This window comes from Rhizobium sp. AG855, assembly GCF_003610655.1.
Lineage (GTDB): Bacteria > Pseudomonadota > Alphaproteobacteria > Rhizobiales > Rhizobiaceae > Allorhizobium > Allorhizobium wuzhouense.
Window position 1 is genome coordinate 508,172 of the sequence record NZ_RAQG01000003.1, and the last position, 904,481, is coordinate 1,412,652.

Consider the following 904,481-nt stretch of genomic DNA (forward strand, 5'->3'; position numbering starts at 1 on the left):
GAGCATCGACATCTGGCCATTGACCATGGCGTTCGGCAGTTGCTCGGCCTCGATGCGGATCTCGTTCAGCTGGAAGAGGATCGAGCGCGGGTTGAGCGGGTCGAGCGCCAGAAGGTCGGTCACGGTCAGGCGCGCCGTCGAGACGTTGTAGCGGCGGCGATGGGTCATGACGTTGTCGCCGATCTCCAAGAGCATGTCGAGCGCGCCATCGGGAGCGTCCGGCCCGGTCATCCGGCCAAGCAGGCGGGTCATGTGCAGACCACGTTCCAGGAGGCGGCCGATCGTCAGGAAGCGCCAGCCGGTGAAGCGGTACATGTTTTCATGCACGAGACCGGCGAAACCCGCCAGCTTGCGCAGAAGGATGGTCATCGCATGGGCGGCATCGTCGCCGGGTTTGACCCGTTCGTGGAAGCGTTTCGCCGTCTTCGACAGGTCGTTCAGGGCAAGCCAGCCATCGGGCGAGAAACGGTCGCGGATGTTGCTTGCGGAATAGACGGCGCTGTCGATGTTGCGCAGCAGGCTTTCGGGCACGCCGGTCTTGGTGTCGACGTCGATGTCGGCGAGGTAGTCGCTGACGAAGGCCAGCAGCGGCTGATCCGGATTGGCGCTTTCGGCATAACGCGCGTGCCAGGCGCGCAGGATGCGCAGGACACCTTCGGCCCGCTCGATGTACCGGCCGAGCCAGAAGAGGTTGTCGGCCGCGCGGCTCGGCAGGCTGCCGGGCATGTTGCGGGTGAAGCTTTCTTCGGCCGGCAACAGCGAGGTGCGATCGACCGGCTTGTCGGAAACGATCCAGACATCGGCTGCACTGCCGCCGGACTGCATGGCGATAGCCGAGACATCGGAGCCGCTGCCGATGCGGGCAAAGCCGCCAGGCATGATCTGCCAACCGTTCCTGGTTCTGGCGGCAAAGACGCGCAGCGACATCGGCCGGGGCGTGAGCTTGCCATCGACCATGGCGGGCGTGGTTGAAAGCGTCACCACTTCCTGGCCGACGAGATTGCCGGTTTCGGCTTCCAGCCATTCCGAGATGCTGCGGCTCTGCGGATCCTTGTAACGCGACCCCAGCACCGAGCGACCATTGTCGTCGAAGAAGGGCAGGCGGGAGAAGGCGGAGCCGACGACCATGCGGTCGAGATTGCGGGCGACGTGTTCGCGCTCGGCCTTCTGGCCGCACCACCAGGTGGCGATGGAGGGCAGCTTCAGCTCTTCGCCGAGCAGATGGCGCGAGAGCGTGGGCATGAAGGCGAGCAGCGCGCGTGTTTCCAGAATGCCGGAGCCGAGCGCGTTGACGAAGGTGACGGAGCCATTGCGCAGCGCATCGACCATGCCGGGCGTACCGATATAGGAATTCTGGTCGAGTTCCAGCGGGTCGGCGAAGGCCGCGTCGAGGCGGCGCCAGAGCACGCTGACGGGTTTGAGACCGGCCACCGTGCGGACCATGACCTTGCCGTTGACAACCGTCAGATCCTCGCCCTCAAGCAGCATGATGCCGAGATAACGGGCGATATAGGCGTGCTCGAAATAGGTCTCGTTTGCCGGGCCTGGAGAGAGAACGGCGATGCGATCGTCGGCGCTCTGCTGGCGCCCCTGCAGCGCCTTGCGGAAGGCGCCGAAGAAGGAGGCGAGGCGGTGCACATGGGTTTCGGCGTAGAGATCGGAGAAAGCGCGGGCGGTGGCGACACGGTTTTCCAGCGCAAAGCCGGCACCGGAGGGGGCTTGCGTCCGGTCGGCCAGAACCCACCAGTTGCCATCAGGTCCTCGGCCGATCTCGAAGGAACAGAAATGCAGATAGTGGCCACCGGCCGGCTTGATGCCGACAAGGGGGCGGAGGAATTCGGGATTGGAGGCGATCAGCTGCGGCGGCAAAAAGCCTTCCTGCACCAGCCGGTTTTCCGAATAGATGTCGGAAACGACCGCTTCCAGCAGGTTCGCACGCTGGACGAGGCCATCCGCCAGCACCTGCCATTCGGCGTCCGAGATCAGCACCGGGATGTGCGAGAAGGGCCAGGCCCGCTCGCTCGATCCCCCCGCGCCATAGGCGCGGTAGAAGACACCGGCATCACGGAGATAGCGGTCGGCGCGGGCGAAGCGTTCGTCGAGTTCCTGCTCGGCCATGGTCTCGATGGCCGAGACGAAAGGCTGCCAGACCGGGCGAACATTGCCCTTGTTGTCGAGCATTTCATCGGCAGCACCCGCCAGCGCGCGATAGCCGGCCAGAAGGGCCGTGCCATTCGCTGCCTCCGGCGGAGAGAGCTCCGCTGCCGTCTTTGGTGCCATCGGATCAGATACCCTGCGGTCGTCTCAGGTCCAGTGTGTGCGGGAATTCCGGCGACACGGTCTCGGGCCATAATGGATAGGAACCGGCTGTATGGCCCCAAGGCTCGAAACGCGCAAGCCGACGGGCTTCCGCTTCATTCCCGTTCACAGGGAAAGTATCGTATGTCCGGCCCCCGGGATGGGCGACGTGGTAGACGCAGCCCCCGATGGACCGGGCAGACCACGTATCATAGATGTCGAATGTTAGCGGTGTGTTGACGGGCAGAACCGGATGCAGGCCCGATGCCGGTTGCCAGGCCTTGTAGCGCACGCCGGCGACGGCCACGCCATTGACCACCGATTTGCGCAGCGGTACCTGGCGGCCGTTGCAGGCGACGACATAGCGTTCCGGATTGGCGGTCTCCAACTGCACCTGCAGCCGCTCGACGGAAGAGTCGACATAGCGCACGGTGCCGCCGATCGCGCCTTCTTCGCCCATCACATGCCAGGGCTCCAGCGCCTGGCGCAGTTCGAGCTTAGACCCCTCGTATTCGACCTCGCCGACAAAGGGGAAGCGGAATTCGAGCTGGGCTGCGAACCATTCCGGCTTGAAGTCGAAGCCGTTTTCGCGGAGATCGGCCAGAACTTCGAGGAAATCCAGCCAGAGATAATGCGGCAGCATGAAACGGTCATGCAGGCTGGTGCCCCAGCGCACGAAGCCACCGCCGATCGGGTTCTTCCAGAAGCGGGCGATGAGCGCGCGGACAAGGAGCTGCTGGGCAAGCGACATGCGCGGGTTTGGCGGCATTTCGAAGCCACGGAATTCGACGAGGCCGAGACGCCCCGTCGGACCGTCAGGCGAAAACAGCTTGTCGATGCAGATTTCCGAGCGGTGGGTGTTACCGGTGACATCGGTCAGAAGATTGCGGAACAGCCGGTCGACGAGCCAGGGCAGGGGCGCTGCCGCACCGCTGGCCGGCAGCGGCACCTGGGCGAGCGCGATCTCCAGTTCGTAGAGGCTGTCGTGCCGCGCTTCGTCAAAACGCGGTGCCTGGCTGGTCGGGCCGATGAACATGCCGGAAAACATGTAGGAGAGCGCCGGGTGGCGCTGCCAGTGCAGAACGAGGCTCTTCAACAGGTCGGGGCGGCGCAGGAAGGGGCTGTCGGCCGGGTTGGCGCCGCCGACCACCACATGGTTTCCACCGCCGGTGCCGGTGTGGCGACCGTCGATCATAAACTTGTCGGCGCCGAGCCGCGTCTGGCGGGCCTCTTCATAGATGATGTTGGTGGTTGCAACGCAGTCTTCCCAGCTGTCGGCCGGGTGGATGTTGACCTCGATGACACCCGGATCGGGGGCGACGCGGATGACGTTGATGCGCTCGTCCTGCGGCGGGGCGTAACCTTCGATATGGACGGGAAGGCCGAGATTGCGGGCGGCCGTCTCGGCGGCTGCCACCAGCTCCAGATAGTCCTCGATCGCTTCCACGGGGGGCATGAAGACGCAGAGCCGTCCGTCGCGCGGCTCGACGCTCATGGCGGTGCGCACGGCGCCCCTGATATCGCCGGCCGAGCCCGTGATGTTCTGCTCGTTGCGGTCCTGCTGACCTTCGCCGCTCTTGCGGGAGGCTTCCGGCATCGCACGGCCTTCACTCATCTTCGGACCGAAATCGGGCAAAGGCGAGCGCGGGATCGAGGGGTCCGTGGTGTGGATATAGGGGTATTGCGACGGCGGCACATAGGGCAGGGTGCCGAGCGGCATGCGGAAGCCGATCGGGCTGTCGCCGGGGATGAGGAAAATCTTGCCGCGACGGGTGCGCCACTTTTCGCTCACCCAACGGCGACCGCCGGCCTTGGCGTTCCAGGCCTGGACCGGCAGGATATAGCCGGTCGGGGTGGTGAGGCCGCGCTCGAAGACCTTGGCGATGCGGGCGCGCTCTTCAGCACTTTCGAGCTTGGAATTGGACGGATCGACATTTTCCGGCAGGCTGCCTTCCTTGATGATCCATTCGGCCGGATCCTCATAGGCCGGGATGATCATTTCGGGCTCGATCTCGAGTTCTCCGGCGATGCCCGCCATCAGGGCCTCGGCCTGCTCGTGGGTGATGCCGGTGTCGGCTTTTTCTGCGGCGATCAGCGCGGGGTCGTGCCAGATCGGCTTGCCGTCCTTGCGCCAGTAGAGCGAGAAGGTCCAGCGCGGCAGGCTTTCGCCCGGATACCATTTTCCCTGGCCGTAATGCAGGAAGCCGCCGGGGGCGAATTTTTCGCGCAGGCGGCGGATGAGCTGGTCGGCGAGGTCGCGTTTGGTCGGGCCGACGGCATCGGTGTTCCATTCGGCCGACTGGAAATCGTCGATCGACACGAAGGTAGGCTCGCCGCCCATGGTCAGCCGCACGTCATGCGCTTTCAGGTCGGCATCGACTTTCAGGCCGAGCGCGTTCAGCGCGTCCCAGCTGTCGTCTGAAAAGGGCTTGGTGATGCGCGGGTGTTCCGCGACGCGAGTGACGCGCATGTCGAAAGCGAATTCGGTATTGGCCTGGCCGATATAACCGCCGGAGATCGGGGCCGCATTCTTGTAATGCGGGGTGGCGGCAAGCGGGATGTGGCTCTCTCCCGTCAGCAGGCCCGAGGTCGGGTCGAGCCCGATCCAGCCGGCGCCGGGGATATAGACCTCGGCCCAGGCATGCAGGTCGGTGAAATCGACCTCTGTGCCGGAGGGGCCGTCCAGCGCCTTCAGATCGGGCGTGAGCTGGATCAGATAACCGGAGACGAAGCGGGCGGCGAGGCCGAGATGGCGCAGGATCTGGACGAGCAGCCAGCTCGTGTCACGGCAGGAGCCGCGCGCCGAGGTCAGTGTTTCCTCCGGCGTCTGGACACCGGGCTCCATGCGGATGACATAGCCGATTTGCTGCTGCAGGCGGGCGTTCAGGCCGACAACCATGTCCACCGTGCCTTGGCCGGGCGTCTTGTCTACCGTCGCCATGAAGGCTTCCAGCGCCGGGCCTGCCGGTTCCGGGGTCCGGTAGATCGCCAGATCGTCGCGGATGTCGGCGGCGTAGTCGAAGGGCCATTTGACCGCCTCTTCCTCGGTGAAGAAGTCGAAGGGATTGTAGACCGCCATATCGGCAACGAGATCGACCTCTATCTTCAGTTCGGTCACCGGATCGGGAAACACGAAGCGGGCGAGGTAATTGCCGTAGGGATCCTGCTGCAGATTGACGAAGTGGTTTCCCGGCGTGACCTTGAGCGAGTGGCTGATCACCTTCGTGCGTGAATGCGCCGCCGGCTTCAGCCGGATCACCTGGGGCCCGAGAAGGACCGGATTGTCATACTTGTAGTGGGTGAGGTGGTAGATGCTTGCCTTGATCGACATTCGTTACCGTTTCGCTGTTCGCCCGTGCCGCTTTTTCCGGCTTGCATCGATCTTGTGTAATGCAGCGCCATAAAGCAAGCGGCCCGGAGAGCCGAAGCTTCCGGGCCGCACAACTTACGCAGATTGATAGTCGTCAGCTGCGACCGAATTCGTCGACGAGGCGAATGATGTCATCTTCGCCGAGATAGGAGCCGGTCTGGACCTCGATGACCTCAAGCTGGATCTTGCCGGGATTGGCCAGACGGTGGACCGAGCCTTGCGGGATATAGATCGACTGGTTTTCGTGCAGAACGGTGACCTTGTCATCGATCGTCACCTCGGCCGTGCCGCGCACGCAGACCCAGTGTTCGGCACGGTGGTAGTGCTTCTGCAGCGACAGCTTCTTCTCCGGATTGACGAAGAGCCGCTTCACCTGGAAGCGGTCGCCGTTGAGAACGGAGGTGTAGCCGCCCCATGGCCGCAGTGCCGTCGGGTGGTTTTCCGTGAGGCCTGCGGTCTCCTTATCGGCTGCGAGAAGCTTGACCAGATTGCCGACATCCTGGCTGCGGTCGAGGCGGCCGACATAGACGGCATCTTCCGAGGCGATGACAGCGACGCCATCCATGCCCTGCACGGCAAGATGGGCTTCGCGCGACATGACCAGCGAATTCTTCGTGTCGGAGACGGTGGCATGGCCACTCACCACATTGCCGTTCTCGTCACCGCCGGCGAGTTTCCAGATCGCGTCCCAGCTTCCAAGGTCCGACCACGTGATGGCGGCCGGCACGACGGCGGCGTTGGCGGTCTTTTCCATGACGGCATAGTCGATGGAGATGCTCGGGGCTTCGGCGAAGGTCTCGGCATCAAGGCGGGTGAAGTCGAGGTCGCCCTTAGCGTTTTCGACGGATTTTTCGACGGCGGCCAGCACCTCGGGGGCGAGCGCCTTCAATTCCTCGATCATGCGGCCGGCCGAGAAGACGAACATGCCGGAGTTCCAGGCATAGCTGCCGCTGTCGAGCATCTGCTGGGCGACATCCGCACTGGGCTTTTCGACGAAGCGCGAGACCTCGTGAACACCGTTGCCGATCTCGGCACCGATTTCGATATAGCCGTAACCGGTGGCGGGTTCGGTGGGGGTGATGCCGAAAGTGACGATCTTGCCGGTGCGGGCGGCGGCGGCGGCATTGGCGACGCAGGCGCGATAGGTGTCGTCGACGGTGATTTCGTGGTCGGAGGGCAGGATCTGGATCAGCGCGTCGCGGCCATGGCGCTGGCTGACGATGACGGCGGCGGCCGCGACGGCGGCTGCCGTGTTGCGCGCTTCCGGCTCCAGCACGATGCCGTCAAGCTTCACATTCAGCTCGCGGGCCTGCTCGGCGACGAGGAAGCGGAAGTCCTCGTTGGTGACTACCAGCGGCGCATCGTAGAGGGTCTCGTCGGAAACGCGCAGCAAGGTCTTCTGCAACAGCGTCTCGTCGCCGAGGAAACGGATGAACTGCTTGGCGGCAGCAGCGCGCGACAGCGGCCAGAGGCGGGTTCCCTTGCCGCCGGCCATGACGACCGGCACGATCTTGGTGCTCATGTTTTCTTGCCTTTCGATGTCTGGCCGGGGCAATTGTCCCGACCGAATTCGCTGTGCCTGCCTCTGTGCAGCGCCTCTGTCAGACGTCGTCCGGCAGGCGACCGACGCAACCCAAACGCGGAGGCGCCGATTTTGTTACATGTTTGGCCGATGGTTCCAAGTGCGGTCCACGATCGTCCTTAATTTAGCAAGGTGCCGCATTGCCGCCTGTGGGGCGATGTGATCAAGTCGGGCAAACCTTCGTCGCCGAGCGCGCAGGAGGATGTTCATTCGTCGCCCAGGAAAGTCATCGATTTGATCCCTACCGCTCCGCTTTTTGCCGTCCCCCAGTCGCCGCTTCTGCCCGTCGAGGGGCTGGCGCAAGGCTTTCCCATACATCGGATCTTCTGTGTCGGCCGCAATTATGCCGCCCATGCCGCAGAGATGGGCAACACGATCGATCGCGCCGCGCCCTTCTATTTCACCAAGCCACCGACAGGGCTGGTCTTGAGCGGCGGCACCATGACCTATCCGCCAGGGACCGAGGATTGCCACCACGAGATCGAACTGGTGATCGCCATCGGTGCGCCGGCATTCCGGGTCTCGGTGGAGGAGGCAGCCCGTGTCATCTTCGGTTACGCCGTCGGCCTCGACATGACCCGGCGCGACCTGCAGCAGGCGGCCAAGGACAAGCAGCGCCCCTGGGACATGGGCAAGTCTTTTGAAGATTCGGCTGGGATCGGACCGATCACGCAAGCCGCCGAGTTCTCGCCTGGCCGCCAGCGTATCGAACTGACCGTCAATGACACGATCCGCCAGGAGGGCGAACTCTCCGACATGGTCTGGTCGGTGCCGGAGATCGTCAGCCACCTGTCGCGCTACTATCACCTGACGCCCGGCGATCTCATCTACACCGGCACGCCCTCCGGCGTCGGCCCGGTGCAGCCCGGCGACCGGCTGGTCGGGACGGTCGAGGGGCTGGCACCGCTGACGGTGACCATCGGCCCGGCGGCCTGACGTCATGGCTTTCCACGGCGAGGCGGCTCCTGTCCTTGTCGAAGGCAGGCGCTGCGGCACCTGCGCGCTCTGCTGCATCCTGCCTGACATCGACGAACTCAACAAACCGGCCAACGAGCCTTGCCGCCACTGTCTGAGCGGTGGGGGCTGCGCAGCCTACGAGACGCGGCCTGCCACCTGTCGCGACTTCTATTGCCTGTGGCGCACGGATGCCTCGCTTGGGGCGGAATGGGAGCCTGCCTTAAGCGGCATGATGCTTTACGCGCAGGGGCCGCAGCTCACGGTCCTGGTCGATCCTGCACATCCCGAGGGGTGGCGGCGGGCGCCGTATCTTGCGGCGTTGGAGGCAAAGGCGCGGACGCTGAAGGCGGATGGCGGGTACGTGGTGGTTTATGTGGGGGATGTGGTGACGGTGGTGACGGTGGTGGGGGCTTAAAGGCCCGCAGCCTTCTTTAGGATCTCGTCTATCCTGCCCTGCCAGCCGGGACCGGTTGCGCGAAAATGCTCGACGACTTCCGCAGAAAGGCGAAGCGAGATCGGGATTTTCGTCGGGGCCTTCTGAATGCCTCGCGTTTTCGGAAAGAAGGCGCGCAGTTCCTCGGGCAGTTCCGAGGCCGGACGGGCGCGGGCGAAATCTGCCGCGGTCCATTCCGGGTTTTCCGGATCATCGTCTGGCTTCGACATAACGCTCAAACTCCTTCCTATGGGCACGTCGCAAACTGATCGCCCGCACGCGCCCATCGCGATAGGTGAAAGCGAGGCAGTGCGGCTTCTCGTCGATCAGGCCCCATGCACGGTAGCGGATTTCCCCATAGGCGTTTCGATCATCTTCAAGAATGGCGAGGATATCGAGATCGCGCGCCCGTTCGAGCGAGATCCCGTGTTTTTGCCTGTTGGCCGCGTCCTTCGCCCGATCATAATCGATCATCATCAAATTGTATATACGATTTGAATTGGAAACAGAGTTCCATCATCGGTCGCAAAGATGGATCGCGCAACCGGAAATGAACAGTGCTGCCGCCTTGGCTCTCCTGTGATTCGATGGGTGGCAGAGCGCCGAAAGGCTTGGTTTCGTCCGAAACCAAAAAGGGCTCGCCGTTTCCGGCAAGCCCTTGAAAGAATTCGAATGGTGGGCGTGACAGGGATTGAACCTGTGACCCCTACGATGTCAACGTAGTGCTCTCCCGCTGAGCTACACGCCCATCCGATGAGCGGCTTAAGACCACAAAACCGCTTCACCCGTCAATAGGCATTTTGCAGTTTTGTGAAGAGATTTTTTCAATCTCTCGGCAAGGCCTTATGCCGCAAGGAGTTTGTTCACTTCGTCGACGAGGTCACGAAGGTGGAAAGGCTTCGACAGGACCTTGGCATCCTTCGGCGCCTTCGAATCGGCGTTCAAGGCCACGGCGGCAAAGCCGGTGATGAACATGACTTTCAGGTCCGGGTCGAGTTCCGTGGCGCGGCGCGCCAGCTCGATGCCATCCATTTCCGGCATGACGATGTCGGTCAGGAGAAGGGAGAAGGGCTCTTCGCGCAGGCGGTCATAGGCGCTCGCCCCGTTGTCGAAGGAGGAAACTTTGTAACCCGCCTTTTCCAACGCTTTCACCAGGAACCGGCGCATGTCGTTGTCATCTTCGGCGAGAAGGATTTTCTGTGTCATTTAGGGACCGCTGTATTCGATTGCATGGGACGCTCGCAGCCGCTCACTCTAGGTCCTGCCCAGTAAAGAACCGGTGAACAACGAAAAAGTGAGCCCGCTCCGCCATTTCCGGCAGTATGGACTTTGCACCTGCCGACTGGCAACATGGAGAACACAACAAGTTTGTGACTTGGTAAAGAAGAGGCATTGGGGAGCGGATGACCAACGAATTCGAGCCTTTCGAGATTCGCGAACCCGCCGTCCAGACCATTCCCTTCGTGTATAACTCGCCCCATAGCGGCCGCTGCTATCCGAGTGCTTTCCTCGATGAAACGCGGCTCGATGATCTCTCCATACGCCGGTCCGAGGATCACTACGTCGACGAGCTGTTTTCTGCGGCGCCCAGTTTCGGTGCGCCCATGCTGGTCGCGAATTTTCCGCGCGCCTATGTCGACGTCAACCGCGAGCCCTATGAGCTCGACCCGCGCATGTTCTCCGATCCGCTGCCGCCCTACGCCAACAGCAATTCCGCGCGGGTGGCCGGCGGGCTCGGCACCATTCCCAGGATCGTTGCCGAAAACATGGAAATCTATGCGGGGCGCATGCCGCTCGCCTCGGCGATGGAGCGGATCGAGACCTGCTACAAGCCGTATCACGCCTGCCTGCGCAAGCTGATCGCCCGCACCCATGCCCGCTTCGGGCTCGGCGTTCTGATCGACTGCCATTCGATGCCCGGCAATATCCGGGTTGCCGGCAGCGGCGTGAAGCCCGACTTCATCGTCGGCGACCGGTACGGCACGAGCGCTTCGGCAGAGCTGTCGCGGGCAGCCCTGCAATTCCTCGAGGAACTCGGTTTTGCCGCCGTGCGCAACAAACCCTATGCCGGCGGTTTCATCACCGAACATTACGGCCGGCCGGCACGGGATCTGCACGCGCTGCAGATCGAGGTCAACCGCTCGATCTATATCGACGAGTCGACGCTGGAAAAGCAGCCGGATTTCGATGTGCTGGCAGGCTCTCTCGCGATCTTCATGGGCCAGATGGCCGATTTCGTCGCCGATTATTTTGGCGACCAGGCCCTGGCGGCCGAATAGGCGACTTGCTCCCCGCTCTCCGAACCCGGCAAACCGCTCGTTGAACCCTGCGGGCGCGCGCCCCTGCCTGCTTGGTTCGAAGACAAAAAAAACCGCGCACTGGGCGCGGCTTCAAGTCTAGGGAGGAAACACCCAAGGAGGGTATTTACAGTCAAAGACTGTGGTTCAGACGTTATGTGCTGCAGTGCACCATTGTCAAGTTGAATTTTGGTGCTTTTTTGGGCGTGGCGAAAAAATGCGCAGTTCTGCGTTTGGGCCCTGAAACGCAGGGGGATGACGGGAGGCGGTTTTCTTTCGCTCCGACAGGCTTTAAGACTGGCGCCCTCACTCCTCAGACGGAACCTCTCATGCGCCCCACCCGTGATTTCTTTTTTCGCCTCGCCGATGCCGCCAAGGCCGAGACCCTGCCGCGTTTCCGCTCCGGCCTGTCCGTCGTGAACAAGGAGGCGCAGGGCTTTGATCCGGTCACCGAGGGCGACCAGGCGGCCGAGACGGCCATCCGCCGGCTGATCGAGGCTGAGTTTCCGACCCATGGCATTCTCGGCGAGGAGCACGCCAATATCCGCATGGACAGCGAAGAGGTCTGGGTCATCGACCCGATCGACGGGACGCGGGCGTTCATCTCAGGCGTTCCCGTCTGGGGCACGCTGATCGGCTTTCAGGAGCGGGGGCGCTCCGTGATGGGGCTGATGGAGCAGCCGTTCACCGGTGAACGCTATTTCGCCGATGGCGAGAAATCCTGGTATTTCGGGCCCGATGGGGAACGGCAGAACCAGGTGCGTGACTGCGGCTCCCTCGAAAACGCGATCCTGTTCACCACCTCGCCGCATCTCTTCCGGGATTGGGAGGTCGAGCGTTACCAGGCGGTGCAGGACCGGGCGAAACTCTTCCGCTACGGCGTCGACTGCTACGCCTATTGCCTGCTTGCGGCCGGGCATATCGACCTCGTGATCGAGACGGTCCTGAAACCCTATGACGTCGGCGCGCTGATCCCGATCATCGAGCAGGCCGGCGGCGTGATCACCACCTGGGATGGCGGGCGGCCGGAAGCGGGCGGCTCGATCATCGCGGCCGGCTCCAAGGCCGTGCATGCCGAGGTCATGGAGATGTTGAAGCGTCGCTAAGCGTGTGGTCTTAGGCGTCGAGGCGGCTGTCGGTCAGTTCGCCGACAGGATCGGCTTCCTCGGGCTCGCCGCCGGGGATGAAGGCGAAGAGGGCGGCCAGCGCCTGGGTGCGATAGCGGTCCTGCTCCTGCAGGATCTCGTGACGGGCGCCTGATATCGGCACCAGCTGTCCGGCGCGGAAATATTGCGCCAGCGATTCCTGGTAGTGATAGGGCACGATCGGATCATTGCCCGGCGCGACGATGACGGTCGGCACCGTAATCGAGGCGAGGTGGCGCGGGTCGCGCACTTGGGCAATCGCCTTTTGGCTTTCATAGAGCCAGCGTGCGGTCGGTGGGCCTAGAAACAGTTCCGGATGCTCCGCCACGAGCCGCTGGTTGCGGGCGAAGCGCTGCGGGTCTGTCGTCAGCGGATTGCCGTCGAAATCCTTGCGCGGTTCGTCCTTGTTGAGGCAGATCCCGCCGAGGCCGGTGAAGGTGGCGAGCGTCGCCAGGCGGCGGATGTTGTCCGGCGAGGTTTTCTGGCCGCCCAGCCCGACAAAGGGGGCCGTCAGCACCATGCGCTCGATGCGGTTGGCAAGCCGCGGGGCTGCCTTCAGCGCAATCAGCCCGCCGGTCGAATGGGCAACCAGGAAGAAGGGCAGGCGGGTGTCGGGCAGGACGATCTGCTCAAGGAAAATCTCGAGATCTCGGACGTAATGGTCGAAGCGGCCGACATGGCCCTTGCGCGGGTCCTTGATCAGGCGATCCGAGCTGCCCTGGCCGCGAAAATCGTATGTCGCCACCCAGAAGCCGCGTTCATTCATCTCGCGGATCGTCTCGAAATATTTCTCGATGGTCTCGTTGCGGCCGTGCAGCAGCACGATGGTGCCACGGGTGGTTTCGGCGCTGGACTTGAAGACCGCATAGCGCAGGTTTGCGCCGCGATACCCCTTGAAGGTGCCGACGAGCGGGGTTCCGGGAATGGGGTTTCCGGGCGTGGCGTGAAGTCTTGCTTCCATCCTCACAACTGCCTGTCCGTTGAGCGCGGTTTCCTTGTTCCGGGATAGGATGGCCCCCGCAAAAGGTCAAAGAAAAAAGCCGGAACCCCATATGGAGATATGCGGTTCCGGCGAAATCGACCGGAGTGGAAGGGGCGATATCCCCGGCCTATCGGGTTCGAGACAACCGATGGAGATGGTTTAAAGCGAGGGGGCTGAACCCGTCTTGAACCTCTCGTTCACGCGGGATTCATCGGCCGCATTTCGCTGTTCAGACGGATGATCTTGAATTCCGAAAACCGATTTCCCACATCGGTGATGCGGACGCCGAAAGGGTCCGTAACCTTCGCCGACATCGCCCGTTGCGGGATGTGCGCGAAACCCAAAACGCCAACGTCGCTTCAAGGAGGACACAATGCGTCACGTCGATTTTTCCCCGCTCTACCGCTCCACCGTCGGTTTCGACCGCTTGTTCACGATGCTCGACAGCCTCGGACAGCCGGAGCAGGCCCAGAGCTATCCGCCCTACAACATCGAACGCACCGGTGATAACCTCTACCGGATCACCATGGCTGTTGCCGGTTTCGACGAAAGCGAGCTTTCGATCGAGGCGCATGCGCATGTGCTGACCGTCAAGGGTGAGAAGGCCGAAGACGAGAAGGCCGAGCAGAGCGAATTCCTCTATCGCGGCATTGCCAAGCGCGCCTTCGAGCGCCGCTTCCAGCTTGCCGACCATGTCGAGGTCACCGCCGCTTCGCTGAAGAACGGGCTGCTGCACATCGATCTCCTGCGCAACATTCCGGAAGCCATGAAGCCGCGCCGGATTTCGATTGCTGCGGAAGCAGCCGGTGCGGCGCCAAAGGCCATCGAGGCACATGTGAACTAAGCCACACGCATTTGCGAATGTGGAAGGCGGTGGGCGAAGGCCCGCCGCCTTTTTGCGTTTCAGGTCACTGCATTCGTCTGGTCCAGAGCGTGCAGAGCAGCTTGTCGAGGGAAAGGACGCCTGCGCCCTTCACGGCGAGATATAGCAGCGGAAAGATCCAGAGCAGACGCTGGTCGAGGATGACGCTGTCGGGGAAACGATCGAAGAGCGCGCCGATGGTCGCGGCATCGACCTTGTGGACGAGAATATCGGTCAGGCTCTGGACGAGGATGAAGCCGATCATGCCGGCGGCGGCGACGCGGGTGAAGAGACCGAGGACGACGAGCACCGGGAGGATCGCTTCGCCATAGGTGCCGAAGATCACCATCAGGCCCCAGGGAAAGAAGGCAACGGCCGAGACATCGCCGCCAGCGGCATCCACTGCCGGCAGCGCAATCTGGTAATAGGCGCTGTCGCTGATCGCAAAGAGGCCATCGAATTTGGTCAGTGCCGAGTTCCAGTAATAGGGAAGCAACACTGCGGCGAAGACGGCGCGTGCGGCAAGGCCGAGGAACCACCTGTCGAGCCGCCGTTCGACGGCAATGACAGCACGGTCGTAGACGCTTTTGAGGGACTGGAGCTGGCGGATCATGACGGTTTCCTTGTCTCCGGCGGCATCAGGTCGCTGAAGGCGCCACTGGCCAGTGTGAGGGTGAGGAGGCCGGCAATGTCGGGTTCGGGTGTTGCGCTTTCGGCCGCATCGCAGGCTTCGGCGAAGGTGCCTCCCGCCACTAGGGTGCCGATGAAGGCGCAGGCTTCAGCCGTCAGAACGGTCACCGAGACATCAAAGGCGGGGCGTGTGATCAGCACGGCCTCAGGCATGAACGGGTCCAGGCCGTCGAGCGGCTGGCCGGCCCGGTCACGGCCGACAATGCTTCCGGCCGCGTGGGGCAGCGTCAGCAGCCGACTTGCCGGATGCGGCTCAAAACGGATGGTTGCGAGGGCGTCCGGGTCGATGGAGCCGAGCGCCTGGGGGGCGAGCGGTGCGCGGTCCTCGGCGTGGAAGGCGTCTAGCCAGGCACGCTCGACGCGTGCCACATCGGGGAGAAACGGCAGGGCGCCGGCCGGCGCGAAGGTCTCGACGAAGGCCGGAAAATTGGCACCATAGGTGAACATCAGCGGCGATGTTGGCAGGTTGTGCAACACATAGGCATGGGCCATGGCGCGGAAGAACTCTTCGCCCACGAGGTTCTGCAGGGTTGGGTAGATCGCGGCGAGCGCATCGACCAGCGAGACCGCGACATTGTTGCGGTAGACGGCGAAACGACGGGTCGCGGGTTTGCCGCCCGGACGACTGAGGCCGTCCGGTGGCGGGAGGTCGCGGTTTTGCAGGGCGGCGGCGAAGGCACCGCTGGTGACAGGATCAGGACGCATGGCGCAGACCCAGGCGCTGCTCGCCGAACAGATGCAGGAGGGCGTCGGCCCGCTCGGCCTCGCGCTTGAGGATCGGCCAGTCGGGCACGTCGTTGTCCCATTCGATCAGGGTTGGGAGCGGCCCGGTGCGGCCCAAGACCTCGCGGTAGAGCGACCAGACCACATCGTCCACCGGCCGGTCATGGCTGTCGATCAGGAGCGGCTGGCCGATGTCGTCTTCATCCGTCGCGTGGCCGGCGAGGTGGATTTCCTCGACTGAGAGCAGCGGGAAGTCGGCCAGATACTCCAGTGCGCCGTAGCCGTGATTGGTGGCGGAGACATGCACATTGTTGATGTCGAGCAGCAGGCCGCAGCCGGTACGCCGCGCAATCGCCCGGATGAAGTCCGTCTCACGCATGGTGGCGGCTTCGAAGGCCACGTAGGTCGAGGGGTTTTCGAGCAGGATCCGGCGCCCCAATGCCTCCTGGACCTGATCGATATGGTCGCAGACGCGGCTCAGCGTCTGTTCGTCATAGGGCACGGGCAGGAGGTCGTTGAGAAAGTGGTCGTCATGGGTCGACCAGGCCAGATGTTCTGAGACCATGGCCGGCTGATAGCGGTCGACGACGGATTTGAGCCGGGCGAGATGCGCCGGGTCCAATCCTCGCGGGCTGCCGATCGACAGGCCGACGCCGTGGACGGAGAGAGGAAAATCCTCCCGCATGCGGGTGAGAATGCGGTGCGGGTGACCACCAGCGCCCATGTAGTTTTCCGCGTGCACTTCGAGAAAGCCGATGCGGAAGGAATCGGCAAGGATCGCATCGGCATGCTGTGGCTTGAAGCCGGCACCGCTGCGGGGCGGCAATCCCGCCGTGACGTGCGGGTTCGCCATCAAGGTCGGTGACTGTGACATGGGGCGCTCCTCTGGTGCGACTTAGGGATCCGGCCGCATCCCGGCCGCTGCGGCAGTACCGCAGGGGCCGGGACGGGGAAGGCTCAGGCCTTGGGGAGGTCGCGGTCGAGGGCTTCGAGCGAACCCATGCGGCCGTCGGGGAGCGCCATGGTCAGGCAGGTGCCCTTGGCGACGTAGGACCAGGAATTGCCCTGGTAGTCGACCTTGGAAGTTCCGGCGCAGGTGGTGCCGGCGCCGGCGGCGCAATCATTCTTGCCGGCCATGGCGACGCCGAAGCACTTTTCCTTTTCCTGCGCGGCGGCCGGACCCGACAGGAGGGCGGCCGCGCCGACGGCCATGGTGACGGCGGCGGCGAGTGCTGCGGCGTTGGTGGTGTACTTGCTCATGATGCTTCTCCTCGGATCGTGAAGCTGTTTCCCAAACCAGCCCGATCAGGGGCTGGTGAAGGGATCATGGCGAGGAGAGGAGGCCTTGGGAAATCAATGATTATTGTATTCTTGTTGTTCGATATGCTTGTAAGAAGCGCGCCTCTCAGACGACTTCTATGAATTGATCGACTTCTTCTTTGGTCGTCGCGAAGCTTGTTACCAGGCGCAAAAGGGTTTCATTGGCGCCGAGCAGATGCGGCATGTCGCGCGGCGGGAGCCAGTCATAGACCATGGCGCCCTTGGCACGGGCGCGGGCAACGGCATCCTTGTCGGCGACGGCAAAGACCTCGTTGGCGGTCGTTTCCCAGGCGAGGCGGGTGGTGTTCTTGGCCGTGAGGCCGGCGCGCAGGCGGTCGGCCATGGCATTGGAATGGCTGGCGAGCTCCAGCCACAGATCGTTTTCCAGATAGGCTTCAAGCTGGGCAGAGATGAAGCGGGTCTTGGAGAAGAGCTGGGCGGAGCGCTTGCGGATATAGGGCATCTCCTCTGCCATTTCGGGTTTGAAGAAGATGATGGCTTCGGCGCACCAGCAGCCGTTCTTGGTGCCGCCGAAGGAAAGGATGTCGACGCCGCGCTTCCAGGTCATTTCGGCCGGGCTGGCCTTCAGCGCGACCAGCGCATTGGCGAAGCGGGCACCATCCATGTGGAGCGGCAGGTTCTTTGTCTTCGCGATTGCGGCAATCGCATCCAGTTCGTCGAGAGAATAGACGGTGCCGGCTTCGGTGGCCTGGGTCACGGTGATCGCCATGGGGCGGCCGTGATGCACGGACGGCACATCGAAGCGGGAGACGGCAATGTCGAGCGCTTCCGGATCGATCTTGCCGTTGTCGCCTTCGACCGGGAAGAGCCGGGTCGCGCCGGTGAGGAATTCCGGGGCGCCGCCTTCGTCGGAATTCACATGGGCATCATAATGGCAGAAGGTCACGCCGCCGGCCTTGGCGACGCTTGCAAGGGCCAAGGAGTTGGCGGCCGTGCCCGTGGCGACGAAGAAGACCGCGACTTCGCGTTCGAACATGTCGTTGAACTTCGCCTCGATCAGCTTGTCGTGGTCGCTGGTGCCGTAGGCTGCGGCATAACCGGAGGCGAAGCGGGTCAGGCTTTCGGCAATCTTGGGATGGGCGCCGGACCAGTTGTCGGATGCGAAGAACATGGGATCATTTCCTGAGCCAGGGGAGGGTTTCCGGAGATTAGGCATTTCCGCGACGTGATCAATCCGGTCCGCGGCGGACCATGTCGCGTAGATCGATTCCGCAACAAGGCGAATAGCAGGGATGCTGACGTGAAATAAAATTGCGCAGGAGGGTGCTGCATGGCAATTTAGCATCCGGTGGCCGGTTAATTTTCCGTGCGTCCCCTTGCAAGGCCGCTTACATTCTGTCATAGAAATTTTCAAAATTAGGTCAGATTGATTGACCTAATTCGAGTTTCGGGATCTCGAACTCTGGTGTCATGCGGTGGTGATGTAACCCGGTCAGGGTGGGTCTCCGTCGTCTGGCGCCCGAAACTGTGAAGGGTCCCAGATCAACCCGCCCGGTTCTGCCGGGCCCCATAGGAGGGAAGGCCATGACGCGCATTACGTCATCCGAAGAGAACATGCGGTCCGCGAGCGCGGAATCGACTGGCGGCAAGCCGGTTGCGCGCGGTCTTCCTGCCAAGCAGGGTCTGTACGACCCGAAAAACGAACACGATGCCTGCGGCGTCGGTTTCATTGCCCATATGAAGGGCGTGAAGTCGCACCAGATCGTCAAGGATGGCCTGTTCATCCTGGAGAACCTGACCCATCGCGGCGCCGTTGGTGCCGATCCTTTGATGGGCGACGGTGCCGGCATTCTCGTGCAGATCCCCGACCGATTCTTCCGCGAGGAAATGGCCGCCCAAGGCATCACCCTGCCGAAGGCCGGCGAATATGCCGTCGGTCACTTCTTCTTCCCGCAGGATGAAGAGCAGATCGTTCATTTCAAGAAGGTGATCGCCGAAGTCTGTCAGGCCGAGGGCCAGACCCTCATCGGCTATCGTGATGTGCCGGTCGACAATTCCTCGCTGTCCAAGGCGCCCGAGATTGCCGCAACCGAGCCGCGCCAGATCCAAGTCTTTATCGGTGCCGGCCGTGACGCCGCGACCCAGGAACAGTTCGAGCGTCGCCTGTTCCTGCTGCGCAAGGTGATCTCGAACCGCATCTATGACCAGTATGGTGGCCAGGAAACCGGCTTCTATCCGGTGTCGCTGTCCTCCTCGACGATCGTCTACAAGGGCATGTTCCTCGCCTATCAGGTTGGCGCCTATTACAAGGATCTCGCCGATCCGCGTTTCGAGTCGGCCGTTGCCCTCGTGCATCAGCGCTTCTCGACCAACACCTTCCCGTCCTGGAAGCTGGCGCACCCGTACCGCATGGTCGCCCATAACGGCGAAATCAACACGCTGCGCGGCAACGTCAACTGGATGGCGGCGCGCCAGGCGTCTGTCTCCTCACCGCTCTTCGGCGACGACATCTCCAAGCTCTGGCCGATCTCCTACGAAGGTCAGTCGGATACGGCCTGCTTCGACAACGCGCTCGAATTCCTGCAGCGCGGCGGCTATTCGCTGGCGCATGCCGTGATGATGCTGATCCCGGAAGCCTGGGCCGGCAACCAGCTGATGTCGCCTGAGCGAAAGGCCTTCTACGAATACCATGCCGCGATGATGGAGCCGTGGGATGGCCCGGCCGCCGTCTGCTTCACCGATGGTCGCCAGATCGGTGCGACGCTCGACCGCAACGGTCTGCGTCCGGCCCGTTATCTCGTGACCGATGACGACCGCGTCATCCTCGCCTCCGAAGCCGGCACGCTGCCGGTGCCGGAAGAGCGGATCGTCAAGAAGTGGCGCCTGCAGCCGGGCAAGATGCTGCTCATCGACATGGCGGAAGGCCGCATCATTTCCGACGAGGAAGTGAAGTCGTCGCTTGCCGGCAGCCATCCGTATCGCGAATGGCTCGATCGCACGCAGCTCATCCTCGAAGACCTGAAGCCGGTCGAACCGCGTGCGCTGCGTCGCGACGTGTCGCTGCTCGATCGCCAGCAGGCTTTCGGCTACACCACGGAAGACACCAAGATCCTGATGTCGCCGATGGCGACCACGGGCCAGGAAGCGATCGGCTCGATGGGCACCGACACGCCGATCTCGGCGATGTCGACCAAGTCGAAGCTGCTCTACACCTATTTCAAGCAGAACTTCGCCCAGGTCACCAACCCGCCGATCGACCCGATCCGCGAAGAGCTCGTCATGAGCCTCGTCTCCTTCATCGGTCCGCGTCCGAACATCCTCGACCATGAAGGCATGGCGAACGCCAAGCGCATGGAAGTGCGCCAGCCGATCCTGACCAATGGCGATCTGGAAAAGATCCGCTCCATCGGTCACATGGAAGACCGCTTCGACACCAAGACGCTCGACTTCACCTATGACGTGGAGCGCGGTGCCGAAGGCATGCCGGAAATGCTGGATCGTCTGTGCGAGCGGGCGGAAGCGGCCGTGCGCGGCGGCTACAACATCATCGTGCTCTCCGACCGCCAGATCGGCCCCGACCGCATCGCCATCCCGGCGCTTCTGGCGACCGCTGCCGTGCACCATCACCTGATCCGCAAGGGGCTTCGCACCTCGGTCGGTCTCGTTGTCGAATCGGGCGAGCCGCGTGAAGTGCATCACTTCTGCTGTCTCGCCGGTTACGGTGCGGAAGCGATCAACCCCTATCTCGCCTTCGATACGCTGACCGACATGCACAAGCATGGCGAATTCCCGAAGGAAGTGTCGGAAGACGAAGTCGTCTATCGCTACATCAAGGCTGTGGGGAAGGGCATCCTCAAGGTCATGTCCAAGATGGGCATCTCGACCTACCAGTCCTATTGCGGCGCGCAGATCTTTGACGCAATTGGCCTCTCCTCCGAGCTGGTCGACAAGTATTTCTTCGGCACGGCGACGATGATCGAAGGCATCGGCCTGACCGAGATCGCCGAGGAAACCGTTGCCCGTCATTCGTCGGCCTTCGGCAAGGATCCGGTTCTCGCCAATACGCTCGATATCGGCGGCGAGTATGCCTATCGCATGCGTGGCGAAAACCATGCCTGGAGCCCGGACTCGATTGCGTCGCTGCAGCATGCCGTGCGTGGCAACAGCCAGGACCGCTACCGCGAATTCGCCGAGATGGTGAACGACAGCAATCTGAGGATGAACACCATCCGCGGGTTGTTCAAGATCAAGTCGGCGGAGGCGCTCGGCCGCAAGCCTGTGTCGATCGATGCGGTGGAACCGGCGGTCGAGATCGTCAAGCGCTTCTCCACCGGGGCCATGTCCTTCGGCTCGATCAGCCGCGAGGCGCATACGACGCTTGCCATCGCCATGAACCGGATCGGCGGCAAGTCGAACACCGGCGAGGGCGGCGAAGAGAGCGATCGTTACCTGCCGCTGGCGGACGGGTCTTCGAACCCCGAGCGTTCGGCGATCAAGCAGATCGCGTCGGGCCGCTTCGGTGTGACCACCGAATATCTGGTCAATGCCGACATGCTGCAGATCAAGGTCGCGCAGGGTGCCAAGCCCGGCGAGGGTGGTCAGCTGCCCGGCCACAAGGTCGATGCGACGGTTGCCAAGACGCGTCACTCGACGCCGGGTGTGGGTCTCATCTCGCCGCCGCCGCATCACGACATCTATTCGATCGAAGATCTGGCGCAGCTGATCTACGACCTGAAGAACGTCAACCCTGAGGCCGATGTCTCGGTCAAGCTCGTCTCGGAAGTCGGTGTCGGCACGGTTGCCGCCGGCGTTGCCAAGGCGCGCGCCGACCACATCACCGTCTCCGGCTTTGATGGCGGCACGGGCGCTTCGCCGCTCACCTCGCTGAAGCACGCCGGTTCCCCCTGGGAAATCGGTCTTGCCGAGACTCAGCAGACGCTGGTGCTGAACGGTCTGCGTTCGCGCATCGCGCTGCAGGTCGACGGTGGTCTGAAGACCGGCCGTGACGTCATCATCGGTGCGCTGCTCGGTGCCGATGAATTCGGCTTTGCCACCGCTCCGCTGATCGCCGCCGGCTGCATCATGATGCGCAAGTGCCACCTCAACACGTGTCCGGTCGGCGTTGCGACCCAGGATCCGGTCTTGCGCAAGCGCTTCAAGGGCACGCCGGAGCACGTCATCAACTACTTCTTCTTCGTGGCTGAAGAAGTGCGCGAAATCCTCGCTTCGCTTGGCGTTACCAAGCTGGACGAGATCATCGGCGCTTCCGAGCTTCTGGAAAAGGACGAAATGCTCGCGCATTGGAAGGCCAAGGGGCTCGATTTCTCGAAGATCTTCCACAAGGTCGATGCGCCGAAGTCCGCCACCTACTGGACCGAGCGCCAAAACCACCCGATCATCGACATTCTCGACCGCAAGCTGATCGAGAAGGCGATGCCGTCGCTCGAAAACAAGCAGCCTGTCGTCTTCGATGTCGACATCAAGAATGTTGACCGGTCTGCGGGTGCCATGCTCTCGGGCGAAGTCGCCAAGCGTCACGGTCACAAGGGTCTGAAGGACGATACGATTCACGTCACGCTGACCGGCACGGCCGGCCAGTCCTTCGGTGCCTTCCTGGCGCGCGGCATCACGTTTGATCTCGTCGGTGACGGCAACGACTATGTCGGCAAGGGTCTTTCGGGTGGCCGCATCATCGTGCGTCCGCCGGAAAATGCCCGCATCGTCGCGGAAAACTCGATCATCGTCGGCAATACCGTGCTGTACGGCGCGATCTCCGGCGAATGCTATTTCCGCGGTGTGGCGGGCGAGCGGTTTGCCGTGCGCAACTCCGGTGCAATCGCCGTCGTCGAGGGCGTCGGTGACCATGGCTGCGAATACATGACGGGCGGCGTGGTCGTCGTGCTCGGTCAGACGGGCCGCAACTTCGCGGCGGGCATGTCGGGCGGTGTGGCTTACGTGCTCGACGAGAGCGGCGATTTCGCCAAGCGCTGCAACATGGCCATGGTCGAACTCGAGCCGGTTCCGGAAGAGGACGACATGCTGGAGAAGCTGCACCATCACGGCGGCGACCTCATGCACAAGGGCCTTGTCGACGTGTCCGGCGACATGACCCGCCACGACGAGGAGCGCCTCTACCAGCTGATCTCGAACCATCTGCACTACACGGGTTCGAACCGCGCCAAGCAGATCCTCGACAGCTGGGCCGAGTATCGTCCGAAGTTCCGCAAGGTCATGCCGGTCGAATATCGTCGTGCGCTTGAGGAAATGGAACGCATGCGCATGGGCGTGGCTGCGGAGTGATTTAACTATCGGCGCCTTCTGTTATGAGTATTCAACTCAGGATGGAGGCGCCGATGGGTCCAGTATCGAAAGAACACGAAGGCCAAATCATCAGAGAGGACAACCGCCGTCTCGTCGCTATTCCCGATGAATTCTTCCTTGAAGGGGACAAGATCATCATCCGCCAGGAAAGGGATGGCACGATTACAGTCCATCCCGCCGAACGCGAAGCGCGGGATGCGATGGCAGCCAGGTTCAATCCATTCACTGAATGGGAAAATGGAATCTGGCCGAAGACGGTGCCGCCTTTCGATTAACGAGCTGCGATAGCGGCGGAGATTGAGGAAAGTAGACATGGGCAAGGTTACAGGTTTCATGGAAATCGACCGGCAGGTGGCGAAGTATCAGCCGGCCTCCGACCGCATCCGCCATTTCCGCGAATTCACCATCCCCATGTCGGATGCTGAGGTCACCAAGCAGGCGGCGCGCTGCATGGATTGCGGCATTCCCTATTGCCATGGTCCGACCGGCTGTCCTGTTCACAACCAGATCCCGGATTGGAACGACCTCGTCTATAACAACAAGTGGGAGGAGGCGATCCGCAACCTCCACTCGACGAACAATTTTCCGGAATTCACCGGCCGCGTCTGCCCCGCACCCTGCGAGGAAGCCTGCACGCTGAACCTCGAAGACACGCCGGTTGCGATCAAAACCGTCGAACAGGCGATTGCCGACAAGGCCTATGAACTCGGGTTCATCGTGCCGCAGCCAGCGACCATCCATACCGGCAAGAAGGTCGCCGTCATCGGGTCGGGTCCGTCGGGCCTTGCAGCTGCCCAGCAGCTCGGTCGCGCCGGCCACGAGGTGCATGTCTATGAGCGCGAAACCAAGCCCGGCGGGTTGCTGCGTTATGGCATCCCGGATTTCAAGATGGAGAAGAACTTTATCGATCGCCGCGTCGAGCAGATGAAGGGCGAAAACGTTACCTTCCATTGCGGCGTCAATGTCGGCGTCGACATCACCGTCGAGAAGCTCCGCGCGGACTATGACGCCGTGCTCTATTGCGGCGGCTCGGAAACCCCGCGCGAAGCCGGCATTCCCGGCGTCGAGTTCCACGGCGTGCATGATGCCATGCCCTACCTTGTCCAGCAAAACCGCCGCGTCGGTCGCGAAAACATCGACAGCAATGGCTGGCCGGCCGATCCGATCCTCGCCGGCGGCAAGCATGTTGTCGTCGTCGGTGGTGGTGATACGGCCTCCGACTGTGTCGGCACGGCCTTCCGCCAGGGTGCCGTCAAGGTCACCCAGCTCGACATCCGCCCGCGTCCGCCACAGACGGAAGACAAGCTCGCCGTCTGGCCCTTCTGGGCCACCAAGATGCGCACCTCGTCCAGCCAGGCCGAAGGCGCCAATCGCGAATTCCAGGTGGCGACGCTGGAATTTGTCGGCGAAGACGGCGTGCTGACCGGCGTGAAGTGCTGCCAGGTGGATGAGCGCCGCAAGCCGATCCCGGGCACGGAATTCATCATCAAGGCCGATCTCGCCTTCATCGCCATCGGCTTCTCCGGCCCGTTCACCGACAGCGTGTTGAAGGAACTGGACGGCAAGCTGGAACTCAATACCGACCGTCGCGGCTCGACCAATGTGGTTGCCAACGACAAGGACTATCGCTCGTCGGTCGACAAGGTCTGGGTGGCCGGCGACGCCCGTCGCGGCCAGTCGCTCGTGGTCTGGGCGATCCGTGAGGGACGCCAAGCCGCGCGCGCGATCGACGAGGCGCTGATGGGCGAGAGCGTGTTGCCGCGGTGAGCGGGAGCCTCTGAATGAGCGTTACAAAGGGTCGCCTGCAGGCGGCCTTTTTTGCTATCGGCGATCAGGGGGTGGCGGTCGTCGCGACCGGACGCTGCACATAATCGACGCGCCCGGCCGGCGGGTCGGGGAGCTTGCCGTTTCGGACGAGCATGTCGCGCGGCGTCTTGGTGCTGGTCGCGGGCAGCGGTGCGCCGCCTAGAAGTTCGGTCGCGCCGTCGAGTTCAGGGTCGAAGAGGTCGATCGGCGGCGTGCTGACGATGCCCTTGGCTTCGACCGGCGGCAGGTCGATCAGGCTCGGCAGGTTGGTCGCGTCGAGCCGCACCAGATCCGGGCTGCTCATGTCGCCCAGCAGCCGGCGCACGGATTTCTCCACATAGAAGGCAAGCTTGCGTTTGCCGGGGGCGGTGAAGCCGATGCCGTCGTTGCCGCGCAGGCGCACGGGCTGGCCGTTGATGTCGGAGCCGGTCACGATGAAGCGGCCGTCCTGGTCGACGAAGCCGTCCCAGACATCGACGAATTCGCCGTTCAATTTCTCGACGCTGGTGCGATAGAGCGTGTTGAGGCGCAGGGCATCGGCCGTCATGTTCTGTGGGCGGAAGGCCGGCAGGCCGACCCAGATCAGCGGCACCTTTGCCTTGGTCGCGACTTCGGCCAGGGCCGTGACACGGGTAGCATAGGCTGAGAACCATTCGTCGGTGCGGAAATCGTATTTTGCGGTAGGGGTCACCAGTTGCTGGCGGTCGTTGGCGCCGATCTGGACGACGACGACGCTCGGGCGAAGTTCGGAGATGAGGCCCGGAAGGGTGCCGGTCCAGTCGTAGAAATCATCACGGACAAGGCCGGATGAACCATTGGCGCGGGTCTCGATCAGCACGCCCGGTGCGTCTTCGAAGGCGCTCTTCAGGCCCTCGCCGAGACCGCCGGCCACGAAGTCGCCGATCACCAGAACCTTCTTGGCATTGTCCAGCTTGGCCGGTGGCGGCGGGGCGGGCGGCACCGCGCGGCTGGTCGGCGTGCGGGTGTCGATCGTCGTGATGCTGCCGCCGGTCTTCTTGCGCGGCCGCTGCTCGCGGATCGGGCGCCTGACATCGCGCGGCGGCAGATATTCGGGTTGGCGCTGGCCGAACAGCACGTCGAACAGGGTACGGCGCCGCTCCAGCTGCTGCGCCTGCGTGTCTGCGGCCATGAAGGCCGGCGCAGCCACAAGGACGGCGAGCGCTAGGCTGGCGGTCCGGGTCAGGCGAGTGAAAGAAACGCGCCGAATTGTCATTGCGATCTCCTCCCGCTGCGGCCATGGGTCGGCTGATACGATGCGGCCGACGCGATGCCCGTTGTGGAGCGCGTCGGCCGTCAAGTCAATCGGCGGTTCGTCGTGATCAGGACCGGATCAGTTGCGCAGGGCTTCCAGCAGCACGCGCGATGGCTGGCCGTCTGCGGCCATGCCGAGGCGTTGCTGGATGGCGGTGATGGCGGCCTTCGAGCCGGAGCCGAAATTGCCGTCGATCTTGCCGTCGTAATAGCCGAGCGCCTGCATGCGGGTCTGAAGCTCGAACTTCTCCTTCATGTCGAGCGTGCCGTTCGGGCGCGGCCAGCGCTGCTGCATGCCGCCATAACCGGCGATCTCGTCGGCGAGCAGGCCGACACCCAGTGCATAGCTGTCGGCGGCGTTGTAGCGCTTGATGACGAAGAAGTTCTTGGTCATCAGGAAGCCCGGGCCGTTCGAACCGCCGAGCAGCTTCAGTTCGGCACGCTCGGCACCGTTCTTGAAGCCCTTGCCGGAGGGACGCGCGAAGCCGAGCGCCTGCCACTGGGCGAGCGTCTTGGTCTGGCCGGCAAATTTGCTGCCGCCCTGCGGTACGACGGCTTCGTAGCCCCAGGTGCGGCCGGTCTGCCAGCCGTTCTTGGCAAGCAGGTTTGCAGCCGTGGCGAGCGCATCCGGAATCGAGTGCCAGATGTCCTTGGTGCCATTGCCATCGGCATCAATGCCGTAAAGCAGATAACTCGACGGGATGAACTGGGTGTGGCCCATGGCGCCTGCCCAGGAGCCCATCAGGTTCTTATTTGAGACGTCGCCGTTCTGCAGCATCTTCAGCGCCGCGATCAGCTGGGTGCGGGCGTATTTCGCGCGCTTCTTGTCGGCATAGGCGAGCGTTGCCAGCGAGCGTGGCACGTTGTGCAGGCGGTCAGGGCGTTCGAGCGCAGCACCGTAATTCGATTCCATCGACCAGATGGCGAGGATGACGTGTTTGTCGACGCCGAAGTGATTCTCCAGCGCCTTCAGCAACCCACCATGCTTGGCGAGCATCTCCTGGCCGATCCGCACGGTGTAGGGGTTCACCCGGCTGTCCAGATAGTCCCAGATCTCCGACTTGAATTCCGGCTGATAGGCCGCTTTTTCCAGCACGAACTGGTCTGGTTCCTTCACGCCGTCAAACGCCTTGCGATAGGTGCGCTCGGAAATGCCGCTCTTTGCGGCGACGGGATAGAAGTCGCGAATCCATTTCTGGAAGCCGGCATCGGCGAAGGCCTGCACCGGCATCAAGGCCGTCGACAGGGTCAAGGCGATTGCGCCGAGAAGGCTGGGATGGTGTCGTTTCATGGGCATCTCCCCGTTCGTTCTTCGGTATGCAGCCGGAACAAAGGCTGTTCACGCAAGGTTAATGCTGTTCGGTCAACAAACCTTTACCATGTGGTCCGGCCAGGCCCTCGTCTTTCATTCGCCTTTGCGATTTCTAAGCACTTCTATGTTACTGGCCGTGACTGCGGTATGATGGCGTAAATCGATTAGATCCTCGAGGAGGAATGAGTGGTTCAGACTAAGAAGCTCCGCAAAGCCGTTTTTCCCGTTGCCGGCCTCGGCACACGCTTTCTGCCCGCGACCAAGGCGGTGCCGAAGGAAATGCTGACCGTCGTCGACAAGCCTGTCATCCAGTATGTGGTTGACGAGGCGATCGAGGCGGGCATCGAGCATTTCGTCTTCGTGACGGGACGCGGCAAGGCGGTCATCGAGGACTATTTCGACATCCAGTTCGAACTCGAGCAGACGCTGAAGGCCCGTAACAAGAACGCCGAACTGTCACTCCTGAGCGATCTGCAGCCCACGGCCGGGCAGACCAGCTTTACGCGTCAGCAGGAACCGCTCGGCCTTGGCCATGCCGTCTGGTGCGCCCGCGACATCGTCGGTCATGAACCCTTCGCGCTGCTCCTGCCTGACATGATTATGCGCGGTGAAAAGGCTTGCCTCAAGGGCATGGTCGAACTTTATGAAAAAACCGGCGGCAATATTGTGGCCGTTGAGGAATGCGCGCCCGACCAGGCGCACAAATACGGCATCGTCGGCGTGGGCGCGGCGCTCGAAGGCGGGTTCCAGATCACGGAGATGGTGGAAAAGCCGGCCAAGGGGACCGCACCTTCGAACTTCTTCATCAATGGCCGCTACATCCTGCAGCCCGAGATCTTCGAGATCCTGTCGACCCAGGAACGCGGCGCCGGCAACGAAATCCAGCTGACCGATGGCATGCTGAAGCTTGCCAAGAGCCAGGATTTTGCGGGTTATCACTTCAAGGGCCAGACGTTCGACTGCGGCGCCAAGGATGGTTTCATCCTCGCCAATGTCGCCTTCGCGATCGAGCGTCCCGACATCCGTCCGGTCATCGAGCAGGAACTGAAGGCGATCCTCGCCGCTCTGAAATAAGCCAATCGAATTGGCTGACCGCCGGGCCTCAGCGCTTGGCGGTCAGGCCGACCAGCGCCGTCACCGTATCGGTGTCACCGGCCGACTTGTAATCGTTTCGCTCATAGGTCAGGTCGGCCGTCGCATCGAGATACCGATTGATCTTCCAGGTCAAACCAGCCCCTGCATTGTAAACCGTCTTGTCTGCCGATGCGCCCGCGTCGTCGTAGCGGCTCACCGACGTGCCGCCGGTCAGCCGTGCGACGAGATTGCTGCGCAGCTCGTGGGCAAGGCTGACGTCGAGGCTGTGCACGCTTGCACCGCTGACGCCGGCCGCAGTCGAGGGATCGAGGGTCGTGGCGAGCGTCACGTCCACCGTTGTGCCCTCGCGCGGCGACCAGAAGAGGTTGCCATCCACCGTGACTGCGGAAAGATCGGCGAGACGGCTGTCGTCGAAGCGCTGCTGCTCGTAGCCGACCGCAATTTCGCCGCGCAGCTTTTCGCCGAGATCGACTGCCACGCCGGTCTTTGCGCCGTAAATGTCGGCCGAGCGGCGATAACCGCTGGAATCGACGCTGTCGTCATAGATCAGCTTGCCGGTGGTCGCCTCGACGAAGGGTGTGAGTGCGGTCGATAGCTCCACGCCGAGGCGCGCGCTGATCGTCGCACGGGTGCGGTCACGGTCGCTGCGGTCGACGGTGGTGCCGTTCGAGAGTTCGGCGTCGGAGTACAGATAACGACTGGCCTTGGTGGCGATCGAGCCGCGCAGCAGTCCAAGATCGCGCTCGACCGAGACGCCGCCGTCGAACTGGTGCACGCCCGACTGGACGCTGGCACCCGAGATGGCATTCGGGTCGTTGGTGTCCTCGCGGCTGAAGCTGTAGGCGCCGGTGATGTTGGCAATGGTGTCGTCGGCGAGATCGAGCCGCAGGTTGGCGTCGATCCGGGCGCGGGGCTTGTCGGCGCCGTCACCCGACAGCGTTTCCTGCCAGGCGCCTTCGCCGCCGATGGTCAGTTCATGGCGGGACCAGTCGGAGGTCAGCGTACCCTTGAGGCCGGTTTCCGAGAAAACCCGCCGCTCACTGCCGGTTGCCGTCTTTTCCCGTTCAATGCCGATCTGCTGGTTGAGTGCGGGGCGCAGCACCAGCGTGCCGAGCCGGATGCCCATGTCTCGCTCGTCATCGCGGCGAATACGGGCGGCAGCCGGGTTGTCGAGACGGGTTTCCCGGAGGTTCTGGCGGCCGAAGTCGTCGTCCAGCGGCGCGATATCGGCGTTTTCAACCGCCGGCTCCAGGAGCGGCGCAGGTGCTGCGGTCGCTGTTGTCGTCGGGTCGGTCACGACATTGGCGGCGGTCGGGTCCGTCGGCCCGGTCAGGGGCTCGGTGTCCGCAGAGGTGAGCAGAGTGCCATTGGCAGCCGTCAGCCGGTTTGGCGCAGCCACCGGGTTCGCCGTCACCGCCTGTTGGGCGGCAAGCGGCAAGGGCAGGGCAAAGACATGGGCGGCCAGCAAAGCGGCCATGCCGCGCAGCCCGAGGCGCTTGGCGCCCCGCAATCCCATCTTGCCATTCACTATCATCTGTCCGCCCGGCGCTCCGTCATGCTTACCGAAAGGTAAAGCCTGGTGGTTAATGATTGGTTTCGGTGCTGTGCGTCGATCGGGCCTGATTTACAGGGCAGGCCAAACGCAGTATGGGACGGCCATGATCAAGCGCGCCGTCAATCTCGTCGAAGCCAGTGCCACCCAGTCCGCGATCCGCGTGGTCGCGACCGAGCGGGAGGGGCTGCAGGTCCTGGAAGATGCGCTGGCGGGACCGCTGGCGGCTCCCTTCGGCAATGCCGTCAAGGCAATCGGCGACATCACCGGCCGTGTCATCGTCACGGGTGTCGGCAAGAGTGGCCATATCGGCTCGAAGATTGCCGCAACCTTCGCCTCGACCGGCACGCCGGCCTTCTTCGTGCATCCGGCCGAAGCCAATCACGGCGATCTCGGCATGATCGCCCAGGATGATGCGATCCTCGCGATCTCCTGGGGCGGCGAGACGGTCGAGCTGCAGGGCATCCTCAACTATTCGCGGCGCTTTTCCATTCCCCTCATCGCCATCACCTCGGGCGAGACCTCGACGCTGGCCCGCAATGCCGATGTCGTGCTTCTGATGCCGAAGGTGCAGGAGGCCTGCCCGCATGGCCTCGCGCCGACGTCTTCCGCCGTGCTGCAGCTTGCCATCGGGGATGCCATTGCGATTGCGCTTCTGGAGGCGCGCGGCTTCAGCCCCAGCGATTTCCGCACCTTCCATCCCGGCGGCAAACTCGGGGCGGCGCTCACCCATGTGCGCGACATCATGCATACCGGCGATCGGCTGCCGCTGGTGCCGCTTGGCACGTCGATGCCGGAGGCGGTCAAGACCTTGTCGCACAAACGCTTCGGCTGTGTCGGTGTGGTCGATGGCCAGGGCAAGCTCTGCGGCATCGTGACCGAAGGCGACATGGCCCGCAATCTGGCGCGGGATCTCTCGGTGCTCAACGTCGAAGACGTGATGACCCGCAATCCGAAGGTGATCCAGGGGGATGCGCTCGCCACCACGGCAGCGGCCACGATCAACAAGCTCGGTATCGGCGCGCTGATGGTGGTCGATGATCAGGATCAGCCGATCGGCCTCATACACTTCCACGATTTGCTGCGCATCGGCGTTGCCTGAAACGTTCAGGCATCCTTGGGCCAATCTTGTGCGCCGTGGACGACCGCTAGAATCTCCACGCGATCCGAGATCCGATACACCACGAAATACGGTGTGCCGACAATGACGAGTTCCCGCGTACCAAGAGCGCGACCCTTTCGCCCAATGTTGGGATTCTCGCTCAAAAGATCATGTGTTCTCGACCAGATCTTGACTGTGATCTGGTGCGCGGCCCTGGGGCTGTCTGTGGCGATATAGTCCCCGATCTCCTCGAGATCTCCCAGAGCCCCGAGGGTCCAGGTGACCTCCATCAGGCTGGCCGGTATTTGTTGAGAACCCGCTCGATCTCTCGCGTATCCGCGAAGGCTCGGCGATCAGCCTCCTCGACTGCCGCCGCGATCTTCTCCAGGAAACGTTCCTGCCAATCAAGGGAACGACCGTTCTCCAGAGCATCTCTGACGATATCCGATGCCGAGAGGTTCGAGCGCGCGGCAAGCGCGTCGATGCGGGCGGCCAGATCGGCTGTGATGGCGAGTTTCACGGTCATGAGCGAACTATGCCATGGATTCCAGCATGCGCAAGATCACGCAGGATTCAGGCCTCATCCACCGTCAAATCACGGCCATTGCTCGCGACGACGCGAACCTGCGTACCGGCCGCGAGATCCGGGCCGGAGACGATCCAGAACGTATCGTCCAGGCGGATGCGGCCGCGGCCTTCGCGGATCGGTTCGGCGAGCGTCGCGGTGCGGCCGATGAGGCTTGCACCACGCTGGTTGAGAAGCGGTTCGTCGCTGCCGACATCCGTGCGACCGTAATAGCGGCGTCCGGCGAGCGTGAAGAGCACGGCTGCCACGGCGAAGAACAGGGCCTGCACCTGCCAGGCCCAGACGGCAAAGTCCCAGAGCAGCAGTGACAACGCGCCTGTCGCCAGGGCCGCAAGGCCGATCCAGACGAGAAAGACGCCCGGCATCAGCAATTCGGCGGCCAGCAACAGCATGCCGAGTATCCACCAGCTCCAGGGACCGAGTTCGGCAATGATGCGGGCGATCATGCTCACGTCTCGCTGGAGGGGGCGAAGGGATTGACGGCCGGTGTGGGCCGTGGCGGTGCTGCGACACGCGGCGCGGCCGGGGGTGGTGTCGGCCTTGCCGGCTGGTCGCCGAAGACCTCACGGGCGATCGCGCCGATGCCGCCCAAGGTGCCGACCAGTGCCGAGGCTTCCATCGGCATCAGCACGATCTTGGAATTGTTCGCCGTGCCGATGGCGGTCATGGCTTCCGTGTATTTTTGTGCGACGAAGTAGTTGATGGCGTTCAGGTCACCGGCGGCGATCGCTTCCGAGACCATGCGGGTCGCCTTGGCTTCGGCTTCCGCCAGACGCTCACGGGCTTCGGCCTCACGGTAGGCGGCCTCGCGCTGGCCCTCGGCTTCGAGGATCGCCGACTGCTTGGCGCCCTCGGCGCGCAGGATCTGCGCGTTGCGGAAACCTTCCGCTTCCAGAACCTGGGCGCGCTTCTCACGCTCGGCCTTCATCTGCCGGCCCATGGCATCAACGAGGTCGACCGGCGGCTGGATGTCTTTGATCTCGACGCGCGTGACCTTGATGCCCCAGGGACGCACGGCCTCGTCGACAACCTTCAGCAGGCGGTCGTTGATCACCTCGCGGTTGGACAGCAGTTCATCGAGGTCCATGGAGCCCATCACCGAGCGGATATTGGTCATGGTGAGGTTCAGGATGGCGTTTTCGAGATTGGCCACCTGATAGGCCGCTTCGGCGGCATTCAGCACCTGATAGAAGGCCACCGCATCGGCAGAGACGGAGGCGTTGTCCTTGGTGATGACCTCCTGGGTCGGCACATCGAGCACCTGTTCCATGACATTCATCTTCGAACCGATGCGCTCGATGAAGGGCACGATCAGATTGAGGCCGGGTTCCAGCGTGCGGGTGTAGCGACCAAATCGCTCGATTGTGTAGCGATAACCCTGTGGCACGGTCTTGATGCCGGCAAACAGAACGAGGACGACCAGGGCCACCAGTGCGATGACGACAATATCCGGACCTGCGAGCATGACGTGATTTTCTCCCCATTCGGCCGAGAACGGCCACCCATCATGGCGCTAACATCGGGATATGACGGGGGGATTGCAAGTGCCATTGCACGGTCCGGCGTGAATGCGGGTCCTGCCAAGCCCGAGAAAGACAAAAGGCGGAGGGTGTCCTCCGCCTTTGATCCATTGGCCAACTTCTGCAGCCGTCGTGACGGCTGGGCTTGTCAGAACTCTTCCCAGTTGTCCTGCGCGACTGCGGCATTGCCGTGGGCGCGCGGGGCAGGGGCTGCGGCTCTCGCAGGCTGTGCCGGTGCACGCGGAGCAGCAGGGCGTGCGGCGGCGGCCGGCTGGCTGGGCCGAGCCATGGCGCGCGCGGTGTCGCGGAGTGCACCGGCCTGCGCTGTCTGGACACCGTCGATCTGGAAGTGCGAGATCAGGTCGCGGAGCTTGGCTGCTTCGGCAGCGAGTGCGCCGGAGGCGGCATTCGATTCCTCGACCATGGCGGCGTTCTGCTGGGTCGTCTGGTCCATCGCGTTGACGGCGTGGTTGACTTCGGAGAGGCCGGTCGCCTGCTCCTTCGCCGAGATCGCGATCGCATCCATGTGCGTGTTCATCTCGCTGATGAAGCCGCCGATGGTGCGCAGCGCCTCGCCCGTCTTGCGGACGAGATCGACGCCGCCGGCGACTTCCGCCGACGAGTTCTGGATGAGCGCCTTGATTTCCTTCGCAGCATTGGCCGAGCGCTGGGCGAGTTCGCGGACTTCCTGAGCGACGACGGCAAAACCCTTGCCGGCTTCGCCTGCGCGGGCCGCTTCAACGCCAGCGTTGAGGGCAAGCAGGTTGGTCTGGAAGGCGATTTCGTCGATCACGCCGATGATGTTCGAGATCTGCTGCGAGGACCCTTCGATCCGGCGCATGGCCTCTTCGGCGCGGGCAACGACTTCCGACGACTGGTTGGCGGAGGTGTTGGCATGGGCGGCGACCGAGCGCGCTTCTTCGGTGCGCTTGGTCGAGTTCACCACGTTCGCAGTGATCTCTTCGACGGCTGCGGCCGTTTCTTCCAGCGCCGCCGCCTGCTGCTCGGTGCGCTTGGACAGGTGGTCGGTGCCCGAGGCGATTTCGCGGGTGCCGGTTTCCATGGTCGCCACGCTGTTGGTGATGCCGGCGAGCGTTTCGTTCAACTGGCGAACCGAGAGGTTGAAGTCGTGACGCAGCTGTTCGAAATCAGGTGCGAAGGCTTCGTTGATCTGGAAGGCAAGGTCACCCGAGGCGAGACGCTGCAGACCGGCAGCCAGGCCGGAGGTTGCGATGCGCAGGCGCTCGGCCGCATCGGCTTCCGCACGCTGCTGGTCGGCGATTCGGTTTGCTTCCGCCTTCTGGCGATTGGTCTCGGCTTCGGCTTCAAGGCGCTTGTTGGCGATGGCGGCCTCGCGGAAGATCTGCATGGACCCGGCCATGCGGCCGATTTCGTCCTTGCCACCCTGTTCAATCACGACATCCAGATCACCATTGGCCAGGCGAGACGTGACGTCTGCCAGTTTGCCAAGCGGGCGGGAAACGAGCTGGAAGTTCAGGAAGCCCATGAGAACAGCGGCGGCGCCGACAACGAGCGATGCGATCAGGCTGACGCTCTGGACCATGTCCAGGGCCGCATGCTGGGTCGCCGTCGCGGCCGCAGCGCGGCTTGCCATGGAGGACTGCACTGCAGCGAGGCTGGTTTCGACCGCTTTGACGTAACGTGCGCCTTCACCCGTCACTTCGATGGCACGGGCGAGTTCAACGGTCTGCGGATCGCGCATCAGGAGGATCTGGCGTTCGACGACCTTGGTGGTCCAGTCCGCCACGGAGGCAAAGGCTTCCTTCAGTTTCGGAAGCTCAGCCGGAGACGACTCGGCGAATGTCTTTTCAAGCCTGCTCATGTCGGCCTTCATCTCGGCCAGACCGCTGTCTACGGCCGCCGAATATTCGCGGTTGCCGGTGAGCAGGAAGGTCTTCAGATGCATGTCCGTGACAGACAGATCTGCGGAAAACTCAGTGATGGTGTCTACGAGCTGGTTGACGAGCTCGGTTTCCGCGACCTGGTGATTGGCTTCCAGTGCCCGGTTGTAGATGAAGGTTGACGATGCAATGGCGATGGCCGCCAAAATGCCGAAGGCGATGAAGCCCTTGGCGCTGACAGAAAGGTTCTTCAGCATATTTCGATCCAGTCTCGGTCTGAGAGAATGTGCAACATCATTTCTTGGCACGGTCGCCCTCATGGCGCCGTGGCGGTCGCTCAGGAACCGGCCTGCATGCGTCTTTCGAGTTCCGTCAGGTTCAGTTCAACCGTGACGGCGCCGATCTTCTTCTTGTCGGCAGAAAGGATTGTGAAGCTCACCTGGTCGCGCCAGATCTTGGCTTCGTCGTCCCATTCCGCTTCATCGACGAACAGGGCATCGTCGGCCACCGCAAATGTCTTCTGGTACTTGTCTTCGTCTCCCTGCCAGAAATCGCTGGTGACGGAGCTCTGACCGACATTCAGGCCGGTCTTGTCCATCACGAAGATCTCGGCATAGAGGCCAAGAGACTTGCCCTGGATGCGGGCGAGGTAGACGGAAAGCGGGCTCGACAGGGTGGCTGCGATCAGCGGCTTGTCGGCGGCTTCACGCTCGGCCTTCCACTGGTTGTCCAGCGTGTCGATCTTGTCCTGGGTGAGGTTGTCGAAACGGGCATTCTGGGCTTCAACCGATACCTGGACGATTTCAGTATCGATGAATTTGCGCATGTCCTCGATGACGGCGGGCGTCACGAGCTTCGCCACGTCCGGCTTGGGCGGCTCGGCCAAAACCGAGCCGGCGGACATGATCAGGGCGGCCATTGCTACAGATGTTTTCAGAACACTCATCATTGGGTCTCCTCATATTGAGAAGAATTCTAGCATCCATTGTTAAATGGTCTCTTAATATAAGAAGATGTGAATCAAAAATTGTAATAAAATTCAAACAGTTGCAATTGATTTCAATCGAGGAAGATGAACCTCACCCTCTCAAGTTGTTGTTTGCTGGCGATTGGTGTTGAATACCGGACAGGCCAAATGCATTGAATTTGTGCAGGTTAGGCCAAGGCTGCGATGCGCTGGTGGTGCGGTGACGGGCGTGAGCCATAAAGGTTGCATCGCATAACGGTTGTAGGCGCTGCTCTCTCTGTGTTCGGCCTCTGAACGTTCCCATTCCCGTTCAAATACGCATGCTGGTGCCGGAAACACGAAGGCCGCCCGAAGGCGGCCTCAAAGGGATTGGATGTCGCTCAGGCCCAACCCTGGAGTTCACGGCGCACCACGTTCTCGATCACGCGCATGCCGTTTTCGCTGTCGTTCAGGCAGGGAATGTGGGTGAACTTCTCGCCGCCATTGTGGAGGAAATCCTCGCCTGCTTCGCCGGCAATCTCCTCCAGCGTTTCCAGGCAGTCGGAGACAAAGCCCGGATTGAGGATGGCGATGCGCTTCACACCGTCCTTGGCCAGTTTCTCCACCGTCTTGTCGGTATAGGGCTGCAGCCATTCCTCCGGCCCGAAGCGGGACTGGAAGGTGACCATCAGCTTCTCCTTCTCCCAGCCGAGATGGTCGCGCAGCAGCCGCGTCGTCTTGTAGCACTGGCAATGATAGGGATCGCCCTTCATGAAGTAGGACTTCGGAATGCCGTGATACGAGGTGATGACCAGTTCCGGCTCCCAGTCGAGCGTGGCGAGATGCTCGTTGATCGAGTTGGCCAGTGCTTCGATATAAACCGGGTCGTCGGCATATTGCGGCACGGTGCGCAGCGCCGGCTGCCAGCGCATCTTCAGAAGCGCCTTGAAGGCCTCGTCATTGACCGTCGCCGTGGTGGCCGCCGCATATTGCGGATAGAGCGGATATATCAGGATCCGCTCGCAACCGGCCTTCTGCATCTCGTTCATCTTGGCCTGGATCGCCGGCTGGCCGTAGCGCATCGCCCAGTCGACATGCACGTTCGGCAGGTCCTTCAGCGCGGTCACCAGCTTTTCTGCCTGGCTGCGGGTGTAGGTGCGCAGATAGCTTTCATCGAGGTCCTTGTTCCAGATCTCCTCATAGGCCTTGCCGACCTTCTGCGGGCGCTTGTTCAATACGATGCCGTAAAGGATCGGATACCAGAACCAGCGGGACCACTCGATGACGCGCTTGTCCGTCAGGAATTCCTCGAGATAGCGGCGCATGGACTTGTAGTCGGTGCCGTCGGGGGTGCCGAGGTTGACGAGGAGCACGCCGACCTTGCCGAACTTGACGGGCGGATGGTCGGAGGGCCAGTGGGCGGGCATTGCGGTCATTGGGGGTATCCTGATGATTTGCTGCAGGGAAGCAATACGTCGAAAGATGGCACTGGGATCATCTGATAAAAGCAAAAGCCGGCCCGGGGAAGCCCGGACCGGCTGGTGATCCTGCGGCGAACCGTCTTACTTCGGGGGAAGCTGCAGTTCCTTGCCGATGGTGATCAGGTTGGGATTGCGCAGGGCGTTGGCCTCGGCAATCTTCGTCCACAGCAGGCCGTCGCCATAGGTGGCCTTGGCGATCTTCCACAGGCTGTCACCGGCGACCACCTTGTAGGCCGTTTCGGCAACGGCCTTGGCGGTTTCGGTCGCCGTCTTCGCCGGAGCCGTTGCTGCGGGTGCCGCAGCGGCCGGTGCTTGCGCAGCCGGGGCGGCCGGAGCCTCCGTGGCCGGCGCTGCAGGCGCTTCTGCGGCAGGAGCGGTGGTGGTGCTGGCGGCGGCCGTTTCGACAGCCGTGATGCGGCCGTCGGTATAGGGCTTGTAGGGGCTGTTCTTGGCGATGTAGTCGGCGACCACGGTCTCAAGGCCGGGGCCGAAATCATAGGCGTTCTGGCCACCGGTCGCGAAGACCTTGTAGCCGTCGCCGCCGCCGCGCATGTAGTTGTTGGTGGCAACGCCGTAGATCTTGTTGGCGTCGATTGCGACCCAGTTGTCGCCTTCCTTGACCATAACATCCGAGATGCGGCTGCCAGCCGGCTTGGACTTGTCGAACGCGTATTTCAGACCCGAGACCTGCGGGAAGCGGCCAGCGCCTTCCTCGATCTGGCTCACACCATTTTCGAGGGCGGCGACGACGTCCGATCCCTTGAGCTGGAAGGAGGCGAGCGTGTTCTGGAAAGGCAGCACGGTCAGGACTTCGCCCATGGTGACGGTGCCAGCATCGATCGAGGCGCGCAGGCCGCCACCGTTCTGGATGGCGATGGTCACACCCTGATCCTGCAGGCGGTCGACCATGGCATCGGCGACCAGGTTGCCCATGGTGCATTCCACCGCACGGCAGGTTTCGCGAGAGCCATCGATGGCATCGGACGTGGCGCCGATTTCCTTCAGCTTGATCTCCTCGATCGGACCGGCGAGTTCGGTGACCTTGGCGGTGAAGGCGGCATCCGGGGTCACCGAGGCGTCGAGCAGTTTCGGCGCACCGGCGGCGGATTTGACGACACCTGCATCGTCGAAGGTAACGGTCAGGTCACCGAGATATTTCGAATAGGCATAGGCCGTGACGATCGGCACGTCCTTGCCTGAGGGGTTCTTGACCAGGGTCGGATAGGGGCCGGCCGCCTTTTCGTCGGTGGAGGAGAGCAGGGTATGGCTGTGGCCGCCGACAATGACGTCGATGCCGTCAACCGCGGCTGCGATCTCCTGGTCCTTGACGTAGCCGACATGGGACAGGAGGACGATCTTGTTGACACCCTGGCCTTCGATCTCCTTCACGGCATCCTTCAGGTAGCCGATCTCGTCTGCGAAGAGGATGGCATCGCCGGGCGACGAGGTCTCGTCGGTGTCGGTCGCGAGAACGGAGACCACGGCCACCTTCTCGCCGCCGAAGTCCTTGACGATGTAAGGCTTGAACTTGTCAGCGACCGGCGAATTGAGGCCCGCCAGCGTGTTGCCGGAGATCATCGGGAATTTCAGCGCGTCGATGAACTTGGCCAATTCTTCCGGACCGTCATCAAATTCGTGATTGCCGATCGCCATGGCGTCGAAGCCGATGCCGTTCATGAATTCGGCGATCGGGGCACTTTTGTAGGTCGTGTAGAAGAGCGAGCCCTGGAACTGGTCGCCAGCATCGAGGGTCAGAACATTCTTGCCTGACAGTTCGCCACGACGGGCGTCGATGGCTGCCTTCACACGGGCGATACCGCCAAAGCACTCGTTCTTGGAGGCTTCCTCGGCCGAGCAAGTCGAGTCGGACTTGTTGATCGCTTCGATGCGGGAATGCAGATCGTTGATGTGGAGGATGTTGAGTTCGAAATCGGCGAGTGCTGCGCCTGTGGAAAGGGCGAGCACGGATGCGCTCAAGAGGCCTATTCGCAAGTGTCTGAACATCGTCTTTCTCCTGGTTCAATATCCGTCTGTCACTGTCTGGCATGCGACTGTGACAGATGCATGCCGGCTCGGGATGGCGGATGTTTTCATCTAGGCCGGGACAGGGCAAGGAAAAAAGCAGGTGGCGGTTCAGGTTAGAGGACACAAAACGAAAGAAGCGGCCATGGCGGCCGCTTCGATTTCGGAGACTTTGCGTGCTGCTTCAGGCGCGGCGAGCGAGTGAGAACTGCGCTCCGCTGTCGGATGTGCAGTTGAGCTGCGTCGGCGTGACGAGGGCGCAATTGACCTTCTGCTGGGTGTTGCGGACCAGCGACGTCATGTTGATCTCGACCAGGCGGTCGCCCTGCAGCGTGTAGGTGCCGGAGGCCAGGACCTGGTTCGTATCGGTGGTGCGGGTGGTGAAGGTGCCGCCGCGGAAGCTGGACGCGATGCCGTTCGGATCGACCCATTCGCCTTCGATTGACGGACCCTGCTGGACGGTCGGGAGCTGACGCGGTGGACCGGACGAATAGCAGGACGTGAGGGCAAGGCCTGCAGCTGCCAGCGTCACCACGGTTTTGGTCTTCATCTCAATCTCCCACCAACTCGACAGGTCGGCCATGCCGCCCGCCCTTGTGCATTGTTGCAAACCATGCCGCGAAGCCTTGCCCAAAGCAAGGCTCAGCACTTCGGCACCCTCAGTTATCCCGGCTCAGTTGCGCTGCGATAGACCGCCCGGAGCCGCATGGCAAAAGGCCCGCCGCAAGCGACGGGCCTCGATCGGTCTCTGAATGGCTCAGCGAACCAAAATGTTCCGGAACTGCCAAGGATCCTTTTCGTCGAGGTCTTCCGGGAAGAGGCCCGGGCGGCCGTCGAGCGGGGTCCAGTCGGTGTAGTGGCCTTCGACCGGGCCGAGATAGGGCGACTGCACTTCGAGGCAGCGCTTGTAGTCCATCTCGTCGGCTTCGACGATGCCGGCCTTCGGATTTTCCAGCGCCCAGACCATGCCGGCGAGAACGGCCGAGGTTACCTGAAGGCCGGTTGCGTTCTGGTAAGGAGCGATTTCGCGGGTTTCTTCGAGCGACAGGCGCGAACCATACCAGTAGGCATTCTTCTCGTGGCCATAGAGCAGCACGCCGAGTTCGTCGACGCCATCGACCAGCTCGTCTTCATCGAGAACATGCAGGACCGGCTGCTGGTTGCCGCCGTTGCCGAACATCTCGTGCAGCGAGAGCACGGCGTCATTGGCCGGGTGGTAGGCGTAATGGCAGGTCGGACGGTAGGTGACTTCGCCATCCTTCTCGACGGTGAAGTAGTCGGCGATCGAGATCGACTCGTTGTGGGTGACGAGGAAGCCGTATTGCGGACCCGGCGTCGGGCACCAGGTGCGCACGCGGGTGTTGGCGCCGGGCTGTTCCAGATAGATGGCAGCCTTGCAGCCCTTCTTGTGCTTCTTGGCGTTCTTCGGCATCCAGTTTTCATGGGTGCCCCAGCCGAGTTCGGCCGGCTGCAGGCCTTCCGAGATGAAGCCTTCGACCGACCAGGTGTTCCAGAAGACATTGAGCGGCTTCGGGTTCTTGGTGCGCTGGGTGTCGCGTTCGGCGATGTGCACGCCCTTGACGCCGACCTTCTTCATCAGCTTGGCCCAGCCTTCGCGGTCATCCTGCGAAGGTTCCTCGAACTTGATGCCGATCTCGTTGGCGAGGTTGACGAGGCCCTGCTTGACGAACCAGGAGACCATGCCCGGATTTGCGCCGCAGGTGGAGACGGCCGTGGTGCCACCCGGGTTCTTCGCCTTTTCCTGGCGCACGGTTTCGCGCAGCGCATAGTTGGTGCGCTCGGAGTTCTTCATGTTCTTGTCGAAGTAGAAGCCGAGCCAGGGTTCGACGACGGTGTCGATGTAGAGAACGTCGAGCTTGCGGCAGAACTTCATCAGGTCGAGCGAACCGGTGTCGACGGAGAGGTTGACGCAGAAGCCCTGGCCTTCGCCTTCGGTCAGAAGCGGCTTCAGGACCTTCTTGTAGTTGTCCTTGGTGACGTGGGCCTGGATGTGCTTGATGCCGTGCTTGGCCAGCAGTTCCGCCTCGTCGTTGCGGGGATCGATGACGACCATCCGGCTCTTGTCGAACTTGAAGTGGCGTTCGATCAGCGGCAGGGTGCCGCGGCCGATCGAGCCGAAGCCGATCATCACGATCGGGCCGGTGATCTCGCCATAAACCGGGTAGGTCTTCTCACTCATCTGGATCTCCTTGGAGGCGCGACCAGGCTGGTCCCGCAGGTGCGTTTCGGCCCGTGAGTGCGGGCCAAACCGATAATGGCGGTTCTAGATCACAAAACACTGACACAATAAAGACCATGCCCAGCCGCGCGTCGGCCCTCAGGGGGAAATTTTCGCAGCATCCTGTCGCAGCTTCGCGACGAGGTGCGCCTTCTGCCGATCGAGGCCCTTGTAAGCGAGCTGGGCATCCTCCATCGTCTCCAGCTGGTCTGCCAGCGCTGCAGCCAGCCTGCGGCCTTCCGGATGCGTCTGGAAGAGGCAGACAGGGTCAAGATAGATGCGGATGGTGAAGACGATCGCGCCCGTGTCCGGCAGCTTGGTCAGTGTCTGACGCTCGACCCGGATCACCGCCTCCTCGGGTGCCGCCGCGTCGTTTCGTCCGGTTTCGGGGTGAAAGAGTTTTTCGCGCCAGTTGATCGACCAGTTGAAGCGCTCCGCCGGTTGGCCGGGCAACAGGTTGTTGAAGATGCGGTTGATCATGACCGCATTGCGCGTGCCGGCCTGGAAGCCCGGTACATGTTCGTGGACGGCCTCCATCGGCCGGTCGAATTTTTCGGAGAGCAGCCAGGACGAGGGGAAGGAGAGGTGGGCGGCTGCGATGGACCAGCCAGCCTCGCGCTTCATCATGATGACGAGATCGTCCTGGACGAGCATGCCGGCACGCAGGAGCGGGGGTGTGCTCTCATCGGCAAGGTTAATCGCATGACCGGCAACGTGAAGGATTTGGCCTTCCCGGCGGGAATGGCCCGGGTGATCCCGCTCGATATGGGCAACCAACGCCTCCAGGCATTCGTGCTGGGCGGGCAGGCTGTCCTCGGTTGCGCGAAACACATCGTCGAGACGCGTCTCGATCAGATTGCGTTTTTCGTCGAGATAGCGCTGCAGGTCGCCATCCGGCTCGATCCAGCGTGTGGGATCAAGCGCGCAGAGGCCAATCGTGAAAGGGCGGGTCGGACCGGCATAGGGGGCGTGAGAGAAGGCATTGGACATAGGGTGTCAGGCTCGCTTTGAAGCCAACCTGCCGCGTTGCCCGCCCGATGGCAAGATCGACTGTGCGCTGAAAGGGCGCGACAACGTCGCAGCAAAGTGAGGCGGGCCTTGACGAAGGCGGCTTCAGGCCGATTTCCTGTCCGCTCGTCCCCTTGTTTGAAAGACCTGACCTTGTTCATCCTTCCCCGCCTCGGCCTGATCCTGCTCGGTATCGTCGTCGTTCTTGCTCTTCTCTTGCTGGCACTGGCCATCGCGACCCAGATCCGCGCCCGTGCCATCGAGGAGCAGTATCCCAATATCGGCACGCTGACCGATGTCGGCGGCTTCCGCCTGAATGCGCTGCACGTGGCTGCCGGTCCCGACGCAGACCTGCCGCCGATCGTTTTCATCCATGGGGCCTCCGGCAATCTGCGCGACCAGGCGGGTGCCTTTCTGGAACCGCTGCGGGGGCGAGCGGAGATGCTCTTCGTCGACCGGCCGGGCCATGGTTACTCCGAACGGGGCGGGCCGGAGAACGATACGCCGGCCGGACAGGCCAATGCGATTGCGACGCTGATGGAGAAAATGGGCATCAAACGGGCGATTATCGTCGGACATTCCTTCGGCGGTGCGATTGCGGCGAGCTTCGGGGTCTTGCATCCGGACAAGGTCGAGGGACTGGTCTTCCTCGCCGCCGCCACCCATCCCTGGCCGGGTGGCGTCGACTGGTACTATCACGTCGCCGCAGCGCCGATCATCGGTCCGCTCTTTTGCAACACGCTGGCGCTGCAGGCGGGCATGTCCCGGATCACACCGGGCACCGCGCATGTCTTTGCGCCGAACCCGGTGCCGGCCTCCTATGTCGCGGAGACGGGCGCCGCACTCGTGCTGCGTCCGGCGACGTTTCGCGCCAATGCCACCGATGTCGCCGGGCTGCATGCCTATGTGACGGAATTTTCGAAGCGCTACAGCGAAATCGACAAGCCCACCGTGATCATCACCGGGGACAGCGACGAGATCGTGCTGGAGGAGATCCATTCCAAGGGGCTTGCGCGCGATATCAAAGGATCCGAACTCGTCTGGATCAAGGGGCTTGGCCACAAGCCGGATTACATCGTGACCGACATCGTCATTGCGGCGCTGGAGAAGATCACGGGTGAGCCGCGTGACCTGCAGGCCATGGCCCGTGCTGCAGAGCCGCGTCTCGCTGCAACGCGTGTCGAGCCTGAAGGTCAGGCGCCGTCCTTGCAGGCCGGGCAGTAGTTGCCACGAAAAAAGCCGCCCGAAGGCGGCTTTTTCCATGCGTTGGGCTCAATCAGATGCCGGTCTGGCCGTCCGAGCCGATATAGGCAATGCGCAGCATGTTGGTCGAACCGGGCGTGCCGAGCGGCACACCGGCCGACATGATGATGCGGTCGCCCGGTTTGCCGAAACCTTCTTCGACGACGATTCGGCATGCGCGGTTGACCATGTCGTCGAGATCGGTCGGCTCGGAGGAGACGACGCAATGCAGGCCCCAGACGACCGACAGACGGCGTGCGGTCTGGATGACCGGAGAGAGCGCGATGATCGGCACTTCCGGACGTTCGCGCGAGGCGCGCAGGCCGGTATTGCCGGACGAGGTGTAACAGACGATCGCCTGCAGGCGGAGTGTTTCGGCGATCTGGCGGGCCGCCAGCGAGATGGCGTCGGCGCCGGTTGCTTCCGGCTGGGCGCGCTGGGCGTAGATGATGCCGGGGTAATGCGGCTCGCGCTCGACGGTCTCGGCGATCGAGGCCATGGTGGCAACGGCTTCGACCGGATACTGGCCGGAAGCCGACTCGGCCGAGAGCATGATGGCGTCGGCGCCTTCGAAGACGGCGGTCGCGACGTCGGAGACTTCGGCGCGGGTCGGCACCGGTGCCGTGATCATCGATTCCAGCATCTGGGTCGCGACGACAACCGGCTTACCTTCGCGGCGGCAGGCGCGGATCAGCTGCTTCTGGATGCCGGGCACGCGCTCCAGCGGCATTTCGACGCCGAGGTCGCCACGGGCCACCATCAGCGCGTCGGAGAGTTCGATGATCTCGTCGATGCGCTCGATCGCCTGCGGCTTTTCGATCTTCGACATCAGGCCGACGCGGCCCTTGGCGATCTTGCGGACTTCGGCCAGATCTTCCGGGCGCTGGATGAAGGAGAGTGCGACCCAGTCGACATCGTTGACGGCGAGCACGGCGTCGAGATCGGCGCGGTCCTTGTCGGTCAGAACGCCGGTTGCGAGAATGGTGTCGGGCAGGCTGACGCCCTTGCGGTCGGAGATCTTCGTGCCCGAGACGACTGTGGTCACGATGCTCTTGCCATCGCATTTCTCGGCGCGCAGATGCAGCTTGCCGTCATCGATCAGCAGGCGGTCGCCGGGCTTTACCGATTCCAGGATTTCCGGATGCGGGAGATAGACGCGGTTCGCGTCGCCGGGCACATCCTTGTTGTCGAGCGTGAACGTCTGGCCGGCCTTCAGCTCGACGGTGGTGTCGGCGAACTTGCCGACGCGGAGCTTCGGACCCTGGAGGTCGGCGAGGATGCCGATCGGACGGCCACAGGCGGCCTCGACACTGCGAATGCGCTGAACCAGCGTGCGCATCAGATCATGGCTGGCATGGCTCATGTTGATGCGGAAAAGATCGGCGCCGGCTTCGTGCAGCTTGCGGATCATGGCCTCTTCGGAAGAGGCGGGACCGAGCGTGGCGAGGATCTTTACTTTGCGGTTGCGCTTCATCAGTTCTGGCTTTCCTGGGTGCCTGACGTGTCGGAGAGCTGGACCATCCAGCTGCCTTGTCGTCCGGTGTCGTATTCCTTGAATCCCATCTGCTGATAGCCGCGCGCGAAGCAATCCTTCACGCCGACGATCTTGAACTCGTTTTCGGCGACACACATGTTGATGTCGCCGGACCAGCGACCGCCACGGGCGGCGTCCTCAGCATAGAGATAATAGTAGCGCGATTGGAGTTCGCCTTCGATCAGTGTGGCGCAGGTGCCGGCCGGAACCTGCCACCAGCCCTCGGTGATCCAGCCCTCTTCGGCGCGATAGCCGACGGCAACGCCGACGAGGTTCTGTGTACCATTGCAGGCCCTGAATTCGGCATGCGCCGCGTTCGCCGCGAGCATGGGCGCAAACAGCGCGCCCGCGATCATCAGGGGCCTCAGAAAACGCGCGGCAACGCGATTGCAAAACTGTGTGTATTGCTTGTGCACGATTGCCGCCGGAACTCCAAAAATGCGCATGGGATGCCTTCTTGCGATGCTGACCTGAGAATGTCAACGCAACTCTAATCGATTATATTTCCACTCTTCGCCCAGTGCCGGGACCATGTTGTCCGATCTTGGCACAAACGTGACAGCCATGAAAGCTTGCGCTCCCTATTCCCCCATGCGATCAAGCCTGCCTTAGCAGACGATGGCTTCGAACTGATGAATGACCACTCCGTTTTCGAAATCCTAGATGGCCGTCATGACAGTGGCTTGGTGCTTCTGGCAGACCACGCCACAAATATCGTGCCGGGGCAATATGGTCGTCTTGGCCTGCCGGAAAGTGCGTTCGGCCGCCACATCGCCTATGATATCGGCATCGAGGCGCTGACGCGGCGGCTCTCCGCTCAACTGGGCGTGCCGGCGGTGATGTCGCGGTTTTCGCGCCTGCTCATCGATCCGAATCGCGGCGAGGATGATCCGACGATCATCATGCGCATCTCCGACGGCGCGATCATTCCGCGCAATCATCCGATCAGCGCCGAGGAATGGCAATACCGGATCGAGACCTATCACCGGCCGTATCACCAGGCCGTCGCCGACGTCATTGCGCAGGTGGCGGAAACCTCCGGCAAGGCGCCGCTGGTGCTGTCGCTGCATTCCTATACGCCGGCCTGGAAGGGCGTGCCGCGGCCGTGGCATGCGGCGGTTCTGTGGGACACGGATGACCGGGCCGTGCGTCCGTTGATCGCGGCGCTGGAAGGCGAGGGGGATCTCCTCATCGGCGACAACGAACCTTACGACGGCGCGCTGAAGGGCGACACCCTGTATCGCCACTGCATGACGGCGGGCATTGCGCATGCGCTGCTCGAAGTGCGGCAGGACCTGATCGGCCATGACGAGGGCGTCGAGGCCTGGGCCAATCGCCTGGCGCCGATCTTTGCCCGCCTCAATGCCGACCCGATGCTGCATGAATATCGGATACACCCCTCGCGGACTGGTCCTTACCCGGCCCATCCGATCACGCCCTGAAGGATTAAGCCCATGACCCTGCCGACCAAGGAGCAGCAGACCGAGCTGGAAGCCGCCGCCTTCCGCCGGCTTCTCTCGCATCTCAGCAACCGGGCGGACGTGCAGAACATCGACCTGATGAACCTCGCCGGTTTCTGTCGCAACTGCCTGTCCAACTGGTATCTCGATGCGGCAAACGAGAAGGGTCTGGATCTCACGAAGGATGAGAGCCGCGAGATCGTCTATGGCATGCCCTATGACGAATGGAAGGCGAAGAACCAGCGCGAGGCGAGCGCTGCGCAGCAGCAGGCCTTCGAGAGGAACCGGCCGCAGGAATGAGCTGCCGTTGACGCTTTGGGGACTTGACGCGGGCTTCGGTTCGCGGCACGTGAACCCCACGAAATTCCATCCCGAACTGCCATCCCCGACATGAAGGAGATTGCCCATGTCTGATGCCGCCCACGGCGTCGCCCGCGACCAGCTCCGCGCTTTCGTCGAGCGCATCGAGCGCCTCGAAGAAGAAAAGAAGACGATCGCCGACGACATCAAGGACGTCTACGGCGAAGCCAAGTCCATGGGCTTCGACACGAAGATCCTGAAAAAGGTCATTGCGCTGCGCAAGAAGGACGACCAGGAACGCATGGAAGAGGATCTGATCCTCGACACCTACCTGGCAGCACTGGGCATGATCGAAAGCCCGCCGGAAGGCTGATCTTCATTCCGAACAGACACAAAAAAACCCGCCGATCCGGCGGGTTTTTTAATGCCTTTGTTTTGTCCTCGACGGATCAGGGCTGACCGAAGCGGCTCGGATCGACCGTTGTCGCATCCAGACGGAAGCCGACGGGAACGGTCGTGGTCGGGGCGAGCAGCGAACGCGAGACGACGCGCGGTGCCTTGCCCGGCTTGATCACGGTTTCGAACTTGCCCTGATTGAGGGCCCATTGCTCGATCATGCCCTTGGTCAGCTTCGTTCCGCCATACATCGCCATATGGGCGCGTTCAGCTTCTTCCTGGCCGGGGCGACCGCCCTTGACCGGCAGCGCCGCATCGGCGCCGGGTGCAGATGTCTTCGGCGTATCGAACATATCGCCGAATTCCGATGTCGCTTCGCCCGCCGGCTTTTGCGGCAGCGAGGCGACTTCGACCGACTTTGCGGCTGGTGCCGGCTTGGTTGCTGCCGGTGCAGCCGGTGCTGCACTTGCGGTTGCCCGTTCGGCCGGGATCGGTGCGGCCATTTCGGCCTGGTTGCTGTTTTCAAGTGCGTCGGCGGCTTCCGGCGACAGAATGGCCTGTTCGACCTCGTCGACTTCGGCTTCCTCTTCCGGCTGCGCACTGGCCAGAAGGGCCTCTGCCACGGCTGGACGAGCGGTCGGAACCGGTACGGTTGCACCATTGGCGAGAACCATGGCGTCGCTGTTCGGATCGATCGATGCCGTCATGACGGCCGGATCGTTTGTGGCCTGGTCGGGACGCGGGCCGAGCAGGGTCGGAACCGGGACCTTCATGCTGGCGAGGTCCGCGAATTCGCTCGATGGTGCTGCGGCCGGTACGGGCACACCGTTTGCAACCTGCTGCAGCGCATCTTCTGCGGCGTTGCGCGGCGGTTGGTAAAGCGCCACGGCAAGGCTTGCATCAGCCGGTCGAAGCGACGGACGGGCCTGGGGAACAGGGGCGGAGTCCACGCCCGGCAGGGCATTGGCGACCATGACCGGCTCGGTGGCCGTGACCACGGGCGGCGGAGGCGGTGCTGCGGGCTCCGGCTGCGCGGCGAGTGCCGGACGTTCGGCCGGTGCCGGAACATCCTCTTCTTCATCCTCATCGCCGCCGCCGAACAGCATGGCGAGGAAGTTACGCGGACGGCTCGGGCGTTTCTCGTCGGCCACCATGATCGCGCCACCGGCTTCCAGGCGGCGCTTGTATTCGGCGAGTGCCTGCTGGTAGCCCGGCAAAGGCTTGCCATCGGATGGGATATGCACGGTTTTGCCGTCGGGGAAGAGGCGCACCAGGTCCTGGCGGTTCATGCGCGGCCAAGCGCGCACGCCGGCCACATCCATGTGAACGAAGGGAGAGCCGGAATTGGGATAATAGCCAACGCCGCCCGCCTGCAGTTTCACGCCCAGTTCGCGCAGGGTCTTGAGCGCCACGCCCGGGATGTAGAAGTCCATCGCGGTGCCGCGCATATGCTGGCTTTCCTTCGCGACACCCTTGGAGCGCGAACGCAGCATGGCATTGGTCTGCGGCGAACGGTAACCGGATACGGCCTTGATATAGCCCTTGGCGCCGGCGCGGCGGTAGACTTCCCAGACGAGGTCGAAGAGGCGCGGATCCATCTTCGTCGGCTCGTTGCGGCGCCAGTCGCGCAGGATGTAGTTGAGCTGTTTCAGACCCTTGGGGTCGTAGCGGCCATTGCGCTTGAAGGTAATCGAGGCGCGCTCGCCGGTGTGGACGAATTCAATGTTGAGGGTACGCGTTTCAGCACGCGCTGCACCGGCCGTCCCGAATGCGGTTACGGCACCGACGAAGAGAAAGGCCAGAAACGAACAGACCAGTCTCGCTGCGATCTTTGCGCATGCGGCCTGGGGCTTGCGCCCGTTCTGCCATCGGCGCGCGCTGATGTCTTGCGATGTCTGCAATGCTATCCCCGTCAGAATCCGTCCCACGCCAACTCAAGGTGAACGTCAAATGCGGTCACACCATGGCAAATTTGCCACATCCGCACAAGCAGTCACGTTATGGTGAACGTCTGCCTAACACATGTCAGGCTCTTGGTAGGCGATTAAGCTTACCCCAGAGTTAACAAGGGAAGATTGAGACAAATCAAGCGGCATCCTTTTGGGGGTCGTCCGGGTCGATGCCGTAGTCCTTGAGCTTGCGGTAGAGCGTCGAGCGCCCGATGCCGAGTTTGCGGGCCACCTGGCTCATCTGGCCGCGATAGAACTTCAGGGCGAAGCGGATCAATTCCTCCTCGATCTCAGCCAGTTTGCGCACGTTCCCGGCCTCGTCCGTGCTGACGATGACATTGCCCGTCGACACATTTCCGAAACCTGTGGACGAGGGAGCGGCCGTGTGGCTTACGAAGGTGGCGGCCCGTTCGGCGAGCGCTGCCTGCACCTTGGCAACCGGACTTGATTCGTCCCGGATCTCGCTCGCATCGCGGCTTACGGCACCGGAGCGGTGGCCGCTGACCTGGGCCGAAATCTGGGGAAAGTCGCTCTCGCCCAGGCTGACACCCTCGGCCAGAACCACCGCCCGGAAGATCGCATTTTCCAGCTGCCGGGTGTTGCCGGGCCAATCGAAGGCCGTCAGGAGGGCAATGGCCGACGCTTCGACCTGCAGCGTGCGGGGCAGACGCTGTTCCAGCGAAAAGCGCTCGACGAAGGTGCGCACCAGATGCGGAATGTCCTCCTTGCGGCGGCGCAGCGCCGGGATCGTGATCGGAAAGACGTTGAGGCGGTAATAGAGGTCCTCGCGGAACCGGCCGGACTTCACCTCCTCGATGAGGTCCTTGTTGGTTGCCAGCACCAGCCGGACATTGACCTTGGAGGGCTGTTGCTGGCCGGCGCGTGCCACCTCGCCAGACTGCACCGCGTCCAGGAGACGCGCCTGCGCGATCGCCGGCAACTCGCTGATTTCTTCGATGAACAGGGTGCCGCCCTCGGCTTCGCCGAATTTGCCCACCGCCGATGCCGGGTCGGGATCGCCAAGGCGGCTTCCACCGAACAGGACCTCGTCGATCTGTGCCGGTGAGATTGACTGGCAGTTGACGGTGACGAAGGGGCGTGACGAACGGTCGCTGGCGGCGTGGATGGCGCGGGCGACGAGTTCCTTGCCGACGCCAGCCTCGCCCTCAAGCATGACGGGGATGGTGGATTGCGCCGCGCGACGTCCGAGTTCGACGACGCGAGACATCGAGGCGCTGGCGGCGACGATATCGGCGAAACTCACTGCGCCGCTGCGGGCCCTCCGCGGAGTGCGCCCCTGCAGGCTGCTGCGATGAATCTTCAGCGCGGCCTCGACGGCGCCCGACAGGCGCTCCGGGGCAAACGGCTTGACGAGGAAATCGAAGGCGCCGGAGCGGACTGCGTCGAGCGCCGTTTCGGTTGCCCCTTCGGCGGTGGCGACGATCACCGGGACGGCCGGATTGATCTCTGCCAGCACGGCGAGGAGTCCGGATTGCAGGCCTTCGGGGGCGGAGGCGTCGATCACCACGACGCCGATCTGCTCGCGCTGGCGCCGGAAGGTGTCGATGGCGGCATGCGCCGTTTCTGCGACATGAACGGAATGGCCGTGCGCTTCGATCGCAGCCTTCATGCTGCGGCGCTCGGCGGCATCTTCATCGATGAGTAGGATCTGTGCAGTCAAAGTTTGCTCCCCCGGGGTGAGTGCCGGCGCCTTCGCGCTCCTGGGTAATCGAGGGGGGAGCGTGCCAGAAAGGACTGAACATGTTGTTGGGAGAAAGCCTCGGATTTTAACGATTCTTAACCTGTATTGGCACAGGCGGCGGAAAGGTCTGCGGAGAGGTGCATCGGCCCGTCGGCGGCGGATGTCACATCCATGGCGCAGGAGCAGCCTCTCTGTCGCGATCTGTCCGCGGCTTGCCGAGTGTGCCGGGACTGACTACATCTCCCGGCATCAGACAGGAAAGGACATCGTCATGAAGATCGACCGAAGCCACGTGTTTGCCAGTGCGACGGACGCTGCGGCGAAACAATCCGCAGCACTTGGCGATCTGCCCGTCTGGACGCTTGACCATCTCTATCCCGGCCAGAAATCCCCTGAATTCCTCGGCGCCGTCGAAAAGGCCGGGACCGATGCGCTGGCGTTCGAAACCAAGTGGAAGGGCAAGCTGGAAGCGGCGCTGGAAACCGTCGGTGAGAATTCACTGGCCGACGCCCTGCGCGAAATGGACGCGCTCGAAGATCTGCTCGGCCGCATCGCCTCCTATGCAGGCCTTACCTATTATTCCGACATGACCAATCCGGCGAACGGCAAGTTTTTCGGTGACATTCAGGCGAAGCTGACGGACATGTCGTCGCGTCTCCTGTTCTTCCCGTTGGAACTCAACCGCCTGGCTGACGATGCCGTCGATGCTGCCATGGATCGCGATCCGGCGCTCGCGCATTTCCGCCCCTGGATCGTCGACCTTCGCAAGGACAAACCCTTCCAGCTTGACGACCGGATCGAGCAGCTGTTCCTGGAAAAGTCGCAGACCGGCGCCGCGGCCTTCAACCGGTTGTTCGACGAGACGCTGGCAGCACTTCGTTTCAAGGTTGGCGATGAAGAGATGCCGCTCGAGCCGACCCTGACGCTTCTGCAGGATGCCGATCCGGCAAAACGCAAGCTGGCGGCGGAAGCGCTGTCGAAGACGTTCAAGGAGAATATCCGCATCTTCACCCTGGTGACGAACACGCTCGCCAAGGACAAGGACATTTCCGACCGCTGGCGCGGGTTCGAAGATATCGCCGACAGTCGCCATCTGGCCAACCGGGTCGAGCGCGAAGTGGTTGACGCGCTGGCCGAAGCCGTGCGCGAGGCCTATCCGCGCCTTTCGCACCGCTATTACAAGATGAAGGCGAAGTGGCTCGGCATGGACCAGATGAACTTCTGGGATCGCAACGCCCCGCTCACGGAGACGCCCGACCGCCTGATCCCCTGGGACGAGGCCAAGGACATGGTGCTCTCGGCCTATGGCGGCTTTGCGCCTGAGATGGCAGAAATTGCCGGCCGTTTCTTCGACGGCGGCTGGATCGACGCGCCGGCGCGTCCCGGCAAGGCGCCGGGTGCCTTTGCCCATCCGACGGTTCCGTCCGCGCATCCTTATGTGCTGGTCAATTATCTGGGCAAGCCGCGCGACGTGATGACGCTGGCCCATGAACTCGGCCATGGCGTGCATCAGGTTCTGGCCGGCGGCCAGGGTGCCCTCATGTGCCAGACGCCGCTGACGCTTGCCGAGACAGCCTCCGTCTTCGGCGAGATGCTGACCTTCCGGGCGCTTCTTAACAAGACCACCGACAGCAAAGAGCGCAAGGCGATGCTCGCCCAGAAGGTCGAGGACATGATCAATACGGTCGTGCGCCAGATCGCGTTTTACCAGTTCGAGCGCAAGATCCATGCGGCGCGCAAGGAGGGCGAACTGACGGCGGAGCAGATCGGCGAATTGTGGCTCTCGGTTCAGGAAGAAAGCCTCGGACCGGCGATCAAGATCTCAGAAGGCTATGAGACCTGGTGGGCCTATATCCCCCACTTCATCCATTCGCCGTTCTACGTCTATGCCTATGCCTTCGGTGACTGCCTGGTGAATTCGCTCTACGCGGTTTACCAGAATGCCGAGGACGGCTTCCAGCAGAAGTATTTCGAGCTTCTGAAGGCTGGCGGAACGAAGCATCACTCCGAACTTCTCGCCCCCTTCGGTCTCGATGCCACCGATCCGGCTTTCTGGAGCAAGGGCCTGTCGATGATCGAGGGATTGATCGACGAGCTGGAAGCGCTCGACAAGGCAGGCTGATCAGGCTTGCGTGACGATCTAGGTGGCGAGCAAAGCCGCCGCCTGGGTCCGGGTTGCAACGCCGAGCTTCCGCAGGATCTGCGCGACGTGATAGTCGACCGCACGTTTCGTGCGGTCCATGATCAGCGCGATATCCGCATTGGATTTGCCTTCGGCGACCCAGCGAAGGATTTCGCGCTGCTCGTCCGACAGGAGTGCGATGCGCGGATCGTCAACCGTGCGGGCCGCACAGGCTGCCAGCAGAAGCGTCCGCTTCAGAAGGACCATTGCGGACAGTGAAAAGGCCTGCCGGATCTGCTCTGGCGAAAACACGCGAGGCGAGCGCGAGGCCACCACCATCCCCCAGACCTCATTGCCCCGCTCCTGCAGGGGCATGTTCAGACCGGCCTGCAGCTTCAGATCCCTGACGAAATCAAGGAAGCGGCTTCCCGGCGCTTCGCGTTCGAGGCTGTCGCGATCCCATGGCACCACCGTCGCACTTGTCAGGGTGCGTTCCATCACCGGATCGCGCGTCGTGATTTTCCGGCGAAGCGAGGGGAGCGCCAGGACATCGAAGGTCTTGATCCAGTCGCATGGCATGGCTCGGCGTGTCACGCGGTCGAAACCGCCGACAACGAATTCGGTCAAGCCAAGCTTTCCGAAACTGTCGACGCAGATCTCGAACAAATTTTCCAGCGTGTCCGTCTCAATGATCGATCGAACGGACGAGGTGAAGTTGACGTCGGAAATTGGACCTCTCCATCTTCGCAAGTGCCCCACCTGTCGACGACATGCACTTGCCGGGCATCGGCCACGATGGCAGGGAGAGCAGGCGAACGGGCAAGAAAACTTGACCGGGGGTGCGAGAGAGCTGTGCGATATTTGAACGACAGTTTGGCTCACAACCCGCCAATCAACATACGCCCAGTAGACACCTAGCACTACACGGTTGACAACTGCTTAACCGAACAGGCGATCTTTGCGCAATTGCAATATCTACTGACAGCCTACCAATGCGCGAAGGAATTTTCATGAAAAATATTTCGATCGGAGCGAAGTTCACGCTCATCGCAAGTCTGTTTCTGTTGCTGGCCGTCGGTATGGCCGTTTATGTCAATACACAGGTCAAGGTCCTGACGGAGGCCTATTCGGGCTTGCTGAAGGACGAGACCAAGGCCGCTTCCCAGCTCACCCGCGCCAATCGGGCACTTTTCACGGCCCGCGCGTCGCTCGCAGATATGATCATGATGTCCGATCCCAAGGCGATCGCTGCCGCGAAAGACGACTTGATCGAGGCGCGCAAATCCATGTTGGAGATGATTGACAGCGCATCGCAAGCACTGCCGAGAGAGGAGGCCCATGCTGGCGTCCACGAAACTCTGGCGTCGGTCAAGGATAGCGCTACCAGCATTTTCGACGTCAGCTGCGCCCGCGTCATTCAGGTCGGGGAAAAGAGCACCACTCCGGACGAGATCATCTCTGCCGTCAGCCTCTACACGCAGGAATGCCAGCCCAAATTTTCCGCCGTCTCGGCCGAGCTGTCCAAGGTCAGATCCGAGGTTAGCAACGCTGCCGACCATGAGGGGGAAGAACTGGCGGGCGTTGCCAACAACACCCGCATGATCACCGTCGTGGTTATGATCTCCGGCGGCCTGCTGGTGTTTGCCATCGGCTTTGCCCTGTTCCGCGTCAGCGTCGTCGCTCCGATCGGTCATCTGACGACGCGGATGTCGGTCATCGCTCAGGGCGATTTCGCCGTGGATGTTCCCGAAACCAATCGTCGCGACGAGATCGGCAAAATGGCCCAGGCCCTTCAGGTCTTCAAGGATAACGGCCTGCATACGCTGCAGCTGCAGAGCGAGGCCGAAGCGGCCCGCACGGCGACCGAGGCCGATCGCCTGGCCGCTGCGGAACGGGACCGCCAGATCGCCGCCGAAATGGCTCAGGCGACCAAGTCGCTGGCACACGGCCTGCGTCGCATGGCGGACGGCGATCTGAGCGCCGGGATCGACGAAGCCTTCGCCCCGTCGTTCGAGAGCCTGCGTCAGGACTTCAACCGGACGGTTGTCCAGCTTCGCGACACGCTGCAGGCGGTCACCCAGTCGACACGCTCCATCGATGCCGGCTCGCGCGAACTGGATCTTTCGGCGGATGCCCTGTCGAAGCGCACGGAACAGCAGGCCTCTGCCCTTGAGGAAACGGCTGCTGCCCTCGACGAGATTACCGTCAACGTGGCCAATTCCTCGAAGCTTGCCCAGCAGGCCCGGGCTGCGGCGGCAGAGGCCAATCGCGCCGCGTCCGAATCGAGGGCGGTGGTGACAACGGCCATGGATGCGATGAGCACGATCGAGGCCTCGTCGGGCCAGATTTCGAGCATTATCGGTGTCATCGACGAGATCGCCTTCCAGACCAACCTGCTCGCGCTGAACGCCGGTGTGGAGGCTGCTCGCGCCGGAGACGCCGGCAAGGGGTTTGCGGTCGTCGCCCAGGAAGTCCGTGAGCTCGCCCAGCGTTCAGCCCAGGCGGCCCGCGAGATCAAGGATCTGATCCGCAGTTCCACCCAGCAGGTCGGGACCGGTGTCGATCTCGTCGCCCGCACCGGCAAGGCGTTGGAAATGATCGAGGAATGCGTGGCGGTGGTGAACGGTCACATCGACGCGATCGCGGTTTCGGCCCAGGAACAGTCCACCGGGCTTGTGCAGGTCAACAGCGCCGTCAACCAGATCGATCAGCAGACCCAGCAGAATGCCGCCATGGCCGAAGAGGCAACCGCTGCCTCGAACGCCTTGGCCGCCGAGGCGGTGACCCTGCGCGACCTCATTGGCCATTTCAACCTGATGGCCGGTTCCGCAGATCAGGTCCGCAGGACCTCCGGCGCGCAAGCCGACAGGCGCGCCGCCTGACGGCAGGACTTTGGCAGGCGGCCGGGGAGGATTTCGGTCCGGCCGCCTGTTCGCGACGCGCCATGACGGGTGTCTGGTTGTCGCGCTTCGCCCGATATGCGAAGACACCGGCATGGACGACAGCCTGCTTTCCCCGATCGATGCGCCGTCGGCGCTCCATGCCCTTTTTCGTGACGACAAGACAGGCCGGAGCCTGCTGTTCGCAGATCCGCAGGACCTCGTCGTCGTGCGCAGGGCGGACGAGATCAAGCCGACAATCGAAAGATTGGAGCGCGCCCGGCGGGCCGGGAAATGGCTGGCGGGATATCTTTCCTACGAAGCCGGTTTCGCCTTCGAGGAGAAGCTTGCGCCGCTCATCGTCGAGGGGCGGGATACACCGCTCATCGCGATCGGCATATTCGACGGTCCGGCCCCGGCCGATCACCCTCTGGCGCAGCCGCCATCCAACATTCCGAATGCGCCCTTTCTCAGCGAGCCGCGCGCCGGTTGGGACTTTGATGCCTATCGCACCCGTTTCGAGCGCCTGCATGAGCACCTGCGCAAGGGGGACTGTTACCAAGCCAACCTGACCATGCCCGTGGAAGCCCGCTGGTCGGGCGATCCGCGTGCCGCCTTCTGGTCGCTGGTCGGGCGCCAGCCGGTGCATTATGGCGCCCTCATCGATTTCGGTGATCCCGTCATTCTCTCCCGCTCGCCGGAACTGTTCTTTTCCGTCGATGAAGACGGCTTCATCGAGACCCGGCCGATGAAGGGCACGGCGGCGCGCGGCGCAACGCCCGAGGAGGACGCGGCGATCATCGCGGCCATGCTGGACGATGAGAAGACCCAGGCCGAAAACCGGATGATCGTTGATCTCCTGCGCAACGACGTCTCGGTGATCTCCGAAGTCGGCACCTTGTCGGTTCCGAAGCTTTTTGTGATCGAGACCTATCCGACCGTGCACCAGATGGTGAGCCATGTCCGTGCAAAGCTGTTGCCCGACGTCGGGCTGCCCGAGATCATCGCCGCCCTCTTCCCCTGCGGCTCGGTGACGGGTGCGCCGAAGATGTGGGCGATGCGCATTCTGCATGAACTGGAGGCCGGTCCCCGCGACGTCTATTGCGGCGCGATCGGATGGTGCGATCCGCAAGGACCGATGCGTTTTTCCGTGGCCATTCGCACCCTCTCCCTTTTCAAGGGCGGTCGGGCAGTCTTCAATGTCGGCGGCGGCATCGTCTTCGATTCGAAGGCAGAGGCCGAGTATCAGGAATGCCTCTTGAAGGCCCGTTTTGCCCTGGGGGATCAATGGATTTCTCGCTGATCGAGACGATGCGGTGGCAGCCGGATGCGGGCTTCCTCAGGCTCGACCAGCATCTGCGCCGGCTTGCACGGTCTGCCGACGCGCTCGGTTTTCGCCAGCCGCAGGATGCGCGTGGCAAACTGGAGAAGGAAGTCTCCGGCGACACGCCGCTGCGCGTGCGCCTGGTGATGAGCTTTCGCGGGAAGATCGAGATCACCACGAGCCCTTACATTGCCGAAGCCGAAGAGGCGGTCTGGCGGGTGAAGGTTGCGAAGACGCGGCTGCAATCGGAGGACAGCCTCTTTCGTCACAAGACGACCCGCCGTGAGCCTTATGAGGCGGCCCGCGCGGAGTTCACCAAGGACGAGGCGGATGAGGTGATCCTGCTCAACGAGCGCGACGAAGTCTGCGAGGGCACGATCACCAACATCTTCGCCGAGGCTGCCGATGGCACGCTGCTGACCCCGCCGCTGACCAGCGGTCTGCTGCCCGGCGTACTTCGGGCCGAACTGATCCGCGAGCGCAGGGCCCGTGGCGAGGTGTTGAAGCTATCCGACCTCAGCCATCGCAAGCTCTTTGTCGGCAACTCCCTGCGCGGACTGATCCGCGCTGAACTCATCGAATAGGACCATCCATGTTCATCCTCTCCCTGACCTATGTGAAGCCGATCGAGGAGGCGGACCGTTTCATGGCGGCGCATATGGACTGGGTCAATGCCGGCTATGAGCGCGGCATGTTCCTGGCGTCAGGCCGGAAGAACCCGCGGACCGGCGGCGTTGTGCTCGCCAAGGGCGACCGTGCGGAAATCGACGCCTATGTCGCGGCCGATCCTTTCACGGTCGAGGGTGTCGCAGTGTATGACGTCACGGAGATCACGGTGACGCGGACGGCAGAGGGCTTGGCCCTGATGAAGGACTGACGGCAGGCGCCAGGCCGCGCTGGCGTTCCCGCCTTGCCGTGCAATACGCGTGAATCAGGTGCGCTGGCCGGCGAGTTCTTCCGACAGCTTCGAGACAATCTCCTGGGCTTCATGGTCGGCCGGATAGACCTCGAGATACCGTTCCCAGGCGTGCAGGGCGCCTTCCTTGCTTCCGCGTTCGGTCAGGATCCCGGCGAGGCCGGCGATCGCGCCAAAATGGCGGGGCTCGAGTTCCAGCACCTTCTCGATGTCTGAGACCGACTTCTTGTAATTGCCCATGGTGAAATGCAGCGTGGCGCGCTGGTTCCAGGCGCCGACGAAATCGGGCTTGAGGGTAATCGCCTGGTCGACGAAATCGAGTGCTGCGGCATTGCGCTTCTCGGCGGCGGCCTTGGCGGACCATTGCATCAGAAGATCGACGGTCGGGCTTTTCGATTCGCTCCAGGCTGCCATGGCGGCGTTGGCAATGACGCGGGCGGCGTCCGGATTGCGCTCGCGCTTCAGCCGGGCCAGCATCTCGTCGATGCTTTCGGGCTGCGGTGCGGCGAGCGGGACCTGTTCGATGGCAGACTGTGCCGGCGGCGGGACGGTCGCGGCAGGGGGCGTCGGCTGCTCCAGCGCCGGCGGGCCCGGCATCGGCTGCTGCGGCATTGGCTGCTGCGGAATGGGCTGGTCTGGCGCCTGTGCCGCCGCATGGCCCGAGACGACCACAGCAGACAGGAACAGGAGGCTCTGGGCGAGTCGCAAAGAAAAACGGCGCATACAGGGAAGGTAATCCCTCAGCGCCGTCTTTCAAATTCAAATCTGCGATATCAACACGCCATTTGATGGCGGGTAACCTGCATGGCAACCGGACCCTTGCGGATCCGGGAGACCTCAGCCCTGGCGGGCCTTGAAGCGCGGGTTTGCCTTGTTGATGATGTAGACGCGACCCTTGCGGCGAACCAGACGGTTGTCGCGATGACGGGCCTTAAGCGCTTTCAGCGAGTTCTTGATCTTCATTTTTCTGGTCCACAACGATTGTCGGGGAATGTGTCATTCACCCACTGTCTGAAACAATCAAAAGCGCGCCGCCGGGCGCGCCCTTGAAGAGTTGGCGGCAATTAGCCCGAGGGAGGCCTGCCTGTCAACCGGTCCGGCGGCATTTGCCCCGCCGAAAAGGCTAAAAAACCCGGCTTATCAGTCGCGGAAAGGCAGGATTTCCGTCACATGGCCCATCTTTCTGCCAGGACGGGCTTCCGTCTTTCCATAGAGATGGACGAGCACGTTCGGCCTGGCGAGCCAGCCGGGGACAGAATCGATGTCGTCGCCGATCAGATTCGTCATCACGCAATCGGAATGCCGGACGGGGTCGCCAAGCGTGAGGCCGGCGACGGCGCGGATGTGCTGTTCGAACTGCGAGACGATGCAGGCAGCCTCCGTCCAGTGGCCGGAATTGTGGACGCGCGGCGCGATCTCGTTGGCGATCAGCTGTCCGTCTTCGAGCACGAAGAACTCCATGCCGACGACGCCGACGTAAGCCAGGCCATCCAGCAGCTTGGTCGCTGCTTCCCGGGCGGCTGTCGCCGTTTCCGGCGTGATCGCGGCGGGCTGGGTCGAGGTGTGCAGGATGCCGTTCCGATGGACGTTTTCCGTCGGGTCGTAACAACGCACCTGGCCGTCGAGACTGCGGGCGGCGATGATCGAGATTTCGCGCACGAAAGGCACGAAGCTTTCGAGGATCAGCGGCACCGAGCCGAGGGCCGCATAGGCGCCGTCGGCTGCGTCACCCTTGCGGAAGACCTTCTGGCCCTTGCCGTCGTAACCGAGCCGGCAGGTCTTCAACACGCCTTCGCCGCCGAAATCGGCAAGGGCTGCCTCCAGTTCTGCCTGGCTATTGACGGCATGGAAGCGCGCGGTCTCGATGCCTGAGGCATTGAGGAAGCGTTTTTCCGTCAGGCGGTCCTGAGCGACTTCCAGCGCCTTGGGCGGCGGATAGACCGGGACGCTTCGTGCCAGATGTTCGGCGGCCGAGACGGGGACGTTTTCGAATTCATAGGTGACGACGTCGCAGAGGGAAGCCAGTTCACCAAGCGCTGCCGGATCGTCATAAGCTGCGGTGACCTGCCGGTTGGCGACCTGCGCTGCCGGGCTGTCCGCCTGCGGCTCGAGGATCACCGTGCGGAAGTTGAGGCGGGCGGCCGCCATGGCCAGCATGCGGCCGAGCTGGCCGCCGCCGATGATGCCGATCGTGCGAACAGTCATGGGGTCTCGTCCATGGGGTATTCGGCAACCGCTGCCGCCTGTCGGGCGATCCAGTCATCGAGGCGGTCGGTGAGTTCTTCGTCATGCAGGGCGAGAACGCGCGCCGCAAGCAGGGCGGCATTGACCGCGCCGGCACGGCCGATGGCGAGTGTGCCGACCGGAATGCCGGCCGGCATCTGGACGATGGAATAGAGGCTGTCGAGGCCGGACATGGATTTCGACTGGACCGGCACGCCGAAGACCGGCAGGGGCGACAGCGAGGCCACCATCCCAGGAAGATGGGCCGCACCGCCGGCGCCGGCGATGATCACCTGGAAGCCTTCATCGCGTGCGCCCTTGGCAAAGGCATACATCCGGTCGGGCGTGCGATGTGCCGAAACGATGCGCGCCTCGTAGGAAACACCGAGCGCATCGAGCGTGTCTGCGGCGTTTTTCATGGTTTCCCAGTCGGACTGGCTTCCCATGATGATGGCGACGGGCGGGCAGTCAGCTGTCATGCTCACGTCCTTCTGGCTCAGGCAATGATGTCGGGAATGATCTGGTCCTCGAGCGCGGTGATCCGGTCCTTGAGTGCCAGTTTCTTCTTCTTCATCCGCTGGATTCTGAGGGCTTCACAGCCGGTCGCGATCATCGCATTGATTGCCGCGTCGTAGTCCTCGTGCTCCTGGCGAAGCCGCGCCAGCGAGAGCCGGATGTCAGCCTGTTCCTGATCGGCCATCTTGTTCCCCATCTTCGCCCTGTGGCTCACCGTTTAAGGATGGCCGTTGGATTCGCGCAAGCTCCTATCATCAAATACCGGTAACGGGAAGTTATCCTTGTCCCTCATTTTCAGGGGTCGAAATCACGAAATCGCCTTCGACAAACCGCATTTCTCGTGTCACATTACTTTCGTAAAGCCTGAAACTCCAGCGGATGAGGGCTGGAGGTAGGCGACAAGGAAGGACGTATCAAATGACCATACAGGCTCATCTTGACTCGCTGCAGAAGAAGCATGGTGCACTGGAAGACCAGCTCCATGACGCGCTGGCATCCCCCTCCGTCGACGACCGGCAGATCGCCGAACTGAAGCGTCTGAAACTGCGCCTCAAAGATGAAATGGAGCGCCTGAGGGCGTCCACCCGCCACTAACCTTCCATGCCGGCTGCGCCGGGATCCAATTGCCCCTGCGGCCTCCCAGAGATCCCGATGTATTCATGAAGCAGCCCTACCATTCCCCCGCCCCGGAGTTCCCAAGGACTTCGGGGCTTTTCTTTGCCTGGAATTCAGGGAAAAGGAGGCGTGGTCAGGACCAGAACTGGTCGAGCCAGATGTTCATGCGGTCGAAGCCCGGCTTTCTCACGCTGTAGAAGCGGCGGGTTCCCTCGGCGGTCACCTCGACAAGCCCGGCATCGAGCAGGGCCTTCAGGTGCTGGGAGACGGCGGGACGGCTGATCGGTAGGCGGCTTGCCAGATCGTTCACGGTTTTCGCGCCCCGGCGCAGATCCTCGAGGATATGCCGCCGGTTCGGGTCTGCGATCGCCGTGAAAGGATCCGCGTTCGTCATGGGCGAACGTTATGTCAAAGGCCGGCATCCGGCAAGCGCCGATGTGCGGTGCAGCAAGGGAAGGAGACTACAGGCCCATGAGGCCTGTGCTGCCGTCGTAGAAGAGTTTCGCGCCGGCGATCAGGACCATGCCATACATCAGGGGATAGAAGATCTTCGGCTTCATGTAGTGCACCACCTTGGCGCCGATCAGCGTGGAGACGAGCGCCACTGGGAGCAGCATGGCCGACAAGGTCAGATTGGTGCTGTCGAGTTCGCCGAGAGCGAAATAGGGGATGACCTTGATGGCGTTGAGGATGGCGAAGAAGCGGGTCGACATGCCGGTATAGGTCTTCGGATCGAGCTTCAGCGGCAGGGTGTAGACCTGGAAGGGCGGGCCGCCGGCATGGGCGACGAAGCTGGAATAACCGGCGAGCGCGCCCCAGAAGGAGCCCGCAACGGGACGTTCCGGTGCCGCCGGCTTTTCGACGCCATCCCGGCTGGCATAACTTTCGATGAAATAGCGGAGCGCGAAGATCAGCGAGATGCCGCCCAGAACGAGGCGCATGGCATTCGGCGAGACCAGCGTCGACGTCGCCCAGCCGAGAATGATGCCGATGATGGCGCCCGGCAGCATGACGAAGAGCGTTGCCCGGTTGTTGTGGCGGCGCCAGGCCCAGAGCGCGACCGCGTCCATCACCAGGAGGATCGGCAAGAAGATCGCCGCGGCTTGCATGGGCGGCACGGCGATCGCCAGCAGGGGAACCCCGATCAGGGCGAAAGCACCTCCAAGCCCTCCTTTGGACAGGCCAACCAGGGCGACAGCGGGAATGGCGACGGCATAGAAGTTCGGGTCTGTCAGCATTGATCGGTTGATCCTTTCGGAAGAGCGGTCTATCGGATTTATCGAGATAAAACGAGGACGAATTCCGCTGTCGTGGAAATGTCCCGCAAACGGATATAGCCGCATGACCGAAGACCGCTGCCGCCTCGTCCTCATCGTCCCTGACATTGCCGATCCGGCTATGCGCTGCGAAACGGTGGCCAATGCGCTGCGCGGCGGAGACGTGGCCTCCGTCATCATCCCGCAATACGGGCTGGATGACGGCGAGTTCCAGAAACATGCCGAATTGCTCGTGCCTGTGATCCAGGAGGCGGGGGCTGCGGCGCTCATCGTCGACAACAGCCGTGTCGCCGGTCGGGTCAAGGCCGATGGCCTGCATATCACCGGCAATGCCGAAGCCTTGGCCGAGGCCGTGGAGAAACACCAGCCGAAGCTCATCGTCGGCGGTGGCAATGCCATGGATCGGCATCATGCGCTCGAGGTCGGCGAGACGCAGCCGGACTATATCTTCTTTGGCAAGCTTGATGGCGACATCAAGCCGGAAGCGCATTCGAAGAATGTCGCGCTCGGCGAATGGTGGTCGGCGATGATCGAGATCCCGGCGATCGTCATGGGCGGCGCTGACCCGTCGTCTGCCGTCGCCGTTGCCGAAGCCGGCGTGGAATTCGTCGCCCTCGGCAAGGCTGTCTTCGAAGACCCGGCCAATGCTGCGGCGATCGTTGCGCGGGTGAATGCCGAGCTTGACGAAAAAGCGCCACGGTTTGCGGATTGAACCGCGGGATGCGCCAATCTTTCACGTCCCGCAGCCTGATTCTTGCCATACTGACCGGGGCCTGCCTTGCGGCGGGCACGCCGGTGATGGCGCAGGAGAGCGAGGACGGTGTGGCGATCGGCAATGCGCCGGCCATTCTGCCTGCCAATCCTTCCGATGCGGGCGATATCGATCGCGGCAAGCGCGACGACAGCGCCACTGGCGATGCAACGACGCTCGACCGTGCTGGCAAAAACGCGGCCCCGCCACCGGTCAAAGGTGGCAAGGTGACCGCCGGCGCCAAGGGTGACGACGCGCTTCAAGGCATCAACATCTATCTGCGCATGGGCGCTCCGCTGCCGGATCTGCCGCCGGAAAAGCCTTTCACCGGTGAAGCGGACGAGGCTTACGGCGCATTCCAGCGCGGGCTGTTCCTGACCGCCGTCGACAAGGCCTTGCCGCGTGCGCAACTCGGCGATCCGGCCGCCCAGACGCTGCTTGCCGAGATCATGTCGCGCGGGCTCGGCGTGAAGCGTGACCCGAAGGGCGCCGCCTTCTGGTATGCCCAGGCAGCCCAGGGCGGCGATACGTCCGCCATGTTCAAATATGCCCTGCTCCTGATGGAAGGCCGCGAGGTCGAGCGCGACAAGGCCAAGGCCGACGACTACATGAAGAAGGCCGCCGATGGCGGCAACGGGTCGGCGCAGTTCAACTGGGCACAGATCCTGGTGTCGCAAAATCCGGGTGTGCGCGGGTTGACGCTTGCCATGCCCTATTACGAAAAGGCGGCGGAGCAGGGGATTGCCGATGCGCAATATGCCCTGGCCCAGATCTATTCCGTGCTGAAGGACGTGCCGCCGGACAAGAAGAAGCGTACCCGCGAATGGATGGAGCGCGCCGCCAAGGCGGGGTTCGATACCGCGCAGCTCGACATGGGCCTGTGGCTGGTCAATGGCGTCAACGGCCCGCGCGACTACGAGGCGGGCTATCGTTGGCTGTCGATTGCCGCCAAGCGCGGCAATGTGGTGGCACAGAACCGGCTGGCGCATGTCTATATCAATGCGCTTGGGACACCGCCCAATCCGGTCGAGGCGGCCAAGTGGTATGTTCTGTCACGCCGTGCGGGTCTGAAGGATCCGACACTCGAAGACTTCTATCTCGGCCTGAACGAAGAGCAGCAAAAGCAGGCGATCGATCGCGCCAACCGGTTCCGTCGGAGCTGAGGCGCGTGCCGCACGCCTGTGCCTTGAGGGGAGGGCACCGTGCATGGATCTCGTCGACCTGTTTCAGCGGATCGGGCTTGCAATCGCCATCGGCGCGGCTGTTGGTGTGGAGAGACACTGGCGTGATCGCGCCGAACCGGAAGGCGCGCGCACAGCGGGTATCCGTACCTTTACGCTGATCGGCATGACCGGCGGACTGGCCGGGCTTCTGGAGACTGCGATCGGCGGCACACCCGCACCTGGACTGATCGTTGCCGCCTTCCTTCTTTCCTTGACCGTGGTGATGTTGCGCTTCGCGCTGATCCAGGCGCGCGCCGAACACAGCGTCAGCGCGACGACCGTGATTGCCGCCATCACGACTTTCGCACTCGGTGCACTCGCCGTGCTGGGGGATACGGTCATCGCGTCCGCAGGCGGTGCGGCGATTGTCACCGTGCTTGCCAGCCGTGAATTCCTGCATGGGGCCATCCGGCGTTTGACCTGGGTGGAATTGCGCTCAGCGGTGGTTCTCCTGGCAATGAGCTTCGTCTTGCTGCCGCTGATCCCGGCGACACCCTATGGTCCTTTCGGAGGCGTGTCGCCGCGCAGTCTTTTGATCCTGGTGATCCTGCTCGCCTCGGTCTCCTTCATTGGTTACGTCGCTGTCCGCCTGCTCGGCAGCGGTCAGGGTTATCTTGTGGCTGGCGCCGTCGGCGGTCTCGTGTCATCGACCGCAACGACGGTCACGTTCGCGCGGCAGAGCGTTTCCGGCATGCCGGCCCAGGCAGCGGCCGGTGGTGCAGTTGCCGCCGGGGCCGTGTCGCTGGTACGCACAGGGCTTCTGGTCGCGGCACTGGCCCCCTCGCTCGTTTCCGCCTTGCTGCCGCCGCTTCTGGTTTCCGGCGGTGTGATGATGGCCTGTGCGGTTCTCTTCATCCGTCGTGACGTCTCGCATGCAGGGGCAGAGCCGCCTGCCAATCCGTTCGAGCTGATCCAGGTGGTGAAGATGGCGCTCCTGATCACCGTGGTCGCCTTTGTCGCCCGCGCATCGAGCCAGATCTTCGGTGACGGGGGGCTTTACGTGGTTTCCGCACTGTCGGCGCTCGCCGATGTCGATGCAGCGACTGTGACCGTCGCTGGCATGGCGGCGCAACTCACGACAGCCGTTGCCATCAATGCGATCGGTATCGCGGTCGCAGCCAATCTCGTGGCAAAGGTCGCCTATGGTGCGGCGACCGGCAGCCGGTCTTTCCTGCTGATGCTCGCCCTGGCGACCACCCTTGCCATCGCGGCCGGGCTCATCGCGGCGTTCGTGGCGCAGCTGCCTTGACCCCGTTGCAGGGCGATCGGCGGCTTTGCCCCTTGAATTCCGGCGTTATTTGTGGTCTTGAACCCGCCAATCGCCGCGCTCTCGCGTGCTGCATCCTCGCCGCTCTCCGGCGACCATCCAATCTTAAGGAATACGCTCTATGGCCCGCTCCGCCCTTCTCAACGTCATGGTCCAGGCCGCGCTCAAGGCCGGCAAGTCGCTGGCGCGCGATTTCGGCGAAGTGCAGAACCTGCAGGTTTCGGTGAAGGGCCCGGGCGACTTCGTTTCGCAGGCCGATTTCCGCGCCGAGAAGATCGTGCGCGAGGAGCTGCTGAAGGCCCGTCCGACCTATGGCTTCCTTGGCGAGGAGAGCGAAGAGATCAAGGGCACCGACGGCGCGCATCGCTGGATCGTCGACCCGCTCGACGGCACGACCAACTTCCTGCACGGCATTCCGCAGTTCGCCGTCTCGATTGCGCTCGAGCGCAATGGCGAGATCGTTGCGGGCGTGATCTTCAATCCGGCGGCCGATGAACTCTACACCTCGGAAAAGGGCGGTGGCGCGTTCCTCAATGATCGCCGCATCCGCGTTGGCGCCCGCAAGGTGCTGTCCGATTGCGTCATCGGCTGCGGCGTTCCGCATCTCGGCCGTGGTCAGCATGGCAAGTTCCTCGTCGAACTGCGCCACGTGATGAATGAAGTTTCCGGCGTGCGTCGCATGGGGGCGGCAGCCCTCGACCTCGCCTATGTCGCGGCCGGCCGCCTGGACGGCTTCTGGGAAGCCCAGCTGAACGCCTGGGACATCGCAGCCGGCGTGCTGCTGATCAAGGAGGCCGGCGGCTTCGTCTCGGACATGAAGGGCGCCCAGGAGATGTTCGAGAACGGCACCGTGCTGGCCGGCAACGAATATATCCGCAAGGCGCTGGAAGAGGTCGTGAACCGTCCGGTGCCGCAGACCTGATCCGAGACCGGCATCGGTCGGCACGCGTCAGGGTGGTGAAATTCCCCTGACGCTTCGGCTTCAATTCGTCTCAATTTTCCACTAGCCTTCGCTTCAAGATTCTTCGGAGGACGTGCTTATTATGGCGAAAGTGAAGGTGGAGGACCTGGAAGTCGGGGTGACCCGTCCGGGAGACTACGGTCAGAAACTCTCCAGCCCGATGCCCTTCTTCACGACAATGGTCATTTTCCTGATCATCGTCTGTTTCATTGCAGCAATCCTCTATCGGCAGGCTCACGCGGCCTTCGTCACCAATCCCGGTCTGAACGGCCTGATCCTCGGTGTTCTCGCCGTCGGCATCATCCTGGTGTTCAACCATGTCTGGGCGTTGCGCCCGGAAGTTCGTTGGTTCAACAATTTCCGCGCCGCCGGCGACAATGCGGAGCGGGTCGGGCGCGATCCCAGGCTGCTCGCACCGATGCGCGCCTTGATCGGCGGGCGCCGGTCCATGGCGATCTCGACGACGGCGCTTCGCTCGATCCTCGATTCCATCGGCACGCGTCTCGACGAATCCCGCGATACCACGCGTTATCTCATCGGCCTTCTCGTCTTTCTCGGCCTGCTCGGCACCTTCTGGGGTCTGCTCGGCACGATCGGCTCGATCAACGACGTCATCCAGTCGCTCGATCCGGCATCCGGCGACAGCAACGACGTGCTGCAGGCGCTGAAATCGGGGCTTACCGCGCCGCTCCAGGGCATGGGCACGGCGTTCTCCTCCTCGCTGCTCGGCCTGTCCGGATCGCTGATCCTCGGCTTCCTCGACCTCCAGGCGGGACGTGCGCAGAACCGCTTTTACGTCGAATTGGAAAACTGGCTGTCGTCGGTGACGGATCTCGATTCCGAACGGCCGGTTGCTGTCGATGCCGACGGCGCGGTTGCGGCGGAAGACATCCGTTCGCTCGTTGCGGAGATCCAGAAGCTTGCCAATCGCGAGGGCGCTGCCGGCGGCGACCGTTCGGTGGCCGCCATTGCCGGCCTTGCCGAAGGCATTCAGGGTCTCGTCAAGAACATGCGCAACGAGCAGCAGATGCTGCGCGACTGGATCGAAGCGCAGCAGGAAGACGCCCGCGCCATGCGCAAGACGCTCGACCGGCTGAACGACAAGATCGGCGGGGCCAAGTAAATGGCGCTCGGGCGCAACCGGCGCAGGGAGCGCACCGTCGACTACTGGCCGGGCTTCGTCGATGCCCTGTCCACACTGCTGCTCGCCATCATGTTCCTTCTCACGGTCTTCGTGCTGGCGCAGTTCATCCTCAGCCGCGAGATCTCCGGCAAGGACGAGGTGCTCAACCGGCTGAACAGCCAGATTGCCGAACTGACCAATCTTCTGGCTCTGGAGAAGAGCGGCAAGCAGGATCTCGAAGATACGCTTGCGGCCCTGCAATCGTCACTCTCGATTTCGGAAAGCGAGCGTTCCCGGCTGCAGCAACTGCTCGACAGCGGAACGGGGTCTGCGGATGCAGCAAATGCGAAGGTCGGCCGGCTGAACGAGGAGCTGGTGGCGGAGAAGCAGGTCAGCGCCCGCGCCGCAAGCCAGATCGAGTTGTTGAACCAGCAGATCGCGGCCCTTCGTGCCCAGATCGCGGCTGTCGAAGAGGCGCTGCAGGCATCAGAAGCCAAAGACCAGTCGTCCCAGGCGAAGATTGCCGATCTCGGCCGGCGGTTGAACGTGGCGCTTGCCCAGCGAGTGCAGGAGCTGAACCGCTATCGCTCGGACTTCTTCGGACGGTTGCGTGAGATCCTGTCGGATCGCGAAAACATCCGCATCGTCGGCGACCGTTTCGTCTTCCAGTCGGAAGTGCTTTTTCCCGTCGGCGGTGCGGAACTCGACGCTGCCGGGCAGGCGGAAATGGACAAGCTGGCTGCTGCCCTTCTCGAACTGGCGCAGGAAATCCCGGCCGAGATAAGTTGGGTCTTGCGAGTGGACGGCCACACCGACGCTTCGCCGCTCACCGGCACCGGTCGTTACCGCGACAACTGGGAGCTTTCCTCGGCGCGCGCGACCTCCGTGGTCAAGTATCTGATCTCGAAAGGTGTTCCCGCCAACCGGCTGGTTGCCGCCGGTTTTGGCGAGTTTCAGCCGATTGCCGAGGGGGATACGCCCGACGTGTTGTCCCAGAACAGACGTATCGAGCTGAAGCTCACCGAACGCTGAACAGCCTCAATCCGATCGGTCTTTGCCGTTCGGGTAACTTGCGCGGTGAGTTACGTGCGCGTAAAGGTAAGACATGGCGCTTCGGGAGGGTGACATGCAGCAGTTCGACATCGTCGTGATCGGCGGCGGTTTGGCTGGCCTTGTGGCCGCGACCGAGGCTGTGGACCGAGGGCTCAAGGTCTGCGTGATCGATCAGGAGGGGCAACAGAATCTCGGCGGCCAGGCATTCTGGTCGCTCGGTGGGCTGTTCCTGATCAATAGCCCCGAACAGCGCCGCATGGGGATCCGCGACAGTCTGGACCTTGCCCGGCAGGACTGGTTCGGGTCGGCCGGTTTTGACCGGACGGAGGATTTCTGGCCGCGCCAATGGGCCGAAGCCTATCTGCAATTTGCCGCCGGAGAAAAGCGCTCCTGGCTGAAGTCGCAGGGCATCAGCTGGTTTCCCGTCGTCGGCTGGGCGGAGCGGGGCGGCGCGCTTGCCGACGGTCACGGCAATTCCGTGCCGCGTTTCCATGTCACCTGGGGCACGGGGCCGGGGGTGATCGCCCCCTTCGTCAGGCGGGCGACAGTGGCGGCGGATGCCGGCAAACTGACCTTCCTCTTTCGTCATCAGGTGGACCGGCTTTCGGTGCGCAACGGGGTCGTGACCGGTTGCGCCGGCGTGGTGCTGGCAGGGGATGCCACCGTTCGCGGCGGCTCCAGTTCACGCAATGTCATCGGTGATTTCGAAGTTGCGGCTGATGCTGTCATCGTCGCCTCGGGTGGCATCGGCGGCAATCATGATCTCGTGCGCAAGAGCTGGCCGGTCGAACGGCTCGGTCCGGCACCCAAGGCCATGGTCGCCGGCGTGCCCGCCCATGTGGATGGCCGGATGCTGGCGATCACGCAGGCAGCCGGCGGCGAGATCATCAATGGCGACCGCATGTGGCACTATACCGAGGGCCTGAAGAACTGGGACCCGATCTGGCCGAACCACGGCATCCGCATTCTGCCCGGTCCGTCCTCCTTCTGGTGCGATGCCGAAGGCAACCGGTTTCAGCCACCCGCCATGCCGGGCTTCGATACGCTTGCGACGCTGAAGGCGATCCGGGCGCGGGGGCATGAGTATTCCTGGTTCATCCTGAACAAGGCGATCATCAAAAAGGAGTTTGCGCTTTCCGGCTCTGAACAGAATCCGGATCTGACGGGCAGGGACATTCCGTTGCTGCTCCAGCGGCTGGGCAAGAACCCGCCAGGTCCCGTTCAGGCCTTCATGGACAAGGGTGAGGATTTCGTCGTGCGCGATACGCTCGAAGATCTGGTCGTCGGCATGAACGAGCTGTCCGGTGAACATCGGCTGAGCGTGCATCATCTGCGGACCCAGATCGAAGCGCGGGACCGGGAGATCGGCAACCGCTTCTCCAAGGATGCCCAGGTGACGGCGATCCGGGGTGCGCGCAACTATCTCGGCGACAAGCTGATGCGCACGGCGAAGCCGCACCGGCTGCTCGATCCCGCTGCCGGCCCGCTGATCGGGGTCAGGCTGCATATTCTCACCCGCAAGACGCTGGGGGGCTTGCATACCGATCTGGAGGGGCGCGTGCTCAACCGCGAAAACATGCCGGTGCCGGGGCTTTATGCGGCCGGCGAAGTCTCAGGCTTCGGCGGCGGCGGCATGCATGGCTATAATGCGCTCGAGGGCACGTTCCTCGGCGGCTGCCTGTTCTCCGGCCGGGTGGCGGGGCGAAACGCGGGGCGGTGAGGCCCCGCGATGTTGGCCGGATGTCGTGGGTTTATTGGGCCGCTGCGGTAAAGTCGCGGCCGCCCGTCTCGAACTGTAGACGCGCGAGTTTGGCGTAGAGGCCGCCCTGCTGGATCAGGCTCTGGTGGGTGCCTTGCTCGACGATGCGGCCGTCATCCAGGACGAGGATGCGATCGGCCTTCAAGACCGTTGCCAGGCGGTGGGCAATGACGATCGTGGTGCGGTCGCGCATCAGGCCGTCGAGCGCTTTCTGGACCAGGGTTTCGCTTTCGGCGTCGAGTGCCGAGGTTGCCTCGTCGAGCAGCAGCAGCGGGGCGTTGCGCAGCAGCGCGCGAGCGATCGCGATGCGCTGGCGCTGGCCGCCCGACAGCGTGATGCCGCGTTCGCCGACCAGCGTGTCGAAGCCGTTCTCCTGCCGGCCGATGAATTCGCTTGCCTGGGCGGCGTCGGCCGCCGCCTCGACCATGGCGCGGGTGGCGCCCGGCGTGCCGAAGGCGATGTTGTCATGGATCGAAGAGGCGAAGATCGTCGTATCCTGCGGGACAATCGCGATGCGGGCGCGCACGGCCTGCGGGTCTGCCTCGCGAATATCGACGCCATCGAGGCGGATGGTGCCGGAGGCCGGGTCATAGAAGCGCAGGATCAGCGAGAAGATCGTGCTCTTGCCGGCGCCCGAGGGGCCGACGATCGCCACCGTTTCGCCATGCGCGACGGAGAAGGAGAGGCCGTTCAGGGCGGACTTGGTCTTGGCCGAGGGATAGGAGAACTGCACCGATTCGAAATCGATGCTGCCGCGCGCCGGGTTCGGCAGGGCGACCGGATTGGCCGGGGCCGCGATGTCAGGATGTTCGGCCAAGAGTTCATGCAGGCGTTCTGCTGCGCCGGCTGCCTGGGACATCTCGCCCCAGACTTCCGAGAGCGTGCCGAGCGAACCGGCGGCAATCAGCGAATAGAGCAGGAACTGGCCGAGCGTGCCGGCGGTCATGGTGCCGGCCAGAACGCTCTGGGCGCCATACCAGAGCACGCCGACGACGCTGCCGAAGACCAGCGAGATGGCGACGCCGGTCAGCAGCGCGCGCGACTTGATGGCGGAACGGGCGGCCTCATAGGCGCTTTCGACAGCGGTCACATAGCGGCCGCGCGCGGCATCCTCGGCGTTGAAGGCCTGCAGCGTGCGGGCGGCCCCGATAACCTCGCCGGCATAGGAGGAGGCGTCGGCCAGCGTATCCTGGGCGGCACGCGAGCGCTTGCGCACCGAGCGCCCGAAGGCGACGAGCGGAAAGACGATGACGGGAATCGCTGCCAGCACCATGATCGACAGTTTCGGGCTGGTGGCGATCATCATCACCATGGCGCCGAGGCAGAGAATGGAATTCCTGAGCGCGAGCGATGCCGTGGCGCCAACGGCGGATTTCAGCTGGGTGGTGTCGGCGGTCAGGCGCGAGACGATCTCGCCGGATTGGTTGATGTCGAAGAAGGACGGCGACAGGCGTGTCACATGGGTGAAGACATCGCTGCGCAGATCGGCCACGACACGTTCGCCGATGGTGATGACATAGTAATAGCGCAGGGCGCTTGCGACGGCGAGGACCAGCGCCATGACGATCATCATGGCGAAGTATTTGTTGATGAATTCGCTGTCGGAGGCGTTGAAGCCATGATCCAGCATGCGGCGGATGGCAATCGGCAGGGCAAGCGTTGTCACGGCCGCCAGACAGAGGAAGGCAAGCGCGCCGGCAACCAGACCCTTGTAGCGGGCGAGATAGGGAAAGAGGTCGGCAAGCGGTTTCAGGGAGCGGCGTTTCTTCTCGGTGTTTTCGGCTTCCACGGTCACTCTGTCATGCTCCTGCTTACACTTCACAAGGGCTGTCAGGCTTTGATGCCATGGCACTTGTTATCCCTGCGCCCTTCATGTATAGGCACGGCATCGAATTGGGAAGCCGTAGCCCATAGGACTGCGGCTTTGTCTATTGAATAGGTCCCGCTGACGCAATTGCGGCAAATGGACCCCACGGCACAGCAGGAACAAAGCGATGAAGGCTTCCATCCATCCCGACTACCACGTCATCAAGGTCGTCATGACCGATGGCACCGAATATGAGACTCGTTCGACCTGGGGTTCTGAAGGCGCGGTGATGAACCTCGAAATCGATCCGAAGTCGCACCCGGCCTGGACCGGCGGCAACCAGCAGATGCTGGACCGCGGCGGCCGCGTTTCGAAGTTCAACAAGCGTTTCGGCGGCCTCGGCCTCTAATCGTCTTGCACGATCTGCATACGGAAAGCCCGGCCTTCGCGCCGGGCTTTTTCGTTCTGGAGCGATGAAAGCGACTCAGATGGCGGAGAGGCGGTCGGCGATTTCCTCAAGTGCCAGATCGTGTTTTTCGGCCAGCGTAAGGCCGAAGCGCTCAAGCTTCGCGATGTTGTCGGGTGTGGCATCGTCCAGCGCATCGTTGACGCCCACCAGAGGCGCGTCCAGCCTGAAGTAATCCAGCGACTTTCGATTGTCCGTGGTGACCACGGTGGCACCGTCGGCGAACCGTGGCGGTTCGCTGTTGAGCAGCTTGTTGAGCTGGTAAGAGGTGGTGCTCGACTGTCCTTGCATCAGCACCGAGATCAGCGGCGTGTCGTTGGCCGGATTGATCCAGCCGCCGGCGCCCCAGCTCTTGGCCTGCTGGTAGGGGATCTTGCGGTTCGCCGATCCCGTACCGAGCGAGAGGATGACGATCTTGTCGCCATTGTCGCGCCAGCCGAGCTTGCTGCCCTCGACATAGGCGGCCATGGCCGGGTCGTTGGCAAAGACACCGCCGTCGATCAAGGGGATTGCCGGGATCTGCCCATGGCTTTCCCTTGCCAGATCCTCGACCAGCGCCGGTTCGAAATAGGTGGGGGCGGCCGACGAGCCGCGCACGGCCTGCCAGGCCAGAAAGCGCGCATTGTCCTGATCGGCATTGGTCATGAAAACCGCCCGGCGGGCATGGATGTCATAGGCGGTGATGAGGATCTTGGTCAGCGCGTCCCTGATTTCAGTTTTCTCGCCCAGCATCTGTCGCAGGATGGTTTCGAGCGCCTGCGCGTCGTACCGTTCCTCGAAGAGGCCGCCAAAATTGGCCAGTTTTCGGAACAGGCCGATGTCGAAGATCTGCGCGCCCTTCGTCTTGTAAAGGGCGAGCAGGGTTTCCGGATCGGCGGCTGCTTCCTTCGCTTTGCCCGGCTTGGGGCACGCCAAGCCCGCCGCGATGATGGCGCCGGTCGACGTGCCGGCGATCATGTGAAAGTAGCGATGCAAAGGCAGCCGCTTGTCGCGTTTTTCGAGTTTCTGCTTGAGTACAGTCAAAACAGCAGCGGGGATCGTCCCCCGGATACCGCCGCCGTCGATCGAAAGAATGAACTTGGTCATGCGCTCCTCCTCCTTTTTCGGAAGTGTCGCACAAACTCTAAAGTTGTAAATACGCCTAGTGCAATCAATTCCGTTCGAGATGGCAGAAAAAAGCCGGCGCTGCAGAAGCAGGCCGGCTGGAAGGTGGTGCTGTCGCGGGCTGGTTCAGCCGGCGTTGAATGCGGTGCGCAGGAGGTTGAGCTGAGCCTGGACGCTGTTTTCGTTGTCCGGCAGGAACTCTTCTTCGGCAGGGCGGTAGATTTCGCGGTCGAGCAGGGCGATGCGGTTCTGCAGGCGCAGCGAGCGCTCGACGAGATCACGGAAGGCTTCCGGCAGGTCGTTCCAGCCGGGTGCGTTGCGGTCGACGTTGAAGCCGTCCAGGCGAACCTTGCTCTTTTCCGAGAGAACCTGATCGCGGCTCATCTCGCCGTTGTTGACGGCGCGCTGCAGCAGCAGCCACGAGGCCATCTGCATCAGGCGGGTGGTCAGGCGCATGGATTCGGCGGCGTACAGAACCGAGGCCTGGCGTGGCAGGACCTTGGCGGCGGCGCGCCCCGGGCCATCGAGGAAGGCGGCCGTTTCTTCGACCAGCCCCATGCCCTCGGCATAGGTCGCCTTGAACTGGCTGGATGCTGCCGCACGACCGGCAAAGCTGACCGTATTCATACCGAGCTCAGACATGGATGTTTCCCTGTAAACGCATCACTATGGCATGTAACGAGAGCGATACGATCTTGTTCCTGCCCCATTTGGTGAGGCCACGATGCAATCATTACCCCAAATGCGCAAGGCGAAACTTAAGGAAGGGTTAATTCCCACAATTTTGCCACCGGCCTGAGCCTTAGGCAAAAAAAGAGCCGCAAATGCGGCTCTTAAGGTAAAACAGGGAGAAAATCAGACCATCGCCATGAGGTGAAACTGCCTGAGTCCAGAAGGTCTGGATGAACATAGTTTCCCTCAAAAGGCTTAACGCCAAGTAAACGAAACTGCGAAAAGTGGTTCTTTCCGGTGCGCAACTCGCCAAGGCGCAAGTGAAGACTGTCTATACTTTCGGGCCAAACAGGCTGTCGGCGGCTTTTCGGCTCGCATCCTTGCGGATGATCTCGGCTCTGATTCGGCCGATTTCGTCTTCCAGCTGCGCGATTCGGTGGTGCAGTTCATCGGCGGATATCGCCGACAGATCGCAGCCGATCTGGTGGACCGTTGCCGGTTTGCGCGGTTCTTCTTCTGCGATCATGCGGTTGCTCCTTCCCGCTCTTCGGGCTCGTCATCATGTTCGGGCAGCGGCGCTGCACGCGGGTCGAGGCTGAGGCTTTCCGGCGTGCTGAGCGGTGAGGCGCTGATCGGCAGGTTCGGCATGTTTTCGCGGTCAACGGCCGGGATCGCAGCGCGCAGACGGCTGCGGTAGATCGCGTAGGCCGAGATCGAGAGATGGGCAAGGGCCGTGACGGTGAACAGCGAGTAGGGCCCGGCTGCGGTCATGACCGGACCGCCGAGCGTCGGGCCTATGATCGTGCCGACGCCGAACAGCAGCAGCAAGCCGCCGGAGACCTTCACGAACTCGTCCGGCTTGGCGAAGTCGTTCGCATGGGCAACCGCGATCGGGTAGAGGGCGTTTGCGGCGGCTCCATAGATGCCGACGAGAATGAAGATCCAGGTCGCGCTGGTCGGCTCGATGAAGACGAGGGCGACGGCGGCAAAAGCGGCGAGCGCCGAGAGGGCGGCCAGCACGTAGCGCCGATCGATGCGGTCTGAAAGCTTGCCGGCCGGGAATTGCATGATGGCGCCGAGAAAGATGGTGACCGAAAGCAGCGTGGCGATGGTCGCCGCGTCCAGTCCGACCCGGGTGCCGAAGACGGCACCCAGCGTGCCATAGGCGCCATTGGCGATGCCGATCAGCAGAATGCCGACACAGGAGACCGGCGAGTTGCGATAGATCAGCGGCAGATCGAGCTTCAGTGACTTCAGCGGCTGCGGCGAGGCTGCCGTGGACATGGTGGTCGGCATGACGGCGACGCCATAGACGATACCGCAGATCATGAAGAGGATGGTGGTCGTGGGATCGAAGACGCCGACCAGCATCTGGCCGCCGACGACGCCGATCAGGGTAATCGAGATGTAGAAGGAGAAGATTGCGCCGCGGCTTTCGTTCGTGGCGCGCTCGTTCAGCCAGCTCTCGATGATCATCGAGGTGCCGGCCGTGCAGAAGCCGGTGATCGCGCGCAGCACGATCCACCATTCCGCATCGATGATGATCCCGCTCAACAGTGCGATGACCGAAATCAGCGAGACGAAGGTGGAGAAGGCGCGCACATGGCCGACCCGCATGACGAGTTTTGGCGCGACGAAGCAGCCCAGCACGAAGCCTGTCGCCCAGGAGGTGCCGAGAAGACCGAGCACTTCGTTGGAATAACCTTCAGCCGCACCGCGCACCGGCAGCAGCAGACCATAAAGGCCATTGCCGAGAAACAGGAAGAGCGTGCCCAGAAGAAGGGCCATTACGGGCAGGAGATTGCGTCTCATGGTCTTTTTCATCGATCGGGGTTCGGGCGAGCCTGCAGTCTTCGGCACGGAACCATTATATTAGTCCCATCTTCCTACCGTTGTCTGAACACCCCGCCGGGCTTGCGGGAACAGTCTGTGGCGGGCAAAAGTGACAGCGTTGTGGCTGGTTGCGTGACAGGCCGACATTTAATGCCGGACAGCAAGGCTGTCCGGCCGCTTCGGTCGATGCCGACAAGGAATGACGATGAACAAGGCCATATCCGCCTTTCTGCTGCTCGCCATGCTGATCCAGATCATCAAGCCGCTCGGCCTGCCCGGGCTCAGGCGCCGCGCGGATTTCTGGAAGCTGGCGGTGGTCGCCTTCGTCGCCTGGTCGGTGACGCTGCTGGTTCGCCCCTGAGGCCGTGTTATCCGCTGACCGTGCCGGCCTTCTCCGTCTGCCATTCCGGCAGGGGGAAAAGGCGATCATAGGTCCAGTTGAAAACGAAGGCATAGACCATGTAGAAAATCGCAAAAGCGATATCCATGACGAATGCCTCCCGCAGGCCGATGCCGAGATACCAGGCGACAAAGGGCAGCAAGATCACGAGCAGCCCCAGCTCGAAGGCGACGGCATGGACTACGCGCATCGGCCAGGTCTTCAGCGTCGTGCCGGTCGACCGCACGAGCATGTGGTCGAAGCCGAGATTGTAAACATAGTTCCAGCCGGTCGCGAGCGTGGCACTCACCACGCCGACGACGCCGATGTCAGACGCCGGCATTGAAAACACCCAGCTGCCGATCGGCACGAGCAAGGCAAGGCCGATGAGTTCGAAACTGACAGCGTGGCGGATGCGGTCTGTCGCGGTGCGCATGTTCTTCCCTCCGGGAAAACCGGCGGGTCGTCCCGCAGTACAATCAGGCCCATGATGGGGAGGTCGTCCTCGGCGAGATATATAGGCGGGGCGCTTCGCGGCGACAAGTATTGATTGGCGCGAATTTCAGCAACAGCCCAAGGATTGGGCGCTTTTGCCGGGGTGGTTGCCCTGGGGTTACAGGTAAAGCGCCCCGCGCATGATCAGGACCGACGCTCCACTGATCTCGACCCGTTCGAAACGCCCGTTTCTCGTCGTCACGTCGAGGTGGATCAGGCTTCGGCGGCCCATTTCGACCCCCTGTTCGACGAGAAGATGCCGTTCGGCTTGGTTGCCTCCCAGCGTGGTGAGGAAGGCGCCGAGAGCGGCCGAGGCGCTGCCGGTTGCGGGGTCTTCCGCGACATTGTCGAAGGGGGCGAACATGCGGGCGCGGACATGGTCGGTGCCAACCCAGGTGTAGAGGAAGGTGGCGCAGTCGCAGTCTTCTGCCGCATGGGCCGTGCGCAGGGCGGTCAGCGGTTCCAGGCGCGCGGCGGCCATGGCGAGTGCCTCCAGATCCTTGACCTCAACCAGAATGAATTTGAGGCCGACGGAGGCGAAGATCGGCGCGTGGCGAGCCGTCTCGATCTGGTCGGGGCGAAGGCCAAGGCAGGCGGCGATTGTCTCCGGCATCACCGTTGCGCCGGTTGTGAGCGGGCCGGGGGCGCGGATCGTGGTGCCTGCCACCGAGCCGTCCGCGTTTCGGCGTACGGAAATTTTCACGAGGCCGGCTTTTTCCTCGAAGCGGATGTGCTCGCCGACCGGTTTGCCGAAGATGCTGGCCGCCGTGGAAAGCACATGGGCCGTGCCGACATTGGGGTGGCCGGCAAAGGGCACCTCTGTCACGGGTGTGAAAATGCGGACTTCCGCCGTGTTGGCTTCGTCCTTTGGCGGTCGCACGAAGGTCGTCTCCGAATAACCGAACTCGGTGGCGATCTGCTGCATGTCAGCATCACTCAAGCCCCGCCCATCGGTGATGACGGCGAGCGGATTGCCGGCGAAACGGTTGTCCGTGAAGACGTCGACGGTGACGAAGGGAATGGTGCGAGAGGCGGTCGGCATGGCGGCTCCAGGAACATGTGCCACCCTAGATAAAACAAAAGCCCGGCGCTCGGCCGGGCTTTCGTGTCCTGATGACAAGTTTGGCGCGCTGCGTTTCCGAGCCTTCACTCGGCAGCGATAGCGCCGACCTTGTTCACGCTTGCCGCATAGATCTGCTCGATGGTCTTGGCGATGCTGGTGTTGAACTCCGCATCGCTCATGGATACGCGCAGCTGTTCGGCGAGCGCGCGCGAGAAGCTGGCGATCATGCCGTGGTTGCGGCTGAGCTTGTCGCAGGCATCGATCGTGCTGTAGCCGCCGGAGAGAGCGACGACGCGGACGACCGCGTTGTGGGCGACCAGCGGTGCGTAGAAATCATCGACCGTCGGGATGGTCAGCTTCAGCATGACCTTTTCGCCCGACGGCAGCTTGTCGAGCTCGGCTGCGATCTCGTCGCGCAGGATCGCTTCGGCTTCCGCCTTGGTCGGGCTCTTGATCGAGACTTCCGGCTCGACGATCGGCACGAGACCCTGGCCGATGATCTGGCGCGCGACTTCGAACTGCTGCTTGACCACGGCGGCGATGCCGGCCTTGTCGGCATGGGCGATCACCGAGCGCATCTTGGTGCCGAAGATACCCTTTTCGCGGCCACGGATCAGCAGCGCATCGAGATCGGGCATCGGCTTCATCAGCTGCACGCCGTTCTGTTCGTCCAGCAGGCCCTTGTCGATCTTGAGGAAGGGCACCACGCCGCGCTTTTCCCAGAGGAAGGTGGGGACGGCCTGGCCGTCGACATCGCCGTCCATGGTGCGCTCGAAGAGGATGGCGCCGATCACCTTGTCGCCGGAGAAGGCGGGTGCCTTCATGATGCGAACGCGCATGGCGTGGATCAGGCGGTACATCTCGTCGTCGCCGTTATAGTCGGTCTCGGAGACGCCGTAGAGACGCAATGCGCCGGGTGTCGAACCCCCACTCTGATCCAGCGCCGCGATGAAGCCGGGCGCCGAGGTGATCTTGTTCAACATTTTCGCGTCCACCATATTTCACTCCTATCCCTGAACATGGCGCCGTCGCGCCGGACTTTTGCTCTTGTGACAGACCGATACGGTCGTCCTGGTCATTCTCTGGCGTTGCGGCCGTTGAAGGCCGTGCTGCCTTCGGCGATAACAGAACTTCCGGGGCGGGAAAATGGTCGGCTAAGCTATTGAAACGATTGAAATCATTTCAATCGTTTGAAAATTCAAAAATGTTTAAAGTCATTTCAAGCGGCATGGAAATTGCTGTGTCCACGGTGTCCGGTCGACTGATTTCACCCGACGGAAGAACCCGTCCGAGGTCACGAGGTTCCGTCCCGGACATGCTAACATCGACGGGCCGGCCGCCCCAAGACATTGAGCATGAAAAAACCGCGTGGCCTGGGACACGCGGTTCATCTTGTTTGCCGTTGATCGGTCGCCGCGATCAGCCCTTGGTGAGGACCGCAACGCCGGGCAGTTCCTTGCCTTCCATCCATTCGAGGAAGGCGCCGCCTGCCGTCGAGACATAGGAGAAGTCGTCAGCGACTTCGGCGTGGTTCAGGGCCGAGACCGTGTCACCGCCGCCGGCGACGGAAACCAGCTTGCCGGCCCTGGTCTGTGCGGCGGCATGTTCGGCGGCCGATACCGTCGCCTTGTCGAAGGGCGCGATTTCGAAGGCGCCGAGCGGGCCGTTCCAGACCAGCGTTGCGGCCTTCTCGATCCAGCCATTGATCAGTTCGACCGACTTTGGGCCGACGTCGAGCATCATGGCATCGGCGGGAATGGCGTTGATGTCGACCGTTTCATTGGCGGCATTTGCCTTGAACTCGCGGGCAACGACGCCGTCGACCGGCAGCACGATCGCGCAGCCGGCGGTCTTGGCGGTTTCCATGATCGCGCGGGCGGTGTCGGCGAGGTCATGCTCGCAGAGCGACTTGCCGACATCGATGCCCTGGGCGGCGATGAAGGTGTTGGCCATGCCGCCGCCGATCACCAGCGCGTCGACCTTGGTCACGAGATTGGACAAGAGGTCGATCTTGGTCGAGACCTTGGCGCCGCCAACGATGGCCACGACCGGGCGCTGCGGCTGACCGAGCCCCTTTTCAAGGGCTTCCAGTTCGGCCTGCATGGTGCGGCCGGCATAGGCGGGCAGGTGGTGTGCGAGGCCCTCGGTCGAGGCATGCGCACGATGCGCGGCCGAGAAGGCGTCGTTGACATAGATGTCGCCGTTCTTCGCGAGTTCGGCGGTGAAGCCGGCATCGTTCTTCTCTTCACCCTTGTGGAAGCGGGTGTTCTCCAGAAGCAGGATGTCGCCGTTGTCCATCTTGGCGATGGCGTCGGCGGCGGGCGCTCCGATGCAGTCCGATGCAAAGGTGACGCGCTGGTCGAGAACCTCTTCCACGGCCGGGGCGATCAGCGACAGCGACTGATCGGCGACCGGTTCTCCCTTGGGGCGGCCGAAATGCGCCAGCAGGATGACCTTGGCACCCTTGTCCGACAATTCCTTGATCGTCGGTGCGACGCGCTCGATGCGGGTCGTGTCGGACACCTTGCCGTCCGTGACGGGCACGTTGAGGTCGACGCGGACAAGCACGCGCTTGCCTGCGATGTCGGTGAGGTCGTCGAGGGTCTTGAAAGCCGGCATGGATCTACCCGTCTTGAATGCTGTTGAATGGGGCTGACGGGCCGGACCTTACACCGCCTATGTGACGGCGCAAGGCGAGGGCCGTCATTTTTCGCTCTGCGAACCGGTCTGCGCAGCCGCGCGTTTCTGGCGCAGGTAATCGCGGAGCGCATGGGCCAGTTCGCGGATATTGAGGAAGATCGGCCAGGTGGTGGCCGGTTCCACCGGCTCCATCGAAACGCCGATCGAGGCGATGTGGCCGTGTTCGTCGATGTCGCGGACGATGAGCACGATGGTGCCGAGGCGCACGCGGTCGGCATAGTCCGCCCGGCCGCCGACACGCTGGGTCATCAGTTCGGCCACGGTCTTGCCGCGTTCGCTTTCGGAGATCGACAGCGGGCCATAGGCCTCGTCCAGGTTCTTGACATGCGTGTTGGGCGCAATCGCGAAGGTGCCGAAAAATTCGCTGTCATCGTCCGCCACTGCGGCCTCCGTCGCGAAGAGCCGGTCGAGGAGCTTCGAATAGCTCGGGGCGATGAACAGATAGACGTGGTCGTTTTCGCGCAGCCGGCCGGCATATTGGTAACGCATGGACTTGCCGTCACGGATGACGAGCGAGGGCATGGCCCAGCGCGGGATGCGCTCGCCGCGCAGCACCGGGCTTCCCTTGACCACGCGGTAGGCGAGAAGCTCGTGGTTGGCCGTGCCGGGCAGGTCCAGCTCCACCTTGTCGATGGCGCCGATGCGCGGTGGAATGATCAGGCCGAGACGCTTGGCCACCGGCTTGATCGTCCAGCCCTGGATGACCAGCGAGACCATCACGACGATGAAGGCGGTGTTGAAGAAGATATGGCCGTCTTCGAGATTGCCGACGATCGGCAGGATGCCGAGCAGGATGGAAACCGCGCCGCGCAGGCCGACCCAGGCGATGAAGCCGGTCTCGCGCTGGGTGAAGTCGAACGGCAGGAGGCAGAGCCAGATCGCCAGCGGCCGGGCGATGAAGATCAGGAACAGTGCCAGCACGACGGCCGGCAACAGAATGCCGAGGAATTGCGACGGGGTCGCGAGCAGGCCCAAGAGCAGGAACATGATGATCTGGGCAAGCCAGGTCATGCCGTCCTGGAAACGGCCGATGGTGATGCTGGAGGGCAGCTTGCGCGAGCCGGCATAGATGCCGGCGACATAGACGGCGAGGAAGCCGCTGCCGCCGATCATGCCGGTGAAGGCAAAGATCATCAGGGCAAGCGCCAGCATGAAGATCGGCGCAAGGCCCCGCTCCACCTGCATGCGCCGCAGGATGAACACGATGACGAAGCCTCCGAGCAGGCCAAGGGCAAGGCCGATGCCCATCTGCTCCAGGAAGAGGAGGAGAATGTCGAGACCGAAGCCGTTCGTGTCGCCACCCTTGGCGATCAGCTCGACAAGGGCGACGGTGAGGAAGATCGCCATCGGGTCGTTGGTGCCGGACTCGACTTCGAGCGAGGAGCGTACGCGGTCGCGGATGTTGATGCCGCCGATGCGCAGCAGAAAGAAGACGGCGGCTGCATCGGTCGAGCCGACGATGGCGCCGAGCAGGAAGGCCTGGAGGAGGCTCAAGCCAAGCAGGAAATGGGCGGCAATGCCGAAGATGGCGGTGGTCAGCAGAACGCCGAGGGTCGCCATCGTGAGCGCGGGGGCGGCGGAGAGACGGAAGGATTGCAGCGAGGTGCCGTAGCCGGAATCGAAGAGGATGACGGCGAGCGCCAGGGAGCCGATGACATAAGCGAGGGGGAAGTTCGAAAATTCGATGCCGAGACCATCGACACCAGCGGCAAGCCCAATGCCGAGGAAAAGCAGCAAGAGCGGGGCGCCGAAGCGGAAAGCGATCAGGCTGGAAAATGCAGCAAGAAGAACGAGCGCGGTCGCGACCAATGTGACGGCATAGAATTCACTCACTCACTGTCCCCTTCCCGATTGCCGCTGGCGCGGCCGTCGCTCACTGCTGCCCTGCGCGGCCTGCGGTTCGCAAACCGTCGAGCGAGCATTGCTCCCGTCGCAAGACGGGTCGGCTATGTATGATGATGCAGGCGTGCCGAACGGCTCTGCACCCTTGGAACAAGATCGTGATGAGAGTGGGGCGAAATTTAAAGTTTTTAATTTCGCCCCACATTTTTTAGGTCAGCGTGGTTCCGCCAACAATCCCTTAATCAGTGCATAGGTCGCCCCAAGCAGGACGATCGCGAAGGGAAGGCCGGTCGATACGGCCATGGCCTGAAGGGCAACCAGGCCGCCGCCGAGCAGAAGTGCGACGGCGACAAGCCCCTCGAAGCTTGCCCAGAAGACACGCTGCGGCATCGGCGCATTGACCTTGCCGCCGGCGGAGATCGTGTCGATGACGAGTGAGCCGGAGTCGGAGGAGGTCACGAAGAAGACGATGACCAGGACGATGCCGACAAAGGAGGTAATCGCTGTCAGTGGCAGATGCGCCAGCATCTCGAACAGCTGCAGTTCAAGGCCTGCATCCTTGACGCTGGTCAGGCCGTCATTGACCACCTGGCTGATGGCGGTGCCGCCCAGTGCCGTCATCCACAGGACGGAGACGAGTGACGGAATCAGGAGGACGGCGGTCAAGAGTTCGCGCACGCTGCGGCCGCGGCTGACGCGGGCGATGAACATGCCGACGAAAGGCGACCAGCTGATCCACCAGGCCCAGTAGAAGGCCGTCCAGCCCTGGACGAAGTTGGTATCGTCCCGGCCGAAGGGGTTCGCGAGGGCGGGCAGGTAGGTGGCATAGGCTTCGAGGTTGAGGAAAAAGCCCTTGAGGATCTGCCAGGTCGGGCCAACCGCGATGACGAAGAGCAGGAGGAGCGCTGCGAGCCCGAGATTGACCTCGGACAGGAGCTTGACGCCCTTGTCCATGCCGGCAACGACCGAGGTGATGGCGATGCCGGTGATGACAAGCACCAGCAGGATCATCATGTTCTCGGTGGCCGGAATGCCGAAGAGGAATTCAAGACCGGCACTTGCCTGCTGGGCGCCGATGCCGAGCGAGGTGGAGAGACCGAAAATCGTCGCGAAGACGGCGAGGATGTCGATGATGTGGCCCGGCCAGCCCCAGACGCGTTCGCCGAAGATCGGATAGAAGATCGAACGCAGGGTGAGTGGCAGGCCCTTGTTGAAGGAGAAGAGGGCAAGCGCCAGGGCAACGATGGCGTAGATCGCCCAGGGATGCAGGCCCCAGTGGAAGATCGTGGCGGCCATGGCGAGGCGGCGTGCCGCTTCGGGGTCGCCGACAGCACCTCCGAGCGGCGCCCAGTCTGTCCGCACGCCGTTTTCAAACACCGGACCGTCGAGTGCTGCAGTCAAGTGGCCGAGCGGTTCGGACACACCGTAGAACATCAGGCCGATGCCCATGCCGGCGGCAAACAGCATGGCGAACCAGGAGAGATTGGAATAATCGGGCGTGGCATCGGGACCGCCGAGGCGAATGCGGCCGAGGGGCGAGACGATCAGCCCGAGGCAGACAAGCACCAGGATGTTGCCGGTGAGCAGGAAGAACCAGTCGAGATTGGCGGTCAGGAAATCCCGGAGGCCGGTGAAGGCCGGTTCAAGGGTCGTCTGGAAGGCCAGTGTCAGGAAGGTGAAGGCGACGATGGAGAGCGCGGACACGCTGAAAACGACATTGTGGATGTCGAGTTCGAAAACCAGCCGTTTCCTGTAGCTGATGTTGTCCTGGCCGATCTCGTAAGGGGTGTCGATGATCTCGGTGTCCCCTTCCGGTGCGGGGATCGCATCCTCTTGAGCAACGACAGTTGGCGTGGTCGCATAAGTCAATGTCTCGGATTCCTTTCGAATTGTCCGGGGTCCCAGATGGGATGGTCCAGAGCGCGGCTCGGATGCCGCCAGGGGTGGCCGCGACGGTCGGGCGTCGCTTTTGTGCCACAATTCGGAAGGCCAACCGCCATGCGGCTGAATTGTTCCATCGCCATGCCGAATTAAATCCTTAGGGCGTTGGATCTGTCTTCGACAAAACGAAAAAGGGCGGGCTCTCGCGAGCCCGCCCCTGAAACGCAGAGATGCGTCGATCTCAGAAGGTCTTCGACAGGGCGACAGCCGTGTCCGACATGCGGTTGGAGAAGCCCCACTCGTTGTCGTACCAGGTCAGGATGCGCACGAAGTTGCCTTCGAGAACCTTGGTCTGGTCGAGCGCGAAGATCGAGGAATGGCTGTCGTGGTTGAAGTCGCGGGAGACCAGCGGCTCGTCGGTGTAGCCGAGGATGCCCTTCAGCGCGCCGTTGGAAGCGGCGATGATGGCGTCGTTGACTTCCTGGACCGTCGTGGCCTTCTTGGCGACGAACTTGAAGTCGACAACCGAGACATTCGGGGTCGGCACGCGGATCGAGGTGCCGTCCAGCTTGCCCTTCAGTTCCGGCAGAACCAGGCCGACGGCCTTGGCGGCGCCTGTCGAGGTCGGGATCATCGAGAGCGCTGCCGCGCGGGCGCGGTAGAGATCCTTGTGCATGGTGTCGAGCGTCGGCTGGTCACCGGTATAGGAGTGGATCGTGGTCATGAAGCCATGATCGATGCCGATCGAGTCGTTCAGGACCTTGACGACCGGAACCAGGCAGTTCGTCGTGCAGGAGGCGTTGGAGATGACCAGGTGGTCCTTGGTCAGCTTGTCGTGGTTGACGCCGAAGACGACGGTAAGATCAGCGCCGTCAGCCGGGGCCGAGACGATCACGCGCTTGGCGCCAGCGGTCAGGTGGGCCGAGGCCTTGTCCTTCGAGGTGAAGATGCCGGTGCATTCCATGGCGATGTCGACGCCAAGTTCCTTGTGCGGAAGGGTCGCCGGATCCTTGATCGCGGTGACCTTGATCGGCTTGCCGCCGCCGACGATGATCGTGTCGCCGTCGACCTTCACATCGGCTGGGAACTTGCCGTGGATCGAATCGTAACGGAGCAGGTGGGCATTGGTCTCGACCGGGCCGAGGTCGTTGATGGCGACGACTTCGATGTCGGTACGGCCGGATTCGACGATGGCGCGCAGAACGTTACGTCCGATACGGCCGAAACCATTGATGGCAACTTTCACAGTCATTGGTGGACTCCCGATTGTATAGTGAGCTCTTGGGCAATGTCAGGGCGTCCGGGGACGCCCTGGCGGGATGGTCGTTAAGCCAGCTTGGCTTCGGCAGCCGCGACGACTGCTTCGGCGGTGATGCCGAAATGCTTGTAGAGGTCCTTGGCCGGGCCGGAGGCGCCGAAGGACTTCATGCCGATGAAGGCACCGGTCGAGCCGATGATCGCGTCCCAGCCCTGGCGGATGCCGGCTTCGACGCCAATCTTCACCGGCGCGTTGCCGATGATGGCTTCCTGGTAGTCGGCATCCTGCTCGAAGAAGAGTTCGAAGCAGGGGACCGAGACGACGCGGGTCGGAACGCCCTTGGCGGCCAGCTGCTGCTGCGCCTTGATGGCGATTTCGACTTCCGAGCCGGACGCGAAGATCGAAACCTTGGCGTCGCTGGCCGAGATCAGCTCATAGGCGCCGTAGGCCGACAGGTTCTTCTCTTCGTATTCGGTCCGGGCCGGGATCAGGTTCTGGCGGGTCAGCGCCAGGCCCGACGGACGGTGCTTTTCCTTGAGCGCAATCTGCCAGCATTCCGCCGTTTCGGTCTCGTCGGCCGGACGGAAGAGGAGCAGGTTCGGGATTGCGCGGAGCGCTGCGAAATGCTCGACCGGCTGGTGGGTCGGGCCGTCTTCGCCAACGCCGATGGAATCATGCGTCCAGACATGCACGACGCGGATGCCCATGAGGGCGGCGAGGCGCACCGACGGACGGCAGTAATCCGAGAAGATCAGGAAGCCGCCGGAGTAAGGAATCAGACCGCCATGCAGCGCAATGCCGTTCATGGCTGCGGCCGTCGCATGTTCGCGAATGCCCCAGTGCATGTAGCGGCCGGAGAAGTCGGTCGGGGTGATCGACTTCATCTGGCTGGTCTTGGTGTTGTTCGACGGCGTCAGGTCGGCCGAGCCGCCGAGGGTTTCCGGCAGGAGGCCGTTGATCACTTCGAGTGCATCTTCCGAAGCCTTGCGGGTGGCAACGGTCGGGTTGTTGGCGGCGATCTTCTGCTTGAAGGCGTCGATCGTCGTGTCGAAGCTGCCCGGCAGGTCACCGGCGAAGCGACGGTTGAACTCGGCGCGCTTCTCGGCGTCAGTCTGGTTCAGGCGTTCTTCCCATTCCTTGCGAACCTTGGTGGCGCGCAGGCCAACCAGGCGCCAGGCGTCCAGCACGTCAGCCGGGACGACGAAGGCTTCGGCTTCCCAGTTGAGCGACTTGCGGGCAGCGGCAATTTCTTCGGCGCCGAGCGGCGAGCCGTGGACCTTGTGCGTGCCCTGCTTGTTCGGGGCGCCGAAACCGATGATGGTCTTGGCGGCGATGAAGGTCGGCTTGTCGGACTTGTGGGCGGCCTCGATGGCGGCTGCGATTTCGTCCGGGTTGTGACCGTCGATCTCGATGGTGTTCCAGTTCGCCGACTTCAGGCGGGCGATCTGGTCGGTCGAGTCCGACAAGGAGACGGCGCCGTCGATCGTGATCTTGTTGTCGTCCCAGAAGACGATGAGCTTGTTGAGCTTCAGATGGCCGGCCAGCGCAATGGCTTCCTGGCTGATGCCTTCCATCAGGCAGCCGTCGCCGACCAGCGCATAGGTGTAATGGCTCTGCAGCTCAGAGCCGAATTCTTCAGACAGCTTGCGTTCGGCAATCGCCATGCCGACGGCATTGGCAATGCCCTGGCCGAGCGGGCCGGTGGTCGTTTCGATGCCGGAGGCATGGCCGTATTCCGGGTGGCCGGCGGTCTTGGCGCCGAGCTGACGGAAGGACTTGATGTCCTCGATCGTCATGTCTTCGTAGCCGGTCAGATAGAGCAGCGCATAGAGAAGCATCGAGCCATGGCCGGCCGAGAGCACGAAGCGGTCGCGATCGGGCCAGAGCGGGTTCTTCGGATCGAACTTCAGATAGCGGCCGAACAGGACCGTGGCGACGTCAGCCGCGCCCAGGGGAAGACCGGGATGGCCGGAATTGGCCTTCTCGACGGCATCCATGGCGAGGAAACGGATCGCGTTCGCCATCCGGTTATGTTTTTCTGGAGAGATCATGGCTAGTCCGCTGGTTCGCAGTGTCAATCACGGCCCTTTCACAGGACCAAATGAGAAGCGAGCGATCCATATCAGGTGCATCGCGCAAGTCAACAAAATGGCCGGGCAGAAGCCTTTTATCGTGCATGATCCCATGGATTTGCCTCTTTCCTGTGCGTTCATCAAAATTGGCTCCGGCAGGGGCATCGCAGTTGGGATAGTCCACAGAATTGGACCCTGCCGAGGGGCCGCGCTTTATTGACGCGCGCCAAGCACGGGGCTTAGTGTCGCCGCTCAAATTACCCGGATTGTCAGGACGATTCGCAAGAAGCGAAGGTGTGGCAACGAGGCAGGGGTCAGGGATGCCGGTGGAAAATTCGGTCGAAGCCGCGCTTGCGGCGCTTCGTCAGGCCGTGGTTGGCCTCGAAAATGCCGTCGACATGCGTTTTGAGGCGGAACGGGAAAGCAGTGAGATCGACGGCGAGGTTCGCCGCGTTCATGCCGATCGTGCCCGCCTTGCCCAGGAACTGGACGAGTCGCAATTTCGGGCGAACAGCCTTGAAGAGGTCAATCGCGAGGTCTCCCGGCGTCTCGTGACGGCGATGGAAACGATCCGGGCCGTGCTCGACCGGTAGGCGGCCGGGTTTCGGCGCCTGCAGACTTGAGATTTGGTGTTGGGCGTCGCCCGCCCGCGTAACGAAGAGTTGGATGGCCGATGGCCCAGGTGACAGTCACGATCGACGGCAAGGCCTATCGCATGGCGTGCGAGGAGGGGCAGGAGCCCCATCTGACAACGCTGGCCGGCCAGTTCGACCGCTATGTCGGCCACCTGAAAAGCCAGTTCGGTGAAATCGGCGATCTCCGGATCACGGTCATGGCCGGTATCATGGTGATGGACGAAATGGCGGATCTGAACCGCCGACTGGCTGCTGCCGAGCGGGAACTGGCCGATCTGCGGGCCGGACGCGAAAGCGTGCTGACCGGTGCGCACCAGCGGGACGAGGCCGTGGCACAGACCTTGGCCGAAGTTGCCGAGCGGCTGAACGGGATCACCCGCAAGCTCACCCAACGGCCGGCGCCGGCCGGACAGGGCAGCTGATCTTCAACATTGTTTGTGATCGCCCCACTGGCGGACCACACGTTTAGCGCCTATATCTGAATTGCGGTCTGCGCCTCACGACAGGAACCACAATCCCTGGGGCCATACTCGATCCAAAGGGAGCTGTCCCTGGCCGGGCCCGTGGGCTCGGACATATGGCGCCCACCTACGTTTGTAGGCACCCAGGATCGTAAACATCCACCGGTTGCCGTGGATCGTACCTCATCTGACACTTCATGCAAAAAGCCGCCGCGATCGCTCGCGACGGCTTTCTTCGTTGGATCTGATCCTTCGATCAGAACTCTTCCCAATTGTCCTGCGAAGCCGCCGTTGCGGTTGACGCACCGCCAAAGGCCTTGGTCAGCTTGCCGACCATGGAGCGGGCCGGCGAGGGCGCCGGGCGGGACTGGCTTTCGGCTGCACGCGGTGCGGCCGGGCGCGGGGCAGGGGCTGCCGGCTGGTAGGACGGGACAGGTGCCTTGACGGCGCGGTGGCCATCCGCCGTCTGGAACTGGCCGATCAAGCCGGCCAGCACGCGAGCGCTGTCAGCGAGGCGGTGCGTGACCGCGGTTGCCTCTTCCACCATGGCCGCGTTCTTCTGGGTGAACTGGTCCATGTGATTGACCGAGCCGTTGATCTCGTTCAGCGCCGTCGACTGCTCGCGGGCGGCTGAGGCAATGGCCGAGATGTGGTCGTTGATCGAGGCGACCTGGCCGGAGATCTCGCCAAGCGCATTGCCGGTCTGCTGGACCAGCGAGACGCCGCCGGCAACCGCTTCCCCCGACTTGTGGATCAGCGCCTTGATGTCCTTGGCGGCATTGGCGGAACGCTGGGCGAGTTCGCGGACTTCCTGGGCAACGACGGCAAATCCCTTGCCGGCTTCACCGGCACGGGCGGCTTCGACGCCGGCGTTCAGCGCCAAGAGGTTTGTCTGGAAGGCGATCTCGTCGATGACGTTGATGATCTTGGAGATCTCGCTCGACGCCTGTTCGATCCGGCTCATCGCGTCGATCGCATCGGAAACGACCTTGCTCGAGCTTTCCGTGCTCTTGCGGGCGACGGCGGCGATCTGGGCTGCCTGGTCGGCCTTGGCGGAGGATCCACGAACGGTTGCGGTGATTTCCTCGAGCGCTGCGGAGGTTTCTTCCAGCGATGCGGCCTGCTGTTCGGTGCGCTTCGACAGATCATCGGTCGCCTGGCGCATTTCGGCGGAGCTCGCCTCGATGCCCGACGTCTCGACTCTAATGTCACCGAGCGTGCTGCTCAACTTCTCGACAGACGCGTTGAAGTCGAGGCGCAGCTTGTCGAGATTGCCGGTGAAGGCCTGGCCGATACGCACCGTGAGATCGCCGTCGCTGAGCTTGTGCAGACACTGGGCCAGCACGTCGACGGCCTGTTCGACGGCCTTGGCGTCCTCGGCCTTGGCGGCTTCGCGTTCCTGACGTTCGCGCTCGCCCTGGGCAACGGCATCGGCTGCCTTGCGCTCGATCTCGATCTTCTGGATGGCGCTTTCGCGGAAGACGTTGATGGAACGGGCAAGAGCACCGATCTCGTTCTTCAGGTCCTGGTCGGGGACCTCGGTTTCCAGCCGGCCGCTGGCGAGCTGATCTGCCACGCCGGTCAGTCGCGGCAGGGCGCCGACGATCTGGCGGACGAAGAGCGCGATCAGGGCTGCCGCGATGACGAGCACGATCAGCGCGGTCGCGCCGATGGCATAGGCCATTTCGGTGGCGATGCTGTTGATGTCGGCCGAGCGGACGCCGGCATAGAGAATGCCGATGACATCGCCTGTCGGCGAGAAGATCGGCTGGTAGATGGTGTAGTAGGGCACGTCGAGGATGACCGCCTCGCCGCGATAGACCTGGCCCTTGGTGGCGAAGGGATAGACGGCGCCCGCCTGGCCGAGGGCCGTGCCGACGGCGCGCTTGCCATCCGGCTTGATGATGTTGGTGGTGCGGCGCCAGAAATCCTTGCTGTCGGGTTCCCAGCCGAAGATCGTCGCGGTCTGGCCGGTCATGCGGCCGATCGTGTCGATCATCGTGTGATCGGTGAATTCCTTCGGAATGGACTCCATCACGATCCGGTCGACATTGCCGTTGGACGCCCAAGTGATCTTGGTGCCGGGCAGGTCACGCTCGATGATCGTGGCCGCCGTGCGCAGGCTGGCATCCTGGCCGCTGATCGCCTGCTCCTGAATGCGCGTGGCGATGCTGCCGGAGATGACCCAGGAGACCGCGCCAAGCGACGCGACCAGGATCATGACTGTCGTGGCGGTGATTGTTTTCGTAATGCCGAAGCGCGAAAAGACCTTCATGCAAATGTATCCTATAAACGTTTGCTTGGGCTAAATTATAACGGCATCAAGTTAATCCTTGGTTTTTCAGGGGATTTGCGAAGTGTCTTGACGAATGACAAAATTGGGGAAAATGCCCTGTTGCCCTCCCCAGATATGGCGGGGCAGCGGCTTTGGAGGTCAAAATGACGGAAAAACGCGCCTTGAAGGCTGCCCTGCGCAAAGAGCGGTTGGCGCTGCGCGATCAGATCACTGAGGCCACCCGTCTGGAGTTCAGCCTTGCCATGGCGGACTTCGCCGGGGAGGCCATTCCGATCGATCCCGGCATGACGGTGTCAGGCTTTTTTCCGATCCGCTCCGAGGCCGATATCCGACCGCTGATGGCGCGGCTGAAGGCACGCGGTGCGCGGCTCTGCCTGCCTGTCGTCATGGACAGGGAAACGATCGTCTTTCGTGAACTGGTGACCGGTGCCGAACTGGTCGATACGGGGTTTGGCACACGCGGTCCGGGGCCGGAGGCGGCCGTGCTCGATCCCGATCTTCTGCTCGTGCCGCTCTCCGCCTTTGATGCGAAAGGCAACCGGATCGGCTACGGCGCCGGTCACTATGACCGTGCAATTGCGCGTTTGCGGGAAAAAGGGCGCAATCCGCGGCTGATCGGCATTGCATTCGACTGTCAGGAGGTGGCAGAAGTGCCCGATGAAGCGCATGACGTCCGGCTTGAGGCTGTTCTGACGGAAAGTGGCCTCAGAACATTCATGGAGTGATTGGACGAATGCGACTTCTGTTTCTCGGCGATATGGTGGGCAAGACCGGACGGACGGCTGTTTGGGAGCGCCTGCCGGGCCTGATCTCCGATCTGAAACTGGATTTCGTCATCGTCAACGGCGAAAATGCCGCCGGCGGTTTCGGCATCACCGAGGACATCTATCTCGAGACGATCAATGCCGGTGCCGATGTGGTGACGACGGGCAATCACGTCTGGGACCAGAAGGAGGCCGTCTCCTTCTGTACGCGGCACGACCAGTTCCTGCGCCCGGCCAACTATCCGGCCGGCACGCCCGGCAAGGGCTCGGGGCTTTTCTATGCCCGCAATGGCGCGCGTGTTCTCGTTGCCAACATCATGGGCCGCGTCTTCATGCATCCGGAACTCGACGATCCCTTCAAGTCGGCGGAGACGATCCTGGCGGCCTGCCCGCTGAAGGAACAGGCTGATGTCATCGTCTTCGATTTCCACGCGGAAGCGACGAGCGAGAAGCAGTGTTTCGGCCATTTCGTCGACGGGCGCGCCAGCTTCGTCGTCGGGACCCATACCCATGTGCCGACCGCCGACCATCAGATCCTGAACGGCGGTACGGCCTATATGTCGGATGCCGGCATGTGCGGCGACTACGACTCCTCGCTCGGCATGGAGAAGGAAGAGCCGCTCAACCGCTTCATCTCGAAGATGCCGAAGGGTCGCTTCGAGGCGGCGAGTGGCCCGGCGACCATCTGCGGTGTCGGGGTCGAGATTTCGGATGCGACAGGGCTTGCCGAAAAGATCGCGCCGCTCAGGATCGGGCTGCGGCTGGCGGAGACGATTCCGGAGTTCTGGGCGTGACGGTTTGGGATGGTTCTCGGGCGCGGTTCGGGCACTGGCCTTGTCGGTAAAGAAGTGGGGGCGATGAGGTGAGGTTTGGCTGCTATGCTGTCTTTATCTTGATCCCTCTATGGGGTGTTCCGGACATTCCATTCTCGGTTAGGTTTATCACGACGTTCATCGGGCTCGTCGTCACTTTGCTCATCCTTAGTGTGGGTCGGCTAAGCTCGAAAGCTCCAGAAGGTGGGCCGAGTGAACCCTCGTTGATCTTTTCTTCAAATGTTAAGGTGCTCTTCTTCGGGTTGTGGCTCGTGGCAATTTGCTTAGCGACAGCTGCCACACATGGCCGAGCGGATCTTCCGCTCCTTGGTCCCGCCATTTCCGGTCTGTCACAGGTTGGCGAAACTCTTTTTCCGGTGATTGCGAAATACAGGACGCATCTAAGACTGAGTGAGGCGATGCTGTTCCGGATACAAGGTGTAGCATCCTCGGTCTGGCTGGCTGCGCTCGCTACAATGGTGATCTATTATCTGCGCATCATTTTGTTCACTCCAGAGCAACGGGCCTTGGTGATCAAGGAAATGAGCAACAATCTGAAAAGAAGCCATCACGCGCGCAGGCTTCAGCCCGGCGTTTTCCTGTTATCTTCATTGTTTCTCTCGCTCCTCAGTTTGGCGTCTTATCTGGGATGGTTCTCGTTTGGAGAATGGGATGGAAGCAGCCCTAAGGAATGTTACGTAGCCGCCGCTTGCTATGCAGAACTGCACGGCTTGGAGGTGCTCTTTGTGGTGCTGATGGAAAGTATATTGGTCGTTTGGCTGCCGCTGTCGATGCCACTGTCCATCTGGTATTTCCTAAAGCGCGATGTGGCCTAAGGTCCGTGATTGTGTTGGTCCAGATGACGTGATTGTGAGTGGAGCGCGTGCGGTAACGGGTGGATGCCTGCACTGCCCTGCTGCATGATCCTCAGGACTCGACGGCGTGGGAGCGGCATGATGCTGCAAAGACTAGCCTTTGGTGTTTGGGGTTCGATGGTCCTGGCAGGCTTCGTGTTTGCGCAGGAGACCCAAATGCCCGGCAGTCCCCGGCCGCCCGTCAGTCAATGTCAACTGGTTGCCGAGGCGCTTCCATCAGTCACATTCGCCAGTTTTAGCGCGCCCCAATTGCCTGCAAGGCCTGCCGCGTTTGCCGAACACGTGACGATCACATTTCTGGGCCATTCCACCTTTCAGATCACCACGCCCGAAGGCGTCGAGATTGCCACCGACTATAATGGGTGGCTCCGCTCCGCGCGCCTGCCCGACGTGGTGACGATGAACAAGGCGCATTCCAGCCATTACACTCTGTCGCCTGATCCTGGGATCGCCAATGTGCTGCATGGCTGGAGCGATGTGCCGGGCGAAAAGGCGTTGCACAATGTGATTGTTGGCGATGCCTATGTGCGCAATGTCGCTACCGACATTCGCAGCTGGGGCGGGGAGTTCGAGCCGAACGGCAATTCGATCTTCATTTTCGAGGTGGCGGGGCTGTGCATCGGGCATCTCGGCCACCTGCATCACGAACTGACGGATGCGCATTATGCCGAGATCGGTCGGTTGGATATCGTGATGGTGCCGGTGGATGGCGGATTGACGATGGGCGCTGACAGCATGAGCCGGACGATCAAGCGGTTGCGCTCTGCCGTGGTGCTGCCGATGCATCGGCGCGGGCCGATCGTCGACAGCTTCCTTGCCATGTTCGACGACAGCGTCGACATCGAACGATCGCAAAACAGCGGCTTCACGGTGTCCATGCGGACGCTGCCGAAGAAGCCGCTGATCCTAGTGCTTGCGGGCGTGTGAGCCTCAGATCATGCGAAGCGAACCTGGCGGTGAACGCCGACGTCGGGCATTTTTTCCGGATCGAGATTGGCCTTGGCGATCTCCCAGCCGAACTTGATGGTGCTGCCGGTCGAGGCCCAGATCTCTCCGTCGTCCAGTGACAGCGACAGGAGGATCAGGCTCGGGTCGGACTTGCCACCCTCATACCAGGCTGCGACCACCGAGTTCCAGTACTCGTCGATCTTGGCGCTGTCCTTGACGGCGGTCAGCGCGCCCGCGAGGCTGGCATGGTAGTCGTGGTTCTTACCGATGACACAGAAGTGGCCGCGGCTGCCGGGACGCAGCGCCTTGACCAGGTCGGTATCGGTCTTGGTGAAGAACCAGATGGTGTTGGTGCGGTGATCGGCGAAGGGGGCCATCGGCCGCATATGCATTTCGGAACCGGCGAGGCCAAGCATGCCGGCATGGATATCCTCGATCTCTTCCCAGAGCTGTTCAACCGGGTTTTCGCGGGCTTCGCTGAAGCTTGCCATCTGTCGTATCTCCTTGTGGGTTAGCGAGGAGAGCAACGAGCGGCGTGCGGACTTGTTCCGGCATGAGGGGCCGATGCGCGAGGCTGCCGATGTCTGTCGCTGCCCTTGAACCGGACCCCAATCGCCCGTATAAGGCGGCCATTCCAAACATTCAGACCTGATCAGGGGTGCCATGGCTGGCCATTCACAGTTCAAAAACATCATGCACCGCAAGGGGAAACAGGACGGTATCCGTTCGAAGATGTTCTCCAAGCTCGCACGCGAAATCACCGTTGCTGCAAAGACAGGTCTGCCCGACCCGACGATGAATGCAGCACTTCGCCTGGCCGTTCAGAACGCCAAGGCACAGTCGATGCCGAAGGACAACATCGAACGCGCGATCAAGAAGGCGTCCGGCGCCGATGCCGAGACCTATGACGCGATCCGCTACGAAGGCTACGGTCCGGGTGGCGTTGCTGTTATCGTCGAGACGCTGACGGACAACCGCAACCGCACGGCGTCTTCCGTCCGTTCGACCTTCTCCAAGGCCGGCGGCGCGCTGGGCGAAACCGGCTCGGTGTCCTTCTCCTTCGACCATGTCGGCGAAATCACCTACAAGGCTTCCGTCGGCGACGCCGACAAGGTCATGGAAGCCGCGATCGAAGCCGGCGCCGAAGATGTCGTCTCCGACGAAGACGGCCACACCATCTACTGCGCCTTCGAGGACATGAACGAAGTGTCCAAGGCGCTGGAAGCGGTGCTGGGTGGTGCCGAATCCGTCAAGGCGATCTGGAAGCCGCAGAACACGATCGAAGTCGACGAGGAAAAGGCGACTTCGCTGATGAAGCTGATCGACACGCTGGAAGACGATGACGACGTGCAGAACGTCTATTCGAACTTCGAAGTGTCTGACGAAGTCATGGCCAAGCTGTCGGCCTGATTTTCGATCCTATCCGTTGAAACAAGAAGCCCGGCTGCGTGAGCGGCCGGGCTTCATGCATTTCGCCTTGGATGCGGCGGTGGATTTCGTGTCTCAGGATTTGTGGGCGTCAGGCAGCCGCGCTGCGCACGCTGGCGATCACGTCGACCAGGCCGTTCACGATGCGCTCGACCTGTTCCTTGTCGTCGCCTTCGGCCATGACGCGGATCAGCGGCTCGGTGCCGGAGGGGCGGATGACGAGGCGGCCGGACTTGGCGAGTTCGGCCTCTGCGTCGGCAATCGCCTGCTTGACGACAGCATCTTCCAGCGGCTTGCCGCCGGAGAAGCGCACGTTGCGCAGCAGCTGCGGCACGGGATCGAAGCGGTGGCAGATCTCGCTCACCGTCTTGCCGGTGCGCTTGACGGCCGCGAGGATCTGCAGCGCGGCCACCAGGCCATCGCCGGTGGTGCCGTGGTCGGAGAGCACGATATGGCCGGACTGTTCGCCGCCGACATTGAAATCGTGGCTCCGCATGTGTTCGACGACGTAGCGGTCACCGACCTTGGTGCGGGCGAGCGTCAGCCCCTTGCCGCCAAGGAAGCGTTCGAGGCCGAGATTGGACATGACGGTGGCGACAATGCCATTGCCGCGCAGCAGGCCATCCTGTTTCCAGGTTTCCGCCACGACGGCCATCAGCTGGTCGCCATCGATCACCGTGCCGTTCTCGTCGACAATGATGACGCGGTCGGCGTCGCCATCGAGCGCGATGCCGATATCGGCACGCACTTCATGGACCTTCTTCTGCAAGGCTTCCGGATGGGTGGAGCCGCAATCGAGATTGATGTTCGTGCCATTCGGCTCATTGCCGATCGTCACCACATCGGCGCCGAGTTCCCAAAGGGCTGCCGGTGCCACCTTGTAGGCAGCGCCGTTGGCGCAGTCGATGGCGACCCTGAGGCCGTGGAGCGTCACATCGCGGGGCAGGGTGCGCTTGGCAAATTCGACGTAACGGTCATGGACGCCGTCGATGCGCTTGGCACGACCGATGTCGGTCGGCGCGGCGAGCTGGCCGTAGATGTCCTTTTCCAGCAGTTCCTCGATCTGCATTTCCAGCTCGTCGGAGAGCTTGTAGCCATCCGGGCCGAAGAGCTTGATGCCGTTGTCGGCAAAGGGATTGTGCGAGGCCGAGATCATCACGCCGAGGTCGCAGCGCAGAGAGCGGGTGAGCATGGCGACGGCCGGTGTCGGGATCGGGCCGAGAACGAAGGCGTCGAGACCGGCTGCGGTGAAGCCCGCGACCATGGCATTTTCCAGCATGTAGCCCGACAGGCGCGTGTCCTTGCCGATCACCACGCGGTGGCGATGGCCGCCGCGGCGGAAAAGGGTGCCGGCGGCGATGCCGACGCGCATGGCGAGATCCGGCGTCATCGGGAAGCGGTTCGACAGCCCGCGAATGCCATCGGTGCCAAAATAACGACGTGTCATCTGTTTTCCTTCGTGTCCCATAGCGAGGGTGGCTTGCAGCTCTGATCGTGTCACAGAGCGCTTGCGCGAATGTGTTGGCTGCTCATGCCACAAATTGTGGAGAACAACACATAAATTACAGCAAAAGCGGATTACATCCCGTTACCAATACTGCCATGCCATCTCCCGACCGTTCGGCATCCACGAAAAAGGCCACCCGGTGGGGGTGGCCTTGCTTCGTATTTCGACTGCGGATTTTCTCAGTGCGGCTGTGGTTCCAGGCCGCCTTCGGTCTCGCCGCCCTTGCTCACGTCCTTGCGGCCGGTCGAGGGCACGGCGGAGCCGCGGGTGTTCGGACCTTCATCGCCGCTGTCACGGGACGGCTTTTCGCCGCGGATCAGTGCCTTGATCTCTTCGCCCGAGAGCGTCTCGTATTCGAGCAGACCTTCGGCGATTGCCACGAAGGCATCGTGATGGTCGGTCAGGATACGGCGCGCTTCGGTATAGGCTTCGTCGATCAGGCGGCGGACTTCCGTGTCGATCTTCTGGGCGGTCGATTCCGAGACGTTCTTCGACTGCGACACGGAATGACCGAGGAAGACCTCCTGCTGGTTCTCACCATAGGCGACTTGGCCGAGCACGTCGGAGAAGCCCCACTGGGTGACCATGGCACGGGCAAGCTTGGTGGCCTGCTCGATGTCGGAGGAGGCGCCCGATGTGATGTTCTCCTTGCCGAAGGTCAGCTCTTCCGCGACGCGGCCACCCATCATGATGACGAGGCGCGAGACCATCCACTTGTAGCTCATCGAGTAGCGGTCGCCCTCGGGAAGCTGCATGACCATGCCAAGCGCACGGCCGCGCGGAATGATGGTTGCCTTGTGCAGCGGGTCGGCGACGGGCACCTGCAAAGCGGTGATCGCGTGGCCGGCTTCGTGATAGGCGGTCAGCTTCTTTTCGGCTTCGGTCATGGCGGAGGAGCGGCGTTCCGCCCCCATCATGATCTTGTCCTTGGCGTCTTCGAACTCAGCCATGGTGACGACGCGCTTGTTGCGGCGGGCGGCCATGAGGGCGGCTTCGTTGACGAGGTTGGCGAGGTCAGCACCGGAGAAGCCGGGCGTGCCACGGGCGAGAACCTTGAGGTCAACATTCGGGGCGAGCGGCACGTTGCGCGCATGCACCTTCAGAATGCGCTCGCGACCGGTGATGTCAGGGTTCGGGACAACAACCTGGCGGTCAAAACGGCCCGGACGCAGAAGTGCGGGGTCGAGAACGTCGGGACGGTTGGTCGCAGCGATCAGGATGATGCCTTCATTGGCCTCGAAGCCGTCCATCTCGACAAGCAGCTGGTTCAGCGTCTGTTCGCGTTCATCGTTACCGCCGCCAAGGCCGGCGCCACGATGGCGACCGACCGCGTCGATTTCGTCGATGAAGATAATGCAGGGCGCGTTCTTCTTCGCCTGCTCGAACATGTCGCGGACGCGGCTTGCACCGACGCCGACGAACATTTCAACGAAGTCCGAACCGGAGATGGTGAAGAAGGGAACATTGGCTTCGCCGGCAACCGAGCGGGCGAGCAACGTCTTACCCGTGCCCGGAGGGCCGACGAGCAGTACGCCGCGCGGGATCTTGCCGCCCAGCCGCTGGAACTTCTGCGGATCGCGCAGGAATTCGACGATTTCTTCCAGGTCCTGCTTGGCTTCATCGACGCCAGCGACATCATCAAACGTGATGCGGCCATGCGCTTCGGTCAGAAGCTTGGCCTTGGACTTGCCGAAGCCCATGGCGCCGCGCGAGCCACCCTGCATCTGGCGCATGAAGAACAGCCAGACGCCGAGGATCAGCAGCATGGGAAGAAGCGTGCCGATATAGCTCAGGAAGCCGGACGAGCCGTCGGTTTCCGGACGGGCGACGATCATGACGTTCTTGGCTTCGAGCTTGCTCAGAAGGTTGTCGTCAACGACGGGCGCATAGGTCTGGAAGGCGGTGCCGTTTTCGGAATAGGTCCCGAGAACGCGGTTGCCGGTCACGGTCACGTCGCGGACGCGGCCCGAATCAACCTCACGCAGGAATTGCGAATACGGAATCTCGCGCGAGCTCGATTGCGACGGTGACGTCTGGAACATGCTGAACAGGGCGATCAGCAGAAGAGCGATGATCGCCCAGAGCGCGAAATTGCGAAAATTTGGGTTCATTGAATTCCCCGAACAGGTGTCGCGGGACGGACCCCGCTGTCTTACTGGCTAACATAGGAGCGCACTGCGCCATTGCCAAGGCAAACCGGCCTTATCCCATCGTTTTCCGTCAATAAGTCTTAAACGGGACAGGCAATGGCCGGTTCCCGGTCGAGAAGTCTTGCGATTCCGTCGGCGAGTGCGAGTTCGAAATCCGGCAGGAAAGGATCAAAGAGCGAGAGGCGCGGCGTGATGGCGAAATCGTCACCTGAGATGTCGTTCTTGCCCTCGGATGTCCGGATATGCGGGCTGTTTGCCAGCATGGCCGTGCGCATGCGGTGGGGAAGGTCGGCCGCGATGGCCATTGACGGACCGGGCGTGACGATCAGGTCCGTCCCGGCATGATTGGCGATTTCGTAGCGTCCGTCCCAGATGCGACGTTCTCCCGCCGGCAGGGGGAGCGGCAAAAGACCGCGCCTTTCGCGGGTGAGAAAGAGGTTCGCCTTTCGCCTGACGATGAGGCAGCCGGAGAGCGTGAGGGCGAAATCCCCGGTCTTCGCCAGGTGGGTCGTCAGGCGGTCGAGCGCCGTCTTTGCCGGACGGTGTGGGCGGCCTCCGAGAATGGCCGCGAGGGTCGAGAGCGCGTGCCGGACAGCCTCTGTTGGCGCGGGCGTATCGGCGAGGCTGATTTGGATCGCCTGCATCCCAACCGGCCGGGCATGGCGGGCGATCCACCCGGCAGCCTGGGCTGAGAGTTCGCGGCGCGCCTGACCGGCCCCGGTGATGGCGGCGAGATCCGGTTCAAGCCTCAGGTTTCTGATCCTGACCCGCTCGGAGCGGGTGTCGTCATTGCTGGGATCGTCGATCCAGGTCTCGCCGGCATCTGTGAGAAACGTTCTGATGGCCTCACGTGTGGTCTGCAGGAAGGGGCGCAGGACCCAGAGGCGCCGCTCGTACAAGGTCGCGCAAGCCATGCCGGAAAGGCCGAGTGCTGCTTCGGTCGAGCGTTCGGCCCGCATGGCGATCGTCTCGACCTGGTCGTCCAGCGTGTGACCTGTAACGACGGCGTCGGCGGCTAACGTGTCGGCCGCCTGGGCAAGCAGGCCGTAGCGGGCATTTCGGGCGGCTGCAGACAGGCCGCTCCGGGGCTTTTCGCCGGTCCACTCGAGAATGCGATGGGGAATGGACAGCCGCTCGCACAGAGCCTTGACGGCGCGCGCCTCTTTCGTGGAGTCGGCGCGCAGGCGGTGATCGACGGTGACGGCGCAGAGGGAGTGGGGCAGGGGATGGTTAGCCGTCTCAAGCGCCTGTTTGAGCGCGAGCAGCAGACCGGTCGAATCACTGCCGCCGGAAATGGCGACGAGCAGGCGTGTCGGTTTCTTCAGGGCGGATAGGAAGGCGTGTGCCGCAGCGTCGGGCAGGCGTGGTTCAGGCAGGACCGATGGCCTCGCCTTCTCGCTCGTCAGCAACGCAGGCGCTTCTGCTCGCTCGCAACCTTCGAGACGACGGCGCGGGAGGCTTTCGGGTAACGCTTGGAGACTTCGCGCAGCGTCGCGCAGGCGGTCTCTGTGTTGTCGAGGGCTGCCAGCGACATGCCGAGCTTGAGCAGCATCTCAGGCGCCTTCGGCGAGGTGTTGTAGGTCTGATGGGCGTTGAGGAAGGTCTTGGCAGCCTCGTTGTAATTGCCCTGCGAATAAAGGGCCTCACCAAGCCAGAAATTGGCGTCAGCGATCTTCGCGCTGCTCGGATAGGCTTCGATGAAGTCGCGGAATTCGCTTTCGGCGAGGCTGTAGTCACCCGACAGCACGTGGCCATAGGCGACCTGATAGACGTCGGCTTCGGAGTTCAGCGAGGCCGTCTGCTTGGGGGCAGCGGGCGGGGTGACCGATGGCGCGACGGTTGGTGCGTCGACGCCCGGCAGCGCGGAGCCATTGGCGACGGCGCTGTCATTGATCGTGGTGTCGACCGGCACGCCACTGTTGTCGAGCGCGATCTGGCCAAGCGTCTGTTCGCCGGGTGCGGAACCGGAAACGTCGGCGCTGGCGCCGACGTCCGGAGTGTCCGTAATGATTTCAGCGACGGAATCGGATCCGCCGCCTCCATCCACCGGCTTCGACAGGGAGCCGGTCTTCTTCTTCTCAAGATCCTGGAAGCGGAACTCGTTGTCTTCCTGCTGCTTGCGGATGGTTTCCTGCATCTGCAGAAGCTGGAAGCTCATTTCTTCGATACGGCCGTTCAGCGCGCGAAGCTCTTCCTCGAGTTGCTGGACGCGTAGCGTCGGGTCTGTGGCCTGAGCCAACTGGACCTGGGCCCGCAGCTGTTGCTCCGGCGCCTTCTTGTGTCCGAGCGAGACGTTCGGAAACAGCTGGAACGCCTCTGCGCTGCCATGCAGTCCCGTGAGCGAGGCCGTCGCCAACAGAGCGGCCATCACAAGTTTCTTCATGTCCCTTTTCCTGTTTTCGCGATGAAGTGCACCGAACCGGCGCTCACAGGAGATTTTTCCAATTGCCTGCAAAAAGCAACCAAGTTCGGCCAAACTAAGGAGAAATGTAAAAGGCGGCCCGGGGGCCGCCTTCTCTGTTCAGGCGATCCTTTTCGGATCACATGCCGGCGCCACCGAGGACGGTGACGGCGCGGCGGTTCTGCGACCAGCAGGAAATGTCGTCGCAGACGGCGACCGGACGTTCCTTGCCGTAGGAGATGGTCTTGAGGCGCTGAGCCGGAATGCCGCGCTGGGCGAGGTAATCGCGGGTCGCAGCGGCACGGCGTGCGCCGAGCGCGAGGTTGTATTCGCGGGTGCCGCGTTCGTCGGCATGGCCTTCGATGGTGATGGCGTAGTTCGGATAACGCTGCAGCCACTGGGCCTGACGGTCGAGCGTCTGGGCAGCGTCGGCGCGGATCGAGGTCGAGTCGGTGTCGAAGAAGATGCGGTCGCCGACATTGACCGTGAAATCCTGGGCGGAGCCCGGGGTCGCTGCACCGGCACCATTGGCGCCAAGGCCGAGATCACCGGCGCTGTTGGGCAGGTTCTTCTTGTTGGCGCAGCCGGCCAGTGCCAGGGCCATCGTGAGGGCGATGAGGGCCGGGTTGGTTGCGAGGGTCTGCAGACGGCTCTTGGCCGGAGTATGAATGCGGCTCATGCCGGTCTCCTTGAATTTCCTGTTAGGGTTGCTGGACCATAACCAATCGCGGTTAACCGGCTTCCAACAATCATGGTTAACAAATCGGTAAAACGGGTGGGAATGGCCCCGATTTGCTGGTGTTTACGGCAAAAAAGAGGCGCTTTCGCGCCTCTTTTTCGTCAGTCCTATTCCATCAGTGGCGACCAGGCCGGGTCGGATGCGAAGGAGGGGGTCTTGACCAGCTGCTCGTTGTAACCGGAGAGGTCGATCGAGAAGAGCTGCGGGCCGCCTGCGCCGGCGTTCTGACGGAAGAACATCAGGACACGGCCATTCGGCGCCCAGGTCGGGCCTTCATTGTGGAAGCCGGTGGTCAGGATGCGTTCGCCCGAACCGTCGGTCTTCATCACGCCGATCGAAAACTTGCCGCCGGACTGCTTGGTGAAGGCGATCAGGTCGCCGCGCGGGGACCAGACCGGGGTGGAGTAGGAGCCGTCGCCGAAGGAAATGCGGCGCTGGCCGGAGCCGTCGGCACCCATGACATAGAGCTGCTGGCGGCCGCCACGGTCGCTTTCGAAGACGATCTGGCTGCCATCAGGCGAATAGGAGGGCGAGGTGTCGATGGCCGCCGTCGAGGTCAGGCGGGTGGTCGTGCGCGAGCGCAGGTCCATCGTATAGATATTGGCATTGCCGTCCTGCTGCAGGCTCATGATGACGCGCTGGCCATCGGGCGAGAAGCGCGGGGCAAAGGTCATGCCGGGGAAATTGCCGACCACTTCACGGCCACCGGTCTCCAGCTGGAGCAGGTAAACGCGCGGCTGGTCGCCTTCGAAGGACATGTAGGTGATTTCCTGGCGGCTCGGCGAGAAGCGCGGCGTCAGAACGATGTCCTTGCTGTTGGTCAGCATGCGGACGTTCTCGCCGTCCTGGTCCATGATCGCCAGCTGGCGCTTGCGGTCGGTCTTCGGGCCGCTTTCGGAGACGAAGACGACGCGGGTGTCGAAATAGCCCTTTTCGCCGGTGATACGCTCATAGATCGCATCGGCGATGATATGGGCGACGCGGCGCCAGTTCTTCGGATCGGTGAAGAACTGCTGGCCGGTCATCTGCTGGCCACCGAAGGTGTCCCACAGACGGAATTCGGCACGGAGCCGACCATCGGCCTCGCGCGTGATGCGACCGACGACGAGCGCATCGGCCTTGATGGCCTTCCAGTCCTCGAAGCGCGGCGGCTGGTCGGGATTGGAGATTTTCTCGATGAAGGCTTGGCGATTGATCGGGGCAAAGAGGCCCGATCGCTTCAGGTCGGCCTCGACCACGGCCGAAATCTGCGCACCGATGCCGTCGGTCGAGACGAAGTCGGTGATGGCGATGGGCAACGGCTGGACGTTGCCCCGGTTGATATTGATTTCCACGGCTGCGTTCGCGGGGGAAACGAAGGCGCCGGCCAGGCCGGCACAGACCAGCAGAAGTCGGAGGAATGCGTTTTTCATGCTCTCGAAGCCTTTCAGCTCTTACATCAGTTCGCTGGGGTCGAAATTGACGACAACTTCAGACCAAGCGTCGTATTTGTCCCGCGGCAGATTGGTGAACGGGGCGGATTTGCGAACGGCACGCACGGCGCCGCTCATGAGGACTTGTTGGGCACTGGGCGAGCCACCGGTCGCGGTCGCTTCCGGTTCGCCGACCAGTTCGCCGTTTTCGTTCAGGCGGAAGGTGACACGGATGCGCACGTCAGCGGCATCGGCCATGCCCGGGGTGATCAGCCAGTTCTGCTGAATGGCGCCGCGCAGGGCATCCATTTCGCTCTGGCTGAGCTTGGAGCCACCGGTATTGGTTTTGCCGCCCATCGCTGCCGGTTCGGTCGAACCCTTTTTGCCGCCGGTCGCGCTTTCGGTCTTGTTGAGCAGGGCGGCCACTTCATCAGCGTTGAAGTCGCTTTCCATCTGCTGCTTGGACTTGGCCGTCTCCTGCGTCTTGGTGTCCTGCTTGGCGTCCTTTTTCGGCGTCGACTTCGGCTCCGGCTTTTTCTCAGCGGGCTTGGCGACCTCAGGCTGCGGACGGGCGGCCGGGATCGGCGCCTGTTCGGGAAGGGGAATTTCCTCGGCAGCCGCCTGTTCGGCTGGTGCCGGCTCCGGTGGCTTGGTGGGTTCAGGCGGAGTCGGCTCGGCGGGCTTCGGCTCCGGTGGCGGAGCCGTCTCTTCCTTGATGATTTCCTTGACGTCGTTGACCTCAGGATCCGGCTCGGGGACCGGGGTCTCGACTTTCTCGGGCGCTGCCGCCACTTCCTGCTCAACCGGGCGTTTCGACGGTGTCGGCGGCGATTTCAGGTCGACCTCGTTGTCACCAAAGTTTTCGGCGGGTTCAGGCGTCGGCGGCTTCTTGGTCGGAACGGGGGCGGATTTCTCCGCCAGCGGGGCTTTCTTGTCGCCCTGCTGGATCTGGGTGAACTCCTCGATCGGCACGATGTCGACCGGAAGCGATTCCATGTTGGCCACTTCCAGCTTTTCAGGCGAGCCAAGGCTCACCAGCGTCGCTACGAGCGCCAGTCCGTGCAGAAACGAAGATGTGAAGAGGCTGCCCTTCATGTCGTCCGATCAGTTCTGCTGTTCCTGTAGGGTCACGAGACCGATATTGGTGAAACCGGCGGCCGAGATCCGCGCCATGACCTGCATGACAATGCCGTAGGTGGCGGCGGTATCGGCGCGCACGTAGATGCGTTCGTTGTAGCCGGTGGTGGCAATCGCCTGCAGTTTCGGCACGACCTCGTCGATCGGGATTGCCGTTTCCTGCAGGTAGATCTCGCCCTTCGGATTGACCGAGACGGTGATCGGCTGAGTTTCGCTGTTCATCGCCTTGGCCTGCGTCTGCGGCAGGTCGATGGGAACGCCGACCGTCATCATCGGGGCTGCGACCATGAAGATGATCAGGAGCACCAGCATGACGTCGACCATAGGGGTGACGTTGATTTCGCTGACGAGGGCGCGTTTGCCGCTGCGACGTCCGCGACGGCCACCACCACCTCCACCTGAACCGACTGACATACCCATGGTCTAATCTCCTGCCGTCGAGGCCTTATTGCGCCGCCTGGCGGGGCTGCAGCTTCTCGTCGATCTGGCGCGAGAGGATGGCCGAGAATTCGTCGGCGAAGCCTTCCATGCGGGCCGTCAGCTTGCCGGCTTCGCCGGAGAACTTGTTGTAGGCGATGACGGCGGGGATAGCGGCAACCAGGCCGATGGCGGTCGCGAGCAGCGCTTCGGCGATACCGGGGGCGACGACGGCAAGGCTGGTGTTCTTCGAACCGGCGATGGCCTGGAACGAGGTCATGATGCCGATAACGGTACCGAAGAGGCCGATGAAGGGCGCTGCAGAACCAATTGTGGCGAGCGAGGAGAGGCGGCCTTCGAGCGTTTCCGACTCACGGGCCATGGTCACGTCCATGGCGCGGTCGATACGCATCTGCAGGCCGATCGGCGAGCGGGCGCCGCGCTCAAAACTCTTCTTCCATTCGCGCATGGCGGCCACGAACATGGCGGCAAGGCCGGTGTTGTTGCGCTCGGCGAGCGTGCGGTACAGTTCTTCCAGCGATTGGCCGGACCAGAAGACCTGTTCGAACTGGTCGAACTGGCGACGGGCGCGGGCATAACTCAGATATTTGTCGATGACGATCGCCCAGGTCCAGACCGAGGCGGCCAGGAGGCCGAGCATGACAAACTTGACGATCAGGCCCGCCTGCATGAACAGTCCCCACAGGCTCACGTCGTGGGTTGCTGCTGCCATTCCAACTTGTTCCATGCCAAATATTCCCCGAAATCCAAACGCCCGGCGAAAGGACCGGGCGGCGACATGAGCTGTGCTGCTGGAAGAATGCGGTCGCTGCCGCCGACATCCCTATCCCGCCTAAGCTCCCAGAATGCCTTCTGGGCTGAAAATTTGGTCAAAGGAAGGCGTGCGCTGCACAAACTCCCAGCCCGGAGTAAGACCCTATTATGGTTAAGAAGGCGTTACTTTTCGGGCCGATCACGGGCTTGTCAGGCTTGGCCGAGGAACTGTGATGCAAGCGTCTCGGGCAGGCGGCGGGGACGGCCGCTGCGATTGACCACGGCTATCACCACCCTGGCTGCGATCAGGAGCCGGTCGTCGCGCAGAATTTCCTGCTCGAGAATCATCTTGGCACCGCCCGCCTTTTCGGTGCGCGTGCGCACCGTCACGATGTCGTCCATACGGGCCGGAGCCTTGAAGTCGATCTCCATGCGATGGACCATGAAAGCGAGGCCCTCGTCGGATGTCTCGAACAGGGCGGACTGCTCGACGCCGAGGCAGCGGAGATAATCGGTGCGGGCGCGTTCCATGAAATGCAGATAACGGGCGTGATAGACCGCGCCGGAGAAATCGGTGTCTTCATAGTAGACGCGCTGGGTGAGGGAATGCACGCCGTCGGTGATCTCGCCGGAGAGGGGAACGGATACTGATATCATGGTAGATCTCCGGAGGGCAAGTTTCGAGATGGGCCTGACCTGAGACGGTTGCCGAGGGGGCTTCGCGTTCTGCGCTCGCTAGCGCATGACAGGCTCAACTGTCCAGTTGCATCACCTCGGCTTCGGTCAAACCCAGCCTTTGCATGGCATCGGCGCGGCTTGCGGCATCATCCGCGACGATGAATTCGTCGATCTGCGGCGGCTTGATGCTGGTGCCTGACAACATGGCATGGACCTGGCCGCGATGATGGGTCTGGTGCTGGAAGAGGTGGGAGAGGACGTCGTCTGTCCGCTCCACCTGAATACGACCTGCACGGTGGATATGGACGGGGCGGGCGGTACCCTCACCGCGCAGCGACTGACAGAATGCCAGCAGCCGTCGGTCGGATGTCCGTTGAGCGGTGCGCAGTTCCTTGGGGTTCGGAAACGGAATTTCGTCCTCCCAGGCTTTCGGGCCAAGCGTGCCGTCTTCCAGCGCGTCGATATAGAACCAGTCGACGATCAGGATGTGATTGAGCGTTGCGACCAGCGAGGGAAAGAAGCTGGTGCGGGGTGCCTCGAACTCTCCGGGTTCAAGGAGCCTGATCGCCTCATGCAGGCGGTCATTCGCCAGCATGTTGGCGTAAGCGAGCTTGCGGATGAACCTGATGGCGTCGGTCATGGCGTGTCCAGGTCCCCATCATGCCAGACCACGTGTTGGGGCGAGGCTGGCAGGTTTTCGATCTCATCAGCGATGAAATAGGGCGGGATGTCGAGCGACTTCAGGGCATCTCGGGTGGCGGGCACCCATTTGAACTCCAGGCTGTTCTTGCCGTCCTCGTTGCGGTGGACGATGTCGGTTGTGTGGAAGGGAAAGTGCTCCGGGATTTCCATTTGGTAGTAGAAGCCGAGTTCATGCCAGGCCTTGCCCTCGTAGTCGAAGAAGTTTTCGACGACCCACAGAAGCGGGCCGATCTTTGCTTCAACACCCAGTTCCTCCTGCATTTCGCGCAGGAGAGTCTCTGTCGAGGTCTCGCCGATCTCTGCGCGCCCGCCCGGAAAGGTCCAGAAGGTCTCGTGGGTGGCGCGGTGGACAAGCACGTGTCCATCACGGAAGGCGAGGCCGGCGATGCGGTGGTTGAAACGCCGCTTGCCGTCCTTGATGGTGATGAGGGTGCGTTTGGACATCAGGCGGAACCCAGTTCGAGCAGGAGGATTTCAGGGCGGACGCCGACTCTGACTGGCAAAAACGAACAGCCGAGACCGCGCGAGACAATGAGGTCCCGGTCGTTCTCGTGGAAATGGCCACCCGGATAACGCCATGAACCGCGGGATGCCGCGACGGGATGCCAGCCGAAGAGATTGATCTGTCCACCATGCGTGTGACCGCTCAGCGTGAGGCTGATGCGTTCGGTCACCTCCGGAAAGATATCGGGTTCGTGCGCCATCAGGATGACTGGCGCGTCGTCGGTGACATGACCCATGGTCGTTACCAGGTCATGGATCCCGGTCATGGTTTTACGGTTGAACTTCTTGCCGGGGCGCAGAGCCATCTGATCGCCGAGGCCAGCGATCCAGAATGCCTGGCCATCCTTTTCCATCCGCACAGCCTCGTTGACATAGGTCGCAATGCCCGCTTGCCGGAGCGCCTTCGTCGCGATGTTCCCAGTCGAAGGGTCGCGCTGGAAGGCGATGTCCTCCCAGTAGTCGTGATTGCCGAGAATGGCATGGATGCCGAGCGGCGCTTTCAGGGTCGAAAGGGCGGTCGCCCAGTCTGCCGCGTCGACATAGTTGCTGACGACGTTGGTCCCAGCGGCGTAATCGCCGAGCAGCAGGCATATATCCGGCTCCAACTCGTTGGCCATCGCGCAGATTGCCTCGATTCTCGCCACGTCCATCCAGGGTTCGCAGGCGTGGAAATCGGCCAAGACTGCCACGCGTATCCTCAGCCCCGACGGCCAGTTCTTGGGCGTCAATGCGTATCGGCGAATCTCTGGGCGCCGGAAGACCTCGGTGAACGGATAGGCAGCGGTCGCCAGCAGACTGAGGAAGCCCGCTCCAAAGAGCTTCATCAGCCCCCGCCGTGTGATCATTCAGTCGTCCTCGAGCGTCAGCCGGAATTGCGCGGCCTCCAGGTCCTTCGGCGGCTGCATTCCCAGATGCTTCCACGCGTTTGCGGTCAAAACACGGCCGCGCGGCGTGCGCTGGATAAAACCCTGCTGGATCATGTAGGGCTCGATGATGTCCTCGATGGCGTCACGCGGTTCCGACAGGCCGGCCGCGATGGTTTCGATGCCGACCGGGCCGCCGCCGAAGTTGACGGCGATCATCGAGAGATAGCGCATGTCGAGCTGGTCGAGCCCCATGTTGTCGACATTGAGCCGCGTCAGGGCTTCATCCGCGATCTCACGGGTCACGGCTTCGGCGCGGGCGACTTCGGCAAAGTCGCGCACACGGCGCAGCAGGCGACCGGCGATACGCGGCGTGCCACGCGCCCGGCGGGCGACTTCGCGGGCGCCGTCTTCCGTCATCGGCAGGTTCAAGAGGCGGGCGCCACGGCGGACGATCGATTCCAGTTCTTCGACTGTATAGAAATTGAGCCGCACCGGAATGCCGAAGCGGTCGCGCAGCGGGGTTGTCAGCAGGCCGAGGCGGGTGGTGGCGGCAACCAGGGTGAATTTCGACAGGTCGATCTTGACCGAGCGAGCGGCAGGCCCTTCGCCGATGATCAGATCGAGCTGGAAATCCTCCATCGCCGGATAGAGGATTTCCTCGACGGCGGGGCTCAAGCGATGGATCTCGTCGATGAAGAGCACGTCGCGCTCTTCGAGATTGGTGAGGAGTGCCGCGAGATCGCCGGCCTTGGCGATGACGGGGCCGGAGGTCGAGCGGAAGTTGACGCCGAGTTCCTTGGCCATGATCTGGGCAAGCGTGGTCTTGCCGAGGCCGGGCGGGCCGACGAAGAGGACGTGATCCAGCGCCTCGCCCCGGTTCTTCGCGGCCTCGATGAAGATCTTGAGATTGGCGCGGGCTTCCGCCTGACCGGTAAAGTCGTCGAGCGTCTGCGGGCGCAGCGCCGCATCGAGGTCTTCGCCGCGTTTTTCAGGCGTCAGGATCGGGTTGTTGGTCATCATGCGAGAAGTTCCATGCCGGGCACGCGGGAGGCGGCGCGTTTGTCGAAGGTCTTTACGGAGGCGCAGCCTTCTTGAAGAGATCGGGCCGCAATCAAGGCGTCGGCGAAGTCTGCATTCTTCTGGTCGACCTGCCGCAGCGCCTTTACGACGAGATCGTGGCTTTCGACGGTCAGGCCCCGAACCTGGAGGAGTTTGCCTATGGCCGCTGATGCGTCTCGTCTGGTGTAGCCGAGCTGCGAGCGCAGCGCCCAGTCCAGTTCCAGTACACAGATGAGGGGAAGAAAGGCCAGATAGTTCTTGCCGAGCCCCTCTGCAAAACGCAGGGCTGCATGTCTTTGGTCAGGATCGTCATTGGTCAGAAGCCGGATGACGATGTTGGTGTCGAGGCCGACCAGGGTCATGCCGCGATGTCCGACGGATCGTTGCCGTTCGCAGACAGGGCGTTTGCGCCTGCCGTCCGCACGACGGTTTCGTCAATCTCTTCGAGTGTCGAGCGTCCGTTGGGCGGGGTGCCCAGGAAACCCGCCAGATCTTTAAGGTCGATATTCTTGGGGGTGATGACGATCTCTCCGTCGACCACGCTGAAAACCATCTGATCGCCAGGGCTTAGCGTCAACTGCTCGCGCAGCTCTTTGGGAATGGTGATTTGGCCCTTGGCCGATATGGTGACGTCCCAAACTCTCATGCGGCACTCCGACGTCTTTCGCTTTTTCCGACAATAGCAGAAATGTCGGAATGAGACAAATTCGGAGGACAGTTCACCGCGACAGCTCCTTCAGCCCCAGCCGGATCAGCTCGGCGCTGTCTGCCCCTTCGCCGCCGTTCTTCAAGGCTGCAGCCACGGCATTGGCGGCCTGGTCGCGGGAATAGCCGAGATTGGTGAGTGCCGAGACGGCGTCGGCAACCGGGGCGGAGGCCACGCCTTCGCCGAGTTCCTGCTTGAGGCCGATATTGGCCGAGGCTTCGCCGGCAAAGGCCGGGGCCTTGTTCTTCAGTTCGGTGACGAGACGCAGCGCCACCTTCGGGCCGACGCCGGGGGCGCGGGAGATCGCGGCCTTGTCCTGGAGCGCAATCGCATTGGCGAGTTCCGACGGCGTAAGGGTGGAGAGCACGGCCAGCGCCACTTTGGCGCCGACACCCTGGACGCTTTGCAGGAGGTTGAACCATTCCCGCTCCAGCGCGCTCATGAAGCCGAAGAGTTTCAGCTGGTCCTCGCGCACATAGGTCTCGATGAAGAGCACGACCGCCTCGCCCGCCGAGCCGATCCGACCGAGGGTGCGCGAGGAGCAGTGGGCGACGTAGCAGACGCCGTGGACGTCGACGAGGACATAGTCGTCGCCGATCTCATCGATGGTGCCTTTGAGTTTGCCGATCATGGATAGGTCCGTCGCGTTACAGGGGGTGGGTTTCAGGGGATATGATGTCGAGGTCGGGGAAGTAGCTTCGGTAGCGCGCCGCATCCCGCGTCAGTAGGCGGTGGGACCGGACGGCCGCGTGGGCGCCGATGAAGAAATCCGGAAGGGTGCGTTCGCGCTGCCCTCCGCTTCGTCGGTAAAGCAGATGCGCCTTTCCAGCCCGGAAGGCCACTTCATAGGACAAGGGTTCTTTCTTCAAGTCGAGCCAATCTAGCGCCTGGCTGAGCTGTTGCTCGCTCAACGGCGAGGCAGCCAACTCAGACCAGATGACCGGGTTGATCACCAACGGCCCCTCCTCGAAGCAGCGGCGCATTGCGTCCACTGACCACGCCCGCGTCGCGCTATTCGGCCCGAGCACATCGATCAGTGCATTGGTATCAATGACGGTCGAGGTCATCACGCGGTCCTCGCAGCCAATCGACATATTCGTCTGAGGTCATGCCATTGGTGTCGAAAGTGCCCTCGACACTTCTCGCCCAGGCGTCGAAGTTCTTGAATGCATCGCTTGTATCGCCGTTCTTGACCAGCATGACGCCTTCCTCGGCGACAACGAAATCGACTTCCGAGCCCGGCTTGATGCCGAGCCGATCGCGGATGTCCTTGGGGATGGTGACCTGGCCTTTTTCGGTGACGCGCATGGTAATACCTCTTGGGTATTACTTATCGACGATCGCGGAACAAGTCAAGAACAAATCAGGCGGAGGCGAGGACCTTGCGCATGCGATCACCGCCGCGATTATGGGCGTGGCAGATGGCGATGGCGAGGGCGTCGGCGGCGTCGTTGCCCTTGAATTCGGCCTTGGGCATCAGGATTTTCAGCATCATGTGGATCTGCGCCTTTTCGCCGTGGCCCACCCCGATCACGGCTTTTTTCACGGCATTCGGCGCGTATTCCGCAACAGGAAGTCCGGCGCGGGCGGGTACCAGCATGGCGATGCCACGGGCCTGGCCGAGCTTCAGGGTCGCCACCGCATCCTTGTTGACGAAGGTCTGCTCAACCGCCGCTTCGTCGGGCGTGTAGGTGTGCACGACTTCGGCCAATCCGTCATGCAACTGGCACAGGCGCGAGGCAAGGTCCATGTCACCGTCCGAGGTGACGGTGCCGGAGGCGACAAAACGCAGCGAGTTGCCCAGCGTCTCGATGACGCCCCAGCCGCAGCGACGGAGCCCTGGGTCTATGCCGATGATGCGAATCGTGGAAGTCATGGGAAACCTTATGTCGGAATGCCTGTTCACTGCCAGCAAAATGTGAACAAAGCGAAAACATGCGAAGTGATTATAATTTATTATCGTCACCTCTTGGGCCTCGGTGGCCGGTTGACTACATGACAGAGACGAGCGCAGCACAGGATTGATGCCATGATCGATTTCTCCATTCTCGACCTTTCGCCGATCGCCGAGGGCCATACGGTCCGCGAGGCGCTGGATGCCTCGCGCCGGATGGCGCAGGTCGCGGAAGCCAATGGCTACAAACGCTTCTGGCTGGCGGAACATCATGGAATGCCGGGCATTGCCAGCGCCGCAACCGCCATCGTGATCGCCCATGTCGGGGCAGGGACCTCGACGATCCGTATCGGCTCCGGCGGCGTGATGCTGCCCAACCATTCGCCGCTGGTGATCGCCGAGCAGTTCGGTACGCTCGAAGCGCTGTTTCCCGGGCGTGTCGATCTCGGCCTGGGACGGGCTCCCGGCACCGACATGCGAACGGCACGGGCGCTCAGGCGCAACATGGATGCGGGGGCAGAAAGTTTCCCGCACGATGTCATCGAATTGCAGCGCCTGCTCGGCGAGCCGAACGAAGACCATGGCCTGCTCGCGGTGCCCGGCATGCGCAGCAATGTGCCGATCTGGTTGCTCGGCTCCAGCCTTTACAGCGCGCATCTGGCGGCGGCGCTCGGTCTTCCCTATGCCTTCGCCTCGCATTTCGCGCCCGATCAGCTGGGCGAAGCGGTGGAAATCTATCGCCAGCGCTTCGAGCCGTCGGATAGCCTGCAGTCGCCCCATGTGATGGTGGGCGTGATGGCGGCTGTCGCCGACACAGATCATGAAGCCTCCCGCCTCTTCACCTCCGCGCAGCAGCAGTTCGTCAATCTCCGGCGCAATGTGCGTCGGCCATTCCCGCGGCCGGTCGACAGCATGGATGGCTTCTGGTCGGAGATCGAGCGGATCGGTGTCGAGCACACGCTGCGTTATGCCATCGTCGGCTCACCGGATACGGCCGCAGGCAAGCTCGATGCGCTGCTTGCCGAGGTGGCGCCGGACGAGGTCATCGTTTCCACCCCGATCCACGATCTCGACGCGCGGCTACGGTCGGTCGAGTTGTTTGCAGGGCTGGGTGATCGGATCGATCTGGGCGTCGCCGCCGAATAGGCGGCGGTGCGTCCCGGAACGCGTATCAAAACGAGCCACCGGCTTGCCGCAGCGCGCGCCGAGGCAGCGTCCCTGACTTCACTTCAATTGTTCCAATGTTTCAGTCACTCGGGCTTCAGATTGAAGTATCGTTTCCGGCCGATATTGAACGACTATAGTTAACGTCCGTAGTTAATCCGAACTTAACTTTTCCACTCCATTGTCTGTGTCAGTTCACATTGTCAGGCAGCAGACGGCCTGATGAGACAACGCTGGGATTTTGGAGTCTCCTGCCATGACGAAAACCATTTTTGCAGTCGCTGCAGCTGCCTTGCTGGCAAGCTCGGTCGCGCATGCGGCCGACCTTTACCAGCCAGAACCTCAGCCGGCTTATGTCGATGCACCGGAAGTGACCGTTGCCGAAGCCTCCGGCTGGTATCTGCGCGGCGATCTGGGCTACAACTTCAACAAGCTGCGGGGCGCCGAGTTTTTTCAGGGCTCGAACGACACTGTGGGTGAGTTCAACACGGCCTCGATCAAGGACAGCTTCACCGTCGGCGCCGGTGTCGGTTATCAGGTCAACAGCTACCTGCGCACCGACCTGACCTTCGACTACATGTTCAAGTCGGATTTCAATGGTTCGACGACCGGCGGAGGGGCTGGGTTTGGCGCCTGCGCCGTCACGTGTACGTCGAGCGACCTTGCCTCGATGAAGGCCTATACCCTGATGGCCAATGCCTATGTCGACCTCGGCTCCTACGCCTATTTCACGCCCTATGTCGGCGCCGGTATCGGCGGCTCCTACGTCAAGTGGGACAAGCTGCGCAACACCTCTTGCGCCGACGATGGCAGCGGTTGCGACACCACGGTCGAACATGGCGGCAAGGGCAGCTGGCGCTTCGCCTACCAGCTGATGGCCGGTGCGTCGATCGACGTGACCTGCAACGTCAAGGCCGATATCGGTTACCAGTTCCGCCACACGCTGGGCGGCGACATGTTCGGCTACGCCTCCAATGGTGGTCCGGGTTACGACAAGGGCTACTACAGCCACGGCATCCATGCCGGCGCGCGCTACGTCTTCGGTGGCTGCGAACAGCCGGTCGCTTACGAACCGCCGGTCGAGCCGATCGTCTACAAATAATCGGAAGAAGGGCAGGGCCGCCGTGAGGCGGTCACCCCGATCCAACTTTCCAAGGCCCCGGAAACGGGGCCTTTTTGCATTCTGCCGTCAGAGGATGCCCGTGCGGCGCAGAACCCACCAGGACAACATCACGGAGATCAAGATGAAGGCGAAGGCATAACCGGTTCCGTGCAGGCCTTCGGCGAAGGGAAGGTTGGTGGTGTTCATGCCGAAAAAGCCGGTCACGAGCGACGGCGGCAGGAGCAGGGCGGTCATCAGCGACAGGATGTACAGATGCCGGTTGGTCTCGGCACTCTGTTTGGAATCGAGTTCCTCATGCAGCAGCCTTGCGCGGTCCGCCAGCGCTTGCACGTCCTGATCGACGGCTTCGAGGCGGCCGGACAGGCGGATCAGGCTTTCCTCGACCCCCTCCGGCATTTCGTCATCATCGGTGGCCGCCGCACGGCGCATGATCAGCAGCATGGTGCGCAAATGGCGGTGCAGCCGCACGATCAGGCGGCGCACGGGAGTGAGGCGGCGGCGCTCGTCACGCAACTCGCTGCCATAGACCAGATCCTCGATCTGGTTGAGCTCCTCGGTCAGTTCGAGCACCACGGCGATGAGCCCACGCTGGAATTCGGCGACCAGAACCTCGAACAGCTGCAGGGGGGAGGCATAGCGGCTGGCATTTTTCTCCACGGCCGCCCGCACCTTGTCGACCGACCGGATCGGCTGCAGGCGGGTCGTGATGATGAATTTTTCCGAGAGCGCGAAGTGCAGCCAGCCAATGTCGCGGGTGGTCGAATCGAATTCCCGCTGGAAGTCGACCAGCGTCCCGTAGAGCAGCCCCTCGTCGATCCCGAGTGCAGCATGGGTGTCATGGGTGGTCAGTGCCGACAGCACCGGTGGAGTAAGGCCGGGAAACTGCTCGAGAAAGCTCGGCAGGCGGGTGTCGGCGAGGTTGAGATGCAGCCAGACGAAGCCATCGCCGGGAAGGGCGTCGAGGGCTGTACAATCGGCAGGAAGGCGCTCCGAGCCCGTGCCCGAGCTTACGCGATAGGCCCAGACGAGGCCGGGAATGGTGCTGGTCAGCGGAAGCATCTGGATCATGTCCATGGTGGCAGGCAGTTCATCGCTCTTGCGCCTGGTGCATGACGGATTGATGACAGCCGCCGTGCGGGTGATCGTCAGGCGCTCGGGCTGCGACCCGAGGCCTGGCGCGAAGGGAACAAAAATTTTGCTCATCGCGACGCGGACCCGCTTGACTGACATCGGCGACAAGAGTAGTTCCGACGGCGGGACACCTCTCCCCAACGAGAGGCTAATTACCTGGAAGGGTATCTATATGGCTGATGTGATCGCCCCCGCCGCGCGTCCGGCAAACACTCATTTTTCGTCTGGCCCCTGCTCGAAGCGTCCCGGTTGGTCGCTCGAAGCGCTGTCTGATGCCCCGCTCGGTCGTTCGCACCGCGCCAAGGTCGGCAAGGAAAAGCTGAAGCTGGCCATCGACCTTACCCGCGAAATTCTCAAGGTTCCCGCTGACTACCGCATCGGCATCGTTCCGGCCTCCGACACGGGTGCCGTTGAAATGGCCATGTGGTCGCTGCTCGGCGAACGCGGCGTGGACATGCTCTCCTGGGAAAGCTTTGGCGCCGGCTGGGTCACCGATGTGGTGAAGCAGCTGAAGCTCGCCGATGTGCGCAAGTTCAATGCCGATTACGGCCTGCTGCCGGATCTCGCTGCCGTCGATTTCGACCGAGACGTCGTCTTCACCTGGAACGGCACGACCTCGGGCGTTCGCGTGGCGAATGCCGACTTCATTCCGGCTGACCGCAAGGGCCTGACCATCTGCGACGCCACCTCGGCAGCCTTTGCGCAGGACCTGGACTTCTCCAAGCTCGATGTCACCACCTTCTCCTGGCAGAAGGTTCTGGGCGGCGAGGGCGGTCACGGCGTGATCATCCTGTCCCCGCGCGCCGTCGAGCGTCTGACGACCTATGTGCCGGCCTGGCCGCTGCCGAAGATCTTCCGCATGACCTCGGGCGGCAAGCTGATCGAAGGCATCTTCGTCGGCGAAACCATCAACACGCCGTCCATGCTCTGCGTCGAGGACTATGTAGATGCGCTGAAATGGGCAAAGTCGATCGGTGGCCTCGAAGCCCTGATTGCTCGCGCCGACGCCAATGCCAAGGTGATCTTCGACTTCATCGAGAAGAATGACTGGATCGCCAATCTCGCCGTCGATCCGGCGACGCGCTCCAACACTTCGGTCTGCGTCAAGATCGTCGACCCTGAGGTGACGGCTCTCGATGCCGATGCCCAGGCGGCCTTTGCCAAGGGCATTGCCAGCACGCTCGAAAAGCAGGGTGTCGCCTTCGACATCGGCGCTTACCGCGATGCGCCGGCTGGCCTTCGCATCTGGGCCGGTGCGACGATCGAGACATCAGACATGGCGGCCCTGATGCCGTGGCTCTCCTTTGCCTATGAGACGCAGAAGGCGTCTTTGGCCAAGGCTGCCGCCTGATCCTTGATCAATTCGGCTCCGCCACAGCGGCGGAGCCCCGAAATTTCCTCATCTCATTCAAACGAACTCTCTGAAGGAGGCCTCGTCATGGCACCTCGCGTTCTCGTATCCGACGAACTCTCGGAAACCGCCGTCCAGATCTTCCGTGATCGCGGCGTTGAAGTGGATTTCCAGCCGAAGCTTGGCAAGGACAAGGAAAAGCTTGCCGAAATCATCGGCAATTACGATGGTCTGGCCATCCGCTCCGCCACCAAGGCGACGGAAAAGCTGATTGCGGCTGCGACCAACCTCAAGGTCATCGGCCGCGCCGGCATCGGCGTCGACAATGTCGACATTCCGGCAGCCTCCAAGCGCGGTATCATCGTGATGAACACGCCGTTCGGCAATTCGATCACGACGGCCGAACACGCCATCGCCCTGATGTTTGCCGTTGCCCGCCAGCTGCCGCAGGCCGATGCCTCGACCCAGGCCGGCAAGTGGGAGAAGTCGAAGTTCATGGGTGTCGAAATCACCGGCAAGACGCTCGGCGTCATCGGTGCCGGCAATATCGGCGGCATCGTCTGCAAGAAGGCGATCGGCCTTGGCATGCATGTCATCGCCTATGACCCCTTCCTGTCGGCCGAACGCGCCCAGGAAATGGGCGTCGAGAAGGTCGAACTCGACGAGCTTTTGCCGCGCGCCGACTTCATCACGCTTCACGTGCCGATGACCGACAAGACCCGCGGCATCCTCGGCAAGGACAACATCGCCAAGACGAAGCCCGGCGTGCGCATCATCAACTGCGCCCGTGGTGGTCTCGTCGATGAGGCGGCGCTCGCCGACGCCATCAAGTCCGGCCATGTCGCCGGTGCCGGCTTCGACGTCTTCGAAGTCGAACCCGCGACCGAAAGCCCGCTCTTCGGCCTGCCGAACGTCGTCTGCACGCCGCATCTCGGCGCCTCGACCACGGAAGCCCAGGAAAACGTCGCGCTGCAGGTCGCCGAGCAGATGTCGGACTACCTCATGAAGGGTGCCGTCTCGAACGCCATCAACATGCCGTCGATCACGGCTGAGGAAGCGCCGATCCTGAAGCCCTTTATCCGTCTCGCCGACGTGCTCGGCTCGTTCGCCGGCCAGATGACCGAGAACCCGATCAAGGAAATCGAGATCCTCTATGACGGCGTGACCTCGACCATGAACACCAAGGCGCTGACCTCGGCATTGCTCGCCGGTCTCATCCGTCCGCAGGTGGCCGACGTCAACATGGTTTCGGCCCCGATCATGATCAAGGAAAAGGGCGTCATCGTTTCGGAAGTGAAGCGCGACAAGACCGGCGTCTATGACGGTTACATCAAGCTCACTGTGACGACCGAGAAGCAGACGCGCTCGATTGCCGGCACGGTCTTCTCGGATGGCAAGCCGCGCTTCATCCAGATCAAGGGCATCAACATGGATGCCGATGTCGGTCAGAACATGATCTACATCTCCAACACCGACGTTCCCGGCATGATCGGCTTCATGGGCACCACGCTCGGCAATGCCAAGGTCAATATCGCGAACTTCCAGCTCGGTCGCGACAAGGAAGGCGGCGACGCCATTGCGCTTCTTTATGTTGACGGTCCGGTCGATCAGGCCGTCCTCGACCAGCTGACCGCAAACCCGGCCGTCAAGCAGGCCAAGCCACTGGTGTTCAACGTCGACTGAGGCCTGAGCGCGGAAGCGCTTCACGCATGATAGATTGCACGGCGCGGGATCAAACCCGCGCCGTCTTTGTTTCTGGAACAATCGGAGAATTGCAGGGCGCATATAAGGAACATTTGATGCGTTGAACTGCCGCATGGCGGCTTGTCGCATTGATCCTGGGGTGCAAGGCTATACTTGACGTCTGTCACCTTGAGCGCTGTCTGGCGCGCAAGGTCGAAAACGAAGGACGCAGTCATCATGTTCGAACACTTCGACGCACAGATCCTCGCGCGCATCCAGTTCGCGTTCACGGTCTCCTTCCACATCATCTTTCCCGCCTTCTCGATCGGTCTCGCGAGCTATCTTGCCGTGCTCGAAGGCCTCTATTTGTGGAAGAAGGACAAGGTCTATCTGGAACTCTTCGACTTCTGGAAGACCATCTTCGCGGTCGCCTTCGGCATGGGGGTCGTCTCCGGCATCGTCATGTCCTATCAATTCGGCACCAACTGGTCGGTGTTCTCCGACAAGGCGGGTCCGGTCATCGGGCCGCTGATGGGCTACGAGGTGCTGACCGCCTTCTTCCTTGAAGCCGGTTTCCTCGGCGTGATGCTGTTCGGCCGCAATCGTGTCGGCCCGGGGCTCCACTTCCTCTCCACACTTATGGTCGCCTTCGGAACGCTGATTTCCGCCACCTGGATCCTCTCGGTGAACTCCTGGATGCAGACGCCGGATGGTTTTGCGATCAACGAGGTCGGGCAGTTCGTGCCGGTCGACTGGTGGAAGATCGTCTTCAATCCGTCTTTCCCCTATCGCCTGACCCATATGGTCATCGCCGCCTATCTCACCACCGCCTTCGTCGTCGGGGCCGTCGGCGCCTGGCACCTGCTGAAGGGGACGGCGCCGCGCCGCGCCGGCGTGATGTTTTCGATGGCGATGTGGATGGCCGCGATCGTCGCGCCGATCCAGATTGCCGCCGGTGATGCGCATGGTCTCAACACGCTGGAACACCAGCCGGTCAAGGTCATGGCGATGGAAGGCCATTTCGACAGCCATCCGGATGGTGCGCCGCTGATCCTGTTCGGCATCCCGAACACGGAAGAGAAGCGGATCGACTACGCGATCCAGATCCCGAAACTGTCGAGCCTGATCCTCAAGCATGACCTCAACGCACCGCTCGCCGGCCTCGATACGGTGCCCGACGACAAGGAACCGCCCGTTGCGATCGTCTTCTGGTCGTTCCGCGTCATGGTGGCGATCGGTTTTGCGATGCTCGGCGTCGGGCTGTTTTCGCTCTGGTGTCGCTGGAAGGGCACGCTCTACGAGAACCACTGGATGCACCGGCTGGCGCTTGTCATGGGTCCATCCGGTTTCGTCGCGGTGCTCGCCGGCTGGATCACCACGGAAGTTGGGCGCCAGCCCTATACGGTCTACGGCCATCTGCTGACCGCCGACTCGGTCTCGCCGATCGCAGCCCCTGCGGTCGCTGCCTCGCTGATCGCCTTCATCGTGGTCTACTTCATCGTCTTCGGAGCCGGCACCTTCTACATCCTGCGCCTGATGGCACGGCTGCCGCGCGATCCTATGCCGGATCTCGACGACGGCCCGATCCGTTCCTCCGGCATCACGCCGGCTGCCCAGCCCGGTCACCATGGAGGCAAGCATGCCCATTGATCTTCCCTTCATCTGGGCCGGCATCATTGCCTTTGCCGTGCTCGCCTATGTCATCCTCGACGGCTTCGATCTCGGTGTCGGTATCCTCTTTCCCTTCTTCCCGGAGAAGCATGAGAAGGACCTGATGATGAACTCGGTTGCCCCCGTCTGGGACGGCAACGAGACCTGGCTGGTGCTGGGCGGCGGCGGGCTGCTTGCCGTGTTCCCGCTCGCCTATGCGACCATCCTGCCCGCCCTCTATGCACCGCTGATCATCATGCTTCTCGGCCTGATCTTCCGCGGCGTCGCCTTTGAATATCGCTGGCGCACGAAACGGGCAGAACATCTCTGGAACTGGGCCTTTACCGGCGGCTCCGTGGTGGCGACCTTCTTCCAGGGCGTCGCGCTCGGTGCGCTCGTGCAGGGCATTCCGGTCGAAAACCGTGCCTATGCCGGTGGTTGGTGGGATTGGCTCACGCCGTTTTCGCTGGCAACCGGCGTGGCGCTCCTGATCGGCTACGGGCTGCTCGGCGCCACATGGCTTGTCATGCGAACGGAGGGCGAGATCGCCGAGCGGGCGAAGGTCTTTGCCTTTCGGCTTGCCCTTCTCACCGTCGCGGCCATGGGCGTGTTCAGCCTGTGGACGCCCTGGCTGGAACCGGCCTATCTCGACCGCTGGTTCGGCTACCCGACGATCGTCTTCTCGTTCGTCGTGCCGGCGCTCGTGCTGGGCTGCCTCTGGTTGATCGTGTCAGGGCTCAAAACCGGTCGCGACGTGCAGCCGTTTCTGGCAGCGCTGGGGCTTTTCGTGCTCGGTTATGCCGGCATCGGAATCTCCTTCTATCCCTATATCGTACCCACCTCGCTCACCATCTGGGAGGCGGCTGCGCCCGATGCCAGCCTGTCCTTCCTGCTCTATGGCGCGGTCGTGCTGGTGCCGATGATCCTTTGTTACACGGCCTATGCCTATTGGGTTTTCCGCGGAAAGCTCAATCCGGACGAGGGCTATCACTGATGGACAAGCGGGAACTCGCATCCCGACTGCTGTGGTTCGTCGGCCTCTGGGCGGCCGGGGTTCTGTCGATCACGGTCGTCGGCCTGATCATCAAGTTCTGGCTGAGAGCCTGACGCGATCACTTGAACTTCACTGGATAATTGACCGCCCGACCTACAAAAGAGGCCGGGCGGTCTCCATATGGGCTGCAAGGCCCACCGGGCCACGACCGTTCGAGGAGGAGGGGAGTTCCCCATGCAGAATTACGGAAAAATCTTTGCGACGCTGGCACTCGGCATGATGGTCACACTCGTGGCCGTCGATTTCGCCGAGGCCCGGCGCGCGTCTGGCGGCTTCGGCAGCCGTGGCACGCGCACGTTCAACCAGCCGGCGGTCACCCGCACGGCGCCGGCTCCGGCCGCACCAATCGAGCGCACCATGACGCCGCGCACGAATGCAAACCAGCCGGGCGCAAACCAGACGGCGACGCCGGGGCTTAACCGTCCGGGCGGCTTGTTCGGCGGTCTGGCCGGTGGCCTGATGGGCGGCCTGTTGCTCGGCGGACTGTTCGGCATGCTGATGGGCACCGGCTTCGGCGGCGGCTTCGGCTTCCTGGGCCTGCTGCTCCAGGGCCTGCTGATCTTCTTCCTGGTGCGTTTCGCCATGCGCGCCTTTGCCAACCGCCAGCCGGCCTCCGCCGGAGCTGGCAGCAATTCCGGCATCGGTGGCTTCCCTGGCCTGGGCGGGCTTTCCCGCGATAACCAGAGCGATGCCGGTCGCTCCAGCTTCCAGATCCCGAAGATCGGTGGCGGCGGTGCCGCAGCGGCGGCCTCTGCGGCCCGTCCCGGCCAGCCGGACGAACTCGGCATCACCCAGGGCGACCTCGAGCGCTTCGAGCAGCTGCTGAAGGACATGCAGGCGGCCTTTGCGGCCGAAGACTATGGCACGCTGCGCCGGATCACCACGCCGGAAGCGATGTCCTATCTCGCCGAGGAACTGAGCGAAAACGCCACCAAGGGCGTGAAGAACGTCGTGCGCGACGTGCAGCTCGTGCAGGGTGACGTGGCGGAAAGCTGGGCTGAAGAGAAGGCCGAATATGCCACCGTCGCGATGCGTTACGAGGCTGTCGACTATATGGTCGACCGCCAGACCAATGCGGTCGTTGAGGGTGACCCGAATGTTGCGTCCGAGTCCGTCGAGATCTGGACCTTCGTCCGCCGTCCCGGCACGCTCTGGCAGATCTCGGCGATCCAGAGCGCCAACTGATCTGAGTGGTATCGCTTGATTGAAACCTCCCCGTCGGGACCCGGCGGGGAGGTTTTTTTGTGTGTGATAGGGACTTGTTGTTTGGAGTCGAGCGAGGTCGCCCCCTTCTGTCCTGCCGGACATCTCCCCCACGAGGGGGGAGAGCGGGGCGCGGATACGCCTCGGCTCAATCGAGCGAACTTGTGAATCGGATAGCCGATTATTCCGTGAGGAGACCGAAAGCGCCGGCAGCCACTCTCCCCCCATGTGGGGGAGATGTCACGAAGTGACAGAGGGGGGTACCCCTCGCACCACGCTCAACTCCTCACAAACTGCGACTTCACCCCGGGCACTGCTGCAATTGCCGTGCATAGGTATACGTGATCTCGGTAAACCTCTTTGCACCCTTCAAGGCTTCCGGGCGGTTCTTGTAGGCGCCGCGCAGATAGCCTGTCAGCCCCGAATGATAGGCGAGATAGAGATTGTAGGGGTCGTTGAGCGGGATCTTGACCTTGTCCGCCGTCTCGCGGTGATACCAGCCGATGAAGCGGATGGCGTCGGCGAAATCGGTGCGGCGGGCGCCCCAGCGGCCGGTTTCGCGCTGATAGCGGTCCCAGGTGCCGTCGAGCGCCTGCGAATAGCCATAGGCCGAGGAGGCGCGCTTGCCGGGGATGAAGCCGAGATACCATTTGCGCGGCGGCTTGGCGTTGTGGCGGAAACTCGATTCCGTGTAGATCGTCGCCATCAGGATCGGGACCGGAACGCCGTATTCACGCTCGGCTGCGACGGCGGCACGACGCCAGTTGTTGAACAGGCCATCGCGCTGTTCGAAGATCGCGCAGGCATTGCGCGTCTGGGATGGCGGCTTGGCACAGGCCGACAGCATCAGCATGACGCCGAGGGCGGAAATAAGAGCGGTACGCATGACAAAACCTCGCTACAGGCCGCCCATTCTATTCACTAAAATTTAACGAAAGGTTTTCCGATCGCCCCCTCGATCTGGCATCCCCAGATCTGGCCGTTAATCCGGGAAGGGTGGCGGCCGCGATCGTCCGCACGGTTGCGCCTTCTCCGGGAAAAGTGCTCGAATGCGCGTTGACGTCGGTCGCGTTTGCGACCAGTCTGCGGCTCTTCCGCCGGGACGGTGAGGAGGGGTGACGGCGTCACCTTCGTCCCAGGGCGTGAGACCAAGACCAGGGAGCGAGGACGCGGCCATCATGCAGCAAGTCGGCATCGGCATCATCGGATGCGGTAATATATCAAGTGCTTATCTGAAAACCCTGCCGCAGTTTCCGATCCTGAAGGTTTGCGGCGTGGCCGATCTGAATGCGGATCTGGCAGCGAGCCGGGCGGCCGAATTCAAGGTTCCGGCGCGCTCGATCGACGAACTCTACGGCGATCCCGAGATCCGCATCATCCTGAACCTGACGGTGCCAAAGGCGCATGTGGCGGTGGGGCTGAAGGCGCTCGAAGCCGGCAAACATGTCTATTCGGAAAAGCCGCTCGGCGTCACCTTTGCCGAGGGCAAGCGGCTTTCGGACGTGGCGCGGGCCATGGGGCTGCGCATCGGCTCGGCGCCGGACACCTTTCTCGGTGGCGCCCACCAGACGGCGCGGGCGCTCATCGATGACGGAGCGATCGGCCAGCCGATCGGCGGCACGGCCTTCTTCATGTGCCCCGGCCATGAGCGATGGCATCCCAATCCGGACTTCTATTATGAGGTCGGTGGCGGGCCGATGCTCGACATGGGCCCCTATTACATCACCGATCTGGTCAACCTGCTCGGCCCGGTCGCAAAGGTGGCGGGTTTTGCCACCAAAGCGCGCGACACGCGAAAGATCGGCAGTGAGCCGCGCCGGGGCGAGGTGATCCCGGTGCATGTGCCGACCCATGTCACGGGGTTGATGTCCTTCGTCAATGGCGCCGTGGTGCAGATCTCGATGAGCTTCGACGTTGCCGGCCATCGCCATACGCCGCTTGAAATCTACGGCACGGAGGCGACGCTGATCGTGCCCGATCCCAATCATTTCGGCGGCGACCTCTTCCTGCTGCCTGTTGTCGGCGAGGCGCAGGGCAAACCCGTCAGCCTGCCTTATGCCGAGGGCAACTGGCGCTCTCTGGGGCTGGCCGACATGGCCCATGCTGTTATCGAGGATCGCCCGCACCGGGCGAACGGGGATCTGGCTCTGCATGTGCTCGAAGTCATGGAAGCCTTCCAGACGGCCTCCGACCGGGGCGAAACCGTTTCCATCACCACCCGTGTCGAGCGGCCGGCGCCGCTCTCGGATTCGCTCATTGATGGCCTTCTCGGCCGCTGACCTCTCGTCATTTCAAAAAGGATTTCATCATGCGTCAGGCTCTGATTTGCTGGGGTGGCTGGGACGGGCATCAGCCCGAACAATGTGCGGCCCTCATCTCCGACATGCTGCAGGCGGAGGGCTTTTCCGTCCGTGTCGAGCCGGGCACGGCGGCCTTTGCCGACCCCGCGATCCGCGACTACAGCCTCATCGTGCCGATGCTGACGATGACCAAGATCGAAAAGCCCGAGATCGAGAACCTGGAGCTTGCCATTCGCGGCGGCGTCGGCCTCGGCGGCTTCCACGGCCAGGCCGGCGACAGCTTTCGCGATTGCGTGCAGTATCAATACATGATCGGCGGCCAGTGGGTCGCCCATCCCGGCAATATCTATGATTACACGGTCAACATCACGAAGCCCGAAGACCCGCTCGTCTCCGGTATCGGCGATTTTCCCTATCGCTCCGAGCAATATTACATGCATGTCGACCCCAACAACGAGGTGCTGGCGACGACGCGTTTTACCGGCGAGCACGATGGCTGGATCGACGGGCATGTGATCCCGGTCGTGTGGAAACGCCGGCACGGGCAGGGCAGGGTGTTCTATTCCTCGCTCGGCCATCAGGCGGCGGAGTTCGAGGTGCCGCAGATGCGGGAGATTGTGCGGCGGGGGCTGGTCTGGGCGGCAAGGTAGAGGGGAGGCGCTAGCCGATCAGCCAGCCGCGAATTGCGGCCCAGTTGTTGAGGATGACGATCACGGCCGTCGCGATCGACAACATGGCGGCGGCCTTGCCCATGGTTGGAAGGCTGTTCACACGGCCCTTCAACTCACCAAATTCGATCGCGGACGGTGCTGCCCGCAGCATGCCCTTGATCTCGGCGGTATCCTGCAGGACCCGCTTCATATCGTCTTCGAGGGCTTTGACGCGCTGTTCCATGGCTTGGACGCTTCTAGTCAAAGACATCTTGTTTCAGAAGTTCATCCAGTGCCCCATTTTGAAAGGCGAATGCGGATACGACTTTTTTGAACAGATCTCTAACTACTGGCAACCCTGTTGGTGCGGTAGCAATGTGGGTGTATTCAAGTGAATTGTGGATCTTCTGGTATACTTCGAATGAATAGTACGGTCCTTGCCAGTAGAAGTCGGATGGACCTGAGTCGTAAAATTCCTGCCTGCTTACCTCTTTAACAACGTAGCGGTTCGAACCTACCACGGACTCGAACGCTTTTTTGACGCTTTCGCTGTCCTCGTTGGCATAATCTTCCGTCGAGTTCCAAGTTACCTTTCCCCGTGAAGTCCATTCGGTGAGTTTGGCGATCGCCTGAATCCAGTCGCTGTTAGAGTACACCATCTTACCTAGCTCTCTCTTCCTCTATCGCCGTCATAATCTGTGAATTCATTGTGTTCAAATTGGCATATAGCGGCCACAAATCATCGCAAAGTGTGACTTTCAGAGGGGTGCTCCGGTTTGACTGCACCCAAGTCAGCACTTTTGATGTGTGCGTCAGGCTCTGGTCAATCAACTTTGAGCGCCGATATCCGTCGATTTTTTTCAGTGATTCCAATGTTACAGTAATCTCTGAGAATATTCTGTCGGAGACTGCTTTGTCCGTAGTCGATTCAGCCAAGATGCTCAGTCGAGAGGCAAGGGATTCCACCTGCTTCCTAATCTCAGGCAGGCGCATTTTTGCGAAGTATCGGTTTGATATCTCCCTGACACCCAATGCGGCGTAGGCTGAAAATACCACTCCATAATATCCGAAAACAGTCCCAGTAATCGATAACCAATCAATGGCCCGGTAGTCTTCGATCTCGGCAAAAAACCGTGTGGCCAAGAACAAGGCGACTATAAGCGGCGCTATTAAAATGGCTGCCAGCCAAACTTTCATCGCTACCTCTGTCTGGTTCATTTAAGGTAGCGTGCAGGAATTTCTGCCTTCAATCAAGCCGTGTCTTGAGGCGGGCGTGGTTTCACACATGCCCAACCGGAACCCTTATGTCGCTCGGGTAACAGATGTCTGCGATACAAGCTTCAAATAGGACCGAAGATGTGGCACCTACAACCCGTTCGGCACGAGGTTGTCACCCATGTTTTAGGTACGACATGTTACCTATGTGTCAGGAATGGACAACACTTGAATTTTGGTAGCGGGGGGCGGACTTGAACCGCCGACCTTGGGGTTATGAATCCCACGCTCTAACCACCTGAGCTACCCCGCCACACATCGGACATCTGGGCCTTGAGGCCATCGCCGTCCGAAGCGATGGGCGGCTTATAAGGCGAGGGTCCGATCAAAGTCAAGCGCGTTGAAAGCAAAAACGATTGCGCTTTCCACCGTCGCTGAATCCCGCCGTTTATGCCGCCACCGGGCTTGCCAGAAGCGCCTTCAACGAGGCTTCCGCCGTGCCCGAACGTTCCGAGCGTTCGATGAAACCGCCGCCATAGACGCGGGCGTCGGCGCCCGGTGCCGAATAGAGCACGCAGGCCTGGCCGGGGGCCACACCGGCTTCGCCGATTTCGAGATCGACATAGACGCCGCGTTCGTCGGCATGGAGGACGGCCGGTGTCGGCGGGCGGGTGGAGCGCACCTTGGCGAAGCAGGGCATGCCGTCTGCCGCGTCTTCCGCCAGCGTTCGGTCGCCCAGCCAGTTGATGTCGCGCAGATAGACGCGGTGGGTTTCCAGCGCTTCCTTCGGGCCGACGATGACGCGGCGCGATCGGGCGTCGAGATAGATGACATAGAGCGGCTCGCCGGTGGCGACGCCCAATCCCTTCCGCTGGCCGATCGTGTAATGCAGGATGCCGTCGTGGCTGCCGAGTATGCGGCCGTCGAGATGCACGATGTCACCGGCAAGCGCTGCATTCGGCTTCAGCTTGTTGATCACGTCGGCATATTTGCCCTGGGGCACGAAACAGATGTCCTGGCTGTCGGCCTTCTGGGCAACGACGAGGCCCATGTCTTCGGCAAGCTTGCGGGTCTCGGCCTTCGACATGGCGCCGAGCGGGAAGCGCAGATAGTCGATCTGCTCCTGCGTGGTGGCAAACAGGAAGTAGCTCTGGTCGCGTTCGCTATCGATCGGGCGGAAGAGGGCGCGGTGGCCGGGGTCGTTGGCCAGCGGCACGGACTTCGAGCGGATGTAATGGCCGGTCGCCAGCGCATCGGCACCGAGTTCCCTAGCGGTCGCGAGCAGGTCGGCGAACTTGACCGTCTGGTTGCAGGCCACGCAGGGGATCGGCGTTTCGCCGGCGACATAGCTTTCCATGAACGGGTTGATCACGGTGTCGCGAAAACGCTGTTCGTAGTCCAGCACGTAATGGGGAATGCCGAGCGTTTCGCAGACGCGGCGGGCATCGTCGATGTCCTGGCCGGCGCAGCAGGAGCCGGCGCGGTGGACGGCGGCGCCATGGTCATAGAGCTGCAGCGTGATGCCGAGGACGTCATAACCCTCGCGCTTCAGGATGCCGGCGACGACGGACGAATCCACGCCGCCCGACATGGCGACGACGACGCGCGTATCTTCCGGTCTCTTGTCAAAATCCAGCGTGTTCACGGGCTTCGTCTCTGTGCTTCATGCGACCGTTCAGCCCGCAATGCGTGGGGATCTGGGTGAGGCTTTGCAGGGTTTTTTGACCCGCTGCCGGTACCGGTCCGATAGTTGACGGATATAGAAAGGATTGCCTGTTCATGCAAGGGGAGCGATTCGCTGGCCTTCCAGCCCCGTTCGCCCAGCCACCGGAGGTTTCGTCCATGCCGATCCAGATGACCGTGACGCCGGAGAGTTTTCCGATCGCTGGCACCTTTACCATCTCGCGTGGCTCGAAGACCGAGGCCAAGGTGGTGACGGTGCGGCTGACGGATGGGGTGCATGTGGGGCAGGGCGAATGTGTGCCCTATGCGCGCTACGGCGAGACGGTGGAGAGCGTTATCGCGGTGCTGACCGCGCTGGTGCCCGAGCTGGCCCAGGGGTTGGACCGGGTGGGCTTGCAGAGCCGGTTGAAGCCGGGGGCGGCGCGCAATGCGCTTGATTGCGCCTTCTGGGATCTGGAGGCGAAGCGGGCGGGCAAGCCTGTCTGGCAACTTCTGAAGTTACAAGAGCCGAACCCCCTGTCCGTCACCTATACGCTGTCGCTTGGAAGCCCCGAGAGCATGCGCGCGGCGGCGGAGAAAGAGGCGACCCGACCGCTGCTGAAGGTCAAGCTGGGCGGCGAGGGGGATGTGGAGCGCATCCGGGCTGTCAGGGCGGGCGCGCCGAGGTCGACGATCATCGTCGATGCCAATGAGGGCTGGAGCCTGGAACAATACAAGGCGCTGGCGCCTGTGTTTGTCGATCTCGGGGTGACGCTGGTCGAGCAGCCGTTTCCGGCCGGTGCCGATGAGGCGCTTCTCGGCCTCGATCGTGTCCTGCCCGTTTGCGCCGATGAGAGCTGCCACGACACGGCGTCGCTCGCCTCGCTCAAGGGCAAATATGACGCCGTCAACATCAAGCTCGACAAGACGGGCGGGCTGACCGAAGCGCTTCTGATGCGCGATGCGGCGGTCAGGGCCGGTTTCGAAATCATGGTCGGCTGCATGGTCGGTTCGTCGCTCGCCATGGCGCCAGCCTTCCTGATCGGCCAGGGGGCGGCCTTTGTCGATCTCGATGGTCCGCTGCTTCTGGCGCGGGATCGGGAGCCAGCGATCGGCTATGATGGGGCGATCATGGGGGTGCCGCCGGCTGGGCTTTGGGGGTGAGATTTTAGCGCTGTCGAGTGCCGTGAAAGCCCCCCTCTGCCCTGCCGGGCATCTCCCCCACAAGGGGGGAGACTGGATGAGCCGCTAGCCTTGCGCCTCCGTTTGGCGACGTAGTGGTCGCGGCAGACGCGACGCCCCGCTCTCCCCCCTTGTGGGGGAGATGTCACGCAGTGACAGAGGGGGGTGTTGGTGCAGCCGAAGCGGTGCGTCTTGGTTAAGCCCTCCCCCTTGTGGGGAGGGTTTGGGAGGGGGCAAATGAAAAGCCCGAACCTCACGCCTTCGCCATCCAGATCACATGTTTCTTGCCGCGTCCGGTTTTCCCGGCCCGGACCGGAATCTCTTCCACGCCATAGCCGCAATCCTTCAAGCGGCGCGTGAAGCGCGGGTCCGGACCCTGTGACCAGACGCCGAGCACGCCGCTGCGGGTGAGAGCCGCCTTGGATTTGCGAATCCCGTCATGGGAATAGAGGCCGTCGTTCTCTTCGCGGGTGAGGCCGTCGGGGCCGTTGTCGACATCGAGCAGGATGGCGTCGAAGACACCTTTGGATTTGGCGATGAGCGCGCCGACATCGCCGACATGCATGCTCACGCGCGGATCATCGAGGCAGCCTTCATAGATCTCGGCCATCGGTCCGCGCGCCCAGTCGACGACGGCGGGCACGAGTTCGGCGACGGTGACTTTCGCATCCTGAGGCAGGACGGCGAGGGCGGCGCGCAGCGTAAAACCCATGCCGAGGCCGCCGATCAGGATGTGCGGGCGCTTGTGCTCCTTGATCCGCTCGAAAGCGAGGGTGGCGAGCGCCTCCTCGGAACCGCTCAGCCGGCTGTTCATCAACTCGTTGGTGCCGAGCATGATGGAAAATTCCGTGCCGCGTTGTTTCAGGCGCAATTCGCCGCCGCCGGGTATCTTGGCCGTGTCGAGCTGGATCCAGGGGAGCATGGGGCAATTCCTGCGCTTGGGGTTTGCGCTGCCCCTATCACGGCGGACCCCAGAGGTTCAATGTCGCGGGCGTACCGAAGACGGAGAACGAGACTTGCGATCCACTTCGCTTCCGGGGATAGCTTGTGGTCTCCGGCCAAGCCGCCGGATCGCAATTGCCCCAGGAGAAGATGCATGCCCGCCCCCGTCAACCTCTTCAAAAAAGCGCTGCGCGAAGACACCGGTCTCCTGACCGGGCTCTGGGTGGCGCTCGCCAATCCGCATTCGGCGGAAATCTGCGCCGGGGCCGGCTTCGACTGGATCCTCATCGATGCCGAACATGGACCGAACGACATTCCGCTGATCGCGGCCCAGCTTGCCGCCGTGACCCGTCACGCGGCCCATCCGGTGGTGCGGCTGCCGGTCGGCGAGCCCTGGCTGATCAAGCAGGCGCTCGATATCGGGGCGCAGACGCTGATGATCCCGATGGTCGAAACGGCGGAGCAGGCCACGCTTCTGGCCAAGGCGCTGCGTTATCCGCCCTTCGGTATCAGAGGCATGGGCGCGAGCCTGGGGCGCGCCTCGAATTTCGGCCGGATTGCCGACTATGCCGAGACGGCGGATGATCAGGTCTGCCTGATTGGGCAAATCGAAAGCCGGCTCGGTGTCGAGAATGTCGACGCCATTGTCGCCACGGAAGGTGTCGATGCGATCCTGATCGGTCCTGCCGATCTTTCTGCCGACATGGGGTATGGCGGCAAGGCGATCGTGCCGGAGGTGATGGAAACGGTCGAGATGCTGATCGGCAAGATCAAGGCTGCCGGCAAGCCGGCGGGCATCATGACCGGCGACCCCGAAATGATCGCGCTTGCCCGCCGCGCTGGCGTGCGTTTCATGGCGAATGGCACGGATACGTGGCTTCTGGCCAATGCGGCTGCGGCCATGGCGGCACAGATGCGCAATCCGGATGTGGCGTCAAAGGACGGCGCTTCCTCGGGTTCGACCGGTTACTGATAGTCTGCCCGGTTGATGCCGTGGCGCTGGAGCTTGTCGTAGAAGGTCTTGCGCGGAATGCCGAGGGCCTCGAGCGTCGAACGCACGTCGCCGCTGTTTTCTCTCAAGGCCGCGCGGATAAGTTCGGCCTCATGCCGCTCCATCTGCTCGGGCAGGCTGAGACCCGCGGTCGGCGAACCCGATGACGGCTTCGGTGGCGGCGTGATGCCGAGCACAACGCGTTCGGCGTAGTGGGAGAGCTCGCGCACATTGCCCGGCCAGTCGTGGGTCTCCAGGTGGCGGTGCACGTCATTGGTGATGGCCGGAATGTCGCGGCGGAAGCGTTCGGCGGCTCGGGCGGCAAAATGGGCAAAGAGCACGGGAATATCGGCCCGGCGCTCGCGCAGCGGAGGGATCGAGACCGTCACCACGTTCAGCCGATAATAGAGATCCTCGCGAAACTCGCCGCGCTCGGCCGGGTTTCCGAGATCGAGTTTGGCGGCGGCGACGACACGCAGATCGACAGGGCGTATGTCGTTGGTGCCGAGCGGGCTCACCTCGCGCATTTCGAGAACCCGGAGCATCTTCACCTGGGTTGGCAAAGGCATGCTCTCGATCTCGTCGAGAAACAAGGTGCCGCCGCTCGCATGCTCGATGCGGCCGACGCGTTTCTTCTGGGCGCCGGTGAAAGCGCCCGGTTCGTGGCCGAAGAGTTCGCTCTCGATCACGGTTTCCGGCAGGGCGCCGCAATTGAGCGCGACGAAGTTGCCCTTGGATCGTCTGCTCCAGCGATGGAGGAGCGTCGCCACCACCTCCTTGCCGCTGCCGGTTTCGCCGGCGATCAGCACGTCGACGTCGGTGTCGGCGATCTGTCGCAATGTCTGGCGCAGATGCTCCATGGCGGGCGTCTGGCCGATGAGAGGCAGGTCGTCCGGCGTCGTGCTTGCGGCCTCGCGCAGGCGCCGGTTTTCCATCACCAGCCGGCGCTTTTCCGCCGCGCGCGCCACGCTCTGGACGAGGCGGTCGGCGGGGAAGGGTTTCGCAATGAAATCGTAGGCGCCGTCGTGCAGCGCCTTGACGGCCATGTCGACATCGCCGTGGCCGGTGATCAACAGGACGGGCAGATCCGGATCGAGGGCACGGATGCGGGCGAAAAGTTCGAGCCCGTCCATGCCGGCCATGCGGATATCGGTGACGACGACGGCCTCGCTTTCCCGCGACAGCTGCGTAAGCGCCTGCGGAGCGGCGGCGAAATCGCTGACGACATAACCTGCAAGTTCGAGGGTCTGGCGCGTGGCCCGGCGCAGCGCCTGATCGTCGTCGACAAGGATGATCTCGATGCTCATGTCGAAGCCCTCTTCAGGGTAATCGTGAAGGTCGTTCCCATCGGCCCGGTGTCGACCGCAAGCCGGCCGCCATATTCCGTGACGATGTCGCGGGCGATCACGAGGCCGAGCCCGAGGCCACCTTCCTTGGACGTGGTGAAGGGAATGAAGAGGTTGTCGCGCACGCGGTCCGGCAGGCCGGGGCCGGTGTCGCTCACCGTCAGGTCCACTTCGTCGGGGGAAAGGCGTGCCAGGCCGATGCTGATGGTGGCCTTCTCCTGCCCCTCGATTGCTTCCAAAGCGTTCTGCAGGAGATTGATCAGCACCTGCTCGAGACGGATGCGTTGGCCGAAAACGGTGACATCCTGGGGGATGTCGCCGATCGTCAGGCGATCGAAGCTGCCGGCAAAGCGGCTCTTCAGCAGAAAGAGTGCGCCGTCGATTGCGGCTTTCACCCCGACCGGTTCGGGCGTTTGCCGCCCTTTGCGAGCAAGGCCCTTCAATTCGCCGGTGATGGCACCGATCCGGTCGGTGAGATCGGAGATCAAGCCGAGATTGTCCTTCGCGGTTTCTGCATTGCCCCGATCGAGAAAGGATTTCGCATTGTCGGCATAGGCGCGGATCGTTGCTACCGGCTGGTTGATCTCGTGCGCCACTCCGGCCGCCACCTGGCCGAGGATCGCCAGCCGGTTGGCCTGGACCAGGTCCTGCTGCACGCCCTGCAATCGGATGTCTGTCGCCCTGTGCTCGGCAATTTCCGCCTGGAGCCGGTCGCGGGCTTCGGTCAGTTCCAGTGTCCTGCGGCCCACCTGGCGTTCGAGTTCGGCAAGGGCGGCCTGCTCTGCGGCGCGGCGGCGGGCGGCGCGCCCGCTGAGATAAAGGAGCCCGGCGGCGGCGGCGATGAGGGGCAGGCCGATGCTGATCACGACCAGTCGGCCTTCCCAGGCGCCGGAGTCCAGCGCTTCCGTCGCGGGTGCCAGTACATGCAAGGCCCAGCTGGTTCCGGGCACCGCCAGGGTGGTGGCAAAATGAGTCTGATGGGGTGCGCCTGCTTCGGCACCCGTGTCCGTCGCCACCATCATGTCGCCGTCAAACGCCTGCAGCTTCCAGATGGGGATCGGCGTCAGTGGCGCTTCGCCGAACTGGAGGCTGTCGCGGATCTGGCTCAGCTCTCGGGGCGGAATGTCGAAGAGTGTCAGGAAGCGCCAGGCGGGTACGCCGGTGATCAGCACGATGCCGTGGCTGTCGGTGACGAAGGTTCGCTTGCCGGACCGACGCCAGCTTTCCTCGAGTTCTTCGAACTCGACCTTGATGACAACGACGCCAAGTGGAGCGCCTGAGTTTGACGCGATCCGGCGTGACAGATAAAGGCCGGGCCGCCGGCTGACGCTGCCGAGTGCATATTGCTCGGCGCTGCCGGTGGCGAAGGCCTTGCTGAAATAATCACGGAACCCATAATTGCTGCCGACGAAGCTGTCCGGGCGGTTCCAGTTACTGGCGGCAATGGCCATGCCGTCGCCGCGAATGACATAGATCGCAGAGGCATGCGTGTTTTCGGCCAGACGCTGCAGCTTTCCGTTCAACCGCGCGATGTCGGTCGGGTTTTCGCCTGTCAGCGTGCGGGCAAGATCCGGATCCTCCGACAGCACCAGCGGCAGACTGCGCGAGCGGTCGAGCACGGCGAGAAGCAGCGCGCGCTTCAGTTCCGCATCCGTCTTCGTTTCCTCCGCCAAGCGGGTGACGGCGGATTGGCGGAATGTCTCTTCCCCGAAATAGACGCCTGCGAGCAGCATGGCGCCGGATATGAGAATAAAGATGATCCAGTGACGTGGCTGCATGACAGGAATTCGCTGCCCCTGTTTCTTGAGGGGTTAAGAGTGCGATACTTCGCACAATTTTCCAAGGGTTTTGTGTGGAATTTCGCTCATTCCACTGAATGCATTTTGTCGAGATATCGCAAAAATTATTTTAAAACATAGTGTTATTCGACTTCGTTCGAAGTGGCACGCGCCTTGCTGAAGGATTTGTAGGCGGCATTGGCTGCCGTTCAATTCAGCAACCGCCCGGGAGGCCGGAACTTGTTCCGTCAGGGCGACCATGGAGGACATCATGCAGATCGATACCGCAGGGCATACACCCGTGGGCCGTCAGCCCTTCTACAAACATCTCTATGTCCAGGTTCTCGCGGCGATCGCCGCCGGCATCCTGCTCGGCCATTTCTATCCTGAGATCGGCGCGCAGTTGAAGCCGCTGGGCGATGCCTTCATCAAGCTCGTCAAGATGATCATCGCGCCGGTCATCTTCCTGACGGTCGCCACCGGCATTGCCGGCATGAGCGACATGAAGAAGGTTGGTCGTGTCGCCGGCAAGGCGATGATCTACTTCCTGACATTTTCGACACTCGCCCTCATCATCGGCCTGATCGTGGCGAACGTCGTGCAGCCGGGTGCCGGCATGCATATCGATCCTGCCACCCTCGATGCGAAGGCCGTCGCGACCTATACCGAAAAGGCGCATGACTCGACCATCATCGGCTTCCTGATGAACATCATCCCGACGACCATCGTCGGTGCGTTTGCGGATGGCGACATCCTGCAGGTTCTGTTCTTCTCGGTGCTCTTCGGCATTTCGCTGGCGCTGGTCGGTGAACGCGGCAAGCCGGTCACGGACTTCCTGCAGGCCGTCATCGCGCCTGTCTTCAAGCTGGTCGCCATCCTGATGAAGGCCGCCCCGATCGGTGCCTTCGGCGCCATGGCGTTTACCATCGGCAAATACGGCATCGGCTCGGTCACCAGCCTCGCCATGCTGATCGGCACCTTCTACCTCACATCCTTCCTGTTCATCGCCGTGGTCCTCGGTGCCGTCGCACGCTACAACGGCTTCTCGATCCTGGCGCTGATCCGCTACATCAAGGAAGAGCTGCTGCTCGTCCTCGGCACGTCCTCGTCGGAAGCAGCGCTTCCGGGTCTGATGAGCAAGATGGAAAAGGCCGGCTGCAAGCGCTCGGTCGTCGGCCTCGTTATCCCGACCGGCTATTCCTTCAACCTCGACGGCACCAATATCTACATGACGCTTGCGGCGCTGTTCATCGCCCAGGCCACTGGCATTCAGCTGTCGCTCGGCGAGCAGATCCTGCTTCTGGCGGTTGCCATGCTGAGCTCGAAGGGGGCGGCCGGCATCACCGGGGCCGGCTTCATCACGCTCGCCGCAACCCTTTCGGTCGTTCCCTCCGTGCCGGTCGCCGGCATGGCGCTGATCCTCGGCATCGACCGCTTCATGTCGGAATGCCGCGCGATCACCAACTTCATCGGCAATGCGGTCGCGACCGTCGTCGTCGCCCGGTGGGAAGGCGAACTCGACGAGACGCTGTTCCATGCCGCGCTCGGCGGCAAGGTGCTGGAGGAGGCCGACATGCCGCAGGCGCAGCCCGTGCTGCAGGCGGCCGAATAATCGTCCAGCCAGGACGGTAATCGGAACTGAAGGGCGGCCCTGCATCAGTCGGGCCGCCCTTTTTTTATCGGCTTACTCGGCGGCGATGATGTGGAACTGCTGCGGTTCGCCCGGATGCTCAGCCTTGCTCATCAGATAGATCAGACAGCTGGTGCGCAAAAGCGACGCGAAGTTCGAGACAGAGCCGTTGATCTCCAGTGCCTCATCGTAGAGCGTCGAGAGAAAGCGGGATGTCGAGAAATTCTGGCTCGCGGCGATTTCGTCGATCAGCACCCAGAAGGCCGCTTCCAGCTGGATGCTGGTCGAGTGGCCTCCGATGCGGACGGAGCGGTTGACCGCGCGGTAGCGGGCCGGGTCCTGTCCTGCAAAGACTTCACACATGGCATGCTCCTCCCTGATTTATCGTTCTTCGGTCTTTTTTCGCATTATGTTGCCAGCCGCTGCCGTGGTCAATTTCGCTCTTCGCTAAACTGCCTCGCTTGGATGCGAAGAATGGCGCCGGGCGGACCGGGAAAAAATCGGCTGCGGTAATGGGCTGCTACCATCCAGATGCCAAATCGGGACATTCTTCCTGCATGAAATTTGTCAGCATGCGAGGAGCAGCCCATTGGCGAAAATGATCCATTCAATGATCCGCGTTCTGGAAGAAGAGCGGTCGCTCGCCTTCTACACGAAAGCCTTCGGGCTGGAGATCGCGGACCGTCTCGATTTCGAAACCTTTACCCTGATCTATCTCAGCAATTCGGAGAGCGAATTCGAGCTGGAGCTGACGGTCAACAAGGGTCGCGAGGAGGCCTATGATCTCGGCAACGGCTATGGCCATCTCGCCTTGAGCGTCTCGGATCTCGATGCCGAGCATCAGCGGCTGACCGATCTCGGCTTGAACCCGAACAAGATTGTCGAGTTCAACCGGGACGGCGCTCTGCTCGCGCGCTTTTTCTTCATCACCGATCCGGACGGATACAAGATCGAGGTCCTGCAGCGGCACGGACGCTACAAATGATCGTGCGACCGGGGGAAGAGGAGCTCCCGGTCCCACAATCCTGCAGCCGGCGGGCGCGGTTTCGCGCCAGCCTTCGGCGACGGCGGCTGGCCGTCGCGCATCATTTCATGGGAGGAGAATGACGTGGTTACGATACTCGACAAGACAGGCGGCATGTCGCGCCGCCAGCTTCTGAAGACGGGTGCGGCCGGCGCCGTGCTGATGGTCACCGGCACGGCGGTGATCTGTCCCGAGCAGGCCTGGGGCCTGGAAGCCACCGCGCTGAAGCCGGATACGCTCGCGACGCTCATCAAGATGGCGCGTGACATCTATCCGCACGACCAGCTCGCCGACCGCTTCTATGCGGCGGCCGTCAAGGGCCAGGACACGATGGCGGCCAAGGAGGAGAAGCACAAGGTGCTGATCGAAGAGGGCATCGCCGATCTCGACAAGCGTGCGGGTGCAGGCGGCTATCGCGGCCTGGGCTGGGAGGATGATCGCGTGGCGATCCTGCGGGATATCGAGACGACGCCCTTCTTCCAGGCGGTGCGGGGCGACCTCGTGGTCAGCCTCTATAACCAGAAGGAGATCTGGCCGATCTTCGGCTACGAGGGCGAGTCCTATTCCAAGGGCGGCTACATCCAGCGCGGGTTCGACGACATCACCTGGCTCTGAGTTCACCCCAAGACACGCATTCATCGTCGCCGGAAGGAGGCCCATCGCGGATGGGACCGGCGGCGTTTACCCCTATGACCGATTTCCCGGGAGGAAAACATGGCAGCGCCCTATGATCTCAACGACGACAGCGTGGTCGTCATCATCGGTTCCGGTGCAGGCGGCGGCACGCTTGCCAACGAACTTGCCCAGAAGGGCATCGACGTGGTCGTGCTCGAAGCCGGTGCGCGCATCGAGCACGAAGACTTCATCAATGACGAATGGGACAGTTTTGCCCAGCTCGCCTGGCTCGACCATCGCACCACCGGCGGCGGCTGGCGCGTCTCCAAGGACTTTCCCAACCTGCCGGCCTGGATCGTGAAGGCTGTCGGCGGCACCACCACCCACTGGGCGGGCGCCTCGCTGCGCTTCCAGGAGCACGAATTCAAGACGCTGACCCATTACGGCAAGGTCGAAGGCGCCAACCTGCTCGACTGGCCGATCACGCTTGCCGATCTCGAGCCCTACTACGCCAAGGCCGAGGACAAGATGGGCGTGACCCGCACCAACGGGATCGAAGGTCTGCCCGGCAACAACAACTTCAAGGTCTTGAAGGCCGGGGCTGACAAGCTGGGTTACAAGGAATGTCACACCGGCAATATGGCGATCAATTCCGCCGACCGCGACGACCGCATGAGCTGTCAGCAGACCGGCTTCTGCTTCCAGGGCTGCAAGTGGGGCGCCAAGTGGTCGACGCTCTATACGGAAATCCCGAAGGGCGAGGCGACCGGCAAACTGGAGGTGCGGCCGAATTCGCATGTGGTCAAGATCGAGCATGACGCGTCGGGCAAGGTGACCGCCGTCGTTTATGCCGACAAGGACGGCAAGCTGCAAAGCCAGAAGGCCCGCATCATCTGCGTCGCCGGCAACTCGATCGAAAGCCCGCGGCTGCTGCTCAATTCCGCCTCGTCGAAATTCCCGGACGGGCTTGCCAATTCGTCCGGTCAGGTCGGCAAGAACTACATGCGCCACACGACCGGCTCGGTCTATGCCGTGTTCGACAAGCCGGTTCACATGTATCGCGGCACCACCATGGCCGGGATTATCAGAGACGAAGCGCGGCACGATCCGTCACGTGGTTTCGTCGGCGGCTACGAGTTCGAAACGCTGTCGCTGGGCCTGCCCTTCATGGCGGCCTTCCTCGATCCGGGCGGCTGGGGTCGGTCGTTCACGTCTGCGCTCGACAATTATGCCAACATGGCGGGCCTCTGGATCGTCGGCGAAGACATGCCGCAGGAGCAGAATGCGGTGAAGCTGCATGGTGAACTGAAGGACAAGTATGGCATGCCGATCCCCGACGTCTGGTTTACCGACCATCCCAACGACGAGGCGATGCGCAATCATGCCTACAAACAGGGTGTCGCGCTTTACGAGGCGGTCGGCGCACATCGTGCCTTCCCGACGCCACCCTATCCGTCGACGCACAATCTCGGGACCAACCGCATGAGCGAGAAGGCGCAGGACGGCGTGGTCAACAAACACGGCCAGACCCACGACATCGCCAATCTCTTCGTCTCCGATGGCAGCCAGTTCACCACCGGGGCAGCCGAGAATCCGACCCTGACGATCGTTTCTCTTGCGATCCGACAGGCGGATTACATCGCCGAGCAGATGAGCCAAGGCACCATCTGACCGGCAAGACAACCTCCCTCTTGCGGGCAGCGATCGTGATGCGGTCCTGCCCGCTTTTTTGATGACGGAGGTTCAGAGGCTGCGGGCGGCAACCAGCGCACGGGCCTTTTCGCGGGCCTTGTCGCGCGTGCGAGCGACCGCCTGGCGGATGCGGGTCGTGCGCCCATTGTCGTTATCGGCAACGGTCATCGCATTGCCGCGCCATTCGAACCCGCTGCCGAACCAGGCTGACACGAAGAGGGCCGGCAACAGGAGATCACGGGCGAACATGGCGGGAAGCATGCGCCAGCCTGTCGGCCAGTCATAGGCCCGTGCCAGCGCGACCTCGGCACCGTACCAGGCCATGAGATAGGCGAGCGGCGTCCAGGCCGGAAGATTGCCGTTGAGTGCAAGCGCCACCATGGCAGCCATGGGCAGCGTGGCGCCGGTGAAGACCTCGGGCAGGAAATAGAGCGGGAAGGAGGCGCGGCGCAGGCGGGCCCAGCGCAACTGGCGCTTCCATACGGCGGCGATGTCACGATTGCCGAGTGGCTGCGGGAAAGGCTCGCGCACCAGCCGGACCTTCAAGCCGGCATTGCGGATCAGGATCGTGGCTGCGGCATCCTCCGCGACCTCTTCACCGAGGCGTTCGAAGCCGCCGAGTTCGGTGATGAGGTGTCGATTGAACAGCATCGACTTGCCCTGGGCGAAGCCGAAGCCGGCCGCATCGGCAAAGAGCTGCCAGCGGGCCTGGAAGCTGTCGAGCCAGGTGCTTTCAAGCATGGCGCCGAAATTCGTCGGCTCCGTTCCCGCCGGCGGCGAGCAGACGAGACCGGTCTTGTCGTCCCAGCGCGCCATCATGCGGGCAATGGTGTCCGGTGGCATCAGCACATTGCTGTCGGTCATGACGACCCAGTCATGCCGGGCATTCCGCCAGCCCTTGACGACGTTGTTCATTTTCGGATTGACGCTGAACAGGTCCTCGCCGACCAGCAGGCGCGCGGGAATATGCGGGTTCTCCGCCATCAGCCGCTGGGCCAGCGCCGCTGCCGGGTCGTCCGCCCGCGCAACACAGAAGAGAAGCTCGTAAGACGGCCAGTCAAGCCGGAAGGACGAGGCAAGGCAGCGCTCCAGATTGTTCTCGAGCCCGCAGATCGGCCGGACGAGCGTGACCGGCGGCTTAGAGATCGGCCGATGCGCGCCTCTCCGGTGGAGCATCCTGGTCGCAATGACAAACGCGATGCTTGCGAGCTGGACGAGTAGGGCGATCGCGGCAAACCAGATCAGAAATGTCATGGCGAGTCTCCGGATATTCTCCCCCGGATAACATCGCTGTGTGACAGTTCGGCGAAGGCCCGTTTTCGGGCCCGTCCAGGCATTCAATCCTTGCTGCGCATGGCTTGCTGGAGCTTGAAGCCGAGGAATGCGGCAATAGCGCCGGCGCCCAGAAAGCCGCTGATATTGCCACTGATCTCGGCCATCTGCGTGACGCTTTCGCTGAAGGTTGCGCCAAGCCCTGTATAGAGGCCAACCCAGACCGTCTCTCCAAGCAGGCCCGCCAGCGTGAAGCGCGGCCAGGAAAAGCCGGAGGCCCCGGCCATCAGGTTGAGATAGGGACCAAGGGGTGAAAGCAGCCAGCGCGTGAGAAAGACCGCGACATTGCCGCGTTCTTCCATTTCCCGTTCCGCCCGCTCGATCGCCTTGCGGCGCGACGGATTGCGCGCGACCAGCGGCACCAGCCGTCGGCCGGCGGTGCGCCCGATGATATAGCCAAGCTGGTCACCCGCTACGGCAGAGGCCAGCGCCACGACAATGACGATCCAAAGCGTGAAGTCGCCGGCGGCTGCAAGGGCGCCCATCAGCATCATGACGACCGAGGCGGGCAGCGGCGCGCCGAGGCAGCTCACGCATACGATGATGCCGAGCAGCGAGAGCCCATAGGATGGAAGGGCCGCAAGCAGCGTCTCGGTCAGGGTCATTTCGTCAGGCCCTGACGGCGCAGGTCTGCGAGTGAGGCCTCGATCTCGGCCTTGAACGCTTCGAAGCTCTGGCCGCGTTGCTTGGCCAGTCGCTCCAGCGATGGTCGCGGGCCATCCTTTGGCGGGGGCGGCAGGTCGAGGCCGCGGGCGAGGTTTTCGACCGGCACATGCCAGGAATGGGCGACGTAGCCGATCGTCATCCAGGGGGCCGGCGGCAGGTCCTGGCGAACCGGGTCGCTCCAATAGGCAACGAAGAAGATCGTTCGTCCGGCAAAAAAGAGCGCCAGCGCCATCGCCGCCACAAAGGCTGACGTCAGGATGCGGTGGCGTTGCCATAGTCTGAAAAAGGGCGTCACGGTTCTCTTGTGTGCTCCGTTCGGCTTGAGGTTGACAGACCCGGTCACGGGTCCTCTATCGTCTGGATCATGTAAGCGAGAAGAGGGAGCGGCAGCAATGGCGGAGGCGCAAGTCAGGCTCGAGGACAGCTGGAAGTCCGTGCTGGGGGCGGAGTTCACACGGCCCTATATGCGCGATCTCAAGGCGTTTCTGCAGCGTGAGAAGGCGGCCGGCAAACATATCTTCCCGAAAGGGCCCGAGTATTTCCGCGCGCTCGACCTGACGCCGCTCGATGAGGTCCGCGTGGTGATCCTCGGCCAGGATCCCTATCATGGGGCAGGACAGGCGCATGGGCTCTGCTTCAGTGTGCAGCCCGGCGTGCGCATTCCGCCGTCGCTGGTGAACATCTACAAGGAGCTGCAGAGCGATCTCGGAATTGCGCCTGCGCGGCACGGCTTCCTCGAGCACTGGGCGCGCCAGGGCGTGTTGCTGCTCAACAGCGTGCTGACGGTGGAAGAGGCGCGGGCGGCCTCCCATCAGGGGCAGGGCTGGGAGCAGTTCACCGATGCGGTGATCCGCGCGGTCAACGAGGATTGTGAGCATGTCGTCTTCATGCTCTGGGGTTCCTATGCGCAGAAGAAAGCGGCTTTCGTCGACCGGTCGCGGCATCTGGTGCTGAAGGCGCCGCATCCCTCGCCATTGTCGGCGCATAATGGTTTCTTCGGTTGCCGGCATTTTTCACAGGCGAATGATTACCTCGTTCAACAGGGCAGAAGCGCCATCGAGTGGCAGTTGCCTGAAAATCCGACATCGGAAAGCGCTTAATTAGTATTGCTGAAATATACGATTGCAAAACATATCCATTTTACTGTCAGATATATTTACAGCCTGACGTTGGTGGATTTTGACACAGCATTCGTCAAGATCAGACGATACGTTTGATCTCATTTCAGGTTTTTCTACATGCTCTCCCCTTTGCCGGGTTCGCCAGTTTGGCGCCGGCCTGCTGATGTGGTGTCGCAAGCATTGATCGACGGGCAGGTGGATCTGCTCGTGATCGGCGCCGGCTATCAGGGGTTGTCAGCGGCCTATCACGCGGCACGACAGGGCTTGAAAGTCCAGGTGATCGAAGCGCGGGGGCTGGGCGAGGGCGCATCCGGCTTGAATGGCGGACAGGTCATTCCCGGTCTCAAACATAATCCCGAGACGCTGTGTCAGATCCTTGGAGACGAGGCTGGTCAGCGGCTGGCCGACTTCTCTGCCGGTACGGCCGATGCCGTTTTCGACCTGATCCGTTCGGAGGGGCTGCCGGTCGAGTATCAGCGCGATGGCTGGATCCAGGCGGCGCATACGCGCACCGCCATGCAGGCCGCCGTGCAGCGGCACCGCGAGTGGCGCCAGCGCGGCGCCGATGTGATGCTGCTCAATGAGGCAGAGATTTCACTGCTGACCGGGGCGAGTGGCTATTGCGGCGGCTGGCTGGATCGCCGCGCCGGCATGGTCAATCCGCTGGCGCTGGTGGTCGAGCTGGCACGGCTGGCGACCCGTTGCGGGGCCGGATTGCTGCTTGACGAGGCGGTGACACGGCTGCAGTCGAGAGACGCGCTGTGGGCGGCCTCCACCGATCGGGGGCGAACGCTGCTTGCCAAAAAAGTGCTCGTCGCGACCAATGCCTATTCCGATGGGCTCATTCCCGGCTTGGCCCGGAGCCTCGTCTGGCTGCACTCCTTTCAGATTGCCACCGCGCCGCTGCCGGCAGAACTCCTCGATCAGGTGTTGCCGGGCGGGCAGCCGGTCTCTGACAGCCGGCGCATTCTCGTCTACTACCGCCGAAGTCCCGATGGGCGGCTGGTGATGGGCGGGCGAGGGCCGATGCGCGAACCGCAGTCCGCCGCCGATTGGCTCCATCTGGAGCACGCCATGTTGCGGCTGTTTCCCAAGCTGCAGGGAACGCCGATCACACATCGCTGGTTTGGACGGGTCGCCATGACGCCTGATTATCTGCCGCATCTGCACGAGCCGGAGCCGGGCCTGCTCATGGTCGCTGGCTGCCAGGGCAGGGGTATCGGGCTGATGACGGCGCTCGGTCCGTGCCTGGCCGCCTATGCGGCAACGGGTGACGCCGCCGTCCTGCCTTTCCCGCTCACGCCGATCTCCCCGATCCCGTTTCATCGTTTCCGGCGGATCGGAGTGGCCGCGCATGTCGCCTGGTATCGCATGCTGGACCGGTTCGAGCGCTGACCCCTCGCGGTGGTTGGGGATTGGTGGCGTTCCGGTGTTCTGTCGCTTGAAGTCCCGTCCAGTGTGGCCAATAGTGATCCGTCAATTTTCGCAGGCCTTGGAGGCATGATGTCCAACTCCCTGAAATTCTTTATCGACGGCGCATGGGTCGATCCAATGGTGCCGGCCGTGCTGGATATCATCGATCCCTCGACGGAGGAGGCCTATACGCAGATCTCGGTCGGCAGCAAAGGCGACGTCGACCGGGCGGTTGCGGCTGCAAAAGCTGCCTTTTCGACCTTTTCGGTGACCGAGCCTGCGGAGCGGCTGGCGCTGCTCAAGCGCATCCTTGATGTCTATAACGAGCGCTACGAGGATATTGCCCAGGCGGTCAGCCGTGAAATGGGCGCGCCGATCGCCTTTGCCCGCGATGCCCAGGCATGGGCCGGCCGGGCGCATCTGGAAGCGACCATCGCCGCCTTCGAGCGCTTCGAATTTTCCGAACTGCGCGGCACCACCATGATCGTGCGCGAACCGATCGGTGTGTGCGCGCTGATCACGCCGTGGAACTGGCCGCTCAACCAGATCGTCTGCAAGGTGGCGCCTGCCATTGCTGCCGGCTGCACGGTCGTGCTGAAGCCGTCCGAAATCGCGCCGATCTCCGGCGTCATCGTCGCCGAAGTGATGGAAGCGGCCGGCACGCCGAAGGGCGTGTTCAACCTCGTCCAGGGGCGTGGTCCGGATGTCGGCCAGGTGATGGCGGGGCATCCGGATGTCGACATGGTGTCGTTCACCGGCTCGACCCGGGCCGGCATCATCGTTGCCAAGACGGCGGCGGATACGGTCAAGCGCGTGGCGCAGGAACTCGGTGGCAAGTCGGCCAATATCATCCTGCCCGATGCCGATCTGGAAACGGCGGTGCGCAAGGGCGTCGAAGGTTGCTTCGGCAATTCCGGCCAATCCTGCGATGCGCCGACCCGCATGCTGGTGCCGGCCGAATGGCATGACGAGGCGCTTCTGATTGCGCGTGAAGCGGCCGAAACCTTCAAGGTCGGCGATCCCCAGGCCGAGGACACCGTTCTTGGCCCTGTCGTCAGCGATGTGCAGTTCAACAAGATCCAGCGGCTGATCGAGGTCGGGATCGAAGAGGGCGCCCTGCTGGTCACCGGCGGGCCTGGCCGACCGGAAAATCTCAACCGCGGCTACTATGTCCGCCCGACCATCTTCGGCCATGTCACGCCGGACATGACGATCGCGCGCGAGGAGATCTTCGGGCCGGTTCTGTCGATCCTGCCTTACGAGACCGAGGAGCAGGCGATCGAGATCGCCAACGATACCGTCTATGGTCTGGCGGCTTATGTGCAGTCGACCGATATCGCGCATGCGCGGCGGGTTGCGGCGCGGATGCGGGCGGGCTCCGTCTATCTCAATTACCCGGACTGGGACACGATGGCGCCCTTCGGCGGTTACAAGCAATCGGGCAACGGTCGCGAATATGCCGACTGGGGCATCCACGATTTCCTCGAGATCAAGGGCATCGTCGGCTACGGAAGCTGACGGTGACCGCTCGGCAATGAGCACTCCGCCATGAGCCTCGACGATCCGCGTCAATACCGCTTCGGCCTTGTCTACGGCGCCATTTCGGCGCTTGCCTGGTCGTCGTCCGGATTGTTCATCCGGCATATCGGGGCCGACCTGATGACCATGCTGTTCTGGCGCGGTCTGTTCTCGGGAACGTGCGTCTTCCTGTTTTTCGTCTATCTCGAACGGAGCCGCGTGCCCGGCATCCTGCGCCGCATGGGGTGGCCGAGCGTCTGGACCATGGTCTTCTCGGCCGCCAGCATGGTGACCGGCATCGGCTCGATGTATTACACGGCGATTGCCGATGCGATGGTGATTTATGCCACCGTGCCCTTTGTGACGGCGGCGGTTGCCTTCGTCTTCATCGGCGAACGGCCCAGCCGCTCGACCCTCATCGCCAGTGCTGTCGCGTTGGTCGGCGTCGTTGTCATGCTGACCGATGCACAGGGGCCAAGCGGTGGGCTTTTCGGCAAGTTTCTAGCCGCCGTGATGACGCTCTGCGTCGCTGCCATGGCGACGCTGATGCGCAAGCATCGCGAGGTGCCGATGCTGCCGGCGATGGCGGGTTCTGCCTGGCTCTGTTCGCTCGTCACCTTCTGGTTTGCCGCGCCGCTGACGGTGTCCATGGTCGATCTGCGGCTCATCATCCTCTTTGCCATTGTGCAGAACGCCATGGGGCTGATCTTCTACACCGCCTCGACCCGGCGGTTGCCGGCGGCGGATGCGAGCCTTCTGACGGCGCTCGAAGTGCCGCTCACGCCGCTCTGGGTCTGGCTGGTGCTGAGCGAGGTTCCGTCAGCCGGCACTTTGGTCGGCGGACCGATCGTGCTTTTCGCCCTGTTCGGACATATCCTCTATGAACTGCAACGCAACCGTACGGCGCCCGTTGCGCCGTTGTCCTGAGAAAGGCCGAGCGCCATGAAACGCAGCTTCAATCCGGCGTCTGTCCGCAAGCCCTTCGGTCACTACAATCACGGTCTGCTGGTGCCCCCCGGGGCGAGCCTGCTGGTCACCTCGGGCCAACTCGGCATCCGTCCGGATGACAGCATTCCACCTGACGTGACCGGACAGGCCGAACTCTGCTTCGGGGCCATCCAGGCGATCCTGGAGGAGGCCGAGATGAGTTTTGCCGACGTCATCCGCATATCCGGCTTTGTAACAAGACGCGAAGATTTTCCCGCCTATATGGCCGTGCGCGACCGATATACTCTTGAGCCCAAGCCCGTTTCCACCCTGATTGTCGTCGGTGGCTTTACTCGGCCAGAATTCCTTGTCGAGGTGGAGGTAACGGCCGCGAAAGTCTTTTGATCGCCGTCGGTCGTTCTAGCCATAGTTTCGCTTTATATTTGCCGTCTTCGCCTTTTTTCTTTTTTACGCCGAGAATAGAGGGATGGTCAGGGTCGCGGAACAATTTGCCTTTCCGAGTGTTTTTGTCGTCGATGGCAGTCACTAACGGAAAGGATGCAGCCATGAAGACGAAGATTCTTGCTCTCGGAGCTCTGGTCATTGGTTCGATGGCGTCGCCCGTCCTCGCCCAGGAAGGTACCGTAACGGGTGCTGCTGGTGGGGCCGTGACAGGTGCTATCGTCGGTGGTCCGGTTGGCGCCGCCGTCGGTGGTGTTGTCGGTGCAATTGCAGGCACCGCCGTTGCCCCGCCGCCGGCACCCGTGGTCACCTATGTGCAGCAGCAGCCGGCACCGGCTCAGCCGGTGATCATCGAACAGCAGGTGGCCGTCGGCCAGCCGCTGCCGAAGCAGATCGTGCTGACCCCGATCCCCGAGCAGCCGACCTATGCCTATGCGGTGGTCAACAACCAGCGCGTCATCGTCGACCCTGACACCTACGTGGTCGTCGGCGTGGTGCAGTAATCGAACGCCCGATCAATTCCACCCATTCGGCCGGCAAAGCATGAAGATGCATGCCGCCACCAGCAAGGAGTTTACACCATGGACCAACGTCCTGATCCCCGCCTCGATACGCGGCCGAACGTCACCCAGAACGCCGGGATGAGCGGCGCCAGCTGGGGCATCGCCATTCTGCTGATCGTCGTGATCGCCGCTGCCGCCTTCTTCGTGTTCGGCAACCGCGACATGGCAACGACCACGGCTCCGGCCACCTCGACCACCGAGCCGGCCACGCCGCCCGCAGCAACGACCCCGCCGGCTGAACCGGCACCGGCAGCCCCGCCTGCGGATACCGCTCCGGCCACGCCGCCGGCTGCCGATCCGGTGACCCCGCCGCCGGCATCCACCCCGGCCACGCCGCCGACCACGACCCCGTAATCCGGGTCTCCTGAGACAATGAAGGCCAGCCCTGACCGGGCTGGCCTTTTGCGTGTCTGGCACTTGTTTGTCCGGCCTTGCGGCGACCGATGCTCAGAACATCTCCATCTCGCGCCGGACCTTTTCCATGAAGGCGGCGCGGGTTTCTTCCGTGCAATTGTTCATGTCGTAATGGGCGAGATATCTGACCGGGGCACCGATCTTGATCTGGGCGCGGATGACCCGCTTGACGATCTTCTTCGGCGGATTGCCGGCGAGGAAGGCCCGCATCGGGGTTGCGCCATAGGTCATGACGGCGGCGAGCTTTTTGATGTGGCGGAGCGTCGGCGTGAGCTTGCCGTCCACCAGATCAAAGGAGACGCCGGGCAGCCAGACGCGGTCGAAATAGCCCTTCAGCATGGCCGGGAAGCCGAAATTCCAGACGGGGGTGACGATGACAAGCGCTTCGGCCTTCTTGAGGCGGTCGACATAGGGTTTCACCAGGGAGAGGTTGTCGGGGATGTCGTGATAGACGCGACGGTCATGGGCCGAGAGGACAGGGTCGAAACCCTCCTCGTAAAGATTACAGCCATCGACCTCGTGGCCAGCCTTTTCGAGGCTTTCGCAGGTGAGCTTGTAGAGGGCCCGGCCGAAGCTTTCTTCGAGGGGGTGGGAGTGGAGAACGAGTACACGCATGCCAAAAGCTCCAAGTCGTTGCCCGCTGCGTCAACAGTCGGGGTCCAGTTGAAAACTTCCGCGCCGTTTGTCCCAGCATCCCGATCCTTCGCCGCCAGATGCCGAGGGATGGAGGATGCCATGTCAGGTGTTGCATGAGCCGAGTGGTTCGGCTGGGAGTACCTTCGGAATGGGGGGGTGGCGGTTGGATCTGGTTCCTTGTTTGTCTTCTGTTGAGTTTGGGGTACCCCCCTCTGTCCTGCCGGACATCTCCCCCTCAAGGGGGGAGATTGGATGCGGGCGTCTGCTTCCTTCCTACAGGCATTGAAGATGTCGAAATCTCCGATGCAGGCTTTGGTCGGTTTGAGGGTCTCGCTATGCCTGTCCATCTCCAGTGTATGAGGTCGAGCAGGGCGCCTGCCGCATCCCGATCTCCCCCCTTGAGGGGGAGATGCCCGGCAGGGCAGAGGGGGGTGATAGGCGCGCCAACCTAATCTCTACTCTCCAGCCTCCGCAAACACCTCCAGCCCCGGAAAGAGATAATTCTTCCCCGCCGAAAAATCGAAATCCGGGTTCTCCCAGGCGATCATCTTGCCGGGGTTCAAGAGACCCTTCGGATCGGTTTCCTTCTTGAAGGCAAGCTGGACCTGATCGGTCTGCTTCATGCCGCCTTCTTCGAGCGTGTAACGGTGCGGGTTGAAGATCGGGCAGCCGTTTTCCTCGTGGATGCGGATGATCTCTTCCAGCCTTTCCTTCGTGGTGTAGCGCACCAGCGGCAGGCCGGCGCACTGGATCTGGCCGTCGAACTTGATGAATTCGAGATGGCCGATGACCTCGTCGGGGAAGAGCTCGGTCATGATCTTGACCTTCTCGACGTGATCGGGACCGGGATACTGGACCTGGAGATAGGTGATGTTGCTGTCGAGCTTCAGCGCTCTCAGCGTCGTGTGGTTCCAGGCCAGTTCATAGGCATGCGGGATGCCCTTCATGCTCTCGACCGTGTCGGAGCGGAAACGCACGTCACCCTTCATCTTCTCGGCAAACGCCAGGAAGGGTTCGATCGAGTGCGGGGCAACCATCAGGACCACCACGGACTGGCCATCCTTCAGCCAAGGCTTGTGGCGGGTGAAGTAGTCGTAAGGGATCGGGGCTGCGATCGGCGCGACTTCCTTCAAGAGGATGCCGTTCTTGTGGGCGAGGGCATCGGCGAATTTCACCGCGTCCATGAATTCATCATAACCGACGATGACGTCGACCCAGTCGTAAGCGGGGGCGAGCGGCATTTCGACTTCGGTGATGATGCCATTGGTGCCATAGGCGTGCGAAACCTTCTGCAGGTCCCAGGCGGAAAGTTCGAGCACGCGCGGTTCGGCTTCCATGGTCACGACGCGCAGGCGCAGGATGTTGCCGAGATCGCGCAGGCCGCCCCAGGTGATCGATCCGACCCCGCCGGAGCCGCCGGCGATGAAGCCTGCGACCGAGGCGGTCTGGGCGGTCGAGGGGTGGAAGCGCAGTTCCTGGCCGGAATGGGCCTTGGTCTGCTTGTCGAGTTCGGAGATGATGATGCCGGGCTCGCAGATGACGCGGCCGGGCAGGATCTCTTTCACCTTGTTCATGTTGATGAGGTTCAAGACGATGCCGCCCGAGAGCGGCATGGCCTGACCGTAATTGCCGGTGCCGCCGCCACGCGGGGTGACGGGCACGCCATGGGCATAGGCCACCTTCAGGGTGCGGATCACCTCTTCTTCCGTCGTCGGCGAGACGATCAGGTCACCCACCACATTGTCCAGCTCGGCCTTCAGGATCGGCGAATACCAGTAAAAGTCGCGGCTCTTCTGTTTGACGAGTGCCGGATTGTCCTCGACGGCGATGCCCGCCAGCTCCTCGATGATTTTGGCGTAATCAGCCATGTCTATACTCCAAGCAACGGGTCAAGTTCGCGGTAATCCGGCAGGCTGCGGTCGATGCCCATGCCATTCCGCATCACGATGCGGTCGGCCTGCGGACGGGAGAGGAATTCGCTCCAGCGGCGGGCGCTGAAGAGGACGAGATCCGCCTTGCCGCCGACGGCGATGCGGCCATGGTCGGGACGCTTCAGGATGTCGGCCGGCGTGCGGGTAACGACCCTCGCTGCGGTGTCCAGCGGATGGTCGAGATGGATGATGCGCACCGCTTCGCGAAAAACCTCGACGGGATCGAGATCGCCATAGGCGTAGAAGGGGTCGCGCGTGTTGTCGGAGGAGACGGCGGTCGCGACGCGGGCCGCCGTCAGTTCGTGGAACAGGGTGACGCCGCGCTGGCGGGGCGTGCGGCCGGCATGGCGATCCTGCAGATACATGTTGCACATCGGCAGCGAGACGACCGAGAGGCCAGCCTCGGCCACCAGATCAATCGTGCGTTTTGCCATATCCTCGTCCTGGCGGGCGAGCGAGCAGCAATGGCCGACGGTGACCGATCCCTCGAAGCGGTTGCGAAGCTTGGCTTCCGCAATGGACTTCAGCGTCAGGGTTTCCTTGTCCTGCGTCTCGTCGACATGCAGGTCGATGTCGAGGCCGTTTTCGGAGGCGGTGCGGAAGAGGATGTCGAGCTTTTCGTCGAGGTCCGGCATCAGATAGGTGACACCGCCGAGCAGGCCCTTGTTGGCAACGATGACCTCGACCAGATCCTTGAAGAAGGCCTCGTCGGTGATCTGGTCGAAGGGGAAGAGGGCGGCCGCCTGCAGGTCGATCTTGCCGGCCCAGGTCTCGCGGACTTCGGCAAAGACCTCGAAGGAAATGCGGTGCTGGGGTGCCAGGCTGTCGAGATGGGTTCGGATCAGGCTGGTGCCATGGGCGTAAGCCGTTTTCAGCGAGAATTCCATGCGGGCTTTGACGTCCGCAGCCGACCAGCGGGCCTCGCGATCGGTCTTCACGGCTTCGAGTGCGCCGATGAAATCGCCAGAGGGGTTCGGCCGGCGGTCCCAGATATGGCCCTTGTCGAGATGGGTGTGCATGTCGACGAAGGTCGGCCAGACCATGCCGTTGCGGAGATCCGTGGAGGGGAGGCCTGATGGGGCGGTCCCAGGCTTCAGGATCGCCTCGACCTTGCCATCGACCACGATGATGTCGGCGCTGATCAAGCCCTCGCAGGCGGGGGCTTCGATGCCGTCCACACAGATCTGCGGCAGCGTCGCGTTGGCAAGGACGAAACGCTTGGCGGCGGGGAGGGCGGTGACCGGGCTCGACATCAGTTTTCTCGTTTCAGGCTGCTCTCATGCCAGCGATGCAGCGCCAGCCAGGAAATGAAGGAGGTGATGGCAAAGATCACCACGCCCAGGCAGGAGAGCAGGAACAGGGCGGCAAAGAGACGGGGAATGTTCAGACGGAACTGGGCTTCGAGCAGGCGGAAGGCAAGGCCCGAACCGGCACCGGCGGAACCGGCGGCAAATTCGGCAACGACGGCGGCGATCAGCGCGAGGCCACCGCCGATGCGCAAGCCGGTCATGAAATAGGGGAGCGAAGCGGGGAGCTTCAGGTAAAGCAGGGTCTGCCAACGCGAGGCGCCGTAGAGGTCGAAGAGATTGAGCAGGTTGTGATCGACGCTTTTCAGGCCCTGCACCATGTTGGAGAGGATCGGGAAGAAGGCGACGAGGAAGGCGCAGATGAGGAGCGCCACTTGTGTCGACGGCGCGTAGATCAGGATCAGGGGGGCAATCGCCACGATCGGGGTCACCTGCAGGATGACGGTGATCGGGTAGAAGGCGATCTCGATCCATTTCGACTGTACGAGGAAGACGGCGATGCCGACGCCGCCGGCGAGCGCCAGTGCCAGAGACATCAGCGTGATCTTGGTGGTGACCCAGAGGGCGGGCGACAGCGTGCCCCAGTCCTTGACGAGGGCGCCGGCGACGGCGATCGGGCCGGGCAGGATGTATTGCGGCACGCCGGAGACCCAGACGCCGACCTGCCAGATGACGATCAGCAGGCAGACGACGAGGATGGGCACGAGGATCTTGAGGAGCGTTTCGCCATAGAGCGCGGTGAAACGGGGGTGTGCGGGGGAGGCATGCGCCGCGTTGCTCATCAGTGGAACTCCGTTCCTGCGGCAAGGGGGAAACCGATCGCCTCCATCAAGGAGCCGGAGACCTTTTCACATGTCGCGCGGTACTCTTCCGAGGTGCGATAGAAGGCGTCGCGGTCGAGGCTGGTCTGCAACGGGAAATCGGCATGAACCCGCCCCGGCCGCGCCTTCATCACCACGATACGGCTTGAGAGATAGGCGCTTTCGAAGACGGAATGGGTGACGAAAATCACGGTGATGCCGGTCTCCTTCCAGAGCTTCAGCACGTCGTCGTTCAGCTTCTGCCGGGTGATTTCGTCGAGGGCCGCGAAGGGCTCGTCCATCAAAAGAAGTTTCGGCTTGGTGACCAGCGCACGGGCGATCGAGACGCGCATCTTCATGCCGCCCGAGAGTTCGCGCGGATAGGCGTCGGCGAAGTCTTTCAGCCCGACCCGATCGAGGGCGGCGATGATGTCGTCATGGGCCGCATGCTTTGAAATGCCACGCAGTTTCAGGGGCAGGTGGACATTGCCGAAGACGGTCGCCCAGGGCATCAGCGTCGGTTCCTGGAAGACGAAGGAGATATCGCCGTCGGGCAGGCCCTTCGAATTGATGCGGGAGCTCGGCCAGTCGATCTTGCCGGTCGTGGTGTCGCCCAAGCCTGCAATGATCCGGAGTGCCGTCGACTTGCCGCAGCCGGAAGGTCCCAGAAGTGAGACGAATTCGCCGCCATTGACGGTGAGCGACATGCCGGTGAGCGCCACCGTGCCGCTGGAAAAGACCTTGGACACGTCCTTCATCACCACAAGCGCCCGGCGCTGTTCGGGAGGGGGCGGGGTGATGGGGTCTTCGGAAAGTGACATTGATTGCCTTGGTATCTGGACGAACAGGAGCGCCTGGAAATTGCCCCTCACCCTACCCTCTCCCCGCAGGCGGGGAGAGGGGATGTCAGCACCGACGGTGGCCTGGAAACTCCTTCTCCCCGCAAGCGGGGAGAAGGTGGCGGCAGCCGGATGAGGGGCAAGCCCTTACTTCTTCAGCGCCAGCCCCACGCCTTTGCAGACGAACTGGGTGGTGTAGGCCTTCTTGTAGTCGAGATCAGCAGGCTGGACGCCGATCTGGACCATGGCGTCGAAGAAGGCCTTGTACTTCTCGTCAGTCATGCAGCCGATGCCCTTGTCCAGCGCTTCGCCGGATTCAACGATGCCGTATTCCTTCATCTTCTTGATCGAGTATTCGATCTGACCATCCGTCATTTCCGGATTGTCCTTCTTGATGAGGTCGTTGGCGGCCTTGTTGTCGCCGTAGAGGTAGTTGTACCAGCCCTCGGCCGAGGCATCGACGAAGCGCTGCACGACATCAGGCTTGGTCTCAACCATGGTCGCCGTGGTGGTGATCATCGTGGAATAGGGGTTGTAGCCGTTGTCGGCGAGAAGGAAGACCTTCGGTGCCCAGCCGGCCTGCTTCTCGATCTCGTAGGGTTCCGAGGTCAGGTAACCCTGCTGGGCGGACTTGGGATCGGCGATGAAGGGGGCCGGGTTGAAGGTGTAGGGCTTGTACTTCTCGTCGGTGAAGCCCTCGAAGTTCTTCTTCATCCACTCGTAATAGGTGACGTAGCCGTCCTTGCCCATGAAGATCGAATCGAGCTTGGCGAGGTCGCCGAATTTCTCGATGCCTTGATCCGGGTGGGCGAGCAGGACCTGCGGGTCCTTCTGGAAGATGGCGGCGACGTCGATCAGCGGGATGCCTTCCTTCACGGCGTCCATTTCGCCGAGCGGGCTGCCCATGTAGAAATCGACCTTGCCGGCGATCAGCAGCGCGCGGTTGGCGGCCTGCGGTCCCCCCTGGACGACCGTGACCTTGAGGCCGTATTTCTCATAGGTGCCATCGGCGACGGCCTGGTAGAAGCCGCCATGTTCGGCCTGGGCGAGCCAGTTGGTGCCGTAGGTGACCTCGTCGAGGGCGAAGGCAGCCGAGGTGGAGGCCAGCGATGTCGCGAGGCCGAAAAGGGCGATGAGACTTGTCTTGGTGAGCGTGTCGCGCATTGATCGTTCCCCTTGTCCGTTGCGGGGCCTGTTTTCAGGCTCCCTTTTCCGGCATTTGAGCGGCTGGCATGCGTCTTGAAAAGCACCAAAATTCGTCCGCATCGATGCCTTTTTTGCACTGGTCGCGAGAATGCTGCATAGTGATGCGGCATGACTAATTTTTGCGCAGCGGAGGTCTCGTGCTTCACTCCCGAAAGCTCGTCTATATCAATGAAATCGTTCGATGCGGCTCGATCCGCAAGGCGGCGGCGCGGTTGAACGTCGCCTCGTCTGCGGTCAATCGGCAGATTCTGGCGCTGGAAGAAGAACTGGGCGCGCCGATCTTCGAGCGGCTGCCCAAGGGCTTGCGGCTGACGGCGGCCGGCGAACTCTGCGTCGAGCATATTCGCGACGTTTTGAAGAATTACGAGCGGCTGGAAGGGCGCCTTCGTGGTCTGAAGACGCCGCAGATCGGCAAGGTCTCGCTGGTGACGACGGTTGGCCTCGCCTCCGGGCCGCTGCCGGCGATCCTCGCAGGCTTCATCGCCAAACATTCGCGGGTGCAGATCAAGCTGCGCAGCGATGGCGGGGTGACGACGATCAATCCGGTGCTGACGGGCGAGGTGGATGTCGGCCTCGGCTTCAACATTCCGGCAACACCGGGCATCCGCACACTGGCCAATTTCGATGTGCCTGTCGGCGTCGTGCTGCCGCCCGGTCATCGGCTGGCGCTGGAGGAGGGGCCGGTCGATCTGGTCGAGGTGGTGCAGGAGCCGTTGATCCTGGCGCAAGCGGGCACCAGCCTGCGCAACATCATCGACCTAGCGCTGGCGCCCCTGCCGCTGCCGGTCGATCCGGTGGTCGAGACGAATTCCTCCGAGCTGATGAAGCAGCTGGTCAAGGCCGGCACCGGGCTGACGCTGCTCAATCCGCTTGATGCGCTGGCCGAATGCCGGCGCGGGGAGCTGGTTTTCCGGCCACTCACCGAGGCGCATGTGCGCCACCAGCCGATGAAGCTGTTCGCCCGCGCACGCGCCACGCTCGATTCGGCCACCAGCCTGTTCATCGAATATCTGATGCAGGAATTGATCGTGCTGGTTCAGGATCTCAAGGACCGGGGCCATATCCCTGAAAGCATTCGCGGAAGCGCGTGATGCTGAGGGTGTGTCAGCCCGGCGTGTAGAGGTTGGAGAGGGGATAGGCGGCGACGTCGCGCAGGAGTTCGATGAAGCCCGCCACCTGATGCTTGCAGATCGCCGCGCCCTTGTCGGCCGTGCCCTTGGAGGCATCGCCGACCACACCATGCGGGTTGAGGTCATGGGCGATCCAGGCCAGCGAATGCGGCGGCAGAGGCGTGAGGAATTTGGAGTTGGCCCTGATCTCCTCGGCCTTCGAGACGAAATTCTGAGCCTTGTCCATGCGCACCAGTTCGGGCCGGAAATGCAGCATCAGCGACGTCTCGACCTCGCCGCCATGAATGCCGTAGCGGCTCTCATGCTCGGAGATCATTCCATCAGGATTGCCGAAGCGGCCCCATTGGGTGGAGACAACCACCATCTGGTGGCGAACGCGCAGTTCGCGGGCGACGATGCTCATGACGTCGACATTGCCGCCATGCGAATTGACGATGACGAGTTTGCGGATGCCGGCTTCGGCGACCTTGGCGCCGATCGCCGTCCAGGCGGGGATGAGGATTTCCGGTCCGAAGGACAGGCTGCCGGGACCATAGACATGTTCGTTGGCCTTGCCGATTTCCTGGGTCGGCAGCACGAGAAAGTCGAGGTCGTCAGGGCGCTGGACCTTCAGTTCCGCCAGCATGCCATTGGCAATCGCGACATCGGTCGCGATCGGCAGATGTGGCCCGTGTTGTTCGGTCGAGGCGATCGGCAGGATGGCGATCGTGGTGTCGGCAGACAGCGTGGCGAAATCCGTCGTCACCAGTTCATTCCAGTAGAAGGGTTTCGCCATGGCCGGTCCTCGCTGTCTCTTGTTTTTGACCGATAAGGCAAAACAGCGGGCTTCGAAAAGCATCATATTCAGTGCAGGCCGCTGCCTTTTTGGATGCGCATTCGAGTGTGCGACGGCTGGAAAGAACATTGCAGTCGGGTGCCGCGCCGATGCATGATGGAGCGGACAGACGCCTATCTCATACAAAGGAATATCGGAATGCCGACGGAACAGCTTGATACATGCGAGCGGCGGCCGCGGCTGGAGATCGAGCCGGGGACCTATTCCACCATCTATGCCGTGGGCGACGTGCATGGCTGCCTCGAACCGCTGCTGGCGCTGGAAGAGACGATTCGGGACGATGCGAGCCTGCGTGAAGGGCGCAAACTGATCGTCATGCTCGGCGACTATGTCGACCGCGGGCCACAATCGGCGGCGGTGCTCTATCACCTCAACGCCACACCGCCTGCCGGCTTCGATCGCATCTGCCTGCGCGGCAATCACGATGATGCCTTCCTCGACTATCTGGAGGGTGATCCGGCCGGCGACTGGTTTCTGGACCACGGAGCGGAGAACACGCTGCGATCCTACGGCGTCGATCTGGAGGCTCACGGGGCGTTTACCGCGTCCAACTTCGCGCTGCGCCAGTCGGTCCGCGCGGCGGTCCCACCTGCGCATGTCGAGTTCCTGCAGTCCATGCCGGTGCTGGTGACCGTTGGCCCCGAGGTCTTCGTGCATGCCGGCATCCGGCCGGGACGGCCGCTTGATGAGCAGGTGGACGACGACCTTTTGTGGATCCGCCGCTCGTTTATCGATCTCGGGCCGGGTTTACCGGTGCGCGTCTTTCACGGCCATACGCCGATGCGCGAGGCCTTTGTCGGCCCCGGCCGCGTCAGCCTCGATACGCATTGCTACAAGTCCGGCCGGCTGACGGCGGCACGGCTGGCGAAGGGCGAGGTGGAGATCCTCTCGGTCGGCTAGGCGGTCGCGCTGGCCGGTTCGCGGGGCTTGCCCCATTCGGCAATCGCGATCCCGCCGAGCACGAGGGCGAGCGCCACGACGTGGAAGACTTCCAGCGTTTCGCCGAGCAGGGTGATCGACAGAAGCGTGCCGAAAACAGGCACGAGATTGATGAAGAGGCCGGCCCGGTTGGCGCCGATTCCTTCCACGCCCTTGATGTAGAGGATCTGCGAGATCAGGGATGGGAAGAGGCCGCAATAGAGAATGATCAGCCAGCCGCGCGTGTCGGGCAGAATCATCTGGCCTTCGCCCGCCTCCCACCAGAGAAGCGGCAGGCTGGTCAGCGCTGCGGCCAGCGCCGGCATGGCCATCAGACTTTTCCAGTGCACGGCCGGTTTCCAGCGCAGCGAGATCGTGTAGGCGGCATAAGCCAGGCCGGCGCAGCCCATCAGCAGATCGCCGTAATTGAGGGTCAGGGTGAGGAGCGTCTGCAGATTGCCATGCGACGCGGTGACGGCCGCGCCGGCAAAACTGATGACGAAGCCGAGGATCTGGATGCCGGATACCCGAATGCGGAAGAGGAGGAAGTTGATGACGAAGATCAGGACCGGGATCGCTCCCTGTTCGATCGCCCCGTTGACCGCGCTTGTATACTTCAGCGCCGTATAGAGAAAGCCGTTGAAGGCGGCGTAACCAACGGTGCCGTAGAAGATCAGCAGTTTCCAGTTGGCCTTCAGCACATCCCAGTCCTTGCGGATCTGCGGGATGGAGATCGAGGCAATCACCAGGGTTGCCACCGCCCAGCGGCCAAAGCTCAACGCCATCGGACTGACATGGCCGAGCGCCATCTTGCCGGCGATTGTATTGCCGCCCCAGAGAAGCGTGGTGATGACCAGATAGACATAGGCGCGGATCGGCAAAGGCATTCTTCCCTGCATGTCTGCGCCCAATCCGGGAAACATCAGAGGGGATCCCTCACGGCGCGAATTGGCTCGGAAATAGGCGAGGGGTCGACCTTTGTCACGCAAAAAGCCAAATCGCCCTGCAAAACGGGTCGATTTCCCAAAAACAACACAGTATAGATGCGCGGGTTTGGGTAGGGCGCAGACGCTGCGCATTAAACAGGATTCTGAAATGACGAATGTCGTGGTGATTGGTTCGCAATGGGGTGACGAGGGCAAGGGCAAGATTGTCGACTGGCTCTCCGAACGGGCGGATATCGTGGTCCGCTTCCAGGGTGGACATAATGCCGGCCATACGCTCGTTATCGACGGCGTCTCCTACAAGCTCTCGCTTTTGCCCTCGGGCGTCGTGCGTCCGGGCAAGAAGGCTGTCATCGGCAATGGCGTCGTCGTGGACCCGCATGCCCTGATCGCCGAAATCGGCCGCCTGAAGGATCAGGGCGTCGAAGTCACGCCGGACAATCTGCGCATCGCCGAGAACGCCACGCTTATCCTGTCGCTGCACCGCGAACTCGACGGCATGCGCGAAGACGCGGCCTCGAACAGCGGCACCAAGATCGGCACCACCCGTCGCGGCATCGGCCCTGCCTATGAAGACAAGGTCGGTCGTCGGGCGATCCGCGTGATGGATCTTGCCGATCTCGACGCGCTGGAAGGCAAGGTCGAGCGCATCCTCACGCATCACAATGCGCTGCGTCGCGGTTTCGGCGTTGCCGAAATCGAGCACAAGACGATCATGGAGGAGCTGACCTCGATCGCCGATCGTGTGCTGCCCTTCATGGATTCGGTCTGGGTTCTGCTCGACAAGGAACGTCGCAAGGGTTCGCGCATCCTGTTCGAAGGTGCGCAGGGCTCGCTGCTCGACATCGACCACGGCACCTATCCTTTCGTCACCTCGTCGAACACGGTTGCCGGCCAGGCCGCTGCCGGTTCGGGCATGGGGCCGGGTTCGCTTGGATACATCCTCGGCATCACCAAGGCTTATACGACGCGCGTCGGTGAAGGGCCGTTCCCGACCGAACTCACCGACGAAATCGGCCAGTTCCTCGGTGAGAAGGGCCATGAGTTCGGCACGGTGACCGGCCGCAAACGCCGTTGCGGCTGGTTCGATGCGGCTCTGGTCCGCCAGTCGGTTGCCACCAATGGAATCACCGGCATTGCACTGACCAAACTCGACGTTCTCGATGGCCTCGACGAGCTGAAGATCTGCGTCGGTTACAAGCTGGATGGCCAGGAAATCGATTACCTGCCGGCCGCCCAGGCTGCCCAGGCACGTGTCGAGCCCATCTACATCACGCTCGAAGGCTGGAAGGAATCCACCGTCGGTGCCCGCAAATGGGCCGATCTGCCGGCTCAGGCGATCAAATATGTCCGTCAGGTTGAGGAGCTGATCGGTGCGCCGGTTGCACTTCTGTCGACAAGTCCCGAACGCGACGACACGATACTTGTGACGGACCCCTTCGAGGACTAATCTGAAGGTTAACGATTTTTGCCGGCACGGCGGGCCGGCTTTCAAGAGAAAGTGCTGATGGCTGACTTTATCGCAGTGATTCGACGGGCCGTGGACGGCCTGTCGAACAATACTCCGGAGATGCGTGCACGGGTCTATGAAAAGGCCCGTTCCGCCGTTGTCCGGCAGCTCGAGAACATGTCGCCGCGTCCGCCGGAGCATATGCTGCAGCGGCAGCTGGAAAAGCTCGATGCCGCGATCCGGGAAGTCGAGTCCGAGCATGCCGAGGCCTTGCCGGCCGTCGATGATGTCGCCGCACCTGCCTTTGAGCCGGAGGGTCAATGGCAGCCGGAAGATCAGGCAGAGCCCGAGCCGCAAACGCAGCCGGAACCGCAGCCCGTGTGGATGCAGACGGCATCCGAGCCGGTCTCCGAGCCAGAATACCCGGCACAGACCCGCATGGCCGAGCCGGAACCCGATCCTGCGATGCCGGCGGAAGACGTCGATCATGGCTATGGCGATCGCGATGACGCGCGGCAGGAGACCCCGGCACCAAGCGTGACGGGTGACGACTGGGCCGATGCGCATATGAGCGAGCCTGCGCCAGAGCCAGAGCCGCAAGTTCCTGTCGAGGAGCCCGTCGAGGTCGCCGATCGGATCGAGCCGGAGGAGCCTGTCGCTGCTGCCGAAACGGCGCCTGCCGTTTGGTCCGATCCTGATTACGGGATCACGGGTGACGAGACCGATTATGCCGGCATGTATGATGCCAAGGTATTTGGTGATGCCGAGGTGCGCGACGTCGCTTCGGTGCCGGAGGAACGCCCGGAGCCTGTTTTTGAACACGCGCCGGAGCCGCAGGTCGAGACGGCCTCTCAGCCGGCAGAGCCTGCCTTTACCGGCTGGGCCGATGCGCCGCAGCATGATGTCGCCGCCGAACACCATCCCGAACCTGTCTGGGGCGAGGTTGCAGATCATGCAGCGCCGGCCGAAGCCGTCGAATCGCCGGTCGAACCCGAAGCTTATGCCGCCCCGGCGGTCGAGCCGAAGTCGGCGGTTCTGGATGCCGTCGACGACTGGCTGCAGAGCCGTGCCGCCGACCCGACACCCGTCATTCCGCCGGCCAGCTGGGATCTGCCGCCCGCCGTCGAATCCGCTGCCAACCGCGTTCCGGAGCTTCCGGAGATCGATACGGCACCCGTTTCCGTCTCCTACACGCCGACGGACGAGTTCCCGGCTTATGACGAGCCGGTGCGGGTCGAGGTGGAGCAGGACTTCCCCGTGCCCGCCGGCCTGCGGCTTGAGGATAGCCAGCCGGACGCCTTCGGCACGGTTGCCTCTGCGCCAGCCGTCGCGGCCACGGCGGCCAGCGTCGAGCCCGACGATTTCAGCCAGTGGTTCCGTGACAATGTCGATGCCCAGCCGGCACCGGCAAGCAGCGCCGCATCGGCCACGGACATGCCGGCGACGCCGGAATGGGATGCGCATCTGTCGACTTTCTCGCCGGATGGCAAGGGTCCCGTCATCGACCAGGACAACGATGTCGGCCGGATGATGGGCGGCTACGACCAGCCGGCCTATCGGCTGGAGCCGAAGAAGCGCCGCAGTCTCGCGCCGATCATTCTCGGTGCGGTCGGCGTGCTGCTGATCGCGGGCATTGGTTACGCGGGCTGGACATGGCGTGACGACATCGGCGGCATGGTGGCAAGCCTGACCGGCGAGCCGGAAACGGCGACCGACGGCGCGACGACGACCCCGGTGAGCACCACGACGCCGCCTGCAGAACAGGCGCCTGCGACGAGCGCGCCCGCCACATCCACGCCGGCTACGGCCACGGCAACGCCTGCGGATGAAGGTGCTGCTGCGGGACAGAAGTTTACCCAGAGGCTGCGCGCCGACGGCACCGAGATCGATGAAGGGGCAGGCGCAGCACCGGCCGGATCCAGCGAAGAAGGCCGCTCCGTCTCGGCCCAGACCGTTGCCTCGACCATCGAGCCGACGGACGTTCCGGTGGCACAGAATACGCCAACCGCCGGGCCGGCGCCGACCAACGGCGCTTCCACGGCATCTCCGATCGCGGGCGGCGAGAAGCTGTTCCTCTATGAAGAGCGTATCGGCCAGGCGACCCCGGTCGCCGTTCCCGGCTCCATCACCTGGACCGCCGTGCGCGAAACCGGGGCCGACGGCAAGCCGGATCCGCAGATCCAGGGCAAGATCAACGTGCCGGATCGCGGCATCTCGGCGCTCGTCACGATCAAGCGCAACACCGACAATTCGCTGCCGGCGAGCCACATCATCGAAGTGGTGTTCTCCGTGCCTGCCGATTTCGAGGGGGGCGCGATCGACAACCTGCAGCGCATCGCGATGAAACGCACCGAACAGGATCGCGGAGACCCGCTCGTCGCCGTCACGGCCAAGGTCACGGACGATACCTATCTGGTGGCGCTCAACGACTTCGCCGATGTGGTCAAGCGCAATATGGAACTGCTCTCCACCCGCGGCTGGATCGACATCCCCGTCACCTACCGCAATGGCCGCCGCGCGCTCCTAACCTTCGACAAGGGCACGCAAGGGGCCAATGTCTTCCAGCAGGTGATGCGCGAGTGGGATGCGCTCGCACCGGCCACACCGGCGAACTGAGCGATACCATTCCGATGAAAACACATCCGCCGAGAGAGATTTCGGCGGATTTTTTCATTTTGACGCCAGGTCGAAACCTTGGCTGACGATGGGCTTCATACAATTGACGTGCTCGGTTTCGATCCTCGGGCCGGCAACGAAAAAACAGGAAAGTGCCAATGGCAGCGATTGTGGACGACATGCGCCGAGGGGCGGTACACCTGTCGACGGAGCCGGCTATTTCGTTCATCTCGGTCGACAAGAGGTTCGGCCGCGGCAGGTCCTCGGTACTGGCGCTGGATGGGCTCAGCCTGTCTGTGCCGAAAGGATCCGTCTATGGCCTGCTCGGTCCGAACGGCGCCGGCAAGAGCACGCTGCTCAGGATCCTGGCAGGGTTGCTGACGGCGGATCGTGGCGATGTGCTGATCTTCGGCGCGCCGGCGGCGCCTGCCAATCGCCGCCGACTTGGCATGTTGATTGAAGCGCCGAGCTTCTATCCTTTCCTGACGGCCCGCGAGCACCTGCAGATGCTGGCCCGTTTCACCGGTACCGGGGCGCTGGTCGAACCCGTCTTGCGACGGATCGGGCTGGAAAAGGCGGCGGACAAGGCCGTGTCCGGTTTCTCGCTCGGCATGAAGCAGCGGCTCGGGATCGGCTGTGCGCTGATCGGCCAGCCCGAGGCGATCATCCTGGACGAGCCGACCAACGGGCTCGATCCCGACGGCATCCTCGAAATGCGTGCCCTGATCGACGAACTTGCCCATCGCGACGGCCTGACGGTGCTATTGTCCAGCCATCTTCTCGACGAAGTTCAGAGGGTCTGCGACCGGGTGGCCATTCTTCAGCATGGGCGACTGGTCGCGGAAGGTGCCGTTGCCGACCTGCTTGACCGCGAGGGTCGCTTCTTTCTGTTGGTCGATACGCCGGACACCCTTCTCGAAAAGCTGGGCTCAAGGGCCGAAGCGGGCGACGGCGGTGTCTATGTGAAGATCGACAGAGAGCAGGTTCCCGATCTCATCGCGTCCCTGGCTGGCGCCGGGATGCGCATCCACGAAGCGAAATGGGTCAAGCCAGATCTCGAAACCGTCTTTCTCTCGCAGACACGGGAGGCTGGCCGATGAGACCGCTGCTCTCTGCGGAAATGCTGAAGCTGTCGCGCCAGCCCGCGATCCTGTTCTGGGGTTTCCTGTCCGTGCCACTCGTCGCGCTTCTGTTCAAGCTGGTCGTCGAGGGGCTGCTCTTCGTGCGCCTGGGGCGTCAGGGTGGCGACGATGTCGATATCTTCCTCTCGGCCGCGAAGAGCCTCAACCTGTCCGGCAATTCAATCGGACAGCTCATCTATGCCATCGGCATCGCCTCGGTCTTCTTTCTCGAATACCGCCATGCAACCTGGCGGGTTCTGGTCCCGCGACAGCCGCGTGTCCAGCTGTTCGCAGCAAAGGGCTTGCTCTGCCTGATGTGGCTGGCGCTGGGGCTGCTGGTCGCCGCAATCGGCGACGCGGCGATCAACCTTGGTCTATCCGTCCTGAAAGGGCAGGGCGGCGGGCCTGTCTTCTCCGGAGCCTCCTTCGTCATCTTCGTGGCTGCTTTCGGGGTCGCCCTGCTCGAACTCACTGTGCTCACGGCTTTCGTCGCCACGCTTGTGGTCTTCTTCCGCTCGATGATCGCGGCCGTCATCCCGGCATTTCTGCTCGCCATCGGCTCCACCGTGCTGCAGCTCTATCTCGGGGCGGATGCGGACCGGCTGCCGCTTCCAAGTTATGCCGCGCAGTGGATGCGCGACTGGGTGATCATGGGGGGATCGCCGCTCGCAGGCCTGACCGGCCTCGGGGTGCTTGCCGGCTGGGCAATCATCCTGTTTGCGCTCGGGGTCTATCTGTTTTCGCGCCAGCAGTTGGCAACGGAATAGGGGGCAGCCACAAAAAAAGCCGCCCGATCTTTCGGGCGGCTTGCAGGCTTTCGTTCAGAGATATCGGAAGGCTTAGGCCTCGACCACCCGCAGCGCCTTGGCCCGTTCCAGGGCGTCCTTCTGGACAGCTTCCTGGACCTTTTCGAAGGCGCGCACCTCGATCTGGCGGACGCGTTCGCGGCTGATGTCGAACTCGGAGGAGAGTTCTTCCAGCGTGACCGGGTCTTCGGCGAGACGGCGGGCCTCGAAGATGCGGCGCTCGCGCTCGTTGAGGACGCTCATCGCCCGCTGCAGCATGCGGCGGCGGGTGTCCAGCTCGTCCTGTTCGATGAGCACGGCTTCCTGGCTCTCGTGATCGTCGACCAGCCAATCCTGCCACTGGCCGCTTTCGCCTTCGGCCGCGCGCAAGGGCGCATTCAGCGAGGCATCGCCGGAGAGGCGGCGGTTCATCGAGATGACCTCCTCCTCCGAGACGTTCAGCTTGGTGGCGATTTCGGCCACCTGATCGGGCTTCAGGTCACCTTCTTCGATGGCCTGGATCTTGCCCTTGAGGCGACGCAGATTGAAGAACAGGCGCTTCTGATTGGCGGTCGTGCCCATCTTGACCAGCGACCACGAGCGCAGGATGTATTCCTGGATCGAGGCCTTGATCCACCACATGGCATAGGTCGCCAGGCGGAAGCCGCGCTCGGGATCGAATTTCTTGACCGCCTGCATCAGGCCGACATTGCCTTCCGAAACGACTTCGCCGATCGGCAGGCCATAGCCACGGTAACCCATGGCGATCTTCGCCACGAGGCGCAGATGGCTCGTGACCATCCGGTGCGCCGCGTCGCGGTCGCCATGTTCGGCATAACGCTTGGCAAGCATGTATTCTTCCTGGGGTTCCAGCATGGGGAACTTGCGGATTTCGTCCAGGTAGCGATTGAGGCCGGCTTCACCGGCGGTGATGGAAGGCAAACTGTTGCGGGCCATATAGCACCCCTCTTTCTTCGTGGACTCCCAATATTCCGGCGAGTCCCATCTCCGTGGATCTCTCTATCCCACAGAAATCCGTATGACAGATAAGTATGGCAAAACGGCGATACAAGATTTGCGTTCCCTCACGAGAGCGTGACGGAGTGTTCGAAATTCGGGATAATCGAAGGCGTCGGACAACGTCGTCTGATGACGCCATGGTGGCAGTTGTGGTCTGCTATAAACATCGCATTGTTTATGGATTTCAGAGGTTCCCATGCCCATGTCGACCTATTCGCGTGGCTTGATCGCCGTCACGGCCGCGACGTTTGCGCTGTCCACGGCGGGGTTGATGACGCGGCTTGTCTCCATCGACGGGCCGACGCTGCTTTTTCTGCGGGGCTTGATCGCCGGTCTCTTTCTGCTCCTTTGCCTGGTCGTGACGGCGCGGGGGCGTGTGGTGGCCGACTTCGTCCGGCTCGGCTGGTCGGGGCTTCTGATCTGCGCCACGTCGGCCGCCTGTGCCGTCCTGTTCATCGGCGCGCTCTACACGACCTCGGTTGCCCATGTGGCGATCATCTTTGCGACCTGCCCGTTTATCGCGGCTGGCCTCGGCTTCCTGCTGCTTGGCGAGCGGCCCGGCCGCGTCGCCCTTGTCGCCAGCGGTGTGGCCATGGCCGGCGTGGCGGTGATGATCGGCAGCGGCGAGGAGGGGGCGCTTCTCGGCGATCTGCTTGCCTTCGCCATGACCGGGATGGTCGCGCTTTGGACCGTGCTGATCCGCCGCCATCCGGACAAGCCGGCGCTGCCGTGTTCCGTCGTCTCCTGTTTCCTGAGCGCGGCCGTTGCGCTGCCGTTTGCCGCGCCGTTTGCCACCTCAAGCCATGACCTTTCGGTCGTGCTCGGCTTTGGCGTCCTGGCCTTCTCGCTGGGCTTTCTGCTGCTGACCCTCGGCGCGCGGGATGTGCCGCCGGTGGAATCGGCGCTGATCGGCGCTCTGGATGCGCCGCTCGCGCCCTTCTGGGTCTGGCTCGTCATCGGTGACCAGCCATCGCCGACGACCATCATTGGTGGCGTGGTGGTTCTTGCCGCCGTCGTCGGGCATGTGCTGGTCTCGCGCCATGCGCCGCCACCGCTTGCCGTGCTGCCGCTCGATCCGTAACGACGATTGCCCGCGTCACATCGCCTTCAGGGCGTCGATCACCTTCTGCAGATCGGCCGGGATCGGGGCTTCGAAGTGCATGGTCTTGCCTGATGTCGGATGCTCGAAGGCAAGCAGATAGGCGTGCAGCGCCTGGCGGTGGAACTTGTTGACGGCGCGCTTGGCGTCATCAGGCAAAAGGTTCGCCTTGGTCTTGAAGGCTGCGCCATATTCCTGGTCGCCGACCAGCGGATTGCCGATATGGGCCATGTGCACGCGGATCTGGTGGGTGCGGCCGGTTTCCAGCCGGCATTCGACCAGCGAGGCGAGGCAGGTCGCATCCGGCTTTTCGCCGTAGCGCTCCAGCACCGTGTAATGGGTGATGGCCTCGCGGGCGTCGTCGGTGTCCTCGCGCTTGACGGTCCGCTTCGTGCGGTCGGCACCGGAGCGGCCAAGGGCCGCATCGATCGTGCCGGCGAGCGAGCGTGGACGGCCCCAGACGACGGCACGATAGGCGCGCTCCAGCGGCCCGGTGCGGCCATGGTCGGCAAACTGGTCGGCGAGGTGGCGGTGGGCGATGTCGTTCTTGGCTACGACCATGACGCCCGACGTGTCCTTGTCGAGGCGGTGCACGATGCCGGGGCGCTTGACGCCGCCGATGCCGGAGAGGCTGTCGCCGCAATGATAGATCAGCGCATTGACAAGCGTGCCGTGCCAGTTGCCCGCACCCGGATGGACAACGAGGCCCGGCGGCTTGGCAATGACGATCAGGTCCTTGTCCTCGTAGAGGACTTCGAGCGGGATGTTCTCACCCTTCGGCTGCGGGTCCTCAGGCGCCGGCAGATCGATGACGACGCTGTCGCCGGTCTTGATCTTGCGGTTGGGCGAATCCAGCAAAACGCCGTTGACCTGCACCGCCCCTTGTTCGATCAGCGCCTTGACGCGGTTGCGCGAGAACTCGGCCCCGAGCGCTGCCGTCAGCCAGGCGTCGATGCGGCCTGCGGCATCCGCGTCGGCAATCAGCTCTTTTCTTGCGGCGGTGCTTTCGGTAAAGGGGGCGGTCATCGTGTCATTCCGTCTTTCTTCGACCGACGGTGCGGCCCGGTTTTCCTGCCATGTGGCACAGACCGGCGCCTTCGACAATCGATAGCCGGATGATTTTGCGCCCGGAGCCCCTTTGGGGACACCGTGGCTACGACCGTGAAGCTTTTTTAAGGACAGACCGCGACCATGACCCATCTCGACGACGAACAGGACGAAAAGCCGCTGGATCCGGCGATGGAAAACGTGCGCCGCAAGATGATCAAGCTGCAGATGGTCTCAGGCGGCATCATGGCGGTGATGTTTCTCGCGGTGCTTGTCGCCATCGGCTACAAGCTGACGCGCGACGACGGGCGCTCTGCGCCGGCTGCGACCGTCGCCCAGCCGTTTGCCGTCCCGTCCGGTCAGCCGCTGTCGCTGACCGCCGATCTGCCGGCCGGGTTCCGGGTTCTCTCCACCTCGCTCTCAGGAAGCCAGATGTTGATCCTTGGCGAGGCTGAAGGCGTCAAGAAGACGCTGGTCTTCGACCTCTCGCTCGGCCGCATCATTGCCGATGTCACGCTCTCGGAAAAGTAAGCATCAATGACTGGCGGGAGCCCGATCGAGATCACCGATCCCGCCGATCCGCGGATTGCCGAGTTCACTGACATCCGCGAACGCGATCTGACCGGCCGCCAAGGCCAGTTTATCGCCGAGGGCACAGTGGTGCTCTCGATGCTTGCCAAGGCGCATGCGGCGGGCGGGGATGTCGTTGCTGAAAAGCTGCTGATCCTCAAGAACCGGCTCGCCGGGCTCTCCGAGCTTCTGGCACTTTTTCCGGACGATATCCCTGTTTATGTCGCCGAAGCCCCGGTGCTCGACGCCATCGCCGGCTTTCACCTGCATCGCGGCGTGCTGGCGCTCGGGCGACGGCTGCCGCCACCCGACCTTGTGGAGCGGATCGCGGCGCTCTCCGAGGATGCGCTGGTGCTGGTGGGCTGCGGCATTTCCAACCATGACAACATCGGATCGCTGTTCAGAAACGCTGCCGGTTTCACCGCCGACGCCGTGCTGCTCGACGAGACCTGCTGCGATCCGCTGTATCGCAAGGCGCTGCGCGTCTCCGTCGGCTCCGTGCTGACCATGCCCTACAGCCGGCAAGGATCGGCAGACGGCGTGCTTGGCGCCCTTGCGGCTTCCGGGTTCGAGATCTGGGCCCTGTCTCCTTCCGGAGAGGTCGAGATCGGTGCGATTGCACCTAGCCGCCGTGTGGCGCTCGTCATGGGAACGGAAGGCGAGGGGTTGCCCAAGGCGATCCTGGAGAGCTTCCGTTCGGCCCGCATTGCCCAGGCCCCAGGGCTGGATAGTCTGAATGTCGGGACGGCGAGCGGGATTGCGCTTTATGCGATTGCCCGCGCCATGGGGCGGCTGGGCTGAGCAGCCTATTCTGCGGGAGACGGCACGCTTGCCGGCCGGCCGACCGAGGGGTCGAGCGCGAGGACACGATCGACCAGGCTGCGCGGCGCGTTGGCGCCACGGGCTGAAGGCTGGGCCATGAACTCGCCGATCGGCGACGGGCCTTCGCCCGAGGTTTCCCGCATCGAGGTCAGCAGGATCATCTTGGCGGCGATGTCGCCCAGTTCTTCACGCAACTGGTCATCCTCTGCGGCGGATGTCGCCTTCAGCAGGCGCTCCGTCAGCGCGGTCTGGCTATGGCGGATATCGCCTTCCAGCAGGTCTGGGCTAAGGCGCGGGGCGGGCGTCTGTTCGTCGAGCATGGTGTCCTCCGTCGTCTCGGGCAGAGGCAGGCCCGCCTGCTTGAGACTGCGCTGGGCGCTTCTCAGCTGCGCATTCGCCGATTTCAGCTTGGCTTTCAGCTCGGTGAGTTCCCGCTGCCGGCGTTCTAGCGCAGAGCCTGCATCCGCCCGTTCGGCCGCATCCCGCGCAAGACTGTCTTCCAGGCGCAAGACCTTGTGTTCTTCCTGGGTCAGGCGGAGTTCGGCATCCTTGGCGCGCTTGCCCAGCAGCTTGTTTTCGCGGCGCAGATCTTCGCGTTCGTCGCGCATGAACTGGATGCGCGTCTTCAGCGTATCGATCTCGGTGTCCCGGCTCATGGCCTCGATGCGCATGTGATCGATTTCGCTCACCAGGCGGCCGATGCGATGGGCGCGCTCCTCCAGTTCGACATCCTTGGCGGCCGCAGCCACTTCGACACGCTTCAGTGTTTCGCGGACGGTCGACAGATCGATATCGGCACGGCGAAGCCCGGAGCGCATGTCGGCGGCCTCGGTGCTCATCTCGTTGATCTGCGTCTTCAGGTCCTGATTTTCGGCAACCAGCCGCCCGGCTTCACCGGACAGGGTTTCATTCTGCAGCTTGAGGGCAATCGCCTTTTCGCGCTCACGGATCAGCTCGTGCTGGGTCTTGGCGTTTTCTGCGGCGTAGAGCGCGCGCACCATGTCCTTCTGGGCGCGGATCTCCTGCGGGCTCAGCGGCATGGTCGCCTTCAGGCGATTCTCGGTGTAGAGCACCACACGCCGATGGATCGCAGGCGCCAGCAGCATTGCCAGGAGGGCTGCGGCCATAAATCCCATTCCGAAAATCAGTGTATATTCAATCACGGTCGGGCCACAGCGTTCACATGAGCATTAAGGCATATTTAATCATGGTGCCCCCGTCGCGGCAAGGATTGCCGCGGGGAGCGCACCGGAATCTCTCAGTATGCCTAACGACAGAGCAGGACCAAGCTTGCGTCAGCCTGAGTTCCCTCCGGGCAGGATGTCAGAAGGGGTTCCAGGTGGGCGTGCGTGTGAGCTTCAGATAGCCGACATTGACGCCGAGGCGGGCACCGACGCCGGTGCGGATGGGAACCAGGATGACATCGCGGCTCTTCAGCACGGTCATGCCGACGCCGGCGACGATATAGGCCGAGCCGCTGACGCCGCCGTAACGGGCATAGAGCGTGTCGACATCCGGCAGGTCATAAACCAGCATCATGGTGCGGGTGCCGTTGCCACCATAGTCGATCCCGAGAGAAGGACCCTGCCAGAAGACATCGTGCTGGCCGACATTCTTCGTATAGAGCGTGCCTTCGCCATAGGTGAGGCCGGCGATCAGAGCGCCCGAACCTTCCTGACCGAGGATATAGCCGTTCGGCAGGCCGTATTGCTCGAAGGCCTGTTCGATGACCTTCGCCAAAGCGCCACTGGTCTCACCGAAGAAACCGTGCCCGGCATCGACCACTTCCTGGATCGAGTATTCACCGGCGGCCTGAACCTGGCGCGGGGCCACTGCCAGTCCGGACACGACGAAAGCTGCCAGAAGGAAGAGCCGCGCGGCAGGGAAGGAGCGGGTTATCAGGTGACGCATGGAGCCTCCTTGATGTGAAGTCGATGGATTCGGCTTCTTCGATGGGGGTAATTAAACCTAGCGATCATCATCTTAATAATCGGTTTACCAAATATGGTGTCATTATGGCCGACAAGGAATCCGGTGACACCGCAGCCCCATGTTCGTGCACGACCGCTGTGGTACCGATGACACTTCTCTGGAGACGACCATGGCGAAAAACCCCAATCTCACGCTCGCGGGTCCCGATCTCGCGGCCCTTTTGTGCAGCCGCGTCTGCCATGACGTGATCTCGCCGGTCGGTGCGATCAACAACGGGCTGGAACTGCTCGACGAAGGCGGTGCAGACGCCGATGCGATGGATCTCATCCGCACCAGCGCGCTCAACGCCTCCGTCCGCCTGAAATTCGCACGACTTGCCTTCGGCGCGTCCGGCTCGGTCGGCGCATCGATCGACACCGGCGAAGCGGAAAAGGCGGCCAAGGATTTCGCGGCGGCCGAGAAGAAGACGGAAGTTACCTGGAACGGCCCGCGCGCCATCATTGCGAAGAACCGGGTGAAGCTGCTGCTCAACCTGTTCCTCGTCGCCTATGGCGCGATCCCGCGCGGCGGTTCGCTCGACGTCACCCTTGAAGATCCCGAGACGGACGCCAAGTTCAAGATTGTCGCCAAGGGTCGCATGCTGCGCGTGCCGCCGAAGTACCAGGAAATCCTGTCGGGTCATCTGGAAGAGGCGGTCGATGCCCATACCATCCAGCCCTACTATACCGTTCTCCTCGCCGACGAGGCCGGCATGGAGTTGAAATGCGTGCCGAGCGAAGGCGAAATCGCGTTCACGGCCGAGGTCGTCTGAGCCGCTGGACCGTTTCGGGACAGTGCCTGTCCCGAGGCGGTAACGGTTCCTTAGGCGCTGTGGCATAAGGTGCGGGCAGAATTGTTATGTGCCCGGAAGCGGGAGGGGATATGGCCATGAAGCGCCTCATGATTGCAGACGGCTCGGACGTGGTTCGCAAGGTGGGTCGCAAGATCCTGTCGGAACTCGGCTTCCAGGTGGCGGATGCATCGACAGGTCGCGAGGCCCTGGTGCTTTGTGAGCGCGAGCTGCCCGATTTCCTGATCGTCGATGCTGCGATGGACGATGCTCTCGATCTCATCTCCAATGTGCGCGCCCTTCCGAACGGCAAGGACGTGAGGATCTACTACTGCGTCATCGAGGCGGAGCTGAAGGTGATGATGGCCGGCAAGCGCGCCGGCGCCAATGATTTCCTGCTGAAGCCCTTCGATCGCCAGATCCTGACGGCAACCTTCGGCGACAAGGCGATGGCGGCGTAAGAACGACCCTCGAACACGCATTCCCAAACGAATTCAGGCGGCACCTTGGGTGTCGCCTTTTTCATTTGCCTTCAGTCGGCGCTGGACCGGCCGAGATGGCAGGGTGGGGTTCCGCATCCCGATAACGCAAAAGGCCCGCATCGGATGATGCGGGCCTTTTGAGGCAACGTGTGCGGAGAACGGATCAGGCCGTTTCCATGTATTCCGCGCCATCCGGCTCGCGCAGCACGTAGCCGCGACCCCAGACGGTTTCGATGTAGTTGGCGCCACCGGCCGCATTTGCGAGCTTCTTGCGCAGCTTGCAGATGAAGACGTCGATGATCTTCAGTTCCGGTTCGTCCATGCCGCCATAGAGGTGGTTGAGGAACATTTCCTTGGTCAGCGTCGTGCCCTTGCGCAGCGAGAGCAGCTCGAGCATCTGGTATTCCTTGCCCGTGAGGTGAACGCGGGTGCCGCCGACTTCGACGGTCTTGGCGTCCAGGTTCACGATCAGCTCACCGGTGATGATGATGGACTGGGCATGACCCTTCGAGCGACGGACGATCGCGTGAATGCGGGCAACGAGCTCATCCTTGTGGAAGGGCTTCGTCATGTAGTCGTCGGCGCCGAAACCGAGACCGCGAACCTTGTCCTCGATGCCGGCCATGCCGGACAGGATGAGGATCGGGGTCTTCACCTTCGACAGGCGGAGCGTGCGAAGCACCTCGTAGCCGGACATGTCGGGGAGGTTGAGGTCGAGCAGAATGATATCGTAGTCGTAGAGCTTACCGAGATCGACACCTTCTTCGCCGAGATCGGTTGTATAGACGTTGAAGCTTTCCGATTTGAGCATCAGTTCGATGCTCTGAGCGGTCGCGCTGTCGTCTTCGATGAGTAGAACCCGCATATTTATCCCCTTTACCGCCGCCGAAAGGTCGAGATGTCCCCCTACGCGATACGGATCCAGTCGTTGCCTGATTTGCAGGCTGCCACCAAATGGTTAACAAATTCTGATTCCCTCTGGCAAGGTGTATCGGATTTATTAAGCAAAGATTTCAGCCTCATGATTTTGCATGTGTTTCGGTCATCGCCACACTTGAATCTGCGCCTCAGGTTTTACCCGTAACCGATTCATTTGACTCATCATTGTCATGTGCCGTTTTCCGGCGCTGGCATTTACTGACCCTTAAGTGATCCGCCTTATCATTAACGATGCCCGTAAACGAAAGGTTACCAAGGGTAGCTTTTTGTTAACGCCGCAGACTTTTTTTGGACGGTTCGCGGTCGGCGTGTTGAGTAGCAAGTGTGGCGGGGGGTCTCGCATCACGGGAGTATTGCGTATGAAGTCGCGTGAGAGCCTGGTTCGCCTGAAAGGTTTTCAGGTCACCGAAAAGCGTCGGCAGTTGCAGCAGTTGCAGTCGATGATGGCGGAGTTCGAACGGATGGCGAAGGAGCTCGAAGCTCAAATCGGCATCGAAGAGAAAAAATCCGGCATCACGGATCCCAATCATTTCGCCTATCCCACCTTCGCCAAGGCTGCTCGCCAGCGCGCGGACAATCTTCAGGTCTCGATCCGGGAACTGAAGGTCCAGCAGGAAGCCGCAGAACTGGCGTTGGAAGAGGCAGAAGCGGAATACCAGAAGGCCTCAGCGCTCGAAGAGCGTGACGGCCAGATGCGTGTTCGGGCCTGAATTAACGATTCAAGCCCATTGAGACCATAAAAAAGGCGGTCGCAGCTTTGCCTGCGCCCGCCTTCGTGCGTTTATGTGCCGGTATGCGACGCTCAGCTCTTGCGCACGTCGTTCCATTCCGGATGACGATCCATCTGCGCCTTCATGAAAGGGCAGAGGGGAATGATCTTCCAGCCGCCCTCGCGGGCGGCCTCGACTGCATGCTGAGCCAGCGCCTGGCCGACGCCCTTGCCGCGCAGTGAATCGGGTACTTGCGTGTGGTCGATGATAATCAGTGTCGGCGAAGCGCGGGAAAACGTCATTTCCGCCGGCTCCGAAATGCCTTCGACTTGGCCTAAATACCGTCCGCCCGAGGCGTGTTCTTCAGCTGCAATCTGCATGTCAGGTCCTCGTGTTGCCGCGATCTCCGGCTTCTGATTAACATCTGTGGTCGTTCGGCGGCAATGCAACGGCGCGTGACACAGCGTTCAGGATGGAGGGGCTTGTTGTCGATCTGGTCGAGAGCTGTGCTGCTCGTTTTCGCGCCCGCATGTCTGGCGCTCGGGGTGACGCTGCCGCTGATGCGGTTCGAAAGCTTCTACGTTCTGAAGCGCGAAGCTTCCCTGATCGAGATTGTTGCCGCGCTCTGGAATGGAGGCGACGCCGCACTGTCAGTGCTGGTGGCGCTGTTCTCGATCGTCTTTCCCCTCGCCAAGCTCGTGCTGGTTGCCGGGGAGAACCTCGCACCCAAGCGTTGCCTCGCGTCTGACCGGATCGGGCGTCTTGTGCCGCATCTGGCGCGCTGGTCAATGATGGACGTGTTTTTGGTCGCAATCGTCATCTTCGCAGCCAAGACCAGCGGCCTGACGGAGGCCTTTACCCAACCCGGGCTCTGGCTCTATGCGGGGTCGAGCCTGATGGTCGCCTTGCTGCACCACGCGCCGAACGCGGCCGGCGACAACGAGTAAAACCGGCAGGCGGGGCCATGCCGGTTTCGTGATGGGTCTTTTTCTGAAAAATCTTGGCGTACCGGGCCAGCCAGTACAAAACAGATTAATGGCGATACTGCTGGATGCGGGTGGTGCGCAGGCCGGGGAGGCCATGGTCGTTGATCGAGGACTGCCAGGAGAGGAATTCCTCGACTGTCAGCGTATAACGATCGCAGGCTTCTTCGAGGCTCAACAGGCCACCACGCACAGCCGCGACAACCTCTGCCTTGCGGCGGATCACCCAGCGGCGTGTGTTGGCCGGCGGAAGATCGGCAATTGTCAGAGGGCTGCCATCGGGGCCGATGACATATTTAACTCGTGGGCGGATCATTTCGGTCATTGGACTCTCTATACAAACTCAAGACCACACATCCGCATACTAGGAGCTATGCTTTAAAATTTGCCTAAGCAGGTTGTAAGCATTTGATAATAATTTCTCATTGCGTTCGTCGGCGAGATTCGTCGGAATCCGGCCTTACGCTGCGTAAAGTTGCGGCAAATGCATGGGAGTTATGCACGCTTCCCCGGTAGTCGCAGAGCGCAATTCGTGCGAAGTGGGCGCGAGAATGCCTTGGACGTCGTTCATCTGAACCGTCTGCATTCATTTTCTCCCCTTGCTGACGGTATCTACCCCGCAAGATCGGCGACAGGCCCGACTGATAGCTGTTCCGTATTGGAACGATTCTTTGTCCATGCACATGCCAATTCCGGCCGGACGTTCATCCGGTCGAAAGGAGTTCGATGTTTAGGCCGACTGAAGTGGCACGGCGCCACGATTTGGGTGCTCATGCCGAGATGACGGGGAACGACGCTGGATCGTCCGATTCCTTCGCGCGCGAGCTCGTCGCGCTGGGGCGCGCCTATGACTTCGACCACTGTCTTCTGGCACGCTTTCCGAAGGCCGATAGCCCGGAATTCTCGGCCAACCTGCTCGCGGCATCCTGGGCCGACGAATTGCGCCTTGCCTATGAACATGCGGAGATCTTTGCCGGCAGCCTTCTGGTGCAGCAATTGAAGCAGACGGCGCTGCCGATCTTTTCGATGGACAATCTGTTTCTGAGCAGTGCGGCGTCAGAAGCCCGCAATCCGGTTGCGGCCCTGTTCGAGCAGCATACGCCATCAGGCCATCTCGCCTTCAGCCTGCACGACCGGCACCAGACGCAGTATATCCTCGTCTATTCCGGGCGGGCCACCAAACCACGCCGGGAAGATATCGCCATGATGCAGCTCAGCGCGATGGAACTCATCGATCGCGGCGTGGAAAGTCTCGTGCCGCGGCCCGGCCCGAGGGAAAAGCTGTCGGCGCGGGAAATCGAGTGCCTGCGTTGGTCGGCGGCGGGGAAAAGCAGCGACGAGATCGCCATCATCCTCGACATTTCGAGCCACACGGTGGTCAGCTATCTGAAGAGCGCCATGCGCAAGCTGGAGGCGGTGAATCGCATGCAGGCGGTTGCTCGTGCCTGCCGCTACCGCCTTCTTTGACGCCGGTTTCCAATCATCATCCTGACAAGGGCGTCGCCACAAGCGGCGCCCTTGTTCTTTGTCGCGCCGATCACAACAGGAAGACGCAAAGCTCCGTGCGTCCGTATCCGAACTGATACTGCGCCGCATTCGCGTGACGCAGCGCCAGCGTATCGCCCGCGTCGAGCCAGACGAGCATCGTTACCCCTGACGTGCCGGCCGATCCGCTGTGACTGGCAATGTCACTCGCACCATTGCGGCTGACATGCAGCTGATGGGCGGCATCGTCGCACGACACCGTGAGTGCCAGGAGATAGTAGCCGGAGGCGGGTACGACCAGCGGCTTGCCATGGCCAGAGGCAAGGGGGCTGCCGAGCGCCATGTCTCCGCCGGAGAGATGCAATGTGTCGAAGCCCGTAAAGCTTCCTGCGGCAGGCGTGAAGGTGGCCGGTGCCAAGGCCGCGCGGGCCAGTGGTCGCTGGTCATGGTGGACATAACCCTCCGGCGAGATCCCGATCGCCTGGCGCCAGCCGGTCACGTCTCCATACATCTTGAAGGAGAAGCGGTCTTCGCCGGCCAGACCCATTTCGGTGCGGGCCTGCCAGTTGGACTGGAGGATGATGCTCGCGGTGTCGCCGGTCGACGCCTTGTTGATGGACAGGCGGTGGCTGTCGCCGGCATGGTTGAAGAGGCTGCCGGGCGACTGAACCAGCAGCCGGTTGTAGGCGTCTGCGGTGCCGGATATGCCGAGCCGGTCGAGGCTGAGCGCCTCGGGCAGGGCAGGGGTCTGCCAGTCGCTGCCGTCGAAGATCTTCACTGTTGCGCTGTCGCGGAAGACGGCCTGCCAGCCCGCCTGTGGAACAATGAAGGTCCAGGCGCCATCCTGGCGCACGGCAAGCGTGCCGTCATGGCCGGCAAAGGCTGCCGTACCCGGCCCAGGGATCCACAGGGTTTCGCCCTCGGCCGTGCTTGCCGGAGGATCGACGCTCTCGCCATCGATGACGAGCTGGACCACGGCGTCGAGCCGCAGCAGGGCTTCATTGTGGGTCACGTGTTTTTGCGCCTGTGCGGGCAGGATGAACGGCAGTTCAAGGCGGGTGGTGGTGTCTGGCATCGGCTTCTCCCCATTGTTTCCGGCTGCGGGATGCAGCAGCGGTGGTCGAGGGAGAAGTATGAGGCCGCGGCGAAGGTGGGGGATGAAATTGCACGACCTTCATTGATTTCATTCTGGAAATTCCAAAATTCATCCCCGCTTTTGCGCGTCCGCCCAGGCGATGAAGTTTGGGTTGGCGAAGGGCGCGTCTTCCTGGCTGTGCTTGCCATAGAGAAGCGGTGTGCCATTTGTGGTCAGCGTCAGGCCACCGGCGGCGCGCAGAACAGCGTCGCCTGCGGCCGTATCCCATTCCATCGTGCGGCCGAAGCGGGGATAGATATCGGCTTTTCCTTCAGCCAGCAGGCAGAATTTGAGCGAGGAACCGACGGCCCGGCGATCGGGAATGCCGGCCTCGTCGATGAAGGCCATGGTCGCTTCGCTGTTGTGCGAGCGGCTGACCAGGGCGCATGGGGCGGGCGGGCGCAGGCGGGTGCGGATGGGGCGCCGGTCCGTGACGTCGTAGCCGGGGCCGATCGTCAGCCGTTCCGCCGCACCGTCCGCGCCGAGATAGGCGCTGCCGAGGGCCGGTGCGTAGACGACGCCTGCAATCGGCACCCCGCCCCGGACGAGCGCAATGTTGACGGTGAAGTCGTCATGGCCGCCGATGAATTCGCGCGTGCCGTCGAGCGGGTCGACGAGGATGAAGGTGCCGCCGGAGATGTCGGGCAGGCGACCGGCGGCGGCTTCCTCCTCGGCGACGACAGGGATGTCCGGCAGGTCCTTGGAAAGCGCGGTGAGAATTATGCGCTCGGCCGCTTCATCGGCCTCCGTCACCGGCGTCTTGTCGCCCTTGAGGCGAATGTCCGGGCCAGCGCTGTAGATCTCGAGAATGATCGGCCCAACGGACAGGGCTGCCTTTTCGAACAGCGTCAAGATCTCCGTCATCGCAGGCATTTCATTCTCCTCGGGGCATTTTCTCTTCCGCACATCCTTCGATGTAGAGCGAGAGGCGCCACTTGGGAAGCCGCGTGATTGCCTGCCGCAAGTGGCTGCGACTTTCGTGCTGCACTGCGGCCAAACCTGTGTCGCATGTCTCAAACAGCATAGATTTTGTCCTGATCGCGCTTGCTCTTTGTGACGCCTATGCGAATGTGCAGCGACATTTGCAGAGGTTGTTCGATGCGTTATTCCGCCCTTTCGATCTTCCGCCAGGCGCTTTCCGGCAACCGGAACTGGGCGCCGATGTGGCGCGAGCCGCAGCCGAAACCGCATTACGACGTCATCATCGTCGGCGGCGGCGGGCATGGGTTGGCGACCGCCTATTACCTTGCCAAGGAATTCGGCATCACCAATGTCGCCGTCATCGAGAAGGGCTATCTCGGCGGCGGCAATGTCGGGCGCAATACCACGATCATCCGCTCGAACTACATGCTCGAGGGCAACGAGCCCTTTTACGAGATGTCGATGAAGCTGTGGGAAGGCCTGGAACAGGACTTCAACTACAATGCCATGGTTTCGCAGCGCGGCATCGTCAATCTCTTCCATTCCGACGGTCAGCGCGATGCCTATGCGCGGCGCGGCAATGCGATGATGATGCATGGGGTGAAGGCCGAACTGCTCGACCGCGAGCAGGTGCGCCAGATGATGCCTTATCTGAACTTCGACCATGCGCGCTTCCCGATCATGGGCGGGTTGTTGCAGCGACGCGGTGGCACGGCCCGCCATGATGCGGTGGCCTGGGGCTATGGGCGCGGCGCCGACGAGCGCGGCGTCGATCTCATCCAGCAGTGCGAAGTGACCGGCATCCGCCGCGACGACCTCGGCCAGGTGACCGGCGTCGAGACGACGAAGGGTTTCATCGGCTGCAACAAGCTGGCGCTCGCGACCGCCGGCCATACCTCCGTCACCGGCAAGATGGCAGGGCTCGATCTGCCGATCGAGACGCATGTGCTGCAGGCCTTCGTGTCCGAGGGCATCAAGCCCGTGATCGACAATGTCATCACCTATGGCGCGGGACATTTCTATATCTCGCAGTCCGACAAGGGCGGTTTGGTCTTCGGGGCCGACATCGACTATTATTCCTCCTATGCCCAGCGCGGCAATCTCGCGACCGTCGAGCATACGATAGAGGAAGGGGTTTCTCTTATCCCGGGTCTCTCCCGCGTGCGCGTGCTGCGCGCCTGGGGCGGGGTCATGGATATGTCGATGGACGGCTCGCCGATCATCGACCGCACGCCGATCGACAATCTCTACCTGAATTGCGGCTGGTGTTACGGCGGCTTCAAGGCGACGCCGGCGTCCGGCTTCTGTTTTGCCCATCTGATCGCCAAGAACGAACCCCATCCCGTGGCCCGCCTTTTGCGCCTCGACCGATTCGAGCGCGGCTTTGCCGTCGACGAAGGCGGCAAGGGTCCCCAACCGAACCTGCATTGAGACATCGCCATGGCCAGCCTGATTACCTGTCCGCATTGCGGCGTCCGTCCCAAGGAAGAGTTCAGCATTCGCGGCGACGCGAGCCCGGTCCGTCCGGCGCCCGGTGCACCCGACGAAGCGTGGGTGCGATACGTCTTTCTTCGCGACAATCCGAAGGGCCGGATTGTCGAGCACTGGCACCACACGGCCGGCTGCCGGCGCTGGCTGGTGGTCGAGCGCGACAATGCTGGGAGCCACGAGGTCTATAACGTGACCGATGCGAGCACTTATGCGAAGGAGGGCGCACGATGAGTGGTTTCAGGCTTTCCTCCGGCGGGCTCGTCAATCGCGCCCGCACCCTTTCCTTCTCGTTCGATGGTCAGACCTATACCGGTTTCGAAGGCGATACGCTGGCCTCTGCCCTGATCGCCAATGACCAGCTTCTGGTCGGACGTTCGTTCAAATATCACCGCCCGCGCGGCATCGTGACGGCGGGTGCGGCCGAGCCGAATGCGCTGGTGACGATCGGCAAGGACGGTCGCACCGAGCCGAATACGCGGGCAACTGTCGCCGAGCTCTATCAGGGGCTCGAAGCCAACAGCCAGAACCGCTGGCCGTCGCTGAAATACGATATCGGCGCGGTCAACAGCCTGTTGTCGCCGTTCCTCTCGGCCGGCTTCTACTACAAGACCTTCATGTGGCCGAAGGCCTTCTGGGAGAAGGTTTATGAGCCCGTTATCCGCAGGGCTGCCGGTCTGGGCAAGACGCCGTTCCTGCCAGATCCCGATCGCTACGAAAAGGCCTGGGCGCATTGCGACCTCCTGGTGATCGGCGCCGGTCCGGCCGGATTGATGGCGGCGCGGGCCGCCGCGCGCGCGGGGCTGCGGGTGATCCTGGCGGATGAGGGGTTCCGGCTTGGCGGATCGCTGCTTTCCGAGCGCGTCACTGTCGGCGGCGTGCCGGCGGCCGAGTATGCGGCCTCCGTCGTCGAGGAGCTGAAGAGCCTTTCCAACGTCACGCTGATGCCGCGCACCACCGTGTTCGGCTGGTATGACGACAATGTCTTCGGTGCCGTCGAAAAGGTGCAGAAGCATGTCGCACAGCCGACCAGCGAGCTGCCGGTCGAGCGCGTATGGCGTATCGTCGCCAAGCGGGCGATCCTGGCTTCGGGGGCGGAGGAGCGCCCGCTGGTCTTTGGCGGCAATGACAGACCGGGCGTGATGACGTCTGGCGCCGTGCGCAGCTATCTCAATCGCTACGGCGTCGCCGCCGGTCAGAACGTCGCCATATTTACCAATGGCGGTGCTGGCTATCGTACGGCGGCCGATCTCGTCGCTGCCGGTGTCGGCGTTGCTGCTATCATCGACGGTCGTGCGCAGTCTTCGGATGTTGCTCCATCCGGTGTGCGGGTGATCCGTGGCGGTTCCGTCGTCGACACCAAGGGGTATTACCGGATCAAGGGTCTGATCGCCGAACGCGTCGGCCATCAGGAAGAAATCGCCTGCGATGCGCTGGCCATGAGCGGCGGCTATAGCCCGATCGTGCATCTCGCTTGCCAGCGCGGGGCCAAGCCCACCTGGTCGGAAGAGCATCAGGCCTTCCTGGCGCCCGATGTGGGGCAGGGGCTGCGGATCGCCGGCTCGGCTGCCGGTCATGCCTCTCTTTCCGCCGTTTTGCGCGATGGCGCAGACAAGGCGCATGAGGCGATCGGCGATCTCGGCCGGCTTGTCGGCAATGTCGATGTGCCCGAGGTCGAGGGCGAATTCGACGCGAGCTTTGCGCCGCTCTGGTATGTGCCGGGCGCCAAGTCCAAGGCCTTTGTCGACTTCCAGAACGATGTGCATGTGAAGGACCTGAGCCTTGCCCAGCGCGAGGCCATGGGGCATGTCGAGCACAGCAAGCGCTACACGACCGGCGGCATGGCGACCGATCAGGGCAAGCTCGGCAATGTCGCAACGATTGGCATCATGGCCGGCATGCGCGGTGTCTCGCCGGCCGAAATCGGCACCACGACCTTCCGGCCCTTCTACACGCCCGTTTCCTTTGGTGCGATGGCGGGCACCTCGCGCGGTGAACATTCGCGGCCCGTGCGCACCTCGCCGCTGCATGGCTGGGCGAAGAAAAATGGCGCGGTCTTCGTCGAATCCGGCCTCTGGTATCGCTCCTCCTGGTTCCCGCGCGATGGCGAGAAGACCTGGCGCGAGGCCGTTGACCGCGAAGTGCTGAATATCAGGGCCAATGCCGGCATCTGCGATGTCTCCACCCTCGGCAAGATCGAGATCTTCGGCAAGGATGCGGCGGAATTCCTCAACCGCGTCTACTCCAACGCCTTCCTCAAGCTTCCCGTCGGCAAGGCCCGCTACGGGCTGATGCTGCGCGAAGACGGGATGATCTACGACGACGGCACGACGAGCCGCATCTCGGACGAGCATTTCTTCATGACCACGACCACGGCCTATGCCGGCGAGGTGATGACGCATCTGGAATTCTGTTCACAGGTTCTCTGGCCGGATCTCGACGTTCGCTTCGTCTCCTCCAGCGATCAGTGGGCGCAGATGTCGGTCGCGGGTCCGAAGGCGCGGATCATCCTCGAACAGATCATCGAAGACGATATCTCCGACGAGGCCTTCCCCTTCCTCTCGGCGCGTGAGGTGCTGCTCAAGGGGGGCTTGAAGGCGCGGCTGTTCCGCATTTCCTTCTCCGGCGAACTCGCCTTTGAAGTGGCGGTGCCGGCCAACTATGGCGAAGCGGTCGCCGATGCGATCATGGCGGCCGGCAAGCCGCATGGCATCTGCGCTTACGGTGTCGAGGCGCTCAACGTTCTGCGTATCGAAAAGGGCTTCATCACCCACAGCGAAATCGATGGGCGCACGACGCCAGACGATGTCGGCCTCGGCAAGATGTTCTCGACGCAGAAGGCCGATTTTATCGGCAAGCGTTTGTCGAGCCGTTTTGGCCTCACCGCTGCTGATCGTCCGCAACTCGTGGGCCTGAAGCCTGTCGATCGCGACAAGAGTTTTGCTGCCGGCGCGCATCTGCTGAAGGAAAACGTCAAACCTTCGACGCTGAACGATCAGGGCTGGGTGTCCTCCGTCTGCCATTCGCCGACGCTCGGGCACACGATTGGCCTCGCCTTCCTGAAATCCGGCCGCGAGCGGTTGGGCGAGAAGATCGTCGTCTGGGACGGCCTGCGCGGTTCGGAAGTGCTGGCCGAGGTCGTCAGCCCCGTCTTCTACGACCCCGACAACAAGAAACTGAACCTGTGAGGATCCGACCATGCCGGTGACCTATGCCGCCCGTCACGTGCTCGAGGACCACATTTCCGGTTTCGAAGCGACTCCGAACCCTCATCATCTGGCGATCCTGCGGTCGCCGGTGATCTTCTCGGTGCTGGTCCATGCCGGGCATGAGCGCGATATCGAGGACGCACTCAACAATCTTGAGGACGTGCATGTGCGCGTCTGCGGACCGGGGGAGTGGCTGCTGGTTGGCGAGAGCGTGACGGCCGACACGCTTGCCCGGCAGTTGGCGGATATTGGCGCGTCACGCGTGTCGTTTCTCGACCAGAGCGACGGGCGCGTGGTGCTCAGCCTCGGCGGCCCGCATGTGCGTGGCATCCTCGCCAAATGCACGGCCCTCGATCTTCATTTCGACGCCTTCGGAATCGGGCAGTCGACGAACTGCCAGATCTGCCATGTCGCCGCCAACCTCGCCCGGACGGGGCAGGACACCTTCGAAATCGTCGTGATGCGTAGCTTTGCCGGCTTCCTGTTCGACGAGGTTTGCGAGATGGGCAAGGAGTTTGCGCTGACGGCGGGGTTTTCGTAAGTCGGGTCAGTTTGCCTGTGACGCCTGACCTTGAGGGCGACTGTCGACGATACTACTCCTGAGGGGACCCAGTGTGCCGTGGCGAGGAGGGCGTGGTCTTGCAGCAGGTTTCGAAATACATGGTGCTCGCGACCGACGTCGCCCATATCGTGCTTTTTCATCCTGACGACCTGGGACATGCCGAGCATTGGCCGATCGCCTGGTATGCCGAGACCTTCATCTATCCCGTTGAAAGTGCTGCCGGGCGGCTGATCGCCTGGTGCACCGGATCAGACGGTGTCTTCAAATTGCGGCTGACGACGGGCGATCTCAGCGAAAGGGAAAGGGCATTTTCCGGGCCGAGCTTTGTGTTTCCCTATCGTGTCCGTCATGGCAGGGTTTTTGTCGACAATTCGGATGGTCTGCCGGGTGTCGAGAAGATGACCGATCCTTCGGCAAGCCCGGAGCTCTGGTTCGACCTTGCCGACGGCGACTATGCCGTAACCGTCACGGCCGTCGAGTGGGAGGCAGAGCCTGGCGCCCGTGACGAGGGGCACGAGACCTTGCCCAATTATGTCGTCGCTTTTGCGCCTCTCGACGGACGCTCGATCAAGCCTGCGCGGAGGCCGCCGGACCTGATCGGATCGCGCGATGCGCTTGCCCGCGATGAACCATTCGTTTCCCGACCCTATCCGCCTGATCCTGTTGACTTCACCCGGCTCTATCCGGCCTTCGCCGCAGCCGATGTCGCGCCCGTCGGTCGTGCCTTCGAGAGCCGAGGTGAGGCGCCGGTCGAGGCTACGGTGCCGCCAGGGGGCGATGATTTCGCGGTCTTCGATATACGCTTCGTCATCGCTGCGGATCTTGTGCCCGGCGCACCGGCTGTCCTTGCCTCCTGCCATGGGGTGCGAGGACGCCCGCAGGATGAAAAAGTCTTCAGTTTCAAGTCTGAACACGTCGTCGAAATCGTCGCTGTCGAGGGCTTTTGCCGCAACGGCGACTTCTCGAAACCCGAAAGGCACTGGATCTTTGGTCGGCGCCGTGAACCGCTGCCGACGGATGCCTTGGCGACGGTAAAGATTGCGCCGCGTGCTTTTGCCGAGGATGGTCCGGCGCGTGTCGATCTCGTTGCCTTGAAAGCACACATCCTCGCAGATCTCGAAGGCGGGGGCGTTCTGGGGACGCGCCTCGCCGGCGTTGCGGGCTATGAGGCACTGTGGCTCGCGGCTACAGAAGAGGCCGACCTCTTCGCCGACTGGCTGCTCGATCATCTGCCGCTTTCGGGCCGGGACCGATTGGCCATCAGCCTCCTGCCGATCAATGATCGTTTTGCTGCCCTGGAACAGACCTATCGCGCCTTTCGCGACGATGTTTGAAGGCTTCGCAGCAGCGTGCCCGCGTTCTGGAAACGGTGAACATGCTGCTTGCACTTGTCGTTGCCGTCATTCGCCCCATATGCGCTGAACCGTTCTCACCCCATGGTCAGCGACCGGCGGCGCCTGCTGTTCTGGTCCATCGCTGCAGTTCCCGGTTCTCCTGATGTTTCATCTGATGTTCTCCCTGCCATGGCTGATCGTGGCCTCCCGCTTCATCGCGCCCTTGCCGTGGCCGTGGTGGGTCAAGCTTTTGCTTGCCGTCTTCCTGCTGTTTGCCTCGCAGTATCACCTGTTCAGCCGCTTCACCTCCGGCTCTGTCTTCGCGCCCGAATTTCCGCGGCCACTGGTGATTGCCTTCAACCTGTTCTTCGGGGCGATCGTGCTGCTGGCGGCGATGCAGGTGGTGCTCGATCTGGTGAGCCTGGTGATCTTTGCCGTGAGATGGACGTTTCCAGCGGTGCCGCCTGAGGTTCGATATACCATGGGCATCGCCGCATTGGCGCTCGCTGGTTTCGGGATCAGCCAGGCGATCCGTGTGCCGGCGGTGAAACGTATCGAGGTGACCATCCCGGGACTTGCCGCTGAGCTTGATGGCTACCGGATGGTGCAACTGACAGACATGCATATCAGCCGTCTCTTTACCGGCCAATGGGCGCATGCGGTGGTCGAGAAGACCAATGCGCTCGATGCCGACCTGATCGTCATCACCGGTGATCTCATCGACGGCAGTCTCGACATCCGCCGCGAGGATATCGCGCCGCTTGCCGGACTGAGGGCGCGTGACGGCGTGCTGACGGTGCCGGGCAATCACGAATATTTCTTCGATGTCGATCGCTGGCTCGGCCATTTCCCCTCGCTCAACATGCGGATCCTTGCCAATGAGCATCACGTCATCGAGCGGGGGGAGGGCAGGCTCGTGATCGCCGGTGTGACGGACCTTTCCGCGCGGTTTACCGGCGCGGTGGAGCCTGATCTCGGCAAAGCGCTGCATGGTGCGCCTGCGGATGCCCCCGTCATCCTTCTCGATCACCAGCCGCGAATGGCAGAGCGGGCGGCTAAGAGGGGTGTTGCCTTGCAGCTTTCGGGCCATACCCATGGCGGCATGGTGCGCGGCCTCGACCGGATCGTCGCGCGTGCCAACAATGGCTATGTCTCCGGCTTCTATCAGGTCGGTGGCATGCAGCTCTATGTGAACAACGGCACGGGGCTTTGGCCGGGCTTTGCGCTCAGGATCGGCGTGCCGGCGGAACTGACGGAGTTTACGCTGCGCTCGGCGCCCTGAAAGGGTTGCTCTGACGAGCCGGCCTGGCTTTCGCCGGGCCGGCTTTCACTTCCTTACGAGGCGGCGCGATAGCGGGTCGTACCAAGCTTCGCGGCGCGCTCTGCCTCAGTCCAGACCGTCTTTTCGCCTTCGCGGAGCTCGCCGCGCCGGTTAAGCTTGAAGCGATTGACCAGTTCTGCGAGGACCGTGGCGCCGTCTGACACCGCACGGCTGATGTCCGTCGACTGGGCGACCATGGCGGCGTTCGCCTTCGTCATTGCGTCGACCTCGGTCACTGCGCCGTTGATCGCTTCCAAAGCGGCCGCCTCTTGCGATGCAGAGGTGGCGATGCGGTCGACGTTCTGGTCGATCGCCGAGACGAATTTTTCGATTTCCTGCAGCGCGCGGCCGGTCTCGCCGACGAGCCTGACGCCTTCCTGCACTTCGCTTGCCGACGTGTTCACCAGCGTCTTGATTTCCTTGGCGGCATTGGCCGAACGCTGGGCAAGCGCGCGGACTTCCTGTGCCACGACGGCGAAGCCCTTGCCGGCGTCGCCCGCGCGGGCGGCCTCGACGCCTGCGTTCAGCGCCAGCAGATTGGTCTGGAAGGCGATTTCATCAATGACGCCGATAATCTTGCCGATCTCGTTGGAGGCGCCTTCAATCCGCTCCATGGCGCTGACCGTGTCTTTGACAACCGAAACCGAAGACGTTGCTGCGGCCTGGGCCTCGGTGGCGATCCTGCGGGTTTCGAGGGTGCGTTCGGTCGCCGCACGAAGCTTCATCGTGGCTTCGGACAGCGCCGACGCGGTCTGCTCGAGGGCCGCGACCTGCTGGTTGGTGCGTTCCGAAAGCTCTTCCGCCGAATTCTTCATCGTATTGCCGTTGCGGGCAAGGTCGTGCGTCTGGTCGAGGACGCCCGACAAGGTTTGCTGAAATGCGCCAATCGAGGCATTGAAGTCGCGCCGCAGCGGCTCGAATTCGGCGCTGAACGGATGATCCAGCGTCATACGGATATTGCTGTCGGCGAGGCGGCCGAGCCCGGCGCCGAGTTCCTCGATCACCCGGAACCGTTCGGTAACGTCGGTCGCAAACTTCACCACCTTCAGGACCTTGCCGTCAGCATCCATGATCGGATTGTAGGAGGCCTGGATGTGGATCCGTTTTCCACCTTTGCCATAGCGGGTGAACTGGTCGGCAACGAAACGGCCTTCGCCGAGGCCGCGCCAGAAATCGCGATAGGCCTGCGACGACGCGTAGTCGGCATCACAGAAGATCTGATGGTGGCGCCCGACGATCTCGGACAGGCTGTAACCCATCGTGCCCAGGAAGTTCTCGTTGGCATGAAGGATCTCGCCGGTCGGCGTGAATTCGATGATGGCCTGGGCCCGGTTGAGGGCTGCGAGCTTTCCTTCCGCATCCAGCGACTTCAGCTTCATCGTGGTGATGTCCGTTGCAAACTTGACGACCTTGTGGGGACGTCCTGCCTTGAGGACAGGGTTGTAAGTTGCCTCGATCCAGATCTCGCGGCCGCCCTTGGCAACGCGCTTGTATTGCCGCTGATCGAAGTTGCCGGCGGCGAGGTTGCGCCAGAACTGCTTGTACTCCGCGGAGCCGGCTTCGAGCGGAGTCACGAACATGCGATGATGCTTGCCGACGATCTCGTCGAGCCGGTAGCCCATGGCCTTCAGGAAGTTTTCGTTTGCGTGGAGAATATGGCCTTCCAGATCGAATTCGATGATGGCCTGCGATTTTTCGAGAGCGTTCAAAATGGAGCGGGCATCGCTGCCGAAGGCGAAGAGGGACATGTAGATCTCTGTAGAGCGGGGCGGCGGAGTGGGGGAAAAGTGATATGATACGATTATAGATGATAACTTGAGAATCCATTAAAATATGGGGGTGTGTCTGATCGGGTTGACACAGGATCTCGTTCACGGACGCCGCCCTGAGAACACTTGGTGTTACCGATGCGACATGTTTCGTCGCAGCATGGTCTTCTGGCTTTCATGTGTGCGATCTAGCTTTGTCGCATCAATCTTTGCTGCCAAGGGAGCGTCTTTCCATGAAGAGCCATGCGCGTGTCGTCGTCATCGGCGGGGGTGTCGTCGGGTGTTCGGTGCTTTATCACCTGACCAAGTTCGGCTGGACCGACGTGGTGCTCCTGGAACGCTCGGAGCTGACCTCCGGCTCCACCTGGCACGCTGCGGGCGGCATGCACACGATCAACGGCGATCCGAACGTCGCCAAGCTGCAGAAATACACGGTCGAGCTCTACAAGGAGATCGAGGAATATTCGGGCCAGGACATCGGTCTGCACATGACCTCGGGCCTGATGCTGGCGGCCACCAAGGAGCGCTTCGACTGGATGAAGTCGCTCTTGGCCAAGGGCAAATATGCCGGCGGTGAGGCGACGCTGATTTCGGCGCAGGAAGCCCATGAGATGATGCCGCTGCTCGATCCCAAGCAGTTTGTCGGCGCGGTCTTCGATCCGCATGAGGGCCATCTCGATCCCTATGGCACGACGCACGCCTATGCGAAGTCGGCGAAGAAGAACGGTGCTGAGATCTATCTGCACACCAAGGTCGAGGATCTGGTGCAGCTGGAAGACGGCACCTGGCGGGTGATCACCGACAAGGGTGAGATCCGGGCCGAGCATGTCGTCAATGCCGCCGGTCTCTGGGCGCGTGAAGTCGGCCGCATGGTCGGGCTGGAACTGCCCGTGCTGGCCATGGAGCACATGTATCTGATCACCGAGGACATGCCCGAGGTCATCGAGTTCAACAAGACCACCGGCAAGGAACTGATGCACTGCGTCGACTTCGACGGCGAGATCTATATCCGCCAGGAGCGCAACGGCATGCTGATGGGCACCTATGAAAAGGATTGCCGTCCCTGGTCGCCGATCGAGACGCCCTGGACCTTCGGCCATGAGCTTCTGGCCGAAGACCTGGAGCGCATCACCAACGAGCTCGAAATCGGCTTCCGCCATTTCCCGGCCTTCAACAATGCCGGCATCAAAAAGATCATCAACGGCCCCTTCACCTTCTCGCCTGATGGCAATCCCCTCGTCGGCCCCGTGCGCGGCATGACGAATTTCTGGTCGGCCTGCGCGGTCATGGCCGGCTTCTCCCAGGGCGGTGGTGTGGGTCTCGCGCTTGCCAACTGGATCATCGAGGGCGATCCGGGCTTCGATGTCTTTGCCATGGATGTCTGCCGCTACGGCGATTATGCGACGCTTGCCTATACCAATGCCAAGGTGCGCGAAAACTATTCCCGTCGCTTCTCGATCCGCTATCCGAACGAAGAACTGCCGGGCGCGCGTCCGCTGCTGACGACGCCTGTCTATGACAAGCTGAAGGCGGCCGGTGCCGTGTTCGGTGCGTCCTATGGTCTGGAAACGCCGCTGTGGTTTGCACCTGAGGGTGTCGAGGACAAGTTCTCCTGGCGGCGCTCGACCGACTTCGAGGCGGTGGGTCGCGAGGCGAAGGCCGTGCGCGAGAGCGTCGGCCTGATGGAGACCTCGGGCTTTGCCAAATACATGGTGAGCGGGGAGGGGGCCAAGGACTGGCTCGACCATATGCTCGCCGGCAAGATCCCGGCCGTCGGCAGCATGGCGCTCGCGCCAATGCTCAACGAGGCGGGCAAGCTGATCGGTGATTTCACCGTCGCCAACATGGACGACGAGGATTTCCTTGTCATCGGATCGGGTATCGCGGAAGACTATCACATGCGCTGGTTCGAGCAGCATCTGCCCGATGACGGGTCCGTTGATGTCGAGCCGCTCAATCTCGGCCTGCTCGGGTTGTCGATTGCCGGGCCGAAGGCGCGCGATGTGCTGGCCAAGCTCACGCATCTGGATGTCTCCGACGCGGCCTTCCCGTTCATGGCGATCCGCGAGATGGATCTCGGCATGGCGCCGGCGATTGTCGGGCGCGTCAGCTATACCGGTGACCTCGGCTATGAGATCTGGATGCGGCCGGAATATCAGCGCTACCTCTTCGAGGCCCTGATGGAGGCTGGCGCCGAGTTCGGCATCTCGCTGTTCGGGCTTCGGGCACTGAATGCGCTGCGTCTGGAAAAGGCCTTCGGCAGCTGGTCGCGTGAATACCGGCCGCTCTATGGTCCCTATGAGGCCGGGCTCGGTCGTTTCGTCGCCTTGAAGAAACCGGCCGATTTCATCGGCAAGAAGGCGGCGATGGAAGAAAAGCTGTCGGGCGGAACGCTCAGGCTGAAGACCTTCATTGTCGAGGCGAAGGATGCCGATGTCATCGGTGACGAGCCGATTTCCTACAAGGGCGAGGTCTGCGGCTGGGTCACCTCCGGCGGCTTTGCGCATGCCAGCGGTGTGTCCGTCGCACTCGGCTACGTTCCCAAGGACATCGCCGACGAGGTGGACGGCTGGAGCGTGGAAATTCTTGGGGACATCCTTCCCGCCCGGCTGCAGCCGCAGCCGCTTTTTGACGCAAATGGGTCGCGAATGAGAAACTGAACCGTTTTCGGCAAAAATGGGCTTGCATTAGCTTACCTTCACATTCAGCAGGCCGCCTCCGGTGACCTGCTGATTTCATAGACTTTTTCTGCCGCTTTTTTGTGTTCGGTGAACCCGACAGTGCCAAACTGTTGGTAAACGGTAACATTTTGGCCGTCATTTGCCTTTTTGGCTTCACATTTTCCGACAAAACGATATGGAATCCCTCATACCCATGCCCGCATGGGACAACAAAATGAGACGCAACATTCAGGCGCGTCCGGGGGATAATATATGGAGTACTTCATCCAGCAGCTCATCAACGGGCTGACTCTTGGATCCATCTATGGCCTCGTGGCTATCGGCTATACGATGGTTTACGGCATCATCGGCATGATCAACTTCGCCCATGGCGACATCTTCATGCTCGGCGGCTTTGCCGCTCTGATCGTCTTCCTCATTCTCACCACCTTCTTTGCCGGCATTCCGGTGGCGCTCGCGCTGCTGATCATGCTGGTGGTCTCCATGCTGATGACCGGGTTGTGGAACTGGACGATCGAGCGCGTCGCCTATCGGCCGCTGCGTGGTTCGTTCCGACTGGCACCGCTGATCACCGCGATCGGCATGTCGATCGTGCTGTCGAACTTCATCCAGATCTCGCAGGGTCCGCGCAACAAGCCGATCCCGGCTCTGGTCAGCGACGTCGTGCATATCGGCAACGTCACCATCGCGCTCAAGCAGGTGATCATCGTCGTCATCACGGCGGTTCTGCTCGCGGCCTTCTGGTACATCGTCAACAAGACGCCGCTTGGCCGTGCCCAGCGCGCCACCGAGCAGGACCGCAAGATGGCCGCCCTTCTCGGCGTCGACGTCGACCGCACGATTTCCGTCACTTTCGTGATGGGGGCAGCACTCGCGGCCGTCGCCGGCACGATGTATCTGATGTATTATGGCGTGGCTTCGTTCAACGACGGCTTCATTCCCGGCGTCAAGGCCTTCACGGCCGCGGTTCTGGGCGGTATCGGCTCGCTGCCGGGTGCCGTTCTGGGCGGGTTGCTGATCGGCCTGATCGAGTCGCTGTGGTCCGCTTACTTCAGCATCGCCTACAAGGATGTCGCCACCTTCGGCATCCTGGCGTTCGTGCTGATCTTCAAGCCGACCGGCATTCTCGGTCGACCGGAAGTCGAGAAGGTTTGATCCGATGACAACATCCGCACAAGCAAACGGTGCCGCTTCGTCCGGCACGATGGCGCGCGCGCTGAAGGAAGGCCTGTTCGCAGGCGTTCTCTCGCTCGGTCTGTTCATCCTCTATATCGGGATCAAGACCGACCAGAACATGGCCAACGAACTGGTCTGGTACACGCGTCCCGGCCTGCTCGCTGTCTTCGTCGGCATTGCCGCCGTCGGTCGCTTCGCGCTCGTCGCCTTCGTCTATCCCTGGCTTTCCGAGCGCAAGGAGAAGAAGTCGGCCGCGATGCCGGTTCACGACATCGATGCCAAGCCGAGCTTTTTCAAGACACACTTCCTGAAGATCGCACTCGTTGCGCTCATCCTCTATCCGCCTGTGATCGTCGCGCTGTCCGGCACGCAGGGGGCACTGAAATATGTCGACAACTTCGGCATCCAGATCCTGATCTACGTCATGCTGGCCTGGGGCCTCAACATCGTCGTCGGTCTCGCCGGTCTGCTCGACCTGGGTTATGTCGCCTTCTATGCGGTCGGCGCCTATTCCTATGCGCTGCTCGCCCAGAACTTCGGCCTGTCTTTCTGGATCCTTCTGCCGCTTGCCGGCATCCTGGCCGCCTTCTGGGGCATCATCCTCGGCTTCCCGGTCCTGCGTCTGAAGGGTGACTATCTTGCCATCGTGACGCTCGCCTTCGGGGAAATCATCCGACTGGTGCTGATCAACTGGCAGGACGTGACCAAGGGCACCTTCGGCATCTCCAGCATTCCGAAGGCGACGCTGTTCGGCATTCCCTTCGATGCGTCTGCCGGTGGCTTCGCCAAGACCTTCGGCCTGCCGATGTCGTCCGCCTATTACAAGATCTACCTGTTCTACGTGATCCTGGCGCTCTGCTGCCTGACCGCCTATGTGACGATCAGGCTGCGCCGCATGCCGATCGGCCGGGCCTGGGAAGCGCTGCGTGAGGACGAGATCGCCTGCCGCTCGCTCGGCATCAACACCGTCACGACAAAGCTCACCGCCTTTGCGATCGGTGCGATGTTCGGTGGTTTCGCCGGGTCCTTCTTTGCCGCCCGCCAGGGCTTCGTGTCGCCGGAAAGCTTCGTCTTCCTCGAATCCGCCGTCATCCTCGCCATCGTCGTTCTCGGCGGCATGGGCTCGCTGACGGGCATCGCGGTTGCGGCAATCGTCATGATCGGCGGAACGGAAGCGCTGCGTGAAATGGAGTTCCTGAAGCACATCTTCGGCGAAGACTTCACGCCGGAACTGTACCGCATGCTGCTCTTCGGGCTGGCCATGGTCGTGGTCATGCTGTTCAAGCCACGCGGCTTCGTCGGCAGCAGAGAGCCGACGGCCTTCCTCAAGGAACGCAAGGCCGTCTCGGGCAGCTTTACCAAGGAAGGTCACGGCTGATGACTTCCGGGAACACCACCATGAGCAATGACACCATCCTGAAGGTCGAGCATCTGTCGATGCGCTTTGGCGGCCTGATGGCCATCAACGACTTCTCCTTCGAAGCCAAGCGCGGTGAAATCACCGCGCTGATCGGACCCAACGGTGCCGGCAAGACCACCGTCTTCAACTGCATCACCGGCTTTTATCGGCCGACGATGGGGATGATCACGCTGACGCAGAAGTCCGGCGACCAGTATCTGCTGGAACGTCTGCCGGATTTCGAAATCCCGAAAAAGGCCAAGGTCGCGCGTACCTTCCAGAACATCCGCCTGTTCTCAGGCCTGACCGTTCTCGAAAACCTGCTGGTTGCCCAGCACAATGCGCTGATGAAGGCGTCCGGTTACACCGTTCTCGGCCTTCTCGGCCTGCCCGCCTACAAGAAGGCGGCAGACGAGGCGATCGAGAAGGCGCGTTACTGGCTGGAAAAGGCCGATCTCATCGATCGTGCTGACGATCCGGCGGGCGACCTGCCTTACGGCGCACAGCGGCGGCTGGAAATCTGCCGCGCCATGTGCACCGGTCCTGAACTGCTGTGCCTGGACGAGCCGGCCGCCGGTCTGAACCCGAAGGAGTCGCTTGCGCTCAACACGCTGTTGCGCAGCATTCGCGACGAGGGCACCTCGCTGCTTCTGATCGAGCACGACATGTCCGTCGTGATGCAGATTTCCGACCATGTCGTGGTGCTGGAATACGGCCAGAAGATCTCCGACGGCACGCCTGATCATGTGAAGAACGACCCGAAGGTCATCGCGGCCTATCTGGGCGTCGAGGATGAAGAATTGGACGAAGTGATCCACGAAGTCGAAGCGATTGCCGGAGGGAACAACTGATGTCCTCTGAACCGCTTCTGAAAGTCTCCGGCGTCGAGACCTATTACGGCAATATCCGTGCGCTCGGCGGCGTCGACGTCGAAGTCCACAAGGGCGAGATCGTCTCGCTGATCGGTGCCAACGGTGCCGGCAAGTCGACCCTGATGATGACGATCTGCGGCAGCCCGCAGGCGCGCACCGGTAATATCATCTTCGACGGCGAGGATATCACCAGGCTGCCGACCCATCTGATCGCCCGTCGCCGCATCGCCCAGTCGCCGGAAGGCCGTCGCATCTTCCCGCGCATGACGGTGATGGAAAACCTGCAGATGGGTGCCGGTCTCGACAACATGAAGTTCTTTGCCGAGGACGTGGAGAAGGTCTTCACCATGTTCCCGCGTCTCAAGGAACGCCAGGCGCAGCGCGGCGGCACCCTGTCGGGCGGCGAACAGCAGATGCTCTCCATCGGCCGCGCGCTGATGTCGCGTCCGAAGCTGCTCCTGCTCGACGAGCCGTCGCTCGGTCTCGCACCGCTGATCGTCAAGGGGATCTTCGAGCAGATCAAGCGCCTCAACAAGGAAGAGGGGCTGACCGTCTTCCTCGTCGAGCAGAATGCCTTTGCGGCGCTGAAGCTCTCCGACCGGGCCTATGTGATGGTGAACGGCAATGTCACCATGAGCGGCACGGGCAAGGAACTGCTCGCCGATCCGTCGGTCCGGGCGGCCTATCTCGAAGGCGGCCATCATTGAGCGCGCGGAGGATTTGACATGCAAGGTTTGTTTTTCGAAAGCGATACCACCGTTCGCCTGGTGCTGAGGTTCCTCGTTCTGCTGCTCGGTTTCTGGACCGCCTGGCGTTCGGGGCGGGCCGTGGCCGAGAACTGGCAGGGCTATGGCACCGTCGTCGTCTATGCCTTCGGCCTCGGCATCGCGATGCGCTTCCTGCACTATTCGCTGTTCGGCGGGCCGTTCATCAGCCCGTTCTTCTACCTGGTCGACGTGGTGCTTCTGCTGGCCTTCGCAATGGCCGGATTCCAGGCGCGCCGGGCCACCCAGATGGTCGACAACTATTACTGGCTTTATGAGAGAACATCCTATCTCTCGTGGAAGAAGAAAGATTGACAAGGTGTTGTTTTCTGTCACAGATTGGCGACAGAGAGCCTCGGCTTGAAATAACGAGTGGAACAGTTTTCCGGCGCAGTGAGAGCGGGTATTGCGCACGGTATCTAAACCCAAACCCGCATAAAAAACTGGGAGTAACAGTATGAAGAAGTCTCTCCTCTCGGCGGTTGCGCTGTCGGCCATGGTTGCCTTCAGCGGCAACGCCTGGGCTGACATCCTCGTCGGCGTTGCCGGTCCGCTGACCGGTCCGAACGCCGCCTTCGGTGCACAGCTCCAGAAGGGCGCCGAACAGGCTGCCGCCGACATCAATGCCGCTGGCGGCATCAATGGCGAACAGATCAAGATCGTGCTCGGCGACGACGTGTCGGACGCCAAGCAGGGCGTCTCGGTCGCCAACAAGTTCGTTGCTGACGGCGTGAAGTTCGTCGTCGGCCACTTCAACTCGGGGGTTTCGATCCCGGCTTCTGAAGTCTATGCCGAAAACGGCATCCTGCAGATCACGCCGGCTTCGACCAACCCGCAGTTCACCGAGCGCGGTCTGTGGAACACCTTCCGCACCTGCGGCCGTGATGACCAGCAAGGCGCAGTTGCCGGCAAGTACATCGCCGACAACTTCAAGGACGCCAAGGTTGCCGTCGTTCACGACAAGACTCCTTATGGCCAGGGCCTCGCTGACGAGACCAAGAAGGCCATGAATGAGCTCGGCGTGACCGAAGCCATCTACGAAGGCATCACCCCCGGTGAAAAGGATTACTCGGCCCTGATCGCCAAGATGAAGGAAGCCGGCGTTTCCGTCGTCTACTTCGGCGGTCTGCACACCGAAGCCGGCCTGATCCTGCGCCAGATGGCATCGCAGGGCCTGAAGGCCACCATGATGTCCGGCGACGGCATCACCTCGAACGAACTTGCTTCGATCGCCGGTGACGCAGTCGAAGGCACGCTGATGACCTTCCCGCCGGATCCGCGCCAGAACCCGAACGCAGCCGACGCCGTCAAGAAGTTCCGTGACGCCGGCTTCGAACCGGAAGCCTACACGCTGTACTCCTACGCTGCCCTGCAGGTTATCGCAGAAGCCGCCAAGGCTGCCGCAACCAACGACTCGGAAGCTGTTGCGACCGCGCTGAAGGAAAAGGGCCCGTACACGACCGTCATCGGCGAACTCGGCTTCGACGCCAAGGGCGACATCACCCGCCCGGACTACGTCATGTACACCTGGAAGAAGGGCGAGGACGGCAAGTACTCGTACTTCCAGAACAAGTAATCGATCCAGTTTTGGAACGACGGAAAACCCGGCCTTGTGCCGGGTTTTCTGCGTCTGGGGGCAGGGGGACTGGTTAGGATTTAGCCAATAGCCAATGGGCCTCTGGCCCGTCGTTTGGGGCGTATGGTGGGCCTACACTTTGGAGCTTGCAGCGCTGCGTTGGCTATCGGATTTTTACTGCCTACTGCCTACTGCCTACTGCCTACTGCCTACTGCCTTTCACGTCTCGCGCAGCACATGGGCGGCCTTCACTGCGGCCGAGGCGCGGTTTTCGACGCCGAGTTTCGAATAGATCTGCTCGAGGTGCTTGTTCACTGTACGCGAGGAGAGGCCGAGAATTTCGCCGATGTCGCGATTGGCCTTGCCCTTGGCGATCCAGAGCAGGACCTCGCTTTCGCGGTGGGTGAGGCCGAAGCGTTCGCGCAGCATTTCGTCCTCGCTCTGGCGATGGGCCGAGGTCAGGCGGAAGAGATATTCGTCCGTGCCGATGGTGCCGAGCAGGGAGAGGGTCAGCGGCAGGCCCGATGTGCCGGGGAAGGGGAAGCTGGCGTCGCCCGTCTGGGCAGCGCCACTGCGTCTGGCCGAGAGCCAGGCAGCTGCGGCCCTTGCGACGGCGTTGATGCCGTCGGCATGGCCGGTGGCGGTTTCGATCAGGCGATTGGCCTGGGGGGTGGTCCAGTGAACCTGTCCATCGCCCCGGATCGCCAGCAGGTGGCGGCCGGCGGCGTCGAGGGCGACGCGGGCGCTCTGGGCCGAGCGGGCGTTGGACAGATGGACGCGGATGCGGGCGCGCAATTCGTCGATGTTGATCGGCTTGGTCAGATAATCGACGCCGCCGGATTCCAGTGCCTTCACCACATGTTCGGTTTCGGTCAGCCCCGTCATGAAGATGACCGGGACCTGGGCGACGACCGGATCGGCCTTCAGTGCACGGCAGGTCTCGAAGCCGTCCATGCCGGGCATCACGGCATCGAGCAGGATGAGGTCCGGGCTGATGCGGGCGACGATCGAGAGCGCCGCGTGACCGGATGTCGCGATCAGCACGGAATAGCCGGAGGCTTCCAGGGCTTCGGTCAGGAAACCGAGCGCATCGGGGCTGTCGTCGACGAGGAGAACGATATCGCGCCTGGTGGCCTCAGCCATGCATGGCCTCCCTGTCGGTTTCGAAGGCGGTGAGAAAGCTGCGCAGGCCGGCAAGGTCGAAGGCCTGCACATGGGCGCGGGCGGTGTCGACAAAGGCTGCGTGGCTCCCCAGTCCCGCCAGTTCGGCAAGCTTGGCCTCGATGCCGCGGATATAGCCGATGTCGCAAAGGCTGATCAATTCCTCCAGATGGGCGCTTCCGGGCGATACAGGTTTTTGTGGCTGAAGCGCCGGCTGCAGCAGGCGCGGGTCGTCGGCATAGATCCAGTCGAGGCCGAGGAAGCGGGCAAGCTTGTCGCGCAGGCGCGAGATGTCGACCGGCTTGGTGATCGCGTCATCATGGCCTTCGCCACCGGGGGCGGGAGCATCGCCGACATTGGCCGAGAGCATCAGGATCGGCGCCTTCTGGCCGGCATCGCGCAGCTTTTCCACCAGCTGCCAGCCGTTCATGCCGGGCATGGCGATGTCGACGAGGAAGAGGTCGGGTTTCACGCCCTGAATGAGCGTCAGGCATTCCGGTCCGCCAGCTGCGGTCAGCACGACGAAGTCGAGCGGGGCCAGCACCTCGCGCATCAGGTCGCGGTGATCCTCGTTGTCGTCGACGACGACGATGGTGCGGCGTGGGCCGGTATAGGAGACGATCTTACGTTCCGGGGCAGGGGCGGTGTTCGGCCGGTCGATGGCCGAGAGCATCAGGCGGATCTTGAAGGTCGAGCCCTTGTCGCGCTCGCTGGTCACCGAGATTTCGCCTCCCAGCGTCTGGGTGAGCAGCTTGGTGATGGTGAGGCCTAGGCCGAGCCCCGGTTGCGGGCGGATATTGTCGGCCTCGCCGCGCTGGAAGGGTTCGTAGATGCGGGTGAGGTCCTTTTCCGCGATGCCACGGCCGGTGTCACTGACCGTGAAGGTGGCGACCTGGCTGCGATAGTCGACCGTGAAGCGGATCGTGCCCTCGTCGGTGAACTTGATGGCATTGGACAGGAGATTGACGAGGATTTGGCGGATGCGGCGCTCGTCGGTGCGCACATAGAGCGGCAGGTTGCGGGAGCGCTGGTGTTCGAAGAGGATGCCCTTGGCAGCCGCTTGGGGGGCGAACATGTCGATGAGCTGGTCGAGGAAATCCTGGATATTGACCTCATTGGAGAAGACCTGCAGGCGGCCGGCCTCGATCTTGGAGATGTCCAGCAGGCCGTCGATCAGGCCCGACAGGTGATCGGCGGAGCGGCGGATGACCTTGATCGCCGACTGGCGCGGCACGGGAATCGTCTCGTCGCGCTCGAGGATCTGGGCGTAACCCAGCACGGCATTGAGCGGCGTGCGCAATTCGTGGCTGAGTCCGACCACATAGCGGCTCTTGGCGCGGTTGGCGGCCTCCGCGGTTTCCTTGGCATTCTGCAGAGCCGCGTCGGTCTTGCGGTGGGCGGCGATTTCCTTGAGCAGAAGCGTGTTCTGGCGCGAGGATTCCTCCTCGGCGACCAGCCGGCTGTCATGGGCGAGCACATAGAACCACGAGACGATGCCGGCGATGATGGCGAAGATGAAGAAGACGACCAGCACCGTGCGGTCGACAACCTCGGTCATTTCAGGGGTCGCGACATTCACCTGGTGGGCGATCAGCGCGAGGATCGCGCCGATCAACGAGATCGAGGCCATGGCGGTCAGCGCGTAGCGGCCAAGCCGGGTGGAGAATTTTTGGAGCAGCACGTCCGGCAGGACGGTGCGGGCGACCGCTCCCGCTTGGGCGTTGATCTTCGCATGCGGCTTGCACATGTCGTGGCAGCGGCTGTCGAGCGTGCAGCACAGCGAACAGATCGGGGCGGCATAGGCCGGGCACCAGGCCATGTCTTCCGGCTCGAAAGGGTGCTCGCAGACCGAGCAGGTGATGCCGGTCAGGTTCTTCCAGCTGTGGCGGGGCTTGCGGGCGAGATAGAACTTGCCCTTCGTTCCCCAGGCGATCAGAGGCGAAATCAGAAAGGCCACAAGGGTGACATAGGTCGACAGCGAGGCCATCAGGGCGCCGAAGGTGCCGAAATGGGCGGCCAGCGCCAGGCTCGCCGAGAGCAGCATCGTGCCGCAGCCGACCGGGTTGATGTCGTAGAGATGGGCGCGCTTGAACTCGATGCCGGGGGGCGACAGGCCGAGGTTCTTGTTGACGAAGAGATCGGCTGAGATCGCGCAGAGCCAGCTCATGGCGATGATCGAGAAGATGCCGAGCGTCTCCTCCAGCAGGCCGTAGATGCCGAGTTCCATCAGGAGGAGGGCGATGGCGACGTTGAAAACGAGCCAGACGACGCGGCCCGGATGGCTGTGGGTCAGGCGCGAGAAGAAGTTCGACCAAGCGAGCGAGCCGGCATAGGCGTTCATCACGTTGATCTTCAGCTGCGAGATGACCACGAAGGCAGCCATCATCATCAGGGCTGCCGTCTGGTTGGGGATCATGTAGCCGAAAGCGGCAACATACATATGCGCCGGATCGGCGGCTTCCCCGAAGGGGACACCCGTCGAGAGGGTCAAGACGGCGAGGAAGGAGCCGGCCAGCAGTTTTGGCACGCCAAGCACCACCCAGCCCGCTCCCGCCAGGAAAATCGCGACGCGATGGTGCAGCTTGCGGGCTCCCTCCGGCGGGAGGAAGCGCAGGAAATCGACCTGTTCGCCGATTTGCGGCATCAGCGCCAGGATGACTGCGGAGGCGGCGCCGAATTCCAGCAGGTCGAACGGTGCGGCGCCGCCCAGATGGGCGTTCGAATGGCCGATGCCGGCAAAGGCGCGCCAGAGGTCGATCTTCTCCCAGTCGAGAAAGGCGATGAAGACGAAGGGCAGGATGTTGAGCACGATCCAGACCGGCTGGGTGAGCAGCTGGAATTTCGAGATCATGCGGATGCCGTAGGTGACGAGCGGGAGAACGACAACGGCGGAGACGATATAGCCGAGCCAAAGCGGTATGCCGAAGGCAAGCTCCAGCGCCTTGGTCATGATCGACGCCTCGATGGCGAAGAGCATGAAGGTGAAGCTTGCATAGATCAGCGACGTGATGGTTGAGCCGATATAGCCGAAACCGGCGCCTCGCGTCAGGAGGTCAATGTCGACGCCGTGGCGGATCGCGTAGCGGCTGATCGGCACTCCGACCAGAAGCATGAGGATCGCAGCCACCACGATGGCGAAGAAGGCATTGGTGGTGCCGTAAGCCAGCGTGATCGTGCCGCCGATCGCTTCCAGTGCCAGGAAGGAGATCGCGCCGATCGCCGTCTGGGAAATACGGCTCGATGAGAATTTTCGGGCGCTCTTGGCGGTGAAGCGGAGCGCATAGTCTTCCAGCGTCTGGTTGGCGACCCAACGATTGTATTCACGGCGGACAGGAATGATGCGTTGGCGTGCCGGCATGCCTAATTTCTAGCGCTTGTTTGGAGGTGATGCAGCTTTAGGCATTTTCACGGGATTGCGCAGAATAGCAAGGGCACTGAAGGAATGGCGAGCGCCAGGGCTCTATGGCTTTATCAGCCCGCCATGGTAATCCAGCTGGTAGGCGAGGCGCCCGTCGACAAGGATGCGCTCGACGCCCTGAAAACCTGCGAGGCTGCCGACGGATTCGTCGACATACTCGCCCAGCGGATGCTGAAAGCTGAACCCGCCGAGAAAGCGGTTCTCAAGGTAGAGAGCGCTGAGCGCTCTCTGGATGACGGTGCCGGCCCGCTCCCCGTCGATCCGTTCCGGATCCAGAATGCGTCCATAATAGTTCATGGCCCAGATCGGTTCGCCGTTCTTCCAGACCACCTCCTGGCCGATAAAGTCCGTGCCGCCGTAATAGGCGTCGAGATAGCGGAAGGGGCCGCGCGCATAAGTCAGTTCATGCGCCGCCATGCGGGAAGAGATTGGTTCCTTCGCCTTGCCGCCCATGTAGCTTGCCGCCTTTGCTTCGACGATGAATTGTTCGAGTGCACGCATTCTCGTCTCCCTTATGGAACATAAAGAGAACGTACGATGCGTGAAAACGCCGTGCAACCCTGTTTTTAAAGGGGGTGCAGCAGAAACCACTGTCGGTCAGGGGGCAATCACCTGCCTTGGAGGCGGTCGGACAAGGCCTTCAACAGGGCCACGGAATCATAGGGTTTTCTGACCACCGGCACGTCGGCAAAGCCTTCCGGAACGATCGAGCGGTCGTCATATCCCGTGGCGAAGACGAAGGGGATGCCAAGGCGCGCCAATTCCTCGGCAACGGGTACGGAGGTGTCGCGGCCGAGATTGATGTCGAGAATGGCAATGGCCGGACGGAAGGATTTGAGCCTGTTCAAAGCGTCTGTGCTGGAGCTTGCCGTCACGACGTTTTCGATCCCGGCGTCTGCCAGCATCATTTCGGCGTCCATGGCGATCAGCACCTGGTCTTCGACCAGAAGCACGGGAAGGCCTGCCTGAAGCGGCTGGCTCTGCCCTGTCGGCTGGGCGTCTTGCACGGGCGGCAGCTCCTCGGCGATCGCAGGGGTCTCCCAACTGAGGAAACGGCCGGGAATGCAGAATTCCGCGGCCAGACCCTCCGGTTTATAGTCGAGATGGCTAGTGCCGCCTAGATCGTAGGGGATGCTGCGCTCAATGAGCGCGGTGCCGAAGCCTTTGCGTCCAATCGGGCCGATCGCTGGACCGCCGCTCTCGTTCCACCGGATCAGACAGTCGTCGTCCGCTGTCCGCTGCCATTCCACGGTCAGTGCGCCGCCAGGACGCGACAGCGCGCCATACTTGGCGGCATTGGTGCAGAGCTCGTGGATGACGAGGGCTGCCACCGCATGGGCGCGGGCGTCGAGCGTGACGGTGCCGCCGGTCAGTGTCAGCGTGTTGAGCCCCGCGCGATAGGGCAGAAGCTCTGCCTGCAGCAGGTCCGACAGAGAGCCGCCGCCGCCGCCGCGCGTCAGTTGATCATGGGCGTGGGAGAGGGCGTGAATGCGGCCGCGCAGAGAGCCGATATAATGTTCGATCGGCACTTCTTCCTGGCCGGGGGCTGCCACAAGCGACTTGATCACCGCAAGGATGTTCTTGACGCGGTGGTTCAGTTCCTCGTTCAGCATGCGCTGGCGGATGTCGGCCTTGCTGCGCTCTTCCTGCATCAGCTCGTTGTGGCGCAATACGATCTCGACCGTCGCCGAGCGGATCGCTTCGGCGATTTCGAAATCGGCCTCGCGCCATCCCTCGGCCTGATGGCGCACGGTTTCCTTCCAGATGGCGAAGCTCTTGCGCGGCGTCAGCCGATCACCGAGCGGCCCCACCTCGTAGGTCTTTTCCGGATTGCCGGCCCAGTTGAGGGTCTGCAGGCGCTCCTTGCGGAAGAAGAAGAGGTAGTCGCGGGGGATCTGTGACAGGGGAACGGAGAGCACGCCTGAGACGACCTCCGGGTAATCGGCCTCGGGGAAATCGGTGGAGAGGGATTTTGTCCCCCAGATCCGCCCTTCCGAGTTCCTGCTGACGAAAGCGGCCAAGGCCTCTTCCTCGCCTTGCGGCGGCACGGTGCCGATGGCTGTCCAGCGGTCCTTCATCCAAAGACCGACACCATCGCAGGCGAGCAGCTTCTGAAACTCCGGCAGGGCGCTTGCCAGGATCTGGTCGACATCCGTCTGATGCGATGCCGACTGGAGGAAGCGGTCGAGCGCCCGACGGGCTTCGGTGGTAATGTCGAGCTTGCGCTTCTGGCGAAGCGACAGGAGATGCAGCGAAAAGAATTCGCCGAACATTTCCGCAGCGATCCGCTCCGACATGGTCAGTGTCTTCGGCGCGTAGTGATGGCAGGCGATCAGGCCCCAAAGCTTGTCGTCGACGATGATCGAGATCGACATGGAGGCCGCCACGCCCATGTTGCGCAAATATTCGCAATGGATCGGTGAGACGCTGCGCAAATGGGCAAAGGAGAGATCCAGCGGCTGCCTTGCCTCGTCGTCTTGCGGCAGCAGGGGAACGCGGGTGCCGCTGGCGTCGGAGATGACCCGGATCGGATTCTGCATATAGAGAATGCGGGCCTGGCGGGGAATGTCGCTCGCGGGAAAATACTGGCCGAGAAAGCTTTCAAGATCGGCCCGCTTGGCCTCGCTCGCGACCTTGCCGGACCCATCGTCCTCGAAGCGGTAGATCATCACCCGGTCATAACCCAGCACCGTGCGAACCAGTTTGGCGGAGGACGAAATCAGAAGGTCGATGTCGGCGATGTCCTTCACCCGGCCGATCATTTCGCGCGCGAGCTGGAGCGGCTGGGTGCGACGCAGAGAAGGCTCGAATTCGAGGATCGCGCCGTCCTGCTGGCGGTGAACGGCGATGTCGAAGTGATCGCCGTTGGGAAGGCGCAGATGCGCGATGACGGCGGGGCGGCTCGCATCCGGTGCCTGGGCGATGGCGTTGCGCAGATCGTGGGTCGCGTCTTCGCCCAGCAGATCGGCGACCTGGCGTCCCTTCAGCTCACCTTCGGTGCGCAGCATGCTCGTGGCGTTGGCGGAATAACGGCGGATGACGGTAACGCCTGGGTCACAGGCGAGAAGACATCCATGAGGCTGGATGCTGCCGGGTATGTGGATCGGTTCACGGTCGCAATTGGACAAGTCGACGGTGGAGGCGGTGAGCATTCATGGCACTTTCGAAGGCGTTGCGGGCATAGTCGAAGGCGGTGTCGGCCCAAGTGGAAGCGGCCCGTTCGTCGTACACACACACGTTCTCCATACGCGCCGAGAACGCGCGCCAGCTTGAAAAGTTCCGTGCCTGCGCAAAAAGATGACGGGCTCCCCTTTGCTCGGTAAAGCCGATGGCTTCCGCCCGCTTGGCAAGAAGGCGGGCGCCGAGCGCCGAGCCTTCCAGCACATAGAGAAGTCCGATCAGACCGTCGCCATCCGGCAGCTCCAGCGGCGGCAGGTCCGTGGGCAAGGGGATGTCGAGATCCTGCAGGTCGGCGAGAAGGTCTTCGCCATAGAGGCCCGGTTGCCAATCCCCGAAGCCGGGCGGCAAGGGCTGCGTTGCAAGCCACGCCTCCACCGGCAGCCGGAAGCGCGCCATGCCGTCGAGATAGCGGGCATAGGAGGCCGGCGTGTCGAAACTGCCGATCATCGTATCGAGCGCGTGATGTGCCTCGGCGGTGCTTGTTTTCAAACCCAACCGCCTGGGGGAGAGATCCATGGTTCGTCTTTCGCTGTTCAATTCTATCCTAATGGTATGCCATGACGAATGACAAGCTGTGCGCCGATGGGCCTCCACATATCTAAACGGAGGAGCGATCCACCCGAAGGCCTCTTCCCCCTTTACCCCCCTGACCTACGTCAAACGACGTATACGGTTTTGCGGCGCAGCATCCGATAGTCCCCTCCAGCAACGGTTAAATTTCATTAACCGACCGGTTGCGACCAAGAAGAGGGGATCACAACAATGTCCATGAAGATGAAACTGACAGGCGCGCTTCTCGGCGCCATGCTGTCGACGACCGCCTTTAACGGCGCGTTCGCCGCAGACGACACCATCAAGATCGGCGTTCTCCATTCGCTGTCGGGCACGATGGCGATCTCGGAAACGACGCTGAAAGACGCCATGCTGATGCTCATCGACGAGCAGAACAAGAAGGGTGGCGTTCTCGGCAAGCAGCTCGAAGCCGTCGTGGTCGATCCGGCCTCCGACTGGCCGCTCTTCGCCGAAAAGGCCCGCGAACTGATTTCCAAGGACAAGGTCGCTGCCGTCTTCGGTTGCTGGACCTCGTCGTCGCGCAAGTCCGTTCTGCCTGTATTCGAAGAGCTGAACTCCATTCTCTTCTATCCGGTTCAGTACGAGGGGGAAGAGTCCTCGCGCAACATCTTCTACACGGGTGCCGCTCCGAACCAGCAGGCGATCCCGGCCGTCGATTACCTGGCTGAAAACGAAGGCGTTGAGCGCTGGGTTCTCGCCGGTACCGACTATGTCTATCCGCAGACGACCAACAAGATCCTCAAAGCCTATCTGATGTCCAAGGGCGTTGCCGAAGAAGACATCATGATCAACTACACGCCGTTCGGTCATTCCGACTGGCAGACCATCGTTTCCGACATCAAGAAGTTCGGTTCGGCCGGCAAGAAGACCGCCGTCGTTTCGACCATCAATGGTGACGCGAACGTTCCGTTCTACAAGGAACTGGGCAACCAGGGCATCAAGGCCGAAGACATCCCGGTCGTCGCCTTCTCCGTCGGTGAAGAAGAACTCGCCGGCCTCGACACGACCCCGCTGGTCGGTCACCTCGCTGCCTGGAACTACTTCCAGTCCGTCGATGCGCCCGTCAATGCCGAGTTCATCAAGACCTGGCATGCCTTCACCAAGAACGACAAGCGCGTGACCAACGACCCGATGGAAGCTGCCTATATCGGTTTCAACGCCTGGGTGAAGGCCGTCGAGGCTGCCGGCACCACCGACACCGACGCCGTTCTCGACTCGATCATCGGCGTTGCCGTGCCGAACCTCTCGGGTGGCTATTCGACCGTCATGCCGAACCACCACATCACCAAGCCGGTCCTGATCGGTGAAATCCAGGCCGACGGCCAGTTCGAAATCGTCCAGCAGACCCCGTCCGTCGTCGGTGACGAATGGTCGGATTACCTGCCAGATAGCAAGGACCTCATCTCCGATTGGCGCAAGCCGATGGAATGCGGCAACTTCAACGTTGCCACCGGCAAGTGCGGCGGCAAGGGCAGCTGATCGGCTTTCCTCCACCTCCCCCTTGAGGGGGAGGTCATCGCGTAAGCGATGGGTGGGGGTGATCTCGTGCACAGCGTCACCCCACCCCGAACCTTCGGTTCGACCCTCCCCCTCAAGGGGAGGGTGTTCGCGGAACGCCCACAGCGGAACACTTCTTCTCCCCGTTCACGGGGAGAAGGTGCCGGCAGGCGGATGAGGGGCTTGTCTAGCTCCGCCGCCCCGCCAACCGGGGGACAACAGAATGCTGATCCGTTTTTTCACACTCGCCTTCCTATTCCTTTCTCTCGCCGCGCCATCCTTCGCGCAGAGCGATCCGCGCGATCTCCTGAACGCGCTCGGAAAGGCTAATTTCAAACAGGCCGAAGAACTGCTCGGGCAGATCGCGGCGACTGCGGACGCCCGCGTCGTACCGGCGCTCGAAGCCTTTGCCGAGGGTGACCTTTATGTCCGCAAGTCGGACAATCAGGTCTTCATCACCAAACCTGCCGGCAGCAATCTCGTCGCGATCGATCCGCTTACGGGCGAGGCGGTTGGGGAGGAGCCGAAGGGCGCCTTCACCAAGATCAAGGTCAACAATACGCTGCGCCGGGCGATCCGCTCGGCGCTTGGCGGGTTGACGTTGCTCAGCTCCGATCGCAGCGTGCGGCTGGCCGCCGCCCAGGCGGTTCTGCAGTCGCCGAGTGCGGAAAACCTGGCCTTGATCGAAACCGCCCTGGCTTCCGAGGCGGACTCAGAGGTCAAGGCGCGCATGGAAGAGGCGCGGGCCGTGTCGGTGCTTGCCTCCGACCGTTCGGCCGACGACAAGCGCGCCGCGATCGCAACCGTCGCCTCGCTCGGTGGACGCGAGGCGGTCGGTATCCTGATGTCGGTCTCCGGCACCATCGACGAAAGCCTGAAACCCGATCTCGACAAGGCGATCGCCAAGATCGAGAGCGGCCTCATGTTCTGGGATATGGGGCAGAACGTCTGGTACGGAATTTCCCTCGGCTCGGTGCTGCTGCTCGCGGCCATCGGCCTTGCCATCACCTTCGGGGTCATGGGCATCATCAACATGGCGCATGGCGAGATGGTGATGATCGGGGCCTATTCCACCTTCGTGGTGCAGCAGGTGATCCGCACCCATTATCCTCATCTCTTCGACTGGTCGCTGACCATCGCGCTGCCGGTTGCTTTCCTGGTCACCGCCGCTGTCGGCCTCGTCATCGAGCGCGGCGTGATCCGTTTCCTCTATGGCCGGCCGCTCGAAACGCTGCTCGCCACCTGGGGCATTTCGCTGATCCTGCAGCAGACGATCCGGACGATCTTCGGCCCGACCAACCAGGAGGTCGGCAATCCCTCCTGGATGTCCGGCTCGTTTGCGCTGGGTGGTCTCACCATCACCTGGAACCGCATGTGGATCGTGCTCTTCTCGCTCACCATCTTCTTTGCGCTGCTGACACTGATGAAGCGTTCCGCCTTCGGGTTGCAGATGCGCGCCGTGACGCAGAACCGCCGCATGGCCTCGTCCATGGGCATTCGAACACCCTGGGTCGATGCCTTCACATTCGCGCTCGGCTCGGGCATTGCCGGGATCGCCGGTGTGGCGCTCAGCCAGATCGACAACGTCTCGCCGAACCTTGGCCAGTCCTACATCATCGACAGTTTCATGGTCGTGGTCTTTGGCGGCGTCGGCAATCTCTGGGGTACCTTTGTCGGCGCCTTGTCGCTCGGCATCCTCAACAAGTTCCTCGAACCCTCGGTCGGGGCGGTGCTCGGCAAGATCCTCGTGCTCGTCCTCATCATTCTCTTCATTCAGAAACGACCGCGCGGGCTCTTCGCGCTCAAGGGAAGGGCGGTGGAAGCATGATCAGCGGCTTCATCCTGCGCGCACTCGACGGAAAAATCGTCATCGCCATCGGTGTCCTCCTCGGCTTTGCCCTCTTGGTGCCGGCACTCAACCTGCTGACGCCGCCCGACAGCGCACTGCATGTTCCAACCTATGTGGTGTCGCTGCTCGGCAAATATCTCTGCTACGCGCTCCTGGCGCTCGCACTCGATCTCGTCTGGGGCTATTGCGGCATCCTCTCGCTCGGCCATGGCGCCTTCTTTGCGCTCGGCGGTTATGCCATGGGCATGTATCTGATGCGCCAGATCGGCAGCCGAGGCGTCTATGGTGATCCCATTCTGCCAGACTTCATGGTCTTCCTGAACTGGAAGGAACTGCCGTGGTTCTGGCATGGGATGAATTATTTCCCCGTTGCCATGGCCATGGTGCTGCTCGTGCCCGGCCTGCTTGCCTTCGTCTTCGGCTGGTTTGCCTTCCGCTCCCGCGTCAACGGCGTCTATCTCTCGATCATCACCCAGGCGATGACCTATGCGCTGCTCTTGGCCTTCTTCCGCAACGACATGGGTTTCGGCGGCAATAACGGGCTGACCGACTACAAGGAAATCCTCGGCTTCAACGTGCAGGCGGATGGTACCCGTGCCGTACTCTTTGCATTGTCGGCGGTTTTCCTGGCTCTCTGCCTTCTGATTGCATCGGCGATCACGCGCTCGAAATTCGGCAAGGTACTGGTCGGGGTACGCGACGCGGAAAGCCGCGTGCGCTTCCTCGGATACCGTGTCGAGAACATCAAGCTCTTCACCTTCGTCGTCTCGGCGATGATGGCGGGCATTGCCGGTGCGCTCTTCGTGCCGCAGGTCGGCATCATCAATCCCGGCGAATTCGCACCGGCCAACTCCATCGAAGTCGTCGTCTGGACGGCGGTCGGCGGGCGCGGCACGTTGATCGGGCCGATCATCGGGGCGATCCTCGTCAATGTCGGCAAAAGCTACTTTACCGGCGCCTTCCCCGATCTCTGGCTGTTTGCTCTCGGCGGTCTCTTCATCTTCGTCACGCTCTTCCTGCCCAAGGGCATTGTCGGCACCGTCCAGGCCACTCTCGCCAAGCGCAAGGACTATGCCCGCGAGGCAGACAAGGATGCGGCGAACAGCGACCTGAAACCCGAACCGGCCACGGTGGCTGCGGAGTGATGTGATGAGCGACAAGACCACGTCCAGCCTGCTCTATCTCAACGGCGTGTCCGTTTCCTTCGACGGCTTCAAGGCGCTGAATTCGCTGTCCTTCATCGTCGAGCCCGGTGAGCTTCGTGCGATCATCGGCCCGAACGGCGCCGGCAAGACGACGATGATGGACATCATCACGGGCAAGACCCGGCCTGACAGCGGGGATGTGTTCTTCGACGGTGGCAAGATCGACCTGACGAAGAAGGACGAGGCGGAGATCGCCCAGCTCGGGATCGGCAGAAAATTCCAGAAGCCGACGGTGTTTGAAAGCCATACCGTCTGGGACAATCTGGAACTGGCGCTGAACCGCAAGCGCGGGGTGTTTGCCACGCTGTTCTACAGCCTGTCGTCCGAGGACAAGGCGCGCATCGAGGAGATCCTCGAGACGGTTCGCCTGACCCACCGCAAGGACGAGCTGGCCGCCAATCTCTCCCATGGCCAGAAGCAGTGGCTGGAGATCGGCATGCTGCTGGCGCAGGAGCCGAAGCTTCTGCTGGTCGACGAGCCGGTGGCCGGCATGACCGATGCCGAGACTGCGGAGACGGCCATTCTGCTGAAAGAAATCGCCAAGACCCGCTCGGTGGTCGTTGTCGAGCATGACATGGGTTTCATCCGTGACCTCGGGGTGAAGGTGACGTGTCTGGCGGAAGGTTCTGTTCTGGCCGAGGGATCGATCGATTTCGTCTCGAATGACCAGAAGGTCATCGAGAATTATCTGGGGCGGTGAGGATGAGCGCAGTTTTCGTGATACCCCCCTCTGCCCTGCCGGGCATCTCCCCCACAAGGGGGGAGAGCGGCACGCCGCTGACCGCTCGCCTCCCTGCAAGCGTTCAGATTATCGCGGGGTCGGCCGGCTGGCTCCACTCTCCCCCCTTGTGGGGGAGATGTCACGCAGTGACAGAGGGGGGTAACCCCTCGCACCAACCGAGCGAGGAACCCGCATCATGCTGACAGTCGAAAACGTCAATCTCCATTACGGCGCCGCTCAAGCTCTCCGAGGCGTTTCCATCAATGCCGAGATGGGCAAGATTACCTGCGTGCTTGGCCGCAACGGCGTCGGCAAGTCGTCGCTGTTGCGCGCCATCACCGGCCAGCATGCGGTGTCGGCTGGCACGATCACTTTCAACGGTACCAAGCTCAACGGCATGGCGCCGTTCAACCGGGCGCGGACGGGCGTCGGTTATGTGCCGCAGGGGCGCGAGATCTTTCCGCTGCTGACGGTCAAGGAAAACCTCGAAACCGGCTATGCGCCGCTGGAGCGCAAGGACCGGTTCATTCCGGATGATATCTTCAGCCTCTTTCCGGTGCTGGACACAATGTTGTCGCGGCGCGGGGGTGACTTGTCGGGTGGGCAGCAGCAGCAGCTCGCGATCGGCCGGGCCATGGTGACGCGGCCGAAAATCCTGGTGCTGGACGAACCAACCGAGGGCATCCAGCCGTCGATCATCAAGGATATCGGCCGGGCGATCCGTTACCTGCGCGACACGACCGGCATGGCGATCCTGCTGGTCGAGCAATATCTCGATTTCTGCCGCGAGCTGGCCGATCACGTTTACATCATGGATCGTGGCGAGATCGTGCATCAGGGGGCGGCGGAGACGCTGGATACGCCGGAGGCGCGGCGCCACCTGACCGTATGATTTTGCAAGACAGGGTTGATGATTTATTAGCGAAGTCGGGTTGATGCTGGGGACACGCGTGGTATTGAACGCGCATCTGCAAACAGAAGGCACATCCATGACATCCAGCACGGTTCTTCACCGCGCTCGGGCGAGCATAGTGGCTCGTGCGGTCGCGGGGCTCTTTCTCTTCGGCTTCTCGGCGGTTGGTGCCGAAGCCGCCAGCTGCGGCACGGCGGTCCAGCCCGGACAGCACAGCCTGACCTTCCAGTCCGGTGGCGTGACGCGCGAGGCGGTCTATGTCATTCCCTCTTCCTATACGGGGAAGAAGAAGGTTCCGCTGGTCCTCGACTTCCACGGCTCGAACAGCAATCCCTCTGTGCAGATGAAGCGCAGCCACTGGGATGAAGTGGCGGAACGCGAGGGTTTCGTCGTGATGGCGCTGGCCGGCAGCCTGAAGGGTGAGTTGCCGAATACCCATGCGTGGAACGTGCCGGGTGTGACTCAGGGCGAGGGCGCGGATGAATCCGTCGCCATCCGCGATGCGGTGAAGCTTGCCAAGGATACGCTCTGCATCGACTCCACGAAGGTCTATGCCTCCGGCTATTCCGGTGGCGGGCGCATGCTGTCGCAATATATCTGCAACGGCTACGGTGATTTTGCCGCTGCCGGTTTCGTTATGGGGCTTCGCGCGGGAACGCCGGTCGAGGAAAACGGCGTGTGGCGACCGCGGCGCGCGAGCTGCCAGCCCAGCCGACCGGTCTCGATTATTGCCTTCTCGGGCATGAAGGATCACGTCAATCCGTTCGACGGCGGCGGCAAGGCCTATTGGCGCTATGGCGGCGAAGTGGCGCTCAATCGCTGGGCGGAGCTCAACGGCTGCGCGACGCGGCCGCAGACGGAGACCGGGACGTCGGCCGACGTCTCGCGTTATCTCGGCTGCCGGGCCGGCACCAGCGTCATCTCCTATGTGATCGCCAATGCCGATCACGCCTGGCCGGCGCGCACAGTTCTGTTCCAGTTGGCATCGGCCGGCGACAAGGCGATCCGCGAGGTTGATGCGACCGACAGAATGTGGGACTTCTTCCGCACATCTGGCGGAGAGATGATGGCCGGAAATGCTGTCGGGGCCTCCTGCGCCGATGGCCAGACAACCGCCTCGATCGAGAATGGCGGGCAGGGGAAAACGTGCAAACAATCAAGCACACACGACAACAGCGTGCCCGTGGTATCGGGCGACTTGTAACCAAGTCGCTCGGCGGTCGCACACGCATCGCCGAGCTTTACCAGGAGGGGGCGGCGAAGATCCGACTGCCCGAGAGTTTTACCGATGAGTTGGAGGCGGTGACGATCAACACCGCCGGCGGCATTACCGGCGGTGATGAATTCGACTGGCATTTTCGCGCCGGCCCCGGCTGTTTCGTCACCGCGACGACTCAGGCCTGCGAAAAGATCTACAAGGCTTCTGTCGGAACCGGCCAGATCACCAGCCGGATCGATGTCGGGGCAGGGGCCAAGTTTCACTGGCTGCCGCAGGAAAGCATCCTTTTCGACAATGCCTCGCTCACCCGACGGCTGGAGGTCAATCTCGCTGATGACGCCGAATTCCTCGCCGTCGAGGCGATCCTGCTCGGCCGCAAGGCCATGGGCGAGGCGATGACTGCAGGTCTCGTGCGCGACCGCTGGCGGATCCGCCGCGAGGGGACGCTGCTGCATGCCGAAGACCTGAAGCTCGAGGGCGATGTCGCGGGTCTGACCGCCCATCCGGGCGTGTTGGCCGGCCGGGTCGCCTTTGCCACGCTCATCCATGTCAGTCCGCGCGCGGAAGGGCTGGTCAGCCCAATTCGTGGGCTGATTGGTGAAGAAATGGGCGGGGTAAGTTATTGGCAAGGCAAGCTTGTTGCCCGCGTTTCGGCGCCTGATGGTTTTGCCTTGCGAAAAATCCTCATCCCGATCATTTCGGCCTTGCGCGGGGGCGCGTCTGTGCCAAAAGTCTGGACTCTCTGACGACACCTGATTGGAGCACGCATGAACCTGACGCCGCGGGAAAAGGACAAACTGCTGATCGCCATGGCCGCCATCGTCGCGCGGCGCCGGCTGGAGCGGGGCGTCAAGCTCAACTATCCGGAAGCGATCGCGCTGATTTCCGATTTCGTCGTTGAAGGCGCGCGCGATGGCCGCAGCGTTGCCGACCTGATGGAGGCAGGCGCCCATGTCATCACCCGCGACCAGGTGATGGAAGGCATCGCCGAGATGATCCACGACGTGCAGGTCGAGGCGACGTTCCCGGACGGGACGAAGCTTGTGACCGTTCACGAACCGATCCGCTGAGGAACACGCTCATGGCGCTGGAGCTTCGACCGAACTGCGAATGCTGCGACAAGGACCTGCCGCCGGAGAGCCTGGCTATGATCTGCAGCTTCGAATGCACCTATTGCGCCGAGTGCACGGAGACCACGCTGGCCGGCACCTGCCCGAATTGCGGCGGTGAGCTGGTGCGCCGGCCAATCCGCCCGGCCGCCAAGCTCGCCAACAATCCGGCGTCGACCAAACGCATTCTCAAAGCCGAGGGCTGCCAGCCTTCGCGCGCCGCTTGAACCCGCTGAAGGAGCGATTCATGATCCCCGGTGAAATCATTGCAGCCGCAGGCGAAATCGAACTGAATGCCGGCCATCCCACGGTGACGCTTGAGGTGTCGAACAGCGGCGATCGGCCGGTGCAGGTCGGCAGCCATTATCATTTCTACGAGACCAATGCCGGGCTGATCTTCGAGCGCGACCAGGCGCGCGGCATGCGGCTCGATATTCCCGCAGGCACCGCCGTGCGCTTTGAGCCCGGGCAGACCCGTCAGGTGACGCTGATCCCGCTGTCGGGCAAGCGCGAGGTCTATGGTTTCCGCCAGCAGGTCATGGGCGGCCTCTGACGTGACGGATCGGGGGGAATGGTCATGGTGCGTGCGATGAACTGGGGCGTGATCCTGATGCTGTGTGGCTGCGTATTGTTGCAAGACGCGCCGGCCTCGGGTGAGGACGTGCGGGACGTCGATTGCAACAATGCCCAGACCCAGGCCGACATGAACCAGTGTGCGGCCGAGGACTATCGAAAAGCCGATGCCGCAATGAATGCCCAATGGGCCGAGACACGCGCCGCCATGCTGGCATGGGACAAGGCGACGCCGCCTTCGGACGACAATGGCGCAGCCAAGCGGCTTCTGGCTTCGCAGCGCGCCTGGCTCGCCTATCGCGATGCCGCCTGCGATGTCGAAGGTTACTCGGTTGAAGGTGGTTCCATGCAGCCGTTGATGATCTCTTCGTGCCTTGCGGAACTGACGAAACGCCGCACGGAAGAGCTGAAGTCATTGGTCGGGCTCTATTGAGGGTGTGAGACCATGGCTCGGGCACGACAGATCATGATCGTCGGCAATGGACCGGTGGATGATGGAGTGGATGTCCTGATCGACTCCGGCGATCTCGTCATCCGTTTCAACGGCAGCCGCAATTTCGGCGCCGCGGGCCGCAAGACCGATGTGATCGCGGTGTGCAATACGGGCCGCCCGGGGGCTGCCATGGTGGCCGATCCGGCCTGGCGCAACAGCGAGGCCGTGAGCGGCACTGCAGAGATCTGGTCGGTGCGTGATCCCGGCAAGTTTGCCGAACTCAAGCCTCAGCTCGCGATCACCCATCCCGAACTCGACGATTTCTGCGACGACTATACCGATGGTTTCGCGACCTTCGCGGCAGCCAACGGCAAACAGCATCGGATCATCACGCGCGCCGCACATGACGCGCTCGATGCCGAACTGATGGCGCTCGACGCGGAACCTTACGTCGTACCGTCGAGCGGCATGGTGGTGGTGCATGCGATCCTCTCCGATCCCGGCTATGCCGACGACACGGTCATCCTAGCCGGTTTCGGCCATGCCGGCTGGGGCGGGCATCCTTTCGCCGCCGAACGCCGGTTGACAGACAAGCATATCGCCAGCGGCCGCGTGATGCGGCTGCAACCCCTCTTCACACACGCCCTCTCCCAAGGAGCCTGAGACCCATGTCCTTCAAGATGTCCCGCGCCGCCTATGCCTCGATGTTCGGTCCGACCACGGGCGACAAGGTGCGTCTTGCTGATACGGAATTGTTCATCGAGGTGGAGAAGGATTTCACCACCTATGGCGAAGAGGTGAAGTTCGGCGGCGGCAAGGTCATCCGCGACGGCATGGGCCAGAGCCAGGTGACGCGGGCGAATGGTGCGGTCGATACCGTCATCACCAATGCGGTCATCGTCGACCACTGGGGCATCGTGAAGGCCGATATCGGCCTGAAGGACGGACGCATCGTTGCGATCGGCAAAGCCGGCAATCCGGATACCCAGCCGGATGTCAACATCATCGTCGGCCCCGGCACGGAGGCGATTGCCGGCGAAGGCAAGATCGTGACGGCCGGCGGCATGGATGCGCATATCCACTTCATCTGCCCGCAGCAGATCGAGGAGGCGCTGATGTCGGGCCTCACCTGCATGCTGGGCGGCGGTACGGGCCCTGCGCATGGCACGCTTGCCACCACCTGCACGCCCGGTCCCTGGCACCTGGCGCGGATGATCGAGGCGGCAGACGCTTTCCCGATGAACCTTGCCTTTGCCGGCAAGGGCAATGCCTCGCTGCCGGGCGCGCTTGAGGAAATGGTGCTGGCGGGGGCGACATCGCTGAAGCTGCATGAGGACTGGGGCACGACGCCCGGCGCCATCGACTGCTGCCTGTCGGTTGCCGACCAGTATGACGTGCAGGTGATGATCCACACCGATACGCTGAACGAATCTGGCTTCGTCGAAGACACGATCGGCGCGATCAAGGGCCGCACCATTCATGCCTTCCATACGGAAGGGGCAGGCGGCGGGCATGCGCCTGACATCATCAAGATCTGCGGCCAGTTGAACGTCATTCCGTCCTCGACCAATCCGACGCGGCCTTACACGGTCAATACGATCGCCGAGCATCTGGATATGCTGATGGTCTGCCATCACCTGTCCTCGTCGATCCCCGAGGATATCGCCTTTGCCGAAAGCCGTATCCGCAAGGAAACGATCGCGGCCGAAGACATCCTGCACGATATCGGCGCCTTCTCGATCATCTCGTCCGACAGCCAGGCCATGGGCCGCGTCGGCGAAGTCGCGATCCGCACCTGGCAGACGGCCGACAAGATGAAGCGCCAGCGCGGGCGTCTGGCCCAGGAAACCGGCGAGAACGACAATTTCCGCGTCAAGCGCTACATCGCCAAGTATACGATCAACCCGGCGATTGCCCATGGTCTGTCCCACGAGATCGGCTCGGTCGAAATCGGCAAACGCGCCGACCTCGTGATCTGGAACCCGGCCTTCTTCGGCGTGAAGCCCGACATGGTGCTGCTCGGCGGCATGATTGCGGCAGCCCCGATGGGCGACCCGAACGCCTCGATCCCGACGCCGCAGCCGGTGCATTACCGGCCGATGTTCGGCTCCTTCGGCAAGGCGCGAACCAACACGTCCGTCACTTTCGTCAGCCAGGCAGCGCTCGACGGTGGGCTTGCCAACCGGCTCGGCACCGCCAAGCAGATGGTTGCGGTCAAGAACACGCGTGGCGGCATCTCGAAGAAGTCGATGATCCACAATGATCTGACGCCGCATATCGAGGTTGATCCGGAAACCTATGAAGTGCGCGCAGACGGGGAACTCCTGACCTGTGAACCGGCGACCAAGCTGCCGATGGCGCAGCGGTATTTCCTGTTCTGATCGGGCTCAGGCGACTGGATTGCCGGTTTTGCGGTTTGGTGTACACTGACGGCGCGGACCGATGGGTGGGCACCATGGCTGAAGACGTGAATAATCTGGTGCTGGAGCATTTGCGGGCCATCCGCACGGAAATTCGCGACCTGCGTGACACACTGATGGACCACGGGCATCGGTTTATCCGGATTGAGATCGGCCTTGCCGGACTTCGGCGCGACCAGAGTACGGATGCGACCGGTGTCGCCGAGATGGGGCTGAGGATCGATCGTTTGACGGAAAAGGTCCAGCGTATCGAACACCGCCTCGATCTTGCCGATTGAGTGATCCAGTCAATTTTCGTTTTTCTTTTGGTTGAAGCCGGATTTGCCGACCATATCCCAGGGCATCACTGACTTGGCTTGTGTGAAAGACCGTCTGTTAAAAATGTTGTCGAAAGCCACGAAGCCTGAGGTGCGTTGATGCGAAGGGTTTTGCGCGTGCTCTCTGCGGGTTTGCTGCTCGTCCTTTTCGCGCTTGGCCTTGGGACCTTCGTCCCACGTCCGCTTGTGGCACCGTCGCTTGCCGCATCGACAGAGACCCGCGAAATCCTGTTGCTTTCCAATCCGATCCACACCGATATTGCGCTTCCGCTTGACGAAGAGGTGCGAGCGGCTTTCGCCGATCTCATGCCCTCCGGGCTGCCGATCGGCATGCCGGGTGCGGACTACCTTGTGTTCGGCTGGGGTGGGCGGTCCTTCTATATCGAGACGCCAACCTGGGGCGATCTGAAGCCGCTGCCGGTGCTGCGGGCGCTGACGGTCGACCGGTCGGTACTGCATGTGCAGGTCGCGGGGCCGATTGACCTTCATCACCCGGCGGTCCGTCCACTCACCATTTCGGCCGATGGGCGCCGCCGGATGATCGCTTCGATCCGCGATAGCTTTCAGCGGCAAGGCGGCGCGCCGATCGTGATCGAGGGTGCGGCCTATGGCCTGGACGACGTCTTCTTCGAGGCGAATGGCCACTTCAACGCTTTGATTGGCTGCAATACCTGGACTGCGGCAATGCTGCGTCAAGGCGGGCTCACGACGGGCTGGTGGACGCCGCTGCCGCAACTGCTCGACTGGTCGCTCGCGCGAATCGAATCGCCGGCAAAGTTGCAGTCCTGAAACACCTGACCAAACCGAATCATGGCGCCAACGCGGATGTGCGTGGATAGGCCTGATCTGCTCCCCTAGAAATTCACGGCGAAACTTGTCCAAGCGCAGATATGGACGGGGTGTCTCGCTATTTTTCGCATTCCATGGTTGTATTGGTGGTCGTTTTGGGTTGTTGTTCTTTCATTTTACAGGTCGTTCAATTTTGAAAGACTTAATTAGAGATTGGGGAAGGATTGATCCCTAATCCATACAAATCTCATGAAGGAGCATCTGGTGGATATCATCAGGACGTGGCTGTGGCGGCAGATCGATCTGGGTACGTTCGACAACCAGAAGGCGATTCTGGGTTTTGCGCTGTCGGTCAGCTGTCGCGCCGTCATTCTTGCCAGCGCTATCAGCCTCGCCACCTTGCCTGTGCTCTATGGCTTCGGGTTCCTGACCATGCCGATCGACGAGGCGGTGAAGATCACCGTCGCCTTTTCCTGGCTTTTCGGCGGCGCGTTCTCCGGAGCTTTCGCCTTCGTCGCCGGCCTCGTCATTCGTGACCTGACGCAGTCGCGGGCGGAATTCGAACGGCTCAGTCGGACCGATACGCTGTCCGGGCTCGCCAATCGACGCGCCTTCAACGATGCCTTTGCCCGGGTGGATGGCGAGGCCTCTCTCGCCATCATCGACATCGACCGTTTCAAGTCGATCAACGACCGATTCGGCCACAATGCCGGCGACCTCGTCATCCAGGAGATCTCGGCCATCTTCCGGCAGGTGTTCGGCGAGCGCCATCTGGTCGCGCGGCTGGGGGGCGAGGAATTTGGCGTGATCCTGAATGGGAGCGAGCCTGCGCAACGGCTGGCGCTGGTCGAGCGGGCGCGCAGCCTCGTTGCGGGGAGGGGGTTCGTCTGCGACGGCATCGAGCTTTCCGTCACCATGTCCGCCGGCGTTGCGGAATTTCTGCCGGACCGCCGACCGGAATGGGTCTATGCGCAGGCCGACAAGGCGCTCTACCTGGCCAAGTCCCATGGACGCAACCGGGTCATGCACGAGCAGGCCCTCAGCATGGCAGAGGAAAGCGCGGCCGACTATGCCGCTGATCCAGCGGTGAATTTCAACGGCGTCGGAGCCAAGGGCTGAAGTTCAATCTTGCTCGCTGCCTTCCGTTTGTGCATGGTTCAAAAAACAGACATTCGGAGATTTCATGCAGCGCGCGACAAGCTACAAACCCGCCGGAACCGTGGCCGAGGCCCCCGACGGCATCGTCGTTCTGTCGCATGATGCGCGCCACCTTCGCCGCAAGCTGCTGCATCTCGATGATGGCGCCATGGTCATGCTCGACCTCAAGGAGCCGGTGCTGTTTGCCCATGGGGACAGGCTCGTTCTTGATGACGGCACCACGATCGAAATCCGTGCCGCCGAAGAGCGGCTGTTCCAGATCACGGCGCGCGATGGTCTGCATCTGATCGAACTTGCCTGGCATCTCGGCAACCGACATCTGGCAGCCCAGATCGAGACGGACCGGATCCTCATCCTGCGCGACCATGTCATCAGAGACATGCTGACCGGGCTTGGTGCCGAGGTGAGCGAAGTCGTCGAACCCTTTCAGCCGGTGCGGGGTGCCTATCATGCGCATGGCAACCATGGACATGGCGCCGGTGGCCATGGCTGATGCCGTCGCTTCAGGCCGTCTTGGCGACCAGCGCGCGCTTCTGCGGCTGATGGCGTGGCTGTCGCCGGCCTTTCCTGTCGGCGGGTTTGCCTATTCCGGCGGGCTGGAAAGTGCCATCGTCGACAGGCATGTGCGCGATGCCAGCAGCCTTGGATCCTGGATCGGCCTGCTGCTCGATCACGGCGGCCTGCGCAATGATGCCATCCTCTTTGTCGACGCCCATCGGCGGCAGAGGGAAGAGGGCGATCTTGGCGAACTCGTGGAACTGGCCGTGGCGCTGGCGGGCTCGGCAGAGCGCCATGCGGACATCACTCGGCAGGGCGAAGCCTTCGTGACGGCGGCGGCCGGCTGGCCGCATTCCGTGCTGGACATGTTATCCGGGCCGGTTGCCTACAGCGTTGCCGTTGGCGCCGTCGCTGCGGCGCACGGCGTGGCGCCGGGCGATGCGCTTGCGGCCTTCCTGCATGCACAGGTGTCGATGCTCGTCTCCGTTGCCATCCGTCTCGGCGTGATCGGTCAGAGCCATGGCGTCGGCCTGATCGCTGCGTTCGAGGAGCGGATCCTCCTGGCGGTGCCGAGCCTGGAGCGGCTGGGGCTGGACGATCTTGGCTCGGCAGCCATTGCGGCCGAAACCCTCAGCATGCGCCACGAGACGCAGTATTCCCGGCTTTTCCAATCCTAGTTTTCGCAAGGTCGCAGCATGAACATGATCAAGTCAAAGAATGGTCCGCTCCGTGTCGGTATCGGCGGGCCAGTCGGGTCCGGCAAGACGGCACTGACCGAGAAGCTCTGCAAGGCGATGCGTGATCAGTATTCCGTCGCCGTCGTCACCAACGACATCTACACGCGCGAGGATGCCGATGCGCTGATCCGCATGCAGGCGCTCAGTTCCGACCGCGTGGTGGGCGTCGAGACGGGCGGGTGTCCCCATACGGCAATCCGGGAGGATGCCTCGATCAATCTGAGGGCCATCGCCGATCTCAACGCCCGCATCCCCGACCTCGACCTCGTCTTCATCGAATCGGGGGGAGACAATCTGGCAGCGACCTTCTCGCCCGATCTCGCTGACATCACGCTCTATGTGATTTCGGTCTGCCAGGGCGAGGAAATCCCGCGCAAGGGCGGGCCGGGGATCACACGCTCGGATCTGCTTGTCATCAACAAGACGGATCTCGCGCCGCATGTCGGCGTCGATCTCGAGGTGATGGAACGGGATGCCGGGCGGATGCGGGCCGGGGGCCCCTTCGTCTTTACCGATCTGAAGCGGGGGGCTGGCGTCGAACGCATCGTCGCCTTCCTGCAGGAGAGCGGCGGGCTGTAAGCCACGCCGTATCTCCTATGTCTTTCAGCGCTCAGATCTGCTTGAGGGCCGTCACGTCGTTGATCTGGATGGTGCGGCCACGCACGGTGACACCGGCGCGACGCAGCGTCGAGAAGGCGCGCGACAGGGCTTCGGGTGCCAGACCCAGCTTGCCGGCCAGCAGGCTCTTCTGAAAGGGCAGGCGGATCGACGCCGGGCCGCCATCGGTGTTGCAGGCTGTCAGCAGGTAGTGGGCCACGCGCTGTGGCGCTGTCTGCAGGCGGTCATTGGCAATGCAGTCCATCGTGGCGCGCAGGTGGTCGGACAGGCAGCGCATGATGGTTTTCGCCACGTCCTTCTCCTGTTCGGCAAGGGCGCGTACCTTTTGCAGGTCGAAGCGTGCGAGCGTCACGGTCTCTGCGGCTTGTGCGTTGTAGAGATAGTTGTCGCCCATCGCCAGCAGGCATTCGGCAAAGGTGTCGCCGGGGCCGCAGATGCGGATATCGGCTTCCCGGCCGTCCTTGTTCAGCCGGTAGAGGCGGACATAACCGCCAAGCACGCAGTAGAAGAACTCTGCGTGGTCGCCTTCGCGGAAGAGCACGTCGCGCGATTCGTAATTGGCGACGGTCGCAATCTCCAGCATGGCCGCCATCGCGGATGGCCCGAGCTGTGAGAGGAAGGATGTCCGCAAAAGCGTGTTCTTGTCTCGCGTGTTCAGTCTCAAGATCTTGTTCACGGTTTCCCCGGCTCCCCGTTCATCGCCATGCCATGGACCGACAAATCACCTGCGCGAGCCATCTTCGCGCTTCCGGTGCCCGCATCCGCAAACCTGCGCCGCCACCCCCGGTGGTGCTGCAAACCCGCAGGATATCGGGCGCGTCGCCCCTTTCCAGCCCTTGCAGCATAGTGCCGGTTGCACCTGTCATGTTTGATTTCGATCAACCCGCCAGCCGGTTGCATGAGAATATCCGCAGGAACCTGAGGGCGCAGACAAGAAGAGGCGCGCCGTTGCCGGAGCGCCCCCGAAGTCTGCCACTTTCTGCGATTGCGTCAGAACTTGACGCCGACGCCCAGCTTGATGCTGTGCTGGCTGAGATCCGATTTCACCGCCGTACCGCTAAAATCGAGATCCTTGCTGCCGAAGTCGTTGTAGCGATAGTCGAGGCGGCCAAAGATCCGGTCGGTGATGGCGTAATCCACGCCGGCGCCAACGGTATAGCCGTGAAAGGTCTCCGATGCGCTTCCGAGGATTGCGTTGTCGGCCTCAGCCCGCGTTGCCACGTAACCTGCTGCCACATAGATCAAAGCACGATCGGCGGCATAGCCGACGCGGCCGCGAACGGAGCCCTGCCATTCGGCTTTGCCGTCGACATCGCCGAACACCGACAACATCGTCGTATCATTCCAATTGTAGTCCACATTGGCATCGAGGCCGAGCACGAGATTGTTGGTGAACTGCTTGTTGTAGCCGGCAAAGAACCCGAGGATGCCTCCATCGAGGTCACCTTGCAGTGGCGCGGCACCCCCCCGCCGCCGCTCCGGCATCGAAGGTGCCGTCAAGCCAAGCATAGCCCGTCTGGATGCCGGCATAGCCGCCGGTCCAATCGAAACCGCTCGGGCTGACTTCTGCGGCGACTGGGGCTTGCGGGACGGAGGAGACCGCATCGGCTGCAGATGCGGTGGTGGCCATCAGCACGACGGCAGCGGTAGCAATGAGTTTCTTCATTAGAAGATCCTGAATTGGTTGAATCGGTTATGTATAGCAACTTATGCGATAACCATTGCCGATTCAGATCCAAACAGGCAAGCGGGATTTCCTTTCTCTCGATAAAGGTCCGAATTTGGCCGATCAGGCCCGCCCGGTCTCCTCGCCGCTACTCGGCGGCGAGGGGAGGCAGGTTGATGACATTGCCGTTGCCGTCACCCTTGCGGATATCGGTCTTGCTGCGTTCGACTGCGGCGAGGCGCTTTTCCACCGCCTGCAGGCTGTCGAAGTTGCGGCGCGTCAGATGCGACAGGTCTTCGGCGGAAAGAACCTTCTCTTCGACTTCCTTCTTGCCGACGAAGCGTCCGAAGAGCCAGGCGAGCAGACGCGAGAGATCGTCGAGGATCAGGAAGAAGGCCGGAACCACGACGAGACTGAGTGCCGTGGAGACGATGATGCCGCCGATCACGGCGATCGCCATCGGCGAGCGGAACGAGCCGCCTTCACCCACACCGAGCGCCGAGGGCAGCATGCCGGCCGACATGGCGATCGAGGTCATGATGATCGGCCGGGCGCGCTTGCGTCCCGCTTCCACCATGGCTTCCAGGCGGTGCATGCCCTGATTGCGCATTTCGATCGCGAAGTCGACCAGCAGGATGGCGTTTTTCGTCACGATGCCCATCAGCATCAGGATGCCGATCAGGACCGGCATGGACAGCGCATTGTTGGTGACGATCAGGCCGACCGCCACGCCGCCGATGGCGAGCGGCAGCGAGAACAGGATGGTGAAGGGCTGGATCACGTTCTTGAAAAGCAGGATCAGCACCGTCAGCACCAGCAAAAGGCCGAGGATCATCGCATTGACGAAGCTCTGCTGCATCTCGGCCTGGATCTTGGCGTCGCCGCTTTCGGCAAGCCGGACGCTCGCGGGAATGTCCGCGCTCTTCACCGTGTCGCGGAAGGCCTTGGTGGCGGTGTCGAGGGCAATGCCCTGGGGCAGGCCCGCACCGATGGTGACCACACGGTTGCGGTCGTTGCGCTTGATCGAGGACACGCCTTCCGAATAGTCGATGTCGGCAACGCTCGATAGCGGCACGGTCGCGCCCGATGCCGTGCGAACCTTGAGCGCGCGCAAGGCGGCCAGGTTGGTTCTCAGATCAAGCGAAGCCTGAACGCGGATCGGGATCTGGCGATCATCGAGCGAGATCTTCGGCAGGGCGGCGTCCACGTCACCAATGGTGGCAACGCGGATGGTCTGCGAGATCTGCTGAGCGGTGATGCCGAGGCGGGCCGCCTCATCCGCGCGGGGGCGGATCTGCAGTTCCGGGCGCGGGAGCGCACCTTCCGAGCTGACATTCGACAGTTCCGGGACCGTCCGCAGCTTCGCTTCGAGAATGGCGATGGCCGCGTTCAGCTCGTCCTCGTTCTTCGAGAGGAAGTTGAAGGAGATATCGCGCTCGCCGCGGTCGTTCAGCTTCAGTACGCGAATGTCGGCGATGGAGGCGAGCTTTTCGAAAACCTCTTCCTCGATGTCCCATTGCGGACGCGTGCGGCCGTGTTCCTCGATCTTGGGCAGATACGGGCCGATCACCGGAAGTCCGCCGAGACCCTTGTTCACGAGGGTCTTGAGCAGCGAGTGGTCGATGCGGTCGAGATTCATGGTGACGCTGGCGCGGCGCAGCTCAAGATCGCCCCTCGGCGAGGCGCCGCCGAGGATGAAGATGCTGGAGACGTCCGACACATCCTTGACCGCCGCATAGATTTCTTCGGTCTTGCGCTCGGTCTCGTCGAGCGTCGCGTTCGGCGGCAGTTCGACGGACAGGGTGATGCGGCCTGCGTCTTCCGGCGGCAGGAAGCTGCCGGGAACCTGCGCGAGCAGCATCAGCGAGCCGATGAGGAAGACGATGGCCGCAACGAGGGTGCCCAGGCGCGAATACCAGCGGCGCGTGGTGAAGCGCACGAGACGGGTATAGAGCTTCAGCGGCACGCTGTCGTTGTCGTGATGATCGTCCATCGCGTCTTCGGCGCGCATCAGATAGGCCGCCATCATCGGCGTGATGAGGCGGGCAACCAGCAGCGAGAAGAAGACGGAGAAGGCAACCGTCAGGCCGAACTGGATGAAGTACTGGCCGGGAATGCCCGGCATGAAGGAAACAGGCACGAAGACGGCGATAATGGTGAAGGTGGTCGCGATGACGGCGAGACCGATTTCATCGGCCGCCTCGATCGCCGCGCGATAGGGCGTCTTGCCCATCTTGATGTGGCGGGCGATGTTTTCCACCTCGACGATCGCATCATCGACGAGAATACCGGTCGCCAGCGTGAGCGCCAGGAAGCTGACCAGATTGAGCGAGAAGCCCATCATGTCCATGACCCAGAAGGTCGGGATGGCCGACAGCGGCAGTGCGATGGCTGAAATCAGTGTGGCACGCCAGTTGCGCAGGAAGAGCAGCACGACGATGACGGCGAGAATGGCGCCTTCGATCAGCGTGTGCATGGCCGCTTCGTAGTTGCCGTAGGTGAAGTAGACGGAATCGTCGATCATTTCGATCTGGACATCAGGGTTCTCGGCGCGCACCTGGGCGAGACTTTCAGCGACGGTTTCTGCGACCGTCACTTCGCTGGCGCCCTTGGCGCGGAACACCGCGAAGGACACGACGGGTTTGCCATCGTGTCGTGCAAAGGATTTCGGCTCCTGATAGGTGTCCTTGACGGTTCCGAGGTCCGAGAGCTTGACGAAGCGATCGCCCGGAAGCGCAATCGTCGTGCCGGCGAGGCTCGTCACGTCCCTGTTGTCGCCGAGCGTGCGGATCGACTGCTCGGCGCCGGCAACCTGGCCACGACCGGAGCCGAGGTCGACATTGGTTCCCCTTAACTGGCTGGATACGTCAGCGGCGGTGATGCCGAGGGCATCCAGGCGGTTGGGATCGAGTTCGACGCGGACTTCACGGTCTGAGCCGCCGTAACGGTCGACCCGGCCGATGCCGGGCTGGCCCTGCAAAGCACGCTTGATCGTGTCATCGACAAACCACGAGAGTTCAGCGAGATTCATGTCCGGCGAGGAAACGGCAAAGCTCTGGATCGCCTGACCTTCGACGTCGATCTTGGTGACGATCGGCTCGTCGACCGAAGCCGGCAGGTCGCCGCGAATGCGGTCGATGGCGTCCTTGACGTCCTGCACGGCCTGTTCGGTCGGAACTTCCATGCGGAACATGATGATGGTCTGCGACTGGCCATCGGTCACGTTCGAATTGATTTCATCGACGCCGGTGATCGAGGCGACCGCGTCCTCGACCTCCTTGGTCACCTGGCTTTCAAGCTCGGCCGGGGAGGCGCCGCTCTGGCCGACGGTGACCGCGACCAAGGGCACGTCGATGTTCGGGAACCGGGTGATCGGCAGCGCGTTGAAGGACTGAATCCCGACCACGACCAACAGGAAAAACGCCAGGATCGGCGCGATCGGGTTTCGGATGGACCATGCAGAGAAGTTCATGGCGACGTCGTTCCTCAGTTGGATACGCTGCTGGTGTCTTCTACGGGATTGATCCGGTCACCTTCACGGACGAAGACGCCCGCCTTGGCGACGACCAGGTCACCCTCCTTCAGTCCTTCGGTCACTTCGATGTAGGGACCGTCCTGGATGCCTGTCTTGACCGTCTGCATCTTGACCACACCGTCCGTGACGAGGCGTACCGTGGTCACGTTACGCTCGCTGGTGATGGCCGAGAGGGGCAGCGCGATATCATCAGCCTTGCCAATGGTGATCGCGGCATTTCCATACATGCCGGCGCGTGCGGCCATGTCGTCGTCGATGGCAATATGCACCGAACCCATGCGGGTCAGGGCGTCAACCACCGGCGAGACCAGCCGGATCGAGCCGGTGATCGGGGTCTTGGTGCCTGCAACCGTAATGACGGCTTCCTGGTCCGTCTTCAACCGCAGTATATCACTTTCCGTCACGTCCGCCACCAGTTCGATCTGGCCATCGCGAATGACGGTGAACAGCGGCGAGGCGCTGCCAGAGGCGATGGCGCCGATGCGGGCGTTGCGAACCGAAATGATGCCGGCGACAGGCGACTTGATCTCCGTGCGGGCGAGGCGCAGGTCGATATCCGAGATCTGCGTCTCGATCACCTTGATGTCCGCTTGGGCCACCGCAATTGCCTGCTTGGCGCTCTCGACGCGGGTCTGGGCGCTGGCGAGCGAGGTTTCGGCCTGTTCGCGCTGCGAAGCTGAGGCCGAACCGCTGGTGACGAGACGCGAGGCCCGGTCGAACTGGCGCTGGGCTTCCTTGAGATTGGCTTCGGCTTCGACCACCTGAGCGCGCGACTGGGCCAGAGAGGCCTCAGCCTTGGCAAGGTTTGCCGCCTGCTGGCTGCGTTCCAGCTTCAGCGTGTCATCGTTGAGGCGGGCGACAACCTGACCGGCGGCCACCGTGTCGCCGACATCGGCTTCCAGGGACTTGATCTGAAGACCTTCGACCTGCGGCTGGATGTAGACGTCCTCGACCGCCTTGATCGTGCCGGTGGCGACGATCCGGTCGACCAGATCGCGGCTCTTGGCCTGGGTGACGACGATCGAGGGCAGAGCAGGGGCCGTTGCCGCGTCTGCTGGCTTTTCCTCAGCGAAGGCGACCGAGGCCATCAGCGTCAGCATGGAGGCCAGCATGATGGCCCTGGGGCTCGTGTTTATAAGCATGGGTCCCTTCCCCAAAAATAGATCGCAAGTCCGTTCATATTACGCATGGGCGCCGTATCCGGCTCACATCCAAGGCGCAATAACAACCCCCACCGTAGCGCCGCGTGGGCGGCACCGGTACCCCAACATCCTGCCAGAGGTGGGCGATCGGCCAAATGCTTGCAAGAGGCGCTGGCCGTGATTTCAGGTTCGGCGAAAAGAATGTTCAATATTGGACTGTGGTGTTGCCGAAATGCAATTCAGCGATGCCAATTTGATCAGCGTTGCCTACAAAATATTCGAGCACGGGGATCACTCCCCGTGCCCGTTACTTGCTGTGGTCCGCCAAGACTATTTCAGGGCCGCGTCGGTGATCTCGGTCGTGTAAGCCCCCGTCGGCTCCTTGGAGATCACCGGATCCGAGCCGCCGCCGAGCAGCGTCTTCACGGTACGATCGTAATCGGCCTTGTCGAGCGCGCCGTTCGAGCCGGCCGTCAGCTTGGCGACTTCGCTCATCATGCGCTTCTGATGCTGCTCGGTCTGGGCACCCGACGCGTCGTTTTCGAGAACGATCTCGGCTGCTTCGTCGGAGTTCTCCTCGGCATATTTCCAGCCCTTCATCGACGCGCGAACGAACTTGACCATCTTTTCCTTGAAGGCCGGGTCCTTCAGCTTGTCCTCAAGCACATAGAGACCGTCTTCGAGCGTGGCGACGCCTTCGTCTTCATACTTGAAGGTGACCAGGTCTTCCGCCTTGATGCCGGCATCGATGACCTGCCAGTATTCGTTGTAGGTCATGGTCGAGATGCAGGCGGCCTGCTTCTGCAGCAGCGGGTCGACGTTGAAGCCTTGCTTCAGAACCGTCACGCCGCCTTCCGAACCGTCGGTCTTGATGCCGAGCGTGCTCATCCAGGACAGGAACGGATATTCGTTGCCGAAGAACCAGACGCCGAGCGTCTTGCCCTTGAAATCTTCCGGCTTGGTGATGCCGGTTTCCTTCAGACAGGTCAGCATCATGCCCGAGGACTTGAAGGGCTGGGCGATGTTGACGAGCGGAACGCCCTTTTCGCGGGTGGCAAGTGCCGACGGCATCCAGTCGACGATCACGTCAGCGCCGCCACCAGCCAGAACCTGCGGCGGAGCAATATCCGGACCGCCCGGCTTGATTTCGACGTCGAGGCCTTCTTCTTCGTAGAAGCCCTTGTCTTTCGCGACGTAATAGCCGGCGAACTGGGCCTGGGTTACCCATTTCAGCTGGAGGGTCACCTTGTCGGCGGCGGCGGCCTGCAGGGCGGTCAGCGAGACCGCAGCTGACAGCAGCAGGGATGCGAGTTTGACAGTCATTTCAGTTCCCTCTTTTCTTGTTAGTCCCACTTACGTCCGGCCACCACGGACGGACGGATGCCAGAAGGTGACCCGGCGTTCGGCCAGTGCCACCAATCCGTAGAAGACCGAGCCGGCGAGTGCGGCAACCGCAATCTCGGCCCAGACCATGTCGACATTCGAGCGTCCGACCTCGGTCGAGATCCGGAAGCCCATGCCGACAATCGGGGTGCCGAAGAATTCTGCCACGATCGCACCGATCAGCGCGAGGGTGGAATTGATCTTCAGCGCATTGAAGATGAAAGGCCAGGCGGCGGGAAGCCGCAGGCGCACCAGCGTCTGCCACCAGGAGGCGGCATAGGTGTGCATCAGGTCGCGTTCCATATGGCTGGCAGACGCCAAACCCTGGACCGTGTTCACCAGCATCGGGAAGAAGGTCATGATGACGACGACGGCGACTTTCGACTGCCAGTCGAAGCCGAACCACATGACCATGATCGGGGCGATGCCGACGACCGGGAGCGCCGAGACGAAGTTGCCGATCGGCAGCAGACCCTTCTGGAGGAAGGGTGAGCGGTCGATCAGGATCGCGGCGATGAAGCCGAGGCTGCAGCCGGCGACGTAGCCGGTGATGACCGATTTCAGGAAGGTCTGCTGGAAATCCGCCCAGAGGATATGGGTGGAGGTGAGGATTCGCGCCCAGATCATCGAGGGGGCGGGGAGCAGGATCGAGGGGATCTCGAAGCCGCGCACGAGGCATTCCCAGATGACGAGCAGCGTCACGCCAAAGATCAGCGGGACGGCAATGCCGATCGCGCGGCGGGCGGCCGGATCCTTGGTGCGCAGACGCACCAGCCATTCGTTGAGGCCCCAGGTGCAGAGCCAGAAGACAAAGGCGAAGACGAGATACCCGTTCATGGCTTGACCCCCATGCGTGCGAGCACCCTTGTGTGCGCCATGCCGACGATCGAGACGAGCAGGGCAGCCAAGCCCGCTGCCATGAAGAGGGCGGCCCAGATCTGGATGGTCTGGCCGTAATACGAGCCGGAGAGCAGGCGGGCGCCGAGGCCCGCGACAGCACCGGTCGGCAGTTCACCGACGATCGCACCGACGAGCGAGATCGCGATGGCCACCTTCAGCGAGGTGAAGAGATAGGGCATGGAGGCCGGCCAACGCAGCTTCCAGAAGGTCTGGGTCTGGCTGGCGTTATAGGTGTGCATCAGGTCAAGCAGCAGGATATCGGGGCTGCGCAGGCCCTTCACCATGCCGACGACAATCGGGAAGAAGGAAAGATAGGTCGAAATCAGGGCCTTGGGCATCAATCCGGAGATGCCGATGGAATTCAACACCACAATGATCATTGGCGCGATGGCGAGGATCGGGATCGTCTGGGAGGCGATGACCCAGGGCATCAGCGATCGGTCCATCGCCCGGTTGTGAACGATGGCGATGGCCAGCACGATGCCGAGCACGGTTCCCATGGCAAAGCCGGCCAGTGTCGCCGAGAGCGTGATCCAGGCATGGTAGACCAGGCTGCGCTTGGAGGTGACGGCCTTGTTGATGGTGGTGTCCCAGAGTTCGGCGACGATCTGGTGCGGGGCCGGCAGCACCGGGCGCTCCTGCGCAAAGGTCCGCTCGACGACCTCAGCGAAGGTGATCTCCTCGCCGGCACGGGCCGCTTGGTCGCGCACGAAGGGCGCGTTCAGGTAGACGACGAAGAGATGCCAGACGACGAGGATCGCCAGGATCACCGTCAGGATCGGCAGGATGCGGTCGCGGAAGTTGGACGGCTCGGCCATGGTCACACGCCTCCCTTTGCCGGAAAGAGCATCAGCGCCATGGAGACGACACCAAGCGCCACGCCGGCCGTCTGGATGTTGCTGAGCCTTTCGCCGAAGAGGAAGAAGGCGATGACGTTGATGAGGACCAGCTGGGCGATGGCCGAAGCGGAGATGGCCAAGCCCAGCCCACCCTCACGCATCAGCTTCACCATCATCAGATTGCCGAGGCAGTAGAGGGCGAGCGAGGCCAAGAGCACCCAGAGCCTGCCGTTGTCGACATAGGCGCGGGAGACGGTGGCGGCGCCGAGGAAGGTCGCCATGGCGGCACCGAGCCACAGGAGGAAGGTGGGGTTCATGGGGTGATCCCTCGCGTCGAGAGAGCATTACCCCCCTCTGTCACTCCGTGACATCTCCCCCACAAGGGGGGAGAGTGGCGGCTGGTGCTTTGCCATGGGAGTGCGACGGCGACCGCATCCCGCTCTCCCCCCTTGTGGGGGAGATGCCCGGCAGGGCAGAGGGGGGCGACCAGAGCCGCAGCATTAAAAGAGATGCCCCTCATCCCCGGCGCAAAATTTGCGCCTGACCTGCCGGCACCTTCTCCCCGTTGCAACGGGGAGAAGGGATGTGCGGCACAGCGCTTGCCATACCCTCTCCCCGCCTGCGGGGAGAGGGGCAGGGTGAGGGGCATATTTGCCGAAAGCAACACACTATTCCTCATAGCTATGCCCTGCCTTCAGACCCTCGCGCACGCGGTGCGCGATCTCGAGAAACTCCGGCGTCTCGCGGATGTCGAGCGGGCGTTCCTTGGGTAGCGTCGACTCGATGATGTCGGTTACCCGGCCGGGCCTAGGGCTCATGACGACGATCTTGGTGGAGAGGTAGACGGCCTCGGGGATCGAATGGGTGACGAAGCAGATCGTCTTGTTGGTGCGGTCCCAGAGCTTCAGAAGCTCCGAATTCAGGTGGTCGCGGACGATTTCGTCGAGCGCGCCGAAGGGTTCGTCCATCAGGAGGAGGTCCGCGTCGAAGGCGAGCGCGCGGGCGATCGAGGCGCGCTGCTGCATGCCGCCGGACAGCTGCCAGGGATATTTCTTGGCAAAGCCCGAGAGGTTGACAAGATCGAGCGTGCGCTCGATGCGCTTCTTCTTTTCGTCGGCGCTGTAGCCCATGATTTCGAGCGGCAGCGCGATGTTGTTCTCGATCGTGCGCCAGGGATAAAGGGCTGCCGCCTGAAAGACGTAGCCGTAGGAGCGCGCCTTGCGCGCCTCTTCCGGCGTCATGCCGTTGACGGTGATCTCACCGGCGGTGTGCTTTTCGAGATCGGCGATGACGCGGAGGAACGTGGTCTTGCCGCAGCCGGAGGGTCCGATGAAGGAGACGAAATCGCCCTTCTTCACTTCGAGATCGACATTCGACAGGGCGTGGACGGGGCCGTCATTGGTCTCGAAGGTGAGGCTCAGGTTCCTGGCCGAGACGACGGAGATGGGTGCATTCATGCGCTGGGACCAATCGGGTTTCTTGCAAAGGCCTTTCGCCTCTTGCATTCTTTGACGAGGCGGCCGCGCATCTCTCGCGGGCCGGGACTGGCGGCGTTTCCGCCAAAGGGATGAGGATCAGACCATGGATGCATCATCGAAGCCCACCTGCCGGATCGTGAAGCCCGGCCATACCTATGAGGGCAAGCAGGGACTGAGTTACTTTGAAGGGATCGCCGCCGAAACCGTGGGTGCCAAGGGCATTTGTATGCATGTGCTGACCATGCCGCCCGGCGCGCGCGCCAAGGCGCATCTGCACGAGAGCCACGAGACGGCGATCTACATGCTCTCCGGCCAGGCGCATACCTGGTACGGCGATCGGCTGGAAAACCATGTCGTGGTTCACGCGGGCGAGCTGTTCTACATTCCGGCCGGCGTGCCGCATCTGCCGGCGAACCTGTCGAACGCGCCCTGTACGGCGATCATAGCGCGCACCGATCCGAACGAGCAGGAGAGCGTCGTGCTGCTGCCGGAGCTGGATGGGTTGGTTGAGGTGTGAGGTCGGGCTCATGTCGCCAGCCTCTCTGTTCGTGGCAGGGCGATCCACCAATAGATGATCGCGCAGATCATGCCTGTCGGGACCAGGGACAGGGCCATTGACGCCGAGTTCTGATTGAAGAAACGGCCCCAGGTTGCCAGTTGCAAAAGAGCGATGCCGGAGAGGGGGCAGGCGGCACCCGCGATGGCAAAATGCCACCAGCGGTTCCACTGCATTCGCAGAAGTACCCAGGTGGCCAGCAGGGTGAAGGGTGCGGCCAGCAACAAGGCGACCGGCATGATTTCCGCCGTCAACCGAAGTGCTTGAAGAATGGAGCCGGGAAAAATCAAGACGAAGAGCGGCAGTCGACCGTAGGTGACGGCATCTGTGACCTCAAGCGTCGCCCAGATGCCCATGACGCCGACAAACACGGCCGCTGCGTAGCCCGCGCCGAAGCGCGCACTTCTCCGCAGCCATGTCTTCTTCGCTGGCATCACGCTCACACCCCCGTCGCCGGAATGCCCGAGCGTTCCACCTTGCGCGGAGCAACCAGTTCCTTCCAGGTCGACAGCGCCTTGTTGACCGCCGTGAACGGCTCGCGCTTCACAAACTTGCCATGGCCCTCGCGGGTCTTGACCGCGCTCTCCTCGATCGCGACATAGCCGCGGGTCAGCGTGTAGCGTGGCAGGCCGTTGACTTCCTTGCCTTCGAAGACGTTGTAGTCGATCGAGGACTGCTGGGTCTTGGCGGAGATGGTCTTGGAGCGCTTGGGATCCCAGACCACGAGGTCGGCATCGGCGCCGACGAGCACGGCGCCCTTCTTCGGGTAGATGTTGAGGATCTTGGCGATGTTGGTCGAGGTGACCGCGACGAATTCGTTCATCGTCAGGCGACCGGTCGCGACCCCATAGGTCCAGAGCATGGGCATGCGGTCTTCGAGCCCGCCGGTGCCGTTCGGGATCTTGGCGAAGCTATCGAGGCCGAAGCGTTTCTGCTCGGTGGTGAAGGCGCAGTGGTCGGTGGCCACGACCGAGAGCGAGCCCGACTGCAGGCCGGCCCAGAGGGAATCCTGGTGCTGCTTGTTGCGGAAGGGGGGCGACATGACGCGGCGGGCGGCGTGATCCCAGTCCTTGTTGAAATATTCGTTTTCGTCGAGTGTCAGGTGCTGGATCAGCGGCTCGCCATAGACGCGCATGCCCTTCTGGCGGGCGCGGCGGATGGCTTCGTGCGCCTGTTCGCAGGAGGTGTGCACGACGTAGAGCGGAACGCCCGCCATATCGGCCAGCATAATCGCGCGGTTGGTGGCTTCGCCCTCGACCTCCGGCGGACGGGAATAGGCGTGCGCCTCCGGTCCGTTATTGCCTTCGGCCAAGAGCTTCGCCGTCATCGAGGCGACGACGTCGCCGTTTTCGGCATGCACAAGGGGGAGCGCGCCGAGTTCGGCGCAGCGCTGGAAGGAGGCGAACATTTCGTCGTCATTCACCATCAGCGCGCCCTTGTAGGCCATGAAATGCTTGAAGGTGTTGATGCCGCGATCCTGGACGACCGTCTTCATCTCGTCGAAGACGCGTTCGTTCCAGCCTGTAATCGCCATGTGGAAGGAATAGTCAGCCGTGGCGCGCGAGGTCTTGTTGTCCCACATTGTGAGCGCATCGAGCAGCGACTGGTCGGGGCCGGGCAGACAGAAATCGACGACCATGGTCGTGCCGCCGGCAAGGCCGGCCCGCGTGCCACTTTCGAAGTCGTCGGCGGAATAGGTGCCCATGAAGGGCATTTCGAGATGCACATGCGGGTCGATGCCGCCAGGCATGACGTAGCAGCCGGTCGCATCCAGCACGGTGTCGCCGGAGAGATTGGGCCCGATCTCGACGATTACGCCGCCCTCGATCTTGACATCGGCCTTGTAGGTCAGATCGGCGGTGACGATCGTGCCGTTCTTGATGACTGTGGTGGTCATGTGGTCTCTCCCCGTATTTTCAGTTCAGTGTGTGCTCATCCGGCGAAGCCCAGGGCCAAAGCCATGGACCGCTCCACGCGTCGCATTGTCACGTCGTCGAAGGTGCCGATTACGTCCCCGATCCTCTGTCTGCTGGCCGGACTGATCTTGTCGACCATGACTTCCGACTGCAGTTTCAGCCCGTTCGTGGAGGTGGGTTCCACCGGCACCCGAAAAATGCTCGGCCCTGAACTGAAGCTGGTGATCGGGCAGACGAGCAAGGTTCTCAACTGCGACTCCGTCATCGAGTCTGTCTGAACAACAACGGCCGGGCGAGGCTTGCCCAGATCGCTGGAGAGTATGACAGTGACGACGTCGCCACGCTTCATTGACCACCTTCACCGGGTTCGTGATCCCACATGTCCTTTTGAAGGCTATCGATCCACTCCATGACATCGTCTTCCTCATCGGCAAACGCCATCCTGTTTGCCTCAGCCAATGCCTGTTCTCGCACCGTTGGATCTCTCAAGTCGGGCAGCCATAGTTCAAATCGCTGAAATCCCTTGGCGCGAAACTCAGCCTTCTCTTCAGCAGACAGTTCTCTTGGCAAAGCCATCGGCATACCTCCACTACGGTCAGGTCATGATCCTACGCCACAATCTCCGCCGTCTCCAGAACCGCCCGGAGCAGCACGTCGCAGCCGGCGGAGGCCCATTCCTTCGAGATCTCCTCCGCCTCGTTGTGGCTCAGGCCATCGACGCAGGGGCACATGATCATCGTCGAAGGTGCCACCTTGGCGGCCCAGCAGGCGTCGTGGCCGGCGCCGGAGATGATGTTCATGTGGCTGTAGCCCAGATCTTCCGCCGCCTTGCGGACGGAGGCGACGAGCTTCGGATCGAAGGTAACAGGGTCGAAATGGCCGACGGCTTCCACGGCACAGCCGACGCCGAGGGCTGAACAGATCTCGGTTGCTTCCTTCTCGATCCTTGCGCGCATGCCATCGAGCTTGGCCTGCTCGGGCGAGCGGATGTCGACGGTGAAAATGACCGTGCCGGGCAGCACATTGCGGGAATTGGGGGAGAATTTTACCTGCCCGACGCCGCCGACGCAGCCCGGCTGGTTGTCCATGGCAACGGTCTGCACCATTTCCATGATCCGGGCCATGGCCAGGCCGGCATTGACGCGGTGGTTCATCGGGGTGGAGCCGGTATGGGCTTCCTTGCCGGTCAGGGTGAATTCCAGCCACCACAGGCCCTGACAGTGGGTCACGACGCCGATCTGCTTTTCCTCGGCTTCGAGGATCGGGCCCTGCTCGATGTGATATTCGAAATAGGCGTGCATCTGCCTAGCGCCCACCGTCTCATCACCCACCCAGCCGATGCGCTTCAGCTCGTCACCGAAAGTCTTGCCGTCCATATCTTTTCGGCCATAGGCATAATCCTGGGTCAGCACGCCGGCAAAGACGCCGGAGGCCAGCATGGCGGGTGCAAAACGGGCGCCTTCCTCGTTGGTCCAGTTGGTGACGACGATGGGATGCTTCGTCTTGATGTTGAGGTCGTTCATCGAGCGCACGACTTCCAGACCGGCGAGCACGCCGAGCACGCCGTCATATTTGCCGCCGGTCGGCTGGGTATCGAGGTGGCTGCCGACATAGACGGGAAGCGCATCCGGATCGGTTCCGGCGCGGGTCATGAACATGTTGCCCATGGTGTCGACGCCCATGGTCAGCCCCGCATCCTCGCACCAGCGCTGGAACAGGCGGCGAGATTCCGCATCCTCGTCCGTCAGGGTCTGGCGATTGTTGCCGCCGGCCACGCCGGGGCCGATCTTCGCCATCTCCATGAGCATGTCCCACAGCCGATCGCCGTTCACGCGAAGGTTCGTGCCGGGTTGCGCCGTCATTGCAGATCCTCACCTGTTTTTCGGAATCGGATCTTGCGCCCGACTCCCATGTTCCCGGGGTCAGCAACAGCGGCTTGTCTTTGTCTTTTCCGCTGTCGTATCGGCAGTTGCCTTTATTTGACATCTGTCCAATAATTTGACCGACTGGTAAAACATTACAGCTTCCAGCCCGGCACTCAAGACGGAATCGGCAAAAATCTGCGACAAAATACAAAGCAGATGCCCAGATTTTGGGCTTTGATATTCCTGATAGAGTTCAGTGGCTTAGGTGGGAATAACTCGACGATGGCGATACCGAGAGCGGCGCAGACCCTAAGGCGGACGCGGATCCAGGAGGAGAAGGAGGAACTGATCCTCGAGGCGGCGCTGGAGGTTTTCTCGCAGCGGGGATTCCATGGTTCGACGATTGACCAGATCGCCGAGGTCGCCGGCATGTCGAAGCCCAACCTGCTCTATTATTTCCGCACCAAGGAGGCGATGCACCGCGCCCTGATCGACCGCGTGCTGGAAAACTGGCTGGAGCCGCTCGCGGCCTTCGATGCCGATGGTGATCCGGAGGAAGAGATCCGTTCCTATATCCGTCGCAAGCTGGAAATGGCGCGCGATTTTCCACGCGAAAGCCGGCTGTTCGCCAATGAAGTTCTGCAGGGCGCGCCGCATATCATGGGTGTGCTTGAAGGACCGCTGAAGGCGCTGGTGGACGAGAAGGCGGAGGTCATCCGGGCCTGGATTTCGGCCGGCAAGGTGCGCGATTGTGATCCGCACCACATGATCTTCTCGATCTGGTCAACCACACAGCACTACGCCGATTTCGACGTGCAGGTGCAGGCCGTGCTCGGCAAAGGAAGGGACGGTCCCGACCGCTTCGAGGCGGCGGCGCTTTTTCTCGAGGCGCTCTTTGTCAGCGGCCTGATCATGAAGCCTGCCGTCAGTCCCGGAGCAGGCCCATGACCAGCAGGCCGGCGGCTGTGACCAAGGCGCCGAGGAAGACGGCCGGGCTTGCCCAGCCATGGCCGAGAAGGCCTTCCAGCAAAATGATGAAGGTCGGTGTCAGGTAGCCGTAACCGAGCACCTTGGGGGCGGGCAGGCGCATCGACGCATATTGCAGCAGCATGAAGGTGATCGCGGTCGTGACGATCGACAGATAGGCAATCGTTGCCCAGACGGTGCCGGGGAGTGCGGCGAAATCCGTCTCGGCGAGCGGGACTGCTCCCGTCGGCAGCAGCCAGGGAATGGTGAAGACCACGACCCAGAAGCCGAAGGCGACCGGGTTTTCGCCCTGGCCGAACTTGCGGATCAGCGGCACATAGGCACCGTGGCAGATGACGCCGACGAAATAGATCAACTCGCCACGGCCGACATCAAAGGACAGGATGGCGCCGATATCGGCCCGGAAGATGACCCAGATCGCGCCGAGGGCCGCAATGACAAGGGCGATCAGCACGTCCGGCCGCGTCCTCTGACCGATGAAGACGAGCGCGAAGCCGGCGCTGATCAGCGGCATCAGGGTGAAGACGGCACCTGTTTGCACGGGGCTGGTGAATTCGAGCGCCGCAAACATGGTCAGCATGTAGATGGCGATCAAGCCGCCGAGCAGGGCATAGCGCCAGACGCGGCGCGGCGTCGTGAAGGGCACGCGCAGGATGCCGAAGGTCAAGATGCCCATGACGACCATGGTCATCAGATAGCGCCACAGCGTGAGCGGGCCGGCTTCCAGATGCTGGGCCGCCATGCCGCCGAACGAGAACGAACCAGCGATCAGGGCGGCAAACAGCAGCATCGCGGCATGGGCCAGAAGCTTTTCGCGGCCCTTGGCATGCACGGTATGGCGATTGGCGGGAGCAGCGGGGAGATCGACGTTTTCGGTCATGCTTCATCTCGCGGCCATGGGGATGCGTCATCCTGCGGGGTGACTTGACCGGGCCGGCATTCTCATTCATCTGCGGCAGGAGGTGCAGCCGCATTGCCGCACCCATGACAGATCCATTCCCGCAGTTAATCGAAAGCGGCCCTGATGACAACGACGATCGGCTTCCAGGATACGGACAGAAGCACCAGTGCGGTCCTTGAGGAGGTGATTGCCTCGATGGATGGCGAACACGTCACCCTGCGGCAAATCCTGCAGACCATGGGTGAGAGCGGGCTGCTTCTGCTGTGTGGCCTGTTGTCTCTGCCATTTCTCGTGCCGGTGTCCATTCCGGGTGTCTCCACCGTCTTCGGTGCCGGCATCGTTCTGATCGGGGTCGCGATCACCTTCAACCGGTTCCCCTGGCTTCCGGCCAAGGTGGCGGATCGCAAGCTCGATACCGGAAAGCTGGTGCCGGTGCTGCAACGCGGGCTCACCATCCTGCGCAAGGTCGACCGCTATGTGCGCCCGCGCCTGCTCGCATTGACGACCGGCGCCGTCATCAACCGGATCAACGGTCTGGTGCTGACGGCAGCAGGCGTGCTGTTGATGATGCCGCTGTCATTCATTCCCTTTTCCAACACGCTGCCGGGCGTGGCGATCCTTCTGCTCTCCACCGGCATTTCGCAGCGGGACGGAGCGGTCGTGGCCGCAGGCCATCTTATGGTGGTGCTGACGCTCATCTATTTCGGCGCACTTGCCTATGCCGCCATGGCCGCCGGCCAGAGCCTGAACCTGTTCGGCGGCTGAGCGCGTTTTCCAGGCGTCGCGCGCGATCAGGCGGTGCGGGGCAGGGCAACGTCGTTTTCTGCCGCGTGACGCAGAGCGAATTCCACGAAAGCGTCCGGGCTCATCGGACGGGCGAGGGCATAGCCTTGCAGCGTCTGGCAGCCAAGGTCGCGCAGGATGGCGGCGTGTTCCATGGTTTCCACTCCTTCCGCGACGATGCCGACGCCGAAGGAACGCCCGATATCGACGATCGAACTGATCAGCCGGCGCTGGGTGGCGTTCGTCACGATGGGAGCAACGAGCTGGCGGTCGATCTTCAAGCGGCTGGGCGAGAGCTTGATCAGGGAGAGGATCGAGGCATAACCGGTGCCGAAATCGTCGATCTCGATCGCAATGCCGTGCGCCCGGATCCGCTCCAGGCTTTCGGCGACCGCATCGGCCTTGTCGTCGAAGGAGATCGATTCCAGCAATTCGAAGGAGAGGCTGCCCGGCTTCAGCGCCAGGGTCTCCAGGCGATCGATCAGCTTGTCTTCGAACAGGCGCTGGGCGGAAATGTTGACCGAGACATGCTCGATGCCGAGGCCGAGCGCTCTCCAGCGTGACAGCTGGGCAAGTGCCTGTTCCAGAATGCTGGCGTCGATCTGGGACACGACATTCAGGTTTTCGGCGATTTCGAGGAACTTGTCGGGCGTCAGGATGCCCTTCTTGGGATGGTTCCAGCGGGCCAGCGCCTCGGCGCCGTTGATCTGAAGCGTGTTCGCGTCGAATTGCGGCTGGTAATAGGCAATGAAGTCCTCGTTGCCGAGCGAGCGCAGGATGGCGTCGGCCGTCTGCTTCACGTTGATGGTCCGGGCGCGCAGACTGTCGTTGAAGTGCTCGACGCGGTTGCGGCCTCGGCGCTTGGCCTCATAGAGGGCAATGTCGGCGTTGACCAGCAGCTGCTCGGCAGCAACGGAGGCCTGCTGGCGGATCGCGATGCCGATGGAGGCGCCTACCCGGCATTCGTGGTCGTTGTAAACGATCGGCCGGTTGATCGCTGCAATCAGTCGTTCGCCGATGCGGGTGGCCTCGTCCGGTTCCAGCGGCTTTGTGCACACGACGACGAATTCGTCGCCACCGATCCGTGCGACGAAATCTCCGAGCGTGACGGCTTTCTCCAACTCGGTTGCCACGTGACGCAGGATGGCGTCGCCGGCGCCGTGGCCGAGCGTGTCGTTGATCTCCTTGAACCGGTCGAGGTCGAGATGCAGGATCGTCAGCTGCCCAAACCCTGCGGAATCGTCGAGGGGAGCTGCGAGCTTCTGGTCGAGGAAACGGCGGTTCGGCAGACCCGTCAGGGCATCGTGCAGCGAATTGTGCTCCATGCGCAGTCGAGCGGCATCAAGCGCTGCATTCTGTTGCTCGGTCTGGCGCTGAGCCTCGCGCAGTTCTTCCTGCAGGCGCACATCGGCGCTGACATCCCAGTTGACGCCGAGCACGCTCATCCGGCCTTGCGGGTTGCGGAAGGCTGTGCCGACAGCGCGGATGTGGCGGATTTCGCCGTCTCGCGTGATGCGGAATTGGGTCTCGTAGGTTTTGCCCTGCGCGATCGCCTCAGCGAGGCATTTGTCGGCCTGCACGAGGTCATCAGGATCCACGCAGGATCTCCAGACGTCATAGCAGGTCTGGACATCGCGATCGACGCCGTAGAGCTGGTACATCCGATCGTCCCACTTGATGTCCCCGGAGGCGAGGTCGAGTTCCCAGATGCCGATGCTGGAGGTTTCGAGCGCAAGGCCGAGGCGGCTGGACAGGGCGGTCAGCTGTTCCTCGCGCTCGCGCAACGCGGCGTAGTTCTTCTGCCTTTCGGCCATCAGCAACGCCACCCAGATCACGGTCGCGGCAATCATCGAGGCGACAAGGAATATGCCGAGACGGACGACGGCCGACAGGGCCGTGCCGGTGCCCCAACCGTTTTGCGGTATCGCGGCGATCGTCCACTGGTCGTTTCCAAGATCGATCACCATGCGGATCGGATCCTGATCCAGAACATTGCGATCGCCGAAAATGACGGAGGTGCCGGAACCGTCGGCTGTCTTCTTGGCGAGCACGAGCCGCAATGGCAGGTCATTGGCCAGGAGACCACTGTCATCATAGACACGGGGCAGATCAATGACGCCGATCAGCCCGCCCCAGAAGGCGGGATCTCCCTTGTCGTTCACAATGCGAACCGGAAGCGCCACGATCAGGCCCTGGGTGCCGTTGTTGAGCATATTGGGACCGAGGATGACGGTCTGGCCCTCTTTCAGGGCGTGCAGCAGTCGGGCGTTTTCGGGTGCGGCGAACAGATGTTTGCCGATGAAGCCCCGGTTTCGCTCGTAAGGATAGACGAAGGCGGTGATCAGATCGGGGGCTGCCGCAATATTTCGGATCTGCGAGGGATTGGCGAGAAGGTTTTCGGCGAGTGCCGCGAACCTTTGCTGTGAGACATAGGGTTCCGAACTGACGACGGCGACGAGGCCCTGAAGCAGGCGGACGTTCGCATTGATATTGCCTTCAAGCTTGGTTCTGATGGTGCCCAGTTGTTCCTGGACCGCATCGCGGCTGTATTCCCGGTCAATCTGCCTCTGCTGGCTATCGGCATAGAATGCCGACACGGCGATCATGGAGAGGACCAGGAGACTGGGCACGATGATCTGCAGGCGCGCGCGCCAGCGCGGCCTACGGTCCAGTTTTTCCGTGAGTGCTATCATATTCACGATGCCCGTAAAGGAAATCCCCGGAGAAATGAGGGGTCAGTCCGCCTTTACAGGTATTGTCGCTGCCAATCGCTAAAGATTCCCTGAATCCGGGGTCAAAATGCCGTTATCGAGGCGATCTGCCCGGCCATCACGGCCGGGCAGGCCATCGCTTTCATTCCGCTGCCTGAACCGACATCGGGTTGTTGGGGTGGGTCGTCCAGTTGGCATAGGCGGGATCCACCGGCTTGCCGGTTCGCTGATCCATCACGCCCGGTTCCAGCCCGACCATGGTGATGCAGTTCTCGACCGGACAGACGTTGACGCAGAGATTGCAGCCGACGCATTCGTCTTCCATCACCTCGAAATGCCTGACGCCATCGACCATGCTGGTGATCGCCTGGTGCGAGGTGTCCTCGCAGGCGATGTGACAGCGGCCGCATTTGATGCAGGCATCCTGGTCGATATGGGCCTTGGCGATGTAGTTGAGGTTGAGATACTGCCAGTCGGTGACGTTGGGCACCGCGCGGCCGCAGATGTCGTCGAGGCTCTTGTGACCCTTGGCATCCATCCAGTCACTGAGGCCCGAGATCATTTCCTGGACGATCTTGAAGCCGTAGGTCATCGCCGCCGTGCAGACCTGGACATTGCCGGCTCCGAGCACGAGGAATTCGGCCGCATCGCGCCAGGTGGTGACGCCGCCGATGCCGGAGATCGGCAGGCCGTCGGTTTCCGGATCGCGGGCGATCTCGGCGACCATGTTGAGGGCGATCGGCTTGACCGCCGGGCCGCAATAGCCGCCATGCGTGCCCTTGCCGCCGACGGTGGGCGAGGGGGCGAAGCTGTCGAGATCAACCGAGACGATCGAGTTGATCGTGTTGATCAGCGAGACGGCATCGGTGCCGCCGGCTTTTGCCGCACGCGCCGGCTTGCGGATATCGGCGATGTTGGGCGTCAGCTTGGTGATGACGGGCATGCGGGTGTATTGCTTGCACCAGCGCACGACCATCTCGATATATTCCGGCACCTGGCCGACGGCGGCACCCATGCCGCGTTCGGACATGCCATGCGGACAGCCGAAGTTGAGCTCGATGCCGTCTGCGCCGGTCTCTTCGACGAGCGGCAGGATCGCTTTCCACTCTTCCTCGACGCAGGGGACCATGATTGAGGCGACGAGCGCCCGGTCCGGCCAGTTCATCTTGACCTGTTTCATCTCCTGCAGATTGATCTGCAGCGGACGGTCGGTGATCAGCTCGATGTTGTTGAGGCCAAGGAGGCGGCGGTCAGCGCCCCAGATCGCGCCGTAGCGCGGGCCGTTCACGTTGACGACCGGTGGCCCTTCCGAGCCCAGCGTCTTCCAGACGACGCCGCCCCAGCCCGCCTTGAAGGCGCGCTCGACATTGTAGGCCTTGTCTGTTGGCGGTGCGGAGGCCAGCCAGAAGGGATTGGGCGACTTGATGCCTACGAAGTTGTTCCTGATATCAGCCATTGTTCAAATCCTCTCTTAAGCGACTGCTGTCACGCCCGCCGTCATGACGGCGAGAGAGCGGTTGATGCTTTCGGCCGCATCGCGGCCCATGGCGACGGCAGACACCGTCAGGTCCTGGCCACCGAAGGCGCAGTCGCCGCCGGCCCAGACACCCGGGATCGAGGTGCGGCCCTCGGCGTCGATGGCGATCTTGCCGCCTTCGATCTTCAAGCCGTCCAGACCCTGGGCGTCGAGCTTCTGGCCGATCGCAACGAGGATCTGGTCAGCCTTGATCTCGGTCGTGTGGCCGGTGCCTTTCATCAGGCCGTTTTCGAGATGGGTGTATTCGAAGGTGATCGCCGAACAGTGGCCGCTGTGATGGGCCACTTCCTTCGGCTGCAGCCAGTGGCGGATGTGGACGCCCTTCGAGGTCGCCAGATCCTGCTCGAATTCCGAGGCGTTCATGTGCTCTTTACCGCGGCGGTAGCAGATCGTCACGTTTTCGGCGCCGAGCAGCTTCGCCTGGACAGCAGCGTCGATCGCGGTCATGCCGCCACCGATGACGACGACATCGCGGCCAATGGGGACATCGGCCTTGTCGTTTGCTTGGCGAAGGTTCGCGATGAATTCGACGGCATCGAGCACGCCGTTGATCTGGGCTCCGGGAATGTTGAGGCCGTTGACGTTGCCGAGGCCCGCACCGACAAAGACGGCATCGTGCTTGGCCTTGATATCGGCCAGCTTGAAATCGATGCCCATTTCCTGGCCGTCGAGCACGTCGATATTGCCGAGCGAGAGGATGTAGTCGACCTCCTTCTGGGCAAAGTCGTTGGGGGTCTTGTAGGCGGCGATGCCGTATTCGTTGAGGCCGCCGGCCTTTTCCTTCGCTTCGTAGATGGTGACCTGGTGGCCGTGCATGGCCAGCCGATGGGCGGCGGCGAGGCCTGCGGGGCCGGCGCCGACGATGCCGACCGTTTTGCCGGTCGAGGCGGCGGGGCGGTAGAACTGGCGGCCCTCGTCGATGGCGATGTCAGTGGCGTAGCGCTGCAGGCGGCCGATCTCGACCGGACGCTCCTCGGCCGTGTTGCGCACACAGGCCTCTTCACAGAGCGTTTCGGTGGGACAGACGCGGGCGCACATGCCGCCGAGGATGTTCTGGTCGAAGATGGTCTTGGCGGCGCCGAGCGGATTGCCAGTCGATATCTGCCGGATGAACATCGGGATATCGATGGCGGTGGGACAGGCCGTCATGCAGGGCGCGTCATGACAGAAGTAGCACCTGTCCGAGGCGACGAGCGCCTCGTGATTGTCGAGGCGGGGGTGGAGGTCGGTGAAATTCTTTGCGTAATCGGCAGCGTCAAGCCGCCCGGCCTTGAGGCCCGGTTCCAGTCTTCGCATCGCAGTTCCCTCTTTTATATTCGAAGCGATGCAGGGAAAGGTAATCCAGGTTCAAACTTTTATCAAACGGTAAAAATTTGGGTGAGCCACGGTCAGAAACCCTGCTGTGCAGCGCTTTCGTCGCTTCTGGCAGTGAAGCCGATCAACACTCTTCGACCGGGCCTGCGGTTGCGCATCTCGTGTCGCCAGTGCGCTTTCGGGTGTGACATCCACACCCTGGCTTCTGGAGACGGTTGTATCCGGGCGAACTCGGGTGTATGTGTTAAGCAATTGTTAACCATGTGTTTTAGGTATTGCTTAATGCTTGAGCCGCGGCGGCGCCATTACCTGGCGCAATTTTACGGTGCAAATGACAACCCGCATGACCGCTACCGCAAGACCAACCTGGTCGCGCGGGCGATCTATCCACGTGCCGGGGTGAAATCCTATTGCAGCCTGCAGGTGCGCATCGTCGGGCTGAATGAGCAGGGAGCCATCCTCCAGTCGAGCGCCATCGAATTCCTCCCGGATCATTTCTATCTGTGTCTCGGTGAGGAGGAGATCTTCCTGACCTGCGCAAAGAAATCCGTGCTGAAAGCGGACATGTTCGTCACCTTCGCCAGACCGGAAAGCACCGAATTGGTCGAATCACTCACGCGCATGCCGTTCCCGCTCGGAACCTTGCGTCGGCTCAGCGGTCGCTGCGAGCCGGTGATCGAGGCGCGGATTGCCCGCGGCAAGCGGATGAATTGACCCGTTCGCGGTCAAGCACTGTGGATTTTCACCTTTCGTCAACCTTAACAAGGGATTGGCGATCAAGCCTTTTCCGAATCCCTCTACCTCTGGGTGTCGCGGCCTGTATCCGCATATACTAAAAGAGGCAAATATCATGAGTGACGGCTTCGATCAGCCGATGTCCGCCGGGGACATGTCCACCCCCTCATCGCCGGCCGGCAAGGGTGCTTCGCCTGCTGTGGCGCCCGTTGCGGGTGACTGGCCCGCAATCTCCATCGATGCCGCCGAGAACCGCAGCGTGCGCCTTCGCGGTGGTGATGTTCAGGTGGGCGAGATACCGGTCGAGATTTCCGCAATTCTCGGTCGGACCAAATTGCCGGTCGCCAAGCTGATGGCGGCAAGTGAAGGCGAACAGCTGAGGCTTGATACGCAATTCGGCCAACCTGTGGAACTTCAGGTCAACGGCGTGGTCATCGGTTATGGCGAGATCGTCGCCGATGTGCTCGACAACTTCGTCGGGATCCGTCTTCTGTCCCTCAATACCGTGACCGAATGAATGCGGAGCTGCGGCGATGTCCGCGTCGCTGCGTGGTTCGCCCAGCCGGGTGTCCTCCACAGCCCGGACTAAAATATGATAGAATTTATCATGTTTAATCTTGCCTCGATTTCTCAAGTTAAATATGGTCCCCCGCAATGGTGACAGGAAGCCCTCGACAGAGGGTTTCGGCTGAGGAGGTATCATGGCCAAGAAGGGCAAGAATACACGGCAACAAAAGGCGGCGGATCCGGCCGTCGGGAAGGTTGCTGTGCCGGCTGCCAAGCGCGAGGCAATCCGCAGTTTTCTCTATGTCGGGGGACGGGATTGCCAGGTCGCGCATTTGCGCCAGATCGCAACCAGCCACGGTGCGGAACTAATTCACCATGATGGGGGGTTACGGGAAGCGGTTTCGCGGATCGACACGGTGTTGCCCTCCGTCGACTGCGTCTTCTGCCCGATCGACTGTATCAGTCACGACGCGTGTCTGCGTGTGAAGAGCGGTTGCAAGAAGTTCGGCAAGACTTTCATACCGCTGCGAAACGGCTCGAAATCCAGCCTCGAGCGCGCATTGCAGACGCTGAATGAAAGGAATTCGGACGGATGAGCAGGGACGTTTTCGAAAAGGGTGGCATCGGCTCATTCCACGAGCTTGCACGTCAACGCGGCGAAGGGCTTCTGCCCGAACTCGCCGAGGCAATGTTGCAACGCTCGCAGGAAAGTGAAGTGATGAATTGTGAAATCATCACTTTGCCGGGCTTGCACGAACGTAAATCCGCTACCATGTACGAAGTTGTGAACCGGGCCCCCGCCCTCGTCATCGAATTTCCCGCGCCAAGATGGCAGCGAAACGCCCACGCAAGATCGTAGTCGTTCGCCTGTCAGCTCATGCGGGATCAAAAGGAACATTCCGCATGAACGCTCACCAGCCCGTTGCCCAGACGGTCCTCAACGCGGTACCAATCCTTCCTTCCCTGAATTTCTCGGAAACGCGCAATTTCTATGTCGGTTCACTCGGCTTCGAGGATGTCGGCCTTGATGGGCTCGATTACCTCGTCGTCCGAAGGGGTGGCATGGAGCTGCACTTCTGGCTGAGCGACGATCCTGTCCAGTGCCAGAACAGTTCGGTGTTCTTCCGCGCCCATGCGCCGATCGAGATCTACCGGGATTTCTGCGATCGGGGGATCGAGGCGATCCGGCCGTCCGAGACATGTGGCGGCGAAATGCGCTTCCACATCCGCGATCCGCACGGAAACCTTCTGATGTTCGGCGGCTACCCCTTGAGCACCGTCGCTCACTGAATCATTTCGCCGTGTTATCGCCGCGCGTTGCGCCTCTGGTGGAGGTTCAACGGCGGCGCAGTGCTGCTGCCACAGCCAGAACAAGCCAGGATGCGATCAGCGTCAGACCGCCGCTGGGCGCCGCCATCGGGAACAATCCACTGCCGAGGAAATGACGGGCGACGAGATCGCCGGCAAAGAGCAGCGTGCCGAGCGTCATGCCGAGAGCGACGAGGCCTGCAAGCCGGATACGATCGCCGGCCAGGCTGAGCGCAACGAGTGCCGGGGCATGCGCCAGGCAGATCGTCGAGGCCGGCCGCAACAATTGTTCACCTCCGGCATGGCTCGCTGCCGCCGCCAGTGCCACACCGGAGGCGCCGATCAGCCCGGCCGCGACGCTTGCCCAGCGGCTCTCTTCCAGGATCGTCATTCGACTTATTCCTTGTTCTGCATATGGAAGGCCAGCTTTTCGACCGGTGGCCAGATGATGTCGCGCAGCTTCGGGTTGGCGATTGTCTCGTCCATGGCCCGGCGAAAGCAGAGCAGCCACTCGTCGCGTTCGACGGGGCCGATTTCGGCGACGAAATGGCGTCGCCGCAGCATCGGATGTCCGCGCTTTTCCATGTAGATCGGCGGGCCGCCGAGATATCCGGTCAGATAATCGTAGAATTTTTCGGCGCTGCCGGTCAGATCCGGCGGGTGCACGGCCCGGCAATGGGCCGCTTCCGGCAAGGTGTCCATCAGCTCGTAAAAGCGGTTCGTCAGCGCCCTCACGGTCGCATCGCCGCCGATGGCCTCGTAGAGGGTGATGGTTTCGGGGTGGGATTGGTCGGTATCGTCGCTCATGGAGCGTTCATAACGGAAAGGACGGCGGAGGAAAACGGCTCACTCCGCGGCAAAGTGCGCGGGTGCCGGATAGGTGCCACCCGGCGCGCAGATGGCTGGCGCCGGGTGGTAGCGGTTCTCAGTCGAGGCATCTCGCCTGGCGGACGTGCTCTTTTAAAGCGAGCGTGTCGTCGGTGAAGAGTGGGCCATTCATTTGTGTTGGCTGGGTCTTCACGCGATGTGAGTTGACACTCACCACCCTGTTTTTGTGCGCGCCGCCGCCGGCCTGAAACGCCGTGAACCATGCTCCTCCGCTGCTTCCCTTTGTGAGCGGATTGTCACTCATGGTGACAATGCCGCCAGTCACATTCGTCCACGAACCGTCGACCTTGTACATGGACCGGCCACTATCCGGATCTCGCGGATAGCCAATCGCGGTCAGCGTGTCCGATGCCGGCGTGCCGGTCGTCATCTCCAGCGCCGGGCGTTTGTCGTCGGCGCTTGCGAGGATGAAGGCGTAGTCATAGGCGTAGTTGACGCCAGCCTTGTGGTAGGCGTCGTAAATTGAAACACAGCGCCAACCGACTATCTGCGGTGATTTATTGTCGGCAAGTGCTCGTTGGAAGCTGAAGCCGGTATACCAGAGGCCGGTTTTGTGGCTCATGACGCAGTGGGCAGCCGTCAGAATCACATTCAGACTATCGATATACTGAGCCGAGCATCTCTTGGTCTTGCCTTCGCCATCTCGAAAGACTAGGCGGCCTGCACTCCAGTACGGGGGCTCCAGGCGTGGCTCGCCAATCTTTTCCAACTCGCCGGGCACCGTCAGGTGGTTTGGGTTGGCTGTCAATGCTTTCAGATCGGGAATGTTACGGTTCTGTTCGCTGAAGAGACGTTGCATATTCTTCAACTCGTCCTCAGTGATTTCAGGCAGAGGCATGGGCTCGGCTTCGCTCATCTGGTCTTCCGTAAGAATGTTCGTGTCTGAATTCTTCAGGTTCTCGATGGTGAGCGTCGCCGCCTGGGACATTGCCGTGGAGTATGCAAGGCCGATCAAGAGCATGCACATGTAACTTGCTTTGATACGCACGATATTCTCCTTGTATGATAGGCGAGCCGGATCAATCCTTGGCTGCTGCCGGGGCGAGCTGTCTTGCTGTTGTTTGACGGGAACGGGATGCGCCAGCTGCCTGCCGCATCCCCGGCGTGTCACACGAGCAGCGGCGTGCGCAGTTCGATGAGGCCCATCTTCACCAGGTCGTGGGACTTCTGGTCCGGCACGAAGACGCCCCGGGTCGGGTCGTATTTCAGCGTGATGTCGCTGACGGCGCCGCCGAACTTGGCGATCGCGGTGTTGCCGGTGATCTTGGTGATGATCGTCTCGCTGGCGAACTGGCTCTGCAGCCAGACATAGATATTCGTGAAGGGCGTCATCTGGATGCGGTTCTGCGACGGGACCAGCTGCGCCGAGATCGGCTTGCGCTCCGCCGGTTTCTTGTTGACCATGGCCGATTGTGACAGGCCGAAGGTCAGGGCCGGATACTGGTTGTAGGGCATGTTGTTGACGGCGGCGAAGGTGCCGGAATTGACCCCGGTGTCGTTCTGGAAGACCCCGAATGTGGCGGCCGGCGTGAACGGGTAGTAACCCGCATCGAGGGCCGGACCGGGTGTCACCTCGGAGAGCTTGTTGATCGCCGCGCCCTGCGCCACTTCGGTGGTCGAGGCATAGATCCAGTAATCCTCCTTCCACTCGACCGAGGTGGACTGGAAGGGATCGATCGAGAGCCAGACGACATTGGGGTCGCCGGAGCCAACGGGCTTGGCAAGGGTGATCCGCTGGCCGGCGGCCTTGATCACGTTCAGATCGGCCGGTTCGATGTTCAAAGTGAGCGAATAGCTGGGCATGCTGAAGTCCTCCTGTTTGCGGGTTGATCCTGAAGGCCGGACGCCCTCCGGCGTCTCGAAACCGTTCCCATTTGCGCAACCCGGTTTCTTTCGAATGCCAGCCTTGAATTGGTTGCCGGTTGTGTCGGCCCCTCAAGGCGGCAGACGGCGAAGTCCCTCTGCCGCAGGGCTTTAGTCCGGTCAGCGCATCCACACCTTATGGGTGTAATTTGTGTTGACCGAACCTTATTGCTGTGCTTAAAAAGGAACCATTGTGATACCGTCCAGCGTGGGTTTCGGCGCTTGGAGGTTTCTGCAAGCATCTGTTTCCAAAGAGAATCAGGAGAGGGTATGCGGATCGGCTACGCGCGCGTGTCGACGCTGGATCAGAATGTGGACATGCAACTCAAGGCTTTGGATGCGTCCGGCTGTGAGCGGGTCTTCACCGATCTCGGACATTCGGGCGCGCTGCGGCAGCGTCCGGGGCTTGCCGAAGCCATGGCGGTGCTGCGGTCCGGTGACACGCTGGTCATCTGGCGGCTCGACCGCCTGGGCCGGTCTCTTTCGCATCTGATCGAGCTGGTCAACGATCTCGGCCGCAGGGGGATCGCGCTTTATTCCGTGACGGAGGCGATCGACACGGGATCGGCCGGTGGTCTGCTGATCTTTCATATCATGGGGGCGTTGGCGGAGTTCGAGCGTGGTCTGATTTCGGAGCGGACGCGCGCCGGGATGGCGGCGGCGCGGTTGCGCGGGCAGGCCATCGGCCGGCCGGCCAAGCTCGGACCCGAGGGCCTGAACGCCGCGCTCGACCTGCTGGTGCATGGAGGCGTGTCGCTTGCCGATGCCGCGCGGCGCCAAGGGATCAGTCGGGCGACCCTCTGTCGGGCGCTTCGGCGACGGCGGGCGCTGATCTCTGTCGATGCCGTTTCACCGATCTCGGCGCCCGCGTGGTCCTCCGGTCCTTAGCACCTTCGTGCCGCAGCGCAAAAAATCGGGGACAGATGGATGCCAGCATGCCATAAGGGCGCCGATTTCCAGCAGGCGCCCTTGTCCATGATCCGTATCGAAAACATCTCGAAGCAGCTCAGCCACCGCATCCTCTTCATCGAGGCGTCGGCCGCCCTCAATCGCGGCGAAAAGATCGGCCTCGTCGGCCCGAACGGCGCGGGCAAGACCTCGCTCTTCCGGATGATCATCGGCCATGAGCAGCCGGACGAGGGGCAGGTCTCGGTCGATAAGGGGGTTACCATCGGCTATTTCAGCCAGGATGTCGGCGACATGGCCGGCCGTCCGGCCGTGGCCGAAGTGATGGATGGGGCCGGGCCTGTCAGTGAAGTCGCCGCCGAGCTGCGCGACCTCGAAGCCGCCATGGTCGATCCGGACCGAATGGACGAGATGGACGCGATCATCGAACGCTATGGCGAGGTCCAGGCGCGTTACGAGGAGCTCGACGGCTACGGGCTGGAGGGCAGGGCGCGTGAAGTGCTGGCCGGTCTCTCCTTCTCGGAAGCCATGATGGACGGCGATGTCGGCGCGCTCTCGGGCGGCTGGAAGATGCGCGTGGCGCTTGCCCGCATTCTTCTGATGCGCCCCGACGTGATGCTGCTCGACGAACCGTCGAACCATCTCGATCTCGAAAGCCTGATCTGGCTCGAGCAGTTCCTGAAGACCTATGACGGTGCGCTGCTGATGACCTCGCATGACCGCGAGTTCATGAACCGCATCGTCACCAAGATCATCGAGATCGACGCCGGCCTGCTCAACAGCTATTCTGGCGACTACGAATTCTACGAGGGCCAGCGGGCGCAGAACGAGAAGCAGCAGCAGGCGCAGTTCGAGCGGCAGCAGGCGATGCTCGCCAAGGAAATCAAGTTCATCGAACGTTTCAAGGCGCGTGCCAGCCACGCCTCCCAGGTGCAGAGCCGGGTGAAGAAGCTGGAAAAGATCGACCGGGTCGAGCCGCCGAAGCGCCGCCAGGTCGTCGCCTTCGAATTCCAGCCGGCGCCGCGCTCCGGCGAAGATGTGGTCGCGGTCAAGAATGTCTCCAAGCGTTATGGCGACAAGGTGATCTATGACGGTTTCGACTTCATGGTTCGCCGCCGCGAACGCTGGTGCATCATGGGCATCAACGGCGCCGGCAAGTCGACGCTGCTGAAGCTGGTGGCCGGCGATTCGAAGCCGGACGAAGGCACCGTTTCGATCGGCGCCAGCGTCAAGATGGGGTACTTCGCCCAGCATGCGATGGATGTGCTCGACGGCGAGATGACCATCTTCGAGATGCTGGAAACGACCTTTCCGCGCGCAGGCCAGGCGCCGCTTCGGGCACTTGCCGGCTGCTTCGGCTTTTCCGGCGACGATATCGACAAGCGCATCCGGGTGCTCTCGGGCGGCGAGAAAGCGCGCCTCGTCATGGCGATCATGCTGTTCGACCCGCCGAACCTGCTCGTGCTCGACGAGCCGACCAACCACCTCGACCTCGACACCAAGGAAATGCTGATCAAGGCGCTGTCGCAATACGAGGGCACCATGCTCTTCGTCAGCCACGACCGCCATTTTCTCGCGGCGCTGTCGAACCGGGTGCTGGAGATCACGCCGGAAGGCGTGTTCCAGTATGGCGGTGGTTATACGGAGTATGTCGAGCGGACAGGGCAGGAGGCGCCGGGCTTGAGGGGGTGAAACTCAAGGACGAGGACGGACGCCGCAATGCGGCGTTCGCCGAAGCCTTTATGTGACTGCGGGCAAACGCACTCTCTGTCGCCTGGGTTTCAATTTTTCAGATGATGGTACGCCTTGAGTTGCATAGAGGCGAACTCAGGAGATTTGGCGGTCGCCTACCTCAAGTTATCTCGCAGAACGCAGGACTGCACCTCGTTCATTGTGGACGATCTGGCAACGCAAGTTTTGAACTCGTCATATCCCTCGGCCATTTTTACAGCCTTCTTGACGTAGTCCTTGTGGTCTGAAGAGCACATGAACCCATTGTAGTCGCAAGTGTAGGCGTTGAAGCACTGGGCATCTTGAGGAACGACTTTGTCGAAGATTCCCAAGCACGCTGGCCTGTCGCCGCCTCGACAGCTGAAGGATTGAGCCGCTGAGATTGCTGGAATTAGCATAACCGCTGCGCCGGCCAGTGCCACTATTCTCATGGAGTCTCCCGGATTGAGGTTATGCAGAAGGCATAGCGTAGTTAACTGGAAGAGATGTGGAGCGCTGGTCGAAGACGCCTCCGCATTTTGGGCAAACCGATTTTCCTGGGACGAGCGCGATTTCCACCATTATTTGGCTACCGTCCGACCTTTCACAGACGGGACAAAAGGCGCGATACAGTGGCTTACCCTCTGCATCTAGGCCGAACGAATAACCGTTAATTTCTACAGTCGGCTTAATCTTTGAGGCTACCTGCCGTAAGCGCGTGATTTCTGCGTCCCGTTCTTGCAGGGCCGACTGTGCATCCGCAAGAGCCATTTTGACGTCTGCCATTTTCCCGTAAAGGTCTGCCAGCTGAAGTTTCGCTTCCGCCCCCTTTAGGTCGCTATCCAGGTCCCGCAGGCGCTTCACGATGTCTAATGCATGCCCTGCAGCCGCTAGGCCAGAAATGAGATCCATTTTCCGCTCCACATGATATGCGGTTACAGTTGTTTCACATCCAATTCGGTAATCATAGCGCGAAATCACTCGACAGTAGCTTGTCGCATCGTCTTGATTTTCATTCTGCGAGAGCTGCTTCCGAGTCATCTGCCGCTTTACGGATTGGTGCTCGTCCGAGGGCGCCACGCGCACGATCGTTCCGTCAATTCCAACCTGCGCGAATACGTAATGCTCAGTCAGTTATGAGCGAGGTGTTCGACCTAATTCTCTGAAAAAATGGCGCACCCGACAGGATTCGAACCTGTGACCTTTGGAATCGGAATCCAACACTCTATCCAGCTGAGCTACGGGTGCTTCCGACGGGCGAATTTGACTCGACCGTTCCGAAAGCGGTCATAGCGCAGTCGGCGATTGCCTTCAATCGCAAAAAGCGGCTGCCGGCGCCTTTCTCCATGCGGGGCGTGGCGGCGGGTGGAAATGGCCGTTCATCGCTCAGTTGTGATACTTTCAACCCCTGATTATTAAGGGGTTCGGCATCCAAAATGCGCAATTTCTGCGCAAGAACTGCGATTTCGCGCGTGACGGGTGGTCTTCCCGTCTTGTGGTGTCACTTTTTACCGCTAAGATCACGGGGGATAGGGGTGGCCGCCGGGGAGCGGGGGCACCAGGGGCAACGAACAATGGCGAAAAAATGCCGGAATTAATGAATGGCGAGTTCACGGGGACGCACAGCAAATTGGACTTCTCCGTCATGGAGGATGCTGTCGGCTACCGGTTGAGGCGGGCGCAACTGGCGGTCTTCCAGCATTTCAACGAAGCCTTTTCTTCCAAGGGATTGCGGCCGACGGATTTTGCGGTGCTGTTGCTGCTGACCCGCAATGAGGGGGCAAAGCAGAGCGAAGTGGCCGAGGCGCTGGGCATCCAGCGGGCGAATTTCGTGGCGATCGTCGACGGTCTGGAGAACAAGGGCTTCATCGAACGGCGCAAGTCGGAAACCGATCGCCGCGTGCAGTCTCTGTATATGACGCCGGCCGGGGCCGACTATCTGCAGGAGCTGATGCCGATCTGGAACGATCACGAGCAATGGGTGCTCGACCAGCTCGGCGGCGTCGGCGAACGCAACCATGTCAACCAGCTGCTCAGGCGCCTGTACGACTGAGCCATCGGGACGTCCGTTCGATCACAGCCGGCAGCGCAACAGGGCCTCGTCAACCAGGAGATTGGCGATCTTCATGCGTGTGGTCGCCTGATCGCGGAAATCCGGGTGAATGCGGTCGGGGTGATTGAGCCGTGCAAAGGCACGGCGCCTTTCCTGCAGCGTGTCACGGTCGTCACTGGGCGTGATCTTTAGGTCTGCGGCGATGTCCTCGATCGACAGGCGGTCCAGCCAATCCGGTTTTTCCGGTTTCAGTGGCGCCTGCGGTGCAGGCTCGTCGTCCCCCATCAGGAAGAGATAGGCCTCGCGCCGACGGTCATCATCCTCAGGTGTCGCCGACACGCGTTCGGGCGCATAACTTGCGCCGAGGCCGTCGATGCGAAATCGCGGCTCGACGGTTTCCACGTCTTCTTGCGTCTCTTCCTCGGCAAGCCGGTCGACGACGGACTGGAACAGGGATTTGCCAAACAGCATCGGTGGCCTTTGTCACGCAGCCGGCAGTGTCGGGCGCGGCGTTGGGGTTCAGCCTGATACTTTACCATGCCGGGATGGCGCCGGGCTTGCGCGCCGGCACGCATGACACATTTGCGCCAACCGTGCAGGGTGCGTGCGGTCGATGCGGCTGTCCTTCGGCTCAGCTCTGCGACTGGCTCTGGCTTTGCGCGCTGTCTTCGACCACGACCTTGACGGCGAGATCTTCGGCGGCGACCCCCATGCGAAGCCCGGAGACGGGGGCGGCATCGGTGTAGCTGAGGCCCGTTGCGATGCGGACATAACGGGTGTCCGGGCAATGATTGTTGGCAGCGTCGAAGCCGACCCAGCCGAGACCCGGAAGATGGACTTCCGCCCAGGCATGGGTTGCCGTCTGCTCGATCCGGTCGTCCATCATCAGATAACCGGAGACATAACGGGCCGGAAGGTTCATCAGCCGGGCGGCGGCGATGAAGATATGGGCGTGGTCCTGGCAGACGCCGCGGCCTGCCTCGAGTGCCTGTTCGGCTGTCGTCTCGGTGCCGGTGGTGCCGGTCTCATAGACGACGGCGGCATGCAGCTTGCCCATCAGGTCGTGCATCTTGGCCAGTTCGTTGTCGCCCGACAGGCTGCGCATCAGTTCGCGGGTCAGCTTGCCGGGCTTGGTCAGCGGCGTGTCGCGCAGGTAGAGCCAGAGCGGAACGTAACCCAGATGCGGCCCAAAGACCCCGGCGCGGTCTTGCGTGTCGACCTCGCCGCTGGCGACGATATGCACGCTGCGGCTCGGCCCTTCGGTGGAGACGAGATGGGTGTGGTTGCCGAACTGGTCGTTGAAGCCCGCCTCCACCTTGGCGCCGTCGACGGCGATGTTCCAGGCGGTCACGGTCTGGCCCGGGCTGCTGCAGGGCGTCAGCCGCAGGCGCTGCAGCGAATACTGCACCGGGTCGTCATAACGATACTCGGTGGTGTGGGTGATGCGCAAACGCATGGGATCCATTCCTGCTCAGCTGTAGAACCGGTAACCCTCGGTGATCTCATTGCCCAGCTTGTTGTTGCTGGCGATGAAACCGTCGAGGAATTCGTGCAGTCCCTGGTCCATGATCGTGCCGATGGTGGTCGACTTCAGTGTCTTGACGACAGCGTCGGCCGTCTCATGGGCCGGCAGCCTGTGGTCGTAGTCCTTGGCGAGATAACCGAGGTTGGAGGTGATCTTCTCGTAACAATAGGCAAGCGAGCGCGGCATCTGCCCATTGAGGATCAGGAAGTCGGCGATGTTCGCGGCCTTGTATTCGCCGTCATAGACCCAGCGATAGGAGCGATGGGCCGAAACCGAGCGCAGGATCGATTCCCACTGCATGTTGTCGAGCGAGGAGCCGACATGGGTGATCGCCGGCAGAAGCACGTAATATTTCACGTCGAGGATGCGGCTGGTGTTGTCGGCACGCTCGATGAAGGTGCCGATGCGGGCGAAGTTGTAGATCTCGTTTCTGAGCATCGAGCCGTGGAAGGCGCCGCGGATCAGGCCGGCGCGACGCTTCACCGTGTCGATGACTTCCGGAAGGTCTGCCGATTTCAGCTTGCGAGCGAGCATCTGCTTGAGCTCGATCCAGCATTCGTTGGTCGCTTCCCAGGTCTCGCGGGTGAGCGCCGTGCGCACCATGCGGGCATTGTTGCGGCCGGCGTCGATGCAGGACATGACACTCGACGGATTGGCCGGATCGCGCAGCAGGAAATCGATGGCGTCGGACGCCGTCACCTTGCCGTGGCGTTCGGCAAAGAGCGGGCGCACATCGGCGCTGTTCAGCACCGCATCCCAATCGTCGTCCGAGGCGCCTGAGCGGGTGAGCGACATCCTGAGGCCCGCATCGACGAGGCGGGCGATGTTCTCGGCCCTTTCGATGTAGCGGAACATCCAAAAGAGGCCGTTGGCAGTTCTTCCGAGCATGACCATGTCAGTCCTCCAATACCCAGGTGTCCTTGGTGCCGCCGCCCTGGCTGGAATTGACCACGAGCGAACCCTGTTTCAGGGCCACGCGGGTCAGACCGCCGGGGATGATCTGCACCTTGTCGGAGACGAGGACATAAGGACGGAGGTCGACGTGGCGCGGCGCGATCCCCTTGTTGACGAGGATCGGCACCGTCGACAGCGACAGGGTCGGCTGGGCGATGTAGTTCGAGGGCCGCGCCTTCAGCTTTTCGGCGAAATCCGCGCGTTCCTTCTTCGAGGCAGTCGGGCCAACCAGCATGCCATAGCCGCCGGAGCCGTGGACTTCCTTGACCACCAGCTCTTCCAGGTGTTCGAGTACGTATTTCAGGCTGTCGGCTTCCGAACAGCGCCAGGTCGGCACGTTCTCCAGAAGCGCCTTGCGGCCTGTGTAGAATTCGACGATCTCCGGCATGTAGGAGTAGATCGCCTTGTCGTCCGAGATGCCGGTGCCCGGCGCATTGGCGATGGTGATGTTGCCGGCGCGGTAGACATCCATGATGCCGGGCACGCCGAGACAGCTGTCCGGACGGAAGGTCAAGGGATCGAGGAAGTCGTCGTCGACGCGACGATAGAGCACGTCGATCGCCTCGTAGCCACGCGTGGTCCGCATCTTCACCTTGCCGTCGATGACGCGCAGGTCCGAACCTTCGACGAGTTCGACGCCCATCATGTCGGCGAGGAAGGAGTGCTCGTAATAGGCGGAATTGTAGATGCCGGGGGTCAAGACCGCGACGCGCGGCTTGCCCTTGCAGCCGGGAGGGGCAAGCGAAGCGAGCGACTGGCGCAGCAGATAGGGATAATCCTCGACGCGCTGCACCTTGTTGAGCTGGAAGAGCTCGGGGAACATCTGCATCATGGTTTCCCGGTTCTCCAGCATGTAGGAGACGCCGGAGGGTGTGCGGGCATTGTCTTCGAGAACGTAGAACTGGTCCTCGCCGGTGCGCACGATGTCGGTACCGACGATGTGGGTATAGACGCCGCCGGGCGGGCGGAAGCCGATCATCTCAGGCAGGAAAGCGACGTTCTTCTCGATCAGTTCGCGCGGGATGCGGCCGGCCTTGATGATTTCCTGCTTGTGATAGATGTCGTCGAGAAAGGCATTGAGGGCGAGCACGCGCTGTTCGATGCCGAGAGCGAGTTTTCGCCATTCGCGACCGGAGATGATGCGCGGGATGATGTCGAAGGGGATGAGCTTTTCCGAGGAGTCCTCATGGCCATACACAGCAAAGGTGATGCCGGTCTTGCGGAAGATGTTCTCCGCGTCCCTGGACTTTGCCAGGAGCCTTGCGGGGTCCTGACTGGAGTACCAGTCGTGGTAGTTCTGGTAGGGTGCACGCGGCGTGTTGTCCGCAGTAATCATTTCATCAAATGCCAATGGCGCCGTCCCCTTTTTTTGTCATTTGAATACAACCATTTTGGCAATGCAAGCGGCCTCAGTGGCAGCAGGCGATTATTCTGAGAGGCGCATTTCCGCCTCGAATTTCGGCAAAAGCGCAATTTTTGCGCGATTTAGCGCTTGCGCATGCCGAAGATGCATGGCGTTTGCCGTTGAATTCGGCGAAGTGGCCGATCCCAGGGCCATGATGTCCGTTTCGCTTGCTTAAAATTTAACCATCGATCTCCTGCGAAAATTTTTCGGCTCCACTGCCTCAGTGAAATTGATTGCGGTTTGCAGCAGAACTGTTTTGACCTTGGCACCATGCCGCATTAACGAGCGAGCAAAGCAAACGGTCCGTTTGCCACTCCTAATCTTGCGGTGACTGCGATGACCCTTGCCCGTCTTGCCCCGATTCTGTTCGTCCTTCTCTGGTCGACGGGCTGGATCTCCGCGAAATACGGCGCGCATTTCGCCGATCCGCTGACCTTTCTCGTCGTGCGCTACGGGGTGGCAGTCGTGCTGTTCTTCATCCTCTGTCGGGTGAGCGGGGTTTCCTGGCCGAAACATCGCAGCGGCTGGCTGCATGCGATCGTGTCGGGCATCTTCCTGCACGGGCTCTATCTCGGCATGGTGTGGTGGGCGATCGGGCAGGGGGTTCCGGCGGCTCTGTCGGGCATCATTGCCGGTCTGCAGCCGCTGATGACCGGTGTTGCCGCCGCCGCTTTGATCGGCGAGGATTTGAGCGTCACCCAGCGTATCGGCCTGTTCGTCGGTTTTGTCGGGATTGCCATTGCCGTGCTGCCGAATGTCGTCGTCATCGATGCGGAGACGATCCCCGTCTATGCGGTGGCGATCAACGTGCTTGCCATGGCCTGCGTGACGGCAGGCACGATCTATCAGAAGCGCTATCTGAAGGAGGGGGATCTGCGGGCTGTCGCGACACTGCAATATGTCGGCGCGCTGCTGATCACGGTGCCCGCTGCCTTCCTGCTGGAGGATATGCATGTCGACTGGAGTTTCGGCTTCTTTGCAACGCTTGCCTGGTCGGTGCTCGGCATCTCGATGGGGGCGATCGCGCTGCTGCTCTATCTGATCCGCAAGGGAGACGTGTCCAAGGCAGCTTCGCTGATTTACCTCGTCCCGCCGCTGGCCGCCGTCGAGGCCGCGATTGCCTTTGGCGAACATCTGACAATCCCGATGATCGTCGGCACCTGCGTCGTCGTGCTCGGGGTATATTTGACCAACCGCAAGCCGGCCGTGCCGCCGGTCTGAGCGTCCCGCCAGAGACATGTCCCATCCCTGATCCTGAAACGAAAATGGCGCGACCGAAGCCGCGCCATTCTTTCAATGCTTTACGCTAAAAAGCCTCAGGCTTCGCGACGGCGTCCGCCGGCAGTCCCGGAGCGGGCCGGGCGTGCCTGGCCATTGCCGCTGCGGTTCTGGCCGTTGCCATTGGCCGAGCGGTTCGCGCCATTGCCGTTGCCGCCGCCATTGCCACCCTTGCGGTGACCGGACTTCGCCGGACGGCCATCAGCCTTGGCGCCGCCTTCGGACTTGCCACGGCCCTGGCCCTGGTGATTGCGGTTGTTGCCGCCAGCACCTGCACCACCGCCGCCGCCGCGACGCTGCGGACGTGCCGGGCGTGCGAGGTTTGCCGGCGGTTCGCCAGAGGCGACCGGGATCTCGATGCTCATCAGCTTTTCGATGTCGCGCAGCAGGCGACCTTCGTCGGGACCGCAGAAGGCGATCGCGATGCCGTCACGGCCAGCGCGGGCCGTACGGCCGATGCGGTGGACGTATGCATCAGGCACTTCCGGCAGGTCGTAGTTGAAGACGTGGGAGACGGCTGGGATGTCGATGCCGCGGGCGGCAACGTCGGTGGCGATCAGCGTCTTGATCTCGCCGTCACGGAAACCCTTGAGTGCCCGCTCGCGCTGGCCCTGGCTCTTGTTGCCGTGGATGGAGGCGACCGAGTAGCCGGTGGCGTCGAGGTGCTTCATCAGCTTTTCCGCGCCATGCTTGGTGCGCAGGAAGACGATGGAGCGGCCATCCGGATTGTCGTTGAGGATCTTCTTGAGCATTTCCGTCTTGGCGTTCTGGCCGGCGACGAAATGCACGTGCTGTTCGACCTTGTCGGCGGCCTTGCCCGGAGGCGTGACCGCGACCTTGATCGGGTCGGTCAGGAAGCTCGAAGCGAGATCGGCGATCGACGACGGCATGGTGGCCGAGAAGAGCAGGGTCTGGCGCTTCGGCGGGACCATCTTCGAGATCTTGCGCAGGTCGTGAATGAAGCCGAGGTCCAGCATCTGGTCAGCTTCGTCGAGAACGAGGTAACGCACGGCGCGCAGCGAGATCGCGTTGCGGGCAATCAGGTCGAGCAAGCGGCCAGGGGTCGCGACGAGGATGTCGGTACCCTTTTCGAGCTGCAGCTGCTGCTTGCCGATGGAGGCGCCACCGACGACCTGGTTGATCTTCAGCGGCAGGCGGCGCAGGTAGCTGCGCAGGTTGTCGCCGATCTGGTTCACCAGTTCGCGGGTCGGGGCGAGGATGAGAGCACGGGTGGTGCGGTTGTCAGGGCGCTTCTCGTCCTTGAGAAGCATCTCGATCATCGGCAGGCCGAAAGCGGCCGTTTTGCCGGTGCCGGTCTGGGCAAGACCGATCAGGTCGCGGCCGCCGAGAACGACGGGGATGCCCTTTTCCTGGATGGGAGTGGGGGTCGCGAAACCAAGAGCAGTCAGGGTTGCGACGATATTCTCGGAGAGGCCAAGCTCAGCGAAAGTTGTCAAAGTCATACCTTTCGGGGCGCCAAATGCACAAACCCCGGAACGCGTTCTTCGCGAGCCGGTTGGCATTGGCGTCAAGAACCCCGCGTGATTTGGGAACTTGTAAGTTGGAAAAAAGCTTTCCAAGCGCATCGGCGGAATGTCCGCCTTGATGTCATGCGCTTTATCCTTCGTCGCGTCTCAGATGTCGCTGGGCACGCTCACGCGGCGGCCGGAAGGTAAAAGCTGACCTGCAAATGGGCCTGTTCGCGACAGAAGTCAAGATTTCTTTTGCACTGCGAAAGGAAGGAGGTGCCAGACACCTCCCGTCCGGGGGCCGGATTTGCTTCCCATTTCAGCCGTTTGACCGGGCCTGCGGGGGGGCGAAGCGCAATGTGACGCGCAGGCCCGAGATGTCGCCATTCTCGATTTTGACGTCGATGCCATAGACCTCGGCAATGTCGCTGACGATGGAAAGCCCAATGCCGGTGCCGGCGATGCGGGTATCCAGGCGCACGCCACGCTCGGTCATGCGCTTTAAGTCCGCCTCGCCGACGCCAGGGCCGTCATCGGCGACAATCAGCGTCACGCCGGCGGGGGAGGCGCTGGCTTGGATATCGATCCGGCTCCTTGCCCATTTGACGGCGTTTTCGGTGATATTGCCAATCAGTTCCTGCAGGTCGCTCGGATCGACGCTGAGGTTCAGCGCATCCGGAACGTCGATGGTCCAGGCCAGACGTTCACCGTCAGGCGTGCGTTTCAGCGTGCGCACGATCATCGCGACGCATGTTCCGAGATCGGCATCGGCGCTGCGCAGGCTGGCGGTGGCGGCAATCCGGCTGCGGGCGAGTTCGCGGTCGACATGGTTGCGCATGACGCCGGCCAGATGCGCGAGTTCGGCGCCGATCTCGGTCTCGCCGCGCTCCTTGAGCGTTTCCGCGTCATTGGCGAGCACGGTAAGCGGGGTCTTCAGGCCATGGGCAAGGTCGGCCGAGCGGGCACGGGCGCGGGCAATCAGCGCGTCCTGGTCGTCGAGCAGGCGGTTCATCGCGTCGACCATCGGCTTCAACTCGCCGGGCAGGGGGCCGGTGAGACGGGTCGCCTTGCGGGCGCGGATGCGCTCCAGACCGTCTCCAATGGCGGAGAGCGGTTTCAGGCCAAAGGTGAGCTGCGCCAGGGAGGCGGCGACGAGAAAGGCGGCGAGGGCCAGAAGATAAGGGATGATGTCGGCGACAAAGGCCTGCCGCGCTTCGGTCACCGTGGCCGTGTCGATTGCAACGGCGAGGCGCAGCGGTCTTTCCCCATCCGGCGCCTTGGCGATGACCTTGCGCTCCTGCACGAGCAGGGTTTCGCCATCGGGGCCGGGCAGGTCGTAGCGGTGGACCGTGCCGGTCTCCTGCGGATCATCAGGCAGGGAGAGCGTGTAGTCCCAGAGCGATGGCGAGCGCAGCTGGGTGCCACGCTTGTCGTCGGTCATCTGCCAGTAAAGGCCGCCATAGGGGGTGGAAAAACGGATGTCGGTCGGGCGATCGGGCAGGCGGACCGTAGCGTCAGGGGCGAATTCGATCTGGCCGGCGATGTTGTTGAGATGGTCGGTCAGTTCCTGGTCGAGACGGTGCTCGATGCTGCGGGTGAAGAGTTCGACGAAGACGAAGGCCGCGAGCGACAGAGCCGCGGTGACGCTGAACAGTGAGACCAGGACGAAGCGGGTGCGGATCGACTGGATCACGTGTCGGGGCCGCCCATCCTGTAGCCGAAGCCCCGCCGGGTGGTGATCGCATCGCGCCCGAGCTTGCGGCGCAGGCGCCCGATCAGGACTTCGACCGAGTTGCTGTCGCGTTCAAAGTCCTGGGCATAGAGCTGTTCCGTCAGTTCCGCCTGGGAGACATGGCGGTCGGCATTCATCGCCAGATGGCTCAGGCAGCGATATTCGAGCGGGGTCATGTCGACCGGCAGGCCGGCAAGGCTGACCGACTTGTTGCGGGTGTCGATGGCGATGTCGCCGAATTCCAGCACCGGGCTTGCCTGGCCGGCGGTCCGGCGGATGATGGCCCGCAGCCGGGCGAGCAGTTCCGCCATCTGGAAGGGTTTGGGCAGATAGTCGTCGGCGCCGGCATCGATACCTTCGACCCGCTCCTGCCAGTTTCCGCGCGCGGTGAGCACGAGGACCGGCATGCGCCGGCCGGCATTGCGCCAGCGCTTGAGCACGGCAAGGCCATCCATGCCGGGCAGGCCGAGATCGAGCACGACGGCGGCGAAATCCTCTTCGTCGCCTGTAAACCAGCCGGCCTCGCCATCGGTCTCATGCACGACGACATAGCCGTCCCGCTCCAGATGGGTGGTCACGTCGCGCGCGATGCGCGGGTCGTCTTCGATCAAAAGAATGCGCATCAGTCGTTCTCGATCTCGCGGATCTCGCCAGAGCCGGCATCGACCTCCACCTCGACGAGCCGACCATCGGCCCGCAGCACGCGAAACTCGTAGAGGTCCAGGCCATGCTCCTGTTCGACGCGAGCCGAGACGATGTCGCCCGGAACTCTGGAGAGAACGGTGCGGCGCAGTTCCGCCAGCGATTTGATCCGGCCGCTCGCCACGCCGTCCCGGACTTCGTCATGGGCGCTTTCGTGCGCATCTTCATCCGCCTTGGCCGGCATGCCGGCCGGGACCGCGGCGACAAGGCCGATCAGGGCACAGGTGGCGAGGCGGACCGCAAGACGGGAAAAGGATGGGCGCGGGATCGGGATCATCCCTCTTTCTTATCATCAGAAAGCTGAAATTTCGCTGACAATCGACGTCAGGTAACGCTCAGCCCGTGTCTCATAAGTTCTGTTCAACGACGCAAGGCAATCCCGCCCCGTCGTCTTTACGAGGACACCTCCTATGAAAAAGCTCATTGCTCTCTCGCTCATCACCTTCGCCTCCTTTGCCGGCTTTGCCCAGGCCGAAGACGAAAGCACCAAGTGCGACGCGCCGAAGGACACGTGGATGACTGAAGAGGCCATGAAGGCGAAGGCCACCGACATGGGCTACGACGTGCGCCAGGTGAAGGTCGAAGACGGCTGCTACGAAGTCTACGGCATCAAGGACGGCAAGAAGGTCGAAGCGATCTTCAACCCTGCCACCGGCGAACAGGTTGGAGCCGAGTGATGGCAAACGCCGAGCACAGCGTGCCCGGCAACCTGCAGTCCGGCCGCCGCGCGCGGCCGGCCCTGGTTGCGGTCTGGGACCCCTTCGTGCGCCTGTTTCACTGGGCGCTGGTCGGCTTCTTCGCCTTTTCCTTCCTGACTGGTGACGAATGGAAGGATGCGCATATCATCTCCGGCTATGTGATCGGGGCGCTCATCACCTTCCGGGTTCTCTGGGGCCTGATCGGGACCGAGCATGCCCGCTTTTCCAGCTTCGTCTACAGCCCGCTCACCGTGTTGCGGTTTCTGGCGGATACAGCCGCGATGCGGGCCAAGCGCTATATCGGCCACAATCCGGCCGGCGGGGCCATGGTGATCGCCCTGCTTGTGATGATCGCCGGTATCGTGACCACGGGCTATATGATGACCACCGATGCCTATTGGGGCATCGAATGGGTCGAGGATACGCATAAGGTTCTGGTCTATGCGACGCTCGGCCTGATCGGCATGCATATCGCCGGCGTGGTTCTCGCGAGCCTCGAGCACAAGGAGAACCTGGTGCGGGCGATGATCACCGGCAAGAAGCGCGCGGAGTGATGTCCTGGCAGCGGTGCATCATAGATCGAGATGGAGGGTGACCTTGATCAGGTCACCCTCCCCAATGTTTTCGCTGTGGCGCAGGCTGGCTTTCAGCGGCAGGAGATAACTGTCGCGGCGCTTGTCGGGAAACAGCGAGGTCTTGACATCGCTGGCGCCGATCCGTGCCCTGACGGCGATTGCGCCGAGGGCAGTGGCGCGGCCGAAGAAGCGGACTTCCGATGCGGCATCCACCGGCAGGAAGACGCCATGCCAGCCGCCGGGACCATTGAAGCGGATCACCTCGGCCTCGAACCGGATCTCATGGCCGGGCTCGCTCATGCCGTTTCTTTCCCCCCGAGATCGAGGTGAAAATCTTGCCTTGCGACGGAGGCGCCGTTCAACAGGATCTCCAGCCCGTGCCGGCCAGTGTGATAGACACGGGTGGTGATCGGGCGAAGCGGGTGGCGCCTCTCCATGGTGACCCTTTCGCCGGCCGCCAATACAAGGCTCTTGCCCTTGAAGACTTTGGGCGTGAGCGAGCCATCCTTCTTCTGATGGTGGATCGCGTAGTCGATCAGCACGGTCCGGGTCGATGCTCCGGTATTGGCCAGGTGGATGCGGAAGCCGAGTTCGCCCGGAAAGGGGATGCGGTCGCTCGCCAGATCCAGCGCGACGGACACGTCCGACACCGGTTCATAGCCGAAATTGGCAAGCGCCTTGACGTGCCCCTTCTTCACCAGGGTGCGCGAGGCATGTTTTAGAAGCCAGAGCCGGTTTTTCGAGGCGCCGGCCCGATGGCGCTCGACGAAATCGGCGACGAGATCCGCGTGATCCTTGGCGATGTCGTTGAGGCTGTTGGCGACCGAACGGCGGACGTAATCTTCCTCGTCATCGATCAAGGCTTCGAGGATAGGCAGGATGGGGGCGGGATCCTGCACCAGTCTCGGCAGGCGCATGGCCCAGGGCAGGCGGGGGCGGGTGCCTTCGCTGGCAAGGCGCCGGACATGATGGTTCGGGTCGGTCACCCAGCCTGAAATGATCGCGAGAGCCTTTTCCTGTTGGTCGGAGATGAAGGTGCGAATGCCGAATTCGGCGGTGAAATGCGGCGTGAGCGTCTTCAAGAGCGCAAGGGCGGTCTCGACGTGGCCCCGACCATGGGCCGCGATATACTGGTTGAACGAGAGCAACGCCCATCCGCTCAGCCCCGTTCTATCCGGTGCCGGCAGGCAGTCCTGCAGGATCGCCGCCGCCGCCTCGAAATCGTCCGGCAGATGGCGGTGCAGCGCGTCGGCGATGCACTGGCCGCGTTGCATGAGCTCGAGTGCGTCCAGTGCCGGCAGGATGTCGGCGAGGAAAGCGCTGCTGTCGAAGGCCCCCCAGGCCCGCGCCACGGCATCGGCCGTATCGCGGGCCGTGTGTGGGCCGATCAAATGTTTCAGGGCTTCGGCCATCGATGCTCAGATCGTCCCTTGCGTCTCGAAGTGCTGCATCAGGGTAACACCCGTGATTGCCGCCATGTAGGGGGCAAAGGCGGGATCGGTCTGGACCTTCATCGCTGCCGCATCGGCGCTGGCCTTGTCGGTCCATTCAACGAGATCGGCGATCATGTCGCCCTGTTCCAGAGCGTTGAGGGCGCGCCAGCGGACGAAACCTGGATAATGGCGCACGGCCTGCATCGCCGCGCGGCGGGCCTCGACTGCGGCCGGCTTGTTGGCGACGGTGCAAATGGCGAGTTCGAGAATGGTGTTTTCGGTCATTCGGCTCCTCCGTGGGGTGATGATGCTTGACCTAACACGGCCCAACTGACAACCTTCTGGCCATAACCTTCATTGAGTCCTTTCCATGCGCCCTGCGGACCGCCTTTTCCGGATCATCCAGCTGATGCGCTCCACCGGTCGCGCCATGACGGCGGCCGAAATTGCCGAGAAAATGGAGGTGGCGCCGCGCACCATTTATCGCGACATGGACCATCTGATCGCTTCGGGTGCACCGATCGAGGGCGAGCGCGGCGTCGGCTACATGCTGCGCGAGGCCTTCGATGCGCCGCCGCTGACCTTTACCTTCGAACAGCTGGAGGCGCTGGCGTTTGGGCTGCGGGCCGTCGAAATGCTGGGTGACCCGAGGCTTGGCCAGGCGGCGCGGGAGGCCAGGGAGAAGATGCTCGGCATGTTGCCGATGGAACACGCCGAACGGCTGATTTCGGCGCCGATCCATGCCTTCCGTTCATCCGTGCAGCCTGAGGTGCCGGCCTGTCTGGGCGATGTGCGTTCGGCGCTTTCGTCAAAACGCAAGGTCTGGATCGCCTATCACTCGCTGCCCGGCGAGCGCAGCCAGCGCATCGTCTGGCCGCTCGGTCTTTCCGTCTTCGGCGCGATCTGGGTGATGACCGCCTGGTGCGAGATGCGAGACGGCTTTCGCGATTTCCGCCTCGACCGGGTGGAGGACTGGAAGGTGATGGGCGACCGGTTCGAGCCTGAACCGCACCAGACCTATCAGTCCTACTTGAAGCAGTTGGCCTGACGCCTCAGAAATCCGTCGCAACCCCGCCTTCGGCCTTACGTTTCGCGACGAAGGCGTCGAGCTCTTCCTCGACGGCCGGATCGATCGGCGGGCGCTCGTACGAGGCCAGCTTTTCCTTGAAGACCCGGTTGGCGTGGTCGTAGGTGGTCGGGCGGCCCGCTTCCGTCCAGGTCTCGAAATTGCGCCAGTCCGAGAGGATCGGCGAGTAGAAGGCGGTCTCGTAGCGGGCGAGCGTGTGTGCCGTGCCGAAGAAATGGCCACCGGGGCCGACTTCGCGCACCGCGTCGAGCGCCAGCGCATCCTGGCTGACATCGAGCGGTGTCAGGAATTCGGCGACCATCTGCAGCATGTCGACGTCGAGGATGAATTTTTCGAAGGAGGCGGTCAGGCCGCCTTCCGTCCAGCCGGCGGAATGCATGATGAAATTGCCACCGCCCTGGGTCAGCGCCCAGAGCGAGAAGGCGGATTCGTAGGCTGCCTGGGCGTCCAGCGTATTGGCGGCATTGGTGTTGGACGTGCGGTAGGGGAAACCGTAGCGGCGGGCGAGTTGGCCGCCGACGATGACGGCCTTCATGTATTCCGGCGTGCCGAAGGCGGGCGCTCCCGTCTTCATGTCGACATTCGAGGTGAAGCCGCCATAGACAACAGGCGCGCCGCGTTTGACCATCTGGGTGAATGCGATGCCGCAGAGCGCTTCGGCATTTTGCTGGACGACGGCGCCGGCGATGGTGACGGGGGCCATGGCGCCGGCGAGCGTGAAAGGTGTCATCACGACGACTTGGCCGCGCGACGACATTTCGATGATGCCTTGAAGCATCGGGCCATCGAGGCGCAGCGGCGAAGACGAATTGATGATGGTGAAGAGCGAGGGCTCGCTCTCCATCTGCTCCATCGAGATACCCCGACCGATGCGGGCGATCTCGATGGCGTCGAGATTGCGCTGCTTGCCGAGCGAATAGCAATGGAAGACCTTGTCGGTCAGCTTCACCATGTCGGACAGGCAGTCGAGGTGGCGGACCGAGGCGTGGATGTCGATCGGCTCGACCGGATAGCCGCCGGTCGTATGGATCACGTCGTAACACTGGGCGAGCTTCACGAGCTTGCGGAAGTCTTCCTGATTGCCGGCGCGGCGGCCACCCTCGCGGTCAGCGACGAAGGGGGCAGAGGCGATCTGGGCGAAGACGAGGTTGTTGCCGCCCATCTTGACGTTGCGCTCGGGATTGCGGGCAAACATCTGGAATTCACGCGGCACCGAGGCGACCATATCCATGATCAGATTGCGATCGAAACGAACACGGTCCGAACCTTCGGTGACGTCAGCGCCATGCGCCTTCATGATCGCGCGCGCCTCCGGCAGCATGATGTCCATGCCGATCTCTTCGAGAACGGTCAGAGAGGCCTCATGGATATCGTCGAGGGCGGAGGGGTCGAGCAGCTCGGTCTTGGTCAGGCGGTTGACGAGATTGCGATACTTGCCGGCAGCACCCGTGCGGGAGCGATCGCCGCCGCGTCCACCAGTGCGCCTGCGGCGCTCGCCGCCTGGGGATTGGGGTTCAGTCTCGGACAAGGCGGATGTCGTAATGTCGCTCATGGTCGATCCATTGTGTCAATCTCGACATCAAGTCTCGCAGGTTCGGGCCGCAAAAGGCATTGCCGTTTGCGACGAAAAACCGGCTCATCTGGAACATCACCCGTCTTGATCACGACATTGGCCCGGAGATTCAATATTTGTTTTGTCTTTTAAAGCGATGGATGATCCGGGGTTACCCGCTGTTTACCATTCCACGTCATTTATTTGGGGGATAAATTATAGTGGTTCGGGGAAGCGCCTTGCTCAACTTGGTCTGCGAGAAAATCGCCGCGCTGGAGCTGCCTTCCTATGTCAAGGACAGCCAGCTACGCTATGTGGCTGTCAATGCCGCTTTTGCGCGCCTCGTCGGTTTGCCGGAAACCAGCTTTCCGGGGCGCAGCGACCAGGACATTCTCGGCGGTGGCGCCGACGCCTTCCGGGACGACAGAGAACGCCGCGTTCTTGTGTTCGGTGAAGAAGAATGTGTGCCGTTCAGCCTCGGTTCCGGCCCCCACCGCCTGCTGAGGATCGAACGTTTCTTCGATGATGACGAACGGCTCTATCTCTTCGGTCTGGTCGAGGCCGAGGCGCAGCCAGTCTCGCCAGCCCGAATGCCGCCCATGGCCAACGACACCGCGGCTGCGCTTTCCCCGACCGGGGCGCCGCAGCTCGACATCTTCCGGGCCGTGCTGGAGCAGTATCCGCTCGCCAGCTATGTGCGCGACAGCCAGCATCGGCTCATCTTCGCCAATCCCGCCTATGTGGCCATGGCGGGGCGACCTCTTGCGGAACTGCTCGGCAGGGACGAGCTCGCGAATTTTCCGGAGATGGGCGAGAGCTACCGTCAGGGCAATCTTCGCGTCCTGGCAACCGGTGTGACGGAGGAGGTGCACGACATCTTCGTCACGGCCTATGGCCGTGAGATCCCGATCCTGTCGCGAACGGGTGTCGTCGTCGGGCCGGACGGCGCGCGTTATATCGTCGGCTCCATCACCGATCTTTCGCAGTTGAGCAGGGGAGAGGAAAGACTCATCGCAGCGACTCGCGAGGCGCAGGAACTCAAGAACAAGTTCGAGTCCCTGATGACCTCGCTGCCGGTTGGCATCATCGTTCTCGATCGCGACCTCATCGTCGAATATGTCAACGCTGCCATGACCGATATGTTCGAGTTCGGCGCCGACGTGCGCCTGGAGGGCCAGTTTTATGGCGACCTGCTGCGCCTGGTCTACAAAAACACCGGGAATGGTCCGAGCGAAGAGGAGATCCAGGAACGGATCGCCTTCCGCCTCGACCAATTGCGCTGCCTCGACAATGGTCCGCTGATCGATGTGAAGACCCGTTCAGGGCGGGCACTGGCGGGCGGCAGCCGCAGGCTCGCGGGCGACCGTGTGCTGATTACCTTTTCCGATATCAGCGATCTGCTTCAGCGCGAGGAAGAGACACTGCTTTATCGCACGGCGCTGGAGCAGTTGCCGATGCCGGTGTTCATTCGCGACATGGATCGGCGGCTCATCTACATCAATGCGGCCTATGAAGGCCTGCACGAATGCAAGCGCGAAGACGTCTATGGCATGACCGTGGAGGAAATGTTCCCGTGGCACGACACGCGGCTCGATGAACATATCCGCGTGCTGGAAAAGGGCGAGGTCTTCGAAAACGCCAACGACGTCATCCGCCTTCCGGGACGGGAGATCCCCATCATGACCCGGCTCAGCCGGATCACGACGTCGACCAACACGCATCACCTCGTTGGCTCCGTGACCGATGTCTCGGTGATCCGCGAAGGGCAGGCGGCGCTGATGGCGGCCCAGGAACAGTCGGAGGCGTTGTATCAGGACATCCTGGCGATGCTTCACATCATGCCGGTCGGCGTGGTGATCCTTGGGGCCGACTACATGGTCGAATTCGCCAACCGCAAATGCCGCGACATCTGGGACTGGCCCGAGGATGTGCCGCTCGAAGGCCGCAGCTTCCGTTTCTACTGCGAAATCAACCACCGGAAAGGGCGCGCCTGGCCTGGGCTGGATTTCGAGGAAGGCTATCGCCGCCGCATCGAACAATTCGATGCGCTCGAAGGGTCCCACACGATGGAACTCGCCTATGCGGATGGCAAACATGTCATGGCGACCGTCACCCGCCTTCGCGACCGCAAGATCCTGCTGACCTATTCGGATCTCACGGAGATCCGCCAGCGTGAACGGGAAATCACGGAGGCGCAGCAGCAACTCGAGCGGCTGGGCGGCTTCGTTCAGGAATCCATGCGGATGATGTCGCAGGGATTGCTGATGATCGAGCAGGGGCGTATCGCGGAGGTCAACCCGTCCTTCAGCAGGATCCTCGATCTGCCGGATGGACTGTTGCGCGAAGGCGAAAGCTGGCGGCCGGTCTTCCAATATTGCGCCGAGCGGGGCGACTTCGGCGACGATGCCTTCGCCATTCTCGCGCAATGGCAGTCCGCGCTTCAGCAATCGACCGCCATTTCGACGAGCTTCTTCGTCGGAGGCAAAACATGGGTCAAGCTGGAAGCGACATTCGGCAGCGACCGCAGCTGCGTGGTCGTGTTGACCGATTTCACAGAGCTGAAAGCCCGTGAAGCGGAACTCGAAGTGCTGCTGGCCCGCGCCGAGGCGGCCGACAAGGCGAAATCAGACTTCCTCGCGAATATGAGCCATGAAATCCGGACCCCGATGAATGGGGTGCTCGGCATGGCGGAGCTTCTATCGAAATCGGAGCTCGACAGCCGGCAGAAGACATTCGTCGACATCGTGGTGAAATCCGGCAATGCACTGCTGACGATCATCAACGACATTCTCGACTTCTCGAAGATCGATGCGGGCCAGATGAAGCTGCGCAAGTCGCCCTTCGATCCGGTCGAAGCGGTCGAGGATGTGGCGACCCTGCTCTCGGCGGCGGCGGCGGAAAAGGACATCGAGCTCGTCGTGTCCGGCGACCAGACGGTGCGCCACACCTTCATGGGCGATCCCGGGCGTTTCCGCCAGATCGTCACCAATCTGCTCGGCAATGCCATCAAGTTCACTGAACGCGGCCATGTGCATGTCGAGGTTTCAAGCGAGCCTCTGGCGGAGGGAATGGCAACGCTGCGTCTCCAGATCGAGGATACCGGCATCGGCATTCCCTCGGAGATGCAGGCGAAGATCTTCGAGAAGTTTTCCCAGGCCGACACCTCATCGACGCGGCGTCATGAGGGAACCGGTCTCGGCCTTGCGATCACCGGCGGGTTGGTCAAACTGTTTGGCGGGCAGATGCGGGTGGAATCGGAGGTCGGACAAGGTTCGACCTTCATCGTCGATCTGCCCTTGCCCGTTGTGGCCGAGCGCAGCCGGCAGAAGGAATTGCCGCCCAATGTCAAGGACGCGCGCGTGCTCGTCATCGACGACAATGCCATCAACCGCCGGATCATCAGCGAGCAACTGGCCATGTGGGGGTTCGATGGTCTTGCGGTCCCCGATGGGCCTTCGGGGCTTGCCATACTGGACGAGGCCCATCGCGAAGGCCTGTCGATCGATCTCGTCGTGATCGACTACCAGATGCCGGAGATGAACGGTCTGGATGTGGCCCGTGCGATCCGCAATGATCCCCGTTTCGACGAGACGGCACTGATCTTCCTGACGTCGATGGACATGGTCGGCGACGACCGGCTGTTCGAGAGCCTGCGCATCGAGGCGCATCTGATGAAGCCGGCCCGTGCCAACGTGCTGCGCGGCGCCATTATCGACGTGATCCGCAGCGCGCGCGTGAATGGCGTCATGGCTGCCAGATCCAGAGCCGCTGCCGAGCCTGCTGTCACGACGGGTCGGCCGGCCGTGGCGAATGTCGCCGAAGCAGAGCTTCGCCAAGGCAGCGGGCTCAAGGTGTTGATCGCCGAAGACAATCCGGTCAACCAGATCGTCTTCCGCCAGATCCTCGCCGGTACCGATATCGCCTATCGTATCGTGGAGAACGGTGAGGTGGCGCTTGCGGCCTGGCAGAGCGAACGGCCCGACCTGATCCTGATGGATGTCTCGATGCCTGTCATGAACGGCCATCGCGCGACCGAGATCATCCGCGAGCAGGAAAAGGCCGCAGGGCAGGGCGAACACGTGCCGATCATCGGGGTTACCGCGCATGCCATGGCAAGCGACAGTGAAGCCTGCCTTGCCTGCGGCATGGATGATTACCTGTCGAAGCCGATTTCGCCGGAACTGCTGCTGCGCAAGATCGAAGAATGGTCACAGGTGGCACCGGCGGCGCTGCGCGCCGACGGCTCCTAGAGCAGTTCCAGCAAAAGTGCGAAGCGGTTTTGCGTCCGGAATTGCGTGAAAACAAAGATATAGAGCATTGAAGGCGACCCATCGTTTTCGCCGGAAGCTCTAGTCGATAGACCTGATACCGCAGAGCATTTCGCGTTTGCCGGCAAAGCCCGGCCGGCGCTCCAGCGCATAGCCTGCCGCGATCAGATTGCGGCGCACGAAGCCGGCGGCCGCATAGGTGGCGAAGCTTCCGCCGGGCCGCGTGCGGTCAAACACCAGTTGCATGAGTTCGGCCGACCACATGGCGCTGTTGCGCGACGGAGCAAAGCCGTCCAGGAACCAGGCGTCGAAGGTGAGATCACTGGCGCCGAGGCTGGCATGGGCGTCGCCGCAGACGACGGTGAGATGGGTCTGGGCATCGAGGTCGATATCGACGTGGCCTTCCGGCGTTTCCGGCCAGCGAGCGACCAGGGCCTTGCGTTCGGCACCGATCTCCGGCCAGCGCGACAGGGCGCGGTCGATGTCTTCAGCCTGCATCGGGTGCAGCTCGAATGAAACGAAATGGAGGCCGCCGTTTGGCCCGCGATGCGCCTTCCACTGGCGCCAGGTTTCGGCTGCGTTCAAGCCGGTGCCGAAGCCGAGCTCGCCGATGCGGAATTCGGCCGCGTTCTGCCAGCGCGCCGGGAGGCCGTTGCCCGCGAGGAAGACGTGGCCGCATTCGAGACGACCATCCGTCTGGCAATAAAAGTGATCGCCAAAGGCGGTCGAATAGGGCATATCGCCGTCGTGCCAGGTCAGGGGCGCTTCGGTCGTATCCGGTGCCGCATTGGCCAGCGTCTCGTTTGCCGGCAGCTCATTTGATTGGGTCATGACATGTCCGATAAATCGCCCGTGGTCGCGGGTCAATCATCTGCGGATGTGTTGATCGCCGGTGGCGGCATCATGGGGCTTTGGGCAGCGCTCGAAGCGGACCGGGCAGGGCTTGCCACGCTGCTCGTCGATGCCGGACCGCTTGCGGGCGGTGCAAGCGGTGGACTGCTCGGCGCGCTGATGCCGCATATGCCTGACAAATGGAACGACAAGAAACAGCTGCAATTCGACGCGCTGCTTTCGCTGGAGCATGCGATAACAGCTTTGGAGGGCGAGACCGGACTTTCCGCCGGCTATCGCCGGTCCGGCCGTCTGATCCCGCTGCCGAAACCGCATCTGCGCAAGATTGCCGAACGGCATCAGGCGGAAGCCGAAACCAACTGGAGCCAGCAGGGCGTGCGTTTCAGCTGGGACGTCATCGACCGGTCGCCGCATGGTGACGGCTGGCCGGCGTCCGATGTGATGGCGGCGGGTCTGGTCTCGGACACGTTTGCGGCGCGCGTTTCGCCGCGCGGACTGACCGCCATGCTCATTGCCCGCTTGCGGCAATCGCCGCGCGTGACGTTTCGGGAAGGCGTCGCGGTTGAGGCCATTGATACGACGGGTGCGCGTGCCACCCTGTCCGACGGCAGCAGCATCGGATTCGGCCATCTGATCGTGGCTGCTGGACATGCCTCGTTTCCGCTTTTGTCTGCCCTTGGTCCGGCGCTCCCGCGTCCACTCGGCCAGGCGGTGAAAGGGCAGGCGGCGCTTCTTTCGGCACCTTCGGTGGCGCCCGATCTGCCGCTGCTCTATCTCGATGGCCTCTATATCGTGCCGCATGAGGGCGGGCAGGTCGCGATCGGCAGCACCAGCGAGGATCGGTTCGACGAGCCGTTTTCGACGGATCGGCAGCTGGATGATCTTGTGGCGCGGGCGGTGCAGCTTGCGCCCGCGCTCGGCGATGCCGATGTGATCGAGCGCTGGGCGGGCCTGAGGCCCAAGGCAATCGACCGCGATCCGATGGTCGGGCCGCATCCCGAGGCCGAGCGGGTGATCGCGCTTACCGGCGGTTTCAAGGTCAGCTTCGGGCTGGCGCATGTGCTGGCGCGCGCGGCGCTCGCGCCAATCCAGGGGCTGGACGCCGGATTGCCGGCCAGTTTTTCGACCACCCATCACCTCGCCGTCGCGGCCACGCTCGGCTGATCGGCCGAGGTCAGCACCAAGACGCTGGCACGACACGCGGTCGTGAGCGGCTTAGGCTTCATCTGTCAGATTTCACGCCTCCCGTTTCGTCATACTGTCATGCAAATCACCTAACCACTGGGTTGCAACGGCACTTGCTAAAGTGCCCGAACCGAGCCAGCACGGGGTGCTCGACATGCGTTATGCCATCTGCTTCACGCCGCCGCCCGGCGATCCGCTGACGCTTGCCGCTGCCGGCTGGCTCGGACGCAATGTCTATTCCGGCCATGCGGTGGATCATCCAGGCCTCAAGGGAATCGGCGTGCACGAAATCGCCTTCCACACGGCGCTTCCCCGGCGTTTCGGTTTCCACGCCACCTTCAAGGCGCCGTTCCGGCTGAACGAGGGGGCGAATGAGGCGATGCTGCTGCGCGAACTGATGCATTTTGCCGGTAGTCTGGAGCCGGTGACGCTGTCGGGCCTCAGCGTCGGGCGGGTCGGAGAAGTCTACGGGCTCATTCTCGACCGGCCGTGCAGCGCCATCGACCACCTGGCGGCGGCCGTCGTGCAGGCCTTCGATGGCTATCGGGCACCGCTCAGCGAGGCCGAGATCGAGCGGCGCAATCCCGAGCGCCTGTCGGCGCCGCAATTCTCCAACCTCAACCGCTGGGGCCATCCTTACGTGATGGACGAGTTCCGTTTCCACATGACGCTGACCGGCCCGCTTCTGGCACGGGATTTCCCGCGCATCGAACAGGGTCTGAAGGCCCATTTCGATCCGGTGCTCGCCGAGCCCGTGGTTGTGGCCAATCTCGCGCTGTTTGTCGAAACTGAGCGGGGCGCGCCGTTTACCGTGCATTCGCTGCATCCGCTGGGGCGGGTTTCCAGCCGCAAGATTGCCTGACCGGTTTGCGCTGCAGCAAATTCCGCTTTTTCCATCTCGACAGCTGCCATCGTCGCCAATAGCCTCGCGTCAAAACACGAGAGGTGAACCGATGACGACTGCTCCCTATCCCCGCGACCTGATCGGCTATGGCCGCGACATTCCCGATCCGAAGTGGCCGGGGGATGCGCGGATCGCGGTGCAGTTCGTGGTAAACTACGAGGAGGGCGGCGAAAGCTGCATTCTCGATGGCGACCCGGCATCGGAATGCCTCTTGTCAGAGATCGTCGGCGCCCAGCCCTGGGCCGGCCAGCGCAATCTCAACATGGAATCGATCTACGAATACGGCTCGCGCGCCGGCTTCTGGCGGCTCTGGCGAATGTTCACCGAGCGCAAGGTGCCGGTCACCGTCTATGGCGTCACACTCGCCATGGCGCGCAACCCGGAAGCCGTGGCCGCGATGAAGGAAGCCGACTGGGAGATCGCCAGCCACGGCTATCGCTGGCTCGAATACAAGGATTTTCCTGAGGACGTCGAGCGCCAGCATATCCGCGAGGCGGTGCGCCTGCATCAAGAGCTGACCGGCTCGCATCCGCTCGGCATGTATCAGGGCAAGCCCTCCATGAACACGCTGCGCCTCGTGATGGAGGAGGGCGGTTTTCTATACTCCTCAGACAATTATTCCGACGACCTGCCGTTCTGGGTGCCGGATCTCGAGGGTAAACCCTTCCTGATCATCCCCTATACGCTTGAGACCAACGACATGCGTTTCGCCACGCCGCAGGGTTTCAACACCGGCGACCAGTTTTTCACCTATCTCAAGGACGCCTTCGACGTGCTCTATGAGGAGGGCAAAAACGGCAGCCCGAAGATGATGTCCGTTGGCCTCCATTGCCGTCTGGTCGGTCGACCGGGGAGGGCTGCGGCGCTGGCGCGGTTCATCGATTATGTGACGAGCCATGAGAAGGTCTGGGTGCCCAAGCGGATCGAGATTGCAGAGCATTGGCACAAGTTTCACAAGCCGGCGTGGTGATCCTGCAGCGGGCATGCCGCCCCTCTCCCGAAGGGGAGGGACGGCGGTTGTTCTCGGATGCTCAGACGCCGACGGCGGCGCCATCCTGGCGGCGGATCGCGACGACCGACGGGCGGGGCAGCTTGCCGGTGAAGTCCGGCCACAGCGTCGTTGCCTTGTCGAGCGTTTCGGCGTCTTCGGCCGGATGCTGGACGGACACGAAGAGCGTCTTGCCGTCCGGCGTGAAGCAGGGGCCGGTCGCCTCGGCACCGGCCGGGCAGGTGAAGAGCAGCTTCGGCAGGCCGCGGGCCGACCCCTCCGTGTCGATGCCATAGATGCCGTCCGGCAGGCCAAAATCATTGGCACCATCGGTTGCGACCCAGAGACGACCCTGAGGGTCGAAGCTGATGTTGTCGGGGCAGACGAACCAGCCGTTTTCCGAGGTTTCCGGATGGAAGCTCGCCTTGGTCGCCTCATCCTTGGGATTGCCGGCCAGCACGAAGAGGTCCCACTGGTAGACCTCTGCCGTATGATCGGCATCCTTGCCACGACCGCCGGGCGGGATCAGTTCGACGATATGGCCCCAGAGGTTTTCAGGCCGGGTATTGGCGGGGTTGAGCTTGTCCTGCTCGCGCTTCTTGTTTTTCGTCATCACCGCGTAGACGCGACCGGTCACCGGATTGGTTTCGAAATCTTCCGGCCGGTCCATCGGGGTTGCGCCGACGGCATCGGCCGCAAGCCGTGTCTTCAGCAGCACGTCGGCCTGTGACGCGAAGCCGTTTTCGGCGGTCAGCGGACCTTGGCCATGAACCAGCGGCAGCCAGTGCAGCGTGCCATCGGTATCGAAACGGGCAACGGAGAGGACGCCCTTGTCGAGAATGTCCTTGGCCGTCTCCGGCTGCGCCGGGTCGAAGGCGGCTTCCGTGACGAAGCGGTAGGTGTATTCGAAATAGTCGTCGTCACCCATGTAAACGACGATCCGGCCGTCCTTGTTGTGCACGACGGTCGAGGCCTCGTGGCTCATGCGGCCAAGGGCCGTGCGCTTGATCGGTGTCGATTGCGGATCGTAGGGATCGATCTCCACCACCCAGTCGAAGCGGTTCGGTTCGTTGGGTTCCTTGTCCATGTCGAAACGGTCATGGAAGCGGGCACGGCCATACAAGTCCGAACCGTCGAAGCCATAGCGGTCGAGAACCGCGGCGATCGGAGAGCCGGCTGTGCTGCCACCGAAGGTGTCGGAGGCCCCTTCTTCGCAGGTCAGCACGGTTCCCCAGGGGGTGACGCCGCCACCGCAATTGTAGTTGGTGCCCTTGACCGTCAGTCCCTGTGGGTCTTCCTTGGTCTTGACGAGGTCGTGGCCGGCGACGGGGCCGGACAGCTGCATCTTCGTCTCGACTGTCAGGCGACGGTTGAACGGGCTGTCCTTGACCATGGCCCAGCGTCCATTCTCGATCTTCACTTCGACAATCGAGTGGCCCATGGCGGCCATGCCGAAATCCACCTGTTCCTGCGTCATCATCTTGCCGGCATCGTCTTCGGTCATGCCGTCGAAAATCACGTTCGGCGAGATGTATTCGTTGTTGACGCAGAGCAGGCCGTGGTCGGCCGTGGCCGATCCCTTGGGCAGCGGCATGAAGGCGATGTAGTCGCAATTGTAGCCGAAGCGAACCAGCTGTTCGGCTGCCGAGGGCACTTCGCCGGAGAAATCGGCGACATCGGCCGCAATCGGGTCGCCCCAACGCGCGACCACTTCCGCCGTGTAGCCGGGTGCCACGGCCATGTCCTTGTCGTAGATGCGCTTCAATTCGCTGAAGCCGAGCGAGGAGGTTGCTGAGGCGGCAAAACTCTCTTCGGCGAAGAACGAGCCGACGAAGCCGGAACCGGCTGCGAGCGCGCCAAGGCTGGCGGCGCCGGAAAGAAAGGCCCGGCGCGAGGCGCGGGCCGCAATGACGTCACGAATGATGGGAGAAGAATTGCTGGGACAGTCCGCCATGACTTTGCTCCTTGCAAATGTGGGGATCTTGGCGGCCCATTCTCTAGCAACTGTGTGTGACAGAACGTGTGGCCTGCTTGTTCCAGGCGATCATCGCGGTGCACGACCTCGTGGTGGCAGAAGTCGTGTTGTCAGCAGCGCGCGCTTCGGGCAACTTGCCGGGCGATTCCTCATTCCCGCGCCAATCGGAGCCTCCCATGTCCCCCTTCAACGCCACCATCCCCGTTCCCGCCGACGCGGCTGCCCGCCGGGCGGTAAAGCCGGTCGTGTGTTATCCGGTCGAGTCCCTGAAGGCGCCCGACATGAGCATCCTGGAGCGGGCGCGGGCGACCATGGAAAAGGTCGGCGAAGTGATCGTTGCGCCGCGCGAAGGCAATACGTTCGAGGTGCCGAAGGGGCATTTCTTTCGCATCGTCAGCATCGAGGGGCCGCAGGTCGGCGACCTCAATCTGTGGAACGCCAACGACCTCTCCGAGCGCTTCTTTTCCGGCAAGACGCGGGCGCTGCATGCCACCCATGTCACGACCGGCAACCGTCTCTGGAGCAACCTGCCGTCGCTTCGCCCCATGGCGACGATCAGCCATGACACGCTCGGCTGGTACGGTTTCGACGAATTCGGCGGCGGGGTGCATGACGTGATCGGCACGCGCTGCGACCCCTATACCAACCGGCTGCTTTCGGGCGGCGACTATCACCATTGCTGCCATTCCAATCTCTGCCGGGCGCTTTCCCATCACACGGGCGCCGATATCAAGGCGGTCGAGCCGCATGTGCATGACGTGTTGAACGTCTTCATGTGCACCGGTTTCACCCGCGACACGCAGCAGTATTTCATGAAGGCGAGCCCAGTACGCCCCGGCGATTTCCTCGAAATGTTCGCCGAAATCGATCTGCTCGGCGCGCTCTCGGCCTGCCCGGGCGGTGACTGCAGCACCAGCCATTCGAGCGATGAGGCGAAGTGCTATCCGCTGCAGGTAGAGATCTACCGGCCGGACATGGCGCTGCTGGCCGACTGGCCGTTTCCCGAGCGGAACGGCTATCAATTGAAGGTGTGAGGCTCAACGCCTGAGGCGATCGGCGATGAGAGCGAGGATGGGAAGGGCCGTGGTCGTCACGAAGGTGGTGGTGAAGGCGTCCGCGACCAGCGCCGGATCTGCCATGCCCAGTTCGACCACGCCGAGGTTATAGGCAAAGAGGCCCGACATCGCCGATGCGCCGGTGACAAAGCCGAGATTGCGCGAAAGGCCGAGAAGGCCAGAAAGCACGCCCCTTTGATCTTCCGCCACCGTTTGCATGGTGACGGTATTGTTGGCGGCCAGGAAGATCTGGAAACCCGGCGTGAGCAGAACCAGAGCCAGGCCATACCCCAAGAGACCGAGGAGGCGTGGCAGGATCGCGAGAGCAACGAGGCCGACGATGATCTGCAGGAGGCCAAACGGCAACATGCGTGCCGCGCCATAGCGGTCGGTCAGGCGCCCGGACGGAACCCCTGAAAGCGCAGAGGTCAGCGGGCCGATGGCCATCACAAGTCCGATCGAGGAGTCACCAAGCCCGAGGCCGAGCGACAGCATATAGGGCCCGACCACCAGGGTCGACATCATGACGGTGGTGACAAGGAGGTTCATGGCCAGGGAGAGACCGATCCGCCGGTCGCCGACGAGGGCGATGGGCACGAGCGGACTTGCCGCCGCCTTCTGGCGCCAGACAAACAAAGCGATCAGAACCACCGTGATCGCGAGGAGCCCCCTGGCATCCAAAGCGCCATTCCCCGCCGTCATCGACAGCGCGTAGGTCGAGAGCGCCAGCGTCAGCAGCAGGCTGCCCAGCCAATCGATCGATCCGGACGCGCTCCTCGCGCTGCGGGTCGGTCTGGCAAAGGTGGCGATGGCAAGTATCAAGAGCAGCAGGCCAAGAAGCCCGACCGCCAGAAAACCAGCATTCCAGCCGTATCGCTCGATCGTCAGGCCTCCAAGCGATGGGCCCAGTGCCGTGCCCACGGCCGACATCGTGCCGAGCAGGCCCATGGCCGAGCCTGTCTTCTCCTTTGCGACGACCGTGCGGATCATCGAGACCGGCAAGGCCATCAGCACCGCGCCGCCAATGCCCTGGAAAATGCGGGCGGCGATCAGGCCGGAGAGGGACGGGGCGAGGGCGCAGGCAAGCGATGCCAGCGCAAAGACCGTAAGACCGAGGATCAGGACGCGGGTCTGACCGAAGATGTCGGCCAGTCTGCCGAGCACGACGATGCTGGCAGTGACGGCAACGAGGTAGGCGATGATGACCCACTGTACCGACTGGATGGGGGCGGCGAAGGCTTTCGCCAGGGCAGGCAGGGCAACTGTTGCCAGGCTGATGCCGAGCGAACCGACAAGCATGCTGCCGGCAAGAACGACAAGTGCAGGATTTTTGGCCGCGGCAGAAGGGAATTTCATGATGTTTCTCGTTGTCTCGTGGAAGGGAGACAGATAGCCTGCCACTTCAAGTCAACTTGAGGTCAAGGATGAAATTGCTCGATATCGGCGAACTGGCGCGCAGGGCCGGCGTCTCCGCTGCGACCTTGCGCTACTACGAGGAGGTGGGGCTTATCCGGTCGGTCGCCCGACACGGGCTTCGCCGCCAGTTCGAGCCGCGCGCCCTCATGCAGCTGTCGCTGATCGCGCTCGGCAAGACGGCGGGTTTTTCACTGGAGGAGATGCGGGGCATGTTCGGTCCCGACGGTCTGCCGGAGCTGTCGCGGTTGACCCTGCATGGCAAGGCCGACCAGCTGGACGCGCAGATCCGCAAGCTGACGACCCTTCGAAACGCCCTGCGGCATGTGGCCGATTGCAAGGCGGAATCGCATATGGACTGCCCGAAATTCCAGCGCCTGCTGCGGGTATCCTCGACCACCCGCCAGAAGACGCCCAAAGCCGTCGCTGTGCCGGAAGGCGCCGGCACCGCGATTTATTGCCAACCCGTCACGCCACAACCTGGGCGCCGGAGCTGAAGACGCTCACTCCTGGGCGAGGCTCGCCATGTCGATGACAAAGCGATAGCGGACATCGCCTGGCTATCGCGTGACCTATCCTTTCGAAATCTCGGGAGATTGTGCTCCTGAGATCCGCCGATCAAGGCTTGCTGCTAGCCGTCGAGTTCGGTCCGGCGGTCGATATCAACTCCCTCAGACTGAAACTCGACAAGCGTCAGGGGCTCGGCTACTCCTTGTGCTGACTGCTTCGCGGCAGCCCTTACCTGCCGTGGCGTCTTTGCTCCGGCGTTACATGATACTGGATTGATGGCATGGACAGAGCAGACTTCGTTCAGCGTTTCGGCGGCGTGTTCGAGCATTCTCCCTTCATCGCCGAGCGGGCCTTCGATGCCGGCATGATTGCCGAACCGCTCACCGCGCTTGATGTGCATGATGCGCTGGCGATGATCTTCCGCACCGCGAGCGCGGACGAGCGGCTTGGCGTCTTGAGGGCGCATCCGGATCTTGCCGGCAAGCTTGCCATTGCCGGGGGATTGACCGAGGACAGCGCGCGCGAACAGGCCGGTGCCGGGCTCGATCGGCTGTCGGCGGACGAGCATGCCCGCTTCACTGAACTGAATACGGCCTATGTCGAAAAGTTCGGCTTTCCCTTCATCATCGCGGTCAGGGGGCTCACCAAGGACGACATTCTCGCGGCCTTCGAGACGCGCATCAACAATTCCAGAGATCAGGAACTCGACACCGCCTGCCAGCAGGTGGAGAAAATCGCCCAGCTTCGCCTCGAAAGCCTTCTTCCGGAGACCCACTGACATGCTCGATATCTCGACCGTCGCACTGCCCGATTTTGCGGCCGGTGCCGTCAATCTCGCCTCGGCCCGGCTCGGTGCGCGGGGGCTCTCGACCTCCGACGAGTTCTTCGCGCCGGTGTCGCGCATGCTGAACGACGATCCCGCGACCTTCGATCCCGACCTTTACGACGACAACGGCAAATACATGGATGGCTGGGAAAGCCGGCGCAAGCGCGTGCCGGGCCATGACTGGGCGATCGTCAGGCTCGCTATGCCGGGCCGGATCTTCGGTTTCGATGTCGACACACGCTATTTTACCGGAAACTATCCGCCGCATGGCTCGATCGAGGCGGCCTTTGTCGAGGACGGCGATCCGACCGATCAGACGGTCTGGACGGAACTCGTGGCGAAATCGCCACTCGGCGCCTCTGCCCAGCACTTCTTTGCCAATGCCGACACGTCCAAGGTCTGGACGCATCTGCGTCTCAACATCTACCCGGATGGCGGTGTGGCGCGGTTGCGCGTCTATGGCGCTGCCCATTTCGACTGGTCGAAGGTGGGGGCGACGGAGGAGATCGACCTCGCCTATATCTTCCATGGCGCGAAATCGCTTGCCTGGTCGGATGCGCATTACGGTCATCCCGACAAGATCCTGTCGCCGGGGCGCGGCATCAACATGGGCGATGGCTGGGAAACCAAGCGTCGCCGCGGCCCAGGGCATGACTGGGCGATCATCCGGCTCGGCCATGCCGGCGTGATCAACCGCGTGCTGATCGACACACATTTCTTCAAGGGGAATTATCCCGATACCTGCGAGCTGCTCGGCGCCTATCTGCCTGAGGCCGGCGATACGTTCAGCGCGGCGGAAATCGCGGCGTCCGAACAGTGGAAGCCCGTTCTGTCGCGGCAGAAGATGCAGATGGATGCCGAGCATCTCTACGAGGGCGATCAGGTGCAGAAGATCGGTCCGGTCACCCATGTGCGCATTGCCATGCATCCGGATGGCGGTGTGATGCGGTTGCGCCTCTTCGGCACCAAGGCTTAAGTCGTCCGTTTTGACGCCATTCCGGACGCAAAACCGGATCCCGCTTTTGCTGGAATTGCTCTGAAAACGAAAAGAGCGGGCAAGGGCCCGCTCGTCGCATGCTTCAAGCCGTCCGCAATGCGGGCGGCTTTCTTGTATGCCTTGACGGCCTTACTGCTTCGGCGCCCGTTCGGCCTCGCGGATCGCTTCCTCGTGATACCAGCTAGCCGAACCGCTCTCGTAGATCACGGGTTTCGGCGTCTGGCGCTCACGCATGGCGTTGAGCCGGGCCAGGTCACGCACCGGGAATTCGTAGATCTTCGCCGATTCCCGAACCATGTTCGTTGTCATGCTACTACCTCTCGTTTCACCGAGTGTTGTCTCGATGCTCCATCCCTAACACGTCTAAAAATCAAATGCACACCAAAAGTGCAAAATGCCTAAAATATGGGCACATATGGCGCAGAAAAAGTGATGAATTTAAAATCATCACAGTGCATTTCTGGTCTTTTCCCTCTCGGAAACCCCTGATGGCGCCCGAAGGTTCCGTCATTATGTCGCAGGGTATTTAAGAAAACCCTTTTGCTGTCCGGTTTTTCGGGGCCGATCCTGCGAAAATTGCCATCCGCAGCAGTGGTCGCTGCAAACTGGCACGCTTCCTGCATTTTATCTCGCGACTCCCGGGCAAGCCGGAGAATCACCCCTCTGTTGCGCTCATGAATGGCGCGAGACTGAAGAGAGAGCACCATGACCAAGTTTAAGCTCGAGTACATCTGGCTCGATGGCTACAAGCCGGTAGCGAACCTGCGTGGCAAGACGCAGATCAAGGAATTCGACAGCTTCCCGACCCTGGAACAGCTGCCGCTCTGGGGCTTTGACGGCTCCTCGACGATGCAGGCCGAAGGCCACTCGTCGGATTGCGTGCTGAAGCCCGTCGCCATCTATCCTGATCCGGCTCGCACCAACGGCGCTCTCGTCATGTGCGAAGTCATGATGCCCGACGGCGTCACCCCGCATCCGTCCAACAGCCGCGCCACGATCCTCGACGACGAAGGCGCCTGGTTCGGTTTCGAGCAGGAATACTTCTTCTACGAAAACGGCCGTCCGCTCGGCTTCCCCGAGCAGGGCTACCCGGCGCCGCAGGGCCCGTACTACACCGGCGTCGGCTACAAGAATGTCGGCTCGGTCGCTCGCGAAATCGTCGAAGAGCATCTCGACCTTTGCCTCGAAGCCGGCATCAACCACGAAGGCATCAATGCCGAAGTGGCCAAGGGCCAGTGGGAATTCCAGGTATTCGGCAAGGGTTCCAAGAAGGCCGCCGACCAGATCTGGATCGCCCGCTACCTGCTGCTCCGCCTTTGCGAAAAGTACGGCATCGACGTCGAATTCCATTGCAAGCCGCTCGGCGATACCGACTGGAACGGCTCGGGCATGCATTGCAACTTCTCCACCCAGTTCATGCGCGAAGTGGGCGGCAAGGAGTATTTCGAAGCCCTCATGGCTGCCTTCGGCAAGAACTGGGAAGAGCATATCGCTGTCTACGGTCCGGACAACCATCTGCGCCTGACCGGCAAGCATGAAACGGCGCCGTGGAACAAGTTCTCCTACGGCGTTGCCGACCGTGGCGCCTCGATCCGCGTTCCGCATTCCTTCGTCAACAACGGCTACAAGGGTTACCTGGAAGACCGTCGCCCGAACTCCCAGGGCTGCCCCTACCAGATCGCTTCCGTCGTCCTGAAGACGATCGCCGAAGTGCCGACGGCCGACTACGCCAAGTCTGCCGCCTGATTTCAGGCTGAGGCTTAAAGATTGCAGCGCCGGTGGAAACGCCGGCGCTGTTTTCATTTGGGGCATGGTCGCGCCGCTTTCTCCCGCTTCGCGTTTGTTCTATGATTGCGGTCCAGGAGATGGAGCATGCGACCGTCCGAAGTGCTGGAGAAGAACAGGCAAGCCATCCGCGATGTGACGGCACGTCACAAGGCGACGAACCCGCGCGTCTTCGGTTCCGTCGCACGGGGTGAGGACGGCCCGAACAGCGATCTCGACATTCTTGTCGATGGGCTGCCGGGGATGACGCTGTTTGATCTGGGTGGGTTGCAGGCGGAGATGGAAGATCTGTTGCCCTGTCGGGTGGACATCGTCACCTCTGGAGGCTTGAAAGCGCGTATGCGCGATCGGATTCTCGCCGAAGCGAGAGCCATATGACGCCCGAAGAGCGGCTGCTCGATAATCTCATCGACATGGAGGAGGCGGCGACCGAAGCCATCGGCTTTCTCGATGGGGTGAGTTTTGAGGCGTTTCAGTCCGATGTTTTGCGCCAACATGCGGTGGCGATGACCTTTGTTTTGGTCGCAGCGGCCGCTGCGCGCATCCAGGCGCGGTTTCCCGATATAACGTCCGAGCAGCCGGAGATCGCTTGGGCCAAGATGCGGGGCTTACGCAATCTTGTGGTCCACGAATATGACCGACTGGATTGGCAGATTATCTGGGATACGGTGCAGTCTGATCTTCCGAAGCTGGTCCGCCAGATCGACCAGCTCCGCCATCCGCATATTCAGGGAGAATAACCCCTTTTGCCCATAAACCTCCCCATCCGTCCCCTGACGGCCCAAGCCTTTGCGCCCTTCGGCGAGGTCATCGAAGCCGATCCGCCGACCATGCGGCTGATCAATGGCGGCACCACGGAGCGCTTTCATGCGCTGTTCTCGCCCGAGATTGCGGGCGAGGGCGCGCGGGTGATCGTCAATATCTTTCGCGGGCAGCCGCGCGTCTTCCCGTACGCGATCGGCATGATGGAGCGGCATCCCTTCGGCAGCCAGAGTTTTTCACCACTCTCCGGACGGCCGTTTCTGGTGGCGGTCTCGCTTGACGAAGACGGCAAGCCGGGGGTGCCGCAGGTGTTTCTGGCCGCCCCGCATCAGGGCGTGAACTACCGGCGCAACACCTGGCACCATCCGCTGATGGCGATCGGCGCGGTCAGCGATTTCCTGGTTGTCGATCGCGATGGACCCGGCAACAATCTGGAAGAGTTCTTCTTCGAGACCCCCTTCATGATTCGGGAGCCCCAGCTATGACCGGCCTTACCACCCATGTGCTCGATACGGCGCTCGGCAAACCCGCCCAGGGCTTGCGCATCCAGCTGATGCGGATGAATGGCGAGGAGGCGGAACTGATCAAGACCGTCTTCACCAATGACGACGGGCGCGTCGATGGCGGGCCGATGCTCATTGGCGAGGAGTTTCAGGTCGGGCAGTATCAGCTGCTCTTTCATGCCGGGGACTATCTGAAGGACACGGGAGCCAGGCTCACCGATCCGCCCTTTCTCGACGTGATCCCGATCCGCTTCGGCATTTCCGACCCCACGGCGCATTACCATGTGCCGCTGCTTCTATCGCCCTATGGCTATTCCACCTATCGGGGGAGCTGATGCGGTTCGCAGCCATCGCCGACATTCATGGCAACGCGCTCGCGCTCGAGGCCGTGCTTGCCGATATCGCCGCACAGGGGATTGCGACTGCCGACATCGTCAACCTCGGCGACTGCCTGTCCGGGCCGCTCGAAGCCGGGCGCACCGCCGACATTCTCGTGCCGCTGGACCTTCTCACCGTCTGCGGCAATCATGATCGCTACCTGGTCGAACATGCCGCCGGCGATATGCATGAATGGGAAGCGGACGCCTTCCGGCAACTCAAGCCCGAGCATCTCGACTGGCTGCGGTCATTGCCGTTCGATGCCGTCTTCCGGGACGTCGCCTATCTCTGTCATGCCCGTCCGCAGGACGACGGCACCTATTGGCTGGAGCAGGTGTCGCGCGAAGGCCATGTGCATCTGCGCGACCGGGCGACGATCGAGGCCTGGGCTGATGGCATCACCCAACCGCTGATCCTCTGCGGTCATACCCACATCCCGCGTGCGGTGCAGCTTTCCGATGGGCGGCTGATCGTCAATCCCGGCAGTGTCGGCGGGCCGGGTTATACGGACGATGCGCCTTACCCGCACAAGGTGGAGGCGGGGCTGCCGCATGCGAGCTATGCCATCCTCGATGATGCGTCGGGCGCCTGGGGCGTCACGTTCCGGCTGGTGCCCTATGACCACATGGCGATGAGCCGCTTGGCGGGCGAACGCCACCGGCCGGAATGGGCGAGCACGCTGGCAACGGGTTTCGTCGCGGAGTAGCTTCGGCCGGGCAGGTTTAATGGCGAGGCGCCGAGGGCGCCTCGCATCACATCTTCAGTCAGAACGGGCATTCCGCAATGATGCCGCGGTCGACATCGGCCAATTGCCGCTTGCCGCAGAGCGCCATCGTCACATCCATCTCCTTGGCGATGATCTCCAGCGCCGTCTTCACGCCCTTCTGGCCCATGGCGCCGAGGCCATAGAGGAAGGGGCGGCCGATATAGGTGCCCTTGGCACCCAGCGCCACCGCCTTCAGCACGTCCTGGCCGGAGCGGATGCCGCCATCCAGATGCACTTCGATCCTGTCGCCGACGGCATCGACGATTTTCGGCAGCATTGATATGGAGGAATGGGCGCCGTCCAGCTGGCGGCCGCCATGGTTGGAGACGATGATCGCGTCAGCCCCGGTTTCGGCGGCCATACGAGCGTCCTCGACGTCGAGAATGCCCTTGATGATCAGCTTGCCGCCCCACTGCTTCTTGATCCATTCGACATCGGCCCAGGAGAGCTTCGGGTCGAACTGTTCGGCCGTCCAGGCGTGCAGCGAGGAGAGGTCGGTGACGTTCTTCGCATGGCCATGGATGTTGCGGAAGGTGCGGCGGTTGGTCTGCAGCATGTTCCAGCACCAGCGCGGGCGGATCGCCATCTGGTAGAGATGCTTCGGGGTGAGTTTCGGCGGGGCGGCGAGGCTGTTTCGGATGTCCTTGTGGCGCTGGCCGAGCAGCTGCAGGTCGGCGGTCAGCACCAGCGCCGAGCAACCGGCGGCGCGGGCGCGTTCGATCAGGTTCACGACGAAATCGCGGTCGCGCATCACGTAGAGCTGGAACCAGAAGGGTCGCTTGGTGACGGACGCCACGTCCTCGATCGAGCAGATGCTCATGGTCGAGAGCGTGAAGGGCACGCCGAATTCTTCCGCAGCCTTTGCCGCCAGCATCTCGCCATCGGCATGCTGCATGCCGGTCAGGCCCGTCGGCGAAAGCGCCACCGGCATCTTCACCTTTTCGCCGATCATCGTCGTTTCCAGCGTGCGGCCGCTCATGTCGACGAGAACGCGCTGGCGCAGCTTGATCCTGGAAAAATCGCTCTCGTTCGCCCGGTAGGTGCTCTCGGTGTAGGAGCCGCTGTCGGCATAATCAAAGAAGAGTTTCGGCACGCGCTTGCGGGCGAGGTTCTTCAGATCTGATATTTCGAGGATCGGTGCCATGGTCTGGTTCTCCGGAAAGGTCTTGAGAACCGCCATATCACGGCAGCAGGCCGGCTGTGAACTGGCAGCGACGCAAAGAGGTAAAAAAAATTTACCTCTTTGCGGTTTCAGAAGTGTTCGCCCGATTTGAACGGCCCGACGCGCATGCCGGCAGCGATCAGATAGGCGGTCGACCAGCCGATCAGCAGGAAGCCGTTGACGCCTTCGAGCGCTGCCAGCATGCGCCATTCGGGATGCGGCACGACATCGCCGTAACCGACGGTGGAGAAGGTGATGGTGGAGAAATAGAGGGCGGTCTCGAAGTCATCGACGACGCCGATCAGGGTGAAGCTTGCGGCCCAGAGCCAGACCTCCGTCGTCAGCACGGCGAAGACGCCGATGACGACCGTGTTCATCGCCAGCATGCGGCTGCGGTGGCCGTGCAGGCGGACGCGGTCCGTGACCCAGCTCATCACATGGGTGATGGCGATGAGGCCGAGCGTGTGGATGACCACCGTCAGCGAGATCATCAGGGTGCCGAGAGCGAGGTTGGTGGCCAGCACGGTGCATCCTCCTCGGGATGGCTGTGGGTTCAGCGAAGGTCCTTGCGGATCATGAATTTGAGGCCGGACCAGATGTCGGTGACCGCGCAGACCTTCACGTCGACGAGGCCCGTCGGCAGGAAAATGCTGCGCAGCACGTCTTCGGTGATCGTCGTCGGGACTTTCGAGGCTTTCTTCGGCCAGGAAATCCAAAGCATGCCTGAGGGTTTCAGCATGGCTTTGAGACACAACGCATGATCCTCAAGGCGGGCGCGTTCCGTTTCGAAAACGTGGAGGTAGTCGAGACCGGAGCCGTGCGCCTCTTCGAGGCCGCCGACCTTCGATGCGGCCGGCAGATCGGTGGTCAGATAATCGAGGTCCGGCGGCAATCCGACGAACAAAGCGGTAAGGTCCGGCTTCAATCCGAGCTTCTTCGGAAGAGGGGTGCCGGAATAGCCGCTTTCGCTCATCTTACCCTTACGCCTCCGCCCTCGGTTTCGACGCCTTGCCGGCGACATAGGTCTCGACCACCGAACGATCATCGCCCAGCGTCTGCAGGAGGAAAAGTTCTTCGGTGAGCGAGGTCACCGTCTCCATCCGGAGCCGCATGGCGGGCGTGGCGGCGGCATTCAGCACGACGATATCGGCATCGGTGCCTTCGTCCAGCGTGCCGATCCGGTCGGCGAGATCGAGCGCCACGGCATTGCCGAGCGTCATGTGGTAGAAGCTTTCGAGCGGGTTCAGCCGCTCGCCCAGCAATTGCTGGATCTTGTAGGCCTCGTCCATGGTCTTGAACATCGAATAGCTGGAGCCGCCGCCGATATCGGTGGCGACCGCGACCGTCACAGGTTTTTCGCGCCGCTGGATGGCCTTCAGCGGAAAGAGGCCGGAGCCGAGGAAGAGGTTCGAGGTCGGGCAGTGGACCGCGACAGCACCGCTCTCCGCCATGGCATCGGCTTCTCTATCCGAGAGGTGGATCGCATGGCCGAAGAGCGCCTTTTTCCGCAGCAATCCGTAGCGGGCATAGATGTCGGTATAATCAGTGGCGTCGGGATAGAGTTCGCAGGTATAGCGGATCTCGTCGTGGTTCTCCGACAGATGTGTCTGGATATGCAGGTCGGGGAATTCTTCCGCCAGTTTCTGCGTCATCGCCATCTGTTCGGGCGTCGAGGTGATGGCAAAGCGCGGGGTGATGGCGACGTGGTTGCGGCCCTTGCCATGCCATTGTTCGATCACAGCGCGCGTCTCGTCATAACCGAGCTGTGGCGTATCGAGCAGACCCTGCGGGGCGTTGCGATCCATCATCACCTTGCCGCCGATCATCAGCGTGCCGCGCTTCAGGCTCTCGGCGAAGAAGGCGTCGGCCGAGGCCTTGTGCACCGAGCAATAGGCGACGGCCGTCGTCGTGCCCTGGCGCAGGAATTCGTCGAAGAACTGCGTCGCAATGCGCTCGGCATGGGCCGTCTCGACGAAGCGGCATTCCTCGGGGAAGGTGTAGGTATCAAGCCATTCCAGGAGATTGGCGGCATAGGAGGCGATCACCTGCATCTGCGGGAAATGCACATGGCAATCGATCAGGCCGGGCAGGATCAGATGCGGGCGGTGGTCGACTTCGGTGACTTCCGCGCCGGCCTTGGGCTTCACGTCGGCATAGGCTCCGATGGCTGCGATCTTGCCGTCCCGCACCAGCAGCGCGCCGTCTTCCTCATAGAGATAGCTTTCCCGGTCGTTGGCATGCTCAGGGGCACGACGGAAGGAAAGGAGGCGGCCGCGGATGAGTGTTTCAGTCATTCTTATCTGCCTTCGACCGTCGTCTCGTACCAGGCGACGAGCAGCTTGCGCTCTTCGGGGGAGATTTCGGTGATGTTTCCGGGCGGCATGGCATGGCTGCGGCCGGCCTGGATGTAGATTTCATGGGCATGGGCGGCGATCTCGCCGTCCGTCTCGAATTTTACGTTCTTCGGTGCCCTCGCAATGCCTTCCCAGACGGGTTCGGCTGCGTGGCACATCGAACAGCGCCCCTGTACGACATCGCGTACGGCTTCGAAATGGTCGTTGTCGACAAATGTCTGTTGCCGCGGCGATAGGCTCGCCTGTTCTTCGCCGGTCAGCACCTTCGGCACGGTCGACAGCCACATGATGACGATGAAGATCAACACTGTCACCAGCCAGGTCCAGGTCGGCTGTCCCTTCCGCGCATGGGTGGTGTTGAACCAGTGGCGGATGGTGACGCCCATCAGGAAGACAAGTGCTGCGATCACCCAGTTGAACTGGGTCGCAAAGGCCAGCGGATAGTGGTTCGAGAGCATGAAGAAGATGACGGGTAGCGTGAGATAATTGTTGTGCAGCGAGCGCTGCTTGGCGATGACGCCGTATTTCGGGTCAGGCGTGCGGCCCGCGATCAGGTCGGCAACGACGATCTTCTGGTTGGGGATGATGATGAAGAAGACATTGGCCGACATGATGGTCGCGGTGAAGGCGCCCAGATGCAGGAAGGCGGCGCGGCCGGTAAAGATCTGCGTATAGCCCCAGGCCATGGCGATCAGCACGATATAGAGCAGCGCCATCAGGCCCCAGGTGTTGCGGCCGAGTGGTGACTTGCACAGGAGGTCGTAGAGGATCCAGCCGACTGCGAGTGAGGCCAGCGACAGACAGATCGCCTGCCAGGGGGCAAGCTCCAGCACCGAACGGTCGATGAGGAAGAGATCGGCGCCGCCATAGTAGACGACCGCCAGCATGGCAAAGCCGGAGAGCCAGGTGGCGTAGCTTTCCCATTTGAACCAGGTCAGATGCTCCGGCATCGAGGCGGGGGCCACCAGATATTTCTGGATGTGATAGAAGCCGCCGCCATGCACCTGCCATTCCTCGCCATAGGCGCCGACGGGCAGGCCCGGCCGCTTCACCAGCCCCAGATCGAGCGCGATGAAATAGAAGGACGAGCCGATCCAGGCGATGGCGGTGATCACATGCAGCCAGCGCACGGCGAAGGACAGCCATTCCCAGGCGATCGCGTATTCATACATATGCCAAGTCTTTCATGTTCCCCGATTGCACCGACATTGCGAAAAAATCCGCAGGAAGGGAAGGGGAAAGGAAGCGCTGCAGCAAAAGCTGCACGGGAAGTTTTCTCCGTTGCCAAATGAGCGGAAGCCCGCCTATGTCTCAAGGTTCACGGGGAGGCTCGGCTCAGGCGCCTGCGCCTGGCGGAACGGACTCGAAGCTTTGCAAGGCGCTACGCATGAACTCCCTGAAGGCACGGATCTTGCCGGCATTGCGACGCGCTTCGGGATAGACCAGCCAGTAATGCGATCCGTCCTCGCAGGTGAGCTCGAAGGGCTGGATCAGCCGCCCGGACGCGATCTCCTCGGGATAGAATTCGGGCCGCAGAATGGCGATGCCGTGGCCGGCAACGGCGGCTGCGGCCTCGAAGGACTGGGCACCGAGCCGGGTGCGCTGGTGGCTGTCGAGGGCGACGTCCGGATAACCGGCTGCCGTGAACCAGATCCGCCACCAGGGATCCGACGGATCGATGATGCGCAGCTTCAAAAGGTCGAGCGGTTCGCGTACACCGCCGATGCTGTCGGCAAGCTTTGGGGAAAGCATCGGCGTGAAGTGATTGCGCATGACGAAATGGGCACGCAAACCCGGCCAGATGCCCCTGCCGGTGCGGATGGCGAGATCAGCTTGGGTGCGGCTGAAATCGATCACCTCCTGCGATGTATCCAGCCGCACCGCGATCCCCGGATTGCGCAGCTGGAAGTGACCGAGATGGCGGGCGAGCCATTGCGAAGCGAAGGTCGCCGTGGCGTGGATGATCAGCGTGCCATCGGCCGTGTTGCGCAGATCGGCAAGGGCCTCGCGCAGCAATTCAAACCCTTCCGTGACCTTCGGTAACAGCCGCTCGCCGGCTTCGCTCAGCGAAATGCGCCGCGGCCTGCGCAGGAAAAGTGCCTCGCCGACATGGGCTTCCAACAGCTTGATCTGATAGCTCACCGCCGTCTGGCTCATGCCCAGTTCTTCGCCTGCGCGCGTAAAACTCTCAAGCCGGGCAACGGCTTCGAAGACGCGGAGCGCATTGAGCGGTAGCTGTTTCGACAGTTTCATGGATAAGCTCTCTTTATGCAAAGCCAGCGTATTTGAATTGGATTGCCGCCGCAAGCGCGGGCAAGGTCAGGCCATCAGAAACCGATAGATTGAACCCGCGTGGAGGCAGACATGGTGTCCGCGATCAGTAGAATATTGCCGTTTGACAGGCTGGTGTCGTTCCTGTGGTCCGGGCTTTTCCGGTCGCGTCGACGTCGGCACTTGATCCATATCGATGACATCTCCGACGATCTGTTGAGAGATATCGGCATGGCGAACCGGTTGTCCGGGGCCGATGCGCGTGGCGATCTCCGGCGCCACCGAGGCGGTCTGGACGATTATCTCCTTCCGGGGCCGCTTTGAGGAAGCCTTTCGAATTCAGTGGTTTGGTGCCATGCGTTGGCAATGTGATTCCAGCGCTTGAGAGATTGATTCAAGCTTGGGCGCCGAGCAGCACGCCGAGCAATTCCGCCGTGACCATGGCGGCGATCACCGCCGGGCGCTTGTCCTTCACCGTGCTGCCGCCGATCGGCAGCGTCAGGCGTTCGAGCCCCGACCGATCCGCACCCTCGCGTTCGAGAAACGAGCCGAAGGTTGCGCGCTTTGTCTTCGAGCCGATCATGCCGACATAGGCGAGGTCCGCGCGGGCGAGCGCTTGTCTGGCGATGAGGAAATCCAATGCATGGTCATGCGTCAGGATGACGATGGCGCCACCGGATTTCAGCTTCGACACCTCGGCCTCCGGCATGGCCACGCGCCGGAAGGCGATGCCGTCGGGTACGTCGCCATCGATTTGCGACCGTGTGTCGATCAGGCTGACGTTGAGCGGGAGGGGAGCCAGCGCCCGGGCGAGCGCGAGGCCGACATGACCGGCGCCGAAGACCATGACCTCGGGGAACACCGCGCGTTCGTCTGCGAGGCGGTGCGCGAGTTCTGCCGCGAGGGCCTGATCGACGGTTCGAAAAGACAGAAGCGTGCGGCCGCCGCAGCATTGGCCGATTTCCGGACCGAGCGGTACGTCGAGCGTATCCGGCACCGTTTCGCCGGCCAGGCATTTGCGGGCGTGTTCGATTGCCATGAATTCGAGATGACCACCGCCGACCGTGCCCCAGATCGCTTCAGCAGCCACCAGCATCAACGTGCCGGCTTCGCGCGGCGTCGAGCCTTTCGTCTCGGTGACTTCGACGAGAACGGTGTTTGGATGGGCGGCGAGGAAGGCGGGGAGGGTGGTCATGGGCACCAGCCCTCTTGATGGTTGGCGCACGTGGGCCCCCCTCTGTCCTGCCGGACATCTCCCCCACAAGGGGGGAGACCGGCGTTCGGCGCCCTCTTGCCCCCTTCTTGCTCCGTGGCTGTGGAAACGTGTTGGAGGGGGAGCATGTGGCAGGCACCGGTGCGTTTATCCGCTCTCCCCCCTTGTGGGGGAGATGTCCGGCAGGACAGAGGGGGGTATTCCCGACCCATCGAACCTACCAAATGCACCATCACACCCGCTTCAACCTCTCCACCGCCATCAGCACCCGCTCCGGTGTTGCCGGGGCATCAAGCCGTGGGCAAACCCGGTAATCCGCCACCGAAGCCACCGCCATCGACAGCGCCTCCAGAACCGAGATCGCCAGCATGAAGGGCGGCTCGCCGACGGCCTTGGAGCGGCCGATGGTGGGCTCGGTGTTTTCAGACCAAGGTACCAGCTTCGTGTTGAAGATCTTCGGCCGGTCGGAGGCCAGCGGGATCTTGTAGGTGGAGGGCGCATGGGTCCTGAGGCGGCCCTTGCCGTCCCACCAGAGTTCTTCCGTCGTCAGCCAGCCCATGCCCTGGACGAAGCCGCCTTCGATCTGGCCGATGTCGATGGCCGGGTTCAGCGACTTGCCGACATCGTGCAGGATGTCGGTGCGGTCCATCAGATATTCGCCGGTCAGCGTGTCGATGGAGACTTCCGAGCAGGCGGCGCCATAGGCGTAGTAATAGAAGGGCGTGCCGCGACCGGCGGCGCGGTCCCAATGGATTTTCGGGGTTTTATAGAAACCCGCGGCAGACAGCTGGACGCGGCCGAGATAGGCGAGTTTGGCAAACTCGCCGAAGGCGAAGATCTCACCGCCGACGCGGACCCGGTTGGGCAGGAACTCGACTTCGGCGGAGGGCACGCCGTATTTCTCGCAGGCAAAGGCGATCAGACGCTCCTTGATCTGGCGGGCAGCGTCGAAGGCGGCCATGCCGTTCAGGTCCGAGCCGGAGGAGGCGGCCGTGGCCGACGTGTTCGGAACCTTGCCCGTCGTCGTCGCCGTGATCTTCACCGTGTCGACATCGACCTGGAAACAATCGGCGACGACTTGGGCGACCTTGGTGTAGAGGCCCTGGCCCATCTCCGTGCCGCCATGGTTCAGGTGGATCGAACCGTCCTGATAGATATGAACGAGCGCGCCCGCCTGGTTGAAGGCGGTCATGGTGAAGGAGATGCCGAATTTGACCGGCGTCAGCGCGATGCCCTTCTTGATGACCGGGCTCGTTTTGTTGAAGTCGATGATCGCCTGACGACGGGCCTGGTAGTCACAGGAGGTCTCGAGTTCCTCGACGACCTTCAGGATGATGTTGTCTTCCACCTGCTGGTGGTACGGGGTCACGTCCCGGCCAGAGCCCTTCTCGCCATAGAAATTGGCCTTGCGGATATCAAGCGGATCCTTGCCCAGCGCATAGGCGATCTCCTCGATCACCCGTTCGCCTCCAAGCATGCCCTGAGGCCCGCCGAAGCCGCGATAGGCGGTGTTGGAGACGGTGTGGGTCTTCAAGGGCTGCGAGGTCAGCTTCACATGCGGATAGAAATAGCTCGAATCGGCATGGAAGAGGGCGCGGTCGGTGACCGGGCCGGAGAGGTCGGAAGAATAGCCGCAGCGGGCGGCGAAATTGGCCTCGATCGCGTGGATCTTGCCCCCGTCATCAAAGGCGACATCGAAATCCATCTTGAAGTCGTGGCGCTTGCCGGTGACGCCCATGTCCTCGTCGCGGTCGGGGCGGAATTTGACGGCGCGATGGAGCTTCTTGGCGGCGAGTGCGGCGAGCGCTGCAAACTGGTTCCCTTGCGTTTCCTTGCCGCCGAAGCCGCCGCCCATGCGCCGCGTGTTGACGGTCACGGCATTGGAGGGAATGTCGAGCACATGGCCGACGATGTGCTGGATTTCCGAGGGGTGCTGGGTCGAGGACCAGACGGTGACATCATCATCCTCGCCGGGGATGGCGAGCGCGATATGGCTTTCGAGATAAAAATGCTCCTGGCCACCGATACGCATCGAGCTCTGGATGCGGTGGGCGGCCTTGTCGAGTTCGGTTTCCGGCGTGCCGCGCTTCAGTGTCATGCCGGGCGTCACGAGCGGGCTGCCATTCTCCAGCGCGCCGTCGATATCGGTCCAGAAGGGCAGGTCTCGGTATTCGACCTTGGCCAGCCGCGCCGCTTTCCGGGCGGCATCGCGGGTTTCGGCGATGACGGCGAAGATGGTCTGGCCGTGGAATTCTATTCTGTCGGTCACAATCAGCGGCTCGTCGTGGCGGCCGCCGGAGGAGACGTCATTGACGCCGGTGATGTCGGCTGCGGTCAGCACATCGATCACGCCGGGATAGGATTTCACGTCGGAGAGATCGATGGACAGGATCTGCGCATGGGCGCGGTCTGCCATGCCGAGCGCGCCGTGCAGGAGGCCGGCAGGTTCGGGAATATCGTCGATATATTCGGCACTTCCCGACACATGCTTGTGCGCTGAATCATGCCTGAGCGACTGGTGCATCGGCCCCTTGATGTATTTGGTCGTCTCGTAGGTCGCCTTATCCATGAAGGCCTCCGTCTTTAAAAGTCGTGCCTGAAGCACCCCCCTCTGCCCTGCCGGGCATCTCCCCCACACGGGGGGAGAGTGGCGCGGGGATGCCGCTCGGCCATACCCTCCCCTTGAGGGGGAGGGTCGGAGCGCAGCTCCGGGGTGGGGTGATATGCCCCAGATTTCTATCAATCGGCGCGGTAGAACTCGCGACCTTGGTCACCCCCACCCGCCGCTTCGCGGCGACCTCCCCCCTCAAGGGGGAGGTGGGGAGGCGGCCAGAGGCCACTCTCCCCCCTTGTGGGGGAGATGTCGGCGGAGCCGACAGAGGGGGGTAATCCCAAGGCGAAATGCTCCCCATCACGCCTCCTCCGCCGCAAAGCGCTGCAGCTCCTGCGGCGTGCCCGAGACCTCCAGGAAAAACCGGGTCAGCAGGTTCTTCGCCGTCAGCTGGCGATAATCCGCCGTGGCACGCCAGTCGGTGAGCGGCTTGTAATCGAGGTCGAAGGCGTCGCGCGCCGCATCCACTGCTGCTTGCGTAAACGGCTTGCCGTAGAGCGCTGCCTCCACCGACCGCGCCCGCTTTGGTGTTCCCGCCATGCCGCCGAAGGCGATGCGGATATGCGTGACCACGCCCTCCGCATCCGTTTCCAGATGGAAGGCGCCGCAGAGTGCGGAGATATCCTCGTCGCGGCGTTTGGTGATCTTGTAGACGGCCACGTGGCTATCCGCCTTCGTGCGGGGCACGAACAGGCTTTCGACGAATTCGCCGGGCTGGCGGTCCTGCTTGCCGTAGTCGATGAAATAGTCCTCGAGCGGCATGGTACGGGTGCCCTTGGCGGAGCGCAGGGTGACGGTGGCGGAGAGCGCGATCAGGGCCGGGGGTGAGTCGCCGATCGGTGAGCCGTTCGCGATATTGCCGCCGATCGTGCCCATGTTGCGCACCTGCTGGCCGCCGATGCGGGTGATCAGGCGGCCGAAGGCGGGGATCTCTTTTCGCAGCACCTCTAAGGCGCTGGTGTAGCTGACGCCGGCGCCGAGCGTGATGCCCTCTGGGGTCACGGTGATCGTCTGCAGCTCTTCCAGATGGTTGATGAAGACAACCGGATCGAGCACGCGCATCTGCTTGGTGACCCACAGCCCGACATCGGTGGCGCCGGCAACGACCGTTGCCTTGGGATGGGCGGCGAGCGTTTCGGCGAGGTCTTCGATGCTGCCGGGCACAACGAGGCGGCGGCCGTCTGGGCCCGTGATGGCGATGGTTTCGCGGGTCGCCAGTTCTTCGAGGCGGGCTACAATTTCGGCGCGCTCGCGCTCCAGCGGGTCGAACAAGGCAGAAGGGCGGATCTGGCCGACCTGTTCGGCGGCCTTGACGATCGGCTCATAACCCGTGCACCGACAGAGATTGCCCTGCAGGGCGCGCTCGATCTCGGCTCTATCAGGGTTCTCCGATGTCAGCCACAATCCGTAGAGCGACATGACGAAGCCGGGCGTGCAGAAGCCGCATTGCGAGCCATGACAGTCGACCATGGCCTGCTGCACCGGATGCAGCGTGCCGTCCTTGGCCGCCAGATGTTCAACCGTCACCACATGGGTGGCGTTGAGCGAACCGACGAAGCGGATGCAGGCATTGACCGATTCATAGACCAGGCGTCCGGAGACGAGGCGTCCGACCAGCACCGTGCAGGCGCCGCAGTCGCCCTCGGCGCAGCCTTCCTTGGAGCCGGTCAGCCGGCGCTTCAGGCGCAGAAAATCGAGCAGCGTCTCGGTCGGATCGAGGCTGGCAAGGGCGACATCTTCGCCGTTCAGGATGAAACGAATGCTGTCTGCCATGAATAGACCGTGTCCCCCCTCGGTGTCCGACTGCCGGACGCGGCTGCGTCGCCCATCTCGCGATGGTGGGCGGCGCAGCGCAATCTTTCAAGTCTATTGTGCTGTCCAGCCGCCATCAATGGAGATCGACGTGCCGGTGACCTGGGCGGCCGCATCCGAGGCAAGATAGATGGCCAGTGCCGCGACCTGGTCGACCTCGACGAATTCCTTGGTCGCCTGCAGATGCAGCATCACGTCGTTCTTCACCTGGTCTTCCGAAATGCCGCGGGCCTTGGCGGTGTCGGGGATCTGTTTTTCGACCAGCGGGGTCAGCACGTAACCGGGGCAGATCGCGTTGACCGTGATCCCGTCGCGGGCAGTTTCCAGCGCCACCGTCTTGGTCAGGCCGAGAATGCCGTGTTTCGCGGTCACATAGGCCGACTTGAAGGGCGAGGCGACGAGGCCGTGGGCGGAGGCGATGTTGATGATGCGGCCCTTCTTCTTCGCCTTCATGCCGGGAACGGCGGCGCGAATCGTGTGGAAGGCGCTCGACATGTTGATCGCGATGATCATGTCCCATTTCTCGACCGGGAACTCCTCGACCGGGGCGACATGCTGGATGCCGGCATTGTTGACGAGCACGTCGATGCCGCCGAATTCCCGCTCTGCGGTGGCGATCAGGTCGGCAATTTCAGCCGGCTTGGTCATGTCGGCGGCGTGATAAAGCGCCTTGCCGCCCTTGTCTTCGAGCGACTTGCGGATGGCTTCGATCTCGGCCTTGTCGCCGAAACCATTGATCACGACATTTGCGCCTTCCGCCGCGAAAGCGCGTGCGATACCCAGCCCGATGCCGCTGGTGGAGCCGGTGACGACAACTGTTCTTTTCATCTGAATTTTCCTTCTCGACGGATGCCGATGGATGACGGGTGATTTATTGCACCCGCGAAATCAAAGGTTAGTCTCAAAAGAAGTTCCGGTGCAACGGCGTTTTGCCGCAGCGGTGCATCCGCGCGGCGCGGGATCTGCCGGCAGGCGTGACACACTGTTCGATGCCGGGCTCTTTTGTCTGCAGCTGCAACTCTCTATGTCTGGGGCAACACACGTGATCAGGAGTCTTGCCATGGAACTCGGCCTTTACACCTTTGCCGATGTCGACCCGAATGCCGCCAACAAGGGGGCCGAAGCCAAGCGCCGCGTCGATGAACTTCTTGCCGAAATCAGGCTCGCCGACGACGTGGGCCTCGATGTCTTCGGGCTCGGCGAACACCACCGTCCGGACTACATGGCGTCGTCGCCGGCAACGATCCTTGCCGCTGCCGCCGTTCAGACGAAGACCATCCGGCTGACGAGTGCCGTCTCGGTGCTCTCCTCCGACGATCCGGTGCGCGTCTTCCAGCAATATGCCACGGCCGACCTGCTCTCCAATGGTCGCGTCGAGCTGATGGTCGGGCGCGGCTCCTTCATCGAGAGCTTTCCGCTGTTCGGTTATGACCTCGAAGACTACGATCTGCTGTTTGCCGAAAAACTGCAGCTCTTGATGGAGATCCGCGAAAACGAAGTGGTCACCTGGGAAGGTCAAACCCGCAAGCCGATCCAGGGCAGGGGCGTCTATCCGCGTCCGCTGCAGGAACTGCTGCCGCTGTGGATCGCGATCGGCGGGACGCCGCAATCGGCGGCGCGCGCCGGTTATCTCGGCCTGCCGCTGGCGCTTGCCATCATCGGCGGCGAGCCGCATCGCTTTGCCCCCTTCTTCGACCTTTATCGACAGAGTGCGGCCAAGGCGGGCGTCGATCCGTCGACGCTGAAGACCTCGATCAACGTGCATGGCTTCGTCCATGACACGACGCTGTCGGCGGCCGACATCTTCTACGCGCCGCAGGCGGTGGTGATGGACCGGATCGGCCGCGAGCGCGGCTGGGGCCCGACCAACCGGGCGCAGTTCGATGCCTCGCGCGGACCGCGCGGTGCGCTCTTCGTCGGTGATCCCGAGGCGGTCGCCGAAAAGATCGTCGCCATGCACGACATTTTCAAGAATGACCGCTTCCTGTTGCAGATGGCGATCGGGCCGATGCCACATAAGGAGCTGATGCGCGGGATCGAGCTCTTCGGGACAAAAGTCGCGCCGCTGGTGCGCAAGGCGTTGACGGAGAAGGCGTCTGCCGCCTAAGGCAGCAGATACCCGCTCAGAACAACCGCCGAAGGACTGCCCATGATCGTCGAAACCGAAGAGGACCTCGTCCGTCTCAAGGATATCGGGCGGATCTGCGCGACCGCCGTCAAGGTGATGGCCGCGGCGCTCGAGCCGGGGATCACGACACGCGAACTCGACCAGATCGGCCGCAAGCTTCTGGAAGACAATGGCGCGCAGTCGGCGCCGGAACTCTGCTACCAGTTTCCCGGTGCCACCTGCATCTCGGTCAACGAGGAGATCGCCCACGGCATTCCGGGCGACCGGGTGATCAAGGCGGGCGATCTCGTCAACATCGATGTGTCTGCCGAAAAGCTCGGCTATTTCGGCGATACCGGCTCGTCCTTCATCGTACCGCCGGGCACGGCCAAGCAGGAACGGTTGCTGCGCGACGGCAAGCGGGCACTTTGGGTTGGATTGAACCAAGTGAAGACGGGCCGGCCGATGGCCGATATCGGCAATTCGATCGGGGCATTCGCCAAGAAGAACCGCTATACGCTGATCACCAATCTTGCGAGCCACGGCGTCGGCCGCTCGCTGCACGAAGAGCCGAAGGAATTGTCGACCTGGCCGGATCCGGATGAAACCCGGATCATGGAGGAGGGGCTGGTGTTCACCGTCGAACCGTTCCTCTCGCTCGGCGGCCACTGGGCCGAGGATGGGGATAAGGATGCGTGGACGCTCTTCAGCGATCCGCCGGCGCCGACCGTTCAGTTCGAACACACGATCGTCGTGACCAAGAATGGACCATTGATCCTGACGCTCGCCGACTAAAGCGAGCGTTATCGCATCCTGTCCGCAGGCTTACTCGGACTTCGAGAAGGCGACGGCAACGCCCTTCTTCTTGAAATAGGACTGCATGATCTTGCGGCCCTGACGGTTCGACTGCGCCAGTTTCGACGGCTCGAACACCGCTTCCTTGACACCTTCGCGCGCCATCGCAGCCTTCAGGGCGGCGATGTGCAGATCGATCTCTTCATTGTCGTTGTTGATCGAGGTGTAGATGTTGTCGATGGCCTGCTGCAGGCTGAGGTCGCTCATTTGGCACTCCTGAAAAAGCTGTGCGACTTCCCTAGCGATTTTTGGGGCGGAGGCAAGGATAAGCGAACCAGCTGCTTGCCGCTTGTCTATATTGGACACATCATACGACGACCGTTCTTCATCTTGGGGAGGGCTGATCCATGACGAAAGCTCGTATTCAGATTCGTCGTGACGCGGATGCGCTGGCCCAGGTCGAGGCTATGGCTGAACGCTTCGTGGATGTGTGGACGACGGGTAAAGCAAAGCCTCACTCCACAGTCCTGACCTTTTCCTCGTCGGCTCAACTGTTCTCGATCCTGTCTCCCAAACGCTGGGAGCTCATCGAGCGCCTGCAAACGCTCGGACCGTCGACCATCAGAGGCCTTGCCCGGGCGCTGGAGCGCGATGTGAAGCGCGTGCATGAGGATGTGGGTGTTCTGGTCGAATGGGGTCTGGTCGAGAAAGACGAGGCTTCCAAGGTGTTCGTGCCTTTCGACGAGATCGAGGCGGATTTCGTCTTGCGGGGTGCTGCAGCCTGACGCGTTCACTCTCGAACGGTCAACCGGCCTATTCTTGCAAACCTGTAATTATTGCGGGGGTAATTCCGCCACAATTTGCCGGTGCTGTTGCCGCATCGGAGCCTGTGCCATAGGTTCCGTCTCGATTTGCAGGACTTCTCCCACACGAAGGTTTTCCGCGTGTTTCATTCCTTCTTCCCCCGACCGAAATTGTTCTTCACCTCTGCTGCAATCTGGACACTGGTCTGTATCATCGTGTGGTACACCGTCGGTCCCCAGCTCGGAGCCGCTATCGGCCTTCCTCCGCTTGCCGAGGGGCAACAGGCGCCTGTCGGGCTTGCCTTCTTCTTCACACCCGACAATCTTTGGTTCTATCTCTACTTCACCATCTTCGTCGGCCTGTTCGGTATTGTTTGGCAGGTGATTGCGAAGGACCACCCCTGGATCAACTGGTCGGTGTGGGGATCCGCCTTCATCATCTTCATCGCCTATTTCAGCGTTCAGATCTCTGTGGCCGTCAACAACTGGCGCGGTCCCTTCTTCGACCTCTTCCAGAAAGCGCTGAATGGTGATGGCACAGTGACGGCAGGGCAGCTCTATGAGCTGCAACTGCGCTTCCTGGAAATCGGTCTGGTCGGCGTGACCCTTTCAGTCGTCACCGCCTTCTTCACCAACCACTACGTCTTCCGCTGGCGCCAGGCGATGAACGACTTCTACCTGTCGAAATGGGACAAGTTGCGCCACATCGAAGGTGCTTCTCAGCGTGTGCAAGAAGACACGATGCGCTTTGCCAACATCCTCGAAGGCCTTGGCGTTGCGCTGATCAATTCGGTGATGACGCTTGTCGTGTTCCTGCCGATCCTGTTCAGGATGTCTGAGCATGTCAGCGAGTTGCCCATCATCGGTGCCGTGCCGCATGCTCTGTTCTGGCTGGCTCTCATCTGGTCGGCATTCGGAACGATCCTGCTGATGGTTGCCGGGATCAAGCTGCCGGGCTTGCAGTTCCGCAACCAGCGCGTCGAAGCCGCCTTCCGTAAGGAACTCGTCTACGGCGAAGATCATGCCGATCGCGCTCAGCCGGTTACCGTTCGAGAACTGTTTTCCAACGTTCGGCGCAATTATTTCCGCATGTACTGGCACTACACCTATTTCAACGTGGCCCGGTACACGTTCGGGCAGGTGGATGCCATCTTCCTGACATTCATCCTGATCCCGACGATCGTGGCCGGCAAACTGACAATGGGGCTGTGGCAGCAGATCTCCACGGCCTTTGGCCAGGTCACCGACAGCTTCCAGTATCTGGTGAGCTATTGGTCAACGATCATTGAGCTGCTCTCGATCCACAAGCGTCTGAAGGCTTTCGAAGCGGCCATCGACGACCAGCCGCTGCCGGCCATCGACCAGCGCTACCTGGAGCGCGAGGCTGCCGAAGGCGAGATTGCGGCAGACAGGCCTTACTGAGCATCTGGCAAAACGAAAAAAGGCCGCGTCGGGCAACCGGCGCGGCCTTTTGCTGTCCCGTTGATCGACCGATCACATAGCGCCCGTGCCTGACGCCGGGCCATCCTTGCCCAGCATCTCCAGCGCCTCCGAATAGGTGACGCAAGCCACATCCGGCCTCGGACAGACTTCCGCCACCAGCCGCTCCATCGCCGCCCAATAGGCGCCGCCGTTCATGGTGACGAAGTGCAGGCCGATCTGCAGCGGCTGGCGGTCGCCGTTGTACTGGGTTTCGAAGGCGGTCTTGAAGGCGTCATAGCTGCGCTCGGCGAATTCGTCGCCCTTCGACGGGTGGTCGATGCCGCCGGAATGGCGGATGAAGAGGTTGTAGTCCATGGCGATGATGCGGCGGTTTTCGGGACCTTCCGGGATTAGCGGCAGGCCGAAGCGGATCAGCCCGCCCTCCTTGCGCGGCGGGGCGGGGTCGTGGGTCACCAGGCTGGCATCGTAGCGATAGCCATGCGCGCGTTCGGCCTCGTAAAGGCTGTCGGGAGCCGAGAGATAGGGCGCGCGAAAACCGGTGATGCCTTTCTTGACGAAGTCCGCCCAGCCCTTGGGCTCGCGGTCGGACAGACCGTTGTCCTTCCAGGCGCCGGCGAGCACGCGGTCAAAGCTTTGAAATTCCGTCAGCCACTGGTCTTTCGTCCAGTCCTTGCCGTCGAAATGGCCGCAGGTGTGGCTGGCGATCTCGTGGCCTTCCTGACGCGCGCTCCAGATGTTGTCGAGCCGCGCCCCGACCTCGTCCACCGTCTGGGCAAAGCCGATATTGGAGCGCCCGGCCTTGATGCCCGGCGCCTTGTAATCACCAGCGCGGTCCCTCGGGATCAGCGTGGCGCAGGAGAGGAAATAGGTGAAATGGGCATTCGCCCGCCTCGCGATATCGCGGCTGCGTTTCCAGAGCTTGTTGTCGTGCGCGCCATCGAAGGAGATCATCAGGATCTGTTTCGGCTTCGCCGCGCCTGCACCTTTTGCCGCAGGGGCCGGGTCTCCCGCAAGGGCGGTCGTCGCCATCAGGGCAAGGGAAACGGCGGTCAGGGAACGAAACATCGGCAAACACCCGGAAATCAAATGGGGTGCCTGCGTCCCATCCAAATGCGGCGAAGCTTTGAACGCGCTGGATATTCGTGGCCGAGACCAGTAAGGCTTTCAGCAATTCGACTTGAAAGGTCCAGCCCCATGACGCTCCTCATCCTCGGCATCATCCTGTTTCTCGCAACCCATCTCATCCGCGTCGTCGCACCGGGCTTTCGCCTGTCGATGATCGAGCGCTTTGGGCTCACGGGCTGGCGGGTGATCAATTCGGTGCTCAGTCTCGTGTCGCTGGTCGTGCTGATCTGGGGTTATGCCACGGCGCCGGTCGTCAATGTCTGGTTCCCGCCCATGGGCATGAACCACCTCACCATCACGCTGATGCTGATCGCCACCATCTGTCTGGTCGCCGGCTTCCTGCCGGCCGGGCATATCGCGACGAAGACGAAACATCCGATCGTGCTCGCCATCAAGATCTGGGCGGCCGCCCACCTGATCGCCAATGGCGATCTTGCCTCGATCCTGCTGTTCGGCGCGCTGCTTGCCTGGGGTGTCGTGCTTCGCATCAGCTACAAGCGCCGCCTGCGGGCCGGCGACCTCGTGCTGCGTCCGTTCGTTTCGGCCCGCTTCGACGCCATCGCCGTCGTCCTCGGCCTCGTCGTCTGGGCCCTCATCACCTTCAAGCTGCACGAAGTCTTGATCGGGGTTGCTCCGCTGCCGATGTGAACGCCCAGGGCATTTGGCGGTTTTCCCCTTACAAGCGCGCAAAAATCGGCTAGAAGGCCGCTCACGCATGAGATTGCATGGAAAGGCCGGCACTGCCGGGGGTATGAATGGTTGACCAGAACGACAGCTTTATCCGCGAAGTCAACGAAGAGCTTCGCTCCGATCAGGTGCGCAATGCCTGGAAGCGCTACAGCCGCATCATCATCGGCGTCGCAGCCCTGATCGTCGTCGGCACGGCTGGCCATCGGCTATGGGATCACTGGGACACGACCCAGGCGTCGGGCGCCGGCGACCAGTTCCTCGCTGCCTTGAAGCTCGCCGACGAAGGCAAGCGCGACGAGGCGGAAGCCGCGTTGCAGGCGCTGGAGAAGGATGGCTATGGCGCCTATGGCGTTCTGGCGCGGTTCCGGGGTGCCTCGGTCTTCGCCGAAAAGGGTGATCCGGCAGCGGCGATTGCCGCGTTCAAGGCGATCGGCGACGACCAGAGCGTGCCGGAAGCCGTGCGCAATGCCGCCCGCGTTCGTGCCGCCTGGCTGATGGTCGACAACGGCATCTATGAGCAGGTCTCGGCAGAAGTCGAAGCCATGGCGACGCCGGCCAATGCCATGCGCCACGCCGCCCGCGAAGCGCTCGGTCTTGCCGCCTACAAGGCCGGCGACATGGTGCGCGCCCGCGAATGGTTCGAGCAGATCACAGAAGACGCGGAAACCCCGCGCAACACGTCGGCCCGCGCCCAGATGCTGCTCGACAACATCAAGGCCTCCGGCAAGGCGCCGTAACAACAAGGCCTCCAAGGGCCGGAAAGCTAGTGTTCCATGAGTTTCACCGTTGCCATCGTCGGTCGTCCGAATGTCGGCAAGTCCACGCTTTTCAACCGTCTGGTTGGCAAGAAGCTGGCGCTCGTCGATGACACACCGGGTGTGACCCGCGACCGTCGCCCCGGTGACGCCAAGCTCGTGGACCTGCGCTTCACCATCATCGACACGGCCGGTCTCGAAGAGGCCGGCCCCGAGACGCTCGAAGGCCGCATGCGCGCCCAGACGGAGGCCGCAATCGAAGAAGCGGATCTGTCGCTCTTCGTCGTCGATGCGAAATACGGCCTGACGCCGGTCGACCAGTCGCTGGCGGAGATGCTGCGCCGGCGCGGCAAGCCGGTCGTGCTTGTTGCCAACAAGTCGGAAGCGCGTGGTTCCGATTCCGGCTTCTACGATGCCTATACGCTCGGTCTCGGCGAACCCGTTCCGATCTCTGCCGAACATGGCCAGGGCATGATCGACCTGCGCGATGCCATCGTCGAGGCGATCGGCGAGGATCGCGCGTTTCCGGAACCGGACGACGAAGCCGAAACCGACATTCTCTTGCCGCAGGATGACGACCTCGACGACGACGAGGCCGAACCCGAATATGACGACAGCAAGCCGCTGCGCGTCGCGATCGTCGGACGACCCAATGCCGGCAAGTCGACGCTCATCAACCGCTTCCTCGGCGAAGACCGTCTTCTGACCGGACCCGAGGCCGGGATCACCCGCGATTCGATCTCGGTCGAATGGGACTGGCGCGGCCGCACCATCAAGATGTTCGACACTGCCGGCATGCGGCGCAAGGCTCGCGTGCAGGAGAAGCTCGAGAAGCTCTCGGTGGCCGATACCCTGCGCGCGGTGCGGTTTGCCGAAACGGTGGTCATCGTGTTCGATGCGACCATTCCGTTCGAGAAGCAGGATCTGCAGATCGTCGATTTCGTGCTTCGCGAGGGGCGGGCCGCCGTGCTCGCCTTCAACAAGTGGGATCTCGTCGAGGACCAGCAGGCGGTTCTGGCGGATCTGCGCGAAAAGACCGAACGTCTGTTGCCGCAGGCCCGCGGCATCCGTGCCGTGCCGATCTCCGGCCAGACCGGTTACGGCCTCGACAAGCTGATGCAGAACATCATCGACACCGACATGGTGTGGAACAAGCGCATCTCGACGGCGAAGCTCAACCGTTGGCTCGACGCGGTTACGACCCAGCACCCGCCACCGGCGGTTTCGGGTCGCCGCCTGAAGCTGAAATACATGACGCAGGTGAAGGCGCGCCCGCCGGCCTTCATGATCTCCTGCACGCGGCCTGACGCCCTGCCGGAAAGCTATGTGCGTTACCTGACCAATGGTCTGCGCGCCGATTTCCAGATGCCCGGCGTGCCGATCCGCATCCATTTCAAGGCGGGTGAAAATCCGTTCGAGGGCCGCAAGCGCAGGCGCTGACCGCCCGGCATCAACCGGTGAGGTCGGCCGGCCGCGTGCCGAAACGGCCGCGCAGGCCTCGCTTTCGGCGCTGCTCCTTGGCTTCCACGACATTGTCGAAAAACTGTTCGGTCGCGGCTTGCCAGGAATAGGTCTCGGCGAGCCTGCGGGCGCTGTCTGGTGAGGCCTGGAGTGCCGCGATGCACGCCACCTGCAGATCCTGGTCGAGCGCACCGGCATTGGAGCCTGCGGGGATGATGTCGATCGGTCCGGTGACCGGATAGGCGGCAACCGGCACGCCGGAGGCAAGCGCCTCCAGGATGGTATTGCCGAAGGTATCGGTCTTTGAGGGGAAGACGAAGACGTCGGCCTGCGTATAGGCTTCGGCCAGCGCTTCTCCATGCAGCATGCCGGTGAAATGCACGTCGGGATAGCGGGCCTGAAGCTCGGCGCGGGCAGGGCCGTCGCCCACCACCACCTTCGAGCCGGGCAGGTCGAGATCGAGAAAGGCCGGCAGGTTCTTCTCCACCGCGACACGACCGACGGTCATGAAGATCGGGCGGGCAAGGCCAAAGGGCTTTTCCGCCTTGTCGCGCGGGCGAAACAGGATGGTGTCGATGCCGCGGCTCCAGAGACTGAGGTTCTTGATGCCGTGCGCGGTCAGTTCCCGTCGCAGGCTTTCGGTCGCCACCATGCAGGCGCCGCCGCGATTGTGAAACCAGCGGACATAGGCATAGAGCCACGACAGCGGCAAGGGCAGGCGGGCTGCAACATATTCCGGGAAGCGGGTGTGATAGGTCGTCGAGAAGGCGCGCTTGTTGCGCAGGCACCAGCGCCTGGCCATCAGGCCGAGCGGTCCTTCGGTGGCAATGTGCACATAATCCGGCTGCTGTGCTTCGATCATCCGGCCGATGCGGGCCGGGGTTACCAGCGACAGGCGGATTTCCGGATAGGTCGGCATGGGCGCGCTGCGGAACGGCTCGGGCGTGATCATGGAGACCTCGACGCCCATCTTCTTCAATTCGCGATTGGTGGTCTCGATCGAGCGGACGACGCCGTTGACCTGCGGGTGCCAGGCATCGGTGACGATGGTCAGCCGTGTCGGGGAAGGGCCGGGCAGCGAGGGGCTGGGCAACAGGGGGCTGGGCAACGGGGGGCTGGGCATGCGGCGGTTGCTCGATTCCGGAATCACCCCATGAATCTGGCGTTCATCCTGTGCGTGTCATCACCAGGTCTTATGCGACGGGAACATTACAGCCAGATGTCAGTCTAGCAGGGGGCGCGTTTGACATTCGGCCCGCAAGCGGGTTGCCTGAACCCTATCCCTGATTCCAGCCAGAGGACGTGCCCATGACCAAAGCCGCCGCCAAACCCGACCAGACGACGTCTTCGAACTGGTGGCGGGGTGCCGTGATCTACCAGGTCTATCCACGCTCCTTCCAGGACACCAACGGCGATGGTATCGGGGACATCAAGGGCATCATCGAGCGGCTGCCCTATATCGCCGCGCTCGGCGTCGATGCCATCTGGCTGTCGCCGTTCTTCACCTCGCCGCAGGCCGACATGGGTTACGACGTGTCCGATTACTGCGACGTCGATCCGATGTTCGGCACACTTGCCGATTTCGATGCGATGATGAAGGAGGCGAAACGCCTCGGCCTCAAGGTCATCATCGACCAGGTGATCTCGCATACCTCCGACCAGCATCCCTGGTTCAAGGAAAGCCGCACGAGCCGTGACAATACAAAAGCCGACTGGTTCGTCTGGGCGGCCGCCAAGCCCGACGGGACGGCGCCGAACAACTGGCTCTCGGTCTTCGGCGGTCCTGCCTGGGAATGGGACGGGGTGCGCAAGCAGTACTACATGCACAACTTTCTGACCTCCCAGCCGGATCTCAACTTCCACAATCGCGAGCTTCAGGATGCCGTGCTCGACGCGGTGAAGTTCTGGCTCGACCGTGGCGTCGACGGGTTCCGGCTCGATACCGTGAACTACTATTTCCACGACAAGGAGCTCCGGGACAATCCGCCGCATGCCCCCGACAGCGACGATGCGGGCCTCGATGCCCCCGACGTCAATCCCTATGGCATGCAGAGCCATCTGCACGACAAGACGCAGCCGGAGAATATCGAGTTCCTCAAGCGGTTCCGGGCGCTGCTCGATCAATATCCTGATCGCACGACGGTGGGTGAGGTCGGCGATGGGGCGCGTTCGCTGAAGACCGTGGCGGCCTATACGTCCGGCGGCGACAAGCTGCATATGTGTTACACCTTCGACCTACTCGGTCCGGATTTTACCCCGAGCCATATCCGCCACTGTGTCGAGAGCTTCCAGAAACAGGTGAAGGACGGCTGGGTCTGCTGGGCCTTTTCCAACCATGACGTGACGCGTCATGTCAGCCGCTTCATGCACAAGCCGGAAGAACGGGAGGCGGTGGCAAAGCTGGCGGCAAGCGTGCTTGCCACGCTGCGCGGCTCGATCTGCCTCTATCAGGGCGAAGAGCTCGGCATGCCCGAGGCGGAGCTTGCCTTCGAGGATCTCCGCGACCCCTATGGCATCCGCTTCTGGCCGGCCTTCAAGGGCCGTGACGGATGCCGCACGCCGATGGTCTGGGAGAAGGGCAAGAAGCAGGCGGGCTTCTCTGCGGGAAAACCCTGGCTGCCGGTGCCGGCGGAGCATGCCGCCCTTGCCGTCGACGCCCAGGAAAAGGACGAGGCCTCTGTGCTCGCCCATTACCGCGCCACGCTTGCCTTTCGCAAGATGCACCCGGCGCTGCTCGATGGCGAGATGCATTTCCTCGCGACCAATGAGGATGTGCTCGCCTTCACCCGCAAGAAGGGCGACGAGCAGATGCTCTTCGTCTTCAACCTGCGCCGTGGGCCGCAGGAGATCGCCGTGCCGCATGGCATGACCATCCGCGAGGCGGTCGCCATGCCGGGGCTTGGTGGACATGTCGCCGATGGCGAGATCCACCTCGGATCGCTCGACGGGTTCTGTGCGCGGGTGTGAGATGACGGGCACGGTGCGGATCGCCTCGGCACAGGATATGGAAGGCTGGGCGGGGCTGCGTCACAGGCTGTGGCCGGACCTCTCCCTCGACGGGCACCGCGCCGAGATCGCTGCCGCCTTGGCCAAGCCCGACAGGCTGGTCGCCTTTCTCTGTATCGGGCCGGGCGGTGAGGCCCTCGGGCTTGCCGAGGCCAGCCTGCGCTCGGATTATGTGAATGGCTGCGAGACCACACCGGTCGCCTTTCTCGAGGGCATCATCGTTGATCCCTCGGCACGCCGCTCGGGCATTGCCGCATCCCTCGTCATGGCTGTGTGCGACTGGGCTCGTGGGCTCGGTATCAGGGAAATCGCGTCGGATGCCGAACTCGACAATGCGGCGTCCCACGCCATGCATGTGGCCCTCGGCTTTGCGGAAACCGAGCGGGTCGTTTATTTCCGCAAGCGTCTCTGACCGGCTGGACCGTCTCGTCACATGCCGTCGTCAGGAATGTTCAGGGTGTGCCCGCAGGCCTTGCAGTGCACCGCGTCGGCGTCGTGCCGCTGCAAGCCGCATTCGGGGCAGGGGAAGGTGACCTTGTAAGGCCGGACGATCGCCTGGGCCAGCCGCACGAAAAGCGAGATACCGATGATCATGGTGACGATCGAGGTCAGCTTGCCGAAGGTGCCGGGAAGCGTGATGTCGCCGAAGCCGGTTGTCGTTACCGTCGCGACCGTGAAATAGAGGGCGTCAATGAAGCCGGTGCCGGCATCTTCGCGGTAGAAGAAGAAGCTGTAGACGAAGCCTGTCACCAGGAAGAGGAAGACGAAGAGGTTGATGAAGGCGGTGACGACGTCGCCCTGCTCCTTCAGCCCCAACCGGTTCAGCATCAACCTGAAGACCGGCCGCTGAGCGACGGCCCAGATGCGGGCGACGCGCAGAAAGGCGAAGTTGAACAGCCATTGCGGAAAGAGCAGCGTGCCAAGCACGAAGAGGTCGACCCAGGTCATCGGCCGCGTGAGAAAGCCGCGCGTGGTGCGCGATGCGCCCCATTGTGCCAGCATTTCGACGGCGATCCAGGCGGCAATGGCATAATCGAGGATCAGATAGCTTGGCCGGTCGCGCAGGTAGGGGCCGGCGAGGAAGAAACCGATGATCGCAAGGTCGATCACCATCAGCGCGAACTGGAAGCGGATGGCGGCGGTGTCGCGGCCGTAATAGAGGCGCGCGAGGCGCTGGCGGAGGGGAGTGGACGATCTGCCGTCGGTCTCGGATGCCATGGGGCCTCTTTAGTAGTGATATCGGCATTGCAGGATGACGAGTGTCTGATCCTCACCCGTGCCGACAACGGCGTAGACAATCCGATGTTCCCCGGTGATCCGCCGGGACCACATACCCTTGAGTGTACCCTTTAGAGGTTCTGGTTTGCCAATGCCCCCGAAGGGGTGGCGAACCGTGTCGCGGATCAGTTCGTTGATCCGTGCCAGTATCTTTCGATCGGCCTCTTGCCAGTGAATGTAGTCAGCCCATCCATCCGGCGCGAAGGCGATCCGCATGGTTCAGCGGTCCAGATCCACCAACAGCGATCGTTCCATGAAGCGCGCTGCTGCAAGGTCGTCCTTTGCCTTGAGCAGGCGTGCCGCATTGGCTGGCGAGGAGAGCAGATGGACCGTTTCGACGAGGCTGTCGTATTCATCCTTGCCCATCAGTACAGCCGGGGACTTGTCCCGCCTGACGATCTCGATCGCCCCCTCAATGAGCGTGTCGAGACGGTCTTCCGCTGTGTCCTGTTCTATCTGCCGATCCCAGCGCTCGGCACGCAAGTCTTCAACAGACGCCGCGAAGGTGTCGAATTCCTCCGGCGTCAGTTCGCGAACCATTTCTACAAGGCGTTCAAGACGGGTCATGGCTTCATCCTCAAGCCAAATATACGTCTTCTGTCGCCCGGTGCCAATCCTCACCCAATCAGCCGGAACTGATCGACATCCACCATGCCCTTGTCGGAAATCTTCAGATGCGGGATGACCGGCAGCGGCAGGAAGGCAACCTGGAGGAAGGGTTCTTCAAGAGTCGTTCCAAGGGCATAGGCCGCTTTTCTCAAGTGATGCAACGTGTCGCGCACGCTCTCGTAAGGTTCCAGGCTCATCAGGCCGGCGACGGGCAGCGGGATCTCGCCGGTGACCCTGCCGTCTTCGACCACGACGAAACCACCCTTGATTTCGCCCAGACGATTGGCGGCGAGCGCCATGTCTTCCTCGGAGACCCCGACCACGCAGATGTTGTGGCTGTCATGGCCGACGGTCGAGGCAATCGCGCCCTTCTTCAGGCCGAACCCCTGGACGAAGCCATTGGCATGGTTGCCGTTCTTGCCGTGTCGTTCGATGACGGCGACCTTGATCACGTCGTTTGCGAGATCGACGGAGGTCTGGTTGCCCGAGGTCGGCAGCTTGTAACGGCGGTGCTCGGTGATGATCTTGCCGGGCATGACGCCGATCACGGGAGTCTCGCCTTCCGCCACCGGTACGCCGAAATCGGCGGCCTTCACCACCCTGGCCTTGACGCTGTCGAGGCCGACAGGGGCGACCGGCTTGCGGGTGGCGAAGAGCGCGTCCGTCACGCGCCGGCCGGCTGAAAACACCATCTCGGCCTTGCAGTTTTCCAGGCTGTCGACGACCACCAGATCCGCCCGCCAGCCGGGGGCAACAAGGCCACGATCGCGCAACCCGAAGGCGCGGGCCGCCGAGATCGAGGCGGCGCGGTAGACGGCCAGCGGCTCGACGCCGTGTCTGATCGCCTCACGAATGAGATAGTCGAGATGGCCCTGTTCGGCGATGTCGAGCGGATTGCGGTCGTCGGTGCAGAGCGCCAGGAACGGCGAAAGCCGTTCGGTCAGGATCGGCATCAGCGCGTGCAGGTCCTTCGACACGGAGCCCTCGCGCACGAGGATATGCATGCCCTTGCGGATCTTTTCCATGGCTTCCGCAGCGCTCGTGCATTCGTGATCGGTGCGGATGCGGGCGGAGAGATAACCATTCAGGTCCCGGCCTGACAGCAGCGGCGAATGGCCGTCGATATGGCCGTCCTGGAAGGCCTCGAGTTTCGCCATGCAGATCGGATCCTTGTGGATCACGCCGGGGAAATTCATGAATTCGGCAAGCCCGATCACCTTCGGGTGATTGCGGAAGGATATCAGGCGTTCGATCGGCAGATCGGCGCCGGAGGTTTCGAGATGCGTCGCCGGCACGCAGGAGGAGAGCTGGACGCGGATGTCCATGATCGTCTGTTCGGCCGAATCGAGAAAGAACTGGATGCCTTCGGTGCCCAGCACATTGGCGATCTCGTGCGGATCGCAGATCACGGTCGTCACGCCATAGGGCAAAACGCAGCGGTCGAATTCATGCGGAGTGACCAGCGAGCTTTCGATATGCAGGTGTGTGTCGATGAAGCCGGGCACGACGATCTTGCCGGTGATGTCGATCACCTCGCGGCCTTCGTACCCCTCGACCGTGCCAATGATCGTCTCGCCGCAGATGGCGATGTCGGATGAGACGAGTTCGCCGGTCACCAGATCGAAGAAGCGCCCGCCCTTCAACACGATATCGGCCGGTTCGCGACCGGTCCCCTGGTCGATGCGGCGTGCGAGGTCGGTCATTGTCTGTCACTCCGATTCATTTTGGCCAGATTACTGGCATGGCATGGGAGTGAGAAGAGCAATCGCGTCGATGCAATCGAAGCGACGCGGAGACAAGCGTTTCCCGGTTGCGGTTGCGGGACCGGCAGGTGAGGTCGCCTGCCGGCCTTGGGGATCAGGCGGCGCTCGCCTTCTTGCCTGCCGCGTCCAGCCCGGACGGGATGCCGGCGAGGGCGGTAAAGAGTTCGGCATCTTCGCCAATGCCGGCATTCGGCGTGGTCAGCAGCGTATCTCCATAGAAGACGGAATTGGCGCCGGCGACCAGACACAGGATCTGCGCTTCGCGCGTCAGGCCGGAGCGACCGGCCGACAGCCGCACCGTCGAGGTGGGCATGACGACGCGGGTGGTGGCAACCATGCGCACCAATTCCAAGGGGTCGATGGGCGGTTGATTCGCCAGGGGCGTACCGGCAACCGGCACCAGCGCATTGATGGGCACGCTTTCCGGATGCGGGTCCATTGTCGCGAGCACCCTGAGCATGCCTGCACGATCCCGCATCGTCTCACCCATGCCGATGATGCCGCCACAACACAGATCGATGCCGTAGGCGCGAACGGTGGCCAGCGTTTCCAGCCTGTCCTCATAGGTGCGGGTGGTGATGATCTGGTCGTAGAATTCCGGGCTGGTGTCGAGATTGTGGTTATAGGCCGTCAGGCCCGCCTCGGCCAGCCGTTCGGCCTGGTGCGGTTTCAGCATGCCGAGCGTGACGCAGGCCTCCATGCCGAGTTCCCGCACGCCGCGCACCATGTCCAGGACGGCGTCGAATTCCGGACCGTCCTTTACCTGCCGCCAGGCCGCGCCCATGCAGAAACGCTCGGCGCCTGCCTGTCTGGCGCGGGCGGCCATGGCGACTACGACTTTCGGGTTCATCAGCCGGTCACGGGTGAGGTCGACCTCGCGGTGATGCGCCGATTGTGCGCAATAGGCGCAGTTTTCCGGACAGCCACCCGTCTTGATCGACAGAAGGCTCGCCTTCTGAACCCGGTTGGGATCGTGGTGTGTGCGGTGCACCGCATTGGCCTTGCCGATGAGATCGAGCAGCGGCAGGTCATGGACGGCGAGGATATCCTCGACCGTCCAGTCATGCCGGATCACGGGCGTTTCCGGGCTCATTGATCAAGAGCCCTGAGGTTGAAGCGGGTGCGCGACAGCAGCGCTGTTGCGGCTGCCACCACGGCGATCTTGACGATATCGCCAAGGAGGAAGGGGAGGAGGCCGGCGGCCAGCAGCTTTGCGGCCGGCACATAAATCGCGAGCCAGGCCAGGCCGCAGGCATAGACGACGACCAGACCCGCCAGCATGGCGCCGATCTGCCCGATCAGGCCGCGCCCTGAGGAGAGAGCGCCGACCAGCCAGGAGACGATGAGGAAGCCGGCCAGATAGCCACCGGTCGGTCCCATCATATAGGCAAGCCCAATGCCGCGTTCAGGGCTACCGGAAAAGACCGGAAGGCCGGCGGCGCCCGCGGCCAGATAGGCGAGGCAGATACCGGTGGCGAGGCGCGGCCCCAGAAGGACGGCAAAGCCCATTACGGCCACCACCTGCAGCGTCATCGGCACCGGCCAGAATGGCACTTGCGTCTTGGCGGCCAGTGTCATCAAGGCTGCGCCGACGATCACAATCGCGATCCTGCGGGCCAGCTTTGCTGCGTTTAAGCGTTGTGCACTCATCATTTCGATCATGATGCCTCTCTCAAATTATAGATAATTTTTGAACTCTATCGATAAATGAATCCATATTTTGGAGAGAGTGACAAGAAAAAACTATAATAATTTACGCCATCGTCAATTTTTAGGGCGCGGGACGCAATTTTATCTATAAAATGATGGTGGGTTCGCATTCCTGCGTGTCCTTCCGGCGGCCCCTATGACGTTAGGGGTGCGTGACGGTGAACCGACCGGTGTTCAGCCGTCCGCGAGCGCGAATAAAGCTCATGCCGAAGGTCGGTGCCTGGGGTCGGCTTCTGCGCTCACCCCCGGATTTCAACACTGAAGCCGAAGGCCATTTTATCGTCTCCCGCGAGCGCCACTGTATAGGGCCGCTCGACCAGTTCCGCGGTGCCGCCGGCATGGGCTGCCATGCCGTGCCAGGGCTCGATGCAGAGGAAGGGGGCGCCGGGCTTTTGCCACAGCGCGATATTGGGCAGGTTTTCGAAGCTGAAATGCAGCGATGGTCCGCCTTCTGCTGCAAATGTCAGGCCGGTACCGGCCCCTTCCGGGAAGATCAGCGCGTCGTTTGCGAAGAGGTCGTGGTTGAGCGCCAGCCGCCCCGCCTTGAATGGCGAGGTGGGCAGCGTCTTGCCGATCAGTCCGCCTTCCAGCTGGACGACCCAGGGTTCGGCGCCGTTGTCGAGGATTACCGCATGGGCCTTGTCCTCGGCCCCCGGCAGTGGCCAGAGGAAAGCCGGGTGGAAGCCGAGGCCGAAGGGCAGCGGGACAGAGCCAGTGTTTTCGATGGTGGCGGTGACCGTCAATGTCCGGCCGTTCAGGCGATGCTCGAGCGTCAGGCGAAAATCGAAGGGATAGACGTCGAGGGTCTCGGCGGTCGAGACGAGTTCGTGCCGGCAGGCGGTCGCCGTCTGCTCGACAAGGCCGAATTCGCGGCGCCGGGCGATGCCGTGCTGGGCCATGGGATAGGTTTTGCCGCCGATCGCCAGCCTGTCGCCGGGCGCCTTGCCGACGATCGGAAAGAGGAGGGGAGAACGCCCCGTCCACCACGCCGCATCGCCGTTCCATAGCCAGTTGCGGCCATCCGCGGTTGTGAGCGACTGCATCTCGGCGCCGAGCGAGGAGATTTCGACGGCAAGCTCGGTGTTTTCGATGCGAATCGTCTGGGGCATGGCGGATCCTCGTCTGTTTGTCGCCAGACTAGAGCAATTCCAGCAAAAGTGCGAAGCGGTTTTGCGTCCGGAATTGCGTGAAAACAAAGACATAGAGCATTGAAGGCGAACCCGTTTTCGCCGGAAATGCTGTAGAGCAACTCCGGCGAAAGTGCGACGCCCGATCTCTCGGCGGAGAGGCGCGGGCGCATCTACGGCCTCGTCAGACGATCAGTTCGCGGTCGCCGAAGGGCGTATCCTCGTCGAAATTCTGCGTGCCGATGCGCTCGCTTTCGCCGGACAGGCGCGGCTCCTCGGCGCTGTCTTCGGGGGGGACTTCCGTCTCCGGCGGCTCGATCCACTGGCGCGACGGCCGTTTTTCGGAAGTTTCCGGCCCGTCATCGGGCGTGTCGTGGCGGGCGTGTTCCTCCTCGGCCTCCCGGTGCCGCTCCAAGAGGTCATCGTTGATTTTCGACTGGCGGGCGGCAACCCAGGCATTCTGGGCGTCGGAGCCGAGATTGAGCGTGTGCCCCGTCTCGGTTCGGGTGGAGGCTTCACTGCCGGAGATACGGCTGACCTTGTCGACCATGGATGTCTCCTGACGAGACCTGCCGGAATTCCGTTCCCCAGCGACCTGATGTCGGCGGAGAACCGGTTCGTGGCTGTTGCGCTTCATCGACCGGCCCGGATGCTGTCATGCGCACCGGCCGCAGTCGTGCGGCTCCTTACATCTCAGATGGGGCGTGTGCCCCGGTCCTTCAAGCCGTGCACCGGTTGCGGAGGCTCCCGATGATCCGCAAGGCTCATCCCTTGCCCTTCAGCTCCACCGCCTCGACCGGCAGACCGGCATCGCGCCAGGCGGAAAAGCCGCCTTCGAGGTGGCAGACATTCTCCAGCCCCATTTCCAGCGCCGTCTTCGTCGCAAGCGCCGAGCGCCAGCCGCTCGCACAGTAGAAGAGGAAGAGCTTGTCCTCGGCAAAAACCGGCTTGTGATACGGGCTTTCCGGGTCGATCCAGAATTCCAGCATGCCGCGCGGGCAGGAGAAGGCATCGGGGATCGCGCCGTCGCGCTCGCGTTCGCGCGGGTCGCGCAGATCGATGAAGACGACGTTGTCGCTCACCTGCAGCCGCGCCGCCTCAGCGGTGTCGACCGCCTCAACCAGCGCTTCGGCCTCCGCCAGCAAGTCCCTGAAGCCCTTCCGCATGTCGTCCTCCCGGTCGCTCACCCGCAAGGCCAGCATAACGCATCAAACGCGTCTGTCACGGGCTGCTGTGGTGGAGGCACCTTCCGGCCCAGTGAAGGCACCGGTGGCAAAAGGCCTGCCAGGCTCCGACCCTCCCCCGCAGGGGGAAGGGTAAGGCTCACGCTGCGCGGCGCAGGCTGAAACTCTTCCCCTCGACACTCGACACCAGCCCCATGCGGAAGAAGGCGGCGAGCACCGCTTCGACAGCGGGCAGACATTTGCGGCCCTGCTTGAAGCTTTGCGCAATCGAAAGCGCATCGAGCGGCCCCTCGGCCGAGAGCAGCGCGGCGTGGATCGCCACCGTCTGGTCGCGTTCGTCGGCGGGGAAGCCCGGCTTCGGGCCGGAAACGGCTTCCAGAATGACCTCGCCGAGATCGGCCTCCAGCTGTTCGGCCTTTTCCTTGTCGGAGCCGAAACGCGGGATCTGGTAGTCGGGCCGCAGCCAGCGCACCAGCCCACGCTTTTCCTCCTTCGCCCGCTCCTTGTTCAGGGCAACGAGCCGGGCGAGCACCTCTTCTTCCGCCAGATCCGCCGGCCAGCCATAGGCGTCCGCCACGGCCAGATCGAGCTTCTCGTGCAACTCCTTGAGGATCAGCACCAGACCGTCGTCGAAGATGCGGCGCTCCTTGGTGTCGAGATCGTCCAGTTTGGCACCCGCCTTCAGCCGTTCCAGCACATTGTAGAGACCGGTCAGCGTCAGATGCGGATGGTCTGACAGCACGCGCTTGCGATGGGCGTCGAGTTCTTCGGCAATCGCCCCGATCGCGGCTTTCTGGGCCTCGGAAACATCGGGGAAGGGGAAGGGGTCGAAGCAGCGCGATTTGACATAGACGGAGTCATTGCCGACGCCGAGCCAGCCGCCGGTGCGCATAGCCCATGGGACATGAAAGCGAGAGGAGAGGACACCGAGTGGGAAACCGTCGCTCAAACCGATGGCGACCAACTTGTTGTCCGGCAGGATGGACGCATCGAGGAACTGGAAGACACGGTGTTTGGATGTTTCAACGGTGGCGATATAGCGCGGGAGATTCGCGAGGAAGCCGCGTGTCTCCGTATTCCGTCGACCGAAGAGCCACCAATTCAAACGTCGATATGGCTCGTTGTTCGTGTCACGTTCCGGCTTCACCTTTACCAAGAGGTGCTGGTAAATCTCCGGGAATTTCTGCCTGACTTCTTCCTCGGTGAAACCATCCAAATCGATGACCATGACGCCGCGCGCACGGGCGGCCAGATCTTTACCGTTGCGATAATGCTTGATCACTTTTTCAGCGCCGTCACGCCGCCCAAGGCCAAGAAACTCTGCATGTTGAGGTGTCACGATAAAGCCGCCGCCGTGAAGAGCCATCCCTCGAGAAGATAGTCCCTCATTGGCTCTCATCGGTATCACCGACGCCAGATCCACTCCCACCGTCAAATCCGCATTGATCCGCCCAATCTTCTCCTCGAACAGAATGACCGGACTGTCGGTCTCGACCCCTTCCTCCGCCGTCACCTCCATCAGCCGTCCATCCAGCTTTCCGGCCTGCGCCACCGTCATGGCGATGCGCACGGCCGCACTGTCGCGCGTGACCTTGGTCCAGGGATGATCGGCAATCGCCATGGTGAGCGAGAGCGGCTTTTTGGCGTTGAGATAGGGCTCCATCACCCGACGCTGAAACACCTGGCTGATCGAATTGGTGGTGACATAGCCGAAGCGTTTCAGCCGGGTCTTGGGTTTGAGCAGGATATCGGCAGAGCGGTCCCACCAGTACATGACGAAATCGGCGCTGTCGTTCATGTGTTTGTGCGCCTTCCACAGCGCCTCGGCATAAGCGCCGCCCATGCGGGCACGGATATCCTTGCCGCCGACGAAGGGCGGGTTGCCCACGATGTAATCAGCCTCCGGCCATTTCGGCCGGCGCGGATTGGGATAACACTCGACGCCGTCCTTCACCTGGGGAAGCGGATAGCCGTCCCAGAGCAGCACCGCGTCGCGGTTCTCGATGTTGTGGAAGGCTTTGAGGATCGGCTCTGATGGCGCCACGCCCCGGTTCTTGAAATGCCATTGCAGATGGCCGATCCACAAGACCAGCTCGGCAATGGCGGCGGCGCGGGGATTGACCTCGAGGCCCAAGAACTGGTGCGGGTCGACGGTGTGGCTTTCGAGCGCCAGGCCCTCCTGTCCGCCGAGATTGACCAGCGCCTCCAACACCTCGCCTTCGAGCTTCTTCATGAGCTCCAGCGAGACATAGAGGAAATTGCCGGTGCCGCAGGCGGGGTCGAGCACGCGGGTATCACAAAGCCGGTCGTGAAAGGCCTGCACCGTCTTGACCGCCGCATCCGCCTTGCCCTCGGCCTTCTGCCGGTCGGCGGTGGAACGGGCAGCGTCCCATTCCGCGCGCAAGGGGTCGATGACGGTGGCAATCACAAGCCGTTCGACATAGGCGCGCGGCGTGTAATGGGCGCCGAGCTTGCGGCGATCATTGGGGTCGAGCGCCTGTTCGAGGAAGGTGCCAAAGATGGCCGGCTCGACATCCTTCCAGTCGTACCGGGCAGCAGCCGCAAGCTCGCCGATCTCCTCTTTCGCCAACGGCAGCGCCCGGCGGTTCTTGAAAAACTCGCCGTTGAACTTCTTCACCTTCTCGCGGATCGTCGCGGTAAAGCCGCCTTCGTCCATCGCCTTCCACAGATCGCCCATCATGCCGGGGAAGATTTCCGGCTTTTGCGCGCAGTCTTCCAGCAACCCCTTGAAGCTGTCTTTGGGCAGAAGCTCGACATCCTCGGCGAACATGGTGAAGAGCGTGCGCATCAGGAACATCGCAACCTCTTCGGTCTGGTGCCCCTGCTCCTCCAGAGCCTTGGACACCTTGGCAATGCGGGTCGCGATCTCGCGCGTCACCTTGGCGGCGTGGCGGGTCGGGTCGAGCGACAGGGGATCGGTCCAGATCGCTTTCAGCCGGGCGCGTACGTTTTCATCGCGCAGCTCCTCCAGATAGATGCGGAAGGAGCGGCGGTCGGGGAACTGGTCATAGGCCTTTCCGTCGCGGCGGAAATTGGCATAGACCTCGATCGCGTGGCCGACATCGACAACCAGCACGAAGGGCGGCGGCTCGTGAGAGGTCGGCAGCAGGCGCACATAGTTTTCGGCCTGCGCACGGGCATTCATCATCAGCACGTCCCAGGCGCGGTTGGCGCTCTGGCGGCGGCCGCGCGGGGTGCTTTCCAGGCCAGGCAGCTGGGGTGTCTCCGGCAGCTTCTTGTCGCCCGACAGTCGGCTCTGCTTGGCCTCCAGAACGAAGCAGTCTCGCTTGTAGAGGTCGATCCGCTTCTGCGAATTCGCGCCGTCGCGGCCGGTCTCCTTCACCGCCCGCTCGAAGACGTAGTCGTTGTCCTCATGGGCGGCAGAGGCCGGTTCGGGGTGGGGCAGCTCCAGGAGATCGCAGAGTTCGGTGAGGAAAAGCGCGTAATTCGCCCGTTCCTGGCCGCCCTCCTGCCCCTGCCAGCGCGTGATGAACGCCTCGACCCCTGCTTGCACGGTCACGATTCCCTCGTCTTTTTGTCGCTCGCCGGATCATAGCCGTCGCGGGTCAAGACGCAACGGGTTCAGCCGAACAGATCGGCCAGGAGATAGAAGGTGGCGGAGATCAGGGCTGCGGCGGGGAGGGTGACGATCCAGGCGATGACGATGTTGCCGGCGAGGCCCCAGCGCACGGCGGTTGCGCGCCTTGCTGCGCCCACGCCGACGATGGCGCCGGTGATCGTATGGGTGGTCGAAACCGGGATGCCGAGCCAGGTGGCGGCAAACAGGGTGATCGCGCCGCCGGTTTCCGCGCAGAAACCCTGCATCGGATTGAGCCTGGTGATCTTCGAGCCCATGGTGTGGACGATGCGCCAGCCGCCGAACAGCGTGCCAAGCGCCATGGCCGACTGGCAGGAGATCACCACCCAGAAGGGCACGTGGAATTCCGGGCCGAGATAACCCTGGCTGAAGAGCAGGACGGCGATGATGCCCATGGTCTTCTGTGCGTCATTGCCGCCATGGCCGAGCGAATAGAGCGAGGCGGAGATGAACTGCAGCACGCGGAAGGTGTTGTCGACGGCAAAGGGCGTCTGGCGGACGAAGACCCAGGAGACGATCAGCACGAGGACGAGCGCGAGCAGAAAGCCGATCATCGGCGAGAGGAAAATCGCCAGCACCGTTTTCGACAACCCGGCAAAGACGATGGCGCTGAAGCCGACCTTGGCGAGGCCTGCACCCACCAGGCCGCCGACCAGGGCATGCGAGGAGGAGGAGGGGATGCCGAAGATCCAGGTGACGATGTTCCAGATGATCGCACCCATCAGGGCGGCGAAGATCACTGCCGGCGAGACGATGGCCGGATCGATGATGCCCTTGCCGAGCGTTTCGGCGACATGCAGGCCGAAGAAGAGGAAGGCGATGAAATTGAAGAAGGCCGCCCAGGCGACGGCGAATTGCGGTTTGAGCACCCGCGTCGACACGATCGTCGCGATCGAATTGGCGGCATCGTGCAGGCCGTTCAGGAAGTCGAAGAAGAGCGCGATGCCGATCAGGGCGACGAGCAGCGGGAACGCAAGCGTCGCTTCCATCAGACGTTCTCGATCACGATGCCGCTGATCTCGTTGGCGACGTCCTCGAAGCGGTCGAGGACCTTTTCGAGTTCGCCGTAGATTTCCGTGCCGATGAGATAGGCCATGGCATTGCCGCTGTCGCGATGGGTGCGGTAGAGCGCCTTCAGGCCTTCGTCATGCAGTTCGTCCGAGCGACCCTCGACACGGGTCACGTCTTCGGCGATCTGCGTCAGGCGCTGGTGGTTCTGGCCGATCTTGTCGAGCAGCGGAACCGCCTCGGCAATCAGGTGGGCCGCTTCGACGATGGCTCGACCCATTTCCTGCATGCGCGGATCGAAGCTCGTCTGTTCGTAGAGGCGGACGGTCTTCACCGTCTTGTGCATCATGTCGATGGCATCGTCCATCGACTGGATCAGGTCCTTGATGTCACCCCGGTCGAAGGGGGTGATGAAGCTGCGGCGCACGGCCTGCAACACCTCGCGGGTGATGTCGTCGGCCTCATTCTCAAGGGCGACGATCCTTTTGCAATTGCCCTCGATGTCCTGGCCCTGCAACAGGGCGCCGAGCGCTTCGGCCGCGCCGACCACGGTCTTGGCATGGGCGGCGAACATGTCGAAGAAACGATCTTCACGGGGAAGCATTTTACGAAACAGGCTGAGCATCGGGTTCCGGACCTTTTCACGGAAATGTCATGCGGCTGTCATAAAAGGGCGACGGGACAAAGGAAACCGCCGGGCGGGCCGGAATTGCCGGATTTTTCGCATTGCCTGGGGATGAGTTATAAAAAAAAGGCGACCGTTGCCGGCCGCCTTCTTCATTCTCGATGTTGACGTCTTATTCCGCGGCGACGGTCTTGCCGCCTTCCCACTTGTAGACGGCGAAGCTCTGCGAGGTCAGGTCGCCGGTCTCGCCATAGGTCAGCTTGCCGATGGCGGTCGGGATTTCCGAGCCGTCCTTCAGGGCCGTTGCCACGGCTTCGGCATCGTCGGCGCTGCCGGCCTTGGTGATGCCGGCGGCGATCACTTCGACAGCGGCATAGGCGTTGAGCGTGAAGGCTTCGGCCGGCACGTTCTTCGCCTGGAGCGCGGCGACGGCGGCCTTGCTGTCTTCGTTCTTCAGCGCGTCGGCGGCGTTGGTGAAGATCGTGCCTTCGGCAGCGTCGCCGCCGATCGTCACATATTCGTTGTTCGACAGGCCATCACCGGCGATCAGCTGGGCCTTCAGGCCAGCATCCTGCATCTGGCGCACCAGAAGGCCGGCTTCCGGGTGGTAGCCGCCGAAATAGATGACTTCGACGCCTTCCGACTTCAGACGGGTGACGAGCGCGCCGAAATCCTTTTCGCCTGCGGTCAGGGAGTCGCGGAAGACTTCCGTGACGCCGCCGGCATTGAGCGCGGTCTTGAAGGCATCGGCAAGGCCCTTGCCGTACTGGCCCTTGTCGTCGAGGATGGCGATCTTCTTGTCCTTGTAGGAGGCGAGAACCAGCTGTGCGGCGACATCGGCCTGCTGGTCGTCACGGCCGCAGGTGCGGAAGACGGTGGTCAGGCCGCGGGCGGTGAGGTCGGGCGCGGTGGCGGTCGGGGTGACCATCAGCACGCCGTTTTCGGCCAGAACGCTGGAGGCGGGAACGGCAACACCTGACGTGACCGGGCCAACGACGAAATGCACGCCTTCTCCGACGAGCTGGTTGGCGGCGGAAACGCCCTGCTTCGGTTCGGCGGCATCGTCGGCAATCTTCAGGCTCAGCTGTTCGCCGTTGACGCCGCCCTTCTTGTTGATTTCCTCAACGGCGGTTTCGGCGCCGTTCTTGATCTGCGCGCCAACGGCGGCGAGCGGGCCGGTCAGCGGCGCCATCAGGCCGAGCACGATTTCGGCGCGGGCGGCTGGTGCGGTGGCGATCAGCGCGGCAAGGGCCGCACTGGCGAGAAGTTGAAATTTCATGTCCGTCTCCTTGGGTCTGCGCGACCGATCTCTGCCGGTTTTGACGCCATCAGGGTTCTTTTGTTGCTCCCCATGATTGCTTTAGACAAAAACGGAGTGCGGCAAAAGCCCTGACGGCATGGTGCGCGAAGACGCCACAGCTTTCTCGGAGCGGATTGGAAACCGGCGATGGCGGCCGTGTCTCAGACGGTCAGGATGCGGCCGCCGACGCCGTCTTCTGCCTCGAAGCCGGCCTTGGCGGCTGCGGCATCCTGCTCTCGGCGGAGCGCCAGTTCCGCCATGGCGATCTGCTGCAGTTCGAAGAGATCATTGCTGATCTGGGCACGGCGGGCGGCGAGGCGTGCTTCATCGGCCCGGGCCGCAGAAGCGGCGGCCGGTTCTGGCTGAGCAGGGGTGAAATTGGCGGATGCGTCTTTACCGAACATGCGCTTGAAGAGGTCGACCACGGAAATCCTCCCGGGACCTGACCCGGACAAGTCGCTCCAGACCTGATGTCGGAAGCGGAAAGGGCCGGGTGTGCTACCGTCGTCGGTCTTACCCTCGCGGTCATCTGCGCCGGGATCGAACGTGCGATTCCCTTGAGAATACGGGATGGCCGGAGGCGGAACAAGCGCAGGCGGGTCGGCGTGGTCAGCTTCGCGCAAGCTTCGGCAAACGAAAGGCGGCCACAGGGGCCGCCTTTTGTCTTCACTGGGAGAAAATCTCAGATGTTGTTCATCAGCACCTTGCGCAGCTTGTCGAAGAGCTCGTCAATCTGCTCGGTCGTGATGATCAGCGGCGGCGAAAGGGCGATGATGTCGCCGGTCGTGCGGATCAGCAGGCCGTCATTGTAGGCGTTGAGGAAGGCGTTGAAGGCGCGCTTCGTCGGCTCGCCGTCAATCGGTTTCAGTTCGATCGCGCCGATCAGGCCGAGATTTCGGATGTCGATGACATTCGGGCAATCCCGGAGTGAATGCAGCTTCTCTTCCCAATAGGGGGCGATCTCGGCGGCGCGGGTCAGCAGGCCCTCTTCCTTGTAGGTGTCGAGAGTGCCGAGGGCCGCGGCAGAGGCGATCGGGTTGCCGGAATAGGTATAGCCGTGGAAGAACTCGATCATGTGTTCCGGGCCGGTCATGAAGGCGTCGTGGATCTCCGCGGTGACGAAGACCGCACCCATCGGGATGACGCCGTTGGTCAGGCCCTTGGCCGTCGTGATGATATCAGGCTTCACGTCGAAATACTGGGCCGCAAAAGGGGCGCCCAGGCGACCGAAACCGGTGATGACTTCGTCGAAGATCAGCAGGATGCCGTGTTTGGTGCAGAGTTCGCGCAGGCGCTGCAGATAACCCTTCGGCGGGATGAGCACGCCGGTCGAGCCGGCGACGGGTTCGACGATGACGGCGGCGATGGTCGAGGCGTCATGCAGGGTGACGATGCGCTCCAGCTCGTCGGCGAGGTCTCCGCCATGCTCCGGCATGCCCTTGGAGAAGGCGTTCTTGCCCGGCAGATGGGTGTGCGGCATGTGGTCGACGCCAGTCAGAAGCGTGCCGAACATCTTGCGGTTGGAGACGATGCCGCCGACCGAGATGCCGCCGAAATTGACGCCGTGATAACCGCGCTCGCGGCCGATCAGGCGGGTGCGGGATCCTTGTCCCTTCACGCGCTGATAGGCCAGCGCCACCTTCAGCGCCGTCTCGACCGATTCCGAGCCGGAATTCGTGTAAAGCACATGCGCCATGTTGTCGGGCGCCAGATCGATCAGGCGGTTCGCCAGTTCAAACGCCTTGGGATGGCCGAGCTGGAAGGCCGGCGCATAGTCGAGTTCGCCGGCCTGCTCGCGGATCGCTTCGGTGATCTTCGGGCGGCAGTGGCCGGCGTTCACACACCAGAGACCGGCGGTGCCGTCGAGCACCTGGCGGCCGTCATGGGTGGTGTAGTGCATGTCCTTGGCGCCGACGAAGAGACGCGGCTCCTTCTTGTACTGGCGGTTCGCGGTGAACGGCATCCAGAAGGCGCGCAGGTCGTTCGGCGTGGAATTCAGGCGGTTAGACATCGTGTTCTCCATGGCCCTTTTGGTCGCGGGCGGCCATTCTCCCGGCCATCGGCGCGTCTGCCGCGGCTGTCGTTGCGTCGTCACGTTAGCAGGGCATGAAGCGCGGTCAAGCCACTGCCGGGGTGGCATCAACAAAGGTCATGGATCTGGCAATTTGCGTGATGATGCGGGTAGGGAAGCGGATGCACCTGAAGCGTCCCGACTGGCGTTCGCGGCGTGATCCGTCGTCGCCCGGTCCACGCATGCGGTCGCGCGTTCCGCTAATCCAGATGTCAGCTTAACATGGCAAATTGCGCGGTGCTTGCGGCGAAGGAGCGCGGTGTTGCTCTCTGCTCTCTGTCGCTCCTGACAAAAAGCCCCGGAGCGGTTTGCTTCCGGGGCTTCTGTTCACGGTCGGTGTGTCTGTCGTTGCGCTGCGCTTCCGTCATGCCCCGGCTGACAAAACCAGCGGGTTCACTCGTCCCGAGGCCAATGGCATCGGGTCTTGGCAGCGCTGTCATCAGGCGGCAGTTTTGCTCGCGGCAACGGGTGGGCAGTAGATGCTTTCGAGCGTCGAGAGGATCTTGATGACCGATTCCGAGGTCGAGGAGTAGTAGATCGTCTGGGCGTCGCGGCGGGTCTTGACCAGCTTCTGCGCGCGCAGCTTGGACAGGTGCTGCGACAGGGCGGACTGGCTCAGGCCGACCTGGGCTGCCAGAACGCCAACCGGAACTTCACCCTCGACAAGGCTGCAAAGGATCATGAGGCGCTTCGGGTTTGCCATGGCGGACAGTAAGCCTGCGGCGACGGTGGATTGTTCGGACAATGCTCTTGTTTTCATCGGTTCAACTTTCCTTGGGCGAGCGCCTTGGGGGAGGGGCAATCGTAAAATCGGTGCCTTAGATATGTCATTAAGTCTATCAACGAGAATAAAATTGTATATGCCTAAATTTAAGGTACCGTGTATTCTGTTTTAGGTAATACTAATTCTAAATCCTGCTTTTTTGTGACGGGCGTCACAAATTCATGGCGAATGAGCATGTCCTTGAAAATTAAGTCTATTCCCTGAGAATCTATGCCGCAGACGGTCCATTTACCATCCGGCGCATGGTAAATTTCGGTGGCGATCCGAGAGGCGATGGCCGGTTTAGACCCCCCTAAATCTCGTATAAGGCTTTCCTGATCCTCCCAGAAATTATCGATAGGAATCGGTATGAGAAAGTCGTCCCTGCCCAAATGATAGGCGCGGCCGAAACCGCCATTGAGGCTCGCCTTTTCGGGCACCAGACGGAAGAAACGGAAGTCGGGAAAGTCGATATAAAGCTGCGATTTCGGGTGGCGGGCGAGGAAGCGGCCGCGCAGCCGCGCATGCAGCGCGCTGTCGCGTTCGACGCTTTCAGCCCGGCATTGCACGGTGAGCCGCGGATGGGCGAGGGGGTCCCCCTTGCCTGGTTCGCCGGTCAGCAGCGAGGCGCGCGGATCGGCGAGCAGCGCGCCGGTATGAGCCGACAGGTTCGAGACGAGGATAACGGCGGCACCATCGATATCGGTGCCGAGCAGCACGCGACTGACAAAGGGAAAACCCGTTTCCGGATCGATGACGCCGATGGCCGCAAATCGCGCACCGCGCAGCAAGATGCGCGCCTGGCGGCGCGCATCGTCGTCGGTGTCGCGAATCACCTTTGGCTTGTCCGTCATATCCCTCGTCTCCGGTATCCGCCTGTTTGTCTTGCGGATGCCGGGCTGGGCGTCAGGCCTTGCGTCGGTGCCTGGTCAGGCCGCTCACGACATCCTGAGCATCGATCGTGCCGATGACGACGCCGTTGTCAACGACCCCGATGGTGCCGGGTTGCCGCGCGAGTGCATCGAGCACGTCGACGAGCGGCGTGCGCGGCGCCGTCGTGCCGGTCACCTGGCCCTGTTCGCCGGTGACCCCGTTGCGCATCACGTCGGCCGCCGTCAGCATGTTGATCGGGTTCATGTTCTGCACGAAATCCGCGACATACTGGTTGGTCGGGTTCCGCACGATTTCCTGCGGCGTGCCGCACTGGATGATGCGGCCGCCTTCCATGATGGCGATGCGGTTGCCGATGCGGAAGGCCTCGTCGAGGTCGTGACTGACGAACAGGATGGTCTTCTTCAGCCGCGCCTGGAATTCGAGGAGTTCGTCCTGCAGACGGGTGCGGATCAGGGGGTCGAGTGCCGAGAAGGGCTCGTCCATCAGGAGGATCGGCGCGCCGGTCGCAAAGGCGCGGGCGAGGCCGACGCGCTGCTGCATGCCGCCGGAGAGTTCCTGCACCTTGCGGTCGGCCCATTTCGACAGGTTGACCAGTTCCAGCTGGGTCGCCACCGTCTCTTCGCGCTCGGCATCCGGCACGCCTGCCAGCTCCAGGCCGAAGCCGACATTTTCGGCAACCGTGCGCCAGGGCAGCAGGCCGAACTGCTGGAAAACCATGGAGACGGTGTGCATGCGCAGATCGCGCAGAATGCCGGCCGAGGCTTTGTAGGGATCGACAAAGCCGGCGTCCGTCTTGACGGCGACATTGCCGCGGACCACCGGGGCAAGGCCGTTCACGGCGCGCAGAAGGGTCGATTTGCCCGAGCCGGACAGGCCCATCAGCACCAGGATTTCGCCTTCCTGGACGGCAAGAGAGGCGCCGGCGACGCCGAGCACCAGGCCTGTTTCGGCACCGATCTCGTCGCGGGTCCTGCCCTGGTCGACCATTTCGAGGGCGCGTTGCGGATTGTCGCCGAAGACGATGTCGACATTGCCGAAGATTACTGCGTCGCTCATGCGTCGTCTCCCATGCCGGGGATGCGGAAGATCCGGTCGAGAATGATGGCGAGGATGACGATGCAGAGGCCTGCCTCGAAACCACGGGCGATGTTGACGGTGTTGAGCGCGCGCACCACGGGCACGCCGAGGCCGCTTGCGCCGACCAGTGCCGCGATGACGACCATCGACAGCGACAACATGATCGTCTGGGTGAGGCCCGCCATGATCTGCGGCGTGGCGAAGGGCAGTTCGACCTTGCGCAGCACCTGAGAGGGGGTGGCGCCGAAGGCGACCGCCGCTTCCACCAGCGAGGGCGGGGTCGAGATGATGCCGAGGCGGGTGAGGCGGATCGGGGCGGGAATGGCGAAGATGACGGTGGCGATGAGACCCGGGACCATGCCGAGGCCGAAGAGGATGAGCGCCGGGATCAGGTAGACGAAGGTCGGGATCGTCTGCATGAGGTCGAGCACCGGGCGCACGGCGGTGTAGAGCCAGGGGCGGCGGGCGCAGGCAATGCCGATCGGCACGCCGATGACCATCGAGACGCCGGCAGCCGCCAGCACGAGCGCCAGCGTTTCCATCGTCTCCTTCCAGTAACCCTGGTTGTAGATCAGGAGAAGGCCGAGAAAGGTGAAAACGACCACGCCTATCGAGCGGCGCATGACCCAGGCAAAGAGCGAGAAGAGGGCAATCATCAGCAGCGGATAAAAGGGCTCGAACGCCGTCCCCTTCAGGAAGGGGCCCTGCAGCACGAAGAGCATCGCATTGATGGATGCGCTGAGGATCGTGGCGATCAGATTGAACAGTACGTCCAGATTGGTCGTCAGCCAGTCGACGAAACCCTTCGAAAGCGCCCCGATGGGCAATTTGTAGTCAGTCAGAAAATTCATTGATGTCCCCGAACCGCCTCATGTGGATTGCCTGGAGGCCGCGCGGACGGTGCTGCGTCCGTCCGCGCGGTTTCCCAGTCGATGGACAGTCTTCAGAGACCGAGAGCCGTCTTGACTGCCGGCAGACCTTCGCTGCCGTCCTTGGTCTTCACGCCGGCGAGCCAGGGCTCGATCACGGCCGGGTTGGCCTTCAGCCAGTCGGTGGCCGCTGCCTCGGCGTCGGCGCCGTCGTTGAGGATCTTGCCCATGATCTCGTTCTCCATCTGGAGCGAGAACTTCAGGTTGGTGACGAACTTGCCGACATTCGGGCATTCGGTGGTGTAGCCGGCGCGGGTGTTGGTGAAGATCGTCGCGCCGCCGAAATTCGGGCCGAAGACATCGTCGCCGCCCGACAGATAGGTCAGCTTGAAGTTGGCGTTCATCGGATGCGGCTCCCAGCCGAGGAAGACGACGGGTTCGCCGTCCTTTTCGGCGCGGGCGACCTGGGCCAGCATGCCCTGTTCGGAAGATTCGACGACTTCGAACTTGCCGAGGCCGAACTTGTCACCTTCGATCATGTCGAGGATCAGGCGGTTGCCGTCATTGCCCGGCTCGATGCCGTAGATCTTGCCGCCGAGTGCGTCGGAATTCTTGGCGATGTCGGCGAAATCCTTGATGCCGAGTTCAGCGCCCTTTGCATTGGTGGCGAGCGTGTATTTCGCGCCTTCGAGGTTGGGGCCGAAGATCTCGACGGACTTGTCGTCGCGATAGGGAGCGAGGTCACCTTCCATGGTCGGCATCCAGTTGCCGAGGAAGACGTCGATGTCCTTGTTCTTCAGCGAGGAGTAGGTGACCGGCACGGAGAGAACCGTGGTGGTCGGCTCGTAACCGAGCGCCTTGAGGATGACCGAGGCGGTCGCGGTGGTGGCGGTGATGTCGGTCCAGCCGACGTCGGAGAAGCGGACGGTCGAGCAGCTCTCGGCTTCTGCCGCCGCAAGCGGCATGGCGGAGATCGCCAGCAGCGAGACGGTGGCGACGAGGGTGCGGCGACAAGCGAGGATGGTATTCATTTCAGGCTCCCGTTTTTTTATTGAAGTTCCCAAGTCAACATTCAATACCGGAGAATTGCAAGGATGCCCGCGCGTTTGCGCCGCGGCATGACCCCTGTTTGCGACCTCGATCGCCTTTAACTGTCGCATTCCGGCGCCGATGTCGCGAATGCCAAAAATCAGTGGAAGTTGATGCGCGTCAATGCGCGCTCTTGCCGTGTCATGCCATCAGGTGTCTGGATATCGCAGCGCTTGCCGGCGCTGTCGAATGGATCAAAAGGAGTTTCGATGAAAACGTCTTCCATGCTGGTGCTGTTGTCCACGCTCGCCCTGCCGCTTCCGGCGCTCGCCGATGGCGATCCGGTCGCCGGGGCCAAGGCCTTCAAGGTCTGTTCGGCCTGTCACATCGCAACCGAGGCCAAGAACAAGGTCGGCCCGACGCTGCAAGGTGTGGTCGGGCGCCCGGTGGCGTCGATCGCCGACTATAAATACTCCCCCGCCATGACCGAGTTCGGTCAGGGCAAGGTCTGGGACGACGCGCTGCTGACGGACTATCTCAAGGCACCCAAAGCCTTGGTGAAGGGCACCAAGATGGCCTTTGCCGGTCTGAAGAAGGACGAGGACATCGCCAATGTCATCGCCTATCTGAAGGATCCCGCCGCCGGCGGACAGTAATTCGGCACAACTTGGCGCTGCGGCAGCCGTTGACCGGCTGTCGCATTTCTCTGCTACGCCCTCTTGTGTGGCGGCCGCGATCATCCACATTGGGTGAGCGCCATCGGCGCTGTGCGTTCCGACGCTTTCCTGCACCGGGAAACGCGTTATGGTGGCACGAGACGAGGCCGGCCCGCCGCCGGCAGGAGTGACAGGGAGAGAACATGGCGACTTTGCAATCCTTCGACAGCGAGATCGAGAAGACGCGCAAGGTCGTCTCGGACATGCGCGGCAAGATCGAACAGTCCGGAATGGTGCTGGATACGCTCGCCAAGAGCGACAGCAAGCTGACCGGCCAGGACTTCGATATCGAGAATGCCCGTATCGAGGACGTGTTGAAGCAGCAGAAGGTGATGGAATCCAACATCGCCGACCTGATCATCGGGCTGGAAGACGCGACCAATGTCTTCGGCGCCGAGTTCGAGAGCATGAAGAGCTTTTCCGGCATGGAAAAGTTCATCGGCATCTTCTCCAAGCAGAAGGCGCAGCGCATGCGCACCGAACGCGTGCGCAACATGTCGCTTGCCGGCAATCTGCAGGAACTGCTCGCCAAGTCGGACAGCATCGTCGGCATCCTCAAGGAACAGAAGTCCGTCCTCGAAGAACGCTACAAGACTTCGGAAACAAGCCTCGTGCAGGTGATCGAACGGCGCAAGCAGACGATCGCCAATCTCGAGGAAACCCAGAAGCGCATCGAGACGCTCAATCCGGCGCTGCTCGACATCGAAAACAAGATCGCCGCCTCCACCGACACGTCCGAACGGACCGCTCTGGAAGCCGAGCGCTCCAAGCTTGCGACCGACTACAACCAGGCCCAGGCGCGCGAGCAGGAACTGCTGGCGGAGAGCCAGACGCTGGAACGCTACACCTCGATGTTCCAGACCTTTGTCGATTCGCTCAACAACCAGATTGCCGCCCAGAACACGCTGATCAACAAGCTGACCATCGATACCGAGCAGCGCATCGTGCTCTACAAGGCGCTGGAGGATTCGTTGAAGACGGCCGCCCAGCAGGAGGTCGCACACCGGATCAACACGCTGGGCTCCCAGGTGGATACGGCCGCCGAAGAAACCATGGCCGGCATCGGCGCTGCAGCGCAGCGCCATATCGGCGATCTCTTGGAACTGCACGAGAAGAACATGCTCTCGACGCAGGACATCCAGCGCCGCAAGAAACTCGCCGACGAGGCCTTCGCCCGGCGTTTCCAGACCGTGCTCGACAAGCACAACGCCGCCAACTACGTGAAGCCCTGATCATGCCGGATGCGTGGACGCGATCTTCGGATCGCGTGCCGCTCTCGCGGTGCGCAGTCCTGTTGATAGGGGGAGGGGCATGAACGTCGTCGATCGCACCAGTGCCGTGTCGCACTATTTCACCACGATGGCCTCGGCGCTGTCGGGGCTCGAGCAGTTCTTCGGCCAGCCGGACCGCCGCTTCGGCGAAAAGGGTCCGCCGACGCTGCATCTTCTGCCCTACCTCGATCGCCTGCGAAACTCCTTTACCTCCTGGCAGAACCGCATCGGTTTTTCCGGCCAGTTCAAGATCGCGCAGGCCGAGAGCGGCTTTCCGATCTTCAAGAACGTGCTGGAGCTTGAAAACGACCGGGCAGGGGCTGCATCCCGGCTCTCGACGATCCCGGATGTCGGCAAGCTGCGCGCGGAAATGGTCGATTTCATCCTGCGGCAGAAGGAGTTTCCGGCAGCCCTGCAGCAGCAGATCGCCGAGCGGCTTTATCTCGAGCAGGTCGGCGCCGGTGAGATCTTCTCGCCCTTCGTTTTGCCGACCACCGTTGCCGTCAGCGTCAATCCGCAATCGCGCCGGCCGTCCTATCTCGTCAGCTGGGCTGCCTTCGACGGGGTCAGCACGCTGCCGATGATCTATCTCGCGACGGTCGAGGATTCCTCCGAGAACGTGGCGAAGATCCTGGTGACCGAGACTGGCACGCTCAACGAAGAGGTCGAGATTCCGCTTCCCGTCGGCGGGCTGCTCAATCCGGAGCTGGCGCGCAGCTTCGATGATTTCTGCGCCAAGAATTCCGCTTACTCGCTGACGCCGGCGACGATCGCGACGAATATGGATCGCGACTTTCCCAACCTGCATCCGAAATCGGTGCGGCGCGTCGTGCTGGGGCCGCTCTATTCGACCGGGCTGACCGAAAACTCCGGTCGCGTCACCGAAATCCTCGACCGGGTGCGCAGACCGGAGAATGCCTGGGTGATGACCTGGACGGTGCAGGAGGTGTTTTCCAAACGCGAGCAGCCTGCGGTGAAGGGCTTCTTTTCATCAACGCCGGCCACCCAGGAATTCCATATCGAGACGCATGACCTGGAAGCGGCGCGCATGGGCGTTTCGACCTATGAAAAACATGCACTTGTGCCGCATGACGCCTATCAGGCGCTTTATGCGGCGAACGAGGTCAGCGCGATCTTCGGCAATTTCAAGGTGCATGTGATTTCCGGCAACCAGATCGTGAGCGAGGTCTGAAGATGAGTGAACTGACGGCCGGGCTGACGACGCTCAGGGAAGAGGACATCGCCAAGCATCTCGCGGTCGCGCAAGGGCTGGTGACGCGGGTGATCGTGCTCGATCAGGGCGAGGGTTCGTCCGGCGCCCCGATTGCCGGTACGGGCCGGCGGTTTGTCTCGACGGTCTCCACCGGCTCGGTGCGCAGAACCCGCGAGATCGAACTCACCAAAACCATTCAGTCGGCCAGCACAGCCGATCCGCTGATGACGCCGGCCCAGCATGCCGTGCTCTATCGCGTGCGGCGCGGTGCGCAGGTGGCGCTTGCGATATCGGATGTCTTTGCCCGGCAGAGCGAGCTCGAGCCTTTGCAGGCGCGCAACATCAGTGCACCGCTGCAGGGCGAGGAGGCCGCGCGCTTCAAGGCGCTGATCGCCTCCCAGGCCTATGTGGCAGCGTTTGCCTTTGCCGCCTATCTGAAGTCCACCGTCTCCGGTGAGGGCGAACAGCTCGACGGTATCCGCGAACCCGACTTCCTGTTCGATACGGCCCAGGATGCGCTCAAAAGCATGGTCGCTGCCATCGATACGGCCGCCAAGGGTGCTGGTGACGATCAGACGCTGATCGGCCGGGTGCGCGGTCTCGCCGATCTCGCGCTCGACGGGCTTCTCACCCGCAAGGCGCGCTTCGAACATCTCGGTGTGTTCGAAAACGCCCATATCCGCGTCGATCAGGACGATTTCACCCTCGATGGTTTCGACGCCGTGCCGGGCGTCAAGTCGAAGCCGCTGTCGATGAGCTTCAAGAAGCCGGAAGAGATCATCGGCAACCACATCGCCAAATATCAGGCGCTGAAGCTCGCCAAGATGCTGATGGCCTATGATTTCGACCGGCAGATGAACCCATTCGTCGAGCTGGGCGGTTTTCTCTTCACCTTCATCGGCGACGGCATGCCGGGCACCGGCAAGACGATCCTGATCCAGATGCTGGCGGGTCTCCTGAACGACTACTGCCAGATGGCGGGTTATGCCTTTCACTACGAGAATTTCGGCGTCGACCAGATCTCGTCCTATCAGGGCAAGTCGGGCCAGAACTGCAAAGGCTTCGTCAACAACGTGCTCAACCCCCGCGTCATCGGCTTCGGCACGATCGACGACGTCGATCAGGTCACCGCCAAACGCTCCGACGACCGGGCGTCGGCGGGGCAGCACGAGGTGACGGCGGTGCTGATGGAGAGCTTTGCCGGCGCCTCGACTGTGGTGCGCGGCAATGCGACCTTCGGCATGTTCTCCAACTATCCCGAAAATGTCGATGATGCGCTTCGCCAGCGCGCCGGGGCCCGCTGGCTGGTCGACGGGCCGCAGACGCGCGAGGACTATATCGACATCTTCTCGCTGCTGGTCGGCAAGAACCACCAGATCCCGCTCGGAGACCACAAGCTCTTTGCCGGCCAGGAAATACAGAAGGCCGTCAGCCGCTCCTATGGCGAGCATGACCGCCCGAAGGAGGACGGGCTCGTGGCGGTCTGGGAACGCTACGAGAAGGCCGAGGGCAAGATAGAAACGCTTGAGGATGTCGGCGCCTATCTGCATGCGATCAAGCTCGCCGAACCGCGCTTCACCGGCCGCGCTATCAAGAACATCACCGATGCGATCAAGATGCGGGCAATGGATGTCGAATTGCCCGATGCCTGGTTCGAAAAGCCTGATGCCTTCGTCCACAAGAGCTATGACGAGAAGAAGGCGATGATCGCGGAGCTGCGCGGCCCCGTGACGATGGACATGATCCTTCAGGAGATCAACCGCTACGCCGACTCGGAATTCCGCTATGCCGACAAGTCTGATGATGCGGCGGTGAGCGAGATCATTCGCCGCGAACGCCAGCGCGAGCGGGCGATCGGGGAGATCGAGAAGATGAAGGGGGAGGGGACGTGGTGAGTGAGTGCTGCGCTTGCCCCTCATCCGCCCTTCGGGCACCTTCTCCCCGCAGGCGGGGAGAAGGCCAGGTGGCCGGCGTCGTGCTCCTCCCTCTCCCCCCTTTCGGGGAGAGGGTAGGGTGAGGGGCATTTGCAGATCGCGATGTGGTCAAGGGTGCACAGATGCGGGGTGCGAACCAGAAAAGGACAGCAAGGGCGAGAAGTCTGCGAAAGGTCGAGAACGACGCTGAGGCTGCTTTATGGAGCGAATTGCGGGCGCGGCGTCTCGGCGGATACAAGTTCGTCCGGCAACTGCCGATCGGCCCCTTCTTCGCCGACTTTGCCTGCCGCGAGGCTCTCTTGGTCGTTGAAGTCGATGGCAGTCAGCATGCTGATAGTGAACATGATGCAAAACGGAATGCTTTTATGAATGCCAATGGGTGGTCAGTCGTTAGGTTCTGGAACGCAGATGTACTGCGTGAACGCGAAGCCGTGCTCGATACGCTGATCGCCATCCTTGATGGTCGGATCAACCAAGTCGTACTCAGCTGTGACCCGACCTACCTCCCAGCGGAGCGGCCCGCATGAACCGTCTCCTCCAAGCCGAGCTCATCTACGGCCGCCTGCTGGCGATCCGCGAGCCGCATCTCGTTGCCCGCTACAACAAGGCGCTTGTCGCCTTTGGCCTGCCCGAGACGAAACTCACCGAATTCGACATCGACATCACCGGCTTTTCGCCACAGGTGGCCGACGAACTCGGCGATCCCGATTATCTCGATCCGCTGAAGGTCAACCGCCGCTTCGTGATCCTCACCCCGGAGCAGGACAGCCTGCCGGTGGTGCATACGAGTTTTTCCAATACCGCCGGCCTGATGCACGAGTTTTTCGCCGCAAACGCCCGCGCGATCCATGCGATCACGCTCAAGGACACGCTCTATGGCGAAATCGAGGACAGCGTATCGGAGGTGAAGACGCTCGATGATCTGCTGTCGATCAACGAGGTGAAGTTCAAGGTGCTGTCGGCCGAGGACCTGCTCGGCAAGGCCGGGGAGCTGCGCCAGCTCTGCGATGCACTGGTCACCGGCCCCGATGCCTGGCGCGACGACGACATGCTCACCCGCATGGTGGCGCTCGCCAAGGAAACCGGCGACATCAGGCAGAACACGCTGGTGCCCGATCAACTCGTCTTCCGCCACGATGCCTTCTGGGCCGATCATTTCGGCGGCGTCTTCGTGTTCGTCGACGACAAGATCACCACTGTCATCTGCGATCCGGGCGCGCCCGGCTTCCGGCGCTCGCGGCCCTGGCAGGTCAGCTATATCTCGATCGACGATACCGCACAGGTCGCCGATTTCCTGGCACGCACGGGCCGTCTCGATCTGCCACGGGCGAGCTGGGTCGAAAGCTCCGGGCTTTTTGCCCACAGGCTGGAAATGGCGCTGCTGTCCGTGGCGGCCACCCTCGATCCCGTGCCGGATCTGACGCGGATCGACCCCGTCTGGATGCAGACCTTCCTGCATCGCAATGCCCGTGCCATCAACGAAGGCGGCGTCTATCCCCTCCTGCAGGAGGCGCTCAGGACGCTGTCACGCACGGGCAATCTGCGCATGGCGGATATCGATCCGAAGTTTCGGCTCTGGCTGGTGCGCGCCGAACCCGGCCATCCCGACCAGTGGCTCACCAACCGGCTGATCGCGCATCTGACGCCGGACGATTTCGTTTCGCGCTTCGTCTTCGACAAGCAGGGCTTCTACCGCGCCTATGAGCGCTATCCGGAAGCTTATCGCGATTATGTTGTATCCCGCCTGTCCGAGACATATCTGAAGGACAAGGCCCAATTTCGCAAACGCCTCTATGGACTAGGAGATGACCATGCTTGACCCGATCATCGCGTTTTTCCAGCGCGTCTTCGCCGCGATCGGCCGGGGCGTCGGCCTGGTCGTCGCGTGGCTGCTTTGGCCGTTTCTCGCCGCGCATGGCTGGTATCGCGACCGCAGCTGGATCATCAAGGGGCCGATCCTTGGCATTCTGCTGCTCCTGATCCTCGCTTACGGCCAGTTCTTCTACCGCACGCAGATCTGGAACGGCTTCGACCCGGCCTTCGTCCAGACCTACAAGCTCGATGCGCGCAAGGTTCCCGCAGGCGCGCCCTTGCCGGACCAGGCCAATCGCTGCCAGGATTCCGCCGTCGTCACGCTCGCCGCCGCGCTGACCGATCAGAACGTCAACCAGAACACCTGGATCTCGTCGACGCTCCTCTACAAGGTCGGCTTCTTCGGCATCGACTGGGACAATACCCCCTTCTTCGACAACAAGGCCTCGTTCCAGCGCGGCGTGAACCAGGTGGTGCGCCGCACCGCCATCCAGCTCGCCGACAATCTCGGCCGCGTGCGGGGAACCTCGGGGATCAACAACGACCTGCAGGATGCCCGCGGCAATATCCAGTTCGATGAAGGAACCTGGTATTTCGGCGTCGATCCCTTCGGCTTCAAGACGCCGACGCCCAGCTATTATCGCGCTGCCGTCGACAGCTGGAACCGCTTCAACACGTCGCTTGCCAATTGCGAAGCGGTCTTCGATTCGCGTGCCGACAACCTCCTGCAGCTGCTGGAAGGCATGGCGAGCGATCTCGGCAACACATCCGACATTCTTCGCCGCCGCTCCGAGGAGTTCAATGCCGGCTGGTTCGATACACGGGCCGATGATCGCTACTGGTTCGCGTTCGGCCAGCTCTATGCGCAATACGCTCTCCTGAAGGCCGCCCATGCCGATTTCGCCGATGTCATTCGCGAGCGCAATCTGACCGCCATCTGGGCCGAGATGGAGCGCCAGCTGCAGGGTGCCCTGAAAATCCAGCCGGCAATCATCTCCAATGGACGCGAGGACGGCTGGATCATGCCGACGCATCTGGCGACCATGGGTTTCTATACGCTTCGGGTTCGGTCCAACATGGTCGAGATTCGCGCGATCCTCGATCGCTGAGGCCGCCGCGCCCGCCATGACGCAAAAGGCCCGGTCGCAAGACCGGGCCTTTCGATTTCAGGATCTTGCTGCGATCAGCTGATGATCTTCATCCGGATCGCTTTGGCGACGAGCTGGGTGCGATTGACGCAATCGAGCTTGCGGATCGCATTGGTCATGTACGCATTGACGGTATGGTCGGAGAGCGACAGGATCTGGCCGATCTCCAGCGAGGTCTTGCCCTGCGCCGTCCAGCGCACCACTTCCAGTTCGCGTGCGGACAGGACATTGGTGTTGCTCGCCGTCCGGCGAAGACGGTCGAACATGTCGAAGGCCTGCGTCGTCAGCATGGACAGTTCATTGATGTCGTGCTGCTGCAGGGGCGGGCGCTTACCGTCATAGCGCACCACGTAGCGTGTGCCGTCAATTGCCGTCAGCGAAAACAGGATGCCGGAAAGCAGCTGGTATTTCCGCATCAGGTCTGCCAGGGGCTGCGGGCATTCGAAATCCGGACTGTGGCCGTCGGCACCCAGCCACCATGCCGCATGCATGATCGTGCGACTGATATGCGGGACGGTCGGACAATAGCGGAGGAAACCCTGGCGGTCGAATTCGCGGCAATAGTCTGCCGGGAGCGTGGTCTCGCGCACAAGCGGGCCGATGATCTTGTCTTGGCTGGTGGGAGCGACCGCCAGCGTCACGTGGTCGAGGCCGTATTCCCGGGCGGCCTGCTTCCAGCATTCCAACAGTTCCGCACGGCTTTGGCAGCTCCCGATTTCTTGGCTCAAGAGCGTCTGTCGTTGTGGCAGCATTTTTCTTGTTTCGAAAGTTGAGAACTAACTGTAGGTTTGAACAAATATATGAGTCCGAGTGAAATGCTAGGGGTTTTCGGCCCTGGGCTGCATTAATATGACTAATTTCTGACCTATGCCGTTCAAAATGGCAACTCGTCATTTCCTCCAAATTCATACGGGCAGTGCCGAACCCGCCTTCACCTCTTCCATCACCGCATAGGTGTGGGTCTCGCGCACCCCGGGCAGCGGCAGAATCACTTCCGACAGGAATTGCCGATAGGCTTCCATGCCGGCGACCCGTGCCTTGACCAGATAATCGAAACCTCCGGCGACCATGTGACACTCCATGACGTCATCCGATCTTTTTACGGCTGCGGCAAAGGTGTCGAAGACATCCGCTGTCGTGCGGTCCAGTTTCACTTCGATGAAAACGAGCAGGTTGCGGCCGAGCTTCTGCGGCGACAGGATGGCGGCGTAGCCGGTGATGTAGCCTTCCCGCGTCAGTCGGCGCACCCGTTCGGCCGTCGCCGTCGGCGACAGGTTCACGCGTTCGGCAAGCTCGATATTGGTCAGTCGCCCTTCTGACTGGAGCGCGCGAAGGATCTTGCGGTCGAGGCGGTCGATTTCTTTGCTCACTCTCTATCGATCTCCATTTCTGCAGTGAATATGCCAGAAAAATGGTTCAAGAATAGTGTGAAACACGGCAAATCCGACGATATGTTGCGGATACCACGGAGGTGACAATGATCAAGCCAGCCATGACCGATTTTCCGCGTTTCGAAGCCCCTTATGCTGGCGATGATGACGAGCTCATCCGCCATTTTGCCTCGCGGCTGTCGCTGTCGGACAGTCAGAACGGGGCGATCGACCGCCGCGCCACCTCCTATATCGACGCGATCCGCAACAATTCCGGCTCGATCGGCGGCGTCGAGGACTTTCTCCGCGAATACGGGTTGTCTACCCGCGAAGGCTTGGCCCTGATGGTGCTGGCCGAAGCGCTGTTGCGCGTGCCTGATGCGCTGACCCAGGATCGGCTCATCGAGGACAAGCTGAAAGAGGGCGGCTGGAGCGAACACGAGGCGCATGGCGACAGCTGGTTCGTCTCGGCCTCTGCCTGGGCGCTGGGTCTGTCCGCCCGCGTCATCCGTCCGGGCGAGACGCCGGAGGGTGTCATGCGCGGCCTCGTCAAGCGGCTCGGCCTGCCGACCGTCCGATCCGCCACCAAGCAGGCGATGCGCTTCCTCGGCCATCATTTCGTGCTGGGCGAAACCATCAAGGACGCGTTGTCGCGTGCAGCCAAGAGCGAAGAGCGCGGCTACCGCCATTCCTTCGACATGCTGGGCGAGGGGGCGCGCACGGCCGAAGATGCCAAGCGTTATTTCCAGTCCTATGCCAGCGCCATCGAGGCGATCGGCGCGCATATGGCCAAACACGGCAAGAGCCAGCAACTGCCGAACCGCATGGGCATTTCGGTCAAGCTCTCGGCGCTCCACCCGCGTTATCTCGCCACCCATCGCGACCGGGTCATGCGTGAACTGGTGCCGGATCTGCTGAAGCTCGCGCAGATGGCAAAGGCGCATCAGCTGAACTTCACCGTCGATGCCGAAGAGGCAGACCGTCTCGAACTGTCGCTCGACGTGATCGCCGCCGTCTTCGCCGATCCGTCGCTTGCCGGCTGGGACGGTTTCGGTCTGGCCATCCAGGCCTATCAGAAGCGTGCGCCGCAGGTGATCGACTATATCGACAGCCTCTGCCAGCAGTATGGCCGCCGGATGATGGTCCGCCTGGTCAAGGGTGCCTATTGGGATACGGAAGTGAAGCGCGCCCAGGAGCGTGGTCTCGACGATTACCCGGTCTGGACCCGCAAGCCCGCGACCGATCTGTCCTATCTGCATTGCGCGGCGAAGCTCATGGAAAAGCGCGCCCGCATCTTCCCGCAATTCGCCACGCACAATGCACTGACCGTCTCGACGATCATCGAGCTTGCCGGCACTGACCGCACGGGCTTCGAATTCCAGCGCCTGCATGGCATGGGCGAGGCCCTCTACGACACGTTGCTGTCGGGCAATGACCGCATCGCCTGCCGCATCTATGCGCCTGTCGGCGGCTATCGCGATCTGCTTGCCTATCTGGTTCGCCGCCTGCTCGAAAACGGTGCGAATTCTTCCTTCGTGGCCGTTGCCGGCGACAAGAACATCCCGGTCACGGCACTTCTGGAGCGGCCGACGGAGAAGCTCGGTCTTGGCAATGGCCAGAGCGCCCGCCACAGCCAGATCCCGATGCCGCTGTCCCTCTATGGCGACCGCAAGAACAGCGCCGGCTTCGAATTCGGCCATCGTGACAATCTGGAGCGGCTGATGGCCCGCGTTTCCCAGCCGCTGGCCGAGATCGCCGCCCATCCGCTGGTGCCTGGTGCGACCGGCGCCACGGCCGAGGAGGCCGTGCTCTCGCCCTCCGACCGCTCTCGCAAGGTTGGCTCCGTGCACAATGCGACGCCTGCCGATGTCGACCGGGCCTTTGCCGCCGGGCGCCAGGGTTTTGCCCGCTGGTCACGGGTTACCGTCGAGGAGCGGGCCGCAACCCTCGACAAACTGGCCGACCTGCTCGAGGCCGATCGCGACCGGTTGCTGTCGCTTCTGGCGCTCGAAGCCGGCAAGACGCTGGATGACGGTGTTGCCGAAATCCGCGAGGCGGTCGATTTCTGCCGCTATTATGCGACCCAGGCCCGCAAGCAGTTCGGTGAGGCCGAAGTCATGCCCGGCCCGACGGGTGAACTCAACCGTCTCTCCTGGCGCGGTCGCGGCGTCTTTGCCTGCATCTCGCCGTGGAATTTCCCGCTCGCCATCTTCCTCGGCCAGGTCTCGGCGGCACTCGTCGCCGGCAATGCCGTCCTTGCCAAGCCTGCGCCCCAGACGCCGCTGATCGCCTTTGAGGCGGTCAAGCTGTTCCACAAGGCGGGCGTGCCCGAAGACGTGCTGATGCTCTTGCCCGGTGCCGGCGATGTCGGTGCCGCGATTGCCGCCCATCCGAAGCTCGCTGGCATCGCCTTCACCGGCTCGACGGGCACTGCTCAGGCGATCAACCGGACGCTGGCCGCCAAGGACGGCCCGATCGTGCCGCTGATTGCCGAAACCGGTGGCCTCAACGCCATGATCGTCGATGCGACGGCGCTTGCCGAACAGGTGGCCGATGATGTCGTGCTTTCGGCCTTCCGGTCTGCCGGCCAGCGTTGCTCGGCGCTGCGCATTCTTTATCTCCAGGAAGACATCGCCGATGGCATGCTCGAGATGATCGAGGGTGCAGCCCGCGAGCTGAACCTCGGCAACCCGCTTGAGATCACCACCGATATCGGCCCTGTCATCGACGAGAAGCAGAAGGCGATGCTGGAGGCGCATATCGCCGACATGAAGCGGACCCAGAAGGTCCGTTATGCCGGCCAAGTGCCCGCGACCGGCAATTTCTTCGCCCCGCATATCGTCGAGCTCGACCGGCCGGAAGCGCTGACCAGGGAGATCTTCGGTCCCGTGCTCCATGTCGTGCGCTGGAAGGCCAAGGCGCTTGACCAGGTCATCGCGTCGATCGATGCCACCGGCTACGGGTTGACGCTCGGCGTGCACAGCCGCATCGAGGCGACGATCCGTACCGTCACGGAAGCGCTCGACACGGGCAATATCTATGTCAACCGCAACATGATCGGCGCCGTCGTCGGCACCCAACCCTTCGGTGGCTCCGGCATGTCCGGCACCGGCTTCAAGGCGGGTGGTCCGGCCTATCTCAGCCGCTTTGCGGTCGAACAGGTGATCTCGGTGAACACGGCCGCTGCCGGCGGCAATGCCAGCCTGATCGCGATCGGCGAGGGGTGAGGGGACGTCCACCTCCCCCTTGAGGGGGAGGTCGCCGCGAAGCGGCGGGTGGGGGTGAACAACACCACGAGTTCGATGCGAGAGCCTGCGGGCTAGCTCCCAGCCGTCACCCCACCCCGGAGCTGCGCTCCGACCCTCCCCCTCAAGGGGAGGGTAGAGGCCCTCAGATCTTGTCCGCGTCCCCGCCCTTCTTCTTGCCGTTCATCATCACCTCGAGATAGCCCAGCATCACCGCCGAGATGACGAAGGCGAGGTGGATGATGGTGAACCACATCAGCTTGCTGTCGGTGTACTGACTGGCGTTGAGGAAGACCTGCAGCAAGTGGATCGAGGAGATCGCCACGATCGAGGAGGCGACCTTGATCTTCAGGCTGCCGGCATCGAGCTTGCCGAGGAAGGAGACCTGGTCATCGGCCTCGTCGAAACGGCTGACGAAGTTCTCGTAGCCGGAGATCATCACCATGACGATCAGGCTGGCGACGAGGGCCGCATCGATCAGCGCCAGCATGGCAAGGATCATCTCGAAATCCTCGTAGACGAAGACATTTTTGGCGATCTTGATGAACTTGTAGCCGAAGGAGACGGCGTAAACGGCAAGTGCTGCCACCAGGCCGAGATAGAAGACGACCAGCAGCCAGCGGCTCGACAGGATGATTTTCTCGATCAACAGTTCCAGCGATTTCATCGGGGTCCTTTCGTCCGGCAATATGCCCGGACATAGTACAGGCACAGTGTGGTCGACAAGGGTCCTGCAGCCCCCAGATGCCTGCCGGCCCGTGATCTTGCCGGCTGCGGCCTAGGCCGGATCGTATCGGAAGCGGGCGCGCACTATGCCGTGGTCGTTCGAACCGTCGGCGCGGTGGTTCTCGCTGTTCAAATGATCGTTCGCAATGTCCATGCCGTCGAAGGCCCAGATGCGCTTGCGGCTGTTGTCGTAGAATTCCTGGCTGACCAGGATTTGGTCGAGGGATTCGCGAATATTCTGATGGATGTGAGTGTAATACACGTCTCGCGTCGAGCGATACTGCTGCAGTGTCTGGGCCGTGTAGAGATCGGCATCACCGCCGCCGAGCGAAAGCCCCATCAGATAGCGCGGCTGTCCGGTCAGGATGTTGACCGTATTGCTCAGATCCCCGTCATTGACGTCGCCGACAATGATTGCGGGAATGTCGGTTTCCTTGATCTTGTCGGTCACGATCATCTTGAGCGCCGTGGCTTCGGCTGTTCGGCGGATCGTGGACAGGGCCGAGCCGATACTTTCAGCATGCTTCGCGTGGCTGTCTTTTTCGTACCAAGGCTCGCGATATATCTTGGTTGGCCCTTTGGACTTGAAGTGACAGACATAGACGTGGATTTCAGGTCCATTCGACAAGGGTTTGATCGTCAGATGCAGGACCGGACGCGAGAACCGGTCAACGGAGACTGCGATCTGGGGTGTTTGGCTGTCTTCGCCACGGCTCGACAGCTTGAATGTTTCGGGAAAGCTTTCGATCCAGACAGGGGTGCCGACGACCAGTCCTTTTCTGGCAGCAGCGGCACAGACGATCCGTTTGCCTGTGTGGTCGTCCGGCACGATGAGATCATAGTCGTCATTCATGCCGGCAGCGGCAAAGGCGTTCTGCAGGCTCTGACCATGCCAGAGTTCCTGAAACGCGAAAAGATCCGCTGCCATTTCCCGCAAAAGTCGTGCGGTGAACGTCTGCTTGAGCGCGTATTCCTCAACTGTCCAGGGTGTGGTCTTTTCGTAAAGCGGCAATTCCGGCTCGTTGAGATTGTACAGATTAAAGGTTGTCAAGCTGAAGGTCTGCTTGGTCATGGCACCGGCTCCCCTTTTGGTATGTCGCCATGCTAATACATCTCCAGATTGAAGTTAATACGACAGCGAAATCTCGAGGGTGGGGTGGTGCTGTGACACTGGTATAGGTATCGCCAAAAAAATACGGCGAGCGCCTTGCCAGCCCGGCTCGGTCGTCAGATCTTCTCAATCAACGAAAAGGCGCAGGGGGAAACATGACCGTACCATCGGATATCGACATCGCACGCGCGGCGTCCAAGCGGCCGATCCAGGAGATCGGCTGCAAGCTCGGCATTCCCTCGGAAAGCCTCATTCCCTACGGTCACGACAAGGCGAAGATCTCGGCGGCCTTCATCCGGGGACTGTCCGACCGCCCGGACGGCAAGCTGATCCTCGTCACCGCGATCAACCCGACACCGGCGGGCGAGGGCAAGACGACGACCACGGTTGGGCTCGGCGACGGGCTGAACCGGATCGGGAAGAGGGCTGTCATCTGCATCCGCGAGCCGTCGCTCGGCCCCTGTTTCGGGGTGAAGGGCGGTGCGGCGGGCGGCGGTTATGCGCAGGTGGTGCCGATGGAGGACATCAACCTTCATTTCACCGGCGATTTCCACGCCATCACCTCGGCGCATAACCTGCTCTCGGCGCTGATCGACAATCATATCTATTGGGGCAATGAACTCGGCATCGACACGCGCCGCATCACCTGGCGGCGGGTGATGGACATGAACGACCGGGCGCTGCGCGAGATCGTCACCTCGCTCGGCGGTGCCTCCAATGGTTTCCCCCGTGAGGCCGGTTTCGACATCACGGTTGCCTCCGAGGTCATGGCGATCCTGTGCCTTGCCACCGATCTCGAAGACCTCGAGCGGCGGCTGGGGGCGATCATCATCGGCTATCGCCGCGACAAGAGCCCCGTCTTTGCCCGCGACTTGAAGGCCGATGGCGCCATGGCCGTGCTGCTCAAGGAGGCGATGCAGCCGAACCTCGTGCAGACGCTGGAAAACAATCCGGCGCTGGTGCATGGCGGTCCCTTTGCCAATATCGCCCATGGCTGCAATTCGGTGATCGCAACGCAGACGGCATTGAAACTCGGCGATTACGTGGTGACGGAAGCCGGTTTCGGGGCCGATCTCGGGGCGGAAAAATTCTTCGACATCAAGTGCCGCAAAGCGGGGCTCAAACCCTCCGCCGTCGTCATCGTGGCGACGGTGCGGGCGCTCAAGATGAATGGCGGTGTGGCGAAGGACGCGCTTTCTGTCGAGAATGTCGAGGCTGTCCGGCGTGGATCGGTCAATCTCGCCCGGCATCTGGAAAACCTCGCCAAGTTCGGCGTGCCGGCGGTGGTGGCGATCAACCATTTTTCCAGCGATACGGCCGAGGAGATCGAGGCTGTCCGCAGCGTGGCCATCGGGCTTGGCGCCGAAGCCGTGCTTTGCCGCCACTGGGCCGAGGGCTCGGCGGGCATCACCGCGCTTGCCGAGGCGGTCGTGCGGATCTCCGAGACGCCCTCGCAGTTCCGGCCGCTTTATCCCGACGCATTGCCGCTCTTTGCCAAGATCGAGCGCGTCGCGACCGAGATCTACCGGGCGGGCGAGGTCACCGCCGACAAGTCGGTCCGCGACCAGCTGGCTGAGTGGGAACGCCAGGGGTATGGCCACCTGCCGGTCTGCATGGCCAAGACACAGTATTCTTTCTCCACCGATCCGACACTGCGCGGCGCGCCGGAGGGGCATGTGGTGCATGTGCGGGAGGTGCGGCTCTCCGCCGGGGCCGGCTTTGTCGTTGCCATCACCGGCGAGATCATGACCATGCCGGGCCTGCCGCGCGTGCCGTCCTCGGAAAAGATCCGGCTGAACGGCGAGGGGGCCATCGAAGGGCTCTTCTAGTCGCCGCTTTCAGCCGGCCCCGAATTCCATCGTGAACTTGTGATATTTCGATCACGGTGACGTGGATCACAATTCATGATTAGAATAATCATGTTTTATATGTTGACTCTGATAATCATGTTTTATACGGCGTGATTACGGCGAAATTTTCTCCGCCGCCCCGGTTTTGACGCAATCACAGCTGGCCAGCCTGCCCCTCCTGCGGGGGCGGGACCGTATTTTGCTGGCCTTGGAAAGGACATTCGCATGAGCTCCCGGTCCGCCAGACCTCTCCTGCTCGCCTGCACCGCCCTCGTTGCGGTCTCGGCCATTCTCCCCGCCCACGCACAGGACGCCGCCCCGGCGACCGGAAGTGCCAATGGGGGGGAGACCCAGCTCCAGACGATCGTCGTCAAGGGCAAACGGGTCCAAGCCGGCTCGGTGGCCGAAACGCCGCTGGCAACGGAGACGACGGCGGATCAGCTGCGCCAGAAGGAGGTGAAGGACCTCAGCGATCTCGGCAACACCACGGAGCCGGGTGTCGATTTCATCCAGGCGAAACCCGGCCGCGCGGGTGGCCTGTTCATCCGTGGCCTGACGGGGCCGCGCGTCGCCGTGCTCGTGGACGAGATCCCGATGCCCTTCCTGCAGAGCGGCGCCCGCACCAGCGCCGGTTCCCCGACCACGGGCATCAACGGCCAGCCGAGCAGCTTCGATCTCAACTCGCTTGCAGGCCTCGATGTGCTGAGAGGCGCCGATTCCAGCAAGGTCGGTTCCGGCGCGCTCGCCGGTGCGCTTTCGGCCCGCACGCTGGAGCCCGAAGACCTGATCGGCGAGGGCAAGGATTGGGGCGGTCTCGCCAAGACCGGCTACGACAGCGAGGACGACAGTTTTGGCGGTTCAGCCGCCATTGCCAAGCGGGTGGGCAGCACCTCGGTCCTCTTCCAGGGCTCCTATACCAAGGGTCATGAGACCGACAGCAAGGGCAAGAACGAGATTTTCGGCAATAGCCGGACGGCGCCGAACCCGATGGATTTCGTGCGCAACAACCTGCTCTTCAAGTTCCGGCATGAACTGGAAGGCGGTCACAGCATCGGCCTGACGGCCGAGCGCTACGACTATACCAGCGACACGAACCTCCAGTCGCTGCAGACGCGGACTTTCACCAATGCGAATGCCGCGACCACCTTCCGCGCCAACGGCTATACCGGCTGGGACGACACGCGCCGCCAAAGGGTCTCCCTCGACTACAAATTTGATGCTCCCTCGAGCGACACGCTGATCCAGGCGGCCAATCTGCGCTTCTACTGGCAGCAACTCGAAAAGGAGGCAGGCTCCGACGGCTTCCGCAATAGCGGCACGCGGTATGTGCGCGCCAACGAGGCCGAGGAACGGGACTTCGGGATCATCGGGTCTGCCGTGTCCGAATTCGAGGCGGGCGGGCTTGCCCATCAATTGCGTCTGCGCGGCAATGTCGTTTCCTTCGACACGCGCCAGTACATCTCCGTGTTCCCGGCAACGGCAACCACGGTCTCGCAATCGGATATTCCGGATGTCGACGGCACGGTCGTCGGCCTGTCGCTCGAAGATCAGCTCGGCTTCGGCGATAGCGGTTTCTCTCTGACGCCCGGCATCCGCTTCGACTGGCATGATTACAATCCGCAGAACTCCGCCGCCTTCAGCAAAAATACCGGCTACAAGGCCTTCGGCCTGCCGGATGGCTCGAGCGACAGCCGGTTCTCGCCCAAGCTTCTGGCGGAATACCAGCTGACGGAGAGTGTCGGCCTCTTTGCCCAGTGGTCGATGGCCTATCGCGCGCCGACCGTCGACGAACTCTACGGCAACTTCACCAATGTGGCCGGGGGCTATGCCAGCATCGGCAATCCTGCCCTCAAGGCGGAAACCGGACAGGGATTCGAAGTCGGCGCGAAGTGGGATACGGGGGATTTCACCGGTGGCGTGACCCTGTTCCACAACTCCTATGACAACTTCATCGACTCGGTCACGAGAACCGGCGTCGCGCCGCAGCCGGCGATGCTTTTCACCTATGAGAACCGCAGTGATGTCAGGATTTCGGGCGCCGAAGTGAAGGCCCGCAAGAGCTTCACCAACGGCTTCTTCGCCGAGGCATCCCTGGCCGTCGCCTATGGCGAATATGGCGACACCGATGCCCGTCTGCGCAGTGTCGCACCGCTGAAGTCGATCGTCGGCATCGGCTACGACCAGGAGACCTGGGGCACGGAACTGACCGGCATCTTCTCGGCCGCCATGCCGGATGACCATACGGCATCGACCTTCGACGCACCGGGTTATGGTGTCTTCAACCTGACCGGCTGGTGGGAGCCCGAACAGTTCAAGGGCTTGAGGATCCAGGCCGGTGTCTACAACATCTTCGACAAGACCTACTGGAATGCGGTCGGTGTCGCCTCGGTCAATCCGAACAGCGTCAGCTCCGGCAACCAGCCCGTCGACTTCTACTCGGAAGCGGGACGCAGCTTCAAAATCTCGCTCACCCAGAAATTCTGAGCGGAGCTTTCACACACAAGGAGACGGGCGGCGCCTTCGGGGCCGCCCGTCTTTCGTTTACCGGCAATAGTGCAATCCGCTCTTCCGCTCGATCACGTCGAGATGCATGTGGTCCTGATGTGTCGGGTCGCTGCCGGGCGACAGCACGGTCGTGAAATAAAGGCAGGCAATGGCGTTGAAGGCGCGCTGGAAGACGGCCTGTGCACTGCCGTCATCCTGCTTGGCGATCATCACGGGTTCTTCCTCGTCGCCAAAGCGCAAAGCCGCGATGTCGATCGCATTGCCATAGGCATGCTCGGAAATCTTGCCGGTTTCGGCGCTGTTCCTGTTGCGGCAGACATAGCCGGAGGCCTGGCGGATGCCGGAAAGGGCCGGCTTGCCGGGGAAGGCGGCTTCGGCTGCCGGTTTCAGCATGTCGCGGGTCATGCGCGCGAGCTGCAGTGCCGTCTCGCAGCGGATCGTTGCTTCCGGCTCCAGCGTCACGTCGGGGAGGGGCTTCTTCAGAACGATCGGGCTCGCCATGCCGCAGCCACCCGCATCGTCGACCCGCGGCTTCGTTTCGAAGCTTGCACCGATCGCCTTCAGATCCGCGAGGCACGCCGCGAGCATCTTCGGATCTTCCGGCGGCGGTGGCGGATCGACGGGTTCGGCTTTCTCCTCCGGTTCCTTCGCGCCCTTGTTCTCGTCCGCAGGCTCTTGCTTGGCAGGGCCCTTGTCGCTGGCTGCGTCCGGCGCCGGCGCCGGCGCCGGTGCCGCAGCGGGTGGCGTGGGCGTGGCTCCCTCGGTATTTTCCCTATTCTCCTTGCCGTCTTCGTCCCCGGTTTTGTCGTCCGTAGGTGGTTCGGGCTTGGGATCGGGCGTCGGAACCTCTGCCGTGTCGGCGGGTTTGCCGCTTTCCGCTGGCGCTTCCGGCTTCGCGTCCGGTGCAGGGGTCGTCGCCGCCGGTCGCTGTGTCGGCTGCGGCCCGCGAGACGGCAGTGTCAGTCCCGTGAGGATCGGCCAAGCCAGCATGAGGCCTATTGCGAGCTTCGATATCGTCTTCGTCATCTCGTCTCCGTCTCCCCCAGCCACCGGGTCGATAAGGCGCGAGCCGCCGAAAAGTTCATCATCCAAGCATGGCAAAACGCCCTTGCTAAGGCGCGGTCCGCACGCTATGCAATTCGCCATGAAGATCGTATCGAAGACCTTTGCTTGGTGGTGGGCACGCTGACGCGGCCTTGACCAGTCATGTCTTGTTGACGATTGACCCCAAAGCCGCCCGGAAACACTCCTGAGGCGGCTTTTTTGTATTCAAGGCCTGCAGGAGAGGGGCCCTGAAGAATGGAGAAGGACAGATATGTCGACGATATTTCAGGAAGACGGCTCGGAAGCCTATCAGACGCGGGGTGGCGTGACCGTCACGCGCAAGCGCCGGCCGACGTCCTATGGCGATGCCATTTCGACCTATGTCGACAAGCTCGACGAGCGGCGCGGTGCAGTTTTCTCCTCCAATTACGAATATCCGGGCCGCTACACCCGCTGGGACACCGCGATCGTCGATCCGCCGCTCGGCATCTCCTCCTTCGGCCGCAGGGTCTGGATCGAGGCCTATAACGGCCGCGGTGAAGCGCTGCTCTCCATGATCGCCGAGGCGCTCGCCTCCGTCGAGGATCTGGCGCTGGGGACACGCACCGCGACCCGGCTCGATCTCGACGTGAAGCTTCCCTCGCGCGTCTTCACGGAAGAAGAACGCTCGAAGATGCCGACGGTCTTCACCGTGCTGCGCGCCATCACCGCATTGTTTCACTCGGAGGAAGATTCGGCCATCGGCCTGTTCGGCGCCTTCGGTTACGATCTCGCCTTCCAGTTCGACGCGATCGACCTGAAGCTCACGCGCCCTGACGACCAGCGCGATATGGTGCTTTTCCTCCCCGACGAGATCCTCGTCGTCGACCATTATTCGGCTAAGGCCTGGATCGACCGCTACGACTTTACCAAGGGCGCGGTCACCACTGTGGGCCAGTCGGAAGAGATTGCGCCCGAACCCTTTGAGCATACCGACACGATCCCGCCGCGCGGTGATCATCGTCCGGGCGAATATGCCGAACTCGTCGTGAAGGCCAAGGAAAGCTTCCGCAAGGGTGACCTGTTCGAGGTCGTGCCGGGCCAGAAGTTCATGGAACGCTGTGACTCGAAGCCGTCGCAGATCTCCAAGCGGCTGAAGGAAATCAATCCCTCGCCCTATTCCTTCTTCATCAATCTCGGAAACCAGGAATATCTCGTCGGCGCCTCGCCGGAGATGTTCGTGCGGGTGAACGGCCGCCGCATCGAGACCTGCCCGATCTCCGGCACGATCAAGCGTGGTGCCGATCCGATCGAGGATTCGGCGCAGATCCTGAAGCTGCTCAATTCCAAGAAGGACGAGAGCGAGCTCACCATGTGCTCCGACGTCGACCGCAACGACAAGTCCCGCGTCTGCGAGCCGGGCTCGGTCAAGGTCATCGGCCGTCGCCAGATCGAGATGTATTCGCGCCTGATCCACACGGTCGACCACATCGAAGGGCGGCTGCGCGACGGCATGGACGCCTTTGACGGCTTCCTCAGCCACGCTTGGGCCGTTACCGTCACCGGTGCGCCAAAGCTGTGGGCCATGCGCTTCATCGAGAAGCACGAGAAGAGCCCGCGCGCCTGGTATGGCGGCGCGATCGGCATGGTCGGCTTCAATGGCGACATGAACACGGGGCTGACGCTCAGAACCGTGCGCATCAAGGACGGCATCGCAGAAGTGCGTGCCGGTGCCACGCTTTTGAACGACAGCGACCCGCAGGAAGAAGAAGCCGAAACCGAACTGAAGGCCTCCGCCATGATTGCAGCGATCCGTGATGCCAAGAGCGGCAACGACGCGTCTTCCAAGCGCGGCGTGGCGCGGGTGGGCGAAGGCGTGAACATCCTGCTCGTCGACCACGAGGACAGTTTCGTCCACACACTCGCCAACTACTTCCGCCAGACGGGCGCGACCGTGAACACGGTGCGCACGCCGGTGCCGGAAGAGATCTTCGACAGCCTGAACCCCGATCTGGTCGTTCTCTCGCCCGGCCCGGGTTCACCGGCCGATTTCGACTGCAAGGCGACGATCAAGAAGGCGCGTGCCCGGCAATTGCCGATCTTCGGCGTCTGCCTCGGTCTGCAGGCGCTGGCGGAAGCCTATGGCGGCGAGCTGCGCCAGCTGGCCGTTCCCATGCATGGCAAGCCGTCGCGCATCCGCGTGCTCGAACCCGGCCTCGTTTTCTCCGGCCTCGGCAAGGAAGTGACCGTCGGCCGCTACCACTCGATCTTCGCTGATCCCTCGTCCCTGCACCGCGATTTCATGATCACGGCGGAGAGCGAGGACGGCACGATCATGGGCATCGAACACACCAAGGAGCCGGTCGCCGCCGTCCAGTTCCACCCGGAATCGATCATGACGCTCGGCGGCGACGCCGGCATGCGGATGATCGAAAACGTCGTGGCGCATCTGGCGAAACGGGCGAAGGTGAAGGCGGCGTAAGGGCCGATCGCGACCTGATGTTTTTTTCCATGGCCCGGTGGTTCCCCTCCACCGGGCCATTCTTGTTCTTGCCAAGGGCGGCTCTGCCAACTTGTATTGTGTCACACGCCGTGGTGGCGCTGTCACAAAGCTGCCGGTTTTCGTGACCAGAAACTTCGCGTTGTTCTTACGAGGGGATTTCTGATGTTCAAAGCGATTGTCCTGTGTGGAATGCTTGTCGTGGCTGGTTCGGCCCTTGCCGAGGAACGCATCGTCACAATCGATGGTGGTCAGATTAGTGTTCCCGTCGGTTTGACCGTGCAGGTGAAATCCGTGACCCTGGGCGACGATGCCACAAGAATTCGACTTCTGGCGAGTTTCGATAGCCATGTGACGAATTTCGTCGAGTTGAACGGTGGTGAAAATGCCTATCTGCGCTGGGGCGATGCGCTTGAGCAGCGCTTGCACATGCGCCAGGTCGGCGACAACAAATGGATGCGCGTCGTCAACGGCGAGACGATGGAAGGGGACCTCGTCTTTCCCGGAAAAATCCCAGGAGATGCCGGCCGATTGACGCTGGTCTTTAACGAGGGGAAGCCAGCCGACGATGCCGACGCTCCCGGCGTGACCATTCCGCTGGAGATCCGTCCGTGACAAGAGGCTTGCTTCTTGCCCTCACCGTACTGCTTCCTGTGCCGGCGCTTGCCTATACCGTCAGCCACGAGGGCGGTCCGGTTGGCGATATGCCGTCTCGCTTCGAGAGTATCGATTTTCCGCAATCACGTTTCGCGCCCAGACCAACGCCGAGCGACGGGAATGCCGCGGCTGGCAGTTCGTCTTTTTCCCTGAAGAACCTTGAATCAGAAGCGCGCGCGAGGACGGAGGCGTTGCTGAGCGAACTCGGCGCGCACCAGGAGGGCAGAGCTATTCACGTCAGCCTGCCGGGCGACGTCTTGTTCGATTTTGACAAATCGGACATCCGTGCGGATGCTGAGGAAATTCTTGTGCAGATGGTGACGATCCTTACCGCCTTGAAGGCGTCCCCTGTGCAGATCGAGGGCCACACGGATTCCAAGGGCGATGACGACTACAATATCGCCTTGTCCGCGCGACGTGCGACAGCTGTCAGGGACTGGCTGTCCGACCATGGCATTGACCTGATCCGCCTGAGCACGACGGGCAAGGGAGAAGCCGAACCGGTTGCACCGAACGAGACTTCGGACGGGCGCGACGATCCGGTTGGGCGGCAGAAGAACCGCCGGGTCGAGTTCATCATTGATACGGGAGAATGAAGATGGGTCTGATCGCGTGTCCTGAATGCAATCATTCTATTTCCGATAAGGCGGTCTCGTGCCCACAATGCGGCTATCCCATGCGGGTTGCCAATGGGCGTGGTACTTGGCCATCCGTGCTCTCGGGGGTGGCGACCACTTATCTCTCAACGAATGCGGTTGTTTTGATCGTCCTCGGTGCCATCCTTTTTATCGCCTTTGCGGCAATTATGGTGGCGGTCGTCCTTTCTTCTTGATCGGCATTTGCCGGGAAGAGAGGCGCAGCACAGGCACTATCCCGGAAGTTCTCGCTTAGCCATGCCCTGTGCACACCGGCTCATTCCGCCTTGACCTTTCCTCAACCCTTCGCCATTACACTGCCGATATCAACCGAACCGCCCGCTCTTGCCGGGCGGTTTTGTCGTTTTTGGAATTGCGTCTGCAATTCACTCGCATCTGCAGGGAATGAAGCCATGGCGGCGAACGAAGACAATCTGGTGCGCAAGCTCGCCTTCTGGGGCATTCCGCTCTCTTTCGGGGTCATGGGCCTGAAGCTGCTCGCCTGGTGGGTCACCGGCTCGGTGGCGCTGCTGTCCGATGGCCTGGAATCCACCGTCAATGTGATCGCTGCCTTCCTCGCCTATTTCGTCATCCGTTATGCGCAGAAACCGGCCGACGACGATCACCCTTACGGGCACCACAAGGCGGAATATCTGTCGGCCGTTCTGGAAGGCGTGCTGATCGTGGTCGCGGCGCTTCTCATCATCCGTGAAGCCGTGCCGGCGCTCTATGCGCCGTCCCTGCCGGAAGCGCCCTATCTCGGCCTGGCGATCAACGCTTTGGCCGCCGTCATCAATGCCGCCTGGGCGAGCCTGCTCATCCGCGTGGGCAAGAGCCATCGCTCGCCGGCGCTGTCGGCGGATGGGCAACACATCATGTCCGACGTCGTCACCTCCGGCGGTGTTCTGATCGGCCTGGTGCTGGTGCTCTTCACCGGCTACGCCATTCTCGATCCGGCGCTCGCGATCCTGGTTGCGCTCAACATCATCTGGCAGGGCTGGAAAGTCATTTCCCATTCCGTCGCGGGCCTGATGGATGTCGCGGTGTCCTCGGATGAAGCCGAGGCGATCCGGGAGGCGATCAAGGAGAATTCGGAAGGATCGCTCGGCGTGCATTACCTGCGCTCGCGCCGCGCCGGGGCTGTCACCTTCGTCGCCTTCGACCTCGTCGTGCCCTCGAAGATGACCGTGCGCGACGCCCATGTCATCTGCGACCGGCTGGAAATGGCCGTGCACAAGGCGGTGCCCGGCACCCGCGTCACCATTCATGTCGAACCCGAAAACGAGATGGCGCATGGCGCCGGCGTCGAACTCGGGCGTTAAAATCAAAGGATCCCATCACATGAGCAAGACCGATGTGTCCGGCCTGACCCAGCTCGGCCAGAGCGTGGATGCGCCCACCAGCCCCGAAACGGCCGTGCTGGAGCGCGTGCCGAACGGCAATGCCGGCACCGATTATGTCGTGCGCTTCACGGCCCCCGAATTCACCTCGCTCTGCCCGATGACCGGGCAGCCGGATTTCGCCCATATCGTCATCGACTACATTCCCGGTGACTGGCTGGTGGAATCGAAATCGCTGAAGCTCTTTCTCTTCGCCTTCCGCAACCACGGCGCCTTCCACGAGGATTGCTCGGTCTATATCGGCAAGCGCATCGTCGAGCTGCTCGATCCCAAGTGGCTCCGCATCGGTGCCTACTGGTATCCGCGCGGCGGCATTCCGATCGATGTCTTCTGGCAGACGGGTGCTCCGCCGGAAGGTGTGTGGCTGCCCGAGCAGGGGGTGGCGACCTATCGCGGGCGCGGCTGATCCTGGTGGTGCCGGGTGACTTCGGCCGCCCGAAGCGCTAGCCTCCGGTCTTCTCTCAGACCGGAGGCCCCGCATGCCGAAATATCTCGCCGTCTATACGATGAAGCATGAGGACTTCGCCCGTTTCCGGGCGCTGTCCAAGGCGGAGCAGGATGCGATCGACGCCGAGGGTGTTCCGAAATGGATGGAATGGGAAGACAGAAATGCCGCCGCCATCCTCAATCGCGGTGGCATGGTGGGCAAGACGACGCGCATCACCCGAGACGGCATAACGCCTGCGACAAACGCGATCTGCGGCTATCTGATCGTCGAGGCTGAAACGGCCGCGGCGGCGGCCAAGCTTTTCGAAGACCATCCGCATATCACCGTCTTTCCCGGCGATGGCGTCGACATCATGCCCTTCGTCACCGATCCGCCGGTGTGAGACGGGCAGGGGAAACGCAGCCGCCGAGCATCCGCGATATACCGTCTAACCATTTATTGACAATATGCCGATATTCGTTTGTTCGACAAATGGTCACGGATGACAACATCATCCGGACAGTCCTTGTTCTCCGCGGTTGACCGCCGAGGGGCATTTCAAGCCGTGACGGGTATTCCCTGACGGCAGTGCGCATCCGGTTGCCGCAAGTCTCGTTCTTCGGCCCAATGAATGGGCTTCCCAACTTTTTTCGATTGTGAGCCAGGCGCGTCAACAGCGCAGCCTTGCCTGCGAAAGGTGTCGACCGGTGCCGCCGTCATACGCGGCGGCGGCGCGATGTCCTGCGCCCTGGCTCGCGTTTTCTTCCTGCCCGAAAGGAACACTGCATGTTGGAAAAGCTCACGATCAGAAGCAAGGTGCTTTGCGCTTTGCTCGCCCTGGCGATCATGTCCACGGCGACGTCCGCCTGGCTGACCGTTGCCCTCAACTCGACCAACCAGAGCTATCAGAGCTTGCTCACCCGCGAAGCCGATCTGACGATCCTCGGCGCGCGCGCCTCGGCCGCCATCTGGACGTCGGTTTCCATGTCGCTGCGCATGGCGGACATGGACCCGAAGTCCGAAGCCTACACGGCGCTTGCCGAGCGCTATGAGAAGAACTTCAAGACGGCTTACGAACGTTACAGCCGGGTCAGCAGCGAGCTTCCCAGCCGTGCCGATGCCATGAAGGAACTGACGGACTTCATCGGCCAGCTGAAGGGGAATCTCGACGAGATGCTGGCCGCCGCCGTCGCCGGGGACCAGCAGAAGGTCGCTGCGCTGCAGTCTCGCCACGAAGATCTGTTCGCCCAATTTTCGACGCTCAGCGGCAACCACAATCAGGCCATGCAGACGCTCCTGAACGACGGAACAGCTGCTCTCGGCGCTTCCGTGCAGTCGACCACCTGGTCGAGTGTCACCGGCGTTGCTCTCGGTCTCGTCATCGCCTTTGCCTTTGCGCTCTACATCTCCCAGGTCGGGATCACGCAGCCCATGCTTCGCCTGCGTGCCCGTCTGGCCGCGCTCGCCACAGGCCAGGTCGAGGAAGCCATTCCCGGCCTCAATCGCTCGGATGAAATCGGCCAGATCGCCCAGGCCGCCGAAATCTTCCGGACCAATGCCAAGGATCGCATTCGTCTGGAGCAGGAGGCCGAGGCCAATCGCAGCATCAGCGAACAGGAACGTCAGGCGCGCCAGGAGCAGGCGCTGAGGGAAGCTCAGGACGTGAAGTTTGCGGTCGACCACCTCGCCCAGGCTTTGTCAAAGCTCGCCGAGGGCGATCTTTCCTTCCGCATCCAGCAGCCCTTCGTCGCGTCGCTGGACGGGGTTCGCACGGACTTCAACAACTCCGCCGCCAAGCTCGAGGATACCCTGTCGCAGATCGCGGCCAATGCGCGGGGCATCGATGCCGGCTCGAACGAAATCAAGTCCGCAGCCGACGATCTTTCCAAGCGCACCGAACAGCAGGCGGCTGCCGTCGAACAGACCGCGGCAGCCCTTGAGGAGATCACCACCACCGTCAAGGATTCGACGAAGCGCGCGCAGGACGCCGGACATCTCGTCTCGCGTGCCAAGTCGGGCGCGGAGGAATCCGGCGACATCGTCCGCCGCGCCGTGATTGCGATGGAAAAGATCGAGCAGTCCTCGCAGTCGATCTCCAACATCATCGGCGTCATCGACGAAATCGCCTTCCAGACCAATCTTCTGGCGCTCAATGCCGGCGTCGAAGCCGCCCGCGCCGGTGATGCCGGCAAGGGTTTTGCGGTTGTCGCCCAGGAGGTGCGTGAACTCGCCCAGCGGTCCGCCACGGCCGCGAAGGAGATCAAGGCACTGATCACGACCTCCAACGAACAGGTCCAGGAAGGTGTGCAACTGGTGGGTCATACCGGCAAGGCGCTGGAGACGATCGTCGCCGAGGTCCAGGAAATCAACCGCCACGTTCTCGCCATCGTCGAATCCGCCCAGGAGCAGTCGTCCGGCCTCCAGCAGATCAACACGGCTGTGAATCAGATGGATCAGGACACGCAGAAAAATGCAGCCATGGTCGAGGAAACCACGGCTGCGAGCTATGGCCTGGCGCAGGAGGTCGTTGCCCTGAACAGCCTGCTGGCGCAATTCCGACTGGTCCAGCAGGGCAGTGCGGCGCCCTCCCGGCCGCGTGCCGCCGCCGCCCACGAGGTCCAGAGACCATCCCCGGCCAAGGCGCTGACCCGCAAGCTCGCGACCGCCTTCCAGGGCAATGCCGCCGTCAACAGCGACTGGGAAGAGTTCTGATCGCTTCAAGTCTCGGGACATGTGAGATCAGGGGCGGCGCGGGCAATCGCGCCGCCTTTCTCATCGGCGGTTCATCCTGAGTGTCAGCGCTCGCTCACAGCGTCTGTGCGGCGCTGATCGAGGAGACGAAGCGCCGGGTTCGCTCGCGCTGAGGGTCGCGGAAGATCTGCTCGGCGCTGCCGGTTTCCACCACCTGGCCGGCTTCCAGGAACACCACCTGGTTGGCGATCTTGGAGGCGAGCCTCAGATCGTGGGTGGCCATCACCATGGTCGTTCCTTCGGAGGCGAGTTTGCCCAGAACCTCCACCACTTCGCCTGCCAGTTCCGGATCGAGCGCGGAGGTCGGCTCGTCGCAGAGCAGGACCTTGGGCGAGGGGGCAAGCGCTCTTGCGATCGCCACGCGCTGCTGCTGCCCGCCGGAGAGTTCGGCGGGCCAGGCTTCGATCTTGTGACCCATGCCGACCTTGTCCAGAAGTTCGACCGCGCGTGCGCGCGCCTTGTCGCGTGACCACTTCTGCACCGTGATCAGGCCTTCCATCACGTTCTCGATCGCCGTCCTGTGCGGGAAGAGCTGAAAGTTCTGGAAGACCATGCCGGTCTCGCAGCGAATCTTCTGGATCTCGGCGAAGGGCGGCTTCCGGCCGGGTGAGAATTCCACCCTGTTGTCGCCGATCTGGACTGCACCCGAGGTTGGAAGTTCGAGCAGGTTGATCGAGCGCAGCAGCGTGCTTTTGCCCCCGCCGGAGGGACCGACAAGCGCCGTCACGCTGCCTTCGGGGAAGGACAGCGAGATGTCGTTCAGGATCGTGGCTTCGCCGAAACGTTTGACAATGTTGGACAGCGTGATCATCGGTTGGCCTCCAGCATGCCGCCATAACGGCCGAAACGCGTTTCCAGTCGGGATTGCAGATTGGAGAGCACCGAACTCAGCGCGAGATAGATCAGCGCCGCCTCGATATAGAGGATCAGCGGCTCATAGGTCGTCGCAACGATGCGCTGGGCCGACTGGAAGAGTTCCGGCACGGTGATCGCGGCTGCCAGGGACGTGTCCTTGACGAGCGAAATGAAGGTGTTCGACAGGGGCGGCACGGCCACGCGCGCGGCCTGCGGCAGGATGGTCCTGCGCATGGCCTGGTTCCAGTTCATGCCGGTCGAATAGGCGGCTTCCCACTGGCCCTTCGGCACCGAGGAGATGGCCGCGCGGATGATCTCCGACGAGTAGGCGCCGATGTTCAGCGTGAAGCCGATCAGCGCCGCTGGAAAGGCGTCGAGCAGGATGCCGATGCTCGGCAGACCATAGAAGATGACGAAGAGCTGCACGAGAAGCGGCGTGCCTCTGATCACCCAGACATAGAAGCGGGCGATCATCACCAGCGGCTTGGCTGCGAACAGGCGGGTGACGGCCGTGATGAGGCCCAAGGTCAGGCCGAACGCGAAGGAGAGGAGCGTCAGCGGAATGGTGAATTTCACCCCGGCCCAGAGCAGGGTCGGCAGCGAATCGAGCATCAGTTGGAGCCAGTGCGGCATGGGGGTGTCCTTGGACAGTGGACTGAAACGGAACGCAGCAGAGACGCCGAGCGCCGCTGCTGCGATGGAATTTTAGCATTTATAGCGGACCGACCGCGCGGCAAGGCCGCGGCGGTCGAGGGTGAAGGTTGTGGCTGGTCTCCCACCTCCCCCTTGAGGGGAGGCGCCGCGAAGCGGCAGGTGGGGGTGAACCGTGCGGATGCGGCGAGATTACCCCACCCCGGAGCTTCGCTCCGACCCTCCCCCTCAAGGGGAGGGTGGTTGTTACTTCGAGACGTCCTGGCCGAAATACTTGTCGGCGATCGTCTGGTAGGTGCCGTCGGCCTTGATGTCGGCGAGCGCCTTGTTGATCGCGGCCACGAGCTCGGCATCGCCCTTGCGGACAATGATGCCCGAGGCGTCGGCTTCGGCCTTTTCAGCGGCGATCTTCACCGGCGCGTCCGGCTTCTGCTTCTTGAAGTCGAGGAAGGAGAGGCTGTCGTTGATGGTCGCGTCGGCGCGGCCGGTCAGCACCAGCTGGATCGACTGGTCGAAACCGTCGGTGCCGACGAGTTCGGCGCCGGCTGCTTCGGCGATCTTGCCGAAATTGCTCGACAGCGACTGCGCCGACTTCTTGCCCTTCAGGTCCTCGAAGCTCTTGATGTCTTCATTGCCTTCCTTGACCACGAGAACGGCCTTGGAAACGATGTACGGATCGGAGAAGTCGTACTTCTCCTTGCGTGCCTCGGTGATGCCGACCTGGTTGATCACGGCGTCGTAGCGGTTGGCATCGAGGCCGGCGATCAGGCCGTCCCATTTGCCTTCGACGAACTCGGCCTTCACGCCGAGCTTGGCGGCGACGGCTTCGCCGATCTCGACGTCGAAGCCGACGAGCTTGTTGGACGTATCGTGGAAGGTGAAGGGTGCGTAGGTGCCTTCGGTGCCGATCTTGATGACCCCGGCGGACTTGATCTGGTCGAGGTTCTCGCCGGCCATCGCCGGGTTAAGAACGAGCGTCTGGAGAACGGCGGCGGCAGCCAATGTCTTGAGCCAGCTCATGGGTATTCCTTTCATGCGGTCGGGCCGTTTCCGGCCCGTGTCTCGGGAGGGCATCGTCATCGCAGATCAGGGCCTGCTTGGGATGAGAGAAAAGAGCGAATAAATTGGGCAATTGAGAAAAAATTACTCAACGCACCACGACCGTGCCTGGGATCCAGGTGCGGTCAGCCCTCCGGAACGAGAAAACCGCCCCAAAGGTTCCGGACGGAGCCGGGCTTCGGGGCGGTTTGGATTGCGCGGTCGAACGGATCGTCGCTGCGGCCTATCAGCCGAAGGCGATCGCGGCACCGCCAACGACGGTGGCAAGACCGAGGATGCGGGCAACGGCCGGGCCGAGGCGGGAGACGCCGAGGCCGAGTGCCACGCCGGCACCATGCAGGGCCGCAGTCGCGACCAGGAAGCCGAGGCCGAACTGCAGCGCACCTGCGGCACCGAGTTCACCACCATGGGCATGGCCGTGGAACAGCGCGAAGAGGCCGACAACGGCAGCCGAGGCAGCGACCGGCAGGCGAACCGCAGCGGCCACCAGCAGACCGAGGCCGATGACGGAAGCGAGGATCGCCGGCTCGACGAAGGGAAGCTCAACGCCCGCGACAGCCAGGCCGAAGCCGACGGCCATCATTGATACGAAAGCGGCAGGTACTGCCCAAAGGGCGCGGCCGCCGATCTGGCTTGCCCAGACACCCACGGCGACCATGGCCAGGATGTGGTCGGCGCCGAACAGCGGATGCGAGATCCCCGCCATCAGCGAGCCGTGCTCTGCCGGGTCGAGATGGGCGAATGCGGGGGCGGCTGCTGCGGCAAACATTGCGGCGGTGAGTGAAAGGCGTTTCAGCATGATTTGGTCCCTCTATTTGGTCGACTCATGGCGGCCGGATTTCGGTCCCGCCGATCGTCTCCTTATGTCAAAGCGGAGACTAGCGTAACCCTTTCGGAGCTGTCCACGGGAAAGACGTGGGAGAGCCTACGTCGAATGCCGGGGGGAGGGCGCGATTCGCGCGCCATCGGGTTGCGGCTGCGCGACATGGTGCCCGAAACCACCCTCGCCAGGTTTTTGGCGCCTGACCTTCACCTAAAGTCGAATGGATTGGCTGCGGTTCTGCTGGGGATTGATACCAAAGTCGTTCTGACCGGCAAATATGCATTGTGTTAAGAATTTGACCGATGCTCGACGTCCCGGCTCGTGAAGGCGATGCCATTTGCGACAGGGAACAAGGGCTCGGCGGGGAACGAGGCGCGCCAGCGCGCCAGTGCCGACCGGTAGAGGACCGGATTTTAGAGGAGGCAGGCGACGCGGAGGCGGGGCCTGTTGGTCAATCAGACCAGAAAAGTGTCGGGCGCAAGACCGGCAAACTTGGAGGAGTTATAATGGCAACTACGGAAATGAACGTCGGGGATCGTTCGCGCCCCATGACGGCGGAGGAGAAGAAGGTCATTCTCGCCTCGTCCGCCGGTACCGTCTTCGAATGGTACGATTTTTATCTCTACGGCTCGCTGGCGGCGATCATCGGCGCCCAGTTCTTCACGGCCTTCCCGGAAGCCACCCGTAACGTCTTTGCGCTTCTGGCCTTTGCCGCCGGCTTCATCGTGCGCCCGTTCGGCGCGCTGGTCTTCGGTGCGCTCGGCGACATCATCGGACGCAAATATACCTTCCTCATGACCATCCTGATCATGGGTGGCTCGACCTTCCTCGTCGGCATGCTGCCAGGCTACAGCTCGTGGGGGGCTGCGGCACCGATCATCCTGATCATTCTGCGCATGGCACAGGGCCTGGCGCTCGGTGGTGAGTATGGCGGGGCGGCTGTTTACGTGGCCGAACATGCGCCTTCGAACCAGCGTGGTTACTTCACCGCCTTCATCCAGACCACGGCAACGCTCGGGCTTCTGCTCTCGCTCGTCGTGATCCTGTCGGTGCAGAGCTATGTCAACGGCAACTGGGATCCGATGCCGGTTCTCGACGCGGCCGGTGCCGCCGTCATGAACCCCGACGGCACGCCGAAGATGATCAAGGCCTTCGACCTCTGGGGCTGGCGCATTCCGTTCCTCGGCTCGGTCGTTCTGCTCGCGATCTCGCTCTATATCCGCCTGCAGATGAATGAATCGCCCGCCTTCAAGAAGATGAAGGAAGAGGGTGCTGCCTCCAAGGCGCCGCTGCGCGAAGCCTTCGGCACCTGGAAGAACGGCAAGATCGCACTGATCGCGCTCTTCGGTCTCGTCGCCGGCCAGGCCGTCGTCTGGTATTCGGGCCAGTTCTACGCCCTGTTCTTCCTGCAGAACGTCATCAAGGTCGACAGCTTCACCGCCAACGTTCTCGTGGCTTGGTCGCTGATCCTCGGCACCGGTGGCTTCCTGTTCTTCGGCTCGCTCTCCGACCGTATCGGCCGCAAGCCGATCATCCTGGCGGGCTGCCTGATTGCGGCACTCACCTACAACTTCGTCTTCCCGCTTCTGACCAAGACCGCCAACCCGGCGCTCTATGCCGCCCACCAGACCCCGGTCACGGTGACGGCTGCGCCTGACGACTGCTCGTTCCAGTTCAACCCGACGGGCACCGCCAAGTTCACCTCGTCTTGCGACATTGCGAAGGCAACGCTTGCCAAGACCTCGGTCAATTACGAGACGATCGAAGACCCGGCAGCAACCGCCGCCCAGGTCAAGATCGGCGACACCGTGGTCGCATCCTATGATGCGTCTGCACTGACCGGCGACGACGTCAAGGCTGTTCCGGCTGCCTTCACCAAGTCGATCAACGACGCGCTGACGGCTGCCGGCTATCCGCTGGTCGCCGACAACAACCCGACGGTCGCCAAGGCGTCGAACTTCTTCGACATCTTCACCGCCCAGAAGATCGGCGTCGTGCTGATCCTGACCTATCTCATCCTTCTGGTGACGATGGTCTACGGTCCGATCGCCGCCATGCTGGTCGAACTCTACCCGACCCGCATCCGCTATTCCGGCCTGTCCTTGCCCTACCACATCGGCAACGGCTGGTTCGGCGGCCTGCTGCCTGCGACCGCATTCGCGATCTCGGCGCAGACCGGCAACGTCTATGGCGGTCTCTGGTATGCCATCATCATCGCCGCTGCGACCGTCGTGATCGGTGCGCTTCTGGTGCCGGGCAATACCCACAAGAAGGACATCTTCAAGGACTGATCGCGATCGATCCTTGACGGTTCAAAGAACAGGCCGGCATCTCGCCGGCCTGTTTTTGTTTGGGTTTGCCGAAGGCTTAGCGGCGGGTCTTTTCCCAGATCGTCCAGCCGGCGAGGAAAATGGCGAGGATCACGGCATTGGTGACGACGCCGAGGCCGATTGCGGTGAGGCGTGGAACCTGCGAGGCGGCGGCCGTCGTCAACGGGATCAGGATGGCGATGAAGACCACGCCCATCGCCAGCGGCGTCCACAGGCCCATATTGGCCCTGGTGCGGATGGCGGTGAGCAGCAGAAAGAAGATCAGCCCGATGCGGAAGGGATCCAGAAGCTGTGTTGTGACGATCTCGACCATGATGTGCCCCTCCGACGGCATGTCCCAATGTGTCCTTGTGGGGCCACTCCACCGCCCCGATAGGCGTCCACGTTATGCGGCGCAATGCGAGGCGTCCAGCGTAAAGCGATGAAATTTATGAGATAATGCCAATCGGAGAGCCGGAGCCGTCAACCTGCCTTGTGGCCCGTCCCCCTACTTCTTGACCCCCAGGACCTCCGCGCAGCGCGACAGGCTGAAGCCGTCGCCGTCGGTGTCGTTGCTCGCCCGGATCGCGGTGATCACGCCTGCCTTGTTGGCGTTGATCTGCAATTCGCAGAAGAGCTGCTGATAGCGCGGCGGGCTGATCATTTCCGGCTGCCAGAACGGGTCGCTTCTGATCACACGGGTCTGGGTCACCGTCTGGCCCGAACCATCGGAGCGGGTTTCCGTGCGCACGATGGTGGTGGCCGGCTCGGGGCTCGAATAGGTCGGGGGAATGTAGCGGGTCTTGTCGCCGCCGCGCCAGGTGTAGATCTTGCCCGACGAGAGAGGGTATTCGTCGATCGGCGGACCATAGGCTGCAAAGAAGGCCTCGACCGGCTGGCCGAGCCAACGCGAGCGGGCGGCATTGTTGGCGTCCTCGGTTGTCGTGCAGGCGGAGACCAATAGGCCGAAGCTCAGCACCAGGCCGGCCCTAAGGGCGCTTTGAATTCGCATGGATTTCCCCCCGAGTTGATGATCTTCATCCTAGACTGCGGTGGCGTCGGGTCGCAAGCATGCAGGCCCACAGTTCCCAGGGACTGTGCGTCCAATTCTGGATCCAGACCGATTGATTGCCGGGCTCTCGACCCGCCTCCCGTTGCAGATTTGCGTTCTGTCACCCTTGCATCACGGCGCGCATGGGCTGATAAGCGGCCAACCGACACAGCCGATAGACGACATGCAGAACTTCTACCGCCGGTCCAAGCTTGTCCGCCGATCCCGGGTCCTCTGGGGTTCCTTCCGCCTCTGGAGGCCGCGTCTCGTCTTCTGGACGGGCGCGCTGGCGATCGGTGTCATCTCCGTGGTTTTCGCCCGCATGGCCGACCAGGCGCAGGTCGCCTTCCTGTCGATGACCGAGGTCGGCGGTTACGGCTTTCTGCTTCCGCTTCTCGTCACGCCGATCGGTTTTGCCCTGTGCGCGTGGCTCTCGATCACGCTCTTTCCCAATTCGCAGGGGAGCGGCATTCCCCAGGCGATCGCGGCTCGCCATCTCAATCATGACGAGGATCGCTTCCGCCTTCTGTCGCTGCGGCTGGCGTTTGGAAAAATCCTGCTCACCGTGGTCGGATTGCTGTCGGGCGCCTCGATCGGTCGCGAGGGGCCGACCGTGCAGGTCGGTGCATCCTTCATGCTGGCTGCCGCCCGCATCGGCGGCATGGCGCAGGCCCGCGGCCTGATCCTTGCCGGCTCTGCCGCCGGGATCGCGGCTGCCTTCAACACGCCGCTCGCCGGCATCGTCTTTGCCATCGAGGAGATGGGGCGCGCCTACGAGTCCCGTGCCAATGGCATCGTGTTGACCGCCGTCATCCTCTCCGGCCTTGCCTCACTGGCGCTTGCCGGAAGCTACCAGTATTTCGGCTCCACCTCGGCGGCGCCGCTTGTCTGGCGCGACTGGGCGCTTGTTCCTGTCTGCGGTGTGGTCGGGGGCGCGCTTGGCGCCGGCTTCAGCGGGCTTGCGCTGCATCTCGGCCTCAGGCTTCGGCGCTGGGCGCAACCGGCTCCGCTCCAGCGCATGGTGGCTTTCGCGGCCCTGTGTGGACTGGGCGTTGCCATGATCGGCGTCATCTCCGGCGGCACCACCTTCGGCACCAGCTACGAGCAGGCGCGTGGTGCTTTGGAAGGGGATGCGACACCCCTCCTGTTCTTTGCGGAAAAGCTGGTCGCCAGTTTCCTGTCCATGCTTTCGGGCATTCCGGGCGGGATTTTTGCCCCATCGCTGTCGATCGGTGCTGGCCTTGGCAGTTCGATAGGCCAGATGATGGGTACCAGCATTGCACTTGCTGCCGTGCTCGGCATGGCCGGCTATTTCGCCGGCGTGGTGCAGGCCCCGATGACCGCCTTCGTCATCATCCTGGAAATGACCGGCAACCACGGGGCGGTGATCCCGATCATGGCGGTGTCGATGATCGGCTATGTGACGTCCCGCATCCTGTCGCGCGAGCCGCTTTATCACGGCCTGTCGCGCAATTTCATTGCCGCAGCCATTCGCGCGCGGCGGGCCAAGGGCACGGATGCAGAGCCGGGTGCCTGATCCCGCATCTGCGCCCGGTTGATCTGCCATGCGCGCGGCGGCAGGCGGCGAGGGCGGCCTTGCATCTCGCCGGTGTCACCTTCCTTGCCTCGCCGCCATGATACACCATATGCAAGGCCTGACAGATTTCATACGTCCGGCCGCCGGGCGCCGAGGAGCTTGATCGTGTTTGCCTTCGACAACAGCTATGCCCGCCTGCCGCAGGTCTTTCATCGGCCGGCCAAACCCGCCGCCGCCCGCGCGCCGCAGCTGATCCGTTTCAACCACAGGCTCGCCGAAACCCTCGGGCTCGATCTGGCTGGTGCCGACGAGACGCGGCTTGCCCAGGTGTTTTCCGGCCAGGTGATCCCTGTTGGCGCCGAGCCGCTGGCCCAGGCCTATGCCGGGCACCAGTTCGGCCATTTCAATCCGCAGCTCGGCGATGGCCGGGCGCTTTTGCTCGGCGAAGTCGTCTCAACCCAGGGCCAACGCTTCGATATCCAGCTGAAGGGGTCCGGTCCCACCGCCTTCTCCCGGCGGGGTGACGGTATGGCGGCACTCGGGCCGGTCCTGCGCGAATATATCGTTTCGGAAGCCTTTGCCGCGCTTGGCGTGCCCGCCACCCGCGCGCTTGCGGCCGTCGCAACCGGCGAGCAGGTGGTGCGCGAGACCATGCTGCCGGGTGCCGTCTTCACCCGCGTGGCGGCAAGCCATATCCGCGTCGGCACCTTCCAGTTCTTCGCCGCCGAGGGCGATGTCGATGCCGTGCGCGCCCTTGCCGACTACGTGATCGACCGGCACTACCCTGAAGCCCGCGCGGGCGAAAACCCGTATCTCGGCATGCTGGCCATGGTCGCAGAACGGCAGGCCACACTGATCGCCCGCTGGCTGTCGATCGGCTTCATCCATGGCGTGATGAACACCGACAACATGGCGATCTCGGGCGAGACCATCGATTTCGGGCCTTGCGCCTTTCTCGACGACTACGATCCGCGCAAGGTGTTTTCCTCGATCGACCAGCGCGGCCGCTATGCCTATGCCAACCAGCCGGGCATCGGCCAGTGGAATATCGCGCGGCTGGCCGAATGCCTGCTGCCGCTCCTCGATGCGGACGAAGAGAAGGCGACGGATGCGGCAAACGGCGTGCTCAAGGATTTCGGCGATGTCTTCCAGGTCGCCTGGCTGCAGGCCTTTCGCGAAAAGCTCGGCATTGTCGGCGCGACCGAGGGTGATCGGGCGCTGATCTCCGACCTTCTGGACCTGATGCACAAGGGCGAGGCGGATTTCGCGCTGGCCTTCCGTGTACTGTCCAAGGTCGCTGGCGGCGCGGACGAGGCAGTTTTCGCAGCGCTGTTTGCCGCCCGGGACGGCCTCGACGACTGGCTTTGCCGCTGGCGCGCCCGGCTTGCTGATGGCGGCCGTCAGCCTGCGGATATCCAGGCGGCGATGGAGGCCGTCAATCCGGCGCTGATTGCGCGCAACCACCGGATCGAGGAGGCGATCGCCGCTGCCGTCTACGGCGACTTCTCCTTCTTCCACCGTCTCGTCGATGCTCTGACGACGCCTTATGTTGACGATCCCGAGACGGCTTATCTGCGCGTGCCACCGACGCCGGACGAGCGGGTGACACGCACATTTTGCGGGACCTGAGCGGGCGTCAGTCCTGATCCAGCGCCGCCAGGTCTTGCAGCAGGCTCGGTCCTACCGGCTCCCAGCCCAGAGCGGCCCGCGTATGGGCCGATGACGCCGGCATGTCGAGGGTGGCGAAGCCGATCATCGCGCCAAAGTGGGCCTGTGCCTGCTCCGTGGTGAGTGAGGCGACCGGGATGTGCAAAGCCTCTCCGATGGCCTGAGTTATATCGCGCAGGCTGATCGCCTCCTCGGCGACGGCGTGATATCGCGCCCCCGGCTCCGCCTTGTCCAGCGCTAGGCGGAAGAGCCGGGCCGTGTCGCTCAGAGGGCAGGCCGACCAGCGCGTCTGGCCATCGCCAATATAGGCTGCACGGCCTTGCGCGCGGGCGATGTCGATCAGATAGGTGACCAACCCCTGCCGCCTGGTGTCGTGGATCTGCGACAGCCGCATCGTGGACAGGTTGACGCCGGCCTCCAGCAGAGCCTGGCCGGCCAGTTCGGAGGCTATGCGGGGGCTTGGATGGTCGAGATCCAGCACATCCTCCCTTGCCAGATCGCCGCGAGCGGCGATGCCCATGCCGACGCCCGAGGTGATCAGCAAAGGGCGATCCGATCCGATCAGCGCCTTGCCGAGGGCGGCGATCGCGACCGCATCCTTCTGGCAATTGGCCTGGAAATTCGAGAAATCGTGGTCAAAGGCAAGGTGGATGACGGCATCGGCCTTGTCGGCGCCGCGTGTCAGGCTGGCCGGGTCCTCCAATGTGCCGAGATGTGGCTCGATGCCGGCCGCGTGCAGCTTCTCGGCCCCGTCTTCGGAGCGGGTCAGGCCGACCACCTGATGGCCTGCGGCGAGCAATTCGGGGATGACGGCCGAGCCGATAAAACCGGTGGCGCCGGTGACGAAGATACGCATGTCTGTCTTCCTGCGTTGTTGATGCAGACAAGAGATGACAGATCGTTTATCCTGTTAAAGTAGTGACTTTATCATGGTATAATTCCTCTCAGGATCGGTGCCCGTCATGGCCGCGACGACTTTGGCTTCATTTCTCCGAGATCGTCGTGTCCGGCTCGATCCGGCCACCTTCGGCCTGTCCGGCCGCCGCCGCACGCCCGGTCTCAGACGGGAAGAGGTGGCCCAGCGGGCCAATATCAGCCCCACCTGGTACACATGGCTGGAGCAGGGACGGGGTGGCGCACCGTCGGCCGATGTTCTCAACCGGATCGCGCGCGCCATGCTGATGACGGAAGCCGAGCGCGAGCACATGTTCATGCTGGGTCTCGGGCGTCCACCCGAGGCGAAATACACCACGATCGACGGCGTCAGCCCGCGCCTGCAGCGTTTCATCGACCGGCTCGACACCTGTCCGGCGATCGTCAAGACCGCGACCTGGGAGGTGGTGGCCTGGAACCGGGCGGCTACGGTCGTGCTGTCCGACTACGGCAGACTGCCGCCGGGGCAGCGCAACATGCTGCGCTTCCTTTTCACAAGCCCGGACGTGCGGGCCAAGCAGCATGACTGGGAAACGATCGCCCGATTTTCCGTCGCCGCGTTTCGTGCCGATGCTGCAAGGGCCGGGGCTGTGTCGCAGGTCCAGGATCTGGTCGAGGAACTTTCAGAGGTCAGCGCAGAGTTTCGCCGGATCTGGAGCGAAAACCAGATCAGCGTGCCGGGGGAGGGCGCAAAGCGGCTCCTCCATCCGGTGCTGGGGGCCATCGACCTCGAATATTCGGCCTTTGCCGTCGACGGCAGAGTTGATCTCAACCTGATGGTCTATACGCCAGTGGATCCCGAAGTGGCCGAGCAGATCCGCAAATTGGCTGGCGATGAGTGACGCGCCAAGGCGAGCGCTCGGAGCGTGATGTCGGCGGCGCGAAAGATAGGCTCCGCTCCAATTGGACCTGCGTCGCGAAATTGTCCCATTGCCAGCGTCGAATGACAGGTCTCCAATCCTGCCTGTTCATCTCCTGATTCTCTTCGCCTCCTCCGCTTGGGGGATGCCCTTTTTCCAGAGATATTTTCATGTTGCGCTTTTTCGAGACGATCATCGTTCCCACCGCGCGTGAGACACCCGGCAATCCACCGGAGGGGCTTCTCAACTTCTACTGGTTCTTCGTGCGTCAGGCGAAAGGCCTGTTCATCGCGCTGATCTTTGCCAGCCTGTTCGTCGCGCTGGCGGACGCCGCGATCCCCGTCTTCATGGGCAAACTCGTCAAGGTGCTGACATCATCGGCGCCGGAGCAGGTGTTCTCCGATGGCGCCTCGCTGATCTTCGGGCTGATCCTGCTGGTGCTGGTCATCCGGCCGCTGGTGACGGCGCTGCAGGGCCTCGTGCTCAACCAGGCAATCGCTCCCGGGGTCACCAACATGGTGCGCTGGCAGAGCCACTGGCATGTCATCCGGCAAAACCTCTCCTTCTTCCAGAATGATTTTGCCGGGCGCATCGGTTCGCGGGTGCTGGAAATCGGCCACACGCTCAGAAGCTCCGTCGTCTCGGTCATCTCCGTCGTCTGGTATCTGGTGGCGCTTGGCCTCATCACTTCGGGCATTCTGGCGGCCGCCAGCTGGTGGCTGGTGCTGCCCGTGGCGCTCTGGACGCTTGCCTATGTCGGCTTCCTCATCGCCATCGTGCCGCAGATCCGGCGTGGCTCGAAAGCGATTGCCTATGCGCGTTCCGATTTCGTCGGCCGCATCGTCGACAGCTATACCAATATCATGACGGTGAAACTCTTCGCCCGACCTGAGGAGGAAGACCAGTTCGTCCGGGAAGCCGTCGATCAGCATACGGCCCGCATGATCACCCAGCATCGCTGGCTGTCGCTGTTTTCGCTCGGCCTGACGCTGCTCTCGGGCCTCCTCATCGCCAGCACCACCTGGGTCGCGATCAAGCTCTGGGCGAACGGCGCCATCGGCATCGACATCGTCGCTATGGTCCTGCCGATGACGCTGCAGATTTCCGGCACCTCGGCCCGCGTCGCCCAGGAAATCACCCAGATCTCTGACCAGGTCGGCACCGTGCATGAGGCGATGGACACGATCGCCAAGCCGATCGGGCTCACCGACCCGGCCTCGGCCAAGCCGCTTGAGGTAACGAAGGGCGCCATCCGCTTCGACAAGGTCTCCTTCCATTACGGCCGCAAGGGCGGCATCATCGAAGACTTCTCGCTCGACATCAAACCCGGCGAGCGCATCGGTCTGGTCGGCCGCTCCGGCGCCGGCAAGTCGACGCTGGTCAATCTTCTGCTGCGTTTCTACGACGTCGAGACCGGCCGCATCAGCATCGACGGCCAGGACGTGGCCGAGGCGACCCAGGCGAGCATCCGCCAGCATATTTCCGTCGTGACGCAAGACACCTCGCTGCTACACCGCTCGATCCACGAGAACATCGCCTATGGCCGCCGCTCGGCCACGCGTGCCGAGGTGATCGAGGCGGCCCGCCAGGCGCATGCGGTCGAATTCATCGAGCAGCTCTCCGACTGGCACGGCCGCACCGGCTTCGACGCCCATGTCGGCGAACGTGGCGTCAAACTCTCCGGCGGCCAGCGTCAGCGCATCGCAATTGCCCGCGTGATCCTCAAAAACGCGCCGATCCTGATCCTCGACGAAGCGACATCGGCGCTCGATTCCGAAGTCGAGCAAGCCATCCAGGCAAGCCTCGAAGACCTGATGCAGGACCGCACCGTGATCGCCATCGCCCACCGCCTCTCCACCATTGCCGCCATGGACCGCCTCGTCATCCTCGACCGGGGCCGGATCGTCGAGCAGGGCACGCATGGGGAGCTGCTTGATCTCGGCGGCCATTATGCCGGGCTGTGGGCGCGGCAATCGGGTGGGTTTCTGGAGGCGGAGGGGTGAGTTTTCGGCACCCCCCTCTGTCCTGCCGGACATCTCCCCCACAAGGGGGGAGACTGGCAAGGCCGCTGGCCTTTCGCACCCCTCTCATGCTGCGAAGGGGCCGGCACAGGCAGCGCTCCGCTCTCCCCCCTTGTGGGGGAGATGTCACGCAGTGACAGAGGGGGGTGTCCTCTTGCCCTTGTGAGCTAGGTTTTGTCATCGTCATAAAAAAGGCGCCCCTCGCGAGGCGCCTTTTCTCTATCTGAACGAATGTTGCCGATCAGATCGACGGCTGCAGCGTCATCGAGGTGCCGGTGGCGGCGATGTTCAGGCCGAGCTGGCCCGTGACGCTGATCGGCTGCAGGTGGATCGATCCGGAGGTGCCGCCGAACAGCACGTTGGCGCCCACGCCGGCGCCGACGGTTGCTTCCGCCGTCGCGCCGCCATAGAGGCCGCCGAGCGAACCCTTGTGATAGCCGGCGGTCGGGGCAAAGACCGCCCAGATGATACGGCCCTTGGCGGTGTAGCCGAGGTCGACGCCGAACTTCTTGATCGAGCCGGAATAGGTATCGAGCGGCTCGCCGTCGACGACGGAGGTAAAGGCGCAGTCGGCAGTCTTGGCCGAGCCCAGCACATAGCCGAAGCCGGAGCCGATCTGGCAGTCGAGATAACCGATGCGCACGCCACCGACCGGACCGTTGTCCTGAACTGCAGGGGCGGGTTCGGCATAGGTCATGTCGGCCGCGTGAGTGGTGCCGGCAGAGGCCAGCATGGGCAGGGCGGCAAGGCTGGCCGCGATCAGGGTCTTCATGGCAAATCTCCTTCCATGTTCTGCTGCCCGTGGGGAGGTGGCCGTTATCGGCTTCTCGGGCAGCGTGGAACAACGTTTAAGCGGCAAGATTGATCCAACTGAGGCGGCACATGGGCAGCAAAGTGGCGATCCGCGTGGAATCCGCCGATTCCCGAGAAATCGGCATGTCCCGCACCCCCGGTCGGTCCGCCGGCGCTTTCTCCGGCAAAGTCTGACGGCAAAGTCTGGCCTTTCGGGAACCAAGTCTCGATTGCCAGCCTTTCATCGGCACACCCAGCCGGAGGATGCCCGATGACCATGACCTTGCCCGAACTCGCCAAGAAAATGCGGAAGATCGATTTCTGCATGATGCTCACCCGATCCGCCCAGGGCACGATCGCCGCCCGCCCGATGAGCAACAATGGCGAAGTCGATTACGACGGCGACAGCTATTTCTTTTCCTATACCGATACCGCCAAGATCCGCGAGCTGACCGCCGACCCGACCGTTTCGCTTTCCTTCACCGCGCCGCCGAGCCTGCTCGGCAAGCCGGGCATCTTCGTTGCCGTGGCCGGCCGGGCCAGCCTGATCGCCGACAGGTCCGTCTTTGCCGCCCATTGGAATTCCGATCTCGATCGCTGGTTTCCCGAGGGCATCGACACGCCCGGTGTCGTGCTGATCAAGGTGCATGCCGATGCCGTCAGCTATTGGGACGGCGAGGACAATGGCACAATAACCGTCTGAGCCGGTCCGTCAGAGGCCCATGATGTCGTTGATCCGTGATAGGGGGCGCCGGCTTTCGTCGGCGCCCTTTGCCGTTTCCTGCGCGACATCATCGGCCGCGCCATCGCCGCGAACGGGCCAATGGCGCTCGGCCAGAGGAGCGTGGACAGGGGTCGTGGGGATCTTGCAGAATGTCGCAGACAGGCTGCAAATGTCTTTGCCCGCCTCTTAAGATCGGCGCAGCATCACTCACTCCCAGACATCAGGGTTCACAAGGCTATGGCAGAGTTTCCGACCAAGGCGAAAGTCGTCATCATCGGTCTAGGCGGCATCGTCGGCGCATCGATCGCGCATCATCTCATCGAGCGCGGCTGGGACGACATCGTCGGCATCGACAAGTCGGGCATCCCGACCGATATCGGCTCCACGGCGCATGCCTCGGATTTCTGCTACACCACGTCCCATGACTATCTCTCGGTCTGGACCACGCAGTATTCCATCGATTTCTACGAGAAGATGGGCCACTACGCCCGCATCGGCGGTCTGGAAGTCGCCCGCACCGGCGACGATACCTGGATGGAAGAGATCAAGCGTAAACTCTCGTCCGCCCGCGCCTTCGGCACCCGCGCGCATTACGTCTCGCCCGCCGAAATCAAGGAAAAGTTCCCGCTGATCGAGGAAGATCAGGTCATGGGCGGCCTGTTCGATCCGGATGCCGGCCTCGTCATCCCGCGCTCGCAGACCGTTGCCGGCAAGCTCGTCGATGCCGCGGAAAAGTCCGGTAAGCTCCAGATGTTCGGCAATACGCCGGCCCAGTCGCTCATCGTCGAAGGTGGCCGCATCAAGGGTGTGGTCACCCATCGCGGTACGATCATGGCCGATCACGTCATCGTCTGCGCCGGTCTCTGGGGCCGCCTGATTGCCGAAATGGTCGGCGAAGACCTGCCCGTCATGCCGGTCGACCACCCGCTCACCTTCTTCGGCCCCTACAACGAATTTGAAGGCACCGGCAAGGAAATCGGCTATCCGCTTTTGCGCGACCAGGGCAATTCCGCCTATATGCGCGACACCGGCGACCCGAAAACGACCGAGGGCGGCCAGATCGAGTGGGGTTACTACGAAACGACGAACCCGCGCATGTGCCACCCGCGCGAGCTCCTCGAAAAACACGAGGCGCGGCTTTCGCCCTCGCAGCGCGATCTCGACATGGAGCAGATCCTCGAGCCGCTCGAGCGCGCCATGGAGCTCACCCCGATCCTCGGCGAACTCGGCTATAACGAAGGCCATAGCTTCAACGGGTTGCTGCAGGTTTCCGCTGCCGGCGGCCCGTCCTGCGGCGAAAGCCAGAAGGTGCGCGGCCTCTGGTATTGCGTCGCCATCTGGGTCAAGGACGGCCCCGGCTACGGCAAGCTGATCGCCGACTGGATGACCGATGGCCGTACCGAGATCGACCACAACTCGATCGATTACGCCCGCTTCTATCCGCATCAGCTGACCGAAGATTTCATTGCCGGCCGCTGCTACGAGGCCGCCCAGAAGATCTACTTCCCGGCCGTGCACACCCGCGAACCCTATGCCACCGGTCGCGGCGCCAAGCGTTCGCCGATGTATGAGCGCGAAGTCGAGCTCGGCGGCTATTTCATGGAACTCGGCGGCTGGGAGCGCGCGCATGGCTACAAGGCCAACGAGCATCTCCTGGAGAAATACGGCGACCGCGTCCCGGTTCGCGCCAACGAATGGGACAACCGCCACTTCTGGCGCGTCTCCAATGCCGAACATCTGGCGATGAGCGAGGATTGCGGCATCGTCAACCTGTCCCACTTCCACATGGTCGACATCGAAGGTCCTGATCATGTTGAACTGCTCGAATGGCTCTGCGCCGCCAAGATCGGCGGCGACGCCAATATCGGCAAGGGCATCTACACCCACTTCCTCGACGACGAGGGCATGGTGCGCGCCGACTTCACCGTCTTCCGGCTGGCCGACCGCTGCCGCCTCGTCAACGGTGCCGATGCCGGCCCGCGCGACTTCCACTACATGAAGCGCGTCGCCCAGGATCGTGGCCTCGATGTCACCATCACCGACACTTCGGAGAAATACATCACCATCGGCATCTGGGGCCCGAACGCCCGTGCGACGCTGAAAAAGGCCGTGGCCGACCCTGATGGACTCGACGCGGAAAACTTCCCCTTCGCCGCGATCAAGCAGATCGAAATATCAGGCAAATCCGTCACCGCCTTCCGCATCTCCTATGTCGGCGAACAGGGCTGGGAACTGCATATGAAATACGAAGACGGCCTCGCCGTCTGGGATGCGCTCCGCGCCACCGGCGTCATGGCCTTCGGCGTCGAGACCTATGCCAACTCGCGCCGCATGGAAAAGAGCCTGCGCCTGCAGAACGGCGATCTCTTGACCCAGTACAACCTGATCGAAGCCGATCTGGCGCGTCCGAAGGTCAAGGACGCCGACTTCCGCGGCAAGGCCAAGCATCTCGAATACAAGGCGCGCGCCCAGCAGCCGGCCATGCTCTGCACGCTCGTGATGACCGACAATGTCGACAGCAAGGGCGTCGCCCGCTACCCCGTCGGCTCCATGCCGGTCGTCGACCCCGCGTCAGGCGAAGTGTTGATCGACAGCCTCGGACGGCGGTCCTACACCACCTCCGTCGCCTTCGGCCCGACCATCGGCAAGAACATCGCGCTCGCCTATCTGCCGGCGGAGTATTGCGAAGTGGGGCGGAAGCTGAACGTGGAGTATTTTGCGGAGACGTTCCCGGTGGAAGTTGCGGCGGTGGGATATAAGCCGCTGTATGATCCGGAGAATTTGAAGCCGCGCAGCTGAGGGTGGGGCGGTTTCGCTCAGAGGGGAATGGACCCGTCGGCCGAGAGGTCGGCGGGTTTTTTGTAACTACCGCAACCGTTCGTCTGGCTCGAATGGAAGCTCTTTTGCAATCTCATCAGTTTTTTGTATGAAGGCCTTCATGGCGGGGTGTTGCTGATCCATCTCACCATGTCCCTCTTTGCGATGGGCTTCCATCTGTGGAAAAATATCCCACAAATGGGGCAGCATTTCTTTGGCTAATGTGGAGACATCCATTCCATTGGCTATTGTAGGTATGGATGCAGAGTATTGATCCATCTTTGTTCCAGTAAATGAAACATGATTACCGCCTCCTGACCTAAGGTCTCTCCAGGCGACAATGCTACAATTTCCAACTGAGTTATCGCCTCTTTCGGTCAGTGCTAAATGGACCGACTGGCAGATGGCGTTCAATTCTTCTGCAACCACATTGCCGGAAATCTTTTCGTTGTTGAATGCCCGAACGAGGCCACAGACTTTATGATGCCAATGGAGATTTCTAGACAGGAGTTCTGAACCGCTACCTACCGCGCTCGCTCTCGGAGTAAAACTGGTTCCTCTATTCGTCTTAACCAGCCTGCGGAGTCCGATGGATATCTCCTTGCCCTTCTGTTGGTACTCGATGGAGTAAAGGTGAGTGGATTTGGTGAAAGCCGGAACAAGCATCACGTGTTGAAACTGTTCAGAAACTCCGATGAGATGCGCTGGAAGCGCTTTGCGAGCGGCGTTTGCTAGAACCTCAAGCGCCTGTTCGATAGTGATGCGTAGGCCGCGTAGTGAATTTGAGATCCACTCGGATGGTTCCATGCCGCGCGCAGTTGCGCCTAGACCGGCGTACCCAATGATCGCTTTTCCATCCAGTGTATCGAGGCAACAGATCTTCGTCGCATCATCGCGCAATACTTTGTTTGCGACAGTCAGGCGTCTGTCTGCCATTAGCCAAAGCGACCGATTGGTTTGAATGGAGATAACTAACGTCACCGTGGGTCTCATCCCCTTTGTAAAGAGTTCACCATCTTGAATGAAGTTGTCGATGTGCGCAAACTCAATCTTAGGTTAAGCCTCTGAGGAAACGAGATGCAGTCGTTTAATGACGTTCCCCGCTTTGATGCCGCCGATTATCTCGGCACGCCCGAAGCCCGCGCCGATTACATGGCCGCAGCCCTGGAAGAGGGAGATCCCGTCGAAATCCGCCGTACACTCAATACCGTTGCGCGTTCTCTCGGCATGACCGCTATCGCCGAAGAGACGGGGCTTGGACGTGAGAGCCTGTACAAGGCGCTTGGCGAAAACGGCAATCCGGAATTCGCCACCGTCCTCAAACTGATGAAGGCCATGGGGTTGAAGCTTTCGGCCTTGCCGATCGAGGAAAAGGAATAGGGACGGCTCTACCTCCCCCCAAGCGGGGGAGGACGGAAAATCGAAGGCTTGAGGTCCGCGCAAGCCGCCTAAACTTCAGATTTTCCTGGAGAGGGGCACGGTTCCGTTGGCACCGACATCACCGAGCCCCCCTCTTGCGAAATCTGAGGTTTGGCCCTGATCGGGCCAATTCCTCTTCCAGCCTTCGCGCGGCGTCGCGCTCAGGCCTCCGTTCGCTGAAATCGATTCACTGGATCGATGTCTGGCCTTCGGCCACCACTCCGAAGTCTCCCCCGCAAGGGGGGCATGGAGCCCGAGATTGGCTTGTGTCTGGATCCTCGGGTCAAGCCCGAGGATGACGACCTTCTTGGAGACGAAGAGGGTATTCTCTTCGGGCGTTTTACGGTGGATGCGGTAGAGGAGGATACCCGTCGCTCCCCCACACTCCGTCATCCTCGGGCTTGACCCGAGGATCCAAACACAAGCCTTCCGAGGCCAGACGGTCACGCCAGACAGCGCCATTTCCCAAAAAAGGGGGATGAATTCCAAACATTTTCCAACAAAATCAAACCCCGACACATTTTTTCATCCCCCACCCTTTTTCCTCCCTTAGACTCGGAGCTGTCCCGCCCTCGGATACACCTGACGATGCGATGTCAGGCGAGGCGGGGCCGGCGCCGGGGTTAAGCACTGTCGCAGGTGCAAGATCCCGGCCCGCTGCAACGGTCTCCCTCCGGACGAAGGGCTTGACGAGGGTGATGGGGTCGGATGCCCCAAAGCCTGGATACCCTGATCGGAAGGACGTGCCTCAGAGGCACACAGACAAGGCGCCCGCGCTGTCGCGAACACCCAGACAGCGGGGCGAAACAAACGGCGGGGATGGACGCCAGGCCGCCAATGGCCAGACGATCATCCCCCGGGCGAGGGTCCCGGTCGGATTGGTGCACCATCCGGCGGGAACCTCCCGGGCCACCGGCCAGGCTCTGGCAGAACACTCCGCAAGGACGAGGCTGCCGCAGCCGGACCCGCGCCCGGTCATCCTCGGTCCTCGGGTCATCCTCGGGTTAAACCCGAGGACGAGGATGACGAGGACCGTCGCCGCCTTGCCAGAGAGACGCATGCAGCGGGACAAAACGCCGAACGAGGCGCCGGAAGGAGCCATATAAAATACTTAGACAGGTTGCTTCTGGCGCCTCGTCCGAGACAAGCATGCCCACACCCGGAGGGAGTTGATCCCGACCGGCGGCGAAGCTTGGGGTTTTTGACAGTGATACATCACCCCTCACCCTGAGGTGCCCGACACAGTCGGGCCTCGAAGGGCGAGGCCACCCCGATCCCCTCATGCTGAGGTGCCGGGCAACGCCCGGCCTCGAAGCACGAGGCCACCAGCACAGGCTGCTTCGAGACCCTCGCCATGCGAGGGCACCTCAGCATGAGGCGCCTGCGGGTGCCGATCTGCCCCTCCAAGGCGGCGGTCCTCCGGCGCCAAACCTCACAGCGCCCCTGCGCGCCTCACCTGCAGGCGCTGCGGCATCGCCGCCGCGGCGGGATGCTTCTCGCGCAGCATCAGCTCGAAATCGTCGCGTGCAACAGGGCGGCCGAAGAGCCAGCCCTGGAAGAGGTGGCAACCGATCTCGCGCAGAATGGCGTGTTGCGCCGGCGTTTCCACGCCCTCGGCGACGACCTGCAGGTCGAGATCGCGGGCAATCGAGACGATGGAGCGGACCAGCGCTGTAGCCCGGTCGCTGTCGGCGAGGCCGGCGACGAAGCTGCGGTCGATCTTCAGCTCGTTCACCGGCAGGCGGCGCAGATAGGCAAGGGATGAATACCCCGTGCCGAAATCGTCGAGCGAGACGGCGACGCCGTCGCGTTTGAGGATCTCCATCTTTTCGGCCACCGGTTCGAGGCCGGAGAGCAGCACGCTTTCGGTCAGTTCGAGGCGCAGCCGCGCGGGGGCGATGGCATGGCTTGCGAGCAACTGGCGGATCGTTGCGGTGAAGTCGCTTTCGTTGAACTGGCTGGCGCTGACATTGACCGAGAGGGTGAGCCGGGCAAGTGCCGGATCGGCCTGCCAGCGGGCAAGCGTGCGACCGGCCTCATCGAGCACCCAGGCGCCAAGCACCGGCATGATGCCCATTTCCTCGGCCAGGGGCACGAATTCTGCGGGCGATACGGCGCCGCGCGTCGGGTGTTGCCAGCGCAGCAGCGCTTCGGCGCCGGTCACCCGACCGTCCCGGTCGACCTGCGGCTGATAGGCCAGAGACAGCTCGCCCCGACGCATGGCGCCCAGCAGTTCGCGGGCGAGGCCGCGCGGCGCGGAGAGGCGGCGCTGCAGGGCGTAGATGGCGGCCGTGAACAGGATGGCGGCAAGCGCCGGATTGACCCAGACCCCGACGGCCCGCAGCTGCTGCGGAATGGGATCGGCAAAGGGCGAGACGCTGTTGGAGGCGTGCAGGAAGACGAAGGTCGCCAAGCTCGCGGCGATCACGGACGCCTGGGCAAAGGTCGGCCGGCGCAGGTGGTTGATATAGCCCATCATCGCCAGCACGGGCAAAAACAGATGCGAGACGCGCGGATAATGCGGGTCGGGCACATCGAAGAGCAGGCAAAAGCCGAGGATGAACACCAGGAAGGAGATCTGGGCGATCAGCAGGAAAAGGTCGAGTTTGCCGGCTGTGACGAGGGCAAAGCAGAGGATGGCGACGACGGCCGGAAACAACTCGGCGAGGGCCATCAGCTTGTGGCCATGCAGCGCGAAGATCACCGACCACAACGTGGCGAAAAAGGCGACAGCCAGCGTCATCGCCTGATAGGCGACGATCACGCGTCTTTGTCGCCTGTCGGTGCTGCCGTCCGTCTCCATCTGTCTTCCATTCACCTTGCAAGCGCTTTGAATCGCAAATTCCATCCTCGATTGTCCGGCTTTCGTGACCTTCCCTGTATCACGATGAGCTTAAGGAATGGCTGTGCCCGATGATTAACAGCGGGTTTCGGCGTGCGGACGTTTCGGCATGGAGGCGTCCGGGGCGCGGGGTGTGCGGGGTGCGGGGGGCAGAACGAATGCGGGCGGCCGCGGCTCTTGCCGTCGACCGCCCGATCCGGACCGTCAGGTCCTTCCTCCCCCCGGAGAACTCTCGGCTCGAAAGTCTCAGCCCGCCTTGGCGACTTTCATGACTTCAGGGTCGTAAACCCGGCCGAAGCGATTGGCAAGAAAGGAAGGAAGATCGATCTCTTCCTGGCGAACGAAACCGGCCTGCGGCAGGGTGCCATCGGCGAGCAGATCGAGGACCGTGCAGATGCCGGCGGCCGTCGTGATCTGGATGGCGCTCATCTTCTTGCCCGCGACCACGCCGGCATAGACCTTGTTGGCATAGGTTTCCTGCAGGTATCGGCCGTCCTTCCAGCCGCAGACGGTGACGAAGACGACGACCACGTCCTGCATGGTGGCGGGCAGGGCGTTTTCGAAGAGGTCTTTCAGCACATCGCGGCGATTCTTCAGGTTGAAGTCGTTGAGCAGCGCCTTGATGATCGCCTGGTGGCCGGGATAGCGGATGGTGCGGTAGTTCATCGTGCGCACCCGGCCTTCGAGCGTCTTCGCCAGTGTGCCGAGACCGCCCGAGGTGTTGAAGGCTTCGTAGGTGACGCCGTCGAGGGAGAATTCCTCGCGCTCTTCCATGGCCGGCACGACAGACAGCTTACCTTCGACGATGGCCTCGCAGGGCTCGATATATTCGTTGATCAGGCCGTCGGTCGACCAAGTGAGGTTGTAGTTCAGCGCATTCGACGGATATTGCGGCAGCGCGCCGACGCGCATGCGGACCGTATCCAGCGTGTCGAAATGCTTGGTCAGATCATGGGCGACGATCGAGATGAAACCGGGGGCAAGGCCGCACTGGGGAATGAAGGCGGAGCGCGCGCCGCGGGCCAGTTCCTCGACCTTGCGGGTGGTTGCGACGTCCTCGGTCAGGTCGAGATAGTGGGTGCCGGTGCGGGCGGCACTTTCGGCGATCGCGCCGGTCAGGTGGAAGGGGGCGGCCGAGAGCACGGCAAACTGGCCGGACAAGGCGGCGTCGAGGGCCGCGGCATCGGAAATGTCGAGTTCCCTTGCGGAAACCGCCGGATGGCTGTCGAGCTTGGCCAGCTGTTCAGCGCTGCGGTCGGCGACGGTGACGGTGTAGTCGCCGGTTTCGGCCAGCATGCGGGCAATCGCGCCGCCGATCTTGCCGGCTCCGATGATGGTGACGTTCTTCATGGCTTTGCCCCTCGTTGGTCTCTGCACGCCGGTGGCGCGCTTGCATTTGGTCAATCCAGTCTGCGGATCGGTTGCGCCGATTCCAAGTGACGGATTGATCGAAACGTCGTATCATTCTCGTCGAAGTGACGAGTTGGATCGGCGATATGCAGGTTTCGGACAAGGACAGGGCGCTTCTGGCGCTGCTTTCGGAAAATGCCCGCATGCCGGTGGCCGAACTGGCGCGGCGGCTGGATCTGTCGCGGTCGACGGTCCAGGCGCGGCTGGAGCGGCTGGAGGCGCAAGGGGTGATCGCCGGTTATGCGCTCAGGCTTTCCGACGCCTATCAGAGCGGGCTGATCCGGGCGCATGTGATGATCACGATCGCGCCCAAGGCGCTGAGCCAGGTGACATCGGAACTCAACGCCATCCGGGAGGTGACGGCGCTCTATTCGGTCAATGGTCCCTATGACCTGATCGCCATCGTCGCGGCTCCGTCCATTTCGGAGCTCGATCGCCTGATCGACCGGATCGGGGAATTGTCAGGGGTGGAGCGAACCCTGTCGTCGATCATCCTGTCGACGCGGATTGCACGTTGAAATTGCCTTAAGACGGCCGCCACGCCCTTCCTATTTAGAGAACCTTAAGCAACCATATGTTGATGTAGCATATCTGCATGGTCCGGGAGGTTGACGTGAGGGTGGCTGCATTTCTGCTTGCGACGTGTCTCTGGCCGACTGTTCCTCATGCTGCGCCAGCGGGCGAGACCAAGCCAGTCTTGCCGGCCTTTTCCGGAACCACGACCTGGGTCAACAGGCATGGTTCGATCATGGTGCTGGACCTCGGACAGGATGGCGAATTGCGCGGCTATTTCGTCAACAATGCACCGGGTAAGGGCTGTCGCGGGATCCCTTACGATCTGAGCGGGCATATGTTCGGGGAGGCGGTGGACTTCCATGTCAGGTGGCGCAACGGGGTTGCGGATTGCCTGACCGAGACCGAGTGGCACGGCCATATGCAGCCGTCGCGCAATGGCGGTCTGGAAATAGTCGCGAAATGGCAACGGCGCTCGACGCTCGCCCCGATCGGTGCGCGCAAGCCGATGCCGCAGACCGGTAGCGACCTCTTCACTCTGCAGGTCACAACCGGCCTTCAGTCGCAGATAGAGATCGATTAGGTGAGGCGGGAATTACCTAAATAGCGTCTCAACGGTCAGTTGGCATTTAGGTCCTCTCTTGCCACCGGTTGGGCGGGTTATGCGCAGGTTTCAAATGGCAATACGATCCAGATCGTGACCCAATGGAACCTTGCCTATTTGGGCAGCAACGGTGCCGGCCGGATCCAGAGCGGGAAGAACCTCTTTACCTACCCGCCGCAGACCGTGCAGCAATCGCTTCTCGAGAAGTGAGAGCCGCACGATTGAGATAGGGGCGGCGTTCACGCCGCCTTCAATTCTGCCTTTGCCAGGGCCCGCTCAAGCGCTGTGATGCACGCTTCGTCGTGGTGACGGCCTGCGCCTTCCCAGAGGATCGCGAGCGCTTTTTCGACCGGCATCGCGGCACGGTAAGGACGCTCGGCGGTCAGGGCATCGAAAACATCGGCCGTGGCGACGATGCGGGTCTCGAAGGAGATCTGCTCGCCTTTCAGCCCACGCGGATAGCCGGAGCCATCGAGCTTTTCGTGGTGCGCGCCGCCGATCAGAGCGAGATCGGAGAAGGCTGCGATGCGTGACAGGATCGTCTCCGAATATTCGGCATGGCGCTTCATCTGCTCCCATTCCAAGCCTTCAAGACGGCCCGGCTTGTCGAGCACGCTGTTGGAGACGCCGAGCTTGCCGATATCGTGCAGCAGGGCCGCCCGCTTCAGCCGGCGGCGTTCGGCGGAGGCAATGCCGAGTTCCTCGGCGATGAGATCGGTGAAGAGGGCGACGCGGTCGCTGTGGCCCGAGGTGTAGGGGCTTTTGGCATCAATGACGCGGGCAAAGCCTGCAGCGATGTCGTCGAGGTATTCCTCGTCGGCCATGATCGCGTGGCGACCCGGCTCCAGGGCAAGCACATAGCGCTCCAGACCGTCGGCGCCGAGTTGGGCAAAGAAGACCGGTGTCGCGAGCTTTTCGAAGACGTCGACCAGCTGCGGATCGAACCAGCTGCCGGCCCGTTTCCTCACTTCCGTGAGCGCTGCCTCGCCGCCCTCATGGACGAAGAAGACGTCGATGACCTGGGCCATCAGGGCGATGCGGGCAAAGAGATGGATCTGCTCGCCCTTCAACCCTTGGGGCTTGCCGCCGCCATCGACATGTTCGTCGAGATCGAGGATGCCTTTCGCGACGTCCTCCGAAAACCGCATCTGGCGGGCGATGTCCGCGCCGCGCTGGCAGCGGGTCTGGATGAGGCTGGTCGAGATCTCGCCGCCGTTCTTGAAGATGTTGAGGATACCGCGAAAGCGTTCGGCAAGGCCCGCCTCCATGCCGGTGTGCGACAGCACGAATTTCAGGATCTGCGGGAAGGAGCCGTCGATCCGTTTGAAGTCGCGTTTGAACTTCAGGTCGTCGGCCAGATAGAGCTCGCAGATACGGGCGGCATTCGACGAGCAGCCAAGATCCTTGAGGAGCAGCGTGTAATAGAGATCGCGCAGGGCCTCCTCGGACAGACCGAGCGCCTTGCCGATGCGCGTGCCGATGAAGCAGCAGCGGACGCAATGGCCGGCAGGCTGGCCTTCGGTCATGTCGAGCGCATGGCTGAGGGCCTCGATCAGTTCGGCGAGTCGGATGGTTTCAGTCATGGCATCTCCTGCTGCGGGAGAGGCTAATGCGCTAATATTAAGAACGCGTGTTGAATGCGTGTCCGCCAGCCCGGTCGTCAACCTCCTGTTCATCGCTTCCATGCTTGTCTTTTTCCCGCATTGTCTTAAGCCATGAGACGCACTATGTGCGGATGAGCCAAACCAACGAGGACTGTCCCCTGTGATGAACGAAGACGAAGACGACAAGAGCAAGGAACTGCCGATCGGCAAGGAAACGGAAGCGAACCTCTTCAAGTCGCGTTCGATCTTCATCTATGGCGGGATCACCATGGAGCTGGCGCAGAAGGTCTGCACGCAGCTCGTCGCGCTTGCCGCCGCATCGGATGAAGACATCCGCGTGTTCGTCTGCTCGCCGGGCGGCCATGTGGAAGCCGGTGACGCGATCCACGACATGATCAAGTTCATCAAGCCGAAGGTCTGGATCATCGCGACGGGCTGGGCCGCTTCTGCCGGCTCGCTGATTTTCGTCGCCGTTCCGAAGGAACGCCGTCTGGCGCTGCCGAATACCCGCTTCCTGATGCACCAGCCGTCCGGCGGCACGCGCGGCATGGCATCCGACATCGAGATCCAGGCCCGCGAGATCATCAAGATGAACGAGCGCCTGATCAAGATCTATGCGAAGGCCACCGGCCAGAGCCAGGAAAAGATCGCCAAGGACATCGACCGCGACTACTGGCTGTCGGCCGAAGATGCCGTCACCTATGGCCTGGTCGGCCGCATCATCGAAAGCCATGCCGACATCGGCTGATTGGCTTTCCTTGGCACAGAGTTTGAGACCCGTCGGAGCGATCCGGCGGGTTTTTTGTATCCGAGGCGGGAGATTGATACCGATCTGCGCCGGTGCTAACCTGAAGGCGTCGAAAAGAGGCTTAGCCCGTCCGGTCGCCGGGCACCGCTGATGCGGGCCATGTTTTGATGAACCCACGGCACTTGAACCCGAAACCATCGGGCAGGTGTCGCGCATGTGCGCTCTCTGCCCGCAGCCACGGAGAGCCTACCATGTCTTCTTCCTTCAAATTCGGCGTCTTGACGGCCCTGATCATGTCGTTTGCAATGTCGTTGTTCTTTTCCGGCCTGTTCACCTTCCTTGCCCTGGGAGGCGCGCCGGACTTTCTGTCTGCCTGGGCAGGGAGCTTTGCACTCGGCTGGCCGCTCGGTTTTATTCTTGCCATGCTGATCGGCAAACCGGTGCGGGCCATCGCGCAGAGATTGGCGGGGCTTCCCGCACGGGTGTGACCCAAGTCATAAAAAAAGCGATCCGCGGGCAACCGGGGATCGCGTTTTTGAAGGGCGCGACCCTGATCGGGTCGCTCTGGATCACATGCCAGGATAACAGGCCGTGGGATCAGATAAGCGGGCAGCCACGACGATTGGCGAAGCGGATGCGCTCGGGGCCACGACGGGTGAAGCCTTCAACGGTCACGCTGCGATCGGTGATGCGGACCACCTGCGGACGGCGCAGGCCTTCGTCCAAAGCGGCTTCGCGGGCCTCACGCGCACTGCAGCCGCGATCACGCTCGCGCTCGCGGATCACCGGGCGGATGCCGTTCGGTCCGATGCGCAGCTCGACATCCTGAGCCGAGGCGGGCGCGACGAAAGCGGCGCTGGTGACGAGCATCGTCAGGGCGAGGGCGGATTTCATGATGGACATGGGTGGTCTCCTCAGTTCTGTCGCACAGAAATGCGGTGGAGACGCAAAGGTTCCGACGCGGCGCGACCCTGAAAGCCGGCTTCAGAAACCGCATGAGGCGCTTGGGAGAGCACTCAAGCGCGACACAGTGCCCGCTCTAGCACCGTGAAGACCCGCGGATCGGCGCATTGGGCCGCATTGAAGCGCATCATTGATGGGGCGTTCTGGGAGACAGAGAAGACATTGCCGGGGGCGAGTACGACGCCGTCGGCAAGTGCTAGGCGCGCGACGTCCGTGGCGTCATGGCCGTCCGGCAAGGTGCACCAGAGAAACAGGCCTCCGCGCGGCTCGATAAAGGGGGCGATGCCGAGGCGGGCGAGGCGCCTGCGGGTTTCGCCCATGGCAGCGGCGAGCCTGCTGCGCATGGCCTGGAGATGGCGGCGGTAGCTTCCATCCTTCAGCACCGAGAGGACCAGTTCGGCCGCCAGTGCGGGGCCGGCGAAGGAGGAGGCGATCTTCAGATCCGTCAGGCCGTCGATCCAGTCCGGTCGCGCGGCGATATAGCCGATGCGCGTGGCGGCGGAGAGCGTCTTGGAAAAACTGCCGACATGGATGACGCGTTGCAGACCGTCGAGGGCGGCGAGGCGGGGTGCGGGCTGCTGCTCGAAATCGCAGAAGATGTCGTCCTCGACGATGGTGAGATCGGCCGCCTCGGCAATCTTCATCAGCCGGTGGGCGGTTGCGGCCGAAAGTGTGGCGCCCGTCGGGTTGTGAAACGCGGAATTGGTCACATAGAGGCGTGGGCGATGGGTGGCGACGGCTTCGGCAAAGGCGTCGAGATCCGGACCCGATGGCGTGAAGGGGATGCCGACGATCTTTGCCCTGTGGGCGCGCAACAGAGCGAGGAAATTGAAGTAGCAGGGATCGTCGACCAGGACGCAATCGCCGGGCTCCAGCAGGAAGCGGCAAACGAGATCGATCGCCTGGGTGCCGCTTTCGACGAGAAGGACCTGGGACGGGCTGGCCTCGATGCCGGTTTCGGCCATGCGGCGGGTCAGATGCTGGCGAAGCGGCAGCAGGCCGAGTGGCGTGCCGTAGTCGGTGAGGCTGGTGGCTCCGGTGCGCGCCAGGCTGCGCAGCGCCCGGCGCAGATCCTGTTCCGGCATCCAGTCGGGAGGCATCCAGCCGCAACCGGGCTTCAGGCTCTCGGCCGGTGCCTCCAGGGACTGGCGGGTGACCCAGAAGGGATCCACGGCGCGGTCGAGACGAGGGCCGAGATCGGCCAGCACCAGCGGCGCCGGAGACGAGAGCACGTAGAAGCCGGAACCGGGCCGGGCCTCAATGACGCCGTCTGCCGCGAGACGCTCATAGGCCTCGACCATGGTGGAGGGCGAGACGTCGAAGAGGTCGGCCCCCTTGCGGATCGAGGGGAGTTTGGCGCCGGGCCCGAGGCTGCGCGTGGCGATGCGGGCGCGGATCGCGGCGATCACATGAGCGGTGCGGCCGGCATTGGTTGCCTCTGCTGCGGCAGGGGCTTCAACGGGGAGGGCGTTCATCTGTATGGCTCTCGTTATCAATACAGTTTGGTGAAAGTGTATCGATCCGTGTCTGCCAAGTCGAGTGGCCCGTCGCTAGGGTCCGACCGGCGCCCGCCGGCAAGCGGCAGGCGCGACAGTTGAGGACAAGGAAGATACGGGCATGGACAAGGTGATGGCGGGCAAGGGCACGCTCGACAGGACGACGCTTAATACGACGACGCGGGGATTTTTGAACGGGGCGCTGGGCATGCTGATCTTCTCGGCCTCGCTGCCGGCGACGCGGATCGCCGTGCAGGGTTTCGACCCCGTCTTCCTGACCGCAGCGCGGGCGGCGATCGCCGGGCTTCTGGCACTCGCCGTGCTGTTGGCGCTGAAGACCCGGCGGCCGGGGCGGGGGGACGTGTTGTCTCTTGTCGTCATCGCGCTCGGGGTCGTGGTCGGTTTTCCGCTCTTGACGGCGCTGGCGCTGCAGCACATCACGTCTGCGCAGTCGCTGGTGTTCATCGGGCTTTTGCCGTTGTCGACCGCCGTCTTCGGCGTGTTGCGCGGGTCGGAACGACCGAAGCCGGTGTTCTGGATGTTTTCGCTTTTCGGCAGTCTTGTTGTCGTCGGTTTCGCGGTGACGAATGGCGGGCCGGCTTCGCTGACCGGGGACCTGCTGATGATTGCGGCCATCCTGGTCTGCGGGCTGGGTTATGCCGAGGGCGGGCGGCTGACGCGGCAGATGGGCGGTTTTGCCGTGATCGCCTGGGCGCTGGTGCTGGCGCTGCCGGTGATGCTGGTGCTGACATGGGTGCTGCGGCCGGACACGGTGGCGGATGTGACGACAGGGCAGTGGCTGGGGCTTGCCTATGTCTCGCTGTTTTCCATGCTGATCGGCTTCGTCTTCTGGTATCGCGGCCTGGCGCTGGGCGGGATTGCAGCCGTCGGGCAGTTGCAGCTGTTGCAGCCGTTTTTCGGCCTGGCGCTGGCGGCCCTTCTGCTCGGCGAGCAGGTGAGCTGGGGCATGGGGTTGGCGACGCTGGCGGTGGTCGCCTGTGTGGCGGGAGCGCGGCGTTACGGGCGGTGAGGCTGCCGCAAGGTGGGTTTCGCGGGATGCCCTGACCGGGACGAGGCGGCTGCGGATTAAGGTTAATCAAGCGTTTAACTTGACCCGCTGATGCCGGGCATGCGCAAGCTCGGCTTCATATTCGCCACGCGAGACATGCGCCATGCAGACCAAGAGGCTCGACGGGCTGGACATCGCCAAAGGCATCGCCATTCTCTTGGTGGTCTATGGCCATGTGATGCGTGGCTTGCAGGTGGCCGGGCTCGTCTCCTTCGACGGCGTCTGGGGGTATGTCGACTACCTCGTCTATACCGTGCATATGCCGGTCTTCTTCGTGGTTTCCGGCTTTCTCTACGAGGCCGGGCGGCAAAGGGCGCAGGCGGCGCGCGACGTCGGTCTCCGGGAGACGGCGTCCGATGGTGCAGGGCGGTCATTCTGGAAGCCGAAGCTCGTGACCCTGGCCTGGCCCTATGTTCTCTGGTCGACGGTGCATCTTGCCGCCCAGGCGATCATGAGCGGGTCGGGCATGGTCAATCACGAGGCGAGCCTTGGCCGCCTCGCCTCGATCGGCTGGAATCCGGTCTCGCCCTTCTGGTTTCTCTACGCGCTGTTCATGGCCTTTGCCGCGAGCTACCTGTTGCAGAGGTTTTCGGCGCGGGTGGTGGCGCTTCTTGCCTTCCTGCTGATGCTGGTCGTGCATCCGCTGCCATTGCCGGCGGTGATCGGCGATCTGGCCTTTGGGCTGGTCTATTTCTCGCTCGGCCGATTGGTCTTTGCCGAGCGGCTGGCCGGGCCGCTGCGCTCGGCCGTGACGCTGGGGCTGGCGACCGCCGGCTTCGTGCTCTCGGCCAGCATTGCCTATCGCTATGCGCTCGATGTGCGGCTTGCGACGGTGGGCACGCTGTGCGGGCTCGTCGCCTTCTTCATGCTGTCGACGCTTCTTGCCCATTCGCCGCTGCGCCGCCCGCTCGTCATTCTCGGGCGTTGCACCATGGGCATTTACGTCATGCATATCCTGGTCATCGCGACCTTCCGGGCGGTCGGGCTGAAGCTGCTGCATCTTGACCTGACGGCGGTCATCCTCGGCTGCATCGCATTCGCCGTCGTGGTGCCGCTCACTGCGCAGGTGATCGCAAACCGGATCGGCATTGCCCGTTTCCTCGGGTTGCAGACGAAGCTCGATGATGTGTTGTGGCGCAGGCGGCCGGGCGCGGTCGCGGGGGAATGAACCGAAATTCAGGTCGGCTTCAGCGCCATTCGTGCAGCTTGGTGCCCATGAGCGGCCGGGTGGTGACGAGCGGCAGGCTGCCTCCGGCGCTTTCGGCATAGGCTAGCGCATAGGCCAGCGCATCGGCGTCGTCATTGAAGCCGATGAAGATCATCGAGAGTGCCTTTGCCTTCGGCGCACCCTTCTTGCGATAGGAAAATTTGACCGCGCAATGGGGGTAGGCTTCATCGAGCACTGCGCCTTCGGGCAGGGCATCCGACAGCGCCAGATGGGCCTTCAAACCGAGGAACCGGTCGATGGCGGCAAAGGCGGTGGCCTGCGGCAACTGCTTGTTCTCCGTTGCCTTGGGCGCGCGACCCCAGAAGAGGCTGTCGACCAGTCCCTTGGCCCGCTTGGATTTCAACACCACCCGCCCGCCGGCTGCGACGAGTTCCAGATGGGCATCCCAGGTCTGGAAGAGGTCAGGGGTTTCCAGAAGCTCGGCGAGGAGCGGTCGGAGGGCGGCGGTGAGGTCGGTGTAAAGCGCAGGGGGCATGGGGTCTCGGGCTCATGTGGAGGCGTGCGGGCCTCCTAGCATGGTAGGGGCGGGGTGGATAGCGCCAAGGGGGCGCCGGGAACGGGTAGGCTCCCATGTTTCAGGGCGCCATCAGGCCCGCTTGGCTGCGGGGGTGGCGGGCTCCAGCCTTTCGCGCAACCGGGCAAGCGACATGGGTTTGCCGATCAGATAACCCTGCAGCAGTTCGCAGCCGGCTTCGCGGGCGAAACGGGCCTGGGCGTCCGTCTCGATGCCTTCGGCGGTGACGGGAATGTCGAGGGCGGCGGCGAGCTGGATGGTGGCTTTCAGGATCGCATCATTGCCGCCCGAGATCAGGGATCGGTCGATCTTGACCTTGTCGAAGCCGAACTGGCGCAGCGTGCCGATGCTGGCATGGCCGGTGCCGAAATCATCCATGGCGAAGCGCGCGCCGATGGCATGCAGCGCGGTGATCGAACGCCGCGCCCGGTCGGGCTTGGAGATAAACACGCCTTCCGTCACCTCGAGAATGAGGCGGCGGGGATCGAAGGCCAGCCGCGACAGGAGATCCTTCATCTCGTCGGCGAAATTCGGATTGCACAGTTGCAGGGGTGATACGTTGAGCGACAGGTCGAGATGCGGCCAGTCGGCGACCGCGCGCATGGCTGTTTCGAAGACCTTTTGCGACAGCTGGTCGATGAGGCCGGATCGTTCGGCGAGCGGAATGAAGATATCGGGACTGACCGGGCCGGTCGGCGGCATCCATCGGGCCAGCGCCTCGACGCCCAGTATCGCGCCGGAGACGGCCGATGTCAGCGGCTGGAAGACCACTTCGATCTCGTCATTGGCGATGGCTGCCTTCAGGCGCTGTTCGGCCAAGGCGAGGTTCTCCCGCTCGAGGTCGAGTTCGGCGCTGTAGGCTGCCGTCTGCCCGCGACCGCTTTCCTTGGCGTGATAGAGCGCGACATCGGCGCGGCGGACGACTTCGAGCGGGGCCGTCTCGGCCGGTAGGCTGGTGAAACCGACACTGGCGCCGACCTCGACGGTGCGACCGTCGATGGCGAAAGGCTGCTTCAGCAGATGCACGATGCGGGCGCCGACCTTGTTCGCATCGACATCGTCGGGATGGATCAGGGCGAATTCGTCGCCGCCCATGCGGGCGATCGCAGAGACCCTGTCATCCACCGTTTCGAGCGTTTCGCCGACCATGCGGATGAGCTTGTCGCCCACGGCATGGCCCCAGGCGTCGTTGACGGCCTTGAAACCGTCGAGGTCGATGAGGTGGACGATGCTGCCTGCGGGCGCGCCTGAAATGGCATGAATGAAGCCGGCACGGTTGAGCAGGCCTGTCAGATGGTCGTGGGTGGCGTCGCGCGTGGCTTCGGCCGCACGCGCGCTTTCGCGGCGCAGTTCCGAGCGCGAATGATCGATCACCAGGAACACGAAAATGGCAAACAGAACGGCCAGGGTGATCAGTTGCGGGAAAACCCGCTCATAGATCGCCGTGCCGGGATCGAGTTTCGGCCAGGTGAGATAGGCGAGCGGCTGGCCGTTCGTGTCGATGATCGGATAATCGAGCTGGCCGGGTATCCGGTCCTTGTGGATCGAAAGTCCCTTCACCTGAAAATCGTCGGCGATGCCGGCGATATAATCCGGGGTGAGCCCCTTGAAGTAGGTGAGGGTGTAGAATGGGGTCTGAGCCTTGCCATAATAGGGCTGGATGGCGAGCGTGCTGACCATGGTGACCTGGCCGGATAGTAAAAAGAAACCGACACGGGCATTGGTCGAGGGCGATTTGGCGGCATCGAGCGACTGGCGGACAAGATTCGGCCCGAAGGCCGTCAGCGCATCGAAGGTCATGCCCTTCACATAGGCCGACACCTTCCGCCCGTCAGGGTCGAGCACCACGACGCCGTCGTAAAGCGGGTAGTCTTCGCTGGTCGTGCCCCAGTTTTCGTGGATCCAGGTCTGGGTGTCGGGCGAGCCCATCGCCGTATAGGCATCGTCCCAGATGGCATTGTCGCGGGTGGTGACCGCCATGCGTTTCTTGATCGACGAGACGGCGGAGGCCACGGCATCCAGCGAGCGTTTTTCATCGATGCCGTTGGCGGCATCCCGCATGGTGACGACGACATGGGCCGACAGAGCCGCGATCGCGGCCAGGATCGCCAGCACACTGATGGCCGCCAACACGACCTGCCGCGCCTGACGGGGCGACCGAATTTCCACTGCCATCGGGACAACCAGAGTTTTGGGTGACCATTGCATATCCGCAAGGACGGCAGGTGACATCATGTCCGCAAAGAGCGCTGCAGGGATTGGTTTATCAGGAAATGCTTTCGGAATGGTGTTGATGGGGGCTGCGGGGTTTTGGGTTGGTGGTGCGTCGGCTGAGCGGTTCCCTGGAGCCAGGACGCCGTGGCTGATCGCGATGTACCTGCAGCTTTTGGACGTGCTTCGGGTAGGTTGCGACTGTAACTTCTCGATATGCCTGCGCCTTCCGCTGTCAATCGAAGAAATTGTGCAAGATTATGAAATCAAAAGCATTTTTTGCGGCTCTTGCTGGAGCAACAGTCTTGCAAGCAGACCCGCTTTGGGCCGTGGATATCACGACGCCAACGACCATTTATACGGGAACTGAATATGGCAGCAATTATATCTTCTTGAACAGCTCGCTCAGGTTCGGAACTGTCGACACGGAAGCCACGCTTACCGGCACGCTTGTCTTTGACCGCGGCGGCGTCGGTAGGCTTTCGGCCACGACCTCGTCAATCTTGAACGTTCCATCTGTAAGCCTGGGTCTGGGATACGATCTTACCTTAGGATCTGCTGTCGACCAGGGGACGCTGGTCTTTGAAAATGCAACGTTCAACGGCGGGTCTCCGCCTTTTCCGCCGCGCTCAAGCATGACGGTTGCCGGTGGAACAGTCATTTTCAAGGATTCCTTGCGTGTTGTTTCGCCGTTCGGTGCAGTCCAGATCGATTCAGGAGCAAGTGTAGTCCTTGGGCCATCCGGTGTACTTTTTCATTCCCTCAGCAACTTGACTGGCGCTGGTATTCTCGATGGCAGCGGGAGGTCCATGACCCTCAATGGCGCATCGTTCGATGGAGAAATTCGTAATGTCGACGTTTTAACTATCAACAACTATGGCTCTACTACGGCTGCGTCGCTCGGCGGGGTATTAACCAATGTGAACCGGTTGCAGGTCACGGACGGTTCGTTTTTTAACCTGGAGCAAACGCAGATTGTCGACACAATCGCTGACTCAATTGCGAACCTTTCTTCGATTTCCGTGGGGGCCGGAGCTGAGCTGCAGTTTGGTGTGACTGACCTGACGCTGCGAAATCTTACAGGGTCAGGTACTATCCGAGGCGTTGGAGACATTACAATCGATGGCGGCACGTTTGACGGGGCCTTTGAAACCGCAAACGATCTGATTTTTACAGGAACATCTACCTGGGGCGGAAGCTTGGTTTCTGCCGCAGGCGTGATTGTGGCGGATGGGGCCAGGCTTACTGTTAACAGCAGCTCGGTATTCAACGGCGGCGTGCCTGTCGAGATTGACGGGTTCTTCGGCGCAAATAGCGACGTGCGCTTCGGCGAGCTGAGTGGCGATGGCGCGATTGTGACACGCGCGGATCTGACAGTTGGGGCCGGCGGGGCAAGCAGTCAATTCGATGGCTCTGTCTATTCGTCCTTTGGCGGGGAACTCATCAAGGCAGGTGGAGGGACGCTCACTTTCGGACAAACATCATCCATTTGGGGCAATGCAAGGATTGATGACGGTTCCCTCGTTATCCAGACATCTAATGCCAACGGCGACATTCAGAACAACGCCTCAGTCGTTTTCGACCTCGGTTCGCGGGACGACACGTATTCCGGAACGCTCTCGGGGAGCGGCGTATTTACCAAACTTGGCAATGGTTTGCTTACGTTGTCAGGGACCAACGCGTTTTCCGGAACTTTCGAAGTGTTCGGGGGAGGGTTGCTGACCGATGCGCTTGGACTTCAGGGCGATGTGGTCAACACTGCCTTGGTTACATTCAATGAACTCTCCTCCGGTACCTATGCCTCCGACATGTCCGGAAGCGGTGGTCTGGTGAAAACTGGTGCCGGACGCCTCAACTGGACTGGTGTCGGGACCTTTACCGGCGGGACAGAGGTGCAGGAGGGGCTGCTTTCGGTGAACGGCAGCCTCGACGGTCCGGTCACGATCCATGATGGGGCAAGGCTCGGAGGCGCCGGCATTGTCGGGTCTTTTGATGCGCTCGACGGTGCGACAATCGCGCCGGGAAATTCCATTGGAACTCTCAATATCGTCGGCAATGCCACTTTTGCTGCAGGCTCAGTTTATGATGTGGAGGTGGATGGCCTCGGTCATGCCGACTTGATGGATGTCGGCGGCGTGCTCACGGTCTCAAGCGGTGCCAACGTGCTGGTCGGTCCGGAGAATGGGGTGGATACAGGTATTGATTATGCCTCACCCATCACCTTTCGAATTGCCACGGCATCCGGCGGCGTCAATGGCACCTTTGGTTCGGTCAGCGATAGCTTCGCCTTCCTAGACTCCGCTCTTTCCTATGACGCGAACAATATCTACCTGACGCTGACGCGACTGTCATTCAGCGATTCAGCCGGTACGCCGAACGAGCAGGAGGTGGGCTCAGCGTTGGACAGCCTTCCGAACGGGCAGGTCACGGACGCGTTGCTGGGGGTGACGGATGCGGAGCGCAGTCGTGCCTTGCGCGCGCTTTCGGGCGAGATCCACGCGTCGATTGGCCAGGGGCTGATAGACAGCGGTGCAGCACAGCGCGACAGCGTGTTGCAAACACTCGCCGATCCTGGGCGCGGGCGCTTCTGGACCGTGGCCCATGGTACGTCAAATCGCTGGCGGACCGACGAGGTGGCCAGCGGCGGGAGCATTCAGGGCGGGGGCGTTACCTTCGGCGGGGATCTTTATCAGAGCGGCAGTATGACACTCGGCATTCTCGCGGGATATGATCATCTGTCGATGGACCTTTCGGAGGCGCCCGCTGAGGCGGATGTCGAAAGCGTATATCTCGGCGCCTATGGCGCCTTGCAGGCCAACAACATAGCTCTGCGGTTCGGTGGCGTCTACGCGAGACACGAGATCGACACGAACCGCAGTGTCGCCTTCTCGTCGCTCGCCGAGCGCCTGGTCGCCAACTATAGTGGCGACACTCTCCAGGCCTTCGGGGAACTGTCCACCGAAATTGCGCTCAACGATATCGCGGTGCAGCCTTTCGTGGGCGCTGCGGTGATCTACGGGCGCCAAAACGCTTTTTCGGAAACCGGCGGGTTTGCAGCCTTAAGCGGGCAGGCGGATGAGGATCTTCTAGCCCAAACCTCGCTCGGCATCCGCTTCGATCACAACCTGACTGTCGGCGAGCGGGCAATCCGCCTTTACGGTGCGTTGGGCTGGAACCAGATGCTCGGCGACGACCGCGCCAGCGCTACCCTGGCCTTTGATGGCGGCAGTGATTTCACGGTGCAGGGCAGTCAAAGCGCGCGTCATTCCGGCATGATTAAATTGGGACTTGCAACACAGATTGCCGAGGGTGCGACATTCGATATCAATTATAGTGCTCAGCTTGCGAGCGGTGACACTCGGCAGTCGGTGAAGGCCGGGCTGCAAGTGGCCTTCTGAGCGGCGACGGCCTTAATCCCTTGCTGGTGAGCATGGTCTCGGATGTCACGTTTCGGCGCCTGATCGCTCTGCTTTGTCCTGCCCAGCTTTGTGCCAAGCATCTGCTGCGGCGTCACCGCCTTCGATCTCGCCGGCTGCCGCTGGCGGCAGTAGATCCTCGGGACTTCGCCCGAGGATGACGACGGTTGGCTTCTGGGCCAACGGAAAACCCCGCCAGTTCTCTCCGGCGGGGTCCGCATTTCCCTCAATCCTCAAGCGCTCAACCGCGCTCTCAGAACTCCACAGCCCGATCGCCGTCCTCGTCCTGAATGCGGGTCGGCAGGCCGATCTTGTTCAGGAGGTTGATGAAGGGCTTCGGCGGCAGTTCTTCGACGTTGGCCATCTTCTTGACGTCCCATTCGCCTGACGCGACCAGCATGGCGGCTGCGACCGGGGGGACGCCGGCGGTGTAGGAGATGCCCTGGCTGCCCACTTCGTTATAGGCTTCCTTGTGGTCGGCGACGTTGTAAATGAAGACGGTCTTTTCCTTGCCGTCCTTCAAACCCTTGACGTAGTCACCGATGCAGGTCTTGCCTTCGTAGTTCGGGGCAAGCGAGGCAGGATCCGGCAGGCAGGCCTTGACGACCTTGAGGGGGACCACTTCGGAGCCGTCGGCGAGCTTGACCGGCTGTTCGGAGAGCAGGCCGATCGACTTCAGGACGGTGAAGACGTTGATGTAGTGATCGCCAAAACCCATCCAGAAGCGCACGTCGGCGCCGTCCATGTTCTTGGCCAATGAGTGCACTTCGTCATGGCCGCAGAGATAGGCGCGACGCGTGCCGACGACCGGCAGGTCGTAGTCCTTGCCGATCTCGAACATCTTGTTGACCTTCCATTCGCCGCCCTGCCAGGAATAGACGACGCCGGTGAATTCGCGGAAGTTGATTTCCGGGTCGAAGTTGGTGGCGAAGTATTTGCCATGGCTGCCGGCATTGATGTCGACGATGTCGACGTCGGTCACCTTGTCGAGATATTCGTCCTTGGCGAGCTTGGCATAAGCATTGACCACGCCCGGATCGAAGCCGGCGCCGAGAATGGCGGTGATGCCCTTTTCAGCGCATTCTTCCGCACGCTTCCACTCGTAGTTTCCATACCACGGCGGGGTTTCGCAGATCTTGTTCGGCTCTTCATGGATCGCGGTGTCGATGTAGGCGACGCCGGTGTCCATGCAGGCGCGCAGCACCGACATGTTGAGGAAGGCGGTGCCGACATTGATGACGATTTGCGCGCCGAGCTTCTTGATCAGGGCCTTGGTGGCTTCGATGTCGAGGGCGTCGAGCGCGTGGGCTTCAAGGACGCCTTCCTGCTTCATCGCCTTCTTTTCATGAACCGAAGCGATGATGGCGTCGCACTTCGCCTTGGTGCGCGAGGCGATATGGATGTCGCCGAGCACGTCGTTGTTCTGCGCGCACTTGTGGGCGACCACCTGGGCGACGCCGCCGGCGCCGATGATGAGCACGTTCTTTTTCATTATGGGACCAACTCCTATGTCCAATCGTCAGAACCTGTTCCTGAGGGAGTTCAGGACAGGCTTGTTTCGTAGTCCGTGTAGTCGAATTCACGGACCGTCCTGAGGCTGCCATCCAGTTCGCGGATGGCGATTGCCGGCATTTGCACGCCGTTAAACCAGTTTTTCTTGACCATCGTGTAGCCGGCGGTGTCCTGCAGCGAGATGCGGTCGCCGATGTTCAATTCGTTTTCGAAATTGAACTCGCCGAAGATATCGCCCGCGAGGCAGGACTTGCCGCAGACCTGGTACCGGTGCGGTCCCTGGTTGGGGTGGACCTTCGCGCTTTCCCGGTAGATCAGGAGATCGAGGAGATGCGCTTCGATGGACGAATCCACCACGACAAGATCCTTGCCGTTGTAAAGTCTGTCGAGCACGGTGACTTCGAGCGTGGTCGACTTGGTGATCGAGGCTTCGCCGGGCTCCAGATAGACCTGGACGCCGAACTCGCCGGAGAAGCGCTTCAGGCGCTCGGCGAATTTTTCGAGCGGATAGTTCTCGCCGGTGAAATGGATGCCGCCGCCTAGGCTGACCCAGTCGGCCTTCTTCAGGAGGGGGGCGAACTTCTGTTCGATGTCGCCGAGCATTTTGTCGAAAAGATCGAAATCGCCGTTTTCGCAGTTGTTGTGGATCATGAAGCCGGAGATCAGCTCCATGACCGGCTCGACCTTTTTCAGATCCCACTCACCCAGCCGCGAGAAGGGGCGGGCGGGGTCGGCAAGGTCGAAGCTCGAGGAGGAGACGCCGGGATTGAGGCGCAGGCCGCGGATGATGCCGGAGGATTGCTTCTCGAAGCGGGTCAGCTGGCCGATCGAGTTGAAGATGATCTTGTCGGCGTGGGAGACGACCTCGTCGATCTCGTAGTCGGCATAGGCCACCGAATAGGCATGGGTTTCCTTGCCGAAGCGCTCATGGCCGAGGCGGACTTCATTGAGCGACGACGACGTCGTGCCGTCCATGTAGTCGCGCATGAAATCGAAGACCGACCAGGTGGCGAAACATTTCAGCGCCAGGAGCGCCTTGGCGCCGGAGAGTTCGCGCAATTTGGCGATCTTCTCCATGTTCTGGAGCAGTTTGGATTTGTCGATCAGATAATAAGGGGTCTGGATCAAGGCTCTATCCTTCGTGAACCCAGCCGTTGCCGGCGGAAGTGAACGGGACGCCCCGAATGCGTCGGAGGGGGTCCATAGGCAAAAGGGGGGTAAAAGGCAAGCACAAGCTCGGGGTTTCAGCAGATTGCGCCTGTTTGGCCCGAGAAGATGAAACCAAGATGACGGTCGGTGCCTGCCAAATCCGGGATGCACTGCGTCCAGCGGAGTCCAGCCATGCATAAAAAAGGCGTCTTATTTAGCAATATGCAAGCTTCCGCTGGTAATCGTTGCCTAACGCTACTCTCCTGGACATCTCATGCATCTCGACCTCGCGACGATTCTGACACTGCATCCGCTGTCACTGGCTGTCGGCGCGCTGTGTTTCCTGCTGGTGCGCTCGCGGTCCCTGCATATTCGCGGGCTCGGCAAGATGTCTCTGGGTTTCCTCGTGCTGGGCGGCGGCTCGCTTCTGGCCGGCGCCGGGCTTGAAGATGTCATCGACTACCGCACCTGGACGTTCTGGAGCTTCGTCAGCGGACCGGTATCCTATTCCCTGATCTATGTGGGGCTGATCAACCTGATCGAGGAGCGTCCTGCCGGTCGCAACTGGTTCGCGTTCGTGGTTCCGATTGTGCTGACGACCTGGGCGTTCGTGTCGGATTTCTACCTCGACAATGTCGAACGTTCGGCGGTTTTCCTCTCTGTCATGGCGATGTTTGCGCTGGCAGCCGTCTGGATGGTGCTCCGTGACAAGAGGGGCGAGCGGTTGCAGACCCGATGGGGGCTTGCCGGAGCCTTCGTCTGCAAGGCGATCATCGCCTTGACCACCATTGTGGTGATCGCCAGACCTGATCTGATGCCTGTGACGCCGGCGGCCACTTTCCTGCTTCTGATCCTCTGCCAGTTCGCCATTGCGATGTTTGTGCTGATCCTGGTGCAGGAACGGTCCGAGCGTCGATTGATAGCGCTGACAGAGACCGACAGCCTGACCGGGATCCACAACCGGCACTGGATGATGGACCGGCTGCCGCAGCAGGTGCAGCCGGGAAGTGCCTATGTCATCATCGATATCGACCACTTCAAGCAGGTCAACGACCGCTATGGGCACGTGGCCGGGGACCAGGTTTTGACGGGAGTGGCGCAGGCCATGATGCGCTCGCTCGGGGAGACGGCGATTTTCGCGCGTATGGGCGGCGAGGAGTTCGGCCTGTTTCTGCCGGATGTCGGTGTCGCACGCGCAATCGAAACGGTCGAGCAGTTGCGCGCGACCGTTGCTTCGCTCGCGATTTCCCATGACGGCGAGGTGATCCCGGTGACACTGAGTGCCGGCGTTGCGGTGGCGCCGGTGGCAAAGACCATGACAAAACTGATGGGCCGGGCCGATGCTGCGCTTTATGCGGCCAAGAGAGGCGGGCGCAATCGGGTGGTGCTGGCTGGGGCCAACACACAGCTGACGACGCCTGGCGAGACGGAGCGCTTCGACCAGCCGGCGAGTTCCCTTTAAAGCTGCACGAGAGGACGCTTTCGCGGCCTCTGGACCTTGTCAGCGTCTTCGGAATTTGATTGGCCTTCACCATCAAACTCCGTTTCGCGAGCCCGTTATGCTGAAAGATTTGTCTCCCCAGGCCGCCTTCATGGGCGTGCTCGTCGCCTTTGTCGGTTTTGCCAGTTCCTTTGCCGTCGTCTTGCAGGGGCTGAAGGGTGTTGGGGCAACCGATTACGAGGCGGCGTCCGGGCTGATGGCGCTGTCCGTTGCAATGGGGATCTGCGGGATCGTGCTCAGTGCCTGGACGAAACTGCCGGTCTCGGTCGCGTGGTCGACACCGGGGGCGGCGCTGATGGCGACGGCGGGTGTTCCAGTGGGCGGCTTTCCGGCAGCGGTCGGGGCGTTTCTGGTCTGCGCGGCGCTGATCGTGCTTGCCGGGCTGATCCGCCCGTTTGGCCGCGCTGTGGCGGCAATCCCTGCGCCCATCGCCAATGCCATGCTGGCCGGCGTTATTCTCAGCCTGTGTTTTGCGCCGTTCAAGGCGGTGGCCTTCGATGCGACCTTGGGACTGCCGATTCTCGTCGTCTGGGCGGTGGTGTCGGCCTTCAAGCGGCTTTACGCGGTGCCTGCGGCCCTTCTGGCCTTTGTCGTGGTCATCGTCCTTGGTGTCGAACTTCCGGAGGGGGCCATGGCCAGTTGGGCAGCCTCGCTCGCACCGCCGGTGGAACTGGTGCGGCCGGCGTTCACGCTGCCCGCGCTGGTGTCGATTGCGCTGCCGCTGTTCATCGTCACCATGGCCTCGCAGAACATTCCCGGGATCGCGATCCTCAAGGTCAACAAATATGAGCCGAATCCGGGGCCGATGTTTGCCGTGACCGGCGTGTTTTCGGCATTGTTGGCGCCGTTCGGCGGGCATGCGGTCAATCTTGCGGCGATCACGGCGGCGATGTGTGCGGGCGAGGATGCGCATCCCGATCCGAAGCGGCGCTATTGGGCGGCGATCATTGCCGGCATCGGCTATGTGCTTCTGGGGCTTGCCGCCGGTGCGGTCACCGGTTTCGTGTCGCTGGCGCCGCCTGTTCTCATCCAGTCGGTGGCGGGTCTGGCGCTGATCGGGGCGTTTTCGGGGTCCTCGGTTGCAGCGTTCCAGGTGCCGGAGACGCGGGAGGCGGCGGCGGTGACGTTCCTTGTGACGGCGTCGGGGATTTCCATTCTCGGGATCTCAGGGGCATTCTGGGGGCTGATTGCGGGGGTGGCGATGCTGGGGCTGGTGAAGATTGCGAGAAGCCGCGCTTGAGGCGGCCCCGCATCAAAGCAATCGTTTTTGGGCTGGCGGCCAGCCTGTTCGGTTATGTGTTCTACATGCGCTACTGGATCTGGCGGGACTGTATCGCGGCAGCGCAGTCGAGCTGTGTCACGTCCGACGGCAGCAATGTCACCGAGGGCGGGATGGTCTGGGGCGTGGTGGCAATCGGTCTCCTCGCCGCATCCATCATTGCGCAGTTCGGACGACGCTGAGAGACGTGTGTCTTGCCTGGTGCAATCGCATGGGTTGCGCTAGGTTGAGGGCATGGAGTTCGAATTCGATCCGGCCAAAAGTGAGGCGAACAAGGCGAAGCACGGAATCGATTTCGTGGCGGCGCAGGAGTTGTGGTATGATCTCTTTGGCGTCGATGCGGATGCGGGACATCCGGCGGAAGCGCGGCGAATCCGCGTAGGCAGGATCGCTGGCGTTTTATGGACAGGTGTTTATGTTCTGCGGGACGAACGCGTGCGGATTATTTCTGTGCGCCGAGCGAGAATTCAAGAGAGGCGTCGCTATGAAGATAATCAGCGCTGAAGAATTCGACCGGAAGTTCGACGACGGTGAGGATATCAGCGAATATATCGATTGGAGCACCGCCACCCGTCCCAACCTCGAGCCGGCTGAACTGACTGTGACCGTGACGCGAGGAACGAAGCTCCTGCTGGAGCGTCAGGCAAAGGAACTTGGTGTATCCGTTGATTCCCTGCTTGAAGAGTGGTTGCGCGAAAAGCTGGATGCGGCACGTTCATCCGCTGCCGAATAACACCCTTGCGCGATTCATTTCGTCGCGCTATTCCTGATCCCATGAAGACCAACGGCACCTCCATTGCTGCGACTGAGATGACGGCCCGCGCTGCGGCCGGCTTCGTCGCGTCGGTGCCAAACTCGCTTCTTCTTCTCGGCCTTATCCGCGGTTGCCGGGTCCATTGAGGAGCGCCCGGCGGCCGGGTCAGCCGTTTGGCGATTGCTCCTCGAAAACTCCCACATCGATATCAGCAATTCCCTGACAAGGGATCGTTCGGACGTGTCAAACGCAAGCTGATTTGCTATCAGCCGGTCACGCCGACGAGGACGAGAAGAGACGAAGACGATGATTTTGAAGACCCATACCGTGAAGCAGGGCATGCCGGACGCTTCTGAGAAGTACCGCCCTTATCCGCAGATCGCCATTGCCGACCGCACCTGGCCGTCCAAGGTGATCGACAAGGCGCCGATCTGGTGTTCCGTCGATCTGCGCGATGGCAATCAGTCACTGGTCAACCCGATGGGCCATGACCGCAAGGCGCGGATGTTCCAGCTCTTGCTGGACATGGGTTTCAAGGAAATCGAGATCGGCTTCCCCTCGGCCTCGCAGACCGATTTCGACTTTGCCCGCTGGTGCGTGGAAGAGGGCGGTGTTCCCAATGATGTCTCGCTGCAGGTCTTGGTGCAGTGCCGGCCGGAGCTGATCACGCGGACCTTCGAGGCGCTGCAGGGCGCACACAAGCCGATCATTCATTTCTACAACTCGACCTCCGAGCTGCAGCGCCGCGTGGTGTTCGGCAAGGATGTCGCCGGCATCAAGCAGATTGCGGTCGACGCGGCGAAGATGATCATGGACATGGCGGCGAAAGCTGGCGGCGGCTATCGCTTCGAATATTCGCCGGAGAGTTTTACCGGCACCGAGCTCGAGGTGGCGCTGGAGATCTGCAATGCCGTCATCGCCGAAGTGAAGCCGACGGCGGACAATAAGCTGATCCTGAATTTGCCCTCGACCGTCGAAATGGCGACGCCGAACATCTATGCCGACCAGATCGAATGGATGTGCCGCAATATCGACCAACGCGAAAATGTCATCATCTCGCTGCATCCGCATAATGACCGGGGCACCGGCATTGCCGCGACGGAACTCGGCCTGATGGCCGGCGCCGACCGCGTTGAAGGCACGCTGTTCGGCAATGGCGAGCGCACCGGCAATGTCGATGTCGTGACGCTGGCGCTCAACATGTATACGCAGGGTGTCGACCCGCAGCTGGACTGCTCCGACATCGAGCGGATCAAGGCGGTCTATGAATATTCCAACGAGATGGTCATTCCCGAGCGTCATCCGTATGTCGGCGAGCTGGTCTATACGGCCTTCTCCGGCTCACACCAGGATGCAATCAACAAGGGCATGAAGGCGATCAAGACCGCCAATCATCCGCTCTGGGAAGTGCCCTATCTGCCGATCGATCCGCAGGACGTCGGCCGTACCTATGAGGCGATCATCCGGATCAATTCGCAGTCGGGCAAGGGCGGCATCGCCTATATCCTGCAGGAAGATTACGGCATCAACCTGCCGCGCGCCCTGCAGGTGGAGTTCCGCGAGGACATCCAGCGGATCACCGACGAGGATGGCAAGGAACTGCCGTCGAAGAAGATCTACGAGCGCTTCATCGAACGTTATGTCGAGCAGCCGCGGGCGCGGATCAAGTTTGTCGATCACCACACCTATCCGGCTGGCACTGATCAGAAGGGCATCCGGGTCGTTGCCGCCGAGATCACCGACAAGGGTGAGACGAAGCGGATCGAGGGCAAGGGGACTGGGCCGATCGACGGCTTTGTCAATGCGCTGTCGACCTATCTCGGGATCGATCTCTCGGTGCAGGACTATTCCGAGCATTCGTTGCAGCATGGCTCGAATGCGGCAGCCATTGCCTATGTCGAGATGGCGCATGCCGGCGGCAAGCTGTTCGGCGCAGGCATCAACACCAATATCGTGACGGCCTCTCTGGAGGCGATCGTCTCGGCCGCAAACCGCGTGCTTGAGACGCAGGCCAAGGCCTAAACAACATGACGCTCTTCGCCGAGGTTCGACATGTGGCCTCGGCGAAGGCACCGCTCGTGCTGCTGCATGGCTTCGGTGGGATCGGGGCGCTGTGGGCGCCGGTCGTCTCTCGGCTCGGCCCCGATATCCCGCTGGTCGTGTATGATCTGCCGGGTCACGGGCAGTCGCTCGGTGCCGAGGGTATCGGGCATGCCGGTGTGATGGCCAAGGTTGTTCTCGCGGATCTCGATCGGCGCGGGGTTTCCAGCTTTCATCTCTGCGGGCATTCGATGGGTGGTGCGATTGCGAGCCTGATTGCGCTGCGTGCCGCCGACCGGGTGCGCTCGCTGACGCTGCTGGCGCCGGGCGGTTTCGGGCCCGAAATCCATCATGAGGCGCTGCGGCGCTATGGTTTGGCGGTTGAGACCAGCGACCTGGCACTGGCTCTGGCTGCGCTGTTGGCTCCGGGCAGCATGTCTGGTGTGACGAGCCTCGATCGGCTTGCCGATGCTCGGCGTCTTCCCGGAGCCACGGACCGGCTTATGGAGATCCTGAATTCCTTCCTTGTGGAGACCGACGGGCTGACAGGGCAGGGGACGCTGCCGCTTTCGGCTTTCGAGGCGCTTGGCGTTCCGACGCGGCTGTTGTGGGGAACGAAGGATCCGATCCTGCCGGTCACGCAAGCCAAGGCCATCTGGCCGGGTGCCGACGTGATGCTGATCGAAGGCGTAGGGCATATGCTGATGGACGGGGCACCGGATGCGGTGGCTTCCGCTCTTTCATCCGCGATGGCGGCAGATTGAGCCTCAGAGGCCCATCAGCCGCTCGCTGTGGTCAAGCTTCAGCGGCGCATCTTCGCTTTCGATCTTGAAGCGCTGCCAGTCGAGTTGCCAGTTGCCTGCCTCGCCCTCGATGGAGAAAAGGTTGTAGCCAGCGGCAGGTTTCTTGGCGCCGGGGCCCTGGCTTGCCGAGGCGATGCCGACGACGGGGATGTGTTTTTCGCGGTCTGCCAGCCAGTAGAGCGTGTTGAGATGCGTGTGGCCGTGCAGCACGAGTTCGGCGCCACCGGTGCGAATGGCGGCGGCAAAGCGACGGATGCCGATCATGCGCTTATGCTGGGCGGCGGCCCCCCGGATCGGCGGGTGATGGATCATCACCACGCGAAACAGGCCTTCCTCGCCGGCGGCCTTCAACAGGCCTGCCGTCTCGCGGGCTTGTCTGCCGCTGAAATAGCCTTGCGCGGAGAAGGGCGGGGTGGCGATCGAGGTGGAACAGCCGATGATGGCGACTGGCCCCCGGCGGCGGATATAGGGAAAGAGCTTGTGGCTGTCCTGGAAGATCAGCGGATCGTCGTCGCCGCGCATGTAGTCATACCAGGCCTGGACCACGCGGTCATGGGCGCCCGGCACATAGGCGTCGTGATTGCCCGGAACGACCGAGGTATCGAGGGGCGTGCCGGCGAGCTTCAGCCATTCGGCGACGAGACGGATTTCGAGCTTCGAGGCAAGGTTGACGAGGTCGCCGGTGATGGCGAGGTGATCTGGGTTGGCTTCGCGAATGCTGGCGAGGACCATTTCCAGTGCATTGGGGAAAAGATGCTTGCGACGGTTGCGATGCCAGTTCACATAGCCCGTGATGCGCTTGGAGGCGAGTTCCCGGATCGTCAGGTTCGGCAATGGGCCGAGGTGGACATCGGATATATGCGCGAGCTTGAACATGGCGCTTCTCATAACGGCGCGGACAGGGAGGGGCAAGGGAAATGACACCAGCCGGGAACGGGGCGGACACGCCCAGTGATGAAAGGCTGGGATGGCCGAAGAGGTTCCTTGTCCGGCTGCTGCATGTCTATTTCGCCTTCAGCCGGGGCATGACGCTTGGCGTCAGGGCCGCCTGTTTCGATGCCGAGGGCCGGGTTTTTCTCGTGCGCCACACCTATGTGCCGGGCTGGCATTTGCCGGGTGGTGGCGTGGAGCGCGGCGAGACGGGGTTTGCAGCACTCGCCAAGGAATTGCGCGAAGAGGGCAATCTGGAGATGACCGGTGCCCCCAGACTCTTCCAGGTCTATTTCAACGGCCGGATCAGCGGGCGCGATCATGTCCTGCTCTACCGGGTCGATGTGGTGCAGACGGCGCCGCGTGGCGCCGATCGGGAGATTGCAGACTGCGGGTTCTTCGATCCGGCGTCGCTGCCCGATGGCACGACCGAGGCGACGCGTCGCCGCCTCGCCGAACTCAGCGGCGCAGCGGCGATGTCGCATCACTGGTAAGGGTCAGGCCCCGAGCCCTTCGCGGCCGTGCGGGACCATCAGGTCGAGTTCCGGTCCCACCGGCACGACGCCGGTCGGATTGATCATGGTGTGGCTTCGGTAATAGTGATGCTTGATGTGGCGCATCACGACGGTCTCGGCGACGCCTTCCGTCTGATAGAGGTCGCGCAGATAGGCTGATAGCGCCGGATAATCGGCGATGCTGCGGATGTTGCATTTGAAGTGGCCGACATAGACGGGGTCGAAGCGGACAAGCGTGGTGAAGAGGCGCCAGTCGGCTTCGGTGACCCGGTTGCCGAAGAGATAGCGCTGGTTGGTCAGGCGTTCTTCCAGCCAGTCGAGCGTCTCGAACAGCGGATAGACGGCGCTTTCATAAGCTTCCTGGGTGGTGGCAAAGCCGGCCTTGTAGACGCCGTTGTTAACCGTGTCGTAGATGCGGGTGTTGATCGTGTCGATCTCGGCATGGAGATCTTGCGGATGCATGTCGAGCGTCGAGCCGGTCAGGTGATCGAAGGCCGCGTTGAACATGCGGATGATCTCGGACGATTCGTTCGAGACGATCGTGCCCTGCTGTTTGTCCCAGAGGACCGGCACGGTGACGCGGCCGGAGAAGGTCGGGTCGGCTTTCACGTAGACCTGCCAGAGGAAATCCGAGCCGAAGAGATGATCGCCTGTGGCGCCGTCGCGCTCGTGGAATTCCCAGCCATTCGACAGCATCAGGGGATCGACGACCGAGACGGAGATCAGGTCTTCGAGGCCTTTCAGGGCGCGGAAGATCAAGGTGCGGTGGGCCCAGGGACAGGCATAGGAGACATAGAGATGGTAGCGGCCGGCCTCGGCCTTGAAGCCGCCCTTGCCGGAGGGACCCGGCGTGCCGTCTACTGTGACCCAGTTGCGGAAGCTCGAATCCGCCCGCTTGAAATGGCCCGAGGTCGATTTCGTATCGTACCAGACGTCCTGCCAGACGCCGTCTACCAGCCTGCCCATGGCATGCTCCCTTTTTCCGTTTCTCACTTGCCGGGGAAGATACGTCACCCCGTCGCGATTGCGAGGGGCGATGCGATGAACAGTGCGTTTTCCGTTGGACGCGCGGAAATTTTGCTGCTATCGGGAAAAAACTGACAAAGAAAGCCTCAGATGACCCTTTCACGGAACCCACGACGACGCTGATGCTCATGAACGCCGCAAGGCGCGTGAACCCATATTGCTGTCTGTCTGCTGGTTTCGGTCATCCATGAAAAACTTTGGGCTTATCTACCTCACCGAGGATGCGTCGCACGACGCTGTCATCGACCTCATCAACGAAGAAGCGTTTGGTCCCGGCCGGCATACGCGTGCGGCTGCCCGCATTCGCGAGCAGGGGCCGCATGACCGGTCGCTCTCCTTCATCTGTGCCGACAATGGCGAGACGATTGCCTCTGTGCGCATGACGCCTGTGATGGCCGGGGCTGTGAAGGGGCATCTGCTGGGGCCGCTCGCCGTCAGGCCCTCGCACAAGAACCGGGGCATTGGCCGGGAACTGGTGCGGATCGCCATCGAGGCGGCCCGGCGCAAGGGCTCGGAAGGCGTGATCCTGATCGGCGACCCGCCGTATTACATGCCGCTCGGCTTCGATAAGGTGGCGTATAAGGCGCTCGACTTCCCCGGTCCCGTCGATCCGAACCGTGTGCTGGTGGTGCCGCTGGCTGACGACCTGCATGACCGGCTAAAGGGCGTCATTGCCTGGCGGGATTGCAAGGCGGTTGAGGTGGATGTCCCGGCGATAGACGATATCGCGCCCAACAAGGCCTATGCTTCGGCCTAACAGTTTAACTAAGGGCCTTGCCCGAAGTGCTTGATCAATCAGAACATATCGGGACCCTTTTTGATGTCCTCAATGCGGCTGAATAAGCTGTATTCTGCCCGTTCATCGGAGCGGCGGGCGGCCGGGTTGATCGTGCCGATATAGGCTCTGAGGCAATCGCGAGCTTCACATCCTGACCGCACAGGCGCTCGGGGACGAGGGGGCCACATAAAACCAGTCGCGACCGGTATAGCCGAGGATGCCACCATCCATGCTGCCTCCATCCGCTGGGATCGGGATGCGGATCTGTTTCCGGTCGGTCAGACGCAGCTGGGGGGGCGTTGTGGGCCGTCATGCCGCCGCGGATGGCATCATGGGCGGTTTCGGGCAGGGTGTTGGTGAGCCTGAGGGGGGCATCACGCAGATCTGGCGTGCCGCAGCCACGATGTCGTGGGGCAGGTTCCCGATGTTCGCTGCAAAATGGTTTCACGGTTGTAGTGGCGTGTATTCGACGCCGCAGTCTTTCCGCGCCGAGGTCGGCTGCAGCACTCCTTATCCGTTCTGTCGTCCGGGCAGGATCGCATCGGCGATGATGTCGAACAGGTGCCCGGACCGTGGCACCAGGGGAGGCTGTTCCGCGAGCCAGGCGAGAGCGCTGATCAGGGCGAAGAGGTCGTCGCCGTCCATGTCCGTGCGCGCCATGCCCTTGGACTGGGCGTGGACGAGAAGGCGCGTGCCGCCCGCGCGCAAGGCGACGCATGAGGTGTGCAGCGCCGAGTTCTCGTCGGAGATGGCGTTCACCATCGGGGCAATGACGCCGCTGTAGTCGCGGGTTGCAGCCACCGTCTCCTTGACCCAGGCGAGCAGGGCGCCTGCGGCATCCTCTTCCTTCTCCAGCTCTGCCGCCCGCTCGCTCAGCGCATCAAAGGTCTGCCGGAGCAGGGCATCCAACAGGGCGTCACGCGTTGGAAAATGGCGGTGAAGCGTGCCGTCGCCGACGCCTGCCTTGCGCGCGATGTCGCGCAGCGAGGTCTCGGCGCCGCCACCGGTCAGAAGGCTGCGGGCGACGGACAGGATATGCTCATAGTTCTTTTTTGCGTCGGATCGCATGGCACGCCTTGACAAATGGAGCGGCGCTCCGTTTATTCGGGGCAGCGCTCCACTTAATGCGGGGCGGTGCTCCAAATCGGATAGCATGGCTGTCCGCAACAAGAAAGAGACTGTCATGAAGACCATGAAAGCCGTCCGCATTCACGCCTTCGGAGGCCCCGAGGTGCTGGTATATGAGGACGCCCCCATGCCCGTGATCAAGGCCGGCGAGGTGCTCGTTCGCGTCCATGCCATCGGCATCAATCCGCCCGACTGGTATCTCCGCGATGGCTACAAGTCCTTGCCGCCAGAATGGCAGCCGAAAGTCGACTTCCCGCTGATCCTCGGGACCGATATCTCCGGCACGATCGAGGCTCTGGGGGAGGGCGTCGACCGGTTTGCGGTCGGAGACGAGGTCTATGCCATGGTGCGCTTCTTCAGTGTCGGGGAAAGCCAGGCCTATGCGGAATATGTCTCCGTTCCGGCGTCAGAGCTTGCCCTGAAGCCGAAGGGGATCGACCATCCGGAGGCGGCGGCCGCGCCGATGTCGTTGCTGACGGCCTGGCAGTTCCTGGTGGATGTCGGCCATGAGGCACCGAACCCGCTGCAGTCAGATCGCCATCGGCCCGTCCCGCTGGAGGCCAGGTCCGTGTTGGTCAACGGGGCGGCCGGTGGCGTCGGTCATCTCGCGGTCCAGATTGCAAAACTGAAGGGTGCCCATGTGACGGCCGTGGCCTCGGGCCGGCACGAACAGTTGCTGCGTGACCTCGGCGCAGACGCCTTCATCGACTATACCCAGATGGCTCCTGAGACGGTCGCCCGGGATCTCGATCTGGTCCTGGACACGGTGGGTGGACCGACGACGGGTCGATTTCTGCCCTGTCTGAAACCTGGCGCTGCCCTGTTTCCGGTCTATCCGCTCGGCTTTTCCGGTGCCGATGAGGCAGCGAGGCTCGGCATCACGGTCTCCACCTTACAGGTGCGCTCCAGCGGTGCGCAGCTGGCTGAGATCGCGCCTCTGTTGAATGACGGATCGATCCGGGTGGTGATCGATAGCCAGTATCCGCTTGCTGCGGTTCGGGAAGCCCATGAGCGCGCCGCACGGGGGCATATCCAGGGCAAGATCGTCCTCACCGTTGAATGAGATATCCGCCGGCCATGGGGCTGCTCATAGCCCCGTGGCATTCTTCAGCAGAAACGAGAGCAAACATGATCATCATTCAAGGTGAGATCCAGATCGACCCGTCCGATGTGACGGCATTCGAACGTGACATCCGCACAATCAACCCGCTGATCCTTCCGGACAGTGGTTGTCTCTTCTATGTGGTCACGGCTGTGGATGCAGTAGGGGGACGCCTCGCGGTCTCGGAGCGGTGGAGAGACCAGGCGTCCCTGACGGCACATCTCCAGCGGACTGAGGTTATGTCTTTCATGACGGTTTGGGGTGGCAGAATGCGCGGCAACCTTTCGGTGTTCGATGCCCAGAACGAAAGGGCGCTGGGGGGCTGACTACCGCCGCTGGCGCCACCGGGGGATGTCGGCGGCAGCAGGATGCGAAGACCTGCAGAACCTGGAAGCAGCTGCCCCGTCAGCACTGAACGACTTCCAAATAGCCGTCGGATGCGAGCTGGATGAGTGTCCGGTCCCGTGTAACCAGCGGCATCTTTTTTACACGGCTTGTCGCGATCAGATAACAATCGCCTGGGTCTTTGTGGCCAGTGTCGACAACGACTGTCGCCGCTTCGCATGCAATCTTCTGATAGATCGGTGCTACGCGTGCACCGGTCGCAGTCGTTGCCAAAGAGAACCAGCGAGAGGGGGACTTGTTACCAAAGATGACGGGGTCTCTGTGGGCTGGCTTCATAGATGCGAGCGACAATTCCCAAGCGCTGATGGGAGATACAAAAAGTCGCTGTGATACTTGGCTTTCAGCAATCACGATCAGCGCTTCCTGCGACATCGAACTTGCTGCTGTGATCAACCAGTAGAGCGCATGTGTATCGAGAAGCGCTCCGGCCATCAAAGTTCTCTAGCGCGTTTTGTTTTTTGCCTGACCGCTACTGAGCGCCTGGGCTGCTATCGGTTTGGTCAGATCGAGCCCCTTCTGCAAGGGCAGATCCGATGGCTTCATTGAGTTCGCGCCGCGCAACTCAATGTAATGACCGGTGCGCGGATCGCGCAGCATCCATTTCCCCGTCGGTTCTTGCTTGAGATCGGCTTTGGTCATGGTGCCACCATAGCGTGAAATTCGGCACAATGCTAGACCGATCTCTCTCTACTACCGCCCCTCACGCCACCACATCGCAGACACTGCCAGCAGCAGAATCCCCAACCCCGCGAAACCCGCAAACAGCGGCAGCGTATTCACGCCCTTCAATACCGTTTCGTCAGTCAGCCGGATCAGCATGCGGCGGTCGTCGGCGACGCGGACTTCGCCGCGCACCGGCAGGATGTCGGGGATGCGGATCGATTGGTCGCCGTCGTCGAGGCGGGTGGTGAGGCCTTTCGATTCCGCGCTGATCGGGGCGAGCGTCTCGGTTGTCGAGACCATGGCGCGGAATTCGGGGGCGTCGACGGCGCCGACATGGACGAGGGTGGAGAAATCGCCATTGGCGACGGTGAAGAGGCCGGTTTCGGTCATGCGGCGTTCGCCGCGATAGAGGCCGGGCTGGATCCCCGAGAGATCAAGCGTGATGGTTTCGCCCGAGGGCGTGGTGATCGTCGCGGGGCCGGGGGCGTCGCCGATGGTCTGGCGGGTGACTTCGAGCGTGCGGCCTTGCGCGCGGGCGCGGAGAGCCTCTTCCTCGAGTTCCGGTTCCTTCATCAGCCAGTGGGCGATGCGGCGATAGAGCGAGACATGCGGGCCGCCGCCTTCGAAGCCGCGGGCCCAGAGCCAGCCCTGGTCGGAGAGCAGCATGGCGACGCGGCCCTGTTCGGCGCGGTTGAGGACCAGAAGTGGGCGGCCTTCGTCGGCCGTCATCACGGTTTCGCCAGCGGCGTCGCCGACATCGACGCTGCGGAACCAGCGGCCCCATTGCGGCGGTTCGACATTGGAGCCATCGAGGCCCCGGGTGACCGGGTGGCGTTTGCCCTGTTCGGAGAGGCGCGGATAGAAGCCCGCCTGGTGCACCTCACCGGTCGGGGCGGCCGGCAGGACGGATTCGAGCGGGGTCAGTGCGATCGAATCCTGGCTCGCATGTTCGGGGCCGGCGGCGATCAGGAGGGCGCCGCCGTTCTTCACATATTCGGCGATGTAGTCGTAATAGAGGATCGGCAGCACGCCGCGATGCTGGTAGCGGTCGAAGATGATCAGGTCGAAATCGTTGATCTTTTCGACGAAGAGTTCGCGGGTCGGGAAGGCGATCAGCGACAGTTCGTTGATCGGCGTGCCGTCCTGCTTTTCCGGCGGGCGCAGGATGGTGAAGTGGACGAGGTCGACGGAGGCGTCTGATTTCAGCAGGTTGCGCCAGGCGCGTTCGCCGGCATGGGGTTCGCCCGAGACGAGCAGCACGCGCAGGTTCTGGCGGATGCCTTCGATCAGGTGGATGGCGCGGTTGTTGACGTCGGTGACTTCGCCCGGCGTTCCGGCAACGGAAAATTCCAGCACGTTGTTGCCGCCGCGCGGGACCTTGAAGGCGTAGGAAGTTTCGGCTCCGGGCAGGGCCGAGACGGTGCCCAAATCCTCGCCATTCATCTTGACCGAGACATCGGCCGGCTGGTTTGACGGTTCGCCGTCGTCGAAGACGCGGAAGGTGAGCTCCTGTTCTTCATCGACGATGCCGAAGCGCGGCGCGCGCAGGATCTCGATGCGGCGGTCGAATTCGCCAGCCTTGCCGGTGATCAGCGCGTGGATGGGGGCCGAGAAGGGCAGCGGCTGGGTGTCCGGCGGCAGGTCGTGGACCTGGCCGTCGGTCACGAAGATGGCGCCGCCGACACGGGCCGGCGGGACATCGGCGGTTGCGGTCTGCAGGGCTTCGAAGAGTTTGGTCGAGGGCGCGTCGCTGTCGCCGGGATCGGTGACTTCGACGATGCGGGGTTCGAGATTGGGGAAACGGGCGAGGCGTTCACGCAGGCCCGCAAGGGCCTCATCCGTCTGGGCGGCGCGGCCGGCGATCTGCTGGCTCTGGCTGCGGTCAACGATGACGGGCACGACTGTCGTCAAGGGATCGCGCTCTTCCTGGAGGAGCAGCGGGTTGGCGAGGGCTGCGAGCACGGCAAGCGAGGCGGTGAAGCGGATGGCGGTGCCGCGCAGGCCGCGCAGGAAGCCGAGGGTTGCGAGAAGCGTGGCGAGCACGGCGAGAATGGCGATGGCGAGCCAGGGGATGAAGGGGGCGAATTCGAGCGTCATGTCACTGGCCCAACCGTTCGAGGAGAGCGGGGACATGCACCTGGTCGGCCTTGTAGTTGCCGGTCAGCATATACATCATGATGTTGACGCCGGAGCGGAAGGACATTTCGCGTTGCATCTCGTCGGCGGGGACGACGGGCAGCACGCTTGCGCCATTCGCATCGACCGCCCAGGCGCCGAGCAGATCGTTGCCGGTGATCATGATCGGGGTGACGCCGTCGCCGGATGAGGCGACGCCGCTGTTGCTCGATTGCGCTTCCTGGCGGGCCTCGACCCAGAGCGGGCTTCCCTCATAACGGCCGGGGAAACCCTGCAGCAGATAGAAGGAGCGGGTCAGCACATGGTCGGAGGGCACGGGTTCCAGCGGCGGGATGTCGATATTGGCGAGGATCGCCTGCAGGCGTTCACCATTGGCGGACGGACCGCTGTCATTGCCGAGCGTCGAAATCTGGTCGCGGGTGTCGAAGAGCACGGTGCCGCCGGCGCGCATATAGGCGTCGATGCGGCTGATGGCGGCGGCTGATGGCATGGGGGCCGTGGCCGAGATCGGCCAGAAGATGATCGGGTAGAAGGACAGGTCGTCCTTGGTGATGTCGACGCCGACGGGCGGGGCGGGTTCCAGCGTCGTGCGATAGGTGAGGAAGTCGGTGAGGCCCTGCAGGCCTTGCTCGGACAGTCTGTCGACGTCCTGTTCGCCGGTCACGACATAGGCGAGATGGGTGTTGTCGAGGCGCTCCAGGATCTGCTCGTCGCCGGGTTTGGCATCCGAGGCGAAGGTCTGGCCTGACGGCATGCCGGCGGCGAGGCCGAAGGCGAGCGCCATGACGGCGGCCGTTGCCGCGCGCTTCGGCAGGCGGGCGAAGGCGCCGCCCATGAAGAGCACGATCAGGCTGTCGAGCACGAGCAGCAGGAAGGCGGTCGAGAGCAAGCCGGGCTTCAGCGGGACGGCGGCGGTGCCGGCCATCGGCTCGCGGGCGATCACGAGGCCTGCGGGGCTGGCGAGGGGCCGGAGTTCTGCGCCTGATGGCAGGAGGTTCAGGGCGGCAAAGCCGTCTTCGGTGCCGTAAAGGCCGGGCGGGTTGTCGAAGGTGGCGGCTTGCGGCCGGTCGGGACCGAGCGAGAGCGGGCGGGCGGTGCGGGCCTCGGCGGTGAGTGCGCCGCGTTCGGTGAGCAGGCGGAAGGGCGGAAGCGCGGGCGCTGTCGACTGGGCGGTGTCTGTCTGGGCGGCACCGACGCGGGTCAGTTGTACGATGCGGCGGAGCATTTCGACGAAGGTGCCCGAGATTGGCAGATCCGACCAGGTGGCCTCGGCGCTGACATGGAAGAGTACGACGCGGCCGGCGCGTTTTTCCTGGACGGTGACGAGCGGCGTGCCGTCGGCCAAGCTCGCCCAGGTGCGGGCGGCAAGATCCGGGCTTGGTTCGGCGAGCACCTGGCGCTTGACGAGGATGCCTTGCGGCTTCGGCATGCCGGCAAAGGGGCCGAAGGTCGGGAAATCGGCGAGCGGCTGGGGTTCTGCCCAGGAGAGGGCGCCGCCAAGCGCGCGTTCGCCCTGACGCAGCATGACCGGCACCAGCGGATCATCGGCGGCGGCGGCGGCGAGACGCGGGCCGGCAAAGCGGATCAAGGTGCCACCGCGCTCGATCCAGGCCTGCAGGGGCGCATAGACATCGGCCGGCAGGCGGCCGACATCGGCGAGCACCAGGGCAGACGGGTTCTGCTTGAGGATTTCGGGGATGGCGACGGCGAGGTCGGTCTGGCCGGGCTTGACGACATCGGCATAGGGACCCAGCGCGCGCTCGATGTAGTAGAGCGGCGAGAGCAGCGGCTGGAAACCATCGCCGCTGTCACCGGAGACGAGGGCCACTTTGCGGCGGCGGAAGCCGTCATCGAGCAGGTATGTGGCGCCGGCGGAGGCGACGCCCGTGATCGACAGGCGGGCGAAATCATTGCGCAGCTCGAAGGGGGCGGCGATCTGGCCGGTGGCTTCCGTGGCTCCTGCGGCGAAATCGGCGGTGCCGGAGGCGATGACGCGGCCCTGGCGGTCCTGGGCCTCGACGATGACCTGGCGGGCTTTGGTGGCGTTGAGGCGGGAAAGGGTGACGCTCAACGCATCCGAGCCGTTGTTGGCGCCGGTGATGGCGATGGCGGTCGGGCCGTTGTTTTCGATCAGGCGGAATTCGGCGGGCGAGAGGGTGGCGAGATTGGCGAGGAAGGCGTCGTCGGGATCGCGGGCGATGCCATCGGCGATATAGGCGAGCGTGCCGGGGCGTTCGCTGGCGAAACTGGTGCGCAGCGCCTCGAGGGTGCGGGTGCGGTCGGGGCGCAGCGGGTGCGGGGATGCGGCGGCGAGCTTTTCGAGGGCGACGGCGGGTGTGCCGGGCGTGGCATCCTGCGCCTGATCGGCGGTGAAGAGGATGGCGACGGGCAGGCTGCGGTCGGCGGCGTCACCGATCAGTGTGGTTGCGGTTTCGACGCGGCGATCCCAGTCGCCGACGGTGGCCCAGCTGTTGTCGACGACCAGCAGCAGAGGGCCATCGCCCGAGAGTGTGGCATTGCGCGGGTTGAGCACGGGATCGGCGAGCGCGAAGATGACGATGGCGGCCATCAGCATGCGCAGCAGCGTCAGCCACCAGGGGCTTTTCGACGGAGTTTCCTCGCGCTTCAAGACGCCGGCAAGGATGCGCAGCGGCGGGAAGACCTCGTATTTCGGGCGCGGCGGGGTGAGCTTCAGCAGCCACCAGATCAGCGGCAATGCGAGCAATGCGCCGAGGATGGCGGGGGCGCCGAAGGCGAGTGGAAGTCCCATCATAGCCCTGCACTCCGGCTGACGGCCGGTGTCATGCCCGAGAGGTGCATATGGACGGCGACGAGGGCTTCGGAGGCGAGGCGGTCGGTGCGGTGATGGGTAAAACTCCAGCCCATGCGGCGGAGCTGGTCGGACAGGCTGTCGCGGCGGGCGAGATAGGCACGGCGGTAGTCGTCGCGCAGCGTCTCGGCGCGGCCGGAGGTGAGTTTTTCGCCGGTTTCGGGATCGGTGAATTCGGTCCGCCCGGTATAGGGGAAGGTTTCCTCGGCGGGATCGGCAATCTCGACGACATGGCCGCGCAGCCCGCGTCTGGCGAGCGGCGTGATGCGGTCCATGACGCGGTCGGCATCGTCGAGGAAGTCGCCGATCAAGACGATATCGCTGGCACCCCGGATCATGCGGGTGTCGGGAAGGCCTGAGGTCAGCGGCGCATGCATGATGGCGGCGGCGAGGCGTTCGGCGGCGTTTCGGGCGGAGACGGGTTCCATGATGCCGGGGCAGCCGATGCGTTCGCCCGAGCGGGCAAGGATTTCGGCAAGCGCCAGCATCAGGACGAGCGCACGGCTTTCCTTGGAAACGCTTGCCAGCGTCGACTTGTACATCATGGAAGGTGACATGTCGGCCCAGAGCCAGACCGTGTGGGCAGCCTCCCATTCGCGGTCGCGGATATACATGTGGTCGTCGCGGGCCGAGCGGCGCCAGTCGATGCGGGCGAAACTCTCGCCATCGGCATAGGGGCGAAACTGCCAGAAGTTTTCGCCGATGCCGCGTTTGCGGCGACCATGCCAGCCGGCAATCACGGTGTTGGCGATGCGCTTGGCTTCAACCATGCAGTCGGGCACGAGCACGGCGCGCTGGCGGGCGCGCTGCAGCACTTCGCTTCCGGGGGTCTGTTCGACGATCTGGCCGATCGATGCCACGCGGTGGGAGCCTTCCTCAGCTGCGCAGGTTGGAAACGAGGCCTGCAATGACGTCGCGCACGGTCATGCCTTCGGCGCGGGCGGCGAATGTGAGTGCCATGCGGTGTTCGAGCACGGGTTCTGCGAGCGCATGCACGTCGTCGATCGACGGTGCGAGGCGACCTTCATAAAGGGCACGGGCGCGGGCGCAGAGCATCAAGGCCTGGCCGGCGCGGGGACCTGGGCCCCAGGCGACGTTCTTGTCGGTGGCGGCATTGCCATGGCCGGGGCGGGCGGAGCGGACGAGCGAGAGGATGGCGTCGACCACCGTGTCTGAGACCGGCATCTGGCGGATCAGTTTCTGGATCTCGACGAGGCGCTCGCTTGTGATCACGGCATTGGCGCGGTTATCGCGCACACCTGTCGTCTCCAGCAGGATCTGCCGTTCGGCGGCGAGCTCCGGATAGAGCACGTCGACCTGCAGCAGGAAGCGGTCGAGCTGGGCTTCGGGCAGCGGATAGGTGCCCTCCTGCTCAAGCGGGTTCTGGGTCGCGAGCACGTGGAAGGGGGCAGGCAGCTGATAGGGCTGGCCGGCGATCGTGACGTGATATTCCTGCATCGACTGCAGAAGCGCCGACTGGGTGCGGGGGCTGGCGCGGTTGATTTCGTCGGCCATCAGGAGCTGGGCAAAGACGGGTCCCTTGACGAAGCGGAAGGAGCGGCGGCCGGTTTCGTCCTGGTCCATGACTTCGGTGCCGAGGATGTCCGACGGCATCAGGTCTGGGGTGAACTGGATGCGGTTGGCATCGAGGCCGAGTACCGTGCCGAGCGTGGTGACCAGCTTGGTCTTGGCGAGGCCGGGCACACCGACGAGCAGTGCATGGCCGCCGGAGAGGATGGCGAGCAGGGTGTTTTCGACGACCTTTTCCTGGCCGAAGATCACTTTCGCCACTTCGGCGCGGATGGCGGCGATATCGGCGAGCGCCTTTTCGGCTTGCTCAACGATTGCCTTCTCATCCAATGCGACATCCGGATTCGGCATCATGCCCATGGTCTGCTCCAAATTGATGTGGCCGGGTTCGGCGAATCGAACAGGCGCGCGAGGTGCATCCTATCAAACTAACTTATTGGCGACATGCCGGCTGACAAGCGCGCCTCGAATGACTATCTCGTGACTGTGATGGCAGAGAGACAAAACCGGGACGCAAACATGGCAGACGACACCCTGAAGGCGACCACGGATGCGGCGGACCTTGCCGCCCTGATTTCCCGTGCGGCAGCGCAGACAGAGGGCGGAAAGCCCGGACTTCCGCCCGTCGAGCGCTGGGAACCGCCATTCTGTGGCGATCTCGACATGGAAATCCGTGCTGACGGCACCTGGTTCTACATGGGCACGCCGATCGGCCGGGCGCCTCTGGTGCGGCTGTTTTCGACGGTCTTGCGCAAGGACGAGGACGGCAAAACCTATCTCGTAACACCTGTGGAAAAGGTCGGGATCCGGGTCGAGGACGCGCCTTTCGTCGCCGTGGAGATGAGTGTCAGCGAGCGCGACGGGCAAACGGTGCTGACGTTTCGGACCAATGTCGGCGATGTGGTGGAGGCTGGGCCGGAGCATGGCTTGCGCTTTTCCATCGTCGGCGAGAACCATGAGCTGAAGCCCTACCTGCATGTGCGGGGGCGGCTGGAGGCGCTGGTGTCGCGGGCGGTGATGTATGATCTGGTCGAACGCGGTGACGTGCGCGAGGTGGAGGGTGAGGCGATGTTCTGCATTGTCTCCGGTGGTGCCGTCTTTCCCGTGATGCCCGCCGACGAACTGGAACGCCTGTCCCGATGAGCGAGGCCGTGTTTACCGCTGAGGATTTTCGCCGGAGGGCGCTGGAGCAGGTGGCGCCGCTCGACCAGGCCTGGCGCGAGCATGGCGATCATGTGCTCAATCGCGACAGCATTCTCGAGATCGAGCAGTTGAACTTGCGGGATGCAGCGGTGTTGGTTGCAGTGATCGACGATGCCGACGAGGCGCGGGTGATCCTGACGAAGCGCACCGACAAGCTGCGCAAACATGCCGGCCAGATCGCCTTTCCGGGCGGCGGGATCGACGAGGCGGATCTGTCGCCGGAAGAAGCCGCGCTGCGCGAGGCGGAGGAAGAGATCGGACTTGACCGGCGTTTCGTCGAGACGGTCGGGCGGTTGCCGCAATATCTGGCAGGAACCGGGTTTCGCATCCAGCCGGTGCTGGCGGTGGTGCAGCCGGGTTTTGTCATCACGCCCAATCCGGACGAGGTGGAAAGCGTGTTCGAGGTGCCTCTTTCCTTTCTGATGAACCCCGACAACCATCGCCAGGACAGCCGCGTCTGGCAAGGCGCGGTGCGACATTTCTACGTCATGCCCTATCGCGAACGGCACATCTGGGGCATTACAGCCGGGATCATCCGGACACTTTACGAAAGGCTCTATGCATGACCAATCTGTCCGATCAGGCCTGGTTCCAGGCGCCCGGCCTCACGCGTCTGATGACGCTGTTGAACGGCGGCGGAGCGGAAACGCGGGTGGTCGGCGGTGCGGTGCGCAACAGCCTCCTGGGGCTTGCCGTCGGCGATATCGATCTCGCCACAACGCTGTTGCCGGCAGAGGTGATCGGGCGGGCGGCGGCCAAGCAGATCAAGGCGGTGCCCACCGGCATCGAGCATGGCACGGTGACGCTTGTCGTCGATGGCCAGGGCTATGAGGTCACGACGCTTCGTCGGGACGTGGCGACCGATGGGCGTCATGCCGAAGTCGCCTTCGGTGCCGGCTGGCAGGAAGATGCCGAGCGGCGGGATCTGACCATCAATGCGCTTTATGTCGGTCTCGACGGCGAGGTGGTCGATCTGGTCGGTGGACTTGGCGATATCGAAACGCGCACGGTCCGTTTCATTGGCGATGCCGAGCAGCGGATTGCCGAAGATTATCTACGGGTTCTGCGCTTCTTCCGCTTCTTTGCCCATTATGGTCGGGGGCGTCCGGATGTGGCCGGCCTGAAGGCCTGCGCGCGGGCGCGGACACAGCTGCACACCCTGTCGGCCGAACGAGTGTGGAGCGAGATGAAGAAACTGCTCGCAGCACCCGATCCGGGCCGGGCGCTTTTGTGGATGCGGCAGTCCGGCGTTCTCACCGAAGTGCTGCCGGAAACGGAAAAATGGGGCATCGATGCGATCCCCGGTCTGATCGCGACCGAACAGGCGCTGGGCTGGGCACCCGATGCGCTGCTCAGGCTCTCGGCGATCACGCCGAAGGATCCGGCGCGTCTGGTCGGGCTTGCCGAGCGGCTGAAGCTCTCCAATGCAGAGGCGATCGCGCTTGACCGTTTCGCGCGGGCGCCGAAGCCGCAGGAAACGGTGACCGACGTTGCCTTCGACCGCGACCTTTATCGCTACGGCAAGGAGGGGATCGTCGGTGTGCTGAAACTGGAGCTTGCCTCTGTGCGCGGCCAGGCGGAGGGCGGCGATGCCAAGGCCATGGCGCGCAGCGCGCGGCTGTCTTCACTGCTGAAGCGCGCCGAGTGTTTCGAGCGGCCCGTGCTGCCGGTCAAAGGAAGCGATGTTCTGGCCGCAGGCATTCCCGCCGGGCCGAAGATCGGGCAGATCCTCGGCACGCTGGAAGAAGGCTGGATCGCGTCGAACTTCACGCTCGACCGGGAGCGGCTTCTGGCGCGGATCGCCGATCTCGCCGCGAAATAGAGCGGCGTTTTAGACAGTGTCCCCCGTCTGGGGCTGCTGTCGTCCGGTTTGGACCGACTGGCGGTCGCGGATGCGGCTCTTGATGTTCTCGACCATGGCGGGCCGAATGATCTCCTCGCCATGGGTTGTGCGCAGGTGTTCGACCGCGCGCCGCACCACTTCCGCCTCCTCCTCGGCACGGGTATGCCAGTCGCAGCCGGGCACCAGAGTTCCACATTCGAACGTTTTCATGATGGGTTCCTCCTTCGTTGCACGATGAAGGCCGAACGTCGGGGCAGAGAAATTGTTCGGTCAGGGGTCTCACAACACGATGTCTGCATAAGGACGCTGGATAGTGGTGGCGCCGTGCTCTCCTTGACTTTTACGGTATTTGGGACCATCTTTTGTCTGTCGTCACAGATCGGCTTCGCTGGGCTTTGCCCCGGAAATGGTGGCGATACCCTCGATTGAATGATCGAGCACTTGCTTAGGGCTGTGGGGCTTCGGCCTTGGTTGCGCCGGGTTTTACGAGAGCTGGAATGGCGTCGCTATTCCAGCTTTTCGCGTCTTAGGCCCAAGATCTCTTCAATGGCCTTTCCAAAGGGCGGTCGCCATTGGCCGGCTACAAGTTTGTCGCGGGGGTAGGCGCTTTCGACGGAAAGACGCACCTGATGGACGCCGCCCAGGCCGACGCGGTTGCTTCGTTCCAGCTTGAAGAAAACAAAGTATTTCTCGCCGCGCTTCAGACCCTCGAGCCCAACCTGGAATATCTTGAAGTTGTGTCGGCCGGACACCCTTTGAACCTGAAGGTTCGGACGCGCGACAAGTGTTTCGATTATGTCAGGAAGATGGACGGACAGGGCGTGTCGCTCGACGTTGAATACGCGAAATACGTTGCGCTCTCGTGTGCTCCAGACACCGGATGCGGGAGCGGTTTCTGACAGTGTCGTGTAGCAATGATTTGCATACCGGATCTCGACTTCCGCTTCCAACAAAGAGCCGTTTTCACCAGTCCATGCTCCCAGTCGCAGCAGGCGGGCTGAAAGGTGAGAAATGTCATAGTCGACTGCGCAGTGGGTTATCTTCAAGACGGCACCTCACCGGATCGGATCTGCTCCTTTGCCGACGATCAGCCTAGCTCGAAATCTCTCTATCACCTATGGTTGCGTCTTTATTCCGCGCGCTCTTATGCGGCCTTGCTCGCCTATCGACGCCAAAAAAAGCGCCCGCAGGGGGCTGCGGGCGAGGGTGGATGCGCGGTGGATCTGGAATGGTTCAGTCGGGTCTGGCCCAGGCGTTGAAAACGGACTGGGTGGCCGCCAGCTTGCCGCGATGGGCACCGGTCTCGATGGCGTTGGCGGCGGCATGGTCGGTGAGATCTGCCCCTGCCAGGCCCAGTCTCACCTGTTCGACGAAATAGGAATGCGGCAGGTCGACATCACTCGACGCACGCAGCTTTTCCGCCAGTCGATCGATCAGTTCGGGCGCCTCGATCGCGCGGTCTGCTGGTTCACTCACACGGGGACTGGTCACTACGACGGACGGGTTCATGGCAACTCTCCTCCTCCACATTGCGTGAGGCTGCAGCATGGGCAAGCGTTTCGGCGAACGCAATGAAAACCGTCAAGGATTTCCGCGGTTTTCGATAACCGTCGGGAATCCTAGACCATTCTTTTTCGTGAGTTCACGTGAGCGTGCAGATGTCAGCGGTAACGCCCGGCGTCAGGGGTAGCGGACCACCGGAGGGAGCGAAGACAGGATTGATTCGACGTTGCCGCCGGTCTTCAGACCGAAGATCGTGCCGCGGTCGTAGAGCAGGTTGAACTCGACGTAACGGCCTCTTCGGACCAGCTGTTCGTCGCGATCCTGCTCCGTCCAGGGATTGTTGAAATTGCTCCGGACGATCTTCGGATAGACGAGGTTGAAGGCGCGGCCGACATCCTGGACGAAGGCGAAATTGGCATCCCATCCACCCTTGTCCGGCTGTGGATACAGCCAGTCGAAGAAGATGCCGCCGATGCCGCGCGGCTCGTTGCGATGGGGCAGGAAGAAGTATTCGTCGCACCACTGCTTGTAGGCTGCATAATCGGCGACATCAGGATGCCGCTGGCAGGTGATCTCCATGGAGCGGTGGAAGAGGCGGGTATCGGCATCATCCTGGGTGCGACGGCGGTCGAGCACGGGGGTGAGGTCGGCGCCGCCGCCAAACCACTGGCTGGTGGTGACCACCATGCGGGTGTTCATGTGAACGGTCGGGACATTGGGATTGACCGGGTGGGCGATCAGCGAAATGCCGGAGGCCCAGAAGCGCGGATCCTCGTCTGCGCCGGGCATCTGCTTGCGGAATTCGGGGGAGAATTCGCCGTGCACAGTGGAGGTGTGGACGCCGACCTTCTCGAAGACGCGGCCTTCCATCATCGACATGCGGCCACCGCCGCCCTTGCCGTCTTCGCGGAGCCAATCCTTGGCGGTGAAGCGGCCCGGCTCGCGGTCCGACAGGGGCCCTTCCAACTCGTCTTCCAAGGTCTCGAAGGAGGCGCAGATCGTGTCCCGCAGGCTTTCGAACCAGCTGCGGGCGGTCAGCTTCTTGCCCTCAATGTCGTCGGGCAGTTCCTTTGGCAGATCCGGTCGCTGCATGCGCTCCCCCTTTTCAGTCTTTCCGTCCGAGATATCAGGTCGACGCCGTCCCTGCCATATGCGGCATCGGGTGTTCCCGGAAAATCGACTCGCCTTGTGATTTTGTCTGGATTAATCTTGGACCATGCGAGGGATTTCATGATGAAGAGACCCAGCCCGCCTGATTTCAACGGCCTCAAGAAGCGGATTGCGGACCACCGGGCGATCACCTCGGGGCGGGCCAGCAGCCAATTCGTGCGCGAAACCTACTGCCTGACCCGAGAAGAAGCCCGGGCCAAGGCGCGCGAATGGTTCGATGCCTTTCCCAAGGCGGCCTACTGGACCGAGGTCGAAAGCTGGCGGCAGCTCGAGGGTGACCAGATCGAGTTCACCATGCGGCGGCTGCCGAGTGCCGACTGACGCTGTTTTCGCGGCGGAACCGGGCGGACGCGGAATATCCGTCGCTCTTTATCTGCATTCTCTAAACTTCGAACAATCCGGGTAAGCGAAAGACAAAATCTTGATGGCATCGTGCGCATCAGACGGCCGGAATGATCCCGGCCCTGGTTCGACATGAAATGCGACACAAGGTTTTCCCATGACAGCAGTCGGGTCCAATCTGACTTCGGCCCTCTCGGTTTCGATGCTCGATGCTTCGCGCGCGGCGCTGGAGCGCACGCGGCAATCTTCAGCCGCGCCCGAGGCACGCTCGCCGGCGCGGGAGAATACCGCCTATTGGTCGATCCCGACGACGCTCAGTGCTTCGAGCCTTTCGCTCGGCAGTGTCCAGGAGGCCAATGGCGTGGCGGCCGCCGTCACCGACACTGCGGCGGCAGGCCTCGAGGAGGCCACGGACATCGTCTCGCGGATCCAGCAAAAACTGATTCAGGCCAAGGCGCTCGGTGCGAACCGGCCGGCAATCGATGCCGAGATCGGTACGATGAAGGGAAAGCTGGCCGAACTCGTGGATGACAGCAGCTTCAACGGCCAGAACTGGCTCAAGCTCGAGGCCGGCCAGCGGCCGAAGGTTGCCTCGCTGATCGCCTCTTTGACCAGCGGTGAGCGTGGCGAGCTGTCGATCAACATGATCGACGTGGACACCGCCCAGGCCACGCTCGTATCGAAGGAAAATGCCGACGACGGTATCCTGACACGGTCCTATGCAGGCATCAGCATGGGCGGTGTGCCCTACGACTATTATCTCATGGATGTGCAGTCCGCCGTCCCGAACGGTGCCCGTTCGCGCGAGATCCGGGTCGATGCGTCAACAAACTCGGACGAACTCGATGGCATGATCTCGGCGCTCAACCGGGCGCTGATCGACATGGTGGGTGCCAGTGCCGAGGTGGGTGCCGCGCGCAGCCAGATCTCGGGGGAGGGCGATTTTCTCGAAGGGCTGGCCGGGGCGAGCGATCTCAGCAGCGAGAGCCGGGTGCGTGCCGATCTCGACGAGGCGGATGCGCGCCGAGCCGCAGAACAGGCGCGGACAGAGCTTCAGGGATCGGCCCTCAACATCGCCAATGCCTCGATGGGAGGCTGGTTGAAGATCTACCTGTAACTGCGAGTCGGCGCCGGCTTTTTCTCCCCGGCGCCGTTCCCGCTCAGCGTCGTGCGCGAGGTTTCCGCAGACCGGTCTTCGCAGACATTTTTCGTGCCGCACCCGCTGCCGGGTGGTCCGGTTTGGTGGCGTCTGGTTCCGGCTCGGATGGTTCCGGGGCGGTCGTGGCCACTGCGGCGGTTTCCGGCTCCAGCTTGGCCATCGCCAGCGCGGAAGGCGGATCGACCGGATCAAGGACGGGGGCCGGATCCGGTTCTGCGGCGACTTCGACGGCCGGTTCGGCCGGCTCCGCCACGGCAGGGGGTGCTTCCACAATGGCAGCGGCCGGTTCCTTAACGGGTGTGGCAGGTGTCTCCACCATCTCGGCTGCCATGGGTTCGATTGCCCCTGCCGGTTCCGCGATGACCGGCGGCATGGCGTCCACGATGTCTGCGGCGACCGTCTCTATAGGCTCAGGCTCAGGTGCGGGCGCTTGCGCTGCGGGGCCTGCCAGCACTTCGGTCAGTATTTTCGTGACCTTGATGGCGCCGGGCAGATCCGTGTTGGTCGAATGGCCGCAGAAGGGCACGCGGATATCCGTCGCGATTTTCGGGCGCGAGTTCAGCTCGCCGAACCAGTCGAGTTCCCCGACCACGTCGGTGATTTCGGCGAAGGCGTCGGGCATCTTGATGCGGCCGCCGAAGGTGACGATGCGGGCGGTGTTGGCGAGGATCTCCAGCCGGGCCGGGTCACTGCCCTTGAGGGCGTGCAGCGCATCGGCGATCACCCGGTTCCCACGGGAATGGCCTGCGATCAGGCTGAAGGAAAAGGTCGGATCGGCAAGCAGGCTCGCCACCGTATCGGCATCGAGGCCTCGGCTCGTCTTGCCGTCGGCTTCCGCTTCGCGCTTGCCATAGGCGCCAAGCTTGGGACGGCCGACCATGTCATCAATGGATTCGAGATTGCTTCTGATATGGCCGAGCCAACCGAAGAGGAAGGCGCCGCCGATGGCTTCGTTGACGATGTCGCCGAGGCCGTAGCCGGAGACGACGGCAGCCACCGGCTCGCCGATCGCATTGGCGACATTGCGGGCAAAGGCGGCGGCGCCGATGGCGGAACCGCCCATTCCGGCGACGGCCAATGCATGGACCTTTTCGCCGCCCCGCAGACGGTATTCCTCGACGCTGTCGCAAAGGGTCAGCATGGGGCCGCCCGAGGGCGGAACGATCATGATCAGGCCTTCGGAGGCAAGGCTGTCGCTGATGTAGAAGGTTTCGTCCGCCATCAGCGCCTTGACGTCATAATAGAGGGCATCGACGCCGGTGTTGCGCAGGCGCCAGGGCTCCAGCGCGGCATTGCGGGCGGTGCGGTGGCGGACTCGCTCCGGCAGGCTGAGGGATCTTGCAAACTGGGTCAGTCCGAGGGCGAATGCTGTTTCAAACATGTCCAACTCCCGTGTTTTGCTGCGCTGCAACATATCGCGGATCGGATGATTTAGCAAATACCGGTATAATCCACGGATGTCGGGCGTCGCGTGACAGCGAGGATAGACGGTCCGGAGACGACGCGCCTTGACGGATGCCTGTTTCCGATCCGCTTTCAGAAGGTGGCGTTGGTCTGGCGCAGGGCCTCACCCGCAATCATGGCGGCGGACATGGCGACATTGATCGAGCGCTGACCTTCGACCATGGGGATGATGACGCGGGCGTCGGCCATGTCGTGCACATGGTCGGGTACGCCGGCGCTTTCGCGGCCGAAGAGCAGGATGTCATCAGGTTTGTATTCGAAACGTGCATAGGGGACGGCGGCGCGGGTGGAGGCAAGCACCAGGCGGCGGCCTTCCTGGCGACGCCAGGCGTCGAAGCGGTCCCAGTTGACGTGGCGAACCATGACGGCGCTGGCGAGATAATCCATGCCTGCCCGCTTCAGGTTCTTGTCCGACAGCACGAAGCCGGCCGGCTCGATGATATCCACCGTCAGCGACAGGCAGGCGGCGAGCCGGAGGATGGTGCCGGTATTGCCGGGAATGTCGGGCTGATAGAGGGCGATACGCAGGTGGGTCATGCCGGGTTTCTTACGGCAGCCGTTGCCCGCACTCAAGCGGCTCGTCCCCGGTGGCGATGCCGGGATCTGAGCTGCGCGCTGTGGTGCCGGTGCAACAGTTGCGACAGAATGTCTCGGCACGCATCGGCATGGCTGGAAATTGCGACAGGGCAGGGATAGAAGGGTGGCCTGTTCAACACGCAAGCGGGAGGGCCTTCGATGGATCAATTCGGTATCATGCCTCTGCCCCGCCAGATTTTTATGGCTGCGTGACGGCGAACCAGTCGCCTCTTTTCCCAAACAGATTCATCCTGCGGCCGTAAACGGCCTCAATCATTGACATTTCGCGCATCACGACGCCTGCATGGTCGTCTGCCCGCGCATCATTTGCTGGAGTACATCCATGTTCTCGTGGTTTGAAAACCGCCTGAATGCCTATCCGGAGGGCGAGCCGACGCTGCCGCCGAAGGGGCTCTTCGCGTTTTGCTGGCATTACACCAAGCCGGCCTGGCCATGGCTTTTGCTGCTCGGTCTCTGCTCGGGACTGATCGCGGTTGCCGAAGTGTTTCTCTACCAGTTCCTCGGCAATATCGTCGACTGGCTGTCGAATGCCGATCGGGCGACCTTCCTGCAGACGGAAGGGCATACGCTGATTGCCATGGCGGCATTGCTCCTGATCGGCCTGCCGCTGATCGGCGTGGTCCATACCGTCACCATGCACCAGGTGCTGGCCGGCAATTTCCCGATGATCGCTCGTTGGCAGATGCACCGCTTCCTGCTGCGTCACTCGATGACCTTCTTCGCCAACGAGTTTGCCGGCCGCGTCTCGACCAAGGTAATGCAGACGGCGCTGTCGATCCGGGAAAGCGTGATGAAGATCATCGACGTCTTCATCTATGCGACGACCTTCTTCGTATCGATGCTGGCGCTGGTCGCCTCCGTCGACTGGCGTCTCGGCGTGCCGTTGGTGGTCTGGCTCATCATCTATGCGCTGATCCTGCGCAACTTCATTCCGAAGCTGCGCAAGCTCTCGAGCGAGCAGGCGGATGCCCGCTCGATGATGACGGGGCGGATCGTCGACAGCTATACCAATATCGGCACTGTGAAGCTGTTCTCGCATGCCGGTCGCGAGGAGACCTATGCCAAGGAGGGCATGGATGCTTTCCTCGGCACGGTGCATCGGCAGATGCGGCAGATCTCGCTCCTCAACATCTGCGTCGACATCAACAATGCGATCGTGCAGTTCGCGGTGGCCGCCCTCGGCATCTGGTTCTGGCTGAATGGCAATGTCACTGTGGGTGCGATTGCGGTGGCGATCGGGCTTTCGATGCGCATCAACGGCATGTCGCAATGGATCATGTGGGAAGTGGCCGCACTCTTCGAAAACATCGGCACGGTCTATGACGGCATGGGCATGATGACCAAGCCGCATGACATCGTCGACGAGCCAGAGGCCAAGGCGCTGGCCGCACCGAAGGGAGAGATCGTCTATGACGGCGTGCGTTTCCACTACGGCAAGCAGAAGGGCGTGATCGAGGGCTTCTCGCTGACGATCAAGGCTGGCGAAAAGGTTGGTCTCGTCGGGCGCTCCGGTGCCGGCAAGACGACGCTGATGAACCTGCTCCTGCGCTTCTACGACATCGAAAAGGGCAAGATCCTGGTCGATGGGCAGGATATCTCGCAGGTCAGCCAGGATAGCCTTCGCGCGCTTGTCGGTGTCGTCACGCAGGACACGTCGCTGCTGCACCGCTCGATCCGCGACAACATCGCCTATGGCCGGCCGGATGCCACCGATGCCGAGGTGATCGAGGCGGCGAAGCGGGCCAATGCCTGGGAATTCATCCAGGCGCTGGCCGACCAGCAGGGCCGGACGGGTCTTGATGCGCATGTCGGCGAACGGGGCGTGAAACTGTCAGGCGGCCAGCGCCAGCGGATCGCGATCGCCCGCGTCTTCTTGAAGGACGCGCCGATCCTGATCCTCGACGAGGCGACGTCTGCGCTCGATTCCGAAGTCGAGGCGGCGATCCAGGAGAGCCTGTTCAAGCTGATCGAGGACAAGACGGTCATCGCCATTGCGCATCGGCTGTCGACGCTGACGCAGATGGACCGGTTGATCGTGCTCGACAAGGGCCGGATCGTGGAGGAAGGCACGCACCAGCAGCTGGTTCAGACCGGTGGCATCTATGCCGATCTGTGGAATCGCCAGTCCGGTGGCTTCCTGCCGGACCAGGTCGATCCGGAAGAAGAGCAGGCAAAGAAGCTGCATGCCGAAGAGGCGGCCAAAGCGCTGGACGATGCCTCGGAGGAAGCGGCGGAGTGATCTCCGGCCGACCGATATCACAAAGAGCAGATGGGGGCAGGAATGCCCCATTTTTGTTAGTTTTTTGTTTTCCATGGCAGCTCGGCTGCAAGGGGCGAGGCAAGAAATGCCCTGTGACGGGTAAGGTTTTATTGAGGGGCTGGCTGCCACGGAGGACACAAGGGGCTTTTTGCCTCCGGACCCTTTTTCAAGCGCGGATTTCAGTCGTGAAAAAACTCAAGATCAGAATTCTCCTGCCGCTCCTTTTCGGCCTGATGGTGGTCGTCTCCCTCGTTCAGGGTGGCATCGCGATCCACTCGGTGGACAGCGTGAGCGAACAGATGGACGAGGTGGGGGCCCGTCTGGAACGCTCGCTGCAGATTGCCGAGATCGAGACCCAGCTTGGCGAGGTTCGCCGGCTGAACCTGATGACGCTCAATGCGAGCAATGCCGGCGAGAAGCGCAAGCTGGTGGACGCCCTGAATGTGGCCACCGAGGCGCTCGACGCCTCGATCGCGCGCTTCGAACCGATGATCACCATACCTGCGGTCCGCCAGCATTTCGACGTGTTCAAGAAAAAGGTCCAGCAGTATCAGGAGCTCGGCCGGAATTTTGTCCAGCAGGCGCTGACGTCGAAACTCTACCAGGCCAAAGACACGATCGCGCAGATGGTGCCGATCGGCGGCGATGCCGGTACCGCCCTGCAGGAGATCATCGAGATCAACCGCGATGTGGCCGACAGCGTGCGCAGTGAGGGCAGGGCCGCAGCGGAAACCGCCTTTGCGCTGTCGATCACGGCCGTCATCTGCGCGGCCCTTCTGGCGCTGGTTGCCGCGGTGATCAGCATTGTGCGCATCGTTCGCCCGATTTCCGCGATCACGGCATCGATGCACGGGCTCGCAAATGGCGATACCGCGACCGAAATTCCCTTCGGCGCGCGGCATGACGAACTCGGCGAGATGGCGGCGGCAGTCGCCGTGTTCCGCACCAATGCGATAGAACGGGCACAGCTGGAGCATCAGGCCGAGGAGAACCGGTCGCTCAGCGAAAGCGAACGGCTGGCGCGCGAGGCTCAGAAGGCCGAGGAACAGGCTCAGGTGCAGTTTGCCGTCGACCAGCTCGCCGGCGGTCTGCAGCGGTTGTCGGACGGTGATCTTGCTGTGACCATCGATCAGCGCTTCACCGACCATCTCGATGCCCTCAGGGTCAATTTCAACCAGTCCGTGGCACGCCTGCGCGAGGCCATGCAGGCGGTGAGCGACAATGCGCGTGCAATCGATGCCGGTGCCAATGAGATGCTGGCGGCGGCCGACGATCTCTCCAAACGCACCGAACAGCAGGCGGCCTCTGTCGAGGAGACGGCCGCAGCGCTTGAACAGGTGACGACGGCTGTGAAGGATTCGACCATCCGGGCCGAGCAGGCGGGCCAGCTTGTCAGCCATACGCGGGATGGGGCGGAGCGTTCCGGAGAGGTGGTGCGCCGCGCGGTTGCGGCCATGCAGCAGATCGAGAAGTCGTCGTCCGAGATTTCCAACATCATCGGCGTCATCGACGAGATCGCGTTCCAGACCAACCTGCTTGCGCTCAATGCCGGCGTGGAAGCGGCGAGAGCCGGCGACGCGGGCAAGGGCTTTGCGGTTGTGGCGCAGGAGGTGCGCGAGCTTGCCCAGCGCTCAGCCAGTGCCGCAAAGGAGATCAAGGGCCTGATCAACACCTCCGGCGAGCAGGTGCGAAACGGCGTCGCCCTGGTCGGCGAGACCGGCAAGGCGCTGGAGACCATCGTCAGCGAAGTGCAGGCGATCAACCAGAACGTGGCGGCAATCGTGACCTCGGCCCGCGAGCAGTCGACCGGTCTGCAGGAGATCAATATGGCGGTCAACCAGATGGATCAGGGCACGCAGAAGAATGCCGCCATGGTCGAACAGTCGACGGCGGCATGCCATGGGCTTGCGCAGCAGGCTGCGGCCTTGACGCAGCTGATGGCGCAATTCCGGACGGACGAGGGCGGGGCGCGGCGCGAGCCGTCAAGCCGTGTCGCGGCGGATGCCCCCGTGCCCCCGGCATCGGTATCGGCATCCCCGGCACGGGCACTCGGTCGCAAGGTCGCCAATGCTTTCCGGGGCAATGCCGCGCCGGTCGCTGAATGGTCCGATTTCTAAGCCTCAGGCGCGGGCCGGAGGCGGCATTTTCCAGGCGTTGGGAAAGGGGGCAGGGATGCCCCCTTTTTTCGTTTGCCGTCGCGCCAATTCACGGCGCTGATCGTTTCATTCATTGAATTGGCTTGTGCCATTGCCCTACGGGCCGCTATGCGGGGTGACATTCGATCACGCGATCACGGGGCGGCATCAGGCCGCGACTTCTCATGCTGAAATATATAGACTGGTTCTGGGCCATCCTGGCAGGTGCCCTGCTTGCCACCATGGTGACGATCAATAGCGGGCTTGCAGCCCATACGACACCGTTCACGGCCTCCTGGGTGGTGCATGGCGTGGGTGCCGTGGCCGCCTTCGTCTTGTTGATGGCCAATCTCGCCTTGGGTCGCAAGGCGGGACATATCAGGATCGACGGGCGCACGCCGCTCTGGACCTATTTCGGCGGTGCGCCGGGCGCCTTTGCCGTGGCGCTGAGCTCGATCGCCGTCAATTCCGAGCTGGCTCTGGCCGGCGGACTTTCCCTTCTTCTCGTCGGGCAAATCCTCTTCGGGTTGCTGTCGGATCAGTTCGGACTGTTCGGCACGCCGAAGCGCGGGCTGAACCGCTTCGATTTCCTGTCGGCCCTTTGCGTGATCGGCGGAAGTGCGCTTCTCATCTTCTCGAAGGGGGCCTGAATGTTCGGCGCTGTCGCAATCGCCCTTCTGGGAGGGGCCGTGGTGGGGATGAGCCGCTCGATCAACGGCCGGCTGACGATGACCAAGGGGCCCTTCGTCGCCTCGGTCTGGAACCACGCCATCGGCTTCCTGCTCCTGACGGTCTATATCGTTTTCGTCCACCGGGTAGGGTTGCCGCTTCTCGGGCAGACGCCGGCCTTCTTCTTCTTCGGCGGGGTCATCGGCGCCTTCTTCGTCGCGATCAGCTCCCATGTCTTTCCGCGCCTCGGTGCGGCGCGTTCCGGGTTGCTGATCATCGGTGCGCAGATGATCACCGGGCTTTTGATCGACTACCTGCGCGGCACGGCCGAATTCCACATCGGCCAGCCGGCAGGCGTCGCGCTGATCATCGTCGGGATTTATCTGACGCGGTTTTCCCGCTGAGGCCCAAGGGCTCGGCGAGATGGAGAATATGTAATTCTCCAGAGCCGCCAATTGCTTTGCCATGGCGGCGAAACCGCCTATATCGCTTGGCATGTTCCAAGCAATCGCACGTCTCTTTGAAAACTGGCTGGATCCCTTCGCGCGCTCGGACGATCTGAAGCCGCCGGAGAGGACCTGGGCCTTTGTCTGGTTCTATGTGCGGCAGGCGAAGTTCGCCTTCCTGCTGATGGCCCTGTTCGGCGGCGCCGTCGCCATGCTGGAGGCGGGGCTGTTCTGGTTTGTCGGGCGGCTGGTCGACCTTCTGGACACGGTGCCGAAGGATGCCGGCTGGGACGGGCTGATCGGCGCGCATGGGCTCGAGCTGCTCGCCATGGCTCTGATCGTGCTGGTCGGCCGCTTTCTCGTCGTGACGATCGGGGCACTGGTCGAAGAGCAGGTGATCGTGCTCAACTTCTTCAATCTGGTGCGCTGGCAGGCGCATGTGCATGTCAGCCGGCAGTCGCTCTCCTTCTTCCAGAATGATTTTGCCGGCCGTATCGTGACCAAGGTCTGGTCTGCCGGGCAATCGACGGGCGACCTTCTGACCTCGCTCCTGCAGGTCGTCTGGTTCATGGTGATCTATACGGTCTCGACCATGGCGCTGGTCGCCCAGCTCGATTGGCGGCTCGCGGCGATCATCGGCGCCTGGGTCATCATCTTCCTGGTGCTCGCCCGTTACTTCGTGCCGAAGATCCGCAAACACGCGAAGGACACGGCGGAAGCGGCCTCGATGCTGAACGGGCGGCTGGTCGACAGCTATTCGAACATCCAGACGCTCAAACTCTTCGGTCGGGAGCGGCAGAACGATCATTATATCCGGGCGGGCTTCGACCGTTTCCAGGACACTCTCAGGCCGTTTGCCCGGCTTTTGACCGGCGTGCGTTCCTCGCTTGCCATTCTCTCCGGCGTGATGATCCTGATGGTGGCGCTGCTGTCGGTCGATCTCTGGTTCGCCGGCGCGGTGACGGCCGGCGGCGTCGCCTTCACGCTGGGGCTGGTGCTCCGGCTCAACATGCTGCTCGGACGGATGATGACGCAGCTCAACAGCATCATGCGCAATATCGGCACGATCCAGAATTCGGCCGAACTGGTGGCCAAGCCGATCGGGCTCACCGATGCGCCCCAGGCGAGCCGGTTGGAGGTTCGTTCGCCGGAAATCCGTTTCGAGGATGTCACCTTCCATTACGGCCGAAAGACAGGCGCGATCGACCACCTGACCCTCACCATCCGTCCGGGCGAAAAGGTCGGGATCGTCGGGCGGTCAGGCGCGGGCAAGTCGACCCTCGTCAATCTTCTGCTGCGCTTCTACGACCTGGAAGGCGGTCGTATCCTGATCGACGGGCAGGATATCGCCAAAGTCACCCAGGAGAGCCTGCGTTCGCAGATCGGCATGGTGACCCAGGATACCGCGCTGTTGCACCGGTCGATCCGCGACAATGTACTCTTCGGTCGCGAAGATGCGGGCGAGGACAGGCTGATCAAGGCGGCGGAGCGGGCGGAAGCGCTCGATTTCATCCAGCGGCTGGAAGACCAGCGTGGCCGCAAGGGGTTTGACGCGCATGTCGGCGAGCGGGGCGTCAAGCTTTCCGGCGGACAGCGGCAGCGCATCGCCATTGCACGCGTCATGCTGAAGGATGCGCCGATCCTCGTGCTGGATGAGGCGACATCGGCGCTGGACAGCGAGGTGGAAGCCGCGATCCAGTCCAATCTCGACCGGCTGATGCAAGGCAAGACGGTGCTTGCCATCGCACACCGGCTGTCGACGATCGCAGCGCTCGACCGTCTGGTCGTGATGGACAAGGGGCGGATCATCGAAGAGGGGACGCATTCCGAACTGGTGGCGCTTGGCGGTCTTTATTCGGAACTCTGGGCTCGTCAGTCGGGTGGCTTCCTCGATACGCGCGCAACCGAAACGGTCGGCTGAGGCAGGGCCTTGCTCCCGCCCGTCTCGTTGCTTGACAGATGTCAGGTGAGGGCGGGCCCGCCGGCGCGTTGCCGCCGGCTCCTGTCGCGATGACGCGTGGCTATAAGCCGCATGGGGACAAAGCCAATTTATTCCGCGACATAGTGGCTCCCCAAAGGGGGAAGACTGGACAGATTGGAATATCAAGCTTAGAACGCGCCAATCTGGCGGGGAATCTATGGTCATGACATGGCCGAATTGTGATTCCCGCTGCGGGGGCAAATGCGGTTTGTCGCAGGATTGCGAAGAGGAAAAAGTGACCGTGAGCGAACACGAGACGACGACTGAACATGCGGGCGAGCCTACGCGCCGCGATTTTCTCTACATGGTGACCGGCATGGCCGGAGCGGTTGGTGCGGTTTCGGTCGCCTGGCCCTTCATCGACCAGATGCGCCCGGATGCCTCGACGCTCGCGCTCGCTTCGATCGAAGTGGACGTATCGGCGCTCGAGCCCGGCATGTCGCTGACGGTCAAGTGGCGCGGCAAGCCCGTGTTCATCCGCAACCGCACCGACAAGGAAGTCGAAGAAGGCAAGGCTGTGGCGCTCGCTGATCTCAAGGATCCGATCGCCCGCAATGCCAATATCGACCCGACGGCGGAAGCAACCGATGTCGCGCGTTCTGCCGGCGAGGGCAAGGAAAACTGGATCGTCATGATCGGTTCCTGCACCCATCTCGGCTGCGTGCCGCTCGGTCAGTCGGGCGATTTCGGTGGCTGGTTCTGTCCCTGCCACGGTTCGCACTACGATACGGCCGGCCGTATCCGCAAGGGTCCGGCGCCTGCGAACCTCGCTGTGCCGACCTATGGCTTCGTTTCCGATACTGTGATCAAGATCGGCTGAGGGGATAAGACAAGATGAGTGGCCATTCCAGTTACCAGCCGTCCACCGGCGTTGAAAAATGGATCGACGCGCGCCTGCCGCTGCCGCGCCTGGTCTATGACAGCTTCGTTGCCTATCCGGTTCCCCGCAACCTGAACTATGCTTACACCTTCGGCGCCATGCTCTCCGTGATGCTCGTGGTGCAGATCCTGACCGGCGTCGTGCTGGCCATGCACTATGCCGCCGAAACGACGGTTGCCTTCAACTCCGTCGAAAAGATCATGCGCGACGTCAACCATGGTTGGCTCCTGCGCTACATGCATGCCAACGGCGCATCCTTCTTCTTCATCGCCGTCTATCTGCACATCGCCCGTGGTCTTTACTACGGCTCGTACAAGGCGCCCCGCGAAATCCTCTGGATCCTCGGCGTGGTGATCTTCCTCCTGATGATGGCGACAGCCTTCATGGGTTACGTTCTGCCCTGGGGCCAGATGTCCTTCTGGGGCGCGACCGTCATCACCGGTTTCTTCACCGCCTTCCCCTGGGTTGGCGAGTGGATCCAGCAGTTCCTGCTCGGTGGCTTTGCCGTCGACAACCCGACGCTGAACCGCTTCTTCGCGCTGCATTACCTGCTGCCGTTCATGATCGCCGGCGTCGTCATCCTGCACGTCTGGGCCCTGCACGTGACCGGCCAGACCAACCCGACCGGCGTTGAAGTCAAGTCCAAGACGGACACCGTTCCGTTCACGCCTTATGCTACGCTCAAGGATGCCTTCGGCGTGTCGGTCTTCCTGCTGGTCTTTGCCTGGTTCGTCTTCTACATGCCGAACTATCTCGGCCATCCGGACAACTACATCCCGGCTGACGCCCTGAAGACCCCGGCGCATATCGTTCCGGAATGGTACTTCCTGCCCTTCTACGCCATGCTGCGCGCCATCACCTTCAATGTCGGCCCGATCGACTCGAAGCTCGGCGGCGTTCTCGTGATGTTCGGTGCGATCATCGTGCTGTTCTTCCTGCCCTGGCTCGACACCTCGAAGGTTCGCTCGGCCGTGTACCGTCCCTGGTACAAGCTGTTCTTCTGGCTCTTCGTGGTCAACTCGATCATCCTCGGCTGGCTCGGCGCCATGCCGGCGGAAGGCACGGGCCTGTTCGGCCTGCTGTTCCGCGGCGAATTCGTCGGCAACTATGTCGGCTACTCGCAGCTCGGAACGGCCTACTACTTCGGGTTCTTCCTCGTGATCATGCCGCTTCTTGGTCTGTTCGAGACGCCGAAGCGCATCCCGAACTCGATCACCGAAGCTGTTCTCGAAAAGAGCGGCAAGTCTGCTGCTGTCCAAGCCTGATTGCGCGAGAGAGGGAAACAAGAACAATGAAGAAGCTTCTCACGAGCATCGCGCTCATTGCTTCGATGGCCGGCTTTGCCGGCCTGGCCTCGGCCGCAGAAGAGGGCTCTGCCCTCGAACATGCGGTCGAACATGCGGCCAAGAGCGGTCACTATCCGATCCTGAAGCCGAAGGAAATCGACTGGAGCTTCGGCGGCCCGTTCGGCACCTATGACAAGGGTCAGCTGCAGCGCGGTTTGAAGATCTACAAGGAAGTCTGTTCTGCCTGCCACTCGATGAAGCTGGTGTCCTTCCGCACGCTGGAAGAGCTGGGTTACTCGGAAGAGCAGGTGAAGGCATTCGCCGGCGAATACGAAGTGCAGGACGGCCCGAACGCCGACGGTGAAATGTACACCCGCAAGGCCGTGCCTTCCGATTACTTCCCGTCGCCGTTCCCGAACAAGGAAGCGGCTGCGGCTGCCAACAACGGCGCTGCTCCGCCGGACTTCTCGCTGATCGCAAAGGCGCGCGGCGTGACCCGCGGCTTCCCGCAGTTCGTCTTCGACATCTTCACCCAGTATCAGCAGGGCGGCCCGGATTACATCCATGCGCTGCTCACCGGATACCAGGAGCCGCCGGAAGGCGTGACGGTTGCCGAAGGTACGCATTTCAACCCGTACTTCATGAGTGCTGCTGCTCTTGCGATGGCGCCGCCGCTTTCGGATGGTCAGGTGACCTATGACGACGGCACGCCCGAGACGCTGGACCAGTACTCGCAGGACGTCGCCGCGTTCCTGATGTGGACGGCCGAGCCGCATCTCGAAGAGCGCAAGCGCATGGGCTTCATGGTCATGGTATTCCTCGCCATCTTCACGGCGCTGATCTACCTGACCAAGAAGTCGGTCTATGCGAACAAGGAACACTGATCGGACACGATCGGTCGCGTTTGAAAAAGGCGGTCTTCGGACCGCCTTTTTTGTTGGGAGGGCCTTGCCGATCTTGGTATGGTCCGAGCAACTCCTTCTTCTCCGACATTCGGATACTCTATGACAAAGATTTCTTCTGAACTGGCCGACTCCATCCGCTCCATTCCCGATTATCCCAAGCCCGGGATCATTTTTCGCGACATCACGACGTTGCTCGGCGATGCGCGGGCGTTTCGCCGGGCGATCGATGAGCTGGTGCAGCCCTATGCGGGCCTGAAGATCGACAAGATCGCCGGCATGGAAGCGCGGGGATTCATTCTCGGCGGGGCCGTCGCCCACCAGTTGTCTGCCGGCTTCGTGCCGATCCGCAAGAAGGGCAAGCTGCCGCATGAGACGGTGCGGATCGCCTACAGCCTGGAATATGGCGTGGACGAGATGGAAATTCACATGGATGCGGTGAAGCCGGGGGAGAAGGTGATCCTCGTGGATGACCTGATTGCGACCGGTGGCACGGCCGTGGGTGCGGTGCAGCTGCTGCGGCAGATCGGGGCGGATGTCGTCTCGGCCTGCTTCGTCATCGATCTGCCGGAGCTCGGCGGTCGCAAGAAGCTCGAGGCGCTCGGCGTCGAGGTTCGCACGCTGGTGGAATTCGAGGGGCACTGAGCCCCCCGAGTTGATCAGCCAAGGGCTTTGGCGATGTCGTCGGCAAGCTCCGACGGTGCCGTGCGGGGCGAAAAGCGGGCGATCGGCTGACCGTCGCGACTGACGAGGAATTTTGCAAAATTCCAGCCGATCTCGGTGCCCTGTTCTGCGCCCGGTGTTTCCGCCTTCAGGTAAGCGTAGAGCGGATGGGTCCCGTCACCGTTCACCTCGATCTTGGAAAAGAGCGGGAAGGTCACGGCGAACTGAGTTTCGCAGAAGAGGGCGATTTCCTTTTCCGTGCCGGGCTCCTGGGCGCCGAACTGGTTGCAGGGGAAGCCCAGGACCACGAGATCGTCATTGGCCTTGTAGAGGGCTTCCAGGCCTTCGTATTGCGGGGTGAGGCCACAGGCGCTCGCGGTGTTGACGATCAGCAGCACCTTTCCGGCATAGTCCTTCAGGCTGCGCTCCGTGCCGTCGATGGTGGTCATGGTGAAATCGTGGACGCTCATGGCTGTTGCTCCTCGTCGGGGAAAAATTCAATCAGGTTGCTCTTGAAGCGCAGCACCGTCTCGCCGTTCTGGTTGACGCCTTCGGACAGTGCTGCGTTGAGGATATAGCGATGCCGGCCCTGGACGGTGCGGCTGTCGATCGGCGTCATGAAGAAGGTGATCGTGTCGCCGACAAAGACGGGTTTCAGCCATTGCAGCTCGGCAAAGCCGGGCGAGGGGCCGAGCTTTGGAGGGGCGATGCCTTCGGCGGCCAGGCGCTTCATCTCGCGGGTGATGAAGCCGATAAAGCTCTTCATCCAGTTGGCGCAGGTGTGCCAGCCCGAGGCGCAGAGCGCGCCGAAGACATAAGTCTTCGCGGCTTCCGCATCGACATGGAAGGGTTGCGGATCGAATTTTTCGGCAAAGCGGATGATATCCTCGGCGGTGAAGGTGACCGAGCCGAGTTCCAGGCGGGTGCCGGCGGGATAGAGGTCGAGCAGTCTCATGCGCTCACCTCCGTCGTCTCGCGGCGGCGGACCATGACAGCGTTGCGGGCCTTCAGCACGGTTTCGCCGCGCTGGTTGTGCAGTTCATGGCCGAAGGTGACGATGCCGAGATGCGGGCGCGAGCGCATCAGGCGGGTTTCCTCGACAACAGACTGACCCGAGAGCGTGTCGCCTGCGAGCACGGGCCTGCGCCATTGCATGAATTCGATGCCGGGGGCACCTTCGGAAGCGGCTTTCAGCACATAGGCGTCAATCATCAGGCGCATGAAGAGGCTGGAGGTGTGCCAGCCGGACGCCGACAGGCCGCCGAGGATGCTGGCTTTACCGGCGTCTTCGGAGAGATGCATGGGCTGCGGGTCGAATTCGGTGGCGAATTCGATGATCTCCTCGGCGGTCACCAGACGCGGCCCGAGCGCGAAGCTTCGGCCCTGCGTAAAGTCCTCGTAGTGAAGCTTTTCTGTCTCCATGCAGCATGTTCTCCAATGCCTTGCCAGTCGCTATGGTCATAAGCGGGAATCGTGAGGTGGTCCATGGCAGGTTGGGCAGATCAGGCCGGCTTTCTGGCTGGCATCGACGATGCGGCGCGGCGCGAGCTTGAGGCATTGAAGCCGATGCATGTGCCCCAGCGCACGACGCTGTTTCGGCCGGGGGATGCCGCGCAGGCCTTTGTCATCCTGCTGTCGGGCAGAATCGGCGTCTATCTCACCGGCCGCAACGGGCGGGAGCTGCTGCTCTATTCGGTGACGCCCGGCGAGACCTGCGTGCAGACGACGCTTGGGGTTCTCGGCGGCGCGCTCTATACGGGCGAGGCGGTGGCCGAGAGCGACCTTGTCGCGGTGATGGTGCCGCCCGCCCTTGTGGAGCGGCTCATTGCGAATTCCGTCGGCTTCCGGCACTTCGTCTTCAAAGCCTTTGCCGACCGCTTGGGCGACCTGATGTTCGTGCTGGAGCAGGTGGCCTTCGTGAAGGTGGAGCAGCGGCTGGCGCATGCGCTTCTCGAGCGTGCGGACGGGGACGGGCGGGTGGCCCTGACGCATCAGGAACTGGCCGTGGTGATCGGCACGGCGCGCGAGGTGGTGTCGAGGCGGCTGGAGGCGCTTGCGTCCAAAGGCGTGGTTGAAAACGAGCGCGGGGAGATCCGGATCATCGATCGCGGCGAAGTGTCCCGCATGGCGAAGGCCGGTGACGGCTAGCACCTTGCAAACCGCGTGACTTAGTCACCGACGCCAGTTGCGGCGGGCCTTATGCTCGGCTCATCGCTGCGCAAATCGGAGGGAAAACCATGTTTGCCAAGAATGTCGGATCGGTGGATCGCATGCTGCGGATCATCGTCGGCCTCATCCTCTTGTCCCTGTTCTTCATCTATCCGGGTGCCTGGTGGCGCTATTACACGCTGATCGGCGTCGTGCCGCTCCTGACCGGCCTGATGTCGACCTGCCCGCTCTATTCGATCCTTGGCCTCTCGACCTGCCCGGCAAAGCGGGTCTGACACGGCCTTCCGCGTCTCCTGAAAAGCGAAAGGCCGCGAGGGTGTCGCGGCCTTTCGTGTTTCTGCGTGTCGACCTTACGTGTTGAAACGGAAGTGGATGACGTCGCCGTCATGCACGACATATTCCTTGCCTTCGTCGCGGCCCTTGCCGGCTTCCTTGGCGCCGACTTCGCCCTTGTGGGCGATGTAGTCGTCATAGGAGATGGTGAAGGCGCGGATGAAGCCGCGTTCGAAATCGGTGTGGATGACGCCGGCAGCAGCCGGGGCCTTGGTGCCACGGACGATGGTCCAGGCGCGGCATTCCTTCGGGCCGACGGTGAAATAGGTGATCAGGTCGAGCAGGTGGTAACCGGCCCGGATCAGGCGGTCGAGGCCGGCTTCGTCGAGGCCGAGTGCCGAGAGGAATTCGGTCGCTTCCTCTTCCGGCAGCTGGGCAACTTCGGCTTCGATGGCAGCCGAGATGATGACGCATTCCGCACCCTGTTCGGCGGCCATCTTGGCGACGGCTTCGGTGTGCTTGTTGCCGGTCGCGGCGTCACCCTCGGCGACGTTGCAGACATAGAGGACAGGATGCGAGGTCAGCAGGTTCAGGCCCTTCAGGATCTCGATTTCTTCCGGTGCCAGCGTCTTCAAGAGAAGGCGGGCAGGCTTGCCGTCCTGCAGAAGCTTGACGACCTGTTCCATGATCGGCAGCTGGGCGACCGAATCCTTGTCCTTGGAGGCGGCGCGCTTGCGGGTCTGCTCGACGCGGCGTTCCAGGCTTTCGAGGTCGGCGAGCATCAGCTCGGTTTCGATCGTGTCGGCATCACCCACCGGGTCGATCTTGCCTTCAACATGGGTGATGTCATCATCTTCGAAGCAGCGCAGTACATGGACCACGGCGTCGACTTCGCGGATGTTGGCGAGGAACTTGTTGCCGAGGCCTTCGCCCTTCGAGGCGCCGCGCACGAGGCCGGCGATGTCGACGAAGGAGATGCGGGTCGGGATGATTTCCTTGGAGCCGGCGATGTCGGCCAGCTTCTTCATGCGCGGATCGGGAACGGCCACTTCACCAGTGTTCGGCTCGATCGTGCAGAAGGGATAGTTGGCTGCCTGGGCTGCCGCCGTCTTGGTCAGCGCGTTGAAGAGGGTGGACTTTCCGACATTCGGAAGCCCGACGATACCGCATTTGAAGCCCATGGCTCTGAATACCTGCTCGGGATGGATTTTCGTTGTCCACGCCTATGGGGTATAGGAGGGACATGGTCAAGTGTTGCGGCCCCGAGAGGGCCTGAAGTTGCCGGAGGATCTATGGCGAAGGATACGGTGCTGGCGCCCAAGACCGACACGAAGCCGAAGGTGGAGAAGCCACGGCTCTACAAGGTCATCCTGCACAATGACGACTATACGCCGCGCGAATTCGTCACCATCGTCCTGAAAGTGGTGTTCCGGATGAGCGAGGAGACGGGGAACCGCGTCATGCTCACGGCCCACCGCTTCGGTTCCGCCGTGGTCGTGGTGTGCACCCGCGAAATTGCCGAGACGAAGATCACGGAGGCGATGGATCTCGCCAAGGAGGCGGGCATGCCGCTGTTGTTTACGGCCGAACCGGAGGAGTGAGCGGCGTGTCCGACCTGACCCGACAAACAGATTGGAACTCCGTCCGCCGCATGATGAATGCAGCGATCGACTTTTGCGAACAGGTGGAAGCACTCGGTTATGGCGAGCGTGATCGCGATGCCGCGACGGACGTGAATGGTCAGACGGTCAGTGCGCAGGACGTGCTCACCAGCGCATGGACCTATCCAGAAACCATGCGCTACGCCATTATCCGCCAAAGACACGACGCGGCGGATGACCTTGCATATGTGCCGGAGACCGCGCGCGTGCTTCAGGCGATGGCGGCTGCATGTGCTGAATTATGTGGTGCGAGACCCGGAACGTCAGAGGCGGTCAGGGTCCCGGAGTTGCTACAATGGTTCGAAACGCATGCGCCACAGACGCTCAAGACGGCGTTGGTATCCCGTCGCGGCGAATGAAGCAGCCCGTGATGTTGCAGGATCAGGCCGGGATGCGCGCGATCACCTTGATTTCAAAATCAAAGCCGGCGAGCCAGTTGACGCCGATTGCCGTCCAGTTGGGATAGGGTGGGGCGGGGAAGATCTCCGACTTGACCTTCATGATCGTCCCGAACTGATTTTCCGGGTCGGTGTGAAAACTGGTGACGTCGACGAGATCGGCAAGGGTGCAGCCGGCGGCGGCAAGGGTGGCTTCGAGATTGGAGAAGGCGAGGCGCGCCTGGGTTTCGAAGTCGGGCTCTGGCGAGCCGTCGGGGCGGCTGCCGACCTGGCCGGAGACGAAGAGGAGGTCGCCGGTGCGGATTGCTGCGGAATAGCCGTGCTCTTCGTAAAGGGCGTGGCGGTTTGCAGGGAAGACGGGCTGCGGTCTGGTCATGGGTGTCCTTTCGGCATGCGATCTCGTTCCGCCCGGATGTCGGGTCGGTGACGTGCCGCTTGGCGGATCTGCAAAGATTTCATATACGATGCGTATGTAGAAATATTCGCATACGAGTCGTATGTCAATCTCACATACGCTACGTATGTGGATTGTGGAGGATGCCTTGAAACGTAGTCGCTCGGAAAGCATGGAGGAAAATCGTGGCAAGCTGATCGCTGCTGCGCGAAAAGCCTTTGCCGAAAACGGCTATGCGGCTGCTTCCATGGATGCGCTGACAGCGGAAGCCGGCCTCACGCGCGGGGCGCTCTACCACAATTTCGGCGACAAACGTGGGCTGTTTGCCGCCGTTGTCAATCAGATCGATACGGCAATGGCCGAGCGTGCCAAGGCGCGGGCCGCTGCGGCTGGCGAGGGGTGGGAAGCGCTGCTGGCCGAGGGGGCCGCCTATATCGAGATGGCGCTCGATCCGGAGGTGCAGCGGATCGTGCTGCTGGACGGTCCGGCGGTGCTCGGCGATCCCTCACAATGGCCGAGCCAGAACAGCTGCCTGAAGGTGACGCGGCAGGCAATCGAGCAGCTTCAGGCGGATGGAATCCTGAAGCCGGTGGATGCGGAAGCGGCTGCGCGCCTGATCAGTGGGGCAGCGCTCAATGCGGCGATGTGGATTGCGGCAAGCGACGAGCCGGAGACGGTGCTGCCGAAGGCGCAGGACGCGTTTCGCCTGCTGGTGGACGGTTTGCTGGCGCGCCCCTGAGGCTGAGGGTCAGCGCCGGGCAAGCGCCGCCTTCAATCCCCCTTCGGCCCGAACAGCTTCTTCAGCATATCCGCCATCGGTCCGGTTTCCGGCAGTTTCTTCGGCTGCTGCATGTTGCCGCGGGCCTGGCGGATGTGGGATTGGCCTGCGGGTTTGGTGGGCTTGGGCGCCTTGGCTGGCTTGTCGTCATCGGGCTTTGAGCCGGTGGCGAGCGCCAGCTTGTTGAGGAGTTGCGAATCCTCGCCCTTCACCAGCATGTCGGCATTGTCGGCCAAGGCTTCCAGCAGTGGCTCAAGCCATTCGGCGTCGAGCTTGCCGAAGTCGCCGAGCACATGGCCCTGGACGCGCGACTTGTCGCCGGGATGGCCGATGCCGAGGCGCAGGCGCCGATAATTCTGGCCGCAATGGGCGTCGAGCGACTTGATGCCGTTGTGGCCGCCATGGCCGCCGCCGGTCTTGATGCGGGCCTTGCCGGGGAGCAGATCGAGCTCGTCATAGATCGCCGTGATCGCTTCCGGGCCGAGCTTGTAGAAGCGCATGGCCTCGCCGACGCTTTCGCCCGAGAGGTTCATGAAGGTCTGCGGCTTGATCAGAAGCACCTTTTCACCGGCGATCGTGCCTTCGGAAATCTCCGCCTTGAACTTTTTCGCCCAGGGCGAAAAGCCGTGGCGGGCCTTGATGGCGTCCACGGCCATGAAGCCGATATTGTGGCGGTTGCGCTCGTATTTCGACCCGGGATTGCCGAGCCCTGCCAGGATGATCATCGTTTGTCCCGTTTCTCAGACCTGGGCCTTCCCCACCGCGAAACGAGGCCGATGTCAAGGCTTGGTGGCCTGTTCCGGCAGTTTTGCCTTGTCGAGGCCGTAGCTCGCGAGGATCTTTGCCTGGGTGCCGTCAGCGATCAGGGCATCGAGGGCGGCCTGCATTCTCAGCCGCAGGTCCTCGGGAAAATCGGGATGGCAGGCGAGCGAAAACTTCTGCTCGGTGAAGATGAACTTGAACTCGATCGGTTCCCCGGCCTTCTCCAGGACGACGTAATGCTGTTCGTCCAGCGGCATCAGGTCGATGCGGCCGCTCTGGAGCTTCTTCAAGTTGAGTTTGATGTCGCTCGCCAGGTCGATCTTGGCAAAACCGAGTTCTTCGAGAAGGGTCTCGGTGTAATCGTCGCGCTGGGTGCCGACGGTGTAGGCCTTGGCTTCCTCGACATTCTTCACATCGACGCCGCCGCCCTTGCGGCCGATCATCAGGTTGCGGCCGATGGCGAGAGGTTCGATCCAGACGAAACGGCCGTCCCGTTCGGGGATGTGGGCGGTGGTGAAGACGCAATGAAGGGGAGTGGTCTCGGCCAGTGCGATCGCGCGCGCCCAAGGCATCATGTCGATGGAATAGGGAACGCCGATCTGCTTCATCATCAGGAGGATCTGGTCATAACCAGCGCCCTTGATCTGGTCACCCTCGCGGAAATTGTAGGGCGGGTAGTCTTCCGTGGTGAAATGGACGGCTTCTGCGGCGGCGACCGGCGCGGCCACAAGGGACAGCAGGACAGCGAGCATTTTCATGGCGGTTCCCTCCTTGGCGGCGTTCAGCGTACCGATACCTTCAAACTGCGGGTTTGCGGCATTCTGGTTTCATCGATCAGTGTGGCAACGGCCTGGGGGCGGGCAAAGAAATAACCCTGGCCGTAATCGACGCCGAAATCTGCCAGGATCCGGCGCTGTTCTTCCGTTTCGATGCCTTCGGCGACGACGGTGCATTCCATCTTGTGCGAGATGGCGGTGATGCCTTCGACGAGCATGCGGCTCTTGTGGCGCAGTTCGGGGTTCTCGTCGGCGAGCGCGCGGATGAAGGACTGGTCGATCTTCACGATGTCGACGGGAAAACGGTTCAGGTAGCTGAGCGAGGAATAACCCGTGCCGAAATCATCAAGCGCGAGGCGATAGCCGTAGCGATTGAATTCGTCGAGGATGGTGCGGATCTGCGGGTTGTCATGCAGCAGCGTCGCCTCGGTGATCTCGATCACGATCCGCTTTGGCGCGATGCCGTATTCGGTCGTGAGGGCTGCGAGGCGCACGGGCAGCGAGGGGTCGAACTGCAGCGGCGAGAAGTTGACGGCGAGATAGGCGTCATGGTTGCCGGACGCGTCGCTGAGGCGGGCGAGATTGGCGAGTGCCTTTTCGAGGATCTGGCCACCAAGCCGGGTGATCGCGCCGGTTTCCTCGGCAACGGCGATCAGCGGGGCAGGGGGCATGATGCCATGTTCCGGATGGACGAGGCGCATCAGGGCCTCGTATCCGACGACACGGCCGGTCTCGACCTGCACGATGGGCTGGAAGAAGGCATCGAACCAGCCCTGGGCGAGGCCCTCTTCGATATCGTGCTCGATCTCGGCGCGCTGGCGGGTGTGGTCCTGGAGCTGCGGATCGTAGAACTGGGCACCGTTCTTGCCGTCGCGCTTCTTGCTGTACATCGCCATATCGGACTTTTGCAGCAACTCGGCCGCATTGCAGGCGTGGCGCGGGTAGAGCGCGATGCCGATGCTGGCGCTGAGCCGGACGCTGGCGCCCTCGATGACCATCGGATCGCCGAAGACGTCGCAGAGCCTGCCGCTTAGATCCTGGGCGAGGGACTCGACGCGTCTGGCGCGCACGAGGATGGCAAATTCGTCACCGCCGAGACGGGCGGCGGTCGCGCCTTGCGGAAGGAGGGCGTTCATGTGCTCGACAAAGGCGCAGAGCACCTGGTCGCCGGCCTGGTGGCCGAGATTGTCGTTGATCCACTTGAAGCGGTCGAGGTCGACGAAGATGCAGGCCAGTTCCTCGCCCGCCAAATCTGTCGCGCGGATTTCGCGGTCAAGCGCGATTTCAAAGCCCTGCCGGTTGCTGAGACCCGTCAGGTGGTCGGTGATGGCCTGGCGGTGGTTGCGCTCTTCCGATTGCTTCAGCGCTGTCACGTCGGTCATGACGCTGAGCGACAAAGCCTCGGTCTCGCCTTCGGACTCGCGGCTGGATTCGGCAATGAGGACGTCCATGATGCGCCCGTCTTCGCAAACGAACTGGGTCGTTGCTTCCTGCACGCCGGCAATCGAGCGGGTCTTCTTGCGATCGGTATAGGCGTCCTGGGCGGCGGGAGGCACCAGTTCGATGAAGCGGCGGCCGACGATCTCGTGACGTTTGTAGCCGGTCGCCAGAAGCCAGTAATCGCTGACGCCGGTGATGCGGTCTTCCTCGTCGAGCGAGAACAGCATGGCCGGGGTGGTGTTGTAGATGTCGGTCGAACGGCGATGGGCAAGCTTGAGTTCGCTCTCTTCCCGCTCCAGCTTGATCTGCATGGCATTGAAGCTGCGGGCGAGGCGGCCGATTTCGTCGTTCGACTGCCAGTCGACGTGATGGCGGGAGCCGAGCTGACGGGTGGCCTCAATAGCGGCGGTCAGCTTCAGGAGCGGCTTCATCACCATGATCCGGTTGCCGATGACGGCCGCGCCCACCACGCCGATGACGGCCAGCATGAAGATGCCGATCAGCAGAACCTCCGCCTGACGCAGAGAGGAGAACATGCCGATGCGGCTGTAGTAGAGCGTAATCGTGCCGACGAGCTTCGGCCCCTCCATCGCGCGGTAGTAGATTTCGCGGCTGATGCTCTCCAGCCCGTTCTTCGGCCACTTCGGTAGCGCCGGCATGGAAACGGCGATGTCGCCGGACAGGTCCTTGACGGTGACCCGGCTGATCATGCCGTTGGAGACGATGGTGGCGGTGATTTGCTCGACGCTTTCGCGGTCGAAGTCCCAGAGCGGCTTGGCCAGGGCCTGGGCATTGGCGGCAATCACCACGTCGAGATTCTGTTGCAGTTCGCGCGATGCGCGATCAGTCGCCAGCGACAGAAACAGACCGAAGAGCGGAACGACCAGAATGAAGATCGTGGTCGCGACGATCGCCAGGAAGCGGCTTTCGACCGAACGGGTCATCGCGATCCAGACTCAACCGCGAAACGACGTTGCGACATGCTCATGACGGGCTCCCACGCGCAGAGATTGAATGCGCACGGTTGCATGAAACCGTTTAAATCTGACTAAGGAAAGTTGTGACATTTTCCTTGGTTTCAAAAGAAACCAATAAAAAACCCACCCCCTTGCAGGGATGGGTTCGCGATTGTCACCGATGCCTGATATCAGGCTTCGGCAGCTTCTTCTTCCATGCCGCCGGCCGGAGCGACGATCGTGGCGATGGTGAAATCGCGATCGGCGATGACCGGGGTCACGCCCTTCGGCAGCTTCACGGCCGAGATATGCACGCTGTCGCCGACCTTGAGGCCAGCGAGGTCAACGGTGATCGCTTCCGGAATGTCGGAAGCCGGGCAGTGCAGTTCAACTTCGTGGCGAACGATGTTGAGAACGGCGCCAGTCTTGATGGCCGACTTCTCTTCGTTGATGAAGTGAACCGGAACCTGAACCGAAACCTGGCTGTTTGCCGAGACGCGCAGGAAGTCGACATGCATCGTGAAGTCACGAACGACGTCGAGCTGGTAGTCCTTCGGCAGGACGCGGATCTTCTCGCCGTTGACGTCGATGACGGCAACGGTGGTCAGGAAACCGCCTGCATGGATGCGCTTGGTGATCTCGTTGGTGTTGATCGAGATCGAAATCGGGGCCTGCTTGTCACCATAGATGACAGCCGGAATCAAACCGTTGCGGCGAAGTTCGCGGGAGGACCCCTTACCTACCCGTTCGCGTGCTACGGCCTTGAGCTCGTAAGTAGCGTGGCTCATGGCTTTACCTTTCAAGTTACTGGAGAGCCCTGGCGGTGCATTCAGCCGATGCCAGGACCGGAGACCGTTGCCGGTCCCATCCGCATTGCCTCCAAGGGTGTCTGCGCGGATCGGGCGCCTATAGACCAGATGATGCGGAATGGCAAGGTTTGCCGACGAAAAGGCATGCTCGCCGGATCGTGATCGCGATCTAGCGCTCGGAAGGGCGGGTGGCAAGTTGGTAACCATCCGGGGCAAGCATTTGGAAATTGACGAATGTTAGGAAATGCAAAGCTGCTCCCTCCATCCGGTCATGTCCCATGTTCCAAGTCCTCACCTGCATCGCGGTCGATCATTCGCCAATTTCCCTGGTGGCAGCCGTCAGCGTCTGTGTCTTCGGTTCGCTGCTCACGATGCGGCTTTTCGGTCGCGTCCGCAACACGCGGGGGATCACGCGGGCGAGCTGGATCACCCTGACCAGCGTGATTGCCGGTTGTTCGATCTGGACGACGCATTTCGTCGCGATGATGGGCTACCGGACCGGCGTGGTCGCCGGTTATGCCCCGACGGCCACTCTGCTCTCGCTGGTTCTGGCGATCACCGTTACCGGGATTGGTCTGACGATCGCAGCCATGACGCAACGAAGCCTGCTGATCGAAGCGGGCGGTTTCCTCGTCGGTCTCGGGATCGCCGCCATGCATTATGTCGGTATGTCCGGCTATCAGGTGCAGGGACACCTGGACGTGGATCAAACGTATGTCGCCACATCGCTCGCCTTCGGCGCCTTCTTCGGGGCCCTGGCCACCAGCAGGGTCGCACGGCCGGTAACGCGGTTCTGTCGCTATGGCGGTGGCATGGCGCTCATCTTCGCCATCGCCACGACGCATTTCATCGGCATGACCGGCGTGACGCTGGTTCAGGATCCCATGGCGGCCATGCCGGCCAACATCCTGCCTGAAAGCCTGATGACGCTCGTGCTGATGCTGGTCACCGTGATGATCCTCGCCATTGGCTCGATGACCTACGTGATCGACCGGCAGACGTCGAAATCGGCGCTTGAGCGGTATCGGCACCTGTCCCTGCACGACGCCCTGACCGGCCTTCCCAACCGTTCTGCCTTCCTTGAGCGTGTGGCGCACCTGATGGAGCGGCCCGACGCCCGGAATGCGCGGATTTATGTGCTGTCCTTCGATCTCGACCGGTTCAAGGAGATCAACGACGTTCATGGCCATGCTGCCGGAGACCAGGTATTGCGCGTGGCCGCTGAGCGGATGAATGCACAGATGGGCGAGGGGGACTTCGTCGCGCGCATCGGTGGTGACGAATTCGTGGCGGTCTCATCGCGGCTCTTTACCCATGCCGAGGCGGAAAAGCTGGCACAGCGCATCATCACCGATCTGAGTGCACCGATCGTGTGGGAGGGGTTGACGCTGTCGATCGGCAGCAGCATCGGCATTGCCGTCTTTCCCGATGGCGCGGAGAATGTCGACGACCTGCTCGCCCAGGCGGATGTCGCAATGTACCGCGCCAAGGCGACGGGATCGAACAATGTCTGCTTCTACGACATCTCGATGGACCAGGCGGCGCGGGCGCGCAGTGCCCTTGCCATGGATATGCGCCACGGCCTCATGCATGGCGAATTCGAACTCTATTTCCAGCGACAGAACGATACCCAGTCCGGCAAGGTTGTCGGGTTCGAGGTCCTGTTGCGCTGGACGCATCCGATGCGCGGCATGGTCTCGCCCGTCGACTTCATTCCGATTGCCGAGCGGACGGGATTCATCATGGAACTCGGCGACTGGGTGTTGCGGCAGGCCTGCCTGGAGGCCGTGCAATGGCGCAACCCGCTCTGCATCGCCGTCAATGTCGCGCCCAAGCAGCTCGCCAATCCGGCCTTTCCGCAGCGCGTGCGGGACATCCTCACCGAAACCGGTCTTCCCGCCGAGCGGCTGGAACTGGAAATCACCGAATCCGGCATCATTGCCGACCAGCAGCATGCGCTGAACATCATTCGCCAGCTCAAGTCCTTCGGGGTGAAGATCGCCATGGACGACTACGGAACCGGTTATTCGTCGCTGTCGACGCTGCAGCTCTTCCCCTTCGACAAGATCAAGATCGACCGCGCCTTCATCGACAACGTGGCAGAAAACCGCCAGTCGGCAGCGATCGTGCGCTCGACGCTGATCCTCGCCCAGAGCCTCGATATTCCGGTGCTGGCAGAAGGGGTCGAAAATGCCGACCACCTGAAATTCCTGCAGGACGAGGGCTGTGCCCAGGTTCAAGGCTATCTCTATGGTCGGCCGGCGCCGTTGTCGCAGCTTCAGGATGTCGTCAACGGTCAACCCGCTGACACAACGCCTGGCCCGGAAGCTCCTGCATCGGCCACACGGACACTCGCGGCCTGATCCTTCCACGGTCCTGACAAGTGTCGCAAAACTGCGCCACCTGAAAGACGTGAATTTTCGGACACCAGTTGCCGCAGATCGCAGCGGATTGCATGCGCGTGCGGAAAGCGCATACTGAGTGATGCGCTTTGGGAGGAGCCGATGTCACAGGAACTGAGCCATTCCGATCTCGTCTACTCGACCGCACGACAAGCCTCTGCGGCCGTGACATCGCCCGTTGCCGCCTCATGGCGCCGCTGCCTCACCCTGCATCACCTGCAGCCGGAGGCCGCAGCACTGCCGATGCAGGTCGAGGACAAGCGGTTTCGCGAGGCGCGCGAGAAGATGGAGCGGCTGATCGGCAATGCGACCGATGAAGTCGACCGGCTCTACCAAATGATCGGCCGCTCGGGTTGCTGCATCGTGCTGGCCGACGCCGAGGGGATCGTGGTGGATCGGCGCGGCGCACCCGGCGACGACGCCGATTTCCGCAGGCTTGGGCTCTGGCAGCAGAATGTCTGGAGCGAGGCGAGCGCCGGAACCAATGGGATCGGTACGGCGCTGGCCGATGAACGGTCCGTCATCATTCATCGCGACCAGCATTTCATGAGCGCGAATATCGGGCTCTCCTGCGCCACGGCCCCGATCCGAGACCATCTCGGCCGGGTGACGGCAGCGCTTGACGTTTCCACCTGCCGCAGCGATGTCAACGACATGACGCTTGCGGTTCTCTCCCAGGCAGTCCGGGATGCAGCGGCGCGGGTCGAGTGCAATCTCTTCCGCAGCGCCTATGCCGGGGCCCGCATCATCGTGGTGCCGCAGGCCAATACGGTGGCGGCCCTGATCGCCGTCGACGGCGACGACATCATCCTTGGGGCGACGAAATCCGCCCGGATGGCGCTGAAGCTCGATGACCGGATGATCGCTCAGGGGCTCCCGGCGGCCGACGCGCTGCGGGAAGCGCGCGGTGAAGCCAGCGGCGATCTCGACGACGCGGAGCGGGCGGCGATCCGGCGCGTGCTGTCGCGGGCACAAGGCAATGTCTCGCTTGCCGCCCAGATGCTCGGCATCAGCCGCGCGACACTGCACCGGAAGCTGAAGCGTTTCCAGATCCAATAGCAGGGCCGGCACTGTCGCATTCCTGAAACACAGTGCAGTGCGGTACAGGTTCGGGTGCCTTCTCATATCAGCATAAGCGGATGATCATCTTCCCATCGGAACCCGAGGAGGGGTTCCTTTCCTAAAGGGAGGATAATGCCATGAACATCCAGGTCCAGGCACTTGCCGCATCGCCGTTCAAGCTGAAATACGGCAACTTCATTGGCGGCGCGTGGCGCGAGCCGGTGAACGGCCGCTACTTCGAAAACACGACGCCGGTGACCGGCGGCAAACTCTGCGATGTCGCCCGTTCCGACGAACACGACGTCAATCTCGCCCTCGACGCGGCCCATGCCGCCAAGGACAAGTGGGGCCGTACGTCCACCACCGAGCGCTCGAACATCCTGATGAAGGTGGCGCAGCGGATGGAGGACAATCTCGAGCTGCTGGCCCGTGCCGAAACCTGGGACAACGGCAAGCCGCTGCGCGAAACCATGGCCGCCGACATTCCGCTCGCCATCGATCACTTCCGTTATTTCGCCGCCTGCATTCGTGCCCAGGAAGGCACGATCGGGGAGGTCGACCACGACACGATCGCCTATCACTTCCACGAGCCGCTCGGCGTTGTCGGCCAGATCATTCCCTGGAACTTCCCCATCCTGATGGCCGCCTGGAAGGTGGCGCCGGCACTGGCTGCGGGTAATTGCGTGGTACTCAAGCCCGCCGAACAGACGCCGGCCTCGATCCTGGTGCTCGCCGAACTGATCGCCGACCTGCTGCCGCCGGGCGTGTTCAACATCGTCAACGGCTTCGGTCTCGAAGCCGGCAAGCCGCTCGCCACCAGCCCGCGCATCGCCAAGATCGCCTTTACCGGCGAAACTTCGACCGGTCGCCTAATCATGCAGTATGCGAGCCAGAACCTCATTCCGGTGACGCTGGAGCTGGGCGGCAAGTCGCCGAACATCTTCTTCGAAGACGTGATGCGCGAGGACGACGACTATCTCGACAAGGCGCTGGAAGGTTTTGCGATGTTCGCGCTCAACCAGGGCGAGGTCTGCACCTGCCCGAGCCGTGCGCTGGTGCATGAGAAGATCTATGACCGGTTCATGGAAAAGGCGATCAAGCGGGTCGCTGCCATCAAGCAGGGCAACCCGCTCGACATGTCGACGATGATCGGCGCGCAGGCCTCCTCCGAGCAGCTGGAAAAGATCCTGTCCTACATGGATATCGGTCGCCAGGAAGGCGCCGAAGTGCTGATCGGCGGCGAGCGCAACACTCTCGCAGGCGATCTCGCCGGCGGCTATTATGTGAAGCCCACGGTGTTCAAGGGCCACAACAAGATGCGTGTGTTCCAGGAGGAGATCTTCGGGCCGGTCGTTTCCGTCACCACCTTCAAGGATGAGGCGGAAGCACTCGAGATCGCCAACGACACGCTCTATGGACTTGGCGCCGGTGTGTGGAGCCGCGAGGCGAACACCTGCTACAACTTCGGTCGCAACATCCAGGCGGGTCGCGTTTGGACCAATTGCTACCATGCCTATCCGGCCCATGCGGCCTTCGGTGGCTACAAGCAGTCGGGCATCGGTCGCGAGACCCACAAGATGATGCTCGATCACTACCAGCAGACCAAGAACATGCTGGTCAGCTACAGCCCGAAGGCACTCGGGTTCTTCTGAGCTCCTCCCCAGCCTCCCCTTGAGGGGGAGGTCGCAGCAAGGCCGCGGGTGGCGTGAATGTCCGTATCGAATCGGCGTCACGCCATCCCGGCACTGTGAGCCGACCCTCTCCCTCAAGGAGAGGGTGTTGGCGTTGATGTTTTGGAGAAAGCCATGTCGACTGAAACTGCCCCCCGTGTCGTCGCAACCGAGGCTGCCCTCGACTTCCTGGCTGAAATCCAGCGGGATCATCCGGACATCCTCTTCCACCAGTCCGGCGGCTGCTGTGACGGGTCGTCTCCCATGTGTTATCCGGCCCATGAATACCGGGTCGGGGAAACCGATGTGAAGCTCGGAGAGATCGGTGGAGTGCCGTTTTACATCAGCGGGAGCCAGTATGCCGTCTGGGCGCATACGCAGCTGATCATCGATGTGGTGCCGGGCAGGGGCGGCATGTTTTCGCTCGACAACGGTCGGGAGCGGCGCTTCCTGACCCGTTCAAGGCTTTTCGCCGGTGGCGAGGCGTGTCCGCTGCCGGGTGCCTGATATGCGGCTGAACGGCCTAGCGAAGGCCGATTTCGGCGCAGGCCTCTTCGATGATCGCAAGCTTGGCGGCCTGGGAGGCTGCGTATTCCTCGCGGAACTGCCGGGACACCCACATCACCGACCGACCCCTCGCACCTTCCCAGCCGATGCTGCCGAGCGCTTCCGCCTCGCGCAGCTTGCGGTTCAGGTGGGTGCGCGAGAGACGGAAGATTTCCGCCATCTGCGGCACGGAGCGGACCTGGGTGCGCACCCGTTCAGCGGACGGATCGGCCAATTCGATGCCGGCCAGCAGCCAGTCCATGACGATGCCACCATTGTTCAGCCAGGTGAAGAGTGACCAGGTCTGCGGTGGCGTCCGGATGGCCGGGGCCACCATGAAGCGACGGGTGATGGCGGGATGCAGACGGGGCAGCAGTGTCTCGTCGGCCTCGAAGGTCGCCAGACGATTGCCGCCGTCGATCGCGTCCAGACTGCGCAGGTGGATCCAGGTCCAGCGATGGACGCCGGCGATCGTCAGCGGAGAGGGGGCAACCGGGCGGTTGCGGCGGTCGCCGGCATGGACCTGCACAGCGATGCCATAGACCAGCATTTCCTTGACGAAGGCGTCTGCCGTGTTGACGCTCGAAATCTCGAATTGACGGACCTGTTCGAAATACCGCGCGAGGAAGATCGCCGGTTCACTCGCCCCGGATGTGACTTCGTTGAAGTAGTGGGCCATTGCGAGGTGGCCGAGCAGCCAGCGTTGCTGGGTGCCAAAAACGGCAGCGAGCCTCGGGCTTTCGTCGTGGACGGCGAGCAGGGCTGCAGACTGATCCCGGATCGCCTCGTGGAGTTTCGGGCTTTCCAGCAAGGTTTCGACTGTCAGGGACATGTAAGATGCTGCGTCTTCCTGGAGATATTCAGGGGCGGCAAAGTCCCCTAGGCGGCGGACCATATAAGAACTCTCAGCCGACAGCAAACGGCATCGACTTCGATGATTAACGGCCATCGGCCGGTGCCGATGACCTCCAGTCAAGCGTGTTGCGCGTTCAGTCGAAGAGGCTCGAGACCGATTCTTCCTGGCTTGTGCGGTTGATCGCCTCGCCGAGCAGGGTCGATGTCGAGAGCACGCGGATGTTGTGTGCCGAAAGCACCGGCGTGGTCGGCTGGATCGAGTCCGTGATCACCAGTTCGCGCAGCTTGGAGGAGGCGACACGGGTGACGGCACCGCCGGAGAGGACGCCGTGGGTGATATAGGCCGTGACGCTGGTGGCGCCGTTCTTCAGGAGCGCTTCGGCCGCGTTGCAGAGCGTGCCGCCGGAATCGACGATGTCGTCGATCAGGATGCAATCCTTGCCGGAGACGTCACCGATGACGTTCATGACTTCCGACTCGCCCGGACGGTCGCGGCGCTTGTCGACGATGGCCAGCAGACAGTCGAGGCGCTTGGCGAGCGAGCGGGCACGCACCACGCCACCGACGTCGGGCGACACGACCATCACGTTGTTCTGGTCGTAGTGTTCCTTGATGTCGCGGGCGAGAAGCGGCACGGCATAGAGATTGTCGGTCGGAATGTCGAAGAAGCCCTGGATCTGGCCGGCATGAAGATCAAGCGTCAGCACGCGGTCGGCGCCGGCCTCGGTGATCAGGTTGGCGACCAGCTTGGCCGAGATCGGTGTGCGCGGGCCCGGCTTTCGGTCCTGGCGGGCATAACCGAAATAGGGAAGGACAGCCGTGATGCGGCGTGCCGACGATCGACGGAAAGCGTCGATCATGATCAACAGTTCCATCAGGTGGTCGTTCGTCGGAAAGGACGTCGACTGAACGACGAACACATCTTCACCACGCACATTTTCCTGGATCTCTACGAAGATTTCCTGGTCTGCGAAACGGCGGACGCTGGCCTTGCCGAGTGGTACGTTGAGATAGGAGCAGATCGCTTCGGCCAATTGCCGGTTCGAATTACCTGCGAAAACCTTCATCTTGGCCCGCCTGTTACCATGCTGAGATGGGCGCTTTTTAGCGTCCTTACCCTTGAATGCAAGAGGCTTGGACGGGAACACCCCTATTTTCGGTTAATCATCGGAAATTGAATCGTTTAGCAAGACGTCGAGCCGGTCATCCGGCATGGTTCAGCCAGGCCGTCCGTTTCTCCAGGCGACGTATTCGGCCATGCTCTTGGTGGCGATCTGCTGCATGACCGAGGCGGGGACGGCGGCCCACGGGTCCTTGGCGGCCGAGGGCACGACCTCCTGGCCCTGAATCCGATGGAGACGGCCGCCATTGGCGTCGAGCACGTCCCAGACATAGGTGACGGTGACATTGCCGCTGTCGGTGAAGGCCGAGAAATAGCCTTTGAGGATGTGTTCGCTCGACGCGTCATTGGCGCTCTTGATCGTCAGCCCACGGGCGCGGGCCTCGGCGCCGAGTTGCCGCGACAAGGGGGTCACCGCCTGGACGGGGGCGCCGATGATCGGCAGGAAGCGGACCGTGCCGGTGGTGGCCTGGCCCGTGGAGGCCGATTGCGCGGCGGCTGGCTGTGTCTGCTGTGCGGCGGTGGTTTGGGCCGTGCGCGCCGAGGAACCGGCCTGCGGTGCTGCCGGGAACTCCTGCGATGCCGCGCCATCGAGCGGCGGGGAGGCGACCGGGTTTACGCCGCCCTGAGCCAGGGCCTGTGCCTGCGCCTCCAGCGTGTTCTGCGGGCCGCGTGGTGCGGTGGGATAGCTGCCGGCCTGGTCGAGGGGAGCACTCTGAACCGACTGCACGCCGGCCGCGGCCGTGGGCTGTGTCTCTCCATAACCTGCGGGCTGGGTGCCGTTGCCGACATCGGCGCGGGGTGTCAGCACTTCCGTGCTGTTGCATGCGGCGAGCAGCCACAGGGGGAGGAGCATCGCGGCACGGCTCGTGGTCAATGTCGCTGAACGTCTCAAGGGCAGTTCCTTCCCCTTCGGCTCCCGTCACAATTTATGCGTCTAGCACGTTTCGTCTGTCAATTCCCTGAACAGATTGGAAAAACCTGGCGTTCAGACAGCGATCAGTTCCAGCGGATGGCGGGAGAGGGCGCGAGGTGCCGTTTCGGTCGTGAGATAGGTCTGGCCGAGCGTCATGGCGGCTTCCCTGTCGCTGTCCATGATGATCATGTGCACGAAGAGCGTCATATTGGGCTCGATCTCCTGGGGATTGCCGGCATGGAACATCTGATGCTCCATCCAGGAGGGCGAGAAGCGGGCGCCGACGGAATAGCCGCAGGCATTGAAGCGGTGCCGCGTCAGACCACGCTCGTCCATGGTGCGGGCGTGGGCGTCGAAGAGATCGCCGAATGTATAGCCGGGGCGCAGGACCTGCTCGATCGCCTTCATGCCTTCGGCGGCGGCGGCGTAGAGTTCGCGATGGCGGGCCGAGACCTCGCCGATCAGGATCGTGCGCAGCATCGGGGCATGGTAATGGGCGGAGACGCCGGCCCATTCCAAGGTGATCTGGTCCGTGGCCGACAGTTTGCGGCGGCCGGACTTGTAGCGGCACAACAGAGCGTCGGGGCCGGAGCCGATGACAAATTCATTGGCGGAATAATCGCCGCCACCGGCCAGCACGGCGTGCTGGAGCGCCGCCAGAATGGCGGATTCGTCGGCCTCGGGGCCGATCAGCGGCAGAGCTGCGTCGAAGGCGTCGTCGGCCAGGCGAGCAGCTTCCACCACGCGTTCGATCTCGGCCGGGCTTTTGACCAGGCGAAGGTCACTCACGAGATAGGATGCATCGCTGATCTGGGCGAAGTTCGTCAGCTGATTGTCGAGGAGGCGGGCGACACGGCCGGTCATGCCGTGGGTATCGTATTCGATCCCGATGCGGGCGCCGAGCAGATCGAGGTCGCTGAGCAGATTGCGCAGATCCGTCGTCGGGTCGGCATTCATGCGGTCGACCCAGACCACGATGTTCTCGATCGTCGAGGTGTGTTTGGCCTGGCGCAGGTCTGGCGAACGGGTGAGCAGGGTCATGCTGCCATCTGCCTTCACCACCAGTGTCTGGAAGAAGCAGTAGCCGAAGGTGTCGAAACCGGTCAGCCAGTACATGCTCTCCTGGGCGAAGAGCAGCATGGCGTCGAGCTTTTCGGCGGCCATTTTTTCGAGCAGGCGTTCGCGGCGCGCGGAAAATTCGCTCTCGTTGAAATGTCGTGCCATGTCAGTCCTCCGTGATCGCGATCGCTGAAATCTGCCGCCCGTAATCCGGTTCCCCGGCATGGGTGGTTCGGCGATAGGAATAGAACGTCTCAGGTGCTGCATAGGTGCAAAGCCCGAGGCTGTCGGCTGTGATACCGGCACGCGCCAGTCGCATGAGCGTCAGGCCGGGCAAGTCGAACATGGAATGTCCGGGTTTGGTGGACGGGGTGAAGAAGGCGGCGAAGGCCGGGTCCTCTGCCAGGAAACGCTCGACGAATTCCGGGCCGACTTCGTAATTTGCGGCGCTGATCGACGGTCCTAGCGTGGCACGGATGCTCTCCCGCTTCGCGCCGAGGGCGATCATCGCGTCGATGGTGTTTTCCAGGACGCCGCCGAGAGCGCCCTTCCAGCCGGCATGGGCCGCACCGATCACCCGGTTCTCCGCATCGGCGAAGAGGATGGGACCGCAATCGGCGGTCAATACGCCGAGCACCACACCGGGAGCCGCCGTCACCTGGGCATCCGCTTGCGGTCGGCTGCCGTCATAGTCGGCAGTCACCACGACGACATCGGGCGAGTGGATCTGATGGGCAGTTGCCAGACGCTCCGGTTCGAGGCCGAACCAGTCGGCAACGCGGCGGCGGTTTTCGTGAACGCGCGCGGGTTCGTCATTCGAGCCGAGGCCGACATTCAGGCCGCGATAGATGCCGTCCGAGACGCCTCCCTCACGAGTGAAAAAGCCATGACGAATTCCGGCCTTCTTCGCATGGTCGAGGTTTCCAGCGGTGATCGGGCGCGGCTGGTCGGTGGTTGTCATGATCCGGGTCTCCGGCGCTCGGCAAATCGGAGAGGCGTGAGCCATTCTCGCGAAATGCCTGATTTCGTTCGGCTTTCAGTCTATCGAGCCGTCGGGTCGGGGGCGATGGTGGCGTTCGAGGCGGCCCGTGTCAATGCTTGGCCTTGAACGGAGCAAGGTGCAGGGCAGGCATGGAGACCGCCATGACCTTGAACAATTCACCCATGTAGCCATTGCCGGCACCGGCCAGACGGTGGACCGCATCGACGATGGTCTTCTGGGTTGTTTCGTCCTTGCCACGACCAAGAACGGCGGCCCGCTCCTCGATGCCGAGGCCCACCAGAAAATCGCCCTGATGCATGCAGCCATTGAGATGGACGCCGGCGGCGAGGGCGGTGCGGGCGAGGTTTTCGAAGTCGACATGGCTGGTCAGATCCGCGAGGCCCGGATGGGCGAGCGGCGGATCATATTCATGGGCCCGGACCGCCTGGAGCGTGTCGCCGAAATTGCTGACCATGTGGCCGTAGTCGATGACGAGAGCCGTGCCGTGGCTCTGGCGCAGACGCTCGCAGATGGTGAGCATGACCGACTGGCGGGCAGGGGCCACTTCGAAGATTTCGCCATCCGACACCGGCGACGTCGTCTGGGGCAGCAGGGCGGGATCGAGCGTTGCGACGCCGAGCGTGAAGCACAATTCGCCTGTTTCGTCGAGGCCGACCATGCGTTCGCGGAAGCCGGACGGGGTCTTGACGAACTGGCGGATCGGAATGGCATCGAAGAGTTCGTTGGCGGCGAGCAGGGTGAACCCTTCGGGGACGCCGTCGAAGCTGTCATGCCAGGAGACCTTGTCACCATGGCTGGAGAGCGTTTCCATCTGGGTCAGCTTCAGGAGCGCGCTGGTCTCGACGAGATGAACGGTTGCCGTCTCATAGAGGCGGGGTGCCGCGCGGGAGATGACCCGCAGCATGTCGGCCATCATCGTGCCGCGGCCGGGGCCGATCTCGACCAGGCGCACGTCGAGCGGTTCGCCGTGCCGCTGCCAGGCGTTGATCATGAAGATGCCGAGCATTTCGCCGAAGAGCTGGCTGACCTCAGGGGCGGTGACGAAATCACCGGCGCGGCCGAAGGGATGGCGCGTGCGGTAATAGCCATGCTCAGGGTCGGCGAGGCAGAGCGCAAAATAGTCGGTGACGCTGATCGGGCCGTTGGTCGAGATCAGCGATTTGATTTTTTCGGCAAGCGGTGTCGGCATGCGTCCGGCCTCCTCAAGCGCTCGTCCGGGCCATGCGCCCGGAGCGTGCCAAGATCCACAGGCCGACAAGAGCCATGGGCAGAGACAGCACCATGCCCATGGTCAGCCAGCCGCCGAAGAGATAGCCGATCTGCGGATCCGGTTCGCGGAAGAATTCGACGAAGATCCGGGCTGCCGCATAACAGGTGACGAAGACGCCGGTGATACGGCCGGGATGGCGCAAGGCCTTGAAGGCGCGGGCAAGGAGCTGCAGCAGCAGGAAGAGCAGCAGGCCCTCAAGGGCTGCTTCGTAGAGCTGGCTCGGATGGCGGGGGAAAGGGCCGCCGGTCGGGAAGGCCATGGCCCAGGCAACGTCCGAAGGCCGCCCCCAGAGTTCGCCATTGATGAAATTTGCGATACGGCCGAAGAAAATGCCGAGCGGGGCGACGCTGGCGACGATGTCGAACAGGCTCCAGAGCGGTACCAGATGTTTGCGGGCGAAGAAGACCATGGCAAGCGTTGCGCCGAGGAAGCCTCCGTGGAAGGACATGCCACCGTTCCAGACCTGGATGGCGCGGATCGGATTGGCGGCGACTGCGGCGAAGTCGTAGAACAGGATATAGCCGATGCGTCCACCGGCGACGATGCCGATGGCCACCCACAGAATGAAGTCGTCGATCTGCTCGACCGTTGCCGGCGGGGTGCCGTTCGGCCAGAGGTTGGGGCGGCGCAGGAGATCACGCGCGACCAGCCAGCCGATCAGGATGCCTGCAACATAGGCCAGCCCATACCAATGGACCGCCAGGGGACCGATCGAGAAGACGATCGGATCGATCGTGGGGAAGGATACGACGGCGAACAGGTCCAGGACTGACAACAATGGATTGCTTTCGTTGATGCAGGGCGAAAATGGCGTTGCGACTTGGGGCGGTCAAGATGGAATCTGGACGTCATGCCACACCGTCAACCACCTTTATGTCCAGACTACGTCTTGCACCCAGGAGCTTCTGGTCCTACCTCATCTGCAAGGGGACAATGGAGGTCCCGCATCCTGCTCAAAAGGAGAGTTTCATGTCGACCGGACCCAACCGCCTTTTCGATGATTTCGCCAAGCTGATGACGGATGCAGCGGGCGCTGCCCAGGGCGTGCGCAAGGAAGTCGAAACCGCATTTCATGCCCAGGCCGAGCGGTGGCTCAACAGTATGGACCTCGTCAAGCGCGAGGAATTCGACGTGGTGCGGGAGATGGCATTGAAGGCGCGCGAGGAAAACGAGTTGCTGCAGAAGCGGATCGAGATCCTGGAAGCCCAGCTCTCGGCGCAGGCGAAGTAAGAATTCGCTTCGGTGAGCCGCCTTTGCGGCGATCCAAGAGTACTAGACGACATTTTCGAACGGATTGATGGACCCATAGCTGTGGCTATGGGTCTTTTTGCGTTTTCAGAGCCTTGACGGAAACAATGGCGCCTTTTTCCGCGAAAAAATTACAGGTTGTGGACAGGTGCGAAAAAGCCAATCGCCAGAGTCGCTTATGACCTGATGCAAAGGCGATTCCCGAAGCGCCATCCACAGGGTCGTCGTTCAAATCGCCTGTTGGGGGCTGGTACTGGCTTCTGGCGATTATACACTGATTTTAAATGATGATTCGAAACGGGCCTTCACAAGTTTCGGACAGGGTGCGTGTTTTATCCTGGGGTCCTTCGGAATCGTTTTCAGTTAGTTCCGGTTTTAGTGTTCGAGTGCTCCGGCGTTTTGTCGGTAGCCCGTTTTCACTCCGGTCAAGAAGGTGAAGCATGAGCCTCATGGAAATCGAAGTCGAACGCCAGTCAAACCCGGTCGACATGATCGAGTTTGTCGCTGCGACCAATGACTGGTCGTTCGAACGATCCGGCGAAGACGAGATCGCAATGACCGTCGAAGGGCGCTGGGCCGATTACCACGTTTCCTTCTCCTGGATGGAGGAGTTCGAGGCGCTGCATCTGGCCTCCGCCTTCGACCTGAAGATCCCCGAGAACCGCCTCAACGAAGTCATCAAGCTGCTGTCCTACGTGAATGGTCAGGTCCTGATGGGGCACTTCGACCTGTGGCGCAACGAGGACGTGGTGATCTTCCGCCAGTCGCTGCTGCTCGCCGGTGGTGCGGAGCCGACCAATCGCCAGGTCGAGGTTCTGCTCTCGTCCGCCGTCGACGCCTGCGAAGCCTATTACCAGGCCTTCCAGTTCGTCGTCTGGTCCGGCATGGACGCCAAGAGCGCCATGGATGCCGTGCTGTTCGAGACCGTCGGAGAAGCCTGAGCATGAGCCAGTCCGTCTTCGGGCACATCGTCCTCGTGGGCGCCGGCAATATGGGCGGCGCCATGCTGTCCGGCTGGCTGAAGAACGGCATTCCGGGCTCGGCGGTGACCGTGCTCGATCCGGGCCCGTCCGATGCGATGAAGACGCTGATCGCCGAGGCCGGTGCTCAGCATGCGGTGACGCCACCTGCGGGGCTCGTCGCCGATATCCTGTTCCTCGCCGTGAAACCACAGGTGATGGATGCCGTTCTGCCGGGCCTCAAAGGTCTCGTCGGGCCGCAGACGACAGTGGTCTCGGTTGCTGCGGGCAAGACGATCGCCTCGATGGAGGCGCATCTCGGCCCGGCCGGCATGGTGCGGGCGATGCCGAACACGCCGGCAATGATCGGACGCGGCATTACCGGCGCCTTTGCCAACGGCGCGGTGACGGAAACCAAGCGTGACATCGTTCACCGCTTGCTGAAGGTGTCCGGCCCTGTCGAATGGGTTGACAGCGAGGCGGCGATCAATGCCGTGACAGCGCTTTCGGGCAGCGGCCCGGCCTATGTGTTTTATCTCGTCGAGTGCATGGCAGAGGCAGGTCGCAAAGCTGGCCTGCCGGCGGACCTCTCCATGCGGCTTGCTCGAGAAACGGTCGCGGGGGCTGGTGAATTGATGCACCAGTCCCCCGACCCTGCGTCCAAGCTGCGGCAGAACGTGACCTCACCAGGCGGCACGACGGCGGCAGCACTTTCCGTGCTAATGGCCGAAGATGCGATGCAGCCGCTGTTTGACGCGGCCATCGAGGCGGCTCGCAAGCGGGCCGAGGAACTGGCGCAATGAGCAGCGAAACGAAGGCGCCCGAGATCACCTTCGGCGATTTCGAGAAGGTCGACATCCGTGTCGGGACCATCATCGAGGTCGAAGCGTTCCCGGAGGCTCGAAAGCCCGCCTTCAAACTCAAGATCGATTTCGGCCCTGACATCGGGGTGAAGAAGTCGTCGGCCCAGATCACCGTGCATTACACGCCGGAGACATTGATGGGGCGTCAGGTGCTCGGCGTCGTCAATTTTCCGCCTCGGCAGATCGGTCCTTTCCGATCGGAAGTGCTGACATTGGGCTTCGAGGACGCGGACGGCGCAATCGTGCTTGCTGCTGTCGAACAAGGCGTGCCGAACGGGCGCAAGCTGATGTGATCTGCGGCGGCCCCGCGACGGCGCCGCTTTCTTTTCCACCATGACGCTTCTCAGACGGGAACGCGCAAGACGGCGCGCAGGCCACCCAAGGGGCTGTCCTCCAACGTGACGTTGCCGCCATGGCTGCGGGCGATGTCACGGGCGATCGCCAGGCCAAGGCCGGTGCCGGAGGCGTCAAGATTGCGGGCTTCGTCGAGCCGGAAGAAGGGCTTGAAGACGTCGTCGCGTGCCTCGCGCGGGATGCCGGGACCGTCGTCGTCAAAGATGATGACCAGCCATTTGGCCGTGTGGCGGGCATCAATCTTCAGCCGGTTGGCATAACGCCTGGCATTGGAGGCGAGGTTGGTGACAAGGCGGGCAAAGGCGTTTGGGCGGACGGAGACGGATGTTTCTCCCTCGAGCGTCCATTCGAATGTCCTGCCGTGCAGATTGAAGTCTGCCTCGAGCTTCTCGAAGAGTTCGGCCAGATCGAGCCGTCCGACATTCTCTTCCACTTCGCCCTTGGCGAAATCCAGATAGCCTTCGAGCATGCTCTGCATGTCGTCGACATCCTTGTTCAGGTTGTCGAGCTCAGGGCCATCGCCGGCCAGCGCCAACTGCAGGCGGAAGCGGGTGAGGATGGTGCGCAGGTCGTGGCTGACCCCGGCCAGCATGGCCGTGCGCTGCTCCATCTGCCGCTCGATGCGTTCGCGCATCAGGATAAAGGCGAGACCGGCGCGGCGCACCTCGTCGGCGCCGCGTGGCGAAAAGCTCTCCGGCGGTTTCTGCCCCTTGCCGAAGCTCTCGGCCGCATTGGCAAGCGCCAGGATCGGCCGGATCTGGCCGCGCAGGAACAGGATCGAGATGACGATCAGGACGAGGGCGGTCGAGACCATCCAGACGATGAAGATATGGGTGTTCGAGGCATAGGCTTCGTTGCGGCGGGCGAAGATGCGCAAGGTGCCCTGGTCGACGACGATGCGGATCTCGACCAGATTGCTGTCGCCGACGGTGTCGATCCAGAAGGGGCGCCGGATGCGGTCCTCGATCGCATCCGACAGGATCTGGTCGAGGATCGAGAAGAAGGGGCGGGGGCGCGGCGGCGGAAGCTCGGTTCCCGGTTCCAGGGAGACCATCAGGTTGAGCTTGTCGGCGGCGATGTCGACGATCTTGTCGAAATCCTCCTGACCCGGATAGCGATCGAGCAGTTCGATGACGGCGGAAATGTCACGCGTGACGGCGGCCGACAGGCGCTCTGTCACGAGCTGCCAGTGGCGCTCCATGAAGACGAAGGCGACCACGGTCTGCAGGATCAGCATCGGCAGGATGATGATCAGCAGCGAGCGGGCATAGAGACCGGTGGGCAGACGGTGGCGCAGCCAGCGGAGCATGCCCTTGATGCCCGTGGCCGGGCTGCGGTCCTGGTCCCGCCGGATCTGCTCGAATGGCGTCATTGCGTTTTGCTTCCTCGGCGCCCTCAGGCGTCGTTCGTGGCCTGCTCAGTCCATGCTCAGCCGGTAGCCGATACCGCGCACGGTTTGCAGCCAGACGGGGTTGGCCGGATCGTCCTCGATCTTGCGGCGCAGCCGGTTGATCTGGACGTCGATCGTGCGTTCACCGACATCGGCATCGTTGCCCACCAATTCATGGCGGGGAATGGTGTCGCCTGCGCGGCCGGCAAACAGCATCATGATTTCCTGCTCGCGGTCGGTGAGGCGGATCACTTCGGCGCCCTTGCGCAGTTCCTTGCGCAGAAGGGAGAAGGTGTAGGGGCCGAACATGATCTGTTCGATCTTCGGCGCGTCCGGATTGGTGTTGCGCTTGAGGATATTGTTGATGCGCAGCACGAGTTCGCGGGGATCGAAGGGTTTGGCGAGATAGTCGTCGGCACCGGCTTCAAGGCCGGCGATGCGGCTGTCGGCTTCGGAGCGGGCGGTGAGCAGGATGATCGGCACCTTCTTTTCGTCCGACAGGCTCTGGGTGAGCGACAGGCCGGATTCACCCGGCATCATGACGTCGAGCACCAGAAGGTCGAAGCTCAGGCCGCCAAGCTTGCGGCGCGCTTCGGCTGCATCTGCGGCGACCGAGACGCGAAAGCCCTTTTCCGTCAGGAACCGGTGGAGCAGATCGCGGATACGGGTGTCGTCATCGACGACGAGGAGGTGCGGGGCATCATCTGTCAGAACGATCTTTTTCAACACGTCAGTCGGCCCCCTCTTCATCCAAAGGCATGTCCACCGTCTGCTTCTGCATGCCTTGGAGAAAGCGGCGAACGGTGTCGCGCTCCCCGATGCTCATGCCCTGCATGGCCTGGGCGATGCGGCGGGACTGCGGTTCCGACAGTGCCAGCGACAATTCGCGGCCGGCAAGCGTCGGGTAAAGTCTGCGCTGGCGGCGGTCGGCGGGGCCGGCCATCTGGCGGATATAGCCGCTGTCGATCAGTTCCTTCAGCACGCGCGCCAGGCTCTGCTTGGTGATCTGCAGAATGCCGAGCAGGTCTGCCACGGTCATGCCCGGTCGGCGGCTGACGAAATGGACGACGCGGTGATGGGCGCGGCCGTAACCCAGCTTGGCGAGGATGGCATCCGGATCCGAAACAAAGTCGCGATAGGCGAAGAACAGGCTTTCGATCGTCTCAAAATCGATCGCCTTGTCGTCCACCACGGGCAGATCCGGCAAAACCTTTTTGGCAGTCTTCGTCGCAGACTGTCGAACCACGCTGTCATTCCTTTCCGTGCCGACGAGCGTCCCCTGTCGGGGCCGAGGCTTGTCGGCTGTCTTTCGTTTCACGGCGAGGGATGGATCCATCCGCAACGCCCCGCATCGGGTTGCAGGTCCTGCGCCCGCTCGGCGGCAAAACTATGCGCAAGTGTAACAAATTTCCAACAGATTTACGATCTTCGCACAGTTTCACAATCGCATGGAAACCTTCGAGCGCACCTGTCGTTAAGCCCGCAGAAAACCCGTCAGCCACGGGCAAGCGAAGTCGGAGACACTCTCCGGCGGAGAGAGGGACACCGATCATGATCACCCACACCCATGCCGAAACCGAAACATCCGCATCCAGCCTGCGGCCGCTCGCCATCCTCGTGTTCACGACGAAGATCGTCGTTGCCGGATTTCTCGTAAGCCAGGCTGCCTTGGTGCCAGCAAGTCCGGTCGCGCAGGTCTACGGACTGAGCCGCTAAGGACGGTGACCATTCCTCTGGGGAGCCGGGCGTGGTAAGTCGCTCGCCGTCCATAGCAGAAGGAAGGCCATTTCATGGGTCAGGTCCAAGCCGGCATCATCCCGGTCACCCCGTTTCAGCAAAATTGCACTGTTCTGTTCGATGACGAGACGCGCGAAGGCGTGATCGTCGATCCGGGCGGTGATGTCGATGTGATTCTGCAGGTCATCGCGGAAAACCGGATCACGCTTTCGGCGATTTGGCTCACCCACGGGCATCTCGACCATGCCGGTGGGGCTGCCGAGATGAAAGAGCGCACCGGGCTGGCCATCATCGGGCCTCACAAAGACGATCTTCCGCTTCTGCAGCGCATCGAGACCCAGGCGGAAAAATACGGCATCACCGGGCTTCGCAATGTGACGCCGGACCAATGGCTCGAAGACGGCGCCAAGGTCTCGTTTGGTCGTCATGAATTCGAGGTTTATCACTGCCCGGGGCATGCGCCTGGCCATGTGATCTACTTCAACCGCGACCAGAAATTCGCGCATCTCGGCGATGTGCTGTTCAATGGTTCGGTGGGGCGCACCGACCTGCCCGGCGGGGATCATCAGACGCTGATGAACTCGATCCGTGACAAGGTGCTGCCGCTCGGGGACGATGTCGGCTTCATCTGTGGCCATGGTCCTGGAAGCCGGATCGGCGACGAACGCCGCAGCAACCCATTCATCCAGGGGCTCTGATCCACTTGCCAATAACGCAGAAAAGCCCCGCAAGGGGCTTTTCGCTATCGATATATTGGTATCAGCCTGCGGTGCAGAAGTGCGACTGGCCGTCGTAGCCGATATAGGTCCCGGTGCGGGAATTGAAGCTGCGGTAACGCTGCGAGCAGTACTGATACCAGGCGCCGGTCCAGGGTTCGACGCTGTAGGACTGATAGACGGGCCGCTGCTGCTGGTAGACCGGGCGCGGACGATAGACCTGGCGACGCGGCGGCGGCGGTGGGTAATCGTCGACGTAATAATCCTGGTCATCATAAACGGACACCGGTCCACGGTCGACATAGACGCGGCGCTGGGGCGGGGGGCTTGCCAGGGCAGAACCGACGATCACACCGGTTGCAAGGCCGATCACGCCAAGGGCGATGGCGTCGCCGTTGTCATGGCGGTGATGACGATAATAGCGGTCATCGGCCTGAGCCTGCGAAGCAGCGGCCATCGGGACCAGGGTGACTGCAGCCGCAAGAAGGGCATTGCGCGCGAATTTGATCATGGCTTCGTTCCTCAACAACTGCGTGGTGCCTGAAGCAACACGCTATGGGAGGACATTAGGACTCGTTGGCTGAACGCAGTCTGAATGAAAAAACCCGGCATGGATGCCGGGCCGCAATTTTGAAGACAATACCGGCTGACGGAAATCAGCCGGAGATCTGCAGGTTTACGGCCTTGGGGCCTTTGCCGCGGCGATCCGGTTCCGTGTCGAAGCTGACCTTCTGGTTCTCGGTGAGACCCGAAAGGCCCGAAGCCTGGACAGCGGAAATGTGGACGAAGATGTCCGCGCCGCCATTGTCGGGCTTGATGAAGCCAAAGCCCTTGTCGGTGTTGAAGAATTTTACAGTGCCAGTCTCGGCCATGCGTCAGGTCCTTTTCTCTCTGCCCGTATTCGGCGGGGCAGCATTACAATTTTACCCGCTTGCGGGTGCGCGACAGGCATTTGTCGAAATGTGAGGAAAGGGGCCTTGTTACCGCAGACAATACCGAGATGTTGCTTCGCATCCCGCCATCAACTGCCCGGGGTTGTTATAGCGTCCCCGGCGCGCATCTGTTTATAGGTCTTCCCATGCTCGCAAATTTGCCCGAACGGCGGAAGAGTGCTTGGTTTGTGGTTAATTGGCAAGCAAAAGTTTCAGCGGGCGCGGTGTGCAAAGTCCCGCATTCTCAGTGTACTTGGCGTGAATTCCACATGCCGGATAAGCAGATTTTGCCTTCGCGTGAAAATTTGCATCGCCTGCGATGCAGATTGCGAAAAATATGCACTCCATCACGGATTTTTTCGGTCGAAAATTTTGCGTGCGGACACGAGGCGCACCGTCGTCTTTCTGCCTCATGCCTTAAGGTTTCCAGCCGGTTCCGCCCGAAAATGGATGATCATGGGCGGAGATTTCCGCCTTCGGCGACCAGCCGCGCGCAAGCGGTGACATGAAAATCGCATCTCAGGTGGGCCGAGAGACCGGCCGCGCGCGGCCGGCAGGCGGCGTTGCGCGCTCTGCCTGGCCGAGTTCGCCGGCGTGCTCAGGCCTTTCGTCACGTATCAAAGGTGACTGATTTCAGCTTGTCGATGCCGAGCGCCTGGAGCGCCAGCTTTTCGTAGAAGGGCTCCGATTTGCCGAGCTTGACCTTGTAGAGGAAGTATTTCTCGAAGCCGATCTTTGCCGCATGCACCCACTTGCCCTGCGAGGACCAGTTGACATTGCGCGGCGGCAGCTGTGGCTGGGCGACGAAGGCTATGCCTCCATCGCCGAAATCCGCGAGGCAGACGGCGTTCCAGGTGCCCTGGGCATCCGGCTTCTCGCCATTGATCAGGGCAGCTATATTGTGGGCGGTGGCCGTCACCATGGATTCGATCATGAAGCCGGTCTTCGGTACGCCGACCGGTACGGCGGTCTTGCCGAGCGGCGGGATGGCAACGCAGACGCCGACCGAAAAGATGTTGGGGAAGGTCGGGTTCTGCTGATGCCTGTCGGCAAGGATGAAGCCGCGCGGATTGGTCAGGCCTTCGATGTCGCGGATGGCGGCGACGCCGCGAAAAGCGGGCAGCATCATGGTGTAGGCACTCGCGATTTCGTGCGTCGTCTTGACCTTGCCGTCGTCGTTCATCTCCTCGGCGGTCACCTTGTCCGCATCGAACTTCTTCACGCGGGCATTGGTGACCCATTTGATATGCTTGGAGCGGAGGGCGCTTTCCAAGAGCCCCTTGGTGTCGCCAACCCCGTCCAGCCCGAGATGGCCGATATAGGGTTCCGACGTGACGAAGGTCATCGGCACGCGGTCGCGCACCTTGGCATCGCGCAAGGCCTTGTCGAGGATGAACGCGAATTCATAGGCAGGGCCGAAACAGGAGGCGCCCTGGACGGCGCCGATGACGACGGGGCCGGGATTGGCGACGAGCCTGTCGAAGGCCTGTTTTGCCGCAAGCGCGTGTTCGATGTGGCAGACCGATTGGGTGTGACCTTCGGGGCCGAAGCCGTCGATCTCGTCGAAGGCCAGCTCCGGGCCCGTCGCAATGACGAGATAATCGTAATCGAGCGAGGTGCCGTCCGCCATGTCGATCCGGTTCTCGCTTGGCTGAAGACGCAGGGCGCCCTGCGGATGCAGGGTGATGCTGCGCTTGGCACAGGCCGGCCGCAGATCGACCTCAATCTCTTCGCGTCCGCGCCAGCCAACCGCCACCCAGGGATTGGAGGGGACGAAGGAATAGGTCGATCCCTTGTTGATCAGGTGGATCTCGACCTCCTTGCCGAGACGATCGCGCAATTCGTATGCCATGATGGTGCCACCCAGGCCGGCACCCAATACCGCAATCTTCTGCATAGCGTTCTCCTCCCGGCAATGCTCAGGAGAACAATATATACGAAACTACATAGGTATCAATTATTCTAAATGCTGATACGCCCGAGCCATAGGATCATCCTTGGTGCCCGTCTCGCCGGCTGCCTTCCGAGCGGATCAGGTCATCGACGCTGCGGCGCCAGAGACGGAAGCCACCGAAAGCCATCACACCGAAGCAGAGGGCCAGAAGGCTGATCAGCGTGATCCGCTCATCGCGGGGGAGGGTGCTCGACTGGATCGGATGCGGGGTCGTCTTCGGCGCGGCGAGGGTGCCGATGCTTGAGGTAATCTCCCGGCTTGGGGGCAGGGCCGGCTGGTCGCCGCGCGACATTTCTCCCTGAGAGGCAGTGATGGCGGGTTCCGCTCGCGCGGCGAAACTCGGCGCCTGGAGGCTGGCCAGTGTCACGGCGACGACAATGGCGACCGCTGGGATGCCCGACGTCCAGCGGTGGCGGGGCCTCCTCTCCTGGTCGAGGTCTGAAACGGACATGGCGGATCCTCGCTTCTGCTTCCGGATACCTGACGAAACCGCTATTTGTGGTCAGCAGAAGGACGGAAATGTGGCCGTGTCGGAGCCTCATTGTGACTTCGGCGCAAAGCATTGCCTCGGTGACGCATTTCTCTGACCTTGTCGGTGCTTTCTGCTTGAAAGGCCGGGCCTCTTTCGCCATAGAGCTTGGACCTGAGGCCCTGGGAACCGGGGTCGATGTTCAATCAGCTCAGGACACATCCTCATGGCTTTCCTTGCCGACGCTCTTTCCCGCATCAAGCCTTCCGCGACCATCGCCGTCACGCAGATGGCCCGGGAGCTCAAAGCGCAGGGGAAAGACGTCATTTCGCTTTCCGTCGGCGAGCCCGACTTCGATACGCCGCAGAATATCAAGGATGCGGCTGTCGCCGCGATTGCTCGTGGCGAAACGAAGTACACGCCGGTTGCCGGCATTCCGGAGCTGCGCAAGGCAATCGCTGACAAGTTCAAGCGCGAGAACGGGCTCGACTACAAGCCCGAGCAGGTGATCGTCGGCACCGGCGGAAAGCAGATTCTTTTCAACGCCTTCATGGCGACGATCAATCCGGGAGATGAAGTCGTCATCCCGGCGCCGTTCTGGGTCTCCTATCCGGAAATGATTGCGTTGTGCGGCGGCACGCCTGTTTTCGTCGAAACGACCATCGAGAACAATTTCAAGCTGACGGCCGAGCAACTGGACAAGGCGATCACGCCGAAGACCAAGTGGTTCATGTTCAACTCGCCGTCGAACCCGTCGGGTGCCGCCTACAGCAAGGACGAGCTGAAGGCGCTGACCGACGTGCTGATGAAGCATCCGCATGTGTGGGTTCTGACCGACGACATGTATGAACATCTCGTGTTCGGTGACTTCGTCTACTACACGCCGGCGCAGGTCGAGCCTGCGCTCTATGACCGTACGCTGACCATGAACGGCGTGTCCAAGGCCTATGCGATGACCGGCTGGCGTATCGGCTATGCCGCCGGCCCGCTGCCGCTGATCAAGGCCATGGACATGATCCAGGGCCAGCAGACCTCCGGCGCCTGCTCGGTGGCCCAGTGGGCGGCCGTCGAGGCGCTGAATGGTCCGCAGGACTTCATCACGGAATCGAAGAAGGCTTTCGAAGAGCGCCGCGACCTCGTCGTCTCGATGCTCAACCAGGCTTCTGGCCTCGTGTGCCCGAAGCCGGAAGGCGCCTTCTACGTCTATCCGTCCTGCGCAGCGCTCATCGGCAAGACCGCGCCGTCGGGCAAGGCCATCGAGACGGACGAGGACTTCGTCATGGAACTGCTGGCGACCGAAGGGGTTGCCACCGTGCATGGCTCGTCCTTCGGCCTTGGCCCGAACTTCCGCGTTTCCTATGCGACATCGAATGCCAAGCTGGAAGAGGCCTGCAGCCGGATTCAGCGCTTTTGCGCTTCGCTGAAGTAAGCGCCGAGGTTCCTCGGTTTTCGGAAGGGCTTGCCGAAAGGCGGGCCCTTTCGCATTTTCGGCTTTATTGAGGGGGCCGGATGCTTGTGGTATTCTCGGTTGCATGAAAACCGTCAGTCTGCAGGAAGCCATTCGCGATCTCGACACGCTTGCCCACGCGGTCGAGCAGGGCGAAGTCGTGACTGTGACGCGGGACGGCAAGCCGGTGCTGGATCTGGTGCCGCATGCGGGGGCAGGTGAGGGGGAGACGAAGCCAAAGAAGGGCGGGCTGGATCTTGCGGCTGGGGAGGCCTACCTGCGCTCCAAAGGAATTAGCAGGGTTTTCGGCTATGTGGCCGAGGATGTTGATGATCCTTTGCCCGAAGACTTTCTGCTTAGGCCGCTCCCTTAACCATGCGCTGCCTGCTGGACACCCACATCATCGTTTCGATGTTGCAACATGAGCTGGCGCTACGGTTTCCCGGGCCTGCCCGCGTAGTGCAGGCCGCCAACTTCTTCGGTTATGTCAGTGTCGCGAGTGCCTGGGAGATCGCGTTAAAATCCCGGCTGGGAAAGCTGTTTCCCCTTACTGACCTGGATACTATTCCGCAGACCCTTCAGGCAATTGGTCTGTCGATATTGCCCGTGACCCTTCCGCACGTGCTCCACACCCTCGACCCTGAGCCTCCAACCCGCGATCCCTTCGACCGGCTGCTGCTCGCCCAATGTCATGTGGAAGGACTGAAGCTGATCACGGTGGATCGCGCTCTCGTCGACCATCCCTTGGCCTTCCGCCCCTGATTTGGCGACCAGAGGCGGCTAGGCCCAATTCAAGCCTTGGTCAGCTTCACGATCGTCGAATTGCCGCCGCCGCGCTGTTCGGTGACGGCGTAGACGGCGCCGTCAGGGCCGACTTTCACGTCTCGGATGCGGGCGTCGAGGGGGACGCGTTCCTCGTGTTTCACCCGGTCGTTTTCCATATGCAGGACGACGACGCCCTGGCTGACGAGGCCGCCGACGAGGAAGGCGCCCTTCCATTCGGGGATGGCATCGGCATCGTAATAGGCCATGCCCGAGGGGGCGATGACGGGGTCCCAGTAGTAGACGGGCTGTTCGGTGTCGGCCATCTGGGTAACGCCGTCGCCGACCGCCTTGCCGCTGTATTCGACACCATAGGTCACTTCCGGCCAGCCATAGTTCTTGCCGGCTTCGGGTCGGTTCAACTCATCACCGCCCTTTGGGCCATGCTCGACGGTCCACAGGCGGCCTTGGCCGTCTATCGTCGCGGATTGCAGGTTGCGGTGTCCGAGCGACCAGATTTCCGGCTGAGCGTTGTCCTGCCCAGCAAAGGGATTGCCGTCGAAGGCTTCGCCGGTCTGTTTGATGCGGAAGATCTTGCCAAGGCCACTCGTCAGGTCCTGCGCCTGGACGCGCGGCTCGGCATCGGAGCGTTCGCCGACCGTAACATAGAGTTCGCCTTGAGGACCGAAGGCGAGACGGGAGCCGAAATGCTTGTTGCCGTCGTAGCTCGGCATCTGGCGGAAGATGACGGCGACCTCTTCGAGTGTGCCGCCGCCTTGATCGTCGGGGACGAGGCGGGCCGAGGCGACCGAGGTACCGTTGCCGTCGTCGCGCGGTTCGGAGAAGGAGAAGAAGATCTTGCCCGAGGTCTCGTAGTCCGGAGCAAGCGCCACATCAAGCAGGCCACCCTGGCCATTCGCCATTACTTCCGGCACACCGGCGATTTCGGGACCGGCCTTGCCGTCGGTGCCGATGATGTGCATGGCGCCCGCTTTTGCGGTCACCAGCATGCGGCCGTCGGGCAGAAATTCCATCGCCCAGAGATGCGGCAGGCCTTCGGCGACGACCTCGGTCTTGATCTTGGCCACCTCTGGCGGCTGCGGCGCGCGGGTCTGGCCGTCAAACGCCGGCTGCTGCTGCGGCGCATTGGGCGCCTGGGTCTCGGCCGGTGCGCCGGCTTGCTGGGCAAGTGCGGGTAGGGAGAGAACGCTGGCGGAGAGGATGGTTCCGGCAAGGATGAGGGGCAGGCGGGGCATGTCTATCTCCTGGTCTTCGTGAACGGTCCGGGTGTGAACGCTGATGTGGGGCCCATGCTCCTGATCGGAAGATGGAGGCTCATCAAGTTTGGTTCATCACCGAGTGATCAGCGCTGGCCTGTATGGACAGAAAAAAAGGCGGGGCCTTCCGGTCCCGCCCTTTGTCTCTCAAGCCATCAAGCCGCTGTCTTTACCCAAGGGCCGAGGATTGGCGAATTGGCAAAGAGCCGCTCGCGATCCCTCCACAGCGCGGGCAGGGCAAGCACGCCGAGTGCGGCAAGGGTGATCGCGGTCTTGGTCAGCTGCGACAGTTCCGGCGTGCGGCCGTCGATGTAGTAGACCATGTAGACGATCAGCACGTGCCAGACATAGATCTGCAGCGAGTGGCGACCGAGCAGCTGGAGAAAGTTCAGCGTGAACAGGCTGGTGAGGCCGGATGCGAGCTTCTGGATGATCGGGCTGCGATGGCGCGGGCCGGCGATCAGGACCCAGGCGATGCCATAGGCAACGGCTGCGAAGTTGATCAGATAGACCGGGCCAAAATCGGCTCGCACTTCCATCAGGCCGAATTTCTCCAAAACGAAGCCCGGCATCAAGCCGTGGGCGGTGGTGATGCGTAGCGGCAGGAAGAAGATGGTGATGGCGAGGGCCGTCCAGGCAAGCGTGGTGCGCTTGGGGTCGAAGACCTTCTGCCACTCGATCTTGCCCATCGAGGTGAGGGTGCCCGCAATGATGCCGGCGAAGAAGACGATCTGCCAGCCCATCAGGTTGAAGCTCACGCGCAGCCCTTCCTTGTCGGGCGCGCCGGCAAGCCAGCCGTTCAGCGGATAGGTGATCATGCGGTGGAGGCCGAGTTGGGCGGCGAGCCACACGAGCAGCGAGGCGATGGCGACGCCCAGCCACTGGCCACGCAGGCAGAACCAGATGACGATGGGCGCAAAGACCATATAGGCGATGTATTGCGGCAGGATGTCCATGAAGGTCGGTTGCACCAGGAATGTCGCAACTGGTGCCAGCGAGGCCGGATCCTTCAGGCTGACGGTGCCGAGCCAGTTCTGCCAGGCCTGGGTCGCGCCGGGTAGCACGAGCTGAAGGACGAGGATGACGAGAACGACGCCCATCGCATAGCGATAGAGTTCCAGGGCTCGCGACCAGATGCGGTCTCGGCCGACATGATAGCCGTCCTTCATCATCTTGCGCGCGTAGACCATGCCGGTCAGCAGGCCTGACAGGAAGACAAATCCCTGGGCATCTTCAACGAAGGCAAGGTTTCGATGGTTGATCTCGACGAGCCAGAGGCCGCCAGCGAACACCATGTGATTGATGAGCATGAAGACGAGGAAATAGCCTCGCATGCCATCGATGACGTCCAATCTTTTCACGTTCGACTCCCGCGTTAGCCCCCGGAACCCGACCGGGGGCGATCTTCAACCGCATCGTGTTGACAATGCGGCGGAAGGGCCGAAGGGGCCGATCCGTACGGGATGAACGGGAACTTTCCACAAAAGTTCCCGCTTCAAGGTCACCTGGACGTGAAGGAAGTGTGCAGTGCACGCGGCGAATCAGAGGCCCAGGAAGGCGAGCATGATGAAGGTGGCGAAGAGGACGAAATGGGTCATGCCCTCGATGGCATTGGTCTCGCCGTCGTTCAGATTGATGGCGGCCGCGATGAGCGTGATGGCAACCATGGTGGTCTGGACGGGCGTCATGGCCATGACGAAGGGCTGGCCCGTGTAAAGGGCGATCCCCTCCATGACGGGTACCGTCAGGATGACCGTGGAGAGCGATGCCCCCATGGCGATGTTGATCGTCGCCTGCATGCGGTTGCGCAGGGCCGCGCGCAGTGCTGTCAGGATTTCCGGGGCTGCCGAGATGGCGGCAACCAGGATGGCCGTGAGGGCGACCGGGGCGCCGGTACCCTCAAGCCCGGCATCCATCAGCACTGCCATCACCTCGGCCAGAATGCCGATCAGCACGACGCCGAACAGGATGACACCGATCGACCAGACCGCCGACGTGGGCGGGGCTTCCGTCTTGTCTTTCGCCGAAGCCGGAGCGACGCCGCCGCGTTTGCTCTTTCCGCCGGAAGCCGGCCTTGGCTTTGGGGCTGCCGGCGGGGCCGCAGCGCGACTCGGGTAGCTGTAGGAGAAGAAATAGCTGTGGGTGCCGACCTGCATGCGCAGGAAGAGTCCGTAGAGCGCCAGCATCGCGAAGATGGTGAACACGGAATAATACTGCCAGCGGTCGGTGGGGATGAATTCCGGCACGACCATGGAAATGCCCATGGCGGTCAGGATCATCACGCCATAGGTCTTGCCGCTGTCGTCATTATACGGCTGTTCGCCGTGCTTCAGGCCGCCGATGAGGGCAGCGAGGCCGAGGATGCCGTTGATGTCCAGCATGACGGCGGAATAGATGGTGTCGCGCACCAGCGTCGGGGAGGCCCCCTTGTTCATCATGATCGCGAGGATGATGACTTCCACCGCGACTGCGGACAGGGTGAGGATCATCGTTCCATAGGGATCGCCGACCTTGTGGGCGAGGATCTCTGCATGGTGGGCAACACGCATGGAGCCGATGACGATCGCGGCGATCAGGATGACGGCACCGACCAGCGAGGCGACCTGGCCATGTTCGAGCAACGCATGCTCGCCAAACCATGCGGCGATCCCCAGCAGGATGGGGATGAGCAGGAGCCTTTCCTGCTTCAGTGCGGACATCATTCTGGGCTGCTCCTTCGGTTGGCTCCCGTTAACGGGTGGAACATAGCTGTGTTCCCTCGACAAGACCCGGTTGCCTTCCAGATTTGCGCCCCGGCGTTTTTGATGGAATAATCCCTTTAGCCCGAGAGGAGAAGGCTATGGTGAAGATCATCTACGAGATCGTCCCTCACGACGGCGGCTGGGCCTATCGGCTTGGCCAAGTCTATTCGGAAGCGTTCGAGACGCATGACCAGGCGCTGGAGGCGGTGCGCATTGTCGTTGCCGAGCAGCAGGTCGGGGACGAGCCGGTGACGATCAGCTATCAGGACGAAAACGGCCGCTGGCGGGAAGAATACAGCGACGGCGGAGATCGGCCGGAGATCGAGGTCGTCGACGCCTTTGTCGAGACCTCCGCACCTCCGGGTTGACCCTTCATCCGAGAATGCCGTTTACGGTCGGGTCGAAGGCCTGGAGGCGGGCGTTGGGCCCGCAAAGGCAATGAGCCCCGCCACCAGGGCGTCGAAGGTCGTGCGAAAGCGCGGCGTGGTCTTTAGGCTCTCATGCATGACCACATAGGTTTCAAGCCCGATATCGAGCAGGCCCGGGAGCACTTCCACGAGATCAGGATCGTTCCGACCCAGAGCGACCTGACACACCCCGATGCCGACGCCGGCGCGGATGGCCGCCATCTGGGCGAGATTGCTGTCGGCGCGAAACTTGAAGTGCAGATTGGCCACCATCGGATTGTTTTTGAGGATCTCACGGATATAGGCGAGCTGCCTGTCGAAGCCGATCATGCGGTGGTGTGAAAGCTCCGCGAGCGTGGTCGGTATGCCGTGACGTTCCAGGTAGCGCCTATGGGCATAAAAACCCATGGGAAGCACGCCGATGCGCCGGCTGAGAAGGGCCGCTTGACGCGGCGTTGTCATGCGCACGGCAATGTCGGCTTCCTGGTTCAGGAGATCCTCGACGGTGTCGGAAGCGGAAAGTTCGATCTCGAGTGCAGGATGGCGTTCCTGCAGTTCGGCCAGAATCGTCGGCAGAGCTTCGATGGCGATCACCTCGCTGGCGCTGATGCGGATCGTTCCGCACACTTCTTCCATGTCGCCGGAGGCAATGCGGGCGAGGGATGCCGACATCGCAGCCATGGATCGGGCGTGCCCATGCATGGCGCGCGCCTTTTCCGTCGGCAACAGTCCCTGCGGCCCGCGCAGGAAGAGAGGGCCGCCGAAAGCCTGTTCCAGCGCCTCGATGTGGCGCCCGGCCGTCGGTTGCGTGAGGCCGAGGCTGCGCGCTGCGGCCGACAGGGAGCCGCTGTCGAGCACGGCGAGGAAGGTGCGGTAGTGGTCCCAGCTGATTTGATCGGTGTCCATGCATTTATGTATAGCAGATCGACAATATTCGGCAATTTTGAATATCGTGGCGGCGTGTCATCCTTTCAGCAGATCCGAACTGAAGGAGATCGACATGACTGAGATGAATGCCATTGCACCACGTCCTCTGGCGCTTGTGCTCGGTGCCACAGGTGGTGTCGGCGGCGCTCTCGCCGAAGCCTTGCTCGCGCGTGGTTATCGGGTGCGCGCGATGCATCGCAACCCGGGAGCGCAGATGGCGGCACGGCCGGCCTATGAATGGGTGAAAGGCGATGCCATGAATGCGGCAGACGTTCTGCGCGCAGCGGAGGGCGTCCGGTTGATCGTGCATGGGGTCAATCCGCCCGGCTATCGCAACTGGGGGCAGCTGGTGTTGCCGATGATCGACAACACGATTGCGGCCGCGCGGGCTGTCGGTGCGAGCATCCTGATGCCCGGCACGATCTACAATTACGGGCCGGATGCCTTTCCGCTGCTGTCCGAAGACAGTCCGCAGACACCCACCAGCATCAAGGGGGGAATCCGCGTGGAGCTGGAGCGGCGGCTCAAGCGGGCCTCCGAAGACGGCGTGCCGGTGATCCTGGTGCGGGCGGGCGATTTCTTCGGCCCTGAGGCCGGCAATAACTGGTTTGCGCAGGGGCTTGTTATGCCGGGCAAGCCGGTGCGCTTCGTCATCAATCCGGGGCGCAAGGGCGCCGGCCATGCCTGGGCTTATCTTCCCGATGTGGCAGAGACCTTCATGCAGTTGCTCGACCGCGCCGATCAGCTGCCGACCTTCGCCCGCTTTCACATGGATGGATTTTTCGACGCCGATGGGAGCCAGATGGCCAAGGCGATCGGCCGGGCGGTCGGCAAACCGTCGATCCGAATCTGGTCCTTTCCCTGGCTGCTCGCCGGGCTTGCGAGGCCTTTCGTGCCGCTGATGCGTGAGCTGCACGAGATGCGCTATCTCTGGAAAACGACTGTTCGCCTCGACAATCGCCTGTTGGTGGAGCGTCTGGGGGCTGAGCCGCGCACGCCGCTCGACGAGGCCGTGAAGGCGACGCTTTCGAGCCTGGGATGCCTCGATCCCGCGACGGGTCCATCGGCCCCGGCTGCACGCGCCGTCGTGACAGGCGGTGCCGCATGACGGCGGCATCTATAAAAGGGTCCGGGCAGGCCCTGGCATCCGGCCTGTTCTCCGGCTTCGCAGTCCTGACGCTGGTCGGCATTGCCGGTCAGTTCGTGCTGGCGGGGATGTCGATCTTCGGCGCTGCCGATGCCTGGGGGCTGCACGGGCTTTTCGGTGGTCTGGTTTCCCTGCCGGTGCTTGCAATGCTCTGCCTGACCTTCTGGGCCCCCGCGCTGCGGGTGCTGCGGCGGGAGGCCGGTATCCTGACAGCGGTCTATCTGGTGCAGTTGGTTCTGGCGGGTCTGAGGTCCGACTTCCCGATGATTGCCGCGCTGCATCCGCTCAATGCACTGATCATGGCCGATGTTGCGATGGGCATTGCCAAGACCCGGTTCTCGGTCGCGCAGTCCTGACCTAGGGCATTTCCGGCGAAAACCGAGTCGCCTTCAATGCTCTATGTCTTTGTTTTCACACAATTCCGGAAGCAAGACCGCTTCGCACTTTTGCTGGGAATTGCTCTAGACAAAGCCCCCGCATCCGCGATGCGGGGGCTTTGTTTCGGAGCTTTCTTCTCGATCAGGCAAGCGTCGGATAGGTCGTGTATCCTTGAGCGCCGCCGCCATAGAGCGTTGCGGCTTCCACTTCGTTCCAGGCCGTGTCTTCCTTCAAGCGGCGGACAAGGTCCGGATTGGCGATGAAGGGACGACCGAAGGCGACGACATCGGCGTAACCGCCTTCCACCGCTTCGAGGGCGGCTGCCCGGTCATAGCCATTGTTGACCATCCAGGTGCCTTTGCCGCCCTTGGCGCGGTAGGCAGCCTTCAATGCCTTCCAGTCGAAGGGCAGGACGTCGCGCGGGCCGCCGGTGGCGCCTTCGATGACGTGGATGAAGGCGAGATCGAAGCCAGCAAGCTTTTCGACCAGTGCCGTGTAGACGGCGGCCGGATCGGGGTCCGAAACGTCGTTGGCCGGCGTCGTCGGGGAGATGCGGATCCCGGTGCGATCGGCGCCGATTTCCTTGACGATGGCATCAACGACTTCGATCGTCAGGCGAATGCGGTTTTCGATCGAGCCGCCATAGGCGTCGGTGCGCTGGTTGCTGTTCGAGCGCATGAACTGCTCCAGCAGATAACCATTTGCGGCATGGATTTCGACGCCGTCGAAGCCGGCCTCGATGGCCGCGCGTGCGGCGTGGCGATAATCCTCGATCAGGCCCGGGATCTCCGAGAGATCCAGCGCGCGCGGCTCGGAGGTTTCGGCGAAGGCCCCGGAACCGTCAGCGTTCAAGATGTAGGTCTTGGACTTGGCAGCGATGGCCGAAGGCGCCACCGGCTTGCCGCCGTCAGGCTGCAGCGAGGTGTGCGAGATGCGGCCGACGTGCCAGAGCTGGGTGACGATCTTGCCGCCGGCCGCATGCACGGCAGCGGTGACTTTCTTCCAGCCTTCGATGGCTTCCGGCAGGTAGAGGCCGGGCACGTCGGCATAACCCTGGGCCTGGTGGCTGATGGCGGTGCCTTCGCTGACGATCAGGCCGGCAGTGGCGCGCTGGCGGTAATATTCGACATTCAGGTCATTCGGTATGGCGCCCGGCGACCGATTGCGGGTCAGGGGCGCCATGGCAACGCGGTTCGACAGGGAAATGTTTCCGACGGTCGTCGGTTCAAAGAGCTTGGACATGTAACCTCTTGAGCGTTTCCGGCGGTGGGAGGGTGGTCGCCGGGAACCGGGATGTGGGAGGTCAGAGCATGCCGTTCAAGGTCTTGATGAATTCAGCAATGGTATCTTCGTCACGGCGATAGAGCACGCGCTGGCCCACACGCTTGGAGCTGATGAGGCCCGCGCGCTGCAAGGTTGCCAGATGTGCGGATACGGCGGATTGCGACAGGCCGGAGCGCTCGAACTGGCCGGCGCTGATGCCTTCGCCGGCTTCTTCCTTCGGAACGCCGAAATATTCGTCGGGCTCCTTCAGCCAGATCAGCATCTCCATGCGCGCAGGATGCGCCAGCGCCTTCATCACATCCTCTAGGTACATAAACCCTCCAAGTGTATTCGGTCTTGATCAACGGAGCGAAACTCCGCGCATTCCTTTTTATGGGGTTGCGGCGATAGTTCCGCGTTACGCTTCAAATTCCGGAGAGCAGGATTTGTTCCAGGCGAAAGCCAAAAAAAGAGGGCCACTGGAAAACCAGGGCCCTTTAAATTGTGAAGGTTAAAACCTCCAGAGGGGAACAGCTGCTGCGGTGGAACTGGGAGGAAAAAGCCACCATGTGCATCAGCTGTGTGCGATATGGTGGTTTTTTGTGCAGTGAACAATGCTTTTTTATGCATGTCAGGCATGCGGTGAGCGCAGGTCAGTGCGCGAGGCATACAATTTTGCCCTGCGAAGGCGCTCAGAAGTTCCAGTTTCTGGCCTTTGCGACGATGAAATCGCGGAAGGCCTTCAGCTTCGCCGCGTTCTTGATTTCGTCGGGATAACAGAAATAGGTATCGAAGGAGGGCACATCCGCACTCGTCACCAGCTGCAGCAGGCCCGGATCGCGACCGACGATATAGTCCGGCAGCATGGCAATGCCGATGCCGAGCAGGCAGGCACGCTTGATCGAGGTCAGGCTGTTGATCTGCAGATGCGGCGTGCGCGGATTGTCGGAGGTGCGTCCGGCGACCTCCAGCCAGTTCACGTCCAGCAGGTAGTTGGGTGCCGGCTCGCCGAAGGTGATGATCCTGTGGTTGTCGAGATCCTCGATCGACTGTGGCTCGCCATAGCGGTTGATGTAGGACGGTGCCGCATACACGTGCATATGCACGGTGAAGAGCTTGCGCTGGATGAGATCCGATTGCTGCGGTTGGCGCAGGCGGATGGCGCAGTCGGCGTGGCGCATGTTCACATCCAGCTCCTCGTTGTCGAGGATGAGCTGGATCGACATGTCGGGGTGGAGCTGCAGGAATTCCTGGACCTTGTCGGTCAGCCAGCCCTGGCCCAGGCCCACGGTGGTCGTTACACGCAGTTTGCCGGATGGTTTCTCCGTCGTCTCGGTCAGCTGCATCTTCACGGTCTGCAGCTTCAGCAGCACATCATGCGCCGTGCGATAGAGCAGTTCGCCCTGTTCGGTAAGAATCAGGCCGCGCGCATGGCGGTGGAAGAGCTTGACGCCGATATCCTGCTCCAGCGAGGAGACCTGACGGCTGATGGCCGACTGCGAGAGATGCAGCTTGTCGGCGGCATGCGTGAAGGAGCCGGCTTCGGCGGCCGCATGAAAAATGCGCAGTTTGTCCCAGTCCAGCGGCATGCCGCCCCCTCTCATGGCGGCTATTCCGCCGCTTGCTGGGTGGGGACCGACAGGGCGGTCAGGTAGCGCTCGGCTTCGAGCGCCGCCATGCAGCCCATGCCGGCAGCGGTAATCGCCTGGCGATAGACGTCGTCGGTGACGTCACCGGCGGCGAAGATGCCGGGCACATCGGTCGCGGTCGAATCGGGAGCGGTCCAGAGATACCCGTTGGACTTCAGCTTCAGCTTGCCCTTGAACAATTCGACGGCCGGGGCATGACCGATCGCGACGAAGACGCCGTCGATCGGCATGTCGGTGACAGCCCCGGTCAGCTGGTCCTTGAGCCTGACGCCCGAGACGGACGGCGGCATCGGCGGCTTGGCGGGCGTGCCGGTGATTTCCTCGACCGTGGTGTTCCAGAGGACACGGATGTTGTCCTTGGCAAAGAGGCGTTCCTGCAGGATCTTTTCCGAGCGGAACGAGTCACGGCGATGCACGACAGTGACCGACTTGCAGATATGCGAGAGGTAAAGCGCTTCCTCGACTGCAGAATTGCCGCCGCCGACGACGATGACGTCCTTGTTGCGATAGAAGAAGCCGTCGCAGGTGGCGCAGGCAGAGACGCCGAAGCCCTGGAAATGCTGCTCGCTCTCGATGCCCAGCCACTTTGCCTTCGCGCCCGTGCAGATGATCAGCGTATCTGATGTCCAGACCTGGCCACTATCGGTTTTCACGGTGAAGGGGCGGTGGCTCGTGTCGACTTCTGTCACGAGGTCGCTGACGATCTCGGTGCCGACATGGATCGCCTGGTTCAGCATCTGCTCCATCAACCAGGGACCCTGGATCGGATCGGCGAAGCCGGGATAGTTTTCCACGTCTGTCGTGATCATCAGCTGGCCACCCTGTTCCATGCCGGCGATGAGGACCGGCTTCAGCATGGCGCGGGCGGCATAAATGGCAGCGGTATAACCGGCGGGGCCGGAGCCGATGATCAGCACCTTGGTGTGGCGGGCGGTCATCTCAGTTCCTTTCAAATCGCGGCGGCGGAGGGCGAAGTCCCCTCTCAAATGGGTGGGAGCAAGGTTCCCCGCAATGGTCGGCCCATTTAGGATTGAAGCGTCACGCAATTCAAGGCCGGGAATGCATTAGCAACAAGGTGATTGACCGGCATGCGCAATTATTGTGCGCAAACTCGACACTTTCTTGCCTGCTGCATTTTTTCGGATAGATAACTGAGGACGATCAGCGGGAGCGAGCATGCTCAGACTTGAACTCGACGCCATCGACCTGCGCATTCTCAAGGAATTGCAGCAGGACGGGCGCATGACCAATGTGGAACTGTCCGAGCGTGTCGGCATTTCCGCCCCGCCCTGTCTGCGCCGTGTGCGCAAGCTCGAGGAGGCGGGCGTGATCGAAAGCTATCACGCCGTGTTGAATGCCAACAAACTCGGCTACGACCTCGTCGCCTTCTGCATGGTCGGCCTCAAGCACCAGTCGGAAGCCAATCTCAAGGCCTTTGCCGCAGCAACCGACAGCTGGCCGATCGTCCGTCAGGCGTGGATGGTCAACGGCGACAGCGATTTCCTTTTGCATTGCGTGGCCGCGAACCTGACAAAGTTCCAGGACTTCGTCATCGAAGTGCTGACGGCCAACGAACATGTGGACACTGTCCGGACGATGCTGACGATCCGGCAGGTGAAGAAGGTCGGATTGCTGGAGGTTTGAGCTTCATCCGCAAGGCCGGTTGGTCGACTACACAAATCCGAAGACTTGAATAGGATGAATCCGGTGGCGCGAAAGAAAACGGCGTTCGAACAATTCTTCTCCCTGAACTGGCACCGCAAGCGCCTGGGTGGCGCAAAGCATGTGAAATCCTCCGGCGATTTCGCGGCCATGAAGGTGACGCTGGTGGATGGCGATGCTCCGAAGCAGACCCGTGGCTCTGCGAAGTCACTCGATGAACATCTCGAGAACCTCAGGAAGGAATTTGCGGGGCAGCCCGAGCTGCTCTGGCACCATGCCAAGCTCATCGTGCTCCTGCGCCGCGGGGTGGATACCGAAACGGTCTTTGCTCAGTTCTCTGAACTCTGGGACGCGGAGGGCCTCTATCTCTGCGAGGCTCTCAATCTGCGCTGGCTCGTTTCCGCGACCGACACCTTCGCTGACCATGCATCCGACAGCGAGACGCGGGTTCTGGCGACCCTGGTTTCGCTTCTGGTCAACACGGTAAAGATCTACGAGACCGAACGCATATTGGCCGATGGCGAACCCTTGCCGCTCTCGCCGGCAAAAGTGGCGCGGGTCCAGAATGAACTCATCCCTTTGTTTTCTGGGCTTTCCTGCTTCACCATCGGTACGGATGACACCTTGCGGAACACGCGCTGGCGGCTCGATCCCCTGATGGAGAAGGGCGCGGTGGGCCTCATTCTGAAAACCGTCTTTGATCGCCTTCAGGTCGAGGACACCGCTTTTGCCCGGCTCAGGGCAGTACATCACCGTGAACGGACGGGGTGGTGGTCGAGCTGATCGGGGTCAACTGGCCAAGATAGCCGAAATCCTGACGCTCCACGGAGAGCCGGGTGCGTTCTGCCCGACCGAAAACTTGTAGCTGGCGCAAACCCATCCTCAGTTGAGCCCGGATTCGGCGCAGGCGGTGGCGCCAGTTCCCCTTCGTGCGTGCGCCGTTCACTGGGGAGATCGAGGATATGGTCTCGAGCGGCGCGTCGACCTGTTCGGCCGTGGCGCGGTCGCTCTGAAAAGCGAGGGGCGGAACGGCCTGATAGGCGTCAAGGCTGTAGCAGGCGCAGATGACAGCATCGGCCAAGCCACAGGTCGTTTCGGTCGCGGCCAGCAATTTGCGTGCACCGTTCGGCCAAAGGACATAGGCGGCTGCTCCGGACCGGTCCTGATAGAGGCGTCGGAGCTTCGGATATCGGGCCGCACGACGCGAGAGCAGCTTCTTGCGGCCTCGGGTCTCCAATGTGACAAAATCCATGTCCGTTGCTGTGGCGAGGCTGTCGAGCAAGGCCGGCAGCTGATCGGAGAGAATCGCATCATCCTCCAGGATCAGTATGGGATCGCCCTGGCTTGCGACCACCTGCCAGGCCTGCTGATGGCTGAGAAGGCATGCCCGTTCGGCGCGCGTCAGAGGTCGCTCCCAGGTCTCCCAATAGGGGGTGTCCGCCGTTTCGTCGGCGTTTTTGTCGAATGCCGGCATGCGCTCATGGGCAATTCCGAGGATAGACAGTTGTCGCTCCTGGAATATCCGCCTTTCCAAGGCGGCTTCGAGATTGATCACCAATGCTCTCATGGTTCTCCCATTGCCGATGTGGCCGCTGGCCGGGTTCGATGCAATTTATATAGCAACTCTGCGATAGAGGTCGCCAAGAGATGTTGCTTCGCCTTCGAGCGCAAATCTCTGCGTGACATGACGCCGACCATTCCTGCCCTGTTGGTCGATGACGTCGGGATCCTCCAGCAGAGCGGATGCAGCGGCAATCATGCCGGGCAAGTCGCCTGCGGGAATGACGGTGCCCGTCTCTCCCTGTATTACCAGCTCCGAAAACGCCCCCACATCCGTGGCGACCACAGGCACACCGGTTGCCATGGCTTCCAGGGGGGTGAGGCCGAAACCTTCCCAGCGTTGGGGCGCGATAAAGAGGTCGAGCGTCCGATACCAGTTGGCGATATCCGTGTGTTCGCCGACGAAGAGGATGCGGTCGGCGAGGCCTGCCGCCGCCACCTTCGCCTTGAGCTCATCCTCAAAGGCCTGGTGCTGGGGCGTGGCGCGGCCAGCGACGATGGCTGCCCAGCCGGGGTGTCGGGGGAGGGCCGCGATCATGGCGTCGACGAAGAGGTCCGTGCCCTTCTGGTGGCGGACGCGGCCGAAACAGCCGATGTAACGAAGGTTTGGCGCAAGGCCGCAGACACGCTTGGCCTCGGCCTTGTCTTCCGCCGGCCGAAACGTCTCGCAGTCGATGCCGTGCATGACCACGGTGTTCGGCACCTCGAGATAGGCCGAGGTCTTGGCGCTGGTGGCGATCACGGCGTCCATCTGGCGGATCAGGAACTTCGTCCAGCCGGAATGCTTGCGCTGCGATGCGGATGTGAAAACGAGTTTCAGAGGCATGCGCAGGAGGTCGCGCAGGATGATGCCAGGCAACATCTCGATGTTGCGGCGGGCATGCCAGACGCGGTGCGTGTGACCCTCCGGTGGACGCCAGAGTTTCCACAGGTCGCGGAAACGCAGATGCGGCAGGTCAGAGGGAAGGCCCGGTCCGAGAACCGCGACCTTCTGGCCGAGACGGTTCTGGACGGGAACCAGTTGGATGATCGTCGAGGTGACGCCGGAAAGACGCTGCTTGAAGTTCGGCGCGATCACGTGGATCCCGTCGAGATCCACGTTGTTCTTCGTCTTCGGCATCAGCAGAACCAGTCCATCAGCCCCAGTTGACCGCGAGGATCTCGTAGGCCTTGGAGCCTCCGGGCGCGACCACTTCGATACTGTCGCCGGCTTCCTTGCCGATCAGCGCACGCGCGATCGGGGACGAAATCGAGATGCGGCCAGCCTTCACGTCGGCTTCCTGGTCGCCGACGATCTGATAGGTCTTTTCTTCGTCCGTGTCCTCGTCGATCAGCTTGACGGTGGCGCCGAACTTGATCTTCGAGCCGGACATCTTGGAGAGGTCGATCACTTCGGCGCGGGCAATCAGGTCTTCAAGCTCGCCAACGCGGCCTTCATTGTGGCTCTGGGCTTCCTTGGCTGCGTGATATTCGGCATTTTCCGACAGGTCGCCATGGGCGCGGGCTTCGGCGATTGCCTCGATGATGCGCGGACGCTCCTCCTGCTGGCGCCAGCGCAGCTCTTCGCTGAGCTTGGCAAAGCCGTTCTGCGTCATCGGTACCTTTTCTACCATTTCTTCTTCCTTCGTCTCTTTGGCCGCAGGCGCGGGCACAAAAGAAAACAGGTTCCGAAGCAAAGCTGCGGAACCGTGTCACAAATCAGGTTGCAATCACTATAGCAGAATGCTTCGCGCAATTTCCAGAGGTTTCGGACAAACCGTCCGTTGTCCTTGTTATCATTGCAACAATCTGTCGGATTGGCCCTAAAATGCGGCGATCTCTCTCTGATTTGTCGGCACGGCGGACGGTTTGTCGCAGCCGTCATTCTTGACGGAGATTGATAGAACATATAGTGAACATTCTTATGAAGAAATCGCTGAAAGACAGGCTGGCCATTCTCTCGGATGCGGCCAAGTATGACGCGTCCTGTGCCTCCAGCGGTACGACGCGACGGGATTCCAAGGCTTCGAGCGGGCTCGGATCAACCGAAGGATCCGGCATTTGCCATGCCTATGCGCCCGATGGCCGGTGCATCTCGCTTTTGAAGATCCTGCTTACCAATTTCTGCATCTATGACTGCGCCTATTGCATCAACCGGTCGTCCAGCAATGTCGAGCGCGCACGCTTCACCCCGGACGAGGTGGTCTGGCTGACCATCGAATTCTATCGGCGCAATTATATCGAGGGGCTGTTCCTCTCGTCAGGCATCATTCGGTCCTCTGATGACACGATGGGGGAGATGGTGAAGATCGCTAGGGATTTGCGCATCAAACACGGCTTTCGCGGCTATATCCATCTGAAGACGATCCCCGAGGCTTCCGCGCATCTCGTCGAAGAGGCGGGGCTCTATGCAGACCGGCTGTCGATCAATATCGAACTGCCGACCGATAACGGGCTGGAGCGCTATGCACCGGAGAAGCGACCGGTCAACATTCGTCGGTCCATGGCCGATCTGCGGCTGAAGATCGAAGAGGCGCGCGAGCCGACGCTTTCCGGCAAACGCAAGACATTCGTGCCGGGTGGGCAGAGCACGCAGATGATCGTCGGGGCCGATGGGGCTGATGATGCGACAATCCTTGGGTCGAGCGCCCGGCTCTACAGTTCCTATGGGCTGAAACGGGTCTATTACTCCGCCTTCAGCCCGATCCCCGACAGCTCGAAAAACCTGCCCCTGATCAAGCCACCTTTGATGCGGGAGCACCGGCTCTACCAGGCCGACTGGCTCTACCGCTTCTACGGCTTCTCCATCGACGAGATTGCCTCGATCGGCGAAGGCGGCATGCTGGATCTCGAACTCGACCCCAAGCTCGCCTGGGCACTTGCCAATCGCGACCGGTTTCCGGTCGATGTCAACAAGGCCGACAAGGAGACGCTGCTTCGGGTGCCCGGATTCGGCACGAAGACGGTCAATGCGCTGGTTTCAGCACGCAGGCATCGCACCGTTCGGTTGGAGGATCTGGCGCGGCTCGGTGTCTCCTTGAAAAAAGTACGCTCCTTCATCACGGCCGAGGGCTGGTCGCCGCATCAACGCCTTGACCGATCCGACCTGAGGGCTGCATTCGCCCCTCCGCCGGAACAGCTGTCTCTGCTCTGATGCGCGAGGTCACGCTGGCGGGACGCGGGGATTTTACCGAGTGGCGAGAGGCGGCGCGAGCACTGCTTACCGACGGCGTAGCGCCACAGGATGTGTTTTGGCAGACGGGCCAAAGCCCAGGGGACCTCTTTGGGCAGGCTGCAGTCTCAACACCGCGAGCGGCAGCCGGACCAGCGCCATTGTCGGTGCCGAAAGGCTTTCTGGCGGCGGCGGAAGCGGCCGTCTGCCACAGCGATCCCCTGCGATTCGATCTCCTCTACAGGCTGCTCTGGCGGATCGGTGCGGAGCGTACCTTGCTGGAGGTGACATCGGATCCTGACGTCGTGATGCTGCGTGGCATGATCAAGAACATCAGGCGCGACAGCCACAAGATGACGGCCTTTGTCCGTTTCCGCGAGGTTGAGGCGGTTCAGCCAGGGCGTCGGCGTTTCGTGGCTTGGTTCGAGCCGGAGCATTTCATCGTGGCGCGCACGGCCGGCTTCTTCCAGCGCCGTTTCACCGACATGGACTGGCTGATCGCGACGCCGAAAGGTTCGGCGGCGTGGAACGGGCAGGAGCTGAAAACGTCGGGCGAACCGGCCGCGCGGCCGGAAGCCGAGGACGAGACGGATGAGCTCTGGCGCACCTATTTCGCCAATATCTTCAACCCGGCGCGGGTGAAGATCCGGGCGATGCAGTCGGAGATGCCGAAGAAATACTGGAAGAACATGCCCGAGGCCTCGCTCATTCCGGATCTGATCGCCGGTGCCGAGAAGCGGGTGGCGGAGATGGCGGCACGGGAGGCGAGCCAGCCGCCGGCCTTTCACGAGCGCTTGCAGGCGCAATGGCAGGGGCGGGAGAAGGGCGACGGTGCCGATCTGCCGCCACTGGAACGCCTGCGGCGGGAGGCATCCACCTGCACGCGCTGCCCGTTGCACTGCCATGCGACGCAGACGGTGTTCGGGGAGGGGCCTCAAAATGCCTCCGTGATGTTCGTGGGTGAACAGCCGGGAGATACCGAGGACCTCGCCGGAAAGCCGTTCATCGGTCCGGCCGGGAAGGTGTTCGACGAGGCCGTCGCCGCTGCTGGGATCGACCGCCACCAAGCTTACGTCACCAATGCGGTGAAGCACTTCAAATACGAGCGGCGCGGCAAGCGACGTATCCATATGCGCCCGGAGGCAGGCGAAGTCGCCCATTGCCGCTGGTGGCTGGCCAAGGAGATCGAGATCATCCGGCCGCGGATTGTGGTGGCCCTGGGGGCAACGGCCTATCTGTCACTGACTGGTGAAAGCCGACCGATCGCCGAGGTCAGGGGCATGCCGATCCCGATGCAGGACAACCGCATGCTGCTGGTGACCACCCATCCGGCGGCGATCCTCAGGATGCCGGATGAAGACTTGAGGGCGCGCAGTCTCACGGCGTTTCGATCGGATCTTGTCGGTGTGAAACGGCTTTCCGAGACCCTGTCGACGTCGGGGCACTAAAAGCCGGGCGCAGGCTCGTTTCCGGCGCGACCTCACGCCTTCGCCCGCCGTCCTGCAGGACGGTGGGGATCAGAGCTGCGACCGGGTAAGGAGTTCAATGGTCGTGGCTGGAAGCCGCCGCGTCGAGATCGATTTCCGTTTTCGCGTAAACCCGCGCCGCGATGGCGGCGAGCAGCAGCAGCGTAACCGTGGCCAGCGCGCAGCAAAGCGCGAAGCCGCCGGCATAGCTGGTGCGGGCCAGTTGCAGCCATGGGGCGGCTTGGTTGCCGGTGGCGCGTGCGACTTCGAGCGCGGTGCCGAGCGCCGAGGTGACGGAGTCGCGGTCTGAAGGTGACAGCGCGGCCAGATCTGCATTCTGCATGCCAAAGCGGTAGAACAGCGTGCCGAGGCTGCCGAGGACCGCGACACCGAGTGCACCGCCGAATTCCGCACTGGTTTCCGAAATGGCGGAGGCGGAGCCGGCCCGCTCCGGCGGGGCCGTGCCAACGATCAGGCCTGTCGTCGTGAGGATAACCGGCACGAAGCCGAGGCCCATGACGATGCTCGCCCCGAGTACGCCAACGAGACTGGAGTTCCATGCGGCGATCGCCATGAGACCGGTGCCGAGCGCATTGACGACAAGGCCCAGCAGGACCGTGCGGACGGGTCCCAGCCGGTTGGTCACCCGCCAGGCCTGGAACGACATCACGGTGAAGACCAGCGATGAGGGGATGGACCAGAGGGCGGCCTTGAGCGGTGTGAGGCCGATGACAAGCTGCAGGAAGAGGTTCTGGAAGAGGAAGAGGCCGAAGATGAAGAAGACGCCGGCAAGATTGACCATCAGCGACGCGGTGAAGGCTGGGATCTTGAACAAGGCGAGGTCGATCATCGGGTGTTCGAGCACCTTCTGGCGCCTGACGAAGACGATGCCGACGACGAAACCGAACAGGATCGGCCCGAGCTGGATCGGCTCGAAACCTTCGGCTGCCATTTTCTTGAAACCGTAGACGATCGGGAGGACGGTCAGGAGTGAGAGCGCGACGCTCAGGAGATCGAGACGTCCGGCCTTTTCATCCCTGTATTCCGGCAGTAGGAAGGGCGCACTGGCAAGCAGCGCGGCCATGATCGGCACGTTGATGAGAAAGACCGAGCCCCAGTGAAAATACTGGAGCAGCACGCCGCCAATGAGCGGGCCGATCAGGCCGCCGAGCGCAAACGCGGTGCCCCAGATGCTGATCGCGCGATTGCGTTCGCTTTCGTCGCGGAAGAGGTTGACGACGAGCGACAGGGTGGAGGGGGCGATCGTGGCCCCGGCGATGCCGAGCAGGGCGCGGGCGACGATCAGCGTCGAGGCGGTATGGGCGAAAGCGGCGAAGACGGAGGCTACAGCGAAGAAGAAGGCGCCGAACAGGAGCACCTTGCGGCGGCCGATCCGGTCGCCCAGCGTGCCCATGGTGACGAGGAAGCCGGCGACCATGAAGCCGTAGATGTCATTGATCCACAAAAGCTGGGTGGCCGACGGATCGAGGTCGGCGACGATCGCGGGCATGGCGAGAAAGAGAACCGAGAGGTCCATCGAATAGATCAGGCAGGCAATGGAGAGTATCAGGAGACCAATCCATTCCCGGCGGGTTGCCTTTTCGGCGCCACCCTCGATCGCAGCAGACATCCAGACCTCCCCCATTATCCGGCGGCACAGTGCCGTGATGCGCCGGTTTAGGCAAATATGAAATTTTGATGGAACCTGTTTTCAGGCGTGATGGGATCTTGCCCCGTCGCCCCCTGCCGTCGTTGCAGTTTCACGCCATCCGACCGGTGATGTAACCGTCCAGGCGCGCCAGCGTCTGGTGACCGCCTTCGACGGCGCCGAACTTCAGGGTTGCGTTCCGCGCTTCTGGTGTCGGGAAGATCAGCGTGATCGTCACACGGGTCTTGCCGCCGTCCGGCTGAAGCGTGATCACGCCGTCGAAATGGGCCGGTTCGCCCGTCTCGCCGCCGTGTTCATAGGCAATGCGGGTCGGCGGGGTGATATCCTGGTAGCGGATCCAGTTCGGCCAGTCCTTGCCGTCGGGGCCGTGCATCGTATAGCGCCAGAGGCCGCCGACGGAGAAGTCCATTTCGTGGGTTTCGTTGCGGAAGCCGTTCGGTCCCCACCACTGGTCGATGTGGTGCGGATCGGTGAACATCTGGAAGACGAGATCGATCGGGGCGGAGATCAGTCGGTCCACTTCGATGATGCGGGCGGGGTCGATTGCCATGGTCATTTCGCGGATGCTCCCTCGTCTTTGGCCAAAACGGCTTCAAGGCGGTCGAAATTCTGCTCGTTGGCGGCGCGGATGAATTTTTCGAGCTCGCGGTTCTCGTCCGTCGGCTCAAACAGCATGCGCCAATGGAGCCGCGTGCCGCTGTCTTCGGCCACGTAGGTCATTTCCATGGTGAAGACATGCATGGGTTCGTGATGAAGAAAGACGATGCGGCTATTCGGAACGATTTCTTGAAAGGTCGAGTGGTTGTCGAAATCCGTGCCGTTGGAGGCGGTCATGGTGATGCGCCAACTGCCGCCTTCGCGGAAGTCGAATTCGTCGATGCGGTTGGTAAAGTCGTGCGGTCCCCACCAGTCCTTCAGCGTGTCCGGATCGGCGAAAGTGCCGAAAAGGGTCGGGGCGTCGACAGGAAACAGGCGGTCGTTGAGGATTTCCAGTTTGTCGGTCATGGCGTGTCTCCCGTGTCGTCAGGGGTCGATTGCAGTGTGGCCAGATAGTCTTCCAGCCGGTCCAGACGGTGTTCCCAGAGTTTGCGATAGTCGCCAACCCAGCTGTCGACTGCTTTCAAGGGTTCCGGCTCAAGCCGGCAGGGGCGCCATTGGGCCGTGCGGCTGCGCGAGATCAGCTTGGCGCGCTCCAGCACCTTCAGATGTTTGGAGACGGCCGGGAGACTCATGGCGAAGGGTTCGGCCAGTTCGTTGACGGTGGCCTCGCCGGTGGACAGGCGGGCGAGGATCGCACGTCGCGTCGGATCGGCGAGGGCGAAGAGGGTTTCCGACAAGGGATCTGCTGGCATAGAATTAGCCGATCGGTTAATTAACTGATCGGGTAAATACAAAATATGATGTTGGCCGTCAAGTGACCGGGCAAATGGACTTTGAAGCAAAGGAAAGTCCGGCGACAGCGCCGACATCAGGCGTCTGGCAAGGCTTCAGGCGGCATCCTCAAGTGCTGCGGCTGGCAGGTTTGCGGATGCGTTCAGAACCTCAAGGCCGACGATCCGGCCATCACGATCGTAGTCAAGCATGATGCCCTTCGACACTTCCTCTGTCTCCAGAACCGGCTCGGTCGAGAAGCGGATATAGGCCGCATCGGCGGCGGCATCATATTCAAGCTTCGGCTTCATCGGGGCATCCGTGCCTTGCGATCGAGGAATGCCGTGATGATACGGATTTCGGTCGCGGTTTCCAAGCAGATTACCCGCAAAATCCGCTCTTCGCGTTCCGGGACGCGCCGGTAACGCCGCTCAGTCGGCGGGCCGGAGGGATCTACCTCCGCCCACTCCGGGTCGCGGACCGTAAGCTCGATCCATGCTCGATCGAGTTGCCGCTCCGAAATCACCGTTTCCGCATGGAGGGTGAAATGGAGCGGCTTCATTTGTTGGCCTCAGAAATAGCTCTGCAGCGGACGAACCTCGAGCTGGCCGCCTTTGAGCGCCCGGATGGCTTCGGCGGCGGCGAGGGCGCCGGCCATGGTGGTGTAGTAGGGCACCTTCTGCATCAGGGCCGCACGGCGGAGAGACTTCGAATCCGAGATCGCCTTGTTGCCGTCGGTCGTGTTGATGACCAGCTGGACCTGACGGTTGCGGATCGCATCCTCGATATGCGGACGTCCTTCCAGAACCTTGTTGATCTTGATCGCCGGAATGTCGTTTTCGGCGAGGAAGCGCTGGGTGCCACCGGTTGCCATGACCTTGAAGCCGATCTGGGTCAGGATCAGGATCGCGGGCAGGACGCGGACCTTGTCCTCATCGCGAACCGAGACGAAGACCGTCCCGTCACGCGGCAGTTCGACGGAGGCGCCGAGCTGGCTCTTGGCGAAGGCGAGCGCAAAATCGGTGTCGAGGCCCATGACTTCGCCGGTCGAGCGCATTTCGGGGCCAAGCAGCGTGTCGACGCCGGGGAAGCGGGCAAAGGGGAAGACCGCTTCCTTGACGGCGATGTGCTTGAGGTTGCGCGGATCGGGTTTCTTGCCATAGGCGGCGATCGCGTCGTCGAGCTTCTCGCCGGTCATGATGCGGGCGGCGATCTTGGCGATCGGCGCGCCGATGGTCTTTGCCACGAAGGGCACCGTGCGCGAGGCGCGCGGGTTGACTTCGAGCACGTAGATGACGTCGTCCTTGATGGCGTACTGGACGTTCATCAGGCCGCCGACATTGAGCGCCTTGGCCATGGCGGCCGTCTGGCGTTCCAGTTCGTCGAGCGTTGCCTTGGAGAGCGAACGGGAGGGCAGCGAGCAGGCACTGTCACCCGAATGGATGCCGGCTTCCTCAATGTGCTCCATGATGCCGGAGACGAAGACGGTCTCACCGTCGCAGAGCGCATCGACGTCGACTTCGATCGCATTGGTTAGGTAGCTGTCGAACAGGAGCGGGTTCTTGCCGAGCAGCGTGTTGATCTGGCCGGTCTTGTCGTTCGGATAGCGCTGCTTGATGTCCTCGGGCACGAGACCCGGCACCGTGTCGAGCAGGTAGGACTGCAGCATCGATTCCGAATGGATGATCTGCATGGCGCGGCCGCCGAGCACGTAAGACGGGCGCACGACCAGCGGGAAGCCGATTTCGGTCGCGACCAGGCGGGCCTGTTCGACCGAATAGGCGATGCCGTTGTTCGGCTGGTTCAAATCGAGCTTCATCAGAAGCTTCTGGAAACGATCGCGGTCTTCGGCGAGGTCGATCATGTCGGGCGCGGTGCCGAGGATCGGGATGCCGTTCTTTTCGAGCGCTTCGGCGAGCTTCAGCGGGGTCTGGCCGCCGAACTGAACGATGACGCCGACAACTTCACCCTTTTCCTGCTCGGCGCGCAGGATCTCGATCACGTCTTCGGCCGTCAGCGGCTCGAAATAGAGACGGTCGGAGGTGTCGTAGTCGGTCGAGACGGTTTCCGGGTTGCAGTTGACCATGATCGCTTCAAAGCCGGCATCCTTGAGCGCGAAGGCGGCATGGCAGCAGCAATAGTCGAACTCGATGCCCTGGCCGATGCGGTTCGGGCCGCCGCCGAGGATGACGACCTTCTTGCGGTCGGACACCTGGGCTTCCGAGCGCAGTTGGCCGACGAAGGGGGTCTCGTAGGACGAGTACATATAGGCGGTGGGCGAGGCGAATTCGGCAGCACAGGTGTCGATGCGCTTGAAGACCGGGCGAACGCCGAGGCCGTTGCGCAGTTCCGCGACTTCCTTCGGGCGCTTGCCGGAGAGCGAGGCGAGCCGGGCGTCGGAGAAGCCCATGGCTTTCAGCGAGCGCAGATTTTCAGCGTCATCCGGCAGGCCGTGTTCGCGGACGCGGGCTTCCATGTCCACGATCGCCTTGAACTGGGCGATGAACCAGGGATCGATCTTGCAGCCCTCATGGACCTCTTCCGGCGACATGCCGAGGCGCAGCGCCTGGGCCACCATGCGCAGGCGGTCGGGCGTCGGGGTGCCGATGGCGGCGCGGATGGCGTTCTTGTCGTCACCCTGGCCGAGGCCCGGGATCTCGATTTCGTCGAGGCCGGTGAGGCCGGTTTCGAGACCGCGCAGGGCTTTCTGCAGCGATTCGGCAAAGGTGCGGCCGATGGCCATGACTTCGCCGACCGATTTCATCGCCGTCGTCAGTGTCGGCTCGGCGCCCGGGAATTTTTCGAACGCGAAGCGCGGGATCTTGGTGACGACGTAGTCGATCGACGGTTCGAAGGAGGCAGGCGTCGCGCCGCCGGTGATGTCGTTGTCGAGTTCGTCCAGCGTATAGCCGACGGCGAGCTTGGCGGCGACCTTGGCGATCGGGAAGCCGGTGGCCTTGGAGGCCAGTGCCGAGGAGCGCGAAACGCGCGGGTTCATTTCGATGACGACGAGGCGGCCATCGGCCGGGTTGACGGCGAACTGCACGTTCGAGCCGCCGGTCTCAACGCCGATCTCGCGCAGAACCGCGATCGAGGCGTTGCGCATGATCTGGTATTCCTTGTCGGTCAGCGTCAGCGCCGGCGCGACGGTGATACTATCGCCCGTGTGGACGCCCATCGGGTCGATGTTCTCGATCGAGCAGATGATGATGCAGTTGTCCGCCTTGTCGCGGACAACTTCCATTTCATATTCCTTCCAGCCGAGGACGGATTCCTCGATCAGGACTTCCGTGGTCGGCGAGGCGTCGAGACCGGAATTGATGATCTCGTAGAATTCCGAGCGGTTGTAGGCAATGCCGCCGCCGGTGCCGCCCATGGTGAAGGAGGGGCGGATGATGGCGGGCAGGCCGACATGATCAAGCGCCTGGGCGGCGATCGCCATGGCATGGGCCATGTAGCGCTGTTTGCGGTCGGTTTCGCCGAGGTTCCACTGGTTTTCCAGTTCATCAAGCGCCTTGTCCAGCTCGGCGCCGGAGAGCTTGGCGCGCAATTCGGCGCGGGCGGCTTCATGGGTCTTGCGGTCGGCGTCCTTGATTTCGGTCGCGTTGGCGAGCATCGACTTCGGGGTCTCGAGGCCGATGCGCGCCATGGCTTCGCGGAAGAGGGCGCGATCTTCGGCCATGTCGATGGCGGCGGGCTTGGCGCCGATCATCTCGACATTGTAGCGGTCGAGAACACCCATGCGCTTCAGCGAGAGCGCAGTGTTCAGCGCCGTCTGGCCACCCATGGTCGGCAGCAACGCGTCGGGACGCTCCTTGGCGATGATCTTGGCGACCACTTCAGGGGTGATCGGCTCGACATATGTGGCGTCGGCGAGACCCGGATCGGTCATGATGGTGGCGGGGTTGGAGTTGACCAGGATGACCCGGTAGCCCTCTTCCTTCAGCGCCTTCACGGCCTGGGTGCCGGAATAGTCGAATTCACATGCCTGGCCAATGACGATCGGGCCTGCGCCAATGATGAGGATGGACTTGATATCTTGGCGCTTTGGCATGGCTCTATCCGTTCTTTGACCTGCGCGAAAAACCGGCCTGGGTGAGGGAGGTCACCGGCCGGGCGCAGAGAGATGGTCTTTTCAGGCTAGAAGCGGCTTATAGGGAAATGTCCGGACGGAAGAAACCCCGTTTTTACAGAAACTACCGGAAAAACTTCCGCAATGTGTCGGCAACTCCCGCCCAATGCGGTTGACACCTGTTTGGGGGTGCATCGCGCCTGGCCAAAATCTTTGTCATCCTGTGTTGCCAGACGTTGCGTGTATACGTCTCCAACGGAATTTTAAGGGAATGATACGATCGTTCCTTCACCTAAGCAGAGCGCTCGGAGTGGAGCCGAATGTCACGCGATTTGGCAAACCTACGGTGCGCACTTCCGATCTACACAGTATGCAACGTCATTGCGATTGTCGCAATCACACTGCTCTCTAAGCTAAGGCTGGACGTTGCTTCGTTTGGGGCAGTGTTCTTCACGGTACCCCTGCTGGTCGTTGGTGCGCTCTTTACCCGGCGCAGAGGTATGGGGACGGCCTCTCTGATACTGGAGGTGCTGTGTAGCGGCATCGTGCTGTCCGTCGTGGTGTTGCTTGCCTCCTACCTCGCCATTTCGCTTGACCGCCCTCTTGTCGATGCCGCGCTTGCAGATGCCGACCGGTGGCTCGGTTTCAACGCATTTGATATCGTCACGATGGTCAACAACATGCCCGTGCTGAGCTCGATGCTCATGTACGCGTACTCGTCCTTCTCTCTACAGCTTCTTGTGTTGCCGATCTTGCTAATCGTTTTGGGCTCGCCGGCTTCGGCTTACACGCTTGTCCTTAGCTATGGGCTTGCGGGGGTGGTTGCGAGCCTCATCTCCATCTGGTTTCCGGCTGTCGGTGCTCACATCTCCTACGATCTGGCTTCTCAGCGTCTGCCATCGGTGAATCTGTATTATGGATACGCGTTTCTGTCCGAGTTCAATGCGGTACGCGCAAATTCAGAGTTCACCCTGTCGCTTGCGACGGCCCAAGGGATCCTCACTTTTCCGTCGGTGCATACGGCTGTGGCTATCATATGTACCGTTGCGTCGTTTGGGCAACGCGTGCTGAGGTATCCGGTCCTGACCCTCAACGTGCTCATGCTGATCTCGACCGTCACGCATGGTGGCCACTATCTGGTTGATGTCATAGCCGGCATTGTCGTGGCGACTTTGGCACTTGTAACCACCCTTGTGATCGCGCGTAGCCGCATACCCGGTATCGTTGCTCTAACTTAAGCGTTCCGTTTTCGCGATTTCTCGTCATAGTCCTTTTGCACGTTGCTGATAGCGCAAAGACCTCCGTCACTGCGAGGTCTAAAATGAACGCTCCAAAGCCGTCGAATCTTCACGATGCTACTGTCGACCCTATTGATGATGCCCTTCTGGCACATCTGGGCACACGCTACTCATCGGCTGGAATTTTCCTGCCCGAGCCGGGCAATACGATCGTTTGTCACCTGCAGGCGGGGTCTGAGACGGAGGCCGTGCTGCAGGAGGTCCGGGAGCGTTATCGTGCCATGCCCGGCAGCGAGCGCCTCGCCTTCACAGCCGCATCCAGCCTGCACATGACGCTGTTCCAGGGCATTATCGAATATCGGCGCCGATTGCCCTATTGGCCGGCGGATGTGCCGCTGGAAACGCCGATCGATGACATGACCGCGATCTTCCTCGATCGCCTTGCCGGATTTGAACCGGGACCAGCATTCCAGATGCAGGTGGTGGCGGCGACGCCGAACGGGTTGACGCTGGAGGGCATCTCGGAGGCGGATCGGGATGCCCTTCGCTCGTGGCGGGATCGACTGCCCGATCTGCTCGGCTATCGCCATCCCGATCACGAGACTTACAGCTTCCACATCACCTTTGCCTACATGATCGAGCGCTTTGACGACGAGACGATGCTTGCGTGGCAGCCGTTCCTGGCGGAGGTCGTCGAGGACATCCGGCAGCGGGCGCCGATCCTCTCGCTCAGGCCGCCGGCCTTTTGCAGCTTCGAGGACATGAACCACTTCGAGGAACTGCTGGTTCTGGAGCCACAGCCCTAGGTCACAAGCGGATCGGCCATTTTTGTTGGCTTGAATGGAGAGGTTTGCTCTAGCTCTCCGTTGCAGGCCACGCTTTCAGGACCTGTAAAGCGACAGGTCCTGCTTCCGGCCAAAGCTGCAGAAGATATTGATCTTCTCCGTCGAGCCCGTCTTCGCTCAATGTGTCAAGGCCCGACCAGCTGACGCGCACCCCAAGCGGCCCTGGGGTCACGGTCAGGCGAGGTGATGTTGCTTCATCGTCAGTCATGCCCGCGACTATGAGCTGACCCGTGGCGCAATCGAACCCGGCATCTACCACATGGTGAAGGCTATCGAGATCGGGTTTGGGGCGCTGGTCGTGCCATTCAATACACACAGTCACGTCCATGTTGCGCACGGTATGAACTATGACCCCAGTCGGTCCGACCATGAGACGTCGGGCCATGCTGTCTTCGGTATAGTCATTCGGCAATTCGCAGTGCGCCTCGTCGCGCAGATAGAGCTGGAAGTAGTCGGCGAAGATCTCGCCTTGGCATAAAGTTCTCACCGCGATCCTCCCAACACTGATGGTCGCACGATATCTCGATTGAGGCGTTGATCTGCCGAAAGAGTGTCGTGCCACTGCAAACTGGGCACTCTGTGCAACTGACTTTGCAGGATGCGTGATGAAGAGAATATCGGCAAGGTAAACCGCTCGCAGCGTCAGCACTGCGAGCGGCTTGATATCGGGATCTGCGCTAGATCCACATTTCGCCTAGGGCTCTGGGAAAGCGCCCCATCTTCGTTGCGAATGTCCTATGGTCCCGATCAGAATTCTTCCCATTCGGCACCGCTCGTTGCGGGCTTTGCACCCATTGCCGTTGCCAGTTTGCCGACGAGTGCGCGTGCGGGAGATGCTGCGGCGCGGGCTGGACCCGCAACCGGGGTTGGGCGGCTCGCGGCAGGAGCCGCCGAGGGGCGGGCCTGTGTCTGAACGTTTCGGCTTGCCGCTAGGCCTGCGCTGCGGGCCGGGGCCGTGGAATGTCCGAGATTGAATTGCGCCAGACGCGAGGAGAGCGATTGCACTTCGGACACGAGCGTGTGCGAGGCTGCATTGGTCTCTTCAACCATGGCGGCGTTCTTTTGCGTTCCCTGGTCCATGATGTTGACGGCGGCGTTGATCTCATGAAGGCCGGTCGACTGTTCGCGTGCGGCCTCCACGATCGCGTGCACATTGGTGTTGATCTGCTGGACCTCGGCAACGATGGCCGACAGAGCCTCGCCGGTCTGATCGACCAGGGAGACGCCATGCTTGACCTGATCGCCGGAGGCGGTGATCAGGCTCTTGATTTCCTTTGCGGCATTGGCCGAACGCTGGGCCAGTTCACGCACTTCCTGCGCCACGACCGCAAATCCCTTGCCGGCTTCCCCGGCGCGGGCGGCTTCGACACCTGCATTGAGGGCAAGCAGATTGGTCTGGAAGGCGATCTCGTCGATCACGCCAATGATGTTAGAGATCGATTGCGACGACTGTTCGATGGCACTCATGGCGTCGATCGCCGTGCGCACCACTTCGCCCGACCGTTCGGCACTTTCCTTGGTGCGGCTGACCTGCTGGCCGGCTTCCTCGGCGCGCTGGGTGGATTCCTTGACGGAGCGGGTGATCTGGGAAAGCGCCGCGGAGGTCTGTTCGACCGATGCCGCCTGCTGTTCGGTCCGGCGGGCAAGATCGTCGGCCGCCGCGCGGATCTCGTTGGAGCCGTTCTCGATCGTCGTTGCGTTTTCGCTGAAGGAGAGGAGGGCCGCGCGCAGTTTCTCGATGGAATCGTTGAAATTGACGCGGATCTCGTCAAGCGCCGGAGAGAAGGACTTTTCCAGTCGAACGGTCATGTCGCCGTCGGAGAGACGGGCGAGACCGGTGCGGAGTTCGTCGACGACAAAACGGATTTCTTCTTCGCGGGCCTTGTGACCCCTGGAGCGCTCAACCCGTTCGATTTCCTCCTGCTCAAAGCGTGCCTGGGCTTCGTTTTCGAGCTCGATCTTCTTGCGATTGCTTTCGAGAAGAATGCCGAGCGAGCGGGACAGGTCGCCGATCTCGTCGCCCCTTTCCTTGTCGGTCAGTTCGACCGCGAGGTCGCCGGAAGCAATGCGGTTTGTCTGGTCGATGACGCGGTTGATGCGGCCGATGAAGCCGCGGGCGAGCAGCCAGCCGACCAGCACCAGAAAGACGGCGGCGCCGGCGATGATCAGGGCCGAGGTCCAGACGGTCTGGGAGAGGGCGCCGAGCACGGTCGCACTCGGTACGGCAACGACGACTTTCCAGACCACGCCTTCGAAGGGTTCGATCGGGACAGCAACCGCAAACCGTTCGATGCCATCCTTGTCCGTGATGGTGCCGACGGTGCCGGGCGTCTTCAGCACCGTTTCCCAGCCGGCGACATCGACGCCGCTGTCTTTCAACGGCTTGCCCATCACGTCTTTTTCGGGGTGGCTGACAAAGCTGTTCGCCGACGACAGAAGCGCGACGTAACCATCGCCGAGCGGGCGGTTGGCCGCGAGATCGGTGGCCGTCTTGTTGAGGTCGATATCGGCGCCGACATAACCGACAGCCTTGCCGCCGTCGAAGACCGGCAGCGAAATGGTCGTCATCAGGACGTCCTTGCCGTCCACCGGGTAGACATAGGGCTCCAGCAGGGCGGGTTTGCCGGTCTTGACCGGCAGCTGATAATAGTCGCCGACGCCCGGCTTGTCATAATCGATCAAGACGTCCGTCTTGATGGCGCCGCCGGAGCGGTAGATGTAGGGTACGAAGCGCCCGGTCTGGTCATGCACCGGCTTGCCGACGAAATCCGTGTCCTTGCCGTCAAAGGCATTCGGCTCCCAGCCGGTCGATACGCCGATCGAGTCGGGATAGGCTTCCAGCGCCTTTTGCATGACGGCCATGACGATCGCCCGGTCGCCTTGACCGCTGGCGCGCAGGGCCATGATTGCGGTTTCCATACCCTCGACCATCTGATGGCCGACACGCAGGCTCTGTTCGATCTCCGCGCCGGCTTCCGATGCCGCCATCTTCATCTCGTTGATGCCGGCGCTGCGGATATGGCCGTAGGTCAGGCCGAGCAGTGTTGCCGCGACGCCGATCGTCGTGACAACGCCGAGCCCGACGGTGGAAAAGATGTTCCGGCTCGTGGCGGATTTGAAAAGCATGGGCCGTTCCCTCATTAGCCTTCTTGCACGCATGTCGACGACAGGCATCGTCGTCCCGGCGCAGCGCCGGGTCCCCAGTGGAATCTAGTCCGGGTTGGTTAAGTAGTCCTTTATATTCGACTGGGCGGCTATAATGGCTTGTCCCTTGTCAGCACGCGATTTTCTCCCGATGGTGCCTGACGCTGAAGGGTGGCAGAGGGGAATACATGTTCCAGAATTACGCTGATTTCGACGGCCTCGGGCTGGCAGGACTGATCCGTCGCGGCGAGGTTTCGGCGAGCGAGGTGCTCGAGGCCGCAATCAGCAGGATCGAAGCGGTCAATCCGGCGCTGAACGCTGTCGTGCGGCCGCTCTTCGAGCGTGCCCGCAGCCGTGTCTCGTCCGGCGTCGGTGACGGACCTCTTGCCGGCATCCCCTTCCTGGTCAAGGATTTGCTCGCCCAGATTGACGGTGTTGCGACCGGCAACGGCAATCGGCTCTGGTCCCATCAGGCGGCGCGCGGCGACAGCGAATTGGTGCGGCGCTGGGAGGCGGCGGGGCTCGTGATTGCGGGCAAGACCAATACGCCGGAATTCGGGCTGACGCCTTATACCGAATCGAGCGCAAGCGGGCCTGCTTACAATCCGTGGGATCTGACCCGCACGCCTGGCGGCTCTTCGGGCGGGTCGGCTGCTGCTGTCGCAAGCGGCATGGTGCCGATCGCATCGGGCGGCGATGGGGGTGGATCGATCCGCATTCCGGCTTCGGCCTGCGGTGTCTTCGGGATGAAACCGACGCGGGGGCGCACCCCTGCGGGTCCCTTTATCGGCGATGCCTGGTCGGGATTTGCCATCGAACATGTGTTGACCCGGACGGTTCGCGACAGCGCGGCGGTCCTTGATGCCACACATGGTCCCGACATCGGATCGCCGCACCCGCTGCCGGTCTTTGCCGGTTCGTTCCTTGACGCGGTCTCCCGTAGTCCGGCGCGGCTGACGATCGCGGTGTCGAAAACGCCGATGCTCGGCAAGGCGGTGTCGGCGGATGTCGTTGCGGCCTTCGACGAGGCGACGCGGCTTCTTGCCGATCTCGGCCACGAGATCGTCGAGGCCGCACCGCCTGTCGATCGCGAGGCATTTTCCATGGCCTTCCTCACGGCCCTTGCCGGTGAGCTGCGTGCCGATATCGAATTCACCGCCAAGACCTTCGGCGTGCGCATCCGTCCGGGAGACTACGACGCCTCGTCCTTCGGCATGGGATTGCTGGGGGATGGGTTTTCGGCTGCGGAGCTCATCGCGGCACATCGCTATCTGAAGCTGTCCAGCCGTTCCGTGCTCGGCTTCTTCCAGGATTACGATGTGCTGATGACGCCGGTCCTGTCGTCGCTGCCGGTCAAGATCGGCGCGCTGCAGCCGTCCGCAGCAGAGAAGGCGCTTCTGAACGTGCTGGGTCATGTCGGTGGCGGCTGGCTCTTGAAGAAACTCGGGATTGCCGAGCAACTGGCGGCGCAGACCTTCGAATTCATTCCCTGGACCCCGGTCTTCAATGTCACCGGGCAGCCGGCGATGTCGGTGCCGATTGGCTGGTCTGGGGAGGGGCTGCCGATCGGCATGCAGTTCGTCGGTCGCTTTGCCGACGAGGAGACGCTGTTTTCGCTTGCGGGCCAGGTGGAGCAGGCGCGTCCCTGGAAGGACAGGCGGCCCCCGCTCTGAGGGCCGGCTGCCGCATCGCGTTACAGACCTGGAACCACGAGCACCTTCACCTCGCCACGGCCCGGAGGATTGGAGACGACCGAGGGCGCCTCTTCCAGCGAGACCTTGCGCGATATCAAGCGCTCCACCTCGATCGTGCCCGATGCGATCAGGTCGGCGGCGCGGCGATGGGTAAAGGGATTGAGGAAGGACGTGACCAGCTTCACTTCACGGAAGAGGAGATCGAAAGGCTCTATCTCGACCTTCTCGCCCTGGGCCATGACCCCGAGGATGACGACAGTGCCGCCTGGGCGCACGAGTTTCGTCGCCTGTTGAACCGTTTCGGCGACACCGGCGCATTCGAGCACCACGTCGACACCCCCGAGCACGAGACCATTCGGGCCGGTAATGCTCTCGATGATATCAGAGGACGATGGGTCGACGCTGGCGGTTGCGCCCAGTTCTTCCGCCAGTTCGCGGCGCGAGGCCTGGCGTGTCGAGAGGATGACGGTGCTGGCGCCGGCAAGCCGGGCGAGCTGTACGGTCAGCAGGCCAATCACGCCGCCGCCGAGCACGACGACGGAGGAACCCGCCTTGATCTCGGCAAGGTCGGTGCCATGCAGGCAGCAGGCGAGCGGTTCGCAGAAGGCGCCAAACATCGGATCGAGGCTGGCGGGGAGCAAGAAGGCCTGCTTTTGCGGGACGATCACGTAGTCGGCGAAGCCGCCGTCGCGCGCAATGCCGATCGCCTGGAGATTGCGGCAGAGATTAACCCGGCCGTTGACGCAGTGGCTGCAGCGGCCACAGGCGATGTTGGGGTCGCCGGTGATCCGGTCGCCGATGGCAAACCCGGTGACCTCAGTGCCCATCGCCTCGATGATGCCTGCGAATTCATGGCCGAGCGTCACGGGTGGTTTCGAGGGGAATTCGCCGTGAAAGAGGTGACGGTCGGTGCCGCAGACGCCACAGGCCTCGACCCGCACCAGAAGTTCGTCCGGGCCTGGCACCGGCTTGTCCACCTCCCGCGTGAACAGTTGTCCGATACCCTCAAGCCGCATGGCTTTCATTGCAGTCTCCTCCAAATTGACTTTCCCCCGAGCGATAGTGGCATGTGGAACCGTGGGTTGCCAATTGGCAAATCCTTGGCGGGACCTGCAAATCAGGCCAGGCCACGGTCGACGGATCACGGGAACGGCCCTAGATACACAGCTCTGGCCAATGGGACGCTCCTTCATGATCACAGTGCATTATCTCGACAATTCACGCGCGCACCGCATCCTGTGGCTGCTGGAGGAACTGGGGCTCGATTATCAGGTCGAGGTCTATCACCGGACCAAGGAGTATCTTGCGCCGAAAGCTCTGAAGGCCGTGCATCCGCTCGGCAAATCGCCTGTCATCGAGGACAAGGGCCGGGTGGTGGCGGAAAGCGGTGCGATCATGGAATACCTGATCGAGACCTATGGGGGCGAGCGCCTGCAACCTGCCGCCGGAACGGACGAGCGCTTACGCTACCGCTACTGGATGCACTATGCGGAAGGATCCGCCATGCCGCTTCTGGTGATGAAATTGATCTTCTCGCGGATTCCGGGCCAGGTGCCGTTCTTCATTCGGCCTGTGGCCAGGATGATCAGCGATGGTGTCTCGCGCAAACTTCTGGACCCACAGCTCTCCGATCATCTCGACCTCTGGATTGCGGAAGTGTCCAGGGACGGTTGGTTCGCGGGGCGGGAGTTCTCCGCGGCCGATATCGCCATGAGTTTTCCAGTCGAGGCCGGGCTGACCCGGATTGCCGGCGGCAAGGATACCTCTGTGCTGAGAGCGTGGATCGAGCGCATCCGGGCGCGTCCGGCCTATCAGCGGGCTCTTTCGCGCGGCGGCGAATACGGCTACGCCAAGGGCTGACGCTCTCCTATATCTCGGATGTCGCCGAAACGGCGGCGAGCACTGTCGGCATAGCTGCGACTGACCGGCACGACCGTCCCGGATTTCAGCCTGACTGCGAACCGGCCTCCCACCTTTTCCAGCCCTTCGACATGGGCTGCGGCCACCCAATGGGAGCGATGGGTCTGCAGGCCATCGATTTCGCCCAGTTCACGCAGCGCGTCGGAAAAGCGCAGCAGCACCAGCTGGCGACCGCGCGTGGTGGTTACCACGGTGTAGTGGTCCTCGACGGTCAGATGCAGGATCGGCCCGCGGATGTCCGGCTTCAAACGCGCCAGGAGAGGTGGGGGCTCTTGCGGGATTGCCGCTGCGCTTACCGTCAGCTGCGATGCCGTGGATGCTGCCGGCTTTGCCGACATGGTCATATGGGTCAGCAGACTGAAGAGGATCGACAGCGGCAAGCAGACGGCGAACTGGCTGCCGTAGGAGAGGGTGGTTGGTGGCAGGCTCAGCCATGACCACCGTACGAGTTCCACGGCCGCTGCCACGAAGGGGGTCGCGAGCACGGCGTTGATCGTCAGCAGGACGAGCGTGCTCGAAATATGTTCCCTCAGCCAGATTTCGGCGAGCGTGATGATCGAGATTGCCACCGCCCAGGCTGCGGCATGGAGAAGCGTCCAGAAAGCGGCCCGCTCGGCGAGACCCATGTCCTCCATCGTGCCGGAGGGACCCATGGCGACAAAGATGGCAACGACGATGGCGAAGGTCGCCCAGAGGCGCGGCGAGCGGATCAGCGTTTCCCATTCACGAAGCGCAGACTGCAAGGCGGTGCTGTTCACGAATTCCTCTCGTCATCGACGGCAAAGCGTTTGCCGCACAGGCCAGCTGGAGCGATCAGCGCGACATCATCCATTGAAACCGTGATCCCGTTCAAGGCAAGCCCCATGTCGCTCTCTCTTCTCCTGCAGGCCTCTCCCGCCATCCAGATCCATGTCGCCGCTGCCGTCTCTGCTCTCCTGCTCGGCACCTATCTGCTCGTCGCCACGAAGGGAACGACGACGCACAAGAGCCTAGGCCGGATCTGGATCGGCATCATGGTCGTCACGTCGTTTTCGAGCTTCTTCATTCATTCGCTCCGCCTCGTTTACGGTTTCAGCCCCATCCATCTCCTCTCTGTCCTCACACTGGTCGGCAGCTGGCAGGCCGTGGCTGCGGCGCGGGCCGGTCGGATTGCCGAGCACCGCCGACATGTCGGCAATCTCTATTCGCTGGCGTTGCTGACGGCTGGAGCCTTCACGCTCCTGCCAGGGCGCCTGATGCACAAACTGCTGTTCGGCGAAGGACAGGGGCAGGTCCACCTGCTGGTCATCGGCATGGTGCTCGTTCTCGTCGTTTTCTTTCAATGGTGGCTGAGGCGGGACAGTCGACGCCGGTCCGGCTAATCAGCAAGACAGCTTCCGGTGTCTGGTGTTAGGGAACAGTTCCGCTATCTTCTCATTGATAAGGGCGCCAGCGGAGAGAGGAAGCACCATGGAATGGAAGGGCCGTCGTCAGTCGGACAATATCGAGGACCGCCGCGGGCAATCCTCCGGTGGTGGACTTGGAGGCAATCCCTTCGGCCGCTCCGGGATCCAGATCCCCATGGGCGGTCGGCGCGGTGGTGGTCTCAGCATCGGCACCATCATCTTCCTCGTCGTCATCTATTTCGTGCTGAAGATGATGGGCATCGACATGCTGGAAGTGCTGGGTGAGGGCAATGTGTCCGGCGGCTCCGGCTACGAGCAGCAGGTTGGCAGTCGCCCCGCCGCACCCGCCGATGACGAGATGACGGCTTTTGTCCGCACCGTCCTTGCGGAGACGGAGACCACCTGGTCGACCATCTTCAAACAGTCGGGTGAAACCTATCCGGAGCCAACATTGGTTCTGTTCGATGGCACGACCCGGTCCGCCTGTGGCCAGGCTTCGTCGGCCACCGGTCCGTTCTATTGTCCGAGTGACCGTAAGGTTTATCTGGACACCGCCTTCTTCCGCCAACTGGCCCAGCAGTTTGATGCTGCAGGCGATTTTGCCCAGGCATATGTGATCGCGCATGAAGTCGGCCATCACGTGCAGAACCTCACCGGCGTGCTGCCGGAGTTCAACCGCCAGCGTCAGGCAATGGGCGAGCGCGAGGCCAACAAGATGTCGGTGCGGGTTGAACTGCAGGCGGATTGTTATGCCGGTCTCTGGGCAAAATCAGCCGACAAGGAAGGTATTCTTTCCGATGGAGACCTGGAAGAAGCCTTGAATGCGGCCCAACAGATTGGCGACGACACGCTGCAGAAGCGTAGCCAGGGTTATGTCGTTCCCGATGCCTTCAACCACGGCACGTCGGCCCAGCGCATGAAGTGGTTCAAGCGTGGTTATGAAAGCGGCAATGTCAGCGCTTGTGACACCTTTTCGGGCGACATCTGATCGTATGCCGATGGTTCGGCACCTCTTGGTGCCGCGCCGTCGCGATGCCTGATCAGCGGATCAACAGAGCGGTCAGCCAGAGGCCGAGGCCGAAGACGGTGTGGGCGACCAGGTTCATGGCGCGCACCTTGTTGGGGTTCGGCGTCTTTGAGGCTGCCCAGCCGATGCCGAGACCCGGCTGCAGCAGGAACCAGCCGGCAGCGACCGTGACGATGGCCCAGATCCAGGCGGGCAGGAATGTCGGTTGGGCCAGCCAGTCCGGACCCATGATCAGGACGAGCAGCACGCCGTAGAGAATGCCGACAGCGTAGTGACTGAACCAGCCGAGAGCGAGTTCGTGGCGATAGGCAGTCGCCTCGGCAATGCTGTCATGGAAGACCTTGCCGTTCTTCAAATGATAGAACCAGCGGCCGATGGGTGCCCAATTGGCCTTTGGCTGGGCGAAGACCGTGCTGAGCATGATGGCCCATAGGTCCATTGCGAGCGTCGCGCCCGTGCCGATGATCATGCCGCGCCAAATCAATTCAATCATGCCTGGACTAACTCGTGTCAGAGGGAGGGGTGGGGGACCATAAGCTTGTTTTCGATGCCTGGCCAAGAGCCGCCAGGATTGATTGCGGCACCCATCCCCGAATTCGCCCCTGAAATTCGGCGGACTGCCCGAATTTTCATCAATCTTGCTGATGCATCGCGCAAAAAAATTGCAGATTGCCGAATTTGTCTTGCTGGCGTGCCCGTTGGGGCCTATCCCCATCGCGACATGCCGCTCGCCAGACTGCTCTGGAAGCGGCTTTTTTCGTCGAGAGCCAAGCCATGCATACGAACAGCATTCCGATCGATACCCTGACCCCGGCGCCCGCTATTGCCGGAAGCTGGATGTCGCATATCCGTGCGACGCTGTCGCTCGGCATTCCGCTGATCGGTGCACAGCTGGCGCAGCTCGGCATTCACACGACCGATGTGCTGATCGTCGGACAGCTCGGCGCGGTGCCGCTCGCGGCCATGGTGCTTGCCGGACAGTTCTTCTTCACGATTTTCATCTTCGGCTCAGGCTTCTCGATGGCCGTCATTCCGATGGTCGCGCAGGCTTACGGGCGCGGCGACGTCGTTTCGGTACGCCGGTCCATCCGCATGGGCATGTGGGTGGCGATCCTCTATACGGTGCTGACGGCGCCGCTGTTTTTCAATGCGGAGACAATCCTGCTGGCGCTGGGGCAAAAGCCTGAGGTGGCCGCCCTTGCCGCCGGTTATGTCCGGATCATCCAGTTCGGTCTTTTGCCGGCGCTGCTCTTTGCCGTCCTGCGAGCGCTGGTGAGTGCGACAGGTCGTGCGCGCATCGTGCTCTGGGTGACGCTCGGCATTCTCGTCCTGAATGCCATCCTCGCCTACTGCCTGGTACTCGGCCATTTCGGCTTTCCGGCACTTGGCATGACCGGGGCGGCGATCGTCGCTGTCATCGTCCAGTGGGTCAGTTTTCTCGCCATGGTCGTCTATCTGCAGACACGGGACGAGACGAAGCGCTACGAGCTGTTCATCCGTTTCTGGCGGCCGGACTGGCAGGCATTTCGCGAGGTCCTGCATCTTGGCCTGCCGATCAGCGTCACGGTGCTGGCCGAAGTCAGCCTGTTCACCGGCGCCTCGCTGCTGATGGGGCGGATCGGGACGATTGAACTTGCGGCCCATGGCATTGCGCTGCAGTTGACCTCGATCGCCTTCATGATCCCGCTCGGGCTGGCGCAGGCGGCAACGGTGCGGATCGGCCTGGCGCATGGGCGCGGCAATTATGGGGAACTGGTGCGCGCAGCGATCACGGTGACGACGATTGCCTCGGTGCTGTCGCTTCTCGGTGGTGTGCTGTTCTTGACGATCCCGCATCCGCTTGCCAGCGCCTTCCTCAACGAACACACGCCGGATGCGAAGGCGGTGCTCGCCTATGCCGCGCCACTGGTGGGAATTGCAGGGATCTTTCAGCTGGTCGACGGGCTGCAGACGATTGCAAGCGGTCTGCTGCGCGGGCTGAAGGACGCCCGTGTGCCGATGATCCTTGCGCTCGTCTCCTATTGGCCGATCGGCTTTCTCCTCGCCTGGTTCCTGGCCTTCCCCATGGGCATCGGCGGTATCGGAATCTGGATCGGCTTCGTGGTCGGATTGATCAGCGCTGCCGTCATGCTGTGCCTGCGCTTTTACATGAAGGTCCGGCATGAAATGCAGACGGCCCGGGGATGAGCCCGGGCCGCAAAGATTGAATTCCAATAATCGGAATGCTTGCCGCACTTACCGCTCGGCGAGTGCCGGTTCGCCCTTGTTTTCGCGCACCATGTTGATGAAGCGGCGGAACAGGTAGTGGCTGTCCTGCGGGCCGGGGGATGCTTCCGGATGATGCTGGACGGAGAAGACCGGCTTGCCCTTGAGGCGCAGGCCGCAATTGGTGCCGTCGAAGAGCGAAACGTGAGTCTCTTCAACATTTTCGGGCAGTGACTTCGAGTCGACCGCGAAGCCGTGGTTCATCGAGACGATCTCAACCTTACCAGTGGTGAAATCCTTGACCGGGTGATTGGCGCCATGATGGCCCTGGTGCATCTTCTCGGTCTTGCCGCCGAGCGCCAAGCCCAGCATCTGGTGGCCGAGGCAGATGCCGAAGAGCGGCTTTTCCGATTTGATCAGGTTCTGGATCGCGGGAACGGCATATTCGCCGGTCGCGGCCGGGTCGCCCGGGCCGTTGGACAGGAAGACGCCATCGGGTTCGAGCGCCAGGATATCCTCGGCTGGGGTGTTGGCGGGGACGACGGTGACCTTGCAGTCGAGGCCGGCGAAGAGGCGCAGGATATTGCGCTTGACGCCGAAGTCGACGCAAACGATGTGATACTTGGCATCAGCGGCGCCGAGGGTGGTGTGACCTTCGGTCCAGCTCCAGTCCTTTTCGGTCCAGACGGAGGACTGGCCCGACGTCGCCACCTTGGCGAGATCGAGGCCTTCGAGGCCGCTCCAGGCCTTGGCTTCCGCCTTCAATGCTTCGACGTCGAAAACGCCGTTCGGGTCATGGGCGATGACAGCATTCGGTGCACCGTTTTCGCGGATCCAGGCGGTCAGTGCGCGTGTGTCGACGCCCGACAGGCCGATGACGCCGCGGCTCTTCAGCCAGGCGTCGAGATGGGAGGCGGCGCGGTAGTTCGAGGGCGCGGTGATGTCGGCCTTGAAGATCGTGCCGACGGCACCGTGACGGGCGGCGGGTGTCAGGTCTTCGATGTCTTCGTCATTGGTGCCGACATTGCCGATATGCGGGAAGGTGAAGGTGACGATCTGGCCGAGATAGGAGGGGTCGGTGAGGATTTCCTCGTAGCCGGTGAGGGCCGTGTTGAAGCAGACCTCCGCCTGGACCTTGCCGGTCGCGCCGATGCCGTGACCTTCGATCACCGTGCCGTCGGCAAGCACGAGGAGGGCGGTCGGCTTGCGGGTTGTCCAGGGAGCTGTCGCGGTCATGGTCGTTCCTTTTTCTCCCGCGCCCCGTCCCTCTTGTCGAGGCAGGGTCGCAGGGCCATCTATGTTGCAGATCGAGGGCGCGCGAGGACGCGCGGTATTCAGCCCTGATGACAATTTGCGTGCAGGTGCCGAGCAATAGACGGATCAATCGACGAGGTCAATTCGTCTATCTCTTCGGCTCACGGATTTCTCCCAAGCCATTTCAATGGTTTGTGCAATTCGTTTGCACTGCAGAAACTGTCTGGATATGAGAAGGCAACCACGAACAAGGAAAAGCCACATTTGAGCCCGTCCGCCCTGGCTTTTCCGCGGAGAAGACAATGTTACGCGATATACTCGCCAATACGATGAAAGAGTCCCTCAAGGCCAAGGATGTGCGCCGGACCTCGACCGTTCGTCTGATCCAGACGGCGATCAAGGACCGTGATATCGCCCATCGCGGCGCCGGCAAGGATCCGGTGACCGATGATGAAATCATGCAGATCCTGATGAAGATGATCAAGCAGCGCGACGAGTCTGCCCGCATCTATTCGGAGAATGCCCGGCCGGAGCTGGCCGCGCAGGAGCTCGAGGAAATCGAAATCATCAGATCCTTTATGCCGGAACAGATTCCGGACGAGAAGGTGCGGGAGCTGTGCCAGGCGGTGATCACGGAGACCGGGGCGCAAGGCCTGCGGGACATGGGCAAGTGCATCAGCGCGCTCAAGGAGCGTTATGCTGGCCAGATGGATTTCGGCAAGGCTTCCGGCGTGGTCAAGGACCTGTTGAAGTAGTTCGCGACCATCCCTGCTACGATCTGTGGCGCCGCCTTCGGGCGGCGTCTTGCGTTCAGGAATTCGAGCGCTTCTGCTCGTCGACGAAGTGACGCAGGACTGCGTTGATGCGGGTTTGGTATCCCTTGCCCGTCGCCTGGAAGAAATCGACGATATCGGGATCGAGTCGGATCGAGATTGCCTTCTTCTTGTCCGGGATGACCATCTTCGCCTTGGACCAATCGATGTCCATGAAGTCCTGCCAGTCGGGATCGTCGCGCATGGCGCGCTCGATATCCTCGTCAGTCATGGCATCGATGCGCGCCCAGTCGGTTTGAGATTTCTCCCCCCGAGCACGTCTTTCCAAAAGTTCAGCGAGCGTAGTGCGCGTGATATTCTCTTCGCTCATTCTTCCTAGCAACGCGTGCCGAAATGATCCGACAGGCGTTTCCTCTCATTGTATAAACCACGGATATCAGACGACCGCTTTCCGGACATGTGGCAATGATCCTCAGTTCACCATGCTTGAGAGTTGATGTCTCAAGCCTCGGCTCGGTCAGCGCCAAAATTACGTCATCAAAGTCGATGCCATGCTTTTCGAGATTGGTTCGACGCTTGGTCTCCTCCCACTCGAACGCCCATTCATCCTGCGGGATATCGTCGAGACTGCGCATCGGCCGGGGTCCGTGAAGCTGGCGGAATGCAGTGTATATACAATCGTCATTCAAATCAACGGCTGTGAATAGCGGGTAAGCCGCGCGAAAGCCTTGGCGTCGCCGGGCATCCCCGCCTATATGAAGATCACAGGTTCAGGTGACACATGCGATTTTCCAACGACTTCCTCGACGAGATCCGTGACCGCGTGCCGATTTCGGCCGTGGTGGGCCGTCGTGTGACCTGGGATCGCAAGAAGACCAATGTATCGCGGCAGGATTACTGGGCCTGCTGCCCGTTCCACGGCGAGAAGAGCCCGAGCTTCCACTGCGAGGACCGCAAGGGCCGCTACCACTGCTTCGGCTGTGGCGTGTCCGGTGATCACTTCCGGTTTCTCACCGATCTCGAGGGGCTGAGTTTCGTCGAGGCCGTGCAGCAGGTCGCCGACATGGCCGGCATATCCATGCCACAGCCGGACCCGCAGGCCGAGCGGCGCGAGAAGGAACGCACCACGCTGCAGGACGTCATGGAGCTGGCGACGCAGTTCTTCCAGGACCAGTTGCAGACGGCAAGCGGGGCGCGGGCGCGGGCCTATCTGCGCGAGCGTGGCCTGACGGGCCGGACGATCGAGACATTTCGGCTGGGGTATGCGCCGGAGAGCCGCAATGCCTTGAAGGAACATCTGGCGGCCAAGGGGGTGCCGAAGGACCAGATCGAGGCCTGCGGCCTTGTGGTGCATGGCCCTGACATCCCCGTGTCCTACGACCGCTTTCGAGACCGTATCATGTTCCCGATCCTGTCATCGCGTGACAAGGTGATCGCGTTCGGTGGTCGCGCCATGTCGCCGGATGCCATGGCGAAATATCTCAATTCCAATGAGACCGAGCTCTTCCACAAGGGCAATGTGCTCTACAATTTCTCCCGCGCGCGTCGGGCGCTGCAGGGCGCGGATGGTGCCGACACGCTGATTGCCGTCGAAGGCTATATGGACGTGATCGCGCTGCATCAGGCGGGTATCGAAAATGCGGTTGCGCCTCTTGGGACAGCGCTGACCGAGAACCAGTTGCAGCTGATGTGGAAGACGACGCCGGTGCCTGTGCTCTGTTTCGATGGCGATGGGGCCGGACAGCGGGCGGCGTTTCGTGCGGTCGATATAGCCCTTCCGCACTTGAAGCCGGGGCAATCGGTGCGGTTCGCCATGCTGCCCGACGGCAAGGATCCCGACGATCTCGTCAAACATGACGGGCGTGCGCCCTTCGATCGCGTTATGGCGGAAGCGCAGCCGCTCGCTGCCATGGTCTGGACTCGGGAAGTGTCGAGCGGTGTCTTCGACACGCCGGAAAAGCGCGCCGAACTCGAAGCCAAGCTCAAGCAGGTGGTCACCGTCATCGCCGATGAAAATGTGCGGCGGCATTACCAGCAGGATATCCGCGACAGGCTCTATGCCTTCTTCCAAGGGAACCAGCCGCAGCGCGGGGAGCGAGGTGGCTACCAGGGCAATGGCCGTGGTCAGGGGCAGGGCGGACAGAGCCGCTTTGGCGGACGCCAACCGGGGCCTGTGGCGGCCGGGCGCGGTGCGATCTCCGACCGGCTGGCCAGATCGGGCCTCGTGCGCGGGCACCAGGAGCAGCCGACTTTGCGCGAAAGCGTGCTGGCGCTCACGATCGTCAACCATCCCAACCTGCTCGAAGACGAGTATGACGAGATTGCCGCGATCGAGTTCGAGAACGCAGCGCTTCAGAAGCTCTGGTCGTCCCTTCTGACGGCCGTGGCGGAGGCCGATCATGGGCTTAGCCGCGAGGTGCTGATCGGAAAGCTCGAGGTTCATGGTCATGGGGCGCTTCTGCGGGCACTCGACCAACAGATCCGTAACGCGCGGCTGTGGACGGCGACGGAAATCGCTGCAGCGGAGGATGCGCGCGAGGGCTATCGTCAGGCATTGTCACTTTACAAGCGGGCACGGGCGCTGAAACGCCAACGCAAGGAGTTGGAGCGCGAGGTGGCCGAAGCCACGGAGGTAGACGATGCCGAACGTATCGATCAATTGATCAGTGCACTGCACGAGGTGCAGTCGGAGGTGGCGCGGATGGAAAATCAGGAGGCGATCATCGATGGCTTCGGCGTCATGTCCGGCCGGGTCAAGGGAGCTGCGACCGGCCATCATTGAAGTTTAACCGGATGCGCCTGACTTTGGCGGCGGGAGTATTCGGACCGATAGGCGTCGAGCAGGGGGAAGCGTGTCGCCGGACGATATGAAGTTCATCATCGCCCAAGAAGGGCTGAAGCGTCGATCGACATGGCGGCTTCCCAATGCCGTGTGGTGGGTGGCGCGGATCGGAACGGCGGGTTATCCGCCGCGTATCCGGCGGCGCCTCGCCGTCACCAACATCATCTCCGCGATGGTCAGCCTGATGACCATTCCCTACATCCTTCTTTACGCGATGTATGACTGGGTCGGGCTGATGCCGGCCATCCTGGCTTTCTCGCCACAGATCGTGCTCTATGCGTTGACGCCGCTCTTTCATCGCTTCGGCTCGATCGTCGGAGCGAGTTATCTGTGCGTGCTCTGGCTCGTCTTCGGCCTTGGCTACTGCTGGTTCTTCGGCCGCGATTCGGGACTTCAATTCTATTTCCTGCCGGGGGCTGCGGCCTCCATGCTGGTGTTCGGTTCCGAGCGACTGATATTGTCGGCATGCGTGACACTGACGGCCCTTGCCGCCTTCATGGCGACCGAACTCTTCTTCACCGCCCCCGTCGGCTTCATAGCCGTGGATCAGGCTTTCCTGCAGTTGTTGTATCATCTTACAGTGCCGCTGGCCTTCCTGCTGATCTTCACGACCTCGTTCTTCGCGTTCAAGGAGGCGTCGCAGGCCGAGATCGCGCTTGAGGCGGAACATGCCTTTTCGGCGCGGCTGTTGCAGAACATCCTCCCGCCAAGCGTGGCGCTCAGGCTGCGTGACCATGCGACCTTGGTGGTTGCCGATCAGATCGGCTCTGCGACGATCCTGTTTGCCGATCTCGTGGATTTCACGCCGCGTGCCGCCCGCTGGGATCCGCATCAGGTCGTCGCGTTCCTCAGTCGCGTCTTCGGGCGGTTCGATTCGCTCGCGGGCACTCATGGGCTGGAGAAGATCAAGACGATCGGCGACGCCTATATGGTGGCGGGCGGCCTGCCTGAGCCCATGGCCGATCATGAGGCTGCGGTCGCGCTGATGGCACTCGACATGCTGGAATGTTGCCGGCAGATCTCGGAGGAGGTCGGTGAGCGCGTCGACGTGCGAATCGGTCTCGACACCGGGCCGGTGGTGGCGGGCGTTATCGGGCCGAACAAGCTGCTCTACGACGTTTGGGGCGACACCGTGAACACCGCCGCTCATATGGAATCGCATGGGGTGGCAGGCTGCATTCAGGTGGCCGATTGCCTCAAGTCCAGGCTGGAGGACCGGTTCGACTTCGAACTGCGCGGCGAGATCGACGTGAAGGGAAAGGGGGCCATGCGGGTCTGGTTTCTGACGGGAGTCCGCAAGAAAGTGCAGGCATGATGATGCAGGCAGCAGAATCTCCGGTCGAGCAGGGCCATCCCTCTTGTTTCCGGGGGCTCACGTCCTACATCTGCGAAGATCGGTGATAAAGACGCCGTTGAACGGCTTGTTTTGTTGATTTTCCGCGTATCTGCTGCAGAAGAGCTTGACGCCAGGAAAAATTGTGGGAATCACCAATCCAAGCACACAAGGGTGACGTGGGTTCTGGCGGATCTCTGGTATGATGACCGGTCATGCAGAAAATCGAAGGTTCGGCGCTGCGACCGCAATGCCCATAGTTAATCAGGAATTAAGCAACACTCCGTTAGGTCAGTGACAAGCGATACGCCCGGGTGAGTGGCCGGCTCTCCATCCGTCCGGCGGTTCGCAATATGATCAGACGTCAGGGAAAGCGACGAGATAGATGGCATCGAAAGTCAAAGAAAACGAAGAAGCCGACGGCGAACGCGACGGCGCGACGGACGGTCCGCTTCTCGATCTTTCCGATGACGCGGTCAAAAAAATGATCAAGGCCGCGAAGAAGCGCGGCTATGTCACTATGGATGAGCTGAACTCGGTCCTGCCGTCGGAGGAAGTCACCTCCGAGCAGATCGAAGACACCATGGCGATGCTTTCCGACATGGGCATCAACGTCATCGAGGACGAAGACGCCGATGAGCCGGCGGCCGCCGAGGACGGGGACGACGAAGAGAGCGAAAGCGAAGGCGGAGAGCTTGCGCCTTCTGCCGGCACCGCCGTTGCGACCGCCAAGAAGAAAGAGCCGACCGACCGTACCGATGACCCGGTGCGCATGTATCTGCGCGAAATGGGCTCGGTCGAGCTTCTGTCGCGCGAGGGCGAAATCGCGATCGCCAAGCGTATCGAGGCTGGCCGCGAAACGATGATCTCGGGCCTCTGTGAGAGCCCGCTGACCTTCCAGGCGCTGATCATATGGCGCGACGAACTGAACGAAGGCACCACGCTTCTGCGCGAGATCATCGATCTCGAAACCACCTATTCCGGTCCGGAAGCCAAGGCTGCACCGCAGTTCCAGTCTCCTGAAAAGATCGAGGCTGACCGCAAGGCGGCCGAGGAGAAGGAAAAGGAACGCGCCAAGCGCCGTCCGCAGGCCGCCTCCGGCGACGACGACGACATCACTGCCATCGGCGGCGAGGGCATGCCGCAGGAAGAAGAGGAAGAGGACGAGGACGAATCGAACCTGTCGCTGGCTGCGATGGAATCGGAACTGCGTCCGCAGGTCATGGAGACCCTCGACCTCATCGCCGACACCTACAAGAAGCTCCGCAAACTGCAGGACCAGCAGGTGGAGGCGCGTCTCGCCTGCGCCGGCACGCTGTCATCAGGTCAGGAACGCCGCTACAAGGAGCTGAAGGATCAACTGGTCACGGCCGTCAAGTCGCTGTCGCTCAACCAGAACCGCATCGACAGCCTCGTCGAGCAACTCTACGACATCTCCAAGCGCCTGATGCAGAACGAGGGTCGCCTGCTGCGCCTCGCCGAAAGCTATGGCGTCAAGCGCGAAGCCTTCCTTGAGCAGTATCAGGGTGCCGAACTCGATCCGAACTGGATGAAGTCGGTTGCCAATCTTTCCGGCCGTGGCTGGAAGGAGTTCGCCAAGGAAGAGTATCAGACGATCCGCGACATCCGCAGCGAGATCCAGAATCTGGCGACGGAAACGGGCATCTCGATCGCCGAATTCCGCCGCATCGTGTCGATGGTGCAGAAGGGCGAGCGCGAAGCACGCATCGCCAAGAAGGAAATGGTCGAGGCGAACCTGCGTCTCGTCATCTCGATCGCCAAGAAATACACGAACCGCGGTCTGCAGTTCCTCGACCTCATTCAGGAAGGCAATATCGGCCTGATGAAGGCGGTCGACAAGTTCGAGTATCGCCGCGGCTACAAGTTCTCGACCTATGCGACCTGGTGGATCCGTCAGGCGATCACCCGCTCGATCGCCGACCAGGCGCGTACGATCCGTATTCCGGTGCACATGATCGAGACGATCAACAAGATCGTCCGGACCTCGCGCCAGATGCTGCACGAGATCGGCCGCGAGCCGACGCCGGAAGAACTGGCCGAAAAGCTCGCCATGCCGCTCGAAAAGGTCCGCAAGGTCCTGAAGATCGCCAAGGAGCCGATCTCGCTCGAAACCCCCGTGGGCGACGAAGAGGATTCGCATCTGGGCGATTTCATCGAGGACAAGAACGCGCTTCTGCCGATCGACGCCGCCATTCAGGCGAACCTGCGCGAGACGACCACCCGCGTTCTCGCCTCGCTCACGCCGCGTGAGGAACGTGTTCTTCGCATGCGCTTCGGCATCGGCATGAACACCGACCATACGCTCGAAGAAGTCGGCCAGCAGTTCTCGGTTACCCGCGAACGTATCCGTCAGATTGAGGCGAAGGCGCTGCGCAAGCTGAAGCACCCGAGCCGGAGCCGCAAGCTGCGGTCGTTCCTCGACAGCTGAGGGTTTGGCAAAGCATTGATTTTTGAGGGCCGGAGCGGAGACGCTCCGGCCTTTTTCGTGTCACGCGGGCTGGACCAGCATGCGCACGAGGCGACGCGTGATCGGCAGGGCCATCAGCAGCGTCGGGAAGGCGATGACCCAGGACATGGCCCAGGCGGGCAGCCAGTTGCCGACGAAGTCCGGGCCAAAACCGAGGTTCTTCACCGTGGCCACGGCGGAGACCACCATTGTCATGATGATCGAGAGGATGAAAGGCATCAGGATGCCCGAATAGCGGGCGGGAATGCGCGGAAGCGGCATTGGGAGTTTCCTTTGAAGAAAGGAAATCGTCGCGGGCGAGGAAAATGCATCACATCTCTTACCTTCGAGAACACGCCCGGTGCGGACGATTTCAGGTCTGGATGCGTTGCCTCACGTAAACGCTTACGGTCGAGCGATGCCGACGGTTGTTGATAGAACATCGCGGGAGGCCGTGCAAGGGCGCCTTTGGCGAAGAGGTGGTGGGTCAAGTGACCTTTCGAAAGGACGTTTTGAGGCATCTCGGTTTGAAACCCGGCGACCAAGTGGAAGTCGATCTTCTTCCAGATGGTCGAGCAACTCTGGCAGCAGCACGTCCGAAAGGCACTTTCGAAGACGTGGCGGATCTGCTCAAAGGGCGTACCAATGGGCGCGTTCTTTCTATGGATGAGCTGGATGTAGCAATATCCGAAGCAGGCATGCGAGCAGGTCTGGGGGATGGTCTGTGAAGATCACATCGGACACGAATGTTCTGCTAAGGGCGGCCGTTGGCGATGATCCTGGTCAACAAAAGGCGGCCTTGGCTGTGCTGAGGGACGCTGAAGTCGTTGCGGTAACTCTACAAGCGTTATGTGAATTTGTCTGGGTGCTTTCCCGTCACTACGGAGTTGCGCGGGCAGAGATTGCCGCTGTCATTCGTCGTGTTCTCGATACGGAAAACGTCGAGACGGATCGGGCGGCGGTCCATGCCGGCCTCGAGCTCCTGAATTCAGGCGGTGAATTTGCGGATGGCGTCATCGCCTTCACAGGGCGCATGATCGGGGCGAGCATTTCGTCTCCTTCGACCGCAAGGCTGTGAGGCTCCTGGCAGAAGGTGGCCATTCCGCCGTGCTCCTGCCTTGATTTAGGTTCCTGCCGGTAAAAGACGGTGTGGCACCTCCCTTTTTGCCGCAATCGTCGGTATGGATCACCCGATGGTCAACAAGAGTTCGAAACGCTGGTGGCTCCCGAATAGCGGGCTTGCCGTCTCGCTGCTGCTGCATGCAGTTGCGGCCGGCGTTTTTCTGTTGATGGTCCTTTTCCAGGCTGAGCCGCAAAGCGAAGAGCCGGTGGTCGAGGTGACGCTGGTGGCGCCACCCGAACCGCCGCCGCCGGTCGAGCCGCCGCCGACCGAAGAGGCGAAGGCTGAGGAGCCGCCGACGCCAGAGCCGCCACCGGCGCTTGAGCCGCCGAAGCCCGAAGAGACGGAGCCACCACCGGAGCCGCCACCGGCGGTACCTGAGGCCGAGGAGCAGCCGAAGCTGCCGGATGCCGGTCAGGCACCGATCCCGGTTCTCAGACCTGTGGTGCGATTTGCCGAAAAGGATGCCGGGCCGGAGATATCGAAGGGTACCGAAGCAGAAGCGGGCCTCACGCCTGAAACGGCTGCGCAGCTTGACGAGGCCGAGCAGGAGGTGGCTGCCGCCGCCCCACAGCCCAAGATCGAGCTGCCCAAGGCGACGCTTGCCGAGGACGCGCCGATGCCCGATGCGGCTGACAAGGCCGTGGAAGGTGATGGCACCGAGCCCGGGCCGCCGGGTGCGCCTCAGCCGGCTGAGCAGACGCCGAAACCCGCTGATGCCAAGGATGCATCGGATGCCAATGAAAAGCCGATCAAGGCGGCAGCTCTCGTACCGCGTGAGGTGAAACGTCTGTTCTCCACGGCGATTTCCGGCGATGAGGCGGCGGCAACGGCGATGGCGGGGCTTTCGCGACAGGAACGCGGCGACCAGCTCTGCGGAACGGAACTCAGCCAGCAATTGCGCAATGGCCGGCCTTCCTTTGTGCCTTATCTCCTGCCGATCCTTCGGCTCAAGCAGGGCAATGTCGTCGACATCAAGCTTGCTGCGTTTCGCGACGTGAACGGTGACTGGATCAACATTGCCGTGCGCTGCGAGGTGGATGACAATGCCACCGAAGTGGTGAAATTCTCGCTGTCGGTGGGCAAGCCCGTGCCGAAGGCCGAGTGGCGGTCACGCGGGTTCCCCGAAAGCTGATTCCGGGAATGCTGGCCGGCCTCAGAGCAGCAGGTTGATGCCGATCGTGGCCATCACCACCGCGATCAGGCCATCAAGGATGCGCCACGCAACCGGCTTTGCAAACAGCGGCGCGAGCAACCGAGCGCCATACCCCAGGCTGAAGAAGAACAGGACGGAGGACGCCATGGCGCCCAGTGCAAAGGCCGCCTCCCGTCCGGGATACCGTGTGGAGATCGAGCCCAGGAGCACAACCGTGTCGAGATAGACATGGGGGTTCAGCCAGGTGAGCGCGAGGCATGTCAGAAGGGCAGCCCGCAGGCTGGTCCGGGTGTCAGTTCCCGCTTTCAGGACATGGCCGCCGGCGAGCGCGCTTCTGAGGCTTCTCAAGGCATAGACCAGCAGAAAGGCGGCGCCCGCATAGCGCATCAACGGATCGAGCCATGTGATTTGGCCAAGGATCGTGGCAAAGCCGCCGACGCCGAGCGCGATCAGTACGGCATCCGACAAGGCACACACCGTTACGAGCGACAGGACATGTTCGCGGCGCAGCCCCTGGCGCAGGATGAAGGCATTCTGTGCGCCGATCGCGACGATCAGGCTGAGGCCAAGCAGGAAGCCCGCAGTCAGGGCAGGGACCATATCTCTCATTCTCCCATATTGTCGCCTTTGACTAGCGGGCAGCCAAGCATTAGGAAAGTTCATTGATCTAATCAGCCATTAGAGATCTCGATGTTTGATCCATCGCATCTGGCGGCCCTCTCCGCTATTCTTCGCAGCGGAAGCTTCGAGCGGGCGGCCAAAGAGCTCGGCTTGACGCAGTCGGCCGTGTCGCAGCGGATCCGGCTGCTCGAAGAGCAGATCGGAACGCCGCTCGTCATTCGGACGCAGCCCTGTCGGGCGACCGAGGCGGGCAGGCGGGTCTTTCGCCATGCCGAAGAATTGCGGCTGCTCGAACAGGAGTTGCGAACCGATCTTGGCGTGGGGCTTGGTGCCGACAGCGACGATGAAGGCGAGACACGCTCTGATTCCCGAGGCTGGCCAACGGTTCGGCTGGCGGTCAATGCCGACAGCCTGGCGACGTGGTTTCTGCCGGCGCTGGCGAAGGCGGGCGATCTGCTGTTCGATCTCGTCGTCGACGACCAGGACCACAGCGCCGACTGGCTGAAACGCGGCGAGGTGCGGGCGGCCATCAGCAGCGCGCATCGGCCGGTCCAGGGATGCGATTGCCGGCCGCTCGGTGCTCTGCGGTATCTGGCCACCGCCAGTCCCGCCTTCTGCCGCCACTGGTTCGGCGCCGAGGGTCTGACGGCTTTCTCTCTGACGCGAGCGCCCATGCTGACCTTCAATGCCAAGGACCGCCTGCAAGGGCGCTGGACGGAGCAGATCTTCGGCACGGCATCGACGGGGCCATCACACTGGCTCCCCTCCAGCCAGGCTTTTGTCGATGCTGCTGCGGCGGGGCTTGGCTGGGGCATGAACCCGGAGATGCTGGCGGCACCCGCGCTCGCCGATGGCAGGCTCGTCCTGCTCAAGCCGGACAGTCCGCTCGATGTGCCGCTTTACTGGCATGTCAGTCGTTCGGTGCAACGGCTGATGCAGCCGGTAACACAGGCGGTCGTGGAGGCGGCGCGGCAGGCCTTGAGGCCGATCGCCTGACTGGGCAGGCCCTTGTCTTCGAACGATTGCGGCCTATCTTCACCATGAGAAGAGGAGAGCCCGATGTCCGTGAAAGATCAGACGCTTGCCGTCATCGATGTGTTGAACCGTCATGATTTTGCCGGGCTGATAAGTCGCTTCGACGAGGAGGCCATCCTCGATCTGCCTGACGGCATCCGGGTCATCGGACAGGCGTCATTTCGCGATACGCTTTCGGCCTATGTGCTGCGGCATGACCTGACACTCACGGATTGCGTTGTGATGACCGATGACGCGGGTTTCCGTGTTGCCGTCGAATGCACCCTGAACGGCCAGAACCGGCGCACCGTCGATACGGATGCCGATGGCGAGGCCGGGCCCTACGCACTCCCGGCCGTGCTCGTGCTGGAACGGGAGGGCGAATTGTTCAGCCGCTTCAGCCTGTTCTGTGCCGTGCAGCCGTAGAATTCACCCAGGCGATGCGCCTCAGGGCTTGCCCAGCATGTCTTCGAGGACTGCGATGATCATGTCGTGGTCTTCCTGCGACTTTAGACCAGAGACGGTGATGGCCGCGACCACGCCTGTGCCGGCTACGCGAACCGGAAAACTGCCGCCGTGATCGGCATAGTCCAGTGGGTCGAGCCCGAGATCGGGCGTGACACCCCGCTCACGCAGGCGGTTCGTTTCGCCGACCCGGAGAGATGCCTTGTGGAAGCGCAGGGTGACATTGCTCTTGCGGCGGGCCCAGTGATCATTGTCCGGTGAAGCGCCGGGCAGGGCGGCATGGAAAAGCGTGCGGTCAGGGGTGCGGATATCGATCACCACCGGTGCCGATTGCGACCGGGCAAGGGCCACCAGACGCTGGCCCAGGTCGAGGGCGGCAAGCTCATCGAAGGCCTGGAAAACGAGGCGGGCTTCCTGCTTTTCGATGGTTTCGATCAGGCTCATTGCGGCATCCTTGCTGGCATGGTGGAGGGAAGCGATTTGCAGCTGTTGAGTGGGCAGATTACAGATTGCCTCCGTTGGCGCCTAGAGGGCGCTTGCGTGGACGGTTCTAATTCCCAAGGCCATTCGACGGCCTGAAGGTGAGGATGACGATGGCACTCCGACGACTGACGATCGAGACAGGTGGACCCGGGCTTTACGAGTTTACGGAGAAAGCCGCCGACTTCGTTGCGCATGCCGGCATCGAGGAGGGTGTGCTTACGGTCTTCGTCCGCCATACCTCCTGTTCGCTGCTGATCCAGGAAAATGCCGATCCCTCCGTGCAGGTCGATTTGCAGTCTTTCTTCCGTCGCTTGGTGCCGCCGGCAAGCGATCCTTCGATGAACTACATCATCCACCGGGATGAGGGGCCGGACGATATGCCGGCCCATATCAAGGCGGCGCTGCTGCCGGTGTCTCTGGGCATTCCCTGCTCGAATGGTCGCATGCTGCTCGGGACCTGGCAGGGGCTCTATCTCGTCGAGCATCGCGACCGGCCGCACCGGCGCGAAGTGGTGCTTTGCCTTTAGGCAGGGCAAAGGTCTCACCTGGTGAGGCACCTGAACCCCGGCTGAATGGCCGCTTCGGACTGCGTTCAGCCGCAGCGATCTAGTCTCTTCTCAATCGCTCATGAGAGCGGGCGGAACACAGAACACGGGCAAGACGCCCGAGGTCTTGAGAGGAGACACACCCAATGACTGGCATGCTTCGCAAACTCGGAATGGCAGCCCTGGTCTCGATCGTCGCGACGACTGGCTTTGTCTCGACTGCATCCGCCGATGGTTTCGGCTGGGGCATCTATATTGACGGCCCGCGGGATGCCCGGGGCTGGGATCGTCCGCGCCATGACGACCGCCATCGCCCCGGCTGGGACCGCCGTGGCCAGTGCCACCCCTATCAGGCCGTCGAGAAGGCCCGTTGGAACGGTCTGCGCCGCGCCTTCGTCGCCGACGTCTCGCCACGCCGCGTGGTGATTGCCGGCGTACGCCACGGTTATCGCGACCGGGTGGTCTTCGCCAATGTGCGCGGCTGCCCGCTGATCCGCGGCTAATGACAGGTGGTGCGGCTGGTCGGATCGTCCGCCGTACGACCGCCGTGCCCCCCGGGCCATGCAGATGAGGTCCTAACAGGATCCGCCTGCATGGCCCGAACCATTTGTGCATTTTCCATCCGGATTGGATGCGCTGTGCCTTGAAGGCGCCAGAATTCTCGCGCATCTTGCATGCAACCCGTTGGTCCGGGCCCCTCTGGTAAGAGCCGCCGGCGCTCTTGCGATGTCGGACCGTTTCGACATCCTTGCCGGTCCAAGGACCAGACATTTGCCCCGCCACGATTCCCGTTTGATCGGCCCCGGTCGCTTCGCATCGCCCGGCGACGTGTTCGCCCATGCCGGCCAGCCAACGCCCCGCATTCCTTCTCCGCGCGCTTGCCGCGAGGCCAGGTCTGACCGGAGGGTGCAGCGATGATCGGCGATTTCTTCTCCTTCCTGTTTGCAGCCTTCGTCATCGATCCGATCCAGTCCGAGGTCGCGCTCCGGCTGGAACAGGCGCGCGCACCCGTCGCCGTCGTTTCGCAGGTGAATAAGTGTCTGAGCACAACGGCGCCGGCACTGCTCGACAGGGCCACTCAGGACTTCAGGTGGGCGGGTTCGACCATCGTGTCCCTGACCACGGGCTTCACAACCCCCGCCGAACTGCTGGATGCATCCAATCCGGCCTGCGGCGCGATCGCGACGTATCTGACGCAGTTGGCCGAGAGCTGATCTCAACAACGAGGAGGAACCAGACATGACCCTTTCCAGCGTCGCTGCATTGAGCGGCACCTTGAAGAACCAACACGGCCATCACGACGACGAATCGCTCGGCAGCATCCGGGCGCGCCGCAATCTGCTGGCCGGCTACTGGGCGGGTTCGCTGATCGGTCTGAAAGGCGAGTATCTCGGACGCTATGCGGCGGACCTGCATGAAGCCGACCATGCAGTGCGCGGCGACAGCGATGTGATCGAGCGGCTTTCCGCCGATCTGGCGCAGGCCGGTCATGCAATGAGCAAAACCGATATCGCGGCGGCCCTGCGCCGTTTCCACGCGCAGGCGCTGAAGGATACCGGCTGCACCGAGTGATCCAGTCTCCGCGTCGCTTTCCCTCTGTTCAGAATCCGAGGGGAAGTGCCGCCAAGGGGCCGATCAACATGACCGTGGCCATGGCAAGGGCGATCCTGTCGCGTGCCTCGAAGAGGGGACCGCGAAAGGCGGAGGCCGGATATCGGCGGCGGCTGTCGATTCGCTTTGCTGCGTCGGGTAGCGGCGCGTCGGCTGCGGCAGGCCGTATCACCTCTGAGGGCGCCAGCGTGGTGTCTTCGGTCGTGGTCTGCATCGGATGTCTCCATTGGATGTCGATGAAGCCAAACCTGCGGACGGCGAGCCGGTTCCATCGGCATTGCCGGGGGCTTTGCGGATCGGGAGATTGGCGCGCAGTTTGTCGTGTCGGTGGCATTCGGCACATTCATCCGTTGTTTCCCCAGCCAGACGCGCTACACTTCACCCTGTCAGCATGAAAACGCTCGGGGAGGAGCAATTCGATGAGACGTATGTGGCCTGAGGAGTTCAGCTTCATTCTTGACGGTGCCGAGCAGGTGACGCTCGAAAGCGCGGCGCGCCAGCGGGAGGACGGCTCGCACAGCGAGGCAATCCACCGGCAGGCCTTGAAGGTTCGCCTGAGCCAGGCCGATTACGAGCGCATCTGGCCGCTCGCGGAAGCACGTTATCGCCTCCAGGGTCATTTCGCCGGCAAGGCGATCACGCTGATCGTCAACAATCCGCATTACAGCCAATGGCATCCGGCCGACGGCGGCACGGTGGACAGCGTTTCCGACAGCGGCAGACCGTATTCGACGCGTTATGTCGTCGTGCATTTCCTGCTGGACGATGTGCGGGAGACGGTGGAGGCCTGACTAAGGCTTGGGCATTCGCCGAGAGAAATGGTGGGCCCGGAGGGACTCGAACCCCCAACCAAGCGGTTATGAGCCGCCGGCTCTAACCATTGAGCTACAGGCCCAGCCCGGCATATTGCCGTCGGGCGGGCAATGGTTCCCCCGCACCGGTCACGGGCTCTAACGCAATTTCCCTTTTGCGACAAGTCTCTGCCGTAATGGCTTCACAATCTCCCGTCATCACGGATGCCGGAAGGGCAATTGCCGGGCGAGATCGAATGGTCCGCCGGCACCGAGGGACAGAGGACATAATTTATGATGAAATTTACGCGCGGGCTGGTGATTGCCACGGCTCTTTCAGGATCCATTCTTTCTGCCGGTTTTGTTGCCCCGTCATTTGCTGCCGAGACCGAGCGTCGTGAGGCGACGATCATGGTGTCGGGCGAGGGCGAGGCTACTGTCGCACCCGATATGGCGGTGATTTCGTTGTCGGTCGTGCGCGATGCCGAAACGGCAGCCGAAGCACTGTCGGCCAATAGCGCTGCAATGACCGAGGTGCTTGCCGACCTCAAGGGCCAGGGCATTGCCGAGAAGGATCTGCAGACGACGGATTTTTCCATCCAGCCGAAATACAAGCAGGAGACCCGCACCGATGGCACCTATGAGGCGCCCGTCATCGTCGGTTATACCGTGAGCAATGGGTTGACCGTGCGTGTGCGGGATCTCTCGAAGCTCGGCGCGATCATTGATCGCTCGGTGAAGCTCGGCGTCAACCAGGGCGGCGGCATCTCGTTTACCAATGACAATCCGGAAGCGACCGTGGAAGAAGCACGCAAGCAGGCGGTCGCCAAGGCAGCCGCCAAGGCGAAGACGCTGACAGAGGTTGCCGGCGTCAAATTGGGGCGCATTGTCGAGATTTCCGAGAATTTCGCCCGCCCGATGCCGCAGGTCTATGCGGCCGCACCGATGGCGAAGATGGCGGACGAGTCCGTCCCCATCGCTTCGGGCGAAAACCTCTATACGGTGACCGTCAACATCACCTATGCGATCGAGCAGTAAGCTTCGATTGCATCAACGAACAGAAAAGGGCCGGTTTTCCGGCCCTTTTGCATGTCTTGATCTGGCTGTGCTTCAGACGTCGAGCGGATGCTGCGCGATCATCCTGGTCAGGCTGCCCTCTGCCGGAAAGAGCGGAATGAGGCAGGCCTGGAGGGCGTGGTAGATATCGCCCTTGCCGGGGAAGAGGCTGTTGGAAGGCTTGCCCTCCTCGGTCAGTTCCTCAAACCAGCCGCCGAAATCGCGGTCGAGATTGTTGTTCGCGACAAAATTCCAGATCTTCCGGTAGCTCTCTTCGTGGAAGTCACTTTCCTGGTGCTGGTTCAAGAAGTGGGCGGCGGCTGCCCCCTCGCAAAGCGGCCACCAGAGTTTTGCGCGCTTCTCGGGCGTGTTTGCCCAATCCAGCGTGTAGAAGAAGCCGCCCTTGTCCTTGTCCCAGCCGAGCGCCATGGATTGGAAGAACAGGCCGCGTGCGGCCTCCGGCATCCACTCGTGTTTCTTGCCGCCGAGCACCCAGAGCTGCAGGATCAGTCGGGCCCATTCGAGTGCGTGGCCGGGCGTGGTGCCGGCCGGGCGGAACATTTCGTTCGGATGGTAATAATTCCGGTCGACCACCCAGTTTTCATCGAAATGCTCGGCAACACGGAAGGCTTCTTCTCGGGCGCGGCGGTTGATGATCAGGTCAGCGATCCGCTCGGCCTTGGTGAGGTAATGTTGCTCACCGGTTGCCTCAAAAGCGGCCATCAGGCTTTCGGTCAGATGCATGTTGGAATTCTGGCCGCGATAGCCGGGCACCGGCTGCCAGTCACGTGAGAATTCCTCTGCAATGGCACCGTGTTCCTCGTCCCAGAATTTCTCCTCGATTACCTCGGTGATATCGGCGAGCATGGCGTCTGCCAGCGGGTGGCCGATGCATTTGGCCGAGGAGGCGGCGAGCAGGACGAAGGCGTGGCCATAACCCTGCTTCGAATCGTCCGCCGCACCGGTGTCGTTTGCCTGCCAGAAATAACCGCCGTTTGTCTCATCGCGGTGGCGCTCCCAGAGATAGCGCATGCCGTGGTCGATGATCTCGGCCGAGCCGGGGCGGCCGAGCAGGTGGCCGATGGCATAACAATGCACCATGCGGGCGCTGGCATGGATGCCGCGGGCAGGATTGTCTGTTGATAGCGGCTTGCCGTCGCGCGACAGGTCGTAAAAGCCGCCTTTCGGATTGATCGCCGAACCCTGGAAGAAATCGAACAGGCCGTCTGCCTGGGCGAGCAGCCATTTGCGGTGGTAGGGACGAGTGCTCCACAGGCTGGACAGCGCGTATTGCGATTGATTTTCCGACATTTCTTTCTCCCGGGCGGCATCGTTGAAGTTTCTATAACTGATCACTTGCATCGCTGCCACCGTCTCTGTGGGGTGGCGCACAAGAGGATCGAATGTTGACATAAAGATATCTTTATGTGAATTGACTGGTGTCGCATACGCAATAGGAGAGTTCGCAGATGCTCGATCAACTGTTCGGCCGCGAGGGCGCAAATCGGGACGGGGCGGAAATCCTGAAGGCGCTCAGCCAAGCGGCGCGCGAGCGTATCCTGATCCTGGACGGTGCGATGGGCACGGAAATCCAGGGGCTCGGGCTGACGGAAGATGATTTTCGCGGCGAGCGTTTCCTCGGCTGCGCCTGTCATCAGCAGGGCAATAACGACCTGCTGATCCTCACCCAGCCGAATGCGATTGAAGACATCCATTTCCGCTATGCGATGGCGGGTGCCGACATTCTCGAAACCAATACGTTCTCCTCCACCCGCATTGCCCAGGCCGATTACGAGATGGAGGGGGCGGTCTATGACCTCAACCGCCATGGCGCGGAACTCGTGCGCCGGGCGGCCTGGCGGGCCGAGCGTGAGGACGGCAAACGGCGTTTCGTCGCCGGTGCCATCGGGCCGACCAACCGCACGGCGTCGATCTCTCCCGACGTCAACAATCCCGGTTACCGCGCCGTCTCCTTCGACGATCTGCGTCTTGCTTACGGCGAGCAGATCGACGGGCTGATCGATGGCGGGGCCGATCTCATCCTGATCGAGACGATCTTCGATACGCTGAATGCCAAGGCGGCGATCTTTGCCTGCGAGGAGCGTTTTCTTGCCAAGGGCATCCGCCTGCCGGTGATGATCTCGGGCACGATCACCGATCTCTCCGGCCGCACGCTGTCCGGCCAGACGCCGACGGCCTTCTGGAACTCCGTGCGCCATGCCCGACCTTTCGCTGTTGGCCTCAACTGCGCACTCGGGGCCGATGCCATGCGGCCGCATCTGCAGGAATTGTCCGGCGTCGCCGACACCTTCATTTCGGCCTATCCGAATGCCGGCCTGCCCAACGAATTCGGCCGCTACGACCAGAGCCCGGAAGAGATGGCCGAGCTTGTCGCCGGCTTTGCCGACGAACAGATCGTCAATGTGGTCGGCGGATGTTGTGGCTCGACGCCCGCGCATATCGCTGCCATCGCGGATGCCGTGAAGGGCAGGGCGCCGCGTGCACCCGCCAAGCATCGACCGTTCATGTCCCTCTCGGGGCTTGAACCGTTCGAGCTAACCAAGGACATCCCTTTCGTCAATGTCGGCGAGCGCACCAATGTCACCGGTTCGGCCAAGTTCCGCAAGCTGATCACGGCGGGTGACTATACGGCAGCCCTGGTGGTCGCGCGCGATCAGGTCGAGAACGGCGCACAGATCATCGACATCAACATGGACGAAGGCTTGATCGACTCGCAGCAGGCCATGGTCGAGTTCCTCAATCTGATCGCCGCCGAGCCGGATATCGCCCGCGTGCCTGTGATGATCGACTCATCCAAGTTCCCGATCATCGAAGCCGGCCTCAAATGCGTGCAGGGCAAGGCGGTGGTGAACTCGATCTCGCTCAAGGAGGGCGAGGAGAATTTCGTCGAGCAGGCGAAGCTCATCCGCAATTACGGGGCCGCCGTCGTGGTCATGGCTTTTGACGAACAGGGCCAGGCCGACACCTATCAGCGCAAGGTCGAGATTTGCCGGCGGGCCTATAAGATCCTGACGGAAGAGGCGGGCGTTGCGCCTGAGGACATCATCTTCGACCCCAACGTATTTGCGGTCGCGACCGGCATCGAGGAACACGACAATTACGGCGTCGATTTCATCGAAGCGACGCGGACGATCCGGCAGGAAATGCCGTTGGTGCATATCTCGGGCGGCGTGTCGAACCTCTCCTTCTCCTTCCGCGGCAACGAGCCGGTGCGGGAAGCCATGCATGCGGTCTTCCTCTACCATGCCATCCAGGCGGGCATGGATATGGGCATCGTCAATGCAGGCCAGCTCGCCGTCTATGAGAGCATCGATCCGGATCTGCGCGAGGCCTGCGAAGACGTGGTGCTGAACCGCCGCAAGGATGGGACCGAGCGGCTGCTGGAGATCGCCGAGCGCTATCGCGGCACCGGCGAGGCGAAGACCCGCACGCAGGACATGAGCTGGCGCGAGTGGCCAGTCGAGAAGCGGCTGGAGCATGCGCTGGTCAACGGCATCACCGAATTCATCGAGATCGACACGGAAGAGGCACGCCAAAAGGCCGAGCGTCCGCTACACGTCATCGAGGGGCCGCTGATGGCTGGCATGAATGTCGTCGGCGACCTCTTCGGCGCGGGCAAGATGTTTTTGCCGCAGGTGGTGAAATCGGCGCGTGTGATGAAGCAGGCGGTGGCCGTGCTGCTCCCTTACATGGAAGAGGAGAAGCGACTGAATGGCGGGGCCGGTGAGCGTCAGGCCGCCGGCAAGGTGCTGATGGCGACCGTCAAGGGCGACGTGCATGACATCGGCAAGAACATCGTCGGCGTCGTTCTCGCCTGCAACAATTACGAGATCATCGATCTCGGCGTCATGGTGCCGGCAACCAAGATCCTCGAAGTGGCGAAAGCGGAGAATGTCGATGTCATCGGGTTGTCCGGGCTGATCACGCCGTCGCTCGACGAGATGGTGCATGTGGCCTCCGAAATGCAGCGTCAGGGGTTTACCGTGCCGCTGCTGATCGGCGGGGCGACGACGAGCCGGGTGCACACCGCCGTCAAGATCCATCCGCAGTACAAGGCAGGGCAGGCGGTCTATGTGACCGATGCCAGCCGCGCGGTGGGCGTGGTCTCGGCGCTGCTCTCAGAAGATGGCAACGAGACCTATGTCGAGGGTATCAAGGGCGAATATGCCAAGGTGGCCGAGGCCCATGCGCGGGCGGAAGCCGAAAAGCAGCGCCAGCCGCTGGCATCGGCGCGCGAAAATGCCATCAAGCTCGACTGGAGCAGCTACAAGCCGACGAAGCCGAGCTTTACCGGCACCAAGGTTTTCGAGACCTATGACCTCGCCGACCTTGCCCGCTATATCGATTGGACACCCTTCTTCCAGACCTGGGAGCTGAAGGGGCGTTATCCAGCCATTCTCGAAGACGAAAAGCAGGGCGAGGCGGCGCGGCAGTTGTTTGCCGATGCGCAGGCGATGCTGGCAAAGATCATTGCGGAAAACTGGTTCCGGCCGCGCGCCGTGATCGGCTTCTGGCCGGCCAATACCGTGGGCGACGATATCCGGCTCTTCAAGGACGATGCACGACAGGAGGAACTCGCGACCTTCTTCACGCTGCGCCAACAGATCGCCAAGCGAGAGGGCAGGGCGAATGTGGCACTCAGCGATTTCGTCGCACCGCTGGACACAGGCGTTGCGGATTATGTCGGCGGTTTCGTGGTGACGGCCGGCATCGAGGAAGTGGCGATCGCCGAGCGCTTCGAGCGAGCGAATGACGATTATTCCTCGATCCTCGTCAAGGCGCTGGCCGATCGTTTCGCCGAGGCCTTTGCCGAGCGCATGCATGAGCGGGTGCGCCGCGAATTCTGGGGTTATGCGCCGGACGAGGCCTTTACGCCCGAGGAGCTGATCTCGGAAAGCTATGGCGGGATCCGGCCGGCCCCCGGCTATCCCGCTCAGCCCGACCATACGGAAAAGGTGACACTGTTCTCGCTCTTGGATGCAACCAAGGCGACCGGCGTGACGCTGACGGAGAGTTATGCCATGTGGCCGGGCTCCTCCGTCTCGGGCCTCTATATCGGCCACCCCGACAGCTATTATTTCGGCGTCGCCAAGGTCGAGCGCGATCAGGTCGAGGACTATGCGGCGCGCAAGGGCATGGAGGTGCGTGAGGTCGAGCGCTGGCTGGGGCCGGTGCTGAATTATGTGCCGAAAGCGGCGGAGTAAGTATTGCGCGTTCGTGTCGGCGATTGCCCCTCACCCTGACCCTCTCCCCGCAAGCGGGGAGAGGGGACTTCTGCCGTTTGCGGTTTCCTCCTTCTCCCCGCTTGCGGGGAGAAGGTGCCGGCAGGCGGATGAGGGGCTGCGACCGAACAATCGATCAGGGGTCAAACTAAGCGTTCATCCTCTGCATTAGAACGCTCACAAACCGATTCCAAATTCGGCGATAAGGTATTGAGGCAGATTCTGAATTGCCTTCACGTCTCCAGCCGGAGAAGGATCGCCGTCGCATCGTCGCTCTGCTTGTAGCGCGGGAATTTGAGGCCGTCCGGATCGAGCTCCCGCTCATAGTGGCGGAGTTCGGTGACCAGCGTCTTCAAGCCTGCGGTTGCCGCCCGCCGGATCAGCGTGGCGGGGTCGTAGAGCTTGTAGAGCGCGACCAAATCAGCAATGCCGTCGGAGCAGAGGATGGCTGTGGCGCCGCCTTGGATGGGCACATCGGCTGTCACGAGGTGATCTGCGGCTTCGGGCACGATGCCGAAGGTCCAGGTGGTGCCGTCGGGCGTGTTCTGTCGGGCGCGGCCCCGGCGCAGGTCTTCCAGCGTTGTTGGATCGTCATTGGCGACGCCAGCCTTGCCGATGCCGCCGACGCGGGCGATGTGTTTGGCGGCCTGATGCTGCTCCCATTCATAGGCGCCAGGGATGGGGATCACGAAGTCGGACTGGCCGTCGTCATGCAGAAGATACAGGCAGCTGTCGCCGAGGCCGAACCAGCGGAAGCCGGTCGGCGTCGCCTGCAATCCCGTCAGGCTGCAGAGTGGCCAGGCGTAGCGCGGCTGGTCGCCGGCTACAGCTACGAAAATATCGCGGGCTTCCTCGGAGATCTGCCGCAGGACTGTTGCCGGATTGGCCAAGGCGTCCAGGCGCTCGGCGAGGCGCGTGGTGCCGAATTCGGCGATCCAGCCGGCGTCCGAGCCATAGCCGTCCATGAACTGCCGGTCGCCCAAACCGGTCGCGCCATCCAGCACGAAGGCGGAATAGTTGTTGTAGCCAAACCTGTCCTCGTTGGCGCGGCCTTGCTTGCCGGGATCGGAGATCGTGTCGATGATGGAAATCTGAGGCATGGAGCATCCGTCGGTTGGGCATAGTCGCCGTTCGCACGGCTCTGCCTTTCTGGCTATCACGGCGGGAGGGATGCGTCAGCCGCCCGCGCTGCGGAAACGGTTCATGATTTCGGCGCGAATGGGATCCGTCATCACCCGCGCAATGCCGAATTCGAGCGGCGTGAGGCGAGCTTCGTCCGGATGGACGATCACGTTGCCGAGCATTTCCTCGGGCAAGTAGGCTTCGACCCTGCTGTCGACGATGGTCGCTCCATTGCACAAATGTTCCTGTGCTGCCGTTCTCGGGTCCATCAGGTGGTTGATGAGTGCGTAGGCCCCTCGAGGATTCTTCGCCTTGCTCGTAATGGCAAAGAAATCGGTCCAGATCTCACCGCCGTCGGAGCCGAGATTGTAGACGATCTCGTCGCTGTCCCGGCTCATCTGATAGGCATCATTGCTCCAGCACATGGTCAGCCAAGCCTCTCCGGCCCGCATGGCAGGTTGATAGTCGCTGTCGATCGAATGAAGATGCGGCTTCACCTCCATCAGCAGGGTCTCGGCGGCTTCCAGTTCTGCGGGCTGGCAGGAATTGAAGCCGTGTCCGAGGGCCACCAGGGCGTTGCCGATGGTGGTCAACTGATAGTCATGCACAATCGTGTGCCCCGAGGCTTCGTTCCGGGCCGTGTCGAAGAAGCCGCGCCAGCTGGAGATGGGGTAGAGCTGTTTCCTGTTATAGGCCATGCCGGTGGTGCCTGCGTTCTTCGGCACGGCATAGCGGACGCCACCGATCACGCCTGGATTGAGGTGTCGGTCGAGATGGGTCGACGCGTCGAAATTCGGCAGGAGCGAGATGTCCAGCGGCAGCAACATGCCGCGCTCGACATAGGGCGCAATCGCATATTGGCTCGGGACGATGATGTCCCAGTTGCGGCCCATGTCCAGCGACCGCATCGTGCCCTCGTTTGAGCCGATGATGGAGACATCGACCTCGACGCCGAAATTGCGGGTGAAATCCTCGAAGGTCTTGGGATCATGATAGTTGGGCCAAGTGGCCAGCGTGACCTTCCGCCCAAGACCCGAATTCTGCGCGGCGCTCAGCGGCTTCGCCACACCGTCTGCAAGCGCCATGGCGGCGGCGAGACCCGTGATCGAGAGAAAGTGTCGCCGTGTCACCGAACCGCGCTTCAACCGCATGAATTCCTTCATGAAGGTCTGTGGATCGATCTCGGGCGGCCTTTTCACCATGCTGAGGAAATCCCGTGTTCTGGGCGACGGGTGGCATCTCACCACAAAGGCGTTAACGAGATCTCTAGGCCTGTCGACAAGCCGTCGACAGCCGCCATGCCTCAGGCCATCCGGTCGATGATGCTGATGCCGCTTTCGGCAAAACGGTCCATCTCGGTGAGGGCAATGGCGGCCTGCGTCAGCGTGAGGCGTCGTCCGATCAGGCTGGCGGGATCAAGGCGACCCGAGAGGATCATCTGCATCATGGCATCGTAGCGCCAGGACTGCATGCCGTGGCTGCCATAGATTTCCAGTTCCTGCGAGATGACACGGGCCATCGGAATGGCGGGGGTCGAATGCTCGCCGAGCATCAGGCCGACCTGCACATGGCGGCCGCGCCGGCGCAGGTTGGTGATGGAATTGCAGCAGGTCTGCGGGTGGCCGAGCGCATCGACGGAAACATGGGCGCCGCCGCCGGTGACATCCCGCACCGCCTCGACCGTGTCATCCACTTCACGGCTGTTGATGACGGTGCTCGCACCCAAGGCTTTTGCGAGGGCGAGTTTGTCTTCGGCGATGTCGATTGCGACGACATTGGCCCCGAGCGCCTTGCCGATCATGATCGCGGAGAGGCCGACGCCGCCGCAGCCGTGGACCGCGAGCCATTCGCCGCCTTTCAGGCGACCCTGGTCGACAACGGCGCGGAAGGAGGTGGCAAAGCGGCAGCCGAGGCCGGCCGCCGTCTCATAGGCGATCTCCTCTGGCAGGTGGACGAGGTTCTGATCGGCATAGTCGATCGCCACGTATTCGGCGAAGGAGCCCCAATGGGTGAAGCCCGGCTGGAACTGCTCTTCGCAGACCTGCTGGTTGCCGGAGCGGCATTCCTGGCAGTGGCCGCAGCCGGAGACAAAGGGCACGGTGACGCGCTCGCCGACCTTGAAGCGCTTCACCTCACGACCGACGGCGGCAATGGTGCCGGCGAATTCATGGCCGGGGACGTGCGGCAGGTGAATGTCCGGGTCATGGCCCATCCAGCCATGCCAGTCGCTGCGGCAGAGGCCTGTTGCCTTGACCGCAATCACGACGCCGCCGGGTGTCGGCGTCGGATCGGGCAGGGTGCGGATTTCGGGCATGGCGCCGAAGGCTTCGTAATACATGGCGCGCATGGATCGTCTCCCGGATCGTCGCTGAGTTCCCGTTTTCTGGCCGGCTCTGCCTTACTCGGCAAGCAGGATCAATGCCGAGGGATCGATCTTCACGCCGACGGTCGCGCCGACGACCGGCGGGGCGCTGCCCGGATCGTTGAAGGTGTCGAAGGACACCGTCTTGCCGCCGACATCGACGCGGGTGCGGATGACCGAGCCCAGGAACTGGCTTGAGGTGACCGTGCCGGCGATGGTCGCATCGGAAGGATCGGCAAGCGAACCTGCTTCGGGGCGCATCGCGAGCTGCAGGGTGGAGCCGTTGGCTGCCGGGATCTGCTCGTTGATCTTCAGCGTCTTCTCACCAATCTTGACGATGCCCGCTGCCTGATCTGCGACCACGGCGTCGAGCACGTTGAGGGTGCCGACAAAGGAGGCGACGAAGCGGGTGGTCGGGCGGTTGTAGATTTCGAAGGGCGTGCCGATCTGGTCGGCCTTGCCGGCATTCATCACCACGATGCGGTCCGAGATCGACAGGGCCTCTTCCTGGTCATGGGTGACGAAGACGGTGGTGATGCCGAGTTTCTGCTGGATCTGGCGGATTTCTTCGCGCAGCGAGACGCGGATCTTGGCATCAAGTGCCGAAAGCGGTTCGTCCAGCAGCAGGACCTGGGGCTTGGGGGCGAGCGCACGGGCGAGCGCCACGCGCTGCTGCTGGCCGCCGGAGAGCTGGTAGGGATAACGTTCCGCCAGATGCTCCAGATGGATCAGGGCGAGCATTTCCTTGACGCGCTTGTCGATGTCGGCGCGCGGCATGCCCGCGATCTTCAGGCCGAAGGCGACATTGTCGGCGACATTCATGTTGGGGAACAAGGCGTAGGCCTGGAAGACCATGCCGATATTGCGCTGGTTCGGCCTCAGGCTGGTCTGGTCCTTGCCTGCGATCTCGATCATGCCGGCCGAGGGGGTCTCGAAGCCGGCAATCATGCGCAGGACCGTCGTCTTGCCGCAGCCTGATGGACCCAGGAAAGAAATGAATTCGCCCTTGTCGATCGCCATGTTGAAGTCGTGCACCACCTGGGTCGCGCCGAAGGACTTCTTGAGATTTGTCAGTTTCAGAAACGTCATGAAGAATTCCTCAAGCCTGGCGGGGGGCTGTTTTCTGGAGGCGGGAAACGAGCTGGATCAGACCGAGGCAGCCCCAGGTAATGCCGAAGGCGATGACGGCGAGCGCGGCCGGTTCATAGGCGCGGTTGGCCCCGAGCAGCTGCATGTAGGGACCGAAGGCCGGCTTGTTGAGCAGAGCGGCCATGGTGAACTCGCCGATGACGATGGCAAACGTCAGGAAGGCGCCCGAGAGTACGGCAACCAGCACGTTGGGCAGAATGATCTTCGAGATGATCGTGAACCAGCCGGCGCCGAGGCTCTGGGCGGCTTCCGTCAGCGTGGCGATGTCGATGGTGCGAAGACCGGTATCGATGGCGCGGTACATGTAGGGCAGGGCGAGCGTCGCATAGCCGAACATCAGCAGGATATCCGTGCCGAAGGCGGAGCCGGTCAGCGGCAGCCAGCTTGAGGTGTTGTAGAGCCGGATGTAGCCGAAGACGATGACGATCGCCGGAATGACCAGCGGCAGCAGTGTGATGAATTCGATATAGGGGCGCAAGCGCGGCAGCTTGAGGCGGACCCAATAGGCGGTCGGCACCACCAGGAAGACACCGAAGACGATGGTCATCAGCGCCATGGTGACCGAATAGGTGAAGGTTTCCTGGAAACGGGAATCGGCGAACACCTTGCTGTAGGCATCGAGCGAATATTCGCCGCGACGCATCTTCAGCGAGAAGTTGGTCATGCCGATGAGCGGCAGGAAGAAGTAGAGGAGGCCGAAGATCAGGGCCCCCCAGGCCCAGAGCCGTTTCATTTCAGCCACCTTTCACTGCGCGCGCGCAGCCAGATATAAAGAGCATTGGCCACACCCGTGACGAGGATCATGCCGAAGGCGAGCGCATACCCCAGATGCGGATTGCCGAGCACGTCGCCGCGGATCTGCGCGAAGAGCAGGATCGGCACAATATTCAAGGATGAGCCGGTCAAGGCAATCGCGGTTGCGACAGCGCCGAAGGCGTTTGCGAACAGAAGGGCAATCGTGCCGAGGATCGAAGGCAGCAGGATCGGGAATGCGACCAAGCGCCAATACTGAAAATTCGTGGCGCCGAGGATCGAGGCTGCCTCACGCCATTCGCGTTTCAGCCCATCGATCGCGGGCGTGATGATCAGGATCATCAGCGGGATCTGGAAAAAGAGATAGGTGACCGTCAAGCCCCAGAAGGACAGGATGTTGAAGCCGAGCGAACGCAGATCAATGCCGACCTGGGTCTTCAGAAAGACCGTGACGAGGCCGACGGGGCCGAGGGTTGCGAGGAAGGCGAAAGCCAGCGGAACGCCGGCAAAGTTGGATGCGACCCCGGAAAAAGTCAGAAGCGGGCCGCGGATCCATTGCGGCAATCCGCCGAGCACGACAGCAGCCGCGACGGCAAATCCGATCATCGATCCGAGGATAGCCGAGGCCAGGCTGATCTTGATCGAGATCCAGTAGGCCGACATGATCGATGTCGTGAAAAGACCGGCAAGGTTTTCCAGGGTGAAGGTGCCGTCGGGCGTCTGGAATGCGCCGAGCACAATCTTCATGGTCGGCAGGATCAAGAAGAGGACGGTAAAGGCGACGAAGGGCAGGACCCCGAGCCAATGCAATGGAAGCCGAATGCGCTGACCCGCAGCGGCGTCCGGCGTCACCTCGTTTGAAGACATGTCTGTTGCCCCTCGTCCGCTTGCCCGCGGATCCTATAGAATGCAAACGCCGCCCCGGCCGCAAGACCGGGACGGCATTTCAGTTCAGATATTACTGGACGTTGGCGCCAACGACGCTATCCCAGCCAGCGGTAACCGCTGCCTTGTTGGCATCGACTTCCTCGAGAGTCGGGAAGTAGGCCTTCTCGTAGGAAGCAGCCGGCGGCAGCTTGTCGAGCAGATCCTGCGGGATCTTGCCGGCCTTGGACATGGCATTGAAGCGGGCCGGGTGGCAGTAGCCGGCGAGCCATGCGGTCTGGCCTTCGTCGGAATAGAGATATTCCATCCAGAGCTTGGCAGCGTTCGGGTGCGGGGCGTAGGCCGAGATGCCCTGAACGTAGACACCGGCGAGAACGCCCGAAGCCGGAACGACGACTTCAACCGGCGGGTTCCCGGCCAGCGTGTCCTTCCAGGACAGGGCGTTGTAGTCCCAGGCGACGACGATCGGGGTCGTGCCCTGGGCGAGCGGAGCCGACTTGCCGATGACCGGAACGAAATTGCCGGCCTTGTTGAGTTCGGCGAAGTACTTCAGACCGGCTTCGCCGGCTTCCTTGCCAGCCTTGGCGCCGGAAGCGAGACCAGCGGCGAGAACGCCGAGGATAGCCTGGTTGGACGCGCGCGGGTCACCAGCGAGCGCGACCTGGCCGGCATATTCCGGCTTCAGCAGGTCGGCCCAGTCGGCCGGCGTGTTCTTGACCAGATCCTTGTTCACGATCATCGACATGACGCCGTAGTAGTCGCCATACCAGTAGCCTTCGGCGTCCTTGATGTTCTCGGGGATCTCATCCCAGGTCGAGACCTTGTAAGGCTGCAGCAGGCCTTCGGCCTTCATCTGCGGACCGAAGGCGAGGCCGACGTCGACGACGTCAGGAGCCTGCGGGCCCTTGTTGTCCTTGTTCGCCTTGACGGCTTCAACTTCGTCGGCCGAACCGGCATCCGGGTTCAGCTCGTTGACGGTGATTTCCGGATACTTCTTCTTGAAGCCATCAATGACGGCGCCGTAACCACACCAGTCGTGCGGCAGGGCGATCGTGGTCAGCATGCCTTCCTTCTTGGCGGCTTCGATCAGCTCGGCGCTCGGCTCGGCATAGGCGACGGCGGAGCTCGTCATGACCAGGGCGGTCGTGAGCGACAGGAATTTGCGAAGATTGGTTGTCACTGTGTTTCTCCTCTGAGGTTGGCAGCGATGCGGTTCACTTATGTGGCCATTGTTATGGTTGTGTGACGGATATCAGCCCTTTGCGATATGGTGGTGTCGGCCTCTATCCAGAATGATCCTCCATGTCGGTGTGTCACCTCAGCGGGGCTTGCGGAACAGGCGTGCCTGTTCGAACAGCCCTTCGAGGGTATTCATGCGTTCGCGCGTCTCGTTCCACGACGAGCTCTGCACGGCTTCGATCAAGGCTTCCACGACGAACAGGGTCACGACGGAGCTGTCCCAGGCGGATGGCGCCTCGATATGAAGCTTGAAACAGTTGGCGGCATGCTGTGCCACCGGCGACATCCACTGGTCCGTGAAGACGATGATCTCCACGCCATTGGCACGAGCGACTTCGGCGAGCGTCGTCAGGTCGGCCTCGTAGCGGCGGATGTCGAAGATGACGAGAACGTCACCCTTCTGCATGTTCAGCACATGCTGCGGCCAGGAACTCGCATTCGACGACATCAGCGTCGTCTTCGGGCGGATGACCTGCATGTGGGTGAAAAAATACTCGGCGAGCGCGCCGGTGATGCGTCCGCCGACAAAATAGAGGCTTCGGTCACGGTCGCCGATCAGGCGCGCGGCTTCGTCGAACGTTGAGGTCTTCAGTTCTCCCAGTGAATCCCTCAGGTTGGACATCACCGCTTCCGCGAAACGGTTGAGAATGTGTCGGTTTGGCGCATTGGCGGCCCAGCGGTCATGCTTGGCGATCGGGTTGGAGATCGTCGCTTCAAGTTCCTGGTGCAGATGCGCCTGGAATTCGGGATACCCCTTGTAGCCGAGCTTCTGCACCATGCGGGCGACCGTCGGCGTCGACACGCCGGCATTCTCGGCCACCGTCGTGATGCTGCCGAGCCCGGACACGGGATAGTTTTCCAGCAGGCTTTCGGCCAGCTGTCGCTCAGCACGTGTCAGCCCATTGAAATGGGCATGGATCACGTCCGATACGGTGTTGGACGCATTCAGCAAGGACCGAAGTCTCCCCTCAAGCTGATCTTTTGCCAGCTTTATTAGGATTAAGCCTCGCTGTCACAATTGAGTCAACCGGCCTTTGAAGAGAATTTTTCAGAACGGATTGACAGCGGCGCAACTGTGAAGAATTCTCTTCTTCAACAAAAGCAGCCGTAAGGCGCGGGGGACAACAGCATGCTCGTGAGGTCAGGAATCCTGACATCGGCGGACGGGGAGACCGTGGCCGTAGAAAACGCGAATGCCAGCGGTGCGGTCGTGCTGGTCTGCGAACATGCGTCGTCCGTACTGCCGCTCGCTGCCGGCACCCTCGGGCTGACAGCGGAGGCGCTCGCAAGCCATATCGCATGGGATCCGGGCGCCCTTGCTGTTGCGCGTCTCCTTTCGGAAAAGCTCGATGCCGTGCTTATCCATCAGCGCTTTTCGCGGCTGGTCTATGACTGCAATCGTCCGCCGGAATCGCCTGCCGCCATGCCGGAAAAGAGCGAGATCTATGAGATACCCGGTAACAAGGATCTGTCCGTGGCGGAGCGTTATGCTCGCACGGCCGCGATTTATGTGCCGTTTCATGATCGGGTGAGTGCGGAGCTGGCGCGTCGCAGCGGCGAGGGGCGCCCGGCGGTCCTCGTTACCGTCCATAGCTTCACGCCCGTGTATTTCGGCAAGCCGCGTGCGGTCGAAATCGGCATCCTTCACGATGCCGACAGCCGATTGGCCGATGCAATGCTGGACGGTGCCGCGAAGACCGGACGCTACCGCGTGGAGCGCAATTCACCCTATGGGCCGGAGGATGGGGTAACCCATACCCTGCGCCTACATGCCTTGCCCGCCGGTCATGCCAACGTCATGATCGAGGTGCGCAACGATCTGATTGCCAATTCCGTCGACCAGGAGGTCATGGCCGACTATCTCGCCGGGCTGATCGCAGATGCGGTCAGCTCGGTCGGGAGACAATAAAAAAACAAGACCTCAACGGGAGCAGCCGCGCTGCAACTGACCGCCACCAAAAAACCGGCGGGCCAAAACGCGATCACCGCAATCCCGCGGGCGATCTTTACTTTGGGGGATGCCATGTCAGATTACTCTGATACAGACAAGAAACAGGATCTTCATATCCTGCACTCCATGGGCTATGCGCAGGAACTGGAACGGCGCATGAGCTCGTTCTCCAACTTCGCGATTTCATTTTCGATCATCTGCATCCTGTCCGGCGGGATCAATTCGCTCGGTCAGGCCACCTCCGGTGTTGGCGGTGCCGCTATCGGCATCGGCTGGCTCGTCGGATGTGCCATTTCCGGCGTTTTCGCGCTGGGCCTTGCCCAGATCGCTTCGTCCTATCCGACGGCTGGCGGCCTCTATCACTGGGCATCGATCCTCGGTAACCGCTTCACCGGCTGGCTCGCTGCCTGGCTCAACCTGCTCGGTCTCGTGACCGTTCTGGGCGCCATCAATGTCGGTACCTACTACTTCTTCTTCGGTGCCTTCGGGGCCTATTTCGGTCTCGAAGACACGCTGGTCGTGCGTGTCGGTTTCGTTGCCGTCATCACCGCCCTCCAGGCGCTGATCAACCATTTCGGCATCGGGCTCACCGCCAAGCTCACCGATTTCTCTGGTTACCTCATCTTTGCAACCGCGCTGCTGCTCACGGTCGCCTGCCTGATTGCCGCACCGAGCTTCGAGATCAGCCGCCTCTTCACCTTCGCCAACTACACCGGAACGGAAGGTGCGAGCGGCGTGTGGCCGAACCCTGTCTCGACGCTGATGGCTTTCGGTCTCGGTCTGCTGCTGCCGATCTACACGATCACCGGTTATGACGCGTCTGCCCATACGTCGGAAGAAACCATCAAGGCCTCGACCTCGGTGCCGCGCGGCATGATCTCGGCGGTTCTGTGGTCGTCGCTGTTCGGCTACGTGATGCTTTGCTCCTTCGTGCTCATGATCCCGAACATGGACGATGCTGCCAAGCAGGGCTGGAACGTGTTCTTCTGGGCGATGGACAGCCAGATGAACCCGGTTGTCGAGGAAATCCTCTACTTCCTCATCTTCGTGTCGCAGTTCCTCTGCGGTCTCGCGACTGTCACCTCCCTGTCGCGCATGATGTTCGCCTTCTCGCGTGACAAGGGCCTTCCGGGCTCGTCCGCTCTCGCCAAGGTGAGCCCGAAACACCGCACCCCGGTTGCCGCCATCTGGGTGGGGTCGATCCTGTCGGTCCTGTTCGTCTGGTTCACGTCTGCCATCACGATCGCCGGGACACCGGCCTATTCGATCGTCGTGTCCTGCACGGTCATCTTCCTGTTCCTTTCCTTTGCCTTGCCGATCGCGCTCGGCATCGCGGCGATCGGCACGTCGAAGTGGCCCAAGATGGGCGAATGGAATATGGGTGTCGGTACCTACAAGCTCGTTGCCGTGCTCAGCATCCTCGCCATGGCGCTGATCTTCTTCATCGGTATCCAGGCGCCGAACGACTGGGCACTGCCGATCACCGTCGGCTTCCTCGTGCTCACGGGCATTGTCTGGGTTGTTTTCGAGAACAAGCGTTTCAAGGGACCGCCGATCGGTGACGAGGTGGCCAAGCGTGCCGCCGAGATCGCCGCTGCCGAAAGGGCCGTCGGCCAGGTCTAAGTGAATCACACGGGCCGGACTGGTTCCGGCCCGTGTGTATCCTCCTCCGATACCGGCGATGCCGGCATCTTTCTCATCTCATCCTTGTGCGGACGACAGTCATGACCACCACTTACACTTTCGAAGACCTGAAGAAGGACGTTGCCGAAGGGCGCATCGACACGGTTCTGGCGTGTCAGGTGGACATGCAGGGTCGTTTGATGGGCAAACGTTTCCAGGCGGAATATTTCGTCGAGAGCGCCTACAAGGAAACGCATAGCTGCAACTATCTTCTCGCCACCGACATGGAGATGGAAACCGTCTCCGGCTACAAGGCGACGAGCTGGGAAAAGGGGTACGGCGACTACACGATGAAGCCGGATCTTTCGACGCTGCGTCGGATCCCCTGGCTTGAGGGCACGGCCCTTGTGCTCTGCGACATGTATGACCATGCGACCCATGCCGAAGTTGCGCACTCGCCGCGCGCGATCCTGAAGAAGCAGGTTGCCCGGCTCGAGGCGATGGGCATGAAGGCCTTCATGGCGACCGAACTCGAATTCTTCCTCTTTGACCAGACCTATGATGCGGCGCGGCTTTCGGGCTATCGCGACCTGAAACTGGTCTCCGGCTACAACGAGGACTACCATATCTTCCAGACCACCAAGGAAGAGGACGTGATGCGGGCGATCCGCAAGGGCCTGCAGGGCGCCGGCATCCCGGTCGAGAATTCCAAGGGCGAGGCGTCCGCCGGCCAGGAAGAGATCAATGTGCGTTATGCCGACGCACTCACCATGGCCGACCGGCATGTGATCATCAAGAATGGCTGCAAGGAGATCGCCTGGTCGAAGGGCAAGGCGATCACCTTCCTTGCCAAATGGCATTACAACGCGGCCGGCTCCTCGTCGCATATCCACCAGTCGCTTTGGTCGGCCGATGGCAAGACGCCGCTGTTCTTCGACGAGAAGGGCCAGTACGGCATGTCGGAGACGATGAAGCACTATATGGCCGGCCTGCTGAACCACGCTTCGGAGATCACCTATTTCCTGGCGCCCTACATCAATTCCTACAAGCGTTTCATGGCAGGTACGTTCGCGCCGACCAAGGCGATCTGGTCCAAGGATAACCGCACGGCCGGCTACCGGCTCTGCGGCGATGCGACCAAGGGCATCCGCGTCGAATGCCGCGTCGGCGGCTCCGATCTCAATCCCTATCTGGCGATGGCAGCACTTCTGGCCGCCGGGATTGATGGGATCGAGAAGAAGATGGAGCTCGAACCCGCTTTCACCGGTGATGCCTATGGTGCGAAGGATGTGCGCGAGATCCCGCGCACACTGCGAGCTGCGGCAGAAACGCTCAAGGGGTCGGCAATGCTTCGCTCTGCCTTCGGTGATGACGTGGTCGATCACTATGTCCGGGCGGCCGAATGGGAGCAGGAAGAATATGATCGTCGGATTACCGACTGGGAGGTTGCGCGCGGTTTCGAGCGGGCGTGACGAAAGGTGGCCTTGAGGCCGCCACGATGCCTCGCATATGGGTGTAAACATCGACAGCGGCCTCGGCCGCTGTCATCTCGTTCTAGAACAACAGGAAGACGATCATGACCATGATCCAATGCATATCGCCGATCGACGGATCGGTTTACGCCGAGCGTCCAGCGATGTCGCTCGAGGCGGCAGCCGAGGCCGTGGCTCGTGCCCGCAAGGCCCAGAAAGCCTGGGCACGTCGCCCGCTGGAAGATCGCGTGCAGCTCGTGCTGAAGGGCGTGGCCCGTCTCAACGAAATGTCCGACGAAGTGGTGCCGGAACTGGCCCATATGATGGGCCGTCCGGTGCGTTATGGTGGCGAGTACAAGGGCTTCAACGAGCGCTCCAACTATGTCGCGGCGATTGCCGCCGACTCGTTGGCGCCGCTGGTCGTGGAAGCCAGCGACAAGTTCGAGCGTCGCATCGAGCGCGAGCCGCATGGCGTCGTCTTCGTCATCGCGCCGTGGAATTACCCCTACATGACCGCGATCAACACGATCGCGCCGGCGCTGATGGCCGGCAACACCGTCGTCATCAAACATGCGACGCAGACGCTGCTGGTTGGCGAGCGCATGGTGCGCGCCTTTGTGGAGGCTGGCGTTCCCGACGACGTCTTCATCAACCTCTTCCTCGATCATCAGACGACGTCTGCGCTGATCGCGGCTGGCAACTTCAACTTCATCAACTTCACCGGTTCGGTCGAAGGTGGTCGTTCGATCGAGCGGGCCGCTGCCGGCACCTTTGCCGGTCTCGGGCTCGAGCTCGGTGGCAAGGACCCGGGTTACGTCATGGAAGACGCTGATCTGGATGCTGCCGTCGATACGCTGATGGATGGCGCGACCTACAATTCCGGGCAGTGCTGCTGCGGTATCGAGCGCGTCTACGTGCATGAAAGCCTCTACGATGCCTTCGTCGAGAAGTCGGTCGCCTGGGTGTCGAACTACAAGCTCGGCAATCCGCTCGATCCGGAAACGACGCTCGGACCGATGGCCAACAAGCGCTTCGCCAAGGTGGTGCGCGAGCAAATCGCCGATGCCGTGTCGAAGGGTGCCAAGGCGCTGGTCGATCCGAAACTCTTCCCGGCCGATGATGGCGGCGCCTATATCATGCCGCAGATCCTCGTGAACGTCGATCACTCCATGGCCTTCATGAAGGACGAGACCTTTGGTCCGGCCGTCGGCATCATGAAGGTGAAGAGCGACGAGCAGGCGCTCGGTCTGATGAACGACAGCCCCTATGGCCTGACCGCCTCGCTCTGGACGCAGGATCCCGAACGCGCTGCCCGCATCGGCCGCGAGATCGAGACCGGCACCGTGTTCATGAACCGCGCCGACTATCTCGACCCGGCGCTCTGCTGGACCGGCGTCAAGGAGACCGGCAAGGGCGGCTCGCTCTCGGTTCTCGGCTTCCAGAACCTCACCCGTCCGAAATCCTACCATCTGAAGAAAGTCACGAAATGAACATCGTCGCCAACTGGAGCTATCCCACCGCCGTCAAGATGGGACGTGGCCGCATCAAGGAACTGGCGGACGCCTGCAAGTCGCTCGGCATGAAGAAGCCGCTGTTGATCACCGACCGGGGCCTCGCGCCGATGGGGATCACGCAGACGGCGCTCGATGTCCTGGAAGAGGCGGGTCTCGGCCGGGCGATCTTCGCCGATGTCGATCCGAACCCGAACGAAAAGAACCTCGAAGCCGGCATCAAGGCCTACAAGGATGGTGGCCATGACGGCGTTGTCGCCTTCGGCGGCGGCTCCGGCCTCGATCTTGGCAAGTGCGTCGCCTTCATGGCCGGGCAGACGCGGCCGGTCTGGGATTTCGAGGATATCGGGGACTGGTGGACGCGGGCCAATTCCGAGGGCATCGCTCCGATCGTGGCCGTGCCGACCACAGCCGGCACCGGCTCGGAAGTCGGTCGCGCTTCGGTCATCACCAACTCCGTCACCCATGTGAAGAAGATCATCTTCCATCCGAAATTCCTGCCCGGCGTCGTCATCTGCGATCCGGAGCTGACGGTTGGCATGCCGAAGATGATCACGGCGGGTACGGGCATGGACGCGTTCGCCCATTGCCTGGAAGCCTATTCCTCGCCCTTCTATCATCCGATGAGCCAGGGTATCGCGCTTGAAGGTATGCGGCTGGTCAAGGACTTCCTGCCGCGCGCCTATCATGACGGTACCGATATCGAGGCCCGCACCAACATGATGTCGGCGGCCGCCATGGGTGCCACGGCGTTCCAGAAGGGGCTTGGCGCCATCCATGCGCTGTCGCACCCGATCGGCGCCGTCTACAACACCCATCACGGCATGACCAATGCTGTTGTCATGCCGCCGGTGCTGAAGTTCAACCGTCACACGATCGAAGACAAGATCGAGCGGGCCGCCGCCTATCTCGGGATATCAGGTGGTTTCGACGGGTTCTACGACTATGTGCTGGCGCTACGCGCCGAACTGCATGTGCCCGAGAACCTCACGGCCATGGGTATTGCCAATGACCGGATCGATGAACTCTCGGCCATGGCGATCGAGGATCCGAGCGCTGGCGGCAATCCGGTCAAGATGACGCTTGAAAACACCAAGCAGCTCTTCGCCGACTGCTTCTAAGCGCGGATCTCACTGATTTGCAGAACGATGAAAACCCTGCCATCTTGAGGCGGGGTTTTCTTTTTTACTTTCAGCCTGTTTCAGGCGATGTCCGTTGATCTTTGGGGGTGTTTCTTATGTCATTTCCGACAAAATCGGTTTACCGTCTGCTGATCGGCGTTTTTGCAGCGAGCCTTGCATTCCAGGCCGGTTCTGCTTTTGCAGAAAGCTATCAGGGGCTTCTGAAGAAGGGCTATACGGTTGGCAAAATGAGCCAGGGCAAGTCTGGTTCGCTGGGCTGGGTGCTGACAGGCAAAGACGGCAAGCAGTTCTGCAAATCCAAGGTCAGCCTCGCAGTGGTGGACAAGAAGACCCTTGTCAGCATTCTCGCCAGTGGCCGGATGGTCAAGGTGGATCGCGCAACATTCGAAGCCGGCATCGGAGGCCCCGATCCTTCGCTTCCTCTTCTATCTGACCTCAAGGCTGGCCGCGTCGGGCCGCAGCACGTGGGTGCCTGCACCCCGCTGCGTGGCTGAACGGTCCAAACGCTTCCGTTTCAACATTCGAATATACTAGAGATTTCCAGCGCTTCTCCCCAATTCAGGGGAGGGGTAGAGCCTTCGTGTTTGCGGTTTATTAACCATGATTGGCAATGATGTGTTTACGAGGCGCCAATGACGAGGGTTGCCCCAGAGCGATGAAGCGCTCGGAACAGAGCCCTTGAGGAACACGCATGCCAGTCATTTCATTCGCCAATGCCAAGGGCGGTGCCGGCAAGACCACTGCAGCACTCCTGCTCGCCACGGAGCTTGCGCATCAAGGCTATCGCGTCGCGATTCTCGATGCCGACCCGCAGCGCTGGATCACCCAATGGTTCGAGCTGTCCGGTCCGCAGCACAATATCGAGGTGGTCTCGGAGGTTTCGGTTGCGTCCGTTCAGGGCCATATCCGCGAGTTGTCGCGGACCAATGACTATATCATCATGGATCTCGCCGGTGCCCGCGATGCCATGGTGACGACGGCCGTCGGCCTGTCCGACCATGTCATGATCCCCGTGCAGGGCTGTGCGATGGACGCCAAGGGCGGTGCGCAGATCCTCGACCTGATCAAGATGATGGAAGACGCCGGCAATCTTGTCATTCCGCATTCGGTTGTGCTGACCCGCGTTACCTCCATGGTGACGACGCGGGCGCTGCTGACCATCAAGGGCTTGCTTGCCGCTCGCGGCGTCAATGTCGTCAACACGCCGATTGCCGAACGCAGCGCTTTCCGCGAAATCTTCGACTGTGGTGGCACGCTGTATTCGATGGATGCAGCGAAGATCAGCAATCTCGACAAGGCCCAGGAGAATGCCAAGGCCTTCGCCAACGAGGTCATGCGCCTCCTGCCGGTCAAGATCATCCGCTCCGCCCAGCCGCGCCGTTTGTTCCGCCTGGTGCGCAGCGCCGCCTGAACTTTCCTCCCGAAAGCACCAACTCTCAACCGCCGGCGATGCTGGCGGTTTTTTTATACGCGTCGCACCAACGGAAAAGCCGCGAGTGAGATGCTCGCGGCTTTTGTTCAGGGTTCGCTGAGGTCTGTGTGTCAGTCGACAAATTCGACCGTCACGCCAGGTTTCACCATCTTGGCGAGTTCCGTTGCGTCCCAATTGGTCAGGCGGATACAGCCATGGCTCTGGGTGCGGCCGATCTTGGAGGGTTCGGGCGTGCCGTGGATGCCATAGGTCGGCTTCGACAGCGCCAGCCAGACCGTGCCGACCGGGCCGTTGGGACCCGGCGGGATCTGCAGGATCTTGTCGTTGGCGCCCTGCTGGAAGTTGACCTTCGGGTTGTAGGTGTAGCCCGGATTAAGCGCGATGCGCTCGATCGTCACCGTGCCCGACGGAGAGGGCGTGTCGGTCGAGCCGATGCTGGCCGGGTAGGCGGCAACCAGATTGCCGTCAGCGCCATAGGCGAAGACCTGCTTCAGCGCCTTGTCGGCGACGATTCGGGTCACGCTGCCGGTCTTCGGCGGGCCGGGCTCGATCACCTTGATGATGGTGCCGGGAATGCTGAAGTCGACACCCGGGTTGAGTTCGCGCAGATAGCCTTCGTCCATGTGGAATTTTTCAGCCAGCATCTCGGCCGTCGAGGTATAGGCCATGGCCGGCAGTTGCGCCTTGTGGGCGTAGTCTTCCGGGATCGAGGCGACATAGGGGCCTGCGGCATCGCCAGCCGTGATCGTGTAGCTGTTGATCGCCAGGCCACCGGAGAGGCGCAGGCGCTCGAGAATATCCTCGGCATTGTTCGGATCGAGCGTCTCGCCGGTCATCGTCTGCCAGGCGACGATGGCCTTGTTGACGTTCTGCCCCATCTTGCCGTCGATCACGCCGGGGGAGACGCCCTCGCGGTCGAGGAAGACCTGCAGGGCGGTGATCTCCAGGCGCGACAGATTGCTCTTGACCGGGATTTCGGGGGTTACGGTTCGTGCGGGTGCATTGTCCGTCGGTGGAGCCATGTCCGGGCCGCCATAGGGCATATCGGAGGGAGAGCCGTCTAATGGCTGGCCGTCGCTGGGCAGGGCGTCCGGAATGGATGCGGTCGTGACATCGTCATCCCAGCCGCGTGGTTGCGGTGGCGGGTCGTTGCGATAGGGGTCGTAGACCCCGGGCAGGTCGCGATGGCGTCCAGCATTTTGCGGCGGATAATAGCTCTCCGCCGGAATTTCCGTCGCAACCAGATTGCCGAAGCGGTCGATCAGCACCGTGCGGCCCATGCGGTCGCGGCTGATCACCACATCACCCGTCTCCGGAATGTAGTCGAGGATGTCGCCTTCCGGCGACACGAGAAGGGTCTGGGACTTGCGGTAGTCGTAGACGGATTGCGCCCATGAGGCGCCTGTAGTCGCCAGCGACGTGGCGGCAAGAGCCACCATGAGCAAGCCTGATTTCCTGATGTCGTGCACGGTGCGGTTTCCTCGTCTCTGCGGGCGACAAACGCGACAAATTTGACACTAATGTGGAAAAGGTGAATTCATAATGAATATTAGATTAACTTGCTGTGGGGGCAGGGGGAGAACCGTTCAATCGGCACCGGGTTCCGGGGTCAATGCGGTATCCGAGGGGGAACGATGCAGGACCGACTGAGACTGGATTCCTTTCTACCTTACCGACTTATCCGGGTTGCGGAGCGATTCGATACGGCGTTCACGCAGTATTGTGGACCGGACGACGAATTGTCCTGGTCCGAATGGCAGGTCCTGTGGTCGCTGGGCGAGCAGTCGCCCATCACCGCGAAGTCGATTTCGCTGCAGTCGGGTCTATCGAAAACCAAGATCAGCCGTGCGGTGAAAGTGCTGGAAGATCGGGGATATGTGCTGCGCAAGCGCGATCGAGCCGATCGCCGCTTCGAGCTGTTGTCGCTCTCGGATGAGGGGCTCCAGCGCTTCGATCGGCTGGAGCGCTCGGCACAAGCCTTCCAAGGCTGGCTTGAGCAGTCGGTCAACATCGCCTATCTCTCGTCGCTCGACAGCGGCCTGGTCGGTCTCGAACATATGGCGGCTGCCGGACTTTTTCAGATCGCGGCACCGTCCGTCGAGGAAACCATTACATGATCTCTTTTCGTGGTCCGCGCGGACCATACCTTGCTCTCGATCCAAGCTCCGTCTTCGATATCGGGTCCTGCATCGTCGACGGCGTGGATGTGGCGCCGGGGCGTGCCATCCCGGATGACGGCGATCCCCGCATCGACCATTCGCTCGAAGGTTTCCTCTTCACCTGCGGACCGGACCATATCCGCCATCCGCAACCGATGGCGGATAGCAAGCGGCACTATCCCCTGCATGGTTCATTTTCCGCCCACCCGGCCGAGGCGCTTGCCTTTTCGTCCGAGGGTGTCGATCTGCTAGCCTCTGCCATTGTCCCCGTGAATCTGGCGGATGGCGGGACGGCGGAGCTGCATCGGCAGTGGCGGATCAAAGGTGAGAGCGGTGAGGTCCATTTGGCCGATCGGGTGGTCAACACCAGCGATACGTCCATCCCGGTTTTCCTGATGTACCACATCAATCTGGGCGCCAGGCATTTCGACGAAGGCACTGCGCTTGAAGGCGCGATGCTGGAGGGCAGCTCCATGCCCTGGGCCTTCGGCGAGGGGGACGGCAGCATCTTCTGCGTTCCCGCCGGCCATGGCGGCTGGGCCGAGCTGCGGCTTGGGCCGATGACGGCGATCGGCGGCAAGCGCTTGAAGGTGCGGTTCCGCACGGATACGCTGCCTTACCTGCAAGTGTGGCGAAACCAGAAGGCGCCAGCGCATGTGCTCGGCATCGAGCCGGTGTCGCATCGCTGGGTGAGCCGCGCGGAACTGGAGGCCGCTGGCGAGTTCAACATCTTGCAGCCCGGAAAGAGCCGCGACTACGGGCTTGCCTTTTCCTTCATCTGAACGTGGAACGCAGGGACCTGCGAGATTGACGCTTGGGGATGCCCGTCGTAGATGTTTGACCCCAAGAAATTGACGAGGTGCCCCGATGAACATCCGGCAGATCAACGAGGAATATTCGGTCAGCGGCCAGATCACGGTCGACGAGGTCGATCAGATCAAGGCGCTCGGCTTCAAGTCGATCGTCTGCCACCGCCCTGACGGCGAGGAATTCGGCCAGCCAGAATTCGCAGCCGTTGCCAAGCGCGCGGAAGAACTGGGCCTCAAGATCAAGCATGTGCCCGTTGGCCCGATGGGCGTAACGCCGGATGCGGTGGCCGCCATGGTCGATGCGCTCGAAGACTTCGACAAGCCGATGCTCGGCTATTGCCGCTCGGGTGCTCGTTCCACCGCGACCTATGAGCACGCACTGCGCCAGCGCGGCTGAGATCCCTTTTCCACCACCGTGGCCGGACCGTCGCGTCCGGCCCGTTTGTTTTTCAAACCAGCCTCAAGCAGGAGTTTTCCCATGAGCATCAAGCGTATCGAGCCCGGCAAGCGCATGAGCGGCGCCGTCGTCCACGGCAACACCGTCTATCTGGCCGGTCAGGTCGGCGAAGGCACGTCCGTGACCGAACAGTCGAAGTCGGCGCTGGCCGAAGTCGACCGCCTGCTGGCCGCTGCCGGTTCTGACAAGTCGAAGATCCTGCAGACGATCATCTACCTCTCCGACATGTCGACCTTCGGCGAAATGAACGCCGTCTGGGAAGGCTGGATTGATCCTGCCAACCCGCCGGCTCGCGCCACGTCGGAAGCTGCTCTCGCGACCCCGGACTACAAGGTCGAGTTCATCGTCACGGCGGCGATCTGATTTCTGAGAGACGTCCCAGAACAGGAAAAGGCCGGGAGTGATCCCGGCCTTTTCTCGTTTCTGGTCAATGGCCTGTCAGGCCTTGTTGCGAATTTGAGTCAAGGTGCGCGTCGGCGTGATCGCTTCCGGATCGAGCTTGATCTCGATGATCGCGGGCTTTCCAGATGCGCGGGCGCGCAGGAAGGCCGGAGCGAAGTCTTCGGTCTTTTCGACGGTTTCGCCGTGGCCGCCATAGGCCTTGGCCAAAGCTGCGAAATCGGGATTGGTGAGATCCGTGGCGCTGACGCGGCCTGGATATTCGCGCTCCTGGTGCATGCGGATCGTGCCATACATGCCATTGTTGATGACGAGCGTGATGATCGGCAGGTTGTAACGGATGGCGGTCGCGAATTCCTGGCCATGCATCATGAAGCAGCCGTCACCAGCAAAGCAGATGACTTCACGCTCAGGGAACAGCTGCTTGGCAGCGACGGCTGCCGGCAGGCCGTAGCCCATGGAGCCGGAGGTCGGGGCAGCCTGGGTGTTGAAGGCCTGGAAGCGATGGAAGCGATGCAGCCAGGTGGCGTAGTTGCCGGCGCCATTGGTGAAGATTGCGTCCTTCGGCGTATTGGCTTCGATCCACTCCATGACCGGGCCCATTTGCACGGCGCCCGGACCTGCCTTGGGCGGCGTCGACCAGGCGAGATAGGCGGCGTGCATGGTCTCAGTGCGCTCGGCCCAGGCGGGGGCATCCTGCGCCTCAAGCGTGGCGAGGGCGGAGACGAATTCTTCGGGCGCTGCACAGATGGCGAGATCGGCGCGGTAGACGCGGCCGAGTTCGGACGGGTCAGGATGTATGTGAACCAGCTTTTGCGCCGGGTAGGGGATGTCCATCAGGGTGTAGGACGAGGACGGCATTTCGGAGAAGCGACCGCCGAGCAGGATCAGCAGGTCGGTTTCCTTCACTTCCCTAGCCAGCGCCGGATTGATCCCGATGCCGACATCGCCAGCGTAGGATGGATGCAGGTGATCGAAGAGCATCTGGCGGCGGAAGGAGCAGCCGACCGGCAGCTTGAACTTTTCGGCAAAGGCCTGGATGCCGGCGACCGAAGTCTCGCTCCAGCGGGTGCCGCCGAGAACGACCATCGGGCGCTTGGCAATCTTCAACATCTCGCCGAGGGCGGCAATCTGGCTCGGACCGGGATGGGCCTCGACGGGTGTGTAGGGCTTCGCTTCCGGGGCGTCGACCTCGTCCAGCAGCATGTCTTCCGGCAGCGTCAGCACAACCGGGCCTGGGCGGCCTGATGTGGCAACCGCAAAGGCGCGGGTGACGAATTCCGGGATGCGGCGGGCGTCATCGATCTCGCCGACCCATTTGGCAAATTCCGTGAAGGCGCGGCGGTATTCGACTTCCTGGAACGCTTCGCGCTCCTTCATGTCGCGGCCGATCTGGCCGATGAAGAGGATCATCGGGATCGAATCCTGTCTGGCGACATGCAGACCGGCGGAGGCGTTCGTGGCGCCCGGACCACGGGTCACCATGCAGATGCCGGGCTTGCCCGTCAGGCGACCCCAGGTGTCGGCCATCATCGCGGCCCCTCCTTCCTGGCGGCAGACCAGGGTCTCGATGCCGCTGTCCTTCAGCGCATCGAGCACGGCGAGATAGCTTTCGCCGGGGACGCACGAGACACGTTCGACGCCGTTTGCCTTCAGGGCCTCAACGATCAGTTCGCCGCCGGTTCTCTTCATTTCGTCTTCCTTTCCAGCTCGGCCAGTTCGGCCAGAATGTCTTCGCCATGCTCGCCGATGCGCGGGCTCGGGCGCTCGTAGCGCAGGGGTGTCTCGGAGAGCACGATCGGCGTGCGAACTCCTGGGATCACGGTGCCCTTGTCGTCGGTCAGCTCGATCTTCAGGCCGCGTGCCTGGACCTGCGGGTCGGCGAACATTTCCTCGATCGAGTTGATCGGTCCCGCCGGCACGGCATTGGCTTCACAGGCCGAGAGCAGATCGCGCTTCTGCCACTTCTCTGTTTCTGCGGTGACGATGCGGCGGACCTCGACCTTGTTGGCGACACGGGCCTTGTTGGTGGCAAAACGCTCGTCCTCGGCGATAGTGGGGATGCCGAGGATGGTGCAGAGGCGCTTGAACTGACCGTCATTGCCGACGGCAAGGATCAGGTGGCCATCTGCTGTCGGCACCACTTCATAGGGGCTGATGTTCGGATGGGCGTTGCCAAGCCGGGTCGGCGGTTTGCCGGAGATCAGGTAGTTCATGTTCTGGTTGGCAAGAACCGCCGACATGACGTCGAGCAGGGCCATGTCGACGAACTGGCCTTGGCCTGTTTTCATGACGTGGATCAGGGCTGCCTGGATGGCGGTGACGGCATAAATGCCGGTAAAGATGTCGGCGATGGCAACACCCGCCTTCATCGGCTCGCCGTCCTTTTCGCCTGTAATCGACATGAAGCCGGACATGCCCTGGACGATATAGTCGTAGCCGGCAAAATCGGCATAGGGGCCGTTCTGGCCGAAGCCGGTGATCGAGCAGTAGACGAGCTTGGGGTTGATCGCCTTCAGGCTCTCATAGTCGAGACCGTATTTTTCGAGACCGCCGCGCTTGAAGTTCTCGATGACGACGTCAGCTGAGGCGCAGAGGCGGCGAACGGTTTCCTGGCCTTCCGGCGTCTTCAGATCAATGGCGATGGAGCGCTTGTTGCGGTTGGTCGAATGGTAATAGGCAGCCGACAGGTTTTCGCCATCGGCGCCCTCGACGAAGGGAGGTCCCCAGGCGCGGGTGTCGTCGCCACCTTCGGGGTTCTCCACCTTGATCACATCAGCGCCGAGATCGGCAAGCATCTGGCCTGCCCAGGGACCGGCCAGCACGCGGGCAAGTTCGATCACGCGGATGCCTGATAGCGGTGGCGGGGCGGACGGGCTGTCAGTCATGCTGCTTCCTCTGCGCAGGGCGACACCTCGACCCAATTTGCCGGCTGTCATGAGTTTTCCTGCGATACAGACCGTCTTAGCGCCGGATCATGGCCTTCGCACTTGATTTTCTCTCATGGGATCATTCCGTTTTGACAAGCCTGGATGGCGTCATGCGGTGAAACGGTCGAGCCAGGCGAGGAAATCCGCGACGGCCCGCTCACGGCCGATTTCATTCAGGGTCTCATGGCGCATCTCGTCATAGATGGTCGTGGTCACCTGGGTCATGCCAGCATCCATCATACGCCGGCCGAGCCAGCGGATCTCACGGCCCTTGTTGGTGGCCGGATCCTGCCCACCGCCGACGAGATAAACGGGCAGGCCCTTGGGCAAGAGAGCGAGGCGTTCCTTAGAGGCGCCAGCGAATGTCATGCGAAAGATATCCTGCCACATCGAGACGCTGGCGTCGAAGCCGCAGAGAGGGTCGGCAATGTAGGCGTCCACCTCCGCCGGATCGCGCGACAGCCAGTCGAACAGTGTGCGATGACCGGGGATGGATTTGCCCCAGGCGCCGAATGTGGCCTGGGGAAGGATGGCGGAGGGCACGTCGGAGCCTTTCAGCATTTTTTCGACAGCAAGCACGGCCTGGGCAACGCGGCCGGCAGGGCCGGGATTGAAATTGGAGTTCCAGACGGAGAGTGCCTGAAAGGCCTGCGGGTGTGTCGAGGCTGTATTCAGCGCGATCAGTCCGCCCATGGAATGACCAAACAGGGTGACCGGGAGGCCGGGATGTCTGCCGACGGCGTGATCGCGCATGGCACGCACATCCGCGATCACCTTGGTGACGCCGTCGCGGGCAGCATAGCGGCCGAGGCTCGCATCCGGCGCGGTGGTCTCGCCATGGCCGCGATGGTCGTGTGCGTAGACGTGGTAGCCGCGTTTGGACAGTGCTTCCGCAAAGGCGGCATACCGGCGCGCGTGTTCGGCAAGTCCGTGGCAGACCACCACGATCCCACGCGGCGTCCCCGCTGCGGCCAGATGGTGATAGGCGAGGCGCGCGCCGGTCGGCGATTGATGAAAATTCAGATTTGAAAACATTCGGTTCTCCCAGTCGGGCGATAGGAGCGTATTTCCCACTGATGCGCAATATCCTGGAGTTCTCGCTTGTGGAGGGGGGCGTGCGCGATGATAAGGCGGCTGCTCCAAGGCTGCGGTCTCAGAGATCACCGTTATTTCTCGGCACTTTTTTGTGGGCCGCATTGCCCCGACCGGGCAATTCGCCTAGATAGCGTGCAAACCCCCATCAGCCGCCGGAGCAATTTCCCCATGGCACGCCAGTTCATCTATCACATGTCGGGACTGAACAAGTCCTACGGCGCCAAGAAGATCCTTGAGAACGTCAACCTGTCTTTCTACCCGGATGCCAAGATCGGTATTCTCGGTCCGAACGGTGCGGGTAAGTCCACCGTGCTGCGCATCATCGCCGGCAAGGACAAGGAGTATACCGGAGAAGCTTGGCTGGCGGACGGTGCGACGGTTGGTTACCTGGAACAGGAGCCGCATCTCGATCCGTCGAAGAATGCCTTCGAGAACGTCATGGAGGGCGTGGCCGACAAGCAGGCCGTGCTCGACCGTTACAACGAACTGATGATGAACTATTCCGACGAGACGGCGGAAGAGGGCGCGAAGCTTCAGGATATCATCGACAGCCAGAACCTCTGGGACCTGGAACAGCAGGTCGAGATGGCGATGGAAGCGCTGCGTTGCCCGCCGAAGGATTCCGACGTCACTGTGCTGTCGGGTGGTGAACGCCGCCGAATCGCGCTCTGCCGCCTGCTGCTGTCGCAGCCGGACCTGCTGCTGCTCGACGAACCGACCAACCATCTCGATGCCGAGACGATCGCCTGGCTGGAAAAGCACCTGCGTGACTATCCGGGCGCCGTGATGATGATCACCCACGATCGCTACTTCCTCGACAACGTCACCGGCTGGATTCTCGAGCTCGACCGCGGCCGTGGCATTCCCTACGAAGGCAACTATTCCGCTTACCTGCAGGCCAAGGCCAAGCGCATGCAGCAGGAAGCCCGTGACGAAGCCGGCCGCCAGAAGGCTCTGTCGCGTGAACAGGAGTGGATCGCATCCAGCCCCAAGGCCCGCCAGGCCAAGTCGAAGGCGCGTATCAAGGCCTATGAACAGCTCGTGGATGCCGCAGAAAACATCCGCCCCGGCGATGCGCAGATCATCATTCCGGTCTCCGAGCGGCTCGGCCAGGTGGTCATCGAGCTCGAAGGCATCACCAAGGGCTTCGAAGGGCGTACCCTGATCAACGATCTGTCGATCAAGCTGCCGCCGGGTGGCATCGTCGGCATCATCGGCCCCAACGGCGCGGGTAAGTCGACGCTGTTCAAGATGATCACCGGTCAGGAAACGCCTGACGCCGGTTCGATCCGCATCGGCGATACCGTTCATCTCGGTTATGTCGACCAGAGCCGTGATGCGCTGGATGGCAACAAGACCGTCTGGGAGGAAATCTCCGGTGGTGCCGAAATCATCAAGCTCGGCAAGTTCGACATGAATTCCCGCGCTTACTGCGGCGCCTTCAATTTCAAGGGCGGTGACCAGCAGCAGAAGGTCGGCAACCTCTCCGGTGGTCAGCGCAACCGCGTGCACCTCGCCAAGATGCTGAAGGCCGGCGGCAACGTGCTGCTGCTCGACGAACCGACGAACGACCTCGATACGGAAACGCTGGGGGCGCTTGAAAGCGCGCTCGAAGCCTTTGCCGGCTGCGCGATCATCATCAGCCACGATCGCATGTTCCTCGACCGTCTGGCGACGCATATCCTCGCCTTCGAAGGCAACGGACATGTCGAGTGGTTCGAGGGTAACTTCGAGGACTACGAACAGGACAAGATCCGCCGTCTGGGTCCGGATGCGCTCAATCCGGGCAGCCAGTCGTACAAGCGCCTGACACGCTGAGCGCCAAAGAAAGCGTTTCGCCTTGAATTCGAACGGGGATCGGCGCTAGCGCCGGTCCCTTTTTTTTGGGCGGACGCTCCAGCAATTTGGTGACGAGCGGCAGCAATATTTGCGCTTGCCTCAATTTCGATAATCACATAAACATATCTTTATGTCATTTTCGTCATTGGGGCTTCGCATGCAATTTGGTGTCGACACTCTGGTGGATCTGCTGAAGGCGGCGGGAGAACCGACCCGCCTCCGTCTTCTGGCGCTGTTGGCGGCGGGAGATCTTACCGTCACCGATCTTACCGAAATTCTTGGCCAGTCACAGCCCCGCATCTCGCGTCATCTGAAGCTGCTTGCCGAGGCCGAACTGATAGACCGCTATCAGGAGGGCGCCTGGGCCTATTTCCGCCTGAAGCAGGAAGGATCCGCTTCGACGCTGATCCGCACGCTGCTCGATGTCACCGACGAGGCAGACCCCGTGCTCGTGCGCGACCGGGACCGGCTTGCGTCGGTCAAGCGTGCCCGCGCGGAGAAGGCGCAGGAATATTTCAGCCGCAATGCGTCTGAATGGGATGAGTTGCGCCGTCTGCACGTGAACGATGCCGATGTCGAGGCGGCTTTGCTCGGTGTCATCGGCGAAGAACCGGTGGAGGCACTGCTCGACCTCGGCACCGGCACCGGGCGCATTCTGCAATTGCTGTCCGATCGGTATCGGCGTGCGGTCGGGGTGGATGCGAGCCGCGACATGCTGTCTGTCGCCCGCTCGAACCTGGACAAAGCGGGCGTGCTGTCGGCGACCGTGCGCCACGGCGATATTCTCAATCTGCCGCTCGATGCGAGCGACTACGATCTCGTCACGGTGCATCAGGTGTTGCATTTCCTTGAAGAGCCGGAACTGGCGCTTGCTGAGGCCGCGCGCATGCTGCGACCCGGTGGGCGTCTGGCGATCATCGACCTCGCGCCACACGAACTCGACTATCTGCGCAACGAGCACGCCCATCTTCGTCTCGGCTTCTCCCATGCCGTCATGGCGGAGTGGCTGGCGCGACAGGGCTTGTCGGTCGAGAATGTCGTCGACCTGCCGCCGCAGAGTGCGGCCGGGCGCGGGCTTACCGTGACAATCTGGCTGGCCAGACGCGAAAATGCGACTGCGGCACAGCCTCATTCCGAACCTCTTGTCCTGACGGGGAGCCGATAAGATGGCCCAGAACGAACGCGCCACCAGCCAGCCTTCCAAGTTGAAGGTATCTTTCGAGTTCTTTCCGCCGAAGTCGCCTGATATGGCCGACCAGCTCTGGCAGACCGTCGAGGCGCTTCAGCCTTTCCAGCCGGACTTCGTTTCGGTGACCTATGGCGCCGGCGGTACGACACGGGAACCGACGCTCTCGACGGTCGGCCGTCTGATCGCCCAGACGCCGCTTGCGACGGCCGCGCATCTCACCTGCGTCGCGGCAACCCGCGAGGAGGTTCGCCTGGTGGTGGACGAGTTCAAGGCGCTCGGCGTGCGCCATTTCGTGGCTCTGCGCGGTGATCCGCAGGGAGGCGTCGGTACGCGGTATGAGCCGCATCCGGGGGGCTTCGAAAATGCGGCCGACCTCGTGCGCGGTCTGCGCGAGATGGGCGATTTCGAGGTTTCCGTGTCAGCCTATCCGGAAAAACATCCTGAAAGTCAGGACGAGGCGGCCGATATCGAGATGCTGAAGCGCAAGGTCGATGCCGGGGCAACGCGGGCGCTGACCCAGTTCTTCTTCGACAACGACACGTTCGAACGCTATCTGAACCGCGTGCGCGCGGCCGGCATCACCATTCCGATCGTACCCGGCATCATGCCGATCCAGAACCTGAGCCAACTCAAGCGTTTTGCCTCGATGTGCGGCGCAAGCGTGCCGGAGCGTCTGGATCGACGTTTCGAAGGCACGGAGGGCGACGCGCAGGCACGGGCCGAGGTTGCGGCCGATATCGCGGCCGAGCAGATCGCCGACCTTGCCAAGCGCGGCATTGCGGAATTCCATCTCTACACCATGAACCGCGCCCCGCTCACCGTCGCAACGCTGACTCGCCTGGGTTTGGGCGCACAGTCGAGCAGTCTGTCGGGCGCTGCTGCCTGAAGAGAGTGTGCTTGAGGCCAAAGAGAAAGGCGCGTGACGGTTCCTGTCACGCGCCTTTTTTGAATGGTTGAAGCATTTCTGCTGGAGAGGCCTCAGCCGGCCGTCTCATGGCGGGTGGTTCGCCTGATCTGTGATCAGATGAACAGCATCGTGGCTATGAAAACAAACGCCGCACCGACGATAAGGACATTAAGCGAATTGGTCAGTCCCATTGTGTGCCTCCTTGCGTTGACCGTTAGATATTATGTCCGATTTGTGTCAGCGAAAAGCGGAATCTGTGCTGCGCTGCCGCATAGATCGGTGGATAAGGTCATGGCTGTTTGTAAAACACTCCAGATATCAGGGAGTTCCGGACCTCTCCCCAAATATTAATGGAGGTTAATTACGGTGAGGGTTGGCGTCGTTTCATGGCGCGAACTGGCGATCTGGGTGTCGCAATTCCGGCGGTTCTTCTTCTGAAGGTTCCGCCGACGGAACCATTCGCACTGCAAAAAAAAAGGCCGGAGCAACAGCCCCGGCCGGCATAACATAGGAGCGCTCGGCGCTGATGCGTTCAGAGGGCGTTCAAGAGTGCTGACGTGGCCCATCCATCGGCCGGCAGGCCGAGGCGCTGTTGCTCCTTCTGGATGGCGACGCGCGTGCCCGAGCCGAGAATGCCGTCGATCTTTCCGACGTCATAGCCAAGACCCTGAAGTTTGGTCTGGAGAACCTTCATCTCGTCGACGCTGAGGCCTGGCTCCGGATTGCCCTTCTGGTAGGGCGGGGCGCCGGAGAGACGGGTGGCGAAATAGGCCGCCGAGGTCGTGTAGATGAAGGACTGGTTCCATTCGAGGTAGATGTTGAAATTGGGGTAGGTGATGAAGGCCGGGCCCTTGCGGCCTTGCGGCAGGACGAGCGAAGCGGGCAGGGCGGCAAACGCGGTGTCTCCGTCCCGCGGCACGACGCCCAGCTTGAACCAGTCCGCTGCCGTCATGGTTCCGCCGAGGCCTGATTTGTCGAAGGGCAGGTTGTCCGGAATGGTGACTTCCTGGATCCAGGGTTCGCCGCGCTTGAAGCCGAGATGCTGGATGAACTTCGCGGCCGTCAGGATGGCGTCCGGGCTGCTCGTCTTGACGTTGATATGCCCGTCGCCATCGCCATCGACTCCGAACTCGATGATGTCCTTGGGCAGCATCTGCACCTGGCCGATTTCACCGGCCCAGGCGCCGGTATTGGTCGCGGGGTCAAGGTCGGCATGCTGGACCATCTTGATCAGTGCCAGAAGCTGGGGACGGAAGAGTTCCGGGCGACGGCAGTCATGCGAGAGAGTGACCAGCGCATCACGCGTGTTGAAGTCGCCCTGAACGGCGCCGAAATCGGTTTCCATCGCCCAGAAGGCGGTGATGACGCCAGAGGGGACGCCGTATTCCTGTTCGGCGCGGGCGAAGGTGTCGGCAAACTGCTTCAGCTTCTGTCGGCCGATATCGAGGCGGGCCTGAGAGACCGTGCGCTGGGAGAATTCAAGGAAGGTCTGACGGAAAACACCCTGCGAGCGGTCGCGTGACAGCACCTTTTCGTTGATCTGCGCACCGGCGAGCGCTTTCTCCACGACGTCTGCCGGGGTGCCGGCTGCGATGGATTCCTGGCGAACGCCGTCAAGGAAAGCGCCGAGGTCGCCGCCGCATTGCTGGGCGAAAGAGAGGCTGGTCGAGGCGAGCAACATGACGAGGGGGAGGCTGAGACGGGGGGCGAGCTTCATCAATCGGTCCTTTGAATATGCCTTGGGGAGGTCGCGGCAACACTGGACGGACATGACGACGGTTCTGTGGCGTTTCCGCAGCAAACGTAGCTCTCTGACTGCCTTTGCGTCATGTATCGGCAGGCAGGTTTATCATTTCGAGACCGCGGCGACCCAATTGTGCCAGTTCTTCTGCGTGCCGGCAAAGACGTTGATGTCGGTATCGCCCTTGATGCCGGGGATCACGCCTGTGGACGTGTATTGCCAGAAGGCCCAGCGGCGCTCGGAATAGATCTCGCTCGGATGCTGGGCGACGGCGCGGACCCAGAAGTGATAGTCGTCGAAAGCGCCAGTCAGATTGTCGCGATGGAAATCGACCGACGTATAGATGATCGGCCGCTTGCCATAATAGGCCTCAAGCCTGTCCATGAAGCGCTTCATCTCGCTGCGGACGGTCGCTGAATCCGGCCGCGTGCGGCAGGTCTTGGAGGAGGGGTTCCATTCGGCATCAAGCACCGGCGGCAGCTGGATCGCCTCACGCGGGACGTTGGCGATGAACCAGTCGGCCTGTTGGTCTGCGGTCGAGCAGAAATAGTAGAAATGGTAGGGCGCGTAAGCGAGGCCGGCCGCGCGGGCGCCCTGCCAGTATTCGTTGAAGCGCGGGTCGAGACGGTCGCCTCCTTCCGTCGCCTTGATGAAGACGAAGGAGACGCCGGAGCGCTTGACCTGCCGCCAGTCGACGTCGCCGTTCCACTTGGAGACGTCGATGCCGTGCACCTGATGGCGGTGCGGTGTCTTTCCGCCAAAATCCTGCGGATCGGTGTCGTGGAAACGCGGCGAGACGGAGGCCGTCTCCATCAGGTCATAACTGCCCGAGGTGCAGCCGGCAAAGAACAGGCAGAGGGGCAGAAATGCCGTCGAAAGCCACCGCATCTGATATCCATGGGTCAGATTGAATCCTGTGCCCGGACAGACGGTGCGTGCGGTCCGATGCGTCGAGACTCCTTGTCCACCCATCATGGTTAAAACGGGGTTACATGCAATCCATCTGAAGCAGCGATTTCGGTGACGGGGCTAGTCTTAGCGCGAGAGCACGGCGTGCCAGGCATAGCCGCGCCACAGAGGCTCGAAGGTCAGCCGGGTTCCGGTTTCGGAGGCCCTGTCCTCCAGCACGTCCCGCAGGTCGGCCCGCGGGGTGACGTGGAAGCGGGCGAGCCAGGCTTGAAGGCCCAGTTGTGCCAGGCGGGGAAGGCGTTCCTGCTGGCCGAAATCGACGATGTGCAGAGAGCCTGATGGAGCGAGTGCTGTGATTGCGCGGTCGATTGCGGCCTGCCAGTCGGGGATCATCGACAGGGCGTAGGAGATCATCACCCGGTCGAAGCCGCTCGTGCCGAAGTCTTCGGGAGAGAAGCGGGTGGCGTCTGCGACGCGGAGCAGCGGTTGATCGCTCTCCTTGCGGAAATTGTGCCTGGCAGAGACCAGCATTTCCGCCGAGATGTCGAGGCCGTGCAGAAGCGCCGTGGGATAGTGGCGGCGGGCCAGGAGCAGGTTGCGACCCGTGCCGCAGCCGATTTCAAGCAGAGTGCCCCCTTTGGGCATATCGAGACCCGCGATCATCCGGTCTCGTCCGAGCAGGTAATATTTGCGGGTGAGGTCGTAGATGTGCCGCTGATAACGGTACATCGCGTCCATACGTTCGGCATGGCCGGGCTGATCGAGGGCCGTGCTCTGGTCGGCGCTCATGCAGGGCGCTTCTCGTAGATGTGGAAGCCGCCATAGATGGCCGAGCGGTCGCGCTTGTCGAGGGCCGCAGACTGATCCGCCAGATAGGACCACTGTTCCAGCAGGCTGTCGGAGAGCTTTCCGTTGAGCACGCTGACTTCGGCTGCCGTGCGGAAAATGACCCGCGCGCCGGGGGCAGCGGTGCGGGTGATCTCGGTCCAGAGTTCGTTCAGCTGGCGCGGCGTCATCCAGTCCTGGGCGTCGAGCAGGACGAAACGGTCGACAGTCCCAGCCGGCTTCGCCATCAGAAGCTCGGTAAAGCCGGCATGGTGGACCGTCACCCTATAGCTACAGTCGCGGATGCGTTCGTGATGCTGCGGCTGCAGATAGGTGGGCATCCGGCCCTCTTCGGGCCGCGGATAGCGGCGGGCGAATGCCTGCCAGGCGAAGGGATTGTCCTTCAGCGGGAAATAGCAGGCGAGTTTCTCCAGCCGGTGGCGCAGGATCGGTGCGATCGTGCCTTCCTCGGACAGGCCAGCAAGCTCGTCATATTGCTGTGGTGGGATGCCTAGGCCAAAGAGCGAGCTCTTGCGTGCGGTCAGCCAGCGGACGAAGGGGCGGTCGAAGAGCGGTGCGATGCGTGTATCGAAGACGTGGCGCTGTTCACGCAGCGACTTCGTCTCGACCATTTCTTCGAGCCTCACACCATGGGCGCGGGCGAGGAGGTGACCGATGGTGATGAAACGGCCGAGCAGGCCTGTGCGGTAGATATTGCGGGTGAAAACGCTGACGCGCCGGCGGCCAGTGAGACCGCGCTGCTGCCAGTAGCGGTGCGAGGTTTCATCAAGATGCGGCGCGATGTGGCGGTCGAAGAGCGCGAGATTGCCGCGGTCGCCTGCGGTACCGAGGAAGCTGAGGACAGCGGCGTGATCCGGCAGGTGGCGGAAGGCGGTCAGCTTGAGGCGGTTGAGGGCGACGTGGTTGGGGTTGAGGTCGACCACATCGATGGAGGCAGGGCGGCGGCTCAGATAAGCCAGCATGTTGCATCCCCCGGACCCGATGGTGACGATGCGATGGTTCTCGGAGAGTGCCATAGCCTCCATGTCGACTTCCGGATCTTCCCAGATCTGCGCGTAGACGAGGCCCGAGAAAAGCAGCCCGAACAGCCGCTCCGAGAGGCCTGCGGCCGAGAGAGGGGCGTGCTGAAGCAGCGCATCCTTCAGCTTCTTGTTCTGGTGAAACCCGGCATCCGGTGCAATCTCTGTCATGTCGATCCGCCTTCACTTGAGGGTTGTTGGCGTGTAGCGGCCCGGTGCTACAGTTTGATGACGTGGGGCAGGAACGCGCCGGGGCGGCGCATCATTGTCTTGAAAGGGGCGCCCAGACGGCCGCCCAAGGCCCGATAGTCAGTCAGAGGCCTCCTGGCCGGCCCAGGCGCCGTTACGCTGATTCGTGCGCCGAAGGCCGGGGCCTTCGGATATTGCACTCGCCGTTCCTTCCGCGTGCACAGATGTGGGCATCGTTGTTCACGCTCTTTCTCCCGTCATGATTTCCTGATTGCATGGCCGCCAACTGCGGAGGAAAACATGCGTCTCCTGTCGAAACTCGTTGCCGCCCTCGGCGTGCTGTTTGCCGTCTTGCTGATCGGCGTGTGCGCCTGGCTGTGGCTGGCGCCACCAGACCTGCTGCGCGTGGGGACGGGATACGCCGCGAAGATCGTCTGCTCCAATGTCTTCCTGGCCGGACGCGATGCGGACGATGTGCTGGCAGACGATGTCCAGGCGCCGGGGCATCCCCTGCTGAAACTGGTCGGTATCGACGTCGACATGGACAGGCGATTGGTCGAGGCGCGGCTGGCCGGCGTGATTGCGCCATCCGTTGCCGTCTATCGCGAAGGCCTGGGTTGTGCATCGGTGCCGGACGGCGATATCGTGGCCGCACAGGCGATTTTCGGGCCGGTCTCGGAAGCCGAGCCAGCCGTCGACACCATGTCTTGGCCACAGGGGGAGCGGGTGGAGGCTGCAGACACGCGTCTGGCCGCCATCCTGCAGGATCAGGCGCTCCTTGGCCCCTCTTACCGGGCCGTCGTCGTCGTGAAGGACGGACGGATTGTCGGCGAGAGCTACGGCGCCGGTTTCAACGCGCAGACCCCGCTTCTTGGCTGGTCCATGACCAAAAGCGTCAATGGCGTGCTGGCCGCCAAGGTGGCTGCTGAGCAAAACATCGACCTTGATGCCGACCACCTGTTTTCCGATTGGGCCGGCGACGATCGTGCGCATATCCGATTGTCGGACCTCTTGGCCATGCAGAGCGGGCTCGATTTCAATGAAGACTACGGCGACGTTGCCGACGTCACGCGCATGCTCTACCTGCAGCCGGATATGGCGGCTTATATGCGTTCTCTGCCAGCGACCGCGGAACATGGCACGCGTTTCAACTACTCCTCGGGCGAGAGCGTCTTGATCGCGCGGTGGTGGATGTCGCAGTTTTCCGACCAGAAGGCTGCACTCGCCTATCCCCGGAAGGCCCTGTTCGACCCGATCGGAATGCGGAGTGCCGTTCTGGAGGCGGATGCCCGGGGAACACTGGTCGGAAGTTCGTATCTTTATGCGACGGCGCGGGACTGGGCCCGCTTCGGGCTTCTGCTAGCCCAGGGTGGCTTATGGGAGGGGCAAGTCGTGGTGCCCGCAGACTTCATCGCCCGCATGATGACGCGGACGTCCGCCTCAGACGGCGCGTATGGTCGCGCACAGGCATGGCGACAGGGGCCCGGCGACGATGCGGATACACGTTTTGGCCTCGATACGGAGGTGCTGTGGATGCTCGGCCATGACGGGCAATCCGTCGCCATCATCCCTTCCGAAAATCTCGTGGTGGTCCGCATGGGGCTGACGCCGAGCCGTGGCGGCTATCGGCCGCAGCGACTGTTGGCTGCGGTTCGCGAGGCCTTGCGATAAACGTGTCGAGGTTACTGCGTCAGGTGCAGTAGACCGCGGCGCTTGGCGTCGTAATAATAGCCACGGGCGTAAAGGCGAACGGCATTGTCGTGATCGGTGTCTGCCACGAGCCAGGCGCCCTTCAGGTATTTGACGGCATATTTGATATTGGTTTCCGCATCGAACAGGCCTTCCGCCGGGCCATCGTAACCCATGGCCTTGGCCGTGTTGTAGCGGATCTGCATCAGGCCGTAATTGCCCTTGCTGTAGGCGGACGGATTGTAGCGGCTTTCGCGACGCACGACCCGATGCACGAGCTCCTCAGGGATCTCGTAAATTTTCGAATATTTCTTGATCAGCGCGTTGAGACGTGTCGGACCGACCGTTTCAGGTGTCGGCTTCAGATCTTCAGGCTCACCGGGGGGCGAAATGTCGAAGGGGTCGCCGAAACTGGTCAGGGCCGTTCTGCGCAAAGGTGCCGCATAGGCGAGCACGACGGGGGCAGGGGAGGCAGTGCTTGCCGTCGCGCCGGGTTGCGCCACGGCGGGGGTGCTTCCGGGCGGAGCGACAGTTGCCTGGATTGGTGCCGCTGCAGCTGTCAGCGTCTCCGGGGCGGGAATGCCTGGCGGCGTGGTTACCATGGCCAGAGCCTGGGTTGCCGCAGTTTGCGGCGCCGTGGCCGACAGTGCGGATGCCTTCAGGGCCGGGATGGGGGCCGCCGTCTCTGTACCGGGGATGATCGGCGCGGGGCCGGGGTTGGCGGCTGCCAGTTCTGCCTGGGTCATCGGGGCCTGGCCCGCAACCTGTGGCTGACCACTTGTTGCCGCTTCAGCAGCCTTTGCGGCAAGCATTTCCGGGGAGTTCGGATTCGCCACCGGCGCCGTCTTCACATCCGCCTTCACGCTTTCATCGATCGCGGTGCATCCGCCGAGTCCGGACAGTACGGAAACTGCCAAGCACAATGCGATTCCGCGGTCTTTTCTGACGATCATGCCAATATCCGTCTACAAGAAGCAGGCGATCAGCTGGCCAAATCACCGCCGATCAGATTTCCGTTTCTTAATCTAAGCCCAGCATTGCGGCAAGCTTACGGTCGAGATGACCTCCGCAGAGGCTCATGCCGCGATCTTCCGGTAGCCCGCAGTGACCGTGCCGGCGGAGATCAACAGGGTACCGCTGGCGCGCGTAATGCCCCGGCGCTTGGGGTGTTTCCTCAGGATTTCCCGTATCTTGGCGGCTGCAAGCGCATAGGCCAGCGAGGTCGCGACCGAGAGTGCTGTGAAGGTCGCGGCAAATTCCCAAGCTTGCGACCACATGACCTGGCCGGCTGTCATGAATTGCGGCAGCAATGCGACAAGAAACAGCGTGTTGCGGGTGTTGCGCACCGTTTCGCTGCAGCAATGGGCGATGACTCGCAGTGGCTTTTCTTCCGGCAGATTGTCGTTGTCTGCAATCAGGCCGCCGGCCACCGGCGCGCGCCAGGTCCGGATGGCGACATAGACGATATAGGCGCTGCCGAACCATGCGGCATACTCATAGGTGACGGGCGGCATCTGAAGAAGCAACCAGAGCGCCGAGAGCGCCACTGCGATTGACATCATGTTGCCCAGGGTGACGCCGGTCACCGTGGCGAAAGCCGTCTTCTTGCCGTGTCCCAGCGCATAGGCCATGACCAGCAGCGCCGACCGGCCGGGCACGGCCAACAGCGCCGCAGAGGCGACGGCGAAAACAATCCAGCTTGCATCGGACATGGCATTCACTCCTCATTCTAGAGGAAGCCAGTTTTCTGAGCCCAGGTCAATTGATCGGACGATACTTCTGGCCGAGATAGTCCATCACTTCCTTGAACCACGGTGTCGAGAGGTCGAAGGGTTTGCCGCCGCGAATGCGCGGGAACTCGATCGTGCGCAGACGACCACCCTGGTCTTCGTCGTGGCCGGTGACGCCGGATACCTTGTTCAGGCCGCTTTCGACAGCGAGGTCGACCATGCTCTGGATCAGACGAAGATCGTCGTAATTGGCCGGTGCCGAGCGCGCGTAATAGCCTGATTTCTGGACCATTGAGCGATCGGCATCGAGCAGCTTGGCGAAGTGCTTCTGGAACCAGTTGCCGACATTGATGGTGTCCAGCTTCACATGGCCGAAGGCATCGCGCTTGATCTCTTCGCCGGCGGCTTCACGCTCTGCGACGATCTCGTCCATGCAGGCGCCTTCCGAGACAAAGAGCGTGACGAAGCCAGTGCGGTCCATGATGTCCTTCAGCCGCGCGGCTTCACCCTCCATGTCGAAATGCGTTTCGGGCAGATAGAGGCCGTCGATGTTCTTCAGTTCCTGATTCATCATGAAGCCGTCGACATATTCGTTGTGCTTCGTGCGCTGCATATAGGCACGGGCGGTCGCGGCGGTCAGCCAGCCGCAATGGCGTCCCATGACCTCGTGGATCACAAGCGTGCGCGGCGAGGCGCTCTGCTCGTTGGAGACGTGGTCGAAGAAACGGGCACCGACTTCTGCCGCCGTCCAGGCGCCGAGCGTCTGCTTGATCGGGTAGACGTCGTTGTCGACGGTCTTGGGCATGCCGACGACCGTCAGGTTGTAGCCGTTGGCGCCGAGATAAGCGGCGAGGTCGGCCGCGGTGGTGTTGGTGTCGTCGCCGCCGATCGTATGGAGAATGGTGATGCCGTCTGCGGCCAGCCGCTCGGCTGCCACCCGCAAGGGGTTCTCGCCTTCCTTCACCAGGCCACGCTTCACGCAGTCCGCCGTGTTGGTGAGCTTGACGCGGCTGTTGCCGATCGGGGAGCCGCCATAGCGGTGGAGGACATGGGCCTTCTCGCGCATGTCCTTGGTGATCTCGATCTTGTAATCCATCAGCAGGCCGCGGAAGCCGGACTTGTAGGCGACCAGTTCGACCTCAGGGGCGATGTCGGTGTAGCGCTCGATCAATCCGCCGACGGCGGAGGAGAGACAGGGTGCAAGCCCCCCGGCGGTCAACATCGCGACTTTCTGCTTGGCCATCGATCCTCCTTGGGCAGACGTCCCGGACGTCGCCATCAACACTGTCGGGTGGCAAATGGATGCGACAGCCGTGTCAAGGTGTAAAGCAGAAAATGCAAGGATTTCCGCGCTTTCGCCGTTTCTTGATAGGCATCCATGCGGAATTTCGGTTTCAATCGTTTCAATCCCGAACTTGCGGATTTCTGCAGCTGTGGAAAAGCGGGCGGGCGTGCGTGGGCAACCATGCGACTTATCGCTTTCAGCAAAACCAATTCAACATGAAGAAACTTTAATCCCGTTGAATGGGCCGATCTCCTTGCTTTTTACCCCCATATTTGGTCAATCTCAGTCATGATTTTCGATTTCGCCTGCGAACAGATATCGTCGTTTTGGGACCGTTTGCTGGGCGCGATCGGTGAGACGGCCAGCAATGTGATCGGGAGCATCGTGGAAGCGGTGCGCACCGCCTTCGAAGGCGATCCCGAAACCCGCCGTCGTGTGTCCTTCTCTGTGGCCATCATCGCGTTGTCGGCGAAGATGGCGAAGGCAGACGGCGTCGTCTCGAATGCCGAGGTCGAAGCCTTTCGCAAGATCTTCGAGTTCCCGCCTGAGGAAGCCCGCAACGTGGCGCGTCTCTACAATCTTGCCCGCCAGGACGTGGCCGGTTTCGAGACCTATGCGAAAAACCTCGCGAATATGTGCCGGACCTGCGACCAGTTCTGCCCGGTCTTGGAAGACATCATCGATGCGCTGTTCCACATCGCCAAGGCCGACGGTCTGGTGCACGAGAAGGAACTCGCCTTCCTTGCCCGCATCGCCGAGATCTTCTCGATTTCCGAAGAGCGTTTCGCGATGATCACCGAACGGCACATCCATGTCGACGGGGATCCCTACGGCGTGCTCGGCGTGAAGCCATCGGACGATTTTGCGACCATCCGCAAGAAGTATCGTGCGCTTGCCGCCGAACATCACCCTGACCGGTTGCATGCGCGCGGGATCCCGACCGAGTTTCACAGCGTCGCCAATCATCGCATGGCGAAGTTCAATGCCGCCTATTCGGCGATCGAAAAGGCGCGCCGGGCGGCATGACGTCGTTTATCGCGGATTTTGCCGGTGCCGAGGTTTGCCCATCGCCCAATCACGGCGAGCGGGTCGGTGTCGAGCGGCCCGACATTCTCCTTCTGCATTACACCGGAATGCCATCTGCCGAGGGTGCGCAGGCGTGGCTCTGCAATGTCGAGAGCCAGGTCTCCAGCCATTATCTCGTGCATGAGGACGGCCGCGTGGTGCAGATGGTGCCGGAGGCGCGGCGCGCCTGGCATGCCGGCAAGAGTGTGTGGGGCGGCGAGACCGACATCAATTCCCGCTCGATCGGAATTGAGATCGCCAATCCGGGGCATCCCGGCGGACTGCCGGATTTTCCGGATCGGCAGGTCGAAGCACTGATCGAATTGTGTCGCGATTGCGTCGAACGCCACCAGATCCCCGCAGAACGCGTGCTTGCACACTCCGATGTGGCGCCCATTCGCAAGGTTGATCCGGGTGAAAATTTCCCTTGGGGAAAACTTGCTGCGGCGGGCATCGGGCACTGGGTTCCAGCGTCGCCGATCGGTGGCGGACGCTTCTTCCAGCGTGGCGATGCCGGTCAACCGGTCGAAGCGCTGCAATCGATGCTGTCGCTTTATGGTTATGGCATTGAGATCTCGGGCGAATACTGCACGCAGACCGAGGGCGTGGTCGCTGCCTTCCAGCGTCATTTCCGACCCGCCAAGGTTGACGGCGTGGCCGACAGTTCGACCATCGAGACCCTTCATCGGTTGCTGACGGCCTTGCCGCGATACGCCTGATTACCGGGTGCCGTTTGCGCCCGCAGGAGGGGCTTGTCGGAACGCGCTGGGGCGGGAAATGTTGCAACGCCACACGAATTCCTTATTGCCGGGGTCTAAAGGCCGGGCTGAACGCGATGGCGGCTCCACACGGCGCCCGTCGCAAACATCAACACTGAAGGTCTGAAACGGGGAGCCCACGAGGGGCTCGCGACGCATGCATTGCGTCCGCTTTGACGCGCGCCGGTTCGACCTTTCCACGGAGACTGACCTTTCCCATGACAAGACGACTGGTTGCTGCTGCGGCATGCCTCGCTATCCTTTTGACTCACGTGCAGACCGCAACGGCGGGCGAGAAGGACGGCCGCTCCGTCTGGTCGCTGAAGACGATTACCCGCGACGCCGGATTTCCGGTGGCGCCATCCTTCTCCAAAAGCCCTTACGGCAAGATCATCTCGAAATACGCCAAGACCTATGGCGTGCCCGTCGATCTTGCCCATGCCGTGGTCCGCATCGAAAGCAACTTCAATCCGAAGGCCAGGGGCAGCGCCGGCGAAGTCGGTCTCATGCAGATCAAGCCGGCGACCGCGCGCGCCATGGGCTATCGCGGCTCGACCAAGGGGCTGTATGATCCCGAGACCAATATCCGGTACGGCATGAAATATCTGTCCATGGCGCATGAACTGGGCGGCGGGGAGACCTGTGGCACCATCCTTCGCTACAATGCAGGACATGCTGCCAAGCGGATGAATCCCGTCTCCAAACGGTACTGCGGCAAAGTCATCGCACTGATCGGCAACTGACAAAGCTGTGATCGAGTCGCTCGCCTTGGTGGACACTTATGCGCTCCATGTTATCACCGGCTATCGATTTCAGGTGGTGATGTAATGGTTGAGCATTTCAGTACGATTGTCGTCGGTCGTGGCATGATGGGTGCGGCTTCTGCCCGGTATCTCGCTCTTGCCGGTGAGAATGTAGCGGTCATTGGTCCGGATGAGCCGAAGGACTGGGGCCGGCACGAAGGTGTCTTTGCCAGCCATTACGATGAGGCGCGTATCACCCGCACCATCGATTCGGACCCGGTCTGGGCGCGCATGGCCAATCGCTCGATCGCCCGCTATGGAGCGATTGCCGAGGAGAGCGGTATCGCCTTTTACCACGAAGTCGGTTGCCTGATTGTCGGACCGAAGCGGGGAGGGAACGATCCCCTGGTGGGCCGGGTGTGCTCAGCTGCTGAGGCGCTTGGTGTGGAGACGGATCTTCTGTCTGCGGCCGACTTGAGACAGCGTTTCGACTATTTCGATTTCGGCGATGGCTGCGAAGGCGTTCATGAGCAACGCAATGCCGGCTACGTCAATCCGCGCCGGCTGGTGCAGGCACAGAGCGCGCTCGCCGAGAAGGCGGGGGCACAGATCATCCGCCAGGCGGTGGTGTCGGTCCGCGAGGAGCCGGGAGCCTGCGTGGTGACCACCGATGACGGCGCTGTCTATACGGCAGAGCGTGTGCTGGTCGCGGCTGGCGGCTTTACCATCAACGAGAACCTGCTGCCTCGCGCTCTTGATCTCAAGGTCTATGGTCGCACAGTCGCCTTTTTCGAAATCCCGGATGCGGACCTCCCGTCTTATGCCGGCATGCCGTCGCTCATTCACCACCCCGAAGATCCGACCGACCACATCTACCTTCTGCCTCCGGTGCGCTATCCCGACGGCAAGACCTATCTGAAGATCGGTGGTGACCCGGACGACCTGCCGCTGGAAACCGAGGCGGAGATCCGGGCCTGGTTCCGGCGAGGTGGACGTATCACCACCCGCAACCACCTGCAGCGGATCGTCGGGCAGATCGTGCCAAGCCTGGCACAGGCGCCGATCTCCATGGCCGCCTGCGTGACCTCGTTTACGCCCGAGAATTATCCGGCGATTGGCTATGCCAGCGAGCGTATCGCCGTGTTGACGGGCGGCTGCGGCGCCGCCGCCAAGAGTTCGGATGAAATCGGCCGCCTTGGTGCCGAACTGATCCTGCACGGCAGGATCGTCGATGATGCCTATGGCGACGTTTTCCAGCCTGTCTTCACAGACTGATTCACCAAAAGCGTCCAAGTCACCTTTCTGTCGTCATTTTCGTTGGCTTTCAGGCGGCGCGTCGTTTAAGGACCGCTTGCCAGTTGGCCGGGCAGCCGCGCTTTACCAATGCCGAAAGGCGGTAGGGTGAGGAAAGTCCGGGCTCCACGGAAATACGGTGCCGGATAACGTCCGGCGAGGGTGACCTCAGGGAAAGTGCCACAGAAAGCAAACCGCCTCGCATGCGAGGTAAGGGTGAAAGGGTGGGGTAAGAGCCCACCGCGTCGCTGGTGACAGGGACGGCACGGTAAACCCCACCGGGAGCAAGACCGAATAGGGATGACGCGGGTGGCGCGCAAGCGCCATTACAGCCTGTTTCCGGGCCAGTCATCCGGGTGGGTTGCGCGAGGCAGCGTGCAAACGCTGTCCCAGATGAATGGCTGCCACGTCCCGGGAAACCGGGGCCATACAGAACCCGGCTTACAGGCCAACTGGCAAAATTCTCCCCCGTCTCCAGACGTCGTCTCGGCGCTCGGCCAAAGTTTCGGTCAAGCGCCTGAAACTGCGGCCAGAAAACTGCATGGGGCATCTCATGCAGGATCTGCCGCAGCGCCGCTCCGCATCGGTCTAAATCTCCTCTCAAAACAGGCGTTTCTAACCATTCGTTAAGCTTAACCGCCTATCAATATTTGAAGCCCGCAAAGGGTGCAGCCCGACCCGTTCCCATTGACGCCCATATTGTCCCATGGTATCCCATCTACATGCTGTTGCGGGGGACGTGTTCGCCCCCAAGGTTCGGAAATCGCATGGTCTCTCCCGTGTTTCGGGCGGGTCTTTTCCGGGTGATGCGACGGCGGGTGTTGTCATGTGTGTGCGGGGGTCGATCACCGGCTTCCCGATTTCGAGGAGGTCGGTCGTCAGTTATGAACCGCTTCCTGTCCAATGCGACAAACAGGATCGATGCGAAGGGGCGGGTTTCCGTCCCTGCGGCCTTTCGTGCCGTTTTGCTGCAGCGCGACATTCAGGAGCTTTATTGTCTCCAGGATTTCGTCTATCCGGCGATCAACATCGGCGGTCCCGATTTGCTCGAGCGATACGAGCGGAGGATGGCGACCGAGGATCCCTTCGCATTGGAGGCGAACGAGATGTCGCTGCTTCTTCATGGCGGCGGCGTCTTTATGCGACTCGATGCCGAGGGGCGGTTGGCGGTGACGGATTTTATTCGGGATTTCACGGGGATTTCCTCGGAGGTCTGTTTCGTCGGTCGGTCGGATCATTTTCAGGTGTGGCAGCCGCAGGCGTTTTCGGACGCTCAGGCGAGAGCCAGAGAGGTTGTCAGGCTGCGGGGCCTGAGGACCTGACAAAACGGGGAAACGGAATGGCGGCGAATCTTGGCGAAGGGCTTTCCGATGCCAATGGCGGATCGGTTCGCCACATTCCGGTTCTTCTCGATTGCGTGCTGAAGGCGCTGGAGCCGCAGGCGGGTAAAGTCATTCTCGATGGGACTTTTGGTGCGGGCGGTTACACGCGCGCCATCCTCGATGCGGGTGCGGACGTCATCGCGCTTGATCGCGACCCGAATGCGATTGCCGGCGGTCAGTCGATGGTTGACGAGTTCAATGGCCGGCTGACGCTCAATCACACGGAATTCTCGGCTCTGGCCGATTTTGCCCCAGGGGGCGGCCTCGACGGTGTCGTGCTCGATATCGGCGTTTCCTCCATGCAGATCGATGAAGCCGAGCGCGGCTTCTCCTTCCAGCGCAACGGGCCTCTCGACATGCGCATGTCATCGTCGGGCGTCTCGGCGGCCGATGTCGTCAATCGGGCCAAGGTGTCAGACCTGATCCGCATCTTCGGTTTTCTCGGAGAAGAAAAGCATTCGGGCCGAATCGCGCGCGCGATCGAAAAGCGCCGCCTGAGCGAGCCCTTCCAGACGACCCGCGATCTCGCGAACCTGATTGAGACTGTCAATCCGCGCAAGGCCAAGGACAAGATCCATCCGGCAACGCGCGTCTTCCAGGCGCTGCGCATCTTCGTCAACGACGAATTGGGTGAACTGGCGCGGGCGCTGTTTGCGGCGGAGCAGGCGTTGAAGCCGGGTGGGCGCCTCGTCGTCGTCACCTTCCATTCGCTTGAAGACCGTATCGTCAAGAAGTTCTTTTCGGAGCGCGCCGGCAAGGCGTCAGGCTCGCGCCACCTTCCCATGGTCGAAGCACGCAAGGCGACGTTTGAGCCGGTGGGCAAGGGCATGGTTGCGGCGAGCGAGGAAGAGGCTGAACTCAACCCGCGTGCTCGCTCAGCCAAGCTGCGCGCCGGCATTCGAACGATGGCGCCGCCGGAGAAGCCGGATATGGCGATCTTCGATCTGCCCGACCTTGCAACGCTTGAGAAGATTGGAGGCTGATTGTGCTGCGAACCTTCGATTTTCTCCTGATCGGTTCCATGGCGGCGGCTGCGGCCGTGACCTACCAGATCAAGCATGACACCGATAACAAGGCCGCTGAGGTCCGCCGTCTGGAGGCCGAGATCAAGCTGGAGAAGGACACGATTGATCTGCTCCGGGCTGACCGTGCCCTTCTCACCCAGCCGAACCGCCTTGATCGCCTGGTGAAGACCTATGCGACGGAGCTGCAGTTGCAGCCGACGGCGCCGACGCAGCTTGCCCGCCCGGTCGAGTTGCCGATGCCTAGGGATCAGGTGCCGCAAAAGGAAGTCGCCGAGGGCAAGAAAGCCGCGTCCGATCCGGTCAAGGACCTGATTACGACGGGTTCGGTCAATCCAGCAGAAGCGGTGAATGACTGATGAGCTTTCTGTCGCGTATCATGCTCCTGAAGAGCCAGGCTCATTTTTCCACCGATGTGCAGCGTGGCGGTGCCGTGGTCTCCGGCCCGCGCATCCAGGGAACGGCAAAGCGCAAATCGGCGATGGCGAAGAATCGCGTCGGCCTGATGATCGCCGGATTCTGTGTGGTTTATGCCATCATCGGCGGACGTCTGGTGCAATACGGCCAGGCCGAGCCCGAGACGGTGTCGAGCATCCTGCCGGCAGACCGGTTGATGGCGTCTCGTCCGGATATTCTCGATCGCAATGGCGAGGTTCTCGCGACCGACATTCGGACGGTGTCGCTGTTTGCCGAGCCGCACAAGATCGTCGACCCAGATGAAGCCGTTGAACGTCTGGCGACGGTGCTGACCGATCTCGACATCAAGGGGACATACAAGAAGCTTTCGTCCAAGTCCCGTTTCCAGTGGCTGCGCCGGCAGTTGACGCCGAAGCAGCAGAGCCAGATCCTCGCACTCGGCATTCCCGGCATCGGTTTTCGTCCCGAGAAGCGGCGCTTCTATCCCGGTGGCTCCACCGCCTCGCACATCGTCGGTTACGTCAACATCGACAACCGCGGCATGACGGGGATGGAGAAATACATCGACAACCAGGGGCTGGCGGATCTTCGGGCGCTCGGCATGACCAGCGACACGCCGCTCGAACCTGTGAAGCTGTCGATCGACATCCGCGTGCAGAACATCGTGCGCGACGTGCTGGTCGAAGCCATGGCCAAGTTCAAGTCGATCGGCGCCGGCGGCGTCGTCCTTGATGCGCATACGGGCGAAGTGCTGGCGATGGCTTCGCTTCCGGATTTCGATCCGAACAGCCCGGCCGGTTCGGAAGAGGGCTGGCTCAGCCGCATGGCGAACGGCACGTTCGAAATGGGCTCGACCTTCAAGTCGTTTACGATCGCCATGGGTCTCGATTCGGGCAAGGTGTCGCTGAAGGACAGCTTTGACGCCCGTTATCCGATCCGCATCGGCGGCTTCACCATCAAGGACTTTCACGGCAAGAACCGTATTCTGACGGTGCCGGAAATCTTCCAGTATTCGTCCAACATCGGCACCGCCAAGGTGGCCGACCTTGTCGGTACGGATGCGCATAAGGAGTTCCTCACCCGTCTTGGCCTGCTGACCAAGATGCAGACGGAGCTGCCGGAAGTTGCGATGCCGTCGCAGCCGCGCGAATGGAAGAAGATCAATTCGATCACGATCTCCTTCGGCCATGGCGTCTCGACCACGCCGCTGCAGACGGCGGTTGCCGGTGTGGCGCTTGTCAACGGCGGCAAGCTGATCGAGCCGACCTTTCTTCCGAGGACACGCGAACAGGCGGATCTCGTTGCCAAGCAGGTGATCAAACCCTCGACCAGCGACGACATGCGCTTCCTGTTCGAATGGAACGGGGTGAAGGGTTCCGGCAAAAATGCGCGCGTCGAGGGCTTCGATGTGGGTGGCAAGACCGGTACCGCCGACAAGGTCGTGAACGGTCGCTATGTCGGCGACAAGAACTTCAACGCCTTCCTCGCTGCCTTCCCGATCGACAATCCGCGTTACGTCGTCCTGACCTTCATCGATGAACCGAAGACCGACAAGGGCAATGGCGCAGCACTCGCCGGCAACAGTGCAGCCCCGATGGTGGCGGACATCATTCGCAGAAGCGCCGCAATTCTTGGTGTAGAACCCAAATTCGGGGAAGACGGGTCCGCGTTGCTCGTCTCTTATTGACCAGACGTAAGACAAACGGGGCGATTCGACTGATTTTGCCCCGGAAGGATGGACTGCACATGCTTTTGGGCACATTGGCCGGCGAGGATTACAAGAACCAGGTATCGGCGGCTGGTGCCGCTGGCGTTGAGGTGGCAGGACTGTCTGCGGACAGCCGCAAGGTTGAGCCGGGTACGGTGTTCTTCGCGCTTTCAGGCTCGAAGGCCGATGGCGGCACCTATGTGGCAGACGCTGTCGCCAAGGGCGCTGTCGCCGTTGTCGCCTCCCATCCGGTCGAGGCTTCCGTTCCTGTGGTCGTGGTCGACAATCCACGCCGCTTCCTGGCGCTTGCCGCTGCCCGCCTTGTCGGGCGCCAGCCGAAGACGATGGTTGCCGTCACGGGCACGGCAGGCAAAACCTCGGTCGCATCCTTCACTCGCCAGATCTGGGCCTTTGCCGGCCATGCGGCCGCCCAGATCGGCACCACAGGCGTGATCTCGCCCAGCCGCAACGATTATGGCTCGCTGACGACGCCAGACCCGCTGGCGCTGCATACGTTGCTCGGTGAACTGGCCGATGAAGGCGTGACGCATGCCGCGATGGAAGCCTCAAGCCACGGCCTCGACCAGAACCGCCTCGACGGCGTGGTGTTGTCGGCCGCCGGCTTCACCAATCTTGGCCGCGACCACATGGATTATCATCCGACGGTCGAGGACTACATGGCCGCCAAGATGCGGCTTTTCGATACCCTTCTGCCGAAGGGCTCGCCGGCTGTCATCTATGCCGATGATCCGTGGTCCGACGAGGCGATCCGGGTGGCAACGGCTTCCGGCCATGATGTGCGCACGGTCGGTCGCAAGGGAACCTTCCTCAGCCTGAAGCGGGTGGAACACTTCCGCCACAAGCAGGTGGCCGAAGTGCATCACGGCGATCAGATCTTCGAAGTGCATATTCCGCTCGCCGGTGATTTCCAGATCGCCAATGCGCTCGTTTCGGCAGGACTTGCCATCTCGACGGGCGTGCCGGTGGCCGTCGCGCTGAAGGCGCTGGAAACACTCGTTGGCGCCTCGGGTCGGCTTGAGTTGATCGGCCAGACGAAGGCGGGCGCGCTTGCTTATGTCGATTATGCGCACAAGCCGGATGCGCTGGAGAATGTGCTGACTTCGGTCCGTCCCTTCACCACGGGACGTGTCATTGTCGTGTTCGGTTGCGGTGGCGACCGCGACAAGGGCAAGCGGCCGATCATGGGTGAGATTGCCTCGCGGCTCGCCGATATCACCATCGTCACCGACGACAATCCACGTTCCGAAGTGCCGGCGACCATCCGTTCGGAAATCATGGCGGCCACTCCGAAAGGAATCGAGATCGGTGACCGGGCCCAGGCGATCCGGGCTGCGGTTGCGATGCTTTCGGCCGGCGATACGCTGATCGTAGCCGGCAAGGGACATGAAGAAGGGCAGACGGTTGGAGGAACCACGCTGCCCTTCTCGGATCATGCCGAAGTTCGACACGCCTTGGAGGAGTTCGACCGTTGACCCTGCTCTGGACCTCGCGCGACATGGTGGTCGCCATGGGTGGCCGGCCTTTCGGCCAGTTACCCGACGGTGTGACCGGGATATCCATCGACAGCCGGAGCATCACGCCCGGTGAAGCCTTCTTTGCGATCAAGGGGGACCGGGTCGACGGCCACGACTATGCCAGTCTCGCCATCGCCAACGGCGCCTCGCTGCTGATCGTCAGCGAGGCCAAGCTTCCTGCACTCGGGCGCCTGACCGTTCCGATGATTGTGGTCGAGGACGTGCTCGTTGGTCTGCAGAAACTCGGGGTCGCCGCACGGGACAGGACGGCTGCGACGGTCATCGCTGTTACGGGCTCTGTCGGCAAGACGACGACGAAGGAAATGCTGCGTCTGGCGCTTGAGCCTTCCGGCAATGTCCATGCCGCCGTCGCCTCCTTCAACAATCACTGGGGCGTGCCGCTGACGCTCGCCCGCATGCCAATGGATACGCGCTACGGCGTGTTCGAGATCGGCATGAACCACCCCGGCGAAATCGGTCCGCTGTCGCGGATGGTGCGGCCTGATGTTGCGATCATCACCACGATTGCGCCGGCCCATCTCGGCAATTTCACAAGCGTTGACGAAATCGCCGATGCAAAGGCTGAGATATTCGAGGGCGTGGTCAATGGCGGTGACGTGATCCTCAACCGCGACAATCCCTATTTCGAGCGACTGGAACAGGCGGCTCAGACCGCCGGGATCGAAAACGTGCATAGCTTTGGCCAGCACGCCAAGGCCGAATACCGGCTGGCGGAATTCGATGGTGCGGCGGAACTCTCGACGCTTTGGGTTTCGTTCCACGGCGAGACCCGGGAAGTGACGATCGGTGCACCGGGTCGGCATCTGGCCGAGAATGCCATGGCGGTCTTGGCGGCCGTGTCGCTCGTCGGCGCCGATGTGGATGCTGCGATCGAGGCGTTCGCACATCTGTCGGCGGTGAAGGGCCGTGGTGCACGGCACAGACTGTCGATCGGCGGCGCTTCGCTGACGCTGATCGACGAAAGCTACAACGCCAATCCGGCATCGATGCGAGCAGCGATCTCGGTGCTCGCCTCCTCGCAGCCGCAGTATGACGGCCGGCGGATCGCCGTGCTTGGCGACATGCTGGAGATGGGCGAGTTTTCGCCCTCCGTGCATGCCGAGCTTGCCGGTCCGTTGCTCGCAGCCGGCGTCGAGCATGTCTGGCTTGCCGGCCCGGAAATGGTTGCCCTGCGCGATGCCCTGCCGGAATCGGTCTCGGTCGTCTATCTCGAAACGACGGCGGAACTGGCGAATTTCGTCACCGCAGAAGTCCGCCCTGGCGACGTGGTCATGGTCAAATCCTCACTCGGCATCGGCTTCGGCAAGATTGTTGCGGCTCTGCTTGACAAGTATCCGGCATTCCCCGACACGGAGCGCCACTCTTAATTCGGGCTTTTGGAAAGGGCTCCCATGCTGATTTGGCTTGTGGAACTGGCGAACCACTTTCAGTTTTTCAACCTGTTCCGGTACATCACATTTCGGACGGGGGCAGCTCTCTTCACCTCGGCGGCGGTGGTGTTCCTGTTCGGGCCGATGATGATCTCCTCGCTCCGGGTGCGCCAGGGCAAGGGACAGCCGATCCGCGCCGACGGGCCGCAGACGCATTTCAAGAAGGCCGGCACGCCAACCATGGGCGGATTGATGATCCTCGCCGGCATCGTTGTGTCGTCGCTGCTCTGGGCTGACCTTTCCAATATCTATGTCGTGGCCACGTTGTTGGTCACGCTCGGCTTCGGCGCCATCGGCTTCTATGACGACTATCTCAAGGTGACGAAGCAGACCGACAAGGGCTTTTCCGGCAAGGCCCGCCTCGGGATCGAGTTCCTGATCGCCGGCATCGCCGTCTATTTCATGATGAGTTCCGCTCTGCATTCGGCACCGCAGGGTTCGACTTTCGGCTCCTCGGTCGCCTTTCCCTTCGTCAAGGACTATCTGCTCGATCTCGGCCTGTTCTTCGTGCTGTTCGGCGGCTTCGTGATTGTCGCTGCGGGCAATGCTGTGAACCTCACCGACGGTCTCGATGGGCTTGCCATCGTGCCTGTGATGATTGCTGCCGCCTCTTTCGGCGTGATCGCCTATCTGGCGGGTAACGCGGTTTTTGCCAATTACCTGCAGATCCATTTCGTGCCGGGTACCGGCGAACTTGCCGTGCTGCTCGGCGCCGTCATCGGCGCCGGCCTCGGCTTCCTGTGGTTCAACGCGCCGCCGGCGGCCATCTTCATGGGTGACACCGGGTCGCTCGCGCTCGGCGGTCTGATCGGCTCGGTAGCGGTTGCGACCAAACATGAGATCGTCATGGCGATCATCGGCGGTCTCTTCGTGATGGAGACGCTGTCGGTCATCATCCAGGTCGGTTATTTCAAGCTCACGGGCAAGCGCGTCTTCCTGATGGCACCGATTCACCACCATTTCGAAAAGCTCGGCTGGACCGAAAGCCAGGTGGTCATCCGCTTCTGGATCATCGCGGTTGGCCTAGGCATGCTCGGCCTCTCGACCCTCAAGCTGCGGTGAGGGCGTCATGATCGCGGCGAGCAGTTTCAAGGGCAAACGGGTCGCGCTCTTCGGGCTCGGAGGCTCCGGGCTCGCAACGGCGAAATCGCTGCAGGCCGGGGGTGCAGAGGTTTTTGCCTGGGACGACAATCCAGACAGTGTCGCGCGTGCCGCCGCCGAGGGGATCGCCACGATCAATCTGCATGGGATCGACTGGTCGTCCATCGCCTCCTTTGTCCTGTCGCCCGGTGTGCCGCTCACTCATCCGAAGCCCCACTGGACTGTGGCGCTCGCCAAGTCGGCTGGTGTCGAGATCATCGGCGATGTCGAGATTTTCGTGCGCGAGCGGCGTCGGCATGCGCCCGACTGCGCGTTCATCGCGATCACTGGCACCAATGGCAAATCGACGACGACGGCGCTGATCGCCCACATTCTTCAGGCGAGCGGCCGTGATACGCAGCTCGGCGGCAATATCGGCCGGGCGGTGCTGACGCTCGATCCGCCCAAGTCCGAGCGATATTTCGTCGTCGAGTGCTCGTCCTATCAGATCGATCTCGCACCGACCCTCAATCCGACGGCCGGCATCCTGCTCAACCTGACGCCCGATCACCTCGATCGGCACGGGACGATGCAGCATTATGCCGATGTCAAGGAACGGCTGGTGGCAGGGGCGGGGACCGCGATCGTCGGCGTCGACGACAGTTTTTGCGAGCTGATCGGCGACCGGATCGAACGCTCCGGGCAGAAGGTTATCCGCATCTCGAAACGGCAGCCGCTGGCGGACGGGCTCTATGCCGAGGGCTCTCGGATTTTTCGGGCGGAGCAGGGCGCCGTTTCGCTGCTGGTTGATCTCGATGGCATCCAGACGCTGCGCGGCAGTCACAATGCCCAGAACGCGGCAGCGGCGATCGCCGCCTGCCTTGCGGTGGGCGTGGCCGTCGACGAGATCCAGGCGGGCTTGAAGAGTTTCCCCGGTCTCAAACATCGCATGCAGCCGGTTGGCCGCCGCCATCAGGTCGTCTTCGTCAACGACAGCAAGGCGACCAATGCCGAGGCCGCGGCGCCCGCTTTGTCCAGCTATGACCGGATCTACTGGATCGCCGGCGGACTGCCGAAAGAGGGCGGGATCGCAAGCCTCGCTCCACTCTTCCCACGTATCGTCAAGGCTTATCTGATCGGCGAAGCCGCCTCGGCCTTTGCCGCAACGCTGGGAGAACAGGTGGCCTTCGAGATATCCGACACGCTCGATCGTGCGGTTGCCCATGCGGCGGCCGATGCGGCGCGCGATAGCGATCCCTCTGCCGTCATGCTCTCGCCTGCCTGCGCAAGCTTCGACCAGTTCAAGAATTTCGAGGTACGCGGCGACAGCTTCGTCCGTCTGGTCGCCGGGCTGGACGGGATCTCCATGCTGATCGACGTGCCACAAGGAGGCAAATGACATGGTGAGCCGCGTAGAGAGAGGTCCGCTGGCGGACTGGTTCTGGACGATCGATCGCCTGTTCCTGATCACCTTTGTCCTATTGATGGGCATTGGCCTAATGTTGTCCTTCGCCGCCTCTCCGGCCGTCGCAGAGCGCCTCGGTCTCGACAGTTTCCACTTCGTCAAACGCCACGCATTTTTCATGCTGCCGGCTCTTACCGTGATGATCGGGCTTTCCTTCCTGTCGCCGCGCCAGGTCCGCCGGACCGCCATGGTGCTGCTTGCGACGGCGCTGATCATGATGGTGCTGGTGCTGTTCGTCGGCGTCGAGGTCAAGGGCGGACGTCGCTGGCTGTCATTGCTCGGCATGTCGATCCAGCCGTCCGAATTCATGAAGCCGGCTTTCGTGGTGATCTGCGCCTGGCTGTTTGCCGAACATGCGCGGCAGCCGGAAATTCCGGGCAATCTCTTCGCCATTCTGCTTTTCGGCATGACGGCCGCCCTTCTGATTGCCCAGCCGGACCTCGGCCAGACGATCCTGATCGGCAGCGTCTGGAGCGCCATGTTCTTCATGGCGGGAATGCCATGGCTCTGGATCGTGGTGCTCGGCGCGCTCGGTGCCACCGGCTTCTTTGGTGCCTATGTCACCCTTCCGCACGTTGCGGGGCGCGTGGACCGGTTCCTGACAGGGGAGGGCGACACCTTCCAGGTGGACACGGCGCGTGAGGCGATCATCCGTGGTGACTGGTTTGGCCAGGGACCGGGCGAGGGCATCGTCAAGCGGATCATCCCGGACAGCCACACCGACTTCATTTTCTCGGTCGCAGCCGAAGAGTTCGGTATCGTCTTCTGCATGGTGCTGGTCGCCATTTTCGGCTTTCTGGTGCTGCGCGGCTTGAGCCATGCCTATCGCGAGCGCAACGACTTCAATCGCCTGGCGGTCGCAGGTCTCGTTCTGTTGCTCGGCATCCAGTCGATGATCAATATTGGTGTCAATCTCGAATTGCTGCCGGCCAAGGGCATGACGCTGCCGCTGATTTCCTATGGTGGCTCTTCGATGACGGCGATCTGCGTGACCGCCGGCTTCATTCTCGCGTTGACGCGACGACGGCCGGAAAAACGGGCCCAGGAGCGGAGCCTGTTCCGCTCAGTGGCCGGCGTTCCGGCGGAGTAAAACATGTCCAAGGGTATCGTTCTTCTGGCCGCCGGTGGGACCGGTGGCCATCTCTTTCCGGCAGAGGCGCTGGGTCACGAGTTGAAGCGGCGCGGCTACAGTGTGCATCTCGTCACCGACAAGCGTGCCGAGCGTTTCGCTGGTGCCTTCCCGGCCGACGAGATCCACACCGTGTCTTCGGCGACCATCGGGTCGCGCAATCCGGTTGCCATGGCCAAGGCTTTGCTGACGTTGTGGCGTGGTTACCGCGAGGCGAAGGCTTTGATCACCCGGTTAAAGCCGAAGGCGGTGATCGGCTTCGGCGGTTATCCGACCGTGCCACCGGTTTTTGCGGCCACCAGTCTCGGCGTGCCGACAGCCGTGCATGAGCAGAATGCCGTGATGGGGCGCGCCAACCGGCTGCTCGCCTCCCGTGTCGACGCGATCGCCGGTGGCTTTCTGGCGCCGGTTGGCACCTATCGCTCCAAGATGCGGTTGACCGGCAATCCGGTGCGTCCTGCCGTGATTGCCGCGTCAAGCGTTCCCTATGTGCCCTCGGGCGAAGGGCAGTCTTTCCGGCTGGTGGTCTTTGGCGGAAGCCAGGGCGCCCAATTTTTCTCGGAGGCCATTGCTCCGGCCGTGGCGACACTGCCTGCCGACTTGCGGGCTCGGATGGTCGTGACGCAGCAGGCGCGGCCTGAATACGCTGCGCAGGTGAAAGATGCCTATGCGAGCCTCGGCGTGCCGGCTGACGTCGCTCCCTTTTTCACCGACATGGCGGAACGGCTGGCGGCTGCGCATCTGGTGATCTGCCGCTCTGGCGCCTCGACGGTTTCGGAACTCGCGGTGATCGGACGTCCGAGCATTCTTGTGCCTTATCCGCATGCGCTCGACCACGACCAGTCGGCCAATGCGGCGGCACTGGCGGCCAAGGGCGGTGCCCAGGTCATCGCTCAGGCGGAGCTTTCGCGCGAGCGGATTGCGGCCTTGTTGAGCCAAGCGATGGAGAACCCCGAATCGCTCGCCTTGACGGCTGCTGCCGCGAAAAGCACGGGCAAGCCTGATGCGGCCGGCTTGCTCGCGGACCTCGTAGAGGCTATTGCCGCCGGCAAGGGCATTGCCCAGCGGAACGGAGCCATACAATGAAAATGCCGAAAACCATCGGTCTGGTCCACTTCATCGGGATCGGCGGGATCGGGATGAGCGGGATCGCGGAGGTCCTGCACAATCTCGGACACAAGGTTCAGGGATCTGACCAGTCGGAGAGCGCCAATGTCCAGCGGTTGCGCGCCAAGGGCATTGAGGTTTTTGTCGGCCATACGGCGGAAAACCTCGGCGAGGCCGAAGTGGTCGTCGTTTCGACAGCAATCAAGAAGAGCAATCCGGAACTGATCGCTGCGCGCGAAAAGCTTCTGCCGATCGTGCGGCGTGCCGAGATGCTGGCCGAACTGATGCGCTTCCGCAATGCGATCGCCGTCGGCGGGACGCATGGCAAGACGACGACGACTTCGATGGTTGCTGCCCTACTGGATGCCGGCGCGCTCGATCCGACCGTCATCAATGGCGGGATCATCAATGCCTATGGCACTAATGCCCGGATGGGCGAGGGCGAGTGGATGGTGGTCGAGGCCGACGAATCGGACGGCACCTTCCTCAAGCTCCCTGCGGATGTTGCCATCGTCACGAACATCGATCCGGAACATCTCGATCATTACGGCACCTTCGACAATGCGAGGGCAGCCTTCCGTCAGTTTGTCGAGAACGTACCGTTCTACGGCTTCGGCGTGATGTGCCTGGATCATCCGGAAGTGCAGGCGCTGGTTGGCCGGATCGAGGATCGCAAGGTCATCACCTATGGCGAAAACCCGCAGGCCGATGTGCGCTTCTCGAATGTCCGTCTCGATGGCACGCGCTCGATCTTCGACGTCGAGATCCGCCGTCGTCGCACTGGCCGCGTGTTCAGCTTCAAGGACCTCGTCCTGCCGATGCCCGGCCGGCACAATATCTCCAATGCGTGCGCGGCGATTGCCGTCGCCAATCGGTTGGACATTTCGGAAGAGGCGATCCGCAAGGGGCTCGCTGGCTTCGGCGGCGTCAAGCGTCGCTTCACGCTGACCGGAACGGCAAACGGTGTCCAGGTCTTCGACGACTACGGACACCATCCCGTCGAGATCAAGGCAGTGCTGAAGGCTGCGCGGGAATCCTGCAAGGGCCGGATCATCGCCGTACACCAGCCGCACCGCTATTCGCGCCTCGCCAGCCTGTTTGACGACTTCGCCAATTGCTTCAATGATGCCGACACCATCTTCCTGTCGCCGGTCTATGCCGCAGGTGAGGATCCGATTGAGGGCGTCGATTCGGAAGCGCTCGTGTCGCGGATCAAATCCAGCGGCCATCGCGACGCGCGCTACTTGGCCGCGCCGGAGCAACTCGCTTCTCTCGTCGCGGGCATTGCGCAACCGGGTGATTTCGTGGTCCTCTTAGGCGCTGGCAACATTACGCAATGGGCGGCTGCCCTGCCGGCGGAACTTGATGCAATTTCGGGAAAGTCTTGAATGAAACAGGTGGATGGGGAAAAGCTGCTGGCCTCGCTCGGCCCAGGCGTCAATGAACTCAAGGGACGGCTGACGCCGGATGCGCCGATGGACCGCGTCACGTGGTTCCAGGCGGGCGGTCTTGCCGAGCTGATGTTCCAGCCGCATGACAGCCAGGACCTCATCACCTTCCTGAAGCTGCTGCCAGAGCATGTGCCTTTGACCGTGATCGGCGTCGGCTCGAACCTGCTGGTTCGCGACGGTGGCATTCCGGGTGTTGTGGTGCGCCTGTCTGCCAAGGGCTTTGGTCAGGTCGAGCTTGCCGGTGAAAACCGCATCCGCGCTGGTGCCATCTGCCCGGACAAGCATATCGCCGCCATGGCCATGGACAACAGCATCGGTGGCTTCCATTTCTACTACGGCATTCCAGGCTCGATCGGCGGTGCGGTGCGCATGAATGCGGGTGCCAATGGCGGCGACACGGCCGGACGGCTGATCGAAGTCGAAGCCGTGGATCGCAAGGGCAACGTGCATGTCCTGTCAAATGCCGACATGGGCTACAGCTATCGACATTCTGAAGCCTCCGGCGATCTGATCTTCACGCATGCAACTTTTGAAGGTTATCCGGAGGACCGGGCCAAGATTCGTGCGGACATGGATGCGGTGCGCCATCACCGCGAGACCGTGCAGCCGGTGAAGGAGAAGACCGGCGGATCGACCTTCAAGAACCCCGAGGGGCATTCTGCCTGGGAACTCATTGACGAGGCCGGTTGCCGTGGTCTGATGATCGGCGGCGCCCAAATGTCGTCGCTGCATTGCAACTTCATGATCAATGCCGGCCATGCGACTGGCTACGATCTCGAATATCTCGGCGAGACCGTGCGTCAGCGCGTGCTTGAGCATTCCGGGGTGAAGCTGGAATGGGAAATCAAGCGTCTGGGCATTTTCATGCCGGGCCGCGAGGTCAAGCCGTTCATGGGCGCCGTGACGGCGTGAACCTGAGCGCCTTGCAACCGGCGTCTGCGTGAAATCTTAACTCGGAGCCATTACGCTCTTTCGCGAAATGGGGGCTGTGATGGCTGCGAGTGTACATGCGTGGATTATACGGCAGCTGACGCTGGGTGAGTTTTCGTCACGCCGGGCGGTCCTCGCCAAGGCCGTGGTGATGGCCGCAAAGATTGCTGTCTTCGCCTATATCCTCAACATCCTCTCGCATTTCGTTCTCGTTGCCTTGAATCTCCTGCCCTATGATCTCTGGCCGGCGCTTGTTATCGCGACCGTTCTCACGCCGCCCGTATCCTTCGTCGTTGCCGTAATCGCCTATAGCGTTGTCGGCCTGGCCATCTACGATCTGGGACTTTCCAACCAGCGTTTCGAAATGCTCAGCCGCACAGACATGCTGTCCGGACTGATGAATCGCCGTGCCTTCCTGGAGGAGTTCGAGCGCGTGCGAGGCCGGACGTGTCTGGTTCTCTTCGATATCGATCGGTTCAAGGCCATCAATGACGGGTTGGGCCACAAAGCCGGTGACGATGTCATCGCCAAGGTGGCGCAGGTGTTGACGACCGTTGCGCCGCCCATCGCCCAGGTTTCCCGCCTCGGAGGCGAGGAGTTCGCCGTGCTGCTGCCTGGAACGACAGGCGCTGAAGCGCTCGCGGTGGCAGAATCGATGCGTGAGGCCGTCGAGGCGACAGTGTTTACGGGCCCCGCAAATCCGTTCTCGGTCACCGTTTCCGGTGGCATCGCCGAAGGGCTTGCGGAGCTCGGGTTCAGCGAGATCTTCTCGCATGTCGACCGTGCGCTTTATCTGGCAAAGGCTGCTGGCCGGAACCGAATCGTGCATACCAACGCCCTTCAGGATGCAGCGCTTGGCGCGACCACCGCCGAATTGCTGCCGGTCATTGCGAACGAGACGCGCCGCTTGGCCTGACTTCTTAACGTTCCAATTTTTCTTTATTTCAACGGGTTATGCCTGTTTTATCAACCGCTGTCTGCGCGGGTGGCCATCTCCCGCGTCCACCAAAGTTAACGAAAGTAAACGCTTCATTAACCTTAATGTTGTTCAACTGACATGGAAGAGATCGGAGCAGCCAGAGGGGCTGTGGGTCGGTCGAGTGATTATTTTGCGAGGCGTTTTATGAGTGGCAAGCATGTCGCGGTTTTGATGGGTGGAATTTCATCGGAGCGCCCGGTCAGCTTGTCGTCCGGGACCGCCTGCGCGGCTGCACTCGAAGGTCAGGGCTACACGGTGACGCGAGTGGATGTTGGTCGTGACATCAGCCGCGTGCTGGAGGCACTGAAGCCCGACGTCGCCTTCAATGCCTTGCATGGTCCGTTTGGCGAGGATGGCACCATTCAGGGTGTGCTTGAATATCTTGAGATCCCTTACACGCATTCCGGCGTGCTTGCTTCGGCGCTGGCCATGGACAAGCGGCAGGCAAAGATTGTCGCTGCCCAGGCTGGCATACCTGTTGCCGAAGCCGTCGTCATGAACCGTTTCGACATCGGCAACACGCATCCGATGGCGCCGCCCTATGTCGTCAAGCCGGTCCGCGAAGGCTCCAGCTTCGGTGTCGTCATCGTGCGCGAAGACATGGCTCATCCGCCGCAGATCCTGACCTCCAGCGAGTGGCGCTATGGCGATCTCGTGATGGTCGAGCGTTATGTCGCCGGCCGTGAGCTGACATGCGGTGTGATGGATGGCAGGCCGCTCGGCGTGATCGAGGTGGTGCCGCTTGGTCACGGCTTTTACGACTATGACTCGAAGTATGTCGCGGGTGGCTCGCAGCACATACTTCCTGCGCAAATTTCACCGAAAATTTACCAAAAAATACAATCATTGGCGGCTGAGGCGCATCGGGTGATCGGGTGTCGTGGAGTGAGTCGGTCAGACTTTCGCTACGACGACCGTTTCTCGGAGGATGGTGATCTGATCTGGTTGGAGCTTAACAACCAGCCCGGCATGACCCCGACCTCGCTTGTGCCGGAAATGGCTGCCCATGAGGGTATCGCCTTTGGTGAGTTTGTAAGTTGGATGGTGGAGGACGCATCGTGTTCTCGATGAGTGGCAACAGGGTGGCTGAGGGTGCGGGCGGATATTCCGCCATGCCGACCGGCGCGGGTGAGGGGGTGGTTCTGCCGCGTCCGCTTCGCCGTATGGTGCGTTCCGTCGCCAGTCTCTGTTCTGGCCGTATCCCTTTGCCGCGCCATCTCGGCAAGATTTCTCTCGCCGGTTTCTACTCGGTTGTGGCGCTTCACGGCGTCATCGTTGGCGGCCATGGGCCTGAGGTGATGCAGTCCCTCACGTCGACTGCGGGCTTCTCCATCGAGGATGTTCGTGTTTCCGGCAACCAGCACACGTCCGAAATTGATATTCTTCAGCTTCTCGGGCTCGATGGCGCTTCCAGCTTGCTTGAGCTTGATATCGCAGGTGCCCGCAAGGCGCTTTCCGATCTCCCGTGGGTCGAATCGGTCGAGGTTCGCAAGATCTATCCGGGCACGGTCGAGGTGATGCTGAAGGAGCGTCAGGCCTACGCGATCTGGCAGCATGGTTCGGACCTGTCCATCATTGAGCGCTCGGGTAGCGTGATCGCACCGCTGCGCGACAACAAGTTTGCCTCGCTTCCGCTTTTCGTCGGCCGCGATGCCGAAACGGCGGCGGCGGCCGTCGAAGAGGAATTTTCCAAGTGGCCCGCGATCGCCTCTCGGGTGAAGGCTTTTGTCCGGGTTGCCGGACGTCGCTGGGATGTTCATCTGGACAACGGCATCATCGTCAAGCTGCCGGAAGATCACATCGCCGAGGCGCTCGCCCTTCTGACCCGGTTCGACCAGGAGCAGCAGGTCCTGTCGCGCGATATCGCCGCCATCGACATGCGTCTTCCCGATCGTGTCGCTGTTCGTCTGACACCGGAAGCGCAGGAGCGTCGCCAGGTCGTCGTCGATGCTCGTACCAAGGAACTCAAGAAGCTGGAGCAGAAGATATGAGTATCTTTGGTGGCTCCTCCTTCGGTCTGCCGCGCACCAAGCCGCTGTCTTCCAAGCGTGCCCATGTTGTCTCGGTTCTCGATGTCGGTACGACCAAGGTCGTCTGCATGATCGCACGGCTGACTCCGCGTCGTGAAACCTCGGTTCTGCCTGGCCGGACCCACAACGTCGAGGTGATCGGGCTCGGCCATCAGCGCTCTTACGGCATCAAGTCAGGCGTCATTGCCGATCTCGACGCGGTTGAGAATGTCGTGCGTCTTGCCGTCGATGCGGCGGAGCGCATGGCGGGTCTCACCGTCGAGAGCCTGATCGTCAATGTTTCGGCCGGTCGCATCGGCTCGGACGTCTACACCGCGACGATTGATCTCGGTGGTCAGGAAGTCGAGTCTGGCGATCTGCGCAAGGTATTGATCGCTGCCGGGCAGAAGTCGCAGGGCAATGACCGCGCCGTGCTGCATTCGCTGCCGACTGGCTTTTCGCTTGACGGCGAACGGGGAATCCGTGATCCACTGGGAATGTATGGCGACGTCCTCGGCGTCGACATGCATGTGGTCACAGCCGAACGTGCAGCGCTCCGCAACCTGGAACTCTGCATTAACAGGGCTCACCTGACCGTCGAGGGCGTGGTTGCTACGCCTTATGCCAGCGGCCTTGCTGCCCTGGTCGATGATGAAGTTGAGCTCGGTTGCGCGGCGATCGACATGGGTGGTGGCATGACCACCATCTCGGTCTTCGCAGAAGGCAAGTTGATCCATACGGACGCCATCGGGATCGGCGGTCACCATGTGACGACCGATCTGGCGCGCGGGCTTTCGACCCGTATCGAGGATGCAGAACGCCTGAAAGTCGTTCACGGTTCGGCTGTCGCCAACGGCGCCGATGATCGTGAAGTCGTGTCCGTCCCGCCGATCGGCGAGGATGATCGCGATCAGCCGACGCAGGTGCCGCGGGCTCTGCTGACCCGGATCATCAGCGCGCGTATCGAGGAAACCCTCGAACTGCTGCGCGACCGGATCCAGAAATCGGGCTTCTCGCCGGTTGTCGGCAAGCGGGTCGTTCTGACGGGTGGTGCGTGCCAGCTGACCGGTATGCCGGAAGCAGCGCGCCGCATTCTCGCCAGGAACGTGCGTATCGGTCGTCCGATGGGCGTGTCGGGTCTTCCCGCCGCTGCCAAGGGCCCAGCCTTCTCGACCGCAGTCGGGTTGACGATCTATCCGCAGATGGCGGACCAGGAAACTCATGCCGGGCAGGGTGGGTTGTTCTCGCCCTTCGGCAATGGAAGCAGCCGGATCGCCCGTATGGGCCAATGGCTGAAAGAGAGTTTTTGAGCTTGCCCACCGACCGCAAGGTTCGGCCAAGGGAAATCTGTTGAAATGACATGGCCGGCTTGGCGATGCGGCCGGAAAAAGAAGGAACGGGTACCATGACCATCAAGTTGCAGAAGCCAGACATCACTGAGCTGAAGCCACGCATCACCGTGTTCGGTGTCGGTGGCGGTGGCGGCAATGCCGTCAACAACATGATCACCGCTGGCTTGCAGGGCGTCGATTTCGTCGTCGCCAACACGGATGCCCAGGCGCTGACCATGACCAAGGCCGAGCGCATCATCCAGCTCGGCGTGAACGTCACCGAGGGCCTCGGCGCCGGTTCGCAGCCGGAAGTCGGCCGCGCTGCTGCCGAAGAATGCATCGATGAAATCATCGATCACCTGAACGGGACCCACATGTGCTTCGTCACCGCCGGCATGGGTGGTGGTACCGGCACTGGTGCCGCCCCGGTCGTCGCCCAGGCCGCCCGCAACAAGGGCATCCTGACCGTCGGCGTCGTCACCAAGCCGTTCCACTTCGAAGGCCAGCGTCGCATGCGGCTTGCCGAATCCGGCATCGAGGAACTGCAGAAGTCCGTCGATACCCTGATCGTCATCCCGAACCAGAACCTGTTCCGCATCGCCAACGATCGCACCACCTTTGCCGACGCCTTCGCCATGGCAGACCAGGTGCTCTATTCGGGCGTTGCCTGCATCACCGACCTGATGGTCAAGGAAGGCCTCATCAACCTCGATTTCGCTGACGTCCGTTCCGTCATGCGCGAAATGGGTCGTGCGATGATGGGCACCGGCGAAGCATCGGGTGAAGGCCGCGCCATGCAGGCCGCCGAAGCCGCGATTGCCAATCCGCTGCTCGACGAAACCTCGATGAAGGGCGCCCAGGGCCTGCTGATCTCGATCACCGGTGGCCGTGACCTGACCCTGTTCGAAGTTGACGAAGCCGCGACCCGTATCCGCGAGGAAGTCGATCCGGACGCCAACATCATCCTCGGTGCAACCTTCGACGAAGCGCTCGAAGGCATCATCCGCGTGTCGGTCGTTGCGACCGGCATCGACCGCGCGGCTCTGGCTTCCAAGGGCTTCGAGGCCGCACCGCTGACAAAGCCTGCTATGCGTCCCTCCGCGGCCGTTGCTCCGGCACCGGCCGCATATCAGCCTGCAATGGCGCAGGCCCCCAAGCCGACCATGGATCCGGTCGCAGACACCATTCGTTCCGCTGAAGCCGAGATGGAACGTGAACTCGAAATCGCAGTTGCCCGCCAGTCGGCCATGAACCAGCAGCCGCAGCCCGCTGCCCAGCCGGAATTCCGCCCGGCCAGCAAGCTGTTCGCCGCCCCGGCACAGGAAGCCGCTCCGGCCCCGCAGATGATGCAGCCGGTTGCTCCGGCTCCCGTCATGAGCCAGCCGGCTCCGATGATGCAGCAGCCGGCACCCGTCATGCAGGCGCCTGTCGCGCCGGCACCTGTTGTTGCGGAGCCCCGCATGGCCGAACCGGTCCGCATGCCCAAGGTGGAAGACTTCCCGCCGGTGCTGCGTGCTGAAATCGATCACCGCGCCCATGCTGCCGCACCTGCTGCCCAGGATGATCGTGGTCCGATGGGCCTGCTGAAGCGAATCACCAATTCGCTCGGCCGCCAGCACGAGGAAGAGCCTTCGATGGGCGACATGACGGGTTCTGCTCCGGCTGCATCGTCGCAGCAGCGCCGCCCGCTCTCCGCCGAGGCCAGCCTCTACGCACCGCGTCGCGGCCAGTTGGACGACCTCGGTCGCGCAACGCCGGCTCGCGCCACGAGCGAAGACGACCAGCTGGAAATCCCGGCCTTCCTGCGCCGCCAGACCAACTGAGGCTCGCCTCAATTGCATGCTTCCGGACCCGGGCTCGCAGCCCGGGTTCTGTCGTTTTCGGGCGGCTTTTCCTGAGCGAAATTCTTGACGAATTTCAGTTGGTTGACTTCGTTACACAGCGAAAGAAACAGTGATTTGGTAATGACGCCGGACACTCGTATGTATGAAATCGAAACAGGGCCATGTTTTAGGTTCTCCTCAGGTAAACTTCGGCGCATGTGAGGGCTTCGGCTCCGGCGCCTCGCAGATCAGGACAACAGGAATGGCAATTGCCTTGCTCGGATTTCAGACCACGATCGCAGCGCCGCTTTCGCTGACAGGGATCGGGGTTCATTCGGGCCGCGACGTGACGATCACGTTCCTCCCGGCAGAAGCCGGCAGCGGCATCACCTTCGTCCGGCAGCATGATGACGGTAGCACCAGCGAATATCGCGCGGTGTCGGCCCATGTCGGTAATACCGACCTTTGCACCGTTCTCGGCACCAATCCCGCCCGTTCCATCGCCACCATCGAACACGTCATGGCCGCCATCTACGCGCTCGGTCTCGACAATCTCGTGATCGAGGTGGACGGTGCGGAGATGCCGATCATGGACGGCAGCTCGGAAGTGTTCATCGACGCCATCGAGCAGGTTGGGATCACCAATCTCGGCGTCAAGCGCCGCTATATCCGCGTGACCAAGCCTGTTCGCATCGAGGCCGGATCGTCCTGGGCTGAATTCCGTCCGTATGATGGGACCCGATTCGAGGTCGAGATCGATTTCGACAGCAAGCTGATCGGCCGCCAGAGCTGGGCGGGTGAACTCAATGCCGAGACCTTCAAGACGCAGCTGTCGCGTGCCCGCACCTTCGGTTTCATGCGCGATGTCGAACGTCTCTGGGCCGCCGGCTTCGCACTTGGCTCGTCGCTGGAGAATTCCGTCGTCATCTCGGACGACGACACCGTTATCAATGTCGAAGGCCTGCGTTACGAGAAGGACGAATTCGTCCGTCACAAGACGCTGGACGCCGTCGGTGATCTTGCGCTGGCCGGTGCCCAGTTCATCGGTTGCTATCGCTCCTATCGCGGCGGCCACAAGCTGAATGCCAATGCGCTGAAGGCTTTGCTGAGCGATCCGACGGCTTACGAAGTGGTCGAGGCTCCGAGCCGCAACCTCAAGGTCCGGGCGCGTGAATTCGTGCCGGTCCAGGTTCCGGAATTTGCTCCCTGGACTGCGTGATCGACACGTCCATGCAATTGCGACCTTGTCTGCGCCGGCTTTCTCTGGGAGCCGGCGTTGTCGTTTCTGCGGTGCAACGGTCGTCCAAGTCTGGCGCGATCGCGACTTTCTCCAGCGCGCGTCACAAAAATGCGCTAAATCATCATCACTGCGTTGCCCTAATGCTGCTTTTGCGGCTAGAAACGCCATCTGAAAGCGACGGCTCATGGGCGGCGCTGCAATCGGGATCTTTCGAATGAGTCATGTAGGGTCGGTCGTTGTGAAGAAAGCCGTGCGTGTTGCAGGCCTCTGCGTCTTGATGTCGGTTGCAGGCGTTCTCGCCAGCTGCCAGTCGGACCCGGATATCGACATCACCAAGCTTGCGGCAGAAACCGATCCGCCGGAGGTGCTCTACAATCAGGGCCTCGCCAATATCAAGGCGGGCAACATGAGCGAAGCTGCGCGCAAGTTCGATGCGGTCGACGCCCAGCATCCGTTCTCGGAATGGTCGCGCAAGTCTCTGGTGATGAGCACCTTCACCAAGTATCGCCTCGGCCGCTATGCCGATGCGATTGCGACCGGTAACCGCTACATGAACCTCTATCCGAAGTCGGAAGATGCCGCTTACGCGCAGTATCTCGTCGGCCTGTCCTACTGGAAGCAGATTTCCAGCGTGACGCAGGATCAGAAGAATTCGGTCAAGACGATCGAGGCGATGCAGCGCGTTGTCGACGAGTTCCCGAACTCCGAATATGTCGACGATGCTCAGGCCAAGATCCGATTCGCCCGCGACCAGCTCGCCGGCAAGGAGATGCAGGTCGGCCGCTACTATCTGGAGCGCAAGGAATATCTCGCGTCGATCCAGCGCTTCCGCGTGGTCGTCGAGCGTTATCCGAATACCAACCAGATCGAAGAGGCGCTGGCACGTCTGGTCGAGGCCTATTATGCCATGGGCGTAGTGCAGGAAGCGCAGACGGCCGCTGCCGTACTGGGTCACAACTACCCCGACAGCCAGTGGTATGCCGATTCCTACCAGCTGCTGCAGAAGGGTGGCCTCGAGCCGCGTGAAAACGCCGGTTCCTGGATCGCACGCGCCGGCAAGCAGCTGCTGACCGGCTCCTGAGGCCCCTTCGTTCGCAAGTGAGATCCTGAGCCCATGCTGGTCCAGCTGTCGATCCGTGATATCGTCCTGATCGAACGGCTGGATCTTGCTTTCGAAACCGGCCTCTCCGTGCTGACCGGCGAAACGGGCGCCGGCAAATCCATTCTGCTCGACAGCTTGTCCCTGGCCCTTGGTGGCCGGGGTGATGGTTCGCTCGTCCGTCATGGCGAGGACAAGGGACAGGTCACGGCGGTCTTCGACGTTTCAGGAAGTCACGCGGCTCGCGCACTGCTCAAGGGCAATGGTGTCGATGACGATGGCGACTTGATCTTCCGGCGCGTCCAGTCGGCCGATGGCCGCACACGCGCCTATATCAACGACCAGCCGGTCAGCGTGCAATTGATGCGGCAGGTCGGCCAGTTGCTGGTTGAAATCCACGGCCAGCACGACGACCGGGCACTGACCGATATCGACGCCCACCGCATGCTGCTCGACGCCTTTGCAGGTCTCACTGACGAGGTGGTGACGCTGGGTGAAAGTTATCGCCGGTGGCGCGATGCCGAGCGCAGCTTCAAGACCCACAAAGCCAAGGTGGAGGCTGCAGCGCGCGAGGCCGATTATCTGCGCGCTTCCGTCGAGGAACTGGAGGCGCTCTCGCCGCAGGACGGCGAAGAGGATGAACTCGCCGAGCGTCGTTCGCGCATGCAGAAATCCGAGCGAATCGCCGGCGACATTTCGGAAGCCTCCGACTTCTTGAACGGCAATGCCTCGCCAGTGCCCCATATCGCCTCGCTGATGCGCAGGCTGGAGCGCAAGAGCCATGAGGCGCCCGGTCTGCTGGAAGAGACCGTGCATCTCCTAGGCTCCGCGCTGGACACGCTGTCTTCGGCGCAGATGGAGGTGGAGGCCGCGCTGAGGCGGACCGAGTTCGATCCCCGCGAACTGGAGCGGGTCGAAGAACGGTTGTTTGCCCTTCGTGCTGCGGGCCGCAAATATGCCGTGGCTGTTGCCGACCTGCCGGCACTTGCCGAAAAGATGGTGACCGATCTGGCCGATCTCGACGCTGGCGAGGAGCGCCTCGGACAGCTCGAAGCCGCCGTCCGCGAGACGCGGGCGCATTACGATCATCTCGCTCTGCAGCTTTCCGACAAGCGCCGCCATGCGGCATCGGCGCTTGCCGATGCGGTGATGCAGGAGCTGCCGGCGCTGAAGCTGGAGCGCGCGCGTTTCATGGTCGAAGTGTCTACGGATGCCGAGGCTGCCTCTGCCGAGGGCATCGACACTGTCGAATTCCACGTCCAGACCAATCCGGGCACGCGACCGGGACCGATCATGAAGGTGGCGTCGGGCGGTGAACTGTCGCGTTTCCTTCTGGCGCTCAAGGTGGCGCTTGCCGATCGCGGCTCTGCGCCAACCCTGGTTTTCGATGAGATCGACACAGGCGTGGGTGGTGCGGTGGCGGATGCCATCGGCCAGCGGCTGAAGCGGCTGGCGGATCGGGTGCAGGTGCTTTCTGTCACCCACGCACCGCAGGTGGCGGCGCGGGCCTCGACCCATTTCCTCATCTCCAAGGGGCCAGCGGGCGATCAGGGCGACAAGATCGCCACCCGGGTTGCCGTGATGGAGCCGGAACATCGGCGCGAGGAGATCGCGCGCATGCTGGCTGGCGCTTCGGTCACCGAGGAAGCCCGCGCCGCAGCTGCCAAACTTCTCGCAGGCGAGGCGTGATCGAACCGATCGCACCGCGTTTCGTTGCATTGTTTCCTGGAAACTGTTTCGCTGGACCATCATGTTTGCCGTGATCGAGACCTACTGGGCCGAGACTCTCGCCGTGCTGTCCGTCGTGTTCGGCACGGCCGCAGCCATCCATGCGGCCATGACCAAGCGCGAGGTCCGGTCCGCTCTCGGCTGGGTCGGCGTGATCATTCTTTCACCGCTGGTCGGGGCACTGATCTATGCCGTGGTCGGCATCAACCGTATCCGGCGCAAGTCGCTCATCTCGAGACGTGCGCTGGCGCTCGACGAGATCTGGCGGAGCCTTTCGCAATTCGCCATCAGCCGGGAACAGGTGATTGCCGAGTTCGGGCCGCGATTCGGACAGATGAAGCTTCTCGGCGACCGCGTGACGCGGCATCCTTTGTCTTCCGGCAACAGCATCACGCTTCTGGCCACCGGTGAGGAGACGTTCGACGCCATGTGCGCGGCGATTGACGGTGCTGTCTGCAGCGTCATCCTCGAGACCTATATCTTCGACCGCGATGCGGTGGGTCTGCGCGTGGCGGACTGCCTGATTGCCGCCCATCGCCGTGGGGTGAGCGTGCGCGTGCTCGTCGATGCCGTCGGCGCCCGTTACAGTGTGCCGAGCATCATCGGCTATCTGGAAGACGGCGGCGTTCCGGTTGCGAGCTTCAACGGTCAGGTCATCATGGGCCTGCGCCTGCCTTATGCAAACCTGCGCACCCATCGCAAGATCCTCGTCGTGGACGGTGCCGTTGCCTTTGTCGGCGGCATGAACATTCGAGCGGGCTTTACCGGTCCGGAGGCGGCGCGGGACACGCATTTTCGAGTTACCGGGCCTGTCGTCGCCGATATTTTGGCGGTGGCGGCCGAGGACTGGCATTTCGAGACCAATGAAGTGCTTCTGTCACCGGACTGGAGCATTCGGCTGGAAGGCGCAACGCCGGGCGAGGGAACGGCCGTGCGTGCGGTCGTCTCCGGTCCCGATGCGCATCTTGAGACCAATCACCGGCTGCTGATGGGCGCCTTTTCCGTCGCCGAGCGGACAATCCGGATTGTCTCGCCGTATTTCCTGCCGGACAACACCTTTCTCGCTGCGCTCAATACGGCCGCTCGACGCGGCGTGCAGGTGGAGATCGTCATACCCGCCAAGAACAATCTCGCGATTGTGGCGCGTGCCATGATCGCGCAGTTTGATCAGGTTCTGCGGGAGGGCTGCCGGATCTATATGGCGGACGGGCCGTTCGACCATTCGAAGCTGTTGGTCGTCGACGAGCAGTGGTGTTTCATCGGCTCGTCCAATCTCGATTCGCGCTCGCTCAGGCTCAATTTCGAGATCGATCTCGAGGTCTATGATTCTGATCTCGCGGACCGGATCGGCCAGCGGATCGATCTCACTCTGCAGACGGCCACGGAATTGACGACTGATGTGCTGAAGGCGCGTCCTTTCTGGCTGCGATTCACTGACCGTTTATTCTGGCTCGGATCGCCCTATCTCTGACAGATGTCGCCGGCCGGCGGCATCTGACATTTCAGCCTTTGCGTCTGTCGACGCACAACCGAAGGGGTCCCATGAAGACGAGCAGACCGAGCCTGGCGCGCACGATGATGACCTCCTTCCGCAACCGCCGTCAGCGACCGGACGGTGCGAGTGCGGTCGAGGGTGGCAATGGTGTGATGACGGTTGCCTCCTACAATGTGCACAAATGCGTGGGGACCGACGGACGCTTCGATCCCGGTCGGATCATCGATGTCATCAGGGAGATCGGCCCCGACGTCATTGCGCTGCAGGAGGCCGACCAGCGTTTTGGCGAGCGGTCCGGCCTTCTCGATCTCAACCGGCTTCGGCTGGAGACGGGGCTTCTGCCGGTGCCTGTGATGGGCGGCACGAAATCGCATGGCTGGTGTGGCAATGTCCTGTTGTTTCGCGAGGGGATTGTCGAGGACGTGCATCAGGTGTCGCTGCCGGGTCTTGAGCCGCGCGGGGCGCTGGTGGCGGAGATCGAATTGCAGGGACGGGAAGGGCGCTCCAGTCTGCGCGTCATTGCCGCCCATCTCGGCCTGATGCGATGGGCAAGGCGACAGCAGGCCGATGTGATCCTCGACATGCTGCAGTCTCGCCAGGAGCGACCGACGCTTCTGATGGGCGACTTCAACGAATGGCGGCTGGGGCCGGGTTCGGCCCTGACCAAGCTCGAGCCGGTCTTCGGGCCGCTGCCACCGCCGATCCCAAGCTTTCCGGCCCGGCTGCCGGTTCTGTCGCTGGATCGGATCATGGCGAACAGGACAGGGTTGATCACCGATGTCACTGTGCATGACACGCCGCTTGCGCGGGTGGCATCGGATCATCTGCCGCTGACGGCGCGGGTGGATCCGAACAGGCTGGGGGATTGACGGCCGGCGTGCGTCACGCCGCTTTTCATTCCGCAAAATTCGATTAAGACCGACGAAACACGCATTCGGAGGACGGCATGAGCACGGATTTGGGCATTGGCGCAATCGCAGTCGAAGACCTGACGGAAGACCAGGCCAAGGCCGAGTTGCAACGGCTTTCGGCCGAGATCGCCCATCACGACGCGCTGTATCACGGCAAGGACCAGCCGGAGATCACCGATGCCGACTATGACGCCCTGAAGCGGCGCAACGACGCGATCGAGGCGCAGTTCCCGCAGTTGGTGCGCACCGACAGTCCGTCGCAGCGTGTGGGGGCGGCCCCCGCCGGCATCTTCGCCCAGGTCGTGCATGCCCGGCCAATGCTGTCGCTCGACAATGCCTTTTCCGACGAGGACGTGCAGGATTTCGTCGGCTCGGTCTATCGGTTCCTCGGTCAGATGCCTGACGGTTCCATCGCCTTTACCGCCGAGCCGAAGATCGACGGACTCTCGATGTCGCTGCGTTACGAGAACCGCAGACTGGTGACGGCCGCGACCCGCGGCGACGGCACGACGGGTGAAAACGTCACGGCCAACATCCTGACGATCAAGGAAATCCCGGTCGAACTGCCGGCTGACGCGCCCGACGTGGTCGAGGTGCGCGGTGAAGTCTATATGGCGAAGTCCGACTTCCTGGCGCTCAACGCGCAGATGGAGGCGGAGGGCAAGCAGACCTATGTGAACCCACGCAACACGGCGTCGGGGTCACTGCGCCAGCTCGACCCGAAGGTAACGGCCAACCGGAAGCTTCGCTTCTTCGCCTATGCCTGGGGTGAGATGAGCGTCATGCCGGCCGAGACCCAGTCGGGCATGACCGACGTCTTTCGCCGTTGGGGTTTCCCGGTCAATCCGCTGACGCGGCGTCTGGGTTCGGTCGAGGAGATCCTTACACATTACCATGACATCGGCCTCCAGCGGGCCGATCTCGACTACGACATCGATGGTGTCGTCTACAAGGTGGATCGGCTCGACCTGCAGGCCCGGCTCGGTTTCCGTTCGCGCTCGCCGCGCTGGGCGACCGCACACAAGTTTCCAGCCGAACAGGCCTTTACGACCGTCGAAGCCATCGACATCCAGGTCGGACGCACGGGGGCGCTGACGCCGGTCGCACGCCTGACACCGGTGACCGTCGGTGGGGTGGTCGTGACCAACGCGACGCTTCACAATGCCGATTACATCGAGGGCATCGGCAATGCCGGCCAGCGGATCCGCGAGGACGGCCACGACATCCGCATCGGCGACACGGTGATCGTGCAGCGCGCCGGCGACGTCATTCCGCAGGTGCTGGATGTAGTGATGGAGAAGCGGCCCGAGGGGGCGGCGAAGTATGTGTTTCCGACACAGTGCCCGGTCTGTGGCAGTCATGCCGTCAGGGAGAAGAACGAGAAAACCGGCAAGCTCGATTCCGTCACGCGTTGTACTGGCGGCTTCGTCTGCCGGGCGCAGGCGGTCGAACACATCAAACATTTCGTCTCGCGCAATGCCTTCGATATCGAGGGGCTCGGGACAAAGCAGGTCGACTTCTTCTTTGAAAGCGAAGATCCGGCTCTGATGATCCGAACAGCACCTGACATTTTCACGCTTAAGGAGCGCCAGGAGCGATCGCTGACCAAGCTGGAGAATATTGAAGGCTTCGGTCGGGTCAGCGTGCGCAAGCTGTTCGACGCCATCGACGCGCGGCGTGAGATTGCGCTCAACCGCTTCATTTTCGCGCTTGGTATCCGCCATGTCGGCGAGACGACGGCCAAGCTTTTGGCGCGCTCCTATGGCTCGTACCCGGCCTTTGCCGAGGCGATGCAACGCGCAGCGCCGAAGTTCGGCGATGCCTGGAACGAGTTGAATGCGATCGAGGGGATCGGTGAAGTGGTGGCCGCCTCGATCGTCGAATTCTTCAAGGAGCCGCGCAATCTGGAGGTTGTGCAGCGCCTGTTGGTTGAAGTGCGCCCGCAAGATGCCGAAGCGCCTGTTGCCAGCGACAGCCCCGTTGCGGGAAAGACCGTTGTGTTCTCCGGTTCGCTTGAGCGCTTCACGCGTGACGAAGCCAAGGCCCGTGCAGAGGCGCTTGGGGCCAAGGTTGCCGGATCTGTTTCCAAGAAGACGGATTATCTCGTGGCCGGTCCCGGAGCGGGTTCCAAACTGGACAAGGCACGCGAAGTCGGAGTTACCGTCATGACTGAAGACGAATGGCTGGCGCTGATCGGCGGCTAGGTCACGCCGCAGTAAAGGCGGCGTCGCCACGGTCGGCGAGGGTGCCGTAGATCGACTGTTCCTGCTGGGGGCTGCGCCCGAGATCCCGCTCGTGATGAAGGCGGTTTCGGCCGGAGGTCTTGGCGAGGTAAAGGGCGCGGTCGGCGGCGGCGTAGACGGCCGAGAAGTCGCGGGTGGGGGTAAAGTCGGCAATGCCGCCGGAAACCGTCACGGAGATCGTCTGCTGCATGCTGTCGATCAGCCGACCCGCCACCATGCGGCGCAGCTTCTCGGCAATCTGCATCATTTCGCCGTGGTCGAGACCGCAGAAGAGCACGGCAAATTCCTCGCCGCCGACGCGGGCCGCCAGATGCGGTGCCTTGATGGTTTCCCGCAATGTCTGCGCCACCGCGATGATGACATCGTCGCCCGCCAGATGGCCGTAGCGATCGTTGATCTGCTTGAAACGATCAATGTCGAGGATGAGCAGGTGACCGTGTTCGACGCGCGAAATATCCTCGATGAAGGCGCGGCGATTGAGCAGGCCCGACAGCATATCCGTGCGGCTCATCTGCTGGAATTCCCGCCGCGTCCGGGCAAGGTGAATGACGGCATAACCCATATACATCGAGGAAAGCATGGTCAGGCTGTAGGCGACGATGACCGTGATTGCGCAACCAATGGTAATGTCATGCAACAATGGATTGCGCAGGACATTGAGAGACCACAAGCAGACCAGCATGGCCGCCACCATGATGCAGGCAATGATCGATACGCGAATGGAGAGCCGATTGCCAAATCGAATTACGGGTGCCCAATGGTCGAATTCCGTCAAACCGATGTCGCGGATCACCCAGGTTTCAATATGTTGCTTCAACATCGGTTTCCGACCAGGTTTCTGAAATAATTCATGCCAGAAAAAGACTGTCGGCCATGGTGGCTGCAGTCCTTCGTCTAGCGTTATAGGCAAGCGGATGTGTAATTCTACCGTAAAGTCGCGTCGGGTCGATTGAGTGCCCTTTCCGCGTGTGTTGAATTTATCCTTCTAAAAATTAAGCTTTGGTGAAAACGTAACCTAAGATTGCGTTATTGCCAAATCCGGCCGGTTGCATTTATGGCTCTGTGAAACCGACAGCGCGTATGCTGAGCGTGAGCGTCGAAGGATCATTTTCGAAGATGACGGCGCCGCGCGAGAGCGATCCCGCAGCGACATAATCGAACGTCACCTCCGCCTCTTCCACGAGCCGGGATTTGTCGAGGAGTTGCGCCCGAACCTCGACGCCGGCTGCGGCAAGCGTCGCCGTGTTTCGCAGTTCGAAGACGACCTGCCAACCTGAGGTGACCTTCTCGGTCGAAACGACATGGGCGACGAGTTCCGGCTGGCGATCCTCGGCGGTCCAGATATCGACGACGAGCCAGCCGATGACGGCACAGATTGCGGCGAGCGAGACGAGTCCTGTCACCCACTCGACCCAGTGTGGACGGGATTTTTCGGCATTGCTGCTCAAACGCGACGGGGACATTTCGAGCTCCTTACAGAATGAGGCGGGCAGCGGCCGCCCCGATGGCGGCGGGGAAGGCCAGCACGATGACGACCAGCAGGGCTTCAACGCTCGCCATGCCGTCCAGCCTCTCAAACGTCCAAAGCGCGTAGAGGCTCACGGTGAGCGCCACCATGTAGCCCGGCAAAGTGAAGCGGATGAAGGCGTGCCAGCGGGGCTGGTCTTTCTCCAGGGTGTGGCCGCCGCGAAACGCAAGCGCATAGACGAAGCCGTGCATCAGGAGGATGGAGACGAGCGCGAGCGCGAGGGCATGCCAGGGCGTCATCTTGTAGGCGAGTACGATCATCTCTTCCGTCGGAGCGAGGTTCAGCGACAGGAAGAGGGCGCCGACCGCCATCATGAACAGCTCCATCGCATATCCGGTGCCTGACTTTTCGTCCTGGTCGTCTTCGCCCTCGTCGTCTTCATCGTCGTCGTCGGACATGCTCAGCTGGCTGCGGCCGAGCATGGCACCGATGCTTGCGGGGACGGCCTGGATCGCCACCATGCCGATCCACTGGTCGACGGGCATGTCGATCGTGATGACGCCGAGCAGGACCAGGAAGGCGGCACTGGCAATGATGCCCATGCCATAGGCGACGATGGCGTCACGCGCCGACTGCGCCCAGGTGGCCGTGTGTTCGAAGCCGATCCGGTGCGACAACACGAGCAGGAGGGGGATGTTGAGGACCAGCAGGAGGAGGAGGCGTTCCCGCGACATGTAGAAGCCGAGGAACCACATTTCCATGGTCATCAGCATGGGAATGGAAAAGAGCAGGGCGCCGGCAAATCCGCGGGCAATGCCTCTCACGAACGCGTCGACGTCCGTGCTCGTCGTCTGCCGAATTGCTGTCGATGCCATTGTTCCACCTTCCCATGCCCGCCGACAATGCGGGAGGGAAATGTGTTGTTCCATGGCTGCAGGGCCAAAGTTTGGTTCTGGCACCGTTTGGTGGATTAAACCGGGTCAGGCGGCGGGGAAGGCAGGGGCGGGCAGGCCCCTCATGGGGCCTGCAAGGATCCGATCAGACTTTCGGCTTGAATGTCTTCTTTTTCGGTCCGCCAGCGGCGCCCCGGTCGTCGAACTTGCCCTTCGGCTTGCCGGCATAGGCAGGCTTGTCACCCTTGGGCTTGCCACCCCAGTCGGGCTTGGCCGACTTGTCCCAGGCATTGGACGCGTTCTTCGGCTTCTTGAATGCGGGTTTGGCCGGTGCATCGCCCCAGACTTCGGCGTCGGTTGCCGCCATGGCATCGCGCGGTGCGCGTGCCGGGGCCTCATCCTTGCGGGCATAGGGCTTCTTGTCGCCATAGGCAGGCTTGTCGCCGTAGGGCTTCTTGTCGCCAAAGGGTTTCTTCTCCCCGTAAGGCTTCTTGTCACCGTAGGCCTTCTTCTCGCCGTAAGGCTTCTTGTCGGCGTAAGGCTGGCGTTCGCCCTCTTCGCGCGGCGGGCGCGCGGCGCGTTCCTTCGGGGCGGCGTTGAAGTTCGGCATGCCGGGCAGGCGCTGCACGGTGATGCCGCGCTCCAGGGCCGAATTCGGGCCAAGCGCTGCAACGAAGGTGTCTAGGCCGCTTTCGGAGATCTCGATGAAGGTCTCTTCCGGCTGCATCTTGATCGCGCCGATTTCGTTCTTGGTGATGTTGCCGTTGCGGCAGAGCATCGGGATGAGCCAGCGCGGCTCGGCATTCTGGCGACGGCCGACGGAGACCGAGAACCAGACGCTGGGGCCGAATTCGCTGCGCGGCTTGGTCGCTGCACTCGACGGGTTGGCGTAATCCGGTTCGCGCTGCTTGCGCACGGCTTCGGGATTGACCGGGATCAGGTCTTCCGGTGCCGAGCGATTGCCGCGCTGCAGGCGGAGGAACGCGGCGGCGACCTGTTCTGCGCCGTGGGTTTCAAGCAGGGTCGCGACCATGGCACTTTCGTCCTCGCCGATCGGCTGGGTCAGCGACGGATCGGCCATCAGCCGCTCGTCGTCCCGGGCCATGACTTCGTCGGCCGACGGCGGCAGCGCCCAGGCGGCCTGGACATTGGCGCCGCCCAGCAGGCGCTCGGCCTTGCGGCGGGCGCTGTTGGGCACGATGAGCGCCGAGACGCCCTTGTTGCCAGCGCGGCCGGTACGGCCCGAGCGGTGCAAAAGGGTTTCGGAATTGGTCGGCAGATCGGCGTGGATCACGAGTTCGAGGCCGGGTAGGTCGATGCCGCGGGCGGCGACGTCGGTTGCAATGCAGACGCGGGCACGGCCGTCGCGCATGGCCTGCAGCGCGTGTGTGCGTTCGTTCTGCGACAGTTCACCGGAGAGCGCGACGACGGAGAAGCCGCGATTGTGCAGGCGTGACGTCAGGTGGTTGACGGCCGCACGGGTCGAGCAGAAGACGATGGCGTTGCGGGCCTCATAGAAGCGCAGCACGTTGATGATGGCGTTCTCGCGGTCGGGATTGGCAACCATCAGAGCGCGGTATTCGATGTCGACGTGCTGCTTCTTTTCCGAGACGGTCTCGATGCGGCGGGCGTCGCGCTGGTAGCTCTTGGCAAGATCGGCGATGGAGCGCGGCACGGTGGCCGAGAACATCATCGTGCGGCGATCGTCCGGCGATTCTTCCAGGATGAATTCGAGGTCCTCGCGGAAGCCGAGATCGAGCATCTCGTCTGCTTCGTCGAGGACGACGACCTTCAGTTCGGACAAATCAAGCGCGCGGCGGGTGATGTGGTCGCGCAGACGGCCCGGCGTGCCGACGATGATATGGGCACCGCGTTCCAACGCACGGCGTTCGTTGCGGATATCCATGCCGCCGACGCAGGAGCCGATGATGGCGCCGGTCTCGGCATAGAGCCATTCCAGCTCGCGCTGCACCTGCATGGCCAGTTCGCGGGTCGGCGCAATTGCAAGCGCGAGCGGTTTTCCGGCGCGGCCGAAGCGAGATTCGCCTTCGAGAAGCGTCGGAGCCATGGCGAGACCAAAGGCCACCGTCTTGCCGGAGCCGGTTTGTGCAGAGACCAGCGCATCGCGGCCCAGAAGTTCGGGGTCGATCATGGCTTCCTGAACGGGGGTGAGCGTCTCATAGCCACGCTTGCGCAAGGCCTCGGCAATCGCCGGGACGATGGCGTCAAAATTGGTCATCGGTTTGTCTTTCGAAAGTGATGGATGGTGCGGGCACAGGCTCCGCGCCCGCCGAGTGCGGGTATGTTGGCGCCGTTCCTATCTGGAACCTCCGCAAAAGTACAGGGGGCCGGGGCGAAAAGGCCGGATATGGTGAAAGGCCCGCCTGACGGGGCGGGCTTCCTCCGGCTTCACATCCTGAGGCGCGCCATGGCAAAGGCATCGACATAGGCACCGTCGCGAAAGGCGAAGGCCCGGTGGACGCCTTCCGTCTCGAAACCGAAGGACTGGTAAAGTGCGATGGCAGCCTGGTTGTCGCAAAAGACGGTCAGTTCCAGGCGGTGCAAACCGATCCACTGATCGGCAATCGCGATGACCTCTCCGAGCAGGGCTCGGCCGATGCCGCGGCGGTGGTACCTGTCATGGATGCCCATGCCGACCATGGCCGCATGGGATCGGCGTCCGTTTGCGCGGATGAGGCCGATATCCCCGACAATCAGATCATCCACGACGGCGACAAGGTTCATGCTGCCGTTGATCGGCTGCTCGAGGTAGCGGCGGACTTCATCCGCCGATTGGTAGGGCAGGCGCAGGGTGCCGCTTCGGTAACCCGGCAGGTTGTGGAAATCGGCAATCTGTTGGGCGTCGATTGGCGTGGCGGAGCGGATGACCAGGCCTTCGGGCCAGGAGGCTGCCGACGAGACGGGAGGAGGGGTGGCGGGTGCGTGCATTGGCTCTGACTTTCAGTCAATGGAGAGAGCCGGTTCCTGCAACCCCGGCTGTCTCGCAGGGTTGCCGGGGGATGACTTGCGGTCGATCAGACCGTCGAGACACGCCCAGCGCCCTGATCAAGGGCGACGGTCATCATGGTCACGAGGTGGATCGAGATCGCAAAGGTCATGGGTTCAAGCTGCAGACAGAGCTTTCCATTGTCAAGCGTCGGGGCGGTTGCCCGAATCCGCCCGGCGGTTTATGCCGGTTGCATGTCCAGCCCTGCATCGTTCCAAGAGCGCGCGATCGCCATCGATTTCGAAACCGCCACCGAGGCTCGGGCGAGTGCCTGTTCTGTCGGCCTTGCCTTCATCGAGAATGGCGTTGTGGTGAGGGTCGAGGAGCGTTTGATTCGTCCACCCGGCAACCGGTTCTCGCCCTTCAATACCGCTATCCACGGCATCAGGCCTGAGCATGTTGCCTTCGCACCGGAGTTCCCCGAGGTCATGGCGGAGTTCTTCGGCGACTTCGAGGGGGCTGTCATGGTTGCCCATAACGCGGCATTTGATTTCTCGGTCATCCGCGCCAGTCTCGACTTTTACGGAATGCCTTATCCCGAGTTCTCCTATCTCTGCAGCGTCAAGCTCGCGCAGCGTCACTGGCCGGATCTCGGATCGCATCGCCTGAATGTACTCGCCGCACATCTCGGCCTCTCCTTCCAGCATCACAATGCGGCTGAAGACGCGCGGATCTGCGCACAGGCCTGCCTCGCCATGGCGGGTCAGGCGGGTGCGAGCGGCTTGATGGATCTGGCGACCCGGCTTGCCCTCAATCCCGGTCGGCTTCATCGCAGCGGTTACGACGCGTGCTCGTTTGCACGCAAGCCAAAGAAAACGGCCGTCGCCTTGCAAGGCTGAATCGCCGTCTTATCTAGAAGTCTATCGATCACAAAGGAGTGAGGCCATGTCTCCGCGTCGACTGTTTTTCATCGCTGCTCTCACAGCCGGCATCGCGGGTCCCGCTTTGGCCGAGGTCGTCGGCAAGGTCGGCGTCGACTGGGTCGGCAACGACATCGTCGTGGAAGCGGTGACAGATCCGGACGTGAAAGGTGTGACCTGCCATGTCACCTATTTCGACCGGTCGATCATCGACCGCCTGAGCAACGGAAACTGGTTCGAGGATCCCTCCAACAATTCCATCGCCTGCCGGCAGACGGGGCCGATCGAGGTCGGCCAGATCGATCTGTCGGAAGAGGGCGAAGAGGTGTTCCGCGAAGGGCGTTCCATCATCTGGAAGTCGCTCGTCGTGAACCGCATCTATGACAAGAAGAACGACACGCTGATCTATCTGGCACATTCGCGTCAGGTGGTGGAAGGATCGGCGAAGATGTCGATTTCGACGGTGCCTCTGTTCAACCAGAATGTCACCTGGACGAACGGAAAACCGCAATAAGCCGTTGCCGCGATGCCGACTTAAAAAACAAAAAAGCCCCGCAGCGTTTCAGCTTGCGGGGCTTTTGCGCGTCTCGTTGATTAACGGACGTAGACGATCTTGCCGCCATTGGCTGCCGTTTCAACGGAGATGACGTTGGTGGCTTCGATGCTCTGAGCCTTCAGGGCTTCACCAACAGCCGGGTCGGCGCTGACGTCAGACTGGGCCTTCGACATGGCGGCCTGGTCGTTCACCATCTTTTCAAGACGGGTGTGTTCCTGGCGGCCCTGGTCGTTGTCCAGGCTGTCGAGACGGATGATGCTGACGCCGTCAGTCATGGCGGCCGTCGAATTCGTGGTGGTGGTCGCATCGACCATCGGGTCAGCGGTCTGAGCCAGTGCAACGCCCGAGAAGGACGCGATAGACATGGCACCGGCGAGCGCGATCTTTACTGCAGAATTCATAGTATTTCTCCTTGGTTTCCTTACAGAAACTTCCGCTTCGTCGGAAGTAATGGAGAAACGCGCGATGCTGCCACCGGTTCCATTACAAAAGATACTGTTTTAAAAAAACATGTGTGGCGTTCAGTCGGCAAACGCCAAAAGCGCGATTGGAAGCGTGCCCAACCGCGGTGCAAACATTGAGACATGAACCCCGAAATCCGGGGTCCATGTTCTGGGAAGAGAAGCGGCTCAGGCGGCCTGAGCGAGTTCGTCGGCGATGACGGTGTCGAGATTGAGGAAGCAGACCATCGACTTTTCGAGCGCCACGATGCCGCGGCAGAAGGCACGCTGGGCTTCCGGAATGATTTCCGGTGCCGGCTGCAGATCCTCCGAGCGGATCGTCATCATGTCGGAGACCTGTTCGACCAGAAGGCCCACCAGCTTGCCGGCGATGTCGGTGACGATGATGGCGGCGCGTTCCGACGGCTCGGTCATCTTCATGCCGAGACGGCAGGCCATGTCGATGACGGGGATGACGGCGCCGCGCAGGTTGATCAGGCCGAGCACGTAGGGCGGTGTATGCGGCATCGGGGTGACCGGTGCCCAGCCGCGGATTTCCCGGATCGCCATGATGTCGATGCAGAATTCCTGATCGCCGAGATGGAAGGACACGATTTCGAGATACGCACCCGACTGTTTGATAGCATTGCTCATCTTAGAACTCTTCCCAGTGTTCTTTTGCAGCGGCACCGCTTGCGGATGCCGAGGCCGTTCGATTGAATGTTCCCGCCACCTTGTTGATCAGAGCGCGCGCGGGAGAGGGTCTTGCGGGAGCTGAGGCGGCAGCCGGCTCCCAAGCGTTTGCATGAGCAGTCTCGCCCAAGGTCATCTTGAACTGTCCGACCAGTCGCGAGAGGTTCTCGGCGTCGCTGGCTAGAGTATGGGATGCCGCGTTGGTCTGCTCCACCATTGCCGCATTCTGTTGCGTGACCTGGTCCATCTGTCCGACGGCCGAGTTGATCTCGCTCAGTCCCACTGATTGTTCACGCGCGCTGGTAACGATTGCCTTAACGTGCTCGTTAATTCGTAAAACATCTTCGCCGATGCGATGCAGAGCCTGGCCCGTGGCGGTGACCAGATCGACGCCGCTGCGCACTTCCTCGCTCGACCTTGTGACGAGTGTCTTGATATTGCGGGCGGCCTCTGCGGCGCGGCCGGCGAGCGCGCGGACTTCCTGGGCGACGACGGCAAAGCCCTTGCCGGCTTCCCCGGCGCGGGCGGCCTCGACGCCGGCGTTAAGAGCCAAGAGGTTGGTCTGGAAGGCGATCTCGTCGATCACATTGATGATCTTGCCAATCTCGCCGGTCGCATCCTCGATGCGGTTCATTGCGGCCATGGCATCATTGACGACTTCGCCGGACTTCTCGGCATAGTCCTTGGCATTGTCGACCATGTGGCTGGCTTCCTCGGCGCGTTCGGTCGAGGTTTTGACGGTCTGGGTTATTTCGGAGAGGGCTGCCGAGGTTTCCTCCAGCGAGGCAGCCTGCTGTTCGGTGCGGCGGGCGAGGTCGTCGGCGGCGCTGCGCATCTGCTGGCTGTTGGCGTGGATCGAGCTGCTGTTGCTGGAAATTTCCGTCATGACCTTCTTCAGGTTGGTCGCGACCTGGTTGAAGTCGTGGCGCAGGCCTTCGAGATCCGGCGGGAAGGCGGCGCCAATTGCGGCGCAGAGGTCGCCTTCCGAAAGTTTCTTCAAGCCATCGCCAAGCGCATCGACAGCCTGCTTGAGGGCGCGCGTATCGGATTCCGCGTCGGCCATGCGGCGCTCGCGTTCGCTTTCGTCCTGCAGCCGCTGGCTGCGGGTGCGCTCCTCGAGTTCCTGCTTTTCGATGGCTGCCTGTCGGAAGATGTCGGCCGAATTGGCCATGCGGCCGATTTCGTCGCCGCGCTCCGTGGCCTCGATGGCGGCTTGATAATCGCCGTCGACGATCCGCTGCATGCTGCGGGCAACCGCGCGGATGCCGTTGGCGATCGAATTGCCATGGATGAATTGCAGGCTGAGCACGGTCATGAACGCAATTACGCCCAGGAGCAACTGAACATAGAGGGCCTCGGCACTGCGCTGGGTGGCCTCTGCAACGCGTTCTTCGACAATGTTGCCGCCAAGGGCGGAGACATTGTTCAGCGTGGTTCCCAGTCGCTCGCCCGCACCATCGATGGCGTCATCGATTGCGGCATAGTCCGCCTCCGGTGCGCCGGTCTCGACCATTCGCTTCAGGTCGACCTTGATGGCCTGGAGGACGGCCTGCAGATCCTGGTCGTAGGTTCCCGCTTCGCCAGCCGCACCGGCTTCTACCGCGATGGATTTGAGCGTGGCGCTGCCTTCAACGAGAATGTCTCCTGCGGCATTGATGATCTCAATGCGCTCGGGCTGGATACTGCCTTCGCCGCGATCGATGATCGTGTCCATGGCGGCCAGGACGAGATTGGCATTGGCCAGCCGCATCTCGTTGACCTTCTCGACCTCGGCTTTCACCGCGATGGCCCGTTCCAGGGAGAGGTTGAGCTGCGCATTCTGGTACCAGCCGACGGCCAGCATGGAGCCGATGCCGAACACTGCGGCTGCGCCTAGTGTCATCAGGCGCTGTCTGACCGACAGGTTCTTTCCCGTAATGTAGTTCAACAAGCTGTATCTCCCCAGGCTCGGTCCGGCAGGCATCTGCCGTTGTCGTGTCATGCGAAGATCAGGTGTGAAGACCTGAGGACGGTCATGTCCGTGTGGCGGTGCGGGCCACGACGCTGCGGCAGAATCGCACGCTATAGTTAAACCTAAGCTAATTTAATTTACCGTTGTAGGCCGCTCGATCAATTCTCGTCATGGCGATGTTGAAATTGCCCGCCTGTAGAGGTGCCAGGTCGCGTGACCGGCAATCGGCAGGACAACCAGAAGCCCGGCGAACATCGGGAGCAGCGCCAGAAAAGCGGCGACGGCAACGATCAGACCGAAGGCCAGCATGGGGATCGGGTTTTCGATGACGGTCCTGAGGCTGGTCAGCATGGCGGTGACAAAATCCGGATCGTGATCGAGCAGCAGCGGCATCGAGATCACGGTGGCCGTAAACAGGATCGTTGCAAGGACGGCGCCGACGACGGTGCCGATCGCCAGGAAGGTCAGACCCTGAGGCGTCGTCAGAACAAGGTCGACAAAGGCGTTGAGCGTTGCCGGAATGCGGAAGCCGAGCAGCAGCGCCATCAGCAGGCGGACCTGATAGATCCAGATCCAGAAGATGAACAGCACGACGAAGGCCATCCATGACAGCTGGCGCTCTCTCTGCCGGAAGACCTCGGTCAGGATCGCTTTCCAGCCAACGGGTTCACCAGCGCGATGACGCCGGCTGATCTCGTAAAGCCCGACGGCGACGAAGGGACCGACAAGGGGAAAGCCAATGGCGACGGGGATGATCATCCATGGCAGATGATAATAGGCGAGCATCACAGCGATGAAGACCCCACCGAGTGCATAGATCGCGCCGAAGAACAGGCCGAAAAGAGGGTAGGTGCGGAAATCGCGCATGCCATCCGCGAAGGCGCTACCGACATCCTCCAAGGTCAGTCGGTTGATCCGGAATTTCGGCACGGAGCCGTCCTTGACCGCTTGCTGTTCCATCTGTCCCTCCCAAGACGCTGGTGCTGCGACAATGTGTCAGCAAAAGGTGATTCCCTTCCTTGATATCCGTCAAGTGGTCGGCTTCCGGCTGCGAAAGGACGTGTCTTGTCTCTGCAAATGCGGTATGTTGAGACCATGATCCATTCGGAACACAGGTCGCGGCATCTTCCGCTGGCAGCCCTTGGGCTTGCCGGTCTTCTTGCCGCGTTCCTGATCTTCCTCGGTTGGATGCGCTTCGGCAGCGAGATTTTTCTGTCGCTGATCGATTCCGGTCTGGCATACTGCTTCTGAGCGGAAGAAGCGTAGTCGCCGTGACAAATTGGCGCTGACTGCGTCGTCGCTTGAAGTTGAATTGCTTTTGCGCCGCCTTCGGACTATCCGGCTCGACATTGGAATTTTTTGTCGCCAAGGATTTTCGTTCATGAAAACCATTCGCATCGTCTTGTGGGCCGCCGTCATTCTCATGGCCGGTGCGCTCGGCTGGTTGACCTATTCTGTTACGCAGTCCGGCGAGAAGATTGCAGAAGCGCCGTTCGGCGTTCCGTTCCAGCTCGTCGACCAGAACGGCCAGCCGATCAGTGAACAGGCCTTTCGTGGCAAGCCCACGGCCTTGTTTTTCGGTTTTACCCATTGCCCCGAAGTCTGCCCCACCACACTGTTCGAGCTTGATGGCTGGCTGAAAAAGGTCGATCCCGACGCGAAGGGCCTGCAGGCCTATTTCGTCACCGTTGACCCCGAGCGCGATACGCCGCAGCTCCTCGGCCAGTACATCTCCAATGTCACCGATCGGGTGACCGGCATTGCCGGGGAGCCGGCGAAGATCGCGGAGGTCATCAAGGGGTTTCGCGTGTATGCCAAGAAGGTGCCGCTCGACGAAAGCAAGCCTGATGGCGATTACACGATGGATCACACGGCGTCCGTTTTCCTGCTCGATGCGGACGGACGCTTCAAGGGTACGATCGCTTACGGCGAAAACCCCGATACGGCGGTGAAGAAGCTCGAAAACCTGATGAAGGGCTGATCCGCCCTTCATCTGCGGCGGTTGCCTTGGCGGCCATTGCGTTGTACCGCAACGCCTGACCTTCAGACGTCCGAGGAAGTACAGCCGTGAGCGAAATCCGCCTATATGTCAGCACGACCGAACAGAATGCCAATCGTGTCCTCGATCTGCTGGGTTTCGAGTTCGGTGAAGAGGATTTTGCCATTGCGACCACGGAGGTCGACGAAAAGGCGGATATCTGGGAAGCCTCGATCTATCTGATGATGGAGGATGAAGAGGCGGTTCGTGACCGTTTCGCAGGCGCGATCGCCGAAGAGTTTGCCGAGCTTGCGATCGAACGCGAGGTCATTCCTGACATCGACTGGATCGCCAAGTCGCTGGAGGGCCTGACGCCTGTCAGGGCAGGGCGTTTCCTGGTTCATGGTTCGCATGATCGCGACAAGGTGCAGGTGCATGACATCGCCATCGAAATCGATGCGGGCCAGGCTTTTGGCACGGGGCATCACGGCACGACTGCCGGCTGTCTTGAGGTGATCGAAACGGTCGCGCGGTCGCGCAAGGTGCGCAATGCGCTTGATCTGGGTACTGGCAGCGGTGTCCTGGCGATTGCTGTGCGCAAACTCCTGCCGATCCCGGTTCTCGCCACCGACATCGATCCGATCGCCGTGCGTGTGGCGCGCGACAATGCGCGGCGCAACAAGGTGGTCGATGCGATCGATTTTCGCACGGCACCGGGATTTCATTCGACCGCATTTCGCGAATACGGACCCTTCGACCTTGTTATCGCCAACATCCTGGCGCGGCCGCTGATCAAGATGGCACCGCAGCTGGTGACGCATCTGGCGCCGAACGGTTCGGTCATTCTGTCGGGGATCCTCGCCAACCAGCGTTGGAAGGTGATCGCGGCCTATAGCGGCCAAGGCCTTTCGCATGTGCGCACGATCTGGCGGAACGGCTGGGTGACCATTCACTTTACGCAAGGGAAGGGCTGACTCCCAGAGTCAGGCCCTTTGTTCGCGATACGGCAATAAAAAAAAGGCGGCTCCCTAAGGGGCCGCCTTTTTGGCATCGGCATCATGCCGCGCCTTGGTCCGCGAGCGTGGGAGGAGCGCTCGAGCGGATGCTATCGTGAAGTCTCAGATGAGGGAGTGCCGCGACGGACGACGGCGCAGCTCGTCGCGGGTCAGGCCCATGGCCTTCAGCGATGCGTCATCGAGAGAGAGCAGGGCGCCTGTTGCGTAGAGATCGGCCCGGCGCTGACGGGCTTCCACGAAATTGTCGAGGGCTGTGCGCAGGAAGGACTTGGCCATTTCTCTGATCCTTTCGGTTCAACGCGGTCACCGCGTCGTCATGCTGATCATATAGGCGCGCTCGGTCCGTTGAGGCAGGGGGATTTGGGCACGGGAGCCCTGCAATTGCTGCATAGCAACATGAGGTCGACCTTAAATTTAGGCATGGCGGATATACGGTACGATTGGTGCCATATCCGTGGCGGGGCAAATCCTGCGGATGGGCAGGGGAGGTCGGGCTTGCTATAAGGCCGGACAGAATCCCGTTCATCAGCCGCAGGCATCCCATGTTCCAGTCCTTCGACGTCAAATCCACTCCGCAGCACGGCAAAGCCCGCATCGAGTCCCTGCGCGGGCTCTTTGCCGACAACAAGATCGATGGGCTGCTCGTACCTCGCTCCGACGCGTATCTCGGCGAATATGTGCCGGCCTCGGCCGAGCGTCTTGCCTGGGCGACCGGCTTTACCGGTTCTGCGGGACAGTTGCTGGTAACGGTCAGTCAGGCGGTCGTCTTCGTCGATGGCCGTTATGTCACACAGCTTGCCCAGCAGGTCGATCCTGCGGTGTTCACGGCGGGCGATCTGATCGGCGAGCCTCCGCACAAGTGGATCGTCAACCATGCGGCCAAGGGGTTCCGTCTGGGCATCGACCCGTGGATGCACACGGGCGCAGAAGTACGCAGGCTGGAACAGGCGCTTGCGGAGATCGGCGGCGCGCTGGTGCTGCTGCCGTTCAACCCTGTCGATCGGCTCTGGACCGACCGACCGGCCGAGCCTCTCGGCAAAGTCGCCATTCAGGCCGAAAACCAGGCTGGTGTTCCGGCCAAGGACAAGATTGCTAAAATCGCCACCGACCTGGCCGAGCGGGGGCTCGCCGCCGTCTTCATCACCGATCCATCGTCAGTCGCCTGGATCTTCAATATTCGCGGCAATGACGTTCCGCATACGCCGCACCCGTTGTCGCGTGCCTTCATCAAGGCGGATGGGACGGCTGAACTGTTTCTGGATCCGCGCAAGACCAATCTCGACGTCGAAACCTATCTGCGTGATCTTTGCGAGCAGGTCGATCCGCAATTGCTTTCCGAGCGGCTGGAGCGGCTTTCGGCGGGCGGTGCACGTATCCTGGTTGATCCGGATCTCGCGCCGCATGTGCTCGGCCACATGATCCGCGAATTCGGTGGCGTGGTGGTCGAGGGCAATGATCCGGCCAAGCTCGGGCGGGCGGTGAAGAATATGGTCGAGCTGAACGGCTCTGCCGCCGCTCATCTGCAGGATGGCGTTGCGATGGTCGAGTTCCTGCACTGGTTCGACGAACAGCCGGCCGGCAGCCTCACCGAGATCACAGCTGCCCAGGCACTGGAAGCTGCGCGGACACGGGTCGGCGAGCGCATGCAGAATCCGCTCAAGGACATTTCCTTCGAGACCATCTCCGGGGCCGGCGAACACGCTGCCATCATGCACTACCGCGTGACGACCGAGAGCGATCGTTCGATCCGCACGGACGAGATGTTCCTGATCGATTCCGGTGCGCAATATGTGAACGGGACCACAGACATCACCCGGACGCTGGCCGTCGGCACGGTGCCGGACGAGCAGCGGCGTTTCTTCACGCTGGCGCTGAAGGGCATGATCGCGATCAGCACGGCGCGTTTTCCGAAGGGAACGCGCGGCTGTGATCTCGACCCGCTGGCGCGTATCGCGCTGTGGAAGGCGGGTGCCGATTTCGCCCATGGAACCGGCCATGGCGTCGGCTCCTATCTCTCGGTGCATGAGGGCCCGCAGCGGATCTCGCGCGTCTCGACCCAGGAGCTTCTGCCGGGCATGATCCTGTCCAACGAGCCGGGCTACTATCGTCCGGGAAGCTTCGGCATTCGCATCGAAAACCTGATCTATGTCCACGAGGCAGAGGCGGTGGAGGGTGGCGATCAACCGATGCTCGGTTTCGAGACACTGACCTTCGTTCCGATCGATCGCAGGCTGATCGTCGAGGATCTGTTGACGCGCGACGAGTTGCGCTGGCTGGACGACTATCACCAGAAGACGCGCGACGAGTTGATGCCTCTGATCTCAGATCCGGCGCAGCGCGCCTGGCTCGAAAAGGCGACGGCGCCTTTCGGGCGCTGATCTCAGATCAGGACCTGACGCAGCACCATGACGACCACCCATCCCGCTATTAGCATCGGGATGGCCGAGAAGCGCAGGCCGACAAGCAGGGAAACCGCCATGGCGAGCTTGATGTCGATGCTGCCTGCGAAGAAGGCCGGGGCGACGAGGGTGGTCAGCACAGCCGCAGGCACGGCGTTCAGTGCGGCCTCCAGACGCGGCGGCATGGTTTTGAGACGCTTGACCAACACATATCCGCCGATCCGCGTCATGTAGGTGGCAACCGCTGCCGAGAGGATCAGCAGAACCATGTAGGGCGTGAAAATCGCGCTCATGACGCCTGCTCCTCCGCTGCACCTTGTGTCTTCGGCGGCAGGAGGGCGGCAAGGGCAATGCCAGCAATGGCGCCGATGCTGATATGCCAGGGCGCGCCGACGAGATGCTGGGCCAGGACGGATACCGCGGCACTCACGACAACGATCGGCAGGAAATTGCTGCGCCTGCGGAAGCCAAGCACCAGCCCCATGAAATAGATCGGCAGCAGCACGTCGATGCCCCAGATCGCCGGGTCGCCGATGATCTTGCCGAGCATGCCGCCGATCGCCGACATGACGACCCAGGGGAAATAGATGACCGCGCCGAAGCCGAGATACCAGCGGAAGGTGACTTTATGGCCGGTTTCTCCGCGCGCCAGCGTTTCGGCGAACTGGGGATCGGTGAGCAGGAAGAAGCTCAGCAGCTTTTGCGGCAGGGTGAAATGGTCGACCAACGGGGTCAAAGCAGCCGAATACAGAATATGACGGAAGTTGACGGCCAGGATCGATAGAACCACGATCCAGAGCGGTACATGCTGGCCGAAGAGTTCGATGCCGACCAGCTGACTGGCGCCTGCATAGACGACTGCGCTCATCAGCGTGGCTTCCGCGACCGTCTGGCCGTTGGCCACTGCGACGGCGCCGAACAGGATGGCGAAAGGGCCTGCTGAGATGATCACCGGAAGGGCCTTCAATGCACCTTCGGCGAAATCGGAGCGAGTGGCGTGTGCGGCGTTCGGCATGCGGATCTCTTTGGCTTTTGGCCTTGGCTAGCCTGTTGGCTGTCCGTGCGCAAACCAATAGGATTGATGGAACGACCATCGCGATTGATGTTTGGTGTGGTGCGGCTATCGGCAAGCGCCTGCAGGGCAGGGGAGGAAAAGATGAACGATGACAGCTTCCCGAAGGACGCGCGTGGCTGCATCGCCTTGGAACTGAAGGCGTATCTGAGTGACGAGTTCGATCTGGAGATCGGCCGTTTCGAAGCCGAAGGCCTGCTCGACGAAATGCTCAGGCTTGCGGGGCCGTATCTCTACAATGCCGGGCTTCGCGACGCCCAGGCGCTCCTGATGCGGCACGTCGATGACGTCAATGACGGTATCGACCAACTGGAGCGCAGGCCGGAAGCCTGAGGTTTACTTCTTCGGTCGAACCTGGAACGTGTGCTCCGGACCGGGGAAGGTCCGAGCCTTTACCTCTTCCGCATAGTCCGAAACCGCCTTGTCGATGACGTTGGCGAGTTCGGCGAAATGCTTGACGAAACGGGGCTTGAACTCGTTGAACAGGCCGAGCATGTCGTCGGAAACCAGGATCTGGCCATCGCAGGCCGGCGAGGCGCCAATGCCGATCGTGGCGGATTTGACCATGGTGGTGATCTCGCGGGCGATGGGTTCGACGGTGCCTTCGATCACCATGGCGAAAGCGCCGGCTTCATCGATGGCCTTGGCATCCCGGCGGATCTTGTCCTGTTCGGCCTCGCTGTGGCCCTTGGAGCGGTAACCACCCGAAGTGTTCACCTGTTGCGGCATCAGGCCGATATGACCGAAGACGGGAACTCCGCGCGATACCAGGAAGTCGACGGTTTCGGCCATTTCCGCGCCGCCTTCCAGCTTGACGCCGTCACAGCCGGTTTCCTTCATCAGGCGCACGGCATTGCGGAAGGCTTGTTCCTTGCTCTCCTGATAGGAGCCGAAAGGCAGGTCAACGATGACGCAGGCGCGCTTCGTGCCACGCATCACGGCCTGGCCGTGCGCGATCATCATCTCCATCGTGACGGCGACGGTCGTGTCGAGACCGTAGAGAACCATGCCGAGGCTGTCCCCGACCAGGAGCAGATCGCAGTGGGGATCCATGATCCGGGCGATGGGTGTCGTATAGGCGGTCAGCGATACGATCGGGCGGACGCCTTTCAGGGCGCCGATATCAGCCGGGGTCAGGCGTTTCTGGCGGGGTGGTGTGCTCATGTCAGGCGGCCTCCATGCCGGTGGCGGCCGCTTGGCCGATGATGCGGTTGTCGAGAAGCTTCGTCTTGCCGAAGCGAACGTAAAGAAGCACGAGCGCGTTTCCGTTGACCGTTTCGATGCGCTGCAGGGTCTGCGGATCGCGGATCGCGACGACCTCCGGTTCGGCCAAGGGTTCCGTGCGCAGGAATTCCAAGAGCTTTGCCTCCAGCATGGAGACGTTCCTGATCCCGGTCAACAACAGGCGCTCCGCTTCTGCGAGGGTCTGCGGGACGATAACGGCGGCGGCCCGTTCTTCTTTTGACAGGTAGACATTGCGCGAGGAGCAGGCGAGGCCATCCGCCTCGCGTACCGTGGTGACCGGCACGATTCGCACCGGCTGTGCCAGATCCTCGACCATCTTCTGGATGATCGTCACCTGCTGGTAGTCCTTCTCGCCGAAATAGGCGGCGTCCGGCTGGACGATGTTGAAGAGCTTGGTGACGACGGTCGCGACGCCAGCGAAGTGGCCGGGGCGCGCTTCCCCTTCCAGTTCCGCGCCGAGTTTCGGCAGGTCGACCACGGTCTGCATGGGTTCGGGATACATTTCGGCGACGGACGGTGCAAAGAGGAAATCCACGCCCGCCGCGCGCAAGAGAGATGCGTCACGCTCCAGATCGCGCGGATATTTCTCCAGGTCTTCATTCTTTCCGAACTGAAGCGGATTGACGAAGATCGACACGACGGTCACGTCGTTGTCGGCTTTCGACCGGGAAACGAGGCTGAGATGCCCCTGGTGGAGATAGCCCATCGTCGGCACGAAACCGATCGCCTGACCGTTTCGTCGGTGAATGGCGAGCTTTTCCCGCAAAGCGGCGATCGTGGTGATGATGTCCATGACCGGGTGTCCTCCCTGTCTGCTCTTGCGCTGGCCTCTAACGCGTGGCGCGAAAAAAGGCAATCGCACGAATCATTTGCAGGCCTGTCTTCAGATTCCGATTCGGCTGCTGTCGATGATCTCGACCCCGGCATGTGCCATGGCGGCGAGTGCTTCCTCGACGCCCTTTGGGTCGATGCCGCGGCAGCCGTCGGCGATGAGCCGTATCTTGGCCCCTGGCAGCATGTCGACGGCATCGAGCGCAGAGAAGCGAACGCAGTAATCCGTGGCCAGACCCATGAGGTCGAGTTCGGTGACGCCTTTTGATTTGAGATAGCCCGAAAGGCCTGTCAGCGCTGCCTTGTCGTTGTCGCGGAAGGCGGAGTAGCTGTCGACGGCAGGGTTCTCGCCCTTGCGCTGGACATGATCGATACGAGCAGTGTCGAGATCGGGATGGAATTCCGCATCCGGCGTGCCCTGGATGCAGTGATCCGGCCACATCACCTGCGGCTGGCCGGACAGCACGCCCATGTCGAAGGGTTTCTTGCCAGGGTGCTGGGAGGCGAAGCTGCCGTGATTTGCCGGGTGCCAGTCCTGGGACGCGACCACGAGATCGTAGCCGCCCTTTTCGATCACCCTGTTGGCAATCGCCACCACCGCATCACCGTCTGCGACGGGAAGATTTCCGCCGGGGCAGAAGCCGTTCTGGATGTCGATCAACAACAATGCCCTGGTCATCGCATGCGCTCCCGTGTTGTGCGCCGCAAGATGGCAATGCACGGGGAAGGGATCAAGAGAAAGTTCAGAAAATTCAGCCTGGCAACGCGCTCAAACATTGTTCCATCGTCGATGGAACAATCGGGCGCTCACCTCGTTCGACCTCAAGTCGCAGGTCCCGCATCCCGCGCCCTTCGACGCGCGGGACCATCTCGAATATTTTCCAGCAATGAATGGACTTGGTATGTTTTTGACCATCACCATCGGCATATTCGCCCTGTTAGGGCTCGTGCTCGGGGTCGGCGGAGTTCAGCTCGCCGTTCTCGGTGGCAGTTTGTACTATCTGATCGCCGGCATCGTTTTTCTCGTAACCGCGATTCTCCTTTTCCTGCGCCGTGTGGAGGCGCTCTGGCTCTACGGTGCCTTTATTCTCGGCAGCCTTGCCTGGGCGCTGTGGGAAGTGGGCCTCGACTGGTGGCAGCTCGGCCCGCGGGGCGGTCTCGTCGTCGTTCTCGGCTTATGGCTGATGTTGCCGGGCGTTCGACGTCGTCTGGGGTCTTCCCATGGCATGGGCCGTGTTGCGTCTGGCATCATGCCATTGGCGCTGCCCGTCCTGGTCGCGGTAGTGGTCGCCGGCGTATCGCTCTTCACGGACCCCTATGATCGTTCCGGCAGCCTGCCGACCGACCAGGTGGCCGCAGCACCGGCGCTTGGTGGTGATGTGCCGGATGGAGACTGGCACCAGTATGGCCGCACGCCTTACGGCCAGCGATATTCGCCGCTCACTCAGATCAACACTGACAACGTCAAGGATCTCAAGGTCGCCTGGACCTATCAGACGGGCGATGTGAAGCTCCCGGAGGATGTGAACGAGACCACCTATCAGGTCACCCCTCTGAAGGTGGACGACACGCTTTACCTCTGCACGCCGCATAATTGGGCGATCGCCGTCGATGCGGCAACGGGCAAGGAAAAGTGGAAGTTCGATGCGAATGTGGGGCTCAATCCCGACCGACAGCACCAGACCTGCCGCGGCGTGACCTATTACAAGGATCTGGCGGCGACTGCCGGCACCGCGTGTGCAACCCGTGTCTACCTGCCGACGTCGGATGCCCGGTTGATCGCCCTTGATGCGGCGACCGGCAATGTCTGCGAGAATTTCGCCAATGGCGGGACCCTGCAGCTCGGCCAGGGCATGCGCTACAACCCGGCGGGTTATTACTACTCGACCTCGCCGCCTGTTATCGCTGCGGGCAAGATCATCATCGGCGGTGCGGTCAACGACAACTACTCGACGCAGTCGCAATCGGGCGTCATCCGTGCCTTCGACGTTAATACCGGTGAACTCGTCTGGAACTGGGACAGCGGCAACCCCACCCAGACCGCACCGATCGGCGAGGGAGAGACCTATACGACCAACTCACCGAACAGCTGGTCGGTGTTCTCGGTCGATGAAGAGCTTGGTCTCGTCTACATCCCGCTCGGCAATCAGGTGCCGGACCAGCTTGGCATGGGGCGCAGCGAAAGTGTCGAGAAATATTCGTCGTCCATTGTCGCCCTCGACGTGAATACCGGACAGGACCGATGGGTCCGCCAGACCGTGCATCACGATCTCTGGGACATGGACGTTCCAGCGCAGCCGGTGTTGATCGACATCACCAACAAGGACGGCGCCGTGGTGCCGGCTCTGGTGGGGCCGACCAAGCAGGGTGACCTCTATGTGCTCGATCGCAGGAGTGGCGAGCCGATCATTCCGGTTCGCGAAATCCCGGCACCGGGTGGAGCCATTCCGGAAGACTTCACGTCTCCGACCCAGCCGATCTCGGATCTCACCTTCCGACCGCCGACGCTCACGGAAAGCAATATGTGGGGCCTGTCGATCATCGACCAGATGATGTGCCGGATTGCCTTTCACAAGTTGAACTACGAGGGCCAGTATACGCCTCCGTCGCTCAACGGAACGCTCGTCTATCCCGGCAATTTCGGCACGTTCAACTGGGGCTCTGTCGCAGTCGATCCGGAACGGCAGGTGATGTTCGGCATGCCGACCTATCTGGCGTTCACCTCCAAGCTCGTTCCCCGCGCCAATATTCCGCCGAAGGGTGAGGGCGAAAAGGGTTCGGAGCAGGGTCTCAATCGCAATGAAGGCGCGCCTTACGGTGTCATCATGGGGCCGTTCCTGTCGCCGCTCGGCATTCCGTGCCAGGCACCGCCATGGGGCACTGTCGCCGGTGTCGATCTGCGCACCGGAGAGATCGCTTACCAGCATCGCAACGGTACCGTCTACGACATGACGCCGCTGCCGCTGCCGTTCAAGGTCGGCGTTCCCGGCATCGGTGGCCCCATGATCACCAAGGGTGGCGTGGTTTTCCTCGGAGCCGCCGTGGACGACTATCTGCGTGCCTATGATCTGACCACGGGTGAACAGCTGTGGGAGGCCCGCCTTCCGGCAGGTGGCCAGGCGACGCCGATGACCTATGCGCTCGACAACGGCAAGCAATATCTCGTTATGGTGGCCGGTGGTCACGGCTCGGTCGGCACCAAGCCGGGCGACTATGTGATTGCCTATACGCTGCCAGATTAAGTGACATTTCCTCGTCCGAGGGGCACAGCACCCCCTGTCGCAAGGCAGGGGGTGTTTCCGTTTGAAGCATGTCGCGGCAATCGCGATGCCCCGGAAACGGAACATTAACCATGTGATTCTAAACACATCTCGTAACGTGAGGATGTTTCGCATGAGTAGCCAAGCCATGACCGGCCAGACCAACCCGACCATCGCCTTCTTTCCGCTTGCGAGCCGCCGGGACCTGGTGCGCCGGTCGGCCGTCGAACTCGACCGCCTGAATGGCTATGCCGCCGCCGAATTCTGGAAGGCCACCTGCCGCGGACTTGGCAACGAGCTTCTTGCGCTCGGGTGCCCGGAAGACGAGATGCGCGCCGAGATCATGGATTTCCAGGCGGCCGTTCAAGTTGAACTGATGTGGCTGCACCGCGAGGAAGCCGCTCAGGGCTGAGCCTGCTTCTCTCATCAAACCAATAGTTCCTGTTGGCAAAACTGCTTTGCGCTTGTCCGCTCGCTTGCTGCTCCGGTAAGACAGCGCCAAACCTCCGGTTCCCTTTACGAGCAGCAGTGTCTTGGCCAAACTTCATTTCATTTACGCGACCATGAATGCCGGCAAGTCGACGCTCTTGCTGCAGGCTGCCTATAACTATCAGGAACGTGGCATGCGGGTCGCGATGCTGATCAGCGATCTGGACAATCGTGCCGGGAAGGGCTTCATTGGTTCGCGGATCGGCCTGAGGGCGGAGGCGGATGCCTTTGGTCCGGAAGCCGACCTCTTCGCCGCCATCAAGGCGGACCATGATTCTTCGCCTCTCTCCTGCGTCTTCGTCGACGAGGCGCAATTCCTCACCACGGATCAGGTATGGCAGCTGTCGAGAATCGTTGACGATCTCGACTTGCCAGTCATGGCCTACGGCTTGCGCACGGATTTTCGTGGCGAACTGTTTCCGGGATCGCGCGGCCTGCTGGCCATCGCCGATGAACTCACCGAGGCGCGTTCTATCTGCCATTGCGGGCGCAAGGCGACGATGGTCGTCCGCGTTGGCGAGGACGGCAAGGCGCTAAAAGACGGGGCCCAGGTGATGATCGGTGGCAATGAAACCTATACGGCGCTGTGCCGCCGTCATTGGCAGCGCGCGTTTTCGGTGGACGAGATACACACCGAAAACTGAGCTGCCGCGCGCATCAGGGAAGAAATCGCCCTCAGGTCGCGATCCTCTGTCCGTTTCGAAGCTTGTGCCAAAGCAGAAGACCTGAACGCGCGAGAAAACGGCTGACCTCGAGATAGGTCCGGTACGGCAAAACCGTCAGGTATCGCCAGCGCGGCAATTTGTGCGCATTGATATTCGCCTGGATCTGCGACTCGAATTCCGAATCCTGGCTGGCGACCAGAGGCGTGACAAAAGCCCCCTTCAGTCCCGACAGAAATTCGAGGTCAAAGGCAATGTCATAGGCGAGGCGCATCGGGACAAGGCGTTTCGTGATCCACCGCGCCGCCTTGCGGTTGATCATATAGGCACCGGAGCCTTTTTCTCGGGTCAGCGCCATCGACAGCGAACGACCGCTCGTCAACTTGCGAAAGGGAAACTTGCGGCCTCGGCTCACAGTGGTGAGCCTGAGGATATCCCAAGCATCGCTGTTCTTTGCAGCAGAATCGACCGTCTGCAGGAAGTCCGGCTCGAATGATACGTCGTCTTCGAGGATCAGGCAGAGATCGGCATCGGATGCCAGGAACCGGCGGGCGCATTCCACATGGCTGAGGTAGCAGCCGACCTCTCCGTGTTTCAGGCGCCGGCCGTGCAAAATCTTGTAGGAGAGCTCGGAAAATTCCGGGATGGGGAAGGAAAGGTTGCGGCCGATGACTGCGGGAACACGTTCTGCCGCGATGCCGACAGCTGCGGTTTCACGGTTCATCACCGCCAGGCGATCTTCAGCGCCATCCATGTTGATGAGATAAACGGCGAGCGTCGAACGGCTTTCCGGAAGGACTTGCAATCTTGTCTCCATGCACCAGAAAATGCCATGCTTTCTGAGCAATCCTGACGCCATCGTCAATAGCGGAGAGGGGCCGTCACCCCTTCTCGACGAACCCATCCAAAACGCGCTTCTGGCCGGCCCGGTCGAAATCGATCGTCAGCTTGTTGCCTTCGATCGAGGCGATGTTGCCATTGCCGAACTTCAGGTGAAAAACCCGATCTCCGACGGAGAAACGCGAGGGCTCGGTGCTCGTCGATTTCGCCACCAGTTCGCCATCGATCGTGCGGGCCTTGGGGCCGCTTTCGCCATAACCGATGCGCTCGACCGAATGGCCGGAGCGGTTGCCCCAGTTGTCGCGGGTGGCATCCGTCTTGTTGGCCTGGGCACGTTTCCAGCCGGGTGTGGTGTAGTTGTTCTGGAAGGGCTCCTGCTTGTCGAAGCGGGACTGGCCGTAAGGGTTGCGGCCATAACCGCCATAGGAGGTCTCGGCTTCCGCCACTTCGACGTGGGTTTTCGGCAGTTCATCCAGAAACCGCGACGGCATGGTCGACTGCCACAGGCCGTGGATGCGGCGGTTGGAGACAAACCAGATATGGCAGCGGCGCTTGGCGCGGGTGATCCCGACATAGGCGAGGCGACGTTCCTCTTCGAGGCCCGAGCGGCCCCCTTCATCAAGCGCGCGTTGATGCGGGAAGAGGCCTTCTTCCCAGCCGGGCAGGAAGACGGTTTCGAATTCCAGGCCCTTGGCCGAATGCAGCGTCATGATCGAGACGGCATCCATGTTTTCGTTCTGCTCGACATCCATGACCAGCGAGACATGTTCGAGGAAACCGCGCAGGCTCTCGAAGGCCTCCATCGAGCGGACGAGTTCTTTCAGGTTGTCGAGACGACCCGGCGCTTCGGCCGATTTGTCGTTCTTCCACATGTCGGTATAGCCGGACTCTTCCAGCACCTGCTCAGCGAGTTCCGTATGCGGGGTGTTTTCGAGCAGTTCGCCCCAGCGGCGGAACATCATGACCACGTCGAAAAGCGCCTTGCGGGCCTTGGGCTTCAACTCGTCCGTCTCGATAATGTCGGAGGCTGCCGCCAGCATCGGAATATCGCGGGCGCGGGCATAATCGTGCAAAGCGCGGATCGTGGTGTCGCCGAGGCCGCGTTTCGGCGTGTTGACGATGCGCTCGAAAGCGAGATCGTCGGCCGGTTGGCAGATCAGGCGGAAGTAAGCCATGGCATCGCGGATTTCCATACGCTCATAGAAGCGCGGGCCGCCGATGACGCGGTAGTTGAGGCCGAGCGTGACGAACCGGTCTTCGAATTCGCGCATCTGGAAGGAGGCGCGGACCAGGATCGCCATGTTGTTCAGCGGGTGCTGATTGCGCTGCAACTGCTCGATTTCCTCGCCGACGGCGCGGGCCTCCTCTTCCGAGTCCCAGGCCGCGTGCACGACGACCTTTTCGTCGTTCGGGTCGACGCGGTCGGTGAACAGCGTCTTGCCAAGCCGGCCTTCATTGTGAGCGATCAGATGGCCGGCAGCACCCAGGATATGTTCCGTCGAGCGGTAGTTGCGCTCCAGCTTGATCACCTTGGCGCCGGGGAAATCCTTCTCGAAACGCAGGATGTTGTCGACCTCGGCGCCACGCCAGCCATAGATCGACTGGTCGTCGTCGCCGACGCAGCAAACATTCTGTGGCACGCCCTGTGGGCGCTGGGCGAGCAGGCGGAGCCACATGTACTGCGCGGTGTTGGTGTCCTGATACTCGTCGACCAGGACATATTTGAAGCGCTGGTGGTATTCCTTCAGCACATCCGGGTTGGCCTTGAACATCCGGATCGGATGCAAGAGCAGGTCGCCGAAATCGCAGGCGTTCAGCGTCTTCAGGCGGGCTTGGTAGGCCGCATAGAGTTCGCGGCCCTTGCCGTTGGCAAAGGCGCGGGCATCGCCTTCCGGGATCTGGGCGGGGTCGAGGCCCTTGTTCTTCCAGCCGTCGATCATCTGGGCGAACTGCTTGGCCGGCCAGCGCTTGTCGTCCAGACCCTCGGCCTGGATGATCTGCTTGATCAGCCGCACGACATCATCGGTGTCGAGGATGGTGAAATCGGAGGAGAGGCCGACCAGTTCGGCGTGGCGACGCAGGAGCTTGACGCCGATCGAGTGGAAGGTGCCGAGCCAGGGCATGCCTTCGACAGCGCCGCCGACGAGATGGCCGATGCGTTCCTTCATCTCGCGGGCGGCCTTATTGGTGAAGGTCACGGCGAGGATCTGGCTGGGATAGGCGCGGTTGGTCGCAAGGATATGGGCGATGCGGGTGGTGAGCACGCGTGTCTTGCCGGTGCCGGCACCAGCCAGAACGAGCACGGGACCATCAACCGTTTCGACGGCTTCGCGCTGTTCCGGGTTCAGGCCCGTCAGGTAATCCGGAGCGCTCGCCTGTCCGCGCGCGGCCATGGCGCGGGCTGCAATGCCCAGTCCACCCGTCGTCGGCGGGGCAGGGGCTGCTTCCTTCTTGCGCGGGGCTGGTTCCTCGTCGAAGAAGGGAATATCGTCAAAACCGTTACTCATGCGGCCCAATGTAGTGATTCGGGATCGAAAGGCCAGTGAGGGCGTTCTGGTTTTATTCCTGCGGGGACCGTTCACCACCGGTTTTCGACCGCAATCCGGCGACACCGTGGCTCGCTGTCGACCGTGCGGCCAGCGGTGCAATCGATCGTCTGATCACGCGGGCGTGAATTCGCGCGAGATTACAAATCAGTAAGCTTGCCTCGAAGGCATTGCCAGACACAATCTGAGCCCCATACTCCGCCCTATCGATTGTATGAATATCATCTGGAGCCTTGCATGCCGCTTTGGAAGCAACTCATCATCAGTGTTGCGCTGTTGTTTCTCGGACTATGCCTCTGGGTTTATATGTCGCCCGGCGCCGGGCGGAGCCTTGTGCAGATGGGCGTACCCGAGGGTCTCGTCGCAATGATCTCGGCCGGTGACCCCGAGGTCCCGTCTGGGAACGGGTCGGCTGCCAGGGGGCAGGCTCAAGGTCAAGGTCAAGGACAGGGACAGGGACAGGGCCAAAGACGAGGCGGCGGCCGCGGCGATCAGAACATCCTCGTTGCGACGCAGCCGGTTGTCATGGCCGTCGTCAACGACCGGCTGAACGCGATCGGCGACGGCGAGGCGATCGATGCGGTGACCGTCATGCCGCAGGCCTCTGGCATGATTGCCGAGATCCTGGTGACCTCTGGTCAAAAGGTCAAAAAAGGTGACGTGATCGCGCGCCTCGACAGCGACGAGCAGGTGATCCTGCGCGATCAGGCGAAGGTTGCGCTGAGGAGCGCGACGGAGAAGGCGGAGTCCTACGGAAATCTGAAGAGTTTTTCCCGTCTTGAGGTTCTGGATGCGCAGATCGCGCGCGAGCAGGCCGAACTCCAGTTGACCACGGCCGAACTGAACCTCAAGCGCCGGCAGATCACGGCGCCGATCGATGGCGTGATCGGTATTGTCGGCGTGAGCGTCGGCGACAATGTGACCAATTCGAGCGCCATCGTCTCCCTCGACAATCGCTCACAGTTGCTCGTTGATTTCTGGGCGCCGGAACGTTTCGTGGCGGCGGTGAAGTCCGGCATGGCTGTGGAGGCCGCGTCGGTTGCACGGCCGGGCCAGCGCTTCTCAGGCACGATCGATGCCGTCGACAGTCGCGTCGATCCGGCCAGCCGGACCATTCGCGTCCGCGCACGGATTGACAATCCCGATGATCTCCTCCGGGCAGGCATGTCGTTTGCCGTTTCGATGAGCTTTCCCGGCGATCGATATCCGGCCGTCAACCCGCTTGCAGTTCAATGGGACGGGCAGGGGTCCTTCGTCTGGCAGATCGTCGACAACAAATCCGTGAAGACGCGTGTCCGCATCATCCAGCGCAATTCGGATCAGGTGCTGATCGATGCCCCGCTGAAGGCGGGGGATGTGGTTGCCGTTGAAGGCCTGCAGCGTGTCCGGGAGGGCGGGGCCGTCGAGGTGGCGGCTGCCGGAGCCGATGGGAAGGCACCGGAGGTCGCGACGCGATGAGTGCGACAGAGAGCCCTCCCGAACAGTCAGGTCGCAACTTTACTGCTCTCTTCGTCCGTCGGCCGGTCCTGGCCGCCGTGCTGAATACGCTTCTGGTGGTGGCCGGCCTTGCGGCTCTGGCCGGCATCGAAGTGCGTGAACTGCCTGATGTCGATCAGCCGGTCATCACTGTCAGCACGAATTACGACGGTGCATCGGCCCAGACCATGGACCAGGAGGTGACCCGCGTCATCGAAGGTGCCGTGGCACGCGTCAGCGGGCTCAAATCCATGTCGTCGCGCTCACAGTTCGGATCCAGCCGCACGACACTTGAATTCTCCGATAGTGTCGATCTCGCCGTTGCGGCGAACGATGTGCGCGATGCGCTCGGCCGCGTCCGCAACCAGTTGCCCGACGACGTCGACGAGCCGCGCATTGTCAAGGCGGATTCAGATTCCCAGCCGATCATGCGGCTTGGTGTCACGTCCACGACGCTGTCGATGGAAGACCTGACGCTCCTGGTCGAGAACGAGATATCCGACCGTCTGGCGGCCGTTGATGGTGTCGCCGATGTCGAAATCTATGGCGATCAGGAAAAGGTCTTCCGGATCGATGTCAATCAGGCTGCTCTTGCCAGCCGCGGCCTGACGGTCGCCAACCTTTCGACGGCTCTGCAGGGAGCTTCGCTCGACGTGCCCGCCGGGTCGCTGGAATCGCTGACCCAGGATATCGTCGTGCGGGCGACGGCAAGCCTGACCTCGGTCGAGGACTTCGAGAATGTTCTCATCGGCAACCAGGTGCGGTTGCGTGACGTCGCGACGGTCACGCTTGGACCGGACGACGGTTCAACCGCTCTGCGTTCCAACGGCGTGGCTGGTGTCGGTCTCGGTGTCATCCGTCAGGCGCAGTCGAATACGCTCAGCATTTCAAGTGGCGTGCATGCTGCCGTCGCGGACCTTCAGGATGTCCTGCCAGAGGGCACCAGGATCGTTGTCAGCAGCGACGACGCCGTGTTCATCCAGGGCGCTCTGCACGAGGTGGAGCTTGCGCTCTCCCTGTCTGCGGCGATCGTGCTCGTCGTGCTCTTCCTTTTCCTGCGCGACTGGCGCGCGACGCTCATTCCAGCGCTGACCATGCCGGTGGCGCTGATCGGGACGTTGGCCGCTATCTACATGGTCGGCTTCTCGATCAACATCCTCACATTGCTCGCGATCGTTCTGGCGACCGGTCTGGTGGTCGATGATGCCATCGTCGTCCTGGAGAACATCGTCCGGCGAAGATCCGAAGGCATGGGGCCGCGGGCCGCCGCCGTTCTCGGCACGCAGGAGGTGTTTTTTGCGGTGCTCGCAACGACGGCCACGCTTGCGGCCGTCTTCGTTCCGCTCTCCTTCCTGCCGGGGCAGCTTGGCGGGCTCTTCCGTGAATTCGGCTTCGTGCTCGCGTTTGCCGTTCTCTTGTCCTCGGTCACGGCACTGACGCTCTGTCCGATGATGGCCTCGCGCATGCTGCGGCAGGCCAAGGACGAGGATCACGGGATACTTGGCCGGTTCGGTGCGCGTTTCTCGTCGGTCTACCGTCGCAGCCTCGGCGCATGCCTGCGCAACCCTCTCATCGTCGTCGTGGTCGCCGTGATATTCTCGGCTGCCGCCTATGGCACCTTCACCGGTATCCGCAGCGAACTGACGCCGCGGGAAGACCGGTCTATGGTGATGATGCGGCTTTCGACGCCGCAGGGCTCAAGCCTCGCCTATACGCGGGATCAGGTCCAGCGGGTCGAGGAAAAGCTGAAGCCCCTGATCGACAATGGGGAAATTCGCAACGTCTTCTCGATTTCCGGACAGGGTTCATCCAACAGCGCCTTCATGGTGCTCACGCTCGCGCCGTGGGACGAGCGGACGCGCACGCAGGACCAGATCGTGCAGGACGTGAATGCGGCTGCGGCCACAGTGCCCGCCCTGCGCGGCAACGTCTTCCAGTCGAACAGCCTTCGCATCCGCGGCGCCGGCAGCGGTCTGCAGATGGCGATCGTCGGCAGCAGTCACGAAAAGCTGACGGAGGCGGCGATCAAGATCGTCGACCAGATGGGCAATTCACCGCTGTTGCAGACGCCAAGGCTCGATAACGAGCCCACGCAGGCGCAGATTTCCGTCACCATCGACCGCGAGCGCGCGTCCGATCTCGGCGTCGACATCAACGCAATCGGAACGTCGTTGCAGGCGCTGCTCGAAGGGCGCTCGGTGACCGACGTGTTCATCGACGGCAATTCGATCCCGGTCCGGCTGGTGTCGAGCACGCAGCCGATCAACGATCCGACCGATCTCGAAAACATCTTCCTCACCACGTCCGATGGTCGCGTCGTGCCGATGTCGACCATCGCGACATTGGAAGAGAGGGCGGTGGCGCCGCAGCTCAACCGTGAGCAACAGCTGGCTTCCGTCTCCTTCTCCGCCGGTCTCAACGACGGGGTGGCCTTGGGCGATGCGGTCGAGGCCGTGAAGGCCATCGCCGAGCCGCTGCTGCCGCCGGGTTCGCGTCTGGTGCCGCTTGCGGAAGCCGCGACCCTGCAGGAGAATTCCTACGGGATGGCGCTAACCTTCGGATTTGCCATCGCCATTATCTTCCTGGTGCTGGCGGCGCAGTTCGAAAGCGTGATTTCCGGTCTGATCATCATGGCAACGGTGCCTCTGGGGCTTGCCTGCGCGGTCTTTGCGTTGGTCATCACGGGGTCGACGCTTAACGTCTACAGCCAGATCGGTCTCGTGCTTCTGGTCGGGGTCATGGCGAAAAACGGCATCCTGATCGTCGAATTCGCCAATCAGTTGCGCGACCGGGGGCAGAGCGTACGCGAGGCGATCGAGAATGCCTGCGCGATCCGCCTTCGTCCCGTGATGATGACGATGATCGCCACCGTTCTCGGCGGATTCCCGCTGGTGCTGGCGCAAGGGGCGGGTGCGGAGGCCCGCATCGCGCTCGGCTGGGTCATCGTCGGCGGGCTGGGCTTTGCGACCCTGGTGACGCTCTACATTACGCCGGTTGCCTACCTGCTCCTGGCGCGTTTCTCCAAGCCGCATGCCCATGAAGAGGCACGGTTGAAGCGCGAACTTGATGATGCCACCTTCAAGGGCGCGAACGATGCCGGAGAGCCGCCACGGATCGCCGCCGAGTGACTGCTGCGCGCGCGTCATCGCGCGCGGCGTTTCTGTCACTGGACAAAGAAATGCGCCTATCCCATAGCAGGGACGCCGCAGGCGATGCGATGTCTGCAATGAAAATTTCGGGAGGTAGGGGATGGCGCGCAAGGATGTGATCGACGGCAAGCGCAACGAGGCGGGGATCGCGGCCGCGCTGCCGATCCTCAAGCAGCGTTTCGGCGACCGCTTCCAGACCGGGCAGTCTTTCCGCGAACAGCACAGCCACACGACCACCTATCTGCAGTCGCAATTGCCCGACGGAGTGGTTTTCGTCGAGCAGACTGCCGATGTGCAGGAGGTGGTGCGCATCTGTGCTGCTCACCAGGTGCCGATCGTCGCCTTCGGGACGGGGTCGTCGCTCGAAGGGCAGGTCAACGCGCCCTCCGGCGGCATATCCGTTGATTTCAGCCGGATGAACAGGGTTCTTGAGGTCAATGCGGAGGATCTCGACTGCACAGTTGAGCCAGGCGTGACGCGCGAGGATCTGAATACCTATCTGCGCGATACGGGTCTGTTTTTTCCGATCGATCCCGGCGCCAATGCTTCGCTCGGCGGCATGACTGCGACCCGCGCGTCGGGCACCAATGCGGTGCGCTATGGCACGATGAAGGACAATGTGCTGGCGCTGACCGTTGTCACTGCCGATGGCGAGGAGATCCGCACCGCGCACCGGGCGCGGAAATCATCCGCCGGCTACGACCTTACCCGCCTTTTCGTCGGCTCCGAGGGCACGCTTGGTCTCATCACCTCGATCACGCTCCGGCTGCAAGGCATACCGGCGAAGATCGGCGGAGGCGTCTGTGCTTTCCCAACGCTCGAAGACGCCTGCAATGCCGTGATCATGACCATTCAGATGGGCATTCCGGTGGCGCGGATCGAACTGCTCGACGAGATGCAGATCCGTGCCTGCAACGCCTATTCGAAGCTCTCTTATCCGGAGCGGCCGACGCTTTTCGTCGAATTCCACGGGACGGACGAGATGGTTGCCCTGCAGTCGCAGCAGTTTGCCGAGATCGCGGCCGAATTCGGTGCCGATGCCTTCCAGTGTACGGCCAATGCCGAGGAGCGCGCGCAGCTGTGGAAGGCACGTCACAATGCCTATTGGGCGAGCCGGGCGCTGGCTCCGGAACTTGCCGCCCTGTCGACCGATGTCTGCGTGCCCATCTCGCGGCTGGCCGAATGCGTTGCCGAAACGCAGTCGGATATTCGCCAACATGGTTTTCTTGCACCGATCGTCGGCCATGCTGGCGACGGCAATTTCCATGTGCTGCTGCTGTTCGACGACAAGGATCCGAAGGGCGTCGCGGAGGCGGAGGCCTTCCTGGAGAGACTGAACGGACGGGCTCTCGCCATGGACGGGACCTGCACCGGCGAACATGGCATCGGGCAGGGCAAGATCAGCTATCTGAGACAGGAGCTAGCCTCGGCGCTGCCGGTCATGCGGGCGATCAAGGCGAGCCTCGATCCACAGGATCTGTTCAATCCGGGCAAGATTTTTCGCGTCTGACTACAAGACCTTACGGCTTGCTACCACGGCGAATTGGGTTACCCTGCGGCCGAAATCAAGGAGTGGCATTGGTGCTCGGACGCATACTGGTAACGCTGGGCGGTCTTTTGGTGGTGGCGCTGTTTGCCGCGCTGCTGGCGCCCTTCTTCATCGACTGGACCAGCTTTCGGCAGGACTTCGAAAGCCGGGCGAGCCAGCTTCTGGGCAAGAAAGTCGTCGTGCATGGGGCGGTCAGCGCCCGCATTCTGCCTTTTCCCTCGGTGACCATGGAAGACGTGACCGTCGGCACGGATGTCGACGGTTCACCGCTTGTTCAGATCGCCCGCTTCTCGCTTGATGCAGAACTGGCGCCTTTCATGTCTGGCGAGGCACGTATCTTCGACATGCGCATCGAGCAGCCGAAGGCGCGGATCCGGCTTCTCGCTGACGGAACTCTCGACTGGTTGCGCGGCAGCCGGCCGAGCATTCCCGCGCGGACCGTGATTCTGGAGAGGGTGTCGGTTACCGGCGGCCATGTCGAATTCATCGACGAGCAATCTGGCCGCAACCGCGTTCTGTCGGATCTCGATGCTGACATTTCCGCCCGGACGCTGGCGGGCCCCTGGTCGGTTTCCGGACGGGCATCGCTGGATGGCGAGGTTGGTGGGTTTGCCTTGACCAGCTCGGAAAGCACCAACGAGACAGTGCCGATCCGGCTGCGGATCGAACCGGATGCACGCCCCTTCGACGTGTCGCTGGAAGGTGAACTGGCGCTGCAAGATGGACGGCCGATCTACAAGGGGCAATTCCTCTCGACCTGGAAACAGGCGGAGACTGCCGCGCCTGCAGCCGGTGCTCCGACGCCTGCGCCGGGTCCACGGCTGCGCGGGGCGTTCGAGCTGACCAATGAGAGCGTCGCAATCCCGTCCTACCGCCTGGAGCTCGGTGACGTCGCCGATCCCTATGTGATCACCGGCGAGGCCAAGCTCGACACGGGGGCGAAGCCGGAATTCCTGCTCACGGCCGAAGGGCAGCAGGTCGACGTCAACCGGCTCGCGGCCGATGGCAGCCGGGCGGCGAAGACGGCCCGCAACGGAACAGTGTCGCTGCAGCAGCGGCTGACCCTTCTCCTGCAAACGGCGGCCAAGATCCCCGTGCCTGATGTGCCGGGACGTGCCACGCTGAAATTACCGGCGATCCTTGCCGGTGATACCGTCTTCCGCGATATTCAGCTCGACGTTCGGCCAGCGGCCCCCGGCTGGACAGTCGATCGCGCCGTCGCCGTGCTTCCGGGACGCACCCAGGTGGAGGCGAGCGGGCGGTTGATGCTGACCGGTTCGCCGTCATTCGATGGCAATCTGCTGGTCGCCTCCACCCAGCCATCGGGTCTTGCCACCTGGATCTCCGGCAAGGTGGATCCGGCAATCCGGCAACTCCGCTCTGCCGGGTTTTCGGCGACCGTGAACCTGACCCCCGAACTTCAGCGCTTCGAAAAGCTGGAGCTTGCCGTCGGCGATGAGCCGCTTAAAGGCCGTCTGGAGCGGGAATCGCGATCGGGCGTGGCGCCGAGCCTGTCGGTCGATCTCACAGGTGCCGGCCTCGATCTCGACGCGGCGCGCGCCATTGCTGCTCTGGTCATTGGTGAAGATGCCGAGCGCAACCTGCTGGCCGAGCGGATCGCCGCCCGGCTGAAGCTTGGCCGACTGACGGCTTTCGGGGTCGATATCGGTGATGTCGACAGCATCGTCAGCTATGAAGGCGACCGGCTTTCGGTCGAGCGTATGAAGCTCGGCAACGTCGCCGGCGCGTCGCTCGACATTGCCGGTGCCGTGGCCCTGTCTGCAGGCGTCTTTGACGGCGAGGGGCGGGTATCGCTGCGTTCGAAGGATCCATCCGCGTTCCTGGCGCTGCTCGACCAACGGTTTGCCGGACGCCCCGTGCTCAAGCGTTTGGCCGCGAGCGCCGACTGGTATGCGGATACCGATATCTCGGCCGATATCGCCCTCGACGGAGGCGGCAATGTGCGGGTGAGCGGCGGCGGCCGGACCGATGGCAGCCGGGCGACTTTCACGGTCAGCGCACCGACCCTGGCTGCACTGACGAGCGGCGACGGACGCAGCATCGAAGCGAGCCTGGAAAACGACGAAGCGCAGATCCTGATGGGCCAGGCGGGGCTTGCGCCGCTTCCGTGGACGATCGGCGAAGGTGGACGCCTGGGACTGGTCCTCAAGGGCGGGGATTCCCGGACTGCCGATGCCGAGATCCGCTTCGATGGCGCACGCACGAGTCTGTCCGCGACCGGCAGGCTGACCGGCGTTGACGGCCCGCATCTTCTGGACGGCGCGTGGAATGCCTCCGTCGAGAGCGCGGATATCGGGCCCTACCTGATGGCGCTCGGGGTCAGTCTGCCCGCAGCCGAAGCCGGGGTTCCGACCAAGGCGGCGGCGCAGTTCGGACTTTCCGAAGGGCAGGTGACGATCGATGATCTCACCTCGACCGTAGCGGGCCAGGCGGTCAGCGGGCGTGGCACGCTCGATCTGCGTGGCGTCGTGCCAATGGCGAAGGCAACGGTGTCGCTCGACAGCCTCGACCTGGAATGGCTGGCCGAGACGATGCTCGGGCCGGTGCGCGATCCGGCCTCAGGCGCGCTTGCGGCAACACCGCTTGCGAAGAGCATGGTGACTGCCGATCTCGATCTCGACCTTAAGGCAAAGCAGGTCTGGCCGGGTATCGGCGAGGCGATGACTGATGTTGCCGCGAAGCTGACGGCCAGATCCGGTGAACTGACACTCGACGAGGCCAGAGGTTCCTGGCTTGGCGGCACCATGACCGGACGATTGTCACTCGCCAACACCGATGGAAACGGATTTCTGCAATCGCGCCTCGACGTGAAGGGAGCCGATCTCGGTCGCAGCCTGAATGCGTTGCGGCTGGAACGTGGCCTCGATCCGGCGACAGCCTTGTCCGGCTCTTATGACATGACCTTTGTCGGCGAGGGGGGCGGGGCCAGCATTGCCGAGCTGGTCGGTGGCGCGAGCGGGTCGGGCGAGCTTGCCCTGCCTCGCCTGTCAATCCGCGATCTGGATCTTGCCATCCTGCCGCGCCTCGTTGCCCAGGCGGATGCACTCGGCACCGAGCTGGACCAGGACAAGGTGCGAGGCATGGCCGACGCATTGTTGTTCCAGGGAGGGACGGTGGTCGAGGGGCTGAAGCTTCCCTTTGCACTGTCCGATCATACGATCCGGGTGCAAAATGCGGTTGCCCAGACCAACCCTGCGTCGCTGGATGGCAGCGCAAGGCTCGACCTGGACAATGGGACGCTGGAGGGCGAAATCGGTGTGGCGCTCGCAGCTGGAGATCTCGCCATGGAAGGGGCTGCGCCCAATCTGCGGCTTCTGCTGCAAGGGGCGGCTCTTTCGCCGGAGCGTGTGCTCGACGTCACGGAACTCACCAATTTCCTCTCGCTGCGCGCCTTCGAGACGGAACGCCGACGGGTGGAGGCGCTTCAATCGAGCGTACTGGAGAAGCAGAGACTGAGGCGGGAGGCAGCACTTGCCCGTTCGAGGGCCGAAGAGCGGGCTCGTCTTGAGGAAGAAGCGCGGCAGCGCGCCGAGGCGGAGCGATTGCAACAGGAGGAACCGCCGGCCGATCCCGCGACAGCGGACGATGCGGGTGCCGTCGCGCCATCGGGTCCGACGACAGAAAGCGTGCCAGCGTCGCCGCTTCTGCCCGTTCCACAGCAGGAACGGGTCGTGCGCCAGCCGCTGCCGGGCATGACCTTTGAGGGGCTGCCAGGTGTGCGGTGAAGGCCGCCTAACTCTGTGATGTGGGGACTTCCGTTGCCTCCTGCACCTTGCTCTGCTTGAGCTGGGCCAGCACATAAAGCCGCAGGGCCGAAGAGAGATTGGCTCCTGAGGGGCGGTTTTCATCGACTTCCGCGATAAGGGCGGCAAAGCTGATGCCGCGCCGCGTGGCAATCTCTCTCAGTTCGGCGAGAAAATCATCTTCGACGGAAAAGCTCGTGCGGTGGCCATGAAGGGTGATCGAGCGTTTGCGGATCATGAACGCGGGGCCTCTCGCATCTTCAGGGCGCGGAAGACATGCGCCGGGCGGGCGGTGTGGCTAGTCTTCGCTGGGCTGTTCGATGCGTCCCTGGTCGAGCTGCCGGGCAGCCTTTTCGTTCAGGGTGCGGGTCAGGTTTTTTTCCGCCTTGGTCCGGCCATGGGTGAGGCGGTTCTGCTCGGCGGTCGCCTCACGTTCGGCGCGCGCCTTGGTCTTGCGGAACTGACGGAGATTGACGATGTCTGCGGCCATGTCTGTCGTTCCAGGTCAAAGAGAGCCGGCCCTGGGGCCGGCTTCGGATTCCGTTACTGCTTCTTGCGGAAAGCGTCGAGCGAGACGACGGAGCCTTCCTTCTTCTCGTCCGAGGCCGCAGCTTCGGTCTCTTCGACCTTGGCGGACACATCGAGCGGATAGGCGGTAATCTCCGCGTCGTTTTCATCTTCATCGGCCAGCGGCACATCGAATTCGAGTTCGAAGTTGACCGAAGGATCATAGAAGCCGCGGATGGCGTTGAACGGAATAACCAGCTTTTCGGGCGTGTCGGAGAAGGAGAGGCCGATCTCGAACAGGCTGTCGGTGACCTTGAGTTCCCAGAACTGGTGCTGGATGACGATGGTCATCTGCTCGGCATACTTGGCCTTCAGATGCTGGGAGATTCGCACGCCCGGAGCGCCGGTCAGGAAGGTGATGAAGAAATGATGGTCGCCCGGAAGACGGCCGGTGGCAGCAACTTCGGTCAAAACCTTGCGGATGACACTTCTCAGCGCGTCCTGGGCCAGAATGTCGTAGCGAATGTGGTCGTGCCCCATCAGATCCTGTCTTTCCTTCTCATGCCGTTTCGACGGCTATATGCCACGGCGCGTCGGTATCGAAAAGCCCCGTCACGCGAAAGCGCTTCGCCATAGGATACATCATTTCAGCGCGTTCGGGTAGGCGCGCGACACCGGGTAATATCAGGAGCAACGAAAAGGCACAGGAGGGAGATTAGGTGAAGGCTTCTGTTGCCAGGTGCCTTCGGACCCCGCCTCAAGGGGCTAACCTAGAGGACTTGGTTCGGATTTCCCGCACCGCCATTAGGCAGCGAGAGCATAACCCTTAGCGTTGTTGTCGTTTGCAACTACACTTGTGACCCGATAACGGCGGTATCATGCCGAGCAAAAGTTCGATCTTTACGCCCTTGTCGATCCTATTTCGCCCCCATCAAAAGCCGGTCTGACTTCAAATCAGATCCGACCGGTTTTTGGTGGAGGCGCCGGGTACCGCCCCCGGGTCCAATAGGTTTATTACACCGACCGTTTATTGCCATAGCCGGAGCAAGCCCCGGCACGAGTGATATAGGTGTTTCCACGGCGGTTGGAAAGAGGGCCCGGTCAACTATCGCGCGCCGCACCGGGCCTCAGTTGTGTCAGCGGCACTGATTGCGGAAGACGATGTAGTCGCCGGTCTGATCGCTGAAATATTTGATCACATATCCCTTCATGCCGCTGTCGCCGACCGGCACGCGGCAGCGCAGGCCCCATTGCGGCGTCTGGCGGCAGGCTTCGACCAGGAAACACTGACCGACTTCGAGCTTTCCGATGACGGGGCTCTTCATGTCTTCCCCGGCTCGGATGTTCAGCTGATTGAGCGCCTGAACGCGCACCGGACCGTTGCCGGTAAAGGGCGGGACGAGGTCGGTTGCCTCGGCGCAGCGATCATTGTCGTAGCGGCGGCGGCAGTTTTCACGCTGCCCGGGGGCTGCAGCCGGCGGCTGGGCCAGGCGTGGTGCGCCGATCCTTTGGCCGCTTGCCGGCTTCAGCGTCACGAGGCTCCCGTCATTCAATTGTCCGACGAGAACGCCTCTGCTCGGCCGCAGTGTCGCGATCGGAAAATTGTTGGTGCCGAGAATGCTCAGTCCAGTGCCATTCGGGGCCCAGGCCCAAGCGAAGGACATGGGGCCGACACAGGTATAGGTGGTCGCTTTCAACTGGCCGCCCATGGCCTGGCCGGAGAGGTTGATGCTGCAGGCGCCGAGCGGGCCGCCCTCGACGGTCCAGTTTCCGACGAAATCCTGCGGTGCCTGAGCCTGTGCCGGATTGATACCTGAAAGCAGACTGAGGCCTGACATCAGTATTGCGGCTATGGTGGGCGCTTTCATCGTTCCGATCCCCTCGTGTTCGCGGCCGTCTGGCTTGCCTTTCATCGGAGAGGCGGGAGGGAGTCGGCTAGTCCAAACTCTGCCGGTATTCTCGAAGCGGGAAAAGGCCGGCTGCAGCGGTCGGAAGGGGAAAACGCGGAAAGCCCGCTTGGTTCGGGGGGGCGAAGGCGTTAGACTGCATCATTCTCCATGACTCGCCAGGGACCCATGCACCAGTATCACGACCTCCTTCGCCACGTGCTGGAGACCGGCAGCGATCGCGGTGATCGCACCGGTACCGGAACGCGTTCCGTCTTCGGATACCAGATGCGCTTCGATCTCGCCGATGGCTTCCCGGTCGTGACGACGAAGAAGCTGCATCTGCGCTCGATCATTCACGAACTGCTGTGGTTCCTGAAAGGCGAAACCAATATCGGCTATCTGCGCGAAAACGGCGTGACGATCTGGGACGAATGGGCCGATGAAGACGGCAATCTCGGGCCGGTCTACGGTGCACAATGGCGGTCGTGGCCCGACTATGACGGCGGGCATATCGACCAGATCGCGCGTCTCATCGAGGGTATCAAGACCAACCCCAATTCGCGCCGGCATATCGTCTCGGCGTGGAACCCCGCGCTTGTCGACGAGATGGCTCTGCCGCCATGCCATTGCCTCTTCCAGTTTTACGTAGCGGACGGGCGGCTCTCCTGCCAGCTCTACCAGCGCTCGGCCGACATTTTTCTAGGGGTGCCATTCAACATCGCCTCTTATGCGCTCCTCACCCTGATGGTGGCGCAGGTCACGGGCCTGGAGCCGGGTGACTTCATCCATACGCTGGGCGATGCGCACCTCTATGCAAACCACTTCGATCAGGCCAAGCTACAGCTCTCGCGGACGCCGAAGGCGCTGCCGGTGATGAAGCTCAATCCTGAGGTCCGGGATATCTTCTCTTTTGCCTATGACGACTTCACCCTGATTGGCTACGAAGCCGATGCCAGCATCAAGGCGCCGATCGCCGTCTAGGCGAAGGGCGAATGCGTCATGAGCGATATCAAGACCCTGATCATCGTCGCCGTCTCTCGCAACGGTGTCATCGGGCGCGACGGTGATATGCCCTGGCGGCTGTCGACCGATCTCAAGCGCTTCAAGGCGCTGAGCATGGGCAAGCCGCTTTTGATGGGGCGCAAGACATTTGAATCCGTCGGTTCCAAACCGCTGCCAGGCCGTCCGCATGTGATCGTCAGCCGCAGTGCTGCTATCGACATGCCAGGCGTCGAGATGGCAGCGACCGTCGACGAGGCCCTGGCCCGGGCGAAAGCGCTGGCGCGGGAGACGGGCGCTGATGCCATCTGCATCGCCGGCGGCGGGGAGATCTATCGCCAGACGATCGCATTGGCCGACGAGCTGCATGTGACCCATGTCGAGACGGATCTCGACGGCGATACGCATTTCCCCGCGATCGATCCCGAAATCTTCGAATTGGTCGAGGAAACCGCAGTTCCGTCCGGGGATAAGGACAATTACCCGACGCGGTACGCGATATACCGTCGCAGGGCTGGTCGATAACGGAAAATTTGCCCTGTCTTCGGAAGAAGTTGGCCGGTTCGCGTTGAAAGGCCGGGCTGCGATACCTATAACGCTCTGGAACCTTTCGTGATGCGGCTCTCAACCGTCGCGACCGCAAGGACTTGGGAGCGATTTACAGCAAAGAGGTATGAATGCCCTGGAGCAATCAGAACGGCGGCGGCGGCGGTCCTTGGGGCGGCGGTGGCGGCGGTAACAATCAGGGCCCCTGGGGGCAGGGGCCGAACCGGCCGCGTGGCGGCGGCGGTGGCGGCAATCAGCCCCCGGATCTGGAGGATCTGATCCGACGCGGTCAGGATCGCTTGAAGAACGTCGTACCCGGCGGCTTCAACGGCGGGGCCTTCGTGATCATTGGCCTCGTGCTCATCGCCTTCTGGGCGATCCAGGCCATCTATACGGTTCAGCCGGACGAACGCGGTGTCGAACTGCGCTTCGGCAAGCCGAAGGACGAAGTGTCGATGCCCGGCCTTCACTTCCATCTCTGGCCAATTGAACAGGTCGAGATCGTCAAGGTGACGGAACAGCAGCAGAATGTCGGCAGTCGCGCGACTTCCAACAATCCCGGTGCCGGCCTGATGCTGAGCGGCGACCAGAACATTGTCAGCGTGCAGTTCTCGGTCCTGTTCACGGTCTCTGACCCGCAGGCCTATCTCTTCAACCTCGAAGATCCCTCGCAGACGCTGCAGCAGGTTGCCGAAAGCGCCATGCGTGAAGTTGTCGGTCGCCGTCCGGCGCAGGACGTCTTCCGTGACAACCGCGAAGACATCTCGACCCAGGTGCGCGATATCATCCAGGGCACGATGGACAATTACGGTGCCGGTATTGCGATCAATGCCGTGCCGATCGAAGACGCCGCACCGCCGCGTGAAGTGGCCGAGGCTTTCGAAGAAGTCCAGCGCGCGCAGCAGGACGAGGACCGTTTCGTCGAGGAAGCCAACCAATATGCCAACCAGCGTCTCGGTCAGGCTCGCGGTCAGTCGGCACAGATCCGCGAAGAGGCGGCTGCCTACAAGGATCAGGTCGTCAAGGAAGCCGAAGGTGAAGCCCAGCGCTTCGTCTCGATCTATGACGAATACGTCAAGGCACCGGATGTGACCCGCCAGCGGATCTATCTGGAAACCATGGAGAATGTCCTGCGCAATTCGAACAAGGTGATCATCGACGAGAAGCAGGGCGTCGTGCCGTATCTGCCGCTCAACGAAATCACGCGCCAGCCCGGCAATCAGGCGGGCAACCAGCCTGGCGGCCAGTCCGCAACGGGAGGCAACTGATATGGCCAATCGTTTGCCCTATTTCGTCGCGGCCATCGCGGTCGTGCTTTTCTTCGGCTACTCGTCGATCTTCGTGGTCAACGAACGCGAACAGGCCATTGTCCTGCGTTTCGGTCAGATCCAGGACGTCAAGACAGAGCCTGGTCTTTACCTGAAGCTGCCGTTTGCCTTCATGGACGCCGACCGCGTTCAGTATATTGAGGACCGGGCCCTGCGCTTCGACCTCGACAATATCCGCGTGCAGGTTCGTGGCGGTGCCTTCTACGAGGTCGACGCCTTCGCCGTCTACCGGATCAACGACGCGCGGCGTTTCCGCGAAACGGTGTCCGGTGATCGGGAAGCGGCTGAATCGCGCCTGCGCACCCGTCTCGATGCCGCCCTTCGCCGCGTCTACGGTCTGCGCAACTTCGATGCGGCCCTGTCGGAAGAGCGTGGTTCGATGATGTCGGATGTCCGGAACGACCTACAGGCAGCGGCGGGAAGCCTCGGCCTGCAGGTCACCGACGTGCGTATTCGCCGGACTGACCTGACGCAGGAAGTCTCGCAACAGACCTTCCAGCGCATGAAGGCCGAACGTCTCGCCGAAGCCGAACTGATCCGCGCGCGTGGTAACGAAGAAAGCCAGCGTCGCCGGGCTATTGCCGACCGCCAGGTCGTCGAACTCCAGGCGGAAGCGCAGCGCGATTCGGAAATCCTTCGCGGTGAGGGCGATGCCGAACGCAACCGCATCTTCGCCGATGCCTTCCAGCGTGACCCGGCATTCTTCGCATTCTACCGGTCGATGCGTGCCTATGTCGCCTCGATGAGCAACCAGGGCACGACCATGGTTCTGTCACCCGATTCGGACTTCTTCCGCTTCTTCAACAGTGGCGTCGGCCGAAGCGATGCGCCGGGTGCAGCGGCCCCCGGCCCGGCGGTTCCTCCCGTTGCGACAGATGTTCCGGCGGCGCCGGCAGCCAATTGACGTAACGGAAGTTCGACACACTGCCGTTATGGACATAAGGAGGGTCGGCCCATGGGCCGGCCCTTTCTCGTTTTTGATCCCGCCGATGCCGGGGCGCACTGTGACTGATGTTGCCCTCGAACCGGGAATCGTGTGGTAGCTGTCTTATCGACAAGATCTGGTCGCATGTTGCGGCTATGCCGGTTCCGGGAAATGTGATTTTCCGTTTGCCCGTTCCGCCCTATGTTCAACGTCGCCATGACACTCCCAGCGAGGAAGCCGATGACACACCCCGCCCGCACATCACGAAAGATCCTGCCGGCGCTTCTGGTCGGAAGCGCCCTTGTGATGGTGGGTGCCGGCGCTCCGTCACCGGTCGAAGCCCGCGGACCGGAGTCGGTTGCAGATCTGGCGTCCGGTCTGCTCGGCGCCGTGGTCAATATCTCGACCTCGCAGAGCGTCAAGGAAGAGGGGGAAGGGCCGCTGCCCCAGGTGCCGGAAGGCTCGCCTTTCCAGGAACTGTTCGACGATTTCTACAAGAACGGCGAGCAAGGCGACAGCAACAGCAAGGTGAACTCGCTCGGTTCCGGCTTCGTCATCGATCCCAAGGGCTTTATCGTGACGAACAACCACGTCATTGAAAATGCCGATGATATCGAAGTGATTTTCTCCGACGGTTCGAAGCTCAAGGCCAAGCTGATCGGGACGGATACAAAGACAGACCTGTCCGTTCTCAAGGTCGAGCCGACGCAGCCGCTCACCGCCGTCAAGTTCGGCGATTCCCGCAAGCTGCGCATCGGTGACTGGGTCATGGCGATCGGCAACCCGTTCGGGCTTGGCGGCTCGGTGACGCTCGGCATCGTCTCGGCGAGCGGCCGCAATATCAATGCGGGCCCCTATGACAATTTCATCCAGACCGATGCCGCGATCAACAAGGGCAATTCCGGCGGCCCGTTGTTCAACATGGATGGCGAGGTGATCGGCATCAACACGGCGATCATTTCGCCGAGCGGCGGCTCGATCGGTATCGGCTTCTCCGTGCCGACGGAACTTGCCGAAAACATTGTCAAGCAGCTGATCGAGTTCGGCGAGACGCGACGCGGCTGGCTCGGCGTCCGCATCCAGCCCGTCTCGGACGAGGTGGCCGAAAGCCTCAAGATCGGCCGCGCGCGGGGTGCGCTCATCAGCGGTATCGTCGAAGGGGGCCCGGTCGCCAAAGGGCCGATCCTCGTCGGCGACATCGTCGTCAGCTTCAACGGTCGCGCCATTACCGAGACGCGTGACCTGACACGCATGGTGGCGGAGAGCCCTATTGGCGAACCGCTCGACGTCGTCATCCTGCGTGACGGGAAGGAACAGACCGTCAAGGTGACGCTGGGCCTGCTTGAAGACGACGACGTGGCCAGCGAAGATGACGGGTCGCCGGACCAGACCATCGAGCCGGATGAAGAGGGTGAAGACCCCGGCGCTGACGATCAGGCGCAGCAGGCGCCCGACGCGGGTGAGGGCGAGCAGACGCCGCCTGACCCTGCGCAACAGGCCGCACCTGTTACAGAAGGCCTGATCGGTGTGGAACTTGCGCCCCTGGACGATGCACAGCGCAGTTCATTTGGGATTGCGAAGGGCGTCGAAGGCGTCCTGATCACGCGCGTTTTGCCGGGATCGAAGGCCGAAGGCAAAGGTCTCAAGCCGGGCGATGTGATTGTCGAGGTCGCACAGGAGTTCATGCGAACGCCCCAGCAGGTGGCCGAGAAGCTGACCAAGATCAAGAGCGAAGGCCGTCGCAGCGGTTATCTCATGATCGCCGACAAAGAAGGCAATCTGCGCCTGATCGCCGTTCCGCTCGAATAGGCGTCAGGCGTAGCGCCGCTCGCTATCCGCATCGTTTGTCGCGAGAAACGCGGTGAAGGCTTCGGCCGACATTGGCTTCGCCACCAGATAACCCTGAATTTCGCAACAGCCGAGCTGGCGCAACATGGTCAGCTGACTCTGCGTTTCGACGCCTTCCGCAGCCACGCTCATGCGGAGGTCCTTGGCTAATCGGATGACCGATTCGACGATCGCGCGGCCGTCATCGTTCGTTTCCATGTCCGAGATGAAGGACTGGTCAATCTTCAACTTGTCGAAGCGGAAGCGCCGCAGGTAGCTCAACGAAGAAAAGCCGGTGCCGAAGTCGTCGAGCGCGATGCGTACGCCCAGCTTGCCGAGCGTCTTGAGTGTGTGCTCGACGCCCGGCGTCGAGTTCATCAAAAGGCTTTCGGTCACCTCGAGCTCAAGGCGCCCCGGGCGCATGGCGTTGGCCTTCAATGCGTTTTCGACCATCGGAACCAGGCCGGGGCTGAGAAACTGGCGGGACGAGAGATTGACGGCCACGCGAACATGGTCCGGCCAGTCTTTGGAAATCCGGATGGCTTCGCGCAGCACCCAGGCGCCAATGCTGGTGATCAGGCCGGTCTCTTCCGCGATCGGAATGAATTCTGTCGGGCTGATCGGCCCGAGCCTCGTGTGGTTCCAGCGCAGAAGGGCTTCGGCGCAGACGACGGTGCCGCTTTGGGCATCAATCAAGGGCTGGAAGGAGAGATCAAGCGTGCCGAGGCTGACGGCGAGCGCCAGTTCCTGTTCGATCAGGTTGCGACGGCGGGCCGTGGCATCAAGCGACGAGTCGAAGTAGCGGAAGCGATTGCGGCCATCTGCCTTGGCGCGGTAGAGGGCGAGATCGGCATTGCGCATCAGCTGGTCCGGGCATGTGCCATCCAAGGGGGCACAGGCGAGCCCGATGCTGACGCCGACATGGGCGGTGCCCGACCTGAGGTGGAAGGGCTGGCCCAGCCGCTTGATGATCCGCGCTGCAAGGTTGCCCGCACTTTTGGGGTCGTCGCCGGACATGTGCAGGATGACGAATTCATCGCCACCCAACCGTGCGAGCGTGTCGCTTTCGCCGCACATCTGCTGCAGCAAACCGGCCACTTCGCGCAGCAGTTCGTCGCCACCGGCATGGCCGTGGTTGTCGTTGACCTGCTTGAACCGATCGAGGTCGAGCAGGAGGAGCGAGAAGCCGTCGCCGAAGCGTTCAAGGCGTGAGACGGCGCGGGCCAGATCCTCGTTGAGCAAGACGCGGTTGCCGACATCGGTCAGAGGATCATGGCGCGCCATATGTTCGATGCGAAGGCGGGTCTGGCGGTTGGCGGTCACGTCGCGGCCGACCCCACGATAACCGATGAACCGACCGCTCTCGTCGTGAATGGCTTTTGCCGTGAGGGACCAGATGCCGAGCTCGCCGGCCTGTTCGATGCAGATATCCACGTCGCGGAAGGATTGGCGTGCCTCGAGCTTTCTGCGGAAACTGTCGCGGTCGCCGATCTGCTCGATCTCGGCCATGAAATGGGTGGCGAAAGGAATGGCGTCGACCATCAGCTTACCGACGATCAGGCTGTCCGGTGTCGCCAACTGTTCGCAGAAGCGGCTCGATGCCCGCTCCAGGCGCAGATCCTCGTCCGCCCCCCAAAGCCAGTCGGCTGTGTTCTCTTCGAAGTCGTTGAGAAGCAGGTTGATCACGTCGCGCTGTTCGTCCGCCGCCATCTTCGCGCGGACCTTTTCGGTGAGGCTGGCACAAACGGCGAGGGAGGACCGGATGATGATGGCCGCGAAGATGACGTAGAGCGAGAAGAGATAGACGCCGACCATCGAGTTGTCGCCGGCAAGTGCGATGGTGGCACCGAGGCCCATCATGCCGCAGAAGGCGAGAGAGGCCGGCGGGATCGTGGCCAAAGCGAAACCGCCGCCGCCCGCCATGCCGACCGTCAGCGCGATCAGCACCATGCGTTGGGTCTCCGTCGCATCTGCATAGGCCACGACGACGAGCGATGCCCAGAGGCCGCTGAGCACCATTGCGTTCAGAACTGCCTTGCGGGTTCCACGGACGCTGGCGCGTTCGGGCGAGGGGCGCAGGCGTGCATGCCACCAGACGAGACTTGTGTATGCCGCGATGGCGATCAGGGAGCCGCAGATCAGATTGACGGCCAAGGCGGCAGGACTATCCCAGAACGCAAGCGCTGCCAGCGAAGCGTTTCCGATATTCGCCGCCATCATCCAGGGCGTATTCTTGCCGACGATCGACAGACGGACGGCACGAATGAGCGGCGCTTCCTCCGCTGTCTGGCCGCCTTCACCCAGGCGCCAGAAGCGGTCGATCCACGAGGCCCCTGGGGCTGCCGAATGCACCGTAAGAAGATCTGTCATGCCACAACTCTAGGCATAACGCTTTAAGGTCACGTAAATTGCTGAATTAGTCTTGTCTGTAATTTGCTGAATTGCCGGCTTCAGCTTGCTTTCAGGCAATAAAGAACGTGATTCTTGAGATGCGGATGGGTGTCGGGGACCGACGGATGGTTGAAATCGCGTCCTGCCAACCGCTCCATTCCAAGCCTTTCCATCACCGCAATCGAACGGTGGTTGCCCTCGACCGCGAAAGCGTAGATTTCGTCAAGGCCTCTCTTCTTGAAGCCGAGATCGAGGAGAGCCCGCGCGGCTTCCGTCACGTAACCTTGCCCCCAGAAGCGTGTCGCGAGCCGCCAGCCGATCTCCACGGCGCCTTCCGGGAGAATGCCAGGCAGGCTCACCCTGGAGATCCCGCAAAAGCCCATGGCTTCGTCGGTCTGACGGTCGGCCACGGCAAAGAAGCCGTAGCCGGTGTCATCGATCATCGCCTGCAGCCTGTTCATCAGTTCATCGCATTCGGCATGGCTGCGGCGCATGGGGAAGAATTCCATGACCTTTTCATCGCGGTTGATCTCGCGAAACAGGTCCCGGTCTTCATTCCGCCAGTTGCGCAGCGTCAGGCGTTCAGTCTGCAGGATGATGGTCATGGACGGATGGAAGGGTGCTGGATGTCGGACTTGCGGTAACCCTGGAGATAGAGGAGGGCAGTCAGGTCCGAATGGTCGATGCGGATCTTGGCTTCAGCCGCGACGGCCGGCTTGGCGTGCAGGGCGACGCCGGAGCCTGCGATGCCGAGCATGCCCAGATCGTTGGCGCCATCGCCGACGGCAAGTGCGTCTTCCGGGCTAACCCCGAGGGTTTGTGCGATATCGATAAGCGAATCGACTTTCGCCTGGCGGCCGAGAATCGGTTCGGCGACTTCGCCGGTCAGGATGCCGTTGTCCTCGATGAGGATATTGGCGCGGTTCTCGTCGAAGCCGAGAACGGCAGCAATGCGAGAGGTGAAGACGGTGAAGCCGCCGGAAATGAGGGCGGTGTATCCGCCGCGTGCCTTCATCGTGGCGATCAATTCGAGGCCGCCGGAGGTCAGCGTTATGCGTTTGGCGATCACCTCGTCGACAACCGAGATCGGCAGCCCTTTGAGCAGGGCCACGCGTTCCCGAAGCGCGGGTTCGAAAGCGATCTCTCCGTTCATGGCACGCGCCGTGATGGTCGAGACCTTGTCCTTCAAACCCACTTCGGCCGCGAGTTCATCGATGCATTCCTGGCCGATCATGGTCGAATCCATGTCGGCGATCAGGAAGCGTTTGCGGCGCGTCTCAGAGACCTGGACGGCGACATCGACGGGCAGACCCGCAATCGCTTCACGCAGGTGCGCTTCGGCTGCGAGCGGGTCCGTACCGTCTGTCAGCGGAATGTCGCAGGCGACGCCATCGGCGAGCCAGTAGAGCCGTGAGGAGCGCACGGCATCGGCGGCCTTCTCGGCGACCTCGGGAGAAAGAATGGGATTTGACGGATTGGCGACAAGCGTGGCAACGAAGGCCATGATGCAAGATCCTGGAAAGACGACAGAGGCCATCCTGATAACCGGGCCGACCGCCAGCGGCAAGTCCGCACTGGCGATCGCCTTCGCGCGGCGGCACAGCGGCGTGGTGGTCAATGCCGACAGCATGCAGGTCTATGACACGCTGAGGGTGGTAACCGCGCGGCCCGACGAGAGTGAGATGGGGGATGTCCCGCACCGCCTCTATGGCCATGTGCCTGCCGGCGCTTCCTATTCCACCGGCGACTGGTTGCGCGATGTGGCCGAGTTGCTCACCGAATTGAAGACGCAAGGCCGCCTGCCGGTCGTTGTCGGCGGCACGGGTCTCTATTTCAAGGCGTTGACCGGTGGCCTGTCGGACATGCCTGTCATCCCGGAGGACGTGCGGGCAGGATTGCGCGCACGTCTGATCGCCGAAGGGCCGGAGGTTCTGCATACGGAACTTGCGGCACAGGATCCGGCGGTGGCTGCGGGACTGCAGCAGAAGGATGGGCAAAGGATTGTCCGGGCTCTGGAGGTTCTTGCCGTCACCGGGCAGTCGATTTCGTTTTACCATCGCCAGTCTGGTCCGGTGCTGGTTGATCCGGAGCGGGCGATGAAGTTTGTCGTATTGCCCGAGCGGAAGCTTCTGCATGAACGCATCGATCGGCGTTTTGCGCAGATGATGGAGCAGGGCGCCGTGGATGAGGTGAGGGCGCTGCTTGCGCTGGACCTGCCACAGCAAGCCCCTGTCATGAAGGCGATCGGCGTGTCGCAGATCGCTGCGATGGTGTCTGGAGAGATGTCGCGCGACGAGGTGATCGAAAAGGCATCGGCCGCCACACGGCAATATGCGAAGCGCCAGATGACCTGGTTCCGCAACCAGATGGACGAGACCTGGCAGCGGATCGACCCGATGACCTACCGGATCGACTGATCGCCCCGTTCAGTCGCGCTTGTAAAGACTCGAAAGCGGCTTCTTCAAAATGCTCTCACGCAGGGAAGAGCCGCCGCCTTCGCGCCGAAGCGATGCGGTGCCGAAGGCGGCATTTCCAGCGTCACCTTCCAGAGCAGGTACAGGGTCGGCCCGTCTCAGCGTATCTCCCGTGCCTGCGCGCGGCAGCATGTCCGGCCGGTAGGGTTCTATTGCCGGTGTCTGCGCCGCCGAAAGGCTCTCGCGCAGCAAGGGCGCCTGATACTCTGTTCTGGCAGGCGCGGAGACTGCTGCGGGGGCGGCCGAGAAGCGGCTCGGCAGTTCGTCATCCATCATATCGTCGTCGAAGTCTTCGTCGTCGTAGATGCCTTCGGGTGCCATGGGTACGTCGACCCTGGCCATGCTGCTCTCGAACTGCTGCTGGAATGCGGAGATGTCCGGACCCGCAATCGCACGCATGCGGCCGACGATCGAGCGGAGGTCGACCGTATCCGGCGTTTCCTCCGTTGCCTTGGCGTTGACACCATTGGCTTTCGGCAGCCGCTGTTCCTCGACGCGGGTGAAGCGCATGCGCATCGGCACGGCGATGGCCTCGCCGAACGCGATGGCTTCGCCGTTGCCGATCGACGAGATGAAGCTGGTCGTGGAAATCGAGCTGTCCGGGATCGCAGATCGGATGATTTCCTGGTCGCGGTCATTGGCAAGGCGCATGGCAAACAGCGTCGAACACTGCGACAGGATGGTCTGATCGAGTTCGCCTGGGCGCTGCGTGATGACCCCGAGCGAGACACCATATTTGCGGCCTTCCTTGGCGATGCGGGCGATGGCCTGGCGCGTCGGGAAGAAGCCGAGATTGGGGTCGGCCGGCACGTAACGGTGTGCTTCTTCGCAGACGACGAGCATGTGGATTGCGCCGTTCGACCAGAGCGCCAGCTCGAATGCCATACGGCAGAGGACCGAAGCGACCGAGTTGACGACTTCCGAAGGAATGCCCGCCAATTGGAAGGTCGAGATCGGGTGATCACCTCCCGGAATGCGGAAGATATGCGCGATCGTCTCCATGATCGTGTCGGTGATCGTGTTGTTGGAGAACATGAAGTGATAACGCGGGTCGTTGATCGCCGACATGATGCGCATCTTGAGCGAGCGCAGGAACGGCTTTTCACCACGTCCTTCGAGACGACCGATGCGCTCATCGATCAGCGCCATCAGATCCGCAATGCGATAGGGCACCGGAGTGTCTGCTGTCATCGAGCTCTTGTCCGCCATCCGGCGCATCAGGGCACTCTCGTTGCCGCGAAAGGCGCGTTTGGCCTCGGGCATGAGGTCACGCAGGATGTCCAGTTCTTCCGGAATTGGCGGCCGGCCCCGGAACAGCACCTCTGCGAATTCTTCGAGGCGCATCAGCCAGAACGGCAGATCGAGCGTGTCTGTGTCGATGACGACGGCGAGATCGGGGAAGGCGGCTGCGAATTCGTTGTGCGGATCGAGGATCAGGATGCGCAGCTTCGGGTCGCTTTCGATCGCCTTGCGCAGGAGGAGCGAGACTGCCGTTGATTTGCCAACCCCAGTAGAACCAACGACGGCAAAGTGCTTCGACAGCATGGACGGGATATGGATGGCCGCGTCGATCGATTCGTCCTGGGTCAGCTTCCCGATCACTGCCGTATCGTTATGATGCGTGTCATAGATCCGCAGAAGGTCGGCAGCGCGGATCCTGTGCGCGATTGCGCCGAGATAGGGATAACGGGAGATGCCGGTGGAGAAGATCTCCTTGCCATCCTGCTGGACATAGACTTCGCCCAGCAGCTCCACTTCGATCAGGAACTGGTTGTCGGCGCCTTCACCCCAGTCTTTTCCTTCCGTCTGCATGGAATAGGCAAGTGCCACGACACGGTTTTTCCCGACGCTGATCGAGATCAGTCGGCCGACAGACCAGAGCTCTGTGAGGTCGGTGCCCCCCTCCTCGGCAACGGCGGCGATCGTGGCGCGCGAGCCATTGCAGGCGACGACGCGCCCCAGCATCCGATTGCCAGGCCGCATTCCATCGCGGCGGTCTTGATCTCCGGGCTGGCCGGACTTGTGAAATTCATCTTTCGACAAGCGCATTCTCCCTGCTCACGCAAGTCTAGGGCAGGGCGCTTAAAATTTCGTGTAGCACGTTAGGGCCGTGGTGACGGTTTGCGGGATGCTGCGCAACAAACTGTCGCCGTCTCGGGCAAAATTTTCCGAAAGATGCGTTGACGCTGAGGGGCTTTCTGGCTAACACTTCGGCCCATGAAAAACTCGGTTGCACTTATCGTGGTGGGAAGGCGCATGGGCAGGATGGTGTAACCATCCGGCGATAGCCACCCATGCGCTAGATGACAGGCTCCTCAAAGGGGCCTTTTTTTATGCCCTGAACCGGGTTATCAGCCCAAAAACCAAGAAGGCAGATGGAAACACAGCATGACGGGTAAAGACAATCAGATGACTGGCGCCGAGATCGTCCTGCGCGCGCTCAAGGATAACGGTGTCGAACATATCTTCGGCTATCCCGGTGGGGCCGTGCTTCCGATCTATGACGAGATTTTCCAGCAGGACGATATCCAGCACATCCTCGTGCGTCACGAGCAGGGCGCCGGCCACGCAGCCGAAGGCTATGCCCGGTCGACCGGCAAAGTCGGCGTCATGCTGGTCACCTCGGGTCCCGGCGCCACCAATGCGGTCACGCCGCTGCAGGATGCGCTGATGGACAGCGTTCCGCTGGTCTGCATCTCTGGCCAGGTTTCGACCTCCCTGATCGGTTCGGACGCCTTCCAGGAATGTGACACCGTCGGCATCACGCGCCCCTGCACCAAGCACAATTGGCTGGTCAAGGACGTCAACCAGCTGGCTTCGATCATTCACGAAGCGTTCCGCATCGCCCAGACGGGCCGTCCGGGTCCGGTTCTCGTCGATGTGCCCAAGGACATCCAGTTCGCCACCGGCACCTACACGCCCCCGGATGCCCACAAGGCGCTGAAGAGCTATCAGCCGAAGGTCACCGGCGACGCCCGCGCCATCCAGGCGGCGGTCGAGTTGATGGCCTCTGCCCGTCGCCCGATCATCTATTCCGGCGGTGGCGTCGTGAATTCCGGTCCGGAAGCAACCAAATTGCTGCGTGAGCTGGTTTCGCTCACCGACTTCCCGATCACGTCGACCCTGATGGGCCTGGGCTGCTATCCGGCGTCCGGCAAGAACTGGCTCGGCATGCTCGGCATGCACGGTTCCTACGAAGCCAACATGGCCATGCACGACTGTGACGTCATGGTCTGCATCGGCGCGCGTTTCGATGACCGTATCACGGGTCGCCTGAACGCGTTTTCGCCGAACTCGAAGAAGATCCACATCGACATCGACCCGTCGTCGATCAACAAGAATGTCCGCGTCGACGTGCCGATCCTCGGTGACGTCGGCCGTGTTCTCGAAGACATGGTTCGTGCCTGGCGGGCGCTGCCGAAGAAGCCCGAGGCTTCGCAGACGGCTGAGTGGAATGCCAATATTGCCAAGTGGCGCGCGCGCAACTCCTTCGCCTATACCCCGGCGAAGGATGTCATCATGCCGCAATATGCGCTGCAGCGGCTTTATGAACTGACCAAGGATCGCGACACCTATATCACGACCGAAGTCGGCCAGCATCAGATGTGGGCAGCCCAGTTCTATGGCTTCGAGCAGCCGAATCGCTGGATGACATCGGGTGGCCTCGGCACCATGGGCTACGGCCTGCCGGCCGCCCTGGGCGTACAGATCGCGCATCCGGAGAGCCTCGTCATCGACATTGCCGGTGACGCGTCGATCCAGATGTGCATTCAGGAAATGTCGGCGGCGATCCAGTATGAAGCGCCCATCAAGATCTTCATCCTGAACAACCAGTATATGGGCATGGTGCGGCAGTGGCAGCAGTTGCTGCACGGCAACCGTCTGTCGAACTCCTACACCGAAGCCATGCCTGACTTCGTCAAGCTGGCGGAAGCCTATGGTGCCGTCGGCATCCGCTGCGAGAAGCCTGATGATCTCGACGGTGCGATCCAGGAGATGATCGACGTGAAGAAGCCTGTGATCTTCGACTGCCGTGTCGCCAATCTCGCCAACTGCTTCCCGATGATCCCGTCGGGCAAGGCGCACAACGAGATGCTGCTGCCGGACGAGGCGACCGACGAAGCCGTCGCCAATGCCATCGATGCCAAGGGTCGTCAGCTCGTCTGACCGGGAGGAACCGAGAAATGAACGCACACCTACAGCCGACCGGCTCGGCCTATTTCATCGCCAAGGAAACGTCTGCCATCGAGAGCCATACGCTCTCGGTGCTGGTCGACAACGAGCCGGGTGTTCTCGCCCGCGTCATCGGCCTGTTCTCCGGTCGCGGTTACAACATCGAGAGTCTCACGGTTTCCGAAACCGAGCATGAAGCGCATCTGTCCCGGATTACGATCGTGACACGTGGCACGCCCGGCGTGCTCGAACAGATCAAGGCGCAGCTGGAGCGTATCGTTCCGGTGCATCGCGTGCTGGATCTGACGGTCCGGGCACGTGAACTTGGGCAGGAGCGCCCCATCGAGCGCGAAGTGGCCTTGGTGAAGGTCGTTTCCTCGGGAGAGATGCGGGCCGAGACGCTGCGTCTGGCCGATGCCTTTCACGCCAAGGTCGTCGATGCGACGGTCGATCACTTCATCTTCGAGATCACCGGCAAGTCGTCGAAGATCGACCAGTTCGTCTCGATCATGAAGCCGCTCGGCCTCAACGAGATCTGCCGGACCGGGATTGCCGCGATGAACCGCGGCTCGCAAGGCATGTAGGCAATTCGTGATTTCGCGAAATGAAAAAGGGCGGCCTTGCGGTCGCCCTTTTTCGTTCTGTCGCCCGCTCAGCCATCCATACCGAGAAGGTCGAGCAGGCCCATCTGCTGCGGCGGTGGCGCAAGATCGGCTGCCGCCTTCTTCTGCTTGTCCTTGGCTGGTTTTTCTGCGGCCTGCTTCGCCTTTTCCGCCTTCTTCGATGCGGCTCCTGCTTCTGCTCGCTCGGCCTTCTTCTTCGATGATTTCTTCGTCTTCGCCGGGGCGTCTTCGACGGCGTCTCGCCCGGCCTCGTCGCCGGAGATATCGGTCGTCGTCAGCATCGCCAGGAGCGCATGGCGAAGTGCCGCGGGCTTGAGGCTGTAATGGATATATTGCCCCTTCTTCTCGCCTTCGATGAGTTCGGCATTTTCCAGTATCGAAAGGTGCTGGGAGATCGAGGGTTTGGCCATGTCGAAGCGGGCGGCGATTTCGCCGGCGGTGAGTGTGGATTGCTGGAGATGAACCAGCATCATCCTGCGCGGATCAGAGGCGAGTGCGTGGAAGACGCGGGATGATGTCTTGTCCATCGCCGGATGCAGATCTGTCTTGCCGCGCTTTGCCATCTTGGTTCCCCCTGCGGCCGTTGCCCTTCGTGCCGCAATTCTTGAATTAGGCAATCTCCTAATTTCCTGATGGGCTGGCGTAAAGTGGCTGCAATTCTGGGGCTGTGGATATATCACGGTTTTCCGATGCTGAGATGCGGATCGCGATCTCGGTCGCCCGGAAAAGATCAGATCATAGCCAGCGGCATTTTCCGAGACGGCGGAGGGAAGGCGGCGTCGAGGCGGGCCCAATCCTCGTCGGCGATGTCGAGATCGACCGCATCGCGGTTCTCCTGCAGGCGGCGCAGGTTCGAGGTTTTGGGGATCGGGATCACGCCCTCGCGCTCCAGCAGGAAAGCCAGGGCAACCTGAGCCGGGGTCGCCTGATAGGCCTTGGCGATGTGGATCAGTTCGGGGTGGTGCAGGATGCGGCCCTGCTCGATCGGCGAATAGGCCATGATCGGGATCCGGTGCTCCTGGCACCAGGGGAGGAGGTCGAACTCGATGCCTCGGCGGGACAGGTTGTAGAGGACCTGGTTGACGGCACAGTTCTCTCCATCCGCCACAGAAAAGAGTTCCTCCATATCCTCGACGTCGAAATTGGAAACACCCCAGGCGCGGATGCGGCCTGCGGCCTTCAGTTCCTCCATGGCGGCGACCGTGTCGTCGAGCGGATGTTCACCTCGCCAATGCAGGAGATAGAGGTCCAGATGGTCGGTTCCCAACCTGTCCAGGCTCGCATGGCAGGCCTTGATCGTGCCGTCGAAACTGGCGTTCCAAGGCAGGACCTTGGACACCAGAAATGCGTCCTCGCGACGCTCCTTCAGCGCCTCCCCGACAATGCGTTCAGCACCACCATCGCCATACATTTCAGCCGTATCGATGACCGTCATTCCGAGATCGAGAGCCAGCCTGACAGAATCGATCTCCGAACTGGCCTGCGCTCTTGTCTCCCCCATCATCCAGGTGCCGAAGCCGAGGCTCGGGACCTCCTCGCCGCCCGGCAGGGTGACAGTCGGAATGGTGTCGTGCATTGTCGCGATCCTCCGTGGTGCGAGCAGGAGGATAAGCGTGGCATCAGCCAGTACAAGGGGCAAATGCCAAGCGGCTGATAGTTTCGCGTTCGTGTCACCGTCACAAGATTGCGGCTGTCAGGCGGCGTTAGGTCAGCTAGGCTGACCAAAATATCGGAGGAAATATCCATGTCGGCCGATACGCTGCTGGCGCTCGTCGTCTTTGCCTTTGCCACCTCCATCACGCCGGGTCCGAACAACATGATGCTGTTTGCCTCGGGGGTGAATTTCGGCTTCCGGCGCACCATTCCGCACATGTTGGGGATCGGCGCCGGCTTCCTGTCATTGCTCATCGGCGTTGGCTTCGGTCTGGGTGCTATTCTTGCCGCTTATCCGCCGGCTTTCATTGCGCTCAAGGTCGCGGGAGGATTGTATCTTTTGTGGATCGCATGGAAAATCGGTTCGTCGCGGTCGCTGGGGGACGGGGAAATCAAGACGAGACCGATGAGCTTTTTCAGCGCTGCAGCCTTCCAATGGATCAATCCGAAAGCCTGGGTCATGGCGGTTACGGCGATGGCGGTTTATCCAAATCCGCAGCACTATGCTCTGACCGTGGGGCTGGTCGCTTTGGTCTTTGCGGCCGTGAATATTCCGAGCGTCTCGACCTGGGCGGGCTTCGGCTCGGCGCTTCGAGAGTGGCTGTCGGTGCCGGTCAGGCTCAAATGGTTCAACATCACCATGGCGGTGCTTCTGGTCCTCAGTCTCTGGCCCATGCTGAAATAGGAAAGTCCGATGTCCGGCCATCACCACGACCACCATGATCATGGACATGATCACCACCACGACAACCAGTATTCGGACATGCAGGCGCGGGTGAAGGCGCTCGAAACGCTGCTGACCGAAAAGGGCTTGATCGATCCGGATGCGATCGATGCGATCGTCGAGACCTACGAGACGAAGGTGGGGCCGAGGAACGGTGCGCGGGTTGTGGCCAAGGCCTGGGCCGATCCCGCATTCGCTGGCTGGCTGAAGCGCGATGCGACGGAAGCGATCGCAAGCCTCGGCTATACGGGTCGACAGGGCGAGCACATGCGGGCTGTGTTCAACACGCCCGACACCCACAATCTCGTCGTCTGCACCCTGTGCTCCTGTTACCCGTGGTCGGTGCTCGGGCTGCCGCCGGTCTGGTACAAGGCGCCGGCCTATCGCTCGCGGGCGGTGATCGATCCGCGCGGCGTGCTGGCCGAGTTCGGCGTGACCCTGCCGGCAACCGTGGGCATCAGGGTGTGGGATTCGACGGCGGAGCTGCGGTATCTGGTCGTGCCTGAGCGCCCTGCCGGTACGGAAGCATACAGTGAAGATCAACTCGCCGACCTCGTGACCCGCGACTCGATGATCGGCACCGCTCTGGCCCGTTCACCGGAGGTTACGCGATGAACGGGCCTCATGATCTTGGTGGCCAGATGGGTTTCGGGCCTGTGGCGCCGGAAAAGGACGAACCCACTTTCCACGCTGAATGGGAGAAGCGCGCTCTCGGCATCACGCTGTCCTGCGGGGCTTTCGGAGCCTGGTCGATCGACGAGAGCCGGCATGCACGGGAGAACATTCCACCTGCCAGTTATCTGGCCGCCAGCTACTATGAGGTCTGGATCCGCGGCATCGACATGTTGCTCGAACGGCATGGTTTCGCGACCGCCGAGGAACTTTCAACAGGTCGGCATCTGGAACAGGGCCGTGCGCCGAAACGTGTCCTGAAAGCCGAGATGGTCGACGCCGTGCTGGCCCGCGGCGGGCCTTGCGACCGCCCTGTCGAGACGGAACCGAAGTTCGGCGTGGGTGACCGCGTGCGCACCAAGAATTTCCATCCCACGGGTCACACGCGCCTGCCGCGTTATGCGCGGGCAAAGACGGGTGTCATCGAGGCGGTGCAGGGCAGCTTCGTTTTCCCTGATGACAATGCCCATGGACGGGGTGAAAACCCGCAATGGGTCTACACGGTCGTGTTCACGGGAGACGAGATCTGGGGCGAGGGCGCCGATCCGACGCTGACCGTCTCTGTTGATGCCTGGGAGAGCTATCTTGAGCGTGTGTGAGACGGTGACGGATCTTGCGGAATCGCCGGGCTTGCCGCGTTCGCCCGAAGGGGCGCCCGTCTTTGCCGAACCCTGGCATGCGCAGGCCTTCGCCATGACCGTGCATCTGCATGCGCGCGGCGTGTTCAGCTGGACGGAATGGGCAGAGGGCCTGTCTGTCGAAGTGCACCGACCGGGGCGGACGGCTGACGGTTCCGATTATTTCGACGCCTGGGTCGCGGCACTGGCGGGACTGCTGGAGCGCAAGGGGCTTGCCGATCGCGAGATAGTCGAGGCTTTGCGCGAAAGCTGGCAGCGCGCGGCGGAGGCGACGCCGCATGGTGCGCCGATTGAGCTTTCCAACGACCCGCTCAGGAGCTGATGTCCACGATTTGTTCTGATTTTCCCGGCTTTGGCCTTGCATCGGGCCAACGAATCCGCGCATGACCTAAGCCATGCAATTCGCGCCCCAGCAAGACGAGGCCCTCAAGGCCGTTTCGAAATGGCTGAAGGAGGGGAAATCCCCCGTCTTCCGGCTGTTCGGCTATGCCGGTACGGGCAAGACGACGCTCGCCAAACATTTCGCCGAACATGTGGACGGCGACGTTCTGTTTGCCGCCTTCACCGGCAAGGCGGCGCAGGTGCTGCGCTCGCGCGGGGCCTCCAATGCCAAGACCATTCATTCGCTGATCTACCGCCCGCGCGGCGAGGAGGCGGTGGAGGACGAGGAAACCGGCAAGACGTCGATTGCACCGATGTTCTCGATCAACCGCCAAAGCCCGGTCGCCAAGGCCGCGCTGATCGTCATCGACGAATGCTCGATGGTCGATGAGGCGCTCGGACGCGACCTGATGAGTTTCGGTACGCCGATCCTTGTGCTGGGCGATCCTGGCCAGTTGCCACCCGTCTCGGGTGGCGGCTTCTTCACCGACCAGGAACCGGATTATCTGCTGACGGACATTCATCGTCAGGCACGGGACAATCCGATCATCCAGCTCGCGATGCATATTCGTGAGGGCAAGGAGATCATGTATGGCGACTATGGCACCACGGCGCGGGTGATCTCGAAGAACGAGGTGACGCAGGACCTGGTGCTCGGGGCCGATCAGGTGCTGGTCGGCACCAACAAGACGCGGCGGCGCTACAATATGCGCCTGCGCGAATTAAAGGGTTTTACCGTCGACTATCCGCAGGCCGGCGACAAACTGGTGTGTTTGCGGAACGATCAGGTGAAGGGCCTGCTCAACGGCTCGCTCTGGCAGGTGATGACCTCGTCGCGCGAGACGGTGAAGCCGGGCATCAACCTTCTGATCAAGCCTGAAGACGACGACATGGATCGCGGGGCGGCGAAGATCAAGCTTCTGAAGGCGGCCTTTGAGGATATCGAGACCGAAGTGCCGTGGTCGACGCGCAAGCGTTACGACGAGTTCGACTACGGTTACGCGCTGACGGTCCACAAGGCCCAAGGCTCGCAGTGGAACGACGTCGTCCTGTTCGACGAGAGCTGGGCGTTTCGCGATACGCGCGAGCGCTGGCTCTATACGGCTGTCACCCGCGCGGCAGAGACGCTTACCATCGTCCGGTGAATGTCTCCAACCGGCTCAGTTCGCTTTGAACGTTGCCAGTGTTGCCATCAGATCCATCATGTCCTTATTGGATGCGCTGGCAATTTCGGAGAGCGTTTTTGTCAGGTCGGCTGCGGTGAAACCCTTCGCCTTGAGTGCCTCGACGATCTCACTTTCGGATTTGCCGAGCAGCGGTGCGACCTGGCCGGGGGTGCCTGACGCGACCACATTCACCATGGCAAAGGCCGGATTGCCGCCGGTGCCGGTGGCAGTACCCGTGATGGCCGGCCAGGCGAAGGCGAGGCTCGCGACGAGACAGAGGGTAAGCGATATGGCCATCGGAAGGCGCTTGAAATAGGCAAGGAATGGCCGCCAGTTTTTCCAGACATGCAGCAAGAAGGGCAGGATCAGCACCATGCTCAGCCATTCATGCATCTCGCGGAAGGCTGCGGTTCCATAGTGGAAAAAGAGCGAAGTCCCCGAAATCAGGGAGATGAGAAAGAGCCCGGTGGTGAAAGGCGTGGCGTAACGTTGGAGATAAGTCGGCATGACGCACCTGCGGAATGTTGATGACCCGCCGGTTCTAGAACTCGCAAAGACGTGCGTCCCGTTACAAAGTCTCCACCTTTGACGAAGGACAAGCGACAGCTTCAGCTTACGACGATGCCGAGAAGAACAGCCTTGGCCACGGCCTGAAAACGGTTCTGAGCCCCGACTTTTTCGACGATCGTCTTCTCCAGTTCTTCCACTTCGGGGATCTTCATCTCGAGGATCCGGGCGATGCGAATGGTCGTGTAGCCTTCGGCCATGAGCTGCAGGCAACTGTGTTCCGGTTCCGAGAGTTCGGGACTGGCCTGTTTTGGTGTCCGACGAAGGCCGACCACATCCTCGTTTTCCAGAAGCGCGTTCACCTGCTGCAACTGCCTGTGCACCATGGAAAGGCCAGCTGCGAGCTCCCGGCGCCGGGTGGAGAGGGCGTCCTCGAAGATCAGGTTGGCTTCTGCCTTGGATTTGGCCGAGGCGAGCAGTTCGAAGAGGTCCTGGATGACGGAAATCGGCATGCCGATCTCGCGGCAGACGTTGATCACGGCCATGCGGGCGATATCACCCTGTTGATAAACGCGCATGAGGCCGATGCGGCTGGCCTCGATCAGCCCCTTTTCTTCATAGAAGTGCAGGGTGCGGTGGGTGACCCCGAAGCGTTCTGCCATGTCGGCGATGGCCACCGGTTCCGTCGGCAGGTCCTGTGGAACCATGATGTCCGGCAGAATGATGTCGCGCCGTTTGCGGCCGGATGGTTTTGAAATAGGTTGCAAATGGTGTGGTCCGTTCGGCATGTCCCCTCCATGTCGCTGCAGCGGTCCGCCCTTTGACTGAACGGTTCCCGCCTCTTCCTGTCGTCCTGCTCCTTCTCTTCCACCGCCTGTCTCTGGCGACAGATTCGCTGCCGTAAATTCAATCTACACGATATATTCGATGATGTTAAAATAACTTTGTCGGCAGGACTGTAATGGTCAGTGAGGCGACGGAAGTGCCGTTCCGCCTGTTCAGGCGTGGCTGGAGCTGAGCGCCAGCAAATGCGGGATTTCCACCAGCGCTTCGCTGGCGTTTTCAAGACCCGGCCATTCCTGCTGGTGCTTGCGCGCGCGCAGATAAGCGGCATCCGACCGGTCGAGACTGTAGCGGTAGGTTGCATCGAGGCACAGCATGGCGCTCGTCGAGAGACCAAGTTCGTGGCAGAACCGATAGATGCGGCCGGGAATGGTCAGATTGGCGCCGGCAAATTCATTGGCGGCGGCACCCAGTTTCAGGATGTCTTCGCAATCCGTGATCGAATTGTTGTCGTCGAGCAGTTGCGCGCCTGATCGAGGGTGGCGCAGGCTGATATCCAGCGTTGTATGATCTCGCTGTTTGACGGTCAGCTCGAAATGGAGGGGATCGGCCCATTGATCCGATGCCGGCAGACCTAGGCTGGCGGGTGCGATACAGACCGCCCAGAGCCTGTGCTCCCAAAGCCGTATGGCATTGACGAAGATTGAGCTGCGATCCTCGGAGCCGGATGTTGGCACAATGAAGAGTTGCGGAAGTCCCGGGACCAGACCCAGTGCGTCGCCACGTGCCCGGCGAGCGATGGTCGCAAGATCCTGGATGCTGCCGGGGGCATCGATCTTCGAGGATCGTTGAGGACCGGCCCATTCGTAGATCGGCACGTAGCCACCGAGCGGAATGCGGATCCGCAGGGGCTCGTCACGCCCCTCTTCGGCGTAAAAGAGATTGAGCAGCTTGCGAAGCTTGCCAGCCTGCACGCGGACGAGTGGATCGGTGCCAGGATCGAAACCTTCGTCGCGGCTGAAGACGTCGATCCCGATGGTGTAACCCTTCAATTGATGGGCGAGGCCGAGTTGCTCCATTTCCACGACGAACTTCAGGAAGCACCGCAACCGTTCGGAGCGCGCGAAGGTGCGGCTCCGGAGCACCTTCTGCAGGGCTTCCGCGACCGTTCCGTTATCGATCCTCAATCCGGTTGTCATGCATGCTCCAAGCCGTGGCGACGCAACTTGCGCGTCCCGTACCGCGTCGATGCAGGATTTGTGCGATCCGTCACAATGATTAAGCTGACTAATGGAAACGGCGCGCGGGTCAATACCCTAAAGTCTAGGAGGCCGAAGCGCATTTTTGGGCTTTTTTCACCCATCAGCCGCGCCAATCAGTCCATCTGCAATTCTGGTTGGTCTTCTGGCGCAGGATGTCTTACATCTGCGGCCTTCAATATCCCCGCCTTGGAACAAACATCATGCCCGCCAAGCTCTCCGTGAACCTCAATGCCATCGCAATGCTGCGCAACCGTCGCGACCTTCCCTGGCCGAATGTTGCCCATCTTGGACGGATCGCGCTTCAATCAGGTGCGAGCGGGCTGACCGTGCATCCGCGACCCGATGAGCGGCATATCCGTTTCTCCGATCTGCCGGTTCTGCGGGCGCTGATCGACGACGAATTCCCGACGGCCGAATTCAATATAGAGGGTTATCCGAGCGAGGAATTCCTGGCGCTTTGCGAGGCAACGGAGCCGGAGCAGGTGACACTGGTTCCGGATGACCCTTCGCAGGCGACTTCGGACCATGGCTGGGATCTGCACGCGCATCAGGAGTTCCTGAAGCGTGTCGTCGGGCGCTTGCGCGGTCGCGGTATGCGTGTCTCGCTTTTCGTCGACGGTGACGGACGGGCGGAGCCGATGCGGCTTGCAAAGACAACAGGCACGGATCGGGTTGAGCTCTACACGGGCCCGTATGGTGGCTGCTTCGACGATCCGGATGCCGCGCAACGCGAGGTCGAGCGGCTTGGCCAGACGGCCGATGCGGCGAAGGCGGAGGGGCTGGACGTCAATGCGGGCCATGACCTCACCGTTGCAAATCTGCCGTTGCTCGCCAAACGCATCCCGCATCTGGCGGAAGTATCGATCGGGCATGGATTGACGGCGGACGCGCTCGAATACGGTATGGCGGAGACTGTGCGGCGCTTCTGTCGAGCCTGCGGTCAGGCGATCTGAGCGATCGCCTGAGCCTCAACTATCATCAGGCGGCGCGCATGTCGCTTGACGCTTTAAGGGCGAAGCTGACGGCAGCTTCGGCATGGATCGTGGTGGAATCATAGCCGGTGAGCGGCAGTGCCGCTGGGTCGAGGATCAGGCAGATCTCCGTGCAACCGAGAATGACGCTGTCAGCGCCTTGCGCCTTGGCTTTTTCGATGATGGCGACAAGCCTTTGACGTGAGGCGTCGAGCACTTGCCCGGCGCAGAGTTCGTCGAAGATGATGTTGTGAGTTGCGGTGCGCCCCTCGGCATCAGGCACCATGATCTCAAGCCCATGACGCTTCATCCGCTCGGCATAGAAGGGCTGTTCCATCGTATAACGGGTGGCAAGCAGCAGCGGGCGCTTTGCCCCGCCGGCCTTCAGCGCATGGGCAGTTTCATCGATAATGTTGATGAGCGGCACGTTCAGGCGTGCCTCGACCTCGTCGGCGACCATATGCATGGTGTTGGTGCAGATCAGGACGCAGGCGGCGCCTGCCTTTTCCAGGCCAGATGCGACATCACCCAAGCGCTTGGCCGCGAGATCCCAGCGCCCGGCCTTCTGCAGGGTCACGATCTCCTCGAAATTGACCGAATGCATGAGGACCTCTGCGGAGGAGAGCCCACCCAATCGGTTGCGCACGGCTTCGTTGACCTGGCGATAATAGACTGCGGAGCTTTCAAAGCTCATTCCGCCGATGAGGCCAATCGTCTTCATGTCTCGTCTCCTCGTTTGACCAGATCATGATGACGCGGAAGAGTTGGGATGGGGTTGCAAAATTTCCGATGCTGGTGAGGCTTGGCGCCGTTGTAGGGGCGCTATATGAATGAGGTGCGCCGAATTTTTGCGCAACATTGCTTTAGTGCAGGGAGAGCCGGCGTGATTGACGAAAGAGACAGGAAGATTCTCGAGCTTCTGCAGCGGGATGCGTCCATTGCCGTTTCGGACCTCGCGGAGCGTGTAGCACTGTCGACATCGGCCTGCTCACGGCGAATCCAGAAGCTGGAAGAGCAGGGATATATCGCTCGACGCATCGTGGTGCTCGATCGCGACAAATGTGGTGTGCCGACCACTGTCTATGCCTTGGTGAAGACGGCACATCACGCTGATGACTGGATCGAGGAGTTTCGCCGCGCCATCAGCGACATTACGGAAATCGTGGAGGCCCACCGGCTGACGGGCCACTACGATTATATCCTGAAGATGGTACTTCCGCGTGTCGAGCACTACGATGTCGTCTATCGACGGCTGGTCAAGCGGGTCGAGCTGTTCGACGTTTCGGCGTCCATTTCGATGGAAACGCTGAAGCACGGATTGGCCGTGCCGGTCGATTACGCGCGGTGACCTATTCGGGCTTTGGCAGCGCCTTGTCACCCCGGCACTGGCTGATCGGGAGCTGCTTGACGCTGTAGATGGCGGTGATGCGTCCGACGAAGCTGTCGCCGTAATCGGCGCTGCGCTCTGTCTCTGCCTGGATGCAGCCGCAGGCATAACCGTAATAACCATTTGTCTGGACAAAATCGCCAGTGGTGAAATCGGGCATGTTTTCCATGCCGAGTGGTTCCTGCTCCGAGCCCTGCGCCATCAACATCCAGGAGCCTTCGCCATCATCCAGCCAGTAATTGCCAGGCGTGGGGTTCTGGATCCAGCCACAGCGGTTTTCCTTGGCGAAGACTGTCGCGGTCGCGGCGATGGTCAAGGCGAATGACAGAATGAAGAGGGTTGCGCGCATGTCGGGCTCCTTGTTTGTTGCCCGACAATAGACACGGGCCTCCATGGTGGGGAATGACCAAGTTTGGAGCGGCGCGCAAAAACGCGAAAAACCCCGGAGCGTGCTCCGGGGTTTTTGCCACGCTCTGATGGATATCAGGATGCGTTGGAGATCGAGCGGTTGACGAGGGTCACCGACTTGTCGGCGTTGACCTTGTAGATCTCGCGAACGTCACGGCCGTCACCGTTGGAGAAGGTGTGGAAGAAGGTCGAACCGGCAGGTGCCTTTTCGAGCTGAACGTTGGCGTTGTCATAGGTGATCGAACCCGGGATCGGCTGGACGGCGGCGAAAGCGGCCGAGCCGGCAGCGAGGGAGATCAGAGCGGCAGAAATGATGGTCTTCATGGTCGTATTCCTTTTTCGATGAAGGCGGCGGCTCGGGGCGGTGGAACGGGGCGAGCCTGCCGCTCAAATTGCGTCTAGAGAGACGCGTTCATGCTGGCGCTTCGGATTAGGAAGCGTTGGAGATCGTGCGGTTGACGAGGGTCACGGTCTTGTCGGCGTTGACCTTGTAGACTTCGTTGACGTCACGACCGTCACCGTTGGAGAAGGTGTGGAAGAAGGTCGAACCGGCAGGTGCTTTTTCGAGCTGGACGTTGGCATTGTCATAGGTGATCGAACCCGGGATCGGCTGGACGGCGGCAAAAGCGGCCGAGCCGGCAACGAGGGAGATCAGGGCGGCGGAAATGATGGTCTTCATGGTCGTATTCCTTTTCGTTTGGGGGCGGTCGGTTCGGCTAAAGGGGGGAGGGCCGAGCCAACCGCTTGAGGTCTTCGCGTCTTGGGAGGCGCTTAACGGGGGACGCTTCTGATTTAAGAAGCGTTGGAGATCGTGCGGCTGACGAGGGTCACGGTCTTGTCGACGTTGACCTTGTAGACTTCGTTGACGTCACGACCGTCACCGTTGGAGAAGGTGTGGAAGAAGGTCGAACCAACAGGAGCCTTTTCGAGCTGAACGTTGGCGTTGTCGTAGGTGATCGAGCCCGGGATCGGCTGGACGGCGGCGAAAGCGGCCGAACCGGCAGCAAGCGAGATCAGGGCTGCAGAAATGATGGTCTTCATGGTCGTATTCCTTTTCGTTGGGGACGGTCGGTTCGGCTAAAGGGGGGAGGGCCGAGCCGACCGCTCAGTGCGTCTTGGGAGGCGCGTTATGCGGGAGGCTGCTCGATTAGGAAGCGTTGGAGATCGAGCGGTTGACGAGGGTCACCGACTTGTCGGCGTTGACCTTGTAGATCTCGCGAACGTCACGACCGTCACCGTTGGAGAAGGTGTGGAAGAAGGTCGAACCGGCGGGAGCCTTTTCGAGCTGGACGTTGGCGTTGTCATAGGTGATCGAACCCGGGATCGGCTGGACGGCGGCGAAAGCGGCCGAGCCGGCAGCAAGCGAGATCAGGGCGGCGGAAATGATGGTCTTCATGGTCGTATTCCTTATCGTGAATTGAGCTGGCTTTATGATCTGCAGCTCAGGATTGTGATTGAGCGCGTGGTTCACCTGTTTTCAGAGGGTGTCTTGGTCAGTCGTTCGACATGGAGCGAGAAACCAGGGACACCGTCCGATCTGAATTCACCTTGTAGACCTCGTGGACTTCGGAGCCTTTGAAGTAAAAGGTGTGAAAGAAGTTCGAACCGGCCGGAGCCTGTTCAAGCCGGGGCTGCGCACCGCCATATGTGATCGAACCGGAGATCGGCTCTAGCGCAAATGCGGCCGTCGTTCCTGCGAAGGTCGTAAAGAGTGCTGCTGCAATCATCTTCATCGTCGTGTACCTTTAGAACCTTGTTCAATCGAACTGTGCGGTTCGATGATGCTGATTTGGCGCAGGGCGGCGGGGAAATCAATACCCCTTTGCGCACAATCGAACTGACTGGTTCGGTGAAAGTACCCGGTATCACAAAAGGTACTTGAAATTTAAAGCATTCAAATTCAATGACTTAAGTCGTCATTTTGCCGTCATTTAACTATGACATATAACGATTATTTTTTATTTGCTTCACCCTTTTGTGAGAGGCCGGCATCGGCTCTGGCGGTTGTCTGACGGTGAAGGCTGTGCACACGGCCCGTGCGTTTGCGCAAAAGACGGTCACGTCCGCGACGCAGATGCCGTAAATTTCTCCAAAGTGCTCTTGACCTTGCTGATCGCTCCAGACATAAAAGGTGGCGAACCGTACCGTACGGTACCAGGAGCCTTCCATGTCGACCGACAATCCGACCTCCGAATTTACGCCGCGCCAGAATGCCGTTCTGGCAGAGGCTCTGCGTTTGCTCGTTGAAGGTGGGGACAAGGCCGTGACGACGGCTGGCCTCGCACGGGCGGCCAATTGCTCCAAGGAAAGTCTCTACAAGTGGTTCGGCGATCGTGACGGCCTGCTGTCGGCGATGATCTCCTACCAGGCGAGCAAGGTGCGCACCTTCGAGCGTCCGGGCGAGCGGCTGACCGTCGCGAGCCTCATCGAACATCTGGAGGTCTTCGCGCATGACCTTCTTGAGGTGCTGGCGGGCGATGTGTCCCTGGCGCTGAACCGCCTTGCGATTGGGCAGTCCAGCCGTGACGGATCGAAGCTCGGGACCTTGCTGCTCGAGCGCGGCCGTCGCCAGATTGACCGCCGGGCGCGGGCGCTGCTGGATGCCGGCCAGCGTGACGGCCTGCTGCGCTTCGGCGACGGGGAAGACGCCTATCGCACCCTTTATGGTCTGATCGTCAGCGACCTGCATGTGCGCATGCTGCTCGGCGAAGCACCCCAGACACAGAAATTCGGCGCCCGTGCTGCGAAAGCCGTCTCGGCTTTCCTCGCGCTCTATGGCACTGACCGCGTTTCGGCGGGACTGGACGGAAATTCCCGTACCGGTTCGTCGATCAACAACATCCACCACAACTGACAAGCATAGGGAAGGACACTACAATGCGCGTCTATTACGATCGTGATGCGGACTTGAACCTGATCAAGTCCAAAAAGGTTGCCATCATCGGCTACGGTTCCCAGGGCCGCGCACATGCGCTGAACCTGAAGGATTCGGGCGCACAGAACGTCGTGATCGCGCTGAAGGCCGGTTCCGCCACGATCAAGAAGGCCGAAGCCGACGGCTTCAAGGTCATGACCGTTGCTGAAGCCGCTGCCTGGGCCGACCTGATGATGATGGCGACGCCTGACGAACTGCAGGCCGACATCTACAAGGCCGACATCGCCGGCAACATCCGTGACGGCGCGGCCATCGCGTTTGCCCATGGCCTGAACGTGCATTTCGGCCTGATCGAGCCGAAGTCGACCGTCGACGTCGTCATGATCGCGCCGAAGGGCCCGGGCCATACGGTTCGCGGCGAATACCAGAAGGGCGGCGGCGTTCCCTGCCTCGTTGCCATCCATCACAATGCTTCGGGCAATGCCCTTGAACTCGCTCTCTCCTACGCCTGTGGCGTTGGTGGCGGCCGTTCGGGCATCATCGAAACCTCGTTCAAGGAAGAGTGCGAAACCGACCTCTTCGGCGAACAGGTCGTTCTCTGCGGCGGTCTGGTCGAACTGATCCGCGCCGGCTTCGAGACGCTGGTCGAAGGCGGCTATGCGCCGGAAATGGCCTATTTCGAGTGCCTGCACGAAGTGAAGCTGATCGTCGACCTGATCTATGAAGGCGGCATCGCCAACATGAACTACTCGATCTCCAACACGGCCGAGTGGGGCGAATACGTCACCGGTCCGCGCATCATCACGGCTGAAACCAAGGCTGAAATGAAGCGCGTCCTGCACGACATCCAGACCGGCAAGTTCACCTCGGACTGGATGCAGGAATATCGCGCCGGTGCTGCCCGCTTCAAGGGCATCCGCCGCATGAACGACAGCCACCAGATCGAAGAAGTCGGCGCGAAGCTGCGCGCGATGATGCCCTGGATCGGCAAGAACAAGCTGGTCGACAAGGCGAAGAACTAAGCCCTTCGCATCTGTCTGATACGACAAAGCCGGGGAGGGCGACCTCTCCGGCTTTTTCGCGTCCGATCCATCAATGGGGCGGGCGTCGCCTCATGCGACGACCCGATGCCCTGTCGCGACGCGGGCCGCGAAAAGCAGCATGCCGAGGATCGTCAGCAGCGAGCCGGCGATCGCCGGTCCCTCAGTCATGCCGAGAACGGCCATCGCAACGCCTGGGATCATGATCCAGAGGCCGAGCGTGGCCACGCCGACATGGATCTTCGCCAGCCGCGTTTCTGCTGCGGCCGGGACGGAGTGATAATACAGACCGTAAATGGCCATCGATACCCAACCCAGGAGGTTGAGGTGCGCATGGGTCGTCATCAGCGTGTGGTCGTGCGAGGCGGCCATGACCATTCCGAAGGCCATGCCGGCCAAGCCATAGACGGCTGCTGATACAATACAGAAATATGCCAATCCGCGCATGAGGCGAACCTTTCGAGACAGGATTCGTGAAAGTCTGGTGGGATGCACCAGGCGTGCTTGAATGTCCGATGCGGCCCTTAGTGGTGCGGCGTCGGCAGGATGGTGATGCCGAAGCGCTCGGCTTCCGTCGTGAGATGCGCGACGTCGGGTGCTCCCATCGGCGGGAAGACATGCGGCTCGGCGTTCACGGGTTCGCCGACGGCCTTGAAGAAATTCTCATGCGGGCCGCCCGGCAGGTTGATGATCAGCATCCTGGACGGTGTGCTCGCGGCGTTGCGGAACGCGTGAACCACGCCGGGGGCCACATAGACGAATTCTCCGGGGCCGCAACGACGCCAGGTCTCACCCAGCATGAATTCGAAGGTGCCTTCGGTGACGAGAAACGCTTCCGCGTCGGCCTGAAGGTGGGGCGGTGCGCCAGCGCCCGGGGCTGAGCAGGATTCCACGATGGAGAACATGCCTCCCGTGTCGGCCGCGCGGGCACGGAATGTCAGAAGGCTACCCAAAAAGTGGACTGTTTGCGGGTGGTCGGTCGTTGCGTTTGCGATTGTCGTACTCATCTTGCATTTCCTCTCCTTTGTGATACTTTATCCCGTAATGAGATTATTGTCTCATAATGAGGTGGAAATGAGCAGTCAAGAGAAAAGTTTCGAGCGCATCAACCAGAAGCGGCGGACGCGTGCGGAGTTGCTCCGTGCGGCCCGTGAACTCACGGAGCGCGGCGCGCAACCGTCCGTGGCTGAGGTCGCGGACCACGCCGGGATCTCCCGTGCCACGGCCTATCGCTACTTCTCCAAGCCGGAGGAAATGATCCGCGAAGCTGTGCTCGACGCGGTTGCCACGTCGATCCGCATCGAGCCTGTTGCGTCCGGTGAGGAGCCTGAGGCTGTCGGGCTGCAGTTGCAAGTCCTGGTCGGCCGCATCTTCGACATGGTCCACGAGAACGAACCGATGTTTCGGGCGCTTCTCGCCAGCACGGTCACCGGCGACAGCAAGGTGAAGCGCGGGGCGCGGCGGATCGGATGGCTGACGGAGGCGCTCGAACCCCTGCAGCCGCAACTGCCGCCGCGCGATTTCCAGCGCCTGATCTACGCCCTTTCGCTCCTGACGGGCATTGAAACGCTGGTCGTGCTGAAGGATGTTTGCGGACTGAACGTGCAGGAGGCGCGCGAGACCACCCTCTGGGCTGCAAAAACCATGCTGGCTGGGCTCATCGGCGGTCAATGTGCTTCCGCGCCGGACTGATCACAGCGGGGAGCGCCAGAGCGCAGTGATCAGGCCGTCACGTCCGTCTGGTTTGTTCGTTCGATCATGCGTGCGCAGTTGCGCCCGGCCTGCTTGGCCGCATAAAGCCCCTGGTCGGCGCGGTTGATGAGGGCGTGCACGCAGTCATCGGTGCAGTCCATGGTGGCAAGGCCAATGCTGACGGTCAATGCCGCTGCTGGTAGCGCTAACTCCGGAAAGTCCAAAGCGGATGCCATCGCCAGGATGTGCGCTGCGAAGATTTCGGCCTCCTGCCGGCTCGCCCCCGGCATGACGATGGCAAATTCCTCACCGCCGTAACGGGCGGGAGAATAGGACCGGGCTTCGCACTCCTCCTTCAGCATGCGACCCACCCTGCGAAGGCAATCGTCGCCGGCGAGGTGACCAAATGTGTCGTTGAAACGCTTGAAGTGGTCGACGTCGAGAAGGAGCAGGGACAGGCTCGCACCCGACGCTGTCGTCTTGTCGACCTCTGTCTGGAGGCTGGCATCGAAACTGCGCCGGTTGGCAAGGCCCGTGAGGTCGTCAGTTGCCGCATGGCGCATCAGTTGCTCGTTGGCACGGCGCAGCTTCTCGTTGCTCTGCGCGAGTTCCAGGACCAGGGTGTCCGTCTGCCGCTCGGCGGCGGCGCGGGCCTGCTCGAGGTCGACCAGTCGCGTCATATAGCTGGCCTGGAACGCGACATAGGCCAGACAGATGGGGAGCATCAGCCAATTGTCCTCGCTGAGGGCGGTGGCATTGAAGATGCCAATCATGATCAGAATGACCAGCACGGTGGAGGCCGGCGCCATATAGGCGCGTGCGGCGCAGGACTGGACAATGCCGCAGCCGACGGCCAGCACCACCACCTGCGCTTCAGGACCCGAACCGCGATAAAGGATCGCGATCGAGGTTCCCCAGGCAATGCCGGACAGGAGCGAGATGACGACAAAGCCAAGGAGCCAATGCTTGAACTCCGCATCTTCGGCGCGCCGGCGATATCGGTAATCCGCTGCAAAGCGCATCATGAGCTGGAGAGCCAGGATGACCGCGACGACAATCACCTTGTCGCTGCGACCCTCCGAATAGGGCAGGACGGAAGCGCACAGAATAGCCGCCGCTGCGAAGAGGTGCGGAAGGATCTTATAGAGTTCTGTCAGCTTTTCCCACGGAGGTGGTTGCCCCTTGTCGTTTGCGCCCACCATCGGGATAGCGAGTGTCGCAAACAGTGGTGGTCTGGAGCGTTCTGGCATGAGCGATTCGGTTTCCAATTTGACTTCTGATAACCCAAATTCTGCTAATATTCATGGGAATTAACGATGCGCAATTGCGTCAAATTTCGGCGGTGGCAGGAGGTCGCATTTCCGTCAAGTGCCGATAGGTCAGCATTGTTGACCTATCGGGGTTTTCGTGATCTTGTATGAGAATAACGACAAGCCTTGAGGAAACCCCGATGCTGAACTGGGACCATGTCTTTGCGACGCGTGCCTCGCGCATGCGCGCCTCTGAAATCCGCGAATTGCTGAAACTGCTCGATCGCCCGGAGATCATATCCTTTGCCGGCGGCATTCCTGATCCGGCCCTGTTTCCGACGCAAGCGTTCGAGGCGGCCTATGCGGAGATCTTCGCGGGCGGTCAGGCGGCGTCGGCACTGCAGTACTCGGTTTCCGAAGGTTATCTGCCGCTGCGTCAATGGCTGCAGAAGGAGATGGCCCGGCTCGGCATCGAATGCGGTGTCGACAATATCTTCATCACCTCGGGTTCGCAGCAGGCGTTGGATTATCTCGGCAAGCTGATGCTCTCGCCGCGGGATACGGCGCTCGTCAACTGGCCGACTTATCTGGGCGCACTGCAGGCCTTCAATGCCTATGAGCCGACCTATGATCAACTGAGCTTCGGCAATCGCACACCGGACAGCTACCGGGCGGCGGCCGACAATGCCGGGGGGGAGGTCAAGTTTGCCTATCTCTCCTCGGACTTTGCCAATCCAACCGGTCAGACGGTCACGCAGGAAGAACGTCTCGCCTTGCTTTCACTGGCCGACGAACTGGATGTTCCGATCATCGAAGACGCGGCCTATCAGCATCTGCGCTACAACGGAGAGGCGGTGCGAGCGATTTTGTCGCTCGACATCGAGCGCAGCGGGTCGATCGAAGACACGAGAACCATCTATTGCGGCAGCTTCTCCAAGACCCTCGCACCGGGGCTGCGCGTCGGCTACGTCGTTGCTGCGACCCCGGTCATTCGCAAACTGGTGTTGATGAAGCAGGCGGCGGATCTGCATTCCTCGTCGATCAACCAGATCGCCATCACCCATGTTGCAGAGCGCCATTTCGACGCGCAGGTGGCCAAGATCAGGGGCGCCTATTCAGCACGACGTGACGCCATGCTGAAGGCGCTGGCTGCCCATATGCCGGCGGGGACGAGCTGGACCGAGCCGGAAGGCGGCATGTTCATCTGGGTGACGCTGCCGGAGGGGCTGGATGGTACCGAACTGTTGGCACGATCGGTGGAGACGGAGAAAGTGGCTTTCGTTCCGGGGCAGGCCTTCTTTGCCGACCGCTCGGGGACGAATACGCTGAGATTGTCCTTCTCTTGTGCCAATGAGGCGATGATTGCGGAAGGTATCAAGCGGTTGGGGCGTCTGATTGCCGGGAGCCTGCCGGCTGCCGCCTGAGGCATGGGCTCGCGGATCGCGCGTGGGAGATATCTCGATCTCTGTGGCGCGGTCCGCATTCCGCTCGGCAGACCTCCTTCACGGTTGCCCGTCTTCGGGTGGCGTGATTGATTGGGGCACCTGCCCCTTGGAGGCCGATCCGGAATCACGCCATGACGCTTCGCATAGCCAGCTTCAACATCGAAAACCTCGTCGCGCGCTTCGATTTCACCGGCTTTCGCAACCAGTTGCGCTCGGACCGCGTGCTGAAGCTCTTCGAGATCCGCAGCGAGGTTGACTACCAGCGGCTGGAGGCGGCGCGAGTCGTCGCGGCCACCGACGATACCCGGCAATTGTCGGCACTCGCCATCGCCGACACCGATGCCGACATCCTGTGCCTGCAGGAAGTCGACAACATGGAAGCGCTGAAGGCCTTCGAATACGGCTATCTCTTCCGCATGGTCGGCTCCGGCTATCGGCAGAAATATCTGGTGGAAGGCAATGACAGCCGCGGGATCGATGTCGCGGTGCTGATGCGCGAGGAGACTCGGCATGGCGAGCGGATCGAGGTGCAGGACGTCAAGAGCCACGCCGCGCTGACCTACCACGACCTCAATCTCTATACGCCGGCCCTCGGCCCCAATCTCCAACCGCAGGACCGGATCTTCAAGCGCGACTGCCTCGAACTCGATCTCCTCATCGGCGGGCGTCCTCTGACGGTCTATGTCGTGCATTTCAAGTCGATGACCAACGGGCGCGACGGCGCCGACGGGCGGGCCAGCACGATGCCGGTGCGCGAGGCCGAGGTGAGGGCGGTTCGTCATATCATCGAAAACCGTTTCGGCCGCGACCATGCACGCGAGCGCAATTTCGTCATTTGCGGTGACATGAACGACTACCAGGAGAGGATCGACGTCATCGGCGACCGTCGCCACGGATACGAGTTTGCACCGCGCGACGGGCTTGCGAGTGCACTCGACATTTTTTCACAAGATGGTTTTGTCGAGAACGTGATGCGACGACGCGATGTCTTCGACCGCTGGACGCTCTACCACGCGCGCGGGCCGGAGGAGCAGCATCTTTGCCAACTCGACTACATCTGGCTGTCTGCGGGCCTCGCCAGGGCCAATCCGAAGGCGGTGCCCGACATCATCCGCAACGGCCAGCCGTTTCGCACGCCGTTCCCGCCAGGACAGGCGGTCGAGCGCTATCCGCGAATCGGCTGGGACCGACCCAAGGCATCGGATCACTGCCCGGTGGCCATTTCCCTCCATCTGCCCTAGGAGCCGTCATGATCGATGTGGATATCGGTCTGCCGATGGACGGACGCGTCGTGCCCGTGCGAGGGCTCGACCTCCGCGTGGATGACGCCCCGCATCCGCTGGAACTGGCGCATGCTGATGCCATCGCCGCCCATTGGCGCGACGAACAGGCCGCCAACCCTGCGCTCTACAATGGACGGCTGATCCTGCAGCGGGAGATGCAAGTCGACAATGGTTTCGTCCGAGCGGTCGGGCACGAGGCCTCCTTTGCCTGTTTCCTCTGGTGGCGAAAACAAACGGAACAGTTGGGCGCCTGTCACCTTTTTGGCTATCCTGTGCTCGTCGCAGGTGACGGCGCGCTGGTCGCGATCGAAATGGCGCCGCATACCGCCAATGCCGGACAGGTCTATTTCGCGGCGGGCTCTCTCGATCCGTCCGATGTCATTGACGGCTGTTGCGATCTGGCCGGCAATATGCGCCGTGAAGTGCTGGAGGAAACCGGGCTCGACCTCGCCGATGCCGCTGCAGATCCGGTGCTCTATGCGAGCTATCGGCCGCACAAGCTGACACTTCTGCGGGTCCACCGTTTTGCGGAGCCGGCGGAAAGCCTGGTTGCGCGCATCGAACACTTCGCGAGGACGGTGGCAGAGCAGGAGATCGCAAGAGCTGTTGCCATCCGCAGTGCGGATCGCAGTGCAAATCGGTATAGCCCCGCCATGTTGCCAATCCTCGATTGGTACTTCGCGGCCATGCCCTGAAGCTGCTTTCTTGCCTTGGCGGAGTTGCTCGGGCAGTGTGGCGGCGAGCGTGACCTTCAGAGCGGAGACGGCCCGTGGCGAGACAGTATGCCATTTATGACGTATTCACCGATCGCAAACTTGCGGGCAATCCGCTTGCCGTGATCTTTGATGGGGAGGGGTTGTCGGATGAGGCGATGCAATCCGTTGCGGCCGAACTGAACCTCTCGGAAACCGTCTTCGTGCAGCCCGCCGATCATGCGGCCCACACTGCCCGGCTGCGAATCTTCACGCCCGGCCGAGAACTGCCCTTTGCCGGACATCCAACCGTGGGCGCGGCCATCGCCCTTGCCGAGCGCAGCTATGCCGGTAGTCAGGACAGCCTCGACCTTGTCTCCATGCTTGAGGAGAACATCGGGCCCGTGCGTTGTGCGGTGCGGCTGCGCGAGGGCGAGGCAAGCTTTTGTGAATTCGATTTGCCCCGGCTTTCGACCCGTCACCAGTTGTCGCTGGACCCTCAGGGCCTCGCTGACGCCTTGTCCCTGCAGGCGAGCGCCATCGGCTTCGAAAATCACATTCCGACCGTCTGGAGTGCCGGTGTGCCCTTTCTGCTGGTGCCAGTCCACGATCTCTCCGCCGTGGAAAGGCTCGAATTCGATCCGCATCTCTGGGAGCGGGTGGCGCCGATGAGCGAGGGGCGCCTGACATCGGCTTATGTCTATTGTCGAGGCGGGGTGCATCATGCCGCAAAGTTTCATGCGCGCATGTTTTCTCCCGATATGGGGATTGCCGAGGACCCCGCTACGGGATCTGCCGTCGCCGCGCTCTCTGGCGCGATCCACCATTTCGACGCGCTTCCCGACGGCCATCATCCGCTGATGATCGAGCAGGGTGTGGAGATGGGACGGCCCTCTCATATTCATCTGCATGTGGATGTGAAGGATGGCGCCGTGTCACGCGCCCGGATCGGCGGACAGGCCGTGCAGATTGCGTCCGGCGAACTGTTTCTTTGAAAAACAAAGATAATTTCGCTTCTGCGAAATTTTTTTGACCAGAAGGCCAAGATTTTTTGCAGACGCGCTGGACAAGGTCCCGGATCATGTTTATACGCCCGGTCACGCCACCGGAAACGGAGCGGACGCCACCAAAAACGGCGCGGTCGGGTGATTAGCTCAGTTGGTAGAGCAGCTGACTCTTAATCAGCGGGTCGTAGGTTCGAGCCCTACATCACCCACCAAATTCTCTTTCCACGTCAATGGTTTTCGTCGATTGCCTCAGGTTTTGCCTGAAGCGCTGCGGCGCAGAACTCTTTTCATAACCGAAAATTTTCCTGAGCCGTCGCGGTGAAGATCGGCGCTTTCTTGCGGGCCGGGCTTTAACGCCTGTATGCGTGCGTCTGTCCGCCCTTTGCCGACTCGGCGCGGTCGTTGGAATGGTCATTCGCTTTCAAGGATGCGCCTCTGCGACACCAGCGCACCCTCGGACTCGCACGATAACGTGGCGCGGCGTTTGACCGGTGTATCAGTCTGTCGTCGTTATTCGCCGGCGATCAGTTCGGAAGCGCGATTTTCCTTTGCCACGAATTCATCCAGGGACATGTTGTCGAGGATCGTCGCGATCGCGTCGCGGACTTCGGTCATGGAAAGCCGGACCTGACAGGTTTCGGGATCTGCGCAGTCATCGCAGGTCTCAAAGGCCGTGCGGCTCGCGCAACGGATCGGCGCGAGCGGACCATCAAGCGCGCGTATCACCTGGCCAATGCGGATTTCGGCGGCTGGCTTCGACAGGGAATAACCGCCATTCGGGCCCTTTTTGGACCGCAAAATTCCAGTGTTCCGCAGTTCCAGCAGGATGGTGTCCAGGAACTTCTTGGGAATATTGTTGCGGGCAGCGATTTCCGTGACGAAAGCGGTCTCGCCTGGCGCCAGTCGTGCAAGATCGACCAGAGCCTTCAGTCCGTACTTGCCTTTTTTCGTGAGCATTTTGATGCCTGGAGGTTCGCGTGCGGTGGGAGGAAACTACCATTTCCTAGTTAGTAAATAGTTTTTACCGGAATGCTTCTCAAGGCTCGTGTCGGGATTTGCCGCTTGTGCTGCTCATTTTCACTGGCAACGTTGCAAAATCGCCCATGGTGTCCGATGCCTGCAGGATCATCTATTTCTATTGAGTCCATCAGGAATGGAAGAATTTTCCTTTCATTGGCTTTTGCCGACGCTATGAATGGCGACGTGGTGCTGCGACGGTTGCTCCGGGGAGATGTGTATGAAAAGCGTGAGCAGAAGCAGTTGGCGGCAGCCGAGCATCTTGCCTGGATTTGGTCTGACGCTGGGCTATACCCTCGTCTATCTCACGCTGATCATTCTCATTCCGCTCGCCGCACTCGTCATTCGGGCAAGCTCCCTGGGGTTTCAGGATTTCTTCGCAGTCCTTATGGATGAGCGAACCTTGCTGGCGCTCCGGATCTCCTTCGGAGCTGCACTGATCGCTGCTCTGGTGAATGTGGTATTCGGCGTCTTGGTCGCCTGGGTCCTCGTTCGCTACGATTTTCCAGGGCGCCGGTTGCTGGACGCAATCGTTGATCTGCCCTTCGCGCTGCCGACGGCCGTTGCCGGCATCGCGCTTGCCGCGCTCTATGCGAACAATGGCTGGATCGGCGCCTTGTTTGCGCCGCTCGGGATCAAGATCGCCTTCACACCGGCCGGCATCGTCGTCGCCTTGATCTTCATCGGACTGCCGTTTGTGGTGCGAACCGTGCAACCCGTGATGGAAGAGGTCGACCGCGAGGTGGAAGAGGCCGCAGCGACGCTCGGCGCCAACCGTTTCCAGACCGTGCGGCTCGTGGTGCTGCCATCCCTGCTGCCGGCTATCCTCACCGGCTTCGCGCTCGCCTTTGCGCGTGCCGTCGGCGAATACGGCTCGGTTATCTTCATCGCCGGCAACATTCCCTATGTTTCGGAGATCGCGCCGCTTCTGATCGTGATCCGGCTGGAAGAATTCAACTATGCCGGCGCGACTGCCATTGCCGCGATCATGCTGATCATTTCGTTTGCCATGCTCTTCCTGATCAATCTGCTGCAGGCCTGGAGCCGTCGGAGGTACTCCAATGTCCGCTGATCTGCGTCCACGATTTCGCGATCCGGCCACCGAGACGCCGTTTGCACGCGTCGTGCTGATTGCCATAGCTGTTTTCTTCATGGCGGTGATTTTGTTGCTGCCACTGGTTCTGGTCTTCATCGAAGCCTTTCGCCGCGGTGCGCTGGCGTTCTTCGAGGCGCTGGCCGAGCCAGACACGCTGTCTGCCATCCGGTTGACGCTGACGGTGGCCGCCATCGCCGTGCCTCTCAACCTCGTCTTCGGGGTTTGTGCGGCCTGGGCCATCGCCAAGTTCGAATTTCGCGGCAAGTCGTTTCTGACGACGCTGATCGATCTGCCGTTCTCGATCTCGCCGGTCATCTCGGGTCTCGTCTACGTGCTGCTCTTTGGCGCAAACAGCTTTCTGGGTCCGATCTTGAAATCCTGGGGCATCGAGATCCTCTTCGCCATTCCGGGGATCGTGCTTGCCACTGTCTTCGTGACCTTCCCGTTCGTGGCGCGCGAACTCATTCCGTTGATGCAGGAGCAGGGGACGGGGGACGAGGAAGCGGCGCTGTCGCTCGGGGCTTCCGGCTGGCAGACCTTCTGGTATGTGACGCTGCCGAACATCAAATGGGGTCTGCTTTACGGCGTGCTGCTCTGCAACGCCCGTGCCATGGGCGAATTCGGTGCCGTCTCCGTCGTCTCCGGCCATATTCGCGGACTGACCGAGACCATGCCGCTGCATGTCGAGGTTCTCTACAACGAATACAATTTTGTCGCGGCGTTCGCCGTATCGACCCTCCTGGCTCTCCTCGCGCTCGTGACGCTGGCGCTGAAGACGATCCTCGAGATCCGGTACAGTGCCGAACTTTCCGGCACTCGCAAGCACTGAAAGGTTCCCCTCCATGGAAGTCGCGATCAAGAACATCAGGAAAGAGTTCGGGCAGTTTCCGGCGCTTCATGATGTCTCTCTTTCCGTCAAGACGGGCGAGCTCATTGCCCTTCTCGGCCCGTCGGGCTCGGGCAAGACGACGCTGCTGCGCCTGATTGCAGGGCTTGAGCAGCCGACCGAGGGGCGGATCTTCTTCGGTGACGAGGATGCCTCCTTCAAGACCGTGCAGGAACGACATGTCGGGTTCGTCTTCCAGCATTATGCGCTCTTCAAGCATATGACGGTTGCCGAAAACATCGGGTTTGGTCTACGCGTGCGGCCCAAGGCCACCCGGCCATCGAATGCCGAGATCAAGGCGCGTGTGGCCGATCTCCTCGCCATGGTTCAGCTCGAAGGTCTCGACAAGCGCTACCCGGCGCAGCTTTCCGGCGGCCAGCGCCAGCGTGTGGCGCTGGCCCGTGCCATGGCGATCGAGCCGTCGGTGCTTCTGCTCGACGAACCCTTCGGCGCGCTTGACGCCAAGGTGCGCAAGGATCTGCGCCGTTGGCTGCGCGAATTCCACGACCGCACCGGTCATACGACCTTCTTCGTCACCCATGACCAGGAAGAGGCACTGGAGCTTGCGGACCGCGTCGTTGTGATGAGCCAGGGCAAGGTCGAGCAGGTCGGGACGGCCGATGATGTTTACGATCGGCCCAATTCTGCTTTCGTTTTCTCGTTCATCGGCGAATCCTCGCATCTTCCGGTTCAGGTGAAGAACGGGAGTGTCGTGTTCGAGGGTGTGACGATTGCAGCAGCAGGCGGGGAAGCCGACGGCGAGGGGCAGCTCTATTTCCGTCCGCAGGATGTTGTGCTGGCCGATGGCTCCGACAGTATCGTCGGGACGGTAACGGCCCAGCGGCGCCTTGCGGGAACGCGGATTGCTGAACTCGATGTCTCCGGGGATGGCCCAGCCCATCACATCGAGATCGAGATCCCGCTCAGTGCGGAAGTCGCGATCGGTGCCCAACTGCGCTTCAAGCCGACGACGTGGAAGATCTTCCGCTAAGGCCGCCGGAGCCCTTTCGCGTCATCCAGAGATGGCAATCGTGCGGGTGGACACGTTCGCCTGACGGATCACCATGTCGGCAATCGCCGCCGCCTGGGCAGCGATCTCGGGAACGCCGGTGATCTCGCCGAAGGTGCCGCGGGTGAGGGGCCCCGCAATCAGCAGCGAGGCCTGTGGAACACCGGCTGACGAGACGGCGCGGCAGTGCGCGTCGCAGGCAATGCCAAGGCCGAGCGCATCGGGCACCAGATGGCCACTGTCGCGCATCGATCGCAGCAGCTTCTGATAGTCGAGCATGTTGGCGGCATCGGGCCCCGTTGCGATCACCAGACGGTCAACCTTCAAGGGCGTGTTGCCCTGTCCCATAGGTCGGCCCACTTGGACTTCGAGCTTCCCGTTCACGTCGCGAACGCTCTCCAGTCGACCCCGCGAGACATCGATCGGGCTTGAACCCTTCTTATCCAGCAATGCCTCGACCTGGGGCGGCATTCGGAAGCGGTGCACCTCATAGATCCGCCGGAGATGGCGCAGCACGCGTTTCTTTTCCGGTTCGGGCAACTGGGTCCAGATCGCCTGACCCTGGTGGCGCAGGGCATCCATGACGCTTTGCCAGGGAAGACCGTTCCTTTCCGTCTCGGCCACCAGCGAGCGGACCTGGCGCAGCAAGCCACGGGCTGTCGCGTCGGTGGTCTCGAACACACCGTGTGGTGCGAAGTCGCCGGAAGCATGGGGACGCGGCAGCAAGCCGCTCCGCGACATCAGGTGGATTGGCCCCGTATGTCCATGGGTTTTCAGGCTGGCCACCACGTCGAGCGCTGTGAGACCGGTTCCAAGAACCAGCACGCTTTCCTGCTGTGCGATTTCTGATATGGCCGCGTCCAGTCGGTCCGCCGGGATGCAGCGGCGCGAGCGCACCAGCGATGCCGGTATCTGGTCCGGGATTTTTGGTGAAGCGTGCCCTGTGGCGATGATCAGCGTGTCGGCCTCGTCGACCCGTCCATCGCTGCGCGTGATCGACCAGGACGATCGGTTTCGCTGGACCTCAGTCAGGTACTGGCGGACATGGGCGATCTGTCCGGCGTCGATGAGCGGCTTCAGCAGGTCGTTCATGAAGAGGCCAAAGTCGCGCCGCCTCGAGAAGGTGCCACCTCGGGTGATCGAGGCCGGATCGGTCGAGAGGCGACTGTTGTCTTCCAGCCATTTGAAGAAGGCGGTCGGCGCGCCGGGAACGGCACGCATCCGGTGGGCGGCCACATTGAGGCGAAGATCGAGGTCGCCGCTGCCATAGGCAAGGCCGGCACCAAGGGTTTCTCGCGGTTCAAAGACGGTGATGGATGCCAGGTTCTCGTGGCTTCGTTGGGCCAGGAGATAGGCCATGATGGCGCCGGTGTAGCCGCCACCGATGATGGCGATCCGTCCCTTTCGGGCTGGACATGACCGGGACGCCTGCGGGATGGATATTGTGATGCGCAACATCGACAGCCTCCTCCATAGATTGTCTATAATAGTTATAGAAATACAGAAGTCCAGTCGAAGTTCCTTGGCCCAAGGGCTGGGAAGTCGAGGATTGGCGGTTCGATGATGCAGACGTGCCGGAACCTAAGCTCTGCCTGCCACGCCATCGCGGTGAATTCGAGGGGCGGCGAACAAGGTTGGAGGCGAGCCGATCATCGCTTGCCCGGCTAACATCTGTCGCCAAGCCAAGAGCATGACCTGACCCAGCCTCCCGTCCCAGATATTCTCTTTCTGTTCCGTGATCTGGTCGGGTGCGTTCTTTTAATGTTCCGAAATTCGGCTGATTTTGATGTGTTGCACCCTGTGGATAACTGTGGACAACTCGCGTAGCCGGCTAAGGTTTACACGCCGAGTCGCGCCTGGGGGAGAACGAAAGGCATGCCGTGTCCCGGAACGCGGCCGACCGCGCCGCTGATGCCGTAGACGCTGCTGACGACATCGTCGGTCAAGGTGTCGCGGACCGGACCTTCCGCCACCAGTCTTCCCTGGTGTAGAACGGCCAGATGATCGGCGAATTCCGCAGCCAAGTTGAGGTCGTGGAGGATGGCGAGCACCGCACCGCCCTGTCGTGCGAAGTCGCGGGCAAGTTCCAGCACCGAGATCTGGTGGCCGATGTCGAGACTTGCCGTCGGCTCGTCGAGAAAGATCGCACGCGGCCGCCCGCCGGCGAGCGGATCCGGCATCTGCGCGAGGACACGCGCCAATTGAACGCGCTGCTGCTCGCCGCCCGAGAGGGCATTGTAGCTGCGCGCTTCGAAACCGCCGAGGCCAACGCGGGCGAGTGCCTGTCGGGAAGCCTGTCCCGGTTCCAGACTGCCGCTGGCAATCGCGCCCATGCGCACCACCTCAAGCGCGGTGAAGGGGAAGGAGAGGGCGGTCGACTGGGGCAGCACTGCGCGCTCGGCAGCCAGTGCAAGGGCCGTCAGGCTGCCGATCGGGCGATCCTGGTAGGTGACCTTGCCGTCTTCGGGCACGAGTTCTCCTGACAGAACTTTCAGGAGAGTCGACTTGCCCGCGCCATTGGGGCCAATCACGACGGTGAAGCGGCCCGGCTGCAACGCGAGGTTGACGCGATCGAGAAGACGGCGACGGCCGCGGACCACCGTGATGTCATGCGCCTTGATCATCAGAGACCTTCCATGACCTGGCGGCCGTTGCGTCCAAGCAGCAACATCAGAAACACCGGTGCGCCCAGCAGGGCCGTGATGATGCCGATGGGGAGTTCGGCGGGGGCGGCAATGGTGCGCGCGGCGGTATCTGCAAGTAGCAGCAGCGCAGCGCCACCCAGTGCAGATGCCGGCAGCAGGAACCGGTGTGACGGGCCGATGGCAAGTCGCAGGAGATGGGGGACAACGATCCCAATGAAGCCGATCGATCCGGCAACCGCGACGGTCGCGCCACAGGCGGCGGCGACTGCGAGGATCGTCAGCCGTTTCAGTCGCTGCACGGGGATGCCCATGTGAAAGGCTGCGGCATCACCGAGGATCAATGCATCAAGACCACGCGCGACAAAGGGAATGATGCCGAGGACAAAACCGACAAAGGGCAGGATGGAGAGGATCTTTGTCGTGTTGGCCCCGCTGAGCGATCCCAGCGACCAGAAGGTGATGTCGCGCAATGCGCGGTCGTCCGCCATGAAGATCAGCATTCCGGTCGCAGCACCGGTAAGGGCGGCAATGGCAATTCCGGACAGGACGAGTGCGGTGGTCGAGGTGCGGCCGTCACGGGTGGCGATGACATAGAGAAGGAAAGTGTTGCCGAGGCCGCCCAGGAAGGCCATCAGCGGCAGGAAGAGATTGCCGAAAAGAGCAGCCAGCGGCAACAACACCGTCGGGCCAAGGACGATGGCAATGACTGCAGCGAGCGCGGCGCCGGAACTAACGCCGACGATTCCCGGATCTGCGAGCGGGTTGCGAAACAGTCCCTGCATCATGGCGCCCGAGACGCCGAGTGCCGCCCCGATCAAAAGGCCCATGCCCGTGCGCGGCAGGCGCACCGCTTCGAGGATGATCAGGTTCTGGCGGTCAAGCGTCTGCGCGTCGCCGCCGAGATAGGCGATGAGATCCGGCAGACCGACACCGGTCGGTCCGATCACGATCGACACGAGGACGGAGACCGCAAGCAGCAGGATGAGCGCTGCTATGACGAGATGACCGATGCCGGACCGGTCGCCCGACATCCGATCGCGCATGCCGATCAGGGGGATCGCGCTCACGGCTTGGTGCTTTCAGGATAGAGCTTGGCATGCAGCTCTGCGGCGGCTTCTGTGGCGCGCGGCCCAAGGCCGAGCAGGAAGAGGCCGTCCATGGTGAGGAAGGCGCCAGTCTGGCCTGCCGGGCTCGCTGCGAGTGCCGGGAGGGCGAATGCCTGTTCGGCGGTCAAGTGCATGGCGCCGCCGCTCATGACCAGCACCACGTCGGGCGCTGCGGCAATCACGGCTTCGTCGGTGAGCGGCTTATAGCCGGAGATGGAGGATACGGCATTCTCGCCGCCGGCAAGCCGGATCATCGCGTCTGCCGAGCTGTTTGCGCCTGCCGCCATGATGCGGCCATTGGCGAGCGACAGGGCAAAAAGCACCTTCTTCTTTGGTCCCGTCTGGGCGGCAACCTTCTCTTCCAGAGCCTTGAGCTTGCCTGCGACGTCGGTCGCCAGCGCCTCTGCCTTGTCGCTTTCGCCGATCGCTGCACCCACGGCGCGGATCTTGTCCGGGATGGACGCGGTTTCGGGTGGCGAGGGAATCGAGATGAAATTGACACCGCTCGTCTTGAGAATTTCGATCGCATCTGCCGGGCCTGCGCCGGATTCAGCCACAATCAGATCGGGTTTCTGCGACAGCACGCCCTCCGGCGAGATCTGCCGGACATAGCCGACATCCGGCTTGTCTGCGGCTTCCTTCGGATAGGTGCTGGTGCTGTCGACGGCGGCAATCCGGTCGCCTGCGCCGATTGCATAGAGGATCTCCGTTACGGTGCCGCCCAGGGCAACGATGCGGCTCGATTCGGCGGCCTCAGCCGGTTGAAAGAATGCAGGTTGCGTGACGAGCAGAATGGCAGCAGCAGCCAGAAGGGAGCGGCGGGAGGCGGCGGAAAAGGACATTGGCTGGATCGTACCTATGCTTGCGAAGGCGATGCCGGGGAGGCAGTTCCTGCCTTCGGCACCCACGAAATTGAAAAAATCCTGCCGCGAGCGCGTCGCGACAAATAACTTGACTATCATGCACAAGTTTATCTACCAAGGCAAGATATCGCGGTTGTTCCCTTTGTCCGACGATGCCGTCATACTCGGCATTCCGGCGAGTATCCGGCCGTGTCCGCCATCGTGTTTTTGAAGAGAGGTAGCCACTCCATGTACATTGCCATGAACCGTTTCCGCGTCGTCCCGGGCTTTGAAGAAGCCTTTGAAAACCAGTGGCGTGCGCGCCAGGGCCGGCTCGCCGAAATGCCCGGTTACGTCGAGTTTCACATGCTGAAGGGTCCGAAGGCCGAGGACCATACGCTCTACGCATCCCACACCGTTTGGGAGACACAGGCTGACTTTACCGCATGGACGAAGTCGGAGCAGTTCCGTTCTGCCCATTCTCGCGCTGGGGAAAGCAAGGTGCAGTACCTGTCAGGCCCGCATTTCGAGGGTTTCGAAGTGATCATCCACGAGGACCGCTCCGGAAACCGTGCCGCAGTCGAAGCGGCCTGAGCGTCCGATGACTGTTATCTCCCCCTCGACGCCCGCGCGCAGCGAACGGGCACTTGCGGCTCTCGCCGAAAAACCGGATGGCGTGATCGAACAGATTGCCGCGAAGGCGGATGTCACGCCGGCGGAAATTCTTGCCGTGCTTCCGGAAGGGGCGGCAGTTGTCGTTCCGGCCGAACGTTGGGAACCGATCTGGAAAGACCTGTCGTCCTGGGGCGATATCCTGATGATCGTGCATACCGAGGATATCGTGCTGGAAGTCGAAGGCAGCCTGCCAGAGGGCAGCGAAGGTCACGGCTGGTTCAACATCCATGGCGACAGTCCCATCGGCGGACATATCCGCAAGGAGCGTTGCGTCTCGATCGCCTTCGTCGATCGGGGCTTCCACGGTCGCCGTTCCTGTTCCGTCTGGTTCATGAATGCCGAGGGCAAGGCGATGTTCAAGGTCTTCGTTCGCCGCGACAAGGAACGGGCACTGATTGCCGAGCAGGTGACCCGTTTCGAGGCCTTGCGCGAAGCGAGCCTCTGAATCCGTCCTGATCACGGGCGTCGGCAGGAAATGCCGGCGCCTGTTCTGGCGATTGGTAAGTCGTTCTTTCTTTTGCCTATAACTGGTCCTATTGTCGCGCCATCGTCATCCATGACTGGACCTCCCCCTTGATCCGACTGCGCCCGCCTCGTTTCCTCCTCGCCCTGTCGCTTGCCACGATCCTGCTGTCCCCGCTTGTTTCGCCAACCGGCGTCAATGCACAACAGGATGCTGTCACGCCATCGGCCGCGAGTGAAACGCAGGCGCCAGCGGCCGCAGGAGATGCTGCGCCAGCCGCTGAAACACAACCTGCGCCGGCGGCTCCGGCGACGGCGGTGGTCGAGCCAACCCGTGACGAGCAGCTGGTTGCCGCCGGTGAACGCCTGGCCGCTGCCAAGAAGCAACTCGCAGCGCTGCGTGATCAGGTCGAAAAAAACAAGCAGGACGATTCCCTCCTCGCCGAACTGAAGGTGAAGGTCGATGCCTTGGTCCGCGACGTGCTGCAGATCTCTGTTGATCTGCGACCCCGGCTGAACGACGTCCAGACCCGGCTCACCGAACTGGGTTCTGCACCAGCGGACGGTCAGCCGCCTGAGCCTGCCAGTGTCACAGACGAGCGCGGCCGTCTGAATGCGGCTCGCGCGGAGATCAATGCAATCACGGGTCAGGCGGAAGACCTGTCGATCGATGCCAAGTCGCTGTCCGACGAGATCTCCGACATTCGCCGCGCACTTTTCACCAATGCGCTGTTTGCCCATACCGATATCGACGGGCAGATGTTCGAGGAGGCAACGCAATCCTTCTGGAGCGATGCCGAACGGGTTCGACGCAGCATCAGCAGCTGGATCGTCTTCGTCATCAAGTTCAAGGCACTGCCACTGACGCTTGCGATCATCCTGTCGCTGGCGCTGGCCTCCGTGATCATGTTCGTCGAGAAGCGGGTGTTCAGCGATATCAACCGGCGCGATCTCACCATCGAAGATCCGTCCTATATGAGCCGGTTCTCGGTCGCCTTCTGGTCGACGATCCTCCCGTCGATGGCGCTGAGCTTCTTCCTCACGTCGGCCTATTTCCTGCTCGACACGTTCAATGTCCTTCGACCGGACATAGCGCCGATCGCTGCCTCTTTCTTTGCCCTCATTGGCCTGGTTTTCTTCGTTACGGCCGTTTCACGGGCCGTGCTTGCCCCCTCGGCTCCGCACTGGCGTCTGGTGAAACTGTCGAACAAGGGCGCGCGCGATGTCAGCATCGCCATCTTCCTGATGGCTGTCGTCAACGGTCTCGACTATCTGCTGGCGGTGATCAGCGAGACCTTCAGCTCGCCCGTGGTTCTCACCGTGATGAAGAGCCTTGCCTCGTCGGTGATCGTCGGCTTCCTTTTGTTCTTCGTCTCCTTCCTGCGGCCTGTCCTGTCGGAGAAGGGGGATCCCTATGCGCCTGGGCGACCATGGCCGCGCGCCGTCTCGGTGACGCTGCGGGTGATTGGCGTGATTCTGATCCTGTCGGCCGGCATCGGCTATATCGGGCTGTCGCGGTTCCTCGCGACCCAGATCATCGTGGCGGGCGCGGTCGTCGCGACCATGTATATCGGCATTCTCTCCGGCAAGGCGATCTCGGCCCCCAACCAGTTTGGCGAGACCCGGGTCGGCCGCTATCTCGCGGGCCGCTTCAAGCTGGGTCCGGTCGGGCTCGACCAGAGCGGCATTGCGGCTGGCCTTCTGATCTATGCCTTCGCCTTGGCGACCGGCGTGCCGCTGATCCTGATGTCCTGGGGCTTCCAGCCGCGTGACATGCAGCTCTGGCTGTTCAATCTGTTCACCGAGATCAATATCGGCACGATCCGCATCTCGATCTTCGGGATCCTCGGCGGACTGCTGCTGTTCGCCGCCGGGCTGACGCTGACGCGCTGGTTCCAGAAATGGCTTGATGGCAATGTCATGGCCCGGTCGCAGGTCGATGGCGGCGTGCGAAATTCGGTGAAGATGGGGGTCGGCTATCTCGGGGCGGGTCTGGCGGCAATCATCGGCATCTCCGCTGCCGGGATCGACCTTTCCAGCCTGGCGCTCGTTGCCGGTGCTCTGTCGCTCGGTATCGGTTTCGGTCTGCAGAACATCGTTTCGAACTTTGTGTCTGGCCTCATCCTGCTCGTTGAGCGGCCGTTCAAGGTCGGCGATCACGTGATTACCGGCGTCAACGAGGGTATCGTCAAACGAATCTCGGTGCGTGCCACGGAGATCGAGACTTTCCGGCGCCAGTCGATCATCGTGCCGAACTCGGAACTGATCAACGCGCCGCTCGGAAACTGGACCCATCGCAACAAGGTGCAGCGTTCGGAGGTGCCGGTCAGTGTCGCGTTCGATGCCGATCCGCAGGAGGTGATCGACCTGTTGCTTGCGGTGGTCAACGGGATGCCGGAAATCCTGCGCAATCCCGAGCCGCATGTCGAATTCCTCCGCTTCGGTGCGTCCTCACTTGATTTCGAGTTGCGCTTCCATCTGGCCGACATGGGGGAGGGGTTGAACGTTCGCAATCGGGTGCGAATGGAAATTCTGCGCTCCTTCCGTGCGCGTGGGATCGTCATGCCTTACCCACACCAGGACGTCATGCTGCATGTGCGCGAGCAGGATCGAAACGCCCTGCTGCGACGAAAGTCGAAATCGGAGGCCGAACGGAAGCCGCTGGCCGTCGAATTGCCAGCAGAGCCGGATGATGACAAACTCTTGCCATGAACGCCGCATTCAGCCGCCATTCAGGCGGAATGCGGCATAAGAGGGGCGTGGCTGATCGGAATTGCTCCGATCGCATTTGGCAAGGGACAGGGCTGATCAGGCCCTGCTGCAGGCATGACAATGCGAGTGGTGACGGGTGCGTTTTCAGTGATTGTTTCTGTGCTCGCTGCCGGGTTCGCATCCGCGGCATCGGTGCACAATGCCGGCCCTTCTTCCGTCGTGCTCGTCGTTGTCGAAGACGGCAACAAGATGGAGGTGCCGGTCGACGCTGGCGGATCGGAAACGATCTGCCCGGCGGGCTGCTTCCTCACGCTGCCGAACGGCGACCGGATCGGTCTGGCCGGCGGCGAGACGGTTGAGATCGTCGATGGTGTCGCAACGGTCAAGTGAGCTGGGTCCTGCCGGTCGCAAATTGCGATACCGAAGCAACTCGTTTTCGTTATATTTGCACCCGCTTAACTATTTTTGCGGATGCAAGCCACTGACAAGCCTCAGTTAACGCTTCTGCAAACGAGCTTTGTTAGATGTCTCTGTGTTGAACACTTCACAGAAGGCACCCTCGATGGCTATCCTTGGTATATCCGGAATGCAGTATTCCGGGGAGACATTTCCCGACGTCCGGATCATCCTCGGGGAGGACTCGAATGTCTTCACGCAGATGATCAGCCAGCGCCTTCGAGAATTGATGGGTGTTGATGTCGAGATCTGCAGAACCTTCGAGGATCTGCAGATGGCCAATGAACTGTCCGACGAGCCGGTAACTCTTGCGATCTCCAACATCAACCTGCCGGGTGCCGAGAATGGCGAGGCTCTGGAATATCTGATCGACTGCAACATCCCGACCATCGTCTTTACCGGGACGTTCCACGATGAGATCCGTGAGAAGCTGCTGGCCAAGGACATCGTCGACTATATTCTCAAGGACAACATCTTCGCCGTGGAGATGCTGGCTGAATCAGTCTACCGCTTCCTGACCAATCACCGCCATCACGTCCTGATCGTCGACGACAGCGCAACGGCGCGCGCGCTGCTTTCCAGCCGCCTGAAGCGTTACAATTTCCGTGTCAGCCTGGCTGACAGCGGGGCCAAGGCTATCGAGATCCTGAAGGCCAATTCCGACATCGGGCTCGTCGTCACCGACTACAACATGCCCGACATCGATGGTTTCGAACTCACACGACGCATCCGCGCCGTTCGTGGCTCGCACGAGTTGCGGATCATCGGCGTTTCCTCTTCGACCAACCGTCTCTTGTCGGCGCGCTTCCTGAAGGTCGGCGGCAACGACTTCATGCTGCGCCCCTTCATCGACGAGGAATTCTACTGCCGCGTCAACCAGAACCTGGATACGCTGGTCCAGATCAAGGCTGCACAGGCACGCTCGAAGTAATACGGGGCGCGTTGAACGTCCTTCTCTGTTGCGCTTGAGGCATCACGGTATGGCGTCGGAGTTTCCGGCGCCATTGTCTTTGACGGTGGACAGTGCGTCTCCGGCCGGGCTCTGGCGAAACTGGTCGAGGCGCCTATATAGGTCACACCTTTTCAGCGACTGAGCGCCCCATGCCCCCCATCATCTCCATACGCTCCCTTTCCAAGACTTACGCCAATGGTTTCAAGGCCCTCGATGACGTCAGCTTCGATATCGAGGAGGGCGAGATCCTGGCACTGCTCGGTCCGAATGGCGCCGGCAAGACGACGCTGATCTCGATTATCTGCGGTATGACCAATCCAACGGCCGGCAGTGTCATGGTCGCCGGTCATGACGTGGTGACGGAGTTCCGCAAGACCCGCGGCGAAATCGGCCTCGTACCGCAAGAGCTGACCACGGACATGTTCGAGACGGTGTTCAATACCGTCAGCTTTTCGCGCGGCCTCAATGGCAAGAAGGCCGACCCAGCCCTGATCGAGCAGATCCTGCGGGACCTGTCGTTGTTCGATAAACGGAACAATGCCTTGCGCGAATTGTCCGGTGGCATGAAGCGCCGTGTGCTGATTGCCAAGGCGCTGTCGCACGAGCCGCGCATCCTGTTTCTCGATGAGCCGACAGCGGGTGTCGATGTCGCCTTGCGCAAGGACATGTGGCAGTTGGTGGAGCGTTTGCGCAAGACGGGCGTCACCATCATCCTCACCACCCATTACATCGAGGAGGCGCAGGAGATTGCCGACAGGATCGGGGTGATCGACAAGGGGCGCCTGCTGCTGGTCGAGAACAAGGATGCGCTGATGCGCAAGCTCGGCAAGAAGCAGCTGGCGATCAATCTCCAGGCGCCGATTGCACAGATCCCGGACAGCCTGGCGGACTGGGACCTGACATTGAACGATGCGGGTGATCAGTTGCTGCACAATTACGAGCTTGGCAGCAATGATGCGCATATCGGGCGGCTGTTGCAGGCGCTCGAAGCGGCGGGCGTTCGCTTCGACGATCTCTCGACGCGCCAGACCTCGCTGGAAGATATCTTCGTCTCGCTGATCGGAGCCAAGGCATGAACATCGAAGCGATCAAGTCGATCTATTTCTACGAGATGGCAAGGACCCGCCGCACCCTGCTGCAGAGCGTGATCTCGCCGGTTTTGTCGACCGCGCTCTATTTTATCGTGTTCGGCGCTGCGGTCGGATCGCGCATGCAGGAAGTGGGTGGGGTCTCCTATGGGGGCTTCATCACGCCGGGGCTGATCATGCTTGCGCTGATCACCCAATGCATCTCCAATGGCTCGGTCGGCATCTATTTTCCGAAGTTTACCGGGACCATCTACGAGATCCTATCGGCCCCCATTGCCATGGGCGAGATCCTTCTGGGTTACGTCGGTGCTGCGGCCACCAAGGGCATGATGATCGGCCTGATCATCCTGTTCACGGCCATGTTCTTCGTCGACCTTCATATCGCGCATCCCGTTTTGATGCTGCTGTTCATGGTGCTGACGGCGGTTACTTTCAGCCTGGCGGGTTTCATCATCGGCGTGCTCGCGAAGAATTTCGAGCAGCTGAATCTCGTGCCTTCGCTCGTCGTTCCGCCGCTGACCTTTCTCGGTGGCACCTTCTATTCGATCGACATGCTGCCGCCGTTCTGGCGGGCGGTCAGTCACCTCAATCCCGTGCTCTATCTCGTCAGCGGTTTCCGTTGGAGCTTCTTCGAGGTGTCGGATGTGCATCCGATGATCAGCGTGGCGATGATCGGCGTCTTCCTCGCCGTGTGCATGGCGGTTCTCACCTTCATCTTCCGTACGGGGTATAAGCTCAGGGCCTAAACCTCAGTCGCGCAACCGCAACTCGTCCGTCTGCATCTGCAGTGAACCCAGCGTCGACAGGAAGCTCATGCCGAGAAGGCTCTGATCCAGTCGTCCCTCCTCGAGCACGACTGCGGCGACATCGGTGCGCACGATCGGCCCGAGACGCAGTTCCGGCAGGCGTAGAGGGGCTGCCTGTGCCTGGCCGTTTGCGGTCAGGACGGTGCGGGTGAATTGAAGCGTCGCGGGATCGATGCCGATCCGAACCGCATCCTCGAAGCGCAGGGCGACGGAGCTTGCGCCGGTGTCGATCAGGACCGGCACGGAGATCGGGCCGATCTCTATGCTGGTCTCGAAATGGCCGCCGAGCGACTTGTGAAGAACCACTTCAGTTGAGCCGTCGGGCGTCGTCACTGTAACCGCGCGGCCAGGGACCAAGCCCGCGAGCACCCGCTCGCCCACGGTGCGCATGTCATCGCGGTAGAGATAGCCGGTGACCAGCGCCAGCGCGATCAGCACCCAGATGGACAATTGCCGCAGACTTTGGCCGAGCGAGCGCCGGCCGAGCAGGATGCCGCTCGAAATCATCAGCAGAATGGGGAGGGTAATCACGATCCGGCCGACGGCGTCATTGTCGATTCCGAAGGTCTGACCCTGGTTGTGATTGACGATCAGGAGCACGAGACCAACGGCGAGGATCGCAATACCGAGCAGAAATCGCATCAGCCGCGCTCGCGTTGCATGCGTGTCCGCCTGGTCTCGCGGCGGGGTTTGCGTTCCACCGTTTCGAGCCTGGCCGGCAGGCCTTGCATGATCGCCCGGCGCTCTTCGCTGGTATAAGCGGTCCAGCGGCCGATCTCGTCACGGGTGCGTCCACAGCCAAAACAGAAGCCGGTTTTGTCGTCGATCGAACAGATCAGAATGCAGGGGGATTCCATCGGGTTCCTCTCGGTCACACTCTATATCGGATGACTATAGGAGGATGGCAAGGGAGACGAGAAAACCGATCTCGGCGATCTGTTGGCTGGCGCCGATGGTGTCGCCGGTATGGCCCTCAATCTTCGATCTCACGAAGGCGGTAAATCCAGCCGACAGGAGGCCCGCCACAATCAGAGCGACGACTGTTGCGCCGAAGGGCAGGACAAGGACGCCGAGAAGAGCCGGTGCTGCGATCCCGAGGGCAAGGGCCATGCGCGTGGCGCCTGGGTCGGGTTGGCCAACGGATGCCGCGACCCCCTCTGTCTTTGCTGGGGGGAGAGATGACCAGTGCCAGACCATGACGGCGCGACTGAGCGCCGCAGCGGCAAGCCAGGCAAGCGCTGTTGCCAGCGGCGGCGAGGCAGGCACAAGTGCGGCGATCGAAGCGGTACGCAATCCGACCGACAGGAGCAGGGCGAGAGCGCCATAAGTCCCGATGCGGCTGTCCTTCATGATCTCCAGGGCCCGCGCGCGGTTGCGGCCGCCTCCGAGACCATCCGCTGTGTCGGTCAGGCCGTCTTCATGCAGGGCGCCCGTCACCAGCATGTGCAGCGTGAGTGCTGCGAGGACGGCGACGAACGGTGGCGCTCCGACGAGAGCGAGGAGGCCAAGCAGGGCGGCTGCAGGAAGGGTAATCAGAAGGCCGGCGAGGGGAAATGCCGCAACAGTTCGCGCGAGGCTGCCATCATGCGTTTCGAAATACCGGTTTGGGACGGGAATACGGCTGAGGAAGGCCACGGCCCTTGCCGTTTCGGTTACCAGGTCACGTCCGCTCAGCATCAATGCGTCATCCATCCATATGACGACCGGTCGCGCCGCTTTTTGAGTTGAGACTGGCGAGCGCGGTCAGTATGAGAGATGCCACAAAGCCCGATTTGCCTGCAGATTACAAGGAAGCGCATCCCATGACCGTTACCGGCCTGCCATTCGACGATTTTCGCGTCCTGTTGCGCGATCTGCCGGGACCCAACACCGCAGCACTGGTCGCCGCGCGCGACCGTGACCGGACGCTGACCAAACCGCCGGGTGCGCTCGGACGCCTGGAAGAAATCGCCATGTGGCTCGCGGCCTGGACGGGGCGCCCGCCGGCCGTGACCCGGCCGCTTGTTGCGATTTTCGCCGGCAATCACGGCGTGACCAAACACGGAATCACACCGTTTCCTTCCTCCGTCACCCAGCAGATGGTGGAAAATTTCGCGGCAGGCGGTGCGGCGATCAACCAGATCTGCGTGACCCATGATCTCGGCCTGAAGATCTTCGATCTGGCGCTCGATTATCCGACCGGGGACATTACCTGCGAGCCGGCCCTCTCCGAGCGCGATTGTGCAGCGACCATGGCATTCGGCATGGAAGCGATCGCGGGGGGCACGGATCTGCTCTGCATCGGCGAGATGGGCATTGGCAACACCACCATCGCCGCGGCCATCAATCTGGCGCTTTACGGCGGTGAGGCCGAGGACTGGGTCGGTCCGGGTACCGGGTCCGAGGGCGACGTGCTGTCGCGCAAGATTGCTGCCGTGAAGCAGGCGGTCGAGTTTCACCGCGAACATCTGTCCGATCCGCTGGAAATCTTGCGCCGCCTCGGCGGTCGCGAGATCGCGGCGATGGCCGGTGCGATTCTTGCGGCCCGCATGGAGAAGATCCCAGTCCTGATCGACGGCTATGTCGCGACCGCAGCGGCGGCAATCCTGAAGGCAGCCAATCCGGCCGCCCTTGATCACTGCCTGATCGGCCATGTGTCTGCTGAACCGGGCCATCTGCGGGCCATCGAACGTCTCGGCAAGACGCCTTTGCTTGCTCTGGGCATGCGGCTGGGTGAGGGCACCGGTGCCGCACTGGCCGCCGGCATCGTGAAAGCGGCCGCTGCCTGCCATTCCGGCATGGCGACCTTCGACCAGGCGGGCGTGAGCAACAAGTCCCATGGCTAACATGAAGAAGAAGGGGCCTGCTGCCCCCCGCAAGCTTGCCGCCGAAGCGTTCGAGAAGAAGACCGGCATCGCCCATCTCTTCGCGGCGGGGCAATATTCTGCACAAGGCTTCAAACGCCTCATTCAGGAGGCCGCTTTCCGTCACGAGATCCTGGCGTTCGTGGCGGGCCTCGGCATTTTCGCGGTTGTCGGTGCCAGTCCGCTCGAATTCCTCGGCTTTGTCGTGCTGATGCTGCTGATGTTCTGTGTCGAGGCGCTCAATACGGCGATCGAGGAACTGGTCGACCGCATCTCGCCTGAGATTTCGACGGTCGGTCGCAATGCCAAGGATCTCGGATCCTTCGCGGTCTTCTGCCTGATTTTGGCCAATGCCGCGTTCAGCGGTTATGTCGTCATCACGCGTCTGCTCGGCTAATCTCAGGCAAACTGCCGGCGGCGCGGTTCGACTGCGCGGACTTCGCTGACGGCGGGCAGGCTTTCCAGCACGCGGTTCGAGGGCAGGATGGCGATGACTTCCGTGCCCTCGCGCAGCTTCGATTTGAGTTTGAATTCACCGCCATGCTTGGCGAGGATCGCCTGGACGATCGGCAGGCCGAGGCCGGTTCCCTGTTCGGCACTCTTGATGGCGATCGAGCCCTGGCCGAATGCCGAGAGCACCACCGGGATCTCGTCTTCCGGAATGCCTGGGCCGTTGTCGCGGATGGAGACATATTGTCCGCCACCTGCCGTCCAGCCAGCCTTTACCCGGATCTCGCCACCCTGGGGCGTGAACTTCACGGCGTTCGACAGCAGGTTCAGGATGACCTGGCGCATTGCTTTCTCGTCGGCCCAGACCGAGGGCAGGTTCATCTCGAACTGCTCCTCGATGCGGATGTTCTTCGACTTGGCACGCAGCTGGATCATGCCGATACAGTCTTCCGCCAGTTCCAGCAGAGAAACGGACTCCTCGTTCAGTTCATACTTTCCGGCCTCGATGCGCGACAGGTCGAGGATCTCGTTGATCAGTTCCAGCAGGTGTTTGCCAGAGCGATGGATATCGCCTGCATATTCCTTGTAGAGCGGGTTGTTGAGGGGCCCGAGAACCTCTGTCGCCATGACTTCCGAGAAGCCCAGAATGGCGTTCAAGGGCGTGCGCAGTTCGTGCGACATCGAGGCGAGGAAGCGGGATTTCGCCATGTTCGCCTCTTCCGCCCGGCGTCTGGCTTCGTCGGAGAGAGAGTTGGCGACTTCAAGTTCGGCGATCAGGTCGTCCTTTTCCGTCTGGAAGGACAGAAGCTTCAGGTTTGCCTGGTGCAGTCGGTTCGTGATGTAGATGAAGAAGATGAGTGCGGTCGTGAAGACGGTCGTCAGCCCGAGATCGAGCATCCGATGACCGCTTGCCGCCACATAGCTCAGCGCTATCACGGTCGGCAGAAAACTGACGAGAACGGCCTGGCGCAACAGCATGGTCGCCATGGCCGTGATCGAGAGCGCCAGCAGAAGCACGCCGCCCTTGTAAAAGAGGAAGGCGGTCTGGTCGCATGCGGTGCAATCCTGCAGGGCGAAGACGGCCCAGCAGCTGCCCATCGCAACTTGCGCCAACAGAAGGATGTGGCGCCAGCGCTTCTGGTTCTGCGGTGTGATCTCCGTGCGGGCGGCACGTTTGACGACAATGATTCCGAGCGCGTGCATCGTCAACCCGAACAGGGCCCAGACGAAAAATTCCGGCTGCGAGGTGAAATAGGACCCGAAGCCCGCGACGAGCAGCAGAAGCGCTGGAATGACGGCCGCACCCTGCAGGGTGGCGGTGATGTGCATGCCGAGAATTTCGACGTCGAATGCCGGCGAGATGCCCTGACTGGACTGCAAGCGCTCACGGGTCGTGCGCACGGCCTTTGTCGCTGCCCTGTTGCGGTGTGCCCGCGTCAGGTCGACAACATTCTTGTCCGTCGATGTCGATACGCCGTTACTCATGGAGTTGCAGTCTTCCGCGCCTTGGTCGAACTTAGCGACCAATTCTTAAGAAGATCCTGCAGGGGAAGGATTTGTTTGCCATGTGTGAAAAGGTTTCGTTTTTGAAATGGGAGACAATGTGGCGCTGAAGGGTCGGCAATTGCGAGACTTGGCGGTGGGTGCTGCCATGCTCTTTCTGGCGTTGCTGATCATCGCGAAGCTGGAAAACAACCAGGCCATCCGCTTCAGCGGTCCGTTCGTCGTGATCGATGGGGATACGCTTGCCGACAACGGCCGAAGGCTGCGCCTGCGTGGTCTCGATGCGCCGGAGCTTGGCCAGATGTGTACCAGGGCAGACGGCGCGTATGATTGCGGGCTGGCGGCGAGGGCAGGGCTCGTCAGCCTCATCGAGGCACATGCCGTCCAGTGCTTCGGACCGGAAGATGCTGAAGATCGTTATGGGCGGCGATTGGTTACCTGCCGGAGCGGCGAGGTGGATCTCGGCCACAAGCTTGTGGGTGCCGGACTTGCCGTTGCCGACGGCGACTACCACATGGCGGAACGCCAGGCCACGGCTGACAGGCTCGGCCTTTGGGGCGGAACCTTCGAGCGGCCGGAAGACTGGCGGCGCCGAAGGCTTCTGGAGACACGGGAACCGGGAGGATGGTTTCAGACATTCCTGTTAGAGCCGCTGATCGGCTGGATGGGTAGAGGAGACATGCCATGAGTCCTGGAAGCGCCTTCGTGGCTTCTGGCAGAGCGATATCACACGCAGCCGATGAACCAGCGGTACCCGTCGATGCGCTCAGTCACGCCATCTCGCAATGTCGGATCTGCAGGGATTGTCCCGACGGCGGGCTGGACTACCGGATGCCGCACGAACCGCGACCTGTCGCCTATCTTTCCTCGACGGCCAGGGTGCTGATCGCCGGTCAGGCACCAGGTCTCCGGGTTCATGAAAGCGGCATTCCGTTCAACGATGCCTCCGGGGATCGGCTCCGGCTGTGGCTCGGTGTCGACAGCGACACATTCTACGATCGCTCTTTGTTTGCGATTGCGCCCATGGGCTTCTGCTTTCCCGGATACAACGCCGAGGGCCATGACCTGCCGCCCCGGAGGGAATGTGCTCCGCACTGGCGTCAGACCGTGATGAGGTCCATGCCGCAGGTGGAGCTCATTCTCGCCATTGGGCAATATGCGCAAGCCTGGCATCTCGGTTCCCGTCGGGCACGGACAATGACGGAGACCGTCCAGAGGTGGCGGGAGACGCTGCTTTCCAATGTGTCGGGTCCAAGGGTGCTTCCTCTGCCGCATCCGAGCTGGCGCAATACAGGCTGGCTGAAAAGGCATCCGTGGTTCGAGGTCGAGCTCTTGCCGGTTCTCAGGCGGGAAGTTTCTCTGTTGATAGGGCGAAATGATTTTCCTTGAAACGCTGATTTTCGGCTATATCGGAGAAAATCAGTTTTTATGGGAATCATCATGGATCGCCTCGACCGTAAAATCCTCCGTATCCTTCAAGAGGATTCGACCCTCGCCGTGGCGGACCTGGCAAAGAAGGTCGGCCTGTCCACCACGCCGTGCTGGCGGCGCATCCAGAAGATGGAAGAGGACGGTGTCATCCGCCGCCGCGTGGCTCTGCTTGATCCGGTCAAGGTGAACACCAAGGTTACGGTTTTCGTCTCGATCCGAACCTCCAGCCACTCGATCGAATGGCTCAAGCGCTTTTCGGAAGTTGTGGCCGAATTCCCGGAGGTGGTCGAATTCTATCGCATGAGCGGCGACGTCGATTATCTGCTGCGGGTCGTCGTGCCCGACATTGCAGCCTATGACGCCTTCTACAAGCGGATGATCGCCAAGATCGAGATCCGCGACGTGTCCTCGGCATTCGCGATGGAGCAGATCAAGTATACGACGGAACTTCCGCTCGACTACATGATGCTGGACAATCAGAAATCCGGCGAGGAATAGACCGGGTCCGGTCTTATTTGAGCTTTGCGATCCGTTTGGGGTCGCTCAGCTCGCGCAAGGCGTCCTTGCCAACCCAGCGGGCGGCGGCGTCGCTCGTGGCGGCGAGTATGCTCGCCAGCAACAGAGCCTCAGCGTGGCAGCTGCGGCTCCGCTTGCCGATGTTGCGCAAGGCCCAATTCACGGACTTCTTGACGAAGTTGCGAGGATCCGTTGCATATCGCTCGATCAATGGCAGCCAGGCGATGAAGGTGGCGTCCGGCTCCTCCTTGTTGTGAACCGTGGCGCCGGCGATCATGGCAAAGGCGGCACGCCGAACGAACTCCCGCTCGTCTTTCGCGAAACCTTCGATCAGGTCGTGCCAATATGGCGTTTCCGTCAGTAAATCGGCGGCCGCATCGACGATTTCCCAGGAATTGAAGTCTGCGGCAAGGCGGCTTACGTCGTCCGGTGACAGAAGCGCCGGATCGAAAGTCCAGATTGCCAGCATGCGGGCTTCACGAAGGCCGGTCGCCCAGAGGTCAAACGCGCGTTGCTGGTTCTTGCCGACGGTTTTGGCCAGTTTCTGGATGGCAGGATTGCCAATGCCGAGCGCATCTTGCGTGACAATGCCGAAGCGGGCCATGCCGGCAATGGTCTCCTCCGACCGCATTGAGCGCAGGTGCGCTACAATTTCCGTCGCGGTGGAGGAGGGGCCGATCATTTCGCTTCGAGCCTTGCCAGAAGAGACGAAGTGTCCCAACGCTTGCCGCCGAGTTTCTGCACCTCACCGTAGAACTGGTCGACCAGTGCCGTGACAGGCAGGTTTGCGCCGTTGTTGCGGGCTTCGCTCAACACGATGTCGAGGTCCTTGCGCATCCAGTCGACGGCGAAGCCGAAGTCGTATTTGCCGACATTCATCGTCTTGTGGCGGTTTTCCATCTGCCAGGAGCCGGCGGCTCCCTTGGAGATGACTTCGATCACTTTTTCGATGTCGAGACCGGCCTTCTTGCCGAAATGGATGCCTTCGGCGAGCCCCTGGACGAGGCCGGCGATGCAGATCTGGTTGACCATCTTGGTCAACTGACCGGCGCCCGCCGGGCCCATCAGCCCGACCATGCGGGCATAGGCGTCGATCACGGGTTTCGCCTTCTCATAGACCTCAGGCTCTGCGCCGCACATGACCGTGAGGACGCCGTTTTCCGCACCGGCCTGTCCGCCCGACACGGGTGCATCGACGAAGCCGCAGCCACGGGCTGCGGCCGCTTCGGCCAGTTCGCGGGCCACTTCCGCCGATGCGGTGGTGTTGTCGATCAGGACGGCGCCCGCCTTCATGCCCGACAGGACACCATCCGGGCCAATCGTCACAGAGCGCAGATCGTCGTCATTTCCAACGCAGGTAAAGACGAAGTCGGCGTCTTTCGCCGCGTCTGCCGGCGTGAGAGCATGGGTGCCGCCGAACTGCTGTACCCAGGCTTCGGCCTTGGCGGTCGTGCGGTTGTAGACGGTGACCTCGTGGCCGCCCTTGACCTTCAGATGTCCGGCCATGGGATATCCCATGACGCCCAAACCGATGAATGCGACCTTTGCCATGACCATGCTCCTGTCTCGGTATTCCGTTGCGGCAGGCTTAGCCGAATGCGCGGCCTTGAGAAAGGCGTGCAACGCCTTTTTCGGATCGCCGCGGTCGGGGCGCATAGGCTCAAATGCAAATCACCGCCGGCATTGACCGGCGGCGATCCTTGTTTGCGGAAACCCGTTCAGCCTGCGAGAGCCAGTTGCGGTTCGAACAGGGTGGAGGGCAGGGCCTTGTACCAGTCCGCAATCCGACCAGCGATCTCGCGGCTTGCCTCGACGCGGAAGTGGGTGCTGTCGGCCGCAAGGTCGGGGCTGAGGAAGCTGTCGACATCCATGAGGTCGATGCAGTCGTAGTTGGCGGCCAGTTTGCGCCAGACAGCCGACATGGCCTCCATGCGTTCCTTGGTGACGCCGCGAATGACCAGGAAATCGCTCGGTTCGACACCGCTCGGGCTGGTGATCAGCAGCATGCGATTGCCGTTCGCCTTCAGGTATTCGCAGAACTCGGTGGCGCAGACCTCGTAAAGACCCTTGTCGAGAATGCCGAGCAGTTCCGGCGGCCACATGATGTTGTAGAAGTCGGTGCCGATGTAATAGACGAGCGCCGGCGGGAAATGCTGCTGCAGGTAGGACTTGTTCAGCACATGCGGCATCATGAAGACGCGCGGCATGCTGTCGATTTCAGCAACGTCCCTCAGGCCAGCATAGTGGCAGAAGATGCCGGACTGGCAGTTCGCCATGAAGCGGATGCGAATGTCGCGGTTGCCGGCGGCAATGCTCTTTTCTTCGGCGAGGATGCGCTCGCGAATGCCGGGCGCGTTGAAATTCTCCACCGTGATCCAGGCGGGGATCTCCGGCTTTACCGGCACGCTGTCCGGCACCTGCAGGTTCCGGAAGCGCTGGAAGGCCCGCTCCAGCAAAACGTTCTCGATGCCCATGTGCATGATGCGGCAGGAGAAGGCCATGTGCTGCATCGATTCTGTCTCGGTCTCGGCGCTGATGAAGCCGACGAGGCCGTGATAACCGAACTTGTCCCAGGCGAAGAGTGCGAAGCCTTCGCGCAGCGACGCCTCGGCGACGTAGTTGACCATGGAGCCGGGCTCCACCCGTGTCTTCAGGTAGTTCAACTGGTTGGTGCGGTTGATCAGTTCCTCGATGCGGGGCGCAAAGTCGATGAGGTCGGAACTGGTGGCGATCGCGACATGGATGTCGCAGGTGTGGAGGAAGTTTTCGCGGCTGCCCTCGAAGGTCTGGCTTTCCGTGACGCGGTTCTGCAGCGACCGGTATTCCTCGACACGCGACTTGTTCACGCCGGCATGGGCATCGACAAGCCGCGCGAGGAAGGCGTCGCACATCTCGTCCTTGGCGTCGAGCGTGTGCAGGTCGGGCAGCACGGCCTTCGCTTCGGCAAGGTTGATGTCGTTGTCGTCGATGAAGAGGCAATTCTTCGGCTTCAGTTGCATATCGGAGATGAGCGCCTGGATCGCAGCACCCTTCGGCACGAATGCGATGCGGGGGAAGACGAAGTCATCCCAGAGGCCAAGGGATTCGAGCTTTTTGCGGGCCGTCTCGAAATCGTTCTTGGAGCAGATGGCGGAGACGACCCCACTGCCGTTCAGGCGGCGAATGACCTCGACACGGCTCTCATGCAGGGTAATGGCATCGGCATCGTCGAGTGTGCCCTGCCAGAGCGTCTCATCGAGATCCCAGATGACCAGTTTGATCGACTTGGCGACATCTTCGTTGATGGTCTTTTTCTTAAGCGGCCGGATACCGCGTGCCCCATGGGCTCCCTGCAGGAAGAACATGGCGGAATCGGCGCCGAGATCGTCGACCTGATGGTCCAGACCCGGCCTGAAACAGGCTGTAACCGGCACATCGGCTTCCGACAGGCGGCTGTAATTGTTGAGAAACGTGCCTGGCAGAACGACATCGTCCTTTTCGCCATGCACCAGCAGGACCGGCGGGCGGCTGGAGATCTCAGAGCGCAGATCGGCAAAGCCGGCCATGTCGCCGCTGAAGCCGATGATGGCGCAGAGGGACTGCGTTTGCTTCAAACCGTAATAGAGGGCGAGTGTCATGCCTTCGGCATAGCCGACCACGGCGATCTGACTGTTGTCCAAGCTGTATTCGTCACGGATCTGCGCGATATAGTCTTCGAGAGCTGTGGCCCCCAGCCCGAGTTCGATGGCCGCCCTGTAGGACGCGCCCGTCTGGGCTGCTCCGGCACTCAGCTGATGGTTTTCGACCTGTGGCAAGGCGAAGAGCGCCTTGCTGAGGTGACCGCGCCAGCGTTCGGCAAGCAGGCGCGGAGTCGGGTCGCCTGGCCGCGCGGCATTGATGAGGATCACGGCCAGCTGCGGATCACAGCCGTCGAAGGGCATGAGTTTGGTGTCAAAACTGATCTTCAACGGGGGCATCCTCGAACACGACTCACCGACTCATTCAGGAGACAGACTTCTGTCGCGAATCAGACTTCATGTTCAGACAGGTGCATTTTCGCCAAATACGCGTGCCTGTCCAGAGGAGGCGTCACGTCGGATCCGGATTTGCCGCCGCCTGTGGTTCAGGTTCCTCCGGATGGTCTGGTTGCGGGGCCGACGTTGGTGTGTCGCCCTTGATCTTCCGGTCCGACGTCAATTCGAGACTTGTCGGTCCGAGGCGATCGCAGATCTCGTTCCAAAGCCGGCGCAGTCTTCTCACATGCAGGTCATCGCCGATCCAGTCCATCAAATGCTCTATTGCACGCGAGGCGCTGCCGTCATCCTTGCTGATTGTCTGCATCGCCCAGATACTGAAATCGGTGGCATCAACCTCCTTGATCCCGCCGCCATCGGGGATCAGAAATTTGGCGGTGCTTTCTTTCTGCAGGCCTTTCATCGGGCCGGTCGGCGCCAGCAAGACAGCGGCATAGATCCGATCGAACTGATCGATCGCCTTTCGGTCTTCTGCGGACATGTACTCCTTGTTCTGCTTGAGCGCGCGTTCAAGATCAAAGATCGTTCTCACGTTGAATTGCCGCAGCAGCAGGAAACGGTCGAGGCCGACGACACAGCAGAGCTGGGCCTGAGCGATCCAATCGACGGTCTGATATATGCCGTAGGGTGTCTCGATGTGCAGCATGATCGGATTATAAGTTGCGAGCGACTGGACGTCGGAGATGCCGCATTCCTCAAGGCGGAAGCGGGTGAAGAAGTCGATGCCGTCGATCGCGTCGAGGGGCACGACACGGGTCCAGGCGATGAAGCGGTTGTCCGACTGCTTGATCCAGTCGAAACGCGTTCCAAGCTTTACCAACACGAATTGCAGCACGCTGCCGGGCAACAGACCGAAGGCGAGTGCGAGAAGGATCCATCCCGCGGAGAGATCATTTACCGCCGCGCTCTGCGCCATGCCGACCACGGAAAGCGCTGCGTCCATATCGGGGAGAGCGCGATAAAGCGCTGCTGACGCGAGCACCGAGATGGTGATGACCGCCGCCTGCCGAATTAAGGTGAAGCCGCTGAGATCGAAGACCGAGAGGGCCTGCACGAGATAGCGTAACGACGACAGATAGGCCCCGACAAAGGTGATGGCAGCCACCGTCAGGACATTCTCCGTCAGCTTGCGCACCTGTTCCGGGGCAATCGTGGCTTCGAATGTCACACCTCCTGCGGTCAGGAGATTTCGAGCGACGTGTTGGATGCAGCCTTGAGCTTGGGACGGGCAGGTCGTGCCGGAAAGGGTCAGCGAAAAGCCGGCGAAGACCACCAGCATATAGGGCACGGAGGCCACCAGCAGGCGAATGTCGCCGCGGTTGAGAAACACACGGGTCTTTGCGATCGTCCCGTTGATCTCCGCGACGATCGCCATTTGAGACTGTGCGTCCGCAACGAGATCGCCATCCTCCGGGGTCTCGCCACTGCCCTTGACGTCGGCGGTATATTTGCTGCGGACGAATTCGAAGGAGGGGTTCGTCGACTTTGTCTTACCCTCTGTGGTATCCCAAACTGGGAAGGCTTTGACGTATTCTCGGATGAGGCGTAGCCGTCGGAGCCGAATTTCATAGCGCCCGAAGATCAGCGCGAAGGTTGTGACGGCCGAAATGGCGAGCGCGGTCCATTCTGCGAAATGGCCCTCGAAGACGTTGAAAACAACTTCCATTTGCATCTGCTTTCCCCTTTCCCGGGAAAAGCCTAGCAAAACGCAAGATCATAACCACCAATTCGACGCAATCAAAGGTGGATTTTTCAATCTATGATTGTTTTCTCAGATCTTTTTCGCGACAATCAGATGGCCGGGAGACGGATTTCCGTCCTGCATGCGCACGTTGATGTCGGTCATCTCGATCAGTTCGAAGCCGGTGGCGGTCAGGCGTTCGCGTACATAGGCCTCGGCATGGACGAAACGCTGGTGCGGGCCGACGATGAATGGCCGTCCGGCCAGGGTATCCTCGTTTGCCGTCTCCGAGGAGAAGACGAAGATGCCGCCCGAAACCATGTTTTCGGCAGCGCCGAAAAAGAGGGGTTCGAGAGCCCCGAGATAGGGCAGAACGTCGGTGGCCGTCACGAGGTCAAAGGGCTCGTCGTCATTGTCTTCGAGGAAGTCCTCGATTTCTGCGACATAGAGGGTCTCGTAGAGATCCTTTTCGTGGGCGATCTCGACCATCTTCTCGGAAATGTCGATGCCCGTGATATCGGCGACCATGTCGCGCAACGCGCCGCCGGTCAGGCCAGTGCCGCAGCCAAGGTCAAGCAGGCGCTGGAAGGGGCCGAGATTGAGGCTCTGCAGACGCTGGCGCACCATCACGGGAACGGCATAGCCGAGTTGCTCGACCAGAATATCCTCGAAGGCTTCGGCGTGCTGATCGAACAGGGTTTCGACATAGGCGTCCGGCGCCTTTGGCGGGGCTTCGCCGCGCCCGAGCGCCGCGATCCGCACCGAGGCGCCGCCATGGTCGTCTGGGTCAATCGCGAGGACCTCTTCATAGGCTTTCACGGCGGCGTCGATGTCGCCGGCTTTTTCCAGCGCCAGAGCCCGGTTATAGGCTTCCGCCAATGCTTCTTCATCAATCTTGGCCATGGGGCGCGCTCCTGTCTCGGGGGCCTTTGAGGCCTTTGTCGGTCGTCTAGCCCGTCCGTGCTGGCTTGGCAATGGAGAGGGAACCGTGGCTTGCAGCCGGACGTTCCGTCATCAGGGAGCCAGATCATGCCACAGCCATCCTCCGAGACTGACGCCATCACGCAGCTGGCGCCGCCGCCGCCCCGGCTTGCTCCGGCGCTGCCGTCCAATTCGGCCGAAAAGGCCAATATGATCATTCACTACTATCGCGGCGAGATCGGGCGGATGACCAGTTGGCGCGATCGGATCGACCGCACGACAAACTGGTCGATGACCGTGGTTGCCGGACTCCTGTCGGTATCTCTCTCGACACCGTCCTCGCATCATGGCGTGGTGCTGTTCGCCATGCTGCTGATTTCGGTGTTTCTGCTGATTGAGGCGCGGCGCTATCGCTTCTTCGATGTATACCGCGCGCGCGTGCGGCAGCTCGAACGGCACTATTTTGCCCAGGCACTGTGCCCACGCGCCGAACTGCGTGCCGATTGGGCGGAGGCGATCGCGGCGAGCCTGAGGGCGCCCGTCTTCCTGATCAGCTATCGGGAAGCGCTTTTCCGTCGCATTCGACGCAATTACATCTGGATGTACTTCATCCTGCTGCTGGCCTGGGGGCTCAAGATCTCAAGCCCGAAACTGCAGGCGGACGAAAGCCCGGCGGAGTTCATCGGCAACCTTCAGCAGTTGATGATCAATGCCCATCTGGGTCCTCTGCCAGGGGCTGTCGTCCTCGCTGTCGTCGCAGCCTTTTATGTCGCACTCATTGCAGCCATCTTTTACCCCGAGCCTGATGATGGCGAGTTTGCCCATGGCGAGGTGCATGTATGAGCGGCGTGTAAAGCTGAGCGCGGTCAGTGGAGAATGAACTCTCCCTTGAGCGCCCGCCATTCACTGGCTGCAATCATCTTCTTGTGTACATAGGTGACCGAATGCAGCGGGCCCTCGATCTTCTCCTGCCAGAAGCGCAAGAAGCCGCGCATCTCGGGAAAGTCCGGCGCGAGGTCGTAGTGTTGCCAGATGTAGGTCTGCAGGAGGGAAGGGTGGTCCGGCAGGCGGTAGAGAATTTGCGCAGTGGTCAGGCCGTAGCCCTTCAGCATCAATTCCATTTCGGTGTTCATGTCCGTGCGTCCGTGTCCCGTGCAAGAGGATCGGTGCGGACGGTAACCGCTTCCGCGACCGACCGGGGCTGCGTGCGACGCGGGCCCCATAGCATTGGAACCACTACAGGGTAAATGAAAGCTTAAGCCTTCGGTGACCAAGCGGAAATCGTCTTTTATTGCTATACCTTGGCAGCGTCGCGTGGTGAGTGCTGCCAAGGTTTCCTGCTCTATCGCTTCAGGTGCCTTGTCAGCCTTGCCTCGAGCGCGGCCCAGGTGTTGCGCAGCAATTCGACGATGGTGAGATAGAAGAGCGCTGCCCATAGATAGGTCTGGTAGTCGAAGGTGCGCGAGAAGGCATAGCGGGTCTGGCCCATCAGATCGAGAACCGTCACGACCGCGACGACGGCCGAGGCCTTGATCATCAGGATGATTTCGTTGCCATAAGGGCGAAGTGCCACGATCAGCGCCTGGGGCAGGATAATCTTCCAGAAGGTCACGGATGGCGGCAGACCCAGGGAATTTGCCCCTTCCGTCTGGCCACGCGGAACGCTCTGGATCGCGCCGCGCAGGATTTCCGCCTGATAGGCCGCCGTGTTCATGGTCATGGCAAGAATGGCGCAGTACCAGGCTTCGCGAAAGAACCACCACAGGCCGACGGCTTCGATCTCAGCGCGGAAGGAGCCGAGGCCATAATAGATCAGGTAGATCTGGGCCAGCAGCGGCGTTCCGCGAAAGACGTAGACATAGGCGTAGGCGATGGATCTCAGCACAACATTCTTCGACATCCGGCCATAGGCGACCGGTATGGAGAGAAGCGCCCCAAGCGTGATCGAACTCGCGACCAGGCCCAGCGTCGTGCCGAGGCCCTGGAGATAGCGCGGGCCGTATTTGACGAACCTGTCCGTGTCCCAGCCCGAGACCATCATGTAGGCCAGCGCGATGCCGAGGAGAAGCCAGAGGCCGAGGGCTCCGTAACCCAAGGCACGTGCCCATGTCATGGCCGGGTGCACCTCGGGGGGCGCAGGACGTGCGGGGATCAGTTCCAGAGAGTGGCTCATCGTCTTGCCTCGGCGCGATTGGCCCAGTTGGAAATGGCGTTCAATCCGACAGAGGAGAGGGTGGCGAGCACGAGATAGAGCGCACAGGCGATCCCGTAGAACAGAAAGGCCTCCTTGGTGACCTTGGTGGCGACGCCCGTCTGGCGCAGGATATCGGTGAGACCGATGACCGAGACCAGTGCCGTGTCTTTGAGCAGGTTCATCCAGAGGTTCCCGAGGCCCGGGAGGGCGATGCGGATCAACTGTGGCACGATCACCAGCCGCATGGTGCGACCGCGCGACAGGCCGACCGCGTTGCCGGCCTCATACTGCCCCTTCGGGATCGCCCTGAAGGCAGACAGCAGTACTTCCGAACAGTACGAAGAGAAAACCACTGAGAGGGCCAGCATGCCCGCAAAGAAGGCGTTGATTTCAACGCGCTGGTCGCTGCCGAACCAGCTGAAAACAGCCTGAACCATCATCTGGAAGCCGTAATAGACGATGAAAAGGGTGAGCAGTTCCGGCAGTCCGCGAAAGATCGTGGTGTAGATGCCCGCCGCCGTCCTCAGACTTCTTTCTTCCGATTGCAGCGCAAGCGCGACCAGGAAGCCGAGCAAAAGGCCGACGGGCAGAGTGATCAGCGCAAGGATGATTGTCACCTTGACGCCCAGTGCGATTTCATCGGCCCAACCGACATTGCCGCAGGACAGCAGGCCGTCACCACCGAAGAGCGAGAAAATGCCGATCGGGCCGCAAAACGGATCGAGCCAATAGGATAAAGTGGCCCATAGCGAGCCCAGTGCGGAAGACAGTCCGCCCATGCCATTCCCCCTCGGCGGTATTTTCCGCCTTTTCATGCTTCTCACTAACGCAAGATGGCGGAAGCGCTGTGCTCCCGCCATCTCCATAATCAAAGGATCGGGAAATCAGTTCCCATAGACGTCGAAGTCGAAATACTTCTTGTTGATCTCGGCATATTTGCCGTTGGCGCGGATGGCCTCGATCGCGGCGGAGAATTTGTCGGCGAGCGCCGTTTCACCCTTGCGAACGGCAATGCCCGCTCCTTCGCCGTTGATCTCAACGTCAATCGGCAGTGGCGTCAGGATCTTGCAGCAGGCGCCGGCATCGGTCTTCAGCCATTCCGAGAGAACGACGATGTCGTCGACGACGGCGTCGACACGGCCGCCTTCGAGGTCGAGCTTGTATTCGTCAGCCGTCGGATACAGCTTCAGTTCCGAATCGGGCATGTGCTTTTCGGCGTAGTTGGCGTGGGTCGTCGAGGATTGAGCGCCGATGGTCTTGCCCTTGAGGCCAGCGACGTCGGCGATGGTCGAATCCTTCGGCACGGCGACGGCCGGCGGCGTGTTGTAGTACTTCTTGGAGAAGTCGACCTTTTCCTTGCGCTCGGGAGTGATCGACATCGACGCGATGATTGCGTCGAACTTCTTCGCCTGGAGGGCAGGAATGATGCCGTCCCAATCCTGGGTGACGAATTCGCAGGTGACCTTCATTTCATCGCAGAGCGCCTTGGCGATATCGATGTCGAAGCCGACCAGGGAGCCATCGGCTTCCAGGTTGTTGAAGGGCGGGTAGGCGCCTTCCGTGCCGATGATGAGTTTTTCCTGCGCCATGGCAGAACCGGCAAAGAGCGACAGTCCCGCAATCGAGGCGGCTGCCAGAAAACGTGTCGGAATACGCATGAGATCCCTCTCTGTTGGTGGATGCCGTTTGTCTTTTTAACGCGGCTATCCTGGATCGTGTGGCGTTAGCGGCCACACTTGGGCCCAATATTCGTCTGCTTTCGATGCCGAAATCAACAACAAAGAGTGCTGTATCCCTATTTTCGGTGGCATGCGGCGAGCGAAGATGACTTGAGGCTTCAAATCCTTCTCTTGCCTGATGGAGCAAAAGTGGTTCCAACTCGTTCAGACGAGGTTAATTTTGCGGAACCTAGCTTGGCGGCACTCTCGGTTCGCAGAATCGACTTGGATATTTAACGGCGCTGAGACAAACAGTCGGAAAGACTGCAATCGGCGTGAAGGAAGGAAACGCAGGGCATGTTCAAAAATAGATTGCTGAACACGGTGGCGATCCCGGTGCTGTCCATGGCAGTGCTGGCCGAGCCTGTGGCCGCTTCGGCCATCAGTCAAGGGGTGTCGAAGACGCATTCACGTCAGGCCGAGGAAGGTCTGATCCAACTCGCCCAGGCCGTGGTCTGCAGCGACGGTTCGGAAGCTGCGGACCAGGAAACCTGCGACGCGCGCGATGCGCAGGCCCAGGCGGAAGCGGAAGCACGGGCGCAGGCTGAAGCAGAAGCGGAAGCCCAGCGCCAGGCCGAAGCCGAGGCACAGGCTCAGGCGGAGGCAGAAGCCCAGGCCCAGGCAGAAGCACAGGCGCAGGCGGAAGCGGAGGCCCAGCGTCAGGCTGAGGCCGAAGCGCAGGCCCAGGCCCAGGCTGAGGCGGAAGCACAGGCACAGGCAGAAGCCGAAGCGCAGGCTCAGCAACAGCAGCAGGAAGCCGAAGCCGAGGCGCAACGACAGGCAGAAGCCGAGGCGCAAGCTCAGGCAGAAGCGCAGGCCCAGGCCCAGGCCGAAGAACAGGCCAAGGCCGAAGCAGAAGCCCAGGCGCAGGCCGAAGCTGAGGCACAGGCTCAGGCAGAGGCAGAAGCTCAGGCCAAGGCTGAAGCCGAAGCGCAGGCCCAGCAGGCAACCGAGCAGCCAGCCCCCGAAAGTGTCACCTGCGCGGATGGCTCTACCGCTGCCAGCGAGGCTGAATGCCCCGTTGCCCCGGCTCCGCAGACCGAAGAAGCCGCTCCGGAGCAGCAGACCGAGCAACCCGCAGAGGAGCAGGCTGCCCCCGAACAGACGGAGCCCGCTCAGCCTGAAACCGCTGAACCGGAAACCGAGCAGCAGCCGGCTGATCAGCAGGCAGAGACTCCGGCCGATGGCAGCACGGAGAGCCAGGAGACCACTGGTCAAGACGCGCCGGCCACAGACGGCACGGAGGCGCAGACTGACGGCGAAGCGCCGGCCGATGGCACCGCTGCACCGGAACAGGCAACCGAACAGACCGAACAGGCTCCGACCGAAGAGGTCGTGGTGCCGGCCGTTGTGCCGCCGGAAGATCAGCCGGTAGAGCAGATCACCGACAACCGCACGGAAGAGGAAAAGCAGCAGATCGCTGAAGATCCTTCACAGAGCACCGAGACGGTGGTCCTGCCGGTCGACAATGGAGCTGCCGTTCTCGACAGCGACAAGGATGCCGACAACAGCGGTGGCGAAGCGTCCCGCGAAGAACGGAGCCAGCTCCGTGCGCAGGAAGACGTCGCACCGCCGCCGACAACGGATGCGGAGGCCCAGGCGAGCTTCACGCAGGTCGAGCCGCAGGCAGTGCAGGCGACCATCACTGAAGATGGCACGCGTCTTGACGCGGCCCCGACCTTCGATGTGCCGACCACGGTGACCAACAACATCACCAATGTCACGAACATCACCAACAACACGACGAACAATACGGTCAACAACACCACCAACAACACGGTGATCCAGAACAACGTTGTGAACCAGGTGACCCAGATCCAGGTCATCGAACAGGTTGACAACCGGACGGTCATCAATGTCGGCAACCAGATCATCGTGCGTGGCGACGACCGCGAACGCCTGCGCTACGACTCGCAGGAAAGCTACTACGAGGAACTGCCGCGTGGCCGGACCCGCGAAACGATCATCCGTGAGGACGGATCGCGGATCGTGACCGTCTACAACCGCTACGGCGATATCGTCATCCGTTCGCGGATCTCGCCCCGCGGTCGCGAATATGTTCTGATGTACTCGCCCGAGGCAGACAACGAACGTCCGCAGGTCTTCATCGACGTCGGCCTGTCGCTGCCGCCGATGCGCCTCACCGTTCCGGTGCAGGATTACATCATCAGCACCTCGCGTGCGCCGGATCGGGACTACTACGACTTCCTCGGCCAGCCGCCGGTGGAACGCGTCGAGCGCGTCTATTCGATCGACGAGGTGAAGTCGTCTGCCCGTCTGCGTGACAAGGTCCGTCGTATCGACCTTGACACGATCACCTTCCCGACCGGCTCGGCCGAAGTGCCGCTTGCCCAGGCGAAGACCTTGCGCAAGGTCGCGGACGCGATGAGCAAGCTGCTCGAGAAGGATCCGGGTGAAGTGTTCCTGATCGAAGGCCATACGGATGCCGTCGGTTCCGACAAGGCGAACCTCGTCCTGTCTGACCAGCGCGCGGCAACGGTTGCTGGCCTGCTGACCGAAGTCTACGGCATCCCGCCGGAAAACATGTCGGTCCAGGGTTATGGCGAGCGTTACCTGAAGATCCGCACAGAAGCGGCTGAACAGCAGAACCGCCGCGTTGCCATCCGCCGCGTCACCTCGCTGGTGCGCCCGGCCGGTGTATCCGCCAAGAACTGATCGGAATCGTCCGACACAAGAAAGGGGCCGCCGGCGTGATCCGGCGGCCCCTTTTCAGTTTGTCGGGGTGTCACCTGCGCTGTGGCAGTCCCGTCACCGCAATGATGAAGTCGGCGATTGCCGCTGTATCGTCCAAATCGAAGACGGGAAGATCTGTCTCCTTAACCCCATGATCGGCGGCGATGGCCTTGATCCATGGGTCGGTTGGCGCGAGCGGTTCCCGTTTGTTCGCTTCCAGCCGTCGCGCCTCGATCTTCGGCACCGGTTCCCGTTTGTAGCCCTCGATCAGGACCAGGTCGCAAGGGGCGATTCGGCTCAGGATTTCCTCGAAGCTCGGTTCCGGCGCGCCGCGCAGTTCATGCATGATCGCAAACCGTGTGCCGGATACGATCGCCACTTCGTGCGCGCCCGCCTGGCGGTGGCGAAAGCTGTCGGCACCGACCTTGTCGATGTCGAAGTCATGATGGGCATGCTTGATCGTCGAGATGCGGTAGCCACGCCGCGTGAATTCCTCGACGAGCCGGACTGCAAGGCCTGTCTTGCCCGAATTCTTCCAGCCGGCGATGCCAAAGATCCTCGGTTTGTCCGTCATGCGCCGCCTCCGTCGATCACCTCGCGGGCGAGGGCAAGGTCCGCAGGCGTATTGATGTTGAAGAAGGGATCCACCTCTCCGCGCCCGTCCATCCTCGTCAGCATGTCAAAATGCACACGGCGGAACGGATGCCGGCGGATGAAGTCGCGGACCCGGCGATGATCCGGATCGTCGATCCAGGATCGCAGATCCTCTGCCAACCGGATCGGCCAGAGCGCGACGACCGGGTGGTCCCGACCGCCTGAGGATGCCATGACGATCTCGCCCGGCGATAGCTCGGTTGCAAGGCGTGGCACGAGGTCGGGGGGCAGAAAAGGTGCGTCACCGGGCACCGTCAGCAGATGGCTGGCTTCGCCCGAGAAGGCCTGCATGCCGGCCAGCACGCCGGCGAGGGGTCCTGGGCGCTCTGCCACCGTGTCGGGACAATTGCGGTAAGACCCGGCGAATGGATGATCGGGCGGCAGATTGACCGCAAGTGTCGATACTTGTGGTCGCAAGCGGGCGACGATGACATCGAGGAGCGGTTTGCCGCCGAGAATGGCCCGCGTCTTGTCCTCGCCCAGTCGCCGTGACAGCCCGCCGCCGAGGACCAGGCCCGGTATGCCAATTGGTCCCATCAACGTGTCGCTCCGACGGAAATATGCCGTTGCAGCCAAAGCCAACCGATTGCGAGAAGTGCCAGCACGCAGCAGGCGAACATCACGAGAAGGAGGGGCATGGCGCCTGTCTCTACTGACAGGATGGCGGAGGCGAGCCAGGACACGAACGCACCTCCGCCCATGGTAATCGCACCGCCCAGGCCGGAGGCGGAGCCCGCCAGTTCCGGGCGTACGCTGACGATCCCGGCATTGGCGCTCGGCAGCGACAACCCGTTGCCGAAGCCGACAATGATCTGCGGGGCGAAGAAGGCAAGGGAGGTCGTCAGATCCTGAGAGAAGAAGAGAATGGGGAGGGATGCGCCGGCCAGGGCGACACCGCCGCCGATCAGCATCATCGCCTCGATGCCGGCACGGCGGGCATAACGTCCGGACAGGAAATTGCCGGCAATATAGCCTGATGCGATGAACATGAATTGCAGACCGAGCACACTCGGTGTCATGCCCATCAGTGTGCCGCCGACAAAGGGTGCGCCGCCGAGGAAGGCGAAGAAGGCGCCTGACGTGAAGGTGGCCGCCAGCGTAAAGGCCCAGAAGCGGCCGGAGGCCAGCAGGCCGGGCCAGGCGCGGAACTGGGCGGTGAAGCTGCTGCTCTTTTGCCGGTTGGTCTCGCCGAGATCGCTGCGCACCAGCACGAGGACGAGAAAGCCTGCGATGGCGATGGCAGCGAAATTCGCCCTCCAGCCGAAGGCGTCACTCAGGAGGCCGCCGACGGTTGGTCCCAGCATGGGAACGAGCGTCATGCCCATTGTGACATAACCGATCATGGATGCGGCCTCCTCGACTGGCACCATGTCCCGGATGATGGCGCGCGACAGGACAAGACCGGCCACGACGGCGGTCTGCGCCATTCGGGCCACGGTCAGGACCTCGATCGAGGTGGCTGTCATGCAGACGAGCGAGGCGGCAAGAAGGATGGCCAAGGCACCCAGCATGACCGGCCGGCGGCCGTAACGGTCGGACAAGGGGCCAATGATCAGCTGGACCAGGGCGGTCATCGCAATATAGCCGGAGACCAGGATCTGGACACGGTCATAGTCGACGGCCAGATCCTTTGCCATGGCCGGCAGGGATGGCAGGAAGATGTTCATCGTCAGTGCCGAGAGCCCGGCGATCGAGACGAGGCTCACGATGTGCGGCGGGCTGGTCCGGTCGAAAAAGCGGGTCGGCAGCACGGGCATTCCTTCTGACGATGATCGGGGTGATCAGCCGGGCGAGCCCGGTTCGGAGGCGCTGGCCACGGCCGCCTTCCTCTGCTTTTCCCTGTAGAACGTATAGAGGCCGGAGCCGATGACAATGGCGGCACCAATGCCCATCGAAAGATCCGGTGTCTCGCCGAAAAACAGCATGCCCAAGGCCACAGCCCAAAGCAGGCTCGTGTAGCGGAACGGTGCGATGAAGGAGATTTCGCCCAGCCGCATGGCCATGATGATTGCCTGATAGCCGACGAAGAGGAAGGCCGAGGCAAGAGCGATGGTGGCAAAGGTGTCGAGCGACACCGGCTTCCAGCCGCCGAAAGCCGGTACCAGCAGGAGGCCGGCGAGCGAAATCGACGAGGCGGTGAAGAGGGTGACGGTCAAAGAAGAGACGTTCGGGTCGATCTTGCGGGTGACCAGATCGCGGCCGGCTGCGGTGATGACGCTGAGGACCACATAGAGCGAGGCCAGCGTGAAGCCTTCCGGGCCGGGTTTGATGATGACCATGACGCCGAGGAATCCCAGGCCGATTGCCGTCCAGCGGCGCCAGCCGACGGGTTCGCGGTAGACGAGTGCGGCGCCTAAGGTGACCGCGAGCGGCAGGGACTGCAGAATGGCCGAGGCGTTGGCCAGCGGTACCTGGCCGAGCGCCGAGAGAAAGGCGATGGCGGCGATCGTCTCGAAGGCAATCCGGCACAGAATGAGGGGCTGCAGGATGTTGCGCAGATGATCGAGAGCGCCCAGTCGACGCGCGACGGCATAGACCAGGATTGTCGTGATGGCACCGCGCACGAACATGATCTGCGCGACCGTCAACTCGTCGGTGACCGACTTCGTCAGGGCATCGTTGAAGGTGAAACCTGCCATCGAGGCCGCCATCAACAGCGCGCCGCGGGCATTCTCGGATAAGGCCATTCCAGGGATTCCCATGCTTGCGAAGCGGTTGTAGACCATGGTGTCGGGCGGCGGAACCGGATTTCTTAGTCAATCTGCGCTTGCCAGGCCGTAGAGGGCCAAAAAGCCGGTTTCGGATTAACCATTGGTCAAGGGCCGACGGCGAAGCTTCGGGCGGCTCCGCATGAGGTGGCGCCGCCCGCTCGACGCTGCGCCGATGTTGGCCGCAGAACGGTCGATCCTCCCGAGGGTTCCATGATTTTCATTGATCGCCTCCTGCAAAGCCGCAGGATCGTCACCAAAGTATTGCTATTCGTTATTCCTCTCGTTGTTCTTATGGCAGGCGTCGGTCTGCTCGGTTACCGCACTGCCACCATGCTCAACGGTCACATGACCGTCACCCGTGCCACGATCGGCAATATCAGCGATCTGGAGCAATTGCAGACGGGACTGCAGGAATTCAGCCTCGATCCGACCGAAGCGAGCAGGGAGGCTCTGCTGACGGCGATTGAGGCACAGGAAAAGGGTCTCGGCGTTCTCGACGGCGTGCTCGCCAAGCAGGCAGAGGCCGCAGATCTCGGTGCGCTGCGTAACCTGCCGTCTCTGATGCGTGACGAAACGGCAGCGCTCTGGGACAACAAAGTCCGCCGCGATGCGCTGGATGCGCAGCTTACCCAAGTGGTTGGTTCCCTGAATGCCGAGGGGCAGACGATTCTGAAGCAGGTCGAGTTCGTTCGCACGGATCTTGCCGGCAAAGAGCTCTTCGCCAAGGAACTGCTGTTCGATGCCGCAGCGTTCAAGAGCCTGCTCGACCGGCTCGGCAAGTTGCGTGTCGGCGTGCAGATGGCATTCACCCCCGAGGAGCAGCTGTCCGAGACGAAGCTCTATATCGCGCCGCTGAAGAAGGACATCGGCAAGGCCGAAGTCATCGTGTCGGAGAAGGGAAAGCTGTTGGTCGATGAGGTGTCGGCTTCGATCGCCAAGATCGAGGCCACGTTGAATGGCAATGCGGCTGATGATGCGAAGGCGCAGGATATCGGTCGCGTGCTGTCAGAGCTGGTCCTGATCGAGCAGAAGATTACCTTGCAGGGCGCCAAGAATTCGGATGTGGCAGCGGATCGCTTCGTCAGTCTCGACAAGCTGGTGGCCGAGCAGAAGGAGTTGATGGGGCTCGTCGATACGGCGATCATGGAGATCGCCACGACCGAACTCAAGGTCCAGCAGATGCTGGGTACGCTCGACGATCAAAGTCGTCAGGCCCTGGTCGACAAGGTCGAATCCTTGAAGGGGATTGCGACCCGGATTTCCGAACTCGGTGTGAAAAACAGTGCGCTTCGTGATTTTCCTCAGAAGATTGCACCGTCGCTGGAAGCCCTTATCACGGGCTCGCAGGAACGGCTCGACGCCGGCCGTGACTGGCAGGCCCGGCGCCTGTCGGCCAACGGTCACGTTTCTGAGGCGATGGAGACGCTGCGCAACTTTGTCAGCCATGCCCAGGAGATCGGCCGCGAGGATAGCGAACGCTCGGCATCCATCTCGGTGGTCACGATGGTCGTCGGGACACTGCTTGCCATCATTGGCGGTCTGATGCTGATCGAAACGCTGCGAGCGCCGCTCAAGCGCATTACCGGCGTGATGTCGCGGCTTGCCAGCGGCGATCTCTCGGTGCCGATCGAGGGTCGCAATCGCGGCGACGAGATCGGCGACATGGTGCGATCGGTCACCGTCTTCCGCGATGCAGCACTGGAAAACAAAAGGCTGGAGGAAGAGGCCGCTGCCGCGCGCGCGCAATCGGAACAGGAAAGCGCCCATCGCTCGCAGGAGCGGGCGCGTGTCGAGGCCGATCAGCGCGCCGCTCTCGAAGCGCTGTCTTCGGTGCTGCAGGCGCTTGCCAATGGCCAGCTCAACGTCACCATGCGCGATGATCTGCCTGCAGATTTCGTGGCCATGGCGTCAACCTACAATCAGGCTGTCGAGACCCTGCGGGCGACGCTGGAAGAGGTGCGGGCAGCGAGCGCGGATATCAATGCCGGGACCGAGAACCTCGCCGTCTCGGCCGACGATCTCGCCCGTCGCACCGAACAGCAGGCGGCAGCTCTCGAGGAGAGCGTGCGGGCCCTGTCGCATCTGAGCGATGTCGTGCGCTCAACCGCAGACGGAGCAGGGCGCACGGCCCAATCCGTTCAGGTGGCGCGCGACCATGCCCGCCAGTCCGGCGTGGTGGTGCGCAAGGCGGTCGAAGCCATGTCGGAGATCAGCCGTTCTTCCGAGAAGATCTCGACCATCATCGGCGTGATTGACGAGATCGCCTTCCAGACCAATCTTCTGGCACTCAATGCCGGTGTCGAGGCTGCCCGCGCCGGCGAGGCGGGACGTGGCTTTGCGGTCGTTGCCCAGGAGGTTCGGGAGCTTGCCCAGCGTTCGGCCAACGCGGCGAAGGAAATCAAGACCCTCATCACCGCGTCCGGCGGGCAGGTTCGCTCGGGTGTGGAACTTGTCGAACACACCGGCGTCGCACTGCAGTCGATCATCGATCAGGTCGAGGAAGTGCAGGGGCTTGTCGAGACGATCTCGGCTGCAACCCGCGAGCAGTCGACGGGCATCAGCGAAGTCACGCATGCGGTGCGCGACGTCGAGCTCATCACCCAGCAGAATGCCGCCATGGTCGAGGAGAACAATGCCGAGATCCATGGACTGCGGCAGCGGGTGGATATCCTGATGCACAAGATCGGCCACTTCCGCACAGAACTCGCTGTTTCCGGACGGGACGAGTTCCGGCGCTCGGCCTGATCGGCCAAATAACTTGCGTTGTCGGCGGCGATCAGCCGCCGGTGACGCTCATGTGCCGCCCGACGGCCGGCTTCCTGTGGCTGCGGTCGATGATGAAATCGTGACCCTTCGGCTTGCGGCCGATCGCTTCGTCTATGGCCGAGGCGAGGAAGGCGTCATTGTCCGAGGCGCGCAGGGCCGTGCGCAGATCTGCGGCATCGTCCTGGCCGAGGCACATATAGAGCGTGCCGGTGCAGGTCAGCCGCACTCGGTTGCAGCTTTCGCAAAAGTTATGGGTGAGGGGCGTGATGAAGCCCAACCGCCCGCCTGTTTCCTTGACCTCGACATAGCGTGCCGGGCCGCCGGTGCGAAAGGGAATGTCGGTCAGCGTGAACTGGTCCTCCAGCCTTTCGCGCACAAGCGACAAAGGCAGGTACTGGTCTGTCCGATCCTCGCCGATCTCGCCCATGGGCATGGTTTCGATCAGCGTGAGCTCCATGCCTTCGGCATGGGCGAATTCCATCAGCGACGGGATTTCGTGTTCGTTGAAGTCTTTCAGAGCCACGGCATTGAGCTTGATCGCGATTCCAGCCTTTTGTGCCGCTCGAATGCCGTCCATCACCCGGTCGAAATCGCCCCAGCGGGTGATCGCCTTGAACTTGGCCGGATCCAGCGTGTCCAGCGAGACGTTGATGCGACGCACGCCGGCATCCGAAAGTTCGGCGGCAAAGCGGGCAAGCTGCGAACCGTTGGTGGTGAGCGTCAACTCGTCGAGGCCGCTGCCCAGATGCCGCGAGAGGCCGCGGATCAAATGCATGATGTTCTTGCGCACCAGCGGCTCGCCGCCGGTCAATCGCAACTTGCGCACTCCCTTGGCGATGAAGGCCGAACAGAGCCGGTCCAGCTCTTCCAGCGTCAGCAAGTCCTTCTTCGGCAGGAAGGTCATGTCTTCCGCCATGCAATAAGTGCAGCGGAAGTCGCAGCGATCGGTCACGGAGACGCGCAGATAGCTCACGGTACGGCCGAACGGGTCGATCATGGGGCTTGCCCCATCCCCGAGAGGTGTTGCCGCCAGCGTGCCTGAAATCTGCTGCAAGTCTTTGCTCCGTGTTTCAGCTGCAATGTGGGGCCATGAGGATCGAGCGTCAAGCGAAGGTCTTCCGGACCAGGTGCATGAAGGGCAAAACAGCTTGCATGAGCAGGGCCTTGGGCCTAACTCTCACGCCGAATTGTATGAGGAAGAGGGCCCTTCAATGTCTGAGATCTGGCCGAGCGAACTCAAGGTGTCCAAGGATCGCAGGACGCTTGCCGTGAGCTTCAATGACGGTGTCGTCGTCAGCTTGCCAGCGGAGATGCTCCGGGTTCTGTCACCCTCTGCAGAGGTTCAGGGTCATGGACCCGGCCAGGCGGTCACGGTGCCGGGCAAGCGGAATGTCGCGATCCGTTCGATGACGCCTACGGGCAATTACGCCGTGCGGATCGGTTTCGATGACGGCCATGACACCGGCATCTTCACCTGGATCTATCTGAGGGAACTGGGCGAGAGCGGCACGGATAAATTTGCCGATTATGAGCGCTCGCTTGCCGAAAAGGGTCTCAGCCGTGACCCGCGCTGAGGCCGACGTCGCTCGCGTCCTCATGCCCTGCATCCACCGCCATCATGCGCTGGATCAGGCGCTCCATGGTCTCGGCCATACGGGTGCATTCCTCGATCGGGGTTGCCGACAGCATCTGCTCGATCAGCTCCGTCTGGATCGCCATCGCCTTCTCGGTCAGCGTCCTGCCATCCGCGGTCAGAGATAATCTCAGGACGCGCTTGTCGCGTTGATCAGCATTTCGCTCCAGAAGTCCGCGCTTTTCCATCTGCGGCAAGAGCATGCTCATATTGGATCGACCGACCAGGAGTTTCCGGGCCAGCTCCTGCTGCGAAATGCCTTCGAAACGATAGAGATTGATCAGGATGTCCAGGTGCGGCGGCTTGATGTCGAGGGGCGCGAGTGCCCGTGTGAGCGTCTGTTGCATGAGCTGACACGCTCGGGCGACTGAGATCCAGCTGCGAAACCGCGGATGGTCCCAAGGGAAGGCTTGATTTTTGTTCATTCTTGTACTTTATTGTTCAGCATTGAACATATTTCCGGGATCCCGACTATGACATCCTTTGCTCTCAAGGTCACCCGTCAGGCATTCGCGAAGCTGGAGAAGCTGTCGCCGGATGCCTCGGGGAAGCTTGCATTCGAGCTCTTCTGTCGCACACCGACGCGCAAGCCGAAAGGTTCCAAGGCCGCCTCGGTTTTTCGCCGGGGCGCTGAGCGGCTTAAACACGCGAGCACCGTACGCCTGGCTCTGTCACGGGGGATGGCCGCTGCCCATCACCTGACGCCTGGGGCTTCATCCGGTGGGAGCGGGGCGGCGCGTATCCTTGTTGTGCACGGCTGGGGATCGCGTGCCGAATATCTCACGGAGATGGCAGCAGGATTGCTGGATGCGGGGGCGGAGGTGGTGCTGCTCGATCTTCCCGGCCATGGCGCATCAAGCGGGCGCAGGCTTGAACTCCGGATCGCAGCAGAGGCCATCGTGGCAGCCGAGCGGCATTTTGGTCGTTTTGACGGTGTAGTCGGCCACTCGTTCGGCGGGGCCGCCGTGATGATGGCGGCCGGCGGCATTTTTTGTGATGTCCCGGTGCTCAATGCTCCACGTATTGCGCTGATCGGTGCGCCGTCGAGCATCAGCGAAGTCTTTAGCGGTTTTGCCAATACCATCGGGCTCGGGAGGGCGAGCCTCGCCGCGATGCGGGCTCGGGTCCAAGCGCTGTCCGGACGCAGCGTCGAGGAACTGGACGGTGTGGCCGTCGCGCGACGGCTCGACCGGCCACTGCTCGTCGTGCATGCGGAGGACGACAAGGAGGTCAATGTCGGCCATGCACAGCGCTACATCGGTGTCTCGCGGCATGTCCGCCATCTCTGGGCCAATGGCCACGGACATCGGCGGATCGTCAGCGCACCGGAGGTGATCCGTGCGGTCGGCGAATTTCTGCTTGCCGAGAGGGCGACCGTTGCGGATGCTCAGCGCATCGTGTCTTGATCCTGTCATGCGGTTTGCCTAAGCGCTGTGGGATCGTCCGGTTCGACGCGCGGGAGGCTTTGATGACCATCATTCAGACAGAAGAACAGCTGAAGCTCCTATACGGGGAGGTCAGCGAAGCTTCGGTTGCCAAGGTCACGTCCTACCTGACCGATGCCTATCGGCAGATGATCGGCTTATCGCCTTTCGTGGCGCTCGCAACGGTCGGTCCAGAAGGCCTCGATTGTTCGCCGCGTGGCGACGCCGGCTCCGTTGTTCGCATCGAGGACGAACGGACGCTCGCCCTGCCGGACTGGCGGGGCAACAACCGCATCGATTCGCTGCTCAACATCGTGCGGGACCCTCGGGTGGCGCTGATGTTTCTCATCCCGGGGTCAAACTCTGTGATGCGCGTGAATGGACGGGCGGTGATTTCCGTGGATGGAGCCCTGCTCGAAAGCTTCGAGATGGACGGCAAACATCCGCGCAGTGTGATTGTCGTTACGATCGACGAGGTTTATTTCCAATGCGCCCGGGCCGTCATGCGAGCGGAGCTGTGGAATCCGGACCGCAGGGTGGCTGCCAGCGATCTGCCGACGCCTGGCGAAATGTTGAAAGCGGCCAAGGCTGGTTTCGATCAGGAAACCTATGACCGCGAATGGCCTGCAAGAGCCGCCAAGTCGATGTGGTAAGCGGCCGGCTGATCAGCGCTTGTAGATCAGCCAGCTCTTGGTGAAGTCCTTCTTCATGCCCTCTTCATAGGCGCGAGTCCGGTTGCGCCCTGCGTTCTTGGCGCAATAGAGGGCGATGTCCGCCTTGGCGTAGAGTTCGCCGGCGTCTTCCGAATCCGTCGCCATGCTGTAACCCAGCGAGATGGTGATCGGGCCGTAATTCACGCCGGTCTTCGAATTCTTGAAGGGCGTGGTTTCGAGGGCCACGCGGACGCGTTCGCAGTTCTGCTGCACTTCGTCTGCCGTGTTGCCTTCGATGATGATGGCGAATTCCTCGCCGCCGGTGCGGGCGACGAAACAATCCTTGCGCACGTTGCTGCGCAGGACGGTCGCGACGGTTGCAAGGATCTTGTCGCCGACCGGGTGGCCGTAGACGTCGTTGATCTTTTTGAAGTTGTCGATGTCGGCGAGAACGAGTGCGGCAAGCGGGCGGGTACCGCTGACATAGACGGCGGCCAGTTTCTCGTCGAAGGCGCGGCGGTTCGCGATGCGCGTCAGCGAATCCGTATTGGCGATGCGCTTGTATTCATCGAGTTCGCGACGGACCTCGTCCATTTCCTGGGAGCGCTGGGCCATCTGAACGACGGTCTCTTCGCCATGCGCCATGGTGCTACCAGTGGCTTCCGTCAGGATGTTGATTGCGCTGCGAAGGATGTCGGCGCTGTTGCTGCTCTTGGAATTGATGCGGCTATAGGTTTCTCCCAAAAGCCGGTTGTAGCTCTCCAGCGACGTCTGTTCCTGACGCAGCACACGCAGCAATGCATCCAGTTCACCGAGAATGCGCGAATGGACGTTTTCCATTGCGCGGGTCTGGTTGTGGTTGAAATACTGTTCGCCGATCGCGTCCAGCTCATCCTGGTTGGCGCGGCTGCCAAGGGCGGCCAGCTCGCGCGACAGTGCCGGATTGGAGCCGATAAACGCCTCGTAGAACAGCTCGTAATTGCGCGGAATCGGCGCGACACCCATCGTGCGCATGGCATAGGTAATCTGTGCCGCAATGTCGGGTGCTTGCGTCTTGGACGGCGCTGCCGTGGTCATTCGGCCAACTCCAATTATCCTCTTGGGTGCCCCTTAAAGGTCAAGAAAGATATTAGCGTCAAATGATTTTGAAAGATTTAATGCTGCCGTTACGACAAGTAATTGATACAAAATCGAGCAATGCCGGGAATTTCTATTTAACTGTATGTTTTTGATGCATTTTGGCGTGCCGCGACGGCTCATGGCTGACGTCGCGGCACGTTCATCGGTGAAAAAAATCAACCGAGATTGAATTCCTGGAAGAAGTCGTTGCCCTTGTCGTCGGTGACGATGAAGGCGGGAAAGTCTTCGACTTCGATCCTCCAGACAGCTTCCATGCCGAGTTCCGGATACTCGAGAACCTCGACCTTCTTGATGCAGTCCTGGGCGAGCCGGGCGGCGGGGCCGCCGATGGAGCCGAGATAAAACCCGCCATGGGTCTTGCAGGCTTCCCGGACCGCACGCGAGCGGTTGCCCTTGGCGAGCATAACCATCGAACCGCCAAAGGACTGGAACTGGTCGACATAGCTATCCATGCGGCCGGCCGTCGTCGGCCCGAAGGAGCCGGAGGCGTAGCCGGTCGGGGTCTTGGCCGGACCGGCGTAGTAGACCGGGTGGTTCTTCATGTAGTCGGGCATGCCTTCGCCCTTTTCCAGCCGATCGCGGATCTTGGAATGGGCAAGGTCGCGGGCGACGATGATCGTGCCGGTCAGCGACAGTCGAGTCTTGACCGGATGTTTCGTCAGTTCCGCCAGGATGGCCGTCATTGGCTGGTTGAGGTCGATCTTGACCACGGACGAGGAGAGGGAGCTCTCATCGATGTCCGGCATGTATTTCGACGGATCGGTTTCCAGCTGCTCGATATAGATGCCATCCTTGGTGATCTTGCCCTTGGCCTGGCGGTCGGCGGAACAGCTGACACCGAGGCCGATCGGGAGCGAGGCACCATGGCGGGGCAGGCGGATGACACGCACGTCATGACAGAAATATTTGCCGCCGAACTGGGCACCGACACCCATCGACTGGGTGAGCTTGTGGATCTCCTTTTCCATCTCGATGTCACGGAAAGCGTGGCCGCTCTCCGAGCCTTCGGTCGGCAGGTCGTCGAGATAGCGCGCCGAAGCCAGCTTGACGGTCTTCAGCGTCATCTCGGCGGAGAGGCCGCCGATGACGATCGCCAGATGGTAGGGGGGACAGGCAGCCGTACCCAAGGTGAGGATCTTCTCCTTAAGGAAGTCGATCATGCGGTCGTGGGTCAAAAGAGACGGTGTTCCCTGATAGAGGAAAGTCTTGTTGGCCGAGCCGCCGCCCTTGGCCATAAACAGAAACTTGTAGGCATCCTCGCCCTCTTCATAGAGGTCGATCTGGGCCGGGAGGTTGGTCTTGGTGTTCTTTTCCTCGAACATCTTGATCGGGGCGAGCTGCGAGTAACGCAGATTGCGGCGCTCATAGGCGTCGCGCACACCTTCTGCCAGCGCTGCGTAGTCCTGACCGTCGGTCCACACCCGGCGGCCCTTCTTGCCCATCACGATCGCGGTGCCGGTATCCTGGCACATCGGCAGGATGCCGCCGGCGGCGATGTTGGCATTCTTCAGGAGATCGAAGGCAACGAAGCGATCGTTGTCGGTCGCCTCAGGGTCTTCAAGGATCGAGGCGAGCTGCTTCAGGTGGCCGGGACGCAGGAGATGGTTGATATCGGACAGCGCGGTTTCGGCGAGCAGGCGCAGTCCCTCCGGCTCCACCGTCAGGATTTCCTGACCCTTGAATGTTTCGACGGACACATGGTCCGAGGTGATCTTGCGGTAGGGGGTCAGGTCTTCGCCAATTGGGAACAGATCGTCTGCCATCACGGGGCCTTTCGCGGCATCAGCTGGAAATTCCGGTGGTTTACGGGGAAGCACTTAACATTTCAATGCGCCGAAAGCCGCAAGCTGCGCGTTGATCGCAGCACCGCGGAATTGAGGAGACGGCGTGCGACTTGCATGCCACGGTGTGGAGCAGATTCGGAGAAGAGCAGGCATGGTATTGGACAGCGCTAACAAAAGTACCTGGCGACGATCGATCGTCATCAAGATCTTTCTGCTGAGCTTCGTCTGCATTCACCTGCCTCTCATCGCCTTGCTGATCGCCTTTGGGACAGATACCGCCGCCGATGGCCTGTCCGCTGCGATTGTGGTTCTGGCTGCGACCTTGCTCGGCACTGTTGCCTGCCTTGCGACCATGTGGTGGCTGACCCGGCCCTTGCGTCTTCTTGCCTTGGCGATCACCCGTTATCGGAGCGGCGGGAGCTTCTCCGAAGAGCGCCTCAACCTGCATGGCAATGACGAGATCGCGGTTGTGACCCGGGCTGTCTGCGGCATGGTCGGGGAGATCGCAGCCCTGGCCGAGCGGGTCGATGGACAGCCTGGGCTTGATCCGTTGACCGGCCTCTTGAACGGCAGCGCGGCCTATGGCGTGGAGCTCGACCGTCTTGGCTATCCAACAAACAGCGGCGAGGCGATTACCGTTGCAGTTTTTGAACTCGACGCCATCGATTCCTTGCCGCTCAGCCATGACAGGGAGGTGGCTGATCTTGCGCTGGTGGCCGTCGGTGACCTCGTGCGCGCACACTTCGCTCCGCGACCGGTCGCAGCCCGCATGTCGGCAACCACATTCGTCCTGCTTTTTGCCGGGGACGGACCAGAGGCGATCTATGCCTGCTGCGAGGCCTTGCGGCGGGCGATCTCCGAGCTTGACGTCGGTTCCGACATCCGGCGCAGGCTGCGCGCGACCTTTGGCCTTGCAACGCGCCGAGAGCGGGAAAGCATGGCTGATCTCTTGCACCGGGCCGACATGGCGCTGTTTCGCGCCAAGGATACGCTCCGGACCGGGCTCGAAGCATTAAAGCCATGAGAGGTCTGGGGCGGGCGGCACGTTCAAGCCGCCCGCACTCGCTGGTTATTGAGGCCGGATCATCAGTTCCGGCCGGACATACTGGTCGAATTCCTCATTGCTGAGGTAGCCGCCGCCGACGGCTTCTTCGCGCAAGGTCGTGCCGTTCTTGTGGGCTGTCTTGGCGATCTTGGCGCAGGCGTCATAGCCGAGCCTGCCGTTGAGAGCGGTCACCAACATCAGCGAGTTCTCGACACCCTTGCGGATGTTGTCCTCCCGCGCCTCGATGCCGACGACGCAGTTGTCGGTAAAGGACACGGCGGCGTCGCCCAGAAGCTGGACCGATTGGAGGAAGTTGTAGGCCATCATCGGATTGTAGACGTTGAGTTCGAAATGTCCCTGGCTGCCGGCAAAAGTGATGGCGGCCTGGTTGCCGAAGATGTGGGCGCAGACCTGGGTGAGGGCTTCCGACTGGGTCGGGTTGACTTTGCCCGGCATGATCGAGGAACCCGGCTCATTCTCCGGCAGCTGCAATTCGCCCAGACCGGCGCGAGGTCCAGAGCCGAGGAAGCGGATGTCGTTGGCGATCTTGAACAGGGCGGCGGCGGCGGCATTGATCGCGCCGTGGGCAAAGACCATGGCGTCATGGGCGGCCAGAGCCTCGAACTTGTTCGGGGCGGTGACGAAGGGCAGGCCGGTGATCGCAGCGATCTCTTCCGCGACCTTTTCGGCAAAGCCGATCGGCGCGTTGAGGCCTGTGCCGACGGCTGTGCCACCCTGCGCGAGTTCATAGAGGCCGGGAAGCGTCAATTCGATGCGTTTGATCGACGAGGCGACCTGCGCGGCATAGCCCGAGAACTCCTGGCCGAGCGTCAAGGGCGTGGCATCCTGGGTATGGGTGCGGCCGATCTTGATGATGTGATCGAAGGCTTTGGCCTTTGCGTCGAGGGCGCCATGCAGGTGTTTCAGTGCCGGGAGAAGGTGATGCACCACATGCTCGGCGGCTGCGATGTGCATGGCCGTCGGATAGGTGTCGTTTGACGACTGGCTCATATTGACGTGGTCGTTGGGATGGACCGGCTTCTTCGAGCCCATCTCGCCGCCCAGCATTTCGATGGCCCGGTTCGAGATCACCTCGTTGGCGTTCATGTTGGACTGCGTTCCGGATCCGGTCTGCCAGACAACGAGCGGGAAATGGTCGTTGAGCTTGCCGTCGATCACCTCCTGTGCGGCGACGATGATCGCTTCCGCCAGTTGGGGTTCGAGCTTGCCGAGGGCGAGATTTGCGCGGGCGGCTGCCTGCTTGACGATGCCGAGGGCGCGAATGACCGGCAGCGGTTGCTTCTCCCAACCGATCTTGAAATTGCCGAGGGATCGCTGGGCCTGGGCGCCCCAGTAGCGATCTGTCTCGACCGCGATCGGTCCGAAGGTGTCGGTTTCGGTTCGTTTCGTCATGGGAAATTCAGCCTTTTCGGATGGTTGATCAGGATGCGCAGCACGGGCGGCAATGTAGGATGCATCGCCATCGTTGCAACTGCATGGCTTTATCTTGCGTATGCATGTCAAGTATTTTTGCACGCCGTCCCATGCTGCTGCACTCTTCGGTCCGGCCGGCGGCTTGTGTCAAATTCGGCACGCGTCACGACAATTTGTCTCGGCCGTGACAGTGTATAGCGGGCAGGGTTTTGCTACATTTCATTAACGTCAATGAAAAATTAACGAATGTTTCCATTAAGTTTCTCCTCAGGCAGCGCTTTTTGAACGGCGCGGTCGCGTGAATTTCTGCCCGGCGTTCCGTTCACCCTTGCGGCGTCGAACTTCCCAATCCAAGGCTGATCGGCTAGTGATCCGCGCAAATGGCCATCAAGCCGCGAGTCCATCGGGCTCGACCTGACATGAGAGCAAGAATGACGAGAACTCCCACATTCGTACTGACGGCATTCCTGGCGGCGACGACTGCCCTTGGTGCATTGCCTGAGCAGGCTTCAGCAACGACGCTTCTCGATCTTCTGCGCGGTGGTCCCGGCCGCAACACACGCGAGAAGGCACGACCGAACCTTCTGGAGCAGCAGGCGCTTGGCGGCCTTGAAATGGGCGATCCCGAGCCGCTGCCGAAGGTGACGGGGCCGCGTTATTACACTTACAAGCCGGAAGCCCAGCGGGCGATCCGGATCGCTTTGCCGACGGCCGCGAACGGCGATCCGGCTGCTCAGAACGAAGTGCTCGGCACGCGCCGCTTCCTGGCCGAGGTGAACGTGCGGGCGAATGACGAGGTCGCCAAGACCGTCGAAGCCTACTATTCCAACGCGACGAAGCCGCTAATCTGGGTGGACGAGGCAGGCTTGTCCGAACGCGGCCGGCAGATGGTCGCGGCACTGGCGGATGCCAGCGCGGCCGGGCTGTCGCCGGAAGATTATGCCGTGACCTTGCCGTCTGACGCCAGCGCCACCGCCGATCCGGAATTGCGCCAGCGTGAATTGATGGGCTTCGAAGTCGCCTTGTCCGCCAAGGTTTTGACCTATGTCCAGGACACCGTGCGCGGGCGCATCGATCCTAACAAGATCTCTGGTTACTACGACTTCAAGCGGAAAGGCGTGAACATCGCCCCGGTGCTCGACATGCTGCGCAAGAGCCCTGATGTCGCGGCCTATCTTCGCAATCGCGACCCCAAGAACCCGCAATTCCTCGCACTGCGCGCCGAATTGGAACGTTTGCGTGCAGAAGATGCGCAGGCGTCCGTCGAACCGATCACGATTGCTCCCGGCACGCTGCTGAAGCCAGGCCAGACCAACCCGGAATTGTCGCGCATCGTGGGTGCGGTCAAGCAGGTTGCCTCCGAGGCGGTGCTGTCCCAGCATGCCGCGACGCTTGCCGCTTATACCGGAACCCCGGACTACACGCCGGAGCTGGTTTCGCTGGTCGAAACCTTCCAGAAGGAAAAGGGCCTGAAAGCCGATGGTGTCGTCGGCCCGGCAACGATCCGTGCGATGACCGGCCACAGCAATCAGGAAAAGATCGCAAAGCTGCAGGTCGCCATGGAAGCCGTCCGTTGGTTGCCGTCCGATCTTGGCCAGCGTTACGTCTTCATCAACCAGCCTGCCTTCCAGGTGTACTACGTCAACGATGGCAAGGAGCAGCTGTCGATGCGTGTGGTCGTCGGCTCGAAGTCGAACCAGACCTACTTCTTCCAGGATCAGATCGAAACCGTCGAGTTCAACCCGTATTGGGGCGTGCCGAAGTCGATCATCGTCAACGAGATGCTGCCGAAGCTTCGGGCAGATCCGTCGTATCTCGATCGCCTCGGCTATGAGGTCTCCTATGGTGGTCGCAAGGTGGCGTCGAGCCAGGTGGACTGGAATACGACCCATTCGGTCGACGTGCGCCAGCCGCCGGGTGGCGACAACGCGCTTGGCGAGCTGAAGATCCTCTTCCCGAACGATCACGCGATCTACATGCACGACACGCCCTCGAAGAGCTTCTTCAACCGCGACATACGTGCTCTCAGCCATGGGTGCGTGCGTCTGGCCCAGCCGCGCGTCATGGCGGCGGCCGTGATGGGGACGACGGTCGAGGAAATCGGCAAGCAGATTGCGTCGGGCCAGAACCGCGCCGTCCAGGTGCCGCAGAAGATTCCGGTCTATGTGTCCTATTTCACGGCATGGCCGAACAAGGACGGCGTGATCGAGTATTTCGACGACGTTTATGCTCGAGACGAATACACGGCCAAGGCCTTCAAGATCACCACGGATGCGAGAGCTCCGAAGGCCTGATCCAGCGGCATTGAGCGTCTGGAAACGATGATATGGCGGGCTTTGGCCCGCCATTTTCGTTTCAGGTCCGGGTTGTCAGCCGCTCGACGAGTTCCGGTGTCAGTTCGTCGAAATGGCTGATGACGGTGGAGGCACCCAGCGTCTCGACGGCGACATCGGAATAGCCGAAGGGAACCGCAATCGACGGAATGCCAGCATTGCGGGCGGCCAGGATGTCGTTGATGCTGTCGCCGATCATCAGCGCCTTGTGCGCTACGCCGCCGGCCAGTTCGATCGTGCCGGTCAGGTGGGCGGCATCTGGCTTGCGCACCGCAAAGGTGTCGCCGCCGGTGATCGCTGTAAAGTATCGGGTCAAGCCGAGCGTTTCGATCAGCGGACGTGCGAGGCCCTCCATCTTGTTGGTGCAGACGGCCAAGAGGTGGCCGGCGTCGCGCAGGCGGTCGAGTGCCTCGACGAGACCCGGATAGGGGCGGCTGAGCCCCGGCATGCCGGCTGCGTAGTGGGCGATGAAGCGGTCGAGCAGGGCAGGGAGTTCGTCGTCTGCCAGCGGCGAGCCCCTTAGCGCAAAGGCGCGGGCGATCATGACGCGGGCGCCTTGGCCGACCAGATGGGTCAGGTCTTCATATCCGACAGGGGCAAGGTCCTTGATCGCGATGGTATGATTGAGGCTGGCGACGAGGTCCGGTGCCGTATCCACCAGCGTTCCGTCGAGGTCGAAGACTATGGTCGTCGCGGTCAAGGTCATGCTCCGGGCTGAACGATTTGCCGTTCGGCGTTAGGGGAAATCCCCGCAAAAGGCAATTGTCGGCCCTGTCGCGGGGCTTTCGTTTGTGGAACGAGCCGTGTAAACAGCTTTCGACGCAACAGACGGGAGCTTTCGGCGCATGGACGCCCGGGAAATGAAGATCAAGGCAGCAGCCGAGGCACTGACCCATGTCGAAGACGGCATGCGGCTTGGCATCGGCACTGGTTCCACGGCAGAGGAATTCGTGCGCCTGCTGGCGGAGCGGGTGGCCGGCGGGCTGAAGGTGGAGGGTGTTCCGACGTCCGAGCGCACTGCCCGGCTTTGCCTGGAACTTGGAGTGCAGCTCCGCTCCCTCGACGAATTGCCGGAACTCGACTTGACGATCGACGGCGCCGACGAGATCGACGCGCAGCTGCGGCTGATCAAGGGCGGCGGCGGCGCGCTTTTGCGCGAGAAGATCGTCGCTTCGGCCTCGAGCCGGATGATCGTGATTGCCGACGAAACCAAGATCGTCGACACGCTGGGCGCCTTTCCGCTGCCGATCGAAATCAATCCGTTCGGCCAGGTGTCGACCCAGATCGCCATCGAGGCTCTGGCATCGAGACTGGGCCTTTCCGGTGCGCTCACCTTGCGCAAGCGCAGCGATGACAGCCTCTACATGACGGATGGCGGTCACCTCATTCTCGACGCATCTTTTGGCCGCATTCCTGATGCAGACGCGTTGGCGGAACAGCTCAATGCGATCCCCGGCGTTGTGGAACACGGCCTATTCATAAACTTGGCATCCCTCGCGATCATCGCCGGTCCGGCGGGAGCGCGCGTGATGGAGCCGAAAAACTAACAGGAGCATAGAATTACATGATCAGCATTTCGGGTATGGGCCGTTTCGCCTCGATCGCCGTCGTCGCCGGCAGCGTTATGCTGGGCGCAATGTCCGCCAAGGCACAGGACGTTGCCCCGGAACATCTGCAGGCAGCCCGCGCTGCGATCGACGCACTCGGTGTGACCGATCGTTTCGATGCCATCCTGCCGAACATCATGGATCGCCTGACGGTTCAGCTCATTCAGGCTTATCCCAACCTGCAGGACCAGATTTCTTCGACCGTTGAAGCCGAAGCTCTGAAGCTTGCGACCCGCCGCGCCGATCTGGAGCGCGAAGCCGCCCTCGTCTATGCCAAGGCCTTCACTCCGGAAGAACTGCAGGCGATCACCACCTTCTATTCGAGCGAAGCCGGCAAGAAGCTGCTCAAGGACGGCCCGATCGCCACGCGCGAACTGTTGAAGGCTGCCGACATCTGGACCTCGGGCATTGCACGCGATCTGGAAAAGCAGTCGAACGACGCGCTTCTGAAAGAAGTGCAGGCAACCCAGCCGGCCGCCGAGGCGCCGAAGCCCTGATCGCTTCCCTGTTGAATTCTCGAGCCCGGGCATCGTCCCGGGCTTTTCTTTTTTGGCCCCGGCCTCCTATATCAGGCTGACATTCGGCGAAGCCGCCAAGCGCAGGAGCAAAACGCATGACCCAGTTCGACTATGATCTGTTCGTAATCGGGGGCGGATCCGGCGGGGTTCGCAGCGCGCGGCTTGCCGCCGCGATGGGCAAGAAGGTCGCCATCGCCGAGGAGTATCGGTTTGGTGGCACCTGCGTGATCCGCGGCTGCGTGCCGAAGAAACTCTTCGTCTATGCTTCACAGTTCCACGAGCATTTCGAGGATGCAGCGGGCTTCGGCTGGACCGTCGGCGAGAGCCGCTTTGACTGGCATGCGCTGATCGCGGCCAAGGACAAGGAGATCGACCGGCTCGAAGGGCTCTATCGCAAGGGCCTAGAAGGGGCGGGTGCCGAGATCCTGCAGACCCGAGCGGAGCTCACCGGGCCGCACAGCGTGCGGCTCGTGGCGACCGGTCGGGAAGTCTCGGCGGAGCGCATCATCATCGCAGTCGGCGGCGCACCGAATCCGCATGCGTCTCTGCCTGGACATGAGCTGTGCATTTCGTCGAACGAGGCCTTCCATCTGGAGACCCTGCCACGCTCGATCCTGATTGCCGGCGGCGGGTATATCGCGGTGGAGTTCGCCAATATCTTCCACGGGCTCGGCGTCGAGACGACGCTGATCTATCGGGGGGCGGAGATCCTCAGCCGATTCGACCAGGATATGCGGCGCGGCCTGCACGAGGCGATGGAGGCGAAGGGCATCCGCATCCTTTGCCAGGACCATATTCAGAAGGTGGAGAAATCACCAGCCGGAAATCTTCAGGTCGAAACCATGAAGAACGGCGTTCTGGTGGTCGAGCAGGTCATGCTGGCGCTCGGCAGGGATCCGAACACGACGGGGCTCGGTCTTGAAGCCGCTGGTGTCGAGATCAACGAGCGCGGTGCCGTCGTCGTCGATCGGTATTCGCGTACCAATGTGCCGAGTATTTTCGCGCTCGGAGATGTCACCGATCGGGTGCAGCTGACGCCTGTCGCGATCCATGAGGCGATGTGCTTCATCGAGACGGAGTACAAGGGTAATCCGACGTCGCCGGACCACGAGCTGATTGCGACCGCCGTGTTTTCGCAGCCGGAAATCGGCACTGTCGGCCTTTCGGAAGAGCAGGCGGCGAAGAAATTCGACGAGATCGAGGTCTACCGTGCGCAATTCCGACCGATGAAGGCCACGCTGTCGGGGCGTGCCGAGAAGATGATCATGAAGCTGATCGTCAATGCTGCCGACCGCAAGGTCGTCGGCGCCCATATCCTCGGACATGATGCCGGCGAGATGGCCCAGCTTCTCGGGATCACGCTGAAAGCGGGCTGCACCAAGGACGATTTCGACCGGACCATGGCCGTGCATCCGACGGCGGCAGAGGAACTCGTCACGATGTATAGCCCGAGCTACCGGGTGAAAAACGGGGAGCGTGTCTGATAACGCGGAAAGGCCCGCCAATGGGTGCTGACGCATCCGGCGGGCCCTTATCCAATGCGGCTCAGCCTGGGGATTATACCCGTACCGGCGCGCGCTCAAAAATGCTGGATGAACTCTGTGGCGACGATCGGGGCCGTGAACAGGGCCAACGCCAGCAGGGACAACAAGGCAAACCGCAGCCTGCGGTTCCGACGGGCCTGTACGCCACTCCAATCATACGCCATCACAATGATCCTCATGATCAACGCGAGAAACCAACGGCTTCCCAACTCACTGCACTGCCCCCACAATGGCGGTTAGCCATTGAGGCTTGCGTGAAGCTGGTCGCAGGATGCCGGACGTGTCCGGCACTGCGGTATTCGGAGACCGTTGATGATGCGACTCACCCGAGGGGACAGCAAGTTCCCGTGTTGCGCTTGCAAGCCGCCCGCCTGTGGAAACTGTGGGTAACTTGGGTGCAGTGCAGCGTTTCAGGTCTGCTGCAGCCATTCGACGGCGGGCTGCCAGAGGGTGTCGCGGAACTGCGATCGGAAGAAACCGAGATGACCGATGGGGCCGCCGGCCTCTTCCGGTGAGAGCCAGCGTATTTCTGTCGGCGCGCGGTGGTAGTATTTGAGCAGGGCATGCTGGGCGCGCGGCGTGCCCCAGGGGTCGTCAGTCATGCCGAGGGCCAGGATAGGCGTTTCGACTTCGCCGAAACGGCGAACCGCATCCATGCTCTGATCGGCAAAGAAATATTCGGGATGGCGACCCCAGCGGGCCCATTCACGGAAAACTGTGCCGGGCAGGGTCTGTCCAAGCCCAACCTGGCCAGGGACCTTACCCAGCAAGAGCGCGAGCGGCACGCCGATCAGGTTCATCTGGCTGAAAACGCGGTAGCGAGTTTTCGTGTTGCCCCAATAGCCCGTCATGGTCGCGACCATCAGATACCGTTGAAAGCGATCCGAGCAGCCTCCCAGCGCCAGGACCTGCCCTCCGAAGGATTGGCCTATGCCCACGACCGGATGGCCGGGCGCCTCTGCTTCCAGCCTCTTCAGGGCGGCCGGCATGTCGAAATGGGCCCAGTCGCGCATCAGCAGTGGTCGGCGCCAGTCCGATGGCGCAGTGGAACCCGAAACGCCACGGTAATCGTAGGTGAGGGCGGCGCGAAAGCCGTGGTCTTGCACCAGATGCACGGCAAAACGCGCATAAAAGCCACGGGGGACCGCGGCCGCAGCGGATATGAGAGCAAGCGGCCCCTCACCTGTCCCTGAGAACAGCGTGGCCGAAATCGGAAAGCCATCTGCAGTGGTGATGACGAGATCACGCTTTTCCGGTGGCGGTGCGGCGTCATGCGGTGTCATCCGGATCCTCCCATCACAGACCCGTACAGATTACGTTTACGTGCTGGTCAATTCAAGTGGCGTGTCTCCGCCCGGTGTTGTCGCATGCGCGGTGACGGCTGCGAGATGTCGGAGCTATCGGGTCGCGAATGTGTTCGAAAGCCCTTAAACTTCGGCTTTCCAACCCTTAGATAACCGTTTATAAGCCCCCATCCCTTGCGGCCGGGAGGTTGCCGCAGTTCCAGTACAAGACAGGTGACGACGATGGCGCAAAATTGGACCCCGAACAGCTGGCGGCAGAAGCCGATCAAGCAGGTTCCGGCCTATCCGGACCAGGATGCATTGAAGGCTGCCGAGCAGCAGCTCGCATCCTATCCGCCGCTGGTCTTTGCGGGTGAAGCGCGTCGTCTGAAGAAGTCGCTGGCCCAGGTCGCGGAAGGCAATGCCTTCCTGCTGCAGGGCGGCGACTGCGCCGAAAGCTTTGCCGAACACGGCGCCGACAACATTCGCGACTTCTTCCGCGCCTTCCTGCAGATGGCTGTCGTTCTGACCTTTGGTGCACAGTTGCCGGTGGTCAAGGTCGGCCGTATCGCCGGCCAGTTCGCCAAGCCGCGTTCGTCTGACATGGAAAAGATCGGCGACGTGGAACTGCCGAGCTACCGTGGCGACATCATCAACGGCATCGAGTTCACCGAGGATGCCCGCATTCCGAACCCGGAAAGGCAGCTGATGGCCTATCGCCAGTCGGCCGCGACGCTGAACCTCCTGCGCGCCTTCGCGATGGGTGGCTATGCAAACCTCGACAATGTGCACCAGTGGATGCTCGGTTTCATCAAGGACAGCCCGCAGGCCGAGCGCTACCGCAAGCTCGCCGACCGTATTTCCGAAACCATGGACTTCATGAAGGCCATCGGCATCACGTCGGATAACAATCCGAGCCTGCGCGAGACCGATTTCTTCACCAGCCACGAAGCGTTGCTTCTCGGCTATGAAGAGGCACTGACGCGCGTCGATTCCACGTCTGGCGACTGGTATGCCACGTCCGGCCACATGATCTGGATTGGTGACCGTACCCGTCAGGCCGATCATGCGCATCTTGAATACTGCCGTGGCATCAAGAACCCGATCGGCCTCAAGTGCGGCCCGTCGCTGCAGGCGGACGATCTCTTGAACCTGATCGACATCCTGAACCCGCAGAACGAAGCGGGCCGGTTGACGCTGATCTGCCGTTTCGGTCACGACAAGGTGGCCGAGCACCTGCCGCGCCTCATTCGCGCCGTCGAGCGCGAGGGTCGCAAGGTGGTCTGGTCCTGTGACCCGATGCATGGCAACACGATCACGCTCAACAACTACAAGACCCGCCCGTTCGAGCGCGTGCTGTCGGAAGTCGAGAGCTTCTTCCAGATCCACCGTGCCGAAGGCTCGCATCCGGGCGGCATCCATATCGAGATGACCGGCAAGGACGTGACCGAATGCACCGGTGGCGCGCGTGCGGTGTCGGCCGAGGATCTGCAGGATCGCTACCACACTCATTGCGACCCGCGCCTCAATGCCGATCAGGCGCTGGAGCTGGCCTTCCTGCTTGCCGAGCGGATGAAGGGTGGTCGGGACGAAAAGCGCATGATGGTTGCGAACGGCTGAAACCAAGCTTCAGTTTTCCGAGTTTGACGATCGGGCGGGCTTCTACGAAGCTCGCCCGAAATCGTTTTGCCAGGAGGGCGTTGATGGCCAGAAATGTTTTCGGAAAATGCCTCTGTGGTGCGGTCGAGGTCACCGTCACGGGCGAGCTCGGATCTGTCGGCTACTGTCACTGCAGCCAGTGCCGTCGCCAAACCGGATTGTACTACGCGACAACCAATGTTGCCGTCGATGACGTCACGATCGCGGGAGAGGAGAATATCAGCCGCTATCGGGCAAGCCCCGGAGCCGAACGCGCCTTCTGCCGAACCTGCGGCTCGGCCCTGTTCTGGAAGGGCGATGGAGAAAAGACGGTGTCGCTGATGGCAGGGCTCTTTGAAGGGCCGACAGGGCTTGCGGGCGGCTATCACATCTATTGCGCCGACAAGGGCGATTTCTATGAGATCAATGACGGGTTGCCACAGTTCGCGGCCAGCCGGAGCTGATGCTGTCGTTATGGCTTAGGCTGCGACGACGTTTGTCTCGGCGCTGATCCCGAGTTCGCGGCAAGCCTCGTGATAGGCAAGTTCGAGAGCCGCGAACTTGGCGGACTGCCATGTGAAATAGTCTTCAAGGAAAGACTGGCCAAGCCACAGACTGCCACGGCGGCGGGGGAGTTCCCAGCCGAGCAATCCGTCGGTCTCTGCCTTCTTGAACATCCGTTTCAGGTTGGTTGCCGAGACCTGGTAGACGTCGCTCAGTTCGGCCAGGGTCACCGGGCCGGCAAGGACCCGGGGCGCCTGGCGATCAACGTTGTCGAGACGGGCGACGAGATCATGCAGGATCATGCCGCCAAGATCGGACCAAAGGAAGTGACCGATCGAGTCCGGAGGATCCCGCCAGAGCGGATCGTCGACGAGCATGTCGGCGGCTCGTGGCTGGGCCAGCACGAAAATCGTTTCATGGTCGATCGAGGTCTGTTCTCGCGTGCCACCGTCGAGGCGATCAAGGCAGGCCATGTGGCCGTTGAACCAGCTGCGCATGCCGCCGAGGCTGAGTTCCGTGGCTTCCAGCACGCGCACGCGTTTGTCCGGCACATCCGGAACGTCCCGGAGAAACTTGTAGGCGACGAGTTCTGCGAGATATCCGGTCGCCGTGTTCCTGCTCGCGGCCCCGAGCCGCATCACGGTTTCGACAAAGCGGGTCGCCGTCAGGCCCGACAGCGGATCATCAGGCGTGCGACGCAACGCGAGCGCAAACAGCGACTGTGTCATCAGCCATTTGCGATGCGATGCCTTCAGTCGCGACATCCGCGGCGTCCGCAAATGAATTCCAATCAGATGCTGGGCGATCTGTTTTTCGATCGAGGGAAAGAGCGGATGGGCCGCGATTTCGGCACGCGTCAGTGACGGCATGGCACAGCTCTGCTTCACATTCCTGACTATTGTCATTTAAAAACGGCTGTCCGGTCAAAAGGGATTGCAGTAAAGCAACTCAAATACTGTCAAGCGCTGCAAACGACTGAACAAAAAAAGTCTATGCCGCAAATTCGCGGATGTCGCAAGACATTCGCTACTTCAAATTTGCGGTATCAATAACAAGCTGTTGGGACGGGGAGCCTTCGGTGTGTCTTAGCTGTTCGGTTGCAGCCGCAATGCCTGTTCCGGGAAGAAACGCGGCAGGCCATAACCTTCTCCAAACATGACGTCATGCTGAAGCATGCGATAGTCGCGGATGAGCGGATCCACTGTGCCGGCGAGAGACCAGTCGGCCTGAGACTTGGCGTTGCGACCGATCAACTGGTGTCTGTCGACCACCGTATAGCGCTCGGCCACGCGACCCAGCACGCCGGTGTAGTAGGGGTGACGGTAGCCGGCAAGGCGGACCACCACATGCGGCAGCTGCGAGGGGCTGACCGAGCCGATGTCCTTCTGCACGCCGCGCTTGGACGACCACACGACAAGCGGTGTTTCGTGCTCGCGCTTCATCGTCGGTACCGATGCCTTGCGGGTGGCCACGACGTTCGGCATGTAACCGCTTTGGGTATAGACTTCGCCGAGCGGCGGCAGGTGGTCGCCAAACATCACGATGATGGTTTCACGGCGGCGCTTCTTTGCCCAGTCCATCAGCATCTTCAGGCTCTGGTCGGCTTCCTTGACGCCCTGCGTGTAGGTCGCGAGTGTCTTGGTCGGAGCGTCCGACAGGGTCGGAGCATCCACCTCGACCGTGTTCTTCGCATAGCGGTGCTCTTCGTAGGGGCCATGGCCCTGGAGGGTGACGGCAAAGAAGAAGAACGGCGCTTCGGTGTTGTCTGCTTCCTTGATGATGTAACGCGTCAGGGCATCGTCCGAGGCGAAAATGCCGCGCTTATCCATCGTCGGCATGTTTTCTTCCGAACGGAACTGCTGGAAACCGAGCGCCTGGTAGACGTTCTGCCGGTTCCAGAACCAGCTCTGGAAGGGATGGAAAGCCTTCGTCACGTAACCCTTCGATTCAAAGAAGGTGGCGAGCGAAGGCAGTGGTCGGCGGATGTATTGCTGATACGGGATGCTGCCATAGGGCAGGAAGGCGTTGGAGAAGCCGGTCAGTGCCTCGAACTCGACATTGGCCGTCATGCCGCCGAATTCCGGGGAGAACATGTTGCCCGACGTGGCTGCACGGATGGTCGGCATCGGGTCTTCGGAATAGCGGACGCTGGTGAGGCGGGTCGGATCCCACAGGCTCTCGCTCATCACCACGATCACGTCGGCCTGGCGGCCGGAGTAGAAGGAGGCGGGAACGCGGTCTGAAGGAATGTCTGTGATGGCCGGCTGGCTGTAGCCATCTGGCGCGCTGATGCGGGCCATCGGCACATTGAAGGCAAACGCCATCAGAAAGCCGTTGTGGCGATAATTTTCCTTCTGGTCCCACATCATCGGAACGATGTTCAACCGGTCGCGCACAGCCGAGAACGCCATAGGGTCCATCAGGGAGATGAAGCCGGCGAGCAAGGGGAAGGAAAGCGCGAGGCGCATGCCGCGGCCGACGAGGTTGAGGCGTGGGAAAACTTTGCGGCTCTTCCAGATCAGCGCGAACAGGGCGACAATGAAGGCAAGGCTTGCGACCGCCAGGCCAACCGCCTTCATGGGTTCTGCTGCCACCATAGCTGGCAGGAGTTCCATGATCTGCCGACCGAAGAGCAGGTCGCTCGGAAACAGCGGATCCGACAGGAAAAGCTGCTTTTGTCCCGAGAAGAAGGCCGGCAGCAGCAGAAGTGGGCCGACGAAGAGCACAGATTGGTAGGCCTTACCGATGATCGCATCGGTGAAGGCGAGAATCAGGAAGATGACGCCTACTGCAATCAGCCCGGGGCGGCTTGTCGAAGTCATGTATTCCACGACGTCGATCATGCTGCCGCGTGCCAGAATCTCGCTCAGCAAAACGATCGCCGCGGCAATCAACGCCGTGTTGATCCACTGGACGATAAGTTGGGCGATCCAGGAGCTTCCGAGCTCTCGCTCGCGTGTCGCGCCAAACGCGCTAAAGATGTTCGCGACAAGCGATTTCGGGCTGGACTGGACCACTTCGAACTCCAGGTCTTGGGCAGATGTCGTGAAAGGTTCGCATAGGTGTCACATAAGTGTCATGAATGCTACATGAACCGTGATCAAGAAAGCTTTGTTCCCAGAATTTCCCGTGGTCTCGTGAGCGCGAGCGGTGGCTGTGGTGCCCCGACAGAGCAAAGCGACATTGCGATTGGGCGGACGAGCGGCTAAATCGGTGTCATGAGCGATACAAAGAAGATTTCCGACGTCCTGCGAATTGCGGTGGCACAGTTCAATCCCACGGTTGGCGACGTCACCGGCAATCTCGCGAAGGCGCGCGCCGCGCGCGCCGAGGCCGCTGCGCAGGGGGCTGATCTTCTGCTCCTGACGGAGCTGTTCATTTCCGGCTATCCGCCTGAGGACCTGGTGTTGAAGCCGGCTTTTCTGAAGGCCTGCATGCAGGCCGTGGAAGCGCTTGCCGCCGACACCGCCGATGGCGGGCCAGGAGTGGTCGTCGGTTTCCCGCGTCAGGGCGACAAAGGGCGCCACAATTCCGTCGCCATCCTCGATGGCGGCAAGATCCTTGCCTTCCGCGACAAGATTGACCTGCCGAACTACGGCGAGTTCGATGAGAAGCGCGTGTTCGTTGAAGGCGAGATGCCCGGGCCGGTGAATTTTCGTGGCGTGCGCATCGGCGTGCCGATCTGCGAGGAGATCTGGAACGATCTGGGCATCTGCGAGACGCTGGCGGAGACCGGGGCCGAAATCCTGCTTGTGCCCAATGGTTCGCCCTATTATCGCGGCAAGGTCGATGTGCGCCACCAGGTGGCGCTGCGTCAGGTGATCGAGACGGGCCTGCCGCTCGTGTTCGCCAACCAGCTGGGCGGACAGGACGAACTGGTGTTCGACGGTGCAAGCTTCGCCTTCAACGGCGACAAGTCGCTTGCCTTCCAGATGAGCCAGTTCGAGGAGACGCTTGCGGTGACCACCTGGAAGCGCACGCCGGATGGCTGGCGCTGTGACGGCGGTCCGATGTCGCGCATTCCGGAGCATGAGGAGGCGGACTACCGCGCCTGCGTGCTGGGTTTCCGTGACTACGTCAACAAGAACGGCTTCAAGAGCGTGGTGCTGGGGCTGTCTGGCGGCATCGACTCGGCTCTTTGTGCGGCGATCGCCGTCGATGCGCTCGGCGAAGAGCGGGTGCGCACGCTGATGCTGCCCTATCGCTATACTTCCGAGGAGAGCTTTGCCGATGCGGAAGCCTGCGCCAAGGCGCTCGGCTGCCACTATGACATCGTGCCGATCTCCGATCCGGTCGACGGTTTCCTCTCGGCGCTGTCCGAAATGTTCGAGGGCACCGAAAGTGGGATCACCGAAGAGAACCTGCAGAGCCGCACGCGTGGGACCATCCTGATGGCCGTGTCGAACAAGTTCGGCTCGATGGTCGTCACCACCGGTAACAAGTCGGAAATGTCGGTCGGCTATGCGACGCTTTACGGGGACATGAATGGCGGCTTCAACCCCATCAAGGACCTCTACAAGATGCAGGTCTACGGGCTGTCGGCCTGGCGCAACGGACATGTTCCGCCGGGTGCGCTCGGTCCGTCGGGCGAGGTCATTCCGGCCAATATCCTGTCAAAGGCACCTTCGGCCGAACTGCGCCCCAACCAGACGGATCAGGATTCGCTGCCGCCCTATCCGGTGCTCGACGACATCCTCGAATGCCTGGTGGAGAAGGAAATGGGCGTCGACGAGATCGTGGCGCGCGGCCATGACATTGCGACCGTGCACCGGGTCGAGCATCTGCTCTATCTTGCAGAATACAAACGTCGGCAGTCGGCGCCGGGGGTGAAGATCACCAAGAAGAATTTCGGGCGCGATCGTCGCTATCCGATCACGAACCGGTTCCGGGATCGCTGATGAGCGTGGGAATGCGGGACAGCGAGCCTCGGACACCAATGCCTGAATTTACAGCGGAAGAACGAGGCTACATTTTTGCTGTTGCGGCGGAGGGTCACCAGGACAGTGGTTTCTACCGGACGGTCTCGGGCGCCGCCTACTTTTTCCCTTCCGTGGTGATAGGCTGCTATGGTCTGTGGGATGGGAGTTTCAAGATACTTGGCATTGGTTTCCTGACGTTGATCGTCAGCATGGCCTGGGGCTTCTACACCGAATGGCGCACCAGTCACTACGAACGAACGGGGCGGGCGATCGTCGCCAAGCTGCGGCAGGCGATCGAAGATCGCCCGGTCGTCGATTGATACTTTCAGGGAGACCATGATGCGCAGCTCGGTCGAGATTTTCGATATGGCCACCCGCGAATGCGAGGTCGTCTGGCAGACGGACGACCTCGTGGAGGCGCCGAACTGGTCGCGGGACGGCGAGTTTCTCGTCGTCAACGGCGACGGTCTTCTCTACGCGCTGTCGCTGGACGAGGACGACCCGGAGCCCGAGCCGGTCGATACGGGCTTTGCCGTCCGCCTCAACAACGATCACGGCATTTCCCCGGATGGCGCGTCGATCGCCTTTTCGGACCATACGCTCTACGGAAAATCCTGCATCTACCTGCTGGGCGATGGCGACGACGAGCCGCGCCAGGTTACCGACAAGATGCCGTCCTATTGGCATGGTTGGTCGCCGGACGGGAAGGAACTTGCCTATTGTGGTGACCGAGGTGGAGTCTTCGACATCTACACGATCTCGATCAAGGGCGGACCCGAGCGGCGGCTGACACATGGCGAGGGGCACAATGACGGGCCGGACTATTCGGCTGACGGTCAGTGGATCTATTTCAACTCCAGCCGCACCGGCACCATGCAGATCTGGCGGATGCGCACCGATGGGTCCGATCTGCAACAGTTGACCTCGGACGGCTATGGCGACTGGTTTCCGCATCCGTCGCCTGACGGAAGCAAGGTGTTGTTCCTCTCCTATGATGCCGACGTGACGGGTCATCCGCGCGACAAGCAGGTCCGGCTGCGGCTGATGGATGCCGATGGCAGCAATGTGGAGACTCTCATCGAATTTTTCGGCGGGCAGGGCAGCATCAATGTCCCCAACTGGTCTCCCGATGGAGCAGCCTTCGCCTTTGTCCGCTACTTCCCGACCACGGACTGATGGTGTCGCATTTGGCTCTGGGCGGCCCGCCTGACCTGAGGTAGAACTCCGGCGTCAGGTGCCTGCCGACAGGCGGGAGAATCGGGAAGCCGGTGCAATTCCGGGACGTGCCCAGCGCTGTGAGGCGGATGTCTGTGCCAAGGGGAAACCCAGCCACTGGTCGATGTACCGGGAAGGCGGCACAAGACGGTCGAAGCCGAGTCAGAAGACCGGCCTGATACGATAGACCTTGCCCGCGTGGACGGCGGGCGGTTGCGCTGTGTTGGAGACAACAGCATGCACGACTTGTCGAACGAGGCCCTCGTCCGGGCCAATGCCTTTTCCGATGCGGAGAAGGATGCCGTTTACCGCGCCATAGAAACCCGTCGCGATGTGCGCGACCAATTCCTGCCTGATCCCTTGCCCGACGACCTCGTCCGGCGCCTGCTGTCGGCTGCACACGCTGCGCCTTCGGTCGGTTTCATGCAGCCCTGGAACTTTCTTCTGATCCGCAGCCGCGCTCAGCGCGAGGCGATCTGGGGTGCCTTCGACAAGGCCAATCACGAAGCCGCCGCGCTGTTTTCCGGTGAGCGCCAGCAGGCATATCGATCCTTGAAACTTGAGGGTATCCGTAAGGCACCGCTCAATATCTGCGTCACCTGCGATCCTGATCGGGCTGGCCCCGTTGTGCTCGGTCGCACGCACAATCCGCGCATGGATGCCTATTCCACCGTCTGTGCCATCCAGAACCTTTGGCTTGCCGCGCGTGCCGAAGGTGTGGGCGTCGGTTGGGTCAGCATCTTTCATGAGACGGAGGTCAAGGCGATCCTGGGCATTCCCGAGCGTGTCGAGATCATCGGATATCTCTGCCTTGGCTTTGTGAACGAACTCTACGCTTCACCGGAACTGGAGGTGAAAGGCTGGCGCAGACGTCTCGCTCTGGATGATCTGGTCTTCGAGGAGCGATGGCCTGACGGCGAGGGGCGTCATGGCGGCTGATCTTCGCTATTCCTGAAGCGGCTGTGGTCCCGGTGCTGCCGGTTTGCGCAGGTCGATCTCATCGGACTGCGTCGGCAGGAAGACCGGGCCAACGCGGCGCACGTTCAATGCGGACGCATCCAGTTCGCGCTCGGGGGCTGGCGCCAGTGCGGAGGTCTGTTTCGTGGCTGCCTGTTGCGGCTTGATGGTGACGATCGAGGATTGATAGTCGGAAACTGCAGGCCGCGGGGTCATCCGCTGGTGGTAGCGCGCGAGATCGCACCGGCATTGGGGATCTTCGGCCGGTCGGCGTGTGCGGTAGACGAAGGCATTCGGCATGTCACGGTAGGACTGACCGGTCACGGCCGAAACCATATCGGAGGTTTCGCCTGAGGTCGCCGAATGGAAGAAAAGTTCGGTCTCCACGCCAGGGCACATCTGCTGGCATTGCGCCGCGTCGCGGGCGAAGTTGATCGCCGATGTTCGCGAGGAAATGGGAAAGAAGCCACCGTCACAGGTGCGCACGCACAGAGTTCGGACGTCGCCCGACGGCAGAATGCCGATTGTCGGACGGAAGGAGGCTGCGGCTTCACCCGCGCGATCCGGCCGATAAGGCTCAGGCAGCGTATCGAGATAAGGCACCCGTTGAGGTTCGTCCGGGGTCGAGGCAAGCGTGCCTTCGCCATTGCAGCCGTTGTCGGTGAGGGCTTGTTCAAGGCGTACGGCCTCGGCGGCTCCCAGCCCTTCGCGCAGTTCCACCAGCTTGCCGGTCAGAATTTGCTTGTTGCTTTCCATCCGGCTCAGAGCTTTGGCGAGATCGCCGCAATCGCTGCCGCCATCGGCGCGGATGGTCGTGATCGAAGAGGTGAGGCAGCGGAGCCGCCGCTGGTCCTGGCGGGCTTTGCGAAGTTCGAGATTCTGCTGCGCAATGGCGCCGGCATAACGATTGATGTCATCGGACGAGACCGACCGATCAACCGAAGCCAATCTGTCGCGCAGCCTCTCGCACGCCAGCGACGCGGCAGCGGCGTCCGCCAGAGATGTCGCAAGGAAGGCGACGGCGATCAGTGGGCCGAGCAATCTGGTCAGTGAATCCATGGCTCCAACTGGGTGGCTCCGACTGGGGGCCCCTGTCGGTACGCAACCTTGTATGCAGTCCCTGTACAATACGGCACTTGATTACAAAGTAAAATGACAGGGAAGAGAGCGACCGGGGCGCCCAACCGCCGGCCGCTCCCCGCTTCAGGCGGCGCGGGCCGATGCGAGTGTCATCGGCTGCTCCAACACGCTGCCGTCGATGGTGGCAACAGCCTTCATCCGCTCCAGCAGATCTTGGCTTACGTCCCAGGACACGGCCACGGCCTGCACGGAACCGATGCGCTGCGGATCGGCGATGCGCTCGCCTGGGCAGCCCATGCGCTTGAACATACGTTCCAGGAAAACGTCGGTGACGGTGACGATGTGGCTGAGGCCGGAGGCGAGGCCGAGTTCACCCACGCCGCACATCAGTTCGGCGGCGGCAATCGTCACCTGGTTGTTTGCGCGGTCCTGGGAGATCTCCGGATCGATGCAGAAGCGGCTGGATTCCCAGATCGCGGCGCTGCGGATTTCGGGGCCTGCGCCGAGCAATTGCGGAAAGGTGTCGTCCAGCATGTTCGGCCCAAGGGTCGGGAGCAGCCGCAGCGCACCTCTTAGCGACCCGTTGTCGCCATAGGACAGGACGTAGATCGGGTTCGCGCGGTCATAGTGGTCGATCTCCCAGGCGTCATGCACCTGCACATCCCAGCGCAGAAGGTCGTGGAACACCCGTTTGCGCAACCTGTGCATGGCATCAATGTCAGTGGGAAATTGATGGCGCCGGGCGCCGTTGATGATCCGGATCATGCTGAACTCCTTGAATTATCGTTGGAGCGGACAGCATGGCGGGGAGGTAGAGTGACTGAAACTGGCGGTGGCGACAGCTTTGTTGAATGCAATCTATGATATGATGGTTTGCCCCGATTGTCGTCAACCGGTGGGACGGTCCGTAAAGCGGGGAATGAGGCCCTGCCAGACAGCTTCTGCTACCGCCTGGGCATTGTTGACGACATCCAACTTGTGGCGCGCGTTGGCCATGAAATAGCGGACGGTCCGCTCCGTGATGCCGAGGATAATCGCCGCTTCCCAGTAGCTCTTGCCGGCGGCGATCCATGCCAGCGTCTCACTTTCACGGCGCGTGAGCAGCGTTTTTGTCCGGCGCCTGTGAGGTTTGGGTTGAGCAGACTTGGCGAGCCGTGCGTGAAGACGTCCGCCAAGGCTTGCGACATCGCGATCGTTGAGCCTGCGCCACTCTCTCCATTGCTCCTGATCGCCTGCGGCTTCGATCAGAAGGCCGGCACGCCGTCCGGGGTAAGACAGCAGGGGGTAGCCCACGCCGATGTGTGCGTTTACGTCGGCGCCGGGTCGACCTGCAGCAGGGGGCGTGGAGAGAGGGCCAAAATCCACCTGCACGGGTTCGAGTTCGGAAAGGACCTGCAGGAGCTGATCACGAAACGGGCGTTCCAGCAGAAGTCTCGCCGTCCTTGCTGTGTCACTCGGTCTGCTGTGCACGAGCCTGTGCAGTTTCAGCCGTTCGGAGCCGACAATCCCATCCACATAGATGATGGCACCTGTCCGATAGCCAGCCTGGATCTTTTGCAGAAAGGCAGATGGTTCGAACCGCTCCTGTTGGTCGAGCCAGTCCAGCAGGTCGAAATACACGCCCTCTTGCCCCATCGAATGACCCTAGATTCTCAGGGATACAATTTCGGGGCTGCAGCTCTGACTTGTCCAGCGGCAATTCTACGCGTGAGGCCCCGGCATTGCTGCCGAGGCCCGTGCGTCTGTGTCGTCTCGCTTATTACGGCTGGGATGCCTCGACCACCGCCAAAGCCGCCATGTTGACGACGCCGCGGGAGGTGACCGAGGTCGACAACACATGGGCGGGCAGGGCTGCACCGAGCAGGATTGGACCCACATGCAGTGCATCCATCATCGTGCGGACAATTCCGAGCGAAATATTGGCGGCGTCGAGGTTCGGGAAGACGAGGAGATTGGCTTCACCGGTCAGGGTGCTGTCCGGCATGGCGCGCTTGCGCAGGCTTTCCGACAGGGCCGAGCCGCCCTGCATTTCTCCGTCGACTTCCAGTTCCGGAGCCGCCTTGCGGATGATCTCCAAGGCCTGGCGCATCTTGGACGCGCTGGCCGAGGGACGCGAACCGAAGTTCGAATGGGACAGGAGCGCCGCCTTCGGGCTGATGCCGAAGCGGCGAATTTCTTCCGCCGCGAGGATCGTCATTTCCGCGATTTCCTCGGCACAGGGATCGTCGGTGACAAAGGTGTCGGTGAAGAAGATGGCGCCGCGCTGAGAGATGAGCAGGCTGAGACCCGAGAAATCACGCACCCCTGGTCGTTTGCCGATGATCTGGCGCACGTCACGGAGATGGCGGTCGAAGCGGCCTTCGACGCCGCAGATCAGCGCATCGGCGTCGCCGCGCTTGACGGCGAGCGCACCAATGACGGTGGTGCTGGTGCGCACGATCGTGCGGGCCGCCTCCGGATTGATGCCGGCACGGCCGACAAGTGCGAAATAGTCGTCGACATAGTCGCGGTAGCGCGGATCGTCTTCCGGGTTGACCAGCTGGAAGTCGACGCCCGGGCGGATGCGCAGGCCGTAGCGCTTCAGGCGGGTTTCGATGATCTGCGGGCGACCGATGAGGATCGGTTCGCCAATCCCGTCTTCCAGCAGAACCTGGGCGGCGCGCAGCACGCGTTCGTCTTCACCCTCGGCAAAGATCACGCGCTTCTTCGTTGCGCTCTTTGCCGCAGCAAAGATCGGCTTCATGACAAAGCCCGAGCGGAAGACGAAGCGGTTCAACTGGTCGAGATAGGTGTCGTAGTCGGCAATCGGGCGACGGGCGACGCCGCTGTCGGCGGCCGCCTTTGCCACGGCGGGGGCGATGCGCAGGATGAGGCGGGGATCGAACGGCGAAGGGATGAGGTAATCCGGCCCGAAAGTCGGGGTTTCGCCGGAATAGGCGCGGGCCGCCACTTCCGAGACTTCCTCCCGCGCGAGTGCTGCGATGGCGCGGACGGCAGCCATCTTCATCTCTTCGTTGATCGTCGTGGCGCCACAGTCGAGTGCACCCCTAAAAATATAGGGGAAACACAGGACGTTATTGACCTGGTTGGGGAAGTCCGAGCGACCCGTGCAGATCATCGCGTCCGGGCGGGCCGCGCGGGCGTCTTCGGGCATGATTTCAGGCTTCGGGTTGGCGAGTGCCATGATCAGCGGGCTCGGCGCCATGCGGGCGAGCAGCTCCGGCTTCAGGACGCCAGCGGCAGACAGGCCGAGGAAGACGTCGGCATCATCGATGCTTTCGGAAAGCGACCGCTTGTCGGTCTCCTGGGCATAGACTTCCTTCCACGGATCCATCAGCTCGTTGCGGCCCTTGTAGACGAGGCCTTCGATGTCGTGGACCCAGATGTTTTCGCGCTTGGCACCCAGAATGACGAGCAGGTTGAGGCAGGCGAGGGCTGCAGCACCGGCGCCCGAGGCGACGATCTTGACGTCCTCGATCTTCTTGCCGGCCAGTTCGAGGCCGTTCAGGATGGCGGCCGCGACGATGATCGCGGTGCCGTGCTGGTCGTCGTGGAAGACCGGGATGTTCATCTTGGCGCGCAGCTGGTCTTCCACCTGGAAGCACTCCGGCGCCTTGATGTCTTCGAGATTGATGCCGCCGAAGGTGGGCTCCAGGGCCGAGATGGTCGAGACCATCTGATCGACGGTCGGGGCCTCGATCTCGATGTCGAAGACGTCGATGCCGGCGAACTTCTTGAACAGGACCGCCTTGCCTTCCATCACGGGCTTCGAGGCGAGCGGGCCGATATTGCCGAGGCCGAGTACAGCCGTACCGTTCGAGATGACAGCCACGAGGTTGGAGCGGGCGGTGTAGTCGTCGGCGGCTGCCGGATCGTCCTTGATGGCAAGGCACGGGGCGGCGACGCCGGGCGAATAGGCGAGGGCCAGATCGCGCTGGTTGCCGAGTGGCTTGGTGGCCTGGATCTCCAGTTTTCCGGGACGCGGATAGCGATGATAGAAGAGCGCCTGTTCGTCGAGATCGGCCGTCTTCGGGGCTGCTTCAGTCTTGTTCTTGTCCTGGGAAGTCATCGTGTCACCGGCAATTCTTGTCACAGATTGGTTTGATCCCGTCATACACGAAACGGCTTCGAGTGGTAGACCTTAGTTCAGTCTTAGGGTGGACTGGGGCGGCACCACGCGCTCGAGAGTGTGCATGCAAGGACCGCCAGAGCGCGTGTCATCTTCCTGAAACACGAGTCTGATTAAGCCATGCGCAGTCAGTGAAAGAGGACAGCGCCGTGGAAGACGCAAGCGAAATTCGCCATTTCAGGACCCTTTTCATCTCGGATGTGCATCTGGGCTCAAAGGCTGCAAAGACCGATTTTCTGCTCGACTTTCTCCGTACCCACGAGGCAGACACGATCATCCTGGTCGGCGACATCGTCGACGGCTGGCGCTTGAAGCGCAGCTGGTACTGGCCGCAGCCCTGCAATGACGTCGTTCAGAAACTGCTGCGCAAGGCGCGCAAGGGCACGCGCATCGTCTACATTCCGGGCAATCATGACGAGTTCCTGCGTGATTTCCCCGGCATGCATTTCGGCGGCATCGAGGTCGCCGAGCGGATGATCCACGAGATGGCGGATGGCAAGCGCTACCTCGTGCTGCATGGTGATGAGTTCGATGTCGTCGTCCGCAATGCGCGCCTGCTCGCCTATCTCGGCGACTGGGCCTATGACACGGCGATCGCGATCAATGTCATGCTGGCAGCGGTGCGCCGCAAACTCGGCATGCCCTACTGGTCGTTCTCGGCCTGGGCGAAGCTCCAGGTCAAGCATGCCGTCAACTTCATCGGCGAGTTTCAGAGGGTCGTTGCCGAGGAGGCGCGACGGAATGAGGTGGATGGTGTCATTTGCGGCCACATCCATCATGCGCTGATGGAAGACATCGACGGCATCCATTATGTCAACACCGGTGACTGGGTGGAGAGCTGCACGGCGGTGGCCGAACATCCGGACGGGCGACTGGAGCTGATCTCCTGGGCGCACAAGATAAGTGCTGCTGCGGCTCCGAGGCAGGTTCCACAGATGGTGCCGGTCATGATTCCAACGCTCGACAGCGCCGAGAAAGAGGGCGTTCGCGCCGCTTGATTGTTCCATCTGTTGCAAAGCGGCCATCGCTCCCGGCAATCGGGCGGCGGGGTCGCAATTAACGGTTCATCAAGGATTACATCGCGGTCGTCGGTGTTTATAGTGCGCAACATTCAATCACGTGATTTGCGGACCGGGATTCGGCCGGCGCAGGTTTGGAAGTTGTTGCGCCCTTGAAGTCGGTACCTGCTGAAAACGCCCATATCGAAATCGACCGCCAGGCGCATGTCGATCACGACGTGATTCGGTTGACCGGCAGCTGGAAGAACACCAACCTTTCGGACATGATCAAGTCGGCCGGGCCGCTCGTCGAGGACGAGGGTACGCGGGCGGAAGTCATCGATATCGACGGTGTCACCGCCATGGATACAGCCGGTGCCTGGCTGATCCGACGCTTCATGACGCAGCGTCGGGCGCGCGGTCGCGAGATCGATCTTGCGGGTGGTGATGCGCAGATGCGCGAGCTGATCGAAGCCTTGCCGGAGCGCGTCGAGCCGCCGGAGGTGCTGCCTGACAACCGTAGCCGTTTCGAACGGGTCTTCGACCCGATCGGCCGTTTGACGATAGGGCTGTGGCAAGACGCTGTCGCCATGATGTTCGTGCTCGGTTCCGCCGTGCGTGGCGCGCAGACCAAGCTCGGGAGAGGGGCTGGGGTCTCTCCGGCCTCGGTGGTCAATCAGCTCGACCATATGGGTGTTCGCGCGGTGCCGATCATCGTGCTCATGTCCTTCCTCATCGGCGCGATCATCGCCCAGCAGGGCGCGTTCCAGCTGCGCTACTTCGGCGCTGAAGTCTTTGTGGTCGATCTCGTCGGCATTCTGCAGCTGCGCGAGATTGGCGTGCTTCTCACCGCCATCATGATCGCTGGGCGTTCTGGTAGTGCGATCACCGCAGAAATCGGTTCGATGAAGATGCGCGAGGAAATCGACGCGCTGAAGGTGATTGGGCTGAACCCCATCGGTGTTCTGGTCTTTCCGCGCCTCGTGGCGCTGACGATTGCCCTGCCGCTCTTGACCATCGTCGCGAACTTCGCAGCGCTGTATGGCGCGGCCGTCGTTGCCTGGGCCTATTCCGGGATCACCTTCGAGGTCTTCATTACCCGCCTGCACGATGCCGTCGACTATTCGACGCTCGCCACCGGCATGATCAAGGCGCCGTTCATGGCGCTCATCATCGGGATCATCGCGGCCGTCGAGGGGATGAAGGTGGGGGGCAGCGCAGAATCGCTCGGCCGCCATGTCACAGCCTCTGTGGTCAAATCGATCTTTGTCGTCATCCTCGTGGACGGGCTGTTTGCCATGTTCTACGCAGCCATCGATTTTTGAGGAGCCGTTATGTCCGATACGACGTCATCCTCCTCCTCCAATACTCGTGAAACGGTCTTGTCCGTGAAGGACTTGACGGTGGCCTTCGGCGAGAAGGTCGTCCTCGACAATCTCAACCTCGACATCTATCGCGGTGAAATTCTCGGTTTCGTCGGCGCGTCCGGTGCCGGCAAGTCGGTGCTGATGCGCACGGTTCTGCGGCTCTTGCCACGACGGGGCGGGACGATCGAGATTCTCGGTGCCGATTATGATGCCGTCACCGATGCCGAGCGTATGGCGCTCGATACGCGGCTGGGGGTGCTTTTCCAGCACGGCGCCCTATTTTCTGCCTTGACCGTCAAGGAGAACATTCAGCTGCCGATGCGCGAATACCTGGATCTGCCGCCGTGGCTGATGGACGAGCTTGCCTATCTGAAGCTCGAACTCGTCGGCCTGAAGCCCGATGCGGCGGACAAATATCCTTCCGAACTCTCGGGCGGCATGATCAAGCGCGCGGCGCTGGCACGCGCGCTGGCGCTGGACCCGGATCTCGTCTTCCTGGACGAGCCGACATCGGGTCTTGATCCGATTGGCGCCGCCGAGTTCGATGAACTCATCGCACAATTGCGCGATACCCTTGGATTGACGGTCTACATGGTCACGCATGACCTCGACAGCCTCTTCTCCGTCTGCGACCGTATCGCCGTTCTCGGCGAGAAGAAGGTCATGGTCCAAGGCTCGCTGGACGACATGCTCGCCTATGACGATCCCTGGGTGCAATCCTATTTCAGGGGCAAGCGTGCCCGTTCCATCCCCCGCGCGGACACAGCCGCCGTGCAGCCGGTAGAGTAGACATATGGAAACCAAAGCCAATTATGCCATCGTCGGCTTCTTCACGATCCTGGTCATCGGAGCGGCCTTCGGCTTCGTTTACTGGATGGCGCAGTATGGACGGGGCGGGCCTGTGGCGCCGCTCGCCATCCGCATCCCGGGCTCGGCCAATGGTCTCAGCATCGGCTCGCCCGTGCGCTTCAACGGGATCGCCGTCGGTTCGGTGCGCAACCTCTATATCGACAACGAAGATCCTGAGTTTTCCGTGGCATTCACCGAAGTTCGAGCCGATGCGCCGGTGACCTCGGGCACGCGGGCGGTTCTGGAAATCCAGGGCCTGACCGGAGCAGCCTATATCGAATTGTCGGGTGGTGGCAGTGGCAGCGGCGAACAGATTCTGAAGCGTGCCATCGATACCGGCGAGCCGGCGATCCTGACCGCCGACCAGTCCAGCGTCACCAATCTTCTGTCGACAGCCGACCGCATTCTCAAGCGTGCGGACGATGCGATTGGCGAACTGCAGGGCTTCATCGTCGACGCCCGTGCACCGCTGACCAATACGGTCCGCAATGCCGAAACCTTTTCGAAGTCGCTGGCCGACAATGCCAAGGGCATCGACGAGTTCCTGAAGAGCGTCAGTGCCTTGTCGGATTCCGTGTCAGGCCTTTCCGGTCGGATCGATGGGACGCTGGCGGCAGCGGAAGATCTCTTCAAGGCGCTGAATTCTGAAAAGATCGACAAGATCCTGACCAATACCGAGCGAGCGACTGCAAGCTTCGCCGATGCGTCCGACAAGATCGGCCCTGCGATCGACAGTTTCCGGTCGACGGCCGACACATTCCAGACTTTCGGCAAGAATGCCGACCTGACGCTGACGAAAGTGTCCAAGCTCATCGACGCCGTCGATAGCCAGAAGGTCGGCAAGGTCGTCGACGACGTTTCCGTCGCCTCCGCCGATGCGCGCCAGGCGATTGCCGGCTTCCGCGACTTGTCGAACAGCATTACCGGTCGCAAGGACGATATCGACAAGGCGATCGACGACTTCACGCAGCTCGCCAATCGTCTGAACAACGCATCGACCCAGGTTGACGGTATCCTCAAGAAGGTCGACGCCTTCCTCGGCTCAGGCGACGCCAATTCTCTCAGCGTCGAGGCGCGCAAGACGCTTGAGTCGATCCGCATGACGGCGGAGAACCTCAATGCCCGCATCGGACCGATCGCGGAGAACCTGCAGCGCTTCTCCAGCTCGGGCCTGCGCGACATCCAGACGCTCGTAACGGACACGCGCCAGACGGTGCGTGGCTTGAATGACGCCATTACCAATTTCGACCAGAATCCGCAGCGCCTCCTGTTCGGCGGCGATACTGTGAAAGAGTTCGACGGAAGGACGCGCCGATGATCCCTCAGACCGGCATGGGTAAGACGATGGTTCTCCCCGAGGGGTGCTCCGATCGGAGTGACGTTACGACACGCGCAAGCCGGGTCCGGATGCTTGCCAGCGCCATGGCGCTGCCGATGCTTCTGGCACTCTCAGGCTGTGGCAGCGCACCCAATGACACCTTCGACTTGTCCGCTGTGTCCACGCCGGTGTCGACCTCGGCCAGCGCGCGCAACAGACAATTGCTGATCGCGGATCCGTCGGCTCTGAAGGCCGTGGACAGCGAGCAGATCCTGGTGCGGGTCGCAGGTTCCGAAGTGCGGTATCTGAGCAAGTCGCAGTGGAGCGACAAGCTGACCCGCGTGGTGCAGTCGAAGCTGGTCGAGGCCTTCGAGGACACGGGCCGTCTCGGCGGCGTTGGCAAGCCGGGGCAGGGGCTGGCCATCGACTATCAGCTGATCAGCGACGTGCGTGCCTTTGAAATTGCGACCGGCGGCGGTGATCGTGGCGTGGTCGAGATCTCCGTCAAGCTGCTCAACGATCGCAACGGTAGCGTCAAGGCGCAGAAGGTCTTCCGCGCCGAGGTGCCGTCCGCCGGTAGCGGCAGCAGCGCCTATGTTGCAGCGCTTGATCAGGCTTTCGGCCAGGTCACCGGCCAGATCGTCGCCTGGACGCTTCAGCAGCTCTGATCGCGGACCTGGCTGCCTGGCCTTAACGGTCTACCCATTCCCGACCTCAATGAAAAACCCCGGATCCCTTTCAGGATCCGGGGTTTACTTTTGACGATCTTGCCGTGAAGGCGGCTGCTTCAGCTGAAGCGGCCTGCTGCATGGGCGAGCATCGTGTAGACCTTGCCGGTGTCGGATGTCAGGTAAGACTGGGTGATCGACTTGTCGCGATCGGTGCGGGCAACATCCGCCAGCAGCTTTTCGAAGTCGGCGATGTAGCGATCGACGGCGACGCGGAACTCCGGCTCGCGGTCATATTTGCGCTTGATCTCGTCGAAGGTCTGCTGACCCTTCAGCGTGTAGAGGCGCCGGGTGAAGATGTCGCGTTCGCCGCGCTGGTAACGGCGCCACAGGTCGACCGATGCGTCATGGTCAATGGCGCGGGCAATGTCCACTGACAGCGAGTTCAGCGACTCCACCATATGGCGTGGATTGCGGGTGTCGCCCTGGCGGGCTGCAGCCGGTGCATCCTGAGCGGGGCGCGATTGTGCCGGGGCCGGCGCCGGGCGGGTGGCAACCGGTTCTGCAGCGGGCTCTTCACGTGATGCGCCACGCAAGAGATCGCTGATCCAGCCACCGCCCTCGGTGCGGCTCGGCGCCTGGGGTGCATAGTTTTCCGTCGCACTCAGGCTCCCGCGCAGGGCATAGTCTGGAGCAGGGCGGGCTGGCTGCGGTGCGGGTGCTGCCGGAGCGGGCTGTACACGGCGGGGCTGCTCGACCGGCGCATCTGCCAGACGGCGGGCAACGGGTTCGGAGATTTCCAGCGTCTGGCTGGTGCGGCCGACAAGCTGCGAAATGTCCTGCAATGCCTTGATCTGTTCAGACACGGCGCGGCGCATGGCAGCCGCACTTTCCTTGGCCTCCTCCGGCAGATCAAAGGCACCGCGCTTCAGCTCGTTGCGCGTGAGGTCCAGCTCCTTGCGGATATCGTTTGCCGAGCGGCGGATCTCGTCGGTCGCACCGGTGAAACGGCTGACCGCTTCTTCGACCGCGCCCTGCATGGCCTGCTTGAGGGCTGCTGCTGCGCCTTCGGACTTGCGGCCGGCTTCGCCAAGCAGGCGATCGATATCCGCAAGCGACACTGCAAGGCCGCCACGCAGGCGGTTTGCCAGTTCACCCGAACGCTTTTCGGCTTCCGTGAGCGTGTTGTCGATCGACCGCTGCGCTTCCTGCTCGGCGGAGATCAGGGCATTGCGCATGTTCGCGGCGGTGACCTGCGCCTTCTTCTCGGTCTCACCAAGCACCTGTCCGATATCGGCGAAGGACGCCTGGACGCTTTCGCGCATGTTGGCGGCTGTCGACTGCGCCCGCTTCTCCGTCTCGCCGAGGATCTGGCCGATATCGGTGAAGGAGGCCTGGACGCTCTGGCGCAGGTTCCCGGCCATCTGGCCGGAACGCTGTTCGGCGCGGTCGAAGGCGGTCTCGACCATCTTGCCAAGCCCTTGCATCGTCGTCTCGATCTCTTCCGAGCGCTTGACGAGGCCGACCGAGAGATCACGGAGCGCCTGCTGGCGCTCTTCAAGCGTGCCGACGAGATTGGACTGTGCGGCGGAAAGGAGCTCGGAGGCCTTTCCGAGAACCTTGGTGTGATCGCCGAAACGGCTGACGATAGAGGAAACCTGTTGCAGCGTTTCGCCAGAGATCGCTGTCAGGCGGCCGAGCTTGTCGTCGAGCAGACGGTTGGAGGTCGACAGCATGTCTGTCGCCTGGGTCGCGGTCTCGGTAAAGCGCGAGGCCGTCGAGCCGAGACGGCTGTCGAGGGCGCCGATGCTCTCAAGCGCCTGTTCGATGACACTCGAAATGCCGGAATTGCTCTCGCCGAGCCGATCGATAAGCTGCAAGGCGCTGGCAGCAATGTTCTGTTCGGCAGCGCCCAGATGGGCGACGGCACGGTCCGTGCGCTCGCTGATCGCGTCAACCAGGGCTGCGTTTTCCGCCCGGAGACGTTCGGCGCTCTGGGCAGCGGCCGCCGTGATCTGTTCGGCGGCAGCACGGCCGGTTTCGGCATAGGAGGCGACGACCGGGGCTGCCTTTTCGTCGATCAGGCGTGAAAGTTCAGCCGACCGGCTCGACAGCATGGAGTTCAGTTCGCGGGTGCGATCGTCGAGGACTGTGCGGATCGAATTGCCACGGGCTTCGAGCGCCTTTTCAACGGCGTTCATTGTGACCGCGAGTTCCTGCGTGTTGCCGGAGATGGCATCGCGGATCGCTGCTGCGCGCTTTTCGAGCGTGGAGTTGACCTCGGTGATCGTGCCGGACAGCGTCTCGTTGACGTTGGTGAGGGCGCCAGAAAGCGTCGTGTTGGCGTCCGCGATCGTGCCGGACAAGGCGGAATTGGCTGCCGAGATCGCACCCGTCAGCGACGCGTTGGCCTGGGAGATCGTGCCGGTCAGGTTGGCAACCTGGGCATTGACGAGCGCATCGGCATTCAAAATGCGGTCTGCGAGTTCATTGGACTTGGTTTCGAGCGTGCTGCTGAGCTGGGCGCTGCGTTCATCGATCTGGCCGACGAAATTGCTGCTGGTTTCGGTCAGGCGTTCGAGCGAGCGCTGTGTTTCCGCATCAATATCCCGGGCGGCATCGGCGACAGCACCGCGCAGGGCGGTGGCGAGGCCGGCAGCCTTGCCCTCGATGGTGCGATTGACGTTTTCAAGGCCGACGCTCAAGGCGCGATCCATCGTCGACAGGCGTTCATCAATGAGGGCGGTCCGGCTGTCAAAGGTCTCCGCGACGCGGTTGGTGCCTTCATCGAGGGCCTGTGCGACGCGCATGGAGGCTTCGTCACCGATCCGCTCGATCGTCGTAACCTTCTCGTCGAGGCGAGCGGCGAATTTTTCACCGGCATCGTTGACGCGGGCGTCGACGCCGTCGAGGCCGTTGCGCAGGCGGTCTTCGAGCGTGCCGAGGCTCTGCTCGATCCGCGTGCTGGTTTCATCGAGGCGCATGGTCATGCCGCTGACGGACTGCTCAACCGTTCCTGAGAAATCCTGCGCCGAGCGGGTGATGTCACCAGCGGCGTCGCGGATCTGTTCGGTCAGAGCACCGGCGGTGCCGCGCAGGCGGTCGTCGAGGGCGCGGCTGCTCTCGTCGATGGCCTTGCGCAGGCTTTCCTCGTGGTCTTCGAGGCTCATTTCGAGCATGCCGGTGCTGGCCGCAAGCGAGCTGCCGAGCGAAGTCGCATGCTCCGTCAGCGTCGTTTCGAGTGCGGCATGCGCTTCGCCGAGGCTGAGCGTGATTGCCTGCGTGCGGTCATCGAGCGTCGAGCGGATGCGCTCGTGAGTGTCGACGAGGCGCGTGTCGATGTCGCGCACGCCGCTGTTCACGGTGTCGGCGATCTTGGCGACGTTTTCGCCGAGTGTGTCGGCCAAGGCGCCGGTCGCATCGTCGAGCGTCATGCGCAGGCGCTCGGCCGTGCCACCGAGCTTGCCGTCGATGTCGTTGATGCCGGACGTGAGCGACGCGGCGATGGTGCCGGATGTCGCGCCCAGCGTTTCGGCGAGATTGCGTGTCGCATCGTCGAGGTTGGCCCTCAGACGCTCGGAGGTCTCGACAAGCTTTCCGTCGATGTCGCTCACGCCGGCGTTGAGAGATGCGGCGATTGTGCCCGATGCGGCACCGAGTGCCCGCTCGATGTCGGCGGATGCGTCTTCGAGGGTCGAGCTCAAATAGGAGGTGTGACCGGCCAGCGACATTTCCAGGCGTTCCTGGTTGTCGCCATAGGCTGTGCGGATTGCCTCGGCCTTTTCCGAGAAGGCCTGGTCGATGCGGCGATCCGCATCGGCCACGGTCTCGATGATGGCAGAGGCCCGCTGGCTCAATGTCTCGTCGATCCGGCGCTGGCTGTCGCTCAGCGTCTCGGCAAGGTCCTGGCTGCGCGCCGTGAGGGTCAGGTCGAGTTCGAGGCTCTTGGTGTTGAGCGTGTCGATCAGGTCTTCGCTCTTGGCGTCGAGGATGGTCGCGATCCCGCCCATCTTCTGGTCGAGCGTCTCCGCCAGGCGATCCTGGTTCGCCTCAAGCGCATTGACCATGTGCTCGGCGCGGCTCGACAGGCTCTGTTCGAAGCGGGACTGATGGTCGGTCAACGCGCCGTAGAGAGAACCCGAACGCTCTTCCATCACCTGGTCGATGCGCTTCTGGGCCGTTTCCAGGCTTTCGGTCAGGGCTGCGGCGCGGGCCGACATGGCGTCGGCGATTTCCTGGGCACGGCCAGAGAGCGCGTCATCGAGGATCTCCTGGCCCGAGCTCAGGGTGACCGCAAGTGCAAGAGACTGGTCGTTCAGCGTCGAGCCGAGGCGTTCGATGCTCGAGGTGAGGATGCCGTTGATCGAATCCGAGCCGCCATTGACGGTTTCGTTGATCCGGGCAAGGCTCTCCATCAGCTTGCTGTCGAGGCTGCCGGCGCGCTGGTCGAACGCGCTGGCGAATTCGGCAACGCGTTCGTCGAAGGTGGAGTTGATCTGACCGATCGTCGTCTGGAAGCGGTCTTCGAAGAGGCCGGACCGCAAATCGAGGTCGACGATCGCATCGTCGGCGCTGGCCTGCAGACTTTGGCGGAAATGACGGCTGCGCTCTTCGAGCGAGGTGTTGAGGCGTGAAAGAACATCGTCCAGCGACGACGTGATCGAGCTTTCGCCACCCTTCAGGCTCTCTGCGATGTCACGGGTCCGCTCGACCAGCGTTTCGTTCAGCTGGCGGGCACGTTCGTTCAGCGCCGCATTCAGCTTCTCTGTGTTGGCGTCGAGCGTGGAGGCGCGGGTCTCGAACTCGCCGAGCAGTTCGCGACCGCGCTGGTTGAGCGTCGTGGTCAGTGTCTTCAGCTGCGAATCGAATTCGGTGGAGAGTGAGATGCCGGAAGCGGCCAGCGTCTGCACCATCGTGTCGGTCTTGTGCGCCAGCAGCGAGCCGAGGGCCGTCACCGCTGCATCCGACTTCTCCATCAGGGTCGCAGCACGCGTGTCGATCATCGAGGCAAAGGCTTCGCCCGAGGTCTGCAGGCGGACGGAGATCTCCTCCGTTGCGAGCGAAAGCTCTTCCTTCAGCTGCTCATGGGCGCCGACGATCGAGGAGCGGATGCGCTCGGCGTGATTGACGATCGCGTCGCGTTCCGAACCCAGTTCGTGGACAAGGCCGCGGACCCGCAGTTCGTTGTCGGTGTAGCTGCGTTCGAGGGCCGTGACCTCGGAATGGACCAGCGTTTCCAGCTCGGTGGCGCGTGCGATGGTGCGCTCGATACCTTCGTTCATGGCGGAGACTTCGCGGCGAACGGCCTGACCGACGGTCATGATGCGTTCGGACGCGATCGTTTCCGGTTCGGCCAGCCGCAGCGCGACTTCCGCCATGGATCGAGCGGCGTTGCGCAGGTCATGGGCGCGGGCCATCATGATGGCAAAGGCGAAGAAGAGCATGATCGGGAGGAACGTCCCGACGAAGATCGCAACGACGCCCGGCATGGCGACGATGTCGGCCACGGAGGCGGCCTGCCAGATCGCGCCGCCGTAGAGGAGCTGCGAGAGGCCGATGGCTCCGACGACCCACAGAGCCGAAATGATGGTCGCGTTGCGAAGTGCCGTCTTCAGCGACGCCGCTTCCAGAGACTTCAACATAGCGGAAGGGGCGCGGCGGGAGCCGTCATTGGCCGGGGCGAGGGCCGGGGAGCGAGGCTGCGGCGGCGCAGGCTCGGGGCCGAGTTCGGCGGCGCGCGCCGAGCGACGATCGATGGGCTTCTTGGAGGCAGGGCGCTGCGTGTTGTCCGACAAAATGGCCTCCGGTCCGCGCGTTTGCGACCGAGGCTTCGGGGCCACAGGCGCTTCGTCACCGTCGAAATCAATACTCAGGGCCGCCTCGAGTGCCTGGAACGCGTTCTCGTCAATCGAGTCGGACTTCTTGTTCGCCATCGGGTTACGCCTCGTTACAACTTACGCTCGGCTGGCTCGAAGGGTGGGGGTGGCCGCCTGCCATTCCGCACTTTCGCATTCCCGCCGTACAATCACACTCCGCATGCCGCCACGCCACACGAAACGCTTTCTCAGAAACCGAGCAGTCTGCCTCACCTTGGGGCGAACATTGCCCATTGTTCTAGCACCGACTTGCCCGAGGTCAAAGTTCTACGACTTTGGCCCAATCAACCGTATCGTACTGACACATTTGGCCCTCCGTTACAATTAACGCAGGTGCAGCACGCCAAGGGGCGCTGTGCTTGTTAACAGTATTTAAACCTCCATTTAGCCGTAAAAGCCAAATTTTGCGGGGGTTTAAATTTCGTTAACCATGATGCGAGCTTTTTCGGGTCGTCGCCGCCGCGCTTAACAGGATTGCCACAACCGAATGTCAGGCTGATCCCACCAATAAGAAGAAAAGAAGGTTCTTTGGCATGGCTGCAGCAGTCAACATCGCATTCGAAGCTCCCGAAACCCATCATGTGCGCACGCCGTCGCACGAACGTCCAATCGATCTGGTCCATCTGGCTGCCCAGACGAAGGGTGACAAGGCGGTCGAAATCGAGATCCTGCAGATGTTCGCCCGCCAGGCGCGCGGATGCCTTCAGGCGCTGACCGCAAAGTCGGACAAGACCGACAACAAGGCTGCGGCCCAGCGCCTGCGCAACGCCGCGATTTCCGTTGGCGCTTTGCGTGTCGCGAGCGCTGCCGAACTTGTCGACAGCAAGGGCGTCAACGCCGATACGCTGGCGACCGTCGCGAGCGCCGTGCTCGAGGCCGAGCATTTCATCCTGAAGCTCGCGCGCTGAGACACCCGTCGGTGCCGTTGTCGGCGCGTTCAACTCGCTCTGCCGTGAGTTGACTGGGCCTTGAAATTGCGAGAAGACTTCGCCGATTTTTACACAAGGCGAAGTCTGGATCCGCACATCATGACACAAATCAGCATCATCGCATTTGACGGCACGCGTTTCGAAATTGCGGCCCAGGACGGCTCTACGGTCATGGAAAATGCCGTTCGCAACTCCGTTCCGGGCATCGATGCGGAATGCGGCGGCGCCTGTGCCTGTGCGACCTGTCATGTCTATGTCGACGAGGCCTGGACCGAGAAGGTCGGGACACCGTCGGCGATGGAAGAAGACATGCTCGACTTTGCCGTCGACGTCCGTCCGACCTCGCGTCTTTCCTGTCAGATCAAGGTGAGTGCCGCGCTCGACGGTCTCGTCGTGCATGTGCCGGAACGCCAAGGCTGAGGCTCCACCGAACGCACCAAAAAAAGCCCCGTCTCCCGGTTTTCCGGGCGACGGGGCAAGCGGGCGCATCGCCAAACAGGCGAGGGAGGAAGCACCTGTGGCAACAGGACGCGCCGGGAGAACGGGGAAAAATCGGGAACGCTTAATCAACGTTTTCGATGACACTTATATTTCAGATTTGTATCAAGGGCCACGGGCAGAAATCGCCGGTTATTCACAGGCTGCGCGGCAAGTTTCGGACAAGGCGTGGCAAGCCTGCCAAAACCACCTCTCAAAATTTACTGGTGATTGCTGCTAGTTTCTGACCTTGCCGCTGCGATGGCGCAGGATGCGCAGCATGCGGTCCTCGAAATTGTGCGACTCAATCCGATCGAATTCGATCTGGGCCATATCGTGCGCGCGGGTCACTTCGTCCGTCACGGCGGCGACCTTTGCCTGCAGGCGATCACAGTCACGTTCCGGTCGCAGGTTCAGCAGCCGCTGCTCCAGACGCTTGGCATGCTGTCTGGCGATTTCGGCATGCCGTTCTTCGTGCCGCTTGATGTCTGACGAGAGCGCATCCCAGATCATCGCCATTTCCGGCGTCGCTCGCTTCCGGTTCTTCCAGCGCGGCAGAATGATCTTGGTGTCGAGCGTGACGGTGGCATCCTCGACCGCACAGCGGGTGCCGCGTTTGGTGTATGTCAGGTCGCCGCCGAAGCGGATCTGGGTGGCACCGGGATGGCGGTATCCGGTCGCCTCTGTGAAAGGTCCCTTGCGTGCCAGTTCGTCATCCAGATCCGCCGCGGTCTTACCCCCGATCTGGAAATAGCTGATGGACTTGCGAACGATGGTTTCGGATTGCGCCGCGTTCGGGAAGAGGCCGGTCAGGGCGCCCAGAAGGAGCGTCGCCCACAGACGGCTGTATGATGTCATGTTCAATCCGCGATGTTCTCATGTCCGCGATGTTGTGTTCGCGACGCCCTTGGGGCATAGCCAACGCGGCTGCACTATTGCAGCTTCGCAGATTTCCGTCGAGAGGACAGAACGCAGTTGGCGAGCGGCAAGCGGACAATTTGGCGTGTGGCCCATGGCCGTGAACTCGATGTGACGGCGCGCGGCGCCTTGATGGCAATCATCAACGTCACGCCCGATTCCTTTTCCGATGGCGGTTTGCACGACAGCACCGAGGCAGCGATTGCTCATGCGCTCGCCTGCGTCGATTCAGGCGCGCAGATCCTTGATATCGGAGGCGAATCGACGCGGCCCGGTGCTGCCCCTGTCAGCCCTGAGGACGAGATGGCGCGGGTTCTTCCCGTCATTGCGGGGCTCCGCGACCGCACCGATGCCCTGCTTTCCATCGATACCTATCGTGCACGCACCGCGCAGGCTGCCATCGAAGCGGGTGCGCATATCATCAACGACGTGCACGGTCTTCAGCGCGAACCTGATATCGCCGCAGTTGCCGCCCGTTTCGGGGCCGGCCTCTGCATCATGCATACCGGTCGTGGTCGTGAAAAACTTGCCGACCCGATTGAAGACCAGCGTTTCTTCTTCGGTCGGTCACTCGCCATTGCCGAGGATGCCGGCGTTGCGTCGGAAACAATCATGCTCGATCCGGGGTTTGGTTTTGCCAAGGAAACGGCCGAGGAAAACATGGCGCTCCTGGCGCGGATCGAAGAGTTGCATGATCTCGGCCTGCCGCTTCTGGTCGGCACATCGCGCAAGCGCTTCCTTGGCAACATCACCGGCCGGGACGCCGCCGAACGCGATGCGGCAACGGCTGCGACCACCGTGGCGCTCCGATTGAAGGGGGCCTCCGTTTTCCGGGTCCACAATGTCGCGATCAACCGGGACGCGCTTGCCGTCGCCGATGCTATGCTTTCGGCCGCACGACACATCGAGGTTGCAGGGAACGCGCAGATATGAGCCGCATCTTCACCATCACGCTACAGAACTGCGCCTTCTTCGCCCATCATGGCGTCTTTCCTGAAGAAGGCGTCCTCGGTCAGCGCTTCTTTGTCGATGCGGAGTTTGACGTCGACGCGCTGGAGGCGGCCGAGACGGATACGCTCGGCGGGACAGTGCATTACGGCATAGCCTTCGAGGTCATCCAGGAGATCGTCACCGGAAGCCGCCGGCAATTGGTCGAGGCGCTGGCGCTCGCCATCGCACGCGGCCTGCTCGACCGTTTCCCCGAAATACTGCGCTGCCGGATCACCGTGCGCAAGCCCAGTGCCCCGATTGCCGGGATCCTCGACCATGTGCAGGTGAGCGTTGAACAGTTCAGAGCATAACGCGTGGCAGCAGGCGACGCTCGGCCTCGGCGGCAATATCGGTGATCCCCAGGCTGCAATGGCAGATGCCTTGCGGCGTCTGGATGATCGTGAGGACTGTCGGGTGACCGCGGTATCGCGCCTCTATCGGACGCCGCCCTGGGGCAAGATCGATCAGGCCGATTTTTACAATTGCTGTGCGGCAGTCGAGACATTGCTCGCGCCGCAGGCGTTGCTCGCCGCCTGCCTCGAGATCGAGCGTGACATGAAACGGGTGCGTGTCGAGCGTTGGGGACCGCGCACGATCGACATCGACATCCTTACCTATGGTTCGCTCAAGCTCGATGCCGATCATCTGACGATCCCGCATCCGCGCATGACCGAACGCGCCTTCGTGCTGATGCCGCTGGCCGATTTTGCCGGAGATCTCGTGGTTGAGGGGCGCCGTGTGGCCGATTGGCTTGAGGATGCAGATGGCGCCGGTATCGCCGTTGCAAACGAAAACCGCGCCTGGTGGCGCGGCTGACGGATTTCCATGCTTGTGACGCTGGCCTGAGGGGTGAGCGTCGGATTACTCGTTGTCGGCGGTCTCTGCCATAGCTGTTGCCTGGCGGTTGAGCTTCAGGCCGATCACAGGGATCATTCGGTCTTCGACCTTGACCGAAATGGTGATGTTCATGGCGTCGTCCTGCTCGAGGCGGGCGACCATGGCGCCATTCAGTTTGGCGCGGTTGATGCCCATGACGGCGCGGTTGCCGTTGACCGTGCCGGAGACGATGTCGAGACCCTTGCCGTCGGCGCCGTCGAGGAACTGGCCCTTGTAGGAGCCGCCGGCCTGCGAGATGACGGCCGACATCGGCTGGCTGAAGACGCCGACGCGGCATGTGCCGTCGAGCTTCAGGCCGGTTTCCTTGCCTTCCGCCGGAAGGCCGGTCAGGTTGCAGGTGAACTTGGTGCCCTTGTACTTGCCGGCAACGATCTCGCCCGGGCCTTTCCAGACACCGGCGACCGATTCGAAGAAGCGCTTGTCACGCGACGCGGCATCGGCGACTGCGACGGGCAGCAGCGTTGCGGCAGCGAGAATGGCGGCGCAGCGGCCGACTGTCGAAAAGCGAGCAGACATCGATTTACCTTGGTACGAGAAACCAGAAACCCCGCGAGAACCCTAGCGGAATAATGGTTAATGCATCATTGCCATAGCCTCATTTCAGGCTCCCGACAATTGGCAAACCGCACTCGGCCGTGCGGTGTGGCGGAAAAGACTCAGGCGGTCCGGTTGTCGCCTTTTCCGGTCATGCTCGGCGTCAGGTCGCCGATGAAGTCACCAATGCCTGGTCGTTTCGTGGCGTGGAACGGCAGCGGCCGGCAGAGATCCATGGCAGCGATCCCGATTCGGGCCGTCATCAGCCCGTTGATCACGCCTTCGCCGAGCCTGCTGGACAGGCGCGCTGCCAGCCCATGCCCGAGGACCTGCTGGGCGAGGCCGTCGCCAATCGCAATCGAGCCTGTGACGGCAAGATGGGCAAAGACGTCTTTCAAGAGCCGCAGCATGCCGAAGGATCCCGGACGACCGCCATAAAGTTCGGCCATGGCGCGAACGAGCCGCACCACTTCGAAGAGGACATAAGCGAGGTCGACCACCGCACGAGGACTGACGGCGGTTACGACCGAGACACGTTTTGACGATCCGAGGATGAGCGCGCGTGCCTTGATGTCGAGGGGACCAAGAAGTTCCCTCTCGGCGAGGTCGATGAGTTGGGGCGCATCGATAATGTCATCCTCGACGGATTCGAGCGTCTTGCGGCCACGCGCGGTTTCCGGGCGGTGAGCGACGAGGCCGGACAGGCGACGCACGATCGTGATGGCATTGGCGCGTTTCATGCTCGCGGCTGCCGCCTGGGCATCAAGCTTGAGGTTCTGCACCGCGTCCAGACGGTAAAGTCCGGCCAATTCGCGCCCGACGGCAATCAGAAGCGCCAGCAGTCCGATGACCAATACGGCGATCGCGGTATAGCCGAGCCAATCTGCACGAGAGAACAGGTCGCGGATCAGCCCGTCGACCCAAAGCCCGAATGCGAGGGAAAGCAGGAAGCCAAAGGCGCCCATCGCGATGCGGGCGAAGGAAATACCACGACGGCGCGGAGTGGCGACGGGCAGGGCTTCTGCCTCGGTTGCCATGTCGGCAAAGGGATCGCGTTCGTCAGGCACGATCTCGATCTCTCCGGAGAAGCTGCGCGGCGAACGGCTGGCCGGCATTGCCTGGCGTCCTCCACTGCGCGGTGCATCGGGTTCCACGGTGAAGGCGGTCGGCTTGCGGGCGGAGCTTTGTGCGCGCGGCGGTTCGTCCTGTCCGATCTTCTTGGTCATGTGAGGCGGTCCCCCAGCAGGAATTGCAGAGCCCGGTCCAGACGGATATGCGGCACGGAAAGTGTGATGCCGCCTTTCTCGTCGAGATGGGGAGGTCTAAAGCGGACGATGCTGAGATCAGGGAGCGCAGCGGATGCATCCCCTTGATCGACCGAGCGGAAATAGGCCTCCGGATCCTCGGGCAAATCGCCTGGGAAGACGGCCGTCTTGCGGTTGCCGTCAAAAGTCTCCGCGCCGATGCGTTCGCCGGCCATCGGCGTGCCGACGATGACGGGCAGGTCGTGCCCGTCCTGTTTGACATTGGCCTCGCGGGTGGCGCGCACCGATGCCAGCGCCATGACTTCGATGCCCGCGCCGTTCATGTCGATGCTGCGGATGGCGCGATTGACCAGGCGACGCGTCAAGGTCTCCAGCCTGTCGTGACTTTCGTGGTGCAGGTGGTCGGCTTTGGTGGCCGCCACCAGAACGCGGTCGATACGGCGGCGAACGAGCGAGGTGAGAAAGGAGTTTGATCCCGCACGGAAGCAGGCAAGCACTTCGGCCAAGGCGCGCTCCAGATCCTGAACGGCTTCAGGTCCCCGATTGATCGCCTGGAGCGCATCGACGAGCACGATCTGGCGGTCGAGCCTTGCGAAATGCTCGCGGAAGAAGGGTTTGACCACGACCGACTTATAGGCCTCGAAGCGGCGCTCCATCATCGCCCGCAGGGAGCCCTTTGGCGCGCGACCTTCGGGGAGGTTGGGAAGAGGGGCGAAGGTGAGGGCGGGGGAACCCTCAAGGTCTCCGGGCATCAGAAAGCGTCCCGGTGGCAGGGTCGAGAGCGAGCGCTCATCCGACTTGCAGTGACGCAGATAGTCGGTGAAGGCCTCTGCCAGCCGACGGGCCGTCATTTCGTCGGCCGGTGCATCGGGATCGATGGTCGCCGCGAGCTCCAGCCAAGGGCGCGAGAGTTCTTCCCGGATGCCCGTCCCAGCCAATGCGGTGGTCGCTTCGGAAAAGCTTCGGTAGTCCTGTCCGAGCAATGGGAGGTCGAGCAACCATTCGCCGGGATAATCGACGATGTCGATCGACAGGCGGCCAGGTGAGAGCATGCGGCTCCACGCGCTGGCGCTGCGATACTCAATGGTCAGGCGCAGCTCCGAAATGGCGCGCGTCGAATCCGGCCAGATCCGGTCTTCGACCAGTGCGCGGATATGGTCCTCATACTGGAAGCGCGGCACCGCGTCGTCCGGCTGCTCCTGCAGGGCGGTTGCCGTGATGCGCCCTGATCGCAGGGGTTCGAACAGCGGCAAACGCCCGCCATGCAGCAGATTGTGGACCAGCGACGAGATGAAGACCGTCTTGCCGGCGCGAGACAGGCCTGTCACACCGAGGCGGATCGTTGGATTGATCAGGTGGGCTGCCCGGTCGGCGATGTTGTCGAAGGCGATGGCGGCTTCATCGGTCAGGCTGGTCAGAGAAGGGGGCATTCGGGTTCCTGCACTGAAGAAAACGACCGCTTTGCGCGTTCTGGGGCGGGACGAGCGTCAGCGACATGCCTGCATATAGGCTCTGTTGTGCCGCCAAAAAAGGCCGGATGGCTTCGTCTGCGATCACCCGCGCGATGCCGGGCCTCATCCGACGATAAAGTCGTGCAGTCGCCAGCTTTGCTCGACGGCATCGATGACCGCCAGGCCAGAGGTGGGGTAGCCTTCCGGCACGGTGCGCGCGACGACCTCGTTGCCACAGAGCCTTGCGAACACCTCTTCGATCGCCGGGTTGTGGCCGACCAGCATCAGCGCCGGGATGTCGGGCGTCGAGGCTAAAATCTCCAGATAGGTTTCGGCCGGCGCGTTATAGAGTTCGTCGACGTAGCGGAATTCGACGAGGCCGGAAAAGACCCGGTTCAGCGCTTCGGCCGTCTGTCGGCAGCGCTTTGCGGTCGAGGCGATGACGAGGTCGGGACGGTAGTTCCGGTCCGCCGCGGTTTCTGCCAGCAGCTCGGCTTCGGCAAAGCCCGCATCGGAGAGGTTGCGGTCGAAATCGCGGCCGCCGGGCTCTGCCCACCCCGATTTTGCATGCCGCAGCAGATAGATGCGTTTGGGAACCAGGTTCGAAGGCGTCATCTGTAGAGCTTTCGGCGTGAGATCGTCCAGGCTATTGAACTAGCGGGTCTTGGCGGTCTGCGTCAACCGCTGCAGAACAGACTGGTTGCATGGCCTTCCGCTGCGGAGGCTGTTGCGGCAACCGGGCGACCGGTTCCAATTTATGCTTAAAAAATAGAAATTTAGCTCAAAATTATAACAGACTTAAAAATGCTCGGGAAACATTCTGGAGGCTTGAACCGGTTGCCTTGAAAGGATATACAGCCGCCCATTGAGATGTTCTTCAGGAGAATCGCGTTGAGTGAGAAGATCAATCTTAGCAATTATGTACTCTCGGAAGACGATGAGTTCATGAACGCGAACCAGCGGGCCTATTTCAGGGCCAAGCTGATCGCCTGGAAGAACGACATTCTCCGTGAGGCGCGCGAGACGCTCGAACATCTCGCAGAAGAAAGCGCAAACCATCCCGATCTTGCCGACCGGGCATCCTCCGAAACAGACCGTGCCATCGAACTCAGAGCCCGCGATCGTCAGCGCAAGCTGATCTCGAAGATCGACGCTGCGCTGGGACGCATCGAAGACGGCACCTATGGTTATTGTGAGGAGACCGGCGAACCGATCGGCTTGAAGCGACTGGATGCGCGTCCGATCGCGACGCTGTCGATCGAGGCGCAGGAGCGCCACGAGCGTCGCGAAAAGGTCTATCGCGACGAATGACAGCCGGCATTTTGCCCGGCGGGTTTTGAACCCATTCTGCCGACTATTTGTCGAAAGGCCCGCTTTTGGCGGGCCTTTCGCTTTCTTGCAATCACGACGGAACATCTTTGCGAGGTGGTCTGGCGCGGGCAGAGCGGAGGTCGGCAGTTGCCCGCCGATGCCTCATGGATTGCGGCTCGCCGACATCTCGCCGAATATCCGGGCGATTTCGTTCTGTAGGTTGGGTTCTTCCGCCGGCTGGGCGGGATTGGTGCCGGCAGGTGCGGCAGCCTGGCGCGGTTCGGCGACCATGGCGCCGATCGGCGGCCTTGGGCGGTCCGGGCGCGTTTCCGGCAACAATGCGGGGATCGGGGTCGTCTGCGATGCCTCCGGCCGTGGTGGCCCGGGGTCGGCTGCGATGTGCAGCGCCATCTCCTCTTCCAGCACCCGTTCGAAATCGCTCAGGTCCCGTTTCGCGCCTTCGGCCTGGGGATTTTCATCGCCGGCCTCGTCCTGCTTTGGCGTGAAGCGCGTTTCGTCGAATTGACCGGAGAATTGATCTGCGGGCGCAGTCGAAAGCACGCGCGCACGGGCCGCTTCCAGTACATCTTCAGCTGATGCGTTGCTGCCTGCTTCACCAATGGTCGGAACGGTGTCGGCCGTGGGTGCCGGCGCCTCGTCCACCGGGGCATCGATCACAGGCGAGCGCACCGCTTCGACCGAAGGCGCCAGGCCTTGCGTTGCCTGCGGAGGCCGTTCGACGGCGGTAGCAGCCGTTTGCGGTTGCGGCTCGATGCTGACAGCTGGCGCGACGGACGCTTCGAGGCCTGGTTCGCGCGATGCCGCTTCGACAATTGGCTCAGGTTCGACGACGGGCGCCGGCTCTTCGACGAGGCGGCCACGCGGGGCGGGTCGTTCTACGGCGGGCTCGGGCTGCAGGGTTGACGGCGCTCCGACCGGCCGGTCCGCATGCAGTTCGGGTGAGAAGGTGGCTGAGATGGCAGACCCGGTGGCGATTGCGGCCGGTACGGTCGATCCGGTGGCAAGCGATGCTGCCGTTGCGGCAACTGCCGTTTGCGACGGTAAGACAGGTGTCGGCACGGGTGCTGCGGCAAGCTGGGCCGAGGTCACCGGTGCCGGCGATGCCGCCGAGATCGGCGGTTTCGGAGCGTCAGCCGCTACAGGCTCGGCTTTCAGACGATCTTCCGCAGGGCGCTCGCTCGTTGGGATCGGGCGCGGCTGCGGCACGTTCGTCATGGATTGAGGCGCACGGGGTGCGGCCACAGCGGGCGCTGCGGCATCTGGCTGCTCGATCCTGGGCTGCTGGGACGTTCGTTGCGGTACGCGATCCTTCCGGGCCGAGGGCTGCGGAACGAGGCTTTCGCTCTGGATCGGATCGGCAACAAGAGAAGGTGCCTGGATTGGTGGAGCGGCCGGCAGGCTGGCGGTGGATTGGTGGCCAAGTCTCGCTTCCTCGTCGGCCGCCGCCGTCTGCAGCGCGCGGGCCGTCAGATAATGTCTTTCGTCGCCAATCCCGGACTCAATCACCAGATCCGTTGGGCCGCCGATCATGACCAGGTGTTCGACGTTGTCGCGGCGGATCAGCACGATGCGCCGGCGCGTGTCGATCGCAGCGGCATCAAGCACCTGCAAACGGGGCTGACGGTTGCGACCACCGCGCACGAAAGGCGATGGCGCTCGATTGCGCAGGATCCAGAGCACGATGAAAAGGCAGAGAAGCGCCAGGCTGACTCCCAGCGCCGCAACGAGAAAACGGCTTCCATAGGCGGAAATCAGTTCATCCAGCATTTCAAACGCTCCCTTTGCAGGCTTTTTGGCAGAAGACGTCGCTATCTGCAATGCGAGGTTTTTGTCCCGTTGATGTTGAGGACGCGCCCGCGACGCCATGCTATCAGTCCTGAATGCGGCAATCCTGTGGGATAGTGGGCTTAGCGCGAGTTACCGGCCTTTCTTCGCTTTTTGCGGTCAGGGCAAATTGTTAAACAGAAGGCTGCACCGATTCTGGCGGATCGACCGGGCAGCGGTGCGTTTACAGGCAAGAGGCATTCATGACACGACAGCTGAACGACCGCGACGGAGACAGCCCCCTGGTTGATCGCCGCGGCGGCATAGGTGCCGCGCTGCGCATCCTCTTGCTGGCGCTGGTGCTGCTGGCCGCCGCCGCTGCCTTCGTCTTCTTCCGCGACCAGCTCGACAATCAGATCGTGCTCGGCGTTCTCGGCATCCTGGCGATGATGGGGATTTTCTTCATCGTCGCGGCCGTGATCGGTTTCGTCGAGGTCATGCCACAGCCGCATGGCGACAGCCTGGCCCGTCGTTTCCTCGCCAGCCAGCCCGAGGGTACGCTGATCACCGATGCGGAGGGGCGCATCGTCTTCGCCAATGCGGCATATGGCGCTATGACGGGTGCAAAGAAGGCGACCGAGGTGCAGACCCTCGAGGCTCTGCTCTCGCGTTACCGCGAGTCCAGCGAAGCGCTTTACCGCCTGACCAATGGTCTGCGCGAGGGCCGTGAAAGCTACGAGGAGTTCCGGCTGCTGAAGCCGATCGGCAGCCTGACGGCCAACGGCTCGGGCGCGCATTGGTACCGGCTCAAGGCGCGCTTGCTGCCGGGCGAAAACCGTGGACGTGGTCTTCACGTCTGGCAGATCTCCGACATCACCTCGGAGCGGGACGATCAGGAGCGCTTCTTCAAGGAATTGCAGCACGCCATCGACTATCTTGACCACGCACCCGCCGGCTTCTTCTCCGCCGGCCGCAAGGGCGAAATCTACTATCTCAATGCGACGCTCGCCGAGTGGCTGGGGGTCGATCTCACGCAATTCAGTCCCGGCTCCATGTCGATCAGTGACCTCGTTGCCGGCGAGGGCATGGCCTTGATCGATTCGGTTCAGGCGGAGCCGGGCCAGGCGCGGACGGAAACGCTTGATCTTGATCTGCGACGTGTCAACGGCCAGAGCCTGCCTGTGCGGCTCGTCCATCGGGTCAAGGCCGCGCGCGACGGAGCGCCGGGCGAAAGCCGGTCGATCGTGCTCGCGCGCCAGCAGGGCGAGGGTTCGGATCAATCCGATTCGGTTGCTTCGATGCGCTTCACCCGCTTCTTCAACAACACGCCGATGGCAATCGCCTCTGTTGATGGTGAAGGCCGTATTCTACGCACCAATGCGCCCTTCATGAAGCTTTTCGCCGACATCATCTCGCGCGACGAGATCGAGCGTCACGGGTTGATCGAGGTGGTGCTGCATGAAAGCGAGCGTGAAGGCTTTCGCCAGGCGCTCGCAGCCGCCATGGACCGCCAGGTCGACATTGCGCCGATCGACAGCCGCCATCCGACGAATGACACCAGGCATTTCCGCTTCTATGTGAATGCCGTGATCGACCAGAGCGACGAGGCGCCGGAAGAGGCGGCGATCGTCTATGCGGTCGACGTCACCGATCAGAAGGCGCTTGAGGCGCAGATGGCGCAGACCCAGAAGATGAATGCAGTCGGCACGCTTGCCGGCGGTATCGCGCATGACTTCAACAACGTGCTGACCGCGATCCTGTTGTCGTCCGACCATCTGCTGCTGCAGGCCCGTCCGTCGGATGCCAGCTTTGCCGATCTCATGGAGATCAAGCGCAATGCCAATCGTGCGGCCGTTCTCGTGCGGCAGTTGCTCGCCTTTTCGCGCAAGCAGACGATGCGGCCTTCGGTCTTGAACCTCACCGACGTCATCGGCGATCTGCGCATGCTCGTCGACCGGCTGATCTCCGGCTCGAACGTCAAGCTCAAGGTCGAATATGGCCGCGACCTCTGGCCGGTGAAAACCGACCTGTCGCAATTCGAGCAGGTGCTGATCAATCTCTGTGTCAACGCCCGGGATGCCATGCCGCAAGGCGGCATGATCACCGTGTCGACACGCAATGTCGGCGGGGACGAGGCGGCCGAATTCGGCTATCGCGGTCTGCCCTCCGAAGACATGGTTCTGGTCGAGGTGGCCGATACCGGGACCGGGATTGCGCCCGAGATCATGGACAAGATCTTCGAGCCCTTCTTCACAACGAAGGAAGTGGGCAAAGGGACCGGCCTTGGGCTTGCCATGGTCTATGGCATCGTCAAGCAGTCCGGCGGTTACATCTACCCGGAATCGGAAGTCGGCAAAGGCACCGCGTTCCGCATCTTCCTGCCGCGACACATACCGGACGTCGTTGTTGTTTCCGAGGATGCGAAAGCTGCGAGTTCCGCGACGTCCGGCAGTCTGCCGCCGGCGACGCCGGCAAACGGCACCGATCCGTCTGCCGATGGCAAGGATCTGACCGGCAAGTCGGCCGTGGTTCTGCTGGTCGAGGATGAAGAGGCGGTGCGGCGCGGCGGCAAGCGCATGCTGGAAACGCGTGGCTACACGGTGCATGAGGCGGGATCCGGCGTCGAGGCGCTCGACATCATGGATGAACTCAACGGCGAGGTGGACATTGTCGTCTCCGACGTCGTGATGCCGGAGATGGACGGGCCGACGCTGCTCACCGAACTCAGGAAGAAATATCCGGATCTGAAGTTCATCTTCGTCTCGGGTTATGCCGAGGATGCCTTTGCCCGCAATCTGCCGGCTGATGCCAAGTTCGGCTTCCTGCCGAAGCCGTTCTCGCTGAAGCAGCTGGCGGTCGCCGTGCGCGAAATGCTCGACGGCGAAGGCTGATCCGCTAACGCTGGTTTCGAAGACAAAAGAACCCGCCGGAGCGATCCGGCGGGTTCTTGCGTTCCAGCGTTTCGAAGAGGTTCAGCCGTTCAGGGCAACCGCGATCTCGGCTGCCAGGCGGGCATTGTTCTCGACCAGCGCGATATTGGTCTTCAGGCTTCGGCCACCGGTCAGATGGAAGAGGTTGTCGAGCAGGTAAGGCGTGACGGCCTTGCCGGAGATCTCGTCGCGTTCGGCATTGGCGAGCGAGCGGCTGATATAGATTTCCATTTCCTCGCGCGGGATCTCGTCGGCTTCCGGGACCGGATTGGCAATGAGCATGCCCCCGGCAATGCCGAGCTCCTCGCGCATCTTCTGGAAGTTGGCGATGGCCGCCGGGCTCGGCAGGCTGAGCGGGCTTTTGAGGCCCGAGCTGCGCGACCAGAAAGCGGGGAAGTCTTCGCTATCATAGGTGACGACCGGCACGCCGCGGGTTTCCAGCACTTCCAGCGTCTTCGGAATGTCGAGGATGGCCTTCGGGCCAGCCGAGACGACGATGACACCGGTGCGGGCCAGTTCTTCCAGATCGGCGGAAATGTCGAAGGTCTCCTCGGCGCCGCGATGCACGCCGCCGATGCCGCCGGTGGCGAAGACATGAATGCCGGCGCGATGGGCGGCGATCATGGTGGCGGCGACGGTTGTTGCACCGTTGCGGCGCTCGGCGATGGCAAAGGCGAGATCCGCACGCGACAGCTTCATCACGTGTTCCATCTGCGCCAGTTCATCCAGCTGCGCCGGCTCAAGACCGATATGCAGCACGCCCTTGATGACGGCGATCGTGGCGGGCACGGCGCCCTGCTGGCGGATGATGTTTTCCACGCTGCGGGCCATCTCGATGTTGCCGGGATAGGGCATTCCATGGGTGATGATGGTGGATTCGAGCGCCACGATTGCGGCACCGCGCTGCTTGGCGGCGGTCACTTCGCTGGAATAGGCGATCGGCAGGAGGGGGGAGACGGAACGGGTCATGGGAGATCTTTCAAGCTGGAACGGCTCGTCATGGCAGGAAACGGGCCGGGGGGACAAGTGACATCTGTGTGTCGAGTTTCGCTGCGGACAGATTTTCGTCCGTCGCATGGGGCGAGGCAAGGGTGATGGCGGCGCAGGCCGTGCCACGGCGAAGGGCGGCGCAGAGGTCGCCGCCAGCGAGCCTTGAATGGAGAAAACCGGATGCGAAGGCGTCGCCGGCACCCGTGACATCTCCGATTTGCTCGACCGGAGTGGGTTCGATGACGGCGATGCGCTCTGAATCAAAGGAGATGGTGCGGCCGCCACCCGATGTGACCGATCCGCCGCGCAGGCCGCAGGCGCGTAAGAGGTCGGGCCAGTCTTCCGGTCGCTCGGCTCTCGTCCCGGTGATGGCTTCAGCCTCGGCGCCGTTCATGAAGAGATGGCCGAGATGGGCGAAGGTGCCGCGCAGGCGAAGCACCTTCGCCGGGGATATGGCAATGGCAGAGACGCCGCAGCCCCGACGCGCCGCCGAAGCCGTCAGACTTGCCAGGGTTTCGGATGGCAGGTTGGCGTCGCAGAGCACATGCCCGGCTTCCGCCAGACTGTCGCGCATCGATCGGGCCCGAAGCCGGCGCGCGACAAATGCATCATAGAGCGCCATGTCGGCGAGCGCGATGACGAGATTGCCGTCGTTTTCCAGGATCGCGGTATAACTCGGGGTGGCCCGATCGAGAAACATGACCGGCCAGTCTTCGATGCCGGCCCGCTCTGCGGCCTCGCTGACCGCCTGGCCGGCGGCGTCTCCGCCTCTGGGGGCGATCAGCCGAACGGAACGTCCGAGACGGGCAAGGTTGCGGGCTGCATTGAAGACGCCGCCGCCCGGTTCCTCGAACCATGTTCCGGGATTGCTGGCACCTGGTTTCGTCTCCCCGGAAATGCGGGCGCGGCGATCGAGATGGGCGCCGCCGATGGCAAGAATTTCGACCGTCATGACCATACCTTCGCAAGGGCTGTTGCGCGAATCGAAGCACATCCGACCGACGCTGACGGGCCTGGTGTCGCCTTCACGGGGTTCGTATGGAACCACCTGAGAACATTATTCGAACACACGCCCGAAAACGCAGTATTCAGAAAGGCTTCGCTGTTACTTGCAAAATGAGAACAAATAGGGTACATTATGTCCATCGGCGGCTTCATTGCCTATGCGGCCTCAATAACCTAAAGGTGGATCCAATGGCACAAAATTCTTTGCGGCTTGTAGAGGACAAATCGGTGGATAAAAGCAAGGCATTGGAAGCGGCGCTCTCGCAGATCGAACGCTCGTTCGGCAAGGGCTCGATCATGAAGCTCGGTGCGAACGAGAGCGTGGTCGAAGTCGAGACAGTCTCGACGGGGTCGCTCAGCCTCGACATCGCGCTCGGCATTGGCGGCCTGCCGAAGGGGCGCATCATTGAAATTTACGGACCGGAAAGCTCGGGTAAGACGACGCTGGCGCTGCAGACGATTGCGGAAGCCCAGAAGAAGGGCGGCATCTGCGCCTTCGTTGACGCCGAACATGCGCTCGATCCGATCTATGCCCGCAAACTGGGCGTCGATCTGCAGAACCTCCTGATCTCTCAGCCCGATACCGGCGAACAGGCGCTCGAAATCACCGACACGCTGGTTCGCTCCGGTGCGATCGACGTTCTCGTCGTCGACTCGGTTGCCGCGCTGACCCCGCGCGCTGAAATCGAAGGCGAAATGGGCGATAGCCTGCCGGGCATGCAGGCCCGCCTGATGAGCCAGGCGCTGCGCAAGCTGACCGCCTCGATCTCCAAGTCGAAGACCATGGTGATCTTCATCAACCAGATCCGTATGAAGATCGGCGTGATGTTCGGTTCGCCGGAAACGACGACGGGTGGCAATGCGTTGAAATTCTACGCCTCCGTTCGCCTCGACATCCGCCGTATCGGCGCCGTCAAGGATCGCGAAGAGGTCGTCGGCAACCAGACCCGCGTGAAGGTCGTCAAGAACAAGATGGCGCCTCCGTTCAAGCAGGTCGAGTTCGACATCATGTATGGCGAGGGCGTGTCGAAGACCGGCGAACTGGTCGATCTCGGCGTCAAGGCCGGGATCGTCGAGAAGTCGGGCGCCTGGTTCTCCTACAACAGCCAGCGGCTCGGCCAGGGGCGTGAAAACGCCAAGCTCTTCCTGCGCGACAATCCCGCTGTGGCTCAGGAGATCGAAATGGCGCTGCGGCAGAATGCCGGTCTGATCGCCGAGAAGTTCCTGCAGAATGGCGGTCCGGACGCCAATGACGGGGACGGCGCCGAGGACTTGTAAGGTCGCTGTCTGTCTGCCGAAATTTTGCCGGCCGCGTTTCACCCGAAGCGCGGCCGGTTTTCATTTGTGCTGGCGGTCACGGCGCTGGACAGGGGCCATGGCGGGCGATAAAAGCCATTGATTTTGCGAATTGGCCGGGCTTCCGGCCCGAATGAAGGGCGTGACATGAGCGGTGTAAACGACATCCGGTCGACTTTCCTCGACTACTTCAAGACGAACGGTCACGAGGTCGTTTCCTCCAGCCCGCTGGTGCCGCGCAACGATCCGACGCTGATGTTCACGAATGCCGGCATGGTGCAGTTCAAGAATGTCTTCACCGGTCTTGAACAGCGTCCCTATTCGACGGCCGCGACCGCGCAGAAATGTGTGCGCGCCGGTGGCAAACATAACGACCTCGACAATGTCGGCTATACGGCCCGCCACCATACCTTCTTTGAAATGCTGGGGAATTTCTCCTTCGGCGACTATTTCAAGGAGCGTGCGATCGAGCTTGCCTGGAACCTGATCACCAAGGAATTCGGCCTCGACCGCAACCGCCTGCTGGTTACCGTCTATCACACCGATGACGAAGCGCATGGCCTGTGGAAGAAGATCGCCGGTCTCTCGGACGACAAGATCATCCGCATTCCTACAAGCGACAATTTCTGGGCGATGGGCGATACCGGCCCCTGCGGGCCGTGCTCGGAAATCTTCTATGACCATGGCGATCACATCTGGGGCGGTCCTCCGGGTTCGCCCGAGGAAGACGGCGACCGGTTCATCGAGATCTGGAACCTCGTCTTCATGCAATACGAGCAGATCACCAAGGAGGAGCGCGTCGACCTGCCGCGTCCGTCGATCGATACCGGCATGGGTCTCGAACGTGTCGCAGCCGTCCTGCAGGGCCGCCACGACAACTATGATATCGACCTGTTCCGCGCGCTGATCGAGGCTTCCGTTGAACTCACCGGCGTGAAAGCCGAAGGCGAGCGCCGCGCCAGCCACCGGGTCATCGCCGATCATCTGCGTTCGTCCGCCTTCCTCATTGCCGATGGCGTTTTGCCGTCGAATGAAGGTCGAGGCTATGTGCTCCGTCGCATCATGCGCCGCGCCATGCGTCATGCACAGCTGCTCGGCGCCAAGGATCCGATCATCTACAAGCTGTTGCCTGTCCTCGTTCAGCAGATGGGACGCGCCTATCCGGAACTGGTGCGGGCCGAACCGATGATCTCCGAGACGCTGAAGCTTGAGGAAAGCCGCTTCCGCAAGACGCTGGAACGTGGTCTGTCGCTTCTGTCCGAGGCGACCTCCGATCTCGACAAGGGTGACAGCCTTGATGGCGAAACCGCCTTCAAGCTTTACGACACCTATGGCTTCCCGCTCGATCTCACGCAGGATGCATTGCGCAACCGGGGTATCGGCGTCGATCTCACAGGCTTCAACGATGCCATGCAGCGGCAGAAGGCCGAGGCGCGGTCGCATTGGGCCGGTTCTGGCGACAAGGCGACCGAGACGGTCTGGTTCGAGCTCAAGGAAAAGTTCGGCGCCACCGAATTCCTCGGCTATTCTGCGGAAACCGCCGAAGCGCAGATCCTGGCCGTCGTCGCCGAAGGTAAGGTCGTCGAGCAGGCCGGCGCCGGCTCCGAGGTCCAGATCGTCGTCAATCAGACGCCGTTCTACGGTGAATCGGGCGGCCAGATGGGCGATACCGGCGAGATCGTCGGCGAAGGTTTCTCGCTTGAGGTCACCGACACGCTGAAGAAGGGCGAGGGCATCTTCGTACATGTCGCGACCGTTCGAAACGGTGTGGTGCGCGCGGGCGAGGCCGTCGTGCTGAATGTCGACCATGCGCGCCGTCAGCGCCTGCGCTCGAACCATTCTGCGACGCATCTCCTGCATGAGGCCTTGCGTGAAATCCTCGGAACCCATGTCGCCCAGAAGGGGTCGCTGGTTGCGCCCGAGCGTCTGCGCTTCGATATCTCGCATCCGAAGCCGATCTCGGCCGAGGAGCTGAAGGTCGTCGAGGAGATGGCCAATGAAATCATCCTGCAGAATGCGCCGGTCACGACACGGCTGATGGCCGTCGACGACGCCATTGCCGAAGGTGCGATGGCGCTGTTCGGCGAAAAATACGGTGACGAAGTGCGCGTTGTTTCAATGGGCACTGCGCTCCGTGGCGAAAAGGCTGGGAAGTCTTATTCGACTGAACTCTGCGGCGGCACCCATGTGTCGGCGACCGGCGATATCGGTCTTGTGCGCCTGATCGGCGAAAGTGCTGTCGGTGCCGGCGTGCGGCGTATCGAGGCGCTGACCGGTGATGCTGCACGGACCTATCTCGCCGAGCAGGACGAGCGGGTGAAGACGCTTGCCGCGTCCCTCAAGGTTCAGCCGGCCGACGTCATTGGCCGTGTCGAGGCTCTCATCGATGAGCGCCGCAAGCTTGAGAAGGAACTGGCGGATGCAAAGCGCAAGCTGGCTATGGGCGGCGGGGCCGCAGGCAATGCCGAAGCGCCAAAGGTCGTCAACGGGATCAATTTCATTGGTCGTGTCCTGGCCGGGGTCGAGGCCAAGGATCTGAAGGGCATGGCCGATGAGGCCAAGGCCGGGCTGGAATCGGTGGTCGTGCTTTTGATCGCGGTCTCCGAAGACGGCAAGGCGAGCGCGGTCGTGTCGGTGTCGCCTGACCTCACGGATCGCCTGAGCGCCGTCGATCTCGTGCGTGTCGCCTCTGCGGCGCTTGGTGGCAAGGGCGGCGGCGGACGGCCCGACATGGCGCAGGCGGGCGGCCCGGATGGTGCCCAAGCCGATGCTGCCATTCAAGCGGTCGAAGCCGCACTCGCCTGACACGAGATCTGACTGATTTCGACGGGCCGGCAGGGAATGCCGGCCCGTTTGCATGTTTGCATTTCCCTGGTGGCAAAATCCTGGCGCGTGATTGCCTTGCCCCTAGAAATTCGGGGATTCATGCTTGAATTTACCAAAGGGTTTTGGGCTTTCTTCAATCTTGGATGCCATGGTCCCGACCTTCGCGAGGGTTGAACTTGGACCACCTATTTCACATTCCGACACTCAGTCTCTGCCTGTCTGCGGCCTGCATCACCGTGTCGGTATTCGTCACCTTGCTGTGGAACGAGGACCGCGCGGATCGGGCATTGGCTTTCTGGACCCTCGGCTTCTGGGCGGGCTGCGTCGGTCTTGCCTTGCTCAGCCTGCGCGACGTCGCGCCGCCGATCGTGGCGCTCGGATTCGGCAATGCATTCAGCCTTTGGAGCCTCGGTCTGGTGTGGCTCGGTTGTCTGGCCTTTGACCGGCGCCAGCTGCGCTTCTCCTTCCTTAAGGCCTTCGCCTGTGGCGGCATCTGGCTGGTCTGCTTCGAGCTTTGGCCGCGTTTTGCCGTTGATCTGAACATGCGGATCGTCGTCTGTTCGGTGCTGTTTTTCATCAGCTCCTTCATGGTTGCTGCCGCGATCTGGCAGGGGTATCGACACGATCCTCTTCCGGCGCGCCGCCTCGCCATCTTCGCCTTTGGTGGTCATGCCCTTGTCTATCTGATCCGCACGCCCATGCCGCTGCTTGAGCCGGTAACGCTGTCTGGCGGATTTGGCCCGAACTGGTTCGGGCTGATCATGTTCATCTATTTCGTCCAGGGCCTTGTCGGTGTTCTGGCGATTTTTGCCATGGTCTATGAGCGGACGCTCCGGGCCCACAAACTCGCCTCCGAGATCGACTTTCTGACCGCGGTGCCGAACCGGCGAGCCTTCCTGCTTGCGGTGGAGCGCAGTCGCCAGAGGCCGGACGAATCGGGTGCGGGAGCCGTCCTTGCCCTGGTTGATGCCGACCACTTCAAGGCGATCAACGATACGCATGGGCATGCCGCAGGGGACGCCGCATTGGTGGCGTTGGCGACCTTCCTGTCGGGCCGTCTTCCGAAGGGCGGCGTGTTCGGCCGCCTGGGTGGTGAAGAATTCGGCATCTACCTGCCTGCACGCCAGGTGGCGGCGGATCCGGATCTGCTCGAGCGATTGCGGATGGGCGTCGCGACCCTCGATATCCGCCATGCGGATATGGCGCTTCCGGTGACGATCAGTCTCGGTGCCGTCAGGCTGGCATCCGGGGATGTGGATCTGTCGATGGCGCTGGCGGCGGCCGACCGGGCACTGTATGCGTCGAAAAAGGCCGGGCGTGATCGGCTGAGCTGGGCAGAGCACCCAGGCACTGAACAGCCAACGGCTCAGTTGCATGCGCTGTCGCAGCAATTGGCTGCCGATACGCGCGGAAAGGAGCGGCCGGCGGCGTAGCAGCGTATAAGGCAAGACCAGGTTTAGAGGCTATTGCCCTGTATCGCCCATTGGGCCTCGCTCAGCGTCCTGGTGAAAACGATATCCTGGGCATGCAGGTCGTGATGCGAAAGCAACTGGCGGACCTCCGGACGGTCACTCACCACATAGACCTTAACCCCGTCGCGCCGGGCTTTGCGAATGACACCTGCCAAAAGATTGGCGCCCGAAGTGTCGATGAATTGAATGCCGCTGCAATCGAGCACGAGGTTCCGGTGGCCATCTGCGATGCGGTCGAGGACGGCGCTCGCGCTTGCCACGGCGCCGAAGAAGAAGGCGCCGTCCAGCCGGTAGATTACGGTGCCGGCATCGGTGTTTTCGAGCGGTCTCTCATCGTCCTGGTTTGTTACCTTCAAGCCCTTCGCCATGTGGTGGATGAACTGCAGGGCGGCGAGCGAGACGCCGACGACGATCCCCTCGGTCAGGTCTCGCAAGATGACCAGCAGGAATGTCACGGCCAGCAACAGAGTTTCGGCTCGTGAGGAGCGTATCAGTGCGGATATCGCCGACCGTTCCACCATGTTCCAGGAGACGACGGCGAGCACACCTGCGAGGCTCGCAAGCGGGATGTAGGCGGCGAGGGGGGCTGCGACCAGCATGAACGCGAGTAGGAAGAGGGCATGCAGCATTCCCGAAACCGGGCTTGTGGCGCCCGCCCGGACATTGGTTGCCGTGCGTGCTATGGTGCCCGTGACACAGATCCCGCCGAAGACCGCGGAACCGATATTGGCGAGCCCCTGTGCCACCAGTTCCATGCTGGAGCGGTGCCGTCGGCCGGTCATGCCGTCGGCCACGACGGCGGAGAGAAGCGACTCGATCGCGCCGAGAAGCGCAAAAGCGATCGCGTCCGGCAGGACTGCGATCGCAAGCGCGGGCGACAGGTGCGGCAGGCTCGGCATGGGCAGGCCGGACGCGATCCCCCCGAACTTCGTGCCGATCGTCGAAACGGGCACAGACAGCATGGAAGCCGAAACCGAGGCGGTGATCACGGCGATCAGCAGGCCGGGCCAGGTCGGGCGAAAGCGGCGAATGATGAGGATGATCGCAATCGTCAGGCCCGCAACGACTGCGGCGGGCGGTGAGAAACCGGGCAGGGCGGAGACGATGGATGGGATCTTGTCGATCAGCGGCCCAGGTTCTCCTTCGGGAAACGTCAGCCCCAGCAATTCGCCGATCTGGCTTGCGAAGATGATCACGGCAATACCGGCCGTGAAGCCGATGGTCACGGGATAGGGGATGAATTTGATGTAGTCGCCGAGCCGCAGCAATCCGGCGGCGATCAGCATCAGCCCTGCCATGGCCGTTGCCAAGAGCAAGCCCTCGATGCCGTGACGGCTGACCGTTGCGGCCACCAGAACGATGAATGCGCCGGCAGGGCCACCGATCTGGTGCCGGCTGCCGCCCAGCGCGGAAACGAGGAAGCCGCCGACGATTGCGGTGTAGAGACCGCGATCTGGCGTGACGCCGGAGGCAATCGCAATCGCCATCGACAGGGGAAGGGCGACGATCGCGACGGTCAGCCCCGCCAGAGCATCGGCCTTCAAACGCGCAAGGTCATACCCCTCCCGGAAAACGCTGACAGTTTTCGGGAGCAGGTCTTCCTTCATGGCTTGCCACCGATTTCGTCTGGCATGCGCGGGTTCCGACGATGAAAGTGTTCCACATCAACAGACGCTATAGGACACTGAGTCCGGCTCTCTTTGCAATCGGCGGCTTTATCCACCTGCCCGTTCGCTGCGGCGGCGCTAACCCGTCGGGTCAGCTCGGCGTCTTCTGCATTTCGGCAGCAGCTGTATCGTCGAGCCTGCGGGCGCGTTGGTAGGCCGGGCGCGCGGAAAGTCCGGCGAAATAGGTCTCGAAGACGGGGCGTCGTTCGACCGAGCCGAACTGTAAGCCCCAGCCGATATGGGCGCCGACATAGACATCGGCTGCAGAAAATCGATCGCCGGCGACGAATTCGCGATCGGTCAGCGCGATTTCCAGGGTGTCCATGACCGTTTCAAACGAGCCGTAGCCGACCATGCCCTTGAGATCGAGTGGGACTTCGACCTTGAGGCTGCGATTGGTCGAGGCTGCCTCCAGAGGACCGGCCACAAAAAACATCCAGCGGTAGTAGTCGCCGCGCTGGCGTGGCTGTGGTGCAAGGCCCGCTGCGGGAAAGGCATCGGCCAGATAGGCGCAGATGGCGGCGCACTCGGTGACGATGGTCTCGCCATGGCGGATTGCGGGCACCTTGCCCATCGGATTGATCCGCCGATAGGTGTCGGACTTCATTTCAGGGCCGTAGGCGACGAAATGGGTCTCGTATGGCTCGCCGAGTTCTTCCAGCATCCAGCGGGCAATCCGCCCGCGCGACATGGGATGTGTGTAGAAATGCAGTTCTGACATGATCATTCTCCCTTTGCCGACAGTTATCCCCGGACAGGGCTGCTTTGGTCACTTGGCCCTGTTGTCCAGCGTTGCCGTTTTTGATTACAGTTTTCCCATGGCCAATGACAACAGACCTTTCCTTCTTGTCGCCTATCCGGCGCGTGCCGTGCCTCTACTCGGCGTCACCCTGCTCACGATCGTCTTTGCCGTCGCCTTCGGCGGCGTGCTCACACAGTTGCTGGGGGGAGGTTTCGGATCGTTCATCAGCTTCTTCTATATCGCGCTGGTTGCCTTGAGCTTTCTCGGATTGCATCGAAGCTTTCGGCGTATCGTCGTGGCGCTGAAGCCCGCGCTGGAACTGAATGAAGAGGAAATTGTCGACTACCGGACCGATACCCGCATTCCCTGGGAAACCATCGTCGAGTTCGAGCAAAGACGCGACGGGCGACAGACCTTCATGCGTTTTCGCTATCTTGACGAGGAAACGCCGGAGCGGGAGCTGATTGCCGATGTGCTCTTGAGTGGTCTCAGCGTTTCCAGTGTGCGGCTGGCGAACCGGATCCGGGAGCACTTTGCCCGGATCGATGCTCAAGATCTCGATCCCGGCATCGATCAAGAGGGCGCTGCCGAGGCATGAAAAAACCCGGCCATTGCTGGCCGGGTTGATGATGATTGCTTATGGCATTCGCCGATCAGGCGGCCATGGCCTTCTTCAGGTTTTCGTCGACCTTGTCGAGGAAGGCGGTCGTCGACAGCCACGGCTGATCAGGGCCGATGAGCAGCGCCAGATCCTTGGTCATGTAGCCGGCTTCGACGGTGTCGATGCAGACCTTTTCGAGCGTCGTTGCGAAACGGGCGAGTTCCGCATTGTCGTCGAGCTTGGCGCGGTGGGCAAGGCCACGGGTCCAGGCGAAGATCGAGGCGATCGAGTTGGTCGAGGTTTCCTGGCCCTTCTGGTGCTGACGGTAGTGGCGCGTCACTGTGCCGTGTGCGGCTTCGGCTTCAACCGTGCGGCCATCGGGGGACAGAAGAACCGAGGTCATCAGGCCGAGCGAGCCGAAGCCCTGGGCAACCGTGTCGGACTGGACGTCGCCGTCGTAGTTCTTGCAGGCCCAGACGTAGCCGCCGGACCACTTCAGAGCGGAGGCGACCATGTCGTCGATCAGGCGATGTTCGTAGACGATGCCGGCTTCGTCGAACTTCGCCTTGAACTCGGTCTGGTAGACTTCTTCGAAGATATCCTTGAAGCGGCCGTCATAGGCCTTGAGGATGGTGTTCTTGGTCGACAGGTAGACCGGCCACTTGCGCATCAGCCCGTACATCATCGAAGCGCGGGCGAATTCGCGGATCGATTCGTCGAGGTTGTACATGGCAAGTGCCACGCCGGCGCCCGGCGCGTTGTAGACTTCCTTCTCGATCACTTCGCCGTCTTCGCCGACGAACTTGATCGTCAACTTGCCCTTGCCGGGGAACTTGAAGTCGGTTGCCTTGTACTGGTCACCGAAGGCGTGACGGCCGACCACGATCGGCTTGGTCCAGCCGGGAACAAGGCGGGGAACGTTCTTGCAGATGATCGGCTCGCGGAAGATGACGCCGCCGAGGATGTTGCGGATCGTGCCGTTCGGGCTCTTCCACATTTCCTTGAGGTTGAATTCCTTCACGCGGGCTTCGTCCGGCGTGATCGTCGCGCACTTGATGCCAACGCCGTGCTTCTTGATGGCGTGAGCAGCATCGACCGTCACCTGGTCGTTGGTGGCATCGCGGTTTTCAACCGATAGGTCGTAGTATTCGATGTCGAGATCCAGGTAGGGCAGGATCAGTTTTTCCTTGATGAACTGCCAGATGATGCGGGTCATCTCGTCGCCGTCGAGATCGACGACCGGGTTGGCTACCTTGATCTTGGTCATGAATATCCTCACGGAGTTTGCCTGACGCGCAGGCCAAGGGGAGGGCGCTGCGCCAATGGCCTGCCTATAACATTCTCTCACGGCAAGGCAAACAGTGCTGAGGCGTTCCGGACAAAAACTGCCCCCGCGACTTTCGGCTGAGATGCCGGCATTCTCCCAAACTTGGACCGGGCCTACAGCGCTCATTCGCGCTAGGAGAGTGGTCTACCCATGCGCCTGTCCGTGACGCCGCTTGAAACCGGGAAAGAGATTTGCATGAAGACGATGAAGGCTGGTTTGTTCATGCTCGCGTTGATGTCCGGTGCCGGACCGGCACTCGCCGTCGACATGACGGCGCCGGTGCGCGAGATCGTCGAGGCGACTGCGCGCAATTGGGAAGAGGGGGCGAGTGGCACCGAAGAGGAGGTCTTCAGCGAGGACCGACTTAAACGTCTGTTCAGTGCCGAGTTTGTCGCTGCCTTTCGCGCGGCATCGAAGAACCCGCCGTATGACATCCCGGAGGGTGAGACGACGGGCTTCCCGTTCGACTACGACCCAATTGCCCAGGGGCAGGACGGTTGCCCCTTCAAGAATATCCGAATCGAAGATGATGGCGACGGTCAGGTCACAGCGCTTTTCGACAACCGCAGTTGTTCTTCGGACGCAGCTGGCGCTGCCGATACGGTCTTGATCTTCCATGTCGAGACCGAAAACGGGCGGGCGGTGATCGACGATATCTATCCTGTCGTCGACGGCAATTCCGGCAATTCGATCAAGCAGGATCTGAAGGTCCAGGGTGGCGAGTAGCGAGGCGGCGATGACGAAACCTGTCCATATTGCCATAGCATTTGTATCGACACTCTTATCGCTTCCTGCCTTTGCAGCCGACCCCGCTGATCCCGTGAGGACGGTCATGGCGGTTGCCGGCTGGAATGGCGAAGGCCAGCCTGCAGTCGAAGCACAGGGATATTTCGACGAGAGCCTTCTTGCGTCGATTTATAGCAGCAGTTTCGTCGAGGTTTACCGGCTCGCCCAAAAGGTGGACGAACTCCAGGATGGCCAGGGCTATATGACTGGCTATGACGTGGTGATCGGCGGCCAGGATTCCTGTCCGCTGAAGGATGTCCGCTTCGAGACACTCACGCCTGTTGGTGCGGTGACGCCGGTCGCCGTCTACTTCGATGCGATGTCCTGCTTTGGACACGCGCCGAACCTGAAGGAGCCGGGCACGATCTTCCATGTGATCGAGCAGGATGGACATTACGTCATCGACAACTTCTGGAACCGTGACTACGCGGCCGGGAATATCGAGACGTCGGTGAAAGCCGAATATGCCGCGCTCACCCATTCGTATCTCGACTTTCTGGTCACGGGATCCTGGCCCAAGCAGTGACCCGCCCCTTTGCGGCGCGGTGAATTTGTGCGAATGGGAGCCCGGATTGTTTCAAGAAGGGCGGATCATGGCGGGAACGAACAGCGAGCGCATCATGCTGGCGGAAGGGCCAGCAATCATTCTGGTGGAGCCGCAGCTTGGCGAAAACATCGGAATGGTGGCGCGCGCGATGGCGAATTTCGGCCTGGTGGAACTGCGCCTGGTCAAGCCGCGCGACGGCTGGCCGTCCGACAAGGCCCGTGCTGCCGCCTCCAAGGCTGATCACGTCATCGACGGGGCCGTCGTCTACGACACATTGGAAGAGGCGATCGCCGACCTCAATTTCGTCTACGCGACGACCGCGCGGGGGCGTGACGGGTTCAAGCCGGTTCGATCGCCCGTGACGGCGGCCGAGACCCTGCGCCACAAGTTCAGGGCGGGCGAAAAGACCGGTATCCTGTTTGGCCGGGAAAAATCCGGTCTGTCGAACGAAGACGTCGCACTGGCCGACGAAATCGTCACTTTCCCGGTCAATCCTGCCTTTGCCTCTCTCAACATCGCACAGGCGGTGCTGTTGATGTCCTACGAGTGGATGAAGTCCAGCATGGACGATGTGCATGCGGTGCCTTTCGACGCACCCGAGCAGCCCATGGCGACAAAGGACGAACTTGTCGGCCTGTTCGATCATGTCGAGGAAGCACTCGATGCGCGCGGCTATTTTCATCCGCCGCATAAAAAAGCCAGGATGGTAGAGAATTTAAGGGCGGTGCTGAGCCGGCGCGCTTTCACCACGCCCGAGATCCATGTGGTCCGGGGCGTGATTTCCTCCCTCGACCGTTTCTCGCGGCGGGGGCAGAGAGCCCCGGCAGTCCCAGTGGCGGGTGATGAGGATGCTGATACAGATGGTCAAGCCGGCACCGAATGAACTGAAGCCCATCCTGGTTTTCGATTCCGGGATCGGTGGGCTGACCGTGCTGCGCGAGGCGCGGCTTTTGATGCCCGAACGTGGCTTCATCTATGTTTCCGACGATGCCGGCTTTCCATATGGCCGTTGGGAGGAGGCACCGCTCAAGGCCCGCGTGATCGACGTGTTTCGAGACCTGCTCGAGCGCTACGACCCCGAGGCCGTGATCGTTGCCTGCAACACCGCCTTCACGCTGGTCGGTGCCGAGCTGCGCGAAGCTTTTCCCGCCATGCGCTTCATCGGGACGGTGCCGGCGATCAAGCCGGCGGCCGAGCGGACGCGGTCCGGTCTCGTCTCGGTGCTCGCCACGCCCGGTACCGTGCGCCGCGCCTATACCCGTGATCTCATCCAGTCGTTTGCTTCGCAATGCCATGTCCGGTTGGTCGGGTCCGAGAACCTTGCGCGCATGGCAGAAGCCTATATCCGGGGCGAGACACTGGATGACGAGGCGGTGCGCGCCGAGATCGCGCCCTGTTTCGTTGAGAAGGATGGCGCGCGAACCGATATCGTCGTGCTCGCCTGCACCCATTATCCGTTCCTCGCCAATGTCTTTCGCAAGCTGGCACCCTGGCCGGTCGACTGGCTCGATCCGGCGGAGGCCATTGCCCGCCAGGCACGAAGGCTCGTTCCGCTGGTCGAGGATGCTGAACATCCGGACGGCTTCGATTTTGCCGTCTTTACATCCGGCCGGCAGGACTTTCCCACACGCCGGTTGATGCAGGGCATGGGACTTGCCGTTTCCGAACAGCCTGCGATCGCTCTGGCTTGATGCCACCCATTCGCGACGGCGAATGCCTTTCGGCTTTTTCGCTCGTGTTCGTCGTGTTAGTAGCTATGGGCTATTGGCCGGCCATGCTGCCGGTGTAGAGGAGCCTTGCTCAGCGTTTTGTTCATCGAGATTTCAATCGTCTTTTTCCTGACCGTGCTCAACGGCATTCTGGCCATGTCTGAACTTGCCGTGGTTTCGGCCCGTCCGGCCCGTCTGAAAGTGCTGGCCGAGCAGGGAAGCCGCGGCGCCGAGACCGCACTTCGCCTCGCCTCCGATCCGGGACGCTTCCTGTCCACCGTGCAGATCGGCATCACCCTGGTCGGCGTTCTCTCCGGGGCCTTTTCCGGCGCCACGCTCGGCGCGCGCCTCTCCACGTGGCTGGGTGCCCAAGGCCTGTCGGAGACCGCGTCCGATGCACTCGGCGTCGGGTCTGTCGTCATGCTCATCACCTATCTGTCGCTGATCGTCGGGGAACTGGTGCCGAAACAGGTGGCACTGCGCAATGCCGAGGCGGTTGCCGCCCGGATGGCGCCGTTCATGTCGATCCTGTCCAAGGTCGCGGCCCCGCTCGTCTGGCTGCTCGACGGATCTGGCAAGCTGATCCTTTCCCTGCTCGGGCAGAGCGGCGATGCCGGCGGAAGGGTGACGGACGAGGAAATCCGCACGGTGCTCGCCGAAGCGCATAGCGCCGGGGTCATCGAGGCTGGCGAATCCGCGATGCTGAGCGGGGTGATGCGCCTTGCCGACCGAACGGCCCGCGGGTTGATGACGCCGCGTCGCGACGTGCTGATCCTTGACGTCGAGGATACGATCGACGAGGTGCGCGAGGTGCTGCGCGACAGCCCGCATTCACGTATCCCGGTGCGACGGGGCGATTCCGACGAGATCATCGGTGTGTTGCTTGCCAAGACCCTCTATGAGCGGCTCGCCATGGGCAATGCCGCTGATCTCGCAAGCCTGGTTTCGGACGTTCCCGTGGTCTCCGATCTCTCCAAGGCGACCGACATCATCGAGGCATTGCGCCGGACCCCGCTGCACATGGTGCTCGTCTACGACGAATATGGCCATTTTGAAGGGATCGTCACCTCAGGGGATATCCTCGAAGCCATCACCGGCGCCTTCCAGCAGGATGCCTCCGAGGAACAGGCGATGTTCCAGCGCGAGGATGGTTCCTATCTGGTCGCCGGCTGGACGCCGATCGACGAGTTCGTTGACATCATTCGTGTGCCTGTCGATCCCGATCTCGACTACACCACCGTTGCAGGCTTCGTGCTGGACGAGATGAAACGCATTCCGGAACTCGGCGAGAGCTTCGTGAAGGGCGACTGGCGTTTCGAAGTCGTGGACCTTGACGGCCGACGGATCGACAAGCTGCTGGTTTCCCGACATCAGGGGTAAGCAGAGAATGGTCAGGGCCTGGACCTGACCGATCTTCACGGTGTCGCTTCGCCTGCGACAATCTGTTGCATCTGTGCAACGGATGTTCTGAAGTTTTGCAATCCCGAATTGCGGGGTTGCAGGCGCCGATTCGGCGTGGCATGTTCCCTTCATCCGCAACTTAAGCAACAGGAGGCGACTGATGACTCATTCTTCGACGCATATGCGCCTCTCTGGCGGATCGGTGTTTGCATATTCTCCGGCCATCCTCGGCTGCGTGCGAACCACCCGCTGATCGTTCATTCGATCAGTTTCTCCGCCTTTTCAGGCATTTTCATCCTACTGACGTGAATGGCCCCCGGCGCGCGTAGTCGTGTCTTCAGGCTCGATCCGCGTCGTTTTTCATCACCGAAAGGACCTGGGCGCCGTCGCGTTCCGGGGCGGAAAAATCATGCACAAAGATCAATCACTGGTTGAGGTCCCTCTCAACGACAGAATCCACGAACTGGTCGAGCGTTTCGGCCCATGGCGGACTGCACTTGCGGTTCTGTTTGCGGCTTGGCGGCAGCGGAAGATCCGCAATGTCGCCTCTGGTCTCTCGCCGCGCATGCTTGAGGACATCGGCTTGCCGGTGGACGAAGTCCAGCGGCTGCCTCCGCGGATGTCGCTGTGGGACATCAGGCTCTAATTCCGGCATTCCGGCTCCGCACGCCTTGTGGAGCCGGAGGCAGGCTGCTGTCCCCTGTCGGTGGCGGCTTTGCTTGGTGATCGCGACTTCGGACTGCTACATAAATCGAACCAGCGAATCGCCAAGGTGGATCGCGTGCGACAACGCCCCGTATTCCGGCCTTTCGCACAGCATTGCCTGTGGGTTTCTTGCGCCATCCTCGGACGGAAGGGCGCAAGTCTGTTAGAGACGTCTGGTCAATGCATTCATGGGCATTCAGGAGACTGCGCAGTTGAAAGTCGGAATCGATATGGGAACGGTGCAGGGCGGTCAGCCTGCCAAGCTCGATATCGAGGAGCTTCTTGCCACCCGTCTTCTCGTGCAGGGCAATTCCGGCTCCGGCAAGTCGCATCTGCTGCGTCGCCTGCTCGAACAGTCCGCGCCATGGGTCCAGCAGGTCATCATCGATCCCGAGGGTGATTTCGTTACGCTCTCGGACAAATATGGCCATGTGGTCGTGGACGGTGAGCGCACCGAGGCGGAACTGGTCGGTATCGCCGACCGTATCCGCCGTCACCGGGTCTCCTGCGTGCTGACGCTCGAAGGGCTCGATGTCGAACAGCAGATGCGCGCGGCCGGTGCCTTCCTCAACGGTCTCTTCGATGCAGACCGTGAATTCTGGTATCCGGTGCTTGTGGTCGTCGACGAGGCGCAGATGTTTGCCCCCGCCGTCGGTGGTGACGTGTCGGAAGACGCGCGCAAGGTGTCGCTCGGTGCGATGACCAATCTGATGTGCCGCGGCCGTAAACGCGGGCTTGCCGGCGTCATCGCCACGCAGCGCCTCGCCAAACTTGCCAAGAACGTCGCAGCGGAAGCCTCGAACTTCCTGATGGGCCGCACATTCCTCGATATCGACATGGCGCGCGCCGCCGATCTCTTGGGCATGGACCGGCGCCAGGCGGAGATGTTCCGCGACCTGCAGCGCGGCAATTTCGTGGCGCTGGGTCCGGCTCTCTCGCGCCGCCCGCTGCCGATCGTGATCGGGACCGTCGAAACCTCGGCGCGTTCATCGTCGCCGCTCCTGATGCCGCTGCCGGATGCGCCGCAGGATGTCGAGGATCTGATCTTCACGCCCGATCCGGAAGAATTTACCCGTCCGATCGTCCGACGCGCGCCGCCGGCCCCGCGTCCGACCACGGATATTCTCGCCGAGCTCTCGCGCTCGACACCTGCTTCTGATGTGCCGATCAATGCTGATGCTTCAGCGCCATCGCGCCATTCGGAAATGTCGGCGGAGGAACGCGAGGAGCGACTGTCGGCCGTGCTCTCGGAAATCCTCGCCGATCCCCAGGCGGCGTACCGCACAGACAGCGTGCTCTATCAGGAGTTCCTGGTGCGCGCCCGCATGCGCCGTGTCTCCGGCCCGCCGATGCCGATGGGCGAATTCCGCCGCCGCGTGGCGGTCGCGCGCGCCGGCGTCGATGAGGAGACGGCGGCGAGTGAAGGCTGGCAGACGGCCTTGTCGCTTTCTGTGCGGGTGTCCGACGATTTGCAGGGCGTGTTCCTGCTGCTGGCTAAGGCAGCACTCCGCAACGAGGAATGCCCGTCCGACATGCGCATCGCCCGTGCCTATGGCACCCATTCGGCACGGCGTGCGCGTCGTCTGCTCGGCTATTTCGAGGAGCAGGGCCTGGTCGTCGTGCATACCGACTTTTCCGGCAAGCGCATTGTCGCCTTCCCGGATCTCGAGGCTGAAACGCGCCCCGGAGATCCCAATCAGGTGGACGCCGAGGCGCCGTCACAGTCGGCCGCCGAATAACGGTCTTCGGCGGCAACCTTCCGCGAGCGGCCTTAAGTCGCCCGCTCTTCCCAGACCTGTACCAGGGCAACGATCGTTTCCGCCGCCTTTTCCATGTCCTGCACACTCACCCATTCGAGTGGCGAGTGATAGGCGTGGCCGCCGGTAAAGATGTTGGGGCAGGGCAGGCCCATGAAGGACAGGCGCGAGCCGTCCGTGCCGCCACGAATGCTGTGCAACACCGGCTCCAGGCCCACACGACGCACGGCTTCGGCGAGATTGTCCATGATCTCGGGATGACGGTCGAGGACCTGCTTCATGTTGCGGTATTGCTGCTTGACCGTGAAGGTCATGGTTGAGCCGGGATAGCCCGACAGCACGTCTTCGGCGATCGCCTTCAAGAGTGCTTCTTTTTCCACAAGTCCTGCATCGTCGAAGTCGCGGATGATCAGTTGCAGATGGGCGCTCTCCATGCTGCCGGAAAGATCGACCGGGTGGATGAAGCCGACGCGGCCGTCCGTTGTCTCAGGTGCAATGTCGCGCGGCAGGCGGGCGACAATGTCGCTGGCGATCTTGATCGCGTTTTCCATCTTGCCCTTGGCGTAACCGGGATGCATGGCGACGCCTGAGATGTCGATCGTCACGCCATCGGCCGAGAAGGTCTCGTTTTCGATCTCGCCGACGGTGGATCCATCCAGCGTATAGGCAAAGCGGGCGCCGAGCTTTTCGAGGTTCACCTTGTCGGCGCCGCGACCGATCTCCTCGTCGGTGGTGAAGAGGATCTTGATCGTCCCGTGGGGGATGTTCGGATTGGCCAGCAGATGGGCCGCCGCCGTCATGATCTCGGCAATGCCCGCCTTGTCGTCGGCGCCGAGAAGTGTCGTACCGTCAGTCGTAACGATGTCATTGCCGATCTGGCTCTTCAACTGCGGATGTGCTTCGACACGGATCACCTGGCCGCTGTCGCCGGGAAGCGTGATGTCGCCGCCCTGATAGTTGCGCAGGATCTGCGGGCAAACATTGGTGCCGGTGAAGTCAGGAGCCGTATCCATGTGGCTGCAGAAGCAGATGACGGGCACGTCCTTGGACGTGTTGCCCGGGATGGTCGCATAGACATTGCCGTGTTCGTCGAGATGGGCATCGGACAAGCCCAGCGCCAGCAATTCGGCGGTCAGCAGGCGGCCGAGATCCTTCTGCTTTTCCGTCGATGGCTGCGCGCCCGAGGCGGGATCCGACTGGGTGTCGATGACGACATAACGGAGAAAGCGGTCGAGAACGGTATCGCTCATGGTGTCTGTCCCTGGATCTTGATGGACGTCTGGCTGGCTTTGACGGGTACAGGTCCGAGATGCTTCTCGAAAAGGCCAATGATCTCGGTGTTGCGGGCGTCGTTGCTCGAAGCCCCGAGCACCACGCCCACCAGGCGGCGTTCGCCATTCGTGGCCGATGTCACGATGTTGTACCCGGCGGCCTTGGTGTAGCCGGTCTTGATGCCGTCGCCACCGGGATAGCGGACGAGGAACGGATTGTGGCCGCGCAACTTCATGCCACGGAACGTCATGCCGCGCGAGGCAAACAGCTTGTACTCCTCGGGAAAGTCGCGGATCAGCGCAAGGCCGAGGCGGGCCATGTCGGTCGCGGTGGTCACCTGGGCGGGGTCGGGCAGGCCGGAAGGGTTGGTGAAGACCGTGTCGTTCATGCCGAGCTTGTGCGCCTTGACGGTCATGACCACGCCAAAGGCAGCCTCGGAGCCTGCCAGCGTTTCGGCCACGGCGGTTGCCGCGTCATTGGCCGACAGCACCACCATGCCCATCACCGCCTCGCGCACGCTGATCGTATTGCCGGCGCCGATCGCAAACTTGTAGGGTTCCTTGTCATTCGCGTTCTTGGAAATCACCAGCCGCTGATCCCAGGACAGTCGTCCCGAATGCAGCGCTTCGAAGGTCAGATACAGCGTCATCATCTTGGTGAGCGACGCCGGATAGGTGATGGCGTCTGGGTTCATGGACGCCAGCACCTCGCCCGTCTCGGCATCCACCAGGATGTTGGCATGCGTGGCCGCTTTTGCGCTGGTGGCGGCAAGCGGCAGGGAAAGACACAACAAGGCGAGCAGGCAGAAACGAGACAAACGCAGGATCATCGGGGGAGACGCAAGTTGTTGGCGGGACCCACGGGATAGCGGAGTTCGCCTCGCCTGTCAGCACTTGCTGCCTAATCGGCCGGGGATTGTCTGGGCAAAACCGCAAGCCGCAACGAAAAGGGGCGGCCCGAGAGCCGCCCCTTACACGTGTTGCCCGCGTTAGTGGCCGGTGCCGTGCTTCTCGGGCAGGGCGTTTCTTGTCGCCCAGAGAGAGCCGAGGATACCAGCCGCAAGGATGCCGAGGGTGACCGTCAGCGAGACCACAGGCGGGATCTTGGCCAGTCCCAGCATGTCGGCGAGGAAGATCTTCGAGCCGATGAAGATCAGCACGACCGACAGCGCGTATTTGAGATATGCGAAGCGGTGGATCAGGGCAGAGAGCGCGAAATAGAGGGCGCGCAGGCCGAGGATCGCGAAGATGTTCGAGGTGTAGACGATATAGGGGTCGGTTGTGATCGCGAAGATCGCCGGGATCGAGTCGACGGCGAAGATGACGTCGGCCAGTTCCACCATCACCAGCGCCAGGAAGAGCGGCGTGATGAAGGTCTTCAGCTTTCCGGTCTTCTCGTCCGGTTCGCGAACGAAGAAGTGCTCCTTGCGCAGGCCGTCGGTGACCGGCAGCTTGCGCCGCAGGAACTTCAGGACCGGGTTGGAGGACACGTCATATTCCTGGTCGGCGGTCAGCAGCATCTTGATGCCAGTGCCGATGAGGAAGGCCGCGAAGATATAGAGAACCCAGCTATAGTTCTCGACGATTGCAGCACCTGCCGCAATCATGATGCCGCGCAGGACGATCACGCCGAGAATGCCCCAGAGCAGGACGCGGTGTTGATAGGCTCTGGGAATGGAGAAGTAGCTGAAGATCATCGCGATGACGAAGATATTGTCCATCGCGAGGCTTTTTTCGACCACGAAACCTGTGAGGTATTCGAGGCCGGCCTGTTCGCCGCTCTGGTACCAGAGCCAGCCACCGAAGGCGAGGCCGAGGGTGATATAGAAGGCCGAGAGGGCGAAACTCTCCTTGATGCCGATCTCGCGGCTGTCCTTATGAAGAACCCCGAGATCGAGAGCGAGGAGGAAGAGAACGACGACGACGAAAGTGAGCCACATCCAGGCAGGCTTGCCCAGAAAATCAATCCAAAGAAAATCCACGATGGGGTTTCCCTTGCCGGATAGTTGAGGATCGCAGCTCCGACATCACGGGAATCCGGCACTCGCGTCAGAGGGGCCCGGTGCTGCGTCGTCAAGAGATGGTTTTGTTCTTGCCTGTTTCAAGTCTCGTTGTTGACATTTTTGACCAAGCCCACTAATGACGCCCCAACGCCGGGCCGAAATGCCCGGTGTTTGTTTTAACATGTCCCGTGGTTTTCTCCGTTCGCTGACGCGAGAATCCTGTCAGAGCTTCGAAAAAGGAGGCTCAGAGGAGGGCGTGTTTCCTTGAGGCGGTTTGGTAACAAACCGTCCTAACGTGTTGAGAAGGAAATACGATGAGCAAGCGCGCATCATCCAAGTACAAAATCGATCGCCGTATGGGCGAAAACATCTGGGGCCGTCCGAAGTCCCCGGTCAACCGTCGCGAATACGGCCCGGGCCAGCACGGCCAGCGCCGCAAGGGCAAGCTTTCCGACTTCGGCGTGCAGCTGCGCGCCAAGCAGAAGCTCAAGGGCTACTACGGCGACATCAGCGAGAAGCAGTTCCGCGCTGCTTACGATGAAGCCAACCGTCGCAAGGGCGACACCGGCGAAAACCTGATCGGCCTGCTTGAGTCGCGCCTGGACGCCATCGTCTACCGCGCCAAGTTCGTTCCGACGATCTTCGCTGCCCGCCAGTTCGTCAACCATGGCCACGTCACGGTCAACGGCGTTCGCGTCAACATCGGTTCCTACCGTTGCAAGGCCGGCGACGTCATCGAAGTTCGTCAGAAGTCGAAGCAGCTCGTCATCGTTCTGGAATCGGTCCAGCTCGCCGAGCGCGACGTTCCTGACTACATCGAAGTCGACCACAACAAGATGGTTGCCACGTTTGCGCGCGTCCCGACCCTGACGGACGTCCCGTATGCGGTCATCATGGAACCGAATCTGGTCGTCGAATTCTACTCGCGTTAATTCTTCGCGATACGGATTTGTGGAAAGCCGCCCTTCGGGGCGGCTTTTTTTGTTTGCAGTGCGGGAGAGAGCCGCGATGATGCCGCCAGAACGGTGCAAGGGGATGGGATATGGATCTGCAGCAGATTGCCGACGAGATCGTCCAGGCGCTGGAGCCGCGTCTGGGCGAGGGCAAAGTTGCCGACTACATCCCCGAACTTGCCCGGGTGGACCCGAAACAGTTCGGCATTGCGATCACCACCGTCGATGGCCAGACCTTCAAGGCCGGTGATGCCGATACCTCCTTCTCGATCCAGAGCATTTCCAAGGTCTTCATGCTGACTTTGGCCCTCGGAAAGGCGGGCGAGGCGATCTGGAAGCGGGTCGGTCGCGAGCCGTCAGGCTCGTCCTTCAATTCGATCGTGCAGCTCGAACATGAACACGGCATCCCGCGCAATCCCTTCATCAATGCCGGTGCGATCGTCGTCACCGACATGGTGCTGGCCGGTCACAAGCCGCGCGAGGCTATCGGCGAATACCTGCGTTTCATGCGTTATCTCGCCGATGACGAGAGCCTCTCCATCGACGAGAAAGTGGCGCAGTCGGAGCAGAAGACCGGCTACCGGAATTTCGCGCTGGCCAATTTCATGCGCGGTTTCGGCAATCTCGACCATCCGGTCGAGCACACGCTTGGCGTCTATTTTCACCAATGCGCGCTGGCGCTCTCCTGCGTGCAGCTCTCCCATGCCGGACTGTTTCTGGCCAATCGCGGCACCAATCCGCTGACCGGTTTCTCGGTGGTCTCGCCGAAGCGGGCGCGGCGCATCAATGCGCTGATGCTGATGTGCGGGCATTACGACGGCTCGGGAGACTTCGCCTATCAGGTCGGCCTGCCCGGCAAGTCCGGTGTTGGTGGCGGCATCCTCGCGGTGGCACCCGGAAAGGCTTCGATCGCGGTGTGGTCGCCCGGTCTCAACAAGGTCGGCAACTCGGCGCTCGGCTCGGCCGCACTCGAAATGCTGGCCACGCGCACGGGCTGGTCGGTGTTCGGGGCTTGATCTTCCGGGCCGCAACGGGCATTGCAGGGCGAACGGAGCCGTAGATGAACCTCGCCACCACGATCGACAGCCAGAATGCAGCCGCATTGGAGGCCGAGGACGAGTTCGACCTCGCGACCGTTCACCCCGTTTTTGCCCAGGCGCCAGGCTCCGTTTCGTTCAACAAGCTGCGCAAGCGGCTGATCCGTCAGGTGCGCCAGGCGCTTGCCGATTTCGACATGCTGAAGGGCCAGAAACGCTGGCTGGTTGGCCTGTCGGGGGGCAAGGACAGCTATGGCCTGCTCGCCATCCTTCTTGACCTGCAATGGCGCGGTCTGCTTTCGGTCGAACTCGTGGCCTGCAATCTGGACCAGGGGCAACCGAATTTCCCCAAGCATGTCCTGCCGGACTATCTGGCGTCCATTGGGGTGAAACACCGGATCGAATATCGCGACACCTATTCGATCGTGAAGGAGAAGGTGCCCAGCGGCGGCACCTATTGTTCCCTCTGTTCGCGTCTGCGGCGGGGCAATCTCTACCGGATCGCCCGCGAAGAAGGATGCGATGCGCTGGTGCTTGGGCATCATCGCGAGGATATTCTTGAAACCTTCTTCATGAACTTCTTCCATGGCGGTCGGCTCTCGGCCATGCCGGCCAAACTGCTCAACGACGAGAAGGATCTCTTCGTCCTGCGTCCGCTTGCCTATGCCGCAGAAGACGACATGGCGCGGTTTGCTGAAGCCATGGCCTTCCCGATCATCCCTTGCGATCTCTGCGGCTCGCAAGATGGGCTCCAGCGCAATGCGATGAAGGAGATGCTGTCAGGCATCGAAGCGCGAATGCCGGGCCGGAAGGATGCGATGCTGCGGGCACTCGGTCATGTCGATCCGTCTCATCTGCTTGATCCGAAATTGTTCGATTTCGCCGGACTGATGGCGGCGCCCCGCGACTGAGTGCATGGCCTTTCACGGTCAGCATTGGGTGTCCTGGACAATTTTCGCCGCTCTTGCACAATTTCCCCGGCTTTGCGCACCCTGCGGACTGTCCTTAAGGCAGCTTGCACTTTAGAAAGTCAGAAAGGGGCCGGTTCGCACGAACGAGCCGGGTGGATGAACGAGTGTGGGAGTGTGGATGACTGAGGAATCTCAGGCGTCGGTCGCGCGGCGTGCCGTCTTTCTGGTCGGTGGTTATGAGCGCAACGATTCGGCCGGGTTCTTTCGCAGGATCGGTCGTGAGATGGCCCGGTTCAGTGCCTGCTGGGGAGTGGCCGCGCGGATGGAGGAGCCGGTACCGGCGCCGGGCGGAATCGCTGCGACGGCGCGGGTCCACTATCATGGCGCCGACGGCGACTGCGTCAGCGACCTGACCTTCCTCAGCTTCGACGATCTGGTCAAACGTGACGGGTCCAGGCCCTTTGTCGTTCGGCTCTGGGTCTATCTGATCTCCTTCCTCGACTATGTCTTCAGCGGGACGATGTTTCGCTTCTTCGGGACCAACTGGCGTTTCGCGCTCTATTTTCTTTATCCGGCCGTGGCGCTCATGGCGTTCGCCGGAGCAGGGTGTTTCGTCTATCGGCTGGTGAGGTTTGCCGGCTTTCCGGGAAGCATGATCGTTGCCGTTCTGGTCGGCATGCTCGTCGCCTATGCTGCGGGGCGTTTCATCGGCCGGCGCTATTTCGTCTTCCACCTGATGGATCTCTGGTCGTTCAGCCGCGAGCATCTGCGCGGCCGCCGGCCGGACATGGATCTGCGTCTCGATGCGTGGTCACGGTTGATCGATGAGCGCTTGCGGGATGGTCGATATGACGAGGTGTTGCTCGTTGGCCATTCGACCGGTGGGGCGCTGATCCTTGACGTTGCCCATTTGTTGGCGGAGCGCCTGACGGGTGAGGGACGGGCAGTCGACTTTACCCTGCTCACGGTCGGATCAACTTCGCTCAAGGTCTGCCTGCATCCGGCAGCGGTGAGGGCGCGTCAACGGCTGGAGAACCTGTCTCGGTTTCCGGCACTGCGCTGGACCGAGTTCCAGGCGCTCACCGACATCATCAATTTCTACAAATGCGACCCCTACCGGCTCGCCGGTCTGACCCACCAGCGGAAGGATGCCTTTCCGCGCATGTTCCAGGTGCGGTTCAGAGAGATGCTGGTGTCGGAAAGCTATAAGCGGATCAAACGCAATTTCTTCCGCGTGCACTACCAGTTCATCTCGGCCAACAGTCGCCGCTATTTCTACGACTTCTTCCTGATCTGCTGTGGCACGCAGCGGCTCGAAGAGGTCGGTCCCGGCAGCGCGCCGGCTATCGCGCTCGTCGCCGAACAGACAAAGGTCGAAGCATGATCCGCATTTCCTTCATTCTCTGGGCCGTGATGCTCCTGGTGTGGTGCGCCATGCGCTATCCGGCGATGCGTCGGGCACGGCGGCAGAAGACGCGCGTCGACAACCGGACGGTGCTCGACATCTCTCTGCTGACGCTCTGTTTCCTCGGTCTTGTTGTCATGCCGATCGCCTGGCGTCTGGATCTGTTTTCAGACTTTGCCGATCGCGGCCAGCCTGTTCCCGTTCTCGTTCTTGGCATGTTGACCGGTGCCGTCTTCCTCTGGCTGTTTCGCCGCAGCCACAAGGATCTCGGGCGCAACTGGTCGGTCACGCTTGAAGTACGCGAAGGGCATCAACTGGTGACCGGCGGCGTCTATGCCCATGTCCGGCACCCGATGTACGCTTCGTTCCTGCTCTGGGGGCTCGCCCAGGTGTTGCTGATCCCGAACTGGATCGCGGGTTTTGCCGGGCTGGCTGCCGTGCTTGCGCTTTATGCGGTGCGACAGTCGCGCGAAGAGGCGATGATGCGCCAGACCTTTGGCGGCGAATACGACGCCTATTGTGCCCGCACGAAGCGACTCATTCCCGGCGTGTTCTGACGTATCCGGTTCGCGGTTCAGCGGGCGCGCAGGGCCGCCTTGATATCCCGGATGGTGCGATCATGCAGGCCGGGATTCTTGTCGATGTTGAAATGGCCGATGCCCTTGATGGCGGTGTCACCCTGGCGCAGGTTGATATTGGCAAGGTCGCCCTTGAAGCCCGGCATCGGGGTCACCGGTGACCAGAGGGTTTCGCCGCCGGTATAATAGTTCAAGGCCTTCTTGACGTTCCGCGGTACCGGGCCTTTGCCGGTCGGGTCGAAGCTGATGATCAAGGCGACAGGGATCTTCATCGGTTCCAGAGCGCGGGCGACGGCAAAGGTCATGTCGGCCCCCAGGGAATGGCCCACGAGCACGATCGGTCGCGCATCTTTCGAGGCCCGGTATTTTTCGGCGATGCGCCGGGCAAATGCATCTGTGTTCGGCAGCGACAAAACTTCAGCCTTCACGCCGTCTGCAGCAAGCTGCTTGCCCAGGGTGTCTAGCCCCGTGGAGAAGATATTTGCAAAGCCGCGGATCAGATAAACCTGACCGGTTTTCAGCTTGGGCTTGGACTTGAGTGCGGCTTCGGCGGGCAGGGCGGAGGTGATCAGGAGTGCCGACGCGGCTGCCAGCAGGGACCGTCTGGAAATCATGGAAGAATGCACTCCGACATGGCTGTGTTTTCGAAATCATGCATTTTTCACCGTGGCAAGCAACAGCAGCTTGGGGCCTTTCCAGCTGTACTTTGCGTCTTCCTTCCGGTTAGAAGAACCGCGTTGGGGCGGCGTCCAAGAATAGCCGGATTACCACGACGGAACGGAGAGATTTCATGACTGCCACGATCGATATCGCCGCCTTGGCCAACCTCCTGCAGGAGGCCGCCGTCGAGGAAATCCTGCCGCGTTTTCGTAACCTCGGCGAGGGTGACGTGCGCATGAAAACCGAGGCGATCGATCTCGTGACCGAGGCCGACGAGGCGGCCGAGCGCCTGATCCGAAAGGGTGTGTCCACGCTTCTTCCTGACGCCCTTTTCATCGGTGAGGAGGCGGTCGCTGCCGATCCGGAACTGCTTGGAAAACTCGCCGGTGCCGATCTGGCCGTGATCGTCGATCCGATCGACGGGACCTTCAATTTTGCGGCCGGGCTGACACTGTTCGGTGTCATGCTTGCGGTGGTGAGTAAGGGGGAAACTGTCGCCGGCATCATCTATGACCCGATCGGCAATGACTGGGCCCTGGTCGAGAAGGGTTCCGGTGCGTGGCTTTGCCGGCCCGATGGATCGCAGGAGCAGATGTTCGTCCGGCCGAGCCAGCCGCTCTCCCAGATGATCGGCATTGCGAATACCGGGTTCTTCGATATCGAAACCCGTCGCCGCCTGTTGACGAACCTCGCGGAGGTGCGGCTCTTCACCAGCTATCGCTGTGCGGCCCACGAATATCGTCTGCTCGGCCAGGGGCACATGGATTTTGCCATGTACAACAAGCTGATGCCCTGGGACCATCTCGGCGGTGCGCTGATGATGCAGGAGGCGGGCGCGCATGTCGCGCGCTTCGACGGATCTGCCTATCTGCCGCATCATACCGATGGTGGACTGCTGGTCGCGGCCGACCCGGATGCCTGGCGGGAATTGCGCGAGAAGATCTTTACCGTCTGAGAATGACAAAAGGCCCGGCATCGACCGGGCCTTTCGCTTTGAGCAGGTCGCTCTGTTGGTCAGACGGGCTTGTTTTGCGGGTGGAACAGGCGGCCCTTCTCACCGATCAGAACGAAGATCAGACCGATGAAGCCGACCACGAAGAAGCCCGTGACCATCGGCAGCGCTGTGCCGTCGAAGGCCTGGCCGATGGCCGCGCCGATCAGCGAGCCGCCGATCGTGCCCATGAAGCCGAGGACCGAGGACGCCGTGCCGGCGACGTGGCCGAGTGGTTCCATAGCCAGCGAGTTGAAGTTCGATCCGATCCAGCCGAACTGGAACATCGAGAGCGCAAAGAAGCTCAGGAACAGCGCAAACGGCATCGGCTGCGGGCCAACGACCTGGATCAGCAGCCACACGGCATTGATGAAGATGAAACCGAGCAGAGAAGCGTGCGACAGCTTGCGCATGCCGAAGCGGCCGACCAGCTTCGAGTTGACGAAGGACGACAGCGCCATGAACAATGCGACGGCGGCAAAAGCGACCGGGAACCAGACGCCGAGGCCGTAAATGCCCACATAGATCTGCTGGGCCGAATTGATGAATCCGAACAGCGCACCGAAAATGAAGGTGCTGGCCAGCGTGTAACAGAGGGCTACGCGGTTGGTGAGGACGATGCGGAAGCCGTCGAGGATAACCTTCGGCGTGAAGGCCCTGATATCCTCAGGCGCCAGCGTTTCCGGCAGGCGGATATACATCCAGGTCCCGACGATCAGTGCGATCATCGCCATGAAGACGAAGATCCAGTGCCAGTCCCCGAACAGCATGATCAATTGCCCGGTGCCCGGGGCGACGACCGGGATGACCATGAAGACCATCATGATCAGTGACATGACTTCTGCCATCTGCCGACCGCCGAAGACGTCGCGCACGATCGAGACGGTGATGACGCGGGTGGCGGCCGAACCGATGCCCTGGATGAACCGCAGGACGAGCAGCATGCCAAAGGACGGCACGAAGACGACGGCGAGCGAGGAGACAATGTAGATTCCGAGACCGAGGATCATCGGAATGCGGCGGCCGAGGCGGTCGGCGATCGGACCGTAGAACAGTTGCGCCAGACCGAAACCGATCAGATAGGCGGAAACCACGTATTGACGGTGGTTTTCGTTTTCGACGTTCAGCGCTGCTCCGATTTGCTGGAGGCCGGGAAGCATGATGTCGATGGCGAGCGCGTTCAGCGCCATCAGGAAGGCCATCAACGCGATAAATTCGGCGCGGCCCATCTTGCCCAGCGCTTTTTGCGCGGAGTGTAAGGAATCAGACACGGGAGAATACCTCTAAACGGCCAAAAGGCGTTGCCCGGGGCAACGCCTACTCAGCCTTGGAATGAAGATGCCTTGCGGCGAGCTTGTCAGGCGGCGCCGCGAACGGCGATACCCTGGTCTTCAAAATGCTTTTGCAATTCGCCGGCCTGGAACATCTCGCGGACGATGTCGCAACCGCCGACAAATTCGCCCTTGATGTAGAGCTGCGGAATGGTCGGCCAGTTGGAATACTGCTTGATGCCTTCGCGGATCTCCATGTCGGCCAGCACGTTGACGCCCTTGTAGTCGACACCGAGATAGTCGAGAATCTGGACCACCTGGCCGGAGAAGCCGCATTGCGGGAACTGCGGGCTGCCCTTCATGAACAGGACCACGTCGTTGGTCTTCACTTCGTTGTCGATGAAATCGTGGGCGCTCATGTCTTATCCTTTCACATGCCGGTCAAGGCGGCAGGTTTGCGTGCCGTACAAATAGCAAGAGCAATCCGCTTTTGCCAGTGCCGAGAGGCGAAGGTTTGTCAGGAACTGCGCTGGCGGCTGCGTTTGGCCGCCGTCCGGCGACGGCTCAATTGCTTCTTCGGCGCGGCGCGCTTGACCTTCTTCTTCACGAAACGGCCCGTTGTGCTGGAGCGTGTCTGCTGCTTGCGCCGGCTTGTGCGCTTGCTTGCCGGCTTTTTCAGAATTTCCTTCAGGACACCTTCGACGACATTCTTGACGATGTCGGAGACCAGATCAGCCATTCGTGTTCATCCTCCCGCCGTGGTGCACCCACTTCTGTTCCATTTCTCCTTTTAATCAGCGCAATTCTCGTCTAGCAAGCGCTGCCTGCGGTCGATCTGCAGTGAAACGAGTGACCGCCATCATGATCCATCGTCGTGTCGTCCTGCATTTTCCGGGTTTCGAGCCCTTGGATGCCGAGGCGCATCGCCAGCGATACCAAAGATCCGCAGCCCAAGCAGCGCGCGTCTGGGAAAGCCGCTTCGCCGTCGGGCCGATGTCCGGCACGCCTGAGAACGCGCATTTCATCGTTGATGCGGCTGGTGACGTTTGGGTCACCAGTAGCGAGATCCACATCCACGACCACAACGACCTGATCGCCAGCCTGCGTCGCGAAAGTCTCTGGCGGCAGATTGCTGCCGGGTTCCGTGCTGGTCTGGCACTCGTAATCCAGGGAGCCGCCTTTGCCTATTTCCGGCATGCCTGGCGTTTCGGCTTGTTCTTCCTGTTTCCCTACCTGTTCATCGCGCTCGGCATCGCCATTGGTGTCGAGATCGCGGCACTGCCTCTGACGATTGATCTCCACCCGCTCTGGCTTCTCCTCTCTCTGCCACTCGGCTATGCCGCCTTCCGTTACGGCTGGATGCGCCTTTCCGATCGTTACCATGTGCTGCATCTGCTGGCCGATTGGCGGTTGGCGGTTGCCATCGCCGAGAACGGGCAAGAGGTGGCGGCCTGGATCGAGCGGGAGGCAGATCGCGCCGAACGGGCACTTGTGACATCCGCAGACGAGATCCTCGTGACCTCGCACAGCATGGGTGCGAGCCTCGCCTTGTCGGTGATCGGCCGTCTGATCGAGCGGAACTCGCCGGTGTTGAGAGATCGGCGGATCACTTTCGTCACCCTGGGTGGGGCGGCTCTGCAATGCAGCCTTCTGTCGAGTGCGACGTTGCTGAGGCACAGGATCGGGCTTGTGGCGCGCCACACCCAGGTGGACTGGTTCGATATCCAGTGCCTGACCGACCCGATCCATCTCTACAAATGCCAGACGGTCGCGCTATCGGGCCATCCCGATGCGCCGCAGCCGAAGCTGGTCTTTGTGCGGTTCAAGAACGCCATGTCGGCCGAACGTTATGGCCGCAATCGCCGGGACTTCCTGCGCATGCACCGGCAATATGTGCTCGGCCCGGACCAGAAGAGCGGATTCGACTTCACCCTGATGACGGCCGGTCCCTTGCCGGCACTGTCATTTTCGGACCTGCACTCGGCACGGCCACCGGTTTTCTGACATTCCAAACCAAAAAAGCCTGCCGAGATTGCGGCAGGCTTTTCTCAACGCAGGTCAGTTCTGACCTCAATTATTCTGGAATGCTCGTCTGCAGGGCGAGTGCATGCAGAACACCCCCCATGTTGCCCTTGAGCGCGTCATAGACCATCTGGTGCTGCTGAACGCGGCTCTTGCCGCGGAAGGCTTCGGCGACAACCTCGGCGGCGTAGTGATCACCATCGCCGGCGAGGTCGCGGATGACGACCTTCGCTCCCGGAATGCCGGCCTTGATCATGTCTTCGATGTCGCCTGGTTTCATCGGCATGTAACGGATCCCTCATGCAAATCAGCAATGGCCGACTATCGGCCATCCGACCAGTTCTTTCAATGGGGATGGCAGTCGCTACCCCATGCTCCACAGGGACGTGATCGGGCCGTCAGGCGACTTCGCCTTCCATCAGTGCGGGGAACCAGCCTTCATGGGCCGCCTTCAACGCTTCGACGGATACCGGCTTGGCATCGCCGAGGACAAGATTGGTGCCGCCGGTGCGGCCAATCCACGGGCAGAAGACGCCTGCGGCTTCGGCGCGGACCTGGACCTGGTCGACATTGTCTTCGGCGACTGTCAGCACATAACGGCCCTGGTCCTCGCCATAGAAGACGGCGATGGGGTTTGCATCACTCAGCGCATTGACGTGGGCGCCGATGCCCGAAGCCATAGCCATTTCGGCGACGGCGAGAGCGAGGCCACCCGACGAGCAATCATGGACGGCGGTCGCCAGACCGTCGTTGATGAGGCCGCGAACGAAATCGCCGACCTTCTTTTCATGCTCGAGATCGACATGCGGCGCCGGTCCGTCCGTGCGACCATGAATGTCGCGCAGATAGACCGACTGGCCGAGATGTGTGCCCCAGCTGGACGGTGCGCCAGCGAGCAGGATCGCCTCGCCCTGAGCGGCGAAGCGGATGCGGGCCATCTTCTTCCAGTCCGCCATCAGGCCGACGCCGGCAATGGTCGGTGTCGGCAGGATGCCCTGGCCATTGGTCTCGTTGTAGAGCGACACATTGCCGGAGACGATCGGGAAGTCGAGTGCGAGGCAAGCCTCGCCGATGCCTTTGATCGCAAAGACGAGCTGGCCCATGATTTCAGGGCGCTCGGGATTTCCGAAGTTCAGGTTGTCGGTGGCGGCGAGCGGCAGCGCACCGGTCGCGGTGATGTTGCGCCAGCATTCGGCAACCGCCTGCTTGCCGCCTTCGAAGGGATCGGCCTCGACGTAACGCGGGGTGACGTCGGAGGAGAAGGCGAGCGCCTTTGTGGCGTGGCCTTCGACGCGGATGACGCCGGCATCGCCGCCCGGAAGCTGCAGCGAGTTGCCCTGGATCAGCGTGTCATACTGCTCATAGACCCAGCGGCGCGAGGAGTTGTTGGCCGAGCCAACGAGCTTCACGAGAGCGTCTGCGACGTCGCCGGCCGGGATGTCGTTCTCGGCGAGCGGGGCAGGGGTCTTCGGCTCGATCCACGGACGGTCGTATTCCGGGGCTTCGTCGCCGAGTTCCTTGATCGGCAGGTTGGCGACTTCCTCGCCCTGATGGATGACGCGAAAGCGCAGGTCGTCGGTGGTGTAACCGACGATCGCGAAATCGAGGCCCCACTTGACGAAGATCGCCTTAGCAACCTCTTCCTTGGAGGGCTCGAGCACCATGAGCATGCGCTCCTGGCTCTCCGACAGCATCATTTCATAGGCCGTCATGCGCTCTTCGCGCACCGGCACCTTGTCGAGCTGCAGCTCAATGCCGAGGCCGCCCTTGGCGCCCATTTCGACGGCCGAGCAGGTGAGGCCGGCGGCACCCATGTCCTGGATGGCGATGACAGCGCCCGTTTGCATCAGCTCCAGGCAGGCTTCCAGCAGGCACTTTTCGGTGAAGGGGTCGCCGACCTGAACCGTCGGACGCTTCTCTTCGATCGATTCGTCGAATTCGGCAGACGCCATTGTCGCGCCACCGACGCCGTCGCGGCCGGTCTTGGCACCGAGATAGACGACGGGAAGGCCGACGCCCTTGGCTTCCGACAAGAAGATGCCATCGGCCTTGGCAAGGCCGGCGGCGAAGGCGTTGACGAGAATGTTGCCGTTGTAGCGGGCGTCGAATTCGACTTCACCGCCGACCGTGGGCACGCCGAAGGAGTTGCCGTAGCCGCCAACGCCGGCAACAACACCAGCCACGAGATGCTTGGTCTTCGGATGGTCGGGAGCGCCAAAACGCAGCGCGTTCATGGCAGCGACCGGACGAGCGCCCATGGTGAAGACGTCGCGCAGGATGCCGCCGACGCCGGTTGCCGCACCCTGATAGGGCTCGATGTAGGACGGGTGATTGTGGCTCTCCATCTTGAAGACGACCACGTCGCCGTCATCGATGTCGACGACACCGGCGTTTTCGCCCGGACCCTGGATGACGCGCGGCCCCTTGGTCGGCAGCGTCTTCAGCCACTTCTTGGAAGACTTGTAGGAGCAGTGCTCGTTCCACATCGCCGAGAAGATGCCGAGCTCGGTGAAGGTCGGCTCACGTCCGATCAGGTTCAGGATGCGATCGTATTCGTCTGGCTTCAGGCCGTGGCTTGCGATCAATTCTGCGGTGATGGGACGGGAGTTGGAAACGGTCATCTGGCTCTCAGGGAAATGGGAGATCGGTTTCGAGGCAGGCTATAACGCAAGCCTGCGCCCGGCGCACTTGAAAAATGCGCCCGATCAAGCCTTTCCTGCCGCTTTCGTGGTTCGATGGATGCGTCTCGCGGTCCGGCTCAGACGATGGCGCTGGTGCCGAGCGGAGACTGGTCCAGAATGCGCCGAACCGTCTTCAAGCCTTCCGATGACAGTGTCCGATCACGCCCTTCGCTGAAGCCGACTCGGACGTGGTGGAAGACCCGCGCAGATCGTGCCGGCTTGAACTCGTCTTCGTCATCAATCAGCACATTTGCGTCGAGCACCGCCTGCTTGAAAGTGCCGGACATCCAGGGTTCGGGCAGCTTCAGCCAAAAGAAGGGCAGGCGAGAGTGAGAGCGAAACTCGTGGCCCTCGAAGAGCTGGCGGACGATTGCTTCTCTGGCTGAAATTTCGGTAAGGACCTGGCTGCGAATCTCGGCGGCGGCACCTGACAGGACCAGCCGTGCGGAGAGTTCGGCGAGCAGGAAGGGCAAGCCGCCGGTCACCATTTTTTGGGTCACACGCACGCGCTGACTCATATGTGGCGGACAGGCGACCCAGCCGCCGCGCACGCCGGCTGCGACCGATTTCGACAAGCCGTTCAGCAGAAAGGTTCGGTCCGGCGCCAGTTCAGCCAAAAGCGGGATGCCATCGGCGATCATGCCGCCATAGAGGTAGTCTTCGATGAGCCAGACATTGTATTTTCGGGCGATGGTGACAATGTCCTGGCGTCGCGAGAGTGTCAGGCAAGCCAGCGTCGGGTTCTGCCCCGAGGACATAATGAAAGCCGCCTTGGGGTGTTCGCGGGCACAGACCCGTTCAAAATCCGCCGGCAGGATCCCGTCACTGTCCGAATCGACCAGTGCAATCTGGCGGCCCATGACCATGGCGCTGCGCGAGACCTGCGAATAGGTGAGGTGCTCGCAGACGACCCGGTCACCTGTGCCCGTCACCGCTGCGATCACCGCATTGATCCCGGCATGGACTCCCATTTGCGGCAGGATCTGCGAGGCTTCCGGTGACCAGTTGCCGGCCGAGAGCCACTGTTTGCCGGCTTCCTGCCAATCCGGCGAGAGCGTGCGGGTGTAACTGGAGATTTCCGAGGGATGCTCCGAAGCGATTTCGGTCATGATCCGCCCGACAATTGCGGCCTGGCCCACGTCGATCGCAGCCGTCGTGTCGAAGCGCAACTTGCCTGGTGGCGGGCTCATGGCGCGGGTGCCGCCATAGGTGATTGTCACCGGATCGCGCGCAACAGCCGTGGGATCGGAGGTGTCTGCCTGCACATAGGTGCCGCGGCCAACCTCGCCACTCACAAGGCCGCGCTCGCGCAGAAGTGCATAGGCACGAGAAATTGTCCCTATTGTCACCCCGACGTCATACGCCAGATCCCTTTGCGGCGGCAATTTGGTGCCCTGCGCAAGTTGACCTGATTTTATGGCGTTTTCTGCATCATCTGCGATGCGAACATACAGCGGGCCGTGACCGCTGGTGAGGGAGGGGAGCCAGTTTGTCATGGGGACAATTCTCTATATTGTCACCGTCACTGAGTCAATTCATATCTCTTGCTCGATGCATACAGGCAGCCAGCAAGAGTGATATGATGACAATCGATACAATTTCCTCGCCAACCGAGCAATCCGTCTCCTTCCGGCCCGTCGGTATTGCCGCTTTTTGGGGTATGCTCGCGCGTCGCGTGATGGGATGGTCAAGCCGCTCTCGGTCGCGGCAGGCCTTGTCAGAGTTGACGGAAAGTCAGTTGCGCGACATCGGGCTTAGCGAAGGTGAAGCGCGGCGGGAAGCGAGGCGGAGCCTTATGGTTCGCCTCAATGGCGCGTCGCTGCCGCCGTTCTGATCAGCAATCCTTGGAGCCCTTGGCCCAGCGGATGACGTCTGTGCGGATGCGGGGTGCGAGCGCTTCGCCCATCAACGGACCAAACGCGTCAAGCCTGGCCGGCTTGCCTTCCGCCTGGACGACCAGCAAAGGCCGGATGTCGCTGGAGCCCTTGCGCACCAGCAAGATGCGCGGCCTGCCCGAGAAGGACGAGAGTTCAGGTGCCAGTGAATATGCCTTGAAATCAGGGTCGCCTGACTTGAACCAGCAGCGGTTTGCGCCAACGGCAACCAGTTCCATCACGTCAAGTGCGGACTGACCTGTTGCTGCTCGTGGTGCCGGCGCGTCGGGCTTGCAGGCGGAAAGCGCTGCGACGGAAATCAGGAAGAGAGAAAGGCTGAGGCGGCGCATGGCGATCTTTCGGCTGTGTGCCGCCTCTCTAACATTCATAGGGTTAACATTCATAGGGTTAAGCGAAGCTTACCTCAGGCGGCGATGACATCCAGGGCCGAGGCAAAGATGCCGCGCCCGTCATTGCCGCCATGGGCGGCTTCAATCAGGTTTTCCGGATGCGGCATCATGCCAAGGACATTGCCCTTGGCGTTGACGACGCCGGCGATGTCGTTCATCGAGCCGTTCGGGTTCGTGCCCTCGGCATAGCGGAACACGACCTGGCCATTGCCTTCGATCGCTTTCAGCGTCTCGGCATCGGCGAAGTAGTTGCCGTCGTGATGGGCGACGGGCGAGCGTATGATCTGGCCCTTGGCATAGGCGCGAGTGAAGTCGGTGTCGGCGTTGACGACTTCCAGCTTGATTTCCTTGCAGACGAACTTCAGCGATTGGTTGCGCATCAGGGCGCCCGGCAGCATGCCCGCCTCGACCAGGATCTGGAAGCCGTTGCAGACGCCGATGACCTTGACGCCCTGCTCGGCCTTGTCCTTGATCGCCTGCATCACCGGCATGCGGGCGGCAATCGCGCCACACCGCAGATAGTCGCCGTAGGAAAAGCCGCCAGGGATGACGATCAGGTCGACATCCGGGATCTCGGTCTCGGTCTGCCAGATGGTGGCAGGCGCATGGCCGGAGATCTTGGTCAGCGCCGCGATCATGTCACGGTCACGATTGAGGCCTGGGAGCTGGACGACGGCTGATTTCATGGTTGGGGCTCAAACCTTAGCTGGGCTTCCTGGAACTCCCGCAGCTCCAGGCGATTTTCAATGCGATCCAGACGCGTCTCATGGCGAGCAAGCGTCGTATGGATGTTATGAATGTCCTGATGCACCGACACCAAGGTGCCGCGCATCGCATTCATGTCTGCTTTCAGCTCTCGTTGGCCCAGTTTGATGTCCGCAATGTCGGCGTGAACTCGCTTCAAAAGCTCGAACATCAATTCGCTGGTCACTTCAGCCATATCGCGCGTCTCCTTCAACCCTCAGGCGATGGAGATAGTATAATTCTCGATTACCGTGTTGGCGAGGAGCTTTTCGCACATGGCCTTGAGGTCGGCTTCGGCCTTGGCCTTGTCGGAGCCTTCAACTTCGAGGTCGAAGACCTTGCCTTGGCGGACCTGGCCGACGCCCTCGAAGCCGAGGGCACCGAGTGCGCCCTCGATGGCCTTGCCCTGGGGATCCAGGACACCGTTTTTCAGGGTGACGGTGACGCGTGCCTTGATCACTTGTACTCTCTCCAAAACTTACTTGACCAGAACCGGGCCCGTGCCGCGCAGGGGCTCGTTTTCGTTGATGATGCCGAGACGCTTGGCGACTTCCTGATAGGCTTCAAGCAGCCCGCCCATGTCGTGACGGAAGCGGTCCTTGTCGAGCTTCTCGCGGGTCTCGATGTCCCAGAGGCGGCAGCTGTCCGGCGAGATCTCGTCGGCCAGGATGATGCGCATCATGTCGCCTTCATAGAGGCGGCCGCATTCGATCTTGAAGTCGACGAGCTGGATGCCGATGCCGAGGAAGAGGCCGGAGAGGAAGTCGTTGACGCGAATGGCAAGCGCCATGATGTCATCGAGTTCGGCCGGGTTGGCCCAGCCAAAGGCGGTAATGTGCTCTTCCGAGACCATCGGATCGCCGAGCGCATCCGACTTGTAGTAGAATTCGATGATGGAGCGCGGCAGGACCACGCCTTCCTCGATGCCGAGGCGGGCAGACAGGGAGCCCGCGGCAACGTTGCGCACGACGATCTCGAGCGGGATGATCTCGACTTCCTTGATCAGCTGCTCGCGCATGTTCATGCGGCGAATGAAATGGGTCGGGATGCCGATCTTGTTCAGATGCGTGAAGACGTATTCGGAGATGCGGTTGTTCAGAACGCCTTTTCCGTCGATGACTTCATGCTTCTTCTTGTTGAATGCCGTTGCATCGTCCTTGAAGAACTGGATCAGCGTGCCGGGCTCGGGACCCTCATAGAGGATCTTTGCCTTGCCCTCGTAAACGCGGCGGCGACGGTTCATGAGTGGTTTTCTCTGTTGTTGGCATCTCGGCGCAAATGCGCGGACGCAGTGGATCGGTCTTTGAAGCGGTCCCTTAACGGAAAACCTCGGTTTTCACAATGCGCAGATCACCCCTTCCTGCCAAAACGTCGCGTCATCAGGGACTCACCCGGAATCGCGGAAGTTTGCATTGCACTTTGTACTCCCTTTTGATTAATGGGGAAACGTCACCGCACAACGACGGCACAATACGGGAGATTCAGATGAGCGGCATGAGTGATCGCGAAAAGGCGTTCGAAAACAAGTTCGCACATGATCAGGAGCTTCGCTTCAAGGCAGAAGCGCGTCGCAACAAGCTGGTCGGGCTCTGGGCCGCCGGTCTGCTCGGCAAGGCCGATGCAGAGGCCTATGCCAGGGAGGTCATCGCATCCGATTTCGAGGAAGCCGGCGATGAAGACGTCATCCGCAAGCTGAAGGCCGATCTCTCGGCCGGCGGTATCTCGATCACCGATGAAGAGCTGCGCAGCAAGATGGTCGATTTCCTCGGTCAGGCGATCGAGCAGATCCAGAATTCCTGATTCGAAAACGTCAGAGACCCATCGATCCGCTCAGGCTAACCGGCCTGGGCGGATTTTCTTTGTTCCCGCAGCCGAATGGTCGTCCGTTCGAAATCCGTCGGTCTGGCAAGGCCATAGCCTTGCAGAACGTCGCAGCCGAGACGTTTGAGGATGCGCGCGTGTTCCTCCGTCTCGACGCCTTCCGCGACCACCTTGATTTTCAGCGAGCGGGCGATCTGGATGATCGACATGACCAGGACCCGTTGCTCCTGGCTTTCCGGCAGGTGCTCGATCAATTGGCGGTCGATTTTCAACGTTCCCGGCTTCAGGTTGAGCAGGCCGACGATCGAGGCGTGACCCGTGCCGAAATCGTCGATTTCGATGCCGATCGACAGGCGACGCAGCGTCTCGAGATTGGTTCGCACGACTTCGTCCTGGCGATCAAGGAAGACGCTTTCGAGAAGTTCGAAGGAGACCGTGCCCGGCTTGATGTCGAGCTTCGACAGGCCCTGGGCGAGGTCCGGGTCGTTGAGCCTGCGGGCGGAGACGTTCACGGATATCTTCGGGATATCCAGGCCGAGTGCTTTCCAGCGCGCGACATCGGCCAGGGACTTCTCCAGGATGATGCGATCGACCTTGGCGATCACACCGCAGTCTTCGGCGACGGCCAGGAAGCGGTCCGGACCGAGGATTCCATGTTCCGGATGCTGCCAGCGCGCCAGGCATTCGGCACCGGTGATGTCGCGGGTGCGGGCATCAAACTGCAGTTGATAATAGGGAATGATCTCGTCGCGCTCCAGTCCGCGCAGCAACTCGTCCGAGAGGCGGTGGGCATCGACGAGCATGCTGCGGCTGGACGGCTTGTAGAACTCGTAGCGGTTCCGGCCGAGGTTTTTCGCATTGTAGAGCGCAATGTCGGCGTTCTGTAGCAGCTGGCGCGGGTCAGCCAGCCGGTCGTTGGAGTAGGCGATGCCGATACTCGCGCCGAATCGGCATTCGTGCCCGTTGTACCAGACGGGTTGACGCATGGTCTCGATGATCCGGGTGGCGACGTCGGACAAGGCTGTGGTCGTGCCGGAATGCGCGACCAGGAGGACGAATTCGTCGCCGCCAATGCGGGCGGCGAAATCGCTGGGACGAATGCTGTCTCGCAGAATTTTGGCAGCATGTTTGAGCATGGCATCGCCGGCACTGTGGCCCAGGGTGTCGTTGATCTGCTTGAAGCGATCGAGGTCGATGTGCAGGATGGCGATGCCGTGCCGCTCCGCTTCAGGCACGGCCCGCCAGTCGTCGATCCGTTGCTCCAGGAAGCGGCGGTTGGGCAGTCCGGTCAGGTAGTCATGCAGTGCCGAGTGTTCGGCCGCAATACGGGTGCGTTCCAGCTCCTCGTTGCGTGCCTCCGCCAGCGCCTTCTGGCGCTCCAGTTCCTCGCGCAGGCGCCGGTCTTCGGTCACGTCCCAGTTGACGCCGATCATCTTCAGGCGGCCGTCGTGGTCGACATAAGGCAGGCTGTTGGCGCGGATGTACCGTGTGCTGCCGTCCCGTGCGATGATGCGGTAATCGTCGGTGAAGGTTTCCCGCATCTCAATGCGCCGGGTAACATTGGCCAGGACCCGTTCGCGGTCGTCGGGGTGGAGCTTTTCCTCCCACCGGTCGCCGATCCGGATCTCGTCCTCTTCATCGACTTCGAAGATATGCCGCATGGCGTCGTCCCAGACGCTGATGCCGGCGTCGAAGTCGGTCTCGAAGACACCGATGCGCGAAATGTCGAGTGCCAGGCGCAGGCGCCGGGACAGGCCTTCCTGCCACTCCTCCTGGGCCTTGCGGGCCGTGACGTCGGTGTCCGTGCCGGTGATTCGAAGCGCGCGCCCCTGGTCGTCCGTTTCGATGCATGCGCCGCGGCATTCGATCCAGATGTAGTGACCGTCGTGATGGCGTTCGCGATACTGAAAGGTCAGATAAGCAGGGTCTCCTGAATTCTGCCGTTCGATGCAATGCAGCACATGTTCGCGGTCGTGGGGATGCACCGATTCCAGCCAGATTTCGGTGGTTGGCGGAATGGGATCATTTGGACCAAGACCGCGGATCCGGCGCCAGATGTCGGAATAATAGTAGTCGCCGTTCATCCGCTGGTCCCAGACGCCGGAGGCGGACGAGACCAATGCGTGGTTCCAGCGGCTTTCGCGAATGGCGAGGTCCGCCATATCGGCTTTCAGCCGCGTGATCTCGGCAAGCTGCAAGAGGACGGCACCGGCCGTGGCGGGTGCCCGCGAGAGAGACGCGAGAAAATGTCGGACCGTGGTCCCCGCTGTGATCCGGATCTCGATCTGGGTGATGTCCCCAGGGTTCAGAAGTCTGTTCTTCGCCAGGTCGAGAGCGGTTGCGTCATCGCTGTCCAGGTAGTCTGTGAAGCAGGCGCTGTCGGTGCCGGTCAATGCCAGAATGTCGACAAGAGCCAGATTGCGATCGAGAATGACGCCGTCGGCGTCGAGCAAGGCGGTCGGCCAAGCGAGGTTGGACAGCGTCAGACTGCGCGCGTTGGCCGAATGTGCTTGGACTGCAGCGTTTTTGCGCAAGGTCGTGCTCTGAACCGGAAAGCTGCCTCAAGTCTAGGTCGCTTGACTTAAGAAGCGCTTAACCGGCTATGCCCGTCACCTGATGGCGCCGTAAACCTTTTGTTCAAATTTGGCCGGGTCGTTCGCGACCGATCGTTTTCACAGGCGGCTGAGGAATTGTGCGAAGACCATCGTGCCCTCGGGCCAGGGGCCATGGCCGGAATCGGCGTTGATGTGGCCGGATTCGCCTGCATCGACCAACAGCGATCCCCATGCGTTGGCAATGTCCTCGGCATGGGCGTATTCCCCGAAGGGGTCGTTGCGGCTGGCAATGGTCATCGACGGGAACGGCAGGGGATCGCGCGGGTAGGGCCCGAAGGTCATCAGGTGCTTGGGGCGGATCTCCGGATTGGCGACATCCGGCGGCGCGACGAAGAAGGCACCGGCCACCTTCTGCTTGAGTTGCGGGATCGCGTGGATGACTGTCGGGACACCCAGTGAGTGGGCAACAAGAACAACTGGCTTGGTCGAGGAATTGACCTCCTCGACGACACGGGCCACCCAGTGCTCGCGCACCGGTTTCGACCACTCCGCCTGCTCGACGCGGCGCGCGGTCGACAGCTTGGACTCCCACCGGGTTTGCCAGTGGTCGGGGCCGGAATTGGTGTAACCGGGTACGATCAGGATATCGACATCAGAGACTTTCATGGCGCTTATCTGCGTTTGGCGATGCGCCACGTCAAGGTTTCCGGTTCCGTCCCAGACAAAAAATCCGACTGCTGTATCGCGTCTCTCCACGCCGGACGTTCATCACGATCCGGTGCGCGCCGCTCCTATGGCCGCGACATTCCGGCGCAGTGGTGATATGATTGTGTCGGATGCTCCTGCAAGACGCCGAGCATCCGTATGTGCCGCCTGCCGACTGGTCATGTGTTCTCGCATCTGCGGCTTGTCGGTTTCATGGGGCATCGGGGGGCATGCCTCTTTCGTGCATTTCACTTTGCAGTCTGCAATTCCTGGGAATTCGAGGAGGAGTGAGAATGTCGACTTTTCATGTCTTGACCGGCCCCGCCGGACTTCTGGAGCGGCCCGATATCCGCCGGATCTCGGTGGCCGACGTGTTTGATGCGCTGAGCGAGGGTTATGCCGATTTCCGCGAGAAGCCGTCGCATTATGCCTTCGTGGCGCTGATCTATCCAATCGCCGGCGCCATCATGATCGCCTGGAGCGCCGGCGCCGAATTGCTGCCGATGGTCTATCCGCTGCTCACGGGCTTTGCCCTGCTCGGGCCGCTTTTGGCGCTGGGTCTGATGGATATCAGCCGGCGGCGCGAGCGCGGCGAGGACGCAAGCTGGTCCAAGGTTCCGGCGATCCTCAAATCGCCATCTCTGCCGTCGCTTCTGATGATGAGCATCGGATTGCTTCTGCTCTTCATGGTCTGGCTGTTTCTGGCGCGGGGTCTTTATGACACCATGGTCAGCGACAATCTGGCGCCCGGCGTGTTCAACTTCATGTCCGGCATCCTCGGTCACCCGAATGCCGTTCCCTTCCTGATCTGGAGCAATGGACTCGGTTTCCTCTTGGCGCTCGTCGCGCTGGTGGTCAGCATCGTCGCGTTCCCGCTGCTTTTGGACAGGGATGTCGGTGCGGTGACTGCCGTCTCCACCTCGATCCGTGCGAGCCTGGCCAATCCGGTGCCGGTCGCCGTCTGGGGCCTGCTGGTTGCCGGACTGCTCGCCATCGGCATGGCGACGCTGATGGTCGGGCTGGTCGTCATCGTGCCCGTGCTCGGACATGCCACCTGGCATCTCTACCGCAAGCTGGTGGTTGCGCGGCCGCACGTTTGATCGTCGATGCAAAAAAAGGCCCGGCGTTTCCGCCGGGCCTTGTTCTCTCAGCGCTGATGGCCGAAATCAGCCGAAGACGCGGGCAAAAATCGTGTCGACGTGCTTGGTGTGATAGCCGAGATCGAATTTTTCGCGGATCTCCTCTTCGGAGAGTGCTGCGCGAACTTCCGCGTCGCCAAGCAGTTCCTCAAGGAAGTCGGCGCCCTTTTCCCAGACCTTCATGGCGTTGCGCTGGACGAGGCGGTAGCTGTCCTCACGCGATACGCCTGCCTGGGTGAGTGCCAGAAGTACGCGCTGGCTCATGACCAGGCCCTTGAACTTGTTCATGTTCTTCAACATGTTCTCGGGGTAGATCACCAGCTTCTCGATGACGCCAGCCAGGCGGTTCAGCGCAAAGTCGAGGGTGATCGTGGTATCCGGGCCGATGGCGCGCTCGACACTCGAATGGCTGATGTCGCGCTCGTGCCAGAGGGCCACGTTTTCCAGCGCCGGGGTCACCGACATGCGCACCAGGCGGGCAAGGCCGGTGAGGTTTTCGGTCAGCACCGGATTGCGCTTGTGCGGCATGGCCGACGAGCCCTTCTGGCCCGGCGAGAAGAATTCTTCGGCTTCCAGCACTTCCGTGCGCTGCATGTGGCGGATCTCGATCGCGACATTCTCGATCGACGAGGCAATGACGCCAAGCGTGGCGAAGAACATCGCATGGCGGTCGCGCGGGATGACCTGGGTCGAGATCGGCTCGGCGACGAGGCCAAGCTTTTCGCAGACATGCTCTTCGACGCGCGGGTCGATATTGGCGAAGGTGCCGACGGCGCCCGAGATCGCGCCGGTGGCGATTTCGGCACGGGCATTGACGAGGCGCGTCCGATTGCGGGCCATCTCGGCATAGAAGCGGGCAAAGGTCAGGCCCATGGTCGTCGGCTCGGCATGAATGCCGTGGCTGCGGCCGATGCGGACCGTGTCCTTGTGTTCAAAGGCGCGGGTCTTGAGCGCTGCCAGCACGCGGTCGACGCCTGCGAGCAGGATGTCGGCGGCGCGCACCAGCTGGATGTTGAGCGTCGTGTCCAGCACGTCGGACGAGGTCATGCCCTGATGGACGAAGCGCGAGTCCGGGCCGATGAATTCGGCGAGATGGGTGAGGAAGGCGATGACATCATGCTTGGTGACGGCCTCGATCTCGTCGATGCGGGCCACGTCGAATTCGGCCGCGCCACCCTTTTCCCAGATCATCCGGGCAGACTCTTTCGGGATGACGCCGAGTTCGGCGAGCGCGTCGCAGGCATGGGCTTCGATTTCGAACCAGATGCGGAACTTGGTTTCGGGGGACCAGATGGCGACCATTTCCGGTCGGGAGTAACGCGGGATCATCGGGCTCGTCTTTCGTTGGATCTGAAATTCTGGCCCCCCTTAGCAAAGTGAGCCGATAAGCTCAACGGTTGCGGCGGGCCATGAGGATGGCAAGCACCAGCAAAATCAGGAAGGCCGTGGGCAGGAAGTGTCTGAGGCCGAGAACGGCGAACTGGTAGAGCGCCGAAGCGGAGGTAAAGACAAACTGGTAAACCCAGATGCGCGAAGGGAAGGGCGCGTGCCAATGGGCATAGAACATGCGGTATTGCAGGGCAAAAAGCCCGGCTGTTGCCCCGATGGTGGCAAGGCCGAGCAAGAGGAACCAGGCGGCAAAGATCTTTGCGGATCTCCTGCCGTCCCCGCTGAAGCTGACCAGAGGAAGGGCGACGAGCCATCCAATCACCCCGCCCGCGGCATAGATGGCGGTGAGGCCAATATCATGGCTGCCAGTTGCTCGACCGAAGACATGGATCGACAGAAGGAAACTCAAAGCCATGGCGAGCCCCCAGGCCAAGGCGCCCACGCTCCAAAGCTGCATCGAGGGCAGCCGGGCGCGCCTGATCACGGCTTCACCGGAACGGCAAGCCAGCGCAGATCGCTGCCTTCGAAGCCGAGCGACGCCACCTGGACCATGACCATGTGCGGGGCTGTCGATCCCAGGCCAGCTGTCACCACACCACCGATCGCATAGGCGCTCGGGCAGTGACGGCTCTTCGGCACATTCCGGTCCCTGTAAACCTCGCGCTTCGTTTCGGGTTTGGCGTCGTCCGCAACGGAGAGAGCAAAGCCGCGCACAGGTGTGTTCATGCTGCGGCAGAGTTCCTCGCCCTCGGCATCGAATTCCTGCAGAGACAGCCGGTAAATGCCGTCTGAGACGTAGAAGCTCGGAAAGGCCTGATAGCGCAGGTCGTGCAGCTTTTCCGTCAATTCGCCGATGGGTGCGAAGGCGACGAGATGGCCGGGATCATCCCCGATTTTTCGCGCGTCGAGCAGCGCCTTGGCCTGATTCAGGCTTTCGCGCCGCGCCTCACCGATCGACGCCTCTTCCCGTCGGATGAGGACCTTGATCGGCGTGCCCTCGACATAGCTGTCCGTCTCGGTGTCGATCACCTGGATCTCGGCATAGGGAAAGCCCGAGCCGTCCTGTTCGCCGAATTGTTCGAAGGCGAAGTATTTGCCGTCGGGGGAAAAGCCCAGCGGCCGCATCTCCGCCACGTCTCCGGCGTTCGCGGCAAGAGCCGTGAGCAGCAGGATCGCGATGGTCGGAAGCGGTAACTTCACCCGCGTCCTCCCTCGGCCGCCTTCCGCAGGGTGGCCACCGTCTTGCGGTAGTCATCCACGCCATTGCCCTTGAAGATCGCGGAGCCTGCGACCAGAGCATTGGCCCCGGCTTTCGCAATCTCGGCGGCGTTGTCGGCGGTCACGCCACCATCGACTTCAAGATCGATCGGGCGGTTGCCGATCAGGGCGTGCGCCTTTGCGATCTTGTCGGTCATGGCGGGGATGTATTTCTGGCCGCCGAAGCCGGGATTGACGCTCATGATCAGGATCAGGTCGAGATCATCCATCACGTGTTCGATGACCGAGAGCGGGGTCGCCGGGTTGAGCGACACGCCTGCCTTCTTGCCGAGCGCACGAATGGTCTGGAGCGAGCGATGCAGATGCGGGCCGGCCTCGGCATGCACCGTGATGATGTCGCAACCGGCATCGGCAAAGGCCGCCAGATAGGGATCGGCCGGTGCAATCATCAGATGGCAGTCGAAGACGGCCTTGGTATGGGGGCGCAGCGCCTTGATGACGGCCGGGCCGAAGGAGATGTTCGGCACGAAATGGCCGTCCATGACATCCAGGTGAACCCATTCGGCACCCGCTTCGACGACATCGGAGACTTCCTGGCCGAGGCGCGAGAAGTCGGCAGCGAGAATGGAGGGCGAAATCAGCAGGGGGCGTGTCATGGCGTGTTCCTCGGCAGCGCTGTCGCATGATGTCGGCTCGATCCGATGCCGGGGTCATGCGGGATCATGGCAGTCATTTCCGGTCCGCATAGCACCCGCGATGGTGTGCGGCAACCATGCCTTGGAATGAGATGCATCCGGGCTTGACGCGCCGGTGCCGGGCGTCCATCCCTCGACCGGAAAAAGATCTCGGTCTGGGAGGACAGCATGGCCAAATTCGCGATCATCACCGGCGGCAGTTCGGGCATCGGCCGACACCTCGTTTCGGCCTTCGTCACCTCCGGTTACGACGTCGCCTTCACCCATATCGGCCAGCCGGAAGCCGCTACTGCCGTCGAGGCGGACGCGGCGGCGCTCGGAGGCCGGGCTCTCGGGCGCGAATGCGAGGTTGCGGGCAGCGAGGCCATCGAGGCGTTTCTCGATGAGGCGATTGCCTTGGCCGGTCAGGCGCCGGATGTGCTGGTCAACAATGCCGGCATCCAGACCTGGGCTTCTCTGCTGGAGTTGTCCGAGGACCGCTGGGATGCCGTGATCAGCACCAATCTCAAGGGCACTTTCCTCAACACGCAGCGTGTAGCGCGGCGCATGGTGGCCGCTGGCAAGGGCGGTTCGATCGTCAATCTCGGCTCCGGCTGCAACAAGCTCGCCTTCCCGAAGCTCGTCGATTACACGGCGTCGAAAGGCGGGATCGAGCAGTTCACCAAAGTGTCCGCCGTTGAGCTGGGGCCGCAGGGCATCCGCGTCAACTGCATCGCGCCCGGCGCCATCGAGACGGCGCGGACGCAGGCCGAAGCCCCTGATTATGCGAAGACCTGGGGCGACGTCACGCCACTCCGCCGCGTCGGCACGCCGGAGGACATCGCAGGGCCGGTGCTGTTCTTGTGCTCCGAACAGGCGTCGTTCATCACCGGTCAGACCATCTGGGTCGATGGCGGTGTCTTCACGCAGGCCTTCTGGCCCTACCGTGACTAAGCTGAAGCCCTACTGCGTCTTGTCCGGGACAGCGACGAAGGCGTTGCCTTTCCATTCGAGCAGGCGATAGGGATTTTCGCTCAGTTCGTGATCTTCTCCAAAGGTGACGGGACCCAAGGCCGTCTCGAAGGGGGTGCCGACCAGCGCATCCGGCAGCGCCGTTCCCACGGCCGACGAAATGCCTGCAGCATCCGCCAGGATCGTCACAGCCGCATGGGCCGGCAGAACATAACCTTCTGCCGAGATCTTTTTCTCGGTCAGTTCTGCCGCCAACGCCTCTGCGTTGGGGCCTCGCGGTGTCTCGTCCAGACCGACGGCCAGCACGCCATCTTCCAGCGGCACCGGTTCATTGGCAGCGCGCATGGCGTCGCCACCCAGGATGGTCAGCGCCAGCTTGTCGGCCTTCGCATCGCGGGCGATCACGGCGACATCGTTGCGGTCACCACCGATGAAGACACGGGATGCGCCGGTCTTCTTAAGTCTGCGCACGAGGGTGAGCTGCTGTTCCTGGCCCGGCCGGAAGGTGTCGGTGAAGACGGGTTTCAGGCCGCTTTCCTCAAGGCTTGCGCGGACGGCATCCGCCAGCTCTCGACCGCGAATGGTCCCGTCATCCAGAAGGGCCACGGCGTCGCCCGCCCAGTCGCGCAGGATGATTTCGGAGAGCTTCTTTGCCTCTGCATCGCTATCTGGGGCGAGGCGGAAGAAGGGCCAGCTCTCCTTGGCCGAATCTTCCATCAGGCCCTTCCAGCGAACCGAAAGCGTGATGGCCGGAATGCCGGCCTCTGCCAGCTGCGGCAGCCCGCCGACCAGGCTCTCGCTGCAGAGGAATCCGATCGCCGCCTTGGCGCCGGCCGCGCGGATCTGTTCGGCAATTTTTGGCCCGCTGCCTTCCGTGCAGCTTTCCTCGATCTCGACCAGCGAGATCGACAGCCGGTCGGCCGCCAGGTGGGCGCCCTGACGCACCTGCTCGCCGAGCACGTCAAAGAGGCCGCTCTTGGGGGCGACGACAGCCAGTGTCAGCGGCTCGGCAAAAGCCGGCGCGAACGCGATGGCGGTCATGGCGCCGGTCAGCAAAAGTCGTTTCATTGGCAGGTCCCATATTGCTTGGCGGCATCCTAACCGAAAGCTTAGGCAATTGGAAATGCTGGCTTTCCGGCCGATGAGCAGGGGGTCTTGAAAAACCTTGGCGCTGTTGTGGAAAAGGTAAGGCTTGGCGTCCATATTCGCCATCGAAGTGGGAATGCATGCAGGGAGACAGCATTTGAGTCGTGAAGGTCTGGATCCGGTCTCCTATCGCGAGGCGATGAGTCACTATGCCGGCCATGTGCAGGTTGTGACATCCGAGCACAAGGGCGTGCGGCGTGGGGTGACGATCACCGCTGCATGCTCCGTCTCCGATAATCCGCCGACCGTGCTCGTGTGCCTGAACAACAGCAATCCCAGCAATGATGTCTTGTTCGAAAGCGGTTTCTTCGCGCTCAACTCGCTCGCCGCCCATCATGAGGCGCTGGCCGGCGCCTTTGCGGGATTTGGCAAGCTCTCGGCAGAAGAGCGTTTTGCACTCGGAACTTGGCGGACCCTCGAAACGGGCGCGCCTGTGCTCGACGACGCGCTTGCCGCCTTCGACTGCCGGGTGGTCGATCGCAAGGTGACGGCAACCCATACCGTGTTGTTCGGCGAGGTGCTGGCCCTGCATATGGGTCCGAAACAGCCCGCTCTCATCTATCTGGACCGGGGCTTTCGCACGCTGTAAGCTTTTCCCACAAGAGGAGGAGACATGGCAGAACGCGCGGATACGGGACTGCCGCAGACGATCGATGCCGTCATCGATCTGCTCGCGGAAGAGGATTATCTGGCTGGCCGGCCACTCGCCACGGTGCTGTTTCTAGCACTCAGGATGAAGCGGCCGCTGTTCCTCGAAGGCGAGGCCGGCGTCGGCAAGACCGAGGTCGCGAAGGTCTTGGCCAAGGCGCTCGATCGGCCGCTCATTCGCCTGCAATGTTATGAAGGCCTCGACGTCGCATCCGCCGTTTACGAGTGGAACTACCCCGCCCAGATGCTGGAAATCCGCATGGCGGAGGCATCGGGCATGTCTGATCGGTCGCGGCTGGAAAGCGACATCTTTTCCGAACGTTACCTGATCCGCCGGCCGGTCTTGCAGGCGCTGGACGGGCAGTCCGGTCGCGCCCCGGTCTTTCTGATTGATGAGCTGGACCGCACCGACGAAGCTTTCGAGGCGTTTCTGCTCGAAGTGCTCTCGGATTTCCAGGTGACCATTCCCGAATTCGGCACGGTTAAGGCGGCCGAGCCTCCCATCGTCATCGTTACGTCGAACCGCACCCGCGAGGTGCATGACGCGCTGAAGCGCCGTTGCCTCTATCACTGGGTCGACTATCCGGCCGCTGCCGAGGAACTGGCGATCATCCGCCGCAAGGTGCCCGGTTGTGACGTGCAGCTGTCACGCCAGATCGTCGCCTATGTGCAGCGGCTGCGCACTATTGACCTGTTCAAGAACCCCGGCATCGCCGAGACCATCGACTGGGCGACGGCGCTGACCGAACTCGACCGGCTGGCACTCGATCCCGAGACGATCGCCGACACGCTCGGCACGCTCTTGAAATACCAGGAAGACATAGCGCGCATCCAGGGCAGCGAGGGCCAGGCACTTCTATCCGAAGTGAAGGCCGAGCTGCTTGCGGCGGCGGGGTGAGCATGGAGGGCGTCCAGTCCCAGGATGGCATCATCGTTCCGCCACCGGTCGCGGGTGACGGAAAACTTGCCGACAATATCGTGCATTTCGCCCGGGTGCTGCGCAAGGCCGGGCTTAAACCCGGACCCGGTGCCGTGATCGACGCGATTGCAGCCGTGGATGCGATCGGCATCGGTTCACGTATCGAATTTCACGCCGCTTTGTCCGCCATCTTCGTCAAGCGGCACGAGGATCAGCCGGTCTTCGATGAAGCCTTTGCCGTCTTCTGGCGCTCGCGTGACCTGATCGGCAAGATGATCGCGCTGATGTCGCCGGTGGCGGCGATCGGCGAGCGGCAGAAGCCGAAGGCCGGTGGCGCACGCGTGAGCGACGCGTTGTTTGCCGAAAAGAACCGGCAGGCACCGCCGCGGGACGAACCGGATGTCGAGATCGATGCCCGGCTCACGGTTTCCGGTCAGGATGTGTTTCGCCGGCTCGATTTCGGCCAGATGACGGCGTCCGAACTTGCCGAGGCAAGACGCGCCATCGAGCGGCTCGCCATGCCGGATGATGCGGTGAAGACGCGTCGCTACCGCCCCTCGAACCGGGGCCGCATGTTTGATGCCCGTGCCACCATCCGACAGTCCTTGCGCTCCGGCGGCGATTTGATGCTGCCGCGCTTCCGGACCCATCGGGAGCGGCCACCGCCGCTGGTGGTGCTGGCCGATATCTCGGGATCGATGAGCCAATACACCCGGATCTTCCTGCATTTCCTGCATATTCTGACCGAGAAGCGTCAGCGGGTGCATACCTTCCTGTTCGGCACCCGGCTCACCAATGTCACCCGACAGCTGCGCAATCGCGACCCGGATGAAGCGATCGCGCAATGCAGTGCTGCCGTTGCCGACTGGTCTGGCGGCACGCGGATCGGAGAGACGCTTCGTCTGTTCAACCGTCAATGGGGACGGCGCGTGCTGGGGCAGGGCGCAATCGTGCTTCTGATCACCGACGGCCTGGAGCGGGACGATGTGGAGCTTTTAGGGACCGAAACGGACCGGTTGCATCGGTCCTGCCGGCGCCTCGTCTGGCTCAACCCGCTTCTGCGTTTTGCCGGCTTCGAGGCGCGGGCGCGCGGCGTGCGGGCCATGCTGCCGCATGTTGACGAACTCCGGTCGGTGCACAATCTGAATGCGCTCGGCGATCTCGTGAAATCGCTGTCCGCGCCGCTGGACCGCGATTGCGATCCGCGCCGCCTGATGAATTCCGGAGGGATGAGGCCATGACCCAGGATATGCTCACGCGTGATCCGCTGGTGATTGCGGAGGACTGGCAGGCCGAGGGGCGGGCGGTCGCGATCGCCACCGTCGTCGAGACCTGGGGTTCGGCCCCGCGTCCGGTCGGCAGTCATCTGGTGATCGACGCAGAGGGGAATTTCGAAGGCTCGGTGTCGGGCGGCTGTGTAGAGGGTTCGGTCATTACGGAAGCACTTGAAGTGCTGGAAAACGGCAGCCCACGCATGCTGGAATTCGGCGTTGCCGACGAGACGGCATGGCGTGTTGGCCTCTCCTGTGGCGGCCGTATTCGCGTCTATGTCGAAAGGCTCGGCTGATGGAGGTCTCGCTTCTCCAGGCGCTTAACGCCGCGCGGCGCGCCCGCCGGGCAGCAGTGGTCGTCACAGATCTTGCGGGTGGTCCGAGCCGGCTCGTTGTCGAAGGCGATTCCGTCGATGGGCCGCTTTCCGATGAGATCGGGCAGCGCCTGCGGTCCGGAAAATCGGGTCTCGTCACGGTCGATGACCAGTCCTGGTTTCTCAATGTGCACCTGCCGCCCGCCCGGATCGTGGTGATCGGTGCTGTGCATATCAGCCAGGCGCTGGCACCCATGGCCACCTTGGCCGGATTTGCCGTTCGCATCATCGATCCGCGCACGGCCTTTGCGACGCCGGAGCGTTTTGAGGGCATCGATCTCGTTCCCGAATGGCCGCAGGATGCCTTGGCCCGGCAACCGCTCGACCGTTTCACGGCGCTGGTCGCGGTGACCCATGATCCCAAGATCGACGATCCCGGCATCATCGCGGCGCTCAAGGCCGGGTGTTTCTACATTGGCGCGCTCGGCAGCCGGAAAACCCATGCGAAGCGCCTCGAACGTCTGGTGGCTGAAGGGTTTGGCGCAGAAGAGACCGGTCGCATTTCGGCTCCCATCGGCCTCGATATCGGGGCTGCTACGCCGGCGGAAATTGCGGTCGCAACGCTCGCCGACATCATTCAGGCGCTGCGTCGCCGGCCGCTTTCTGAGCACGCGGAGCCTCTAGCATGAGTTTCGGTCCGCTACCGCTCGACGAGGCGGAAGGCGCCATCCTCGCCCATTCGTTGCCGCTCAACACCGGTCGATTGCCCAAAGGGAGCCGGCTGACGGCAGCGGATATCTCCCGGCTGCGCGCCGAGAGTGTCGAACAGGTGATCGTGCGCAAGCTTCACGAGGGAGACCGGACGGAAGACGAGGCGGCGCAGTTGCTTGCATCGTCCATTCGCAGTTCGGGGCTCGACCGGGGTCCGGCCGCCACAGGCCGCGTCAACTTCTATGCGTCCGTCAACGGCCTCTTCGTTGCCGACAAGGCAGTGGTGGACCGCTTCAATCGGGTTGACCCCGCGATCACGCTTGCATGTCTGGCGGATCGAAGTGACGTGCGCAGTGGCGATCTCGTGGCAACCATCAAGATCATTCCGCTGGCTGTGTCTGCTGCGAGCCTCAATGCGGCGATCTCTGTGCTTGAGGCGGGCGACGCCTTTTGTGTTCGCGCCTACCGGCCATATGCCGTGCATCTGGTCGCGACCGAATTGCCCTCCCTCAAGCGCTCCGTCATGGACAAGACGGCCCGGGTGCTTGAGGCGCGTCTTGACCGCTCGGGGAGCAAGCTCGCAGGCGAGCGGCGGGTCCGCCATGAGGCTGAGGCGGTGGCCGATGCGTTGAGGGCAAGCCTTGTTGGTGCTGCGGCCGATCCTGGCGCTTTTCCATCACTTCTCGTGGTCTTTGGCGCCTCTGCCGTCTGCGATGCCGAGGATGTCATCCCCAAGGCGATCATGCTTGCTGGCGGTACCGTTGAGCGGGTCGGCCTGCCCGTCGATCCCGGCAATCTGCTGGTGCTCGGCCATATCGGCGACGTGCCCGTGATCGGAGCGCCGGGGTGTGCGCGCTCGCCGAAGGACAATGGCTTCGACTGGGTCCTGAACCGCATCCTGGCCGGCGTTCCCCCGTCTGCAGACGAGATGGCCGGGTGGGGCGTAGGAGGATTGTTGATGGAAATTCCGAGCCGACCCCTGCCGCGTCTCGCCGCGAATACGGGAGCCGGTCCAGCGGGGCACGCGCCCGATCTCGGCATCGTGGTCCTTGCTGCCGGCCGGGCCAGCCGCATGGGCGAGGGCGGGCCACACAAGCTTCTGGCCGAGTTCGAAGGCGAGGCCCTGGTGCGCCGCGTGGTTCGGCAGGCGGTCGAGGCGGATTGCGGCCCCGTCTTCGTGGTCACTGGGCACCGCTCCGCCGATATTACGAAGGCCTTGTCAGGGCTTGATGTCGAACCCATCGAAAACCCGGCCTATGCGACCGGCATGGCAAGTTCCCTACGTGCCGGCCTGATCGCCGCTGAGGCGGTCGGCTTGCCCGCGATTATGGTGCTGCTCGCCGATATGCCCGGTGTTACGACCGTTGATATCCAGCTGATGGCAAAGATCTTGCGCAAGATGGAAACCCCGGCGATCATCCGTGCGGTGGCCGATGGCCAGCGCGGCAATCCGGTGATCTTGCCGGCGCATACCTTCGAGGCGTTGAAGGCGCTGGAGGGGGATATTGGCGCGCGGGCGGTGATCGAGAGTTCCGGTCTTCCCGTCATCGATGTCGAGATTGGCGCTGCTGCTCGGCTCGACGTCGATACGCCGGAAGCCGTCGTTGCAGCGGGTGGCACCTTGAGGGACTGACGATGGACAATGCCTCGATTGAGGAGATGTTCGAGGCCGTAGGCCCGGTCAGCATCCGCCGCATGTTCGGCGGAAAGGGCATCTATCACCACGGCATCATCTTCGCGCTCGAACTCTATGACGAGATCATGCTGAAGGGCGACGCCGAGAGCGGACCTCTCCTGGAGGCGGCCGGGGCGAAGCGGTGGGTCTATGAGGGTAAGGGTGGAAAGCCGGTCGCCATGCCCTATTGGACAGTGCCGGATGAGGCCTATGACGATCCGGAGCTGATGGCGAAATGGGCGCGGCTCGCCTTCGAAGCGGCCGTCCGGATCACGAGTGCCGATCAGCGCAAGTAGGCAAGAACGGCGCGGGTGAAGACAGACAGGGGCTGGGGCAGGGCGTCCAGATCGTACCAGCCGATCTCCGACAGCTTATCGGGTTCGGTCAGCTGCGGTTCGCCCTGTGTTTCGGTCGCCTTATAGAGCAGCGACACCCAGTGCTGGCCATCGGCCGCGATAATCTGCTCGGTCACGCCGAGATAGGTGATCGGGCCAATCGTCAGGCCTGTCTCTTCCTCAGCCTCACGGCGGGCCGCCTCTGCGGCCGGCTCCAGATGGTCGACCTTGCCGCCGACGATGTTCCAGTGGCCGGCTTCCGGCGCCTTCATGCGCCTGCACAAAAGCAACTTGCCATCCCGAAGGATGGCAAGACCGACGCCGAGGCCGGGAAAATCAATGCCGGGCAGACCCATGACCAATCAGGCCTTGGCTGCAGCCACGATCAGCATGAAGGCGGGGATGTCATCACCGAAGCCGACGGGCGTCGGGCCGTCGTCGTGGTCGTGATAGCGGTTGCGGCGGCGATCGCGGTTGTCGTCGTTCGCGGGTGCCTGGCTGCTGCGATTGTTGCGCGGATTGTTGCTATGGCGCTTGTCGCCGCGACGATCGTCTCCGCGACGGTCGTTTGCCACCGGCTCGGCCTTCATCGGTTCTGCCACCTTGACCGCTTCAACCTTCACTGCTGCTTCCACCACTTCTTCCTCTACCGGTTTGGTATACTCGCTGCGCGTATCCGATTTGTGACCGCCGCGCCGCTCACGACCCTTGTCGCGGCCGCGTTTTCCACGGCTTTCGTCATGGCTCTCGGCCGGGGCCGGAAGCGCGGAGATGTCGCCGTCGTGCCATTCGATCTTCTGACCGATCAGCTTTTCGATGGCGTCGAGGAATTTGGTGTCGCTGCGCGTCACCAGGGTGAAGGCGGCGCCCGAACGACCGGCGCGACCGGTGCGGCCGATGCGGTGGACATAATCCTCCGCATGGATGGGCACGTCGAAATTGAAGACGTGGCTGACATCGGGGATGTCGAGACCGCGGGCGGCGACGTCGGAGGCGACCAGAAGCGTGATCTGGTTGTCCTTGAAGCCGGCCAGCATGTTGGTGCGCGAGCGCTGGTCCATGTCGCCATGCAGGGCGCCGACGGAGAAGCCGTGGCGTTCCAGCGAACGGAACAGGTCGGCGACATCTTTCTTGCGGTTGCAGAAGATGATGCCGTTCTTCAGCTCGCTCTGCGTGCCGATCAGTTCGCGCAGCTTGGCGCGCTTCTCGTAGTCCTTGTTGTGGCAGGCGACGAGACGCTGCGTCACGGTGAGCGCGGTCGAAGACGGCTTGGCCACTTCGATGCGTTCCGGGTTCTGCAGGAAGCGGTCGGCCAGTTTCTGGATTTCCGGCGGCATGGTGGCCGAGAAGAACAGCGTCTGGCGGGTGAACGGGATCATCTTGGCGATGCGTTCGATATCCGGGATGAAGCCCATGTCGAGCATGCGGTCGGCTTCGTCGATGACGAGGATCTCGACGCCGGTCATCAAGAGCTTGCCGCGCTCGCAATGATCGAGCAGGCGGCCGGGGGTGCAGATCAGCACGTCCGCGCCACGCTCCAGCTTTCGGTTCTGCTCCTCGAAGGAAACGCCACCGATCAGGAGCGCCACGTTGAGCTTGTGGTTCTTGCCGTATTTCTCGAAGTTTTCGGCGACCTGGGCTGCCAATTCGCGCGTCGGCTCAAGGATGAGCGTGCGCGGCATGCGGGCGCGGGCGCGGCCATTCTCGAGCAAGGTCAGCATGGGAAGAACGAAGGACGCAGTCTTGCCGGTGCCCGTCTGTGCGATGCCGCAGATGTCCCGCCGCTGCAGGGCCGGCGGGATGGCGCCAGCCTGAATCGGTGTCGGGATCGTGTAGCCGGCGTCGGTGACGGCTGAAAGGACTTTCTGGCTCAGGCCAAGGTCAGCAAAAGTTGTCAAAGGGAAGTAGTTTCCGTTCCTGTTCTCGCGAACATCCATGAGTCGCCCTTGATGCGGGCTCGAATGGTTGCGGCGAATAGTGGGAAACGGCCCGAAAGTCAAGGAAACAGGCGGATTTAACCCTACAAAGGCTTAAAGCGCATGATTAATTCGTTCGCGTCGTCCAAAGGATCTGGATACCGGCGAGCCCGATCGCGGTGCCGGCGAGGCGGTTGACCCGGCGGACCACGGCCGGAATGCGCATCAGGGAGCGGGCGCGCCCGGCAATCCAGACATGGCCGCCAACCACCAAGATCTCGACCAGAACGATGACGGAAGCCAGTGCCAGATAGTCGTGCGCGCCGAAGGTGGCGCCGACGAAACCCGGCAGGAGAGCCAGATAAAACAAGGGCATCTTCGGATTGCCGAGGTTGAGCGCGATGGCCGTCATGAAGGTGGTCGACAGGCCCCGGCGGTCGACTTCACGCGTCGTTTGCGGGATCACCGGCGTCACGGTCCAGAGACGATAGGCGACATAGATCAGGTAGGCGGCACCCGCATAGCGCAGGATCACCATGAGCAGCCCCATCTCCTGGGCGATCAGGGAAAGGCCAAAGGCTGCCAGTGCAAGATAGACGAGGATGCCGGCCAGCGTCCCGGCGCCATACGCAAATCCAAAGGCAGGACCGTGGGAGAGCGTGCGGGCGACGATGGTCATGTTATCAGGGCCGGGGCTTGCGGCGAAGACGAAGAAGGCGAGCGCGAAGGCCAAAAGCGAAGCGGCATCCATCGGGATTCTCCTTTGCCCGATGAAGCTGAACGCAAAAGGCGTTCGGGTCAATTGATCAGAGGCGTCAGTTTCATGCCGGCATTGAGAAATTGCATCGGGTCGACGGCGTCGCCGTTGCGCCGGATTTCATAATGGAGATGCGGCCCGGTGGAGCGTCCTGTCGAGCCGGAAAGGCCGACGACGTCACCGGTTGCAACTTCGTCGCCAACCTTGACCAGAACGCGCGACATGTGGCCGTAGCGGGTGGATATGCCGAGGCCATGATCGACCTCAACCATATTGCCGTAGCCACCGGAAAAACCGGCGGCCACGACCTTGCCGGCACCCGTGGTCCGGATTTCGGTGCCGGTCGGGGCACGAAAATCGATGCCTGCATGCATCGCGAGGCCACCGAAGAAGGGATCCGGCCGGTTGCCGAAGCGGCTGGTGATGTCGCGGCCCGGAGCGGGGTTGGCAAAGGGCAGGCGGCGCGCTGTGTCGCGCACGGATTCCAGCCGGGTCAGGGCAGCGTCCAGCTGGTTCAGCGAGGCGTTGAAATCCTTTTCCGAGCGCGGGGCAAGATAAGGTCCGCCAACGGCATCCTGCGTTTCCAGCGCCGCCTGTTCTTCAACGGGCACGCCCTGGCGCTTCAGGATGCCGGCGATTTCGTCGGCAGTGGCGGAGGCGCCGCTGGCAAGCTGGTCGATCCGTTCCAGTTGTTCGGCCTCGATCTCCTTCAGCGAAAGCGTCATGTGCGAAAACAGCCGATCGGCGCGATCGGCGACATTCTCCTGCGTCATCGGCACATAACCGAGCGCAAGGCTGGACGATGTCGATGTTTCCTTTCGCTCGCCCTTGCCGAGCAAAGCTGCGAATGCCGGCGCATCTGCACCAATCAGCGATGCTTCGTCTCCCTCTGCTTTGGGCTTGTCTGCCGGTACCGGCCCGTCGCCAGGAAGTGTCGTTTCACCCGCCCCCTGCAGCAGTGCACCGATGCGGCCGTGGCGGGATGTCAGCGCCATCTGCTGTTCCAGCAGTTTTTCGACCTTGTCCTCGACCACCTGCTGGTCGAGCAATTGCCTTGATGTGACACGGTCGACCTGGGCGCGGAGCGCCGCGATCCGGTCTTCGTATTCGTGTTGCATGCGCGCCTGGCGCGCCATGGTGGCGCCGATCAGGTTGTCGCGCAGGACGAGATATGTGGTGGCGCCGAGATAACCGAGAGCGAGCGTGCCGAGAAAACAGACGGCGAGGAGGGTCATCCAGGGACGGATCGTCATGTGGCGAATGCGGTCGCCGCTGGCCAGAATGACGACGTGCTGCAGCTTACGTTTCCCGAAAACCTGGTTGTTCGATCCCGTCGCCACGCCTGTTTCCCTTCTCCTGCGACCCTTGCGCCGTTCTGGGCAAATGGCTGCATGACCGCGAGTCGTCTTATTTGGACTCGCTGAAACGATTACGCATTATTAGGGTTAACAAACATTCAATGGCGGGCGTGGCGTGCCTGCTTCAGGAGTTGTTTTTGGAGGAAAGCACCCTGTAGAAGGATGGCGTCAGCCCTGCTTCCGCGCGGGCCACATCGTTGAACGGCGCCTTCAACTGGCCACGAAAATTCGCCCGCACCAGATCCTGGAATGTTGCTGCCGGATCGCGCTTTTCGCGGGCGCAAAGAAAGCGGAACCACTTGGCACCGACGGCGACATGACCTTTCTCGTCCTCATAGATGATCCGCAGCACTTCTGCGCTTTCGAGATCGCCGGTCTGACGCATCTTGTCCTGTAAGGCGGGGGTCACGTCGAGGCCGCGTGCCTCCAGGATGAGCGGCACCACCGCCAGGCGGGCGGTGAGATCGTTGCGGGTCGAATGCGCCGCCTGCCACAATCCATCATGGGCCGGCATGTCGCCGTAATCCGCGCCCAGCGTCCGCAGGCGGTCACGCACCAGCCGGAAATGTTTGGCCTCTTCATAGGCGACCTTCATCCAGCCGTCGAAGAACGAGTGCGGCACCGGTTCGCTGGCAAACCGCGCGACGATGTCCAGCGCCAGATCGACGGCATTCAGTTCGATATGCGCGAGTGCGTGGAGGAGTGCGATGCGCCCCGGCAGGGTGTGCAGGGAGCGCTTTTCCACCGCCTTGGGCGGCACCAGTTCCGGCTTTTCAGGTCGGCCAGGCCGATCGGGCATGACAGGGTCGAGCGGCGATCGCAGCGACAGGCGCCGTTCCTGCCAGCGGATCGCTGCGGTTTGCGCAAGCGCCGTCTTCTCGTCGAGGTCGGCGCTCAGGATTGCGAGCGTCGCTGCCCCGCGCAGCGAGTGGAAAGGGGTGGCCGGCGGGGTCAGCGTATCGGACATCAGAGAGCCTGGGTCGCCTTCAGAACGGCCTCGGCATGGCCGGGCACCTTCACCTTGCGCCAGACCTCGGCAATCTTGCCCGATCCGTCGATCAGAAAGGTCGTGCGTTCAACGCCCATATACGTCTTGCCGTACATGCTCTTCTCCTTCCAGACGCCATAGGCCTCCAGCGCCGCATGGCTTTCGTCGGCGGCGAGCAGGACGGAGAGATTGTGTTTGGCGGCGAACTTGTCGTGGCTCTTCACCGAATCGGGCGAGACCCCCAACACGGTTGCGCCAATGGCCGCGAAATCGGCCGAAAGCTTCGTGAAGTCAACGGCTTCGACGGTGCAGCCGCTGGTGTCATCTTTCGGATAGAAATAGAGGACCAGCGGTTTGCCGGCGAATTGCTGGAGCGACACGGTGGCGCCACCACTGGCGGGCAGGGTGAAGTCGGGGGCTTTGTCCCCGGCAGTCAATTCCGTCATGGGATAACCTTTCTTTTGCCTGTTTTGTGGGTGATTGTCGGCGCACTCGATATATAGTCCGCTCCGAAGTCGTCCAGAGCGACTTGATAGCGGCATCGATCGACGGAGACAATCACCAGGACATGTCAGAGATCCGGGGCGAAAAGCTACGGTTTCGCAAGCGGGACATCGTGCCGCTGCATGCCCTCCCGTCCGCGCAGGTCGAGGATCCCCTTATTGTGCATACACCGCCGCCGCGCCGGTCGGTCCTGCGCCGGGTCCTGCGCGTGCTCGGCGGCCTGTCCGCTCTGTGGCTCGTGGTGCTGATGGGGGTCTACGCGGTGGTCGAGAGCGGAACGCTCGACCAGGCGCTTGCACGTCGCGCCCAGGCGGTCCTCGCGGATGCTGTTGCACCGCATTTCCACGCCGAGGTCGGTTCCACCGAAGTGCGATTTTCCGCCAATATGGAGCTGACGGTCGAGGCGCACGATGTCACCCTGACCGAAGCCGATCTCGGACGCCAGGTTGCGCTCACGAAATCGGTCAAGTTCATCGTCGAGCCGCTGGCGTTGCTCGGCGGCCGTTTTTCGGTGCGCGAGGTGGTGAGCGACGGCATCAGCCTGGACGCCAGGCTGTTGCCGAAGCGTGAGCCGCTCGACCTGAACAAGGTGCGGATCGATTCGATGCCGGCCTTCCTCTCCGGCGCTTTTGACGAACTGGACCGGATCCAGGCCTTCTTTGCTCGTGGGGGGCTCGACCGGATGCGGATCGGCGGTCTGGAAGTGTCTGCCACCAGCGCCAGCGGCCGGCCGCTCACGCTTGCCATCGACGACATTGCCATGGAGCGCGGCGAGGACGATTCTCTGTCGATCTTCGGGGCGATTTCCGTCAACGGGCAGCAGACCGAGCTCACCGCGCTTACCAACAATGTCGAAGGACGGGCGCAGTCGCTGACGATGCGGGTCGCAGACTTCCGGCTGACCCCGTTCATGCTCCGTCGTTCGATGAATGGGGACCCGAGACAGGGCATCGACGGCTCGGCGGAGCTGCTGTTGTCGGCAAAACGCGGGGGTGGCGGTGTGCCCCGCGCACTGTCGTTTGGCGTCAATATGCAGGGCGCCACCTTCTATTCCGATGGCCAGCCACAAGAGATTACCAAGGCCAACCTCAACTTCGCCTACGACTTTGCCAAGGACACCGTCGAGATTGCCGACTCGAACGCCCAGCTCGACAAGACGATCCTGCCGATTTCGGGTGGACTGATCGATCTCGACCGGTTGCCGGAGGGCCCCGAATTCGGCAAGGGTTTCGGCATCGACCTTCTGGTTTCCAATGGACGCGCCGATGTCCCCGATGCCGGCGAGACGCCTTTTCCCTTTTCGCTCAAAGGGTATGGTCGTTATCTGGTCGACGACAACATGCTGCAGCTCGACACGCTTGATGCGTCGACGCCGAACGGCAATCTTGACGGCAAGCTGCAGATCCGCTTCGGCGGCACCGGACCCGAAATTCGCTTCAATGCCGCCGTGGAGAACCTCAAGACGTCCGCGCTGAAGCAGCTCTGGCCCTATTGGATCGCGTCGAAACCCCGTCGCTGGGTTCTGCAAAACATCTTCGGCGGTGTCATTCCGCGTGGCACCATCGACGTGTTCATTCCGCAAAACCGCTTGTCGCTCGAGCCGCAAGCCGTGCGTCTCAATGCCGATGAACTGCGCATCGGGTTCGATATCGAAGATGCGCGCATGAACCTGACCGGCGAGATTCCGCCCCTGCGCGATGTCTATGGCCGGTTCGACATGGTCGGCGAACGGGCAGAGGTGAAGATCAAGTCTGCGGGATCCTATTTCCCGTCTGGACGTGTCGTGAAGCTGGACGGCGGCAGCCTTGTGCTGGCCAATGTCTATGACAAGCCGCTGATGGCCGATCTCGTCGTCGATGTCAGCGGGGCTGCGGACGCCATCGCCGAACTTGTCTCCGTCAAGCCGATCCAGGCGATGCAGCGAACCGAATTTTCGCCCGCTGATCTCTCAGGTCCGGTGACCGGCCACGCCGAAGCACGGTTCGGCCTGATCGATGACCAGTCGCCGCCGCCTCCCGAATGGACCGCAGCCGTCGTCCTTGATGGCGTCGATATCAAGAAGCCGTTCGACGGCCGCAATGTCACCGATGTCTCGGGATTGCTGGTGGTCGATCCGGAAGCGGCGCGCCTGGAGGGGACCGCAAAGGTCGAGGATGTCCCCATGGATATCCGTGTCACCGAACCGGTGCGCAAGGGGCCGGATGCCGTCGCACGGGAACGGGTGATCAGTGCCAAACTCGATGATGCCGCGCGCAACAAGCTGGTGCCTGGACTGAGCGGTATTCTCGACGGACCCGTCTCGGTCGAAATGACCTGGCTCGGAGATCGCAAGCAAGGGGTGTCGGTCGATCTTCGCTCCGCAACGCTGACCGTGCCGTGGCTTGGCTGGACGAAGGGGCAGGGGATCGGGGCCACTGCCAAATTCGATCTGACCAGCGACAATAACAACCAATCCTTGATCGAGAATTTTGTTCTGGCGGGCGACGGGTTCGGCGCCAGCGGCGATCTTCAGATCAACCGCGACGGATTGCTGGCGGCGAATTTGTCCAAGGTCCGATTGGCGCCAGACGACAATGTTGCTTTGACCGTGCGCAACACGAAGGGCGTCTATTCCGTCAAAGCGAGCGGTAGCGCCTTTGATGCCCGTTCCCTCATCTCGAAGTTGAAGCAGCCGGAAGGAGGCGACGGTGGGGGAAGTGATGACGGCAGCCGTTCAGGGCCGTCCGTACGCATCGAGGGAAAGATCGACCGCGTGGTCGGTTTTGGCAATGAAGCGCTGTCCGGCGTGTCAATCATCTATTCGGGCAGCAAGGGGCGCGTCAATGCGGTCGACTTCTCCGGCGTGACCGGCAGCGGCCAGGCGGTTGTTGCCAAGCTGCGCGCTCCCGAGGGCGCGCGCGAACTCGCCTTTACCAGCAGCGATCTTGGGGCTGTCGTGCGGTTCCTCGACGTCTACAATCGCCTGAGCGGGGGGCTCGCCAACCTGCGTCTGACGGAAATTCGCAGCGGCTCCTGGAGCGGCAATATCGATGTCCGCAATGTCCAGGTCAACAACGAGGAGCGGCTGCAGTCGATCGTCTCGACGCCGGCCGGAGCCGACGGACGCAGTCTCAACAGTGCCGTCCGCAAGGACATCGATGTGAGTTCGGCCAGCTTCCAGCGCGCCTTTGCCCGCATCTCGGTGGTCGATGGCACGCTGAGCGTCGAGAACGGCATCGTGCGCGGCGAGCAGATCGGGGCAACCTTCCAGGGCATCGTGCGCGATCGTTCCGGGCAGATCGACCTCACGGGCACCTTCATGCCGGCCTATGGGCTCAATCGCCTGTTTGGCGAACTGCCGGTCATCGGCGCGCTTCTGGGCAATGGCCGGGATCGCGGACTGCTTGGCATCACCTTCAAGCTGACCGGGGCGAGTGCCAAGCCGAACCTCGTGATCAATCCGCTGTCGATCATCGCCCCCGGCGTCTTCCGCCAGATCTTTGAATTCCGCTGATCTCCGCCCGGTTGGCTCAATCCCGTTCCAGCATGACGACCGGCAGCCCCAGTTGGCGCGCGGCGGCGAGCTTGGCGTAACCAGCCGGTCCGCCTGAATTGCGGCAGACCAGATGGGTCACGCCATGGGCGGTGAACAGGTCGACCTCACGTGCCGGATCGCTCGCCGGCTTGCCCAGCACGAGACTGTAGTCGTTGATGGCGAGCGCCACCTCCGGTGGGTCGACCATGCGGATCACGAAGCGGCAGTCCTCGCGGATCGAAAAGGCATCGAGATATTGGCGACCGAGCGCGAGAAAGACGGTTGCGCCTGAGGGCAGGGCGCGTGCAGCCGCTTCAAGCGACCTCACCGGCTGCCAGCGATCGCCCGGCTGTTTGCGCCAGCGGGGGCGCACACTCTGCTCGAGCGGTATACCTGTCATCGCAGTTGCCTTGATGGCGTTCTCGCTGATCCTTCGAGCAAAGGGGTGCGTGGCGTCAATGATCCGGTCATAGCCGTTTTCGCGGATGTGGTTCGCCAGTCCTTCCGCCCCGCCGAAGCCGCCGATGCGGACCTCGCCGACCGGGAGGATCGGATCGAGGGTGCGTCCGGCGAGTGAGGTGGTCACCGCATGCCCAGCCTCCACCAACTGGCTTGCCAGCGCACGCGCCTCGGCAGTGCCGCCGAGGATCAGGATCTTCTGCGGCCTGTCGCTGTCGGGCTGCCGGTTGGTCGTGTCGTCACCTTGCATGGGCAATGATGGTTCCGCTGCGGTCGATGACGATGACGTCTATCTCGACCGGTGCATCCCGCAGGACGGACATGGCAGTGCGGCGGGCGCCTTCGGCGATATCGGAGGCGATGTCGATGCCAAGTTCGTTCATGATTCCAAGCGCCTCCATAGCGGTGTTGGCATTTTGAATCCGCTCACGGATATTTTGAGTCAGGTTCTCCGCGCAAGGCAATGAAAGAAAATGGAGATTGTCGATCTGACTACGGCCGGAATGGAGGTCGAGCGCGCCTTGGGCGAGTTTGGCCATCTTGGCAAAACCACCGGCGATGGTCAGGCGTGGAACCGGATGGGCGCGGAGATATTTGAGCAATCCTCCGGCGAAGTCGCCCATGTCGAGCAGCGCGCCATCCGGCAGGTCGTAGAACGCCTGAGCTGCCTTTTCCGAGGTCGATCCGGTTGCGCCGAGCACATGCGTGAGGCCTTCAGCGCGCGCCACATCGATGCCGCGATGGATGGAGTGGATCCAGGCGGCGCAGGAAAACGGATGCACGACACCGGTCGTGCCGAGGATGGATATGCCGCCGAGAATGCCCAGCCGCGGGTTCCAGGTGTCCTTGGCAAGCGTCGCGCCGCCGGGCACCGAGATGATGATTTCCACGTCCGGTGAGACGCCATGCGCCTCAGCCAGCCGTTCGATCTCAGCCGTCATCATGGCGCGCGGCACCGGATTGATCGCGGCTTGACCGACCGGGATCGGCAGGCCGGCCTTGGTCACTGTGCCAACGCCGTCGCCGGCCACAAAGCGGATGCCGTTTCCGGGAGCGAGCCGTCGCACGCTCGCGATTACGGTTGCCCCATGGGTTACATCCGGATCATCGCCGGCATCCTTGACGATGCCCGCAAAGGCAGAGCTACCGTCGAAGCCTTCAGTCGCCAGCGCGAAGGCCGGTGTTTCGCCGCGCGGCAGAGTGATCGTGACGGGGTCGGGAAAAGCGCCGGTCAGCAGGGCAGAGAACGCGGCCTTGGTCGCGGCCGTGGCGCAGGCACCCGTCGTCCAGCCGGTGCGCAAGGCGCTGCCTTCGGGCTTTTCCACCCGTTCGCCGTCCCGCCGTTCCTGCTGATGATCCGTGCTGCTCATGGTTTGCTTATAGGCGAGTGCCACGCGGTGCGGAAGGCTCGGGCGGTGGTGAGGCTGCGGAAAGCCGCCAAGCCACAATTGCAATTTGAAGGCCCGGAGCCTAGACCATGGGTATGAGTGACACGACGCGTCTTGCCCTGCCCATGTGCCTGCCGGCGATCGAGCCCGGCCATGTGTGGCTTGCGGGCGCCGGACCGGGCGATCCCGGACTTCTGACGCTGCTGGCCGCCAAGGGGCTGGCGGAGGCCGACGTCATCGTGCACGACGCCCTCGTCAACGAGGAATGCCTGAAGCTCGCCCGCACCGGCGCGATCCTTGAATATGCCGGAAAGCGCGGCGGCAAGCCGTCTGCCAAGCAGCGCGACATCTCGCTCCGCCTCGTTGAACTCGCGAAGGCCGGGCATCGGGTGCTGCGGCTGAAAGGCGGCGATCCCTTCGTCTTCGGCCGTGGTGGTGAAGAAGCCCTGACCCTGATCGAACATGGCGTTCCCTTCCGCATCGTGCCAGGGATCACTGCCGGGATCGGCGGGCTTGCCTATGCCGGCATTCCCGTCACCCACCGCGAAGTCAACCACGCCGTTACCTTCCTCACCGGCCATGATTCCTCCGGTGTCGTGCCAGACCGGATCGACTGGGACGCGATCGGGCGTGGTTCGCCTGTTATCGTCATGTATATGGCGATGAAACATATGGGCCAGATTGCAGCCAACCTGATCGCTGCCGGCCGTCGACCTGACGAGCCCGTCGCGTTTGTCTGCAATGCGGCGACTGCCGATCAGACCGTTTTGGAGACCACGCTCGGCCGCGCCGAGGCGGACATGATCGCGGCCGGCATCGAACCGCCGGCCATCGTCGTGATCGGCGAGGTTGTCCGTCTGCGGCCTTCGCTCGATTGGCTCGGTGCTCTGTCTGGCCGAAAGCTTCTGCCCGACCCCTTCGCCGTGGATCGGAAAGACACGGCATGAGCGGGCTTCTGATCGCGGCCCCGTCCTCCGGTTCCGGCAAGACGGTGGTGACGCTCGGGCTGATGCGGGCGCTGTCGCGCCGTGGCGTCGTCGTCTCGCCGGGCAAGGCCGGACCCGATTACATCGATCCCGCCTTTCATGCAGCCGCCTCGGGCCGGACCTGTTTCAATTTCGATCCCTGGGCGATGCGAGCGGCCTTGCTGCGCGACCAGGCCGCCCGGTCCTCTGACGAAGGCCTGCTGGTCATCGAGGCGATGATGGGGCTCTTCGATGGCGCTGCGGATGGCACCGGGAGTGCCGCCGATCTCGCCGCCCTTCTGGCACTTCCCGTCATCCTCGTGATCGATTGTGCACGAATGTCACAATCGGTCGCCGCCATCGCCACCGGCTTTGCCTGCTTCCGCCCAGATGTCCGGGTTGCGGGTGTGATCCTCAACAAGGTCGGCAGCGTGAGGCATGAAGGCATGCTGCGCGCTGCCTTGGAGAATACCGGCCTTCCGGTGCTGGGCGTGTTGCGCTCGAACCCCGATCTACATCTGCCGGAGCGGCATCTCGGTCTCGTCCAGGCCAGCGAACACGCCGGTCTTGAAACATTTATCGAGGCTGCTGCGACGGCTGTGGAGGAAGGCTGTGACCTCGCCGCGTTGATGGCGCTTGCGAAAGGGTCAACTGGGTCTGCACCTCCTCCTGAAACGGCAACCATCCCGCCACTCGCCCAACACATCGCCGTTGCCCGCGATATCGCCTTCGCCTTTTCCTATCCGCATCTGCTCGACGGCTGGCGGCGGCAGGGTGCAGAGATCTCCTTCTTCTCGCCAATCGCCGATGAGGCCCCCTCGACAGACGCGGGCGCGATCTATCTGCCAGGTGGCTATCCGGAACTGCATGCCGGCCGGATTGCGGGCGCGCTTACCTTCAAGGCCGGCATGAGCGAGGCTGCGGCGCTTGGCGCGCGCGTCTATGGCGAGTGCGGCGGCTATATGGTTCTGGGGGACGGCCTCATCGATGCCGATGGCCAGCGCCATGCCATGCTGGGCCTGTTGCCGCTGACGACCAGCTATGCGCAGCGCTCTCGCCATCTCGGCTATCGCCGGATCCGATCGCTGGTACCAGAGATGTTTGCCGGTGCTTTCTCCGCCCATGAATTCCACTATTCGACCGTGATCTCGGAAGGCGATGCCGAACGCCTGTTCGAGGCTGAGGATGCGACGGGCCAGGCTGTTGGTGCGGTCGGCTTGGTCAGGGGCCGTGTCTGCGGGTCCTACATGCATCTGATCGACCGGATCGGAGACGCCGCATGAGCGCGCCGATCCAGCATGGTGGCGGTCTGGCGGCTGCGGCGGACCTCTATGGCGGCCGGATCGAAGACTGGCTCGACCTGTCGACCGGTATCAATCCATGCCCGCCGCCGCTGCCCGAGATCTCCCCGCGCGCCTTCCACCGTTTGCCGGATCGGGAACTGGAGCAGGCCGCGCGCCTCGCCGCCCGCCACTATTACCGGTCCGGCGAACGGTTGCCGCTACCGGTTCCCGGCACCCAGTCCGTCATCCAGCTCCTGCCGCGCCTTGTGCGCCCCGGCGCGCGCGTCGCCATCCTCTGGCCGACCTATGGGGAATATGCCCGCGTCTTCGAACAGGCCGGTATGGCCGTCGATCGCATCGCCGATCTCGATTCTGTCACGCCAGCCCATGGCCTTGTCATCGTCGTCAACCCGAACAATCCCGACGGGCGGGCCTATCCGCCGGAGCGTCTCGCCCGGCTGGCCCAGGATCTCGCCCGCGATGGCCGCTATATCGTCGTCGACGAAGCCTTCGGGGATGCGCTGCCGGAGCTCAGTGTGGCGGCTGCCACGCAGCGGAACCTCATCGTCTTTCGCTCCTTCGGCAAATTCTTCGGCCTTGCCGGCATCCGGCTCGGCTTTGTCATCGCCGACGATGATCTTGTCGCGCAAATTGCCGACTGGCTCGGTCCTTGGGCCGTATCAGGGCCGGCTCTTGCTCTGGCTGCCCATTTCCTCGGCTCCGATGTCGCGCCGATTCGAGCCGGCATTGCGGAACGGTGCGCTTCTCTCCATCGTGTCTTGCGCGGTGCGGGCCTCGTCGTCCGTGGCGATGCCGGGCTTCTGACGCTTGTTGAACACTCCAGGGCAGGGGAACTGCACACTCATCTCTGCCGTCACCACATTCTGACCCGCAAGTTCGATTACCGACCGGACTGGCTGCGCTTCGGATTGGCGGCCGATGAAGCGGGTGATCGCCGGCTTGCCGAAGCGCTTGCGATATGGACTAAGTCCGCCGCATGATCCATCTGCTTTTCCTCCTTGCCGCCCTCATTCTCGATCGTCTCGTCGGAGATCCGCCCTGGTTGTGGCAGCGGTTCCCGCATCCGGTCGTGGTTTTTGGCAAGGGCATCGATTTCTTCGAGACGCGGCTGAACCGGCCAACTTTTACCGCCATCGGTCGGCGCCTCAATGGTGTGGTGAGCATCCTCGTGCTCCTGGCGCTCGCGGCACTTGGCGGGGCGGCCCTTTCGCATCTGGCTTCGGCACTCGGTCTGTTTGGCGCTGTCTGTGAAATCCTCATCGTTGCGGTCTTTCTTGCGCAAAAGAGCCTCGGCGATCATGTGCTTGCCGTGGCCGATGGTTTGCGCAGCGGCGGTCTGTCAGGTGGGCGCCAGGCGGTGGCGATGATCGTCGGCCGGGATCCGAACACGCTGGATACATCCGGAGTCTGCCGTGCGGCCATCGAAAGCCTGTCGGAGAATTTTGCCGATGGGGTCGTGGCGCCGGTCTTCTGGTATGCGGTCGCGGGCCTGCCGGGACTTCTCGCCTACAAGATGCTCAACACCGCCGATTCGATGATCGGGCACAAGAATGATCGATTCGTCGATTTCGGTTGGGCCTCGGCCCGGCTCGATGATCTCGCCAACTGGCCGGCTGCACGGCTCTCGGCGGTGCTGATCGCGCTTGCTGCATCGATCAGGCTCGGTGCTTCGGCGGGCCGGCGCTCGTTCTCGGCGGCATTGCGTGACAGCGGCCTGCATCGCTCGCCGAATTCCGGCTGGCCGGAAGCGGCCATGGCCGGTGCCCTCGATCTTCAGCTTGCCGGTCCGCGCATCTATGGCGGCGTGCGGGTGAGCGAGCCGATGATGCATGCCGGCGGGCGAAACGATGCCACGCTTGTCGATATCCATAGAGGCGTCTCCGTCTTCTATGTCGCCGGCAGCCTTCTGACCGCGTTGATCGGGCTTCTGGCGCTGCTCTCCTACGTCTGATCTCGCCATCGGTGCTGGCTCCGCGTCTGCTGACCCTTTTTGGGCAACCGGCTTCGTCGGATTTCCTTTTGGACGCCGGGATCTACACTGCTGCCGGGCAAAGGGGTGCCCTGGCGGGGGAAGGCATGCGCGCGATTGCAGCGTTGGGAGCATTGATCATTGCGGCTTCACTGCCGGTGATGGCTGAAGCGCGTTCTCTGGTCGCCAAAGTCAGCATTTCCGCGCAGACGATGACGGTGTCTGAAAACGGGATCGTTCTCTATCGCTGGAAGGTGTCGACCGGGCGTTCAGGTTATTCGACGCCGACCGGTTCCTGGCGTGCCAAGTGGGCCTCGCTTCATCATCGCTCGCGCAAGTATGACAATGCGCCGATGCCATATGCGGTGTTTTTCAACGGGGGCTATGCGGTGCACGCCACGTATGACGTCAAACATCTCGGGCGACCGGCATCGCATGGCTGCGTGCGGCTTCATCCGGACAATGCCGCGCAGTTTTACACGCTTGCGCGGCGGAATGGCCTCGGCAATACCCGGATCCTGATTTCCCGTTGAGCGGCTTGCGACGGCTCAGTCGATTCCGGCTGCATCGCGCAGGCGGTCGATCTTCGGAACGATCACGTGACGATTGTTCTCGATGACGATGATTCCGTCCTTGCGCAGTTTGGTCATCTGACGGCTTACCGTCTCGATCGTCAGGCCGAGGAAGTCGGCGATATCGGCGCGCGAGAGCGGCAGGTCAAACGTTTGCGTCTTGCCGGTTTCGGGATCGATATGCGTTGCGATCAGATAGAGGAAGCTCGCCACCTTTTCCTGTGCGGTCTTGCGGCCCAGCGTCAGCATCCAGTCGCGGGCCTCATCCAGCTCCTTCAGGGACTGGTTGTGCAGCTTACGCTCCATATCCGGCACTTCGCCGACCATGCGGTCGATGACATTGCGCGGAAATGTGCAGATCTCGGTATCGGTTGCGGCTTCCGCCGTGATCGTGCTTTCGCCGAGGAAGGGGCGGCCGAGAAAATCGGGGGCAAATTGCAGGCCGACTATCTGCTGACGGCCGTCCGCCATCATTTTCGACAGCTTGATCACGCCCTTGAGAATGTTGCTGTAGCTGCCGACGGTTTCACCCTGTCCGATGACCTCGTTGCCAGCTTCGATGCGGCGGCGAATGGAGTGCCGATTGAGCTCGCCCAACTGGCTCGCTGTCAGAACCGAGCAAAGTCCGCCATGACGCGCCTCGCAAGAGCGACAGACGGCCGGCGCTTCGCATTCCGGCAGGTGCTTCAGGTAAGTGTCCATTGTGTCATGCCGCCCCGTCGTGCCCGTCGGTGGTTTTACACTAGCCAACGGCGACCCATATGGCCGTTTCGGCCTCTGAGTTTCTCAAGAACTCTACTCAAGAAATGTATCAGCAAATTGATCGAAGTCAAAGGCTGCCGTGTCGCAGGCCTCTATCTTTGGTCGCAGATCGAGATCGTTTCGAGGCATCCACCGTCATGCAGAATTCACTCCTTGCCAGATATTCCGGGGCCGTGCCGCGCTACACGAGTTATCCCACCGCACCGCATTTCCACGAGGGCATCAATCCGGGTGTGTATGCCGACTGGCTGGGGTCGATCACCGGTGACCAGCGGCTCTCTCTCTACCTGCACATCCCCTATTGCGATCGTCTCTGCTGGTTCTGTGCCTGCCATACCAAGCACACATTGAAATATGAGCCGATTACGATCTACCTGGAATCGTTGAAGAAAGAAATTGCTGCTGTCGGCGGCCTGGTGTCGCAGGACGCCTTGGTCAGCGCGGTGCATTTCGGTGGTGGATCGCCGACCATGCTGCGGCCCGAGGATCTCATCGGACTGATGGCGGCGCTGCGCGAAGCCTTCCATTTTGCCGATGACGTCGAGATCAGCGTCGAGATGGATCCGAACGATCTCGATGAGCCGCGCTATGATGCGCTGGCCGCAATCGGGATGACGCGGGCCAGCCTCGGCGTTCAGGACTTCCACCCAGAGGTGCAGCGCGCCATCAACCGGATCCAGACCTTCGACCACACGAAATCGGTGGTGGATGCAGTCAGGGCGCGTGGTGTGCATTCGGTCAATTGCGATATCCTTTACGGCCTTCCGCACCAGACCGAAGAGACCCTTGCTGAAACGGTGCGCGACATTCTCTCGCTCGCCCCCGATCGCATCGCGCTTTTCGGCTATGCCCATGTGCCGTGGATGAAGAAGCATCAGACTATGATTAAGCAGGAGGTTCTGCCGGGCATCGAGGCGCGGTTTGCCCAGATGAACCTTGCGGCCCGCATGCTGGTCGAGGCCGGCTACGAACCTGTCGGCATCGACCATTTCGCCCGGCCGACCGACAGCATGGCGGTGGCGCAGAGGGAAGGGCGCCTGCGCCGCAATTTCCAGGGTTATACCGACGATGCGGCCGAGGCCTTGATCGGGCTTGGTGCATCCTCGATCGGGCAGTTGCCGCAGGGCTATGTGCAGAACATGCCGGCAACCGGAGAATACCAGCGCATGGCCGACAATGGCGGCCTGGCTGTGGTGCGTGGGGTTGCCGTCACCGACGACGACCGGATGCGCCGTCGGGTGATCGAGGAGATCATGTGTCGCTTCGAGCTCTCCTTCGATACCCTGCGCCAGGAATTCGGCACGGCTGTTGACGAGATCGTCAGGGAGGCCCGTGCGTTCGCCCAGTCGAACCAGGACGACATCTGTCGTCTGGACGGTGATCGCTTCGTCGTCACGGGGGCTGGACGGCCATTCGCGCGCACGATTGCCGCCGTCTTCGACAGCTACCTCTCGAATGGCAAGGGGCGCCATTCCATTGCTGTTTAGGCAACACCTCAGGGGCAAATGTCGCGGTCGCGAAAAACGACCATTGGCATTTCCCTGTGTTTTCCCTATGTGGAACACAGAATTTGAGACATATGAGGTACTGGCGTGACCGCTACATTCGACAAAGTTGCAGACATCATCGCAGACACCAGCGAAATCGATCGCGAGACGATTACGCCTGAGAGCCATACGATTGATGACCTCGGCATCGACAGCCTCGATTTCCTCGACATCGTTTTCGCGATCGACAAGGAATTCGGCATCAAGATCCCGCTCGAGCAGTGGACGCAGGAAGTCAACGAAGGCAAGGTCTCGACCGAGGAATACTTCGTCCTGAAGAACCTCTGTGCCAAGATCGACGAGCTGAAGGCCGCCAAGGGCTGATCCGTCTCCAGAAGGGCGGATGTCTTCATGCTGCTTGAATATTTCCAGATGATTGACAAGGTCGAGAGCGTGGATCTCGGCCTTGGTCGTTTGAAGGCCCAGTCGGTCGTGCCGATGGAAAGCCCCGTTTTCGAGGGCCATTTCCCCGGCATGCCGCTTGTGCCCGGCGTTCTCCTGATCGAGACGATGGCACAGGCCTCGGGCATGCTGTTGCTCGCGGTCAAGGATTTTTCCGCCATGCCCTTCCTGATGTCCGTCGATGGCGCCAAGATGCGCACCTTCGTCGAACCGGGCGCCGTCCTCGATATCGAGGCGGAGCTTGAGCATGACGGGTCGGGATTTGCCGTCACCAAGGCGAAGATCACCAGTGCCGGCAAGAAGGTCTGCGACGCCCAGCTGAAGCTGCGTACCGTGCCCTTTTCCGAGGTGCCGCTCGCGCCGATCGTGCGCAAACGTGCTGAGGAAGTGGGCCTGATCGCCGCCATGGCTGCCCAGGGCTAAAGGCCTCACAGCTGCGCTTTGGCGCAATCGCCTCTTGACCTTGGGGCCTTATTCGGGAAAACCCGCTTTTTAACGTCGGCCCTCATGCCGGCGAGAGGATTGCATATGGTCAAACAGCCGAATGATGTGGTGATCACCGGGATTGGCATTGTTACCTGCCATGGAACGGGCAAAGAGCCGCATATCGCCCTTCTGTCGTCCCCCAAAGCGCCCGAACCGGTGCTGGAGACGGAGAAGTTCAAGCCCTACGTCGTGCACCGCCTGCCTGAGATCGACTGGTCTGCCCAGATCGGCCGCAAGGACCAGCGACAGATGGAAAACTGGCAGCGCCTCGGCGTGTTCGCTGCGGGCCTCGCGCTCGACGATGCCGGCATGAAGGACGATGTCGAGGCCTGTGGCGCGATGGACCTGATCGTGGCGGCAGGCGGTGGCGAGCGTGACATTGCCGTCGACAGCCTGATCGTCGACGAGGCGCTGAAGCGCAATGACCGCGAACGGCTGTTGATCGAGAAGCTGACGACCGAACTTCGCCCGACACTTTTCCTCGCGCAGCTCTCCAATCTGCTCGCCGGCAACATCTCCATCGTGCACAAGGTGACGGGTTCGTCGCGCACCTTCATGGGTGAAGAATCCTCCGGTATTTCCGCCATCGAAACCGCCTTTGCCCGGATCAAGGCCGGCCAGTCGACCCATACGCTGGTCGGCGGGGCCTTCATTGCCGAGCGCCCCGACATCCTGCTCTTGGTCGAGGGTATCCGGGCCCACCAGACCGGGCCCTGGCAGCCGCTCTGGTCGCGTGATGGTGAGAACGGTGGCGGCATGATCCTGGGCACGGTCGGTGCCTTCCTGGTGCTCGAATCCCGTGAACATGCCGAAGCACGTGGTGCGCATATCTATGCCGTCCTCGATGCCGTCGAAGGCGATCGCGGCAATCGCGACGAGGGCAAGCTTGAGAGCCGCCTTAATCGCATTGCGCCCGAGGCCTCCAGGCTTTCGGCAGACGATACGATCATCTTCTCCGGCGCGTCGGGCCTTGCCGAACTGACGCAACGTGAGAAGGCTTCCCTTACGGAACGCTTCCCCGGCATGCCGGTGCGCGGCTTTGCCGGCTCGATTGGCCATTCACTCGAAGCGCAGTTCCCGGCAGGTCTTGCGCTCGCAGCGCTTGCCATCGATTCCGGTGCGGTCGTGCCCGCCTTCGATGCCGCCCATGAAACCGCGCAAGCCACCGCTGCCCGGCATGCCATCGTGACGACCGTCGGTTATGTGCGCGGCGAAGGCCTCGCCGTGCTGTCGGCAGATGCGTGAAGAGGATCGATCGATGACTGACACCCGCTTCAAGGATCATCTCGGCCGCCCGATCGTCGCCGTCACCGGCATGGGCGTGATCACCTCGCTCGGCCAGGGGCTCGCAGACAATTGGGCGAAGCTCACATCCGGCCAGTCCGGCATCCATTACATCAAGCGCTTCGAGACCGAGGGCATGTCGACCCGGATCGGCGGCACGGTCGATTTTATCGCTGTGCCGGCCAATAATGCGGTCGAGCGTTCCTATGCGCTGGCGCGTGAAACCACCATCGAAGCGCTGGCTCAGGCCGGCCTCAATGGTGACTTCAATGGCCCGCTCTTCCTTGCCGCTCCGCCGGTGGAGCCGGAATGGCATGACCGCTTTGCGCTCGCCGAGCGCGCGCCACCGTCGACCGAACCGGGCGACGCGTATGTGCGCTTCCTCGCCGCCATGCGCGAAAAGCCGGATCCGGTCTTCCTCGAAGCCGTACAGTTCGGGTCGATCTCAGAGCGGCTGGCCGACAAGTTCGGCACGCGCGGCCTGCCGGTGACGCTGTCGACGGCCTGTGCCTCCGGTGCGACCGCCATCCAGCTCGGCGTCGAAGCGATCCGCCAGGGCCGCACTAACAGGGCGCTGACCGTTGCCACCGATGGTTCGATCAGCCCGGAATCGGTGATCCGCTTCTCGCTGCTCTCGGCGCTGTCGACCCAGAACGATCCGCCGGAAAAGGCCTCGAAGCCATTCAGCAAGGAACGCGACGGTTTCGTCATTGCGGAAGGGGCGGCAACGCTCGTGTTGGAATCCTTGGAAGCGGCTGTCGCCCGTGGCGCCAAAGTGCTCGGTGTGATCAAGGGCTGCGGCGAAAAGGCCGACTATTTCCACCGTACCCGCTCGTCTCCGGACGGCGGGCCGGCGATTGCCACGATCAAGGCGGCACTGGCCGATGCGGGTCTGTCGGAAGATGCCATCGGCTATATCAACGCCCACGGCACCTCGACGCCGGAGAATGACAAGATGGAATATGGCGCGATGCTGTCGGTCTTTGGTGACCGGCTGAAGGACGGCATTCCCGCCTCATCGAACAAGTCGATGATCGGCCATACGCTGACGGCGGCTGGTGCCGTCGAGGCCGTCTTCTCCATCCAGACCATGCTGACCGGCACGTTGCCGCCGACGATCAACTACGCCAATGCCGATCCGTCGATCGTGCTCGACGTGGTGCCGAATGTGAAGAGGGAGGCCTCGGTTTCGGCCGTTCTCTCCAATTCCTTCGGTTTCGGCGGTCAGAACGCCAGCCTTGTCATGACGCGGGATCCGGCGTAATCCGCCCCGCATTCACCTTTTAGACCTGAACTGACGCCCGATGGGCGGGGATCCACCACATGCGCGCATTGCAACTCGTCGAAGACCGAAAGCTTGAAATCGTCGACCTGCCGGAGCCGGATGCTCCGGGTCCCGGCGAAGTGACGCTGCGCGTTAAGGCGGTGGCGCTCAACCACATCGACGTCTGGGGCTGGCGCGGCATGGCCTTTGCCAAGCGTAAGATGCCGCTCGTCATCGGGGCCGAAGCCTCTGGCGTTGTCGAGGCGATCGGGCCGGGCGTTGGCAATATCCTGCCGGGGCAGCTTGCCGCGATCTATGGCGCGCGCACCTGTGGTCTATGCAAGCCCTGCCGCGAAGGGCGCGACAATCTCTGCGAAAACGTCTCCGGCGTGCACGGCTTCCATCTCGACGGCTTTGCCCAGGAAAAGATCAACCTGCCGGCCCGCCTGCTCGTTCCGGCCCCTCCGGGGGTCGACGCAATCGGTGCGGCCCTTGCTCCCGTCACCTTTGGCACGGTCGAGCACATGCTGTTCGACAACGCCAAGCTCGAGCCGGGTGAAACCATCCTCATCCATGCCGGCGGTTCCGGTATCGGTACGGCGGCCATCCAGCTTGCCAAGAAAATCGGCTGCACCGTGATCACCACCGTCGGCTCCGACGACAAGATCGAACCGGCCAAGGCGCTCGGTGCCGATCACGTCATCAACTATCGCACGGACCGTTTCGAAGGTGTGGTGCGCAAGATCACCAAGAAGAAGGGCGTCGACGTCGTCTTCGAACATGTCGGCAAGGACACCTTTGCCGCCTCCATGTTCTCGTTGAAACGCGGTGGGCGTCTGGTGACCTGTGGTTCGACCTCGGGCGTGTCGACCGAGGTCAATCTGATGATGCTGTTCCAGCAGCAGCTGAAATTGCTAGGCTCTTTCGGCTGCCGCATGGAAAACATGGCTGACGCCATGCAGAAGATGGCGCGCGGTCTTGTGCATCCTGTCATCGACACGCAGGTCTCCTTCGACGATATCGACAAGGCGCTTTCCCGGATGGAAGGCCGCCAGGTGTTCGGTAAGATCATCCTGAAGATGGATTGATCCCGTGCGGATGTTCATCACCCGGATCGTGCTCTTTCTGCGCAAGGCCTATCACTGGACTGTTGCGCAGGCGGCTTTCGGGTTCTTGACCGCGCTCAAGGTGCTTCCGGCCGATGCGGCGATCAATTTCGCCGACGGGCTGATGCGCTGGGTGGGTCCGAAGACCAAGCGTCACCGCCTGATGCAGGTCAATCTGCACAACGCTTTTCCGGAAAAATCAGAGGAAGAGCGCGAGGCAATCGCGCTGGCGAGCTGGGGCCATATGGGGCGGCTCGTGGCCGAATATGTCTTCCTCGATCGGCTCTTCGACTTCGATCCGGCAAGGCCGGGCGAGGGCAGGGTCGACGTCTCGGGCGTTGAGCAATTCCTCGACCTGCGGGATAACCCGCGTCCTTTCATCGTCTTTACCGGCCACACGGCCAATTTTGAGTTGCTGCCGGTCGCGGGTGCGGCCTTCGGCCTCTACGTCACTGTGCTGTTTCGTCCGCCGAACAATCCCTATGTCGCGGAGAAGGTGTTCAATTTCCGCAAGAAGCGGATGGGCAAGCTTGTGCCTTCTCACGCCGGCTCCTCCTTTGCGCTGGCGCGCCAGCTGGAGCAGGGCGGGGGCGTCGGCGTGCTTGTCGACCAGAAATTCAAGAAGGGGGTCGAAACCCGTTTCTTCAACAATCCGGTCCGGACCAATCCGCTTCTCGCCAAGCTCGCCCGCCAGTTTGAATGTGAGGTCTATCCCGCGCGCTGCATCCGGCTTCCCGGCAACCGATTCCGCCTCGAAATCGAGCCGGCCATCAGCCTGCCGCACAATGCAAAGGGCCAGATCGACGTCAATGCGACGTCGCAGGTGCTCAACGACAAGGTCGAATCATGGGTGCGGGAGTTTCCGGAACAGTGGCTGTGGTACCACGACAGATGGGACATTAAGGGCAAGATTTAACCCCTCATTTTTGGCAGATATAAGCGTTTCATACGCAACATTTTTTGGGCTGGCCGTTTCACGGCACCTGCGGCGATTGAAGGTGATGCCACCTCATGTTACGGCACCGCACAGGAACTGTGTGACGGCGCGTCGATGTTTGTCACACTGATGCGTGAGGTGGTGGATGTCCATTGGCGAATTCCGAGATGTAAATCTGCGCCTGTTGTCAGACGCGGTGTCGGTGAAGAATCGTCAGTTGCAACAGGCGATCCGGAACGGGAACGATGAGTTGGTCAGGGCGCTCGACCGTGAAATCGATCCTCTTCTGACGGAGCTGATCAGTTACCGGGCGAGCCATACGGACGACATCTACCTGCAGATGCGGCTGGTGACGACATTCCTTCGGGAAGACGCGGACGACCGTGCCTGCGTGCTGCGCCATGCCTCCACGCTTTCCTTGCTGGTCGAACGTTATTTCGGACCGCGCCGCGGGCATGCCGCGACCGCAGTCTGGTCACCGGCCGCAATGGACGCGCCGGTTGCCGATGACGAAGAGATGCTGAACGAGACCATCCTCAACAATCTGCCCGAGCGGATTGCAGTGGTCACGCGCGACTACCGCTACCTCTTCGCCAATCCGCCGATGGCACAGATGCTGGGCGCCGCCCAGATGGATCTGATCGGGCAGAGCGTATTCGAGGTTCGCCTCGAGCCGGAAGTCCGCGAACCCATGCGCGAGGCGCTGGATCTGGCGTTCTCCGGCCGGGTGGGGGCGCTCTCCGCCGTGTTCCGTTCTGCTATGGATGGCCGGATCGTGCTTCGCGCACGCTACAGTCCGTTGCGGGCAGCGCAGGGACTGGTCAGCGGCGCCGTGCTGACTTTCGGCGATGCGGCGCCGATGGTCGGTGATATCGCGGCCTGAGCCTGATCTGGGCAATGTGCCTGACACGGAAACCGGTCAGCGGACGGATGCCCTTGGGCTACAGCATGCCTTCCTGGCCCACTCCCATCAGCAGATGTTCGCGTTCGAAGGCGATGTGGCGTCTCAGCCCTTCGAAGAAACCTCGCAGCATGTAGCCGACAGCCTCCATGTTCACGGCGGCACCTGAGCCCAGCCGCAGCAGCGCGTCGGTCAGTTCCTCCGCAAAACACTCGTCTTCGCAATGTTCGAACTTCAGACGTTCGAGCGTCGTGGAGAGGTGGTCGTTGGCTTCCGGACGCGCCTGCAGGTGCGGGAAGAGCACCGTTTCCTCATAGTGGTGAATGCCCTTGATCAGGGGCCCCAGAGCCTTCGCTGCATAGATGCATTTCTGCCTGTTGACGCTCGCCGGCAGGGAGTCGGCGATGTCCTCGAGCTCCTGGCAGAGAGCGAGCTGCTCTTCATGGGCCCGGTAAAGCCAGTCGAGCGTGCGCTGCCCCGAATCGAGACGGGCATTTCCGGTCTTCGTCTCGGTCGGGCCGGCCGAATATGTGGTCGTGGTGGTGAGCATGTCCGATTTCTCCAACGGCGTACCGATCAGCAGCACGCCCGCACTCCTAGACACGCGTGCCGGGCCATTCCGCGATTGCTCCCGAACCTGGCCCGAGAGCCCGCAAACCCGGATGCGAAGCAGAAGGTCGCGAATTTTAGGGAAAGCCGCATTGACTTGGATCAAGGTGGTTTGCCCCTGCCGATGCGAATGGTGCAGTCGACGCGAGAGGATTCTCCTTCGGGAGCGGCCACCTCGCGATGAGATCAGCAAGCCGTTGGGGGATTCCAACAATGAACTATACTGTCGAGACTTTGGTGATGGCGGTCCTCGCCTTCACCGCGCTGCTCGGGGTGGCCTTCACCCAGGACAGCCTTTTCGCAGCCCATATGTGGGTTGCCTTCTTCGTGCTCACCGCCGGCACGATCGTGATGCTTCGGCGGATGACGTTCGCACCGACCACGGCTGGCGCTGCCGCCAACGTGCAGGTGAAGGCGTCCCAGTCGGAGTATTTCGATGAAGTCGTCCGATACGGGGTTATCGCTACCGTGTTCTGGGGCGTTGTCGGTTTTCTCGTCGGCGTCGTCGTGGCGCTGCAGCTGGCTTTTCCCGATCTCAACATCGAGCCATTCCTGAATTTCGGCCGCCTGCGTCCGCTGCACACCTCGGCCGTCATCTTTGCCTTCGGCGGCAATGCCCTGATCGCCACGTCTTTCTATGTGGTCCAGCGCACCTCGCGTCAGCGCCTGTTCGGCGGTTCGCTCGGCTGGTTCGTGTTCTGGGGCTATCAGTTCTTCATCATCATGGCTGCCACCGGCTACCTGCTGGGCATCACCCAGGGCCGTGAATATGCCGAGCCGGAATGGTATGTGGATCTCTGGCTGACCGTCGTCTGGGTCGCCTACCTGATCACCTTCATGGGCACGATCATGACCCGGAAGGAAAGCCATATCTATGTGGCAAACTGGTTCTATCTCGCCTTCATCGTCACCATCGCGATGCTGCATATCGTCAACAACCTGGCGATCCCGGTCTCGTTCCTCGGTGTGAAGAGCTACTCGGTCTTCTCCGGCGTGCAGGATGCGCTGACGCAGTGGTGGTACGGCCATAACGCCGTCGGCTTCTTCCTGACGGCAGGCTTCCTCGGCATGATGTACTACTTCGTGCCCAAGCAGGCCGGTCGCCCTGTTTATTCCTACCGCCTGTCGATCATCCACTTCTGGGCCCTGATCTTCATGTATATCTGGGCCGGTCCCCATCACCTGCACTATACGGCTCTGCCGGACTGGGCGCAGACGCTCGGGATGGTCTTCTCGATCATGTTGTGGATGCCCTCCTGGGGCGGCATGATCAACGGTCTGATGACGCTGTCTGGCGCCTGGGACAAGATCCGCACCGACCCGATCATCCGGATGATGGTCATTGCGATTGCCTTCTACGGCATGTCGACCTTCGAAGGCCCGATGATGTCGATCAAGGCCGTCAACTCGCTCAGCCACTATACCGAATGGACCATCGGTCACGTTCACTCGGGCGCACTCGGCTGGGTCGGCATGATCTCCTTCGGCGCGATCTACTACCTGACGCCGAAGCTGTGGAACCGCAACCGCCTCTACTCGCTGCGCCTGGTCAACTGGCACTTCTGGCTCGCCACGCTCGGTATCGTGGTCTATGCCGCCGTGCTCTGGGTTGCCGGTATCCAGCAGGGCCTGATGTGGCGCGAATATGATGCCCAGGGCTTCCTGGTCTACTCGTTCGCCGAATCGGTTGCCGCCATGTTCCCCTACTACGTCCTGCGGGCCGTCGGCGGTGGCATGTATCTGCTCGGCAGCGTGATCATGGCCTACAACATCCTGATGACCATCCTCGGCTATGAGCGCCAGGAAGCCCCGATCCCCGGATCGGTTGCTCCCGCCGCCCTGCAGCCGGCTGAATGAGGAGGGCTCCCATGTCCATTCTTGATAAACACGCAATCCTCGAGAAGAACACGAGCCTTCTCTTCCTCGGTTCGCTTCTGGTGGTCACCATCGGCGGTATCGTCGAGATCGCGCCGCTCTTCTACCTGGAGAACACCATCGAAAAGGTGGAGGGCATGCGTCCCTACTCGCCGCTCGAACTGGCCGGCCGCAACATCTACATCCGTGAAGGCTGCTATGTCTGTCACAGCCAGATGATCCGGCCGTTCAAGGACGAGGTCGAACGCTACGGACACTACTCGCTGGCGGCGGAGTCGATGTACGACCATCCGTTCCAGTGGGGCTCGAAGCGCACGGGTCCCGATCTCGCCCGTGTCGGCGACCGCTATTCGAACGAATGGCACGTCCAGCACCTGACCGAGCCGCGCGACGTCGTGCCGGAATCGATCATGCCGAGCTATTCCTACCTGAAGGAGACCCCGCTCAAGGTCACCAATGTCCAGATGGATCTGAAGGCAAACCGCATGGTCGGCGTGCCTTACTCGGATGAAATGGTTGAACTGGCGGCGGCCGATCTTGCCGCTCAGGCCGATCCGAATGCCGATACGTCGGGACTTCTGACCCGCTATCCCAAGGCCAAGGTCGGCGACTTCGACGGCAATCCGGCGCAGCTTTCCGAAATGGATGCGCTGGTCGCCTATCTGCAGATGCTCGGCACGCTGGTGGACTTCTCCACCTATGACGACGCCACTGGCTACCGCTGAGGAGGGACCCATGGAAACCTATACCGCCATGCGTCACTTCGCAGACAGCTGGGGCCTGCTTGCGATGGCCCTGTTCTTCGCCGGCGTCGTTGTCTTCACACTCCGCCCCGGCGGCAAGAAGTCGGCCGACGACGCGGCCAGCATCCCTCTCAAGGAGGATTGAAAAATGGCAGACCAAAAACACATCGACGAGATCAGTGGCGTCGAAACCACCGGCCATGAATGGGATGGCATTCGCGAACTCAACAATCCGATGCCGCGCTGGTGGGTCTATACCTTCTACGCGACCATTGTCTGGGCGATCGCCTATACGGTGTTCTATCCCGCCTGGCCGATGCTGACCGGCAATACCAAGGGGCTCCTGGGCTATTCCAGCCGCGCCGAGGTGGCACAGGAACTGGCGGCTGCCAAGACGTCGCAGATGGTCTATCTGGACAAGATCGCAGCGCTGCCGCTCGACCAGATCGTCGCTGACAAGGAACTCAACCAGTTTGCCATTGGCGGCGGTGCCGCCGCCTTCAAGGTCAACTGCGCACCTTGCCACGGCTCGGGTGCCGCCGGGGGTCCCGGCTATCCGAACCTCAACGATGACGACTGGCTCTGGGGTGGTGATCTCGAATCGATCCACACCACGATCGCCCACGGCATTCGTTACGATGGTGATCCGGACACCCGCGTCTCGGAAATGCCGGCCTTCGGCGAAATCCTCGACGCCGAGCAGGTCAAGCAGGTTGCCGCCTATGTCATCAGCCTCACCGGCACGCCGAGCGATGCCGCCCTGGTCGAACCGGGCAAGACGGTGTTCGCGGAAAACTGCGCCTCCTGCCACGGCGAAGACGCCAAGGGCGGACGGGACTTCGGTGCGCCTAACCTCGCTGACGCCATCTGGCTGAAGGTCGATGGTGAAGCCGGAATTGCTGCCCAGGTGCGCCAGCCGCGCCACGGGGTAATGCCGGCCTGGACCGCGCGTCTGGGGGATAGCACGGTCAAGCAGCTGACCGTTTACGTCCATTCGCTGGGCGGCGGCGAATAAGCCTGGACGGGATCAAACACTGCGGGCCGCATCCTCGATGCGGCCCGTCTTCGTTTATTGATATCGATAATCCTATGTATTGCGACGCTTCGCCGCTGCTTGACTTAAGTCAAGGCGGGGTGGCGGGCGAGGTGGGACAAGGCGAACATCAGAAGAGGGTTCTCCTGCCATGAACATGCATGCCGATCAGAACAAGGCCGTCGATCCGGTCGACGTCGAAAGACACGAGGCCGAGGCGGTCATGTCCGCCAAGACCCGCCGCCCGCTCTACGAAGCGCGCAAGAAGATCTTTCCCAAACGGGCCAATGGGCAGTTCCGGCAGTTCAAGTGGATCGTCATGGCGATCACCCTCGGGATCTACTACCTGACGCCCTGGCTGCGCTGGGACCGTGGTCCCTATGCGCCGGACCAGGCCGTGCTGATCGATATCGCTCATCGGCGCTTCTATTTCTTCTTCATCGAGATCTGGCCGCAGGAATTCATCTATGTTGCCGGCCTGCTCGTCATGGCGGGTTTCGGCCTCTTCCTGATTACCTCGGCGGTCGGCCGCGCCTGGTGTGGCTATACCTGTCCGCAGACCGTGTGGGTCGATCTGTTCCTGGTCGTCGAGCGTTTCATTGAAGGCGACCGCAATGCCCGCATCAAGCTCGAAGGCGCACCCTGGACCTTTGACAAGATCTGGAAGCGGGTGACGAAACATGTGGCCTGGATTGCCATCGGCGTCGCGACTGGTGGTGCATGGATCTTCTATTTTGCGGACGCGCCGTCTCTTGCCGTCGAGTTCTTCACCGGTCAGGCCGATCCGGTCGCCTATATCACCGTCGCGATCCTGACTGCCACGACCTATGTCTTCGGCGGGCTGATGCGCGAGCAGGTCTGCATCTACATGTGCCCCTGGCCGCGCATCCAGGCCGCCATGCTCGACGAGAAGTCGCTGGTCGTGACCTATAACGACTGGCGGGGCGAGCCGCGCACGCGGCATGCCAAGAAGGCGATTGCGGCCGGCGAAGCGGTCGGCGATTGCGTTGACTGCAATGCCTGTGTCGTCGTCTGTCCCATGGGTATCGACATCCGCGATGGGCAGCAGCTCGAATGCATCACCTGCGCGCTCTGCATCGATGCCTGCGACGGCGTCATGGACAAGATCGGCAAGCCGCGCGGCCTGATCGCCTATGCCACGCTCGAAGAATATCAGGCAAACATGGCGCTTGCCACCAACGACAACACCACGTCGGTTCAGCCGGCCAATGTCCGCAATACCGACGGCTCGTTCTCCGACAAGATCCGCCACTTCGACTGGCGCGTGATCTTCCGCGCGCGTACACTGCTCTACATGGGCGTGTGGAGCGCGGTCGGCATCGGCCTTCTGATCTCCCTGGTCGGCCGGGATCGGCTCGAACTCAACGTCCTGCACGATCGCAATCCGCAATTCGTGCTCGAGTCGGACGGATCGATCCGCAACGGGTACACGGTGCGCATCCTCAACATGATCGCCACGCCGCGCGAGATCGAAGTGTCGCTCGACAGCCTGCCGGAGGCGGTCATGAAGATCAACGGCGTCAACGAGCCGCCGGCCCGCACCTTCACCGTTTCCGTCGAACCGGATGAAGCCACAACGCTCAAGGTTTTCGTCACGTTGCCGGCCGCCTACGTCAAGACCGCGACCGAGGAGGTCACCTTCGTGGCGAAGGACAAGGACAGCACCGAACAGGACACCTATTCCGCCATCTTCAACGCCCCGGGAGCCAAGAAATGACCGCCAGAACCGCCAAGCCGTTCACCTTCACCGGCCGCCATATGCTGGCCGTCATGGTCGCCTTCTTCGGCGTGATCATCGCCGTCAACGTGACCATGGCCTATCTCGCAACGTCGACCTGGAGCGGGCTCGTGGTGCAGAACACCTATGTCGCCAGCCAGCAGTTCAACGGCAAGACGGAAGCCATCCGCCAGATGTTGGCAACGGGCATCAACGGTGAACTCGCCGTCAAGCGCGACGGCATCCGTTATCACCTGACCCTCCCGGGCAATGTGCCTGTTGTGGCCGACAGCGTGATCGCGCATTTCAAGCGTCCTGTCGGCGAACACCAGGATTTCGAGCAGGTGCTGACACCCGCTGGCGACGGCGTCTATCTCGCAGACCGCGACATTCTTGCCGGCAGCTGGATCGTCGAGATCAAGGCCGAGAAGGACGGAAAGCTGATCATGCACGAAGCCCACCGGATTGCCGTTTCGGGAGAATGACGATGAGTTGCTGTGCAGCCGGATCGGAAGGGGCGCTCGATATCGAGCGGGCAGGGCATGCGCTGCCCTCCGCCGAAGAATTGAAACTGTCGAGCCGCTCGGTCGGACCGGGCCTCTGGCAGGTCGACCTCAGCGTGCCGGCCGTTCATTGCGGCACCTGCATCACGACGGTCGAGCACGCCCTGAAAGCCCTGCCGCAGGTCGAGCGTGCCAGGGTCAACCTGTCGACCAAACGCGTTTCTGTGGTGTGGAAGGAAAGCGTCGACGGGGTGGAAACCGACCCGGTCTCGCTGCCACGCGCCATCGCCTCCACCGGCTACGAATCGCATCTGTTCACCGCAGCCGAGGAAGCGTCCGATTCCCTGCGCAATCAGTTGATCCGGGCGGTGGCCGTCTCCGGCTTTGCGGCGACCAATATCATGTTGCTCTCCGTCTCGGTCTGGTCGGGCGCGGATGCCTCGACCCGCGACATGTTCCACTGGATCTCGGCGATGATTGCGGCTCCGGCGCTGATCTATGCCGGCCGGTTCTTCTACCAGTCCGCCTGGAGCGCGGTGAAACACGGTCGCACCAACATGGATGTGCCGATTGCGATCGGCATCACGCTCTCCTATGCCGCCTCCCTGTGGGAGACCGTGCACCATGGTGAGCATGCCTATTTCGATGCCACGGCCTCGCTCCTCTTCTTCCTGTTGATCGGCCGCACGCTCGACCACGTCATGCGCGACCGGGCCCGCTCGGCCATTTCGGGCCTCGCGCGCCTGAGCCCGCGCGGAGCCATGGTGATCGGTGAGTTTGGCGTGCAGGATTACCGCGCCGTCGAGGATATCAAGATTGGCGACCGGATTGCGATTGCCGCCGGAGACCGGATACCCGTCGATGGGATCGTCATTTCAGGTGAAAGCGACCTTGATGTCTCGATCGTCAACGGTGAAAGCGCGCCTCAGTCCGTGCGCCCTGGATGCGCCGTGCAGGCGGGTACACTCAGCCTCACCGGGTCGCTGACGATTTCGGCAACCGCGACCGTCACCAATTCCTTCCTGGCCGAGATTATCCATCTGATGGAAGCGGCCGAAGGGGGTAGGGCGCGTTATCGGCGCATCGCCGACCGCGCCGCCCAGTTCTATTCGCCTGCCGTGCATCTGCTCGCCATCACGTCCTTCGTCACCTGGGGTCTCTACGACGGCGACTGGAAACATGCGATGATGGTTGCGATTGCCGTCCTGATCATCACTTGCCCCTGTGCGCTGGGTCTTGCCGTACCTGTGGTCCAGGTCGTGGCCGCCGGGCGGCTGTTCAAGGCGGGCATCATGGTCAAGGACGGTTCGGCCATGGAGCGACTGGCGCAAGTGGATGCGATTGCCTTTGACAAGACCGGCACCCTGACGCTCGGGCGGCCGCGTCTGGTGGAGGGGCCATCGGTCTCGGCGGACGCCTTTGCCACCGCTGCAGGGCTTGCCGCGCATTCCCGCCATCCCCTGTCGCGGGCGCTGTGGAGCGCCTATACGCTCCAGCCGCGCAGCTTTGATGGTGTGCGTGAGGTGCCGGGCGCCGGGGTTGAAGCCGTCACCGCTGAAGGCGTCTGGCGGCTTGGCCATCGCGCCTTTGCCTGTGGCGAGGCCAGGGCCGATCTGGTTGCCAAGCCTTATTCCGAAGTCGTCTTGTCACAAGATGGTGCCGAGATCGCGACGTTCCACTTCGAGGACATCCTGCGCCCGCGCGCCCAGCACTCGATTGGTCAGCTGAAGGCCTCCGGGTTCCGGCTCGGCATCCTCTCGGGCGACCGGGCTGTCGTGGTTGCCAAGATCGCCCGCGAACTCGGGATCGACAGCTGGCGTTCGGGCCTCAATCCGCGCCAGAAGGCCGAGGCCTGTGCGGAGGCCGCAGCCGAAGGTCGCAAGCTGCTGATGGTCGGCGACGGCATCAACGATGCGCCGGCGCTCGCGGCAGCCCATGTGTCCATGGCCCCTGCCACCGCCGCCGACGTCGGACGTCAGGCGGCCGACTTCGTCTTCATGCGCGACGGGCTCGACGCCGTTCCCTTTGCCATCGAGGCGTCGCGCCGTGCCGGTCGCCTGATCCGCGAAAATTTCGCGCTCGCCATCGGTTACAACGTGATTGCCGTTCCGATCGCATTGCTCGGCTATGCGACCCCGTTGATCGCGGCGGTCGCGATGTCGACGTCGTCGATCATCGTTGTCGCCAATGCGCTCAGGCTCAACAGTCTGGCGCTCGATGAGCCGCAGTCGGATGCTGGGTACGATGAGCAAAGTCGTGCCGCCGCCGCCATAGGCCCGAGGCTTGCCGCATGAACATGTTGATCTTCCTCATTCCGATCGCGCTCTTTTTGGGCGGTCTCGGCCTCTTCGCCTTTCTCTGGTCGTTGAAGAGCGGCCAGTATGACGATCTCGACGGTGCCGCCTGGCGGGTCATCACGGAGGACGAGGATCATCCTGCCGGGTGATACGGTCTGTTTACCGCCTGATCAAGAAATGCTCTTGCCGCCCCGCATTCATGATGCGACAAAGCGCCTTCTAATCGATTTGAATGCGGAGGTCGCGTTATGCAGCAGGCGGAAATCGGACTGATCGGACTGGGAGTCATGGGCTCCAATCTGGCGCTCAACATTGCCGAGAAAGGCAATCGGATTGCGGTCTTCAACCGGACTCCCGCCCGCACGGACGAATTCCTCGGCGAAGCCGGCGATCTTGCCGACCGCATCATTGGCTGCCACACGATCGAAGAATTCGTCGCGGCCATTCGCCCGCCTCGGCCGATCATCATCATGATCAAGGCCGGTGAGGCCGTTGACCAGCAGATGGCGGCCCTGATGCCGCATCTCGCCCAGAACGACATCATGATCGATGCCGGCAATGCCAATTTTCGCGACACCGTCGCCCGCTTTGAAAAGCTCGCCGGGACCGGATTTACCTTCATCGGCATGGGCGTGTCCGGCGGCGAAGAAGGTGCCCGCCACGGCCCGTCGATCATGGTCGGCGGCACCGAGGAGAGCTGGAAGCGCGTCGAGCCGGTGCTGACCTCGATTGCCGCCAAGTTCAATGGTGACCCCTGCGTCGCCTGGCTCGGCACCGATGGCGCCGGTCACTTCGTCAAGACGATCCACAACGGCATCGAATATGCCGACATGCAGATGATCGCCGAAGTCTACGGCATCCTGCGTGACGGCCTGAAGCTGTCTGCTCAGGAGATCGGCGAGATTTTTGGCCAGTGGAACAAGGGGCGCCTCAATTCCTACCTGATCGAGATCACCGAAAAGGTGCTGAAGGCCACCGATCCGGAAACCGGCAAGCCCATGGTCGATATCATCGTCGATGCCGCCGGTCAGAAGGGCACCGGCAAGTGGTCGGCGATCGAGGCGCAGAACCTCGCGGTGGCCGCCAGCGGCATCGAGGCTGCCGTTGCCGGCCGTGTCCTGTCGTCGCTGCGCGCAGAGCGCATGGCAGCTGAAAAACTCTTCGGACTGCCGGCGCTTGCCGAGGCGCCGAAGGACAAGGCGGCCTTCATCGCCGACCTCGAAAACGCGCTGCTCGCCGCCAAGCTCGCCGCCTATGCGCAGGGCTTTGCCGTGATGTCGGCCGCGTCCGCCGAGTTCAACTGGTCGCTGCCGATGCCGACGATCGCCCGCATCTGGCGCGCCGGCTGCATCATTCGCTCGCAGTTCCTCGACGAGATCACCTCGGCCTTCACCAAGGACCCGAATGTACCCAACCTCGTCGTGACCCCGGCCTTCGCCGCCATGGTCAAGGAAACCGATGGCGCGCTTCGTCGCGTCGTTGCCCATGCCGCGCTTTCCGGCCTGCCGGTTCCGGCGATCGCGTCCGCGCTCTCCTACTTCGACACCTATCGTCGTGGCCGGGGCACGGCGAACCTCATCCAGGCGCAGCGCGACTTCTTCGGCGCCCATGGGTTCGATCGTCTCGATGGCAAGGACATTCACCACGGCCCCTGGGCTGGTCAGTTCTGATCCAATATCGGTCACATGTGATTCGCGGCCCGTCCCCTCAGGGGCGGGCTTTTTTGCTTGCGATACTACCGAACACAGTGCGCAGCGGGTGCGAATTGGTGCGGCACGTTGTGCGTGCAGCGGAAAATAGCGGGAAGAAGCTGCTCTGGCTCAAATCCTAACGATCGCATTGATCAGTGGTTAAGAACTGCGCCCTAGCGTTGTCGTGCGGTTAATGTCGTCGCACGCAATCGAGGCTTTCTCTATGTCATTTTTAAACATCCCGACCATCATGTTCAGCGGTTTCGTGGTGCAGGCGGTGATGAGTTTTCTTTTCTGGCGCAACTGGCGCACGGAGCCGCAGCGCCAGGAGTTCCTGGTCTGGTCGGCCTCCTGCGGCAGTGCGGCGGTCGGCCTGCTGCTCATGGCATTTTATGCCGGTAGCTATAGCCTTGGCAGCGTCACCATTGGGCCGGGGCTCGTTCTGATGGGGCTTGCTCTGGCGTGGCAGGGGCTCCGTCGTTTCGATCATCGTTCGGTTGACCTCAATCTCGCTTCCGCCGGCCCGCTCCTGTGGATGGCGCTGACGACGATTGTGCCGATTTTTCAAGAAGATATTGCGGCGCGCCTGGCCCTGTCCGGCGTGCTGACGGCGGCCTATGCAGGTCTGGTCGTCTACGAGCATCGCCTGTCGGTGCGCGAAGAGCATCTGCCGGCCCGCCGCATGATCATGATGTGGTTTGCCGCGCATGGTGCGGTGGCGCTGCTTGCGGTTCCGGCCGCCCTGATCTGGCCTGTGGCGGGCGAGGGCAACCCGACCCTCTCGCAACCGATCTGGTACGGTTTGTTTGCGGTGGAACTGCTGCTGCATGGCGTCATTGCGGGTGTTGCCGCCTATCTTCTCATCAAGGAGAGGCTGCAACTCGAAAGCCGCTGGGCGGCGTCGACGGACACGCTGACGGGCCTCGTCAATCGCGGGACGTTTCTCGAAATGCTGCAGACCCTGTCCGTCAAGGTTCGCGGCGAGGGGGCCTTCCTCTATGTCGACGTTGACCACGTCAAGCGGATCAACGATCGTTTTGGCCACTCTGGCGGCGATCACGTTCTGAAGACCTGCGCCGATCTCATTGCACGGGAACTGCCGCAACACGCGCTTCTCGGCCGTCTCGCCGGTGCGGAGTTTGCGGCGTATATCCCGTTCTGCGATCTGGAAAAGGCGGAAGCGCTCGGCCATGTGATCTGCGAGAGCGTCGCGCAGCAGATCTTCACGCTCGGCGATGCCCTCGTCAGCGTCACGGTCAGTGTCGGCGTTGCTCATGGCGCGATGCAGGTGACGCCGGACGAGTTGCTGAAGCGTGCCGATGCGGCCCTGCATTCGGCCAAGGTCAACGGCCGCAATGCCGTCGTCGTCTGGCACGAGGGCGACCGTCCGTCCTATGCATGAGAGGGAGCGGGCAGGGGATCCTCCCTGCCGCTTTCGTGTCAGCCGCCCGCAGGCAGCCGCATCAGTCCCAGCGTGGTTCGCTGATGCTCTGTAACAGCTGTGGTTCCACACCGTCGATGCGGGCGATGACCGCCTTGGCGAGTTCGCGACCGGCCTGGCGGACATCCTCGTGAACGGTAATGATTTCCGGTCGGATCCATTTGAGGATCGGCGTGCTCTGTTTGGCGACCAGGTCGAGGTCGCGGCCGATCCGCAGTCCGGCCGCCTCGATCCCGGCATTGGCGGCAATGGCACTGCTGCCGGATGACGAGATGATTCCGTCGGGCGCGTCCGGTCCGCTCATCAGGTCCTGAACCCGTGCGCGGATCTGGTCGAGTGGCGCATCGATATTGATGTGCAGCGGCACTTCATCAGCGCCAAAGGCCTTCAGGCCACGCATGAAGCCAGTGAATGTGTGCTCGTAATAGGTCAGCTTGCTCGGCGGCGGCAGAAGCGCGATCCGGCGGCGGCCCTTGTTCACCAGGCGCTCGACGGCGGTGTAGGCGAATGCCTCGTTGTCGAAGTCGTGATAGGGGTGAGCCTCGCGCGTGTTGGTCCGCCCATGGGTGGCGAACGGCATGTTCTGCTCCATCAGCAGCTGCACTCGCGCGTCGTCGGGTTCGGTGCGCGAGATGATCACGCCGTCGGCGGACCCGGTCTCCAGGATGTACCGCACCGGCAACATCGGATCCTTGGTGTGGGCATGGGGTGTGACCACGATGTGGTAAGGCGTGCCGGACAGGACTTCCGAGATGCCGACTACCATCTGGTTGGAAAAGCCCAGGATCTCCTCGTCGATGCCGAGAACCAGCGCGATGACATTGGTCTTGCCGGTGCGCAGGCGCACGCCAGCGCGGTTCGGCTGATAGCCCAGCTGTCGGGCAACCATGCGCACGCGTTCTTTCGTTTCCGCGCCGATGTCGGGCGCATCCTTGAGCGCACGTGACACGGTCGTGATCCCGAGACCGGTCATGAAGGCGATCGTCTTCAGCGTCGGCCGTTCCTTCGGCGTCGCTGACCGATCCGTGAAGCCGTTGCCCTGATGTTCTGTCATCGTGTCCCCGCCACTCGCATAAGCCACGCTTATAATTGGCTTTTCTCCGACTGCAAACCCGCCGTCCCGGAGCTCCTCCCGAGCGGGCAGAGGAAAAATCTGAAACGATACAGTCGTTTTGTCGAGCCTTTTCTTATGTTGCGCTGCGAACCTGTTCAACCAGAGGTGTGATCTCAATCACCTGTCCAAGGGCATCGGGTTGGGGAATCGCGGTCTGCTGTTGTGCAGCATATTTTTCCGAATTTACGGCCAATTTCTTCTGATAAATGTGAAAAATTTCCATTGCGCTGCAGCAAATCTGACTCTTTTCACGCCGTGCCTTCACGAAGGTCGACGGGCTTGCAGAAGGCCGCGCTGCGGCTAAAGATTTTTTTATCTGTTGCACGGTTGCGCTCCAAAAATCTTTGACATAAGTTTTTCCGGCAACGTTTCAGTGAGGGAGGAGACTCATGAATTACCGTAGCTTCGCGGCAGCTTTGGCCGCAACCGTCGTCATGCCGTTTGCAGCGGCGCAGGCAACCGATCTCGAAGTCACACATTGGTGGACGTCCGGCGGCGAAGCCGCAGCTGTCGCCGAGCTCGCAAAGGCTTTCGACGCCACTGGCAACAAGTGGGTCGACGGCGCCATTGCCGGTTCCGGCGGCACCGCACGTCCGATCATGATCAGCCGCATCACCGGTGGCGATCCGATGGGCGCCACCCAGTTCAACCACGGCCGTCAGGCCGAAGAACTGGTGGAAGCGGGCTTGATGAAAGACCTGACCGCCGTCGCCGAGAAGGAAAAATGGAAGGAGATCATCAAGCCGGCGAGCCTGCTCGACAGCTGCACGATCGACGGCAAGATCTACTGCGCCCCGGTCAACATCCATTCCTGGCAGTGGCTGTGGCTTTCGAACCCGGCCTTTGAAAAGGCTGGCGTGCCCGTGCCGAAGAACTGGGACGAATTCGTCGCAGCCGCTCCGGCTCTCGAGAAGGCCGGCATCATTCCGCTTGCCGTCGGTGGTCAGCCCTGGCAGTCCGCCGGTGCGTTTGACGTGCTGATGGTCGCCATCGCCGGCAAGGATACCTTCTACAAGGTGTTCAAGGACAAGGATGCCGACGCCGCAGCCGGCCCCGAAATCGCCAAGGTCTTCAAGGCGGCCGATGATGCCCGCAAGATGGCCAAGGGCTCGAACGTGCAGGACTGGAACCAGGCCACCAACCTCGTGATCACCGGCAAGGCTGCCGGCCAGATCATGGGTGACTGGGCGCAGGGTGAATTCGCGCTCGCCGGCCAGACTGCCGGCAAGGACTACACCTGCCTTCCAGGTCTCGGTGTGAACGAGATCATCTCGACCGGTGGTGATGCCTTCTATTTCCCCGTCCTGAAGGACGAGGCAAAGTCGGCCGCACAGGACGTTCTCGCCGCCACGCTTCTGGCGCCGGCAACGCAGGTCGCCTTCAACCTGAAGAAGGGTTCGCTTCCGGTTCGTGGCGACGTCGATCTGGCAGCTGCCAATGACTGCATGAAGAAGGGTCTCGACATCCTCGCCAAGGGGAACGTGATCGAGGGAACGGACCAGCTGCTCTCGGCCGATAGCCAGAAGCAGAAGGAAGACCTGTTCTCCGAGTTCTTCGCCAATACGTCCATGACCGTCGAGGATGCGCAGAAGCGCTTCGTCGACATCATCGCTTCCGCCGACTGATCGCGGGTGATGTGACCGGCCAGGGGTGACCCTGGCCGGTCATTGGCCATTATCGACCGGGTGGGGCGCTAAAGCCCGTCCGCCGGCTGTGTGCGGGATGCGTGTGCGTGTCAGCGTGACGGCCTTGGTGCGATCGCCCGTGTCCAGGACGAGGAGGACTGACCCATGGCGAGCACGTCGCATGCCGGTCGACCCAGCAAATTGTTTCGCAATCTCAATGCCAAGATTGCTTCCATTCCGATGGTTCTGACCGCGCTGGTCATTTTCCTCGGAGGTACCATCTGGACGGTGGTTTATTCCTTCACCAATTCGAAGCTCCTGCCGCGGCTGAAGTTCGTCGGCTTCGATCAGTATGATCGTCTCTGGGATGCCCCTCGCTGGGTCATGTCGATCCAGAATCTGGCGATCTACGGCATTCTGTCGCTGATCTTCAGTCTGGTGATCGGCTTCGTGCTCGCCGCCCTGATGGACCAGAAGATCCGCTTCGAGAATGCGTTCCGCACGATCTTCCTCTATCCCTTTGCGCTCTCCTTCATCGTCACCGGCCTCGTCTGGCAATGGATCCTCAACCCGGATTTCGGGGTGCAGTCGATCGTCCGGTCGCTGGGCTGGGAGACCTTCACCTTCAATCCGCTCTATAATTCCGACATCGTCATATACGGCATCCTGATCGCCGGGCTGTGGCAGGGCACGGGTCTCGTGATGTGTCTGCTGCTCGCAGGTCTGCGTGGCATCGACGAGGATATCTGGAAGGCCGCGCGCGTCGACGGCATCCCGATGTGGAAAACCTATCTCTTCATCATCATTCCGATGATGCGGCCGGTCTTCATCACGACCCTCGTCATCATCACCTCGGGCATTGTCCGCCTCTATGACCTCGTCGTCGCCCAGACCAGCGGCGGCCCTGGCATCGCCTCCGAAGTGCCGGCCAAATATGTCTATGACTACATGTTCCAGGCGCAGAACCTCGGCCAGGGCTTTGCCGCCTCCACCATGATGCTGCTGACGGTTGCCATCGTCATCATTCCCTGGGCCTATCTCGAATTCGGAGGAAAGAAGCGTGGCTAATCCCGGTTCCCTCAACACCGCCGCCGCCGGTTTCGATGCCGTTTCCGATCGCATGGGCACAGGTCCGCGTGGCGCCAAGCCGAAGCGCACCTTTTCCGGTCGCAACATCATGCTCTACGGATCGCTGATCTTCTTTGCGATCTACTACCTGATCCCGCTCTACGTGATGATCGTGACGTCGCTGAAGGGCATGCCGGAAATCCGCCTCGGCAACATCTTCTCGCCGCCCGTCGAAATCACCTTCGAGCCCTGGGTCAAGGCCTGGGCCACCGCCTGCACCGGCCTCAATTGCGATGGCCTGTCGCGCGGCTTCTGGAATTCGGTGCGCATCACCGTGCCCTCGACGCTGATCTCGATCCTGATCGCCTCGGTCAATGGTTATGCGCTCGCCAACTGGCGCTTCAAGGGGGCGGAACTCTTCTTCACCATCCTGATCATCGGCGCCTTCATTCCCTATCAGGTGATGATCTACCCGATCGTCATCGTGCTGCGCGAACTCGGCATCTACGGCACCCTAACCGGCCTTGTCATCGTGCACACCATCTTCGGTATGCCGATCCTGACGCTGCTGTTCCGCAACTACTTTACCTCGCTGCCGGAAGAGCTTTTCAAGGCAGCCCGCATCGACGGGGCAGGGTTCTGGCAGATTTACCTCCGGATCATGCTGCCGATGTCGCTGCCGATCTTCGTCGTCGCGATGATCCTGCAGATTACGGGGATCTGGAACGACTTCCTGTTCGGCGTCGTCTTCACGAGGCCCGAATATTACCCGATGACCGTGCAGCTCAACAATATCGTCAATTCGGTTCAGGGCGTGAAGGAATACAACGTCAACATGGCCGCAACGTTGCTCACCGGTGCCGTGCCGCTCATCGTCTACTTCATTTCCGGACGCCTGTTCGTCCGGGGCATCGCCGCCGGCGCAGTCAAGGGTTAAGCTCATGTCGCACAGTGTATCGATCAAGGACCTCTCGTTGAGCTTCGGCGCCGTCAAGGTGCTGGAAAACCTCAATCTCGACATTGCCGAAGGGGAGTTTCTCGTCCTGCTCGGCTCGTCCGGCTGCGGCAAGTCCACGCTTCTCAACTGCATTGCCGGTCTGCTAGAGCCGACAGACGGACAGATCTTCATCAAGGGCAAGAACGTCACCTGGGAAGAGCCCAAGGACCGCGGCATCGGCATGGTCTTCCAGTCCTATGCGCTTTACCCGCAGATGACGGTTAAGAAGAACCTGTCCTTCGGCCTGCAGGTCGCCAAGATGCCGAAGGACGAAATCGAAAAGCGTGTGCAGCGCGCCGCCGACATCCTGCAGATTGGTCCGCTGCTCGACCGCAAGCCCTCGGCGCTCTCGGGTGGCCAGCGCCAGCGCGTCGCGATCGGCCGTGCGCTGGTCCGTGACGTCGATGTCTTCCTGTTCGACGAGCCGCTGTCCAACCTCGATGCCAAACTGCGCTCGGAACTGCGCGTCGAAATCAAGCGCTTGCATCACAACCTCAAGAACACGATGATCTACGTCACGCATGACCAGATCGAGGCGCTGACACTGGCCGATCGCATCGCCATCATGAAAAGCGGTGTCATCCAGCAGCTGGCCGATCCGGGCACGATCTACAACCGACCCAACAACCTCTTTGTCGCCGGCTTTATCGGCTCACCCTCGATGAACTTCCTGCATGGCGAACTGATCAACGAGGGCGGACAGGTGTATTTCCGCACCCATGACGTGCTGTTCTCGTTGAACGGTTATGTCTCGGAAGAGCCGCTGGTCGGCGGACGCAAGGTCATCCTGGGTGTCCGGCCGGAGCATATCAGGGTCGATGAGGAAAACGGCATCACCGAGCTTCACGAGGCGACCGTCGATATCGAGGAGCCGATGGGCGCCGACAACCTGCTCTGGCTGAAACATGCCGGTCATACGCTGTCCGTGCGGATTGGCGGGACCCGCCGCTATGCGCCCGGCGCCAAGGTTCGCCTCGGCTTCGACATGAGCGTGGCCTCGCTGTTCGACGCCAAGACCGAAGAGCGCATCTGACGATCTCCCCACGTCCCGGCCTTGGCCGGGGCGTCTTTTTCTTCTGCAAGGACGACTGGAATGGACTCGACGGCAAGCGGCGGCCTCATCAATCTTCACGGCGAATGGCAGCTTTCGTCTGCGGATGGCGAACACGGAGTGGCCATGGCCGTTCCCGGCGACGTGCATTCGGCGCTCGCGGCGGCCGGCGTCATTCCCGATCCCTATTTCGGACGCAACGAGGATGTCGTTCAATGGGTTGCCGAGCGCGAGTGGTCGCTGGAGCGCCGGTTTGCGCTGTCGGACGTCTCCGGTGACTGGTATCTCGACATCGACTATCTCGACACGGTCGCCGTTGTCTTCATCAACGACGTGCCGGTGCTGTCTGCCGACAATTGTTTCCGCCGTTATCGCCCTGATGTAACCCAGGCCTTGCTGCCGGGTGAAAACACGATCCGCATCCACTTTCATTCCAACATCACGGCCGGGGCTGAGCGTCAGGCGCGGCAGCCCTTCTACATCCCCTATTCGACCGGTAATTGCCCGATCCCGAACGGCAATATGCTGCGCAAGCCGCAATGCCATTTCGGCTGGGACTGGAACATCGCCATCGCTCCCTTCGGTGTCTATGGCACGCTGTCGCTGAAGAAACTCGACCCGGCGCGTATCGAGCATGTGGAGAGCGAACAGGTCCATCATGCCGATGGCCACGTGGAGCTCAAAGTTGCCGCTACCATCTACGCGGCCGAGCCCGCCGTCGTGGCCGTGCATTTTGCTCTCGACGACGAGCGCGTGCGCCTCGATGTCGGCATTTCGGCCGGTGAGACCAAGGTGGTGCATGTTTTCGAAATCGAAAACCCGCGCCTCTGGTGGCCATCGGGCTCCGGCGAACAGGCGCTGTACACGCTGACTGTCGACCTGCCGGGCGAAACCGTCACGCGCCAGATCGGACTGCGCACCGTCGAACTCCTGACCGATCCGGATGAAGCGGGCAGCCGCTTCGCGCTCAAGGTCAATGGCCGCGAGATCTTCTGCCGCGGTGCCAACTGGATCCCGGCCGATGCGCTGTTTTCGCGTTCGTCCGAGGAGAAGACCACCGACCTCCTGAACTCGGCCGTCGCCGCGCATATGAACATGATCCGCATCTGGGGCGGTGGCTTCTACGAGGCCGACTGGTTCTACGATCTCTGCGACCGGCTCGGCCTGATGGTCTGGCAGGACTTCATGTTCGCCTGCAACCTTTACCCTTGCACCGAGGACTTCCTCGACAACGTCGCCCACGAGGTCGAATACCAGGTCAAGCGCCTCTCCAGCCACGCCTCGATCGTCATCTGGTGCGGCGACAACGAGCTTGTCGGCGCGCTCACCTGGTTTCCCGAATCCCGCGACAACCGCGACCGTTACCTCGTCGCCTATGACCGGCTCAACCGCACCATTGAGCAGGGGGTCAAGAAAACCTTTCCGCAGGGCATCTGGTGGCCGTCGAGCCCGGCCTCCGGCTATCTCGACTACGGCGATGCCTGGCATGCCGACGGTTCCGGCGACATGCATTACTGGTCGGTCTGGCACGAGAACAAGAGTTTCGATAATTACCGAACTGTCAAACCACGCTTCTGCTCGGAATTCGGTTTCCAGTCCTATACCTCGCTGCCTGTCATCGAGAGCTTTGCCGACAAGGCCGAGATGAACATCGCCTCGCCGGTGATCGAGCTGCACCAGAAGAATGCCGGCGGCAACGAGCGCATTGCGGGCACCATGTTCCGCTATTTCCGCTTCCCCAAGGATTTTGCCAATTTCGTCTATCTGAGCCAGATCCAGCAGGGCCTCGCTATCAAGACGGCTGTCGAATACTGGCGGTCGCTGAAACCGCATTGCATGGGTACAATCTACTGGCAGCTCAACGACACCTGGCCGGTCGCCTCCTGGTCCAGCCTCGATTACGGCGGCAGCTGGAAGGCCATGCACTACATGGTGCGCCGCTTCTTCCAGCCGGTCGCGGTTGCAGCCATTCCCGCAGAGGACGGCACGAGCATTTCGCTCTCCATGGTCAACGACACGCTGGACGCCGTCACGATCGACGCCAATCTCTTCGTGCTGACGCTGTCGGGCGACCGCATTCCGCTCAAAAGCGTGCAGGGCGATTGTGGCCCTGACGCCGCCGACGTGCTGGTCACGCTCGACGCCAGCGAGATCCCGGCCGACGGACTGCTCGCCTGGAGCTTCATCGCGTCGAATGGCATGAGCGGGGAGGGGCATTTCCTCAATGGCACCTACAAGTCGCTCGATCTTGAACCGTCACGTCTCGAAACCACGGTTGTCCCGACGGTCGACGGAGGTTTCGAGATCACGGTTACGGCCCATGGTTTGGCGCTCTTTGTCATGCTCGAAAGCCAGACCGCCGGCCGTTACTCCGACAACGCCTTCGACCTCTCGGCCGGTGAGAGCCGCCGCATCTATTTCACCCCGGCGGCAGCGCTACCCGCAGGCACCGTGCCGGATTTCCGCATCTACGATCTCTACACCTGCCAGTCGGCGGACTGACAGCCATCATATCTAAGGCCCTGGGCGCCCGATCCAGGACCAAACGAGGAGGAGACTACCCATGACGACGCTCGGCTTCCAGCTCTACAGCGCCCGCAATTTCCAGCCCTTCAGCGGCATCTATCCGAAACTCAAGGCCGCCGGTTACGGTGAGGTCGAAGGTTACGGCGCGCTTTACGCCTCGCTTGCCGATGGCGAACTTGATGCCTTCCGCAAGGAACTCGACCAGAACAGTCTGACCATGCCGACCGCCCATTTCGGCCTCGATATGATCGAGAATGATCCGACCCGCGTCATCAAGATTGCAAAGACGCTCGGCATCGAGGCGGTCTACTGCCCCTATCTGATGCCCGACCAGCGACCGACGGATGCGAGCGGCTGGTTTGCCTTCGGCCAGCGCCTGCAGGCTGCCGGCAAGCCGCTGCGTGATGCCGGGCTGGTCTTCGGCTGGCATAATCACGATTTCGAGTTCGCCGCATTGCCGGATGGTTCGACGCCGCAGGAACAGATCTTCGCCGGCGGTCCCGAGCTCGACTGGGAGGCCGATATCGCCTGGGTCATCCGCGGCAAGGCCGATCCCTTCGCCTGGATCGAAAGCTACGGCAAGCGCATCAGCGCCGTGCATGTCAAGGACATCGCACCGGCGGGGGAAAATACCGATGAAGATGGCTGGGCCGATGTCGGCCATGGCACCGTCGACTGGAAGGGCCTGATTGCGGCGCTGAAGAGCACACGCGTCAAGCATTTCGTCGTCGAGCACGATAATCCCAAGGATATCGACCGGCTGATTAGCCGTTCGATCGCTTCCTTCAACACCTACTAAACCACTCGCAGCAAGCAGGACATTTCCATGGCACGCGAACTCGGCGTCGGCATCATCGGATGCGGCAATATCTCTACCACCTACTTCTCGCTGGCGCCGCTGTTTCGCGGTTTGAAGGTCGTCGCCTGCGCAGATATCAACATGAATGCGGCGCAGCTGCGCGCCGAGGAATATGGCGTCAAGGCGCAGACGATCGACGAGTTGCTCGCCAATGACGAGGTCGACATCGTCGTCAATCTGACGATCCCGGACGCGCATTATCCGGTCTCCAAGCGCATCCTGGAAGCGGGCAAACACGTCTATTCGGAAAAGCCGCTGGTTCTCTCGCTCGAACAGGGCGAAGACCTGCGTGCCATCGCCAAGGCCAAGGGGCTGTCGGTCGGCTGCGCGCCGGACACCTTTCTCGGCGGCGCCCATCAGCTGGCGCGTGCCTATATCGACAAGGGCGGCATCGGCCGCGTGACATCAGGCACCTGCCACGTGATGAGCCCCGGCATGGAGATGTGGCATCCAAACCCGGACTTCTTCTTCCTTCCCGGCGGCGGCCCGATCCTTGATCTCGGCCCCTATTACATCGCCAACCTGATCAATCTGATCGGTCCGGTGAAGCGGGTTGCGGCTTTGACCTCGATGGCCAACGAGACACGCACGATCACCAGCCAGCCGCGCAGTGGGGAGGTGATCCCGGTCAAGACACCGACCAACATCCATGCGCTTCTCGAATTCCAGAACGGTGCGACCATTACGCTATCCGCCAGCTGGGATGTCTGGAGCCATCGCCACGCCAATACCGAACTCTACGGCACCGAAGGCTCGCTCTACGTGCCCGATCCGAACTTCTTCGGCGGCGTCGTGGAGGCCTCCGGCCGCAACAAGGATATCCAGCCGCTCGAAGCCTGGGATCATCCCTTCGGCATCAACAACCAGGAAAGCCCGCAGGGACCGCGCGCCAACTACCGCACGGCCGGCCTTGCCGACATGGCGGTCGCGATCCTCGAAGGTCGCGATGCCCGCTGCTCGCTCGATCGCACCCTGCACGGCGTCGATGTGATGGTGTCGATCCTCAAGTCCGGCGAGACGGGTGAATTCGTGACATTGTCGACAACCTGCACCCAACCGGCGGCTCTGGGTATCGACGAAGCGCAGGCAATGCTTAGATAAGGTTCGTGTCTTAGCCCCTCATCCGGCTGCCGCCACCTTCTCCCCGCAGGCGGGGAGAAGGCCGGTGTGGCCGGCGTTTTGCTCCTTCTCCCCGCTTGCGGGGAGAAGGTCCCGGCAGGGGGATGAGGGGCAAGTATGAAGCGTCTGCATCTGGGAGAAACCATCCATGACCTATACCCCCGCCGAAAACCGCTATGAGCGGATGACCTACAATCGCTGCGGCAAGAGCGGGCTGAAGCTGCCGGCGATTTCGCTCGGCCTCTGGCACAATTTCGGCAATGACACGCCGCATGCCACCAAGCAGGCGATCTGCCGGAAGGCCTTCGACCTCGGCATCACCCATTTCGATCTCGCCAACAATTATGGGCCGCCGGCCGGCTCTGCCGAGGAAGCCTTTGGCGAGATCCTCAAGACCGACTTCCATGGGCTTCGTGACGAACTGATCATCTCGTCCAAGGCCGGCTACAACATGTGGCCGGGTCCTTACGGCGAATGGGGCAGCCGCAAATATCTGATCGCCTCCTGCGACCAGAGCCTGAAGCGCATGGGTCTCGATTATGTCGACATCTTCTATTCCCACCGCTTCGATCCCGACACGCCGCTCGAGGAAACCTGCGGCGCGCTCGATCACATCGTACGCTCAGGCAGGGCCCAATATGTCGGCATTTCCTCCTACAATTCGAAGCGCACCCGCGAGGCCCATGCCATCCTCAAAAGCCTGGGCACGCCGCTTCTCATCCACCAGCCCAGCTATTCGATGATCAATCGCTGGATCGAGGAGGACGGACTGATCGACACGCTCGAAGACCTCGGCGTCGGCTCGATCGTCTTTTCGCCGCTGGCGCAGGGCATGCTCACGTCCAAGTATCTGAACGGCATCCCCGAGGGCACGCGTGCGGCGCAGGACAAGTCGCTCGATCCGGGCTTCCTCAACGAGCGCAATATCGAAAACATCCGGGGCCTCAACCGCATCGCCGAGAAGCGCGGCCAGACGCTGGCGCAGATGGCGCTGTCCTGGGTCCTGCGCGGGGGCCATATCACCACCGCTCTGATCGGCGCATCCAAGCCGAGCCAGGTCGAGGATTGCGTCAAGGCGATCGAGACGCCCGATTTCACGGCGGAAGAGCTCGCCGAAATCGACGTCTTCGCCAGGGATGCCGACATCAACCTCTGGGCCGCCTCTGCCGAGCGCAAGGGCCCGCCACGGAAGAAGAAGTAGAAACCCATCTCCCCCCTTGCGGGGGAGAACGGGATTTCAGCAGCTTAGCGTCAGCTAAGTGCTGGAAATCCCAAGAGAGGGGCTTGTTAGTCAGGCAACCCCTCTCCTGAAAAATCTAGGGCTTGAGCCTTCGGCTAAGACCCTGATTTTTCTTCCTCTCCCGCAGGGGGAGAGGCAACTGCGGAGGAGAAACCACACGCCATGATCATCAACCCCATCCTGCCGGGCTTCAATCCGGATCCGTCGATCTGCCGCGTCGGCGACGACTATTACATCGCCACCTCCACCTTCGAATGGTTCCCAGGCGTGCAGATCCATCATTCGCGCGACCTCGTGAACTGGGCGCTCGTCACCCGCCCGCTCAACCGTGCGAGCCAGCTCGACATGCGCGGCAATCCTGACAGCGGTGGCGTCTGGGCGCCGTGCCTCTCCTATGCCGATGGCCTCTTCTGGCTCGTCTATACCGACGTCAAACGCTTCGACGGCTCGTTCAAAGACGCGCACAACTACATCGTCACGGCGCCTTCGATCGAGGGCCCCTGGTCCGATCCGATCTATGTCAATTCCTCCGGCTTCGACCCCTCGCTCTTCCATGATGACGACGGGCGAAAGTGGTTCCTCAACATGCAGTGGAACCACCGTCCCGAAGCGCGCAACACCATCGGCCATGCCAAGTTCGACGGCATTCTCCTGCAGGAATGGGATCCGAAGACGCAAAGACTTACCGGCCCGATCAAGAACATTTTCGAAGGCAGCAGGCAGGGGCTGGTAGAGGGGCCGCATGTCTTCAAGCGCAACGGCTGGTATTATCTCACCACTGCGGAGGGCGGCACAGGCTACGACCATGTCGTGACCATGGCACGGTCGCGGTCGATCGACGGTCCCTACGAGATGCATCCGAACACGCATCTCATCACCTCCAAGGACAATCCGGAGGCTGTGCTGCAACGCGCCGGTCACGGGCAATATGTCGAGACACCCGACGGCCAATTCTACCACACCCATCTCTGCGGCCGACCCATGCCGCCGAAGCGCCGCTGCACGCTCGGCCGCGAAACCGGCCTGCAGAAATGCGTCTGGAAGGACGATGGCTGGCTCTATCTCGAACAGGGTGGCGTCGTACCATCCGTCGAGGTGCCGGCGCCCAGTGGTGCGATCAAGCGCGCGGAACCCGTCGAGATCGTCAGGACCTTCGATAGTCCCGACTTACCATCCGAATTCCAGTGGCTGCGCACGCCGCAGCCCGAGCGCCTGTTCAGCCTGACCGAGCGGGCAGGGCGCCTGCGCCTCTTCGGTCGCGAAAGCATCGGTTCCTGGTTCGAACAGTCGCTGGTCGCCCGCCGCCAGGAACATCACCGCTTCCGTGCCGAGACGCGGCTGGAATTCTCGCCGGAAACCTATCAGCAGGTCGCGGGTCTGACCCACTACTACAACCGCTACAAGTTCCACGCGCTCGGAATCTCCACGGATGAAAAGCTGGGCCGCTCGCTGATCATTCTGTCCTGCCCGGGCATTTATCCCTCCGGCGATCTCACCTTTCCTGTTGGCATGGGCCAATCGATCCCGGTGGGTCCGATCGATCTTGCCATGGAGATCACCGACAACGACCTGCAATTCTTCTGGCGGGCCGCAGGCGAAGGCGCATGGCAGGCCATCGGCCCCGTCCTCGATGCTGGCGTCGTCTCCGACGAAGGCGGCTTCGGCGAACACGGCTCCTTCACCGGCGCCTTCGCCGGCATGTTCTGCTTCGACATCACGGGCCAGGGCCGAGCGGCTGATTTCGAGCGGTTCGTCTATCGGCGGGGGTGACGTGCGCAGGCGTTTCCGTCGTCATCCTCGGCCTGCGTGCCGAGGATCTGCTGACGTCTCAGGCCATTCGACGGTCGCGGATGCGCGGGACATCCTCGGGTTTAACCCGAGGATGAGCATGACGGCGTCACACCGAGCGCTCACCTCAGCCGCGCCGCATGCCACTTCAAATGATCCTCCATGAAGGTCGAGATGAAGTAGTAGGAGTGGTCGTAACGCTCATGCATCCTGAGCGTCAGGCTGATGTCCGTGCCCTTCACCGCCTCTTCGAACTTCCAAGGGGTGAGGCCGGTTTCGAGAAAACTGTCGGCCTTGCCCTGATCGATCAGGAACTCCGGGAAGCGTGCCCCATCCTCGACCAGCGCGCATGCGTCGTATTCGCGCCATTTCGTCCGGTCAGCGCCGAGATATTTCTCGAACGCATCCTGCGTCCAGTCGGCTGTCAGCGGGTTGACGATCGGGGCAAAGGCCGAGCAGCTCTTGAAGTGCTGCGGGTTCTTCAGCGCAATCGTCATCGCGCCATGGCCGCCCATGGAGTGGCCGAAAATGCCCTGGCGGTCCATGTCGGCGCGAAACTGTTCGGCGATCAGGTCCGGCAGCTCTTCCGTGATGTAGGAATACATCTGGAAATGCTCTGCCCAGGGCTTTTCGGTGGCATTCAGATACATGCCGGCACCCTTGCCCATCTTCCAGTTGGTCAGTTCGTCCGGCACGTCATTGCCGCGTGGGCTGGTATCCGGGCAAACCACGATCAGGCCGAGTTCGGCGGCCAAACGGCGGTATTCGCCCTTCTCCATCACATTGGCATGGCTGCAGGTGAGCCCTGAGAGATACCAGAGCACCGGCCGCTTCTCGGTGATTGCCTGGGGCGGCACGAAGACGGCGAAGGTCATCTCGGTGCCGGTCGCTTGCGACTGGTGCGAGAAGACGCCCTGCATGCCGCCAAAGGCGGTGTTCTGGGAAAGGATGTTCATGGAAAGCTTCCTTGTCTTGGGAATGGGTCAGCCGGCCAGCGATACGGCTGCATTGACGGCGGCGGCCACCAGCACTGTGTTGAAGAAATAGGAGGTCGTCGCGTGCACGAGGTTCAGCTTGCGCATCGAGGTCGAGGTGATCACGACGTCGGAGGTCTGTGCCGTCATGCCGATGACCAGCGAAAAGTAGAGAAAGTCGTGGCCACAGGGCTCGGGCGTCTGCGGAAATTCCAGGCCGCCGCGATGGGCCGCCGGCGTGCGGCGATGCGGTCGCCAATAGACATGGGCGTAATGCATGGCCGCCATGGTGTGGATCGTCAACCAGCCGAGCACCACGGCTGCGACCGCCAGAGCCAGTTCCGATATGCCGGGCTTCTCCGCGCGATTGAGCGCCAGGAACAGCGCCCCGATCGCCGCTACGATCGCGAGCGTGGTCACACCGAGAATGACGAAGGCCGGTGCATCGGCCACGTCGGCCCGCTGTTTCAGATAGGCGGGCGTGAGCCGCCGCAGCCTCAGGAAGGACAGCGCCAGATAAACCGTAAAGAAGAGGATCGCCGGCAATTCGATCGTCACCGATGGTTCATAGACCAAGACGAAGGGCAAGGCGGCGAGTGCCACGGCGCCGGCCACCATAAAGGAGCGGTAGCGATGATCGAGAACGGAATTCATCATGTTTTCAAAGCGCCACGCTGCCGGCCCGTCTGGGGATAGGGTCTACTTCTTGATCCGGCGGCAGAGCCTGTCAAGCGTTTCCAGGAAAGCCGAGCGGTCACGCGGCGAGAAGGCGGCGTTATAGCCCTTGCTCTCGCCGGTCTCGCGCAAGTGGGCTCCGAGATCGCGCATGGCGGTTGCCATGCCGATATTGGCCTTGTCGAAGACCCGCCCCGTCGGCCCAGTCACCTGTGCACCAGCGGCCACACAGCGACCGGCCAGCGGCACGTCCGCCGTCACCACGATATCGCCTTCGCCGCACCTCCCGGCAATCCAGTCGTCGGCGGCGTCAAAAGCGCCGGAGACGATGACGTTCTTCACCATCGGATCGCGCGAGGGACGCAAACCCGAATTGGCAACAAAGGTCACCGGCAGGTCATGCCGCTCGGCGACCTTCAGGATTTCCGGCTTCACCGGGCAGGCATCGGCATCGACATAGATTTCGGGCATGGGATCAGTCGTCAAAGAATCTGCGATAGTCTCGCGCCGCATGCAGGAGACGGATGAGTTCGATGCCGTCACCGGTGTCGAGCGGCTGGTAGATAATCAGGTATCGGCGGAAGGGGAAGAGGCGCATGGACGGATAGCGGTTGAATCGCCTGCTCCCGAGATGCGGACGCTCAGCCAGCAACCGGCAGCAGTCCTCAAGTTCGGATAGAAGGCGATCGGCTGCGTGTTCGTTATCAGATGCGATGAAAGCCCAGGTGGCATAAAGGTCCTCGACGAAGAGTGGCCGCCGTAGGATCAGAGCCATGGCTTACCGCCGCTTCCGAAATGCTGCGATCAGATCTTCGGCAGATTCCATCGCAACTGCGGGACCACTTTCGAGTCCGCGAGCCGCTTCGTGTTCCAGATCAGAGAGAAACTGGGCACCGTCCGCCTCGCGTTGTTCAAGCAGGTCAAGGCTGTAGCCGATGACATCGGTCGTTGAACTGAAACGACCCGATTGGACCAGTCGCTTAACCAGGGCTGCTTGTCTATCATCCAACACAATTCGGTCATGCTTCATGGCATCAACTCCTGGCGGTGGGGCAAGTGTAGCAGGTTTTGCCGCCACCAGCCACAGAGCTGGATCCCGGCGTAAACCTATCCCCGCCTGAGCATATCCACATGCGGAATATCATCCTCCAGATATTCCTCCGAGATTACCTCAAACCCGAGCGACCCGTAGAACTTCTGCAGATGGCTTTGCGCCGAGATCTCGATCGGCTCGCCGGGATAGCGCTTCTCGACCTCGGAAATCGCCTCGCGCATCAGGGCTTCGCCCAGTCGCTTGCCTCGGTGGTTCGGGGACACCGCGACACGGCCGATGCGCGGATGATGCTCCGGCTTCGGGCGGCAGAGTCGGGCGCAGGCCAGCAGGTCATCGCCATCCAGCAGCCTCAGATGCAGGCAGTCGATATCGTTGCCATCCAGCTCCGGATACGGGCAGTGCTGCTCGACGACAAAGACGTCGACGCGCAGCTTCAGCATGGCATAGAGGTCGACGGCGGAGAACGCGTCCATCCTTCGCACGTCGACCGTGTAAGGCACAGACATCAATAGACCACGACGCCGCGGATCGATTCGCCCTTGTGCATCAGCTCAAAGCCCTTGTTGATGTCTTCGAGCGGCATGGTGTGGGTGATCATCGGGTCGATCTGGATCTTGCCTTCCATGTACCAGTCGACGATCTTCGGCACGTCGGTGCGGCCGCGCGCGCCGCCAAAGGCGGTGCCCATCCAGTTGCGGCCGGTGACCAGCTGGAAGGGACGGGTGGAGATCTCCTGGCCGGCACCGGCGACGCCGATGATGACGGACTTGCCCCAGCCGCGATGCGAGCTTTCGAGCGCCTGGCGCATCACCTTGGTATTGCCGGTGCAGTCGAAGGTGTAATCGGCGCCGCCGATCAGGTCGTTGCCGCGCTTGGTCAGGTTGACGAGATAGGGCACGATGTCGTCACCGACTTCCTTCGGATTGACGAAATGCGTCATGCCGAACTTTTCGCCCCAGGCCTTGCGGTCAGGGTTGATGTCGACGCCGATGATCATGTCGGCACCGGCAAGCCGCAGCCCCTGCAACACGTTCAGACCAATGCCGCCGAGGCCGAAGACGATGGCCGTCGAGCCGATTTCAACCTTGGCCGTGTTGATGACGGCACCGATGCCGGTCGTGACACCGCAGCCGATGTAGCAGATCTTGTCGAAAGGCGCGTCGGGGTTGACCTTGGCGACGGCTATCTCCGGCAGAACGGTGAAGTTCGAGAAGGTCGAGCAGCCCATGTAATGGTGGATCTTGTCCTTGCCGATCGAGAATCGGCTCGTCCCATCCGGCATCACGCCCTGGCCCTGGGTTGATCGAATCGAGGTGCAGAGATTGGTCTTGCGCGAGGTGCAGGAATAACATTCGCGGCATTCCGGCGTGTAGAGCGGAATGACATGGTCGCCCTTCTTCACCGAGGTGACGCCAGGGCCGACATCGACCACGATACCCGCACCCTCATGACCGAGGATTGCCGGAAAGAGGCCTTCCGGATCGGCGCCCGAGAGGGTGAAATCATCCGTGTGACAGATGCCTGTGGCCTTTACCTCGATCAGCACTTCGCCCGCGCGCGGGCCCTCCAGCTGTACGGTCATGACTTCCAGCGGCTTGCCAGCCTGGGTGGCAACAGCGGCGCGAACGTCCATGGTGTTTCTCCCTGTTTGATTTGTCGACACAGAGTCTTGCACGGCCATGCTCCCAGGCTCAAGGGGGCAGGCCGGCTTTTGTTAATAGTCTGATTTTTCAGCCTTTCAGCCGGGTCTCGTTTCAATGAGGGGTACGTGTCTGGCCGCATCGCGGCGCATCTTGCCCGTCAGGCGCGGGTCTTCGGTCACCTCGACGAAGGTGGCGTAAGGGGTAAAGCCGGAGCGACGGTAGAAGTCGATCGCGGCCGGATGGTCGAAGTGGCAGGTGTGCAGCCACAAACGGGTGATCGGCTTTTCCCAGGCTTTTGCCAGTGCCTGGTTCATCAGCCAGCGACCGGCCCCTTTTCCGATCGCCTCCGGCACGAGGCCAAAGAAGACCAGTTCGCATTCGCCCTGGTTGCTGAAATCCAGTTCCAGGAGGCCGGCGGGGCGTCCATGCTTGCAGGCGGCGTAGATTTCCCGGCCCGGCTCGTTCAGTTTGCTTCGCAATGCGTCGTCGCTCATCAGCAGACGCGAGACCCACATCCAGTCTTCGCCGACCGCGCGATACAGGTCGCGATAGGTATTGAGTGCGACGTCGGTCCAGCGCACCAGCGTCATGTCCGGTGGCCCTGATGTTTCGGACAGAGTCGGCGGCGCGCGCATGTCGAGGCAGGTCACGACATTGGCGATGGTGCCGGGGGGCAGGGCGGAGTAGCCGAGCGGCAGGGGAGGATTTTCACTGTGCATGCCCCATAGGACCGGGACCGCGCTGGCCTGTCAAGCCTTTGTCATCGCTCATGGATCAGCCGAACAGGCGCTCGCAGGCATAGATCACCGCATAGGCGTGCATGGCAAGCGCCGCATAGTAGCCGAAGCCGGTCATCAGCCGCTCTGCCGGCGTCATGGGCACCAGTTCGTCCCTGGGTTTGGCGCCCTTCGTTCTGATGAGGCTGAGCAGCGTGAAGACGACAAGTCCGATGACCAGGGTCGAGGGCGGCAGCCCGATCCGCCAGCCGGTCCACAAGATCACGCCAGTGACGCCGAAGCTCGCCAGCGCCAGCATGGTCTGGTTCTCGAAGACCTGGCGCAGAACCTGACCGCCGTCGAAGCGATATGTGGGCAGGAGGTTCAGCAGGTTGAAAGCGCCGAGAATGACCAGGAAAACGAGGATCGGCCCTTCCGTCCCGGCCGCATGGGGCAATCCGAGGACCGATTGGTGTGCTGCCACGAGGACCGGGACGAGGAAGCCGGAGACGCCGGCGCCCATGAGCGCGCAGGTCGCCACCTCGAACAGCGTGTTATAAGGCCGGCCGCCGACGGCAACGCCTCCAAGAAGCGGCACGAAGATCATGCGGGCGCTCGGATGGCCGAAGGCGCGATAAGCGATCATGTGACCGAGTTCGTGCAGCACGATGACGAGCGTGAGGAAGGTCGACATCATCAGCCCGGTCATGGTCAGGCCGAAGAAGGGCCAGAGCAGCAGCGTCGAGAGAACGACCAGCAGCGTCTGCCAGAGCGGATGTTCGAGATGCGCGAGCGCCGAACCCTGGCGTCCCTCCACATGGTCGCGCAGGGCCGCCAGTTCCCGGCGCAGCAGCAAATAGCGGAAGAGATAGAAGGCGAGGCCGCGATAGGTATCCGTCTGTTCGACGGTCACCAGACTGCCGGTGGCTGTGCGCTCGACCAGGCGCCTCTCGCTGAACCCGTCCCAGAAGGCCTGATCGAGCGTGCTGTCTGCGACGACCCTGAGCTCACAGGAAAAGCTGCCGCCTGCCGTCATCGAGGCACGGTCGACGGCCATGGTGCGACGGCTCGGACGACCGTGGCGGTCGGGATGGCGATAGGCGAATTCGACGAGGTCTGGATGACCCTCGACAGGGGAGACGGAAATCACGCTTGGATGCCAGGCCGCGAGATCGCCGGCCGGCCGGGTGATGTTCCACACGTCTTCGGCACGTTCACGGATCGTCTGGCGCACACGCAGGGTTCGCCGGCCGAGCGGAGCCGCCATCAGGAGCCAGAGGAGGCCCAGATTGACGGCAAGCAAAAACACTGCGGCCTGGTGCGTCGCCAAATTCCGGTCTCCCGATTGTTTGAAGGAAGGCTCAATCTAGGGGCGCCGCGTTAGAAACCGGTGTAGATATTCGTTCAAATATTAGGAATTTCTTCTGGATCGGATCCATCAGGGGCTGGGGTCGATCACGATGGTATCGGCAGCACGCTTTTGCTCTCGCCACAGGATGAAGAGCCCTGACCCGACGATGATCAGAATCCCCAGCCATTTGGAGAGCGTCGGAAATTCGCCGAACAGCACGTAACCGAGAATCACGGCGGCGATGATCTCGAAATACTGGAAGGGCGCGAGCACAGACAGCGGCGCCAGACGGAAGGCCCGCACGACCAGCAGATGGATATAGCCCGATATCGTGCCGAGCATGATCAGCAGGATCCAGGCAAGCGGCGAGGCCGGCAGGGACGCTACGAAATCGACATCGCCCACACGCGATCCCACCATCATCGCGAGGCCCATGAACACGGTGCCGCCGATGCCCGCCATGGTTTGCATGGTCATCGGTGAATCCGCCTCGCCGATGGCGCGGTTCAAGAACATGTAGAGCGCGTAGAGGAAGGCACAGGCAACCGGCAGCAAGGCGGTCAGGCCAAAGATCTGGTAGCTCGGCTGGATGACGATCATTGCGCCCCCGAAGCCGACGGCGATCGCCGTCCACCGTCGCCAGCCGACTTTCTCTTTCAAGAACACGGCAGAGAGTGCGGTCAGGATGAAGGGTTCGACGAAATAGATGGCGAACACATCCGCCAGGGGCATGTATTTGACCGCCATGAAGAACATCAGGCTGGCGGCCCCGTGGATCGCGCCGCGCAACAGGTTGATCCATGGCCGTCTGGCAGAGAGGGCTCCCGGTCCATACAGCAGCACCAGCAGCGGCAGCACCGACACCATCTGGAAGAAGAAACGATAGAAGGTTATCTGACCCGGCGACATGCCCTCGACATTCGCCATGTATTTGGCGATTGCATCCATGATTGGCAGGATCAACATGCAGTTGGCCATCAGGACCATGCCGCGCACGGGATTGGACGGTGATGGCTGCATGGCGGGCCTTCAATATGGCTGGTGGATGGGGTGCGGAAGCACGCAGAGGCCACCAAGCACAAGCCGCCTTCGCGTTCAAGGCGATCGCCCCGGGTTTCGGCCTGCGGGAAAAAAGATGCATCCGCCGGAAATTCTCTGGAACTTTTTTCACAATTGTTCGTTTCCGCCCCTTTGCGATCGTCGCCGGAGACCCGTCCGACGCCGGTTTCACGCATATCCGTGGCGCGCCGACGGCGGTTGGACCTTCAATTCTGGCGTATCCTTGAATCGGGATGCGAAAGTGAGGGCCGACCGCCACCCCCGGCGGGCCTTGTGACCGAAGAGGAGATGGCCGATGAGCGCCCGCAGGAATTTCGCCCGCATGACCGATTGCAGTGACGACACACTCGGTGGGCGCCTGTCTATGGCACGCGACACAGCCGGCCTATCACTCGCCGATGTCGCCAATCGGGTCGGCGTGCGCAAGGAAAGCCTGCTCTCCTGGGAGGCCGACCGGGCCGAACCACGCCCGTCCAAACTGATTGATCTCGCCGGCATCCTCGGCGTCTCGCCGATGTGGCTGATGACCGGCCTCGGCGCCGGTCCGATCGAGGAAAGCGCGGACCTGCCGCTCGAGGCACTGCGCATGCAATTGCAGAGGCTGACCGATGCCCATCAGGAATGCGGCCGGCTGATCGGCGACATCAGCCGACAGATCGACCGGTACGAGGCGAAGAACGGAGGCGAGGCTGCGCAGCGCAATCTTGATGGTCCGATGATGGGCCGGGCCTGACGCCGCCGAACCTCTCCTTTCAGTCGGCCGAGACTGTCGGTCCAAAAACCTCTTCGAAGGCTTCGCGGAGCCGCATATCGACATCAGCCATCATGACCGGCAGGCCGAGATCGACAAGGCTCGTGACGCCATAGGCGGATATCCCGCAGGGTACGATCCCGGTAAAATGGGTGAGATCCGGCTCGACATTGATCGACAGGCCGTGGAAGCTCACCCATTTGCGCAGGCGGATGCCGAGCGCTGCGATCTTGTCTTCGGCCATGCTGCCATCGGGAAGCAGGGGGCGCTCCGGCCGGCGCACCCAGACGCCGACACGATCCTCGCGGCGTTCGCCCCGGACATTCATGCTGTCCAGCGTGCGGATGACCACTTCCTCCAGCGCGGCCACATAAGCGCGCACGTCCTGGCGCCGGCGCTTGAGGTCGAGCATGACATAGGCCACCCGCTGACCCGGGCCGTGATAGGTGTATTCGCCGCCCCGACCGGTCGCGAAGACCGGAAACCGATCCGGCTCGATGAGATCCTTCGCATCGGCACTGGTGCCAGCCGTATAAAGCGGGGGGTGTTCGACCAGCCAGACCAGTTCGTCGGCCTGTCCATCCGCGATCAAGCCCACCTGCCGCTCCATCTCCGCGACCGCGTCCTCGTAAGCCACGAGTCCATCCGACACCCGCCAGCGAATGGGGGGACAGCCCTCGCGGGCGAACATGTGGTGGTCGAGCTCGGTGCGCTGCATGGGAAAACCCGCCTTCACGGACAAAGGGCGAAAAGCCTTGTTTTCCTTTTACTTGGCAAGAAACAGCCGGCAGTTCAAGGGTGTCTGACCAGCGCCCTCCCTGGGGTTATCCACCGCCCCTGACGAATTTTCAAAAATCTGTCATGGCGGGCTTGTGGACCCGGAATCCTTTTGCTACATGCACCCCCGCCGGAGCAATTCGGCAACTACCACGATGCGGTCGTGGCGGAATTGGTAGACGCGCAGCGTTGAGGTCGCTGTGGGGCAACCCGTGGAAGTTCGAGTCTTCTCGACCGCACCATTTGACTGAAGAAAAGCCCGCTTTTGCGGGCTTTTTCTTTGCCTTGTGTCCCACGTCAGAACCATGCATGGGACACATTCACCCGATCCATCGCACCCAGAGCAAGCTTCCAGCGTTCGACGCGGCGAGTGTAGACCTCGCTGGTCTTGGCTTCTGAGTGACCGAGAATCGCCATGATCTCGTATTGGCTGCAGCCGAGCTCGGCGAGCAGCTCAGCCAGGCCCTTTCGGACGCCGTGGGCTGAAAGATGCGGCAGGCCGGCGTCTACGCACCAGCGCTTGAACATGGCCGACATGCTGTCTCCGCTGGCGAATGGTTTTGCTCCCCGTGCCAGAACGTAGATCTGTCCTTGCACCTTGGGCGCTCTCGTCGCCGCCTTCAGTGGCGGCAAGAGTGGTATGGTGACCTCCGACGAACCCTTCTTCAATGGCGTCCAGCGCAGCGCCTCGATGCCGTCGAGCGTGCATTCATGCCGGCGACCGAGCATTGTCAGGTCTTCGATTCGGCAGCCCGTCCACAGTAGGACCGACATGGCCACGTGCGGCGTCGCTCCCTTCTTGTGCGTCTCGAAGAACTTTCGGACGTCGGCTGCCTTCCACGGCTGGACGCGGCGCAGCCAGGTGAAGATTGCCGAGCAGCTGAACTGTGCGCGCTCGACCGTGCAGGCCTCGATCAACCGGCTGGTGGAGATCGGCGCCGTGGAACGTCGGGAAGTGGTCTACAACAATGGCCGCGACAGCGCGCATTGGTATCGCCGTATCGAGGGACTGGTGACGGCCCTGCATGGCGGGGCAAATGCAGTGCGTGTGGATTTTCCACTGCCCGATCAGATGACCCTCGCCGAGGCCGGCGTGACCGTCAGCGCGGCAGAAGAACGCGATGGTGTTCCATGGTCGAATGACCTTCCCTGGTCGAACGGGCTCAACTGGCATGTGCCGTACCCAACTGTTTCTGTTGCGGCTGCCGCTGATCGAAGTGGTACGGTGGTTTCCCTTGCCAGTGGCTATTGGGGGCATCGGCTTGATATCGGGGATGTCATCGGCTTCAGGCCGCTGCATTTCGGGATGTATATGGTGACGCAGGTTCTGTCGTCCGGCACCTATCGCATCTGGCCGCCACTGCGAAAAGCCATCACCACCGAAACGCTTGCGACATTGACCCCGGTTCTGGCGATGACGCTGGACAGTGAGGCCTCTGCCGATCTTTCGCGCGGAGTGGCGCACGGCGAAGAGACAACGCTGATCCTGTCGGAAGTCTTCGACTACGACGTCAGGGATTATTTCACCGAATGAGCGGCTGCTGATCCATGGCGATCTTCACGGATGAAGACCGGGCGTTTCTGGGGCGCCCGCACATTGCGCGTGCCTGGTTCGCGGATCTGGGGCTGCCGTCCGGCATCTGGCGCCTGCATAACGGGGTCGGGCGCCAGACGGTCGGCGGGCGGGAATGGCGCGGGGTGTCCGATCCCTCCGGACAGCAGCTCGTGTCGATCTCGGCGGTGGAAGATCCGCGGTTCGGGCAGGCGGCCAAGGTGGATATCGTTCTGTCCGGCGTGAACAGCGAATTCCTGCGCTCGGTGAAGGATCAGGCCCGCGCTATCGAGGGCTTGACGGCCGATCTCTACTGGTGCGCGTTCGACCAAGAGACGGGCGAGGTCTGGTCCGGCGGGATGAAGAAGCTTTTTCCCGGCTATCTCTCGTCGCCGAAGCGGCAAAGCCAAGGCATCGGGTTGCGCACGGTTTCCTTCGCGATCGAGACGCTGTGGCAAAGCCAGAACTACGTGTTCGGCGGGGCCTGGACCGATGCGGACCAACAGCGGCGCTATCCCGGTGATCTCGGATTGCAGTTTGTCGGCGTCAAGGTGACGGAGACGATCAAGGCGTCATGACCATTGCTGACCTCAAACCCTATCTGGATGCTGCGGCCGACCAGCCGATGGTCTGGGGCGAGAGCGACTGCACGATGTGGGTGGCGCGCTGGATCGAGCTTGTTCGCGGCGAGCGGCTCCATATGCCGCAGTGGAAGAGTCGCGACGAGGCTCATGCACTGATCGCGGCTGCCGGCTCTCTGCTTTCGCTCTGGGATGACGTTCTTGCTCGAGCCGGAATCTTCGAGACAGGACAGACCGAAGCGGGCGATATCGGCGTGATCCTTACCCATCAATACGGACAATGCGGCGGCATCTTTCTCGATGGCGGCTACTTCGCCTGGCGGGCGGAGCCTGCGGGCTATCGCATGCTGCATCCGCGTGCGCGCACAATCCTGAAGGCCTGGTCGATCCGATGAAGGTGACACGACTTCTCCTGCATTGCGGCGCGTCTTACCTGGCGATGGCCGCAAGTGCTTCGGCTGATCCGGTCTCGCTGATTGCAACGGCGATCCAGGGATTTCTTCTGACCAGCACCGGCATTGCCGCGACGCTGACGGGCACGATTGCGACGATCGCGGCGAATGCGATCATCGCCGGTGGCCTTTTCCTTGGTTCCAGTCTTCTTAGCCGCTCTGCGCGCGGCGGCGCCGTCAAGCCATCGGACGCAAAGAGCAATTTCGAGACGGGGCAGAGTTCCGTGATCGAGGGCGTGGGGCGGGTGCGCGTCGGCGGGCTGAAGGCCTTTGGCAATACCAATGGGAGCACGCGGGCGCGGCTGATCTGCCATCTGCAGGGGCCGATCGATGCGATCGAGCAATATTATCTTGGCCAGCGGGAAGTGACCGTTGAAAGCGACGGCAGTGTCAGCTCTCCGCCATGGTCGAAATCGGGTGGCTCCTGGGCCAACTGGCTGGTGAAACTCGGGACCGGCGACGAGACGCAGTGGGCCGGGATTGCATCCATCCTGCCTTCGGGCTGGACCTCGGCGCATCGGGTGCGCGGCATCGCACAGTCGCAGCTCCTGTTCTACAATCCCGGACTGACCGAGCCCAAATATCTGAGCCTCTACCAGAACGGCACGCCGGAGGCGGAAGTGGTCTGCCGGGCTGCCAAGGTGTTCGATCCGCGCGATCTGACGCAGGTTTCGACGAATGTGGCGACGTGGAAGTGGAGCGACAACGGTCCGCTGGTCTGCGCCCATGTCTTGCGCCGCGATCCGCGTTTCGATTCCACCCGGTTCAACTGGGAGAAAATCGGCGCAACAGCCACCGAGGCCGATGCGCTCGTCGCCACCAAAACCGGCACCGAGAAACGGTCGCGTCTCTGGGGTATGTGGGCCTGGGAGAGCGAGCGCGGCGAGACCATGAAGCAATTCCTGGAATCGTCAGGCCTCGAAATCCGGCTTGATGAAAACGGGCTGATCTATTTCGAGTTCATCGACGACGCACCTGAGGCGGAGATCTCGTTCACGCCCGACGACATGTATGATTTCTATTGTTCCGACAGTCCAGAAGCGGTTTCCCTGCCGAATATCTGCCGGATCAAATATTACTCTCCCGAGCGGCTGTACGAGATCGCGGAAATCAACCTCGACGGCATTGGCTGGGCGCGGATCGACGCGGAAGTCGAGCGCTACGGGCCGAAATATTTCGATATCGAATTGCCCTTCTGTCCCTCCGCCAGCCAGGCGCAACGGATCGGGCGGCGGCTTTTTGCGCAGGCGCGGGCCGCACGCGGCGCCATCACCACGAACATGGTGGGGCTTGCGGCCTGGGGGCTGCTGTATGCCGATATCACCGAACCGGATCTCGGCGATGTCGAGCGGGTGCGCATGGATGCGCCACGGGTGGACGACGAAAACGGGTCCGTCGAAATCCCGTTCATGGTCTGGCCTGCGCTTTCAGTGTGGAATCCTGCTGTCGACGAGGCGGATGCGCCGGACAGCATTCCGGAGCTTGGCTACCAGTCCGACCTGATCACACCCAATGCGCCAAGCGAAATCATCCAGATCACCTATCCTGGAGGCGCCAAGGAACTGCGCATCGGCTTCAGCCTGCCGTCGCAGACCTATGACAATACCGAGGCGAATTTCCGGGTCTACAGTGGCGACATTCCCGGCGCATGGCAAAGCATGGCGGAAACGCCGGCACCGAATTCGGCCATCTGTGCCTATGCATCCGGAGATTATCTTGGGCAGACGGTGGACGGGCGGGTGCGCGTCTTCAATGTGGATGAAGGCAGTTCCTATTCCCCCAACTTCAAGACTGTCGTGACGGCATTCAATGCCACGCCATCGGTCCCGACGCAGGTCAGCGCATCAACGTCTCCATCGACTGCCGGCATCAACGTCGTGACCAAACATACGGAAACGCGCGTGGCCTCGCTGAAGATGGAACGGCAGACCAATGCCAGCGGCAGCTTCGGCGCATGGTCGCTCATATCACAGCAGGATGCCCGGCCGGGACAGAACATCACGTTCAACGACAGCATCACGATTGCCAGCGGACGAACGGTCAACTGGCGGATCTCCGCCGTCACCAGCGACGGCTCGACCAGCGCCTATCTGAGTTACAGCGTCGTCAAGTCCTGACGGATTGGCCCCTGTTTTCCCGACATCGATAAACCAGAAGGAGACCGCCGATGGTGGTGCTCACCAAACCTGCGCAGGACGTTTTCAACCCCTTCGATATCGCCAGCAATCCGCGCGGCGCGGATATGGGCGAGGCCCAGACCTGGGGCATGGAAATCGAGGCGGATCTGGCTGAAATCCGCGCGCTTGTCGCCTCTGCTCCGACGTCGGCCACGAAGAACCTGCGGGAATATGGCGCTGTCGGCGACGGGAAATGGACCGATACGCAGTATCTCCGCAGCGGCCTCAGCATCACGTCAGGATCAGCCTCGCTGACGTTGACCTTTGGCGAATTCCGGCAGTCGGATGTCGGGAAAACCATTGTCGTTCCGGGCGCCGGGGCTGCCGGCGGCGATCTCGTGACGACCATTTCCGCCGTGACGAGCCGCACGCAGCTGACCCTTGGCGCCAACGCATCCACGACGCTTTCGAACGTTGCGGCAAATGTGACCTATGGCAGCTCACCCGTGACGACCACGGCCGGTCAGGCCTTCGTGACCGTGGTTGGCGCCAACTTCACGGCTGCAGACGTCAACAAGAAGATCTCGATTCCCGGCGCCGGGGCCGCAGGGACCGCACTTCTTGCGACCATCGTCAGCGTGGGCAGCTCAAGCAATATCGTGCTGAACGCCAATGCTTCGACAAGCCTTGCAGGGCGGGTTCCGCGCGTCACATGGGGCACCGATGACACGGCCGCCGTGCAGGCGGCATTCAACGCGCTTGTCGACGGCGACGTGATGCTGTGCCCGCCCGGCGACGAGATGGCCTATCTCGTGACCGGCAATGTCCAGTTGCCGCTGGTCAATGCGGAGATTTTCGGCAAGGCCCGATTCAAGAAGCTGGGTCCGACGACCACTCCGATGTTTCTGCCGGCGGACGAGACCGACGGCATCACCTTCCGGGGGCTTCGTTTCGATGGCGCGCGGGAAAATTTCGTTCTCGGCGATCCGGTCAGCATCTTCCTCGGTCATATCATTCACAGCTGGACGTTCATTGATTGCCGCTTCGAGCGGATGAACGACAGCGGCATCAAGGGGCGCGATTGCGCCAACCTGACGGCGATCGGCTGCGTGTTCTACGATGCCCGGGAAACCGGGATCGAGCTGCGCAACTATGACCGCGATCCCCGTCGCGGATCAACGCCGGGTACACATGAATATCTGGGCCGCCGCCCGCTCAACGAGGGCGGTCACCGGGTGATCGGCTGCCGTTTCGAACTCATCGATACCGAGACATTCGGCAATACCGTCGACGATTCCATGGGCATCAGCTGGGACAGCTCGGCCTACAGCGCAACGTATGGCCCGCATGCGATGAGCGGTTTCATCGTCTATGGCTGCACCTTCATCGACGTGCGGCGTTCGTTCTTCTCGGAGAACTATGGCCAGTATGCCCGCGACATCCACTTCATCGGCAATCGCGTTCTGGGCAATCTGCGCGGCTATCCTGCCGCCAAAACCAAGAACGGGATTGGCCTGGTGGCCGTCAAGGGCGCCATCGTTTCTGCCAATACCATGCGCAATGTCGGCAACATGCCGCTGGTGATCGGCACGGCGGACTGCTCTTCGATCGTCATTGCCGGCGGTGCTGTCGGATCAAGCATGAATATCAAGCTCTGCGACAATAACCTGATCGACGATTCCGGCAACACGACGCGCACCGACTATCACATCAACGTTTCCGCCGGGGCCGATATCGAGCTTTACGACAACACGCTTTCCGGTGCTTCGGAAGCGGGGCTTATCATCGCTGCGACCGGCGTTTCGAATATTACGGGAAGTAACAACAAGGGCGCATTCGAAGATTTTTCCTGGGGGCCGGTCGCGGTCTTCCAGTTTGCTGCGGACAACGTGCCCGCTTCGGCCAACCCCTTCTATGTGCGCCCGATCAACTGGGCTGGCGATACCGACTTCGGCATGCCGATGACCGGGCGCATTGTCGGCATTGGCGTTAAGCTTTCACAATCACTGACGGCAGGCTCGTTCGAAGTGGCGCCCTATATCGGCGCATCGAAGGTTTCCACCTTTGCCGTGACCCGAACGGATCTTGGCGGACTGGCGGAGCTGATCCGGAAGACGCAGACCGGCGGTGGCGTGCTGATCAAGGCGGGAGAGCGGATATCCATCCGAG

865 protein-coding genes, 6 tRNA genes, 3 other RNA genes, 2 pseudogenes and 1 riboswitch (2 of these 877 running past the window's edge) are annotated in these 904,481 nt (G+C 62.1%); of the genes and pseudogenes, 445 read left to right on the top strand and 431 right to left on the bottom strand.

The window, feature by feature from the left end:
• The 3 genes from DFO46_RS02430 to DFO46_RS02440 form a co-directional block, all read right to left on the bottom strand.
• Positions 1–2,220 carry the 5' portion of a circularly permuted type 2 ATP-grasp protein gene (locus DFO46_RS02430; RefSeq protein WP_342588657.1) on the bottom strand. The gene continues 135 nt to the left of window position 1, outside the view, so only the first 2,220 of its 2,355 coding nucleotides appear in the window; the start codon lies at positions 2,218–2,220; the stop codon falls past the left edge of the window.
• Between the two features lie 64 nt (positions 2,221–2,284).
• On the bottom strand, positions 2,285–5,629 hold the full coding sequence (locus DFO46_RS02435; RefSeq protein ID WP_120276216.1) for a transglutaminase family protein: 3,345 nt from the start codon (positions 5,627–5,629) through the stop codon (positions 2,285–2,287).
• A gap of 133 nt (positions 5,630–5,762) precedes the next feature.
• Positions 5,763–7,190 (bottom strand): mannose-1-phosphate guanylyltransferase/mannose-6-phosphate isomerase, encoded by a 1,428-nt coding sequence (locus DFO46_RS02440; RefSeq protein WP_120276217.1) that lies wholly within the window; start codon positions 7,188–7,190, stop codon positions 5,763–5,765.
• Positions 7,191–7,484: 294 nt separating this feature from the next.
• Here DFO46_RS02440 and DFO46_RS02445 point away from each other — a divergent pair, with 294 nt between their 5' ends.
• Together DFO46_RS02445 and DFO46_RS02450 are read left to right on the top strand one after the other, a co-directional pair.
• On the top strand, positions 7,485–8,186 hold the full coding sequence (locus DFO46_RS02445; RefSeq protein ID WP_110791620.1) for a fumarylacetoacetate hydrolase family protein: 702 nt from the start codon (positions 7,485–7,487) through the stop codon (positions 8,184–8,186).
• Between the two features lie 4 nt (positions 8,187–8,190).
• Positions 8,191–8,622, top strand: coding sequence for a hypothetical protein (locus tag DFO46_RS02450; protein ID WP_120276218.1), 432 nt, complete (start codon positions 8,191–8,193; stop codon positions 8,620–8,622).
• Here the strand turns inward: DFO46_RS02450 and DFO46_RS02455 are convergent.
• The 4 genes from DFO46_RS02455 to cpdR1 all read right to left on the bottom strand — a co-directional run bounded on the left by DFO46_RS02455 (position 8,619) and on the right by cpdR1 (position 9,846).
• Positions 8,619–8,879 (bottom strand): BrnA antitoxin family protein, encoded by a 261-nt coding sequence (locus tag DFO46_RS02455; RefSeq protein ID WP_210210617.1) that lies wholly within the window; start codon positions 8,877–8,879, stop codon positions 8,619–8,621. The genes DFO46_RS02450 and DFO46_RS02455 overlap by 4 nt on opposite strands.
• Entirely contained in the window at positions 8,851–9,114 is a 264-nt protein-coding gene (locus tag DFO46_RS02460; RefSeq protein ID WP_210210618.1) for a BrnT family toxin, read from the bottom strand. The genes DFO46_RS02455 and DFO46_RS02460 overlap by 29 nt, the downstream gene beginning before the upstream one ends.
• A gap of 199 nt (positions 9,115–9,313) precedes the next feature.
• A tRNA-Val gene (locus DFO46_RS02465) sits at positions 9,314–9,388 on the bottom strand.
• Positions 9,389–9,483: 95 nt separating this feature from the next.
• Positions 9,484–9,846, bottom strand: coding sequence for a response regulator CpdR1 (gene cpdR1, locus DFO46_RS02470; RefSeq protein ID WP_006726917.1), 363 nt, complete (start codon positions 9,844–9,846; stop codon positions 9,484–9,486).
• Positions 9,847–10,043: 197 nt separating this feature from the next.
• On the opposite strand from cpdR1, the gene DFO46_RS02475 reads away from it, so the two are divergent.
• Positions 10,044–10,919, top strand: coding sequence for an N-formylglutamate amidohydrolase (locus tag DFO46_RS02475; protein ID WP_120276221.1), 876 nt, complete (start codon positions 10,044–10,046; stop codon positions 10,917–10,919).
• A 347-nt stretch (positions 10,920–11,266) separates the two neighbouring features.
• Positions 11,267–12,043: a histidinol-phosphatase gene (hisN, locus tag DFO46_RS02480; RefSeq protein ID WP_110791627.1), complete on the top strand. Its 777-nt coding sequence runs from the start codon at positions 11,267–11,269 to the stop codon at positions 12,041–12,043.
• A gap of 10 nt (positions 12,044–12,053) precedes the next feature.
• On the opposite strand, the gene DFO46_RS02485 is transcribed toward hisN, so the two are convergent.
• Entirely contained in the window at positions 12,054–13,043 is a 990-nt protein-coding gene (locus tag DFO46_RS02485) for an alpha/beta hydrolase (protein WP_120276222.1), read from the bottom strand.
• 394 nt (positions 13,044–13,437) lie between these two features.
• On the opposite strand from DFO46_RS02485, the gene DFO46_RS02490 reads away from it, so the two are divergent.
• Complete coding sequence (locus tag DFO46_RS02490; protein ID WP_110791631.1) at positions 13,438–13,908, top strand: Hsp20 family protein; 471 nt, start codon at positions 13,438–13,440, stop codon at positions 13,906–13,908.
• 64 nt (positions 13,909–13,972) lie between these two features.
• Here DFO46_RS02490 and DFO46_RS02495 read toward each other — a convergent pair whose 3' ends face one another.
• The 5 genes from DFO46_RS02495 to DFO46_RS02515 form a co-directional block, all read right to left on the bottom strand.
• A complete protein-coding gene (locus DFO46_RS02495) occupies positions 13,973–14,539 on the bottom strand; it encodes a DoxX family protein (RefSeq protein WP_120276223.1) in 567 nt (188 codons plus the stop codon).
• Entirely contained in the window at positions 14,536–15,321 is a 786-nt protein-coding gene (locus DFO46_RS02500; protein WP_120276224.1) for a DNA-binding domain-containing protein, read from the bottom strand. The genes DFO46_RS02495 and DFO46_RS02500 overlap by 4 nt, the downstream gene beginning before the upstream one ends.
• Positions 15,311–16,213 carry a DUF692 domain-containing protein gene (locus DFO46_RS02505; RefSeq protein ID WP_245422498.1) on the bottom strand — a complete coding sequence of 301 codons (903 nt, stop codon included), beginning with the start codon at positions 16,211–16,213 and terminating at the stop codon, positions 15,311–15,313. Before DFO46_RS02505 ends, DFO46_RS02500 begins: the two co-directional genes overlap by 11 nt.
• A gap of 83 nt (positions 16,214–16,296) precedes the next feature.
• On the bottom strand, positions 16,297–16,599 hold the full coding sequence (locus DFO46_RS02510; protein WP_110791635.1) for a DUF2282 domain-containing protein: 303 nt from the start codon (positions 16,597–16,599) through the stop codon (positions 16,297–16,299).
• 145 nt (positions 16,600–16,744) lie between these two features.
• Positions 16,745–17,791, bottom strand: a complete 1,047-nt coding sequence (locus DFO46_RS02515; protein ID WP_120276225.1) for a low specificity L-threonine aldolase — start codon at positions 17,789–17,791, stop codon at positions 16,745–16,747.
• A gap of 413 nt (positions 17,792–18,204) precedes the next feature.
• Here DFO46_RS02515 and gltB point away from each other — a divergent pair, with 413 nt between their 5' ends.
• The 3 genes from gltB to DFO46_RS02530 are packed head-to-tail and all read left to right on the top strand — an operon-like array spanning position 18,205 to position 24,708.
• Positions 18,205–22,920 (top strand): glutamate synthase large subunit, encoded by a 4,716-nt coding sequence (gltB, locus tag DFO46_RS02520; protein ID WP_120276226.1) that lies wholly within the window; start codon positions 18,205–18,207, stop codon positions 22,918–22,920.
• Positions 22,921–22,973: 53 nt separating this feature from the next.
• Entirely contained in the window at positions 22,974–23,216 is a 243-nt protein-coding gene (locus DFO46_RS02525) for a hypothetical protein (protein ID WP_120276227.1), read from the top strand.
• A gap of 37 nt (positions 23,217–23,253) precedes the next feature.
• Positions 23,254–24,708, top strand: a complete 1,455-nt coding sequence (locus DFO46_RS02530; RefSeq protein ID WP_120276228.1) for a glutamate synthase subunit beta — start codon at positions 23,254–23,256, stop codon at positions 24,706–24,708.
• A gap of 64 nt (positions 24,709–24,772) precedes the next feature.
• Here DFO46_RS02530 and DFO46_RS02535 read toward each other — a convergent pair whose 3' ends face one another.
• Complete coding sequence (locus tag DFO46_RS02535) at positions 24,773–25,981, bottom strand: GDSL-type esterase/lipase family protein (protein WP_120276229.1); 1,209 nt, start codon at positions 25,979–25,981, stop codon at positions 24,773–24,775.
• A gap of 117 nt (positions 25,982–26,098) precedes the next feature.
• The gene (locus tag DFO46_RS02540) at positions 26,099–27,316 is read right to left on the bottom strand and encodes a lytic murein transglycosylase (RefSeq protein WP_165826213.1); all 1,218 of its coding nucleotides are present in this window, start codon (positions 27,314–27,316) and stop codon (positions 26,099–26,101) included.
• A 201-nt stretch (positions 27,317–27,517) separates the two neighbouring features.
• On the opposite strand from DFO46_RS02540, the gene galU reads away from it, so the two are divergent.
• Positions 27,518–28,405, top strand: a complete 888-nt coding sequence (gene galU, locus DFO46_RS02545) for a UTP--glucose-1-phosphate uridylyltransferase GalU (RefSeq protein WP_120276230.1) — start codon at positions 27,518–27,520, stop codon at positions 28,403–28,405.
• 28 nt (positions 28,406–28,433) lie between these two features.
• Here the strand turns inward: galU and DFO46_RS02550 are convergent, their stop codons facing one another.
• Positions 28,434–29,942 (bottom strand): outer membrane beta-barrel protein, encoded by a 1,509-nt coding sequence (locus DFO46_RS02550; RefSeq protein WP_245422499.1) that lies wholly within the window; start codon positions 29,940–29,942, stop codon positions 28,434–28,436.
• 142 nt (positions 29,943–30,084) lie between these two features.
• On the opposite strand from DFO46_RS02550, the gene DFO46_RS02555 reads away from it, so the two are divergent.
• On the top strand, positions 30,085–31,080 hold the full coding sequence (locus DFO46_RS02555) for a KpsF/GutQ family sugar-phosphate isomerase (RefSeq protein WP_110791648.1): 996 nt from the start codon (positions 30,085–30,087) through the stop codon (positions 31,078–31,080).
• Positions 31,081–31,085: 5 nt separating this feature from the next.
• Here the strand turns inward: DFO46_RS02555 and DFO46_RS02560 are convergent, their stop codons facing one another.
• The 11 genes from DFO46_RS02560 to DFO46_RS02610 all read right to left on the bottom strand — a co-directional run bounded on the left by DFO46_RS02560 (position 31,086) and on the right by DFO46_RS02610 (position 42,726).
• Positions 31,086–31,370 (bottom strand): type II toxin-antitoxin system RelE/ParE family toxin, encoded by a 285-nt coding sequence (locus DFO46_RS02560; protein WP_120276232.1) that lies wholly within the window; start codon positions 31,368–31,370, stop codon positions 31,086–31,088.
• Positions 31,370–31,606: a ribbon-helix-helix protein, CopG family gene (locus tag DFO46_RS02565; protein WP_120276233.1), complete on the bottom strand. Its 237-nt coding sequence runs from the start codon at positions 31,604–31,606 to the stop codon at positions 31,370–31,372. The genes DFO46_RS02560 and DFO46_RS02565 overlap by 1 nt, the downstream gene beginning before the upstream one ends.
• A 47-nt stretch (positions 31,607–31,653) precedes the next feature.
• Positions 31,654–32,112, bottom strand: a complete 459-nt coding sequence (locus tag DFO46_RS02570; RefSeq protein ID WP_120276234.1) for an NfeD family protein — start codon at positions 32,110–32,112, stop codon at positions 31,654–31,656.
• 2 nt (positions 32,113–32,114) lie between these two features.
• Entirely contained in the window at positions 32,115–33,131 is a 1,017-nt protein-coding gene (locus DFO46_RS02575; RefSeq protein ID WP_110791651.1) for an SPFH domain-containing protein, read from the bottom strand.
• A 203-nt stretch (positions 33,132–33,334) separates the two neighbouring features.
• Positions 33,335–35,305: a methyl-accepting chemotaxis protein gene (locus DFO46_RS02580; RefSeq protein WP_110791653.1), complete on the bottom strand. Its 1,971-nt coding sequence runs from the start codon at positions 35,303–35,305 to the stop codon at positions 33,335–33,337.
• A gap of 80 nt (positions 35,306–35,385) precedes the next feature.
• A complete protein-coding gene (locus tag DFO46_RS02585; protein WP_110791655.1) occupies positions 35,386–35,994 on the bottom strand; it encodes a hypothetical protein in 609 nt (202 codons plus the stop codon).
• A gap of 401 nt (positions 35,995–36,395) precedes the next feature.
• Positions 36,396–37,430 (bottom strand): ferrochelatase, encoded by a 1,035-nt coding sequence (gene hemH, locus DFO46_RS02590; RefSeq protein WP_120276235.1) that lies wholly within the window; start codon positions 37,428–37,430, stop codon positions 36,396–36,398.
• Positions 37,431–37,556: 126 nt separating this feature from the next.
• Complete coding sequence (locus DFO46_RS02595; protein ID WP_120276236.1) at positions 37,557–39,479, bottom strand: 5'-nucleotidase C-terminal domain-containing protein; 1,923 nt, start codon at positions 39,477–39,479, stop codon at positions 37,557–37,559.
• 202 nt (positions 39,480–39,681) lie between these two features.
• Entirely contained in the window at positions 39,682–40,047 is a 366-nt protein-coding gene (gene omp10, locus DFO46_RS02600) for an outer membrane lipoprotein Omp10 (RefSeq protein ID WP_110791660.1), read from the bottom strand.
• Positions 40,048–40,254: 207 nt separating this feature from the next.
• Entirely contained in the window at positions 40,255–41,697 is a 1,443-nt protein-coding gene (locus tag DFO46_RS02605; RefSeq protein ID WP_120276237.1) for a homospermidine synthase, read from the bottom strand.
• Positions 41,698–41,835: 138 nt separating this feature from the next.
• A complete protein-coding gene (locus DFO46_RS02610; protein WP_120276238.1) occupies positions 41,836–42,726 on the bottom strand; it encodes a DUF3445 domain-containing protein in 891 nt (296 codons plus the stop codon).
• A gap of 171 nt (positions 42,727–42,897) precedes the next feature.
• Here DFO46_RS02610 and DFO46_RS02615 point away from each other — a divergent pair, with 171 nt between their 5' ends.
• Positions 42,898–43,968 (top strand): alpha/beta hydrolase, encoded by a 1,071-nt coding sequence (locus DFO46_RS02615; protein ID WP_183041823.1) that lies wholly within the window; start codon positions 42,898–42,900, stop codon positions 43,966–43,968.
• A gap of 52 nt (positions 43,969–44,020) precedes the next feature.
• On the opposite strand, the gene pyk is transcribed toward DFO46_RS02615, so the two are convergent.
• Entirely contained in the window at positions 44,021–45,460 is a 1,440-nt protein-coding gene (gene pyk, locus DFO46_RS02620; protein WP_110791667.1) for a pyruvate kinase, read from the bottom strand.
• Positions 45,460–45,876: a DUF1036 domain-containing protein gene (locus DFO46_RS02625; RefSeq protein ID WP_245408914.1), complete on the bottom strand. Its 417-nt coding sequence runs from the start codon at positions 45,874–45,876 to the stop codon at positions 45,460–45,462. The genes pyk and DFO46_RS02625 overlap by 1 nt, the downstream gene beginning before the upstream one ends.
• 276 nt (positions 45,877–46,152) lie before the next feature.
• Between DFO46_RS02625 and DFO46_RS02630 the strand changes: the two genes are divergently transcribed.
• The 3 genes from DFO46_RS02630 (at position 46,153) to DFO46_RS02640 (ending at position 47,653) form a co-directional block, all read left to right on the top strand.
• Positions 46,153–46,962 carry an N-formylglutamate amidohydrolase gene (locus tag DFO46_RS02630; RefSeq protein ID WP_120278113.1) on the top strand — a complete coding sequence of 270 codons (810 nt, stop codon included), beginning with the start codon at positions 46,153–46,155 and terminating at the stop codon, positions 46,960–46,962.
• Between the two features lie 12 nt (positions 46,963–46,974).
• Complete coding sequence (locus tag DFO46_RS02635) at positions 46,975–47,280, top strand: DUF1244 domain-containing protein (protein WP_120276240.1); 306 nt, start codon at positions 46,975–46,977, stop codon at positions 47,278–47,280.
• A gap of 106 nt (positions 47,281–47,386) precedes the next feature.
• The gene (locus DFO46_RS02640) at positions 47,387–47,653 is read left to right on the top strand and encodes a DUF2312 domain-containing protein (RefSeq protein ID WP_054157131.1); all 267 of its coding nucleotides are present in this window, start codon (positions 47,387–47,389) and stop codon (positions 47,651–47,653) included.
• A 76-nt stretch (positions 47,654–47,729) separates the two neighbouring features.
• Here DFO46_RS02640 and DFO46_RS02645 read toward each other — a convergent pair whose 3' ends face one another.
• Positions 47,730–49,577, bottom strand: coding sequence for a DUF882 domain-containing protein (locus DFO46_RS02645; RefSeq protein WP_120276241.1), 1,848 nt, complete (start codon positions 49,575–49,577; stop codon positions 47,730–47,732).
• A 184-nt stretch (positions 49,578–49,761) separates the two neighbouring features.
• Positions 49,762–51,306 (bottom strand): sigma-54 dependent transcriptional regulator, encoded by a 1,545-nt coding sequence (locus tag DFO46_RS02650; protein WP_120276242.1) that lies wholly within the window; start codon positions 51,304–51,306, stop codon positions 49,762–49,764.
• A gap of 292 nt (positions 51,307–51,598) precedes the next feature.
• On the opposite strand from DFO46_RS02650, the gene DFO46_RS02655 reads away from it, so the two are divergent.
• Entirely contained in the window at positions 51,599–53,449 is a 1,851-nt protein-coding gene (locus DFO46_RS02655) for a M3 family oligoendopeptidase (RefSeq protein WP_120276243.1), read from the top strand.
• A gap of 18 nt (positions 53,450–53,467) precedes the next feature.
• Here the strand turns inward: DFO46_RS02655 and DFO46_RS02660 are convergent, their stop codons facing one another.
• A complete protein-coding gene (locus DFO46_RS02660) occupies positions 53,468–54,076 on the bottom strand; it encodes a LuxR family transcriptional regulator (protein ID WP_147412732.1) in 609 nt (202 codons plus the stop codon).
• A 383-nt stretch (positions 54,077–54,459) separates the two neighbouring features.
• On the opposite strand from DFO46_RS02660, the gene DFO46_RS02665 reads away from it, so the two are divergent.
• The 4 genes from DFO46_RS02665 to DFO46_RS02680 all read left to right on the top strand — a co-directional run bounded on the left by DFO46_RS02665 (position 54,460) and on the right by DFO46_RS02680 (position 58,529).
• On the top strand, positions 54,460–56,331 hold the full coding sequence (locus DFO46_RS02665; protein WP_183041824.1) for a HAMP domain-containing methyl-accepting chemotaxis protein: 1,872 nt from the start codon (positions 54,460–54,462) through the stop codon (positions 56,329–56,331).
• Between the two features lie 112 nt (positions 56,332–56,443).
• On the top strand, positions 56,444–57,631 hold the full coding sequence (locus DFO46_RS02670; RefSeq protein ID WP_120276246.1) for an aminodeoxychorismate synthase component I: 1,188 nt from the start codon (positions 56,444–56,446) through the stop codon (positions 57,629–57,631).
• Positions 57,616–58,236 (top strand): aminotransferase class IV family protein, encoded by a 621-nt coding sequence (locus tag DFO46_RS02675; protein WP_120276247.1) that lies wholly within the window; start codon positions 57,616–57,618, stop codon positions 58,234–58,236. The genes DFO46_RS02670 and DFO46_RS02675 overlap by 16 nt, the downstream gene beginning before the upstream one ends.
• Before the next feature lie 8 nt (positions 58,237–58,244).
• Entirely contained in the window at positions 58,245–58,529 is a 285-nt protein-coding gene (locus DFO46_RS02680; protein ID WP_120276248.1) for a YciI family protein, read from the top strand.
• 54 nt (positions 58,530–58,583) lie between these two features.
• Here the strand turns inward: DFO46_RS02680 and DFO46_RS02685 are convergent, their stop codons facing one another.
• The 5 genes from DFO46_RS02685 to DFO46_RS02705 all read right to left on the bottom strand — a co-directional run bounded on the left by DFO46_RS02685 (position 58,584) and on the right by DFO46_RS02705 (position 61,491).
• Positions 58,584–59,291, bottom strand: coding sequence for a hypothetical protein (locus tag DFO46_RS02685; RefSeq protein WP_120276249.1), 708 nt, complete (start codon positions 59,289–59,291; stop codon positions 58,584–58,586).
• A 114-nt stretch (positions 59,292–59,405) separates the two neighbouring features.
• Positions 59,406–59,531 (bottom strand): type B 50S ribosomal protein L36, encoded by a 126-nt coding sequence (ykgO, locus tag DFO46_RS02690; RefSeq protein ID WP_062279996.1) that lies wholly within the window; start codon positions 59,529–59,531, stop codon positions 59,406–59,408.
• 177 nt (positions 59,532–59,708) lie between these two features.
• The gene (locus DFO46_RS02695) at positions 59,709–60,773 is read right to left on the bottom strand and encodes a 5-(carboxyamino)imidazole ribonucleotide synthase (RefSeq protein ID WP_120276250.1); all 1,065 of its coding nucleotides are present in this window, start codon (positions 60,771–60,773) and stop codon (positions 59,709–59,711) included.
• Entirely contained in the window at positions 60,770–61,270 is a 501-nt protein-coding gene (purE, locus tag DFO46_RS02700; protein ID WP_110791687.1) for a 5-(carboxyamino)imidazole ribonucleotide mutase, read from the bottom strand. Before purE ends, DFO46_RS02695 begins: the two co-directional genes overlap by 4 nt.
• Before the next feature lie 17 nt (positions 61,271–61,287).
• Positions 61,288–61,491 (bottom strand): YdcH family protein, encoded by a 204-nt coding sequence (locus DFO46_RS02705; protein WP_110792165.1) that lies wholly within the window; start codon positions 61,489–61,491, stop codon positions 61,288–61,290.
• Between the two features lie 233 nt (positions 61,492–61,724).
• Between DFO46_RS02705 and DFO46_RS02710 the strand changes: the two genes are divergently transcribed.
• On the top strand, positions 61,725–61,901 hold the full coding sequence (locus DFO46_RS02710; RefSeq protein ID WP_110791689.1) for a DUF465 domain-containing protein: 177 nt from the start codon (positions 61,725–61,727) through the stop codon (positions 61,899–61,901).
• A 154-nt stretch (positions 61,902–62,055) separates the two neighbouring features.
• Here DFO46_RS02710 and DFO46_RS02715 read toward each other — a convergent pair whose 3' ends face one another.
• Together DFO46_RS02715 and DFO46_RS02720 are read right to left on the bottom strand one after the other, a co-directional pair.
• The gene (locus DFO46_RS02715; protein ID WP_110791690.1) at positions 62,056–62,316 is read right to left on the bottom strand and encodes a metalloregulator ArsR/SmtB family transcription factor; all 261 of its coding nucleotides are present in this window, start codon (positions 62,314–62,316) and stop codon (positions 62,056–62,058) included.
• A gap of 67 nt (positions 62,317–62,383) precedes the next feature.
• A complete protein-coding gene (locus DFO46_RS02720) occupies positions 62,384–63,160 on the bottom strand; it encodes a sulfite exporter TauE/SafE family protein (protein ID WP_120276251.1) in 777 nt (258 codons plus the stop codon).
• Between the two features lie 103 nt (positions 63,161–63,263).
• On the opposite strand from DFO46_RS02720, the gene DFO46_RS02725 reads away from it, so the two are divergent.
• From DFO46_RS02725 to DFO46_RS02755, 7 genes are all read left to right on the top strand, one after another.
• Entirely contained in the window at positions 63,264–63,911 is a 648-nt protein-coding gene (locus DFO46_RS02725; protein ID WP_120276252.1) for a thiamine phosphate synthase, read from the top strand.
• 8 nt (positions 63,912–63,919) lie between these two features.
• Entirely contained in the window at positions 63,920–65,113 is a 1,194-nt protein-coding gene (locus DFO46_RS02730) for a tetratricopeptide repeat protein (RefSeq protein WP_120276253.1), read from the top strand.
• A 43-nt stretch (positions 65,114–65,156) separates the two neighbouring features.
• Positions 65,157–66,422, top strand: coding sequence for a DUF4010 domain-containing protein (locus DFO46_RS02735; RefSeq protein ID WP_120276254.1), 1,266 nt, complete (start codon positions 65,157–65,159; stop codon positions 66,420–66,422).
• 139 nt (positions 66,423–66,561) lie between these two features.
• Positions 66,562–67,362 (top strand): inositol monophosphatase family protein, encoded by an 801-nt coding sequence (locus DFO46_RS02740; protein ID WP_120276255.1) that lies wholly within the window; start codon positions 66,562–66,564, stop codon positions 67,360–67,362.
• 121 nt (positions 67,363–67,483) lie between these two features.
• Positions 67,484–68,524, top strand: a complete 1,041-nt coding sequence (locus DFO46_RS02745) for a flagellar motor protein MotA (protein WP_110791698.1) — start codon at positions 67,484–67,486, stop codon at positions 68,522–68,524.
• Complete coding sequence (locus DFO46_RS02750) at positions 68,525–69,556, top strand: peptidoglycan -binding protein (protein ID WP_110791700.1); 1,032 nt, start codon at positions 68,525–68,527, stop codon at positions 69,554–69,556.
• A 94-nt stretch (positions 69,557–69,650) separates the two neighbouring features.
• Complete coding sequence (locus DFO46_RS02755; protein ID WP_120276256.1) at positions 69,651–71,297, top strand: FAD-binding dehydrogenase; 1,647 nt, start codon at positions 69,651–69,653, stop codon at positions 71,295–71,297.
• Between the two features lie 31 nt (positions 71,298–71,328).
• Here DFO46_RS02755 and DFO46_RS02760 read toward each other — a convergent pair whose 3' ends face one another.
• Positions 71,329–73,131, bottom strand: coding sequence for an ABC transporter transmembrane domain-containing protein (locus tag DFO46_RS02760; protein ID WP_120276257.1), 1,803 nt, complete (start codon positions 73,129–73,131; stop codon positions 71,329–71,331).
• Positions 73,132–73,330: 199 nt separating this feature from the next.
• Between DFO46_RS02760 and rpmE the strand changes: the two genes are divergently transcribed.
• Positions 73,331–73,552, top strand: a complete 222-nt coding sequence (gene rpmE / locus DFO46_RS02765; protein WP_110791705.1) for a 50S ribosomal protein L31 — start codon at positions 73,331–73,333, stop codon at positions 73,550–73,552.
• Between the two features lie 75 nt (positions 73,553–73,627).
• Here the strand turns inward: rpmE and DFO46_RS02770 are convergent, their stop codons facing one another.
• The 4 genes from DFO46_RS02770 to DFO46_RS02785 all read right to left on the bottom strand — a co-directional run bounded on the left by DFO46_RS02770 (position 73,628) and on the right by DFO46_RS02785 (position 77,197).
• Positions 73,628–74,695 (bottom strand): patatin-like phospholipase family protein, encoded by a 1,068-nt coding sequence (locus tag DFO46_RS02770; RefSeq protein ID WP_110791707.1) that lies wholly within the window; start codon positions 74,693–74,695, stop codon positions 73,628–73,630.
• Between the two features lie 144 nt (positions 74,696–74,839).
• Positions 74,840–75,355 carry a DUF1465 family protein gene (locus DFO46_RS02775; protein ID WP_110791709.1) on the bottom strand — a complete coding sequence of 172 codons (516 nt, stop codon included), beginning with the start codon at positions 75,353–75,355 and terminating at the stop codon, positions 74,840–74,842.
• Positions 75,356–75,716: 361 nt separating this feature from the next.
• On the bottom strand, positions 75,717–75,911 hold the full coding sequence (locus DFO46_RS02780) for a DUF1192 domain-containing protein (protein WP_110791710.1): 195 nt from the start codon (positions 75,909–75,911) through the stop codon (positions 75,717–75,719).
• Entirely contained in the window at positions 75,908–77,197 is a 1,290-nt protein-coding gene (locus tag DFO46_RS02785) for an MFS transporter (RefSeq protein ID WP_110791712.1), read from the bottom strand. The genes DFO46_RS02780 and DFO46_RS02785 overlap by 4 nt, the downstream gene beginning before the upstream one ends.
• 226 nt (positions 77,198–77,423) lie before the next feature.
• On the opposite strand from DFO46_RS02785, the gene DFO46_RS23825 reads away from it, so the two are divergent.
• Positions 77,424–77,579, top strand: a complete 156-nt coding sequence (locus DFO46_RS23825) for a hypothetical protein (protein WP_183041825.1) — start codon at positions 77,424–77,426, stop codon at positions 77,577–77,579.
• A gap of 7 nt (positions 77,580–77,586) precedes the next feature.
• Here the strand turns inward: DFO46_RS23825 and DFO46_RS02790 are convergent, their stop codons facing one another.
• The 8 genes from DFO46_RS02790 to tkt all read right to left on the bottom strand — a co-directional run bounded on the left by DFO46_RS02790 (position 77,587) and on the right by tkt (position 88,887).
• Positions 77,587–78,033 carry a PACE efflux transporter gene (locus DFO46_RS02790; protein WP_120276258.1) on the bottom strand — a complete coding sequence of 149 codons (447 nt, stop codon included), beginning with the start codon at positions 78,031–78,033 and terminating at the stop codon, positions 77,587–77,589.
• Between the two features lie 177 nt (positions 78,034–78,210).
• Positions 78,211–79,134 (bottom strand): PhzF family phenazine biosynthesis protein, encoded by a 924-nt coding sequence (locus tag DFO46_RS02795; protein WP_120276259.1) that lies wholly within the window; start codon positions 79,132–79,134, stop codon positions 78,211–78,213.
• Positions 79,135–79,238: 104 nt separating this feature from the next.
• Positions 79,239–80,153, bottom strand: coding sequence for a fructose bisphosphate aldolase (locus DFO46_RS02800; RefSeq protein WP_120276260.1), 915 nt, complete (start codon positions 80,151–80,153; stop codon positions 79,239–79,241).
• Between the two features lie 421 nt (positions 80,154–80,574).
• Positions 80,575–81,774: a phosphoglycerate kinase gene (locus tag DFO46_RS02805; RefSeq protein WP_120276261.1), complete on the bottom strand. Its 1,200-nt coding sequence runs from the start codon at positions 81,772–81,774 to the stop codon at positions 80,575–80,577.
• Positions 81,775–81,858: 84 nt separating this feature from the next.
• Positions 81,859–83,688, bottom strand: a complete 1,830-nt coding sequence (locus tag DFO46_RS02810; RefSeq protein ID WP_110791720.1) for a potassium/proton antiporter — start codon at positions 83,686–83,688, stop codon at positions 81,859–81,861.
• 222 nt (positions 83,689–83,910) lie between these two features.
• On the bottom strand, positions 83,911–85,566 hold the full coding sequence (locus DFO46_RS02815) for a BCCT family transporter (RefSeq protein WP_120276262.1): 1,656 nt from the start codon (positions 85,564–85,566) through the stop codon (positions 83,911–83,913).
• A 253-nt stretch (positions 85,567–85,819) separates the two neighbouring features.
• On the bottom strand, positions 85,820–86,830 hold the full coding sequence (gene gap / locus DFO46_RS02820; RefSeq protein WP_110791722.1) for a type I glyceraldehyde-3-phosphate dehydrogenase: 1,011 nt from the start codon (positions 86,828–86,830) through the stop codon (positions 85,820–85,822).
• A 74-nt stretch (positions 86,831–86,904) separates the two neighbouring features.
• Positions 86,905–88,887 (bottom strand): transketolase, encoded by a 1,983-nt coding sequence (gene tkt / locus DFO46_RS02825; RefSeq protein WP_120276263.1) that lies wholly within the window; start codon positions 88,885–88,887, stop codon positions 86,905–86,907.
• Between the two features lie 341 nt (positions 88,888–89,228).
• Between tkt and DFO46_RS02835 the strand changes: the two genes are divergently transcribed.
• The 3 genes from DFO46_RS02835 (at position 89,229) to ssrS (ending at position 90,186) form a co-directional block, all read left to right on the top strand.
• The gene (locus tag DFO46_RS02835) at positions 89,229–89,501 is read left to right on the top strand and encodes a DUF4164 domain-containing protein (protein WP_110791727.1); all 273 of its coding nucleotides are present in this window, start codon (positions 89,229–89,231) and stop codon (positions 89,499–89,501) included.
• Positions 89,502–89,581: 80 nt separating this feature from the next.
• Entirely contained in the window at positions 89,582–89,965 is a 384-nt protein-coding gene (locus DFO46_RS02840) for a cell division protein ZapA (RefSeq protein WP_110791728.1), read from the top strand.
• Between the two features lie 62 nt (positions 89,966–90,027).
• Positions 90,028–90,186, top strand: a non-coding RNA gene (gene ssrS / locus DFO46_RS02845) — 6S RNA.
• Positions 90,187–90,260: 74 nt separating this feature from the next.
• Here ssrS and DFO46_RS02850 read toward each other — a convergent pair.
• The gene (locus DFO46_RS02850) at positions 90,261–92,279 is read right to left on the bottom strand and encodes a methyl-accepting chemotaxis protein (protein WP_120276264.1); all 2,019 of its coding nucleotides are present in this window, start codon (positions 92,277–92,279) and stop codon (positions 90,261–90,263) included.
• A 164-nt stretch (positions 92,280–92,443) separates the two neighbouring features.
• On the opposite strand from DFO46_RS02850, the gene DFO46_RS02855 reads away from it, so the two are divergent.
• From DFO46_RS02855 to DFO46_RS02870, 4 genes are all read left to right on the top strand, one after another.
• Positions 92,444–93,025 (top strand): 5-formyltetrahydrofolate cyclo-ligase, encoded by a 582-nt coding sequence (locus DFO46_RS02855; RefSeq protein WP_110791732.1) that lies wholly within the window; start codon positions 92,444–92,446, stop codon positions 93,023–93,025.
• Positions 93,026–93,033: 8 nt separating this feature from the next.
• Positions 93,034–93,858 (top strand): TIGR00282 family metallophosphoesterase, encoded by an 825-nt coding sequence (locus DFO46_RS02860; protein WP_120276265.1) that lies wholly within the window; start codon positions 93,034–93,036, stop codon positions 93,856–93,858.
• A gap of 242 nt (positions 93,859–94,100) precedes the next feature.
• The gene (locus tag DFO46_RS02865) at positions 94,101–94,712 is read left to right on the top strand and encodes a hypothetical protein (RefSeq protein WP_133253017.1); all 612 of its coding nucleotides are present in this window, start codon (positions 94,101–94,103) and stop codon (positions 94,710–94,712) included.
• Between the two features lie 156 nt (positions 94,713–94,868).
• Complete coding sequence (locus DFO46_RS02870) at positions 94,869–95,678, top strand: MBL fold metallo-hydrolase (RefSeq protein WP_245422592.1); 810 nt, start codon at positions 94,869–94,871, stop codon at positions 95,676–95,678.
• Between the two features lie 8 nt (positions 95,679–95,686).
• Here the strand turns inward: DFO46_RS02870 and DFO46_RS02875 are convergent, their stop codons facing one another.
• Positions 95,687–96,190, bottom strand: coding sequence for a pyridoxamine 5'-phosphate oxidase family protein (locus tag DFO46_RS02875; RefSeq protein WP_120276267.1), 504 nt, complete (start codon positions 96,188–96,190; stop codon positions 95,687–95,689).
• Between the two features lie 172 nt (positions 96,191–96,362).
• Here DFO46_RS02875 and DFO46_RS02880 point away from each other — a divergent pair, with 172 nt between their 5' ends.
• Positions 96,363–97,109 carry a YebC/PmpR family DNA-binding transcriptional regulator gene (locus tag DFO46_RS02880; protein WP_120276268.1) on the top strand — a complete coding sequence of 249 codons (747 nt, stop codon included), beginning with the start codon at positions 96,363–96,365 and terminating at the stop codon, positions 97,107–97,109.
• Between the two features lie 109 nt (positions 97,110–97,218).
• On the opposite strand, the gene glmM is transcribed toward DFO46_RS02880, so the two are convergent.
• The 20 genes from glmM to ruvC form a co-directional block, all read right to left on the bottom strand.
• A complete protein-coding gene (glmM, locus tag DFO46_RS02885; RefSeq protein ID WP_120276269.1) occupies positions 97,219–98,574 on the bottom strand; it encodes a phosphoglucosamine mutase in 1,356 nt (451 codons plus the stop codon).
• Between the two features lie 239 nt (positions 98,575–98,813).
• A complete protein-coding gene (gene ftsH, locus DFO46_RS02890) occupies positions 98,814–100,745 on the bottom strand; it encodes an ATP-dependent zinc metalloprotease FtsH (protein WP_110791742.1) in 1,932 nt (643 codons plus the stop codon).
• 119 nt (positions 100,746–100,864) lie between these two features.
• A complete protein-coding gene (gene tilS, locus DFO46_RS02895) occupies positions 100,865–102,193 on the bottom strand; it encodes a tRNA lysidine(34) synthetase TilS (protein ID WP_183041826.1) in 1,329 nt (442 codons plus the stop codon).
• The gene (gene ybgF, locus DFO46_RS02900; protein ID WP_120276271.1) at positions 102,187–103,167 is read right to left on the bottom strand and encodes a tol-pal system protein YbgF; all 981 of its coding nucleotides are present in this window, start codon (positions 103,165–103,167) and stop codon (positions 102,187–102,189) included. The genes tilS and ybgF overlap by 7 nt, the downstream gene beginning before the upstream one ends.
• Before the next feature lie 157 nt (positions 103,168–103,324).
• Entirely contained in the window at positions 103,325–103,864 is a 540-nt protein-coding gene (gene pal, locus DFO46_RS02905) for a peptidoglycan-associated lipoprotein Pal (protein ID WP_110791748.1), read from the bottom strand.
• A gap of 167 nt (positions 103,865–104,031) precedes the next feature.
• The gene (tolB, locus tag DFO46_RS02910) at positions 104,032–105,336 is read right to left on the bottom strand and encodes a Tol-Pal system beta propeller repeat protein TolB (RefSeq protein WP_110791749.1); all 1,305 of its coding nucleotides are present in this window, start codon (positions 105,334–105,336) and stop codon (positions 104,032–104,034) included.
• A gap of 21 nt (positions 105,337–105,357) precedes the next feature.
• Positions 105,358–106,431: a hypothetical protein gene (locus tag DFO46_RS02915; protein WP_120276272.1), complete on the bottom strand. Its 1,074-nt coding sequence runs from the start codon at positions 106,429–106,431 to the stop codon at positions 105,358–105,360.
• Between the two features lie 9 nt (positions 106,432–106,440).
• Complete coding sequence (gene tolR / locus DFO46_RS02920) at positions 106,441–106,893, bottom strand: protein TolR (RefSeq protein WP_113376311.1); 453 nt, start codon at positions 106,891–106,893, stop codon at positions 106,441–106,443.
• A 25-nt stretch (positions 106,894–106,918) separates the two neighbouring features.
• The gene (tolQ, locus tag DFO46_RS02925; RefSeq protein WP_062279877.1) at positions 106,919–107,638 is read right to left on the bottom strand and encodes a protein TolQ; all 720 of its coding nucleotides are present in this window, start codon (positions 107,636–107,638) and stop codon (positions 106,919–106,921) included.
• Between the two features lie 236 nt (positions 107,639–107,874).
• A complete protein-coding gene (gene ybgC / locus DFO46_RS02930) occupies positions 107,875–108,321 on the bottom strand; it encodes a tol-pal system-associated acyl-CoA thioesterase (protein ID WP_120276273.1) in 447 nt (148 codons plus the stop codon).
• Between the two features lie 94 nt (positions 108,322–108,415).
• On the bottom strand, positions 108,416–108,982 hold the full coding sequence (locus DFO46_RS02935) for a DinB family protein (RefSeq protein WP_120276274.1): 567 nt from the start codon (positions 108,980–108,982) through the stop codon (positions 108,416–108,418).
• Positions 108,979–109,488 carry an NUDIX hydrolase gene (locus DFO46_RS02940; RefSeq protein WP_120276275.1) on the bottom strand — a complete coding sequence of 170 codons (510 nt, stop codon included), beginning with the start codon at positions 109,486–109,488 and terminating at the stop codon, positions 108,979–108,981. Before DFO46_RS02940 ends, DFO46_RS02935 begins: the two co-directional genes overlap by 4 nt.
• A complete protein-coding gene (locus DFO46_RS02945; protein ID WP_120276276.1) occupies positions 109,488–110,393 on the bottom strand; it encodes a metallophosphoesterase in 906 nt (301 codons plus the stop codon). Before DFO46_RS02945 ends, DFO46_RS02940 begins: the two co-directional genes overlap by 1 nt.
• Positions 110,394–111,434, bottom strand: a complete 1,041-nt coding sequence (ruvB, locus tag DFO46_RS02950; protein WP_110791760.1) for a Holliday junction branch migration DNA helicase RuvB — start codon at positions 111,432–111,434, stop codon at positions 110,394–110,396.
• Positions 111,431–111,835: a type II toxin-antitoxin system VapC family toxin gene (locus DFO46_RS02955; RefSeq protein ID WP_110791761.1), complete on the bottom strand. Its 405-nt coding sequence runs from the start codon at positions 111,833–111,835 to the stop codon at positions 111,431–111,433. The genes ruvB and DFO46_RS02955 overlap by 4 nt, the downstream gene beginning before the upstream one ends.
• On the bottom strand, positions 111,832–112,119 hold the full coding sequence (locus tag DFO46_RS02960; protein WP_120276277.1) for an AbrB/MazE/SpoVT family DNA-binding domain-containing protein: 288 nt from the start codon (positions 112,117–112,119) through the stop codon (positions 111,832–111,834). Before DFO46_RS02960 ends, DFO46_RS02955 begins: the two co-directional genes overlap by 4 nt.
• Positions 112,120–112,192: 73 nt before the next feature.
• Positions 112,193–112,810 (bottom strand): Holliday junction branch migration protein RuvA, encoded by a 618-nt coding sequence (ruvA, locus tag DFO46_RS02965; RefSeq protein WP_120276278.1) that lies wholly within the window; start codon positions 112,808–112,810, stop codon positions 112,193–112,195.
• A gap of 16 nt (positions 112,811–112,826) precedes the next feature.
• Positions 112,827–113,246, bottom strand: coding sequence for a type II toxin-antitoxin system VapC family toxin (locus DFO46_RS02970; protein ID WP_183041827.1), 420 nt, complete (start codon positions 113,244–113,246; stop codon positions 112,827–112,829).
• Positions 113,227–113,487 (bottom strand): AbrB/MazE/SpoVT family DNA-binding domain-containing protein, encoded by a 261-nt coding sequence (locus tag DFO46_RS02975; protein WP_120276280.1) that lies wholly within the window; start codon positions 113,485–113,487, stop codon positions 113,227–113,229. Before DFO46_RS02975 ends, DFO46_RS02970 begins: the two co-directional genes overlap by 20 nt.
• Positions 113,488–113,542: 55 nt before the next feature.
• The gene (gene ruvC, locus DFO46_RS02980) at positions 113,543–114,055 is read right to left on the bottom strand and encodes a crossover junction endodeoxyribonuclease RuvC (protein ID WP_110791767.1); all 513 of its coding nucleotides are present in this window, start codon (positions 114,053–114,055) and stop codon (positions 113,543–113,545) included.
• Between the two features lie 153 nt (positions 114,056–114,208).
• On the opposite strand from ruvC, the gene DFO46_RS02985 reads away from it, so the two are divergent.
• Together DFO46_RS02985 and DFO46_RS02990 are read left to right on the top strand one after the other, a co-directional pair.
• Positions 114,209–115,219, top strand: a complete 1,011-nt coding sequence (locus DFO46_RS02985) for an LLM class flavin-dependent oxidoreductase (protein WP_120276281.1) — start codon at positions 114,209–114,211, stop codon at positions 115,217–115,219.
• Positions 115,220–115,493: 274 nt separating this feature from the next.
• Positions 115,494–116,339 carry an outer membrane protein gene (locus DFO46_RS02990; RefSeq protein ID WP_110791771.1) on the top strand — a complete coding sequence of 282 codons (846 nt, stop codon included), beginning with the start codon at positions 115,494–115,496 and terminating at the stop codon, positions 116,337–116,339.
• Positions 116,340–116,426: 87 nt separating this feature from the next.
• Here DFO46_RS02990 and DFO46_RS02995 read toward each other — a convergent pair whose 3' ends face one another.
• A complete protein-coding gene (locus DFO46_RS02995; RefSeq protein WP_120278114.1) occupies positions 116,427–117,434 on the bottom strand; it encodes a transporter in 1,008 nt (335 codons plus the stop codon).
• A gap of 229 nt (positions 117,435–117,663) precedes the next feature.
• Between DFO46_RS02995 and DFO46_RS03000 the strand changes: the two genes are divergently transcribed.
• From DFO46_RS03000 to DFO46_RS03025, 5 genes are all read left to right on the top strand, one after another.
• Positions 117,664–118,842, top strand: a complete 1,179-nt coding sequence (locus tag DFO46_RS03000; protein ID WP_120276282.1) for a phosphoserine transaminase — start codon at positions 117,664–117,666, stop codon at positions 118,840–118,842.
• 87 nt (positions 118,843–118,929) lie between these two features.
• A complete protein-coding gene (gene serA / locus DFO46_RS03005) occupies positions 118,930–120,525 on the top strand; it encodes a phosphoglycerate dehydrogenase (protein ID WP_120276283.1) in 1,596 nt (531 codons plus the stop codon).
• Positions 120,526–120,762: 237 nt separating this feature from the next.
• The gene (locus DFO46_RS03015; protein ID WP_120276285.1) at positions 120,763–122,175 is read left to right on the top strand and encodes a cytochrome ubiquinol oxidase subunit I; all 1,413 of its coding nucleotides are present in this window, start codon (positions 120,763–120,765) and stop codon (positions 122,173–122,175) included.
• Positions 122,165–123,169, top strand: a complete 1,005-nt coding sequence (cydB, locus tag DFO46_RS03020; protein WP_120276286.1) for a cytochrome d ubiquinol oxidase subunit II — start codon at positions 122,165–122,167, stop codon at positions 123,167–123,169. The genes DFO46_RS03015 and cydB overlap by 11 nt, the downstream gene beginning before the upstream one ends.
• A gap of 234 nt (positions 123,170–123,403) precedes the next feature.
• Positions 123,404–124,414 (top strand): TIM44-like domain-containing protein, encoded by a 1,011-nt coding sequence (locus DFO46_RS03025; protein ID WP_120276287.1) that lies wholly within the window; start codon positions 123,404–123,406, stop codon positions 124,412–124,414.
• 319 nt (positions 124,415–124,733) lie between these two features.
• Here DFO46_RS03025 and DFO46_RS03030 read toward each other — a convergent pair whose 3' ends face one another.
• Positions 124,734–125,318 (bottom strand): transglycosylase SLT domain-containing protein, encoded by a 585-nt coding sequence (locus tag DFO46_RS03030; protein WP_110791783.1) that lies wholly within the window; start codon positions 125,316–125,318, stop codon positions 124,734–124,736.
• A 292-nt stretch (positions 125,319–125,610) separates the two neighbouring features.
• On the opposite strand from DFO46_RS03030, the gene DFO46_RS03035 reads away from it, so the two are divergent.
• A complete protein-coding gene (locus DFO46_RS03035; RefSeq protein ID WP_120276288.1) occupies positions 125,611–126,711 on the top strand; it encodes a Gfo/Idh/MocA family oxidoreductase in 1,101 nt (366 codons plus the stop codon).
• A 29-nt stretch (positions 126,712–126,740) separates the two neighbouring features.
• Positions 126,741–127,382 carry a ThuA domain-containing protein gene (locus tag DFO46_RS03040; RefSeq protein ID WP_120276289.1) on the top strand — a complete coding sequence of 214 codons (642 nt, stop codon included), beginning with the start codon at positions 126,741–126,743 and terminating at the stop codon, positions 127,380–127,382.
• A gap of 10 nt (positions 127,383–127,392) precedes the next feature.
• Here the strand turns inward: DFO46_RS03040 and DFO46_RS03045 are convergent, their stop codons facing one another.
• The 5 genes from DFO46_RS03045 to mnmA form a co-directional block, all read right to left on the bottom strand.
• The gene (locus tag DFO46_RS03045; RefSeq protein ID WP_120276290.1) at positions 127,393–127,626 is read right to left on the bottom strand and encodes a hypothetical protein; all 234 of its coding nucleotides are present in this window, start codon (positions 127,624–127,626) and stop codon (positions 127,393–127,395) included.
• A 13-nt stretch (positions 127,627–127,639) separates the two neighbouring features.
• On the bottom strand, positions 127,640–128,041 hold the full coding sequence (locus DFO46_RS03050; protein WP_120276291.1) for a hypothetical protein: 402 nt from the start codon (positions 128,039–128,041) through the stop codon (positions 127,640–127,642).
• Between the two features lies 1 nt (position 128,042).
• The gene (locus DFO46_RS03055; protein WP_120276292.1) at positions 128,043–128,600 is read right to left on the bottom strand and encodes a hypothetical protein; all 558 of its coding nucleotides are present in this window, start codon (positions 128,598–128,600) and stop codon (positions 128,043–128,045) included.
• 233 nt (positions 128,601–128,833) lie between these two features.
• Positions 128,834–128,910: transfer RNA gene (locus DFO46_RS03060), tRNA-Met, on the bottom strand.
• Positions 128,911–129,045: 135 nt separating this feature from the next.
• Entirely contained in the window at positions 129,046–130,242 is a 1,197-nt protein-coding gene (gene mnmA, locus DFO46_RS03065; RefSeq protein ID WP_120276293.1) for a tRNA 2-thiouridine(34) synthase MnmA, read from the bottom strand.
• Between the two features lie 197 nt (positions 130,243–130,439).
• Between mnmA and dgcA the strand changes: the two genes are divergently transcribed.
• Positions 130,440–131,423 carry an N-acetyl-D-Glu racemase DgcA gene (dgcA, locus tag DFO46_RS03070; protein WP_183041829.1) on the top strand — a complete coding sequence of 328 codons (984 nt, stop codon included), beginning with the start codon at positions 130,440–130,442 and terminating at the stop codon, positions 131,421–131,423.
• 271 nt (positions 131,424–131,694) lie between these two features.
• On the opposite strand, the gene DFO46_RS03080 is transcribed toward dgcA, so the two are convergent.
• A complete protein-coding gene (locus tag DFO46_RS03080) occupies positions 131,695–132,363 on the bottom strand; it encodes a hypothetical protein (protein WP_120276294.1) in 669 nt (222 codons plus the stop codon).
• 174 nt (positions 132,364–132,537) lie between these two features.
• Between DFO46_RS03080 and DFO46_RS03085 the strand changes: the two genes are divergently transcribed.
• Positions 132,538–133,356, top strand: coding sequence for an HpcH/HpaI aldolase/citrate lyase family protein (locus DFO46_RS03085; protein ID WP_120276295.1), 819 nt, complete (start codon positions 132,538–132,540; stop codon positions 133,354–133,356).
• On the opposite strand, the gene DFO46_RS03090 is transcribed toward DFO46_RS03085, so the two are convergent.
• A complete protein-coding gene (locus DFO46_RS03090) occupies positions 133,350–134,681 on the bottom strand; it encodes a sigma-54 dependent transcriptional regulator (RefSeq protein WP_120276296.1) in 1,332 nt (443 codons plus the stop codon). The two genes, DFO46_RS03085 and DFO46_RS03090, sit on opposite strands and share 7 nt — an antisense overlap.
• Positions 134,678–136,498, bottom strand: coding sequence for an ATP-binding protein (locus DFO46_RS03095; protein WP_245422500.1), 1,821 nt, complete (start codon positions 136,496–136,498; stop codon positions 134,678–134,680). Before DFO46_RS03095 ends, DFO46_RS03090 begins: the two co-directional genes overlap by 4 nt.
• 271 nt (positions 136,499–136,769) lie before the next feature.
• On the opposite strand from DFO46_RS03095, the gene DFO46_RS03100 reads away from it, so the two are divergent.
• Positions 136,770–138,110 (top strand): dicarboxylate/amino acid:cation symporter, encoded by a 1,341-nt coding sequence (locus tag DFO46_RS03100; RefSeq protein WP_110792175.1) that lies wholly within the window; start codon positions 136,770–136,772, stop codon positions 138,108–138,110.
• 72 nt (positions 138,111–138,182) lie between these two features.
• Here the strand turns inward: DFO46_RS03100 and DFO46_RS03105 are convergent, their stop codons facing one another.
• Positions 138,183–138,491 carry a ribbon-helix-helix domain-containing protein gene (locus tag DFO46_RS03105; protein ID WP_110791796.1) on the bottom strand — a complete coding sequence of 103 codons (309 nt, stop codon included), beginning with the start codon at positions 138,489–138,491 and terminating at the stop codon, positions 138,183–138,185.
• A 226-nt stretch (positions 138,492–138,717) separates the two neighbouring features.
• Here DFO46_RS03105 and DFO46_RS03110 point away from each other — a divergent pair, with 226 nt between their 5' ends.
• The 3 genes from DFO46_RS03110 to DFO46_RS03120 all read left to right on the top strand — a co-directional run bounded on the left by DFO46_RS03110 (position 138,718) and on the right by DFO46_RS03120 (position 141,438).
• On the top strand, positions 138,718–139,113 hold the full coding sequence (locus DFO46_RS03110; protein ID WP_110791798.1) for a VOC family protein: 396 nt from the start codon (positions 138,718–138,720) through the stop codon (positions 139,111–139,113).
• Between the two features lie 123 nt (positions 139,114–139,236).
• Complete coding sequence (locus tag DFO46_RS03115; RefSeq protein WP_120276297.1) at positions 139,237–139,767, top strand: twin-arginine translocation signal domain-containing protein; 531 nt, start codon at positions 139,237–139,239, stop codon at positions 139,765–139,767.
• A gap of 99 nt (positions 139,768–139,866) precedes the next feature.
• A complete protein-coding gene (locus DFO46_RS03120; RefSeq protein WP_110791801.1) occupies positions 139,867–141,438 on the top strand; it encodes a GMC family oxidoreductase in 1,572 nt (523 codons plus the stop codon).
• 72 nt (positions 141,439–141,510) lie between these two features.
• On the opposite strand, the gene DFO46_RS03125 is transcribed toward DFO46_RS03120, so the two are convergent.
• The 3 genes from DFO46_RS03125 to DFO46_RS23835 all read right to left on the bottom strand — a co-directional run bounded on the left by DFO46_RS03125 (position 141,511) and on the right by DFO46_RS23835 (position 143,752).
• Positions 141,511–142,713 (bottom strand): ceramide glucosyltransferase, encoded by a 1,203-nt coding sequence (locus DFO46_RS03125; protein ID WP_120276298.1) that lies wholly within the window; start codon positions 142,711–142,713, stop codon positions 141,511–141,513.
• Between the two features lie 83 nt (positions 142,714–142,796).
• Positions 142,797–143,396, bottom strand: coding sequence for a DedA family protein (locus DFO46_RS23830; RefSeq protein ID WP_183041830.1), 600 nt, complete (start codon positions 143,394–143,396; stop codon positions 142,797–142,799).
• Positions 143,393–143,752, bottom strand: coding sequence for a hypothetical protein (locus tag DFO46_RS23835; RefSeq protein ID WP_165826220.1), 360 nt, complete (start codon positions 143,750–143,752; stop codon positions 143,393–143,395). Before DFO46_RS23835 ends, DFO46_RS23830 begins: the two co-directional genes overlap by 4 nt.
• A gap of 97 nt (positions 143,753–143,849) precedes the next feature.
• On the opposite strand from DFO46_RS23835, the gene ung reads away from it, so the two are divergent.
• From ung to DFO46_RS03165, 7 genes are all read left to right on the top strand, one after another.
• Complete coding sequence (ung, locus tag DFO46_RS03135) at positions 143,850–144,557, top strand: uracil-DNA glycosylase (RefSeq protein ID WP_120276300.1); 708 nt, start codon at positions 143,850–143,852, stop codon at positions 144,555–144,557.
• Positions 144,558–144,746: 189 nt separating this feature from the next.
• Positions 144,747–145,973 carry an FAD-dependent oxidoreductase gene (locus DFO46_RS03140; protein WP_245422501.1) on the top strand — a complete coding sequence of 409 codons (1,227 nt, stop codon included), beginning with the start codon at positions 144,747–144,749 and terminating at the stop codon, positions 145,971–145,973.
• Positions 145,974–146,081: 108 nt separating this feature from the next.
• A complete protein-coding gene (locus DFO46_RS03145; protein ID WP_110791809.1) occupies positions 146,082–147,509 on the top strand; it encodes an aldehyde dehydrogenase family protein in 1,428 nt (475 codons plus the stop codon).
• 30 nt (positions 147,510–147,539) lie between these two features.
• Positions 147,540–148,436 (top strand): DMT family transporter, encoded by an 897-nt coding sequence (locus DFO46_RS03150; RefSeq protein WP_120276302.1) that lies wholly within the window; start codon positions 147,540–147,542, stop codon positions 148,434–148,436.
• A 15-nt stretch (positions 148,437–148,451) separates the two neighbouring features.
• On the top strand, positions 148,452–148,841 hold the full coding sequence (locus DFO46_RS03155; RefSeq protein ID WP_120276303.1) for a RidA family protein: 390 nt from the start codon (positions 148,452–148,454) through the stop codon (positions 148,839–148,841).
• A 161-nt stretch (positions 148,842–149,002) separates the two neighbouring features.
• The gene (locus DFO46_RS03160; protein WP_110791814.1) at positions 149,003–149,401 is read left to right on the top strand and encodes a DUF1236 domain-containing protein; all 399 of its coding nucleotides are present in this window, start codon (positions 149,003–149,005) and stop codon (positions 149,399–149,401) included.
• 78 nt (positions 149,402–149,479) lie between these two features.
• The gene (locus DFO46_RS03165; RefSeq protein ID WP_120276304.1) at positions 149,480–149,815 is read left to right on the top strand and encodes a hypothetical protein; all 336 of its coding nucleotides are present in this window, start codon (positions 149,480–149,482) and stop codon (positions 149,813–149,815) included.
• Between the two features lie 93 nt (positions 149,816–149,908).
• Here the strand turns inward: DFO46_RS03165 and DFO46_RS03170 are convergent, their stop codons facing one another.
• The 6 genes from DFO46_RS03170 to DFO46_RS03200 all read right to left on the bottom strand — a co-directional run bounded on the left by DFO46_RS03170 (position 149,909) and on the right by DFO46_RS03200 (position 156,552).
• Entirely contained in the window at positions 149,909–150,490 is a 582-nt protein-coding gene (locus tag DFO46_RS03170) for an NAD(P)H-dependent oxidoreductase (RefSeq protein WP_120276305.1), read from the bottom strand.
• A 476-nt stretch (positions 150,491–150,966) separates the two neighbouring features.
• A complete protein-coding gene (locus tag DFO46_RS03180) occupies positions 150,967–152,379 on the bottom strand; it encodes an FAD-binding oxidoreductase (protein ID WP_120276306.1) in 1,413 nt (470 codons plus the stop codon).
• Positions 152,380–152,381: 2 nt separating this feature from the next.
• Positions 152,382–153,695, bottom strand: a complete 1,314-nt coding sequence (locus DFO46_RS03185; protein ID WP_120276307.1) for a cytosine deaminase — start codon at positions 153,693–153,695, stop codon at positions 152,382–152,384.
• On the bottom strand, positions 153,695–154,531 hold the full coding sequence (locus DFO46_RS03190) for an ABC transporter permease (protein WP_120276308.1): 837 nt from the start codon (positions 154,529–154,531) through the stop codon (positions 153,695–153,697). Before DFO46_RS03190 ends, DFO46_RS03185 begins: the two co-directional genes overlap by 1 nt.
• Positions 154,531–155,370, bottom strand: coding sequence for an ABC transporter ATP-binding protein (locus DFO46_RS03195; protein WP_120276309.1), 840 nt, complete (start codon positions 155,368–155,370; stop codon positions 154,531–154,533). The genes DFO46_RS03190 and DFO46_RS03195 overlap by 1 nt, the downstream gene beginning before the upstream one ends.
• A 165-nt stretch (positions 155,371–155,535) precedes the next feature.
• Entirely contained in the window at positions 155,536–156,552 is a 1,017-nt protein-coding gene (locus DFO46_RS03200) for an ABC transporter substrate-binding protein (RefSeq protein ID WP_120276310.1), read from the bottom strand.
• 179 nt (positions 156,553–156,731) lie between these two features.
• Between DFO46_RS03200 and DFO46_RS03205 the strand changes: the two genes are divergently transcribed.
• Positions 156,732–157,685: a LysR family transcriptional regulator gene (locus DFO46_RS03205; protein ID WP_120276311.1), complete on the top strand. Its 954-nt coding sequence runs from the start codon at positions 156,732–156,734 to the stop codon at positions 157,683–157,685.
• A gap of 13 nt (positions 157,686–157,698) precedes the next feature.
• Here DFO46_RS03205 and DFO46_RS03210 read toward each other — a convergent pair whose 3' ends face one another.
• The gene (locus DFO46_RS03210) at positions 157,699–158,499 is read right to left on the bottom strand and encodes a creatininase family protein (protein ID WP_120278117.1); all 801 of its coding nucleotides are present in this window, start codon (positions 158,497–158,499) and stop codon (positions 157,699–157,701) included.
• Between the two features lie 198 nt (positions 158,500–158,697).
• On the opposite strand from DFO46_RS03210, the gene DFO46_RS03215 reads away from it, so the two are divergent.
• Complete coding sequence (locus DFO46_RS03215; protein ID WP_120276312.1) at positions 158,698–159,459, top strand: metallophosphoesterase family protein; 762 nt, start codon at positions 158,698–158,700, stop codon at positions 159,457–159,459.
• Here DFO46_RS03215 and DFO46_RS03220 read toward each other — a convergent pair.
• Positions 159,456–160,358, bottom strand: coding sequence for a DMT family transporter (locus tag DFO46_RS03220; RefSeq protein WP_120278118.1), 903 nt, complete (start codon positions 160,356–160,358; stop codon positions 159,456–159,458). The genes DFO46_RS03215 and DFO46_RS03220 overlap by 4 nt on opposite strands.
• 214 nt (positions 160,359–160,572) lie before the next feature.
• Between DFO46_RS03220 and DFO46_RS03225 the strand changes: the two genes are divergently transcribed.
• The 4 genes from DFO46_RS03225 to DFO46_RS03240 all read left to right on the top strand — a co-directional run bounded on the left by DFO46_RS03225 (position 160,573) and on the right by DFO46_RS03240 (position 166,375).
• A complete protein-coding gene (locus DFO46_RS03225) occupies positions 160,573–161,871 on the top strand; it encodes an adenylosuccinate synthase (protein WP_110791828.1) in 1,299 nt (432 codons plus the stop codon).
• Between the two features lie 57 nt (positions 161,872–161,928).
• Positions 161,929–164,487, top strand: a complete 2,559-nt coding sequence (locus tag DFO46_RS03230) for a hypothetical protein (RefSeq protein ID WP_120276313.1) — start codon at positions 161,929–161,931, stop codon at positions 164,485–164,487.
• Positions 164,488–164,645: 158 nt separating this feature from the next.
• A complete protein-coding gene (locus DFO46_RS03235) occupies positions 164,646–165,587 on the top strand; it encodes an ABC transporter ATP-binding protein (protein WP_120276314.1) in 942 nt (313 codons plus the stop codon).
• Complete coding sequence (locus tag DFO46_RS03240) at positions 165,584–166,375, top strand: ABC transporter permease (protein WP_183041831.1); 792 nt, start codon at positions 165,584–165,586, stop codon at positions 166,373–166,375. Before DFO46_RS03235 ends, DFO46_RS03240 begins: the two co-directional genes overlap by 4 nt.
• A gap of 72 nt (positions 166,376–166,447) precedes the next feature.
• On the opposite strand, the gene rpoH is transcribed toward DFO46_RS03240, so the two are convergent.
• Complete coding sequence (gene rpoH, locus DFO46_RS03245) at positions 166,448–167,350, bottom strand: RNA polymerase sigma factor RpoH (protein WP_110791833.1); 903 nt, start codon at positions 167,348–167,350, stop codon at positions 166,448–166,450.
• A gap of 259 nt (positions 167,351–167,609) precedes the next feature.
• Here rpoH and DFO46_RS03250 point away from each other — a divergent pair, with 259 nt between their 5' ends.
• Positions 167,610–168,494, top strand: a complete 885-nt coding sequence (locus DFO46_RS03250; RefSeq protein WP_120276316.1) for a DMT family transporter — start codon at positions 167,610–167,612, stop codon at positions 168,492–168,494.
• 15 nt (positions 168,495–168,509) lie between these two features.
• Here the strand turns inward: DFO46_RS03250 and DFO46_RS03255 are convergent, their stop codons facing one another.
• The gene (locus DFO46_RS03255; RefSeq protein WP_120278119.1) at positions 168,510–169,538 is read right to left on the bottom strand and encodes an RluA family pseudouridine synthase; all 1,029 of its coding nucleotides are present in this window, start codon (positions 169,536–169,538) and stop codon (positions 168,510–168,512) included.
• 165 nt (positions 169,539–169,703) lie between these two features.
• On the opposite strand from DFO46_RS03255, the gene DFO46_RS03260 reads away from it, so the two are divergent.
• Together DFO46_RS03260 and DFO46_RS03265 are read left to right on the top strand one after the other, a co-directional pair.
• Positions 169,704–170,090, top strand: coding sequence for a hypothetical protein (locus DFO46_RS03260; RefSeq protein ID WP_120276317.1), 387 nt, complete (start codon positions 169,704–169,706; stop codon positions 170,088–170,090).
• 6 nt (positions 170,091–170,096) lie between these two features.
• Complete coding sequence (locus tag DFO46_RS03265) at positions 170,097–170,930, top strand: RNA methyltransferase (protein ID WP_110791841.1); 834 nt, start codon at positions 170,097–170,099, stop codon at positions 170,928–170,930.
• Positions 170,931–170,935: 5 nt separating this feature from the next.
• On the opposite strand, the gene DFO46_RS03270 is transcribed toward DFO46_RS03265, so the two are convergent.
• Positions 170,936–172,078, bottom strand: coding sequence for a hypothetical protein (locus DFO46_RS03270; RefSeq protein ID WP_245422502.1), 1,143 nt, complete (start codon positions 172,076–172,078; stop codon positions 170,936–170,938).
• Positions 172,079–172,274: 196 nt separating this feature from the next.
• Entirely contained in the window at positions 172,275–172,862 is a 588-nt protein-coding gene (locus tag DFO46_RS03275; RefSeq protein WP_120276318.1) for an EipA family protein, read from the bottom strand.
• A 190-nt stretch (positions 172,863–173,052) separates the two neighbouring features.
• On the opposite strand from DFO46_RS03275, the gene DFO46_RS03280 reads away from it, so the two are divergent.
• Together DFO46_RS03280 and DFO46_RS03285 are read left to right on the top strand one after the other, a co-directional pair.
• A complete protein-coding gene (locus tag DFO46_RS03280) occupies positions 173,053–173,694 on the top strand; it encodes a histidine phosphotransferase family protein (RefSeq protein ID WP_110791844.1) in 642 nt (213 codons plus the stop codon).
• Between the two features lie 110 nt (positions 173,695–173,804).
• Positions 173,805–174,173 carry a response regulator gene (locus tag DFO46_RS03285; RefSeq protein WP_165826223.1) on the top strand — a complete coding sequence of 123 codons (369 nt, stop codon included), beginning with the start codon at positions 173,805–173,807 and terminating at the stop codon, positions 174,171–174,173.
• Positions 174,174–174,357: 184 nt separating this feature from the next.
• Here the strand turns inward: DFO46_RS03285 and ctrA are convergent, their stop codons facing one another.
• Entirely contained in the window at positions 174,358–175,059 is a 702-nt protein-coding gene (ctrA, locus tag DFO46_RS03290; RefSeq protein ID WP_110791846.1) for a cell cycle two-component system response regulator CtrA, read from the bottom strand.
• Between the two features lie 433 nt (positions 175,060–175,492).
• Between ctrA and DFO46_RS03295 the strand changes: the two genes are divergently transcribed.
• Positions 175,493–175,843, top strand: a complete 351-nt coding sequence (locus DFO46_RS03295; protein ID WP_062279749.1) for a flagellar export protein FliJ — start codon at positions 175,493–175,495, stop codon at positions 175,841–175,843.
• 92 nt (positions 175,844–175,935) lie between these two features.
• Here the strand turns inward: DFO46_RS03295 and DFO46_RS03300 are convergent, their stop codons facing one another.
• Positions 175,936–176,223: a GNAT family N-acetyltransferase gene (locus tag DFO46_RS03300; protein ID WP_110791847.1), complete on the bottom strand. Its 288-nt coding sequence runs from the start codon at positions 176,221–176,223 to the stop codon at positions 175,936–175,938.
• Between the two features lie 105 nt (positions 176,224–176,328).
• Here DFO46_RS03300 and DFO46_RS03305 point away from each other — a divergent pair, with 105 nt between their 5' ends.
• Positions 176,329–176,790: a paraquat-inducible protein A gene (locus DFO46_RS03305; RefSeq protein WP_245422593.1), complete on the top strand. Its 462-nt coding sequence runs from the start codon at positions 176,329–176,331 to the stop codon at positions 176,788–176,790.
• An 85-nt stretch (positions 176,791–176,875) separates the two neighbouring features.
• On the opposite strand, the gene DFO46_RS03310 is transcribed toward DFO46_RS03305, so the two are convergent.
• Positions 176,876–177,151, bottom strand: coding sequence for a DUF1153 domain-containing protein (locus DFO46_RS03310; protein WP_110791849.1), 276 nt, complete (start codon positions 177,149–177,151; stop codon positions 176,876–176,878).
• A gap of 401 nt (positions 177,152–177,552) precedes the next feature.
• On the opposite strand from DFO46_RS03310, the gene DFO46_RS03315 reads away from it, so the two are divergent.
• Positions 177,553–178,293, top strand: coding sequence for a helix-turn-helix transcriptional regulator (locus DFO46_RS03315; protein WP_120276320.1), 741 nt, complete (start codon positions 177,553–177,555; stop codon positions 178,291–178,293).
• A 70-nt stretch (positions 178,294–178,363) separates the two neighbouring features.
• On the opposite strand, the gene DFO46_RS03320 is transcribed toward DFO46_RS03315, so the two are convergent.
• Complete coding sequence (locus tag DFO46_RS03320; RefSeq protein ID WP_120276321.1) at positions 178,364–179,386, bottom strand: DUF2793 domain-containing protein; 1,023 nt, start codon at positions 179,384–179,386, stop codon at positions 178,364–178,366.
• Between the two features lie 129 nt (positions 179,387–179,515).
• Entirely contained in the window at positions 179,516–180,310 is a 795-nt protein-coding gene (gene cysQ, locus DFO46_RS03325) for a 3'(2'),5'-bisphosphate nucleotidase CysQ (RefSeq protein WP_120278121.1), read from the bottom strand.
• Between the two features lie 234 nt (positions 180,311–180,544).
• Here cysQ and DFO46_RS03330 point away from each other — a divergent pair, with 234 nt between their 5' ends.
• From DFO46_RS03330 to DFO46_RS03355, 6 genes are all read left to right on the top strand, one after another.
• Positions 180,545–181,798 (top strand): sarcosine oxidase subunit beta family protein, encoded by a 1,254-nt coding sequence (locus DFO46_RS03330; RefSeq protein ID WP_110791854.1) that lies wholly within the window; start codon positions 180,545–180,547, stop codon positions 181,796–181,798.
• A 9-nt stretch (positions 181,799–181,807) separates the two neighbouring features.
• Complete coding sequence (locus tag DFO46_RS03335) at positions 181,808–182,089, top strand: sarcosine oxidase subunit delta (protein WP_120276322.1); 282 nt, start codon at positions 181,808–181,810, stop codon at positions 182,087–182,089.
• Positions 182,086–185,043, top strand: coding sequence for a sarcosine oxidase subunit alpha family protein (locus DFO46_RS03340; protein WP_120276323.1), 2,958 nt, complete (start codon positions 182,086–182,088; stop codon positions 185,041–185,043). Before DFO46_RS03335 ends, DFO46_RS03340 begins: the two co-directional genes overlap by 4 nt.
• A 10-nt stretch (positions 185,044–185,053) precedes the next feature.
• Positions 185,054–185,605, top strand: coding sequence for a sarcosine oxidase subunit gamma family protein (locus tag DFO46_RS03345; RefSeq protein ID WP_120276324.1), 552 nt, complete (start codon positions 185,054–185,056; stop codon positions 185,603–185,605).
• A gap of 98 nt (positions 185,606–185,703) precedes the next feature.
• On the top strand, positions 185,704–186,960 hold the full coding sequence (locus DFO46_RS03350) for a hypothetical protein (RefSeq protein ID WP_120276325.1): 1,257 nt from the start codon (positions 185,704–185,706) through the stop codon (positions 186,958–186,960).
• 163 nt (positions 186,961–187,123) lie between these two features.
• Positions 187,124–188,242 (top strand): metallophosphoesterase, encoded by a 1,119-nt coding sequence (locus DFO46_RS03355; RefSeq protein WP_120276326.1) that lies wholly within the window; start codon positions 187,124–187,126, stop codon positions 188,240–188,242.
• Positions 188,243–188,295: 53 nt separating this feature from the next.
• Here DFO46_RS03355 and DFO46_RS03360 read toward each other — a convergent pair whose 3' ends face one another.
• Positions 188,296–190,029: a PAS domain-containing methyl-accepting chemotaxis protein gene (locus tag DFO46_RS03360; protein ID WP_120276327.1), complete on the bottom strand. Its 1,734-nt coding sequence runs from the start codon at positions 190,027–190,029 to the stop codon at positions 188,296–188,298.
• A gap of 254 nt (positions 190,030–190,283) precedes the next feature.
• Here DFO46_RS03360 and DFO46_RS03365 point away from each other — a divergent pair, with 254 nt between their 5' ends.
• The 7 genes from DFO46_RS03365 to DFO46_RS03395 all read left to right on the top strand — a co-directional run bounded on the left by DFO46_RS03365 (position 190,284) and on the right by DFO46_RS03395 (position 198,518).
• Entirely contained in the window at positions 190,284–192,710 is a 2,427-nt protein-coding gene (locus tag DFO46_RS03365) for an FAD-dependent oxidoreductase (protein WP_120276328.1), read from the top strand.
• 273 nt (positions 192,711–192,983) lie between these two features.
• Entirely contained in the window at positions 192,984–193,886 is a 903-nt protein-coding gene (locus DFO46_RS03370) for a branched-chain amino acid ABC transporter permease (RefSeq protein ID WP_110791868.1), read from the top strand.
• A 4-nt stretch (positions 193,887–193,890) separates the two neighbouring features.
• Entirely contained in the window at positions 193,891–195,285 is a 1,395-nt protein-coding gene (livM, locus tag DFO46_RS03375) for a high-affinity branched-chain amino acid ABC transporter permease LivM (RefSeq protein ID WP_110791870.1), read from the top strand.
• A gap of 20 nt (positions 195,286–195,305) precedes the next feature.
• Positions 195,306–196,157 (top strand): ABC transporter ATP-binding protein, encoded by an 852-nt coding sequence (locus DFO46_RS03380; RefSeq protein ID WP_245408910.1) that lies wholly within the window; start codon positions 195,306–195,308, stop codon positions 196,155–196,157.
• Positions 196,157–196,885, top strand: a complete 729-nt coding sequence (locus tag DFO46_RS03385) for an ABC transporter ATP-binding protein (protein ID WP_110791873.1) — start codon at positions 196,157–196,159, stop codon at positions 196,883–196,885. The genes DFO46_RS03380 and DFO46_RS03385 overlap by 1 nt, the downstream gene beginning before the upstream one ends.
• An 18-nt stretch (positions 196,886–196,903) precedes the next feature.
• Positions 196,904–197,257 (top strand): DUF6867 family protein, encoded by a 354-nt coding sequence (locus tag DFO46_RS03390; RefSeq protein ID WP_110791875.1) that lies wholly within the window; start codon positions 196,904–196,906, stop codon positions 197,255–197,257.
• A gap of 142 nt (positions 197,258–197,399) precedes the next feature.
• On the top strand, positions 197,400–198,518 hold the full coding sequence (locus DFO46_RS03395) for a branched-chain amino acid ABC transporter substrate-binding protein (RefSeq protein WP_110791877.1): 1,119 nt from the start codon (positions 197,400–197,402) through the stop codon (positions 198,516–198,518).
• Positions 198,519–198,737: 219 nt separating this feature from the next.
• Here DFO46_RS03395 and DFO46_RS03400 read toward each other — a convergent pair whose 3' ends face one another.
• The 5 genes from DFO46_RS03400 to DFO46_RS03420 all read right to left on the bottom strand — a co-directional run bounded on the left by DFO46_RS03400 (position 198,738) and on the right by DFO46_RS03420 (position 206,766).
• Entirely contained in the window at positions 198,738–199,661 is a 924-nt protein-coding gene (locus tag DFO46_RS03400; RefSeq protein WP_120276329.1) for a response regulator transcription factor, read from the bottom strand.
• A complete protein-coding gene (locus DFO46_RS03405; protein ID WP_120276330.1) occupies positions 199,654–203,037 on the bottom strand; it encodes an ATP-binding protein in 3,384 nt (1,127 codons plus the stop codon). The genes DFO46_RS03400 and DFO46_RS03405 overlap by 8 nt, the downstream gene beginning before the upstream one ends.
• Positions 203,038–203,139: 102 nt before the next feature.
• Entirely contained in the window at positions 203,140–203,598 is a 459-nt protein-coding gene (locus DFO46_RS03410) for a DUF5680 domain-containing protein (RefSeq protein WP_120276331.1), read from the bottom strand.
• A gap of 107 nt (positions 203,599–203,705) precedes the next feature.
• Positions 203,706–206,249, bottom strand: coding sequence for an HWE histidine kinase domain-containing protein (locus DFO46_RS03415; protein ID WP_120276332.1), 2,544 nt, complete (start codon positions 206,247–206,249; stop codon positions 203,706–203,708).
• The gene (locus DFO46_RS03420) at positions 206,206–206,766 is read right to left on the bottom strand and encodes a biliverdin-producing heme oxygenase (RefSeq protein ID WP_245408911.1); all 561 of its coding nucleotides are present in this window, start codon (positions 206,764–206,766) and stop codon (positions 206,206–206,208) included. The genes DFO46_RS03415 and DFO46_RS03420 overlap by 44 nt, the downstream gene beginning before the upstream one ends.
• A gap of 273 nt (positions 206,767–207,039) precedes the next feature.
• On the opposite strand from DFO46_RS03420, the gene urtA reads away from it, so the two are divergent.
• From urtA to ureG, 19 genes and pseudogenes are all read left to right on the top strand, one after another.
• Positions 207,040–208,329: an urea ABC transporter substrate-binding protein gene (gene urtA / locus DFO46_RS03425; protein ID WP_120276333.1), complete on the top strand. Its 1,290-nt coding sequence runs from the start codon at positions 207,040–207,042 to the stop codon at positions 208,327–208,329.
• Between the two features lie 241 nt (positions 208,330–208,570).
• Positions 208,571–210,175, top strand: coding sequence for an urea ABC transporter permease subunit UrtB (gene urtB, locus DFO46_RS03430; RefSeq protein WP_120276334.1), 1,605 nt, complete (start codon positions 208,571–208,573; stop codon positions 210,173–210,175).
• A pseudogene (gene urtC, locus DFO46_RS03435) lies at positions 210,172–211,242 on the top strand (urea ABC transporter permease subunit UrtC); the annotation flags it as partial. The gene urtB and the pseudogene urtC, both read left to right, overlap by 4 nt.
• A gap of 103 nt (positions 211,243–211,345) precedes the next feature.
• Positions 211,346–212,101 carry an urea ABC transporter ATP-binding protein UrtD gene (gene urtD / locus DFO46_RS03440; RefSeq protein WP_120276336.1) on the top strand — a complete coding sequence of 252 codons (756 nt, stop codon included), beginning with the start codon at positions 211,346–211,348 and terminating at the stop codon, positions 212,099–212,101.
• A 217-nt stretch (positions 212,102–212,318) separates the two neighbouring features.
• Positions 212,319–213,014: an urea ABC transporter ATP-binding subunit UrtE gene (gene urtE, locus DFO46_RS03450; protein WP_110791896.1), complete on the top strand. Its 696-nt coding sequence runs from the start codon at positions 212,319–212,321 to the stop codon at positions 213,012–213,014.
• Positions 213,015–213,111: 97 nt separating this feature from the next.
• Positions 213,112–214,239, top strand: coding sequence for a PHB depolymerase family esterase (locus DFO46_RS03455; RefSeq protein ID WP_120276338.1), 1,128 nt, complete (start codon positions 213,112–213,114; stop codon positions 214,237–214,239).
• Positions 214,182–215,000 carry an urease accessory protein UreD gene (locus tag DFO46_RS03460; RefSeq protein ID WP_120276339.1) on the top strand — a complete coding sequence of 273 codons (819 nt, stop codon included), beginning with the start codon at positions 214,182–214,184 and terminating at the stop codon, positions 214,998–215,000. The genes DFO46_RS03455 and DFO46_RS03460 overlap by 58 nt, the downstream gene beginning before the upstream one ends.
• 21 nt (positions 215,001–215,021) lie before the next feature.
• Positions 215,022–215,324 (top strand): urease subunit gamma, encoded by a 303-nt coding sequence (locus DFO46_RS03465; RefSeq protein WP_062279689.1) that lies wholly within the window; start codon positions 215,022–215,024, stop codon positions 215,322–215,324.
• 11 nt (positions 215,325–215,335) lie between these two features.
• Positions 215,336–215,590, top strand: a complete 255-nt coding sequence (locus DFO46_RS03470) for a DUF1272 domain-containing protein (RefSeq protein ID WP_120276340.1) — start codon at positions 215,336–215,338, stop codon at positions 215,588–215,590.
• 20 nt (positions 215,591–215,610) lie between these two features.
• A complete protein-coding gene (locus DFO46_RS03475) occupies positions 215,611–215,916 on the top strand; it encodes an urease subunit beta (protein WP_120276341.1) in 306 nt (101 codons plus the stop codon).
• 18 nt (positions 215,917–215,934) lie between these two features.
• A complete protein-coding gene (locus tag DFO46_RS03480) occupies positions 215,935–216,369 on the top strand; it encodes a lysozyme inhibitor LprI family protein (protein ID WP_245422503.1) in 435 nt (144 codons plus the stop codon).
• Positions 216,370–216,402: 33 nt separating this feature from the next.
• On the top strand, positions 216,403–217,032 hold the full coding sequence (locus tag DFO46_RS03485; RefSeq protein WP_245422504.1) for a Urease operon accessory protein: 630 nt from the start codon (positions 216,403–216,405) through the stop codon (positions 217,030–217,032).
• Positions 217,033–217,037: 5 nt separating this feature from the next.
• The gene (gene ureC, locus DFO46_RS03490; RefSeq protein WP_120276343.1) at positions 217,038–218,750 is read left to right on the top strand and encodes an urease subunit alpha; all 1,713 of its coding nucleotides are present in this window, start codon (positions 217,038–217,040) and stop codon (positions 218,748–218,750) included.
• 74 nt (positions 218,751–218,824) lie between these two features.
• Complete coding sequence (locus DFO46_RS03495) at positions 218,825–219,067, top strand: hypothetical protein (RefSeq protein WP_210210619.1); 243 nt, start codon at positions 218,825–218,827, stop codon at positions 219,065–219,067.
• 138 nt (positions 219,068–219,205) lie between these two features.
• The gene (locus DFO46_RS03500) at positions 219,206–219,895 is read left to right on the top strand and encodes a TIGR02117 family protein (RefSeq protein ID WP_120276344.1); all 690 of its coding nucleotides are present in this window, start codon (positions 219,206–219,208) and stop codon (positions 219,893–219,895) included.
• 264 nt (positions 219,896–220,159) lie between these two features.
• Positions 220,160–221,014: a GGDEF domain-containing protein gene (locus DFO46_RS03505; RefSeq protein ID WP_110792198.1), complete on the top strand. Its 855-nt coding sequence runs from the start codon at positions 220,160–220,162 to the stop codon at positions 221,012–221,014.
• Between the two features lie 64 nt (positions 221,015–221,078).
• Entirely contained in the window at positions 221,079–221,546 is a 468-nt protein-coding gene (ureE, locus tag DFO46_RS03510; RefSeq protein WP_120276345.1) for an urease accessory protein UreE, read from the top strand.
• Complete coding sequence (locus tag DFO46_RS03515) at positions 221,539–222,228, top strand: urease accessory UreF family protein (RefSeq protein WP_120278123.1); 690 nt, start codon at positions 221,539–221,541, stop codon at positions 222,226–222,228. The genes ureE and DFO46_RS03515 overlap by 8 nt, the downstream gene beginning before the upstream one ends.
• A 27-nt stretch (positions 222,229–222,255) precedes the next feature.
• The gene (gene ureG, locus DFO46_RS03520; protein ID WP_110792202.1) at positions 222,256–222,867 is read left to right on the top strand and encodes an urease accessory protein UreG; all 612 of its coding nucleotides are present in this window, start codon (positions 222,256–222,258) and stop codon (positions 222,865–222,867) included.
• 31 nt (positions 222,868–222,898) lie between these two features.
• Here the strand turns inward: ureG and DFO46_RS03525 are convergent, their stop codons facing one another.
• The 10 genes from DFO46_RS03525 to DFO46_RS03565 form a co-directional block, all read right to left on the bottom strand.
• A complete protein-coding gene (locus DFO46_RS03525; protein ID WP_110791912.1) occupies positions 222,899–223,582 on the bottom strand; it encodes a Crp/Fnr family transcriptional regulator in 684 nt (227 codons plus the stop codon).
• Positions 223,583–223,896: 314 nt separating this feature from the next.
• Complete coding sequence (locus tag DFO46_RS03530) at positions 223,897–224,406, bottom strand: outer membrane protein (protein ID WP_245422505.1); 510 nt, start codon at positions 224,404–224,406, stop codon at positions 223,897–223,899.
• On the bottom strand, positions 224,348–224,572 hold the full coding sequence (locus DFO46_RS24090) for a hypothetical protein (RefSeq protein WP_245422506.1): 225 nt from the start codon (positions 224,570–224,572) through the stop codon (positions 224,348–224,350). The genes DFO46_RS03530 and DFO46_RS24090 overlap by 59 nt, the downstream gene beginning before the upstream one ends.
• Positions 224,573–224,720: 148 nt before the next feature.
• Entirely contained in the window at positions 224,721–228,044 is a 3,324-nt protein-coding gene (locus DFO46_RS03535) for an efflux RND transporter permease subunit (RefSeq protein WP_120276346.1), read from the bottom strand.
• A 14-nt stretch (positions 228,045–228,058) separates the two neighbouring features.
• Positions 228,059–229,249, bottom strand: coding sequence for an efflux RND transporter periplasmic adaptor subunit (locus DFO46_RS03540; RefSeq protein ID WP_120276347.1), 1,191 nt, complete (start codon positions 229,247–229,249; stop codon positions 228,059–228,061).
• Between the two features lie 330 nt (positions 229,250–229,579).
• Positions 229,580–230,572, bottom strand: coding sequence for an ABC transporter substrate-binding protein (locus DFO46_RS03545; RefSeq protein ID WP_110791917.1), 993 nt, complete (start codon positions 230,570–230,572; stop codon positions 229,580–229,582).
• Between the two features lie 30 nt (positions 230,573–230,602).
• Positions 230,603–231,469: an ABC transporter permease gene (locus DFO46_RS03550; RefSeq protein WP_110791918.1), complete on the bottom strand. Its 867-nt coding sequence runs from the start codon at positions 231,467–231,469 to the stop codon at positions 230,603–230,605.
• Positions 231,466–232,350 (bottom strand): ABC transporter permease, encoded by an 885-nt coding sequence (locus DFO46_RS03555; RefSeq protein WP_120276348.1) that lies wholly within the window; start codon positions 232,348–232,350, stop codon positions 231,466–231,468. The genes DFO46_RS03550 and DFO46_RS03555 overlap by 4 nt, the downstream gene beginning before the upstream one ends.
• Before the next feature lie 2 nt (positions 232,351–232,352).
• Positions 232,353–232,688 (bottom strand): hypothetical protein, encoded by a 336-nt coding sequence (locus tag DFO46_RS03560; protein ID WP_120276349.1) that lies wholly within the window; start codon positions 232,686–232,688, stop codon positions 232,353–232,355.
• A gap of 351 nt (positions 232,689–233,039) precedes the next feature.
• A complete protein-coding gene (locus tag DFO46_RS03565) occupies positions 233,040–233,828 on the bottom strand; it encodes an ABC transporter ATP-binding protein (protein WP_110792207.1) in 789 nt (262 codons plus the stop codon).
• Positions 233,829–233,952: 124 nt separating this feature from the next.
• On the opposite strand from DFO46_RS03565, the gene DFO46_RS03570 reads away from it, so the two are divergent.
• Complete coding sequence (locus DFO46_RS03570) at positions 233,953–234,366, top strand: cupin domain-containing protein (protein ID WP_110791923.1); 414 nt, start codon at positions 233,953–233,955, stop codon at positions 234,364–234,366.
• Between the two features lie 8 nt (positions 234,367–234,374).
• On the opposite strand, the gene DFO46_RS03575 is transcribed toward DFO46_RS03570, so the two are convergent.
• The 5 genes from DFO46_RS03575 to DFO46_RS03595 are packed head-to-tail and all read right to left on the bottom strand — an operon-like array spanning position 234,375 to position 238,183.
• Positions 234,375–234,839, bottom strand: a complete 465-nt coding sequence (locus tag DFO46_RS03575; RefSeq protein ID WP_110791925.1) for a hypothetical protein — start codon at positions 234,837–234,839, stop codon at positions 234,375–234,377.
• A gap of 5 nt (positions 234,840–234,844) precedes the next feature.
• On the bottom strand, positions 234,845–236,302 hold the full coding sequence (gene hydA / locus DFO46_RS03580; RefSeq protein ID WP_120276350.1) for a dihydropyrimidinase: 1,458 nt from the start codon (positions 236,300–236,302) through the stop codon (positions 234,845–234,847).
• Positions 236,303–236,337: 35 nt separating this feature from the next.
• Positions 236,338–236,670, bottom strand: coding sequence for a type II toxin-antitoxin system PemK/MazF family toxin (locus tag DFO46_RS03585; protein ID WP_120276351.1), 333 nt, complete (start codon positions 236,668–236,670; stop codon positions 236,338–236,340).
• On the bottom strand, positions 236,667–236,897 hold the full coding sequence (locus DFO46_RS03590) for an antitoxin MazE-like protein (protein ID WP_165826225.1): 231 nt from the start codon (positions 236,895–236,897) through the stop codon (positions 236,667–236,669). Before DFO46_RS03590 ends, DFO46_RS03585 begins: the two co-directional genes overlap by 4 nt.
• 32 nt (positions 236,898–236,929) lie before the next feature.
• Positions 236,930–238,183, bottom strand: coding sequence for a Zn-dependent hydrolase (locus DFO46_RS03595; protein ID WP_120276352.1), 1,254 nt, complete (start codon positions 238,181–238,183; stop codon positions 236,930–236,932).
• Positions 238,184–238,468: 285 nt separating this feature from the next.
• Between DFO46_RS03595 and DFO46_RS03600 the strand changes: the two genes are divergently transcribed.
• Positions 238,469–239,134: a TetR family transcriptional regulator C-terminal domain-containing protein gene (locus DFO46_RS03600; RefSeq protein WP_120276353.1), complete on the top strand. Its 666-nt coding sequence runs from the start codon at positions 238,469–238,471 to the stop codon at positions 239,132–239,134.
• Here the strand turns inward: DFO46_RS03600 and DFO46_RS03605 are convergent.
• Entirely contained in the window at positions 239,112–240,053 is a 942-nt protein-coding gene (locus DFO46_RS03605; RefSeq protein WP_110791935.1) for a DMT family transporter, read from the bottom strand. The two genes, DFO46_RS03600 and DFO46_RS03605, sit on opposite strands and share 23 nt — an antisense overlap.
• A 144-nt stretch (positions 240,054–240,197) precedes the next feature.
• On the opposite strand from DFO46_RS03605, the gene DFO46_RS03610 reads away from it, so the two are divergent.
• On the top strand, positions 240,198–240,839 hold the full coding sequence (locus tag DFO46_RS03610) for an exopolysaccharide biosynthesis protein (RefSeq protein WP_110791937.1): 642 nt from the start codon (positions 240,198–240,200) through the stop codon (positions 240,837–240,839).
• Positions 240,840–240,865: 26 nt separating this feature from the next.
• Here the strand turns inward: DFO46_RS03610 and DFO46_RS03615 are convergent, their stop codons facing one another.
• The 3 genes from DFO46_RS03615 to DFO46_RS03625 all read right to left on the bottom strand — a co-directional run bounded on the left by DFO46_RS03615 (position 240,866) and on the right by DFO46_RS03625 (position 246,401).
• Positions 240,866–243,550, bottom strand: coding sequence for an EAL domain-containing protein (locus tag DFO46_RS03615; protein ID WP_120276354.1), 2,685 nt, complete (start codon positions 243,548–243,550; stop codon positions 240,866–240,868).
• A gap of 160 nt (positions 243,551–243,710) precedes the next feature.
• Positions 243,711–245,024 (bottom strand): NAD-dependent dihydropyrimidine dehydrogenase subunit PreA, encoded by a 1,314-nt coding sequence (gene preA, locus DFO46_RS03620; protein WP_120276355.1) that lies wholly within the window; start codon positions 245,022–245,024, stop codon positions 243,711–243,713.
• Positions 245,025–245,039: 15 nt separating this feature from the next.
• Positions 245,040–246,401 carry an NAD(P)-dependent oxidoreductase gene (locus tag DFO46_RS03625; RefSeq protein ID WP_120276356.1) on the bottom strand — a complete coding sequence of 454 codons (1,362 nt, stop codon included), beginning with the start codon at positions 246,399–246,401 and terminating at the stop codon, positions 245,040–245,042.
• A gap of 300 nt (positions 246,402–246,701) precedes the next feature.
• Between DFO46_RS03625 and DFO46_RS03630 the strand changes: the two genes are divergently transcribed.
• From DFO46_RS03630 to DFO46_RS03650, 5 genes are all read left to right on the top strand, one after another.
• Positions 246,702–247,133, top strand: coding sequence for a hypothetical protein (locus DFO46_RS03630; protein ID WP_120276357.1), 432 nt, complete (start codon positions 246,702–246,704; stop codon positions 247,131–247,133).
• A gap of 136 nt (positions 247,134–247,269) precedes the next feature.
• Positions 247,270–247,671, top strand: coding sequence for a FliM/FliN family flagellar motor switch protein (locus tag DFO46_RS03635; RefSeq protein WP_120276358.1), 402 nt, complete (start codon positions 247,270–247,272; stop codon positions 247,669–247,671).
• Positions 247,672–247,855: 184 nt separating this feature from the next.
• Positions 247,856–248,257, top strand: coding sequence for a DUF2325 domain-containing protein (locus DFO46_RS03640; protein WP_120276359.1), 402 nt, complete (start codon positions 247,856–247,858; stop codon positions 248,255–248,257).
• Positions 248,254–248,520: a hypothetical protein gene (locus DFO46_RS03645; protein WP_120276360.1), complete on the top strand. Its 267-nt coding sequence runs from the start codon at positions 248,254–248,256 to the stop codon at positions 248,518–248,520. Before DFO46_RS03640 ends, DFO46_RS03645 begins: the two co-directional genes overlap by 4 nt.
• 44 nt (positions 248,521–248,564) lie before the next feature.
• Positions 248,565–248,951 (top strand): glyoxalase, encoded by a 387-nt coding sequence (locus DFO46_RS03650; protein WP_110791949.1) that lies wholly within the window; start codon positions 248,565–248,567, stop codon positions 248,949–248,951.
• Positions 248,952–248,997: 46 nt separating this feature from the next.
• Here the strand turns inward: DFO46_RS03650 and DFO46_RS03655 are convergent, their stop codons facing one another.
• From DFO46_RS03655 to DFO46_RS03670, 4 genes are all read right to left on the bottom strand, one after another.
• Positions 248,998–249,360: a DUF423 domain-containing protein gene (locus tag DFO46_RS03655; protein ID WP_120276361.1), complete on the bottom strand. Its 363-nt coding sequence runs from the start codon at positions 249,358–249,360 to the stop codon at positions 248,998–249,000.
• A 5-nt stretch (positions 249,361–249,365) separates the two neighbouring features.
• On the bottom strand, positions 249,366–249,776 hold the full coding sequence (locus tag DFO46_RS03660) for a group II truncated hemoglobin (RefSeq protein WP_120276362.1): 411 nt from the start codon (positions 249,774–249,776) through the stop codon (positions 249,366–249,368).
• A gap of 118 nt (positions 249,777–249,894) precedes the next feature.
• The gene (locus tag DFO46_RS03665) at positions 249,895–250,845 is read right to left on the bottom strand and encodes a serine protease (protein WP_147412733.1); all 951 of its coding nucleotides are present in this window, start codon (positions 250,843–250,845) and stop codon (positions 249,895–249,897) included.
• Between the two features lie 119 nt (positions 250,846–250,964).
• A complete protein-coding gene (locus DFO46_RS03670) occupies positions 250,965–251,660 on the bottom strand; it encodes a hypothetical protein (protein WP_183041832.1) in 696 nt (231 codons plus the stop codon).
• Positions 251,661–251,990: 330 nt separating this feature from the next.
• Between DFO46_RS03670 and DFO46_RS03675 the strand changes: the two genes are divergently transcribed.
• Together DFO46_RS03675 and DFO46_RS03680 are read left to right on the top strand one after the other, a co-directional pair.
• A complete protein-coding gene (locus DFO46_RS03675; protein ID WP_120276364.1) occupies positions 251,991–252,608 on the top strand; it encodes a recombinase family protein in 618 nt (205 codons plus the stop codon).
• An 87-nt stretch (positions 252,609–252,695) separates the two neighbouring features.
• The gene (locus DFO46_RS03680; protein ID WP_120278124.1) at positions 252,696–254,318 is read left to right on the top strand and encodes an ABC-F family ATP-binding cassette domain-containing protein; all 1,623 of its coding nucleotides are present in this window, start codon (positions 252,696–252,698) and stop codon (positions 254,316–254,318) included.
• A 489-nt stretch (positions 254,319–254,807) separates the two neighbouring features.
• On the opposite strand, the gene DFO46_RS03690 is transcribed toward DFO46_RS03680, so the two are convergent.
• Complete coding sequence (locus DFO46_RS03690; RefSeq protein WP_120276366.1) at positions 254,808–255,248, bottom strand: hypothetical protein; 441 nt, start codon at positions 255,246–255,248, stop codon at positions 254,808–254,810.
• Positions 255,249–255,507: 259 nt separating this feature from the next.
• A tRNA-Arg gene (locus tag DFO46_RS03695) sits at positions 255,508–255,584 on the bottom strand.
• 397 nt (positions 255,585–255,981) lie between these two features.
• Between DFO46_RS03695 and DFO46_RS03700 the strand changes: the two genes are divergently transcribed.
• Positions 255,982–256,389, top strand: coding sequence for a MarR family transcriptional regulator (locus DFO46_RS03700; protein ID WP_110792211.1), 408 nt, complete (start codon positions 255,982–255,984; stop codon positions 256,387–256,389).
• A 21-nt stretch (positions 256,390–256,410) separates the two neighbouring features.
• Here DFO46_RS03700 and DFO46_RS03705 read toward each other — a convergent pair whose 3' ends face one another.
• The 4 genes from DFO46_RS03705 to DFO46_RS03720 form a co-directional block, all read right to left on the bottom strand.
• Positions 256,411–256,860, bottom strand: a complete 450-nt coding sequence (locus tag DFO46_RS03705) for a hypothetical protein (protein ID WP_120276367.1) — start codon at positions 256,858–256,860, stop codon at positions 256,411–256,413.
• 160 nt (positions 256,861–257,020) lie between these two features.
• Positions 257,021–257,845, bottom strand: coding sequence for a transglutaminase family protein (locus DFO46_RS03710; RefSeq protein WP_120276368.1), 825 nt, complete (start codon positions 257,843–257,845; stop codon positions 257,021–257,023).
• A 15-nt stretch (positions 257,846–257,860) separates the two neighbouring features.
• Positions 257,861–258,802 carry an alpha-E domain-containing protein gene (locus tag DFO46_RS03715; protein ID WP_120278125.1) on the bottom strand — a complete coding sequence of 314 codons (942 nt, stop codon included), beginning with the start codon at positions 258,800–258,802 and terminating at the stop codon, positions 257,861–257,863.
• Between the two features lie 7 nt (positions 258,803–258,809).
• Positions 258,810–260,219, bottom strand: a complete 1,410-nt coding sequence (locus tag DFO46_RS03720) for a circularly permuted type 2 ATP-grasp protein (RefSeq protein WP_120276369.1) — start codon at positions 260,217–260,219, stop codon at positions 258,810–258,812.
• Positions 260,220–260,609: 390 nt separating this feature from the next.
• Here DFO46_RS03720 and DFO46_RS03725 point away from each other — a divergent pair, with 390 nt between their 5' ends.
• Positions 260,610–261,494 carry a DMT family transporter gene (locus DFO46_RS03725; RefSeq protein ID WP_120278126.1) on the top strand — a complete coding sequence of 295 codons (885 nt, stop codon included), beginning with the start codon at positions 260,610–260,612 and terminating at the stop codon, positions 261,492–261,494.
• A gap of 95 nt (positions 261,495–261,589) precedes the next feature.
• Here the strand turns inward: DFO46_RS03725 and DFO46_RS03730 are convergent, their stop codons facing one another.
• The 4 genes from DFO46_RS03730 to DFO46_RS03745 all read right to left on the bottom strand — a co-directional run bounded on the left by DFO46_RS03730 (position 261,590) and on the right by DFO46_RS03745 (position 265,731).
• Entirely contained in the window at positions 261,590–263,014 is a 1,425-nt protein-coding gene (locus tag DFO46_RS03730; RefSeq protein ID WP_110791967.1) for a DEAD/DEAH box helicase, read from the bottom strand.
• Between the two features lie 325 nt (positions 263,015–263,339).
• Entirely contained in the window at positions 263,340–264,713 is a 1,374-nt protein-coding gene (locus DFO46_RS03735; RefSeq protein ID WP_120276370.1) for a HAMP domain-containing sensor histidine kinase, read from the bottom strand.
• On the bottom strand, positions 264,710–265,375 hold the full coding sequence (locus DFO46_RS03740) for a response regulator transcription factor (RefSeq protein WP_120276371.1): 666 nt from the start codon (positions 265,373–265,375) through the stop codon (positions 264,710–264,712). Before DFO46_RS03740 ends, DFO46_RS03735 begins: the two co-directional genes overlap by 4 nt.
• On the bottom strand, positions 265,375–265,731 hold the full coding sequence (locus DFO46_RS03745) for a PepSY domain-containing protein (RefSeq protein WP_120276372.1): 357 nt from the start codon (positions 265,729–265,731) through the stop codon (positions 265,375–265,377). The genes DFO46_RS03740 and DFO46_RS03745 overlap by 1 nt, the downstream gene beginning before the upstream one ends.
• A 133-nt stretch (positions 265,732–265,864) precedes the next feature.
• Between DFO46_RS03745 and DFO46_RS03750 the strand changes: the two genes are divergently transcribed.
• Positions 265,865–266,131: a PepSY domain-containing protein gene (locus DFO46_RS03750; protein WP_120276373.1), complete on the top strand. Its 267-nt coding sequence runs from the start codon at positions 265,865–265,867 to the stop codon at positions 266,129–266,131.
• Positions 266,131–266,706, top strand: coding sequence for a cytochrome b/b6 domain-containing protein (locus DFO46_RS03755; RefSeq protein WP_110791976.1), 576 nt, complete (start codon positions 266,131–266,133; stop codon positions 266,704–266,706). Before DFO46_RS03750 ends, DFO46_RS03755 begins: the two co-directional genes overlap by 1 nt.
• 18 nt (positions 266,707–266,724) lie before the next feature.
• On the opposite strand, the gene DFO46_RS03760 is transcribed toward DFO46_RS03755, so the two are convergent.
• From DFO46_RS03760 to DFO46_RS03770, 3 genes are read right to left on the bottom strand one after another with little or no spacing between them, the layout of a single operon-like run.
• A complete protein-coding gene (locus DFO46_RS03760; RefSeq protein ID WP_120276374.1) occupies positions 266,725–267,027 on the bottom strand; it encodes a DUF1905 domain-containing protein in 303 nt (100 codons plus the stop codon).
• Positions 267,024–268,139: a DNA alkylation repair protein gene (locus DFO46_RS03765; protein ID WP_120276375.1), complete on the bottom strand. Its 1,116-nt coding sequence runs from the start codon at positions 268,137–268,139 to the stop codon at positions 267,024–267,026. Before DFO46_RS03765 ends, DFO46_RS03760 begins: the two co-directional genes overlap by 4 nt.
• A gap of 6 nt (positions 268,140–268,145) precedes the next feature.
• Positions 268,146–268,445 (bottom strand): hypothetical protein, encoded by a 300-nt coding sequence (locus tag DFO46_RS03770; protein ID WP_120276376.1) that lies wholly within the window; start codon positions 268,443–268,445, stop codon positions 268,146–268,148.
• Positions 268,446–268,530: 85 nt separating this feature from the next.
• Here DFO46_RS03770 and DFO46_RS03775 point away from each other — a divergent pair, with 85 nt between their 5' ends.
• Positions 268,531–269,208 (top strand): YafY family protein, encoded by a 678-nt coding sequence (locus tag DFO46_RS03775; RefSeq protein WP_120276377.1) that lies wholly within the window; start codon positions 268,531–268,533, stop codon positions 269,206–269,208.
• A gap of 4 nt (positions 269,209–269,212) precedes the next feature.
• Here DFO46_RS03775 and DFO46_RS03780 read toward each other — a convergent pair whose 3' ends face one another.
• On the bottom strand, positions 269,213–270,799 hold the full coding sequence (locus DFO46_RS03780) for a trimethylamine methyltransferase family protein (protein ID WP_120276378.1): 1,587 nt from the start codon (positions 270,797–270,799) through the stop codon (positions 269,213–269,215).
• A gap of 239 nt (positions 270,800–271,038) precedes the next feature.
• On the opposite strand from DFO46_RS03780, the gene DFO46_RS03785 reads away from it, so the two are divergent.
• Complete coding sequence (locus DFO46_RS03785; protein ID WP_120276379.1) at positions 271,039–275,049, top strand: response regulator; 4,011 nt, start codon at positions 271,039–271,041, stop codon at positions 275,047–275,049.
• Between the two features lie 99 nt (positions 275,050–275,148).
• Here DFO46_RS03785 and mnmD read toward each other — a convergent pair whose 3' ends face one another.
• Entirely contained in the window at positions 275,149–275,805 is a 657-nt protein-coding gene (gene mnmD, locus DFO46_RS03790) for a tRNA (5-methylaminomethyl-2-thiouridine)(34)-methyltransferase MnmD (RefSeq protein ID WP_245422594.1), read from the bottom strand.
• A 96-nt stretch (positions 275,806–275,901) separates the two neighbouring features.
• On the opposite strand from mnmD, the gene DFO46_RS03795 reads away from it, so the two are divergent.
• The 3 genes from DFO46_RS03795 (at position 275,902) to puuE (ending at position 278,978) form a co-directional block, all read left to right on the top strand.
• Complete coding sequence (locus DFO46_RS03795) at positions 275,902–277,083, top strand: FAD-binding oxidoreductase (protein WP_120276381.1); 1,182 nt, start codon at positions 275,902–275,904, stop codon at positions 277,081–277,083.
• Between the two features lie 175 nt (positions 277,084–277,258).
• Positions 277,259–277,966 (top strand): DUF1045 domain-containing protein, encoded by a 708-nt coding sequence (locus DFO46_RS03800; protein ID WP_120278127.1) that lies wholly within the window; start codon positions 277,259–277,261, stop codon positions 277,964–277,966.
• A gap of 91 nt (positions 277,967–278,057) precedes the next feature.
• On the top strand, positions 278,058–278,978 hold the full coding sequence (puuE, locus tag DFO46_RS03805; RefSeq protein ID WP_120276382.1) for an allantoinase PuuE: 921 nt from the start codon (positions 278,058–278,060) through the stop codon (positions 278,976–278,978).
• Positions 278,979–279,039: 61 nt separating this feature from the next.
• Here the strand turns inward: puuE and DFO46_RS03810 are convergent, their stop codons facing one another.
• Positions 279,040–280,950 (bottom strand): PhoX family phosphatase, encoded by a 1,911-nt coding sequence (locus DFO46_RS03810; protein WP_120276383.1) that lies wholly within the window; start codon positions 280,948–280,950, stop codon positions 279,040–279,042.
• A 197-nt stretch (positions 280,951–281,147) separates the two neighbouring features.
• Here DFO46_RS03810 and DFO46_RS03815 point away from each other — a divergent pair, with 197 nt between their 5' ends.
• On the top strand, positions 281,148–282,005 hold the full coding sequence (locus DFO46_RS03815) for a DUF1989 domain-containing protein (protein WP_120278128.1): 858 nt from the start codon (positions 281,148–281,150) through the stop codon (positions 282,003–282,005).
• A 3-nt stretch (positions 282,006–282,008) separates the two neighbouring features.
• Here DFO46_RS03815 and DFO46_RS03820 read toward each other — a convergent pair whose 3' ends face one another.
• Entirely contained in the window at positions 282,009–283,382 is a 1,374-nt protein-coding gene (locus DFO46_RS03820; RefSeq protein ID WP_120276384.1) for an MFS transporter, read from the bottom strand.
• A gap of 68 nt (positions 283,383–283,450) precedes the next feature.
• Here DFO46_RS03820 and DFO46_RS03825 point away from each other — a divergent pair, with 68 nt between their 5' ends.
• The 3 genes from DFO46_RS03825 to alc all read left to right on the top strand — a co-directional run bounded on the left by DFO46_RS03825 (position 283,451) and on the right by alc (position 285,751).
• The gene (locus tag DFO46_RS03825) at positions 283,451–283,936 is read left to right on the top strand and encodes a helix-turn-helix domain-containing protein (RefSeq protein ID WP_120276385.1); all 486 of its coding nucleotides are present in this window, start codon (positions 283,451–283,453) and stop codon (positions 283,934–283,936) included.
• A gap of 293 nt (positions 283,937–284,229) precedes the next feature.
• Complete coding sequence (gene uraD / locus DFO46_RS03830) at positions 284,230–284,727, top strand: 2-oxo-4-hydroxy-4-carboxy-5-ureidoimidazoline decarboxylase (RefSeq protein ID WP_120276386.1); 498 nt, start codon at positions 284,230–284,232, stop codon at positions 284,725–284,727.
• Between the two features lies 1 nt (position 284,728).
• Positions 284,729–285,751 (top strand): allantoicase, encoded by a 1,023-nt coding sequence (gene alc / locus DFO46_RS03835; protein ID WP_120276387.1) that lies wholly within the window; start codon positions 284,729–284,731, stop codon positions 285,749–285,751.
• 150 nt (positions 285,752–285,901) lie between these two features.
• On the opposite strand, the gene DFO46_RS03840 is transcribed toward alc, so the two are convergent.
• Positions 285,902–286,081: a DUF2735 domain-containing protein gene (locus DFO46_RS03840; protein ID WP_054148428.1), complete on the bottom strand. Its 180-nt coding sequence runs from the start codon at positions 286,079–286,081 to the stop codon at positions 285,902–285,904.
• Positions 286,082–286,477: 396 nt separating this feature from the next.
• On the opposite strand from DFO46_RS03840, the gene DFO46_RS03845 reads away from it, so the two are divergent.
• From DFO46_RS03845 to DFO46_RS03870, 6 genes are all read left to right on the top strand, one after another.
• Complete coding sequence (locus DFO46_RS03845; protein WP_110792004.1) at positions 286,478–287,518, top strand: glutamine synthetase beta-grasp domain-containing protein; 1,041 nt, start codon at positions 286,478–286,480, stop codon at positions 287,516–287,518.
• A 126-nt stretch (positions 287,519–287,644) separates the two neighbouring features.
• Positions 287,645–287,935, top strand: coding sequence for a nucleotidyltransferase family protein (locus tag DFO46_RS03850; RefSeq protein WP_110792006.1), 291 nt, complete (start codon positions 287,645–287,647; stop codon positions 287,933–287,935).
• The gene (locus DFO46_RS03855; protein WP_110792008.1) at positions 287,932–288,297 is read left to right on the top strand and encodes a HepT-like ribonuclease domain-containing protein; all 366 of its coding nucleotides are present in this window, start codon (positions 287,932–287,934) and stop codon (positions 288,295–288,297) included. The genes DFO46_RS03850 and DFO46_RS03855 overlap by 4 nt, the downstream gene beginning before the upstream one ends.
• A 6-nt stretch (positions 288,298–288,303) precedes the next feature.
• Positions 288,304–288,804 (top strand): ureidoglycolate lyase, encoded by a 501-nt coding sequence (locus tag DFO46_RS03860; protein WP_120276388.1) that lies wholly within the window; start codon positions 288,304–288,306, stop codon positions 288,802–288,804.
• Positions 288,801–289,157 (top strand): hydroxyisourate hydrolase, encoded by a 357-nt coding sequence (uraH, locus tag DFO46_RS03865; protein ID WP_110792012.1) that lies wholly within the window; start codon positions 288,801–288,803, stop codon positions 289,155–289,157. The genes DFO46_RS03860 and uraH overlap by 4 nt, the downstream gene beginning before the upstream one ends.
• Positions 289,157–289,906 (top strand): metallophosphoesterase family protein, encoded by a 750-nt coding sequence (locus DFO46_RS03870; RefSeq protein WP_120276389.1) that lies wholly within the window; start codon positions 289,157–289,159, stop codon positions 289,904–289,906. The genes uraH and DFO46_RS03870 overlap by 1 nt, the downstream gene beginning before the upstream one ends.
• A gap of 58 nt (positions 289,907–289,964) precedes the next feature.
• Here the strand turns inward: DFO46_RS03870 and DFO46_RS03875 are convergent, their stop codons facing one another.
• The 6 genes from DFO46_RS03875 to DFO46_RS03900 all read right to left on the bottom strand — a co-directional run bounded on the left by DFO46_RS03875 (position 289,965) and on the right by DFO46_RS03900 (position 295,735).
• Positions 289,965–291,110 (bottom strand): alpha-hydroxy acid oxidase, encoded by a 1,146-nt coding sequence (locus tag DFO46_RS03875; RefSeq protein WP_120278129.1) that lies wholly within the window; start codon positions 291,108–291,110, stop codon positions 289,965–289,967.
• A gap of 107 nt (positions 291,111–291,217) precedes the next feature.
• Positions 291,218–291,652 carry a potassium channel family protein gene (locus DFO46_RS03880; protein ID WP_110792015.1) on the bottom strand — a complete coding sequence of 145 codons (435 nt, stop codon included), beginning with the start codon at positions 291,650–291,652 and terminating at the stop codon, positions 291,218–291,220.
• Positions 291,653–291,681: 29 nt separating this feature from the next.
• On the bottom strand, positions 291,682–292,101 hold the full coding sequence (locus DFO46_RS03885; protein ID WP_120276390.1) for a hypothetical protein: 420 nt from the start codon (positions 292,099–292,101) through the stop codon (positions 291,682–291,684).
• A gap of 7 nt (positions 292,102–292,108) precedes the next feature.
• Positions 292,109–293,422 (bottom strand): guanine deaminase, encoded by a 1,314-nt coding sequence (gene guaD / locus DFO46_RS03890; protein ID WP_120276391.1) that lies wholly within the window; start codon positions 293,420–293,422, stop codon positions 292,109–292,111.
• A 2-nt stretch (positions 293,423–293,424) separates the two neighbouring features.
• On the bottom strand, positions 293,425–294,654 hold the full coding sequence (gene puuD, locus DFO46_RS03895; RefSeq protein WP_120276392.1) for a urate hydroxylase PuuD: 1,230 nt from the start codon (positions 294,652–294,654) through the stop codon (positions 293,425–293,427).
• 163 nt (positions 294,655–294,817) lie between these two features.
• Entirely contained in the window at positions 294,818–295,735 is a 918-nt protein-coding gene (locus DFO46_RS03900) for a LysR substrate-binding domain-containing protein (protein ID WP_120276393.1), read from the bottom strand.
• Between the two features lie 111 nt (positions 295,736–295,846).
• On the opposite strand from DFO46_RS03900, the gene DFO46_RS03905 reads away from it, so the two are divergent.
• Positions 295,847–296,077, top strand: a complete 231-nt coding sequence (locus DFO46_RS03905) for a hypothetical protein (protein WP_120276394.1) — start codon at positions 295,847–295,849, stop codon at positions 296,075–296,077.
• Between the two features lie 70 nt (positions 296,078–296,147).
• Here DFO46_RS03905 and xdhC read toward each other — a convergent pair whose 3' ends face one another.
• The 4 genes from xdhC to DFO46_RS03935 all read right to left on the bottom strand — a co-directional run bounded on the left by xdhC (position 296,148) and on the right by DFO46_RS03935 (position 302,217).
• Positions 296,148–296,948: a xanthine dehydrogenase accessory protein XdhC gene (gene xdhC, locus DFO46_RS03910; RefSeq protein ID WP_120276395.1), complete on the bottom strand. Its 801-nt coding sequence runs from the start codon at positions 296,946–296,948 to the stop codon at positions 296,148–296,150.
• Positions 296,949–297,198: 250 nt separating this feature from the next.
• Positions 297,199–299,535 (bottom strand): xanthine dehydrogenase molybdopterin binding subunit, encoded by a 2,337-nt coding sequence (xdhB, locus tag DFO46_RS03920; protein ID WP_120276397.1) that lies wholly within the window; start codon positions 299,533–299,535, stop codon positions 297,199–297,201.
• A 342-nt stretch (positions 299,536–299,877) separates the two neighbouring features.
• On the bottom strand, positions 299,878–301,350 hold the full coding sequence (gene xdhA, locus DFO46_RS03930) for a xanthine dehydrogenase small subunit (RefSeq protein WP_120276399.1): 1,473 nt from the start codon (positions 301,348–301,350) through the stop codon (positions 299,878–299,880).
• A gap of 93 nt (positions 301,351–301,443) precedes the next feature.
• A complete protein-coding gene (locus DFO46_RS03935) occupies positions 301,444–302,217 on the bottom strand; it encodes a 3-hydroxybutyrate dehydrogenase (RefSeq protein ID WP_120276400.1) in 774 nt (257 codons plus the stop codon).
• A gap of 232 nt (positions 302,218–302,449) precedes the next feature.
• On the opposite strand from DFO46_RS03935, the gene DFO46_RS03940 reads away from it, so the two are divergent.
• Positions 302,450–303,496: an LLM class flavin-dependent oxidoreductase gene (locus DFO46_RS03940; protein ID WP_120276401.1), complete on the top strand. Its 1,047-nt coding sequence runs from the start codon at positions 302,450–302,452 to the stop codon at positions 303,494–303,496.
• A 42-nt stretch (positions 303,497–303,538) separates the two neighbouring features.
• On the top strand, positions 303,539–304,291 hold the full coding sequence (gene map, locus DFO46_RS03945) for a type I methionyl aminopeptidase (protein WP_110792033.1): 753 nt from the start codon (positions 303,539–303,541) through the stop codon (positions 304,289–304,291).
• 30 nt (positions 304,292–304,321) lie between these two features.
• Here map and DFO46_RS03950 read toward each other — a convergent pair whose 3' ends face one another.
• A complete protein-coding gene (locus DFO46_RS03950; protein WP_110792035.1) occupies positions 304,322–304,558 on the bottom strand; it encodes a hypothetical protein in 237 nt (78 codons plus the stop codon).
• 140 nt (positions 304,559–304,698) lie between these two features.
• Here DFO46_RS03950 and DFO46_RS03955 point away from each other — a divergent pair, with 140 nt between their 5' ends.
• Positions 304,699–305,076 carry a transcriptional regulator gene (locus DFO46_RS03955; protein WP_120276402.1) on the top strand — a complete coding sequence of 126 codons (378 nt, stop codon included), beginning with the start codon at positions 304,699–304,701 and terminating at the stop codon, positions 305,074–305,076.
• Positions 305,077–305,235: 159 nt separating this feature from the next.
• Entirely contained in the window at positions 305,236–306,516 is a 1,281-nt protein-coding gene (gene sbmA / locus DFO46_RS03960; protein ID WP_120278130.1) for a peptide antibiotic transporter SbmA, read from the top strand.
• A gap of 72 nt (positions 306,517–306,588) precedes the next feature.
• On the opposite strand, the gene DFO46_RS03965 is transcribed toward sbmA, so the two are convergent.
• A complete protein-coding gene (locus tag DFO46_RS03965; RefSeq protein ID WP_120276403.1) occupies positions 306,589–307,602 on the bottom strand; it encodes a polysaccharide deacetylase family protein in 1,014 nt (337 codons plus the stop codon).
• Between the two features lie 129 nt (positions 307,603–307,731).
• Between DFO46_RS03965 and DFO46_RS03970 the strand changes: the two genes are divergently transcribed.
• From DFO46_RS03970 to der, 3 genes are all read left to right on the top strand, one after another.
• Entirely contained in the window at positions 307,732–308,310 is a 579-nt protein-coding gene (locus DFO46_RS03970; protein WP_120276404.1) for an NnrU family protein, read from the top strand.
• A gap of 107 nt (positions 308,311–308,417) precedes the next feature.
• Positions 308,418–309,089, top strand: a complete 672-nt coding sequence (locus DFO46_RS03975) for a tetratricopeptide repeat protein (RefSeq protein ID WP_120276405.1) — start codon at positions 308,418–308,420, stop codon at positions 309,087–309,089.
• A 36-nt stretch (positions 309,090–309,125) separates the two neighbouring features.
• Positions 309,126–310,547, top strand: coding sequence for a ribosome biogenesis GTPase Der (gene der, locus DFO46_RS03980; RefSeq protein ID WP_110792044.1), 1,422 nt, complete (start codon positions 309,126–309,128; stop codon positions 310,545–310,547).
• Positions 310,548–310,557: 10 nt separating this feature from the next.
• Here der and DFO46_RS03985 read toward each other — a convergent pair whose 3' ends face one another.
• The gene (locus DFO46_RS03985) at positions 310,558–311,691 is read right to left on the bottom strand and encodes a glycosyltransferase family 1 protein (RefSeq protein WP_120278131.1); all 1,134 of its coding nucleotides are present in this window, start codon (positions 311,689–311,691) and stop codon (positions 310,558–310,560) included.
• A gap of 185 nt (positions 311,692–311,876) precedes the next feature.
• On the opposite strand from DFO46_RS03985, the gene DFO46_RS03990 reads away from it, so the two are divergent.
• Positions 311,877–313,535, top strand: coding sequence for an alpha-glucosidase (locus tag DFO46_RS03990; protein WP_120276406.1), 1,659 nt, complete (start codon positions 311,877–311,879; stop codon positions 313,533–313,535).
• Between the two features lies 1 nt (position 313,536).
• Positions 313,537–313,986, top strand: coding sequence for an aminoglycoside 6'-N-acetyltransferase (aac(6'), locus tag DFO46_RS03995; RefSeq protein ID WP_120276407.1), 450 nt, complete (start codon positions 313,537–313,539; stop codon positions 313,984–313,986).
• A 17-nt stretch (positions 313,987–314,003) separates the two neighbouring features.
• Here the strand turns inward: aac(6') and DFO46_RS04000 are convergent, their stop codons facing one another.
• The 21 genes from DFO46_RS04000 to DFO46_RS24225 all read right to left on the bottom strand — a co-directional run bounded on the left by DFO46_RS04000 (position 314,004) and on the right by DFO46_RS24225 (position 334,786).
• Positions 314,004–314,792, bottom strand: a complete 789-nt coding sequence (locus DFO46_RS04000; RefSeq protein ID WP_120276408.1) for a potassium channel family protein — start codon at positions 314,790–314,792, stop codon at positions 314,004–314,006.
• Between the two features lie 9 nt (positions 314,793–314,801).
• Positions 314,802–315,068, bottom strand: coding sequence for a Txe/YoeB family addiction module toxin (locus DFO46_RS04005; protein WP_120276409.1), 267 nt, complete (start codon positions 315,066–315,068; stop codon positions 314,802–314,804).
• A 3-nt stretch (positions 315,069–315,071) separates the two neighbouring features.
• Entirely contained in the window at positions 315,072–315,419 is a 348-nt protein-coding gene (locus tag DFO46_RS24220; RefSeq protein ID WP_120276410.1) for a type II toxin-antitoxin system Phd/YefM family antitoxin, read from the bottom strand.
• A 50-nt stretch (positions 315,420–315,469) separates the two neighbouring features.
• Positions 315,470–317,164, bottom strand: coding sequence for an adenine deaminase (gene ade / locus DFO46_RS04015; RefSeq protein WP_120276411.1), 1,695 nt, complete (start codon positions 317,162–317,164; stop codon positions 315,470–315,472).
• A gap of 154 nt (positions 317,165–317,318) precedes the next feature.
• Positions 317,319–318,299: a biotin synthase BioB gene (bioB, locus tag DFO46_RS04020; RefSeq protein ID WP_245422507.1), complete on the bottom strand. Its 981-nt coding sequence runs from the start codon at positions 318,297–318,299 to the stop codon at positions 317,319–317,321.
• A gap of 14 nt (positions 318,300–318,313) precedes the next feature.
• On the bottom strand, positions 318,314–318,877 hold the full coding sequence (locus tag DFO46_RS04025) for a biotin transporter BioY (protein WP_245422595.1): 564 nt from the start codon (positions 318,875–318,877) through the stop codon (positions 318,314–318,316).
• 296 nt (positions 318,878–319,173) lie between these two features.
• The gene (locus DFO46_RS04030) at positions 319,174–320,043 is read right to left on the bottom strand and encodes an aldose 1-epimerase family protein (protein ID WP_120276414.1); all 870 of its coding nucleotides are present in this window, start codon (positions 320,041–320,043) and stop codon (positions 319,174–319,176) included.
• 202 nt (positions 320,044–320,245) lie between these two features.
• A complete protein-coding gene (locus tag DFO46_RS04035; RefSeq protein ID WP_120276415.1) occupies positions 320,246–320,611 on the bottom strand; it encodes a hypothetical protein in 366 nt (121 codons plus the stop codon).
• A 214-nt stretch (positions 320,612–320,825) separates the two neighbouring features.
• Positions 320,826–321,227, bottom strand: a complete 402-nt coding sequence (locus DFO46_RS04040) for a rhodanese-like domain-containing protein (RefSeq protein WP_120278132.1) — start codon at positions 321,225–321,227, stop codon at positions 320,826–320,828.
• A gap of 157 nt (positions 321,228–321,384) precedes the next feature.
• Complete coding sequence (locus tag DFO46_RS04045) at positions 321,385–324,786, bottom strand: DNA methyltransferase (protein WP_348627721.1); 3,402 nt, start codon at positions 324,784–324,786, stop codon at positions 321,385–321,387.
• A 62-nt stretch (positions 324,787–324,848) separates the two neighbouring features.
• Positions 324,849–325,853, bottom strand: a complete 1,005-nt coding sequence (locus DFO46_RS04050) for an inorganic phosphate transporter (protein WP_110792070.1) — start codon at positions 325,851–325,853, stop codon at positions 324,849–324,851.
• Complete coding sequence (locus DFO46_RS04055) at positions 325,853–326,497, bottom strand: DUF47 domain-containing protein (RefSeq protein WP_120276416.1); 645 nt, start codon at positions 326,495–326,497, stop codon at positions 325,853–325,855. The genes DFO46_RS04050 and DFO46_RS04055 overlap by 1 nt, the downstream gene beginning before the upstream one ends.
• A gap of 172 nt (positions 326,498–326,669) precedes the next feature.
• Positions 326,670–327,776 carry a branched-chain amino acid ABC transporter substrate-binding protein gene (locus DFO46_RS04060; RefSeq protein WP_110792074.1) on the bottom strand — a complete coding sequence of 369 codons (1,107 nt, stop codon included), beginning with the start codon at positions 327,774–327,776 and terminating at the stop codon, positions 326,670–326,672.
• Between the two features lie 182 nt (positions 327,777–327,958).
• Positions 327,959–328,222 carry a hypothetical protein gene (locus tag DFO46_RS04065; RefSeq protein ID WP_110792075.1) on the bottom strand — a complete coding sequence of 88 codons (264 nt, stop codon included), beginning with the start codon at positions 328,220–328,222 and terminating at the stop codon, positions 327,959–327,961.
• A 257-nt stretch (positions 328,223–328,479) separates the two neighbouring features.
• Positions 328,480–329,808 (bottom strand): aspartate aminotransferase family protein, encoded by a 1,329-nt coding sequence (locus DFO46_RS04070; RefSeq protein ID WP_120278134.1) that lies wholly within the window; start codon positions 329,806–329,808, stop codon positions 328,480–328,482.
• Positions 329,809–330,307: 499 nt separating this feature from the next.
• Complete coding sequence (locus DFO46_RS04080; RefSeq protein ID WP_110792077.1) at positions 330,308–330,628, bottom strand: metalloregulator ArsR/SmtB family transcription factor; 321 nt, start codon at positions 330,626–330,628, stop codon at positions 330,308–330,310.
• 110 nt (positions 330,629–330,738) lie between these two features.
• Positions 330,739–331,485 (bottom strand): pyridoxamine 5'-phosphate oxidase family protein, encoded by a 747-nt coding sequence (locus tag DFO46_RS04085; RefSeq protein WP_110792079.1) that lies wholly within the window; start codon positions 331,483–331,485, stop codon positions 330,739–330,741.
• A 52-nt stretch (positions 331,486–331,537) separates the two neighbouring features.
• Complete coding sequence (gene choV / locus DFO46_RS04090; RefSeq protein WP_120276418.1) at positions 331,538–332,581, bottom strand: choline ABC transporter ATP-binding protein; 1,044 nt, start codon at positions 332,579–332,581, stop codon at positions 331,538–331,540.
• Entirely contained in the window at positions 332,578–333,453 is an 876-nt protein-coding gene (choW, locus tag DFO46_RS04095; protein WP_120276419.1) for a choline ABC transporter permease subunit, read from the bottom strand. Before choW ends, choV begins: the two co-directional genes overlap by 4 nt.
• A 92-nt stretch (positions 333,454–333,545) precedes the next feature.
• Entirely contained in the window at positions 333,546–334,436 is an 891-nt protein-coding gene (locus DFO46_RS04100) for a choline ABC transporter substrate-binding protein (protein WP_245422596.1), read from the bottom strand.
• 224 nt (positions 334,437–334,660) lie between these two features.
• The gene (locus DFO46_RS24225) at positions 334,661–334,786 is read right to left on the bottom strand and encodes a hypothetical protein (RefSeq protein WP_281039886.1); all 126 of its coding nucleotides are present in this window, start codon (positions 334,784–334,786) and stop codon (positions 334,661–334,663) included.
• Between DFO46_RS24225 and DFO46_RS04105 the strand changes: the two genes are divergently transcribed.
• From DFO46_RS04105 to DFO46_RS04135, 7 genes are all read left to right on the top strand, one after another.
• The gene (locus DFO46_RS04105) at positions 334,770–335,156 is read left to right on the top strand and encodes a cytochrome c family protein (protein ID WP_110792086.1); all 387 of its coding nucleotides are present in this window, start codon (positions 334,770–334,772) and stop codon (positions 335,154–335,156) included. The genes DFO46_RS24225 and DFO46_RS04105 overlap by 17 nt on opposite strands.
• Before the next feature lie 203 nt (positions 335,157–335,359).
• Entirely contained in the window at positions 335,360–336,448 is a 1,089-nt protein-coding gene (locus DFO46_RS04110; protein WP_110792088.1) for a hypothetical protein, read from the top strand.
• Between the two features lie 79 nt (positions 336,449–336,527).
• Positions 336,528–337,679 (top strand): hypothetical protein, encoded by a 1,152-nt coding sequence (locus tag DFO46_RS04115; RefSeq protein WP_120276421.1) that lies wholly within the window; start codon positions 336,528–336,530, stop codon positions 337,677–337,679.
• A gap of 2 nt (positions 337,680–337,681) precedes the next feature.
• Positions 337,682–339,595 carry an AAA family ATPase gene (locus DFO46_RS04120; protein ID WP_120276422.1) on the top strand — a complete coding sequence of 638 codons (1,914 nt, stop codon included), beginning with the start codon at positions 337,682–337,684 and terminating at the stop codon, positions 339,593–339,595.
• A 161-nt stretch (positions 339,596–339,756) separates the two neighbouring features.
• Positions 339,757–340,161, top strand: a complete 405-nt coding sequence (locus DFO46_RS04125; RefSeq protein ID WP_120278135.1) for an endonuclease domain-containing protein — start codon at positions 339,757–339,759, stop codon at positions 340,159–340,161.
• Positions 340,158–341,453, top strand: coding sequence for a DUF6638 family protein (locus tag DFO46_RS04130; RefSeq protein WP_110792092.1), 1,296 nt, complete (start codon positions 340,158–340,160; stop codon positions 341,451–341,453). The genes DFO46_RS04125 and DFO46_RS04130 overlap by 4 nt, the downstream gene beginning before the upstream one ends.
• The gene (locus DFO46_RS04135; protein WP_120276423.1) at positions 341,446–342,555 is read left to right on the top strand and encodes a DUF2333 family protein; all 1,110 of its coding nucleotides are present in this window, start codon (positions 341,446–341,448) and stop codon (positions 342,553–342,555) included. Before DFO46_RS04130 ends, DFO46_RS04135 begins: the two co-directional genes overlap by 8 nt.
• A gap of 74 nt (positions 342,556–342,629) precedes the next feature.
• Here DFO46_RS04135 and DFO46_RS04140 read toward each other — a convergent pair whose 3' ends face one another.
• Together DFO46_RS04140 and DFO46_RS04145 are read right to left on the bottom strand one after the other, a co-directional pair.
• Complete coding sequence (locus tag DFO46_RS04140; protein ID WP_110792235.1) at positions 342,630–343,322, bottom strand: LuxR family transcriptional regulator; 693 nt, start codon at positions 343,320–343,322, stop codon at positions 342,630–342,632.
• A gap of 177 nt (positions 343,323–343,499) precedes the next feature.
• Complete coding sequence (locus DFO46_RS04145; RefSeq protein ID WP_110792095.1) at positions 343,500–343,964, bottom strand: Lrp/AsnC ligand binding domain-containing protein; 465 nt, start codon at positions 343,962–343,964, stop codon at positions 343,500–343,502.
• 107 nt (positions 343,965–344,071) lie between these two features.
• Here DFO46_RS04145 and putA point away from each other — a divergent pair, with 107 nt between their 5' ends.
• Positions 344,072–347,191: a bifunctional proline dehydrogenase/L-glutamate gamma-semialdehyde dehydrogenase PutA gene (gene putA, locus DFO46_RS04150; RefSeq protein WP_120276424.1), complete on the top strand. Its 3,120-nt coding sequence runs from the start codon at positions 344,072–344,074 to the stop codon at positions 347,189–347,191.
• Between the two features lie 163 nt (positions 347,192–347,354).
• Here putA and DFO46_RS04155 read toward each other — a convergent pair whose 3' ends face one another.
• The gene (locus DFO46_RS04155) at positions 347,355–347,876 is read right to left on the bottom strand and encodes a TIGR00645 family protein (RefSeq protein WP_110792098.1); all 522 of its coding nucleotides are present in this window, start codon (positions 347,874–347,876) and stop codon (positions 347,355–347,357) included.
• Between the two features lie 111 nt (positions 347,877–347,987).
• Positions 347,988–349,007, bottom strand: a complete 1,020-nt coding sequence (locus DFO46_RS04160; RefSeq protein WP_110792100.1) for an endonuclease/exonuclease/phosphatase family protein — start codon at positions 349,005–349,007, stop codon at positions 347,988–347,990.
• A 194-nt stretch (positions 349,008–349,201) separates the two neighbouring features.
• On the opposite strand from DFO46_RS04160, the gene DFO46_RS04165 reads away from it, so the two are divergent.
• Complete coding sequence (locus DFO46_RS04165) at positions 349,202–350,875, top strand: formate--tetrahydrofolate ligase (protein ID WP_120276425.1); 1,674 nt, start codon at positions 349,202–349,204, stop codon at positions 350,873–350,875.
• Positions 350,876–351,121: 246 nt separating this feature from the next.
• A complete protein-coding gene (locus tag DFO46_RS04170) occupies positions 351,122–353,380 on the top strand; it encodes a TonB-dependent hemoglobin/transferrin/lactoferrin family receptor (protein WP_120276426.1) in 2,259 nt (752 codons plus the stop codon).
• A gap of 57 nt (positions 353,381–353,437) precedes the next feature.
• On the opposite strand, the gene DFO46_RS04175 is transcribed toward DFO46_RS04170, so the two are convergent.
• Positions 353,438–354,427: an extensin family protein gene (locus DFO46_RS04175; RefSeq protein WP_183041833.1), complete on the bottom strand. Its 990-nt coding sequence runs from the start codon at positions 354,425–354,427 to the stop codon at positions 353,438–353,440.
• Between the two features lie 289 nt (positions 354,428–354,716).
• Here DFO46_RS04175 and DFO46_RS04180 point away from each other — a divergent pair, with 289 nt between their 5' ends.
• The 8 genes from DFO46_RS04180 (at position 354,717) to DFO46_RS04215 (ending at position 362,755) form a co-directional block, all read left to right on the top strand.
• On the top strand, positions 354,717–356,906 hold the full coding sequence (locus DFO46_RS04180) for an anthranilate synthase (protein WP_120276428.1): 2,190 nt from the start codon (positions 354,717–354,719) through the stop codon (positions 356,904–356,906).
• Between the two features lie 183 nt (positions 356,907–357,089).
• Positions 357,090–357,539: a hypothetical protein gene (locus tag DFO46_RS04185; protein ID WP_120276429.1), complete on the top strand. Its 450-nt coding sequence runs from the start codon at positions 357,090–357,092 to the stop codon at positions 357,537–357,539.
• Positions 357,536–358,177 (top strand): OmpA family protein, encoded by a 642-nt coding sequence (locus DFO46_RS04190; protein WP_147412734.1) that lies wholly within the window; start codon positions 357,536–357,538, stop codon positions 358,175–358,177. Before DFO46_RS04185 ends, DFO46_RS04190 begins: the two co-directional genes overlap by 4 nt.
• A 2-nt stretch (positions 358,178–358,179) precedes the next feature.
• Positions 358,180–358,413: a zinc ribbon domain-containing protein gene (locus tag DFO46_RS04195; RefSeq protein ID WP_110792112.1), complete on the top strand. Its 234-nt coding sequence runs from the start codon at positions 358,180–358,182 to the stop codon at positions 358,411–358,413.
• 216 nt (positions 358,414–358,629) lie between these two features.
• Entirely contained in the window at positions 358,630–359,538 is a 909-nt protein-coding gene (locus tag DFO46_RS04200; RefSeq protein ID WP_110792114.1) for a cation diffusion facilitator family transporter, read from the top strand.
• A 19-nt stretch (positions 359,539–359,557) separates the two neighbouring features.
• Positions 359,558–360,022 (top strand): preQ(1) synthase, encoded by a 465-nt coding sequence (gene queF / locus DFO46_RS04205; protein ID WP_120276431.1) that lies wholly within the window; start codon positions 359,558–359,560, stop codon positions 360,020–360,022.
• Positions 360,023–360,095: 73 nt separating this feature from the next.
• Complete coding sequence (locus DFO46_RS04210; RefSeq protein WP_120276432.1) at positions 360,096–360,446, top strand: hypothetical protein; 351 nt, start codon at positions 360,096–360,098, stop codon at positions 360,444–360,446.
• Positions 360,447–360,829: 383 nt separating this feature from the next.
• A complete protein-coding gene (locus DFO46_RS04215) occupies positions 360,830–362,755 on the top strand; it encodes a methyl-accepting chemotaxis protein (protein WP_120276433.1) in 1,926 nt (641 codons plus the stop codon).
• Positions 362,756–362,849: 94 nt separating this feature from the next.
• Here the strand turns inward: DFO46_RS04215 and DFO46_RS04220 are convergent, their stop codons facing one another.
• From DFO46_RS04220 to DFO46_RS04235, 4 genes are all read right to left on the bottom strand, one after another.
• Complete coding sequence (locus DFO46_RS04220) at positions 362,850–363,605, bottom strand: amino acid ABC transporter ATP-binding protein (protein WP_120276434.1); 756 nt, start codon at positions 363,603–363,605, stop codon at positions 362,850–362,852.
• Entirely contained in the window at positions 363,602–364,282 is a 681-nt protein-coding gene (locus DFO46_RS04225; protein WP_110792122.1) for an ABC transporter permease subunit, read from the bottom strand. Before DFO46_RS04225 ends, DFO46_RS04220 begins: the two co-directional genes overlap by 4 nt.
• A 264-nt stretch (positions 364,283–364,546) precedes the next feature.
• Positions 364,547–365,320: an amino acid ABC transporter substrate-binding protein gene (locus tag DFO46_RS04230; RefSeq protein ID WP_110792124.1), complete on the bottom strand. Its 774-nt coding sequence runs from the start codon at positions 365,318–365,320 to the stop codon at positions 364,547–364,549.
• Between the two features lie 265 nt (positions 365,321–365,585).
• Entirely contained in the window at positions 365,586–366,158 is a 573-nt protein-coding gene (locus DFO46_RS04235) for a HupE/UreJ family protein (RefSeq protein ID WP_110792126.1), read from the bottom strand.
• A gap of 572 nt (positions 366,159–366,730) precedes the next feature.
• Between DFO46_RS04235 and DFO46_RS04245 the strand changes: the two genes are divergently transcribed.
• Positions 366,731–368,473 (top strand): MFS transporter, encoded by a 1,743-nt coding sequence (locus tag DFO46_RS04245; protein WP_120276436.1) that lies wholly within the window; start codon positions 366,731–366,733, stop codon positions 368,471–368,473.
• Between the two features lie 76 nt (positions 368,474–368,549).
• Here DFO46_RS04245 and DFO46_RS04250 read toward each other — a convergent pair whose 3' ends face one another.
• Together DFO46_RS04250 and DFO46_RS04255 are read right to left on the bottom strand one after the other, a co-directional pair.
• A complete protein-coding gene (locus DFO46_RS04250) occupies positions 368,550–368,825 on the bottom strand; it encodes a hypothetical protein (protein ID WP_147412735.1) in 276 nt (91 codons plus the stop codon).
• Positions 368,826–368,999: 174 nt separating this feature from the next.
• Complete coding sequence (locus tag DFO46_RS04255) at positions 369,000–369,503, bottom strand: hypothetical protein (protein ID WP_120276438.1); 504 nt, start codon at positions 369,501–369,503, stop codon at positions 369,000–369,002.
• 223 nt (positions 369,504–369,726) lie between these two features.
• On the opposite strand from DFO46_RS04255, the gene DFO46_RS04260 reads away from it, so the two are divergent.
• Positions 369,727–371,079 carry a chloride channel protein gene (locus DFO46_RS04260; RefSeq protein ID WP_120276439.1) on the top strand — a complete coding sequence of 451 codons (1,353 nt, stop codon included), beginning with the start codon at positions 369,727–369,729 and terminating at the stop codon, positions 371,077–371,079.
• Positions 371,080–371,244: 165 nt separating this feature from the next.
• Complete coding sequence (locus DFO46_RS04265; protein ID WP_120276440.1) at positions 371,245–372,708, top strand: protein adenylyltransferase SelO; 1,464 nt, start codon at positions 371,245–371,247, stop codon at positions 372,706–372,708.
• Between the two features lie 7 nt (positions 372,709–372,715).
• Here DFO46_RS04265 and DFO46_RS04270 read toward each other — a convergent pair whose 3' ends face one another.
• Positions 372,716–373,603, bottom strand: a complete 888-nt coding sequence (locus tag DFO46_RS04270; RefSeq protein WP_120276441.1) for an SDR family oxidoreductase — start codon at positions 373,601–373,603, stop codon at positions 372,716–372,718.
• Between the two features lie 106 nt (positions 373,604–373,709).
• On the opposite strand from DFO46_RS04270, the gene DFO46_RS04275 reads away from it, so the two are divergent.
• Together DFO46_RS04275 and DFO46_RS04280 are read left to right on the top strand one after the other, a co-directional pair.
• On the top strand, positions 373,710–374,522 hold the full coding sequence (locus tag DFO46_RS04275; RefSeq protein ID WP_120276442.1) for a helix-turn-helix transcriptional regulator: 813 nt from the start codon (positions 373,710–373,712) through the stop codon (positions 374,520–374,522).
• 188 nt (positions 374,523–374,710) lie between these two features.
• Positions 374,711–376,543, top strand: coding sequence for an ABC transporter ATP-binding protein (locus tag DFO46_RS04280; protein ID WP_120276443.1), 1,833 nt, complete (start codon positions 374,711–374,713; stop codon positions 376,541–376,543).
• Positions 376,544–376,802: 259 nt separating this feature from the next.
• On the opposite strand, the gene DFO46_RS04290 is transcribed toward DFO46_RS04280, so the two are convergent.
• Positions 376,803–377,333 carry a DUF992 domain-containing protein gene (locus DFO46_RS04290; protein WP_120276444.1) on the bottom strand — a complete coding sequence of 177 codons (531 nt, stop codon included), beginning with the start codon at positions 377,331–377,333 and terminating at the stop codon, positions 376,803–376,805.
• Between the two features lie 291 nt (positions 377,334–377,624).
• Here DFO46_RS04290 and DFO46_RS04295 point away from each other — a divergent pair, with 291 nt between their 5' ends.
• Together DFO46_RS04295 and DFO46_RS04300 are read left to right on the top strand one after the other, a co-directional pair.
• Positions 377,625–378,056 (top strand): pyridoxamine 5'-phosphate oxidase family protein, encoded by a 432-nt coding sequence (locus DFO46_RS04295; RefSeq protein WP_120276445.1) that lies wholly within the window; start codon positions 377,625–377,627, stop codon positions 378,054–378,056.
• A 258-nt stretch (positions 378,057–378,314) separates the two neighbouring features.
• A complete protein-coding gene (locus DFO46_RS04300) occupies positions 378,315–380,876 on the top strand; it encodes an FAD-dependent oxidoreductase (protein ID WP_120276446.1) in 2,562 nt (853 codons plus the stop codon).
• Between the two features lie 66 nt (positions 380,877–380,942).
• Here DFO46_RS04300 and DFO46_RS04305 read toward each other — a convergent pair whose 3' ends face one another.
• On the bottom strand, positions 380,943–381,875 hold the full coding sequence (locus DFO46_RS04305; protein ID WP_120276447.1) for a hypothetical protein: 933 nt from the start codon (positions 381,873–381,875) through the stop codon (positions 380,943–380,945).
• A gap of 96 nt (positions 381,876–381,971) precedes the next feature.
• Here DFO46_RS04305 and DFO46_RS04310 point away from each other — a divergent pair, with 96 nt between their 5' ends.
• Positions 381,972–382,274 (top strand): addiction module antidote protein, encoded by a 303-nt coding sequence (locus tag DFO46_RS04310; protein ID WP_120276448.1) that lies wholly within the window; start codon positions 381,972–381,974, stop codon positions 382,272–382,274.
• 1,471 nt (positions 382,275–383,745) lie between these two features.
• On the opposite strand, the gene DFO46_RS04325 is transcribed toward DFO46_RS04310, so the two are convergent.
• Together DFO46_RS04325 and DFO46_RS04330 are read right to left on the bottom strand one after the other, a co-directional pair.
• Positions 383,746–385,116, bottom strand: coding sequence for an EAL domain-containing protein (locus tag DFO46_RS04325; RefSeq protein ID WP_183041834.1), 1,371 nt, complete (start codon positions 385,114–385,116; stop codon positions 383,746–383,748).
• Positions 385,117–385,401: 285 nt separating this feature from the next.
• A complete protein-coding gene (locus DFO46_RS04330) occupies positions 385,402–386,505 on the bottom strand; it encodes a saccharopine dehydrogenase family protein (protein WP_120276452.1) in 1,104 nt (367 codons plus the stop codon).
• Between the two features lie 146 nt (positions 386,506–386,651).
• Between DFO46_RS04330 and DFO46_RS04335 the strand changes: the two genes are divergently transcribed.
• Both DFO46_RS04335 and DFO46_RS04340 read left to right on the top strand, forming a co-directional pair.
• Positions 386,652–387,083: an Lrp/AsnC family transcriptional regulator gene (locus tag DFO46_RS04335; protein WP_110790968.1), complete on the top strand. Its 432-nt coding sequence runs from the start codon at positions 386,652–386,654 to the stop codon at positions 387,081–387,083.
• Positions 387,084–387,178: 95 nt separating this feature from the next.
• A complete protein-coding gene (locus DFO46_RS04340) occupies positions 387,179–387,661 on the top strand; it encodes an avidin/streptavidin family protein (protein ID WP_210210620.1) in 483 nt (160 codons plus the stop codon).
• Between the two features lie 260 nt (positions 387,662–387,921).
• Here DFO46_RS04340 and DFO46_RS04350 read toward each other — a convergent pair whose 3' ends face one another.
• Positions 387,922–389,265 carry an HD-GYP domain-containing protein gene (locus tag DFO46_RS04350; RefSeq protein WP_120276455.1) on the bottom strand — a complete coding sequence of 448 codons (1,344 nt, stop codon included), beginning with the start codon at positions 389,263–389,265 and terminating at the stop codon, positions 387,922–387,924.
• A 184-nt stretch (positions 389,266–389,449) separates the two neighbouring features.
• On the opposite strand from DFO46_RS04350, the gene DFO46_RS04355 reads away from it, so the two are divergent.
• The gene (locus tag DFO46_RS04355; RefSeq protein WP_062279418.1) at positions 389,450–390,034 is read left to right on the top strand and encodes an ATP-dependent Clp protease proteolytic subunit; all 585 of its coding nucleotides are present in this window, start codon (positions 389,450–389,452) and stop codon (positions 390,032–390,034) included.
• Between the two features lie 251 nt (positions 390,035–390,285).
• The gene (locus DFO46_RS04360; RefSeq protein ID WP_183041836.1) at positions 390,286–390,522 is read left to right on the top strand and encodes a DUF2798 domain-containing protein; all 237 of its coding nucleotides are present in this window, start codon (positions 390,286–390,288) and stop codon (positions 390,520–390,522) included.
• Between the two features lie 109 nt (positions 390,523–390,631).
• Here the strand turns inward: DFO46_RS04360 and DFO46_RS04365 are convergent, their stop codons facing one another.
• Entirely contained in the window at positions 390,632–390,928 is a 297-nt protein-coding gene (locus tag DFO46_RS04365) for a hypothetical protein (protein WP_245422597.1), read from the bottom strand.
• Positions 390,929–391,050: 122 nt separating this feature from the next.
• Positions 391,051–392,472 (bottom strand): PLP-dependent aminotransferase family protein, encoded by a 1,422-nt coding sequence (locus tag DFO46_RS04370; protein WP_120276458.1) that lies wholly within the window; start codon positions 392,470–392,472, stop codon positions 391,051–391,053.
• Positions 392,473–392,626: 154 nt separating this feature from the next.
• On the opposite strand from DFO46_RS04370, the gene DFO46_RS04375 reads away from it, so the two are divergent.
• Both DFO46_RS04375 and DFO46_RS04380 read left to right on the top strand, forming a co-directional pair.
• On the top strand, positions 392,627–393,523 hold the full coding sequence (locus DFO46_RS04375; RefSeq protein WP_120278136.1) for a DMT family transporter: 897 nt from the start codon (positions 392,627–392,629) through the stop codon (positions 393,521–393,523).
• A 142-nt stretch (positions 393,524–393,665) separates the two neighbouring features.
• Positions 393,666–394,730 (top strand): acyltransferase, encoded by a 1,065-nt coding sequence (locus DFO46_RS04380; RefSeq protein ID WP_120276459.1) that lies wholly within the window; start codon positions 393,666–393,668, stop codon positions 394,728–394,730.
• Positions 394,731–394,749: 19 nt separating this feature from the next.
• Here DFO46_RS04380 and DFO46_RS04385 read toward each other — a convergent pair whose 3' ends face one another.
• Entirely contained in the window at positions 394,750–395,265 is a 516-nt protein-coding gene (locus tag DFO46_RS04385) for a hypothetical protein (RefSeq protein ID WP_120276460.1), read from the bottom strand.
• 111 nt (positions 395,266–395,376) lie between these two features.
• Complete coding sequence (locus DFO46_RS04390; RefSeq protein WP_183041837.1) at positions 395,377–397,479, bottom strand: EAL domain-containing protein; 2,103 nt, start codon at positions 397,477–397,479, stop codon at positions 395,377–395,379.
• A 284-nt stretch (positions 397,480–397,763) separates the two neighbouring features.
• Between DFO46_RS04390 and DFO46_RS04395 the strand changes: the two genes are divergently transcribed.
• Positions 397,764–400,913: an autotransporter domain-containing protein gene (locus DFO46_RS04395; protein ID WP_147412736.1), complete on the top strand. Its 3,150-nt coding sequence runs from the start codon at positions 397,764–397,766 to the stop codon at positions 400,911–400,913.
• A 271-nt stretch (positions 400,914–401,184) separates the two neighbouring features.
• Here DFO46_RS04395 and DFO46_RS04400 read toward each other — a convergent pair whose 3' ends face one another.
• Positions 401,185–402,423 carry a saccharopine dehydrogenase family protein gene (locus DFO46_RS04400; RefSeq protein ID WP_120276463.1) on the bottom strand — a complete coding sequence of 413 codons (1,239 nt, stop codon included), beginning with the start codon at positions 402,421–402,423 and terminating at the stop codon, positions 401,185–401,187.
• Positions 402,424–402,473: 50 nt separating this feature from the next.
• The gene (locus DFO46_RS04405; protein WP_120276464.1) at positions 402,474–403,571 is read right to left on the bottom strand and encodes a carboxynorspermidine decarboxylase; all 1,098 of its coding nucleotides are present in this window, start codon (positions 403,569–403,571) and stop codon (positions 402,474–402,476) included.
• A 295-nt stretch (positions 403,572–403,866) separates the two neighbouring features.
• Here DFO46_RS04405 and DFO46_RS04410 point away from each other — a divergent pair, with 295 nt between their 5' ends.
• The 7 genes from DFO46_RS04410 to DFO46_RS04440 all read left to right on the top strand — a co-directional run bounded on the left by DFO46_RS04410 (position 403,867) and on the right by DFO46_RS04440 (position 409,930).
• The gene (locus tag DFO46_RS04410) at positions 403,867–405,054 is read left to right on the top strand and encodes a GGDEF domain-containing protein (RefSeq protein WP_120276465.1); all 1,188 of its coding nucleotides are present in this window, start codon (positions 403,867–403,869) and stop codon (positions 405,052–405,054) included.
• Positions 405,055–405,151: 97 nt separating this feature from the next.
• Positions 405,152–406,333, top strand: a complete 1,182-nt coding sequence (locus DFO46_RS04415) for a benzoate/H(+) symporter BenE family transporter (protein ID WP_120276466.1) — start codon at positions 405,152–405,154, stop codon at positions 406,331–406,333.
• Positions 406,330–406,554, top strand: a complete 225-nt coding sequence (locus DFO46_RS04420; protein WP_120276467.1) for a hypothetical protein — start codon at positions 406,330–406,332, stop codon at positions 406,552–406,554. The genes DFO46_RS04415 and DFO46_RS04420 overlap by 4 nt, the downstream gene beginning before the upstream one ends.
• Before the next feature lie 52 nt (positions 406,555–406,606).
• Positions 406,607–406,876, top strand: a complete 270-nt coding sequence (locus DFO46_RS04425) for a BrnT family toxin (protein ID WP_120276468.1) — start codon at positions 406,607–406,609, stop codon at positions 406,874–406,876.
• Positions 406,857–407,105: a CopG family antitoxin gene (locus tag DFO46_RS04430; protein ID WP_120276469.1), complete on the top strand. Its 249-nt coding sequence runs from the start codon at positions 406,857–406,859 to the stop codon at positions 407,103–407,105. Before DFO46_RS04425 ends, DFO46_RS04430 begins: the two co-directional genes overlap by 20 nt.
• Positions 407,106–407,432: 327 nt before the next feature.
• The gene (gene leuA / locus DFO46_RS04435) at positions 407,433–409,148 is read left to right on the top strand and encodes a 2-isopropylmalate synthase (protein ID WP_120276470.1); all 1,716 of its coding nucleotides are present in this window, start codon (positions 407,433–407,435) and stop codon (positions 409,146–409,148) included.
• Between the two features lie 5 nt (positions 409,149–409,153).
• Entirely contained in the window at positions 409,154–409,930 is a 777-nt protein-coding gene (locus DFO46_RS04440; RefSeq protein ID WP_120276471.1) for an alpha/beta fold hydrolase, read from the top strand.
• A 3-nt stretch (positions 409,931–409,933) separates the two neighbouring features.
• On the opposite strand, the gene DFO46_RS04445 is transcribed toward DFO46_RS04440, so the two are convergent.
• Complete coding sequence (locus DFO46_RS04445; protein ID WP_120276472.1) at positions 409,934–410,845, bottom strand: metallophosphoesterase; 912 nt, start codon at positions 410,843–410,845, stop codon at positions 409,934–409,936.
• Positions 410,846–410,994: 149 nt separating this feature from the next.
• Here DFO46_RS04445 and DFO46_RS04450 point away from each other — a divergent pair, with 149 nt between their 5' ends.
• Entirely contained in the window at positions 410,995–411,393 is a 399-nt protein-coding gene (locus DFO46_RS04450) for an NUDIX domain-containing protein (protein ID WP_245422598.1), read from the top strand.
• A 3-nt stretch (positions 411,394–411,396) separates the two neighbouring features.
• Here the strand turns inward: DFO46_RS04450 and DFO46_RS04455 are convergent, their stop codons facing one another.
• Positions 411,397–412,380 (bottom strand): glutathione S-transferase family protein, encoded by a 984-nt coding sequence (locus DFO46_RS04455; RefSeq protein WP_120276474.1) that lies wholly within the window; start codon positions 412,378–412,380, stop codon positions 411,397–411,399.
• Positions 412,381–412,627: 247 nt separating this feature from the next.
• On the opposite strand from DFO46_RS04455, the gene DFO46_RS04460 reads away from it, so the two are divergent.
• Positions 412,628–413,197 (top strand): N-acetyltransferase, encoded by a 570-nt coding sequence (locus DFO46_RS04460; RefSeq protein WP_120276475.1) that lies wholly within the window; start codon positions 412,628–412,630, stop codon positions 413,195–413,197.
• Between the two features lie 531 nt (positions 413,198–413,728).
• Here DFO46_RS04460 and DFO46_RS04465 read toward each other — a convergent pair.
• Positions 413,729–414,286, bottom strand: a complete 558-nt coding sequence (locus DFO46_RS04465) for a TetR/AcrR family transcriptional regulator (protein ID WP_110790943.1) — start codon at positions 414,284–414,286, stop codon at positions 413,729–413,731.
• Between the two features lie 124 nt (positions 414,287–414,410).
• Between DFO46_RS04465 and DFO46_RS04470 the strand changes: the two genes are divergently transcribed.
• A complete protein-coding gene (locus tag DFO46_RS04470) occupies positions 414,411–415,409 on the top strand; it encodes an NADP-dependent oxidoreductase (protein WP_120278137.1) in 999 nt (332 codons plus the stop codon).
• Between the two features lie 65 nt (positions 415,410–415,474).
• Positions 415,475–415,774: an antibiotic biosynthesis monooxygenase gene (locus tag DFO46_RS04475; protein WP_183041838.1), complete on the top strand. Its 300-nt coding sequence runs from the start codon at positions 415,475–415,477 to the stop codon at positions 415,772–415,774.
• A 79-nt stretch (positions 415,775–415,853) separates the two neighbouring features.
• Here DFO46_RS04475 and DFO46_RS04480 read toward each other — a convergent pair whose 3' ends face one another.
• From DFO46_RS04480 to DFO46_RS04505, 6 genes are read right to left on the bottom strand one after another with little or no spacing between them, the layout of a single operon-like run.
• Positions 415,854–416,285, bottom strand: a complete 432-nt coding sequence (locus DFO46_RS04480) for a type II toxin-antitoxin system VapC family toxin (RefSeq protein WP_120276477.1) — start codon at positions 416,283–416,285, stop codon at positions 415,854–415,856.
• 9 nt (positions 416,286–416,294) lie between these two features.
• Entirely contained in the window at positions 416,295–416,492 is a 198-nt protein-coding gene (locus DFO46_RS04485; RefSeq protein ID WP_110790940.1) for a hypothetical protein, read from the bottom strand.
• Between the two features lie 51 nt (positions 416,493–416,543).
• Positions 416,544–418,613, bottom strand: a complete 2,070-nt coding sequence (locus DFO46_RS04490) for a hypothetical protein (RefSeq protein ID WP_120276478.1) — start codon at positions 418,611–418,613, stop codon at positions 416,544–416,546.
• Position 418,614: 1 nt separating this feature from the next.
• Entirely contained in the window at positions 418,615–421,425 is a 2,811-nt protein-coding gene (locus tag DFO46_RS04495) for a DUF4159 domain-containing protein (protein WP_120276479.1), read from the bottom strand.
• Entirely contained in the window at positions 421,422–422,342 is a 921-nt protein-coding gene (locus DFO46_RS04500) for a DUF58 domain-containing protein (RefSeq protein WP_120276480.1), read from the bottom strand. The genes DFO46_RS04495 and DFO46_RS04500 overlap by 4 nt, the downstream gene beginning before the upstream one ends.
• A 16-nt stretch (positions 422,343–422,358) precedes the next feature.
• On the bottom strand, positions 422,359–423,372 hold the full coding sequence (locus DFO46_RS04505; RefSeq protein WP_120276481.1) for a MoxR family ATPase: 1,014 nt from the start codon (positions 423,370–423,372) through the stop codon (positions 422,359–422,361).
• A 159-nt stretch (positions 423,373–423,531) separates the two neighbouring features.
• Between DFO46_RS04505 and DFO46_RS04510 the strand changes: the two genes are divergently transcribed.
• From DFO46_RS04510 to DFO46_RS04520, 3 genes are read left to right on the top strand one after another with little or no spacing between them, the layout of a single operon-like run.
• On the top strand, positions 423,532–424,155 hold the full coding sequence (locus tag DFO46_RS04510) for a DUF1285 domain-containing protein (RefSeq protein ID WP_120278138.1): 624 nt from the start codon (positions 423,532–423,534) through the stop codon (positions 424,153–424,155).
• Positions 424,152–424,781: a CoA pyrophosphatase gene (locus DFO46_RS04515; RefSeq protein WP_120276482.1), complete on the top strand. Its 630-nt coding sequence runs from the start codon at positions 424,152–424,154 to the stop codon at positions 424,779–424,781. Before DFO46_RS04510 ends, DFO46_RS04515 begins: the two co-directional genes overlap by 4 nt.
• The gene (locus DFO46_RS04520) at positions 424,778–426,037 is read left to right on the top strand and encodes a CCA tRNA nucleotidyltransferase (protein ID WP_120276483.1); all 1,260 of its coding nucleotides are present in this window, start codon (positions 424,778–424,780) and stop codon (positions 426,035–426,037) included. The genes DFO46_RS04515 and DFO46_RS04520 overlap by 4 nt, the downstream gene beginning before the upstream one ends.
• 9 nt (positions 426,038–426,046) lie before the next feature.
• Here DFO46_RS04520 and DFO46_RS04525 read toward each other — a convergent pair whose 3' ends face one another.
• The gene (locus tag DFO46_RS04525) at positions 426,047–426,268 is read right to left on the bottom strand and encodes a DUF1059 domain-containing protein (protein ID WP_120276484.1); all 222 of its coding nucleotides are present in this window, start codon (positions 426,266–426,268) and stop codon (positions 426,047–426,049) included.
• 362 nt (positions 426,269–426,630) lie between these two features.
• On the opposite strand from DFO46_RS04525, the gene DFO46_RS23735 reads away from it, so the two are divergent.
• Positions 426,631–426,957, top strand: a complete 327-nt coding sequence (locus DFO46_RS23735) for a hypothetical protein (RefSeq protein WP_147412737.1) — start codon at positions 426,631–426,633, stop codon at positions 426,955–426,957.
• Positions 426,958–427,291: 334 nt separating this feature from the next.
• On the opposite strand, the gene DFO46_RS04535 is transcribed toward DFO46_RS23735, so the two are convergent.
• Together DFO46_RS04535 and hemF are read right to left on the bottom strand one after the other, a co-directional pair.
• Positions 427,292–427,567, bottom strand: a complete 276-nt coding sequence (locus tag DFO46_RS04535) for a hypothetical protein (protein ID WP_110790932.1) — start codon at positions 427,565–427,567, stop codon at positions 427,292–427,294.
• A 171-nt stretch (positions 427,568–427,738) separates the two neighbouring features.
• Entirely contained in the window at positions 427,739–428,653 is a 915-nt protein-coding gene (hemF, locus tag DFO46_RS04540; protein WP_110790931.1) for an oxygen-dependent coproporphyrinogen oxidase, read from the bottom strand.
• Between the two features lie 138 nt (positions 428,654–428,791).
• Here hemF and DFO46_RS04545 point away from each other — a divergent pair, with 138 nt between their 5' ends.
• Together DFO46_RS04545 and DFO46_RS04550 are read left to right on the top strand one after the other, a co-directional pair.
• Complete coding sequence (locus DFO46_RS04545) at positions 428,792–429,052, top strand: hypothetical protein (protein ID WP_110790930.1); 261 nt, start codon at positions 428,792–428,794, stop codon at positions 429,050–429,052.
• A 178-nt stretch (positions 429,053–429,230) separates the two neighbouring features.
• Positions 429,231–430,190, top strand: a complete 960-nt coding sequence (locus DFO46_RS04550; RefSeq protein WP_120276486.1) for a flagellar hook associated protein — start codon at positions 429,231–429,233, stop codon at positions 430,188–430,190.
• A gap of 43 nt (positions 430,191–430,233) precedes the next feature.
• On the opposite strand, the gene DFO46_RS04555 is transcribed toward DFO46_RS04550, so the two are convergent.
• Together DFO46_RS04555 and DFO46_RS04560 are read right to left on the bottom strand one after the other, a co-directional pair.
• Entirely contained in the window at positions 430,234–431,613 is a 1,380-nt protein-coding gene (locus DFO46_RS04555) for a cell envelope biogenesis protein OmpA (RefSeq protein WP_183041839.1), read from the bottom strand.
• A 155-nt stretch (positions 431,614–431,768) separates the two neighbouring features.
• Positions 431,769–432,233, bottom strand: coding sequence for a tRNA (cytidine(34)-2'-O)-methyltransferase (locus DFO46_RS04560; RefSeq protein WP_120276487.1), 465 nt, complete (start codon positions 432,231–432,233; stop codon positions 431,769–431,771).
• A gap of 382 nt (positions 432,234–432,615) precedes the next feature.
• On the opposite strand from DFO46_RS04560, the gene DFO46_RS04565 reads away from it, so the two are divergent.
• The 9 genes from DFO46_RS04565 (at position 432,616) to DFO46_RS04605 (ending at position 443,497) form a co-directional block, all read left to right on the top strand.
• Positions 432,616–434,532, top strand: coding sequence for an ABC transporter ATP-binding protein (locus DFO46_RS04565; RefSeq protein ID WP_245422508.1), 1,917 nt, complete (start codon positions 432,616–432,618; stop codon positions 434,530–434,532).
• Between the two features lie 206 nt (positions 434,533–434,738).
• Positions 434,739–436,670 (top strand): HAMP domain-containing methyl-accepting chemotaxis protein, encoded by a 1,932-nt coding sequence (locus DFO46_RS04570; RefSeq protein ID WP_120276488.1) that lies wholly within the window; start codon positions 434,739–434,741, stop codon positions 436,668–436,670.
• 203 nt (positions 436,671–436,873) lie between these two features.
• Positions 436,874–437,338, top strand: coding sequence for a DMT family transporter (locus DFO46_RS04575; RefSeq protein WP_120276489.1), 465 nt, complete (start codon positions 436,874–436,876; stop codon positions 437,336–437,338).
• Positions 437,339–437,761 (top strand): DMT family transporter, encoded by a 423-nt coding sequence (locus DFO46_RS04580; protein ID WP_120276490.1) that lies wholly within the window; start codon positions 437,339–437,341, stop codon positions 437,759–437,761.
• 91 nt (positions 437,762–437,852) lie between these two features.
• Entirely contained in the window at positions 437,853–439,724 is a 1,872-nt protein-coding gene (locus tag DFO46_RS04585; protein ID WP_120276491.1) for an ABC transporter ATP-binding protein, read from the top strand.
• Positions 439,725–440,025: 301 nt separating this feature from the next.
• A complete protein-coding gene (petA, locus tag DFO46_RS04590; RefSeq protein ID WP_110791026.1) occupies positions 440,026–440,604 on the top strand; it encodes a ubiquinol-cytochrome c reductase iron-sulfur subunit in 579 nt (192 codons plus the stop codon).
• Positions 440,605–440,618: 14 nt separating this feature from the next.
• Positions 440,619–441,929: a cytochrome b N-terminal domain-containing protein gene (locus DFO46_RS04595; protein ID WP_110790923.1), complete on the top strand. Its 1,311-nt coding sequence runs from the start codon at positions 440,619–440,621 to the stop codon at positions 441,927–441,929.
• Positions 441,930–441,955: 26 nt separating this feature from the next.
• Positions 441,956–442,834, top strand: a complete 879-nt coding sequence (locus DFO46_RS04600) for a cytochrome c1 (RefSeq protein WP_110790922.1) — start codon at positions 441,956–441,958, stop codon at positions 442,832–442,834.
• 120 nt (positions 442,835–442,954) lie between these two features.
• Positions 442,955–443,497, top strand: coding sequence for an adenine phosphoribosyltransferase (locus tag DFO46_RS04605; RefSeq protein ID WP_110790921.1), 543 nt, complete (start codon positions 442,955–442,957; stop codon positions 443,495–443,497).
• A gap of 14 nt (positions 443,498–443,511) precedes the next feature.
• On the opposite strand, the gene DFO46_RS04610 is transcribed toward DFO46_RS04605, so the two are convergent.
• From DFO46_RS04610 to DFO46_RS04620, 3 genes are read right to left on the bottom strand one after another with little or no spacing between them, the layout of a single operon-like run.
• Positions 443,512–443,985: a glutathione peroxidase gene (locus DFO46_RS04610; protein ID WP_120276492.1), complete on the bottom strand. Its 474-nt coding sequence runs from the start codon at positions 443,983–443,985 to the stop codon at positions 443,512–443,514.
• The gene (locus tag DFO46_RS04615) at positions 443,982–444,470 is read right to left on the bottom strand and encodes a MaoC/PaaZ C-terminal domain-containing protein (protein WP_120276493.1); all 489 of its coding nucleotides are present in this window, start codon (positions 444,468–444,470) and stop codon (positions 443,982–443,984) included. Before DFO46_RS04615 ends, DFO46_RS04610 begins: the two co-directional genes overlap by 4 nt.
• A complete protein-coding gene (locus tag DFO46_RS04620; RefSeq protein ID WP_120276494.1) occupies positions 444,467–444,937 on the bottom strand; it encodes a MaoC family dehydratase in 471 nt (156 codons plus the stop codon). The genes DFO46_RS04615 and DFO46_RS04620 overlap by 4 nt, the downstream gene beginning before the upstream one ends.
• Before the next feature lie 63 nt (positions 444,938–445,000).
• On the opposite strand from DFO46_RS04620, the gene DFO46_RS04625 reads away from it, so the two are divergent.
• Positions 445,001–445,663, top strand: a complete 663-nt coding sequence (locus DFO46_RS04625; RefSeq protein WP_120276495.1) for a Crp/Fnr family transcriptional regulator — start codon at positions 445,001–445,003, stop codon at positions 445,661–445,663.
• An 89-nt stretch (positions 445,664–445,752) separates the two neighbouring features.
• Positions 445,753–445,959: a DUF2892 domain-containing protein gene (locus DFO46_RS04630; protein WP_120276496.1), complete on the top strand. Its 207-nt coding sequence runs from the start codon at positions 445,753–445,755 to the stop codon at positions 445,957–445,959.
• A gap of 75 nt (positions 445,960–446,034) precedes the next feature.
• Here the strand turns inward: DFO46_RS04630 and ychF are convergent, their stop codons facing one another.
• Positions 446,035–447,138, bottom strand: coding sequence for a redox-regulated ATPase YchF (gene ychF, locus DFO46_RS04635; protein WP_120276497.1), 1,104 nt, complete (start codon positions 447,136–447,138; stop codon positions 446,035–446,037).
• A 111-nt stretch (positions 447,139–447,249) separates the two neighbouring features.
• Here ychF and clpS point away from each other — a divergent pair, with 111 nt between their 5' ends.
• Entirely contained in the window at positions 447,250–447,558 is a 309-nt protein-coding gene (gene clpS / locus DFO46_RS04640; protein WP_110790914.1) for an ATP-dependent Clp protease adapter ClpS, read from the top strand.
• 5 nt (positions 447,559–447,563) lie between these two features.
• The gene (locus DFO46_RS04645; protein WP_120278139.1) at positions 447,564–447,977 is read left to right on the top strand and encodes a hypothetical protein; all 414 of its coding nucleotides are present in this window, start codon (positions 447,564–447,566) and stop codon (positions 447,975–447,977) included.
• 22 nt (positions 447,978–447,999) lie between these two features.
• Here DFO46_RS04645 and DFO46_RS04650 read toward each other — a convergent pair whose 3' ends face one another.
• Positions 448,000–448,392 (bottom strand): RidA family protein, encoded by a 393-nt coding sequence (locus tag DFO46_RS04650; protein WP_120276498.1) that lies wholly within the window; start codon positions 448,390–448,392, stop codon positions 448,000–448,002.
• Between the two features lie 166 nt (positions 448,393–448,558).
• Here DFO46_RS04650 and DFO46_RS04655 point away from each other — a divergent pair, with 166 nt between their 5' ends.
• Positions 448,559–449,149, top strand: a complete 591-nt coding sequence (locus tag DFO46_RS04655; protein WP_110791025.1) for a TetR/AcrR family transcriptional regulator — start codon at positions 448,559–448,561, stop codon at positions 449,147–449,149.
• 32 nt (positions 449,150–449,181) lie between these two features.
• Here DFO46_RS04655 and pth read toward each other — a convergent pair whose 3' ends face one another.
• The 4 genes from pth to DFO46_RS04675 all read right to left on the bottom strand — a co-directional run bounded on the left by pth (position 449,182) and on the right by DFO46_RS04675 (position 453,910).
• Entirely contained in the window at positions 449,182–449,913 is a 732-nt protein-coding gene (pth, locus tag DFO46_RS04660; RefSeq protein ID WP_120276499.1) for an aminoacyl-tRNA hydrolase, read from the bottom strand.
• A gap of 54 nt (positions 449,914–449,967) precedes the next feature.
• Positions 449,968–450,708 (bottom strand): transporter substrate-binding domain-containing protein, encoded by a 741-nt coding sequence (locus DFO46_RS04665; protein WP_120276500.1) that lies wholly within the window; start codon positions 450,706–450,708, stop codon positions 449,968–449,970.
• 23 nt (positions 450,709–450,731) lie between these two features.
• Entirely contained in the window at positions 450,732–453,110 is a 2,379-nt protein-coding gene (locus DFO46_RS04670; RefSeq protein ID WP_120276501.1) for an EAL domain-containing protein, read from the bottom strand.
• A gap of 203 nt (positions 453,111–453,313) precedes the next feature.
• The gene (locus DFO46_RS04675) at positions 453,314–453,910 is read right to left on the bottom strand and encodes a 50S ribosomal protein L25/general stress protein Ctc (protein ID WP_110790908.1); all 597 of its coding nucleotides are present in this window, start codon (positions 453,908–453,910) and stop codon (positions 453,314–453,316) included.
• Positions 453,911–454,209: 299 nt separating this feature from the next.
• On the opposite strand from DFO46_RS04675, the gene DFO46_RS04680 reads away from it, so the two are divergent.
• From DFO46_RS04680 to DFO46_RS04695, 4 genes are all read left to right on the top strand, one after another.
• Positions 454,210–456,294, top strand: coding sequence for an EAL domain-containing protein (locus tag DFO46_RS04680; RefSeq protein ID WP_120276502.1), 2,085 nt, complete (start codon positions 454,210–454,212; stop codon positions 456,292–456,294).
• Between the two features lie 141 nt (positions 456,295–456,435).
• Positions 456,436–457,392 carry a helix-turn-helix domain-containing protein gene (locus tag DFO46_RS04685; protein WP_110790906.1) on the top strand — a complete coding sequence of 319 codons (957 nt, stop codon included), beginning with the start codon at positions 456,436–456,438 and terminating at the stop codon, positions 457,390–457,392.
• A 140-nt stretch (positions 457,393–457,532) separates the two neighbouring features.
• Positions 457,533–459,047: an aldehyde dehydrogenase gene (gene adh / locus DFO46_RS04690; RefSeq protein ID WP_120276503.1), complete on the top strand. Its 1,515-nt coding sequence runs from the start codon at positions 457,533–457,535 to the stop codon at positions 459,045–459,047.
• Positions 459,048–459,200: 153 nt separating this feature from the next.
• Positions 459,201–459,572 carry a DUF779 domain-containing protein gene (locus DFO46_RS04695; RefSeq protein ID WP_120276504.1) on the top strand — a complete coding sequence of 124 codons (372 nt, stop codon included), beginning with the start codon at positions 459,201–459,203 and terminating at the stop codon, positions 459,570–459,572.
• A gap of 16 nt (positions 459,573–459,588) precedes the next feature.
• Here the strand turns inward: DFO46_RS04695 and DFO46_RS04700 are convergent, their stop codons facing one another.
• The 7 genes from DFO46_RS04700 to lgt form a co-directional block, all read right to left on the bottom strand.
• Positions 459,589–460,443: a hypothetical protein gene (locus DFO46_RS04700; RefSeq protein WP_120278140.1), complete on the bottom strand. Its 855-nt coding sequence runs from the start codon at positions 460,441–460,443 to the stop codon at positions 459,589–459,591.
• A gap of 157 nt (positions 460,444–460,600) precedes the next feature.
• The gene (locus DFO46_RS04705) at positions 460,601–461,533 is read right to left on the bottom strand and encodes a ribose-phosphate pyrophosphokinase (protein WP_110790902.1); all 933 of its coding nucleotides are present in this window, start codon (positions 461,531–461,533) and stop codon (positions 460,601–460,603) included.
• Between the two features lie 150 nt (positions 461,534–461,683).
• The gene (locus tag DFO46_RS04710) at positions 461,684–462,442 is read right to left on the bottom strand and encodes a hypothetical protein (protein ID WP_120276505.1); all 759 of its coding nucleotides are present in this window, start codon (positions 462,440–462,442) and stop codon (positions 461,684–461,686) included.
• 132 nt (positions 462,443–462,574) lie between these two features.
• The gene (locus tag DFO46_RS04715) at positions 462,575–463,726 is read right to left on the bottom strand and encodes a Xaa-Pro peptidase family protein (protein ID WP_120276506.1); all 1,152 of its coding nucleotides are present in this window, start codon (positions 463,724–463,726) and stop codon (positions 462,575–462,577) included.
• Position 463,727: 1 nt separating this feature from the next.
• Positions 463,728–464,522 carry a peptidoglycan editing factor PgeF gene (gene pgeF, locus DFO46_RS04720; protein ID WP_120276507.1) on the bottom strand — a complete coding sequence of 265 codons (795 nt, stop codon included), beginning with the start codon at positions 464,520–464,522 and terminating at the stop codon, positions 463,728–463,730.
• Between the two features lie 130 nt (positions 464,523–464,652).
• Complete coding sequence (locus DFO46_RS04725) at positions 464,653–465,753, bottom strand: class I SAM-dependent methyltransferase (protein ID WP_110790898.1); 1,101 nt, start codon at positions 465,751–465,753, stop codon at positions 464,653–464,655.
• Positions 465,754–465,766: 13 nt separating this feature from the next.
• Positions 465,767–466,612, bottom strand: a complete 846-nt coding sequence (gene lgt / locus DFO46_RS04730; protein ID WP_120276508.1) for a prolipoprotein diacylglyceryl transferase — start codon at positions 466,610–466,612, stop codon at positions 465,767–465,769.
• 191 nt (positions 466,613–466,803) lie between these two features.
• On the opposite strand from lgt, the gene DFO46_RS04735 reads away from it, so the two are divergent.
• From DFO46_RS04735 to DFO46_RS04750, 4 genes are all read left to right on the top strand, one after another.
• Positions 466,804–467,064 (top strand): accessory factor UbiK family protein, encoded by a 261-nt coding sequence (locus DFO46_RS04735; protein WP_120276509.1) that lies wholly within the window; start codon positions 466,804–466,806, stop codon positions 467,062–467,064.
• Positions 467,065–467,522: 458 nt separating this feature from the next.
• Positions 467,523–468,023: a YbjN domain-containing protein gene (locus DFO46_RS04740; protein ID WP_006725585.1), complete on the top strand. Its 501-nt coding sequence runs from the start codon at positions 467,523–467,525 to the stop codon at positions 468,021–468,023.
• Positions 468,024–468,025: 2 nt separating this feature from the next.
• Positions 468,026–468,844 (top strand): pyrroline-5-carboxylate reductase, encoded by an 819-nt coding sequence (gene proC, locus DFO46_RS04745; protein ID WP_120276510.1) that lies wholly within the window; start codon positions 468,026–468,028, stop codon positions 468,842–468,844.
• Positions 468,841–469,197: a tRNA-binding protein gene (locus DFO46_RS04750; protein WP_120276511.1), complete on the top strand. Its 357-nt coding sequence runs from the start codon at positions 468,841–468,843 to the stop codon at positions 469,195–469,197. The genes proC and DFO46_RS04750 overlap by 4 nt, the downstream gene beginning before the upstream one ends.
• A 50-nt stretch (positions 469,198–469,247) precedes the next feature.
• On the opposite strand, the gene DFO46_RS04755 is transcribed toward DFO46_RS04750, so the two are convergent.
• Genes DFO46_RS04755 through DFO46_RS04765 form a run of 3 tightly spaced genes read right to left on the bottom strand, consistent with a single transcriptional unit; the run spans position 469,248 to position 471,894 of the window.
• The gene (locus tag DFO46_RS04755) at positions 469,248–470,630 is read right to left on the bottom strand and encodes an ATP-binding protein (protein WP_110790893.1); all 1,383 of its coding nucleotides are present in this window, start codon (positions 470,628–470,630) and stop codon (positions 469,248–469,250) included.
• A gap of 45 nt (positions 470,631–470,675) precedes the next feature.
• The gene (locus tag DFO46_RS04760; RefSeq protein ID WP_110790892.1) at positions 470,676–471,398 is read right to left on the bottom strand and encodes a response regulator; all 723 of its coding nucleotides are present in this window, start codon (positions 471,396–471,398) and stop codon (positions 470,676–470,678) included.
• Positions 471,379–471,894, bottom strand: coding sequence for a MarR family transcriptional regulator (locus tag DFO46_RS04765; protein WP_110790891.1), 516 nt, complete (start codon positions 471,892–471,894; stop codon positions 471,379–471,381). Before DFO46_RS04765 ends, DFO46_RS04760 begins: the two co-directional genes overlap by 20 nt.
• A gap of 305 nt (positions 471,895–472,199) precedes the next feature.
• Here DFO46_RS04765 and DFO46_RS23840 point away from each other — a divergent pair, with 305 nt between their 5' ends.
• Positions 472,200–472,364 (top strand): hypothetical protein, encoded by a 165-nt coding sequence (locus tag DFO46_RS23840; RefSeq protein ID WP_165826178.1) that lies wholly within the window; start codon positions 472,200–472,202, stop codon positions 472,362–472,364.
• 74 nt (positions 472,365–472,438) lie between these two features.
• Positions 472,439–473,083, top strand: a complete 645-nt coding sequence (locus DFO46_RS04770; protein ID WP_120276512.1) for an MBL fold metallo-hydrolase — start codon at positions 472,439–472,441, stop codon at positions 473,081–473,083.
• A 61-nt stretch (positions 473,084–473,144) separates the two neighbouring features.
• Here DFO46_RS04770 and DFO46_RS04775 read toward each other — a convergent pair whose 3' ends face one another.
• The 4 genes from DFO46_RS04775 to DFO46_RS23740 form a co-directional block, all read right to left on the bottom strand.
• On the bottom strand, positions 473,145–473,612 hold the full coding sequence (locus DFO46_RS04775; protein ID WP_120276513.1) for a BA14K family protein: 468 nt from the start codon (positions 473,610–473,612) through the stop codon (positions 473,145–473,147).
• Positions 473,613–473,757: 145 nt separating this feature from the next.
• The gene (locus tag DFO46_RS04780; RefSeq protein ID WP_006725577.1) at positions 473,758–473,973 is read right to left on the bottom strand and encodes a cold-shock protein; all 216 of its coding nucleotides are present in this window, start codon (positions 473,971–473,973) and stop codon (positions 473,758–473,760) included.
• A gap of 670 nt (positions 473,974–474,643) precedes the next feature.
• Entirely contained in the window at positions 474,644–475,930 is a 1,287-nt protein-coding gene (locus DFO46_RS04785; RefSeq protein WP_120276514.1) for an FAD-dependent oxidoreductase, read from the bottom strand.
• 94 nt (positions 475,931–476,024) lie between these two features.
• Positions 476,025–476,438 (bottom strand): hypothetical protein, encoded by a 414-nt coding sequence (locus DFO46_RS23740; RefSeq protein ID WP_147412738.1) that lies wholly within the window; start codon positions 476,436–476,438, stop codon positions 476,025–476,027.
• A gap of 244 nt (positions 476,439–476,682) precedes the next feature.
• On the opposite strand from DFO46_RS23740, the gene DFO46_RS04800 reads away from it, so the two are divergent.
• The 3 genes from DFO46_RS04800 to DFO46_RS04810 all read left to right on the top strand — a co-directional run bounded on the left by DFO46_RS04800 (position 476,683) and on the right by DFO46_RS04810 (position 478,665).
• Entirely contained in the window at positions 476,683–477,885 is a 1,203-nt protein-coding gene (locus DFO46_RS04800; RefSeq protein WP_120276517.1) for a pyridoxal phosphate-dependent aminotransferase, read from the top strand.
• Positions 477,886–477,988: 103 nt separating this feature from the next.
• Positions 477,989–478,276 carry a prevent-host-death protein gene (locus DFO46_RS04805; protein ID WP_120276518.1) on the top strand — a complete coding sequence of 96 codons (288 nt, stop codon included), beginning with the start codon at positions 477,989–477,991 and terminating at the stop codon, positions 478,274–478,276.
• 2 nt (positions 478,277–478,278) lie between these two features.
• Complete coding sequence (locus DFO46_RS04810; protein WP_120276519.1) at positions 478,279–478,665, top strand: type II toxin-antitoxin system VapC family toxin; 387 nt, start codon at positions 478,279–478,281, stop codon at positions 478,663–478,665.
• A gap of 29 nt (positions 478,666–478,694) precedes the next feature.
• On the opposite strand, the gene DFO46_RS04815 is transcribed toward DFO46_RS04810, so the two are convergent.
• The 3 genes from DFO46_RS04815 to DFO46_RS04825 form a co-directional block, all read right to left on the bottom strand.
• Positions 478,695–479,921, bottom strand: coding sequence for a PQQ-dependent sugar dehydrogenase (locus DFO46_RS04815; RefSeq protein ID WP_120276520.1), 1,227 nt, complete (start codon positions 479,919–479,921; stop codon positions 478,695–478,697).
• Positions 479,922–480,097: 176 nt separating this feature from the next.
• Positions 480,098–481,303 carry an OpgC domain-containing protein gene (gene opgC, locus DFO46_RS04820; protein ID WP_183041840.1) on the bottom strand — a complete coding sequence of 402 codons (1,206 nt, stop codon included), beginning with the start codon at positions 481,301–481,303 and terminating at the stop codon, positions 480,098–480,100.
• A 180-nt stretch (positions 481,304–481,483) separates the two neighbouring features.
• A complete protein-coding gene (locus DFO46_RS04825) occupies positions 481,484–482,641 on the bottom strand; it encodes a calcium:proton antiporter (RefSeq protein ID WP_183041922.1) in 1,158 nt (385 codons plus the stop codon).
• Positions 482,642–482,781: 140 nt separating this feature from the next.
• Between DFO46_RS04825 and DFO46_RS04830 the strand changes: the two genes are divergently transcribed.
• Positions 482,782–483,051, top strand: a complete 270-nt coding sequence (locus DFO46_RS04830) for a DUF2188 domain-containing protein (protein ID WP_120276522.1) — start codon at positions 482,782–482,784, stop codon at positions 483,049–483,051.
• Positions 483,052–483,072: 21 nt separating this feature from the next.
• Here the strand turns inward: DFO46_RS04830 and DFO46_RS04835 are convergent, their stop codons facing one another.
• Positions 483,073–483,996 (bottom strand): LysR family transcriptional regulator, encoded by a 924-nt coding sequence (locus DFO46_RS04835; protein WP_120276523.1) that lies wholly within the window; start codon positions 483,994–483,996, stop codon positions 483,073–483,075.
• A gap of 103 nt (positions 483,997–484,099) precedes the next feature.
• On the opposite strand from DFO46_RS04835, the gene DFO46_RS04840 reads away from it, so the two are divergent.
• Positions 484,100–485,125, top strand: coding sequence for an NAD(P)H-binding protein (locus DFO46_RS04840; protein WP_120278142.1), 1,026 nt, complete (start codon positions 484,100–484,102; stop codon positions 485,123–485,125).
• On the top strand, positions 485,122–485,520 hold the full coding sequence (locus DFO46_RS04845; protein ID WP_120276524.1) for a DUF6220 domain-containing protein: 399 nt from the start codon (positions 485,122–485,124) through the stop codon (positions 485,518–485,520). The genes DFO46_RS04840 and DFO46_RS04845 overlap by 4 nt, the downstream gene beginning before the upstream one ends.
• A 163-nt stretch (positions 485,521–485,683) precedes the next feature.
• Here DFO46_RS04845 and DFO46_RS04850 read toward each other — a convergent pair whose 3' ends face one another.
• From DFO46_RS04850 to trxB, 4 genes are all read right to left on the bottom strand, one after another.
• The gene (locus DFO46_RS04850) at positions 485,684–486,784 is read right to left on the bottom strand and encodes an alkene reductase (RefSeq protein WP_120276525.1); all 1,101 of its coding nucleotides are present in this window, start codon (positions 486,782–486,784) and stop codon (positions 485,684–485,686) included.
• 61 nt (positions 486,785–486,845) lie between these two features.
• Positions 486,846–487,139 carry a metalloregulator ArsR/SmtB family transcription factor gene (locus DFO46_RS04855; protein ID WP_110790875.1) on the bottom strand — a complete coding sequence of 98 codons (294 nt, stop codon included), beginning with the start codon at positions 487,137–487,139 and terminating at the stop codon, positions 486,846–486,848.
• Positions 487,140–487,497: 358 nt separating this feature from the next.
• Positions 487,498–488,394, bottom strand: a complete 897-nt coding sequence (locus DFO46_RS04865) for a LysR family transcriptional regulator VtlR (protein ID WP_110790874.1) — start codon at positions 488,392–488,394, stop codon at positions 487,498–487,500.
• Between the two features lie 20 nt (positions 488,395–488,414).
• Complete coding sequence (gene trxB, locus DFO46_RS04870) at positions 488,415–489,392, bottom strand: thioredoxin-disulfide reductase (RefSeq protein WP_110790873.1); 978 nt, start codon at positions 489,390–489,392, stop codon at positions 488,415–488,417.
• 238 nt (positions 489,393–489,630) lie between these two features.
• On the opposite strand from trxB, the gene DFO46_RS04875 reads away from it, so the two are divergent.
• Both DFO46_RS04875 and DFO46_RS04880 read left to right on the top strand, forming a co-directional pair.
• Positions 489,631–490,098 carry an Lrp/AsnC family transcriptional regulator gene (locus tag DFO46_RS04875; protein WP_110790872.1) on the top strand — a complete coding sequence of 156 codons (468 nt, stop codon included), beginning with the start codon at positions 489,631–489,633 and terminating at the stop codon, positions 490,096–490,098.
• A gap of 63 nt (positions 490,099–490,161) precedes the next feature.
• Complete coding sequence (locus tag DFO46_RS04880; RefSeq protein WP_210210621.1) at positions 490,162–490,899, top strand: hypothetical protein; 738 nt, start codon at positions 490,162–490,164, stop codon at positions 490,897–490,899.
• Here the strand turns inward: DFO46_RS04880 and DFO46_RS04885 are convergent.
• Genes DFO46_RS04885 through greA form a run of 3 tightly spaced genes read right to left on the bottom strand, consistent with a single transcriptional unit; the run spans position 490,853 to position 493,289 of the window.
• Complete coding sequence (locus DFO46_RS04885) at positions 490,853–491,683, bottom strand: glycosyltransferase family 25 protein (RefSeq protein WP_120276527.1); 831 nt, start codon at positions 491,681–491,683, stop codon at positions 490,853–490,855. The two genes, DFO46_RS04880 and DFO46_RS04885, sit on opposite strands and share 47 nt — an antisense overlap.
• A 45-nt stretch (positions 491,684–491,728) precedes the next feature.
• Positions 491,729–492,796, bottom strand: coding sequence for a glycosyltransferase family 4 protein (locus DFO46_RS04890; protein WP_120276528.1), 1,068 nt, complete (start codon positions 492,794–492,796; stop codon positions 491,729–491,731).
• Positions 492,797–492,812: 16 nt separating this feature from the next.
• Positions 492,813–493,289 carry a transcription elongation factor GreA gene (gene greA / locus DFO46_RS04895; RefSeq protein WP_110790868.1) on the bottom strand — a complete coding sequence of 159 codons (477 nt, stop codon included), beginning with the start codon at positions 493,287–493,289 and terminating at the stop codon, positions 492,813–492,815.
• A 290-nt stretch (positions 493,290–493,579) separates the two neighbouring features.
• Here greA and DFO46_RS04900 point away from each other — a divergent pair, with 290 nt between their 5' ends.
• Complete coding sequence (locus tag DFO46_RS04900; protein WP_120276529.1) at positions 493,580–494,809, top strand: putative DNA modification/repair radical SAM protein; 1,230 nt, start codon at positions 493,580–493,582, stop codon at positions 494,807–494,809.
• On the top strand, positions 494,809–496,275 hold the full coding sequence (locus tag DFO46_RS04905) for a UdgX family uracil-DNA binding protein (RefSeq protein WP_120276530.1): 1,467 nt from the start codon (positions 494,809–494,811) through the stop codon (positions 496,273–496,275). Before DFO46_RS04900 ends, DFO46_RS04905 begins: the two co-directional genes overlap by 1 nt.
• Before the next feature lie 94 nt (positions 496,276–496,369).
• On the opposite strand, the gene DFO46_RS04910 is transcribed toward DFO46_RS04905, so the two are convergent.
• The 7 genes from DFO46_RS04910 to carB form a co-directional block, all read right to left on the bottom strand.
• Positions 496,370–497,923 carry an MFS transporter gene (locus DFO46_RS04910; RefSeq protein ID WP_120276531.1) on the bottom strand — a complete coding sequence of 518 codons (1,554 nt, stop codon included), beginning with the start codon at positions 497,921–497,923 and terminating at the stop codon, positions 496,370–496,372.
• 130 nt (positions 497,924–498,053) lie between these two features.
• Positions 498,054–498,518, bottom strand: coding sequence for an SRPBCC family protein (locus tag DFO46_RS04915; RefSeq protein ID WP_120276532.1), 465 nt, complete (start codon positions 498,516–498,518; stop codon positions 498,054–498,056).
• Positions 498,515–498,967, bottom strand: coding sequence for an SRPBCC domain-containing protein (locus tag DFO46_RS04920; RefSeq protein ID WP_120276533.1), 453 nt, complete (start codon positions 498,965–498,967; stop codon positions 498,515–498,517). Before DFO46_RS04920 ends, DFO46_RS04915 begins: the two co-directional genes overlap by 4 nt.
• A complete protein-coding gene (locus DFO46_RS04925; protein WP_110790862.1) occupies positions 498,964–499,314 on the bottom strand; it encodes a metalloregulator ArsR/SmtB family transcription factor in 351 nt (116 codons plus the stop codon). Before DFO46_RS04925 ends, DFO46_RS04920 begins: the two co-directional genes overlap by 4 nt.
• Positions 499,315–499,449: 135 nt before the next feature.
• Positions 499,450–499,644, bottom strand: coding sequence for a DUF2283 domain-containing protein (locus DFO46_RS04930; protein ID WP_110790861.1), 195 nt, complete (start codon positions 499,642–499,644; stop codon positions 499,450–499,452).
• Positions 499,641–499,895 (bottom strand): DUF4258 domain-containing protein, encoded by a 255-nt coding sequence (locus tag DFO46_RS04935; protein WP_120276534.1) that lies wholly within the window; start codon positions 499,893–499,895, stop codon positions 499,641–499,643. Before DFO46_RS04935 ends, DFO46_RS04930 begins: the two co-directional genes overlap by 4 nt.
• A 9-nt stretch (positions 499,896–499,904) precedes the next feature.
• The gene (gene carB / locus DFO46_RS04940; protein WP_120276535.1) at positions 499,905–503,387 is read right to left on the bottom strand and encodes a carbamoyl-phosphate synthase large subunit; all 3,483 of its coding nucleotides are present in this window, start codon (positions 503,385–503,387) and stop codon (positions 499,905–499,907) included.
• Positions 503,388–503,725: 338 nt separating this feature from the next.
• On the opposite strand from carB, the gene DFO46_RS04945 reads away from it, so the two are divergent.
• Complete coding sequence (locus DFO46_RS04945) at positions 503,726–504,643, top strand: phosphatase PAP2 family protein (RefSeq protein ID WP_120276536.1); 918 nt, start codon at positions 503,726–503,728, stop codon at positions 504,641–504,643.
• An 83-nt stretch (positions 504,644–504,726) separates the two neighbouring features.
• Positions 504,727–505,449: a DUF1868 domain-containing protein gene (locus tag DFO46_RS04950; RefSeq protein ID WP_120276537.1), complete on the top strand. Its 723-nt coding sequence runs from the start codon at positions 504,727–504,729 to the stop codon at positions 505,447–505,449.
• 49 nt (positions 505,450–505,498) lie between these two features.
• Here the strand turns inward: DFO46_RS04950 and DFO46_RS04955 are convergent, their stop codons facing one another.
• Both DFO46_RS04955 and DFO46_RS04960 read right to left on the bottom strand, forming a co-directional pair.
• Positions 505,499–506,137 carry a hypothetical protein gene (locus DFO46_RS04955; RefSeq protein ID WP_147412740.1) on the bottom strand — a complete coding sequence of 213 codons (639 nt, stop codon included), beginning with the start codon at positions 506,135–506,137 and terminating at the stop codon, positions 505,499–505,501.
• A 98-nt stretch (positions 506,138–506,235) separates the two neighbouring features.
• Positions 506,236–508,614 carry a methyl-accepting chemotaxis protein gene (locus tag DFO46_RS04960; RefSeq protein ID WP_120276539.1) on the bottom strand — a complete coding sequence of 793 codons (2,379 nt, stop codon included), beginning with the start codon at positions 508,612–508,614 and terminating at the stop codon, positions 506,236–506,238.
• Between the two features lie 206 nt (positions 508,615–508,820).
• Here DFO46_RS04960 and DFO46_RS04965 point away from each other — a divergent pair, with 206 nt between their 5' ends.
• The gene (locus tag DFO46_RS04965; protein WP_120276540.1) at positions 508,821–510,305 is read left to right on the top strand and encodes an amidase; all 1,485 of its coding nucleotides are present in this window, start codon (positions 508,821–508,823) and stop codon (positions 510,303–510,305) included.
• A gap of 20 nt (positions 510,306–510,325) precedes the next feature.
• Here the strand turns inward: DFO46_RS04965 and DFO46_RS04970 are convergent, their stop codons facing one another.
• On the bottom strand, positions 510,326–511,351 hold the full coding sequence (locus DFO46_RS04970) for a zinc-dependent alcohol dehydrogenase family protein (RefSeq protein WP_120276541.1): 1,026 nt from the start codon (positions 511,349–511,351) through the stop codon (positions 510,326–510,328).
• Positions 511,352–511,517: 166 nt separating this feature from the next.
• On the opposite strand from DFO46_RS04970, the gene DFO46_RS04975 reads away from it, so the two are divergent.
• A complete protein-coding gene (locus DFO46_RS04975) occupies positions 511,518–512,186 on the top strand; it encodes a glutathione S-transferase (protein ID WP_120278144.1) in 669 nt (222 codons plus the stop codon).
• Here DFO46_RS04975 and DFO46_RS04980 read toward each other — a convergent pair.
• Entirely contained in the window at positions 512,171–513,004 is an 834-nt protein-coding gene (locus tag DFO46_RS04980; RefSeq protein WP_120276542.1) for a LytTR family DNA-binding domain-containing protein, read from the bottom strand. The genes DFO46_RS04975 and DFO46_RS04980 overlap by 16 nt on opposite strands.
• Before the next feature lie 105 nt (positions 513,005–513,109).
• Between DFO46_RS04980 and DFO46_RS04985 the strand changes: the two genes are divergently transcribed.
• Positions 513,110–513,607, top strand: a complete 498-nt coding sequence (locus tag DFO46_RS04985; protein WP_120276543.1) for a DUF2306 domain-containing protein — start codon at positions 513,110–513,112, stop codon at positions 513,605–513,607.
• A gap of 88 nt (positions 513,608–513,695) precedes the next feature.
• The gene (locus tag DFO46_RS04990) at positions 513,696–514,619 is read left to right on the top strand and encodes a neutral zinc metallopeptidase (RefSeq protein ID WP_120276544.1); all 924 of its coding nucleotides are present in this window, start codon (positions 513,696–513,698) and stop codon (positions 514,617–514,619) included.
• Positions 514,620–514,671: 52 nt separating this feature from the next.
• Here the strand turns inward: DFO46_RS04990 and DFO46_RS04995 are convergent, their stop codons facing one another.
• Positions 514,672–515,151: a DUF2938 domain-containing protein gene (locus DFO46_RS04995; RefSeq protein ID WP_120276545.1), complete on the bottom strand. Its 480-nt coding sequence runs from the start codon at positions 515,149–515,151 to the stop codon at positions 514,672–514,674.
• 344 nt (positions 515,152–515,495) lie between these two features.
• On the opposite strand from DFO46_RS04995, the gene DFO46_RS05000 reads away from it, so the two are divergent.
• Entirely contained in the window at positions 515,496–516,845 is a 1,350-nt protein-coding gene (locus tag DFO46_RS05000; RefSeq protein WP_245422599.1) for an MATE family efflux transporter, read from the top strand.
• Positions 516,846–516,893: 48 nt separating this feature from the next.
• On the opposite strand, the gene carA is transcribed toward DFO46_RS05000, so the two are convergent.
• Positions 516,894–518,099: a glutamine-hydrolyzing carbamoyl-phosphate synthase small subunit gene (carA, locus tag DFO46_RS05005; protein WP_120276547.1), complete on the bottom strand. Its 1,206-nt coding sequence runs from the start codon at positions 518,097–518,099 to the stop codon at positions 516,894–516,896.
• A gap of 320 nt (positions 518,100–518,419) precedes the next feature.
• On the opposite strand from carA, the gene DFO46_RS05010 reads away from it, so the two are divergent.
• Positions 518,420–518,872 carry a GatB/YqeY domain-containing protein gene (locus DFO46_RS05010; RefSeq protein WP_110790846.1) on the top strand — a complete coding sequence of 151 codons (453 nt, stop codon included), beginning with the start codon at positions 518,420–518,422 and terminating at the stop codon, positions 518,870–518,872.
• A 55-nt stretch (positions 518,873–518,927) separates the two neighbouring features.
• Here DFO46_RS05010 and DFO46_RS05015 read toward each other — a convergent pair whose 3' ends face one another.
• Together DFO46_RS05015 and DFO46_RS05020 are read right to left on the bottom strand one after the other, a co-directional pair.
• Positions 518,928–519,161 (bottom strand): BrnA antitoxin family protein, encoded by a 234-nt coding sequence (locus DFO46_RS05015; RefSeq protein ID WP_245408855.1) that lies wholly within the window; start codon positions 519,159–519,161, stop codon positions 518,928–518,930.
• A gap of 61 nt (positions 519,162–519,222) precedes the next feature.
• Positions 519,223–519,525, bottom strand: a complete 303-nt coding sequence (locus DFO46_RS05020; protein WP_120276548.1) for a BrnT family toxin — start codon at positions 519,523–519,525, stop codon at positions 519,223–519,225.
• 146 nt (positions 519,526–519,671) lie between these two features.
• Between DFO46_RS05020 and dnaG the strand changes: the two genes are divergently transcribed.
• The 3 genes from dnaG (at position 519,672) to rpoD (ending at position 525,514) form a co-directional block, all read left to right on the top strand.
• Entirely contained in the window at positions 519,672–521,672 is a 2,001-nt protein-coding gene (dnaG, locus tag DFO46_RS05025; RefSeq protein ID WP_120276549.1) for a DNA primase, read from the top strand.
• 70 nt (positions 521,673–521,742) lie between these two features.
• The gene (locus DFO46_RS05030) at positions 521,743–523,047 is read left to right on the top strand and encodes an adenylate/guanylate cyclase domain-containing protein (protein ID WP_110790842.1); all 1,305 of its coding nucleotides are present in this window, start codon (positions 521,743–521,745) and stop codon (positions 523,045–523,047) included.
• A gap of 403 nt (positions 523,048–523,450) precedes the next feature.
• Positions 523,451–525,514 (top strand): RNA polymerase sigma factor RpoD, encoded by a 2,064-nt coding sequence (gene rpoD / locus DFO46_RS05035; RefSeq protein WP_110790841.1) that lies wholly within the window; start codon positions 523,451–523,453, stop codon positions 525,512–525,514.
• Positions 525,515–525,574: 60 nt separating this feature from the next.
• Here rpoD and DFO46_RS05040 read toward each other — a convergent pair whose 3' ends face one another.
• Positions 525,575–525,814 carry a DUF2798 domain-containing protein gene (locus tag DFO46_RS05040; protein ID WP_120276550.1) on the bottom strand — a complete coding sequence of 80 codons (240 nt, stop codon included), beginning with the start codon at positions 525,812–525,814 and terminating at the stop codon, positions 525,575–525,577.
• A gap of 200 nt (positions 525,815–526,014) precedes the next feature.
• On the opposite strand from DFO46_RS05040, the gene DFO46_RS05045 reads away from it, so the two are divergent.
• From DFO46_RS05045 to DFO46_RS05055, 3 genes and pseudogenes are all read left to right on the top strand, one after another.
• A complete protein-coding gene (locus tag DFO46_RS05045) occupies positions 526,015–526,260 on the top strand; it encodes an AbrB/MazE/SpoVT family DNA-binding domain-containing protein (RefSeq protein WP_245422509.1) in 246 nt (81 codons plus the stop codon).
• A pseudogene (locus DFO46_RS05050) lies at positions 526,257–526,654 on the top strand (type II toxin-antitoxin system VapC family toxin). Before DFO46_RS05045 ends, DFO46_RS05050 begins: the two are co-directional and overlap by 4 nt.
• Positions 526,655–526,725: 71 nt before the next feature.
• Positions 526,726–527,787 carry a DUF930 domain-containing protein gene (locus DFO46_RS05055; protein WP_120276551.1) on the top strand — a complete coding sequence of 354 codons (1,062 nt, stop codon included), beginning with the start codon at positions 526,726–526,728 and terminating at the stop codon, positions 527,785–527,787.
• A 21-nt stretch (positions 527,788–527,808) separates the two neighbouring features.
• On the opposite strand, the gene DFO46_RS05060 is transcribed toward DFO46_RS05055, so the two are convergent.
• Positions 527,809–528,408, bottom strand: coding sequence for a LysE/ArgO family amino acid transporter (locus DFO46_RS05060; protein WP_120276552.1), 600 nt, complete (start codon positions 528,406–528,408; stop codon positions 527,809–527,811).
• 90 nt (positions 528,409–528,498) lie between these two features.
• On the opposite strand from DFO46_RS05060, the gene DFO46_RS05065 reads away from it, so the two are divergent.
• The gene (locus DFO46_RS05065) at positions 528,499–529,425 is read left to right on the top strand and encodes a LysR family transcriptional regulator ArgP (protein WP_120276553.1); all 927 of its coding nucleotides are present in this window, start codon (positions 528,499–528,501) and stop codon (positions 529,423–529,425) included.
• Between the two features lie 63 nt (positions 529,426–529,488).
• A complete protein-coding gene (locus tag DFO46_RS05070) occupies positions 529,489–529,869 on the top strand; it encodes a nuclear transport factor 2 family protein (protein WP_110790836.1) in 381 nt (126 codons plus the stop codon).
• A gap of 21 nt (positions 529,870–529,890) precedes the next feature.
• Here the strand turns inward: DFO46_RS05070 and DFO46_RS05075 are convergent, their stop codons facing one another.
• Positions 529,891–530,352: a heme-degrading domain-containing protein gene (locus DFO46_RS05075; protein ID WP_120276554.1), complete on the bottom strand. Its 462-nt coding sequence runs from the start codon at positions 530,350–530,352 to the stop codon at positions 529,891–529,893.
• A 149-nt stretch (positions 530,353–530,501) separates the two neighbouring features.
• On the opposite strand from DFO46_RS05075, the gene DFO46_RS05080 reads away from it, so the two are divergent.
• From DFO46_RS05080 to DFO46_RS05095, 4 genes are all read left to right on the top strand, one after another.
• The gene (locus DFO46_RS05080) at positions 530,502–530,918 is read left to right on the top strand and encodes a secondary thiamine-phosphate synthase enzyme YjbQ (protein WP_120278146.1); all 417 of its coding nucleotides are present in this window, start codon (positions 530,502–530,504) and stop codon (positions 530,916–530,918) included.
• Positions 530,919–531,091: 173 nt separating this feature from the next.
• Positions 531,092–531,439 carry a hypothetical protein gene (locus tag DFO46_RS05085; RefSeq protein WP_165826190.1) on the top strand — a complete coding sequence of 116 codons (348 nt, stop codon included), beginning with the start codon at positions 531,092–531,094 and terminating at the stop codon, positions 531,437–531,439.
• 411 nt (positions 531,440–531,850) lie between these two features.
• Positions 531,851–532,150 (top strand): hypothetical protein, encoded by a 300-nt coding sequence (locus DFO46_RS05090; RefSeq protein ID WP_120276555.1) that lies wholly within the window; start codon positions 531,851–531,853, stop codon positions 532,148–532,150.
• A gap of 25 nt (positions 532,151–532,175) precedes the next feature.
• Positions 532,176–532,508, top strand: a complete 333-nt coding sequence (locus tag DFO46_RS05095) for an ATPase inhibitor subunit zeta (RefSeq protein WP_120276556.1) — start codon at positions 532,176–532,178, stop codon at positions 532,506–532,508.
• Between the two features lie 28 nt (positions 532,509–532,536).
• Here DFO46_RS05095 and DFO46_RS05100 read toward each other — a convergent pair whose 3' ends face one another.
• Positions 532,537–532,761: a hypothetical protein gene (locus tag DFO46_RS05100; protein ID WP_120276557.1), complete on the bottom strand. Its 225-nt coding sequence runs from the start codon at positions 532,759–532,761 to the stop codon at positions 532,537–532,539.
• Positions 532,762–532,975: 214 nt separating this feature from the next.
• On the opposite strand from DFO46_RS05100, the gene DFO46_RS05105 reads away from it, so the two are divergent.
• Positions 532,976–533,338 (top strand): hypothetical protein, encoded by a 363-nt coding sequence (locus tag DFO46_RS05105; protein WP_183041923.1) that lies wholly within the window; start codon positions 532,976–532,978, stop codon positions 533,336–533,338.
• Positions 533,339–533,366: 28 nt separating this feature from the next.
• On the opposite strand, the gene DFO46_RS05110 is transcribed toward DFO46_RS05105, so the two are convergent.
• Positions 533,367–533,442, bottom strand: a tRNA-Ile gene (locus DFO46_RS05110).
• 190 nt (positions 533,443–533,632) lie between these two features.
• Here DFO46_RS05110 and DFO46_RS05115 point away from each other — a divergent pair.
• Entirely contained in the window at positions 533,633–534,376 is a 744-nt protein-coding gene (locus DFO46_RS05115) for an SIMPL domain-containing protein (RefSeq protein ID WP_110790829.1), read from the top strand.
• Positions 534,377–534,448: 72 nt separating this feature from the next.
• Here DFO46_RS05115 and DFO46_RS05120 read toward each other — a convergent pair whose 3' ends face one another.
• Complete coding sequence (locus DFO46_RS05120; protein ID WP_120276559.1) at positions 534,449–535,705, bottom strand: AGE family epimerase/isomerase; 1,257 nt, start codon at positions 535,703–535,705, stop codon at positions 534,449–534,451.
• 158 nt (positions 535,706–535,863) lie between these two features.
• Between DFO46_RS05120 and metH the strand changes: the two genes are divergently transcribed.
• Entirely contained in the window at positions 535,864–539,619 is a 3,756-nt protein-coding gene (metH, locus tag DFO46_RS05125; RefSeq protein WP_120276560.1) for a methionine synthase, read from the top strand.
• A 251-nt stretch (positions 539,620–539,870) separates the two neighbouring features.
• Here metH and DFO46_RS05135 read toward each other — a convergent pair whose 3' ends face one another.
• The 8 genes from DFO46_RS05135 to DFO46_RS05170 all read right to left on the bottom strand — a co-directional run bounded on the left by DFO46_RS05135 (position 539,871) and on the right by DFO46_RS05170 (position 548,099).
• Positions 539,871–540,737, bottom strand: a complete 867-nt coding sequence (locus tag DFO46_RS05135; RefSeq protein WP_120276562.1) for a hypothetical protein — start codon at positions 540,735–540,737, stop codon at positions 539,871–539,873.
• A 75-nt stretch (positions 540,738–540,812) separates the two neighbouring features.
• Entirely contained in the window at positions 540,813–541,961 is a 1,149-nt protein-coding gene (locus DFO46_RS05140; protein WP_120276563.1) for a spermidine/putrescine ABC transporter substrate-binding protein, read from the bottom strand.
• Positions 541,962–542,062: 101 nt separating this feature from the next.
• On the bottom strand, positions 542,063–543,106 hold the full coding sequence (locus tag DFO46_RS05145) for a zinc-dependent alcohol dehydrogenase family protein (RefSeq protein WP_120276564.1): 1,044 nt from the start codon (positions 543,104–543,106) through the stop codon (positions 542,063–542,065).
• Between the two features lie 51 nt (positions 543,107–543,157).
• Positions 543,158–544,210: an ABC transporter ATP-binding protein gene (locus DFO46_RS05150; protein WP_120276565.1), complete on the bottom strand. Its 1,053-nt coding sequence runs from the start codon at positions 544,208–544,210 to the stop codon at positions 543,158–543,160.
• Positions 544,211–544,220: 10 nt separating this feature from the next.
• Positions 544,221–545,003 carry an ABC transporter permease gene (locus DFO46_RS05155; RefSeq protein WP_110790822.1) on the bottom strand — a complete coding sequence of 261 codons (783 nt, stop codon included), beginning with the start codon at positions 545,001–545,003 and terminating at the stop codon, positions 544,221–544,223.
• Positions 545,000–545,890, bottom strand: a complete 891-nt coding sequence (locus DFO46_RS05160; protein WP_120276566.1) for an ABC transporter permease subunit — start codon at positions 545,888–545,890, stop codon at positions 545,000–545,002. The genes DFO46_RS05155 and DFO46_RS05160 overlap by 4 nt, the downstream gene beginning before the upstream one ends.
• Before the next feature lie 91 nt (positions 545,891–545,981).
• On the bottom strand, positions 545,982–547,088 hold the full coding sequence (locus DFO46_RS05165; protein ID WP_110790820.1) for an ABC transporter substrate-binding protein: 1,107 nt from the start codon (positions 547,086–547,088) through the stop codon (positions 545,982–545,984).
• Between the two features lie 138 nt (positions 547,089–547,226).
• Positions 547,227–548,099 carry a MurR/RpiR family transcriptional regulator gene (locus DFO46_RS05170; protein WP_120276567.1) on the bottom strand — a complete coding sequence of 291 codons (873 nt, stop codon included), beginning with the start codon at positions 548,097–548,099 and terminating at the stop codon, positions 547,227–547,229.
• Positions 548,100–548,276: 177 nt separating this feature from the next.
• Here DFO46_RS05170 and DFO46_RS05175 point away from each other — a divergent pair, with 177 nt between their 5' ends.
• The 7 genes from DFO46_RS05175 (at position 548,277) to DFO46_RS05205 (ending at position 556,257) form a co-directional block, all read left to right on the top strand.
• Entirely contained in the window at positions 548,277–549,056 is a 780-nt protein-coding gene (locus tag DFO46_RS05175; protein WP_120276568.1) for an N-formylglutamate amidohydrolase, read from the top strand.
• 114 nt (positions 549,057–549,170) lie between these two features.
• On the top strand, positions 549,171–550,721 hold the full coding sequence (locus tag DFO46_RS05180) for an amino acid permease (RefSeq protein WP_120276569.1): 1,551 nt from the start codon (positions 549,171–549,173) through the stop codon (positions 550,719–550,721).
• A 101-nt stretch (positions 550,722–550,822) separates the two neighbouring features.
• Complete coding sequence (locus tag DFO46_RS05185; protein ID WP_120276570.1) at positions 550,823–552,193, top strand: glutamine synthetase family protein; 1,371 nt, start codon at positions 550,823–550,825, stop codon at positions 552,191–552,193.
• Positions 552,194–552,297: 104 nt separating this feature from the next.
• On the top strand, positions 552,298–553,683 hold the full coding sequence (locus DFO46_RS05190; protein WP_120276571.1) for an aldehyde dehydrogenase family protein: 1,386 nt from the start codon (positions 552,298–552,300) through the stop codon (positions 553,681–553,683).
• On the top strand, positions 553,680–554,825 hold the full coding sequence (locus DFO46_RS05195; RefSeq protein WP_120276572.1) for an iron-containing alcohol dehydrogenase: 1,146 nt from the start codon (positions 553,680–553,682) through the stop codon (positions 554,823–554,825). Before DFO46_RS05190 ends, DFO46_RS05195 begins: the two co-directional genes overlap by 4 nt.
• Positions 554,826–554,941: 116 nt before the next feature.
• Entirely contained in the window at positions 554,942–555,340 is a 399-nt protein-coding gene (locus DFO46_RS05200) for a hypothetical protein (protein ID WP_245422510.1), read from the top strand.
• Between the two features lie 197 nt (positions 555,341–555,537).
• Entirely contained in the window at positions 555,538–556,257 is a 720-nt protein-coding gene (locus DFO46_RS05205; RefSeq protein WP_110790813.1) for a ParA family protein, read from the top strand.
• 131 nt (positions 556,258–556,388) lie between these two features.
• Here the strand turns inward: DFO46_RS05205 and DFO46_RS05210 are convergent, their stop codons facing one another.
• A complete protein-coding gene (locus tag DFO46_RS05210) occupies positions 556,389–557,717 on the bottom strand; it encodes a L,D-transpeptidase (protein WP_120276573.1) in 1,329 nt (442 codons plus the stop codon).
• 195 nt (positions 557,718–557,912) lie between these two features.
• Between DFO46_RS05210 and DFO46_RS05215 the strand changes: the two genes are divergently transcribed.
• The 4 genes from DFO46_RS05215 to DFO46_RS05230 all read left to right on the top strand — a co-directional run bounded on the left by DFO46_RS05215 (position 557,913) and on the right by DFO46_RS05230 (position 560,066).
• Positions 557,913–558,395 carry a MarR family transcriptional regulator gene (locus DFO46_RS05215; RefSeq protein ID WP_245422511.1) on the top strand — a complete coding sequence of 161 codons (483 nt, stop codon included), beginning with the start codon at positions 557,913–557,915 and terminating at the stop codon, positions 558,393–558,395.
• Positions 558,392–559,219, top strand: a complete 828-nt coding sequence (locus tag DFO46_RS05220) for a DUF4432 family protein (protein ID WP_120276574.1) — start codon at positions 558,392–558,394, stop codon at positions 559,217–559,219. The genes DFO46_RS05215 and DFO46_RS05220 overlap by 4 nt, the downstream gene beginning before the upstream one ends.
• A gap of 85 nt (positions 559,220–559,304) precedes the next feature.
• Positions 559,305–559,643, top strand: a complete 339-nt coding sequence (locus DFO46_RS05225; RefSeq protein ID WP_120276575.1) for a TIGR01244 family sulfur transferase — start codon at positions 559,305–559,307, stop codon at positions 559,641–559,643.
• Positions 559,644–559,724: 81 nt separating this feature from the next.
• Positions 559,725–560,066: a RidA family protein gene (locus DFO46_RS05230; protein WP_110790809.1), complete on the top strand. Its 342-nt coding sequence runs from the start codon at positions 559,725–559,727 to the stop codon at positions 560,064–560,066.
• Between the two features lie 75 nt (positions 560,067–560,141).
• Here the strand turns inward: DFO46_RS05230 and DFO46_RS05235 are convergent, their stop codons facing one another.
• The 3 genes from DFO46_RS05235 to DFO46_RS05245 form a co-directional block, all read right to left on the bottom strand.
• Positions 560,142–561,794: a thiamine pyrophosphate-binding protein gene (locus DFO46_RS05235; protein WP_120276576.1), complete on the bottom strand. Its 1,653-nt coding sequence runs from the start codon at positions 561,792–561,794 to the stop codon at positions 560,142–560,144.
• Positions 561,791–562,990 (bottom strand): CaiB/BaiF CoA-transferase family protein, encoded by a 1,200-nt coding sequence (locus DFO46_RS05240; RefSeq protein ID WP_120276577.1) that lies wholly within the window; start codon positions 562,988–562,990, stop codon positions 561,791–561,793. The genes DFO46_RS05235 and DFO46_RS05240 overlap by 4 nt, the downstream gene beginning before the upstream one ends.
• A 150-nt stretch (positions 562,991–563,140) precedes the next feature.
• A complete protein-coding gene (locus DFO46_RS05245; RefSeq protein WP_120276578.1) occupies positions 563,141–564,067 on the bottom strand; it encodes an alpha/beta hydrolase in 927 nt (308 codons plus the stop codon).
• Between the two features lie 228 nt (positions 564,068–564,295).
• Between DFO46_RS05245 and ettA the strand changes: the two genes are divergently transcribed.
• The 3 genes from ettA (at position 564,296) to metF (ending at position 568,041) form a co-directional block, all read left to right on the top strand.
• Positions 564,296–565,945, top strand: coding sequence for an energy-dependent translational throttle protein EttA (gene ettA / locus DFO46_RS05250; protein ID WP_120276579.1), 1,650 nt, complete (start codon positions 564,296–564,298; stop codon positions 565,943–565,945).
• A gap of 166 nt (positions 565,946–566,111) precedes the next feature.
• Positions 566,112–567,131: a metalloregulator ArsR/SmtB family transcription factor gene (locus tag DFO46_RS05255; RefSeq protein WP_110791015.1), complete on the top strand. Its 1,020-nt coding sequence runs from the start codon at positions 566,112–566,114 to the stop codon at positions 567,129–567,131.
• Between the two features lies 1 nt (position 567,132).
• Complete coding sequence (metF, locus tag DFO46_RS05260; RefSeq protein WP_120276580.1) at positions 567,133–568,041, top strand: methylenetetrahydrofolate reductase [NAD(P)H]; 909 nt, start codon at positions 567,133–567,135, stop codon at positions 568,039–568,041.
• Between the two features lie 553 nt (positions 568,042–568,594).
• On the opposite strand, the gene DFO46_RS05265 is transcribed toward metF, so the two are convergent.
• From DFO46_RS05265 to DFO46_RS05280, 4 genes are all read right to left on the bottom strand, one after another.
• Positions 568,595–569,743, bottom strand: coding sequence for a lytic murein transglycosylase (locus DFO46_RS05265; RefSeq protein WP_245422600.1), 1,149 nt, complete (start codon positions 569,741–569,743; stop codon positions 568,595–568,597).
• A 168-nt stretch (positions 569,744–569,911) separates the two neighbouring features.
• A complete protein-coding gene (locus DFO46_RS05270; protein ID WP_120276582.1) occupies positions 569,912–570,691 on the bottom strand; it encodes a GH25 family lysozyme in 780 nt (259 codons plus the stop codon).
• A 147-nt stretch (positions 570,692–570,838) separates the two neighbouring features.
• Positions 570,839–571,501 (bottom strand): methyltransferase, encoded by a 663-nt coding sequence (locus tag DFO46_RS05275; RefSeq protein ID WP_120276583.1) that lies wholly within the window; start codon positions 571,499–571,501, stop codon positions 570,839–570,841.
• Positions 571,498–572,748, bottom strand: coding sequence for a DUF3419 family protein (locus tag DFO46_RS05280; protein ID WP_120276584.1), 1,251 nt, complete (start codon positions 572,746–572,748; stop codon positions 571,498–571,500). Before DFO46_RS05280 ends, DFO46_RS05275 begins: the two co-directional genes overlap by 4 nt.
• A 318-nt stretch (positions 572,749–573,066) precedes the next feature.
• Between DFO46_RS05280 and DFO46_RS05285 the strand changes: the two genes are divergently transcribed.
• On the top strand, positions 573,067–574,437 hold the full coding sequence (locus tag DFO46_RS05285) for a serine hydrolase (RefSeq protein ID WP_120276585.1): 1,371 nt from the start codon (positions 573,067–573,069) through the stop codon (positions 574,435–574,437).
• Positions 574,438–574,448: 11 nt separating this feature from the next.
• On the opposite strand, the gene DFO46_RS05290 is transcribed toward DFO46_RS05285, so the two are convergent.
• The 3 genes from DFO46_RS05290 to DFO46_RS05300 form a co-directional block, all read right to left on the bottom strand.
• Positions 574,449–575,372 carry a lytic transglycosylase domain-containing protein gene (locus tag DFO46_RS05290; protein WP_245422512.1) on the bottom strand — a complete coding sequence of 308 codons (924 nt, stop codon included), beginning with the start codon at positions 575,370–575,372 and terminating at the stop codon, positions 574,449–574,451.
• Between the two features lie 159 nt (positions 575,373–575,531).
• The gene (locus DFO46_RS05295; protein WP_120276587.1) at positions 575,532–576,167 is read right to left on the bottom strand and encodes a LysE family translocator; all 636 of its coding nucleotides are present in this window, start codon (positions 576,165–576,167) and stop codon (positions 575,532–575,534) included.
• A 46-nt stretch (positions 576,168–576,213) separates the two neighbouring features.
• Positions 576,214–577,428 carry a pyrophosphate--fructose-6-phosphate 1-phosphotransferase gene (locus DFO46_RS05300; RefSeq protein ID WP_110790795.1) on the bottom strand — a complete coding sequence of 405 codons (1,215 nt, stop codon included), beginning with the start codon at positions 577,426–577,428 and terminating at the stop codon, positions 576,214–576,216.
• Between the two features lie 330 nt (positions 577,429–577,758).
• On the opposite strand from DFO46_RS05300, the gene DFO46_RS05305 reads away from it, so the two are divergent.
• From DFO46_RS05305 to ligA, 28 genes are all read left to right on the top strand, one after another.
• Positions 577,759–578,496, top strand: coding sequence for a DnaJ family molecular chaperone (locus DFO46_RS05305; protein WP_110790794.1), 738 nt, complete (start codon positions 577,759–577,761; stop codon positions 578,494–578,496).
• Positions 578,493–579,254: an N-acetylmuramoyl-L-alanine amidase gene (locus DFO46_RS05310; protein ID WP_120276588.1), complete on the top strand. Its 762-nt coding sequence runs from the start codon at positions 578,493–578,495 to the stop codon at positions 579,252–579,254. The genes DFO46_RS05305 and DFO46_RS05310 overlap by 4 nt, the downstream gene beginning before the upstream one ends.
• A 257-nt stretch (positions 579,255–579,511) precedes the next feature.
• Positions 579,512–580,036 carry a lytic transglycosylase domain-containing protein gene (locus tag DFO46_RS05315; RefSeq protein ID WP_120276589.1) on the top strand — a complete coding sequence of 175 codons (525 nt, stop codon included), beginning with the start codon at positions 579,512–579,514 and terminating at the stop codon, positions 580,034–580,036.
• An 84-nt stretch (positions 580,037–580,120) separates the two neighbouring features.
• Positions 580,121–581,311, top strand: coding sequence for an FAD-binding oxidoreductase (locus DFO46_RS05320; RefSeq protein WP_120276590.1), 1,191 nt, complete (start codon positions 580,121–580,123; stop codon positions 581,309–581,311).
• 79 nt (positions 581,312–581,390) lie between these two features.
• An RNA gene (gene rnpB, locus DFO46_RS05325) (RNase P RNA component class A) lies at positions 581,391–581,789 on the top strand.
• A 424-nt stretch (positions 581,790–582,213) separates the two neighbouring features.
• Complete coding sequence (mraZ, locus tag DFO46_RS05330) at positions 582,214–582,651, top strand: division/cell wall cluster transcriptional repressor MraZ (RefSeq protein WP_120276591.1); 438 nt, start codon at positions 582,214–582,216, stop codon at positions 582,649–582,651.
• Between the two features lie 17 nt (positions 582,652–582,668).
• Positions 582,669–583,694, top strand: coding sequence for a 16S rRNA (cytosine(1402)-N(4))-methyltransferase RsmH (gene rsmH, locus DFO46_RS05335; RefSeq protein WP_120276592.1), 1,026 nt, complete (start codon positions 582,669–582,671; stop codon positions 583,692–583,694).
• Positions 583,695–583,696: 2 nt separating this feature from the next.
• Complete coding sequence (locus DFO46_RS05340; RefSeq protein ID WP_110790788.1) at positions 583,697–584,092, top strand: hypothetical protein; 396 nt, start codon at positions 583,697–583,699, stop codon at positions 584,090–584,092.
• Positions 584,092–585,837 (top strand): penicillin-binding protein 2, encoded by a 1,746-nt coding sequence (locus DFO46_RS05345; RefSeq protein WP_110790787.1) that lies wholly within the window; start codon positions 584,092–584,094, stop codon positions 585,835–585,837. The genes DFO46_RS05340 and DFO46_RS05345 overlap by 1 nt, the downstream gene beginning before the upstream one ends.
• A gap of 59 nt (positions 585,838–585,896) precedes the next feature.
• Positions 585,897–587,351: a UDP-N-acetylmuramoyl-L-alanyl-D-glutamate--2,6-diaminopimelate ligase gene (locus tag DFO46_RS05350; RefSeq protein ID WP_120276593.1), complete on the top strand. Its 1,455-nt coding sequence runs from the start codon at positions 585,897–585,899 to the stop codon at positions 587,349–587,351.
• Positions 587,348–588,781 carry a UDP-N-acetylmuramoylalanyl-D-glutamyl-2,6-diaminopimelate--D-alanyl-D-alanine ligase gene (locus tag DFO46_RS05355; RefSeq protein ID WP_120276594.1) on the top strand — a complete coding sequence of 478 codons (1,434 nt, stop codon included), beginning with the start codon at positions 587,348–587,350 and terminating at the stop codon, positions 588,779–588,781. Before DFO46_RS05350 ends, DFO46_RS05355 begins: the two co-directional genes overlap by 4 nt.
• Before the next feature lie 24 nt (positions 588,782–588,805).
• Positions 588,806–589,906, top strand: a complete 1,101-nt coding sequence (gene mraY, locus DFO46_RS05360; RefSeq protein ID WP_062279012.1) for a phospho-N-acetylmuramoyl-pentapeptide-transferase — start codon at positions 588,806–588,808, stop codon at positions 589,904–589,906.
• Positions 589,907–589,913: 7 nt separating this feature from the next.
• Positions 589,914–591,323 (top strand): UDP-N-acetylmuramoyl-L-alanine--D-glutamate ligase, encoded by a 1,410-nt coding sequence (murD, locus tag DFO46_RS05365; protein ID WP_120276595.1) that lies wholly within the window; start codon positions 589,914–589,916, stop codon positions 591,321–591,323.
• Between the two features lies 1 nt (position 591,324).
• A complete protein-coding gene (gene ftsW / locus DFO46_RS05370; protein ID WP_110790783.1) occupies positions 591,325–592,479 on the top strand; it encodes a putative lipid II flippase FtsW in 1,155 nt (384 codons plus the stop codon).
• 3 nt (positions 592,480–592,482) lie between these two features.
• The gene (murG, locus tag DFO46_RS05375) at positions 592,483–593,604 is read left to right on the top strand and encodes an undecaprenyldiphospho-muramoylpentapeptide beta-N-acetylglucosaminyltransferase (protein WP_120276596.1); all 1,122 of its coding nucleotides are present in this window, start codon (positions 592,483–592,485) and stop codon (positions 593,602–593,604) included.
• On the top strand, positions 593,601–595,013 hold the full coding sequence (gene murC / locus DFO46_RS05380; RefSeq protein WP_110790781.1) for a UDP-N-acetylmuramate--L-alanine ligase: 1,413 nt from the start codon (positions 593,601–593,603) through the stop codon (positions 595,011–595,013). Before murG ends, murC begins: the two co-directional genes overlap by 4 nt.
• Entirely contained in the window at positions 595,014–595,988 is a 975-nt protein-coding gene (murB, locus tag DFO46_RS05385) for a UDP-N-acetylmuramate dehydrogenase (protein WP_110790780.1), read from the top strand.
• A 79-nt stretch (positions 595,989–596,067) separates the two neighbouring features.
• Positions 596,068–596,922 (top strand): GGDEF domain-containing protein, encoded by an 855-nt coding sequence (locus DFO46_RS05390; RefSeq protein WP_120278148.1) that lies wholly within the window; start codon positions 596,068–596,070, stop codon positions 596,920–596,922.
• Between the two features lie 207 nt (positions 596,923–597,129).
• Complete coding sequence (locus tag DFO46_RS05395) at positions 597,130–598,056, top strand: D-alanine--D-alanine ligase (RefSeq protein ID WP_120276597.1); 927 nt, start codon at positions 597,130–597,132, stop codon at positions 598,054–598,056.
• A 41-nt stretch (positions 598,057–598,097) separates the two neighbouring features.
• A complete protein-coding gene (locus tag DFO46_RS05400; RefSeq protein ID WP_245422601.1) occupies positions 598,098–598,976 on the top strand; it encodes a cell division protein FtsQ/DivIB in 879 nt (292 codons plus the stop codon).
• Positions 598,973–600,304, top strand: a complete 1,332-nt coding sequence (ftsA, locus tag DFO46_RS05405) for a cell division protein FtsA (RefSeq protein ID WP_120276599.1) — start codon at positions 598,973–598,975, stop codon at positions 600,302–600,304. The genes DFO46_RS05400 and ftsA overlap by 4 nt, the downstream gene beginning before the upstream one ends.
• A gap of 95 nt (positions 600,305–600,399) precedes the next feature.
• Positions 600,400–602,148: a cell division protein FtsZ gene (ftsZ, locus tag DFO46_RS05410; RefSeq protein WP_120278149.1), complete on the top strand. Its 1,749-nt coding sequence runs from the start codon at positions 600,400–600,402 to the stop codon at positions 602,146–602,148.
• Positions 602,149–602,410: 262 nt separating this feature from the next.
• A complete protein-coding gene (lpxC, locus tag DFO46_RS05415; protein ID WP_120276600.1) occupies positions 602,411–603,367 on the top strand; it encodes a UDP-3-O-acyl-N-acetylglucosamine deacetylase in 957 nt (318 codons plus the stop codon).
• Between the two features lie 235 nt (positions 603,368–603,602).
• Positions 603,603–604,469, top strand: coding sequence for an outer membrane protein assembly factor BamD (locus DFO46_RS05420; protein WP_110791013.1), 867 nt, complete (start codon positions 603,603–603,605; stop codon positions 604,467–604,469).
• 33 nt (positions 604,470–604,502) lie between these two features.
• Positions 604,503–606,176 carry a DNA repair protein RecN gene (gene recN, locus DFO46_RS05425; RefSeq protein ID WP_120276601.1) on the top strand — a complete coding sequence of 558 codons (1,674 nt, stop codon included), beginning with the start codon at positions 604,503–604,505 and terminating at the stop codon, positions 606,174–606,176.
• A 61-nt stretch (positions 606,177–606,237) separates the two neighbouring features.
• Positions 606,238–607,686, top strand: a complete 1,449-nt coding sequence (gene cls, locus DFO46_RS05430; protein ID WP_120276602.1) for a cardiolipin synthase — start codon at positions 606,238–606,240, stop codon at positions 607,684–607,686.
• Between the two features lie 71 nt (positions 607,687–607,757).
• Positions 607,758–608,579: an endonuclease/exonuclease/phosphatase family protein gene (locus DFO46_RS05435; RefSeq protein WP_110790773.1), complete on the top strand. Its 822-nt coding sequence runs from the start codon at positions 607,758–607,760 to the stop codon at positions 608,577–608,579.
• A gap of 77 nt (positions 608,580–608,656) precedes the next feature.
• Positions 608,657–610,825, top strand: a complete 2,169-nt coding sequence (gene ligA, locus DFO46_RS05440) for an NAD-dependent DNA ligase LigA (RefSeq protein ID WP_120276603.1) — start codon at positions 608,657–608,659, stop codon at positions 610,823–610,825.
• Position 610,826: 1 nt separating this feature from the next.
• On the opposite strand, the gene DFO46_RS05445 is transcribed toward ligA, so the two are convergent.
• The 5 genes from DFO46_RS05445 to DFO46_RS05465 form a co-directional block, all read right to left on the bottom strand.
• Positions 610,827–611,681, bottom strand: a complete 855-nt coding sequence (locus DFO46_RS05445; RefSeq protein WP_183041841.1) for a GGDEF domain-containing protein — start codon at positions 611,679–611,681, stop codon at positions 610,827–610,829.
• Between the two features lie 235 nt (positions 611,682–611,916).
• A complete protein-coding gene (locus tag DFO46_RS05450; protein WP_120276605.1) occupies positions 611,917–612,327 on the bottom strand; it encodes a TIGR02588 family protein in 411 nt (136 codons plus the stop codon).
• Positions 612,328–612,337: 10 nt separating this feature from the next.
• Positions 612,338–613,207: a TIGR02587 family membrane protein gene (locus DFO46_RS05455; RefSeq protein WP_120276606.1), complete on the bottom strand. Its 870-nt coding sequence runs from the start codon at positions 613,205–613,207 to the stop codon at positions 612,338–612,340.
• Between the two features lie 163 nt (positions 613,208–613,370).
• Positions 613,371–615,464 (bottom strand): DEAD/DEAH box helicase, encoded by a 2,094-nt coding sequence (locus tag DFO46_RS05460; RefSeq protein ID WP_120276607.1) that lies wholly within the window; start codon positions 615,462–615,464, stop codon positions 613,371–613,373.
• Between the two features lie 170 nt (positions 615,465–615,634).
• Complete coding sequence (locus DFO46_RS05465; protein WP_120276608.1) at positions 615,635–616,174, bottom strand: GNAT family N-acetyltransferase; 540 nt, start codon at positions 616,172–616,174, stop codon at positions 615,635–615,637.
• A 252-nt stretch (positions 616,175–616,426) separates the two neighbouring features.
• On the opposite strand from DFO46_RS05465, the gene DFO46_RS05470 reads away from it, so the two are divergent.
• Positions 616,427–617,071: a 3'-5' exonuclease gene (locus DFO46_RS05470; protein WP_120278150.1), complete on the top strand. Its 645-nt coding sequence runs from the start codon at positions 616,427–616,429 to the stop codon at positions 617,069–617,071.
• Positions 617,072–617,117: 46 nt separating this feature from the next.
• On the top strand, positions 617,118–617,606 hold the full coding sequence (locus DFO46_RS05475) for a CreA family protein (protein WP_110790766.1): 489 nt from the start codon (positions 617,118–617,120) through the stop codon (positions 617,604–617,606).
• Between the two features lie 80 nt (positions 617,607–617,686).
• Here the strand turns inward: DFO46_RS05475 and DFO46_RS05480 are convergent, their stop codons facing one another.
• The 4 genes from DFO46_RS05480 to DFO46_RS05495 all read right to left on the bottom strand — a co-directional run bounded on the left by DFO46_RS05480 (position 617,687) and on the right by DFO46_RS05495 (position 621,692).
• Positions 617,687–618,049, bottom strand: a complete 363-nt coding sequence (locus DFO46_RS05480) for a hypothetical protein (protein ID WP_110790765.1) — start codon at positions 618,047–618,049, stop codon at positions 617,687–617,689.
• 228 nt (positions 618,050–618,277) lie between these two features.
• Positions 618,278–618,742 (bottom strand): chemotaxis protein CheW, encoded by a 465-nt coding sequence (locus DFO46_RS05485; RefSeq protein WP_062278961.1) that lies wholly within the window; start codon positions 618,740–618,742, stop codon positions 618,278–618,280.
• Position 618,743: 1 nt separating this feature from the next.
• Positions 618,744–620,663: a HAMP domain-containing methyl-accepting chemotaxis protein gene (locus DFO46_RS05490; RefSeq protein ID WP_245422602.1), complete on the bottom strand. Its 1,920-nt coding sequence runs from the start codon at positions 620,661–620,663 to the stop codon at positions 618,744–618,746.
• Positions 620,664–620,900: 237 nt separating this feature from the next.
• Positions 620,901–621,692: a DUF2189 domain-containing protein gene (locus tag DFO46_RS05495; RefSeq protein WP_120276610.1), complete on the bottom strand. Its 792-nt coding sequence runs from the start codon at positions 621,690–621,692 to the stop codon at positions 620,901–620,903.
• A gap of 135 nt (positions 621,693–621,827) precedes the next feature.
• On the opposite strand from DFO46_RS05495, the gene DFO46_RS23845 reads away from it, so the two are divergent.
• The 3 genes from DFO46_RS23845 (at position 621,828) to DFO46_RS05505 (ending at position 623,684) form a co-directional block, all read left to right on the top strand.
• Entirely contained in the window at positions 621,828–621,983 is a 156-nt protein-coding gene (locus tag DFO46_RS23845) for a hypothetical protein (protein ID WP_165826175.1), read from the top strand.
• 130 nt (positions 621,984–622,113) lie between these two features.
• The gene (locus tag DFO46_RS05500) at positions 622,114–622,713 is read left to right on the top strand and encodes an SCO family protein (protein ID WP_110790763.1); all 600 of its coding nucleotides are present in this window, start codon (positions 622,114–622,116) and stop codon (positions 622,711–622,713) included.
• Between the two features lie 86 nt (positions 622,714–622,799).
• Positions 622,800–623,684, top strand: a complete 885-nt coding sequence (locus tag DFO46_RS05505) for a 50S ribosomal protein L11 methyltransferase (RefSeq protein WP_120276611.1) — start codon at positions 622,800–622,802, stop codon at positions 623,682–623,684.
• 144 nt (positions 623,685–623,828) lie between these two features.
• On the opposite strand, the gene DFO46_RS23850 is transcribed toward DFO46_RS05505, so the two are convergent.
• Positions 623,829–624,002: a hypothetical protein gene (locus DFO46_RS23850; RefSeq protein WP_165826174.1), complete on the bottom strand. Its 174-nt coding sequence runs from the start codon at positions 624,000–624,002 to the stop codon at positions 623,829–623,831.
• A gap of 266 nt (positions 624,003–624,268) precedes the next feature.
• Between DFO46_RS23850 and DFO46_RS05510 the strand changes: the two genes are divergently transcribed.
• Entirely contained in the window at positions 624,269–626,104 is a 1,836-nt protein-coding gene (locus DFO46_RS05510; protein WP_120276612.1) for an aminopeptidase P family protein, read from the top strand.
• 2 nt (positions 626,105–626,106) lie between these two features.
• On the opposite strand, the gene DFO46_RS05515 is transcribed toward DFO46_RS05510, so the two are convergent.
• Positions 626,107–626,418 (bottom strand): AzlD family protein, encoded by a 312-nt coding sequence (locus tag DFO46_RS05515; RefSeq protein ID WP_120276613.1) that lies wholly within the window; start codon positions 626,416–626,418, stop codon positions 626,107–626,109.
• A complete protein-coding gene (locus tag DFO46_RS05520; RefSeq protein ID WP_120276614.1) occupies positions 626,415–627,140 on the bottom strand; it encodes an AzlC family ABC transporter permease in 726 nt (241 codons plus the stop codon). Before DFO46_RS05520 ends, DFO46_RS05515 begins: the two co-directional genes overlap by 4 nt.
• Positions 627,141–627,281: 141 nt before the next feature.
• Between DFO46_RS05520 and DFO46_RS05525 the strand changes: the two genes are divergently transcribed.
• Positions 627,282–627,530 carry a DUF2164 domain-containing protein gene (locus DFO46_RS05525; protein WP_120276615.1) on the top strand — a complete coding sequence of 83 codons (249 nt, stop codon included), beginning with the start codon at positions 627,282–627,284 and terminating at the stop codon, positions 627,528–627,530.
• 3 nt (positions 627,531–627,533) lie between these two features.
• Here DFO46_RS05525 and panB read toward each other — a convergent pair whose 3' ends face one another.
• The 3 genes from panB to pncA all read right to left on the bottom strand — a co-directional run bounded on the left by panB (position 627,534) and on the right by pncA (position 629,952).
• Complete coding sequence (gene panB, locus DFO46_RS05530) at positions 627,534–628,361, bottom strand: 3-methyl-2-oxobutanoate hydroxymethyltransferase (protein WP_110790757.1); 828 nt, start codon at positions 628,359–628,361, stop codon at positions 627,534–627,536.
• Between the two features lies 1 nt (position 628,362).
• A complete protein-coding gene (panC, locus tag DFO46_RS05535) occupies positions 628,363–629,235 on the bottom strand; it encodes a pantoate--beta-alanine ligase (RefSeq protein WP_110790756.1) in 873 nt (290 codons plus the stop codon).
• 90 nt (positions 629,236–629,325) lie between these two features.
• Positions 629,326–629,952, bottom strand: coding sequence for a bifunctional nicotinamidase/pyrazinamidase (gene pncA, locus DFO46_RS05540; RefSeq protein WP_120276616.1), 627 nt, complete (start codon positions 629,950–629,952; stop codon positions 629,326–629,328).
• A gap of 223 nt (positions 629,953–630,175) precedes the next feature.
• Here pncA and DFO46_RS05545 point away from each other — a divergent pair, with 223 nt between their 5' ends.
• From DFO46_RS05545 to DFO46_RS05555, 3 genes are all read left to right on the top strand, one after another.
• On the top strand, positions 630,176–632,515 hold the full coding sequence (locus DFO46_RS05545; RefSeq protein ID WP_120278151.1) for a glucose/quinate/shikimate family membrane-bound PQQ-dependent dehydrogenase: 2,340 nt from the start codon (positions 630,176–630,178) through the stop codon (positions 632,513–632,515).
• A gap of 151 nt (positions 632,516–632,666) precedes the next feature.
• Positions 632,667–632,945, top strand: coding sequence for a DUF6074 family protein (locus DFO46_RS05550; protein WP_120276617.1), 279 nt, complete (start codon positions 632,667–632,669; stop codon positions 632,943–632,945).
• A gap of 121 nt (positions 632,946–633,066) precedes the next feature.
• Positions 633,067–633,666 carry a thymidine kinase gene (locus DFO46_RS05555; protein WP_120276618.1) on the top strand — a complete coding sequence of 200 codons (600 nt, stop codon included), beginning with the start codon at positions 633,067–633,069 and terminating at the stop codon, positions 633,664–633,666.
• Between the two features lie 31 nt (positions 633,667–633,697).
• Here DFO46_RS05555 and DFO46_RS05560 read toward each other — a convergent pair whose 3' ends face one another.
• Together DFO46_RS05560 and DFO46_RS05565 are read right to left on the bottom strand one after the other, a co-directional pair.
• Positions 633,698–634,489: a glycosyltransferase family 25 protein gene (locus tag DFO46_RS05560; protein WP_120276619.1), complete on the bottom strand. Its 792-nt coding sequence runs from the start codon at positions 634,487–634,489 to the stop codon at positions 633,698–633,700.
• 76 nt (positions 634,490–634,565) lie between these two features.
• Positions 634,566–637,031, bottom strand: coding sequence for a UvrD-helicase domain-containing protein (locus DFO46_RS05565; protein ID WP_183041842.1), 2,466 nt, complete (start codon positions 637,029–637,031; stop codon positions 634,566–634,568).
• A 276-nt stretch (positions 637,032–637,307) separates the two neighbouring features.
• On the opposite strand from DFO46_RS05565, the gene DFO46_RS05570 reads away from it, so the two are divergent.
• From DFO46_RS05570 to DFO46_RS05585, 4 genes are all read left to right on the top strand, one after another.
• The gene (locus DFO46_RS05570) at positions 637,308–638,528 is read left to right on the top strand and encodes an efflux RND transporter periplasmic adaptor subunit (RefSeq protein ID WP_120276621.1); all 1,221 of its coding nucleotides are present in this window, start codon (positions 637,308–637,310) and stop codon (positions 638,526–638,528) included.
• Positions 638,525–641,674 (top strand): efflux RND transporter permease subunit, encoded by a 3,150-nt coding sequence (locus DFO46_RS05575; protein WP_120276622.1) that lies wholly within the window; start codon positions 638,525–638,527, stop codon positions 641,672–641,674. Before DFO46_RS05570 ends, DFO46_RS05575 begins: the two co-directional genes overlap by 4 nt.
• 121 nt (positions 641,675–641,795) lie before the next feature.
• The gene (locus DFO46_RS05580) at positions 641,796–643,205 is read left to right on the top strand and encodes an FAD-linked oxidase C-terminal domain-containing protein (protein WP_120276623.1); all 1,410 of its coding nucleotides are present in this window, start codon (positions 641,796–641,798) and stop codon (positions 643,203–643,205) included.
• 71 nt (positions 643,206–643,276) lie between these two features.
• The gene (locus DFO46_RS05585; RefSeq protein ID WP_120278152.1) at positions 643,277–646,990 is read left to right on the top strand and encodes an AsmA-like C-terminal region-containing protein; all 3,714 of its coding nucleotides are present in this window, start codon (positions 643,277–643,279) and stop codon (positions 646,988–646,990) included.
• A gap of 7 nt (positions 646,991–646,997) precedes the next feature.
• Here the strand turns inward: DFO46_RS05585 and DFO46_RS05590 are convergent, their stop codons facing one another.
• From DFO46_RS05590 to DFO46_RS05610, 5 genes are all read right to left on the bottom strand, one after another.
• The gene (locus DFO46_RS05590) at positions 646,998–647,246 is read right to left on the bottom strand and encodes a ribbon-helix-helix domain-containing protein (protein WP_120276624.1); all 249 of its coding nucleotides are present in this window, start codon (positions 647,244–647,246) and stop codon (positions 646,998–647,000) included.
• A 60-nt stretch (positions 647,247–647,306) separates the two neighbouring features.
• Entirely contained in the window at positions 647,307–647,498 is a 192-nt protein-coding gene (locus DFO46_RS05595) for a DUF4169 family protein (protein WP_120276625.1), read from the bottom strand.
• 53 nt (positions 647,499–647,551) lie between these two features.
• On the bottom strand, positions 647,552–648,055 hold the full coding sequence (locus DFO46_RS05600) for an SspB family protein (protein WP_110790745.1): 504 nt from the start codon (positions 648,053–648,055) through the stop codon (positions 647,552–647,554).
• A 178-nt stretch (positions 648,056–648,233) separates the two neighbouring features.
• Positions 648,234–648,610, bottom strand: a transfer-messenger RNA (tmRNA) gene (gene ssrA / locus DFO46_RS05605).
• A gap of 41 nt (positions 648,611–648,651) precedes the next feature.
• Positions 648,652–649,383 carry an AprI/Inh family metalloprotease inhibitor gene (locus DFO46_RS05610; protein ID WP_183041843.1) on the bottom strand — a complete coding sequence of 244 codons (732 nt, stop codon included), beginning with the start codon at positions 649,381–649,383 and terminating at the stop codon, positions 648,652–648,654.
• 207 nt (positions 649,384–649,590) lie between these two features.
• Here DFO46_RS05610 and DFO46_RS05615 point away from each other — a divergent pair, with 207 nt between their 5' ends.
• From DFO46_RS05615 to DFO46_RS05635, 5 genes are all read left to right on the top strand, one after another.
• Positions 649,591–650,385 carry a thymidylate synthase gene (locus tag DFO46_RS05615; RefSeq protein ID WP_120276627.1) on the top strand — a complete coding sequence of 265 codons (795 nt, stop codon included), beginning with the start codon at positions 649,591–649,593 and terminating at the stop codon, positions 650,383–650,385.
• A gap of 18 nt (positions 650,386–650,403) precedes the next feature.
• Positions 650,404–650,928 (top strand): dihydrofolate reductase, encoded by a 525-nt coding sequence (locus tag DFO46_RS05620; RefSeq protein WP_120276628.1) that lies wholly within the window; start codon positions 650,404–650,406, stop codon positions 650,926–650,928.
• 152 nt (positions 650,929–651,080) lie between these two features.
• Positions 651,081–652,217 carry an FtsH protease activity modulator HflK gene (gene hflK, locus DFO46_RS05625; protein ID WP_120276629.1) on the top strand — a complete coding sequence of 379 codons (1,137 nt, stop codon included), beginning with the start codon at positions 651,081–651,083 and terminating at the stop codon, positions 652,215–652,217.
• A gap of 1 nt (position 652,218) precedes the next feature.
• On the top strand, positions 652,219–653,181 hold the full coding sequence (locus tag DFO46_RS05630; RefSeq protein WP_120276630.1) for a protease modulator HflC: 963 nt from the start codon (positions 652,219–652,221) through the stop codon (positions 653,179–653,181).
• Positions 653,182–653,442: 261 nt separating this feature from the next.
• Positions 653,443–655,011, top strand: coding sequence for a Do family serine endopeptidase (locus tag DFO46_RS05635; RefSeq protein WP_120278153.1), 1,569 nt, complete (start codon positions 653,443–653,445; stop codon positions 655,009–655,011).
• Positions 655,012–655,014: 3 nt separating this feature from the next.
• On the opposite strand, the gene DFO46_RS05640 is transcribed toward DFO46_RS05635, so the two are convergent.
• The 3 genes from DFO46_RS05640 to serB form a co-directional block, all read right to left on the bottom strand.
• Entirely contained in the window at positions 655,015–657,399 is a 2,385-nt protein-coding gene (locus tag DFO46_RS05640) for an EAL domain-containing protein (RefSeq protein WP_120276631.1), read from the bottom strand.
• Between the two features lie 80 nt (positions 657,400–657,479).
• On the bottom strand, positions 657,480–658,025 hold the full coding sequence (locus tag DFO46_RS05645; protein ID WP_120276632.1) for a GNAT family N-acetyltransferase: 546 nt from the start codon (positions 658,023–658,025) through the stop codon (positions 657,480–657,482).
• Positions 658,022–658,924: a phosphoserine phosphatase SerB gene (gene serB, locus DFO46_RS05650; protein WP_120276633.1), complete on the bottom strand. Its 903-nt coding sequence runs from the start codon at positions 658,922–658,924 to the stop codon at positions 658,022–658,024. Before serB ends, DFO46_RS05645 begins: the two co-directional genes overlap by 4 nt.
• On the opposite strand from serB, the gene miaA reads away from it, so the two are divergent.
• The gene (gene miaA, locus DFO46_RS05655) at positions 658,923–659,837 is read left to right on the top strand and encodes a tRNA (adenosine(37)-N6)-dimethylallyltransferase MiaA (RefSeq protein WP_120276634.1); all 915 of its coding nucleotides are present in this window, start codon (positions 658,923–658,925) and stop codon (positions 659,835–659,837) included. The genes serB and miaA overlap by 2 nt on opposite strands.
• A 9-nt stretch (positions 659,838–659,846) precedes the next feature.
• On the opposite strand, the gene DFO46_RS05660 is transcribed toward miaA, so the two are convergent.
• Positions 659,847–661,943, bottom strand: coding sequence for an ATP-binding protein (locus DFO46_RS05660; RefSeq protein ID WP_120276635.1), 2,097 nt, complete (start codon positions 661,941–661,943; stop codon positions 659,847–659,849).
• A gap of 339 nt (positions 661,944–662,282) precedes the next feature.
• Here DFO46_RS05660 and DFO46_RS05665 point away from each other — a divergent pair, with 339 nt between their 5' ends.
• Positions 662,283–664,061 carry an acetolactate synthase 3 large subunit gene (locus DFO46_RS05665; RefSeq protein WP_120276636.1) on the top strand — a complete coding sequence of 593 codons (1,779 nt, stop codon included), beginning with the start codon at positions 662,283–662,285 and terminating at the stop codon, positions 664,059–664,061.
• Between the two features lie 17 nt (positions 664,062–664,078).
• The gene (gene ilvN, locus DFO46_RS05670) at positions 664,079–664,651 is read left to right on the top strand and encodes an acetolactate synthase small subunit (RefSeq protein ID WP_110790733.1); all 573 of its coding nucleotides are present in this window, start codon (positions 664,079–664,081) and stop codon (positions 664,649–664,651) included.
• Between the two features lie 68 nt (positions 664,652–664,719).
• On the opposite strand, the gene DFO46_RS24310 is transcribed toward ilvN, so the two are convergent.
• Together DFO46_RS24310 and DFO46_RS05680 are read right to left on the bottom strand one after the other, a co-directional pair.
• Entirely contained in the window at positions 664,720–665,253 is a 534-nt protein-coding gene (locus tag DFO46_RS24310; protein WP_120276637.1) for a metalloregulator ArsR/SmtB family transcription factor, read from the bottom strand.
• A 167-nt stretch (positions 665,254–665,420) separates the two neighbouring features.
• Positions 665,421–666,266: an aldo/keto reductase gene (locus DFO46_RS05680; protein WP_120276638.1), complete on the bottom strand. Its 846-nt coding sequence runs from the start codon at positions 666,264–666,266 to the stop codon at positions 665,421–665,423.
• Positions 666,267–666,434: 168 nt separating this feature from the next.
• Here DFO46_RS05680 and DFO46_RS05685 point away from each other — a divergent pair, with 168 nt between their 5' ends.
• The 5 genes from DFO46_RS05685 to DFO46_RS05705 all read left to right on the top strand — a co-directional run bounded on the left by DFO46_RS05685 (position 666,435) and on the right by DFO46_RS05705 (position 669,903).
• Complete coding sequence (locus DFO46_RS05685; RefSeq protein WP_120276639.1) at positions 666,435–667,028, top strand: LysE family translocator; 594 nt, start codon at positions 666,435–666,437, stop codon at positions 667,026–667,028.
• 9 nt (positions 667,029–667,037) lie between these two features.
• A complete protein-coding gene (gene nthA / locus DFO46_RS05690) occupies positions 667,038–667,682 on the top strand; it encodes a nitrile hydratase subunit alpha (protein ID WP_120276640.1) in 645 nt (214 codons plus the stop codon).
• A complete protein-coding gene (gene nthB, locus DFO46_RS05695; RefSeq protein WP_120276641.1) occupies positions 667,679–668,338 on the top strand; it encodes a nitrile hydratase subunit beta in 660 nt (219 codons plus the stop codon). Before nthA ends, nthB begins: the two co-directional genes overlap by 4 nt.
• Complete coding sequence (locus tag DFO46_RS05700; RefSeq protein WP_120276642.1) at positions 668,325–668,699, top strand: nitrile hydratase accessory protein; 375 nt, start codon at positions 668,325–668,327, stop codon at positions 668,697–668,699. Before nthB ends, DFO46_RS05700 begins: the two co-directional genes overlap by 14 nt.
• Positions 668,700–668,772: 73 nt before the next feature.
• Entirely contained in the window at positions 668,773–669,903 is a 1,131-nt protein-coding gene (locus DFO46_RS05705) for an ATP-dependent RecD-like DNA helicase (RefSeq protein ID WP_120276643.1), read from the top strand.
• A gap of 15 nt (positions 669,904–669,918) precedes the next feature.
• Here the strand turns inward: DFO46_RS05705 and DFO46_RS05710 are convergent, their stop codons facing one another.
• The 3 genes from DFO46_RS05710 to DFO46_RS05720 all read right to left on the bottom strand — a co-directional run bounded on the left by DFO46_RS05710 (position 669,919) and on the right by DFO46_RS05720 (position 672,413).
• Positions 669,919–670,431, bottom strand: a complete 513-nt coding sequence (locus DFO46_RS05710; protein ID WP_120276644.1) for a DUF4405 domain-containing protein — start codon at positions 670,429–670,431, stop codon at positions 669,919–669,921.
• A gap of 101 nt (positions 670,432–670,532) precedes the next feature.
• Complete coding sequence (locus tag DFO46_RS05715; RefSeq protein ID WP_120276645.1) at positions 670,533–671,219, bottom strand: MerR family transcriptional regulator; 687 nt, start codon at positions 671,217–671,219, stop codon at positions 670,533–670,535.
• A gap of 210 nt (positions 671,220–671,429) precedes the next feature.
• The gene (locus DFO46_RS05720) at positions 671,430–672,413 is read right to left on the bottom strand and encodes a hypothetical protein (RefSeq protein WP_120276646.1); all 984 of its coding nucleotides are present in this window, start codon (positions 672,411–672,413) and stop codon (positions 671,430–671,432) included.
• A gap of 263 nt (positions 672,414–672,676) precedes the next feature.
• Here DFO46_RS05720 and DFO46_RS05725 point away from each other — a divergent pair, with 263 nt between their 5' ends.
• Positions 672,677–673,429: a pyridoxine 5'-phosphate synthase gene (locus tag DFO46_RS05725; RefSeq protein WP_120276647.1), complete on the top strand. Its 753-nt coding sequence runs from the start codon at positions 672,677–672,679 to the stop codon at positions 673,427–673,429.
• A gap of 25 nt (positions 673,430–673,454) precedes the next feature.
• On the opposite strand, the gene DFO46_RS05730 is transcribed toward DFO46_RS05725, so the two are convergent.
• Positions 673,455–674,168: an aspartate/glutamate racemase family protein gene (locus tag DFO46_RS05730; protein WP_120276648.1), complete on the bottom strand. Its 714-nt coding sequence runs from the start codon at positions 674,166–674,168 to the stop codon at positions 673,455–673,457.
• Between the two features lie 162 nt (positions 674,169–674,330).
• Here DFO46_RS05730 and DFO46_RS05735 point away from each other — a divergent pair, with 162 nt between their 5' ends.
• Complete coding sequence (locus DFO46_RS05735) at positions 674,331–674,795, top strand: Lrp/AsnC family transcriptional regulator (protein WP_120276649.1); 465 nt, start codon at positions 674,331–674,333, stop codon at positions 674,793–674,795.
• 1 nt (position 674,796) lies between these two features.
• Here DFO46_RS05735 and DFO46_RS05740 read toward each other — a convergent pair whose 3' ends face one another.
• The 6 genes from DFO46_RS05740 to DFO46_RS05765 form a co-directional block, all read right to left on the bottom strand.
• Positions 674,797–675,183, bottom strand: coding sequence for a DUF4087 domain-containing protein (locus DFO46_RS05740; RefSeq protein WP_120276650.1), 387 nt, complete (start codon positions 675,181–675,183; stop codon positions 674,797–674,799).
• A 134-nt stretch (positions 675,184–675,317) separates the two neighbouring features.
• A complete protein-coding gene (locus DFO46_RS05745) occupies positions 675,318–675,566 on the bottom strand; it encodes a hypothetical protein (protein ID WP_110790715.1) in 249 nt (82 codons plus the stop codon).
• Positions 675,567–675,672: 106 nt separating this feature from the next.
• Positions 675,673–675,921, bottom strand: coding sequence for a hypothetical protein (locus tag DFO46_RS05750; RefSeq protein WP_110790717.1), 249 nt, complete (start codon positions 675,919–675,921; stop codon positions 675,673–675,675).
• A gap of 113 nt (positions 675,922–676,034) precedes the next feature.
• Positions 676,035–676,283: a hypothetical protein gene (locus tag DFO46_RS05755; protein ID WP_120276651.1), complete on the bottom strand. Its 249-nt coding sequence runs from the start codon at positions 676,281–676,283 to the stop codon at positions 676,035–676,037.
• Between the two features lie 106 nt (positions 676,284–676,389).
• Positions 676,390–676,638 (bottom strand): hypothetical protein, encoded by a 249-nt coding sequence (locus DFO46_RS05760; RefSeq protein WP_110790715.1) that lies wholly within the window; start codon positions 676,636–676,638, stop codon positions 676,390–676,392.
• A 97-nt stretch (positions 676,639–676,735) separates the two neighbouring features.
• Positions 676,736–676,975, bottom strand: a complete 240-nt coding sequence (locus DFO46_RS05765) for a hypothetical protein (protein ID WP_120276652.1) — start codon at positions 676,973–676,975, stop codon at positions 676,736–676,738.
• Between the two features lie 434 nt (positions 676,976–677,409).
• Between DFO46_RS05765 and DFO46_RS05770 the strand changes: the two genes are divergently transcribed.
• Together DFO46_RS05770 and ilvC are read left to right on the top strand one after the other, a co-directional pair.
• On the top strand, positions 677,410–678,096 hold the full coding sequence (locus DFO46_RS05770; protein ID WP_110790713.1) for a TetR/AcrR family transcriptional regulator: 687 nt from the start codon (positions 677,410–677,412) through the stop codon (positions 678,094–678,096).
• 23 nt (positions 678,097–678,119) lie between these two features.
• On the top strand, positions 678,120–679,139 hold the full coding sequence (gene ilvC, locus DFO46_RS05775) for a ketol-acid reductoisomerase (protein ID WP_062278836.1): 1,020 nt from the start codon (positions 678,120–678,122) through the stop codon (positions 679,137–679,139).
• Between the two features lie 90 nt (positions 679,140–679,229).
• On the opposite strand, the gene DFO46_RS05780 is transcribed toward ilvC, so the two are convergent.
• Together DFO46_RS05780 and DFO46_RS05785 are read right to left on the bottom strand one after the other, a co-directional pair.
• On the bottom strand, positions 679,230–679,604 hold the full coding sequence (locus DFO46_RS05780; RefSeq protein WP_120276653.1) for a hypothetical protein: 375 nt from the start codon (positions 679,602–679,604) through the stop codon (positions 679,230–679,232).
• A gap of 77 nt (positions 679,605–679,681) precedes the next feature.
• Positions 679,682–680,164 (bottom strand): cupin domain-containing protein, encoded by a 483-nt coding sequence (locus DFO46_RS05785; RefSeq protein WP_120276654.1) that lies wholly within the window; start codon positions 680,162–680,164, stop codon positions 679,682–679,684.
• Between the two features lie 67 nt (positions 680,165–680,231).
• On the opposite strand from DFO46_RS05785, the gene DFO46_RS05790 reads away from it, so the two are divergent.
• Entirely contained in the window at positions 680,232–680,849 is a 618-nt protein-coding gene (locus tag DFO46_RS05790; protein ID WP_120276655.1) for a TetR/AcrR family transcriptional regulator, read from the top strand.
• Positions 680,850–680,878: 29 nt separating this feature from the next.
• On the opposite strand, the gene DFO46_RS05795 is transcribed toward DFO46_RS05790, so the two are convergent.
• On the bottom strand, positions 680,879–682,099 hold the full coding sequence (locus DFO46_RS05795; RefSeq protein WP_147412741.1) for a GGDEF domain-containing protein: 1,221 nt from the start codon (positions 682,097–682,099) through the stop codon (positions 680,879–680,881).
• Positions 682,100–682,299: 200 nt separating this feature from the next.
• Here DFO46_RS05795 and DFO46_RS05800 point away from each other — a divergent pair, with 200 nt between their 5' ends.
• The 5 genes from DFO46_RS05800 (at position 682,300) to DFO46_RS05820 (ending at position 686,738) form a co-directional block, all read left to right on the top strand.
• Complete coding sequence (locus tag DFO46_RS05800; protein WP_120276657.1) at positions 682,300–683,523, top strand: PLP-dependent aminotransferase family protein; 1,224 nt, start codon at positions 682,300–682,302, stop codon at positions 683,521–683,523.
• A 152-nt stretch (positions 683,524–683,675) separates the two neighbouring features.
• Complete coding sequence (locus tag DFO46_RS05805) at positions 683,676–684,785, top strand: endonuclease/exonuclease/phosphatase family protein (RefSeq protein WP_120276658.1); 1,110 nt, start codon at positions 683,676–683,678, stop codon at positions 684,783–684,785.
• Positions 684,786–684,793: 8 nt separating this feature from the next.
• Positions 684,794–685,522 (top strand): NUDIX hydrolase, encoded by a 729-nt coding sequence (locus DFO46_RS05810; RefSeq protein WP_120276659.1) that lies wholly within the window; start codon positions 684,794–684,796, stop codon positions 685,520–685,522.
• A gap of 74 nt (positions 685,523–685,596) precedes the next feature.
• Entirely contained in the window at positions 685,597–686,514 is a 918-nt protein-coding gene (locus tag DFO46_RS05815) for a PhzF family phenazine biosynthesis protein (RefSeq protein ID WP_110790705.1), read from the top strand.
• Between the two features lie 148 nt (positions 686,515–686,662).
• Positions 686,663–686,738 (top strand) — tRNA-Lys (locus tag DFO46_RS05820).
• A 298-nt stretch (positions 686,739–687,036) separates the two neighbouring features.
• On the opposite strand, the gene DFO46_RS05825 is transcribed toward DFO46_RS05820, so the two are convergent.
• Positions 687,037–687,483 carry an Rrf2 family transcriptional regulator gene (locus tag DFO46_RS05825; protein ID WP_120276660.1) on the bottom strand — a complete coding sequence of 149 codons (447 nt, stop codon included), beginning with the start codon at positions 687,481–687,483 and terminating at the stop codon, positions 687,037–687,039.
• A 274-nt stretch (positions 687,484–687,757) separates the two neighbouring features.
• Between DFO46_RS05825 and cysT the strand changes: the two genes are divergently transcribed.
• From cysT to DFO46_RS05840, 3 genes are read left to right on the top strand one after another with little or no spacing between them, the layout of a single operon-like run.
• On the top strand, positions 687,758–688,615 hold the full coding sequence (gene cysT, locus DFO46_RS05830; RefSeq protein ID WP_110790703.1) for a sulfate ABC transporter permease subunit CysT: 858 nt from the start codon (positions 687,758–687,760) through the stop codon (positions 688,613–688,615).
• Entirely contained in the window at positions 688,605–689,468 is an 864-nt protein-coding gene (cysW, locus tag DFO46_RS05835) for a sulfate ABC transporter permease subunit CysW (RefSeq protein ID WP_110790702.1), read from the top strand. Before cysT ends, cysW begins: the two co-directional genes overlap by 11 nt.
• Before the next feature lie 13 nt (positions 689,469–689,481).
• Positions 689,482–690,516, top strand: a complete 1,035-nt coding sequence (locus tag DFO46_RS05840; protein ID WP_120276661.1) for a sulfate/molybdate ABC transporter ATP-binding protein — start codon at positions 689,482–689,484, stop codon at positions 690,514–690,516.
• 21 nt (positions 690,517–690,537) lie between these two features.
• On the opposite strand, the gene DFO46_RS05845 is transcribed toward DFO46_RS05840, so the two are convergent.
• The 4 genes from DFO46_RS05845 to DFO46_RS05860 form a co-directional block, all read right to left on the bottom strand.
• The gene (locus DFO46_RS05845; RefSeq protein WP_120276662.1) at positions 690,538–691,992 is read right to left on the bottom strand and encodes an FAD/NAD(P)-binding protein; all 1,455 of its coding nucleotides are present in this window, start codon (positions 691,990–691,992) and stop codon (positions 690,538–690,540) included.
• 380 nt (positions 691,993–692,372) lie between these two features.
• Positions 692,373–693,158, bottom strand: a complete 786-nt coding sequence (locus tag DFO46_RS05850) for a heme ABC transporter ATP-binding protein (RefSeq protein WP_120276663.1) — start codon at positions 693,156–693,158, stop codon at positions 692,373–692,375.
• On the bottom strand, positions 693,158–694,222 hold the full coding sequence (locus DFO46_RS05855; protein WP_120278154.1) for an iron ABC transporter permease: 1,065 nt from the start codon (positions 694,220–694,222) through the stop codon (positions 693,158–693,160). The genes DFO46_RS05850 and DFO46_RS05855 overlap by 1 nt, the downstream gene beginning before the upstream one ends.
• Positions 694,223–694,242: 20 nt before the next feature.
• The gene (locus DFO46_RS05860; protein ID WP_120278155.1) at positions 694,243–695,127 is read right to left on the bottom strand and encodes an ABC transporter substrate-binding protein; all 885 of its coding nucleotides are present in this window, start codon (positions 695,125–695,127) and stop codon (positions 694,243–694,245) included.
• Between the two features lie 249 nt (positions 695,128–695,376).
• Here DFO46_RS05860 and DFO46_RS05865 point away from each other — a divergent pair, with 249 nt between their 5' ends.
• The 7 genes from DFO46_RS05865 (at position 695,377) to DFO46_RS05895 (ending at position 702,218) form a co-directional block, all read left to right on the top strand.
• Entirely contained in the window at positions 695,377–695,721 is a 345-nt protein-coding gene (locus tag DFO46_RS05865; RefSeq protein ID WP_120276664.1) for an antibiotic biosynthesis monooxygenase, read from the top strand.
• A gap of 7 nt (positions 695,722–695,728) precedes the next feature.
• Positions 695,729–696,247, top strand: a complete 519-nt coding sequence (hutX, locus tag DFO46_RS05870) for a heme utilization cystosolic carrier protein HutX (RefSeq protein ID WP_120276665.1) — start codon at positions 695,729–695,731, stop codon at positions 696,245–696,247.
• Positions 696,248–696,375: 128 nt separating this feature from the next.
• Positions 696,376–698,976, top strand: a complete 2,601-nt coding sequence (locus DFO46_RS05875; protein WP_120276666.1) for a mechanosensitive ion channel domain-containing protein — start codon at positions 696,376–696,378, stop codon at positions 698,974–698,976.
• 120 nt (positions 698,977–699,096) lie between these two features.
• A complete protein-coding gene (locus DFO46_RS05880) occupies positions 699,097–699,366 on the top strand; it encodes a hypothetical protein (RefSeq protein ID WP_120276667.1) in 270 nt (89 codons plus the stop codon).
• A gap of 172 nt (positions 699,367–699,538) precedes the next feature.
• On the top strand, positions 699,539–700,363 hold the full coding sequence (locus tag DFO46_RS05885; protein WP_120276668.1) for a response regulator: 825 nt from the start codon (positions 699,539–699,541) through the stop codon (positions 700,361–700,363).
• Between the two features lie 170 nt (positions 700,364–700,533).
• Positions 700,534–701,460 carry an ABC transporter ATP-binding protein gene (locus DFO46_RS05890; protein ID WP_120276669.1) on the top strand — a complete coding sequence of 309 codons (927 nt, stop codon included), beginning with the start codon at positions 700,534–700,536 and terminating at the stop codon, positions 701,458–701,460.
• The gene (locus DFO46_RS05895; RefSeq protein WP_120276670.1) at positions 701,457–702,218 is read left to right on the top strand and encodes an ABC transporter permease; all 762 of its coding nucleotides are present in this window, start codon (positions 701,457–701,459) and stop codon (positions 702,216–702,218) included. The genes DFO46_RS05890 and DFO46_RS05895 overlap by 4 nt, the downstream gene beginning before the upstream one ends.
• A 3-nt stretch (positions 702,219–702,221) precedes the next feature.
• Here DFO46_RS05895 and DFO46_RS05900 read toward each other — a convergent pair whose 3' ends face one another.
• From DFO46_RS05900 to DFO46_RS05910, 3 genes are read right to left on the bottom strand one after another with little or no spacing between them, the layout of a single operon-like run.
• On the bottom strand, positions 702,222–702,923 hold the full coding sequence (locus DFO46_RS05900) for a TIGR02281 family clan AA aspartic protease (protein ID WP_120276671.1): 702 nt from the start codon (positions 702,921–702,923) through the stop codon (positions 702,222–702,224).
• The gene (locus DFO46_RS05905) at positions 702,920–703,135 is read right to left on the bottom strand and encodes a DUF1289 domain-containing protein (RefSeq protein WP_110790688.1); all 216 of its coding nucleotides are present in this window, start codon (positions 703,133–703,135) and stop codon (positions 702,920–702,922) included. The genes DFO46_RS05900 and DFO46_RS05905 overlap by 4 nt, the downstream gene beginning before the upstream one ends.
• Before the next feature lie 34 nt (positions 703,136–703,169).
• A complete protein-coding gene (locus DFO46_RS05910; protein ID WP_120276672.1) occupies positions 703,170–703,955 on the bottom strand; it encodes an adenosylcobinamide-GDP ribazoletransferase in 786 nt (261 codons plus the stop codon).
• Positions 703,956–704,080: 125 nt separating this feature from the next.
• Between DFO46_RS05910 and cobT the strand changes: the two genes are divergently transcribed.
• Positions 704,081–705,103 (top strand): nicotinate-nucleotide--dimethylbenzimidazole phosphoribosyltransferase, encoded by a 1,023-nt coding sequence (cobT, locus tag DFO46_RS05915; RefSeq protein WP_120278156.1) that lies wholly within the window; start codon positions 704,081–704,083, stop codon positions 705,101–705,103.
• A gap of 1 nt (position 705,104) precedes the next feature.
• Positions 705,105–705,518, top strand: coding sequence for a diacylglycerol kinase (locus DFO46_RS05920; protein WP_110790686.1), 414 nt, complete (start codon positions 705,105–705,107; stop codon positions 705,516–705,518).
• A gap of 2 nt (positions 705,519–705,520) precedes the next feature.
• Here the strand turns inward: DFO46_RS05920 and DFO46_RS05925 are convergent, their stop codons facing one another.
• Entirely contained in the window at positions 705,521–707,056 is a 1,536-nt protein-coding gene (locus DFO46_RS05925) for a HAMP domain-containing sensor histidine kinase (protein ID WP_110790685.1), read from the bottom strand.
• Positions 707,057–707,174: 118 nt separating this feature from the next.
• Here DFO46_RS05925 and DFO46_RS05930 point away from each other — a divergent pair, with 118 nt between their 5' ends.
• From DFO46_RS05930 to DFO46_RS05940, 3 genes are read left to right on the top strand one after another with little or no spacing between them, the layout of a single operon-like run.
• Entirely contained in the window at positions 707,175–707,762 is a 588-nt protein-coding gene (locus tag DFO46_RS05930) for a thermonuclease family protein (RefSeq protein ID WP_245422513.1), read from the top strand.
• Entirely contained in the window at positions 707,759–708,463 is a 705-nt protein-coding gene (locus DFO46_RS05935; RefSeq protein WP_120276674.1) for a uracil-DNA glycosylase family protein, read from the top strand. The genes DFO46_RS05930 and DFO46_RS05935 overlap by 4 nt, the downstream gene beginning before the upstream one ends.
• Before the next feature lie 51 nt (positions 708,464–708,514).
• The gene (locus DFO46_RS05940; RefSeq protein WP_062278778.1) at positions 708,515–709,003 is read left to right on the top strand and encodes an Lrp/AsnC family transcriptional regulator; all 489 of its coding nucleotides are present in this window, start codon (positions 708,515–708,517) and stop codon (positions 709,001–709,003) included.
• Positions 709,004–709,016: 13 nt separating this feature from the next.
• Here DFO46_RS05940 and DFO46_RS05945 read toward each other — a convergent pair whose 3' ends face one another.
• From DFO46_RS05945 to DFO46_RS05965, 5 genes are all read right to left on the bottom strand, one after another.
• Positions 709,017–709,703, bottom strand: a complete 687-nt coding sequence (locus DFO46_RS05945; protein ID WP_120276675.1) for a DNA alkylation repair protein — start codon at positions 709,701–709,703, stop codon at positions 709,017–709,019.
• Positions 709,700–710,572, bottom strand: a complete 873-nt coding sequence (locus tag DFO46_RS05950; protein WP_110790681.1) for an NAD(P)-dependent oxidoreductase — start codon at positions 710,570–710,572, stop codon at positions 709,700–709,702. The genes DFO46_RS05945 and DFO46_RS05950 overlap by 4 nt, the downstream gene beginning before the upstream one ends.
• Positions 710,573–710,739: 167 nt before the next feature.
• Positions 710,740–712,968 (bottom strand): HAD-IIIC family phosphatase, encoded by a 2,229-nt coding sequence (locus DFO46_RS05955; protein WP_183041844.1) that lies wholly within the window; start codon positions 712,966–712,968, stop codon positions 710,740–710,742.
• Between the two features lie 121 nt (positions 712,969–713,089).
• On the bottom strand, positions 713,090–714,706 hold the full coding sequence (locus tag DFO46_RS05960; RefSeq protein ID WP_147412742.1) for a hypothetical protein: 1,617 nt from the start codon (positions 714,704–714,706) through the stop codon (positions 713,090–713,092).
• Between the two features lie 99 nt (positions 714,707–714,805).
• Entirely contained in the window at positions 714,806–715,618 is an 813-nt protein-coding gene (locus DFO46_RS05965) for a methyltransferase domain-containing protein (protein ID WP_110790678.1), read from the bottom strand.
• A gap of 228 nt (positions 715,619–715,846) precedes the next feature.
• Here DFO46_RS05965 and DFO46_RS05970 point away from each other — a divergent pair, with 228 nt between their 5' ends.
• Positions 715,847–716,479, top strand: coding sequence for a DUF2270 domain-containing protein (locus DFO46_RS05970; protein ID WP_245422603.1), 633 nt, complete (start codon positions 715,847–715,849; stop codon positions 716,477–716,479).
• Between the two features lie 23 nt (positions 716,480–716,502).
• On the opposite strand, the gene DFO46_RS05975 is transcribed toward DFO46_RS05970, so the two are convergent.
• The 4 genes from DFO46_RS05975 to DFO46_RS05990 all read right to left on the bottom strand — a co-directional run bounded on the left by DFO46_RS05975 (position 716,503) and on the right by DFO46_RS05990 (position 719,488).
• The gene (locus tag DFO46_RS05975) at positions 716,503–716,769 is read right to left on the bottom strand and encodes an usg protein (protein ID WP_120276679.1); all 267 of its coding nucleotides are present in this window, start codon (positions 716,767–716,769) and stop codon (positions 716,503–716,505) included.
• Positions 716,770–716,978: 209 nt separating this feature from the next.
• Complete coding sequence (locus DFO46_RS05980) at positions 716,979–717,809, bottom strand: ABC transporter permease (RefSeq protein WP_120276680.1); 831 nt, start codon at positions 717,807–717,809, stop codon at positions 716,979–716,981.
• Complete coding sequence (locus DFO46_RS05985) at positions 717,806–718,609, bottom strand: ABC transporter permease (protein ID WP_120276681.1); 804 nt, start codon at positions 718,607–718,609, stop codon at positions 717,806–717,808. The genes DFO46_RS05980 and DFO46_RS05985 overlap by 4 nt, the downstream gene beginning before the upstream one ends.
• A gap of 105 nt (positions 718,610–718,714) precedes the next feature.
• Positions 718,715–719,488 carry an ABC transporter substrate-binding protein gene (locus tag DFO46_RS05990; RefSeq protein ID WP_120276682.1) on the bottom strand — a complete coding sequence of 258 codons (774 nt, stop codon included), beginning with the start codon at positions 719,486–719,488 and terminating at the stop codon, positions 718,715–718,717.
• A gap of 357 nt (positions 719,489–719,845) precedes the next feature.
• Between DFO46_RS05990 and DFO46_RS05995 the strand changes: the two genes are divergently transcribed.
• Entirely contained in the window at positions 719,846–722,224 is a 2,379-nt protein-coding gene (locus DFO46_RS05995; protein ID WP_120276683.1) for an OmpA family protein, read from the top strand.
• Positions 722,225–722,294: 70 nt separating this feature from the next.
• Here DFO46_RS05995 and mobB read toward each other — a convergent pair whose 3' ends face one another.
• From mobB to DFO46_RS06015, 4 genes are read right to left on the bottom strand one after another with little or no spacing between them, the layout of a single operon-like run.
• Complete coding sequence (mobB, locus tag DFO46_RS06000; protein ID WP_120276684.1) at positions 722,295–722,816, bottom strand: molybdopterin-guanine dinucleotide biosynthesis protein B; 522 nt, start codon at positions 722,814–722,816, stop codon at positions 722,295–722,297.
• A complete protein-coding gene (gene mobA / locus DFO46_RS06005) occupies positions 722,813–723,433 on the bottom strand; it encodes a molybdenum cofactor guanylyltransferase MobA (RefSeq protein ID WP_110790670.1) in 621 nt (206 codons plus the stop codon). Before mobA ends, mobB begins: the two co-directional genes overlap by 4 nt.
• Positions 723,433–724,647 (bottom strand): multidrug effflux MFS transporter, encoded by a 1,215-nt coding sequence (locus tag DFO46_RS06010; RefSeq protein WP_183041845.1) that lies wholly within the window; start codon positions 724,645–724,647, stop codon positions 723,433–723,435. The genes mobA and DFO46_RS06010 overlap by 1 nt, the downstream gene beginning before the upstream one ends.
• A 30-nt stretch (positions 724,648–724,677) precedes the next feature.
• Entirely contained in the window at positions 724,678–725,583 is a 906-nt protein-coding gene (locus tag DFO46_RS06015) for a DMT family transporter (protein ID WP_183041846.1), read from the bottom strand.
• A 234-nt stretch (positions 725,584–725,817) separates the two neighbouring features.
• On the opposite strand from DFO46_RS06015, the gene DFO46_RS06020 reads away from it, so the two are divergent.
• Positions 725,818–728,352 carry a methyl-accepting chemotaxis protein gene (locus DFO46_RS06020; RefSeq protein WP_120276686.1) on the top strand — a complete coding sequence of 845 codons (2,535 nt, stop codon included), beginning with the start codon at positions 725,818–725,820 and terminating at the stop codon, positions 728,350–728,352.
• A gap of 31 nt (positions 728,353–728,383) precedes the next feature.
• Here the strand turns inward: DFO46_RS06020 and moaA are convergent, their stop codons facing one another.
• Complete coding sequence (gene moaA / locus DFO46_RS06025) at positions 728,384–729,370, bottom strand: GTP 3',8-cyclase MoaA (RefSeq protein WP_120276687.1); 987 nt, start codon at positions 729,368–729,370, stop codon at positions 728,384–728,386.
• A gap of 214 nt (positions 729,371–729,584) precedes the next feature.
• Here moaA and DFO46_RS06030 point away from each other — a divergent pair, with 214 nt between their 5' ends.
• Positions 729,585–729,947, top strand: a complete 363-nt coding sequence (locus DFO46_RS06030) for a DUF971 domain-containing protein (RefSeq protein WP_110790666.1) — start codon at positions 729,585–729,587, stop codon at positions 729,945–729,947.
• Here DFO46_RS06030 and DFO46_RS06035 read toward each other — a convergent pair.
• Positions 729,928–730,431 carry a MarR family transcriptional regulator gene (locus DFO46_RS06035; RefSeq protein ID WP_120276688.1) on the bottom strand — a complete coding sequence of 168 codons (504 nt, stop codon included), beginning with the start codon at positions 730,429–730,431 and terminating at the stop codon, positions 729,928–729,930. The two genes, DFO46_RS06030 and DFO46_RS06035, sit on opposite strands and share 20 nt — an antisense overlap.
• 48 nt (positions 730,432–730,479) lie before the next feature.
• Here DFO46_RS06035 and DFO46_RS06040 point away from each other — a divergent pair, with 48 nt between their 5' ends.
• Together DFO46_RS06040 and DFO46_RS06045 are read left to right on the top strand one after the other, a co-directional pair.
• On the top strand, positions 730,480–731,412 hold the full coding sequence (locus DFO46_RS06040; protein ID WP_120276689.1) for an alpha/beta hydrolase: 933 nt from the start codon (positions 730,480–730,482) through the stop codon (positions 731,410–731,412).
• Between the two features lie 62 nt (positions 731,413–731,474).
• Positions 731,475–732,083, top strand: coding sequence for a pyridoxamine 5'-phosphate oxidase family protein (locus DFO46_RS06045; RefSeq protein WP_120276690.1), 609 nt, complete (start codon positions 731,475–731,477; stop codon positions 732,081–732,083).
• Positions 732,084–732,095: 12 nt separating this feature from the next.
• Here the strand turns inward: DFO46_RS06045 and DFO46_RS06050 are convergent, their stop codons facing one another.
• Positions 732,096–733,160, bottom strand: a complete 1,065-nt coding sequence (locus DFO46_RS06050) for a GGDEF domain-containing protein (protein ID WP_110790662.1) — start codon at positions 733,158–733,160, stop codon at positions 732,096–732,098.
• A gap of 218 nt (positions 733,161–733,378) precedes the next feature.
• Entirely contained in the window at positions 733,379–734,986 is a 1,608-nt protein-coding gene (locus DFO46_RS06055) for a fumarate hydratase (protein ID WP_110790661.1), read from the bottom strand.
• Between the two features lie 172 nt (positions 734,987–735,158).
• Between DFO46_RS06055 and DFO46_RS06060 the strand changes: the two genes are divergently transcribed.
• The gene (locus DFO46_RS06060) at positions 735,159–736,031 is read left to right on the top strand and encodes a GGDEF domain-containing protein (protein ID WP_120276691.1); all 873 of its coding nucleotides are present in this window, start codon (positions 735,159–735,161) and stop codon (positions 736,029–736,031) included.
• Between the two features lie 45 nt (positions 736,032–736,076).
• On the opposite strand, the gene fumC is transcribed toward DFO46_RS06060, so the two are convergent.
• Positions 736,077–737,465 carry a class II fumarate hydratase gene (gene fumC, locus DFO46_RS06065; protein ID WP_120276692.1) on the bottom strand — a complete coding sequence of 463 codons (1,389 nt, stop codon included), beginning with the start codon at positions 737,463–737,465 and terminating at the stop codon, positions 736,077–736,079.
• 452 nt (positions 737,466–737,917) lie between these two features.
• Here fumC and DFO46_RS06070 point away from each other — a divergent pair, with 452 nt between their 5' ends.
• A complete protein-coding gene (locus tag DFO46_RS06070) occupies positions 737,918–739,780 on the top strand; it encodes a murein L,D-transpeptidase (protein ID WP_120276693.1) in 1,863 nt (620 codons plus the stop codon).
• A 61-nt stretch (positions 739,781–739,841) separates the two neighbouring features.
• On the opposite strand, the gene DFO46_RS06075 is transcribed toward DFO46_RS06070, so the two are convergent.
• On the bottom strand, positions 739,842–740,525 hold the full coding sequence (locus DFO46_RS06075; RefSeq protein ID WP_120276694.1) for an HAD family hydrolase: 684 nt from the start codon (positions 740,523–740,525) through the stop codon (positions 739,842–739,844).
• 139 nt (positions 740,526–740,664) lie between these two features.
• On the opposite strand from DFO46_RS06075, the gene rpiA reads away from it, so the two are divergent.
• The 3 genes from rpiA to gor all read left to right on the top strand — a co-directional run bounded on the left by rpiA (position 740,665) and on the right by gor (position 743,428).
• Positions 740,665–741,366 (top strand): ribose-5-phosphate isomerase RpiA, encoded by a 702-nt coding sequence (gene rpiA / locus DFO46_RS06080; RefSeq protein ID WP_110790657.1) that lies wholly within the window; start codon positions 740,665–740,667, stop codon positions 741,364–741,366.
• 17 nt (positions 741,367–741,383) lie between these two features.
• Positions 741,384–741,923 carry a DUF2059 domain-containing protein gene (locus DFO46_RS06085; RefSeq protein WP_120276695.1) on the top strand — a complete coding sequence of 180 codons (540 nt, stop codon included), beginning with the start codon at positions 741,384–741,386 and terminating at the stop codon, positions 741,921–741,923.
• A gap of 116 nt (positions 741,924–742,039) precedes the next feature.
• A complete protein-coding gene (gene gor / locus DFO46_RS06090; RefSeq protein ID WP_110790655.1) occupies positions 742,040–743,428 on the top strand; it encodes a glutathione-disulfide reductase in 1,389 nt (462 codons plus the stop codon).
• Positions 743,429–743,898: 470 nt separating this feature from the next.
• On the opposite strand, the gene DFO46_RS06095 is transcribed toward gor, so the two are convergent.
• Complete coding sequence (locus DFO46_RS06095; protein WP_120276696.1) at positions 743,899–744,771, bottom strand: alpha/beta fold hydrolase; 873 nt, start codon at positions 744,769–744,771, stop codon at positions 743,899–743,901.
• 243 nt (positions 744,772–745,014) lie between these two features.
• On the opposite strand from DFO46_RS06095, the gene DFO46_RS06100 reads away from it, so the two are divergent.
• Together DFO46_RS06100 and DFO46_RS06105 are read left to right on the top strand one after the other, a co-directional pair.
• A complete protein-coding gene (locus tag DFO46_RS06100; RefSeq protein ID WP_110790653.1) occupies positions 745,015–746,391 on the top strand; it encodes a 3-deoxy-7-phosphoheptulonate synthase class II in 1,377 nt (458 codons plus the stop codon).
• An 83-nt stretch (positions 746,392–746,474) separates the two neighbouring features.
• Positions 746,475–746,873, top strand: coding sequence for a GFA family protein (locus DFO46_RS06105; RefSeq protein WP_120276697.1), 399 nt, complete (start codon positions 746,475–746,477; stop codon positions 746,871–746,873).
• A 15-nt stretch (positions 746,874–746,888) separates the two neighbouring features.
• On the opposite strand, the gene DFO46_RS06110 is transcribed toward DFO46_RS06105, so the two are convergent.
• The gene (locus tag DFO46_RS06110; RefSeq protein WP_120276698.1) at positions 746,889–747,782 is read right to left on the bottom strand and encodes a hypothetical protein; all 894 of its coding nucleotides are present in this window, start codon (positions 747,780–747,782) and stop codon (positions 746,889–746,891) included.
• Between the two features lie 216 nt (positions 747,783–747,998).
• Positions 747,999–749,930 carry an LTA synthase family protein gene (locus tag DFO46_RS06115; protein WP_120276699.1) on the bottom strand — a complete coding sequence of 644 codons (1,932 nt, stop codon included), beginning with the start codon at positions 749,928–749,930 and terminating at the stop codon, positions 747,999–748,001.
• Positions 749,931–750,131: 201 nt separating this feature from the next.
• On the opposite strand from DFO46_RS06115, the gene DFO46_RS06120 reads away from it, so the two are divergent.
• From DFO46_RS06120 to bluB, 4 genes are all read left to right on the top strand, one after another.
• On the top strand, positions 750,132–751,811 hold the full coding sequence (locus DFO46_RS06120) for an NAD+ synthase (RefSeq protein WP_120276700.1): 1,680 nt from the start codon (positions 750,132–750,134) through the stop codon (positions 751,809–751,811).
• A complete protein-coding gene (locus DFO46_RS06125) occupies positions 751,811–752,152 on the top strand; it encodes a hypothetical protein (RefSeq protein WP_183041847.1) in 342 nt (113 codons plus the stop codon). Before DFO46_RS06120 ends, DFO46_RS06125 begins: the two co-directional genes overlap by 1 nt.
• Before the next feature lie 19 nt (positions 752,153–752,171).
• Positions 752,172–753,008 carry a TolB family protein gene (locus DFO46_RS06130; RefSeq protein ID WP_120276702.1) on the top strand — a complete coding sequence of 279 codons (837 nt, stop codon included), beginning with the start codon at positions 752,172–752,174 and terminating at the stop codon, positions 753,006–753,008.
• A 39-nt stretch (positions 753,009–753,047) separates the two neighbouring features.
• Positions 753,048–753,241: riboswitch (cobalamin riboswitch) on the top strand.
• A gap of 43 nt (positions 753,242–753,284) precedes the next feature.
• A complete protein-coding gene (gene bluB / locus DFO46_RS06135; RefSeq protein WP_110790646.1) occupies positions 753,285–753,986 on the top strand; it encodes a 5,6-dimethylbenzimidazole synthase in 702 nt (233 codons plus the stop codon).
• A gap of 6 nt (positions 753,987–753,992) precedes the next feature.
• On the opposite strand, the gene DFO46_RS06140 is transcribed toward bluB, so the two are convergent.
• The 4 genes from DFO46_RS06140 to DFO46_RS06155 all read right to left on the bottom strand — a co-directional run bounded on the left by DFO46_RS06140 (position 753,993) and on the right by DFO46_RS06155 (position 759,153).
• Complete coding sequence (locus tag DFO46_RS06140; protein WP_120276703.1) at positions 753,993–755,063, bottom strand: DUF2865 domain-containing protein; 1,071 nt, start codon at positions 755,061–755,063, stop codon at positions 753,993–753,995.
• A 144-nt stretch (positions 755,064–755,207) separates the two neighbouring features.
• Positions 755,208–755,849: an acyl-homoserine-lactone synthase gene (locus DFO46_RS06145; protein ID WP_110790644.1), complete on the bottom strand. Its 642-nt coding sequence runs from the start codon at positions 755,847–755,849 to the stop codon at positions 755,208–755,210.
• 123 nt (positions 755,850–755,972) lie between these two features.
• The gene (locus DFO46_RS06150) at positions 755,973–756,719 is read right to left on the bottom strand and encodes a helix-turn-helix domain-containing protein (protein WP_110790643.1); all 747 of its coding nucleotides are present in this window, start codon (positions 756,717–756,719) and stop codon (positions 755,973–755,975) included.
• A gap of 124 nt (positions 756,720–756,843) precedes the next feature.
• Positions 756,844–759,153, bottom strand: coding sequence for an NADP-dependent malic enzyme (locus tag DFO46_RS06155; RefSeq protein ID WP_120276704.1), 2,310 nt, complete (start codon positions 759,151–759,153; stop codon positions 756,844–756,846).
• Positions 759,154–759,362: 209 nt separating this feature from the next.
• Here DFO46_RS06155 and DFO46_RS06160 point away from each other — a divergent pair, with 209 nt between their 5' ends.
• The 5 genes from DFO46_RS06160 (at position 759,363) to DFO46_RS06180 (ending at position 764,413) form a co-directional block, all read left to right on the top strand.
• Positions 759,363–760,211, top strand: coding sequence for a UDP-2,3-diacylglucosamine diphosphatase (locus DFO46_RS06160; RefSeq protein WP_110790641.1), 849 nt, complete (start codon positions 759,363–759,365; stop codon positions 760,209–760,211).
• A gap of 203 nt (positions 760,212–760,414) precedes the next feature.
• On the top strand, positions 760,415–761,536 hold the full coding sequence (locus DFO46_RS06165; RefSeq protein ID WP_245408862.1) for an ABC transporter permease: 1,122 nt from the start codon (positions 760,415–760,417) through the stop codon (positions 761,534–761,536).
• A 9-nt stretch (positions 761,537–761,545) separates the two neighbouring features.
• Positions 761,546–762,367, top strand: a complete 822-nt coding sequence (locus tag DFO46_RS06170; protein ID WP_110790640.1) for an ABC transporter ATP-binding protein — start codon at positions 761,546–761,548, stop codon at positions 762,365–762,367.
• A gap of 4 nt (positions 762,368–762,371) precedes the next feature.
• Complete coding sequence (locus tag DFO46_RS06175; protein WP_110790639.1) at positions 762,372–763,745, top strand: MlaD family protein; 1,374 nt, start codon at positions 762,372–762,374, stop codon at positions 763,743–763,745.
• Between the two features lie 89 nt (positions 763,746–763,834).
• Positions 763,835–764,413 (top strand): ABC-type transport auxiliary lipoprotein family protein, encoded by a 579-nt coding sequence (locus tag DFO46_RS06180; RefSeq protein ID WP_183041924.1) that lies wholly within the window; start codon positions 763,835–763,837, stop codon positions 764,411–764,413.
• 119 nt (positions 764,414–764,532) lie between these two features.
• Here the strand turns inward: DFO46_RS06180 and DFO46_RS06185 are convergent, their stop codons facing one another.
• Positions 764,533–770,346 carry an apolipoprotein A1/A4/E domain-containing protein gene (locus DFO46_RS06185; protein WP_120276705.1) on the bottom strand — a complete coding sequence of 1,938 codons (5,814 nt, stop codon included), beginning with the start codon at positions 770,344–770,346 and terminating at the stop codon, positions 764,533–764,535.
• 476 nt (positions 770,347–770,822) lie between these two features.
• Between DFO46_RS06185 and DFO46_RS06190 the strand changes: the two genes are divergently transcribed.
• Both DFO46_RS06190 and DFO46_RS06195 read left to right on the top strand, forming a co-directional pair.
• Positions 770,823–771,197, top strand: a complete 375-nt coding sequence (locus tag DFO46_RS06190; RefSeq protein ID WP_110790637.1) for an Hpt domain-containing protein — start codon at positions 770,823–770,825, stop codon at positions 771,195–771,197.
• Positions 771,198–771,317: 120 nt separating this feature from the next.
• Positions 771,318–771,638, top strand: a complete 321-nt coding sequence (locus tag DFO46_RS06195; RefSeq protein WP_110790636.1) for a 2Fe-2S iron-sulfur cluster-binding protein — start codon at positions 771,318–771,320, stop codon at positions 771,636–771,638.
• 294 nt (positions 771,639–771,932) lie between these two features.
• Here DFO46_RS06195 and DFO46_RS06200 read toward each other — a convergent pair whose 3' ends face one another.
• Entirely contained in the window at positions 771,933–772,553 is a 621-nt protein-coding gene (locus tag DFO46_RS06200) for a DUF922 domain-containing protein (protein WP_120276706.1), read from the bottom strand.
• Positions 772,554–772,670: 117 nt separating this feature from the next.
• Between DFO46_RS06200 and folP the strand changes: the two genes are divergently transcribed.
• The 3 genes from folP to folK are packed head-to-tail and all read left to right on the top strand — an operon-like array spanning position 772,671 to position 774,419.
• Positions 772,671–773,546 carry a dihydropteroate synthase gene (gene folP / locus DFO46_RS06205; RefSeq protein ID WP_120276707.1) on the top strand — a complete coding sequence of 292 codons (876 nt, stop codon included), beginning with the start codon at positions 772,671–772,673 and terminating at the stop codon, positions 773,544–773,546.
• Complete coding sequence (folB, locus tag DFO46_RS06210) at positions 773,543–773,914, top strand: dihydroneopterin aldolase (RefSeq protein WP_110790635.1); 372 nt, start codon at positions 773,543–773,545, stop codon at positions 773,912–773,914. The genes folP and folB overlap by 4 nt, the downstream gene beginning before the upstream one ends.
• Positions 773,895–774,419, top strand: coding sequence for a 2-amino-4-hydroxy-6-hydroxymethyldihydropteridine diphosphokinase (gene folK / locus DFO46_RS06215; protein WP_281039898.1), 525 nt, complete (start codon positions 773,895–773,897; stop codon positions 774,417–774,419). Before folB ends, folK begins: the two co-directional genes overlap by 20 nt.
• A 45-nt stretch (positions 774,420–774,464) precedes the next feature.
• On the opposite strand, the gene DFO46_RS06220 is transcribed toward folK, so the two are convergent.
• From DFO46_RS06220 to DFO46_RS06235, 4 genes are all read right to left on the bottom strand, one after another.
• On the bottom strand, positions 774,465–775,016 hold the full coding sequence (locus DFO46_RS06220) for a hypothetical protein (RefSeq protein ID WP_110790634.1): 552 nt from the start codon (positions 775,014–775,016) through the stop codon (positions 774,465–774,467).
• A gap of 140 nt (positions 775,017–775,156) precedes the next feature.
• Positions 775,157–776,260, bottom strand: coding sequence for a TIGR01620 family protein (locus tag DFO46_RS06225; RefSeq protein WP_120276708.1), 1,104 nt, complete (start codon positions 776,258–776,260; stop codon positions 775,157–775,159).
• Entirely contained in the window at positions 776,257–777,729 is a 1,473-nt protein-coding gene (locus tag DFO46_RS06230; protein ID WP_120276709.1) for a YcjX family protein, read from the bottom strand. The genes DFO46_RS06225 and DFO46_RS06230 overlap by 4 nt, the downstream gene beginning before the upstream one ends.
• 144 nt (positions 777,730–777,873) lie before the next feature.
• Positions 777,874–778,365, bottom strand: coding sequence for a histidine phosphatase family protein (locus DFO46_RS06235; RefSeq protein ID WP_120276710.1), 492 nt, complete (start codon positions 778,363–778,365; stop codon positions 777,874–777,876).
• A 276-nt stretch (positions 778,366–778,641) separates the two neighbouring features.
• Here DFO46_RS06235 and dksA point away from each other — a divergent pair, with 276 nt between their 5' ends.
• On the top strand, positions 778,642–779,061 hold the full coding sequence (gene dksA / locus DFO46_RS06240) for an RNA polymerase-binding protein DksA (protein WP_110790630.1): 420 nt from the start codon (positions 778,642–778,644) through the stop codon (positions 779,059–779,061).
• 162 nt (positions 779,062–779,223) lie between these two features.
• Here dksA and DFO46_RS06245 read toward each other — a convergent pair whose 3' ends face one another.
• Positions 779,224–780,849 carry a flagellar biosynthetic protein FliO gene (locus DFO46_RS06245; protein ID WP_120276711.1) on the bottom strand — a complete coding sequence of 542 codons (1,626 nt, stop codon included), beginning with the start codon at positions 780,847–780,849 and terminating at the stop codon, positions 779,224–779,226.
• 260 nt (positions 780,850–781,109) lie between these two features.
• On the opposite strand from DFO46_RS06245, the gene DFO46_RS06250 reads away from it, so the two are divergent.
• Positions 781,110–783,737 carry a PAS domain-containing sensor histidine kinase gene (locus DFO46_RS06250; RefSeq protein ID WP_120276712.1) on the top strand — a complete coding sequence of 876 codons (2,628 nt, stop codon included), beginning with the start codon at positions 781,110–781,112 and terminating at the stop codon, positions 783,735–783,737.
• Positions 783,738–783,818: 81 nt separating this feature from the next.
• Here DFO46_RS06250 and DFO46_RS06255 read toward each other — a convergent pair whose 3' ends face one another.
• Both DFO46_RS06255 and DFO46_RS06260 read right to left on the bottom strand, forming a co-directional pair.
• Complete coding sequence (locus DFO46_RS06255; RefSeq protein ID WP_120276713.1) at positions 783,819–784,745, bottom strand: pseudouridine-5'-phosphate glycosidase; 927 nt, start codon at positions 784,743–784,745, stop codon at positions 783,819–783,821.
• Positions 784,746–784,773: 28 nt separating this feature from the next.
• A complete protein-coding gene (locus tag DFO46_RS06260) occupies positions 784,774–785,718 on the bottom strand; it encodes a carbohydrate kinase family protein (protein WP_120278160.1) in 945 nt (314 codons plus the stop codon).
• Between the two features lie 242 nt (positions 785,719–785,960).
• Here DFO46_RS06260 and recA point away from each other — a divergent pair, with 242 nt between their 5' ends.
• The 3 genes from recA (at position 785,961) to DFO46_RS06275 (ending at position 791,326) form a co-directional block, all read left to right on the top strand.
• Entirely contained in the window at positions 785,961–787,049 is a 1,089-nt protein-coding gene (gene recA / locus DFO46_RS06265; RefSeq protein WP_120276714.1) for a recombinase RecA, read from the top strand.
• Positions 787,050–787,214: 165 nt separating this feature from the next.
• The gene (gene alaS / locus DFO46_RS06270) at positions 787,215–789,872 is read left to right on the top strand and encodes an alanine--tRNA ligase (protein WP_120276715.1); all 2,658 of its coding nucleotides are present in this window, start codon (positions 787,215–787,217) and stop codon (positions 789,870–789,872) included.
• Between the two features lie 197 nt (positions 789,873–790,069).
• On the top strand, positions 790,070–791,326 hold the full coding sequence (locus DFO46_RS06275) for a GGDEF domain-containing protein (RefSeq protein WP_183041848.1): 1,257 nt from the start codon (positions 790,070–790,072) through the stop codon (positions 791,324–791,326).
• A gap of 23 nt (positions 791,327–791,349) precedes the next feature.
• Here the strand turns inward: DFO46_RS06275 and DFO46_RS06280 are convergent, their stop codons facing one another.
• Together DFO46_RS06280 and DFO46_RS06285 are read right to left on the bottom strand one after the other, a co-directional pair.
• Complete coding sequence (locus DFO46_RS06280; protein WP_120276717.1) at positions 791,350–792,972, bottom strand: SulP family inorganic anion transporter; 1,623 nt, start codon at positions 792,970–792,972, stop codon at positions 791,350–791,352.
• A 151-nt stretch (positions 792,973–793,123) separates the two neighbouring features.
• Complete coding sequence (locus DFO46_RS06285) at positions 793,124–793,753, bottom strand: glutathione S-transferase family protein (RefSeq protein ID WP_120278161.1); 630 nt, start codon at positions 793,751–793,753, stop codon at positions 793,124–793,126.
• A 97-nt stretch (positions 793,754–793,850) separates the two neighbouring features.
• Between DFO46_RS06285 and DFO46_RS06290 the strand changes: the two genes are divergently transcribed.
• Positions 793,851–794,372 (top strand): hypothetical protein, encoded by a 522-nt coding sequence (locus tag DFO46_RS06290; protein WP_147412743.1) that lies wholly within the window; start codon positions 793,851–793,853, stop codon positions 794,370–794,372.
• A 55-nt stretch (positions 794,373–794,427) separates the two neighbouring features.
• On the opposite strand, the gene DFO46_RS06295 is transcribed toward DFO46_RS06290, so the two are convergent.
• A complete protein-coding gene (locus DFO46_RS06295; protein WP_110790621.1) occupies positions 794,428–795,642 on the bottom strand; it encodes an NADP-dependent isocitrate dehydrogenase in 1,215 nt (404 codons plus the stop codon).
• 255 nt (positions 795,643–795,897) lie between these two features.
• Between DFO46_RS06295 and DFO46_RS06300 the strand changes: the two genes are divergently transcribed.
• From DFO46_RS06300 to DFO46_RS06330, 7 genes are all read left to right on the top strand, one after another.
• Positions 795,898–796,428: a hypothetical protein gene (locus DFO46_RS06300; protein WP_245408849.1), complete on the top strand. Its 531-nt coding sequence runs from the start codon at positions 795,898–795,900 to the stop codon at positions 796,426–796,428.
• Between the two features lie 106 nt (positions 796,429–796,534).
• Positions 796,535–797,014, top strand: a complete 480-nt coding sequence (locus DFO46_RS06305; RefSeq protein ID WP_120276719.1) for a hypothetical protein — start codon at positions 796,535–796,537, stop codon at positions 797,012–797,014.
• A gap of 67 nt (positions 797,015–797,081) precedes the next feature.
• Positions 797,082–797,918, top strand: a complete 837-nt coding sequence (locus tag DFO46_RS06310; protein ID WP_110790619.1) for an RNA methyltransferase — start codon at positions 797,082–797,084, stop codon at positions 797,916–797,918.
• Complete coding sequence (gene murI, locus DFO46_RS06315) at positions 797,887–798,726, top strand: glutamate racemase (protein ID WP_110790996.1); 840 nt, start codon at positions 797,887–797,889, stop codon at positions 798,724–798,726. Before DFO46_RS06310 ends, murI begins: the two co-directional genes overlap by 32 nt.
• Positions 798,727–798,843: 117 nt before the next feature.
• Positions 798,844–800,124, top strand: a complete 1,281-nt coding sequence (locus tag DFO46_RS06320) for a hemolysin family protein (RefSeq protein ID WP_120276720.1) — start codon at positions 798,844–798,846, stop codon at positions 800,122–800,124.
• A gap of 430 nt (positions 800,125–800,554) precedes the next feature.
• Positions 800,555–800,791: a DUF1127 domain-containing protein gene (locus tag DFO46_RS06325; RefSeq protein WP_120276721.1), complete on the top strand. Its 237-nt coding sequence runs from the start codon at positions 800,555–800,557 to the stop codon at positions 800,789–800,791.
• Positions 800,792–801,062: 271 nt separating this feature from the next.
• The gene (locus DFO46_RS06330) at positions 801,063–802,589 is read left to right on the top strand and encodes an ATP-binding protein (protein WP_183041849.1); all 1,527 of its coding nucleotides are present in this window, start codon (positions 801,063–801,065) and stop codon (positions 802,587–802,589) included.
• Positions 802,590–802,621: 32 nt separating this feature from the next.
• Here the strand turns inward: DFO46_RS06330 and pepT are convergent, their stop codons facing one another.
• The 3 genes from pepT to DFO46_RS06345 form a co-directional block, all read right to left on the bottom strand.
• The gene (gene pepT / locus DFO46_RS06335; RefSeq protein WP_120276723.1) at positions 802,622–803,857 is read right to left on the bottom strand and encodes a peptidase T; all 1,236 of its coding nucleotides are present in this window, start codon (positions 803,855–803,857) and stop codon (positions 802,622–802,624) included.
• Positions 803,854–804,708: a D-alanyl-D-alanine carboxypeptidase family protein gene (locus DFO46_RS06340; protein WP_120276724.1), complete on the bottom strand. Its 855-nt coding sequence runs from the start codon at positions 804,706–804,708 to the stop codon at positions 803,854–803,856. The genes pepT and DFO46_RS06340 overlap by 4 nt, the downstream gene beginning before the upstream one ends.
• Before the next feature lie 159 nt (positions 804,709–804,867).
• Positions 804,868–805,860 carry a TerC family protein gene (locus tag DFO46_RS06345; RefSeq protein WP_110790613.1) on the bottom strand — a complete coding sequence of 331 codons (993 nt, stop codon included), beginning with the start codon at positions 805,858–805,860 and terminating at the stop codon, positions 804,868–804,870.
• 335 nt (positions 805,861–806,195) lie between these two features.
• On the opposite strand from DFO46_RS06345, the gene rpsD reads away from it, so the two are divergent.
• The 5 genes from rpsD to DFO46_RS06370 all read left to right on the top strand — a co-directional run bounded on the left by rpsD (position 806,196) and on the right by DFO46_RS06370 (position 810,744).
• On the top strand, positions 806,196–806,813 hold the full coding sequence (gene rpsD, locus DFO46_RS06350; RefSeq protein ID WP_110790612.1) for a 30S ribosomal protein S4: 618 nt from the start codon (positions 806,196–806,198) through the stop codon (positions 806,811–806,813).
• Between the two features lie 110 nt (positions 806,814–806,923).
• The gene (locus DFO46_RS06355; RefSeq protein WP_120276725.1) at positions 806,924–807,850 is read left to right on the top strand and encodes a glutaminase; all 927 of its coding nucleotides are present in this window, start codon (positions 806,924–806,926) and stop codon (positions 807,848–807,850) included.
• Between the two features lie 44 nt (positions 807,851–807,894).
• Positions 807,895–808,782, top strand: coding sequence for a tRNA 2-thiocytidine(32) synthetase TtcA (ttcA, locus tag DFO46_RS06360; RefSeq protein WP_110790610.1), 888 nt, complete (start codon positions 807,895–807,897; stop codon positions 808,780–808,782).
• 178 nt (positions 808,783–808,960) lie between these two features.
• Positions 808,961–810,166: a lipase gene (locus tag DFO46_RS06365; RefSeq protein ID WP_110790609.1), complete on the top strand. Its 1,206-nt coding sequence runs from the start codon at positions 808,961–808,963 to the stop codon at positions 810,164–810,166.
• Positions 810,163–810,744 carry a protein-S-isoprenylcysteine O-methyltransferase gene (locus DFO46_RS06370; protein ID WP_110790608.1) on the top strand — a complete coding sequence of 194 codons (582 nt, stop codon included), beginning with the start codon at positions 810,163–810,165 and terminating at the stop codon, positions 810,742–810,744. Before DFO46_RS06365 ends, DFO46_RS06370 begins: the two co-directional genes overlap by 4 nt.
• Before the next feature lie 17 nt (positions 810,745–810,761).
• Here DFO46_RS06370 and DFO46_RS06375 read toward each other — a convergent pair whose 3' ends face one another.
• A complete protein-coding gene (locus tag DFO46_RS06375; protein ID WP_120276726.1) occupies positions 810,762–811,379 on the bottom strand; it encodes a thioesterase domain-containing protein in 618 nt (205 codons plus the stop codon).
• Between the two features lie 176 nt (positions 811,380–811,555).
• Here DFO46_RS06375 and DFO46_RS06380 point away from each other — a divergent pair, with 176 nt between their 5' ends.
• Positions 811,556–812,380, top strand: coding sequence for an inositol monophosphatase family protein (locus tag DFO46_RS06380; RefSeq protein ID WP_110790606.1), 825 nt, complete (start codon positions 811,556–811,558; stop codon positions 812,378–812,380).
• A 59-nt stretch (positions 812,381–812,439) separates the two neighbouring features.
• Here the strand turns inward: DFO46_RS06380 and DFO46_RS06385 are convergent, their stop codons facing one another.
• The 3 genes from DFO46_RS06385 to DFO46_RS06395 all read right to left on the bottom strand — a co-directional run bounded on the left by DFO46_RS06385 (position 812,440) and on the right by DFO46_RS06395 (position 814,426).
• A complete protein-coding gene (locus DFO46_RS06385; RefSeq protein WP_120276727.1) occupies positions 812,440–813,645 on the bottom strand; it encodes a multidrug effflux MFS transporter in 1,206 nt (401 codons plus the stop codon).
• 128 nt (positions 813,646–813,773) lie between these two features.
• Entirely contained in the window at positions 813,774–814,106 is a 333-nt protein-coding gene (gene grxD / locus DFO46_RS06390; protein ID WP_110790604.1) for a Grx4 family monothiol glutaredoxin, read from the bottom strand.
• Positions 814,107–814,204: 98 nt separating this feature from the next.
• Positions 814,205–814,426: a hypothetical protein gene (locus DFO46_RS06395; RefSeq protein WP_110790603.1), complete on the bottom strand. Its 222-nt coding sequence runs from the start codon at positions 814,424–814,426 to the stop codon at positions 814,205–814,207.
• 122 nt (positions 814,427–814,548) lie between these two features.
• On the opposite strand from DFO46_RS06395, the gene DFO46_RS06400 reads away from it, so the two are divergent.
• Positions 814,549–815,691, top strand: a complete 1,143-nt coding sequence (locus DFO46_RS06400; RefSeq protein WP_120278162.1) for a hypothetical protein — start codon at positions 814,549–814,551, stop codon at positions 815,689–815,691.
• Positions 815,692–815,761: 70 nt separating this feature from the next.
• Here the strand turns inward: DFO46_RS06400 and DFO46_RS06405 are convergent, their stop codons facing one another.
• From DFO46_RS06405 to DFO46_RS06415, 3 genes are all read right to left on the bottom strand, one after another.
• Positions 815,762–815,995: a BolA family transcriptional regulator gene (locus DFO46_RS06405; RefSeq protein WP_062278593.1), complete on the bottom strand. Its 234-nt coding sequence runs from the start codon at positions 815,993–815,995 to the stop codon at positions 815,762–815,764.
• 112 nt (positions 815,996–816,107) lie between these two features.
• Complete coding sequence (purL, locus tag DFO46_RS06410; protein WP_120276728.1) at positions 816,108–818,330, bottom strand: phosphoribosylformylglycinamidine synthase subunit PurL; 2,223 nt, start codon at positions 818,328–818,330, stop codon at positions 816,108–816,110.
• A 137-nt stretch (positions 818,331–818,467) separates the two neighbouring features.
• Positions 818,468–819,886 carry a PLP-dependent aminotransferase family protein gene (locus tag DFO46_RS06415; RefSeq protein ID WP_120276729.1) on the bottom strand — a complete coding sequence of 473 codons (1,419 nt, stop codon included), beginning with the start codon at positions 819,884–819,886 and terminating at the stop codon, positions 818,468–818,470.
• Between the two features lie 164 nt (positions 819,887–820,050).
• Between DFO46_RS06415 and DFO46_RS24105 the strand changes: the two genes are divergently transcribed.
• Positions 820,051–820,224, top strand: coding sequence for a DUF1127 domain-containing protein (locus tag DFO46_RS24105; protein WP_281039957.1), 174 nt, complete (start codon positions 820,051–820,053; stop codon positions 820,222–820,224).
• On the opposite strand, the gene DFO46_RS06425 is transcribed toward DFO46_RS24105, so the two are convergent.
• The 5 genes from DFO46_RS06425 to purC all read right to left on the bottom strand — a co-directional run bounded on the left by DFO46_RS06425 (position 820,225) and on the right by purC (position 822,661).
• Entirely contained in the window at positions 820,225–820,614 is a 390-nt protein-coding gene (locus tag DFO46_RS06425) for a hypothetical protein (protein ID WP_110790599.1), read from the bottom strand.
• Positions 820,615–820,688: 74 nt separating this feature from the next.
• Entirely contained in the window at positions 820,689–821,360 is a 672-nt protein-coding gene (gene purQ, locus DFO46_RS06430) for a phosphoribosylformylglycinamidine synthase subunit PurQ (protein WP_120276731.1), read from the bottom strand.
• Positions 821,357–821,614: a hypothetical protein gene (locus DFO46_RS06435; RefSeq protein ID WP_110790597.1), complete on the bottom strand. Its 258-nt coding sequence runs from the start codon at positions 821,612–821,614 to the stop codon at positions 821,357–821,359. Before DFO46_RS06435 ends, purQ begins: the two co-directional genes overlap by 4 nt.
• A gap of 21 nt (positions 821,615–821,635) precedes the next feature.
• Positions 821,636–821,878, bottom strand: coding sequence for a phosphoribosylformylglycinamidine synthase subunit PurS (gene purS / locus DFO46_RS06440; protein WP_110790596.1), 243 nt, complete (start codon positions 821,876–821,878; stop codon positions 821,636–821,638).
• Positions 821,879–821,896: 18 nt separating this feature from the next.
• Positions 821,897–822,661 carry a phosphoribosylaminoimidazolesuccinocarboxamide synthase gene (gene purC / locus DFO46_RS06445; protein ID WP_110790595.1) on the bottom strand — a complete coding sequence of 255 codons (765 nt, stop codon included), beginning with the start codon at positions 822,659–822,661 and terminating at the stop codon, positions 821,897–821,899.
• Positions 822,662–822,903: 242 nt separating this feature from the next.
• Here purC and DFO46_RS06450 point away from each other — a divergent pair, with 242 nt between their 5' ends.
• Complete coding sequence (locus DFO46_RS06450; protein ID WP_120276732.1) at positions 822,904–823,218, top strand: DUF1476 domain-containing protein; 315 nt, start codon at positions 822,904–822,906, stop codon at positions 823,216–823,218.
• A 35-nt stretch (positions 823,219–823,253) separates the two neighbouring features.
• Here the strand turns inward: DFO46_RS06450 and DFO46_RS06455 are convergent, their stop codons facing one another.
• The gene (locus DFO46_RS06455) at positions 823,254–825,773 is read right to left on the bottom strand and encodes a GGDEF domain-containing phosphodiesterase (protein ID WP_245422514.1); all 2,520 of its coding nucleotides are present in this window, start codon (positions 825,771–825,773) and stop codon (positions 823,254–823,256) included.
• A 138-nt stretch (positions 825,774–825,911) separates the two neighbouring features.
• A complete protein-coding gene (locus tag DFO46_RS06460; protein WP_120276733.1) occupies positions 825,912–826,460 on the bottom strand; it encodes an alpha/beta hydrolase in 549 nt (182 codons plus the stop codon).
• A 332-nt stretch (positions 826,461–826,792) separates the two neighbouring features.
• Here DFO46_RS06460 and DFO46_RS06465 point away from each other — a divergent pair, with 332 nt between their 5' ends.
• On the top strand, positions 826,793–827,599 hold the full coding sequence (locus DFO46_RS06465) for a DUF2189 domain-containing protein (RefSeq protein WP_110790592.1): 807 nt from the start codon (positions 826,793–826,795) through the stop codon (positions 827,597–827,599).
• Positions 827,600–827,665: 66 nt separating this feature from the next.
• Here DFO46_RS06465 and purB read toward each other — a convergent pair whose 3' ends face one another.
• The 4 genes from purB to rpe form a co-directional block, all read right to left on the bottom strand.
• A complete protein-coding gene (gene purB, locus DFO46_RS06470) occupies positions 827,666–828,967 on the bottom strand; it encodes an adenylosuccinate lyase (RefSeq protein ID WP_120276734.1) in 1,302 nt (433 codons plus the stop codon).
• A gap of 61 nt (positions 828,968–829,028) precedes the next feature.
• Positions 829,029–829,442, bottom strand: coding sequence for a hypothetical protein (locus DFO46_RS06475; RefSeq protein ID WP_245422515.1), 414 nt, complete (start codon positions 829,440–829,442; stop codon positions 829,029–829,031).
• A 65-nt stretch (positions 829,443–829,507) separates the two neighbouring features.
• On the bottom strand, positions 829,508–830,227 hold the full coding sequence (locus DFO46_RS06480) for a DUF2259 domain-containing protein (RefSeq protein WP_120276735.1): 720 nt from the start codon (positions 830,225–830,227) through the stop codon (positions 829,508–829,510).
• Complete coding sequence (gene rpe / locus DFO46_RS06485) at positions 830,224–830,901, bottom strand: ribulose-phosphate 3-epimerase (protein WP_120276736.1); 678 nt, start codon at positions 830,899–830,901, stop codon at positions 830,224–830,226. Before rpe ends, DFO46_RS06480 begins: the two co-directional genes overlap by 4 nt.
• Positions 830,902–831,108: 207 nt before the next feature.
• Here rpe and DFO46_RS06490 point away from each other — a divergent pair, with 207 nt between their 5' ends.
• Positions 831,109–831,873 carry an SDR family NAD(P)-dependent oxidoreductase gene (locus DFO46_RS06490; RefSeq protein WP_120276737.1) on the top strand — a complete coding sequence of 255 codons (765 nt, stop codon included), beginning with the start codon at positions 831,109–831,111 and terminating at the stop codon, positions 831,871–831,873.
• A gap of 9 nt (positions 831,874–831,882) precedes the next feature.
• Here DFO46_RS06490 and DFO46_RS06495 read toward each other — a convergent pair whose 3' ends face one another.
• On the bottom strand, positions 831,883–832,959 hold the full coding sequence (locus DFO46_RS06495; RefSeq protein ID WP_120276738.1) for a branched-chain amino acid ABC transporter substrate-binding protein: 1,077 nt from the start codon (positions 832,957–832,959) through the stop codon (positions 831,883–831,885).
• A 175-nt stretch (positions 832,960–833,134) separates the two neighbouring features.
• On the opposite strand from DFO46_RS06495, the gene DFO46_RS06500 reads away from it, so the two are divergent.
• The 7 genes from DFO46_RS06500 to DFO46_RS06530 are packed head-to-tail and all read left to right on the top strand — an operon-like array spanning position 833,135 to position 838,871.
• Complete coding sequence (locus tag DFO46_RS06500) at positions 833,135–833,626, top strand: flavin reductase (protein ID WP_245422516.1); 492 nt, start codon at positions 833,135–833,137, stop codon at positions 833,624–833,626.
• 24 nt (positions 833,627–833,650) lie between these two features.
• Positions 833,651–834,583 carry a MoxR family ATPase gene (locus tag DFO46_RS06505; protein WP_120276739.1) on the top strand — a complete coding sequence of 311 codons (933 nt, stop codon included), beginning with the start codon at positions 833,651–833,653 and terminating at the stop codon, positions 834,581–834,583.
• 2 nt (positions 834,584–834,585) lie between these two features.
• Positions 834,586–835,845, top strand: coding sequence for a VWA domain-containing protein (locus DFO46_RS06510; protein ID WP_120276740.1), 1,260 nt, complete (start codon positions 834,586–834,588; stop codon positions 835,843–835,845).
• Positions 835,842–836,171, top strand: coding sequence for an XdhC family protein (locus DFO46_RS06515; protein WP_110790586.1), 330 nt, complete (start codon positions 835,842–835,844; stop codon positions 836,169–836,171). The genes DFO46_RS06510 and DFO46_RS06515 overlap by 4 nt, the downstream gene beginning before the upstream one ends.
• Positions 836,171–836,878: an XdhC family protein gene (locus DFO46_RS06520; RefSeq protein WP_120276741.1), complete on the top strand. Its 708-nt coding sequence runs from the start codon at positions 836,171–836,173 to the stop codon at positions 836,876–836,878. The genes DFO46_RS06515 and DFO46_RS06520 overlap by 1 nt, the downstream gene beginning before the upstream one ends.
• Positions 836,875–838,533, top strand: a complete 1,659-nt coding sequence (locus DFO46_RS06525) for a molybdopterin-binding/glycosyltransferase family 2 protein (RefSeq protein ID WP_120276742.1) — start codon at positions 836,875–836,877, stop codon at positions 838,531–838,533. Before DFO46_RS06520 ends, DFO46_RS06525 begins: the two co-directional genes overlap by 4 nt.
• A 2-nt stretch (positions 838,534–838,535) precedes the next feature.
• Positions 838,536–838,871 carry a TfoX/Sxy family protein gene (locus tag DFO46_RS06530; protein WP_120276743.1) on the top strand — a complete coding sequence of 112 codons (336 nt, stop codon included), beginning with the start codon at positions 838,536–838,538 and terminating at the stop codon, positions 838,869–838,871.
• Here the strand turns inward: DFO46_RS06530 and DFO46_RS06535 are convergent.
• The 6 genes from DFO46_RS06535 to bcp all read right to left on the bottom strand — a co-directional run bounded on the left by DFO46_RS06535 (position 838,859) and on the right by bcp (position 844,375).
• Complete coding sequence (locus DFO46_RS06535; protein WP_120276744.1) at positions 838,859–839,266, bottom strand: NUDIX domain-containing protein; 408 nt, start codon at positions 839,264–839,266, stop codon at positions 838,859–838,861. The two genes, DFO46_RS06530 and DFO46_RS06535, sit on opposite strands and share 13 nt — an antisense overlap.
• A gap of 6 nt (positions 839,267–839,272) precedes the next feature.
• Entirely contained in the window at positions 839,273–840,808 is a 1,536-nt protein-coding gene (locus tag DFO46_RS06540) for a DEAD/DEAH box helicase (protein WP_110790581.1), read from the bottom strand.
• A 145-nt stretch (positions 840,809–840,953) separates the two neighbouring features.
• Positions 840,954–841,577, bottom strand: a complete 624-nt coding sequence (locus tag DFO46_RS06545; protein WP_120276745.1) for a LysE family translocator — start codon at positions 841,575–841,577, stop codon at positions 840,954–840,956.
• A gap of 47 nt (positions 841,578–841,624) precedes the next feature.
• The gene (locus tag DFO46_RS06550; protein ID WP_120276746.1) at positions 841,625–842,923 is read right to left on the bottom strand and encodes a M23 family metallopeptidase; all 1,299 of its coding nucleotides are present in this window, start codon (positions 842,921–842,923) and stop codon (positions 841,625–841,627) included.
• Between the two features lie 142 nt (positions 842,924–843,065).
• Entirely contained in the window at positions 843,066–843,908 is an 843-nt protein-coding gene (locus tag DFO46_RS06555; protein ID WP_120276747.1) for a ferritin-like domain-containing protein, read from the bottom strand.
• Positions 843,908–844,375 (bottom strand): thioredoxin-dependent thiol peroxidase, encoded by a 468-nt coding sequence (bcp, locus tag DFO46_RS06560; RefSeq protein ID WP_120276748.1) that lies wholly within the window; start codon positions 844,373–844,375, stop codon positions 843,908–843,910. Before bcp ends, DFO46_RS06555 begins: the two co-directional genes overlap by 1 nt.
• A 122-nt stretch (positions 844,376–844,497) precedes the next feature.
• Here bcp and DFO46_RS06565 point away from each other — a divergent pair, with 122 nt between their 5' ends.
• Complete coding sequence (locus tag DFO46_RS06565) at positions 844,498–847,926, top strand: DUF3971 domain-containing protein (protein WP_120276749.1); 3,429 nt, start codon at positions 844,498–844,500, stop codon at positions 847,924–847,926.
• Positions 847,927–847,942: 16 nt separating this feature from the next.
• Here the strand turns inward: DFO46_RS06565 and DFO46_RS06570 are convergent, their stop codons facing one another.
• Together DFO46_RS06570 and DFO46_RS06575 are read right to left on the bottom strand one after the other, a co-directional pair.
• Complete coding sequence (locus DFO46_RS06570) at positions 847,943–848,656, bottom strand: cobalt-precorrin-6A reductase (protein WP_120276750.1); 714 nt, start codon at positions 848,654–848,656, stop codon at positions 847,943–847,945.
• Positions 848,646–849,776: a cobalt-precorrin-5B (C(1))-methyltransferase gene (locus DFO46_RS06575; RefSeq protein ID WP_120276751.1), complete on the bottom strand. Its 1,131-nt coding sequence runs from the start codon at positions 849,774–849,776 to the stop codon at positions 848,646–848,648. The genes DFO46_RS06570 and DFO46_RS06575 overlap by 11 nt, the downstream gene beginning before the upstream one ends.
• Before the next feature lie 107 nt (positions 849,777–849,883).
• On the opposite strand from DFO46_RS06575, the gene cobA reads away from it, so the two are divergent.
• The 5 genes from cobA (at position 849,884) to DFO46_RS06600 (ending at position 854,565) form a co-directional block, all read left to right on the top strand.
• Positions 849,884–850,741 (top strand): uroporphyrinogen-III C-methyltransferase, encoded by an 858-nt coding sequence (gene cobA, locus DFO46_RS06580; protein ID WP_183041850.1) that lies wholly within the window; start codon positions 849,884–849,886, stop codon positions 850,739–850,741.
• The gene (locus tag DFO46_RS06585; protein ID WP_120276752.1) at positions 850,738–852,042 is read left to right on the top strand and encodes a cobyrinate a,c-diamide synthase; all 1,305 of its coding nucleotides are present in this window, start codon (positions 850,738–850,740) and stop codon (positions 852,040–852,042) included. Before cobA ends, DFO46_RS06585 begins: the two co-directional genes overlap by 4 nt.
• Positions 852,039–853,043 carry a threonine-phosphate decarboxylase CobD gene (cobD, locus tag DFO46_RS06590; protein ID WP_120276753.1) on the top strand — a complete coding sequence of 335 codons (1,005 nt, stop codon included), beginning with the start codon at positions 852,039–852,041 and terminating at the stop codon, positions 853,041–853,043. The genes DFO46_RS06585 and cobD overlap by 4 nt, the downstream gene beginning before the upstream one ends.
• A complete protein-coding gene (cbiB, locus tag DFO46_RS06595; RefSeq protein WP_120276754.1) occupies positions 853,040–854,014 on the top strand; it encodes an adenosylcobinamide-phosphate synthase CbiB in 975 nt (324 codons plus the stop codon). Before cobD ends, cbiB begins: the two co-directional genes overlap by 4 nt.
• 125 nt (positions 854,015–854,139) lie before the next feature.
• On the top strand, positions 854,140–854,565 hold the full coding sequence (locus DFO46_RS06600) for a L,D-transpeptidase (protein WP_110790571.1): 426 nt from the start codon (positions 854,140–854,142) through the stop codon (positions 854,563–854,565).
• Between the two features lie 15 nt (positions 854,566–854,580).
• Here DFO46_RS06600 and DFO46_RS06605 read toward each other — a convergent pair whose 3' ends face one another.
• A complete protein-coding gene (locus DFO46_RS06605) occupies positions 854,581–855,306 on the bottom strand; it encodes a Crp/Fnr family transcriptional regulator (RefSeq protein WP_110790570.1) in 726 nt (241 codons plus the stop codon).
• A 197-nt stretch (positions 855,307–855,503) separates the two neighbouring features.
• Here DFO46_RS06605 and hemN point away from each other — a divergent pair, with 197 nt between their 5' ends.
• The 8 genes from hemN to DFO46_RS06645 all read left to right on the top strand — a co-directional run bounded on the left by hemN (position 855,504) and on the right by DFO46_RS06645 (position 863,275).
• A complete protein-coding gene (gene hemN, locus DFO46_RS06610) occupies positions 855,504–856,853 on the top strand; it encodes an oxygen-independent coproporphyrinogen III oxidase (protein WP_120276755.1) in 1,350 nt (449 codons plus the stop codon).
• A 105-nt stretch (positions 856,854–856,958) separates the two neighbouring features.
• Positions 856,959–857,237 carry an acyl carrier protein gene (locus DFO46_RS06615; RefSeq protein WP_027675812.1) on the top strand — a complete coding sequence of 93 codons (279 nt, stop codon included), beginning with the start codon at positions 856,959–856,961 and terminating at the stop codon, positions 857,235–857,237.
• A 27-nt stretch (positions 857,238–857,264) separates the two neighbouring features.
• On the top strand, positions 857,265–857,738 hold the full coding sequence (locus tag DFO46_RS06620) for a 3-hydroxyacyl-ACP dehydratase FabZ family protein (protein WP_110790568.1): 474 nt from the start codon (positions 857,265–857,267) through the stop codon (positions 857,736–857,738).
• Positions 857,739–857,843: 105 nt separating this feature from the next.
• The gene (locus DFO46_RS06625; RefSeq protein ID WP_120276756.1) at positions 857,844–859,046 is read left to right on the top strand and encodes a beta-ketoacyl-ACP synthase; all 1,203 of its coding nucleotides are present in this window, start codon (positions 857,844–857,846) and stop codon (positions 859,044–859,046) included.
• Positions 859,047–859,059: 13 nt separating this feature from the next.
• On the top strand, positions 859,060–860,349 hold the full coding sequence (locus tag DFO46_RS06630) for a beta-ketoacyl-ACP synthase (protein WP_110790987.1): 1,290 nt from the start codon (positions 859,060–859,062) through the stop codon (positions 860,347–860,349).
• A 59-nt stretch (positions 860,350–860,408) separates the two neighbouring features.
• Complete coding sequence (locus DFO46_RS06635; RefSeq protein WP_110790566.1) at positions 860,409–861,437, top strand: zinc-binding dehydrogenase; 1,029 nt, start codon at positions 860,409–860,411, stop codon at positions 861,435–861,437.
• The gene (locus tag DFO46_RS06640; RefSeq protein ID WP_183041925.1) at positions 861,433–862,371 is read left to right on the top strand and encodes a lipid A biosynthesis lauroyl acyltransferase; all 939 of its coding nucleotides are present in this window, start codon (positions 861,433–861,435) and stop codon (positions 862,369–862,371) included. Before DFO46_RS06635 ends, DFO46_RS06640 begins: the two co-directional genes overlap by 5 nt.
• Before the next feature lie 166 nt (positions 862,372–862,537).
• Positions 862,538–863,275: a PAS domain-containing protein gene (locus DFO46_RS06645; RefSeq protein WP_110790564.1), complete on the top strand. Its 738-nt coding sequence runs from the start codon at positions 862,538–862,540 to the stop codon at positions 863,273–863,275.
• A 58-nt stretch (positions 863,276–863,333) separates the two neighbouring features.
• Here the strand turns inward: DFO46_RS06645 and DFO46_RS06650 are convergent, their stop codons facing one another.
• Positions 863,334–863,879, bottom strand: coding sequence for a hemerythrin domain-containing protein (locus tag DFO46_RS06650; protein ID WP_245422517.1), 546 nt, complete (start codon positions 863,877–863,879; stop codon positions 863,334–863,336).
• Between the two features lie 236 nt (positions 863,880–864,115).
• On the opposite strand from DFO46_RS06650, the gene ccoN reads away from it, so the two are divergent.
• The 10 genes from ccoN (at position 864,116) to DFO46_RS06700 (ending at position 875,184) form a co-directional block, all read left to right on the top strand.
• Positions 864,116–865,759 (top strand): cytochrome-c oxidase, cbb3-type subunit I, encoded by a 1,644-nt coding sequence (gene ccoN / locus DFO46_RS06655; protein WP_120276758.1) that lies wholly within the window; start codon positions 864,116–864,118, stop codon positions 865,757–865,759.
• Between the two features lie 11 nt (positions 865,760–865,770).
• Positions 865,771–866,502 carry a cytochrome-c oxidase, cbb3-type subunit II gene (gene ccoO / locus DFO46_RS06660; protein ID WP_120276759.1) on the top strand — a complete coding sequence of 244 codons (732 nt, stop codon included), beginning with the start codon at positions 865,771–865,773 and terminating at the stop codon, positions 866,500–866,502.
• 10 nt (positions 866,503–866,512) lie between these two features.
• Entirely contained in the window at positions 866,513–866,665 is a 153-nt protein-coding gene (locus DFO46_RS06665) for a CcoQ/FixQ family Cbb3-type cytochrome c oxidase assembly chaperone (RefSeq protein ID WP_062278494.1), read from the top strand.
• 3 nt (positions 866,666–866,668) lie between these two features.
• Positions 866,669–867,535, top strand: coding sequence for a cytochrome-c oxidase, cbb3-type subunit III (gene ccoP / locus DFO46_RS06670; RefSeq protein ID WP_120276760.1), 867 nt, complete (start codon positions 866,669–866,671; stop codon positions 867,533–867,535).
• Between the two features lie 169 nt (positions 867,536–867,704).
• Entirely contained in the window at positions 867,705–869,291 is a 1,587-nt protein-coding gene (ccoG, locus tag DFO46_RS06675; RefSeq protein WP_120276761.1) for a cytochrome c oxidase accessory protein CcoG, read from the top strand.
• Complete coding sequence (locus tag DFO46_RS06680) at positions 869,288–869,776, top strand: FixH family protein (protein ID WP_110790559.1); 489 nt, start codon at positions 869,288–869,290, stop codon at positions 869,774–869,776. The genes ccoG and DFO46_RS06680 overlap by 4 nt, the downstream gene beginning before the upstream one ends.
• 2 nt (positions 869,777–869,778) lie before the next feature.
• Entirely contained in the window at positions 869,779–872,088 is a 2,310-nt protein-coding gene (locus DFO46_RS06685; protein WP_120276762.1) for a cation-translocating P-type ATPase, read from the top strand.
• A complete protein-coding gene (ccoS, locus tag DFO46_RS06690) occupies positions 872,085–872,240 on the top strand; it encodes a cbb3-type cytochrome oxidase assembly protein CcoS (RefSeq protein WP_110790557.1) in 156 nt (51 codons plus the stop codon). Before DFO46_RS06685 ends, ccoS begins: the two co-directional genes overlap by 4 nt.
• Positions 872,241–872,339: 99 nt before the next feature.
• The gene (gene gndA, locus DFO46_RS06695) at positions 872,340–873,761 is read left to right on the top strand and encodes an NADP-dependent phosphogluconate dehydrogenase (protein WP_120276763.1); all 1,422 of its coding nucleotides are present in this window, start codon (positions 872,340–872,342) and stop codon (positions 873,759–873,761) included.
• A 244-nt stretch (positions 873,762–874,005) separates the two neighbouring features.
• Positions 874,006–875,184, top strand: coding sequence for a GGDEF domain-containing protein (locus DFO46_RS06700; RefSeq protein ID WP_183041851.1), 1,179 nt, complete (start codon positions 874,006–874,008; stop codon positions 875,182–875,184).
• 61 nt (positions 875,185–875,245) lie between these two features.
• Here the strand turns inward: DFO46_RS06700 and DFO46_RS06705 are convergent, their stop codons facing one another.
• Together DFO46_RS06705 and DFO46_RS23745 are read right to left on the bottom strand one after the other, a co-directional pair.
• Complete coding sequence (locus tag DFO46_RS06705) at positions 875,246–876,277, bottom strand: LacI family transcriptional regulator (RefSeq protein WP_110790554.1); 1,032 nt, start codon at positions 876,275–876,277, stop codon at positions 875,246–875,248.
• Between the two features lie 133 nt (positions 876,278–876,410).
• Complete coding sequence (locus DFO46_RS23745) at positions 876,411–876,662, bottom strand: hypothetical protein (protein WP_147412744.1); 252 nt, start codon at positions 876,660–876,662, stop codon at positions 876,411–876,413.
• Positions 876,663–876,726: 64 nt separating this feature from the next.
• On the opposite strand from DFO46_RS23745, the gene DFO46_RS06710 reads away from it, so the two are divergent.
• From DFO46_RS06710 to DFO46_RS06750, 9 genes are all read left to right on the top strand, one after another.
• On the top strand, positions 876,727–877,962 hold the full coding sequence (locus DFO46_RS06710) for an ABC transporter substrate-binding protein (protein ID WP_110790553.1): 1,236 nt from the start codon (positions 876,727–876,729) through the stop codon (positions 877,960–877,962).
• Between the two features lie 165 nt (positions 877,963–878,127).
• The gene (locus tag DFO46_RS06715) at positions 878,128–879,030 is read left to right on the top strand and encodes a sugar ABC transporter permease (protein WP_110790552.1); all 903 of its coding nucleotides are present in this window, start codon (positions 878,128–878,130) and stop codon (positions 879,028–879,030) included.
• On the top strand, positions 879,023–879,967 hold the full coding sequence (locus DFO46_RS06720; RefSeq protein ID WP_110790551.1) for a carbohydrate ABC transporter permease: 945 nt from the start codon (positions 879,023–879,025) through the stop codon (positions 879,965–879,967). The genes DFO46_RS06715 and DFO46_RS06720 overlap by 8 nt, the downstream gene beginning before the upstream one ends.
• A gap of 4 nt (positions 879,968–879,971) precedes the next feature.
• Positions 879,972–881,060 (top strand): ABC transporter ATP-binding protein, encoded by a 1,089-nt coding sequence (locus DFO46_RS06725; RefSeq protein ID WP_110790550.1) that lies wholly within the window; start codon positions 879,972–879,974, stop codon positions 881,058–881,060.
• 60 nt (positions 881,061–881,120) lie between these two features.
• Complete coding sequence (locus DFO46_RS06730; protein ID WP_120276765.1) at positions 881,121–883,580, top strand: glycoside hydrolase family 2 protein; 2,460 nt, start codon at positions 881,121–881,123, stop codon at positions 883,578–883,580.
• Between the two features lie 61 nt (positions 883,581–883,641).
• Positions 883,642–884,403: a sugar phosphate isomerase/epimerase gene (locus tag DFO46_RS06735; protein ID WP_120276766.1), complete on the top strand. Its 762-nt coding sequence runs from the start codon at positions 883,642–883,644 to the stop codon at positions 884,401–884,403.
• A gap of 27 nt (positions 884,404–884,430) precedes the next feature.
• Entirely contained in the window at positions 884,431–885,564 is a 1,134-nt protein-coding gene (locus DFO46_RS06740; protein ID WP_120276767.1) for a Gfo/Idh/MocA family oxidoreductase, read from the top strand.
• A 166-nt stretch (positions 885,565–885,730) separates the two neighbouring features.
• On the top strand, positions 885,731–886,783 hold the full coding sequence (gene mgrA / locus DFO46_RS06745) for an L-glyceraldehyde 3-phosphate reductase (RefSeq protein WP_120276768.1): 1,053 nt from the start codon (positions 885,731–885,733) through the stop codon (positions 886,781–886,783).
• 201 nt (positions 886,784–886,984) lie between these two features.
• On the top strand, positions 886,985–888,592 hold the full coding sequence (locus DFO46_RS06750; RefSeq protein ID WP_120276769.1) for a glycoside hydrolase family 43 protein: 1,608 nt from the start codon (positions 886,985–886,987) through the stop codon (positions 888,590–888,592).
• A 140-nt stretch (positions 888,593–888,732) separates the two neighbouring features.
• Here DFO46_RS06750 and fghA read toward each other — a convergent pair whose 3' ends face one another.
• From fghA to DFO46_RS06800, 10 genes are all read right to left on the bottom strand, one after another.
• A complete protein-coding gene (gene fghA / locus DFO46_RS06755; protein WP_120276770.1) occupies positions 888,733–889,566 on the bottom strand; it encodes an S-formylglutathione hydrolase in 834 nt (277 codons plus the stop codon).
• A gap of 27 nt (positions 889,567–889,593) precedes the next feature.
• Positions 889,594–890,241: a DUF1345 domain-containing protein gene (locus DFO46_RS06760; protein WP_120276771.1), complete on the bottom strand. Its 648-nt coding sequence runs from the start codon at positions 890,239–890,241 to the stop codon at positions 889,594–889,596.
• A 42-nt stretch (positions 890,242–890,283) separates the two neighbouring features.
• Positions 890,284–890,730 carry a YaiI/YqxD family protein gene (locus DFO46_RS06765; RefSeq protein ID WP_120276772.1) on the bottom strand — a complete coding sequence of 149 codons (447 nt, stop codon included), beginning with the start codon at positions 890,728–890,730 and terminating at the stop codon, positions 890,284–890,286.
• 4 nt (positions 890,731–890,734) lie between these two features.
• Positions 890,735–891,034, bottom strand: a complete 300-nt coding sequence (locus DFO46_RS06770; RefSeq protein WP_110790540.1) for a type II toxin-antitoxin system RelE/ParE family toxin — start codon at positions 891,032–891,034, stop codon at positions 890,735–890,737.
• 3 nt (positions 891,035–891,037) lie between these two features.
• Entirely contained in the window at positions 891,038–891,289 is a 252-nt protein-coding gene (locus DFO46_RS06775) for a type II toxin-antitoxin system ParD family antitoxin (protein WP_110790539.1), read from the bottom strand.
• 77 nt (positions 891,290–891,366) lie between these two features.
• Positions 891,367–891,819 (bottom strand): GNAT family N-acetyltransferase, encoded by a 453-nt coding sequence (locus DFO46_RS06780; RefSeq protein WP_183041852.1) that lies wholly within the window; start codon positions 891,817–891,819, stop codon positions 891,367–891,369.
• Complete coding sequence (locus DFO46_RS06785) at positions 891,819–892,946, bottom strand: S-(hydroxymethyl)glutathione dehydrogenase/class III alcohol dehydrogenase (RefSeq protein ID WP_110790537.1); 1,128 nt, start codon at positions 892,944–892,946, stop codon at positions 891,819–891,821. Before DFO46_RS06785 ends, DFO46_RS06780 begins: the two co-directional genes overlap by 1 nt.
• Before the next feature lie 105 nt (positions 892,947–893,051).
• On the bottom strand, positions 893,052–893,675 hold the full coding sequence (locus tag DFO46_RS06790; protein WP_120276774.1) for a GNAT family N-acetyltransferase: 624 nt from the start codon (positions 893,673–893,675) through the stop codon (positions 893,052–893,054).
• A gap of 55 nt (positions 893,676–893,730) precedes the next feature.
• Positions 893,731–895,002 carry a hypothetical protein gene (locus DFO46_RS06795; protein ID WP_120276775.1) on the bottom strand — a complete coding sequence of 424 codons (1,272 nt, stop codon included), beginning with the start codon at positions 895,000–895,002 and terminating at the stop codon, positions 893,731–893,733.
• 108 nt (positions 895,003–895,110) lie between these two features.
• Entirely contained in the window at positions 895,111–896,043 is a 933-nt protein-coding gene (locus DFO46_RS06800) for a DMT family transporter (RefSeq protein WP_120276776.1), read from the bottom strand.
• Between DFO46_RS06800 and DFO46_RS23750 the strand changes: the two genes are divergently transcribed.
• Together DFO46_RS23750 and DFO46_RS06805 are read left to right on the top strand one after the other, a co-directional pair.
• Complete coding sequence (locus DFO46_RS23750) at positions 896,034–896,309, top strand: hypothetical protein (protein ID WP_147412745.1); 276 nt, start codon at positions 896,034–896,036, stop codon at positions 896,307–896,309. The two genes, DFO46_RS06800 and DFO46_RS23750, sit on opposite strands and share 10 nt — an antisense overlap.
• A 68-nt stretch (positions 896,310–896,377) precedes the next feature.
• The gene (locus tag DFO46_RS06805; protein ID WP_110790533.1) at positions 896,378–896,815 is read left to right on the top strand and encodes a helix-turn-helix transcriptional regulator; all 438 of its coding nucleotides are present in this window, start codon (positions 896,378–896,380) and stop codon (positions 896,813–896,815) included.
• Positions 896,816–896,834: 19 nt separating this feature from the next.
• Here DFO46_RS06805 and lipB read toward each other — a convergent pair whose 3' ends face one another.
• Positions 896,835–897,551: a lipoyl(octanoyl) transferase LipB gene (lipB, locus tag DFO46_RS06810; RefSeq protein WP_110790985.1), complete on the bottom strand. Its 717-nt coding sequence runs from the start codon at positions 897,549–897,551 to the stop codon at positions 896,835–896,837.
• Positions 897,552–897,767: 216 nt separating this feature from the next.
• On the opposite strand from lipB, the gene DFO46_RS06815 reads away from it, so the two are divergent.
• A tRNA-Leu gene (locus DFO46_RS06815) sits at positions 897,768–897,852 on the top strand.
• A 55-nt stretch (positions 897,853–897,907) separates the two neighbouring features.
• Here the strand turns inward: DFO46_RS06815 and DFO46_RS06820 are convergent.
• Positions 897,908–898,384 (bottom strand): tyrosine-type recombinase/integrase, encoded by a 477-nt coding sequence (locus tag DFO46_RS06820; RefSeq protein ID WP_245422518.1) that lies wholly within the window; start codon positions 898,382–898,384, stop codon positions 897,908–897,910.
• Here DFO46_RS06820 and DFO46_RS06825 point away from each other — a divergent pair.
• The 5 genes in view from DFO46_RS06825 to DFO46_RS06845 are tightly spaced (at most 50 nt apart) and all read left to right on the top strand, a layout consistent with a single transcriptional unit that may run on beyond the window.
• On the top strand, positions 898,383–899,144 hold the full coding sequence (locus tag DFO46_RS06825) for a hypothetical protein (RefSeq protein WP_183041945.1): 762 nt from the start codon (positions 898,383–898,385) through the stop codon (positions 899,142–899,144). The genes DFO46_RS06820 and DFO46_RS06825 overlap by 2 nt on opposite strands.
• Positions 899,145–899,158: 14 nt before the next feature.
• On the top strand, positions 899,159–899,740 hold the full coding sequence (locus DFO46_RS06830; RefSeq protein WP_120276778.1) for a transcriptional regulator: 582 nt from the start codon (positions 899,159–899,161) through the stop codon (positions 899,738–899,740).
• Positions 899,737–900,138 (top strand): hypothetical protein, encoded by a 402-nt coding sequence (locus DFO46_RS06835; RefSeq protein ID WP_120276779.1) that lies wholly within the window; start codon positions 899,737–899,739, stop codon positions 900,136–900,138. Before DFO46_RS06830 ends, DFO46_RS06835 begins: the two co-directional genes overlap by 4 nt.
• On the top strand, positions 900,135–902,312 hold the full coding sequence (locus DFO46_RS06840) for a phage tail protein (protein ID WP_183041853.1): 2,178 nt from the start codon (positions 900,135–900,137) through the stop codon (positions 902,310–902,312). The genes DFO46_RS06835 and DFO46_RS06840 overlap by 4 nt, the downstream gene beginning before the upstream one ends.
• 50 nt (positions 902,313–902,362) lie before the next feature.
• Positions 902,363–904,481: the 5' portion of a hypothetical protein gene (locus DFO46_RS06845; RefSeq protein ID WP_120276781.1), read on the top strand. The gene runs 80 nt beyond the window's last position; 2,119 of the gene's 2,199 nt are visible here — the first part of the coding sequence; its start codon is at positions 902,363–902,365; its stop codon lies off the right edge, out of view.

Excerpts from the sequence above, each read along its gene's own strand:
- DFO46_RS06750 (WP_120276769.1), top strand. The coding sequence starts at position 886,985 with ATGATCATCAACCCCATCCTGCCGGGCTTCAATCCGGATCCGTCGATC.
- DFO46_RS03470 (WP_120276340.1), top strand. The coding sequence starts at position 215,336 with ATGGCGCTGGAGCTTCGACCGAACTGCGAATGCTGCGACAAGGACCTG.
- DFO46_RS04425 (WP_120276468.1), top strand. The coding sequence starts at position 406,607 with ATGGAGTTCGAATTCGATCCGGCCAAAAGTGAGGCGAACAAGGCGAAG.
- ligA (WP_120276603.1), top strand. The coding sequence starts at position 608,657 with ATGAGCACGGATTTGGGCATTGGCGCAATCGCAGTCGAAGACCTGACG.
- DFO46_RS04310 (WP_120276448.1), top strand. The coding sequence starts at position 381,972 with ATGCAGTCGTTTAATGACGTTCCCCGCTTTGATGCCGCCGATTATCTC.
- DFO46_RS05525 (WP_120276615.1), top strand. The coding sequence starts at position 627,282 with ATGAACGATGACAGCTTCCCGAAGGACGCGCGTGGCTGCATCGCCTTG.
- ychF (WP_120276497.1), bottom strand. The coding sequence starts at position 447,138 with ATGGGCTTCAAATGCGGTATCGTCGGGCTTCCGAATGTCGGAAAGTCC.
- murG (WP_120276596.1), top strand. The coding sequence starts at position 592,483 with ATGTCCAAGGGTATCGTTCTTCTGGCCGCCGGTGGGACCGGTGGCCAT.
- ruvC (WP_110791767.1), bottom strand. The coding sequence starts at position 114,055 with ATGACTTCCACGATTCGCATCATCGGCATAGACCCAGGGCTCCGTCGC.
- ilvN (WP_110790733.1), top strand. The coding sequence starts at position 664,079 with ATGAACGCACACCTACAGCCGACCGGCTCGGCCTATTTCATCGCCAAG.
- queF (WP_120276431.1), top strand. The coding sequence starts at position 359,558 with ATGAGCAAGACCGATGTGTCCGGCCTGACCCAGCTCGGCCAGAGCGTG.
- DFO46_RS06085 (WP_120276695.1), top strand. The coding sequence starts at position 741,384 with ATGATCAGCATTTCGGGTATGGGCCGTTTCGCCTCGATCGCCGTCGTC.
- DFO46_RS04965 (WP_120276540.1), top strand. The coding sequence starts at position 508,821 with ATGTTCCAGAATTACGCTGATTTCGACGGCCTCGGGCTGGCAGGACTG.
- DFO46_RS04175 (WP_183041833.1), bottom strand. The coding sequence starts at position 354,427 with ATGACGAAGACGATATCGAAGCTCGCAATAGGCCTCATGCTGGCTTGG.
- DFO46_RS05040 (WP_120276550.1), bottom strand. The coding sequence starts at position 525,814 with ATGCCGCTTCCGCGCATTCCCGCCCGCTATTCGGGCATCCTGATGCCT.
- clpS (WP_110790914.1), top strand. The coding sequence starts at position 447,250 with ATGGCGAAGGATACGGTGCTGGCGCCCAAGACCGACACGAAGCCGAAG.
- DFO46_RS05745 (WP_110790715.1), bottom strand. The coding sequence starts at position 675,566 with ATGAAGACCATCATTTCTGCCGCTCTGATCTCCCTCGCTGCCGGCTCG.
- trxB (WP_110790873.1), bottom strand. The coding sequence starts at position 489,392 with ATGACCGCCCGCCACACCAAGGTGCTGATCATCGGCTCCGGCCCCGCC.
- DFO46_RS04410 (WP_120276465.1), top strand. The coding sequence starts at position 403,867 with ATGCATCTCGACCTCGCGACGATTCTGACACTGCATCCGCTGTCACTG.
- DFO46_RS03260 (WP_120276317.1), top strand. The coding sequence starts at position 169,704 with ATGACCCATCTCGACGACGAACAGGACGAAAAGCCGCTGGATCCGGCG.
- DFO46_RS04465 (WP_110790943.1), bottom strand. The coding sequence starts at position 414,286 with ATGCGATCCGACGCAAAAAAGAACTATGAGCATATCCTGTCCGTCGCC.
- ftsA (WP_120276599.1), top strand. The coding sequence starts at position 598,973 with ATGAGTATCTTTGGTGGCTCCTCCTTCGGTCTGCCGCGCACCAAGCCG.
- DFO46_RS04255 (WP_120276438.1), bottom strand. The coding sequence starts at position 369,503 with ATGCGAATTCAAAGCGCCCTTAGGGCCGGCCTGGTGCTGAGCTTCGGC.
- DFO46_RS06290 (WP_147412743.1), top strand. The coding sequence starts at position 793,851 with ATGGCCAATGACAACAGACCTTTCCTTCTTGTCGCCTATCCGGCGCGT.
- DFO46_RS03775 (WP_120276377.1), top strand. The coding sequence starts at position 268,531 with ATGCGCCCTGCGGACCGCCTTTTCCGGATCATCCAGCTGATGCGCTCC.
- DFO46_RS04565 (WP_245422508.1), top strand. The coding sequence starts at position 432,616 with ATGTTCTCGTGGTTTGAAAACCGCCTGAATGCCTATCCGGAGGGCGAG.
- DFO46_RS05960 (WP_147412742.1), bottom strand. The coding sequence starts at position 714,706 with ATGCAAATGGAAGTTGTTTTCAACGTCTTCGAGGGCCATTTCGCAGAA.
- DFO46_RS03675 (WP_120276364.1), top strand. The coding sequence starts at position 251,991 with ATGCGGATCGGCTACGCGCGCGTGTCGACGCTGGATCAGAATGTGGAC.
- DFO46_RS02960 (WP_120276277.1), bottom strand. The coding sequence starts at position 112,119 with ATGAGAGTTTGGGACGTCACCATATCGGCCAAGGGCCAAATCACCATT.
- DFO46_RS06405 (WP_062278593.1), bottom strand. The coding sequence starts at position 815,995 with ATGCCGATGAAACCAGGCGACATCGAAGACATGATCAAGGCCGGCATT.
- DFO46_RS02835 (WP_110791727.1), top strand. The coding sequence starts at position 89,229 with ATGCCGGTGGAAAATTCGGTCGAAGCCGCGCTTGCGGCGCTTCGTCAG.
- DFO46_RS03180 (WP_120276306.1), bottom strand. The coding sequence starts at position 152,379 with ATGGCTGATTACGCCAAAATCATCGAGGAGCTGGCGGGCATCGCCGTC.
- purB (WP_120276734.1), bottom strand. The coding sequence starts at position 828,967 with ATGATCCCGCGTTACTCCCGACCGGAAATGGTCGCCATCTGGTCCCCC.
- DFO46_RS03495 (WP_210210619.1), top strand. The coding sequence starts at position 218,825 with ATGGCTGAAGACGTGAATAATCTGGTGCTGGAGCATTTGCGGGCCATC.
- DFO46_RS05510 (WP_120276612.1), top strand. The coding sequence starts at position 624,269 with ATGTTCCAGTCCTTCGACGTCAAATCCACTCCGCAGCACGGCAAAGCC.
- DFO46_RS04110 (WP_110792088.1), top strand. The coding sequence starts at position 335,360 with ATGGCGACTTTGCAATCCTTCGACAGCGAGATCGAGAAGACGCGCAAG.
- DFO46_RS05615 (WP_120276627.1), top strand. The coding sequence starts at position 649,591 with ATGCACCAGTATCACGACCTCCTTCGCCACGTGCTGGAGACCGGCAGC.
- DFO46_RS05730 (WP_120276648.1), bottom strand. The coding sequence starts at position 674,168 with ATGAAGACGATTGGCCTCATCGGCGGAATGAGCTTTGAAAGCTCCGCA.
- DFO46_RS06505 (WP_120276739.1), top strand. The coding sequence starts at position 833,651 with ATGGCAGAACGCGCGGATACGGGACTGCCGCAGACGATCGATGCCGTC.
- DFO46_RS06835 (WP_120276779.1), top strand. The coding sequence starts at position 899,737 with ATGACCATTGCTGACCTCAAACCCTATCTGGATGCTGCGGCCGACCAG.
- DFO46_RS06255 (WP_120276713.1), bottom strand. The coding sequence starts at position 784,745 with ATGACCCGTTCCGTCTCCCCCCTCCTGCCGATCGCCTATTCCAGCGAA.
- DFO46_RS06325 (WP_120276721.1), top strand. The coding sequence starts at position 800,555 with ATGCACAAAGATCAATCACTGGTTGAGGTCCCTCTCAACGACAGAATC.
- DFO46_RS03365 (WP_120276328.1), top strand. The coding sequence starts at position 190,284 with ATGAAGAGCCATGCGCGTGTCGTCGTCATCGGCGGGGGTGTCGTCGGG.
- DFO46_RS04450 (WP_245422598.1), top strand. The coding sequence starts at position 410,995 with ATGACGCTTGGCGTCAGGGCCGCCTGTTTCGATGCCGAGGGCCGGGTT.
- DFO46_RS05860 (WP_120278155.1), bottom strand. The coding sequence starts at position 695,127 with ATGTCCTTTTCCGCCGCCTCCCGCCGCTCCCTTCTGGCTGCTGCTGCC.
- bcp (WP_120276748.1), bottom strand. The coding sequence starts at position 844,375 with ATGACGGAATTGACTGCCGGGGACAAAGCCCCCGACTTCACCCTGCCC.
- DFO46_RS03095 (WP_245422500.1), bottom strand. The coding sequence starts at position 136,498 with ATGCAGCCACGTCACTGGATCATCTTTATTCTCATATCCGGCGCCATG.
- choW (WP_120276419.1), bottom strand. The coding sequence starts at position 333,453 with ATGAATTTTCTGACTGACTACAAATTGCCCATCGGGGCGCTTTCGAAG.
- urtA (WP_120276333.1), top strand. The coding sequence starts at position 207,040 with ATGTCCATGAAGATGAAACTGACAGGCGCGCTTCTCGGCGCCATGCTG.
- DFO46_RS06070 (WP_120276693.1), top strand. The coding sequence starts at position 737,918 with ATGACGAGAACTCCCACATTCGTACTGACGGCATTCCTGGCGGCGACG.
- DFO46_RS03455 (WP_120276338.1), top strand. The coding sequence starts at position 213,112 with ATGACATCCAGCACGGTTCTTCACCGCGCTCGGGCGAGCATAGTGGCT.
- DFO46_RS04385 (WP_120276460.1), bottom strand. The coding sequence starts at position 395,265 with ATGCCCCCTGCGCTTTACACCGACCTCACCGCCGCCCTCCGACCGCTC.
- DFO46_RS06725 (WP_110790550.1), top strand. The coding sequence starts at position 879,972 with ATGTCGCACAGTGTATCGATCAAGGACCTCTCGTTGAGCTTCGGCGCC.
- DFO46_RS02985 (WP_120276281.1), top strand. The coding sequence starts at position 114,209 with ATGATCGATTTCTCCATTCTCGACCTTTCGCCGATCGCCGAGGGCCAT.
- DFO46_RS03405 (WP_120276330.1), bottom strand. The coding sequence starts at position 203,037 with ATGCCGGCACGCCAACGCATCATTCCTGTCCGCCGTGAATACAATCGT.
- ruvB (WP_110791760.1), bottom strand. The coding sequence starts at position 111,434 with ATGATGACCAACAACCCGATCCTGACGCCTGAAAAACGCGGCGAAGAC.
- DFO46_RS05320 (WP_120276590.1), top strand. The coding sequence starts at position 580,121 with ATGGTTGAGCATTTCAGTACGATTGTCGTCGGTCGTGGCATGATGGGT.
- rpmE (WP_110791705.1), top strand. The coding sequence starts at position 73,331 with ATGAAGGCTTCCATCCATCCCGACTACCACGTCATCAAGGTCGTCATG.
- DFO46_RS03540 (WP_120276347.1), bottom strand. The coding sequence starts at position 229,249 with ATGCTTATAAACACGAGCCCCAGGGCCATCATGCTGGCCTCCATGCTG.
- DFO46_RS05790 (WP_120276655.1), top strand. The coding sequence starts at position 680,232 with ATGAGCAGTCAAGAGAAAAGTTTCGAGCGCATCAACCAGAAGCGGCGG.
- DFO46_RS06180 (WP_183041924.1), top strand. The coding sequence starts at position 763,835 with ATGCTTGCCAGCGCCATGGCGCTGCCGATGCTTCTGGCACTCTCAGGC.
- DFO46_RS05285 (WP_120276585.1), top strand. The coding sequence starts at position 573,067 with ATGCGTCTCCTGTCGAAACTCGTTGCCGCCCTCGGCGTGCTGTTTGCC.
- DFO46_RS04380 (WP_120276459.1), top strand. The coding sequence starts at position 393,666 with ATGCAGACCAAGAGGCTCGACGGGCTGGACATCGCCAAAGGCATCGCC.
- DFO46_RS04505 (WP_120276481.1), bottom strand. The coding sequence starts at position 423,372 with ATGGGCATGATGCCGAATCCGGATGTCGCATTGGATGAGAAGGCAATC.
- DFO46_RS05925 (WP_110790685.1), bottom strand. The coding sequence starts at position 707,056 with ATGAGTAACGGCGTATCGACATCGACGGACAAGAATGTTGTCGACCTG.
- DFO46_RS02750 (WP_110791700.1), top strand. The coding sequence starts at position 68,525 with ATGGCGCTCGGGCGCAACCGGCGCAGGGAGCGCACCGTCGACTACTGG.
- hflK (WP_120276629.1), top strand. The coding sequence starts at position 651,081 with ATGCCCTGGAGCAATCAGAACGGCGGCGGCGGCGGTCCTTGGGGCGGC.
- DFO46_RS02540 (WP_165826213.1), bottom strand. The coding sequence starts at position 27,316 with ATGCCCATGAAACGACACCATCCCAGCCTTCTCGGCGCAATCGCCTTG.
- DFO46_RS02855 (WP_110791732.1), top strand. The coding sequence starts at position 92,444 with ATGACGGAAAAACGCGCCTTGAAGGCTGCCCTGCGCAAAGAGCGGTTG.
- DFO46_RS06120 (WP_120276700.1), top strand. The coding sequence starts at position 750,132 with ATGAGCGATACAAAGAAGATTTCCGACGTCCTGCGAATTGCGGTGGCA.
- DFO46_RS05980 (WP_120276680.1), bottom strand. The coding sequence starts at position 717,809 with ATGAGCCACTCTCTGGAACTGATCCCCGCACGTCCTGCGCCCCCCGAG.
- DFO46_RS03370 (WP_110791868.1), top strand. The coding sequence starts at position 192,984 with ATGGAGTACTTCATCCAGCAGCTCATCAACGGGCTGACTCTTGGATCC.
- DFO46_RS04325 (WP_183041834.1), bottom strand. The coding sequence starts at position 385,116 with ATGGAGACGGACGGCAGCACCGACAGGCGACAAAGACGCGTGATCGTC.
- DFO46_RS05740 (WP_120276650.1), bottom strand. The coding sequence starts at position 675,183 with ATGCGCGCAACCCTCTTCATTCTGTCATTCGCCTTGACCATCGCCGCG.
- DFO46_RS05155 (WP_110790822.1), bottom strand. The coding sequence starts at position 545,003 with ATGAAACGGCTCTGGGCCTGGGGGGCCCTGATCTTCGGCCTCCTCTAC.
- ccoP (WP_120276760.1), top strand. The coding sequence starts at position 866,669 with ATGGCAGACCAAAAACACATCGACGAGATCAGTGGCGTCGAAACCACC.
- DFO46_RS05720 (WP_120276646.1), bottom strand. The coding sequence starts at position 672,413 with ATGACAACCGGATTGAGGATCGATAACGGAACGGTCGCGGAAGCCCTG.
- DFO46_RS04115 (WP_120276421.1), top strand. The coding sequence starts at position 336,528 with ATGAACGTCGTCGATCGCACCAGTGCCGTGTCGCACTATTTCACCACG.
- DFO46_RS04335 (WP_110790968.1), top strand. The coding sequence starts at position 386,652 with ATGCAGGTTTCGGACAAGGACAGGGCGCTTCTGGCGCTGCTTTCGGAA.
- DFO46_RS04280 (WP_120276443.1), top strand. The coding sequence starts at position 374,711 with ATGTTGCGCTTTTTCGAGACGATCATCGTTCCCACCGCGCGTGAGACA.
- DFO46_RS04945 (WP_120276536.1), top strand. The coding sequence starts at position 503,726 with ATGTCACGCGATTTGGCAAACCTACGGTGCGCACTTCCGATCTACACA.
- purC (WP_110790595.1), bottom strand. The coding sequence starts at position 822,661 with ATGAACCGTCGCCGCCGCGTTTACGAGGGCAAGGCAAAGATCCTCTAT.
- DFO46_RS05785 (WP_120276654.1), bottom strand. The coding sequence starts at position 680,164 with ATGAGTACGACAATCGCAAACGCAACGACCGACCACCCGCAAACAGTC.
- DFO46_RS05475 (WP_110790766.1), top strand. The coding sequence starts at position 617,118 with ATGTCTCCGCGTCGACTGTTTTTCATCGCTGCTCTCACAGCCGGCATC.
- DFO46_RS04430 (WP_120276469.1), top strand. The coding sequence starts at position 406,857 with ATGAAGATAATCAGCGCTGAAGAATTCGACCGGAAGTTCGACGACGGT.
- DFO46_RS02565 (WP_120276233.1), bottom strand. The coding sequence starts at position 31,606 with ATGACCGTGAAACTCGCCATCACAGCCGATCTGGCCGCCCGCATCGAC.
- ccoS (WP_110790557.1), top strand. The coding sequence starts at position 872,085 with ATGAACATGTTGATCTTCCTCATTCCGATCGCGCTCTTTTTGGGCGGT.
- pncA (WP_120276616.1), bottom strand. The coding sequence starts at position 629,952 with ATGACCAGGGCATTGTTGTTGATCGACATCCAGAACGGCTTCTGCCCC.
- DFO46_RS02605 (WP_120276237.1), bottom strand. The coding sequence starts at position 41,697 with ATGAGTGAGAAGACCTACCCGGTTTATGGCGAGATCACCGGCCCGATC.
- DFO46_RS03795 (WP_120276381.1), top strand. The coding sequence starts at position 275,902 with ATGTCCGATAAATCGCCCGTGGTCGCGGGTCAATCATCTGCGGATGTG.
- DFO46_RS03700 (WP_110792211.1), top strand. The coding sequence starts at position 255,982 with ATGGAGGATGCTGTCGGCTACCGGTTGAGGCGGGCGCAACTGGCGGTC.
- DFO46_RS05235 (WP_120276576.1), bottom strand. The coding sequence starts at position 561,794 with ATGAAGAGAACCGGCGGCGAACTGATCGTTGAGGCCCTGAAGGCAAAC.
- DFO46_RS23750 (WP_147412745.1), top strand. The coding sequence starts at position 896,034 with ATGGCTGCATGGCGGGCCTTCAATATGGCTGGTGGATGGGGTGCGGAA.
- DFO46_RS02915 (WP_120276272.1), bottom strand. The coding sequence starts at position 106,431 with ATGAAGGGCAGCCTCTTCACATCTTCGTTTCTGCACGGACTGGCGCTC.
- DFO46_RS05275 (WP_120276583.1), bottom strand. The coding sequence starts at position 571,501 with ATGAGCGCCGACCAGAGCACGGCCCTCGATCAGCCCGGCCATGCCGAA.
- DFO46_RS05120 (WP_120276559.1), bottom strand. The coding sequence starts at position 535,705 with ATGTCGGAAAATCAATCGCAATACGCGCTGTCCAGCCTGTGGAGCACT.
- DFO46_RS05515 (WP_120276613.1), bottom strand. The coding sequence starts at position 626,418 with ATGAGCGCGATTTTCACGCCCTACATGGTTCTGCTGATCCTCTCGGCA.
- DFO46_RS03825 (WP_120276385.1), top strand. The coding sequence starts at position 283,451 with ATGAAATTGCTCGATATCGGCGAACTGGCGCGCAGGGCCGGCGTCTCC.
- DFO46_RS04600 (WP_110790922.1), top strand. The coding sequence starts at position 441,956 with ATGAAGAAGCTTCTCACGAGCATCGCGCTCATTGCTTCGATGGCCGGC.
- DFO46_RS02675 (WP_120276247.1), top strand. The coding sequence starts at position 57,616 with ATGGATTTCTCGCTGATCGAGACGATGCGGTGGCAGCCGGATGCGGGC.
- DFO46_RS03855 (WP_110792008.1), top strand. The coding sequence starts at position 287,932 with ATGACGCCCGAAGAGCGGCTGCTCGATAATCTCATCGACATGGAGGAG.
- DFO46_RS05885 (WP_120276668.1), top strand. The coding sequence starts at position 699,539 with ATGGCTATCCTTGGTATATCCGGAATGCAGTATTCCGGGGAGACATTT.
- DFO46_RS02630 (WP_120278113.1), top strand. The coding sequence starts at position 46,153 with ATGAATGACCACTCCGTTTTCGAAATCCTAGATGGCCGTCATGACAGT.
- DFO46_RS05685 (WP_120276639.1), top strand. The coding sequence starts at position 666,435 with ATGTCGGCCGATACGCTGCTGGCGCTCGTCGTCTTTGCCTTTGCCACC.
- DFO46_RS03555 (WP_120276348.1), bottom strand. The coding sequence starts at position 232,350 with ATGGCCGAGCCGTCCAACTTCCGCGACCGCATCCTGCCGATCCTGACG.
- DFO46_RS05715 (WP_120276645.1), bottom strand. The coding sequence starts at position 671,219 with ATGCCGAACGGACCACACCATTTGCAACCTATTTCAAAACCATCCGGC.
- DFO46_RS04470 (WP_120278137.1), top strand. The coding sequence starts at position 414,411 with ATGAAAGCCGTCCGCATTCACGCCTTCGGAGGCCCCGAGGTGCTGGTA.
- DFO46_RS04070 (WP_120278134.1), bottom strand. The coding sequence starts at position 329,808 with ATGTCTAACCGCCTGAATTCCACGCCGAACGACCTGCGCGCCTTCTGG.
- fumC (WP_120276692.1), bottom strand. The coding sequence starts at position 737,465 with ATGACGAAACGAACCGAAACCGACACCTTCGGACCGATCGCGGTCGAG.
- DFO46_RS05205 (WP_110790813.1), top strand. The coding sequence starts at position 555,538 with ATGCCAGTCATTTCATTCGCCAATGCCAAGGGCGGTGCCGGCAAGACC.
- livM (WP_110791870.1), top strand. The coding sequence starts at position 193,891 with ATGACAACATCCGCACAAGCAAACGGTGCCGCTTCGTCCGGCACGATG.
- DFO46_RS05920 (WP_110790686.1), top strand. The coding sequence starts at position 705,105 with ATGAAGAAGAAGGGGCCTGCTGCCCCCCGCAAGCTTGCCGCCGAAGCG.
- DFO46_RS04195 (WP_110792112.1), top strand. The coding sequence starts at position 358,180 with ATGGGTCTGATCGCGTGTCCTGAATGCAATCATTCTATTTCCGATAAG.
- DFO46_RS05795 (WP_147412741.1), bottom strand. The coding sequence starts at position 682,099 with ATGCCAGAACGCTCCAGACCACCACTGTTTGCGACACTCGCTATCCCG.
- metH (WP_120276560.1), top strand. The coding sequence starts at position 535,864 with ATGCTCGATCAACTGTTCGGCCGCGAGGGCGCAAATCGGGACGGGGCG.
- pepT (WP_120276723.1), bottom strand. The coding sequence starts at position 803,857 with ATGAGCGATACCGTTCTCGACCGCTTTCTCCGTTATGTCGTCATCGAC.
- DFO46_RS24220 (WP_120276410.1), bottom strand. The coding sequence starts at position 315,419 with ATGACCCGTCTTGAACGCCTTGTAGAAATGGTTCGCGAACTGACGCCG.
- DFO46_RS03965 (WP_120276403.1), bottom strand. The coding sequence starts at position 307,602 with ATGTTTCGTTCCCTGACCGCCGTTTCCCTTGCCCTGATGGCGACGACC.
- DFO46_RS02535 (WP_120276229.1), bottom strand. The coding sequence starts at position 25,981 with ATGACAATTCGGCGCGTTTCTTTCACTCGCCTGACCCGGACCGCCAGC.
- DFO46_RS02680 (WP_120276248.1), top strand. The coding sequence starts at position 58,245 with ATGTTCATCCTCTCCCTGACCTATGTGAAGCCGATCGAGGAGGCGGAC.
- DFO46_RS03120 (WP_110791801.1), top strand. The coding sequence starts at position 139,867 with ATGGCAGCGCCCTATGATCTCAACGACGACAGCGTGGTCGTCATCATC.
- rpoD (WP_110790841.1), top strand. The coding sequence starts at position 523,451 with ATGGCATCGAAAGTCAAAGAAAACGAAGAAGCCGACGGCGAACGCGAC.
- DFO46_RS06375 (WP_120276726.1), bottom strand. The coding sequence starts at position 811,379 with ATGATTTCCAGACGGTCCCTGCTGGCAGCCGCGTCGGCACTCCTGATC.
- DFO46_RS03905 (WP_120276394.1), top strand. The coding sequence starts at position 295,847 with ATGGTGTCCGCGATCAGTAGAATATTGCCGTTTGACAGGCTGGTGTCG.
- DFO46_RS05750 (WP_110790717.1), bottom strand. The coding sequence starts at position 675,921 with ATGAAGACCATCATTTCCGCCGCCCTGATCTCCCTCGTTGCCGGCTCG.
- panB (WP_110790757.1), bottom strand. The coding sequence starts at position 628,361 with ATGAGCACACCACCCCGCCAGAAACGCCTGACCCCGGCTGATATCGGC.
- DFO46_RS03485 (WP_245422504.1), top strand. The coding sequence starts at position 216,403 with ATGATCGTCGGCAATGGACCGGTGGATGATGGAGTGGATGTCCTGATC.
- DFO46_RS03605 (WP_110791935.1), bottom strand. The coding sequence starts at position 240,053 with ATGACCGAAAACGTCGATCTCCCCGCTGCTCCCGCCAATCGCCATACC.
- DFO46_RS03705 (WP_120276367.1), bottom strand. The coding sequence starts at position 256,860 with ATGCTGTTTGGCAAATCCCTGTTCCAGTCCGTCGTCGACCGGCTTGCC.
- DFO46_RS04815 (WP_120276520.1), bottom strand. The coding sequence starts at position 479,921 with ATGCCCCGCCTGCCCCTCATCCTTGCCGGAACCATCCTCTCCGCCAGC.
- DFO46_RS04415 (WP_120276466.1), top strand. The coding sequence starts at position 405,152 with ATGCTGAAAGATTTGTCTCCCCAGGCCGCCTTCATGGGCGTGCTCGTC.
- DFO46_RS06665 (WP_062278494.1), top strand. The coding sequence starts at position 866,513 with ATGGAAACCTATACCGCCATGCGTCACTTCGCAGACAGCTGGGGCCTG.
- DFO46_RS06260 (WP_120278160.1), bottom strand. The coding sequence starts at position 785,718 with ATGACGGTCGAAATTCTTGCCATCGGCGGCGCCCATCTCGATCGCCGC.
- purQ (WP_120276731.1), bottom strand. The coding sequence starts at position 821,360 with ATGAAATCAGCCGTCGTCCAGCTCCCAGGCCTCAATCGTGACCGTGAC.
- DFO46_RS03550 (WP_110791918.1), bottom strand. The coding sequence starts at position 231,469 with ATGAACGGGTATCTCGTCTTCGCCTTTGTCTTCTGGCTCTGCACCTGG.
- DFO46_RS04835 (WP_120276523.1), bottom strand. The coding sequence starts at position 483,996 with ATGGACACCGATCAAATCAGCTGGGACCACTACCGCACCTTCCTCGCC.
- DFO46_RS06385 (WP_120276727.1), bottom strand. The coding sequence starts at position 813,645 with ATGGGCCGCGCCGAATTTATCGCGTTGATGGCCTTCCTGATGGCGCTG.
- DFO46_RS04125 (WP_120278135.1), top strand. The coding sequence starts at position 339,757 with ATGCGGGGTGCGAACCAGAAAAGGACAGCAAGGGCGAGAAGTCTGCGA.
- DFO46_RS03300 (WP_110791847.1), bottom strand. The coding sequence starts at position 176,223 with ATGCAGATTGCAGCTGAAGAACACGCCTCGGGCGGACGGTATTTAGGC.
- DFO46_RS04555 (WP_183041839.1), bottom strand. The coding sequence starts at position 431,613 with ATGTTTGAAACAGCATTCGCCCTCGGACTGACCCAGTTTGCAAGATCC.
- DFO46_RS05395 (WP_120276597.1), top strand. The coding sequence starts at position 597,130 with ATGAGTGGCAAGCATGTCGCGGTTTTGATGGGTGGAATTTCATCGGAG.
- DFO46_RS02570 (WP_120276234.1), bottom strand. The coding sequence starts at position 32,112 with ATGATCGCCCGCATCATTGCCGAACTCGGTCCCTGGAGCTGGTGGATA.
- DFO46_RS23845 (WP_165826175.1), top strand. The coding sequence starts at position 621,828 with ATGATCCATTCGGAACACAGGTCGCGGCATCTTCCGCTGGCAGCCCTT.
- nthB (WP_120276641.1), top strand. The coding sequence starts at position 667,679 with ATGAACGGGCCTCATGATCTTGGTGGCCAGATGGGTTTCGGGCCTGTG.
- DFO46_RS05805 (WP_120276658.1), top strand. The coding sequence starts at position 683,676 with ATGACGCTTCGCATAGCCAGCTTCAACATCGAAAACCTCGTCGCGCGC.
- DFO46_RS23830 (WP_183041830.1), bottom strand. The coding sequence starts at position 143,396 with ATGACCCTGACCGAGACGCTGCTTGCGGCCCTTCCATCCTATGGGCTC.
- uraH (WP_110792012.1), top strand. The coding sequence starts at position 288,801 with ATGACCGGCCTTACCACCCATGTGCTCGATACGGCGCTCGGCAAACCC.
- map (WP_110792033.1), top strand. The coding sequence starts at position 303,539 with ATGATCGTCGAAACCGAAGAGGACCTCGTCCGTCTCAAGGATATCGGG.
- murB (WP_110790780.1), top strand. The coding sequence starts at position 595,014 with ATGAAACAGGTGGATGGGGAAAAGCTGCTGGCCTCGCTCGGCCCAGGC.
- DFO46_RS03055 (WP_120276292.1), bottom strand. The coding sequence starts at position 128,600 with ATGAACCAGACAGAGGTAGCGATGAAAGTTTGGCTGGCAGCCATTTTA.
- DFO46_RS03940 (WP_120276401.1), top strand. The coding sequence starts at position 302,450 with ATGGAACTCGGCCTTTACACCTTTGCCGATGTCGACCCGAATGCCGCC.
- DFO46_RS05210 (WP_120276573.1), bottom strand. The coding sequence starts at position 557,717 with ATGGTGGCTCTTGCCGCCACGTCGCTGGCGACTACAGGCGCCTCATGG.
- DFO46_RS03230 (WP_120276313.1), top strand. The coding sequence starts at position 161,929 with ATGGCTGACTTTATCGCAGTGATTCGACGGGCCGTGGACGGCCTGTCG.
- DFO46_RS06030 (WP_110790666.1), top strand. The coding sequence starts at position 729,585 with ATGTCTGAGATCTGGCCGAGCGAACTCAAGGTGTCCAAGGATCGCAGG.
- DFO46_RS06790 (WP_120276774.1), bottom strand. The coding sequence starts at position 893,675 with ATGCACAGTGAAAATCCTCCCCTGCCGCTCGGCTACTCCGCCCTGCCC.
- DFO46_RS05145 (WP_120276564.1), bottom strand. The coding sequence starts at position 543,106 with ATGCGCGCCATGTATTACGAAGCCTTCGGCGCCATGCCCGAAATCCGC.
- DFO46_RS06105 (WP_120276697.1), top strand. The coding sequence starts at position 746,475 with ATGGCCAGAAATGTTTTCGGAAAATGCCTCTGTGGTGCGGTCGAGGTC.
- mnmD (WP_245422594.1), bottom strand. The coding sequence starts at position 275,805 with ATGCCCTATTCGACCGCCTTTGGCGATCACTTTTATTGCCAGACGGAT.
- DFO46_RS03225 (WP_110791828.1), top strand. The coding sequence starts at position 160,573 with ATGACGAATGTCGTGGTGATTGGTTCGCAATGGGGTGACGAGGGCAAG.
- DFO46_RS04995 (WP_120276545.1), bottom strand. The coding sequence starts at position 515,151 with ATGATTGAATTGATTTGGCGCGGCATGATCATCGGCACGGGCGCGACG.
- DFO46_RS04235 (WP_110792126.1), bottom strand. The coding sequence starts at position 366,158 with ATGCTGAAACGCCTTTCACTCACCGCCGCAATGTTTGCCGCAGCAGCC.
- DFO46_RS04185 (WP_120276429.1), top strand. The coding sequence starts at position 357,090 with ATGTTCAAAGCGATTGTCCTGTGTGGAATGCTTGTCGTGGCTGGTTCG.
- hemF (WP_110790931.1), bottom strand. The coding sequence starts at position 428,653 with ATGCAGCGACCGGATCTGCCAAAGGAACTGCCCGACGACATTGAGGGC.
- pth (WP_120276499.1), bottom strand. The coding sequence starts at position 449,913 with ATGATCATCCTGGCAGGGCTCGGCAATCCCGGGTCGAAATACGAGCGC.
- DFO46_RS03760 (WP_120276374.1), bottom strand. The coding sequence starts at position 267,027 with ATGAGCGAGCCCGGCCATGAGATCCGGTTCGAGGCCGAGGTGATCCGC.
- puuD (WP_120276392.1), bottom strand. The coding sequence starts at position 294,654 with ATGTATGAATACGCGATCGCCTGGGAATGGCTGTCCTTCGCCGTGCGC.
- DFO46_RS04695 (WP_120276504.1), top strand. The coding sequence starts at position 459,201 with ATGTCGACTGAAACTGCCCCCCGTGTCGTCGCAACCGAGGCTGCCCTC.
- DFO46_RS03990 (WP_120276406.1), top strand. The coding sequence starts at position 311,877 with ATGACCAAAGCCGCCGCCAAACCCGACCAGACGACGTCTTCGAACTGG.
- DFO46_RS05310 (WP_120276588.1), top strand. The coding sequence starts at position 578,493 with ATGACGTCGTTTATCGCGGATTTTGCCGGTGCCGAGGTTTGCCCATCG.
- DFO46_RS06635 (WP_110790566.1), top strand. The coding sequence starts at position 860,409 with ATGCGCGCATTGCAACTCGTCGAAGACCGAAAGCTTGAAATCGTCGAC.
- DFO46_RS02460 (WP_210210618.1), bottom strand. The coding sequence starts at position 9,114 with ATGATCGATTATGATCGGGCGAAGGACGCGGCCAACAGGCAAAAACAC.
- DFO46_RS23740 (WP_147412738.1), bottom strand. The coding sequence starts at position 476,438 with ATGTCCGTTTCAGACCTCGACCAGGAGAGGAGGCCCCGCCACCGCTGG.
- DFO46_RS03240 (WP_183041831.1), top strand. The coding sequence starts at position 165,584 with ATGAGACCGCTGCTCTCTGCGGAAATGCTGAAGCTGTCGCGCCAGCCC.
- DFO46_RS03390 (WP_110791875.1), top strand. The coding sequence starts at position 196,904 with ATGCAAGGTTTGTTTTTCGAAAGCGATACCACCGTTCGCCTGGTGCTG.
- hisN (WP_110791627.1), top strand. The coding sequence starts at position 11,267 with ATGCGCCCCACCCGTGATTTCTTTTTTCGCCTCGCCGATGCCGCCAAG.
- guaD (WP_120276391.1), bottom strand. The coding sequence starts at position 293,422 with ATGACTGAAACACTCATCCGCGGCCGCCTCCTTTCCTTCCGTCGTGCC.
- DFO46_RS04855 (WP_110790875.1), bottom strand. The coding sequence starts at position 487,139 with ATGTACCTAGAGGATGTGATGAAGGCGCTGGCGCATCCTGCGCGCATG.
- DFO46_RS02640 (WP_054157131.1), top strand. The coding sequence starts at position 47,387 with ATGTCTGATGCCGCCCACGGCGTCGCCCGCGACCAGCTCCGCGCTTTC.
- DFO46_RS03500 (WP_120276344.1), top strand. The coding sequence starts at position 219,206 with ATGCGAAGGGTTTTGCGCGTGCTCTCTGCGGGTTTGCTGCTCGTCCTT.
- DFO46_RS06220 (WP_110790634.1), bottom strand. The coding sequence starts at position 775,016 with ATGTCTGCTCGCTTTTCGACAGTCGGCCGCTGCGCCGCCATTCTCGCT.
- DFO46_RS03315 (WP_120276320.1), top strand. The coding sequence starts at position 177,553 with ATGTTTAGGCCGACTGAAGTGGCACGGCGCCACGATTTGGGTGCTCAT.
- DFO46_RS05630 (WP_120276630.1), top strand. The coding sequence starts at position 652,219 with ATGGCCAATCGTTTGCCCTATTTCGTCGCGGCCATCGCGGTCGTGCTT.
- DFO46_RS03585 (WP_120276351.1), bottom strand. The coding sequence starts at position 236,670 with ATGAAGCGTGGCGACGTCGTCACTGTCATACTCTCCAGCGATCTGGGC.
- serB (WP_120276633.1), bottom strand. The coding sequence starts at position 658,924 with ATGGCCTTCGTTGCCACGCTTGTCGCCAATCCGTCAAATCCCATTCTT.
- ade (WP_120276411.1), bottom strand. The coding sequence starts at position 317,164 with ATGACCGACCTCGCACGCCGCATCGACCAGGGGACCGGTCGCGAACCG.
- DFO46_RS03815 (WP_120278128.1), top strand. The coding sequence starts at position 281,148 with ATGTCCCCCTTCAACGCCACCATCCCCGTTCCCGCCGACGCGGCTGCC.
- DFO46_RS03975 (WP_120276405.1), top strand. The coding sequence starts at position 308,418 with ATGGTTGACCAGAACGACAGCTTTATCCGCGAAGTCAACGAAGAGCTT.
- DFO46_RS05225 (WP_120276575.1), top strand. The coding sequence starts at position 559,305 with ATGAACATCCGGCAGATCAACGAGGAATATTCGGTCAGCGGCCAGATC.
- DFO46_RS06730 (WP_120276765.1), top strand. The coding sequence starts at position 881,121 with ATGGACTCGACGGCAAGCGGCGGCCTCATCAATCTTCACGGCGAATGG.
- DFO46_RS06740 (WP_120276767.1), top strand. The coding sequence starts at position 884,431 with ATGGCACGCGAACTCGGCGTCGGCATCATCGGATGCGGCAATATCTCT.
- DFO46_RS06450 (WP_120276732.1), top strand. The coding sequence starts at position 822,904 with ATGAGCGGCATGAGTGATCGCGAAAAGGCGTTCGAAAACAAGTTCGCA.
- DFO46_RS06060 (WP_120276691.1), top strand. The coding sequence starts at position 735,159 with ATGGTATTGGACAGCGCTAACAAAAGTACCTGGCGACGATCGATCGTC.
- DFO46_RS02715 (WP_110791690.1), bottom strand. The coding sequence starts at position 62,316 with ATGACGAACGCGGATCCTTTCACGGCGATCGCAGACCCGAACCGGCGG.
- DFO46_RS24105 (WP_281039957.1), top strand. The coding sequence starts at position 820,051 with ATGCTCGCGCGTCGCGTGATGGGATGGTCAAGCCGCTCTCGGTCGCGG.
- ybgC (WP_120276273.1), bottom strand. The coding sequence starts at position 108,321 with ATGATATCAGTATCCGTTCCCCTCTCCGGCGAGATCACCGACGGCGTG.
- DFO46_RS04200 (WP_110792114.1), top strand. The coding sequence starts at position 358,630 with ATGGCGGCGAACGAAGACAATCTGGTGCGCAAGCTCGCCTTCTGGGGC.
- DFO46_RS06620 (WP_110790568.1), top strand. The coding sequence starts at position 857,265 with ATGCTGCTTGAATATTTCCAGATGATTGACAAGGTCGAGAGCGTGGAT.
- DFO46_RS02935 (WP_120276274.1), bottom strand. The coding sequence starts at position 108,982 with ATGACCGACGCCATCAGGTTCATCCGCAAGCTCGCTTACGCCAACATG.
- DFO46_RS05270 (WP_120276582.1), bottom strand. The coding sequence starts at position 570,691 with ATGCGGTGGCTTTCGACGGCATTTCTGCCCCTCTGCCTGTTCTTTGCC.
- DFO46_RS02805 (WP_120276261.1), bottom strand. The coding sequence starts at position 81,774 with ATGCCGGCTTTCAAGACCCTCGACGACCTCACCGACATCGCAGGCAAG.
- DFO46_RS04130 (WP_110792092.1), top strand. The coding sequence starts at position 340,158 with ATGAACCGTCTCCTCCAAGCCGAGCTCATCTACGGCCGCCTGCTGGCG.
- DFO46_RS06145 (WP_110790644.1), bottom strand. The coding sequence starts at position 755,849 with ATGATCCGGATCATCAACGGCGCCCGGCGCCATCAATTTCCCACTGAC.
- ykgO (WP_062279996.1), bottom strand. The coding sequence starts at position 59,531 with ATGAAGATCAAGAACTCGCTGAAAGCGCTTAAGGCCCGTCATCGCGAC.
- DFO46_RS06525 (WP_120276742.1), top strand. The coding sequence starts at position 836,875 with ATGAGTTTCGGTCCGCTACCGCTCGACGAGGCGGAAGGCGCCATCCTC.
- DFO46_RS06040 (WP_120276689.1), top strand. The coding sequence starts at position 730,480 with ATGACATCCTTTGCTCTCAAGGTCACCCGTCAGGCATTCGCGAAGCTG.
- DFO46_RS05990 (WP_120276682.1), bottom strand. The coding sequence starts at position 719,488 with ATGCGTATTCCGACACGTTTTCTGGCAGCCGCCTCGATTGCGGGACTG.
- DFO46_RS03625 (WP_120276356.1), bottom strand. The coding sequence starts at position 246,401 with ATGCGAAGACTGGAACCGGGCCTCAAGGCCGGGCGGCTTGACGCTGCC.
- DFO46_RS04100 (WP_245422596.1), bottom strand. The coding sequence starts at position 334,436 with ATGCCGCTTGCGGCGGCAGAAGCCGAGAGCTGCTCGACCGTCCGCTTC.
- DFO46_RS04495 (WP_120276479.1), bottom strand. The coding sequence starts at position 421,425 with ATGATGGGACTTCCACTCGCCTTCGGCGCCCCCGCCATCCTCGGCGCA.
- DFO46_RS05495 (WP_120276610.1), bottom strand. The coding sequence starts at position 621,692 with ATGGAACAGCAAGCGGTCAAGGACGGCTCCGTGCCGAAATTCCGGATC.
- DFO46_RS04700 (WP_120278140.1), bottom strand. The coding sequence starts at position 460,443 with ATGTCCCTGACAGTCGAAACCTTGCTGGAAAGCCCGAAACTCCACGAG.
- DFO46_RS02725 (WP_120276252.1), top strand. The coding sequence starts at position 63,264 with ATGACCGAAGACCGCTGCCGCCTCGTCCTCATCGTCCCTGACATTGCC.
- DFO46_RS03265 (WP_110791841.1), top strand. The coding sequence starts at position 170,097 with ATGACTGGCGGGAGCCCGATCGAGATCACCGATCCCGCCGATCCGCGG.
- DFO46_RS05465 (WP_120276608.1), bottom strand. The coding sequence starts at position 616,174 with ATGCACGCACCCGCCACCCCTCCTCCCGTCTCGTCGGCAGCCTCCTGG.
- DFO46_RS03280 (WP_110791844.1), top strand. The coding sequence starts at position 173,053 with ATGGCGAAAAACCCCAATCTCACGCTCGCGGGTCCCGATCTCGCGGCC.
- DFO46_RS03250 (WP_120276316.1), top strand. The coding sequence starts at position 167,610 with ATGCCCATGTCGACCTATTCGCGTGGCTTGATCGCCGTCACGGCCGCG.
- DFO46_RS04675 (WP_110790908.1), bottom strand. The coding sequence starts at position 453,910 with ATGAGCCACGCTACTTACGAGCTCAAGGCCGTAGCACGCGAACGGGTA.
- DFO46_RS04025 (WP_245422595.1), bottom strand. The coding sequence starts at position 318,877 with ATGATGAGTGCACAACGCTTAAACGCAGCAAAGCTGGCCCGCAGGATC.
- DFO46_RS03650 (WP_110791949.1), top strand. The coding sequence starts at position 248,565 with ATGAACGCTCACCAGCCCGTTGCCCAGACGGTCCTCAACGCGGTACCA.
- DFO46_RS06645 (WP_110790564.1), top strand. The coding sequence starts at position 862,538 with ATGTCCATTGGCGAATTCCGAGATGTAAATCTGCGCCTGTTGTCAGAC.
- DFO46_RS04890 (WP_120276528.1), bottom strand. The coding sequence starts at position 492,796 with ATGCCGAAGACGAAGAACAACGTGGATCTCGACGGGATCCACGTGATC.
- DFO46_RS04440 (WP_120276471.1), top strand. The coding sequence starts at position 409,154 with ATGACGCTCTTCGCCGAGGTTCGACATGTGGCCTCGGCGAAGGCACCG.
- rpiA (WP_110790657.1), top strand. The coding sequence starts at position 740,665 with ATGGACGCCCGGGAAATGAAGATCAAGGCAGCAGCCGAGGCACTGACC.
- murC (WP_110790781.1), top strand. The coding sequence starts at position 593,601 with ATGAAAATGCCGAAAACCATCGGTCTGGTCCACTTCATCGGGATCGGC.
- DFO46_RS02705 (WP_110792165.1), bottom strand. The coding sequence starts at position 61,491 with ATGGCCGATCAGGAACAGGCTGACATCCGGCTCTCGCTGGCGCGGCTT.
- DFO46_RS05640 (WP_120276631.1), bottom strand. The coding sequence starts at position 657,399 with ATGACAGATCTTCTTACGGTGCATTCGGCAGCCCCAGGGGCCTCGTGG.
- fghA (WP_120276770.1), bottom strand. The coding sequence starts at position 889,566 with ATGAACATCCTTTCCCAGAACACCGCCTTTGGCGGCATGCAGGGCGTC.
- DFO46_RS06825 (WP_183041945.1), top strand. The coding sequence starts at position 898,383 with ATGGCCACGTGCGGCGTCGCTCCCTTCTTGTGCGTCTCGAAGAACTTT.
- DFO46_RS06575 (WP_120276751.1), bottom strand. The coding sequence starts at position 849,776 with ATGAGCAGCACGGATCATCAGCAGGAACGGCGGGACGGCGAACGGGTG.
- DFO46_RS03885 (WP_120276390.1), bottom strand. The coding sequence starts at position 292,101 with ATGAGCGAAAGCGGCTATTCCGGCACCCCTCTTCCGAAGAAGCTCGGA.
- DFO46_RS04735 (WP_120276509.1), top strand. The coding sequence starts at position 466,804 with ATGTCGACCGGACCCAACCGCCTTTTCGATGATTTCGCCAAGCTGATG.
- DFO46_RS03595 (WP_120276352.1), bottom strand. The coding sequence starts at position 238,183 with ATGACGGCGCAACCCGGCACGAACCTTCGCGTGAACGGCGATCGGCTG.
- DFO46_RS03255 (WP_120278119.1), bottom strand. The coding sequence starts at position 169,538 with ATGACCGCCCCCTTTACCGAAAGCACCGCCGCAAGAAAAGAGCTGATT.
- DFO46_RS04760 (WP_110790892.1), bottom strand. The coding sequence starts at position 471,398 with ATGAAGAGGGGGCCGACTGACGTGTTGAAAAAGATCGTTCTGACAGAT.
- DFO46_RS05245 (WP_120276578.1), bottom strand. The coding sequence starts at position 564,067 with ATGTTTTCAAATCTGAATTTTCATCAATCGCCGACCGGCGCGCGCCTC.
- pyk (WP_110791667.1), bottom strand. The coding sequence starts at position 45,460 with ATGAAGCGCAACCGCAAAGTAAAGATCCTCGCCACGCTCGGTCCCGCC.
- DFO46_RS03875 (WP_120278129.1), bottom strand. The coding sequence starts at position 291,110 with ATGGCACCGATCCTCGAAATATCAGATCTGAAGAACCTCGCCCGCAAG.
- DFO46_RS03275 (WP_120276318.1), bottom strand. The coding sequence starts at position 172,862 with ATGCGTCACCTGATAACCCGCTCCTTCCCTGCCGCGCGGCTCTTCCTT.
- DFO46_RS04875 (WP_110790872.1), top strand. The coding sequence starts at position 489,631 with ATGCTCAGACTTGAACTCGACGCCATCGACCTGCGCATTCTCAAGGAA.
- DFO46_RS02740 (WP_120276255.1), top strand. The coding sequence starts at position 66,562 with ATGGCCCGCTCCGCCCTTCTCAACGTCATGGTCCAGGCCGCGCTCAAG.
- urtB (WP_120276334.1), top strand. The coding sequence starts at position 208,571 with ATGCTGATCCGTTTTTTCACACTCGCCTTCCTATTCCTTTCTCTCGCC.
- DFO46_RS06530 (WP_120276743.1), top strand. The coding sequence starts at position 838,536 with ATGGACAATGCCTCGATTGAGGAGATGTTCGAGGCCGTAGGCCCGGTC.
- DFO46_RS04780 (WP_006725577.1), bottom strand. The coding sequence starts at position 473,973 with ATGGCCGAGACTGGCACTGTAAAATTCTTCAACACCGACAAGGGCTTT.
- DFO46_RS05315 (WP_120276589.1), top strand. The coding sequence starts at position 579,512 with ATGACAAGACGACTGGTTGCTGCTGCGGCATGCCTCGCTATCCTTTTG.
- xdhB (WP_120276397.1), bottom strand. The coding sequence starts at position 299,535 with ATGGATAAGGCGACCTACGAGACGACCAAATACATCAAGGGGCCGATG.
- DFO46_RS03355 (WP_120276326.1), top strand. The coding sequence starts at position 187,124 with ATGTTTCATCTGATGTTCTCCCTGCCATGGCTGATCGTGGCCTCCCGC.
- DFO46_RS04545 (WP_110790930.1), top strand. The coding sequence starts at position 428,792 with ATGATGAAGAGACCCAGCCCGCCTGATTTCAACGGCCTCAAGAAGCGG.
- DFO46_RS06630 (WP_110790987.1), top strand. The coding sequence starts at position 859,060 with ATGACTGACACCCGCTTCAAGGATCATCTCGGCCGCCCGATCGTCGCC.
- tkt (WP_120276263.1), bottom strand. The coding sequence starts at position 88,887 with ATGATCTCTCCAGAAAAACATAACCGGATGGCGAACGCGATCCGTTTC.
- DFO46_RS04055 (WP_120276416.1), bottom strand. The coding sequence starts at position 326,497 with ATGCTCAGCCTGTTTCGTAAAATGCTTCCCCGTGAAGATCGTTTCTTC.
- DFO46_RS04180 (WP_120276428.1), top strand. The coding sequence starts at position 354,717 with ATGTCGACGATATTTCAGGAAGACGGCTCGGAAGCCTATCAGACGCGG.
- DFO46_RS06230 (WP_120276709.1), bottom strand. The coding sequence starts at position 777,729 with ATGCCCCCTTCTCTGACCAGCCTGACCGATGAAGCCGCCATCGCCTTC.
- DFO46_RS05770 (WP_110790713.1), top strand. The coding sequence starts at position 677,410 with ATGTCGACCGACAATCCGACCTCCGAATTTACGCCGCGCCAGAATGCC.
- DFO46_RS06760 (WP_120276771.1), bottom strand. The coding sequence starts at position 890,241 with ATGATGAATTCCGTTCTCGATCATCGCTACCGCTCCTTTATGGTGGCC.
- DFO46_RS03755 (WP_110791976.1), top strand. The coding sequence starts at position 266,131 with ATGGCAAACGCCGAGCACAGCGTGCCCGGCAACCTGCAGTCCGGCCGC.
- DFO46_RS03935 (WP_120276400.1), bottom strand. The coding sequence starts at position 302,217 with ATGAAAAGAACAGTTGTCGTCACCGGCTCCACCAGCGGCATCGGGCTG.
- DFO46_RS05090 (WP_120276555.1), top strand. The coding sequence starts at position 531,851 with ATGATCGGCGATTTCTTCTCCTTCCTGTTTGCAGCCTTCGTCATCGAT.
- DFO46_RS03840 (WP_054148428.1), bottom strand. The coding sequence starts at position 286,081 with ATGACAACGAACATGGTTCGGGAATCGGCGAAGATCTACGAATTCCCG.
- DFO46_RS04480 (WP_120276477.1), bottom strand. The coding sequence starts at position 416,285 with ATGGCCGGAGCGCTTCTCGATACACATGCGCTCTACTGGTTGATCACA.
- DFO46_RS04605 (WP_110790921.1), top strand. The coding sequence starts at position 442,955 with ATGACAAAGATTTCTTCTGAACTGGCCGACTCCATCCGCTCCATTCCC.
- DFO46_RS05190 (WP_120276571.1), top strand. The coding sequence starts at position 552,298 with ATGACCATGATCCAATGCATATCGCCGATCGACGGATCGGTTTACGCC.
- DFO46_RS04710 (WP_120276505.1), bottom strand. The coding sequence starts at position 462,442 with ATGCTCCTCCCCCTGTGGCTGCTCGCCGCATGCAACAGCACGGAAGTG.
- DFO46_RS06715 (WP_110790552.1), top strand. The coding sequence starts at position 878,128 with ATGGCGAGCACGTCGCATGCCGGTCGACCCAGCAAATTGTTTCGCAAT.
- DFO46_RS05825 (WP_120276660.1), bottom strand. The coding sequence starts at position 687,483 with ATGCTCACGAAAAAAGGCAAGTACGGACTGAAGGCTCTGGTCGATCTT.
- DFO46_RS02990 (WP_110791771.1), top strand. The coding sequence starts at position 115,494 with ATGACGAAAACCATTTTTGCAGTCGCTGCAGCTGCCTTGCTGGCAAGC.
- DFO46_RS05935 (WP_120276674.1), top strand. The coding sequence starts at position 707,759 with ATGAGTCCTGGAAGCGCCTTCGTGGCTTCTGGCAGAGCGATATCACAC.
- DFO46_RS06095 (WP_120276696.1), bottom strand. The coding sequence starts at position 744,771 with ATGACACCGCATGACGCCGCACCGCCACCGGAAAAGCGTGATCTCGTC.
- DFO46_RS05810 (WP_120276659.1), top strand. The coding sequence starts at position 684,794 with ATGATCGATGTGGATATCGGTCTGCCGATGGACGGACGCGTCGTGCCC.
- DFO46_RS03320 (WP_120276321.1), bottom strand. The coding sequence starts at position 179,386 with ATGCCAGACACCACCACCCGCCTTGAACTGCCGTTCATCCTGCCCGCA.
- leuA (WP_120276470.1), top strand. The coding sequence starts at position 407,433 with ATGATTTTGAAGACCCATACCGTGAAGCAGGGCATGCCGGACGCTTCT.
- pgeF (WP_120276507.1), bottom strand. The coding sequence starts at position 464,522 with ATGACAACCACCGACCAGCCGCGCCCGATCACCGCTGGAAACCTCGAC.
- ftsW (WP_110790783.1), top strand. The coding sequence starts at position 591,325 with ATGGTGAGCCGCGTAGAGAGAGGTCCGCTGGCGGACTGGTTCTGGACG.
- DFO46_RS04580 (WP_120276490.1), top strand. The coding sequence starts at position 437,339 with ATGTTCGGCGCTGTCGCAATCGCCCTTCTGGGAGGGGCCGTGGTGGGG.
- DFO46_RS04560 (WP_120276487.1), bottom strand. The coding sequence starts at position 432,233 with ATGACCCACCTGCGTATCGCCCTCTATCAGCCCGACATTCCCGGCAAT.
- DFO46_RS06425 (WP_110790599.1), bottom strand. The coding sequence starts at position 820,614 with ATGCGCCGCCTCAGCCTTTCTCTCTTCCTGATTTCCGTCGCAGCGCTT.
- DFO46_RS05450 (WP_120276605.1), bottom strand. The coding sequence starts at position 612,327 with ATGTCCCCGTCGCGTTTGAGCAGCAATGCCGAAAAATCCCGTCCACAC.
- DFO46_RS06775 (WP_110790539.1), bottom strand. The coding sequence starts at position 891,289 with ATGAAGCATGACCGAATTGTGTTGGATGATAGACAAGCAGCCCTGGTT.
- DFO46_RS06605 (WP_110790570.1), bottom strand. The coding sequence starts at position 855,306 with ATGGACACTTACCTGAAGCACCTGCCGGAATGCGAAGCGCCGGCCGTC.
- DFO46_RS04585 (WP_120276491.1), top strand. The coding sequence starts at position 437,853 with ATGTTCCAAGCAATCGCACGTCTCTTTGAAAACTGGCTGGATCCCTTC.
- DFO46_RS06510 (WP_120276740.1), top strand. The coding sequence starts at position 834,586 with ATGGAGGGCGTCCAGTCCCAGGATGGCATCATCGTTCCGCCACCGGTC.
- DFO46_RS05435 (WP_110790773.1), top strand. The coding sequence starts at position 607,758 with ATGAAGACGAGCAGACCGAGCCTGGCGCGCACGATGATGACCTCCTTC.
- DFO46_RS03955 (WP_120276402.1), top strand. The coding sequence starts at position 304,699 with ATGACGAAAGCTCGTATTCAGATTCGTCGTGACGCGGATGCGCTGGCC.
- DFO46_RS04120 (WP_120276422.1), top strand. The coding sequence starts at position 337,682 with ATGAGTGAACTGACGGCCGGGCTGACGACGCTCAGGGAAGAGGACATC.
- gor (WP_110790655.1), top strand. The coding sequence starts at position 742,040 with ATGACCCAGTTCGACTATGATCTGTTCGTAATCGGGGGCGGATCCGGC.
- DFO46_RS06570 (WP_120276750.1), bottom strand. The coding sequence starts at position 848,656 with ATGCAAGGTGACGACACGACCAACCGGCAGCCCGACAGCGACAGGCCG.
- DFO46_RS06780 (WP_183041852.1), bottom strand. The coding sequence starts at position 891,819 with ATGTCTGTGCCTTACACGGTCGACGTGCGAAGGATGGACGCGTTCTCC.
- DFO46_RS05195 (WP_120276572.1), top strand. The coding sequence starts at position 553,680 with ATGAACATCGTCGCCAACTGGAGCTATCCCACCGCCGTCAAGATGGGA.
- carA (WP_120276547.1), bottom strand. The coding sequence starts at position 518,099 with ATGACCGCGACAGCTCCCTGGACAACCCGCAAGCCGACCGCCCTCCTC.
- omp10 (WP_110791660.1), bottom strand. The coding sequence starts at position 40,047 with ATGAAGACCAAAACCGTGGTGACGCTGGCAGCTGCAGGCCTTGCCCTC.
- proC (WP_120276510.1), top strand. The coding sequence starts at position 468,026 with ATGAGCCAGTCCGTCTTCGGGCACATCGTCCTCGTGGGCGCCGGCAAT.
- DFO46_RS03105 (WP_110791796.1), bottom strand. The coding sequence starts at position 138,491 with ATGTGTGAAGTCTTTGCAGGACAGGACCCGGCCCGCTACCGCGCGGTC.
- purL (WP_120276728.1), bottom strand. The coding sequence starts at position 818,330 with ATGACCGTTTCCAACTCCCGTCCCATCACCGCAGAATTGATCGCAAGC.
- DFO46_RS03050 (WP_120276291.1), bottom strand. The coding sequence starts at position 128,041 with ATGGTGTACTCTAACAGCGACTGGATTCAGGCGATCGCCAAACTCACC.
- DFO46_RS02475 (WP_120276221.1), top strand. The coding sequence starts at position 10,044 with ATGACCAACGAATTCGAGCCTTTCGAGATTCGCGAACCCGCCGTCCAG.
- DFO46_RS03750 (WP_120276373.1), top strand. The coding sequence starts at position 265,865 with ATGAAAAAGCTCATTGCTCTCTCGCTCATCACCTTCGCCTCCTTTGCC.
- bluB (WP_110790646.1), top strand. The coding sequence starts at position 753,285 with ATGCACGACTTGTCGAACGAGGCCCTCGTCCGGGCCAATGCCTTTTCC.
- DFO46_RS03640 (WP_120276359.1), top strand. The coding sequence starts at position 247,856 with ATGGCCAAGAAGGGCAAGAATACACGGCAACAAAAGGCGGCGGATCCG.
- DFO46_RS03610 (WP_110791937.1), top strand. The coding sequence starts at position 240,198 with ATGACAACGACGATCGGCTTCCAGGATACGGACAGAAGCACCAGTGCG.
- DFO46_RS04135 (WP_120276423.1), top strand. The coding sequence starts at position 341,446 with ATGCTTGACCCGATCATCGCGTTTTTCCAGCGCGTCTTCGCCGCGATC.
- pal (WP_110791748.1), bottom strand. The coding sequence starts at position 103,864 with ATGAGCCGCATTCATACTCCGGCCAAGAGCCGTCTGCAGACCCTCGCA.
- DFO46_RS05570 (WP_120276621.1), top strand. The coding sequence starts at position 637,308 with ATGCCGCTTTGGAAGCAACTCATCATCAGTGTTGCGCTGTTGTTTCTC.
- DFO46_RS03040 (WP_120276289.1), top strand. The coding sequence starts at position 126,741 with ATGCGTCAGGCTCTGATTTGCTGGGGTGGCTGGGACGGGCATCAGCCC.
- DFO46_RS04460 (WP_120276475.1), top strand. The coding sequence starts at position 412,628 with ATGAAAAACTTTGGGCTTATCTACCTCACCGAGGATGCGTCGCACGAC.
- DFO46_RS03575 (WP_110791925.1), bottom strand. The coding sequence starts at position 234,839 with ATGCCAGCGAAGAAGACATGGCTGCGGAGAAGTGCGCGCTTCGGCGCG.
- DFO46_RS03285 (WP_165826223.1), top strand. The coding sequence starts at position 173,805 with ATGGCCATGAAGCGCCTCATGATTGCAGACGGCTCGGACGTGGTTCGC.
- DFO46_RS05865 (WP_120276664.1), top strand. The coding sequence starts at position 695,377 with ATGTACATTGCCATGAACCGTTTCCGCGTCGTCCCGGGCTTTGAAGAA.
- DFO46_RS03170 (WP_120276305.1), bottom strand. The coding sequence starts at position 150,490 with ATGCGTGTACTCGTTCTCCACTCCCACCCCCTCGAAGAAAGCTTCGGC.
- DFO46_RS02435 (WP_120276216.1), bottom strand. The coding sequence starts at position 5,629 with ATGTCGATCAAGGCAAGCATCTACCACCTCACCCACTACAAGTATGAC.
- DFO46_RS06380 (WP_110790606.1), top strand. The coding sequence starts at position 811,556 with ATGACTGCCACGATCGATATCGCCGCCTTGGCCAACCTCCTGCAGGAG.
- DFO46_RS05660 (WP_120276635.1), bottom strand. The coding sequence starts at position 661,943 with ATGCGCTTGTCGAAAGATGAATTTCACAAGTCCGGCCAGCCCGGAGAT.
- DFO46_RS04715 (WP_120276506.1), bottom strand. The coding sequence starts at position 463,726 with ATGGCACGACATTTCAACGAGAGCGAATTTTCCGCGCGCCGCGAACGC.
- DFO46_RS02800 (WP_120276260.1), bottom strand. The coding sequence starts at position 80,153 with ATGGTGGACGCGAAAATGTTGAACAAGATCACCTCGGCGCCCGGCTTC.
- DFO46_RS06840 (WP_183041853.1), top strand. The coding sequence starts at position 900,135 with ATGAAGGTGACACGACTTCTCCTGCATTGCGGCGCGTCTTACCTGGCG.
- DFO46_RS05295 (WP_120276587.1), bottom strand. The coding sequence starts at position 576,167 with ATGTCCGATGCAAGCTGGATTGTTTTCGCCGTCGCCTCTGCGGCGCTG.
- DFO46_RS06250 (WP_120276712.1), top strand. The coding sequence starts at position 781,110 with ATGACACGACAGCTGAACGACCGCGACGGAGACAGCCCCCTGGTTGAT.
- DFO46_RS06170 (WP_110790640.1), top strand. The coding sequence starts at position 761,546 with ATGTCCGATACGACGTCATCCTCCTCCTCCAATACTCGTGAAACGGTC.
- DFO46_RS03145 (WP_110791809.1), top strand. The coding sequence starts at position 146,082 with ATGTCCAACTCCCTGAAATTCTTTATCGACGGCGCATGGGTCGATCCA.
- DFO46_RS06710 (WP_110790553.1), top strand. The coding sequence starts at position 876,727 with ATGAATTACCGTAGCTTCGCGGCAGCTTTGGCCGCAACCGTCGTCATG.
- hydA (WP_120276350.1), bottom strand. The coding sequence starts at position 236,302 with ATGACCACCACAGTCATCAAGAACGGCACGATCGTCACCGCCGATCTG.
- xdhA (WP_120276399.1), bottom strand. The coding sequence starts at position 301,350 with ATGGCAGACAGCATTCGTTTCATCCTGAACGGCGAAGATGTCGCCCTT.
- DFO46_RS05565 (WP_183041842.1), bottom strand. The coding sequence starts at position 637,031 with ATGAGTAACGGTTTTGACGATATTCCCTTCTTCGACGAGGAACCAGCC.
- recA (WP_120276714.1), top strand. The coding sequence starts at position 785,961 with ATGGCACAAAATTCTTTGCGGCTTGTAGAGGACAAATCGGTGGATAAA.
- DFO46_RS05800 (WP_120276657.1), top strand. The coding sequence starts at position 682,300 with ATGCTGAACTGGGACCATGTCTTTGCGACGCGTGCCTCGCGCATGCGC.
- DFO46_RS05400 (WP_245422601.1), top strand. The coding sequence starts at position 598,098 with ATGCCGACCGGCGCGGGTGAGGGGGTGGTTCTGCCGCGTCCGCTTCGC.
- DFO46_RS06680 (WP_110790559.1), top strand. The coding sequence starts at position 869,288 with ATGACCGCCAGAACCGCCAAGCCGTTCACCTTCACCGGCCGCCATATG.
- DFO46_RS02585 (WP_110791655.1), bottom strand. The coding sequence starts at position 35,994 with ATGAGTGTTCTGAAAACATCTGTAGCAATGGCCGCCCTGATCATGTCC.
- DFO46_RS05185 (WP_120276570.1), top strand. The coding sequence starts at position 550,823 with ATGACCACCACTTACACTTTCGAAGACCTGAAGAAGGACGTTGCCGAA.
- DFO46_RS03190 (WP_120276308.1), bottom strand. The coding sequence starts at position 154,531 with ATGAGCAACGCGGCGCATGCCTCCCCCGCACACCCCCGTTTCACCGCG.
- DFO46_RS05780 (WP_120276653.1), bottom strand. The coding sequence starts at position 679,604 with ATGCGCGGATTGGCATATTTCTGTATTGTATCAGCAGCCGTCTATGGC.
- cobT (WP_120278156.1), top strand. The coding sequence starts at position 704,081 with ATGACCGTTACCGGCCTGCCATTCGACGATTTTCGCGTCCTGTTGCGC.
- DFO46_RS03340 (WP_120276323.1), top strand. The coding sequence starts at position 182,086 with ATGAGTGGTTTCAGGCTTTCCTCCGGCGGGCTCGTCAATCGCGCCCGC.
- lipB (WP_110790985.1), bottom strand. The coding sequence starts at position 897,551 with ATGCAGCGCACCGAGCTCGACCACCACATGTTCGCCCGCGAGGGCTGT.
- DFO46_RS05855 (WP_120278154.1), bottom strand. The coding sequence starts at position 694,222 with ATGCGCGATCGGATGTCGGGCGACCGGTCCGGCATCGGTCATCTCGTC.
- DFO46_RS05070 (WP_110790836.1), top strand. The coding sequence starts at position 529,489 with ATGTCCGTGAAAGATCAGACGCTTGCCGTCATCGATGTGTTGAACCGT.
- choV (WP_120276418.1), bottom strand. The coding sequence starts at position 332,581 with ATGAGCGACGCAGTAATCTTCGGCAATGTCGACATCGTCTTCGGCGAC.
- DFO46_RS04985 (WP_120276543.1), top strand. The coding sequence starts at position 513,110 with ATGTCGCTCTCTCTTCTCCTGCAGGCCTCTCCCGCCATCCAGATCCAT.
- purE (WP_110791687.1), bottom strand. The coding sequence starts at position 61,270 with ATGACAGCTGACTGCCCGCCCGTCGCCATCATCATGGGAAGCCAGTCC.
- DFO46_RS03800 (WP_120278127.1), top strand. The coding sequence starts at position 277,259 with ATGCGTTATGCCATCTGCTTCACGCCGCCGCCCGGCGATCCGCTGACG.
- DFO46_RS06110 (WP_120276698.1), bottom strand. The coding sequence starts at position 747,782 with ATGCCGTCACTGACGCGTGCCGAAATCGCGGCCCATCCGCTCTTTCCC.
- rsmH (WP_120276592.1), top strand. The coding sequence starts at position 582,669 with ATGGCGGCGAATCTTGGCGAAGGGCTTTCCGATGCCAATGGCGGATCG.
- DFO46_RS06125 (WP_183041847.1), top strand. The coding sequence starts at position 751,811 with ATGAGCGTGGGAATGCGGGACAGCGAGCCTCGGACACCAATGCCTGAA.
- DFO46_RS02495 (WP_120276223.1), bottom strand. The coding sequence starts at position 14,539 with ATGATCCGCCAGCTCCAGTCCCTCAAAAGCGTCTACGACCGTGCTGTC.
- DFO46_RS05945 (WP_120276675.1), bottom strand. The coding sequence starts at position 709,703 with ATGATCGGCCCCTCCTCCACCGCGACGGAAATTGTAGCGCACCTGCGC.
- greA (WP_110790868.1), bottom strand. The coding sequence starts at position 493,289 with ATGGTAGAAAAGGTACCGATGACGCAGAACGGCTTTGCCAAGCTCAGC.
- DFO46_RS06565 (WP_120276749.1), top strand. The coding sequence starts at position 844,498 with ATGTCAGAGATCCGGGGCGAAAAGCTACGGTTTCGCAAGCGGGACATC.
- DFO46_RS05230 (WP_110790809.1), top strand. The coding sequence starts at position 559,725 with ATGAGCATCAAGCGTATCGAGCCCGGCAAGCGCATGAGCGGCGCCGTC.
- DFO46_RS04355 (WP_062279418.1), top strand. The coding sequence starts at position 389,450 with ATGAACGAAGACGAAGACGACAAGAGCAAGGAACTGCCGATCGGCAAG.
- DFO46_RS23825 (WP_183041825.1), top strand. The coding sequence starts at position 77,424 with ATGAACAAGGCCATATCCGCCTTTCTGCTGCTCGCCATGCTGATCCAG.
- DFO46_RS04665 (WP_120276500.1), bottom strand. The coding sequence starts at position 450,708 with ATGAAAATGCTCGCTGTCCTGCTGTCCCTTGTGGCCGCGCCGGTCGCC.
- DFO46_RS05905 (WP_110790688.1), bottom strand. The coding sequence starts at position 703,135 with ATGGAATCCCCCTGCATTCTGATCTGTTCGATCGACGACAAAACCGGC.
- DFO46_RS03950 (WP_110792035.1), bottom strand. The coding sequence starts at position 304,558 with ATGAGCGACCTCAGCCTGCAGCAGGCCATCGACAACATCTACACCTCG.
- DFO46_RS02525 (WP_120276227.1), top strand. The coding sequence starts at position 22,974 with ATGGGTCCAGTATCGAAAGAACACGAAGGCCAAATCATCAGAGAGGAC.
- DFO46_RS02720 (WP_120276251.1), bottom strand. The coding sequence starts at position 63,160 with ATGCTGACAGACCCGAACTTCTATGCCGTCGCCATTCCCGCTGTCGCC.
- DFO46_RS05105 (WP_183041923.1), top strand. The coding sequence starts at position 532,976 with ATGTGGCCTGAGGAGTTCAGCTTCATTCTTGACGGTGCCGAGCAGGTG.
- DFO46_RS03845 (WP_110792004.1), top strand. The coding sequence starts at position 286,478 with ATGACCAAGTTTAAGCTCGAGTACATCTGGCTCGATGGCTACAAGCCG.
- grxD (WP_110790604.1), bottom strand. The coding sequence starts at position 814,106 with ATGAGCGCCCACGATTTCATCGACAACGAAGTGAAGACCAACGACGTG.
- DFO46_RS03900 (WP_120276393.1), bottom strand. The coding sequence starts at position 295,735 with ATGAAACTGTCGAAACAGCTACCGCTCAATGCGCTCCGCGTCTTCGAA.
- DFO46_RS04390 (WP_183041837.1), bottom strand. The coding sequence starts at position 397,479 with ATGGCAGTGGAAATTCGGTCGCCCCGTCAGGCGCGGCAGGTCGTGTTG.
- DFO46_RS06155 (WP_120276704.1), bottom strand. The coding sequence starts at position 759,153 with ATGACTTCCCAGGACAAGAACAAGACTGAAGCAGCCCCGAAGACGGCC.
- DFO46_RS06195 (WP_110790636.1), top strand. The coding sequence starts at position 771,318 with ATGACACAAATCAGCATCATCGCATTTGACGGCACGCGTTTCGAAATT.
- DFO46_RS04035 (WP_120276415.1), bottom strand. The coding sequence starts at position 320,611 with ATGGTCGACAAGGTCAGCCGTATCTCCGGCAGTGAAGCCTCCACCCGA.
- DFO46_RS06185 (WP_120276705.1), bottom strand. The coding sequence starts at position 770,346 with ATGGCGAACAAGAAGTCCGACTCGATTGACGAGAACGCGTTCCAGGCA.
- DFO46_RS05710 (WP_120276644.1), bottom strand. The coding sequence starts at position 670,431 with ATGCCGACTTATCTCCAACGTTACGCCACGCCTTTCACCACCGGGCTC.
- DFO46_RS05590 (WP_120276624.1), bottom strand. The coding sequence starts at position 647,246 with ATGATCCGCAAACGCTCGATCACCCTTCATGGCCACCGCACGAGCTTT.
- DFO46_RS06700 (WP_183041851.1), top strand. The coding sequence starts at position 874,006 with ATGTCATTTTTAAACATCCCGACCATCATGTTCAGCGGTTTCGTGGTG.
- DFO46_RS06050 (WP_110790662.1), bottom strand. The coding sequence starts at position 733,160 with ATGACCACGGCAGCGCCGTCCAAGACGCAAGCACCCGACATTGCGGCA.
- DFO46_RS03850 (WP_110792006.1), top strand. The coding sequence starts at position 287,645 with ATGCGACCGTCCGAAGTGCTGGAGAAGAACAGGCAAGCCATCCGCGAT.
- DFO46_RS06310 (WP_110790619.1), top strand. The coding sequence starts at position 797,082 with ATGGCGGGAACGAACAGCGAGCGCATCATGCTGGCGGAAGGGCCAGCA.
- glmM (WP_120276269.1), bottom strand. The coding sequence starts at position 98,574 with ATGACACGTCGTTATTTTGGCACCGATGGCATTCGCGGGCTGTCGAAC.
- cbiB (WP_120276754.1), top strand. The coding sequence starts at position 853,040 with ATGATCCATCTGCTTTTCCTCCTTGCCGCCCTCATTCTCGATCGTCTC.
- DFO46_RS03210 (WP_120278117.1), bottom strand. The coding sequence starts at position 158,499 with ATGGCGAAACCCTTCTACTGGAATGAACTGGTGACGACGGATTTCGCC.
- DFO46_RS04805 (WP_120276518.1), top strand. The coding sequence starts at position 477,989 with ATGAAAACCGTCAGTCTGCAGGAAGCCATTCGCGATCTCGACACGCTT.
- DFO46_RS03045 (WP_120276290.1), bottom strand. The coding sequence starts at position 127,626 with ATGGAACAGCGCGTCAAAGCCCTCGAAGACGATATGAAGCGGGTCCTG.
- DFO46_RS03200 (WP_120276310.1), bottom strand. The coding sequence starts at position 156,552 with ATGCGCGACACGCTCACCAAGACAAGTCTCATCGCCCTTTTCGGCCTC.
- DFO46_RS03270 (WP_245422502.1), bottom strand. The coding sequence starts at position 172,078 with ATGGCCGCAGCCCTCCTGGCAATGCTGCTGGCGCCTGCGATCCATCGG.
- DFO46_RS02755 (WP_120276256.1), top strand. The coding sequence starts at position 69,651 with ATGCAGCAGTTCGACATCGTCGTGATCGGCGGCGGTTTGGCTGGCCTT.
- DFO46_RS04685 (WP_110790906.1), top strand. The coding sequence starts at position 456,436 with ATGTCACAGGAACTGAGCCATTCCGATCTCGTCTACTCGACCGCACGA.
- DFO46_RS06130 (WP_120276702.1), top strand. The coding sequence starts at position 752,172 with ATGCGCAGCTCGGTCGAGATTTTCGATATGGCCACCCGCGAATGCGAG.
- DFO46_RS03415 (WP_120276332.1), bottom strand. The coding sequence starts at position 206,249 with ATGCTCACCGCCTCCACCGTCGACTTGTCCAATTGCGACCGTGAACCG.
- DFO46_RS04510 (WP_120278138.1), top strand. The coding sequence starts at position 423,532 with ATGGCAGACGACACCCTGAAGGCGACCACGGATGCGGCGGACCTTGCC.
- DFO46_RS02735 (WP_120276254.1), top strand. The coding sequence starts at position 65,157 with ATGGATCTCGTCGACCTGTTTCAGCGGATCGGGCTTGCAATCGCCATC.
- DFO46_RS04230 (WP_110792124.1), bottom strand. The coding sequence starts at position 365,320 with ATGAGCTGGCTCAAGACATTGGCTGCCGCCGCCGTTCTCCAGACGCTC.
- DFO46_RS06785 (WP_110790537.1), bottom strand. The coding sequence starts at position 892,946 with ATGGACGTTCGCGCCGCTGTTGCCACCCAGGCTGGCAAGCCGCTGGAA.
- DFO46_RS06415 (WP_120276729.1), bottom strand. The coding sequence starts at position 819,886 with ATGACAAACTGGCTCCCCTCCCTCACCAGCGGTCACGGCCCGCTGTAT.
- DFO46_RS05115 (WP_110790829.1), top strand. The coding sequence starts at position 533,633 with ATGATGAAATTTACGCGCGGGCTGGTGATTGCCACGGCTCTTTCAGGA.
- xdhC (WP_120276395.1), bottom strand. The coding sequence starts at position 296,948 with ATGACCACCCTCCCCGCCTTCCTCGCCGCCCATCCAAACACCGTTCTC.
- DFO46_RS03480 (WP_245422503.1), top strand. The coding sequence starts at position 215,935 with ATGGTCATGGTGCGTGCGATGAACTGGGGCGTGATCCTGATGCTGTGT.
- gap (WP_110791722.1), bottom strand. The coding sequence starts at position 86,830 with ATGACTGTGAAAGTTGCCATCAATGGTTTCGGCCGTATCGGACGTAAC.
- DFO46_RS04445 (WP_120276472.1), bottom strand. The coding sequence starts at position 410,845 with ATGTTCAAGCTCGCGCATATATCCGATGTCCACCTCGGCCCATTGCCG.
- DFO46_RS02995 (WP_120278114.1), bottom strand. The coding sequence starts at position 117,434 with ATGGACATGATCCAGATGCTTCCGCTGACCAGCACCATTCCCGGCCTC.
- DFO46_RS04155 (WP_110792098.1), bottom strand. The coding sequence starts at position 347,876 with ATGAAATCGCTGGAACTGTTGATCGAGAAAATCATCCTGTCGAGCCGC.
- DFO46_RS04810 (WP_120276519.1), top strand. The coding sequence starts at position 478,279 with ATGCGCTGCCTGCTGGACACCCACATCATCGTTTCGATGTTGCAACAT.
- DFO46_RS04825 (WP_183041922.1), bottom strand. The coding sequence starts at position 482,641 with ATGTCCGCACTGAAGCAGGAAAGGCTCCTGCTCATCCCCATCCTGCTG.
- DFO46_RS02560 (WP_120276232.1), bottom strand. The coding sequence starts at position 31,370 with ATGGAGGTCACCTGGACCCTCGGGGCTCTGGGAGATCTCGAGGAGATC.
- DFO46_RS04475 (WP_183041838.1), top strand. The coding sequence starts at position 415,475 with ATGATCATCATTCAAGGTGAGATCCAGATCGACCCGTCCGATGTGACG.
- dgcA (WP_183041829.1), top strand. The coding sequence starts at position 130,440 with ATGCCGATCCAGATGACCGTGACGCCGGAGAGTTTTCCGATCGCTGGC.
- cysQ (WP_120278121.1), bottom strand. The coding sequence starts at position 180,310 with ATGACGGAGATCTTGACGCTGTTCGAAAAGGCAGCCCTGTCCGTTGGG.
- DFO46_RS06735 (WP_120276766.1), top strand. The coding sequence starts at position 883,642 with ATGACGACGCTCGGCTTCCAGCTCTACAGCGCCCGCAATTTCCAGCCC.
- mobA (WP_110790670.1), bottom strand. The coding sequence starts at position 723,433 with ATGGGACCAATTGGCATACCGGGCCTGGTCCTCGGCGGCGGGCTGTCA.
- DFO46_RS03080 (WP_120276294.1), bottom strand. The coding sequence starts at position 132,363 with ATGCTCCCCTGGATCCAGCTCGACACGGCCAAGATACCCGGCGGCGGC.
- DFO46_RS03235 (WP_120276314.1), top strand. The coding sequence starts at position 164,646 with ATGGCAGCGATTGTGGACGACATGCGCCGAGGGGCGGTACACCTGTCG.
- DFO46_RS04620 (WP_120276494.1), bottom strand. The coding sequence starts at position 444,937 with ATGGAGACAGAAAAGCTTCACTACGAGGACTTTACGCAGGGCCGAAGC.
- DFO46_RS06355 (WP_120276725.1), top strand. The coding sequence starts at position 806,924 with ATGGATCTGCAGCAGATTGCCGACGAGATCGTCCAGGCGCTGGAGCCG.
- DFO46_RS04755 (WP_110790893.1), bottom strand. The coding sequence starts at position 470,630 with ATGACGCCATTCGAGCAGATCCGGCGGGACCAGGACCGCAGCCCGGCC.
- DFO46_RS03295 (WP_062279749.1), top strand. The coding sequence starts at position 175,493 with ATGAAGTCGCGTGAGAGCCTGGTTCGCCTGAAAGGTTTTCAGGTCACC.
- DFO46_RS02945 (WP_120276276.1), bottom strand. The coding sequence starts at position 110,393 with ATGATCACACGGCGGGGGCTGATGAAGCTCTTTGGAGCGGGCTTCCTC.
- DFO46_RS05000 (WP_245422599.1), top strand. The coding sequence starts at position 515,496 with ATGTCGCATATCCGTGCGACGCTGTCGCTCGGCATTCCGCTGATCGGT.
- DFO46_RS04865 (WP_110790874.1), bottom strand. The coding sequence starts at position 488,394 with ATGCCGCTGGACTGGGACAAACTGCGCATTTTTCATGCGGCCGCCGAA.
- DFO46_RS03670 (WP_183041832.1), bottom strand. The coding sequence starts at position 251,660 with ATGCCCAGCTATTCGCTCACTTTGAACATCGAACCGGCCGATCTGAAC.
- DFO46_RS03565 (WP_110792207.1), bottom strand. The coding sequence starts at position 233,828 with ATGAATGCACCCATCTCCGTCGTCTCGGCCAGGAACCTGAGCCTCACC.
- DFO46_RS05950 (WP_110790681.1), bottom strand. The coding sequence starts at position 710,572 with ATGGCAAAGGTCGCATTCATCGGTTTGGGCGTCATGGGATATCCCATG.
- DFO46_RS04830 (WP_120276522.1), top strand. The coding sequence starts at position 482,782 with ATGGTGAAGATCATCTACGAGATCGTCCCTCACGACGGCGGCTGGGCC.
- DFO46_RS03680 (WP_120278124.1), top strand. The coding sequence starts at position 252,696 with ATGATCCGTATCGAAAACATCTCGAAGCAGCTCAGCCACCGCATCCTC.
- DFO46_RS05490 (WP_245422602.1), bottom strand. The coding sequence starts at position 620,663 with ATGACACTAGGCGCAGCCGCAGTGTTCGGCATCGGCTCCATGCTGGCC.
- DFO46_RS04455 (WP_120276474.1), bottom strand. The coding sequence starts at position 412,380 with ATGGGCAGGCTGGTAGACGGCGTCTGGCAGGACGTCTGGTACGATACG.
- moaA (WP_120276687.1), bottom strand. The coding sequence starts at position 729,370 with ATGATCGACCCGTTCGGCCGTACCGTGAGCTATCTGCGCGTCTCCGTG.
- DFO46_RS04085 (WP_110792079.1), bottom strand. The coding sequence starts at position 331,485 with ATGACGGACAAGCCAAAGGTGATTCGCGACACCGACGACGATGCGCGC.
- DFO46_RS04910 (WP_120276531.1), bottom strand. The coding sequence starts at position 497,923 with ATGTCTGCTGCGATCGAGGGTGGCGCCGAAAAGGCAACCCGCCGGGAA.
- DFO46_RS04400 (WP_120276463.1), bottom strand. The coding sequence starts at position 402,423 with ATGAAAAAGAACGTGCTCATCATCGGCGCCGGCGGCGTCGCCCAGGTG.
- DFO46_RS05455 (WP_120276606.1), bottom strand. The coding sequence starts at position 613,207 with ATGGCATCGACAGCAATTCGGCAGACGACGAGCACGGACGTCGACGCG.
- DFO46_RS06625 (WP_120276756.1), top strand. The coding sequence starts at position 857,844 with ATGGTCAAACAGCCGAATGATGTGGTGATCACCGGGATTGGCATTGTT.
- cpdR1 (WP_006726917.1), bottom strand. The coding sequence starts at position 9,846 with ATGACACAGAAAATCCTTCTCGCCGAAGATGACAACGACATGCGCCGG.
- DFO46_RS03570 (WP_110791923.1), top strand. The coding sequence starts at position 233,953 with ATGGATGCATCATCGAAGCCCACCTGCCGGATCGTGAAGCCCGGCCAT.
- adh (WP_120276503.1), top strand. The coding sequence starts at position 457,533 with ATGAACATCCAGGTCCAGGCACTTGCCGCATCGCCGTTCAAGCTGAAA.
- DFO46_RS06340 (WP_120276724.1), bottom strand. The coding sequence starts at position 804,708 with ATGATCCTGCGTTTGTCTCGTTTCTGCCTGCTCGCCTTGTTGTGTCTT.
- DFO46_RS03715 (WP_120278125.1), bottom strand. The coding sequence starts at position 258,802 with ATGCTCGGAAGAACTGCCAACGGCCTCTTTTGGATGTTCCGCTACATC.
- DFO46_RS04750 (WP_120276511.1), top strand. The coding sequence starts at position 468,841 with ATGAGCAGCGAAACGAAGGCGCCCGAGATCACCTTCGGCGATTTCGAG.
- DFO46_RS06435 (WP_110790597.1), bottom strand. The coding sequence starts at position 821,614 with ATGGCTGAAGTGACCAGCGAATTGATGTTCGAGCTTTTGAAGCGAGTT.
- DFO46_RS03745 (WP_120276372.1), bottom strand. The coding sequence starts at position 265,731 with ATGATCCCGATCCCGCGCCCATCCTTTTCCCGTCTTGCGGTCCGCCTC.
- DFO46_RS04650 (WP_120276498.1), bottom strand. The coding sequence starts at position 448,392 with ATGACCAGACCGCAGCCCGTCTTCCCTGCAAACCGCCACGCCCTTTAC.
- DFO46_RS06555 (WP_120276747.1), bottom strand. The coding sequence starts at position 843,908 with ATGTCCGATACGCTGACCCCGCCGGCCACCCCTTTCCACTCGCTGCGC.
- alaS (WP_120276715.1), top strand. The coding sequence starts at position 787,215 with ATGAGCGGTGTAAACGACATCCGGTCGACTTTCCTCGACTACTTCAAG.
- DFO46_RS06305 (WP_120276719.1), top strand. The coding sequence starts at position 796,535 with ATGGCGGTTGCCGGCTGGAATGGCGAAGGCCAGCCTGCAGTCGAAGCA.
- DFO46_RS03165 (WP_120276304.1), top strand. The coding sequence starts at position 149,480 with ATGGACCAACGTCCTGATCCCCGCCTCGATACGCGGCCGAACGTCACC.
- DFO46_RS04885 (WP_120276527.1), bottom strand. The coding sequence starts at position 491,683 with ATGAGAGCATTGGTGATCAATCTCGAAGCCGCCTTGGAAAGGCGGATA.
- DFO46_RS05240 (WP_120276577.1), bottom strand. The coding sequence starts at position 562,990 with ATGACTGACAGCCCGTCCGCCCCGCCACCGCTATCAGGCATCCGCGTG.
- DFO46_RS03030 (WP_110791783.1), bottom strand. The coding sequence starts at position 125,318 with ATGCGTACCGCTCTTATTTCCGCCCTCGGCGTCATGCTGATGCTGTCG.
- ccoO (WP_120276759.1), top strand. The coding sequence starts at position 865,771 with ATGTCCATTCTTGATAAACACGCAATCCTCGAGAAGAACACGAGCCTT.
- DFO46_RS03090 (WP_120276296.1), bottom strand. The coding sequence starts at position 134,681 with ATGAGCATCGAGATCATCCTTGTCGACGACGATCAGGCGCTGCGCCGG.
- DFO46_RS04725 (WP_110790898.1), bottom strand. The coding sequence starts at position 465,753 with ATGCCGACACCGCTTGCCGAAAAAATCAAATCGCTGATCTCGACCAAC.
- DFO46_RS05175 (WP_120276568.1), top strand. The coding sequence starts at position 548,277 with ATGCTCGTGAGGTCAGGAATCCTGACATCGGCGGACGGGGAGACCGTG.
- DFO46_RS03185 (WP_120276307.1), bottom strand. The coding sequence starts at position 153,695 with ATGTCGAGCCCGGTCACCGCCCTCCCCGCCGCCAAGCGTTTCGTCCTT.
- DFO46_RS02670 (WP_120276246.1), top strand. The coding sequence starts at position 56,444 with ATGGACGACAGCCTGCTTTCCCCGATCGATGCGCCGTCGGCGCTCCAT.
- panC (WP_110790756.1), bottom strand. The coding sequence starts at position 629,235 with ATGGACATCATCACCACGATCGCCGCTTTGCGGGAAAAGCTCGCCATT.
- DFO46_RS05550 (WP_120276617.1), top strand. The coding sequence starts at position 632,667 with ATGAGTAGCCAAGCCATGACCGGCCAGACCAACCCGACCATCGCCTTC.
- DFO46_RS23840 (WP_165826178.1), top strand. The coding sequence starts at position 472,200 with ATGATCACCCACACCCATGCCGAAACCGAAACATCCGCATCCAGCCTG.
- dnaG (WP_120276549.1), top strand. The coding sequence starts at position 519,672 with ATGCGATTTTCCAACGACTTCCTCGACGAGATCCGTGACCGCGTGCCG.
- DFO46_RS05215 (WP_245422511.1), top strand. The coding sequence starts at position 557,913 with ATGCAGGACCGACTGAGACTGGATTCCTTTCTACCTTACCGACTTATC.
- DFO46_RS04215 (WP_120276433.1), top strand. The coding sequence starts at position 360,830 with ATGTTGGAAAAGCTCACGATCAGAAGCAAGGTGCTTTGCGCTTTGCTC.
- DFO46_RS04625 (WP_120276495.1), top strand. The coding sequence starts at position 445,001 with ATGGCAGGTTGGGCAGATCAGGCCGGCTTTCTGGCTGGCATCGACGAT.
- DFO46_RS03655 (WP_120276361.1), bottom strand. The coding sequence starts at position 249,360 with ATGACGATCCTGGAAGAGAGCCGCTGGGCAAGCGTCGCGGCCGGGCTG.
- DFO46_RS06400 (WP_120278162.1), top strand. The coding sequence starts at position 814,549 with ATGATCCATCGTCGTGTCGTCCTGCATTTTCCGGGTTTCGAGCCCTTG.
- DFO46_RS04040 (WP_120278132.1), bottom strand. The coding sequence starts at position 321,227 with ATGCGGAAGGGCTTCAGGGACTTGCTGGCGGAGGCCGAAGCGCTGGTT.
- DFO46_RS02595 (WP_120276236.1), bottom strand. The coding sequence starts at position 39,479 with ATGTTCAGACACTTGCGAATAGGCCTCTTGAGCGCATCCGTGCTCGCC.
- DFO46_RS05015 (WP_245408855.1), bottom strand. The coding sequence starts at position 519,161 with ATGACTGACGAGGATATCGAGCGCGCCATGCGCGACGATCCCGACTGG.
- DFO46_RS02775 (WP_110791709.1), bottom strand. The coding sequence starts at position 75,355 with ATGTCTGAGCTCGGTATGAATACGGTCAGCTTTGCCGGTCGTGCGGCA.
- DFO46_RS06475 (WP_245422515.1), bottom strand. The coding sequence starts at position 829,442 with ATGGCTTTGAGTTTCCTTCTGTCGATCCATGTCTTCGGTCGAGCAACT.
- DFO46_RS03215 (WP_120276312.1), top strand. The coding sequence starts at position 158,698 with ATGCCGACGGAACAGCTTGATACATGCGAGCGGCGGCCGCGGCTGGAG.
- DFO46_RS04270 (WP_120276441.1), bottom strand. The coding sequence starts at position 373,603 with ATGCGTATCTTCGTCACCGGCGCCACCGGTTTTATCGGCTCGGCCGTC.
- puuE (WP_120276382.1), top strand. The coding sequence starts at position 278,058 with ATGACGACTGCTCCCTATCCCCGCGACCTGATCGGCTATGGCCGCGAC.
- DFO46_RS05940 (WP_062278778.1), top strand. The coding sequence starts at position 708,515 with ATGGATCGCCTCGACCGTAAAATCCTCCGTATCCTTCAAGAGGATTCG.
- DFO46_RS05895 (WP_120276670.1), top strand. The coding sequence starts at position 701,457 with ATGAACATCGAAGCGATCAAGTCGATCTATTTCTACGAGATGGCAAGG.
- DFO46_RS02710 (WP_110791689.1), top strand. The coding sequence starts at position 61,725 with ATGACCATACAGGCTCATCTTGACTCGCTGCAGAAGAAGCATGGTGCA.
- DFO46_RS03380 (WP_245408910.1), top strand. The coding sequence starts at position 195,306 with ATGAGCAATGACACCATCCTGAAGGTCGAGCATCTGTCGATGCGCTTT.
- DFO46_RS06245 (WP_120276711.1), bottom strand. The coding sequence starts at position 780,849 with ATGCTGGATGAACTGATTTCCGCCTATGGAAGCCGTTTTCTCGTTGCG.
- DFO46_RS02505 (WP_245422498.1), bottom strand. The coding sequence starts at position 16,213 with ATGTCACAGTCACCGACCTTGATGGCGAACCCGCACGTCACGGCGGGA.
- DFO46_RS05200 (WP_245422510.1), top strand. The coding sequence starts at position 554,942 with ATGTCATTTCCGACAAAATCGGTTTACCGTCTGCTGATCGGCGTTTTT.
- DFO46_RS06285 (WP_120278161.1), bottom strand. The coding sequence starts at position 793,753 with ATGTCAGAACTGCATTTCTACACACATCCCATGTCGCGCGGGCGGATT.
- DFO46_RS02655 (WP_120276243.1), top strand. The coding sequence starts at position 51,599 with ATGAAGATCGACCGAAGCCACGTGTTTGCCAGTGCGACGGACGCTGCG.
- DFO46_RS05575 (WP_120276622.1), top strand. The coding sequence starts at position 638,525 with ATGAGTGCGACAGAGAGCCCTCCCGAACAGTCAGGTCGCAACTTTACT.
- DFO46_RS05705 (WP_120276643.1), top strand. The coding sequence starts at position 668,773 with ATGCAATTCGCGCCCCAGCAAGACGAGGCCCTCAAGGCCGTTTCGAAA.
- DFO46_RS03100 (WP_110792175.1), top strand. The coding sequence starts at position 136,770 with ATGCAGATCGATACCGCAGGGCATACACCCGTGGGCCGTCAGCCCTTC.
- alc (WP_120276387.1), top strand. The coding sequence starts at position 284,729 with ATGCTCGATATCTCGACCGTCGCACTGCCCGATTTTGCGGCCGGTGCC.
- DFO46_RS02780 (WP_110791710.1), bottom strand. The coding sequence starts at position 75,911 with ATGATCGCAGAAGAAGAACCGCGCAAACCGGCAACGGTCCACCAGATC.
- DFO46_RS04930 (WP_110790861.1), bottom strand. The coding sequence starts at position 499,644 with ATGAAGCCGAAGCTTGAATATGATGCCGCCGCCGATGCGGCCTATATC.
- DFO46_RS03465 (WP_062279689.1), top strand. The coding sequence starts at position 215,022 with ATGAACCTGACGCCGCGGGAAAAGGACAAACTGCTGATCGCCATGGCC.
- DFO46_RS03515 (WP_120278123.1), top strand. The coding sequence starts at position 221,539 with ATGGCTGATGCCGTCGCTTCAGGCCGTCTTGGCGACCAGCGCGCGCTT.
- DFO46_RS03810 (WP_120276383.1), bottom strand. The coding sequence starts at position 280,950 with ATGGCGGACTGTCCCAGCAATTCTTCTCCCATCATTCGTGACGTCATT.
- DFO46_RS04525 (WP_120276484.1), bottom strand. The coding sequence starts at position 426,268 with ATGAAAACGTTCGAATGTGGAACTCTGGTGCCCGGCTGCGACTGGCAT.
- DFO46_RS05995 (WP_120276683.1), top strand. The coding sequence starts at position 719,846 with ATGTTCAAAAATAGATTGCTGAACACGGTGGCGATCCCGGTGCTGTCC.
- DFO46_RS04160 (WP_110792100.1), bottom strand. The coding sequence starts at position 349,007 with ATGACCAAGCAGACCTTCAGCTTGACAACCTTTAATCTGTACAATCTC.
- DFO46_RS02940 (WP_120276275.1), bottom strand. The coding sequence starts at position 109,488 with ATGTCCAAACGCACCCTCATCACCATCAAGGACGGCAAGCGGCGTTTC.
- DFO46_RS05010 (WP_110790846.1), top strand. The coding sequence starts at position 518,420 with ATGTTACGCGATATACTCGCCAATACGATGAAAGAGTCCCTCAAGGCC.
- DFO46_RS06140 (WP_120276703.1), bottom strand. The coding sequence starts at position 755,063 with ATGGATTCACTGACCAGATTGCTCGGCCCACTGATCGCCGTCGCCTTC.
- cydB (WP_120276286.1), top strand. The coding sequence starts at position 122,165 with ATGCCCATTGATCTTCCCTTCATCTGGGCCGGCATCATTGCCTTTGCC.
- lpxC (WP_120276600.1), top strand. The coding sequence starts at position 602,411 with ATGGCAATTGCCTTGCTCGGATTTCAGACCACGATCGCAGCGCCGCTT.
- DFO46_RS04005 (WP_120276409.1), bottom strand. The coding sequence starts at position 315,068 with ATGCGGATCGCCTTCGCGCCGGATGGATGGGCTGACTACATTCACTGG.
- DFO46_RS06830 (WP_120276778.1), top strand. The coding sequence starts at position 899,159 with ATGGCGATCTTCACGGATGAAGACCGGGCGTTTCTGGGGCGCCCGCAC.
- DFO46_RS02550 (WP_245422499.1), bottom strand. The coding sequence starts at position 29,942 with ATGGGATTGCGGGGCGCCAAGCGCCTCGGGCTGCGCGGCATGGCCGCT.
- DFO46_RS04365 (WP_245422597.1), bottom strand. The coding sequence starts at position 390,928 with ATGAAATCCGCCCTCGCCCTGACGATGCTCGTCACCAGCGCCGCTTTC.
- DFO46_RS05345 (WP_110790787.1), top strand. The coding sequence starts at position 584,092 with ATGAGCTTTCTGTCGCGTATCATGCTCCTGAAGAGCCAGGCTCATTTT.
- DFO46_RS04550 (WP_120276486.1), top strand. The coding sequence starts at position 429,231 with ATGACAGCAGTCGGGTCCAATCTGACTTCGGCCCTCTCGGTTTCGATG.
- DFO46_RS24090 (WP_245422506.1), bottom strand. The coding sequence starts at position 224,572 with ATGAAGAAACTCATTGCTACCGCTGCCGTCGTGCTGATGGCCACCACC.
- DFO46_RS03740 (WP_120276371.1), bottom strand. The coding sequence starts at position 265,375 with ATGCGCATTCTTTTGATCGAAGACGACCCGCGCATCGCGCGCGACGTG.
- DFO46_RS02490 (WP_110791631.1), top strand. The coding sequence starts at position 13,438 with ATGCGTCACGTCGATTTTTCCCCGCTCTACCGCTCCACCGTCGGTTTC.
- DFO46_RS03635 (WP_120276358.1), top strand. The coding sequence starts at position 247,270 with ATGAGTGACGGCTTCGATCAGCCGATGTCCGCCGGGGACATGTCCACC.
- rpsD (WP_110790612.1), top strand. The coding sequence starts at position 806,196 with ATGAGCAAGCGCGCATCATCCAAGTACAAAATCGATCGCCGTATGGGC.
- ftsZ (WP_120278149.1), top strand. The coding sequence starts at position 600,400 with ATGACCATCAAGTTGCAGAAGCCAGACATCACTGAGCTGAAGCCACGC.
- DFO46_RS06600 (WP_110790571.1), top strand. The coding sequence starts at position 854,140 with ATGCGCGCGATTGCAGCGTTGGGAGCATTGATCATTGCGGCTTCACTG.
- murD (WP_120276595.1), top strand. The coding sequence starts at position 589,914 with ATGATCGCGGCGAGCAGTTTCAAGGGCAAACGGGTCGCGCTCTTCGGG.
- DFO46_RS04220 (WP_120276434.1), bottom strand. The coding sequence starts at position 363,605 with ATGATCACGCTGTCCAACATTGTCAAACGTTTCGGCGAAGCCACGATC.
- recN (WP_120276601.1), top strand. The coding sequence starts at position 604,503 with ATGCTGGTCCAGCTGTCGATCCGTGATATCGTCCTGATCGAACGGCTG.
- ettA (WP_120276579.1), top strand. The coding sequence starts at position 564,296 with ATGGCACGCCAGTTCATCTATCACATGTCGGGACTGAACAAGTCCTAC.
- tolR (WP_113376311.1), bottom strand. The coding sequence starts at position 106,893 with ATGGGTATGTCAGTCGGTTCAGGTGGAGGTGGTGGTGGCCGTCGCGGA.
- DFO46_RS05665 (WP_120276636.1), top strand. The coding sequence starts at position 662,283 with ATGACGGGTAAAGACAATCAGATGACTGGCGCCGAGATCGTCCTGCGC.
- DFO46_RS02870 (WP_245422592.1), top strand. The coding sequence starts at position 94,869 with ATGGTCCTGGCAGGCTTCGTGTTTGCGCAGGAGACCCAAATGCCCGGC.
- DFO46_RS04210 (WP_120276432.1), top strand. The coding sequence starts at position 360,096 with ATGCCGAAATATCTCGCCGTCTATACGATGAAGCATGAGGACTTCGCC.
- DFO46_RS05485 (WP_062278961.1), bottom strand. The coding sequence starts at position 618,742 with ATGAGCAATGCTATCAAACAGTCGGGTGCGTATCTCGAAATCGTGTCC.
- DFO46_RS24310 (WP_120276637.1), bottom strand. The coding sequence starts at position 665,253 with ATGGCAAAGCGCGGCAAGACAGATCTGCATCCGGCGATGGACAAGACA.
- DFO46_RS06190 (WP_110790637.1), top strand. The coding sequence starts at position 770,823 with ATGGCTGCAGCAGTCAACATCGCATTCGAAGCTCCCGAAACCCATCAT.
- DFO46_RS03330 (WP_110791854.1), top strand. The coding sequence starts at position 180,545 with ATGCGTTATTCCGCCCTTTCGATCTTCCGCCAGGCGCTTTCCGGCAAC.
- DFO46_RS04960 (WP_120276539.1), bottom strand. The coding sequence starts at position 508,614 with ATGCTTTTCAAATCCGCCACGAGCCGGAACATCTTTTCCACCGTCGGG.
- DFO46_RS03125 (WP_120276298.1), bottom strand. The coding sequence starts at position 142,713 with ATGACATTTCTGATCTGGTTTGCCGCGATCGCCCTACTCGTCCAGCTC.
- DFO46_RS05280 (WP_120276584.1), bottom strand. The coding sequence starts at position 572,748 with ATGACAGAGATTGCACCGGATGCCGGGTTTCACCAGAACAAGAAGCTG.
- gltB (WP_120276226.1), top strand. The coding sequence starts at position 18,205 with ATGACGCGCATTACGTCATCCGAAGAGAACATGCGGTCCGCGAGCGCG.
- DFO46_RS02510 (WP_110791635.1), bottom strand. The coding sequence starts at position 16,599 with ATGAGCAAGTACACCACCAACGCCGCAGCACTCGCCGCCGCCGTCACC.
- DFO46_RS05965 (WP_110790678.1), bottom strand. The coding sequence starts at position 715,618 with ATGGCCAAGATTGATGAAGAAGCATTGGCGGAAGCCTATAACCGGGCT.
- cobD (WP_120276753.1), top strand. The coding sequence starts at position 852,039 with ATGAGCGCGCCGATCCAGCATGGTGGCGGTCTGGCGGCTGCGGCGGAC.
- DFO46_RS03615 (WP_120276354.1), bottom strand. The coding sequence starts at position 243,550 with ATGATAGCACTCACGGAAAAACTGGACCGTAGGCCGCGCTGGCGCGCG.
- DFO46_RS04950 (WP_120276537.1), top strand. The coding sequence starts at position 504,727 with ATGAACGCTCCAAAGCCGTCGAATCTTCACGATGCTACTGTCGACCCT.
- DFO46_RS06295 (WP_110790621.1), bottom strand. The coding sequence starts at position 795,642 with ATGACCAAGATCAAGGTAGCCAACCCGGTCGTCGATCTCGACGGCGAC.
- DFO46_RS03035 (WP_120276288.1), top strand. The coding sequence starts at position 125,611 with ATGCAGCAAGTCGGCATCGGCATCATCGGATGCGGTAATATATCAAGT.
- putA (WP_120276424.1), top strand. The coding sequence starts at position 344,072 with ATGATCAAGCCAGCCATGACCGATTTTCCGCGTTTCGAAGCCCCTTAT.
- DFO46_RS04165 (WP_120276425.1), top strand. The coding sequence starts at position 349,202 with ATGACCGTACCATCGGATATCGACATCGCACGCGCGGCGTCCAAGCGG.
- DFO46_RS03395 (WP_110791877.1), top strand. The coding sequence starts at position 197,400 with ATGAAGAAGTCTCTCCTCTCGGCGGTTGCGCTGTCGGCCATGGTTGCC.
- DFO46_RS05150 (WP_120276565.1), bottom strand. The coding sequence starts at position 544,210 with ATGACGTTTCTGAAACTGACAAATCTCAAGAAGTCCTTCGGCGCGACC.
- DFO46_RS04295 (WP_120276445.1), top strand. The coding sequence starts at position 377,625 with ATGACCATGACCTTGCCCGAACTCGCCAAGAAAATGCGGAAGATCGAT.
- DFO46_RS05075 (WP_120276554.1), bottom strand. The coding sequence starts at position 530,352 with ATGAGCCTGATCGAAACCATCGAAAAGCAGGAAGCCCGCCTCGTTTTC.
- DFO46_RS02575 (WP_110791651.1), bottom strand. The coding sequence starts at position 33,131 with ATGCTCGCAGGTCCGGATATTGTCGTCATCGCACTGGTGGCCCTGGTC.
- DFO46_RS03015 (WP_120276285.1), top strand. The coding sequence starts at position 120,763 with ATGTTCGAACACTTCGACGCACAGATCCTCGCGCGCATCCAGTTCGCG.
- DFO46_RS06515 (WP_110790586.1), top strand. The coding sequence starts at position 835,842 with ATGACCCAGGATATGCTCACGCGTGATCCGCTGGTGATTGCGGAGGAC.
- DFO46_RS03970 (WP_120276404.1), top strand. The coding sequence starts at position 307,732 with ATGACGCTCCTCATCCTCGGCATCATCCTGTTTCTCGCAACCCATCTC.
- DFO46_RS02795 (WP_120276259.1), bottom strand. The coding sequence starts at position 79,134 with ATGCCGACCGCCTCTCGCACCATTCCCTTCGTCACCGTCGACGTCTTC.
- DFO46_RS05845 (WP_120276662.1), bottom strand. The coding sequence starts at position 691,992 with ATGTTGCGCATCACAATATCCATCCCGCAGGCGTCCCGGTCATGTCCA.
- DFO46_RS05020 (WP_120276548.1), bottom strand. The coding sequence starts at position 519,525 with ATGCGCAGTCTCGACGATATCCCGCAGGATGAATGGGCGTTCGAGTGG.
- DFO46_RS06820 (WP_245422518.1), bottom strand. The coding sequence starts at position 898,384 with ATGTCGGTCCTACTGTGGACGGGCTGCCGAATCGAAGACCTGACAATG.
- DFO46_RS05470 (WP_120278150.1), top strand. The coding sequence starts at position 616,427 with ATGTCCAGCCCTGCATCGTTCCAAGAGCGCGCGATCGCCATCGATTTC.
- DFO46_RS06370 (WP_110790608.1), top strand. The coding sequence starts at position 810,163 with ATGATCCGCATTTCCTTCATTCTCTGGGCCGTGATGCTCCTGGTGTGG.
- DFO46_RS02440 (WP_120276217.1), bottom strand. The coding sequence starts at position 7,190 with ATGAGCACCAAGATCGTGCCGGTCGTCATGGCCGGCGGCAAGGGAACC.
- DFO46_RS04970 (WP_120276541.1), bottom strand. The coding sequence starts at position 511,351 with ATGAAAGCCATGCGGCTTGAGGGTATCGGACAACTGTTCACGCGGGAG.
- DFO46_RS04595 (WP_110790923.1), top strand. The coding sequence starts at position 440,619 with ATGAGTGGCCATTCCAGTTACCAGCCGTCCACCGGCGTTGAAAAATGG.
- DFO46_RS04630 (WP_120276496.1), top strand. The coding sequence starts at position 445,753 with ATGTTTGCCAAGAATGTCGGATCGGTGGATCGCATGCTGCGGATCATC.
- DFO46_RS02840 (WP_110791728.1), top strand. The coding sequence starts at position 89,582 with ATGGCCCAGGTGACAGTCACGATCGACGGCAAGGCCTATCGCATGGCG.
- DFO46_RS04490 (WP_120276478.1), bottom strand. The coding sequence starts at position 418,613 with ATGACGCTCGAATTCGCCCCCTTCATCCCCTGGCTCGCCATCGCCATT.
- cobA (WP_183041850.1), top strand. The coding sequence starts at position 849,884 with ATGGGTATGAGTGACACGACGCGTCTTGCCCTGCCCATGTGCCTGCCG.
- DFO46_RS03645 (WP_120276360.1), top strand. The coding sequence starts at position 248,254 with ATGAGCAGGGACGTTTTCGAAAAGGGTGGCATCGGCTCATTCCACGAG.
- DFO46_RS05760 (WP_110790715.1), bottom strand. The coding sequence starts at position 676,638 with ATGAAGACCATCATTTCCGCCGCCCTGATCTCGCTTGCTGCCGGCTCG.
- DFO46_RS04370 (WP_120276458.1), bottom strand. The coding sequence starts at position 392,472 with ATGAACGCCCTCCCCGTTGAAGCCCCTGCCGCAGCAGAGGCAACCAAT.
- DFO46_RS04905 (WP_120276530.1), top strand. The coding sequence starts at position 494,809 with ATGCGCGAGGTCACGCTGGCGGGACGCGGGGATTTTACCGAGTGGCGA.
- DFO46_RS05645 (WP_120276632.1), bottom strand. The coding sequence starts at position 658,025 with ATGACCATCATCCTGCAGACTGAACGCCTGACGCTGCGCAACTGGCGG.
- DFO46_RS02730 (WP_120276253.1), top strand. The coding sequence starts at position 63,920 with ATGCGCCAATCTTTCACGTCCCGCAGCCTGATTCTTGCCATACTGACC.
- mobB (WP_120276684.1), bottom strand. The coding sequence starts at position 722,816 with ATGACGGACAAACCGAGGATCTTTGGCATCGCCGGCTGGAAGAATTCG.
- DFO46_RS03770 (WP_120276376.1), bottom strand. The coding sequence starts at position 268,445 with ATGACCGAAAACACCATTCTCGAACTCGCCATTTGCACCGTCGCCAAC.
- DFO46_RS05680 (WP_120276638.1), bottom strand. The coding sequence starts at position 666,266 with ATGCACGACACCATTCCGACTGTCACCCTGCCGGGCGGCGAGGAGGTC.
- ctrA (WP_110791846.1), bottom strand. The coding sequence starts at position 175,059 with ATGCGGGTTCTACTCATCGAAGACGACAGCGCGACCGCTCAGAGCATC.
- DFO46_RS05060 (WP_120276552.1), bottom strand. The coding sequence starts at position 528,408 with ATGGTCCCTGCCCTGACTGCGGGCTTCCTGCTTGGCCTCAGCCTGATC.
- DFO46_RS05545 (WP_120278151.1), top strand. The coding sequence starts at position 630,176 with ATGTTTTTGACCATCACCATCGGCATATTCGCCCTGTTAGGGCTCGTG.
- DFO46_RS02685 (WP_120276249.1), bottom strand. The coding sequence starts at position 59,291 with ATGCGCCGTTTTTCTTTGCGACTCGCCCAGAGCCTCCTGTTCCTGTCT.
- DFO46_RS05265 (WP_245422600.1), bottom strand. The coding sequence starts at position 569,743 with ATGTTGCTCGCCTCGACCAGCCTCTCTTTCGCCCAGCAATGCGGCGGC.
- ung (WP_120276300.1), top strand. The coding sequence starts at position 143,850 with ATGGCGGAGGCGCAAGTCAGGCTCGAGGACAGCTGGAAGTCCGTGCTG.
- DFO46_RS06365 (WP_110790609.1), top strand. The coding sequence starts at position 808,961 with ATGACTGAGGAATCTCAGGCGTCGGTCGCGCGGCGTGCCGTCTTTCTG.
- DFO46_RS06200 (WP_120276706.1), bottom strand. The coding sequence starts at position 772,553 with ATGACATCATACAGCCGTCTGTGGGCGACGCTCCTTCTGGGCGCCCTG.
- hutX (WP_120276665.1), top strand. The coding sequence starts at position 695,729 with ATGACTGTTATCTCCCCCTCGACGCCCGCGCGCAGCGAACGGGCACTT.
- DFO46_RS05620 (WP_120276628.1), top strand. The coding sequence starts at position 650,404 with ATGAGCGATATCAAGACCCTGATCATCGTCGCCGTCTCTCGCAACGGT.
- DFO46_RS03560 (WP_120276349.1), bottom strand. The coding sequence starts at position 232,688 with ATGAACCCCACCTTCCTCCTGTGGCTCGGTGCCGCCATGGCGACCTTC.
- DFO46_RS02665 (WP_183041824.1), top strand. The coding sequence starts at position 54,460 with ATGAAAAATATTTCGATCGGAGCGAAGTTCACGCTCATCGCAAGTCTG.
- DFO46_RS03985 (WP_120278131.1), bottom strand. The coding sequence starts at position 311,691 with ATGCCCAGCCCCCCGTTGCCCAGCCCCCTGTTGCCCAGCCCCTCGCTG.
- DFO46_RS04105 (WP_110792086.1), top strand. The coding sequence starts at position 334,770 with ATGAAAACGTCTTCCATGCTGGTGCTGTTGTCCACGCTCGCCCTGCCG.
- DFO46_RS02785 (WP_110791712.1), bottom strand. The coding sequence starts at position 77,197 with ATGAGACGCAATCTCCTGCCCGTAATGGCCCTTCTTCTGGGCACGCTC.
- DFO46_RS03710 (WP_120276368.1), bottom strand. The coding sequence starts at position 257,845 with ATGCGTTTGCGCATCACCCACACCACCGAGTATCGTTATGACGACCCG.
- folB (WP_110790635.1), top strand. The coding sequence starts at position 773,543 with ATGAGCCGCATCTTCACCATCACGCTACAGAACTGCGCCTTCTTCGCC.
- urtD (WP_120276336.1), top strand. The coding sequence starts at position 211,346 with ATGAGCGACAAGACCACGTCCAGCCTGCTCTATCTCAACGGCGTGTCC.
- DFO46_RS03345 (WP_120276324.1), top strand. The coding sequence starts at position 185,054 with ATGCCGGTGACCTATGCCGCCCGTCACGTGCTCGAGGACCACATTTCC.
- DFO46_RS04170 (WP_120276426.1), top strand. The coding sequence starts at position 351,122 with ATGAGCTCCCGGTCCGCCAGACCTCTCCTGCTCGCCTGCACCGCCCTC.
- DFO46_RS02975 (WP_120276280.1), bottom strand. The coding sequence starts at position 113,487 with ATGCGCGTCACCGAAAAAGGCCAGGTCACCATCCCCAAGGACATCCGC.
- DFO46_RS05580 (WP_120276623.1), top strand. The coding sequence starts at position 641,796 with ATGGCGCGCAAGGATGTGATCGACGGCAAGCGCAACGAGGCGGGGATC.
- DFO46_RS04775 (WP_120276513.1), bottom strand. The coding sequence starts at position 473,612 with ATGATCAAATTCGCGCGCAATGCCCTTCTTGCGGCTGCAGTCACCCTG.
- DFO46_RS03780 (WP_120276378.1), bottom strand. The coding sequence starts at position 270,799 with ATGAGCGACATTACGACATCCGCCTTGTCCGAGACTGAACCCCAATCC.
- ruvA (WP_120276278.1), bottom strand. The coding sequence starts at position 112,810 with ATGATCGGCAAACTCAAAGGCACCATCGATGAGATCGGCGACGACTAT.
- DFO46_RS04740 (WP_006725585.1), top strand. The coding sequence starts at position 467,523 with ATGAGCCTCATGGAAATCGAAGTCGAACGCCAGTCAAACCCGGTCGAC.
- DFO46_RS05600 (WP_110790745.1), bottom strand. The coding sequence starts at position 648,055 with ATGGGGCACGACCACATTCGCTACGACATTCTGGCCCAGGACGCGCTG.
- DFO46_RS04680 (WP_120276502.1), top strand. The coding sequence starts at position 454,210 with ATGTTCCAAGTCCTCACCTGCATCGCGGTCGATCATTCGCCAATTTCC.
- DFO46_RS06150 (WP_110790643.1), bottom strand. The coding sequence starts at position 756,719 with ATGGGGCAAGAGGGCGTGTATTTCGACCTGCTGGACTGGCTCGACCAA.
- ttcA (WP_110790610.1), top strand. The coding sequence starts at position 807,895 with ATGAACCTCGCCACCACGATCGACAGCCAGAATGCAGCCGCATTGGAG.
- DFO46_RS05220 (WP_120276574.1), top strand. The coding sequence starts at position 558,392 with ATGATCTCTTTTCGTGGTCCGCGCGGACCATACCTTGCTCTCGATCCA.
- DFO46_RS05305 (WP_110790794.1), top strand. The coding sequence starts at position 577,759 with ATGATTTTCGATTTCGCCTGCGAACAGATATCGTCGTTTTGGGACCGT.
- DFO46_RS04250 (WP_147412735.1), bottom strand. The coding sequence starts at position 368,825 with ATGGTCGAGATCGTCACAACACAGCTTCTGGATCCCTTCCGCATCGGG.
- DFO46_RS06280 (WP_120276717.1), bottom strand. The coding sequence starts at position 792,972 with ATGAAGGAAGACCTGCTCCCGAAAACTGTCAGCGTTTTCCGGGAGGGG.
- DFO46_RS02875 (WP_120276267.1), bottom strand. The coding sequence starts at position 96,190 with ATGGCAAGCTTCAGCGAAGCCCGCGAAAACCCGGTTGAACAGCTCTGG.
- DFO46_RS02515 (WP_120276225.1), bottom strand. The coding sequence starts at position 17,791 with ATGTTCTTCGCATCCGACAACTGGTCCGGCGCCCATCCCAAGATTGCC.
- DFO46_RS04515 (WP_120276482.1), top strand. The coding sequence starts at position 424,152 with ATGAGCGAGGCCGTGTTTACCGCTGAGGATTTTCGCCGGAGGGCGCTG.
- DFO46_RS05300 (WP_110790795.1), bottom strand. The coding sequence starts at position 577,428 with ATGGCCAAGCAGAAAGTCGCGATGTTGACCGCCGGGGGGCTTGCACCC.
- DFO46_RS06100 (WP_110790653.1), top strand. The coding sequence starts at position 745,015 with ATGGCGCAAAATTGGACCCCGAACAGCTGGCGGCAGAAGCCGATCAAG.
- cls (WP_120276602.1), top strand. The coding sequence starts at position 606,238 with ATGTTTGCCGTGATCGAGACCTACTGGGCCGAGACTCTCGCCGTGCTG.
- DFO46_RS06520 (WP_120276741.1), top strand. The coding sequence starts at position 836,171 with ATGGAGGTCTCGCTTCTCCAGGCGCTTAACGCCGCGCGGCGCGCCCGC.
- der (WP_110792044.1), top strand. The coding sequence starts at position 309,126 with ATGAGTTTCACCGTTGCCATCGTCGGTCGTCCGAATGTCGGCAAGTCC.
- DFO46_RS06035 (WP_120276688.1), bottom strand. The coding sequence starts at position 730,431 with ATGAACAAAAATCAAGCCTTCCCTTGGGACCATCCGCGGTTTCGCAGC.
- DFO46_RS02790 (WP_120276258.1), bottom strand. The coding sequence starts at position 78,033 with ATGCGCACCGCGACAGACCGCATCCGCCACGCTGTCAGTTTCGAACTC.
- ftsH (WP_110791742.1), bottom strand. The coding sequence starts at position 100,745 with ATGAACCCAAATTTTCGCAATTTCGCGCTCTGGGCGATCATCGCTCTT.
- DFO46_RS03335 (WP_120276322.1), top strand. The coding sequence starts at position 181,808 with ATGGCCAGCCTGATTACCTGTCCGCATTGCGGCGTCCGTCCCAAGGAA.
- DFO46_RS02745 (WP_110791698.1), top strand. The coding sequence starts at position 67,484 with ATGGCGAAAGTGAAGGTGGAGGACCTGGAAGTCGGGGTGACCCGTCCG.
- DFO46_RS03475 (WP_120276341.1), top strand. The coding sequence starts at position 215,611 with ATGATCCCCGGTGAAATCATTGCAGCCGCAGGCGAAATCGAACTGAAT.
- preA (WP_120276355.1), bottom strand. The coding sequence starts at position 245,024 with ATGGCTGATATCAGGAACAACTTCGTAGGCATCAAGTCGCCCAATCCC.
- DFO46_RS04920 (WP_120276533.1), bottom strand. The coding sequence starts at position 498,967 with ATGACCGACAAACTGGAAATCCTCAACGACCGCCTGTTTCCTGTCGAC.
- DFO46_RS05975 (WP_120276679.1), bottom strand. The coding sequence starts at position 716,769 with ATGAACACCGAAATGGAATTGATGCTGAAGGGCTACGGCCTGACCACT.
- miaA (WP_120276634.1), top strand. The coding sequence starts at position 658,923 with ATGATGCAAGATCCTGGAAAGACGACAGAGGCCATCCTGATAACCGGG.
- DFO46_RS04260 (WP_120276439.1), top strand. The coding sequence starts at position 369,727 with ATGCAGAACTTCTACCGCCGGTCCAAGCTTGTCCGCCGATCCCGGGTC.
- cysT (WP_110790703.1), top strand. The coding sequence starts at position 687,758 with ATGTGTATGAAAAGCGTGAGCAGAAGCAGTTGGCGGCAGCCGAGCATC.
- ccoG (WP_120276761.1), top strand. The coding sequence starts at position 867,705 with ATGAACATGCATGCCGATCAGAACAAGGCCGTCGATCCGGTCGACGTC.
- DFO46_RS05055 (WP_120276551.1), top strand. The coding sequence starts at position 526,726 with ATGGTCAACAAGAGTTCGAAACGCTGGTGGCTCCCGAATAGCGGGCTT.
- DFO46_RS04485 (WP_110790940.1), bottom strand. The coding sequence starts at position 416,492 with ATGACCAAAGCCGATCTCAAGCAAGAACCGACGGGGAAATGGATGCTG.
- rpe (WP_120276736.1), bottom strand. The coding sequence starts at position 830,901 with ATGACACGCCCCCTGCTGATTTCGCCCTCCATTCTCGCTGCCGACTTC.
- DFO46_RS05890 (WP_120276669.1), top strand. The coding sequence starts at position 700,534 with ATGCCCCCCATCATCTCCATACGCTCCCTTTCCAAGACTTACGCCAAT.
- DFO46_RS03725 (WP_120278126.1), top strand. The coding sequence starts at position 260,610 with ATGACCCTTGCCCGTCTTGCCCCGATTCTGTTCGTCCTTCTCTGGTCG.
- DFO46_RS04375 (WP_120278136.1), top strand. The coding sequence starts at position 392,627 with ATGGCGGGCAAGGGCACGCTCGACAGGACGACGCTTAATACGACGACG.
- DFO46_RS02695 (WP_120276250.1), bottom strand. The coding sequence starts at position 60,773 with ATGACTGTTCGCACGATCGGCATCATCGGCGGCGGCCAGCTCGGCCGC.
- ccoN (WP_120276758.1), top strand. The coding sequence starts at position 864,116 with ATGAACTATACTGTCGAGACTTTGGTGATGGCGGTCCTCGCCTTCACC.
- DFO46_RS05140 (WP_120276563.1), bottom strand. The coding sequence starts at position 541,961 with ATGGTGAAAAGGCCGCCCGAGATCGATCCACAGACCTTCATGAAGGAA.
- DFO46_RS06765 (WP_120276772.1), bottom strand. The coding sequence starts at position 890,730 with ATGCCCGAAATCTATGTCGATGCCGATGCCTGCCCGGTGAAGCCGGAA.
- urtE (WP_110791896.1), top strand. The coding sequence starts at position 212,319 with ATGCTGACAGTCGAAAACGTCAATCTCCATTACGGCGCCGCTCAAGCT.
- DFO46_RS04925 (WP_110790862.1), bottom strand. The coding sequence starts at position 499,314 with ATGCCAGCAGATCCCTTGTCGGAAACCCTCTTCGCCCTCGCCGATCCG.
- DFO46_RS04275 (WP_120276442.1), top strand. The coding sequence starts at position 373,710 with ATGGCCGCGACGACTTTGGCTTCATTTCTCCGAGATCGTCGTGTCCGG.
- serA (WP_120276283.1), top strand. The coding sequence starts at position 118,930 with ATGGCACCTCGCGTTCTCGTATCCGACGAACTCTCGGAAACCGCCGTC.
- DFO46_RS06300 (WP_245408849.1), top strand. The coding sequence starts at position 795,898 with ATGAAGACGATGAAGGCTGGTTTGTTCATGCTCGCGTTGATGTCCGGT.
- DFO46_RS04610 (WP_120276492.1), bottom strand. The coding sequence starts at position 443,985 with ATGAGCGTCCACGATTTCACCATGACCACCATCGACGGCACGGAGCGC.
- mgrA (WP_120276768.1), top strand. The coding sequence starts at position 885,731 with ATGACCTATACCCCCGCCGAAAACCGCTATGAGCGGATGACCTACAAT.
- DFO46_RS05755 (WP_120276651.1), bottom strand. The coding sequence starts at position 676,283 with ATGAAGACCATCATTTCTGCAGCCCTGATCTCGCTTGCTGCCGGTTCG.
- DFO46_RS04060 (WP_110792074.1), bottom strand. The coding sequence starts at position 327,776 with ATGAAATTTCAACTTCTCGCCAGTGCGGCCCTTGCCGCGCTGATCGCC.
- cysW (WP_110790702.1), top strand. The coding sequence starts at position 688,605 with ATGTCCGCTGATCTGCGTCCACGATTTCGCGATCCGGCCACCGAGACG.
- DFO46_RS06800 (WP_120276776.1), bottom strand. The coding sequence starts at position 896,043 with ATGCAGCCATCACCGTCCAATCCCGTGCGCGGCATGGTCCTGATGGCC.
- DFO46_RS03690 (WP_120276366.1), bottom strand. The coding sequence starts at position 255,248 with ATGGATCTCATTTCTGGCCTAGCGGCTGCAGGGCATGCATTAGACATC.
- DFO46_RS02880 (WP_120276268.1), top strand. The coding sequence starts at position 96,363 with ATGGCTGGCCATTCACAGTTCAAAAACATCATGCACCGCAAGGGGAAA.
- DFO46_RS04990 (WP_120276544.1), top strand. The coding sequence starts at position 513,696 with ATGGAATGGAAGGGCCGTCGTCAGTCGGACAATATCGAGGACCGCCGC.
- DFO46_RS04575 (WP_120276489.1), top strand. The coding sequence starts at position 436,874 with ATGCTGAAATATATAGACTGGTTCTGGGCCATCCTGGCAGGTGCCCTG.
- DFO46_RS03630 (WP_120276357.1), top strand. The coding sequence starts at position 246,702 with ATGCTTGAGCCGCGGCGGCGCCATTACCTGGCGCAATTTTACGGTGCA.
- DFO46_RS06495 (WP_120276738.1), bottom strand. The coding sequence starts at position 832,959 with ATGAAACGACTTTTGCTGACCGGCGCCATGACCGCCATCGCGTTCGCG.
- DFO46_RS04000 (WP_120276408.1), bottom strand. The coding sequence starts at position 314,792 with ATGGCATCCGAGACCGACGGCAGATCGTCCACTCCCCTCCGCCAGCGC.
- DFO46_RS03000 (WP_120276282.1), top strand. The coding sequence starts at position 117,664 with ATGGCTGATGTGATCGCCCCCGCCGCGCGTCCGGCAAACACTCATTTT.
- DFO46_RS03025 (WP_120276287.1), top strand. The coding sequence starts at position 123,404 with ATGCAGAATTACGGAAAAATCTTTGCGACGCTGGCACTCGGCATGATG.
- DFO46_RS03765 (WP_120276375.1), bottom strand. The coding sequence starts at position 268,139 with ATGGCCGAAGCCCTGAAACATTTGATCGGCCCACACACGGCCCGCGAT.
- DFO46_RS03590 (WP_165826225.1), bottom strand. The coding sequence starts at position 236,897 with ATGGCTTTGCCAAGAGAACTGTCTGCTGAAGAGAAGGCTGAGTTTCGC.
- DFO46_RS06225 (WP_120276708.1), bottom strand. The coding sequence starts at position 776,260 with ATGACCAAGAAGATCGGACAGGACGAACCGCCGCGCGCACAAAGCTCC.
- DFO46_RS03085 (WP_120276295.1), top strand. The coding sequence starts at position 132,538 with ATGCCCGCCCCCGTCAACCTCTTCAAAAAAGCGCTGCGCGAAGACACC.
- DFO46_RS05985 (WP_120276681.1), bottom strand. The coding sequence starts at position 718,609 with ATGGGCGGACTGTCTTCCGCACTGGGCTCGCTATGGGCCACTTTATCC.
- DFO46_RS04290 (WP_120276444.1), bottom strand. The coding sequence starts at position 377,333 with ATGAAGACCCTGATCGCGGCCAGCCTTGCCGCCCTGCCCATGCTGGCC.
- DFO46_RS03545 (WP_110791917.1), bottom strand. The coding sequence starts at position 230,572 with ATGACTGTCAAACTCGCATCCCTGCTGCTGTCAGCTGCGGTCTCGCTG.
- DFO46_RS04080 (WP_110792077.1), bottom strand. The coding sequence starts at position 330,628 with ATGAAAACAAGAGCATTGTCCGAACAATCCACCGTCGCCGCAGGCTTA.
- DFO46_RS02770 (WP_110791707.1), bottom strand. The coding sequence starts at position 74,695 with ATGACCAAGTTCATTCTTTCGATCGACGGCGGCGGTATCCGGGGGACG.
- nthA (WP_120276640.1), top strand. The coding sequence starts at position 667,038 with ATGTCCGGCCATCACCACGACCACCATGATCATGGACATGATCACCAC.
- DFO46_RS02860 (WP_120276265.1), top strand. The coding sequence starts at position 93,034 with ATGCGACTTCTGTTTCTCGGCGATATGGTGGGCAAGACCGGACGGACG.
- DFO46_RS05595 (WP_120276625.1), bottom strand. The coding sequence starts at position 647,498 with ATGGCCGCAGACATCGTCAATCTCCGTCAGTTCCGCAAGACCAAGGCG.
- DFO46_RS03400 (WP_120276329.1), bottom strand. The coding sequence starts at position 199,661 with ATGGCTGAGGCCACCAGGCGCGATATCGTTCTCCTCGTCGACGACAGC.
- DFO46_RS05180 (WP_120276569.1), top strand. The coding sequence starts at position 549,171 with ATGTCAGATTACTCTGATACAGACAAGAAACAGGATCTTCATATCCTG.
- rpoH (WP_110791833.1), bottom strand. The coding sequence starts at position 167,350 with ATGGCCCGCAACAGTTTGCCTTCCATCACCGCCGGTGAAGCCGGCCTC.
- DFO46_RS05420 (WP_110791013.1), top strand. The coding sequence starts at position 603,603 with ATGAGTCATGTAGGGTCGGTCGTTGTGAAGAAAGCCGTGCGTGTTGCA.
- DFO46_RS06020 (WP_120276686.1), top strand. The coding sequence starts at position 725,818 with ATGATTTTCATTGATCGCCTCCTGCAAAGCCGCAGGATCGTCACCAAA.
- tolQ (WP_062279877.1), bottom strand. The coding sequence starts at position 107,638 with ATGGAACAAGTTGGAATGGCAGCAGCAACCCACGACGTGAGCCTGTGG.
- DFO46_RS06705 (WP_110790554.1), bottom strand. The coding sequence starts at position 876,277 with ATGACAGAACATCAGGGCAACGGCTTCACGGATCGGTCAGCGACGCCG.
- DFO46_RS02850 (WP_120276264.1), bottom strand. The coding sequence starts at position 92,279 with ATGAAGGTCTTTTCGCGCTTCGGCATTACGAAAACAATCACCGCCACG.
- DFO46_RS05520 (WP_120276614.1), bottom strand. The coding sequence starts at position 627,140 with ATGCCGAACGCCGCACACGCCACTCGCTCCGATTTCGCCGAAGGTGCA.
- DFO46_RS04705 (WP_110790902.1), bottom strand. The coding sequence starts at position 461,533 with ATGAAGGTTTTCGCAGGTAATTCGAACCGGCAATTGGCCGAAGCGATC.
- DFO46_RS03730 (WP_110791967.1), bottom strand. The coding sequence starts at position 263,014 with ATGACTTTGACAACTTTCGCTGAGCTTGGCCTCTCCGAGAATATCGTC.
- mraY (WP_062279012.1), top strand. The coding sequence starts at position 588,806 with ATGCTGATTTGGCTTGTGGAACTGGCGAACCACTTTCAGTTTTTCAAC.
- DFO46_RS06465 (WP_110790592.1), top strand. The coding sequence starts at position 826,793 with ATGTCGACTTTTCATGTCTTGACCGGCCCCGCCGGACTTCTGGAGCGG.
- DFO46_RS04245 (WP_120276436.1), top strand. The coding sequence starts at position 366,731 with ATGACGGCGGAGGAGAAGAAGGTCATTCTCGCCTCGTCCGCCGGTACC.
- DFO46_RS05460 (WP_120276607.1), bottom strand. The coding sequence starts at position 615,464 with ATGACCAATTTTGACGCCATCGTCCCGGCGATTGCCGAGGCCTTGCGC.
- DFO46_RS03150 (WP_120276302.1), top strand. The coding sequence starts at position 147,540 with ATGAGCCTCGACGATCCGCGTCAATACCGCTTCGGCCTTGTCTACGGC.
- DFO46_RS04225 (WP_110792122.1), bottom strand. The coding sequence starts at position 364,282 with ATGCCGCACTGGCTCCAACTGATGCTCGATTCGCTGCCGACCCTGCTC.
- DFO46_RS02485 (WP_120276222.1), bottom strand. The coding sequence starts at position 13,043 with ATGGAAGCAAGACTTCACGCCACGCCCGGAAACCCCATTCCCGGAACC.
- DFO46_RS02500 (WP_120276224.1), bottom strand. The coding sequence starts at position 15,321 with ATGCGTCCTGATCCTGTCACCAGCGGTGCCTTCGCCGCCGCCCTGCAA.
- DFO46_RS06045 (WP_120276690.1), top strand. The coding sequence starts at position 731,475 with ATGACCATCATTCAGACAGAAGAACAGCTGAAGCTCCTATACGGGGAG.
- DFO46_RS05765 (WP_120276652.1), bottom strand. The coding sequence starts at position 676,975 with ATGAAGATGATTGCAGCAGCACTCTTTACGACCTTCGCAGGAACGACG.
- DFO46_RS04050 (WP_110792070.1), bottom strand. The coding sequence starts at position 325,853 with ATGGAAGCGACGCTTGCGTTCCCGCTGCTCGTCGCCCTGATCGGCATC.
- DFO46_RS04800 (WP_120276517.1), top strand. The coding sequence starts at position 476,683 with ATGGCTTTCCTTGCCGACGCTCTTTCCCGCATCAAGCCTTCCGCGACC.
- DFO46_RS06395 (WP_110790603.1), bottom strand. The coding sequence starts at position 814,426 with ATGGCTGATCTGGTCTCCGACATCGTCAAGAATGTCGTCGAAGGTGTC.
- uraD (WP_120276386.1), top strand. The coding sequence starts at position 284,230 with ATGGACAGAGCAGACTTCGTTCAGCGTTTCGGCGGCGTGTTCGAGCAT.
- DFO46_RS05085 (WP_165826190.1), top strand. The coding sequence starts at position 531,092 with ATGCTTCGCAAACTCGGAATGGCAGCCCTGGTCTCGATCGTCGCGACG.
- DFO46_RS05135 (WP_120276562.1), bottom strand. The coding sequence starts at position 540,737 with ATGCCTCAGATTTCCATCATCGACACGATCTCCGATCCCGGCAAGCAA.
- DFO46_RS03410 (WP_120276331.1), bottom strand. The coding sequence starts at position 203,598 with ATGCGTGCACTCGAACAATTCATCGTCGAAGCAAAGGCGGCAAGCTAC.
- DFO46_RS03310 (WP_110791849.1), bottom strand. The coding sequence starts at position 177,151 with ATGACCGAAATGATCCGCCCACGAGTTAAATATGTCATCGGCCCCGAT.
- DFO46_RS04330 (WP_120276452.1), bottom strand. The coding sequence starts at position 386,505 with ATGAAGAACGTCACCATCATCGGAGCCGGCAAGATCGGCGGCGCGATT.
- ureE (WP_120276345.1), top strand. The coding sequence starts at position 221,079 with ATGCAGCGCGCGACAAGCTACAAACCCGCCGGAACCGTGGCCGAGGCC.
- DFO46_RS06685 (WP_120276762.1), top strand. The coding sequence starts at position 869,779 with ATGAGTTGCTGTGCAGCCGGATCGGAAGGGGCGCTCGATATCGAGCGG.
- metF (WP_120276580.1), top strand. The coding sequence starts at position 567,133 with ATGGCCCAGAACGAACGCGCCACCAGCCAGCCTTCCAAGTTGAAGGTA.
- DFO46_RS05880 (WP_120276667.1), top strand. The coding sequence starts at position 699,097 with ATGCGAGTGGTGACGGGTGCGTTTTCAGTGATTGTTTCTGTGCTCGCT.
- DFO46_RS04030 (WP_120276414.1), bottom strand. The coding sequence starts at position 320,043 with ATGCCCCAGACGATTCGCATCGAAAACACCGAGCTTGCCGTCGAAATC.
- DFO46_RS04785 (WP_120276514.1), bottom strand. The coding sequence starts at position 475,930 with ATGCAGAAGATTGCGGTATTGGGTGCCGGCCTGGGTGGCACCATCATG.
- DFO46_RS03360 (WP_120276327.1), bottom strand. The coding sequence starts at position 190,029 with ATGTCCCTCTTCGCCTTCGGCAGCGATGCCCGCTCCATTTTGAACGCT.
- tolB (WP_110791749.1), bottom strand. The coding sequence starts at position 105,336 with ATGAAAAACGCATTCCTCCGACTTCTGCTGGTCTGTGCCGGCCTGGCC.
- DFO46_RS04520 (WP_120276483.1), top strand. The coding sequence starts at position 424,778 with ATGACCAATCTGTCCGATCAGGCCTGGTTCCAGGCGCCCGGCCTCACG.
- DFO46_RS02450 (WP_120276218.1), top strand. The coding sequence starts at position 8,191 with ATGGCTTTCCACGGCGAGGCGGCTCCTGTCCTTGTCGAAGGCAGGCGC.
- DFO46_RS04350 (WP_120276455.1), bottom strand. The coding sequence starts at position 389,265 with ATGACTGAAACCATCCGACTCGCCGAACTGATCGAGGCCCTCAGCCAT.
- DFO46_RS03195 (WP_120276309.1), bottom strand. The coding sequence starts at position 155,370 with ATGTCACTTTCCGAAGACCCCATCACCCCGCCCCCTCCCGAACAGCGC.
- DFO46_RS02955 (WP_110791761.1), bottom strand. The coding sequence starts at position 111,835 with ATGACCCTGGTCGGCCTCGACACCAACATCGTCATCCGGCTTCTGACC.
- DFO46_RS05390 (WP_120278148.1), top strand. The coding sequence starts at position 596,068 with ATGGCTGCGAGTGTACATGCGTGGATTATACGGCAGCTGACGCTGGGT.
- DFO46_RS06770 (WP_110790540.1), bottom strand. The coding sequence starts at position 891,034 with ATGGCTCTGATCCTACGGCGGCCACTCTTCGTCGAGGACCTTTATGCC.
- DFO46_RS06490 (WP_120276737.1), top strand. The coding sequence starts at position 831,109 with ATGGCCAAATTCGCGATCATCACCGGCGGCAGTTCGGGCATCGGCCGA.
- DFO46_RS05065 (WP_120276553.1), top strand. The coding sequence starts at position 528,499 with ATGTTTGATCCATCGCATCTGGCGGCCCTCTCCGCTATTCTTCGCAGC.
- DFO46_RS04915 (WP_120276532.1), bottom strand. The coding sequence starts at position 498,518 with ATGACCATGGCAATCGACCCCGCCCGCATCATCGAAGTGGACCGACTG.
- mraZ (WP_120276591.1), top strand. The coding sequence starts at position 582,214 with ATGAACCGCTTCCTGTCCAATGCGACAAACAGGATCGATGCGAAGGGG.
- DFO46_RS04850 (WP_120276525.1), bottom strand. The coding sequence starts at position 486,784 with ATGTCCAAGCTCTTTGAACCGACGACCGTCGGAAACATTTCCCTGTCG.
- ureC (WP_120276343.1), top strand. The coding sequence starts at position 217,038 with ATGTCCTTCAAGATGTCCCGCGCCGCCTATGCCTCGATGTTCGGTCCG.
- DFO46_RS05350 (WP_120276593.1), top strand. The coding sequence starts at position 585,897 with ATGCTTTTGGGCACATTGGCCGGCGAGGATTACAAGAACCAGGTATCG.
- DFO46_RS04535 (WP_110790932.1), bottom strand. The coding sequence starts at position 427,567 with ATGAACCCGTCCGTCGTAGTGACCAGTCCCCGTGTGAGTGAACCAGCA.
- DFO46_RS02555 (WP_110791648.1), top strand. The coding sequence starts at position 30,085 with ATGATCAAGCGCGCCGTCAATCTCGTCGAAGCCAGTGCCACCCAGTCC.
- gndA (WP_120276763.1), top strand. The coding sequence starts at position 872,340 with ATGCAGCAGGCGGAAATCGGACTGATCGGACTGGGAGTCATGGGCTCC.
- DFO46_RS06055 (WP_110790661.1), bottom strand. The coding sequence starts at position 734,986 with ATGGCAGACGATCTGTTCCCAATTGGCGAAGACCTGACCCCCTACCGC.
- DFO46_RS02635 (WP_120276240.1), top strand. The coding sequence starts at position 46,975 with ATGACCCTGCCGACCAAGGAGCAGCAGACCGAGCTGGAAGCCGCCGCC.
- DFO46_RS02530 (WP_120276228.1), top strand. The coding sequence starts at position 23,254 with ATGGGCAAGGTTACAGGTTTCATGGAAATCGACCGGCAGGTGGCGAAG.
- DFO46_RS04845 (WP_120276524.1), top strand. The coding sequence starts at position 485,122 with ATGACGGCGGCATCTATAAAAGGGTCCGGGCAGGCCCTGGCATCCGGC.
- DFO46_RS05100 (WP_120276557.1), bottom strand. The coding sequence starts at position 532,761 with ATGCAGACCACGACCGAAGACACCACGCTGGCGCCCTCAGAGGTGATA.
- DFO46_RS05840 (WP_120276661.1), top strand. The coding sequence starts at position 689,482 with ATGGAAGTCGCGATCAAGAACATCAGGAAAGAGTTCGGGCAGTTTCCG.
- DFO46_RS05725 (WP_120276647.1), top strand. The coding sequence starts at position 672,677 with ATGCCCGCCAAGCTCTCCGTGAACCTCAATGCCATCGCAATGCTGCGC.
- DFO46_RS04360 (WP_183041836.1), top strand. The coding sequence starts at position 390,286 with ATGTCTTCTTCCTTCAAATTCGGCGTCTTGACGGCCCTGATCATGTCG.
- DFO46_RS24225 (WP_281039886.1), bottom strand. The coding sequence starts at position 334,786 with ATGGAAGACGTTTTCATCGAAACTCCTTTTGATCCATTCGACAGCGCC.
- DFO46_RS06015 (WP_183041846.1), bottom strand. The coding sequence starts at position 725,583 with ATGGCCTTATCCGAGAATGCCCGCGGCGCGCTGTTGATGGCGGCCTCG.
- DFO46_RS02580 (WP_110791653.1), bottom strand. The coding sequence starts at position 35,305 with ATGCTGAAGAACCTTTCTGTCAGCGCCAAGGGCTTCATCGCCTTCGGC.
- hemN (WP_120276755.1), top strand. The coding sequence starts at position 855,504 with ATGCAGAATTCACTCCTTGCCAGATATTCCGGGGCCGTGCCGCGCTAC.
- ybgF (WP_120276271.1), bottom strand. The coding sequence starts at position 103,167 with ATGAAGAAACTTGTGATGGCCGCTCTGTTGGCGACGGCCTCGCTCACG.
- DFO46_RS04935 (WP_120276534.1), bottom strand. The coding sequence starts at position 499,895 with ATGAAGCCGCTCCATTTCACCCTCCATGCGGAAACGGTGATTTCGGAG.
- DFO46_RS05910 (WP_120276672.1), bottom strand. The coding sequence starts at position 703,955 with ATGCTGAGCGGACGTGACCTGGTAACCGAAACGGCAAGGGCCGTGGCC.
- DFO46_RS02970 (WP_183041827.1), bottom strand. The coding sequence starts at position 113,246 with ATGACCTCGACCGTCATTGATACCAATGCACTGATCGATGTGCTCGGG.
- DFO46_RS06075 (WP_120276694.1), bottom strand. The coding sequence starts at position 740,525 with ATGACCTTGACCGCGACGACCATAGTCTTCGACCTCGACGGAACGCTG.
- DFO46_RS05610 (WP_183041843.1), bottom strand. The coding sequence starts at position 649,383 with ATGAAAGCGCCCACCATAGCCGCAATACTGATGTCAGGCCTCAGTCTG.
- DFO46_RS06175 (WP_110790639.1), top strand. The coding sequence starts at position 762,372 with ATGGAAACCAAAGCCAATTATGCCATCGTCGGCTTCTTCACGATCCTG.
- DFO46_RS04900 (WP_120276529.1), top strand. The coding sequence starts at position 493,580 with ATGAAGAAATCGCTGAAAGACAGGCTGGCCATTCTCTCGGATGCGGCC.
- DFO46_RS06805 (WP_110790533.1), top strand. The coding sequence starts at position 896,378 with ATGAGCGCCCGCAGGAATTTCGCCCGCATGACCGATTGCAGTGACGAC.
- DFO46_RS04615 (WP_120276493.1), bottom strand. The coding sequence starts at position 444,470 with ATGAGACTGCTCGACCTCTATCCCGCCGGCACCCGCCTGGAACTCGGC.
- DFO46_RS04975 (WP_120278144.1), top strand. The coding sequence starts at position 511,518 with ATGATCACAGTGCATTATCTCGACAATTCACGCGCGCACCGCATCCTG.
- DFO46_RS03155 (WP_120276303.1), top strand. The coding sequence starts at position 148,452 with ATGAAACGCAGCTTCAATCCGGCGTCTGTCCGCAAGCCCTTCGGTCAC.
- DFO46_RS03870 (WP_120276389.1), top strand. The coding sequence starts at position 289,157 with ATGCGGTTCGCAGCCATCGCCGACATTCATGGCAACGCGCTCGCGCTC.
- DFO46_RS03385 (WP_110791873.1), top strand. The coding sequence starts at position 196,157 with ATGTCCTCTGAACCGCTTCTGAAAGTCTCCGGCGTCGAGACCTATTAC.
- DFO46_RS05095 (WP_120276556.1), top strand. The coding sequence starts at position 532,176 with ATGACCCTTTCCAGCGTCGCTGCATTGAGCGGCACCTTGAAGAACCAA.
- DFO46_RS05480 (WP_110790765.1), bottom strand. The coding sequence starts at position 618,049 with ATGAATTCTGCAGTAAAGATCGCGCTCGCCGGTGCCATGTCTATCGCG.
- hemH (WP_120276235.1), bottom strand. The coding sequence starts at position 37,430 with ATGACCGCAATGCCCGCCCACTGGCCCTCCGACCATCCGCCCGTCAAG.
- DFO46_RS06585 (WP_120276752.1), top strand. The coding sequence starts at position 850,738 with ATGAGCGGGCTTCTGATCGCGGCCCCGTCCTCCGGTTCCGGCAAGACG.
- DFO46_RS03160 (WP_110791814.1), top strand. The coding sequence starts at position 149,003 with ATGAAGACGAAGATTCTTGCTCTCGGAGCTCTGGTCATTGGTTCGATG.
- DFO46_RS06545 (WP_120276745.1), bottom strand. The coding sequence starts at position 841,577 with ATGGATGCCGCTTCGCTTTTGGCCTTCGCGCTCGCCTTCTTCGTCTTC.
- DFO46_RS04670 (WP_120276501.1), bottom strand. The coding sequence starts at position 453,110 with ATGACCCGTTCGGTCGAAAGCCGCTTCCTGGCGATCGTCGCGACCACG.
- DFO46_RS05080 (WP_120278146.1), top strand. The coding sequence starts at position 530,502 with ATGGCACTCCGACGACTGACGATCGAGACAGGTGGACCCGGGCTTTAC.
- DFO46_RS06535 (WP_120276744.1), bottom strand. The coding sequence starts at position 839,266 with ATGGGTCTGCCCGGCATTGATTTTCCCGGCCTCGGCGTCGGTCTTGCC.
- DFO46_RS03600 (WP_120276353.1), top strand. The coding sequence starts at position 238,469 with ATGGCGATACCGAGAGCGGCGCAGACCCTAAGGCGGACGCGGATCCAG.
- DFO46_RS02625 (WP_245408914.1), bottom strand. The coding sequence starts at position 45,876 with ATGATCGCGGGCGCGCTGTTTGCGCCCATGCTCGCGGCGAACGCGGCG.
- carB (WP_120276535.1), bottom strand. The coding sequence starts at position 503,387 with ATGCCAAAGCGCCAAGATATCAAGTCCATCCTCATCATTGGCGCAGGC.
- DFO46_RS05500 (WP_110790763.1), top strand. The coding sequence starts at position 622,114 with ATGAAAACCATTCGCATCGTCTTGTGGGCCGCCGTCATTCTCATGGCC.
- DFO46_RS04840 (WP_120278142.1), top strand. The coding sequence starts at position 484,100 with ATGAATGCCATTGCACCACGTCCTCTGGCGCTTGTGCTCGGTGCCACA.
- DFO46_RS02610 (WP_120276238.1), bottom strand. The coding sequence starts at position 42,726 with ATGTCCAATGCCTTCTCTCACGCCCCCTATGCCGGTCCGACCCGCCCT.
- DFO46_RS23850 (WP_165826174.1), bottom strand. The coding sequence starts at position 624,002 with ATGGCCAAGTCCTTCCTGCGCACAGCCCTCGACAATTTCGTGGAAGCC.
- DFO46_RS05635 (WP_120278153.1), top strand. The coding sequence starts at position 653,443 with ATGACACACCCCGCCCGCACATCACGAAAGATCCTGCCGGCGCTTCTG.
- DFO46_RS03820 (WP_120276384.1), bottom strand. The coding sequence starts at position 283,382 with ATGAAATTCCCTTCTGCCGCGGCCAAAAATCCTGCACTTGTCGTTCTT.
- DFO46_RS03660 (WP_120276362.1), bottom strand. The coding sequence starts at position 249,776 with ATGAGCGACGATACCGACCAATCCCACCCCGAAACCATCACCCTCTAC.
- DFO46_RS03535 (WP_120276346.1), bottom strand. The coding sequence starts at position 228,044 with ATGAACTTCTCTGCATGGTCCATCCGAAACCCGATCGCGCCGATCCTG.
- DFO46_RS06235 (WP_120276710.1), bottom strand. The coding sequence starts at position 778,365 with ATGACGCCTTCGAACCTGGTTCCCAAACGCATCTATCTGCTGCGGCAT.
- DFO46_RS05160 (WP_120276566.1), bottom strand. The coding sequence starts at position 545,890 with ATGTCTTCAAACGAGGTGACGCCGGACGCCGCTGCGGGTCAGCGCATT.
- DFO46_RS05850 (WP_120276663.1), bottom strand. The coding sequence starts at position 693,158 with ATGATCAAGGCGCATGACATCACGGTGGTCCGCGGCCGTCGCCGTCTT.
- DFO46_RS04770 (WP_120276512.1), top strand. The coding sequence starts at position 472,439 with ATGGGTCAGGTCCAAGCCGGCATCATCCCGGTCACCCCGTTTCAGCAA.
- DFO46_RS05970 (WP_245422603.1), top strand. The coding sequence starts at position 715,847 with ATGATCATTCACTACTATCGCGGCGAGATCGGGCGGATGACCAGTTGG.
- ilvC (WP_062278836.1), top strand. The coding sequence starts at position 678,120 with ATGCGCGTCTATTACGATCGTGATGCGGACTTGAACCTGATCAAGTCC.
- DFO46_RS04300 (WP_120276446.1), top strand. The coding sequence starts at position 378,315 with ATGGCAGAGTTTCCGACCAAGGCGAAAGTCGTCATCATCGGTCTAGGC.
- DFO46_RS06460 (WP_120276733.1), bottom strand. The coding sequence starts at position 826,460 with ATGAAAGTCTCTGATGTCGATATCCTGATCGTACCCGGTTACACCAAT.